The organism is Azospira restricta, assembly GCF_016858125.1.
In the GTDB taxonomy this organism is placed as follows: Bacteria; Pseudomonadota; Gammaproteobacteria; order Burkholderiales; family Rhodocyclaceae; genus Proximibacter; species Proximibacter restrictus.
Map to the genome: position 1 here is coordinate 1,774,455 of NZ_CP064781.1, position 903,906 is coordinate 2,678,360.

819 protein-coding genes, 17 tRNA genes, 3 rRNA genes, 2 other RNA genes, 4 pseudogenes and 1 riboswitch (2 of these 846 running past the window's edge) are annotated in these 903,906 nt (G+C 68.6%); of the genes and pseudogenes, 456 read left to right on the top strand and 389 right to left on the bottom strand.

Going from position 1 to position 903,906, the window contains the following annotated elements:
- The 3 genes in view from IWH25_RS08715 to IWH25_RS08725 are tightly spaced (at most 2 nt apart) and all read left to right on the top strand, a layout consistent with a single transcriptional unit that may run on beyond the window.
- Window positions 1–260, top strand: partial view of an efflux RND transporter periplasmic adaptor subunit gene (locus tag IWH25_RS08715; protein WP_203388915.1) — the final stretch only. The gene continues 730 nt to the left of window position 1, outside the view; the window shows 260 of its 990 coding nt (coding positions 731–990); its start codon lies off the left edge, out of view; its stop codon occupies window positions 258–260.
- Between the two features lie 2 nt (window positions 261–262).
- Entirely contained in the window at window positions 263–3,466 is a 3,204-nt protein-coding gene (locus IWH25_RS08720) for an efflux RND transporter permease subunit (protein WP_203388916.1), read from the top strand.
- A complete protein-coding gene (locus IWH25_RS08725) occupies window positions 3,463–3,702 on the top strand; it encodes a YgaP family membrane protein (protein WP_203388917.1) in 240 nt (79 codons plus the stop codon). The genes IWH25_RS08720 and IWH25_RS08725 overlap by 4 nt, the downstream gene beginning before the upstream one ends.
- A gap of 437 nt (window positions 3,703–4,139) precedes the next feature.
- On the opposite strand, the gene IWH25_RS08730 is transcribed toward IWH25_RS08725, so the two are convergent.
- Entirely contained in the window at window positions 4,140–5,117 is a 978-nt protein-coding gene (locus IWH25_RS08730; RefSeq protein WP_203388918.1) for a GlxA family transcriptional regulator, read from the bottom strand.
- A 147-nt stretch (window positions 5,118–5,264) separates the two neighbouring features.
- On the opposite strand from IWH25_RS08730, the gene IWH25_RS08735 reads away from it, so the two are divergent.
- From IWH25_RS08735 to IWH25_RS08780, 10 genes are all read left to right on the top strand, one after another.
- Window positions 5,265–5,744, top strand: a complete 480-nt coding sequence (locus tag IWH25_RS08735; RefSeq protein ID WP_203388919.1) for a cupin domain-containing protein — start codon at window positions 5,265–5,267, stop codon at window positions 5,742–5,744.
- Between the two features lie 34 nt (window positions 5,745–5,778).
- The gene (locus tag IWH25_RS08740; protein WP_203388920.1) at window positions 5,779–6,798 is read left to right on the top strand and encodes a methyltransferase; all 1,020 of its coding nucleotides are present in this window, start codon (window positions 5,779–5,781) and stop codon (window positions 6,796–6,798) included.
- Window positions 6,799–6,903: 105 nt separating this feature from the next.
- Complete coding sequence (locus IWH25_RS08745; protein WP_203388921.1) at window positions 6,904–7,509, top strand: MotA/TolQ/ExbB proton channel family protein; 606 nt, start codon at window positions 6,904–6,906, stop codon at window positions 7,507–7,509.
- 152 nt (window positions 7,510–7,661) lie between these two features.
- Window positions 7,662–8,078, top strand: a complete 417-nt coding sequence (locus IWH25_RS08750; RefSeq protein ID WP_203388922.1) for an ExbD/TolR family protein — start codon at window positions 7,662–7,664, stop codon at window positions 8,076–8,078.
- A gap of 19 nt (window positions 8,079–8,097) precedes the next feature.
- Window positions 8,098–9,117, top strand: a complete 1,020-nt coding sequence (gene lpxK / locus IWH25_RS08755; RefSeq protein WP_203388923.1) for a tetraacyldisaccharide 4'-kinase — start codon at window positions 8,098–8,100, stop codon at window positions 9,115–9,117.
- The gene (locus IWH25_RS08760; RefSeq protein ID WP_203388924.1) at window positions 9,098–9,274 is read left to right on the top strand and encodes a Trm112 family protein; all 177 of its coding nucleotides are present in this window, start codon (window positions 9,098–9,100) and stop codon (window positions 9,272–9,274) included. Before lpxK ends, IWH25_RS08760 begins: the two co-directional genes overlap by 20 nt.
- Entirely contained in the window at window positions 9,274–10,032 is a 759-nt protein-coding gene (gene kdsB, locus IWH25_RS08765; protein WP_203388925.1) for a 3-deoxy-manno-octulosonate cytidylyltransferase, read from the top strand. The genes IWH25_RS08760 and kdsB overlap by 1 nt, the downstream gene beginning before the upstream one ends.
- Window positions 10,033–10,316: 284 nt before the next feature.
- Window positions 10,317–10,970: an adenylate kinase gene (gene adk, locus IWH25_RS08770; RefSeq protein ID WP_203388926.1), complete on the top strand. Its 654-nt coding sequence runs from the start codon at window positions 10,317–10,319 to the stop codon at window positions 10,968–10,970.
- 6 nt (window positions 10,971–10,976) lie between these two features.
- On the top strand, window positions 10,977–12,248 hold the full coding sequence (locus tag IWH25_RS08775) for a 6-phosphofructokinase (RefSeq protein ID WP_203388927.1): 1,272 nt from the start codon (window positions 10,977–10,979) through the stop codon (window positions 12,246–12,248).
- A gap of 147 nt (window positions 12,249–12,395) precedes the next feature.
- Window positions 12,396–14,453, top strand: a complete 2,058-nt coding sequence (locus IWH25_RS08780; protein ID WP_203388928.1) for a sodium-translocating pyrophosphatase — start codon at window positions 12,396–12,398, stop codon at window positions 14,451–14,453.
- 69 nt (window positions 14,454–14,522) lie between these two features.
- Here IWH25_RS08780 and IWH25_RS08785 read toward each other — a convergent pair whose 3' ends face one another.
- Entirely contained in the window at window positions 14,523–15,152 is a 630-nt protein-coding gene (locus tag IWH25_RS08785) for a YbhB/YbcL family Raf kinase inhibitor-like protein (RefSeq protein WP_203388929.1), read from the bottom strand.
- An 18-nt stretch (window positions 15,153–15,170) separates the two neighbouring features.
- A complete protein-coding gene (murJ, locus tag IWH25_RS08790; protein ID WP_203388930.1) occupies window positions 15,171–16,712 on the bottom strand; it encodes a murein biosynthesis integral membrane protein MurJ in 1,542 nt (513 codons plus the stop codon).
- A 119-nt stretch (window positions 16,713–16,831) separates the two neighbouring features.
- On the opposite strand from murJ, the gene rpsT reads away from it, so the two are divergent.
- Complete coding sequence (gene rpsT, locus IWH25_RS08795; protein WP_203388931.1) at window positions 16,832–17,098, top strand: 30S ribosomal protein S20; 267 nt, start codon at window positions 16,832–16,834, stop codon at window positions 17,096–17,098.
- Window positions 17,099–17,179: 81 nt separating this feature from the next.
- On the opposite strand, the gene IWH25_RS08800 is transcribed toward rpsT, so the two are convergent.
- On the bottom strand, window positions 17,180–17,473 hold the full coding sequence (locus tag IWH25_RS08800; RefSeq protein ID WP_203388932.1) for a DUF3579 domain-containing protein: 294 nt from the start codon (window positions 17,471–17,473) through the stop codon (window positions 17,180–17,182).
- A 203-nt stretch (window positions 17,474–17,676) separates the two neighbouring features.
- Between IWH25_RS08800 and IWH25_RS08805 the strand changes: the two genes are divergently transcribed.
- Window positions 17,677–17,904: a hypothetical protein gene (locus tag IWH25_RS08805; RefSeq protein WP_203388933.1), complete on the top strand. Its 228-nt coding sequence runs from the start codon at window positions 17,677–17,679 to the stop codon at window positions 17,902–17,904.
- 8 nt (window positions 17,905–17,912) lie between these two features.
- On the opposite strand, the gene IWH25_RS08810 is transcribed toward IWH25_RS08805, so the two are convergent.
- Window positions 17,913–18,677 (bottom strand): ParA family protein, encoded by a 765-nt coding sequence (locus IWH25_RS08810; protein WP_238999047.1) that lies wholly within the window; start codon window positions 18,675–18,677, stop codon window positions 17,913–17,915.
- A gap of 158 nt (window positions 18,678–18,835) precedes the next feature.
- Here IWH25_RS08810 and IWH25_RS08815 point away from each other — a divergent pair, with 158 nt between their 5' ends.
- From IWH25_RS08815 to IWH25_RS08850, 8 genes are all read left to right on the top strand, one after another.
- Complete coding sequence (locus IWH25_RS08815) at window positions 18,836–20,008, top strand: aspartate aminotransferase family protein (RefSeq protein ID WP_203388935.1); 1,173 nt, start codon at window positions 18,836–18,838, stop codon at window positions 20,006–20,008.
- Between the two features lie 10 nt (window positions 20,009–20,018).
- The gene (argF, locus tag IWH25_RS08820; RefSeq protein WP_203388936.1) at window positions 20,019–20,942 is read left to right on the top strand and encodes an ornithine carbamoyltransferase; all 924 of its coding nucleotides are present in this window, start codon (window positions 20,019–20,021) and stop codon (window positions 20,940–20,942) included.
- 19 nt (window positions 20,943–20,961) lie between these two features.
- Entirely contained in the window at window positions 20,962–22,194 is a 1,233-nt protein-coding gene (locus IWH25_RS08825) for an argininosuccinate synthase (RefSeq protein ID WP_203388937.1), read from the top strand.
- A 3-nt stretch (window positions 22,195–22,197) separates the two neighbouring features.
- On the top strand, window positions 22,198–22,419 hold the full coding sequence (locus IWH25_RS08830; RefSeq protein WP_203388938.1) for a DUF2788 domain-containing protein: 222 nt from the start codon (window positions 22,198–22,200) through the stop codon (window positions 22,417–22,419).
- Between the two features lie 2 nt (window positions 22,420–22,421).
- Entirely contained in the window at window positions 22,422–22,733 is a 312-nt protein-coding gene (gene ppnP / locus IWH25_RS08835; RefSeq protein ID WP_203388939.1) for a pyrimidine/purine nucleoside phosphorylase, read from the top strand.
- Window positions 22,734–22,746: 13 nt separating this feature from the next.
- Window positions 22,747–23,241: a YajQ family cyclic di-GMP-binding protein gene (locus tag IWH25_RS08840; protein ID WP_203388940.1), complete on the top strand. Its 495-nt coding sequence runs from the start codon at window positions 22,747–22,749 to the stop codon at window positions 23,239–23,241.
- A gap of 136 nt (window positions 23,242–23,377) precedes the next feature.
- The gene (locus tag IWH25_RS08845; RefSeq protein ID WP_203388941.1) at window positions 23,378–24,205 is read left to right on the top strand and encodes a phosphate ABC transporter substrate-binding protein; all 828 of its coding nucleotides are present in this window, start codon (window positions 23,378–23,380) and stop codon (window positions 24,203–24,205) included.
- The gene (locus IWH25_RS08850) at window positions 24,180–27,632 is read left to right on the top strand and encodes an EAL domain-containing protein (protein ID WP_203388942.1); all 3,453 of its coding nucleotides are present in this window, start codon (window positions 24,180–24,182) and stop codon (window positions 27,630–27,632) included. Before IWH25_RS08845 ends, IWH25_RS08850 begins: the two co-directional genes overlap by 26 nt.
- Here IWH25_RS08850 and IWH25_RS08855 read toward each other — a convergent pair.
- Window positions 27,599–28,312, bottom strand: coding sequence for a type 1 glutamine amidotransferase (locus tag IWH25_RS08855; protein WP_203388943.1), 714 nt, complete (start codon window positions 28,310–28,312; stop codon window positions 27,599–27,601). The genes IWH25_RS08850 and IWH25_RS08855 overlap by 34 nt on opposite strands.
- A 43-nt stretch (window positions 28,313–28,355) precedes the next feature.
- Here IWH25_RS08855 and IWH25_RS08860 point away from each other — a divergent pair, with 43 nt between their 5' ends.
- From IWH25_RS08860 to IWH25_RS08890, 7 genes are all read left to right on the top strand, one after another.
- Window positions 28,356–28,964: a retropepsin-like aspartic protease family protein gene (locus IWH25_RS08860; RefSeq protein ID WP_238999048.1), complete on the top strand. Its 609-nt coding sequence runs from the start codon at window positions 28,356–28,358 to the stop codon at window positions 28,962–28,964.
- A 10-nt stretch (window positions 28,965–28,974) separates the two neighbouring features.
- Window positions 28,975–29,238, top strand: a complete 264-nt coding sequence (locus tag IWH25_RS08865) for a hypothetical protein (protein ID WP_203388945.1) — start codon at window positions 28,975–28,977, stop codon at window positions 29,236–29,238.
- Complete coding sequence (locus tag IWH25_RS08870) at window positions 29,235–29,822, top strand: CoA pyrophosphatase (protein WP_203388946.1); 588 nt, start codon at window positions 29,235–29,237, stop codon at window positions 29,820–29,822. The genes IWH25_RS08865 and IWH25_RS08870 overlap by 4 nt, the downstream gene beginning before the upstream one ends.
- Before the next feature lie 151 nt (window positions 29,823–29,973).
- A complete protein-coding gene (locus IWH25_RS08875; RefSeq protein ID WP_203388947.1) occupies window positions 29,974–30,903 on the top strand; it encodes a CobD/CbiB family protein in 930 nt (309 codons plus the stop codon).
- Window positions 30,904–30,935: 32 nt separating this feature from the next.
- On the top strand, window positions 30,936–32,117 hold the full coding sequence (locus IWH25_RS08880) for an acetyl-CoA C-acyltransferase family protein (protein ID WP_203388948.1): 1,182 nt from the start codon (window positions 30,936–30,938) through the stop codon (window positions 32,115–32,117).
- A 77-nt stretch (window positions 32,118–32,194) separates the two neighbouring features.
- Window positions 32,195–32,911 (top strand): Crp/Fnr family transcriptional regulator, encoded by a 717-nt coding sequence (locus IWH25_RS08885; protein WP_203388949.1) that lies wholly within the window; start codon window positions 32,195–32,197, stop codon window positions 32,909–32,911.
- Between the two features lie 86 nt (window positions 32,912–32,997).
- On the top strand, window positions 32,998–33,669 hold the full coding sequence (locus tag IWH25_RS08890; RefSeq protein WP_203388950.1) for a DUF4124 domain-containing protein: 672 nt from the start codon (window positions 32,998–33,000) through the stop codon (window positions 33,667–33,669).
- A gap of 7 nt (window positions 33,670–33,676) precedes the next feature.
- On the opposite strand, the gene IWH25_RS08895 is transcribed toward IWH25_RS08890, so the two are convergent.
- Window positions 33,677–34,285, bottom strand: coding sequence for a hypothetical protein (locus IWH25_RS08895; RefSeq protein ID WP_203388951.1), 609 nt, complete (start codon window positions 34,283–34,285; stop codon window positions 33,677–33,679).
- Window positions 34,286–34,421: 136 nt separating this feature from the next.
- Complete coding sequence (locus IWH25_RS08900) at window positions 34,422–35,024, bottom strand: HNH endonuclease (RefSeq protein ID WP_203388952.1); 603 nt, start codon at window positions 35,022–35,024, stop codon at window positions 34,422–34,424.
- Window positions 35,025–35,135: 111 nt separating this feature from the next.
- Here IWH25_RS08900 and IWH25_RS08905 point away from each other — a divergent pair, with 111 nt between their 5' ends.
- Entirely contained in the window at window positions 35,136–35,834 is a 699-nt protein-coding gene (locus IWH25_RS08905; protein ID WP_203388953.1) for a TonB family protein, read from the top strand.
- Here IWH25_RS08905 and IWH25_RS08910 read toward each other — a convergent pair.
- On the bottom strand, window positions 35,818–36,369 hold the full coding sequence (locus IWH25_RS08910; protein WP_203389200.1) for an NUDIX hydrolase: 552 nt from the start codon (window positions 36,367–36,369) through the stop codon (window positions 35,818–35,820). The genes IWH25_RS08905 and IWH25_RS08910 overlap by 17 nt on opposite strands.
- Window positions 36,370–36,594: 225 nt before the next feature.
- Here IWH25_RS08910 and motA point away from each other — a divergent pair, with 225 nt between their 5' ends.
- The 24 genes from motA to motD all read left to right on the top strand — a co-directional run bounded on the left by motA (window position 36,595) and on the right by motD (window position 63,908).
- A complete protein-coding gene (motA, locus tag IWH25_RS08915) occupies window positions 36,595–37,452 on the top strand; it encodes a flagellar motor stator protein MotA (protein WP_203388954.1) in 858 nt (285 codons plus the stop codon).
- Between the two features lie 26 nt (window positions 37,453–37,478).
- Window positions 37,479–38,411 (top strand): flagellar motor protein MotB, encoded by a 933-nt coding sequence (gene motB, locus IWH25_RS08920; RefSeq protein ID WP_203388955.1) that lies wholly within the window; start codon window positions 37,479–37,481, stop codon window positions 38,409–38,411.
- A gap of 65 nt (window positions 38,412–38,476) precedes the next feature.
- The gene (locus IWH25_RS19205; RefSeq protein ID WP_275403837.1) at window positions 38,477–39,676 is read left to right on the top strand and encodes a methyl-accepting chemotaxis protein; all 1,200 of its coding nucleotides are present in this window, start codon (window positions 38,477–38,479) and stop codon (window positions 39,674–39,676) included.
- 27 nt (window positions 39,677–39,703) lie between these two features.
- The gene (locus IWH25_RS08930; RefSeq protein ID WP_203388957.1) at window positions 39,704–40,069 is read left to right on the top strand and encodes a response regulator; all 366 of its coding nucleotides are present in this window, start codon (window positions 39,704–39,706) and stop codon (window positions 40,067–40,069) included.
- A gap of 61 nt (window positions 40,070–40,130) precedes the next feature.
- Window positions 40,131–42,335, top strand: a complete 2,205-nt coding sequence (locus IWH25_RS08935) for a chemotaxis protein CheW (RefSeq protein WP_203388958.1) — start codon at window positions 40,131–40,133, stop codon at window positions 42,333–42,335.
- Between the two features lie 24 nt (window positions 42,336–42,359).
- The gene (locus tag IWH25_RS08940; protein ID WP_203388959.1) at window positions 42,360–42,860 is read left to right on the top strand and encodes a chemotaxis protein CheW; all 501 of its coding nucleotides are present in this window, start codon (window positions 42,360–42,362) and stop codon (window positions 42,858–42,860) included.
- A gap of 112 nt (window positions 42,861–42,972) precedes the next feature.
- On the top strand, window positions 42,973–45,828 hold the full coding sequence (locus IWH25_RS19210; protein ID WP_203388960.1) for a methyl-accepting chemotaxis protein: 2,856 nt from the start codon (window positions 42,973–42,975) through the stop codon (window positions 45,826–45,828).
- Window positions 45,829–45,856: 28 nt separating this feature from the next.
- On the top strand, window positions 45,857–46,837 hold the full coding sequence (locus IWH25_RS08950; RefSeq protein ID WP_203388961.1) for a CheR family methyltransferase: 981 nt from the start codon (window positions 45,857–45,859) through the stop codon (window positions 46,835–46,837).
- Window positions 46,812–47,474, top strand: coding sequence for a chemoreceptor glutamine deamidase CheD (cheD, locus tag IWH25_RS08955; RefSeq protein WP_203388962.1), 663 nt, complete (start codon window positions 46,812–46,814; stop codon window positions 47,472–47,474). Before IWH25_RS08950 ends, cheD begins: the two co-directional genes overlap by 26 nt.
- Window positions 47,475–47,509: 35 nt before the next feature.
- Complete coding sequence (locus IWH25_RS08960) at window positions 47,510–48,562, top strand: protein-glutamate methylesterase/protein-glutamine glutaminase (protein WP_203388963.1); 1,053 nt, start codon at window positions 47,510–47,512, stop codon at window positions 48,560–48,562.
- A gap of 38 nt (window positions 48,563–48,600) precedes the next feature.
- The gene (locus IWH25_RS08965) at window positions 48,601–48,906 is read left to right on the top strand and encodes an STAS domain-containing protein (protein WP_203388964.1); all 306 of its coding nucleotides are present in this window, start codon (window positions 48,601–48,603) and stop codon (window positions 48,904–48,906) included.
- A gap of 90 nt (window positions 48,907–48,996) precedes the next feature.
- Window positions 48,997–50,694, top strand: coding sequence for a methyl-accepting chemotaxis protein (locus tag IWH25_RS08970; RefSeq protein ID WP_238999049.1), 1,698 nt, complete (start codon window positions 48,997–48,999; stop codon window positions 50,692–50,694).
- Between the two features lie 99 nt (window positions 50,695–50,793).
- Entirely contained in the window at window positions 50,794–51,765 is a 972-nt protein-coding gene (locus IWH25_RS08975) for a chemotaxis protein (protein ID WP_203388965.1), read from the top strand.
- A 26-nt stretch (window positions 51,766–51,791) separates the two neighbouring features.
- Window positions 51,792–52,733: a chemotaxis protein gene (locus IWH25_RS08980; protein ID WP_203388966.1), complete on the top strand. Its 942-nt coding sequence runs from the start codon at window positions 51,792–51,794 to the stop codon at window positions 52,731–52,733.
- Between the two features lie 17 nt (window positions 52,734–52,750).
- A complete protein-coding gene (gene cheY / locus IWH25_RS08985; protein WP_203388967.1) occupies window positions 52,751–53,146 on the top strand; it encodes a chemotaxis response regulator CheY in 396 nt (131 codons plus the stop codon).
- A 28-nt stretch (window positions 53,147–53,174) separates the two neighbouring features.
- On the top strand, window positions 53,175–54,029 hold the full coding sequence (gene cheZ, locus IWH25_RS08990; protein ID WP_203388968.1) for a protein phosphatase CheZ: 855 nt from the start codon (window positions 53,175–53,177) through the stop codon (window positions 54,027–54,029).
- A 9-nt stretch (window positions 54,030–54,038) separates the two neighbouring features.
- The gene (locus IWH25_RS08995; RefSeq protein WP_203388969.1) at window positions 54,039–55,907 is read left to right on the top strand and encodes a chemotaxis protein CheA; all 1,869 of its coding nucleotides are present in this window, start codon (window positions 54,039–54,041) and stop codon (window positions 55,905–55,907) included.
- Window positions 55,908–56,084: 177 nt separating this feature from the next.
- A complete protein-coding gene (flhB, locus tag IWH25_RS09000; protein ID WP_203388970.1) occupies window positions 56,085–57,224 on the top strand; it encodes a flagellar biosynthesis protein FlhB in 1,140 nt (379 codons plus the stop codon).
- Entirely contained in the window at window positions 57,217–59,301 is a 2,085-nt protein-coding gene (gene flhA, locus IWH25_RS09005) for a flagellar biosynthesis protein FlhA (RefSeq protein ID WP_203388971.1), read from the top strand. The genes flhB and flhA overlap by 8 nt, the downstream gene beginning before the upstream one ends.
- Window positions 59,298–60,722 (top strand): flagellar biosynthesis GTPase FlhF, encoded by a 1,425-nt coding sequence (flhF, locus tag IWH25_RS09010; RefSeq protein WP_203388972.1) that lies wholly within the window; start codon window positions 59,298–59,300, stop codon window positions 60,720–60,722. Before flhA ends, flhF begins: the two co-directional genes overlap by 4 nt.
- The gene (locus tag IWH25_RS09015; RefSeq protein ID WP_203388973.1) at window positions 60,715–61,602 is read left to right on the top strand and encodes a MinD/ParA family ATP-binding protein; all 888 of its coding nucleotides are present in this window, start codon (window positions 60,715–60,717) and stop codon (window positions 61,600–61,602) included. Before flhF ends, IWH25_RS09015 begins: the two co-directional genes overlap by 8 nt.
- A 12-nt stretch (window positions 61,603–61,614) precedes the next feature.
- Window positions 61,615–62,370: an RNA polymerase sigma factor FliA gene (locus IWH25_RS09020; protein WP_203388974.1), complete on the top strand. Its 756-nt coding sequence runs from the start codon at window positions 61,615–61,617 to the stop codon at window positions 62,368–62,370.
- Window positions 62,363–63,103 (top strand): flagellar motor protein, encoded by a 741-nt coding sequence (locus IWH25_RS09025; protein ID WP_203388975.1) that lies wholly within the window; start codon window positions 62,363–62,365, stop codon window positions 63,101–63,103. Before IWH25_RS09020 ends, IWH25_RS09025 begins: the two co-directional genes overlap by 8 nt.
- Before the next feature lie 7 nt (window positions 63,104–63,110).
- Complete coding sequence (gene motD / locus IWH25_RS09030) at window positions 63,111–63,908, top strand: flagellar motor protein MotD (RefSeq protein WP_203388976.1); 798 nt, start codon at window positions 63,111–63,113, stop codon at window positions 63,906–63,908.
- A gap of 17 nt (window positions 63,909–63,925) precedes the next feature.
- Here the strand turns inward: motD and IWH25_RS09035 are convergent, their stop codons facing one another.
- The 4 genes from IWH25_RS09035 to flgA form a co-directional block, all read right to left on the bottom strand.
- Complete coding sequence (locus tag IWH25_RS09035) at window positions 63,926–64,534, bottom strand: hypothetical protein (RefSeq protein ID WP_203388977.1); 609 nt, start codon at window positions 64,532–64,534, stop codon at window positions 63,926–63,928.
- 194 nt (window positions 64,535–64,728) lie between these two features.
- Window positions 64,729–65,193, bottom strand: a complete 465-nt coding sequence (locus IWH25_RS09040; protein ID WP_203388978.1) for a flagella synthesis protein FlgN — start codon at window positions 65,191–65,193, stop codon at window positions 64,729–64,731.
- 11 nt (window positions 65,194–65,204) lie between these two features.
- The gene (flgM, locus tag IWH25_RS09045; RefSeq protein WP_238999050.1) at window positions 65,205–65,495 is read right to left on the bottom strand and encodes a flagellar biosynthesis anti-sigma factor FlgM; all 291 of its coding nucleotides are present in this window, start codon (window positions 65,493–65,495) and stop codon (window positions 65,205–65,207) included.
- A gap of 270 nt (window positions 65,496–65,765) precedes the next feature.
- Window positions 65,766–66,458, bottom strand: a complete 693-nt coding sequence (gene flgA, locus IWH25_RS09050; protein ID WP_203388979.1) for a flagellar basal body P-ring formation chaperone FlgA — start codon at window positions 66,456–66,458, stop codon at window positions 65,766–65,768.
- 166 nt (window positions 66,459–66,624) lie between these two features.
- Here flgA and flgB point away from each other — a divergent pair, with 166 nt between their 5' ends.
- From flgB to IWH25_RS09110, 12 genes are all read left to right on the top strand, one after another.
- Window positions 66,625–67,029 carry a flagellar basal body rod protein FlgB gene (gene flgB, locus IWH25_RS09055; RefSeq protein WP_203388980.1) on the top strand — a complete coding sequence of 135 codons (405 nt, stop codon included), beginning with the start codon at window positions 66,625–66,627 and terminating at the stop codon, window positions 67,027–67,029.
- A 2-nt stretch (window positions 67,030–67,031) separates the two neighbouring features.
- Window positions 67,032–67,436 (top strand): flagellar basal body rod protein FlgC, encoded by a 405-nt coding sequence (gene flgC, locus IWH25_RS09060; protein WP_203388981.1) that lies wholly within the window; start codon window positions 67,032–67,034, stop codon window positions 67,434–67,436.
- A gap of 13 nt (window positions 67,437–67,449) precedes the next feature.
- Window positions 67,450–68,127, top strand: coding sequence for a flagellar hook assembly protein FlgD (locus IWH25_RS09065; protein WP_203388982.1), 678 nt, complete (start codon window positions 67,450–67,452; stop codon window positions 68,125–68,127).
- Between the two features lie 15 nt (window positions 68,128–68,142).
- A complete protein-coding gene (flgE, locus tag IWH25_RS09070; protein WP_203388983.1) occupies window positions 68,143–69,468 on the top strand; it encodes a flagellar hook protein FlgE in 1,326 nt (441 codons plus the stop codon).
- 29 nt (window positions 69,469–69,497) lie between these two features.
- Window positions 69,498–70,241: a flagellar basal-body rod protein FlgF gene (flgF, locus tag IWH25_RS09075; protein ID WP_203388984.1), complete on the top strand. Its 744-nt coding sequence runs from the start codon at window positions 69,498–69,500 to the stop codon at window positions 70,239–70,241.
- A 10-nt stretch (window positions 70,242–70,251) separates the two neighbouring features.
- On the top strand, window positions 70,252–71,034 hold the full coding sequence (gene flgG / locus IWH25_RS09080; RefSeq protein WP_203388985.1) for a flagellar basal-body rod protein FlgG: 783 nt from the start codon (window positions 70,252–70,254) through the stop codon (window positions 71,032–71,034).
- Window positions 71,035–71,049: 15 nt separating this feature from the next.
- Window positions 71,050–71,721, top strand: a complete 672-nt coding sequence (locus IWH25_RS09085; RefSeq protein WP_203388986.1) for a flagellar basal body L-ring protein FlgH — start codon at window positions 71,050–71,052, stop codon at window positions 71,719–71,721.
- Window positions 71,722–71,745: 24 nt separating this feature from the next.
- On the top strand, window positions 71,746–72,882 hold the full coding sequence (locus tag IWH25_RS09090; RefSeq protein WP_203388987.1) for a flagellar basal body P-ring protein FlgI: 1,137 nt from the start codon (window positions 71,746–71,748) through the stop codon (window positions 72,880–72,882).
- Window positions 72,883–72,904: 22 nt separating this feature from the next.
- Window positions 72,905–73,861 carry a flagellar assembly peptidoglycan hydrolase FlgJ gene (flgJ, locus tag IWH25_RS09095; protein ID WP_203388988.1) on the top strand — a complete coding sequence of 319 codons (957 nt, stop codon included), beginning with the start codon at window positions 72,905–72,907 and terminating at the stop codon, window positions 73,859–73,861.
- A 71-nt stretch (window positions 73,862–73,932) separates the two neighbouring features.
- On the top strand, window positions 73,933–75,966 hold the full coding sequence (flgK, locus tag IWH25_RS09100) for a flagellar hook-associated protein FlgK (protein WP_203388989.1): 2,034 nt from the start codon (window positions 73,933–73,935) through the stop codon (window positions 75,964–75,966).
- A gap of 13 nt (window positions 75,967–75,979) precedes the next feature.
- On the top strand, window positions 75,980–77,245 hold the full coding sequence (gene flgL / locus IWH25_RS09105; protein ID WP_203388990.1) for a flagellar hook-associated protein FlgL: 1,266 nt from the start codon (window positions 75,980–75,982) through the stop codon (window positions 77,243–77,245).
- Window positions 77,242–77,778 carry a hypothetical protein gene (locus tag IWH25_RS09110; protein ID WP_203388991.1) on the top strand — a complete coding sequence of 179 codons (537 nt, stop codon included), beginning with the start codon at window positions 77,242–77,244 and terminating at the stop codon, window positions 77,776–77,778. The genes flgL and IWH25_RS09110 overlap by 4 nt, the downstream gene beginning before the upstream one ends.
- Here the strand turns inward: IWH25_RS09110 and fliR are convergent.
- From fliR to fliF, 13 genes are all read right to left on the bottom strand, one after another.
- Entirely contained in the window at window positions 77,775–78,557 is a 783-nt protein-coding gene (fliR, locus tag IWH25_RS09115) for a flagellar biosynthetic protein FliR (protein ID WP_203388992.1), read from the bottom strand. The two genes, IWH25_RS09110 and fliR, sit on opposite strands and share 4 nt — an antisense overlap.
- On the bottom strand, window positions 78,554–78,823 hold the full coding sequence (gene fliQ, locus IWH25_RS09120) for a flagellar biosynthesis protein FliQ (protein ID WP_203388993.1): 270 nt from the start codon (window positions 78,821–78,823) through the stop codon (window positions 78,554–78,556). The genes fliR and fliQ overlap by 4 nt, the downstream gene beginning before the upstream one ends.
- Entirely contained in the window at window positions 78,820–79,563 is a 744-nt protein-coding gene (fliP, locus tag IWH25_RS09125) for a flagellar type III secretion system pore protein FliP (protein WP_203388994.1), read from the bottom strand. Before fliP ends, fliQ begins: the two co-directional genes overlap by 4 nt.
- Window positions 79,564–79,567: 4 nt before the next feature.
- Window positions 79,568–80,026: a flagellar biosynthetic protein FliO gene (gene fliO / locus IWH25_RS09130; protein ID WP_203388995.1), complete on the bottom strand. Its 459-nt coding sequence runs from the start codon at window positions 80,024–80,026 to the stop codon at window positions 79,568–79,570.
- Window positions 80,027–80,085: 59 nt separating this feature from the next.
- Window positions 80,086–80,529, bottom strand: a complete 444-nt coding sequence (gene fliN / locus IWH25_RS09135) for a flagellar motor switch protein FliN (RefSeq protein ID WP_203388996.1) — start codon at window positions 80,527–80,529, stop codon at window positions 80,086–80,088.
- On the bottom strand, window positions 80,522–81,526 hold the full coding sequence (gene fliM / locus IWH25_RS09140; protein ID WP_203388997.1) for a flagellar motor switch protein FliM: 1,005 nt from the start codon (window positions 81,524–81,526) through the stop codon (window positions 80,522–80,524). Before fliM ends, fliN begins: the two co-directional genes overlap by 8 nt.
- A gap of 3 nt (window positions 81,527–81,529) precedes the next feature.
- Entirely contained in the window at window positions 81,530–82,075 is a 546-nt protein-coding gene (gene fliL / locus IWH25_RS09145; protein WP_203388998.1) for a flagellar basal body-associated protein FliL, read from the bottom strand.
- Between the two features lie 109 nt (window positions 82,076–82,184).
- On the bottom strand, window positions 82,185–83,267 hold the full coding sequence (locus tag IWH25_RS09150; protein ID WP_203388999.1) for a flagellar hook-length control protein FliK: 1,083 nt from the start codon (window positions 83,265–83,267) through the stop codon (window positions 82,185–82,187).
- A 23-nt stretch (window positions 83,268–83,290) separates the two neighbouring features.
- Window positions 83,291–83,734, bottom strand: coding sequence for a flagellar export protein FliJ (fliJ, locus tag IWH25_RS09155; RefSeq protein WP_203389000.1), 444 nt, complete (start codon window positions 83,732–83,734; stop codon window positions 83,291–83,293).
- Between the two features lie 81 nt (window positions 83,735–83,815).
- Window positions 83,816–85,231, bottom strand: coding sequence for a flagellar protein export ATPase FliI (gene fliI, locus IWH25_RS09160; protein ID WP_203389001.1), 1,416 nt, complete (start codon window positions 85,229–85,231; stop codon window positions 83,816–83,818).
- A 79-nt stretch (window positions 85,232–85,310) separates the two neighbouring features.
- Window positions 85,311–85,997, bottom strand: a complete 687-nt coding sequence (locus tag IWH25_RS09165; RefSeq protein WP_203389002.1) for a flagellar assembly protein FliH — start codon at window positions 85,995–85,997, stop codon at window positions 85,311–85,313.
- 10 nt (window positions 85,998–86,007) lie between these two features.
- Window positions 86,008–87,006: a flagellar motor switch protein FliG gene (gene fliG / locus IWH25_RS09170; protein WP_203389003.1), complete on the bottom strand. Its 999-nt coding sequence runs from the start codon at window positions 87,004–87,006 to the stop codon at window positions 86,008–86,010.
- Entirely contained in the window at window positions 86,996–88,717 is a 1,722-nt protein-coding gene (gene fliF, locus IWH25_RS09175) for a flagellar basal-body MS-ring/collar protein FliF (RefSeq protein ID WP_203389004.1), read from the bottom strand. Before fliF ends, fliG begins: the two co-directional genes overlap by 11 nt.
- Window positions 88,718–88,811: 94 nt before the next feature.
- Between fliF and IWH25_RS09180 the strand changes: the two genes are divergently transcribed.
- The 3 genes from IWH25_RS09180 to fliE are packed head-to-tail and all read left to right on the top strand — an operon-like array spanning window position 88,812 to window position 91,695.
- Window positions 88,812–89,981 carry a sensor histidine kinase gene (locus IWH25_RS09180; protein ID WP_203389005.1) on the top strand — a complete coding sequence of 390 codons (1,170 nt, stop codon included), beginning with the start codon at window positions 88,812–88,814 and terminating at the stop codon, window positions 89,979–89,981.
- On the top strand, window positions 89,978–91,318 hold the full coding sequence (locus tag IWH25_RS09185) for a sigma-54-dependent transcriptional regulator (protein WP_203389006.1): 1,341 nt from the start codon (window positions 89,978–89,980) through the stop codon (window positions 91,316–91,318). The genes IWH25_RS09180 and IWH25_RS09185 overlap by 4 nt, the downstream gene beginning before the upstream one ends.
- A 56-nt stretch (window positions 91,319–91,374) precedes the next feature.
- Window positions 91,375–91,695: a flagellar hook-basal body complex protein FliE gene (fliE, locus tag IWH25_RS09190; RefSeq protein WP_203389007.1), complete on the top strand. Its 321-nt coding sequence runs from the start codon at window positions 91,375–91,377 to the stop codon at window positions 91,693–91,695.
- 52 nt (window positions 91,696–91,747) lie between these two features.
- Here fliE and IWH25_RS09195 read toward each other — a convergent pair whose 3' ends face one another.
- The 3 genes from IWH25_RS09195 to IWH25_RS19310 all read right to left on the bottom strand — a co-directional run bounded on the left by IWH25_RS09195 (window position 91,748) and on the right by IWH25_RS19310 (window position 93,147).
- The gene (locus IWH25_RS09195) at window positions 91,748–92,551 is read right to left on the bottom strand and encodes a flagellar brake protein (protein ID WP_203389008.1); all 804 of its coding nucleotides are present in this window, start codon (window positions 92,549–92,551) and stop codon (window positions 91,748–91,750) included.
- A 109-nt stretch (window positions 92,552–92,660) separates the two neighbouring features.
- Window positions 92,661–92,972, bottom strand: coding sequence for an EscU/YscU/HrcU family type III secretion system export apparatus switch protein (locus IWH25_RS09200; protein WP_203389009.1), 312 nt, complete (start codon window positions 92,970–92,972; stop codon window positions 92,661–92,663).
- A complete protein-coding gene (locus IWH25_RS19310; RefSeq protein WP_376990906.1) occupies window positions 92,953–93,147 on the bottom strand; it encodes a flagellar hook-length control protein FliK in 195 nt (64 codons plus the stop codon). The genes IWH25_RS09200 and IWH25_RS19310 overlap by 20 nt, the downstream gene beginning before the upstream one ends.
- 361 nt (window positions 93,148–93,508) lie before the next feature.
- Here IWH25_RS19310 and IWH25_RS19315 point away from each other — a divergent pair, with 361 nt between their 5' ends.
- The gene (locus tag IWH25_RS19315; RefSeq protein WP_376990905.1) at window positions 93,509–94,105 is read left to right on the top strand and encodes a hypothetical protein; all 597 of its coding nucleotides are present in this window, start codon (window positions 93,509–93,511) and stop codon (window positions 94,103–94,105) included.
- A gap of 50 nt (window positions 94,106–94,155) precedes the next feature.
- Here the strand turns inward: IWH25_RS19315 and IWH25_RS09210 are convergent, their stop codons facing one another.
- The 5 genes from IWH25_RS09210 to IWH25_RS09230 form a co-directional block, all read right to left on the bottom strand.
- Complete coding sequence (locus tag IWH25_RS09210) at window positions 94,156–94,473, bottom strand: hypothetical protein (RefSeq protein ID WP_203389010.1); 318 nt, start codon at window positions 94,471–94,473, stop codon at window positions 94,156–94,158.
- Window positions 94,470–94,904, bottom strand: coding sequence for a flagellar export chaperone FliS (fliS, locus tag IWH25_RS09215; RefSeq protein WP_203389011.1), 435 nt, complete (start codon window positions 94,902–94,904; stop codon window positions 94,470–94,472). The genes IWH25_RS09210 and fliS overlap by 4 nt, the downstream gene beginning before the upstream one ends.
- Window positions 94,905–94,928: 24 nt before the next feature.
- Window positions 94,929–96,296, bottom strand: a complete 1,368-nt coding sequence (fliD, locus tag IWH25_RS09220) for a flagellar filament capping protein FliD (RefSeq protein ID WP_203389012.1) — start codon at window positions 96,294–96,296, stop codon at window positions 94,929–94,931.
- A 29-nt stretch (window positions 96,297–96,325) separates the two neighbouring features.
- Window positions 96,326–96,718: a flagellar protein FlaG gene (locus IWH25_RS09225; protein WP_203389013.1), complete on the bottom strand. Its 393-nt coding sequence runs from the start codon at window positions 96,716–96,718 to the stop codon at window positions 96,326–96,328.
- A gap of 82 nt (window positions 96,719–96,800) precedes the next feature.
- Window positions 96,801–97,592, bottom strand: coding sequence for a flagellin N-terminal helical domain-containing protein (locus IWH25_RS09230; protein ID WP_203389014.1), 792 nt, complete (start codon window positions 97,590–97,592; stop codon window positions 96,801–96,803).
- Window positions 97,593–97,782: 190 nt separating this feature from the next.
- On the opposite strand from IWH25_RS09230, the gene IWH25_RS09235 reads away from it, so the two are divergent.
- The 3 genes from IWH25_RS09235 to IWH25_RS09245 all read left to right on the top strand — a co-directional run bounded on the left by IWH25_RS09235 (window position 97,783) and on the right by IWH25_RS09245 (window position 104,567).
- Window positions 97,783–100,410 (top strand): tetratricopeptide repeat protein, encoded by a 2,628-nt coding sequence (locus IWH25_RS09235; protein ID WP_203389015.1) that lies wholly within the window; start codon window positions 97,783–97,785, stop codon window positions 100,408–100,410.
- A gap of 78 nt (window positions 100,411–100,488) precedes the next feature.
- A complete protein-coding gene (locus tag IWH25_RS09240; protein WP_203389016.1) occupies window positions 100,489–102,195 on the top strand; it encodes a tetratricopeptide repeat protein in 1,707 nt (568 codons plus the stop codon).
- Entirely contained in the window at window positions 102,192–104,567 is a 2,376-nt protein-coding gene (locus tag IWH25_RS09245; RefSeq protein WP_203389017.1) for a tetratricopeptide repeat protein, read from the top strand. The genes IWH25_RS09240 and IWH25_RS09245 overlap by 4 nt, the downstream gene beginning before the upstream one ends.
- Before the next feature lie 27 nt (window positions 104,568–104,594).
- On the opposite strand, the gene IWH25_RS09250 is transcribed toward IWH25_RS09245, so the two are convergent.
- The 12 genes from IWH25_RS09250 to IWH25_RS09305 form a co-directional block, all read right to left on the bottom strand.
- Window positions 104,595–108,548, bottom strand: coding sequence for a glycosyltransferase (locus IWH25_RS09250; protein ID WP_203389018.1), 3,954 nt, complete (start codon window positions 108,546–108,548; stop codon window positions 104,595–104,597).
- 79 nt (window positions 108,549–108,627) lie between these two features.
- A complete protein-coding gene (locus IWH25_RS09255; protein ID WP_203389019.1) occupies window positions 108,628–110,433 on the bottom strand; it encodes a glycosyltransferase in 1,806 nt (601 codons plus the stop codon).
- Between the two features lie 83 nt (window positions 110,434–110,516).
- A complete protein-coding gene (locus IWH25_RS09260) occupies window positions 110,517–111,608 on the bottom strand; it encodes a class I SAM-dependent methyltransferase (RefSeq protein ID WP_203389020.1) in 1,092 nt (363 codons plus the stop codon).
- Between the two features lie 12 nt (window positions 111,609–111,620).
- Window positions 111,621–113,960 carry a glycosyltransferase gene (locus IWH25_RS09265; protein WP_203389021.1) on the bottom strand — a complete coding sequence of 780 codons (2,340 nt, stop codon included), beginning with the start codon at window positions 113,958–113,960 and terminating at the stop codon, window positions 111,621–111,623.
- A 6-nt stretch (window positions 113,961–113,966) separates the two neighbouring features.
- Window positions 113,967–114,215 (bottom strand): acyl carrier protein, encoded by a 249-nt coding sequence (locus IWH25_RS09270; protein WP_203389022.1) that lies wholly within the window; start codon window positions 114,213–114,215, stop codon window positions 113,967–113,969.
- 35 nt (window positions 114,216–114,250) lie between these two features.
- Complete coding sequence (locus IWH25_RS09275; protein ID WP_203389023.1) at window positions 114,251–115,372, bottom strand: Gfo/Idh/MocA family protein; 1,122 nt, start codon at window positions 115,370–115,372, stop codon at window positions 114,251–114,253.
- A 6-nt stretch (window positions 115,373–115,378) separates the two neighbouring features.
- The gene (locus tag IWH25_RS09280; RefSeq protein ID WP_203389024.1) at window positions 115,379–116,917 is read right to left on the bottom strand and encodes a class I adenylate-forming enzyme family protein; all 1,539 of its coding nucleotides are present in this window, start codon (window positions 116,915–116,917) and stop codon (window positions 115,379–115,381) included.
- Between the two features lie 12 nt (window positions 116,918–116,929).
- Window positions 116,930–117,610 carry a DapH/DapD/GlmU-related protein gene (locus IWH25_RS09285; protein WP_203389025.1) on the bottom strand — a complete coding sequence of 227 codons (681 nt, stop codon included), beginning with the start codon at window positions 117,608–117,610 and terminating at the stop codon, window positions 116,930–116,932.
- Window positions 117,607–118,737, bottom strand: a complete 1,131-nt coding sequence (locus tag IWH25_RS09290; protein ID WP_203389026.1) for a DegT/DnrJ/EryC1/StrS family aminotransferase — start codon at window positions 118,735–118,737, stop codon at window positions 117,607–117,609. Before IWH25_RS09290 ends, IWH25_RS09285 begins: the two co-directional genes overlap by 4 nt.
- A gap of 10 nt (window positions 118,738–118,747) precedes the next feature.
- Window positions 118,748–120,103 carry a methyltransferase domain-containing protein gene (locus IWH25_RS09295; RefSeq protein WP_203389027.1) on the bottom strand — a complete coding sequence of 452 codons (1,356 nt, stop codon included), beginning with the start codon at window positions 120,101–120,103 and terminating at the stop codon, window positions 118,748–118,750.
- Window positions 120,100–121,581, bottom strand: coding sequence for a methyltransferase domain-containing protein (locus IWH25_RS09300; protein WP_203389028.1), 1,482 nt, complete (start codon window positions 121,579–121,581; stop codon window positions 120,100–120,102). Before IWH25_RS09300 ends, IWH25_RS09295 begins: the two co-directional genes overlap by 4 nt.
- Window positions 121,582–121,658: 77 nt before the next feature.
- Window positions 121,659–123,446 (bottom strand): GGDEF domain-containing protein, encoded by a 1,788-nt coding sequence (locus IWH25_RS09305; protein ID WP_203389029.1) that lies wholly within the window; start codon window positions 123,444–123,446, stop codon window positions 121,659–121,661.
- A gap of 100 nt (window positions 123,447–123,546) precedes the next feature.
- Here IWH25_RS09305 and IWH25_RS09310 point away from each other — a divergent pair.
- A tRNA-Thr gene (locus IWH25_RS09310) sits at window positions 123,547–123,620 on the top strand.
- Here IWH25_RS09310 and paaX read toward each other — a convergent pair.
- Both paaX and IWH25_RS09320 read right to left on the bottom strand, forming a co-directional pair.
- Complete coding sequence (paaX, locus tag IWH25_RS09315) at window positions 123,587–124,621, bottom strand: phenylacetic acid degradation operon negative regulatory protein PaaX (RefSeq protein WP_203389030.1); 1,035 nt, start codon at window positions 124,619–124,621, stop codon at window positions 123,587–123,589. The genes IWH25_RS09310 and paaX overlap by 34 nt on opposite strands.
- The gene (locus tag IWH25_RS09320) at window positions 124,618–125,454 is read right to left on the bottom strand and encodes an IclR family transcriptional regulator (protein ID WP_203389031.1); all 837 of its coding nucleotides are present in this window, start codon (window positions 125,452–125,454) and stop codon (window positions 124,618–124,620) included. Before IWH25_RS09320 ends, paaX begins: the two co-directional genes overlap by 4 nt.
- Before the next feature lie 112 nt (window positions 125,455–125,566).
- Here IWH25_RS09320 and IWH25_RS09325 point away from each other — a divergent pair, with 112 nt between their 5' ends.
- The 34 genes from IWH25_RS09325 (at window position 125,567) to IWH25_RS09490 (ending at window position 162,801) form a co-directional block, all read left to right on the top strand.
- Window positions 125,567–126,184, top strand: coding sequence for a nucleotide-binding protein (locus IWH25_RS09325; protein ID WP_203389032.1), 618 nt, complete (start codon window positions 125,567–125,569; stop codon window positions 126,182–126,184).
- A gap of 144 nt (window positions 126,185–126,328) precedes the next feature.
- A tRNA-Met gene (locus IWH25_RS09330) sits at window positions 126,329–126,405 on the top strand.
- Between the two features lie 159 nt (window positions 126,406–126,564).
- Window positions 126,565–128,102 (top strand): 16S ribosomal RNA (locus tag IWH25_RS09335).
- A 66-nt stretch (window positions 128,103–128,168) separates the two neighbouring features.
- A tRNA-Ile gene (locus IWH25_RS09340) sits at window positions 128,169–128,245 on the top strand.
- A gap of 14 nt (window positions 128,246–128,259) precedes the next feature.
- Window positions 128,260–128,335 (top strand) — tRNA-Ala (locus tag IWH25_RS09345).
- 234 nt (window positions 128,336–128,569) lie between these two features.
- Window positions 128,570–131,455 (top strand): 23S ribosomal RNA (locus IWH25_RS09350).
- A gap of 97 nt (window positions 131,456–131,552) precedes the next feature.
- A 5S ribosomal RNA gene (rrf, locus tag IWH25_RS09355) occupies window positions 131,553–131,666 on the top strand.
- Together the 16S, 23S and 5S rRNA genes with 3 tRNA genes alongside form the textbook arrangement of a ribosomal RNA operon.
- Window positions 131,667–131,800: 134 nt before the next feature.
- An RNA gene (gene ffs / locus IWH25_RS09360) (signal recognition particle sRNA small type) lies at window positions 131,801–131,899 on the top strand.
- Window positions 131,900–131,974: 75 nt separating this feature from the next.
- The gene (gene dnaX, locus IWH25_RS09365; RefSeq protein ID WP_203389033.1) at window positions 131,975–133,666 is read left to right on the top strand and encodes a DNA polymerase III subunit gamma/tau; all 1,692 of its coding nucleotides are present in this window, start codon (window positions 131,975–131,977) and stop codon (window positions 133,664–133,666) included.
- A gap of 12 nt (window positions 133,667–133,678) precedes the next feature.
- Window positions 133,679–134,002, top strand: a complete 324-nt coding sequence (locus IWH25_RS09370) for a YbaB/EbfC family nucleoid-associated protein (RefSeq protein ID WP_238999053.1) — start codon at window positions 133,679–133,681, stop codon at window positions 134,000–134,002.
- A gap of 64 nt (window positions 134,003–134,066) precedes the next feature.
- Entirely contained in the window at window positions 134,067–134,666 is a 600-nt protein-coding gene (gene recR / locus IWH25_RS09375) for a recombination mediator RecR (protein WP_203389034.1), read from the top strand.
- Window positions 134,667–134,774: 108 nt separating this feature from the next.
- Entirely contained in the window at window positions 134,775–135,371 is a 597-nt protein-coding gene (gene petA / locus IWH25_RS09380) for a ubiquinol-cytochrome c reductase iron-sulfur subunit (protein ID WP_203389035.1), read from the top strand.
- A gap of 3 nt (window positions 135,372–135,374) precedes the next feature.
- On the top strand, window positions 135,375–136,673 hold the full coding sequence (locus IWH25_RS09385; protein WP_203389036.1) for a cytochrome b: 1,299 nt from the start codon (window positions 135,375–135,377) through the stop codon (window positions 136,671–136,673).
- A gap of 13 nt (window positions 136,674–136,686) precedes the next feature.
- Window positions 136,687–137,397: a cytochrome c1 gene (locus IWH25_RS09390; protein WP_203389037.1), complete on the top strand. Its 711-nt coding sequence runs from the start codon at window positions 136,687–136,689 to the stop codon at window positions 137,395–137,397.
- An 84-nt stretch (window positions 137,398–137,481) separates the two neighbouring features.
- Entirely contained in the window at window positions 137,482–138,078 is a 597-nt protein-coding gene (locus IWH25_RS09395; RefSeq protein ID WP_203389038.1) for a glutathione S-transferase N-terminal domain-containing protein, read from the top strand.
- Window positions 138,079–138,122: 44 nt separating this feature from the next.
- Complete coding sequence (locus IWH25_RS09400; RefSeq protein ID WP_203389039.1) at window positions 138,123–138,545, top strand: ClpXP protease specificity-enhancing factor; 423 nt, start codon at window positions 138,123–138,125, stop codon at window positions 138,543–138,545.
- Between the two features lie 172 nt (window positions 138,546–138,717).
- The gene (locus IWH25_RS09405) at window positions 138,718–141,444 is read left to right on the top strand and encodes a nitrate reductase (protein ID WP_203389040.1); all 2,727 of its coding nucleotides are present in this window, start codon (window positions 138,718–138,720) and stop codon (window positions 141,442–141,444) included.
- 18 nt (window positions 141,445–141,462) lie between these two features.
- Window positions 141,463–142,452 carry a DNA-binding protein YbiB gene (ybiB, locus tag IWH25_RS09410; RefSeq protein WP_203389041.1) on the top strand — a complete coding sequence of 330 codons (990 nt, stop codon included), beginning with the start codon at window positions 141,463–141,465 and terminating at the stop codon, window positions 142,450–142,452.
- 293 nt (window positions 142,453–142,745) lie between these two features.
- Window positions 142,746–144,449 carry an ABC transporter ATP-binding protein/permease gene (locus IWH25_RS09415; protein WP_203389042.1) on the top strand — a complete coding sequence of 568 codons (1,704 nt, stop codon included), beginning with the start codon at window positions 142,746–142,748 and terminating at the stop codon, window positions 144,447–144,449.
- 179 nt (window positions 144,450–144,628) lie between these two features.
- Window positions 144,629–147,076, top strand: coding sequence for a nitrite reductase large subunit NirB (nirB, locus tag IWH25_RS09420; RefSeq protein ID WP_203389043.1), 2,448 nt, complete (start codon window positions 144,629–144,631; stop codon window positions 147,074–147,076).
- Between the two features lie 19 nt (window positions 147,077–147,095).
- Entirely contained in the window at window positions 147,096–147,407 is a 312-nt protein-coding gene (gene nirD, locus IWH25_RS09425; RefSeq protein ID WP_203389044.1) for a nitrite reductase small subunit NirD, read from the top strand.
- Between the two features lie 10 nt (window positions 147,408–147,417).
- Window positions 147,418–148,632 (top strand): nitrate/nitrite transporter, encoded by a 1,215-nt coding sequence (locus IWH25_RS09430; protein ID WP_203389045.1) that lies wholly within the window; start codon window positions 147,418–147,420, stop codon window positions 148,630–148,632.
- Window positions 148,633–148,688: 56 nt separating this feature from the next.
- The gene (locus tag IWH25_RS09435) at window positions 148,689–150,371 is read left to right on the top strand and encodes a bifunctional protein-serine/threonine kinase/phosphatase (protein WP_203389046.1); all 1,683 of its coding nucleotides are present in this window, start codon (window positions 148,689–148,691) and stop codon (window positions 150,369–150,371) included.
- Between the two features lie 50 nt (window positions 150,372–150,421).
- Window positions 150,422–150,817, top strand: coding sequence for a sirohydrochlorin chelatase (locus IWH25_RS09440; RefSeq protein ID WP_203389047.1), 396 nt, complete (start codon window positions 150,422–150,424; stop codon window positions 150,815–150,817).
- A gap of 112 nt (window positions 150,818–150,929) precedes the next feature.
- The gene (locus tag IWH25_RS09445) at window positions 150,930–152,288 is read left to right on the top strand and encodes a response regulator (RefSeq protein ID WP_203389048.1); all 1,359 of its coding nucleotides are present in this window, start codon (window positions 150,930–150,932) and stop codon (window positions 152,286–152,288) included.
- On the top strand, window positions 152,288–152,608 hold the full coding sequence (locus IWH25_RS09450) for a hypothetical protein (RefSeq protein ID WP_203389049.1): 321 nt from the start codon (window positions 152,288–152,290) through the stop codon (window positions 152,606–152,608). The genes IWH25_RS09445 and IWH25_RS09450 overlap by 1 nt, the downstream gene beginning before the upstream one ends.
- Window positions 152,605–153,456, top strand: coding sequence for an HDOD domain-containing protein (locus IWH25_RS09455; protein ID WP_203389050.1), 852 nt, complete (start codon window positions 152,605–152,607; stop codon window positions 153,454–153,456). Before IWH25_RS09450 ends, IWH25_RS09455 begins: the two co-directional genes overlap by 4 nt.
- Window positions 153,457–153,478: 22 nt before the next feature.
- Window positions 153,479–155,416: an ATP-binding protein gene (locus tag IWH25_RS09460; protein WP_203389051.1), complete on the top strand. Its 1,938-nt coding sequence runs from the start codon at window positions 153,479–153,481 to the stop codon at window positions 155,414–155,416.
- The gene (gene nosR / locus IWH25_RS09465; protein WP_203389052.1) at window positions 155,413–156,732 is read left to right on the top strand and encodes a response regulator c-di-GMP phosphodiesterase, NosR family; all 1,320 of its coding nucleotides are present in this window, start codon (window positions 155,413–155,415) and stop codon (window positions 156,730–156,732) included. The genes IWH25_RS09460 and nosR overlap by 4 nt, the downstream gene beginning before the upstream one ends.
- A 147-nt stretch (window positions 156,733–156,879) precedes the next feature.
- Window positions 156,880–157,302: a hemerythrin domain-containing protein gene (locus IWH25_RS09470; protein ID WP_203389053.1), complete on the top strand. Its 423-nt coding sequence runs from the start codon at window positions 156,880–156,882 to the stop codon at window positions 157,300–157,302.
- A 221-nt stretch (window positions 157,303–157,523) separates the two neighbouring features.
- On the top strand, window positions 157,524–158,768 hold the full coding sequence (locus IWH25_RS09475; RefSeq protein ID WP_203389054.1) for a CmpA/NrtA family ABC transporter substrate-binding protein: 1,245 nt from the start codon (window positions 157,524–157,526) through the stop codon (window positions 158,766–158,768).
- Window positions 158,769–158,781: 13 nt separating this feature from the next.
- Complete coding sequence (gene ntrB / locus IWH25_RS09480; protein WP_203389055.1) at window positions 158,782–159,708, top strand: nitrate ABC transporter permease; 927 nt, start codon at window positions 158,782–158,784, stop codon at window positions 159,706–159,708.
- Window positions 159,709–159,727: 19 nt separating this feature from the next.
- A complete protein-coding gene (locus tag IWH25_RS09485) occupies window positions 159,728–160,528 on the top strand; it encodes an ABC transporter ATP-binding protein (RefSeq protein WP_203389056.1) in 801 nt (266 codons plus the stop codon).
- A gap of 149 nt (window positions 160,529–160,677) precedes the next feature.
- Window positions 160,678–162,801, top strand: coding sequence for a c-type heme family protein (locus tag IWH25_RS09490; protein WP_203389057.1), 2,124 nt, complete (start codon window positions 160,678–160,680; stop codon window positions 162,799–162,801).
- 97 nt (window positions 162,802–162,898) lie between these two features.
- Here the strand turns inward: IWH25_RS09490 and IWH25_RS09495 are convergent, their stop codons facing one another.
- Together IWH25_RS09495 and IWH25_RS09500 are read right to left on the bottom strand one after the other, a co-directional pair.
- Window positions 162,899–163,171 (bottom strand): hypothetical protein, encoded by a 273-nt coding sequence (locus tag IWH25_RS09495; RefSeq protein WP_203389058.1) that lies wholly within the window; start codon window positions 163,169–163,171, stop codon window positions 162,899–162,901.
- Window positions 163,172–163,383: 212 nt separating this feature from the next.
- Window positions 163,384–164,142 carry a spermine/spermidine synthase domain-containing protein gene (locus IWH25_RS09500; protein WP_203389059.1) on the bottom strand — a complete coding sequence of 253 codons (759 nt, stop codon included), beginning with the start codon at window positions 164,140–164,142 and terminating at the stop codon, window positions 163,384–163,386.
- A 179-nt stretch (window positions 164,143–164,321) separates the two neighbouring features.
- Between IWH25_RS09500 and IWH25_RS09505 the strand changes: the two genes are divergently transcribed.
- Window positions 164,322–165,959 (top strand): methyl-accepting chemotaxis protein, encoded by a 1,638-nt coding sequence (locus IWH25_RS09505; protein WP_203389060.1) that lies wholly within the window; start codon window positions 164,322–164,324, stop codon window positions 165,957–165,959.
- A gap of 45 nt (window positions 165,960–166,004) precedes the next feature.
- Here IWH25_RS09505 and IWH25_RS09510 read toward each other — a convergent pair whose 3' ends face one another.
- Window positions 166,005–167,180: a DUF748 domain-containing protein gene (locus IWH25_RS09510; RefSeq protein ID WP_203389061.1), complete on the bottom strand. Its 1,176-nt coding sequence runs from the start codon at window positions 167,178–167,180 to the stop codon at window positions 166,005–166,007.
- Between the two features lie 171 nt (window positions 167,181–167,351).
- Between IWH25_RS09510 and IWH25_RS09515 the strand changes: the two genes are divergently transcribed.
- The 3 genes from IWH25_RS09515 to IWH25_RS09525 all read left to right on the top strand — a co-directional run bounded on the left by IWH25_RS09515 (window position 167,352) and on the right by IWH25_RS09525 (window position 169,939).
- Window positions 167,352–167,768, top strand: coding sequence for a rubrerythrin family protein (locus tag IWH25_RS09515; protein ID WP_203389062.1), 417 nt, complete (start codon window positions 167,352–167,354; stop codon window positions 167,766–167,768).
- A 222-nt stretch (window positions 167,769–167,990) separates the two neighbouring features.
- The gene (locus tag IWH25_RS09520) at window positions 167,991–169,349 is read left to right on the top strand and encodes a heterodisulfide reductase-related iron-sulfur binding cluster (protein WP_238999054.1); all 1,359 of its coding nucleotides are present in this window, start codon (window positions 167,991–167,993) and stop codon (window positions 169,347–169,349) included.
- A 14-nt stretch (window positions 169,350–169,363) separates the two neighbouring features.
- On the top strand, window positions 169,364–169,939 hold the full coding sequence (locus IWH25_RS09525; RefSeq protein ID WP_203389063.1) for a DUF3501 family protein: 576 nt from the start codon (window positions 169,364–169,366) through the stop codon (window positions 169,937–169,939).
- A 99-nt stretch (window positions 169,940–170,038) separates the two neighbouring features.
- Here IWH25_RS09525 and IWH25_RS09530 read toward each other — a convergent pair whose 3' ends face one another.
- Both IWH25_RS09530 and IWH25_RS09535 read right to left on the bottom strand, forming a co-directional pair.
- Window positions 170,039–172,000, bottom strand: a complete 1,962-nt coding sequence (locus IWH25_RS09530) for an AsmA family protein (RefSeq protein ID WP_203389064.1) — start codon at window positions 171,998–172,000, stop codon at window positions 170,039–170,041.
- A gap of 172 nt (window positions 172,001–172,172) precedes the next feature.
- Window positions 172,173–172,505 carry a hypothetical protein gene (locus tag IWH25_RS09535; protein WP_203389065.1) on the bottom strand — a complete coding sequence of 111 codons (333 nt, stop codon included), beginning with the start codon at window positions 172,503–172,505 and terminating at the stop codon, window positions 172,173–172,175.
- Between the two features lie 404 nt (window positions 172,506–172,909).
- On the opposite strand from IWH25_RS09535, the gene IWH25_RS09540 reads away from it, so the two are divergent.
- Window positions 172,910–174,301: an SIR2 family protein gene (locus IWH25_RS09540; protein WP_203389066.1), complete on the top strand. Its 1,392-nt coding sequence runs from the start codon at window positions 172,910–172,912 to the stop codon at window positions 174,299–174,301.
- Between the two features lie 96 nt (window positions 174,302–174,397).
- A complete protein-coding gene (locus IWH25_RS09545; RefSeq protein ID WP_203389067.1) occupies window positions 174,398–174,916 on the top strand; it encodes a hypothetical protein in 519 nt (172 codons plus the stop codon).
- 308 nt (window positions 174,917–175,224) lie between these two features.
- Here IWH25_RS09545 and IWH25_RS09550 read toward each other — a convergent pair whose 3' ends face one another.
- Window positions 175,225–175,467, bottom strand: coding sequence for a VF530 family protein (locus tag IWH25_RS09550; RefSeq protein WP_203389068.1), 243 nt, complete (start codon window positions 175,465–175,467; stop codon window positions 175,225–175,227).
- A 115-nt stretch (window positions 175,468–175,582) separates the two neighbouring features.
- Between IWH25_RS09550 and IWH25_RS09555 the strand changes: the two genes are divergently transcribed.
- Window positions 175,583–175,972 carry a YkgJ family cysteine cluster protein gene (locus IWH25_RS09555; protein WP_238999055.1) on the top strand — a complete coding sequence of 130 codons (390 nt, stop codon included), beginning with the start codon at window positions 175,583–175,585 and terminating at the stop codon, window positions 175,970–175,972.
- A gap of 80 nt (window positions 175,973–176,052) precedes the next feature.
- Here the strand turns inward: IWH25_RS09555 and IWH25_RS09560 are convergent, their stop codons facing one another.
- The 4 genes from IWH25_RS09560 to IWH25_RS09575 form a co-directional block, all read right to left on the bottom strand.
- Window positions 176,053–176,448: an HflX GTPase family protein gene (locus IWH25_RS09560; protein ID WP_471221509.1), complete on the bottom strand. Its 396-nt coding sequence runs from the start codon at window positions 176,446–176,448 to the stop codon at window positions 176,053–176,055.
- On the bottom strand, window positions 176,445–177,854 hold the full coding sequence (locus tag IWH25_RS09565) for a Fic family protein (RefSeq protein WP_203389069.1): 1,410 nt from the start codon (window positions 177,852–177,854) through the stop codon (window positions 176,445–176,447). Before IWH25_RS09565 ends, IWH25_RS09560 begins: the two co-directional genes overlap by 4 nt.
- Window positions 177,855–178,023: 169 nt before the next feature.
- Window positions 178,024–179,391: a GTPase HflX gene (gene hflX / locus IWH25_RS09570; RefSeq protein ID WP_203389070.1), complete on the bottom strand. Its 1,368-nt coding sequence runs from the start codon at window positions 179,389–179,391 to the stop codon at window positions 178,024–178,026.
- 317 nt (window positions 179,392–179,708) lie between these two features.
- Complete coding sequence (locus IWH25_RS09575; protein WP_203389071.1) at window positions 179,709–180,563, bottom strand: oxidoreductase; 855 nt, start codon at window positions 180,561–180,563, stop codon at window positions 179,709–179,711.
- Between the two features lie 120 nt (window positions 180,564–180,683).
- Here IWH25_RS09575 and IWH25_RS09580 point away from each other — a divergent pair, with 120 nt between their 5' ends.
- From IWH25_RS09580 to IWH25_RS09590, 3 genes are all read left to right on the top strand, one after another.
- Window positions 180,684–181,610, top strand: coding sequence for a LysR family transcriptional regulator (locus tag IWH25_RS09580; RefSeq protein WP_203389072.1), 927 nt, complete (start codon window positions 180,684–180,686; stop codon window positions 181,608–181,610).
- Between the two features lie 358 nt (window positions 181,611–181,968).
- On the top strand, window positions 181,969–182,331 hold the full coding sequence (locus tag IWH25_RS09585; RefSeq protein WP_203389073.1) for a hypothetical protein: 363 nt from the start codon (window positions 181,969–181,971) through the stop codon (window positions 182,329–182,331).
- 79 nt (window positions 182,332–182,410) lie between these two features.
- Window positions 182,411–183,436, top strand: a complete 1,026-nt coding sequence (locus tag IWH25_RS09590) for a class I SAM-dependent methyltransferase (protein ID WP_203389074.1) — start codon at window positions 182,411–182,413, stop codon at window positions 183,434–183,436.
- 19 nt (window positions 183,437–183,455) lie between these two features.
- Here the strand turns inward: IWH25_RS09590 and IWH25_RS09595 are convergent, their stop codons facing one another.
- From IWH25_RS09595 to IWH25_RS09610, 4 genes are all read right to left on the bottom strand, one after another.
- Window positions 183,456–185,459 (bottom strand): M1 family metallopeptidase, encoded by a 2,004-nt coding sequence (locus tag IWH25_RS09595; protein ID WP_203389075.1) that lies wholly within the window; start codon window positions 185,457–185,459, stop codon window positions 183,456–183,458.
- Window positions 185,460–185,469: 10 nt separating this feature from the next.
- On the bottom strand, window positions 185,470–186,624 hold the full coding sequence (locus IWH25_RS09600) for a ChaN family lipoprotein (protein WP_203389076.1): 1,155 nt from the start codon (window positions 186,622–186,624) through the stop codon (window positions 185,470–185,472).
- Between the two features lie 65 nt (window positions 186,625–186,689).
- Window positions 186,690–187,574, bottom strand: a complete 885-nt coding sequence (locus IWH25_RS09605) for an EamA family transporter (protein ID WP_203389077.1) — start codon at window positions 187,572–187,574, stop codon at window positions 186,690–186,692.
- Between the two features lie 170 nt (window positions 187,575–187,744).
- The gene (locus IWH25_RS09610; RefSeq protein WP_203389078.1) at window positions 187,745–188,344 is read right to left on the bottom strand and encodes an FMN-dependent NADH-azoreductase; all 600 of its coding nucleotides are present in this window, start codon (window positions 188,342–188,344) and stop codon (window positions 187,745–187,747) included.
- Window positions 188,345–188,482: 138 nt separating this feature from the next.
- Here IWH25_RS09610 and IWH25_RS09615 point away from each other — a divergent pair, with 138 nt between their 5' ends.
- Window positions 188,483–189,385, top strand: a complete 903-nt coding sequence (locus IWH25_RS09615) for a LysR family transcriptional regulator (RefSeq protein WP_203389079.1) — start codon at window positions 188,483–188,485, stop codon at window positions 189,383–189,385.
- Between the two features lie 19 nt (window positions 189,386–189,404).
- Here the strand turns inward: IWH25_RS09615 and IWH25_RS09620 are convergent, their stop codons facing one another.
- Window positions 189,405–190,298, bottom strand: a complete 894-nt coding sequence (locus IWH25_RS09620; RefSeq protein WP_203389080.1) for a LysR family transcriptional regulator — start codon at window positions 190,296–190,298, stop codon at window positions 189,405–189,407.
- A 98-nt stretch (window positions 190,299–190,396) separates the two neighbouring features.
- Here IWH25_RS09620 and IWH25_RS09625 point away from each other — a divergent pair, with 98 nt between their 5' ends.
- The 6 genes from IWH25_RS09625 (at window position 190,397) to IWH25_RS09650 (ending at window position 195,836) form a co-directional block, all read left to right on the top strand.
- Window positions 190,397–191,275 (top strand): pirin family protein, encoded by an 879-nt coding sequence (locus IWH25_RS09625; RefSeq protein ID WP_203389081.1) that lies wholly within the window; start codon window positions 190,397–190,399, stop codon window positions 191,273–191,275.
- A 39-nt stretch (window positions 191,276–191,314) separates the two neighbouring features.
- On the top strand, window positions 191,315–191,941 hold the full coding sequence (ycaC, locus tag IWH25_RS09630; RefSeq protein ID WP_203389082.1) for an isochorismate family cysteine hydrolase YcaC: 627 nt from the start codon (window positions 191,315–191,317) through the stop codon (window positions 191,939–191,941).
- Between the two features lie 227 nt (window positions 191,942–192,168).
- Window positions 192,169–192,780 carry a TetR/AcrR family transcriptional regulator gene (locus IWH25_RS09635; protein ID WP_203389083.1) on the top strand — a complete coding sequence of 204 codons (612 nt, stop codon included), beginning with the start codon at window positions 192,169–192,171 and terminating at the stop codon, window positions 192,778–192,780.
- A complete protein-coding gene (locus IWH25_RS09640; protein WP_203389084.1) occupies window positions 192,777–193,925 on the top strand; it encodes an efflux RND transporter periplasmic adaptor subunit in 1,149 nt (382 codons plus the stop codon). Before IWH25_RS09635 ends, IWH25_RS09640 begins: the two co-directional genes overlap by 4 nt.
- Window positions 193,922–195,127 carry an ABC transporter permease gene (locus IWH25_RS09645; RefSeq protein ID WP_203389085.1) on the top strand — a complete coding sequence of 402 codons (1,206 nt, stop codon included), beginning with the start codon at window positions 193,922–193,924 and terminating at the stop codon, window positions 195,125–195,127. The genes IWH25_RS09640 and IWH25_RS09645 overlap by 4 nt, the downstream gene beginning before the upstream one ends.
- 1 nt (window position 195,128) lies before the next feature.
- Window positions 195,129–195,836 (top strand): ABC transporter ATP-binding protein, encoded by a 708-nt coding sequence (locus tag IWH25_RS09650; RefSeq protein WP_203389086.1) that lies wholly within the window; start codon window positions 195,129–195,131, stop codon window positions 195,834–195,836.
- Between the two features lie 49 nt (window positions 195,837–195,885).
- Here the strand turns inward: IWH25_RS09650 and IWH25_RS09655 are convergent.
- A tRNA-Arg gene (locus IWH25_RS09655) sits at window positions 195,886–195,960 on the bottom strand.
- A 67-nt stretch (window positions 195,961–196,027) separates the two neighbouring features.
- Here IWH25_RS09655 and IWH25_RS09660 point away from each other — a divergent pair.
- The gene (locus tag IWH25_RS09660; protein ID WP_238999056.1) at window positions 196,028–197,239 is read left to right on the top strand and encodes an MFS transporter; all 1,212 of its coding nucleotides are present in this window, start codon (window positions 196,028–196,030) and stop codon (window positions 197,237–197,239) included.
- Here the strand turns inward: IWH25_RS09660 and IWH25_RS09665 are convergent.
- From IWH25_RS09665 to IWH25_RS09675, 3 genes are all read right to left on the bottom strand, one after another.
- Entirely contained in the window at window positions 197,172–197,636 is a 465-nt protein-coding gene (locus IWH25_RS09665; RefSeq protein ID WP_203389087.1) for a hemerythrin domain-containing protein, read from the bottom strand. The two genes, IWH25_RS09660 and IWH25_RS09665, sit on opposite strands and share 68 nt — an antisense overlap.
- A 125-nt stretch (window positions 197,637–197,761) precedes the next feature.
- Window positions 197,762–198,040 (bottom strand): DUF2249 domain-containing protein, encoded by a 279-nt coding sequence (locus IWH25_RS09670; RefSeq protein ID WP_203389088.1) that lies wholly within the window; start codon window positions 198,038–198,040, stop codon window positions 197,762–197,764.
- Between the two features lie 14 nt (window positions 198,041–198,054).
- A complete protein-coding gene (locus tag IWH25_RS09675) occupies window positions 198,055–198,414 on the bottom strand; it encodes a metal-sulfur cluster assembly factor (protein WP_203389089.1) in 360 nt (119 codons plus the stop codon).
- A gap of 297 nt (window positions 198,415–198,711) precedes the next feature.
- Here IWH25_RS09675 and IWH25_RS09680 point away from each other — a divergent pair, with 297 nt between their 5' ends.
- From IWH25_RS09680 to IWH25_RS09690, 3 genes are read left to right on the top strand one after another with little or no spacing between them, the layout of a single operon-like run.
- On the top strand, window positions 198,712–200,631 hold the full coding sequence (locus IWH25_RS09680; protein WP_203389090.1) for an ATP-binding cassette domain-containing protein: 1,920 nt from the start codon (window positions 198,712–198,714) through the stop codon (window positions 200,629–200,631).
- Window positions 200,632–200,674: 43 nt separating this feature from the next.
- A complete protein-coding gene (locus IWH25_RS09685; RefSeq protein ID WP_203389091.1) occupies window positions 200,675–201,190 on the top strand; it encodes a DUF411 domain-containing protein in 516 nt (171 codons plus the stop codon).
- A gap of 23 nt (window positions 201,191–201,213) precedes the next feature.
- The gene (locus tag IWH25_RS09690; protein WP_203389092.1) at window positions 201,214–202,389 is read left to right on the top strand and encodes a methyltransferase; all 1,176 of its coding nucleotides are present in this window, start codon (window positions 201,214–201,216) and stop codon (window positions 202,387–202,389) included.
- A 152-nt stretch (window positions 202,390–202,541) separates the two neighbouring features.
- On the opposite strand, the gene IWH25_RS09695 is transcribed toward IWH25_RS09690, so the two are convergent.
- Together IWH25_RS09695 and IWH25_RS09700 are read right to left on the bottom strand one after the other, a co-directional pair.
- Entirely contained in the window at window positions 202,542–203,372 is an 831-nt protein-coding gene (locus IWH25_RS09695) for a class I SAM-dependent methyltransferase (RefSeq protein ID WP_203389093.1), read from the bottom strand.
- Between the two features lie 272 nt (window positions 203,373–203,644).
- Window positions 203,645–204,361, bottom strand: coding sequence for an oxygen-binding di-iron domain-containing protein (locus tag IWH25_RS09700; protein ID WP_203389094.1), 717 nt, complete (start codon window positions 204,359–204,361; stop codon window positions 203,645–203,647).
- Between the two features lie 210 nt (window positions 204,362–204,571).
- Here IWH25_RS09700 and IWH25_RS09705 point away from each other — a divergent pair, with 210 nt between their 5' ends.
- A complete protein-coding gene (locus IWH25_RS09705) occupies window positions 204,572–205,123 on the top strand; it encodes a flavodoxin family protein (protein ID WP_203389095.1) in 552 nt (183 codons plus the stop codon).
- A 7-nt stretch (window positions 205,124–205,130) separates the two neighbouring features.
- Here the strand turns inward: IWH25_RS09705 and IWH25_RS09710 are convergent, their stop codons facing one another.
- A complete protein-coding gene (locus tag IWH25_RS09710; RefSeq protein WP_203389096.1) occupies window positions 205,131–205,745 on the bottom strand; it encodes a helix-turn-helix domain-containing protein in 615 nt (204 codons plus the stop codon).
- Between the two features lie 130 nt (window positions 205,746–205,875).
- On the opposite strand from IWH25_RS09710, the gene IWH25_RS09715 reads away from it, so the two are divergent.
- Window positions 205,876–207,060 carry a benzoate/H(+) symporter BenE family transporter gene (locus tag IWH25_RS09715; protein ID WP_203389097.1) on the top strand — a complete coding sequence of 395 codons (1,185 nt, stop codon included), beginning with the start codon at window positions 205,876–205,878 and terminating at the stop codon, window positions 207,058–207,060.
- Between the two features lie 141 nt (window positions 207,061–207,201).
- On the opposite strand, the gene IWH25_RS09720 is transcribed toward IWH25_RS09715, so the two are convergent.
- From IWH25_RS09720 to IWH25_RS09735, 4 genes are all read right to left on the bottom strand, one after another.
- Complete coding sequence (locus IWH25_RS09720) at window positions 207,202–207,687, bottom strand: acyl-CoA thioesterase (RefSeq protein ID WP_203389098.1); 486 nt, start codon at window positions 207,685–207,687, stop codon at window positions 207,202–207,204.
- Between the two features lie 205 nt (window positions 207,688–207,892).
- A complete protein-coding gene (locus tag IWH25_RS09725; RefSeq protein WP_203389099.1) occupies window positions 207,893–208,330 on the bottom strand; it encodes a TFIIB-type zinc ribbon-containing protein in 438 nt (145 codons plus the stop codon).
- An 8-nt stretch (window positions 208,331–208,338) separates the two neighbouring features.
- Window positions 208,339–208,572: a hypothetical protein gene (locus tag IWH25_RS09730; RefSeq protein WP_203389100.1), complete on the bottom strand. Its 234-nt coding sequence runs from the start codon at window positions 208,570–208,572 to the stop codon at window positions 208,339–208,341.
- A gap of 72 nt (window positions 208,573–208,644) precedes the next feature.
- Complete coding sequence (locus tag IWH25_RS09735; protein ID WP_203389101.1) at window positions 208,645–209,409, bottom strand: class II aldolase/adducin family protein; 765 nt, start codon at window positions 209,407–209,409, stop codon at window positions 208,645–208,647.
- A gap of 63 nt (window positions 209,410–209,472) precedes the next feature.
- On the opposite strand from IWH25_RS09735, the gene IWH25_RS09740 reads away from it, so the two are divergent.
- The gene (locus IWH25_RS09740; RefSeq protein WP_203389102.1) at window positions 209,473–210,066 is read left to right on the top strand and encodes a TetR/AcrR family transcriptional regulator; all 594 of its coding nucleotides are present in this window, start codon (window positions 209,473–209,475) and stop codon (window positions 210,064–210,066) included.
- Between the two features lie 22 nt (window positions 210,067–210,088).
- Here the strand turns inward: IWH25_RS09740 and IWH25_RS09745 are convergent, their stop codons facing one another.
- The 8 genes from IWH25_RS09745 to IWH25_RS09780 form a co-directional block, all read right to left on the bottom strand.
- On the bottom strand, window positions 210,089–210,640 hold the full coding sequence (locus IWH25_RS09745; RefSeq protein WP_203389103.1) for a hypothetical protein: 552 nt from the start codon (window positions 210,638–210,640) through the stop codon (window positions 210,089–210,091).
- A 321-nt stretch (window positions 210,641–210,961) separates the two neighbouring features.
- Window positions 210,962–211,840 carry an NAD(P)-dependent oxidoreductase gene (locus IWH25_RS09750; protein ID WP_203389104.1) on the bottom strand — a complete coding sequence of 293 codons (879 nt, stop codon included), beginning with the start codon at window positions 211,838–211,840 and terminating at the stop codon, window positions 210,962–210,964.
- A 51-nt stretch (window positions 211,841–211,891) separates the two neighbouring features.
- Window positions 211,892–213,151 carry a TRAP transporter large permease gene (locus IWH25_RS09755; protein ID WP_203389105.1) on the bottom strand — a complete coding sequence of 420 codons (1,260 nt, stop codon included), beginning with the start codon at window positions 213,149–213,151 and terminating at the stop codon, window positions 211,892–211,894.
- On the bottom strand, window positions 213,148–213,711 hold the full coding sequence (locus IWH25_RS09760; protein ID WP_203389106.1) for a TRAP transporter small permease: 564 nt from the start codon (window positions 213,709–213,711) through the stop codon (window positions 213,148–213,150). Before IWH25_RS09760 ends, IWH25_RS09755 begins: the two co-directional genes overlap by 4 nt.
- A complete protein-coding gene (locus tag IWH25_RS09765; protein ID WP_203385625.1) occupies window positions 213,708–214,679 on the bottom strand; it encodes a TRAP transporter substrate-binding protein in 972 nt (323 codons plus the stop codon). Before IWH25_RS09765 ends, IWH25_RS09760 begins: the two co-directional genes overlap by 4 nt.
- Before the next feature lie 90 nt (window positions 214,680–214,769).
- Window positions 214,770–215,534, bottom strand: a complete 765-nt coding sequence (locus tag IWH25_RS09770) for an SDR family NAD(P)-dependent oxidoreductase (RefSeq protein ID WP_203385626.1) — start codon at window positions 215,532–215,534, stop codon at window positions 214,770–214,772.
- 75 nt (window positions 215,535–215,609) lie between these two features.
- Window positions 215,610–216,611 carry a transketolase family protein gene (locus IWH25_RS09775; RefSeq protein WP_203385627.1) on the bottom strand — a complete coding sequence of 334 codons (1,002 nt, stop codon included), beginning with the start codon at window positions 216,609–216,611 and terminating at the stop codon, window positions 215,610–215,612.
- Window positions 216,608–217,453, bottom strand: a complete 846-nt coding sequence (locus tag IWH25_RS09780; protein WP_203385628.1) for a transketolase — start codon at window positions 217,451–217,453, stop codon at window positions 216,608–216,610. The genes IWH25_RS09775 and IWH25_RS09780 overlap by 4 nt, the downstream gene beginning before the upstream one ends.
- Window positions 217,454–217,662: 209 nt before the next feature.
- Between IWH25_RS09780 and gcvA the strand changes: the two genes are divergently transcribed.
- The gene (gene gcvA / locus IWH25_RS09785; protein WP_203385629.1) at window positions 217,663–218,568 is read left to right on the top strand and encodes a transcriptional regulator GcvA; all 906 of its coding nucleotides are present in this window, start codon (window positions 217,663–217,665) and stop codon (window positions 218,566–218,568) included.
- A 124-nt stretch (window positions 218,569–218,692) separates the two neighbouring features.
- On the top strand, window positions 218,693–219,496 hold the full coding sequence (locus IWH25_RS09790) for an alpha/beta fold hydrolase (RefSeq protein WP_203385630.1): 804 nt from the start codon (window positions 218,693–218,695) through the stop codon (window positions 219,494–219,496).
- Window positions 219,497–219,512: 16 nt separating this feature from the next.
- On the opposite strand, the gene IWH25_RS09795 is transcribed toward IWH25_RS09790, so the two are convergent.
- Window positions 219,513–220,433 (bottom strand): LysR family transcriptional regulator, encoded by a 921-nt coding sequence (locus IWH25_RS09795; protein WP_203385631.1) that lies wholly within the window; start codon window positions 220,431–220,433, stop codon window positions 219,513–219,515.
- A gap of 190 nt (window positions 220,434–220,623) precedes the next feature.
- Here IWH25_RS09795 and IWH25_RS09800 point away from each other — a divergent pair, with 190 nt between their 5' ends.
- On the top strand, window positions 220,624–221,838 hold the full coding sequence (locus IWH25_RS09800) for an MFS transporter (RefSeq protein WP_203385632.1): 1,215 nt from the start codon (window positions 220,624–220,626) through the stop codon (window positions 221,836–221,838).
- Here IWH25_RS09800 and IWH25_RS09805 read toward each other — a convergent pair.
- The gene (locus tag IWH25_RS09805; RefSeq protein ID WP_203385633.1) at window positions 221,733–222,170 is read right to left on the bottom strand and encodes a hypothetical protein; all 438 of its coding nucleotides are present in this window, start codon (window positions 222,168–222,170) and stop codon (window positions 221,733–221,735) included. The genes IWH25_RS09800 and IWH25_RS09805 overlap by 106 nt on opposite strands.
- Window positions 222,171–222,284: 114 nt before the next feature.
- Window positions 222,285–224,387: a TonB-dependent receptor gene (locus tag IWH25_RS09810; protein WP_203385634.1), complete on the bottom strand. Its 2,103-nt coding sequence runs from the start codon at window positions 224,385–224,387 to the stop codon at window positions 222,285–222,287.
- Between the two features lie 562 nt (window positions 224,388–224,949).
- On the opposite strand from IWH25_RS09810, the gene IWH25_RS09815 reads away from it, so the two are divergent.
- Both IWH25_RS09815 and IWH25_RS09820 read left to right on the top strand, forming a co-directional pair.
- The gene (locus IWH25_RS09815; RefSeq protein ID WP_203385635.1) at window positions 224,950–226,389 is read left to right on the top strand and encodes a catalase; all 1,440 of its coding nucleotides are present in this window, start codon (window positions 224,950–224,952) and stop codon (window positions 226,387–226,389) included.
- Between the two features lie 141 nt (window positions 226,390–226,530).
- Window positions 226,531–227,817, top strand: a complete 1,287-nt coding sequence (locus IWH25_RS09820; RefSeq protein WP_203385636.1) for a response regulator — start codon at window positions 226,531–226,533, stop codon at window positions 227,815–227,817.
- Window positions 227,818–227,844: 27 nt separating this feature from the next.
- On the opposite strand, the gene IWH25_RS09825 is transcribed toward IWH25_RS09820, so the two are convergent.
- The 6 genes from IWH25_RS09825 to IWH25_RS09850 all read right to left on the bottom strand — a co-directional run bounded on the left by IWH25_RS09825 (window position 227,845) and on the right by IWH25_RS09850 (window position 233,130).
- Window positions 227,845–229,149, bottom strand: coding sequence for an NAD(P)/FAD-dependent oxidoreductase (locus IWH25_RS09825; protein WP_203385637.1), 1,305 nt, complete (start codon window positions 229,147–229,149; stop codon window positions 227,845–227,847).
- Window positions 229,150–229,198: 49 nt separating this feature from the next.
- Entirely contained in the window at window positions 229,199–230,083 is an 885-nt protein-coding gene (locus IWH25_RS09830) for an HDOD domain-containing protein (RefSeq protein ID WP_203385638.1), read from the bottom strand.
- 102 nt (window positions 230,084–230,185) lie between these two features.
- On the bottom strand, window positions 230,186–230,947 hold the full coding sequence (locus IWH25_RS09835; protein ID WP_203385639.1) for a pseudouridine synthase: 762 nt from the start codon (window positions 230,945–230,947) through the stop codon (window positions 230,186–230,188).
- Window positions 230,948–230,989: 42 nt separating this feature from the next.
- Entirely contained in the window at window positions 230,990–232,108 is a 1,119-nt protein-coding gene (locus tag IWH25_RS09840) for a sensor domain-containing diguanylate cyclase (protein WP_203385640.1), read from the bottom strand.
- Window positions 232,109–232,189: 81 nt separating this feature from the next.
- Window positions 232,190–232,573: a YchJ family protein gene (locus IWH25_RS09845; protein ID WP_203385641.1), complete on the bottom strand. Its 384-nt coding sequence runs from the start codon at window positions 232,571–232,573 to the stop codon at window positions 232,190–232,192.
- The gene (locus IWH25_RS09850) at window positions 232,573–233,130 is read right to left on the bottom strand and encodes a YbhB/YbcL family Raf kinase inhibitor-like protein (RefSeq protein ID WP_203385642.1); all 558 of its coding nucleotides are present in this window, start codon (window positions 233,128–233,130) and stop codon (window positions 232,573–232,575) included. The genes IWH25_RS09845 and IWH25_RS09850 overlap by 1 nt, the downstream gene beginning before the upstream one ends.
- Before the next feature lie 185 nt (window positions 233,131–233,315).
- Between IWH25_RS09850 and IWH25_RS09855 the strand changes: the two genes are divergently transcribed.
- Window positions 233,316–233,738, top strand: a complete 423-nt coding sequence (locus IWH25_RS09855) for a DUF2846 domain-containing protein (RefSeq protein ID WP_203385643.1) — start codon at window positions 233,316–233,318, stop codon at window positions 233,736–233,738.
- A 110-nt stretch (window positions 233,739–233,848) separates the two neighbouring features.
- On the opposite strand, the gene IWH25_RS09860 is transcribed toward IWH25_RS09855, so the two are convergent.
- The 22 genes from IWH25_RS09860 to IWH25_RS09965 form a co-directional block, all read right to left on the bottom strand.
- The gene (locus IWH25_RS09860; RefSeq protein WP_203385644.1) at window positions 233,849–234,583 is read right to left on the bottom strand and encodes an SDR family oxidoreductase; all 735 of its coding nucleotides are present in this window, start codon (window positions 234,581–234,583) and stop codon (window positions 233,849–233,851) included.
- A 95-nt stretch (window positions 234,584–234,678) separates the two neighbouring features.
- Window positions 234,679–235,050: a hypothetical protein gene (locus tag IWH25_RS09865; RefSeq protein ID WP_203385645.1), complete on the bottom strand. Its 372-nt coding sequence runs from the start codon at window positions 235,048–235,050 to the stop codon at window positions 234,679–234,681.
- Window positions 235,051–235,074: 24 nt separating this feature from the next.
- Complete coding sequence (locus tag IWH25_RS09870) at window positions 235,075–238,203, bottom strand: efflux RND transporter permease subunit (RefSeq protein WP_203389208.1); 3,129 nt, start codon at window positions 238,201–238,203, stop codon at window positions 235,075–235,077.
- Window positions 238,204–238,216: 13 nt separating this feature from the next.
- Window positions 238,217–239,356: an efflux RND transporter periplasmic adaptor subunit gene (locus IWH25_RS09875; RefSeq protein ID WP_203385646.1), complete on the bottom strand. Its 1,140-nt coding sequence runs from the start codon at window positions 239,354–239,356 to the stop codon at window positions 238,217–238,219.
- Window positions 239,353–239,850 carry a hypothetical protein gene (locus tag IWH25_RS09880; protein ID WP_203385647.1) on the bottom strand — a complete coding sequence of 166 codons (498 nt, stop codon included), beginning with the start codon at window positions 239,848–239,850 and terminating at the stop codon, window positions 239,353–239,355. Before IWH25_RS09880 ends, IWH25_RS09875 begins: the two co-directional genes overlap by 4 nt.
- Window positions 239,847–241,022, bottom strand: coding sequence for a TolC family protein (locus IWH25_RS09885; RefSeq protein ID WP_203385648.1), 1,176 nt, complete (start codon window positions 241,020–241,022; stop codon window positions 239,847–239,849). Before IWH25_RS09885 ends, IWH25_RS09880 begins: the two co-directional genes overlap by 4 nt.
- A gap of 155 nt (window positions 241,023–241,177) precedes the next feature.
- Window positions 241,178–241,630, bottom strand: coding sequence for a hypothetical protein (locus tag IWH25_RS09890; RefSeq protein ID WP_203385649.1), 453 nt, complete (start codon window positions 241,628–241,630; stop codon window positions 241,178–241,180).
- Window positions 241,631–241,905: 275 nt separating this feature from the next.
- Complete coding sequence (locus IWH25_RS09895) at window positions 241,906–242,535, bottom strand: methyltransferase family protein (protein WP_203385650.1); 630 nt, start codon at window positions 242,533–242,535, stop codon at window positions 241,906–241,908.
- A complete protein-coding gene (locus IWH25_RS09900) occupies window positions 242,532–242,801 on the bottom strand; it encodes a DUF2933 domain-containing protein (RefSeq protein WP_203385651.1) in 270 nt (89 codons plus the stop codon). The genes IWH25_RS09895 and IWH25_RS09900 overlap by 4 nt, the downstream gene beginning before the upstream one ends.
- 13 nt (window positions 242,802–242,814) lie before the next feature.
- Window positions 242,815–243,267: a hypothetical protein gene (locus tag IWH25_RS09905; protein WP_238998856.1), complete on the bottom strand. Its 453-nt coding sequence runs from the start codon at window positions 243,265–243,267 to the stop codon at window positions 242,815–242,817.
- Entirely contained in the window at window positions 243,264–244,070 is an 807-nt protein-coding gene (locus IWH25_RS09910) for a class I SAM-dependent methyltransferase (protein WP_238998857.1), read from the bottom strand. The genes IWH25_RS09905 and IWH25_RS09910 overlap by 4 nt, the downstream gene beginning before the upstream one ends.
- Window positions 244,067–246,424, bottom strand: coding sequence for a heavy metal translocating P-type ATPase (locus IWH25_RS09915; RefSeq protein WP_203385652.1), 2,358 nt, complete (start codon window positions 246,422–246,424; stop codon window positions 244,067–244,069). Before IWH25_RS09915 ends, IWH25_RS09910 begins: the two co-directional genes overlap by 4 nt.
- 28 nt (window positions 246,425–246,452) lie before the next feature.
- Window positions 246,453–247,241, bottom strand: a complete 789-nt coding sequence (locus tag IWH25_RS09920; RefSeq protein ID WP_238998858.1) for an HD-GYP domain-containing protein — start codon at window positions 247,239–247,241, stop codon at window positions 246,453–246,455.
- Between the two features lie 39 nt (window positions 247,242–247,280).
- On the bottom strand, window positions 247,281–247,856 hold the full coding sequence (locus tag IWH25_RS09925) for a hypothetical protein (protein WP_203385653.1): 576 nt from the start codon (window positions 247,854–247,856) through the stop codon (window positions 247,281–247,283).
- 59 nt (window positions 247,857–247,915) lie between these two features.
- Window positions 247,916–248,146 (bottom strand): hypothetical protein, encoded by a 231-nt coding sequence (locus tag IWH25_RS09930; RefSeq protein ID WP_203385654.1) that lies wholly within the window; start codon window positions 248,144–248,146, stop codon window positions 247,916–247,918.
- 100 nt (window positions 248,147–248,246) lie between these two features.
- Window positions 248,247–251,384 (bottom strand): efflux RND transporter permease subunit, encoded by a 3,138-nt coding sequence (locus tag IWH25_RS09935; protein ID WP_203385655.1) that lies wholly within the window; start codon window positions 251,382–251,384, stop codon window positions 248,247–248,249.
- Window positions 251,378–251,875, bottom strand: a complete 498-nt coding sequence (locus IWH25_RS09940; RefSeq protein WP_203385656.1) for an endonuclease domain-containing protein — start codon at window positions 251,873–251,875, stop codon at window positions 251,378–251,380. Before IWH25_RS09940 ends, IWH25_RS09935 begins: the two co-directional genes overlap by 7 nt.
- A 76-nt stretch (window positions 251,876–251,951) precedes the next feature.
- Complete coding sequence (locus IWH25_RS09945) at window positions 251,952–253,541, bottom strand: efflux RND transporter periplasmic adaptor subunit (protein ID WP_203385657.1); 1,590 nt, start codon at window positions 253,539–253,541, stop codon at window positions 251,952–251,954.
- Window positions 253,538–254,836 carry a TolC family protein gene (locus IWH25_RS09950; RefSeq protein WP_203385658.1) on the bottom strand — a complete coding sequence of 433 codons (1,299 nt, stop codon included), beginning with the start codon at window positions 254,834–254,836 and terminating at the stop codon, window positions 253,538–253,540. Before IWH25_RS09950 ends, IWH25_RS09945 begins: the two co-directional genes overlap by 4 nt.
- 41 nt (window positions 254,837–254,877) lie before the next feature.
- Window positions 254,878–255,249, bottom strand: a complete 372-nt coding sequence (locus IWH25_RS09955; RefSeq protein WP_238998859.1) for a copper-binding protein — start codon at window positions 255,247–255,249, stop codon at window positions 254,878–254,880.
- Window positions 255,250–255,269: 20 nt separating this feature from the next.
- The gene (locus IWH25_RS09960; protein WP_238999074.1) at window positions 255,270–255,668 is read right to left on the bottom strand and encodes a DUF411 domain-containing protein; all 399 of its coding nucleotides are present in this window, start codon (window positions 255,666–255,668) and stop codon (window positions 255,270–255,272) included.
- A 155-nt stretch (window positions 255,669–255,823) separates the two neighbouring features.
- Window positions 255,824–256,213: a c-type cytochrome gene (locus tag IWH25_RS09965; protein WP_203385660.1), complete on the bottom strand. Its 390-nt coding sequence runs from the start codon at window positions 256,211–256,213 to the stop codon at window positions 255,824–255,826.
- Window positions 256,214–256,620: 407 nt separating this feature from the next.
- Between IWH25_RS09965 and IWH25_RS09970 the strand changes: the two genes are divergently transcribed.
- A complete protein-coding gene (locus IWH25_RS09970) occupies window positions 256,621–257,304 on the top strand; it encodes a heavy metal response regulator transcription factor (RefSeq protein ID WP_203385661.1) in 684 nt (227 codons plus the stop codon).
- Window positions 257,304–258,701, top strand: coding sequence for a heavy metal sensor histidine kinase (locus tag IWH25_RS09975; RefSeq protein ID WP_203385662.1), 1,398 nt, complete (start codon window positions 257,304–257,306; stop codon window positions 258,699–258,701). Before IWH25_RS09970 ends, IWH25_RS09975 begins: the two co-directional genes overlap by 1 nt.
- Before the next feature lie 93 nt (window positions 258,702–258,794).
- Here the strand turns inward: IWH25_RS09975 and ssrA are convergent.
- From ssrA to IWH25_RS10005, 6 genes are all read right to left on the bottom strand, one after another.
- Window positions 258,795–259,098: a transfer-messenger RNA gene (gene ssrA, locus IWH25_RS09980) on the bottom strand.
- Window positions 259,099–259,114: 16 nt separating this feature from the next.
- Window positions 259,115–259,780, bottom strand: coding sequence for an HAD-IA family hydrolase (locus IWH25_RS09985; RefSeq protein ID WP_203385663.1), 666 nt, complete (start codon window positions 259,778–259,780; stop codon window positions 259,115–259,117).
- Window positions 259,773–260,471 carry a bifunctional 2-polyprenyl-6-hydroxyphenol methylase/3-demethylubiquinol 3-O-methyltransferase UbiG gene (gene ubiG / locus IWH25_RS09990; protein ID WP_203385664.1) on the bottom strand — a complete coding sequence of 233 codons (699 nt, stop codon included), beginning with the start codon at window positions 260,469–260,471 and terminating at the stop codon, window positions 259,773–259,775. Before ubiG ends, IWH25_RS09985 begins: the two co-directional genes overlap by 8 nt.
- Before the next feature lie 70 nt (window positions 260,472–260,541).
- The gene (locus tag IWH25_RS09995) at window positions 260,542–261,258 is read right to left on the bottom strand and encodes an OmpA family protein (protein ID WP_238998860.1); all 717 of its coding nucleotides are present in this window, start codon (window positions 261,256–261,258) and stop codon (window positions 260,542–260,544) included.
- A 63-nt stretch (window positions 261,259–261,321) separates the two neighbouring features.
- Window positions 261,322–262,650 (bottom strand): TRZ/ATZ family hydrolase, encoded by a 1,329-nt coding sequence (locus IWH25_RS10000; RefSeq protein WP_203385665.1) that lies wholly within the window; start codon window positions 262,648–262,650, stop codon window positions 261,322–261,324.
- 80 nt (window positions 262,651–262,730) lie between these two features.
- Window positions 262,731–263,450, bottom strand: coding sequence for an OmpA family protein (locus IWH25_RS10005; RefSeq protein ID WP_238998861.1), 720 nt, complete (start codon window positions 263,448–263,450; stop codon window positions 262,731–262,733).
- A gap of 223 nt (window positions 263,451–263,673) precedes the next feature.
- On the opposite strand from IWH25_RS10005, the gene gyrA reads away from it, so the two are divergent.
- The 14 genes from gyrA (at window position 263,674) to IWH25_RS10075 (ending at window position 279,886) form a co-directional block, all read left to right on the top strand.
- Complete coding sequence (gyrA, locus tag IWH25_RS10010; RefSeq protein WP_203385667.1) at window positions 263,674–266,229, top strand: DNA gyrase subunit A; 2,556 nt, start codon at window positions 263,674–263,676, stop codon at window positions 266,227–266,229.
- An 18-nt stretch (window positions 266,230–266,247) separates the two neighbouring features.
- Window positions 266,248–267,348 carry a 3-phosphoserine/phosphohydroxythreonine transaminase gene (gene serC / locus IWH25_RS10015; RefSeq protein ID WP_203385668.1) on the top strand — a complete coding sequence of 367 codons (1,101 nt, stop codon included), beginning with the start codon at window positions 266,248–266,250 and terminating at the stop codon, window positions 267,346–267,348.
- Complete coding sequence (pheA, locus tag IWH25_RS10020) at window positions 267,345–268,436, top strand: prephenate dehydratase (RefSeq protein ID WP_203385669.1); 1,092 nt, start codon at window positions 267,345–267,347, stop codon at window positions 268,434–268,436. The genes serC and pheA overlap by 4 nt, the downstream gene beginning before the upstream one ends.
- A 33-nt stretch (window positions 268,437–268,469) precedes the next feature.
- The gene (gene hisC, locus IWH25_RS10025; protein ID WP_203385670.1) at window positions 268,470–269,558 is read left to right on the top strand and encodes a histidinol-phosphate transaminase; all 1,089 of its coding nucleotides are present in this window, start codon (window positions 268,470–268,472) and stop codon (window positions 269,556–269,558) included.
- Window positions 269,559–269,562: 4 nt separating this feature from the next.
- Window positions 269,563–270,444 carry a prephenate dehydrogenase gene (locus IWH25_RS10030; protein ID WP_203385671.1) on the top strand — a complete coding sequence of 294 codons (882 nt, stop codon included), beginning with the start codon at window positions 269,563–269,565 and terminating at the stop codon, window positions 270,442–270,444.
- Between the two features lie 86 nt (window positions 270,445–270,530).
- Complete coding sequence (locus IWH25_RS10035; RefSeq protein ID WP_203385672.1) at window positions 270,531–272,462, top strand: bifunctional 3-phosphoshikimate 1-carboxyvinyltransferase/cytidylate kinase; 1,932 nt, start codon at window positions 270,531–270,533, stop codon at window positions 272,460–272,462.
- A 178-nt stretch (window positions 272,463–272,640) separates the two neighbouring features.
- Window positions 272,641–274,332 carry a 30S ribosomal protein S1 gene (rpsA, locus tag IWH25_RS10040; RefSeq protein ID WP_203385673.1) on the top strand — a complete coding sequence of 564 codons (1,692 nt, stop codon included), beginning with the start codon at window positions 272,641–272,643 and terminating at the stop codon, window positions 274,330–274,332.
- Window positions 274,333–274,334: 2 nt separating this feature from the next.
- Complete coding sequence (locus tag IWH25_RS10045) at window positions 274,335–274,622, top strand: integration host factor subunit beta (RefSeq protein WP_203385674.1); 288 nt, start codon at window positions 274,335–274,337, stop codon at window positions 274,620–274,622.
- 68 nt (window positions 274,623–274,690) lie between these two features.
- Window positions 274,691–274,972, top strand: coding sequence for a lipopolysaccharide assembly protein LapA domain-containing protein (locus IWH25_RS10050; RefSeq protein WP_203385675.1), 282 nt, complete (start codon window positions 274,691–274,693; stop codon window positions 274,970–274,972).
- A gap of 7 nt (window positions 274,973–274,979) precedes the next feature.
- Window positions 274,980–276,146, top strand: coding sequence for a lipopolysaccharide assembly protein LapB (gene lapB, locus IWH25_RS10055; protein WP_203385676.1), 1,167 nt, complete (start codon window positions 274,980–274,982; stop codon window positions 276,144–276,146).
- Between the two features lie 97 nt (window positions 276,147–276,243).
- Window positions 276,244–277,176 carry a D-glycero-beta-D-manno-heptose-7-phosphate kinase gene (gene rfaE1 / locus IWH25_RS10060; RefSeq protein WP_203389214.1) on the top strand — a complete coding sequence of 311 codons (933 nt, stop codon included), beginning with the start codon at window positions 276,244–276,246 and terminating at the stop codon, window positions 277,174–277,176.
- A gap of 13 nt (window positions 277,177–277,189) precedes the next feature.
- Window positions 277,190–278,185 carry an ADP-glyceromanno-heptose 6-epimerase gene (gene rfaD, locus IWH25_RS10065; protein ID WP_203385677.1) on the top strand — a complete coding sequence of 332 codons (996 nt, stop codon included), beginning with the start codon at window positions 277,190–277,192 and terminating at the stop codon, window positions 278,183–278,185.
- A complete protein-coding gene (gene cysM, locus IWH25_RS10070) occupies window positions 278,178–279,077 on the top strand; it encodes a cysteine synthase CysM (protein ID WP_203385678.1) in 900 nt (299 codons plus the stop codon). The genes rfaD and cysM overlap by 8 nt, the downstream gene beginning before the upstream one ends.
- A complete protein-coding gene (locus tag IWH25_RS10075) occupies window positions 279,077–279,886 on the top strand; it encodes a 3'-5' exonuclease (RefSeq protein ID WP_203385679.1) in 810 nt (269 codons plus the stop codon). Before cysM ends, IWH25_RS10075 begins: the two co-directional genes overlap by 1 nt.
- On the opposite strand, the gene IWH25_RS10080 is transcribed toward IWH25_RS10075, so the two are convergent.
- Complete coding sequence (locus IWH25_RS10080; RefSeq protein ID WP_203385680.1) at window positions 279,860–280,453, bottom strand: YqgE/AlgH family protein; 594 nt, start codon at window positions 280,451–280,453, stop codon at window positions 279,860–279,862. The two genes, IWH25_RS10075 and IWH25_RS10080, sit on opposite strands and share 27 nt — an antisense overlap.
- A gap of 151 nt (window positions 280,454–280,604) precedes the next feature.
- Here IWH25_RS10080 and IWH25_RS10085 point away from each other — a divergent pair.
- The 10 genes from IWH25_RS10085 to IWH25_RS10130 all read left to right on the top strand — a co-directional run bounded on the left by IWH25_RS10085 (window position 280,605) and on the right by IWH25_RS10130 (window position 288,216).
- Window positions 280,605–280,681 (top strand) — tRNA-Val (locus IWH25_RS10085).
- A gap of 55 nt (window positions 280,682–280,736) precedes the next feature.
- Window positions 280,737–282,653: a threonine--tRNA ligase gene (thrS, locus tag IWH25_RS10090; protein ID WP_203385681.1), complete on the top strand. Its 1,917-nt coding sequence runs from the start codon at window positions 280,737–280,739 to the stop codon at window positions 282,651–282,653.
- An 86-nt stretch (window positions 282,654–282,739) separates the two neighbouring features.
- A complete protein-coding gene (gene infC, locus IWH25_RS10095) occupies window positions 282,740–283,204 on the top strand; it encodes a translation initiation factor IF-3 (protein ID WP_238999075.1) in 465 nt (154 codons plus the stop codon).
- Between the two features lie 123 nt (window positions 283,205–283,327).
- Window positions 283,328–283,525: a 50S ribosomal protein L35 gene (rpmI, locus tag IWH25_RS10100; protein WP_203385682.1), complete on the top strand. Its 198-nt coding sequence runs from the start codon at window positions 283,328–283,330 to the stop codon at window positions 283,523–283,525.
- A gap of 12 nt (window positions 283,526–283,537) precedes the next feature.
- The gene (gene rplT / locus IWH25_RS10105; RefSeq protein ID WP_203385683.1) at window positions 283,538–283,897 is read left to right on the top strand and encodes a 50S ribosomal protein L20; all 360 of its coding nucleotides are present in this window, start codon (window positions 283,538–283,540) and stop codon (window positions 283,895–283,897) included.
- A 92-nt stretch (window positions 283,898–283,989) separates the two neighbouring features.
- Window positions 283,990–285,036, top strand: a complete 1,047-nt coding sequence (gene pheS, locus IWH25_RS10110; RefSeq protein ID WP_203385684.1) for a phenylalanine--tRNA ligase subunit alpha — start codon at window positions 283,990–283,992, stop codon at window positions 285,034–285,036.
- 21 nt (window positions 285,037–285,057) lie between these two features.
- A complete protein-coding gene (gene pheT / locus IWH25_RS10115) occupies window positions 285,058–287,433 on the top strand; it encodes a phenylalanine--tRNA ligase subunit beta (protein WP_203385685.1) in 2,376 nt (791 codons plus the stop codon).
- A gap of 12 nt (window positions 287,434–287,445) precedes the next feature.
- Window positions 287,446–287,748, top strand: a complete 303-nt coding sequence (locus IWH25_RS10120; protein WP_203385686.1) for an integration host factor subunit alpha — start codon at window positions 287,446–287,448, stop codon at window positions 287,746–287,748.
- On the top strand, window positions 287,732–288,103 hold the full coding sequence (locus IWH25_RS10125) for a MerR family transcriptional regulator (RefSeq protein ID WP_203385687.1): 372 nt from the start codon (window positions 287,732–287,734) through the stop codon (window positions 288,101–288,103). Before IWH25_RS10120 ends, IWH25_RS10125 begins: the two co-directional genes overlap by 17 nt.
- Window positions 288,104–288,139: 36 nt before the next feature.
- A tRNA-Pro gene (locus IWH25_RS10130) sits at window positions 288,140–288,216 on the top strand.
- Window positions 288,217–288,436: 220 nt separating this feature from the next.
- Here IWH25_RS10130 and nfsB read toward each other — a convergent pair.
- Together nfsB and IWH25_RS10140 are read right to left on the bottom strand one after the other, a co-directional pair.
- Window positions 288,437–289,096 (bottom strand): oxygen-insensitive NAD(P)H nitroreductase, encoded by a 660-nt coding sequence (gene nfsB / locus IWH25_RS10135; protein ID WP_203385688.1) that lies wholly within the window; start codon window positions 289,094–289,096, stop codon window positions 288,437–288,439.
- A gap of 65 nt (window positions 289,097–289,161) precedes the next feature.
- Window positions 289,162–289,731, bottom strand: a complete 570-nt coding sequence (locus IWH25_RS10140; protein ID WP_203385689.1) for a hydrolase — start codon at window positions 289,729–289,731, stop codon at window positions 289,162–289,164.
- Between the two features lie 110 nt (window positions 289,732–289,841).
- Between IWH25_RS10140 and IWH25_RS10145 the strand changes: the two genes are divergently transcribed.
- Together IWH25_RS10145 and IWH25_RS10150 are read left to right on the top strand one after the other, a co-directional pair.
- Window positions 289,842–290,021 carry a hypothetical protein gene (locus tag IWH25_RS10145; protein ID WP_203385690.1) on the top strand — a complete coding sequence of 60 codons (180 nt, stop codon included), beginning with the start codon at window positions 289,842–289,844 and terminating at the stop codon, window positions 290,019–290,021.
- A gap of 21 nt (window positions 290,022–290,042) precedes the next feature.
- Window positions 290,043–291,029 (top strand): helix-turn-helix transcriptional regulator, encoded by a 987-nt coding sequence (locus IWH25_RS10150; protein ID WP_203385691.1) that lies wholly within the window; start codon window positions 290,043–290,045, stop codon window positions 291,027–291,029.
- Here the strand turns inward: IWH25_RS10150 and IWH25_RS10155 are convergent.
- Together IWH25_RS10155 and IWH25_RS10160 are read right to left on the bottom strand one after the other, a co-directional pair.
- A complete protein-coding gene (locus tag IWH25_RS10155; protein ID WP_203385692.1) occupies window positions 291,011–291,226 on the bottom strand; it encodes a hypothetical protein in 216 nt (71 codons plus the stop codon). The genes IWH25_RS10150 and IWH25_RS10155 overlap by 19 nt on opposite strands.
- Window positions 291,227–291,432: 206 nt before the next feature.
- The gene (locus tag IWH25_RS10160; RefSeq protein ID WP_203385693.1) at window positions 291,433–291,879 is read right to left on the bottom strand and encodes a reverse transcriptase-like protein; all 447 of its coding nucleotides are present in this window, start codon (window positions 291,877–291,879) and stop codon (window positions 291,433–291,435) included.
- 130 nt (window positions 291,880–292,009) lie between these two features.
- On the opposite strand from IWH25_RS10160, the gene surE reads away from it, so the two are divergent.
- Genes surE through rpoS form a run of 4 tightly spaced genes read left to right on the top strand, consistent with a single transcriptional unit; the run spans window position 292,010 to window position 295,294 of the window.
- Window positions 292,010–292,750 (top strand): 5'/3'-nucleotidase SurE, encoded by a 741-nt coding sequence (gene surE, locus IWH25_RS10165; RefSeq protein ID WP_203385694.1) that lies wholly within the window; start codon window positions 292,010–292,012, stop codon window positions 292,748–292,750.
- A complete protein-coding gene (locus IWH25_RS10170; protein WP_203385695.1) occupies window positions 292,750–293,409 on the top strand; it encodes a protein-L-isoaspartate(D-aspartate) O-methyltransferase in 660 nt (219 codons plus the stop codon). Before surE ends, IWH25_RS10170 begins: the two co-directional genes overlap by 1 nt.
- On the top strand, window positions 293,406–294,338 hold the full coding sequence (locus tag IWH25_RS10175) for a peptidoglycan DD-metalloendopeptidase family protein (protein ID WP_203385696.1): 933 nt from the start codon (window positions 293,406–293,408) through the stop codon (window positions 294,336–294,338). The genes IWH25_RS10170 and IWH25_RS10175 overlap by 4 nt, the downstream gene beginning before the upstream one ends.
- A 2-nt stretch (window positions 294,339–294,340) precedes the next feature.
- Window positions 294,341–295,294, top strand: a complete 954-nt coding sequence (gene rpoS, locus IWH25_RS10180) for an RNA polymerase sigma factor RpoS (RefSeq protein WP_203385697.1) — start codon at window positions 294,341–294,343, stop codon at window positions 295,292–295,294.
- On the opposite strand, the gene mltB is transcribed toward rpoS, so the two are convergent.
- Genes mltB through IWH25_RS10200 form a run of 4 tightly spaced genes read right to left on the bottom strand, consistent with a single transcriptional unit; the run spans window position 295,289 to window position 300,117 of the window.
- Entirely contained in the window at window positions 295,289–296,272 is a 984-nt protein-coding gene (mltB, locus tag IWH25_RS10185) for a lytic murein transglycosylase B (protein ID WP_238998862.1), read from the bottom strand. The two genes, rpoS and mltB, sit on opposite strands and share 6 nt — an antisense overlap.
- The gene (locus IWH25_RS10190) at window positions 296,269–298,245 is read right to left on the bottom strand and encodes a transglutaminase TgpA family protein (RefSeq protein WP_203385699.1); all 1,977 of its coding nucleotides are present in this window, start codon (window positions 298,243–298,245) and stop codon (window positions 296,269–296,271) included. The genes mltB and IWH25_RS10190 overlap by 4 nt, the downstream gene beginning before the upstream one ends.
- On the bottom strand, window positions 298,214–299,194 hold the full coding sequence (locus IWH25_RS10195; RefSeq protein ID WP_203385700.1) for a DUF58 domain-containing protein: 981 nt from the start codon (window positions 299,192–299,194) through the stop codon (window positions 298,214–298,216). The genes IWH25_RS10190 and IWH25_RS10195 overlap by 32 nt, the downstream gene beginning before the upstream one ends.
- Complete coding sequence (locus IWH25_RS10200) at window positions 299,194–300,117, bottom strand: AAA family ATPase (protein ID WP_203385701.1); 924 nt, start codon at window positions 300,115–300,117, stop codon at window positions 299,194–299,196. Before IWH25_RS10200 ends, IWH25_RS10195 begins: the two co-directional genes overlap by 1 nt.
- 162 nt (window positions 300,118–300,279) lie before the next feature.
- Between IWH25_RS10200 and IWH25_RS10205 the strand changes: the two genes are divergently transcribed.
- From IWH25_RS10205 to IWH25_RS10220, 4 genes are all read left to right on the top strand, one after another.
- Window positions 300,280–301,206, top strand: a complete 927-nt coding sequence (locus IWH25_RS10205; RefSeq protein ID WP_203385702.1) for a histone deacetylase family protein — start codon at window positions 300,280–300,282, stop codon at window positions 301,204–301,206.
- 93 nt (window positions 301,207–301,299) lie between these two features.
- The gene (gene dapA / locus IWH25_RS10210; RefSeq protein ID WP_203385703.1) at window positions 301,300–302,178 is read left to right on the top strand and encodes a 4-hydroxy-tetrahydrodipicolinate synthase; all 879 of its coding nucleotides are present in this window, start codon (window positions 301,300–301,302) and stop codon (window positions 302,176–302,178) included.
- 16 nt (window positions 302,179–302,194) lie between these two features.
- A complete protein-coding gene (gene bamC / locus IWH25_RS10215; RefSeq protein ID WP_203385704.1) occupies window positions 302,195–303,343 on the top strand; it encodes an outer membrane protein assembly factor BamC in 1,149 nt (382 codons plus the stop codon).
- A complete protein-coding gene (locus IWH25_RS10220; RefSeq protein WP_203385705.1) occupies window positions 303,343–304,110 on the top strand; it encodes an MBL fold metallo-hydrolase in 768 nt (255 codons plus the stop codon). The genes bamC and IWH25_RS10220 overlap by 1 nt, the downstream gene beginning before the upstream one ends.
- Before the next feature lie 86 nt (window positions 304,111–304,196).
- Here the strand turns inward: IWH25_RS10220 and IWH25_RS10225 are convergent, their stop codons facing one another.
- From IWH25_RS10225 to IWH25_RS10250, 6 genes are all read right to left on the bottom strand, one after another.
- A complete protein-coding gene (locus IWH25_RS10225) occupies window positions 304,197–304,469 on the bottom strand; it encodes a hypothetical protein (RefSeq protein ID WP_203385706.1) in 273 nt (90 codons plus the stop codon).
- A gap of 152 nt (window positions 304,470–304,621) precedes the next feature.
- A complete protein-coding gene (locus IWH25_RS10230) occupies window positions 304,622–305,101 on the bottom strand; it encodes a DUF7931 domain-containing protein (RefSeq protein WP_203385707.1) in 480 nt (159 codons plus the stop codon).
- A gap of 54 nt (window positions 305,102–305,155) precedes the next feature.
- Complete coding sequence (gene rlmD, locus IWH25_RS10235; RefSeq protein ID WP_203385708.1) at window positions 305,156–306,454, bottom strand: 23S rRNA (uracil(1939)-C(5))-methyltransferase RlmD; 1,299 nt, start codon at window positions 306,452–306,454, stop codon at window positions 305,156–305,158.
- Window positions 306,455–306,514: 60 nt separating this feature from the next.
- Window positions 306,515–306,591 (bottom strand) — tRNA-Arg (locus IWH25_RS10240).
- Between the two features lie 64 nt (window positions 306,592–306,655).
- Window positions 306,656–306,749, bottom strand: a tRNA-Ser gene (locus tag IWH25_RS10245).
- Window positions 306,750–306,832: 83 nt separating this feature from the next.
- Window positions 306,833–308,056 (bottom strand): aspartate kinase, encoded by a 1,224-nt coding sequence (locus tag IWH25_RS10250; RefSeq protein WP_203385709.1) that lies wholly within the window; start codon window positions 308,054–308,056, stop codon window positions 306,833–306,835.
- A 241-nt stretch (window positions 308,057–308,297) separates the two neighbouring features.
- Here IWH25_RS10250 and IWH25_RS10255 point away from each other — a divergent pair, with 241 nt between their 5' ends.
- Complete coding sequence (locus tag IWH25_RS10255; protein WP_203385710.1) at window positions 308,298–308,603, top strand: helix-turn-helix domain-containing protein; 306 nt, start codon at window positions 308,298–308,300, stop codon at window positions 308,601–308,603.
- A 64-nt stretch (window positions 308,604–308,667) separates the two neighbouring features.
- Here the strand turns inward: IWH25_RS10255 and IWH25_RS10260 are convergent, their stop codons facing one another.
- The gene (locus IWH25_RS10260; protein ID WP_203385711.1) at window positions 308,668–309,516 is read right to left on the bottom strand and encodes a radical SAM protein; all 849 of its coding nucleotides are present in this window, start codon (window positions 309,514–309,516) and stop codon (window positions 308,668–308,670) included.
- Between the two features lie 77 nt (window positions 309,517–309,593).
- Here IWH25_RS10260 and queD point away from each other — a divergent pair, with 77 nt between their 5' ends.
- On the top strand, window positions 309,594–310,037 hold the full coding sequence (gene queD, locus IWH25_RS10265; RefSeq protein ID WP_203385712.1) for a 6-carboxytetrahydropterin synthase QueD: 444 nt from the start codon (window positions 309,594–309,596) through the stop codon (window positions 310,035–310,037).
- Here the strand turns inward: queD and IWH25_RS10270 are convergent.
- Together IWH25_RS10270 and IWH25_RS10275 are read right to left on the bottom strand one after the other, a co-directional pair.
- The gene (locus tag IWH25_RS10270; RefSeq protein ID WP_203385713.1) at window positions 310,034–311,605 is read right to left on the bottom strand and encodes a hypothetical protein; all 1,572 of its coding nucleotides are present in this window, start codon (window positions 311,603–311,605) and stop codon (window positions 310,034–310,036) included. The genes queD and IWH25_RS10270 overlap by 4 nt on opposite strands.
- A gap of 58 nt (window positions 311,606–311,663) precedes the next feature.
- Window positions 311,664–311,751: transfer RNA gene (locus IWH25_RS10275), tRNA-Ser, on the bottom strand.
- Between the two features lie 124 nt (window positions 311,752–311,875).
- Here IWH25_RS10275 and IWH25_RS10280 point away from each other — a divergent pair.
- Entirely contained in the window at window positions 311,876–312,574 is a 699-nt protein-coding gene (locus IWH25_RS10280; protein WP_203385714.1) for a Bax inhibitor-1/YccA family protein, read from the top strand.
- 61 nt (window positions 312,575–312,635) lie between these two features.
- On the opposite strand, the gene IWH25_RS10285 is transcribed toward IWH25_RS10280, so the two are convergent.
- Window positions 312,636–313,007 (bottom strand): Mth938-like domain-containing protein, encoded by a 372-nt coding sequence (locus tag IWH25_RS10285; RefSeq protein ID WP_203385715.1) that lies wholly within the window; start codon window positions 313,005–313,007, stop codon window positions 312,636–312,638.
- A gap of 101 nt (window positions 313,008–313,108) precedes the next feature.
- Here IWH25_RS10285 and alaC point away from each other — a divergent pair, with 101 nt between their 5' ends.
- The 10 genes from alaC (at window position 313,109) to IWH25_RS10335 (ending at window position 324,202) form a co-directional block, all read left to right on the top strand.
- A complete protein-coding gene (alaC, locus tag IWH25_RS10290) occupies window positions 313,109–314,293 on the top strand; it encodes an alanine transaminase (protein ID WP_203385716.1) in 1,185 nt (394 codons plus the stop codon).
- Window positions 314,294–314,311: 18 nt separating this feature from the next.
- The gene (locus IWH25_RS10295; RefSeq protein ID WP_203385717.1) at window positions 314,312–315,541 is read left to right on the top strand and encodes a pyridoxal phosphate-dependent aminotransferase; all 1,230 of its coding nucleotides are present in this window, start codon (window positions 314,312–314,314) and stop codon (window positions 315,539–315,541) included.
- Complete coding sequence (locus tag IWH25_RS10300; RefSeq protein ID WP_203385718.1) at window positions 315,528–315,980, top strand: GNAT family N-acetyltransferase; 453 nt, start codon at window positions 315,528–315,530, stop codon at window positions 315,978–315,980. Before IWH25_RS10295 ends, IWH25_RS10300 begins: the two co-directional genes overlap by 14 nt.
- Entirely contained in the window at window positions 315,977–317,287 is a 1,311-nt protein-coding gene (locus IWH25_RS10305; protein ID WP_203385719.1) for a homoserine dehydrogenase, read from the top strand. The genes IWH25_RS10300 and IWH25_RS10305 overlap by 4 nt, the downstream gene beginning before the upstream one ends.
- The gene (locus tag IWH25_RS10310) at window positions 317,284–317,832 is read left to right on the top strand and encodes a DUF1318 domain-containing protein (protein ID WP_203385720.1); all 549 of its coding nucleotides are present in this window, start codon (window positions 317,284–317,286) and stop codon (window positions 317,830–317,832) included. Before IWH25_RS10305 ends, IWH25_RS10310 begins: the two co-directional genes overlap by 4 nt.
- Window positions 317,833–317,929: 97 nt before the next feature.
- Entirely contained in the window at window positions 317,930–318,196 is a 267-nt protein-coding gene (locus IWH25_RS10315) for a DUF2249 domain-containing protein (RefSeq protein WP_203385721.1), read from the top strand.
- Window positions 318,193–319,314, top strand: coding sequence for a hypothetical protein (locus tag IWH25_RS10320; RefSeq protein ID WP_203385722.1), 1,122 nt, complete (start codon window positions 318,193–318,195; stop codon window positions 319,312–319,314). The genes IWH25_RS10315 and IWH25_RS10320 overlap by 4 nt, the downstream gene beginning before the upstream one ends.
- A 35-nt stretch (window positions 319,315–319,349) precedes the next feature.
- Window positions 319,350–320,786, top strand: a complete 1,437-nt coding sequence (gene thrC / locus IWH25_RS10325) for a threonine synthase (protein ID WP_203385723.1) — start codon at window positions 319,350–319,352, stop codon at window positions 320,784–320,786.
- A 226-nt stretch (window positions 320,787–321,012) separates the two neighbouring features.
- Window positions 321,013–322,008, top strand: a complete 996-nt coding sequence (locus tag IWH25_RS10330; RefSeq protein ID WP_203385724.1) for an EAL and HDOD domain-containing protein — start codon at window positions 321,013–321,015, stop codon at window positions 322,006–322,008.
- Entirely contained in the window at window positions 322,001–324,202 is a 2,202-nt protein-coding gene (locus IWH25_RS10335; protein WP_203385725.1) for a putative bifunctional diguanylate cyclase/phosphodiesterase, read from the top strand. Before IWH25_RS10330 ends, IWH25_RS10335 begins: the two co-directional genes overlap by 8 nt.
- A gap of 15 nt (window positions 324,203–324,217) precedes the next feature.
- Here IWH25_RS10335 and nadC read toward each other — a convergent pair whose 3' ends face one another.
- Entirely contained in the window at window positions 324,218–325,075 is an 858-nt protein-coding gene (gene nadC, locus IWH25_RS10340) for a carboxylating nicotinate-nucleotide diphosphorylase (RefSeq protein ID WP_203385726.1), read from the bottom strand.
- A gap of 262 nt (window positions 325,076–325,337) precedes the next feature.
- On the opposite strand from nadC, the gene IWH25_RS10345 reads away from it, so the two are divergent.
- The 4 genes from IWH25_RS10345 to IWH25_RS10360 all read left to right on the top strand — a co-directional run bounded on the left by IWH25_RS10345 (window position 325,338) and on the right by IWH25_RS10360 (window position 328,965).
- Window positions 325,338–326,051 carry a hypothetical protein gene (locus tag IWH25_RS10345; protein WP_203385727.1) on the top strand — a complete coding sequence of 238 codons (714 nt, stop codon included), beginning with the start codon at window positions 325,338–325,340 and terminating at the stop codon, window positions 326,049–326,051.
- A gap of 98 nt (window positions 326,052–326,149) precedes the next feature.
- Entirely contained in the window at window positions 326,150–326,728 is a 579-nt protein-coding gene (locus IWH25_RS10350) for an isochorismatase family protein (protein ID WP_238998863.1), read from the top strand.
- A 1-nt stretch (window position 326,729) separates the two neighbouring features.
- On the top strand, window positions 326,730–328,073 hold the full coding sequence (locus IWH25_RS10355) for a nicotinate phosphoribosyltransferase (protein ID WP_203385729.1): 1,344 nt from the start codon (window positions 326,730–326,732) through the stop codon (window positions 328,071–328,073).
- A 118-nt stretch (window positions 328,074–328,191) separates the two neighbouring features.
- Window positions 328,192–328,965, top strand: coding sequence for a hypothetical protein (locus tag IWH25_RS10360; protein WP_203385730.1), 774 nt, complete (start codon window positions 328,192–328,194; stop codon window positions 328,963–328,965).
- Between the two features lie 63 nt (window positions 328,966–329,028).
- On the opposite strand, the gene IWH25_RS10365 is transcribed toward IWH25_RS10360, so the two are convergent.
- A complete protein-coding gene (locus tag IWH25_RS10365) occupies window positions 329,029–329,373 on the bottom strand; it encodes a PilZ domain-containing protein (protein ID WP_203385731.1) in 345 nt (114 codons plus the stop codon).
- Between the two features lie 152 nt (window positions 329,374–329,525).
- Between IWH25_RS10365 and clpX the strand changes: the two genes are divergently transcribed.
- From clpX to IWH25_RS10390, 5 genes are all read left to right on the top strand, one after another.
- Window positions 329,526–330,527, top strand: a complete 1,002-nt coding sequence (gene clpX, locus IWH25_RS10370) for an ATP-dependent Clp protease ATP-binding subunit ClpX (protein ID WP_203385732.1) — start codon at window positions 329,526–329,528, stop codon at window positions 330,525–330,527.
- A 55-nt stretch (window positions 330,528–330,582) separates the two neighbouring features.
- On the top strand, window positions 330,583–331,020 hold the full coding sequence (locus IWH25_RS10375; RefSeq protein ID WP_203385733.1) for a hypothetical protein: 438 nt from the start codon (window positions 330,583–330,585) through the stop codon (window positions 331,018–331,020).
- Window positions 331,017–332,873, top strand: a complete 1,857-nt coding sequence (locus IWH25_RS10380; RefSeq protein ID WP_203385734.1) for a radical SAM protein — start codon at window positions 331,017–331,019, stop codon at window positions 332,871–332,873. Before IWH25_RS10375 ends, IWH25_RS10380 begins: the two co-directional genes overlap by 4 nt.
- Window positions 332,874–332,875: 2 nt before the next feature.
- Window positions 332,876–333,316, top strand: a complete 441-nt coding sequence (locus tag IWH25_RS10385; RefSeq protein WP_203385735.1) for a hypothetical protein — start codon at window positions 332,876–332,878, stop codon at window positions 333,314–333,316.
- Between the two features lie 274 nt (window positions 333,317–333,590).
- Window positions 333,591–334,586: a hypothetical protein gene (locus tag IWH25_RS10390; protein WP_203385736.1), complete on the top strand. Its 996-nt coding sequence runs from the start codon at window positions 333,591–333,593 to the stop codon at window positions 334,584–334,586.
- A 55-nt stretch (window positions 334,587–334,641) separates the two neighbouring features.
- Here the strand turns inward: IWH25_RS10390 and IWH25_RS10395 are convergent, their stop codons facing one another.
- Together IWH25_RS10395 and IWH25_RS10400 are read right to left on the bottom strand one after the other, a co-directional pair.
- On the bottom strand, window positions 334,642–335,340 hold the full coding sequence (locus IWH25_RS10395; RefSeq protein WP_238998864.1) for a hypothetical protein: 699 nt from the start codon (window positions 335,338–335,340) through the stop codon (window positions 334,642–334,644).
- A 158-nt stretch (window positions 335,341–335,498) separates the two neighbouring features.
- Window positions 335,499–335,933 carry a CBS domain-containing protein gene (locus tag IWH25_RS10400; RefSeq protein ID WP_203385737.1) on the bottom strand — a complete coding sequence of 145 codons (435 nt, stop codon included), beginning with the start codon at window positions 335,931–335,933 and terminating at the stop codon, window positions 335,499–335,501.
- 221 nt (window positions 335,934–336,154) lie between these two features.
- Between IWH25_RS10400 and IWH25_RS10405 the strand changes: the two genes are divergently transcribed.
- Complete coding sequence (locus IWH25_RS10405) at window positions 336,155–336,358, top strand: DUF1059 domain-containing protein (protein WP_203385738.1); 204 nt, start codon at window positions 336,155–336,157, stop codon at window positions 336,356–336,358.
- A 21-nt stretch (window positions 336,359–336,379) separates the two neighbouring features.
- Here IWH25_RS10405 and IWH25_RS10410 read toward each other — a convergent pair whose 3' ends face one another.
- From IWH25_RS10410 to IWH25_RS10425, 4 genes are read right to left on the bottom strand one after another with little or no spacing between them, the layout of a single operon-like run.
- Complete coding sequence (locus IWH25_RS10410; protein ID WP_203385739.1) at window positions 336,380–337,267, bottom strand: DMT family transporter; 888 nt, start codon at window positions 337,265–337,267, stop codon at window positions 336,380–336,382.
- Window positions 337,260–338,774, bottom strand: a complete 1,515-nt coding sequence (locus tag IWH25_RS10415; protein ID WP_203385740.1) for an NAD(P)H-hydrate dehydratase — start codon at window positions 338,772–338,774, stop codon at window positions 337,260–337,262. The genes IWH25_RS10410 and IWH25_RS10415 overlap by 8 nt, the downstream gene beginning before the upstream one ends.
- A 44-nt stretch (window positions 338,775–338,818) precedes the next feature.
- Window positions 338,819–339,715 (bottom strand): histone deacetylase family protein, encoded by an 897-nt coding sequence (locus IWH25_RS10420; protein ID WP_203385741.1) that lies wholly within the window; start codon window positions 339,713–339,715, stop codon window positions 338,819–338,821.
- A 13-nt stretch (window positions 339,716–339,728) separates the two neighbouring features.
- The gene (locus IWH25_RS10425) at window positions 339,729–340,580 is read right to left on the bottom strand and encodes a tetratricopeptide repeat protein (protein WP_203385742.1); all 852 of its coding nucleotides are present in this window, start codon (window positions 340,578–340,580) and stop codon (window positions 339,729–339,731) included.
- Between the two features lie 124 nt (window positions 340,581–340,704).
- Here IWH25_RS10425 and IWH25_RS10430 point away from each other — a divergent pair, with 124 nt between their 5' ends.
- The 3 genes from IWH25_RS10430 (at window position 340,705) to IWH25_RS10440 (ending at window position 347,457) form a co-directional block, all read left to right on the top strand.
- The gene (locus tag IWH25_RS10430) at window positions 340,705–342,225 is read left to right on the top strand and encodes a sensor domain-containing diguanylate cyclase (protein WP_203385743.1); all 1,521 of its coding nucleotides are present in this window, start codon (window positions 340,705–340,707) and stop codon (window positions 342,223–342,225) included.
- A 90-nt stretch (window positions 342,226–342,315) separates the two neighbouring features.
- Window positions 342,316–346,281 carry a phosphoribosylformylglycinamidine synthase gene (gene purL, locus IWH25_RS10435; protein WP_203385744.1) on the top strand — a complete coding sequence of 1,322 codons (3,966 nt, stop codon included), beginning with the start codon at window positions 342,316–342,318 and terminating at the stop codon, window positions 346,279–346,281.
- A gap of 192 nt (window positions 346,282–346,473) precedes the next feature.
- Window positions 346,474–347,457 (top strand): alpha/beta hydrolase family protein, encoded by a 984-nt coding sequence (locus IWH25_RS10440; RefSeq protein ID WP_203385745.1) that lies wholly within the window; start codon window positions 346,474–346,476, stop codon window positions 347,455–347,457.
- Window positions 347,458–347,799: 342 nt separating this feature from the next.
- Here IWH25_RS10440 and IWH25_RS10445 read toward each other — a convergent pair whose 3' ends face one another.
- Window positions 347,800–348,612, bottom strand: coding sequence for a TIGR02391 family protein (locus IWH25_RS10445; protein WP_203385746.1), 813 nt, complete (start codon window positions 348,610–348,612; stop codon window positions 347,800–347,802).
- 259 nt (window positions 348,613–348,871) lie between these two features.
- Between IWH25_RS10445 and IWH25_RS10450 the strand changes: the two genes are divergently transcribed.
- The 3 genes from IWH25_RS10450 to IWH25_RS10460 all read left to right on the top strand — a co-directional run bounded on the left by IWH25_RS10450 (window position 348,872) and on the right by IWH25_RS10460 (window position 352,034).
- Entirely contained in the window at window positions 348,872–350,479 is a 1,608-nt protein-coding gene (locus tag IWH25_RS10450) for a hypothetical protein (protein ID WP_203385747.1), read from the top strand.
- Window positions 350,480–350,500: 21 nt separating this feature from the next.
- A complete protein-coding gene (locus IWH25_RS10455) occupies window positions 350,501–351,007 on the top strand; it encodes a hypothetical protein (RefSeq protein WP_203385748.1) in 507 nt (168 codons plus the stop codon).
- Window positions 351,008–351,395: 388 nt separating this feature from the next.
- Window positions 351,396–352,034: a YceH family protein gene (locus IWH25_RS10460; protein WP_203385749.1), complete on the top strand. Its 639-nt coding sequence runs from the start codon at window positions 351,396–351,398 to the stop codon at window positions 352,032–352,034.
- A 174-nt stretch (window positions 352,035–352,208) separates the two neighbouring features.
- Here the strand turns inward: IWH25_RS10460 and IWH25_RS10465 are convergent, their stop codons facing one another.
- The 5 genes from IWH25_RS10465 to IWH25_RS10485 form a co-directional block, all read right to left on the bottom strand.
- A complete protein-coding gene (locus IWH25_RS10465; RefSeq protein ID WP_203385750.1) occupies window positions 352,209–352,424 on the bottom strand; it encodes a hypothetical protein in 216 nt (71 codons plus the stop codon).
- Between the two features lie 135 nt (window positions 352,425–352,559).
- Complete coding sequence (locus tag IWH25_RS10470; RefSeq protein WP_203385751.1) at window positions 352,560–353,369, bottom strand: peptidylprolyl isomerase; 810 nt, start codon at window positions 353,367–353,369, stop codon at window positions 352,560–352,562.
- A gap of 62 nt (window positions 353,370–353,431) precedes the next feature.
- Window positions 353,432–353,701, bottom strand: a complete 270-nt coding sequence (locus tag IWH25_RS10475) for a BolA family protein (RefSeq protein ID WP_203385752.1) — start codon at window positions 353,699–353,701, stop codon at window positions 353,432–353,434.
- Complete coding sequence (locus IWH25_RS10480; RefSeq protein WP_203385753.1) at window positions 353,701–354,003, bottom strand: YciI family protein; 303 nt, start codon at window positions 354,001–354,003, stop codon at window positions 353,701–353,703. Before IWH25_RS10480 ends, IWH25_RS10475 begins: the two co-directional genes overlap by 1 nt.
- Window positions 354,003–354,536: a septation protein A gene (locus IWH25_RS10485; protein ID WP_203389217.1), complete on the bottom strand. Its 534-nt coding sequence runs from the start codon at window positions 354,534–354,536 to the stop codon at window positions 354,003–354,005. Before IWH25_RS10485 ends, IWH25_RS10480 begins: the two co-directional genes overlap by 1 nt.
- Before the next feature lie 104 nt (window positions 354,537–354,640).
- On the opposite strand from IWH25_RS10485, the gene IWH25_RS10490 reads away from it, so the two are divergent.
- Genes IWH25_RS10490 through IWH25_RS10500 form a run of 3 tightly spaced genes read left to right on the top strand, consistent with a single transcriptional unit; the run spans window position 354,641 to window position 359,042 of the window.
- The gene (locus IWH25_RS10490; protein WP_203385754.1) at window positions 354,641–355,693 is read left to right on the top strand and encodes an HD domain-containing phosphohydrolase; all 1,053 of its coding nucleotides are present in this window, start codon (window positions 354,641–354,643) and stop codon (window positions 355,691–355,693) included.
- Window positions 355,690–358,821 (top strand): ATP-binding protein, encoded by a 3,132-nt coding sequence (locus IWH25_RS10495; protein WP_203385755.1) that lies wholly within the window; start codon window positions 355,690–355,692, stop codon window positions 358,819–358,821. The genes IWH25_RS10490 and IWH25_RS10495 overlap by 4 nt, the downstream gene beginning before the upstream one ends.
- Window positions 358,818–359,042 (top strand): hypothetical protein, encoded by a 225-nt coding sequence (locus tag IWH25_RS10500; RefSeq protein ID WP_238998865.1) that lies wholly within the window; start codon window positions 358,818–358,820, stop codon window positions 359,040–359,042. The genes IWH25_RS10495 and IWH25_RS10500 overlap by 4 nt, the downstream gene beginning before the upstream one ends.
- 103 nt (window positions 359,043–359,145) lie before the next feature.
- Here the strand turns inward: IWH25_RS10500 and bioD are convergent, their stop codons facing one another.
- The 6 genes from bioD to IWH25_RS10530 are packed head-to-tail and all read right to left on the bottom strand — an operon-like array spanning window position 359,146 to window position 365,057.
- Entirely contained in the window at window positions 359,146–359,805 is a 660-nt protein-coding gene (gene bioD, locus IWH25_RS10505; protein WP_203385756.1) for a dethiobiotin synthase, read from the bottom strand.
- A complete protein-coding gene (gene bioC / locus IWH25_RS10510) occupies window positions 359,802–360,584 on the bottom strand; it encodes a malonyl-ACP O-methyltransferase BioC (protein ID WP_238998866.1) in 783 nt (260 codons plus the stop codon). Before bioC ends, bioD begins: the two co-directional genes overlap by 4 nt.
- Entirely contained in the window at window positions 360,581–361,408 is an 828-nt protein-coding gene (locus IWH25_RS10515) for an alpha/beta fold hydrolase (protein WP_203385757.1), read from the bottom strand. The genes bioC and IWH25_RS10515 overlap by 4 nt, the downstream gene beginning before the upstream one ends.
- On the bottom strand, window positions 361,405–362,559 hold the full coding sequence (gene bioF / locus IWH25_RS10520; RefSeq protein ID WP_203385758.1) for an 8-amino-7-oxononanoate synthase: 1,155 nt from the start codon (window positions 362,557–362,559) through the stop codon (window positions 361,405–361,407). Before bioF ends, IWH25_RS10515 begins: the two co-directional genes overlap by 4 nt.
- Window positions 362,556–363,872, bottom strand: a complete 1,317-nt coding sequence (bioA, locus tag IWH25_RS10525; RefSeq protein ID WP_203385759.1) for an adenosylmethionine--8-amino-7-oxononanoate transaminase — start codon at window positions 363,870–363,872, stop codon at window positions 362,556–362,558. Before bioA ends, bioF begins: the two co-directional genes overlap by 4 nt.
- A gap of 9 nt (window positions 363,873–363,881) precedes the next feature.
- Window positions 363,882–365,057 (bottom strand): DUF2863 family protein, encoded by a 1,176-nt coding sequence (locus tag IWH25_RS10530; protein WP_203385760.1) that lies wholly within the window; start codon window positions 365,055–365,057, stop codon window positions 363,882–363,884.
- A gap of 133 nt (window positions 365,058–365,190) precedes the next feature.
- Here IWH25_RS10530 and yaaA point away from each other — a divergent pair, with 133 nt between their 5' ends.
- The 3 genes from yaaA to IWH25_RS10545 all read left to right on the top strand — a co-directional run bounded on the left by yaaA (window position 365,191) and on the right by IWH25_RS10545 (window position 366,939).
- Window positions 365,191–365,964 carry a peroxide stress protein YaaA gene (gene yaaA, locus IWH25_RS10535; protein WP_203385761.1) on the top strand — a complete coding sequence of 258 codons (774 nt, stop codon included), beginning with the start codon at window positions 365,191–365,193 and terminating at the stop codon, window positions 365,962–365,964.
- 149 nt (window positions 365,965–366,113) lie between these two features.
- On the top strand, window positions 366,114–366,455 hold the full coding sequence (locus IWH25_RS10540; RefSeq protein WP_203385762.1) for a hypothetical protein: 342 nt from the start codon (window positions 366,114–366,116) through the stop codon (window positions 366,453–366,455).
- Between the two features lie 58 nt (window positions 366,456–366,513).
- Complete coding sequence (locus IWH25_RS10545; protein ID WP_203385763.1) at window positions 366,514–366,939, top strand: carboxypeptidase regulatory-like domain-containing protein; 426 nt, start codon at window positions 366,514–366,516, stop codon at window positions 366,937–366,939.
- Between the two features lie 10 nt (window positions 366,940–366,949).
- Here IWH25_RS10545 and IWH25_RS10550 read toward each other — a convergent pair whose 3' ends face one another.
- A complete protein-coding gene (locus tag IWH25_RS10550) occupies window positions 366,950–367,825 on the bottom strand; it encodes an HDOD domain-containing protein (RefSeq protein WP_203385764.1) in 876 nt (291 codons plus the stop codon).
- A 159-nt stretch (window positions 367,826–367,984) separates the two neighbouring features.
- On the bottom strand, window positions 367,985–368,971 hold the full coding sequence (locus IWH25_RS10555) for a Vgb family protein (RefSeq protein WP_203385765.1): 987 nt from the start codon (window positions 368,969–368,971) through the stop codon (window positions 367,985–367,987).
- Between the two features lie 251 nt (window positions 368,972–369,222).
- On the opposite strand from IWH25_RS10555, the gene proC reads away from it, so the two are divergent.
- From proC to IWH25_RS10580, 5 genes are all read left to right on the top strand, one after another.
- The gene (proC, locus tag IWH25_RS10560) at window positions 369,223–370,035 is read left to right on the top strand and encodes a pyrroline-5-carboxylate reductase (protein ID WP_203385766.1); all 813 of its coding nucleotides are present in this window, start codon (window positions 369,223–369,225) and stop codon (window positions 370,033–370,035) included.
- Window positions 370,036–370,056: 21 nt separating this feature from the next.
- Window positions 370,057–370,539 (top strand): Lrp/AsnC ligand binding domain-containing protein, encoded by a 483-nt coding sequence (locus tag IWH25_RS10565; protein ID WP_203385767.1) that lies wholly within the window; start codon window positions 370,057–370,059, stop codon window positions 370,537–370,539.
- Window positions 370,540–370,549: 10 nt separating this feature from the next.
- On the top strand, window positions 370,550–374,164 hold the full coding sequence (gene putA / locus IWH25_RS10570; protein WP_203385768.1) for a bifunctional proline dehydrogenase/L-glutamate gamma-semialdehyde dehydrogenase PutA: 3,615 nt from the start codon (window positions 370,550–370,552) through the stop codon (window positions 374,162–374,164).
- 125 nt (window positions 374,165–374,289) lie between these two features.
- Window positions 374,290–375,660 (top strand): DUF3422 family protein, encoded by a 1,371-nt coding sequence (locus IWH25_RS10575; protein ID WP_203385769.1) that lies wholly within the window; start codon window positions 374,290–374,292, stop codon window positions 375,658–375,660.
- 73 nt (window positions 375,661–375,733) lie between these two features.
- Window positions 375,734–378,949 (top strand): sensor domain-containing protein, encoded by a 3,216-nt coding sequence (locus tag IWH25_RS10580; protein ID WP_203385770.1) that lies wholly within the window; start codon window positions 375,734–375,736, stop codon window positions 378,947–378,949.
- A 5-nt stretch (window positions 378,950–378,954) separates the two neighbouring features.
- On the opposite strand, the gene IWH25_RS10585 is transcribed toward IWH25_RS10580, so the two are convergent.
- From IWH25_RS10585 to IWH25_RS10595, 3 genes are read right to left on the bottom strand one after another with little or no spacing between them, the layout of a single operon-like run.
- A complete protein-coding gene (locus IWH25_RS10585) occupies window positions 378,955–379,410 on the bottom strand; it encodes a hypothetical protein (protein WP_203385771.1) in 456 nt (151 codons plus the stop codon).
- On the bottom strand, window positions 379,407–379,859 hold the full coding sequence (locus IWH25_RS10590; protein ID WP_238998867.1) for a putative toxin-antitoxin system toxin component, PIN family: 453 nt from the start codon (window positions 379,857–379,859) through the stop codon (window positions 379,407–379,409). The genes IWH25_RS10585 and IWH25_RS10590 overlap by 4 nt, the downstream gene beginning before the upstream one ends.
- A complete protein-coding gene (locus IWH25_RS10595; protein WP_203385773.1) occupies window positions 379,856–380,977 on the bottom strand; it encodes an NAD(P)/FAD-dependent oxidoreductase in 1,122 nt (373 codons plus the stop codon). Before IWH25_RS10595 ends, IWH25_RS10590 begins: the two co-directional genes overlap by 4 nt.
- Before the next feature lie 59 nt (window positions 380,978–381,036).
- Between IWH25_RS10595 and IWH25_RS10600 the strand changes: the two genes are divergently transcribed.
- The 6 genes from IWH25_RS10600 to IWH25_RS10625 all read left to right on the top strand — a co-directional run bounded on the left by IWH25_RS10600 (window position 381,037) and on the right by IWH25_RS10625 (window position 389,178).
- Entirely contained in the window at window positions 381,037–382,005 is a 969-nt protein-coding gene (locus IWH25_RS10600) for a tRNA dihydrouridine synthase (RefSeq protein WP_203385774.1), read from the top strand.
- Window positions 382,002–382,676 carry a tRNA (guanine(46)-N(7))-methyltransferase TrmB gene (trmB, locus tag IWH25_RS10605; RefSeq protein WP_203389220.1) on the top strand — a complete coding sequence of 225 codons (675 nt, stop codon included), beginning with the start codon at window positions 382,002–382,004 and terminating at the stop codon, window positions 382,674–382,676. The genes IWH25_RS10600 and trmB overlap by 4 nt, the downstream gene beginning before the upstream one ends.
- Window positions 382,673–383,005, top strand: a complete 333-nt coding sequence (locus tag IWH25_RS10610) for a YkgJ family cysteine cluster protein (protein ID WP_203385775.1) — start codon at window positions 382,673–382,675, stop codon at window positions 383,003–383,005. Before trmB ends, IWH25_RS10610 begins: the two co-directional genes overlap by 4 nt.
- A 313-nt stretch (window positions 383,006–383,318) precedes the next feature.
- Window positions 383,319–384,389 (top strand): polysaccharide pyruvyl transferase family protein, encoded by a 1,071-nt coding sequence (locus tag IWH25_RS10615; protein ID WP_203385776.1) that lies wholly within the window; start codon window positions 383,319–383,321, stop codon window positions 384,387–384,389.
- A 194-nt stretch (window positions 384,390–384,583) separates the two neighbouring features.
- Window positions 384,584–387,181 carry a bifunctional aconitate hydratase 2/2-methylisocitrate dehydratase gene (locus IWH25_RS10620; RefSeq protein ID WP_203385777.1) on the top strand — a complete coding sequence of 866 codons (2,598 nt, stop codon included), beginning with the start codon at window positions 384,584–384,586 and terminating at the stop codon, window positions 387,179–387,181.
- Between the two features lie 260 nt (window positions 387,182–387,441).
- Window positions 387,442–389,178 (top strand): hypothetical protein, encoded by a 1,737-nt coding sequence (locus IWH25_RS10625; RefSeq protein ID WP_203385778.1) that lies wholly within the window; start codon window positions 387,442–387,444, stop codon window positions 389,176–389,178.
- Here the strand turns inward: IWH25_RS10625 and IWH25_RS10630 are convergent.
- Complete coding sequence (locus IWH25_RS10630; protein WP_203385779.1) at window positions 389,175–390,083, bottom strand: LysR family transcriptional regulator; 909 nt, start codon at window positions 390,081–390,083, stop codon at window positions 389,175–389,177. The two genes, IWH25_RS10625 and IWH25_RS10630, sit on opposite strands and share 4 nt — an antisense overlap.
- A 131-nt stretch (window positions 390,084–390,214) precedes the next feature.
- Here IWH25_RS10630 and IWH25_RS10635 point away from each other — a divergent pair, with 131 nt between their 5' ends.
- Window positions 390,215–390,844 carry a pyridoxamine 5'-phosphate oxidase family protein gene (locus tag IWH25_RS10635; RefSeq protein ID WP_203385780.1) on the top strand — a complete coding sequence of 210 codons (630 nt, stop codon included), beginning with the start codon at window positions 390,215–390,217 and terminating at the stop codon, window positions 390,842–390,844.
- A gap of 47 nt (window positions 390,845–390,891) precedes the next feature.
- Complete coding sequence (locus tag IWH25_RS10640; RefSeq protein WP_203385781.1) at window positions 390,892–391,485, top strand: glutathione S-transferase family protein; 594 nt, start codon at window positions 390,892–390,894, stop codon at window positions 391,483–391,485.
- Between the two features lie 106 nt (window positions 391,486–391,591).
- Here IWH25_RS10640 and IWH25_RS10645 read toward each other — a convergent pair whose 3' ends face one another.
- Entirely contained in the window at window positions 391,592–391,876 is a 285-nt protein-coding gene (locus IWH25_RS10645; RefSeq protein ID WP_203385782.1) for a hypothetical protein, read from the bottom strand.
- Between the two features lie 169 nt (window positions 391,877–392,045).
- Here IWH25_RS10645 and IWH25_RS10650 point away from each other — a divergent pair, with 169 nt between their 5' ends.
- From IWH25_RS10650 to IWH25_RS10735, 18 genes are all read left to right on the top strand, one after another.
- Window positions 392,046–392,411 carry a hypothetical protein gene (locus tag IWH25_RS10650; protein WP_203385783.1) on the top strand — a complete coding sequence of 122 codons (366 nt, stop codon included), beginning with the start codon at window positions 392,046–392,048 and terminating at the stop codon, window positions 392,409–392,411.
- A gap of 29 nt (window positions 392,412–392,440) precedes the next feature.
- The gene (locus tag IWH25_RS10655) at window positions 392,441–393,127 is read left to right on the top strand and encodes a hypothetical protein (RefSeq protein ID WP_203385784.1); all 687 of its coding nucleotides are present in this window, start codon (window positions 392,441–392,443) and stop codon (window positions 393,125–393,127) included.
- Window positions 393,124–394,941 (top strand): V-type ATP synthase subunit I, encoded by a 1,818-nt coding sequence (locus IWH25_RS10660; RefSeq protein ID WP_203385785.1) that lies wholly within the window; start codon window positions 393,124–393,126, stop codon window positions 394,939–394,941. The genes IWH25_RS10655 and IWH25_RS10660 overlap by 4 nt, the downstream gene beginning before the upstream one ends.
- Window positions 394,931–395,287 (top strand): ATP synthase subunit C, encoded by a 357-nt coding sequence (locus tag IWH25_RS10665; RefSeq protein ID WP_203385786.1) that lies wholly within the window; start codon window positions 394,931–394,933, stop codon window positions 395,285–395,287. The genes IWH25_RS10660 and IWH25_RS10665 overlap by 11 nt, the downstream gene beginning before the upstream one ends.
- Window positions 395,288–395,297: 10 nt before the next feature.
- Window positions 395,298–395,594 carry a hypothetical protein gene (locus IWH25_RS10670; protein ID WP_203385787.1) on the top strand — a complete coding sequence of 99 codons (297 nt, stop codon included), beginning with the start codon at window positions 395,298–395,300 and terminating at the stop codon, window positions 395,592–395,594.
- Window positions 395,591–396,211 carry a hypothetical protein gene (locus IWH25_RS10675; RefSeq protein WP_203385788.1) on the top strand — a complete coding sequence of 207 codons (621 nt, stop codon included), beginning with the start codon at window positions 395,591–395,593 and terminating at the stop codon, window positions 396,209–396,211. Before IWH25_RS10670 ends, IWH25_RS10675 begins: the two co-directional genes overlap by 4 nt.
- An 82-nt stretch (window positions 396,212–396,293) precedes the next feature.
- Entirely contained in the window at window positions 396,294–398,093 is a 1,800-nt protein-coding gene (locus IWH25_RS10680) for a V-type ATP synthase subunit A (protein ID WP_203385789.1), read from the top strand.
- On the top strand, window positions 398,077–399,465 hold the full coding sequence (locus tag IWH25_RS10685; RefSeq protein ID WP_203385790.1) for a V-type ATP synthase subunit B: 1,389 nt from the start codon (window positions 398,077–398,079) through the stop codon (window positions 399,463–399,465). The genes IWH25_RS10680 and IWH25_RS10685 overlap by 17 nt, the downstream gene beginning before the upstream one ends.
- Entirely contained in the window at window positions 399,462–400,067 is a 606-nt protein-coding gene (locus IWH25_RS10690; RefSeq protein WP_203385791.1) for a V-type ATP synthase subunit D, read from the top strand. The genes IWH25_RS10685 and IWH25_RS10690 overlap by 4 nt, the downstream gene beginning before the upstream one ends.
- Before the next feature lie 313 nt (window positions 400,068–400,380).
- Window positions 400,381–400,938, top strand: a complete 558-nt coding sequence (locus IWH25_RS19320) for an HNH endonuclease signature motif containing protein (RefSeq protein ID WP_376990801.1) — start codon at window positions 400,381–400,383, stop codon at window positions 400,936–400,938.
- A 371-nt stretch (window positions 400,939–401,309) separates the two neighbouring features.
- The gene (locus IWH25_RS10700; RefSeq protein ID WP_203385793.1) at window positions 401,310–401,756 is read left to right on the top strand and encodes a hypothetical protein; all 447 of its coding nucleotides are present in this window, start codon (window positions 401,310–401,312) and stop codon (window positions 401,754–401,756) included.
- 161 nt (window positions 401,757–401,917) lie between these two features.
- Complete coding sequence (locus IWH25_RS10705) at window positions 401,918–402,049, top strand: BrnT family toxin (RefSeq protein WP_203385794.1); 132 nt, start codon at window positions 401,918–401,920, stop codon at window positions 402,047–402,049.
- Window positions 402,050–402,065: 16 nt separating this feature from the next.
- Window positions 402,066–402,332, top strand: coding sequence for a BrnA antitoxin family protein (locus IWH25_RS10710; protein ID WP_203385795.1), 267 nt, complete (start codon window positions 402,066–402,068; stop codon window positions 402,330–402,332).
- Window positions 402,333–402,646: 314 nt separating this feature from the next.
- Entirely contained in the window at window positions 402,647–402,862 is a 216-nt protein-coding gene (locus tag IWH25_RS10715) for a hypothetical protein (protein ID WP_203385796.1), read from the top strand.
- Between the two features lie 219 nt (window positions 402,863–403,081).
- Window positions 403,082–403,783, top strand: coding sequence for a hypothetical protein (locus tag IWH25_RS10720; protein WP_203385797.1), 702 nt, complete (start codon window positions 403,082–403,084; stop codon window positions 403,781–403,783).
- Complete coding sequence (locus IWH25_RS10725) at window positions 403,780–404,937, top strand: M48 family metallopeptidase (protein WP_203385798.1); 1,158 nt, start codon at window positions 403,780–403,782, stop codon at window positions 404,935–404,937. The genes IWH25_RS10720 and IWH25_RS10725 overlap by 4 nt, the downstream gene beginning before the upstream one ends.
- On the top strand, window positions 404,934–405,506 hold the full coding sequence (locus IWH25_RS10730; RefSeq protein WP_203385799.1) for a hypothetical protein: 573 nt from the start codon (window positions 404,934–404,936) through the stop codon (window positions 405,504–405,506). Before IWH25_RS10725 ends, IWH25_RS10730 begins: the two co-directional genes overlap by 4 nt.
- Window positions 405,507–405,611: 105 nt before the next feature.
- A complete protein-coding gene (locus IWH25_RS10735) occupies window positions 405,612–407,489 on the top strand; it encodes a C1 family peptidase (RefSeq protein WP_203385800.1) in 1,878 nt (625 codons plus the stop codon).
- Here the strand turns inward: IWH25_RS10735 and IWH25_RS10740 are convergent.
- Both IWH25_RS10740 and IWH25_RS10745 read right to left on the bottom strand, forming a co-directional pair.
- Window positions 407,483–408,001: a TssQ family T6SS-associated lipoprotein gene (locus IWH25_RS10740; RefSeq protein ID WP_203385801.1), complete on the bottom strand. Its 519-nt coding sequence runs from the start codon at window positions 407,999–408,001 to the stop codon at window positions 407,483–407,485. The genes IWH25_RS10735 and IWH25_RS10740 overlap by 7 nt on opposite strands.
- Complete coding sequence (locus IWH25_RS10745; protein WP_203385802.1) at window positions 407,998–409,398, bottom strand: serine/threonine-protein kinase; 1,401 nt, start codon at window positions 409,396–409,398, stop codon at window positions 407,998–408,000. Before IWH25_RS10745 ends, IWH25_RS10740 begins: the two co-directional genes overlap by 4 nt.
- A gap of 157 nt (window positions 409,399–409,555) precedes the next feature.
- Between IWH25_RS10745 and IWH25_RS10750 the strand changes: the two genes are divergently transcribed.
- The 5 genes from IWH25_RS10750 to IWH25_RS10770 all read left to right on the top strand — a co-directional run bounded on the left by IWH25_RS10750 (window position 409,556) and on the right by IWH25_RS10770 (window position 413,732).
- On the top strand, window positions 409,556–410,377 hold the full coding sequence (locus IWH25_RS10750; RefSeq protein WP_203385803.1) for a PP2C family protein-serine/threonine phosphatase: 822 nt from the start codon (window positions 409,556–409,558) through the stop codon (window positions 410,375–410,377).
- Window positions 410,378–410,401: 24 nt separating this feature from the next.
- The gene (locus IWH25_RS10755) at window positions 410,402–411,100 is read left to right on the top strand and encodes an FHA domain-containing protein (RefSeq protein ID WP_203385804.1); all 699 of its coding nucleotides are present in this window, start codon (window positions 410,402–410,404) and stop codon (window positions 411,098–411,100) included.
- A gap of 168 nt (window positions 411,101–411,268) precedes the next feature.
- Window positions 411,269–411,760, top strand: a complete 492-nt coding sequence (locus IWH25_RS10760; RefSeq protein ID WP_203385805.1) for a cytochrome C — start codon at window positions 411,269–411,271, stop codon at window positions 411,758–411,760.
- An 86-nt stretch (window positions 411,761–411,846) separates the two neighbouring features.
- Window positions 411,847–412,359 (top strand): hypothetical protein, encoded by a 513-nt coding sequence (locus tag IWH25_RS10765; protein ID WP_203385806.1) that lies wholly within the window; start codon window positions 411,847–411,849, stop codon window positions 412,357–412,359.
- Window positions 412,356–413,732, top strand: coding sequence for a GAF domain-containing protein (locus IWH25_RS10770; protein ID WP_203385807.1), 1,377 nt, complete (start codon window positions 412,356–412,358; stop codon window positions 413,730–413,732). The genes IWH25_RS10765 and IWH25_RS10770 overlap by 4 nt, the downstream gene beginning before the upstream one ends.
- Before the next feature lie 222 nt (window positions 413,733–413,954).
- On the opposite strand, the gene IWH25_RS10775 is transcribed toward IWH25_RS10770, so the two are convergent.
- The 6 genes from IWH25_RS10775 to asd all read right to left on the bottom strand — a co-directional run bounded on the left by IWH25_RS10775 (window position 413,955) and on the right by asd (window position 418,381).
- Window positions 413,955–414,443 carry a hypothetical protein gene (locus IWH25_RS10775; protein ID WP_203385808.1) on the bottom strand — a complete coding sequence of 163 codons (489 nt, stop codon included), beginning with the start codon at window positions 414,441–414,443 and terminating at the stop codon, window positions 413,955–413,957.
- 97 nt (window positions 414,444–414,540) lie between these two features.
- Window positions 414,541–414,638, bottom strand: a riboswitch (cyclic di-GMP riboswitch).
- Between the two features lie 76 nt (window positions 414,639–414,714).
- Window positions 414,715–415,848 (bottom strand): HD-GYP domain-containing protein, encoded by a 1,134-nt coding sequence (locus IWH25_RS10780; RefSeq protein WP_203385809.1) that lies wholly within the window; start codon window positions 415,846–415,848, stop codon window positions 414,715–414,717.
- Between the two features lie 209 nt (window positions 415,849–416,057).
- Window positions 416,058–416,303: a hypothetical protein gene (locus tag IWH25_RS10785; protein ID WP_203385810.1), complete on the bottom strand. Its 246-nt coding sequence runs from the start codon at window positions 416,301–416,303 to the stop codon at window positions 416,058–416,060.
- Window positions 416,304–416,455: 152 nt separating this feature from the next.
- Complete coding sequence (locus tag IWH25_RS10790; RefSeq protein WP_203385811.1) at window positions 416,456–417,085, bottom strand: CBS domain-containing protein; 630 nt, start codon at window positions 417,083–417,085, stop codon at window positions 416,456–416,458.
- Between the two features lie 76 nt (window positions 417,086–417,161).
- Window positions 417,162–417,533, bottom strand: a complete 372-nt coding sequence (locus IWH25_RS10795) for a hypothetical protein (RefSeq protein ID WP_203385812.1) — start codon at window positions 417,531–417,533, stop codon at window positions 417,162–417,164.
- Window positions 417,530–418,381: an archaetidylserine decarboxylase gene (asd, locus tag IWH25_RS10800; protein ID WP_203385813.1), complete on the bottom strand. Its 852-nt coding sequence runs from the start codon at window positions 418,379–418,381 to the stop codon at window positions 417,530–417,532. The genes IWH25_RS10795 and asd overlap by 4 nt, the downstream gene beginning before the upstream one ends.
- Before the next feature lie 95 nt (window positions 418,382–418,476).
- Here asd and IWH25_RS10805 point away from each other — a divergent pair, with 95 nt between their 5' ends.
- On the top strand, window positions 418,477–419,916 hold the full coding sequence (locus IWH25_RS10805) for an aldehyde dehydrogenase family protein (protein ID WP_203385814.1): 1,440 nt from the start codon (window positions 418,477–418,479) through the stop codon (window positions 419,914–419,916).
- A 39-nt stretch (window positions 419,917–419,955) separates the two neighbouring features.
- Here IWH25_RS10805 and IWH25_RS10810 read toward each other — a convergent pair whose 3' ends face one another.
- A complete protein-coding gene (locus IWH25_RS10810) occupies window positions 419,956–421,119 on the bottom strand; it encodes an NnrS family protein (RefSeq protein ID WP_203385815.1) in 1,164 nt (387 codons plus the stop codon).
- A gap of 204 nt (window positions 421,120–421,323) precedes the next feature.
- Here IWH25_RS10810 and IWH25_RS10815 point away from each other — a divergent pair, with 204 nt between their 5' ends.
- Window positions 421,324–422,580 carry a nitronate monooxygenase gene (locus IWH25_RS10815; protein ID WP_203385816.1) on the top strand — a complete coding sequence of 419 codons (1,257 nt, stop codon included), beginning with the start codon at window positions 421,324–421,326 and terminating at the stop codon, window positions 422,578–422,580.
- Between the two features lie 16 nt (window positions 422,581–422,596).
- Here the strand turns inward: IWH25_RS10815 and IWH25_RS10820 are convergent, their stop codons facing one another.
- The 5 genes from IWH25_RS10820 to IWH25_RS10840 all read right to left on the bottom strand — a co-directional run bounded on the left by IWH25_RS10820 (window position 422,597) and on the right by IWH25_RS10840 (window position 430,017).
- Complete coding sequence (locus IWH25_RS10820) at window positions 422,597–424,921, bottom strand: EAL domain-containing protein (RefSeq protein WP_203385817.1); 2,325 nt, start codon at window positions 424,919–424,921, stop codon at window positions 422,597–422,599.
- Window positions 424,908–425,297, bottom strand: a complete 390-nt coding sequence (locus IWH25_RS10825) for a response regulator (RefSeq protein ID WP_203385818.1) — start codon at window positions 425,295–425,297, stop codon at window positions 424,908–424,910. The genes IWH25_RS10820 and IWH25_RS10825 overlap by 14 nt, the downstream gene beginning before the upstream one ends.
- Window positions 425,294–425,689: a response regulator gene (locus tag IWH25_RS10830; protein ID WP_203385819.1), complete on the bottom strand. Its 396-nt coding sequence runs from the start codon at window positions 425,687–425,689 to the stop codon at window positions 425,294–425,296. The genes IWH25_RS10825 and IWH25_RS10830 overlap by 4 nt, the downstream gene beginning before the upstream one ends.
- Window positions 425,686–429,300: a response regulator gene (locus IWH25_RS10835; protein WP_203385820.1), complete on the bottom strand. Its 3,615-nt coding sequence runs from the start codon at window positions 429,298–429,300 to the stop codon at window positions 425,686–425,688. Before IWH25_RS10835 ends, IWH25_RS10830 begins: the two co-directional genes overlap by 4 nt.
- Before the next feature lie 237 nt (window positions 429,301–429,537).
- Window positions 429,538–430,017, bottom strand: coding sequence for a glutathione peroxidase (locus IWH25_RS10840; RefSeq protein WP_203385821.1), 480 nt, complete (start codon window positions 430,015–430,017; stop codon window positions 429,538–429,540).
- A 229-nt stretch (window positions 430,018–430,246) separates the two neighbouring features.
- Here IWH25_RS10840 and tfpB point away from each other — a divergent pair, with 229 nt between their 5' ends.
- Complete coding sequence (gene tfpB / locus IWH25_RS10845) at window positions 430,247–432,028, top strand: type IV pilus assembly ATPase TfpB (protein WP_203385822.1); 1,782 nt, start codon at window positions 430,247–430,249, stop codon at window positions 432,026–432,028.
- Here the strand turns inward: tfpB and IWH25_RS10850 are convergent.
- The 4 genes from IWH25_RS10850 to IWH25_RS10865 all read right to left on the bottom strand — a co-directional run bounded on the left by IWH25_RS10850 (window position 432,022) and on the right by IWH25_RS10865 (window position 435,361).
- A complete protein-coding gene (locus IWH25_RS10850; RefSeq protein ID WP_203385823.1) occupies window positions 432,022–432,690 on the bottom strand; it encodes a FecR family protein in 669 nt (222 codons plus the stop codon). The two genes, tfpB and IWH25_RS10850, sit on opposite strands and share 7 nt — an antisense overlap.
- A 2-nt stretch (window positions 432,691–432,692) precedes the next feature.
- The gene (locus IWH25_RS10855) at window positions 432,693–433,256 is read right to left on the bottom strand and encodes a response regulator (RefSeq protein WP_203385824.1); all 564 of its coding nucleotides are present in this window, start codon (window positions 433,254–433,256) and stop codon (window positions 432,693–432,695) included.
- 73 nt (window positions 433,257–433,329) lie between these two features.
- Entirely contained in the window at window positions 433,330–434,499 is a 1,170-nt protein-coding gene (locus tag IWH25_RS10860) for a vWA domain-containing protein (RefSeq protein WP_203385825.1), read from the bottom strand.
- A gap of 19 nt (window positions 434,500–434,518) precedes the next feature.
- Entirely contained in the window at window positions 434,519–435,361 is an 843-nt protein-coding gene (locus tag IWH25_RS10865; protein ID WP_203385826.1) for an AAA family ATPase, read from the bottom strand.
- A gap of 140 nt (window positions 435,362–435,501) precedes the next feature.
- Between IWH25_RS10865 and IWH25_RS10870 the strand changes: the two genes are divergently transcribed.
- Complete coding sequence (locus IWH25_RS10870) at window positions 435,502–435,696, top strand: hypothetical protein (protein ID WP_203385827.1); 195 nt, start codon at window positions 435,502–435,504, stop codon at window positions 435,694–435,696.
- A gap of 49 nt (window positions 435,697–435,745) precedes the next feature.
- Window positions 435,746–438,943 carry an EAL domain-containing protein gene (locus IWH25_RS10875; RefSeq protein WP_238999076.1) on the top strand — a complete coding sequence of 1,066 codons (3,198 nt, stop codon included), beginning with the start codon at window positions 435,746–435,748 and terminating at the stop codon, window positions 438,941–438,943.
- A gap of 9 nt (window positions 438,944–438,952) precedes the next feature.
- Here the strand turns inward: IWH25_RS10875 and IWH25_RS10880 are convergent, their stop codons facing one another.
- The 15 genes from IWH25_RS10880 to IWH25_RS10950 form a co-directional block, all read right to left on the bottom strand.
- Window positions 438,953–439,381 (bottom strand): DUF1841 family protein, encoded by a 429-nt coding sequence (locus tag IWH25_RS10880; RefSeq protein WP_203385829.1) that lies wholly within the window; start codon window positions 439,379–439,381, stop codon window positions 438,953–438,955.
- Entirely contained in the window at window positions 439,362–440,441 is a 1,080-nt protein-coding gene (locus IWH25_RS10885; RefSeq protein WP_203385830.1) for an FIST C-terminal domain-containing protein, read from the bottom strand. The genes IWH25_RS10880 and IWH25_RS10885 overlap by 20 nt, the downstream gene beginning before the upstream one ends.
- A 19-nt stretch (window positions 440,442–440,460) precedes the next feature.
- Window positions 440,461–441,096, bottom strand: coding sequence for an endonuclease III (nth, locus tag IWH25_RS10890; protein ID WP_203385831.1), 636 nt, complete (start codon window positions 441,094–441,096; stop codon window positions 440,461–440,463).
- 7 nt (window positions 441,097–441,103) lie between these two features.
- The gene (locus tag IWH25_RS10895) at window positions 441,104–441,784 is read right to left on the bottom strand and encodes an electron transport complex subunit E (RefSeq protein WP_203385832.1); all 681 of its coding nucleotides are present in this window, start codon (window positions 441,782–441,784) and stop codon (window positions 441,104–441,106) included.
- Window positions 441,785–441,804: 20 nt separating this feature from the next.
- On the bottom strand, window positions 441,805–442,455 hold the full coding sequence (rsxG, locus tag IWH25_RS10900) for an electron transport complex subunit RsxG (RefSeq protein WP_338022661.1): 651 nt from the start codon (window positions 442,453–442,455) through the stop codon (window positions 441,805–441,807).
- Window positions 442,455–443,420 carry an RnfABCDGE type electron transport complex subunit D gene (locus IWH25_RS10905; protein ID WP_203389221.1) on the bottom strand — a complete coding sequence of 322 codons (966 nt, stop codon included), beginning with the start codon at window positions 443,418–443,420 and terminating at the stop codon, window positions 442,455–442,457. The genes rsxG and IWH25_RS10905 overlap by 1 nt, the downstream gene beginning before the upstream one ends.
- 53 nt (window positions 443,421–443,473) lie before the next feature.
- Window positions 443,474–445,186: an electron transport complex subunit RsxC gene (gene rsxC / locus IWH25_RS10910; protein WP_203385834.1), complete on the bottom strand. Its 1,713-nt coding sequence runs from the start codon at window positions 445,184–445,186 to the stop codon at window positions 443,474–443,476.
- Entirely contained in the window at window positions 445,186–445,728 is a 543-nt protein-coding gene (gene rsxB / locus IWH25_RS10915; RefSeq protein ID WP_203385835.1) for an electron transport complex subunit RsxB, read from the bottom strand. The genes rsxC and rsxB overlap by 1 nt, the downstream gene beginning before the upstream one ends.
- Window positions 445,725–446,309 carry an electron transport complex subunit RsxA gene (gene rsxA / locus IWH25_RS10920; RefSeq protein ID WP_203385836.1) on the bottom strand — a complete coding sequence of 195 codons (585 nt, stop codon included), beginning with the start codon at window positions 446,307–446,309 and terminating at the stop codon, window positions 445,725–445,727. The genes rsxB and rsxA overlap by 4 nt, the downstream gene beginning before the upstream one ends.
- An 86-nt stretch (window positions 446,310–446,395) precedes the next feature.
- Window positions 446,396–447,436, bottom strand: a complete 1,041-nt coding sequence (locus tag IWH25_RS10925) for a quinone-dependent dihydroorotate dehydrogenase (RefSeq protein WP_203385837.1) — start codon at window positions 447,434–447,436, stop codon at window positions 446,396–446,398.
- A gap of 115 nt (window positions 447,437–447,551) precedes the next feature.
- Window positions 447,552–447,740: a hypothetical protein gene (locus IWH25_RS10930; protein ID WP_203385838.1), complete on the bottom strand. Its 189-nt coding sequence runs from the start codon at window positions 447,738–447,740 to the stop codon at window positions 447,552–447,554.
- Window positions 447,741–447,919: 179 nt separating this feature from the next.
- Complete coding sequence (ald, locus tag IWH25_RS10935) at window positions 447,920–449,041, bottom strand: alanine dehydrogenase (RefSeq protein ID WP_203385839.1); 1,122 nt, start codon at window positions 449,039–449,041, stop codon at window positions 447,920–447,922.
- Window positions 449,042–449,080: 39 nt separating this feature from the next.
- Window positions 449,081–449,821 (bottom strand): arginyltransferase, encoded by a 741-nt coding sequence (locus tag IWH25_RS10940; RefSeq protein ID WP_203385840.1) that lies wholly within the window; start codon window positions 449,819–449,821, stop codon window positions 449,081–449,083.
- Between the two features lie 11 nt (window positions 449,822–449,832).
- Entirely contained in the window at window positions 449,833–450,549 is a 717-nt protein-coding gene (gene aat / locus IWH25_RS10945) for a leucyl/phenylalanyl-tRNA--protein transferase (protein WP_203385841.1), read from the bottom strand.
- The gene (locus IWH25_RS10950) at window positions 450,549–451,685 is read right to left on the bottom strand and encodes an ABC transporter ATP-binding protein (RefSeq protein ID WP_203385842.1); all 1,137 of its coding nucleotides are present in this window, start codon (window positions 451,683–451,685) and stop codon (window positions 450,549–450,551) included. The genes aat and IWH25_RS10950 overlap by 1 nt, the downstream gene beginning before the upstream one ends.
- A 91-nt stretch (window positions 451,686–451,776) precedes the next feature.
- Here IWH25_RS10950 and IWH25_RS10955 point away from each other — a divergent pair, with 91 nt between their 5' ends.
- Entirely contained in the window at window positions 451,777–453,411 is a 1,635-nt protein-coding gene (locus IWH25_RS10955) for an ABC transporter permease (RefSeq protein WP_203385843.1), read from the top strand.
- Between the two features lie 69 nt (window positions 453,412–453,480).
- On the opposite strand, the gene IWH25_RS10960 is transcribed toward IWH25_RS10955, so the two are convergent.
- Window positions 453,481–454,518 (bottom strand): Fe(3+) ABC transporter substrate-binding protein, encoded by a 1,038-nt coding sequence (locus IWH25_RS10960; RefSeq protein ID WP_203385844.1) that lies wholly within the window; start codon window positions 454,516–454,518, stop codon window positions 453,481–453,483.
- Between the two features lie 128 nt (window positions 454,519–454,646).
- A complete protein-coding gene (locus IWH25_RS19070) occupies window positions 454,647–455,174 on the bottom strand; it encodes a C40 family peptidase (RefSeq protein WP_275403807.1) in 528 nt (175 codons plus the stop codon).
- Window positions 455,175–455,423: 249 nt separating this feature from the next.
- On the opposite strand from IWH25_RS19070, the gene IWH25_RS10970 reads away from it, so the two are divergent.
- From IWH25_RS10970 to IWH25_RS10990, 5 genes are all read left to right on the top strand, one after another.
- Window positions 455,424–456,425 carry an oxidoreductase gene (locus tag IWH25_RS10970; protein WP_203385846.1) on the top strand — a complete coding sequence of 334 codons (1,002 nt, stop codon included), beginning with the start codon at window positions 455,424–455,426 and terminating at the stop codon, window positions 456,423–456,425.
- A gap of 10 nt (window positions 456,426–456,435) precedes the next feature.
- Entirely contained in the window at window positions 456,436–457,596 is a 1,161-nt protein-coding gene (locus IWH25_RS10975; protein WP_203385847.1) for a GGDEF domain-containing response regulator, read from the top strand.
- Between the two features lie 59 nt (window positions 457,597–457,655).
- Window positions 457,656–459,548, top strand: coding sequence for a propionate--CoA ligase (locus tag IWH25_RS10980; protein WP_203385848.1), 1,893 nt, complete (start codon window positions 457,656–457,658; stop codon window positions 459,546–459,548).
- A gap of 74 nt (window positions 459,549–459,622) precedes the next feature.
- Window positions 459,623–460,294: a YdcF family protein gene (locus IWH25_RS10985; RefSeq protein WP_203385849.1), complete on the top strand. Its 672-nt coding sequence runs from the start codon at window positions 459,623–459,625 to the stop codon at window positions 460,292–460,294.
- Window positions 460,295–460,388: 94 nt separating this feature from the next.
- Entirely contained in the window at window positions 460,389–460,895 is a 507-nt protein-coding gene (locus IWH25_RS10990; RefSeq protein WP_203385850.1) for an ankyrin repeat domain-containing protein, read from the top strand.
- Window positions 460,896–460,922: 27 nt separating this feature from the next.
- Here the strand turns inward: IWH25_RS10990 and IWH25_RS10995 are convergent, their stop codons facing one another.
- A complete protein-coding gene (locus tag IWH25_RS10995) occupies window positions 460,923–463,442 on the bottom strand; it encodes a sensor domain-containing protein (protein WP_203385851.1) in 2,520 nt (839 codons plus the stop codon).
- Window positions 463,443–463,625: 183 nt separating this feature from the next.
- Between IWH25_RS10995 and IWH25_RS11000 the strand changes: the two genes are divergently transcribed.
- The 6 genes from IWH25_RS11000 (at window position 463,626) to IWH25_RS11025 (ending at window position 470,386) form a co-directional block, all read left to right on the top strand.
- Window positions 463,626–468,449 carry an NAD-glutamate dehydrogenase gene (locus IWH25_RS11000; protein ID WP_203385852.1) on the top strand — a complete coding sequence of 1,608 codons (4,824 nt, stop codon included), beginning with the start codon at window positions 463,626–463,628 and terminating at the stop codon, window positions 468,447–468,449.
- A 135-nt stretch (window positions 468,450–468,584) separates the two neighbouring features.
- The gene (locus tag IWH25_RS19075) at window positions 468,585–469,082 is read left to right on the top strand and encodes a hypothetical protein (RefSeq protein ID WP_238998868.1); all 498 of its coding nucleotides are present in this window, start codon (window positions 468,585–468,587) and stop codon (window positions 469,080–469,082) included.
- 123 nt (window positions 469,083–469,205) lie between these two features.
- Window positions 469,206–469,409, top strand: coding sequence for a tautomerase family protein (locus IWH25_RS11010; protein ID WP_203385853.1), 204 nt, complete (start codon window positions 469,206–469,208; stop codon window positions 469,407–469,409).
- Window positions 469,410–469,435: 26 nt separating this feature from the next.
- The gene (locus tag IWH25_RS11015; protein WP_203385854.1) at window positions 469,436–469,699 is read left to right on the top strand and encodes a hypothetical protein; all 264 of its coding nucleotides are present in this window, start codon (window positions 469,436–469,438) and stop codon (window positions 469,697–469,699) included.
- A gap of 13 nt (window positions 469,700–469,712) precedes the next feature.
- Complete coding sequence (locus tag IWH25_RS11020) at window positions 469,713–469,991, top strand: hypothetical protein (protein WP_203385855.1); 279 nt, start codon at window positions 469,713–469,715, stop codon at window positions 469,989–469,991.
- Window positions 469,988–470,386, top strand: a complete 399-nt coding sequence (locus tag IWH25_RS11025; RefSeq protein ID WP_203385856.1) for a hypothetical protein — start codon at window positions 469,988–469,990, stop codon at window positions 470,384–470,386. The genes IWH25_RS11020 and IWH25_RS11025 overlap by 4 nt, the downstream gene beginning before the upstream one ends.
- 128 nt (window positions 470,387–470,514) lie before the next feature.
- Here IWH25_RS11025 and IWH25_RS11030 read toward each other — a convergent pair whose 3' ends face one another.
- Window positions 470,515–471,255 carry a GntR family transcriptional regulator gene (locus tag IWH25_RS11030; RefSeq protein WP_203385857.1) on the bottom strand — a complete coding sequence of 247 codons (741 nt, stop codon included), beginning with the start codon at window positions 471,253–471,255 and terminating at the stop codon, window positions 470,515–470,517.
- A gap of 142 nt (window positions 471,256–471,397) precedes the next feature.
- On the opposite strand from IWH25_RS11030, the gene pcaB reads away from it, so the two are divergent.
- Window positions 471,398–472,771: a 3-carboxy-cis,cis-muconate cycloisomerase gene (gene pcaB, locus IWH25_RS11035; protein WP_203385858.1), complete on the top strand. Its 1,374-nt coding sequence runs from the start codon at window positions 471,398–471,400 to the stop codon at window positions 472,769–472,771.
- Window positions 472,772–472,828: 57 nt separating this feature from the next.
- Complete coding sequence (locus IWH25_RS11040) at window positions 472,829–473,836, top strand: TRAP transporter substrate-binding protein (RefSeq protein ID WP_203385859.1); 1,008 nt, start codon at window positions 472,829–472,831, stop codon at window positions 473,834–473,836.
- Window positions 473,837–474,010: 174 nt separating this feature from the next.
- On the opposite strand, the gene IWH25_RS11045 is transcribed toward IWH25_RS11040, so the two are convergent.
- The 3 genes from IWH25_RS11045 to dinB all read right to left on the bottom strand — a co-directional run bounded on the left by IWH25_RS11045 (window position 474,011) and on the right by dinB (window position 476,270).
- Window positions 474,011–474,568, bottom strand: coding sequence for an NADPH-dependent FMN reductase (locus tag IWH25_RS11045; protein ID WP_203385860.1), 558 nt, complete (start codon window positions 474,566–474,568; stop codon window positions 474,011–474,013).
- 50 nt (window positions 474,569–474,618) lie between these two features.
- Entirely contained in the window at window positions 474,619–475,020 is a 402-nt protein-coding gene (locus tag IWH25_RS11050) for a DoxX family protein (protein WP_203385861.1), read from the bottom strand.
- A 116-nt stretch (window positions 475,021–475,136) separates the two neighbouring features.
- Window positions 475,137–476,270: a DNA polymerase IV gene (dinB, locus tag IWH25_RS11055; RefSeq protein ID WP_203385862.1), complete on the bottom strand. Its 1,134-nt coding sequence runs from the start codon at window positions 476,268–476,270 to the stop codon at window positions 475,137–475,139.
- 83 nt (window positions 476,271–476,353) lie between these two features.
- Between dinB and IWH25_RS11060 the strand changes: the two genes are divergently transcribed.
- Window positions 476,354–477,619 (top strand): dicarboxylate/amino acid:cation symporter, encoded by a 1,266-nt coding sequence (locus IWH25_RS11060; protein WP_203385863.1) that lies wholly within the window; start codon window positions 476,354–476,356, stop codon window positions 477,617–477,619.
- A gap of 122 nt (window positions 477,620–477,741) precedes the next feature.
- On the opposite strand, the gene IWH25_RS11065 is transcribed toward IWH25_RS11060, so the two are convergent.
- Genes IWH25_RS11065 through IWH25_RS11085 form a run of 5 tightly spaced genes read right to left on the bottom strand, consistent with a single transcriptional unit; the run spans window position 477,742 to window position 484,730 of the window.
- Complete coding sequence (locus IWH25_RS11065) at window positions 477,742–478,416, bottom strand: exonuclease domain-containing protein (RefSeq protein WP_203385864.1); 675 nt, start codon at window positions 478,414–478,416, stop codon at window positions 477,742–477,744.
- A complete protein-coding gene (locus tag IWH25_RS11070) occupies window positions 478,413–480,269 on the bottom strand; it encodes a DUF294 nucleotidyltransferase-like domain-containing protein (RefSeq protein WP_203385865.1) in 1,857 nt (618 codons plus the stop codon). The genes IWH25_RS11065 and IWH25_RS11070 overlap by 4 nt, the downstream gene beginning before the upstream one ends.
- Window positions 480,270–480,272: 3 nt before the next feature.
- The gene (menD, locus tag IWH25_RS11075; protein WP_203385866.1) at window positions 480,273–481,955 is read right to left on the bottom strand and encodes a 2-succinyl-5-enolpyruvyl-6-hydroxy-3-cyclohexene-1-carboxylic-acid synthase; all 1,683 of its coding nucleotides are present in this window, start codon (window positions 481,953–481,955) and stop codon (window positions 480,273–480,275) included.
- Between the two features lies 1 nt (window position 481,956).
- Window positions 481,957–483,360: an isochorismate synthase gene (locus tag IWH25_RS11080; RefSeq protein ID WP_203385867.1), complete on the bottom strand. Its 1,404-nt coding sequence runs from the start codon at window positions 483,358–483,360 to the stop codon at window positions 481,957–481,959.
- Window positions 483,357–484,730, bottom strand: coding sequence for a class I adenylate-forming enzyme family protein (locus IWH25_RS11085; protein ID WP_203385868.1), 1,374 nt, complete (start codon window positions 484,728–484,730; stop codon window positions 483,357–483,359). The genes IWH25_RS11080 and IWH25_RS11085 overlap by 4 nt, the downstream gene beginning before the upstream one ends.
- Window positions 484,731–485,087: 357 nt before the next feature.
- Here IWH25_RS11085 and IWH25_RS11090 point away from each other — a divergent pair, with 357 nt between their 5' ends.
- Window positions 485,088–486,299 carry an NAD(P)/FAD-dependent oxidoreductase gene (locus IWH25_RS11090; RefSeq protein WP_203385869.1) on the top strand — a complete coding sequence of 404 codons (1,212 nt, stop codon included), beginning with the start codon at window positions 485,088–485,090 and terminating at the stop codon, window positions 486,297–486,299.
- Between the two features lie 99 nt (window positions 486,300–486,398).
- On the opposite strand, the gene IWH25_RS11095 is transcribed toward IWH25_RS11090, so the two are convergent.
- Entirely contained in the window at window positions 486,399–486,956 is a 558-nt protein-coding gene (locus IWH25_RS11095; protein WP_203385870.1) for an RrF2 family transcriptional regulator, read from the bottom strand.
- Window positions 486,957–487,120: 164 nt separating this feature from the next.
- On the opposite strand from IWH25_RS11095, the gene IWH25_RS11100 reads away from it, so the two are divergent.
- Entirely contained in the window at window positions 487,121–487,558 is a 438-nt protein-coding gene (locus tag IWH25_RS11100; RefSeq protein ID WP_203385871.1) for a cupin domain-containing protein, read from the top strand.
- Window positions 487,559–487,563: 5 nt separating this feature from the next.
- Window positions 487,564–488,019, top strand: a complete 456-nt coding sequence (locus IWH25_RS11105) for a carboxymuconolactone decarboxylase family protein (protein ID WP_203385872.1) — start codon at window positions 487,564–487,566, stop codon at window positions 488,017–488,019.
- 165 nt (window positions 488,020–488,184) lie between these two features.
- Here the strand turns inward: IWH25_RS11105 and IWH25_RS11110 are convergent, their stop codons facing one another.
- The 3 genes from IWH25_RS11110 to IWH25_RS11120 form a co-directional block, all read right to left on the bottom strand.
- Entirely contained in the window at window positions 488,185–488,604 is a 420-nt protein-coding gene (locus IWH25_RS11110; protein ID WP_203385873.1) for an organic hydroperoxide resistance protein, read from the bottom strand.
- Window positions 488,605–488,684: 80 nt separating this feature from the next.
- Complete coding sequence (locus IWH25_RS11115) at window positions 488,685–488,906, bottom strand: tautomerase family protein (RefSeq protein ID WP_203385874.1); 222 nt, start codon at window positions 488,904–488,906, stop codon at window positions 488,685–488,687.
- Between the two features lie 96 nt (window positions 488,907–489,002).
- On the bottom strand, window positions 489,003–489,740 hold the full coding sequence (locus IWH25_RS11120) for an SDR family NAD(P)-dependent oxidoreductase (protein ID WP_203385875.1): 738 nt from the start codon (window positions 489,738–489,740) through the stop codon (window positions 489,003–489,005).
- A gap of 137 nt (window positions 489,741–489,877) precedes the next feature.
- Between IWH25_RS11120 and IWH25_RS11125 the strand changes: the two genes are divergently transcribed.
- Complete coding sequence (locus tag IWH25_RS11125; protein ID WP_203385876.1) at window positions 489,878–490,801, top strand: LysR family transcriptional regulator; 924 nt, start codon at window positions 489,878–489,880, stop codon at window positions 490,799–490,801.
- 43 nt (window positions 490,802–490,844) lie between these two features.
- Here IWH25_RS11125 and IWH25_RS11130 read toward each other — a convergent pair whose 3' ends face one another.
- Complete coding sequence (locus tag IWH25_RS11130; protein WP_203385877.1) at window positions 490,845–491,807, bottom strand: GlxA family transcriptional regulator; 963 nt, start codon at window positions 491,805–491,807, stop codon at window positions 490,845–490,847.
- A 113-nt stretch (window positions 491,808–491,920) separates the two neighbouring features.
- Here IWH25_RS11130 and IWH25_RS11135 point away from each other — a divergent pair, with 113 nt between their 5' ends.
- From IWH25_RS11135 to IWH25_RS11145, 3 genes are all read left to right on the top strand, one after another.
- The gene (locus tag IWH25_RS11135) at window positions 491,921–492,724 is read left to right on the top strand and encodes an SDR family NAD(P)-dependent oxidoreductase (RefSeq protein WP_203385878.1); all 804 of its coding nucleotides are present in this window, start codon (window positions 491,921–491,923) and stop codon (window positions 492,722–492,724) included.
- A 148-nt stretch (window positions 492,725–492,872) separates the two neighbouring features.
- Entirely contained in the window at window positions 492,873–493,094 is a 222-nt protein-coding gene (locus tag IWH25_RS11140) for a DUF2798 domain-containing protein (RefSeq protein WP_203385879.1), read from the top strand.
- A 297-nt stretch (window positions 493,095–493,391) separates the two neighbouring features.
- On the top strand, window positions 493,392–493,910 hold the full coding sequence (locus IWH25_RS11145; RefSeq protein ID WP_203385880.1) for a DUF2242 domain-containing protein: 519 nt from the start codon (window positions 493,392–493,394) through the stop codon (window positions 493,908–493,910).
- Window positions 493,911–493,916: 6 nt separating this feature from the next.
- Here the strand turns inward: IWH25_RS11145 and IWH25_RS11150 are convergent, their stop codons facing one another.
- Together IWH25_RS11150 and IWH25_RS11155 are read right to left on the bottom strand one after the other, a co-directional pair.
- Window positions 493,917–494,969, bottom strand: a complete 1,053-nt coding sequence (locus IWH25_RS11150) for an enolase C-terminal domain-like protein (protein ID WP_203385881.1) — start codon at window positions 494,967–494,969, stop codon at window positions 493,917–493,919.
- Between the two features lie 25 nt (window positions 494,970–494,994).
- On the bottom strand, window positions 494,995–495,459 hold the full coding sequence (locus IWH25_RS11155; protein WP_203385882.1) for a RidA family protein: 465 nt from the start codon (window positions 495,457–495,459) through the stop codon (window positions 494,995–494,997).
- A 138-nt stretch (window positions 495,460–495,597) separates the two neighbouring features.
- Between IWH25_RS11155 and IWH25_RS11160 the strand changes: the two genes are divergently transcribed.
- The 8 genes and pseudogenes from IWH25_RS11160 (at window position 495,598) to IWH25_RS11195 (ending at window position 502,070) form a co-directional block, all read left to right on the top strand.
- Entirely contained in the window at window positions 495,598–496,044 is a 447-nt protein-coding gene (locus IWH25_RS11160; protein WP_238998869.1) for an SUF system Fe-S cluster assembly regulator, read from the top strand.
- A gap of 16 nt (window positions 496,045–496,060) precedes the next feature.
- Window positions 496,061–497,509, top strand: coding sequence for a Fe-S cluster assembly protein SufB (gene sufB, locus IWH25_RS11165; RefSeq protein WP_203385884.1), 1,449 nt, complete (start codon window positions 496,061–496,063; stop codon window positions 497,507–497,509).
- A gap of 10 nt (window positions 497,510–497,519) precedes the next feature.
- A complete protein-coding gene (gene sufC, locus IWH25_RS11170; protein WP_203385885.1) occupies window positions 497,520–498,326 on the top strand; it encodes a Fe-S cluster assembly ATPase SufC in 807 nt (268 codons plus the stop codon).
- On the top strand, window positions 498,323–499,669 hold the full coding sequence (gene sufD / locus IWH25_RS11175) for a Fe-S cluster assembly protein SufD (RefSeq protein WP_203385886.1): 1,347 nt from the start codon (window positions 498,323–498,325) through the stop codon (window positions 499,667–499,669). The genes sufC and sufD overlap by 4 nt, the downstream gene beginning before the upstream one ends.
- Window positions 499,666–500,920 (top strand): annotated as a pseudogene (locus IWH25_RS11180) (SufS family cysteine desulfurase). Before sufD ends, IWH25_RS11180 begins: the two are co-directional and overlap by 4 nt.
- Before the next feature lie 56 nt (window positions 500,921–500,976).
- Complete coding sequence (gene sufU / locus IWH25_RS11185; RefSeq protein WP_338022741.1) at window positions 500,977–501,393, top strand: Fe-S cluster assembly sulfur transfer protein SufU; 417 nt, start codon at window positions 500,977–500,979, stop codon at window positions 501,391–501,393.
- Between the two features lie 4 nt (window positions 501,394–501,397).
- A complete protein-coding gene (locus IWH25_RS11190; protein ID WP_203385888.1) occupies window positions 501,398–501,748 on the top strand; it encodes an SUF system Fe-S cluster assembly protein in 351 nt (116 codons plus the stop codon).
- A 1-nt stretch (window position 501,749) separates the two neighbouring features.
- Entirely contained in the window at window positions 501,750–502,070 is a 321-nt protein-coding gene (locus IWH25_RS11195; RefSeq protein ID WP_203385889.1) for a non-heme iron oxygenase ferredoxin subunit, read from the top strand.
- A gap of 183 nt (window positions 502,071–502,253) precedes the next feature.
- Here IWH25_RS11195 and IWH25_RS11200 read toward each other — a convergent pair whose 3' ends face one another.
- From IWH25_RS11200 to IWH25_RS11230, 7 genes are all read right to left on the bottom strand, one after another.
- Window positions 502,254–502,694 (bottom strand): c-type cytochrome, encoded by a 441-nt coding sequence (locus IWH25_RS11200; protein ID WP_203385890.1) that lies wholly within the window; start codon window positions 502,692–502,694, stop codon window positions 502,254–502,256.
- A 182-nt stretch (window positions 502,695–502,876) separates the two neighbouring features.
- Entirely contained in the window at window positions 502,877–503,488 is a 612-nt protein-coding gene (locus IWH25_RS11205; protein WP_203385891.1) for a LysE family transporter, read from the bottom strand.
- 75 nt (window positions 503,489–503,563) lie between these two features.
- Window positions 503,564–504,088, bottom strand: coding sequence for a DUF3299 domain-containing protein (locus IWH25_RS11210; RefSeq protein ID WP_203385892.1), 525 nt, complete (start codon window positions 504,086–504,088; stop codon window positions 503,564–503,566).
- 15 nt (window positions 504,089–504,103) lie between these two features.
- Window positions 504,104–505,366, bottom strand: coding sequence for an ABC transporter permease (locus IWH25_RS11215; protein WP_203385893.1), 1,263 nt, complete (start codon window positions 505,364–505,366; stop codon window positions 504,104–504,106).
- Window positions 505,363–506,088, bottom strand: a complete 726-nt coding sequence (locus tag IWH25_RS11220; RefSeq protein WP_203385894.1) for an ABC transporter ATP-binding protein — start codon at window positions 506,086–506,088, stop codon at window positions 505,363–505,365. Before IWH25_RS11220 ends, IWH25_RS11215 begins: the two co-directional genes overlap by 4 nt.
- 29 nt (window positions 506,089–506,117) lie before the next feature.
- Complete coding sequence (locus IWH25_RS11225) at window positions 506,118–506,618, bottom strand: DUF2796 domain-containing protein (protein ID WP_203385895.1); 501 nt, start codon at window positions 506,616–506,618, stop codon at window positions 506,118–506,120.
- A 10-nt stretch (window positions 506,619–506,628) separates the two neighbouring features.
- Window positions 506,629–507,432, bottom strand: coding sequence for a ZIP family metal transporter (locus IWH25_RS11230; protein ID WP_203385896.1), 804 nt, complete (start codon window positions 507,430–507,432; stop codon window positions 506,629–506,631).
- A gap of 172 nt (window positions 507,433–507,604) precedes the next feature.
- Here IWH25_RS11230 and IWH25_RS11235 point away from each other — a divergent pair, with 172 nt between their 5' ends.
- Window positions 507,605–510,205 carry a hybrid sensor histidine kinase/response regulator gene (locus IWH25_RS11235; RefSeq protein ID WP_203385897.1) on the top strand — a complete coding sequence of 867 codons (2,601 nt, stop codon included), beginning with the start codon at window positions 507,605–507,607 and terminating at the stop codon, window positions 510,203–510,205.
- A gap of 55 nt (window positions 510,206–510,260) precedes the next feature.
- Here the strand turns inward: IWH25_RS11235 and menB are convergent, their stop codons facing one another.
- Window positions 510,261–511,088, bottom strand: a complete 828-nt coding sequence (menB, locus tag IWH25_RS11240; protein WP_203385898.1) for a 1,4-dihydroxy-2-naphthoyl-CoA synthase — start codon at window positions 511,086–511,088, stop codon at window positions 510,261–510,263.
- 96 nt (window positions 511,089–511,184) lie between these two features.
- On the opposite strand from menB, the gene IWH25_RS11245 reads away from it, so the two are divergent.
- The 6 genes from IWH25_RS11245 to IWH25_RS11270 are packed head-to-tail and all read left to right on the top strand — an operon-like array spanning window position 511,185 to window position 518,283.
- Window positions 511,185–511,403, top strand: a complete 219-nt coding sequence (locus tag IWH25_RS11245; protein ID WP_203385899.1) for a hypothetical protein — start codon at window positions 511,185–511,187, stop codon at window positions 511,401–511,403.
- Window positions 511,404–511,406: 3 nt separating this feature from the next.
- A complete protein-coding gene (locus tag IWH25_RS11250) occupies window positions 511,407–514,154 on the top strand; it encodes a sensor histidine kinase (protein ID WP_203385900.1) in 2,748 nt (915 codons plus the stop codon).
- Window positions 514,151–514,516 carry a response regulator transcription factor gene (locus IWH25_RS11255; RefSeq protein WP_203385901.1) on the top strand — a complete coding sequence of 122 codons (366 nt, stop codon included), beginning with the start codon at window positions 514,151–514,153 and terminating at the stop codon, window positions 514,514–514,516. Before IWH25_RS11250 ends, IWH25_RS11255 begins: the two co-directional genes overlap by 4 nt.
- A 10-nt stretch (window positions 514,517–514,526) precedes the next feature.
- A complete protein-coding gene (locus IWH25_RS11260) occupies window positions 514,527–516,647 on the top strand; it encodes a 3'-5' exonuclease (RefSeq protein ID WP_203385902.1) in 2,121 nt (706 codons plus the stop codon).
- Window positions 516,628–518,085 carry a DUF294 nucleotidyltransferase-like domain-containing protein gene (locus IWH25_RS11265; protein WP_203385903.1) on the top strand — a complete coding sequence of 486 codons (1,458 nt, stop codon included), beginning with the start codon at window positions 516,628–516,630 and terminating at the stop codon, window positions 518,083–518,085. The genes IWH25_RS11260 and IWH25_RS11265 overlap by 20 nt, the downstream gene beginning before the upstream one ends.
- A gap of 9 nt (window positions 518,086–518,094) precedes the next feature.
- Complete coding sequence (locus IWH25_RS11270) at window positions 518,095–518,283, top strand: hypothetical protein (protein WP_203385904.1); 189 nt, start codon at window positions 518,095–518,097, stop codon at window positions 518,281–518,283.
- 58 nt (window positions 518,284–518,341) lie between these two features.
- Here the strand turns inward: IWH25_RS11270 and murI are convergent, their stop codons facing one another.
- Window positions 518,342–519,127: a glutamate racemase gene (gene murI / locus IWH25_RS11275; RefSeq protein WP_203385905.1), complete on the bottom strand. Its 786-nt coding sequence runs from the start codon at window positions 519,125–519,127 to the stop codon at window positions 518,342–518,344.
- Window positions 519,128–519,650: 523 nt separating this feature from the next.
- Between murI and IWH25_RS11280 the strand changes: the two genes are divergently transcribed.
- On the top strand, window positions 519,651–520,220 hold the full coding sequence (locus tag IWH25_RS11280) for a GIY-YIG nuclease family protein (RefSeq protein WP_203385906.1): 570 nt from the start codon (window positions 519,651–519,653) through the stop codon (window positions 520,218–520,220).
- A gap of 78 nt (window positions 520,221–520,298) precedes the next feature.
- On the opposite strand, the gene IWH25_RS11285 is transcribed toward IWH25_RS11280, so the two are convergent.
- The 18 genes from IWH25_RS11285 to IWH25_RS11370 form a co-directional block, all read right to left on the bottom strand.
- Window positions 520,299–520,943, bottom strand: a complete 645-nt coding sequence (locus IWH25_RS11285) for a 2OG-Fe(II) oxygenase family protein (RefSeq protein ID WP_203385907.1) — start codon at window positions 520,941–520,943, stop codon at window positions 520,299–520,301.
- 144 nt (window positions 520,944–521,087) lie between these two features.
- Window positions 521,088–521,603 carry a hypothetical protein gene (locus IWH25_RS11290; RefSeq protein ID WP_203385908.1) on the bottom strand — a complete coding sequence of 172 codons (516 nt, stop codon included), beginning with the start codon at window positions 521,601–521,603 and terminating at the stop codon, window positions 521,088–521,090.
- A 39-nt stretch (window positions 521,604–521,642) separates the two neighbouring features.
- Window positions 521,643–522,047 carry a VOC family protein gene (locus IWH25_RS11295; RefSeq protein ID WP_203385909.1) on the bottom strand — a complete coding sequence of 135 codons (405 nt, stop codon included), beginning with the start codon at window positions 522,045–522,047 and terminating at the stop codon, window positions 521,643–521,645.
- A 9-nt stretch (window positions 522,048–522,056) separates the two neighbouring features.
- The gene (locus IWH25_RS11300) at window positions 522,057–522,455 is read right to left on the bottom strand and encodes a RidA family protein (RefSeq protein WP_203385910.1); all 399 of its coding nucleotides are present in this window, start codon (window positions 522,453–522,455) and stop codon (window positions 522,057–522,059) included.
- Window position 522,456: 1 nt separating this feature from the next.
- Window positions 522,457–522,942, bottom strand: a complete 486-nt coding sequence (locus tag IWH25_RS11305) for a VOC family protein (RefSeq protein WP_203385911.1) — start codon at window positions 522,940–522,942, stop codon at window positions 522,457–522,459.
- 47 nt (window positions 522,943–522,989) lie between these two features.
- Window positions 522,990–523,295 (bottom strand): DUF1330 domain-containing protein, encoded by a 306-nt coding sequence (locus IWH25_RS11310; RefSeq protein WP_203385912.1) that lies wholly within the window; start codon window positions 523,293–523,295, stop codon window positions 522,990–522,992.
- Between the two features lie 46 nt (window positions 523,296–523,341).
- Window positions 523,342–523,977, bottom strand: a complete 636-nt coding sequence (locus IWH25_RS11315; RefSeq protein WP_203385913.1) for a VOC family protein — start codon at window positions 523,975–523,977, stop codon at window positions 523,342–523,344.
- Between the two features lie 181 nt (window positions 523,978–524,158).
- Window positions 524,159–524,716 carry a gamma carbonic anhydrase family protein gene (locus tag IWH25_RS11320; protein ID WP_203385914.1) on the bottom strand — a complete coding sequence of 186 codons (558 nt, stop codon included), beginning with the start codon at window positions 524,714–524,716 and terminating at the stop codon, window positions 524,159–524,161.
- A gap of 93 nt (window positions 524,717–524,809) precedes the next feature.
- Window positions 524,810–525,325 (bottom strand): OsmC family protein, encoded by a 516-nt coding sequence (locus IWH25_RS19080; RefSeq protein WP_238998870.1) that lies wholly within the window; start codon window positions 525,323–525,325, stop codon window positions 524,810–524,812.
- Between the two features lie 38 nt (window positions 525,326–525,363).
- Window positions 525,364–525,867, bottom strand: a complete 504-nt coding sequence (locus tag IWH25_RS11330; RefSeq protein WP_203385915.1) for a M15 family metallopeptidase — start codon at window positions 525,865–525,867, stop codon at window positions 525,364–525,366.
- A 186-nt stretch (window positions 525,868–526,053) separates the two neighbouring features.
- Entirely contained in the window at window positions 526,054–526,446 is a 393-nt protein-coding gene (locus IWH25_RS11335) for a hypothetical protein (protein ID WP_203385916.1), read from the bottom strand.
- 4 nt (window positions 526,447–526,450) lie between these two features.
- The gene (locus tag IWH25_RS11340; protein WP_203385917.1) at window positions 526,451–526,945 is read right to left on the bottom strand and encodes a hypothetical protein; all 495 of its coding nucleotides are present in this window, start codon (window positions 526,943–526,945) and stop codon (window positions 526,451–526,453) included.
- Window positions 526,946–526,999: 54 nt separating this feature from the next.
- Entirely contained in the window at window positions 527,000–527,380 is a 381-nt protein-coding gene (locus tag IWH25_RS11345) for a tautomerase family protein (protein WP_203385918.1), read from the bottom strand.
- 102 nt (window positions 527,381–527,482) lie between these two features.
- Window positions 527,483–527,776, bottom strand: a complete 294-nt coding sequence (locus tag IWH25_RS11350; protein WP_203385919.1) for a type II toxin-antitoxin system RelE/ParE family toxin — start codon at window positions 527,774–527,776, stop codon at window positions 527,483–527,485.
- Window positions 527,773–527,997, bottom strand: a complete 225-nt coding sequence (locus tag IWH25_RS11355) for an addiction module protein (protein ID WP_203385920.1) — start codon at window positions 527,995–527,997, stop codon at window positions 527,773–527,775. Before IWH25_RS11355 ends, IWH25_RS11350 begins: the two co-directional genes overlap by 4 nt.
- 252 nt (window positions 527,998–528,249) lie before the next feature.
- Entirely contained in the window at window positions 528,250–528,594 is a 345-nt protein-coding gene (locus IWH25_RS11360) for a RidA family protein (protein ID WP_203385921.1), read from the bottom strand.
- Between the two features lie 67 nt (window positions 528,595–528,661).
- A complete protein-coding gene (locus tag IWH25_RS11365) occupies window positions 528,662–530,197 on the bottom strand; it encodes a fumarate hydratase (protein ID WP_203385922.1) in 1,536 nt (511 codons plus the stop codon).
- 14 nt (window positions 530,198–530,211) lie between these two features.
- Window positions 530,212–530,751, bottom strand: a complete 540-nt coding sequence (locus tag IWH25_RS11370; protein WP_203385923.1) for a TIGR00645 family protein — start codon at window positions 530,749–530,751, stop codon at window positions 530,212–530,214.
- A 275-nt stretch (window positions 530,752–531,026) separates the two neighbouring features.
- On the opposite strand from IWH25_RS11370, the gene acs reads away from it, so the two are divergent.
- From acs to IWH25_RS11400, 6 genes are all read left to right on the top strand, one after another.
- Complete coding sequence (acs, locus tag IWH25_RS11375; RefSeq protein ID WP_203385924.1) at window positions 531,027–533,009, top strand: acetate--CoA ligase; 1,983 nt, start codon at window positions 531,027–531,029, stop codon at window positions 533,007–533,009.
- 213 nt (window positions 533,010–533,222) lie between these two features.
- Window positions 533,223–535,133, top strand: coding sequence for a DUF294 nucleotidyltransferase-like domain-containing protein (locus tag IWH25_RS11380; RefSeq protein WP_203385925.1), 1,911 nt, complete (start codon window positions 533,223–533,225; stop codon window positions 535,131–535,133).
- A gap of 4 nt (window positions 535,134–535,137) precedes the next feature.
- Window positions 535,138–535,857, top strand: a complete 720-nt coding sequence (locus IWH25_RS11385; RefSeq protein WP_203385926.1) for a 3'-5' exonuclease — start codon at window positions 535,138–535,140, stop codon at window positions 535,855–535,857.
- An 18-nt stretch (window positions 535,858–535,875) separates the two neighbouring features.
- On the top strand, window positions 535,876–537,912 hold the full coding sequence (locus tag IWH25_RS11390) for a sodium:solute symporter family protein (RefSeq protein ID WP_203385927.1): 2,037 nt from the start codon (window positions 535,876–535,878) through the stop codon (window positions 537,910–537,912).
- A 299-nt stretch (window positions 537,913–538,211) separates the two neighbouring features.
- Window positions 538,212–538,430: a DUF4212 domain-containing protein gene (locus tag IWH25_RS11395; protein ID WP_338022662.1), complete on the top strand. Its 219-nt coding sequence runs from the start codon at window positions 538,212–538,214 to the stop codon at window positions 538,428–538,430.
- On the top strand, window positions 538,430–540,511 hold the full coding sequence (locus IWH25_RS11400; RefSeq protein ID WP_203385929.1) for a sodium:solute symporter family protein: 2,082 nt from the start codon (window positions 538,430–538,432) through the stop codon (window positions 540,509–540,511). The genes IWH25_RS11395 and IWH25_RS11400 overlap by 1 nt, the downstream gene beginning before the upstream one ends.
- A gap of 133 nt (window positions 540,512–540,644) precedes the next feature.
- Here the strand turns inward: IWH25_RS11400 and IWH25_RS11405 are convergent, their stop codons facing one another.
- On the bottom strand, window positions 540,645–541,232 hold the full coding sequence (locus IWH25_RS11405) for a tetratricopeptide repeat protein (RefSeq protein WP_203385930.1): 588 nt from the start codon (window positions 541,230–541,232) through the stop codon (window positions 540,645–540,647).
- A 60-nt stretch (window positions 541,233–541,292) separates the two neighbouring features.
- Here IWH25_RS11405 and IWH25_RS11410 point away from each other — a divergent pair, with 60 nt between their 5' ends.
- From IWH25_RS11410 to IWH25_RS11425, 4 genes are all read left to right on the top strand, one after another.
- Window positions 541,293–541,595, top strand: a complete 303-nt coding sequence (locus IWH25_RS11410) for a hypothetical protein (protein WP_203385931.1) — start codon at window positions 541,293–541,295, stop codon at window positions 541,593–541,595.
- A 95-nt stretch (window positions 541,596–541,690) separates the two neighbouring features.
- A complete protein-coding gene (locus IWH25_RS11415; protein WP_203385932.1) occupies window positions 541,691–542,176 on the top strand; it encodes a hypothetical protein in 486 nt (161 codons plus the stop codon).
- Window positions 542,177–542,244: 68 nt separating this feature from the next.
- Window positions 542,245–542,335: transfer RNA gene (locus IWH25_RS11420), tRNA-Ser, on the top strand.
- A 275-nt stretch (window positions 542,336–542,610) separates the two neighbouring features.
- The gene (locus tag IWH25_RS11425) at window positions 542,611–545,031 is read left to right on the top strand and encodes a putative bifunctional diguanylate cyclase/phosphodiesterase (protein ID WP_203385933.1); all 2,421 of its coding nucleotides are present in this window, start codon (window positions 542,611–542,613) and stop codon (window positions 545,029–545,031) included.
- A 66-nt stretch (window positions 545,032–545,097) separates the two neighbouring features.
- Here IWH25_RS11425 and IWH25_RS11430 read toward each other — a convergent pair whose 3' ends face one another.
- The 5 genes from IWH25_RS11430 to IWH25_RS11450 all read right to left on the bottom strand — a co-directional run bounded on the left by IWH25_RS11430 (window position 545,098) and on the right by IWH25_RS11450 (window position 552,371).
- Window positions 545,098–548,442 carry a bifunctional diguanylate cyclase/phosphodiesterase gene (locus IWH25_RS11430; RefSeq protein ID WP_203385934.1) on the bottom strand — a complete coding sequence of 1,115 codons (3,345 nt, stop codon included), beginning with the start codon at window positions 548,440–548,442 and terminating at the stop codon, window positions 545,098–545,100.
- Window positions 548,443–548,541: 99 nt separating this feature from the next.
- Complete coding sequence (locus tag IWH25_RS11435; protein WP_203385935.1) at window positions 548,542–548,799, bottom strand: hypothetical protein; 258 nt, start codon at window positions 548,797–548,799, stop codon at window positions 548,542–548,544.
- A 25-nt stretch (window positions 548,800–548,824) separates the two neighbouring features.
- Entirely contained in the window at window positions 548,825–549,460 is a 636-nt protein-coding gene (locus IWH25_RS11440) for a c(7)-type cytochrome triheme domain-containing protein (RefSeq protein WP_203385936.1), read from the bottom strand.
- A 34-nt stretch (window positions 549,461–549,494) separates the two neighbouring features.
- On the bottom strand, window positions 549,495–550,520 hold the full coding sequence (locus tag IWH25_RS11445) for a response regulator (RefSeq protein WP_238998871.1): 1,026 nt from the start codon (window positions 550,518–550,520) through the stop codon (window positions 549,495–549,497).
- 45 nt (window positions 550,521–550,565) lie between these two features.
- Window positions 550,566–552,371 (bottom strand): sensor histidine kinase, encoded by a 1,806-nt coding sequence (locus IWH25_RS11450; RefSeq protein WP_203385937.1) that lies wholly within the window; start codon window positions 552,369–552,371, stop codon window positions 550,566–550,568.
- Between the two features lie 290 nt (window positions 552,372–552,661).
- Here IWH25_RS11450 and IWH25_RS11455 point away from each other — a divergent pair, with 290 nt between their 5' ends.
- Window positions 552,662–553,531, top strand: coding sequence for a CHASE domain-containing protein (locus IWH25_RS11455; protein WP_203385938.1), 870 nt, complete (start codon window positions 552,662–552,664; stop codon window positions 553,529–553,531).
- Window positions 553,532–553,544: 13 nt separating this feature from the next.
- Here IWH25_RS11455 and IWH25_RS11460 read toward each other — a convergent pair whose 3' ends face one another.
- The 3 genes from IWH25_RS11460 to IWH25_RS11470 all read right to left on the bottom strand — a co-directional run bounded on the left by IWH25_RS11460 (window position 553,545) and on the right by IWH25_RS11470 (window position 559,671).
- Window positions 553,545–557,516: a sensor domain-containing protein gene (locus IWH25_RS11460; protein WP_203385939.1), complete on the bottom strand. Its 3,972-nt coding sequence runs from the start codon at window positions 557,514–557,516 to the stop codon at window positions 553,545–553,547.
- Between the two features lie 83 nt (window positions 557,517–557,599).
- A complete protein-coding gene (locus IWH25_RS11465) occupies window positions 557,600–558,595 on the bottom strand; it encodes a c-type cytochrome (protein ID WP_203385940.1) in 996 nt (331 codons plus the stop codon).
- Complete coding sequence (locus IWH25_RS11470; RefSeq protein ID WP_203385941.1) at window positions 558,592–559,671, bottom strand: c-type cytochrome; 1,080 nt, start codon at window positions 559,669–559,671, stop codon at window positions 558,592–558,594. The genes IWH25_RS11465 and IWH25_RS11470 overlap by 4 nt, the downstream gene beginning before the upstream one ends.
- 157 nt (window positions 559,672–559,828) lie before the next feature.
- On the opposite strand from IWH25_RS11470, the gene IWH25_RS11475 reads away from it, so the two are divergent.
- The 30 genes from IWH25_RS11475 to IWH25_RS11620 all read left to right on the top strand — a co-directional run bounded on the left by IWH25_RS11475 (window position 559,829) and on the right by IWH25_RS11620 (window position 589,835).
- Window positions 559,829–560,149 (top strand): c-type cytochrome, encoded by a 321-nt coding sequence (locus IWH25_RS11475; protein ID WP_203385942.1) that lies wholly within the window; start codon window positions 559,829–559,831, stop codon window positions 560,147–560,149.
- Between the two features lie 192 nt (window positions 560,150–560,341).
- Window positions 560,342–561,049, top strand: coding sequence for a cytochrome c3 family protein (locus IWH25_RS11480; RefSeq protein ID WP_238998872.1), 708 nt, complete (start codon window positions 560,342–560,344; stop codon window positions 561,047–561,049).
- A gap of 21 nt (window positions 561,050–561,070) precedes the next feature.
- On the top strand, window positions 561,071–562,177 hold the full coding sequence (locus IWH25_RS11485; RefSeq protein WP_203385943.1) for a 6-bladed beta-propeller: 1,107 nt from the start codon (window positions 561,071–561,073) through the stop codon (window positions 562,175–562,177).
- A 243-nt stretch (window positions 562,178–562,420) separates the two neighbouring features.
- On the top strand, window positions 562,421–563,299 hold the full coding sequence (locus IWH25_RS11490; protein WP_238998873.1) for a cytochrome c3 family protein: 879 nt from the start codon (window positions 562,421–562,423) through the stop codon (window positions 563,297–563,299).
- A 74-nt stretch (window positions 563,300–563,373) separates the two neighbouring features.
- A complete protein-coding gene (locus tag IWH25_RS11495; RefSeq protein ID WP_203385944.1) occupies window positions 563,374–564,402 on the top strand; it encodes a peptidylprolyl isomerase in 1,029 nt (342 codons plus the stop codon).
- A gap of 153 nt (window positions 564,403–564,555) precedes the next feature.
- Entirely contained in the window at window positions 564,556–566,937 is a 2,382-nt protein-coding gene (locus IWH25_RS11500) for a porin family protein (RefSeq protein WP_203385945.1), read from the top strand.
- Window positions 566,938–567,027: 90 nt separating this feature from the next.
- A complete protein-coding gene (locus IWH25_RS11505; RefSeq protein WP_238998874.1) occupies window positions 567,028–567,414 on the top strand; it encodes a c(7)-type cytochrome triheme domain-containing protein in 387 nt (128 codons plus the stop codon).
- Window positions 567,415–567,423: 9 nt separating this feature from the next.
- On the top strand, window positions 567,424–568,440 hold the full coding sequence (locus tag IWH25_RS11510) for a c(7)-type cytochrome triheme domain-containing protein (RefSeq protein ID WP_203385946.1): 1,017 nt from the start codon (window positions 567,424–567,426) through the stop codon (window positions 568,438–568,440).
- Window positions 568,441–568,499: 59 nt separating this feature from the next.
- A complete protein-coding gene (locus IWH25_RS11515; RefSeq protein ID WP_238998875.1) occupies window positions 568,500–569,420 on the top strand; it encodes a hypothetical protein in 921 nt (306 codons plus the stop codon).
- 76 nt (window positions 569,421–569,496) lie between these two features.
- Window positions 569,497–569,994: a c(7)-type cytochrome triheme domain-containing protein gene (locus IWH25_RS11520; protein ID WP_238998876.1), complete on the top strand. Its 498-nt coding sequence runs from the start codon at window positions 569,497–569,499 to the stop codon at window positions 569,992–569,994.
- The gene (locus IWH25_RS11525; RefSeq protein ID WP_238998877.1) at window positions 569,991–570,374 is read left to right on the top strand and encodes a c(7)-type cytochrome triheme domain-containing protein; all 384 of its coding nucleotides are present in this window, start codon (window positions 569,991–569,993) and stop codon (window positions 570,372–570,374) included. Before IWH25_RS11520 ends, IWH25_RS11525 begins: the two co-directional genes overlap by 4 nt.
- The gene (locus IWH25_RS11530) at window positions 570,346–571,335 is read left to right on the top strand and encodes an NHL repeat-containing protein (protein WP_203385948.1); all 990 of its coding nucleotides are present in this window, start codon (window positions 570,346–570,348) and stop codon (window positions 571,333–571,335) included. Before IWH25_RS11525 ends, IWH25_RS11530 begins: the two co-directional genes overlap by 29 nt.
- Window positions 571,332–572,417 (top strand): 6-bladed beta-propeller, encoded by a 1,086-nt coding sequence (locus tag IWH25_RS11535; RefSeq protein WP_238998878.1) that lies wholly within the window; start codon window positions 571,332–571,334, stop codon window positions 572,415–572,417. The genes IWH25_RS11530 and IWH25_RS11535 overlap by 4 nt, the downstream gene beginning before the upstream one ends.
- Window positions 572,410–575,049 carry a cytochrome c3 family protein gene (locus tag IWH25_RS11540; protein ID WP_203385949.1) on the top strand — a complete coding sequence of 880 codons (2,640 nt, stop codon included), beginning with the start codon at window positions 572,410–572,412 and terminating at the stop codon, window positions 575,047–575,049. The genes IWH25_RS11535 and IWH25_RS11540 overlap by 8 nt, the downstream gene beginning before the upstream one ends.
- The gene (locus IWH25_RS11545) at window positions 575,031–576,077 is read left to right on the top strand and encodes a cytochrome c biogenesis ResB family protein (RefSeq protein ID WP_203385950.1); all 1,047 of its coding nucleotides are present in this window, start codon (window positions 575,031–575,033) and stop codon (window positions 576,075–576,077) included. The genes IWH25_RS11540 and IWH25_RS11545 overlap by 19 nt, the downstream gene beginning before the upstream one ends.
- A complete protein-coding gene (gene ccsA / locus IWH25_RS11550; protein WP_203385951.1) occupies window positions 576,061–576,879 on the top strand; it encodes a cytochrome c biogenesis protein CcsA in 819 nt (272 codons plus the stop codon). The genes IWH25_RS11545 and ccsA overlap by 17 nt, the downstream gene beginning before the upstream one ends.
- Window positions 576,879–578,216 carry a cbb3-type cytochrome c oxidase subunit I gene (locus IWH25_RS11555; RefSeq protein ID WP_203385952.1) on the top strand — a complete coding sequence of 446 codons (1,338 nt, stop codon included), beginning with the start codon at window positions 576,879–576,881 and terminating at the stop codon, window positions 578,214–578,216. The genes ccsA and IWH25_RS11555 overlap by 1 nt, the downstream gene beginning before the upstream one ends.
- Window positions 578,217–578,227: 11 nt before the next feature.
- A complete protein-coding gene (locus tag IWH25_RS11560) occupies window positions 578,228–578,812 on the top strand; it encodes a tetratricopeptide repeat protein (protein WP_203385953.1) in 585 nt (194 codons plus the stop codon).
- 81 nt (window positions 578,813–578,893) lie between these two features.
- Window positions 578,894–579,502, top strand: coding sequence for a hypothetical protein (locus IWH25_RS11565; protein ID WP_203385954.1), 609 nt, complete (start codon window positions 578,894–578,896; stop codon window positions 579,500–579,502).
- Between the two features lie 66 nt (window positions 579,503–579,568).
- Entirely contained in the window at window positions 579,569–580,324 is a 756-nt protein-coding gene (locus tag IWH25_RS11570; protein ID WP_203385955.1) for a heme ABC transporter permease, read from the top strand.
- Window positions 580,321–580,500, top strand: coding sequence for a heme exporter protein CcmD (ccmD, locus tag IWH25_RS11575; protein WP_238998879.1), 180 nt, complete (start codon window positions 580,321–580,323; stop codon window positions 580,498–580,500). Before IWH25_RS11570 ends, ccmD begins: the two co-directional genes overlap by 4 nt.
- Window positions 580,501–580,764: 264 nt before the next feature.
- Window positions 580,765–582,153, top strand: coding sequence for a hypothetical protein (locus tag IWH25_RS11580; protein WP_203385956.1), 1,389 nt, complete (start codon window positions 580,765–580,767; stop codon window positions 582,151–582,153).
- 11 nt (window positions 582,154–582,164) lie between these two features.
- Window positions 582,165–582,563, top strand: a complete 399-nt coding sequence (locus IWH25_RS11585) for a phosphate ABC transporter substrate-binding protein (RefSeq protein ID WP_238998880.1) — start codon at window positions 582,165–582,167, stop codon at window positions 582,561–582,563.
- A 29-nt stretch (window positions 582,564–582,592) separates the two neighbouring features.
- Entirely contained in the window at window positions 582,593–584,257 is a 1,665-nt protein-coding gene (locus IWH25_RS11590; RefSeq protein ID WP_203385958.1) for a HAMP domain-containing methyl-accepting chemotaxis protein, read from the top strand.
- A gap of 159 nt (window positions 584,258–584,416) precedes the next feature.
- Window positions 584,417–586,396, top strand: a complete 1,980-nt coding sequence (locus IWH25_RS11595) for a heme lyase CcmF/NrfE family subunit (RefSeq protein WP_203385959.1) — start codon at window positions 584,417–584,419, stop codon at window positions 586,394–586,396.
- 10 nt (window positions 586,397–586,406) lie between these two features.
- Entirely contained in the window at window positions 586,407–586,934 is a 528-nt protein-coding gene (locus IWH25_RS11600) for a DsbE family thiol:disulfide interchange protein (protein ID WP_203385960.1), read from the top strand.
- Window positions 586,927–587,391 (top strand): cytochrome c-type biogenesis protein, encoded by a 465-nt coding sequence (locus IWH25_RS11605; protein ID WP_238998881.1) that lies wholly within the window; start codon window positions 586,927–586,929, stop codon window positions 587,389–587,391. Before IWH25_RS11600 ends, IWH25_RS11605 begins: the two co-directional genes overlap by 8 nt.
- Complete coding sequence (ccmI, locus tag IWH25_RS11610) at window positions 587,388–588,620, top strand: c-type cytochrome biogenesis protein CcmI (protein WP_203385961.1); 1,233 nt, start codon at window positions 587,388–587,390, stop codon at window positions 588,618–588,620. The genes IWH25_RS11605 and ccmI overlap by 4 nt, the downstream gene beginning before the upstream one ends.
- Before the next feature lie 95 nt (window positions 588,621–588,715).
- The gene (locus tag IWH25_RS11615; protein WP_203385962.1) at window positions 588,716–589,312 is read left to right on the top strand and encodes a Tll0287-like domain-containing protein; all 597 of its coding nucleotides are present in this window, start codon (window positions 588,716–588,718) and stop codon (window positions 589,310–589,312) included.
- Window positions 589,278–589,835, top strand: coding sequence for a TlpA family protein disulfide reductase (locus IWH25_RS11620; protein WP_203385963.1), 558 nt, complete (start codon window positions 589,278–589,280; stop codon window positions 589,833–589,835). Before IWH25_RS11615 ends, IWH25_RS11620 begins: the two co-directional genes overlap by 35 nt.
- 14 nt (window positions 589,836–589,849) lie before the next feature.
- On the opposite strand, the gene IWH25_RS11625 is transcribed toward IWH25_RS11620, so the two are convergent.
- On the bottom strand, window positions 589,850–590,383 hold the full coding sequence (locus IWH25_RS11625; RefSeq protein ID WP_203385964.1) for a tetratricopeptide repeat protein: 534 nt from the start codon (window positions 590,381–590,383) through the stop codon (window positions 589,850–589,852).
- Window positions 590,384–590,519: 136 nt separating this feature from the next.
- On the opposite strand from IWH25_RS11625, the gene IWH25_RS11630 reads away from it, so the two are divergent.
- From IWH25_RS11630 to IWH25_RS11655, 6 genes are read left to right on the top strand one after another with little or no spacing between them, the layout of a single operon-like run.
- Window positions 590,520–592,025 (top strand): sensor histidine kinase, encoded by a 1,506-nt coding sequence (locus IWH25_RS11630; RefSeq protein WP_203385965.1) that lies wholly within the window; start codon window positions 590,520–590,522, stop codon window positions 592,023–592,025.
- Between the two features lie 35 nt (window positions 592,026–592,060).
- A complete protein-coding gene (locus tag IWH25_RS11635; RefSeq protein WP_203385966.1) occupies window positions 592,061–593,440 on the top strand; it encodes a sigma-54-dependent transcriptional regulator in 1,380 nt (459 codons plus the stop codon).
- A 27-nt stretch (window positions 593,441–593,467) separates the two neighbouring features.
- The gene (locus tag IWH25_RS11640) at window positions 593,468–594,115 is read left to right on the top strand and encodes a tetratricopeptide repeat protein (protein WP_203385967.1); all 648 of its coding nucleotides are present in this window, start codon (window positions 593,468–593,470) and stop codon (window positions 594,113–594,115) included.
- The gene (locus IWH25_RS11645; RefSeq protein ID WP_203385968.1) at window positions 594,112–594,405 is read left to right on the top strand and encodes a c-type cytochrome; all 294 of its coding nucleotides are present in this window, start codon (window positions 594,112–594,114) and stop codon (window positions 594,403–594,405) included. The genes IWH25_RS11640 and IWH25_RS11645 overlap by 4 nt, the downstream gene beginning before the upstream one ends.
- 10 nt (window positions 594,406–594,415) lie before the next feature.
- On the top strand, window positions 594,416–595,489 hold the full coding sequence (locus IWH25_RS11650) for a ligand-binding sensor domain-containing protein (RefSeq protein WP_203385969.1): 1,074 nt from the start codon (window positions 594,416–594,418) through the stop codon (window positions 595,487–595,489).
- A 31-nt stretch (window positions 595,490–595,520) separates the two neighbouring features.
- Complete coding sequence (locus IWH25_RS11655; RefSeq protein ID WP_203385970.1) at window positions 595,521–596,774, top strand: ligand-binding sensor domain-containing protein; 1,254 nt, start codon at window positions 595,521–595,523, stop codon at window positions 596,772–596,774.
- A gap of 79 nt (window positions 596,775–596,853) precedes the next feature.
- Here IWH25_RS11655 and IWH25_RS11660 read toward each other — a convergent pair whose 3' ends face one another.
- From IWH25_RS11660 to IWH25_RS11675, 4 genes are all read right to left on the bottom strand, one after another.
- Window positions 596,854–597,336, bottom strand: coding sequence for a cupredoxin domain-containing protein (locus tag IWH25_RS11660; RefSeq protein WP_203385971.1), 483 nt, complete (start codon window positions 597,334–597,336; stop codon window positions 596,854–596,856).
- 113 nt (window positions 597,337–597,449) lie between these two features.
- Window positions 597,450–597,782, bottom strand: coding sequence for a hypothetical protein (locus IWH25_RS11665; RefSeq protein WP_203385972.1), 333 nt, complete (start codon window positions 597,780–597,782; stop codon window positions 597,450–597,452).
- Complete coding sequence (locus IWH25_RS11670; RefSeq protein ID WP_203385973.1) at window positions 597,782–598,108, bottom strand: MarR family transcriptional regulator; 327 nt, start codon at window positions 598,106–598,108, stop codon at window positions 597,782–597,784. The genes IWH25_RS11665 and IWH25_RS11670 overlap by 1 nt, the downstream gene beginning before the upstream one ends.
- A gap of 214 nt (window positions 598,109–598,322) precedes the next feature.
- Window positions 598,323–598,538: a hypothetical protein gene (locus IWH25_RS11675; RefSeq protein WP_203385974.1), complete on the bottom strand. Its 216-nt coding sequence runs from the start codon at window positions 598,536–598,538 to the stop codon at window positions 598,323–598,325.
- Between the two features lie 173 nt (window positions 598,539–598,711).
- Here IWH25_RS11675 and zapE point away from each other — a divergent pair, with 173 nt between their 5' ends.
- The 4 genes from zapE (at window position 598,712) to IWH25_RS11695 (ending at window position 602,353) form a co-directional block, all read left to right on the top strand.
- Window positions 598,712–599,827: a cell division protein ZapE gene (gene zapE / locus IWH25_RS11680; protein ID WP_203385975.1), complete on the top strand. Its 1,116-nt coding sequence runs from the start codon at window positions 598,712–598,714 to the stop codon at window positions 599,825–599,827.
- A 36-nt stretch (window positions 599,828–599,863) separates the two neighbouring features.
- On the top strand, window positions 599,864–600,715 hold the full coding sequence (locus tag IWH25_RS11685) for a secretin N-terminal domain-containing protein (protein WP_203385976.1): 852 nt from the start codon (window positions 599,864–599,866) through the stop codon (window positions 600,713–600,715).
- Between the two features lie 125 nt (window positions 600,716–600,840).
- Window positions 600,841–601,050 carry a hypothetical protein gene (locus tag IWH25_RS11690; protein ID WP_203385977.1) on the top strand — a complete coding sequence of 70 codons (210 nt, stop codon included), beginning with the start codon at window positions 600,841–600,843 and terminating at the stop codon, window positions 601,048–601,050.
- A 25-nt stretch (window positions 601,051–601,075) separates the two neighbouring features.
- Window positions 601,076–602,353: a S1C family serine protease gene (locus tag IWH25_RS11695; RefSeq protein WP_203385978.1), complete on the top strand. Its 1,278-nt coding sequence runs from the start codon at window positions 601,076–601,078 to the stop codon at window positions 602,351–602,353.
- Window positions 602,354–602,360: 7 nt separating this feature from the next.
- Here IWH25_RS11695 and IWH25_RS11700 read toward each other — a convergent pair whose 3' ends face one another.
- From IWH25_RS11700 to IWH25_RS11710, 3 genes are all read right to left on the bottom strand, one after another.
- Window positions 602,361–603,239 carry an alpha/beta fold hydrolase gene (locus IWH25_RS11700; protein WP_203385979.1) on the bottom strand — a complete coding sequence of 293 codons (879 nt, stop codon included), beginning with the start codon at window positions 603,237–603,239 and terminating at the stop codon, window positions 602,361–602,363.
- A 167-nt stretch (window positions 603,240–603,406) separates the two neighbouring features.
- Window positions 603,407–604,678 (bottom strand): O-acetylhomoserine aminocarboxypropyltransferase/cysteine synthase family protein, encoded by a 1,272-nt coding sequence (locus IWH25_RS11705; protein WP_203385980.1) that lies wholly within the window; start codon window positions 604,676–604,678, stop codon window positions 603,407–603,409.
- A gap of 111 nt (window positions 604,679–604,789) precedes the next feature.
- On the bottom strand, window positions 604,790–605,560 hold the full coding sequence (locus IWH25_RS11710; RefSeq protein ID WP_203385981.1) for an outer membrane lipoprotein: 771 nt from the start codon (window positions 605,558–605,560) through the stop codon (window positions 604,790–604,792).
- Between the two features lie 469 nt (window positions 605,561–606,029).
- Between IWH25_RS11710 and IWH25_RS11715 the strand changes: the two genes are divergently transcribed.
- Complete coding sequence (locus IWH25_RS11715) at window positions 606,030–607,139, top strand: HD-GYP domain-containing protein (RefSeq protein ID WP_203385982.1); 1,110 nt, start codon at window positions 606,030–606,032, stop codon at window positions 607,137–607,139.
- Between the two features lie 24 nt (window positions 607,140–607,163).
- On the opposite strand, the gene acuI is transcribed toward IWH25_RS11715, so the two are convergent.
- Window positions 607,164–608,147, bottom strand: a complete 984-nt coding sequence (gene acuI / locus IWH25_RS11720) for an acrylyl-CoA reductase (NADPH) (RefSeq protein ID WP_203385983.1) — start codon at window positions 608,145–608,147, stop codon at window positions 607,164–607,166.
- 82 nt (window positions 608,148–608,229) lie between these two features.
- Entirely contained in the window at window positions 608,230–609,453 is a 1,224-nt protein-coding gene (locus IWH25_RS11725) for a YbfB/YjiJ family MFS transporter (protein ID WP_203385984.1), read from the bottom strand.
- 109 nt (window positions 609,454–609,562) lie between these two features.
- Between IWH25_RS11725 and IWH25_RS11730 the strand changes: the two genes are divergently transcribed.
- From IWH25_RS11730 to IWH25_RS11740, 3 genes are all read left to right on the top strand, one after another.
- The gene (locus tag IWH25_RS11730; protein ID WP_203385985.1) at window positions 609,563–610,414 is read left to right on the top strand and encodes a LysR substrate-binding domain-containing protein; all 852 of its coding nucleotides are present in this window, start codon (window positions 609,563–609,565) and stop codon (window positions 610,412–610,414) included.
- Window positions 610,411–610,677 carry a GIY-YIG nuclease family protein gene (locus IWH25_RS11735; protein WP_203385986.1) on the top strand — a complete coding sequence of 89 codons (267 nt, stop codon included), beginning with the start codon at window positions 610,411–610,413 and terminating at the stop codon, window positions 610,675–610,677. The genes IWH25_RS11730 and IWH25_RS11735 overlap by 4 nt, the downstream gene beginning before the upstream one ends.
- Before the next feature lie 147 nt (window positions 610,678–610,824).
- Window positions 610,825–612,147 (top strand): hypothetical protein, encoded by a 1,323-nt coding sequence (locus tag IWH25_RS11740; protein ID WP_203385987.1) that lies wholly within the window; start codon window positions 610,825–610,827, stop codon window positions 612,145–612,147.
- A 78-nt stretch (window positions 612,148–612,225) separates the two neighbouring features.
- Here IWH25_RS11740 and IWH25_RS11745 read toward each other — a convergent pair whose 3' ends face one another.
- Window positions 612,226–612,693, bottom strand: coding sequence for a hypothetical protein (locus tag IWH25_RS11745; protein ID WP_203385988.1), 468 nt, complete (start codon window positions 612,691–612,693; stop codon window positions 612,226–612,228).
- Between the two features lie 213 nt (window positions 612,694–612,906).
- Between IWH25_RS11745 and IWH25_RS11750 the strand changes: the two genes are divergently transcribed.
- The 3 genes from IWH25_RS11750 to IWH25_RS11760 all read left to right on the top strand — a co-directional run bounded on the left by IWH25_RS11750 (window position 612,907) and on the right by IWH25_RS11760 (window position 615,001).
- Window positions 612,907–613,281: a VOC family protein gene (locus IWH25_RS11750; protein ID WP_203385989.1), complete on the top strand. Its 375-nt coding sequence runs from the start codon at window positions 612,907–612,909 to the stop codon at window positions 613,279–613,281.
- A 7-nt stretch (window positions 613,282–613,288) separates the two neighbouring features.
- Window positions 613,289–613,879 (top strand): TetR/AcrR family transcriptional regulator, encoded by a 591-nt coding sequence (locus IWH25_RS11755; RefSeq protein WP_203385990.1) that lies wholly within the window; start codon window positions 613,289–613,291, stop codon window positions 613,877–613,879.
- Between the two features lie 180 nt (window positions 613,880–614,059).
- On the top strand, window positions 614,060–615,001 hold the full coding sequence (locus tag IWH25_RS11760) for a metal-dependent hydrolase (RefSeq protein WP_203385991.1): 942 nt from the start codon (window positions 614,060–614,062) through the stop codon (window positions 614,999–615,001).
- Between the two features lie 13 nt (window positions 615,002–615,014).
- Here IWH25_RS11760 and IWH25_RS11765 read toward each other — a convergent pair whose 3' ends face one another.
- The 7 genes and pseudogenes from IWH25_RS11765 to IWH25_RS11790 form a co-directional block, all read right to left on the bottom strand.
- The gene (locus IWH25_RS11765; RefSeq protein WP_203385992.1) at window positions 615,015–615,767 is read right to left on the bottom strand and encodes a TSUP family transporter; all 753 of its coding nucleotides are present in this window, start codon (window positions 615,765–615,767) and stop codon (window positions 615,015–615,017) included.
- A 232-nt stretch (window positions 615,768–615,999) separates the two neighbouring features.
- The gene (mnmC1, locus tag IWH25_RS19275) at window positions 616,000–616,794 is read right to left on the bottom strand and encodes an FAD-dependent 5-carboxymethylaminomethyl-2-thiouridine(34) oxidoreductase MnmC1 (protein ID WP_338022742.1); all 795 of its coding nucleotides are present in this window, start codon (window positions 616,792–616,794) and stop codon (window positions 616,000–616,002) included.
- 49 nt (window positions 616,795–616,843) lie between these two features.
- Window positions 616,844–617,899 (bottom strand): annotated as a pseudogene (gene mnmC2 / locus IWH25_RS19280) (tRNA (5-methylaminomethyl-2-thiouridine)(34)-methyltransferase MnmC2); the annotation flags it as partial.
- A 182-nt stretch (window positions 617,900–618,081) separates the two neighbouring features.
- Window positions 618,082–619,596, bottom strand: coding sequence for a lysine--tRNA ligase (lysS, locus tag IWH25_RS11775; protein ID WP_203385993.1), 1,515 nt, complete (start codon window positions 619,594–619,596; stop codon window positions 618,082–618,084).
- Between the two features lie 30 nt (window positions 619,597–619,626).
- Window positions 619,627–620,130: an Ivy family c-type lysozyme inhibitor gene (locus tag IWH25_RS11780; protein ID WP_203385994.1), complete on the bottom strand. Its 504-nt coding sequence runs from the start codon at window positions 620,128–620,130 to the stop codon at window positions 619,627–619,629.
- Window positions 620,131–620,133: 3 nt separating this feature from the next.
- A protein-coding gene (prfB, locus tag IWH25_RS11785) for a peptide chain release factor 2 (protein ID WP_203385995.1) occupies window positions 620,134–621,238 on the bottom strand; the annotation gives its coding sequence in 2 pieces (ribosomal slippage) (window positions 620,134–621,156 and window positions 621,158–621,238; 1,104 coding nt in all).
- A complete protein-coding gene (locus tag IWH25_RS11790; RefSeq protein WP_203389313.1) occupies window positions 621,155–621,559 on the bottom strand; it encodes a hypothetical protein in 405 nt (134 codons plus the stop codon). The genes prfB and IWH25_RS11790 overlap by 84 nt, the downstream gene beginning before the upstream one ends.
- A 29-nt stretch (window positions 621,560–621,588) precedes the next feature.
- On the opposite strand from IWH25_RS11790, the gene IWH25_RS11795 reads away from it, so the two are divergent.
- From IWH25_RS11795 to IWH25_RS11805, 3 genes are read left to right on the top strand one after another with little or no spacing between them, the layout of a single operon-like run.
- Window positions 621,589–622,791 (top strand): methyl-accepting chemotaxis protein, encoded by a 1,203-nt coding sequence (locus tag IWH25_RS11795; RefSeq protein ID WP_203385996.1) that lies wholly within the window; start codon window positions 621,589–621,591, stop codon window positions 622,789–622,791.
- Window positions 622,792–622,798: 7 nt separating this feature from the next.
- Entirely contained in the window at window positions 622,799–623,686 is an 888-nt protein-coding gene (locus IWH25_RS11800; protein WP_203385997.1) for a nitrate- and nitrite sensing domain-containing protein, read from the top strand.
- 7 nt (window positions 623,687–623,693) lie between these two features.
- Window positions 623,694–625,835, top strand: a complete 2,142-nt coding sequence (locus tag IWH25_RS11805) for a putative bifunctional diguanylate cyclase/phosphodiesterase (RefSeq protein WP_203385998.1) — start codon at window positions 623,694–623,696, stop codon at window positions 625,833–625,835.
- A gap of 574 nt (window positions 625,836–626,409) precedes the next feature.
- Here the strand turns inward: IWH25_RS11805 and recJ are convergent.
- The 14 genes from recJ to IWH25_RS11875 all read right to left on the bottom strand — a co-directional run bounded on the left by recJ (window position 626,410) and on the right by IWH25_RS11875 (window position 641,948).
- On the bottom strand, window positions 626,410–628,140 hold the full coding sequence (gene recJ / locus IWH25_RS11810) for a single-stranded-DNA-specific exonuclease RecJ (RefSeq protein WP_203385999.1): 1,731 nt from the start codon (window positions 628,138–628,140) through the stop codon (window positions 626,410–626,412).
- Window positions 628,137–629,192, bottom strand: a complete 1,056-nt coding sequence (locus IWH25_RS11815; RefSeq protein ID WP_203386000.1) for a hypothetical protein — start codon at window positions 629,190–629,192, stop codon at window positions 628,137–628,139. The genes recJ and IWH25_RS11815 overlap by 4 nt, the downstream gene beginning before the upstream one ends.
- Window positions 629,193–629,340: 148 nt before the next feature.
- Complete coding sequence (locus IWH25_RS11820) at window positions 629,341–630,804, bottom strand: NAD-dependent succinate-semialdehyde dehydrogenase (RefSeq protein ID WP_203386001.1); 1,464 nt, start codon at window positions 630,802–630,804, stop codon at window positions 629,341–629,343.
- Between the two features lie 27 nt (window positions 630,805–630,831).
- A complete protein-coding gene (locus IWH25_RS11825) occupies window positions 630,832–631,263 on the bottom strand; it encodes an acyl-CoA thioesterase (RefSeq protein ID WP_203386002.1) in 432 nt (143 codons plus the stop codon).
- 11 nt (window positions 631,264–631,274) lie between these two features.
- Entirely contained in the window at window positions 631,275–632,429 is a 1,155-nt protein-coding gene (locus IWH25_RS11830) for an iron-containing alcohol dehydrogenase (protein ID WP_203386003.1), read from the bottom strand.
- A gap of 494 nt (window positions 632,430–632,923) precedes the next feature.
- Window positions 632,924–633,577: an ABC transporter ATP-binding protein gene (locus IWH25_RS11835; RefSeq protein WP_203386004.1), complete on the bottom strand. Its 654-nt coding sequence runs from the start codon at window positions 633,575–633,577 to the stop codon at window positions 632,924–632,926.
- Window positions 633,574–634,350 (bottom strand): ABC transporter ATP-binding protein, encoded by a 777-nt coding sequence (locus tag IWH25_RS11840; RefSeq protein WP_203386005.1) that lies wholly within the window; start codon window positions 634,348–634,350, stop codon window positions 633,574–633,576. The genes IWH25_RS11835 and IWH25_RS11840 overlap by 4 nt, the downstream gene beginning before the upstream one ends.
- The gene (locus IWH25_RS11845) at window positions 634,347–635,354 is read right to left on the bottom strand and encodes a branched-chain amino acid ABC transporter permease (RefSeq protein WP_203386006.1); all 1,008 of its coding nucleotides are present in this window, start codon (window positions 635,352–635,354) and stop codon (window positions 634,347–634,349) included. Before IWH25_RS11845 ends, IWH25_RS11840 begins: the two co-directional genes overlap by 4 nt.
- Entirely contained in the window at window positions 635,354–636,256 is a 903-nt protein-coding gene (locus IWH25_RS11850; RefSeq protein ID WP_203386007.1) for a branched-chain amino acid ABC transporter permease, read from the bottom strand. Before IWH25_RS11850 ends, IWH25_RS11845 begins: the two co-directional genes overlap by 1 nt.
- A 68-nt stretch (window positions 636,257–636,324) precedes the next feature.
- The gene (locus IWH25_RS11855; protein WP_203386008.1) at window positions 636,325–637,641 is read right to left on the bottom strand and encodes an ABC transporter substrate-binding protein; all 1,317 of its coding nucleotides are present in this window, start codon (window positions 637,639–637,641) and stop codon (window positions 636,325–636,327) included.
- A 9-nt stretch (window positions 637,642–637,650) separates the two neighbouring features.
- The gene (locus IWH25_RS11860; protein WP_203386009.1) at window positions 637,651–639,009 is read right to left on the bottom strand and encodes an ABC transporter substrate-binding protein; all 1,359 of its coding nucleotides are present in this window, start codon (window positions 639,007–639,009) and stop codon (window positions 637,651–637,653) included.
- 481 nt (window positions 639,010–639,490) lie between these two features.
- A complete protein-coding gene (locus IWH25_RS11865; RefSeq protein WP_203386010.1) occupies window positions 639,491–639,808 on the bottom strand; it encodes a helix-turn-helix domain-containing protein in 318 nt (105 codons plus the stop codon).
- Window positions 639,801–640,127 carry a type II toxin-antitoxin system RelE/ParE family toxin gene (locus IWH25_RS11870; RefSeq protein WP_203386011.1) on the bottom strand — a complete coding sequence of 109 codons (327 nt, stop codon included), beginning with the start codon at window positions 640,125–640,127 and terminating at the stop codon, window positions 639,801–639,803. Before IWH25_RS11870 ends, IWH25_RS11865 begins: the two co-directional genes overlap by 8 nt.
- A 594-nt stretch (window positions 640,128–640,721) precedes the next feature.
- On the bottom strand, window positions 640,722–641,948 hold the full coding sequence (locus IWH25_RS11875; protein ID WP_203386012.1) for an MFS transporter: 1,227 nt from the start codon (window positions 641,946–641,948) through the stop codon (window positions 640,722–640,724).
- Window positions 641,949–642,392: 444 nt separating this feature from the next.
- Between IWH25_RS11875 and msrB the strand changes: the two genes are divergently transcribed.
- Both msrB and msrA read left to right on the top strand, forming a co-directional pair.
- Window positions 642,393–642,839 (top strand): peptide-methionine (R)-S-oxide reductase MsrB, encoded by a 447-nt coding sequence (gene msrB, locus IWH25_RS11880; protein ID WP_203386013.1) that lies wholly within the window; start codon window positions 642,393–642,395, stop codon window positions 642,837–642,839.
- Window positions 642,839–643,357 (top strand): peptide-methionine (S)-S-oxide reductase MsrA, encoded by a 519-nt coding sequence (gene msrA / locus IWH25_RS11885; RefSeq protein ID WP_203386014.1) that lies wholly within the window; start codon window positions 642,839–642,841, stop codon window positions 643,355–643,357. The genes msrB and msrA overlap by 1 nt, the downstream gene beginning before the upstream one ends.
- 158 nt (window positions 643,358–643,515) lie before the next feature.
- On the opposite strand, the gene IWH25_RS11890 is transcribed toward msrA, so the two are convergent.
- The 7 genes from IWH25_RS11890 to IWH25_RS11920 form a co-directional block, all read right to left on the bottom strand.
- Window positions 643,516–645,732 (bottom strand): OsmC domain/YcaO domain-containing protein, encoded by a 2,217-nt coding sequence (locus IWH25_RS11890; protein ID WP_203386015.1) that lies wholly within the window; start codon window positions 645,730–645,732, stop codon window positions 643,516–643,518.
- Between the two features lie 295 nt (window positions 645,733–646,027).
- Window positions 646,028–647,173: an extracellular catalytic domain type 2 short-chain-length polyhydroxyalkanoate depolymerase gene (locus tag IWH25_RS11895; protein ID WP_238998882.1), complete on the bottom strand. Its 1,146-nt coding sequence runs from the start codon at window positions 647,171–647,173 to the stop codon at window positions 646,028–646,030.
- Window positions 647,174–647,183: 10 nt separating this feature from the next.
- Window positions 647,184–648,080, bottom strand: a complete 897-nt coding sequence (locus IWH25_RS11900) for a ketopantoate reductase family protein (protein ID WP_203386016.1) — start codon at window positions 648,078–648,080, stop codon at window positions 647,184–647,186.
- Between the two features lie 44 nt (window positions 648,081–648,124).
- A complete protein-coding gene (locus IWH25_RS11905) occupies window positions 648,125–648,640 on the bottom strand; it encodes a YkgJ family cysteine cluster protein (protein WP_203386017.1) in 516 nt (171 codons plus the stop codon).
- A 24-nt stretch (window positions 648,641–648,664) separates the two neighbouring features.
- Window positions 648,665–650,074: a sigma-54-dependent transcriptional regulator gene (locus tag IWH25_RS11910; protein ID WP_203386018.1), complete on the bottom strand. Its 1,410-nt coding sequence runs from the start codon at window positions 650,072–650,074 to the stop codon at window positions 648,665–648,667.
- Window positions 650,052–651,755, bottom strand: coding sequence for an ATP-binding protein (locus IWH25_RS11915; RefSeq protein ID WP_203386019.1), 1,704 nt, complete (start codon window positions 651,753–651,755; stop codon window positions 650,052–650,054). The genes IWH25_RS11910 and IWH25_RS11915 overlap by 23 nt, the downstream gene beginning before the upstream one ends.
- A 275-nt stretch (window positions 651,756–652,030) precedes the next feature.
- Entirely contained in the window at window positions 652,031–652,318 is a 288-nt protein-coding gene (locus tag IWH25_RS11920; RefSeq protein ID WP_203386020.1) for a GIY-YIG nuclease family protein, read from the bottom strand.
- A 254-nt stretch (window positions 652,319–652,572) separates the two neighbouring features.
- Here IWH25_RS11920 and IWH25_RS11925 point away from each other — a divergent pair, with 254 nt between their 5' ends.
- The 3 genes from IWH25_RS11925 to IWH25_RS11935 all read left to right on the top strand — a co-directional run bounded on the left by IWH25_RS11925 (window position 652,573) and on the right by IWH25_RS11935 (window position 656,577).
- Window positions 652,573–653,820 carry a lipoprotein-releasing ABC transporter permease subunit gene (locus IWH25_RS11925; protein WP_203386021.1) on the top strand — a complete coding sequence of 416 codons (1,248 nt, stop codon included), beginning with the start codon at window positions 652,573–652,575 and terminating at the stop codon, window positions 653,818–653,820.
- A complete protein-coding gene (lolD, locus tag IWH25_RS11930) occupies window positions 653,813–654,496 on the top strand; it encodes a lipoprotein-releasing ABC transporter ATP-binding protein LolD (RefSeq protein WP_203386022.1) in 684 nt (227 codons plus the stop codon). The genes IWH25_RS11925 and lolD overlap by 8 nt, the downstream gene beginning before the upstream one ends.
- A 62-nt stretch (window positions 654,497–654,558) precedes the next feature.
- Complete coding sequence (locus tag IWH25_RS11935) at window positions 654,559–656,577, top strand: methyl-accepting chemotaxis protein (RefSeq protein ID WP_203386023.1); 2,019 nt, start codon at window positions 654,559–654,561, stop codon at window positions 656,575–656,577.
- A 92-nt stretch (window positions 656,578–656,669) separates the two neighbouring features.
- Here the strand turns inward: IWH25_RS11935 and IWH25_RS11940 are convergent, their stop codons facing one another.
- A complete protein-coding gene (locus IWH25_RS11940) occupies window positions 656,670–657,212 on the bottom strand; it encodes a DUF2062 domain-containing protein (RefSeq protein ID WP_203386024.1) in 543 nt (180 codons plus the stop codon).
- Between the two features lie 32 nt (window positions 657,213–657,244).
- Between IWH25_RS11940 and IWH25_RS11945 the strand changes: the two genes are divergently transcribed.
- Window positions 657,245–659,548: a DNA internalization-related competence protein ComEC/Rec2 gene (locus IWH25_RS11945; protein WP_203386025.1), complete on the top strand. Its 2,304-nt coding sequence runs from the start codon at window positions 657,245–657,247 to the stop codon at window positions 659,546–659,548.
- A gap of 33 nt (window positions 659,549–659,581) precedes the next feature.
- On the opposite strand, the gene IWH25_RS11950 is transcribed toward IWH25_RS11945, so the two are convergent.
- Window positions 659,582–662,413 carry a two-partner secretion domain-containing protein gene (locus IWH25_RS11950; RefSeq protein WP_203386026.1) on the bottom strand — a complete coding sequence of 944 codons (2,832 nt, stop codon included), beginning with the start codon at window positions 662,411–662,413 and terminating at the stop codon, window positions 659,582–659,584.
- 41 nt (window positions 662,414–662,454) lie between these two features.
- Complete coding sequence (locus IWH25_RS11955) at window positions 662,455–663,978, bottom strand: ShlB/FhaC/HecB family hemolysin secretion/activation protein (protein WP_203386027.1); 1,524 nt, start codon at window positions 663,976–663,978, stop codon at window positions 662,455–662,457.
- Between the two features lie 263 nt (window positions 663,979–664,241).
- On the opposite strand from IWH25_RS11955, the gene IWH25_RS11960 reads away from it, so the two are divergent.
- Window positions 664,242–665,147, top strand: a complete 906-nt coding sequence (locus IWH25_RS11960; RefSeq protein ID WP_203386028.1) for an alpha/beta fold hydrolase — start codon at window positions 664,242–664,244, stop codon at window positions 665,145–665,147.
- A 52-nt stretch (window positions 665,148–665,199) separates the two neighbouring features.
- Here the strand turns inward: IWH25_RS11960 and IWH25_RS11965 are convergent.
- The 6 genes from IWH25_RS11965 to IWH25_RS11990 form a co-directional block, all read right to left on the bottom strand.
- A tRNA-Asp gene (locus IWH25_RS11965) sits at window positions 665,200–665,276 on the bottom strand.
- A gap of 47 nt (window positions 665,277–665,323) precedes the next feature.
- A tRNA-Glu gene (locus IWH25_RS11970) sits at window positions 665,324–665,399 on the bottom strand.
- Window positions 665,400–665,447: 48 nt separating this feature from the next.
- Window positions 665,448–665,523: transfer RNA gene (locus tag IWH25_RS11975), tRNA-Ala, on the bottom strand.
- Window positions 665,524–665,604: 81 nt separating this feature from the next.
- Window positions 665,605–666,732, bottom strand: a complete 1,128-nt coding sequence (locus tag IWH25_RS11980) for a response regulator (protein ID WP_203386029.1) — start codon at window positions 666,730–666,732, stop codon at window positions 665,605–665,607.
- A 62-nt stretch (window positions 666,733–666,794) separates the two neighbouring features.
- Complete coding sequence (locus IWH25_RS11985; RefSeq protein ID WP_203386030.1) at window positions 666,795–667,565, bottom strand: M90 family metallopeptidase; 771 nt, start codon at window positions 667,563–667,565, stop codon at window positions 666,795–666,797.
- A complete protein-coding gene (locus tag IWH25_RS11990; protein WP_203386031.1) occupies window positions 667,562–668,467 on the bottom strand; it encodes a DMT family transporter in 906 nt (301 codons plus the stop codon). The genes IWH25_RS11985 and IWH25_RS11990 overlap by 4 nt, the downstream gene beginning before the upstream one ends.
- 43 nt (window positions 668,468–668,510) lie before the next feature.
- On the opposite strand from IWH25_RS11990, the gene IWH25_RS11995 reads away from it, so the two are divergent.
- Window positions 668,511–670,712, top strand: coding sequence for a RelA/SpoT family protein (locus IWH25_RS11995; protein ID WP_203386032.1), 2,202 nt, complete (start codon window positions 668,511–668,513; stop codon window positions 670,710–670,712).
- Window positions 670,713–670,856: 144 nt separating this feature from the next.
- Here IWH25_RS11995 and cfa read toward each other — a convergent pair whose 3' ends face one another.
- A complete protein-coding gene (gene cfa / locus IWH25_RS12000; RefSeq protein WP_238998883.1) occupies window positions 670,857–672,008 on the bottom strand; it encodes a cyclopropane fatty acyl phospholipid synthase in 1,152 nt (383 codons plus the stop codon).
- A gap of 199 nt (window positions 672,009–672,207) precedes the next feature.
- Entirely contained in the window at window positions 672,208–674,325 is a 2,118-nt protein-coding gene (ppk1, locus tag IWH25_RS12005; RefSeq protein WP_203386034.1) for a polyphosphate kinase 1, read from the bottom strand.
- Between the two features lie 149 nt (window positions 674,326–674,474).
- Here ppk1 and ppx point away from each other — a divergent pair, with 149 nt between their 5' ends.
- The 7 genes from ppx (at window position 674,475) to IWH25_RS12040 (ending at window position 683,445) form a co-directional block, all read left to right on the top strand.
- A complete protein-coding gene (ppx, locus tag IWH25_RS12010) occupies window positions 674,475–675,995 on the top strand; it encodes an exopolyphosphatase (RefSeq protein WP_203386035.1) in 1,521 nt (506 codons plus the stop codon).
- Window positions 675,996–676,084: 89 nt separating this feature from the next.
- Window positions 676,085–677,203 carry an ABC transporter permease gene (locus IWH25_RS12015; RefSeq protein ID WP_203386036.1) on the top strand — a complete coding sequence of 373 codons (1,119 nt, stop codon included), beginning with the start codon at window positions 676,085–676,087 and terminating at the stop codon, window positions 677,201–677,203.
- Between the two features lie 14 nt (window positions 677,204–677,217).
- Window positions 677,218–677,973, top strand: a complete 756-nt coding sequence (locus IWH25_RS12020) for an ABC transporter ATP-binding protein (protein WP_338022664.1) — start codon at window positions 677,218–677,220, stop codon at window positions 677,971–677,973.
- Between the two features lie 2 nt (window positions 677,974–677,975).
- The gene (locus tag IWH25_RS12025; protein WP_203386038.1) at window positions 677,976–678,905 is read left to right on the top strand and encodes an MlaD family protein; all 930 of its coding nucleotides are present in this window, start codon (window positions 677,976–677,978) and stop codon (window positions 678,903–678,905) included.
- Entirely contained in the window at window positions 678,902–679,480 is a 579-nt protein-coding gene (locus IWH25_RS12030; RefSeq protein ID WP_203386039.1) for an ABC-type transport auxiliary lipoprotein family protein, read from the top strand. The genes IWH25_RS12025 and IWH25_RS12030 overlap by 4 nt, the downstream gene beginning before the upstream one ends.
- Window positions 679,481–679,497: 17 nt before the next feature.
- Entirely contained in the window at window positions 679,498–680,286 is a 789-nt protein-coding gene (locus IWH25_RS12035; protein ID WP_203386040.1) for an enoyl-CoA hydratase, read from the top strand.
- Between the two features lie 84 nt (window positions 680,287–680,370).
- Window positions 680,371–683,445, top strand: coding sequence for an RCC1 domain-containing protein (locus tag IWH25_RS12040; RefSeq protein WP_203386041.1), 3,075 nt, complete (start codon window positions 680,371–680,373; stop codon window positions 683,443–683,445).
- A 33-nt stretch (window positions 683,446–683,478) separates the two neighbouring features.
- Here the strand turns inward: IWH25_RS12040 and IWH25_RS12045 are convergent, their stop codons facing one another.
- Complete coding sequence (locus IWH25_RS12045) at window positions 683,479–683,892, bottom strand: YbaN family protein (protein ID WP_203386042.1); 414 nt, start codon at window positions 683,890–683,892, stop codon at window positions 683,479–683,481.
- A 63-nt stretch (window positions 683,893–683,955) separates the two neighbouring features.
- Window positions 683,956–684,528, bottom strand: a complete 573-nt coding sequence (locus IWH25_RS12050; protein ID WP_203386043.1) for a TetR/AcrR family transcriptional regulator — start codon at window positions 684,526–684,528, stop codon at window positions 683,956–683,958.
- 227 nt (window positions 684,529–684,755) lie between these two features.
- Between IWH25_RS12050 and IWH25_RS12055 the strand changes: the two genes are divergently transcribed.
- From IWH25_RS12055 to IWH25_RS12075, 5 genes are all read left to right on the top strand, one after another.
- Window positions 684,756–685,505 carry an electron transfer flavoprotein subunit beta/FixA family protein gene (locus tag IWH25_RS12055; protein WP_203386044.1) on the top strand — a complete coding sequence of 250 codons (750 nt, stop codon included), beginning with the start codon at window positions 684,756–684,758 and terminating at the stop codon, window positions 685,503–685,505.
- A 2-nt stretch (window positions 685,506–685,507) separates the two neighbouring features.
- The gene (locus tag IWH25_RS12060; protein WP_203386045.1) at window positions 685,508–686,437 is read left to right on the top strand and encodes an electron transfer flavoprotein subunit alpha/FixB family protein; all 930 of its coding nucleotides are present in this window, start codon (window positions 685,508–685,510) and stop codon (window positions 686,435–686,437) included.
- Window positions 686,438–686,461: 24 nt separating this feature from the next.
- Window positions 686,462–687,127, top strand: a complete 666-nt coding sequence (locus IWH25_RS12065) for an energy-coupling factor ABC transporter permease (RefSeq protein WP_203386046.1) — start codon at window positions 686,462–686,464, stop codon at window positions 687,125–687,127.
- A gap of 45 nt (window positions 687,128–687,172) precedes the next feature.
- Complete coding sequence (locus IWH25_RS12070; RefSeq protein ID WP_203386047.1) at window positions 687,173–688,978, top strand: acyl-CoA dehydrogenase C-terminal domain-containing protein; 1,806 nt, start codon at window positions 687,173–687,175, stop codon at window positions 688,976–688,978.
- 354 nt (window positions 688,979–689,332) lie between these two features.
- Complete coding sequence (locus IWH25_RS12075) at window positions 689,333–690,193, top strand: HDOD domain-containing protein (protein WP_203386048.1); 861 nt, start codon at window positions 689,333–689,335, stop codon at window positions 690,191–690,193.
- A gap of 85 nt (window positions 690,194–690,278) precedes the next feature.
- Here the strand turns inward: IWH25_RS12075 and IWH25_RS12080 are convergent, their stop codons facing one another.
- Entirely contained in the window at window positions 690,279–691,925 is a 1,647-nt protein-coding gene (locus IWH25_RS12080) for an electron transfer flavoprotein-ubiquinone oxidoreductase (protein WP_203386049.1), read from the bottom strand.
- Between the two features lie 102 nt (window positions 691,926–692,027).
- Here IWH25_RS12080 and IWH25_RS12085 point away from each other — a divergent pair, with 102 nt between their 5' ends.
- Both IWH25_RS12085 and IWH25_RS12090 read left to right on the top strand, forming a co-directional pair.
- Window positions 692,028–692,441 (top strand): acyl-CoA thioesterase, encoded by a 414-nt coding sequence (locus IWH25_RS12085; protein ID WP_238998885.1) that lies wholly within the window; start codon window positions 692,028–692,030, stop codon window positions 692,439–692,441.
- 28 nt (window positions 692,442–692,469) lie between these two features.
- Window positions 692,470–694,452 (top strand): acetoacetate--CoA ligase, encoded by a 1,983-nt coding sequence (locus tag IWH25_RS12090; RefSeq protein WP_203386051.1) that lies wholly within the window; start codon window positions 692,470–692,472, stop codon window positions 694,450–694,452.
- 57 nt (window positions 694,453–694,509) lie between these two features.
- Here IWH25_RS12090 and IWH25_RS12095 read toward each other — a convergent pair whose 3' ends face one another.
- From IWH25_RS12095 to IWH25_RS12105, 3 genes are all read right to left on the bottom strand, one after another.
- The gene (locus tag IWH25_RS12095) at window positions 694,510–694,722 is read right to left on the bottom strand and encodes a hypothetical protein (RefSeq protein WP_203386052.1); all 213 of its coding nucleotides are present in this window, start codon (window positions 694,720–694,722) and stop codon (window positions 694,510–694,512) included.
- 167 nt (window positions 694,723–694,889) lie between these two features.
- Window positions 694,890–695,303, bottom strand: coding sequence for a secondary thiamine-phosphate synthase enzyme YjbQ (locus IWH25_RS12100; RefSeq protein WP_203386053.1), 414 nt, complete (start codon window positions 695,301–695,303; stop codon window positions 694,890–694,892).
- A gap of 39 nt (window positions 695,304–695,342) precedes the next feature.
- Complete coding sequence (locus IWH25_RS12105; RefSeq protein WP_203386054.1) at window positions 695,343–696,239, bottom strand: DMT family transporter; 897 nt, start codon at window positions 696,237–696,239, stop codon at window positions 695,343–695,345.
- An 81-nt stretch (window positions 696,240–696,320) separates the two neighbouring features.
- On the opposite strand from IWH25_RS12105, the gene lexA reads away from it, so the two are divergent.
- The 6 genes from lexA to IWH25_RS12135 all read left to right on the top strand — a co-directional run bounded on the left by lexA (window position 696,321) and on the right by IWH25_RS12135 (window position 703,319).
- Window positions 696,321–696,923 carry a transcriptional repressor LexA gene (lexA, locus tag IWH25_RS12110; RefSeq protein ID WP_203386055.1) on the top strand — a complete coding sequence of 201 codons (603 nt, stop codon included), beginning with the start codon at window positions 696,321–696,323 and terminating at the stop codon, window positions 696,921–696,923.
- Window positions 696,923–697,666: a translesion DNA synthesis-associated protein ImuA gene (imuA, locus tag IWH25_RS12115; protein ID WP_203386056.1), complete on the top strand. Its 744-nt coding sequence runs from the start codon at window positions 696,923–696,925 to the stop codon at window positions 697,664–697,666. The genes lexA and imuA overlap by 1 nt, the downstream gene beginning before the upstream one ends.
- Complete coding sequence (locus IWH25_RS12120) at window positions 697,599–699,029, top strand: Y-family DNA polymerase (RefSeq protein ID WP_203386057.1); 1,431 nt, start codon at window positions 697,599–697,601, stop codon at window positions 699,027–699,029. Before imuA ends, IWH25_RS12120 begins: the two co-directional genes overlap by 68 nt.
- A gap of 91 nt (window positions 699,030–699,120) precedes the next feature.
- Complete coding sequence (locus tag IWH25_RS12125; protein ID WP_203386058.1) at window positions 699,121–699,570, top strand: bacteriohemerythrin; 450 nt, start codon at window positions 699,121–699,123, stop codon at window positions 699,568–699,570.
- A 45-nt stretch (window positions 699,571–699,615) separates the two neighbouring features.
- Window positions 699,616–702,822, top strand: a complete 3,207-nt coding sequence (locus IWH25_RS12130; protein ID WP_203386059.1) for an error-prone DNA polymerase — start codon at window positions 699,616–699,618, stop codon at window positions 702,820–702,822.
- A gap of 98 nt (window positions 702,823–702,920) precedes the next feature.
- Entirely contained in the window at window positions 702,921–703,319 is a 399-nt protein-coding gene (locus tag IWH25_RS12135; protein ID WP_203386060.1) for a hypothetical protein, read from the top strand.
- 10 nt (window positions 703,320–703,329) lie between these two features.
- Here the strand turns inward: IWH25_RS12135 and IWH25_RS12140 are convergent, their stop codons facing one another.
- Window positions 703,330–704,118 (bottom strand): AraC family transcriptional regulator, encoded by a 789-nt coding sequence (locus tag IWH25_RS12140; RefSeq protein ID WP_203386061.1) that lies wholly within the window; start codon window positions 704,116–704,118, stop codon window positions 703,330–703,332.
- A gap of 96 nt (window positions 704,119–704,214) precedes the next feature.
- On the opposite strand from IWH25_RS12140, the gene IWH25_RS12145 reads away from it, so the two are divergent.
- Window positions 704,215–705,093 (top strand): DMT family transporter, encoded by an 879-nt coding sequence (locus tag IWH25_RS12145; protein ID WP_203386062.1) that lies wholly within the window; start codon window positions 704,215–704,217, stop codon window positions 705,091–705,093.
- A gap of 13 nt (window positions 705,094–705,106) precedes the next feature.
- On the opposite strand, the gene IWH25_RS12150 is transcribed toward IWH25_RS12145, so the two are convergent.
- Window positions 705,107–706,588: an aminotransferase-like domain-containing protein gene (locus tag IWH25_RS12150; protein ID WP_203386063.1), complete on the bottom strand. Its 1,482-nt coding sequence runs from the start codon at window positions 706,586–706,588 to the stop codon at window positions 705,107–705,109.
- A 191-nt stretch (window positions 706,589–706,779) separates the two neighbouring features.
- On the opposite strand from IWH25_RS12150, the gene IWH25_RS12155 reads away from it, so the two are divergent.
- From IWH25_RS12155 to pnp, 4 genes are all read left to right on the top strand, one after another.
- Window positions 706,780–707,130: a hypothetical protein gene (locus IWH25_RS12155; protein WP_203386064.1), complete on the top strand. Its 351-nt coding sequence runs from the start codon at window positions 706,780–706,782 to the stop codon at window positions 707,128–707,130.
- Window positions 707,117–707,446 carry a DHCW motif cupin fold protein gene (locus IWH25_RS12160; protein ID WP_203386065.1) on the top strand — a complete coding sequence of 110 codons (330 nt, stop codon included), beginning with the start codon at window positions 707,117–707,119 and terminating at the stop codon, window positions 707,444–707,446. Before IWH25_RS12155 ends, IWH25_RS12160 begins: the two co-directional genes overlap by 14 nt.
- A gap of 168 nt (window positions 707,447–707,614) precedes the next feature.
- Window positions 707,615–707,884 carry a 30S ribosomal protein S15 gene (gene rpsO, locus IWH25_RS12165; protein WP_203386066.1) on the top strand — a complete coding sequence of 90 codons (270 nt, stop codon included), beginning with the start codon at window positions 707,615–707,617 and terminating at the stop codon, window positions 707,882–707,884.
- Window positions 707,885–708,090: 206 nt separating this feature from the next.
- A complete protein-coding gene (gene pnp / locus IWH25_RS12170; RefSeq protein ID WP_203386067.1) occupies window positions 708,091–710,199 on the top strand; it encodes a polyribonucleotide nucleotidyltransferase in 2,109 nt (702 codons plus the stop codon).
- A gap of 94 nt (window positions 710,200–710,293) precedes the next feature.
- Here pnp and dksA read toward each other — a convergent pair whose 3' ends face one another.
- Complete coding sequence (gene dksA, locus IWH25_RS12175) at window positions 710,294–710,719, bottom strand: RNA polymerase-binding protein DksA (protein WP_203386068.1); 426 nt, start codon at window positions 710,717–710,719, stop codon at window positions 710,294–710,296.
- Between the two features lie 151 nt (window positions 710,720–710,870).
- Here dksA and IWH25_RS12180 point away from each other — a divergent pair.
- The 3 genes from IWH25_RS12180 (at window position 710,871) to IWH25_RS12190 (ending at window position 711,179) form a co-directional block, all read left to right on the top strand.
- Window positions 710,871–710,947: transfer RNA gene (locus IWH25_RS12180), tRNA-Pro, on the top strand.
- A gap of 71 nt (window positions 710,948–711,018) precedes the next feature.
- Window positions 711,019–711,095: transfer RNA gene (locus IWH25_RS12185), tRNA-Arg, on the top strand.
- Between the two features lie 8 nt (window positions 711,096–711,103).
- A tRNA-His gene (locus IWH25_RS12190) sits at window positions 711,104–711,179 on the top strand.
- Window positions 711,180–711,227: 48 nt separating this feature from the next.
- Here IWH25_RS12190 and IWH25_RS12195 read toward each other — a convergent pair.
- Complete coding sequence (locus IWH25_RS12195) at window positions 711,228–712,448, bottom strand: tyrosine-type recombinase/integrase (protein ID WP_203386069.1); 1,221 nt, start codon at window positions 712,446–712,448, stop codon at window positions 711,228–711,230.
- Between the two features lie 858 nt (window positions 712,449–713,306).
- On the opposite strand from IWH25_RS12195, the gene IWH25_RS12200 reads away from it, so the two are divergent.
- The 12 genes and pseudogenes from IWH25_RS12200 (at window position 713,307) to IWH25_RS12245 (ending at window position 763,018) form a co-directional block, all read left to right on the top strand.
- A protein-coding gene (locus tag IWH25_RS12200) for an IS3 family transposase (protein WP_203386070.1) occupies window positions 713,307–714,418 on the top strand; the annotation gives its coding sequence in 2 pieces (ribosomal slippage) (window positions 713,307–713,565 and window positions 713,565–714,418; 1,113 coding nt in all).
- Window positions 714,419–715,490: 1,072 nt separating this feature from the next.
- Window positions 715,491–716,393 carry an efflux RND transporter periplasmic adaptor subunit gene (locus IWH25_RS12205; protein ID WP_238998886.1) on the top strand — a complete coding sequence of 301 codons (903 nt, stop codon included), beginning with the start codon at window positions 715,491–715,493 and terminating at the stop codon, window positions 716,391–716,393.
- Window positions 716,394–716,703: 310 nt separating this feature from the next.
- The gene (locus IWH25_RS12210) at window positions 716,704–750,471 is read left to right on the top strand and encodes a tandem-95 repeat protein (RefSeq protein WP_203386071.1); all 33,768 of its coding nucleotides are present in this window, start codon (window positions 716,704–716,706) and stop codon (window positions 750,469–750,471) included.
- A 1-nt stretch (window position 750,472) separates the two neighbouring features.
- A complete protein-coding gene (locus tag IWH25_RS12215; RefSeq protein WP_203386072.1) occupies window positions 750,473–751,306 on the top strand; it encodes a hypothetical protein in 834 nt (277 codons plus the stop codon).
- Between the two features lie 13 nt (window positions 751,307–751,319).
- A pseudogene (locus IWH25_RS19325) lies at window positions 751,320–751,490 on the top strand (Ig-like domain-containing protein); the annotation flags it as partial.
- Window positions 751,491–751,722: 232 nt separating this feature from the next.
- Window positions 751,723–751,911, top strand: coding sequence for a hypothetical protein (locus tag IWH25_RS19085; RefSeq protein ID WP_238998887.1), 189 nt, complete (start codon window positions 751,723–751,725; stop codon window positions 751,909–751,911).
- A gap of 203 nt (window positions 751,912–752,114) precedes the next feature.
- Window positions 752,115–753,563, top strand: a complete 1,449-nt coding sequence (locus tag IWH25_RS12225; RefSeq protein WP_203386074.1) for a TolC family protein — start codon at window positions 752,115–752,117, stop codon at window positions 753,561–753,563.
- A complete protein-coding gene (locus IWH25_RS12230; RefSeq protein WP_238998888.1) occupies window positions 753,563–755,437 on the top strand; it encodes a GAF domain-containing protein in 1,875 nt (624 codons plus the stop codon). The genes IWH25_RS12225 and IWH25_RS12230 overlap by 1 nt, the downstream gene beginning before the upstream one ends.
- 12 nt (window positions 755,438–755,449) lie before the next feature.
- Window positions 755,450–757,087 (top strand): hypothetical protein, encoded by a 1,638-nt coding sequence (locus tag IWH25_RS12235; protein WP_238998889.1) that lies wholly within the window; start codon window positions 755,450–755,452, stop codon window positions 757,085–757,087.
- The gene (locus IWH25_RS19090; RefSeq protein WP_238998890.1) at window positions 757,068–757,601 is read left to right on the top strand and encodes an HlyD family efflux transporter periplasmic adaptor subunit; all 534 of its coding nucleotides are present in this window, start codon (window positions 757,068–757,070) and stop codon (window positions 757,599–757,601) included. The genes IWH25_RS12235 and IWH25_RS19090 overlap by 20 nt, the downstream gene beginning before the upstream one ends.
- Window positions 757,594–759,582 carry a preprotein translocase subunit SecA gene (locus tag IWH25_RS12240; protein ID WP_203386075.1) on the top strand — a complete coding sequence of 663 codons (1,989 nt, stop codon included), beginning with the start codon at window positions 757,594–757,596 and terminating at the stop codon, window positions 759,580–759,582. Before IWH25_RS19090 ends, IWH25_RS12240 begins: the two co-directional genes overlap by 8 nt.
- Before the next feature lie 334 nt (window positions 759,583–759,916).
- The gene (locus tag IWH25_RS12245; protein ID WP_203386076.1) at window positions 759,917–763,018 is read left to right on the top strand and encodes a hypothetical protein; all 3,102 of its coding nucleotides are present in this window, start codon (window positions 759,917–759,919) and stop codon (window positions 763,016–763,018) included.
- A gap of 714 nt (window positions 763,019–763,732) precedes the next feature.
- Here the strand turns inward: IWH25_RS12245 and IWH25_RS12250 are convergent.
- From IWH25_RS12250 to dapC, 8 genes are all read right to left on the bottom strand, one after another.
- Window positions 763,733–764,092, bottom strand: coding sequence for a hypothetical protein (locus IWH25_RS12250; protein WP_203386077.1), 360 nt, complete (start codon window positions 764,090–764,092; stop codon window positions 763,733–763,735).
- 164 nt (window positions 764,093–764,256) lie between these two features.
- Window positions 764,257–764,784, bottom strand: a complete 528-nt coding sequence (locus tag IWH25_RS12255; RefSeq protein ID WP_203386078.1) for a hypothetical protein — start codon at window positions 764,782–764,784, stop codon at window positions 764,257–764,259.
- A 72-nt stretch (window positions 764,785–764,856) separates the two neighbouring features.
- The gene (gene cheY, locus IWH25_RS12260; RefSeq protein ID WP_203386079.1) at window positions 764,857–765,249 is read right to left on the bottom strand and encodes a chemotaxis response regulator CheY; all 393 of its coding nucleotides are present in this window, start codon (window positions 765,247–765,249) and stop codon (window positions 764,857–764,859) included.
- Between the two features lie 87 nt (window positions 765,250–765,336).
- Entirely contained in the window at window positions 765,337–766,230 is an 894-nt protein-coding gene (gene prmB / locus IWH25_RS12265; RefSeq protein WP_203386080.1) for a 50S ribosomal protein L3 N(5)-glutamine methyltransferase, read from the bottom strand.
- A complete protein-coding gene (gene dapE, locus IWH25_RS12270; protein WP_203386081.1) occupies window positions 766,223–767,365 on the bottom strand; it encodes a succinyl-diaminopimelate desuccinylase in 1,143 nt (380 codons plus the stop codon). Before dapE ends, prmB begins: the two co-directional genes overlap by 8 nt.
- A complete protein-coding gene (locus tag IWH25_RS12275; protein ID WP_203386082.1) occupies window positions 767,355–768,542 on the bottom strand; it encodes a PilT/PilU family type 4a pilus ATPase in 1,188 nt (395 codons plus the stop codon). The genes dapE and IWH25_RS12275 overlap by 11 nt, the downstream gene beginning before the upstream one ends.
- A 33-nt stretch (window positions 768,543–768,575) precedes the next feature.
- The gene (gene dapD, locus IWH25_RS12280) at window positions 768,576–769,397 is read right to left on the bottom strand and encodes a 2,3,4,5-tetrahydropyridine-2,6-dicarboxylate N-succinyltransferase (RefSeq protein ID WP_203386083.1); all 822 of its coding nucleotides are present in this window, start codon (window positions 769,395–769,397) and stop codon (window positions 768,576–768,578) included.
- 10 nt (window positions 769,398–769,407) lie between these two features.
- Window positions 769,408–770,601 carry a succinyldiaminopimelate transaminase gene (gene dapC, locus IWH25_RS12285; protein ID WP_203386084.1) on the bottom strand — a complete coding sequence of 398 codons (1,194 nt, stop codon included), beginning with the start codon at window positions 770,599–770,601 and terminating at the stop codon, window positions 769,408–769,410.
- 85 nt (window positions 770,602–770,686) lie between these two features.
- Between dapC and IWH25_RS12290 the strand changes: the two genes are divergently transcribed.
- Window positions 770,687–771,577, top strand: coding sequence for a DMT family transporter (locus IWH25_RS12290; RefSeq protein WP_238998891.1), 891 nt, complete (start codon window positions 770,687–770,689; stop codon window positions 771,575–771,577).
- A 9-nt stretch (window positions 771,578–771,586) separates the two neighbouring features.
- Here IWH25_RS12290 and IWH25_RS12295 read toward each other — a convergent pair whose 3' ends face one another.
- Entirely contained in the window at window positions 771,587–772,285 is a 699-nt protein-coding gene (locus tag IWH25_RS12295) for an SIMPL domain-containing protein (RefSeq protein WP_238998892.1), read from the bottom strand.
- A 206-nt stretch (window positions 772,286–772,491) separates the two neighbouring features.
- Between IWH25_RS12295 and IWH25_RS12300 the strand changes: the two genes are divergently transcribed.
- Window positions 772,492–772,959: a peroxiredoxin gene (locus tag IWH25_RS12300; RefSeq protein WP_203386085.1), complete on the top strand. Its 468-nt coding sequence runs from the start codon at window positions 772,492–772,494 to the stop codon at window positions 772,957–772,959.
- The gene (locus IWH25_RS12305; protein ID WP_203386086.1) at window positions 772,959–773,459 is read left to right on the top strand and encodes an FKBP-type peptidyl-prolyl cis-trans isomerase; all 501 of its coding nucleotides are present in this window, start codon (window positions 772,959–772,961) and stop codon (window positions 773,457–773,459) included. The genes IWH25_RS12300 and IWH25_RS12305 overlap by 1 nt, the downstream gene beginning before the upstream one ends.
- Window positions 773,460–773,540: 81 nt before the next feature.
- Here IWH25_RS12305 and IWH25_RS12310 read toward each other — a convergent pair whose 3' ends face one another.
- The 4 genes from IWH25_RS12310 to IWH25_RS12325 all read right to left on the bottom strand — a co-directional run bounded on the left by IWH25_RS12310 (window position 773,541) and on the right by IWH25_RS12325 (window position 779,827).
- The gene (locus tag IWH25_RS12310) at window positions 773,541–774,680 is read right to left on the bottom strand and encodes an ABC transporter substrate-binding protein (protein WP_203386087.1); all 1,140 of its coding nucleotides are present in this window, start codon (window positions 774,678–774,680) and stop codon (window positions 773,541–773,543) included.
- Between the two features lie 99 nt (window positions 774,681–774,779).
- Window positions 774,780–775,703 carry a metallophosphoesterase family protein gene (locus IWH25_RS12315; protein ID WP_203386088.1) on the bottom strand — a complete coding sequence of 308 codons (924 nt, stop codon included), beginning with the start codon at window positions 775,701–775,703 and terminating at the stop codon, window positions 774,780–774,782.
- Entirely contained in the window at window positions 775,700–778,276 is a 2,577-nt protein-coding gene (gene mutS / locus IWH25_RS12320) for a DNA mismatch repair protein MutS (protein WP_238998893.1), read from the bottom strand. Before mutS ends, IWH25_RS12315 begins: the two co-directional genes overlap by 4 nt.
- Window positions 778,277–778,666: 390 nt before the next feature.
- Window positions 778,667–779,827, bottom strand: coding sequence for a PQQ-dependent sugar dehydrogenase (locus IWH25_RS12325; RefSeq protein WP_203386089.1), 1,161 nt, complete (start codon window positions 779,825–779,827; stop codon window positions 778,667–778,669).
- 80 nt (window positions 779,828–779,907) lie between these two features.
- Here IWH25_RS12325 and IWH25_RS12330 point away from each other — a divergent pair, with 80 nt between their 5' ends.
- Window positions 779,908–780,252, top strand: coding sequence for a hypothetical protein (locus tag IWH25_RS12330; RefSeq protein WP_203386090.1), 345 nt, complete (start codon window positions 779,908–779,910; stop codon window positions 780,250–780,252).
- A gap of 74 nt (window positions 780,253–780,326) precedes the next feature.
- On the opposite strand, the gene IWH25_RS12335 is transcribed toward IWH25_RS12330, so the two are convergent.
- Window positions 780,327–781,130 carry an inositol monophosphatase family protein gene (locus IWH25_RS12335; protein ID WP_203386091.1) on the bottom strand — a complete coding sequence of 268 codons (804 nt, stop codon included), beginning with the start codon at window positions 781,128–781,130 and terminating at the stop codon, window positions 780,327–780,329.
- A gap of 84 nt (window positions 781,131–781,214) precedes the next feature.
- Here IWH25_RS12335 and IWH25_RS12340 point away from each other — a divergent pair, with 84 nt between their 5' ends.
- From IWH25_RS12340 to IWH25_RS12395, 12 genes are all read left to right on the top strand, one after another.
- Window positions 781,215–782,006 (top strand): RNA methyltransferase, encoded by a 792-nt coding sequence (locus IWH25_RS12340; protein WP_203386092.1) that lies wholly within the window; start codon window positions 781,215–781,217, stop codon window positions 782,004–782,006.
- A 53-nt stretch (window positions 782,007–782,059) separates the two neighbouring features.
- On the top strand, window positions 782,060–782,812 hold the full coding sequence (gene cysE, locus IWH25_RS12345; protein ID WP_203386093.1) for a serine O-acetyltransferase: 753 nt from the start codon (window positions 782,060–782,062) through the stop codon (window positions 782,810–782,812).
- A 74-nt stretch (window positions 782,813–782,886) separates the two neighbouring features.
- On the top strand, window positions 782,887–783,381 hold the full coding sequence (iscR, locus tag IWH25_RS12350) for a Fe-S cluster assembly transcriptional regulator IscR (RefSeq protein ID WP_203386094.1): 495 nt from the start codon (window positions 782,887–782,889) through the stop codon (window positions 783,379–783,381).
- A gap of 5 nt (window positions 783,382–783,386) precedes the next feature.
- Window positions 783,387–784,553 (top strand): cysteine desulfurase family protein, encoded by a 1,167-nt coding sequence (locus tag IWH25_RS12355; RefSeq protein WP_203386095.1) that lies wholly within the window; start codon window positions 783,387–783,389, stop codon window positions 784,551–784,553.
- A gap of 34 nt (window positions 784,554–784,587) precedes the next feature.
- Window positions 784,588–785,799 (top strand): IscS subfamily cysteine desulfurase, encoded by a 1,212-nt coding sequence (locus IWH25_RS12360; protein WP_275403809.1) that lies wholly within the window; start codon window positions 784,588–784,590, stop codon window positions 785,797–785,799.
- A gap of 25 nt (window positions 785,800–785,824) precedes the next feature.
- Window positions 785,825–786,208 carry a Fe-S cluster assembly scaffold IscU gene (gene iscU / locus IWH25_RS12365; RefSeq protein WP_203386096.1) on the top strand — a complete coding sequence of 128 codons (384 nt, stop codon included), beginning with the start codon at window positions 785,825–785,827 and terminating at the stop codon, window positions 786,206–786,208.
- Between the two features lie 10 nt (window positions 786,209–786,218).
- Window positions 786,219–786,542 carry an iron-sulfur cluster assembly protein IscA gene (gene iscA, locus IWH25_RS12370; RefSeq protein ID WP_203386097.1) on the top strand — a complete coding sequence of 108 codons (324 nt, stop codon included), beginning with the start codon at window positions 786,219–786,221 and terminating at the stop codon, window positions 786,540–786,542.
- Between the two features lie 129 nt (window positions 786,543–786,671).
- Window positions 786,672–787,202, top strand: a complete 531-nt coding sequence (gene hscB / locus IWH25_RS12375) for a Fe-S protein assembly co-chaperone HscB (RefSeq protein ID WP_203386098.1) — start codon at window positions 786,672–786,674, stop codon at window positions 787,200–787,202.
- A 17-nt stretch (window positions 787,203–787,219) separates the two neighbouring features.
- Window positions 787,220–789,106: a Fe-S protein assembly chaperone HscA gene (gene hscA, locus IWH25_RS12380; protein WP_203386099.1), complete on the top strand. Its 1,887-nt coding sequence runs from the start codon at window positions 787,220–787,222 to the stop codon at window positions 789,104–789,106.
- Window positions 789,103–789,444: an ISC system 2Fe-2S type ferredoxin gene (gene fdx, locus IWH25_RS12385; protein WP_203386100.1), complete on the top strand. Its 342-nt coding sequence runs from the start codon at window positions 789,103–789,105 to the stop codon at window positions 789,442–789,444. Before hscA ends, fdx begins: the two co-directional genes overlap by 4 nt.
- 13 nt (window positions 789,445–789,457) lie before the next feature.
- Complete coding sequence (gene iscX / locus IWH25_RS12390) at window positions 789,458–789,652, top strand: Fe-S cluster assembly protein IscX (RefSeq protein ID WP_203386101.1); 195 nt, start codon at window positions 789,458–789,460, stop codon at window positions 789,650–789,652.
- Window positions 789,631–790,044, top strand: a complete 414-nt coding sequence (locus tag IWH25_RS12395; protein ID WP_275403810.1) for a DUF2237 family protein — start codon at window positions 789,631–789,633, stop codon at window positions 790,042–790,044. The genes iscX and IWH25_RS12395 overlap by 22 nt, the downstream gene beginning before the upstream one ends.
- A 21-nt stretch (window positions 790,045–790,065) precedes the next feature.
- Here the strand turns inward: IWH25_RS12395 and IWH25_RS12400 are convergent, their stop codons facing one another.
- The 3 genes from IWH25_RS12400 to IWH25_RS12410 form a co-directional block, all read right to left on the bottom strand.
- Window positions 790,066–790,566 (bottom strand): BCAM0308 family protein, encoded by a 501-nt coding sequence (locus tag IWH25_RS12400; protein WP_203386102.1) that lies wholly within the window; start codon window positions 790,564–790,566, stop codon window positions 790,066–790,068.
- Window positions 790,563–791,231 carry a phosphoribosyltransferase gene (locus IWH25_RS12405; RefSeq protein ID WP_203386103.1) on the bottom strand — a complete coding sequence of 223 codons (669 nt, stop codon included), beginning with the start codon at window positions 791,229–791,231 and terminating at the stop codon, window positions 790,563–790,565. The genes IWH25_RS12400 and IWH25_RS12405 overlap by 4 nt, the downstream gene beginning before the upstream one ends.
- 100 nt (window positions 791,232–791,331) lie before the next feature.
- Window positions 791,332–791,922 carry a hypothetical protein gene (locus IWH25_RS12410; RefSeq protein ID WP_203386104.1) on the bottom strand — a complete coding sequence of 197 codons (591 nt, stop codon included), beginning with the start codon at window positions 791,920–791,922 and terminating at the stop codon, window positions 791,332–791,334.
- A 126-nt stretch (window positions 791,923–792,048) separates the two neighbouring features.
- Here IWH25_RS12410 and trxC point away from each other — a divergent pair, with 126 nt between their 5' ends.
- Complete coding sequence (gene trxC / locus IWH25_RS12415; RefSeq protein ID WP_238998894.1) at window positions 792,049–792,486, top strand: thioredoxin TrxC; 438 nt, start codon at window positions 792,049–792,051, stop codon at window positions 792,484–792,486.
- Here the strand turns inward: trxC and IWH25_RS12420 are convergent.
- On the bottom strand, window positions 792,483–792,947 hold the full coding sequence (locus IWH25_RS12420) for an Lrp/AsnC family transcriptional regulator (protein WP_203386106.1): 465 nt from the start codon (window positions 792,945–792,947) through the stop codon (window positions 792,483–792,485). The genes trxC and IWH25_RS12420 overlap by 4 nt on opposite strands.
- A 166-nt stretch (window positions 792,948–793,113) precedes the next feature.
- Between IWH25_RS12420 and leuA the strand changes: the two genes are divergently transcribed.
- Window positions 793,114–794,811 (top strand): 2-isopropylmalate synthase, encoded by a 1,698-nt coding sequence (gene leuA, locus IWH25_RS12425; protein ID WP_203386107.1) that lies wholly within the window; start codon window positions 793,114–793,116, stop codon window positions 794,809–794,811.
- A gap of 57 nt (window positions 794,812–794,868) precedes the next feature.
- Here the strand turns inward: leuA and serB are convergent, their stop codons facing one another.
- From serB to IWH25_RS12440, 3 genes are all read right to left on the bottom strand, one after another.
- Window positions 794,869–795,714: a phosphoserine phosphatase SerB gene (serB, locus tag IWH25_RS12430; RefSeq protein ID WP_203386108.1), complete on the bottom strand. Its 846-nt coding sequence runs from the start codon at window positions 795,712–795,714 to the stop codon at window positions 794,869–794,871.
- On the bottom strand, window positions 795,714–796,787 hold the full coding sequence (locus tag IWH25_RS12435; protein WP_203386109.1) for a 3-deoxy-7-phosphoheptulonate synthase: 1,074 nt from the start codon (window positions 796,785–796,787) through the stop codon (window positions 795,714–795,716). The genes serB and IWH25_RS12435 overlap by 1 nt, the downstream gene beginning before the upstream one ends.
- 134 nt (window positions 796,788–796,921) lie before the next feature.
- Window positions 796,922–799,582 (bottom strand): hybrid sensor histidine kinase/response regulator, encoded by a 2,661-nt coding sequence (locus IWH25_RS12440; protein ID WP_203386110.1) that lies wholly within the window; start codon window positions 799,580–799,582, stop codon window positions 796,922–796,924.
- 128 nt (window positions 799,583–799,710) lie between these two features.
- Here IWH25_RS12440 and IWH25_RS12445 point away from each other — a divergent pair, with 128 nt between their 5' ends.
- Window positions 799,711–800,991, top strand: coding sequence for an ABC transporter substrate-binding protein (locus tag IWH25_RS12445; RefSeq protein ID WP_203386111.1), 1,281 nt, complete (start codon window positions 799,711–799,713; stop codon window positions 800,989–800,991).
- Here IWH25_RS12445 and IWH25_RS12450 read toward each other — a convergent pair.
- Window positions 800,980–802,032: a patatin-like phospholipase family protein gene (locus tag IWH25_RS12450; protein WP_203386112.1), complete on the bottom strand. Its 1,053-nt coding sequence runs from the start codon at window positions 802,030–802,032 to the stop codon at window positions 800,980–800,982. The two genes, IWH25_RS12445 and IWH25_RS12450, sit on opposite strands and share 12 nt — an antisense overlap.
- 42 nt (window positions 802,033–802,074) lie before the next feature.
- On the bottom strand, window positions 802,075–805,542 hold the full coding sequence (gene mfd, locus IWH25_RS12455; protein WP_203386113.1) for a transcription-repair coupling factor: 3,468 nt from the start codon (window positions 805,540–805,542) through the stop codon (window positions 802,075–802,077).
- Between the two features lie 232 nt (window positions 805,543–805,774).
- On the opposite strand from mfd, the gene IWH25_RS12460 reads away from it, so the two are divergent.
- On the top strand, window positions 805,775–808,453 hold the full coding sequence (locus IWH25_RS12460) for an ATP-binding protein (protein WP_203386114.1): 2,679 nt from the start codon (window positions 805,775–805,777) through the stop codon (window positions 808,451–808,453).
- 9 nt (window positions 808,454–808,462) lie between these two features.
- On the opposite strand, the gene IWH25_RS12465 is transcribed toward IWH25_RS12460, so the two are convergent.
- Genes IWH25_RS12465 through IWH25_RS12485 form a run of 5 tightly spaced genes read right to left on the bottom strand, consistent with a single transcriptional unit; the run spans window position 808,463 to window position 812,903 of the window.
- A complete protein-coding gene (locus tag IWH25_RS12465) occupies window positions 808,463–809,167 on the bottom strand; it encodes a hypothetical protein (protein WP_203386115.1) in 705 nt (234 codons plus the stop codon).
- Entirely contained in the window at window positions 809,164–810,249 is a 1,086-nt protein-coding gene (gene amrS, locus IWH25_RS12470; RefSeq protein ID WP_238998895.1) for an AmmeMemoRadiSam system radical SAM enzyme, read from the bottom strand. Before amrS ends, IWH25_RS12465 begins: the two co-directional genes overlap by 4 nt.
- On the bottom strand, window positions 810,249–810,797 hold the full coding sequence (gene amrA, locus IWH25_RS12475) for an AmmeMemoRadiSam system protein A (protein WP_203386117.1): 549 nt from the start codon (window positions 810,795–810,797) through the stop codon (window positions 810,249–810,251). Before amrA ends, amrS begins: the two co-directional genes overlap by 1 nt.
- Window positions 810,787–811,593, bottom strand: coding sequence for an AmmeMemoRadiSam system protein B (amrB, locus tag IWH25_RS12480; protein ID WP_203386118.1), 807 nt, complete (start codon window positions 811,591–811,593; stop codon window positions 810,787–810,789). The genes amrA and amrB overlap by 11 nt, the downstream gene beginning before the upstream one ends.
- 47 nt (window positions 811,594–811,640) lie before the next feature.
- The gene (locus IWH25_RS12485; RefSeq protein ID WP_203386119.1) at window positions 811,641–812,903 is read right to left on the bottom strand and encodes an MgtC/SapB family protein; all 1,263 of its coding nucleotides are present in this window, start codon (window positions 812,901–812,903) and stop codon (window positions 811,641–811,643) included.
- Window positions 812,904–812,976: 73 nt separating this feature from the next.
- On the opposite strand from IWH25_RS12485, the gene ispD reads away from it, so the two are divergent.
- Genes ispD through thpR form a run of 3 tightly spaced genes read left to right on the top strand, consistent with a single transcriptional unit; the run spans window position 812,977 to window position 814,680 of the window.
- Window positions 812,977–813,669, top strand: coding sequence for a 2-C-methyl-D-erythritol 4-phosphate cytidylyltransferase (gene ispD / locus IWH25_RS12490; RefSeq protein WP_203386120.1), 693 nt, complete (start codon window positions 812,977–812,979; stop codon window positions 813,667–813,669).
- The gene (gene ispF / locus IWH25_RS12495) at window positions 813,666–814,145 is read left to right on the top strand and encodes a 2-C-methyl-D-erythritol 2,4-cyclodiphosphate synthase (protein WP_203386121.1); all 480 of its coding nucleotides are present in this window, start codon (window positions 813,666–813,668) and stop codon (window positions 814,143–814,145) included. Before ispD ends, ispF begins: the two co-directional genes overlap by 4 nt.
- Window positions 814,135–814,680, top strand: a complete 546-nt coding sequence (gene thpR, locus IWH25_RS12500) for an RNA 2',3'-cyclic phosphodiesterase (RefSeq protein WP_203386122.1) — start codon at window positions 814,135–814,137, stop codon at window positions 814,678–814,680. Before ispF ends, thpR begins: the two co-directional genes overlap by 11 nt.
- Before the next feature lie 145 nt (window positions 814,681–814,825).
- Here the strand turns inward: thpR and IWH25_RS12505 are convergent, their stop codons facing one another.
- The 3 genes from IWH25_RS12505 to IWH25_RS12515 form a co-directional block, all read right to left on the bottom strand.
- A complete protein-coding gene (locus IWH25_RS12505; RefSeq protein WP_238998896.1) occupies window positions 814,826–816,151 on the bottom strand; it encodes an ATP-binding protein in 1,326 nt (441 codons plus the stop codon).
- Window positions 816,148–816,864, bottom strand: a complete 717-nt coding sequence (gene ompR / locus IWH25_RS12510; protein ID WP_203386123.1) for an osmolarity response regulator transcription factor OmpR — start codon at window positions 816,862–816,864, stop codon at window positions 816,148–816,150. Before ompR ends, IWH25_RS12505 begins: the two co-directional genes overlap by 4 nt.
- A gap of 112 nt (window positions 816,865–816,976) precedes the next feature.
- The gene (locus IWH25_RS12515) at window positions 816,977–818,209 is read right to left on the bottom strand and encodes a CaiB/BaiF CoA transferase family protein (RefSeq protein ID WP_203386124.1); all 1,233 of its coding nucleotides are present in this window, start codon (window positions 818,207–818,209) and stop codon (window positions 816,977–816,979) included.
- A gap of 118 nt (window positions 818,210–818,327) precedes the next feature.
- Between IWH25_RS12515 and IWH25_RS12520 the strand changes: the two genes are divergently transcribed.
- Entirely contained in the window at window positions 818,328–820,721 is a 2,394-nt protein-coding gene (locus IWH25_RS12520; protein ID WP_203386125.1) for a serine/threonine protein kinase, read from the top strand.
- 53 nt (window positions 820,722–820,774) lie between these two features.
- Here the strand turns inward: IWH25_RS12520 and IWH25_RS12525 are convergent, their stop codons facing one another.
- Window positions 820,775–821,569: an outer membrane protein assembly factor BamD gene (locus tag IWH25_RS12525; RefSeq protein ID WP_203386126.1), complete on the bottom strand. Its 795-nt coding sequence runs from the start codon at window positions 821,567–821,569 to the stop codon at window positions 820,775–820,777.
- A 124-nt stretch (window positions 821,570–821,693) separates the two neighbouring features.
- On the opposite strand from IWH25_RS12525, the gene rluD reads away from it, so the two are divergent.
- The gene (gene rluD / locus IWH25_RS12530) at window positions 821,694–822,692 is read left to right on the top strand and encodes a 23S rRNA pseudouridine(1911/1915/1917) synthase RluD (protein WP_238999079.1); all 999 of its coding nucleotides are present in this window, start codon (window positions 821,694–821,696) and stop codon (window positions 822,690–822,692) included.
- Complete coding sequence (gene pgeF / locus IWH25_RS12535; protein ID WP_203386127.1) at window positions 822,685–823,431, top strand: peptidoglycan editing factor PgeF; 747 nt, start codon at window positions 822,685–822,687, stop codon at window positions 823,429–823,431. Before rluD ends, pgeF begins: the two co-directional genes overlap by 8 nt.
- Before the next feature lie 6 nt (window positions 823,432–823,437).
- Here the strand turns inward: pgeF and IWH25_RS12540 are convergent, their stop codons facing one another.
- On the bottom strand, window positions 823,438–823,668 hold the full coding sequence (locus IWH25_RS12540; protein WP_203386128.1) for a hypothetical protein: 231 nt from the start codon (window positions 823,666–823,668) through the stop codon (window positions 823,438–823,440).
- A 183-nt stretch (window positions 823,669–823,851) separates the two neighbouring features.
- Here IWH25_RS12540 and phaC point away from each other — a divergent pair, with 183 nt between their 5' ends.
- The 4 genes from phaC to phaR all read left to right on the top strand — a co-directional run bounded on the left by phaC (window position 823,852) and on the right by phaR (window position 827,900).
- Window positions 823,852–825,594, top strand: coding sequence for a class I poly(R)-hydroxyalkanoic acid synthase (phaC, locus tag IWH25_RS12545; protein WP_203386129.1), 1,743 nt, complete (start codon window positions 823,852–823,854; stop codon window positions 825,592–825,594).
- A 74-nt stretch (window positions 825,595–825,668) separates the two neighbouring features.
- Window positions 825,669–826,409, top strand: coding sequence for an acetoacetyl-CoA reductase (gene phbB, locus IWH25_RS12550; protein ID WP_203386130.1), 741 nt, complete (start codon window positions 825,669–825,671; stop codon window positions 826,407–826,409).
- 53 nt (window positions 826,410–826,462) lie between these two features.
- A complete protein-coding gene (gene phbB / locus IWH25_RS12555) occupies window positions 826,463–827,206 on the top strand; it encodes an acetoacetyl-CoA reductase (RefSeq protein WP_203386131.1) in 744 nt (247 codons plus the stop codon).
- Window positions 827,207–827,336: 130 nt separating this feature from the next.
- Entirely contained in the window at window positions 827,337–827,900 is a 564-nt protein-coding gene (gene phaR / locus IWH25_RS12560) for a polyhydroxyalkanoate synthesis repressor PhaR (protein ID WP_203386132.1), read from the top strand.
- A 93-nt stretch (window positions 827,901–827,993) separates the two neighbouring features.
- Here the strand turns inward: phaR and IWH25_RS12565 are convergent, their stop codons facing one another.
- From IWH25_RS12565 to IWH25_RS12590, 6 genes are all read right to left on the bottom strand, one after another.
- Complete coding sequence (locus tag IWH25_RS12565) at window positions 827,994–828,920, bottom strand: DMT family transporter (RefSeq protein WP_203386133.1); 927 nt, start codon at window positions 828,918–828,920, stop codon at window positions 827,994–827,996.
- Window positions 828,921–828,987: 67 nt separating this feature from the next.
- A complete protein-coding gene (locus tag IWH25_RS12570) occupies window positions 828,988–830,079 on the bottom strand; it encodes an alkene reductase (protein WP_203386134.1) in 1,092 nt (363 codons plus the stop codon).
- Between the two features lie 104 nt (window positions 830,080–830,183).
- Window positions 830,184–830,774, bottom strand: a complete 591-nt coding sequence (locus IWH25_RS12575) for a TetR/AcrR family transcriptional regulator (RefSeq protein ID WP_203386135.1) — start codon at window positions 830,772–830,774, stop codon at window positions 830,184–830,186.
- A gap of 104 nt (window positions 830,775–830,878) precedes the next feature.
- Window positions 830,879–831,811, bottom strand: a complete 933-nt coding sequence (locus IWH25_RS12580; RefSeq protein ID WP_203386136.1) for a VTT domain-containing protein — start codon at window positions 831,809–831,811, stop codon at window positions 830,879–830,881.
- A gap of 184 nt (window positions 831,812–831,995) precedes the next feature.
- Window positions 831,996–832,850, bottom strand: a complete 855-nt coding sequence (locus IWH25_RS12585) for a pirin family protein (protein WP_203386137.1) — start codon at window positions 832,848–832,850, stop codon at window positions 831,996–831,998.
- Window positions 832,851–832,871: 21 nt separating this feature from the next.
- Window positions 832,872–833,483: an FMN-dependent NADH-azoreductase gene (locus IWH25_RS12590; RefSeq protein ID WP_203386138.1), complete on the bottom strand. Its 612-nt coding sequence runs from the start codon at window positions 833,481–833,483 to the stop codon at window positions 832,872–832,874.
- Window positions 833,484–833,584: 101 nt separating this feature from the next.
- Between IWH25_RS12590 and IWH25_RS12595 the strand changes: the two genes are divergently transcribed.
- On the top strand, window positions 833,585–834,478 hold the full coding sequence (locus IWH25_RS12595; protein ID WP_203386139.1) for a LysR family transcriptional regulator: 894 nt from the start codon (window positions 833,585–833,587) through the stop codon (window positions 834,476–834,478).
- Between the two features lie 15 nt (window positions 834,479–834,493).
- Here IWH25_RS12595 and fliD (IWH25_RS12600) read toward each other — a convergent pair whose 3' ends face one another.
- Window positions 834,494–835,876, bottom strand: coding sequence for a flagellar filament capping protein FliD (gene fliD, locus IWH25_RS12600; protein WP_203386140.1), 1,383 nt, complete (start codon window positions 835,874–835,876; stop codon window positions 834,494–834,496).
- 240 nt (window positions 835,877–836,116) lie between these two features.
- Here fliD (IWH25_RS12600) and rimO point away from each other — a divergent pair, with 240 nt between their 5' ends.
- From rimO to IWH25_RS12615, 3 genes are read left to right on the top strand one after another with little or no spacing between them, the layout of a single operon-like run.
- The gene (gene rimO, locus IWH25_RS12605) at window positions 836,117–837,439 is read left to right on the top strand and encodes a 30S ribosomal protein S12 methylthiotransferase RimO (protein ID WP_376990536.1); all 1,323 of its coding nucleotides are present in this window, start codon (window positions 836,117–836,119) and stop codon (window positions 837,437–837,439) included.
- Between the two features lie 10 nt (window positions 837,440–837,449).
- Entirely contained in the window at window positions 837,450–838,334 is an 885-nt protein-coding gene (locus IWH25_RS12610; RefSeq protein WP_203386142.1) for a patatin-like phospholipase family protein, read from the top strand.
- On the top strand, window positions 838,334–839,731 hold the full coding sequence (locus IWH25_RS12615) for an FAD-binding oxidoreductase (protein ID WP_376990534.1): 1,398 nt from the start codon (window positions 838,334–838,336) through the stop codon (window positions 839,729–839,731). Before IWH25_RS12610 ends, IWH25_RS12615 begins: the two co-directional genes overlap by 1 nt.
- Window positions 839,732–839,781: 50 nt before the next feature.
- Here the strand turns inward: IWH25_RS12615 and hslO are convergent, their stop codons facing one another.
- Together hslO and IWH25_RS12625 are read right to left on the bottom strand one after the other, a co-directional pair.
- Window positions 839,782–840,654 (bottom strand): Hsp33 family molecular chaperone HslO, encoded by an 873-nt coding sequence (hslO, locus tag IWH25_RS12620; protein WP_238998897.1) that lies wholly within the window; start codon window positions 840,652–840,654, stop codon window positions 839,782–839,784.
- Window positions 840,651–841,007 (bottom strand): arsenate reductase, encoded by a 357-nt coding sequence (locus tag IWH25_RS12625; RefSeq protein WP_203386143.1) that lies wholly within the window; start codon window positions 841,005–841,007, stop codon window positions 840,651–840,653. Before IWH25_RS12625 ends, hslO begins: the two co-directional genes overlap by 4 nt.
- Before the next feature lie 242 nt (window positions 841,008–841,249).
- Here IWH25_RS12625 and IWH25_RS19215 point away from each other — a divergent pair, with 242 nt between their 5' ends.
- Window positions 841,250–844,474, top strand: coding sequence for an EAL domain-containing protein (locus IWH25_RS19215; protein WP_203386144.1), 3,225 nt, complete (start codon window positions 841,250–841,252; stop codon window positions 844,472–844,474).
- A gap of 24 nt (window positions 844,475–844,498) precedes the next feature.
- Here IWH25_RS19215 and IWH25_RS12635 read toward each other — a convergent pair whose 3' ends face one another.
- The 3 genes from IWH25_RS12635 to IWH25_RS12645 all read right to left on the bottom strand — a co-directional run bounded on the left by IWH25_RS12635 (window position 844,499) and on the right by IWH25_RS12645 (window position 852,231).
- Window positions 844,499–846,814 (bottom strand): Tex family protein, encoded by a 2,316-nt coding sequence (locus IWH25_RS12635; protein WP_203386145.1) that lies wholly within the window; start codon window positions 846,812–846,814, stop codon window positions 844,499–844,501.
- 130 nt (window positions 846,815–846,944) lie between these two features.
- The gene (locus tag IWH25_RS12640) at window positions 846,945–849,182 is read right to left on the bottom strand and encodes an EAL domain-containing response regulator (RefSeq protein WP_203386146.1); all 2,238 of its coding nucleotides are present in this window, start codon (window positions 849,180–849,182) and stop codon (window positions 846,945–846,947) included.
- Window positions 849,183–849,186: 4 nt separating this feature from the next.
- A complete protein-coding gene (locus IWH25_RS12645; RefSeq protein ID WP_203386147.1) occupies window positions 849,187–852,231 on the bottom strand; it encodes a PAS domain S-box protein in 3,045 nt (1,014 codons plus the stop codon).
- A gap of 89 nt (window positions 852,232–852,320) precedes the next feature.
- On the opposite strand from IWH25_RS12645, the gene fliW reads away from it, so the two are divergent.
- Window positions 852,321–852,749, top strand: coding sequence for a flagellar assembly protein FliW (gene fliW, locus IWH25_RS12650; protein ID WP_203386148.1), 429 nt, complete (start codon window positions 852,321–852,323; stop codon window positions 852,747–852,749).
- A 50-nt stretch (window positions 852,750–852,799) separates the two neighbouring features.
- On the opposite strand, the gene IWH25_RS12655 is transcribed toward fliW, so the two are convergent.
- On the bottom strand, window positions 852,800–853,321 hold the full coding sequence (locus IWH25_RS12655) for a gamma carbonic anhydrase family protein (RefSeq protein ID WP_203386149.1): 522 nt from the start codon (window positions 853,319–853,321) through the stop codon (window positions 852,800–852,802).
- A 42-nt stretch (window positions 853,322–853,363) separates the two neighbouring features.
- Complete coding sequence (locus tag IWH25_RS12660; protein ID WP_203386150.1) at window positions 853,364–854,341, bottom strand: serine/threonine protein kinase; 978 nt, start codon at window positions 854,339–854,341, stop codon at window positions 853,364–853,366.
- 86 nt (window positions 854,342–854,427) lie between these two features.
- Here IWH25_RS12660 and IWH25_RS12665 point away from each other — a divergent pair, with 86 nt between their 5' ends.
- Complete coding sequence (locus IWH25_RS12665; protein ID WP_203386151.1) at window positions 854,428–854,769, top strand: DUF3301 domain-containing protein; 342 nt, start codon at window positions 854,428–854,430, stop codon at window positions 854,767–854,769.
- A complete protein-coding gene (locus IWH25_RS12670; RefSeq protein WP_203386152.1) occupies window positions 854,756–855,109 on the top strand; it encodes a MazG-like family protein in 354 nt (117 codons plus the stop codon). The genes IWH25_RS12665 and IWH25_RS12670 overlap by 14 nt, the downstream gene beginning before the upstream one ends.
- Window positions 855,110–855,308: 199 nt before the next feature.
- Here the strand turns inward: IWH25_RS12670 and IWH25_RS12675 are convergent, their stop codons facing one another.
- Together IWH25_RS12675 and IWH25_RS12680 are read right to left on the bottom strand one after the other, a co-directional pair.
- Entirely contained in the window at window positions 855,309–855,467 is a 159-nt protein-coding gene (locus tag IWH25_RS12675) for a hypothetical protein (protein WP_203386153.1), read from the bottom strand.
- 280 nt (window positions 855,468–855,747) lie between these two features.
- On the bottom strand, window positions 855,748–856,095 hold the full coding sequence (locus IWH25_RS12680) for a DUF2917 domain-containing protein (RefSeq protein WP_203386154.1): 348 nt from the start codon (window positions 856,093–856,095) through the stop codon (window positions 855,748–855,750).
- A gap of 120 nt (window positions 856,096–856,215) precedes the next feature.
- On the opposite strand from IWH25_RS12680, the gene IWH25_RS12685 reads away from it, so the two are divergent.
- Window positions 856,216–857,199, top strand: coding sequence for a LysR substrate-binding domain-containing protein (locus tag IWH25_RS12685; RefSeq protein ID WP_203386155.1), 984 nt, complete (start codon window positions 856,216–856,218; stop codon window positions 857,197–857,199).
- Here the strand turns inward: IWH25_RS12685 and IWH25_RS12690 are convergent.
- Window positions 857,174–858,037 (bottom strand): 23S rRNA (adenine(2030)-N(6))-methyltransferase RlmJ, encoded by an 864-nt coding sequence (locus tag IWH25_RS12690; RefSeq protein WP_203386156.1) that lies wholly within the window; start codon window positions 858,035–858,037, stop codon window positions 857,174–857,176. The two genes, IWH25_RS12685 and IWH25_RS12690, sit on opposite strands and share 26 nt — an antisense overlap.
- A 233-nt stretch (window positions 858,038–858,270) precedes the next feature.
- On the opposite strand from IWH25_RS12690, the gene IWH25_RS12695 reads away from it, so the two are divergent.
- The 8 genes from IWH25_RS12695 (at window position 858,271) to IWH25_RS12730 (ending at window position 865,395) form a co-directional block, all read left to right on the top strand.
- Window positions 858,271–859,614 (top strand): fused MFS/spermidine synthase, encoded by a 1,344-nt coding sequence (locus IWH25_RS12695; RefSeq protein ID WP_203386157.1) that lies wholly within the window; start codon window positions 858,271–858,273, stop codon window positions 859,612–859,614.
- A gap of 13 nt (window positions 859,615–859,627) precedes the next feature.
- Complete coding sequence (locus IWH25_RS12700) at window positions 859,628–860,512, top strand: D-hexose-6-phosphate mutarotase (RefSeq protein ID WP_203386158.1); 885 nt, start codon at window positions 859,628–859,630, stop codon at window positions 860,510–860,512.
- A 159-nt stretch (window positions 860,513–860,671) separates the two neighbouring features.
- The gene (locus IWH25_RS12705; RefSeq protein ID WP_203386159.1) at window positions 860,672–861,814 is read left to right on the top strand and encodes a patatin-like phospholipase family protein; all 1,143 of its coding nucleotides are present in this window, start codon (window positions 860,672–860,674) and stop codon (window positions 861,812–861,814) included.
- Window positions 861,815–861,860: 46 nt separating this feature from the next.
- Window positions 861,861–863,183 (top strand): DUF2157 domain-containing protein, encoded by a 1,323-nt coding sequence (locus tag IWH25_RS12710; protein WP_203386160.1) that lies wholly within the window; start codon window positions 861,861–861,863, stop codon window positions 863,181–863,183.
- Window positions 863,180–863,767 carry a GDYXXLXY domain-containing protein gene (locus IWH25_RS12715; RefSeq protein ID WP_203386161.1) on the top strand — a complete coding sequence of 196 codons (588 nt, stop codon included), beginning with the start codon at window positions 863,180–863,182 and terminating at the stop codon, window positions 863,765–863,767. The genes IWH25_RS12710 and IWH25_RS12715 overlap by 4 nt, the downstream gene beginning before the upstream one ends.
- 84 nt (window positions 863,768–863,851) lie before the next feature.
- Window positions 863,852–864,460 carry a DUF1294 domain-containing protein gene (locus tag IWH25_RS12720; RefSeq protein WP_203386162.1) on the top strand — a complete coding sequence of 203 codons (609 nt, stop codon included), beginning with the start codon at window positions 863,852–863,854 and terminating at the stop codon, window positions 864,458–864,460.
- 92 nt (window positions 864,461–864,552) lie between these two features.
- A complete protein-coding gene (locus IWH25_RS12725) occupies window positions 864,553–864,858 on the top strand; it encodes a hypothetical protein (protein ID WP_203386163.1) in 306 nt (101 codons plus the stop codon).
- Window positions 864,859–864,924: 66 nt separating this feature from the next.
- Window positions 864,925–865,395: a DM13 domain-containing protein gene (locus IWH25_RS12730; protein WP_203386164.1), complete on the top strand. Its 471-nt coding sequence runs from the start codon at window positions 864,925–864,927 to the stop codon at window positions 865,393–865,395.
- A gap of 18 nt (window positions 865,396–865,413) precedes the next feature.
- On the opposite strand, the gene IWH25_RS12735 is transcribed toward IWH25_RS12730, so the two are convergent.
- Both IWH25_RS12735 and IWH25_RS12740 read right to left on the bottom strand, forming a co-directional pair.
- Window positions 865,414–865,923 (bottom strand): hypothetical protein, encoded by a 510-nt coding sequence (locus IWH25_RS12735; RefSeq protein ID WP_203386165.1) that lies wholly within the window; start codon window positions 865,921–865,923, stop codon window positions 865,414–865,416.
- A gap of 134 nt (window positions 865,924–866,057) precedes the next feature.
- Window positions 866,058–867,791: a sensor domain-containing diguanylate cyclase gene (locus tag IWH25_RS12740; RefSeq protein WP_203386166.1), complete on the bottom strand. Its 1,734-nt coding sequence runs from the start codon at window positions 867,789–867,791 to the stop codon at window positions 866,058–866,060.
- A 148-nt stretch (window positions 867,792–867,939) separates the two neighbouring features.
- Here IWH25_RS12740 and IWH25_RS12745 point away from each other — a divergent pair, with 148 nt between their 5' ends.
- The gene (locus IWH25_RS12745) at window positions 867,940–869,526 is read left to right on the top strand and encodes a peptide chain release factor 3 (RefSeq protein WP_203386167.1); all 1,587 of its coding nucleotides are present in this window, start codon (window positions 867,940–867,942) and stop codon (window positions 869,524–869,526) included.
- Between the two features lie 3 nt (window positions 869,527–869,529).
- Here IWH25_RS12745 and IWH25_RS12750 read toward each other — a convergent pair whose 3' ends face one another.
- Window positions 869,530–869,973 (bottom strand): YaiI/YqxD family protein, encoded by a 444-nt coding sequence (locus IWH25_RS12750; protein ID WP_203386168.1) that lies wholly within the window; start codon window positions 869,971–869,973, stop codon window positions 869,530–869,532.
- 60 nt (window positions 869,974–870,033) lie between these two features.
- Between IWH25_RS12750 and ylqF the strand changes: the two genes are divergently transcribed.
- Window positions 870,034–870,900, top strand: coding sequence for a ribosome biogenesis GTPase YlqF (gene ylqF / locus IWH25_RS12755; RefSeq protein ID WP_203386169.1), 867 nt, complete (start codon window positions 870,034–870,036; stop codon window positions 870,898–870,900).
- 18 nt (window positions 870,901–870,918) lie between these two features.
- Here the strand turns inward: ylqF and IWH25_RS12760 are convergent, their stop codons facing one another.
- From IWH25_RS12760 to IWH25_RS12785, 6 genes are all read right to left on the bottom strand, one after another.
- Window positions 870,919–872,550, bottom strand: coding sequence for a bacteriohemerythrin (locus tag IWH25_RS12760; RefSeq protein ID WP_203386170.1), 1,632 nt, complete (start codon window positions 872,548–872,550; stop codon window positions 870,919–870,921).
- A 1-nt stretch (window position 872,551) separates the two neighbouring features.
- Window positions 872,552–875,881 carry a response regulator gene (locus tag IWH25_RS12765; RefSeq protein ID WP_203386171.1) on the bottom strand — a complete coding sequence of 1,110 codons (3,330 nt, stop codon included), beginning with the start codon at window positions 875,879–875,881 and terminating at the stop codon, window positions 872,552–872,554.
- On the bottom strand, window positions 875,874–880,961 hold the full coding sequence (locus tag IWH25_RS12770) for a PAS domain S-box protein (RefSeq protein ID WP_203386172.1): 5,088 nt from the start codon (window positions 880,959–880,961) through the stop codon (window positions 875,874–875,876). The genes IWH25_RS12765 and IWH25_RS12770 overlap by 8 nt, the downstream gene beginning before the upstream one ends.
- 7 nt (window positions 880,962–880,968) lie before the next feature.
- Entirely contained in the window at window positions 880,969–882,078 is a 1,110-nt protein-coding gene (locus IWH25_RS12775; protein WP_203386173.1) for a response regulator, read from the bottom strand.
- 124 nt (window positions 882,079–882,202) lie between these two features.
- A complete protein-coding gene (locus IWH25_RS12780; RefSeq protein WP_203386174.1) occupies window positions 882,203–882,430 on the bottom strand; it encodes a hypothetical protein in 228 nt (75 codons plus the stop codon).
- The gene (locus tag IWH25_RS12785; protein ID WP_203386175.1) at window positions 882,430–883,881 is read right to left on the bottom strand and encodes a sensor domain-containing diguanylate cyclase; all 1,452 of its coding nucleotides are present in this window, start codon (window positions 883,879–883,881) and stop codon (window positions 882,430–882,432) included. Before IWH25_RS12785 ends, IWH25_RS12780 begins: the two co-directional genes overlap by 1 nt.
- A 133-nt stretch (window positions 883,882–884,014) precedes the next feature.
- Here IWH25_RS12785 and IWH25_RS12790 point away from each other — a divergent pair, with 133 nt between their 5' ends.
- A complete protein-coding gene (locus IWH25_RS12790) occupies window positions 884,015–884,560 on the top strand; it encodes a YaeQ family protein (RefSeq protein ID WP_203386176.1) in 546 nt (181 codons plus the stop codon).
- Between the two features lie 4 nt (window positions 884,561–884,564).
- Here IWH25_RS12790 and IWH25_RS12795 read toward each other — a convergent pair whose 3' ends face one another.
- The gene (locus tag IWH25_RS12795; RefSeq protein WP_203386177.1) at window positions 884,565–885,167 is read right to left on the bottom strand and encodes a YitT family protein; all 603 of its coding nucleotides are present in this window, start codon (window positions 885,165–885,167) and stop codon (window positions 884,565–884,567) included.
- 41 nt (window positions 885,168–885,208) lie between these two features.
- Between IWH25_RS12795 and IWH25_RS12800 the strand changes: the two genes are divergently transcribed.
- On the top strand, window positions 885,209–885,418 hold the full coding sequence (locus tag IWH25_RS12800; protein WP_203386178.1) for a SlyX family protein: 210 nt from the start codon (window positions 885,209–885,211) through the stop codon (window positions 885,416–885,418).
- Here IWH25_RS12800 and IWH25_RS12805 read toward each other — a convergent pair whose 3' ends face one another.
- Complete coding sequence (locus IWH25_RS12805; RefSeq protein ID WP_203386179.1) at window positions 885,419–887,395, bottom strand: peptidase U32 family protein; 1,977 nt, start codon at window positions 887,393–887,395, stop codon at window positions 885,419–885,421.
- A 160-nt stretch (window positions 887,396–887,555) separates the two neighbouring features.
- On the opposite strand from IWH25_RS12805, the gene IWH25_RS12810 reads away from it, so the two are divergent.
- On the top strand, window positions 887,556–888,248 hold the full coding sequence (locus tag IWH25_RS12810) for a phosphatase PAP2 family protein (RefSeq protein ID WP_203386180.1): 693 nt from the start codon (window positions 887,556–887,558) through the stop codon (window positions 888,246–888,248).
- Here IWH25_RS12810 and IWH25_RS12815 read toward each other — a convergent pair whose 3' ends face one another.
- Both IWH25_RS12815 and IWH25_RS12820 read right to left on the bottom strand, forming a co-directional pair.
- Complete coding sequence (locus IWH25_RS12815) at window positions 888,249–889,166, bottom strand: arginase (RefSeq protein WP_203386181.1); 918 nt, start codon at window positions 889,164–889,166, stop codon at window positions 888,249–888,251.
- Between the two features lie 139 nt (window positions 889,167–889,305).
- Entirely contained in the window at window positions 889,306–889,842 is a 537-nt protein-coding gene (locus tag IWH25_RS12820; protein ID WP_203386182.1) for a phasin family protein, read from the bottom strand.
- Window positions 889,843–890,154: 312 nt separating this feature from the next.
- Here IWH25_RS12820 and IWH25_RS12825 point away from each other — a divergent pair, with 312 nt between their 5' ends.
- The gene (locus tag IWH25_RS12825; RefSeq protein WP_203386183.1) at window positions 890,155–890,799 is read left to right on the top strand and encodes a YXWGXW repeat-containing protein; all 645 of its coding nucleotides are present in this window, start codon (window positions 890,155–890,157) and stop codon (window positions 890,797–890,799) included.
- Window positions 890,800–891,583: 784 nt separating this feature from the next.
- A protein-coding gene (locus IWH25_RS12830) for an IS3 family transposase (protein ID WP_203386070.1) occupies window positions 891,584–892,695 on the top strand; the annotation gives its coding sequence in 2 pieces (ribosomal slippage) (window positions 891,584–891,842 and window positions 891,842–892,695; 1,113 coding nt in all).
- Between the two features lie 23 nt (window positions 892,696–892,718).
- On the opposite strand, the gene IWH25_RS12835 is transcribed toward IWH25_RS12830, so the two are convergent.
- A complete protein-coding gene (locus IWH25_RS12835) occupies window positions 892,719–893,111 on the bottom strand; it encodes a hypothetical protein (RefSeq protein ID WP_203386184.1) in 393 nt (130 codons plus the stop codon).
- Window positions 893,112–893,289: 178 nt separating this feature from the next.
- Between IWH25_RS12835 and IWH25_RS12840 the strand changes: the two are divergent.
- Window positions 893,290–893,394, top strand: a pseudogene (locus IWH25_RS12840) (IS110 family transposase); the annotation flags it as partial.
- A gap of 2 nt (window positions 893,395–893,396) precedes the next feature.
- Here IWH25_RS12840 and IWH25_RS12845 read toward each other — a convergent pair.
- Both IWH25_RS12845 and IWH25_RS12850 read right to left on the bottom strand, forming a co-directional pair.
- A complete protein-coding gene (locus IWH25_RS12845) occupies window positions 893,397–893,675 on the bottom strand; it encodes a DUF2442 domain-containing protein (RefSeq protein WP_203386185.1) in 279 nt (92 codons plus the stop codon).
- Window positions 893,672–893,968, bottom strand: coding sequence for a DUF4160 domain-containing protein (locus tag IWH25_RS12850; protein WP_238999081.1), 297 nt, complete (start codon window positions 893,966–893,968; stop codon window positions 893,672–893,674). The genes IWH25_RS12845 and IWH25_RS12850 overlap by 4 nt, the downstream gene beginning before the upstream one ends.
- Here IWH25_RS12850 and IWH25_RS12855 point away from each other — a divergent pair.
- On the top strand, window positions 893,898–894,050 hold the full coding sequence (locus IWH25_RS12855) for a hypothetical protein (protein ID WP_203389314.1): 153 nt from the start codon (window positions 893,898–893,900) through the stop codon (window positions 894,048–894,050). The two genes, IWH25_RS12850 and IWH25_RS12855, sit on opposite strands and share 71 nt — an antisense overlap.
- On the opposite strand, the gene ettA is transcribed toward IWH25_RS12855, so the two are convergent.
- Window positions 894,040–895,704 carry an energy-dependent translational throttle protein EttA gene (ettA, locus tag IWH25_RS12860; protein ID WP_203386186.1) on the bottom strand — a complete coding sequence of 555 codons (1,665 nt, stop codon included), beginning with the start codon at window positions 895,702–895,704 and terminating at the stop codon, window positions 894,040–894,042. The genes IWH25_RS12855 and ettA overlap by 11 nt on opposite strands.
- Window positions 895,705–895,877: 173 nt before the next feature.
- Here ettA and IWH25_RS12865 point away from each other — a divergent pair, with 173 nt between their 5' ends.
- Window positions 895,878–896,459, top strand: coding sequence for a hypothetical protein (locus tag IWH25_RS12865; RefSeq protein ID WP_203386187.1), 582 nt, complete (start codon window positions 895,878–895,880; stop codon window positions 896,457–896,459).
- 51 nt (window positions 896,460–896,510) lie between these two features.
- Here the strand turns inward: IWH25_RS12865 and IWH25_RS12870 are convergent, their stop codons facing one another.
- The 9 genes from IWH25_RS12870 to IWH25_RS12910 all read right to left on the bottom strand — a co-directional run bounded on the left by IWH25_RS12870 (window position 896,511) and on the right by IWH25_RS12910 (window position 902,697).
- Window positions 896,511–896,765 carry a hypothetical protein gene (locus IWH25_RS12870; RefSeq protein WP_338022665.1) on the bottom strand — a complete coding sequence of 85 codons (255 nt, stop codon included), beginning with the start codon at window positions 896,763–896,765 and terminating at the stop codon, window positions 896,511–896,513.
- 7 nt (window positions 896,766–896,772) lie between these two features.
- On the bottom strand, window positions 896,773–897,501 hold the full coding sequence (locus IWH25_RS12875; RefSeq protein WP_203386188.1) for a proteasome-type protease: 729 nt from the start codon (window positions 897,499–897,501) through the stop codon (window positions 896,773–896,775).
- A gap of 63 nt (window positions 897,502–897,564) precedes the next feature.
- Window positions 897,565–898,392, bottom strand: coding sequence for a transglutaminase family protein (locus IWH25_RS12880; protein WP_203386189.1), 828 nt, complete (start codon window positions 898,390–898,392; stop codon window positions 897,565–897,567).
- Window positions 898,393–898,407: 15 nt separating this feature from the next.
- The gene (locus tag IWH25_RS12885; protein WP_203386190.1) at window positions 898,408–899,355 is read right to left on the bottom strand and encodes an alpha-E domain-containing protein; all 948 of its coding nucleotides are present in this window, start codon (window positions 899,353–899,355) and stop codon (window positions 898,408–898,410) included.
- A gap of 2 nt (window positions 899,356–899,357) precedes the next feature.
- Entirely contained in the window at window positions 899,358–900,776 is a 1,419-nt protein-coding gene (locus IWH25_RS12890; RefSeq protein WP_203386191.1) for a circularly permuted type 2 ATP-grasp protein, read from the bottom strand.
- A 167-nt stretch (window positions 900,777–900,943) separates the two neighbouring features.
- On the bottom strand, window positions 900,944–901,123 hold the full coding sequence (locus IWH25_RS12895; protein ID WP_203386192.1) for a hypothetical protein: 180 nt from the start codon (window positions 901,121–901,123) through the stop codon (window positions 900,944–900,946).
- Between the two features lie 4 nt (window positions 901,124–901,127).
- Entirely contained in the window at window positions 901,128–901,403 is a 276-nt protein-coding gene (locus IWH25_RS12900) for a biotin/lipoyl-containing protein (protein ID WP_203386193.1), read from the bottom strand.
- Window positions 901,403–901,927, bottom strand: coding sequence for a glycine cleavage system transcriptional repressor (locus IWH25_RS12905; protein ID WP_203386194.1), 525 nt, complete (start codon window positions 901,925–901,927; stop codon window positions 901,403–901,405). The genes IWH25_RS12900 and IWH25_RS12905 overlap by 1 nt, the downstream gene beginning before the upstream one ends.
- Window positions 901,928–902,094: 167 nt before the next feature.
- On the bottom strand, window positions 902,095–902,697 hold the full coding sequence (locus IWH25_RS12910) for a bactofilin family protein (RefSeq protein ID WP_203386195.1): 603 nt from the start codon (window positions 902,695–902,697) through the stop codon (window positions 902,095–902,097).
- A 274-nt stretch (window positions 902,698–902,971) separates the two neighbouring features.
- Here IWH25_RS12910 and IWH25_RS12915 point away from each other — a divergent pair, with 274 nt between their 5' ends.
- Window positions 902,972–903,906 carry the 5' portion of a sensor histidine kinase gene (locus IWH25_RS12915; protein ID WP_203386196.1) on the top strand. It continues 466 nt past the right edge of the window, so 935 of the gene's 1,401 nt are visible here — the first part of the coding sequence; it begins with the start codon at window positions 902,972–902,974; its stop codon lies beyond the right edge, outside the window.

Sequence of the window (903,906 nt, forward strand, 5' to 3'; positions counted from 1 at the left end):
TGATCCCGGGCATGGCCGCGCGCGTGACCTTCGTCACCGGCGAGGCCGAGAAGCTGCTGGTGCCGGTCGCCGCGCTGGTGCGCCGCGGCGAGGTGACCGCAGTGTATGTCGCCGGCGAGAAAGGGCCGGTGCTGCGCCAGGTGCGTCTCGGCGAGCCGGCGGCGCCGGGCGAAGTCGAGGTGCTCGCCGGCCTCGCCGCCGGCGAACGGATCGTCCTCGATCCGGCGCGGGCGGCGATCGCGCTGCGCGCGGGGCGCTGACGATGAAGCCGGCCCTCGGTCTCTCCGGGCGTATCGCCGCCGCCTTCCAGGGCTCGCCGATGACGCCGCTGCTGGCCCTGGTCGCCTTCCTGCTCGGGCTGTTTGCGGTGCTGGTGACGCCGCGCGAGGAGGAGCCGCAGATCGACGTGACCATGGCCGACGTCTTCATCCCCTTTCCCGGGGCCTCGGTGCAGGACGTCGAGTCGCTGGTGGCGACGCCCGCCGAGCAGGTGCTGTCGCGGATCGCCGGGATCGAGCACGTCTATTCGGTGTCGCGGCCGGGCATGGCGATCGTCACCGTGCAGTACGAGGTCGGCGTCAAGTTCCAGGAGGCGGTGGTCCGCCTCTACGACACGATCCACTCGCACCGCGACTGGGTGTCGCCGAACCTCGGCGTCGGCGAGCCGGTGATCAAGCCGAAGGGGATCGACGACGTGCCGATCGTCGCGCTGACCTTCTGGAGTGCCGATCCGGCGACCGGCGCGCATCAGCTGCAGCAGGTGGCGCGTGCCGCCGAGATCGAGCTGAAGCGGATTCCGGGCACGCGCGACGTGGCCACGATCGGCGGTCCCGAGCGCGCGCTGCGCGTGCTGCTCGACGCCGAGCGCATGAACGCCTTCGGCGTCACGCCGCAGGACCTGCAGGCCGCCCTCCGCCTCGGCAACACGCGGCAGCCGAGCGGCGCGCTGGTCGCCGGCGGCAGCGAGTGGCTGGTCGAGACCGGCGCCTGGCTGGAGAACGCCGCCGACGTCCGCCAGCTGGTGGTCGCGGTGCGCGGCAGCGGCGCCGAGCGCAAGCCGGTGTACGTCGCCGACGTCGCCCGCGTCGACCTCGGGCCGGAGACGCCGACGCGCTACGTCTGGCACGGCAGCAAGGCCGGCGAGCAGCCGGCGGTGACGCTGCAGATCTCGAAGAAGCCCGGCGTCAACGCGGCCGACGTCGCCGCGGCCGCGCTGCGCCGCATCGACAGCCTGAAGGGGACGCTGATCCCCGACGGCGTCGAGGTGACGGTGACGCGCAACTACGGGCAGACGGCGACCGAGAAGGCGCAGCAGCTGATCGGCAAGCTGGTCTTCGCGACGGCCTTCGTCGTGCTGCTGGTGCTGTTCGCGCTCGGCCGCCGCGAGGCGGCGATCGTCGGCATCGCCGTCACGCTGACGCTGGCGGCGACGCTGTTCGCGTCGTGGGCGTGGGGTTTCACGCTCAACCGCGTGTCGCTGTTCGCGCTGATCTTCTCGATCGGCATCCTCGTCGACGACGCGATCGTCGTCGTCGAGAACATCCACCGCTGGCAGGCGCTGCACCCGGACAAGAGCCTGCGCGAGATCATTCCGCCGGCCGTCGACGAGGTCGGCGGACCGACCATCCTCGCCACCTTCACGGTGATCGCCGCGCTGCTGCCGATGGCCTTCGTCACCGGGCTGATGGGGCCCTACATGAGCCCGATCCCGATCAATTCCTCGCTCGGCATGGCGATCTCGCTGGCGGTCGCCTTCGTCGTCACGCCGTGGCTGGCGGCGAAGCTGATGCGGCCGGCCGCCGCCGGCCACGCCGCGCCGTCGGCGCTCGACGCCCGGATCGCCGGCTTCTTCGCCGGGTTGCTGCCGCGCTTCCTCGACCCGCAGCGCGGGGCCGCGGCGCGGCGCAAGCTGTGGCTGGCGGTGGTCGCCGCGATCCTCGGCTCGCTGTCGCTCGCCGCGCTGCAGCTGGTCGTGCTGAAGATGCTGCCGTTCGACAACAAGAGCGAGTTCCAGGTCGTGCTCGACATGCCGGTCGGCACGCCGGTCGAGGAGACGGCGCGCGTGCTCGCCGAGATCGGCGCCGAGATCGGCAAGGTGCCGGAGGTGCGCGACTACCAGGCCTACGCCGGCACCGCCAGCCCGATCAACTTCAACGGGCTGGTCCGCCAGTATTACCTGCGCGCGGCCCCGGAGCTGGGCGACCTGCAGGTCAACCTGGTCGACAGGAAGCAGCGTTCGCGGCAGAGCCACGAGATCGCCGTCTCGGTGCGCGCCGCGGTCGAGGCGATCGGCCGCCGGCACGGCGGCAACGCGAAGGTCGTCGAGGTGCCGCCGGGGCCGCCGGTGCTGGCGCCGATCGTCGCCGAGATCTACGGCCCCGACGCCGCCGGGCGGACGGCGGTGGCGCGTACCGTGCGCGGGGTGTTCGAGCGCACGCCCGACCTCGTCGCGATCGACGACAGCATCGCCGAGGACGCCGGCCGCGTCGTGCTGCAGGTGCAGCAGGCGAAGGCGGCGCAGCTCGGCGTCGCGCAGGCCGACATCGTCGACACGGTCCGCCTCGGGCTCGCCGGAGGCGATGCGACGCCGCTGCGCAATACCGGCGCCAAGCACGAGCTGCCGGTGCGCGTCGGCCTGCCGGCCGAGCGCAAGGGCTCGCTCGACGCGCTGCTGGCGCTGCGCGTGCGCGCCGGCGACGGGCGCCTGGTGCCGGTGTCCGAACTGGTCGAGGCGCGCCGCCTCGCGCGCGAGGCGGTCGTCTATCACAAGGACCTGCTGCCGGTGGTCTATGTCGTCGGCGACATGGGCGGGCGCCTCGATTCGCCGCTCTACGGCATGTTCGCCGCGCGCGGCGAGCTGGCCGGCAAGCCGCTGGCGCAGGGCGGCGTCCTCAACGACTGGTTCGTCCGTCCGCCCGACGACCCCTACGCCGGCTACCAGCTGAAGTGGGACGGCGAGTGGAAGGTGACCTACGAAACCTTCCGCGACATGGGCGCCGCCTACGCGGTCGGGCTGATCCTGATCTACCTGCTGGTGGTCGCGCACTTCCGCAGCTACCGCGTGCCGCTGGTGATCATGGCGCCGATCCCGCTGACCATCATCGGCGTCATGCCCGGACACGCGCTGCTCGGCGCGCAATTCACCGCGACCTCGATGATCGGCATGATCGCGCTCGCCGGCATCATCGTCCGCAATTCGATCCTGCTCGTCGATTTCGTCCGCGAACAGGCCGCCGCCGGCCAGCCGTTCCGCGAGGCGATCGTGCAGTCGGCGGCGGTGCGGGCCAAGCCGATCGCGCTGACCGCGCTGGCGGCGATGCTCGGCGCGCTGTTCATCCTCGACGACCCGATCTTCAACGGGCTGGCGATCAGCCTGATCTTCGGCATCCTGGTGTCCACGCTGCTCACGCTGGTGGTGATCCCGGTCCTCTACTACGCAGCCTTCCGCAAGGAGTACGCATCATGACCACCAACTTCACGATCGAACGCGCGATCCGCATCATGGCCGGCAGCTTCATCCTCGTCTCGCTCGCGCTCGGCGTCGAGGCGAGCCCGCTGTTCGTCTCGAAGCACTTCCTGTGGTTCACCGCCTTCGTCGGCGCCAACCTGCTGCAGAGCGGATTCACCCGCTTCTGCCCGGCCGAGCTGATGTTCGAAAAGCTCGGCCTGCCGCGCGCGGACGCAGGCTGCGCGCGCCGCTGAGGCATCCGCCGCCCTCGCTGCCTGCCCGGCGGCGGCGATTCCGGCCGCGCGCGCCGATGGCGCCGTCATCGTGGATCGGGACGGCCGGTGCGGCAATGTCCGGCGGCGAAAAGCGGTCCGCCGCGCCCGTTGCCGCGGCCGCCTCCGTTGTGATATGCACACCCCGCCGGCCTTGCCGGGCGGCGCCGCGCCGGCAGCCCTTGCAGCGCCGTCTGTTTTGTGCAATGCATTGATTTTAAAGCGTTAATGCGCGATGCCCGTTTTCTGGGCAAAGCAGGAAAAAGCCTTTTGCCAAGCCGGTTTACGCCTTCCGGCGGCAATCCGTTCACAGACTTATCCACAGAATTTGTGGATAACGCCATCGCGCCGGCGATGCCGCGGGCATCGGCCCGGGCGTACCCCGACGGCACGCCCTCGCCGGGCGTGAAGCGCTCCGTTCAGGCGGCGCGGGCGGCGAAGCGGCGGCGGTATTCGCCCGGCGAACAGCCGAGTTCCCGCTTGAACAGGCGGCGGAAGGTGCTGACGTCCTCGTAGCCGACGCGGGCGACGATCTGTTCGAGCGCCAGCGCCGAGTCCTCGAGCAGGCGGCGGGCGGCGAACAGCCGCATCTGCTGCAGGTAGTGCAGCGGCGTGTCGCCGAGCGCCTGCCGGAAGCGGCGCATCAGCGTACGTTCGCTGGCGCCGGCCGCCGCCGCCAGCGCGGCGAGGCTGAACGGCTCCGCCAGCCGCGCCTGCAGCCAGTCCTGGGCGCGGCTGACCAGCGGGTCGTTGTGCCCGGCGTACTGCTGCAGCGTCGCGTATGGCGCCTGCGAGGCGCGGTGGGTGTCCACCAGCATCAGCCGCGCAACGCTCAGCGCGACGTCCTTGCCGCCGAGGCGTTCGATCAGGCGCAGGCCGAGGTTGAGGTAGCAGGTGGTGGCGCCGCTCGACAGCAGCTGCCCGCTTTCGGTCAGGATCGCGTGCGTTTCCAGCGCGACCTTCGGATAGCGCTGCCGGAACCAGCCGCTCAGCCACCAGCTGATGGTCGCCGGCCGGCCGTCGAGGATGCCGCTCTCGGCAAGCAGTGCGACGCCGGTGCAGTTGCCGGCGATCAGCCGGCCGTCGGCATGCCACTCGCTCAGCCGTGCGAGCAGTTCGTGTTCGCCGGCGATGCGCCGCTCGAAGCCGGCGAGGTCGGGGTAGGTGATGCCGGGGACGACGATCGCGTCGGCATCCCCGGCGTCGCCGTAGCGGCCGTCGGCGGCGAAGGCGAGCCCGTTCGCGGCGGTCGCCGGGGCGCCGTCGGCGCTGAGCAGCTGCCAGGCGAACAGCGGCTGGCCGCCGGCCAGGCGGTTGGCGATGTGCAGCAGGTCGACGGTGCCGGCGACGCCGCCGGCGAAGAAGCGGTCGGGCAGGAGGAGGGCGATGCGGCGCATGGCGGGCCTCGTGGTGCGTGCGGCGGATTGGCGGGATCGGCAATAACAATGTCGACATTGCCACTTCGACGCGCCGGCGGTCAATCCTAGACTGCGCACGCCGTCGCCGCCGCGGCGGCGCTTGTCCACCGAACAGGAGCGCATCGCATGAGCAGGAACACGCCGCTGGCCGTCGAGCACGGCCCGAACTTTTCCGCCGGCCACCTCGGCCCCTTCGCCGACCTGATGCAGTACGAATTCGTCGTGCCGGCGCTCGGCAACCGCAAGGTGCCGGGCAAGGTCTTCCTCAAGGAACCGCTCGCGCTGAGCGGTGCCGAGATGTCGTGGAACTGTTTTCCGCCCGGGCTGGCGATGCCGTTCCTGCACGCCCACCGCGAGCACGAGGAGGTCTATCTGTTCATCGCCGGTAGCGGCGAGTTCATGGTCGACGACCGCGTCTTTCCGGTCGCCGAAGGCTCGGTCGTCCGCGTCGCGCCGGCCGGCGTGCGCGCCTACCGCAACACCGGCGACACGCCGCTGCATTTCATCGTGCTGCAGGTGAGGGCCGGCAGCCTGTCGGCGTCGACCGTGGATGACGGGATCGTCGTCCACAACCCGCTGCGCTGGCCGGAAAGTGCCGCCGCCTGAGGCCGGCGATCCGCCTGGGGCGAAGGAGCGAACAGTGGCAGACACGCAGAACCAGGTGCTGGACCTCATTTTCGGCCGCTGGCGCAGCCAGATCCTCTATGCCGGCGTCAAGCTCGGCGTGTTCGAGGCGCTGCGCGAGCGCAGCCGGGAGGCGGCCGACGTCGCGCAGGAGCTCGGGCTCGACGCGCCGCTGTGCTACCGGCTGCTGCGCGCGCTGGCGTCGCTCGGCCTGCTCGACGAAGCGGCGGGGCGGACCTTCTCCGTCGCCGAGGCCGGGCGCTACCTGCTCGCCGACCATCCGCAGACGCTGCGCGGCGTCGCCCTGCTCGAGGAGGGGCCGGAGCACTATGCCTTGTGGCGGCACCTGCCTGCGATGATCCGCGACGGCGCGCAGAATGCCTTCGTCCGCGAGTTCGGGCGGATGGCCTTCGAGCACGCCGTGGCCGATGCCGGTTACGCACGGGTGTTCGACGAGGCGATGAGCAGCTATTCGAGCGCCCAGACGACGCAGGCGGTGCAGGCGCTGGCGGGCTGCGACTTCTCGACGGTCGCCCGCCTGTGCGACGTCGGCGGCGGCCACGGACACCTGATCTGCGGCTTCCTCGCCCGCTACCTGCAGCTCGAGGGGGTGGTGCTGGAGCGGCCGGAGGTGATCGCCGACCGCTCCCGGCTGTGGGCGGACAAGCTCGGGCTGGGCGGGCGCTGCCGGTACGTGGCCGGGGACATGTTCAGCGAAGTCCCGACCGCCGATGCGTACGTGATGAAGCTGATCCTGCACGACTGGGACGACGATGAATGCGTCCGCATCCTGCGCACCATCCACCGCTCGGCGACGCCGGGGGCGCGCGTGTTCGTCGTCGAGCACCTCGTCACCGACCCCGGCGTGCCCCATTTCGCGAAGCTGTTCGACATCCACATGATGTGCTGGGGCAGCGGCCGCGAACGAACCGCCGCCGAATACGGCGCGTTGCTGGAAGCGGCCGGGTGGGCCTACCGCGAGACCCACTATCCGCCCGCCGGGCTGATGGGCGTCGTCGAAGGAGTGAGGGCGTGACGGCCTGAGCGTGCGCCGGGGGCGGCCCGGCGGTGTGCCGCCGGGCTTGCCCGATGCGGCGGCACAGGCTAAAGTTCCCGGCTGAATTTTTCCTCGGGAGTTCGCGTGTTCGCCATCATTCAGGCCGCCGGCTGGCCCATCTGGCCCTTGCTGCTGGCATCGGTCATCGCCGTTGCCCTCATCATCGAACGCCTCGTCGCGCTGCGCCGCGGCCGCGTCGTGCCGGCCGGGCTGCTGCAGCGCGTGCTCGGCGAATACCGGCAGAAGGGCGCCAGCGAGGCGCTGATCGGCGAGCTCGAACGCCAGTCGCCGCTCGGCCGCGTGCTCGCCGCCGGTCTGCGCAACGCCGGCAGCTCGCGCGAGATCATGAAGGAGTCGATCGAGGAGGCCGGCCGCGCGGTCAGCCACGAGCTCGAGCGCTACCTGACGACGCTCGGTACGATCGCGTCGATCAGCCCGCTGATGGGCCTCTTCGGCACCATCGTCGGCATGATCGAGATCTTCGGCTCGCAGTCGCCGTCGGGCGCTAACCCGCAGCAGCTGGCGCACGGCATCTCGATCGCGCTCTACAACACCGGTTTCGGCCTGATCATCGCGATCCCGGCGATGATCTTCTGGCGCCACTTCCGCGCGCTGGTCGACAGCTTCGTGATCGACATGGAGCAGCAGGCCGTGCATCTGGTCGAAGTCATCCAGGGCGGCAGGAAGTAATATGAAACGACCCCCACGCTTGATGTTCGCGGAGGGTTTGCCTGCGGGTCAAACCCGTTCGGTTGGCACGGCGCAGTGCGCCGCGAATTCCCAACCTCGCCCCCCCGAGGGGGCGCAGGCCTCCCTTGGGGCGGCCCGACGGGAGGCCTGACATGGACTTCCGCCGCGGCCGGACCCGCGAGGAGCCGGAGATCAACCTGATCCCGATGATCGACGTGCTGCTCGTGATCATCATCTTTCTGATGCTGACCACCACCTACGCCAAGTTCTCCGGGCTGGAGATCAACCTGCCGACCGCCGACGCGGCGAAGCAGCCGGAGCAGCCGAACGAGGTCAGCGTCGCCGTCACCGCCGCCGGCCAGGTGCTGGTGAACAAGGTGCCGCTGGCGACGCCCGACGTCGCCGCGATCGCCGACGCGCTGCGCCGCGCCGCCGGCAGCCAGAAGGAGCCGGTGATCGTCATCAACGCCGACGCCAAGGCGGCGCACCAGAGCGTCGTCGACGTCATGCAGGCGGCGCAGAGCGCCGGCTATCCGCACATCTCGTTCGCCACGCAGACGCCGCGCTGATGGCGCGCCGGCCCGCCTGATGGCGAAGCTCGCCGAATCCCTGCCCCGGCTGTGGTATCGCCGGGGCTTCGCTTTTCAGCTGCTGCCGCTGCTGCCGCTGTCCTGGCTGTTCGCCGCGCTGTCCGCGCTGCGCCGCCTCGCCTACCGCCGCGGCTGGCTGGCCGCCGAGCGCCTGCCGGTGCCGGTGGTCGTCGTCGGCAACCTGGTCGCCGGCGGCGCCGGCAAGACGCCGCTGACGCTGTGGCTGGTCGCCGCACTCGCCGCGCGCGGCCGCCGGCCGGGCATCGTCAGCCGCGGCTACGGCGCGGATGGCGCCGCGCCGCGGCTGGTCGCGGCGGACGACGACCCGGCGCAGGTCGGCGACGAGCCGCTGCTGCTCGCCCGTCGCGCCGGCGTGCCGGTCGCGGTGTGCCGCGACCGCGTCGCCGCGGCGCGCGCGCTGCTCGCCGCGCATCCCGGCTGCGACGTCCTCGTCGCCGACGACGGCCTGCAGCATTACCGGCTGGCGCGTGATTGCGAGGTCGTGCTCTTCGACGGCCGCGGCGCCGGCAACGGCCGCCTGCTGCCGGCCGGGCCGCTGCGCGAGCCGCTCGCCCGGCTGCGTGACGCCGATGCGCTGGTGTGGAACGGCGCGCCGGCCTTCGCGCCGCCGCCCGGCGCGCCGCAAGCTTTCGTGATGCGCCTGGAAGGTGCTACCTTTCATTCGCTCGCCGACCCGGCGCGGCACTGCGCTGCGGCCGAACTCGCCGGCAAACCGCTGCATGCGCTGGCCGGCATCGGCGACCCGGCGCGCTTCTTCCGCCAGCTCGACGCGCTGGGGCTGGCCTTCGTCGCGCACCCCTTTCCCGACCATCATGCTTACACGGCGGAAGACCTACACTTCGCCGACGACGCCGTCGTCCTGATGACCGAGAAGGATGCGGTAAAATGCGCCGGCCTGATCGCCGGCGACGCCTGGGTGCTGCCGGTGAGCGCCGTCGTCGACGACGGCCTGATCGAAAAAATTCTGGAGAAAATCGATGGACGCACGGCTTCTTGACATCCTCGTCTGCCCGGTCTGCAAGGGCAACCTCGAATACCGCAAGGCCGAGTCCGAACTCGTCTGCAAGCCCTGCAAGCTGGCCTACCCGATCCGCGACGACATCCCGGTGATGCTGGTCGACGAGGCGCGCCAGCTGCCCGCCGAGCCGGCCTGATGGACTTCCAGGTCGTCATCCCGGCGCGCTACGCGTCGTCGCGGCTGCCGGCGAAGCCGCTGCTCGACCTCGGCGGCAAGCCGATGGTCGTGCGCGTCGCCGAGCGCGCGGCGCTTTCCGGGGCGAGCGGCATCTGCGTCGCCACCGACCATCCCGAGGTCGAGGCGGCGGCGCGCGCGCACGGCCTCGATGTGCTGATGACGCGCGCCGACCACCCGAGCGGCACCGACCGCCTGGCCGAGGTGGTCGCGCTGAAGGGCTGGGGCGACGATACGCTGGTGGTCAACGTGCAGGGCGACGAGCCGCTGATCGAGCCGGAGATGATCGCGCAGACCGCGTGCCAGCTCGCCGCGAGCGGCGCCGACATCGCCACCGTCGCGCACCCGATCGTCGACGCCGCCGACTTCTTCAACCCGAACGTGGTCAAGGTCGTCTGCCGCGAGGACGGCGATGCGCTCTACTTCTCGCGCGCGCCGATGCCGTATGCGCGCGACCACTTCGCCCGCGAGGGCGGCGGCGAGACGCTGCCCGCCGCCTTCCCGGCGCTGCGCCACGTCGGCCTCTACGCCTACACCGCGCGCTTCCTGAAAGCCTATGCGCGACTGGCGCCGTCGCCGCTCGAGGGCTTCGAGGCGCTCGAGCAGCTGCGCGCGCTGTGGCACGGCTACCGCATCACCGTCGCCGTCGTCGACCACCAGCCGCCGGCGGGGGTCGACACGCCGGAAGATGCGGCGCGCGTGAGGCGTCTGTTTGCCTGACCACAGGTTGCGACCCGCGCCGCCTTGCAAGGCGGCGCGGGTCGCAACGAGCGTTGCTTGAGGCGCCGCCCGGCGCCGTTCCGATTCGTGGCGAGTCCCCGGCCTGCGGACGGGGACCTCACAACTGGCATCGGAAAATGCGGCGCGAATTGCCGCAAATGGTTTGACCGAAGGCCGATTTGCAGGTAATTTTCGGCTGGCCCAGCGCGCAGCATAGCGTGCCAGAAGAATCAGCCAGAACAGCACTGGACATCCGCTTCATTTGTACTTTCCGAAGGACTGAAATGAGACTCATCCTGTTGGGCGCGCCCGGCGCCGGCAAAGGCACGCAAGCGCAATTCATCCGTGAAAAATACGGTATCCCGCAGATCTCCACCGGCGACATGCTGCGCGCCGCAGTGAAGGCCGGCACCCCGCTCGGGCTGGAAGCGAAGAAGGTGATGGACGCCGGCGGCCTCGTCTCCGACGACATCATCATCGGGCTGGTCAAGGACCGCCTGCAGCAGGACGACTGCAAGTCGGGCTACCTGTTCGACGGCTTCCCGCGCACGATCCCGCAGGCCGAGGCGATGAAGGCCGCCGGCGTGGCGATCGACTACGTGCTCGAAATCGACGTCCCCGACCAGGACATCATCGACCGCATGAGCGGCCGCCGCGTGCATGTGGCTTCCGGCCGCACCTACCACGTCAAGTACAACCCGCCGAAGGTCGCCGGCAAGGACGACGTCACCGGCGAGGAGCTGATCCAGCGCGACGACGACCAGGAAGCGACCGTCCGGAAGCGTCTCGACGTCTATCACTCGCAGACCAAGCCGCTGGTCGACTACTACGGCAAATGGGCCGCGACCGGCGACGCCAAGGCGCCGAAGTACCGCAAGATCGCCGGTGTCGGCAGCGTCGAGGACATCAAGCAGGCCGCCTTCGCCGCACTCAAGTAAACGACCATGAACGCCGCCCACCGTCCGACGAATGCCTTCTACGCTCAGTCGGGCGGCGTCACGGCAGTCATCAACGCCAGCGCCTGCGGCCTCATCGAGACCGCGCGCCGGCATCCCGACCGGATCGGCAAGGTCTTCGCCGGGCGCAACGGCATCATCGGTGCGCTGACCGAAGACCTGATCGACACCAGCCACGAATCCGACGCCGACATCGCCCGCCTGCGCCACACGCCGGGCGGCGCCTTCGGTTCCTGCCGCTACAAGCTGAAGGGGCTCGACCAGCACCGCGTGCAGTACGAACGCCTGATCGAGGTGTTCCGCGCGCACGACATCGGCTACTTCTTCTACAACGGCGGCAACGATTCGATGGACACCGCATGGAAGGTGTCGCAGCTGTCCGAGACGATGGGCTATCCGCTGGCCTGCATCGGCATCCCGAAGACGGTCGACAACGACCTGCCGCACACCGACAGCTGCCCGGGCTTCGGCTCGGTCGCCAAGTACGTCGCCACCTCGATGCGCGAGGCCGGCCTCGACGTCGCGTCGATGGCGGCGACCTCGACCAAGATCTTCGTGATGGAGGTGATGGGTCGCCACGCCGGCTGGATCACCGCCGCCTGCGGGCTGGCCAGCGAGGCCGCCGACGAGCCGCCGCACCTGCTGCTGTTCCCCGAGATCCCGTTCGCCGAGGCGGCCTTCCTCGCCCGCGTCGAGGACTGCGTCAAGCGCTTCGGCTACTGCGCGATCGCGGTTTCCGAGGGGCTGCACGATGCCGACGGGCGCTTCCTGTCCGACATGGGGACGCGGGACGCCTTCGGTCACGCGCAGCTGGGCGGCGTCGGCCAGGTCGTCGCGCAATTGATCCGCGACCGTCTCGGCTACAAGTACCACTGGGCGCTGCCCGACTACCTGCAGCGCTCGGCCCGCCACCTGGCGTCGAAGACCGACGTCGAGCAGGCCTACGCCCTCGGCAGGGCGGCGGTCGAGCTGGCGCTGGCCGGCCGCCATGGCGTGATGCCGGGCATCGTGCGCACCGCCGATGCGCCGTATGCCTGGGAGATCGGCGTCGCCGAGCTGAAGGACGTCGCCAACGTCGAACGCAAGATGCCGCGCGAGTTCATCAGCGCGGACGGTTTCCATATAACAGACAGGTGCCGCGCCTATCTCGCGCCGCTGATCGCCGGCGAGGATGTGCCGCCGTCGCGCAACGGACTGCCGGATTACGTGCGCCTGAAAAACATCGCCGTGCCGAGGTGTCTGGAGGTTTTCACGGTCTAGCACACGATCAGCACGGGGCGCCGGGGGGAGAGTCGGCGTCGGCAAGGCAGGTTTGTTTCACTAGTTCCATCTATGTAGGGCAAACCGATCCGCAGGCGGCGACCAAGCCGCCGAGGGTCTGAGCAATCTAACCGGAGGGAGTTGTTCATGTCAGTAGCATTGATGCTTGCATTGGGGTGCGCCGTGCTGGCCGTGGTCTACGGCTGGCTGTCCAGTAGTCAAATCCTCAGCATGTCCGCCGGCAACGAGCGCATGCAGGAAATCGCCAAGGCGGTCCAGGAAGGGGCGTCCGCCTATCTCGCCCGGCAGTACAAGACCATCGCCATCGTCGGCGGCCTGCTGTTCCTGGTCATCGGCTTCGTGCCGAAGCTCGGCTGGGATACCGCGTTCGGTTTCCTGATCGGTGCCGTGCTCTCGGGGGCGGCCGGTTTCATCGGCATGAACGTCTCGGTGCGCGCCAACGTGCGTACCGCCGAAGCGGCGCGCGGCGGCATCGCGCCGGCGCTCGACGTCGCCTTCAAGGGCGGTGCGATCACCGGCATGCTCGTCGTCGGCCTCGGCCTCCTGGGCGTCGCCGGCTACTACGCGGTGCTGAAGATGATGAACGGCGCCAACGCCGACCTGCACCACATGATCGAGCCGCTGATCGGCCTCGCCTTCGGTTCCTCGCTGATCTCGATCTTCGCCCGTTTGGGCGGCGGCATCTTCACCAAGGGCGCCGACGTCGGCGCCGACCTGGTCGGCAAGGTCGAGGCCGGCATTCCGGAAGACGACCCGCGCAACCCGGCGGTGATCGCCGACAACGTCGGCGACAACGTCGGCGACTGCGCCGGCATGGCCGCCGACCTGTTCGAGACCTACGCCGTGACCGTGGTCGCGACGATGGTACTCGCCGCGCTGGTGATCAAGACCTCGCCGGGCCTCGGCGAGAACCTGCTGCTCTACCCGCTGGCCCTGGGCGGCGTCTCGATCATCGCGTCGATCGTCGGCTGCATGTTCGTCAAGGCCACCGAGGGCGGCAAGATCATGTCCGCGCTCTACCGCGGGCTGGCCGTCGCCGGCGTGCTGGCGCTGGTCGCCTACTACCCGATCACCGCCTGGCTGATCGGCGCCGGCGATCCTGCCGCCAAGATCACGACGATGAGCATGTTCGGCTGCGCGATCGTCGGCCTCCTGCTGACCGCGGCGCTGGTGTGGATCACCGAGTACTACACCGGCACCGACTACGCGCCGGTGAAGCACGTCGCCTCGTCGTGCCAGACCGGCCACGCGACCAACATCATCGCCGGCATCGGCGTCTCGATGAAGGCCTGCGCGCTGCCGGTGATCTCGGTGTGCGCGTCGATCTACGTCGCCTACGCGCTCGGCGGCCTGTTCGGCATCGCCATCGCCGCCACCTCGATGCTGTCGATGGCCGGCATCGTCGTCGCGCTCGACGCCTACGGTCCGATCACCGACAACGCCGGCGGCATCGCCGAGATGGCGGGTCTGCCGAAGGAGGTGCGCGACGTCACCGATCCGCTCGACGCCGTCGGCAACACCACCAAGGCGGTGACCAAGGGCTACGCGATCGGCTCCGCCGGCCTCGCCGCGCTGGTGCTCTTCGCCGACTACACGCACGGCCTGGAAGCGGCCGGCCTGAAGGGCATCACCTTCGACCTCTCCAACCACATGGTGATCATCGGCCTGTTCATCGGCGGCCTGATTCCCTACCTGTTCGCCGCGATGGCGATGGAGGCGGTCGGCCGCTCGGCCGGCGCGGTGGTCGTCGAAGTGCGCCGCCAGTTCAAGGAGATCGCCGGCATCATGGAAGGCACGGCCAAGCCCGACTACTCGCGCGCGGTCGACATGCTGACCGTGGCGGCGATCAAGGAGATGATGATCCCGTCGATCCTGCCGGTCGCGGTGCCGATCGTCGTCGGCCTCGCCCTCGGCCCGCAGGCGCTCGGCGGCGTGCTGGTCGGCACCATCGTCACCGGCCTCTTCGTCGCGATCTCGATGACCACCGGCGGCGGCGCCTGGGACAACGCGAAGAAGTACATCGAGGACGGCCACTTCGGCGGCAAGGGCTCGGAGGCGCACAAGGCGGCCGTCACCGGCGACACCGTCGGCGACCCGTACAAGGACACCGCCGGCCCGGCGGTGAACCCGCTGATCAAGATCATCAACCTCGTTGCGCTGCTGATCGTGCCGCTGATGGCCTGATCGAGGCGGTCGCTGCAAAGCGAACGGGGCAGCCGCGGCTGCCCCGTTTTTCTTGGCGTTGCGCGAGGGTCAGGGCATCACGTTCGGGTTCAGCGTGTAGGTCCCGGTGAGGCTCGCCTGGCCGAGGATGTGGCCGGCCATCGCGTCGCGCACCTGCTGCCCGGTGAACTTCCCGGCCACCGGCAGCCGCTCGACGTCGAGCGCGAAGACGGTGAATACGTAACGATGGCGGATTTCGTCGTTCCACGGCGGGCAGGGGCCATCGTAGCCGTAGTAGTCGCCGGACATGTCGCCATCGCCGGCGAACCAGCCGGTGTAGTCGTTGATCCCCTGGCGGGTGCCGTGCGGTGCCGCCGGACCGGCCTTGCCGCGCGGCGTGACGTCGGCCGAGAACTCGCCGGCGGCGATCTGCGTCAGCGTCGGCGGCAGGTCGATGAGCACCCAGTGGAAGAAGTCGACGCGCGGCAGCGAAGCGGGGACGCTGCGCCCCTCCTGATTCACATCGTCGCCCTTGCTCGGCACGTCCGGGTCGTGGCAGATCAGCGCGAACGAGCGCGTGCCGGCGGGAAGGTCCGACCACGACAACTGCGGGTTGCGGTTGGCGCCGAGGCAGACGTGGTGTGCCGGGTCGGGGGTGCAGAAGGCGAATTCGCCGGGAATCTTCTCGTTGTCGGCAAAACTGGCGCTGCTGAGCTTCATCGTCTCCTCCTTCGTCGGTTATGCTGCCCGCCGCCGGAAGTCGCGCAGGCGGAATCCCAATCCCCACAGTGTAGCGAAATAGGCGGCGGCGCCGAAGACAACCAGCGCGGCGAGGCGCAGCACGCGCTCGGCGACGCCGAAGCGCAGCCAGTCCGCCTCGTTGCCGATGGCCAGCCACAGTCCGCCGGCCATCACCGCGAGGGCCAGCACGAGCTTCAGGTAGAAGCGTGGCCAGCCCGGCTGCGGGCGGTAGATCGCCGCGCGGCGCAGTCCGCGATAGAGCAGCCCGGCGTTTACGCAGGCGGCCAGCCCGATCGCCAGCGCCAGTCCGGCGTGCCTGAGGCCCAGCCCCCAGGCGAAGGCGACGTTCATCGCCTGCGTCGCCAACAGCGAGATGATCGCGATGCGCACCGGCGTGCGGATATCCTGGCGCGCATAGAAGCCGGGGGCGAGCACCTTGACCAGGATCAGGCCGAGCAGGCCCAGGCTGTAGGCGACCAGTGCCGAGCGCGTCTGCAGCACGTCGTGCTCGGTGAAGGCGCCGTGGAAGAACAGCGTGGCGATCAGCGGCACCGCCAGCAGCGCCAGCGCCAGCGCCGCCGGCGCCGCGAGCAGCAGTGTCAGGCGCAGGCCCCAGTCGAGCAGCTGCGAGTATTCCTCGTGCCGGTCGCCGGCGTGGTATTTCGACAGCGAGGGCAGCAGGATGGTCCCCAGCGCGACGCCGAGCATGCCCGACGGAAACTCCATCAGGCGGTCGGCGTAATACAGCCAGGAGACGCTGCCGGGTCCGAGAAAGGAGGCGAAGATGGTGTTGATCAGGAGGCTCACCTGCGACACCGAGACGCCGAGCAGCGCCGGCGCCATCAGCAGCAGGACGCGGCGCACGCCTTCGTCCCGCCAGTCGAGCGAAAAGCGCGGCAGCATGCCGATGCGCGACAGCGCCGGCAGTTGCAGCGCCAGCTGCAGCACGCCGCCGGCGAAGACTGCCCAGCCCAGCGCCAGCACCGGCGGATCGAACCAGGGTGCGGCGAACAGCGCCATGACGATGAACGCGACATTGAGCAGCACCGGCGTGAACGCCGGCAGCGCGAAGCGGCTCCAGGTGTTGAGGATGCCGCCGGCGAGCGCCACCAGCGACATGAACAATATGTAGGGGAAGGTGATCCGCGTCAGCGTCACCGTCAGCTCGAACTTGTCGGCGTCGGCGGCGAAGCCGGGCGCCGAGATATAGACCAGGATCGGCGCGGCGACGGTGCCGAGCGCGGTGACCGCGAGCAGTACGAGGAAGAGCAGCGTGGCGACGTGGTCGACCAGGCGTTTGGTCTCCGTTTCGCCGCGCTTGTTGCGGTATTCGCCGAGGATCGGCACGAAGGCCTGCGCGAAGGCGCCCTCGGCGAACAGCCGGCGCAGCAGGTTGGGCAGCTTGAAGGCAACGAAGAAGGCGTCGGTGGCGAGGCCGGCGCCGAAAGTGCGGGCGATCACGAAATCCCGCACGAATCCGAGGATGCGCGACAGCAGCGTCATGCCGCTGACGGTGACGAGGGCCTTGAGCAGGTTCATGGGGGCGAATGTTAGCACGCGGGAATGGCGGCCTTCCCGGTGGACTTGCATTGCCGGCGGGCGGTCCGTATAATCGCGCGTTTTCGATTGTCACCCACGACTTTTTAGGAACTGAATCAATGGCCAACAGCGCTCAAGCACGCAAGCGTGCCCGTCAAGCCGACAAGCAACGCGCCCACAATGCCAGCCTGCGCTCGACCCTGCGCACTGCGATCAAGCGCGTGCAAAAGGCGATCGGCGCCGGCGACAAGGCGGCGGCCCAGACGGTTTACCAGGAATCGGTCGCCGTTCTCGACCGCATCGCCGACAAGAAGATCATCCACAAGAACAAGGCTTCGCGCCACAAGAGCCGCCTGTCGGCCCAGATCAAGGCCCTCGCCGCCTGAGCGACGACCCGGTCCAGCGAAAACGGCGCCCGCGGGCGCCGTTTTTCGTTGTCTGCCAGCCGTTTCGGCGACGGGGACGGATCAGGGTTCGATCGGGCAGACGCCGGAAATGATCTGCAGGTTGTTGTCGTTGGCGAAGTTGAGCAGGAAACGGTAGGCCATCGGCTCCACTTCCTGCAGCCGGCCGTCGACGAAGACCGCCTTGTCGCCGTTGTAGTCGCCCGGGCCGACGTAGGGCGAGTACTTCATCTTCTTTTCGGCGCCGAAGGCCGACATCACGCCGCACAGGCGTTCGGCCCAATCGCTGGGTCGAAATTTCTTTCCGTCCTGGGTGAGCCCGACAATGATGAAGGTGGTGCTGAGCGGATCGGTCATGTCTCGGCGGCGGTGCCTTGAATTATTGTCCTGGCGCTCGCGCGCTTGGTGTTCTGCGAACGCGGCGATTCTACCAGAAAGCCGGGCAGCGCGCCGCTGGTCTTACCAATGACGGGGTCGGTCGATAAGAATCAATGGGCTGCGTTGCATTCTTAGAATTAGCTACATATACTGGCCCTATCTGATTGACGGCTGGAGGTTTTATGCATGCCCCGGTTAGCATGAAGTACGGCTTCCGCATCCGCACGCGCTCGGGAGCGATCGTCGACAACCTGATGATCTTCGGCCGCGACGACTCCGAGGCCGAGCGCAAGCTGCGTCAGATGTACATGGGTTGCGAAATCCTCGAGCGGCGCAATGTCGCCAGCGGCGGCCCGCGTTCCAGTCCGATCAGCTACGAGGACGTGGTGGACCTGATCTCCGGCCATTGACGCCGGCGCTAGCGGAAGAAGCCCTGCTCCTTCAGTTCCTCGTAGAGCGCGAGGTAGTCCTTGGCGCCGCTGCTGGCAGCGCTGTGCGCGAAGACGTCGCGCTGCAGCGACGGGCTTTCCGCGACCGCGACGTTCTCGCCGATCACCGTCTCGCACACTTCCATGCCGTACAGCGCGGTCAGCCGGTCGCGCACGTCCTGGCTCATCCGCCGGCGACGGTCGAAGCGGGTCAGCACGTAGCGTCGCTGGACGCGGCGCTTCAGTACCGGTTCGAGGATTTCGAGCGTCCGCGTCATCTGCTCCGCCGCCTTCAGCGACAGGTAGTCGGTGGATACCGGCACCAGCAGGTAGTCGCAGGCGAACAGCGCGTTCAGCGATAGCACGCCGACGTAGGGGCAGCAGTCGAGAAACAGCGTGCGCCCGGGAGTCCTGCTTTCCAGCGCGTCAAAACCGACGCGCAGCTTGTTGAGGATGGCCGGGCCCTTGCCGAAGATCGAGTCGACCTTGATCAGCTGCTGGTGCGAGGGGATCAGCGTCCCCAGTCCCTGCCAGTCGAGCTCGAGCTCGTCCAGCGTCCTCAGGTCCTGGTAGAAGGCGAACAGGCTTTGCTGCGAGTCCTGCGGCGGCGCGCCGAAGACCCCCGAAAGGTGGCATTGCGGGTCGAGGTCGACGAGGAGCGGGGCGCCGCCGTCGCGGCTGACGGCGGCCGCAAGATTGAGTGCGGTGGTGGTCTTGCCGACGCCGCCCTTCTGATTGAATACCGCGATGCGCATCAAGGCTCCCGGCGCCCCGTCGTATATACAAGGCGCTATTTTTCCCTTAACATTCCACCCCTTGCAAGACCGGCGCCGCGGTGTTTCCGCCGTGCCGAGTGACCCGGCGGCGCCAGCCGCCGTTTCAGTTTTTGGCCTCGTAAAAAGGCAGGCTCATTATGTCGCATTTGATGCAAACCTACGCACGTCTTCCCGTTACGTTCAGCCACGGCGAAGGCAACCGCGTCACCGATATCAACGGCAAGACCTATCTCGATGCGCTGTCCGGCATCGCCGTGAACACGCTCGGGCACAAGCATCCGGCGCTGGTCAAGGCGATCGCCGAGCAGGCCGGGCGCCTGCTGCACGTGTCGAACCTCTACGGTATCCGCGAACAGGAGCATCTGGCCGACCGCCTGTGCGCGCTCTCCGGCATGTCGGAGGTCTTCTTCTGCAACTCCGGCTGCGAGGCGAACGAGGCCGCGATCAAGCTGGCGCGCTTCTACGGCCATCGCCAGGGCGTCGACAACCCGGCGATCATCGTCATGGAGAAGGCCTTCCACGGCCGCACGCTGGCGACGCTGTCGGCGACCGGCAACCGCAAGGCGCAGGCCGGCTTCGAGCCGCTCGTCGCCGGCTTCGTGCGCGTGCCGTACAACGACCTCGACGCGATCCGCGCCGTCGCCGAACACAACCACAACGTCGTCGCCGTGATGCTGGAGATGGTCCAGGGCGAGGGCGGCATCAACATCGCCTCGCTCGAGTTCCAGCGCGGCCTGCGCCAGCTGTGCGACGACAAGGGCTGGCTGCTGATCTGCGACGAGGTGCAGTGCGGCATGGCGCGCACCGGAAAATGGTTCGGCTTCCAGCACGCCGGCGTGCTGCCCGACGTGATGACGCTGGCCAAGGGCCTCGGCTCGGGCGTGCCGATCGGTGCCTGCCTGGCCGCCGGCAAGGCGGCCGGCCTGTTCGGCCCGGGCAACCACGGTTCGACCTTCGGCGGCAACCCGCTCGCCTGCACGGCGGCGCTGACGACGCTGTCGACGATCGAGCAGGACGGCCTGCTGGCGCGCGCCGAGACGGTCGGCGCGGCGATCCGCCAGGGCCTCGCGGAGGCGCTGGCCGGCGTCGCCGGCGTCGTCGACATCCGCGGCCAGGGGCTGATGATCGGCATCGAGCTCGACCGCCCGTGCGGCGAGCTGGTGACCCGCGGCCTCGACGCCGGCCTGCTGATCAACGTCACTGCCGACAAGGTGGTGCGCCTGCTGCCGGCGCTGGTGTTCTCCGACGCCGAGGCGAAGGAACTCGTCGAGCGCCTGGCGGCGCTGATCCGCGCCTTCCTCGCGGCGTAAGGAGTCGGCCATGGCCCAGGTCAAGCACTACCTGCAGTTCAAGGATTTCTCGCGCGACGACTACGACTACCTGTTCGCCCGCACGCGCCGGATCAAGGAGAAGTTCAAGGCCTACCAGCAGTACTGGCCGCTGACCGACCGCACGCTGGTGATGATCTTCGAGAAGGCCAGCACGCGCACCCGCCTGTCGTTCGAGGCCGGCATGCAGCAGCTCGGCGGCTCGGCGATCTACCTCAACACGCGCGACTCGCAGCTCGGCCGCGGCGAGCCGGTCGAGGACGCGGCGCAGGTGATCTCGCGGATGAGCGACATCGTCATGATCCGCACCTTCGAGCAGGAGATCATCGAGCGCTTCGCCGCGAATTCGCGCGTGCCGGTGATCAACGGCCTGACCAACGAGTACCACCCGTGCCAGATCATGGCCGACATCTTCACCTTCATCGAGCATCGCGGTTCGATCCAGGGCAAGACGGTGGCCTGGATCGGCGACTCGAACAACGTCTGCAACACCTGGCTGCAGGCCGCCGAAGTGCTCGACTTCAACGTGCATGTGTCGACGCCGCCGGGCTACGAGGTCGAGCCGGAGCGCGCCGGCCTCTACGGCACCGACCATTTCGAGCAGTTCGCCGACCCGATGGAGGCGGCGAAGGGCGCCGACCTCGTCACCACCGACGTGTGGACCTCGATGGGCTTCGAGGCCGAGAACGAGGAGCGCCTGCGCGCCTTCGCCGACTGGCAGGTCGACGCCGACATGATGCGCGCCGCGGGCAAGGACGCGGTGTTCATGCATTGCCTGCCGGCGCACCGCGGCGAGGAAGTCTCGGCCGAGGTCATCGACGGCCCGCAGAGCGTGGTCTGGGACGAGGCGGAGAACCGCCTGCACGTGCAGAAGGCGCTGATGGAGTACCTGCTCCTCGGCCGCGTCAACAGTTAATCATCCGTAGGGAAAGATCATGAGCGACATCAAGCGCGCAGTACTCGCCTATTCGGGCGGCCTCGACACCTCGGTCATCCTCAAGTGGCTGCAGGACACCTACCAGTGCGAGGTGGTCACCTTCACCGCCGACCTCGGCCAGGGCGAGGAGCTCGAGCCGGCGCGCGCCAAGGCGCTGAAGTTCGGCATCAAGCCGGAGAACATCTTCATCGACGACCTGCGCGAGGAGTTCGTGCGTGACTTCGTCTTCCCGATGTTCCGCGCCAACACCGTCTACGAGGGCGAGTACCTGCTCGGCACCTCGATCGCCCGGCCGCTGATCGCCAAGCGCCTGATCGAGATCACCAACCTGACGCAGGCCGACGCCATCTCGCACGGTGCCACCGGCAAGGGTAACGACCAGGTGCGCTTCGAGCTCGGCGCCTACGCGCTGAAGCCGGGCATCAAGATCATCGCGCCGTGGCGCGAGTGGGACCTGCTGTCGCGCGAGAAGCTGCTGGCCTACGCCGAGAAGCACGGCATCCCGGTCGAGATGAAGCACAAGCAGGGCGGCTCGCCGTATTCGATGGACGCCAACCTGCTGCACATCAGCTACGAAGGCCGCCACCTCGAGAACCCGGCCGCCGAGGCCGAGGAGTCGATGTGGCGGTGGACGGTGTCGCCGGAAGCGGCGCCGGATGCCGCCGAATACCTCGACCTCGAGTTCGAGCAGGGCGACCTGGTGTCGATCAACGGCCAGCGCATGCCGGCGCACGAGCTGCTGGCGACGCTGAACCAGCTCGGCGGCAAGCACGGCATCGGCCGCCTCGACCTGGTCGAGAACCGCTACGTCGGCATGAAGTCGCGCGGCTGCTACGAAACCCCGGGCGGCACGATCCTGCTCAGGGCGCACCGCGCCATCGAGTCGGTCACGCTCGACCGCGAAGTCGCGCACCTCAAGGACGACCTGATGCCGCGCTACGCCAGCCTGATCTACAACGGCTACTGGTGGAGCCCGGAGCGCCGCGCGCTGCAGGCGCTGATCGACCACACGCAGCAGACCGTCAACGGCTGGGTGCGCGTCAAGCTGTACAAGGGCAACGTGATCGTCACCGGCCGCGACTCGAAGACCGATTCGCTGTTCGACCCGACCATCGCCACCTTCGAGGACGATGCCGGCGCCTACGACCAGAAGGACGCGGGCGGCTTCATCAAGCTGAACGCGCTGCGCATGCGCATCGCCGCCAACCTGGCGGCGAAGAAGAAGGGCTGATCGATGCAGGGCACGCTGTTCGGCTTCACCGAGGAACAGGTTGCCGAATTCGGCGTCACCTTCGGGGTCGGCGCCTTCATGCTCTTCATGTTGTTCATCATCGGCGAGATCGCCTGGAAGTCGAAGGCGGGCAAGACCGGCACGCTGGTGCTGTTCTTCGTGCTGGCCTTCGGCATGCTGGGCTTCATCGCCAAGGCTGTCATCCAGAAAATTTGGGGGATCTGAAAATGTCGCAATTCGATAACGTATCCGTGCTCAAGAAGGCCAACGTCTATTTCGACGGCAAGTGCGTCAGCCACACGGTTCTGATGGCCGACGGCAGCAAGAAGACCGTCGGCGTGATCCTGCCGTCGTCGCTGACCTTCAACACCGGCGTGCCGGAAGTGATGGAAGGCGTCGGCGGCTCGTGCCGCGTCAAACTTAAGGGCGAGAGCGAGTGGAAGACCTACGGCGAAGGCCAGTCGTTCAAGGTGCCGGGCAACTCGTCGTTCGAGATCGCCTGCGACGAGCCCTACCACTACGTCTGCTACTTCGGCTGAGCGGGAGGGCGCCATGCCGTCGTTCGATTTCTCTTCCGAAGCCGACATGGTCGCGCTGAAGAACGCGATCGACGTCGTCGGTCGCCAGATCGACGCCCGCTACGACTTCAAGGGCACCTCGGCCAAGGTCGAGCTGAACGAGAAGGAGAAGGTGATCACGCTGTTCGGCGACTCCGACTTCCAGCTCGACCAGATCAAGGACATCCTCTTCCCGGCGATGGAGAAGAGGGAGAAGGAAAGCGTCAAGCGCCTCGACCATCAGGCCGTGCAGAAGATCTCCGGCAACAAGGTGAAGCAGGAGCTGAAGATCAAGATCGGCATCGAGTCCGAGCTCGCCAAGAAGATCGTCAAGCTGATCAAGGACTCGAAGCTGAAGGTGCAGGCGGCGATCCAGGGCGACGCGGTGCGTGTTTCCGGCGCCAAGCGCGACGACCTGCAGTCGGCGATCGCGCTGGTCACCAAGACGATCACCGACTTCCCGATCAAGTACGGCAACTTCCGCGACTGAGCCCGATCGCCCGCCGGGCGCGGGCAGCGAACGAACGGCGGGGCGACCCGCCGTTTTTTTTTTGGTATGTCGTCGGCTTACAAAGAGCCATGCCGGCCGCCTATAATCGCTCTCGATGACAGGCAAGGGAGGGCTCATGGGGGGCTGGAAACGATTGCTGCCGGCAATGCTCGGCGCGCTGATGGCCTGTTGCTCGGCGACGGCGGGCGCAGCCCCGTCGACCGGCCGCCTGCTGATCGTCGGTTCGGGCACGATGGCGCCGCTGGTCGGCGCGATCGCCAAGCGCTTCCAGGCGCTGCACCCCGGCCTGCGCATCGACGTCGAGATGGGCGGCTCCGGCCGCGGGCTGGCCGATGCGCGCAGCGGCCAGGCCGACATCGGCATGGTTTCGCGCGCGCTCGGCGATGCGGACAAGGACTTGCAGGCGATCCCGATCGCGCGCGACGGCATCGCGCTGGTGGTGCACAAGAGCAACCCGGTGGCGGCGCTGAGCGACCGCCAGGTGGTCGACATCTTCACCGGCCGGCTTGCCAACTGGAAACAGGTCGGCGGCCGCGACGCACCGATCTACGTCGCCAAGGCCGAAGCCGGGCGCAGTTCGAGCGAGCTGTTTACCCAGCACTACGGGATCGCCTACGGCGACATCCGGGCGCGGCAGGTGGTCGGCGACAACCCGACACGCCTCCGGCTCATCCGCGAGAATCCCGACGCCATCCTCTACATGTCGCTCGGCGAGGCCGAACGCAAGGCCGCGGCCGGTCATCCGCTCAAGCTGCTGCCGGCGGGCGGTGTCGTCGCCAGCGCGCGCAGCATCCGCAGCGGCGACTACCCGATCGCTCGCGCGCTGACGCTGGTCACGCGCGGGCGGCCGACTGGGCCGGCCAAGGCCTTCATCGAGTACGCCCTGTCGCCGGCCGTCGCCGATCTGATCGTCGCCCATGACTTCGTCCCCTACCTCGACTGAAGCCGCGCCCGAGGCGCCGCGATGGTTCGACCGGCGCACGCTGCGCGCGCGGCTGGCGATCGGTTTTGCGGCGCTGATCGCGCTGACACTGGCAGTCGGTGCGGTGGCGCTGGTCAGTCATCGCTTTGCGCTCGACGCGGTCGACACCTTCCTCGACCGCGACAAACGGATCGCCGAACTGTGCCTCGCCAGCAACGCGGCGATGTTCAAGGCGCGCCGCGCCGAAAAGGACTTCCTGCTGAAAGTGCGCGAGTTCGGCTACGAGGAGGCGCGCTCGCGCTATCTGACGCTGCTGCAGATCCAGCTCGCCGCGGTGCGCGACAACCTGGCGGCGCTGCGCGCCGTGGCCGTGGACGCCGACGTGGTGGCCGAGACCCGGGCGATCGAGGATGCCATCGCCCGCTACGAAAGCGGCTTCCTGCGTGTGGTCGAGCTGCACGGCGAGCTCGGGCGGCGCGATTCGGGGCTCGAGGGACAGTTCCGCCGGCGCGCCCACGCCATCGAGGCGCTGCTTGCGCATGGGGCGCCGGAACGGCTGCGGAGCGGGCTGCTGTCCTTGCGCCGCTGGGAAAAGGATTTCCTGCGGCGCGGCCTGTCGCGCGACGCGGAGGCCTTTCTGCGTGATTCCGCGCGCTTTCGCAAGGAGCTGGCGCAGGCGCCGCTGGCAGCGGCGCCGAAGGCCGAGTTGCTGCGCCTGGTCGACGAATACCGCGGGCTGTTCGGCCGCTATGTCGCCGCCGACGCCGAGATCGAGACCGCCAGCGCCGGCTATCTCCGTGTGGTGCAAGGCGTCGAGCCGGCACTCGACAGCCTGCGCGTGCGCGCCGACCGGGCGGCAGCGGAGACCCGCGAGCGTTTGGGCGGGCTCGGCCGCGCCACTGCCGCCGCAGTGCTGGCGGCGGTGCTGGCGGCGATCGCACTGGGGGCGACGGTGGCGGTGTTCATCGTGCGCAGCGTCGACCGCGCCTTGCGCGATTGCGTCGCTTTCGCCGGCCGGCTGGCCGGCGGCGATCTCGCGGCGCGCCTGCGGCCGGCCGAGGGCTCGGAGTTCGGCGTTGTCGTCGCCGCGCTCAACCATATGGCCGAAGCGCTGCAGACGGCGCGAGGGGCCGAGGCGGTCCGCAGCGAGGAGCTGCGCCGCAGCAACCGTACGCTGCGCCTGCTGAGCCAGTGCAACGAGACGCTGGTGCGGGCGACGGACGAGGCCGAGCTGCTCGCCGCGGTGTGTCGGCAGATCGTCGACATCGGCGGCTACCGTCTGGCCTGGGTCGGCTTCGCGCGCCACGATGCCGCGCGCAGCATCGAGCCGGTCGCCCACGCCGGCAGCGACCGCGACTATATCGACGCACTCGGCTTGAGTTGGGGCGACGATGCAGCGCGGCACGGCGTCGGCGGGGTTGCCATCCGCGACGGACGCCCGGCGGTGGCGCGCTTCATCGCCAGCGATCCGGCCTTCGCCTTCTGGCGCGACGACGCGCTTGCCCGCGGCCTCGCCTCCTGTGCGGCCCTGCCGCTGCGCAGCCGCCAGGGAACACTCGGCACGCTCAGCATCTATTCCGGCGACGAGGACGCCTTCGACGCCGCCGAAATCGGCCTGCTGCAGGAGCTGGCCGACGACCTCGCCTACGGCGTGGCCAGCCTGCGCGAGGCCGCGGCCCGCGCGCGCGCCGAGCGCGAACTCGATTACCGCACCAATTTCGACGTGCTGACCGGGCTGCCCAACCGCAACCTGTTTTGCGACCGGCTGCAGCAGGCGGTGGCGCAGGCGCAGCGCGACGGCCGGCTGGTCGCCGTGCTGCTGGTCGGGCTGGACCGCTTCAAGGCCGTCAACGACAGCCTTGGCCAGGCGGCTGGTGATGCGGTGTTGCGCGCCGTCGGCGAACGCCTTGCCGGCGCGCTGCGCGAGACGGACAGCATCGCGCGCCTGGCGGGCGACGAATTCGCGGTCGCGATCGGTGGCCTGGCGCAGCCCGAGGAGGTGTTGCCGCTGGCGCGCAAACTGCTCGCCGCAGTGCTCTCGCCGTTGATGGTCGATGGGCGTGAACTGTCGCTCGGCGCCAGCCTCGGTATCGGCCTCCACCCGCGCGATGGCGACGAGGTCGAAGCGCTGCTGACGAACGCCGGCGCCGCGCTGGGCGATGCCAAGTTGCAGGGGGGCGGCGAATTCCGTTTCTATGCGCCGGAAATGAACGAACGCGCCGCACGGCGCCTGGCGCTCGAGGCCGACCTGCGGCGGGCGATCGAGCGCGACGAATTGCTGCTGCACTTCCAGCCGAAAATGAGCCTGATCAACGGTGACCTGGTCGGCGCCGAAGCGCTGCTGCGCTGGCAGCATCCCGCGCGCGGCACGGTTTCGCCGGCGGAATTCATTCCTCTCGCCGAGGACACCGGGCTGATCCAGCCGCTCGGCGAATGGGTGATCGAGGCCGTCTGTCGGCAGCTGCGCGCCTGGCTCGACGCCGGCTTGCGGCCGCCGACCGTGGCGGCCAACCTGTCGGCGCGCCAGTTCCGCGTCGAACATCTGGTCGACCAGGTCGCCCAAGCGCTGCGAGCGAACCGGCTGGATCCCGCCCTGCTCGAACTGGAAGTCACCGAAGGCGCGCTGATGCACGACGTCGAAGCAGCCGTCGCGACCTTGCACCGGCTGAAGTCGGTCGGCGTCAAGCTGGCGCTCGACGATTTCGGTACCGGCTATTCCTCGCTCGCCTACCTGAAGCGGCTGCCGATCGACCGCCTCAAGATCGACCAGTCCTTCGTCCGCGATATCGCCAGCGACCCCGACGATGCCGCCATCTGCGTCGCGGTGATCGGGTTGGCGCACAACCTGAAGCTGGCGGTGACCGCCGAGGGCGTCGAGAACGACGGGCAACTCGGCTATCTGCGCCGGCACCGTTGCGACGAAATGCAGGGCTACCACTTCAGCCGGCCGCTGCCGGCCGACGACTTCGCGCAACTTCTGCGCAGCGGGCGGCGCCTCGATCTGCCGGCGCTTGCCGACGGACGACAGACGCTGCTGCTGGTCGACGACGAGGAAAACATCCTGAAGTCGCTGGTGCGACTGCTGCGCCGCGACGGCTACGAGATCATCTGCGCCGGCAGCGCACGCGAGGGACTGGAACTGCTCGCCCGCAACGAGGTACAGGTGATCCTTGCCGATCAGCGCATGCCGGAAATGAACGGCACCGAGTTCCTCTCCCGCGTCCGCGACCTCCACCCGGACACGGTGCGCATCGTGCTTTCAGGCTATACCGATCTGGAAACCGTCACCGAGGCGGTCAACCGCGGCGCGATCTACAAATTCCTCACCAAGCCGTGGGGCGACGACATCCTGCGCGAGGAGGTCCGGGCTGCCTTCCGCCAATTCGACGTCGAAGGCCGCCGCGTCGGCGCCGTTCAGCGCCTCAATCCACCGATCCAGACGGCGTAGAGCCGGTCCGCCAGCCGGCGCATCGCCGGCAGCCGATGCGCGGTCTCCGCCTGCATCTGCCGCGGCGTCTGCACCGGCGGCGGCAGCGCCGGCAGCCCGGCGACCTCGCCCTGCCAGCTGTCGCACCACGCCGCGATCATCTCCGGCGTCATCTCGACGTGGCATTGCATCGCCAGGTGCGGGCCGAGCGCGAACATCTGGTTCGCGCACCATTCGTTGTGCAGCAGGCGGACGGCGCCGGGCGGCAGGGTGAAAGTCTCGCCGTGCCACTGGAACACCGTGGCGTCGCCGCGGAAGTCGCCGAGCCAAGTGTCTGCCGTGTCGCTCGCGTCGACGCGAGCTTCGCCCCAGCCGATCTCCTTCACCGGGTTGCGGCCGACGCTGCCGCCGAGCGCCTTCGCCATCAGCTGGCCGCCGAGGCAGTGGCCGATCACCGGCACGCCGTCGCGGACCGCGGCGCGGATCAGCGCGCACTCGGCCTCGACCCACGGCAGCGGGTCGTTCACGCTCATCGGGCCGCCCATGAAGGCCAGGCCGCTGAAGGCCTCCGGCGTCGCCGGCACGGCCTCGCCGGCGTCGATCGCGAACAGCTGCCAGGGGACGCCGTTGGCCTCGAGGAATGTGGCAAAATAACCCGGACCTTCGGTCGGAGCGTGGCGGAAAATGGCAACCGGTTTCATGTCTTGGCAATGGATGAGGGTGCCGTATTCTATGGTCGCCGCCATGCTCTGCCTACCCTTGGCGGCGTTCGCCGCCGATGTCGGCGTCGCCGGCGTCTTTCCGGGCAAGGCCCTGCTGGTGATCGACGGCGGTGCGCCGCGGCTGGTCGCGATCGGGCAGCGGACCGCCGAGGGCGTGCGCGTGCTGGCGATCGACGGCGAAACGGTGGTGCTCGACGTGAACGGGCAGAAGCGGCAGCTGCGCATGGGACAGAGCGTCGTCTCGCAGCCCGCCGCGGGCGCTGCCCAGGAAGTGAAGCTCGCCGCCGACGCGCGCGGCCACTTCGTGACGCAAGGGGCGATCAACGGGCAGGTCGTCCGCTTCCTGGTCGATACCGGGGCGACGATGGTCTCGCTCGGCGCCGCCGATGCGACGCGGATCGGCATCGACTGGCGACAGGGCCAGCCGGGCGTGGCGCAGACGGCGAACGGCCAGGCGCGGGCGTGGAAGGTGCGGCTGGATACGGTACGCGTTGGCGAGATCGTCGTGCATGGTGTCGATGGCATCGTGCACGAGGCCGATCTGCCGGTCGCGTTGTTGGGGATGAGCTTCCTGTCGCGGATGGAGATCCGCAACGAGGGCTCGACGATGACCCTGAAGAAGAAGTTTTGAGGAGGCCACCATGTCGCACCGGGACGAGGAAATCACCATGCTGCGCCGCGAAGTCGAGATGCTCATGGGTGAGCGCGAATGCCTTCTGCGCGTCGTCGGCTCCACCGCTGCGCTGATCGCCAGCCTCGACAGCAAGCGCCTGCCGGTCGGCGCGGTCGAGGCGGCCGATCTGGTGGCGACGACGATCAACCAGTTGCCCGACGAAACCCTGCAGGATGCGCTGCGCTCGGTCCACGCCGAGATCGAGGAAGAGGGGGCTGCGCCGGCGCAATGACGCGATTCGATCTGGAGCGCCTGCGCGGTCGCCTGGCGCAGCAGCCGGGGGCGGCTGCCGCGGTGCATGAGGATGGCCTCGGCGCCGAGCCGCTGACGGCGGCCGCGGTACTGGTCCCGATCGTCCTCCACGACAGCGGTCCCACCGTCCTGCTTACGCAGCGCACCGCGCACCTGCGCGACCACGCCGGGCAGATCAGCTTTCCCGGCGGGCGCGTCGAGCCGGGCGACCCGAGCGTGCTCGATGCCGCACTGCGCGAGACCGAGGAGGAGATCGGGCTGGCGCCGCGGCACGTCGAGGTCGTCGGCTATCTGCCCGAATACCGGACCAGCACCGGCTTCAGCGTGACGCCGGTGGTCGCCTTCGTCACCCCGCCGTTCGCGCTGACGCCCGATCCCTTCGAGGTCGCCGAGGTGTTCGAGGTGCCGCTCGCCTTCCTCGTCGACCCGGCCAACCACCAGCAGCACGAGGTGCACTGGCGCGGCCGCCTGCGCAAGTACTACGCGATGCCCTACGGCGACTATTTCATCTGGGGGGCGACCGCCGGCATGATCAAGTCGCTCTGCGAGCATCTGGCGGCCTAGGCGCCCGCCCGGCCGCCATGCCCGCGCGCGGCCCGTCGCCGGCCGCGCCGGAGCCACGGGCTTTGCGCCATCCGAAAAGGCCGGAAGCCCGTGGAATTGTGTTATCTTCGATGCCGAAGACAACAACGAGGCGCCGTCGCGCCATAACTCCTTGAGTCTGGTTTCGCTCATTCTCGCCCTGCTCGTCGAGCAGGCGCGCCCCCTGCCTTACCGTCGGGTCGTATTCGAGCCGCTGTCGCGGCTGGCCGATACACTGGACGGCATGTTCAACGCCGGCGAGCGCGGACAGGGCGTGCTGGCGTGGGTGCTCGGCGTCGGCGGCCTGGTGCTGGCCGCCGGCGGCGTCTTCGCCGCGCTCTCTGCGCTGAACCCGCTGCTGGCGGTGGCCTGGAACGTCCTCGTCCTGTACCTGACGATGGGCTTCCGTCAGTTCAGTCACTACTACACCGACATCCAGCTCGCGCTGCGCATGGACGACCTGCCGCGTGCGCGCCAGCTGCTCGCCGAGTGGCGCGGCCGCCCGAGCGACGGCCTGTCGTCGAGCGACGTCGCGCGGCTGTCGATCGAGGCGGCGCTGGTCGGCTCGCACCGCCACGTCTTCGGTGTCCTGCTCTGGTTCGTGCTGCTGCCCGGCCCCTGCGGCGCCGTCCTCTACCGGGCGGCGGCGGTGTTCGCCGAACACTGGTCGCGGCGCAGCGAGGATCCGGCCTTCGGCGATTTCGGCGGTTTCGCGAAGCAGGCCTTCGCCGTCATCGACTGGCTGCCGCTGCGGGCGACCGCCGCCGCCTTCGCCGTCGTCGGCGACTTCGAGGACGCGGTCTACTGCTGGCGGACGCAGGCCGCGCAGTGGCCGGACGACGGGCTGGGCATCGTGCTGGCCAGCGGCGCCGGCGCGCTGGGCGTGCGCCTGGGCATGCCGGTCGTAGAGGGCGGCGAAGTCGCCGACCGGGCCGAACTCGGCACCGGCGACGAGGCCGACGTCGATTTCATGCAGAGTGCCGTCGGCCTGGTCTGGCGTGCTATCGTGCTGTGGTTGCTGTTGTTGCTCTTGTTGGGGCTTGCCAGTCTGGTGGGCGGTTGATGAAGTTCCGTAGTTGATTGGAGAGGTAAAAAATGAGCAAAGAAGTCGTTGTCCTTAGCGCCGTCCGTTCCGCCATCGGTGCCTTCGGAGGTTCCCTCAGCGATATCGAGCCGGCCGAACTCGCCGGTACCGTGATGAAGGAAGCGGTTGTCCGCTCCGGCGTCGATCCCCAGCAGATCAACTACGTCACCGTCGGCAACTGCATCCCGACCGATTCGCGCTACGCCTACGTGCCGCGCGTCGCCTCGATCCAGGCCGGCCTGCCGATGGATTCGGTGGCGATGCAGGTGAACCGCCTGTGCTCGTCGGGCCTGCAGGGCATCGTCACCACCGCCCAGCAGATCATGCTCGGCGACTGCGAATACGGCATCGGCGGCGGCGTCGAAGTCATGTCGCGCGGCGGCTACATGCTGCCGGCGCTGCGTTCGGGTGCACGCATGGGCGACGCCAAGGCGATCGACATGATGGTCGCCGTGCTCACCGATCCGTTCGGCGTCGGCCACATGGGCATCACCGCCGAGAACCTGGCGACCAAGTGGAACATCTCGCGCGAGGAGCAGGACGCTTGCGCCGTCGAGTCGCAGCGCCGCGCCGCGGCGGCCATCGCCGAAGGCCGCTTCAAGTCGCAGATCGTGCCGATCGTCAAGCAGACCCGGAAGGGTGAGGTGGTGTTCGACACCGACGAGCACCCGAAGGCCGGGACGACGATGGAGTCGCTGGCGAAGATGAAGCCGGCCTTCAAGAAGGACGGCACGGTCACCGCCGGCAACGCCTCGGGCATCAACGACGGCGCCTCGTTCTTCGTGCTCGCGGCGGCCGACGCCGCAGCCCGCGCCGGCCAGAAGCCGATCGCCCGCCTCGTCTCCTACGCCGTCGCCGGCGTGCCCAACGACGTCATGGGCGAAGGCCCGATCCCGGCCTCCAAGCTGGCGCTGAAGCGTGCCGGCCTGACCCTCGACCAGATGGACGTGATCGAGTCGAACGAAGCCTTCGCCGCGCAGGCGATCGCCGTCTCCAAGGGCCTCGGCCTCGACCCGGTGAAGACCAACCCGAACGGCGGCGCGATCGCGCTCGGCCACCCGGTCGGCTGCTCGGGCGCCTTCATCGCCACCAAGGCCATCTACGAGCTGCAGCGCACCGGCGGCAAGTACGCGCTGGTGACGATGTGCATCGGCGGCGGCCAGGGGATCGCGACGGTCTTCGAGCGCATCTAAGCCAGCAGCACCGGCAAGGCCCGGCCGGACATCCCGCCGGGCCTTTTTCTTCGCAACGGATCGGATGTCAGCCCCCCATGGCGTTCAGCGATACCGACATCAGCCTGCTGTGCACCAGCACCCTGCTGCGCGGCCTGCCGCTCGACGGCGTGTTCGAGGCGGCGCTGCGCGCGCGCGAACACCAGCTGTCGCTGCCGGACGAAGCGGTGTTCCTGAAGGCCGGGGCGATCAGTCCGGGGCTCTATCTGGTCGCGCACGGAACCGTCGAACTGGTCGCGTCGACGCCTGAGGGCGGCGAAAAGATCATTGAGTTCGTCCGCGCCGGCGGCCTTCTCGCCGAGGAAACGCTGTTCAACGGCCGCCCCTGCCAGTACTCGGCGCGTACGATCACGCCGGCGGCGGTGCTGCACGTGCCGGAGGCGGTGATCGGCGACTGGCTGACGGCTTCGCGGCCGTTTGCGTTCCGCCTGATGGGCATCCTCGCCGAGCGCACCGACTACCTGCAGAAGGACCTGGTGACCTTCTGCACCAAGAGCGCCGCGGCGCGTCTCGTCTGCTACCTGGTCTGCCAGTTCGACAAGGCGCCGTGCACCCCCGACGGTTCGCTGTCGCTGAACATCACGCTGCCGCGCAACAAGCTCGCCTCGCGCCTCGGCGTCAGCGACTCGCACCTGTCGCGCGCCTTCAACGAACTGGAGAAGCAGGGCCTGATCGTCAAGCGCCGCGGCGGCATCTTCATTCCCGACGTGCCGGCGCTGTCCAAGTACGTCTGCCCCGCCGGCTGCGACTGGTAAGCCGGCCGCGTCCCGGTCATCCCGCCTGCGGGCGGCGCGTTACACTGAATATCCGCCATGCCCGGCACCTGCCGAGGAGGTCTGCGATGAACGTCCGCTTGCCGCTGCTGATCCTGGCGCTGTCCTTGTCCGCCCTCGCCCCGGCGCAGACCGTCTACGAGTCGAAAGGCGGGCAGGGCAAGGTCTATTCCGACCGGCCGACACCCGGCGCCAGGGCGGTCGAACTGCGGCCGCTGACCGTCGTCGAGCCGGTACCGGTGGCACCGGCGGCGGCCGCCGAGCCGGCACGCGATGGCGGCCGGCAGCGTCAGGCGGCGGCGGCCCCCACGTACCAGAGCCTGCGCGTGGTGTTTCCGGAGGAAGGCGGCAGCGTCGCCGCCAACAATGCGAGCTTCGAGGTCCGCCTGGCGGTCGATCCGCCGCTGCGCGTCGAGCAGGGGCATGCCTTCGCGCTGCGTCTGGACGGCCGGCCGGTGCCGGGGCGCTTCACCGCGACCGAGATCATGGTGCCGCCGGAGTTCTTCGGCAACATTCCGCCGAGCGGCGTGCAGCGCCACGTGCTCGAGGCGAGCATCGTCGATGCCGGCGGGCAGACCCTGCTCACGGCGCCACCGGTCGATTTCCAGACGCGCTTCGTCACCGTCCTGCAGCGGCCGCACGGGCTGCGGCCGCGACCGGCGCCGCCACCGGCTCCGGTGCAGCCGCCGGCGCCGGCACTCGAACCGGCGCATCCGGCCGGGCGCCGGCTCGACCGCTAGCGGCGGGCTAGGGTGCCGCGCTCCGCCTTGCCGGTACGGCCTTGCCCGCCGGCTTGATGGCGACGGCGACGGCGTCGGTGTATTCGAGCTCGACCTGGTCGCCGATGCGCACCGCCGCCAGCAGCTTGCGCTTGCTGACGACGACGTCGACCACTTCGCCCTTCGTGCTTTTCAGCGTCGCCTGTCCGGTCCGGTCGTCGATGGCGATGATGTCGGCGACGATCGTCCGCCGTACCCGGCCGTCGGCCATGCGCACCGGCGGCGGGGCGTTCTCGGCGTCGTGTCGGGCGACTGCCGGCTTCTTCAGCGACAGCGCGCGGGCGTGACCATACTGGGCGACCACGATGTCGCCGACGCTGACCTGGGGAAGGTTGCGGACGCGGCCGTCGGCGACCACGGTCAGCGTATTGCCGTCCTCGCGCTTGAGCGTCAGCGTACGGGTTGCATGGTCGACGGCGACGACTTCCGCGGCGGCCCGGATCAGCTCGCCGCCGGTGCGGCTGCTCCGTTTGCCCGGGGGCTGGCCGTTCGCGTCGGCGGCTGCGGCGCCGACGCTACCCAGCGACAGGGCCAGCAGCAGTGCGCCGAGGAGGGGGCGGGGTGTCGTTCGCTTCATCGTTCCGTGACTGTCGGGGCGGAAGGAAATCGCGGCGCGCCGTGGTCGGCGTCCGGCTTCCAAGGTTTCCGGCGGGAAGGTGGGCAGAGTCTACCGCAATTCGTCGTCGGTGCAGACCCGGGCCGGCGTTGGCGGCTCAGGTGACCAGCCGGGAATCGGCCGGCAGCAGGCTGACCAGGAAATCCATCTGGTCGACGAGGATGCGCCGGTTGCGCAGGATCAGTGCCTCGTAGAGGGACGGCGTGTAGGGAACGTAGAGCATCATCATGCCGGCGCGCTCCGGCGTGCGCGCCCCCTTGCGCTGGTTGCACGGCTTGCAGGCGGTGACGACGTTCTTCCAGTGGTCGCGACCGCCGCGCGAGAGCGGCACGATGTGGTCGCGGGTCAGCAGTTCCGGCCGCTTCTGGCTGCCGCAGTAGCAGCACAGGTGGCGGTCGCGCTGGAACAGCAGCGGGTTGGTCAGTGCCGGCGACTGCGGCTGCCAGCCGCGCGGGTTGCGGCCGCGCAGCGCGAGGATGCTGCTCACGCTGAGGCTCGAGCGCTCGCCGGTGAGGCGGGAATAGCCGCCGTGGAAGGTGAAGCGGAAATCGCCGAGTTCGCGGTCGACGCGCCCGGTCGCCTTGCAGGCGACGGCATCCTGCCACGTGATCCAGCCGCGCGGGGCGCCGGTGACGTCGACCGCCAGGATCAGGGGTCTGCCGTTCGGGCCGGTGCCGGCGAACGAGGGTTCCGCGTGCATCGCTGTGCTTCCTCCGGGTGGGGATTGCTGGCGGACAGGTTAGCAAAGGACAGAAGGCTTTCCAATCGCGGCAAGCTGTCGCGATTGCGTTATCCTTGCGCGCTTCCGATCATGACTTTAGACCGCTCCCGGCGCCTTCTGTTCGGCGCTTTCCTCGTTTCGCTCGTTGCGCACCTGCTGGCCCTGTTCGGCTGGGGCTGGCCGCGACCTGCCCCGCCGGCGGCGCCGGTCGCGTTGCAGGCGGTGGTGACGGCGCGCCCGGCGACGCTCCCGGCCGCATCGTCGGTACCGGCGGCGTCGGCGGCACACCGTCCGCCGGCCGCCGCACGGCCGCGGCCGGTCGCGCTACCGGTCCCGACGCCGGCCTCGGCGCCAACGCCCGCGCCGACCGTCGCGCCTGCCGCAGCCGCGACGCCAGCCGCGGCGGATGCCGTGCCCGCTGCGCCTCTGCCAGGCACGGCTGCGACGGTGCCGGCCGCGGTCGCCGTTCCGGCGCCGGCGGCCGGGGTCAGCGCCGACGGCCTGCGCCAGTACCGCATCGATCTTGCCGTCGCCGCCCGCCGCTTCCGGGTCTATCCGGCGCTGGCGCGGTCGCGCGGCTGGGAAGGGGTGGCCGAGGTCGGCGTGACGGTGGCGGCCGGCGTGCCGTCGCCGAGCGTGCGGCTGCAGCGCTCGTCCGGGCACGCGCTGCTCGACGAGCAGGCGCTGCAGATGCTGGCGCGCGCGGTCGAGAGGACGCCGTTGCCCGACAGCCTGCGCGGGCAGAGTTTCGTCGTGCCGCTACCGGTCCGCTTCAGCCTGGAGGAGTAGGGGGCGGCGGCGCCAGGTCGGTGGTATGCAGGCCGAAAACGCCGCGGCGGCGGTCGTCCAGCCAGGCGCGCAGCGCGAAGCTGACGCTGCGGAAGGCCATCTCCTGCCACGGAATCTCCGCTTCGGCGAACAGGCGGCTTTCCAGCGATTCGGCGCCGGCGCCGAAGCGGCCGCCGATCAGGCGCGCGGTGTAGAACAGGTGGACCTGATGGATGTGCGGTACGTTGACCAGTGCAAACAGGCGGTCGATCTCGACTTCCGCGCAGGCTTCCTCGAGCGTTTCGCGGGCGGCGGCCTGGGCGGTCGTCTCGTTGTTCTCCATGAAGCCGGCGGGCAGCGTCCACAGGCCGAGGCGCGGCTCGATCGCGCGCCGGCAGAGCAGGATGCGCCCCTCCCATTCGGCGATGCAGCCGATCACCATGCGCGGGTTTTGATAGTGGATCGTGCCGCAGCGCCGGCAGACGTGCCGCGGCACGTTGTCGCCCGGCGGCACCGCTAGGTCGACCGGGGCGCCGCATTGGCTGCAGAAGTTCATCGGGAGGTGTTGGCCGCTCATGCGCCAAGTTTACCCGAATGCGGGCGCCCGCCGCGGGCCTTGCCGCCTTCATAAAATGTGGCGCGAGTGTGGCGCGGCCGGGCTCCGCTTTTCGCTGCGCTTTTTTGCTCGTAACGTGCGCATCTGGCTACAATAGCGCGACCTCCGAAAACGGGGGCGTGCCGGCCTGCGACGGGTGCACGGTCAGGGGTTTAAGGGGTAAGCATGTTTCTCATCATCGGCTATGTCGTCATCCTGCTGGCGTCACTCGGTACCTATGCGCTGCATGGCAACCTGCTGGCGCTGTGGGTGCCCGCCGAATACGTCGCGATCGTCGGCCTGACCGTCGGCGGCTTCCTCGCCGGCAACGACATCAAGATCATCAAGCGCACGGTCGGCGCGCTGCCCTCGGTGCTGAAGGGGTCGAAATTCACCAAGGCGCTCTACATCGACCTGCTGGCGATGCTCTACGAGATCCTCGCCAAGGTCCGGAAGGAAGGCCTGATGTCGATCGAGGCCGATGTCGAGGACCCGCATGCCAGCCCGATCTTCGGCAAGTACCCGACGCTGCAGAACGACCACCACGTGATGGAGTTCATCACCGACTACCTGCGCATGATGGTCGGCGGCAACCTGAACACGGTCGAGATCGAGAGCCTGATGGACATGGAGATCGAGACCCACCACCACGAGGTCGAGGTGCCCGGGCACGTGATGGCGAAGACCGCCGACGGCCTGCCGGCGTTCGGTATCGTCGTCGCCGTGATGGGCGTGGTGAACGTGATGGGCTCGGTCGGCCAGCCGCCGGCGGTGCTCGGCAAGATGATCGGCGGCGCGCTGGTCGGCACCTTCCTCGGTATCCTGATCTCCTACGGCTTCGTCGCGCCGATCGCCACGCTGCTCGAGCAGAAGGCGCACGAGAGCGGCAAGATCTACCAGTGCATCAAGGTCGTGCTGCTGGCGTCGATGTCGGGCTACGCGCCGCAGGTGGCCGTCGAATTCGGGCGCAAGGTGCTCGAATCGGGCGTGCGCCCGACCTTCATCGAACTCGAAACCGAACTCAAGGCGCGCAAGGGCAAGTAGCCCGCGGCTGACTGGAAGCAGCGACGATGAGCGACGACTCGACCCGGCCGATAGTCATCAAGCGCAAGAAGGTGATGGCCGGCGCCCACCACGGCGGCGCCTGGAAGATCGCCTATGCCGACTTCGTCACGGCGATGATGGCCTTCTTCCTGCTGATGTGGCTGCTCGGCTCGACTGCCAAGGGCGATCTCAACGGCATCGCCGAATACTTCCAGAACCCGCTGAAGGTCAGCTCGACCGGCGGCTCCGGGTCGGGCGACGCGTCGACGATCATCCCCGGCGGCGGCAAGGACCTGACGCGGACGACCGGCCAGCAGCAGCGCGGCGACCAGGAACGGCGGCGCAAGTCGACCAGCTCGCTCGACGAGGAGGCGCGCAAGCAGTTCGAGGCGAAAGAGAAGGCGATGCTGAACGAGCTGAAGAAGCGCATCGAGAGCGTGATCGAGACCAACCCGGCGCTGAAGCAGTTCAAGAACCAGCTGCTGCTCGACATCACCAGCGAAGGGCTGCGCATCCAGATCGTCGACGAGCAGAACCGGCCGATGTTCGACCTTTCCAGCGCCGAGCTGAAGCCCTACACCAAGGAGATCCTGCGCGAGATCGGGACGGCGCTGAACAGCGTCAGCAACCGGATCACCGTCTCCGGCCACACCGATGCCGCGCAGTACGCGGCCGGCCAGAAGAGTTTCTCCAACTGGGAACTGTCGGCGAACCGGGCGAACGCCTCGCGCCGCGAGCTGATCGCCGGCGGCATGGACGAGAACAAGGTGCTGCGCGTGCTCGGCATGTCGTCGACGGTGCCGTTCGACAAGAGCGACCCGCTGAACCCGGTGAACCGCCGGATCAGCATCGTCGTCCTCAACAAGCGGACCGAAGAAGCCTTCCTCGGCGAGGCGGACGGCAGTGCCGGCCAGCCGGCGGACGATGCCGCCACCGAACCGCGGGAAACGGGCAGGTAGCAAGCCGTGCGGGCCGGGCCCGGGCGGCATCAACGGACGGGGAAGCGATGAGTGCGGGAAACCGGGTGAGAACGTTTGGCGTGCTGTGGCTGGCGGTGGTCGCCGGCGCGGCCGCGCTGCTTGAGCCGGCGCTGCGCAATGGCGTCTTTTTCGGCGCCGTCGGCCTGCTGCTGGTCGGCTGGTTGCTGATCGCCGGCTTCGCTGCCAGCGCGCCCGGCGAGGTGCCGGCAGCGGCTGCCGACATCCCGGAGCGCGAAGCGCTGCGCGAGACCGGGCAGGCGCTGGTCCGCTGCAGCGATGCCTTCTCCGCGCAGTTCGACACCACCCGCGGCGAACTCGGCCGCGCGCAGCAGATCTTCTCCGACGCCATCGCCAAGCTGATCGGCAGCTTCCACGCGATGAGCGCGCAGGCGCAGCGGCAGCAGGAGCTCGGCCTGGCGATCATCCGCCAGCACGGTACCACCGTCGACGCCGACGGCAAGCGTGTCTCCGATTTCGAGCTGTTCGCGCGGCAGACCTCGGAGACGCTGCGCCGCTTCGTCGACAGCGTCGTCGAGAACTCCAAGCTGGCGATGGAGCTGGTCGAGATGACCGACCGCATCTCCTCGGAGATGCGCCAGATCCTCGGCATGCTCGGCGAGATCGACGGCATCTCGAAGCAGACCAACCTGCTCGCGCTCAACGCGGCGATCGAGGCGGCCCGCGCCGGCGAGGCCGGACGCGGCTTCGCCGTCGTCGCCGACGAGGTGCGCGACCTGTCCGGGCGCACCAGCCATTTCAGCCAGCAGATCCGCGGGCTGATGGAGAACATGCAGCGTTCGATCGGCGATACCGAGGCGGCGATCAACAAGATGGCGGCGCAGGACATGACCTTCGCGCTGCAATCGAAGCAGGACGTCGAGCAGGCGATGCACGACGTCGAGGACCTCAACCGCAGCACCAGCCATACCGTCACGGAACTCAACCAGATTGCCGCCGTCATGGAGTCGAGCGTCAACCAGGCGGTCGTCTCGCTGCAGTTCCAGGACATGGTGACGCAGCTGATCAGCCACGTCGGCAACCGTCTCGGCGAACTGCAGTCGGTCGTCGCCGAGCTCGGCGGTGCCGGTGCCGCCGCCGGCGGCCGGCTGCAGGCGGAGGACCTGGCCCGCCTGCGCGGTCGGCTGGCGCAGGCGCTGGCGACGCTCGACGGCGTCCGCCATGCCGAGGACAACAACCCCGTGAAACAGCAGGGCTTCGCCAGCGGCGGAGTCGAATTGTTCTAACCGACCCACAGAAAAAAGGATATCTCCATGGCAAAGACCGTTCTCTGCGTTGACGATTCTGCTTCGATCCGGCAGATGGTTGGCTTCACGCTGAAGAGCGCAGGCTACGAAGTGGTCGATGCCGTCGACGGGATGGACGGCCTGGACAAGGCCAAGTCGCGTGCGATCAACCTCGTGCTCACCGACCAGAACATGCCGCGCATGGACGGCCTGACGCTGATCAAGAACCTGCGCGCGCTGCCGCAGTACAAGTCGGTGCCGATCCTGATGCTGACCACCGAGTCCTCGGACGCGATGAAGTCGCAGGGGCGCGCGGCGGGGGCGACCGGCTGGCTGGTCAAGCCCTTCGATCCGCAGAAACTGATCGAGGTGGTCAAGAAAGTCATCGGCTGATGCCGGTGCGCGGGGCCGCGCACGGCCCGCTTGCGGATGCAGATTGGCGCCGAGGGAAACCATGACCATCGACATGAGCCAGTTCTACCAGGTCTTCTTCGAGGAGACCGCCGAGCATCTGGCGGAGATGGAATCGCTGCTGCTGGGCCTCGACGTCGCTGCCCCGGACGCCGAGCAGCTCAACGCGATCTTCCGCGCCGCGCATTCGATCAAGGGCTCCAGCGGCACCTTCGGCTTCACCGATCTGGCCGAGGTCACCCACATCCTGGAGAACCTGCTCGACCGCATCCGCAAGCACGAACTGGCGCTGCGCGACGACATGGTCGACGCCTTCCTCGCCGCCGGCGACACGCTGCAGGCGATGCTCGCCGCGCACCGGGGCGGCACGCCGGTCGCCGCGGACACGGTCGCCGGTGTCTGCGCGACGCTGCGGGCGCTGAGCGGCGCTGCCGGTGCGCCGGCGCACGACGCCGCCCCCGCACCGTCGCCGGCGCTGCCGGCAATGGCCTGCTATGCGCTCGAATTCGTGCCGACTCCCGAGGCGACGGCCGACCCGGCGGCGCTCGCCAACCTGCTCGACGAACTGCGCGCGCTGGGCGAACTGACGGTGCTGGAGCGGCCGGCGGACGGCGCGGCGGGCGGCTGGCGGCTGCAGCTGGCGACGGCCGCGCCGCCGGCGCAGATCGAGGACCTGCTCGCCTTCGTTGCCGCCGACGGCGCCTGGCGGGTGACGAGCGCTTCCGGCGAGGTGGTCGACGCCGGCGGCGCCTTCGGCCTGTTCGCGGAGGAGACGCCCGCCGACGAGGGCTACGGCTTCTTCGAACCGCTGCCGACGACGGCGTCGCCGGCGGCCGAGGAAGGCGACGGCTTCGGCTTCTTCGATCCCTTGCCGGTGCCCGAGGCGCCGCCGTCCGCCGAGGCGCCGCCGGCGATCGAGGAGGGCGACGGCTTCGGCCTGTTCCTGCCGTTGCCGGAACCGCTGCCCGCGGCGGCCGAACCGGCGGCCGAACCGGCGGCCGCAGCGCCGGCCCCGGCCGGCCGCAAGGCGCGTCCGCTGCCGGCGGCTGCCGGCGAGTCGGCGTCGATCCGTGTCAGCGTCGAGCGTGCCGACCAGCTGATCAACCTGGTCGGTGAGCTGGTGATCACGCAGGCGATGCTGCTGCAGTGCGCGGCGCAGATGAACGACGCGGCGCCGGAGGCGCTGCTCGGCGGCCTCGCCCAGCTCGAGCGCAATACCCGCGGGCTGCAGGAAGCGGTGATGTCGATCCGCATGATGCCGATCTCGTTTGTGTTTTCGCGCTTCCCGCGCGTCGTCCGCGACCTGTCGTCGAAGCTCGGCAAGCAGGTCGAGCTGAAGATGAGCGGCGAGTCGACCGAGCTCGACAAGGGGCTGATCGAGCGCATCGCCGACCCGCTGACGCACCTCATCCGCAACAGCCTGGACCACGGCATCGAGCCGCCGGAGCAGCGCCTCGCCGCCGGCAAGCCGGCGGCCGGCACGATCACGCTGAAGGCCGCGCACCAGGGCGGCAACATCGTCATCGAGGTCGGCGACGACGGCGCCGGGCTGAACCGCCAGAGGATCCTCGCCAAGGCGCGCGAGCGCGGCTTCGCGGTGTCCGATCAGATGCCCGACCAGGAGGTGTGGGCGCTGATCTTCGAGGCCGGCTTCTCCACCGCCGACGTCGTCACCGACGTCTCCGGGCGTGGCGTCGGCATGGACGTCGTCCGCCGCAACATCCAGGCGATGGGCGGGCGCATCGAGATCGAGAGCATGCCCGGCATCGGCACCCGCATGACCGTCCGCCTGCCGCTGACGCTGGCCATCCTCGACGGCATGTCGGTCGCCGTCGGCGAGCATACCTACATCCTGCCGCTGTCCTATGTGATCGAGTCGCTGCAGCCGGCGGCCGGCGACGTCAAGACCGTCTCCAACCAGGGGCGGGTGATCCAGGTGCGCGGCGAGTACCTGCCGGTGGTCTCGCTGCAGGAGATGTTCCGCGTGCCCGGCGCCGAAACCGACTTCACGCGCGGCATCATGATCGTGCTCGACGCCGACGGCGCCAAGGCGGCGTTGTTCGTCGACGCGCTGGTCGGCCAGCACCAGGTGGTGATCAAGAGCCTGGAACAGAACTACCGCCGGGTGCCCGGCATTTCCGGGGCGACGATCATGGGGGACGGGCGCGTCGCGCTGATCCTCGATGTGTCGGCGCTGATCGACGCCGCCCGCACGACGCCGCAGGCCGCGGAGGCGGTGCCTGCATGACGCCTTAGCCAAGGGAGCCCAAGCATGGAGATTGCCAGCCAGCCGATCGCCGTCGCCGACGACGGACAGATCGCCAGCGAATACCTGACCTTCCGCCTCGGTGCCGAGGAGTACGCGATCGACATCCTCAAGGTACAGGAGATCCGCGGCTACGAGCCGCCGACGGCGATCGCCTACGCGCCGCCGTTCATCAAGGGCGTGATCAACCTGCGCGGGATCATCGTCCCGATCGTCGATCTGCGCATCAAGTTCGGCCTCGGCACTGTCGACTACACGCCGTTTACGGTGGTGATCATCCTCAACGTGGCGCAGCGCGTGATCGGCATCGTCGTCGACAGCGTTTCCGACGTGACCTCGCTGAGCGGCGGCGAGATCCGGCCGGCACCGGATTTCGCCGCCAGCTTCGACACCAGGTACATCCTCGGGCTGGCCAGCGTCGACGAACGGATGCTGATCGTCACCGACATCGAGCGGCTGATGAGCAGCCGCGACATGGAGCTGATCGACGAGGCGGTGGCGGAATGAGCACACGCGGCGGGCGGGCAACGCCAGCGATGACGGACAACGGGCGCGCGACCGGGGGCTTCCCGCCGGCCGGCAGCGGCCAGCACAAGAAACGATAATCGGAGGAACGACGATGCGCATCAACATGCCGGTAACCAACGTCGAGGTGGCCCTGAACGACGACACGCTGATCGTCTCGAAGACCGACCTGAAGGGGCAGATCACCTACGTCAACAAGGACTTCCTCGACATCAGCGGCTTCTCCGAGGCCGAGCTGATCGGCACCTCGCACAACATCGTCCGCCACCCGGACATGCCGGCCGAGGCCTTCGAGGATCTCTGGCGCGACCTGAAGGCCGGGCGGCCGTGGACCGGCTACGTCAAGAACCGCTGCAAGAACGGCGACTACTACTGGGTGCTGGCGACGGCGACGCCGATCCGCGAGAACGGCCAGATCACCGGCTACATGTCGGTGCGGCGCAAGGCCGACCGCGACGCGATCGTCGCCGTCGACCGGGCTTACCGGATGTTCCGCGAGAAGGCCGCGGGCGGTGCGACGATCCGCCATGGCAAGGTGGTCAAGGGCGGCGAGGGCTTCGCCAACGTCACCCTCAAGACGCGGCTGATCGCCGGCATGACCGCGATCATCGCGCTGGCGACGGTCGTCGGTGTCGTCGGCATGGTCGCCGTCGGCCAGTCCAACCAGGCGGTGGCCGATCTCTATGACAAGCGCCTGCAGCCGGTGCAGGCGCTGGCGCGGATCGGCAAGCTGATGGCCGACAACCGCAGCCAGGTGATGCTCGGCCTGCAGCATGCGCCGGAGATGCCGTCGGCGGCCCTGCACGACCATCCGGTCACGACGCACCTCGACGCGATCGAGAAAAATGCCGCCGAGATCACCGCGCAGTGGGAAGGCTACATGAAGGCGGTGACCGACGACGAGCACAAGCGGATGGCCGAGGACTACCGCGCCAAGCGGGCGCGCTACGTCGGCGAAGGGCTGCGTCCGGCGCGGGCGGCGATGGCCGAGGGGCGCTACGAGGAGGCGCAGACGATCCTGCTGCAGAAGGTGAATCCGCTGTACGTCGAGGCGGCGGCCGCGGCCGATACGCTCTATCGCTACCAGCTGGAGCAGGCGAAGCTGCAGCTGCAGCAGGCCGAAAGCGAGGGCAGCCGGTCGCAGGGATGGGTCGTCGCGCTGCTGGCGCTGCTGGTCGCCGCCGGCGCGGCGATCGCGCTGCTGACGCTGCGCGCGATCGTCCGCCCGCTCCAGGAAATCACCGCCGGCTTCTTCGGCATCGCCGAGGGTAACTACCAGACGCCGGTCGACATCGCGCGCAACGACGAAGTCGGCAAGGTCATGCAGGGCCTGCAGTCGATGCAGATCCAGCTCGGCTTCAACGTCGCCGAGGCGAAGCGCGTCTCTGACGAGAACCTGCGCATCAAGATCGGCCTCGACAACGTCGCCACCAACGTCATGATCGCCGACCACACGCACAACATCATCTACATGAACGACGCGGTGCGCCGCATGTTCGAGGCCGCCGAGAGCGACATCCGCCGGGATCTGCCGAACTTCAGCGCGGCGGCGCTGCTCGGTTCGAACATCGACGTCTTCCACAAGAACCCGGCGCACCAGCGCGGCATGCTCGACCGCCTGACCGGCTCGCACAAGGCGCAGATCGTCGTCGGCGGCCGCACCTTCGCGCTGACCGTGACACCGGTGCTCAACGGCCGCGGCGAGCGCCTCGGCACCGCCGTCGAATGGCTCGACCGCACCACGGAGGTGGCGGTCGAGAACGAGGTCGCCGAGATTGTCGGCGCCGCCGCCAACGGCGACTTCGGCAAGCGCGTCGAGGTCGCCGGCAAGCACGGCTTCTTCCTGCGCCTCGCCGAGGATCTCAACCGCCTGCTCGACACCGCCCAGCGCGGCCTCGACGACGTCGTGCTGATGCTCTCGGCGATGGCCGACGGCGACCTGACCAAGTCGATCAGCGCCGACTACGCCGGCACCTTCGGCCGGCTGAAGGACGACGCCAACACCACGGTCGCCCGCCTGCGCGAGATCGTCGGCCAGATCAAGCATGCGTCGGATGCGATCAACACCGCGTCGCAGGAGATCGCCGTCGGCAACCAGGACCTCTCGTCGCGCACCGAACAGCAGGCCTCCAGCCTCGAGGAAACGGCATCGAGCATGGAGCAGCTGACCGGCACGGTGAAGCAGAACGCCGACAACGCGCGCCAGGCCAACGAACTCGCCAGCGGCGCGCAGCAGGTCGCGGAGAAGGGCGGCGCGGTCGTCGCCCAGGTGGTGCAGACGATGGGCGCGATCCACCACAGTTCGTCGAAGATCGCCGACATCATCGGCGTCATCGACGGCATCGCCTTCCAGACCAACATCCTCGCGCTCAACGCCGCCGTCGAGGCGGCGCGTGCCGGCGAGCAGGGGCGCGGCTTCGCGGTGGTGGCGACCGAGGTACGCAGCCTCGCGCAGCGCAGCGCGGCCGCCGCGAAAGAGATCAAGAGCCTGATCTCCGACTCGGTGGAGAAGGTCGAGAACGGCTCGAAGCTGGTCGACCAGGCCGGGCGCACGATGGAGGAGGTGGTCGCGGCGATCGGCCGCGTCGCGGCGATCATGACCGACATCGCCGAGGCGAGCCGTGAGCAGAGTTCGGGCATCGAGCAGGTCGGCCTGGCGGTGACGCAGATGGACGAGGTGACGCAGCAGAATGCGGCGCTGGTCGAGGAGGCGGCGGCTGCCGCCGAAAGTCTCGAAGAGCAGGCGCGCTCGCTGCTGGAGGCGGTGTCGGTGTTCCAGCTCTCGGAAGCGCAGCGGCCGGTGCCGGCGCGTCCGGCACGGCCGGCGGCGTCGCGGCCGGCCCTGGCCGAGCCCGAGGCGCGCCGCGGGCGCTTCGTGCCACCCGCGTCCGCGCGCCCGGTGCCGTCCAAGCTGCCGGTGACGCTGGACGACGAGTGGGCGGAGTTCTGACGCGCGCCGATGCAGGAATGACCCAGGGATGAGCTTCGACCCGAAACGCCCCGTGCCGCCGCGCGCGCCGGCGGCCCCTTCCTCGTCGCTGCGGCCGGCGGCCGCCGGCCGCCCGCCGCCCGCCGCGCCATCGCCGTCGCGGCCGGCACCGGCCGGCGCGCTGCCGTTCGCCAGCCGCGACGGCAGCCTGCGCGAATTCGAGTTCACCAGCGCCGATTTCGACCGCGTGCGCAAACTGATCTACCAGCATGCCGGCATCTCGCTGTCGCCGGCCAAGCAGGACATGGTCTATTCCCGCCTGGCGCGCCGCCTGCGGGCGACCGGCAAGGGCAGTTTCGCCGACTACCTGGCGCTGCTCGAACGCGGCGACGCGGAGGAATGGGAGCGCTTCGTCAATTCGCTGACGACCAACCTCACCTCGTTCTTCCGCGAGCCGCATCACTTCCCGATCTTCGGCGAGCACCTGAAGAAGCTCGGCGGTCGCAACCCGATCCGGGTCTGGTGCTGCGCGTCGTCGACCGGCGAGGAACCCTATTCGATCGCGATGACCGTCGCCGAGACCTTCGGCGGCTTCTCGACGCCGGTCTCGATCATCGCCTCCGACCTCGACACCAACGTGCTGGCGACGGCGGACAAGGGCGTCTACCCGATCGAGCGTGTCGAGCGGCTGTCGCCCGAGCGGCTGAAGCGCTTCTTCCTGAGGGGCTCCGGCGCACAGGAAGGCAACGTCGCGGTGCGTCCGGAACTGCGGCGCATGGTCCAGTTCCAGCGCGTCAACCTGCTCGACCCGAGCTGGCCGGTGAAGGGAGCGCTCGACGTGATCTTCTGCCGCAACGTGATGATCTATTTCGACAAGCCGACGCAGTACCGGATCCTGTCGCGCTTTGCGCCGCTGCTGCAGGACGACGGGCTGCTCTTCGCCGGGCATTCGGAAAGCTTCCTGCACGCCGCCGACCTCTTCCGTTCGCTCGGCAAGACCGTCTATGAACTCTCCCGCCGCCGTCGTTGAGCGCGAGGCCGACGCGGCCGCCTGTCCGTCCACCGAGCAGGGGTATGTCGAGGGCTTCGCCTCGAACATCTACCACGACCGGAACTTCGACACCGCGGCGGCCAAGATCCTGCCCGGCGAGTACTACGTCACCGGCAAGGAGATGGTGCTGGTAACCGTGCTCGGCTCCTGCGTCGCCGCCTGCATCCGCGACAGCGAGAACGGCATCGGCGGCATGAACCACTTCATGCTGCCGGACGAAGGCGGCAAGGACGTGCTCAGCAGCTCGACCCGCTACGGTACCTACGCGATGGAAGTGCTGATCAACCACCTGCTCAAGTCGGGGGCGCGGCGGCATCGGCTGGAGGCCAAGGTGTTCGGCGGCGGCGCCGTGCTCGCCAGCCTCAGCTCGAGCAACATCGGTGCGCGCAACGCCGAGTTCGTGCTCGACTTCCTGCAGACCGAGAAGATTCCGGTGGTGGCCAAGGACCTGCTCGATTCGTATCCGCGCAAGGTTTATTACTTCCCGCGCAGCGGTCGCGTGCTGGTACGCAAGCTGCATCGCGTGCACAACGACACGCTGTTCGACCGCGAAAGGGAATATCGCTCCCGCCTGCAACGCTCCACCGTTGCCGGCGAGATCGAGCTCTTCATCTGACGAGGCCAGGCCGCCGGCGGCTGCAAAGACGAACGATGACGACAAAGGTGCTGGTGGTGGACGATTCGGCGGTGATGCGCAAGCTGCTCGCCGAGCTGATCAACGCCGCCCCCGATCTCGAGGTGGTGGGAGCGGCCCCCGACGCGCACGGGGCGCGCGAGCTGATCAAGTCGCTCAACCCGGACGTCGTCACGCTCGACGTGCAGATGCCGCGCATGGACGGGCTGGAGTTCCTCGAGCGCTTGATGCGCCTGCGGCCGACGCGGGTGGTGATGGTCTCGGCCCATACCGAGGCCGGTTCGGAGACGACGCTGCGCGCGCTCGAGCTGGGGGCGGTCGATTTCATCGGCAAGCCGCGCGCCGACCAGCCGGCGGCGCTGATCGAGTACGCCGAGGAACTGACCGAAAAAATCCGCGGTGCGGCCGCGGCGCAGCTGCGGCGGCCGGCCGCCGCGCCCGCCGGCGAGGGGCCGGTGGCGCCGCTGCCCGCCACGGCGCGGAACGCCGCCAACGGCAACGTCATTTTCGTCGGCGCCTCGACCGGCGGTACCGAGGCGATCAAGGACCTGCTCCTCGGCTTCCCCGCCGACTGTCCGCCGACGCTGATCGTGCAGCACATGCCGGAGAACTTCACCGCCTCGTTCGCGCGGCGGCTGGACAGCCTGTGCGCGCCACGGGTGGTCGAGGCGCAGGGCGGCGAGCGGGTCGAGCCCGGCACCGTGTTCATCGCGCCGGGCCACTCGCACCTGCAGATCGTCCGCCAGGGCAGCGCCTGCGTCACGCGTCTGAGCGACGCGGCACCGGTCAACCGCCACCGGCCGTCGGTGGACGTGCTCTTCGATTCGGCGGCGGAGGCGGTCGGCGCCAAGGCGATCGGCGTCATCCTGACCGGCATGGGCAAGGACGGGGCGCAGGGCCTGCTGCGCCTGCGCCAGGCCGGTGGGCGGACCTTCGGCCAGGACGAGGCGAGCTGCGCGGTCTACGGCATGCCGCGCGAGGCGGCGCTGGTCGGCGCGGTCGAGGAGGTCGTCAGTCTCGGCGAAATGGCGCGCCGCGTGCTCGCCACGGCCGCGCGGAGTGTGGCATAGTGGGGCCGATAACACGAAAGTGATAAGCGGAGGAGGTCATGCAGGTTAATGTCGTGAAGGAGTCCGGCCGGGTTGACCTGAAGTTGTCCGGCCGCTTCGACTTCAATTCGCATCGGGAATTCCGGAGTGCCTACGAGCCGGTAATGGCCGATGCGGAGGTGAAGCAGCTGAACATCGATCTGGCCGCCGTCGACTATCTCGACAGCTCCGCGCTTGGCATGCTGCTGATGCTGCGCGACAAGGCGGGGGCGGCGAACAAGACGTTGGCGCTGGTCAATGTGCGCGGCGCGGTGAAGCAGGTGCTCGAGATCGCCAATTTCGGCAAGCTGTTCAAGATCGCCTGACGTGCCGCAGACCACCCGCCGGGTGGTGGCGCAGGACGTTCGCGAGGGGGCCGCAGCGGCGGCGACAACAACAGGGGAGTGGTTGGCCGGATGAGCAGTGTGGCGTGGAAGGTGCGGGGCGCGTTCGCGGTCATGGTCGTGGCGGCGGGCGTCCTGATGGGGGTCGGTCCGGCGGTTTTCGGCAGCGGCATGCAGGGGGTGGCGATCGGCGGCGGGTTGCTCGCGCTGCTCGGCGCCGGCCTGGCCGCCTTCGTCGAGGGCGGGCTGCTGCGGCGTCTCGGCGAGCTGCGCGCGGTGATCGAGCGCACCTACATGGACGGCGACCTGACGCGCCGCGCCGATGAGCGCGGCAAGGACGAGGTCGCCGCGACGGCACTGGCCTACAACCGGCTGATGGCCAGCTTCCAGACGATCATCGGCAAGGTCTTCTTCAATTCGGTCGAGGTCGCGCGCGCTTCGGCGACGCTGATCGACGAGGCGAACACCGTCGCCGCGGGCTCCAACCGCCAGCACGACGCCGCGCAGTCGGCGGCGTCGGCGATGAACCAGCTCACGGCCAACATGCACCAGGCGGCGCAGAACGCGTCGGAGACGGCGCAGATCGCCGAGTCGGCGAGCGGCCTGTCGGCCGAGGGGATGGGCATCGTCCGCGACGCGTCGGCCGAGATGGAACGGATCGCTGCCTCGGTGACCGAGTCCGCCGAGGTGGTCTATGCGCTCGGCGAGCGCTCGAAGGCGATCAGCGGCATCGCCCAGACCATCCGCGAGATCGCCGACCAGACCAACCTGCTCGCGCTCAACGCCGCCATCGAGGCGGCGCGTGCCGGCGAGCAGGGGCGCGGCTTCGCGGTGGTCGCCGACGAGGTGCGCAAGCTGGCCGAGCGCACCTCGTCGGCGACCGGCGAGATCAGCAGCATGATCACCGCGATCCAGGGCGAGACGCAGACCGCGATCGTCAGCATCGAGGCCGGCACCGGCCAGGCCCGGAGCGGTGCCGCGCTGGCGCAGCAGGCCGCCGATTCGCTCGACCGCATCAACCGCGGCGCGCGCGAGACGATGGAGAAGGTCGACGCGATCGCCGCCGTGATCGACGAACAGACCCGCTCCGGCAACGACATCGCCGCGCACGTGCGCAGCATCATGTCGATGGCCGAGTCGAACAGCGCGGCGTCGGACAAGGCGCTGCGCGAGGCCGGCCAGCTCGAATACCTGGCCACCAATCTGAAGGAAATCGGCAACGTCTTCAAGCTCGGCGCCTCCGGTGAGCAGGCGGTGCAGACGCACGGCCGGATGCCTGCGATCGTGCAGCGGGCCGCCGCCGAGACCGGCCAGATCCTGGAGAAGGCGATCGACGCCGGCCGTCTCCGCCTGGAAGACCTGTTCGACGAGAGCTACCAGCCGATCCCGAACACCAAGCCGCAGAAGTTCAAGACCCGCTTCGACGCGCTCTGCGACCAGTTGCTGCCGCCGCTGCAGGAGGCGCTGCTCGAGCAGAACGGCTGGCTGGTCTATGCGATCGCCTGCGACCGCAAGGGCTACGTGCCGACGCACAACCGGCGCTTCGCGCAGCCGCTGACCGGTGACGAGAAGGTCGATTTCGTCAACAACCGCACCAAGCGGATCTTCGACGACCCGGTCGGCCGGCGTTGCGGCGACCATACGCAGCCCTTCCTGCTGCAGACCTATCGCCGCGACACCGGCGAGATCATGCACGACATCTCGGCGCCGGTGACGGTCAAGGGGCGCCACTGGGGAGGCTTCCGCATCGGCTACCGGACCGAGGCCTGAGCGCCGCCGCGACAAGGGGGCCGGTCGCCGTGGTGCCGGCCCGGACGATGGGTTAACATACACGCTGCAAGACACCTCGCCAAAGAGGGGGATCGATTTATGTCCGAACTGCTGAAAAGCATCGACGCGCGCACCAAGCTCGCGGGTACGAACAAGCTGGAAATTCTGCTCTTCTTCCTCGGCCGCGACACGCGCACCGGGCGCAAGGAGACTTTCGGCATCAACGTCTTCAAGGTGCGCGAAGTGATGCGCACGCCGCCGATCACCGCCGCGCCGGAAATGCCGTCGGCGGTCGAGGGCATGGTCAGCCTGCGCGGCGTGCTGGTGCCGGTGATCGACCTCGCCAAGTACGCCGGCGTGCACACCGAGACGCCGCGCGACATCATGATCGTCACCGAATACAACGGCCATACCCAGGGCTTCCTGGTCGAAGGGGTGGACACCATCCTGCGCCTCGACTGGAGCCAGATGCGCGTGCCGCCGGAGATGCTGATGGCGGAGATGGGCGGGCTGGTGACGGCGGTCACCGAGCTGCCGGACAACCGGCTGGTGATGATGATGGACGTCGAGAAGGTGCTCGCCGAGACCGCCCGCTACGACGATGAGGCCGCCTACCGCAGCGTCGTGCCGCTGAACAAGCCGGACGCGATGGTGGTCTTCGCCGACGACTCGATCGTCGCCCGCAAGCAGATCGAGAAGACGCTGCAGCTGATGGGCGTGAAGTACGTGGGGGCGATGAACGGCCGCCTCGCCTGGGAGGAGCTGGAGAAGATCGCGACCTACGCCGACAGCACCAACAAGTCGGTGTCCGACCTGGTCAGCCTGGTGCTGACCGACATCGAGATGCCGGAGATGGACGGCTACATCCTGACCAAGAAGATCAAGAGCGATCCGCGCTTTGCCGGCATTCCGGTGATCATGCATTCGTCGCTGTCGGGGATGTCGAACCAGCAGCTCGGCAAGTCGGTCGGCGTTGACGAATACGTCGCCAAGTTCGAGCCGCAGAAGCTGTCCGAATCCCTCGCCCGCCGGATCCTCGGCGAGTCGGCCAACCTTCCCGTGCCGGCCTGACCGGGACCGTTCGCAGGAGCAAAACCATGGATCTGTCAGAGAAGAAGAACCTGCTCGAGAGCGTCGACGCCCGCACGCGGCTCGCCGGCTCGAACATGATGGAAATCCTGTTGTTCTCGCTGGGCACGCGCGAGACCTTCGGCATCAACGTCTTCAAGGTCCGTGAGGTGGGGCGGACGCCGCACATCACGCGCACCCCGAACATGCCGCGCGGCGTCGAGGGGCTGATTTCGCTGCGCGGCAACGTCATCCCGGTGCTGTCGCTATCGTCCTTCCTCGACCTCGAGGGCGGCCCGCCGCCCGGACTGGGCAAGTCGATGATGGTCGCCGAATACTCGAAGCGCACGCTCGGCTTCCTGGTGCACGAGGTCGACCGCATCATCCGCGTCGACTGGGAGCGGGTGAAGGCGCCTGAAACGGTGCTGGCCTCGAACCAGGGGCTGATCACCGCGGTGATCGAGCTCGAGGGCGGCCGCCTGGTGTCGATCCTCGACGTCGAGCAGATCCTCGCCAACGCCTTCGGCGAGGCGGTGATCGTCGACGTGCCGCCGGTACGCGTCGCCGAGGATGTCAGCATCTTCTTCTGCGACGACTCGATCGTCGCCCGCCGCAAGATCACCGAGGTGCTCGACAAGCTGGGCGTCAAGCACAAGCACGCGACCAACGGCGCCGAGGCGTGGACCCGCCTGCAGGCGATCGCCGCGCATGCGACGCAGATGGGCAAGCCGGTGCGCGAGGAAATCCGCGTGATCATGGTCGATGCCGAGATGCCGGAGATGGACGGCTACGTGCTGACCAAGAACATCAAGAGCGACGCCCGCTTCAACGGGGTGCCGGTGATCATGCATTCCTCGCTGTCGTCGGAAGCCAACCGGGCGATGGGCAAGGCCGTCGGTGTCGACGGCTACGTCGCCAAGTTCGACGCCGAGGTGCTTGCCGACACGCTGCGCCCGCTGCTCGAACGCTAGGAACGGGAGTCCGAAGCATGCCGGATCCGAAGATCAAGTTCCTGGTCGTCGACGATTTCTCGACGATGCGGCGCATCGTCCGCAACCTGCTGAAGGAGCTCGGATTCACCAACGTCGACGAGGCCGAGGACGGCGCCATCGCGCTGCAGAAGCTGCAGGCGGGCGGCTTCGACTTCGTCGTTTCGGACTGGAACATGCCGAACATGGACGGCCTGACGCTGCTGCAGACGATCCGCGCGACGCCGGCGCTGAAGCACCTGCCGGTGCTGATGATCACCGCCGAGGCGAAGAAGGAGAACATCATCGCGGCGGCACAGGCGGGGGCCAGCGGCTACATCGTCAAGCCGTTCACGTCGGCGACGCTGGCCGAGAAGCTGCAGAAGATCTTCGAGAAGATGGAAAAGGGCGCATGAAGGGCGCACACAGGACAGAGGAAAGACAATGAGCAGCGATTCCGCAGAACTCGAGGCACTCTTTGACAGCATCGCCGCCGGCAAGGCGCCGGCTGCGGCGCCCGCTGCCGCGCCGGCGGCTCCGGTTGCACCGGCGGCGCCTGCGGCCGTTCCGGCTGCTGCGGCGGCGCGCGAAGTCGGCGATTCCGACGAGCTGCAGGCGCTGTTCGATTCGATCGCCGACACCCAGACCGCGGCAGCGGCGCCGGCGGCAGCCGTCGACGAGGAGTGGGAAGGCCAGGAGAAGGTTTTCCGCCGCGTCGGCCAGATGGCCCGCCAGCTGCACGACACGCTGCGCGAGCTCGGCTACGACAAGCTGATCGCGCAGACCGTCGAGGCCCTGCCCGATGCCAAGGACCGCCTTGCCTACATCGCCAACCTGACCGAGCAGGCCGCCTGCAAGGTGCTGAACGCCACCGACGTCGCCAATCCGCTGGTCGAGTCGCTGGAAAGCGGCGCGCAGGGGCTGGCGGCGCGCTGGGACCGCGTGTACGCGAACCAGATGGGCGTCGAGGACTTCAAGCAGCTCGCCGCCGACACGCGCGCCTTCCTGAAGGAACAGGTGCCGCAGAAGACCGCCGGGACCAAGGCGCAGCTGATGGAAATCATGATGGCGCAGGATTTCCAGGACCTCACCGGCCAGGTGATCAAGAAGGTGGTGACGCTGGCGCAGGACCTCGAGTCGCAGCTGATGAACGCGCTGATCGAGGTCATGCCCGAGGAGCACAAGACGGATTCGGTCGCCAGCCTGCTCAACGGGCCGGTGATCAATGCCGAAGGCCGCACCGACGTCGTCGTCGACCAGCAGCAGGTCGACGACCTGCTCGACAGCCTCGGCTTCTAGGAGAACAACATGAGCGATTTCGCCGGGATGGAAGATCTGCTGCAGGATTTCCTGCAGGAGGCGCACGATCTCTTGTCGGACGTCGACAACAAGCTGGTCGATCTGGAAAAGATGCCGGACGACCGCGGCCTGTTGAACGACATCTTCCGCGGCTTCCACACGGTCAAGGGGGGCGCCGGCTTCCTCAACGCGACCGAGCTGGTCACCCTCTGCCACCTCACCGAGAACCTGTTCGACCGCCTGCGCAACGGCGAGATGGACCTGACGCCCGAGCTGATGGACATCATCATGGCGGCGACCAAGGGGGTCCGCGACATGTTCGGCGAGCTCGGGCAGGGCGTGCAGCCGCGTCCGGCGCCCGACGACGTGCTCGCCGGCTTGCGCCACGCGCTCGAGGCCGGAGCCGAAGCCGAAGTCGAAGCGCCCGCGGCACCGGCCGCCGCCGCTCCGGCCGCTGCCGCCGGCGGGCCCGACTGGAAGCAGCTGCACGCCGCCGTTACCGGGCAGGCGGTGGCGAGCGCCAGCGAAGTGATTCCGAAGTCCGAGGCGACGCCGGCCGCCGCTTCGCCGCCGCCCTACGGCCGCCGCGCGACCGACAAGCCGGGCTCGCCGACGCCGGCCGGCGCCGGCCGCCGCGCCGAGGAGCGCACCGCGGCGCGCGAGAACACGATCCGCGTCGATACCGCGCGCCTCGATCAGGTGCTCAACCTATCGGGCGAGATCGGGCTGATGAAGAACCGGTTGACCAGCCTCAGGGCCGACATCCTCGCCGGCAAGACCGATTCCGACACGCTGCACGCGCTCGACCAGGCGGTTTCGCAGCTCGACCTGCTGGTCTCCGATCTGCAGAACTCGGTCATGAAGACGCGCATGCAGCCGATCGGGCGCCTCTTCCAGAAGTATCCGCGCATCGCCCGCGACCTTGCCCGCCAGCTCGGCAAGGACGTCGAGCTGGTGCTCGCCGGCGAGGAGACCGAGGTCGACAAGACGATGATCGAGGATCTCGCCGACCCGCTGATCCACCTCATCCGCAACGCTGTCGACCACGGCGTCGAGGGGCCGGAGGAGCGGCTCGCCTGCGGCAAGCCGACGAAGTCGGTGGTGCGCCTGGAGGCGCGCCAGGAAGGCGACCACATCGTGCTGATCATCGCCGACGACGGCCGCGGCATGAGCGCCGAGCGCATCCGCGCCAAGGCCATCGAGAAGGGACTGATCTCCGAGGAGGAGGCCAATACCCTCGACGAGCGGCAGAGCCTGCACCTGATCTTCCTGCCGGGCTTCTCGACCAAGACGCAGATTTCCGACGTTTCCGGCCGCGGCGTCGGCATGGACGTGGTCAAGACCAACATCCAGAAGCTCAACGGCACCGTGGACATCCGCTCCGAGCCGGGCAAGGGCAGCGTCTTCATCATCTCGCTGCCGCTGACGCTGGCCATCCTGCCGGTGCTGCTGGTGCTGCTCGGCGACCAGCCGTTCGCGCTGCCGCTGTCGCTGGTGCGCGAGATCCTGCCGATCGAGCACGGCAAGCTGCAGGAAGTCGGCGGCAAGGCGACGCTGGTCGTGCGCGGCGAGATCCTGCCGGTGGTGTCGCTGGCCAAGCTGCTCGGCTGGCCGCAGGACCATCCGCCCGAGTACGGCGTGCTGATGCAGACCGCCGAGCGCAGTTTCATCCTTGCCGTGGACAACTTCGCCGGCCGCGACGACGCGGTGATCAAGTCGCTCGAGGACTTCCGTCCGCGCGGCGTGGCCGGGGTGACGACGCTGTCGAACGGCCAGATCGTGCTGATCCTCGACATGAAGGAGCTGCTCTCCGACCTCGGCCAGCATCTGGACATGGATGCCCGCGGCAGCAGCATGCGCGCGCTCGAGTTCGGCTAAAGGTCAACGAATTCAAGCGCTTGAAAAGGGGGCTCGGCCCCCTTTTCTGCGTCTACGATCCGCAACACCCGGTTGCTTTTTTGCAACGAGCCTAGAATCGTTAACAAAAAACCTCCATACCTCTTTAATTTTTATTGTTTTTTCCTATAATACCCGGAACCAAATCAGGCACCGGGTATGGCCGAAGAAAGCGACCTCGAACGAACAGAACCTGCCTCAGCCCGACGGCTGGAACAGGCACGCGAAGAAGGGCAGGTCCCCCATTCGCGGGAGTTGGGCGCTTTCCTGATCCTGATCGCCGCGGCCGGCACCCTCTGGCTGCTGGGCGGTTGGCTGGCACAACGCACCGCCGCGATGTTCCGCCGCGGACTGACGCTGGACGAAAAGTTGGTCCGGGAACCGGATCAGATGCTTGTCCGGTTTGCTGATCTCTCCATCGACGTGCTGATCACCTATTCCCCGCTGCTCGGCGTGCTGATGGTCGCCGCGGCTGCCGGTCCGTTCTTCCTGAACTCGTTCATCTTCTCGCCGAAGGCGGTGTTGCCGAAGTTGTCGCGGATGGACCCGATCCAGGGGCTGAAGCGGATCATTTCCTGGTCCGGCGTCGTCGACATGCTGAAGGCCGTGGCCAAGGCCGGCCTCATCGGCGGCATCGCCGCCTGGGTGATCTGGAGCGAGCGCAACGAGATCGTCGGCCTGCTCGCGCTGCCGGTCGAAAGCGGGCTGGCCGCCGTCGGCCACCTGGTCGCCTTCAGCTTCCTGGTGATCGTCTCGGCGATGCTGCTGATCGTCGCCCTCGACGTGCCCTTCCAGCTCTGGCACTACCACGACAAGCTGAAGATGACGCGCGAGGAGTTGCGCCAGGAAGCCAAGGAAATGGAGGGCGACCCGCACGTCAAGGGCCGTATCCGCAGCCTGCAGCGCGAGGCTGCGCGCCGCCGGATGATGGCGGCCGTGCCGCAGGCCGACGTGATCGTCACCAACCCGACGCATTTCGCGGTCGCGCTCGCCTACAAGAGCGGCATGGGCGCGCCGAAGGTCGTTGCCAAGGGTACCGGCGAGGTCGCCCGCCGCATCCGCGAGCTCGGCGCCGAGCATGGCGTGCCGCTGCTCGAGGCGCCGCCGCTGGCGCGCGCGCTGCATCGCCACGTCGAGCTCGACCAGGAGATTCCCGGCACGCTCTACGCTGCGGTCGCCGAGGCGCTGGCCTGGGTTTACCAGCTGAGCAACTGGCGCCGTGCCGGCGGCCAGTACCCGGTGCCGCCGCGCGACCTGCAGGTGCCGCCCGAACTCGTGCCGGAGGCGGTGAATGGCTAGCCCGGCGCTGACCATGCAGGGCTTGCTCGGCCGCATCGGCTACCAGCAGCTGGCGGCGCCGGTGCTGATCGTCATGATCCTGGCGATGATGGTGCTGCCGCTGCCGCCGTTCATGCTCGACCTGCTGTTCACGTTCAACATCGCGATCTCGGTGATCGTCATGCTGGTCGCGATCTACACGCTGAAGCCGCTCGACTTCTCGATCTTCCCGACCATCCTGCTGGTCACCACGCTGCTGCGGCTGTCGCTCAACGTCGCCTCGACCCGCGTCGTGCTGCTCCACGGCCACAGCGGGCCGGACGCCGCCGGCAAGGTGATCGAGGCCTTCGGCCACTTCCTGGTCGGCGGCAACTACGCGGTCGGCATCGTCGTCTTCGCGATCCTGGTGATCATCAACTTCGTCGTCATCACCAAGGGCGCCGGCCGCGTCGCCGAAGTGTCGGCACGCTTCACGCTGGACGCGATGCCAGGCAAGCAGATGGCGATCGATGCCGACCTGAACGCCGGCCTGATCGGCGAGGACGAGGCCAGGAAGCGGCGTGCGACGATCGCGCAGGAAGCCGAGTTCTACGGCTCGATGGACGGTGCCTCGAAGTTCGTGCGCGGCGATGCCGTCGCCGGCATCATCATCATGCTGATCAACATCATCGGCGGCCTCTTCGTCGGCGTGCTCCAGCACAACATGGACGTCGGTTCGGCGGCCAAGGCCTACACGCTGCTGACCATCGGCGACGGTCTGGTCGCGCAGATCCCGGCGCTGATCATCTCGATCGCCGCCGGCATGGTCGTCACCCGCGTCGGCGACGACGGCGACATCTCGCAGCAGTTCATCGCGCAGATGTTCAGCAAGCCGCGCGTGCTCGCCATCACCGGCGGCATCCTCGGCACGCTGGGCCTGATCCCGGGCATGCCCAACTTCGTCTTCCTGCTGCTCGGCGGCGGCCTCGGCTGGCTTGCCTGGCACCTGAGCAAGCGGGCGGAAATCCAGCGTCCGGCGCCGCTGCCGGTGGCGCCGGCGGTGCCGGTCGAGGCGCAGGAGGCGAGCTGGGCCGACGTCGCGCCGCTCGACGTGCTCGGCCTGGAAGTCGGCTACCGCCTGATCCCGCTCGTCGACAAGGCGCAGGACGGCGAGCTGCTGCGCCGCATCCGCGGCATCCGCAAGAAGTTCGCGCAGGAAGTCGGCTACCTGGTGTCGCCGGTGCATATCCGCGACAACCTCGAACTCAAGCCGAACGCCTACCGCATCCTGCTGAAGGGGGTCGAGATCGGCCAGGGCGAGGCCTTCCCCGGCCAGCTGCTGGCGATCAATCCGGGCCGCGTGGTGAGCACGCTGCCGGGCACGCCGACCAAGGATCCGGCCTTCGGCCTGCCGGCGGTCTGGGTCGACGCGGCGCTGCGCGACCAGGCGCAGGCCTACGGCTACACCGTCGTCGATTCGAGCACGGTGGTGGCGACACACCTCAACCACCTGATCCTGTCGAACGCCGCCGAACTGCTCGGCCGCCAGGAGACGCAGGCGTTGCTCGACCACCTGGCGAAGGACATGCCGAAGCTGATCGAGGACCTGGTGCCGAAGGTCCTGCCGCTCGGCACCGTGCAGAAGGTGCTGCAGAACCTGCTCGAGGAAGGTGTGCCGATCCGCGACATGCGCACCATCGTCGAGACGCTGGCCGAGCAGGCGACGCGTACGCAGGATCCGGAGATCCTCACCGCGCAGGTGCGCAACGCGCTCGGCCGCGCGATCGTGCAGCAGCTCTACGCCGGCAGTGCCGAGATGCAGGTCATGTCGCTCGACCCGCAACTCGAACGCATCCTGGTCCAGGCCGTCTCCGGCAGCGGCGACGGCGCGGCGATCGAGCCGGGCATGGCCGACACGCTGATGCGCGAATCGGCGGCCGCCGCGCAGCGCCAGGAAGAGCTCGGCCTGCCGGCCGTGCTGCTGGTCCCCGCCAACCTGAGAACCCTGCTGTCGCGCTTCCTGCGCCGCAGCATCCCGCAACTGAAGGTGCTTGCCCACAGCGAAGTGCCTGACAACAAGATCATCAAGGTCACCTCGATCATCGGAGGTAGAGCATGAACGTCAAAAAATTCGTCGCCCTCACCGCACGCGATGCGCTGCGCAAAGTAAAGGAAGTCCTCGGGCCGGACGCCATCATCCTCTCCAATCGGGGTCTGCCCGGCGGCGGCGTCGAGATCATGGCGGTCGCCTCGCGCGACATGGCGGCGATCGCGCCGGCACCGACGCCGGTGCGCGACATCGCGCCGCGCATCGAGACGCCGCGTCCCGCCCCGGTCGCCGCATCGCCGACCGACGACGACTACACCGTCAGCCTCTCCTCCGCGCGCGGCAGCGTGCCGCCTGCCGCTGCCGCGCCGGTCGCGAAGCCCTTCGTGCCGCCGGTCGCCGAGCGCGCGCCGGCCGCCGAACGGACCGTCGCCATGCCGCCCGCCGCACCGCGCCCGGCCGTGGCGCCGATCGCCTCGCGCCCGATGCCGCGCCTCGAGACGCCGCCGCCGGCGGCGCCCGAGCCGCGCGCCGAGGCCGAGGTGGTGCCGGCCTCGGTGATGGCCGAGATCCGTGCGCTGCGCCAGATCGTCGAGCAGCACCTGGCCGGCTTCGCCTGGGGCGAGACCGCGCGCAGCGAGCCGGTGAAGACCGAGGTGCTGCGCCAGATGCTCGATTCCGGCTTCTCGCCGCAGCTGGCGCGCGAACTGCTCGACGACCTGCCGAGCGAGCTCGACGCCCGCCAGGCGCAGGCCTGGGTCAAGGGCGCCGCCGACCGCGCGCTGCGCACGCTCGGCAGCGACCACGACATCATCGAGCGCGGCGGCGTCTTCGCGCTGGTCGGCCCGACCGGCGTCGGCAAGACGACCACCACCGCCAAGCTCGCCGCCCGCTGCGTGCTGCGCCACGGCGCCAGCAAGCTGGCGCTGGTGACCACCGACGGTTACCGGATCGGCGCCCACGAGCAGCTGCGCATCTACGGCCGCATCCTCGGTGTCTCGGTGCATCTGGTGAAGGACGGCGACGACCTGCGGCAGACGCTCGCCGAGCTGTCGCACAAGCACATGGTGCTGGTCGACACGATGGGCATGAGCCAGCGCGACCGCATGGTCACCGACCAGATCGGCATGCTCGCCGAGTGCGGCGTGCAGCGCCTGCTGCTGATCAACGCCACCGCCCGCGGCGACACGATGGACGACGTCGTCCGCGCCTACCGCGGCGCCGACCTCGCCGGCTGCATCCTGACCAAGGTCGACGAGGCCGCCAGCCTGGCGCCGGCGCTCGACGTCGCGATGCGCCACAACCTCAAGCTGCACTACATCTCCAACGGCCAGCGCGTCCCGGAGGATCTGCACCTGCCGAACCGCGCCTACCTGCTGCACCGTGCCTTCAAGGATGCGCCGGAGGCCTCGCCGCACCGCTTCGCCGGCGTCGAGCCGGGGCTGGTGATGGCCAATGCCGGCGTCGCCGCGATGGGTGGGCGTCGTGGCTGAATATCACGCTGACCAGGCGGCCGGCCTGCGCCGCCTGTTCGGCCAGGAGGGCCTGCGCGTGATCACCTTCGCCGCCGGCAGCGAAGGCGTCGGCAAGACGATCGCCGTCGCCAACGTCGCCGCGGCGATGGCGCGCCAGGGCAAGGAGGTGCTGGTGCTCGACGAGAACACCGCCGGCAACGTCGCCGCCGTCTTCGGCGCCGCCGCCAAGCACGACCTCTACCACGTCATCAAGCGCGACAAGCGGCTCGCCGAGGTGCTGGTCAACGTCGCCCCCGGCGTCCGTGTGCTGCCTGCCGCGCGCGCGGTGAAGAAGCTCGGCAAGCTCGCCCGCGGCGAGCAGGAGGCGCTGATCGAGTCGCTCGGCGCGATGGAGCATCCGGCCGACGTGATCCTCGTCGACGCCTCGACCGACCATCCGCTCGGCTTCTCGCCGCTAGGGCTGGCGACGCAGGAGACGGTGGTCGTCGCCGCCGCCAGCGGCGCGGCGATCACCGAGGCCTACGCGCTGATCAAGAAGGTCAGCCTCGGCTACGAGCGCCGCCACTTCCGCATCCTGGTGAACAAGGTGAAGAGCGCCGCCGACGGCGAAGCGATCCACGCCAACCTCGCGCAGCTTGCGCGGACGCGCGGCGTCGCGCTGCTAGACTACGTCGGCCACGTGCCGCTCGATGATGCGCTGCGCCACGCCGCCCGGCTGTGCCAGCCGGTCGTCGCCGCCTATCCGGAATCGGCGGCCGCCAGCGCGCTGCGCGCGATTGCCAACGACATGTTGCACTGGCCGCCGGCGGAAGCCGAGGCCGGCGGCCTCGAACAATTCGTCCAGCAGCTGCTACACTTGAGCCAACGCATAGACCCGGTCACCATCCACGCCGGATAACACCTCAGACTCATGTATACCGCTGCAGGGCAGCTCGACAAAGAGCAACTGGTGCAGCGCTTCGCGCCCCTCGTCAAGCGCATCGCCTTCCACCTGATGAGCCGTCTGCCGTCCAGCGTGCAGGCGGACGACCTCGTGCAGAACGGCATGATCGGTCTGCTCGACGCGATCGACCGCTTCGAGGCCGGCATGGGCGCCCAGTTCGAAACCTATGCCACGCAGCGGGTACGCGGCGCGATGCTCGACGGACTGCGTGACAACGACTGGCTGCCGCGCAGCCTGCGCCGCGAGATGCGGCGCATCGAGGCGGCGATCCACCTGCTCGAACAGCAGGTCGGCCGGCCGCCGAGCGAGCGCGAGCTCGCCGATTCGCTGGGCATGCCCCTTGCCGACTACCAGAAGATGCTGCAGGATGCCCGAGGGCATCAGCTGGTCTATTTCGAGGACCTTGCCGGTGACGGCGACGAGGATTTCCTCGAGCGGCACTTCACCGACGACGCCGCCGATCCGGCGCGGCTGCTCGAGGACCAGGACATCCGCCGCCACCTGGTGGCGGCGATCGACGCGCTGCCGGAGCGGGAAAAGCTGATGATGGGGCTGTACTACGAGCAGGAGCTCAACCTGCGCGAAATCGGAGAAGTCATGGGGGTGACCGAATCCCGCGTCTGCCAGCTGCACAGCCAGGCGATCGCCCGCCTGCGCTCCCGCCTGTTCGGCGAGGGCGCGCCGGTGGCGCCGAAGAAGCGGGGACGTCCGCGCCGTGGATAAGATCAGCATCGCCGGCCTGATCCTCGGCCTCGTCGCCATCGTCGGCGGCCAGCTGCTCGAAGGCGGCCACGTCGGTTCGCTGGTGCAGCCGACGGCGCTCCTGATCGTCGGCGGCGGCACGCTCGGCGCGGTGATGTTGCAAAGCCCGTTTTCGACCTTCAGCCTCGGCTTCCGCATGGCGAAGTGGGTGTGGTTCCCGCCGGTGATCGACTACGGCAAGCTGATCCAGCAGGTCGCCAACTGGAGCCACGTCTCGCGCCGCGAAGGCTTGCTCGCGCTCGAGGGCTTCATCGGCCCGATGAAGGACGAGTTCGCCAGGAAGGGCCTGCAGCTGCTGGTCGACGGCGTCGAGCCGGAGCGCCTGCGCGAGGTGCTCGAGGTGCAGATCAACACCTACGAGGACGAGCTGCGCCAGGGCGCCCGCATCTGGGAGGCGGCCGGCGGCTATTCGCCGACGATCGGCATCCTCGGCGCGGTGATGGGGCTGATCCACGTCATGGAGAACCTCTCCGATCCCTCGCGCCTCGGCGCCGGCATCGCCGTCGCCTTCGTCGCCACGATCTACGGCGTCGGCCTGGCCAACCTGGTCTACCTGCCGATGGCCAACAAGCTCAAGGCGCAGGTCGCGCGCCACGTCACCTACCGCGAGATGCTGGTCGACGGACTGATCGGCATCGCCAACGGCGACAACCCGCGCATCATCGAAAACCGCCTGCGCGGCTACTACAGCTGAGGTCGCCGTGGCCCGCCGCAAGCGCCCGGAAGAGCACGACAACCACGAACGCTGGCTGGTTTCCTACGCCGATTTCATCACGCTGCTGTTCGCCTTCTTCGTCGTCATGTACGCGCTGTCGTCGATCAACGAGGGCAAGTACAAGATCCTGTCCAACTCGCTGACGCAAGCCTTCCGCAATGTCACCGTCAACGCCAGCGGGCAGGTGATCATCCCGCAGGCGGCGATGCCGACGCCGCCGAGCGTGGTCGCGCCGCCGAAACCGAGCCAGGCCGACGCGGCCAAGCAGAAGCAGCGCGAGCGCATGCGCAACATGGCCAAGGACATCATGGAGGCGCTGGCGCCGCTGGTGCGCGAGGGCAAGGTGCGGCTGCTCGAGACCAGCCGCGGCGTGACCATCGAGATCGCCGACTCGGCGCTGTTCGCGGTCGGCCAGGCGGTGCTCAACACCGAGTCGAGCCGGGCGCTGCGCGCCGTCGCCGACGTCATCGCCACCGCCGACTTTCCGGTGACGATCGAGGGCCACACCGACAACGTGCCGATCAAGACCGTGCAGTTCCCGTCGAACTGGGAACTGTCGGCGGTGCGCGCGACCACCGTGCTGCGCATCTTCGCCGAGGCCGGCGTTCCCGCCGACCGGCTGACCGCGATCGGCTACGGCGAGACGCGGCCGGTGGAAAGCAACGAGACGATCGAAGGGCGCGCCCGCAACCGCCGGGTGTCGATCCAGATCGATTCGGCGCTGCCGGAGAAGCCGACCGAAGTGCCGGTGGAAATCCCGACGAACGCTGCCGTCCGTCCCTGACGGCGGCCCTTTCTTTCCTAGGCGGCCTTGCGCCGCGCGCCTGCCGCCGGATGAGCGCTTGCGGCGTCGCTGCCCTGCGCGGTGCGGCGCCGGTCCGCAAAAGCGATGACGCGGGCGGCGACGCGCCGCTCGACGAACGCTTCCGCAGCCGGGTCGTCGGCGCCGGCTGCCGCTGCCGGGGGGGCGAAACCGGCAAGCGAGGAGGTCAGCAATTGCGCCGTCAACTGGTTCAGCTGGCGGATGCTGTGCGCCGCGAGTTCGAAGCCGTTGTGCGTCAGCGCGCTGTAGCGCTGCAGCTTCCGCTCGTAAAGCTGCGGCCAGCCGGCGAGCGCATCGCCGCCGGTCGCTGCGTTTTCCAGCGTGGTCTTCGCCTGCTGCGTGTTTTCCGCCAGCGCCGCCTCCATCGCCTCGATCTGCAACGCCCACCAGCGCCGGTTGGCTTCGATTACGGCAAGGGCGAGGTCTTCGGGGCGGCAGGTCGCGTCCGCGTCGGCGGGCAGTGATGGTCGGCGGGAAGGGGGATGCTGACGATTGGGCATGGCAATTCTCCTGGCAGTGAGTACGTGCTTCGTGACGGAGGAGGGGCGCCGATCCGGGACGGGCATCGCATCGCCTTCGACAGCCATGGGCGTCGTCGCGGTGGTGTCGCCAGGGTCGGCGTCCACGCCGCAGCGCAGCCTCGCGGTGGTGTCGCGAGGAACGGTCGTGAAATTGCTCCGGGCCGGGATGCGCTCCGGGTGGACTACGCAGCATAGTTCACCGTCCGCCGTTGTCACGGTCGGCGTTGCCGGTGTGTGCGGCGACTTCGCGGGAGGGGCGCTCAGGCCGAGTCGATGATGCGCCGGGGCGCGGCCTGGGTGGCCTGGCCGTCGGCGCCGTAGAGATCCTGTCGTTGCGATGCGGCGAGCAGGGTTTCGAGGGCCTGCGCGTTGTTGTGCATGCGCAGCCGGATCAGTTCGCCGTTGACCCGGTTGAGCTCCCTGGCTTCGGCGGCGAGCGCCTGCAGCTTCTGCCACTGCTGGCGGACGTTGCGGTCGCCGGGGTTTTTCGCCAGCCAGGCGTCGATGCCCGGGCGGTCGGCGGCGAAGCCGGCGCGGGCGAGTTCGCCGTTGCGGGCCGCGGTCAGGGGTGCGAGCTGCTGCACCGTCGCGGTCTTGCGGTCGACCAGCGCGGGCAGTGCGTCGGCGCTACCGGTCTTGAGGACTTCCTGTTCTTCCTTGAGCAGGGCGACGAAGGCCGACACCACGTCGGCTTCCGCCGCGATGACGTCGGCCAGGGCAGGCATGGGCGGGCGGTTCAGGCCTTGCGCTGCGAGTTGAGCAGGTCGCGCGCGGTGGCGATCAGGCCGTCGGCGATCGCCTCGGCGTTGATCTGGAAGCGCCCTTCGGCGATGGCCTGCTTGATCTCGGCGATGCGCGCACCGTCGACCGGGGCGCCGCTGCTGGCGCCGGCGAGCTGCGCCGACGCCGTGCTGATCTTCACCTCGGCCGCAGGGGCGTCTGCGCGCGCGCCGGCCGATTCCGCCTTGGGGCGGCTGCCGCTGACGCTGCCGGAACCTACCGGCTTGAAATTGCTGTCGATTTTCACGATGTGATCCTTGCGCGGGTTTTCAAGGGAAGTAACGGCATCATCGGCAAAAACTTTAGCAGAAAGTGCTGCATTTCCTTCCGGTCGGGATTCTAGCCCGAGCCGGGGTGTCGCGGTGCGGCGTCAGGGCGCACCCCAAGGGCACTTCTTCGCAGAGCGCGAAGCGCTCTGCTCAGGGCGTACCCCAGGAGTACTTCCTCGCGATGCGCAGCGCGCATCGCTCAGGGCGCACCCCAAGAGTACTTCTTCGCAGAGCGCAAAGCGCTCTGCTCAGGGCGCGATCTCGATGATGCCGCCGGGGCGCGCGATGCCGCTGACCGTCTGCCCGCTGGCCGTGCGGGCGCGGGCGACCTGGCCGTCGGCGGCGTTGTTGAGCGCCTTGCCTTCGTTGCTGACGGCGAAGCCGGGGCCCTTCGAGATCAGGCGCACGTCCTGCCCCTGCTGGACGACGAAGGGCGCGATCAGCATGTCGCTGCGCAGCGGCTGGCCGCCGCCGAGGCCGTTCTTCAGGGTCTTGCCGACCGCCTGCTCGCGCTCGGTGAGGATGCCCGTCGGCAGCGCCGTCAGGTCGCCGCTGCGCAGCGCGAGGTCGCCGGCGTCGAGCGGCTGGCCGGGGTTGAGGGCGCGGGCGGTGACCACGTAGTTGCCGCTGACGCGGACCTGAACCGGCACGTAGACCGTCCAGCTGGCCGGGCCGAGGCAGCGCACGCCGACCGTCGCCTTGCCCCACAGCCGCGTGCCCGGCGGCGTAAACGGCTCGTGCGCGGAGCAGGGCGCGAGCTGGGTGCGTGGGTCGAGCTGGCCGACGCTGACGTCCACCTTGCCGGGCAGGCCCCGCGTCTGTGTCTGCAGGTACTGCTCGACGGTGGCGGCGAGCAGTTCGCGCGCTGTCGCCGGCGGGCTGGTCAGCGTCGCCGTGGCGGCGAGCAGCGCGGCGGCGATGAGGAGGCGGGGTCCGTTCATGGCCCGTATTCTGCCTGATGCGCCGCTGCCGCGGAACCGGCAGGACTCGGCAATTATTGCCGGAGCGCCGCGTCGGCAAGGCTGCCGGCAGGCCGAAACAGGGGCTGTGGACGCTTGGCATGCTTTTCGCTGTAAGGCTGGCAGCTTACGCAAACGGAGTCCCGGCATGGCCACCAAACTCGACGATCTGCTGTCCTACCAGCATCAGGCGCTCAGCCTGCGTGCGCACCGGCAGCAGATCCTGGCGGCGAACATCGCCAACGCCGACACACCGAACTACAAGGCGCGCGACATCGACTTCACCGCCGCGCTGAAGAACGCGATGGCCGGCCGCAGCGATGGCCTCGAGCTGGCGCGCACCGCGCCCGGCCACCTCGCCGGCGGCGCCGGTGCCGGACCGGCACCGCTGCTCTATCGCAAGAACACGCAGTCGGCGGTCGACGGCAACACCGTCGACATGGACGTCGAGCGCTCGCAGTTCGCCGAGAACGCGGTCCACTACGAGGCCGGCATCACCTTCATCACCGGCCGCCTGAAGACGATGCTGTCGGCCATCCAGGGTAACCAGTAATCATGAGCGTCTTCAACGTCTTCCATATCGCCGGCAGTGCGCTGACGGCGCAGGCGGCGCGCCTCAACGCGGTTGCCTCGAACATGGCCAACGCCGACAGCGTCGCCGGCGCCGACGGCAAGCCGTACCGCGCCAAGCAGGTGGTGTTCGAGGCGACGCCGATGGGCAACGCCGGCGCGCAGGGCGTGCGCGTGCGCCAGGTGGTCGAGGACGCGTCGCCGGCGCGCATGGTCTACGACCCGCGCAACCCGGCGGCGAACGAACAGGGCTATGTCGCGATGTCGAACGTGAATGCGGTCGAGGAGATGGTCAACATGATCTCCGCGTCGCGTTCCTACCAGACCAACGCCGACGTGATGAATACCGCCAAGACGCTGCTGCTGCGCACGCTGTCGCTTGGCCAGTAAAAGGAGCTAGACCATGGCAACCGTGAATTCGACCACCAACTCCGGCAGCGACGTCTTCGCCGCGCTCGGCGCGAGCACGAAGAAGAGCGGCGGCAGCCAGGCGGACCAGATCCAGGACCGCTTCCTGACGCTGCTGGTGACGCAGCTGAAGAACCAGGATCCGCTGAATCCGATGGACAACGCGCAGATGACCAGCCAGCTGGCACAGATCAACACCATCAGCGGCATCGAGAAGCTGAACACGACGCTGAGCCAGATGCTCGGCGTCTACAACGAAGGGCAGGCGATGCAGGCGGCCGGCATGGTCGGCAAATATGTGCTGGTCGCCGGCAATTCCTTGCCGCTCGCCGGCGGCCAGGCGATCGGTGGCGCCACGCTGGCCGGCCCGGCCGACCAGGTCACGATCAGCATCTACGATTCGGCCGGCAACCTGGTGCAGTCGCAGAAGCTCGGTGCCGCCGAGGCCGGCAACCTGAACTTCACCTGGGACGGCAAGAAGAGCGACGGCAGCAAGGCGGCGGACGGCACCTACACCTTCAAGGTCGCCGCGGTGCGCGGCAACGACAAGGTCGAGGCGAGCGCGCTGCAGCTTGGCATGGTTAATGCTGTCGTTCGCAGCAAGGACGGATTCCTCCTTGACCTCGGGCCGCAGGGCACGATGGCGTTCAAGGACGTGCAGCAGATTCTCTAAGGCAGGAGACAGGACATGGCATTCCAGCAAGGTTTGAGCGGCCTCAACAGTTCGTCGAAGGCGCTCGACGTGATCAGCAACAACGTCGCCAACTCCGGCACGGTCGGCTTCAAGGCCGCCGGCGCGCACTTCGGCGACGTCTATGCCGCGTCGCTGACCGGCGCCGGCGCGTCGCAGATCGGCATCGGCACCAGCCTCACCGCGGTCGTCCAGCAATTCACGCAGGGCAACATCACCACCACCAACAACCCGCTCGATGTCTCGATCAACGGCGGCGGCTTTTTCCGGATGAGCCAGAACGGCGCGATCACCTTCACCCGCAACGGCCAGTTCCATTTGGACAAGAGCGGCTTCATCGTGAACGACGCCAACCTGCGTCTGACCGGCTACGCCGCCGACGGCTCCGGCCTGATCGTGCCGTCGACGCCGGTCGAGCTGCAGCTGTCGTCGGCCGACCAGCCGCCGGTCGCCACCGGCGCCAGCGTCGGCGCCTTCCAGGGCGTGCGCGGCAACCTCAATCTCGACTCGCGCGAGACTGTGCCGAGCACCGCCTGGACGTCGGGGCCGGCGGTTGCGGCAGCGCCGGCGACGACGCTGTGGTCGCCGAACCCGGCGAGCTACAACTACTCGACCGCGCTCTCGGTCTACGACACCCTCGGCAACGCGCACACGCTGACCTACTACTTCGTGAAGACGGCGACCTCCGGCCAGTGGCAGGTCTACGCCAACGTCGATGGCACCACCAACCAGACGGTCAACCTCGGCGCCGGCGCCGGCAACCCGGCGACTCTGCAGTTCAATTCGAGCGGGGTGCTGCAGACGGCGATGCCGCTGTCGATCAGCATCGACCTCAACGGCGTCGTGCAGGCCACCGGCAGCACCAACAATGCGGGCAGTCCGCTGGCCTTCAACGTCGACTTCACCGGCAGCACGCAGTTCGGTTCGCCCTTCGGTACCAACCGCCTGGAGCAGGACGGCTACACCTCGGGTCGCCTGTCCGGCCTCACCGTCGGCGCCGACGGTGTCATCCAGGGGCGCTACAGCAACGGCCAGGCACGCAACCTCGGGCAGATCGTCCTCGCCAACTTCACCAACCCGAACGGGTTGATCAACCTTGGCGGCAACGTCTGGTCGGAAAGCTCGGTCTCCGGCTCGCCGACGGTCGGCGCGCCGAACTCGGGCAGTCTGGGCGTATTGCAGTCGGCGGCGATCGAGGAGTCGAACGTCGACCTCACCGCCGAACTGGTCAACATGATCACGCAGCAGCGCAACTACCAGGCCAACGCGCAGTCGATCAAGACGCAGGACTCGATCATGCAGACGCTGGTCAACCTGCGCTGATCCTGAGCTAGACGACACGGGCGAGGAACATGGATCGGCTGATCTACACGGCGATGAGCGGCGCCAAGCAGGCCTTCCTGCAGCAGGCCGGCGTCGCCAACAACCTCGCCAACGCGGCGAGCACAGGCTACCGCGCGGTGGAGCACAAGTTCCGCGCGGTGCAGGTGCAGGGCGGCGAGCTGCCGACGCGCGCGTTCACGGTGAATGCCTCGGTCGCCGACACCTTCGACCAGGGGCCGCTGATGGCCACCGGCCGCCCGCTCGACGTCGCCGTGCAGGGCGCCGGCTGGATCGCCGTCGAAACCCCGGACGGCGGCGAGGCCTATACGCGCAACGGCGCGCTGCAGGTCAATGCCGCCGGCCAGCTGCAGACCGCGAACGGCATGAACGTGCTCGGCGACGGCGGCCCGATCGCGATCCCGCCCGACAACCGCATCAGCATCGCGCCCGACGGCACGGTGTCGGTGGTGCCGCTGTTCGGCACGCCGAACAACTCCAACCCGGTCGGCCGCATCAAGCTCGTCAATCCGCCGGAGAACGAGTTGGCGCGCGGCGCCGACGGCCTGTTCCGGCTGCGCAGCGGGCAGCCCGCGGACGTCGATGCCAACGTCAAGCTGGCGCCGGCGACGCTCGAAGGCAGCAACGTGAACAGCGTCGATGCGATGGTCAACCTGATCTCGCTTTCACGCCAGTTCGAAATGCAGGTGAAGATGCTGCAGACGGCGGACGCCAACGCCCGCTCCGCGGCGCAGATCCTGACGATGAACCGATGAGGAACCCTGAATGATCCGCTCCCTCTGGATCGCGCGCACCGGCCTCGATGCGCAGCAGACGCAGCTCGACGTGATCGCCAACAACCTGGCGAACGTCTCCACCAACGGCTTCAAGCGCGGCCGCGCGGTGTTCGAGGATCTGCTCTACCAGACGCTGCGGCAGCCGGGCGCGCAGTCCTCGCAGCAGACGCAGATCCCGTCGGGCCTGCAGCTCGGCACCGGCGTGCGGCCGGTGACGACGGCGCGCATCCACACCCAGGGCAACCTGCAGCAGACCGGCAACGGCCTCGACATCGGCATCAACGGCGCCGGCTTCTTCCAGATCACGCTGCCCGACGGCACCATCGCCTACACCCGCGACGGCTCGTTCCAGAAGGACAACCAGGGGCAGATCGTCAATTCCAACGGCTATCCGCTGCAGCCGGCGGTGACCATTCCCGCCGACGCGCTGACGCTGACGATCTCCAGCGACGGCGTGGTCAGCGTGACGCAGCCGGGCAACGCCGCGGCGACGCAGGTCGGCACCATCCAGGTGGCGACCTTCATCAACCCGGGCGGCCTGCAGAGCATCGGCGAGAACCTCTACCTGGAAACCGCCGCCAGCGGCGCGCCGACGCCGAACACGCCGGGCCTCAACGGCGCCGGCGTGCTCAACCAGTTCTACGTCGAGACCTCGAACGTGAACGTCGCCGAGGAGCTGGTGTCGATGATCCAGACGCAGCGCGCCTACGAGCTGAACTCGAAGGTGGTGTCGACCTCCGACCAGATGCTCGGCCGGCTGACGCAACTCTGAGGAAGGAGTCGCGTGATGATCAACCGCACCCTGACTGCCCTGCTGGCGCTGCTCGCCGCCGTGCTCGCGGGCTGCCAGTCGGTGCCGCCGACCAACGTGCACCAGCCGATGACGGCGCGGCCGACGCCGCGCGCGGAAAACCCGTATGCCAACGGCTCGATCTTCAACGCCGGCAGCGCCCGTCCGCTGTTCGAGGACCGGCGCGCGCGCTACGTCGGCGACACGCTGACCATCTCCATCGTCGAAAATACCTCGGCCTCGACCAGCTCGAGCAGTTCGGCGAACCGGACCTCGAGCATCTCGGCCTCGGTGCCGACCATCACCGGGCTGCCCGGCCGCAACTTCCAGGGCATGGGGCTGTCGGCGGAGACCGAGAACGACTTCGCCGGCAAGGGCGCCGCCGCGGCCAAGAACGTGTTCACCGGTGCGATCACGGTGACCGTGATCGAGGTGCTGGAGAACGGCAACCTGCTCGTCTCCGGCGAGAAGCAGGTGGCGATCGGCCACGGCCAGGAGTACATCCGCCTGTCCGGCGTCGTCAATCCGAGTTTCATCGCCGCCGACAACACCATCGCCTCGTCGCGCGTCGCCGACGCCCGCGTCGAGTACAAGGAGAGCGGCTACATCAGCGAGGCGCAGGTCATGGGCTGGCTGGCACGATTCTTCCTTAGCTTCCTGCCGTTCTGACAGAAATCGCGATGGAGACGGCAAATGGACGGATTCGGCAGGCTGACCGGCAAAATACTTCGCCAGGCGGCAATCCTTGCCTGCGCGGCGCTCGCCGCCGCTAGCCCGTCCGCCCACGCCGAGCGGATCAAGGACCTGGCCTCGATCCAGGGCGTCCGCCAGAACCAGCTGATCGGCTACGGCCTGGTGGTCGGCCTCGACGGCAGCGGCGACCAGACGACGCAGACCCCGTTCACCACGCAGGCGACGCTGAACATGCTGTCGCAACTCGGCGCCAACCTGCCGCTCGACAAGGCGAGCACGATCCAGCTGAAGAACGTCGCCGCGGTGGTCGTCACCGCCAGCCTGCCGGCCTTCGCCCGCCCGGGACAGGCGATCGACATCACCGTGTCGTCGATCGGCAACGCCAAGAGCCTGCGCGGCGGCACGCTGCTGATGACGCCGCTGAAGGGCGCCGACGGGCAGATCTACGCGATGGCGCAGGGCAACGTGCTGGTCGGCGGCGCCGGCGCATCCGCCGGCGGTAGCAAGGCGCAGGTCAACCATCTCTCCGCCGGCCGCATCGCCGCCGGCGCCACCGTCGAGCGCGCGGTGCCGACCTCGGTCGGCCAGGGGCCCTACGTCAGCTACGAACTGAACCAGACCGACTTCGGCACCGCCAAGCGCGTGGTCGAGGTCATCAACCGCGAGATGGGGCCGGTTGCCGAGGCGCTCGACGGCCGCCAGATCCGCGTGCTGGCGCCGGACGCGCCGGACGCCCGCGTCGCCTTCATCGGCCGCATCGAGAACCTCGAAGTGCGGCCGATGCAGACGGTGGCCAAGGTCATCGTCAATCCGCGCACCGGCTCGGTGGTGATGAACCAGGCGGTGACCATCGACAACTGCGCGGTCGCGCACGGCAACCTTTCGGTGACGGTCAGCAGCGAGCCCGGCGTCAGCCAGCCGGCGCCGCTGTCCGGCGGGCAGACGGTGGTGACCGAGCGCGCCGACATCCAGATCCGGCAGGACGCCGGTGCGCTGATGAACGTCAAGGCCGGCGCCAACCTCGCCGACGTGGTCAAGGCACTGAATGCGCTCGGCGCCAATCCGCAGGACCTGCTCGCCATCCTGCAGGCGATGAAGGCCGCCGGCGCGCTGCGCGCCGAGCTGGAAATCATCTGAGTCCGCCGCCGGGGTACCGCCGATGAAGCCGGAAGACATCGCCAGCCAGCGCTTCGTGCTCGACCTGAAGTCCACGCAGGACCTGCGCGCGAAGATCCAGCAGGATCCGAAGGCCGGCCTCAAGCAGGCGGCGCAGCAGTTCGAGGGCATGTTCCTGCAGATGGTGATGAAGAGCATGCGCGACGCGACGCCGTCCGACGGTCTCTTCAACAGCGATGCCACGCGCTTCTACACCAGCGTGCTCGACCAGCAGCTGGCGCAGCAGCTCGGTGCCAGCGGCCAGGTCGGCTTCGCCCGTCTGATCGAGGCCCAGCTCGGGCGCACGCTCGGCGTGACGTCCGCCGACGCCGTTCCGCAAGCGGCCGCGGTCGACGGCCTGCGCGCGTTTTCGGGGCGGGCGGCGATTCCCGCCGGGGCGATCGTCGGCGCGGAAAGAGTTGCCGGTCGCGTTGCCGGCGAGGCGGCCGCGGCTGCGGCGACCTTGCCGGTCGCGCCGGGGCCGCTGTCGCAGGGCGCCCGCGACTTCGTCAATCGCGTCTGGCCGCACGCCGTCGAGGCCAGCCGCAGCACCGGCGTGCCGGCGCATTTCCTGGTTGCGCACGCGGCGCTGGAGTCAGGCTGGGGCAAGAGCGAAATCCGCCGCGGCGACGGCTCGAGCAGCCACAACCTGTTCGGGATCAAGGCCGGCAGGAGCTGGCAGGGCGAGTCGGTCGAGGCGGCGACCACCGAATACGTGAACGGCGTCGCCCAACCGGCGCGCGAGAAGTTCCGCGCCTACGGCTCGTACGCCGAGGCCTTCCGCGACTACGCGACCCTGCTTTCGGGCAACCCGCGCTTCGCCGGCGTGCTCGGCCAGCAGGATGGCACGGCCTTTGCACGTTCGTTGCAGCAGGCCGGTTACGCGACCGATCCGATGTACGCGGACAAGCTGTCCCGGATCATCAACGGCAGCACGCTGCGCCAGGCGCTGGTCGGCTGAGCGCCGGGACTGTTCGCTGCGGCTAAACAATACGGCGCGGATGCCGTTAAACATGGAAATCGAGGTCATCCATGAGCACAGGAATTTTCAGCATCGGTATTTCCGGCATCAGGGCGGCGCAGCTGGGCCTGCTGACGACCGAGCACAACATCGCCAATGCCAGTACCGAGGGGTATTCACGACAGCGCATCATCCAGACGACGAACATCCCGGTCGCCACCGGCTCCGGCTTCGTCGGCCAGGGAACGAGCGTCTCGGCGATCGAGCGCCTGTACAGCCAGACGCTGGTCAACCAGGTGAATACGGCGCAGAGCTCGGTCAGCGAACTGGACGCCTACTACGCGCAGATCAAGCAGATCGACAACATGCTGGCTGACCAGAGCGCCGGCCTGTCGCCGGCGTTGCAGGACTATTTCCGCGGCATTCAGGACGTCGCCGCCAATCCGGCTTCGCTGGCCGCACGGCAGTCGATGGTTTCGTCGGCGGAAGCACTCGTTTCGCGCTTCCAGAGCATGGAAGCGCGGCTGGTTGAGCTGCGCGAAGGGGTGGGTACCGAGATCACGGCGACCGTCGCCTCGATCAACTCGTATGCGCGGCAGATCGGCGAACTCAACCAGCGCATCGTGCTGGCGCAAGCCACGACGCTGGCGCCGGCGAACGACCTGCTCGACCAGCGCGATCATCTGATGAGCCAACTGAACGAGCTGGTCGAGGTGCGCTCCACCGTCAATAGCGACGGTACCTACAACGTCTTTTTCGGCACCGGGCAGCAACTGGTGGTCGGCACCCAGGTCACCGAACTGGTCGCGCAGGCGGCGTACGCCGACATTTCGCGCATCGTTGTCGGCATCAAGACCGCCGGCGCGGTGCAGGAACTCCCGGAAAATCTGATCACCGGCGGTGCGCTCGCCGGCCTGCTCAATTTCCGCAGTGAAACGCTGGATCGCGCCACCAACGACCTCGGCCGCATCGCAGCGACGCTGGCGCAGACGATGAACGCCCAGCATGCGCTGGGCCAGAACCTGCTCGGCCAGGCAGTGGGAGAGGGCTCGTTCGTCGGCGACCTTTTCAGCTTTTCGGGGCCGAAGGTGGTTGCCAACTCCAGGAATGCGAGCGGTTCGGCGACGGTGTCGGCCGACTTTACCAGCCCGCCGCCGTTCAACGGCAGCAACTTCTATACGGACCTGACGGGCAGCGACTATCAGCTGACCTACAATGCGGGGACGCTCACGCTGACCCGCCTCTCCGACAACAAGACCTGGTCGGGGGGCAGCATCGCCGCCATCAACACCGCCCTGGCGACGGATCCGCAGGGATTCACGCTGAGCGACGACGGCGCCGGCTACAGCACCGGCGACAGCTATCTGATCCAGCCGACCCGCGATGTGGCCAGGAACATCCTCGTCAATACGTCGATCGCCGCCGATCCGCGGCTGATCGCCGCCGCGCTGCCGATTCGCACAACCACGGATGCCGGGAACACGGGGAGTGCCCAGATTTCTGCCGGCACCATCACCCCTGATCCGACGCTGGCGCCGAACCTGTATTCGCTTGCCAGCCTGCCGATAAGCATTGACTACAACGGCGGCAATTTGGCGAATTTCCCGAATGGCCCGGTCACCGTCACCGTCAACGGCGTGACGACCTCCTATACGATCACGGCGCCGACGGATACCGTTCCCTATACTTCCGGAGCGACCGTAACGCTTTCCGGCCTGAGCTTCACCATCTCCGGAACGCCGAACAACGGCGATTCCTTCAACATCCTGCGCAACAGCGCGGGCGTTTCCGACAGCCGTAACGCCCTTGCACTGGGGCAACTGCAGACGCAGGGAACGGTCGCCGGCGGCACCGCCAATTACCAGGTGGCGTATTCTCGTCTGGTCAGCGACGCCGGCAACAAGACCCGGGAAATCCAGGTGACAGCGGAGGCGCAGTCGGCGCTTCTCAAGCAGGCGCAGAATTCCCGCGATGCGCTGTCGGGAGTGAACCTCGACGAAGAAGCGGCGAACCTGTTGCGCTTCCAGCAGGCCTATCAGGCCTCGGCGAAAGTCATCGACATCGGCAGCCGGCTCTTCGACGTGATCCTGTCGATCCGCGCCTGAACGGAGAAGCACCATGCGAATCAGTACCAGCCAGATCTATGACGCGGGGGTTCTCGGCATCCAGCGCAACCAGCAGGGGCTGTACACCCTGCAGAACCAACTATCGACCGGGCGCCGGGTGCTGACGCCGCAGGATGACCCGGTGGCGGCGGCGCAGGCGCTGGTGCTTTCGCAAACGAAGGAAATCGGTGGCCAATACATCGACAATCAGGGCAACGCGCGCGCGCAGCTGAACATCGTCGAAGCCAATCTGGAATCGTTGGGGAACGTGCTGCAGAGCGTCCGGGAAAGGATCATTCAGGCCGGGAATACCGTCCTCACCGACGCCGAGCGCGGCTTCTTCGCCGAGGAACTGGAAATCCGGCTCGACGAACTGCTCGGCATTGCGAATACCGCCGACGGCAGCGGCCAGTTTTTGTTCTCCGGCTACCAGGGAATGACCCGACCGTTCTCGATCAACGGATCGTCGCCACCGGTACCGCCGGCGACCCAGCCGCCGGTGGCCTATTCCGGCGACGAGGGGGAGCGCCTGCTGCAGGTCGGCGCCTCTCGCCTGATGCCGACCAATGTCTCCGGCGCCAATCTTTTCATGGACGTGCGTACCGGCAACGGGACCTTCGTTACCGGCGTCGGCGGCAACGGCGCCCTGATCAACCAGGGTACCGGCGTCATCGATGCGGGCTCCGTGCTCGACCCCACCGCATGGGCGGCTGGCGTCAACGCCGAGGGCGGTGCCGGCTTCCGCGTCGAGTTCCTGGCCGGCGGGGGCTATCAGGTCGTCGGCGTGACGACCGCGGCCGTCTATGCCAGCTCGCCGACCTTTGCGCCGGGGCAGGCGATTTCCTTTTCCGGGGCGCAGGTCGTGATCCGGGGAACGCCGGCCGTCGGGGATACCTTCACCGTCGACCCGAGCGCTTCGCAGAGCATTTTTTCGACGATGCAGAATCTCGTTGCCGCGCTGCGCACGCCGGTCGGTACGGCGTCCTACTCGGTAACCGAGTTCAGCAACCGGATGGCGGCCGAGCACCTGAACCTCGACCGGATGCTCGACAACGTCAGCCGCATACGCGCTGACGTCGGTTCCCGCCTCCGCGAGCTGGAATCGCTGACGAACACCTCCCAGGACATCGATCTGCAGTACGCCACCGCGCTTTCCGACCTCCAGGATCTCGACTATGCGGAGGCAATCTCGAAATTCACGCAACAGCAGACGCAGCTGGAAGCGGCGCAGAAGTCCTTCGCCCAGATCTCGGGCATGAGCCTGTTCAGCATCCTATGAGCCTCACCCGCGCCCTGCTGCTGGCGGGCGGCGTCGTCGCCGCGGCGGCCGGCTGCTCGTCGGTGCCGAACGTGCCGCCGAGCGGCTCGGTGGTGCCGAGCGAGGGCAAGGTGCAAGTGGCGTCGAGCCTGTCCTACACCTACGAGGAACTGATCGCGGCGCCGGCCGTCGCCTGGTCGCTGAAGGGCATCCTCGACAATTCGCTCGACCAGCTGCCGATCCTGCGGACGCCGCTGGTGCTGTACTTCGTCTACCAGCCCTTCGCGCCGAACTGGAGCGTCGAGGAGGCGCAGCTCGACGGCGAAACCTACTACGTGCGCCTGCTCGCCAAGCGCTTCCGCGTCGGCGGCGACGGCGAGGCGATGAACGTGCTCAAGCGGCGCGCGGTACAGCTGCAGTACGAACGCGGCTACGCCGGCTACCGCATTGTCGACTACAGCGAGGGGATCGAGTCGAGCACGCCGGTCGCCCAGCGCTACTCGCACGGCATCGTCCAGCTGGTGCGCGCAGAGACGGCGCCCGGCCGCCGTTAGCGGGCGGGAACGAAATGCCCGAGCATGGCCTGCAGGCCGTGCTCGAACAGCTGCGTCAGCGGTGCCGCGAGATAGCCGAGGCTGAGGATCAGCATCACGAAACCGCCGATCAACGTGATCGGGAAACCGACGGCGAACAGGTTGAGCTGCGGCGCCGCGCGCGTCAGCACGCCGAGCGCGATGTTGACGATCAGCAGCGCGGCGACCGCCGGCAGCGCGAGCATCAGGCCGGAAGCGAAGACGACCGCACCGGCGTGGGCGAGGTTCGACCAGGTGGCGGCGGCGAGCGTGGTGGCGCCGATCGGCAGCGCGACGAAGCTCTGCGCCAGCGTCGCCAGGATCATCAGGTGGCCGTTGATCGAGAGCAGCACGAGGATGCCGAGCATGGCGATGAATTCGGCGAGCACCGGCGTCTGCGAGGCGCTGTCCGGATCGTAGAAGGTGGCGAAGCCGAGGCCCATCTGCAGGCCGATGACTTCGCCGGCGAAGTCGATCGCCGCGACCACCAGGCGCATTGCGTAACCCATCGCGAAGCCGATCAGCATCTGCTGGGCGAGGATCGCCAGCCCGGCGCCGGAGCCGGGCGGCACCGGCGGGATCGGCGGCAGCGCCGGCGCCAGTGCCAGCGTGATCGCCAGGCCGAGGATCAGGCGTACGCGGCGCGGCAAAGCGGCGTTGGAGAACGGCGGCGCGGCGGCGAGCAGGGCCAGGATGCGGGCGAGCGGGAAAAAGTAGGCCGCGATCCAGGCGTCGAGCTGCGCGCTGGTCAGCGAGATCATCCGACGAGGCCGGGAATGCTGTCGAACAGCCGGCGGATGTAGTCGATCAGCAACTGCAGCATCCACGGTCCGGCGAAGATCAGCGTGATGAACATCACCACCAGGCGCGGGATGAACGACAGCGTCGATTCGTTGATCTGCGTCGCCGCCTGGAAGATGCTGATGATCAGGCCGGTGACCAGCGCCGCCATGAGCAGCGGCGCCGACACCAGCAGCGTGATCTCGAGCGCCTGGCGGCCGATTTCCATGACCGTCTGCGGCGTCATGTGGCGAAGCTCTGCACCAGGGAGCCGACGACCAGGTGCCAGCCGTCGACGAGCACGAACAACATCAGCTTCATCGGCAGCGCCACCATCACCGGCGACATCATCATCATGCCCATCGACATCAGCGTGCTGGCGACAACCATGTCGATCACCAGGAAGGGGATGAAGATGATGAAGCCGATCTGGAACGCGGTCTTCAGCTCGCTGGTGACAAAGGCCGGGATCAGCACGCGCATCGGCGTGTCCTCCGGCTTCTCGATCTTCTCGATGCGCGCGAGGCGGGCGAAGAGACCGATGTCGGCCTCGCGCGTCTGCTTCAGCATGAAGCCCCGCAGCGGCACCGCGGCGCGGTCCGCGGCCTGCTGCAGGCTGATCCGGTTCTCGGACAGCGGCAGGTAGGCCTCGCTGTAGATGCGGTCGGCGACCGGCGCCATGACGAAGAAGGTGAGGAACAGCGACAGCCCGACCAGCACCTGGTTCGGCGGCGAGGTCTGCGTGCCGAGCGCGTGCCGCAGCAGCGAGAAGACGATGATGATGCGCGTGAAGCCGGTCATCATCAGCAGCGCCGCCGGGATGAAGGTCAGCGCGGTCAGCGTCAGCAGCGTCTGGATCGACAGCGACCAGGTGGTGGCGCCGCCGGGGCCGGGGGTGCTGGTCAGCGCCGGCAGCGCCTGTGCCAGCGCGTCGAGCGGGGCCGCGGCGAGCAGCGCCGGCAGCAGCGGCAGCAGGCGTCGCCGCATCGCATCAGTCCTTCGCATCGTGGGGGGGATTCCGAAAGTGCTTGAGCCACTGGCCGAACTGGCCGTCGCCGACGGTCGCCGGTGGCGGCAGGCTGCCCTTCGGCAGCGTGTGCAGTGTGCGCATCTGGCCGGGGGCGATGCCGATCACCAGCCAGGTGTCCTCGACCTCGACCAGCAGGATGCGTTCGCGCGGTCCGAGTGCCAGCGCGCCGACGATGCGCAGCGGTCCCTGGCCGCCGATCAGGCCGCGGCCGCCGTTGAGCCGCCTGGTCAGCCAGGCGGCGCCGACGAACAGCGCGAGCAGCAGCGCGAGCATGGCGAAGGTCTGCAGCATCGTGCCCGCCGAGACGCCGGGCGCCGCGGCCTCGGCGGCGGCGACGGACAAGGCCGGCACGCCGGCGGCGAGCGCGGCGAGGCGGCCGCAGCGGACGGTCGGAAAGCGGGGCGGGGGCAGGGAGGTCACGGGGGCCTATCTTAATGCAAGGCGCCCCGCGGCGAAACCGGCAACGGCGGCCGGCCGGCTCAGCGGCCGAGTTTGCGCATGCGCTCGGCGGGGGTGATGATGTCGGTCAGGCGGATGCCGAACTTCTCGTTCACGACGACGACCTCGCCCTGTGCGATCAGCGTGCCGTTGACCAGCACGTCGAGCGGCTCGCCGGCCATTGCGTCGAGTTCGACCACCGAGCCGTGCGCGAGCTGCAGCAGGTTCTTGATCGTCAGCTTGGTGCGGCCGAGCTCGACGGTGATATGGACCGGGATGTCCAGGATCAGCTCGAGTTCGTTCATCACCGAGCCCTTGCCCGGCTCGCCGCCGAAGTTCTGGAAGATCTGCGCCGGTGCGGCAGCCTGCTGGGCCGCCGCGGCGCCGGACTCGGCGATCGCCTGCTCGGCCATCGCGGCCGCCCAGTCGTCCTCGCTGATCGCGTCTTCCGCGCCGCCGGCGAGGTTCTCGGTATCCTCAGACATGCTGTTCCCCTTGCGTCGATTCCTGCTTCTCGGAAGCGATGAAGCGTTCCACCTTGATCGCGTATTGACCCTGCTGCTGGCCGAAAGTGCATTCCAGCAGCGGCACGCTATCCACCTTGGCGATGATCGTGTCCGGGATGGCGACCGGAATCACGTCGCCGACCTTCATTTTCTGGATCTGCCCCAGCGTCAGCGTGGCATGGGTCAGTTCCGCCGTGATCTCCACCTCGGCGCTCTGCAGCTGCTTCCGGAGCGTGGTGATCCAGCGCTTGTCGGTCGACAGCTGGTCGCTCTGCATGCTGCTGTAGAGCAGGTCGCGGATCGGCTCGAGCATCGAGTACGGGAAGCAGATGTGCATTTCCGCCGCGGCGCCGCCGAACTCGATCGAGAAGGTCGTCGATACGACGATTTCCGACGGCGTCGCGATGTTCGCGAACTGCGAATTCATCTCGGAGCGGATGTACTCGAACTTGAGGTCGTGCACCGGCTTCCACGAGCGCCCGTATTCGGCGAAGACGACGTCGAGCATGCCCTGGATGATGCGCTGCTCGGTCATCGTGAAGTCGCGGCCTTCGACGCGGGTGTGGAAGCGGCCGTCGCCGCCGAACATGTTGTCGACGACGAGGAAGACCAGGTTCGGGTCGAAGATGAACAGGCTGGTGCCGCGCAGCGGCTTTGCCGCAACCAGGTTGAGGTTGGTCGGGACCACCAGGTTGCGGATGAACTCGCTGTACTTCTGCACCTTGATCGGCCCCACCGAGATCTCGGCGTTGCGGTGCATGTAGTTGAACAGGCCGATGCGCAGATAACGGGCGAAGCGCTCGTTGATCAGCTCCATCGTGGGCATGCGCCCGCGGACGATCCTTTCCTGCGTGCCGAGGTTGTAGTTGCGCGGGCCGCTGCCTTCCTCGGCCTGCGCTTCCGGCTCGTCGGTTTCCCCGGTGACGCCCTTGAGCAGGGCGTCGACTTCTTCCTGGGAAAGAAAGTCCTGGGCCATGGCTTACTGGATGATGAAGGTGGTGAACAACACCGCGCGCACCGCGCCTTCGCTCGCCTTGCCCTTCGCCGGCTCGACGTCGACGATGCCGTTGATCGTTGCCTTGATCTCGTCCGCAAGCAGCTTCTTGCCATCGCGCGTGGCGATCTCGGAAGGCTTCTTCGACGACAGGATGTTCATGATCTCATGGCGCAGCTTCGGCATGTACTGCTTGAGCTTCTCGGCGACCGCGGCGTCCTCCGCCTCGACGCTGATGGTGACCTGCAGGTACTGCTCGCCGGTCTCCGGGACCAGATTGACGGTGAACGGCTCCATCGGAATATAGACCGGCGGTGCCTCCTTTTCCGCTTTCTTCTTCTTGCCCTTGTCGGTTTCGGCGGCGACCTCGTCGCCTTCGGCCGCGTCGCCGCTCTTCTTCAGCAGCAGGAAGGCGGCACCGCCGCCGATCAGGACGAGCAGCAGCACCGCGGCGACGATGATGATGAGCAGCTTCTTGCTCTTCTTCGGCGGTGCGTCAGCGGTGTCGGCGGCTTTTTCTTCTTTGGCCATTGCAAATCCCTCTAGTGTTTCGCGCGCATTGTAGCGCGCCCCCTACCCGGATGCCCGGCCGCAGGTTCGCGGCGGCCGGCATGCCGTCCCCTTCACGTGTGCTGCGTCGTCAGGCGAACGTATCGACCAGGCCGTTGCCGGCACGGAGCGCAGCGCGCGTCGCCCCGCTTCCGGCGTCCATCCTGCCGCTGTGGCCCTCGTCGTGCCCGCCGCTAGTGCCGGCGGTGCCGCGCTCACCTGCGAACTGCTGCTGCGCCTGGCGGAAGGACTCGGCGCTGACGTTGGCCTGTCCCAGCTCGACGCCGACGCCGGCCAGCATTTCCCGCAGCCGCGGCAGCGCGGCTTCGATCACCTCGCGCACCTCGGCGTTGGCCGAGACGAAGACCGCGCTCGCCTGGTCGTTCTTCACGCTCAACGATATTTCTATCGGCCCCATTTGCGGCGGGTTGAGGGTGATTTGGGCATTTTGCCGGTCCTGCGTCGCCATCCAGACGATCTTCTGGCTGAATTCGCCGGGCCAAGCCGGATCCCGTACTGGCGTTGCCAGCTGCAGCGCGTCGGCGCCGGTGCGCGTCGGCGCGTGCGGCGTCGCCGGCGTCGGCACGGCGTGCGTCGGCGCTTCGGCAATCGCCGCCGTCGATTCGGCAAGCTTTTGCTCGACGGCGGCAAAGTTTGCCGGCGCCTGCGCTGCGGCTGTGGCGGCGAATGGCGCTGGCTTGCCGTCGTCGCCTGTCGGGGCGGCGGCTGCGGCCGTCGGTGTGGCCGGAGTCGCTGCCGATAGCTCGGCAGCTGCCGTGGATTGCGTCAGGTTCGCCGCGGCGAGCGGTGGCGGGCTCCCGCCGTTGGTGCTCGGGGCACCGCCGGCTTGCGGCGCGCGCGGGTCGAGGACCAGTCCCATCGCCGCCAGCAGTAGCGTCGGATCGCCGGCGCCGGCCATGTCGGTGCCGGCGGTATCGGAACTGGCCTCGGCGGGCAGCGTGGCGTCCGTGCCATCGATTGCGCTTGCCGGCAGAATCTGCTTGGCGATGTCGCCGGCCAACTGGCCGAGCAGCAGCGCCGCAAAATCGACACCGGCGGCGTCCGCGCCGCTTCCTGTCGATGCAGCGATGGCAGTGGGCAGGCCCGGCAACGGGATAGCGGCGACGGCAGTTGGCATTGCGGTGACTCCACGGACGAAGGTTCGCTTCGCCATCAGCAAACGCCGTGCCAGCGTCGTCAGGTGTCCTCTTTGAGGTGCTTGCGGGCCGCGAACTCGTCGATGGCCTTCTGCTCGCGCCGGTTCTCCTTCGCCTCCTCGGCGCGGGAGTGGCGGACCGACAGCGTGTCGATGGCCTTCAGGCGGACCCGCTGCGCCTGCCAGTGCGCCTGGCCGGCGGTGGTCTTGTGGCGGGACTGGATCACCGCCTGCTGCTGCTGTGCGATGGCGTCGTCGAGACGGGCGAGGAAATCCTGGAAGTTCTTCCATTGCAGCGGCGCCATGCCGGCCTGCGCCGACGCCTGGAAGCGGCCGGCGTATTCCTCGCGGTACTGGCAGAGGAGGTCGAGCTTGGCCTTCGCGTCCTGTTCGGCGGCGATCAGGCGCGCCAGCTGCTGCGTGGCGTCGTCGGCGCGACGCTGCATCAGTTCGAGCACGGTCTGCAGGGCGAAGGGTTTGCTCATCGGGAAGGGCCGTCTGGATGTCTCATTTTAGAACTGCGACGCCGACATTGCCTGCGCGGATTGCGTCGTGTCCGGCGGGCCTCAGGCGGCGAGACCGAACAGCTGGCGCAGGCCGCCGACACTGTCGGCGCTGGCCGACTGCTCGGACAGGTTCTGCTGCAGGAAACGCTCGAACAGCGGGTACTGCGCGATCGCCTGGTCGAGCAGCGGGTCGCTGCCGGCGACGTAGGCGCCGACGCTGATCAGGTCGCGCGAGCGCTGGTAGCGCGAATAGAGCTGCTTGAAGCGGCGGATCGCGTCGAGGTGGCCGTCGTCGATCAGGTTCACCATCGCCCGCGAGATCGACTGTTCGATGTCGATCGCCGGGTAGTGGCCGGCGTCGGCGAGCGTGCGCGAGAGCACGATGTGGCCGTCGAGGATCGCGCGCGCGGAGTCGGCGATCGGGTCCTGCTGGTCGTCGCCTTCGGCAAGCACGGTGTAGAAGGCGGTGATCGAGCCGCCGCCCTCGGGGCCGTTGCCGGCGCGCTCGACCAGCTGCGGCAGGCGGGCGAAGACCGACGGTGGATAGCCGCGGGTCACCGGCGGCTCGCCGACGGCGAGCGCGATCTCGCGCTGCGCCATCGCGTAGCGGGTCAGCGAATCCATGATCAGCAGCACCTGCCGGCCCTGGTCGCGGAAATACTCGGCGATGCTGGTGGCGTAGGCGGCGCCCTGCAGCCGCATCAGCGGGCTGACGTCGGCCGGCGCGGCGACGACGACGGCGCGGCGCAGGCCCTCCTCGCCGAGGATCTGCTCGATGAATTCCTTCACCTCGCGCCCCCGTTCGCCGATCAGGCCGACGACGATCACTTCCGCCTCGGTGTAGCGCGCCATCATCCCGAGCAGCACCGACTTGCCGACGCCGGAACCGGCGAACAGGCCCATGCGCTGGCCGCGGCCGACGGTCAGCAGCGCGTTGATGGCGCGGACGCCGACGTCCAGCGTCTGCGTGATCGGTGCCCGCGACATCGGGTTGATCGGCCGGCTCTGCAGCGGGCGCAGCGTGTCGGTATGGAGCGGGCCGTGCTGGTCGAGCGGGCGGCCGGCGGCGTCGACGATGCGCCCGAGCAGCGCGTCGCCGACCGGCATCAGCTTGGCGCGGTCGATGATCCGCCGCCGCTGCAGCCGCGGCCTGCCGATCTTCGGCAGCGGCGTGCGCGTCTCGTAGGCGGTGACGCGAGCGCCGGGGGAGAGACCGTAGACGTCCTCGGACGGCATCAGGAACAGCTTCTCGCCGGCGAAGCCGACCACCTCCGCCTCGACCGGCGTGCCGCCGATCGGGGTGATGCGGCAGGAACTGCCGAGCGGCAGCTTGAGGCCGCTCGCCTCCATGACCAGGCCGTTGATCCGCGTCAGGTGGCCGCTGCTGAGGATGGGGCTGGCGTCTTCCGCTGCGCCGCGGCACTGTTCGAGGAAGTCGCGCCAGCCGGCGGCGTGGTTGGGCAGCCCGTCGCTCACCGGGCCCTCCGCCTGCCGTCCTGCGCCATCCTCGCCGCGGGCCGATGGGCTCGCCCGGCGGGCGGCCGAGCCGGCGCGCTCACGGTTTTGGCTCCAGCCATTCGCCGCTGGTGCCGATCGCCTCGAGGACGCGCCGCCAGCGCGTTTCCAGCGTTGCGTCGACTTCGCTGGCGCCGGCCTCGACGCGGCAGCCGCCGGCGGTGATGCTGCCGTCCTCGATGATGCGCCAGCCGTTGTGCGCCAGCTGCTCGCCGAGGTGCGTGCGCACCAGCGCGGCGTCGGCGGGATTCAGGTAGAGCGCCGGGTGGCCGTTGTGCAGTGACATTGCCGCCAGCGCCTCGCGCACGATCGGCAGCAGCAGCTCCGGGCGCACGCGCAGGCTTTGCCGAAGTACCTGCGCAGCGATCTCGACGGCGACCGCGAGCAGCGTCTCGCCGACCTGCTGGTCGAACTGCTGCAGCTGCTGCCGCAGGTTGTCGCCGAGCGCGGCGATCTGCGCGGCTTCCGCCTGTGCCAGCGCGAGACCCTCGGCGTGGCCGGCGGCGCGGCCGGCCTCCAGTCCGGCGGCGTGGCCGCTGGCGTAGGCCTCGTTGTGGATGCGCTCGACGTCCTCCGCGGTCGGCAGCGCAATCGCCGGCGCTTCGTCGGCGGGCGGTGCTTCGCCGGCCGGCGGCACCAGTCCGCCCGGCTTGCCGTCGTCGAAGGCGCCGAGTTCCCAGCGCTCGTAGGCGGAGAGCTTTTCCTTGGGGATGAAGCCGGAGGACATGAACTGCAGCTTAGATCATCTGCTCGCCGCCGGCACCGCCGAGGACGATCTGCCCCTCGTCGGCGAGGCGGCGGACGATCTTGAGGATTTCCTTCTGCTCCGCCTCGACCTCGGAGACGCGCACCGGGCCGCGTGCTTCGAGGTCCTCGCGCAGCATCTCGGCGGCGCGCTGCGACATGTTCTTGAAGATCTTCTCGCGCAGCTCGGGCGAGGCGCCCTTCATCGCCAGGATCAGCGAATCGGACTGGATCTCGCGCAGCAGCAGCTGGATCGAACGGTCTTCCAGGTCGAGCAGGTTCTCGAAGACGAACATCTCGTCGAGGATCTTCTGCGCGAGGTCGGGGTCGTATTCGCGGATCGCGTCGAGCACCGAGGTCTCGTTGGCGGTGCCCATGAAGTTGAGGATCTCGGCGACCGGCCGTACGCCGCCCATCGCCGCCTTCTTCAGGTTCGACGAGCCGGAGAGGATGCGCAGCATGACCTCGTTCAGCTCCTTCAGCGCCGTCGGCTGGATGCCCTCGAGCGTCGCGATGCGGAGGACGACGTCGTTCCTCAGGCGCTCGGTGAACTGGTTGAGGATCTCGCTGGAATGGTCGTGCTCGAGGTGCACGAGGATGGTGGCGATGATCTGCGGGTGCTCGTTCTTGATCAGGTCGGCCACCGTCGGCGCATCCATCCACTTCAGGCCCTCGATGCCGGCGGTATCGCCGCCCTGCAGGATGCGCGAGATCAGGTTGGAGGCCTTGTCGTCGCCGAGCGCCTTGGTCAGCACCGAGCGGATGTAGGCGTCGGTATCGATATGCACCGCCGCCGATTCGCCGGCGGATTTGTGGAAGTCGTCGAGCACCGTCTCGACGCGGGTGCGCGGCACCGAGCGCAGCGCCGCCATGGCGTGGCCGATCTTCTGCACCTCGCGCGGACCGAGGTGCTTGAGCACTTCCGCCGCCCGTTCCTCGCCCAGCGAGATGAGCAGGATCGCGGCCTTTTCGATGCCTTCGTCAGCTGGCATTGGAGCCGGTCCAATCCTTGATGATGTTGGCGACGACCTTCGGGTCCTGCTCGGCGACGCCGCGCGCCCGGTCCAGCTTGTCTTCGAACGGCGTCGGTCCGCCTTCTCCCGCTTCCTCGGCCATCGCGCCGTAGGCGGCGGCGCCGCGGGCGGCGTGCTCGCCCGGGCGCGGCGTCAGCATCAGCGTGATCAGCGGCTTCACCACCTTGAGCAGCAGGTAGGCGATGATGCCGGCGATCGCGCCGTACTTGATCAGGTCCTTGAGCAGCGACAGCAGGTCCGGATCCTTCCACAGCGGCAGGCCGTCGTCGGCGCGCTCGACGGCGGTGAACGACGCGTTCGCTACCGACAGCGTGTCGCCGCGGTCCTTGCTGAAGCCCATCGCCTCGCGCGCGAGGTCGTTGATCTGCTTCAGCTCGTTGTCGGTAAGCGGCTTCGTCGCCGGCTTGCCGTCCTTGCCGATCTCCTTGCGGTGATTCACCACCACCGCCGCCGACAGCCGGCGGACGACGCCGGCCGACTGCTTGGTGTGGCGGATCGTGCGGTCGACCTCGTAGTTGATCGTCGCGTTCTTGGTGGTCGCGACCGGCTGGCCGATGCTGGCGATCGGCGCCTGCACGCCGGCGGCGTTGATCTGGCCCGGCGCGCCGAGGTTGGCCGTCGCCCCTGCCGGTGCCGCACCGGGTACGGCCGGCTGCGTCAGCGGCGCAGTGGCCGGTACCGGCGGCTGGTTGGAGAGGGCGCCCGGGACGCCGACTGCCGGCGTCGAGGTGCCGCTCGCCGTCTCCGCGGTCTGCTGGCTGCGGACGACGATGTCCGGCGGCGTCGTGTTCGGCTTGTGCGTTTCTGCCGTCTGCTCGCTCTGCGAGAAGTCGATGTCGGCGGCGACCTGCACCTTGGCGTTGCCGGGGCCGACGATCGGCGTCAGGATGTCCTCGATGCGCTTGATCACCGCGCTTTCGACTTCGTGGACGTACTTCACCTGGGTCGGGTCGAGGCCGGCATCCATCAGCTTGCTCTTCAGCTGCGACAGCACCGCGCCGCTCTGGTCGAGGACGGCGACGTTGGCGGTCGGCATCTGCGGCACGCTGGAGGCGACCAGGTTCTGGATGCCGGCGATCTGCGCCGGCTCCAGCGCGCGGCCCGGGTAGAGGCTGAGCAGCACCGAGGCCGAGGGCTTCTGTTCCTCGCGCACGAAGACAGTCGGCTTGGGAATCGCCAGATGCACGCGCGCGCCCTGGACCGCGGCGATCGACTGGATCGTCCGCGACAGTTCGCCTTCCAGCGCGCGCTGGTAGTTCACCTGCTCGGCGAACTGGCTGATGCCGAATTTCTGGTTCTCCATCAGCTCGAAGCCGACTGAGCCGCCTTTCGGCAGTCCCTGCGAGGCGAGCCGCAGGCGCACCTCGTGCACGCGGTTGCTCGGCACCAGGATGGCGCCGCCGCCTTCGGAGAACTTGTAGGGAACGTTGAGCTGTTCGAGCGCGGTGATGATCGCGCCGCCGTCGCGTTCGGAAATGTTCGAGAAAAGGACGCGGAAATCGGATTGCCTGAACCACAGCACGCTGCCGACCAAAAGGGCGATCACCGCGGCGATCGACACCATCAACATCAATTTCTGCTGGTTATCCAGGCGGGAAAATGCCTGCTGCAGACGGCCGGTGCTGCCTGCCGCTCCTGCGCCCGCGATGGATTCCGGTGTTGCCGCCATGCCGTCCTTTATTCCCGATTAATCAAGCAAAAAGCGCAAAGTTCTGAGAAATATTCTACTATTGTAGCCGCAATCTGCATGGGATTCTCCCCGAATGACCGATTCCTCGCAATTAGAGAAGGCGCAGGACCTGCAGCGCGCTTTCGACGTCTTCAACCAGGTGTCGCACGAACTGACGCAGGCCTATGCCGGGCTGCAGGCGCGCGTGCAGTCGCTGACCGACGAGCTGGCCGTGGCCAACGGCGAGCTGCGTCGCCAGTACGAGGAAAAGGAAGCGCTTTCCGAACGTTTGGGCCTGCTGCTCGACGCGCTGCCGGCAGGGGTCGTCGTCGTCGACGCGGCGGGCGCCGTCAGCGAGGCCAACCCGGCGGCGCGGGCGATGCTCGGCGAGGATCTGTGCGGGCGGGCGTGGCAGGGCGTGGCCGGCGCGCTGCAGCCGGTGGCGCCGCCGGACGAATTCGCGATCGGCGGCCGCCGCGTGTCGCTTGCCGAGAGCGCGCTGGCCTCTGCCGGCGGCCGCATCATCCTGATCCACGACATCAGCGCGGCGCACGAGATGAAGGCGAACCTCGAACGCAGCCAGCGGCTGGCGGCGATGGGCGAGATGGCGGCGTCGCTGGCGCACCAGTTGCGCACGCCGCTCGCCACCGCGCTGCTGTACAGCGCCAATCTCGCCAAGCCGGACCTTGCCGACGACGCGCGCGCGCGCTTTGCCGAGAAGGCGAGCGAGCAGCTGCGTCGGCTCGAGCGCCTGATCCAGGACGTGCTGCTGTTCGCCCGCGGCGAGCAGATAGGGCGCGAGGTGATCCCGCTCGGCGAACTGCTCGCCGAGGCGGCGCAGACGATGGAGCCGCAGTGCGCGCTGCGCGGCGTGACGCTGCGCCGGGACGGCGAGGCCGGCGCGGCTATAATCGTCGGCGGCCGCAAGCCGCTCGCCGGCGCGCTGCTCAACCTGCTGGAGAACGCGCTGCAGGTCTGCGAGCCGGGCGGGACGGTCGGCCTCGGTGTCGAAGTGCTCGGCAAACGGGTGCGCATCCGCGTCCGCGACACCGGCCCCGGCATCCCGCCGGAGCAGCAGGAGCGGATCTTCGAGCCTTTCTTCACGACCAAGGCGCACGGCACCGGCCTCGGGCTGGCGATCGCGCAGGGCGTGGCGCGGGCGCACGGCGGCGGCATTGCGGTGTCGTCGCGCGCCGGCGACGGCGCCGAATTCGTCATCGACCTGCCGGTGGGCACGGTCGCCGATATTCAGGAACAAGGATGAACCAGGAACTGCCGATACTCGTCGTCGAGGACGACCCCAACCTGCGCGAGGCGATCTGCGACACGCTGCTGCTCGCCGGCAAGACGGTGCTGTCGGCGCCGGGCGGGCACGAGGCGCTGGCGATCCTCTCGGGACGCGCGGTGTCGCTGGTGGTCAGCGACGTGCGCATGATGCCGATGGACGGCATCGCGCTGCTGAAGGAGATCCGCACGCACTGGCCGCACCTGCCGGTGGTGCTGATGACCGCCTACGCCGATGTCGACCGCGCGGTCGAAGCGATGCGCGCCGGCGCCTGCGACTTCCTGCTGAAGCCCTTCGAGCCGCCGGCCTTGCTCGCGCACGTCGAGAAGTACAAGCTGCCGGAGGCGGAGGACGACGCCGGCGTGGTCGCCTTCGATACCGCCAGCCGCAACCTGTTCTCGCTGGCGGCGCGCGTCGCGCAGACCGACGCGACGGTGCTGCTCACCGGCGAATCGGGCGTCGGCAAGGAAGTGGTCGCCCGCTACATCCATCAGCACTCGGCGCGCCGCCACGGGCCGTTCGTCGCCATCAACTGTGCGGCGATTCCGGACACGCTGCTCGAGGCGACGCTGTTCGGCTACGAGAAGGGCGCCTTCACCGGCGCCCAGCAGGCGCAGGCCGGCAAGTTCGAGCAGGCGCAGGACGGCACGCTGCTGCTCGACGAGGTCACCGAGATGCCGCTGTCGCTGCAGGCCAAGCTCCTGCGCGTGCTGCAGGAGCGCGAGGTGGAGCGGGTCGGCGGCAAGAAGCCGGTGGCGCTGAACATCCGCATCGTCGCCACCTCCAACCGCGACATGGCCGAGGCGGTGCAGCGCGGCGTCTTTCGCGAGGACCTCTACTACCGCCTGAACGTCTTCCCGCTGCCGATCCCGGCGCTGCGCCAGCGGCCGGACGACATCGTGCCGCTCGCCCGCCATTTCCTCGCTGCGCACGGCGGCACCGTCGGCCGCGCCGGCCTGGTGCTGTCGCCGGCGGCGGAGGCGGCGCTGTGCGCGCACGCCTGGCCGGGCAACGTGCGCGAGTTGGAGAACGTGATCCAGCGCGCGATGATCCTGGCTCCCGGCGACGTCGTCGAGCCGGCGCACCTGCATCTGCTCGCCGCGCCGCGACCGGCGGCGGCCGAGCCGACGGAGCCGGCGCGGGGCGAGCCGGCGAAGGCCGACAGCATCCGCGACCTGGAGCGCGAGCACATCCTGGAGACGCTGGCGGCGGTCGGCGGCTCGCGCAAGCTGGCGATCGAGCGCCTCGGCATTTCGGAACGGACCTTGCGTTACAAGCTCAAACAGTACAAGGACGAGGGCTTCTTCCAGGAATGAGTGCTGGATGGCACGATGCTTGCTGCAGTTCTGCCTGAATTGAACGGAGCCGGAACATGGACACCAAGGGTATCGACCAGATGTTGAGCGTGCTGCGGGCGACGGCCACGCAGGCCGCCGGGAAACCGCAGGAGGCGCAGGCCCCGGCGGGGGGCGTCGACTTCGCGACGGTGCTGAAGAATTCGATCGAGCAGGTGAACCAGACGCAGCAGCAGGCGGAAACCTTGGCGGCAAATTTTGCCGCCGGCGACGGCAATGCCAACCTGCACGACGTGATGATCGCGCTGCAGAAGGCCAACGTCTCGTTCCAGGAGATGGTGCAGGTGCGCAACCGGCTGGTGTCGGCCTACCAGGACGTGATGAACATCCAGGTCTGACGGCGTCTGGCGGCAGCCAACTGAAAGGGCCGGTCTTGCCGGCCCTTTCGCTTTATTCCATGCCCGACAGCCGGGCCTTGCGCTCGCGCTCGACGCGGGTGATGTAGCGCTGGATCATCGTCAGCCGCGTGCCCGGCAGGTCCTCGTATTCGCAGCCGACGCGCAGGTGCTGGTTGCCGCTCTTGGTGGTGACGTCGAAGGCGTTGCGCACGACCAGGTTGCAGACCAGCACGCCTTCCTCGGGAAGTTCGATGCGGCAGTCGCGGAAGCCGGTGCCGACCAGGAAGTCCTCCTTGAACTCCGGCTTGACCATCAGCCCGACGCCGCCGCCGCTGATGTCGAGCAGCGGCAGTTCCATCGGCACCGTCGCGCCGTCCGGCCGCTTCACCGTCAGCTTGCAGCGGACCGGATTGGCGACCGGCGTCGTCAGCCGGTAGTATTCGCGGCGCTGCAGGCGCAGCACGCTCTCCGGAATGATGCCGCGCAGCGCCGGCCGGTTGGCGTGCTTGACCAGTTCCAGCCGCTTCAGGCTGAACTGCACTTTGACCTTGTCGAGCGAGGTGGTGAATACGAAGCGGTCGGCCTTCAGCGCGCGGTTGTTCATCTCCTCGTCGCTGCCCATGTCGAAGGTCAGCGTGCCGCGCTCGGCGTCGACGTCGAGCAGCGAGGTCAGCAGGAAGGAGCGGCCCTGGTCGAAATAGACGGTGATCAGGCTGCTTTTCTGCAGCACGGCCCGCAGCACGAAGATGATTTCGGTTCGGGAATGCAGCAGGTACTTGCCGTAGATGCCTTCCTGTTCCAGCTCCAGCTTGCTGGATGCCGAGGACGTTCCCGACGGGACTTCGTTTTCCGACATGTATTTGTTTCCGAATCGTGTATTGCGTGCGGGTGACCCGGGAGTTTAATGCAAAACAACGAGGCGGAGAACGGAAACGCCCGTCGGCGGCTGCGGCGTGCCGCGGTGCTCAGGGCGGTGGGGGCAGCGTCAGGTCGGGGGGCGGCGCGTTCTCCCCGCGCTCGATGCGGTACAGCCAGGCGAGCAGCTCGGCGACGGCGACGTAGAGCTGCGGCGGAATGCGCTGGTCGAGGTCGATCTGCAGCAACAGCGAGACCAGCTCCGGCGATTCGTGGACATAGACCCCGTGTTCCTTGGCGCGGGCGATGATCTCTTCGGCGATCAGGCCGCGGCCCTTGGCGACGACGCGCGGCGCCGCGTCGGTCTCGCGGTAGGCGAGCGCGACCGCGGTGCGTAGCGAGTCATTCCGGTCGGGGTTCATGGTGTCCCACGGTGAATCCGCCGAGCGCGAGTCCCGCCGCCGCCAGCTGGCCGCGCAGCGCATCGCCGCCGTTCGCCAGGCGCATCGCGGCGTCGCCGGAGGCGGCCGAGATCGACAGCGTCAGTTCGCCGCCGGCGATGCGCAGCGCGGCACGCACCTCGCCCAGTTGCGGCATGGTCAGCGTCAGCCGCGTCTGCCAGGGGGGGGGCTTCCGCTTCGCCGTCCGCCTGCCGGCCGCCGTCCTCCTCGACGATTTCCCATTGCATCGGTTGTCCGGGCCAGGCCTGGCCCTGCCAGACGTAGGTTTGCGTGGCCAGCGCTTCCAGCTGTTGCTGGACGATCGGCAGCAGGTCCGGGGCCACCGGCTGTCCGGGGGGCAGCGGCGCTTGCTGCGGTGCTGCGGCGAGCGCCCGCGGCGCCGTGTCCGCAGCGGTTGCTTCCTGTATCGCTGGCGTCGCCGCTGTCGCCGTCGTGGCTGTCGGTGTTGGCGACGGTCGGAAATCCTGGGTCGGCGGCACCGGGCCGGCGAGCGCCGAATGCCGCCCCTGCGGCTGGCTGAGCAGGGTTTCCAGCGGCCGTGCGTTGAGCACCCACTGCGATTGATGCGCTTCGTAGAACATGCCGCTCTGCGTGATCGCCTGGCGGAGCAGCGGCACCAGTTCCGCGGCGCTGGCCGGCGGCTTGCCGGCGATCGGCTGGTTGGCGTTGAGCGGCGCCGGCTGCGCCTGCTCGCCGCGTTCGCGGCGCGGCAGCAGTTCGGCGATGAAGCTCGCCGTGCGCGACAGCGAGGTCTCGACCGCCGGCCGCTCGCCGCCGGCGGCGGCCTCGCCCTGGCCTCCGCGGCGGGCGACCAGCGCCAGCGCGAGGCGGCCGTCGTTGTCGACGACTTCCAGTTCGAGCGTGTCGCCGGCCTTGGCCGAGAACGGCAGCGCCAGCGTCACGTCGCGCTGGTTGACCAGCGCCCGGTAGGCGCCGTTCGGCAGCAGGGCCTGGATCTCGGCGAGCACCCGCTGCCCGGGAACGAGGTCGGCGAGCGCGTCGGAAACCTGCTGCGCCGTCGGGACGCGGGGAACGGCGGCGTCGGTCGTCAGCTGCAGGCGACTGGCGATTTCCGATGGGATCATCTCAACTAAGGCCTATCGGCTGCGTCCCTCTGTTCGCGGAAGGCAAGGAGCGCTATCCGTTACGGGGTCGAATCTGTCGTCGGTGTGGTGCGGTTCTGCGCGAAGCAGTCCAGCATCGGCTGTACCTGTGCCATCCACGGTTTGATCCTGGCCGCCATTGTCTGCTGCGCTGCAAGGATCTCTTCCATGAGGAGGCGGGCTTCACCCCGTTGTTCCGTCGTAAGTGACGCGACCGAACAGTTCTGGAGATCCGCGAACAGCCTTTCGGCGTTCTGCCATTCGATCAGTACGCTATCCCAATCTAGCGTTTCGGCTTGTGCAGTCAGGCGCCGATGGCAGTCTGTCAGTTGACGCAGGGCTGCCAACATGTCGGTCATGCTGCCGTGCCCGTTGCCTTGTTGGCGGCAGTCCCCTCGACCTCGTCGCGGATTTCGATCCAGGCCCCTTGGATTTCGGTGAGCAGCCCGAGCACCTCATCGAGTGCCGCCGGGTCGTTATGGAGGTTGGCGTGCAAGAGGCGGCGCCCCATGTAGTCGTACAGCGCGTAAAGATTCTTCGCCAGTTCGCCGCCGTCCTCGGTGTTGAGACTGACCCGCAGGCCGTTCAGGATGATGTCGATCGCCTTTGAGATGGCGAGGCCTTTCTCTCCGACCTCGCCGTTCCGCAAGTGCGCCTGGGCGATGATGATCGCCTGCTTGGCGCCTTCGAACAGCAGGATGATCAACTGGTGCGGGCTGGCGCCCTGCACTGCCGTTTCGATGCCGACGGTCTTGTAGGCGTTGACCGGGTTGGTGGGTGAGCCGAACATAAATTCCTTCCCTTTTGCGGCGACTTAGAAGCTCAACGAAGCAAGTTGCTGCGAGAGATAGCTGGAGGTTGTCTGCATTTTTCCCATCAAGGCATCGAGCGCGGAAAACTGCGCGCGATAGCGCTTCTCGACTGCTTCGAGGCGGCGGGATAGCTCGTCCGAGCGGCTTTCCAGAATCTTGATGTTTGCGTTGATGCCGTCGGAGCGTGACGTGACGATGCCGTCGGTGGCATTCATTGCCGTCGTCAACGTGTCGAATTTTGTGCCGTAGGCGGCCACGGTCGTTGCCACCGAAGACCAGTTTTTCGTGATCGCCGATTGCAGCACCGTCGAATCGATCTTCAGCGACCCGTCGGTCTGGAAGCTGATGCCGAGGTCGGCCAGGCGCTGGTATTCGCTGCTGGCGCCCGACGGCACGTTGTAGAGCGCGTCCCGGAGCTGGCTGAGCACGCTGCTGACCATCGAGTCGCCGTTGAGGATGCCCGCCTTTTTGGTCGTCGCGTCGTACTTGGTGAGGTCCTTGGCCGTGGTGTTCAGCTCGTTGAAGGCCTTCACGAACGCCTCGACCTTGCTCGTCAGGTTTGCGGTGTCGTTGCTGATGGTCAGTTGGGTCGGGGAGCCGAGGTTCGTCTTGGTCAGGTTCAAGGTGACGCCGGTAATGGCATCGGTGACCGTGTTCGACGTGGTGTCCTTGATCAGGATGCCGTCGATGCGGACGATCGCATCCTGGCCGGCATCCTTCTGCGTCAGGCCCCCGCTTCCGGCAACCGGGTCGAAACTGAAACTGCCGAGGCCGGCGGACGCGGTAATGCGCACCTGCCCGGTCTCGCCGGAGAATTTGCTGGTGACCACCAGTTGCGCGCCGCTGGCGCCGTTGACGATGGTTGCGGTGGCGTTTGCGCCGGAGCTGTTGATGGCATCGCGCACCTGCGACAGCGTGGCGCCGGCACTGACCGTAACCGCCACCGCCGAGGTGCCGCTCTTTGCCGTGAAGACGCCGCCGACGGTGCTGCCGACCTCAATGGTCAGCGTGCCTCCGGACGAAGTGTCGGGCGACGTCGACGACAGCAGCTTGTGGGTGCCGGCAAGTCGTTCGACCTCCAGACTGTAGACGCCGGCCGCAGCGCTGCTGGTGGTTGTCGCGGAAGCGATCGTCGTGTCGGCGACGACCCCTTTGAATGAATAAAGCTTGCTGGTGGTCGACATCGCCGAGGCTGCCGACTGCAGCGCGGCGATTGCGCTCTTGATTTTTCCGACCGCCGACAGCTTGTTGTTGAATTCGGTCTGCCGGGTCTGCAGCGCCGTCAGCGGCTGACGTTCCAACGCCATCAGCTTGGTGACGATGCCTTCAGCGTCGATTCCGGAGCCGACGCCCAGTGAGGTAATGGCCATGATTCACTCCTTGCTGCTGCGAGTGGAGTTCAGGCTTGTTGCTTGACCAGAAGTCCCTGCAGTTTGTCCAGTGCCTTGGCGATTTCCAGCATCTCTTCCGACGGGATTTGGCGGATTACTTCCTTTGTTCCCCGGTCGATGACCTTGACCACCGTGACGCCGATGTCTTCGTCAATCGAAAACTGGATATCGGCAGCTTTTGCGCTGACGAAATTCTGCACCTTTTTGACCGCCGATTCTACTTCCGTCGTGCTCGGCTGCGCGCTTTTCGAGGTTTCCGCAACCGGCGCGACCGCGGTCTGCGTCAGTACGGCAGTGGGCGGTGCTTCGTTGCCTGCGGATTTTCCGGCTTGCGCGGGGAGGGGGGAGGGCAGAGTGGCTGCCGAGCCGGGTTGAGGGCCGCCGAGCGAAGAAATTGACATGATCTTCTCCTTCTCTTCCTGTGACAGAGCCGGCGCGGGAGATCCCGCGCCGGCTCCACCTATACAGGATCAATCCCGCGGTTTAACGGAGCAGCGACAGCACGTTCTGCGGGATCGCGTTGGCTTGCGAGACCATCGCCGTACCCGCTTGCTGCAGAATCTGGGCGCGCGCGAGGTTGGCGGTTTCGGCCGCGAAGTCGGCGTCCATGATGCGGCTCCGTGCAGCAGTCTGGTTTTCGACGGCGCCCTGCAGGTAGCTGATGGTGAAGCTCAGCCGGCTCTGCGTGCCGCCGACCGATGCGCGGTTGGTGGCGACGCTGCCCAGCCAGGCGTCGATGCTGGCGAGAGCGGTCGAGGCGCCGGCGGTGGTGGTCACCGAGGTGCCGGTGACGCCAACGCTGCTGAAAGTGCCGGAGATCGAGTCGCCGGCGTCGGCGCCGACCTGGAAGCTGAAGGTGGCGAAGACGCTCTGGCCGTTCAGCTTGGCGGCGCCCTGGATGCGGGAGGCTTCCGCCTGCAGCGCGCTGTATTCGGTGTCGATCTTCGAACGTTCGGTGTCGGACAGGGTGCCGTTGAGCGACTGGGTGGCCAGTTCGCGCATCCGTTGCAGCTGGTCGGCGACGGTGGCCAGCGCGGTGTCGGCGGTCTGCGCGTACGAGATGCCGTCCGAGGCGTTGCGCATGGCGACGGTCATGCCGCGGGCCTGCGATTCCATCTTCTGCGCGACGGCCAGGCCGGCGGCGTCGTCCTTGGCGCTGTTGACGCGCAGGCCCGACGACAGTCGCTGCAGCGCGGTGCCGAGGCCCTGGCTGTTGTAGTTCAGGTTGCGCTGGGCGTTGAGCGACATCACGTTGGTGTTGATAACCTGTGCCATTTTGTATCTCCTTCGAGCATTGACTGGTTGATTGGCTTGGGCCGATTTCCCGGCTTCCGTCATACGGGCCTTGCGCGCCCTTAGGTCCATTGACGGCAGCGGCGAGAGAAAACTTTAGCGCTTATTAAAAAAACCCTGTGCTAGACTTCGATGCGCTTATCCGTTAGCTTTTCCCGTCGGAAAAAATTATATGAATCATGATGTTGCCGGGCGGTGGCAAGAGGTCTTCGACGATGCCGTCAGTCTTTTCCAGAGGGGGGATCTGGCCGGCGCCGAAGCCGCCTGCCGAAATCTGCTGAAGCAGACGCCCGACGACGAGATCGTCCTTTACCTGCTGGCGCAGGCGCTGCATCGCCGCAACCGGCCCGACGAGGCGGCTGCTTGCCTCAGGCGCCTGGTCGAGCTGAATCCGGCGCAGTCCCGCTACCATAACGATCTCGGCGTGATGCTGGCCGCTCAGGGCAAGTGGCCGGAGGCGGAAGCCAGTTATCGGCTGGCCGTGGCACTGGACAGCGGTAATGCCGATGCGGTCTTCAATCACGCGCTGGCCCTGTTGCGCCTGAAGCGTACGGGCGAGGCGCGTGCAACGCTGGAGCGCTTGCCGGCGTCGATGGCCGGGCTGCCCGACGTCTGCGCCTTGCGCGGCGAGCTGGCCCGTGCCGAAGGGAACGCCGAGCAAGCCGTCGACGAATTCCGGAAGGCGATCGCGCTCGGGATGGATACCGCCGACATCCATGTCAATCTTGGCTTGGCGATGGAGGATCTCAGCCGCGGCGACGACGCCTTCGACGAGCTCAGTCGCGCGGAGCGTATCGACCCCGACGACGCGATGACCTGTTTCCACCTCGGTAACCAGCATCGCGCGCGAGGCGACATCGAGACGGCGACGCGGTATTACCGCAAGGCGATTGCTGCGCGCCCGGACCTCGCGGAGGCCCACAACAACCTCGGCCTGATCTTGCAGTCGAGCGACGATGCCGCTGCCGCCGAGTGCTTTCGGCGGGCTCTGAACATCGCGCCGAACCTGGATGCCGCCTATACCAACCTGGGCAGCTGCCGCCTCAAGCAAGGGGCGATGGAAGGTGCCATCGAAAGTTTCCGCAAGGCGTTGGAGCTCAATCCGGACTCGCACGAGGCGTGGAACAATCTGGGCAACGTCTATTTGCGGCTGCAGCGTCTGGACGAAGCGGAACATGCCTACCGGGAGGCTTTGCGCTTGCAGCCCGAATACCGCGAGGCCGATCTCAACCTCGGCATCCTGCTGCTGCTGCGCGGCGACCTGGCGGCGGGGTGGCCACATTACGAGAGCCGCTGGGCGTTGCCCGAGATCAGTGCGAAGCGGCCGAAGTTCGCGCAACCCGAGTGGCAGGGCGAACCGCTGGCGCAGCGCACCCTGCTCGTCTATGCCGAGCAGGGCATGGGCGACAACCTGCAGTTCGCGCGCTACCTGCCGCTGCTGAAAGAACGTCACCCCCAGGCGAGGATCCTGTTCTGGTCTGTGCCGCCGCTGTTCCGCCTGTTCGCGAACTGCGCGGCGGCCTGGGGGGTCGAGATCCTGCCGCCGACGGTCGATCTCGAGTCGCTGGCGATCGACTGCCACGTGGCACTGCTGTCGCTTCCCGGCCGCATGGGAACGACGCTGGAAGCAATTCCGGCGCAGGTGCCCTACATCGTTCCCGACCGACAACTCGTCGCGCGCTGGGCGGACCGCCTCGGCGACCTACCGGGGAAGAAGGTGGGCATCGTCTGGGCCAGCGGTGAAACCTATGCCTACCATCGTTTTCGGACAATGCGCCTGACCCAGCTGGCGCCCCTCTTCGACGTCGGCGGCGTCAGCTGGGTGTCCTTGCAGAAGGGCCGGGCGGAAGCGGAAATCGCCGAAGCCGGGTGGCAGGCGCGCATTGTCGATCGGATGGGCGATGTCGAGGATTTTGCCGATACCGCAGCAATCATCGCGAACCTCGACCTGGTCGTCAGCGTCGATACCTCGGTACCCCATCTCGCCGGTGCGATGGGTGTCCCGGTCTGGCTCCTCGACCGCTTCGACACCGACTGGCGGTGGCTGCTCGACCGCAGCGACAGTCCGTGGTATCCCGGCATGCGTATTTTCCGTCAGGCCACCTTCGGCGAATGGCCGCCGGTCGTTGCCGAGGCCGCGGCGGCACTCGGTGCCTGGCGCGGCGGAACAGTGCCGGTCGCGGTCGAGTCAGCGGGGCCCGCTGCTGCGCGTGGCGCCGAGCCTGCCGGCAAGCTCAAGCTGAATCTCGGCTGCGGCAACCGCAAGGCGGCGGGTTTCGTGAACGTCGACTGCGTCGCCGCCTGTGCGCCGGATCTGGTGGTCAACCTCGAGCAGATGCCGTGGCCGTGGGAGGACGACTCCGTCGACGAGGTCAAGCTGACGCATGTGCTCGAACACCTCGGACAGAGCCCCGATGCATTCCTCGCCATCGTCAGGGAGCTATGGCGCGTCTGTTGCGACGGGGCTCGCATCGACATTGCCGTGCCTCATCCGCGCAGCGATTTCTTCATCGGCGATCCGACGCATGTCCGCCCGATCACCGCCGGCATGCTGAACCTTTTCAACCGGCGCCTGAATCGCGAGTGGGCGGCGATCGGTGCGGCGAATACGCCGCTCGGGGATATTCTCGGCGTCGACTTCGAAGTCGAGTCGGTTGTCCACGACCTGATGCCGCGTTGGCGGGAGGCGCTGAGTTCGGGGCGGATGAGCGAGGCGGAGGTGATGCAGGCAATCGACGACTACAACAATGTCGTCGAGCAGACGCGGATCGTCTGGCGGGTCAACAAACGGCGCTTCTGAATGGGGTGGAGCGACGCCTGGCGGATTCATCGTGGCCGGGGCAGAAGCGGGTAATCCCGGAGCAAAGGGCGAACATCGATGTCCGTTCAGGCAGGTAAAGAGGGCGATCCGCAGGACGTCGAGCGCGCTGCACGCGCCGCCTTCGCCGCAGGTCGTTCCGACGAGGCCAAGCGTCTGCTTGTCGCGTACCTGGAGGCCGTTCCCGATGCCTACCAGTTGCGTTGCCTGCTGGGCTATCTCTTCCAGCACGAGGAACGCTACCGGGACGCGGAAGCGTGCTATGAGACCGCGCTGGCGATCGCCCCGCCGTCGCTTCAGCTTTTCCACAATCTGGGCCTGGTCAAGCTCCGTGTCGGCGACGCCGCGGCCGCGCGCGGCTATTTCGCCAAGGCGCTGGCGATCGATGGCGACGCTGTCGACACGCTCGACGAACTGGCCGCGGCCTGCCTGCAACTGGGCGATATCGCTGGCGCACTGGGCTGCTACGAGCGGGTGTTGAAAATCGACCCGCGCCATGTCCGCGCCTATGTCGGCATGGCCGGGGCGTTCTCGGATTCCGGCTGGGAAGCCGACGCCTTGCGCGGCTTCGAGACGGCATTGGGCATCGACCCCGGCAACATCGAGGCGCTCAACGGGCTGGGCATCATGTGTAAGCGCCTCGGCCAGTACGAACGGGCGATGCAGCTGTTCGAGCGGGCGTTGGCGCTCGCTCCGGACGAGCCGGCGCTGCTGCGCAACAAAGCCATGCTGTGCAGCCTGCTCGGCCGGCAGGAGGAGGCCGAGACGATCTTCCGCCGACTGCTGGCGCGCGACCCGCAAGACGCCGACGCGCATTTCAGCCTCGGCTGCACCTATCTGATCACCGGCCGCCTGCCGGAGGGCTGGCGTGAATACGAATACCGATGGCACTCGAAGGAGCGGGGGGTGGCGGTGAAGATGCCGACCTCGGCATTGCCGCGCTGGTCCGGCGAGGTGCTCGCCCGGGCCGGCAGCGGCCTGGTGATCTATGCCGAACAAGGCTTCGGCGACGGCATTCAGTTCGCCCGTTACGTTCCGCTCGTCGCCCGACGTTTCGAGAAGGTGTTGTTGCATACGCGCAAGCCCTTGCTGTCGCTGTTCCAGCGCAGTTTCGCGCCGTATGCCGAGGTGGTCGCCGAGATGCCGGACGAGCGGGGTTATACCCACCACTGTCCGCTGCTTAGCCTGCCTCTGGCCTTTTCCACTTCCCTGGCGACGATTCCCGCTGATTTCCCCTACCTGTCGCCCGATCCGGAGCGGAGCGAACGCTGGCGGCAGCGGCTGGCCGGCGAGCGCCGGCCGAAGGTCGGTATCGCCTGGGCGACCGGCAAGCGCGGGCTGCACAAGCGCAGTTTCGAACTGAGCCCGGAGTTGCTCGATCCGGTCCTGGGGAGGGGCGACATCGCTTGGGTCAGCCTCAACAAGGAAGCGCTCGACGAGCGGCAGCGGGAAATTCTCGGGCGGTATCGGGTGGCCGACTGGAGCGACGAACTGGCCGACTTCGACGACACGGCGGCGCTGATGGGCGCACTTGACCTGGTGATTTCCGTCGACACCGCCGTCGCCCATCTCGCCGGCGCCCTCGACCGCCCGGTGTGGCTGCTCAACCGCTTCGAGAGCGAATGGCGCTGGCTGCTCGAACGCAGCGATTCGCCGTGGTATCGATCGATGCGTATCTTCCGTCAGCGGCGCCCGCGGGAGTGGGGCGAGTTGCTTGACGAGGTCGCCGGCGCCTTGCGCCAATGGATTGCGGAGCGCCGGCCATGATCGCTCCCGCCAAGGCAGCCGAAGCCGGCCGGCTGTTCGCTGCCGGCTTGGAGCATCAGCGCCAGGGGCGCCTTGCCGAAGCGCGCGTCTGCTACGAGCAGGGGCTGCGCCTGTCGCCCGGGCAACCGGACGCGACCTTCCTGCTCGGTCAGCTACTCCACGAAAGCGGCGAGCTGCAACGGGGCGAGGCGTTGATGCGGCAGGCCATCGCCGCCAACCCGAAAGCCGCGAACTACTGGCGCGGATTGGCGATCCAGCTGTTCAACCGGGCATGTTACGACGAGGCCTGTGCTGCCTTCGAGCGTGCGCTGGCCTTGGGCGATGCGCCCGAGATTCGCGCCGAGCTGGCGGCGGCGCTGGCGGCTGCCGGGCGGCCGGCAGAAGCGCTGGCGGCGTGGCGCGACGTCGTTCGGCGACAACCGGAGCATGATGCCGCCTGGCTGGCGATCGGGCGGCTGCATCTGGCGGCCGGGCAGGCGGCCGACGCGCTGGCTGCGGCGGAAACGCTGCTGCGCCTGCTGCCGGACAGTGCGGACGGCTGGCGCCTGCACGCCGAAGCGAACGAACAGCTCGGCCGGGCCGATGTCGCGCTGAACGGCCTTGTCCAGGCAGCGACCTGCGCCCCCGGCGACGCCGACTTGCGCCTGCGACTCGGCCGTGCGCTGCTCGCCGCCGGGATGGGCGATGCCGGCATCGAGCAGCTGGAAGAAGCGTCGCGCCTTGCGCCGCAGGTCGCGGCGACCCATTTCCAGCGCGGCACCGCCTACGCCGCGCTCGGCCGCGCCGAGGCCGCCTGTGCCGCCTATGAGGCGGCGCGCCGGCTCGATCCGGAGGCGCCGGCGATCCTTACCAACCTCGCCAATCAGTATGCTGCGTTGAAGCGCAACGACGCGGCGTACGAGCTCTATGCCCAGGCCCTGCGCGTGGCGCCGGATTTCGCGGCAGCGCACTTCAACCTCGGCATGCTGCTGGTCGACGCGGGGCGTCGCCTTGACGCCGAGGCGGCGCTCGGCCGTGCCTGTGCGCTGGCTCCGGACAACGGGCTGATGGCGGCGCATCTGCTGTTCCAGCGCATGCATCTCTGCCGCTGGCAGGGGCTCGATGCGCTGGCGCAGGTCGTCGCGCGGACGATCGAAGACGACCGCGACGACATTCCCCCGTTCATTGCGCTGTCGATGCCGGGAACATCGCCCGACCTGCAGCGGCGCTGCGCCGAGAACCACAGCCGCCGGCTGATGGCGGCGCCGGCGATGCCGGCGGCGCCTGCGACCGGTGGGCGGCGCGACGGCCGGCTACGGCTCGGCTATCTGTCGTCCGATTTCAAGAGCCATGCCACCGCCTATCTGATGGCCGAGATGCTGGAGGCGCACGACCGCTCCCGCTTCGAGGTGTTCGGCCTTTCCTACGGCGTCGACGACGGCAGCCCGATGCGCGCGCGCATCGTCGCCAGCGTCGAACATTTCGTCGACCTCGCCGGCCTTCCTGCAGCGGACGCGGTCGGCCGGATCGCGGCGCTCGAACTGGATGTCCTGGTCGACCTGAAGGGCTACACCGAGGGCAACCACAGCGAGTGGCTGCAGTACCGGCTGGCACCGGCGCAGATCAACTGGCTCGGCTATCCGGGCACGTTGGCGGCGCCGTGGGTCGATTATCTGATTGCCGATGCCGTCGTCGCGCCGCTGTCCAGCCAGCCGCAGTTCAGCGAGCGCCTGCTGCACCTGCCCGGCTGCTATCAGCCGAACTGTCGTGAGCGTGCATGCTGCGCGCCGCCGTCACGGGCCGACGAGGGTTTGCCCGACGAGGCGCTGGTGCTGTGCTCGTTCAATCAGACCTACAAGATCACGCCGGCCATTTTCGCCTGCTGGCTGGAGGTGTTGCGCCAGGTGCCGCAGGCCGTGCTCTGGCTGTGGGCCTCGAACCCGTGGGCCGAGGAGGAACTGCGGGCGCATGCAGCCGCTGCCGGCATCGCACCGGCACGGCTGATCTTTGCGGAAGGCAAACCGCAGGCGGCGCATCTGGCGCGCCTGCCGCTGGCCGATCTCGCACTCGACACCTTTCCTTGCAACGGCCATACCACCACTTCCGATGCGCTGTGGGCCGGCGTGCCGGTGGTCACGCTGCAGGGGGAAGCGTTTGCCGCGCGCGTAGCGAGCAGCCTGCTGACGGCAGCCGGGCTCGACGAGTTGGTCGCTCGCAGTGAGGCGGACTATGTTGCTACCGTCGTCCGCCTCTGTCGCGATCGGGAGGGTTTGCGTCGGCTGCGGAAGCAAGCCGAGGCGCTGCGCAGCGAATCCGACCTGTTCGACGGTCAGGCCTTTGCACGAAAGCTCGAAGCCTTGCTCGCCGAAATCGGCCGGCCAGCTGACGGTTGAACTGGCGGCTGATCGACGGCGGTGCGCTTACCGCGTAAGTGCGTCCAGCCACAAGCCCAGATGGTCTTCCAGCAGGTAGCTGGCGCGTACCCACGCGCGCAGCGCCTCGCCCTCCTCCGCCAGTGCATCCCGATCGCGGATCTTGCTCCGGATGCAATCGATCCATGCTGCAGCGTCGTTGGCAAGGCGCGTGACCGGTGGGTTGCCGCTGCGGTAGGGGTAGATGTCGGTGCATACCACCGGCCAGCCGAGAATCCCGTATTCGAGCAGGCGCAGGTTGCTCTTTGCCTCGTTGAACGGATGCAAGACCAGAGGTGCGATGGCCAGGTCGAGGTCGAGCGAAGCGAGCTTCGCCGGATAATCGTCGAAGTTGCGGACGAAATCGTGAAACTCGGCGATGTAGGGTTTCGCGCCCTCCGGCAGCATGCCGAAAAAGACCCAGTCGATTTCAGTGTGGGTGGCCTTGACGACATCGAGAACGAAGCGCAGATCGCCTCCGTGTTGCTGGGCACCCGCCCAGCCGACACGCCGCCTGCGGCCATCCCGCCGCTGCGGCCGGAGGTGTTCCCAGCGTCGTCTTTCGAGCATGTTCGGGATGATGCGGATGTCGTCGATCATGTTCCGGCACAGCTCGGCCAGCGGCGCGGTGCTGACGATCAGGCGGTCGCTGGCGGCGAGGCCGAGGCGCAGGCGCTCGCGCATGACCTCCGGCGCCAGCCCCAGGCTGGCCGGATTGTCAGCGGGGATGTCGGTGATCAGGTCGTCGAGCGAATAGACGCGCAGGACGTCGGGGTTGAGCTCCTTGTAGTGCAGGAGGGCGATGCAGCGTGTGTCGTCTACCGGCGCGTGCATCAGCAGCGCGTCCGGCGCGAGCCGGGCGAGTTCGATCGGCGTCGGCGCCCGGTCGTTGCGGCCGCGCCCGGGTTGGCATACCGCAGCGGTGTGCGCCAATGCCGCCTCCGTCAGCGCCCGCAACGGCGCCAGCACTCGGTATTCGGCCTGTCCCGGCGATTCGAGCGGCATCGCCAGCAGGCGCGGCCGCTCGTGGCAAGCCTGGTCCCAGGCGGCAACCAGTTCATCCTCGACCGCCGGCTTCGTCGAGGCGAGGCTGAGGTTGCGGTTCCAGGCCGGGTCGGCGGCAAGTGTCTCCCGCCAGCGCTTGACGAAGCGATAGGTTTCTTCCTGCAGGCGCTTGCCCGCCGCCCGTTTCTTCTCCGCCTGCCGGTGTTCGTCCAGCTGCGACGCCGACCCATGGTGCAGCAGCGTCGCGTAGGGGGTCCACAGCACACGATAGCCCAGGCGGCGAATCTTGAGGCACAGGTCAAGATCGCTGTAATTGACCGGTAGTGCCTCGGCATCGAGTCCGCCGACCTGCCTGTAGAGGCTGGCGCGGACGAGCAGGCAGGCGCCGGTAACCGCCGAGTAGTTCTGCACGGTCTGGGCTCGGTACAGGTAGCCGGGTTGCTCGGGCGACAGTTGGTCGATGAAGGGATGGCCGGCGGCGCCGTCCATTCCGAGTACGACGCCGGCATGCTGGATGCGCCGGCTTGCAGGGTAGAGCAGGCGCGCGCCGACGACGCCGATCTCCGGGCGCTGGGCGTGGCTCATCATTTCATCCAGCCAGTCGTCCTCGATGGCGACGGTGTCGTTGTTGAGCAGGAGCAGGTAGTCGCCCGACGCCTCCGCGGCGGCCAGGTTGTTCATTGCCGAATAGTTGAATTCGGCGCGGTAGTCGAGAATCCTTACGCGCTGCGACTGCGCGTTGCGCAGCCGAGCGTAGTAGGCAGCGATCTCCGGCGCGTCGCTGCCGTTGTCGACGACGATCAGTTCCCAGTCCGGATAGCGTGTTTGCGTGAGCAGGCTGTCGATGCAGGGCTGAAGCAGGTGCAACTGGTTCTTGCTGGGGATGATGATCGAGACTTTGGGCGTCGCCGCGTGACGATGGCGGATACGGCGAAGCGGTGGGGTCGGTCCGTCGAGAATCTCGACCTGTTGCGACTGACGAGCGAAGTGGCGCACCAGTACCCGGCGCGTCGCATCGTCGTTGACGCTTCGATTCGGCGCCAGCGGGGCATGGACGAGAATTTCGTCGAGGTGGCCGATCGCGGTGTCGCCGAAGCGCTCGGTGATACCGAGCGCGATGTCGTAGGTTTCGGCGCCGGATTCCAGTCCGTCGGGACGGGCATCGAGGAGCGCCTTGCGCGCGACGGCGACGTCGCGCAGGTAGTCGAAAGCGTAGAAGTAGTCGCGACTGAAATCAGGCTTGAAGCGCGGCAGGCAGCGTTTGCCGTTCGGGTCAAAGTGGTCGTCGTCAGCGTAGATCAGGCGTTGCTGCGGATTCCGCTCGCAATGGCCGGCGAGCGCGCGCAGGTAATCCGGCGCGAACAGCGTACCTGCCGTGGTGACGATCAGCCAGTCGGCAGGCGATGTCGCGGCCGTCTTCATTAGCGCCCCGGCGCTGCTCGAGAGGTCGCCGAGCGTTTGCCAAGTGAGGTTTTCCGCTTCGCACCAAGCGGGGTTCGGCGGCGCGAAATCGGCCAGAATGGTCAGTCGCCAGCGATCATCGCTTTGTGCGGTGACGGTGTCGATGGTGTTGGCGAGCCCGGCTTCGTCGCCAGCATGTACGATGACCACGAATTCGAAGGTATGCAGGAATTCGCTCGCCGGGCGGGGGGCGGGCGTACGGGTTAGCCATCGCTCGTAGTCCCCTGCGAGGCAGGCATAGGCGGCCAGCCCGGCGCTGTTGCGGCGAATTTCGCCGGCCGAGGCAGGCGTGGCAACGATGCTGGCGAGCAGTTGCCGTGCGGCAGCATCATCCGGGTGGCATGCGAGATAGGCCTGCAGCCGGGCCAGCCCTTCGTCCAGCCGGTAGGCACCGATCAGCAGGATGGCGAGCTTTAGCGTGAGGGGGCCGATGCCGCAGGCTCTTCGGGCCGCCGCCGCGACGTAGGCGAGCGCTGCCCGGTCGTCACCGCGGGCGAGGGCGATGTCGGCCAGAGTGTCGTAGACCTGCCAGCAGGCGGTCCCGCTGTCGGCCAGCGAGAGTAGCTTCGGCAAGGCCTGATCGGCATGTCCGGCGTCGATCTGTGCTCGGCACGCGAGAAAGTCCAGATAGTGCGGGTTCGTCCTGTCGTCGAAGCGCGCTGCAAGTGCGCTTGCGGTTTCGTCCGGGTGCGCTTCGGCGAAGTCGGCGACCAGGTTGTTGTAGGTGTTGATCGCTGCAGCGCGATCTTCAGAGAAGCGCGGGTCGGAGCCCTCTACTTCCGCGATGAGCTGGCGCCAGTCGCACAATCCGGCGAGCACCGCGGCGGCGGGTAGGGCGGCGCGACGGTTGCGGCACGACGACAGCACGGCACCGACGAAGGCCACCGGCCGATCTTCGGCGGCATTGCAGTAGCAGGCGACGTCAGCCAGCGCGGAGAAACGGTGGCCGGTCGTTCGACCGCGATAGGCGCGGTTGCCAGCCTGCCGCAGCCAATCGCCGTCGAGCAGGGCGGCACTCGATTCGCCGACGAGGTTTTCGCAGTGGCAAGCCATCATCCGCCTGAGCGCATTTCCATCAAGCAGTTGCAGCGAACTGGCGAACTGGATCTTCTGTGCGACGCCGAGCATTTTCCCGCGCTCGTCGATCTGCATCGACAGCGCGAACGCCATGCGCGCCTCGGGCGCCTGGCGGATTGCGTCAACCAGGCGGCCGACGCAATCCGGTGCCAGCCGGTCGCCGGTGCGCAAGAATTTGATGTAGCGGCCGCGGGTGGCTGCGGCGAGCGCTGCCAGGTCGTTCGTTTCGCGGATCAGGCGAATTCCGGAACGTGCGGCACAGAGCGTTGCGACTTCGTCGCCGGGGCTGTAATCGAGGACGACGATCTCGATCGTCGGGTAGTCCTGCGCAGCTGCCGAGTCGAGACATTCGCCGAGCCACGCCGGGTCGCCGGCGGGGATTGCGATGGAGACGAGCGGTGGCGGTGAGGCGTCGGTCATCGGTTTCGCGGATGGCGATGGCTGAGGGGGGATCGGCGGAGCGGCACGCGGCCCACGTTTGTCGTCGCCTGCATCGCCATCAACGGTGGACGGCGGCGAGTTGATGGCGCAGCCGAGCGGCTGCTTCGTCGTCTGGGTATCGCCGTAGGTGCTCGGTAAGGACCGTATCGAGTTCGCTCCACTGCTCGGTTGCCATCAAGGCGTTTGCATAGTTGATGCCGAGAACCTGAATCGACGGGTTCAGCGACCATGCGTGCCGGAACAAGTCCGTCGCGCCGGCGTGGTCGCCGGTTTTCCAGGCGTAGGCGCCGAGGTCGTTATAGACCGCCCAATGCCGTGATCCATTCTCGGCGAGGGCGATCAGCTGGGTGATGGCCGTTTCGGTCTCGCCCCGTGCGAGCAGGTCCGCCGCCTCACGGTAGCGCGGTAGGTCCGGGTCCACCTCGGGCTGGGTTTGCCCGCCGGCAGCTGGCTGGTCGACCGCCGCCCAGCCTGCGTAATTGGGCTGGATCGTCCGCAGCAGCCAGGCAGTTCGGTGGGTATGCAGGGGCATCCACTTGATCGTCCCGAAGAACTGTCCCTTCGAGAAGCCGAAACGGTCGAACGACAATCGCATAATACGCAGCGCATGCAGCGAACTGGCGAGCAGCATTTCCCGCAGCACCAGCTGGTTCTGGTTGGGGTGGCAGCGGAACTGGCTCAGCGCGTCGGTCAGATAGACGGTGTCGCCGCGGGTCGCCAGGTTGATCCAGACGGCGACATCGTTCATGCCGTCGATGAGTTGGCCGTCAACAGAACAGTAATCGGGGCGGATGTGCGCGACCTCGGCTTTCCTGAACAGTGCGGTGGTTGGTTCGCCGACGAAGTTTCTCGCCGACGACAGCATCGCCGCACCGAGCGACAGACCTTCGATGATGCCGTCTTGTGGGAGCGGTGCCAGCGTGTCGAAAACGTCCGGCAGCGCGGCGCCGTTCTCGTCGATGCGCTGCCGCTTCGACGTGACCAGCGTTATGTCGTCGCAGGTGCGGAAGCAATCGAGCATGCGTTCGATCGAAGTTGGCGCGAGAACGTCGTCGTCACAAAGCAGCTTGAAGAATTCACCACGGGCCACTTCGAGGCAGCGCGCGAGGTTCTGCCGTGCCAGCCGCTGCGGGTTGCGCAGATAGCGGACGCGCTCGTCGCGGGCGACGAAGGTCTCCGCGATGAGCCGGATACCGTCGTCCGGGCAATCGTCGCAGATGACGATGTCGAGCTTCGGATAGGTCTGGTCGAGCGCGCTCTGCAACGCGGTTGCGAAAAATTCCGGCTTATAGCTGGGGATCGCGATCGTCACCAGCGGCTGGGCATCGGGCGCCAGGCGACGGTCGGGCTTGACGTACTCGAACGACGAACAGGGCAGGGCGGGAAACCGTTCGGCCGACGTAGTGCCGGTGTCGGCAGGCCGCTTGGCGAGCGGCGATAGGCCAACCAGATCGGCCAGTCGGTTCAACTCCTGTTCGTTGTACAGCCACTTTGCCCCGCTCTTGCCGAGCAGCAGATTGAGGCGCTCGCAGCGGTTGTCGGTCCAGTAGATGCCGGCAGCCTCCCAGACCTGAGAGCCGCGGTCGTGGACATAGTCATCGATGGCTGCGTCGAGGTCCGGCGTGACGATCCGCAGCGTCGCCCCGGGGGCCATGATCCTACGGCATTCGTGCAGGAAGTGGGCACCGTCGGCCTGCGGCAGTTTTTCGATCAGCCCTTCGACGACGATCGCGCGGGCGCTGCGGTCGGGCCACGGCAGCTGTGACACAAAGTCGCCCAGCTGTTCTGCAGGCGGCAGCGGGACGTGCGTGACGCCGGGCTGCTCAGGAGCATCTGCGCCGAAATGGAGTTGCAAGTGGCTCATGCGGTTTGTGAGGGTGGTCGTTTTCGCCGGAAGGAATTCGGAGCATCTACAGGTCCGGGATGATAGCCGAGAAGCGCTACCGGCTATGCGCGGCGCAGGAAAAGCGTGTCGCCGCTGACAAAGGCGAGGTCGTAGTTCGGGCTGGCCAGCAACTCGTCGCCGACCCGCTGTGGACCGTCGCCGAAGGCCCAGACGTAATCGTCGAGCAGCAGCCAGCCGCCACGGGCCAGATGCGGGCTCCAAAGCGCGACATCCTGCTGCACATGATCGTAGCGGTGGTTGCCATCGATATGCACCAAACTCAGTTGCCGGGAGAGGGGGATGCTGCCGAGGCCGGGGCTGTCCAGCCGGCCGGCCTGCAAGGCGGCTACGTAGGCCACGTGTGCGGCGGCGGAGGTGGCCCGGATATAGCCGACGTTTTCGAGCATCGCGACCGTCGACAGGAAGATGGCGAAAATCTGCCCGTAGTCGATGTGCGGCTGGTCGGCGTTGAGCAGCGCGGCCTGGCTGCCCTGGTCGGTTACCTTATCGACGTTCCAGGGGTCGATGCAGATTAGGCTGCCAATGCCGTGGCGGCTGGCGAGAAAGCCGAGGGCCAGCGACGAGCGTCCATAAAGGCAGCCGACTTCGACCATGTCGCCATTAGGGAGCAGCCGGGCGATGTCGCAGAGCGCGAGGAGCTTTTTTTCATCGCATTGGCCGGGGGTGCCGAGGAACTGCCGGTGCAGCGCGGCATAGCTGGCCGGGGGCAGCGAGGGGCGGAGCCCGTCACCGCCGATGCGCCGGGCGGCACGGTCGTCTCGCGCGATCGACGTCCATTCCTCGTGGGCGGCAAATAGCTGCCAGGTGGCAGTGAACGGTTCGGGCTGGCACAGCCGGAAGCGTCCGCGCCAGGAATCTTGCTGCAGCAAGGTGTCGAGGTGCCGCCAGACGCCCTGGTGGGGAGCGAACACGACTGTGATGCCATGGTCGTTGATTGCGCAGCGAAGGGCGTCGTTGAAAGCCGGGTCGGTCACGAAGGGCAGGCGGATGAAATCCTCGACGGCTCGCCCGCCAGGGCCGGCCATTGCCGAACTGGCGCCGATGACCTCGATCCCGAGCGCGGTCGCGATGCGGATCACCGGTTCGGCTTCGTCCAGGTCGAGGGGGAAAATCAGCAGGCGGTCGGCGGTCATGGCAGTGTCGGGTCAGAGGATCAACTGGCGGACGAGGCGTTCCGGCGGCAGGCCGAGGGCCAGAAAATTACGGTAGATGGCAGGGTAACCCTGGGCGGCGGCAATGATGATTGGCTCGTCAGTGGCTTGCAGGGTTTCCGGCGATTTCACCGGGCGGCCGAAATAGGTGCTTCCGATCTTGGCAGCGGTCTGGTCTACGAAGAATGCTACCGAGGTCCGCTTGAAGAACGAGGCGTGCTCCAGCAGCTGGCGGGACTGCCAGCCGGCCCCCCAGATCACTACCGTCGGATAGTCGGCGGGATCGGCCAGCGTATCGGCTAGGCCGAGGGCGGCCAGGCGGCTGCGTAGCGCGACTTCATGGTCGGCCAGGATGTCGCTCAGGCGATAGCGCAGCAGGTCGTCGAAAAAAATCACCTGGACGCCGGCACGGCTCAGCAGGCCGTAGAGAACGATCATCGAGAGCGCGCCTGTCGGCGAGACCGCTTCTTCCTTGAAGTCCGAACTGATCTGGAAATTGCAGGCAGTAAGACGGTGGTCCGCGATCAGGTCGGCGAAGTCCCGGATCTCGTCCAAGCTATGGTTCTGCGCGGTGAAAATGTATTTGACGGTGACCCGCTCCGAGGATGCCGCGGCATACCTGGCCAGCGTGGCGAGGACGTTGCGCAGCTTGGCTTTGCCTCGCACTCGCGCGAACGTGTCGGCAGTGCCGGCGTCGATGCTGGTGGTGACGGTCGCCGAGCCGGTGGCAAGAAGCTTTTCTACCGTTTTCGAGTGCTTGACAGCGTTGGTGAGTACCCGTTGGGCGGCGTTCGGCAGCCGTTCGACGAGCTTTTCGATGAGCGGGGCGAAGTTCTTGTCGACGACCGGTTCGCCGCCGCCCCAGACCACCGTGTGGCAAGCGTCCAGCGCGCCAGCAGCCAGCAATTCGTCCACTAGGGCTTCCACGTCGTATTGCGGAGGGCTGCCGCCATAATAGGTGTCGCTGCAATATGTGCACTTCAGGTTGCAAACCGAGTGGTACTCCATCGAAAGGTAGCGGATATCGAGGCGCTCGATCGCTCCCCAGTCCTTGAACTCCATGAACGGACAGCCGTCGCACGGGGTTTCGTCGCCGCGGTTGATCCGGGCATGGAGGTCGCGCTTCGCGGCCAGGATCGAGTCGGCGCCGATAATCTCGGACGGAGTGTCGAGTAGCACTACGTCGCCGCGCATTTTTCCTTCCACGAAAAACCGCTTGCAGCAGGTGCGCACTTGGTTTGGCGCGAGGAAGGCCGAATGGTGCAGGTCGGTGCAGCTCCAGGTCTTGGCGGCCGTTTCTCGGACGAAGCGGGTCAGCTGTTCGGCGGCGGCGGTGTCGTCCACCTGCGGGTTGCCGAACAGCGCGAGAAAGCGCTCGGCGAGCTGCTCGTATTGGCTCGCGGCGCGTGCCCCCGCCCAGCGCGGCGGTGCCGGCAGCGCCGCCAGTCCCGAGAACAGGGGCCGGTAGAGGGAGGCCGCGGCGCTTGGCGAGACAGCGCGACGGGCGATTTCGCGGAGGCGGGTGGCGATGACGCCGGTGAGCCCTCGTTGCCAGTCCGGTCGCAACGCATCCCATTCCTCGGGGGCAGTGGCGGAGAGGAAACCGGCGATATCGGCCCATGCGCCCAGGAAGCCCTCGATGTGGCGGAGCGAGATGGTGTTGACGATCGAGCCGGGGCGCTCGCTTTTCAGGTAGAGGATCTGATCCAGATAAGCGATGCGCTCGGCCGATTGGTAGGCCTTGAAGATGAAGGCCACGTCCTCATGGTAGCCGTCGGCAAAGCGCAGGCCGTGGGTGACCACCAACTCTCGGCGCAGGGCAGTGTAGATCACCGAGCCGTCCATCTGCAGGCGCAGGTAGCGGCGCAGCAGGTCTTGCCGCGCGCCAGTCAGGGGCGCCTGGTCGCGGCGTCGTCCCGTCGTCAGCGGCATGCCGGCTGGCGTGGCGAAGCACCAGTCGAAGCCGATGGCCTGCGGCTGGTTGTCTGCAGCGAAGCCGTCCAGGTAGGCGGCCAGACGGCACAGGGCTCCCGGTGCCAGTCGGTCGTCGCTGTCGAGGAAGAGTAGCCATTCTCCGCGCGCCAGCGCGATGCCTTCGTTGCGGGCCGCACCGGGGCCGGTGTTGGCGGAGGTTGCTGCGGCGTGCAAGCCCGCATGTTCGGCGGCCAGTTCGGAGATACGGGCGGCGGTGTCGTCGGTCGAGCCGTCGTCGACGGCGATCACCTCGACGTCCCCATCGCCTAGGCCGTCCTGGGTGAGCACGCTGCGTATGCTCGCGGCTATGGTGTCGGCGGCGTTGTAGGCCGGGATGATGACCGTAAAGCGCGGCTTCATGGCAATTCAGGCGGCCTGCTTGGTCGCAATGAGGCGCACCAGACCTCCGACGCTGCGAATCTCGGCGCCGCCGATGTCGGCTTCAACGAAGCGGACGCGAAATTGCTCCTCGACACGGAAGATGAACTTGATGAAGCCGATCGAATCGATGTGGCCGTTGTCCAGATAGCGATAGTCGTCGACGGCGATGCCGTCGGGAATGGCCCCTTTCTCGAGGAGCAGTTTGACGATGAATTCGCGGATGTCGTCGTTCATTGTGGTGGAATTTGGAGAGCCTGGACTTATGCTGTTCATACCGGTTGCCAGGACTTTTCGGCGGACGAGCGGGCTACGGCTTCGAGCAGACGCAATCCTTCTTCCGACTGGCCGGCGCCGTAAACCAGCTGGTTCGGCATCGGTTGCCCGGTCTGATGGTGGCGCAGATGCTCGGCAATGTCGGCGTAGAGGTTGGCGAAGGCTTCGATGAAACCGGATGGGTGGCCGGCCTTGAACCGGTTGTAGCGCGGCAGCCGGGCGACGCAGGCGTCGCCGGTGCCGCGGTCGATCAGTTGACGCCGGCCGTCGGCGTCGCACAGCAGCAGGTCTTCCGGTTCCATCTGGAACCACTCGGCGCTGGCGAGGCTGCCGAAAACCCGGATGCGCAGGCCGTTGCGGTAGCCCAGCGCGGTTTTCCCGTACCAGGCCTGAATGCGCAAGTCGTCTTCGTAGCGGATGAGGCAGTAGACGTTGTCGATGATATTGCTGAAGTGTCCGTAGGAGCTCTGGTCGCCGACCGCTTCGAGTGGCTTTTTCCCGCCGGTCAGGAAGTGCACCAGATGGTGAACGTGGACGCCGAGGTCGAGCGATACGGTCGGCACCATCTGGTCCTGAAGGCGCCAGGCCTGGGGAGTGGAGGCGGTGCGCAGGAATCCTTCCTGCGGCATCTCGATGTGAATCTGGTGGAGTCGGCCCAGTTCGCCGGCGGCGATCATCCGCCGCAGCTCGCGGACCATCGGATACCCCGAATAGTTGTAGGTTACGGCCAGAAAGCCGCGGTTGCGTTGTGCCGCCTCGCCGATGACGCGGCAGTCGGCGCTTGATACCGCCAGTGCCTTCTCGCAAATGACCGGCATTCCTGCATCGAGTGCAGCGATGACGATGTCGCGATGGTTCGGGGTCGGCGTCAGCACGACGACGGCATCGATCTGTTCCCGCTCCCGGTCAAGCAACTCCTCCCAGCTGCCGTGGGCGCGCTCGGGTGCGATTCCGTAGGCGGCGGCGGTCGCCCGGTTGCTGTCGCAGTGGCGGCTGAAACAGCCGCAATCGACGCGAAAATGCCCGTCGAGACGACTGGAGTTGAAATGCGTGTAGCCGACCGCCGAATTCAGCGCGCCGCCGATGAAGCCGAGACGAAGGGGGGTAGAGGAGGTCATGGCGGTTTATCCAGCCTGACGGCGAGGGGAATAGGTGTTGCGCAGCGTCAGCTTGTCGAGCTTGCCCATGGCATTCTTCGGCAGTGCAGGTAGTGTGATGAACCGGCGCGGTTGCTGGTAATCGCCCAGGTGCTGCATGCACAAGCGCTGCAGGTCGCGCAGCGCGGGCGGTTGTTCGCCATCCTTGAAGGCGACGACGACGCCGACGACTTCTCCGAGGCCGTCATCGGCCAGCGGGATCGCGGCGCATTCCTCGACCGCTGGGTGGCGCATGACGACGTCCTCGATGTCCTTCGGGTAGACGTTGACGCCGCCGGTGATGATGATGTCCTTGATGCGGCCGAGAAAGTAGAGAAAGCCATCGGCGTCCATCCGGCCCAGGTCGCCGGTCCGAAAGTGACCGTGCCATTGCGCTGCAGCCGTCGTCTCCGGCTGCCGGTAGTAACCGCTGTAGCGCATCGGCGTGTGGCAGACGATCTCGCCGGCGCAACCCGTCGGCGCTAGCTGCCCGTCCTCGCCGAGGATCGCGACGACCACTCCGGGGATCGCCCGGCCGACGGATCCAAGTTTTTCCCTCGCCGCAGCCGGCGAGAGGTTGGTGGCGATGGCGATTTCCGAAGCGCCGTAGCATTCGTGGAAGTCGCAGTCGAGTTGGTCGATCAACCTGGCCTTGGTCTCGTCGTCGAGCAGCGCCGATGACGAGACGAGGCAGCGCAGCGAGCGCAGCCGGTCGGCAAGGCGGTCGCCTTGCGCCAGGATGGCTTTCAGCTGCGAGGAGACGGCAATCGAGAAAGTCACGCCGTGCCGGTGCACAGCCTCGATCCAGGCGGTCGGCGTGAAATGTCCGAGGACGACGCTGGTGCCGCCCGTCAGCAGCGGCATCAGTACCAGCCGTTGGGCCAACGAATGGTAGAGCGGTGTCGCGGCAAGCGTGACATCGCCGGCCGTGACGCCGTAGAGCTGGCCGGCGGCTTCGGCCCGCAGCACCTTAGTCGCTTGGCTGAGGACGATCGGCTTCGGTTGCCCCGTCGAACCGGAGGTCAGGATCAGCAGGTACGGATGCTCGGCCGGCAGCAGAGGCGCGACGGCGACCTCTCGTGCCGGCTCGTCGAGCAGCGCATCGTAGGATGTCCAGCCGTCGGCGGCGGCGCCGACGACGATCTTTACACCTGCGCGGCGCCGGCCGTCGAGTTGGCCGGCGAGTCCGTGCCAGGCTATCAGGTGGCGGACATCAGCGGCATCGAAGGTGCTGTCGATGGCCTCGGCGCTCAGGCCGGGGCTCTGCGGCACGAGCACCAGCCCAAGGCGGGCCGCGGCGAGCAGCGTGACGACGAACGGGGCGCAGTTGGGCAGGACGAGGCCGACGTGTTCGCCAGCGGCGAGGCCGGCGGCAGCGAGGCCGCGGCTCAGCGCATCGACGTCGCGTGCCAGCTCGGCATAGTTGAAACGGCGGTCGTCGATGAGCAGTGCCGTCTTCTGCGGAAACTGGGCGGCGGCCTCGCGGAATCTGGCGTCGATCGGGGAAGGGGCGGCGGCGGTCGGCATGCTCGGCACGGGCTACGTCTGTTTGCGGGAGATGAACTTCAGGAAATCGGCGCTGGGGAGAGGGAAGCGCTCGCCGTTCGCCGAAATATACACTTCCTCTGCCGTCGTGTTGCGCGAGACCAGTGTATTCGCGCCGACGTAGCAGCGCGCGCCGATATCGATGTTGTCGCCGATCGTCGCGTTCATGCCGAAAAAGCAACCGTTGCCGATGCGTGTCTCGCCACCGATCGAAACGCCGGAATTGATCCAGCAGTTGTCGCCGATCGCACAGCCGTGGCCGATCGATGCGTTGCTGCTGATGAAGTTGCTGTTGCCGAGCCGGGTGCCGGGGTGGATGGCGAGATGGTCGAGGATCACGTTGTTGACGCCCATCGCCACGCTCGGATGGCGGACAACCGACGCGTGCACATAGTTCGTGAAACGGTAGCCCTTGGTACGCCCCTCTTCGAATTTTCGGGCACGCAGCTCATTCATGTCGAGATAGCCGACCGCGGTGATCATCAAGTGTTCGGCCGGAGGGAAGACAGTCTCGACCTCCTCGAACGGCACGACCGGCAAGCCGTTGATCTCGGCGGCAGCGAGGACTGCGCGATCAACGGTAAAGCCGACGACGTCGAACTGCTGCCGCGCGAAGTCGAGGAACATTCGCGCCATTTGTCCGTTGCCGTAGATGATGAGCTTGCGGGCGCTCATGACCTTCCGCCGTGCCTGGCGATCAACTCGCCGATCAGTGTCTGCGTGGCTTCGTCGATTCCCGGGAAGATCGGCAGGCATAACACCCGCGAGGCAATGTCTGCGGCGACCGGGAAGCGCTCCTTCCTGTCGTCGGCCGCCTTGTACATGCGGAAGTTGCTGATCAGCGGGTAGAAATAGCGCCGCGCGAAAATGCTGTGCTGGCGCAGCTCGGTGAATAGCTGGTCGCGCGAGATGCCATAGTCCCTGCCGATCAGGATCGGAAAGTACGAATAGTTGTGGTGGCGGACGCCGGCCGGCGGCATCGGGCAATGTACGCCGCGCACGCCGGCCAGGAGGCGCCGGTAGGTTTGGTCGGCGGCGCGCCGTTGTTCGATGGCGGTATCGATATGCTTCAACTGGGCGAGCCCCATGGCCGCCTGGACTTCGTTCATTTTTCCGTTGATTCCGAGTTCGGTCACCGATATTTCGTTCAGAAAACCGAAATTCTTTAGGTTGTCTATGCGGCGCTTGATCTCGGCATTAGGGCTGATTATTGCGCCACCTTCGAAAGTCGTGAAAACCTTCGTTGCGTGAAAGCTGACGACCGACAGGTTGCCGTGGCGGAGCAGGCTGCCGCCTTCGTCGCGGACGCCGAAGGCATGGGCGGCATCGAAAATGACGCGCAGGTTGTGCCGGTCGGCGATGGCGCGGATTTTCCGGACATCGCAGGGGTAGCCGTATACGTGAACAGGAAGGATCGCCGTCGTGCGTTCGGTGATCGCTGCCTCGATCTTCTCCGGTGCGATGCCCATCGTTTGCCGGTCGATGTCGACGAATACCGGGGTGATGTCGTTCCACAGCAGGGAATGCGCCGTGGCGACGAAGCTGTACGGGGTTGTGATCACCTCGCCGGTAATATGCAGGGCCTTCAGCGCGGTGAGCAGTGCCAGCGTGCCGTTGGCGAACAGCGAGACGTACTTGACTCCGAGATACTCTCCCAGAGCGCGTTCAAACTGCTCGTGAAAGGGGCCGCCGTTGGTCAGTTGCCGGGTGGCCCAGATTTGCTCGAGGTACGGGAGGAACTCTTCGAGCGGCGGTAGATACGGCCGGGTCACATAGATCGGTGAGTTCGGCTTGTCGGACATGGTTTTTCCTTCAACTAACACCGCCCAGGGAAACGACTCCGCAGGGCGTCGCCAGCGGCAGCCGGTCCGGCCATTTGGCGGCGATCGCATTGCCGCTGCGGCGATAGGCGTCGGGGAGTGCACTGCCCTGCTTCGAATTATGGAAGCAGGGTGCATCGATGACGACCGCCGGCAAACCGTGCTGCCCGGCAGTCAGGCAGGCGTCGGTCGCGTAAAGATGGAAACCCAGCACCGGGTCGAAGCGTACCGGCGAATGGCGCGGCACGACCAGCAGCAGCTCGTCCAGGCTGCCGACGCGGGCCGGCAGCGGCGCCCCTTCGTCGAGCAGGAATTCGCGGTCGGCGACGCGGCCGAAGCGGGTGATGCCATGCTCGCTGCCGAGTACGCCGTAGACGCCGAGGATGCCGATCTCGCCGCCGAACGCAGCACGCGCAGCCTCATACTGCTGCCACAGTCGGGCGATCCACCAGCGCGGCAGGTAGACGTCCTGGTGCGCCAGGACGACCAGTCCGTGGTCGGCACTGTCGATGACGGCATTGAGCCCCTCAGCCGCGTTTGTCGCGCCCTCGACGCGCAGCACCTGATGCGCGTCGCCGGCGAGGCAGGGGGACGCGAGAAGATTGTCGGCGAGGATGTCGGCGTCGTTGGTGCAGACACCGACGGTTACCGGCGGGTAGGGGGCTGTGTCCGGCGGCAACCCGGCGATCGGCGTTGCCTCGATGAAGAACTCGCGGGCAGCGGTGCGCGCCGCGAACGTCGGGCCGTCCAGCCGAAGCCTTGCTGCCAGCGGTCCGGCAGCGTCGAGCCAGCCCGGCGGCGGCGGTTGCGTGCGCCGGTCCTTGATGTGCGGCAGGAAGCCGGCGTCGAGCAGCAGCTTGATCGCGTTGGCGAAGCCCATGCTCCGAGCCGGCGGTACCCCGCCGGCGTTGGATGCCTGCAGGTCGCCGCAGAGCAGCGCATCGAGGTGGCGCCAGTGCTGGCCGTTGGCGACCACGGCGATCAGCCGGCCGTCGGGCTTGAGCAGCGTCCGCAGCGTTGCCAGCGCGGCGAGCGGCTCGCGCAGACCGGCTAGCTTGTCGCCGATGACGACGCAGTCGAACGAGGCCGGCGCCAGGTCCGGCAGATCGGTCGTGATGTCGCAGGCCAAAACCCGGTCGAGCCGTCCGCCGGCCTCGCCGGCCTCCCGAGCATCGGCGCAAAGGCCGACAATCGTGCGCGCCGGCTGCACGTGTTTCAGTACCTCGCCGAGGTGGCCGCGGCGGCAATCGGCGTCGAGTACCGCGAGCGCCCGTTCGGGGACGGCCTGCGCGAGGCGCAGGTCGGCCTCGTGGTAGAACTCCGCGACGAATTCGGCGGGATCGGTCATGCCGGCGCGTCGTCCCAAGGCCGGCGGATGGTGACCGACGCCCGCTGCACCTCGGATTCGAGCAGATAACGCTTGCGCAGGATGACGCTCATCGAATCAACAGCCCGCGGCGTGCGCAGGATTTCGTCAAGCGGCTTGCCGGCTTGCTGCAGCGATTCACCGAGCGGGCTCAGTACAAACTCCGTCGATAGCCGGTCGAAGCGGGCTTCGCTCCAGCCGAGGTACCAATACCAGTCGGTGTAGTAAAGCCAGCTGTTTTCGTTGAATGCGCGCAGATGTGTCGGGTCCTGCCAGGCGCCGAGCGACAGGTCGTACGGAACGACGATATGGAAGGTCCCGCCCGCCTTGAGCAGCATCAGGCAGTTGCTCATCGCCGTCACCAAGTCCGGGATGTGTTCGAGTACATCGTTGGCGAAGATCGCATCGAACATTTCCGGCTCGAGGTCGATGCGGCCGAAGCGGATCGTTTCCAGCATGGCGCCGGCCGGAATCGGTCGGCCGATGTCGAGCAGTGCGTCCGGGCGGAATATCTCGCTGATATCGACGTTGAGGCAGTTGTCACGCCAGTCCTTGCCGCTGCCAAGGTTGAGCAGCGGTGGGGTAATCGCCGGCGAACTCGGTCGGGCGATGCCGAGTGCCTGCGCGAGAATGTCCCGTTCGCGGCGCCGGGAAAAGACCTCATAGCCGCGTCGAGCCAGGTTCGCGCGCTGCCTCGCGTCGTCGACCAGTTCGACGCAGGCGTCGACCAGCCGTTCGTAGGGCACCGCACGAACGGCTTCACGCATGTCGTCGTCGATGTGGGTTGAATCCCCGCATTCCGCGACGACGGCTTTTTCGTTAGCCAGCAGGTAGGAGACGCGGACGACTTCGAAGACGCTCGCGTCGTAGTAATGGAGGTTGAGTACGACCTTGGCGCGGGCGATGTATCGGTCGCGCGGCTCGCGATAGACCCCGGAAAGGAATTCGATTCGCAGTCCGCGCTCGATCAGGCCTTCCAGAATCTTCTGTCGTCGCTCGTTGATGCACCCGTAGAAAAGGACATCGATATCTTCCTCTTCCCTTGGTATGCGCGTGAGTTGCGGAACGTAGCCGACGGGGACGAAGGTGCCGCTGGTGACGCCCAGGGATATCAGTTTCGCCAGGTTCCGCCGGCTGTAGTCCCATACCGGGCGGGATTTCAGCAGTTCAACGTAGGGTTTGCCGAGCCAGGTCGATCCTTCGTCGATCTGTTCCGAGTTGTAGATGATGACGTTGTCCGGGAGTGCGGCCATCTCGCGCTCGCCGAGCAGATGGGCGCCGAGGATGATGTTGCCGCCGCTCGCTGAGCATTCGTTAAGCGCCAAGTCCACCTCGATGCCCAGCGCGTGGAGTCCGTAGAGCAAGGTTTCGGCGAGTTCGGCAAGCGCGCCCGAATGCTCATAGGCGGGCGGCTGGATGAGAACGATGCGCCAGTGGCGCGTGGCTGGAGTCGGGAGCATGGCGAAAATCGAGCGTATCACTGACGATAGCATAACCCGCGCCGCCGCTCGCCGGTTATCTGCGATGCGGGCGCGGTCTATGCCGTTTGCACGCGGTTCTTGCCAGCGGCCTTGGCTGCGTACATCGCCCGATCCGCCCGCTTCATTATCGCGTCTTGGGAGTCCTCGCTGCGCAGTTCGGTAACGCCCGCGCTGAAGGTGATCAGCAGCTTGTCGTTGTTGTGCAGGAAGAAGCGCTTGGTCAGCTCCCGCTGCAGGCGGACCAGCGCGCGGTTCGCGTCGTCGAGGGCGGTGTCCGGCAGCAGGATGACGAATTCCTCGCCGCCGAAGCGGGCGACGGTGTCCTGCGGCCGCATCGACTCGCGGATCACCGTGGCCAGGTGGATCAGCGCCGCATCCCCGGCGTCGTGGCCGAGCGAGTCGTTCAGCTTCTTGAAGTTGTCGATGTCCAGCAACGCCAGACAGAGCGGCATGCGGCGCCGCTGTGCCCGCGCCGCCTCCTTGTCGAAGGCCTCCTCGAGTCCGCGCCGGTTGAGCGCGCCGGTCAGCTGGTCGTGGCGGACCAGCGAACTGGCCTTTTCGAGTTCGTGCTGCAGCTCGCCGATGCGCTGCTCGGTCTCCTGCACGCGCCGGCGGGTGGCCTGCAGTTCGTCGCGCGAGCGCTGCGCGTTGAGCTGAATGACGCGCGTTTCGCGCATCACTTCCTGCACCACGTCGGCGAGCTGGTTGATGTCGTCGGCGGCACTGATCTTCTGCGCACAGGCCTCGATCTTGTCGTGGTAGTCGGAGGTGCTCTCGGCGAACTCGGCGAGGTGGTCGACGAAGCCGGCCAGCATCGTCTTCAGCGCTTCCTTGGCCTCCACCAGGCTGTGCTTGAGCTGGCTCTGCTTGAACACGACCTCCTTGATCCTCCGTTCGGCGTCGTCGATCGTGCGCAGGCTCAGCGGGCGGGCGACGATATCGCGGATCACCGCGATCTGCCCCTGCAGCCACTGGTCGTCGACCACCAGTTCGCCGATGTTGTCGACGATCAGCTGAAGGAGATGCAGCAGGCCGGCGCGCAGTTCGCTGCGGTCGTCCGCGAGCAGCTCGAGGCGGTAGGCGAAACGCTTCAGCTCGGCAAGCAGGGCTTCGATCGCCTGCACGCTGTTCGCCTTGCGTGCCATGTCCGCCAGCGCCCTGGCCTGGGCGGAAAGCTCGGGTGCCTCGACGATCTGCGCCGCCACGGCATTCTCGAGCGCGAAGGCGAGCAGGTCGCGCATCTGCGGCAGCAGTTCGCTGGCGCGGGAAGGGGGCGGGGCAGGCGCCGGCGCGCCCTCGGCGTGCGGGGTCTCCGGAGGGGGCGGAATGTCGCCGACGACCAGCTCCTGCTCGTCGCCGCGCGCGCCTTGCGACCATGCGCGGACGAGGCTCTGCAGGCGGTTGTAGAGGGTTTCGGCGTTGTTCCCGCTGCTGGCGAAGAGGTGCTCCAGCGCCTCGCGCTTTTTCCCCGGCGTGAGTCCGGCGCGGCTGGATTCCCATTCCCGCAGCAGGCTGTTGATCAGCTCGCCCCAGGGCAGCGATTCGACCGCGCTCTGCTCCTCGATGAAGCGCACCAGCGTGTCGCGGTAGGCGGTCCAGTTCTCCTCCTTGGCCGCCTGTTCCAGCTCGCGTGCCAGCCGCAGCTGCGCCGGGGTCGCGCGCGGCAGGCCCTGTTGCAGGGACTTCAACTGCTCCGCCGGGAACGTGACGACTTCCTCGGCGCGCGTGCCGGCGATTTCGTGATAGACCGTGCGGTAGTTTTCGGGGGTCGGCGCAATCCGGCGCGTTGCGAGCAGGCGGAACGCCTCGCGCGCAATTTCGATGGGATTGCTCAGTGGCGGCATGAGGGGCGTCCGATCAGCGATTGGTGCGGGCAATTCTAATGCCGGACGCCGCGCGCCGGAAGCGCGGGAAGGTGCGTTCGGCTATAATCCGCCCCGGTTTGCCCCCGTAGCATGAAGGTCGTGCAGTTGCCTTGTAAGCATCAGGCCCTGGTTCGATTCCGGGCGGGGGCACCACCGTCGAGGGCCTTCGGCCTTTCGCCTGTTCCTTTCCTCCGTCGTTCCGTTGCGGCGACCGCCACCGCTTCCCCTGCCGCGATGCCGCCGAATCGGCGATAAAGGCTTGCGTCGGCGTCCGGCAGGCGCCCTTCCGGAACGGAAAGGGTCGCCAGCAGGTGCGCCTCCGAACCCGGCAGCGTCAATGCATAGAGCTCGCGACAAAGCGCGCGCGCGGTGTGGCCGGGCCAATCGGCAGCGAGCAGCGAGTCCGGCAGCTGCGGGTCGCGCAGCTGGATGCGGCGGAACTCGTGGATCAGCAGCGTGCGCAGAACGAAGTTCTGCTGTGGGTCGCCGCGGTCGCCGTCGGCGAGCCATTTCAACGGCGGACCGAAGCGTTCGGCGAAGCGCCGATAGTCGTCGGCCAGGCGGTCGAGATGCCAGCACTGATGGACCAGCGTGCGCAAGGGCGTGCCGACGATTCCGTTCAGCGTCGTCGCCTTGAGCACGGCCACCTTGTTGTCGCTTCCCGTCTGCTGCAGGACGTCGCGCAGCTGGTCGACACCCCCGGCGGGGTGGGCGAACACATTCGGGGCGAGCGCGCCGTAGCCTTCCCACAGCAGGTCGCGGCGCAGCTCCTCGCGCTGCTTTGCCGGCAGGACTCCGTCCGGAATGATCACCATCTGCCACTCGCCGTTCCAGGGTTCGTGCGGCGTATCGTAGATGCGCCGGTAGGCGTGGCTGATCCGGCGCTGCCCCGCCGGGGTCAGGCCGTAGACGCTGCGGCGGCCGATCGGTTGCGCGTGCAGCCAGTCTTCCTGGGTCAGGCGAAAGACGCTGGTACGCACCGCCCGGGCGTTGACGCCGAGGGGAGCGAGCAGCTCGATCAGCCCGCCGAGCCAGGCGGCGCCGCCGTGCGGGGCGATGGCGTCGCCGAAGATGGTGATGATCAGCGAGTTCGTCCGGACCGGAATCTCGGCCAGCGTCGTCGAGATCCAGCGCTCGATCCGGCGGTGCGTCATCGTGAGATCGAGGCCAGGATGCTCGGCGCCGGCGGCTGTTCCGTCTCGTTGTAGCCCAGGCGCAACGACAGGGCATGGGCTGCTTCCTTGATCGCCAGCGCCAGTGGGCTGTTCCATTCGGTGTCGAAGTTGCCTACCGAGCCGAGCGAGGTGATCGCCGCCACCATGTGGCCGGTGTGGTCGAAGACCGGCGCGCTGAAGCCGTTGATTCCCGGCGTCAGGCTGTTGCTGGCGCGTGCGATGCCGTGCAGCCGGATTTCGTCGATGATCGGCTCGAGTTCGCGCACTTGCGCCGTGACCGTCTTGTCGGTCGCTTCGGCGTTGGCGCGCAACTCCTTTTCCAGCAGCTTCTTGAAGAAGGGGGCGCGGCAGTAGGCGACGAAGGCGCGCCCGGTTGCCGAATTCGCCAGCGGCAGCACGGTGCCGGTGCGCAGGGTGACGGTAATCGGTCCGCCGGCCTCCATCCAGCGCACGATGGTCGCGCCGTGGTTGCCGAGCATGGCCAGCGCCACCGTTTCCCCGATCCGCTCGCACAGGTCGTCGAGGATGGGGGTGCCGAGGCGGACCGGGTCGAGCCGCGACAGGCTGGCCAGGCCCAGTTCGAGGGAAAAGCTGCCCAGGTCGTAGCGGCCGGTGTTGCCGTCCTGCTCGACCAGCCCCATGCGCATGAAGCTGACCAGGTAGCGATGCGCCTTGGCCGCCGGCATCCCGGCGTTCTTCGCCAGGTCGCGCAGCATCATCGGCCGGCCGTGTGCGGCCAGCGCGCGCAGCAGGCGGGTGCCGACCTCGATCGATTGGATGCCCTGTCGCTGCTTCTCGGGAGTAGTCGTCATCTGGTGACCTACCTTATTGTGCAATGTGACATTTTAGCCGTGAAGCGAGAAGCGGGGCAGTTCGGGCGTGCCTGCGTATAATTCATCGGCATTCAAATCAACGGGAGGAAGCATGCGTGCAGTGATGGTCGCCAATCCGAAGGGCGGTGCCGGCAAGACGACGTTGGCGACGAACCTCGCCGGGCATTTCGCGAACAAGGGACGGAAAGTGACACTGTGCGATCTCGATCGCCAGCAGTCGGCGCTGCGCTGGATGGCGTTCCGCGACCCGTCGCTGCCACCGGTGACCGGCTACTTCGCCGGCAACCAGATGCTGTTCAACCTGCCGAAGGAACCGGATTGGGTCGTCCTCGACGCGCCGGCCGGATTGCAGGGCTACAAGCTGTCCGACTATCTGCGCCACGTGGATAAGGTGGTCGTTCCGGTCGTCCCTTCCGTCTTCGACATGGCGGCGACCGAAGACTTCCTCAATTCGATCCGCAGCGAGATGCGCGGACGCAAGGCGGCAATCGGCATCGTCGCCATGCGCGTCGATCCGCGCACGCGGGCGGCGATGATGCTCGAAGAGTTCCTCCGCCATTTCGACATCCCCATCCTGGCTTATCTGCGCAATACGCAGAACTACGTCAACGCGGCCGCCGCCGGCCTGACTGTTTTCGATCCGCCGCGGGCAAAACATCGGCGTGATGAAGAGCAGTGGCAAAATCTCTTGCACTGGCTGAATGACTAGGCTATAGTTCGCCCCCTCGCAACGGCGCCGGTGTCGCAGCGAAAGCAGCGAAGAAAAAATTTACCGGCGCAGTGTTGACGAGGAGCGAAAAAGAAGTATAGAATTTCGCTTCTCTGCTGATGCAGCAATACAGCAGAAGACGGACGCGGGGTGGAGCAGTCTGGCAGCTCGTCGGGCTCATAACCCGAAGGTCACAGGTTCAAATCCTGTCCCCGCAACCAAATGTTCTTTAAAAACCAGACAACCGATAGGTGTGGGTGCTTGGTTTGGTTGTGAAGTTGGCTTTGGCTGACATTGCGATTAAATTGAAGTGCTCGCACGAAGTAGCAAGGTTTAAGGAAACTTGAATCTGCAACGTCAAGCGAGTTTTAGCAGTGATTGAACTGAAGAGTTTGATCCTGGCTCAGATTGAACGCTGGCGGCATGCCTTACACATGCAAGTCGAACGGCAGCGGGTCCTTCGGGATGCCGGCGAGTGGCGAACGGGTGAGTAATGCATCGGAACGTACCCGGAAGTGGGGGATAACGTAGCGAAAGTTACGCTAATACCGCATATTCTGTGAGCAGGAAAGAGGGGGATCGCAAGACCTCTCGCTTTCGGAGCGGCCGATGTCGGATTAGCTAGTTGGCGGGGTAAAGGCCCACCAAGGCGACGATCCGTAGCGGGTCTGAGAGGATGATCCGCCACACTGGGACTGAGACACGGCCCAGACTCCTACGGGAGGCAGCAGTGGGGAATTTTGGACAATGGGGGCAACCCTGATCCAGCCATGCCGCGTGAGTGAAGAAGGCCTTCGGGTTGTAAAGCTCTTTCGGCTGGGAAGAAATCGCATCTCCTAATACGGGGTGTGGATGACGGTACCAGCATAAGAAGCACCGGCTAACTACGTGCCAGCAGCCGCGGTAATACGTAGGGTGCGAGCGTTAATCGGAATTACTGGGCGTAAAGCGTGCGCAGGCGGTTTCGTAAGACAGACGTGAAATCCCCGGGCTCAACCTGGGAACTGCGTTTGTGACTGCGAGGCTAGAGTATGGCAGAGGGGGGTGGAATTCCACGTGTAGCAGTGAAATGCGTAGAGATGTGGAGGAACACCGATGGCGAAGGCAGCCCCCTGGGCCAATACTGACGCTCATGCACGAAAGCGTGGGGAGCAAACAGGATTAGATACCCTGGTAGTCCACGCCCTAAACGATGTCGACTAGTTGTTGGTGGGGTTAAACCCATTAGTAACGTAGCTAACGCGTGAAGTCGACCGCCTGGGGAGTACGGCCGCAAGGTTAAAACTCAAAGGAATTGACGGGGACCCGCACAAGCGGTGGATGATGTGGATTAATTCGATGCAACGCGAAAAACCTTACCTACCCTTGACATGCCAGGAACTTTCCAGAGATGGATTGGTGCCCGAAAGGGAGCCTGGACACAGGTGCTGCATGGCTGTCGTCAGCTCGTGTCGTGAGATGTTGGGTTAAGTCCCGCAACGAGCGCAACCCTTGTCAATAGTTGCCATCATTTAGTTGGGCACTCTATTGAGACTGCCGGTGACAAACCGGAGGAAGGTGGGGATGACGTCAAGTCCTCATGGCCCTTATGGGTAGGGCTTCACACGTCATACAATGGTCGGTACAGAGGGTTGCCAAGCCGCGAGGTGGAGCCAATCCCAGAAAGCCGATCGTAGTCCGGATCGTAGTCTGCAACTCGACTACGTGAAGTCGGAATCGCTAGTAATCGCGGATCAGCATGTCGCGGTGAATACGTTCCCGGGTCTTGTACACACCGCCCGTCACACCATGGGAGTGGGTTCTACCAGAAGTAGTTAGCCTAACCGCAAGGAGGGCGATTACCACGGTAGGATTCATGACTGGGGTGAAGTCGTAACAAGGTAGCCGTATCGGAAGGTGCGGCTGGATCACCTCCTTTCTAGAGCAACACGGCCTGCCAAGTATCCACAACCTATCGGTTGTTTGTAGTCACTGCACAGACGGAGGGTCTGTAGCTCAGTCGGTTAGAGCACCGTCTTGATAAGGCGGGGGTCGTTGGTTCGATTCCAACCAGACCCACCAACGTTTGAAGGAACGGGGGATTAGCTCAGCTGGGAGAGCACCTGCTTTGCAAGCAGGGGGTCGTCGGTTCGATCCCGTCATCCTCCACCACTGGCGCAGAGATCACAGGTAAGCAAGCGCGCAGCGTTCTTGTTTACCTCTGGCCTCTGGACAGAGTGCAGTTCGATCTTTAACAAAACGGAAGAAGGTTGTGTCTCTGGTGCCGACAACCAATACCAGAGACACGGTTGTGATTGCATCGTGATTCGTATTACAGCTAGTACGAATGCACGAACATTGAGTTGCCTGTAGCCCGGTCCTCGAGAAGAGGGTCCAAGGTTATAGGATCAAGCGACTAAGTGCATGTGGTGGATGCCTTGGCGATCACAGGCGATGAAGGACGTGTAAGCCTGCGAAAAGCTACGGGGAGCTGGCAATAAAGCTTTGATCCGTAGATGTCCGAATGGGGAAACCCACTCCGCAAGGAGTATCCCGTGCTGAATACATAGGCACGTGGAGGCGAACCCGGTGAACTGAAACATCTAAGTAGCCGGAGGAAAAGAAATCAACCGAGATTCCCAAAGTAGTGGCGAGCGAAATGGGATCAGCCTGCAGGTGATAGTCGATTTGTTAGTGGAACGCTCTGGAAAGTGCGGCCGTAGTGGGTGATAGCCCCGTACGCGAAAACAAATCGGTGGTACTAAGTCTGCGACAAGTAGGGCGGGGCACGTGAAACCCTGTCTGAATATGGGGGGACCATCCTCCAAGGCTAAATACTCGTGATCGACCGATAGTGAACCAGTACCGTGAGGGAAAGGCGAAAAGAACCCCGGGAGGGGAGTGAAATAGAACCTGAAACCGCATGCATACAAACAGTGGGAGCCCCTTCGGGGGTGACTGCGTACCTTTTGTATAATGGGTCAGCGACTTACGTTCAGTAGCGAGCTTAACCGAATAGGGGAGGCGTAGGGAAACCGAGTCTGATAAGGGCGATTAGTTGCTGGGCGTAGACCCGAAACCGGATGATCTATCCATGGCCAGGATGAAGGTGCCGTAACAGGTACTGGAGGTCCGAACCCACTAGTGTTGAAAAACTAGGGGATGAGCTGTGGATAGGGGTGAAAGGCTAAACAAATCCGGAAATAGCTGGTTCTCTCCGAAAACTATTTAGGTAGTGCCTCAAGTATCACCCACGGGGGTAAAGCACTGTAATGGTTGAGGGGGTCATCGCGACTTACCTCGCCATAGCAAACTCTGAATACCGTGGAGTGCGAGCTTGGGAGACAGACATCGGGTGCTAACGTCCGGTGTCAAGAGGGAAACAACCCAGACCGCCGATTAAGGTCCCAAAGACATAGTTAAGTGGGAAACGAGGTGGGAAGGCTTAGACAGCCAGGAGGTTGGCTTAGAAGCAGCCATCCTTTAAAGAAAGCGTAATAGCTCACTGGTCGAGTCGTCCTGCGCGGAAGATGTAACGGGGCTCAAACTATGCACCGAAATCGCGGATATGCGTAAGCATATGGTAGGAGAGCGTTCTGTAGGCCTGCGAAGGTGTCTCGTAAGGGATGCTGGAGGTATCAGAAGTGCGAATGCTGACATGAGTAGCGATAAAGCGGGTGAAAGGCCCGCTCGCCGAAAGCCCAAGGTTTCCTGCGCAACGTTCATCGGCGCAGGGTGAGTCGGCCCCTAAGGCGAGGCTGAAAAGCGTAGTCGATGGGAAACAGGTTAATATTCCTGTACCTCTTTGTAATGCGATGGGGGGACGGAGAAGGTTAGGTCAGCCGGGTGTTGGACGTCCCGGTTTAAGCGTGTAGTCGTGCCTGGTAGGCAAATCCGCCGGGCTTAGATGAGGCGTGACGACGAGCGGTCTTCGACCGCGAAGTGATTGATACCATGCTTCCAAGAAAAGCCTCTAAGCTTCAGTTACAAAGAGACCGTACCGCAAACCGACACAGGTGGGCAGGATGAGAATTCTAAGGCGCTTGAGAGAACTCAGGAGAAGGAACTCGGCAAATTAGCACCGTAACTTCGGGAGAAGGTGCGCCCTGGTAGGTTGTAGCCCCTCGCGGGCGAAGGCCGATAGGGTTGCAGTGAAATGGTGGCTGCGACTGTTTAATAAAAACACAGCACTCTGCAAACACGAAAGTGGACGTATAGGGTGTGACGCCTGCCCGGTGCCGGAAGGTTAAGTGATGGGGTGCAAGCTCTTGATCGAAGCCCCGGTAAACGGCGGCCGTAACTATAACGGTCCTAAGGTAGCGAAATTCCTTGTCGGGTAAGTTCCGACCTGCACGAATGGCGTAACGATGGCCACACTGTCTCCTCCTGAGACTCAGCGAAGTTGAAATGTTTGTGAAGATGCAATCTCCCCGCGGCAAGACGGAAAGACCCCATGAACCTTTACTGTAGCTTTGCATTGGACTTTGAACCGATCTGTGTAGGATAGGTGGGAGGCTATGAAACCGGGACGCTAGTTTCGGTGGAGCCGTCCTTGAAATACCACCCTGGTTTGTTTGAGGTTCTAACCATGGTCTGTGAATCCAGATCTGGGACCGTGCATGGTAGGCAGTTTGACTGGGGCGGTCTCCTCCCAAAAGGTAACGGAGGAGTACGAAGGTACGCTAGGTACGGTCGGACATCGTGCTAATAGTGCAATGGCATAAGCGTGCTTGACTGCGAGACCCACAAGTCGAGCAGGTGCGAAAGCAGGTCATAGTGATCCGGTGGTTCTGTATGGAAGGGCCATCGCTCAACGGATAAAAGGTACTCTGGGGATAACAGGCTGATACCGCCCAAGAGTTCATATCGACGGCGGTGTTTGGCACCTCGATGTCGGCTCATCTCATCCTGGGGCTGTAGCCGGTCCCAAGGGTATGGCTGTTCGCCATTTAAAGAGGTACGTGAGCTGGGTTTAAAACGTCGTGAGACAGTTTGGTCCCTATCTGCCGTGGGCGCTGGAAATTTGAGGGGGCCTGCTCCTAGTACGAGAGGACCGGAGTGGACGAACCTCTGGTGTACCGGTTATGACGCCAGTCGTATCGCCGGGTAGCTAAGTTCGGAAGAGATAAACGCTGAAAGCATCTAAGCGTGAAACTCGCCTCAAGATAAGATTTCCCCGGGGACTCGATCCCCCTGAAGGGTCGTGGAAGACCACCACGTTGATAGGCTGGGTGTGGAAGCGCAGTAATGCGTTAAGCTAACCAGTACTAATTGCCCGTGCGGCTTGATCCTATAACCTTGGATCTGCACGCAACCCAATACACAACAATCACAACCCCCTTCTTCCCGTTTTGCGTTCGCCGCACCAGCGACGAACGGACAAGTTATGCTTGGCGGCCATAGCGTTTCGGACCCACCCCTTCCCTTCCCGAACAGGACCGTGAAACGAAACCGCGCCGATGATAGTGCACAGCTCGTGTGCGAAAGTAGGTCACCGCCAGGCTCCCCTTTCAACACCCCGCAGTTCAACACTGCGGGGTGTTGCGCTTTCTGGGCTCCCCTCTGAAAGCCTGCAGCCGCAATGTTTTTCACGCGATTCGCGTTCGGAAAAACGAGGCTTGTGGTACGATGCGTCGTGGCGGGTCTCCCCGCATTGCAGGGTGGTGAATCTGGTCAGGTCCGGAAGGAAGCAGCCACAGCCATTGTCTGCAAGTGCCGGGGGTCAGGCTCGCCACCTTCCCCTTTCCTCGCCGCCGCCGAGCCGGATCCGATGTCGGCGGCGCATGTTTTCCGCTGGGGTACAATTCGCCGATGAGCTACCAAGTCCTCGCGCGCAAGTGGCGCCCCAAGTCGTTCGCAACCCTGGTCGGCCAGGAGCATGTCGTGCGTGCGCTGACGCATGCGCTGTCCGAGCAGCGGCTCCACCATGCCTATCTGTTCACCGGGACGCGCGGGGTCGGCAAGACGACGATCGCCCGCATCCTTGCCAAGTCGCTGAATTGCGAGGTCGGCATCAGTGCCTCGCCCTGCGGCGTCTGTTCCGCCTGCGCCGAAATCGACAGCGGGCGCTTCGTCGACCTGCTGGAGGTCGACGCGGCAACCAACACGCGCGTCGACGAGATGCGGCAACTGCTCGAGAATGCCGTCTACGCGCCGACGCGGGGGCGCTACAAGGTCTACGTGATCGACGAAGTGCACATGCTCTCGAACTCGGCATTCAACGCGATGCTGAAGACGCTGGAGGAGCCGCCCGAGCATGTCAAGTTCATCCTGGCGACGACCGACCCGCAGAAGATTCCGGTGACCGTACTGTCGCGCTGCCTGCAGTTCAATCTCAAGCAGATGCAGCCGGCCGCGATCAGCGGACATCTGTCGCGTATCCTCGACAGCGAGGCGATCCCGTACGAGCCGGGCGCGCTGAACCTGCTGGCGCGTTCGGCCGCCGGCTCGATGCGCGATGCGTTGTCGCTGCTCGATCAGGCGATTGCCCACGGTTCCGGCAAGGTCGAGGAAGGGCAGGTGCGCGACATGCTCGGCACCGTCGACCTCGACTATCTCTTCTCGCTGCTCGACGCACTGCTGGCTGGTGACGCCGCGACGCTGCTCGGTGTCGCCGACGACATGGCCGGCCGCAGTCTGTCGTTCGACGCCGCGCTGCAGGAGCTGGCGACCCTGCTGACCCGCATCCAGGTCGCCCAGCTGGCGCCGCAGGCGATCGCCGACGACCTGCCGGAGCGCGCGCGCCTGCTCGACCTGGCGGCGCGCATGGATCCGGAGTTCGTCCAGCTGGCCTATCAGATCGCGGTGCACGGCCGTCAGGAACTGGCGCTGGCCCCCGATGACTACGCCGGCTTCGTGATGACGGTGCTGCGGCTGCATGCGTTCCGCCCGGAAAGCGGCGATGCGATGCCGACGCCAGCGGCGAACAAGGCGTCGCGCACTTCGCCGCAGGCGCGCGCACCGGAAGCGGTTTATCGCGCCGAGCCGGCGGCGCTTGTCGCGGCGCCCGGCGAGAGGCAGGCGGCCCCCCGCGCCGCCGTACCCACTGATACGCCTGTTGCCGCGCCCGCCGTCACGCCTGCAGCCGCACCCGCCGCCGCGCCGCGTCCGCTGCCGACGGCTGCCGGCGACGACGACTGGCATCGCCTGTTGCCCGAACTGAAGCTGTCCGGCATGGCGCGCGAGCTCGCGCAGCATTGCGAGCTGCGCACGGTCGATGCCACCCAGGTGTCGCTGCGGCTGGCGCCGGTGCACCGGCACCTGCAGATGAAACCGGCGCAGGACAAGCTGCAACAGGCCCTCTCCGAGCATTTCGGACGGCCGCTGGTCGTGCGCATCGAACTCGCCGACACGGAAGGGGCGACGCCGGCAGCGAACGCCCAGCGCGCGCGCGAGGAGCGCCAGGAAAAGGCGGTTGCCGCGATCGAACAGGACGGCTTCGTGCGCGAGGTCATCGAGATGTTCGACGCGCAGCTCATCGAATCATCCATCAAACCGATCTGAGGACAGAGCACCATGATGAAAGGCGGTATCGCCGGCCTGATGAAGCAGGCCCAGCAGATGCAGGAAAATATGAAGAAGGCGCAGGAGCAGTTGGCGCAACTTGAGGTCGAGGGCCAGTCCGGCGCCGGCATGGTCAAGGTGACGATGACCTGTGCGCACGCCGTGCGCCGCATCAGCATCGACCCGTCGGTGATGGACGACCGCGAAATGCTCGAGGATCTGATCGCCGCCGCCTTCAACGACGCCGTGCGCCGCGGCGAGCAGATCTCGCAGGAGAAAATGTCCGGCTTCACCGCCGGGCTGAATCTGCCGCCCGGCTTCAAGATGCCGTTCTGATGCGCTTTCCGCAGCCACGCGGCGCCGCTCGGCGCCGCGCCGATTGTTCCGCCTGTCGACCGAATTGACCCCCTCCAGCCTCGAAACCCTGATCGAAGCGCTGCGCTGCCTGCCGGGCGTCGGCCCGAAATCGGCGCAGCGCATGGCCTACTACCTACTGCAGCGCGACCGGCAGGGGGCCCAGCATCTGGCCGAGAGCCTGGAGACGGCGCTGCAGGCGATCCGCCATTGCCAGCGCTGCAACACCTTCACCGAGGCCGAGGTCTGCGAGCGCTGCGCGTCGCCGAAGCGCGATGCGTCGCTGCTCTGCGTCGTCGAGACGCCGGTCGACATGAACATGATGGAGCAGTCGCACGCCTACAACGGCCTCTACTACGTGCTGATGGGGCGGATTTCGCCGCTCGACGGCATCGGGCCGCGCGAGCTGAAGCTCGATCGCCTGCTGGCGCGTGCCTGCGACGGCGTGGTCAGGGAAGTCATCCTCGCCACCAACTACACCAACGAGGGCGAGGCGACCGCCCACTATCTTTCCGAATTGCTCAAGAGTCGCGGCATCGGCGTCAGCCGCATCGCCCGCGGCGTGCCGGTCGGCGGCGAGCTCGAATACGTCGACAGCGGCACGTTGGCGCAGGCCGTCCGCGAGCGGCGGCCGCTCGCGGACTGAGCCTTCTCGCGCTCCCGGCGGCTTGCCGCCATTCTAATGGCCCTCGAACTGAGGTATAATTTTGGGTTTGTTTTATTCCCATTCATCTTAGTCCTAGGGATCAGCGCTATGAGCAATGAGTGCAAAGTGGACTGCGGCCGGCGACGTCTCGTCGTTTCGACCGCGGCCGTGGGGGGCGTTGGGGCGGTCGCGGCGCTCGTGCCGTTCGTTTCCAGCATGTTGCCTTCGGAGCGTGCCAAGGCGGCCGGCGCGCCGGTCGAGGCCGATATCAGCAAGCTCGAACCGGGTCAGATGATGACCGTCGAGTGGCGCGGCAAGCCGGTCTGGATCATCCACCGCAACCAGGACATGCTCGAGACGCTGCCCAAGCTCGCCGACCAGGTCGCCGACCCGAAGTCCGACAAGCCCAATCAGCCCGAATACGCCAAGAACGAGACCCGCTCGATCAAGCCCGAGATCATGGTCGTCGTCGGCATCTGCACGCACCTCGGCTGCTCGCCGTCGTCGAAGTTCAAGAAGGGCGCCGACGAGGGCATGGGCGCCGACTGGCTGGGCGGCTTCCTGTGCCCGTGCCACGGGTCGACCTTCGACTTCGCCGGCCGCGTCTACAAGGCGAAGCCCGCTCCGGACAACCTCGTCGTTCCGCCGCACTACTACATCGCCGACAACCGCATCCTGATCGGCGAAGACAAGAAGGGGGCCTAAGCCATGGCGAACACCAATTTCGAAAAGTACAAGTCGGACGGCTCGTTCGGCGGCAACGTGCTGGAGTGGGTCGACGCCCGCTTCCCGCTGACCGCCAGCATCAAGGGCCACCTCACCGAATACTACGCACCGAAGAACTTCAACTTCTGGTATTTCTTCGGCTCGCTGGCGCTGCTGGTGCTGGTCATCCAGATCGTCACCGGCATCTTCCTGGTCATGCACTACAAGCCGGATGCGGCGCTGAACGCCAACGGCGTGCCGGTGGCCTTCGCCTCGGTCGAGTACATCATGCGCGACGTGCCGTGGGGCTGGCTGATCCGCTACATGCACTCGACCGGCGCCTCGGCCTTCTTCATCGTCGTCTACCTGCACATGTTCCGCGGCCTGATGTACGGCTCGTACCGCCAGCCGCGCGAACTGACCTGGCTGTTCGGCGTCGGCATCTTCCTGTGCCTGATGGGCGAGGCGTTCTTCGGCTACCTGCTGCCGTGGGGCCAGATGTCGTTCTGGGGCGCCCAGGTGATCGTCAACCTGTTCTCGGCCATCCCGCTGATCGGCGAGCCGCTGTCGATCTGGCTGCGCGGCGACTTCGTCATCGGCGACGCGACGCTGAACCGCTTCTTCTCGTTCCACGTGATCGCCTTCCCGCTGGTGCTGCTCGGCCTGATTGCCGCTCACATCCTGGCGCTGCACGAGACCGGCTCGAACAACCCGGACGGCGTCGAGATCAAGGCGAAGAAGGACGAGAAGGGCAATCCGCTCGACGGCATCCCGTTCCACCCGTACTACACGGTCAAGGACATCGTCGGCGTCGTCGTCTTCCTGATGGTCTTCTCGGCGATCATGTTCTTCGCGCCGGAAGGCGGCGGCTACTTCCTGGAGCGTCCGAACTTCTACCCGGCCGACCCGCTGAAGACCCCGCCGCACATCGCGCCGGTCTGGTACTTCACGCCGTTCTACTCGATCCTGCGCGCGGTCGTCTGGCCGATCTTCGGCATCGACGCCAAGTTCTGGGGCGTGGTGGCGATGGGCGCGTCGGTCGTCATCTTCGCCTTCCTGCCGTGGCTCGACCGCAGCCCGGTGAAGTCGATCCGCTACCGCGGCCCGATCTACAAGACCTTCCTGACGCTGTTCGTGATCTCGTTCTTCATCCTCGGCTACCTCGGCACGCAGGCGCCGTCGTACTGGGGCGAGAAGGTCTCGCAGCTGTGCAGCCTGATCTACTTCGGCTTCTTCCTGCTGATGCCGTGGTACTCGAAGGTCGACAAGTACCGTCCGGCGCCGGATCGGGTTACGGGTTAAGGGGATGGACAACATGAAAAAGATTCTCGTCGCACTGCTTTTCGCGCCGCTGCTGGCCTTCGCCAGCGGTGCGGCGCTGCACCTCGACAAGTGGCCGGGCTCGGTCGCCGACAAGCCGGCGCTGCAGAACGGTGCCAAGCTGTTCGTGAACTACTGCCTGAACTGCCACGGCGCGTCGTACATGCGCTACAACAAGCTGATGGAACTGGGCCTCACCGAGCAGCAGGTCAAGGACAACCTGATGTTCACCGCGGACAAGATCGGCGAGCCGATGCGCATCGCCGCCCGCACCGAGGAGCAGAAGCAGTGGTTCGGCGCCGCGCCGCCCGACCTGACCATCATCGCCCGCGCCCGCGGCTCGGCCGACGGTTCCGGCGCCGACTGGCTGTACACCTACCTGCGCCAGTTCTACCGCGACGACAAGCGTCCGACCGGCTGGAACAACGTCGTCTTCGAGAACGTCGGCATGCCGCACATCCTGTGGGAGCTGCAGGGCGAGCAGGTCCTGAACAAGGACCACAAGCTCGAACTGGTCGTCCCCGGCAAGATGTCGCCGAAGGAGTACGACCAGGCCGTTTCCGACCTGGTCGGCTTCCTGGTCTGGATGGGCGAGCCGGTGCAGGAGTTCCGCAAGCAGCTCGGCTGGATCGTGCTGGCCTTCCTTGCCGTGCTCTTCGTCTTCGCCTACAAGCTGAAGAAGGAATACTGGAAAGACGTCCACTAAGCGTCCGCCCTGGTCCACGGCATCGCCGGCGCAGGCAGCCCCTGCGTCGCAGCGATGCCGATTCGTTTTCTGAGGGTAACCACCATGATGAACCTCTACTCCGGAACCACCTGCCCGTTCAGCCACCGCTGCCGCATCGTCCTGTACGAGAAGGGCATGGATTTCCAGGTGATCGACGTCGACCTGTTCAACAAACCGGAAGACATCGCCGTCATCAACCCCTACAACCGCGTGCCGGTGTTGGTCGAGCGCGACCTCATCCTGTACGAGCCGAACATCATCAACGAGTACATCGACGAGCGCTTCCCGCATCCGCAGCTGATGCCGGCCGACCCGATCATGCGCGCCAAGGCCCGCCAGCTGCTGTCGGGCATGGAGCGCGAGATCTTCGTGCACATCGAGGCGCTGGAGAAGAGCGCGAAGACCGCCGACAAGGCGCGGCAGACCATCCGCGACCGCCTGGTCGAGCTGGCGCCGATCTTCACCAAGCAGAAGCACATGCTCGGCGAGGACTTCTCGATGCTCGACGTCGCCATCGCGCCGCTCCTGTGGCGTCTCGACCATTACGGCATCGACCTCGGCAAGCAGGCCGCGCCGCTGATGAAGTACGCCGAGCGGATCTTCAGCCGCCAGGGCTTCATCGACGCGCTGACGCCGCCGGAAAAGGTCATGCGCCGCTGATTGTGGGATGATGGGGCAGGCGACCACCTGCCCCGTCCAGCATCATGAGCCTGCCCTCGACCAAACCCTACCTTGTCCGCGCCATCCATGAATGGTGCTGCGACAACGGCTTCACGCCCTACCTCGCGGTCGTCGTCGACGCCAACACGCGGGTGCCGATCGAGTTCGTCCGCGACGGCCAGATCGTGCTGAACATCAGCACCGACGCCACCAACCGGCTGCGGCTGGGCAACGACTTCATCGAGTTCCAGGCCCGTTTCGGCGGCGTCGCCCGCGACATCAGCGTACCGCTGGCCAACGTGGCGGCGATCTATGCGCGCGAGAACGGCGCCGGCATGGCCTTCGACATCGAGGCCGAAGCCGAGGCCGCCGCAGCCGAGGAGGGCGGTACCCCGCCCGAGCCGCCGGCGCCCGAACCCGAGCCTACCCCGCCGCCGACGCGGCCCCGCCTGCAGCGCATCAAGTAGCGCCGCGCCGCGCGCACCTCGACGGGGTGCGCACCAAGGTGGCGCTTCGGCACCGCTGATGCGCACCAGGACAAGGCGTGCGTTCGCCCCGCCTGCCGCCGCTCCGCACTAAGTTGCTGATTATTCGGCGTGGCATGTCTGTTGCTGTCTCGGTGACAGGAGCTCAACAGACATGAAAACGGAAACCCGATCCACCTGCTGCTACTGCGGCACCGGCTGCGGCGTCGTCATCGACGCCGAGGACGGCCGCATAACCGGCGTGCGCGGCGACAAGGCGCACCCCGCCAACTTCGGCCGCCTCTGCGCCAAGGGCGCCGCGCTCGCCGATTCCGCCCGCCTCGACTACCGCCTGCTGCACCCGCAGCTGCGCGATGTACGTACGGCGCCGCGCCGCCGCGTCGGCTGGGACGACGCCCTCGATCACGCCGCCCGCCGCTTCGCCGACACCATCCGCGCGCACGGCCCCGATTCGGTCGCCTTCTACCTCGCCGGCCAGCTGCTGACCGAGGACTACTACGTCTTCAACAAGCTGGCCAAGGGCCTGATCGGCACCAACAACCTCGACACCAACTCGCGCCTGTGCATGTCGTCGGCGGTCGCCGGCTACAAGCAGACGCTCGGCGCCGATGCCGTGCCCTGCGCCTACGAGGACCTCGACCACGCCGAATGCGTGCTGATCGCCGGTTCCAACGCCGCCGTCGCGCATCCGATCGTCTACCGCCGCCTCGAGGACGCCAAGGCGGCCAATCCGAACCTGCGCGTGATCGTCGTCGACCCGCGGCGCAGCGAGACCTGCGCCATCGCCGACCTGCACCTGGCGCTGAAGCCGGGCAGCGACATCGCGCTGTACAACGCGATGCTGCACGTGCTGCTGAAGGAGGGGCTGGTCGACCGCGACTACATCGCCGCCCATACCGAAGGCTTCGCGGCGCTGGAGACGCTGGTCGAGCGCTACACGCCGGCGATGGTCGCCGAGCTGACCGGACTCGAGCCGGAGGCGATCGTCCTCGCCGCGCGCTGGTTCGGCACCGCCAAATCGGCGCTGTCGCTCTATTGCCAGGGCCTCAACCAGAGCTGGCACGGCACGCACAACAACGCTGCGATCATCCACCTGCACCTCGCCACCGGCCACATCGGCAAGCCCGGCAGCGGCCCGTTCTCGCTCACCGGCCAGCCGAACGCGATGGGCGGGCGCGAGGTCGGCGGGCTCTCCAACCTGCTGTCGGCGCATCGCGACCTCGGCAACCCGGCGCACCGCGCCGAGATGGCGCGTTTCTGGGGCGTTCCCTTCGTGCCGCCGAAGCCCGGCAAACCGGCGGTCGAACTGTTCCGTGCGCTGAAGAGCGGCGAGATCAAGGCGGTGTGGATCGCCTGCACCAACCCGGCGCAGTCGATGCCCGACGTCGCCGAGGTGCGCGCGGCGCTGGAGGCGGCCGAGTTCGTCGTGCTGCAGGACGCCTACGCCAACACCGACACCGCGAAGTACGCCGACCTGCTGCTGCCGGCGACCTCGTGGGGCGAGAAGGAAGGCACGGTGACCAACTCCGAGCGCCGCATCTCGCGCGTGCGCGCCGCCGTGCCGGCGCCCGGCGAGGCGCGCCACGACTGGCAGATCGCGCTCGACTTCGCGCGCCGGCTGGGCGCCGAGCTCGGCCAGCCGCTGACCGACAAGCTGTTCCCCTACACCACGCCGGAATCGATCCACGCCGAGCACCGCGCCTCGACGTGCGGCCGCGACCTCGACATCGGCGGCCTCTCCTACGCCCTGCTGGAGACCGCCGGTCCGCAGCAGTGGCCGTATCCGGAAGGTGCCGCTGCCGGCAAGGTCCGCCTCTACGAGGACGGCGTCTTCCCGACGCCGTCCGGCCGCGCCCGCTTCGTTGCCGTCGAGCACAAGCCGACCGCCGAGCAGACCGACCCGGCGCGGCCGATCAGCCTGCTCACCGGCCGCCTGCTCGAACAGTGGCACGGCATGAGCCGCACCGGCACCGTGCCGCGGCTGTTCAACGGCGAGGACGAGCCGCTGCTGAAGATGAACGGCTGCGACCTGCGCCACCGCGGGCTGGAGCCCGGCGCGCTGGCCAAGGTCAGCAACGGCCGCGGCGAGATCATCGTCCGTGTCGAGTCCGACGAGGGCATGCCGCGCGGCCGCGCCTGGCTGCCGATGCACTGGGGCGAGCAGTTCATGAACGGCTACGGCGCCAACGCGCTGATGCCGGCGGCGACCGACCCGTACTCGTTCCAGCCCGAGCTGAAGCACGCCGCGGTCGCGGTCGAGAAGGTCGAGCTGCCGTGGACGCTGGTCGTGCTGCGCCACGGCGACGAAGCGTCGGCGGCCGACAACGCGCTGGCCTTGCTCGAACGCGCGCGTCCGTTGCTGAAGCGCTTTCCCTACGCGACGATCGGCCTCTATGGCGGCGCCGAGCCGCTGGTCGTGCTGCGCGCGGCGGCCGCCAGCGCGCCGCCGGCCGAACTGCTCGCCGAGATCGACGCGCTGTTCGGGCTGGCGGGCGACGAAGGGGCGATCGTCTATGTCGACCCGAAGCGCGCCATCGACAAGAAGGCGCTCGCCCGCGACGGCCGCCTGCTCGGCGTGCGCCTGGCCGGCGAGACGCTGGCGGTGGCCTGGCTGAAGGACGCGATGGCCGACGACGCGATCGACGCCGCGCTGATCCGCTTCGCGCTGGCGCCGAGCGCGACGCCGCCGAAGCAGGCGCCGGCGCATTCGCCGCTGCTGTGCAAGTGCGCCGGCGTCAGCGAAGCGCAGGTGAAGAAGGCGCTGGCCGCCGGCGCCTCGCTCGACGCGGTGCAGGACCAGCTAAAATGCGGAACCTTCTGCGGCGGTTGCCTGCCGGAGTTGAAGAAGATGGTGGCGGCCGCGCAGCCGGCGGCCGCCTGACACCCGGAGGAGACAACCATGAGCTACGCCCACATCATCAAGGAGATCGGTCGCGGCGCCGAAGGTTCGCGCGACCTGTCGCCAGCGGACGCGCAGCAGCTCTACGGCGCGATGCTCGACGGCGGCATTCCCGACCTCGAGCTCGGCGCCATCCTCCTCGCCTTCCGGATGAAGGGCGAGTCCTGCGAGGAGATGATCGGCTTCCTCGCCGCCGCCAACGAGCGCGTCAATGCGCTGCACGGCCAGCACGGCGGCCTGCGGCCGGTGGTCATCCCCAGCTACAACGGCGCGCGCAAGGGCGCCAACCTGACGCCGCTGCTGGCCATGCTGCTGCAGCGCTTCGGCGTGCCGGTGGTGGTGCACGGCCTGCTCGAGGGCTACGGCCGCGTCACCAGCGGCCACGTCTTCCGCGAGCTCGGCGTGATGCCCTGCGGCACCCGCCAGCAGGCGCAGCAGGCGCTCGACGAGCGCGGCCTGGCTTTCGTGCCGCTGCCGGTGATCGCCCCGGGGCTGGCCAACCTGCTCGCGCTGCGCGCCCGGCTGGGCGTGCGCAACAGCGCGCACAGCCTGGTCAAGATGCTCGACCCGTTCCGCGGCGAGGGCGTCATCCTCGCCGCCGCGACGCACCCGGCCTACATGGACACCATGCGCGACGTGCTCGGCAGCCTGCAGGCGCGCGCGCTGCTGCTGCGCGCGACCGAGGGCGAGCCTTTCGCCAACCCGAAGCGCCGGCCGCGCATCGAGTACCTGCACGACGGCATCGGCGAGATCCTGTTCGAATCCGAGCACGACAGCCTGAAGGTGCTGCCGCACCTGCCGGAGGAGGCCGACGCGGCGACCACCGCGGCGTGGACGCGGCGCGTCCTCGACGGCCAGGTGCCGCTGCCGCAGCCGATCGCCAACCAGCTCGCCGCCTGCCTGCACGCCTGCGGCTATGCCGGCGACTTCAACGAAGCCAAGGCCATCGTCGCCGTCGAGGGCAACGGCCACGCCGTCGTCACCGGCTGAGCGCCGCTGACTCGATCTGCTGCGCGCCCCGCTCGTGTCGTCGGGCGATGCTCACGCCCCGCCTAGCCGTTCGCTAGGTCCGGGCGCCGCGCGTCGTCCGTCCCGCCGGCAGGGTTCAGCGCGGGCTCGCGCCGGGAGCGCTCGCGACGATTCCGTCACCGGCTCCGGGCGGCGCACCCCTGCCGAGGTCCTGCCGCGGCGCGCTTGACCCTGACCGGAGGCAGGGAGTAAAACGGTTCCGGAACGCATCGACCCGCTCCGCCCGTACGGCGCCAGACCCCGACCCGATAACGATGAAGATCGCCGACCGTCACCTGTGGCAACGGTTCCTGGCCATCGCGACGCCCTACTGGCGCGAGGACGAGAGGTGGAGGGCGCGCGGCCTGCTCGCGCTGCTGGTGCTGCTGCTGCTCGCGCAGACCCAGTTCGCGGTGCTCTTCATCCGCCAGACCGGCGAATTCACCTCGGCGCTCGCCGCGCACGATGCCGAACGCTTCTGGGACGCGATCACCTTCTGCCTGGTGCTGCTGTTCGCCGCGGTGCCGATCAACGCCTTCTACTACTACGTCCGCGACACGCTCGGCATCCACTGGCGGCGCTGGCTGACCGACCGCTTCCTGAAGAGCTACTTCAGCAACCGGCACTTCTACGAGCTGAACGCCAACGCCGTCATCGACAACCCGGACCAGCGGGTGGCCGAGGACATCAACACCTTCACCCAGCGCTCGCTCTACTTCCTGCTCATCCTGATCGGCTCGCTGCTGCAGCTGGTCGCGTTCAGCGCGGTGCTGTGGTCGATCTCGCACGAGCTGGTCTATTTCCTGATCTTCTACGCCGCCGCCGGCACCATGGTCACCGTCTTCGTCTTCGGCAAGGTGCTGATCGGCCTCAACTTCCAGCAGCTGCGACGCGAGGCGGACTTCCGCTTCGGCCTGGTACGCGTGCGCGAGAACGCCGAGTCGATCGCCTTCTACCGCGGCGAGGCGCAGGAGCTGCGGCAGGTACGGCAGCGCTTCGCGGCGGCCTTCGACAACTTCCGCCGGCTGATCCGCAAGCAGCTGTCGCTGAACCTCTTCCAGCAGGGCTACAACCTGCTGACCATCGTCATCCCGAGCGCGATCATCGCGCCGCGCGTGCTCTCCGGCGAGCTCGAGGTGGGCAGCGCGATCCAGGCCGCCGGCGCCTTCGCCGCGGTGCTCAGCGCGATCTCGCTGATCGTCGAGAACTTCGAAAGCCTGTCGCGCTTCGCCGCCGGCATCGACCGCCTGAACACGCTGGCGCGCGTGCTGCCGGTGGTGCCCAAGCGGCGCAAGGTCGAGCAGAGCGTGATCAAGTCGGTCGAGGGCGGGCGCCTCGCGCTCGAGCGCGTCACGCTGCAGACGCCCAACTACGAGCGCGTGCTGGTGCGCGAGCTGACGCTCAACATCGCGCCCGGCGAGGGCCTGCTCATCGTCGGCGAGAGCGGCAGCGGCAAGAGTTCGCTGCTGCGAGCGATCGCCGGCCTCTGGTACTCCGGCCACGGCATCATCTTCCGGCCGCGGCCGGAGGACATCCTGTTCCTGCCGCAGCAGCCGTACATGCTGCTCGGCTCGCTGCGCGCGCAGCTGCTCTATCCGAACCACGATCCGACGATCGCCGACGCGGAGCTGCTGGCCTTGCTCCGTCGCGCCAACCTGCCCGACCTCGCCGAGCGCGTCGGCGGCCTCGACGTCGAGATGGACTGGGAGAAGCTGCTCTCCTTCGGCGAGCGCCAGCGCCTGGCCTTCGCCCGCGCGCTGCTCGCCCAGCCGCGCTTCGCCATCCTCGACGAGGCGACCAGCGCCCTCGACGTGCCCAACGAGGAGCGCCTCTACCGCCAGCTGGTCGCCGGACGCACCACGCTGGTCAGCGTCGGCCACCGTGCCAGCGTCCTCAAGTACCACACGCAGGTGCTCGAACTCGTCGGCGACGGCAGCTGGAAGCTGTATTCGGCGAAGGACTATCGCTGGGCACAGTAGCCCCTGCCGCGGACCCTGTTACGGTGCCTGTTGCCGCACCGTGTTTGGGTGCGGCGCACCACTTGCGTGCATCACGCCTTGATTCAAATCAAAATATTTGAACAAAAACAGTGGCTTGTGCTCTTGGCACGGCTGTTGCGATAGCTCCGTCAGCAACATCAACGCACTGGAGTCGCAACATGAGCAAACCCAAACTGGTGATGGTCGGCAACGGCATGGCGGGTGTGCGCACCCTCGAGGAACTGTTCAAGATCGCACCGGAGATGTACGACGTCACCGTCTTCGGCGCCGAACCGCACCCGAACTACAACCGCATCCTGCTCTCGCCGGTGCTCGCCGGCGAGATGAAGGTGCAGGACATCATCCTCAACGACCACGACTGGTACCGCGACAACGGCGTCAACCTGCACCTCGGCAAGAAGGTCGCCAAGATCGACCGCGTCAAGCGCCAGGTGATCGCCGAGGACGGCACCGTCGAGCCCTACGACCGCCTGCTGCTGGCCACCGGCTCGACGCCGTTCATGCTGCCGATCCCCGGCAACAACCTCGACGGCGTCATCGGCTACCGCGACATCGCCGACACCGACGCGATGATCGAGGCGGCGAAGCGGTACAAGCACGCGGTGGTCATCGGCGGCGGCCTGCTCGGACTGGAAGCCGCGAACGGCCTGAAGCTGCGCGGCATGGACGTCACCGTCGTACACATCGGCCCGTGGCTGCTCGAACGCCAGCTCGACGAGGTCGCCGGCAGGATGCTGCAGAAGTCGCTGGAAGACCGCGGCCTCACTTTCCTGCTCGAGAAGCACACCGAGGCGCTGATCGCCGGCGAATCCGGCCGCGTCGCCGCCATCCGCTTCAAGGACGGCATGCAGATCCCGGCCGAGCTCGTCGTCATGGCCGCCGGCATCCGCCCCAACACCGCGCTCGCCGAGTCCTCCGGCATCTACTGCAACCGCGGCATCGTCGTGAACGACACGCTGCAGACCTACGACCCGAAGGTCTACGCCGTCGGCGAGTGCGTCGCCCACCGCGGCATCGCCTACGGCCTGGTCGCGCCGCTGTTCGAGCAGGCCAAGGTCTGCGCCAACCACCTCGCCAACTACGGCATCGGCCGCTACACCGGCTCGGTGACCTCGACCAAGCTCAAGGTCACCGGCATCGACCTGTTCTCGGCCGGCGACTACATGGGCGGCAAGGATACCGAGGAGATCATCCTCAACGACGCCGCCGGCGGCGTCTACAAGAAGCTCGTGATCAAGGACAACAAGCTGGTCGGCGGCGTGCTCTACGGCGACACCGCCGACGGCCCGTGGTACTTCCAGCTGCTGAAGGACGGCAAGGACATCCACGAGATCCGCGACCAGCTGCTGTTCGGCCAGAGCATGGTCGGCGACGTCGGCCACCAGGGCCAGTCGAAGGCCGCCGCGATGAGCGACGACGCCGAGGTCTGCGGCTGCAACGGCGTCAAGAAGGGCGTCATCGTCAAGGCGATCAAGGAGAAGGGCCTGTTCACGCTCGACGAGGTGAAGAAGCACACCAAGGCGGCGTCCTCCTGCGGCTCGTGCGCCGGCCTCTGCGAGCAGATCCTGGCGTCCACGCTGGGCGGTGCCTACCAGGCCACCGCCTCCGACAAGAAGCCGATGTGCGGCTGCACCGACCACAGCCACGAGGATGTGCGCAAGGCGATCCGCGAGCGCGAGCTGACCAGCGTCGAGGCGGTGACGAAGTTCATGGAGTGGAAGAACGCCGACGGCTGCGAGAAGTGCCGCCCGGCGCTCAACTACTACCTGATCTCGACCTGGCCGCACCTCGCCAAGGACGACCCGCAGTCGCGCTTCATCAACGAGCGCGCGCACGCCAACATCCAGAAGGACGGCACCTACTCGGTGGTGCCGCGGATGTGGGGCGGCCTGACGACGCCGGCCGAGCTGCGCGCGATCGCCGATGCCGCCGAGAAGTACAAGGTGCCGACGGTCAAGGTCACCGGCGGCCAGCGCATCGACCTGCTCGGCGTGAAGAAGGACGACCTGCCGAAGATGTGGGCCGACCTCGCCGCCGCCGGCATGGTCTCCGGCCACGCCTACGGCAAGTCGATCCGCACCGTGAAGACCTGCGTCGGCGCCGAGCACTGCCGCTTCGGCACGCAGAAGTCGATGGACATGGGCGTCAAGCTGGAGAAGATGCTGTTCGGCATGTGGAGCCCGCACAAGGTCAAGCTCGCCGTCTCCGGCTGCCCGAGGAACTGCGCCGAGGCCGGCATCAAGGACGTCGGCGTGATCGGGGTGGACTCCGGCTACGAGATCTACGTCGCCGGCAACGGCGGCATCAAGACCGAGGTCGCCGAGTTCCTGTGCAAGGTCGCCAGCGACGAGGAAGTGATGGAGGTCTCCGGCGCCTTCCTGCAGCTCTACCGCGAGGAGGGCTGGTACCTGGAGCGCACCTGCCACTATGTGCAGCGCGTCGGCCTCGACTACGTGAAGCAGAAGATCGTCGAGGACGGCGAGGGGCGCAAGGCGCTGTATGCACGCCTGCTCGACTCGCTGAAGGGGATCAAGGACCCGTGGGCCGAGCGCCTCGACGGCGAGCTGAAGAAGGAATTCGAGATGCTGGCGGTGCAGCCGGCTTGAGGAAAGAGAGAGAACGCAAATGAGTGAATTCAGGAAAATCTGCGCGCTGGCCGATATCCCGCGCCTCGGCGCCCGCGTCGTGCAGCAGGCCAGTGGCGGCGACATCGCCGTCTTCCGCACCGCGGAAGACGAAGTCTTCGCGCTGCACGACAAGTGCCCGCACAAGGGCGGCCCGCTGTCGCAGGGCATCGTCCACGGCAAGCGCGTGACCTGCCCGCTGCACGGCATGAACATCCAGCTCGACAGCGGCGACGCCGTCGCGCCGGACGTCGGCCACTGCAATCGCTTCGAGGTCAAGCTCGAGGCCGGCGACGTCTACCTGAAAGTCTGAGGCGAACGACATGGACAAGAAATCCTTCCTGCAGGCCGGCCACACGCCGACGCTGCTCGCGGCCTTCCTCTACTTCGACCTGGCCTTCATGGTCTGGGTCATGCTCGGCCCGCTCGCCGTCGGCATCGCCAAGGATCTCGGCCTGTCGCATGCCGAGAAGGGGCTGATGGTCGCCGTGCCGGTGCTTGCCGGCGCGCTGCTGCGCATCGTCATGGGCATCCTGGTCGACCGCCTGTCGCCGAAGAAGGCAGCGATCATCGGCCAGGTCATCGTCCTCGGCGCGCTGACCTACGCCTGGCTGGTCGGCGTCCATTCCTACACCGAAGTGCTGATCCTCGGCGGCTTCCTCGGCGTCGCCGGCGCCTCGTTCGCTGCCGCGCTGCCGCTGGCCTCGCGCTGGTATCCGCCGGAGCACCAGGGCACGGCGATGGGCATCGCCGGTGCCGGCAACTCGGGCACCGCCTTCGCCGCGCTGCTGGCGCCCGGGCTCGCCGCCGCCTACGGCTGGACCAACGTCTTCGGCATCGCGCTGGTGCCGCTGTCGATCGTCTTCGTGCTCTTCCTGTTCATGGCCAAGGACGCGCCCGACGCGCCGCCGCCGAAGTCGCTGGCCGAATATCTGAAGGTGCTGAAGGACAAGGACGCCTGGTGGTTCATGTTCTTCTATTCGGTGACCTTCGGCGGCTTCGTCGGTCTGGCTTCGTCGCTGGTGATCTACTTCAACACGCAGTACGGGCTCGACCCGAAGATGGCCGGCTACTTCACCGCCGCCTGCGTCTTCGCCGGCTCGCTGGTGCGCCCGATCGGCGGCAACGTCGCCGACCGCGTCGGCGGCGTCCGCTCGCTGTCGCTGATGTACGTGATCGCCGCCATCTTCCTCGCCATCGTCAGCTTCGGCCTGCCGCAGGCGTGGATGGCGCTGGCCGCCTTCGTCTGCGCGATGCTGGCGCTGGGCATGGGCAACGGCGCGGTGTTCCAGCTGGTGCCGCAGCGCTTCAAGAAGGAGATCGGCGTCATGACCGGCCTCGTCGGCATGGCCGGCGGCGTCGGCGGCTTCTACCTCGCATCGTCGCTCGGCTACTCGAAGCAGCTGACCGGCAGCTACCAGATCGGCTTCCTGATCTTCGCCAGCCTCGCGCTGCTCGCGCTGGTCGGGCTGACCGGCGTCAAGACGCGCTGGCGCACGACCTGGGGCGCCTCGCACCTGACGACGGCGAAAATCTGACGTAAAGTCCTGCCGGGGGAGCGCATGCTCCCCCGGTTTTCATTTGGAGTCGCTGCATGCCCCTGCAGGTCGCCGTTGGTCATTCCTCCCTCACCGGTCCGCGCGAGCGGAACGAGGACTTCTGCGGCGTCGTCACGCCGGAGGGGCAGGAGCTCGAGAACAAGGGCCTGGTCGCCGCGCTCGGCGACGGCCTCGGCGGTCACAAGGGCGGCCGCGAGGCGTCCGAATACACGGTGCGCGGACTGCTCTGCGACTACTACGCGACGCCCGACACCTGGGGCGTGCATCGTTCGATCGACAAGGTCGTCACCGCGCTCAACCGCTGGCTGCTGTCGCAGTCGGCGCGCGACCCCGAGCTCGCCGGCATGGCGACCACGCTCTCCGCCGTCGTGCTGCGCGGCCGCCGCTACTACAGCGCGCACATCGGCGACTCGCGCATCTACCTGCTGCGCGGCGGCGAGCTGTTCCGGCTGACCACCGACCACCTGTGGGACCACCCGGAGCTGAAGAACGTGCTGTCGCGCGCGGTCGGGCTCGATGCCCACCTGCTGCTCGACTACGCCGAGGGCGAGCTGCAGGCGGGCGACCGCTTCGTGCTGCTCTCCGACGGCGTCTGGGGCGTGCTGCCGGAGGCCAAGCTGGTCGAGGTGCTGCTCGCGCAGCCCGAGCCGCAGCACGCGGCGGCGGCGCTGACCAGCCTGGCGCTGGCCAGCGGCGGCCAGGACAACGCCTCGGCGGTGGTCGTCGAGGTGCGCGAACTGCCGCCACCGAGCCTGCGCGACAGCCTCGAGCACGTCTCCCAGCTGCCGCTGCCGCCGCGTCTCAAGCAGGGGCAGGAGCTCGACGGGCTGGAAGTCGAGGAGGTCCTGCACGAATCGCGGCTGACCTTGCTCTACCGCGTGCGCGACAAGCACAGCGGGCAGCGCCTGGTGCTGAAGACGCTGCGCCCGGAATGCGCCGGCGACCAGGAGGAGATCTCCGGCCTGGTCATGGAGGAGTGGCGCGCCCGGCGCGTCGTCTCGCCCTTCTTCCCGCAGGTGGTGCCGGCCGACGAGCGCAGCTGCCTGTACTTCCTGATGACCTGGCACGAGGGGGCGACGCTGCAGCGGATGCTCGATGCCGACCACCACTTCACCGTCGCCGAGGTCGTGCAGCACGGCGTCCGGCTGCTGAAGGGCATCGCCGCGCTGCACCGCCTGGAGATCGCGCACCGCGACATCAAGCCGGCCAACATCCACCTCGGCCAGGACGGCCGGCTGCGCATCCTCGACCTCGGCGTCGCGCTCAGCGCCGGCGAAACCGGCGCCGCGGCCGGCAACCCGGGAACGCCCAGCTTCATGGCGCCGGAACTGTTCGCCGGCGAGGCCGCTGTTGCCGCGCACGACCTCTACGCCGCCGGCGTCACGCTCTACCACCTGCTGACGCGCAAGTACCCGTACGGCGAGATCGAGCCCTTCCAGCATCCCAGGTTCGGCGAGCCGGTGCCGCCGACGCGCTGGCGCCCGGAGGTGCCGGCCTGGGTCGAGAACCTGCTCTTGAAGGCGGTGGCGAAGGATCCGGCGCAGCGCTTCGAGACCGCCGAGGAATTCCTGCTCGCGCTCGAACGCGGCGCCGCGCGCCCGCTCGCGGCGCCGGCGCGGCAGCCGCTGATGACGAAGAACCCGCTGCTCGCCTGGCGGTTGATCGCCGCCGTCTCGCTCGCGCTCAACCTGGTGCTGCTCGCGCTGCTGCTGCGCTGAGCGGGCACCGACCCGCTGCCATCGGCGGCGCGGCGCGCTACACTGGCGGCATGGAAAACACCGCACTGATCCTCTTCGCCCACGGCGCCCGCGACCCCGAGTGGGCGAATCCGATGCGCCGCGTGCGCGCCGCGATCCGCGAGCGCTCGCCGCAGCTGCGCGTCGAGCTCGCCTTCCTCGAATTCATGGCGCCGGATCTCGAAAGCTGTGCCGCGGCGCTGGCCGACGAAGGCTACGCGACGGTGGTCGTGGTGCCGATGTTCATCGCCCAGGGCGGCCACCTGAAGAACGACGTGCCGCTGCTGATGGAGCGCCTGCGCGAACGCCACCCGCAGGTCTGCTTCGCGCTGGCGGCGCCGGTCGGGGAGGCGGAGCCGGTGGTGCGGGCGATGGCTGCCTATGCGCTGGGCCTCGCCACCGGCGACGCGCTCGCGGCCGCCGACTGATTTCCGGCACTCGATTCCGCGCCGGCAGGTGCCTGCGTCCGCAGCCTTCCACGACATCGGCCTATGTCGTCGGCCTACTCTTCGCCGGCCGGCGGTGGTAAGCTGATCACCGGTGAGCCGAATCCGCGCCGATGCGCCACGCGGCCTGCCGCGTCCCGCCGACATCCTCGCCTTCGGCGCTGCGGCTGGAACGACGGCGACGACCGGCGTTGATGATGGGGTCGTAATGAATTCGTCCGATTACAGCATCTTGGCGAGCGAAGAAGCGCGACGTTCGTTCTTCGAGGCCCTGCCGGCGGCGATCGTCGTCGTCGATGCGGCGGCCCGCATCCGCGCCGGCAACGCCGCCTGGCGGCGCCTCGCCGCCGACTGCGGCATCGCCGGCGACGACTACCTCGTCGCCGCCGCCGCCCTCGACCGTGCCGTCCCGCCGGATACCCCCGCCTGCACGACGCAGCTGCGCGAAGTCCTCGCCGGCGGCCGCGACGTCGCGGCCGGCGTCTATGCCTGCGCCACGACCGGCGGCAGCCGTCGCCTCCACGTCCATATCGCCGCGCTGGCCGGCGCCGACGGGCGCGGCGCGGTGGTCAGCCACTTCGATCTCGCGGCGGCCGCCGCGCCGGATGGCGCGCCGCGGCAAGCGGCCTTGACCGACCGTTCGCTGCACGCGGCCGGACAGCGCACGCTGCTGCTGGTCGACGACGAGGAGAACATCCTCGCATCGCTGAAGCGCCTGCTGCGCCGCGACGGCTACCGCATCCTCACCGCCGAGAGCGGCGCCGCGGCGCTCGAACTGCTGGCGCAGAACGCCGTCGACGTGATCGTCTCCGACCAGCGCATGCCGAACATGACCGGCGTCGAGTTCCTGCGTCGGGTGAAGACCCTCTATCCGGCGACGGTGCGCATCGTGCTTTCCGGCTACACCGAGCTGCAGTCGATCACCGACGCGATCAACGAGGGGGCGATCTACAAGTTCCTGACCAAGCCGTGGGACGACGAGCTGCTCCGCGCCAACATCGAGGAGGCCTTCCGCCACAAGGAGATGGGCGACGAGAACCTGCGCCTCGGGCGCGAGCTGGAGGCAGCCAACCGCGAGCTGGCGGCGGCCAACGCGCAGCTCACCGCGCTGCTGCGCGACCAGCAGCGGGCGCTGGCGCTCGGCGGCGCCAGTCTCGAGGTGGCGCGCGAAATCCTCGCCGAGGTGCCGCTGCCGGTGATCGGCGTCGACGAGGACGGGCTGATCGTCTTCGCCAACCCCGCGGCGGAGACGCTGCTCGCCGGCGAAGAGCCGCTGCTCGGCGCCGACGCTGCGACGCACCTGCCGGAAGCGCTGTTCCGTTTGCTGCCGCCGGCCGCGGCGGCCGACGCCGAAGCAACGATCGGCGGCCGTTCCTGCCGCGTGCTGTGCCGCGCCATGAGCGGGCGGGCAAGCGGCCGCCTGCTGCTGATCCTGCCGAAGGGAGAATGCTGATGCGAAGCGAACGCAGGGAAATGGCCCTCGACGACGTGTCGGCGGGCATGACGCTCGCCGACGACGTGCGCGATGCCGGCGGCAGCGTGCTGCTCCCCGGCGGCACGCTGCTCACCGAAGCGCATCTCGCCAGCCTGCGCCGGCGGGGCGTCGAGCGCCTGGCACTGGCCGTCCCGGTGCGTCTGGACGACGCCGCGCGCGAGGCCGAACTGCAGCGCCTCGAGTTGCGCCTCGCGCATCTTTTCCGCGGCTGCGCCGGCAACGCCGCCGCCGCCGATCTCCGGCAGCGGCTGCTCGACTATCGCCGGAGCCGGCTATGAACGGCGAAAACCTGCGCCTCGACGCCGAGCGCATGCTGGCCGGGATCAACGCGCTGCCGTCGCTGCCGACGATGGTCGCCGAGCTGCTGGCGAGCATCGACGACGCCACGGCCGACACCGACGCGATCGCCCGCCGCATCGCCCACGACCAGGGGCTGACCACGCGCATCCTGCGCGTCGCCAATTCGCCGTTCTACGGCCACTCGCACCGCATCGCGTCGATCGCCGACGCGGTCATCGTCCTCGGCCTGCGCAGCGTGCGCGCGCTCGCCGTCGCCGCCAGCTTCGCCTCGGTGTTCAAGGCCGGTACCGATACCGAGGAGGAACTGCGTGCCTTCTGGAAGCACGGCATCGCCGCCGCGCTGTGCGCGCGCGTCCTCGCCCGGCGGGTCGGCGTGCCCGAGGAGGAGGCCTTCATCGGCGGCCTGCTGCACGACATCGGCCGCGTCGCGCTGGTGACCTGTTTCCCGCGGCACATGGCGGCGGTCGCCGCCTATCGCCGCGAGTGCGACTGCTCCCCGATCGACGCCGAGCGGGCGGTGCTCGGCATCGACCACGCCGAGGTCGGCCGTCTGCTCGCCGAACGCTGGCGCTTCCCGCCGGCGCTGTGCGCGGCGATCGGCTGCCACCATGCGCCGCCGGTCGACGCCTATCGCGCGCTGCCGGGCATTCTGCACCTCGCCAACGTGATCGCCAGTGCGCTCGACGTCGGCGGCGAGGCGGACGCGCTGGTGCCGTGCCCGGACCCCGCCTGCTGGGAGGCGGCGGCACTCTCCGCGGACGAGAGCGAGCGCCTCTTCGCCGAAGTCGAGGCGCAATTCGGCGAGATCTGCGAGATACTGGTCTAGCGGATGGACGGAGCGACGCAGGATGAGCGGAGTGATTGAGGCCTTTGTCTGGAGCGAGCACATGGCGACGGGCATCCCGGAGGTCGATGAGGACCACCGCGGGCTGATCCAGATCGTCAACGAAATCGGCCGGCTGCAGTGCGGCGGCGAGGGCGGCGTCGACCTCCGCGCCGAGTACGACCACCTCAAGCTGCACGCGGTGGCGCACTTCCAGCGCGAGGAGAAGGCGATGGCGCACCAGCGCGTCGACCCGCGCCACGTCGAGACGCATCGCCGCCTGCACTGCGATTTCATCGGCCAGCTCGAGGCGATGCGCGACGGCGGCAAGCAGGACATCACCGTGCTGCAGCACTTCATCATGCGCTGGCTGATCTACCACACCCTCGGCGTCGACCTGGTGATGGCGCGGCAGATCGAGTTCATCCAGTCCGGCATGAGCCCGGCCGAGGCCTACGACAAGGCCGGCGGCGGCAACGGCGATCCGGCCACCGACGGCCTGCTCAAGGCGCTCGGCCTCGAGCGCGAGCGTGCCGACGAGGTCCGCCGCGACATGCAGCAGCGCCTCGGCCAGATCATCGACGGCGACCCGGTGCCGACCTTCGTGATCGACGCCGAGCACCGCGTCACCCATTGGAACCGCGCCTGCGAGCTGGTCACCGGCATCAAGGCCGCCGACATGGTCGGCACGCGCAACCAGTGGCGCGCCTTCTACGCCAGCGAGCGGCCGGTGATGGCCGACCTGATCGTGAATGGCGCACTCGAGGAGAAGTTCGAGCAGTTCTACCGCGGCATCTACCGCCGCTCGAAGCTGGCGCAGGATGTCTACGAGGCGGAAAACTTCTTCCCGCATTTCGGCGACGGCGGCTGCTGGCTGTTCTTCACCGCCGCGCCGGTGCGCGACCTCGCCGGCAACATCGTCGGCGCGATCGAGACGCTGCAGGACGTGACCGACCGCCACAAGGCGGAGGATGCGCTGCGCCGGCACCAGGAGGACCTCGAGCGGACTATCGCCGAGCGCACCGCCGAGCTGGCCGACGCCAACCGGCGCATGGCCGAGGACATCGCCATGCGCGAGCGGGCCGAAGCCGAGCTGCTGCGGCGCTACGCCGAGGTGACCCGGCTCAACATCGAGCTGTCGCAGGCCAAGGAGCAGCTGACGCAGTCCGAGAAGATGGCCTCGATCGGCCAGCTGGCGGCGGGGGTGGCGCACGAGATCAACAACCCGATCGGCTACGTCCATTCCAACATCGGCTCGCTCGAGTCCTTCCTCGCCGACCTGTTCCGCATCCTCGACGCCTACGAGGCGCTGGCGCAGGCGGTGCCGGACAACGAGCGGGCGCTGGCGGCGAAGGCGCTGCGCAGCGAGCTCGACCTCGACTTCCTCAAGGAGGACATCCCGGCGCTGCTGAAGGAGTCGAAGGAGGGGATCACGCGCGTCAAGAAGATCGTCCAGGACCTGAAGGACTTCTCGCACGTCGACAGCTCGCAGGAATGGCAGTGGGCGAACCTGCACCACGGCCTCGACTCGACGCTCAACATCGTGAACAACGAGATCAAGTACAAGGCCGACGTGATCAAGGAATACGGCGTCCTGCCCGAGGTCGAGTGCCTGCCGTCGCAGCTCAACCAGGTGTTCATGAACCTGCTGGTCAATGCCGCGCACGCGATGGGCGCGGAACGCGGTAGGATTACCGTGCGCACGGGCGCCGCCGACGGCAAGGTCTGGGTCGAGATCGTCGACACCGGCTGCGGCATGTCGCCGGAGGTCCGCCAGCGCATCTTCGATCCGTTCTTTACCACCAAACCGATCGGCAAGGGGACCGGTCTCGGCCTGTCGCTGTCCTACGGCATCGTCCAGAAGCACCACGGCACGATCGACGTCGACAGCGAGCCCGGGCGCGGCTCCACCTTCCGCATCACGCTCCCCGTCGAACAGCCGAAACCCGAAACCGCACCATGAACCTTCCCGCCGCCACTTCCGACCTGGTCGACGCCGCCGCCGCCGAGCGGCCGTGGCGCCTGCTCTGCGTCGACGACGAGCCGAACATCCTCTCTTCGCTGCGCCGCCTGCTGCGCTCCAGCGGCTACCAGGTGACGCTGGCCAACAGCGGCGCCGAGGGGCTGGAGGCGCTGGCCAAGGAGGAGGCCGACCTGGTCATCTCCGACATGCGCATGCCGGTGATGGACGGCGCGCAGTTCCTCGACCAGGTCCGCCAGCGCTGGCCGGACACCGTGCGCATCCTGCTCACCGGCTACGCCGACATCGCCTCCACCGTCGCCGCGATCAACCGCGGCGAGATCTTCCGCTACATCGCCAAGCCGTGGGACGACGAGGAGGTACTGCAGACCATCCGCAAGGCGCTCGAACGCAAGGCGCTGGAGCGCGAGAAGGCGCGCCTGGAAGCGCTCACCGTGCGCCAGAACGAGGAGCTGAAGGCGCTCAACCAGTCGCTCGAGGAGAAGGTGCAGGCGCGCACGCAGGAACTGGCGCTGGCCAACGAGAAGCTGAAGGGCAGCTTCCTCACCTCGGTGAAGGTCTTCGCCAACCTGATCGAGCTGCGCGAAGGCGCGCTCGCCGGCCATTCCCGCCGCGTCGCCGACCTCGCGCGCAAGATCGCCGCGAAGATGGGGCTCGCCGGGCGCGACCTGCAGGACGTCTTCCTCGCCGGCCTGCTGCACGACATCGGCAAGATCGGCCTGCCCGACAGCCTGCTGGCGAAGCCGGTCACGCACATGAGCGGCGACGACCTCGGCGCCTACCGCAAGCACACGATCAAGGGCGAGCAGTCGCTGATGGCGCTCGACGAGCTGCGCGGCGCCGCCGCGCTGCTGCGCTCGCACCACGAGCGCTTCGACGGCCAAGGCTTCCCCGACGGCCTGTCCGGTCTCGCCATCCCGCTCGGCGCGCGCATCCTGGCGCTGGCCAACGACTACGACGGGCTGCAGATCGGCATCATCTCGCCGCGCCGGCTGAACCCGGAGGAGGCCAAGAAACTGATCGTCGACGGCCGCGGCAAGCGCTACGACCCGCAGGTGGTCGATGCCTTCCTGTCGATCTTCGGCAGCGTCGAGCCCGAGCCCGGCGGCGGCGTGCTGGTGCCGCTCGCCGACCTGCAGCCGGGCATGGTGCTGGCGCGCGACCTGGTCACCCGCGACGGCGTGCTGCTGCTGGCCGCCGACTACCTGCTCGACGAGCGCCTGATCCGGCAGATCCAGGACTACGCCCGCGCCGAAGGCGGCCTGCACGGCCTGCATATCCGCACCGACAAGCGCTGAGTCCGGCCGCCCGGGGGCGCGCGGTCGGCGGCGCACGCGGCTGCGCAGATCGTGCCGGCTGATGACGTCGGCAAGGTTTTTGCCGCCGTCCGGCGATTTTTGACCGAACTCAAGGAATTCCCGGGCGCGGCGACCAACACTGCGGGCATGAAACGCTGCCCGGAACTCCAGGATCTCTCGCGCGAACACCACACCGCGCTCGCGCTCGTGGTGCGCCTCAAGCGTGCCGCCGCCAGCGGCGACGAGGCGCAGGTCGAGGCGGCCTGCCGCCGCACCTGCGAAGTCTTTGCCGGCGAGCTGCTGCCGCACTTCCACGTCGAGGAACGCGACCTGTTGCCGGCGCTCGAGGCCGCCGGCGCCAGCGCCGTCGTCGCGCGCACGCTGCTCGAGCACCGCGCGCTGCAGCGGCTGGTGCGCGAGCTCGAGCTGCCCGACCCGGACGTGTTGCTGCGCTTCGCCGAGCTGATGTCCGCGCACGTGCGCTTCGAGGAGCGCGAGCTGTTCGAGGTCGCCGAAGACCTGCTCGGCCGCGAGGCGCTCGCACGCCTGCTGGGCCATCCCGGCCACTGATCCCCGCCGCACCGTTCCCGTTCGTCGCTGCCGTTTTCCACGCCAACAGCGTGCGCATGCACCGTTCTGTTGCACTGCAATAGTGCAATCTGCATATTTAGCACAGCGTGATGCAACGAGCCAAGCGCTTGTTTCTTTGATCTAAATCCATTGTTTTTGATATGTGGCACGGTGGTTGCGATGTGCACTGCATCGCAACCCCACACTGAGAGGAAAACACCATGGACAAGAAGATCGACATCGTCAGTCGCCGCGGCTTCGTCAAGGCGGCCGCCGGCGCGGCATTGATGGGCATGTTCCCCGGCCTCAACGCGGGCGTCTGGGCGCAGGGCTCGGATGCGCCGGAGAAGCCCGAGGTCAAGATCGGCTTCATCCCGCTGACCGACTGCGCGTCGGTGGTGATGGCCGCGGCCAAGGGCTTCGACAAGAAGTACGGCCTCAAGATCGTGCCGACCAAGGAGGCGAGCTGGGCCAGCGTGCGCGACAAGCTCGTGAACGGCGAACTCGACGCCGCGCACGTGCTCTACGGCCTGATCTACGGCGTGCATCTGGGCATCGGCGGGCCGAAGAAGGACATGTCGGTGCTGATGTCGCTGAACAACAACGGCCAGGCGATCACGCTCGCCAACAAGCTGAAGGACCTCGGTGTCACCGACGGTGCCGGGCTGAAGAAGCTGATCACCGCGAAGCCCGGCGAATATACCTTCGCGCAGACCTTCCCGACCGGCACGCATGCGATGTGGCTGTACTACTGGCTGGCGGCGCACGACATCAACCCGTTCAAGGACGTGAAGACGATCACGGTGCCTCCGCCGCAGATGGTCGCCAACATGCGCGTCGGCAACATGGACGGCTTCTGCGTCGGTGAGCCGTGGAACAACCGCGCGATCATGGACAAGATCGGCTTCACCGCGGTCACCTCGCAGGACATCTGGACCGACCACCCGGAGAAGGTGCTCGGCACCACCGCCGAGTTCGTCGCCAAGTATCCGAAGACGGCGATCGCGATGATGTGCGCGATCATCGAGGCCGGCCGCTGGATCGACGCCTCGCTCGCCAACCGCCGCGAGACGGCGGAGACGATCGCGCAGAAGGCCTACGTCAACACCGACATGGACGTCATCCTCGAACGCATGCTCGGCCGCTACTCGAACGGCCTCGGCAAGAGCTGGGACGACAAGAACCACATGAAGTTCTTCAACGACGGCGCGGTGAACTACCCGTACCTGTCCGACGGCATGTGGTTCCTGACGCAGCACAAGCGCTGGGGGCTGTTGAAGGACGACCCGGACTACCTCGGCGTGGCGAAGAAGGTGAACCAGGTCGAACTCTACAAGCAGGCCGCCGCCCGCGTCGGCGTCAGCGTGCCGAAGAGCGACATGCGCACGAGCAAGTTCATCGACGGCGTCGTCTGGGACGGCAAGGACCCGAAGAAGTACGCCGGCGGTTTCAAGGTCAAGGTTTGAGGAAGGAAGCATCATGAGTGCAATTACTTTCGACAAGGCGGCCGGCTTGGCCGCCGCCGTACCGGCGGCCGCGGAAGCGGTCGCGGCACCGGTCGCCAAGGTGGCGCCCGCCGCCGGCGACAGCGCAGCGCCGGCGTCGGCGCCGAAATCCGCCGGCCGCGCCGGCGAGTGGCTGAAGGCCGTCGCCCGCGCCGTGCTGCCGCCGGTGATCGGCATCGCCGTGATGATCGGCATCTGGTACCTGGCCACGCTCAAGGCCGGCGGCAGCCTGCCCGGGCCGGTGCAGACCTGGGAGGCAGCGGTCAAGCTGTTCGCCGATCCGTTCTACTCGAACGGTCCGAACGACCAGGGCATCGGCTGGAACGTGCTCTCCTCGCTGCAGCGCGTCGGCATCGGTTTCGGCATCGCGGCGGCGATCGGCATCCCGCTCGGTTTCATGCTCGGCCGCTTCGCCACGCTCTCCAGCATGGTGAACCCGATCATCAGCCTGCTGCGGCCGGTGTCGCCGCTGGCCTGGCTGCCGATCGGCCTGCTCGTGTTCAAGAAGGCCGACCCGGCGGCGACGTGGACCATCTTCATCTGCTCGATCTGGCCGATGATCCTCAACACCGCGCAGGGCGTCACCCGCGTGCCCTCGGACTACATGAACGTCGCCCGCGTGCTCAACCTCTCGGAGTGGAAGATCTTCACCAAGATCCTGTTCCCGGCCGTGCTGCCGTACATGCTGACCGGCATCCGCCTGTCGATCGGTACCGCCTGGCTGGTCATCGTCGCCGCGGAAATGCTCACCGGCGGCGTCGGCATCGGCTTCTGGGTGTGGGACGAGTGGAACAACCTCAAGGTCGAGCACATCATCATCGCCATCTTCGTCATCGGCATCGTCGGCCTCATGCTCGAACAGGCGCTGATCGCGATCGCCAAGCGCTTCTCCTACGAATGAACGGACAAGGAGCCCGATCATGAAAAAATTCGTACAAGTCGAAAGCGTCGGCATGCGCTTCGACACCAAGAAGGGGCCGTTCGTCGCGCTGCGCGACATCGACCTGACCATCGAGAAGGGCGAGTTCATCGCGCTGATCGGCCACTCCGGCTGCGGCAAGTCGACGCTGCTGAACCTGATCGCCGGGCTGACCACGCCGAGCGACGGCGTGCTCATCTGCGACGGCCGCGAGATCGCCGGGCCGGGGCCCGAGCGCGGGGTGGTCTTCCAGAACCACTCGCTGCTGCCGTGGCTGACCTGCTTCGAGAACGTCTACCTCGCCGTCGAGCGCGTCTTCGGCGCCAAGGAAGGCAAGGCCAAGCTGAAGGTGCGCACGCAGGAGGCGCTGGCGCTGGTCGGCCTGACCCACGCCGAGCAGAAGTATCCGCACGAGATCTCGGGCGGCATGAAGCAGCGCGTCGGCATCGCCCGCGCCCTCTCGATGCAGCCGAAGGTGCTGCTGATGGACGAGCCCTTCGGCGCGCTCGACGCGCTGACCCGCGCCAAGCTGCAGGACGAGCTGATGAAGATCTGCGACGCGACGCAGGCGACCGTGGTCATGGTCACGCACGACGTCGACGAGGCGGTGCTGCTCTCCGACCGCATCGTGATGATGACCAACGGCCCGGCGGCGACGATCGGCGAGATCCTCGCGGTCGACCTGCCGCGCCCGCGCAACCGCTTGGAGCTGGCGCACGACCCGCGCTACATCGAGTGCCGCGCCGCGGTGCTGTCCTTCCTCTACGAGAAGCAGGCGCACCACGAGAAGCTGGCGGCCTGACCCCGCCGCCTTCGGGAACGGGCGGCCGTCCCCCGGCGGCCGCCCGCTTGATCGGCGTCGTGGCCGCCGATGGCAAACCGGAGTATAAGGAAGCCTCGCCGCCGGCCCCGCCCGGCGGCGCTTCCGGAACACTCACGGATCGCTGGCAAATGGGGTTGCAAGCAAGAATCTGGCTGTTCGCGTCGCTGCTGATCGCGCTGATCACCGCGGCCGATTTCTTCGTCAGCCGCAGCCTGATCGAGAAGGAAGTCCGTACCGAGCTCGAGAACGACGCGCGTGCGATCCGCGCCGTGCTGATGGCGATGCGCCGTGTCTACCACCAGCAGTTCCTCGACAGCGGCCTGCCCGTCGAGGAACGCACCATCGGCTTCCTGCCGGCGCACGCGCTGTCGCGCATCTCGGCCGACTTTCCCAACTGGACCGACAGCGGCCTCTCCTTCAACAACGTCAGCGACCGCCCGCGCAACCCGGCCAACCTGGCCGACGCCGACGAGCAGGAGGCGATGCGCTACTTCGCGGCCCATCCCGCCGAGAAGGAGCGCCTGACCGAAATCCGCAGCCCGGACGGGCGCAGCTTCTACCACTTCACGGCGCCGATCTGGATCGAGCCCTACTGCCTGAAGTGCCACGGCGAGCGCAGCGCGGCGCCGCCGTCGGTGGCGAAGAGCTACGAGGCCGCCTACGGCTACCAGGTCGGCGAGCTGCGCGGGGTGATGAGCATCAAGCTGCCGACCGAGATGCTGCGCGAGCGCGCGCAGGCGGAATGGTGGACCGGCTTCTCGGTGCGCCTGGCCGGCTACGTGCTGCTGCTGCTGATGCTCGGGGCGATGGTCAACCGCGTCGTCACGCAGCGCCTGCTGGCGCTCAAGGATTCCGCCGAGCGCGTTGCCGGCGGCGACTACGCCGCCCGCTGCGCGCTCGACGGCAGCGACGAAGTCAGCGCGCTCGGCCGTTCGTTCAACGCCATGGCCGGCGCCGTCGAGGCCGGCACGCGCGAGCTCGAGCAGCACCGCAACCACCTCGAGGAAATGCTCGCCGCGCGCACGCAGGACCTGGTCCGCGCCAACGCCGATCTGGTCCGCGCGCGCGACGCCGCCGAGGCGGGCAGCCTCGCCAAGAGCGCCTTCCTCGCCAACATGAGCCACGAGATCCGCACGCCGATGAATGCGATCACCGGCATGGCCTACCTGATGAAGCGCGACGATGCCCTGCCGCCGAAGCAGGCCGAGCGGCTCGACAAGATCGACGCCGCCGCCCGCCACCTGCTCGGCATCATCAACGCGATCCTCGACATCTCCAAGATCGAGGCCGGCCGCCTCGTCCTCGACGACCAGCCGATCGTGCTCGAGACCATCCTCGGCAACGTCGCCTCGATGCTGATCGAAGCGGCGCAGGCGAAGCAGCTGCGCCTCGTCGTCGACGCCCGGCCGATGCCGGCGGGCCTCGTCGGCGATCCGACGCGGCTGACGCAGGCGCTGCTCAACTATGCCGGCAACGCGATCAAGTTCACCGAGACCGGCGCCGTCGTGCTGCGCCTGCGCCTGCTCGACGAAACGCCGGACACCGCGACGGTGCGCTTCGAGGTCGAGGACAGCGGCCCCGGCATTCCGGCCGACGTGCAGGCGCGGCTGTTCACCGCCTTCGAGCAGGCCGACAGCTCGACCACCCGGCGCTACGGCGGCACCGGCCTGGGCCTCGCCATCACCCGCCGCCTGGCCGAACTGATGGGCGGCAGCGCCGGCGTCGACAGCGTGCCGGGGCAGGGCAGCACCTTCTGGTTCTCGGCCGTGCTGAAGAAGCGCGGCGAGGGGCCGGCGGCGACCCCGGCGGCGCCGGTCGGCGCCGCCGAAGCGGCGCTGCGCGAGCGCCACCGCGGCCGCCGCGTGCTGCTGGTCGAGGACGATCCGGTCAACCGCGAGGTCGCCGCCGGCCTGCTGGCCGAAGCCGGACTTGCCGCCGCGCTCGCGGCGAACGGCGCCGAGGCCGTCGAGCAGGTGCGCGACGCGCGCTTCGACCTGATCCTGATGGACCTGCAGATGCCGACGCTGGGCGGGCTCGACGCGACCCGGCAGATCCGCGAACTGCCGTACGGCGCCGCGGTGCCGATCGTGGCGATGACCGCCAATACCTACGTCGACGACCGGCGGCGCTGCGCCGAGGCCGGCATGGACGACTTCGTCGGCAAGCCGGTGGTGCCCGAGCGCCTGTTCGAGGCGCTGCTGCGCTGGCTGGATCGCGGCCGGCGCACGCCGCGGCCGGCGGACGGGCGCTGACGCGCCGCGGCGGCGAAGCGGGCGGAAAACAAAGAGGACTCCCGAGGCCGAAGGGGCGGCCAGCGGGAGTCCGGCCGGCTTGGGGCCGGCGCAGTCCTCAGAGGGAGGAGGTTTGCAGGGGGTGGGCGCGCTGGAAGTGCTGGTAGGTAGCCACCAGTTCGCCGGCGTGCTCGACGCGGCCGTGCTTCAGCGCGATTTCGATATCGTCGAGGATCATCAGGTGCAGCCGCGCGACGCCGGCGTCGCTCTTCAGCAGCTCGCAGCCCATTTCGGCGGCGACGATCGTCGGCACGTGCTCGTGCTCGGCGATGGCGGCAACCTCATCCTGATCCAGTTCGCAGAAATCCAGGCAATCTTCGAGGCAAAGCATAGGCAGTCTCCGTTCGTGCATGCCGCTTGCGGGGTGTGCCCGTCTGCAAGGCTGGCGGCGTGCCGGTTTCATCGATGCCCGCTTTTTGGGTCGCTCCGGTCACGTTCCGGAGCTTATCGGTGCGGTACTCAAGTAAGGTTAGCCAGCCACCGGAAAAAGGCAAGGCGGCGGGCACGGGGATAAAAAATTTCCATCCGGCTGTCGCCTGACAGCTACAGGCGCAGCGTGCCGTCGGGCGTCGCCGCCACCAGCTGCAGGCGGTTGAGCGTCGGCAGCAGGTCCAGCCGCGTCGCGCGCTTCAGCGCCTCGGCGCGCACCCGCATCTCGGCGAGCGGTACCGCCAGCGGCTCGCCGGCGGCGGCGAGCGCGATCGTGTTGCCGCCCTCGCAGGGCGGCAGGATCAGCGCACGCCCGGCGAAGGCCGTGCGGATGCGGTCGACGCTGGCGCGGAAACCGCGCGTGTTGAACAGGTTGGTCGCCAGCAGCCCGTGCCGGCTCAGCCGCGCGCGGCAGTGCGCGTAGAAGGCTTCGCCGTCGAGCTCGCCGACGCGCGCGTCGTGGTCGAAACCGTCGACCAGGATCAGGTCGTAGCGCCGGCGGTCGCGCGCGATCAGCTCGGCGCCGTCGCCGATGCGGATGCGCAGCCGCGCATCCTCGTCCGGCAGCTTGAAGAACTGGCGCGCGGCGAAGGGGATGCGGCGGTCGATCTCGTAGACGGTGATCCGCGTCTGCGGCAGGTAGCGCCAGATGAACTTGGCCAGCGAGCCGGCGCCGAGGCCGACCAGCAGCGCGTTCTTCGGCCACGGCGCGTCGCGCAGCAGCAGGCCGGCCAGCATCTCGCGCGTGTAGGCGAGCTCGAGCGCCCACGGCCGGCGGATGCGCATCGCGCCCTGGATCCATTCCGAGCCGAAATGCAGGTAGCGGACGCCGTCGTCCTCGCTGATGTCGATGCTGTAGCGGTCGTCTTCCATGGGCGGCGGCACCGGGGCATGTCTGCGTCGACCGGCGTCGCCCGTCGCTCACTGTGAACACGCCCTGGAGTGGTGCAAAAATTTTCGTGATCCGGGAGAATTGGCAGCCTGCAACGCCAAAATACCAAACCAGCCGGGACTGCAGGCAAAAACAATCCGGCAAGATACAGGAGCGAGAGATGCTGGGGAATATGAAGCTGCGCAGCAAGATCGTGCTGCTGGTGCTGGCCGCACTGGTGGGCATGGCGTCGATCACCGTCTTTTCGGCGCTCGCCGCCAAGCGCGACCTGACGGAGGGGCGCAAGGAGCTGATCAAGTCGATGGTCGAGGCCGGCTACAACATCCTCGAGCACTACCAGGGGCTGGAAGCCGCCGGCAAGCTGTCGAAGGAGGAGGCGCAGCGCCTCGCCGCCGAGGCGGTGAAGGTGGCCAAGTACGGCGGCGCCGACGGCAAGACCGAATACCTCTACGCATGGACGATGCAGGGCGTCGGCGTCGTGCACCCGAAGGCCGAGATCGTCGGCCAGAACATGCTGGAGAAGATCAAGGACGGGCAGGGACGCTACACGATCAAGGATCTGATCGCAGCCGTGCAGACGCAGCGCGGCGCCTACGTCGACACCGCCTTCCCGCGCCCCGGCGGCAAGGAGCCGCTGCCCAAGCTGCAGTACGTGATGCACTTCCAGCCCTGGGGCTGGCTGATCGGCACCGGCCTCTACATGGACGACCTCGACGCCGCCTTCCGCACGCGCGTGCTCGGCGACCTCGTCGTCGCCGCGATCGCGCTGCTGGTGATCGGCGGCGTCGGCTTCGTCGTCGCCCGCAGCGTGCTCGGCCAGGTCGGCGGCGAGCCGGGCGAGGCGATCGACCTGATGGCGCGCGCCGCCGCCGGCGACCTCACCGTCGACGTGCGCCGGGCGCCGAAGGGCAGCATGCTCGCCTCCTTCGGCGAGATGCTCACCTCGCTGCGCAGCATGGTCACCGAGATCCACGCCGGCTCGAACAAGCTGATCGCCGACGCCGAGCGCATCAACAGCGCCGCCAAGGAAGTCGCGCAGGCCTCGCAGCAGCAGGCCGACGCGACCTCGGCGATGGCCGCCGCGATCGAGCAGATGACGGTCAGCATCAACCACATCTCCGACACCGCGACCGAGACCGAGCGCGCCTCCGAGCGGGCGGCGAGCGAGGCGGCCGAGGGCGAGCAGCAGGTGCAGACGGCGACCGCCGAGATCAACAAGATCGCCACCTCGGTCACCGAGGCCTCGCACAAGATCCGCGAGCTCGACCAGCGGGCCGACCAGGTGTCGTCGATCGCGCAGGTGATCAAGGAGATCGCCGGCCAGACCAACCTGCTGGCGCTGAACGCGGCGATCGAGGCGGCGCGCGCCGGCGAGCAGGGGCGCGGCTTCGCGGTCGTCGCCGACGAGGTCAGGAAGCTCGCCGAGCGCACCTCGGCCGCCACCGTCGAGATCGAGCAGATGATCAGCGGCATCCAGAACGACACCGAATCGGTGGTCGGCGTGATGGACGCCGCGCTGCCGCAGGTCGAGGCCGGCGTGCATCTCGCCGAGGGCGCCGCCAAGTCGCTGCGCGACATCCGCGAAGGCGCCTCGCAGACGCTCACGCGCATCCGCGAGGTGGCCGACTCGACCAAGGAGCAGAGCGTCGCCAGCACCAGCATCGCGCAGCAGGTCGAGCACATCGCGCAGATGGTCGAGGAGACCAGCGCCGCGATGAACGCCACCGCCGGCACTGCCAGCGAACTGGAAAGCCTCGCCAGCGAACTCAACCGGCTGGTCGGGCGCTTCCGCTGCTGAGGCGGGGCGGCGGACGGAGCGGGCGCGGCCTGGCCGCGCCCGTTGTCATTTCTTGCCGCCGAACAGCTTGCCGAAGGCGCTGCCGATGCCCTCGGCGGCGCCGGTGCCGATGCTGCCGATGCCGCTCGCCAGCCCTTCCAGGCTGATGCCGAGCACGTTGGCGCTGGCCGCGGCGACCTGGGCGAGGAAGTTCTCGTTCAACGAGAACTTCGGGTCGCCGAGGTCGCCCTCGAGCACGAAATCGGCGACGATGCGGCCGTCCTTGTCCTTCAGCATCTTCACCACCGCCTCGCGTGGCATGCCCATGAAGGTCCTGCCGGTCGCCAGTTCGAGCCCGGAAAGCGTGACCCGGCCCGGCGCATGCAGCCGGTTCTTCTTCACCGTCGACTTCAGGTCGAGATCGAGCGAGCCCTTCCTGACGCCGGTTTCGGCCGCCTTGATCAGGTAGGGCTGGAAGGCGACCAGGTCCACCGCGGCGAGCTTCGCCTGCACCTCCGAGTTCTTGCGGGCGATCTCCGCCCAGCCCCGCAACGACACCTTGCCGTCGCGCTGCACCCCCTTCACCGTGCCGTCCAGCTCGATCGAGGTGCGTCCGACCAGCCAGGGCAGGCGCAGCTGGCCGAGGCGCACCGTCGTCTTCTCCAGGCGCAGCTTGTGCGCCGGCTGGCGCACCGAGGCGTCGTAGAAATCGACCGCGGCGTTGTCGAGCGTGATGCCGCCGATGGTGACCTCCGGCATCGCGTCGTCCGCGTCGTCCGCCGCACCGCCGGTGCGCGCCGCCTTCTCCTTCCGTTCCGCCTCCGCCTTGCCGAGCAGCGACGGCAGCAGCACCAGCTTGCCGTCCTTCCGGCGCAGCATCGATACATAGCCGTCCTCGACCTCGATCGCCGCGATGCGGATGTCGCGCGCCAGCAGCGCGTCCCAGTCCGGGCGGATCACCACCCGCTTCGCCGCCAGCTCCTCGGCCGCCGGCCAGTCCTTGCCGGCGCGGATGCGGATGCCGTTGATCGCGATCGACGACAAGCCGGCCTCGATGCTCGCCACCTCGGCGTTCGGGCCGAGCGCGGCTTCGATCGTCGTCCGCAGCTTGTCGGTGGCCAGCCGCAGGCCGACGACGGCGCCCGCCGCCAGCGCGGCGAGCACGAGCACGGTCCACAGCAGCCAGCGGCGGCGCGGACGCGGGGCGGGGGCGGCAAGGTTTTCCGAAGCTTCGGTGCTCATCGTCGGCGGCGCTCCTTGGCGGTGGTCAATAGCCGGCGGCTATTCAAGTTTTAGCCAAAATTAATTATGCAACAGCCTGTCGCCTGTCTATGTTGGGATCGTCAGGGCCGTTCGCCGGCTGTTCCGGCGGGTCTTGTCCATGCCGACTATCTCACCCTACAGGAGGCGCATATGCAACTGAAAGGATCCAAGACCGAGACGCATCTGAAGAATGCATTCGCCGGCGAATCGCAGGCCAACCGCCGTTACCTCTACTTCGCCAACAAGGCCGACGTCGAGGGCCGCCCCGACATCGCCGCGCTGTTCCGCTCCACCGCGGAAGGCGAGACCGGCCATGCCCACGGCCACCTCGAATACCTCGAGAAATGCGGCGACCCGGCCACCGGCCTGCCCTTCGGGCCGACCGAAGCCAACCTGAAGAGCGCCATCGCCGGCGAGACCCACGAATACACCGACATGTATCCGGGCATGGCGAAGGACGCGCGCGCCGAAGGCTTCGACGAGATCGCCGACTGGTTCGAGACGCTGGCCAAGGCGGAACGCTCGCACGCCAACCGCTACACGAAGGCGCTGAGCGAGCTGGGCTGAGGTGGTTTCCCCGACCCTTCGCTGCGCCTGTCCTGGGCGTGTCGAAGGGGCGGACGGTGGGGAGCCAAGGGAGGGGCTGCTGCGTAGCCGGAGCAAGCCGTTCGTGCCGAGTAGCGGCGCACTGCGCTGCCCCTCGACGAAGCTCGGGACGGGCTCCCCGAAGCACGCACCGCGCCCCGGCAAGAATCAGGTCCGCAGAGGATCGCGACGGAGGAGATGCTCATGTCCGAGATGTCCGCGCCACCCGCGCCGACGCCGCCGCGCGAAGGCAACCTGGAAGCGCCGACGCGCCATCCTATCGACTGGCAGCAGCCCGGCTACTACGACCGCGACGCGCTGCTGCACGAGATGGAGCGCGTCTTCGACATCTGCCACGGCTGCCGCCGCTGCGTCAGCCTGTGCAGCGCGTTCCCGACGCTGTTCGACCTGGTCGACGAATCGAAGACGATGGAAGTCGACGGCGTCGCCAAGGCCGACTACTGGAAGGTCGTCGAGCACTGCTACCTGTGCGACCTGTGCTACATGACCAAGTGCCCCTACGTGCCGCCGCACAAGTGGAACGTCGATTTCCCGCACCTCATGCTGCGCGCCAAGGCGGTGCACTTCAAGACCGGCGAGACGAAACTGCGCGACAAGGTGCTGACCAGCACCGACCTCGTCGGCAGGTTCTGCGGCATCCCCATCGTCGCGCCGACGGTGAATGCGGCGAACAAGGTCGGCGCGCTGCGCCAGGTGGTGCAGCGCGTCGCCGGCATCCACGCCGAGGCCTGGCTGCCCGAGTTCTCGGCGAAGCCGCTCCGCAAGCGCCTCGCGCAGCTGCCGGCCGACACCCCGGGCGAGCCGGCCGGGCGCACGCGCGGCAAGGTCGCGCTGTTCGCCACCTGCTACATGAACCGCAACGAGCCCGGCCCCGGCGAGGACTTCGCCGCCGTCTACGCGCACAACGGCATCCCGGTCACGCTCGCGGTGAAGGAGCAATGCTGCGGCATGCCCAAGCTCGAACTGGGCGACTTCGACTCGGTGAAGAAGGCCAAGGAAGCGAACATCCCGGTGCTCGCCCAGCTGGTCGACGACGGCTGGGACCTGACCGCGCTGATCCCCTCCTGCGTGCTGATGTTCCGCCAGGAAATCCCGCTGCTGTTCCCCGACGACCCGGACGTGCAGAAGGTCCGCGCCGCCTTCTTCGACCCCTTCGAATATCTGCTGCTGCGCTACAAGGAAGGGATGCTGAAGACCGACTTCAAGCACACGCTGGGCAAGGTCGCCTACCACGCCGCCTGCCACCAGCGCGTGCAGAACATCGGCCAGAAGACGCGCGAGGTGCTGTCGCTGGTGCCCGGCACCGAGGTCGACATCATCGAGCGCTGCTCCGGCCACGACGGCACCTACGCGGTGAAGGCCGAGTTCCACGCGCACGCGATGAAGATCGTGAAGCCGGTGGTCGCCCGCGTGAACCAGGCGCAGCCCGACCACTACGGCAGCGACTGCGCGATGGCCGGCCACCACATCGCGCACGCGCGCGCCGACGGTAGCGCCGCGGAGCATCCGATCACGCTGCTGCGCCAGGCCTACGGCATCTGAAGGGAGAAAACACGATGCTCACCCACGAAGACCTCTACAGCCTCGAACAGTACGCCCGCCTGCGCCCCGAGTTCCGCGCGAAAGTGATCGCCCACAAGAAGAACCGCCTCGTCCATCTCGGCGCCAACGCCACGCTGCACTTCGAGGACGCGCTGACGATGCAATACCAGGTGCAGGAGATGCTGCACCTCGAACGCATCTTCGAGCCCGAGCTGATCCAGGAGGAACTCGACGTCTACAACCCGCTGATCCCCGAAGGCAGCAACTGGAAGGCGACCTTCATGATCGAGTACCCGGACGAGAACGAGCGCCGGCAGAAACTCGCGCAGCTGCACGGCATCGAGAAGGCGGTGTGGATGCAGGTCGCCGACTTCGCGCGCGTGCATCCGATCGCCAACGAGGACCTCGACCGCGAAACCGAGGACAAGACCGCCGCCGTGCATTTCCTGCGCTTCGAGCTGACGCCGGCGATGGTCGCGGCGGTCAAGCAGGGCGCGGCGATCCGCGCCGGCATCGACCATCCGGGGTATCGCGCCGAGGCGACGCTGCCGCAGGCGGTGCGCGATTCGCTGGCCGGCGATCTGCGCTAAGTCGTCCCCGTCGTTCCGGGCTCGACCCGGAATCCGCTTGCCGCCGCGGCGGGTGCGACCACGCCAACCGCGATGACTCCCCGAGCATCGATCGATGCGCTACGGCCGGGGCGTCGGCGCGGCTTGCGCAACTTGCCCCGCCAGCGCCTGGCTGCACGCCGCCGGATCGCGCTCGCCGGGGTCGATGAAGGGCAGGATCGCCGCCAGCGGGTTGAGCAGCGCGAGGCCCAGCGCGCCGGCGGCGCGGGCGGCGATCGGCGCCGTCGCCGGCGCGAGCTCCGGATCGGCGAAGCTGCCGCGCACGTGGAACGGCGAACGCAGCGTCAGCGGCGAGACGTTCTGCGGCTTGGCGGCGACGCGCAGGTCCAGTCGCTCCCGGGCGAAATCGATGCTGCCGTCGACCATCACCACCGTTACCGGCGTCGCGATCACGGCCACGCGCGGCGTCACGCGGCCGCGCTTCGCCTCCAGGTCGATCACCGCGCATTGCACCGGCTGCCGGTCGTCGCCGCGCAGCAGCAGGCCCAGCCCCTGCGCGACGTCGAGCCCGAGGCCTTCGAGCAGCAGGTGCGACAGGCTGCCGTCGCGCACCGACAGCGATGCCCGCCCGTCGAGCGAGGCGAGCAGCTCGGCGCTGGAGCGGCCGTGGCCGACCAGCCGCGTGCGCCCGTGCAGGGTGCCGGTGAACCACGGCGGCGGCGCCTCGTCGCCGCGGCGGCGGATGTCGTCGTCGGCGGCCTGCGCCGCCTTCAGCCAGCGGTCGAGGCGGACGCCGTCCCAGCCGAGGTCGGCGCGCCATTGCGGCCGGGGCTGGCTGGCGTCGACCGCCAGCGTGCCGGAGAGGCGCCCCCGGGCGCTGCGCGCGTCGATGTCGGCCAGCGTCAGGCGGCCGCCGGCCAGCGTCAGCCGGGCGCGCAGCGGCGCGATCGGCTGGCGGAAGGCAGCACCCAGGTCGACCTGCCGCAGGTCGATGGCGATGCCGGCGTCCAGCCGCGTCAGCGAGGGCAGGTCCAGCGGGCGGTCCGGCAGCGTGCGGCCGCCGGCCGGGCGCACGACGGCGCCGTCCGCGTCGCGGGTGCCGAAGGCCGGCGCCAGGTCGGCGAGAACGAAGTTGCGGCCGGTGAGCGTGCCGTCGAGACGCGGCGGACTGGCGGCCGCGTCGTAGGTGAACTCGCCGGCGAGGTCGCTCCGGCCGACCCGGGCGCTGGCCACCGTGATCCGCCACTGCGGCGACTCCCCGAAATCCCTGGCGACGCTGCCCTGCAGGCGGAAGGGCGCGGTGGTCGGCAGCGTCGTGTCGAACAGGCGCCCGAGCAGGCTGAGCGACGGCCCGCGCACCGCCACCGTCCCGCGCAGCGCGTCGGCGACCAGGGTGCCGGCGAAATCGAGATGCAGCCCGGCGTAGTCGGCCTGGCCCTCGACCGCGATCGGCTCGCCGGCCTTTTCCGTCGGCACGCGCGGCGGGCCGTCGGGCAAGGTGACGCGGGCGCGCAGCGGGCGCTCGCGGAGCCGGCCGGAGATCTCGGCGACGACGGCCGGCGACGCATTGTCGCGGGGGGCCAGCGTCGAATCGAGGTCGACCGCCAGCAGCGGGTCGCGCAGCACGATCCCGCCCTGCTGCACGCCCAGGCGCTCGACCGTCGGCGGCGGCCGCGTCGACTCCGCCGCGAACTGCCAGCTCGCGCGGCCGTCCGCGAGGCGGACCAGGCGCAGGTCGAAGCGCCGCGCGCCCAGTGCCGCGACGCGCAGCGGGGCGCTCGGCTCGCGCAGCGCGAGCAGGTCGCGATAACGCAGGCGCAGCGTCAACCCGTCGGCGTCGATCAGGTGCGGAACGGAAAAGCCGGCGGGCGCGGCGACCCACAGGCCGCCCGCGTCGACATGGAGCGTGCGGCGGAAATGCAGGCGGAACGGCGCCGCGATGCGCACCTCGCGCCCCAGCTGCGCGCTGAGCACGGCTTCGGCCGGCGCGCGCAGGAAGAACCAGCCGCCCGCCTCGCTGGCCGCCAGCGCGGCGACGTGCAGCAGCGGCAGCGACCAGAAAAGCCATCGCCGCCGGGTCATGGCGCGTCGCTCCCGCGGGCGCCTGCCCGCGCCGGTGCGGCGCTGCACGCGATGCCGCTCTGCATGAGGATGCCTCCTGTTCGCCGGCCTCGGGCGCCCGCGCCCGCGCCGGCGGGCGTCGGGCGTCGGGCGTCGGGCGCCGCCGGCCGGCAAGCGGCCGGCGGCTTCCGGCTCAGTCGTCAGCCGAAGACGACGATGGCGACGAAGACGAAGCGCCGCCGACCTTTTCCGCCGCCCGGTCCAGCGCGCGGCCAGTCGCGTCCGCGCCGCGCTTGATACCGCGGCCCGCCGCCGACAGGCCGACCTCGATGCCGTGGCCGGCCGCCTCGGCGCCGCGCTTGATGCCGCGACCGGCAGCCTCGACGCCATGCTTGATGCCGCGGACGGTCGCTTGCGCGCCGCGATCGACGGCCGCACCGGCCCTTTCCATCACACCTTGTTCTTCGGCCTGCGCGGTGCCGGCCAGACAGATGCCGCAGATCAGCGCGGCGAGTGAACGTTTCATTTGCAACCTTCTTCGTGGATACCTGTTAGGTAGATACCACCGGACGGGGCGAAGTTTCGTAGCAGGAGGTAACGGATTGTTTCGGGGCTTAGGGGGATGGCAGCAGGTCGGCTTTTGTGGCCGTCCGCTTGTTTTCGAATTTGGTCCGCAATGCGTCCGTCACTTGCTACTCAGGGTTGAAGTCGACGAACGCGAGCAGTCGCCCCGACTCAGCTAGAAAATGCATCTACGCTGATGATTACCAGGAAGAGGTTTGCCATTTTGCACGGTGTCAAATCATTGTGCTGCGGTGCTGCGGAAGCGCAAAGATTTTTCTGCAGTTAAGCCGATAGATCTCGATTGGCATATCATTTATAAGTTGTATTTTCAGCCTAGCAACCGGGAGCGAAAAGCAAGCTATGCCCATGGACTATGAACAGTACCAAGCTGAGGTAACCGCTGATATTGCAGACGTACTCGCCGCTGCGAAATGCCAACCTATTCTTTTCGTGGGCTCAGGATTCTCGAAACGCTACGCAGATGGTCCGAACTGGGAGGAGCTGTTAAGGCAACTGGCAGAGGCTTGCCCACAGATCGACAAGGACTTCGCTTATTACAAGCAACTGTACGACGGCGATTTCAAGAAGATTGGTTCGATTTTCACGGATTTGTACCGAGAATGGGCGTGGGGCAATGGTAGGAGCGAATTCCCTGCGGAGTACTTTGACGCGAAATTCCCTGGCGAAGTGTTCATTAAGCACAAGATCGCTGAGCTGTTGGGAAGACTGAGCCCCATCGGAAAGGGCGCTTACGGTCCGGCTGAACTTGAAGCCGAGATAACTGCGCTCAAGAACGTGCGCCCACACGCGATTATCACAACAAACTACGACCAAGTCATCGAACCGCTCTTCGCAGACTACGAGACTGTCATCGGACAGCAAATTATGCGGCTCGGGTATCTTGCCATCGGCGAGATTTTCAAAATTCACGGTTGTCTATCAGAGCCACTATCATTGATTTTTAACGAGGCTGATTACAGGAAGTTTGAAACTGATCACAAGTACCTCAGCGCAAAGCTCCTCACGTATTTCATAGAACATCCGTTGGTATTCGTCGGCTATCGCGCTGATGATCCAAACATCAAGGATGTGCTTGCTGACGTACACCACATGGTCGGCGCTGGGCCGGGTCTGATACCTAACATCTATGTATTAGAGTGGGATCCGACACTGACCGCCGCTTCTTATCCTGCACGTGACAAGGTCTTGTCAGTTGGGCACGACGTGAACATCCGCATCAAGAGCATTAGCGCGAGCTCATTCGAATGGGTATTCAAGGCACTCGGAGCGCAGGGCGAGCTTGAAAAGGTAAATACGAAGCTACTGCGTTCGTTGATGGCTCGTTCGGTTGAACTCGTGCGCAGCGATATTCCGAAGAAGCACGTTGAGATCGACTTTAAGACCCTAGAGCATGCGGTGAACACAGGAGAGAACTTCGCGAAACTCTTTGGCGTCACCACGCTGTCTGATCCGTCACAAGTCAACCTGAACTACAAGTACACGTTGACCCAAGTGGCTAACGAGCTTGGATACGACTACTGGAATCGCGCGAATGACCTGATTACAAAAATCAAGGCTGAAACTGGCTTCGACCTAAAGGCCAGCGACAATGCTTACCACATAAAAATGCGCACCGGAATGGCCGAGGGCAGTGTCACGAACAAGTACTCTGAAGCATGCGTAGATCTGCTTCGAGCAGTCAAAGATGGCAAAAAGTACTCGTTGCAGAAGCAGGATGTTGAGGTTATTAAGTCCTAGCGCTTCTCAGATAGTAGCAAGGATCTCCTTTGTTACCGAGCTGGTCAGTGGCTTCGACCGAAAGTCCGCAATCAACGTGATGCCGCCAGTTCGGTCATGAACTGGAACAAAAATATGCCTTCTCACATTGAAATTCCGATTCACCTGCTTGGCACCGTATCCCTCCTCGGACTTGTTCTTGGCCTGAGGATATTGCTTGACTTAGAAATGGGCATATGGATCGTTCGTGTCCTGCATTGGGCTCCGACGCGCTGGATTTTTCGACATAGATATGTTGTGCTGAAAGGCGACTGGGAGCACGTCTGGGAGGGTGAAGTTGGCAACTACCTTAAAGAGACGGACCGCCATGGTCAGCACTACATGTACCAACTCTTTCGATGGGTATATGCCGGAACTCGGTCAAGAGGAAAAGTATTTGCAGCGTTTGGGAGAATACAAGGCGACTACCTGATTGGGCGCTGGTATGACAAGAATGACGAGCACGGTTATTTCGGAGCATTTCAGCTGCGGATCGTCGATGGCAATCACCTGGCAGGGAAATGGGTCGGGCATTCAAAAAAGAATCCCGGACTCATCAGGAGCGGTGACTGGACCTGGACGAAGCTGCATGATTGACGCATCCCAAAATGCAGCAAAAAAATCGTATTCACAGCAATACTTCACGGATCTGTGACAAAGCTGTTTAGGTCAGCAAATTTTAGTTGGTGACCTGATTGCAAAATGGCCAAGCTTCGCCTTTGGATCGGGAGTTCACGTTGGCAGGGAAATCCAGTTCGTTTTCAACCCGCCATTAAACGTCAATTATCCGATGAATTGCTGCCCGAAAGACTTTGGCAATCGAACGGCCGAAATGGCCGAGCAGCTGCCATTGGGGAAAACAGGCTGACCACGAGAAAGCCGTCGCTACGCGGCCACCAACGACTTCATCTCTTCCCCGCTCTTGCCGCCTGCTCCAGCATGTCCAGATAAAGCCTCTCCACGCGCTCCCGCGCCCATGGCGTGCGGCGGAGGAACTTGAGGCTCGAGGCGATGCTCGGGTCCTGGTTGAAGCAGCGGATGTCGATCCGGTTTCCCAGGCCCTGCCAGCCGTAGAAGGCAACCAGTTCGTTCAACAGCCTTTCCAGCGTCACCCCGTGCAGGGGATTGTTTTTCTGCGTATCGGTCATCGTTCAATCGTCGTCAGGTCGGCGGCATGGGGCGGCGCTCGTTCGCCCGAATTCCTGCGTCGGTCATCGGTACTGGAAAAGTCGGCCGACGGCCCGGCGTAACGCGGTAGACTGCGTGGCCGTGATCCGCGGCGCCGGCCAGTCGAGAAGAATGACGCAAAACAGCCAGAAGATTCGTTTTTTTCGACGGCACATCCCGCAGTTCGAGTGCGTGCCGGGTTGCCACGACTGTTGCGGCCCGGTCACCGCCTCCAGCGAAGAGCGGGCGCAGCTGCCCGCGAGAAGCGAGGCGCAGCGGGCGGCGGCGCTCGCCGCATGGGTCTGCCCCTATCTCGGCGAGCATGGCTGCGAAGTCTACCTGGATCGCCCGCTGATCTGCCGCCTGTTCGGCACGACGCCCAGGCTCGCCTGCCCGAACGGGAAAGCGCCGGCGGTCATGATCGACCCGCGCCTGGAGGAGGCGGTCTACAAATCCCTGGCCGAGACGCGCCAGCTGCTGATCTAGCCCCGTCGATCCGGCTCGGCCCGGATGCCGGCCGGCGGCGCGGCCTCCCGGCCCTTGCCTGGTTTCGTCGCTGCGGCGAGTCACCCCGCCTCGGCGAACTGCTCGCGCAGGACCTCGATGGTGCCGGCCTCGCCGCGCAGCCTGAAGAAGGCGCCGTCCTCGTCGGCGCGCTCGTCGATCACCTCGCAGCTCGCGTAGATGTCCTTGCGCAGCTGCTGCGCCGACCATGGCAGGAACAGCTCGGCCTCGACCAGGTCCTTCTGGAAGAAGGCGACGATGCGCTGGCGCAGCTTGGACACCTCGTCCGGGCGACGGGCGCTCATGACGATGCAGTCGGGGTATTTCTCGTGCAGCGCCGCGGCCATCTCCGCCTGTTCGTCGGCGTCGCCGACATGGTCGATCTTGTTGAAGACGCGCAGGCGCGGCACTTCGAGTGGGTGGCCGATCCGCGCCAGCGAATAGCCGGCGCCGCTCATCGCGATTCCTTTCGCGTCAGGTTGGCCCACAAGGCCTTGCCGGCGTCGGTCAATCGATAGCGCTGCAAACGGCTGCCAGGGTTGTCGGGCAGGGTCATTTCGACCAGCCCCTTTTGCAAGGCTGGGCGCAGATAGTTCGTGCGGAACGTCGGGCGGTGCCGCAGCCCCAGCCGCCGCTGGATTTCTGAAGGTGCGAGCGTTTCCGTTCCCAGTGCCATAAGCAGGCGATGCAGCGGGTCGCCGGACGACTCGATCGACCCAGTCGCCGACCCAGTTGCCGACCCAGTCGCCTGCGATGCCGAAAAAGCAAAGGTCACCCACAAGCCGGAATGCGCTGCCTCCAGCACCGGCGCTGGCGTCCCGGCGGACTGGCAGGCCTCCAGCATCCGCTCGATGCCGCGTCCCCACGACTCGATCTGCCCGGCGCGGAAAAAGGCGTTGGCTACATCGGGGTTGAACGGCAGCGAGGAGTGCTTGTCCAGCAGCCGTTCCACGGTCCATTCCGGCGGCAATTGGCCCGGGTTCCAGATCATCAGTTTGTCCGGGTAAACGCTGATCTGGATCGGCGTCGCGTTGGCGTAATCCTTGTGCACGACCGCGTTCAGGATCGCCTCGCGCAGCGCCGGCTCCGGCACCGGATAGGTCTCGATCCGCTGCAGACCGGCGTAGGAAATCCAGGCCCGCAGGTACTTGGCCTGCAGGATTTCGATGGTCCGATTGACCTGTGCCAGCAGGCCGCCGTGCACTTCATCCTGATAACGCAGGTCGACGTTGTTCTCGAAGAAGCCGATCTTGACGTAGGCGCCGGTGACGAAGCGCTCCGGGTCCGGGTGGAAGAGCAGTACGGCGGCCCGCTTCAGATACTCGCCTTCTCGCAAATGCAGCTTGTCGAGCAGCGCCGGATCGGGCTCCTTGAGGATTTCCGTAGAGAGGCGCCCGCTGTTCAGCGCCTGCCGGCGAAAGTCGGCCAGCGCCCGCGCATCGAGGTCGTTGGCGCTGACATACGGCAGCGGCACGCCGTCCCAATGCAGCCCCTGCTTCTTCAAGAGGAAGCGGCCCAGCGCCGCGCCCTTCAGCTCCTGCTTGGTGCTGCCGCTGCGGTAGTGGTATTCGCCCTTGTAGCTGATCGGGCTGGGGTAGGGATCGACGCGGATTTCCAGCAGCTCCTTGCCGGCCTCTTCGCGCAGATTGACGTCGACCATGATGCCCAGCACGTCGCGCACCTTGTTCGGAATCTCCTGCAGCAGCCGGTGCGCCTCCGGCACGCCGACGGCGACGCCCTGGTCGTCGCGGCCGATCACCAGCACGCCGCCCTCGGCGTTGGCGAAACCGCAGACCCATTTCAGGTACTCGTCGCGCCAGGATTCCTTCCACTCGACGTGCTGGTGTTCTTTTGCTGCCGGCATGTCCGCTCTCCGATCACCCCCGGAAGGGATTATGTCATTTCGCTATCGCGCGCTCGATACCGGCGTCTGAAAAATCGGTTGATGGCCCCATGTGCTTTGTAGCCGGTTGTCGAGGCCTGCTGTGTCCTTCAGGTACGGTCCGGCTTCCGCGTCGGGTTGAGGGCTTTCTTCAGCCCACTTCGGCGAACTGTTCGCGCAGCACCTCGATGGTGGCCTGTTCTCCACGCAGTCGGAAGAACGCCCCATCCTCATCCGCCCGCTCCTCGATCACCTCGCAACTCGCATAGATGTCCTTGCGCAGCTGCTGCGCCGACCACGGCAGGAACAGCTCGGCCTCGACCAGATCCTTCTGGAAGAAGGCGACGATGCGCCGGCGCAGCTGCGCCACCTCGTCCGGGCGGCGGGCGCTCATGACGATGCAGCCGGGGTATTTCTCGTGCAGCGCCGCGGCCATCGCGGCCTGTTCGTCGGCGTCGCCGACATGGTCGATCTTGTTGAACACGCGCAGGCGCGGCACCTCGTGCGCGCCGATCTCTTCCAGCACCTGGTCGGTGACTTCGAGCTGGCGTTCGAAGCCGGGGTCGCTGGCGTCGATCACGTGCAGCAGCAGCTCGGCGTCGAGCGCCTCGTCGAGCGTCGACTTGAACGAGGCGACCAGCCCGTGCGGCAGGTTCTTGATGAAGCCGACGGTGTCGCTGACCAGCACGCGCGGCACGCTCTCCGGGTACAGCGTGCGCACGGTGGTGTCGAGCGTGGCGAACAGCTTGTTGGCGACCAGCACCTCGCTGCCGGTGAGCGCGCGCATCAGCGTCGACTTGCCGGCGTTGGTGTAGCCGACCAGCGCGACGCCGGCCAGCCCGCCCTGGCGCTCCTGCCGGCGTGCGCGCTGGGTCTTGCGCTCGGCTTCCATGGCGGTGATTTCGAGCTGCAGTTCGGCGATGCGGTCGCGAATCTTGCGGCGGTCCATCTCGGTGTGCGATTCGCCGGCGCCGCGGCCGCCGACGCCGCTGCGCTGCCGCCCCTGCGGGCCGGCCAGCTTGGCCGCCTCGCGCAGGCGCGGCGCCATGTAGCCGAGGCGGGCGATCTCCACCTGCGCCTTGGCGGCGCGCGAGCGCGCGTTGCGGTGGAAGATTTCGAGGATGACCATGGTCCGGTCCATCACCTCGCAGCCGGTCTCCTTCTCCAGGTTGCGCGCCTGCGACGGCGAGATCTCGTGGTCGACGAGGATCACGTCGATCTCCTGCGCGCTCGGCCGGATGGCCGTTGCGCGCGCCTCCGGCGGCGCGTCCCATTCGTCGGCCTCGGGGATGTCGTGCACGTAGCGGCGGATCTCCTCGCGCTTGCCGGCGCCCAGGTAGGCCGTGGTGTCGAAGCCGGAACGCTTCTGCGTGAAGGTGTGCACGACCTGCAGGCCGAGCGTCTTCGCCAGCTCGCGCAGCTCGGCCAGCGAGGCCTCGAACTCGAAGTCGCTGACGTTCGGCAGCTGCACGGCGGCGACGACGGCGGTGCCGGGGTTCTCTGTGGCGTCTCTTTGCATTGCGGGCGGGCTTTTCGTGAATGGGCGAAGGCGGAGTGTACCCGCCATTGGCGGGGCGGGAGAATCAATCGGCGACCGGGCCGCCGTCGCGTCAGGCTCCTCCCCCTTTATGTCCCGGAGGGACGGTATCCCTCGGGACAAGGGGGAGGTTGGGTGGGGGATGGGGTGAGGGGGCGCAATGTGTCCGGCCTGTTCCGCGGCTTGTAGCCCCATCCCCACCCCGTCCCTCCTCGTGAAGGGGAGGGGGCGCGCCTTGGTCCGGGGGGAATCGTCAGCCGCAGTGCGCCGCCCGCTGCGGACGGCGCACTGGCGCAGCCTTACTTCGCGACGTCGTCGTGATCGGTCGACACGGCGAGCGACAGCCACTGCTCCAGCTCCCGGTCGACGAAGCGGTGCTTGTCCGCGATCTTGGCGACCGTGTCGCTGCCGAGCGGCAGGCGCACCGGCGGCTGCGGGCTGTCGGCGAGCACCAGCAGGGCCTCGGCCAGCTTCTTCGGATCGCCCGGCTGCCGGTGGTTCGCGCTGGCCATCAGCGCCCGCATCTCGCCGACCGTGGCGGCGTAGTCGGGGTATTCGATCGCCGTCTTCACCAGCGAACTCCGGTCGAGGAAGTCGGTGCGGAAGAAGCCGGGCTCGACCACCGTCGCGTGGATGCCGAGCGGTTCGAGTTCGATCGCCAGCGCCTCGGTCAGCCCCTCGACCGCGAACTTGGTGGCACCATACACGCCCCAGCCGGCATAGGCCGAGTAGCCGCCGATCGACGAGATGTTCACGACGTGGCCGCTGCCGGCGCGGCGCATGTGGGGCAGCACCGCGCGGGTCACGTTGAGCAGGCCGAAGACGTTGGTGGCGAACAGCTTCTCGACTTCGTCCGCGCTCGATTCCTCGACGGCGCCGAGCAGGCCGTAGCCGGCGTTGTTGAGCAGCACGTCGATGCGGCCGAAGCGCGCGACGGCGGCCTCGGCGGCGGCGACGGCCTGCGCTTCCGAGGTGACGTCGAGGGCGAGGCTCAGCAGCCGGTCGTGCGCGCCGAGCGCGGCGGCGACGGCTTCCGGCCGGCGTGCGGTGGCGGCGACGTAGTCGCCGCGGGCAAGCGCTGCGCGGGCGACCTCCAGGCCGAAGCCGCGCGGGGCGCCAGTGATGAACCAGACTTTGGGGGTGGTGTTGGACATTTCGGTTTCCTCTTTGCTCAGTGATGAATGGGGTGGGCCCGGGAGCAAATCTAGGCTTTCCGATAGCGAATAACTAGGCTCATAATTCGTGTTTGATTCGCAACCAAAGGATGCCAATCGATGGATGACCTGAAGGCGCTGTCGACGCTGGCCCGCGTCGTCGAGGCCGGCAGCTTCCGGCAGGCGGCGCTCGAACTCGGCGTGGCGCCGCAGGCGACCAGCAAGACCGTTCGCCAGCTCGAGGCGGAACTGGGGGTGCGGCTGCTGCACCGGACGACGCGCAAGCTGAGCCTCACCGACGAAGGCGCGCTGCTGCTGGAGCAGGTGCGTCCGGCGCTGGCCTCGATCCGCAGCGCGATGACCGAGATCCAGTCCGCCCGCCGCGAGGTCGGCGGCACCCTGCGCGTGACGGCACCGCGCTCGGTCGGGTTGCATCTGGTGCTGCCGCTGGTCGCCCCGTTCATGCAGGAATATCCCGAGCTCGCCGTCGACCTCGAACTGGAGGATCGCTTCACCGACATCGTCGCCGAGAAGATCGACGTCGGCTTCCGCATGGGCGCGGGGATGGATCGCAACGTCGTCGCGCGCCGCCTGATGGACATCCAGCAGTGGGTCTGCGCGTCGCCCGAGTACATCGCGCGGCACGGCGCGCCGAAGCGCTGGTCGGACCTCGCGGCGCACCGCTGCACAGGGTTCCGGCACGCCAACACCGGCAAGCTGATGCCCTGGGAATACGCCGAGCGGGAGCAGATGGCCTATACCGACGTCGCCGCGCGCTTCGCGACCAACGACGTCGACGCCGAGGCGAGTGCCGTGCTCGCCGGCATCGGCATCGGCCAGATTCCGAACTACATCGCCGCGCCGCTGATCCGCGAAGGCCGGCTGGTGCATCTGCTGACGCGGCATACCAGCCAGCGCATCGGCCTGTTCCTCTACTACCCGCAGCGCACCCATCTGCCGCAGCGGACGCGGCGCTTCATCGACTTCGCCGTCGATCGCCTGCAGGCGGCGGCGCGTGCGCCGGCCGGGAAGAATTCGACGCGTTGACGGCGGCTGGCGCCGCGCGCGGCGCGATCGGCGTCGCAATGCTTGCGCGGCCGGCGCGCGGCAGCGCCGTCCATTGCCCGTCGCGGTGCCGCGCCGGCCGGTGCGCTGCAGATTTCGTTTGCCATGCGCCCCGGGGGTGCGTATTGTGCACCGCAGCGATTTTTGGATAGTGTTGTTGTCTTGTCGGTCGGGTTGCCGCGCTCCTGCGGCGACTTTCCCCATTTTCACCGCGCCCTCTCGATCTCGTCCCGTTCCGGGGCCATGCCGCGCCATCGCGGCCGTCCGCCCGGGCCATCCGTTTCGACCGACCCGCCGCGGCGGTCGAGCCCCGCCGTTTCTTCGCGACCAGGAGCCCCTCATGCAAAACGCCATCCAGCGCACCGAACTCAAGACCTACTACTACACCCCCGTGCATTGTCCCTTCTGCGGTACCCGCGTGATGGGCGCCGACCCGGTCGACGAGACGCGCATCACCGCCTGCGCGCACACGCTGTTCATTGCCCACGACACAGCCTTCGAGTACCGTTCGGAGCGGCTCGACCGGCACCTCAAGCTCAACGGGCTGAGCGAGAAGGAGGTCGAGGAATGCTGGCTGCGGGAAGAGGGCGGGGTGGATGCGTTCACCGACCGCATCACGCTGGCCGATGCGGTGAAGGTCGCCGCCTACGCGCCGGCGCCGTCGGCCTACGGTTCGTACTACGGATTCGCGCCGACCGAATGACCCGTACCCGAGCGGCACCTGCGACAGAGGACGACCCGACATGGCGGATGAAGCGAACGAAATGAACGGATTGAACGGAATGCCCTGCGCCGCAGCGCCGCTGCCCGACCTGCTGGCGGCGGCCTTCGCCGCCCGCCGCGAGCTGCTCGCCCGCTGCGCCGCCGAAGGCACGACCGCGTACCGGCTGTTTCACGGCAGCGCCGAGGGCTACGGCGGCCTGAGCATCGACCGCTACGGCGACGCGCTGCTCGTGCAGTCCTTCCACCGGCCGCTGGCGGACGGCGAATGGCAGGCGATCGAGGCCTTCTACCGCGACGCGCAGCCGGGCCTCTGCGCCTTCTACAACGACCGCAGCATGGGCAATTCGCGCGTCTCGAACCTGCTCGCCCGCGATGCGGCGAAGCTCGCGGCGCAGCCGCGCACCTTCAGCGAGCTGGGCGTCAACTACCGTTTCCGCGCGCGCCACGACGGCCAGGACCCCTGGCTCTTCCTCGACCTGCGCGCGGCGCGCCGGCGCGTCGCGCGGGAGGCGGCGGGGCGCAGCGTGCTCAACTGCTTCGCCTACACCTGCGGCGTCGGCATCGCCGCCGCGGTGGCCGGCGCCAGCGAGGTCGTCAACATCGACTTCGCCGAATCGGCGCTGGCCGTCGGCAAGGAGAACGCCGGCCTCAACCGCATCCCGATTTCGGTGCGCTTCATCCGCAGCGATTTCTTCGCGGCGCTGCGGCAGTACGCCGGCCTCGGCCAGAACCGGGTCGTCCGCGGCAAGCGGCTGCCCGACTTCCCGAAGCTCGACGTGCGCCGCTTCGACCTCGTCTTCCTCGATCCGCCGCGCTATGCGCGCAGCGCCTTCGGCGTCGTCGACCTGGTCAACGACTATCCGGCGGTCTTCAAGCCGGCGCTGCTGGCGACCGCCGAGGGCGGCACGCTGTACTGCTGCAACAACGTCGCCGAGGTCGACCGGCTGGCCTGGCTCGACCAGCTCGAACGCAGCGCGCGCAAGGCCGGACGGCCGATCCGCGAAGCCGAGTGGATTCTTCCCGAAGCGGATTTCCCGAGCCGCGACGGCAACCCGCCGCTGAAGGTGCTGCGCCTGTCGGTGTAGTCGCCGCCGGCCGGCGCCGTCACTTCGGCGCCCGGCCGCCCACCGCGATCCGCTCCGTCCGCGGCGGCCACACTCCCTTGTCCGCCGCCCTGCCGCCGTCGAATACCAGCCAGCTCTGCCGCCCGTAGTGCGGCAGCCCGCGCTCGAGCGCGCGCAGCGCGGCGGCGTCGTTCCCGGAGACGACGGCGTACGGCGTTCCCGCCGCGTCGCGCCCGGCCCACACCTGCGCCGTGCCGCGGCCGCCGGCGGTCGCCGGTCGCGGCGGCAGGCCGCGCGCGGCGAGCCAGGCGTCGACCGCCGGCGCGCTGCCGATGACCAGCATCGGCGCCGGTCCCGCGGTTTCCGCCTTGACGCCCGAATCGAGCAGCCGCACCGCCAGCGCGCGCGCCGCCGCCTGCAGCGCCGGGTCGGCGTCGACTGTCTGCAGCGCCGCCTGCGGCGCGACGAAGACCTCGCGCAGGATCGCCGGCAGCACGGCGGGGTCGACGCGGCGCCACAGGCGGTAGTCGGGGTCGAGCTCGACCGCCTGCGCGGCGCCCGCGTCCTTCAGCACGATCGTCGCGCGCGCCGTCGCGAGCGGCACGCGGCGCGTCTCGACGCGGTCGGCGAAGACCAGGCGCAGCGGCACGGCGAGCGCGTAGGGGCTGCCGGCGCCGCGCTGCGTCAGCGTCACCGCCAGCGCGTCGCCTTGCCGTTCGGCGGCGGCCAGCTGCAGCGCCGGCGCGCCGGCGCGCTCGACCCACTGCTTGAAGAAGCCGCGCAGCGGCCGCCCGGCCTCGCGCGCGAAGGCGGCCTCCAGTTCCGCCCAGCCGGCGCTGCGGAAGCGCTGCTCGTGCCAGAAGCGGCGCAGGCCGCGTTCGAAGACGTCGGCGCCGATCTCGTCCTTGAGCATCAGGAACAGCATCGCCGCCTTGTTGTAGCCGACGATCGACGAGATGCCGTGGCGGCGCGCGACGAAATCGCGCAGCGCGGTATCCGCACCCGGCGGCACCGCGGCGAGGTCGCGCAGCCAGCCCAGCCGCATGTCGAGCGCCGCCGCCTCGCCCTCGTCCTCCTTGTAGGCGTAGTCGGCGAGGAAGGTGGTCAGCCCTTCCGACCAGTTGCCCTTCGCCCAGTCCGGATAGACGCCGTTGCCCCACCAGTTGTGCAGCACCTCGTGGCCGAGCGAGGTGGCGCGGATGAAGGGCAGGCGCAGCACGTCGCGGCCGAGGTAGGTCAGGCCGGGCATGCCGAAGCCGGTCGGCGTCGGGCTGGAGACGACGCTGAACAGCGCGAACGGGTAGTCGCCGATCAGCCGGCTGTAGCGCTCGACGTAGCGCGCCGAGTCGTCGAGGTAGCCGGTGGCGAGCGAGGCGAGCTCGGGGTGGAACCAGGTGCGGATGCGGATTTTCCGGTCGCCTGCCAGCGTCAGCGTGCGCTCGCCGACGACGTAGGGGCCGGCCATCAGGTCGATGCCGTCGGCCGGCTGCGGGAAGCGGAATTCGGCGCGGTAGCCGTCGGCGTCGTCGCGCTCGTGCACCAGTTCGCCCGGCGTCAGCCCCTTCTGGCCGGCGGGCAGCGCCAGCGCGACGCGGTAGCTGAACAGCTCGCCGGGGTCGGGGTACCAGCCGGCGACGGCGGGCAGGAAGCTGCCGTCGGGGTCGGCGGTCGGCGCGCGCGACTGCAGCACCTCGCGGTGGTCGAGCGCCTGCAGCGGGGCGAGCGTCGCGCGGTAGGCGATCTCCGCGCGCTTGGTGCCGGCCGGCAGGCGCACCCACTGGCGGCCGGCGCGCGGCGTCGCGACAGGCGGCACGGCGCGGCCGTCGACGCTGAGCGCGGTGATCTCGAAGTTCGGCGCCAGCGCGAAGCCGGCCAGCGAACGCGTCGGCTCGCTCTCGGCAAGGCGGGCGGTGGCGGCGAAGGCGCGCGTCGCCGGGTCGAGGCGGACGTCGAGGTCGAGCTGCGGCGTGGCGGCCGCGGCGAAGGGGAACGCCGCCAGCAGCGGCAGCAGTCGTTTCGCAAGCGAGCGGGGGCGGCAGCGCATCGCGGCCTCCCTACCTGCTGTCGTCGACCGGGAAGCGGACGACGATCTCCAGCTCCTCGCCGCCGCGCTTCACCTTCAGCGGCAGCCAGGTGCCGGGCGTCTGCTGCTGTACCGCGTAGCGCAGCGCCTGCAGGTCGCGCAGCGGCAGCCCGCGCGCCTCGACGACGAGGTCGCCGGCCTTGATCCCGGACTTGTCGGCGACGCTGTCGGCGAGCACGCGCGCGATGCGCACGCCGCCCTTCTCGCTCTCCATCGTGATGCCCAGCCGCGGCGGGTTGGCCGCCGGCGGCGCGACGACCAGCAGCGCGTCGGCGACGCCGGCGGCGATCTCGCTGCACGGCTCGTCCTGCCGCCAGGTGAGCAGCAGCCCGCTGCGGGCGACGCCGAGGTCGCGCAGCTGGTGCGCGATGCCGTGCCCGTGGCGCACGTGGCCGGCGCCGACGATGCCGACGACGAGGCTGCCCGGGTTCTGCTTCAGGTGCTCGGCGATCGTCTGCGCCATGCCGCGGTCCCAGGTCGCCTGCGCCTCGGCGAAGCGCTGGAAGCCCTTGTCGCCGTCGACCTTCTCCGGGTGGTGCTCGTAGATCCGGCGCAGGATCTTCTGGTATTCGGCGGACGGCTTCGCCGGCCGCGTCAGGCCTTCCTTCTGTTTCTCCGCGACCGCGTCCCAGCCGTTGCGGGCGACCGCGTCGATCAGCTCGCGCTCGACGTTCATCGCCAGCATCGGCAGCCGGTGCATGCGCGCGAAGTGGAACAGCGGCAGGTAGTCGCGCGCGTCGTAGCCCCACACCTTGTCCCATTCCGCCTGGCGCAGGAACGCGCTTTCGCTGAACTCGCCGGCGACCCAGCGGTCGAGCAGCGGCTGCAGCCGGCGCGGGAACATCTCCAGCGCCAGCGCCAGCTGCGGCCGCTTCGCGTGCAGCTGCGCCAGCGTGTGCAGCTGCCAGCGGTGGTCCTCGGCGCTCTCGTGCGATTCGCCGAGCAGCACCGCCTGCCGGTCGGCGACGCGCTCGATGATGGCGGCGCTGGTCAGCGGCGCCGCGGTCTTGCCGGGAACCAGCCACTGGCCGGGCTGGCCGCAGGTGTCGGCGGGCGCCGCGCAGGCGGCGAGCGGCAGCGCGCAGGCGACGGCGATGACGGCATGGCGGATACGGCGTGGGCGCATCGGATTTCCCTTCGGCGATTCATCCTGTGGTCATCGGGATTATGCCGCTTCGCCGCGCCGGCGGTTCAGTCCGCTGCCGCCTCCTTGAGCGACATCGCCCACTGGATCGCCAGCACGCTGCCGAGCACGGCGACCAGGCCCGCCAGCGACAGCCCGCGCAGCGACTGCCCGAGCAGCGCCCAGCCGAGGATCACGGCGGTCAGCGGGCTGAGCAGCGCCAGCGAGGAGACGGCCACCGGCGACAGCCGGGCGACGCCGCGGAACCACAGCAGGTAGGTGAGCAGCGCGCCGAACAGCGAGAGGTAGGCGTAGCCGGCGACGGCGGCCGGCGCCAGCGGCGGCAGCGGCGCCTCGAAGGCGAGCGCGAGCGGCAGCAGGACGAGGCCGCCGATGCTCAGCTGCCAGCCGGTCAGCGCGAGCACCGGCAGGCCGTTCCGCCAGCGGCGGCCGAGCCAGGTGCCGGCCGCCATGCAGGCGGCGCCGAGCAGGGCCGCGCCGGCGCCGAGCGCATCCCAGCGGCTGTCCGGGCCGAGCAGCATCGCCGCCATGCCGGCGATGCCGACCGCCGCCGCGACCAGCGCCAGCGCCGGCGGCCGCTGCCGGTCGGCGAGCCAGACCAGCGCCATCACCAGCAGCGGCTGCGTCGCGCCGAGCACCGCCGCCAGCCCGCCGGGCAGGCGGTAGGCGGCGACGAAGAGCAGCGCCTGGAAGGCGCCGATGTTGAGCGTGCCGAGCACGGCGAGGCGCCACCATTCGCCGCGCGCCGGCAGCAGCCGGGTGGCGGCGAGCAGCAGCAGGCCGGCCGGCAGCACGCGCAGCAGCGCCGCGTGGAAGGGCCGGTCGGGCGGCAGCAGTTCGCTGGTGACGACGTAGGTGCTGCCCCAGATCACCGGCGCGAGCGCGGTGAGCAGCGTGATGAGCGGCGCCTGCAGGCGTTCGGGAACGGACATCGACGGGACTCCGCGGAAGGAAAAGGGGCCGGTGCCGGTTGCCCGGGCCAGCGGCGGCGAGGAGGCGTCAGGCCTCAGGCGCCCCCCAGGAGGACTTCCTCGCGATGCGCCAGGCGCATCGCTCAGGCGCACCCCAAGGGCACTTCTTCGCGATGCGCGAGGCGCATCGCTCAGGCGAACAGTTCTTCGAGCTGGGCTTCGGCTTCGGCGAAGCCCTTGGTCGCCGCGTCGGCGCCCATTGCCAGGCCTTCGGCATAGACGAACTCGACGTCGGTCATGCCGAGGAAGGCGAGCACGCTCTTCAGGTAGGGCACCTGCGAGTCGGCCGGGGTGTCGCGGTAGAGACCGCCGCGGGCGAGCGCGACATAGACCTTCTTGCCGGTGAGCAGGCCCTCCGGGCCGTTGGCGGTGTAGCGGAAGGTGACGCCGGCGCGGGCGATCGCGTCGATCCAGGTCTTCAGCTGCACCGGCACGCCGAAGTTGTACATCGGCACGCCGAGCACGATGACGTCGACCGCCTGCACCTGCGCGATCAGCGCGTCGTCGAGGGCGACGCGCGCCGCCTGTTCCGGCGTGCGCTCGCCGGCCGGCGTGAACAGCGCGCCGAGCGCCGGCTCGTCGAGCACCGGGTGCGGGTCGGTGGCGAGGTCGCGCAGCTCGACGACGGCCTCCGGGTGCTGCGCGCGCAGGCGGGCGGTGATGGCGTCGGCGAGACGGGTCGAGTTGGCGCCGCTGGCGCGGGCGCTGGCGTTGATCTGCAGGATGTTCATGGTGGCTTCTCCGTTTGGGGGTTCGGGACCGGACCGCCGGGGCCCGATGCATGGAAGCCATTCTATTGATCCAAAACGTACCGATAAATACAGTCTGATTGGTTATACTGTTCCATATTCGGAACAAAAGGAGGGGCGATGAGCCTCGACGCCAACGACCTGATCCTCTTCGCCGCGGTCGTCGATGCCGGCAGCTTCTCGCGCGCCGCCGAGCGAGGCGGGCAGCCCAAATCGACGCTGTCGCGGCGCATCACGCAGCTCGAAGCAAAGCTCGGCGAGCGCCTGCTGACGCGCACGACGCGGCGGCTGACGCTGACCGAGTTCGGCGAGCGCATCCTCGAGCACGCCCGCCGCCTGCAGGAGGAGGCCGACGCCGCGGCGGCGCTGGCGCAGCACCGGCAGGCGACGCCGCGCGGCGTGCTGCGCGTGTCGCTGGTGCCGAACTTCGCCGAGCTCGACCTGACGCAGTTCCTGCTCCAGTTCGCCGCGCGCTACCCGGAGGTGCGCCTCGAACTCGACCTCTCGCCGCGCCGCGTCGACCTGCTCGCCGAGCGCTACGACCTCGCGCTGCGCGCCGCCGCCCGCCTGCCCGACGACGCGACGCTGGTCGCGCGCAAGCTGTGCGACATGCACAACGGCCTCTACGCCAGCCCCGCCTACCTGAAGCGCTACGGCGCGCCGCGGACGCCCGACGAGCTGCTGCGCGGCCACGTCGGCCTGCGCCTGATCGGCGGCACCGGCGAGGTCGCGCCCTGGCAACTGGCCGACGGCAAGCGCGAATGGACCGGCATCCCCGACGGCGCGCTCGCCGCCAATTCGCTCAACCTGCTGCGCGACCTCGCCGCGCACGGCATGGGCATCGTCGGCCTCTCCGAGCGCTACGTGCGCGACTGGCTGGCGCAGGGCAGGCTGGTGCGCGTGCTGCCGGACTGGCAGCTGCCGACGGTGACGCTGTGGAGCGTGACCCCGGGCCGCCGCCTGCTGCCGGCGCGGACGCGGGTGTTCGTCGACATGCTGCAGGAAGCGCTGGCGGAGGCGTAGTCGGGGCAGGGGCGGCGCGCTAGTCGGTGCGCAGGCCGCTGCGCAACTCCTTCGCCGCGAGATCGACGAAGGCGCGCAGCTTGGGCGGCATGAAGCGTTGCCGCGGATGGATGAGGTGGATCGGGTCCGCCTTGGCGTGCCAGGCCGGCAGCACCTGGACCAGCCGGCCCGTTGCGCACTCCTCGCGGCACAGGTAGAGCGGCAGCAGGGCGACGCCTTCGCCGGCGATCGCCAGCGCGCGCACGACCCGGATGTCATTGACCATGACCTGCCCCGGCAGCGGCACGACGACGCTGCCGTGGGGGTCGGTCAGCGTCCACGCATCGCGGCCGAGCGGCGTGAATTGCAGGCAGCAGTGGTGGCGCAGGGACTGCGGCGAATCGAGGGGCGGCGCCGATGCCAGGTAGTCGGGGCTGGCCACCGGCTCCCAGCGGGCGATGCCGACCTGCCTGGCGATCAGCGACGAATCCTTGAGGTGGCCGGTGCGGATCGCGACATCGACGCCCTCGGCGACCAGATCGACGTAGCGATCCGTCAGCAGCATCTCGACCTGCACTTTCGGATGCTCGCGCCGCATCCGGGCCATGATCCCGGCCAGCAGGTGATCGCCGAGGTCCGCCGGCGCCGTCGCGCGCAGCCGCCCGCTCGGCTCGCCGAGCGCTTCGGTCACCGCGGCCTCGGCATCGAGCATGTGCCCGAGCCCGGTCGCGGCGTGCGCGAAGTACAGCTCGCCGGCCTCGGTGAGATGCAGCCGCCGCGTCGTCCGCTGCAGCAGCGTGACGCCCAGCCGCTTTTCCAGCGTCATCACCCGATGGCTGACCGTCGAGGTCGGCAGGCCGAGCAGGCGGGCGGCGGCGCTGAAGCTGCCGGCCTGGACGACCTTGACGAAGACCGCAGCCTGGTTCAGGTCCATTATCCAACCATATGTAAAGTGTTTTCGTATTTAACCATCTAGTGGATCAATTGTCTGCCGCCTAAAGTACGTCCATCGACGAACAACGGAGCGCAGTCATGAAAAAACTGGCCTTCATCAAGCGCAGCAACGGCCGGCACTGGGTCGGCGACGGCTTCCCGGTGCGCAGCATCTTTTCCTATAGCGACATCGCCCGCGAGATGTCCCCCTTCCTGCTGATGGACTATGCCGGCCCGGCCGATTTTCCGGCCACCGCGCGCAAGCTCGGCGTCGGCCAGCATCCGCATCGCGGCTTCGAAACGGTGACCATCGTCTATCAGGGCGGCGTCGCGCACCGCGATTCCTCGGGCGGCGGCGGCACCATCGGCCCCGGCGACGTGCAGTGGATGACCGCCGCTGCGGGCGTCATCCACGAGGAGTTCCATAGCCCGGAATTCGCGCAGCAAGGCGGCGCCTTCGAGATGGTCCAGTTGTGGGTCAACCTGCCGGCGAAAGACAAGATGTCCGCGCCCGGCTACCAGGGCATCACCGCCGACCGGATTCCCGAAGTCGAACTGCCGCGCAATGCCGGTACCGCCCGCATCATCGCCGGCCGCTACGCCGATGGCCGTGTCGAAGCGGTGGGCCCGGCGCGCACCTTCACGCCGATCAACGTCTGGGACCTGCGCCTGAAGGCCGCGCATCGCGTCGCCTTCGAGCTGCCGGCGGGACACACCGCCGCGCTGTTCGTGCTGCACGGCGCGATCCGCCTCGAGGAGCGCCACGACGTTCGCGCCGCCGAACTGGCCGTGCTCGAGCGTGCCGGCAGCCGCCTGGAATTCGCCGTCACCGCCGATACGACGCTGCTGCTGCTCGGCGGCGAGCCGATCGACGAACCGGTCGTCGGCTACGGCCCCTTCGTGATGAACAGCCAGGACGAGATCGTCCGGGCGATCGACGATTTCAACCACGGCCGCTTCGGACAGATCGGCCGCTAACCCCGCAGCACCCCCCAACCCCTGCAAAGGAGATCCACCATGAGCAAGCCCTACGTCCGCCTCGACAAGAACAACGCCGCCGTCCTGCTGGTCGACCACCAGTCCGGCCTGTCCTCGCTCGTCCGCGACATCGATCCCGACCGCTTCCGCAACAACGTGCTGGCGCTGGCCGACCTGGCGAAGTACTTCAAGCTGCCGACCATCCTGACGACGAGCTTCGAGAACGGTCCGAACGGCCCGCTGATGACCGAGCTCAAGGAAACCTTCCCGGACGCGCCGTACATCGCCCGCCCGGGCCAGATCAACGCCTGGGACAACGAGGACTTCGTCAAGGCGGTGAAGGCCACCGGCAAGAAGCAGCTGATCATCGCCGGCATCGTCACCGAAGTGTGCGTGGCCTTCCCGGCGCTGTCCGCGCTGGAAGAGGGCTACGAAGTGTTCGTCGTCACCGACGCCTCCGGCACCTTCAACGAGCTCACCCGCCTCTCGGCCTGGGACCGCATGTCGGCCGCCGGCGCGCAGCTGATGACCTGGTTCGGCGTCGCCTGCGAACTGCACCGCGACTGGCGCAACGACATCGAGGGCCTGGGCACGCTGTTCGCGAACCACATCCCCGACTACCGCAACCTGATCAACAGCTACACCACGGTCCAGAACAGCAAGTAAGGCCGGTCGGGCCCCGGGTGAGCGGGGTCCCGCCGCCGGCCCGTCCGGCGTGCGCCGCCGCCTCCGGGTTTGTCGCCGACGATGCGCCGGCCGGCCCGGGGGCCGCGGGCGGCGCGCTTCCGCGCGCTCGCCTGCGCCCATGCGGCGCGCTGCAGCGGAGCGGGGCGCTTGCATCTTCTTGGAGATCGGTTAAGATAGTAATCAATTACTATCTTTTGCGAGCGACCATGCCCACGTCCAAATACCTTCCCGCCGACGAACGCAAGGCGACCACGGTCGAGGCGGTGATCGATCTCGCCGGCCGCCAGAATCCCAGCGAAATCACCACCGCCGCCATCGCCAAGCACATGAACCTGACGCAGGGCGCGCTGTTCCGCCATTTCCCGAACAAGGACGCGATCTGGCACGCGGTCCTCGCGTGGGTGGCGGAGCGGCTGCTCGAACGGATCGACCGTTCGGCGCGGACCGCCGGTACGCCGCTGGCGGCGATGGAGGCGATGTTCATGAGCCATGTCGGCTTCGTCGCCGAGCACCCCGGCGTGCCGCGCATGCTCTTCGGCGAGCTGCAGCGCCCGGGGCCGAGCCCGGCGAAGCGCGTCGTGCAGACGCTGATCGGCCAGTACCGGGAACGCCTGAACCGCCTTCTTGCGGCGGGGGTGGCCAGCGGCGAACTGGCGCCCGGGCTCGACGTCGAGGCGGCGGGCACGATGTTCATCGGCTCGATCCAAGGCCTGGTCATGCAGTCGATGCTTGCCGGCGATGTCCGCAGCATTCGAGACGACGCGCCGCGGGTGTTCGCCATCTATCGCGCCGGCATTGTGAACGGGAGGCCGGCATGAGGCTGCCGGCAATCGAGCGTCGCACGCTCGCGCTGATCGGCGTGCTGGTGCCGATCCTCGGGCTGTTCGCCTACGTCGCGCTGCGCTCCGGCCCTCTCGCCCCGGTCGAGGTCGCCGTGACCCGCGTCGAGGCCAGGCCGCTGGTACCGGGGCTGTTCGGCATCGGCACCGTCGAGGCCCGCCAGGTCTTCAAGATCGGCCCGACCTATGCCGGGCGCGTGCGCCGGGTCGACGTCAACGTCGGCGACCGAGTCAAGGCCGGCCAGACCCTCGGTGAAATGGAACCGATCGATCTCGACGCGCGCGTACATGCGCTGGATGCCGCGATCGGCCGTGCGGAAGCAGCACTCGGCGAAGCCGCCGCGCGCGAGGCGCAGGCGGCGGCACAGCTGCGCCGCTACGAGCAGCTGTTTGCCGCCCGAATGGTGAGCGAGGAGTTGCTCGTGACGAAACGGAACGAGCTCAAGGTCGCCGCCGCCGCGCTCGCCGCCGCGCGCGGCGAGGTGGCGCGCAGCCGGGCCGAGCGCGCGGCATCGGTGGCCCAGCGCGCGAACCTGCGCCTGGTCGCGCCGGTTGACGGGCTCGTCGTGCAGCGCGGCGCCGACCCGGGGACGACGGTCGTCGCCGGCCAGTCCGTCGTCGAGCTGATCGAGCCCGGCCAGCTCTGGGTGAACGTGCGATTCGACCAGGCCGGTACTGGCGGCCTGGCTTCCGGGCAGCCGGCGCGGATCGTCCTGCGCTCGCGCGACGCCGGCATCGATGGCCGGGTCGCGCGCGTCGAGCCGCGTGCCGACCCGGTGACCGAGGAGATCCTGGCCAAGGTGAGCTTCACCGAGACGCTGCGGCAGGCGCCTGCGCTCGGCGAGCTGGCCGAGGTCTCCGTCGAGCTGCCGGCCCTGCCGTCCGCGCCGATGGTCGGCAACGCGGCGATCCGACAGGACGGTCGCCGCCAGGGGGTCTGGAAGATCGTCGACGGACGCCTCGTGTTCGCGCCGGTCAGCCTCGGCCGGGCCGATCTCGACGGGCGCGTCCAGGTGCTTGCGGGGCTCGCCGCAGGCGACGTCGTTGTCACTCACAGCGCGAGGACGCTGACGGCGGACGCCCGCATCAGGATCGTCGACCATTTGTCGGCGAGCGTCAGATGATCAGCCTTTCCGGCCGCGACATCGTCCATAGCTGGGGGAAGTTCGTCTTCACCGGGGTCGGGCTGGGGCTGCTGATCGGCGCGACACTGATCATGGCCGGCGTCTATCGCGGCATGGTCGACGACGGCAAGGCGCTGCTCGACAACAGCGGCGCCGACCTGTGGGTCGTGCAGCAAGGGACGCTCGGCCCGTACGCCGAGTCGTCGAGCGTCAACGACGACACCTACCGGACCTTGCTCGCCATGCCGGGCGTGGCGCGTGCGGCCAACGCCACCTATCTCACGATGCAGGTGCGCCAGGCCGAGCGCGACGTGCGCGCCATGGTCGTCGGCGTGGCGTCCGGCGAACCCGGCGCAACGCCGGGGTGGCCGCCCTACCTCGTCGCCGGCCACCAGATCGCGCGTGCCCACTACGAGGCGGTCGCCGACGTCGCCACCGGCTTCGCGCTCGGAGAATCGATCGTCATTCGCCGGAACCGCTACACGGTGGTCGGCCTGACCCGGCGCATGGTGTCGTCGAGCGGCGACCCGATGGTCTTCATTCCGCTCCGCGACGCGCAGGAGGCTCAGTTCCTGAAGGACAACGACGCCATCTGGCAGGGGCGGCGCCGCACCGAGGCGAATCCCGCATTCAACCGTCCCGGGCTGCCGGGGCTGCAGGACGACGTTAACGCTGCGCAGGCCACCAACGCCTTCGTGAACGCCGTGCTGCTGACGCTGCAGCCGGGACACGCGCCGGACGAGGTGGCGGAAAGCATCCGGCGCTGGAAGCGGCTGACGGTCTATACGCGGGCGCAGATGGAAAGCATCCTTGTCGGCAAGCTGATCGCCACCTCTGCGCGCCAGATCGGCATGTTCCTCGTCATCCTCGCCGCCGTCAGCGCGGCCATCGTCGCCTTCATCATCTACACGCTGACCATGGACAAGATTCGCGAGATCGCCGTGCTCAAGCTGATCGGCACGCGCAATCGGACCATCGCTGCGATGATCCTGCAGCAGGCGATCGCGCTCGGCGTCATCGGCTTCGTCGTCGGCAAGATCAGCGCCAGCCTTTCCGCGCCTCTCTTCCCGAAATATGTGTTGCTCACCCCGCAGGATTCGGTCCTCGGCTTCCTCGCGGTGCAGGCGATCTGCGCGCTGTCCAGCGTCGTCGCCATCCGCCTCGCGCTGAAGGTCGACCCCGCGGAAGCGATCGGAGGCTGAGATGGCCGGCAACGGAATCCGGATCGAGGGCCTGCGCAAGCGCTACGGGCGCGGCGACGCCGCCGTCGATGCGCTCAGGGGCGTCGACATGGAGGTTGCCGCCGGCGAGGTGGTCGGCCTGATCGGCCCGTCGGGCTCCGGGAAAAGCACGCTGCTGAAATGCCTGGGCGCCGTCGTCGAACCGAGCGGCGGGCGGATCGCCCTCGGCGACGAAGTGATCTACGACAACGGCTGGAAGCCCCCGGATTTGCGCACCCTGCGTCGCGACCGCATCGGCTTCGTCTTTCAGGCGCCTTACCTCATACCGTTCCTCGATGTCGCCGACAACGTTGCCTTGCTGCCGATGCTGGCCGGGCGGCAAAACGGAGATGCACGGAAGCGGGCGCATGAACTGCTCGACGCGCTCGACGTCGGCCACCGGGCAAAGGCGCGGCCGTCGCAGCTTTCGGGCGGAGAACAGCAGCGCGTGGCGATCGCCCGGGCGCTCGCTAACCAGCCGCCGGTGATCCTCGCCGACGAACCGACGGCCCCGCTCGACAGCGAGCGCGCGCTCGCCGTCGTCCGCATCCTGAACCGGATGGCCCGTCAGTTCAGCACGGCCATAGTCGTCGTCACACACGACGAAAAGATCATCCCCACCTTCAAGCGCCTCTATCACATCCGCGACGGACGGACGGTCGAGGAGCGCGGCGAGGGACGGGAGTTGTGAAGTTGCAGACGGACTGAGCGCTGCGGGAGCGGCCGCCTGCGACAGGTGATGGTCCCCTCGACAGGAATCGAACCTGTATTTGCCGCTTAGGAGGCGGCCGTTCTATCCATTGAACTACGAGGAGCGACCAAGGCGCGCATTGTAGCGGTTACGCGCTTTCGCGGCCAGTTTGGCGGGATAATCGACACATCATGAACGTGCCGCGCCAACGCCTGCCGCGCGTCGTCGTCGTCCTCGGGCTGGTCAGTTTCTGCAACGACCTCGCTTCCGAGATGGTGACGCCGCTGATCCCGATCCTGCTCGCCGCGGTGCTCGGCGCCGGGCCGCTGGCGCTCGGGCTGGTCGAGGGCGTCGCCGAGGCGGTGGCATCCTGGCTGAAGCTGTGGGCGGGCCGGCGCTCCGACCTGTGGGGCGGGCGGCGCAAGCCTTTCGTGCTCGCCGGCTATTTCCTCTCCAACCTCGTGCGGCCGCTGCTCGGCGTCGCCGGCAGCTGGGGCGCGGTGGTCCTGCTGCGCGGCGTCGACCGCGTCGGCAAGGGGCTGCGCACGGCGCCGCGCGACGCGCTGGTGGCCGATGCGACGCCGCCCGCACTGCGCGGCCGCGCCTACGGCCTGCACCGCGCGCTCGACAACGGCGGCGCGATGGGCGGCGCGCTGCTCGCCGCCGCCTGCCTGTCGTGGTCCGACCTCTCGCTGCCGCAGATCATCCTGCTGTCGGCGCTGCCCGGCTTCGCCGGCGTCGCGCTGGTGGCCTTCGCGGTGCGCGACCATGCCGCCGCCGGTGCGCCGGATGCGCGTCCCGATGCGGGCGCTGGCGCGGGGCGGCAGGCGACGCCGCCGCCGCTTGCCTGGCGCCTGCTCGACCCGCGGCTGCGTCGTTACTTCCTGGTGCTGGCGCTGTTCGCGCTGGCGCGCGCGTCGGAGACCTTCATCGTGCTGCGCGGCCACGAGCTGGCGATGTCGGTGCCGATGCTGCTGCTGCTGTGGGCGGCGATGAGCTTCGCCAAGGCGGTCACCGCGTGGTTCGGCGGCCGCTTCGGCGACCGCGTCGGCCACGGCCGCGTCGTGCTGCTGCATTGGCTGGCGCACGGGCTGGCCTTCCAGCTGCTGGCCTTCGTCGATTCGCCGGCGACGCTGTGGGCGGCGGCGCTGGTCTTCGGCATCTGCGCCGGCATCGGCGAGGGCGCCGAGCGCGCGCTGGTCGGCGAGATCGGCAACGCGAACGAACGCGGCACCGCCTTCGGCTGGTACAACATGACCCTCGGGCTGGCGGCGATTCCCGCCGGCCTGTTCTTCGGCGGCGTCTGGGCGGCCTTCGGCGCCGCCGCCGCCTTCCTCAGCGGCGGAGCGCTGGCGCTGCTGGCGGCCGTGCTGCTGCGCACGGCGGTCTTGGCGCGGCGCTGAGCGCGTCCGCCGCGCCGAAGCCGGCGGCCTGCGCCGCCGCGAACAGCTCGCGCTCCTCGAAGCGGACGTGGGCCGTCAGCAGTTCGGAAAAGCGCAGCAGCGCGGCGGCGTCCGGCTGCCGCAGCGCAATCGCCAGCGCGCGCAGTTCGGCGTGCTCGGCGAGCGTGCGCCAGACCAGCTCGCCGTCGCCGGCGGCGGCGAGGAAGGGCAGCAGCTCGCTCTCCTCCTCGCGGAAGTGCGGCTCCATTTCGTTGTCGAAGCAGCGCGCGACGTGCGCACCGTAGGCTGCGACCGTCGCGGCGTCGCCGGACAGCGCGGCGAGCTTGCCGTGGCGCGCCAGCTTCAGCGCGTCGTGGTGTTCGCGCGAGAGGTCCTGCAGGGCGGGGGTGCGTTTCATCGGGTTCTCCGTGTCGTTCGCTGCCGCTGGTGGCGGCTATCGTTGTCGTGGCGCGGCGCCTCGGCCCGGCGCGGGCGCGGCCGAGGCGACATCGCGGCTGAAGGGCGTGGCCGCCGCTGCCGCGCTCAGTGACCGCAGGCCCTGGCAGGCCCTTCGCCGCGGACGGCGCGGCCGATGCGCACCTGCCAGACTTCCGGCCCGGTTTCCAGGTAGTCCCAGGTGAACTCGCCGCGCGACTCGGCCTGGAACTGGTAGAACAGCGGCTTCGGGTCGTGGTCGTTGATCAGCAGCAGGGCCTCGCCGGGGGCGAGTTCGTCGAAGCTGCCGAAGATCAGCGGGTGGCGTTCGCGCGGCGGGATCGTGCGCACGTCGACGGTGGTCTTGCAGGTGGGGGCGGTGCTCATGCCGTTCTCCTTGCTCAGGGGTGGGGGGAGGGGATGGCGTTCGGTGCGTCGTCTTCCTGCCAGCCGAAATTCAGCCGGGCGCGGCCGCTCATCATCGACGGGTTCCACGGCGGCTCCCAGACCAGCCGGAGGTCGGCCGGCGGCGCGTCGGGGAAGGCCTCGGCCAGCTCGTAGCGGACTTCGTCGAGGATCAGGTCGCCCATCGGGCAGGTCGGCGAGGTCATCGTCATCTCGACGACGATCGCCGGCTCGGTCTCGATGCGGTACACCAGGCCGAGGTCGACGATGTTCATGCCGACCTCGGGATCGACCACCTGGCGCAGCGCGGCGCGGACGACGTCGGGGTCGGGAGCGGTGGTGGTGTTTTCGTCCATGGCGGCAAAAGAAGCAAACTAAATACAGCTTTATCGTAGCACCGGAAAATCCTTAAAGCAACAAATTACATGCATCTTTGGCGGGGGCGTGCCGGGTGGGAGCGCGCCGGGCTTCTCGCGTCGCTCGGCCGGGCCGTGCGCCGGTCCGCGTCCGGCGCCGGCAGATCGGCCGGCAGCGCGCCGCCGGACACGGTAAAATTGCCGTTCCGCAGCGGGTGCCGACGGCGCCCGCCGCTTCCGCCGGTCCGCCGCGCCGCTTCGCCGGCGTTCCGGCCGCATCTGAACCGTATCCGAACCGTGCCCTACCTGACCCTCTCCGACGCTTCCCTCGCCTTCGGCCACGTGCCGCTCCTCGACCATGCCGACTTCCAGCTCGACCCCGGCGAGCGCGTCGCGCTGATCGGCCGCAACGGCACCGGCAAGTCCTCGCTGCTGGCGGCGCTGGCCGGCCACGGCGCGCTCGACGACGGCGAGGTCTGGCGCCAGCCCGGCGCGCGCATCGGCTACGTGCCGCAGGAGCCGCCGTTCGATCCGGAGCTGACGGTGTTCGCGGCGGTGGTCGGCGGCATGGGCACGACCTCGGCGCTCTTGGCCGAATATCACGAGGTGTCGCACCGGCTGGCCGAGAGCGACGCCGAGCACGAGCCGCTGCTCGCCCGCCTGCACACCCTGCAGACCGAGCTCGAAGCGCTCGGCGCGTGGGAATACGAGTCGCAGGCCGAGCGCGTGATCCAGCGCTTCTCGCTCGACCCGGACGCCAAGGTCGGCAGCCTCTCCGGCGGCCAGAAGAAGCGCCTCGCGCTGGCGCAGGCGCTGGCCGTGTCGCCCGACGTGCTGCTGCTCGACGAGCCGACCAACCACCTCGACATCGCCGCCATCGAATGGCTGGAAAACCAGCTGATCGAGTCGAACCTGACGCTGCTCTTCATCACCCACGACCGGCGCTTCCTCGACCGCGTCGCCACGCGCATCGTCGAGCTCGACCGCGGCAAGCTGATGAGCTGCCCGGGCAGCTTCGCCGAGTACCAGAAGCGCAAGGCGCAGATGCTCTACGACGAGGAAGTGGCGAACGCGAAGTTCGACAAGTTCCTGGCGCAGGAAGAGGTGTGGATCAGGAAGGGCGTGGAGGCCCGGCGCACGCGCAACGAAGGCCGCGTGCTGCGCCTCGAGCAGCTGCGCCGCGAGCGCGCGGCGCGGCGCGAGCGGCAGGGCCGGGTCGAACTGGCGGTGGACGCCGGCGAGAAGAGCGGCCAGCTCGTCGCCGAGCTGAGCAACGTGACCAAGCGCTTCGGCGACAAGGTCGTCGTGCGCGACTTCTCGACCCGCCTGATGCGCGGCGACAAGATCGGCCTGATCGGTCCCAACGGCGCCGGCAAGACGACGCTGTTGCGGCTGATCCTCGGCGAGCTGCAGCCCGACGAAGGCAAGGTGCGCCAGGGCACCAAGATCGAGGTCGCCTACTTCGACCAGTTCCGCGCCCAGCTCGACCCGGAGGCGGCGCTGGTCGATGTGATCTCGCCGGGTTCCGACTACGTCGAGATCGCCGGCGTCAAGAAACACGTCATCAGTTATCTCGGCGACTTTCTGTTCGCCCCGCAGCGCGCGCGCTCGCCGGTCAAGTCGCTGTCCGGCGGCGAGCGCAACCGCCTCTTGCTGGCGCGCCTCTTCGCGCGGCCGGCGAACGTGCTGGTGCTCGACGAGCCGACCAACGATCTCGACATCGAGACGCTGGAGCTGCTCGAAGAGCTGCTGCAGGACTACCCCGGCACGCTGTTCCTGGTCAGCCACGACCGCGCGTTCCTCGATGCGGTGGTGACGCAGACGATCGCCGCCGAGGGCGACGGCGTCTGGCACGAATACGCCGGCGGCTACAGCGACTGGGCCAATTACCAGCAGCAGCGCCGCGCCGCGGAAGCAGCCGAGGCGCAGGCGACGAAGCAGAAGGAAGCGCCGAAGCCGGCGGCCGAGAAGCCGCGCGGCGCGCCGACCAAGCTCTCGTACAAGGACCAGCGCGAGCTCGACGCGCTGCCGGCGAAGATCGCCGCGCTGGAGGAAGAGCAGAAGTCGCTGACCGCGAAGCTCGAAGATCCCGCGCTCTACGCCAGCGACCCGCAGGCGGCGCAGGGCTTCGCCACGCGCCTCTCCGAGATCGACGACGAGCTGCTGGCGCTGCTCGAGCGCTGGGAGGCGCTGGAAGCGATGGTGGCGCGGAGCTGAGCCGGCCGCGCCCGCAACGAACGATGCAACGACGGAAACGAACATGCTGAAGAAACTGCTGATCTCCCTTGTCGCCGCCTGCGCGCTGACCGGCGCGTTTTCCTCCGCGTTCGCCGCCGAGAAGAAGGTGCCGCCGGTCGAGGTCTACGTGCCGCACCTGTGCCTGGCCTGTCTCGACTGGGCCGAGCACCTGCGCCAGAACGGCTTCCCGAAGGTGACGGTGAAGGAAGTCGAGGACATGGCGGCGCTGAAGAAAAAGCTGAAGGTGCCGGCCGACCTCGAATCGGTGCACACCGCGGTAGTCGCCGGCTACTTCGTCGAAGGCCACGTACCGGCCGAGGACATCCACGAGCTGCTGAAGGAAAAGCCCAAGGCCTGGGGCATCGCCGTTCCCGGCCTGCCGCGCGGCGCGCCGGGGCGCGAGCTGTCGATGCCGAGCTGCGAGACCGGGTGCACGATGCTCGACGCACAGACGCCCGAGCGCGAGATCCGCCGCGAGATGTTCAACACGATGGTCGTCTACAAGGACGGCCGCGTGAAGGTCTGGGCGCGGCACTGAGCGCTTTCACGCCTTTCCGCGCCATGACCCCGCACGCCCGCCGGCGCGCCGCGCTCGACCGCTGGCTGGCGGAACTGGCGCCGCTGTGGACGCCGTCGCCGTTCTGCGTGGCGCGGCCGGCGTGGTGCGACACGCAGCCGGCGCTCGCCGAGGCGCTGCTCGCCCTCGACGACACGACGCTCGCCGCACTGAGCGCCGACGACGACGCAGCGCGCGCCTTCCTGATTCCCCACCTGCCGCTGCTGGCCGACCTGCCGGCGCTGATCGACCTGCCCGAACGCGACGCGGCGCCGGCCCCGGTGTCTCGCCCGGCCTGGCAGTACATCCCCGGCCGCAAGGCGGCGCAGATCGACGCCTTCGCCGCCGCCGTCGGTGCCCCGCGGGCGCCGCTGGTCGAATGGTGCGCCGGCAAGGGCCACCTCGGCCGCCGCTTCCTGATGGCCTGGGGCGGCGAGGCGCGGGCGCTCGAACGCAACGCGACGCTGTGCCGCGAAGGCGAGGCGCTCTCCGCGCGCGCCGGGCTCGCGCAGCGCTTCGCGGTGGCCGACGTGCTCGCCCCAGAATCGGCGGCCAGCCTCGCCGGCGCCCACGCGATCGCGCTGCACGCCTGCGGCGACCTGCACCGCCGGCTGATCGACCTGGCCGGCCCCGCCGGCGCGCACGCGCTCGACGTCGCGCCGTGCTGCTACCCGCTCGGCGCCGACGACCGCTACCGGCCGCGCGGCGGCGACAGCGCGCTCGTGCTCGACCGCAACGCGCTGCGCCTGGCCGTCACCGAAACCGTCACCGCCTCGCCGCGGCTGGCCGCCGCCAGCGAGCGCCTGTCGGCGTGGAAGCTCGCCTTCGTCGGGCTGCGCGAAGCGCACGCGCCCGGTGTTCCGTACCGCACGTTCAAGCCGACGCCGGCCGCCTGGACGCAACAGGGCTTCGCCTTCTTCCTGCAAGCGCTCGCCGCGCGCGAAAACCTGCCGCTCGACCCGAAGCTCGACTTCGCCGCCGCCGACGCCGCCGGCTGGGCCCGCCACCGCGCCGCGCGCCGGCTGCAGCTGCCTCGCCTGGCGTGCCGCCGCGCGATCGAAGTCTGGCTGCTGCACGACCTCGCGCTGGGGCTCGAAGGCGCCGGCTTCGAAGCCGAGCTGCACCGCTTCTGCGCGCGGACGCTGACGCCGCGGAATGTGATCGTTTCGGCCCGCCGCTGACGGCGGTTGCGGGGCGGAGCGGCGGCAAATCCGCCGACGCCGTCATGCCGCCTGCCAACGCGCTACGGCGGGTTTGCGTCGCCCGGCTGCCGCTCGCTTCCGCAAGACCCCGCGCGAATCCTTGATCGGCGGAGCACCTGGTCCCGCCTTCCTTATTTCACCGACACGATCTGCCCGAGCGAAATCCGCCCCTCCTCGAGGTTGCGGCCCTGGTTCTGCGCCATCGCCCGGAAGTCGTGCCCCATCAGCAGATGGAATCCGAGCGCGGGAAAGCCTTCCCGGCGGATCCTCTCCGCCAGCTTGACAAACCATTCGCGCGCTTCCGCCGTCGTGTCCTTCCAGTCGGCAACGGTAAATCCGGAATCTCGCAGCAGCTCACGCAGTTCCTCCGGCGACACCAGAAAACTCGTGTCCGGTGTACGCGCCCACGGGACCGGGAACAGGACAGGCCCGGACGGGCCGGCGAGGACATCGTAGATGGCAAGCGTCCCGCCGGGCTTCAGGACCCGGTGCATCTCGCCGTATAGGCGACGCTTGTCCGGAATGTTCATGGCCGCGTGCTCGCTCCAGACGACATCGAATTCATTGTCCGCGAACGGAAGATTCGTCGCGTCGCCCTGGCGATAGTCGACCAGTGCGTCGAGGCCGACCCTGGCGGTAAGCATCGATGCGACCTGGCAGTATTCGTCCGTCAAATTGATGCCGGTGACGCGGCAACCGAATTCCTTCGCCAGGCAGCGCGAGGTTCCGCCGATGCCGCTGCCGATATCGAGCACGCGCATCGTCGACCGCAAGCCGGCCGCCTGGGCGAGCTCCAGGGTCGCCGCGCGGCCGCGGATATGGAACTCGTCGATCGGAGCCAGCGCCTCAAGTGAGAGCTGCTGCAGGTCTGCGCCCGCGTCCTCGAGGGCGGCAAGAATGACCGCCGCCAGATCCGGGCGGCCGTAGTGGGTTCTGATCGCCTCGTTAACAGCATTCCGCATCTTTGTTTCCCTCCACGGCTCGGAGTCGCTGGGACCGGTTGAAACTTGGGAAAGGGGCTGCTTCGGAGAAGGTGAACCGTCCCCAATTCATAGACAGGGGGCGAGCACTTTGCAAGCCTGACCGGACGTTGCATCCCGATGACTGCGATAGCGGCTTCGGCCGGCTTGTCGCCTGTTGCCATCGGCATGAGACAACGACCCGGCCGGAGCCGACCTCGGTGCCGGGCGATCACCGGCACGCACGGGGCCGCCATCGTCGGCGATCGGGTCAGCTACGCATCCAGCGATTCCGCCAGTTCCAGCAGCAGCCTGCTGCCGTCTCCCTGCCAGGCGCTGCCATGCATGCAGGCGAGTGTCGTTGGCCTGGCCGCCGCCAGCTTCGCGATCAGCGCGCGGGCATTTTTGGTGTGGGAGAAATAGTCCATCGGCTGTCGGAAGGCTTCGCTCGGCGCCAGGATGTCCGACGAGACCAGCGGCGGCAGGTCGGCGCCGCCTTGCGTGAACAGGTCGCCGCAGAGGAGCGTTGCGGTCGCCTCTTCCATCAGGTAGCCGCATTCCCAGCCATGCGGCAGGTGGGGCGTGTCGAACCAGCGAACGCGATGCCTGCCCAGCGACAGGGTTTCGCCGTCGGCAAGAACCCGCGGCGGCCGGTCGAAGCAATCGCCGTTGATCATCGCGTTGATCCGGCCGCACACCGGCACCGCCTCCGGCGCGAGGCCCAGCAGCTCGTTCAGCGCCCCGCACTCGTCGGATTCGTAGTGCGAGAACCCGATGAAGCGCAGCTTCTTCAGGTTCATGACGCTGGCAATGGCTTCCTGCACCAGCGGGCGCAGCTTCCGCGGCCCGCTGTGAAACAGCAGCGGCTGGTCGTCGACCAGCAGGTACTGGTTGAACGAGAAGCCGCCGGGGAGATCCCGGAACGGGGTGCTGATGCGGTAGATGCCGTCGCCGATCTCGTCGACGCGCGTTCCGGCTTGCGGGTTGGTCACTCCCATGGCGTCTCTCCTTTGCGGTGGCGATGGCGTGTCGCGGGCTGTTTCCGTGCCGACCGGATTGGACACCCGGAGCGGGCGATAAGCTCCGCAGGCGGTGGTCGGACCGCTTCGCGGGCGCGCTGCGGGTCTCCCTGCCCCGGCCTGGCGAGCCCCTGTCCGCTTCCTTCGCGCGATAATCGCGGTCCCCCACGCAAGGACCCACGCATGAAGCACTACCTCTTCCTGAACGCCAGCACCCGCGAGCCGGGGCACGTCGGCAACACCGAGACCCTCGCCCGCCGCGCCGCGCAGGCGCTGCCGGCGGAGGCCGCGCAGACCTGGCTGGCGCTCGTCGAACTGCAGCTGCCGGCCTTCGTCGACCGCCGCCATACCGCCGGCAGCTACCCGATGCCGGAGGGCGACGCGAAGCGCGTGCTCGATGCGCTGCTCGACGCCACCGACGTCGTCCTCGTGTCGCCGGTGTACTGGTTCTCGGTGCCGTCGCCGCTGAAACTGTGCCTCGACCAGTGGAGCGCCTGGCTGCGCGTGCCCGGCCTCGATTTCAAGGCGCGCATGGCGCAGAAGCGGCTGTGGGTGGTGGCGACCAGCGGCGACCGCGCCAAGGCGCAGCCGATGCTCGACAGCTACCGGCTGTGCGCCGAGTTCATGGGCATGGAATGGAAGGGCGCGCTGTGGGGCAAGGGGGGCGCGCCGGACGCGGTGCTCGCCGACGCCGAGGCGCTGGCGGCGGCAGCGGGCTTCCTCGCCGTGGCCTGAGCGGCGCTCAGGTTTCTGCCGCCGGCGCCGCGCTGCCGGTGTAGCAGATCAGGTTGTGGCATACCGCCGGTTCGTCGCCGCGGTTGCGGTAACCGTGCGGCCGGTCGGCCGGGAAGCGCAGCGCCTCGCCTTCCTTGAGCGTGCGCCAGCGGCCGTCGACCAGCACCTGCATGCTGCCGCGGATGACCGTCACGTGCTCGACGACGCCGGCGAGATGCGGCTCGGAGCGGCGTTCGTAGCCGGGCGCCAGCGTCAGTTCGAGCAGCTCGAAGCCGAAGCGCGGGTCGTAGGGAAACAGCGGCGCCACCCACATCGCATCGCTCGCCGGCCGCTCGCGCAGCGCGTCGGCGGCGCGGAAGACCGGCTTCTCGTCCTGCACCGGCGGCTCGATGAAGGCCGACAGCGGCGTGCGGAAGCCGGAGGCGATGCGCCACAGCGTCGCCACCGTCGGGCTCGATTCGGCGCGCTCGATCTGGCCGAGCATGGCCTTGCTGACGCCGGTCTCGGCGGCGGCGCGGTCGAGGCTCCAGCCGCGCGCGGCGCGCAGCCGCTGCAGCGTCGCGGCGAGGTGGGCGGCGGGCGACGGCGTCGCGGCGCTTTCGGTCTGTTGTTTCTTCGGCATGGCGTGTCCGCTGGTCGGGGTCGGTAGCGGGGCGTCGCTTGTGCGTTATAACGCACGCTGCTATGCTCCGCTGTGTGCGCTATAGCGCACGGTTTCGTACTTTTTCCGATTACACCAGAAAGGGCGCAGCATGGGCAAGCACGCCGGCGCGGGCCTCGTCCGCCATTTCCCGCATCTCGCGACCGGCTTCATCGCCGTGCTGGTCGGCTACACCAGCTCGGCGGCGATCGTCTTCCAGGCGGCGCACGCCGCCGGCGCGACGCCGGCGCAGCTCGCCTCGTGGCTGTGGGCGCTCGGGCTGGGCATGGGCGTCACCTGCATCGCGCTGTCGCTGCGCTACCGCACGCCGATCCTCACCGCCTGGTCGACGCCGGGGGCGGCGCTGCTCGCCACCGGCCTGGTCGGCGTGCCGATGGCCGAGGCGGTCGGCGCCTTCCTGTTCGCCTCCGCATCGATGGTGCTGCTCGGCGTCAGCGGCGGCTTCGAGCGCATCATGCGCCACGTGCCGCCGTCGCTGGCCGCGGCGATGCTCGCCGGCGTGCTGCTGCGCTTCGGCCTCGGCGCCTTCGCCGCGCTCGGCGAGGCGCCGCTGCTGGTCGGCGCGATGGCCGTCGTCTTCTTCGCCGGCCGCCGCTGGTGGCCGCGCTACGCGGTGCCGCTCGCCTTCCTCGTCGGGCTCGCCGTCGCCGCCGGCGGCGGCACGATCGCCACCAGCGAGATCCGCTGGCAGCTGGCGGCGCCGGAGTTCGTGATGCCGCGCTTTTCGCTGGCGACGCTGGTCGGCGTCGGCGTACCGCTGTTCGTCGTCACGCTCGCCTCGCAGAACGTGCCCGGGCTGGCCGTGCTGCGCGCCAACGGCTACGCGACGCCGGCCTCGCCGCTGCTCGGCTGGACCGGCGCCGCCGGCGTCGCGCTGGCGCCCTTCGGCGGCTTCTCGTTCAACCTGGCGGCGATCACCGCCGCCATCTGCATGAGCCGCGACGCCGACCCCGATCCGGCGAAGCGCTACCTCGCCTCGGTGTGGGCCGGCGGCTTCTACCTGCTGACCGGCATCGGCGGCGCGACGGTGGCGAGCCTGCTGGCGGCGTTTCCGCAGGCGCTGGTGGTCGCCATCGCCGGCCTCGCGCTGCTCGCCACGATCGGCGGCAGCCTGGCGACGGCGCTCGCCGACGAGGGCGGGCGCGACGCGGCGCTGGTGACCTTCCTCGTCACCGCGTCGGGGCTGACGCTGTTCGGCGTCGGCAGCGCGTTCTGGGGGCTGCTGTTCGGCTACGCGGCGGCGCATGCGCTGCGCCGCCCCGGGCTGGGCGCCTGAGGCGCCGCGAATCCCGCTCGCGCGCGTCGGCCCGCCATTTTTAAGCGGCACCGCGCTGCCCGCGGGGCGGCCGCCGCGGGGGCTCGGCGCGGCATCGCCGCCGGCAGGATGTCGAGCCCCGGCAGCTTGCCGTCTGCGTGTTCAGGCCGTCGCGGCGTTGGCGGCCGAGAAGCGCTTCTCGAACTCCTGGCGCAGCTCCTTGCGCAGCACGGCGGCGGCGTACCGTCGTTTCTCGACTGGACCGAACGGCCGGAACGGCGGCACCGCGGTCGGCTTGCGGTCGTCGTCGACGGCGACCATCGTGAAGAAGCAGCTGTTCACGTGCCGCACCTCCTGGGTGCGAATGTTCTCGGCGAGCACCTTGATGCCGACCTCCATCGACGAGGTGCCGGTGTAGTTCACGCTGGCGAGGAAGGTCACCAGGTCGCCGACGTGCACCGGCTGGCGGAACATCACCTGGTCGACGCTGAGGGTGACCACGTAGCTGGCGGCGTAGCGGCTGGCGCAGGCGTAGGCGACCTGGTCGAGGAACTTGAGGATGGTGCCGCCGTGCACGTTGCCGGCGAAGTTGGCCATGTCGGGGGTCATCAGCACGGTCATGCTGAGTTGATGTGCGGGTTGTTCCATTGCAGCGGTCTCCGGTAGGGAAGTCGACGGGCGTCTCGCACGAGGCGTGCCAGCCGCCGGCGTGGCGTCGGCCTCCGGAATCCAGGGCGTTTCGCCGCCGCGCCGTCGCCGCGGGGCGCTTGCGCCTGCGCGAAAGAACCGAATCGGTGCGTCGCCGTGTGCGGATTCCCGCACGGCCGGGCGCGGCTGTCTCGGCGCGCCGTCTTCAGAAGACGTCGAAGATCGCGCCGAGCGCTTCGCCGACGAATTCGACGACGCCCTCGATCAGCTCGCCGTCGGACGAATCGTCGTCCTCCGGCGGCTCGTCGTCGTCCTTGCGCCGTTGCCGCGCCTTGCGCCGCTGCGTGATCGCCTCGAACTCGCCGGCGTCGAGCCAGACGCCGTCGCATTGCGGGCAGACGTCGATCTCGATGCCTTCGTGGACCGCCGCGTGCATCGTCTGCCCGTCGGCCGGGCAGCGCACCGCGCTCGCCGGCAGCGCTTCCAGCCGTTCGCGGCGCAGCGCGCCGTCGCGCGCGTGGCCGAGCGCGTCGTGCAGCAAGCCTTTGCCGATGAAGCGGCCGCCGCAGGCGTCGCAGCCGGCGTAGGCGTGTCCGTGGTGCTCCCCGGCGACGAGCGGCTGCGGCTGGTGCGGGCAGTCCATGGCGGGGGTCAGCGCGTCGCCGCCCAAGCCTCGAAGTCGCTGCGCGCGATCCAGGTCTCCAGGCGGTTGATGTTGCCGGGCAGCTGCCGGCCCTCCCACTGCTCGGTGGCCCAGCGTTTGACGTTGGCGGGCAGCTCGCCGTGCTCGATCGCTTGCGCCAGCGCGACCTCGGCGTCGTGCACGGCGTCGGGGGCGAGCAGGCGCGCGGCGTCGTGCAGCGTCAGGTGGGTGGTGGTGTCCATGCGCGGCTCCTCGGGCGGGGCGATGCTTCATTCTAGCGCCGTCGCGGCCCGGGAGCAGCGGGCGGAGGCCGCTCAGTCGCGGTAGCCCGGGGCCAGGCGATCGAGCTTGCGTCGCAGCGCCGGCCAGGCGAGGCCGCCGCCGGCGCCGCGGGTGACCTGCTCCCACTGTCCGGTCGCGCCGTCGACGATGGCCGGGCCGATGCGCCGCAGCGGCGCGCCGCCGCTCATCGCGCGCACCTGGATCAGGCACGTCGTCTCGAAGAAGTACATCGCGACGAAGGCCTCGGCGACCGAGCGGCCGACGGTCAGCAGGCCGTGGTTGCGCAGCATCAGGAAGCGCTTGTCGGCGAGGTCGCGCACCAGCCGCGGCTTCTCGTCGTCGACCAGCGCGACGCCCTCGTAGTCGTGGTAGGCGAGCGAGGCGAGGACGAAGATCGAGTGCTGCGACAGCGGCTGCACGCCGGCCTCCTGCGCCGAGACGGCGACGCCGTTCGCGCTGTGCACGTGCAGCACGCACTGCGCGTCCTCGCGCGCGGCGTGGATTGCGCTGTGGATCGTGAAGCCGGCCGGGTTGATGTCGTGCGGCGAGTCCATCAGCTTGTTGCCGTGCAGGTCGACCTTGACCAGGCTGGAGGCGGTGATCTCGTCGAACATCAGCCCGTAGGGGTTGATCAGGAAGTGGTGTTCCGGCCCGGGAATCCGCGCCGAGATGTGGGTGAAGATGAGGTCGTCCCAGCCGAACAGCGCGACCAGGCGGTAGCACGCCGCGAGGTCGACGCGCAGCTGCCATTCGGCGTCGGTGACGAGTTCGCGGACGCTGCGTACTTGATCGTTCATGACGGTTCTCCTGCGGCCGATGCTGTGCTAGTTTATATAGACTGGTCTAGATGGAGCGTCAACGTGGAAATCGATTTCGCCGGCGCGGCCGGCAGCCGCGAACGGATGATCGAGGCGGCGATCGCGCTGATGCGCGGCTCCGGCCTCAGCGGCGCCGGCATCAACGAGGTCGTGCGCGCGAGCGGCGCGCCGAAGGGCTCGGTCTACCACTTCTTCCCGCAGGGCAAGCAGCAGCTGGTCGCCGAGGCGCTCGCCGTCTATTCCGGTCGCGTCGAGGCCTTCATCGAAACCGCGGTCGCCGGCCGGCGCCAGCCGGCGGGCAAGGTGCGCGCGTTGTTCGCCGCCTTCGCGCGGCGCGTCGAGGAGGGCGGCTTCCTGCGCAGCTGCGCCGGCGGCACGGTCAGCCTCGACCTCGACGCCGAACTCGACGGCCTGCGCCAGGTGGTGGACGCGATGTTCGCCGAATGGATCGCGCTGCTCGCGCGCCACATCGACCTCGGCGACGCGCGCCGCAGCGCCTCGTTCGCCGGCCTGCTGCTGACCGCGATCGAGGGCGCCTACGTGCGCGCCCGCGCCGAGCATTCGGCGCAGCCCTTCATCGAAGCCGGCGAGTGGCTGGCGCGGCTGGCCGAGCTGCCGGCGCCGCCGCGCGCCTGACGCGCCGCGCCGGCCGGCGGCGTCAATGGCCGGCGGCGGCGAAGCGGGCCTCGGCCTCGCGGAACAGCGCCTTGACCCGCTCGACGTCCCACGGCTGCTCGGCCAGCGTCTCGTGGTCCCACTGGCTCCTCGGCTGCGGCGGCGCGAAGAAGTCGCCGCCGTAGACGTGGATCGCGCAGGTCTGCTTGCCGATCGGGTTGAGCACCGAGTGGATGGCGTCGCGGTCGAGCGTCGCGACATCGCCGCGGCCCAGCGAGCGGGCGCCGGTCGCCTCGATCGCGCTGCCGCTGCGGCGCCAGAAGACGTTGTCCTCGCGGCCGGCGTAGATGCCGACCACCGAGAACATCCGGTGGTTGTGCGGCATCAGGCTCATGCACGGCGCCCAGACGAAGTTGATGACGGTCAGCTCGGGCGAGCGATGGAGCGGCGTCAGGCCGGCATGCGCCGGCTCGCCGAGGGCCGCCATCACGCCGGCGGGGTCGGCGACCGCTGCCGCCACGAGTTCGCGGATGGCGTCCTCGCCGTCGGCGACGGCGGCGAGGCAGTCCGCGATGAAGCGTTCCTTGTCGAACATGGCTGGCTCCTCTTCTTTTTCGTGTCCGGGGATACCGCGCGTCCGCCCGGGCGGCGGCGTGCCCGACAGCGGTTGGACCGGCGCCGCCGCAGCGGATTCCGTGGGCGGCGCGGGCCGGGAGAAAAATAGTCGCCGGCGATCGATCCGGCCGCCGCCATCTCCTGCGGCCGATGATGTCGCGCGGCGGGCCGCAGGCGCCGGGAGCCACGCCGGACAGCCAGGCGGCGGCGCCGGTGCCGGTCCGGCGCGGCGCCATTTTTTGGCTGCCGCCCGAGAATCGCGACCAGCGCGCCGCCGAGCGCGATCATGCCGCGGTCGGCCTCAGCGCGTTCCGTTCAGCGCGTGGTAGCTGCGGATGACCTGGCTGTCGTCGGCGCGGCCGTCGCCGCGGCCGGAGGCGGCGAGGAACATCTGGTGGGCGAGGGCGGCGATCGGCAGCGCGCACTTCGCCTCGCGCCCGGCCTCGAGGACGATGCCGAGATCCTTGACGAAGATGTCGACGGCGCTGGTCACCTCGGGCTCGGCCTGCAGCATGCGCGGCCCGCGGTCCTTGAGCATCCAGCTCGACGCCGACGAGCCGCCCATGATCTCGAGCAGCACCGCGAGGTCGACGCCGACCTTGGCGGCGAGCGCGAAGGCTTCGGCGACGACGGCGATATGCACGCCGCACAGCAGCTGGTTGACGGTCTTCACCGTCGCCCCCTGGCCGGCGCGCTCGCCGACGTGGAAGATGCGCTTGCCGACGGCCTCGAACACCGGCCGCGCCGCGTCGAAGGTGGCGCGCTCGCAGGCGGCCATGATCGTCAGCGAGGCCGCGCTCGCGCCGGCGACGCCGCCGGAGACGGGGGCGTCGACGAAGCGGCGGCCGGCGGCCGCGACCCGCGCGGCGATCTTCTCGACCGCGCCGGGCGGGCAGGTGGCCATCAGGCAGACGATGCCGCCGGCGTTCAGCGCCGCCAGCGCGCCGTCGGCGAACAGCACCTGCTCGGCCTGCGCGGCGTTGACCACCATCAGGATCAGCATGTCGGCGCCGCGCGCGCCGTCGGCGGCATCGGCGGCCGGCGTGCCGCCGGCGGCGGCGAGCGCGGCCAGCGACTGGGCACTGAGGTCGATGCCGCGCACCGGGTAGCCCCGGGCGAGCAGGTTGCGCGCCATCGGCAGCCCCATCGCGCCGAGGCCGGCGAATGCAACAGTCTTCATCGGATGTCCTTTCGCGGTACGGCCGCCCGCAGCGGCCGTACCCGTGTCGTGTCAGTAGAGGGTGAAGGCGGGAACGAAGGAGATCAGCACGAGCACGGTCACCGCCACCAGGTAGAAGGGCCACAGCTCGCGGACGATGGCGCCGACCTTCTCGCGCGAGATGGCGGCGGCGATGAACAGCGTCGTCCCGACCGGCGGCGTGAACAGGCCGATGCTGAGGTTGACCGCCATCATGATGCCGAGCTGGACCAGGTCGAGGCCGATCGCGTTGCCGATGGCGACGAAGGTCGGGCCGAGCAGCAGGATCGCCGCCGGCAGGTCGAGGAACATGCCGACCACCAGCATGATCACGTTCAGCATCAGGATGATCAGCAGCGGCGTTTCCAGCGTCTTCACCGTCCATTCGGCGACCGCGGTCGGCACCGACTCGACGGTCAGCACGTAGCCGACCAGGTTCGACGCGGCGATCACCAGCATCACCACGCCGGTGGTGACGGCGGTGTGCACCAGCGCGTCGTAGAAGCGGCGCAGCGTCAGGTCGCGGTAGATCAGCGCGCTGACCAGGAGACCGTAGGCGACGGCGATCACGCTGACCTCGGTCGGCGTGGCGATGCCGGCGCGCAGCAGGATCACGATGAAGGCCGGCATCGCCAGCGCCGGTGCCGCGGCGACCGTCGCCCGCAGCACGTCGCGCAGCGTGATCGTCTCGGCCAGCCGCTTGAAGCCGCGCAGCCGTCCCGACAGGTAGCAGGTGAGCATGAAGCCGCCGCACAGCAGCAGCCCGGGCAGGATGCCGGCGAGGAACAGCGAGGCGATCGACTCGTTCGATACCGCGGCGAACAGGATCAGCGGGATCGACGGCGGGATCAGGCCGGCGATCACCGACGACGACGCGGTCGCCGCCGCGGCGAAGGCGCCGGGATAGCCCTCGCGCTTCTGCCACGGGATCAGCATCGAGCCGAGCGCCGAGGCTTCCGCCACGGCCGAGCCGGAGACGCCGCCGAACACCGTCGAGCCGACCACGGTCACCTGCCCGAGGCCGCCGTGGAAGCGGCCGACCAGCGCGGTCGCGAAGTCGATCAGCCGCTTGCCGAGCGTGCCGCCCATCATCAGGTTGCCGGAGAGCATGAAGAACGGGATCGCCAGCAGCGGGAAGCTCTGCGTCGGCTGGAAGACCTTGACCACGGCGGCGACGCTGGGCATGCCGCCGACGCTGACTGCGGCGACGCCGGAGCTGATCAGCAGCGCGTAGCCGACCGGCAGCGCCAGTATCAGCAGCGCGCCGAAGACGAGAAGCATCATCAGGGTCATACATCCTCCTCGATGTGGTGGCTGCGCACGGCCAGCGGATCGCTCGCCAGCACGAGGCGCACGAAAGTGGTCAGCGCGGTCAGGCCGAGGCCGACGAAGCCGACGATCAGCGCCAGGTAGGCCCAGCGCGCGGTGATGCCGGTGACCGGAAACTCCTCGCTGCCGGTGATCTCGATGACGTCGAGGCCGATCCAGGCGAGGTAGAAGAAGGTCGCCGCGACCAGCACCTGCTGGCCGAGCAGCAGCACCCGGTTGCCGCGGCGGCCGAGCAGCGCGTTGAGCGCAGTGACGGCGATGTGCTGGCCGCGCTGCGCGGCGAGCACGATGCCGCTCATCACCAGCCAGGGGAACAGGATGTTCGGCATCTCGGTCGGCCAGCCCAGGCCCTGGTTGGTGAAGTAGCGGACGACGACCTCGGCCATCAGCGACGCGAACATCGCGCCGAGCGAGGTGATCGCCAGCGCCACGCTGGCGGCGACGATCGCGCCGTCGACCCATTTCACCGCGGTGGCGGCGAGGCCCTCCCGGGCCTCCGCCGGCGATGCGCAGAGCGCGCTCATGGCTTGGCCGCCTCGGCGACGATCAGCTTGACCAGGTCCGGGTACTGCTGCGACCACTTGTCGTAGACCGGCTTGGTCTTCGCGGCGAACTCGGCCTGGTTGACCTCGTTGATCTTGACGCCGGCGTCGGCGAGCTTCTTGCGCAGCTCGGCGTCGGCGGCCAGCGACATCTGCCGGTTGAGCTTGCCGGCCTCGATCGCCGCCTCCTTGATCGCCTGCTGGTCGGCCTTCGGGATCGTGTCCCAGATCATTTTGCTGGCGAGCAGCGGCGTCGTCTCGTACTTGTGGCCGGTCAGCGAGATGTATTTCTGCACCTCGTGCAGCTTCGACGAGTAGATGTTCATCAGCGGGTTCTCCTGGCCGTCGAAGACGCCCTGCTGCAGCGCGATGTACAGCTCGGAGAAGGCCAGCGGGCCGGGGTTGGCGCCGAGCGCCTTGAAGATGTCGAGGGTGATCGGATCGGGCGGCGTGCGCACCTTGATCCCGGCCAGGTCCTCGGGCTTCACGATCGGCCGCTTGTTGTTGCTGGTGTGGCGGATGCCGTTGTCCCACAGCGCGAGCACCACGAGGCCCTTGGCCTTGGCCAGTTCGTTGAGCTTGTCGCCGACCGGGCCGTCGACCACCTTGTAGGCGTGGTTCAGGTCGCGGAACAGGAAGGGCAGGCCGATCACCGAGAACTGCGGCACGACGCCGGAGGTGGTGCCCTGCGAGTTGGTGCTGAAGGCGAGCGTGCCGAGGCGCAGGTTGGTCAGCGACTCGACGTCGTCGCCGAACTGGGCGTTGCCGCCGACCTCGACCTTGATCCGGCCGTTGGTCTTTTCCGCGACCAGCTGCGCGAACTTCAGCGAGGCCTCGGCCTTCGGATTGCCGGGGGCCGCGTTGTGCGACAGGCGCAGCACCTGCTGCGCCCAGCTGGAGGTGGCCGTCAGCGCGAGCGTGGCGGCGATGGCGATGAACGATTTTTTCATGGGTGTCTCCTGTCTCTCTCTTTACGGATCACGGGTCGCCCGATGCGGCCGCGTGGATGCTTGTCTCGATGTGGGTGGAAGAACGGTGGCTCAGCCGTGGATCAGCATGCCGCCATTGACGTCGATGACGGCGCCGGTGATGTACGACGACAGGTCGGACGCCAGGAAGAGGTAGGCGCCGGCGATCTCGTCGGCCTTGCCGAGGCGGTTGAGCGGGATCGTCGCGGCGATCTCGGCCTTCTTCGCGTCGTCGAGCTTGCCGCTGGTGATGTCGGTGTCGATCAGCCCCGGCGTCACGCAGTTGATGCGGATGTTGTCCGGGCCGAACTCGCGCGCCATCGCCTTGGCCAGGCCGAGCACGCCGGCCTTCGCCGCCGAGTAGTGCGGGCCGCCGAGGATGCCGCCGCCGCGCTGCGCCGACACCGACGACATGCAGGCGATCGATCCCGAGCGCTGCTTCTGCATCTGCGGCAGCACCGCCTGCGACAGGTAGAGCACGCCGCGCAGGTTGACGTCGACGATGCGGTCCCAGCTCGCCGGGTCGATCTCGAGGGTCTTCACCGGCTGCGTGATGCCGGCGTTGTTGATCAGCACGTCGATGCGGCCGAACTCGGTGACGATGCGGTCGGCGACGCGCAGGCAGGCGTCCTTGTCGGCGACGTTGCAGGCGTAGCCGCGGTGCGCCGGGCCGATCCCGGCGGCGGCCGCGGCGGCGGCCTGCCCGTCGAGGTCGAGGATGACGACCGTGGCGCCGTGCGCGGCGAACAGGCGGGCGGTCGCCAGGCCGATGCCGCGCGGCGAGGCGGCCCCGGAGATGACGGCGACCTTGCCGTCGAGCAGAAGTGATTGCGACATGAATGCTCCTCTGAAACGGGGCGCCGCGCCTTGCTGGCAGCGTGCCCGGGGTTGAAGGTCGAGCGGGCGACGGGGTCAGCCGAGCCAGCCCTTAATCGTCTTGGCCATGGCCTCGGTCGAGATGCCGTAGCGCTCGTGCAGCGTCGGCAGCGCGCCGGCGTCGAGGAAGGCGTCGGGCAGCGCGATCTGGCGGAAGGGCGGCGTCACGCCGGCCGACAGCAGCGCGGTGGCGACCGCTTCGCCGAGGCCGCCGATCGTCGTGTGGTTCTCGGCGACGACCACCAGGCGGCCGGAGCGGCCGGCCTCGCGCAGGATGGTCGCGATGTCGAGCGGCTTGATCGTCGGCACGTGCAGCACGCCGACGTCGACGCGGTCGTCGGCCAGCGCCTGCGCCACTTCCAGCGCGCGCATGGTCATGATCCCGGACGAGATGACCAGCACGTCGCGGCCGTCGCGCAGCAGCTTGGCCTTGCCGAGCTCGAACTTGTAGTCGTACTCGTCGAGCAGCAGCGGCACGTTGCCGCGCAGCAGGCGCATGTAGACCGGGCCCTTGTGCGCGGCGATCGCCGGCACCGCCTGCTCGATCTCGAGCGCGTCGCAGGGGTCGATCACGGTCATGTTGGGCATCGCGCGGAACAGCGCCAGGTCCTCGGTGGCCTGGTGGCTGGGGCCGTAGCCGGTGGTCAGGCCGGGCAGCGCGCAGACAATCTTGACGTTGAGGTCGTCCTCGGCGATCGTCTGGTGGATGAAGTCGTAGGCGCGCCGCGAGGCGAACACCGCATAGGTGGTCGCGAACGGCAGCGCGCCTTCCTTGGCGAGGCCGGCGGCGGCGCCCATCAGCAGCTGCTCGGCCATGCCCATCTGGTAGTAGCGCTCGGGGTAGGCCTTGGCGAAGAGGTGCAGGTCGGTGTACTTGCCGAGGTCGGCGGTCATGCCGATCACGTCGGGGCGGGCGCCGGCCAGCTCGACCAGCGCGTGGCCGAACGGCGCGGACTTGGTGCGTTGTCCCTCGGCGGCGATCGAGGCGATCATCGCCGAGGTTTTCAGCTTGGGTTTCTGGGCGGCGGCGGTGCTCATGCGGTCCTCCCGGCGTCGAGCGCTTCGAGGGCGAGCTGCCATTCGTGCGCGTCGACGCGGATGAAGTGGTTCTTCTCGCGGGCTTCGAGGAAGGGGACGCCGCAGCCCATGCGGGTGTCGGCGATGATCATGCGCGGCTGGCGCCCGGGGTGCTCGCGCGCGGCGTCGAAGGCGCGGATCACCGCGGCGAGGTCGTTGCCGTCGATGCGCTGGGTGAACCAGCCGAAGGCCTCCATCTTGTCGACCAGCGGCTCGAAGGCCATGACCTGGCTCGACGGGCCGTCGGCCTGCTGGTTGTTGATGTCGACGATGGCGATCATGTTGTCGAGCTGCCAGTGGGCGGCCGACATCAGCGCCTCCCAGACCGCGCCCTCGTCCAGCTCGCCGTCGGAGAACAGCGTATAGACGAAGGACTTGCTGCCCTTGCGCTTGAGCCCCAGCGCGTGGCCGACGGCGATCGTCAGCCCCTGGCCGAGCGAGCCGCCGGACATCTCCATGCCCGGCGTGTAGCTGGCCATGCCCGACATCGGCAGGCGGCTGTCGTCGCTGCCGTAGGTTTCGAGTTCTTCCTGCGGCACGATGCCGGCCTCGATCAGCGCCGCGTAGAGCGCGATCGCATAGTGGCCGTTCGACAGCAGGAAGCGGTCGCGGCCGTCCCACTCGGGATCGTCCGGCCGGTAGTCCATCGCATGAAAGTAGGCGACGGCCAGCACGTCGGCGATGTCGAGGGCCTGGCCGACGTAGCCCTGGCCCTGCACCTCGCCCATCAGCAGCGCGTTGCGCCGGATGTGGTAGGCGCGCTCGGCGAGGTGGGCATGGGTCGCGGTAACGCTTGAGTCCACGCAAATCTCCTAGGTTGGGCCGGCGGAAAAGCGCGCCGCCGGCGGGTCGTTCATCCATCGGGGAGCCTGCTCCCCGGGCCTTCCCGGGACCGCGGCGCCTTGCCGCTGCGACGTCTCCGGGGAGTGATGTGAAGCTTAGGAGCTTGCGTTTTATCGCTCAAACGAATAATCATTCACTATTGATGAACTGAGTTCACCCGAATATTGCAATGCAGCGTCGCGTCCCCCTCAAGGCAGTGCAAGCGTTCGAGGCCGCCGCCCGGCTCTCGTCGTTTGCGCTCGCAGCAGAAGAACTGTTCGTCACCCCCTCGGCGGTGAGCCATCAGATCAAGCTGCTGGAGGAGCAATTCGGGGTGCGCCTGTTCCATCGCGTGCATCGCGCGGTGGTGCTCACCGACGCCGGCCGGCGCTATGCGGAGGAGGTGTCGGCGGCCTTCGGGCGCATCGAGCTGGCGACGCGCGAACTGGGGCGGACGGCGAAGAGCGACATCCTGACCGTGCATTCGACGCCGAGCTTCGCGACGCAGTGGCTGATGCCGCGCCTGGCCCGCTTCAGCGCGCTCAACCCGGACATCGACGTGCGCCTGAACGCCTCCTACCCGCCGCCGGCCGACCTGCTCACCAGCGGCGTCGACATCGACATCCGCTACGGCACCAAGCGCCTGCAGCCGCCGGGAACGATGGTGCTGGCCTTTCCGCCCGAGACCATCGTGCCGCTGTGCTCGCCGGCGCTGGCCGACGGCCCGCAGCCGATCCGCACGCCGGAGGACCTGCGCCACCACACGCTGATCCACAGCGAGGTCTGCCTGGTGAACTGGCGTGACTGGATGCGCCAGCACCGCAAGGTGCAGCTCGACATCTCGCGCGGGCCGCGCTTCGACCGCTCGTTCATGGCCATCAGCGCGGCGGTCGACGGCCTCGGCGTCTGCCTCGAGAGCCTGCTGCTGGTGCAGCGCGAGCTGGAGACCGGGCGCCTGGTCGCGCCCTTCGGGCTCGACGGGCCGAAGGTCCAGGGCTACACGCTGAACCTGCTGAAGTCGCGCGCCGAGCTGCCGAAGATCCGCAGCTTCCAGGACTGGCTGTTCGCCGAACTGGAGAAGGGCGGCGCCGCGTGAACGGCGCCCCGCCGGCCGTGGCCGCGCAACCGCGGCGAACGTCGCTGCCATGCCGCCGTGCCGCGAGGCTGGCGGCCTTCCCGGCCCGCCGGGCCGCCGCCAACCGCCAACGCGATTTCCGACAATGAGCCCCGCCGTTCCCGCCATCACCCCCCGCGACACCTGGATCGACGGCCGCGGCGGCCGCCTGTTCGCACGCCTCTGGTCGCCGGCGGCGCCGGCCTCCGACGTGCCGCTGATCCTGTTCCACGACTCGCTGGGCAGCGTCGAGCTGTGGCGCGATTTCCCGGCGGCGCTGGCGGCGCAGAGTGGGCGGACGGTGGTCGCCTACGACCGCTTGGGCTTCGGCCGCTCCGACGCGCGTCGCGGCCCGCTGCCGCTCGATTTCATCGCCGCCGAGGCCGACGGCGGCTTCGCCGACCTGCGCCGGCAGCTCGCCATCGGCCGCTTCGCGCTGTTCGGCCACAGCGTCGGCGGCGGCATGGCGGTCAATTGCGCCGCCCGCTGCGGCGACGACTGCGTCGCGCTGGTCACCGTGTCGGCGCAGGCCTTCGTCGAAGCGCGGACAGTGCAGGGCATCGAGGCGGCGCGTACGCTGTTCGCCGACCCCGTACAGGTCGAGCGCCTGCGCCGCTACCACGGCGACAAGGCGGAGTGGGTGCTGGCGGCGTGGATCGACTCGTGGCTGCACCCGGACTTCGCCGCGTGGTCGCTGCGGCCGGTGCTGCCGCAGGTGAAATGCCCGCTGCTGGCGATCCACGGCGCCGACGACGAATACGGTTCGCCGCGGCACCCCGAGCTGATCGGCCGGCTCGCCGGCGGCCCGGCGCAGGTCGAACTCATGGCCGACACCCGGCACCTGCCGCACCGCGAGCGCGCGGGCGAGGTGCTGGCGCGGGTCGCGGGCTTCCTGCAAGGGCTGGCCTAGCCCTGGCGGCCGTCCCTCAGCCCGCGTCGCGCTCCCACGGCGGCAGCGGCTGGAAATGCCGCGCCAGCGCGTCGAGGAAGACCTTGACCTTCGGTACGCGCACCCGGCTCGGCGTGTAGCACGCGTAGAGGTCGCGGCCGAAGATGACGTTGGGTTCGTAGCCGTCGAGCACGGCGCGCAGCCTTCCGTCGGCGAGCTCGCGGTGGCACATGAAGGTCGGCAGGATCGCGACGCCGTGGCCGGCGAGCGCGGCGTCGAGGATGCACTCGATGTTGTTGAAGTGGATGCGGCTGCTCACCGCAACGCGCGCCTCGTTGCCGCGCGCGTCGAGCAGCGACCAGACCTTGTCGTCGCGCAGCACGTAGCTCAGGCACTGGTGCCGCACCAGGTCGTGCGGCGTCTCCGGGACGCCGTGGCGGGCGAGGTAATGCGGTGCGGCGCAGATGACGCGGCGGAGGCCGACGACCCGGCGCGCGACCGCGTCCTCCGGCGGCTGCCGGGTCATGCGCAGCGCGAGGTCGATGTTGTCGGCGACCAGGTCGACGATGTCGTCGGTGAGGATCAGTTCGCACTCGAGTTCGGGGTGGGCGGCGGCGATCTCGGGCAGCAGCGGCGCGATCCAGTGCCGGCCGAAGCTCACCGTCGCGCTGACGCGCAGCGTGCCGCGCGGCGCCTCGCCCAGGTTGCGCAGCGCGATCTCGGTGCCCCTGACCGCTTCCAGCGCATGCCGCGCATGCTGGTGGAAGACGTCGCCGGCCGCCGTCAGCACCAGCCGGCGGGTCGAGCGCTCGAACAGCCGGGCGCCGAACGCGCGCTCGAGTTCGGCGATCTGCTTGCTCACCTGCGCGCGCGTGCAGCCCAGCCGGCGGGCGGCGCCGGCCATGCTGCCGCTGTCGACGACGCAGACGAAGCTGTGCCATGCCGGCAGCCAGTTCATGCGTTCCTCCGCAGGCGTTGCGGGGGCAGCGAAGCGCCGCCCCGGAGACGAGGGGGTGCGTGCATTTGTCAATGATCCGTTGACGCAATGAATCGGATTATCGGCTTTTTCGTCGCTGATCCGGAAACTATCCTCGCGCCATTCCCTTTCGGCGCGCACCGCGTCGCCACCCAACGGACAGGTGATCCGCATGCTCCAGATTCTCCGCCGCCCCGACGTCCTCTTCGTCACGCTCGCCGCCGCCGGCATCCTTGCGATCACGATGGGCGCGCGCCAGTCGCTCGGCCTCTTCGTCAGCCCGCTCAACACCACGACCGGCCTCGGCATCGCCTCGATCAGCCTGGCGCTGGCCGTCGCGCAATTCACCTGGGGGGCGATCCAGCCGGTCGCCGGGGCGGTCGCCGACCGCTACGGCGCGCGCGCCGTGCTGATCGGCGGCGTGCTGCTGCTGGCGCTCGGCAGCGCGCTGACGCCGTTCATGGATTCGACCTTCGGCCTGATCGTGTCGCTCGGCCTGCTGTCGGCGATGGGCTCGGGCGCCGGCAGCTTCTCGGTGCTGATCGGCGCCGCCGCGCAGCGGCTGCCGGCCGACGCGCGCGGCACCGCCGCCGGCGTCATCAACGCCGGCGGCTCGTTCGGGCAGTTCGTGTTCGCGCCGGTGCTGCAGAAGCTGATCCAGGCCTTCGGCTGGATGGGGGCGATGTGGTCGATGGCGGCGATGACGCTGCTGGCGCTGCCGCTGGTCGGCAAGGTCGCCGGCGGCGGCCGCCCGCCGGCACCGTCGACCGCCGGCGAAGCCGGCCTCTTGCGCACCGTCCGCAACGCCCTCGCCGACCGCAGCTACCTGCTGCTGCACGCCGGCTTCTTCACCTGCGGCTTCCACATCGCCTTCCTCGTCACCCACCTGCCGGGCGAGGTCCAGCTATGCGGACTGTCGCCCGAGGTGGCGAGCTGGTCGCTGGCGATCATCGGGCTGGCCAACATCTTCGGCAGCCTCTATGCCGGCGCCTGCATCAACCTGTACCGCAGCAAGCACGTGCTGGCCGCGATGTACGGCTCGCGCGCCGCGCTGGTCGCGCTCTACCTGCTGCTGCCGAAGAGCGAATGGACCTTCTACCTGTTCGCCGCGGGCCTCGGCTTCACCTGGCTGGCGACGGTGCCGCCGACGGCGGCGCTGGTCGGCAAGCTGTTCGGCGTGCGCTACCTGGGCACGCTGTTCGGCCTGACGCTGCTCTCGCACCAGGTCGGCGGCTTCCTCGGCGCCTGGCTGGGCGGGCTGAGCATCGTCTGGAGCGGCGACTACACCTGGATGTGGTACGCCGACATCGCGCTGGCGTCGCTGGCCGCGCTGGCGAACCTGCCGATCCGCGAGGCGCGGATCCAACCGGCGGCGGTGCCGGCGTGAGCCGGCGCGCGGCCCGCGGCCCGCAGCGCCGCGTTGCCGGCGTGCGCTGAGCGGCACGCGGCGGAAGCGGGTCGGCGTCGGCGATGATCGGCGCCGGCCCGGCCGGCAACGGCGGATTCCGGCGACTCAGCCGGCCAGCCAGGCGAGCGCGGCGGCGAGCGTGACGCCGCCGGCGGCAGCGCGAGCATCCCGGCCAGCTGCCCGGCGAGCCGTTCCGGGCTGGCGGCGGGTTCCGGCAGCGCCAGCACCTGCCGCACTTCCTGCCGCTCGAGCGCCGGGATCTTCAGCACCGCCCGGTGGTTGAGCAGGAAGCCGGTCAGCGCGAAGAGCACGAACAGCCCGGCCAGCGCCAGCCCGCACCAGGCGTGCAGGCGGCGCAGCCATTTGCCGGGGTTGGCGCGCGCGGCGCCACCCGCAGGGTCGCGATGCCGGAGCCTCGGCCGCCGTCAGAAGCGGAAGCGCGCGGTCAGCTCGACCGAGCGCGGCGCGCCGGGCATGTTGAGGTTGTTGCTGGCGCCGTGGCCGGAGACGAAGTAGTGCTTGTCGGCGATGTTCTTGACGTTCAACGCGAGGTCGTAGGCCTTCGCCTGGTAGATCAGCGCGGCGTCGGCGGTCACGTAGCCGTCGAGCGTCACCAGGTTGTCCGGCGCGGCGTAGCGGTCGTCGGCGTAGTTGAGGCCGCCGCCGAGCCTGAAGCCGTGGCCGAGGTCCTTCATCAGCCACAGGTTGGCGCTGTGCATCGGCGTCAGCGCCGCGCGCTTGCCGTCGATGGCGATGCCGTTGGAGAGGCCGATCGACTTGGTGATGACGGCGTCGAGGTAGGCGTAGCCGGCCGACAGCTGCCAGCCCGGCGCCACTTCGCCGGCCAGCGTCAGTTCGACGCCGCGCGTGCGCTGCTCGCCGACCGGGATGATCGCCTTGGTCACCGGGTCGGTGGTCTTGATGTCGGTCCGCTCCAGCTCGAACACCGCCGCGGTGGCCGAGGCCTTGCCGCCGAACAGGTCGAGCTTGACGCCGGCCTCGACGTTGCTCGTTTCCTCCGGCGCCATCTGCGACTGCGCGCTGGTGAACGCGAGCACCTCGCCCGAGGGCTGGAACGAGCGGCTGTACGACAGGTAGTACGACTGCCAGCCGTTGGGCTGGAAGACGACGCCGGCACGCGGGCTCCATTCGCGGTCGGTGCGCTCGCGGTCGGTGGCGGTGGACAGGCGTTCATTCACCGACTGCCGGAAGGTGTCGTGGCGGATGCCGAGCAGCGCCTTCCACTGCGGCGTGAAGGTGATCAGGTCCTGCACATAGACGCTGTGCACGTCGAGCGAGGTGCGGTTGTCGGTCGCCAGCACCTTGCTGCCGAACGCCGACAGCGACGGCTGCACCGGGTTGAGCACCGAGGTCGTCGGCTTCACGCTCCAGTTGTACGACTGCAGGTCCTTGTCCTGCTTGCCGATCTCGACACCGTACAGCAGCTGGTGGCCGACGCTGCCGGTGGCGAGGCGCTGTGTCAGTTCGAGCTGGTTGAACCAGCCCTGGTCGTCGCGGTCGACCGCGCCGTGGAACAGCGAGACGACGCCGGTGTTGTTGTTCACCGTCTGGCCGAAGGTGTTCTGGCGGTCGAGGCGGTAGCGGTAGGTGCCGAAATGGTTGCTCAGCGACAGGCTGTCGCTGATGCGATGGTCGAGCTTGATGCGGCCGGAGGTGACGTCGGCGTCGGAATAGTCGTCGCGGTCGGCGTTGTTGGTGCCGTAGTAGGTCTTGCGCGAGACGTTCGCCGGCTTGCCGCGGTAGGCCGGGATGCCCATGTCGGTGACGCGGCGGTCGTTCAGCTGCTCGACCTGGAAGAGCAGCCTGGTGTCCGGCGACAGCGCGAGCGCCAGCGACGGGGCGATCAGGTTGCGCTTCAGGAAGCCCTGGTCGCGGAAGCTGTCGGCGTCCTCGACGGCGCCGACGACGCGGAACTGGGCGGCGTCGCCGAGGCGGTCGCCGACGTCGAGCGCCAGCCGCTTCTGGCCGAACGAGCCGACCGTCAGCTCGGCTTCGCGCACCGGCGTCGCCGACGGCTTCTTGCTGATGCGGTTGATGATGCCGCCCGACGAGCCGCGGCCGTAGAGCACCGCCGCCGGCCCCTTCACCACCTCGACGCGCTCGATGTTGGCGAGGTCGCGGTAGTACATCGCGTCGTCGCGCAGGCCGTCGATGAACAGGTCGCCGAGCGCCTCGAAGCCGCGGATGTAGAACTGGTCGCGCTGGCCGTCGCCGATGTGGAAGGAGACGCCGGGAACGTTGCGCAGCGTGTCCTGCAGCGAATGCGCCGCCTGGTCCTCGATCAGGCGGTCGGTGACGACGTTCACGGTCTGCGGCACGTCCCTCAGCGGCGCCTGGATCTTGGTCGCGCTGCTGGCGGTGACGGCCTGGTAAACCTCCAGTTCGGGGGCGGCCTGGACCTGGACGGGCGACAGCAGGCGCTCGGCCTGCTGGGCGGCGGCCGCCGTCGATAACAGCGCGGCGAGCGAGGTCGCGGCGAACTTGAATGGCTTGCTTTTCTGGCGCATGGGAATCCCGGTATCAGTTGCATCGTCGATGCCGGGGGGCGGCAATGCGGCCCGTCCCGGCGCTGGGGATGGGGCGTCCGCCTTCGTCGCGCGAAGGGTCGGGCAAGGCAGGGGAAGCCGGCCATCCGGAAGGGGTTTCGCGGGCTGCCTCGGCGAGGCGGCGCGAATGGCGGTGCGTGACGCACCTTGGCTGGCTGGCAGGTGAGCTGGCTGGCGATTGCGGATGAGAATTATTCTTGTTTTTGCCGCATCGGTCAAGGGCGGAGCGCCGTTGCCGTATGGCGCGAAGCCGGCGGACGCCTCCGCAGCGTGTCCGGTCCGATGCCTCCGTCGCGATCGGCAAGTGCTTGCGAACAATAGCCGTTGGCTATTATCCGTATTGAAACAATTTCCTTTGGCAATGAACAGCGCCTGCCTAGACTGTGCTCACACCCCGGCATCGATGCCGGACAGAAAGCGAGCTTGCCATGGTTGCCGATGTGCTGATGCTGAAAGCGTTCTGGATCGACCTCCTGGCGCTCGCCGCCGAAACCCACTGACTTTTTCAGCAGGAGGAACCACGATGGACGCGAAGAAACTCACCACTGCCGCCGGCGCGCCGGTACCCGACAACCAGAACACGATGACCGCCGGCCCGCGCGGGCCGGTGCTGCTGCAGGACGTGTGGCTGCTCGAGAAGCTCGCCCACTTCGACCGCGAGGTGATCCCGGAGCGGCGCATGCACGCCAAGGGCTCCGGCGCCTACGGCACGTTCACGGTGACGCACGACATCACCCGATACACGCGGGCGAAGCTCTTCAGCCAAATCGGCAAGAAGACCGAACTGTTCGCGCGCTTCACGACGGTCGCCGGCGAGCGCGGCGCCGCCGACGCCGAGCGCGACATCCGCGGCTTCGCCGTCAAGTTCTACACCGAGGAGGGCAACTGGGACCTGGTCGGCAACAACACGCCGGTGTTCTTCCTGCGCGATCCGCTGAAGTTCCCCGACCTCAACCACGCGGTGAAGCGCGACCCGCGCACGAACATGCGCAGCGCGAAGAACAACTGGGACTTCTGGACCTCGCTGCCGGAAGCGCTGCACCAGATCACCATCGTCATGAGCGAGCGCGGCATCCCGGCCAGCTACCGCCACATGCACGGCTTCGGCTCGCACACCTTCAGCTTCATCAACGCGCGGAACGAGCGCTCTTGGGTGAAGTTTCACTTCAAGTCGCAGCAGGGCATCCGGAACCTGACCGACGCCGAGGCCGAGGCGATCATCGGCCGCGACCGCGAGTCGCACCAGCGCGACCTCTACGAGAGCATCGAGCAGGGCGACTACCCGAAGTGGACGCTGTACGTGCAGGTGATGCCGGAGAAGGAGGCGTCGCAGGTGCCGTACAACCCCTTCGACCTGACCAAGGTCTGGCCGCACAAGGACTACCCGCTGATCGAGGTCGGCGTCATGGAACTGAACCGCAACCCGGAGAACTTCTTCGCCGAGGTCGAGCAGTCGGCGTTCAACCCGGCGGCGGTGGTGCCCGGCATCTCCTTCTCGCCGGACAGGATGCTGCAGGCGCGGCTCTTTTCGTACGGCGACGCGCAGCGCTACCGGCTCGGCGTGAACCATCACCAGATCCCGGTGAACGCGCCGCGCTGCCCGTTCCACAGCTACCACCGCGACGGCGCGATGCGCGTCGACGGCAACCACGGCGGGCGCATCGGCTACGAGCCGAACAGCGACGGCCAGTGGCAGGAACAGCCGGACTACCGCGAGCCGCCGCTGTCGGTCGAGGGTGCCGCCGAGCACTGGAATCACCGCGCCGACGACGATTACTACTCGCAGCCGGGCGCGCTGTTCCGGCTGATGACGAAGGCCGAGCAGCAGGTGCTGTTCGACAACACCGCGCGCTCGCTCGGCGGTGCGCCGGTGGACATCCAGCGCCGCCACGTCGCCCACTGCGCGCAGGCCGATCCGGCCTACGGCGCCGGCGTCGCGAAGGCGCTCGGGCTGACGGACTGAGCGGCCGCCCGCGGGCATGCGGGCGAGCCGACGAAAGGCGCCGTTCCGCCGCGGAACGGCGCCGTTTTTTGATCTGCCGGCACTAATCCCGCTCGTATTTGGTCTATATTTGCACCACCTTCCGGCCCACAGGAAACCGTCGTGCACGAGAACGCCAACGAAGAACTGCAGCGACAGATCGACCGTATCCGCAGCCTGGCGGCAGAAGTCCTCGCCGCCCCCGACGCGCCGCTGCCGCAACTTCTTCCCGCCGCGCTGTTCGACTTCAACATCACCAGCAAGGAAGTGCCGGACATGGCCGACGCCGGCGAGATCGCGCGCTCGCTGGCGAGCCTGCTGCACCAGTGCGGCGAGCACGGCCCGGACGCGCAGGAGCGCCTGCAGGTGAACGCGCTGCTCGGCAACCTGCTGCGCGAGCTGGCGCCGGCCGACCTGCCGCCGGCGGAGAGCGCGCCGCCGCTGGTGACGCCGGTGGCGCCGGCGGCCGCCCCGGTCGGGCGGCGCATCGCGCTGTTCACCGACGGCGGCCCGCTGCTGGTGATGCTGCGCGAGACGCTGGCGCACGCCGGTTTCGAGCCGGTGCGCGTCGATTCGCTCGAAGCGCTCGCGGCGACCGGCGACGGCGAGCGGCCGGTGGCAGTGATCGCCGACATCGGCCTGTGCCTGCTCTATCCGCAATGCCACGAGGTCTTCGCGACGCTGCGCCGCCGCTTCGACCCGCCGCCGCACCTGTTCTGCATCGGCACCGTCGACGACATTCCGGCCCGCCTCGAGGCGGTGCGCCTCGGCGCCACGCGCTTCCTGCGCCAGCCGGTCGATACCGCGCGCCTGGTGGCGATCCTCAAGGGGGTCACGCTGCAGACGCCGACCCAGCCGTTCCGCGTGATGCTGGTCGAGGACGATCCCTTCCTCGGCGAGGTCTATGCCGACGGCCTGGCCGACGCCGGCATGGTCACCTGCATCGTCGGCGACCCGCTGCAGGTGCCGGCGAAGATCGCCGAGTTCGATCCCGACGTGCTGATCAGCGACCTCTACATGCCCGGCTGCAACGGCTTCGAGCTGCTCGCGCTGCTGCGCCAGGACGACACGCTCAACGACACGCCGATCATGCTGCTCTCCAGCGAGGCCGAGATGGCCCGCCAGCTCGAGGCGCTGCACCTCGGCGCCGACGACTTCCTGACCAAGCCGGTGGACATGGAGCTCCTGATCGCCTCGGTCACCGCCCGCGCCAAGCGCGCGCGCATGCTGAAGCGCAGCCGCGGCGAGTACCGCCGCCTCAAGCAGCGGCTGCGCGAGGTCGAGCGCCTGCTGCCGGGCAGTGCCCACGGCACGGTCGATGCCGACCTGCTGCACGGCGATACGATCGACCTCGACGGCTACGTCGTCGAGGAAGTGCACCACGACGATCCGGGCGCGGGCCGGGCGTAGCGTCCTCCGCCGCCCGCCGGCGCGGCGTCAGGCCGCCGGCCCCAGCAATTCCGCGAACATCCCCTGCGCCCAGGCGACGTCCTCGTCGCGCGGCTGCGCGTCGTAGTGCTGCTGCACCGTCTGCATCAGCAGCCCGTCGCCGCGCACGCGGTAGCGGGTCTCGATGCGCATCATCTCCATCGGCTCGGCGCCGGCCAGCACGTAGCAGGTGCTCGCCGGCAGCAGCCGCGGCGCCTCCTTGCCCTGCGCCTCGGCGGCGATCTGCGCGGCGGCGATCTGCCCCTGCCGCGCCGCCATCTGGCCGGTCTTCGGGTAATGGCCGAACAGCGGCGAGGCGCGGTCGACCAGGTCGCCGACGACGAACACGCGCGGGTCGGCGAGCGCGCGCTGCGTCAGCGGGTCGAACGCCGCCCAGCCGCTCGCCTTCTTCGCGTCGTTCACGTCGCGGCCGATCAGCCCGGCCTGCCAGGCGAGGTCGCCGGCCTGCTGCGGCGGCATCAGCAGCGCGTCGTCGAAACGGAAGGTCTCGAAGTCGGTGCTCACCGTCCTCGCGAACGGGTCGATCGCCTGCACCCGTGCCTGCGGCACGTAGACGATGCGGTCGCGGTACTGGCCGCCGAAGACGCGGGCGAAACCCTGCATCATCGGGTTGGGGTCGAGGACGATCACGCGCGCCTTCAGCTGCTTCTGCCGGAACAGCGTGGCCAGCATGCAGGCGCGCTCGAACGGCGCCGGCGGGCAGCGGTAGGGCAGCGGCGGCACGGTAATCACGAAGTCGCCGCCGGCGAAGGCGTCGACGCGCCGCTTGAGCGCTGCCTGCTCGCCGGCCTGCCAGGCGCTGCCGTACTTCTGCCGCGCCTCGGCGGCGGGCTTCGCGTCGTCGCCGAACCACGGCGCGTAGTCGTCGCGGATGCCGACGGCGAGGATCAGCCAGTCGTAGGCGAGGGTGCCGTCGGCGGTACGCACTTCGCGCCGCTCGCGGTCGATCGCGGCGACCTCGGCGCGCAGCCGCGTGTAGCCGAAGGCCCGCGCCGCCGCCGCGTAGTCGTGGCGCAGCAGCGCGCCGTCGAGCCGGTCGGCGAGCCAGCGGTTGGAGAGCGGCAGCGACCAGAAGGCAGCGCTGCGCTCGACCAGCACCACCTCCAGCTGCGGCGCCAGCTCGCGCAGGCGGCGGGCGGCGGCGAGGCCGCCCCAGCCGCCGCCGACGATCACGGCGCGGCCGTTCCGGGCCGGCGGCAGCAGCGCCGGCGCCGCGCGCAGCGGCTTCGGCAGCAGGGCGGTGGCAGCGACGGCGGCGGTGGCGGCGAGCAGGCGGCGGCGGGTGGCGTGCATCGGGGGCGTTCCGGGCGGGCGCGGGCGTGCGGCGCCCGGCGGCAGCAGGTCAGGCGGCGGGCGTTTCCGTTTCGGGCGGCGGCATGTCCGGCATCGGCGGCAGCTGCGCCTTCTCGTCGTCGGAGAGCCGCAGCCGCTGGATCAGCGCGTCGCGGTTGAGGTTGAGCAGCTTCCCGATCGCCGCGAAGTCGTCGGGAATCGCCGCGTCGTTCCAGCCGTGCGCGGAATGGCGGGCGAGGTCGACGGCGAGCAGCACGTTGCGGATGCGCGGCGCTTCGGCGTGCTCGGGGTCCATCAGGTTGGCGAGCAGCTTGGGCAGGTGCCAGGTCCGGCACAGCGCGAGCTGCAGGTCGATCAGCCGGATGCCGAGCACCGCTTCCTGCACGGCGGCGCTGCGCAGCGCGTGGTTGGCGGCCTGGCGGTCGCGCATCTCGATCGCCAGCGTCGGCGCGAAGCACCACAGCAGGATCTCGGCGAGGTCGTGCAGCAGCGCGGCGATGGTCACTTCCTCGACGTTCAGGTCCTGCCGCCACAGCGCCCATTCGTGCGCGTAGTGCGCGGCGCGCTGCACGCGGCGGATCAGCTGCAGCGCGCCGAGCATCGCCGGCGGTTCGCTCTTCAGCATCTGCTCGATGGTGACCAGATCCTTGAACTTCTCGAAGAAGGGCTCGATGCCGATCATCATCACCGCGCTGCCGATGGTGGTGATGTCGGTGCGCAGCGTCTTGCCGGCAAAGGGCTGGATGTAGGCGAGGACCTTCACCGTCATCAGCGGGTCCTGCAGCACGACGCGCGAGATCTCGCGGCCGTTGACGCGGTCGATGTTGGCGCGCAGCTCGTCGAGCTGGCGCACGGTGTGGCGCAGCACGGGCAGCTCGGCGCCGCTGAAGAACAGCACCCAGGTTTCGAGATCCTGCAACGGATGGGTCAGCATTCTTGTTTTCTACTTCACCGCATGCGTGAAAGAAATGCGCTAATCGACTGATTTGGAAAAGAAGCGCACCTAGGATGATGGTACTCGCAGGCTCGCCGCGATTCAACCGGAATTGTCCGCGCGGGAGGCGCCGAGCCAGGGCGCGGCCGCCGCCGTCCAGCCGAGCGTCGCCGTCAGTTGTGCGAAGGCGCCCGAGAGCGGCGCGACGAGGCGCAGCGGTTCGCCGCTCCGCGGGTGCGCGAAGCGCATCTCGGCGCAGTGCAGCAGCAGTCGCGCGCAGCCGGTCAGCGCGGCGAAGTCGCGGTTGAGCTTGCCCTTGCCGTAGGTGGCGTCGCCGACGATCGGGTGCGCGGCGTGCTTCAGGTGGCGGCGGATCTGGTGGCGGCGGCCGGTTTCCGGCGTCAGTTCGAGCAGCGCGCAGCGCGTCGTCGGATGCCGGTCGCCGGCGATCGGCAGCTCGGCGGTGGCCAGCCGCCGCCAGCGGGTGAGCGCTGCCTGCGGCAGCAGCTGCGCGCGCGGGTCGACCCATTCGGCGTCGTCCGGCTGGCGCTGCAGCGGATGGTCGATGACGCCTTCCGCTGCCGGCCAGCCGCGGACGACGGCGAGGTAGGTCTTTGCCACCTGCTGCGCGGCGAAGGCGTCGGACAGCGTGCGCGCCGTGTCGCGGTCGAGCGCGAAGACGAGCACGCCGGAGGTGCCGCGGTCGAGGCGGTGCACCGGATGCACCGGCTGCCCGATCTGGTCGCGCAGCCGCTGCACGGCGAATTCGGTTTCGTGGCGGTCGAGCGCCGTGCGGTGCACGAGCAGCCCCGGCGGCTTGTCGATCGCGACCAGTGCGTCGTCGCGGTGGAGAATGGTCAGCATCGGTGGGAGCGGGAAGTCGTCGTTGTTCGCGCGCAGCGGCGTTCAGGCGATGTGGAAGCCGTTCTTGCCGGCGCTCTTCACCTGGTACATCGCGTCGTCGGCGCGTTTCACGGCGGCATCATAGCTGTCGTCGGCGTCGTTGAGCAGGGTTGCGCCGACGCTGGCGCTGACCTGCAAGCTTGCCGACCGGTAGGCGATCGGCTGCGCCGCGGCAGTGACGATGCGCTGCGCGAAGCCGGCGAGCGGCGGCAGTGGCGCCGCCGGCGAGCCGCGCAGGACGACCACGAATTCGTCGCCGCCGATGCGCGCGACCAGGTCGCCTTCGCGGACGCCGGCGAGCAGCCGGCCGGCGATCGTCTTCAGCACGTGGTCGCCGGCGTCGTGGCCGTGCGCGTCGTTGATCTTCTTGAAGCCATCGAGGTCGACGAAGAACAGCGCGGCGCCGCCGCTCGCCGCCGGGTGCGCGGCGACCATCTCGTCGAGGTGCGTCTTCAGCGCACGCAGGTTGGCGAGCCCGGTCAGGTGGTCCTGGTCGGCCATCATCGCCAGCTGCTTGGTCTTCTTCTCCAGCTCGAGGATCAGGCGCTGCGTGGTCGACTTGTGGCTGCTGTCGATGATGATCACCAGCACGACGAAGAAGAACGACCCGGCCATCGCCACGCCCCACGGCAGCGGCGAGCGCAGGTAGCGGATCGGGTCGGCGGGAAAGCTCAGCGTGCCGCTGACGAAACCCCAGCCGGCGAGCGCGAAGAGGAGCATGAAGGCGGCGGCGATGGCGATTACCGTGCGCTGCTTGAGGAACATCGAGGCAATGAAGACGGCGAAGGCGCCCCACATCGCGCCGTTGCCGTAGAGGCCGAAGTTGAGCAGGCCGGCGAGCGAGACCAGCATGGCGAGGACCAGGATGGTGCCGGTCCTGACCCGCAGCGGCAGCCGCCGACGGAAGGCGTACAGCGACAGTACGACGACGAGGCCGGCGAGGTGCAGCCAATAGACGTGATTCCAGCCGAAGAAGAAGGCGCGCGACACCGACAGCGGCACGCCGACCAGCGCGATCAGGCAGACGCCGACCAGCAGCCGGTGCGAGGCGCGTTCGGCCTCCTCGTCGAGTACCTTGCCGATGGCCTGATAGCGCGCCGGTGACCCGGAGTCTTTTCGCATGCGCCCCCCTCCTGACGCAGCTATTGTGCGCCGCCTTGGGCGGCTTGGGGAGGCCTTCCGCCGCCGCGGGGGCGCCGTCCGTCAGCCGGCGAAGTCGCCGTCGACGTAGTACCAGCGGCCGTCCTCGCGCAGGAAGCGGCTGGTTTCGTGCAGGCGGTGGCCGCGGCCGCCGGCGCGGTAGCGGGCGACGAACTCGACGGTCGCGCTGTCGTCGCCGGTCGCCGCGTGCCGCTTCACCTCCAGCCCGAGCCAGCGGGTCGGGGCCTCGTCGAGCGTGGCGGGGCGCGTGCGCGCGTGCCAGGTGGCGAGCAGGTAGTCGTGCAAGCCCAGCACGTAGGCGCAGTAGCGCGAGCGCATCAATGCCTCGGCGCTCGGCGCCGCCTCGCCGGCGTGCCAGCGTCCGCAGCAGCCGGCGTAGGGCTGGCCGCTACCGCAGGGGCAGACGTCGGCGGCGGCCTTGCCCATCACTTGCGGCGCCCGTAGGTGCCGGTCAGCGTCGCCTTGCCCAGGCTGTTGGCGTTGACCAGGTAGCCGGCGAGCGCCGCGGTGGCACCCGGCGGCAGCTCGAGCCGGTCGACCTTCAGCGCGTGCAGCGTGAAGTGGTAGCGGTGCGGCTTGTCGCCGACCGGCGGGCAGGGGCCGCCCCAGCCGGGGCCGCCGAAATCGGTGTTCACCTGCAGCGCCTCGGTCGGCAGCTGCGCGCCGTCGGCGCGGCCGGCGCCGGCCGGCAGCGCGCTGATGCCCGCCGGCAGGTTCACCACCACCCAGTGCCACCAGCCGCTGCCGCCGGTCGGCGCGTCCGGGTCATGCACCAGCAGCGCGAAGCTCTTCGTCCCCTTCGGCGCGTTCTTCCAGGAGAGCGCCGGCGAGACGTTGCCGCCGCGGCAGCCGAAGCCGTCGAACACCTGCGCCTCCTTGATCGTCGCGTTCGGCTTGAGGTCGGGGCTCTCCAGCGTGAAGCCGCCGGCGTGGGCGGCGCCGGCGAGGGCGGTCAAGGCCAGGGCAGTGCAAGTGCGTTTCATCGGGGGACTCCTTGCGTGGATGGGTGGCGCGATTCTAATTCGCCGGCAGGGGCTTGGCGAGCGCATATTCAATAGACATATTCCGGGCGGCCGGCTATGCTCCCGCCGCTGTCATTCCGACCGAATGGACAGCGCATCGACAAACAGACGAATCGACAAAGGGAGAGACGATGTTCAGGAAATACATGGCTGCCTCGTTGCTGGTCCTCAGCCTCGTGGGGTGCGCTTCGGTGCCGATGGGCGATACCAAGCGCGATGCGGAACTGAAGACCTTCGCCGCGAAGAAGGACGTGGCGGGGATCTACATTTATCGCAACGAATCGTTCGGCGCGGCCATCCGCATGGATGTCTCGGTCGACGGCAAGCCGCTCGGCAAGACCGCGGCGAAGACCTATTTCTACACCGAGGTCGCGCCCGGCAAGCACACGATCACTTCGGAATCGGAGAATACCGACACGCTCGAAATCGAAACCGTCGCCGGCAAGCTCTACTACGTCTGGCAGGAAGTGAAGATGGGGCTCCTCTACGCGCGCACCAAGCTGAGCCTGGTCAGCGAAGAGGAGGGCAAGAACGGGGTCATGGAGTCGCAGCTCGCCGCTTCCCGGTAAGCGGCGACGGCACGGCGGGCCGCGCTTCATTCCGGCCCCAACCCGGAGGGACGGCATCGCCGTCCCTCTTTTTTTTTGTTTCCGGCAGCGATCTCCGCCGACGCCGCGCGTCAGTCCTGCTCGCGCAGGTCGAGCACCGGCACCTCGCCGAAGCGCTCGCCGAGCAGGTGGGCGACGATGCCGGCGGCGCAGGCCGCCGGTGTCGCCAGGCTGCCGCTTTCCTTCAGCGCTTCGAACTTCTTGCGCAGCGGGAAATTCTCCTGCGCCGTGGCGCGGATTTCGGCCTGCATGTCGGTGTCGATGACGCCCGGTGCCAGGCTGCAGATGCGCACGCCGGGCGCAGCGTCGGCGGCGACGACGCGGGCGTGGTGGTCGAGCGCCGCCTTGCCGGCGCCGTAGACGCTCCAGCCGGGGATCGCGTTGCGCCCGGCGCCGCTGGAAACGTGCAGGATGCGCAGCTCGGCGGCGCTCGCCGTCGCCTTCGCCGCAGCCGCGGCGAACATCAGCGGCGCGGCGACGTTGCAGGCGATCGCGCGCGCGATCGCGTCCGGCGGCTGTGCGGCGAGCGCTCCGACCGGCGCCAGCAGGCCGGCGTTGTTGACCAGCAGCAGCCGTTCGGCGCCGGCGGCGAACCCCGCCAGCGCGTCGCCGGCCAGCCAGCCGGCGAGCGCGTCGCCGTCGGCGAGGTCGAGCGCAACTTCGGCCAGGCGGTCGGGAAATGCGGCGGCGAGCGCCGTATTGCCGCGGCGCGCGATGCCGAGGACGGCGATGTCGCGCGCCAGTAGATTGGCGGCGATGGCGGCGCCGAGGCCGCGCGAATGGCCGGTGACGATGGCCTTGATCATCGGAGGCTCCTTAAGGGTCGAGGGATGCCCGCGATGGTAGCGGAAGCGCGGCGCCGCTAACACCCGGGGGCAGCGGCGCCGGTGCTGCCGGCGGCTCAGTCGAGCGCGTAGCGCAGCGTCTTCGCCGGCTTGCCGGGCAGCTGGACGGTGGCGATGGCCTTGGCGCCCTTCGCCGCGAAGCTGCCTTGCGCCTCGAAGCGGTTGTCGCCGGCCGGCGGCAGCGCGACCTCGGTCTTCTTGCCGGCGGCGAGCAGCGTCAGCTTGGCCGTGCCGCCGGCGGTGGCCAGCGGGTTGCCGTGCTCGCGGATGTACAGCGTCAGCCGGTCCGGTTGCGCGACCAGCTCGGCCTGGAAGTCGACGGCGTCGGCGACGGCGCCGCCGTGGCGGGGTTTGGTGTGGTCGTTGTGGGCGAAGGTCGGGGCCGCGGCGAGGAGCGCGGCGACGGCGAGGGCGGCGAGGGTTTTCATCGGGTTTGTCCTTTCGGGTCGGGATTAGAAGACTTCGTGTTTTTGCCGTTCGAGCAGGCGGGCGAGCGGCTTCTCGCCGAAGGCGAGGAACAGCGCCGGCGTGACGAAGGCGTCGAGCAGCGTCGAGGAGATGAGGCCGGAGAAGATGACCACGGCCACCGGATGCAGGATCTCGGTGCCCGGTGCCTCGGCCTCGAAGAGCAGCGGCGCCAGCGCGAAGGCGGCGACCAGCGCCGTCATCAGCACCGGGGTGAGCCGTTCGAGCGAGCCGCGGATCACCAGCTTGCGGCCGAAGACCTCGCCCTCGAAGCGCGCCAGGTTGGCATAGTGCGAGAGCTTGAGGATGCCGTTGCGGGTGGCGATGCCGGCGAGCGTGATGAAGCCGATCAGCGTCGCGATGGAGAGCGGCTGGCCCGAGAGCCACAGTCCGATGACGCTGCCGATCAGCGCCAGCGGCACGTTGGCGATGACCAGCGCGGCGAGCACGCCGGAGCGGTAGCGGCTGTAGAGGACGACGAAGATCAGCCCGAGCGAGACCAGCGCGAGCACGCCGATCAGGCGCGCCGCCTCTTCCTGCGCGCGGAACTGGCCGTCGAGCGTGATGAAGTAGCCGGTCGGCAGCTTCGTCTCGGCGATCGCGCGGCGCACGTCCGCGACCACGTCCGAGAGCGGCCGCCCCTGCGCGTTCGCCGAGATGACGATGCGCCGGCGGCCGTTGTCGCGGCTGATCTGGTTCGGGCCGTCGCCTTCCTCGATGGTGGCCACGCGCGACAGCGGCACGCGGCCGTTCGGCGTCTCGATCATCAGGTTGGCCAGGCCGGCGAGGCTGCGCGCGTCCTCCGGCAGGCGCAGCACCAGCGCGAAGCGGCGCGCGCCCTCGATCACCTGGCCGACCTGCTCGCCGTCGATCAGCGTCTGCAGCTGGCGCAGCAGCGTGGTCGGGGTGACGCCGTTCTGTTCGGCGCGCGCATAGTCGATATGCACCTTGATCTGCGGCGCCAGCACCTGCTTCTCCAGCTCGAGGTCGGTGAGGCCGGGGATCGCCGCCAGGCGGTCGCGCAGCGCGGCGCCCTCGCCGCGCAAGAGGTCGAGGTCGTCGCCGACGATGCGCAGCGCGATCTGCGCGCGCACGCCGGAGAGCATGTGGTCGATGCGGTGCGAGATCGGCTGGCCGATGCTCACCGCTGCCGGCAGCGACGCCAGCCGCGCGCGCAGGTCGGCGTAGATCTCGGACGGCGGGCGGCCGAGTTTCAGGCGCATGTCGAGCTCCGAGACGTGCACGCCCTCGGCGTGCTCGTCGAGCTCGGCGCGGCCGGAGCGGCGGCCGACGTAGCTCACTTCCGGCACCTCGCGCACCAGCTTCTCGGCGAGCGCGCCGATGCGCACCGATTCGGCCAGCGTGATCCCCGGATTGAGGCGCAGGCCGACGAAGGCGGCGCCCTCGTTGAACGGCGGCAGGAAGGTGGTGGCGAAGAAGGGGACGCTCGCCGCCGCCAGCAGCGCGGCAAGCGCGGCGCCGCCGATGACGCGCGTGCGCGTCGTCAGTGCGACCTCCAGCCAGCGCCGGTAATGCCCCTTCAGCCAGGCGACGAAGCGCGTGTCGCCGTGCGCCGTGTCGCCGTGGCCGTGGCGCAGCAGGTACCAGGCGAGCACCGGCGTCAGCGTCAGCGAGACGACCAGGCTGGCCAGGATCGCGGTCAGGTAGGCGACGCCGAGCGGCACGAAGAAGCGGCCCTCCAGCCCCGGCAGCGCGAACAGCGGCACGAAGACGAGGGCGATGATCAGCGTCGACACGACGATCCCCGAGCGCACCTCGTTCGAGGCCTTGACGATCACGCGCAGCACCTGCTCCGGCTCGTCCCGGCGCCGGTTCTCGCGCAGCCGGCGGATGATGTTCTCGAGGTCGACCACCGCGTCGTCGACCAGCTCGCCGATGGCGATCGCCAGCCCGCCCAGCGTCATCGTGTTGATCGACATGCCGAAGTAGCGGAAGACCAGCGCCGCGGTGAGGATCGACACCGGGATCGCAGCCAGCGAGATCAGCGTCGCGCGCAGGTTGCCGAGGAACAGGTAGAGCACCGCGGCGACGAAGACCGAGGCGGCGGCGAGCTTCACCTCCAGGTTGAGGATGCTGGCCTCGATGAAGTCGGCCTGGCGGAAGGTGATGCGCGGCGCCGCGAGGCCGGCGGGCAGCCCGCCCTTCAGCTCATCGAGCGCCGCTTCCACCTGCCGCGTCAGCGCCACGGTGTCGGCGGCCGGCTGCTTCTGCACCGACAGGATCACCGCCGGCTCGCCGTTCAGCCCGGCATCGCCGCGCTTGATCGCCGGCGCGAAGCCGACCGCGGCGATCTGCGCGAGCAGGATCGGCTGCCCGTTCCTGGCGGTCAGCGGCAGTCGCCTGAGATCCTCGATGCGGCTGGTGCGGCCGAGGTTGCGGATCAGGTATTCGCGCGCGTTGAGTTCGAGGAAGCCGCCGCTGGTGTTGGCGGCGAAGCCGCGCAGCGCGCCCTCGACCTGCTCGAGCGTGATCCCCAGTTCCGCCATGCGCGCGGTGTCGGGCTGCACCTGGAACTGGCGCACCTCGCCGCCGATCGGCACCACCTGTGCGACGCCGGGGATGTTGAGCAGGCGCGGGCGCAGCACCCAGTCGGCGTACTCGCGCGCCGCCATCGCGCGACGGCGCGCTTCTTCCGGCAGCGCCTCGGCCGGTACCTCGATCGGGATGCCGATCATCAGGATCTCGCCCATGATCGACGCCACCGGCCCCATGTGCGGCACGACGCCGGCCGGCAGCTGCGACTGCACCAGCGTCAGGCGCTCGGCGATCATCTGCCGGGCGCGGTAGATCTCGACGTTCCAGTCGAACTGGACATAGACGATGGACAGGCCGGCGGAGGAGACCGAGCGCACCGCGGCGACGCCGGGCATGCCGTTCATCGCCGTCTCGACCGGGTAGGTGACCAGCGCCTCGACCTCCTCCGGCGCCATGCCGCCGGCTTCGGTCATCAGCGTCACGGTCGGCTTGTTGAGGTCGGGGAAGACATCGACCGGCGTCTTCTGTACCACCAGCGCCCCGTAGAGGACGAGCACGACGGCCACCGCCAGCACCAGCAGGCGCTGCGCCAGGCTCTTGTCGACGATTGTCGCGAACAGGCTCATGGCGTCCTCACCGTACCTGATTGACCAGCGCCGCGCCCTGCACGACGACGCGCTCGCCCGCCTGCAGACCGCCGACGACGGCGACGCGGCTGCCGTCGAGCGGCTGCGTGCGCACCGGGCGCGGGCTGAAGCGCTCGGCGGCGTTCTTCACCCAGACGATCTCCTGGTTGGCGGCGTTCTTCACCACCGCCGCCGTCGGCAGCGGCACGCCCTTCACCTGCGAGCGCGTCTGCGCGATCACCTTCAGCGGCTGGTTCAGCGCCAGCGTCGCGTTGCCGCCCTCGACGCGGAACAGCAGCGGGATCGCCTGCTCGCGCAGCGAACGGCCGGCGCCGACGAAGGCGAGCAGCACGTCCTGGCCGGGGCCGGCGCTGCCGTAGGCGCCGGCGATGTCGGCGGCGAGCCGCGGCTCGTAGCTGAGCGCCTCGACGCGCAGGTTGGCGGGATCGACGATCTCGAACAGCAGCTCGCGCGCCTCGACCACCTGGCCGGCGACGACGCTGGCGGCGGCGACGACGCCGGACACCGGTGCGCGCAGGTCCTCGTGGTGGCGCAGGCTCTGCCCGATCGCCGCGAGGCGTTCGCGCAGGCTCTGCACGTCGGCCTCGGCGGCGTCGAGCTCCTTGCGCGCGACGGTCGCCTCCAGTTCCTTCAGCCGCGCCAGCCGGCGCTCGGCGACGCCGAGCGAGGCGCGCAGATCGGCCGCCTGTGCGGTCTGGCCGCCCAGTTCCAGCGGCGATACCGCCGGGTGCACGCGGGCCAGCAGCTCGCCCTTCCTCACTGCCTGCCCGAGCGCCGGGATGCCGCCGGCCGGCGCCTCGACGCGGCCGCCGATCATCGACTGCACGCGGCCGCCGCTGCCCGGATCGAGCACCACCTTGCCGGTCAGCTCGACCGACACCGGCTGCTCGCCGGCCGCGGTCAGCTGCGTGCGCAGCGCCAGCTGCCGCTGCGTCAGCTTGGGCAGGAAGACGCTGCCGTCGGCGAGGCGCTGCGGGCCGTCGCCGCGGGTCGCCGGCGGCGGCGTCTCGTCCTTGTGCGCGTGGCCCTCGTGCGCGGCCGCGGGCAGGACGGCGAGCAGCAGGGCGAGCGCCGCGGTGGCAGCGCGCGGGCGGCGGTTCGGTTGCGGGTTCGGATTCGGGTTCATGCGTGTTCTCCGGATGCGCGGCGACGGCGCAGGAAGGCGTAGGCGGCGGCCGCCAGCGCGATCAGCGCGCCGCCGGCGAGGAGGCCGCTGCGGGAGGGGGCCGCGATCGCCGGCGCGGCGGCGGCCGGCGCGACGACGAAATCGGTGGCGAGCAGGTCGCTGTCGCTGCCGGCGGTGACGGTGATCGCCAGCGGGTAGTTGGCGGCGGCGGCGAACGGCGCCGCGTCGACCGTGTAGGTGCCGTCGGGCTGTGCCGCGGCGACCAGCTGGCGGCCGTTGCTGTCGATCTCGATGCGGGCGCCGGCGACCGGCTCGTTGCTAGCCCAGCGGTCGAGGGTCAGCGTCAGGCGGCCGTCCTTGAGGCGGCCGACCAGTTCGAACAGCTCGCTGCTCGCTTCGAACGACGGGTGGGCGGCTTCGGCGGCGTGCGCAGCCGGCGCGGCGAAGGCGATCAGGAAGGCGGATGCGGTGAGCAGGCGTCGGGTTGACGTCATGGCAGGACTCCAATGGCCTGGTTGTAGCGGGAGACGGCGCGCGCCGCCTCGATGCGGGCGCGCGCGGCGGCGAGTTCGGCGTCGAAGCTGTCGGCTTCGATGCGCAGGCGCTGCGGCAGGTCGATGTTGCCGAGCGCGAAGGCGCGCGCGTATTCGCGCTGCGTCTCGGCGGCGAGCGTGCGCCGCAGCTCGGCGCGCTCGGCGGCTTCGGCGGTGCGCGCCAGCTCGCGCCCGGCAGCGTCGCGTTCAGCGTCGACCTGCGCCTGCGCGTAGGGCAGCTGGCTTTCCGCCTCGATCAGCTCGGCGTTGGCGGCGGCGACCTTCGGCCGGTTGCGCGCGTCGGTGGCGAGCGGGATGCGGAGCTCGACGCTGGCCGAGCTTTCCCAGCCGGCGCCTTCGAGCGGGCGCTCGCGGCGCAGGCCGAAGGCCAGCTCCGGCAGGTCGCGCACGTTGCGGCTGGCGATCTGCAGGCGGGCGCGGGCAGCGGCGACGGCGCGCTCCAGCGGCGCCAGGCGCGGATGCGCCGCGGTGGCGTCGGCGCTGCGCTTGGTTTCGTCCATGCCGCCCGGCGCCGGCAGTTCGGCGAGCCCGGTGAGCGCGAGGAAGGCGCGTGCGGTGCGGTGCGCGCGCACGTCGGCCTCGGCCAGTGCGGCCTCGGCGCTAGCCTCGGCGCCGCGCGCCTGGTTCAGGTCGATGCGCGGCAGGTCGCCGGCGCGGATGCGGCGGTCCACATCGGCGACCAGCTGGCGGGCGGCATCGGCGTGGCGGGCGGCCTGCTCGCGCTCGTTGGCGGCGAGCCGGTACTGCCACCACGCTTCGCGCACCTCGCCGGCGAGGCGCCAGCGGGCCTCGTCGACCAGTGCGACGAAGGATTCGCGCTCGCGCTCGATCAGCGCCAGCGTGCGCGCCTGGTAGCCGGGGAGCCACAGCGGCAGCGTGATGCCGGCCTCCCATTCGGACAGGCCGGTGTCGCGCTGCAGCCGGTTGTTGCGGTTGGACAATGTCGCCGCCGGTGCGCCCGAGAGCAGGCTGTCGGTGGCATCGCGGCGGGCGGCGAATTCATCCTGGCGCGCGGCGAGCGTGCGCGCCGCGGGCTGGCGTGCCCAGGCGGCGTCGGCGGCGTCGCGCAGCGTCTGTGCGTCGGCGGCCGGCGCCAGCAGGGCGAGGGTCAAGAAAGTGAATGCGAACGATCGCATCGGATTCTCCTGGAATGCGTAAACGGCATGCGGAAAATCCGGCGGTGCGCGCGACGGCGCGGCGCCCATGGGGGCGCCGGCGGCCGTCGGGGCCAGCGGCTATCAGTGGGGCTGGAGGGCGCTCCGCCGGGTCAGGCGGAGCCGCCCCATTTGGGCCGTTCGGGACGGGAAACCGGCGGCGTTGCCGGAGGGGTGACGGGGAGCGACGACAGCGATTCTTCCGTCGGCAGCATCGCCGGCTCGCTGCTCGCCGTCGGCAGCGCGCTGCAATGGCCGGCACCGCAATCGTGGCCGTGCGTATGATCGCCGGAGATGCCGGCAGGGCCGGCTTCGCCAGGGGCGGCAGCGTGCTCATGGCCGCCATCGGCATCCGCGTGCGCATGCGCGTGCTGGTGCAGTTCGCCGCCGGCAGCGGTCAGCACCGCGGCGAGCGGTGCCTGCAGCGGCAGCATCAGCATCAGCAGGATGGCAAGAAGGCGTTTCATCGATGGTGCGCAGAAGGGCGGGTGAACATTGCAGTGCGGATTGTACGCGATGCACGCCAGGGGCATGCGTTTCGGGAACGATTTTTTGCAGTGGCGCATGTCGGTCCTAGGGCGTGTTCTCATTCAATTCATGGGCGCGATGCTGTCGTCGCGGGATGCAGCGCAAGGCGCGTCGGCGCTGCCTGGCTGATGCCAGGCAAGCCGAGGCAACGCCGCGATGCGCCCGCGGCGGCAGCGTCCCGGAGGGTTGTCCCGAGCCGGTGGCGCCCGCTTCGTTGCTCGGCTTGCCCGCACGCCAGTGCGGGCAAGCCGAGCACCTCGCGCTCACCACCGGCTCGGGGCAACGCGCTCCACGAATTGAATGAGAACACGCCCTAGCGGAAGCGCGGCCACCAGCCGGGCACGTCGTTCATGTAGGCGCGGTAGGCGTCGCCGTGTTCGGCCAGTGCCTGACGCTCTTCCCGCTGCGCCAGCCGGACGTAGGTGAAGACGAGGACCGGGAACATCGCCAGCGTGACCAGCGTCGGCCACTGCAGCAGGAAGCCAAGCATGACCAGCATGAAGGCTGCGTACTGCGGGTGGCGGATGCGCGCGTAGGGGCCGGTGCGCGCTAGCGCGCCGCGCTGCTGCGCTTCGTAGAGCACCGGCCAGGCCTTCGCCAGCAGCCAGAAGCCGCCGATGATGAGAGCGTTCGACAGCAGGTGGAAGGGGCCGAAGTGCGGGTTCGCCTTCCAGCCGAAGAGGATCTCGAGCAGGTGGCCGGCGTCGTGCGACAGGAAGTCGACGCCCGGCACGCGCTCGGCGAGCCAGCCGGAGAGCAGGTAGATGGTCAGCGGAAAGCCGTACATCTCGGTGAACAGCGCGACGACGAAGGCCGAGAACAGGCCCAGCGTGCGCCAGTCCTGGCGCGACTGCGGCTTGAAGAAGCTGGCGGCGAAGAGGATGAAGATCGCCGAGTTGATCGCCACCAGCGACCACAGGCCGTAGGCCGGGGAGTCGTTCATGGCTCGCCTCCGTCGTCGTCGCGTCGCCGGTGTTGGCGGTGCCCGGCATGGCCTGCGTGTCCGCCGTGGCCGTGGTGGTGGAAGAGGTGCATCAGCGGGCAGGCGGCCAGCAGCAGGTAGGGCAGGATGCCGAACAGGTGCGCGCGGTGCTCGGTCAGCAGAAAGAAGATGGCGACCGCGGCGAAGCCGATGAATACCCACTTCCCGCGCGCCGCGGGGGGGGCGCGGCGCACCTCCGGCGGCGGCTGCTCCGGCGTTCTTTCCATGGCCATCCTTCGCTTACCGCCGGTAGTCGAACAGCGCTTCGAGCGGCCGCTCGCGGCCGGGCAGGTGCGCCTCGATGGCGATCCGGTACGGGCCGCGTCCCTTCAGCGTGACGTAGTTGCCGTAGCTCATCGCGTCGGCGACCGGCATCGCTTCGAGCGTGACGCGGCGGCCGGCCATGCCCAGCTCGCCGACCGTCGCCTCGACCTTGGCATCGTTGATGCGCTGCCCGTCGGCGCCGACCAGCGCGACGACCAGGTGGTAGCGGTCCTTGCCGGACGGCGCGCCGCGGTGCATCGATTTCTCGGGGTGCGGCGCCGGATGCTCGCCGGCGATCGCCGCCGGCATGATGCCGTAATAGACGTCGATGCCGCCGACGCGCTTGTGCTGGTTGCGGTCGGCGGCGCCGGCCGCGGCGGCGACGAACAGCGCGAGCGCGGGAATGAGGGTGACGAGCCAGCGTTTCATGATGCACCTCCTTTGTCGGCAGTCCAGAAACTCAGCAGCTGCAGCCAGCGGCCGTGCCGCACCACCGGCGCGAAACCGGCGCGGGCGAGGAAGCCGGGAATCTCGCCGCGCAGGTTGCTGGCGGTCATCGGCCAGGCGAGCAGCGGGAAGAACAGCAGCCACCACAGCGGGTTGGCCGGGCGGTCGAGGTCGACGACGACCAGCCGGCCGCCGGGCCGGAGCACGCGGAACACCTCGCGCAGGCCGGCGTCCTTGGTCGCCGGCGGCAGGTGGTGCAGCATCGCGCTGGCGAAGGCGACGTCGAAACTGGCGTCGGCGAACGGCAGATCCTCGATCACCGCCAGCCGGAATTGTGCGCCGGCCTCGGCCTTCTGCCGCGCCACGGCGATCATCTCCGGCGCCGGGTCGATGCCGACCGCGGCGCCCTGCGGGCCGACCGCCGCCGCCGCGAGCCGCGTCAGCACGCCGGTGCCGCAGCCGACTTCGAGCACCTTCATGCCCGGCCGGAGCTTGGCGAGCGCGATCGTCGCCGCACGGAATTTCGGGCCGAGGCCGAGCTTCGGGCAGTACCAGTCGTAGATCGGCGCCGCCCAGCCGAGCGGCATGCCGTGTGTGTCCGGCACCGGCTCGCCCGGGTAGTGCGGGCTGCGGCGCAGCACGACGGCGCCCCACAGCAGCAGCGCCGGGCACACCAGCAGCAACGCGACGACGATAGCCGAGGCCGGCGTCAGCCCCCAGCGCCAGAGGATGCCGGCGGCGAGCGCAAGGACCAGCGGCGGGCACAGCCACAGCCAGCGGTTCATGATTGTCCTCCCAGCCGCGCGCGTTTCAGCAGCGCCGAATTGACCACCACCGACAAGGAGGAGAGGGCCATCGCCGCGGCGGCGATGATCGGGTTGAGCAGGCCGAAGGCGGCGACCGGCAGGCCGACGGTGTTGTAGATGAAGGCCCAGAACAGGTTCTGCTTGATCTTCCGCATCGTCGCGCGCGACAGGCGGATCGCGGTGACCACGTCGCCGACGTCGTCGCGGATCAGGATGATGCCGCCGGTTTCCTTGGCGACGTCGGAGCCGGAGCCGATGGCGATGCCGATGTCGGCGGTGGCCAGCGCCGGCGCGTCGTTGACGCCGTCGCCGACCATCGCCACGCACTGGCCCTGCGCCTTCAGCCCGGCGATCGTCTGCGCCTTCGTTTCCGGCAGCACCTCGGCGATCACCTCGCTGATGCCGAGCGTTCTGGCGATCGTGTCGGCGGTGCGGCGGTTGTCGCCGGTGAGCATGACCACGCGCACGCCTTCGCCGGTGAGCGCGGCGACCGCGGCGGCGGCCTCCGGCTTCAGCGTGTCGGCGACGGCGACGATGCCGGCGAGCGCGCCGTCGACGGCGACCAGCATCGCCGTCTTCCCCTCCGCCTCACAGCGTGCCAGCGCCGCTTCGGCCGGCGCGGTATCGAGGCCGGCGCCGGCCAGCAGCCGGCGGTTGCCGAGCAGCACCGCATGCCCGTCGACCTCGCCCTTGACGCCCTGGCCGGGGATGGCGACGAAGTCGCTGGCTGCCGGCAGCGCGATGCCGCGGTGCCGCGCGCCGCGCACGATCGCTTCGCCGAGCGGGTGCTCGGAGCCGGCTTCGAGCGCGGCGGCGAGCCGCAGCAGTTCGTCCTCGGGCAGTGCGCCGAAGGCGACGAGGTCGGTCAGCGCCGGCTCGCCGCGCGTCAGCGTGCCGGTCTTGTCGAAGACGACGGTGGTCAGCGCCTCGGCGCGTTCGAGCACCTCGCCGCCGCGGATCAGGATGCCGGCCTCGGCGCCCTTGCCGACGCCGACCATCAGCGCCGCCGGCGTCGCGATGCCGAGCGCGCACGGGCAGGCGATGATGAGCACGGCGATGAAGGCGAGCAGCCCCTGCGGGAAGTTGCCGAGTGCCCACCAGCCGAGAAAGGCGGCGACCGCGATGGCGACCACCGCCGGTACGAAGTAGCCGGTGACGCGGTCGGCGAGGCGCTGGATCTGCGCCGAGCTGGCCTGCGCGTCCTCGACCAGCTTGATGATCTGCGCCAGCGCGGTGTCGGCACCGACCTTGGTGGCGCGGAAAGCGAAGGCGCCGCTGCGGTTCAGCGTGCCGCCGATCACCGCGCTGCCGGGCGCCTTGTCGACCGGCATCGACTCGCCGGTGAGCATCGACTCGTCGACCGCCGAGCGGCCGTCGGTCACCTCACCGTCGGTCGCGATCTTCTCGCCCGGGCGCACCCGCACCGTCTCGCCGACCATCACCGATTCGGCCGGCACCTCCATCTCGACGCCGTCGCGGACGACGTGCGCGGTCGCCGGCTTCAGGTCGAGCAGCTTCCTGACCGCCGCGGAGGAGCGCTTCTTGATCAGCTCCTCCATGTAGCGGCCGAGCAGCACGAAGGCGATGATCACCGCCGATACCTCGAAATAGACGTCGCGCTCCTCGACCTTGACCGGCAGCACCTCGGGGAAGAACAGCACGGCGACGCTGTACAGGTAGGCGACCGTCGTGCCGAGCGCGATCAGGAAGTCCATGTTGATGCGCCGCGCGCGCACCGCCGTCCAGGCGCCCGTATAGAAGCTCCAGCCGCCGATGAACTGTACCGGCGTGACCAGCAGGAACAGCCACATGCCCCAGGTGAACCACGGCAGCGCCGGGATCGGCGCCCAGGTGACGAGGGTGGCGCCGGTGGCCAGCGCCAGGAAGGCACCGGCACGCAGCGCGGCGAGCGCGAGCACGCCGGTGAGCGCGATGGCGACGCGCGTACGCATCGATTTCAGCTCGGCCTCCGGCGCCTCGAAGGTGCGCTGGCAACCGACGCTGCAGAAATAGTAGCTGCGGCCGGCGCGCTCGGTCTTCAGCGCGGTGGCCTTGTCGACGACCATGCCGCAGATCGGGTCCTTGGCCATTTCCTTGCCGGCCGGGGGCGCGACGGGCATCGCCGCCGGCACGGCGGTGTGGACGTGCGCGGCGCCATGGGCGTGGTGATGCGCATGCGCCGGCGCCGGCTGGCCGGCATAGGCCGCCGGGTCGACCTGGAACTTCGCCAGGCAATGGGGCGAGCAGAAGTGGTAGTGCTGCCCGGCGAACTCGGCGTGGCCGGCCGCCGTGCGCTCGTCGACCTGCATGCCGCAGACGGGATCGGTGCTCATCTTCTTCTCCCCCTTCCGTTCGTGCTGCCTACGGGGCGCCGCCGGGCAGCGCGACGGCGCTGCACTTCAGCGTGACCATCTCGCGCAGCGTCGCCTCCTCGGCGAGAAAGGCGTCGACCGCCAGCGGGTCGAACTGCGTGCCGGCGAGGCGGACGATTTCCCGCTGCGCCGCGTCGAACGGCAGCGCCTTGCGATAGCTGCGGTCGGAGGTCATCGCGTCGAGCGTGTCGATCACGGCGAACAGGCGCGCGCCGAGCGCTATCTCGTCGCCCTTCAGCCCGCGCGGGTAGCCGCCGCCGTCGAAACGCTCCTCGTGGCAGCGCACCAGTTCGGCCGCCGCCGTCATCTCCGGCAGCCTGGCGACGATCTGCCAGCCGCAGTCGACATGGCTGCGCATCACCGTCCACTCCGCATCGCTCAGCCGGTCCTCCTTGAGCAGGATGGCGTCGGGAACGCCGATCTTGCCGATGTCGTGCAGCAGCGCGCCCCAGTAGATCTGGCGCAGCGCCGCCGGCTCGGCGACCAGGCGGCGCGCCAGCACCTGCGTGTGGCAGGCGACGCGCCGCGAATGCAGGCCGGTTTCGTGCTCGCGCAGATCCAGCGTTTCGGTCAGCGCCTCGACGAAGCGCGCGTAGAGCTGCTCCGTTGCCGCCGCCGTCGGCGCCGGCAAGCGGCGGTCGAGCAGGCAGGCTTCGCAGCAGTAGCCGTCCGCTTCGGCGATGTAGCGCCGCGACGCCGAGCGCGTGCCGCAGCAGGCGCATGCGGCGCCCGTCGCGACGGCAGTGCGGTTGTCGGCAAGGCCTACCATGCTGCGCATCTCCCTTCGCCGCGCACGATGCCCCGGCGCCGTCGCCGGCTAGCGGGGCGCGGCGCCTTCCTGCATGGCCTGATGCTGGAGCATCTGCTCCATCATCATCTGCATCATGTCCATGCGCATTTCCATCATGCCGGCGCCGCTGCCCATCATCGGGCAATCCATCATCATCATGCCGCCGCCGGCACCGCCGCCGGCCGGGCCCGGGGCTTCGCCCATGCCGCCCCGGCCGGCGCCCATGCCCATCATCATGCCGCCGCCCATGCCGCCCATCTCGCGCATCATGTCCATGGCGTCGGTCATCGCCTGCATGTGCTCGTGCATGAGCTGCTGCCGTTCGGCGGGGTCGGTCGCTTTCCGGGCGCGGGCCATCAGGTCCTGCGCCTTGTTCAGCTGCTCCTTCGCCTTTGCCGCCTGCGGCGGTACCGCGGCGGGCTTCGCTGCCGGCTTGGCGGCCGGCTTGGCGGCGGGTTTGGGCACGGCCTTGTCGGCGGGCTTCTGCTCGGCCGGCTTGGCGGCCGGCGCGGCCTGGTCGGGGTGGTGGGCGTCCACGGCGAACGCCGGCGCCGCCAGCAACGCCAGCGCCACGGCGGGGAGCAGGCAATCGATGCGTTTCATGGTGTGACCTCCTGTCTCGGCACGGGCGGGCGGCAGCCGCCGGCGTGGGAAATGGCGCGCTACTGCTTGCCGTCGCGCGGATGGAGATGGAGCGCGCGGTTCTTTCTCGGGTCGGGCTTCGCCGGGTCCGCGGCGGCGCGCTTCTGCGGCACGCCGGTCTTCTCCTCGACGTGGGAGTGCATCTTGGCGGGCGCGGCTTCGGTCCTGGCGGGCTTGTCCGCCTCGGCGGCGAAGCCCGGCAGCGCGAAGGCGGCGGCGAGAAGGGCAGTGGCGACGAATGTCGGTTTCATGGCGGAACCTCCGTGAGCGGGTGGAAGACTTTCTGCGGCCGTTGCACCCAAGATAGATGCCAAGCGCTGTCGTCGCCATGACCTTCCGATTACATTTTCGTCAGCTTCCTTCGTGCCCGCGCGCCAGCCGCCATTCCTTGACCAGCGCGTAGATCGCCGGGATCACGGCGAGCGTCAGCACCGTCGACGAGATCATGCCGCCGACCATCGGCGCGGCGATGCGGCGCATCACCTCGGAGCCGGCGCCGGTCCCCCACATGATCGGCAACAGGCCGGCCATGATCGCGACGACGGTCATCATCTTCGGCCGCACGCGCTCGACGGCGCCTTCCATCACCGCCGCGTAGAGGTCGGCGAGGTTCGGCGCGCGGTTCGTCGCGTTGCAGCGCGCCTTCGTTTCCTCCCAGGCGTGGTCGAGGTAGATCAGCATGACCACGCCGGTCTCGGCGGCGACGCCGGCGAGCGCGATGAAGCCGACGGCGACCGCCACCGACAGGTTGTAGCCGAGCGCCCACATCAGCCAGACGCCGCCGACCAGCGCGAAGGGCACCGAGAGCATGACGATGAAGGTCTCGGTCAGCCGCTTGAAGTTGAGGTAGAGCAGCAGGAAGATGGTCAAGAGCGTCACCGGGATCACCACCTTCATCTTGGCGATGGCGCGCTCGAGGTACTCGAACTGGCCGCTCCAGGCGATGTAGTAGCCGGGCGGGAACTTGACCTGCTCGGCGACCGCCTTCTTGGCGTCGGCGACGTAGCCGCCGATGTCGCGGTCGCGGATGTCGACGTAGATGTAGGCCGACAGCAGCGCGTTCTCGGTGCGGATGCCGGGCGCGCCCTTGGCCACCTCGACCCGGGCCAGCTGGCCGAGCGGAATCATCGCGCCGTCCATGGTCGGCACCAGCACCTCGCGCGCGATGCGCTGCGGGTCGCTGCGCAGCTCGCGCGGGTAGCGCACGGTCACCGCGAAGCGCTCGCGGCCCTCGACCGTGGTCGTCACCATCTCGCCGCCGAGCGCGGCGGCGATCACGTCCTGCAGCTCGCCGACGGCCAGCCCGTAGCGCGCCAGCTGCGCGCGGTCGGGCTCGATGTTCAGGTAGAAGCCGCCGGTGATGCGCTCGGCGAAGGCGCTGCTGGTGCCCGGCACGGCCTTGACGACGGCCTCGATCTCCTTCGCCAGCCGCTCCATCTCGGCCAGGTCCTTGCCGAAGACCTTGATCCCGATCGGCGTGCGGATGCCGGTCGACAGCATGTCGATGCGCGCCTTGATCGGCATCGTCCACGAGTTGGCGATGCCCGGGAACTGCAGCGCCTTGTCCAGCTCGGCGATCAGCTGGTCGATGTTCATGCCCGGTCGCCATTCGGACTCCGGCTTGAGGTTGATCACCGTCTCGAACATCTCGGTCGGCGCCGGGTCGGTCGCGGTGTTGGCGCGCCCGGCCTTGCCGTAGACCGAGGCCACCTCGGGAAAACTCTTGATGATCTTGTTCTGCGTCTGCAGCACCTCGGCGGCCTTGGTGATCGACATCCCGGGCAGCGAGGCCGGCATGTAGAAGAGGGTCCCTTCGTTCAAGGTCGGCATGAATTCGGAGCCGAGTCGCGTCGCCGGGTAGATCGACGCGGCCAGCGCCAGCACGGCGAGCAGGATCGTCGTCTTCTTGAAGCGCATGACGGCGGTGATGATCGGCCGGTAGCCCCAGATCAGGAAGCGGTTCACCGGGTTCTTCGCCTCCGGCAGGATGCGGCCGCGGACGAAGAACAGCATCAGCACCGGCACCAGCGTCACCGACAAGAGCGCGGCGCCGGCCATGGCGAAGGTCTTGGTCCAGGCCAGCGGCGCGAACAGGCGCCCTTCCTGCGCCTCCAGCGTGAATACCGGGAGGAAGGAGACGGTGATGATCAACAGCGAGAAGAACAGCGCCGGGCCGACCTCGCGGCAGGCCTGCAGCAGCGCCGCCGTGCGCGCGGTGCCGTCGTGCTCGGGCGGCAGGCGTTCGAGGTGCTTGTGCGCGTTCTCGATCATCACGATCGCCGCGTCGATCATCGCGCCGATCGCGATGGCGATGCCGCCCAGGCTCATCAGGTTCGAGTTCATGCCGAGCGCGCGCATGGCGATGAAGGCGATCAGCACGCCGACCGGCAGCATCAGGATGGCGACCAGCGCGCTCCTGACGTGCAGCAGGAAGACGATGCACACCAGCGCGACGATCAGGCTTTCCTCGATCAGCGTCGTCTTCAGCGTGTCGATCGCGCGGTGGATCAGCTCGGAGCGGTCGTAGACGGTCTCCACCGACACGCCTTCGGGCAGGCCGGACGAGACCTCGGCAATCTTGTCCCTGACGTTGTGGATGACCTCCAGCGCGTTCTGCCCGTAGCGCGCCATGACGATGCCGGAGACCACCTCGCCGTCGCCGTTGAGCTCGGTCAGGCCGCGCCGCTCGTCCGGCGCGAGTTCGACGCGGGCGATGTCGCGCACCAGCACCGGCGTGCCTTTCTCGGCCTTCACCACCAGCTGCTCGAGGTCCGCCTTGCCGCGCAGGTAGCCCTTGCCGCGTACCATGTACTCGGTCTCGGCCATCTCGACGACGCGGCCGCCGACGTCGCGGTTCGAGTCGCGGATCGCCTGCGCCACCTTCGCCAGCGGCACGCCGTAGGCGCGCAGCTTAACCGGGTCGACGGTGACCTGGTAGGTCTGCACGAAGCCGCCGATCGACGCCACCTCGGCGACGCCGTGCGCCTTGGTCAGCTGGTAGCGCAGGAACCAGTCCTGGATCGTGCGCAGTTCGGCCAGCGTCTTTTCCCTGGCGACCAGCGCGTACTGGTAGACCCAGCCGACGCCGGTGGCGTCCGGGCCGATCTGCGGCGTGACGCCCTTCGGCAGGCGGCCGGCGGCGAAGTTGAGGTATTCGAGCACGCGCGAGCGCGCCCAGTAGATGTCGGTGCCGTCCTCGAAGATGATGTAGACGAAGGAGGCGCCGAAGAACGAGAAGCCGCGCACCACCTTCGACTTCGGCACCGACAGCATCGCCGTCGTCAGCGGGTAGGTGACCTGGTCCTCGACCACCTGCGGCGCCTGCCCCGGATACTCCGTGTAGACGATCACCTGCACGTCGGAGAGGTCGGGCAGCGCATCGATCGGCGTCCTGAGCACGGCGAAGATGCCGGCCAGCACGACGAACAGCGTGGCCAGGAGGACGAGGAAGCGGTTGCGGCCGGACCAATCAATGACGGCGTTCAGCATGGTTCTTTCTCTTGATTGTTGTTGGCCCCCATCCCCCTCCCGGCCTCCCCCTTGAAGGGGGAGGGGAGCCCCGTATCAACGGCGTGGAATGGTTCTTCTCCCTCCCCTTCAAGGGGAGGGCTGGGGTGGGGATGGGGTTCTTTCGTCAGCGCCAGATGAATCGCTTCAACCACTGCCTCGATTTCCTGCAATACCTGATTGTTCCAGAAGCGCAGCACGCGAAACCCGGCATTTTCAATCCTCCGATCCCGCCCTGCATCGCGCTCGCTCTCCAGATGCTGCCCGCCGTCCACCTCGATCACCAGTCGCCGCTCAAGGCAGACGAAATCGAGCACGTAATCCAGAAACGGATGTTGGCGGCGGAACTTGCAACTGGCGATCTGCCGGCCGCGCAGGCGTTGCCACAGGCGATTCTCGGCGTCGGTCATGTTCTTTCGCAACGATTTCTGACGTTGCTCGTCCAGAATCGAATGGCTGGTCTGGCCTTTCATCGATGCCCCCATCCCCACCCCGGCCCTCCCCTTGTCCCCCAAGGGGACTTCCTTTGGGGCGAAGGGGAGGGGGAGATCAGCGTTTGTGTTCTTGTGCGGCCTTCGGCGCGATCTTCGTCACCACCCACTCCCCCGGCTGCCGTTCGACGAACTCGAAGGCAACCGCGGTGCCTGGCTTCAGGCCCTGCAGCAGCGCCGGATTGGCCGCCTTGAATTCCATCGTCATCGCCGGCCATTTCAGGCTGGGCACCGCGCCGTGCTGCAGCATCAGCGTGCCGGCAACGGCGTCGAGGCTGTCGACGCTGCCCTCGGCCTGGTGGCCGACGGCCTTCGCCGGGGCGTCCGTCGATGCGGCGGCCGGCGCCGCCGCGAGGCCGCCGAGCGCGGCCTTCAGGTTGCTCTCGGCGTCGATCAGGAAGTTGGCGGCGACGACCACCTGTTCGCCGTCCTTCACGCCGTCGAGGATCTCGACGTAGTCGTCGCTGCGCGCGCCGGTCTTCACCTCGCGCGGCTCGAAGCGGCCTTCGCCGTGGCGCACCAGCACGACGCGGCGGGTGCCGCTGTCGATCACCGCCGAGGCCGGCACGGTCAGCGCCGGCGCCCGCTCGCCGAGGCGCAGCTCGACCTGCGCGAACATCGCCGGCTTCAGCAGCAGGCCGGGGTTGGCGAGCTCGATGCGTACCGGCACCGTCCGCGTCCCGGCCTGCAGCGTCGGGTAGACGTAGGCGACCCGGCCCTCGAAGGTCTTGTCCGGGTAGGCGTCGATGCGCACGCTCGCCTTCGCCCCGGTCTTCACCTGGCCGATGTCCTGCTCGGCGACGTCGGCGATGACCCACACCGATGACAGGTCGGCGATCTGGTAGAGCGCCTCGCCGGGCATGAAGCGCATACCCTGCACGGCCTTCTTCTCGGTGACGATGCCGGCCACCGGCGAGCGGAAGGTCAGCGTGCGCTTCGCCTCGCCGGAGGCAGTGAGCGCCTTCAGCTGCTCCTCGGAGATGTCCCAGTTCCTGAGCCGCGCCTTCGCCGATTCGGCGAGCTGGTTCATGCCGGCCTGCGCCGTGCCGCCGGCGTCGGCCAGCGAGGCGATGCCTTCCTTCGCGATCGCGTATTCGCGCTGCGCCGAGACCAACTCGGGGCTGTATACCTCGAACAGCGGCTGCCCCTTGCCGACCGGCTGGCCGGTGACGTTAACGTGCAGGCGCTCGACGTAGCCCTCGAACTTCGGCGAGATCGCGTACAGGCGACGCTCGTCCGGCTCGACGCGGCCGACGGCGCGCACGCTGCGGCCGAGTGCGCGCAGCTGTGCCGCCTCGCTCTTCACGCCGAGCTTCTGCACTTTCTCGGTGCTCAGCTTGAGCGTGCCGGGAAGGCTGGCATCCTCATCCTGCTCGCCCGCGTAGACCGGGATGTAGTCCATGCCCATCGGGTCCTTCTTCGGCACCGGCGAGGTGTCGGGCAGGCCCATCGGGTTGCGGTAGTAGAGCAGCTTCCTTTCCTGCTTGCCGCCGTCGGCCGGCGGTGCCGCGGCGACCGGCGCGCCCGCGACCGGCTGCGCGCCGCGGCTGCCGAGCCAGTAGCCGCCGCCGGCGGCGGCGATCGCGGCGAGCAGCGCCAGCGCGATGCCGGCGCCCTTGTGCGTGGCCGAGGGGTTTCCCGTGGTCAAAGTTCTTCTCCCAACAGTCGTTCGATCTCGGCCAGGCGCAGCTGCGCCTCGACCTGCGCCTTCAGCCGGTTCTGCTTCGCCTGCCGGATCTGCCGCTGGGCGTCGAGCAGCGTCGCGAAGTCGACCTTGCCGTTCTCGTAGCCGGCGAGCGCGGCGCGGAAACTGGTTTCGGCCTGCGGCAGGAGCTGGTTGCTGGCGAGCAGCTCGCTGCGCCGGGCGGTGTCGATGCCGCCGAGGTTTTCCGAAAGCTCGCCGAGCAGCTGCCAGCTCGTCGCCTCCTTGCGCGCGCGGGCGGCGGCGAGCATCGCTTCCGATTCGCGCTCCTGCGCGCGGCGCGACGACTGCTGCAGCGGGATGTTCAGCTCGACCATCAGCTCCCATTCCCGCACCGAGCTCTGGTACTGGATCGGCGAGACGCCGACGGTGAAGTCCGGGTAGCGGTTCTTGTAGGCCAGCTCGCGCCCCTTCTCGGCGGCGCGGATCTGCGCGTCGGCGGCGAACAGCTGCGGGTTCTTCGCGCGCAGGCGATCCTCCAGCGCCGCCGCGTCGAGCCGGGCCGGCGCCGGCAGCGGGCGCAGCCGTTCCGCGTCGGCCAGCGGCGCCTGCGCCGGGCGCGCGAGCAGCGCATTGACGCGGGCTTGCAGGTGGTGGCGTTCGTTTTCCAGCGCCAGCAGTTCGTTGCGCATCGCCGTCTGCTCGACCTGCGCGCGGATGACGTCCTGCTGCGCGGCGAGGCCGCCGGCGTAGCGCGCCTGCGCGACCTTTTCCAGGCGCCCCATCAGGTCGAGGATTTCCTGCGCCAGCTCGGCGTTCCGCTGCACGTAGTAGCGCTGCGCATGCGCCGCTTTCAGGCGGCCGGCGATCTCGCTCCAGGTGCCGTGCGCGCGCCCCTTGGCGCCTTCCGCCTCCTGTTCGGCGATTTCGCGCCTGAGGTCGCGCTTGCCGTACCAGGGCAGGTCCTGCATCAGCAGGTACTTGGTGCTGCCGACCTGGCTCGGCGACAGCGTCGCCTTCTGCTCGCCCATGCGCGTGATGTCGCGCAGCTCGGCGCGGAACTTCGGGTCGGGCAGCGCGCCTGCCGGAGCGACGCGCTCGCCGGCGGCTTCCGCCTCGTAGCGCATCGCGGCGAGTTCGGGGTTGCGCGTCCGCGCGTAGTCGAGCAGCGATTCGATGCTGGCGCCGGGCAGGCCGTCGCCGCGTCCGGCGTGGCTTTCCGCCGCGGCCGGCAGGCTGCCGGCGAGCAGTGTCGCGAGCGCGGCGAGGCGCAGCGCTTGTCCCGTCGTTCTTCGTGTCATACGGGTCTCCCTGGCTGGGCCGGGCCGGCCACTCCCGGATCTTATTTTACGGTTTCGAGATGGCGCACGGTCAGCACGCCCTTCACGTCCTCGATGCTGAAGCGGATCTTCTGCCCTTCCTTGAGCTTGCCGAACCAGGCGGTGTCCTTCAGCGCGAAGGGCATGGTCATCGCCGGCATGCCGTTCGGCAGCGGGCCGTGCGCGATGACGATGCGGCCGGCCGCCTGGTCGAGCTTCTTGACGATGCCGTCGGCAAGCGTCGCCGCCGGCGCCGCCTGCATGCTGCCGTGGCCGGCGTGGCTGCCGTGATCGGTGTTGGCGAACGCAGCGGGCGCGGCGGCCGCCAGCGCTGCGGCGGCAAGGGCCGGGAGCAGCAGACGGCGGGCGCGGGACGGAGTGGGCATTGAACGCATGGCGGGCTTTCCTTTCCGGGTCAATGTTGGGCGAAGACGCGCGTGCTGCCGTCGGGCTGCACGAGCAGGGTCTGATAGGGCACCGGGCGCGGGCTTTCCATTCCCGGCGAGCCCGGCGGCATGCCGGGGACGGCGAGGCCGAGCGCCTTCGGCTTTTCCTTCAGCAGGCGCTGGATGTCGGCGGCCGGGACGTGGCCCTCGACGACGTAGTTGCCGATGCGCGCGGTGTGGCAGGAGCCGAGCCGCTCGGGCATGCCCAGCTTCTTCCTGGCCGCCGGCACGTCGTCGACGTCGTGCGTCGTCACCGCGAAGCCGTTCTTGCGCAGGTGCTCGACCCATTCGGTGCAACAGCCACAGTAGGGGCTCTTGTAGACCTCGACCGGGGTCGCCGGCGAGGCGAGCGCCGGGACGACAGCCATCGCCAGGCACAGGGCGGCGACGGCGCGGCGGAGGCGGGGCGGGATGGAGAAGGGCATGGTGCGCGTTCCTTGGCTGGCGAATGGCGTCAGTATCGCGGGGGCTTCCCGACAGGAAGCTGACCCGGACATTACATTTCGGTCATCTGCGCCCGGCGTCAGTGCCGGTGCCCGGCGTGGTCGTGCGCCTTGCCGCCGCGCTTGCCGGAGGGGGCGGCGATCTGGCCGAGGTGGGCGGCATGCTGCTCGGCGCCGGCGTGCGAATGGCCGTCGCTGGCAGCGATGCGCTGGCGGTACTGCGCGGCGTCGAGCGTCGGCAGCACCTGCAGGAAGGCGACCAGGTCCCAGACCTCGCTGTCCTGCATGCCGACCTTGCCCCAGGCCGGCATGCCGGTGGCGGCGACGCCGTGCTTGATGACGCGGAACTGGCGCGCCGGCAGCCGCGCATCGCCGGTCGGCGACGGTGCGGCGAGGTTCGGCGGCGGCGGGTGAGACCCTGGCGCAGCTCGCTGTCGGCGACCCCGGGCGCCAGGTGGCAGCTGGCGCACATTGCCGCGTAGTTGCCGGCGCCGCGGCGGATGCGCTCGCCGTCGGCGAGGTCGCCGGGAATCTCGACATCGGTGCTGCGCCGGTCGATCGACTGCTTGCGCACCCACTCGACGAGGCGCGTCAGCGCCGGCGGGTGCGGCGCGTCGGCGGCGACGTCGATGAAGCCGCTGTGGGCGACCAGCGAGAAACCGCCGGTGACGGCGGCGAGCGCGGCGAGGGCGCCGGCGAAAATTCGTTTCATGGATGGGCGGCGGCGGGAAAAGCGCCATTGTGCACGCGAACGACGAAGGTCGGACTGACGCATGGATTACATTCTTGTAATCTGCGTGCGGCTGCGTTCGCGTTGCCGCAAAATCGCGCTGGGCGTGCATCCCGCCGCCCGCGACTACCGCCTGGGGAGGCCCGCATGAAGATCCTCGTCGTCGAGGACGAAACGAAGACCGGCGACTACCTGAAGCAGGGGCTGGTCGAGGCCGGCTTCGTCGTCGACCTCGCGCGCGACGGCCGCGACGGCCTGCACCTGGCGCTCGCCGAGGCCTACGACCTGGTCGTCCTCGACGTGATGCTGCCCGGCCTCGACGGCTGGCAGATCCTGCAGGGCATCCGCGGCGCCGGCAGGGAGATGCCGGTGCTCTTCCTGACCGCGCGCGACGACATCGACGACCGCGTGCACGGCCTCGAACTCGGCGCCGACGACTATCTGGTGAAGCCCTTCGCCTTTTCCGAGCTGCTCGCGCGCGTGCGCACGCTGCTGCGCCGCGGCGGCCGCAGCAAGGAAGCGGAGACGCTGCGCGCCGCCGATCTCGAACTCGACCCGCTGCGCCGGCGGGTGACCCGCTCGGGCCGGCGCATCGACCTCACCGCCAAGGAGTTCGCGCTGCTCGAGCTGCTGCTGCGCCGCCAGGGCGAGGTGCTGCCGCGCTCGCTGATCGCCTCGCAGGTGTGGGACATGAACTTCGACAGCGACACCAACGTCATCGAGGTCGCGGTGCGCCGCCTGCGCGCCAAGGTCGACGACGGCTTCGAGCCGAAGCTGATCCGCACCGTGCGCGGCATGGGCTACGTGCTGGAAGTCGCCGGAGAGGCCTGATGCCGGCGACGACGGGCCAGGCGACGCGGTCGATCACCTTCCGGCTGACGGCGCTGTTCGCGCTGCTCGCCTCGACCGTGCTGCTGCTGCTCGGCCTGCTCGTCGGCCGCTTGGTCGACCGGCACTTCGAGGACCTCGACATGGAGGTGCTGCAGGGCAAGCAGCAGCTGGTCCGCCACGCGCTGGCGGCCACCGGCGGCGGCAGCGAACTCGGTGAGCTGTCGCGGCTACTGGCCGACGCGTTGGTCGGCCACGACGGCCTGGCGCTGGCGGTGCTGCGCGCCGACGGCGTGCCGCTGTTCGTCGCCGGCGATGCCGAATTCCCGCTGCTGCAGCTGCTGCCGGCGGCAGTCGGGGCGCCGCGGCCGGCGATCTGGAGCAACGCCGCCGGCCGACGCTTCCGCGGCTTCGTCAGCGCGCTCGACAGCGAAGTCGGCGGCGGGCCGGCGCTGGTCGCGGTGGCCACCGACCTTGCCCACCACGAGCATTTCATGCGCTCCTTCCTCGCCACGCTGTGGGCAGTCGTCGTCCTCGCCGCGCTGGCCACCGGCGTCCTCGGCTGGGTCGCCGTGCGCCGCGGGCTGGCGCCGCTGCAGGCGATGCGCCGCGAGGCGGCGGCGGTGACCGCGCACCGCCTCGACTTCCGGCTGGCGGAGGAGAGCGTGCCGGCCGAGCTGGCGGCGCTGGCGCGGACGCTGAACGAGATGCTGGCGCGGCTGGAGGACTCGTTCCGGCGCCTCTCCGACTTTTCGTCCGATCTCGCCCACGAGCTGCGCACGCCGGTCAGCAACCTGCTGACGCAGACGCAGGTCACGCTGTCGCGCGCACGCAGCGCCGACGACTACCGCGACGTGCTCGCCTCCAACGCCGAGGAGCTGGAGCGCATGGCGCGCATGGTCTCCGACATGCTGTTCCTGGCCAAGGCCGAGAACGGGCTGATCGTTCCCGAGCGGCGGCCGGTCGACCTCGCCGCCGAGATCCGCGAGCTGTTCGAGTTCTACGACGCGCTCGCCGAGGAGAAGGAAATCTCGCTGCGCGTAGACGGCGAGGGGACCGCGCTCGGCGACCGGCTGATGCTGCGCCGGGCCTTGAGCAACCTGCTCTCCAACGCGATCCGCTACACCCCGCAGCAGGGCTGCATCGTCGTCCGCATCGCTGCCGCCGACGGCGTCGTCCGCCTGGCCGTGCTCAATTCGGGCGAGCCGATTCCGGAGGTGCATCGCGCACGGCTGTTCGACCGTTTCTATCGCGCCGACAGCTCGCGCCAGCGCAGCGGCGAGGAGGCCGGGCTGGGGCTGGCGATCACCCGCTCGATCCTGGTCGCGCACGGCGGCGAGATCAGCGTCGGGCGCGAGGACGAGATGACCGTCTTTGCGCTCACCCTGCCGGCCGCCTGAGCTGCGCACCGCGCATCACGGGGCGGAGGGGCCTCGGCGCTGTCGCGCTTGGGGGGCGCCTGAGCGCGGCCGCCGGCGACCGGGAAGCGGAAATGACGACGGGGGCCGAAGCCCCCGCCGATAGCCATTCTGTTTATCGGACGGCTATGTCCTCAGCAGGCCTTAAGCGGCCATTGCGAAACGCTCATCGTTGGCGTTTGTGGATTTGCGCGGATTACGTCCGTCGCCTTTCGGGCCGCCTGCTCGCCTTCTTTCGCCCTGTCGAGACCAGATCACCCCCCCTGTGGTGGAGGTGGGCGGAATCGAACCGCCGTCCAGAACGCTTCCGGGTTGCCGGAATTACGACCGTACGGCAATTATGGGGGCGACCCCGGGGGATTTCAACCGGTGGCCGGAAAAAGAATTTCGGGGGTTCAGCCGTTGAGCAATGCGGCGATCGCGTCCGGGTGGTCGACCAGATGGTCGGCACCCCACTCCTCGATCGGGCCGCTGTCGCCGAGGTAGCCGTAGCGGACGGCGACGGTGACCATGCCAGCGGCGCGGCCGGCGTCGATGTCGCGACGGTCGTCGCCGACGTAGAGCGCGCGCTCCGGTGCGCAGCCGGCGACCGCGCAGGCCAGCCGCATCGGCTGCGGGTGCGGCTTGGTGCGCGGCGACGAGTCGCCGCTGACCAGGCAGGCGGCGCGGCGTGCGTAGCCGAGCTGGTGCATCAGCGGCAGCGTGAAGCGCTGCGACTTGTTGGTGACGATTCCCCAGCGCAGCTGCTGCCGCTCGACGGTGTCGACCAGCGCGGCGATGCCGTCGAAGAGGCGGGTGTGCACGCACAGCGCCTGCTGGTAGTGGCCGAGGAAGCGCCGGTGGAGGCCGGGGTAGTCGGGGTGGTCCGGGCGCAGGCCGAGGCCGGCGCCGAGCATGCCGCGCACCCCTTGCGAGGTGTACGGGCGGAGGACCGACAGGTCGACCGGCGCGAGTCCGAGTTCGGCGCGCAGCGCGTTGAGCGCGGCGCCGAGGTCGGGCGCGGTGTCGGCGAAGGTGCCGTCGAGGTCGAAAAGGACGGCCTGCGGCCGTAAATCAGGCATTGCGGACGGCGTGGACGAGGTAATTGACGTCGGTATCGCGGCCGAGCGAGTAGCTCTGCGCGAAGGGGTTGTAGCTCATGCCGATCACCTCGTCGAGTTCCAGCCCGACGCTCTTCGCCCAACGTGCCAATTCCGAAGGTTTGATGAATTTTGCATAGTCGTGGGTGCCCTTCGGCAGCAGGCGCAGCACGTATTCGGCGCCGATCACCGCCAGCAGGTAGGCCTTCGGATTGCGGTTGATGGTCGAGAAGAAAACGTGGCCGCCGGGCTTCACCAGCGCCGCGCAGGAGGCGATCGTGCTGGCCGGGTTGGGTACGTGCTCGAGCATCTCCAGGCAGGTGACGACGTCGTAGGCGCCGGGTTCGGCTTCGGCCAGCGCCTCCGCCGAGGTGTGCCGGTAGTCGACGCTGCGCCCGCTCTCGAGCAGGTGCAGGCGGGCGACGCCGAGCGCCTTCTCCGAGAGGTCGATGCCGGTGACGGCGGCGCCGCGGCCGGCCATGCCCTCGCTGAGCAGGCCGCCGCCGCAGCCGACGTCGAGCACCTTCTTGCCGGCGAGGCCGACGTGGCGGTCGATCCAGTCGAGGCGCAGCGGGTTGATTTCGTGCAAGGGGCGGAACTCGCTGTGCGGGTCCCACCAGCGGTGGGCGAGGTCGCTGAATTTCTGCAGTTCGGTCGGGTCGGCGTTGATCATGCTCGTTGCATTGCGGAGATGGAAAGAAAAAAGCCCTGCTCGCGCAGGGCTTTTCGTTCGGCGGGCAGAATTACTTCTGGGTGCCGATGATTTCGATGTCGACGCGGCGGTCGGGCTGCAGGCACTGGATCAGCGCCTTGGTCTTCTTGTCGCCCTTGCACTCCTTGCCGGTCTTCGGCTGCTTCTCGCCCTTGCCTTCGGTGTAGACCTTGTTGGCTTCGATGCCCTTGCTCACCAGGTAGGTCTTGACGGCGGCGGCGCGCTTCTCGGACAGCTTCTGGTTGTAGGCGTCGGAACCGAGGCGGTCGGTGTGGCCGACGGCGATGATGACTTCCAGGTTCAGCGCGCCGGACTTGGCGACCAGGTCATCCAGCGACTTCTTGCCTTCCGGACGGAGGACGGCCTTGTCGAAGTCGAACAGCGCGTCGGCGGCCAGCGTGATCTTGGCGGCGGCGGGCTTCGGCGTCGGCTTGGCGGCGGGGGCGGCCGGAGCGGCAGCCTTCGGCTCGCACTTCTCCTTCGGCAGCAGGTCCTTGTCGCAGGCACAGCCGGCCGGGTCGTTGGCGGCAGCGGCCGGCGTCCAGAAGCCGGTGCGCCAGCACAGGCCCTTGCCCGACGAGGTCGGGGCGACGGTGCCGTTGGCTTCGTGGCCGCTGCGGGCGACTTCGCCGCGTCCGTCGATGACATAAACGCGATCGGCGGCCGTCTGCGCTTGCGCGGCAGCGGCGCCCAGACCCATGGCGGCCGCGACAACGACCATCAGGGATTGCTTGGCGATTTTCTTCATTCGTTTCCCTCGTTTAGTGATTGGACAGCCAGTATCGGGCCGCAAACAACGCCGAAACCCTTGTCAGGACTGGTGCGCGCGCGGACAAATTCTAGTTTGCCATATCGCTGCGAGATTTTCCAAGTCCTTTTTCAAAAAACCGCTCAGGGTGTGGTTTTCCAGCATCATTTGCCCGGCAACCCAGACGTGGCTGACGTTTTCCCTTCCGGCAACATAAACCATGTGCGATTCGGGGGCATAGCAGGGGGCGAGCGCCGGGTCGTCGAGGCTGACGGCGCAGAGGTCGGCCGACTTGCCGGCGACGAGCGAGCCGATCTCGCGGTCGAGGCCGAGGGCGCGGGCGCCGCCGAGCGTCGCGGCGTGCAGCGCCTGGTGCGCGTTCATCGCTCTGGCGTCGCCGCTGGCACCCTTGGCCAGCAGCGCCGCCAGGCGCATCTCGGTGAACAGGTCGAGGCGGTTGTTGCTGGCGGCGCCGTCGGTGCCGATGCCGACGTTGACGCCCTGCGCGAGCATCGCCGTCACCGGCGCGATGCCGCTGGCGAGTTTGAGGTTGGAGGTCGGGCAGTGTGCGACCGAGGCGCCTTCGGCGGCGAGCAGCGCGATTTCGCCCGGGTCGAGATGCACCGCGTGCACGGCGATCAGGTTGGGGCCGACGACGCCCAGCCGGCGCAGCCGCTCCAGCGGTCGCATGCCGTAGCTGCGCAGGCTCTCGTCGATTTCGGCCTGCGTCTCGTGGACGTGCAGGTGCACCGGCAGGTCGAGCTCGCCGGTCAGCGTGACGATGCGCTCGAAGCTGCGGTTGCTGACGGTATAGGGCGCGTGCGGCGCCAGCGCGAAATGCAGCAGCGGCTGGTCGCGCAGCGCGTCGCGCGCGGCCAGCCCCTTGGCCAGGTAGTCGTCGGCGTCGGCGGCGTAGTTGGTCGGGAACTCGAGCAGCGGCAGGCCGATCACCGCGCGCATGCCGGAGGTGGCGACGGCGCGTGCTGCGGCCTCCGGGAAGAAGTACATGTCGTTGAAGCAGGTGATGCCGCCGCGCAGCATTTCGGCGCAGGCGAGCAGCGTGCCGTCGTGCACGAACTCGGCCGAGACGTGCCTGCCCTCGGCCGGCCAGATGTGCTCCTGCAGCCAGGTCATCAGCGGCGTGTCGTCGGCGAGCCCGCGCAGCAGCGTCATCGCCGCGTGGCAGTGCAGGTTGACCAGGCCGGGCAGCAGCACGTGCCGGTCGAGCGTTGTTTCCCGGCGCGGCGCGAAGCGCTCGGCCGCGGCCGCCGCCGGCAGCACGGCGATGATGCGGCCGCCGTCGACGGCAACGGCGTGGTTGTCGAGGATCGTTCCGGCCGGTTCGATCGGGATGATCCAGCGGGCGCGGATCAGCAGGTCGATGCTTTCCATGGCCTCTCCCGGGGCTTGGGTTGGGGACAAAAAACCCCGCCGGAGCGGGGTTTTTGCGAGTCTTTCGGGTGTGCCCCCGATTACTTCGGATCGGCGGTGACGTCGATCGTCACGCGGCGGTGCGGCGCCAGGCATTCGACCAGCTTCTTCTTCGGCAGCGTGTCGTCGCACTTCGGCACGCCGGTCGCCGGTTGCGTCTTGCCGGCACCCATCGTTTCGATCTTGTCGGCCGGCATGCCCTTCGACACCAGGTAGGCCTTGACCACTTCGGCGCGCTTCTCCGAGAGCTTCTGGTTGTATTGCTGCGAGCCGAGGCGGTCGGTGTGGCCGGTGACCAGCACCTGGCGGATCGGGCCGACGTCCTTCAGCTTGGCGAAGACTTCGCGGTCGATCGCCGCCTTGCCTTCGGGCTTGAGGACCGCCTTGTCGTAGTCGAAGAGTTCCTTGGCCGAGATGGTGATGGCCTTCTTCGCTGCCGGAGCAGGCGCTGCGGCCGGGGCGGGCGCCGGGGCGGGAGCGGCCTTCGGCTCGCATTTCTCCTTCGGCAGCAGGTCCTTGTCGCAGGCGCAGCCGGCTGCGTCGTTGGCGGCGGCGGCCGGCGTCCAGAAGCCGGTGCGCCAGCACAGGCCCTTGCCCGACGAGGTCGGGGCGACGGCGCCGTTGGCTTCGTGGCCGCTGCGGGCGACTTCGCCGCGGCCGTCGATGACGTAGATGCGGTCCGTCGCCTGGGCCTGGGCCACAGCCGCCGCGGCGAAGAGGCCGATGGCGGTAAGTGATTGAGCGATGAATTTGAGTTTCAAGATGACTCCTCCTGGATTGCCGTTAGTGTTTCGCATTTTCCGGCGGTGCTGTGCTGCGGATTTAAGCACGAAGTTTTGCGCAGCTTCAAGCATTTGTGCTTGGAAATTCAAGTACTGTTGCGCGAAAGACGGGCGGCGGGGCCGGGCTTCCGCGGCATGGTAGAATTCCCCGTTTCGCCAAGACGACAACATAAGCCGCCCTCAAGCGGCATCCGGACCCGATATGGAACAGACGCAACAATTCGCCAAGGAAACCCTGCCGATCAGCCTCGAAGACGAGATGCGGCGCTCCTACCTCGATTACGCGATGAGCGTGATCGTCGGCCGCGCGCTGCCGGACGTGCGCGACGGCCTGAAGCCGGTGCATCGCCGCGTGCTCTACGCGATGCACGAGCTCGGCAACGACTGGAACAAGGCCTACAAGAAGTCGGCCCGCGTCGTCGGCGACGTCATCGGTAAGTACCACCCGCACGGCGACACCGCGGTGTACGACACCATCGTGCGCATGGCGCAGGACTTCTCGCTGCGCTACATGCTGGTCGATGGCCAGGGCAACTTCGGCTCGGTCGACGGCGACAACGCCGCGGCGATGCGTTACACCGAAGTGCGCATGGCCAAGATCGGCCACCAGCTGCTCGAGGACATCGACAAGGAAACCTGCGATTTCGGCCCGAACTACGACGGTTCCGAGCAGGAACCGCTGATCCTGCCGGCGCGCATCCCGAACCTGCTGATCAACGGCTCGGCCGGCATCGCCGTCGGCATGGCGACGAACATCCCGCCGCACAACCTGAACGAGGTGGTCGACGGCTGTCTGGCGCTCTTGAACAACCCGGAGCTGACCGTCGACGACTTGATCGAGATCATCCCGGCGCCGGACTTCCCGACCGCGGCGATCATCTACGGCATCGCCGGCGTCCGCGACGGCTACCGCACCGGCCGCGGCCGCGTCGTCATGCGCGCGCGCACGCACGTCGAGGACCTGGAGAAGGGCAACAAGCAGGCGATCATCGTCGACGAGCTGCCCTACCAGGTGAACAAGCGCACGCTGCTCGAGAAGATCGCCGAGCTGGTCAACGACAAGAAGATCGACGGCATCTCGCACATCCAGGACGAGTCCGACAAGTCCGGCATGCGCGTGGTGATCGAGCTGAAGCGCGACGTGATCCCCGAGGTCGTGCTCAACAACCTGTACAAGCAGACGCAGCTGCAGGACACCTTCGGCATGAACATGGTGGCGCTGGTCGACGGCCAGCCGCGCCTGTTGAACCTGAAGCAGATGCTCGACTGCTTCCTCGCGCACCGGCGCGAGGTGGTCACCCGCCGTACCGTCTACGAACTGCGCAAGGCGCGCGAGAAGGCGCATACCCAGGAAGGCCTGGCCGTGGCGCTCGACAACGTCGACGAGATCATCGCGCTGATCAAGGCGGCGCCGACCCCGGCCGACGCCAAGCGCGGCCTGATGGGCAAGCTGTGGACCTCGCCGACGGTCGGCGAGATGCTGGCGCGCGCGGCGATGGATGCGACGCGTCCGGAAGGCCTCGGCCTCGAATTCGGCCTGTCCAAGAAGGGCTACCTGCTCTCCGACGCGCAGGCCCAGGCCATCCTCGAACTCAGGCTGCAGCGCCTGACCGGCCTCGAGCGCGACAAGATCGTCGCCGACTACCGCGAGCTGCTGGAGAAGATCACCGACCTGATGGACATCCTCGCGCGCCCCGAGCGCATCACGCAGATCATCGGCGACGAGCTGAAGGAAGTGAAGGAGCAGTTCGGCGACAAGCGCCGCTCGGAGATCGTCACGCACACGCAGGACCTCGGCATCGAGGACCTGATCACGCCGCAGGACATGGTGGTGACGCTGTCGCACACCGGCTACATCAAGTCGCAGCCGCTCGCCGACTACCGCGCGCAGCGCCGCGGCGGCCGCGGCAAGCAGGCAGCGGCGATCAAGGAAGACGATTTCGTCGACCACCTGTTCGTCGCCAACACGCACGACTACATCCTGTGCTTCTCGAACCGCGGTCGTGTCTACTGGATCAAGGTCTACGAAGTGCCGCAGGGCAGCCGCAACAGCCGCGGCAAGCCGATCGTGAACATGTTCCCGCTGGAGGAAGGCGAGAAGATCAACGCCATCCTGCCAGTGAAGGAATTCGCGCAGGACCGCTTCATCTTCATGGCGACCTCGCAGGGCACGGTCAAGAAGACCCCGCTGTCCGAGTTCTCCAACCCGCGCAAGGCCGGCATCATCGCCGTCGCGCTGGACGAGGGCGACTACCTGATCGGTGCCGAGATCACCAACGGCGAGAACGACATCGTGCTGGTGTCCGATGCCGGCCGCGCCGTCTGGTTCGACGAGGAAGACGTCCGTCCGATGGGCCGTCCGGCGCGCGGCGTGCGCGGCATGAAGCTGGGCAAGGACCAGGCGGTGCTGTCGCTGCTGGTGGCCGACAACGACCAGCAGACGGTGCTGGTGGCCACCGAGAACGGCTTCGGCAAGCGTACCGCGCTTGCCGACTTCCGCCACTCCGGCCGCGGCACGCAGGGCGTGATGGCGATCAAGGCCAGCGAGCGCAACGGCAAGGTCGTCGCCGCCAAGCTCGTCACCGACGAGGACGAGATCATGCTGATCACGACCGGCGGCGTGCTGATCCGCACCCGCGTCTCGGAGATCCGCGAACTCGGCCGCGCGACGCAGGGCGTGACCTTGATCTCGCTCGACGACGGCGAGAAGCTGGCCGGTCTGGAGAAGATCGTCGAAACCGACGAAGAAACCGAGTAACGCAAAGCAGGAGAAGACATGTCGCGCGTCTGGAATTTCAGCGCCGGCCCGGCGGTGCTGCCGGCGGAAGTGCTGGAGCAGGTCAAGGACGAACTGCTCGACTGGCACGGCGCCGGCTGCGGCGTCATGGAGATGAGCCACCGCGGCAAGGAGTTCACCTCGATCATCGAGGCGGCGGAAGCCGACCTGCGCGAGCTGCTGGGCATCCCCGCCAACTACAGGGTGCTCTTCCTGCAGGGCGGCGCCACGCAGCAGTTCGCGCAGATCCCGATCAACCTGCTGCCGGCCGGCAAGTCGGCCGACTACCTGGTCACCGGCTCGTGGTCGAAGAAGGCGGTCAAGGAGGCGCAGCGCGTCGTTGCCGGCACCGCCAATGTGCGCGTCGCCGGCAGCACCGAGGCGAGCGGCTTCACGCGCTTCCTCGATGCCGGCGAGATCGACCTCGATCCGAACGCGGCCTACCTGCACCTGTGCACCAACGAGACGATCCACGGCGTCGAGATCGATTGCGCGCGCCTGCCGGCAACGGCGGTGCCGATCGTCGCCGACCTCAGCTCGCACATCCTGTCGCGTCCGGTCGACGTGTCGAAGTACGCGCTGATCTACGCCGGCGCGCAGAAGAACGTCGGCCCCTCCGGCGTGACGCTGGTGATCGTCCGCGAGGACCTGCTCGGCCGTGCGCCGGCGACGATTCCGACGGTCATGGACTACGCGGTGATGGCCGAGAACGGCTCGATGCTGAACACGCCGCCGACCTTCGCCATCTACGTCTCGGGCCTCGTCTTCCAGTGGCTGAAGCGCCAGGGCGGGCTGGCCGAGATGGAGAAGATCAACGCCCACAAGGCCGAGCTGCTCTACGCCTGCATCGACGGGAGCGAGGGTTTCTACCGCAACCCGGTGCGCGTCGCCGACCGCTCGCGGATGAACGTGCCGTTCACGCTGGCGCGCTCCGAGCTCGACGCCGACTTCCTGGCCGAAGCGAAGGCCGCCGGACTCGTTTCGCTGAAGGGCCACAAGTCGGTCGGCGGCATGCGCGCGTCGATCTACAACGCGATGCCGACCGACGGCGTGCGCGAGCTGGTGGCGTTCATGGACGATTTCCGGAAGCGCAAGGCATGAGCGACGACCTGCAGAAGGAACTGGGCGTCGTCCGCGACGAGATCGACGCCATCGACGCGCAGCTGCTCGAGCTGCTGAACCGGCGCGCGCGTTGCGCGCAGCAGGTCGGCGAGATCAAGGCGCGCCACGGCGAGGCCGGTTTCATCTACCGGCCGGAGCGCGAGGCGCAGGTGCTGCGCCGCATCCAGGGCCTGAACCCGGGGCCGCTGTCGAACGAAAACGTGACCTGGCTGTTCCGCGAGGTGATGTCGACCTGCCTGTCGCTCGAACAGCCGTTGTCGGTGGCCTTCCTCGGCCCGCTCGGGTCGTTTACCGGCAGCGCCGCGACCAAGCATTTCGGCCACGCCGCACGCCTGCTGCCGCAGTCGTCGATCGACGACGTCTTCCGCGAGGTCGAGGCCGGTCATGCGCATTACGCGGTGGTGCCGGTCGAGAACTCGACCGAGGGGGCGGTCGGCCGCAGCATGGACCTGCTGTTTTCGACGCCGCTGAAGATCTGCGGCGAGGTCGTGCTGCGCATCCACCAGAACCTGATGACGCGCGAGCCCTCGCTCGACCGGGTGACAAAGGTCTACTCGCACGCCCAGTCGCTGGCGCAGTGCCACGAGTGGCTGAATCGCAACCTGCCGAACGTGCCGCGCATCTCGGTCGGCAGCAACTCGCAGGCCGCCGAGCTGGCGATGCAGGAGGCGGGTGCCGCGGCGATCGCCGGCGAGGCCGCCGCCGAACGCTTCAACGTGCCGATCCTGGTCGCCAACATTGAGGACGAGCCGAACAACACGACGCGCTTCGTCGTCCTCGGCCGCTTCGATGCCGGCATCTCCGGCCGCGACAAGACATCGCTGATCATGTCGGCGCCGAACCGCACCGGCTCGCTGCACAACCTGCTGCTGCCGCTGGCCGAGGCCGGCGTGTCGATGACGCGGCTGGAGTCGCGGCCGGCGCGGCACACGTTGTGGGAATACGTGTTCTTCGTCGACATCGATGGTCACCGCGACGAGCCGAAGGTGGCCAAGGCGCTGGCCGAGCTGCAGCAGCAGGCCGCCTACCTGAAGGTGCTCGGCTCGTATCCCGCTGCGGTCTATTGAATTTCCGCTGAACCCTTTTCCCGAGGTTAGTCCATGTCCCTCATCGACCAGGCATTGCCCTACGTTCGCGCCATTTCGCCCTACCTGCCGGGCAAGCCGATCACCGAACTGGCCCGCGAGATGGGCATCCCGGTGGACAAGATCGTCAAGCTCGCCTCCAACGAGAACCCGCTGGGCATGAGCCCGAAGGCGAAGGCGGCGCTGGCGAAGGCGGTCGACTCGCTCGAACGCTACCCGGACGACTTCGACCTGAAGAAGGCGCTCGCCAACCACACCGGTCTCGGCACGGAGCGCATCGTGCTCGGCAACGGCTCGAACGACGTGCTCGACCTGGTCGCCCGCGTCTTCCTCGCGCCGGGCCGTTCGGCGGTGTTCGCGCAGCACGCCTTCGCCGTCTATCCGCTGGCGACCTTGTCGACCGGCGCCGAGCTGATCGTCGTTCCTGCGAAGGATTTCGGCCACGACCTCGACGCGATGCGCGCGGCGATCCGCCCCGACACGCGCATCGTCTGGGTCGCCAACCCGAACAACCCGACCGGTACCTTCCTGCCCTACCCGCAGCTGAAGGCTTTCCTGCAGGCGGTGCCGGACGACGTCATCGTCGTCCTCGACGAGGCCTACAACGAGTACCTGCCGCCGGCCGAGCGCGTCGATACCGTGGCCTGGCTGGCCGAGTTCCCGAATCTGGTGATCACCCGCAGCTTCTCCAAGATCTACGGCCTGGCCGGCCTGCGCATCGGTTACGCGCTGGCGTCGGCCGAGATCGCCGACCTGATGAACCGCGTGCGGCAACCGTTCAACTGCAACAACCTGGCGCTCGCCGCCGCCGTCGCCGCGCTCGACGACCACGAGTTCGTCGCGCAGAGCTACGTGCTCAACCGCAACGGCATGGAGATGATCATCGCCGGCCTGAAGCGCCTCGGTCTGTCGCACATCCCGGCGCACGGCAACTTCGTCACCTTCAAGGTGATGGACGCCGCCGGCGTCAACCAGCGGCTGCTCAAGCAGGGCGTCATCGTCCGCCCGATCGGCGGCTACGGCATGCCGGACTGGTTGCGCGTGACGATCGGCACCGAGGCCGAGAACCTGCGCTTCCTCGAGGCGCTGGAAAAGGCGCTCTGAGCGTATGGCCGACTCACCCGAATTCGGCAAGGTCGTCGTCTTCGGCGTCGGCCTGATCGGCGGCTCCTTCGCGCTGGCGCTGAAGGCGGCCGGCGAGGTCGGCGAGGTGGTCGGCTTCGGCCGCAGCCTCGGCACGCTGACGCAGGCGCTCGAGCTCGGCATCATCGACCGCGTCGGCGCCAACCCGGGGCAGGAGGTGGCCGACGCCGATCTCGTGCTGATCGCGACGCCGGTCGGCCAGATGCCCGAGATCATGGCGCGCATCGCGCCCTACCTCGGGTCGGACACGGTGGTCACCGACGGCGGCAGCACCAAGTCCGACGTCGTCGCCGCGGCGCGCGCGGCCTTCGGCGACCGGATCGGCCAGTTCGTGCCGGCGCATCCGATCGCCGGCGCCGAGCACAGCGGCGCCGCGGCCGCCAGGGCCGAGCTCTACCGCGAGCGCAAGGTGGTGCTGACGCCGCTGCCGGAGAACCCGGTGCTCAACGTCGCCCGCGTGCGCTCGGCCTGGGAGTGGTGCGGCGCGCAGATCTTCGAGCTGACGCCGGCCGAGCACGACCAGGTGTTCGCCGCGGTCAGCCATCTGCCGCACCTGCTGTCGTTCGCGCTGGTGCATGACCTCGCCGTGCGCGACAACCGCGAGCTGTACTTCACCTTTGCCGCGTCCGGCTTCCGCGACTTCACGCGCATCGCCGCCAGCCATCCGGAGATGTGGCGCGACATCGCGCTCGCCAACCGCGAGGCCCTGCTCGGCGAACTCGACCGCTACCAGGCGCAGCTTGCCGAGATGCGCGCGGCACTGGCCGCCAACGACGGCAAGCGTCTGGAAGAAATCTTCGACACCGCCCGCACCGCCCGCCGTGCCTGGGCGGAAGGAAACAAATAGAGTTTAGGGGCTAGGGACTAGGGGCTAGAAAAGGCTTTTGCCAGCCCCCAGCCTCCAGCCCCTGGCCCCTCCGATAGGAAACGCTGATGGAATTCCTCGATCTCCCGCCACTGCTCTCGGCGCGCGGCACCGTCCGCCTGCCCGGCTCGAAAAGCATCTCCAACCGCGTGCTGCTGCTGTCGGCGCTGGCCGACGGCGAGACCGAGGTGCGCGACCTGCTCGCCTCGGACGACACGCACGTCATGCTGGAGGCGCTGAAGCAGCTCGGCGTCGGCATCCGCCATGAGGCCGGCGGCGTCGTTCGCGTCGCCGGCGTCGGTGGCCTGTTCCCGGTCAAGAGCGGCGACATCTTCCTCGGTAACGCCGGCACCGCGGTGCGTTCGCTGACTGCGGCGCTGGCCCTGGCGGGTGGGCAGTACAAGGTGTCCGGCGTGCCGCGCATGCACGAGCGGCCGATCGGCGACCTCGTCGACGGCCTGCGCCAGCTCGGCGCCGACATCGCCTACCTCGGCAACGAGGGCTTCCCGCCGCTGCAACTCAAGCCGGCGCAGATCAAGCCGGGCGGCGTGGTCAAGGTGCGCGGCGACGTCTCCAGCCAGTTCCTGACCGGCCTGCTGATGGCCTTGCCGCTGACCGGCGTCGAGACGACGGTCGAGGTCGTCGGCGAGCTGATCTCGAAACCCTACATCGAGATCACGCTGGCGACGATGGCCCGCTTCGGCGTGAACGTCGTCCGCGACGGCTGGCAGCGCTTCGTCGTGCCGGCCGGTAGCCGCTACCGTTCGCCGGGGACGATCTACGTCGAGGGCGACGCCTCGTCGGCCTCGTACTTCCTCGCGCTCGGCGCCATCGGCGGCGGTCCGGTGCGCGTCGAGGGCGTCGGCCGCGATTCGATCCAGGGCGACGTGCGCTTCGCCGACGCGCTGGCGCGGATGGGCGCGGTGATCGAGATGGGCGACAACTGGATCGAGGCGAAGGCGCCGGCCGGCGGCCTCACGGGCATCACGCTCGACTGCAACCACATTCCCGATGCGGCGATGACGCTGGCGACGACCGCATTGTTCGCCGCCGGGCCGACGATGCTGACCAACATCGCCTCGTGGCGCGTCAAGGAGACCGACCGCATTGCGGCGATGGCGAAGGAGCTCCGGAAGCTCGGCGCCGAGGTCGAGGAGGGCGCCGACTACATCCGCGTGACGCCGGCGAAGGCGCTGTCGTCGCCGCCGGAAGGGATCGACACCTACGATGACCACCGCGTCGCGATGTGCTTCTCGCTCGCCGCGTTCGGCACCGCGCTGCGCATCAACGACCCGAAGTGCGTGGCCAAGACCTTTCCCGACTACTTCGAGCGGCTGGCGACGGTGACCGAAGCCGTGCCGGTGATCGCCATCGACGGCCCGTCGGCCTCGGGCAAGGGCACCGTCGCCGCCTGCGTCGCCGCCGCGCTCGGCTGGCACTACCTCGATTCCGGGGCGCTCTACCGCCTCACCGCGCTGGCTGCCCGGCGCGCCGGCGTCGCCTGGGACGACGAGTCCGGCGTCGCGGCGGTCGCCGCCAGGCTCGACGTCGTCTTCGACGGCGAGTCGATCCGGCTGGCCGGCGAGGAGGTCGGCGAAGCCATCCGTACCGAGGAGATGTCCTCGGGCGCCTCGAAGGTCGCCGCCTTGCCCGCCGTGCGCGCGGCGCTGCTGTTCCGCCAGCGGCTGTTCCGCCGGGCACCGGGCCTGGTCGGCGACGGCCGCGACATGGGCTCGGTGGTGTTTCCCGATGCGAAAACCAAGGTTTTCCTCACGGCGAGCGTCGAGATCCGCGCCGAGCGACGCTATAAGCAGTTGATCGGAAAAGGGATTGAGGCTACAATTCAACCGATTTTGCAGGATTTGCGCGAACGCGACGAACGCGACAGCCAACGCAGCGTGGCGCCGCTCCGGCAAAGTGACGATGCCGAACTGCTCGATACCTCGGCCCTGACCATCGACGAAGCGGTGGCCAAGGTGCTGGCTTGGGCGGCGTCGTAGTCGTACCAGGGTGTCGCCCGATTTCCCTCGAGGACGCTTCCTTCGGTTTTGTTGATCCGGACGTGCCGGATTCGGCGAGCCGAATGGGGCGTTTTTTCCCTTCCCGGGGAAGAAGAGGTCCGGCGACGGTCTTTAACTAACTGATTTACCGCAGTGATGCGGTGCAAGGAAGAAATCCATGTCTGCTGTCCCCGCCAACGAAAGCTTTGCCGCCCTCTTCGAAGAAAGCCTTGCGCGCCAGGAAATGCGCCAAGGTGAGGTGATCACCGCCGAAGTGGTCCGCGTCGACCAGAACTTCGTGGTCGTCAACGCCGGCCTGAAGTCCGAAAGCTACATCGATGTCGAAGAATTCCTGAACGACCAGGGCCAACTCGAAGTGAAGGCCGGCGACTTCGTGCAGGTCGCCATCGAGCAGCTCGAGAACGGTTTCGGCGAAACCCGTTTGAGCCGCGACCGCGCCAAGCGCATCGCCGCCTGGAACGCCCTCGAGCAGGCGCTGAACGACGGCTCGCTGGTCACTGGTACGATCACCGGCAAGGTGAAGGGCGGCCTGACCGTCATGACCAACAGCGTCCGCGCTTTCCTGCCGGGCTCGCTGGTCGACATGCGTCCGGTCAAGGACACCACGCCGTACGAAGGCAAGACCCTCGAATTCAAGGTCATCAAGCTCGACCGCAAGCGCAACAACGTCGTCGTCTCGCGCCGTGCCGTGCTCGAAGCCACGATGGGCGAAGAGCGCGAGAAGCTGCTCGAGAACCTCAAGGAAGGTGCCGTCGTCAAGGGCATCGTCAAGAACATCACCGACTACGGCGCGTTCGTCGACCTCGGTGGCATCGACGGCCTGCTGCACATCACCGACCTGGCCTGGCGCCGCGTCCGTCACCCGAGCGAAGTGCTCAACGTCGGCGACGAAGTCACCGCCAAGATCCTCAAGTTCGACACCGAGAAGAACCGCGTCTCGCTCGGCCTCAAGCAGCTCGGCGAAGATCCGTGGGTCGGCATCGCCCGCCGCTACCCGCAGGGCACCCGCCTGTTCGGCAAGGTCACCAACCTCACCGACTACGGCGCGTTCGTCGAAATCGAACAGGGCATCGAAGGCCTGGTGCACGTCTCGGAAATGGACTGGACCAACAAGAACGTTCACCCGAGCAAGGTCGTCCAGCTCGGCGACGAAGTCGAAGTCATGATCCTCGAGATCGACGAAGACCGCCGCCGCATCTCGCTGGGCATGAAGCAGTGCCTGGCCAATCCGTGGGAAGAGTTCTCGCAGAACCACAAGAAGGGCGACAAGGTCCGCGGCCAGATCAAGTCGATCACCGACTTCGGCGTCTTCATCGGCCTGCCCGGCGGCATCGACGGTCTCGTCCACCTGTCCGACCTGTCGTGGTCGCAGAGCGGCGAGGAAGCGATCCGCGGCTTCAAGAAGGGTGACGAAGTCGAAGCCGTCGTGCTCGCCATCGACACCGAGAAGGAGCGCATCTCGCTGGGCATCAAGCAGCTCGAAGGCGACCCGTACACCAACTACATCGCCACCCACGAGAAGAACACGATCACCCGTTGTGTCGTGAAGTCGGTGGATGCCCGTGGCGCCGTGATGCAACTGGACGGCGACGTCGAAGGTTACCTGCGTGCTTCCGAGTTCTCGCGCGATCGTATCGAGGACCTGTCGCAGCACCTCAAGGTCGGCGACGAGATCGAGGCGATGATCATCAACGTGGATCGCAAGACCCGCGGCATCAACCTCTCGATCAAGGCCAAGGATCAGGCCGAGCAGCACGAAGCGATGCAGAAGATCGCGTCGGATAACGCTGCCTCCGGCACGACCAACCTGGGTGCCCTGCTGAAGGCGAAACTCAACAACCAAGGCTAAGCATGACCAAGTCCGAGCTGATCGCCCGGCTGGCTACGCGGTTTCCGCAGCTGGTCGCGAAGGATGCCGATTTTGCGGTGAAGATGATGCTCGACGCGATGTCCGAGGCGCTGGCCAAGGGCGACCGCATCGAGATCCGGGGGTTCGGCAGCTTCGCGCTGAACTACCGTCCGCCGCGGGTTGGCCGGAATCCGAAGTCCGGGGACAAGGTCAGTGTCCCCGAGAAATGGGTTCCGCACTTCAAGGCCGGCAAGGAACTCCGGGAGCGTGTCGACTGCGTGCGCTCCTGAACGCAAGCTGTGGTAGATTGCGGGCGGCAACGCGAGTTGCCGCCCTTTTTTATGCCTGAGGGGTAACGATGCGAACGCTGGTGTGGGTGGTCCGCGGCTTCATATTTCTTTTCCTGTTCGCCTTCGCGATCAAGAACACCGATCCGGTGACGCTGCGCTTCTTCCTCGACACCGCCTGGCAGGCGCCGCTGGTGATCGTCGTCCTCGCCTTCTTCGCCGCCGGCGCCTTCTTCGGTGCCGTCTCCCTGCTCGGCACGATCTTTTCCCTGCGCCGCGAGCTTGCCGGCGTTCGCCGCGAACTCTCCGCCGTGCGCAGCGAAGCCCGGGTTGTCGCCCCGCCGCAGGTCTGACTGAACGATGGAATTCGAATACTGGCAGTTGCTGCTGTTTCCGGCCTTCTTCGGGCTCGGCTGGGCCGCGGCGCGGATCGACATCCGCCACTTGGTCAAGGAGTCGCGCTCGCTGCCGCGCTCCTACTTCCAGGGGCTCAATTTCCTGCTCAACGAGCAGCCTGACCGCGCGATCGAGTCCTTCGTCGAGGCGGTCAAGGTCGATCCGCAGACGGTCGAGCTGCACTTCGCACTGGGTAGCCTGTTCCGCCGCCGCGGCGAGACCGAGCGCGCGATCCGCATGCACCAGAACCTGATCGAGCGCGACGACCTGCCCGACGACCTCAAGCTCGCCGCCGTCTCGGAGCTCGGCCAGGACTACCTCAAGGCCGGCCTGCTCGACCGCGCCGAGGAAACCTTCGAGCGCCTGCGCGGCACCGCGCTCGACGAGGAGGCGAAGCGCAACCTGCTGGAGATCTACCAGCTCGGCAAGGACTGGGAGCGCGCGATCGCGATCGCCTGCGAGCTGCCCGACGTCGCGTCGCGCAAGGAGATCGCCGAGTACTACTGCGAGCTCGCCGCCGCCGAGATGATCCGCTCGCGCCGCGACGAGGCGAGCGCGCATCTGGCGACGGCGCTGGAAACGAACCGGCTGTGCGTGCGCGCCAGCCTGCTGCAGGGCGACCTGCACGCGCAGGCGGGTAATCACCGGGCGGCGATCGACAGCTGGCAGCAGATCGAGTCGCAGAACCCCGCCTATCTGGCGCTGGTCGCACAGCGCCTGCTCACCGCCTATCGCACGCTGGACCGCCGCGACGACGGGCTGCGCCTGCTGCGCGGCTACCTCGAGAACTATCACTCGCTCGACCTGCTCGACGTCGTCTTCCAGCTGGTGTTGGAAAGCGAGGGGCCGGAGGCCGCCTATACGCTGGTCCGCGACGAGCTGCGCCGCAATCCGACGCTGCTCGGCTTCGACAAGCTGCTCGAGGCGCGGCTGTTCAACGCCTCGCCCGAGGTGCGCGCCGACATCGATCTGGCGAAAGGCATCGTGCAGGGCTACACCCGTCGTCTTGCCCGCTATCGGTGCGATAATTGCGGCTTCAAGGCGCGCCAGTTCTACTGGCGTTGCCCGGCCTGCGGCGGTTGGGAGACCTATCCGCCGAAACGGACCGAAGAATTCGACCTGACGCCTTGACGCCAGGTCCGCAGCATTCCACCGGCCGGCGCTTCGCCGCGAGCGCGCCGCCGGGGTTGCGAACCCGACCCAACTCAACTGAAGCGATGTCGTCGTGATGCGCCTGCCCGATCTCTCTGCCGCCCGCCTGCTTGTCGTCGGCGATGTAATGCTGGACCGCTACTGGTTCGGCGACGTCAGCCGAATTTCGCCGGAAGCGCCGGTGCCCGTGGTCAAGGTCGAGAAGAGCGAGGAACGCCCCGGCGGCGCCGCCAACGTCGCGCGCAATGCTGCCGCGCTCGGCGCCCAGGTCTCGCTGCTCTCCGTCGTCGGCGACGACGAGGCCGGCGTCATCATCGGCCGGCTGATGGAGGGCGAGAACGTCCGCACCAGCCTGCATCGGGACGCCGCGATCAGCACGACGGTCAAGCTGCGCGTGATCGGCCGCCAGCAGCAGCTGCTGCGCATCGACTTCGAGACCTCGCCGTCGCACGAGGTGCTGCGCGCGAAGCTGGCCGAGTTCGAGAAGCTGCTGCCTGCCTGCGACGTCGTGATCCTGTCCGACTACGGCAAGGGCGGCCTCGCCCACATCGCCGAGATGATCCGGCTGGCCCGCGCCGCCGGCAAGCAGGTGCTGGTCGATCCGAAGGGCGACGACTACTCGAAGTACGCCGGGGCCTCGGCGATCACGCCCAACCGTTCCGAGCTGCGCGAGGTGGTCGGGCGCTGGAAGGACGAGGCCGATCTGGCGGCGCGCGCGGACAAGCTGCGCCGCGATCTCGCGCTCGACGCGCTACTGGTCACCCGCAGCGAGGAGGGGATGACCCTGTTCCGCGAGAGCCGGGTCTTCCACGAGCCGGCGCGGGCGCTCGAGGTTTATGATGTGTCCGGCGCCGGCGACACGGTGATCGCGACGCTGGCGGCGATGGTCGCCGTCGGAGCCGCGTGGGAGGACGCGGTGCATGTCGCCAACCTCGCCGGCGGCATCGTCGTCGGCAAGCTCGGCACCGCCGTCGTCACCCGCGAGGAACTCGACGCAGCGCTCAAATAGAGGATTTCCAACCATGTACACCATCGTCACCGGCGCCGCCGGCTTCATCGGCTCCAACATCGTCAAGGCACTCAACGACCGCGGTGTCGACCGCGTGATCGCTGTCGACAACCTCGCCAAGGCCGACAAGTTCAAGAACCTCGTCGACTGCGACATCGTCGATTACCTCGACAAGCGCGAATTCCTCGACCTGCTGCTCTCCGGCCAGTTCGACGGCGACGTCGAGGCGATCTTCCACGAGGGCGCCTGCTCCGACACGATGGAGACCGACGGCCGCTACATGATGGAGAACAACTATCGCTACTCGCTCGGGCTGCTCGACTGGTGCCTGGAACAGGAGGTGCAGTTCCTCTACGCATCGAGCGCGGCGACCTACGGCGCGAGCACGGTGTTCAAGGAGGAGCGCCAGTACGAAGGGCCGCTCAACGTCTACGGCTACTCCAAGTTCCTGTTCGACCAGATCGTCCGGAAGCGCCTGCCGGAAGCCTCGTCGCAGGTGGTCGGCTTCCGCTACTTCAACGTCTACGGTCCGCGCGAGAACCACAAGGGGCGCATGGCCTCGGTCGCCTATCATCATTTCAACCAGTACCGCGCCGACGGCAAGGTCAAGCTGTTCGAGGGCTCGCACGGCTACGGCCCGGGCGAGCAGCGCCGCGATTTCGTCTATGTCGGCGACGTCGCCAAGGTCAACCTGTGGTTCCTCGACCACCCGCAGAAGCGCGGCATCTACAACCTCGGCAGCGGTCGTGCGCAGAGCTTCAACGATGTCGCCGTCGCCTCGGTCAACGGCGCGCGCGCGCTGCGCGGCGAAGCTGAGCTGTCGCGCGACGAGCTCGTCGCGCAGGGACTGATCGAATACGTGCCGTTCCCGGACGCGTTGAAGGGCAAGTACCAGGCCTTCACCCAGGCCGACCTCGGCAAGCTGCGCGAGGCCGGCTACCGCGACGAGTTCGCGACGGTCGAGCAGGGCGTCCGCCAATACGTCGCATGGCTGAACCAGAATGTATAAGACGCTCGAAAACTTCGTCGGCGAGACGCCGCTTGTCCAATTGAGGCGCCTGCCCGGGGCGGACGTCGCTGCGCGCGGCAACGTCATCCTCGCCAAGCTCGAAGGAAACAACCCGGCCGGGTCGGTGAAGGACCGTCCGGCCTTGTCGATGGTCGTGCGCGCCGAGGCGCGCGGCGACATCAAGCCGGGCGACACGCTGATCGAGGCGACGTCCGGCAACACCGGCATCGCGTTGGCGATGGCCGCCGCGATGCGCGGCTACCGGATGATCCTGGTGATGCCGGAAAACCAGAGCGTCGAGCGCCGGCAGTCGATGCGCGCCTACGGCGCCGAGCTGGTGCTGACGCCGAAGGAAGGCGGCATGGAGCTCGCGCGCGACGTCGCCGAGCGCATGCGCGACGAGGGCAAGGGCATCATCCTCGACCAGTTCGCCAACCCCGACAACCCGCTCGCGCACTACGAGGGCACCGGTCCCGAGATCTGGCGCGACACCAGCGGCAAGATCACCCACTTCGTCTCCAGCATGGGCACCACCGGCACCATCATGGGCGTCTCGCGCTACCTGAAGGAGCGCAACCCGGCGATCTGCATCGTCGGCTGCCAGCCCGAGGAGGGCTCGCAGATCCCGGGCATCCGCAAGTGGCCGGAGGAATATCTGCCGAAGATCTTCGACAAGAGCCGCGTCGATCGCGTCGAACCGGTGTCGCAGGCCGAGGCCGAGGAGATGACGCGGCGCCTCGCCCGCGAGGAAGGCATCTTCGCCGGCATCTCGTCGGGTGGCGCGCTTGCCGTCGCGCTGCGCATCGCCGCCGAGGTCGACAATGCGACCATCGTCAGCATCGTCTGCGATCGCGGCGACCGCTACCTGTCCACCGGCGTATTCCCCGCCTGATGAAGCCGACCCTCGTCTTCGACATCGAGACGATTCCCGACGTCGCCGGCCTGCGCCGACTGCACGACCTCAAGGCCGACATCTCCGACGCCGAGGTCGCCGAGCTGGCCTTCCAGCAGCGCCGCGCGCAGAGCGGCAGCGATTTCCTGCCGCATTACCTGCAGCGCGTCGTCACTATTTCCTGCGTGCTGCGCTCGGGCGACGCGCTGAAGGTGTGGTCGCTGTCCGAGCCGGAACAGGGCGAGGGCGAGATCATCCAGCGCTTCTTCGACGGCGTCGAGAAATTCACGCCGCAGCTGGTGTCGTGGAACGGCGGCGGCTTCGACCTGCCGGTGCTGCACTACCGCGGCCTGGTGCACGGCGTTACCGCGCCGCGCTACTGGGACATGGGCGACGGCGACTACGCCGACAGCCGCGACTTCAAGTGGAACAACTACATCAGCCGCTACCACACGCGCCATCTCGACCTGATGGACCTGCTGGCGATGTACCAGCCGCGCGCCAGCGCGCCGCTCGACGACCTCGCCAAGCTGATCGGCTTTCCCGGCAAGCTCGGCATGGACGGCAGCAAGGTGTGGGATGCCTGGCAGTCGGGGCGCATCGCCGAGATCCGCGACTACTGCGAGACCGACGTGGTCAATACCTATCTGGTGCTATCCCGCTTCCGCCTGATGCGTGGCGAGCTGACCCGCGACGAGTACGATGCCGAACTCGCGTTCGTGCGCGGCGAGCTGGCGCGCATCGGCAAGCCGCACTGGACCGAATACCTCGCCGCCTGGCCGTCAGATCGACCGGCTGCTGGCGCGTGACAGCATCTCCTGCCACAGCGTGTTGACGTCGTCGCGCAACGCGACGTCGGCATCGAAGGGCAGCACCAGCCAGTCGCCGCGGGCGATTTCCTGTTCCAGCTGGCCGTGCGCCCAGCTCGAGAAGCCGCGGAACAGCTTGCGCGGAACGGCAAGGGAATCCTTCTGCAGCTCCGCCGGAATCGCCGCACCGATACCGAAGAACATGTCCTTGCCGAGGCGCAGCACCATCTGCTCGGCCAGTCCGGCGCGCTTGCTGCGGTACAGGTAGGCAAAGCGGTGCGTTGCGACCGGCCCGCCCAGGTAAAGGCCGGGCGACTTGCGATCCTCGCTTTCGTCTCGCGGCAGCGGCCGGTTGACGATGACGCCGAGCGGCGGGCTGCGACCGTGACGCGTGACGAGCACGACGCTCTCCGCAAACAGGCTGTCCCGAACCTGCGGCGTGGCGACCAGGAACAGCGCCTCCGCCGTCACCTGCGCCGCCGCCGAGAACGCGCAGCACATGGCGAACACGGCGAATGCCACGCGTCGCCAGGGCCTTCGTTCGACGGGGAAATGCGGACGGATCATCGGGAGTACGTTCCGGTCATGAGCTGAGCGTAGTCAGTCGTCGCGCCGGCCGCAACCTGCCCTGCGCGCGGTTTTCATTTTCTGGCGATTTCTGCGGCGTCTGCTGTTGACACGCGGAATGGGCAACGTATAATGCGGCCTTCTTTGCAGTAGGCGCGTAGCTCAGTTGGTTAGAGCACCACCTTGACATGGTGGGGGTCGTTGGTTCGAATCCAATCGCGCCTACCAAAACACCAAAAGTCAGAGCGCCGTCTCTGGCTTTTTTTGTTTCTGGGATCGATTTATGCCGGTCATTACTCTGCCTGATGGTTCGAAACGGGAATTTGCGCAAGCCGTAACGGTGGCCGAGGTCGCGCAAAGCATTGGCGCCGGTCTGGCGCGGGCGGCACTGGCCGGCAAGGTTGGCGACAGGATCGTCGACACCAGCTTCATCATCACGCAAGACAGCGACCTCGCGATCATCACCGACCGCGATGCCGACGGCCTCGAAATCATCCGTCACTCGACTGCCCATCTGCTGGCCTATGCGGTCAAGGAGCTGTTCCCCGAGGCGCAGGTCACCATCGGTCCGACGGTGGAGAACGGCTTCTACTACGACTTCGCCTACTCGCGGCCGTTTACGCCGGAGGATCTGGCGGCGATCGAGAAGCGCATGGGCGAACTGGCCAAGCGCGACATCCCGGTCGCGCGCGAAGTGTGGAAGCGCGACGAGGCGGTCCAGTTCTTCCTTGGCCTGGGCGAGAAGTACAAGGCCGAGCTGATCGCGGCGATTCCCGCCGACCAGGAGGTTTCGCTCTACCGCGAAGGCGACTTCATCGACCTCTGCCGCGGCCCGCACGTGCCCTCGACCGGCAAGCTGAAGGCCTTCAAGCTGATGAAGGTGGCCGGCGCCTACTGGCGCGGCGACTCGAAGAACGAACAGCTGCAGCGCATCTACGGCACCGCCTGGGCGAAGAAGGAAGACCTCGACGCCTACCTGCACATGCTCGAGGAGGCCGAGAAGCGCGACCACCGCAAGGTCGGCCGCCACCTCGACCTGTTCCACATGCAGGACGAGGCGCCCGGCCTCGTCTTCTGGCACCCCAAGGGCTGGGCGGTGTGGCAGGAGATCGAGCAGTACATGCGCCGCGTCTACCGCGACAACGGCTACCAGGAAGTGCGCTGCCCGCAGATTCTCGACCGCACGCTGTGGGAGAAGTCGGGGCACTGGGATAACTACAAGGACAACATGTTCACGACGGCATCCGAGAATCGCGACTACGCGATCAAGCCGATGAACTGTCCCGGCCACGTGCAGGTGTTCAACGCCGGCCTGCGCTCCTACCGCGAGCTGCCGCTGCGCTACGGCGAGTTCGGCTCCTGTCATCGCAACGAGCCTTCCGGCGCGCTGCACGGTCTGATGCGCGTGCGCGGCTTCGTCCAGGACGACGGCCACATCTTCTGCACCGAGGACCAGATCCAGTCCGAGGTAACCGCCTTCAACGACATCGTCCGCAACGTCTATGCCGACTTCGGCTTCACCGACATCGCGGTGAAGCTCGCGCTGCGTCCCGAGAAGCGCGTCGGTTCCGACGAGGTCTGGGACAAGGCCGAGGCCGCGCTGCGCGAGGCGCTGCGCGTTTCCGGGCTGGACTGGGAGGAGTTGCCCGGCGAGGGCGCCTTCTACGGCCCGAAGATCGAATTCCACATCAAGGACGCGATCGGCCGCTCGTGGCAGTGCGGCACGATGCAGGTCGACTTCTCGATGCCGGCCCGCCTCGGTGCCGAGTACGTGGCCGAGGACAACGCGCGCAAGACGCCGGTGATGTTGCATCGCGCGGTGCTCGGCTCGCTCGAGCGCTTCATCGGCATCCTGATCGAGAACTTCTCGGGCGCCTTCCCGCTGTGGCTGGCGCCGGTGCAGGCGGTCGTGCTCAACATCTCCGAAAAACAGGCCGATTACGCCGAACATGTGGCGCAAATGCTACGGAATGCGGGCATCCGGGCCGAGTCGGATTTGCGCAACGAGAAAATTACCTATAAAATACGCGAACATAGCTTGAACCGGCTGCCTTACCAGCTTGTTGTCGGAGACAAGGAAAAGGAAGCCGGGCTGGTGGCCGTGCGCACACGCGGCGGCCAAGACCTCGGGCAGATGCCCGTCGAGGCCTTGGTCGAGCGACTTCTCAGTGAAGTCGCGGCGCGGAGTGGCACGGCTTAACTTTTGTCCGCCTGGGAGCGAAGACCATAGCACTGCAGAAAGCGCATCGCGTTAACGAAGAGATTAACGCGCCGGAGGTCCGTCTGATTGGGGAAGACGGGGAGCAAGTCGGAGTCGTGAGTATCAGGACGGCCATGCAGATGGCCGAGGAAGCGGAGATTGATCTCGTCGAGATCGCCCCGCTCGCCAAGCCGCCTGTTTGCCGGATCATGGATTACGGCAAGTTCAAGTACCAGGAGGCGAAGAAGGCGCACGAAGCCAAGCTCAAGCAGAAGCAGGTGCAGGTCAAGGAAATCAAGCTCCGCCCGGGTACGGACGAGAACGATTACCAGATCAAGCTGCGGAACATGACGCGCTTCCTCGAGGAAGGCGACAAGGTCAAGGTGACCCTGCGCTTCCGGGGGCGCGAGATGGCGCACCAGGAATTCGGCATGCGCCAGCTGGAGCGGATCAAGGCCGACCTCGAGGCCGTCGGCCAGGTCGAGCAGATGCCGAAGATGGAAGGGCGGCAGATGATCATGATCATCGCGCCGTCGAAGAAGAAGCCGTAAGGCTGTCAGTAGAAGGATTCGGCGGTCCTCCGGCAGGCGGGCCGCCAATAGAAGTGGCGTCGGGTAGTTGAAGCGCTTCCGTAGGGGAGGCCACCTGGCGACATGTCATTAAGGAGCATCCAAATGCCCAAGATGAAGACCAAGAGCGGCGCCAAGAAGCGCTTCAAGGTCCGTTCGAGCGGCGGTATCAAGCGCTCGCAGGCGTTCAAGCGCCACATCCTGACCAAGAAAACCACCAAGTCGAAGCGCCAGCTGCGCGGCATGACCGGAGTCCACGATTCCGACAAGGCCCAGGTTCGCGCCATGATGCCCTACGCGTAAAGGAGAGCCGACATGCCCCGAGTCAAACGTGGTGTAACGGCGCGTGCGCGCCACAAGAAGATTCTCGTTCAGGCCAAAGGCTATCGCGGCCGCCGCAAGAACGTATACCGCATCGCCAAACAGGCGGTGATGAAGGCCGGTCAGTATGCCTACCGTGACCGCCGTCAACGCAAGCGCCAGTTCCGTTCGCTGTGGATCGCCCGTATCAACGCGGCTGCCCGCGAACTGGGCCTGAAGTACAGCACCCTGATGAACGGCCTGAAGAAGGCGCAGATCGAAGTCGACCGCAAGGTGCTGGCCGATCTGGCCGTCTTCGACAAGGCTGCGTTCGCGGCGATCGCGAACCAGGCCAAGGCCAGCCTCGGCGCCTGAGGCAAAGCCTCGACGCCTGACCCGACGGGTTGAAAAAAAGGAGGCGTACGCCTCCTTTTTTTTCGATGAGCTCACAACCGGACGCACACCCGATGCAGAATCTCGACGCCATCGTCAACGAAGCCTGCGGCGCTTTCGCCGCGACCAGCGACCCGGATGCGCTGGAACAGGTCAAGGCCCGCTACCTGGGCAAGGCCGGCCAGATCACCGAACTCCTGAAGGGCCTCGGCAAGCTGCCGCCCGAGGAGAAGAAGACCGCCGGCGCCGCCATCAATCGCGCCAAGGAAGCGGTCGAGGCCGCGCTCAACGCGCGCCGCGAGGCGATCAAGCTCGCCGCCCTCGAAGCCCGCCTCGCCGAGGAAGCGCTCGACGTGACGCTGCCCGGCCGCGGCGAAACGCGCGGCGGCCTGCACCCGGTGACGCGCACGCTGGAGCGTATCGAGGGCCTGTTCCGCTCGATCGGCTTCGAGGTCGCCGACGGCCCCGAGATCGAGACCGATTTCCACAACTTCACCGCGCTGAACACGCCCGACGACCATCCTGCGCGTTCGATGCACGATACCTTCTACCTGCAGGGCGAGGACGGCAAGCCCGCCGAAGGCATCCTGCTGCGCACGCACACCAGCCCGATCCAGGTGCGCTACATGCAGCAGCACGTGGAAAAGTACAAGCACCTGGAGACGATGCCCGAGATCCGCGTCATCGCGCCGGGCCGCGTCTATCGCGTGGATTCGGATGCCACGCATTCGCCGATGTTCCACCAGGTCGAGGGCCTGTGGATCGGCGAGAACGTCAGCTTCGCCGACCTCAAGGGCGTGGTCGCCGATTTCCTGCGCCGCTTCTTCGAGAGCGACGATCTGCAGGTGCGCTTCCGCCCGTCGTTCTTCCCGTTCACCGAGCCGTCGGCCGAGATCGACGTCGCCTTCATGAGCGGTGCGCTGAAGGGCCGCTGGCTGGAGATCGCCGGCTGCGGCATGGTGCATCCGAACGTGCTGCGCCACGTCGGCATCGACCCCGAGAGGTACATCGGCTTCGCCTTCGGCATGGGGCCCGACCGCCTGACCATGCTGCGCTACGGCGTTAACGACCTGCGTCTCTTCTTCGACGGCGACCTGCGCTTCCTGCGCCAGTTCGTCTGATCCGACACCGGAACCTGAATCATGAAATTCTCGGAATCCTGGCTGCGCACTTTCGTGAACCCCGCCCTTTCGGGCGAGGAGCTGTCGCACCTCCTGACCATGGCCGGCCTCGAAGTCGAGGAGGAAGAAACCGTCGCCCCCGCGTTCAACGACGTCATCGTCGCGCAGGTGCTCGAAGTCGCGAAGCACCCCGACGCCGACCGCTTGAACGTGTGTCAGGTCGACATCGGCAGCGGCACGCCGCAGCAGATCGTCTGCGGTGCGCCGAACGTCGCCGCCGGCCTCAAGGTGCCGTGCGCGCTGCCCGGCGCCAAACTGCCCGGCGACTTCGCGATCAAGGTCGCCAAGGTGCGCGGCATCGAGTCGTCGGGCATGCTCTGCTCGGCCAAGGAGCTCGGCATCGCCGAGGATGCCGCCGGCCTGCTCGTGCTGCCGGCCGATGCGCCGGTAGGGGCCAGCATCCGCGATTACCTCGACCTCGACGACCGCCTGCTGACGCTGAAACTGACGCCGAACCGTGCCGACTGCCTGTCGCTGACCGGTATCGCGCGCGAAGTCTCGGCGCTGACCGGCACCCCGGCGACCTACGTCGACGTGCCCGCCGTTCCGGCCAGCGTCGACGCCGTTCGCCCCATCGTGCTCGACGCGCCGGCCGCCTGCCCGCGCTACTGCGGTCGCATCGTGCGCGGCGTGAACGCCAAGGCGCCGACGCCGGAATGGATGAAGCGCCGCATCGAGCGCTCCGGCATCCGCTCGATCTCGGCGCTGGTGGACATCACCAACTACGTCATGCTCGAACTCGGCCAGCCGCTGCATGCCTTCGACAACGCCAAGCTGTCCGGCACCGTGCATGCGCGCATGGCGAAATCCGGCGAGAAACTGCTGCTCCTGAATGAGCAGACGATCCCGGTCGACGCCGACGTGCTGATGATCGCCGACGACGAGAAGCCGCTGGCGATGGCCGGCATCATGGGCGGCGAGGAGAGCGGCATCACGCTCGAGACGACCGACCTGTTCCTCGAGTCGGCCTACTTCGCGCCGACCGCGATCGCCGGTCGCGCCCGCCGCTACGGCTTCGGCTCTGACGCGTCGCACCGCTTCGAGCGCGGCGTCGACTTCGGCGGCACGCGCAACGCGATCGAGCGTGCGACGCAGCTGATCCTCGACATCTGCGGCGGCCAGGCCGGCCCGCTGGTCGAGGCCCAGGCCGAGCTGCCGGCGCGCAAGCCGGTGCGCCTGCGCGTCGCCCGCGTCGCCAAGGTGCTCGGCGTGCCGTTCGCCGCCGAAGCCATCGCCGACCTGTTCTCCCGCCTCGGCCTGCCGTTCGTGCGCGAGGGCGAGGATTTCGTCGTCACGCCGCCGTCGTACCGCTTCGACATCGAGATCGAGGAAGATCTGATCGAGGAAGTCGTTCGCCTCTACGGCTACGACAACATCCCGGCGCCGGCGCCGCAGGGCGCGCTGGCGATGCTGCCGCAGACCGAGTCGGCGCGCCCGCTGTCGCGCATCCGCCAGGTGCTGGCCGACGCCGGCTACCAGGAAGTGGTCAACTTCGCCTTCGTCGAGGAGGGCTGGGAAGCCGACTTCTCCGGCAATGCCGACCCGATCCGCCTGGCCAACCCGATCGCCAGCCAGATGGGCGTGATGCGCTCGACGCTGTTCGGCGGGCTGCTCGCCAACCTCGCGACCAACCTCAAGCGCAAGCAGAACCGCGTGCGCGTGTTCGAGACCGGCCGCTGCTTCCTGCGCGACGCGACGGGCGGCCCGGTAGCCGGCTTCAACCAGCCGTGGCGCCTGTCCGGTCTCGCCTACGGCGGCGCACTGCCCGAGCAGTGGGGCGCGCCGGCGCGCAACGTCGACTTCTTCGACGTCAAGGGCGACCTCGAGGCGCTGCTCGCGCCGCGCGTCGCGCGCTTCGAAAAGGTCGCGCACCCGGCGCTGCACCCCGGCCGCGCCGCGCGCATCGTGCTCGACGGCCGCGCGATCGGCGTCGTCGGCGAACTGCATCCGCAGTGGGTGCAGAAGTACGAGCTGCCGCTGCCGCCGGTGGTCTTCGAACTCGATCTCGATGCGCTGAAGGGGGCCAGCCTGCCGCAGTACGCCGAAGTCTCGCGCTATCCCGCCGTCATTCGCGACCTGGCGATCGTCGTCGATCACGGACTCGAACTGCAGGCGCTTCTCGATGGTCTTTCGACCTCCCGGCCGGCCCTCGTTCAGGACATTGAACTGTTCGACGTGTACACCGGAAAAGGGGTCGAGCCGGGGAAGAAAAGTCTTGCTTTCCGTATAGTTATGCAAGATACTCAAAGGACTTTGCAAGACGCGGAAGTGGATGCCGCGGTGCAACATCTGGTCGCTTATCTGCAAGACGCCTTCAAGGCGCAACTCCGTGTCTGACGAGGAAGAATAATGACGCTGACAAAGGCAGAACTCGCCGACCTGTTGTTCGAAAAAGTCGGTTTGAACAAGCGTGAAGCCAAGGACATGGTCGAAGCCTTCTTCGAGGAGATCCGCAACGCGCTCGAGCGCGGCGACGGCGTCAAGCTGTCCGGCTTCGGCAACTTCCAGCTGCGCGACAAGCCGCAACGCCCCGGTCGCAACCCGAAGACCGGCGAGGAAATTCCCATCACCGCCCGCCGCGTGGTCACCTTCCACGCCAGCCAGAAACTGAAGTCCGAGGTGGAAGAGTTCTACCGTGGAACCCAATCCTAAAGACATCAGCAGCGACGCGCTGCCGCCGATTCCGGCGAAGCGCTACTTCACCATCGGTGAGGTCAGCGAACTGTGCGGCGTCAAGCCGCACGTGCTGCGCTACTGGGAGCAGGAATTCACGCAGCTGAAGCCGGTCAAGCGGCGCGGCAACCGCCGCTACTACCAGCACCACGAAGTGCTGCTGGTGCGCCGCATCCGCGAGCTGCTGTACAACCAGGGCTTCACCATCAGCGGCGCGCGCAACCGGCTCGACGAGGGCGCGCATGCCGAAGCGCCGCCGGCCGCCGCCACCGCGCTGTCGCCGGAGCGGCTGCGCGCCGAGTTGGCCAGCGTCATCGAGCTGCTGCGCGTTTGAGTCGGCAACGGCTTTCGGTTATACTCCGCGCCTCGTCGGGGCGTAGCGCAGCCTGGTAGCGCACTTGCATGGGGTGCAAGGGGTCGCGAGTTCGAATCCCGCCGCCCCGACCAGTAACACGAAAACGGCCAACCTTCGGGTTGGCCGTTTTGCTTTTCAGCAGCCCATTTTTCGCATTGCCGGGCAAGCCTTGTTGACTGGCCGAGCGCTAAATATAAACGCGGGCGCGAGATGGACGATGCCCGACTTGGGCATCGTCGCCCCGGAAATGGCTAGTCGATCCCGGCTGCCGTACGGCAGGGGGGGTGTGGTCGGGGCTGGACCTGCGGTTGATCAGAGCGCGGAAATAACCGATTCCGCCGCCAAGCGCGACTTCGGCAGCTGCGCATTGAAGTCCTCCGCGCTGCGGTAGCCGAGCGCGACCAGCACCACGCTCTTCAGTCCTTTTTCGGCCAGGCCGAGTTCCTCATCCAGTGCCCGGGGGGCGAAGCCCTCGATCGGGGTGGCGTCGATGCCGAGCGTGGCCGCGCCGAGCAGCAGGGTGCCGAGAGCGAGGTAGACCTGCTTCTGCGTCCAGGCCTGCATGTCCTGCGGGTCGCTGCGGTGCAGTCCGACGTAGAAGTTGCGGCCCTTGTTCTGCATTTCCTTGCCTTCCGGGGTCGGGAAGCGGCCGTCCTTTTCCTCCTGCGCGAGCAAGGCGGCGACGTGCGCGTCATCGACATCCGTGCGGGCGCAGAGTACGACGACGTGCGAGGCATTCTTCACCTTGGGCAGGTTGGCGGCGTAGGGAGATCCTTCCGGGGTCGATCTGGCGATGCGCGCCTTTGCAGCGTCCGTCTCGGCAATGAAGAAGTGCCAAGGTTGCGAATTGACGGAGGAGGGCGCGTAGCGCAGCAGCGTCTTCAGCTGCTCGACCTGCTCGGCCGGGACCTTGCGGCTGGGATCGTAGGCCTTGCAGGTATGGCGGGTGGTGGCGATGCGGGCGATGTCCATTGCGTATCCGGTTTGAGGGGGAAACAGGGCGGCCATTCTCTCATGGTGCGGTGTCCTTCGCCGATTCAGGCGCACTGCGCGACCGGCTCGCGCCGTGGCGTCGCGCAGGACAGCTCGCGGAAGCGTTCGAGGAAGGTCGCCTTCGCCTCGTGCGGCGCCAGCGGCTGGATGCGCGCGGGAACCGGCGTGATTCCGCTGAGGCTGGCCCATGCTTCGCTCGAATGAGGCAGCAGGTCGCGCTTTTCGGTGGCGAGCGCGATCAGGTCGGCGCGCTTGATCGCCGGGGCGGCGAAACCGGCGACGCCGAAGCGTTCGCCGATGATCGCCATGACGCCTTCCTCCAGCCGCGAGAATTCCGGGAAGAGCGCCTTCAGCGGCTTCACCATGTCGCCGAGGTAGGCTTCGGCCGCGTCGTGCAGCAGCGCCGCCAGCCGCAGCCGGGCGGGGACGAGGCCGGCAACGAGCAGGCTGTGCTGGGCCACCGAATAGAAGGCGCGCGTCTGCCCGTTGAAGCGGCACTGGAAGGCGAGACCGTGCGCGATGTCCTCGATGTGCACGTCGTCGATGCTTGGCGCCGCGGGGTGGAAGCGATGGCCCAGGTAGGTGGAAACGTAGGGGGTGGCGGTCGGGTTCATGGTCGGCGCTCCGTGGTCGTGCTGGATGCCTGCAGTATGTTGCGGCCGGGGCTCACCGGATGAGCCTGTCGTCGGCGAAGATGACGCCATGTCCTGAACGAGGAGGTGACATGGATACCCTGCAGAAGCTCTTCAATCGCCTTGTCGGCGTACGCGAAGCGCGCGGCGGGCGGCACGGCATGCCGGTTGCAGCCGAGCGCCCGCGCCTGCCGGCCGCGGTCGAGCTGCCGGCATGCTGGCGCCGGCGGGCGAAGCGCGGGCGCGGCGTTTCGACTATGATCCGGGCCTGATTCCGACATCGTCCCGACGGCATGGATCGCACCGAGCGCCTGTACAAGATCGACCTGCTGCTCAACGAGCAGCCGGGAATTCCGTTCGCCGCACTGCAGGCGCGGCTGGAGGTGTCACGTGCGACGCTGAAGCGCGACCTCTCCTACATGAAGGACCGGCTCAACGCGCCGATCGTCTTCGATCGCTTCGCCGGCGGCTACCGTTTCGACAGCACGGCGGCGGCCGTCGGCGACCAGTACGAGCTGCCCGGCCTGTGGTTCTCCGCGGAGGAGATCCACGCGCTGCTCACCATGCAGCACCTGCTCGCCAACCTCGACACCGGCGGCCTGCTCGGGCCGCACATCCGGCCGCTGCTGGCGCGGCTGACGGCGCTGCTGGGCACCGGCGACAACTCCGCCGAGGAAATCGAGAAGCGCATCTTCGTGCTCAACGTCGGTAACCGCGAATTCCATCTCGACCACTTCGAGGCCGTCGGCTCGGCGCTGCTGCGCAGGAAGCGGCTGCGCATCGACTACTTCGCGAAGGGCAAGGGCGAGCTGTCGCAGCGCGAGGTGTCGCCGCAGCGCCTCGTCTATTACCGCAACAACTGGTATCTCGACGCCTGGTGCCACCTGCGCGAGGACATCCGTGCCTTCGCTCTCGACTCCATTCGCCGTGGCGAAATCCTCGAGAAGAAGGCGAAGGAGGTGCCGGCGAAATCGCTGGATGCGGTGCTCGGCGCCGGCTATGGCATCTTCTCCGGCCGCGAGGTGCGCTGGGCGACGCTGCGCTTTACGCCCGAACGCGCCCGCTGGGTGGCGGGGGAGCGCTGGCATCCGCAGCAGCGGGGACGGCTGCTGAGGGATGGCAGCTACGAATTGAAGCTGCCGTACACGCAGGATCCCGAGCTGCTGATGGATATCCTCAAGTTCGGCGCCGGCTGCGAGGTGCTGGCGCCGCGGGCCTTGCGCGAGCGGGTCGCGACGGAAGCGGCGAAGCTCGCGCGAATCTACGCAGTGCAGGCGTAGCGGTTCTTGCCGGCGCCGGTGCGTCGGTTGCGTTTGCCGGCCGGCTTGGCGCCGCGCGGGCGGGCGCCGCCGCGGCTTTCCCGCGACGACAGCCGCGGCCAGCGCAGGCGGATCGCGTGGTCGATGTCGAGGTATTCGCGCGACGTCTCGAGGAAGGCCGCGATGGTGTCCAGTTGGGTGGGGGTGACGGCTGCCATCTCGTTCTCCGGTCTTTGGGGTACGGGAGAATTCTCGCCCGACACCACACCACCGGCTGTTCGGACTGTGCAACGGTTTGTGTCAATCTGTTTCAGACGGTTGACGGCGCGTTGCGAGCAGGCGCGCAAGGGTGTGGATCATCCGGTTGTCCGCCGCGGCCGACCCTGCCGGCTCCCGGCGCGCCGATCGTCGGTGTTCGTTCCTGTCATTTGCGGCGCGCGTCGGTTTTCGGCGGCAATCCTTGCGCCGCGCGCGCGAGCCGGTCCGCGTCGTGGTTGCGGTGACGCGGCAGCCAGATGACGCCGGCCGACTCGAAATCGGCCATCGTCCGCCGGATGTCGGCCAGCAGCCTGGCGAGGTGCGGCGTTGCGGTGTCGTCGCGGCCGTTCAGGCAGTCCACGGCGAAGCGGCTGTCGCTGCGGATCAGGATGCGCCGCCAGCCGGCGGCTTCCGCGACTGCCAGCGCGGCAGCGATGGCGCAGGCCTCGGCCTCGTTGTTGCAGCCGCTGCGCCCGAGTCGGCGGGAGATTTCCTGGCGCGTGCCGTCGGGCGCCAGCAGCACCAGCCCGATGCTCATGCGCCCGGGATTGGGCAGGGCAGTGCCGTCGACCCAGGCCTCGCAGCAGCGTGTCGGCGGTATCGTAGCTTGCATGGCGGCGGTGGTCGCGGGGGCGCCTAGCTGCTAGAATCGGTGGCGTTTTCGGGACGTCGGCACGACTGGGCAGGCGCCCGTCGCGAAACCGGTCAGGTGCCGGTTGTCCGCTTCTTCTTGCTGAGTTTTCATGCGCATCCTTCTTTCCAACGACGACGGCTACTTCGCTCCCGGCATCGAGCATCTGGCGCGCGCGCTCGGCGATCTCGGCGAGATCACCGTGGTCGCGCCCGAGCGCGACCGCAGCGGCGCCTCCAATTCGCTGACGCTCGATCGGCCCCTGTCGCTGCGGCGAACGCCCAACGGCTTCTACCACGTGAACGGGACGCCGACCGACTGTGTGCACCTTGCCGTGACCGGCATGCTCGACACGCTGCCGGACATGGTCGTCTCGGGTATCAACCACGGCGCCAACATGGGCGACGATACCATCTATTCGGGCACCGTCGCCGCCGCTACCGAAGGCTACCTGCTCGGCGTGCCGGCGCTTGCGGTGTCGCTGGTCGGCAAGTCCGGGCAGCATTTCGCGACCGCCGCGCAGATCGCACGGCAACTCGTCGCGCGCTTCCTCGCACAGCCGATCCGCGAGCCGGTGCTGCTCAACGTGAACGTCCCGGACGTTCCGCTGTCTGATATCAGGGGCATTAAGGTGACCCGTCTCGGGCGGCGGCACAAGGCGGAGCCGGTGGTGAAGGCGCAGACGCCGCGCGGCGAGACTGTCTATTGGGTCGGTGCTGCCGGCGAAGCGGCGGATGCCGGTGAGGGCACCGACTTCCATGCGGTGGCGAACAATTTCGTGTCGGTGACGCCGCTGCAGATCGACCTTACGCACGCCGGGCAGCTGGCGATGATCGAAGGCTGGATGACGTAATGGCCCACGCGCTCGCCGGCATCGGCATGACTTCGCAGCGTACGCGCGCGCGGATGATCGACCGCCTGCGCGAGAAGGGCGTGCAGAACGACGCGGTGCTCGCGGCGATGGCGGCGGTGCCGCGCCACGTGTTCGTCGAGGAGGCGCTGGCCTATCGCGCCTACGAGGACACCGCCTTGCCGCTCGGGCTCGGGCAGACGATCTCGCAGCCCTACATCGTCGCGCGCATGATCGAAGTGCTGCTGGCCGGCCGCGCCGGACTCGGCAGGACGCTGGAGGTCGGCGCCGGCTGCGGTTATCAGGCTGCGGTGCTGGCGCAGTTGACCGAGGAGGTCTACGCGATCGAACGACTGGAACCGCTGATCGCACGGGCCAAGCTCAACCTGCGCGCGGTGCAGGAGTTCCGCGTGCGGCTGAAGCATGGTGACGGCCAGCTCGGGCTGCCGGAAGCGGCGCCGTTCGATACGATCATCCTCGCTGCGGCCGCGCCGCGCGTGCCGCCGGTGCTTTTGCAGCAGCTGGCGCTTGGTGGCAGAATGATGTTGCCATTGGGAACGAGCGAGCAGGTGCTTTGTCTGATCGAACGTCGTCCGGAAGGTTTTGTCGAATCGCGGCTCGATGCCGTGCGCTTTGTACCGCTGCTCTCGGGGATTGAATGAAGGATTACCGTCGCCTCGCCCTCGCACTTTCCATTGTCGTCGCCGCCGGCTGCGCCAGCACGGTCCCGGCGCCGGTGGTCGAGCGCGGCGCCACGGCCCCCGCCGCGGCAGCGGGTGCCCGCGATCTGTACACGGTGAAGAGCGGCGATACGCTGTACAGCATCGCGCGCGAACACGGCATCGACTACCGCGACCTGATCGCCTGGAACAGCATCGAGACTCCCAACCGCATCCGGGTCGGCGTGCAGTTGCGCGTACGGGCGCCGGGTGCCGCTGTCGCCTCCGGCGAAACGGTCGTCACGCAGCCGATCGGCGGCATGGCGGGAGTCGAGCAGCGTTCGCTCGACGGTGCGCCGACGGCGGTGGCACCGTCGCCGGCGTCGTCGCTGCTGAAAACCGAGCCGAAGGCCGGCAAGCTGGCGTATTCGGAAGAGGCGCTGGCGCAGGCGCAGCGCGCGTCGAACGGCGGCACGCCGGTGCTGGCGAAGGCGGATCCGCGCCCCGAGCCGGCGCCGGAGGCGAAGCCGCAGCCGGCGCCCGAGGCGGTAGCCGCGGGACCGGACGACGTGCCGTGGATCTGGCCGTCGGCGGGGAAGCTGGTCGGCCAGTTCAGCGAATCGGGCAGCAAGGGCATCGACATCGCCGGCAGGGCCGGCGACCCGGTAGTCGCCGCCGGCGACGGCAAGGTCGTCTATTCCGGCACCGGCCTGCGCGGCTACGGCAAGCTGATCATCGTCAAGCACAACGCCACCTTCCTCTCCGCCTACGCGCACAACCAGAACCTGCTGGTGAAGGAAGGCCAGTCGGTGAGCAAGGGCCAGAAGATCGCCGAGATGGGCAACACCGACAGCGATCAGGTCAAGCTCCATTTCGAGATCCGGCGACAAGGGAAGCCGGTCGACCCGCTGAAATACCTGCCGCAGCGCTGATCATGAGCGACGATACCGAGTTCGAAGACGACGCGCTGCTCGAGCCGGAAACGCCCGACGACCAGGAGCTGGAAGCGGCGGAAAAGGAGTCGGCGGCGGCCGAGACGGTCAGCCCGGAAACCGAGATCCTCAACGATGTCACGCAGCTCTACCTCAACGAGATCGGCGCCAAGCCGCTGCTGACCCCGGCCGAGGAGGCGGCGACGGCGCGGGCGATGCGCGCCGGCGACTTCTCGGCGCGGCAGAAGATGATCGAGCACAACCTGCGGCTCGTCGTGAACATCGCCAAGCACTACCTGAACCGCGGCATCCCGTTGCTCGACCTGGTCGAGGAGGGCAACCTCGGCCTGATCCATGCGCTGGAGAAGTTCGATCCGGAACGCGGCTTCCGCTTCTCGACCTATGCGACATGGTGGATCCGGCAGAGCATCGAGCGCGCGATCATGAACCAGTCGCGCACGATCCGCCTGCCGGTGCACGTGGTCAAGGAACTGAACATCGTGCTGCGCGCGGTGCGTCATCTGGAGGCGGCCAACGGCCGCGAGATCAGCCACGAGCAGATCGCGCATCTGATCGACAAGCCGGTCAGCGAGGTGCAGCGCATCCTCGCGCTGAACGAGCACATCGCCTCGCTCGACGCGCCGCTGGAGATCGATCCGAACCACACCATCGCCGACGCGATTCCCGACGAGAACGGGGTCGACCCGGCGGCCTACCTCGAATCGAGCGAGATGGGCGACCTCCTCGCCAGCTGGGTCGGCCAGCTGCCGGACAAGCAGCGGGCGGTGATCGAGCGCCGCTACGGACTCAACGGCTCGGAGGTGTGCACGCTGGAGGCGATCGCCGCCGACATGCAGCTGACGCGCGAGCGCGTGCGGCAGATCCAGATCGAGGCGCTCGGCCACCTGCGCCGCATCATCCGCCGCGGCGGCGTCACCCGCGACAGCCTGCTATAGCGCGCGCCGGCCGTCGCGGATCGCCTCGGCCAGCTGGAACACCGCCATCGCGTAGAAGCTCGAGCGGTTGTAGCGGGTGATCACGTAGAAGTTCTGGAATCCCACCCAGTATTCGGTTTCCTTGTCCGGTGTGACCAGGTCGATCAGCGCACCGGCCGTCGCCGGGTCGGCATCGGTTTCGACGCCGCCGGCGATCAGCTCGGCGAGCGGGCGTTCCGGCTTGATCCCGAGCGCCAGCAGCGGCGCCGGATCGGCGGCGACGCGCACCGGCACGGCGACGCCGCCGCCCGCCTGCCAGCCGTGCTGGGCGAGGAAGCTGGCGACGCTGCCGATCGCGTCGGCGGCGCTCTGCGTCAGGTCGACGCGCCCGTCGCCGTCGAAGTCGACGGCGTAGCGCCGCTGGCTGCCGGGCATGAACTGCGGGATGCCGATCGCGCCGGCGTAGGAGCCTTTCAGCACGAGCGGATCGATGCCGTTCTCGCGCGCCAGCAGCAGGAACTGCTCGAGTTCGCCGCGGAAGAAAGGCGCGCGCGGCGGGTAGCGGAAGGCGAGCGTGGACAGCGCCTGCATCACGCCGAAGCGGCCGGTGTTCTGCCCGTATTCGGTCTCGACGCCGATGATCGCGACGATGATCTCCTCGGGCACGCCGTAGAGGACCGCGGCGCGCTTCAGCGTCGCCGCGTGCTGCTGCCAGAAGCGGATGCCGGCGGCGATCCGCCGTTCGTTCAGGAAGCGGGCGCGGTAGCGTTCCCACGAGCGCTGCAGCTCGGGCACCGCGGCCGGCCTGATCGCGCGCAGCACGCTCTCGTTCGGGCCGAGGCGGGCGAAGCGCAGCTGCAGCCAGTCGGCGTCGAAGCCATGGCGGTCGCGCATCTCGGCGACGAAGGCGGCGACCTCGGGGTCGTCGGCAAAGCTGGCGGCGGGCAGCGCGCTCGCCGGGATCAGTGCCGCCAGCAGGGCGGCAAGCAGTTTCTTCAAGCAGGTCTCCATCGGTACGGGAGTTTTCGGGTGGCGGCGCGCAGGCGGCCGACGGCGTCATCGTCCTCGCCGCCGTAGCGGGTCGCCGCATACGCAGCCGCCGCGCTGCGGGCGGCCTTGCCGAATTCGGGGCGCGCGGCGGCGACGCGTGCGGCGTAGTCGAGCGGCCCTTCCCAGGCGTGCCGCGGCACGCCGAGCCGCGCCAGCCGCGCGCAGAAACGCAGCCAGGCGCGTTGTGCCGGATCGAGGCGCGGCCGCTGCGCCAGCGTCCACAGCGTGACGACCAGCAGCGCCGCGGCGCAGAGCACCGCCAGCAGTGCGGTCATGCCGCGCCAGTCGATGTCGTCGAGGCCGAGTCGCGACAGCATCTCGCGCTGGCGCTCCGGATTGTACCCGAGCACCCACTGGTTCCAGGCGTTGTTGATCGCGTCCCAGCGGTAGCGCAGCTGCCGCAGCCAGCCGATGTCGAGGCGCGCCATCATCGGCAGCGCGTCGCTTTCCGGCAGCGCCGAGGCGATGCCGCGCTCGATGCGCGAGGGCGCCGTGGCCGCGGTCGGATCGACGCGCTGCCAGCCGACGCCCTCCTGCCAGACCTCCGCCCAGGCATGGGCGTCCGACTGGCGGACGACGAGATAGCCGTCGACCGGGTTCAGTTCACCGCCCTGGTAGCCGGCGACGACGCGTGCCGGGATGCCGGCGGCGCGCATCAGGAAGACGAAGGCCGAGGCGTAGTGTTCGCAGAAGCCGCGCTTGGTCTCGAACAGGAACTGGTCGACCGGATCGTCGCCGAGCAGCGGCGGTTGCAGCGTGTAGCCGAACTGCTCGCGGCCGAACATCAGCAGGGCTTCGGCGACGATCGCCTGCACGCTCGCATGGCGCGCCTTCCATTCCGCGGCCAGTGCGCGGGCGCGCGGGTTGCCCGCGGTCGGCAGGCGTAGCGCGGCAGCGAGCAGCGCGCGCGTTTCGGCGGCCGGGCTGGCGCGGTAGTCGAGGCTGGAGGTGAAGGCGAAGCGGCTGCGCAGGCGTACCGGCTCGAAAGCGATCGCCTGCAGGCGGCCGCTGATGAAGGCCTGCTCGGGAATCGTCCGCGGCGCGTCGAGCGCCAGCAGCCAGCGCTGGTTGTGCGGCTCCAGCGTCGTCTCGTAGGCGATCGTGCCGCCGCGGTGTTCGATCGTCGCCGCTTCGAGCCGCCCCAACTGTGCCGGACGCCAGCGCAGGCCGTCGAACTCGTCCATCACCGGGCCGCGCCAGTACAGCCGGGCGTTGTCCGGCGGCGGGCCGGCGAAACGGACGCGGAAGGCGATGTTGCCGTTCAACACCAGATTGGAAATCGTTCCCGGTGCGATCGTTTCCGGCAGTCCGCTGCTGCCGGCATGCGCATCCTGCGGCAGCCCCCACAGCGGCCCGGTGATGCGCGGGAAGAGCAGGAACAGGACGAGCATGAAGGGCGTCGCCTGCAACAGCAGCACGCCGGCGTAGCGGACGATCTCGGGCAGCGGCTGGCGGCCGCCGAAGATGCGCAGCAGCGTCGCCGTCTGCAGCGTCGCTGCGGCGAGCAGCCAGAGTCCGGTCGGAATGCTTTGCGAATAGAAGTAGTGGGTGAGCAGCAGGAAGAAGCCGAGCATGACGACGACGATCGCATCGCGGCGGCCGTGCATCTCCAGCGGCTTCAGCGCGACGAAGAGGACCAGCAGCGCGACGCCCGGGTCGCGGCCGAACAGCGTGCGGTACTGGAAGTAGACGCCGGCGCTGGCGGCGGCGACGACCAGGGCGAGCGCCCAGCGCGGCGGCAGCGGCCGCTCGCGCTGCCACAGCCAGGCGCGCAGGCCGATTGCCGCACCGGCGAGCAGGCCGAGCCAGGACGGCAGGTGGCCGACGTGCGGCGCGCCGGTGGCGAGCGCGCAGGCGAGCAGCCAGGGAACGCAGGCGCGCTCCAGCGGCTCAACGGGGCGCGGCGGTCGTTTCCGTTTCATGTCCGTAGAGCGCCAGCGCTTCCAGGCAGGCGTCGCGGTGGGCGGTGCCGCAGGCGGGCGTAAGGGTCAGCCCGGGCAGCGCCAGCCCGTAGGCGAGCTGCGCCGCTTCCGCCGCCAGCACCCAGCCGGCGAGCACCGAAAGGCGGGTTTCGGCGTCCTCCTCGTCGGCAGTCAGCTGCCAGTCCAGCCACAGTTCCTCGCCGGCGCCGCCGGCGAAGTGCTTGACCAGCAGCGGGTAGGCCTCGACGTTGCGCGCCACCGCCTTCCAGGCGATGTGCCGGGGGGAGTCCGCCGGCTGGCGCAGGCGCAGTCCGGCGAAGTCCTCGTGGCCGCCGGCGCCGCGGGCGAGACCGGGGTCCGTCACCGGCGTCGGCGGTGGCAGCGGCCGCATTTCCGGGCGCGGGTAGACGAGGCAGCTGAAGACCGGATGCGGGTAGCTCCAGGCGCGGAAGAAACCGAGCGGGTAGGAGGCCTCCAGCGTGATCCGCCCGGGGTCGAGACGGCCGCGGCGCTGCGTGGCGTAGGGGACGTTCACCTGCGCCTTGCCGGTCGCCGGCACGCTGGCGATCGCCGTGGCGTTGCCGGCGAAGCGGAACTGCAGCGCGCAGCGGCGCTCGCGGCGCGCATTGGCGAGATGGAGCGGAAAGCGCGCGACGTCGCCGGCGAACACCGGCTCGGCGCGGCCGGGCGTGATCGCCAGCCCGGCGAGGTTGCGGAAGGTGTGCACCATCGTCACCAGGCCGAGCCCGACGAGCAGGAAGACCAGCGCGTGGCCGAGGCTGAGGTTGTAATTGACGGCGCCGACCAGCATCACGCAGAGCACGGCGGCGTAGGCGATGCCGACGGCGGTCGGCAGGATGAAGATGCGGCGCTGGGTGAGGACGATCGGCACCCGTTCGTCGCGGCCGAAGCGGAAAAGCCAGCGGCGGAGGCGCGCGAATGCGGCCATCAGGGGAGCGGCGTGCGCCGGATGAGCGCGGCGATGTCGTCGGCGTCGGCGTGGCCGTTGCCCTGCACGCGGTTGAGGCGATGGGCGGCGACCGCCGGCAGCACCGCCTGCACGTCCTCCGGCAACACCATGCCGCGGCCGTCGATGAACGCCCAGGCGCGCGCCGCAGCGAGCAGCGCGAGGGCGGCGCGCGGCGACAGGCCGTGCGCGAAGGCGGGGTCGATCCGCGTCGCTTCGACCAGCGTCTGGACGTAGTCGACCAGCGCCGGCGCGACGTGTACCTCGGTCGCCGCCCGCTGCAGCGGCTGCAGGTCGGCCGGTGCCAGCGTCGGCTGCAGTTCGGCGAGCCGCTCGCGCGGGTTGCCGCCGGCGAGCAGCGCGCGCTCGGCATCGCGGTCGGGGTAGCCGAGTTCGATGCGCATCAGGAAGCGGTCGAGCTGCGATTCGGGCAGCGCGAAGGTGCCGACCTGATGCGACGGGTTCTGCGTGGCGATGACGAAGAATGGTTCCGGCAGCCGGCGGGTCTCGCCCTCGGCGGTCACCTGTCGCTCCTCCATCGCCTCCAGCAGGGCGCTCTGCGTCTTCGGTGTCGCCCGGTTGATCTCGTCGGCGAGCACCACCTGCGCGAACACCGGGCCGGGCAGGAAGCGGAATCCGGCGCGCTCGCGGTCGTAGATCGAGACGCCGACGATGTCGGCCGGCAGCAGGTCGCTGGTGAACTGGATGCGCGAGAATTCCAGCCCGAGCAGCTGCGCCAGCGTGTGCGCCAGCGTCGTCTTGCCGACCCCGGGCAGATCCTCGATCAGCAGGTGGCCGCGGGCGAGCAGGCAGGCGAGCGCTAGCCGGATCTGCCGTTCCTTGCCGAGGATGATTTTGCCGGCGGCGTCGATCGTGCTGCCGAGGGCGTTGCGAAGGTCGCTCATGGCTTGTGGTGGCGCGGGTAATGGGTTGATAATGCCCGGGACGACGAAATAACAGGAACCGTTAATGTTCCCGCCGATTATAGCGGGGCGGCGTAGACGGCGTGGCCGGAACGCTCGGCGAGGCGCAACGATAAGCGCAGGGAAAGACACAGGGAAGGCGAAGTGACCGCGACCGCATTCATCACCCACAGGGATTGCCATCTGCACGACATGGGCTCCTATCATCCGGAGTCCCCCGCCCGCCTCACCGCCATCAGCGACCATCTGATCGCGCAAGGCATCGACGCCTACTTCACCTACCACGACGCGCCGCTGGCGAGCTTCGAACAGCTGCTGCGCGTGCATCCGCCGTCGCATCTGGAGCGCATCAAGCGCACCGCGCCGGAGAGCGGCATCGCCCACCTCGATCCCGATACCGCGATGTGCCCGCACACCTGGTCGGCGGCGCTGCGCTCGGCGGGCGCCGGCTGCTTGGCGGTGGACCTGGTGATGACGCACGAAGTTCAGAACGCCTTCTGCGCGGTGCGGCCGCCCGGGCACCACGCCGAGCGCGCCAACGCGATGGGCTTCTGCTTCTTCAACAACATCGCGGTGGCGGCGGCTCATGCGCTGGAGGCGCATGGCCTCGAGCGCGTGGCGATCATCGATTTCGACGTGCACCACGGCAACGGCACCGAGGACATCTTCAAGGGCGACGAGCGGGTGCTGATGTGCAGCATCTTCCAGCATCCGTTCTATCCCTACAGCGGCGCCGACAACCAGGCCGCCAACATGTGCAACATCCCGCTGCCGGCCGGCTCCGGCGGCGAGGAGTTCCGTGGCGCGGTGACCGACTGCTGGCTGCCGCGGCTGCACGAGTTCAAGCCGCAGATGGTCTTCGTTTCCGCCGGCTTCGACGCCCATTACGAGGACGACATGGGCAGCATGAAGCTGTTCGAGAAGGATTACGCCTGGGTGACGCAGCAGGTGAAGGAGGTCGCCGAGCGCCACGCCGGGAAGCGGGTGGTGTCGATGCTCGAAGGCGGCTATGTCCTGTCCGCGCTCGCCCGCAGCGTCGCCGCCCATCTGCGCGTGCTCGCCGACATCTGAGTCCGGGCCGCCGCGCTCCTTTCGGGGCGATACCCAGCGAGCCGGCCTTCGGTTAGAATCCGAAGGTTTCCTTTTTTCGCGCAGCCAATGAACATGATTACCGGATCGATCGTCGCCATCGTCACGCCCATGCATGAGGACGGCAGTCTCGACTACGACAGCCTCGGCAAGCTGATCGACCACCACGTCAAGGAAGGCACCGACGGCATCGTCATCGTCGGTACCACCGGCGAGTCGCCGACCGTCGACGTCGACGAGCACGGCGAGCTGATCCGCTTCACGGTCGCCCACGCCGCCGGCCGCATCCCGGTGATCGCCGGCACCGGCGCCAATTCGACCGCCGAGGCGATCGAGCTGACGCGCTACGCGCAGAAGGTCGGCGCCGCAGCCAGCCTGTCGGTCGTACCCTACTACAACAAGCCGACGCAGGAAGGCCTCTACCAGCATTTCCGCGCGATCGCCGAGGCGGTCGAGCTGCCGGTGATCCTCTACAACGTGCCCGGCCGCACCGTCGCCGACATGAGCAACGACACGGCGCTGCGCCTGGCGCAGATCCCCAACATCGTCGGCATCAAGGACGCCACCGGCAACCTCGAGCGCGGCACCGACCTGATCGTGCGCGCACCGAAGGACTTCGCCATCTACAGCGGCGACGACGCGTCCGCCTGCGCGCTGATCCTGCTCGGCGCGCACGGCACGATCTCGGTTACCGCCAACGTCGCGCCGCGGCTGATGCACGAGATGTGCGCCGCCGCGCTTGCCGCCGACGCGAAGACGGCGCGCGAGATCAACGCCCGCCTGCTCGGCCTGCATCGTCATCTGTTCTGCGAGGCGAACCCGATTCCGGTGAAGTGGGCCTGCCAGCAGCAGGGGCTGATCCGCGGCGGCATCCGCCTGCCGCTGACGCCGCTGTCCGCCGACTGCCACGAGCGCGTTCGTGCCGCCATGCGCCAGGCCGGCGCGCTTGCCTGATCGGAATCCGTCACCCATGAAGTTTGCTGTGTCGCGCCTGGCTGCGCTCTCCGCGCTGGCTTTCCTGACCGCCTGCGGGTCGGTTGGCATCGAGACCAAGAAGGTCGAGTACAAATCGGCGGCGAAAGCGCCGACGCTGGAAACGCCGCCCGATCTGATCGCGCCGGCGCGCGACGACCGTTTCGCCGTTCCGGATGTTGGCGGCAAGGGCAAGGCGACCTTCTCCGCCTACGCCAACGAACGTACCGCCGAAGGTCGCGCGGCCCGCGGCAGCGATGTGCTGCCGCAGGTAGACAAAGTCCGCATCGAGCGCTCCGGCAACCAGCGCTGGCTGGTCGTCGGCGGTTCGCCCGACAAGCACTGGGACGTGGTCAAGGAGTTCTGGCAGGAAACCGGTTTCCTGATCAAGCTCGAACTGCCCGAGGCGGGCGTGATGGAGACGGACTGGGCGGAGAATCGCGCCAAGATCCCGCAGGACTTCATCCGCAATTTCCTCGGCAAGGTGATCGACTCGGTGTATTCGACCGCCGAGCGCGACAAGTTCCGCACCCGCCTCGAGCCCGGTGCCGAGCCCGGGACGACGGACATCTTCATCAGCCATCGCGGCATGTACGAGATCTTCGTCTCGGAAGGCAAGGACCAGACCAAGTGGCAGCCGCGTCCGGCCGATCCGGAACTGGAAGCGGAAATGCTGCGCCGCCTGATGGTGCGCTTCGGCTCCGAAGAGAAGCGTGCCGCCGCCGAGATCGTCGCCGCCCAGGAACGTCCGGCGGCCGAGCGGGCGAAGATCGTGCGCGGCAGCGACGGCGCCGGGGTGCTCGAGGTGCAGGAACGCTTCGACCGCGCCTGGCGGCGCGTCGGCCTGGCGCTTGACCGAGTCGGCTTCACCGTCGAGGATCGCGACCGTTCGAAGGGTCTCTACTTCGTCCGCTACGTCGACCCGGAAGCCGACGTGAATTCGAAGAAGGATGGCGAAAGCTGGCTGGCCAAGCTCAATCCGTTCAAGGGCAGCGAGGCGGCCACGCTGTCGAAGATGCAGTACCGCATCTACGTCGCCGATGGTTCGAGCGTGTCGAAGGTGCAGGTCCTGTCGCGTGAAGGCGGTGCCGACAACTCGGAAACCGCGCGGAAGATCCTCGGGCTGCTGCACGAACAGTTGCGGTGATGCGTTTCGCATCGCTCGGCAGCGGCAGCCGTGGCAATGCGTTGCTGGTCGAGGCGGGGAGCACGCGCGTACTCCTCGACTGCGGCTTCGCGATCCGCGAAACGGTGCGCCGGCTAGAGCGTCTCGACGTCGCCCCGGAGACCCTTGCCGCGATTCTCGTCACCCACGAGCACAGCGACCACATCGCCGGCGTCTTCAAGTTCGCGCGGCGCTATGGCCTGCCGGTCTGGCTCACGCACGGCACGCTCGCGGCGGCCCCCGAATCGTGCGGCGAGCCGCCGGCCCTCCGGCTGATCGACGGGCACTCCGCCTACGCCCTGGGCGACCTGCAGGTGCTTCCCTATCCGGTGCCGCACGATGCGCGCGAACCGGTCCAGTACGTCTTTTCCGATGGTGCCCGTCGTCTCGGCGTATTGACCGACGCCGGCGGCCTGACGCCGCACCTGACGGCCATGCTCGACGCCTGCGACGCGCTGGTGCTCGAATGCAACCACGATTCCGGAATGCTCGCCGCCTCGGCTTACCCCCCGTCGCTGAAGCGACGCATCGCCGGGCGCCTCGGCCATCTCGACAACGACACCGCCGCCTCGCTGCTGACGCAGGTGTGCGTCAGCCGCCTGCAGCATGTCGTCGCTGCGCACCTGTCGGAACAGAACAACCGGGTGGGACTGGCGGCCGGGGCGCTCGCGTCGGCGCTCGGCTGTTCGCCGGAATGGATCGGCGTCGCCGACCAGGAAGCGGGGTTCGACTGGCGCCAGATTTGCTGAGCGGCGGAAGAGCATTCCTGCCGCCAGCGACGGAAACAAAAAAGCCGGTCTTGCGACCGGCTTTTTCATTGTGCGGCTGAGCCGGATTACTTCTTTTCCGGAGCGGCCGGGGCGGCAGCCGGGGCAGCGGCCGGAGCGGCTTCGGCCGGCTTGGCGGCGTCAGCAGCAGCCGGGGCGGCGGCCGGAGCGGCGGCATCGGCCGGCTTGGCAGCGTCAGCGGCCGGGGCCGGAGCAGCAGCCGGGGCCGGAGCGGCGGCCGGAGCCGGAGCCGGGGCGGCAGCAGCCGGGGCTTCTTCTTTCTTGCCGCAGGCGGTGACGGCCAGGGCGACGAGGGCAGCAACGAGGAGAGAACGGTTCATTTTCTATTTCCTTATCGATAACGAAACGGGAACTGCATTACCAAATTTGGCTGACCGGCTGTTGCCAGTCAGCCGAAAATGATAGCACTAATTGCGTGCGGTTCATAGAAAGGCCGGCCTTATGCCGGAACGCTAGACCCTTGCCGGACGGGCTACAGGCCCAGGGTGGTGGCGCTGATCGGGGTGCCGCCTTCCGCCCAGATGTCCTCGAAGCGCTTGCCGTAAGGACTGCAGGCATCGGCATCGGCGAGGATTTCCTTGCTGCGCGGGTGGTCGTGATGGAAACGGACGACAGCGCTGGCGTCATCGATGAGCAGCATCGAGTCGCTGAGGCGCGCGAGGTGCGGCGGCACTTCGACGAGCTGGAAACGGTGCGCGAAGGTCTGCAGCAGCTGCATCAGGCGCGGGCTGTGCGTACGGATCGCCTGCGCCGACTGCACCGCGATGCGCAGCCGAACGTTCGGCGCGCGCCGCAGGAAATCGGCCAGCGCCTGGTGGTGGCCGGGTTTTTCCAGCCGAAGCGAAGCGAGGTCGCGGTCGAAGATCGCGATCGCATTCTCCGCCGTCGGCAGCAGTTGCCCGACGGCGGTTTCGTATTCGCTCCAGGAGGTCAGCAGTCGCTCGCTCGCCATCGACGAACCATAGCAGCGCGCGAACGGCGGGACAAGCCGTTCGCGGCGACGCTGTCAGGCGCGCTCGAACAGCGCGATCGACTCGACGTGCGAGGTATTCGGGAACATGTTGACGACGCCGGCGCCGCGCATCCGGTAGCCCTTCTGGGTGGTCAGCACCGCGGCATCGCGGGCGAGCGTCGACGGGTTGCAGGAGACGTAGACGATGCGCTGCGGGCCGTCGGCGCCGAGTGCCTTGACCACCTCGATGGCGCCCTCGCGCGGCGGATCGATCAGCATCTTGTCGAAATGGCCGAGCGCGGCGAGGCTTTCCTCGCTGGCCTCGAACAGGTTGGCGACGCCGTACTCGGTGTTCGCCGACAGGCCGTTGGCAGCGGCGTTCTCGGCGGCGCGCCGGACCAGCGCGGCGCTGCCCTCGATGCCGACGACGCGGGCGCCGGAGCGCGCGATCGGCAGCGTAAAGTTGCCGAGCCCGCAGAACATGTCGGCGATGCGCTCGCCCGGCTGCGGGTCGAGCAATGCCATCGCGCGGCGGACGAGGACGCGGTTGATGGCGTGGTTGACCTGCGTGAATTCGGTCGGCGAGAAGAACAGCTCGATGCCGAACTCCGGCAGTGTGTAGCTCAGCGCCTCGCCGTCTTCCGGGTAGAAGCGGGTGACGCTGTCCGGCCCCTTCGGCTGCAGCCAGATCTGCACGCCGTGGCGGTCGCCGAAGTCGCGCAGCAGCGCCTCGTCGTTGCCGTCGATCGGCTCCAGGATGCGGAAGACGAGCACCGTGCAGCGCTCGCCGACGGCGACCTCGACCTGCGGCATCCGGTCGCGGATCGACAGCGCGCCGGTCAGTTCGCGCAGCGGCAGGAGCAGGTCGGAGACGTGGCGCGGCAGGTTGCGGCACTCGCGCATGTCGGCGATGTAGCTGCTCCGCTTTTCGTGGAAGCCGACCAGCATGCCGCCCTTCTTCGGCACCAGGCGCACGCTGACGCGGGCGCGGTGGCGGTAGCCCCACTGTTCGCCGTAGATCGGCGAGTAGAGCTGCTCCGGCTTGATGCGGCCGATGTGCCACAGGTTGTCCTCGAGCACGCGCTGTTTGGCGGCGATCTGGGCCGGGTGGTCGGCGTGCTGCATGCTGCAGCCGCCGCAGACGCCGAAGTGCGGGCAGGCCGGCGCGACACGGTCGCCCGAGGCGCGGACGATGCGCGTCACCTGCGCCAGCTCGTAGCTCGGCTTCTTGCGGTAGCTGGAATACTCGACCTCCTCGAGCGGCAGAGCGCCCTCGACGAAGATGGTCTTGCCTTCGAGGCGGGTGATCCCGCGCGCTTCGTGATCCAGCGATTCGATGATTCCGACGGGCATGCTTTGGGTACCTGAAAAGCAAAAAGCCGATTTCGCGAGAAATCGGCTTTTTGGTGAAACTGGCGCGCCCGGCAGGATTCGAACCCACGACCCCCTGGTTCGTAGCCAGGTACTCTATCCAACTGAGCTACGGGCGCGTTGCAAAGAAGCGGCATTATACGGACCGTTTCTGTTTTTGCCAAGTTCGATATTGCAAAAACTTGGCGGAGACGGAGGGATTCGAACCCTCGATACGAGTTTTAGCCCGTATGCTCCCTTAGCAGGGGAGTGCCTTCGACCTCTCGGCCACGTCTCCGAAAGGGCGCGATGATAGCCGTTTCACCTCGCCCGGTCAAACCGCACCGGCGCCGTCCGTGGCGCCGGTGTCTGCCGCTGTGCTCAGGCCTGGTCCAGGCCGAAGGTCTTGTGCAGCACGCGCACGGCGAGTTCCAGGTACTTCTCGTCGATGACGACGGAAATCTTGATCTCGGAGGTCGAGATCATCTGGATGTTGATGCCTTCCTCGGCCAGCGCGCGGAACATCTGGCTGGCGACACCCGGGTGCGAGCGCATGCCGACGCCGACCGCGGAGACCTTGCAGATCTTGTTGTCGCCGACGATCTCGCGCGCGCCGATGTGGCTCTTGACGCTTTCCAGCACGCCGAGGGCCTTGTTGAACTCGCCGCGGTTCACCGTGAACGAGAAGTCGGTGGTGCCGTCGTGGCCGACATTCTGGATGATCATGTCGACGTCGATGTTGGCGTCGGCGATCGGGCCGAGGATCTGGTAGGCGATGCCGGGGCGATCAGGCACACCGAGCACGGTGAGCTTGGCCTCGTCGCGGTTGAAGGCGATGCCGGAGATGATCGGTTGTTCCATGTTCTTGTCTTCCTCAACAGTAATCAGCGTGCCTTCGCCTTCGTCGGTGAAGCTGGAGAGCACGCGCAGTTTGACCTTGTACTTGCCGGCGAATTCGACCGAGCGGATCTGCAGCACCTTCGAGCCGAGGCTGGCCATCTCCAGCATTTCCTCGAAGGTGATGGTGTCGAGCTTCTTCGCTTCCGGAACGATGCGCGGGTCGGTGGTGTACACGCCGTCGACGTCGGTGTAGATCTGGCACTCGTCGGCCTTCAGCGCCGCGGCCAGCGCGACGGCGGAGGTGTCCGAGCCGCCGCGGCCGAGCGTCGTGATGTTGCCGTTCTCGTCGGCACCCTGGAAGCCGGCGACGACGACGACATTGCCTTCGGCCAGGTCCTGGCGGATCCTCTCGTCGTCGATCTGCAGGATGCGCGCCTTGGTGAAGGTGCTGTCGGTCAGCACGCGCACCTGCGGTCCGGTGTAGCTCTTGGCCTTGCAGCCTTCCTGCATGATCGCCATCGCCAGCAGGCCGATCGTGACCTGCTCGCCGGTGGCGGCGATGACGTCCAGCTCGCGCGCGTCCGGGCTGGGCATGATTTCCTTGGCCAGCGCGATCAGGCGGTTGGTTTCGCCCGACATGGCCGACGGCACGACGACGACGTCGTGCCCCATGGCTTTCCAGCGCGCCACGCGCTTGGCGACATTCTTGATGCGGTCGGGCGAGCCGACCGAGGTGCCGCCGTATTTCTGAACTATCAGCGCCATTGGTGATCCAAAGTTCCGGTGAAAAGCGGCAATTCTAGCGCATGATGCGCTTGAAAAGTAAGGTGTTTCCGATGGCTTGTCCCTGCGTTTTCAGGGGTGCGGATGACGCCCGCGTGATGCCACTTGCAAATATATGTATTTGGTCTATACTGCAAAATGTATTACTAAAGTCATATGCGCAAGGTCATATGGCGGGCGGGGGATGTCCCCTGGTCAACACCTGATGAACGAAAGGGCAATCATGAGCAACGTCAAGGCTATCGAAAAGATCGAACCGCGCGAAATCCGCCGCAAGCTCGGTCTCAACCAGCAGCAGTTCTGGTCCAAGATCGGCGTCACCCAGAGCGGCGGCTCCCGCTACGAAAGCGGCCGCAACATGCCGAAGCCGGTGCGCGAACTGCTGCGCCTGGTCCATGTCGAGCAGGTCGACATCCAGCGCATCAAGCGCGAGGACGTCGAGGTCATCGAGTACCTGCGGGCGCATGAGCCGGAACTGCTGAAGACCCTGCGCAAGTCGGCGAAGGCCAAGGGCAAGAAGGCCGCCTGAGTGATGCGCCCCGTGCACTCCGAAGAAATGCCCTCGGGGTGCGCTTGGGCGTGGCGGCGCGGATTCAGGGGTTGAGGACGACCTCGATCCCGAGCGCCGAAATGCGGGCGGCGAAGGCCGCCAGCTGATCGGCGGCAAGGCGGCCCAGCCGGCCGGCGTCGGGTTGCAGCGAGGGGCGTGCGAGACTGTAGAGGTGCACGCCCTTTATCTTGTCGCGCACGCCGGCGAGCAGATCGAGGTAGGCGGATTGCTCCCGCTCGTCGGGCGGGGCGCCGTCGAGCGCGAACCAGCAGGTCTGCACCCAGGTCGGGGCGAGCTCGGCGCAGGCGATCAGATTGCCGCGCGCCTTGTCCGGGGCGTAGTCGATCTTGTTGACGGCGGCGATGCCTTCGCGCGTCGCCCGGTCGATCTTGAACCAGACTTCGCCGGCGCCGGCCGTACCGCGGTACTCGCCGATCCTGCGGATGCCGTCGCGGACGCCGGCGCGGTGCAGCAGGCTGCCGTTGGTGATCAGCCGCAAGCTGACCGCGTCGGGAAGCCGCAGGCGATCCATGAGCCCGGCGACGCGGGCGACCGCTTCCGCAAATTCCGCCGCGCTGGTCGGTTCGCCGTTGCCCGAAAAGGCGACGTCCATCAGGCGGCGGGCGCCTTCCGGGACTTCCCGTGCCATGAAGTCGCCGGCCGTGATGTCCTGCAGCAAGGCCGCCAGTTCCTGTTCCAGCAGCGCCAGATCGATCGGCGGCGGCCCGCCGCGCGTCAGGTCCGGCACCTGGCAATAGACGCAGGCCCAGTTGCAGGCGTTGTTCGGGTTCAGGTTGATGCCGACCGAAACGCCGCCGGCGCGGCGCGAAACCACCGGGTAGACGTAGCGGAAGCCGGAATAGTCGCGGCGATGGTCGGTGACGGTCAGCATGGTTCGGGACGGGCGGCGGGGAGAGGGGCTCAGCCCCGATGATATAATCCTTCCCCGCTTTCCACACGGCTTTCGCCATGCTCATCACCCGCCGCCTCGAATTCGACGCCGGTCACCGCATCCCCGACCACAAGAGCCAGTGCCGGCACCTGCACGGCCACCGCTACGCGATCGAGATCACGCTCTCCGGCGACATCATCCGCCAGGACGGCGACGCGGCGAACGGCATGGTGATGGATTTCTCGGAAGTGAAGGCGCTGGCGAAGCTGCACGTGGTCGACGTCTGGGACCACGCCTTCCTCGTCTACGCGGGCGACACGCAGGTGCTCGACTTCCTGCGCAGCCTGCCCGACCACCGCACGGTCGTCCTCGACTGCGTGCCGACCGCCGAGAACCTCGCCGAGGCGGCCTTCCGCATCCTCGACCCGGTCTATCGCGACAGCTACGGCAACCACCTCCGCCTGGAGCGCGTGCGCCTCTACGAAACCCCCAACTGCTGGGCCGACGCGGTCCGCGCCTAAAGCAGCGCGCGCAGCGCCAGCGCGACGATCAGCAGCAACAGCAAGCCATACCCCGCCAGCGCATAGTCCGAGCGCAGCGGCGGCTCGCGCGGCGCCTGCGGATCGACGAAGTCCTTCGGGAACGGGCGCGGGCCGACCGGGACGATCTGCCGCTGCGCCGGATCCTTCGGCACCCGCCGGTGGTATTCGCGGCTGTCGACCACCGGGTGGTCGCCCCAGGCGCGGCTCGACGGCAGCTGCGGAATGCGTACCAGCAGCAGCGCGTCGAGGTCGCCGGCGAGCGTTTCCTCGAAGGTGCTCAGCGGCCGGCCGGCCGTGCCGCCGGCGAGGCGCAGCAGGTCGGCGCCGATCTCCTCGAAGGCGACTGCCGGGTAGAGGCGGCTGCGGTCTTCGGTGAGGTAGTCGAAGCTCGCCTTGCCCTGGCGCAGGCTGCCATTGGCGAGCGCCACCGCCGGCAGCGCGGCGATCGCCCGCAGCCAGCTCTCCGGGCCGCGCGCCGGAATCCGCCAGCCGAGCGCGCGCAGCGCCGAGACGCTGATGCCGGCGCAGTTGGCGCGCGCGTGCTGGTAGGAGAACTGGTGGCGGTAGAACTGGTTGTAGACGCGGCCGAGCGCCGACTGCACGTGCGCCGCGACGCGTGCCTCGCGCAGCACGGCGACCAGCAGGTACGACGGGCGGTACCAGGCCTGGCCGGCATTCACGTCGGCGAGGTAGTTGTCGAGCGGCACCGGCGCCGCGACGATCCCCTTCTCGCTTTCCGCATCGAGCGTGTAGTAGTTCGCCGCCAGCCAGTCGTGGATCGCACCGTCGTCGCCGACGCGGCCGGTGAGCACCGCGAAGTGGCCGCCGTGCGCCTCGTCGTCGTCGCCCTGGGCGCCGTTGAGGATAAAGGCGAGCACCGGCCGGCCGGCATCGTCCGGGTCGGTGCCGGGGCGGCGCCAGAGTTGTTCGACGGCGAACGGCGAACGGGCGCCGCCCTGCGCCTGCTCGCGCAGGCGCGCGCGCAGCGCCTGCGGGTCGGCGGCCAGCGGCCGTGCCGGCGGAGCATTCGGCAGGCGGAAATCGAGCGGCCACAGCGTGCGCGCGACGAAGCGCCCGCCCTGCCAGTCGCCGCGCACGCGCAGCGGCCGCTGCGCGAGGAAGGCCATGCTCGATGCGTCGAGCCACGAGCGGTTCAGCGGGTGGCGCGGGGCGAGCGCGAGCGGCAGGTCGACGCCGTCCGCCGCCAGGCGCTGACCGTCGGCAGTGAGGCGGCATTCGGGAATGACGCCGTCGGCGGCGGTCCATACCAGCGGCGGATAATCGAGCGCCGAGCCGAGCGGTGTCGCTGCGTGCCAGGCGGCGAGGTCGGCGGCCAGCGGCTGCGTGCGCGCGAAGCCGGCGAGCGGGCGGCCGGGCTGCGGCACGGCGATCCGTTCGTGACGGAAGAACCACAGCGCCTGCGGGATCGTCGTACAGTCCCGGCATTCGCCCGTGGCCAGGCGGAAATCGGCGGCCGGCAGCAGGCCGAAGGCGCCGGTGGTGGCCGGTGCGATGACGGAAGGGGCGGGGGGAACGGCAGTGGTCATGGCGATAGGCTGTCGCATTCGTTCCGCCGCGCGTCGGCGGGCATCCGGCCGGATCGGCTGGCGGAAGCGGTGAGATTCGAACTCACGAACCCTTGCGGGTTGCCGGTTTTCAAGACCGGTGCAATCGACCACTCTGCCACGCTTCCGGAAGGGCGCCGATGATAGCACGTCACAAATCGTCACCATCCGGCACCGACGGCGTTGCAACTTTCAGCGCCTTTCAGTAGTCTCACGGCCGTATCGATTCCAGTCCTCCGGAGGATGAAGCCTATGCAAGAACAGTATCAATGGGGTTCCAGCGCCCAGGCAACCCGCGACGTCGCCGTGCAGCAGAACCGCGTCCTGCGCAACACCTACCTGATGCTCGCGCTGACGATGGTGCCGACGGTGATCGGCGCGCTGGTCGGCGTGCAGCTGCAGTTCTCGTTCTTCGCCGGCAGCCCGCTGATTTCCTTCCTGCTCTTCCTTGGCATCGCCTTCGGTTTCTTCTGGGGCATCGAGAAGACCAAGAACTCGGGCCTCGGCGTCGCGCTGCTGCTCGGCTTCACGTTCTTCATGGGGCTGATGCTGTCGCGCATCCTGCAGGTCGCGCTCGGCTTCTCGAACGGCGCGTCGATGATCGCGATGGCCGCCGGCGGCACCGGCGCGATCTTCTTCACGATGGCCGGCATCGCCTCGGTCAGCAAGCGCGACTTCACGAACATGGGCAAGTTCCTGTTCGTCGGCGTCGTCGTGCTGCTGCTCGCCGCGCTGGCCAACATCTTCCTGCAGATTCCGGCGCTGGCGCTGACCATCTCGGCGGTCGCGGTGATGCTGTTCTCGGCCTACATCCTGTACGACATCAGCCGCATCGTGCAGGGCGGCGAGACCAACTACATCACGGCGACGCTGGCGGTGTACCTCGACATCTACAACGTCTTCGTCAGCCTGCTCAACCTGATCATGGCTTTCACCGGCGAGCGCGACTGAGCGTCTCCCGGCAAACGAAAAAAGGCGGCCGCGGCCGCCTTTTTTCATGGCGCCCCGTGTCTCAGACGAGGATCGCCGCGGCGACCCGGCGGCCCTCGGCGACGAGGATGTTGTAGGTGCGGCAGGCGGCCTGGGTGTCCATCACTTCCAGGCCGATGCGGGCGGCGAGCAGCGGCTGCAGCAGCGCCGGCGCCGGGAAGCGCAGCGTGCTGCCGGTGCCGAGCAGCAGGATTTCCGGCTGCAGCGCGGCGAGCTTCGCGAAGTCGGCCTCGACCAGCGTCTCGAAGCTGGCCGCGGTCCACTCCGGCAGCAGTTGCCCGGGGAGCACCGTGATGTTGCTGCGGTACTGGATGCCGTTTACGGCGACGTAGCCGTCGCCGTAGCCGGTGAAGGTGTTCAGCTTGCTGTCGGCGTCGGATAGATGAAGTTTCACGGCAAATTGCGGTGCACAAATCGTTAAAGTAGGATTATACCTTTTCCCGCAATGCGCCCATTGGCGCGCGAATCTGACATTTCCGAGCCGCCCGACGCCCCATGAAGGACTTCCCCCGCATCAAGCGCCTGCCGCCCTACGTGTTCAACATCACGGGCGAGCTGAAGATGGCCGCCCGCCGCCGGGGCGAGGACATCATCGACATGAGCATGGGCAACCCGGACCAGCCGACGCCGAAGCACATCACGGAGAAGCTGGTCGAGGCGGCGCAGCGCGAGAACACGCACGGCTATTCGATCTCGAAGGGCATCCCGCGTCTCAGGAAGGCGATCTGCGACTGGTACGACCGGCGCTACGGCGTGCAGTTCGATCCGGAGAGCGAGGCCATCGTCACCATCGGCTCGAAGGAGGGCCTCGCCCACCTGATGCTGGCGACGCTCGACCGCGGCGACACGGTGCTGGTGCCGAATCCCTCGTACCCGATCCACATCTACGGCGCGATCATCGCCGGCGCCGACATCCGCTCGGTACGGATGACCCCTGACGTCGATTTCTTCGAGGAATTGCAGCGGGCGATCAAGGAATGCACGCCGAAGCCGAAGATGATGATCCTCGGCTTCCCGTCGAACCCGACCGCGCGCTGCGTCGAACTGGAGTTCTTCGAGCGCGTCGTCGCGCTGGCGAAGCAGCACGACATCCTGGTCGTGCACGATCTCGCCTACGCCGACATCGTTTTCGACGGCTGGAAGGCGCCGTCGATCATGCAGGTGCCCGGTGCGCGCGACGTCGCCGTCGAGTTCTTCACGATGTCGAAGAGCTACAACATGGCCGGCTGGCGCATCGGCTTCATGGTCGGCAACCGGGAACTGGTGTCGGCGCTGGCGCGGATCAAGAGCTACCACGACTACGGCACCTTCACGCCGATCCAGGTGGCGTCGATCATCGCCCTCGACGGCGACCAGTCCTGCGTCGAGGAGGTCCGCGCGATGTACCAGAACCGCCGCGACGTGCTCGCCAAGGGCCTGCACGAGGCCGGCTGGATGGTCGAGGTGCCGAAGGCGTCGATGTACATCTGGGCGAAGATCCCCGAGGCCTATGCGGCGATGGGCTCGCTCGAGTTCGCCAAGAAGCTGTTGGCCGAGGCGCGCGTCGCGGTGTCGCCGGGCGTCGGCTTCGGCGAGTACGGCGACGACCACGTGCGCTTCGCGCTGATCGAGAACGAAGAACGGATCCGCCAGGCGGTCCGCGGCATCAAGGACATGTTCCGCAAGGACGGTCTCCTCTAACAACGACAGAGAACAGCAATGCGCCCCATCAAGAAGTCCGCCAAGCTCGCCAACGTCTGCTACGACATCCGCGGTCCCGTGCTGCAGAAGGCCAAGCAGATGGAGGAGGAAGGCCACAAGATCATCAAGCTGAACATCGGCAACCTCGCCGCGTTCGGCTTCGACTCGCCGGAGGAGATCCAGCAGGACATCATCCGCAACCTGCCGAACGCCGCCGGCTACACCGATTCGAAGGGCATCTTCGCCGCCCGCAAGGCGATCATGCACTACTGCCAGCAGAAGAAGATCAAGGGCGTCACGCTCGAGGACATCTACGTCGGCAACGGCGTCTCCGAGTTGATCGTGATGGCGATGAACGCGCTGCTCGACGCCGGCGACGAAGTGCTGGTGCCGGCGCCCGACTACCCGCTGTGGACCGCGGCGATCAGCCTCTCCGGCGGCACGCCGAAGCACTACCTGTGCGACGAGGCGAACGGCTGGCTGCCCGACGTGGACGACATCCGCAGCCGGATCACGCCGAACACCCGCGCGATCGTCATCATCAACCCGAACAACCCGACCGGCGCGCTGTACCCGGACGAGCTGCTGAAGGAAATCATCGCCATCGCCCGCGAGCACCACCTCATCATCTATTCCGACGAGGTGTACGACAAGGTCCTCTACGACGGCGAGACGCACACGGCGATCGCCTCGCTCTCGGAAGACGTGCTGACGATCACCTTCAACGGCCTCTCGAAAAACTACCGCTCCTGCGGCTACCGCGCCGGCTGGCTGGTCGTCTCCGGCGACAAGCGCCGCGCCAAGGACTATATCGAGGGGCTCGACATGCTGGCGTCGATGCGCCTGTGCGCCAATGCGCCGGGGCAGCACGGCATCCAGACCGCGTTGGGCGGCTACCAGAGCATCGACGACCTGGTCGCCGAGGGCGGCCGCATGCGCCGCCAGCGCGACGTCGCCTACGAGCTGATCACGGCGATCCCCGGCGTCAGCTGCGTCAAGCCGAAGGCGACGCTGTACATGTTCCCGCGGCTGGACCCGAAGGTGTATCCGATCGTGAACGACCAGGAGTTCATCGCCGAACTGCTGCAGGAGGAAAAGGTGCTGCTGGTGCAGGGTACCGGCTTCAACTGGCCGCACCCGGACCACTTCCGGCTGGTCTTCCTGCCGCACGAGGACGACCTGCGCGAGGCGATCGGCCGCATCGCGCGCTTCCTCGAAGGCTACCGCAAGCGGCATGGCACGGCCTGAGATCGTCATGATCACGGCGGCCGACGGCACGGTCGCCGAGCCCGCGTGGCTGGCGCGCGCCGAAGGCGTGCACCGGCAATTGCGGCCGAACCTGCCGGCCGACTACGCCGGGCGCTTGCGCGAGGTGTTCGCCAACGGCGGCCGGATGGCGCTGGTCGCCGAGGACGACACGGTCCGCGCCGTGGCGCTGTGGCGCGTCATCGAGAACACCTACGAGGGGCGCCGCCTCTACGTGGACGATCTCGTCACCGACGCGGCGCAGCGCTCGCAGGGTCATGGCAAGCGGCTGTTCGACTGGCTCGAACGGCATGCCCGCGAGCTCGGCTGCGACGTGCTGGCGCTCGATTCCGGCGTGCAGCGGGCCGGCGCGCACAAATTCTATTTTCGTGAGGGGATGTCCGTTCCCTCGTTTTGCTTCAAAAAGGTGATCAACAAATGAAACCCATCAATGTAGGCCTCATCGGCATCGGCACCGTCGGCGGCGGCACGTGGACCGTCCTCAAACGCAACGCGGAGGAGATTACCCGCCGCGCCGGCCGTCCGATCCAGATCACCGTCGTCGCCGACAGGAACGTCGAGCAGGCGAAGCAGATCACCGGCGGCGCCTGCAAGGTCACTGACGACGCCTTCGCCGTCGTGAACGATCCGGACGTCGAGATCGTCGTCGAGCTGATCGGCGGCTACGGTGTCGCCAAGGACGTCGTGATGCAGGCGATCGCCAACGGCAAGCACGTCGTCACCGCCAACAAGGCGCTGCTGGCCGTGCACGGCACCGAGATCTTCACCGCCGCGCAGCAGAAGGGCGTGATGGTCGCCTTCGAGGCCGCGGTTGCTGGCGGCATCCCGATCATCAAGGCGCTGCGCGAGGGCCTCACCGCCAACCGCATCGAATGGGCGGCCGGCATCATCAACGGCACGACCAACTTCATCCTCTCCGAGATGCGCGACAAGGGCCTCTCCTTCGAGACCGTGCTGAAGGAAGCGCAGCGCCTCGGCTACGCCGAAGCCGACCCGACCTTCGACATCGAGGGCGTGGACGCCGCGCACAAGGCGACGCTGATCTCGGCGATCGCCTTCGGCATCCCGGTGCAGTTCGACAAGGCCTACGTCGAGGGCATCACCCAGCTCGAAGCCTCCGACATCAAGTACGCCGAACAGCTCGGCTACCGCATCAAGCTCCTCGGCATCGCCAAGCGCCGCAGCCAGGGCGTCGAGCTGCGCGTGCACCCGACGCTGATCCCGGCCAAGCGCCTCCTGGCCAACGTCGAGGGCGCGATGAACGCGGTCGTCGTCAAGGGCGACGCCGTCGGCACCACGCTCTACTACGGCAAGGGGGCCGGCGCCGAGCCGACCGCGTCCGCCGTGATCGCCGACCTGGTCGACGTCACCCGTCTGGCCACCGCCGACCCCGAGCACCGCGTGCCGCACCTCGCGTTCCAGCCGGACGCGATGTCGAACCTGCCGATCCTGCCGATGAGCGAGGTCGAGACCGGCTATTACCTGCGCCTGCGCGTCGAGGACAAGCCGGGCGTGCTCGCCGACGTCACCCGCATCCTCGCCGACCAGCAGATCTCGATCGACGCGCTCTTGCAGCGCGAGCCGGAGGAAGGCGAGGGCGAGACCGACATCATCATCCTCACCCACGTCTGCAAGGAAAGCGCGGCCGACGCGGCGATCGCGAAGATCGAGTCGTTGCCGGTGCAGAAGGGCAAGGTCAAGCGCATCCGTCTCGAAGAGCTGCAATGATGCGTCGCGGCGCCGTGGTGGCCGCCTTCGTCGTCGCATTCGCCGGCCTGGCGGCCTGCGAGTCGACGCCGGAGCGCGTGTTCACCTACGGCGCCCGCGGTGCGGAAATCCAGGCCGAACGCTTCGTCGCCGAGGTCTATGGCCGGCCGTCGGCGCCGCTGCCGTACGGCGGTCCGGACATCGATTACGCCGTCGCCGGCATCAAGGCGCGCTGGCCGTCGCTGCAGCCGCTGCTCGACGACGGCACGCTCGGCCTGACCGAGGACGGCGAGCTCGCCGTGCGCGATGGCGGTGCCCGGAGCGACGCGGAGATACGTCGACTGCGGGCGCTGGTCAAGGCCGAGAACCGCGACCGCTTCTTCCTCTATCGCGGCGTCACCACCGGCATCGGCCACGGTGGCAATTCGCTGCCGCTGATGATCGAATACACGGAGGCGGTGTTCGCCCGCGAATGGCTGCGGCAGGCGCCGGCCGGCTGGTGGGTGCAGGACGCCCGGGGCGGCTGGCGCCTGCGCGGCACCCCTGAGCCGCCGGCAAAGCCCTGAAAATGCTTGGGGTTTTTGCGATTTGCATCAAGGAATGAGTGATGCGCCTTCGGCAGAATGCGGGCACCCCCCCACCGGTCCCGAAGGAGTTTTCGACATGCAACCGATTCACGTCTGCAACCACACCACCCCGGAAGCCATCTACCCGTTCGACGCGCGCGGCATCGCCAAGCGTTTCCGCCACGCCGCGATCTTCGGCGCGCTCGACGCGCTGCACCCGGGCGAAGTCATGCGCTTCTGCAACGACCACGACCCGCTGCCGCTGCTCGCGCAGATCCAGCAGCGCTACGGCGATTCCGTGACCATCGAGTACCTGCAGCGCGAGATGGGCGCGATCGTCATCGACTTCGCCAAGGTCGGGTGATCCTCCTCGCCGTCTCTGCCGCGACAACCCTGCCACTGGCGCTCCTTGCGGGCGCCAGTGGCGTTTTGACGCCGGCCGCGGCGGCGCATGTCGCCTTCGCCATCGGCATCGTGCCGCTGGTCTTCGGCGCGATGCTGCACTTCGTGCCGGTGCTCACGCGCAGCGGCAGCCCGCAGCGCTGGATCGGCCGCCTGCCGTTCCTCGCACAGGCCGCCGGCCTCGTCGTCGTGCTCGCGCTGCAGGGCATCCTGCCGCGCGGCTGGCTACATCCGGCGGCGACGATCGACGCCGCGATCGCCGTCGTCCTCGTCGTCTGGATGCGCCGCCGCTCGCGGCGCGCGCTCGGCTCGCCGCACCCCGGCTGGCGCTGGTACGCGGCATCGCTGCTGGTGCTGGTCGCTGCGCTCGCCGTCGTGCCGCCGCTGGCCGCCGGCATCGCGCCGCTGGCGCTGCGCAACCTGCACCTGCACCTCAACACCCTCGGCTTCATCGGCCTTGCCGCGCTCGGCACGCTGCCGGTGCTGCTGCCGACCGCGCTCGGCCAGCCCGACCCGCAGGCCGCGCCGTGGCTGCGCCGGCGGCTGCCGGTGGCGGTCGCCGGCGTCCTGCTGCTGGCGCTCGGCGCCGCACTCGCCTGGCCGCTGGCGCTGGTCGGCGCCGCCTTCCTGGGGGTCACCGCCGGCGGCCTGCTCGCGCACTGGCTGCGCAGCTTCGGCTGGCGCGCGCTCGCCGCCGACGGCGCGACGGCGCCGCTCGCCGCCGCGCTCGCGGTCTTTGCGCTGCTGCAGCTGGCCGGCGCCGCGCACGGCCTGCAGGTCGGCAGCGGCTACCGGATGGTCGCCGCCTTCGCCGCCGGCTTCCTGCTGCCGCTGGTCACCGGCGCGCTGTCGCAGCTCTTGCCGGTGTGGCGCTGGCCGGGGCCGAAGACGCCGGCGCGCGACGAGATGCGCCGCCGCCTGGTGCGCTGCGGCCGCCTGCGTGCGCTGCTGCTGCCGGCCGCCGGGCTGGCCTTCGCCGCCGACCAGGCGGCGCCCGGCGTGGCGCTGGCCGCCGCCGGCCTGCTGCTGTTCTTCGTCGATCTCGCATCGGCGCTGCGCGTCGCCCGCCAGCCGCGGTAAAATCCCTGCTTTTCCGCTTTCCAGACCTGCTTCCCATGCGCTACCTCTCGACCCGCGGCAACGCGCCGGCCCAATCCTTCTGCGACATCCTGCTCGGCGGCCTGGCGCCGGACGGTGGCCTGTACCTGCCCGAGTCGTACCCGCAGATCACGCGCGCCGAGCTCGATGCCTGGCGTTCGCTGTCCTACGCCGAACTGGCCTTCGCCATCCTGTCGAAGTTCGTCGACGACATCCCGCCGGCCGACCTGAAGGCGATCTGCGACAAGACCTACACCGCCGCGGTCTATTGCAACGCCCGCCCCGGCGACGATGCCGCCGAGATCACGCCGGTGCATTGGCTCGAGCCGGGCAGGCTCGGCCTGCTCGAACTGTCGAACGGCCCGACGCTGGCCTTCAAGGACATGGCCATGCAGCTGCTCGGCAACCTGTTCGAGTACGTGCTGGAGAAGCGCGGCGAGGAGATCAACATCCTCGGCGCGACCTCCGGCGATACCGGTTCGGCCGCCGAGTACGCGATGCGCGGCAAGCACGGCGTGCGCGTCTTCATGCTCTCGCCGCACGGCCGCATGTCGGCCTTCCAGCGCGCGCAGATGTATTCGCTGCAGGATGCCAACATCTACAACATCGCCGTCCGCGGCATGTTCGACGAAGCGCAGGACATCGTCAAGGCGGTCTCCAACGACCACGCCTTCAAGGCACAGTACAAGATCGGCGCGGTCAACTCGATCAACTGGGGCCGCGTCGCGGCGCAGATCGTTTATTACTTCAAGGGTTACTTCGCGGCGACCAAGTCGAACGACGAGCAGGTTGCCTTCTGCGTGCCGTCGGGCAACTTCGGCAACATCTGCGCCGGCCACATCGCGCGCATGATGGGGCTGCCGGTCGCCAAGCTGATCCTCGCCACCAACGAGAACGACGTGCTCGACGAGTTCTTCCGCACCGGCGTCTACCGCCCGCGCGGCACCGCCGAGACGCACACCACGTCGAGCCCGTCGATGGACATCTCGAAGGCCTCGAACTTCGAGCGCTTCGTCTTCGACCTGGTCGGCCGCGACGGCGCCAAGGTGCGCGAGCTGTGGGCGAAGGTCGATGCCGGCACGAGCTTCGACATCTCGGCGACGCCGTTCTTCGCGAAGCTGTCCGAATTCGGTTTCGTCTCCGGCCGCAACGATCACGCCGGCCGGCTGGCGACGATCCGGCTGGCCTGGGAGAAGTACCGCACGATGATCGACACGCACACCGCCGACGGCCTCAAGGTCGCGCTCGAGCAGGCCCCCGCCGGCGTGCCGACGCTGGTGCTGGAGACCGCGCTGCCGGCGAAGTTCGAGGAGACCATCCGCGAGGCGCTGAACCGCGCGCCGGAGCGTCCAGCGAAACTCGAAGGCATCGAGGCCCTGCCGCAACGGGTCGAGGTGATGGACCCGGACGTCGCCGCGGTGAAGGCCTTCATCGTCGCCCACGTCGGCCACTGAGCCCGGCCACGGCGGGCGAACGAGGGGCGCCGCGGCGCCCCTCGGGCATTGCCGCGCCGCCTCGTCCCGGACCCCGCCGGGTTGCCGTTTTGTGGTCCGCGCAATATAACGGCATTATGCACGGGAGAAGGCCGGGCGGCCGCCGGGCCGGAACTTAGGCGCAGGCGGCGCTGTCCGACGTTCGGATTCGCGCCCGCAACGGGCGGGAACGGAGGGAGGGGCCGGCATGGGGGTGCTGTCGCAACGGATCGTCTTACGTCTTCTGGCCGATGCCGGCCTGCGGCCGGCCGCGCTGCAGCTGATTCCGCTCGCCGCCGCCGAGGACGAGCTCGCGGCCGGCTTTTCCCGGCCGGCGCTGGCCGAACTGGCCGCCGCCTTTCCCTGCGTCATCGCCGCCGGCGACGATGCCCGCCTGCCGCCCGCGATCCGCGATGCGGCCCGGGCTGCCGGCTGTCGCATCGTCGATGACGGCGCCATCCTCGTTCCCGATGCTCCGCCGGCCGCGCCGCTGCCCGGCGGCGTCCGCTATCTGGCGGGCGACGCCTTGCTGCAGCTGCCGGCGCGCAGCGTCGCCGACAAGACCGGTTCGCGGACGCTGGCGCTGCGCCTCGCGCAACTGGTCGCCAGCGATGCGGAAACGCGCGAGATCGAGGAAGTCTTCCGCCTCGAGCCGACGCTGTCCTACCACTTGCTGCGCCTGGTCAATTCGCCCGGCGTCGGTGCCGGCCGGCAGATCACCAGTTTCGCCCAGGCGATCCTGATCCTCGGCCGTAACCAGCTGCGGCGCTGGCTCAACCTGCTGCTGTTCGCCGCGCGCAAGGACGACCCGCGGGCGCCGATGCTGATGGCGCGGGCGAGCGCCCGTGCACGTAGCCTCGAACTGCTGGCGAAGGCCGCCGGCTACGACCGCGACGGCCAGGAGCGCGCCTTCATGGCCGGCATGTTCTCGCTGCTCGGCGTGATGTTCGGGATGCCCCTCGCCGACGTGCTGCAGCCGCTGCGCCTCGACGAGTCGGTCGTCGCCGCGCTGCTGCGCCGCGAAGGCGAACTCGGCGACCTGATGGCGGCGGTCGAGGCCGGCGAGCGCGGCGACCTCGACCGGCTCGCCGGGCGGTTGGCCGATGCCGTCGCGGCCGACGTGGATGTCGACGGCATTTTCCTCGATGCCCACCGGTGGACGCTCGGCCTGATCCGCGAAGCCGGGGAGTCGGGCCATGGCTGACGCGTTGCTGCGGCGCTGCCTGGACCTCTGCCGCGAACTGCGCGCGGCGGACGGGGCGTCGGGGGCGCCGGCCGCGCTCGCCGAGCTCGAGCACCTGCTGACCGCGCTGTCGACGCGTGCCGCGGCGGCGCTGCCGCTGCAGATGCGGATCATCGAGCAACTGCGCGAGCCGATCATCACGATGGACCTCGCCGGCTACGTCACCGGCTGGAACGCCGCGGCCGAAGAGCTGCTCGGCTACACCGCCGCCGAGGCGATCGGCCAGCACATTCTGTTCCTCTACGCCGACGAGGCGGGCGGCGCGGTGCCGGACGAGATGCCGGAGCTGTTCCTCGACAACGGCAGCTCGTTCTTCGAGGTGCGCCGGCGCAAGAAGTCGGGCGAGGTGTTCTGGGCCGGCATGTCGCTGTCGACGATCCAGGGCGACGACGGCGAGCCGCTCGGCCTCGTCGCGCACCTCACCGAGATCACCAACCGGCGCGCCGCCGAGGAGCAGCTGCGGCTGCAGGCGCGGGTGATCGAGAAGAGCGAGCAGGGCATCCTGATTACCGACGCCGACGAGCGCATCGTCTTCGTCAATGCCGCCTTCACGCAGATCACCGGCTATACCGCCGCCGAGGCGATCGGCAGGACGCCCGACCTGCTGCGCTCGGGCGTCCATTCCGCCGACTTCCGCGCCGAGGTGCACGCGGCGATGGCCGGCGCCGGCCCGTGGCAGGGCGAGATCGTCGGCCGCCGCAAGAACGGCGAGCTGTTCCCGCAGTCGGTGTCGATCAGCGTCGTGCGCAACGAGGCGGGCGAGGTCACGCACGCCTTCTCGATCTTCTCCGACATCAGCATCCTGCGCGCGACCGAGGAGCGCATGCAGCAGCTCGCCAACTTCGATCCGCTGACCGGCCTGCCCAACCGCACCCAGCTCGGCCAGCTGCTCGGCCAGGCGCTGGCGTCGGCACGGCGCAACGACCGGCACGGCGCGCTGCTGGTGATCGACCTGTTCCGCTTCACGTCGATCAACGACACGCTCGGCAACGACGTCGGCGACGCGCTGCTGCGCGAGGTCGGCAGCCGCCTGCGCGGCGCGCTGCGCGACGAGGACGTTCTCTCCCGCGTCGGCGGCGACGAGTTCGTCGTCGCGCTGTTCGACATCCGCAAGCGCGAGCACAGCGCCTTCGTCGCGCAGAAGCTGCTGCGCGTTCTCGGCGAGCCCTTCGTCATCGCCGGTCACAAGCTCTACGTCGGCGCCAGCATCGGCATCTCGGTGTATCCCGGCGACGGACTGGAGACCGCCGACCTGCTGCGCTTCGCCGACGTCGCGATGAAGCGCGTGCAGAAGAGCGGCGAGACCGGCTACCTGTTCTACAGCCCGGAGATGGACCGGCGCGCGCGCGAGAACCTGCGCCTCGAGGGCGAGCTGCGCAACGCGCTGGCGAACCGCGACCTGCTGCTCTACTACCAGCCGAAGGTCAGCCTGCGCAGCGGCCGCATCGTCGGCGCCGAGGCGCTGCTGCGCTGGCGGCATCCGGACGAGGGAATGATCGGGCCGGCGGTGTTCGTGCCGATCGCCGAGGAGACCGGGCTGATCTTCGACCTCGGCGAATGGGTGCTCGACGAGGCCTGCCGCCAGCTGCGCGCCTGGCTCGACGCCGGCATCGCCGCGCGGCCGGTAGCGGTCAACCTGTCGGCGCGGCAGTTCGACGCCCGCCTGCCGGAGCGGGTGCAGGCGGTGCTCGACCGCCACCGCATCGATCCCCGCCTGCTCCGCCTCGAAATCACCGAGTCGCTGCTGGTGCGCGCGCCGGAGGTGGTGATCCCGATCATGAACCAGCTGGTGGCGATGGGGCTGGCGCTGGCGCTCGACGACTTCGGCACCGGCTATTCCAGCCTCGCCTACCTGAAGAAATTCCCGATCAGCACGCTCAAGATCGACCGCGCCTTCGTCGTCGGCATTCCTGGCGACGACAACGACTGCGCGATCGCCCGCGCGATCGTCACGATGAGCCAGCAGCTGCGTCAGGAAACGGTCGCCGAGGGCGTCGAGACCGAGGCGCAGATGCGCTTCCTGCAGGAACTCGGCTGCGACCAGCTGCAGGGCTACCTGTTCAGCCCGCCGGTCGCCGCCGACGCCTTCGCCGACATGCTGCGCGAGGACCGCCGGCTGGCCGGCGTCGTTCCCGCGAGCTCGTCGATCGACTGAACGCCGGCGCGGCGTTTACACCTGGAAGCGCATCGACAGGTCGAGCGCGCGCACGTCCTTGGTCAGCCCGCCGATCGAGATGCGGTCGACGCCGGTCTCGGCGATCGCGCGCAGCGTCTCCAGGCTGACGCCGCCGGACGCTTCGAGCACCGCCCGGCCGGCCGCCAGCCGCGCCGCCTCGCGCATGTCGGCGAGGCTCATGTTGTCGAGCAGGATCATGTTCGCGCCGGCCGCCAGCGCCTGGCGCAGCTCGTCGAGGTTCTCGACCTCGATCTGCACGAACTTGCAGGCGCCGCCGCTCGCCGCCGCGACCGCCTGTGCCGCCGCCAGCACCGGTGCGATGCCGCCGGCGGCGAGGATGTGGTTTTCCTTGATCAGGATCGCATCGAACAGGCCGATGCGGTGATTGTCGCCGCCGCCGCACTTCACCGCGTATTTCTGCGCCAGGCGCAGGCCGGGAATCGTCTTGCGCGTGTCGACCACCACCGCCCGGGTGCCGGCGACGACGTCGGCGTACTGGCGCGCCTTGGTGGCGACGCCGGAGAGCAGCTGCAGGAAATTGAGCGCGCTGCGCTCGGCCGAGAGCAGCGCGCGCGCCTCGCCGCCGATCTCGCAGAGCAGCTGGTTCGGCGCGATGCGCTCGCCGTCGCGCGCGTGCCAGCGGATCGACACGGTCGGATCGAGGCGGGTGAAGACGCGGTCGAACCAGGCGGTGCCGCAGAGCACCGCGTCCTCGCGCGAGATCACGGTCGCGCTGCCGCGCTTGCCGGCAGCGATCAGTCCGGCGGTGAGGTCGCCGCTGCCGATGTCCTCGGCCAGCGCGGCGCTGACGTTGCGTTCGATTTCCTCGGCGAGCGAGCGTGCTTGGTCCATCGCGTATCTCCTGTGACGGGGCGAATTCTAGCATCCGCACGGCCGCTCCCCGGCGCGCTTGCGTCGCCCCGGCGAAGCGATACAGGGCCGTTGCGGGAGTCGTCGGTGCTGTAACACAAGCATCCGGTGATTTTCTAACTAATACCAAATGGATATTTACGGGGCCGCGCAGGCTTCCTATACTCGCCGTACTCGCAACGACAAGAACCATCGGCGCCGGCGATACCGCCTGCCCGGACGATGGCCTCACCAGGAGATCGAAATGCCGGAGACCCGAGACGTGCATGTCCGCGACATCTGCGAAGCGGCGGGCGAGGTGCACACCGTCGCCCAGTTCAAGGACTGGGTGCGCCACGAAGTCCGCCACGTGCTGCCGCACGGTGCGCTTGCCTGCGGCCACGGGCGGGTGACCTCGGCCGGCATCGCGATGGACTACGTGCTGACCGTCGACTACCCGGTCGAGCACCTGGCCACGCTGCGCAACGCCGCCGGCGGCATCGAGACGCCGATCATGCGCCGCTGGCTCGAGGCGCGTACGCCGCTGCTGTTCGAGGCCGACCAGCCGTGGGCCGGCGTCCCGGCCGACTGGCTGGAGAATTTCCGGCGCCACCGGCTGGTCAACGCGGCGGTGCATGCCTGCTACGACGAGGCGCGCTGCGTCGGCACCTACTTCAGCTTCCACCGCCTGCCGGCGCCGCTCGGCCAGCTGCAGCGGCACATCCTCAACGGCATCACGCCGCTGCTGCACGAGACGCTGCTCCATGTGATCGCCCGCGTCGAGGCCGATGCCTCGGGATGGCAGGCGCTGCCCGCCGCCGGGCGCAGCGACGCCGAGCTCGCCGCCGACATCGCGGCGGCGCTCGGCGTCTGCGAGCGGACGATCGGCGACCGGGGCGCCGCGCTCCCCGGCCCGATCGGCAGCGACAGTCGCGCCGGGCCAGCCGGCGGCATCGTCGCCGGCCTCCGCCTGCTGTAGGCGCTGTCTCCCGGTCGTCGTTTCCTGCCGGCTGCCGGCGCGGCGCCGTGATGCGTGCGCTATGATGAAAGCGACGATTAGACGGCGAGGGGATGACGATGCGCGTTCCGGATCCAGACATCGATGAGGGCGATGCGCTGATCGTCGTCGACGTCCAGCGCGATTTCCTGCCGGGCGGCAGTCTTGCCGTCGCCGACGGGGATGCCGTGATCGCGCCGCTCAACGGCTGGCTGTCCCGCTTTGCCGCCGCCGGCCGGCCGCTGTTCGCCACCCGCGACTGGCATCCGCCCGATCACTGCTCGTTCCGCGCGCAGGGTGGCCCGTGGCCGCCGCACTGCGTCGCCGGCACCGCCGGCGCGGAATTCCCCGCGGCGCTGCAGCTGCCCGCCGCCGCCCGCATCGTTTCGAAAGCGACGACGCGCGACCGCGACGCCTATTCCGGTTTCGCCGGCACCGACCTCGACGCGCAGCTGCGCGCGGCCGGCGTCCGCCGCGTCTTCGTCGGCGGGCTGGCGACCGACTACTGCGTCCTCAACACCGTGCTCGATGCGCGCCGCCTCGGCTATGCGACGGTGCTGCTCGCCGATGCGGTCCGCGCCGTCGACGTCGCCCCCGGCGACGGGGCGCGTGCCGTCGCGGCGATGCTCGCCGCCGGCGCGACCGTGCACGGAGGCTGACATGCGCGAATCGGCACTGCTCACCGACCTCTACCAGCTGACCATGCTGCAGTCGTACTTCGACGAGGGCATGAACGACACCGCCGTCTTCGAGTTCTTCGTCCGCCGCCTGCCGCCGCGGCGCGGCTTCCTCGTCGCCGCCGGCCTCGAGCAGGTGCTCGACTACCTCGAGGGGCTGCGCTTCTCGCCCGAAGAACTGGAGTGGCTGGCCGCGGGCGGGCGCTTCTCGCCGGCCTTCCTCGCCTCGCTCGCCGACTTCCGCTTCAGCGGCGACGTCGAGGCGATGCCCGAGGGCACGCCGTTCTTCGCCGACGAGCCGATCCTGCGCGTGGTCGCGCCGCTGCGCGAGGCGCAGTTCGTCGAGACGCGCATCATCAACCTGCTGCAGTACCAGACGCTGGTCGCCGCGAAGGCGGCGCGCGTCCGCCTGGCGGCACCGGGAAAACTGCTGGTCGATTTCGGGCTGCGCCGCGCGCACGGCGCCGAGGCCGGCCTGCTCTCGGCGCGCGCCAGCTACCTCGCCGGCTTCGACGGCACGGCGACGGTGCTCGCCGGCATGCGCTGGGACATCCCGCTGTTCGGCACGATGGCGCATTCCTTCGTGCAGGCGCACGACGACGAGAGCGAGGCCTTCGCGCGCTTCGCCCGCTCGCATCCGGCGGCGACGACGCTGCTGATCGACACCTACGACACCGAGGTTGCCGCCGCCGCGGTGGTGCCGCTGGCCCGGCGGCTGGCCGCCGACGGCATCGCGATCAAGGCGGTGCGCATCGACAGCGGCGACCTCGCCGAGCACGCCCGCCGCGTGCGCGCGATCCTCGACGCCGGCGGCCTGCCGGAGATCCGCATCTTCGCCAGCGGCAACCTCGACGAGGATGCGGTGCGCGCGCTCGTCGCCGCCGGTGCGCCGATCGACGGCTTCGGCGTCGGCACCCGGATGAACACCGCCGCCGACCAGCCCTGGCTCGACTGCGCCTACAAGCTGCAGGAATACGCCGGCCGGCCGCGGCGCAAGCGCTCGGAAGGCAAGGCCACCTGGCCCGGGCGCAAGCAGGTGTTCCGCCGCGTCGGCACCGACGGCCGCGTCGCCGGCGACACCCTGACGCTGCTCGGCGAGACGGCGCCGGGCGAGCCGCTGCTGCAGCCGGTGATGCGCGGCGGCCGGCGGCTGGCGCCGGCGCCGCCGCTGGCGGCGCTGCGCGACGCGGCGCAGGCGGCGATCGCGGCGCTGCCGCCGGAGCTGACTGCACTCGACGCCACGCCGGCAGTCGCCGAGGTGGCGCCGGCGCTGCGCGAACTGGCCCGGCAGGCCGACCGCGCGCAGGCGCACGGGGCCTCGGCGTAGGCGCCGGTATCGGTCGGCGATACCGGCCGGCGCCGCGGACGGTCCGTTCGCCGCCGCGCTTTTTCCGGCGCCGCCGCGCGGGCATGCTGCCGCCATCCCGTCAACCGAGGATCGCCCGATGGACCGTTTGCTTTCCCGCCTGCCGCTCTTCGTCACGCTCGCCGCCTGCGCCGCGCTGCTCGCCTACGGACCGATCGCGCAGCCGGCGCGCTATCACGACTTCGCCGACGTCTCGCTGTGGCTCGGCCTGCCGCACGCGGCCGACGTGCTCTCCAACCTCGGCTTCGCGCTGGTCGGCCTGTGGGGCTGGCGGCGGCTGGCGCCGCAGCGCATCCACCCGGCGCTGCGCGACGGCTGGTGGGGCTACCGCCTGCTGCTCGCCGGGCTGGTGCTGACCGCGATCGGTTCGGCCTGGTACCACCTGGCGCCGGACGACGACCGGCTGCTCTGGGACCGCCTGCCGATCGCGCTCGCCTGTGCCGGCCTGCTCGCCGCGGTGCGTGCCGAAACCGTCGGCAGCCGCGCGCCGCGCGACGAGGCGGCGCTGTTCGCGTTGCTCGGCGTCGCCAGCGTCGTCTGGTGGTACGTGACCAACGACGGCGGCGACGGCGACCTGCGTCCCTACCTGCTGCTGCAGGGGCTGCCGCTGCTGCTGATCCCGCTGTGGCAGGCGGCGCATCGCGCCGCACCGGCCGACCGCCTGTACTTCGGCGCCGCGCTGCTGCTCTACATCGCCGCCAAGGCGACCGAACTGCTCGACCACCAGTTGCTGGCGCTGCTCGGCGCGGTCAGCGGCCACACGCTGAAGCACCTGCTGGCGACCGTCGCCGCGGCGCTGATCGTCGGCCGCCTGGCGCAGCGCGTGGCGCCGTCGGCGAGGGCCGGCGCCTGAGCAAAAAAATGGCGGGGCGAAACTGCTGCCGCGCCATCCCCGTGTATTGGAGAGTGGGAAAAATCAGTGCTCAAGCGAACGCCGTCGACGCTGGAAGTCGTCGATCATCGCCATGTCCTTGTCGTTGATCGCGGCAATCGTGCAGCCGACGCCGCTGCCGCGCGTCGTCGCGTACCTGCGCACGACCTTGGCGACGAATTCGAGGGTCTCGGGAAAATCCGGCGACACGACGCGGCACAGCCAAGTGTTGCGCAGGCTGCCGCTGGCGTTCCGGTCGTGGTTGAGGTTGAGCGCGATCCCCGTTCCCGAGATGTTGACCACCTGTCCGACCAGCGACTCGCGGTCGCCGACCAGGGCCGCCATGCCCCAGATCGGGTGGCGTTCGCTTTTTCTGACGTCATGACGCATTGCAACCCCCGGAAAACGGTTGGTTCCGTGCTTCTTTTATAGGCGGGCGATTGGCGGAAAGCCAGCGCCGCCGGCCGCCGGCGGCTGCTAAATGCCCCCGATTTCGACTAGAGTATCGCCGTGCGGGGCCGGACGCCCCGCGAGGGAGGCGCGTGAAACCCAGCGAAATCGTCAGGCAGCTCAACGAACACGTGGTCGGGCAGGACGACGCCAAGAAGATCCTGGCGGTCGCCGTCTATTCCCACTTCAAGCGCACGGCGGCGCTGCGGCAGGCGGAAAGCCCGGTCGAGCTGGTGAAGAGCAACATCCTGCTGATCGGCCCCACCGGCACCGGCAAGACGCTGCTGTGCGAGACGCTGTCGCGCATCCTCGGCGTGCCCTTCGTCACCGCCGACGCGACCACGCTGGCGCAGACCGAGTTCGTCGGCGCCGAGATCGAGGCCATCCTGCAGCGCCTGCTCGACAAGGCCGGCGGCGACCTGGACAAGGCGCAGCGCGGCATCGTCTTCATCGACGAGGTGGACAAGCTGAAGGCACCGGCCGGCCAGTCGCGTGCCGCCTCCGGCGAGCGCGTCCAGCACGCGCTGCTGAAGATCATGGAAGGGGCGCCGGTCAAGCTGAAGAGCGGCCATTACATCGACACCACGCAGGTGCTGTTCATCTGCGGCGGCGCCTTCGTCGGCCTCGGCGAGATCCTCGCCCGCACGCACAGCTTCGGCTTCATCTCGACCTCGGAAGACGACAGCCAGAAAATCCTCGACCGGCTGAACGCCCGCGTCAAGCCGACCGACCTCTACGAGTTCGGGCTGATCCCCGAGTTCGCCGGCCGCCTGCCGGTCATCGCGCGGCTGCAGGACCTCGACCGCGACATGCTGGTGCGCATCATGGTCGAGCCGAAGAATTCGATCTACAACCAGTTCCGCGAAATCCTGAAGAGCGAGGGCGTCGAGCTGGTGATCGAGCCGCCGGTGTTCGAGCAGGTCGCCGACCTGGCGATCGAGTACCAGGCCGGCGCGCGCAGCCTGCGCGGCATCTTCGAGGAGATGATCACGCCGGTGCTCTACGTGGTGCCGGACAACCCGGCGGTGCAGCGGGTAGTGATCCCGTCGCTGTTCGAGGAGGCGCGCTTCTTCGGCGCGCCGGCGGGGAGCTGAGGGGCGTATGGCGGCGGGAACGGCAGCGGACAAGGCGGCGGGCGCGAGCTTTGCGGTGTTCAAATACAAGCACGGCAGCCGCACCGGCATGACGCCGCTGCGCCGCAAGTGGGCGATCGGCAGCCTGGTGCTGGCGGTCGTCGGTGCGATCGCGCTCTTTCCCGGCGGCCTGGCGCTGTTCCTGCTGCCGCTGCTGGTCTGGCTGACGGTGCCGCGGCAGCTCGCGCTCGGCCCGCGCTATCTGGTCTGCGGCGAAGCCATCGTCTATTACGGCAACGTCGACCGGATCGTCCTCGATCCGCAGGCGGGCAAGCTGACGCTGGTCTCCGCCGGCGACCGGCGTTTCACGATCGAGCGCGAGCGCTTCCCGACCGGCGCGCGCAAGAGCCACAAGATCGCCGCCAACAAGGAAGCCAAGTTCGGCAAGGTGGCGGCGAAGCTGATCGAGAAGGTCCGCCACGCGTCGCCGGCGGTCGAGGTCAGCGGCGCATGAACGCCCCGGAAACACAGCTCGCCGCGGCCGCGCTCGCGCCGCCGGCGTTCGCGCGCAGCATCCATCTGCTCTACGTGCCGACGCTCAACTGCAACCTCGGCTGCAGCTACTGCTATCTCGGCCGGCAGACCAGCGAGGCCGACTTGCGCGCCGACGGCGCGCGCGCCGTCGCCACACTGCGCCACGCGCTGGCGGCGCTGGAGGAGGCCCGCGTGCTCGCCTTCAACGTCTCGCTGCACGGCGGCGAGGTGACGACGCTGCCGCCGGCGGTGCTCGACGAACTCTTCATCCTCATCCGGCAGCACTACCTCCGCCACTTCGACGCCCTGACGGCCCTCGGCCACCGCAAGTCGGCGCCGCACATCAAGACCAACCTGTACAAGTTCGCGCCGCTCTACGAACTGTTCGACAAGCACAAGGTGTCGATCAGCGCCAGCATCGACCTGCCGCTCGCGCTGCACGCGCGCTACCGGCTGACGCGCAAGGGCGAGCCGTGGCTCGCGCGCACGCACGACAACCTGCGCCTGCTGGCGCGCTACCCGCATGCGAAGAAGATCTCGGCGACGCTGTCCGCCGAGCATCTGCAGGACATCCCGGCGCTGATCGACGACATCTGGTACATCCACCGCGAGCTCGGCGTCGACATGAACCAGCTGAACCTGATGTTCGCCTTCCCGTCGGCGCTGAATCAGGAAAAGATGGGTGGGGCGGTGCTCACGCCGTGCACGCCGGCGCAGCAACTCGCCCTGTACGACGCGCTGCACGCCGCCTTCGTCGGGAGCGAGCTGGAGGAGGGGCTGCGCCGCCACTGGTTCGACGAATTCACGCCGAGCTACTGCACCAACGCCGTCAATTGCGGCGAGAAGTTCTACCTGCTGCAGGGCGACGGCAACGTCTATTCCTGCGTGCGCGGGCAGGGCATCCCGGAGTTCCACTACGGCAACGTTTTCGCCGATCCGGTCGACGACATCCTGCGCACCGGCGCGCGCAAGATCGCCGAGATGCACCAGCGCCACGGTTTCGATGCCGGCTGCCGCAGCTGCGGCCACCTGCCGCTGTGCAATACCGGCTGCCCGGTGGTCAAGCACCAGAACGCCAGCGCCCGCTCCTACACCTGCGAACTGCAGCGGGCGATCTACCGCGAGCGGCCGCAGAGTTTCCCGGAATCCCCGCCCGACGAGGTCGCCGCCTACGCCCGCGACTACGCGCGGCGCATCCACCCGGCGCTGGCCGTCGCCGAGACGCCGCCGACGCATACAGCGCCGCTGTTCGCGCTGCCGCCGGAGCTCGACGAGGAGAAGAACACGCTGCGCGCGCTGATCGCCGCCGACCCGCTGCTGCAGGCACTCTACCGCGACGACGCCTTCGTCCTCGAAGTCGGCGACGAACTTGTGCCGCTCGCCTCGCAACTGCTGAAGCAGCGCGCCGACTGGTACACGCTGGCCGAGGCCGACCGCCTCGTCGTGCATGTGCGGCGCGAGCTGTTCGACGCCAATTGCAGCGAGCCGCTGCGCAACACGCTGTACCTGCAGATGCTGCGCGACACGCCGGTGGTCTATGGCGACGAGCGGCGCACGAAACAGGAGCACCTGTTCACCTGGCAGCTGCACACGCCCTGCCTGGAGCCCAGCGCCCGCCTCGGCGACGGCTGGCTGATGGCCGACCTGGCCGGCCTCGTCGCGCTGCACCGCCGCCTCTACCGGCGCGGCGTGCGCAACAACCTGTTGTTCACTACCGGCTACCTGCGCGACTACCACTACCAGAAGCAGAAGGCCAACGCCTTCTACCATATCCAGGCAGTCAACCTGCCTTTCCAGAACTTCGAGTTCTTCTACCTGAACCGGGAGCAATGAAGATGGGGCCGCAGGACCTGGAACGGATCGCCTACACCGTCGAGTGCTTCCTGAACGCGCTGCGCCTGCACGATGGCCGCGACCGCACGGCGGTCGAGGAGCCGCTGGTCAAATGGCTGGCGCGCGACGCCGGCAAGGACGGCTACGTCGTCTACAACCTCGGCGCGATCTACTGCCACGGCGCCGGCGGCCGCGTGAAGAAGAGCTTCACGCTGAGCGGCACCCGGGAGGGCAAGACGATCTGGTGCGACGGACGGAAGATCTCGCTGCTGGAAACGCCGGCCTACGAGAAGGGCGGCAAGCTGGTGATGCTCGGCACCGCCGGGCTGATCATGACGATGCCCGGCACCGGCGCCGCGGCGGCGTCGCCGCAGAAGCGCGAGCGCAGCAGCAATAACAACAATAACAACAACAATAATAACAATAACAACAACAACGGCTGAGCGGCGGCGGGCCGGCCGGCGGCCGCTTCGGCACGGCGGCGGGGCGCCCGCGCGCGCGGGCCGGGGCGTCGGAACCGATCTTGGCAAAGGGGGCGGAGGGGTGTCCGGATGGGCGGCAACATTTGCCGCCGGCGCGCCGTTGCCGGCGTCGCCGCCTTGCCGGGTGCCGTCGCCTCTCGCTGAAATCCGTGCCGTTGCGGGGTGGCGGTGACGGTCGTCCGGGGTGGCCCGGCTCTTGCTGAATGTCTCCCGTCCCTCGCCCTCGGGAGCCGCCATGTCCCCCCTCGGAATCGCCAGCACCGCCTTCAGCCTCCTCTCCGCCCTCGGCGGCAGTTCCTCGTCGTCGAAAACGGGCGGCGTCGGGCAGGGGGAGTTTGCCTCGTCGCTCGCGCTGCGCCTGGCGTCGCAGCGCACGCAATCCTTCGATGCGCTGCTCGGCACGCTGAGCGGCAAGGGCGGCCTCGGCGGCGGCATCGACGCGCTGTTCGGCGGCGCCCCGGCGCTCTCCGGCGTCGATGGCATCCTGGCCGAGATCGGCCTCGGCGGCAGGCTCGACGGCCTGTCGCCGCTCGGCCGCAACCTGTCGCTGTTCGACCCCGAGTCGGGCTACCGGATGATGAGCGACATCAACAACCGCGACCTTACCTACAAGGCGCAGTTTTCCGAGCTGAGCGAGATGAAGGCGGCGGTCGGCGAGATGCGCCGCGCCGGCGAGGCGCTGGCGGCGAAAGTCGCCGACGGCACGACGGCGGCCGACGACGCGGCGATCGCCGCCGCGCTGCAGTCCTTCGTCGGCCAGTACAACGCCTGGGTCGGCCGCTTCGAGGAGACGGTGCAGGCCGGCGGCCTGCTGGCCGGCACGCAGGCGGCGGAAGTCTCGCTGCACGAGCTGCGGCAGAGCATCGGCAACATCTTCACCGGCGCCGCCGGCGGCGTGCGCGGCATGCCCGACCTCGGCCTGTCGGTGGACCCGGTCACGCACCGGGCGACGCTCGACAGCGGCCGCCTGCAGTCGGTGCTGGCCAGCAACCGCGACGGCGCGCTCGCCGCCGTCGGCGACTTCGGCCGCCACTTCGCGCGCTCGGCCGAGCTGCTGGTGTCCGACAACAATTTCATCCCCAACCGGCTGGCCAACCTCGACCGCGTGATCGACTACATCGGCGACCACCGCGGCGCGCTGCAGGCCGAGTTCGGCCTCGGCGACCCGGCGCGCGTGTCGACGCAGGTGGCGAAGGCGCTCGCCGCCTACGAGCGGATGCTCAAGGCCTGATCCGGTTCGGCGGGGGAACAGCTCGCCGGCGCCCATCGCGGCGCCGTCGTCGCGTTCAGTGCGCGGTCGCGCGCTGCGCCTGCTGCCAGGCGATCACCGCCTGCCCGGCGCCGCCCAGGATGCGCTTGCGCTCCTCGGCGGACAGCGCCTGCGCCAGCGCGGCGAACAGCTGCTGCGTCATCTCCTGCGCCAGCCCGTCCTGCGCCAGCCCGTGCGCCAGACAGCGGATCTGGATGTCGGCCAGCGTCGAGGCGACCACCACCCAGCCGTGCCGCGGCATCGCCTGCAGCGTGCCGAGCAGCAGCCCGCCGAGCTGGTTGGCGAGCGCGGTGGCGGCGTCGCGGTCCTCCTCGGCGATCAGCGTATGCCACAGCGCGACGAAGATGCTCTTCCGCAGCTCGGCCTTGAAGGCGAAGGCGCCGGATTCGTCGGCGTCGAGCCGCGCGAACGCCGCCTGTACCGCGGCTTCCGCCGCCGGATCGAGCGCGTCGCGCAGCACGCCGAGCAGCTCGGAGAGGCCGGTCATCGCACCGGCGCCGTAGGCGCGGCTCCACGCCTGCCCCCACTGGTCGAGGCCGGAGAACAGCAGCGCCTGGCGCAGCGCGCGCGCCTCGTCGCCGGCGGCCATGCGGCACCAGTCGAGCAGCGGCGGGGCGAGCCGGGCAATGCCGTCGCGCCGCGCCGCGTCGGCGGCGTCCAGCGTCAGGCGGAAGGCCTGCGCGAAGGCGTCCTGGACGGAACGCGCCGCGGTCAACTGGGCTTCGCGCGGTGCCAGGTCGAGCAGCGGGTCGTCGTGGGCGTCCGGCTGCGGGTCGTGTTGCGTGGCGATGATGGATTCCTCTCGAAAAAACGACGGGCCGCCCAGGGGGCGGCCCGCTGCCCGCGGGAACGGCGTCGCCGTCCCCGGGGCGTTCAGATCATGATCTGGGTCAGCCGGTCGCGGCGTTCCAGCTCGTGCTCGAACTCGACCAGCTCCTGGCCGAGCGCGTCGCGCGCCGACACCATGCCCAGCGGCTTGCCGTTCTCGACCACCGGCACGTGCCGGTAGCAGCCCTCGTCCATCATCACCAGCGCGTGCGCCAGCGTCTTGTCGGGGTCGATCGTCCGCGGGTCGGGCGTCATCACCTGCGCCAGCGTCGTCGTGTCCGGGTCGAGGCGGCGGGCGACCACGCGGTTGAGCAGGTCGCGCTCGGTGAAGATGCCGGCCAGCCGTTCGCCGTCGACGATCAGGATCGCGCCGACCTTGCTCTCGGCCATGCGCAGCGCGGCATCGCGGACGGTCGTCGATGGCGGCGCGCTGAGTATCTGCTGGTGGGCGATGACGTCGCGGAGGGTGCGTTTCGGCATGGTCGGCTCCTCAGGCTGGGGGGATTGCCGCATTCTGGGCGAAGAGCGGCCGCCGCGGCAAGTCTACCCGGCGGCCGCAATCGGAGCGGGTCGCGGCGATGGCCGAGATTTCCCGGCGAAGCCAGCGGCCGCGGGCTATACCTGAAGTCCGGTACGGCGCCGGTTCGCTGACCGCGGGCGGCGCCGTGCCGGTTTGTCCGCATTTCGGAAGGAGGCAGGTCATGGGCCGCAAATATATCGATTGCCGGGAATTCCCGAGCGAAGCCAAGTGCACGGTGGCGATCAGCGCCGACAGCGAGCAGGAACTGGAGGAGGCCGCGGTGCAGCACGCGGTCGCCGTGCACCAGCACCAGGATTCGGCCGAGCTGCGCCGGCAGCTGCGGACGATGTTCAAGGACGGCACGCCGCCGGCAGCGCTCGGCTGACGGCGCCGGCGTTGCGGGCGCTCAGTCCGCGCCACGGCGGCCGCCGGCGCCCCGCTCGGCGAGCGCCAGCCACAGCCCGGAGGCGCCGATCACCGCCATGCCGAGCACCGCCCACAGGTCGGGCAGGTGGGCGAAGACCAGCCAGCCGAGCAGCGTCGCCCAGACCAGCTGCACGTAGAGCAGCGGCGCCAGCGTCGACGCCGGTGCCTCGCGGAAGGCGCGGATCATCAGGAAGTGGCCGACGCCGCCGTAGAGGCCGAGCGAGCAGAGCAGCGCCGCCTCGGACAGCGTCGGCCAGCGCCCGTCCCAGTGCGTGAACGGCGCGAAGGCCATGCAGATCGTACCGACCAGCGCGGTGTAGAAGAGCAGGCGCAGTTGCGTCTCGCTGCCGACCAGCTTGCGCGTCAGGATCTGGTAGAGCGCGTAGCACAGCGCCGCGGCGCCGGCGTAGACGACGCCGATGCCGGCCAGCGCGCCGCCGGGGCGGGCGATCAGCAGCGCGCCGGCGAAGCCGACCGCGGTGGCGATCCAGGCGCGGCCGGAGACCTTCTCGCCGAGCAGCGGGCCGGCGAGCAGCGCAACCAGCAGCGGCGTCGTGAACACCAGCGCCGAGGTCTCGGCGAGCGGCAGCGTCTGCAGCGCCAGCTGCATGAACAGCGTGACGCCGACCAGCATCAGCGCGCGCAGGATCATCAGCCACGGGTGGCGCGTCGTCACCAGCGCCCCCTTCTCGCCGGGGGCGACGGTGGCGAGCATGAACAGGAAATGCACCAGGTAGCGCACCCAGACCATGAACGGCACGGCGAAGAACGCCGTCAGGTGCTTCGCGGTGGCGTCGAGCAGCGCGAAGAGGAGCAGCGCCGTAAGGAAGAGCAGGACCCCGCGCAGCTGCTGCGCGGGATCACGCATCGCCGGCGATCCAGCCGTTGAACAGCCGGCGCGCGACGGGGATCGTCTCGCTCGCGGCGAGGCCGACCTCGCCGCGCTCGCGCGCCAGCTCGTCGGCCGCCATGCCGTGCAGGTGCACGCCGGCGGCGAGCGCCGCCGCTGCCGGCCAGCCTTGCGCCAGCAGCGCGACGCTGAGCCCGGTGAGCACGTCGCCCATGCCGGCGCTGCCCATGCCCGGGTTGCCGGTGGTGTTGATCCGCCAGCGGCCGTCGGGCGAGGCGAGCACGGTGCCGCAGCCCTTCAGCGCGACCTCGGCATTGAACTGGGCGGCCAGTTCGCAGGCGGCGGCGATGCGGTCGGCCTGCACCGTCGCCACTTCGCTGTCGAGCAGGCGCGCGGCTTCCGCCGGATGCGGCGTGAGCAGCGTCGGCGCGCTGCGCGAGGCGACGGCGACTTCCAGGTTGCCCTCGCGCGCGAGCAGGTTCAGCGCGTCGGCGTCGAGCACCAGCGGCAGGTCGCGCGCGCAGGCGGCCTCGAGCAGCGCCACCGCCGCCGGGCCAGCGCCGAGGCCGGGGCCGCAGGCGAGCGCAGTGAGGTCCGTGTCCAGCAGCGCCGCCGCGCTGCGCAGCATCAGTTCCGGCTGCGCCGGATCGAAGCCGGGCGCCGCCGCATCGACGAGGCCCAGATAGACGCGGCCGGCGCCGAGCTGCAGCGCCGCGCGGCCGGCGAGGAAGGCGGCGCCGAGCATCGACGGCGCGCCGCCGAGGATGCCGGCGCTGCCGTACGTGCCCTTGTGGCTGTTGCGGCGGCGCGGCTTCAGGTGGTCGGCGAAGGCGGCGACGGCGACCGTCTCGCCGCCGGCCGGCGCCAGCGCCGGCGCATCCAGCGCGAGCGGCGCCAGCCGCAGGTAGCCGCAGCAGTCGGGGCCGTCGGCGGTGAAGAGGCCCGGCTTCAGCGCGATGAAGGTGAGCGTGTGGCTGGCGCGGACGACGCATCCGCTGTCTCCGCCGCGCACGGCACCGGTGTCGGCGTCGAGCCCGCTCGGGCAGTCGAGCGCCAAGAGCGGGCAGCGGCAGCGCGCGGCGAGCGCGTTGGCGGCCTCCGCCAGTTCGGCGTAGCGGCCGGCGAGCGGGCGCTGCAGGCCGATGCCGAAGAGCGCGTCGACGACCAGCCGCCAGCGCACGCCGTCGGGGATCGCCGCGAGTTCGGCGACTTCGCCGCCGCCGGCGGCGAGGAAGCGGCGGCGTGCGGCGGCGGCATCCGCCGGCAGCTTCGCCGCGTCGCCGGCGAAGACGAGGCGGACGTCGTGGCCCTGGTCGAGCAGGTGCATCGCCATCTCGAAGCCGTCGCCGCCGTTGTTGCCGGGGCCGGCGAGCACGAGGATCGGCGCCTGCCGGTCGGCGACCAGCTCGCCGGCGAAATCGGCGGCGGCGCGGCCGGCGCGCTGCATCAGCGGCTGCTCGGCGGCCGCGGTCTCGATCGCGCGCAGGCCGGCGGCCTGGTAGAGGGCTTGGGGATGGGCGGGCATGAGGGCGATTCTAGTGGGCGGCCGCGCAATTGGCGAGGCGGGCGTCAGCCGAAGATCCGCCGCGCGGTGCGGATCGTCGTCGCGTGGATGCTCACGGTGTCGGCGATCGGCTCGGCGTAGCCGCCGGCCATCGCCAGCGCCACCGGGGTGCCGCGGTCGCGGCAGGCGGCGAGCACGCGTTCGTCGCGTTCGGCGAGCCCGGCGAAGGACAGCGCCAGCCGGCCGAGGCGGTCGCCGGCGTAGGGGTCGGCGCCGGCGAGGTAGATCACCAATTCCGGCCGGCTGCGCGCGAAGGTCGCGGCGAGGCCGGCGTCGAGCGCGGCGAGGTAGTCGGCGTCGGCGGTGCCGTCGGCGAGCTCGATGTCGAGGTCGCTCTGCTCCTTGTCGAACGGGAAGTTGCGTGCGCCGTGGATCGAGAAGGTGAACACGCTGTCGTCGCCGGCGAGGATCGCCGCGGTGCCGTTGCCCTGGTGCACGTCGCAGTCGATCACCGCGACGCGGCGCACGCGCCCTTCGGCCTGCATCGCGCGGGCGGCGACGGCGGCGTCGTTGAAGACGCAGAAGCCCTCGCCGCGGTCGGCCTGCGCGTGGTGCGTGCCGCCGGCGAGGTTGGCGGCGCAGCCGTCGTCTAGCGCGGCGCGGCAGGCGGCCAGCGTCGCCCCGGCCGAGCGCCGCGAGCGCTCGACCATCTGCGGGCTCCACGGGAAACCGATGCGTTTCATCTCGGCCGCGCTCAGTTCGCCGGCGGCGACGCGGCGCACGTAGTCCGGGTCGTGCGCGCGGCACAGCTCGGCGTCGCTCGCCGCCTCCGGCGTGTGGAAGGCGCTTGCGTCGAACCCGTCGGCGAGCAGGCGCTCGCGCAGCAGCGAGTATTTCGCCATCGGGAAGCGGTGCCCCGCCGGCAGCGGCAGCACGAAGGCGCCGGTGTAGAACAGCCGCATCGGCGGCGAGCGCTCAGTTCAGCGCCGTCGACAGCGCGCGCCGGTATTCGCGGACGAGGTCGTCGTGCTGCTCGCTGCCGCCGAGCAGCGCGAACAGCTCGAGCATCGCCTTGCGGCCGGCGCCCTCGTCGTAGAAGCGGTCGCGGCGGACCACTTCCAGCGCGTCCTCCAGCGCCTCGCGGTACTTGCCGGCGCCGGCCAGCGCGCGCGAGCGCTCCAGCCGCGCCGCGTGGTCGTCGGCGTTGGCGGCCAGCCGCGCGTCGAGGGCGGCGGTGTCGATCTTCACCGCGGCGAGTTCGAGGCGCTTCTTCAGCGCCTCGGCGCGCTCGACCTCGTGCACGAAGTCGCTGGCGAGCAGCGCACGCGCCTCGTCGCCGCGGCCGAGCTCGATCAGCAGCTCGGCGCCGTCGAGACGCACCGCCTCGTTCGCCGGGTCGAGCCGGCTGGCCTCGACCAGGCAGGCCAGCGCCTCCTCGCGGCGGCCTTCGGCGACCAGCGCCGCGGCCTCCGCGCGCAGCGGCTCGGCCGGGGAGGGCGTCAGCCGGTCGAGGAAGGCGCGCAGTTCGCCCTCGGGCAGCGCGCCGGTGAATTCGTCGACCAGACGGCCGTCGAACACCACCTTCACCGTCGGGATGCTGCGCACGCCGAACTGCTGCGCGATTTCCGGGTAGTCGTCGGCATTGACCTTGGCCAGCCGGAAGCGGCCGCCGTATTCCTCGGCCAGCTTCTCCAGCAGCGGCGTCAGCGTCTGGCAGGGCTGGCACCACGGCGCCCAGAAATCGACCACCACCGGCACTTCGCGGGAGGCCTGCAGCACCGCCGCCTCGAAATTGTCGAGGCCGACATCGTAGGAAAACTCGCTCATCTCTTCGTCGCCTGTTCGCGTGAAAGCGCGGATTATCGCGCAGAAGTCGCGCGCCCGCCTGCGCTCGCGTTTCACCATCCGGTGCGCCATGCCGGTGCCATGGTTTCGCGCTAGAATGGGCCGCATGTCAGCACAGCAGCCCTACGGCGACAACGCCGCCCCCGCCGATCCGCGGGCGGTGCGCTTCGTCGTGCTGATGACCGTCGTCTTCCTCGCCTTCCTGTGGTCCTTCGTTTCCTACTGGGCGATCAGTTCGCGCCAGGAGACGGTCGCCCATACCGAGCAGGTGCTGCGCCGGCTGGATTCCGCAGTCGAGGAGCAGACCCGCCGGCTGTTCAAGATGGTCGAGATATTCCTCGGCGTCGCCGGGCAGTGGATCGCCGACAACCCGCAGGCCGACCCGCGGCGCGATCCGCGTTTCCTGCGCCTGATCGAGAACTTCCGCGAACGCACCGGCAACGCGATCGAGATCCAGCTGGCGGCGGAGGACGGCACTCTCACCGCACTCGGTTCGTCGGTGCCGCCGGTGGTCGAGGCGCTGGCCGACAAGGACTTCTTCCGCGCCGCGATCGGCGGCGACGAGCGGCATTTCCACATCGGCGCGCCGCAGGCCACCGGGCCGAACGGCCTGTGGCAGATTCCGGTCGCGCATCGGCTGCAGCCGCGCAGCAGGGATAGCGCCGCGCTGGTCGCCGCGATCCGCCTGAGTGCGCTGCTCGCGCTCTACGAGGAGGCGCGGATGCGGCCGAACGGCGCGATCGTGCTGCTGCGCCGCGACGGCATCCTGCTCGCGCGCGCGCCGCACGACGAGCGGCTGATCGGCAAGTCGGTCGCCGGCGGCCCGCTCTACCGCGAGTTCCTGCCGCGCGGCGAGCGCGGTTTCGCCCGCATCGGCCGCACCGCGATCGACGGCATGGACAGGTTCGTCAGCTACTCGGTCCTCGGCGACCTGCCGCTGGTGATGGCGGTGTCGGCGGCGACCGACGACGTCATGGAATCCTGGCGGCGGCAGATGCTGATCATCGTGCTGCTGGCGTCCGGCGTCAGCGTCGCCTCGCTGCTCGCCGCCCGCCGCCTGGCGCGCGTGCTCAACGAGCTGTCGGCGCGCAACGCCGAGCTGCAGCACCTGGCGACCACCGACCTGATGACCGGCGTGCACAACCGCCACCATTTCCTGTCGCTGCTCTACCACGAGTTCGCGCGCGGCCGCCGGCACTGGGTGCCGCTGTCGCTGATGGTGCTCGACCTCGACTTCTTCAAGCAGATCAACGACGGCTACGGCCACGCCGCCGGCGACGAGGCGCTGCGCGCCTTCGCCAGGGCGGCGAAGGGCTGCCTGCGCGAGATGGACGCGGTCGGCCGCCTCGGCGGCGAGGAATTCGCGATCCTGCTGCCGAACACCCAGGTGGCGCACGCCGAGGCCGTCGCCGAGCGCATCCGCGCCGCGGTCGCGCGCATCGCGATCGAGACCGAGCAGGGCACGGTGCGCTTCACCACCAGCATCGGCGTCACCCAGACCATCGCCGAGGACGAATCGGTCGACGCCGTGCTCGCGCGCGCCGACGCGGCGCTGTACAACGCCAAGGCCGCGGGGCGCAACCGCGTGATGGCGCGCCTCGCCGGCGAACTCCACTCCCGTTTCTGAGCCCCGGCCGGGAAAGCGGGAAAACCCGCTCTCGGCTATAATTCCGCCTCTTCCCGTATCCCTTTGCCGGCCCCCGACGCCGTTTCCGCCATGGCCCAGATCTTCTTCCTCCGCGGTGCCCCCGCCTTTTCCGCTTTCCGCCTGCAGCGCCTCCAGCAAACGCTGGTCGCGGCGGTGCCCGGCGTCACCGGCGTCAGCGCGGACTACTGGCATTTCGTCGCCGTCCGCGACCAGCTCGCCGACGACGCCCGCGAGGGGCTCGCCGCGCTGCTCGAGGCGCGACCCGACGAGGGCGACGCCGCCGGCACGCTGTTCCTGGTCACGCCGCGCGTCGGCACCATCTCGCCGTGGTCGTCGAAGGCCACCGACATCGCGTGGAACTGCGGCTTCGACGGCGTCGAGCGGATCGAGCGCGGCATCGCCTTCCACGTCGCCGGCAAGGCCTTCAGCGACGACGAGCAGCGCCGCCTCGCCGGCCTGCTGCACGACCGCATGACCGAGTCGGTGATGGCCGACTTCGAGGAGACCGGCGCGCTCTTCCGCCACTTCGAGCCGAAGCCGCTGTCCTCGGTCGACGCGCTCGCCGGCGGCCGCGCCGCGCTGGTCGAGGCCAACGGCCGGCTCGGCCTGGCGCTCTCGGAGGACGAGATCGACTACCTGCTCGACATCTTCACCAAGGCCAGCCGCAACCCGACCGACGTCGAGCTGATGATGTTCGCGCAGGCCAACTCCGAGCACTGCCGGCACAAGATCTTCAACGCCTCGTGGGTGATCGACGGCGAGCAGAAGGCGGAGACGCTGTTCGGCATGATCCGCGAGACGCACCAGGCGCATCCGGACGGCACCGTCGTCGCCTATTCCGACAACGCCTCGGTGATCGAGGGGGCGACGATCCCGCGCTTCTACCCGGACGCGCACGGCCGCTACGGCTACCGCGAGGAGCTGACGCACATCCTGATGAAGGTCGAGACGCACAACCACCCGACCGCGATCTCGCCCTTCCCCGGCGCCTCGACCGGCTCCGGCGGCGAGATCCGCGACGAGGGCGCCACCGGCCGCGGCTCGAAGCCGAAGGCCGGCCTGTGCGGCTTCACCGTCTCCAACCTGAACCTCCCCGAGGCGCCGCAGCCGTGGGAAAAGAGCATCGGCAAGCCGAGCCGCATCGCCAGCGCGCTCGACATCATGATCGAAGGCCCGATCGGCGCCGCCGCGTTCAACAACGAATTCGGCCGGCCGAACCTGACCGGCTACTTCCGCACCTACGAGCAGCAGGTCGGCGATGAAGTGAAGGGTTACCACAAGCCGATCATGATCGCCGGCGGCCTCGGCAGCATCCAGGCCGGGCAGGCGTTCAAGGCGCCGAGCTTCCCGGCCGGCACGCTGCTGATCCAGTTGGGCGGCCCGGGCATGCTGATCGGTCTGGGCGGCGGCGCCGCCTCGTCGATGACCACCGGCACCAACACCGAGGACCTCGACTTCGCCTCGGTGCAGCGCGGCAACCCGGAAATCCAGCGCCGCGCACAGGAAGTGATCGACCGCTGCTGGCAGCTCGGCGTGCCGAAGAACGACGCGGCGCAGCCCGGCGACGGCAACCCGATCCTGTCGATCCACGACGTCGGCGCCGGCGGCATCTCCAACGCGCTGCCGGAGCTGGCGCACGGCGCCGGCGTCGGCGCCCGCTTCGAGCTGCGCGAGGTGAAGATCGAGGAGCCGGGCATGTCGCCGGCCGAGATCTGGTGCAACGAGGCGCAGGAGCGCTACGTGCTGGCCATCCCGCCGTCGCGGCTGGAAGAGTTCGCGCTGCTCTGCGAGCGCGAGCGCTGCCCGTTCGCGGTCGTCGGCCAGACCACCGCCGAACACCGGCTGGTCGTCGCCGACCGCCACTTCGGCAACAAGCCGGTCGACATGGACATGGATGCGCTGCTCGGCAAGCCGCCGCGGATGACGCGCGAGGTCGTGCACCTGCCGCCGGTGACGGTGCCGCTCGACGTCGGCGCGCTCGAACTGAAGGACGCCGCCTACCGCGTGCTGCGCCTACCGGCGGTGGCCGACAAGACCTTCCTCATTTCCATTGGCGACCGTACCGTCGGCGGCCTGACCGCGCGCGACCAGATGGTCGGCCCGTGGCAGGTGCCGGTGGCCGACGTCGCGGTGACGCTGATGGGCTACCAGGGCTACGTCGGCGAGGCCTTCGCCATGGGCGAGCGCACGCCGCTGGCCGTGCTCGACGCGCCGGCCTCGGGCCGCATGGCGGTCGGCGAGTCGATCACCAACATCGCCGCGGCGAACATCGCGAAGCTCGGCGACGTCAAGCTCTCCGCCAACTGGATGGCCGCCGCCGGCACGCCGGGCGAGGACGCCTGCCTGTTCGACACTGTGCGCGCGGTCTCCGACCTGTGCCAGACGCTCGGCGTGTCGATCCCGGTCGGCAAGGATTCGCTGTCGATGCGCACCGCGTGGGAAGACGACGGCGCGAAGAAGCAGGTGGTGTCGCCGCTCTCCCTGATCGTCACCGCGTTCGCCCGCGTCGCCGACGCGCGCCGCACGCTGACGCCGCTGCTCGCGCTCGACCAGGGCGAGACCGACCTGCTGCTGATCGACCTCGGCGCCGGCAGGAACCGCCTCGGCGGCTCGGCGCTGGCGCAGGTCTATAACGCCACCGGCTCGGATGCGCCGGACGTCGACGAGCCGCAGCGGCTGGCCGCCTTCTTCGGCGCGATCCAGCAGCTCGCCGCCGAGAACCTGCTGCTCGCCTACCACGACCGCGGCGACGGCGGCCTCTTCGCGACCGTCGCCGAGATGGCCTTCGCCTCGCGCTGCGGCGTCTCGCTCGACCTCGACGGGCTCTGCTACGACCCGCTGCTGCACGACGTCGACGGCAACGAGAAGAAGCCCGAGCTGCTCGGCGGGCGCTCGTTCGAGCTGCTGGTGCGTGCGCTGTTCAACGAGGAACTCGGCGCCGTCGTCCAGATCCGCCGCCGCGACCGCGAGGCGGTGATGGGCGTGCTGCGCGCCGCCGGCCTCGGCGCCTGCGCCACCTTCGTCGGCTACCCGAACCCGTGGGACGAAGTGCGCGTGATCCGCAACGCCAAGGCGGTGCTGCGCGAGAAGCGCGTCGAGCTGCAGCGCGCGTGGTCGGAGACCAGCTACCGCATGCAGTCCCTGCGCGACAACCCGGAATGCGCGCAGCAGGAATACGACCGCATCCTCGACGCCAACGACAAGGGCCTCTCGGCCAGCCTCGCCTACGACCCGGCCGACGACATCGCGGCGCCGTTCATCAACAGCGGCGCCCGGCCGCAGGTCGCCATCCTGCGCGAGCAGGGCGTCAACGGCCAGGTCGAGATGGCCGCCGCCTTCGACCGCGCCGGCTTCGCCGTGGTCGACGTGCACATGAGCGACATCCTCGCCGGTCGCGTCTTCCTGAAGGACTTCAAGGGGGCGGTGGCCTGCGGCGGCTTCTCCTACGGCGACGTGCTCGGCGCCGGCCAGGGCTGGGCGCGCACGATCCTCTTCAACGGCCGCGCCCGCGACGAGTTCTCGGCCTTCTTCGGCCGCCCCGACACCTTCGCGCTGGGCGTCTGCAACGGTTGCCAGATGATGAGCGCGCTGAAAACGCTGGTGCCGGGCGCCGAACACTGGCCGCGCTTCGTCAGGAACCGCGTCGAGCAGTTCGAGGCGCGCTTCACGATGGTCGAGGTGCCCGAATCGCCGTCGATCTTCTTCGCCGGCATGGGCGGCAGCCGCATGCCGGTGGTCGTCTCGCACGGCGAGGGCCGCGCCGACTTCTCGCAGACCGGCGACCTCGGCAAGGTGCTTACCGCGATGCGCTACCTCGACAACGCCGGCAACCCGACCGAGGTCTACCCGTACAACCCGAACGGCTCGCCGAACGGCGTCACCGGCGTGACCACGGCCGACGGCCGCTTCACGATCATGATGCCGCACCCCGAGCGCACCTTCCGCACGGTGCAGATGTCCTGGCACCCGGCGGGCTGGGGCGAGGATTCGCCGTGGCTGCGCATGTTCCGCAACGCGCGCAAGTGGGTCGGCTGAGGCGCCGCACCCGCACCGCGAAAGGGGCTGCCGACGGCAGCCCTTTTCATTTGCTGGTGCCGCCTCGCACGCGCCGCCGTGGCCGGCGCATGCATTCGCGTTCCGCATGCATGCGATGCAGAACTATCGTTTGAGCGCGGCCCGCGCGCTGACTACCATTCGTCCATCGACGCCTTCGCCCAGGAACGCAACATGGACCCGCGCACCGCAACTCCCGTCCCGATCAGCTTCGTCGCCGCCGACGGCTACCCGCTCCAGGGCTTCTGCTGGCGGCACGCGGCGGCCGACGTCGCGCGCCCGGTGGTCGTCATCAACGCCGCGACCTCGGTGCGCTGCCGCTACTACGCGCGCTTCGCCGCCTTCCTGCACGAGCACGGCTTCGACGTCGTCACCTACGACTACCGTGGCATCGGCGAATCGCGGCCGGCCAGCCTGAAGGGCTTCGCCGCTGGCTGGATCGACTGGGGCCGGCTCGATTTCGAGGCGGCGCTGCAGTACGCGCTGGCGAACTTCCCCGGCCAGCCGCTCCAGGTCGCGGCGCACAGCGTCGGCGGCTTCCTGGTCGGGCTGGCGCCGTCCAGCCACCGCATCGCGCGGGTGTTCACGATGGGCGCGCAATATGCGTACTGGCGCGACTACGCGCGCCACAAGCGGATCGGCATGTTCCTCAGGTGGCACGTCTTCATGCCGGCGCTGACCGCGCTGCTCGGCTACTTCCCCGGCGCCCGGCTGGGCTGGCTGGAAGACACGCCGCGCGGCGTCGTCCGCGACTGGACCGCCCGCCATCCCCGTTTCGAGGAGAACTGGCGCGGCGGCGACGTCCGCCTCGGCGAGGCCGAGCGCCGCGAGCTGGTCGAACGCTTCGCCGCGCTGCGCGCCGACACCCTCGCCGTCAGCCTCAGCGACGACGAGTTCGGCACCGTCGCCGCGATCCAGCGCCTGCTCGCCTACTTCCGCAACAGCCCGCGCACCCACCTGCACCTGACCCCGGAGGCCGTCGGCGAGGCGCAGGTCGGGCACTTCGCGTTCTTCCACAGCCGCTTCGAGCCCAGCCTGTGGCGGATTCCGCTGGAGTGGCTGCAGCACGGGCGGCTGCCGGCGGCGCCGGTGGGGGAGGTAGTCACGTTGGAAGCGGCGGCGGTGGAGGGGGCGACGCCGGTACTGGCGGGGGTGTGACGTCGCCGCTGGAGGGGCAGGGCTACCTCCTTGGTCTTGCGATTGGCCAGGTTGGAAGTTCCCTGATTTGAAAGGCAGGGCGACAGCTTCTCGGCCAATGCTGACCTTGGCCCTCCGGCCGGACTCGGGCCGCAATGCGCCGGTCACCTGTCGTTCAGCTGAGATTTGCTTCGAATGGCTGCTTACCGATCCGTCGAATGCGAACTACCGACCCAAAGGTGACCTTCGGCGTTCGAGGAAGCAGACCTTCAGTTGACCGGTGCCCGGCGATAAGTGAAGCGGCGTAGCCGCGAAACGGACCCACGGGCGTCCGTGCTGGACGACCTTTCCGGTCTCCTCTGGTTAGGGGCGCTTTGCGCGATCAAGAGCTTTTGCAAGGAAATTCACGAACCCAATGATCTCAAGTGCGACTACTGGGTCATCACTCAGAATTCCGTGTGCACGCGGATTTCTGAAGGCCAGCATCGCACCAGAGTATAAAAACATCATGCCTTGCTGTTCGCTCTTCTCGCTTTCGTTCAGTTGGTCGTTGAACTTCAGTAGGGGCGCCTTGGGGCTAAACACAAGCTGCATCAGCTCCGTCCCCGAGGGGTCCGATCGTTTGCTCTTCATCTTCACTAGCAGGTCGAGCACTTTGCAGGCATCCTCGATGGCATTTGCATAGTGACCACCTCTGAACAGTTCGACGCTTGCATCCGCGATCTGTGGATGCAGTTCGAGACTCTCAAGTGCTCGGGTGGGGTTTGCCAACGGATCGGCGGATTCGCCAAGCTTCTCCTGGAACAGCTCGATGATCGTGCGCAGATTCCTGACGCCCCTTGCAACTCCCTTCTTGTACGGTTCAACCTCTTCCGCGGGGCTGCGACGAGTCGCGCCGAACCCCGCCATCATGACGACAGCAGAGCTTTCATAGAAGCTCGTTAGCTGGAAGCGGTGATATTCGATGGTGTTGTTCCCAAAGGTCTCGATTAGGGTGTCGTCGTACTTCTGCTGGAGCGCTTTCGCACTAGCGCTCACCTCGTCCTTCGTGCCGCTCACCGTGAAGGCCTCGAGTTCATTCAATCGCTTCTCCAAGCGGGGAAGCGCCTGACTCATCTGCGCTGGTGTCAAGTTTGCGGGACAAGGTGATGCTGCTACAGGTCTCTTGCCGGCCATGTGATTTAATCCTCCCGTAACTCGACTTGGTATGGCGCGTAACCGCTCCAGCATACTCTTTGGCGGTTGGCATGTCTGCTTTCGACACTCTTGCTCAACGTGTCAGTTACGGCCGGCGCTGCCACTCTGAAGCGGACCTGGCTGTTGCTTCTGAAAAGAAGACGTACAGCCAACTTCGGGTATGCTGATAGGTTGAGCCTAGCCTTGCTAGGTATCCCAAAGGGGCCGGAAGGCCAAGAACAACATTCAGGGGGCGAATATGGCGGGCGAGTACCAGCGAATCGTCTACCCGGAGCGGGCCGAATATCTCTCGGACGAACCTGTCTTCCGCGGGTACCGAATCTTCCTTGACCACTGGAACGATATCACGGCCTATCTTCAAGAGTCGTACGAAGTCCTCCGTACGAGGCGGTTCTCCAAAGGCCTTCTCATCTTTGGCAAACAAGGCTGTGGTAAATCGGTCCTGGCGAACAAGATTACTGGCGACTTTGAACTTACGAAGTCTTCTCACCGAGAAAGCCGTTTGACCTACGACAAGGACAACATTTGGCATCGGATCTGTGGCGGGGGGAATGAAAAGCGACATCTTGAAAATATTGCGGAGTCGACTTCCGCGACTGTTGTGCTTCAGGTCGAGAACAACAAGCAGTGGGTCGCTGAAGCGGAAAAGCTTGTCGCTGGAAATCCTGACCGCGCCTGCTTAGTAATCGCCGACAACTGTGAAAAGGATTACTTTCTCAAGGGATTACTAAACGTCTCTGACGATGTGTACCTCCAACATGGACGATCCGCGGCGGCACTTCGCGCTGCAGGGCACCGGTTCGTCGAGTTGTGCAGAACCTCGCTTCGTGGCTGTTTCTTCATCTTTTTCACAAACGACGAAGACTTTGCCCTTGCCTTCGACAATCACGTCAATGAACAGCACAAGGGCCTGATCGACATTCGTGATCTGAAGATGCCGAACGACATTCAGAAAGAAGCCATCGTTCGGATTAACGTTAACAGGCTCAATCCTTTCAGCTACTGGCTGTGCGTTGATCGAGCAGGTCCAGAAGAGAAGACCGCAGTCTGGAAGACATTAAGAAGCGCCGAGACTTTCCCCGCCTCGTTTCAGGCAGTAGACAACGCCATACGTTCGTCGGCAAAAAATCGGGAGGGGCGACCAGCTCGAAAGTGCGTCCTGAATGCGATCGCGCTCATTGGTTCCGCCTCTGTCGAGAACTCACTAGAGGCTGATGCAGCTGTCGGTGAGTTCGACGAAATCTTCGTCGGGCGCAACTTCCGCATTCGACTTTACCGCTCCGACTGGAATGAAATTTTCGGCACCGCTCGCGAGTACCGGATGCTCGCGTCTGAGTGGTGCCTAAAGGTCATCGTTGTCGGCGAATCTGCGGTGGCAGCTCTTCTGGCAGGCCAGGACTTGGCGAAGCAACTTATTGATCAGGCCACCACCTACCACGGCCCTGGCACGCACAATTCGACAAAGGAAGCGTACGCAAATCTCCTTGCCCAACTCGACGCAGCTATTTCGGCTGCTTTCCCGACTCCCGATAACGCGGCCTTTTGGTCCAAAGGTGGCGTTCGGAACCATGATTACGAAGGCAAGCTGAAAGTGTTTTTCCCGTCGTACAACACCAAGAGCGGCGGGCTGATGTCAGCGCGGCCGGACCTGGTTATTGACGACTACACTCCATGTTCAGTCTTGTCCGCTCCCATGCCAGAGGCAGACGCGATCAACGGAGCAGTTCGCCGTGCCGCAAATATCGTTGAGTTCACTGCGATTAAGGACTTTGCATTTGTCCGACTGGTCTCGTACCTGCGCGAGCAGAAACTGGGAAATTACATCGCTGCTACGCAAGAGCAATAGTCAGCAGTTCACGGCCCCAATATGAAGAGCTCTTGGCAAGTCGCTACCGCCGCAGAAGCGTTCGCAGCTGCACAGTTTGCGCGCTGTGGCTGGGACGTTTCGGTGCAATACGGCGCCAATCAGCCGGAATATGACTTGGTGGCGGTCGATGGTGATCGCATGCTTAAAATTTCAGTGAAGGGAAGCAAGGACGGTGGTTGGGGTCTTACGCAATCTCACATCTCCAACGCCGACTATCATGGTGCCGCTGACGCTTGGCTGAAGAAACACTCCAAAAAAACTGTCTTCTGCCTCGTTCAATTCAAGGACGCTGCGCTTGATGCGCTTCCTCGAATGTATCTCGCTACGCCAGCCGAGATTGCTGCGTGGTTGAAAGCCGCTGCTTCGGGCCGTGGTGACACGATCTTGTATGAACGGCACGCATGGACAGACCGTGCAAAGGCAGCCGGAACGGTGGATGTCATTCCCGAGAATTGGAGATTCACAGAGGAGCGTATCAATGAGATTGCCTCTGATGGTTATCCCTGAAGGAGAGGAAGTTTCGGCTAACGACTCAGCGTCGCTCACTTCCAAGTTGAACGTCGGCTTTTTCAAAGACCTAGGCGTCCGCATCGGGTCGGGAGTTCGCGTTCACCTGAACGGAAAGCTGTCGTACGTCACCCTCTGTCTGACCGGCAGGTAACCGATGCGTTGCGGCCGTTGAGGAAGCTCTAGCCCAATGACTGCTCCGGCCGAGAAGAGGAACTCCTAACTCTTGATGCTAACCGTCTGCTTCTGGCCGACTACTGCCTAGTGTGCTTCCCCATCGGCAATGGGATGGACCCCGTGGAATAAGGTGGCATTGCATCGGGCAATGGCCTCGTGCCTCTCCGGCTAGAATAGCGGCCCAGTCCATTCCGCTGCCGGAGACGCCGCCATGTCCGCAATGCCCCAACTTCTCACCCCCGTCGAAGCCCGCATCCTCGGAGTCCTCATCGAGAAGGAAAAGACCACGCCGGACGTCTATCCCCTCAGCGTCAATAGCCTCACCGCCGGGTGCAACCAGAAGACCTCCCGCGATCCGGTGATGAGTCTTTCCGAGGGCGAAGTCCAGGCTGCTCTGGAGGAATTGCACAGCCGCACCCTGGTGTTGGAGACCTCCGGCCGGGTCATGCGCTACGCCCACAACTTTGGCAAGGGCTACCAGGTCCCCGCCGCCGCCGTGGTCTTGCTTGCCGTGCTGATGCTGCGGGGGCCCCAGACGGTGAGCGAGCTACGCGCCAATTGCGACCGCCTCCATCGCTTCGCCGATTCATCTTCCGTGGAAGGCTACCTGGAGGAACTTGCCGCTAGGCCGGGAGGGGCCATGGCAGTCCGCCTGCCTAAGCAGCCGGGGTCCCGGGAACACCGCTGGGCCCATCTGCTGTGCGGCGAACTCCCCGCCGGCCCGGCTGCCTTGCAGGACACGACATCCCCGGCGGGCACGCTGGATTTGGAGAACCGGGTTGCGCGGCTGGAGGAGGAAGTGGCCGAACTGCGAACCATGGTGGCGAGGCTCCTGCCGCCCTCGGCCTGATTCTTCCCGCCGGGCTCCCTGCCGCCTGAACTGCCACCGTCGGCAACCAGCCACATTGCTGGCGTAGTCCGGGAGGCGTCCCAGCGGCAGCAAAGGCCAAAAACCGTCCTCCCCTTCCCATTCCCGTCAGCCACTCCAGTCGCCCCGCAACCGCGCAACCCCTCCCGCTTCCCGTCACGTCTCCGCGCTTCCGGGGTGGTCGTCCTCGTCCGCCGCCTGCAGCCACCAGAGCAGGTCGCTGCCCTGCAGCGGCGTCGGCATCATCTGGTTCTTCTTCCAGCTGAACACCGGGCCGCCGGGCAGGTAGCGGGCGAGGACTTCGCCGCGCGAGGTCACGCCGAAGAAGGGCCAGCCGGAACGGATGGCGGCGCGAATCTGGGTGTCGGTCACGGGGGCTTCCTCATCGAACGGGGGCGTTCCTTCTCCTGAGTGTAGGCGAAGGTCGGCGCTGTCGCGCTTGCCGGGGCGTGAACGAAAAAAAGGCTGCCTGCCGGCAGCCTTTCCTCTCGTCGGCGAAGCCGCCGCTCAGTTGACCTTGGCCTTGGCGCGCAGGCCTTCGAGCATCTTCTGCACGATCTGCTGGTTGGCGCGCTGTTCGAGCTGCGGCTTGAGCTGCTCAAAGGGCGGGGCGGCCAGCGGGCGGGTGTCTTCGAGCTGGATGACGTGCCAGCCGAAGTCGGTCTTCACCGGGGCTTCGGTGTACTTGCCCTTTTCCAGCTTGGACAGCGCTTCGGCGAACGGCGGCACGTAGGCGCCGGCGGCGCTCCAGCCGAGGTCGCCGCCGTTGTCCTTGGAGCCGGGGTCCTTCGACTGCTTGGCGAGTTCGTCGAACTTGGCGCCCTTCTTCAGGTTGTCGACGATGGTCTTCGCCTGCTCCTCGTTGTCGACGAGGATGTGGCGGGCTTTGTACTCGGTGCCGCCGAGCTTGCCCTTGAGCACGTCGTATTCGGCCTTGAGCTGGGCCTCGCTGACCGGGTTCTTGCGCACGTAGTCCTGGATGAAGGCGCGGATCAGCACGGCCTGGCGGGCCAGTTCGGCCTGCGCGGCGACCGCCGGGTTCTTCTCGACGCCGCTCTTCTTCGCTTCCTGCAGCAGCAGTTCGCGGCGGATCAGCTCCTCGCGCACGGCGTCCTTCAGCTCGGGCGAATCGGGCATGCCCTGGCTCTTCTGCTCGGCGTAGAAGGTGTCGAAGGTGCTCTGCGGGATGGCGACGCCGTTCACCGTGGCGATCGGGGCGGCCTTGGCGGGCGCCGCGGCCTTTTCGGCGGCGCCGGCGGACAGCGACAGAAACGCGCCGGCGAGCAGCGCGGCGAGCAGTTTCGAGGGGGTGTGCATGGATCGTTTTCCTTCCTTGAGTGGGCGGATCGTCGTTGGAATTCTGCGGTGCGACCGGGCGATTATACTTCGTCCGGCGCGTAGGCCTTGATGCCGAGCGCATGGATGCGGGCGCTCTTGAGGTCGCCGACGAGGTCGAAGACCATCCGGTGGCGGGCGACGGTGTTCTTGCCGGCGAAGGCGGCGGAGACCAGCAGCAGCCGGTAGTGGCCGCCCTCGCGGGCGCCGGCGTGGCCGGCGTGCAGGTGCGAGTCGTCGGCGAGCTCGAAGCGGGTCGGCGCAAGCGGCGCCAGCCGCTCGCGCAGCAGGGTCTCGATGTCGCAGGCGCTCATCAGGCGGGCAGCACCTTCTTGAACGGCTTCACCGTGACCTTCTCGTAGACGCCGGCGGCGACGTAGGGGTCGGCGTCGGCCCAGGTCCTGGCCGCTTCCAGCGAGGTGAATTCGGCGACGATGATGCTGCCGGAGAAGCCGGCCGGGCCGGGGTCGGGCGAGTCGATCGCCGGGCAGGGGCCGGCCAGCACGAGGCGGCCGTCGGCCTGCAGCGCCTGCAGGCGGGCGAGGTGGTCGGGGCGCGCGGCGAGGCGCTGGTCCAGGGTTCCGGCGCGGTCTTCGCCGATGATCGCGTACAGCATCACTTCTTCTCCTCGATGTACTTCGACAGCATCACGCCCTGCGCGAGGACGAAGCCGAACATCAGCCCGATGCCGCCGAACAGCTTGAAATTGACCCAGGTGTCGGTCGAAAAGTTGTAGGCCACCACCAGGTTGGCGATGCCCATGAAGGCGAAGAAGCCGATCCACGACCAGTTCATCTTGTCCCAGGCCACGTCCGGCAGTTCCATCTGCTCGGCGAGCAGGCTCTTGATCAGGTTCTTCTTCATCAGCAGCGTGCCGCCGGCGAGGATCGCCGCGAACAGCCAGTAGAGCACGGTCGGCTTCCACTTGATGAAGGTCTCGTCCTGCAGCAGCAGCGTGGCGCCGCCGAAGACGGTGATGATCGCCAGGCTGACCCAGAGCATGGTGTCGACCTTGCCGCGGCGGTACCACACCCAGCCGATCTGCGCGAAGGTGGCGACGATGGCGACGCCGGTGGCGACGAAGATCCCCGCAAACTTGTAGGCAATGAAAAAGAGGATGACGGGGAAGAGATCGAAGAGGAACTTCATTTGTGCGGGGGCCATGAAAGTCGGGCGATTATGGCCGATCCGCCGCCGCCGTGTCCATGCTCCGGGGGTATACTGCCCCATCTGCCATGGCGGGGAGGGGCCCCATGAACCGGATCGCGATCGTCGACGACAGCGAGATCAACCTGACGCTGCTCAAGCACCTGGTGCTCAAGCTCGGCGACTGCGAGCCGCTGCTCTTCTCCGATTCTCCGCAGGGGCTCGCCTGGTGCGCCGGCAACGACCCCGACCTGATCATCGTCGACTACATGATGCCCGAGCTCGACGGCATCAGCTTCATCGAGCGCCTGCGTGCGGTGCCCGGCCACGAAGAGCTGCCGATCCTGATGATTACCGCCAACGACGACAAGGAAGTCCGCTACGAGGCGCTCGCCCGCGGCGCCACCGATTTCCTGACCAAGCCGGTCGATACCGCCGAGTTCCGCGCCCGCGTGCGCAACATGCTGGCGCTGCGCGCCAGCCAGCGCCGGCTGTCGAACCGCAACCAGGAGCTGGCCGAGGAGGTGCGGCTGGCCACCGCCGAGATCCACGCGCGCGAGCAGGAGCTCCTCTTCCGCATGTCGCGCGCGGCCGAGTTCCGCGACCCCGAGACCGGCGCCCACATCCAGCGCATGGCGCACTATTCGGCGCTGATCGCCGGCCGCCTCGGCCTCGACGCGGCGACCCAGGAGCTGCTGCTGCAGGCGGCGCCGATGCACGACGTCGGCAAGATCGGGATCCCCGACTACATCCTGCTCAAGCCCGGTCGGCTGACGCCGGAGGAGTTCGAGCTGATGAAGAACCACGCCCGCCTCGGCTATGAGCTGCTGCACGGCAGCAGTTCGCGCATCCTGCAGGCCGGCGCCGAGATCGCGCTGGCGCACCACGAGAAGTTCGACGGCTCGGGCTATCCGCAGAACCTGGTCGGCGAGGCGATCCCGCTGTTCGGGCGGATCGTCGCGGTCGCCGACGTGTTCGACGCGCTGACCTCGGAGCGCCCGTACAAGAAGGCGTGGGATCTCGACCGAGCGGCGCTGTTCCTGAAGGTGAACTGCGGCAGCCATTTCGACCCGGCCTGCGTCGAAGCCTTCTTCGCCGCCTGGGACGAGGCGCTGGCGATCCGCGAACGCTTCCACGACGAAGAGGTGCCCTTGCTGTGATCCTCCCGCGTCGCCTCAGCTGGCAGATCGCGCTGCTGGTTTCGCTGCTTTTCCTCGTCACCGTCTTCACCCACGCCTGGATCAGCGCGCGCGAGCAGGCGCGGCTCAGCGAGCGGGGTACGCGGCAGCAGCTGGCGGCGCTGTCGCGCGGCATCGCCGGCGCCGTCACCGAGCCGCTGGCCGCCGCCGACGTGCCGGCGATCGAGCGCATCCTGCTGCGCTCGGCCGACTACCCGTCGCTGCTCGGCCTCGCCGTGCTCGACCGCGGCGGCCGCGTGGTGGCGCGCGTCACCCACGACGCCGGCGGCCTCGCCTATGCCGACATCGCCGGCGGTCGCGAGGCGGTGCCCGCGGCCGACGAGGAGACGACGCTGCAGGCGCCGGCGGCGATCCCGGCCGGCTTCGCCTTCCCCGGCGCCGCCGTCGACGGCGACCTGACGGTGCTGCAGCCGGTGATGCGCGGCGGCGCGATCGGCTGGGTGCGCGTCACCGCCAGCCTGTCGGCGCAGGCCGAGAGCCGGCGCGAGCAGTGGACCAACAGCGTGATCCTGGCGGTCGCCGGCGTCGTCGTCAGTACCGCGCTGCTGATGCTCTTCCTCGGGCGGACGATGCGCACGCTGCGCCAGGCGTCGAACTTCGCCGGCCGCCTCGATGCGCTGCGCGGCGAGACGCTGCCCGAGTTCCAGGGCAACGAGGAGATCGCGCAGCTGGTCTCGGCGCTGAACCTCGCCTCGCTGCGGCTGAAGCAGCAGGAGGCGACGATCCAGGAGAGCAACCGCTTCCTCAACAGCCTCACCGACGCGCTCGGCGAAGGCGTCGTCGCGGTCGATGCCGAGGGCCGCTGCACCTTCGTCAACGCCGAGGCCGAGCGCCTGCTCGGCTGGCGCCGCGACGAGCTGGCCGGCAAGGTGGTGCACGACGTCATCCACTACCAGACGGCGACCGGCATCCCGATGGACAAGGAGGAGTGCCCGATGCACGCCTCGGTGGTCGCCGGCCACGTCTTCCGTTCCGACTTCGACGCCTTCACGCGCAAGGACGGTTCGCTGGTGCAGGTGTCGGTGGTGTCGATGCCGATCTACGAAGGCGACCAGTTCGTCGGCGCGGTCGCGGCCTTCCAGGACATCACCGAAAGGAAGCGCAGCGAGGAATACCTGCTCGCCACCTCGTCGCGCCTCTCCGCGCTGATCGAGAGCATGCAGGCCGGCGTGCTGGTCGAGGACGAGCGCGGCATGGTGGTGACCAGCAACCAGACCTTCTGCGCCGCGTTCCGGCTGGACATGGCGAGCGGCGAGCTGATCGGCAGCGAGGCGGCGGCGCTCTTGCGCGACTGCAGCCGGGCGGCGGCGGCGCCGGACGACTTCGTCGCGCTGACCGCCGCGCTGCTCGCCGAGCGCACGCCGACGCTGGCGCACGAGCTGGCGCTGGCCGACGGCCGCGTGCTCGAGCTCGACTACGTGCCGATCTACCTGTTCCCGGCGATGCCGCAGGCCGAGGACTGCCGCGGCCACCTCTGGCTGTTCCGCGACATCACCGAGCGCAAGCAGGCCGAGATCGAGCTCCTGCAGGCGCGGCAGGCGGCGGAGCAGGCGAACACCGCGAAGAGCGACTTCCTCGCCAACATGAGCCACGAGATCCGCACGCCGATGAACGGCATCATCGGCATGACCGACCTGGCGCTGGAGACGCCGCTGCAGCCGAAGCAGCGCGAATACCTGGAGATGGTGAAGACCTCGGCCGACGCGCTGCTGGTGATCATCAACGACATCCTCGACTTCTCGAAGATCGAGGCCGGCAAGCTGGAGATCGAGCGCGTCGGCTTCACGCTGCGCGACGAACTCGAGCAGACGCTGCGCCCGCTGCGCTTCCGCGCCGAGCAGAAGGACCTCGGCCTCGACCACTTCGTCGACCCGGCGCTGCCCGAGGTGCTGGTCGGCGACCCGGTGCGGCTGCGCCAGATCCTGATCAACCTGGTCGGCAACGCGCTGAAATTCACCGAGCAGGGCGGCATCTCGGTCAGCGCCGTGCTCGCCGGCCAGGACGACGACGGCATCGAGGTCCATTTCGCGGTGCGCGACAGCGGCATCGGCATCCCGTACGACAAGCAGGCCGGCATCTTCGAGGCCTTCTCGCAGGCCGACGGCTCGATCACGCGCCGCTTCGGCGGCACCGGCCTCGGCCTGACCATCTGCCAGAAGCTGGTGACGATGATGGGCGGCCGCATCTGGGTGGTCAGCGAGCCGGGCGAGGGCAGCATCTTCCACTTCACGCTGCGCGTGGGCATCGGCAGCCTCGCCGCGCAGCGCGCGGCGGCACCGGCAGTGCCGGCGCTGCAGCCGCTCAGCGTGCTGCTCGCCGAGGACAACCTGATCAACCAGCGGCTGGCGGTGACGCTGCTCGAACGGCGCGGCCACCGCGTGTCGGTCTGCGGCAACGGCGAGGAAGTGCTGCAGGAGCTCGCCGGCGAGGACTTCGACCTGGTGCTGATGGACATCCAGATGCCGGTGATGGGCGGCTTCGAGGCCACCCGCCGCATCCGCGAGCAGGAGGCCGGCAGCGGCCGCCACCAAGTGATCGTCGCGATGACCGCCAACGCCATGCGCGGCGACCGCGAGCACTGCCTGGCGGCCGGCATGGACGGCTACGTGTCGAAGCCGATCCGCAAGGAGGAGATGTTCGCCGAGCTGGCGCGCTGCCTGCCGCACAAGATCGCCGGCGACGGCGAGGCGGCCGCCGAGGCGGTGCCGGACGACGCGGCGGCCGATTTCGCCGCCGCGGTGGCCGTCGCGCTGCCGGCGAACTTCCCCCGCGACGAGGTGATCGAGCGCATGGGCGGCGATGTCGAGCTCTACCGTTCGGTGGCGGCGATGTTCGTCGAGGACGCGCCGGGCTACATCGCGGCGCTGCAGAGCGCGCAGCGCTCGGGCGATGCGCTGACGCTGCAGCGCGAGGCGCATACCGTGAAGGGGCTGGTCAGCACCTTCTCGTTCGACGCGGCGACCGCGCTGGCGCTGGAGATCGAGAGCCGCGCCGCCGCCGGCGAGTTCGACGAGGCGTCGGCGCGCGTGCCGCAGCTGGTCGTCGCCATCGAGGATCTCGCCGGGCTGCTCGCCGGCGAGGCGGCGTGAGCGGCGCGCCGATGGCGGCGCCGGAAGCGGGCCGGACCTACCGCATCGAGCTGTGCAGCGGCGAGCTGCGCCGCTGGCGCTGCCTCGGCGCCGACGCGCGCGGCGCCGTGTGGTGGCGCGACCTGGAGAATGGGCAGGAATTCAACGAAGACAGCCTGATGTACGCCTGGCGCATCGTCGGGCCGCTCGCCGGCGATGCGGGGCCGGAGGCCGGGGGTTGAGCCGGCGGCAACGCGTTTGAACTCGGCAGCGCCCGCGTACCCGTCATTCCGGCGCCAGCCGGAATCCGAAAAACCCTCGGCAGATGAAGGTGCCGCAGCCGGATCAGTCGCGCGGCAGCGCGAGGTGCGCCGCCGCCGCGGCGCCGCCGACGCCGTGCGGGATGACGCCGAGCAGCGGCGCGTGCAGGCGGGCCTGCAAGGTCGCCAGGTTCTCGTCGAAGCGGCGCATTGCCGGATCGACGCGGTTGGCGATCCAGCCGGCCAGCTTGAGGCCGCGCGCGCGGATCGCCTCCTGCGTCAAGAGCGCGTGGTTGAGGCAGCCGAGGCGCATGCCGACGACCAGGATCACCGGCAGCGCCAGCGCGGCGGCGAGGTCGGCGGCGTCGAAGTCGTCGGCGAGCGGCACCAGGAAGCCACCGACGCCTTCGACGATGACCACGTCGGCACGCTTGCCGAGCTCGCCGAAGGCGGCCACCACCGGTTCCGCGCGCATCGTCACGCCGGCCTCGCGGGCGGCGATGTGCGGCGCGATCGGGTCGGCGAAGCAGTAGGGATTGACCAGCTCGGCCGGCACCGCCAACGACGAGGCGGCGACGAGCGCCGCGACGTCCTCGTTGACGCCGGCGGCGTCGGTGCCGGCGGCCACCGGCTTCATGCCCAGCGCGCTCATCCCCTGCGCGCGGAAGGCGTGCAGCAGCGCGCAGGCGGCGTGCGTCTTGCCGATCTCGGTGTCGGTGCCGGCGATGAAGTAGGCGTGTTTCATTTCTTGGCGGTGAGCAAAATCACATCGTAGCTGGCCGGCAGCCCGGCGGCGACGCGCTGCCGTTCGTAGGCGGCGGCCGCCGCCTGCCACGCGGCCTTGCCCATCATCCCCGGCCGGCGGCCGGCGCCGAGCGCGTTGGCGCCGATCGCCTTGACCGCGCCGAGCAGCGCCTTGAGGTCGGGGTAATGGAGCGTCAGTGTCTCGCGGCGGAGGCGCACCTCGCGCAGCCCGGCGGCCTGCGCGGTTTCGGCGAGCCGCTCGGCGGCGGCGAAGTCGAGCGTGTGGCGGTGGCGGTCGACGCCGGCGAAGGCCGCGCGCAGCTCGGCGAAGGTGCCGGCGCCGAGCGTGGACAGCGCCAGCTGGCCGTCGCCGCGCAGCACGCGCGCCGCCTCGGCGAGCACGGTCGCAGCGTCGCACCACTGCACGGTCAGGCTCGACCACCACAGGTCGAAGCGCGCGCCGGCGAACGGCAGCGCCTCGATGTCGGCGACCGCGCAGGCGGTGCCGGCCGGCGCCTGGCGCCGGGTCGTCGCCGTCATCGACTCGGCGAAGTCGGCGGCGACGATCGCCGCCTGCGGCCAGCGCGCGTGCAGCAGGCCGGCACCGTAGCCGGTGCCGCAGCCGGCATCGAGGACGTCCGCCGGCGGCGGCGCGGTCGCGTCGTCGAGCGCGGCGAGCAGGCGCGCGCAGACCTCGCGCTGCAGCACCGCGGCGGCGTCGTAGCCGGCGGCGGCGCGGGCGAAGGATTCGCGGATGCGCTGCTTGTCGGGCAGGGTCACCGAGCTCCCTCCTGTCGCTGCGCGACCTCCGCGCCGCGGGACGACGCGGCCGGGCACGAACGCTCGGCGCAGAACGCGGCCAGCGCGCGGACGAAGTGGTCGGGGTCGGCGAGGAAGGGCGCGTGCGCGCTGCCGGCGAAGCGCTCGAGGCGCGCCGCGGGCAGCTGCGCCGCCAGCCACTCGCCGGCGGCGATCGGCATCAGCGGGTCGCAGTCGCCGTGCACGACCAGTGCCGGCGTGGCGATGCCGGGCACCGCCGCGCGCAGGTCGACGTCGCGCAGCCAGTCGAGGCCCTTGGCCAGCACCGGCGCCGGCGGCAGGCCGGCGGCCAAGAGCGGCGTCAGCGCGCGGACCACCGCGCGTGCCTTGTCGTCGCCCTGGTTGAACAGCATCACGAAGCGGGTCAGCGTCGCCTCGGCGGCCTTCGCCACCGCGCGGGTGAAGGTGGCGTGGTTCTCCGGCACCTGCGCGCAGGGCCAGCCGTCGGCCTGCACGAACTTCGGCGTCGTGCCGACCAGCACCAGCTGCGCGAAGCGGCCGGGGCGCGCCGCGGCGGCGGCGAGCGCCAGCATGCCGCCGAGCGACCAGCCGACCAGCGTCGTGCCGGCCGGCAGCGCGTCGGCGAGCGCGGCCGCGGTCTGCGCGAAGTCGCGTCCGTCGTCGGCGCTGCCGTCGTAGCCGGGCAGGCTGACGCGATGCACGCGGAAGCGCTCGCCGAGCGCGTCGGCGACGCCGTCCCAGGCGCCGGCGCCGAGGCCCCAGCCGTGCACCAGCGCGAGGTCGGGGCCGGCGGCATGGCCGCCGCTGACGATGCGCAGGCTCATGCCAGCGCCCGCAGCGCGTCGACGAGCTGCGCGACCTGCGCCTCGGTATGCGCGGCGGAGAGCGAGATGCGCAGGCGGGCGGTGCCCTTGGCCACCGTCGGCGGGCGGATCGCCGGCACCCACAGGCCGCGCTCGAAGAGCGCGCCGGCGACGCGCAGCGCCTCGTGGTTGTCGCCGATGATCAGCGGCTGGATCGCCGTCTCCGACGGCAGCAGGTTCCAGCGCAGCTCGGCGACGCCGGCGCGCAGCTGCGCGACCAGCGCCTGCAGGTGCGCGCGGCGGTCGTCGGCGGCTGCGATCAGCGCCACGCTACGCGTCACCGTCGTGGCCAGGATCGGGCTCGCCGCGGTGGTGAAGATGTAGGCGCGCGCTTTGTTCACCAGCCAGTCGACCACTCGCCGGTCGGCGGCGACGAAGGCGCCGGCGACGCCGGCGGCCTTGCCCAGCGTGCCCATCAGGATCACGCGCGGGTCGGCCGGCAGGTCGAAGTGCGACAGCGTGCCGCGGCCGTTGTCGCCGAGCACGCCGAAGCCGTGCGCGTCGTCGATCACCAGCCTGGCGTCGTGGCGCTCGGCCAGTTCGTAGAGCTGCGGCAGCGGTGCGATGTCGCCGTCCATGCTGAACACCGCGTCGGTGAGGATCAGCTTCCGTTTGGCGGTGCTCGCCGCGAGCATCGCGGCGAGGCCGGCGACGTCGCCGTGCAGGTAGCGGTGGCTCTCGGCGCGCGAGAGCTGCACCGCGTCGATCAGCGAGGCGTGGTTCAGCTTGTCGGCGAAGACCGCGTCGCCGCGGCCGACCAGCGCCGGGACGATGGCCAGGTTGGCCATGTAGCCGGTGGACAGCGTGATCGCCGCCGGGAAGCCGACGAAGTCGGCGAGCGCCTGCTCGGCCTCCTCGTGCGGGCGCAGGTGGCCGGAGACGAGGTGCGAGGCGCCGCTGCCGACGCCCCACTGCGCCGCCGCGGCCTGCGCCGCGGCGATCAGTTCGGGATGGTTGGCGAAGCCGAGGTAGTCGTTGCTGCAGAAGCTGACGACGGCCCGGCCGTCGACCACGCATTCCGGTGCGCAGGGCGAGTCGAGCACGCGCCGGCGGCGCAGCAGGCCGTCGGCGGCGAGTTCGGCGAGGCCGCTCTCCAGTTCGTCCCAGATCATCGCAGTGCGGCCTCCAGCGCGGCGGCGGCGGCGGCGGCGAGGAAGGCCGCGTCGTCGTCGCCGAGGATGTAGGGGGGCATGAAGTAGACGGTGTTGCCCATCGGCCGCAGCAGCAGCTCGCGCGCCAGCGCCTCGCGGTAGAAGCGGCGGCCGAAGCCCACGTCCGCCTCGACGTCGAACGCGAGGATCATGCCGCGGCGGCGGAAGTGGCGGACTTTTTCATGCGCGGCGAGCGGGGCGAGCAGCGCTTCGAGCTTGTCGCCGCGCGCCCGGTTCTTCGCCAGCACGTCGTCCTCGGCGAAGAGGTCGAGCGTCGCCAGCGCCGCGCGGCAGGCGAGCGCGTTGCCGGTGTAGGAGTGCGAATGCAGGAAGCCGCGCGCCGTCGCGTCGTCGTAGAAGGCTTCATACACGCGGTCGGTGGTGAGCACGACCGACAGCGGCAGGTAGCCGCCGGAGATGCCCTTCGACAGGCACAGGAAATCCGGCTTGATGCCGGCCTGCTCGTGCGCGAAGAAGGTGCCGCTGCGGCCGCAGCCGACGGCGATCTCGTCGCAGATCAGATGTACCTCGAAGCGGTCGCACAAGGCGCGGGCGAGGCGCAGGTATTCCGGGTCGTGCATCGCCATGCCGGCGGCACCCTGCACCAGCGGCTCGACGATCAGCGCGGCGATGCGCTCGTGGTGGTCTTCGAGGAAGGTCTCCAGCGCGGCGGCGGCGCGGCGGGCGACGTCCGCCGCCGTTTCCCCCGGCGCGGCCTGGCGCGCGTCCGGCGAGGGCACGACGTGCGCGGCGCGGATCAGCGGTGCATAGGCATCGCGGAAGATGGCGACGTCGGTGACCGCCAGCGCGCCGACGGTCTCGCCGTGGTAGCCGCCGGCGAGCGCGACGAACTCGCGCTTTTCCGGGCGCCCGGTGTTCTGCCAGTAGTGGAAGGACATCTTCAGCGCGATCTCGGTCGCCGAGGCGCCGTCCGAGGCATAGAAGCAATGCCCGAGCGCGCCGCCGGTGAGCGCCGAGAGGCGCTCGGAGAGCTGCACCACCGGTTCGTGCGTGAAGCCGGCGAGGATCACGTGTTCGAGCCGGCCGAGCTGGTCGGCGAGCGCGGCGTTGATGCGCGGGTTGCAGTGGCCGAAGAGGTTCACCCACCACGAGCTGATGCCGTCGAGGTAGCGGCGGCCGTCGGCGTCGTACAGCCACAGCCCTTCGCCGCGGACCACCGGCACGAGGGGAAGGTCCGCCGCGTGCTGCTTCATCTGCGTGCACGGGTGCCAGACGGCGGCGAGGCTGCGCCGCAGGAGGTCGGCGTTGCTCATTTCCGGTGGCTAGTGCAGCGTCTGCGGCGGTGCGTCGTGGCCCTGTTCGGGCATCTCCGGATGCACCACCTCGCCCTCGGCGTTGGGGTAGAGCGGCATGCCGCAGTCGTCGCAGAACTCGAAGGGGAAGGGGTGGTCGTGGAAGACGATCTCCTTCAGCCCGCATTCGCGCAGCACGGACTCGATCTCGCCGACGGCGTCGGTGTTCTCGTCCTCGGTGCCGAGCAGCGGCCAGACAACGCCGTGGTGCAGGTTGTCGCGCTCGCGCGGGCCGAAGCCGATGCGGTATTCCTCCAGCCGGCGGTCGTGGAAGGGGCCGATCACCGCGCGCAGCTGGTCGGCCGCCACGCCCAGCGTGGTCTGCAGGAAGGCCACCGAGGCGCGCAGCGAATACGGGCGCGAGGCCTTGTCGGCGGCGCGGCAGGCGGCGTGGTAGGCGTCGGGCAGCAGCGGCTGGTAGGCGCAGCCGGTGAGCAGCGGCTCGAGGTTGGGGCCACCCTGCTTGATCCATTCCTTCTGCGCCGATTCGCGCGAGCCGTCCTTCTCGTTCCAGCGGAAGATCGGCAGGCCGCGGCGCACGGCGACGGCGCCGACCAGGTAGCGCACGTCGGAGAGGAAACGGTTGGTTTCGTCGAAGTTCTCGGTGTCGAGCGTCAGGTTGCGTCCCTCGAGCGCGGCGGCGCCGAGTTCGCGCTGCAGCTGCCAGGTGTCGACGAAGCTGCGCGGCAGCTGGTCCGGGCTGAACAGGTAGTCGGTCAGCGCGATCTGCGTGCCGGCGGCGAAGGCGTGTGCGCCGAGCTGGGTCTTGAGCGCGTCGAGCGCGGGCTTCGGCAGCGTGCCGGAGGGGATCGAATAGCGCGACCAGGCGAGCACCGGTACGGCGAAGAGCAGGATGTCGAAGTCCTCGCCGGCGTGCGCCAGCGTGCCCGTTTCGGCGCGCGCCTCGACCATGTCGGCGAGTTCGTCGTGGGCGGTCGGGTTGGTGTCGAACAGGCGGTCGAGCGCGGCGTTGAGGTCGTCCTCGGCGCCGGACTGCAGCAGGCTGTCGACCAGTTCGGCGAGGCGGCCCTCCCAATAGGCGTCCTCGATCTTGCTGCCCGATTCGGCGAGGCCGGCGGCGAGGCGGGCAAGTTCGGTGGCGTCGGCGGAGATGCGGCTGCGGGAGGCGAAACGGCTGCGTTTCATGAAACGGCTTCCTCTGGATAATTCGTAATTATAACAAGGCCGGCGGGCGCCCCTCTCGGCTAAAATTCGCCGCCAACGCGCGGCACAGCGCGAACGATCCGCAACTGATGCGACCAACCCCACGGAGCCCCGATTGATCCTCGTCCTGTCCCCCGCCAAGCGGCTCGATTACGAGACGCCGCCGGTCACCGACCGCTTCACCGAACCGCGCCTGCTCGACCAGTCGGCGCTCTTGATCGAACGCCTGCGCGAACTGTCGCCGGCCGAGATCGCCTCGCTGATGTCGCTCTCCGATCCGCTCGCGGCGCTCAACCATGCGCGCTACGCCGACTGGCAGCCGCCGTTTACGCCGGCGAACGCGAAGCCGGCGGCGCTCGCCTTCGCCGGCGACGTCTACGAGGGGCTGGACGCGGCGACGCTGCCGGCGAAGGCGCTCGACTGGCTGCAGGCGCACGCGCGCATCCTCTCCGGCCTCTACGGCGTGTTGCGTCCGCTCGACCTGATGCAGCCCTACCGGCTGGAAATGGGCACCCGGCTCGCCAACGCGCGCGGCAAGGACCTCTACGCCTTCTGGGGCGAGCGCATCTCCGAATTGCTGCAGGCCGACCTCGCCGCGGCGAAGGCGCAGGTGCTGGTCAACCTCGCCTCGGAGGAGTACTTCAAGGCGGTGCGGCCGGCGCGGCTCGGCGTGCCGGTGGTGCAGCCGGTGTTCGAGGACTGGAAGGGCGGCCGCTACAAGGTGGTCAGCTTCTTCGCCAAGCGCGCACGCGGGCTGATGGCGCGCTACGCGGCCGAGCACCGCCTGCGCGACGCCGCGGCACTGCAGGCCTTCGCCGTCGACGGCTACGCCTTCGCCGCGGAAGCGTCCGACGACGCCCGCTGGGTGTTCCGCCGCCGCGTCGCCTGAGTATTGCGCTTCGCGCAATACGAAGAAGTACTCTCGGGGTGCGCCTGAGTATTGCGCTTCGCGCAATACGAAGAAGTCCTCTCGGGGGACGCCCGAGCGCGGATTTTTCGCTGGTCTATACTGCCAGCATGACTTACCGGGAGATTCCGATGCGCGCATTCCTTTCCCTGCTGCTGCTCGGCGCCGCGCTGCCGGCGGCGGCGCAGTACGCTCCGCCGAACGACCAGACCGTGCTCTACGGCGTCAAGAAGAACCAGATGCCGCAGGGCGTGGTGATCGAGCAGGGGGCGGCGGCGCCCGGCATCCCGACCAGCGGCACGCAGCAGATGCAGCAGCTGAAGCAGAACCAGCCCGGCTACTACAACGCGCCGCAGCGCGGCCCGAACGTGATCTACCGCGACCGCAAGGACAAGGGGCTGACGGTGATCACCGGCCCCGACGGCACTACCGTCTGCCGCGACGTCAGCGGCCGCGTCACCGTCTGCAACTGAGCCTGCGGCGCGGGGCGCGCGCCGCATCTCCGGGCAACGAGCAATGGGAGGTACGACCATGAAAGCATGGAAAACCCCGGGCCGCGCGGCGGCGCTGCTGCTTGCCGGCGCGTTGTCGATGCTGCCGGCCGTGGCGCAGGACGAGGAGGTGCAGACCGCCGGCAACGTTTCCTGGGTGTCCGGCGGTACCGGCGAGGAGTCGCGCGAGCGCCTCGCTGCGCTCGGCACGGGCTTCGGCTTCAACCTGAAGGTGACCTTCGCGCTCGCCGGCGGCGATTACCTGAGCGCGGTCGAGGTGCGCATCGTCGACCGTGCCGGCAAGGTGGTGCTGCAGACGACGACCGAGGGCCCGATCCTGCTCGCCCGGCTGCCGGCCGGCAGCTACGATTTCTTCGCCAGCGTGGACGGCCGCGAGCAGAAGCAGCGGCTGACCGTGACCGCCGGCAAGATGGGCGTGACCGTGTTCCGCTGGCCGGCGCCGTAGCCGGCGGCCTTCAGCACGCGGCGCCGAGCGCGTTCTGCAGGTCGGCGTAGTCGGCCTCGATCTCGTCGCGCAGCGCGAGGTAGGCGGGCGACTGGTACTCGCCGTCCGGCTCCGGGTCGCCGGCGTGCAGCCGCTCCCATTCGTCGAGGCCGCCGGCGATGATGTTCGCGACATAGACCACTTCCGACAGCGATTCCGGGCGTTCGATCGGCACCCGCGGCTGGTCGTGGTCGCGCACAGCCTCGATGATTGGCTCGGGCAGGCCGAGCGCTGCCAGCAGGCTCTCGCCGATGCTCTCGTGCCACTGCACGATCAGGTAGCGCACGGTGTCCGGACGGCAGCGCAGCTCGTCGTACTGCGCGGCGCGGTAGAGCATGTAGAAGGCGCCGAGGTCGTGCACCAGCCCGGCGAGCAGCGCGTCCTCGGCGTTCAGCCGGGTCATCCGCCGCGCCAGCACGCGCGCCGCCGCGGCGGTCTTCAGCGTGTGCAGCCACAGCCCCTTCGACATGTCGGCGAAGCTGACCAGGTCCTTCGAGCGCAGCAGCTGGTCCATCGCCACCGCCAGCGCCGTCGACCGCGCCAGGTTGAGGCCGACGCGGCTGAGCGCCGCCTCGACGTCGGCGATCTGCCGGCCGGCGGGGTTGTAGGCGGCGGAGTTGGCGACGCGCAGCAGCTTGACGGCGACCAGCGGCTCCATGCGCACCGCCTTGGCGATCTGCGGCAGCGAGACGTTCGGGTCGCGCATCACGTTGCGGATCTGCAGCGCGGCGTCGAAGCAGGTCGGGAACGTGACGTCGCCGGAGAGATCGCGGGCGATGTCCTCCAGCATCTTGAAGCGCTGCGCCTTCAGCGCTTCGTCCTTCTTGTCCAGGCTTGTGTTGTCCATGGCGGTTCGTTCTGCTCCCTGCGTGCACCGCCGGCGCGGCGCACTGTGTGGCAATGATAGATCAGGCGCCCGTCATGATCGCATCGCCGCCGGCGGCGTGCATCCGTCATTGTTGACCTGGATCAAGCAAAGCGCATTGTTGGCATTGTTGTCACAGATTCAGCGGATCATGCCGAGCCGCCCGTTGTGGCTGCCCATGTACCAGTAGCGCCCCTGGCCGTCGATGATCGCCTTGCGGATGCCGACGTTCTTCGACGGCAGCGCGATCACGCGGAAGCGCTCGCTGGCCGGATCGAACAGCGCCACCGTGTCGGTGTCGATCTCGTTCGCCCAGACGCGGCCGGCGGCATCCACCGTCACCGCGTAGGGGCCGCCGTTTCGGCCGGCCGGCATAGGGTAGCTGTTCACGATGCGGCGCGCCTGCGGGTCGACCTTGAGCAACCGGCCGGTGCCGTAGGCGGTGACCCACAGCATGCCGTCCGGCGCCGCCGCGATGCGCCGCGGCTTGCTGCCGTCGCCGGTGGCGAGGTCGGCGATCTCGCCGCTGCCCGGGTCGAGGCGGCCGAGCTTGTCGCCCGCGAGCCGGCAGAACCAGACGTAGCCCTGGCGGTCGATGGCGATGCCGTAGGGGTTGCCCGAGGTCGCGTATTCGGTGATGCGGCCGCTGGTGCGGTCGAGCCGGCCGATGCGCTGCGCGCCCTGCAGCGTGAACCAGATCGTTCCGCCGTTGTCGATGACCAGCGTGTGCGGGTCACCGCCGGACGGCGCGCGGAACTCGCGGACCTCGCCGGTGACCGGATCGAGGCGGCCGATGGTGCCGTTGCCGTTGCCGGTGTACCAGGCGATCCCCTCGCGGTCGACGAGCACGCCGTGCGGGTGCGCCCCCTTCGGCAGCTCCCACTCGCGGAACTGCTGGGTCTTCGGGTCGAAGCGGGCGATGCGATTGCCGCGCATGACGGCGATGAAGATGCTGCCGTCGGGCGCCGGCGCCGGGTCGCGCGCGAATTTCGGCGTCGGCACCGGCCATTCGCTGACCTGGCCGGCGACTTCGGCGAGGGCGCCGGGGGCGGTGCCGTAGTTGGAACCGCCGGCCCCGGCGGCGAGCGGCAGCAGGAGCAGGGCGGACAGCAGCGGAGGGCGGGTCATCGGCGTTCTCCGGCAGACGGTTTCGGGTGGACAGCTGCCCGGTCGGGTTGGTTCTGGCTGGCATCCGGCAGAACATTCGTCTGAAAATATCGATGTTAAAAGATAAAACAACTATTAAAGATTTTTTGCAAGGATGATGCGACCACAAAATTGCTTTTATATGGACGATTGTCGTTGACATTGCGTCGTCGGCAGCATAGAGTTGCCGTCGTTCGTGTTTTTTCCAGTCATCGCGACTGCAAGGAGTCTTTGTGGTAGTGAAAAACAATGCGCTGATCGTCGGCTGCGGCAACATGGGGGCGGCGCTCGCCGCCGGCTATGCGCGGGCCCACCCTGATGCCCGCGTGCTGGCGGTCGATGCCGACCCGGCGCGGGCGCGCGCGCTGCTGCCGGCGGCGAGTCCGGTCGCCGTCTGCGCGTCGCCGGCCGAACTCGCCGGCTTCCGGCCGGACCTGGTCGTCCTCGCGCTCAAGCCGCAGCTGCTGGGCGAAGCGCTGGCCGCCTACCGGCCGCTGTGCGCCGGCGCGCTGGTGGTGTCGATCGCCGCCGGCAGCGCGCTGTCCCGCCTGCGCGAACTGCTCGGCGGCCACCGCCGCCTGGCGCGGGCGATGCCCAACCTGGCGGTGGCCGCCGGCGCCGGCATGACCACGCTCTACGGCCCCGGCCTCGACGCCGCCGATGCCGCGCTGTGCGAAGCGCTGTTCGCCGCCGTCGGCGACGCCGCCTGGGTGGATGACGAGGCGCAGATCGACGCCGCCACCGCCGTCGCCGGCAGCGGCCCGGCGTACTTCTTCGCGCTGGTCGAGCAGCTGGCCGCCGCCGGCGCGGCCGCCGGGCTGCCGCCGGCGCTCGCCGAGCGCCTGGCGCGCCGGACCTGCATCGGCGCCGCGGCGCTGCTCGCCGCCGACACGCGCGCCGCCGGCGCACTCAAGGCCGCGGTGTGCAGCCCGCGCGGCACGACCGAGGCCGGGCTGGCCGCGCTCGAGGGCGGCGGCCTGGCGCCGGCGGTCGCCGCCGCCGTGGCCGCCGCCCACCGCCGCGCGCACGAACTCGCCGCCGCCTGAACCTTTCCCGGAGCAAGACGCATGTACAAACTCGACCAGATCGACCTCGACATCCTCGCCGCGCTGCAGGCCGACGGCCGCATCACCAACGTCGCGCTGGCGCGCCAGGTCGGCCTCAGCCCGACGCCGTGCCTGGAGCGCGTCAAGTCGCTGGAGGCCGCCGGGCTGATCCAGGGCTACGCCGCGCGGCTGTCGCCGGCGGCGCTCGGCCTCGGGCTGACCGTCTTCGTCCAGATCGGCATCGAACGCACTTCGCAGGCGGTGTTCGACGACTTCCGCCGCGCCGTGCTGGCGATCCCGGAGATCCAGGAGTGCCACATGGTCGCCGGCGGCTACGACTACCTGCTGAAGGTGCGCGTCCCCGACATGGCCGCCTACCGCCACTTCCTCGGCGCGGTGCTGTCCGGCGTCCCCGGCATCCGCGAGACGCACACCTATCCGGTGATGGAGGAGGTCAAGGATTCGTCCGCGGTCCCCTTCGGCCATCTGGTGGCGCAGGCCTGAGGAGACGACGATGAACGCGAGCATGAACATGAATCTGAGCCTGCGCGAGGCGATCCGCGCCGCCTACCGGCGCGACGAGGGCGCCTGCGTTGCGGCGCTGGCCCAGGAGCTGGCGGCGGCCGATTACGACCGCGATGCGGTCGCGCGCGAGGCGCGCGCGCTGGTCGAGGCGGTGCGCCGGCAGCGCAGCCGGGCCAGCGGCGTGGACCACCTGATGCACGAATTCTCGCTCTCCAGCCAGGAGGGCGTCGCGCTGATGTGCCTCGCCGAGGCGCTCCTGCGCATTCCCGACGCAGCCACCGTCGACCGGCTGATCCGCGACAAGCTGTCGCGCGGCGACTGGGCGGCGCACCTCGGCGGCAGCCCGTCGCTGTTCGTCAACGCCGCGACCTGGGGCCTGCTGATCACCGGCAAGCTGGTCACGACGCACAGCGAGAGCGTGCTCGGCGGCGCGCTCTCGCGCATCCTCGCCAAGGGCGGCGAGCCGCTGATCCGCAAGGGCATCGACTTCGCGATGCGTCTCCTCGGCCAGCAGTTCGTGATGGGCGAGACGATCGAGTCGGCGCTGCAGCGCTCGCAGGCCAACGAGGCGCGCGGCTACGGCCACTCCTTCGACATGCTCGGCGAGGCGGCGCTGACTGCGGCCGACGCCGAACGCTACACCGCCGCCTACGTGCAGGCGATCCACGCCATCGGCCGCGCCGCCGGCGGCCGCGGCGTCGTCGCCGGCCCCGGCATCTCGGTCAAGCTCTCCGCGCTGCATCCGCGCTACGTGCGCGCCCAGCGTGCGCGCGTGATGGGCGAGCTGCTGCCGCGGCTGAAGGAACTGGCGCTGCTCGCCAAGCGCTACGACATCGGCCTCAACATCGACGCCGAGGAGGCCGACCGCCTGGAGCTGTCGCTCGACCTGCTCGACGCGCTCGCCGGCGACCCCGACCTGGCCGGCTGGCACGGCCTCGGCTTCGTCGTCCAGGCCTACCAGAAGCGCTGCCCGTTCGTCATCGAGCACCTGGTCGACCTCGCCCGGCGCAGCCGCCGCCGGCTGATGGTGCGCCTGGTCAAGGGCGCCTACTGGGACAGCGAGATCAAGCGCGCGCAGGTCGACGGCCTGGCTGACTACCCGGTCTACACGCGCAAGCCGCACTCCGACCTTGCCTACCTGGTCTGTGCCGAGCGCCTGCTCGCCGCGCCGGACGCGGTCTATCCGCAGTTCGCGACGCACAACGCGCACACGCTGGCGACGGTGCTGCAGATGGCCCGGGCGCGCGGCGTGCACGACTACGAATTCCAGTGCCTGCACGGCATGGGCGAGCCGCTCTACGACAACGTCGTCGGTGCCGACAAGCTCGGCCGGCGCTGCCGCATCTACGCGCCGGTCGGCACGCACGAGACGCTGCTGCCCTACCTGGTGCGCCGTCTGCTCGAGAACGGCGCCAACAGCTCCTTCGTCAACCGCATCGTCGACGAGGCGGTGTCGATCGACGAGTTGATCGAGGACCCGCTGGCCACTGTCCGTGCCAGCGGCGGCGGCCGCCACCCGGCGATCCCGCTGCCGCGCGACCTCTACGGCACGGCGCGGGTGAATTCCGCCGGCGTCGACCTCACCGACGAGGCGACGATCGCCGGCCTCGAACGCGCGCTGGCCGAGCTCGCCGACCGCCGCTGGCACGCTTCGCCGCGGGTCGCCGGCGTCGACGTGCCCGCCGGCGAGCCGCTGCCGGTACGCAACCCGGCCGACCGCCGCGACGTGGTCGGCAGCGTCGTCGAGGCCGACGAGGCGCTGGTCGAGCGCGCGCTGGCCGCCGCCGACGCCGCCGGCGACAGCTGGCAGCGGACGCCGCCGGCCGCACGCGCGGCGATGCTCGAACGCGCCGCCGACCTGCTCGAGGAACACCGCAGCGAGATCGTCGGCCTGTGTGCGCGCGAGGCCGGCAAGACCTGGGCCAACGCGGTCGCCGAAGTGCGCGAGGCGGTCGACTTCTGCCGCTACTACGCGCAGCAGCTGCGCGCCGGCTTCCCCGTACCGGCAGCGGCGCCGGGGCCGGTGGCGTGCATCAGCCCGTGGAATTTCCCGCTCGCCATCTTCGTCGGCGAGGTCGTCGCCGCGCTCGCCGCCGGCAGCCCGGTGCTGGCCAAGCCGGCCGAGCAGACGCCGCTGACCGCCCACCTCGCGGTGCGCCTGCTGCAGGCGGCCGGCGTCCCCGGCGACGTGCTGCAGTTCCTGCCCGGCCGCGGCGAGACGGTCGGCGCCCGGCTGACCGCCGACGCGCGCGTGCGCGGCGTCGTGTTCACCGGCTCGACCGAGGTGGCGCGGCTGATCAACCGCAGCATCGCCGGCCGCGGCGACGTCCGCCTGATCGCCGAGACCGGCGGCCAGAACGCGATGATCGTCGATTCGTCGGCGCTGCCCGAGCAGGTGGTGCAGGACGTGCTCGCCTCCGGCTTCGACAGCGCCGGCCAGCGCTGCTCGGCGCTGCGCGTGCTGTGCCTGCAAGAGGACATTGCCGGGCACACGCTGGCGATGCTGAAGGCGGCGATGCAGGAGCTCGTCATCGGCGACCCGCGGCAGCTCGCCACCGACGTCGGCCCGGTGATCGACGAGGCGGCGCGCGACGCGCTGCTCGCGCACATCGAGCGCATGCGCGCCGCCGGCCGCCCGGTGTACCAGTGCGCCCTGCCGGCGGCCTGCGCCGACGGCTGCTTCGTGCCGCCGACGGTGATCGAGATCGAGTCGCTCGCCGACCTGCAGCGCGAGGTCTTCGGTCCGGTGGTGCATGTGCTGCGCTACGCCGCCGAGGCGCTGCCGGCTCTGATCGAGGCGATCAACGCCACCGGCTACGGGCTGACGCTGGGCATCCACAGCCGCATCGACGAGACCGTCGACCTGATCGCGGCGCGTGCCCGGGTCGGCAACATCTACGTCAACCGCAACATGATCGGCGCCGTCGTCGGCGTCCAGCCCTTCGGCGGCGAGGGGCTCTCCGGCACCGGGCCGAAGGCCGGCGGCCCGCTCTACCTGCACCGCCTCGCCGGCACGCCGGCGGTGACGCCGGCGCTGCTGGCGCTGCCCGCCGCCAAGGCGGTGCCCGAGGCGCTGCAGATCCTCTCCACCTGGGCCGAGAAATGGGGCGAGGGGCCGCTCACGACGCACTGCCGCGACTACGCCGCGGCGACGCTGCTGGGCGTCCGCGCCGTGCTGCCCGGACCGACCGGCGAGCGCAACATGCTGTCCTTCGCGCCGCGCGGCCGCCTGCTCTGCCACGCGGACGACGTCGATGCCGTGCTCACGCAGCTGGCGGCGGTGTTCGCCACCGGCAACCGCGCCTCGGTGCGCGGCGCCGCCGGCCGTCAGGCGATCGCGCTGCTGCCGCCGGCGCTCGCCGCGCAGATCGAGTGGCGCCCGCCGGGCGACTACGAGCGGCTGGCCGGCGTGCTGCTCGCCGCCGACGACGACGGCACGCTCGAGCGGCAGCTGGCGGAATGCGGCGCGGCGCTGCTGCAGATCTACCGGCCAGCTGGCGAGGCGCGCGAATATCCGCTCTACCGCATGCTGGTCGAGCGCGTGCAGAGCGTGAACACCACCGCGGCCGGGGGCAACACGACGCTGATGACGCTCGGGGCCTGAGCCGGGCAGCGACGAAACGCCATGCACCACGAACGCTTGCCGGCGCGGCCGTCGGCCGACGGCCGCTATCCTGCCGCACGCGCGCCCCACCCGGAACGGGGCGGGTGCCGGCCGCCGGCGACGCGATGACCGATCTCGCGCACGCGCTGAACCATCCGCGGCGACTGGCGCTCGCCGGCGAGATCCATTCCCGTCCCTTCCTGCGCATCGAGGCGCCGGCGCGCATCTCGCACCTGGCGGTTCATATCGACGACGGCGACGCGTCGCACGATGCGCTGCTGGCCTCGCTGTGCACCCGCTTCGGCGTCGCCGCGCCGGTGCCGGGCGCGCAGCATTTCTTCCACGACTTCGGGCATTTCCGCCTGAAGTGGGAGCGCCACACCGAGTTCTCGACCTTCACCTTCGTCGAGCCCGGCGAACACGGTGACGACTTCCGCTGCTGCGCGATCCGCCACGTTCCGGCCGACTGGCTGGCCGGGCTGCAGGCGGCGGTGATCGTTGCCGCGCACATCGTCGCCGAACGCGGCGATGCGCTCGGCACCGGCGACGCGCGGCTAGCCGCACTGTTCCCGCAGCCGCCGCTGGTCGGTTGCCGGGTGCTGCGCGAGGGCGAGATCTGGACCGATTTCCAGATCGGGCCGAACGGCTTTTCGCGCTTCCTGCTGCGCGACGTCGGCCTGCGCGAGTCGCAGATGGGCCGGCTGGTGCAGCGCATCTGCGAGATCGAGACCTACCTGATGATGGCCCTGCTGGCGCTGCCGCTGGCGCGCGAGGGCGCCATGCTGCTCGACCGGATCGAGGAGGAACTGACCGGACTCGGCAACCGGATGAGCGAGCTCGATATCGACGGCGATGCCGAGCAGCTGCTGAAAGACCTTTCCCGCCTCGACGCGCAGTTGCGCGCCGACACGTTCCGCGCCGGCTACCGCTTCAGCGCGGCGCAGGCCTACCACCGCATCGTCGAGGCCCGCATCGGCGAGCTGCGCGAGCAGCGGATCGAAGGCGTGCCGACGATCGGCGAGTTCATGGAGCGCCGCCTGGCGCCGGCGATGGACAGCTGCGTGTCGGTCGCCAACCGGCAGGAGGTGCTGGCGGCGAGGATCAGCCGCTCCAACGACATGCTGCGCACCCGCGTCAATCTGGCGCAGGAACGGCAGACGCAGTGCGTCCTGCAGCGCCTGAGCGACAGCGCCAGCCTGCAGCTGAAGATGCAGCAGGCGGTGGAGGGGCTGTCGGTCGTCGCCATCTCCTATTACGCCGTCGGGCTGGCGGCCTACGCGCTGAAGTCGCTCAACGAATGGGGGCTGGGCATTGCCGCCGACAAGGTCATCGGCCTGCTGCTGCCGGTGGTCTGCGTCGCCAACTGGATCGGCGTGCGCGCGCTGCGCCGACGCCTGCACGCGCCGCTGCGGCCGGCGGGCGGCCGCTTCCGTGTCTTCGGCCGCTGGCGGGCGGCCGCCCCGCTGGCCGACGGGGCGGCGAAGGAGGGCGCGTAGTCCGCTACCGGCTGGATCGGGCCGGGGAATTCTGATAGCGTCGTCACCCTGCCCCGCCACTGCTTCCGCTGCCTTGAACTCGCCTTCCCCAACGACCGACTATCGCGACGAGGAGATCCGCCGCCTGCGCAGCGCGCTCGACAACGTCGGTGCCTACGTCTTCACCAAGGACCGCGCCGGCCGCTACACCTACGCCAACCGCATGGTCTGCGCGCTGTTCGGCGTGCCGCTGGAAGGCATCGTCGGCCATACCGACGAGGATTTCTTCGACCTCTCGGTGTCGAACGACCTGCGCGTGAACGACCGGCAGGTGCTCGACACCGGCGCCACGGTCGAGCGCGAGGAGCGCAACGTCGTCGTCAGCAGCGGCGAGACGCGCTACTACTGGGCGGTGAAGAAGCCGCTGTACGACACCGGCGGCGGCATCGTCGGGCTGATCGGGGTGTCCACCGACATCACCGCGCGCAAGGCGGCCGAGGCGGCGATGGGCGAGGCCGAGGCGCGCTTCCGCGAGCTGTTCGAGCAGGCGCCGCTGGGCATCTGGCTGACCGACCGCGACGGCCGCATCGTCGAATGCAACGCCCAGTTCGCCGACTACGCCGGCGCGCCGCGCGAGCAGATCGTCGGCTTCCGCATGCTCGACGAAGCGCAGGACCCGGCGCTGGCCGAGCCGCTGCGGCGGGCGCTGCGCGGCGAGGCGAGCAGCATCGAGACCGCCTACCGCTCGACCACCGGCGACCGCGGCGGCATCTACCGCTTCCACTTCCAGCCGCACTACTCGGGCGGCGAGCTGTGCGGCGTGCTCGCCTTCGCCGAGGACATCGGCGAGGCGCGCCGCGTCGGGAACGCGCTGCGCGACCGCGAGGCGCTGCTGTCGAAGATCTTCGATACCGCCAGCGTCGCCATCTTCCTGGTCGATCCGCGCGGCATCATCACCCACGCCAACCAGTGCATGGCCGAGATGTTCGATTGCCCGCTGTCCGAGCTGGTCGGCCGCGAGTACGTTGCCTGCGTGCACCCGGACGAGCGCGAGACGGCGCGCGCGCGCATGCTCGGCCTGCTGGCGAGCAAGGTGCAGGCGGTGGACCTCGAGCGCCGCTACTGGCGCGCCGACGGCAACGAATTCTGGGGCCGCCTGACCGGCCGCCGCTTCCAGGATGCCGAGGGGCACGAACTCGGCCTGGTCGGCGTCATCGCCGACATCAGCGAGGGCAAGCTGGCGCGGCAGCGCATCGAGGCCGAGCAGCAGCGCTTCCGCGACCTGGTCGATTCGACCTCGGGCATCGTCTGGGAGGGCGACGCGCGGACCTTCGCCTTCACCTTCGTCAGCCAGGAGGCCGAGCGCCTGCTCGGCTATCCGGTCGAGGACTGGTACCGGCCCGGCTTCTGGGTCGAGCACCTGCACCCGGACGATTGCAGCTGGGCGGTCGACTACTGCGCCTCCTGCACCGGCCGCCTGGAGAACCACGACTTCGAGTACCGCTTCATCGCCCGCGACGGGCGCACCGTCTGGCTACGCGACATCGTCAAGGTGGTCGAGGAGGGCGGCGCGCCGCGCTGGCTGCGCGGCGTGATGGTCGATGTCACCGCCAGCAAGCGCGCCTCGCAGCGCCATGCCAGCGTCGTCGAGTCGGCGATGGACGGCTTCGTCGTCTGCGGCCGCGACGGCCGCGTGCGCGAGCACAACCGCGCCTTCTGCGCGCTCACCGGCTACGCCGCCGACGAGGTGCTGGCGCGCGGCTTCGGCGACTTCGATGCGCTGCCGGACGCGGCCGAGAGCGCGGCGCACCTCGCGCGCATCGTCGGCGAGGGCGGCGACCGCTTCGAGACGCGCTGGCGGCGCAAGGACGGCGAGGTCATCGACGTCGAGATCACCGCCACCTGGCTCAGCCTCGGCGACGAGATCTGCGCCTTCGTGCGCGACATCACCGTGCTGAAGGAGCACGACCGCCAGCTCGACCGCATCGCGCACTACGACCCGCTGACCGGCGTCCCCAACCGCACGCTGCTCGCCGACCGGATGAGGCAGGCGCTGGCGCAGGCGAGGCGCAGCGGCAGCCTGCTGGCGATCTGCTACCTCGACCTCGACGGCTTCAAGCCGATCAACGACAACTTCGGCCACGACACCGGCGATCGCGTGCTGGTCGCGGTCGCCGCGCGGCTGCAGGCCTGCCTGCGCGCCAGCGACACCGTCGCGCGCGTCGGCGGCGACGAGTTCGTGCTGCTGCTGCAGGGCATCGACGACCTCGACGAGTGCAAGCAGGCGCTGGCCCGCATCCTCGGCGAGATCGCCCGCCCGCTGGCCGTCGACGGGCGCGACATCCGGCTCTCGGGCAGCCTCGGCGTCGCCCTCTACCCGAAGGACGACGCCGACAGCGACACGCTGCTGCGCCACGCCGACCAGGCGATGTACCTGGCCAAGCAGGGCGGCCGCAACCGCTTCCACCTGTTCGACCCCGAGCACGACCGCCTCGCGCGCGAGCGCACCGAGCGCCTGGCGCGGATCGCGCAGGCGCTGCGCGACGGCGAGTTCGTCCTCTACTACCAGCCGCAGGTGGATATGCGCTCGGGCCGCGTCGCCGGCGTCGAGGCGCTGATCCGCTGGCAGCATCCGCAGCGCGGCCTGCTGCCGCCGGCGGACTTCCTGTCGGTGATCGAGGACAGCGAGCTGATCGTCGAGGTCGGCGACTGGGTGATCGCCACTGCGCTGGCGCAGCTCGACGCCTGGCAGCGCATTGGCCTGCAGCTGCGCGTCGGCGTCAACATCGCCGCCCGCCACCTGCTGCACGCGGCCTTCGCCGAGCGCCTGCAGGCGCAGCTGGCGGACTTCCCCGAGGTCGCGCCGCAGGCGCTCGAACTGGAAATCCTGGAGACCGCGGCGCTCGAGGACATCGAGCGCGTGTCGCGGGTGATCCGCGAGTGCCGCGCGCTCGGCGTCTCGTTCTCGCTCGACGACTTCGGCACCGGCTACTCGTCGCTGGCCTACCTCAAGTCGCTGCCGGCGGAGACGGTCAAGATCGACCAGACCTTCGTCCGCGACATGCTGGTCGACGCCGAGGACCGCGCCATCGTTGAGGGCGTCATCGGGCTCGCCCGCGTCTTCCGCCGCGAGGTGATCGCCGAGGGCGTCGAAACCGCCGCCCACGGCGCGTTGCTGCTCCGCCTTGGCTGCGACATGGCGCAGGGCTACGGCATCGCGCGGCCGATGCCGGCCGCCGATCTGCCGGTCTGGGTCGGGCAGTGGCGGCCCGATCCGGGCTGGCGCAGCGCCGCCGACACCGGCGACTGAGGCGGCTACTTCACTTCGTAGTCGAAGGTCGCCGCCGGCTGCCCCTCGACGCTGACCTGCAGGCGGCGCTTCCCCGGCGGCTCGTCCGGGCCGACCGACCATTCGCCGACGATCTGCCCGTCGACCGGCACCAGCTGGCGCTGGCTGACCTGGCTGCGGCGCAGGTCGGGAACGTGCAGGTTCTTCGCCACCGGGTTGTCCGGCGCCGCGGCGCCGGGCTTTTCCGGCAGCACGTACTCCTCGCGCACGGCGACGCTGCGCTTCTTCGTGCGCAGCTCGATGATCCAGCCGTAGCGCTGGCCGACCGCGCGCGGCACGACGGCCGCGGGCTGGAAGACGATCTCGTCGCCCTGGCCCTCCGCGAACAGGCCGAACTCGGCGGCAAGGATCTCGACCGCGGGCGCGGCGGTGGCGGCGCCGGCGGCGAGCAGGCAGGCGAGGGCGGTGGCGGTGCGAATCATCGGGCGTGCTCCGGGGACGGTGCCGCAAGCCGCGCGGCGGCCTGCTCGGGGACGAGGATGGCAAACGGCGGCGGCCGTCGGCGGCTGCGCGCCAGGCGCAGCAGCTCGCGGTCGCGCGTCAGCAGCAGCTCGGCGCCGGCGCGCGCGGCGAGCTCCAGGAACTTCTGGTCGTCGGCGTCGCGGCAGCGCGGCAGTTCGGCGGGCTCGCCGGCGCCCGCCGCGGCGACGCCTTCGGCGAGCGCGCGGTATTGCGCGTGCAGCGTCCGCTGCGCCGCTTCGTCGAGCGCGAACTGCGGGTAGGCGAGCACGCGTTCGAGCTCGGCGAGGCAGGCGTCGTCGGTGACGCAGTGCGCGCGGCCGGCGGCCAGCGCCTCTGCCAGCGCGGCGCAGCGCGGATCGCGCCAGAACAGCAGATCGAGGACGACGTTGGTGTCGAGGACCAGCTTCACGCGTCGAGTTCCGCGCACACCGCGTCGGCGATCGCGAGCGCCGAGGTCAGCCCCGGCGATTCGATGCCGAAGAGGTTGACCAGCCCTCGCACGCCGTGCGTTTGCGGCCCCTGGATCAGGAAGTCGGCGGCCGGGTCCTGCGGGCCGGAAATCTTCGGCCGCACGCCGCAGTAGGCGGGGGCGAGCGCGCCGTCGGGCAGCCCCGGCCAGTAGCGGCGGACCTCGGCGTAGAAGCCGGTGCTGCGCTGCGGATCGACGGCGTAGTCGGGCGCGTCGATCCAGCCGCCCGGCAGCCATTCGACGTCGGGGCCGAAGCGCGCCTGGCCGCCGAGGTCCAGCGTCAGGTGCACGCCGAGGCCGCCGGGTTCCGGCAGCGGGTAGATCAGCCGCGAGAACGGCGCGCGACCGGCGAGGCCGTAGTAGTTGCCCTTCGCGTAGTGCGGCGTCGGGCAGTGTTCCGGCGGAAAGCCGATCAGGCGGCGCGCGACCTGGGTCGCGGCGAGGCCGGCGGCGTTCACGACGAGGCGCGCCTTCAGCTGCGTCGTATCGCTGCCGCTGCCGACCTCCAGCACGATGCCGTCTGCTTCAATGCGGCCGCCGGCGACCGGGCTGTGCAGCGCGAGCAGCGCGCCGTCGCGCTCGGCGTCGCCCAGGAGCGCGAGCATGAAGCCGTGGCTGTCGACGATGCCGGTCGACGGCGAATGCAGCGCGGCGACGCAGGCGAGGTTCGGCTCCATCGCCTTCGCCTCGCCGGCGTCGATGAGGCGCAGGTCGCTCACGCCGTTGGCCTCGCCCTGCCGGCGCAGCGCTTCGAGCTTCGGCAGCTGTCCCGCGTGCGTGGCGACGATCAGCTTGCCGCAGCGGCGGTGCGCGACGTGGCGTTCGCCGCAATAGGCGTACAGCGCGTCGCGGCCGGCGACGCACAGCGCCGCCTTGCGCGATCCGCCCGGGTAGTAGAGCCCGGCGTGGATGACCTCGCTGTTGCGCGCGCTGGTCTCGCTGCCGAAGGCGTCGTGCCGTTCGAGGATGACGGCCTCGATGCCGCGCGCGGCGAGCGCCCGCGCGCAGGCGAGGCCGACGACGCCGGCGCCGATGATGGCGGCTGTGATCTGTTCCATAGGGCGAGCATTGTAGAATAGCGGCCTTTTCCCGCGCTGCTTTCTCCCCCGATTTTTCCATGTCCCGACTGCTGCTCGCCCCGATGGAAGGCCTCGCCGACGACGTGCTGCGCGAGGTGCTGACGCGCGTCGGCGGCTACGACCACGCGGTGACCGAGTTCGTCCGCGTCTCCGGCACGCTGCTGCCGGCGCGCGCATTTACGCGGCTGTCGCCGGAGCTGCTGAACGGCGGGCGGACGACGGCAGGGACGCCGGTGGTCGTGCAGCTGCTCGGCAGCGACCCGGAATGTCTCGCGGCGAACGCCGCGCGGCTGGCGCGGCTGTCGCCGCCGGGGATCGACCTCAACTTCGGCTGCCCGGCGCCGACGGTGAACCGCCACCGCGGCGGCGCCGCGCTGCTCGGCGAACCGGAGCTGCTCTACGCGATCGTTTCCGCGGTGCGCGCGGCGGTGCCGGCGGACATCCCGGTGACCGCCAAGATGCGTCTCGGCATCGCCGACACCGCGCTGGCGATCGACTGCGCGCAAGCGCTCGCCGAAGGCGGCGCCCGGTCGCTGGTGGTGCATGCGCGGACCAAGGAGCAGGGCTACAAGCCGCCGGCGCACTGGGAATGGATCGCCGCGATCCGCGAGGCGGTGCGCGTGCCGGTGGTCGCCAACGGCGAGGTGTGGACGGTCGGCGACTGGCGCCGCTGCCGCGCGGTCAGCGGCTGCGCCGACGTCATGCTCGGCCGCGGCGCGGTGTCCGATCCGTATCTGGCGCAGCGCATCCGCGGCGACGCGGCGCCGGCGCCGACCGCCGCCGAGTGGGCGGCGCTGCTGCCGCATCTCGCCGCCTTCTGGCAGGGCGTGCTGGCCAAGGTCGAGGCGCGCCACGCGCCGGGCCGCATCAAGCTGTGGCTCGGCTACCTGCGCCGCACCTGGGCGGAAGCCGAGGCGCTGTACGCGGCGCTGCGGCCGCTGCGGCAGCCGGCCGAGGTCACCGCGCTGCTCGCCGGCTTCGTGCCGACGTTGCGCGAGGCTGCCTGATGTACGCCAACTCGCGCGTGCCGCAGAGCGCGCAGACCGGCATCCACGAGCGCCTCGCCGAGCTCGTCGACCGCCACCGGCGCGAACCCTTCCGCAAGCCGATCCTCGACTACAACCGCGCCGCGTTCGCGACCGCGATGGCGGCGTGGGGCAACGCGCGCCCGCTGATCCTCGACGCCGCCTGCGGCACCGGCGCGTCCAGCGTGCTGCTCGGCGAACGCAATCCGGACTGCTTCGTCATCGGCGTCGACCAGTCGGAGGACCGGCTGACGACGGCGAAGGGCGAGCTGCCGGCGAACCTCTGCCTGGTGCGCGCCGACCTCGTCGACTTCTGGCGCCTGCTCGCCGAACGCGGCGTGACGCTCGAGCGCCACTGCCTGTTCTACCCGAACCCGTGGCCGAAGATCGGGCATCTCGCGCGGCGCTGGCACGGGCACGCGGTGTTCCCGGTGCTGCCGCAGTTGGGCGGCGTGATCGAGTGCCGCAGCAACTGGCGCATCTACGTCGAGGAGTTCGCCTTTGCGCTGGGCCGCGTGCTCGGGCGTGACATCGCGTGGGAGGAATTCGTCCCGGACGAGCCCGTCTCGCCGTTCGAACGCAAGTACTGCGACTCGGGGCAGCCGCTCTACCGCTGCGTGGTCGACCTGCGCGACCGGCGGGGCGCGGCGTGAGCGACGCCAGTCCCTGCACCACCTGCGGCGCCTGCTGCGCTGCCTTCCGCGTCGATTTCCACCCGGCCGAGCTGGCCGGCCGCGCCTTCGCCTGGGCCGGCGGCGTGCCGCCGGCGCTGACCGTGCCGGTCACCGCGCAGCTGGTGCGCATGCACGGCACCGACACCTCGCCGCCGCGCTGCGCGGCGCTGTCGGGCGAGGTCGGTGCGCAGGTCGCGTGCACGATCTACGACGCGCGGCCGTCGCCGTGCCGCGAGTTCGACATCCACCACGACGCCTGCGCCCGCGCGCGGGCGCGCCACGGCCTGCCCCCGCTCGGTCTTGCATAAGACAGAGATGCGGTGGACTTATCCCCGCCGCGGTCGAGCAAGTCTGTGGAAAAGTCCTGAACAAGTGGCGTAAGCGACTGAGCCGGCGACGGAAAAAGGCGTTGCCAAAAATTTGTGCAAGCCCCGTGCGACAAGCGATTCCCGCGATTTCGATCTTCCCATAAGGCGGAGTTATCCCCGCCGGTGTGGGGCAAGTCTGTGGATAAGCACTGGATAAGCGGGGCAAGCGCCTGAGGCGGAACGGAAAAAACGGGCTGCCGAAAAAATGGGCGGCGGCCTTGCCAGCGGTGCGCGCGCGGCGCAGGCTTGGCCGATGGAGATGACTTCCGCTACGCCCCTCGTCCTCTTCGGCGCCTGCGACCGCCACAACCTCGGCGACCTGCTGCTGGCCGAGGTCGCCGCGCGGCGCGCGGCGCCGCGGCCGTGCCTGTTCGCCGGGCTGCGCGCGGCGGACCTGCGCGCCGTCGGCGGTCGCGCCGTCGCGCCGATCGGCGAACTGATCGCGCAGTGGCCGCGGCGTTTCGGCGCGGCGCCGCTCGAAGTGCTGCACGTCGGCGGCGAGGTGCTCGACACCGACGCCTGGGAGGCGGCGGTGATGCTGCTGCCGGCCGCCGAGGCCGCGTCGCGCATCGCCGCGCTCGATCGCCGGCCGCGGGCGCGGGCGGCGTGGGCGGCGGAATTCCTCGGCTGCGCGCGGCGGGCGCCCTACGTCCTCGCCGGCGACGCGGGAATCGCCACTGCCTTCCGTGCCGTCGGCGGCGTCGGGCTGGCGCAGCGGCCGCCGGCGTTCCGCCGGGAAATCGCCGCGGCGCTGCGCGCGGCGCGCGCGGTCACCGTGCGCGACCGCGCGACGCAAGCGGCGCTCGCTGCCGAAGGCGTCGCCGCCGGCCTCGAACCCGACCCGGTGGCGCAGGCGGCGGACCTCCTCGCCGAGCTCGTCGCCGGTGCGCCGCGCGCGGCCGGCGACTACCTCGCGGTGCAGTGCGCCGCGGACTTCGCCGACGATGCGACGCTCGCCGCGCTCGCCGGCGTGCTCGACGCAAGTGGTCTGCCGGTGCGTTTCTTCGCCGCCGGCCTGGCGCCCTGGCACGACGACCTGGCGCTCTACCGCCGGCTGGCGGCACGGCTGCGCGTGCCGGCGGCGGTGGTCGGCAGCGCCGCGGTGCGCGACACCTGCGCGCTGATCGCCGGCGCCCGCGGCTGTCTCGCCTCCAGCCTGCACGCGCTGCTCGTCGCCGGTGCCTTCGCGGTGCCGGCGCTCGGCCTCGCCGCGCGCCCGGGCGGGGCGGCCAAGCTGTGGGCGTACGCGGCGACCTGGGGCGGCTTCGAGGTGGCGGCGGTGGCGGAGCTGGCCGGCCGGCGGCTGCCGCTTTTCCGAGCCTGATTCGCCGCCGGCCGCAGCGTCGGTGCCGCGGCCGGAACGCGCTGCCGGTTGATTGAAAATAAGGTAAAAGATAATATATATAAGACTGACAGCAAGTCTCCCCGAACCTGAGCCAAAAGCCGGTGTCCGAGGGTTTTGCGCCATGTCGTAGAATTGCGTTTTTTCGAGCCACCCGTTATCGAAAGGAAGTCGCCGTGCTTGAAGCCTATCGCGCCCACGTCGCTGAACGTGCTGCCCTCGGTATCCCCCCGCTGCCGCTGTCGAAGCAACAGACCACCGAGCTGGTCGCGCTGCTGAAGAATCCGCCGAAGGGCGAGGAGGCCGCACTGGTCGAGCTGATCACCTACCGCGTGCCGGCCGGCGTGGATGACGCGGCCAAGGTCAAGGCCGAGTTCCTGGCGAAAGTCGCCAAGGGCGAGGAGAGCTGCGCGCTGATCTCCAAGGAGAAGGCGACCGAGCTGCTCGGCACGATGCTCGGCGGCTTCAACGTCAAGCCGCTGATCGACCTGCTCGCCGACGCCGCGGTCGGCGCGGTGGCCGCCGAAGGCCTGAAGAAGACGCTGCTGGTGTTCGACTACTTCCACGACGTCGCCGAGCTGGCCAAGAAGGGCAACGCCAACGCCAAGGCGGTGATGCAGAGCTGGGCCGACGCCGAGTGGTTCACCTCGCGTCCGGAAGTGCCGGCGTCCCAAAAACTGACCGTGTTCAAGGTGACGGGTGAGACCAACACCGACGACCTGTCGCCGGCCCCGGATGCCTGGTCGCGTCCGGACATCCCGCTGCACGCGCTGGCCATGCTGAAGAACCCGCGTCCGGGCATCGAGGCCGACGAGCCGGGCACCCGCGGCCCGATCAAGCAGCTCGAGAAGCTCGCCGCCAAGGGCAACCTGATCGCCTACGTCGGCGACGTCGTCGGCACGGGTTCCTCGCGCAAGTCGGCGACCAACTCGGTGCTGTGGTTCACCGGCGAAGACATCCCGTTCGTGCCGAACAAGCGCTTCGGCGGCGTCTGCCTCGGTTCCAAGATCGCCCCGATCTTCTTCAACACGATGGAAGACGCCGGCGCGCTGCCGATCGAGATCGACGCCGGCCAGATGGACATGGGCGACGAGATCGAGCTGAAGATCGACGCCGCTTCCGGCAAGGTCACCGCCACCAAGAACGGCGCGACGATCGCCGAGTCGCAGCTGAAGACCCTGGTCATCCTCGACGAAGTCCGTGCCGGCGGCCGCATTCCGCTGATCATCGGCCGCGGCCTGACGACCAAGGCGCGTGAAGCGCTCGGCCTCGCCCCGTCGACGCTGTTCCGCCTGCCGCAGCAGCCGAACGATCCGGGCAAGGGTTACTCGCTGGCGCAGAAGATGGTCGGCCGCGCCTGCGGTCTGCCGGAAGGCAAGGGCATTCTGCCGGGCACCTACTGCGAGCCGAAGATGACCACCGTCGGCTCCCAGGACACCACCGGCCCGATGACCCGCGACGAACTGAAGGACCTCGCCTGCCTCGGCTTCTCGGCCGACCTGGTGATGCAGTCGTTCTGCCACACCGCCGCCTATCCGAAGCTGGTCGACGTCAAGATGCACCGCGAACTGCCGTCGTTCATCTCGACCCGCGGCGGCGTCGCGCTGCGTCCGGGCGACGGCGTCATCCACTCGTGGCTGAACCGCCTGCTGCTGCCGGACACCGTCGGCACCGGCGGCGACTCGCACACCCGCTTCCCGATCGGCATCTCCTTCCCGGCCGGCTCCGGCCTGGTCGCCTTCGCCGCCGCCACCGGCGTCATGCCGCTGGACATGCCGGAATCGGTGCTGGTCCGCTTCAAGGGCAAGATGCAGCCCGGCATCACGCTGCGCGACCTGGTCAACGCCATCCCGCTGTACGCGATCAAGGCCGGCCTCTTGACCGTCGAGAAGAAGGGCAAGAAGAACATCTTCTCCGGCCGCATCCTCGAAATCGAAGGCCTGCCGGATCTCAAGGTCGAACAGGCCTTCGAGCTGTCGGATGCCGCCGCCGAGCGTTCGGCCGCCGCCTGCGCGGTGGCGCTGAACAAGGAGCCGATCGTCGAGTACATGCGCTCGAACATCACGCTGATGAAGTGGATGATCGCCGAGGGCTATCAGGATGCGCGCACGCTGCGCCGCCGCATCAAGGCGATGGAAGAGTGGATCGCCAACGGCACGCTGCTGAAGGCCGACGCCGGCGCCGAGTACGCCGCCGTGATCGAGATCGACCTGGCCGACGTCAAGGAGCCGATCGTCGCCTGCCCGAACGACCCGGACGACGTGAAGGTGCTGTCCGAAGTCGCCGGCGACAAGATCGACGAAGTCTTCGTCGGTTCGTGCATGACCAACATCGGCCACTTCCGTGCCGCCGGCAAGGTCCTCGAAGGCAAGTCGGACATCCCGACCCGCCTGTGGATCGCGCCGCCGACCAAGATGGACGCCCTCATCCTCACGGAAGAAGGCTACTACTCGGTGCTCGGCAAGGCCGGCGCCCGCATGGAAATGCCGGGCTGCTCGCTGTGCATGGGCAACCAGGCGCAGATCCGCAAGGGCAGCACCGCGATGTCGACCTCGACGCGCAACTTCCCGAACCGCCTCGGCATCGACACCCGCGTCTACCTGGGTTCCGCCGAACTGGCCGCGATGTGCGCGCTGATGGGCAAGATCCCGACGGTCGCCGAGTACATGGAGCAGATCCAGGTGGTGAACGCCAAGGCCGCCGACATCTACCGCTACATGAACTTCGACCAGATCCAGGACTTCGTCGAGGTCGCGGCGACGGTCGACGCCTGATCGCTCGGTCTTTCCGGCCAAGGAACGGCGCCCCGCGGGGCGCCGTTTTTCATGGTGGCTTGCCCCGCATCGTGGGCGCGGGTGAGCGAACGCCTGCTGGGTCGTGGTCGCACTGCCAACGCTTCCTGTATGCGAGCGGGTTTTCTCCGGTAGAGTTCGAACGGCGCTATCTCAACCGGTAACTGCGCGTCAGCCGCTACCGGCGCGATTCATCGACGGTGACGCGGCCCCCATCATCGATAACGACAACGGAGACATGGATGAGCAAAGCAACCTGGAACGCCCAAGCGGCGAGCGGCGACTGGAACACGGCAAGCAACTGGACCCCTGCCGAGGTGCCCATGGACAAGGCCGCTTTCGCCGCCTCGTCGCAGACGATGATCGGCTTTTCGCAGGCGGCAGGTACTGCAGTGGGCAGCATCGAGTTTGCCGCCGGCGCGCCGGCCTACACCTTCACGTTCGGCGCCGCTTCGCCCGCCTCGCCGACGCTGGCGATCACCGGCGCCGGCGTTGCCAACGCGTCGATGAGCCAGCAGAGTTTCATCGTTGCCGCCGCCAGCGCGGGCTACCAGAATCCGCAGCTCGAGTTCACGAACTCCGCGTCGGCGGGCGGCAGCAACAACTTCTACTGCGCCGGTCCGGCGACGCAGCAGGATTACGGCGGCGGCGTCATCCGCTTCGTCGATACCTCCTCCGCCGGCAGTGCCAGCTTCATGGCCTGGACCGGCGCCGGCACGCCCCCGAAGAGCGGCAGCACGGTGGGCGGCGAGATCAGCTTCGGCGATTCGTCGACGGCGGATTCGGCCAGCTTCACCATCTACGGCAGCCTCGGCAGCGACGGCGACACCTTCGGCAATGCCGTCTTCCACGACAATTCGACCGCGGCCTACGCCACCTTCACCAACATCGGCGGCACCGTCTCCGGCGGCGACGGCGGCAACACGCAGTTCTACGACAACTCGACCGCCGCCGGCGCCCATTTCTACAATAAGGGCGGCAGCTGCAGCCAGGCCAACGGCGGCGACGTCGCCTTCGACGGCACGGCCAACGGCGGCAACGGCCACTTCTACAACTACGCCGCCCCGGCCGCCGGTGCCTACGGCGGCGTCACCAGCTTCAACAACAACCCGCCCGAGGTGACGACGGGCGGAGCCTCGGCCGGCAACGGCGCCTATTTCAATTTCGGCGCGCGCGGCGGCGCACAGGGCGGCGGCGGCCACGTCGAGTTCACCGCCAAACACGGCTCGCCGACCGCGGCCAGCGGCACCTTCAACAACTACGGCAGCGAGATCAAGGGCAATTCCAGCGCCGGCCACACGATCTTCTCGATCAGCCTGCCGACCCGCTACTCCCCGACGGCGGGCAACGCCACCTTCTACAACCACCCCGCGCCGGTGGCGGGCGGCGCGGCCGGCTTCACCGAGTTCTCGGTCTATGGCAGCAGCCAATCCGGTGCCGGCCAGGGCAGCGACGGCGGCAATGTACCCACCGCCGGCAACGGCACCTTCTACAACCTGGGCGCCTACCTGGAAGGCGCTGCCGGCGGCTACACGACCTTCTCCGGCACGTCGAGCGCGGGCAGCGCCGTCCTCGTCGCCTACGGCGGCACCGACGGCGGCTACGGCGGCAAGATCGCGTTCTACGACAATGCCTCGGGCGGGACGGCGAGCGTCTATCTGGCAGACAACGGCGAACTGGATCTCAGCTACCACAGCGGCGGGGTTACCCTCGGCAACCTCGACCTGGCCGGCGGCATCCTCCGCGTCCAGCTCGGTGCCAACCCGACCAGTCTCGCGCTGAGCGGCGAGCTGGCCATCCGCGACTACACGACCTTCTCCTTCCAGGGGAGTGGAGTCGCCTCCGGCACGCCTTACACGATCCTCAGCGCGCCGAACCTCTCCGATTTCTCGGCGGATCAATTCGCCGGCAACAGCGTGGACGGCATGACGCCGACCTTCGCCATCGTCGGCAACGATCTGCAGGTGACGTTTGCTTAGCCGTCCGCCAGCCGCTGCCGCAACCGCGGCACCGCCCAGTCGACGAAGCTGCGCAGGCGCGAGGAAAGCAGGCGCGAGTGCGGGTAGACCAGCTGCACCGGGATCGGCGGCGGTTCGAAATCCTGCAGCACCCGCCGCAGCGTGCCGGCGGCGAGCGCGTCGCGCACCTGGTAGTCGAGGAACATCCCGCAGCCGAGCCCCTTGCCGCAGGCATCGAGGGCGACGTTGATCTGGTTGGTGGCGAGCAGGCCCTTGATCGGCACGCGGATCGTTTTGCCGCCGTCGTCGCCGCCGGCGAATTCCCATTCGCTGCCGGGGGCGACGCCGAGGAACTGCAGGCAGCGGTGCCCGGCCAGGTCCTCCGGCCGCCGCGGCGTGCCGGCGCGGCGCAGGTAGGCCGGGCTGGCGCAGACGACGCGGCGCGTCGTGCCGAGCGGCACGGCGACCAGCGACGAGTCGCGCAGGTGGCCGATGCGGATCGCCGCGTCCATGCCTTCGTCGAGCAGGTCGACGACGCGGTCGAAGAGCATCAGTTCGGCATGGACCGCCGGATGAACGGCGAGGAAGTCGCTGAGCACCGGCCCGACGTGCAGGCGGCCGAACATTACCGGCGCGGTGATCGCCAGCCGGCCGGCCGGCGTCGCCTGCCGCGCCGAGAGGGCGGCCTCGGCTTCCTCGACTTCGGCCAGCACGCGCCGGCAGCGCGCGAAGTACTCGCGCCCCTCGTCGGTCAGCGCGATGCGGCGCGTCGTGCGGTTGAGCAGGCGCGTGCCGAGTGCGCCTTCGAGCGTTGCCAGCGAGCGCACCACCGAGGTCAGCGAGGTGTCGAGCGCGGCGGCGGCAGCCGTCAGGCTGCCCGCCTCGACGATGCGCACAAAGGTCTCCATGGCCCGCAGCTTGTCCATGCCGGCGATATTACACCGTTGAGCGGTGTAGTCAGTTCAGCATTCGTCTATTTATTTCGATAGCCGGAGCGATCAGCATGGCATCCATCGCCGGCGCGCAACGGGCGCCGCCTTCGAATCAGGAGATCGTCATGCCTCGACGCTTCGCGCAACTGACCTTCACCGCCAGCGTGCAAGCGGCGCAGGCGCGCTACGGCACGCGTGCGCAGGCCGAGCGCTACGCCGCCGGCGGCAGCGACAACAGCGAACTCGGCGCACGCGAACGCGAGTTCATCGCTGCGCGCGACAGCTTCTACCTGGCCACCGTCGGCGACACCGGCTGGCCGTACGTCCAGCATCGCGGCGGCAACCCCGGCTTCCTCAAGGTGCTCGGCCCGACAACGCTGGCCTTCGCCGATTTCCGCGGCAACCTGCAGTACCAGAGCGTCGGCAACCTCGGCGGCAACGACCGCGTCTGCCTGATCCTGGTCGACTATCCGCAGCGCCGCCGCCTCAAGCTGCTCGGCCATGCCCGCGTGCTCGACCTGGCCGCGGCCAGCGACGCGGCGCTGGCCGCGCTCTGGCAACTGCCGGCCGGCGACGCCGAGGCGCCGGTCGAGCGCGTGCTGCTGATCGAGGTCGCGGCCTTCGACTGGAACTGCGCCCGCCACATCACGCCGCGCTACAGCGAGCGCGAGCTGTCGTCGCTGCTCGATCCCCTGCACCAGCGCATCGCGCGGCTCGAAGCGCAGCTGCGCGAGCTGGGCGGCGCCGAGCCGTGAGGCGGGCCACAACGTCGTTCCCTTCATCATCCGCAAAGGAGAAAAGCATGCAGCTGTACGATCTGGAGTTGTCGGGCAATTGCTACAAGGTTCGCCTGTTCGCCGCGCTGGCGCAGATTCCGCTGGACATCGTGGCGGTCGACTTCCTCGCCGGCGCGCACAAGAAGCCGCCGCTGATCGACTTCAACCCCTGGGGCGAGATTCCGATCCTGGTCGACGGCGAGGTGGTGCTGCGCGATTCGCAGGCGATCCTCGTCTACCTGGCCGCCAAGTACGCCGGCGAAAGCTGGCTGCCGCGCGACGCGGCCGGCCTCGGCGAGGTCATGCAGTGGCTGTCGACCGCCGCCAACGAGGTGCAGAACGGGCCGGCGTCGGCGCGCCTGGTCGACAAGTTCGGCTACGCGCTGGACAAGGCCGACACGCTGAAGCGCGCGGCGCGCATCCTGCCGCTGCTCGACGCCCACCTGGCGCGTCACCCGTGGCTGGCGCTGGCGCGGCCGACGATCGCTGACTGCGCCGTCTTCCCCTACGTCGCGCTGGCGCCGGAAGGCGGCGTCTCGCTCGCCGATTACCCGCATATCCGGCAATGGATCGCGCGGGTCAAGGCGCTACCGAATTTCCTCGCGATGCCCGGCGTCTGAAGGCGCTGTTGCCGCCGGCGGGACGGCGAGGGCAGGCGACGCGCAAGTTTCCCGAGCGCCTCGGCCCGGCGTCTGCCGGGCCGGCCGCGACGCACGGGCGGACAGGTTACTTGTCGTGGCCCTTCGACTTGCCCTTGTTCTCCTTCTTCGCCTTCTTGTCCATGCCGCCGGCCTGGTCGTGGGCGAGGCCCTGTTCGTTCTTGCGCTGGTCGGCGCGCATCATCCCTTTGTCTTGCCCCATCGCCGGGGCGTTGGTGTTCATCTGCCCTTTCTCGCTCATGTGCTGCGGCGACTTGCCGCCGGTGTTGGGGCCGTCCTTCTTCGCGTAGGCCGCCGGGCCGGCGAGCAGCAGTGTGCCGGCGAGCAGGGCCGGGATCAGTTTTCGGAGCATGCTTGCACCTCCTTCTTTGCGTGCGGGATAAACCGTTTCCAGCATAGACAGCGCGCCGCCGCCTGTCGAAAGCCGCGTTGCCGCGGCCGCGTTTCCTGACGCCGTCATTGCCGTTGTCTATAGTGGGACAAAGGCACGACAAGCTTGTTCCGGAAGGAGAGGAGCGGTCATGGCAAACAACGGGGAGGCGCCGGAGAGGCCGGGGGCGGCCGACGCAGCGGTCGATGCCGCCTTCGCCGAGGTGATCGCCGCCGAAGCGGCGGCCGAGGCGGCGGTGCTCGCCTGCCGCGCCGAAGCCGAGCGCCGGCTGGCCGCCGCGCGCGCCGCGGCGGCCGAACTGTCCGAGCGTTCCCGCGAGAAATGTTGCGCCTGGTGCCGCCGCCATGCGGCGCGCCAGGCTGCGGCGCTGGCTGCGCTCGCCACCGAGGCGCAGGCCGCGGCGGCCCCCGTGACGCTCGACGCCGACGCGTTGCGCCGGCTGGAGCAAGCGGTCGATCGCCTCGCCGACGAGCTTTGCGGCGGCGACTTCGGCTAGCGCGCGGCAATCGGCGAAAGGGGTCGCCCATGGAATACGCCCAGGCACGCATGCAGGCCCGCCACGGCGCGCGTCCCGACGAGGCCGCGTGGCAGCGCCTCGGTGGCCAGTCCGGGTTCGCCGCCTATCTCGCCGCGGCGCGCGCGAGTTCGCTCGCCGGCTGGCTGGCCGGCATCGGCGACGAGGCCGGGCCGCACGAGATCGAGCTGGCGCTGCGCCTGCGCTGGCGCGAGGCGGTGCACGAGACGGCACGCTGGCTGCCCGCCGAGTGGGCGGACGCGGTGCGCTGGTGCGCGGCGCTGGTCGACCTGCCGGCGCGTTCCTGGCTTGCCGGCGGCGGCGAGCCGCCGGCCTGGGCCGAGCGCGATCCGGTGCTCGCCGCCTGCCTCGGCGCGCCCGAAAGCCTGTTGCCGGCGACGCTGGCGGCCTGGCTGGCGGACTGGCGCCGGCGCTGGCCGACGGGCGGCGAGGACGCGCGCCGGCTGGACGCGATCGCCGCCGGCGTCGCCGCGCATCTCGCCCGCTTCGCCGAGCTGCCGCCCGCGGCCGCCGGCGATGCGCGGCGCGCGCTCGCCCGCGACGCGCGGCACTGGTTCCGCCGCCATGCGCAGTCGCCGGCGGCGGCCTTCGCCTACCTGCTGCTGCTCGCGCTCGACCTCGAACGCCTGCGCGGCGAACTGCTGTTGCGGGCGCTCGGCCGCGAGGAGGCGCCATGACGCTGCGCCCCGAATGCGCCCGCTGGTTCGAGATCCTTGCCGCGCGCGAGGACGCCTTGGGCGTCGCCGATGCGCTGGCCGCCGCCGGCTGCGCCGAGTTCGAGGCCGGCAGCGTCGCCGTGGCCGGCGCCGACGGCGAGCGCCACCGCCGGCGCGAGCGTTTCCGCGAACTCGAACGGCGCTACCGCGAATGGTGGCCGGAGGTCGCGCCGGCGGTGCCGCAGGCGTTTCCGGACGAAGCGCTGGCGGCGGCGATCGCCCGCGTCGACGGCTGGGCCGCCGCCGCGGCACCGACGATCGCCGCGCTGGTCGCCGCCGAGGCCGAACTGGCCGAACTCGCGCAATGGCGGGAGATCCTCGCGGCGCCGGAATTCGGCGCCGGCGAGCGGGCGGCGCTGGCCGGTGCCAGTCGCCTGTCGCCGGCGCTGTTCGCCTGCCCGGAAGCGACGCCGCCGGCGCCGGAGGGGTTGCTGCTGCGGCCGTTCGCCGCCGGCGGCCGGCGCTATCTGTTCGCGCTCGGCGAGGCGCCGGCGATGGCGCTGCTCGCCGAACAGCTGGCCGCTGCCGGCGGGCGTCGGCTGAGTGCGCCGGCGTGGCTCGGCGACGCGGAAGCGCCGGCGCGCCTCGCCGCGCGCGCCGAGGCCTGCCGGCAGGCGGCGGTCGCCGCCCGCGCACGGCTGGCCGGCCTTGCCGACCAGCATGGCCTGGCGGCGGCGCTGGCGGCGGCCCGCTGCTGCTGCTGGGGTGTCGACAACGTCGCTGCGCTCGAGGAACGTCGCGCGCTGTGCCGCGTCACCGGCTGGACCGGCGATCCGGCCGGCGTCCGCGGCGCGCTCGCCGCCGCCGGCCTCGCCGCGCTGGTGCGCTTCCCGCCGCCGCCGGCCGCGCTGCAGCCGCCGCTGCTGCTGCACAACCCGTGGTGGGCGAGCCCCTACGAGCGCTTCTGCCGGCTGCTCGGCATGCCGGCGGGCAACGCCGCCGATCCGAGCGCGCTGGTGGCGCTGATCTTCCCGCTGCTCTTCGGCTACATGTTCGGCGACCTCGGCCAGGGCCTCGTCGTCTGCGCCGCCGGCATCGCCTTCGGCGGGCGCTGGCCGCTGGCCCGGCTGCTCGTCCCGGCCGGCCTCGCCGCCGCGTTGTTCGGCCTCCTCTTCGGCAGCGTCTTCAGCCAGGGGGGAATCATCGCGCCGCTGTGGACCGACCCGCTCGCCGATCCGCTGCCGGTGCTGCTGCCGCCGATCGCCGCCGGTGCCGCGCTGCTCCTGCTCAGCGTCGCGCTGGCCGGCGTCGAGGCGCGCTGGCGCGGCGAGCTGGCCGCCTTCGTGCGCCGCGAGGGCGGTGCCGTCGTGCTCTACCTGGCGCTGCTCGCGGCGTTCGCGGTGCCGGCCGACTACGTCGTGCCGCTGCTCGCCGCGGCGCTGCTCGCGCAGCTGCCGTTTGCCGCACGCGGCGGCGCGCTCGGCCTGCTCGCGGGGCTCGCCGAGTGCCTGGAGAAGACGCTGCAGCTGCTGATCAACACCGTCTCCTTCGTCCGCGTCGGCGCCTTCGCGATCGCCCACGCCGGCCTCTCGGCGGCGCTCGCGATGCTCGCCGACGCGGCCGGCGGCGGCGTCGGATGGCTGCTCGTCGTCGTCCTCGGCAACCTGTTCATCGTCGCGCTGGAAGTGCTGGTTGTCTCGATCCAGACCACGCGCCTCGTCCTCTTCGAATTCTTCACCCGCTTCTTCGTCGGCAGCGGCCGCGCCTTCCATCCGCAGGCGCCGGCCGGCGCGTCGCACGACGCAGCTTCCCGGGAGGTTCGCCATGAAAACTGAAAAAACACGAACGCTGCTGATCGGCGCGCTCGCCGCGTTCACCGCGCTGGTCGGCGTCGCCGCGACGCTGCTGCTGTTCCCCGATGCGCTCGCCGCGACGCCGGCGGCGGCCGCTGCCGTGGCCGGCGAGGAGGCGGCGTGGGGGCTGCTCGGCGCCGCGCTCGCCACCGGCATGTCGGCGCTCGGCGCCGGCATCGCCGTCGGCAAGCTCGGTGCGGCGGCGGTCGGCGCGCTCGCCGAGAAGCCCGAGCTGTTCGGCCGCCTGCTGATCTTCGTCGGGCTGGCCGAGGGGATCGCCATCTACGGGCTGATCGTGTCGATCCTGATCCTCAACCGGCTGGCCTGAACGCGCTGCCATGAAACCGCTGCTCTACCTCGGCGACGAAGTGTCGGCGGCCGGCTTCCGGCTCGCCGGCGTCGCTGTGCGCGTCGCCGCCGCCGGCGGCGAGGCCGCGGCCTTCGCCGCCGCGCGCGCCGAGGCCGGGTTGCTGCTGGTCGGCGCCGACTGCGCGGCGCGCCTGCCGGCCGGCGTGCTGGCGGCGGCGATCGCCGCCGGCGAGCCGCCGCTCGTGGTGCTGCCGGCGCGTCCGGGCGAGCCGCCGGCCGGCGACCCGGCGGCCGACGTGCGCCGCCTGCTGGGGCTGCTGTCGTGAGCGGCGACGACGCCATCACACGGGCGCGCGCCCGGCTGCTGGCGGCGATCGCCGCCGACCGCGACGCGCGTTGCCGCGCCATCCTCGAACCGGCCGCGGCAGCGGCCGAGGCGCTGCTCGCCGCCGCGCTCGCCGACGCCCGCCGCGAGCTGCGCCGCGCGCTCGTCGCCGAACGCACGCGACTGGCCGGCGAGCGCGCGGCCGCCGCCGCCCGGCGCGACGCGGCCGGACGCTCACGCGCGCAGCGGCTGGCGCTGGGCGCGGTTGCGGCCGGTCTCGATCGCCTTGCGCCGGCGTTGCAGCGGCGCTGGGACGACGCGGCGACGCGCCGGCGCTGGGTCGCGGCGGCTTGCCGCATCGCGCGCCAGCGCCTGCCGGCGGCCGGCTGGCAGCTGCGCCATCCGGCCGCCGTCGCCGCCGCGGAGGTCGCCGACTGGCTGCGCGGACTGGCCGCGGCCGGCGTCGCCGACGTGCGCTGCGAAGCGGCGGCGGAGATCGCCGCCGGCATCGAGATCCGCGTCGGCGACGCCTGCCTCGACGCCACCGCCGCCGGCCTCGCCGGCGATCCGGCGGCGGTCGCCGGGCGCCTGCTGCAGCTGTGGGAGGAAGCGTCATGAACGCCGTGCACAGCTGCCCGCCGCTGTCCGCCATCCTGCCGCGGCGAAGCGTGTCCGCGGCGCTTGCCGGGAGGGCCTCGCGATGAGCCGCGCGACCATCGAATCGATCGCCGGGCCGGTGCTGCGCGCCCGCTGCGCCGGCGCCTTCGCCGTCGGCGAGGCGGTCGCGGTCGGCGCCGCCGGCCTGCTCGGCGAGGTCGTCCGCCTCGACGGCGAGCTGCTGGTCGCGCAGGTCTACGAGGACACCAGCGGCCTGAAGCCGGGCGACGCGCTCGCCGGCAGCGGCGGGCCGCTTTCGGTGCGCCTCGGCCCGGGGCTCTTGGGCGGCATCTTCGACGGCCTGTTGCGCCCGCTCGCCGGACTCGACACCCCGTTCATCGCGCCCGGCCTGCGCCCGGCGCCGGCGCGGCGCTTCGCCTTCACGCCGGCGGTCGCGCCCGGGCAGCGGCTGGCCGGCGGCGCCATCTTCGGCTTCGTCGCTGCCGCGCGCCGGCTGTGCTGCCTGGTGCCGCCGGGCCTCGCCGGCGAGGTGATCGACATCGCCGCCGCCGGCGACTACGCCGACGACGCGCCGCTGTGCCGCCTGCGCGACGCGCAGGGTGGCGAGCACGCGCTGTCGATGTGCCAGCAGTGGCCGGTGCGGCAGCCGCGGCCGGCGGCGCGCCGGCTGCCGACCGAGGCGCCGCTGCTGACCGGGCAGCGCGTGCTCGACACGCTGTTCCCGGTGGCGCTCGGCGGCAAGGCGGCGATCCCCGGCGGCTTCGGCACCGGCAAGACGGTTCTGCTCGAGGCGCTGGTCAAGGCCTGCAGCGCCGACATCATCGTCTACCTCGGCTGCGGCGAGCGCGGCAACGAGATGGCCGGCGCGCTGGAGGAGATGGCGGCGCTGGTCGATGCGAAGAGCGGGCGGCCGATGGCCGAGCGCACGGTGATCGTCGCCAACACCTCGAACATGCCGGTCGCCGCGCGCGAGGCGAGCATCTACTGCGCGGCGACGATCGCCGAGTTCTTCCGCGACCAGGGGCTCGACGTCGCGCTGATGGCCGACTCGACCAGCCGCTGGGCGGAGGCGCTGCGCGAGGTCTCCGGACGGCTCGGCGAGCTGCCCGGCGAGGGCGGCTATCCGGCCTACCTCGGCAGCCGGCTGGCCGAGTTCTACGAGCGCGCGGCGCGGGTCGAGACGCTCGCCGGCGAGACCGGCTCGCTGACGCTGCTCGGTTCGATCAGCCCGCAGGCCGGCGACTTCTCCGAGCCGGTGACCGCGCACACCACGCGCTACGTGCGCAGCTTCTGGGCGCTCGACGCGAAGCGCGCGCAGGCCCGCTTCTATCCGGCGATCCATCCGCTGCAGTCGTATTCCGAGGACGCGCTGGCGGTCGCCGGCTGGTGGGGTGCGGTGCATGCCGCGTTGCCGGGCGAGGCCTCGGCGCCGGCCGGCAACGACTGGGAGCGCCTGCGCCGGCGCGTGTTGAGCCTGCTCGACGAGGAGGCGCGGCTGCAGCGCATGGCGCGCATCGTCGGCAAGGATGCGCTGCAGCCGCGGCAGCGGCTGACGCTGTTGTGCGCCGAGGTGGTCGGCGAGGGCTTCCTGCGCCAGTCGGCGTTCTCGCCGAACGACCGCGTCTGCGGCCCGGCGCGGCAGGCGCTGATGCTGCGCACGCTCGGCCGCTTCCTCGACCTCGCCGAGGCCGCGGTGGCGCGCGGCGCGAGCCCCGAGGAAGTCGCCGCGCTGCCCGTGCTGCGCCCGCTGCAGCGCATGGGCGAGGAGATCGCCGAGGGCGACGCCGCGGCCTTCACGGCGCTGGTGGCGGCGCTGGCGGAACAGCTCGGCGGGCTCGCCGCCGGCGGCGCGAAGGAGGGCGGCGATGCGGCCGCGGCTTAGCCTCGCGCGCGCCGCGCGGCGGCTGGAGGGGCCGCTGCTCTTCCTCGCGCGCCAGGTCGAGGTCGGCTACAACGAGGCGGTCGAGGTCGTCGGCGGCGACGGCTCGGCGCGGCTCGGCCGCGTCGCCGCGGTCGACCGCGAGACGATCGTCGTCGAGCTGCTCGAAGCCGGCGCCGGCCTCGACCTCGCCGGGACGGTGGTGCGCTTCCCCGGCGAGCCGCTGCACTTCGGCGTCGGCCCCGGCCTGCTCGGCCGCGTCTTCGACGGCGTCGGCCGCCCGCTCGACGGCGGCGCGCCGCTGCCGGTGGCGGCGCGGCTGCGCATCGACGGCCTGCCGCTGAACCCGGTGGCGCGGGCGACGCCGCGCGACTTCATCGAGACCGGCGTGACCGCGATCGACCTGATGAACAGCCTGGTGCGCGGCCAGAAGCTGCCCCTTTTTTCCGGCGGCGGCCTGCCGCACGACCGCATCGCGGTCGCCGTCGCCCGCCACGCGCGGCTGCGCGGCGCCGCGGCGGCCGAGGATTTCGCGATCGTCTTCGCCGGCATCGGCGTGCCGCACGACACCGCCGAGTTCTTCCGCCGCAGCCTGGAGGAGAGCGGCGCGCTGGCGCGCTCGGCGCTGTTCCTCAACCTCGCCGGCGACCCGAGCACGCAGCGCCTGTTGACGCCGCGCTTCGCGCTCACCGCCGCCGAGTACCTGGCCTTCGTCGAGGGCCGCCACGTGCTGGTCATCCTCACCGACATGACCGCCTACTGCGAGGCGCTGCGCGAGGTCGCCGGCGCCCGCGGCGAGGTGCCGGCGCGGAAGGGCTTCCCCGGCTACATGTACTCCGACCTCGCCAGCCTCTACGAGCGCGCCGGCTGCGTGCGCGGCCGGCCCGGCACGCTGACGCAGCTGCCGATCCTGAGCATGCCCTCGGACGACATTGGCCACCCGGTGCCCGACCTCTCCGGCTATATCACCGAGGGGCAGATCGTCCTCTCGCGCACGCTCGACCGCGCCGGCGTCTGGCCGCCGATCGACGTGCTGCCCAGTCTCTCGCGGCTGATGAAGGACGGCACCGGCGCCGGCTTCACCGACGCCGATCATCCGGCGCTCGCCAGTCAGCTGTACGCCGCCTACGCGCGCGCCGGCCAGGCGCGGCTGCTGGCCAGCGTCGTCGGCGAGGACGGCCTGTCGGACGCCGACCGCCGCTACCTCGCCTTCGGCCGCCGCTTCGAGCACGAGCTGATCCACCAGGACGCGCCGCGCAGCCTGGAGGAAAGCATGCGCGGCGGCTGGCGGCTGCTCGCCGGGCTGCCGCGCGCCGAGCTGACGCGCCTGTCGGATGCGCAGATCGCTGCGCACCTCGGCGGGGATACGTCATGAACGAAGGCTCGCCGACGCGCAGCCGGCTGATCGCGCTCGCCGAGGAGCGGCGCGCGATGCAGGAGGGCTACGTCTTCCTCGACGAGAAATGCCTGCTGCTCGCCGGCGAGATGCTGCGCGAACTGCAGCGCCACGACGCGCTGGCGCAGACCTTCGCCGCCGCACAGCGGACGGCGGCGGACGCGCTGCGCGCGGCGCTGGCGCGGCACGGGCTGGAAGGGCTCTCGGTCTATCCGCCGGCGCGCGCCGGCAGCCTCGCGCTCACGCTCTCGGCGAGCGCGCTGATGGGCATCCCGCTGCACCGCGCCGAGCTCGCCGCAACGCCCGGCAGCGCGCCGCCGGCGGTCTTCCCGTCGCCCGAGGCGGAGGCCTGCCGAACCGCCTTCGTCGCGCTGGCGCAGGCCGCGACGGCGCTGGCGCCGGTCGTCGGCAACCTCGCCCGCCTGCTCCGCGAATATCGGCGCACGGTACGCCGCGCCTCGTCGCTGCACGACATCGTGCTGCCCGAACTGGAGGCCGAAGTCGCGGCGATCGCCGGCCAGCTCGAGGAGCTGGAGCGCGATGAGGCGCTGTGGATACGCGGAGCGCGGCGCGGGTCGTGAGCGGGCTGGCTACCCACTCGACATATGGCGGCTCCGCCCGTATCCTCGGGTGCTGGCAAAGCGCCACGTTTCGCCGCCGGCTGTTCTGGAGAAAGGGATTTGATGAGCAAGACAAGCGAAGGCTGCCAATGTCTTGGCAATTCGGTCTCGTCCGGGATGGATGGCAAGGTTCCAGAGGGCGCGGCGGATATGCTGCCGACTTAAGGTTGGCCAACCTATTTAAGGCCACAGCGAAGTAAAAAACACGAAACGAACATCGAACCCTGGGAAACATGCACAACGCCAAGCTATTCCAGCCGCGACACGTGCGCTGGTGCTTTTGGAATCTGGGTACAAATGTGGAAATCCCGGATGTCGAAATGTTCTCACGTTGGATTTGCATCACATCGAGTGGGTACGCGACGGAGGGGGGAATGACCCAAGCAACCTAGTCCCCTTATGCGGCTATTGCCATGATTTGCACACGCGGGGTCATATTCCTGCATCGGCAATTCGTGTGTGGAAAGCAGTCTTGACTGCGCTTAATACGCCAAATCGAACCACGGTGGACACCTTGCTCCATCTAAAGCGCCTCAGCGGAGATTCGATTGGGCAACACGCCGTGTATTCAGGAGGGGATTTGTTGCAATTGGCACCACTAATCAATGGAGGACTAGTATCGGCTGAAGGAACTCAGGCTGGTAGCGGTAGCGCAGGTCGGCCACCGTTTGCTGTCTTCCGAGTCTTACTCACTCAGAAGGGTCAGGACCTCGTCGAGGCATGGATCGCAGGGAGTTCCGAACGCTTAGCCAACTCACTATCACCCGAGGTTGGCTACCCGCCGCTGGAGCCGAGCGCTGAAGAGCGCAGCGGCTCAGCGGCAAACTATTAGGGTGTAGAGACATGGAAAGGGGATAAGCCATGCGACTGGTTTACCGACTACTATTTGCGGCAACTCTGATTGCACCGGGCGTGAGTCCTGCTGCTAGTTGTCAAGAATTGGCAGCGGCGTATTCTAAGGATTCGCGCGCAATGAGCGATACTGACCTTGCAACGCTTAGAACATGTATCACTGAGACTTTGCGCCAACGTTTTTCGGGACTGGGCACTCCTCCCGCACCGGCAGCGAAGCCTTCACCGCCTCCTGCACCAGCACCTGCATTTGAACCTGCTCCAAGACCTAGGGTTGTCCCATGACGGGAGGCGCTGCCGAAAATGCCCCCATATCTAACTCACTTTGAGAACTGGAAGGCACTCTGGCCAATGCCGGTCGCTGTAATGGTTTTGACCGCGCTTTTCTTCGCGATTGTTCTGCCGAAAGAAGGAAAACGGGACTTGGTGTTAGTGCTCGCCGCATTTTCGATGTTAGGGCTAGTTACCGGATATTTGACCGGGTTTAGTAGATCGCCGGCTGTCGGCGCCGTTTTGCCAGCCGTCCTTTCCCTCGTGGCTGGTATGGCGGTCTTCCTGATGGGTAAAGATGCAGCTAGCCGGACGATCGTCGCCTTATCTGTGCTGATTTTTTCAATTAGCCTCGTGCTCGGGACAGGATGGGGTGCAACGATGCGACAGACCGCGGAGGATTATGCGACGAGCGAAACAGTACTAAAGCAGCGTGCATTGGTCGAAGCAGAGATTAGAGAATTTCGCGAGGCGCTGGGGCTTCCTGCAAGATTCGAAGTTGAGACGAACACGAAAAGTACGGAGTGATACTGAGCAACGAATGAGCAATCGGGCAAATGAACTAAAGGGGTCAGCTTCGTTAATTATTTCTCGTCCGAAAATTATCGAAGCTGACCCCTTTGATCATGAACTAGTAATAGGGGACGCACCACGTTTCCCTTGCTCGGTTCGAGTACAACGAAACGCGAATGATCGCGCTCGCGCCAAAGACCGGGATTCTGTACTACGTGGCGTTTGTGGATCGTGGCAAAGTGCGAAGGATCATCAGCCTTCGCCGCGCCAATCGACGTGAGGTGAAACACTATGTCGAGAACTTCTAAGCGCCCGACTGTCCGCATGCCTACCGTGGAAGAGGACAGGGCCATTACCGCAGCGGCCAGGAGTGATCCTGATGCACAGCCGCTCACGCCCAAGCAACTGAAGACCATGGTTCCGCTGAAGGCCCTGCGTGGCCGGCCGAAATCCGAGAACAAGAAGCTGCTCGTATCCGTGCGCTACAGCCCCGAGGTCATTGCGTACTTCAAGTCCACCGGAGAGGGTTGGCAATCGCTCATGGACAGCGTGCTGCGCAAGTACGTGGCGCGCCATTCGCGTAGCGCGTAAGCACGGGGCCGATCCCGGCAGTTGAGCGGGTCTGCGCGAAAAGCTGAACATGCCTATAACGACACCGTAGCGTGGGAAGTGAGGGAATAATGATTCCTCTTTCTAGAGCTTGTCGTGCACTTATTGCAATGATCCTTTTGCCTGGGTGCGCCACGTACGATGATCCGAAGGACTATCAGCCTTCCGTTTCCTCGTCCGACACCGGGCGGGTCTGCCTTTATCGAATGGCGCCTCGACAGACACCCGGAGTGTGGCAGAACTGGATACTTGATGGCAGATGGCGCGGCGAGGTCAGGCCCGATCGGTATTCCTGTATGAATACTCACGTTGGTCGGCACGTCGTCCGCGTTGGCGGCAGTGAAAATAAACTTGAGTTCATGCTTGAAAAGAATCAGGAGATATTCATCAGGTTTGAGGTTGATCCTTCATTTTTTGGAACGTTTTATCCGATCTCGGTGGATCGCCAAACAGCCAGAAATGAACTTAAGAGCAAGGGCTACGATATTGACCGCCCTGATATTGCACGCTGACGTGCGACACGTCACAGAAGACGTTTCGACATACTCAGGGGAGGTAGATGGGTTGCACGTTTCCGGTTGATCTCCCCGAATCCCGGATCGATCCGGGAACGTCGCCTCGCCCGCCTCAAAAGCCGCCTGCAATCGCCGCCCTGACCCGCCCCTTGGCGGCCAGTCGCCACCGATGCTAGTCTTCCGCCTCGATTCGGAATGCATAGAGGAGAGGGGTCGATGGCGATGCTGCTGCGCCGGTTCATAATTCTGCTGTTCGCGTTCGCCGCTGCGGGGGCGGCATGGGCCGATGCGCGCAATCTGGCGCCCGGTTTCGGCATCGTGCCCAAGGGGTCGCGCCTCGTCGTCATGCAGCCGGACATCGAGCTGTTCGAGCTGTCGGCCGGCGGCGTGCAGGAGCCGAAGGCGGACTGGACCGAGGCGGCGCTGCACCACACCCAGGCGGCGCTGCGCAACAAGACCGTGGCGCTCGGCCTGCAACTGCGCGAGATCTCCGACGACGAGGCCGACGAACTGGCCGAGATCAACACGCTGCACGCGGCGGTGGCGCGCTCGATTTCGCTGCACCACATGTGGGGCGGCAACTTCGCGCTGCCGACCAAGGGCGGCCGGCTGGACTGGTCGCTCGGCGACGCGGTGGCGCCGATCCGCACGCTGACCGGCGCCGACTACGCGCTGTTCGTCTGGATGCGCGACAGCTACGCCAGCGCCGAGCGCAAGGTGACGATGGTGGCGATGGCGCTGCTCGGCGTCGGCCTGGTCGGCGGCATGCAGGTCGGCTACGCGTCGCTGGTCGACCTGCAGAGCGGCCGCGTGCTGTGGTTCAACCAGCTGCTGCGCGGCAACGGCGACCTGCGCGAAGCCGGGCCGGCGGCGGAGACGATCGGCGCGCTGCTCGCCAACTTCCCGAAGACGCGATGAAGCGCCGCCGCCTGCTGCTCGCCGGCGCCGCCTGCTGCGCCGGCGCCCACACCGCCGCGGCCTGGGCGGAGACGCTCGGCTACGCGGCGCCCGAGCGCTTCGCGCGGCCCGACGTCGCCACCGACGAGGGCGGGCTGTGGGCGATGATGGACCGCGAGGAGCGCAACCTGCGGCGCAGCCCGCTGCTGCTGCGCGATCCCAAGCTCAGGAACTACGTCCAGGACATCGCCTGCCGGCTGGGCGGCGAGCATTGCCCGGACATCCGCGTGCATCTGGTGCGCACGCCGCTGTTCAACGCCAGCATGGCGCCGAACGGCATGATGCAGGTGTGGAGCGGCCTGCTGCTGCGCGCCGAGAACGAGGCGCAGCTCGCTGCGGTGATCGGCCACGAGATCGGCCACTACCTGCAGCGGCATTCGGTCGAGCGCCTGCGCGACCTCAAGGCGAAGTCGGCGTTCGGCCAGTTCATCGGGCTCTTCGGCGTCGTCGGCGCGGTCGGGCAGCTGGCGCTGCTGGCCAGCGCCTTCGCCTACAGCCGCGACCACGAGCGCGAGGCCGACCGCATCGGCGCCGTGCTGATGCACAACGCCGGCTACGACGTCGCGGAATCGGCCAAGGTCTGGGGCAACCTGCTCGCCGAGGCGCGCGCGCGGCTGGGCAAGGAGCCGGAGGAATCGAGCCCGCTCTTCGCCACGCACCCGTCGTCGCCGGAGCGGCGCGAGACGCTGGCCGGCTACGCGGCGGTGCTGCCCGGCGGCGGCACCGGCGAGGAGGCCTTCGTCCGCCACACCGGACCCTTTCTCGCGGAATGGCTGCAGGACGAGGTCAAGCGCGGCCAGTACGCGGAGAGCCTGGTCTTGTTCACGCGCATGCTCGAGCGGCGGCGCGCGGCGCCGTTGGTGCAGTTCCACCGCGGTGAGGCCTTCCGCCTGCGCGGCGAGAACGGCGACCTCGAGCGCGCACTCGACGACTACCGCGCCGCGGCGGCAGCGCCGGACGCGCCGCCGCCGGCCTTCCGCGGCATCGGCCTGGTCGCCCGCCAGCGCGGGCAGGCGGCCGAGGCGCGCCAGGCCTTCGCGCGCTACCTCGAACTCGCGCCGGATGCGCCGGACGCGGCCTTGATCAGGAACTACCTGTCGGAGCTGGAATCATGAAGAAACTCGTCGTCGTCGCGCTGGTGCTGCTGCTTTCGGCCTGCGCGTCGGTCCGCAAGGTGGAGTCGGGCAATCGCGCCGTCGGCGAACGGCTCACGATCAACATCCAGGGGGCGTGGAACCACCTCGACTTCCCCGGCATCGAGCCGGCCCAGATCTGGACCATGGAAGGCGTCACCATCGACGAGTTCCTGATCTATTCCGGCATCCGCGACGGCCAGGCGATGCACCCGAGGAACGGCATGGGCAGCGAGCAGAAGGACCACGTCTTCCGCAGCGGCATGCAGATCGAGGAGGTCGTCTCGCTGTTCGAGGGCGTGCTGTCGCGCGACGGATCGACCTTCAAGCTGCTCAAGCTGGAGCCCTATCCGTTTGCCGGCCGCAAGGGCTTCCGCTTCGAATACGAGCGCATCCGCAAGGCCGACAACGTGCAGCTGCGCGGCCTCGGCTTCGGCGCCGTCGACCGCGGCGAGTTGTTCGCGCTGGTCTACCAGGCGCCGCGGCTGACCTTCTTCCCGCGCCACCGCGAGCGCATCGAGGCCATCGCCGGCTCGGCCGCGATCAAGTAACTCCGGCGCCGCCACGCGCGGCATGCCGGCGTGGTTTTTCTCCTTGCCAATGTCGATTTACGGGCTAAGTTGTGTATTCCGATGACATTGCAAGGAGGGCCGGCGATGACCACCCAATCCGGGCGCCCCGTGCGCAACGCCAACCGCGACGCCTTCGACCGGCGCGACCTGATCTATTCGGCACCGCTGGTCGAGCTGCCGGCGACGCTGCTGCCGAACTGGGACTGGATCGAGCCGCTCGACCAGGGCAAGCAGGGCGCCTGCACCGGCTTCGGGCTGGCGGCGGCGATCAACTTCCTGCTCGCCGCCCGCCGCTGCGCCCGCGCCAGGGGGCCGGAGGAGCGCGTCAGCGCGCGCATGCTGTTCCAGATGGCCCGGCGCTACGACCAGTGGGCCGGCGAAAACTACGACTGGTCGAGCGCGCGCGGCGCGATGAAGGGCTGGTTCCGGACCGGCGTCTGCTCCGAGGCGCTGTGGCCGAACAAGCCGGCGGGCAACGGCGGCGACCGGCTGACGCGCGAGCGCCAGCTCGATGCCCTGCGCACGCCGCTCGGCGCCTACTACCGCATCCTGCCGCGGCGCAATGACGTGCATGCGGCGCTGGTCGAGGCCGGCGTCGTCTACGCGGTCGCCGACACCCACGACGGCTGGGACGAGGCCGTCGGCGCCGAGGCGATCGACTACCAGCCCGGCGCCGGCGGGGGCGGCGGCCACGCCTTCGCCATCGTCGGCTACACCGCCGACGGCTTTCTCGTGCAGAACTCGTGGGGCCGCGACTGGGGCGGCTTCAAGGACGCCGACGGCCGGCGCCGCGCCGGCGTCGCGCTGTGGCGCTACGCCGACTTCGACGCCAACGTCTGGGACCTCTGGGTGGCGCGCCTGGCGCTGCCGGTCGAGTCGCTGGCGGCGCTGGGCGCAGGCGGCTACCGGGCGAAGCCCGGCGGCGGCCGCGAGAAGGTGTCCGGGCCGCCGCAGCACGAAATCCGCGGCCACTACCTGCACATCGACGACGGCCAGTACGACCCGCGGGGCCGCTACCCGAGCGACGCCGGCGAGGTCGACGAGATCGTCGGCCGGCTGGTCGACGGCGGCACGCGGCACCTGCTGCTCTTCGCGCACGGCGGCCTCAACACCGTCGACGGCGCGGCGACGCGGGTCGCCCGCTGGCAGCCGGTGTTCGCCGACAACGGCATCGCCGAGCTGCACTTCATCTGGGAGACCGGCTTCCTCGCCGAGTTGCGCGACGTGCTGCTCGGCAAGGAACGCTTCGTCGAGGAGCGCGTCGCCGGCGTTTCCGACTGGTGGGACGACTGGGTCGAGCGCGCCAGCCAGCCGCTCGGCCACGCGCTGTGGCACGAGATGCGCAGCGACGCCGAAGTCGCCTTCGCCGGCCGCAGCGCCGCCGGCCGCCATTTCGTCGACGCGCTGGTGAAGAGGCTGGCGGCGAGCGGGCAGCCGCCGCAGGTGCACCTCGTCTGCCACAGCGCCGGCGCCATCTGGATGGGGCACCTGCTCGACGCCTGGCGCCGCGCCGGCGGCCCGGCGATCGACAACCTGATCCTCTTCGCGCCGGCGTGCACCGTCGACTTCTTCTTCGACAAATACGCCGCGCTGCCCGATACGCTGCTGAAGACGATGCGCCTCTTCCAGCTCGACGACGACACCGAGCGCGACGACAACGTCGCCGTGGTCTATCGCAAGTCGCTGCTCTACCTGGTTTCGCGCGCCTTCGAGGAGAAGGGGCGGGTGGTGCCGCTGCTGGGCATGGCGAAACACGCCGCGGCGGTCGACGCGCGCCTCGCCGCCAACCATCCCGGCAAGACGCTGCAGCGCTTCGTCACCGGCACCCACCCGCAGCAGACGCGCGCCGACTCCCACGGCGGCTTCGACAACGATCCGTTCACGATGAACCACATGCTGCAGCTGGTGCTCGGCGGGCCGCCGCCGCGACCGTTCGCGGCGGCGGATCTGGACGGTTACTGAGGCGGCTGCTTCGCCGTCGTCGATTTCGCCGCCGGCTTCGCGGCGGGCTTCGCCGCCGGCGCCGCCTTCAGCTTGCGGAACACCGGTCCCCAGGTCGGGTGACCCGCTTCGGCCGGGGTCAGCGCGAAGTCGGGGTCGGCGGCGAGCGCCTTGCCGAACTCCTCGCGGCACTGCTTCTCGCGGCGCGACACGCAGTGGATGAAGGCCAGGTACTTGTGCGCCTGCGCCTGCTCCGCCTTGCTCTCCAGCCCGCCGTCGAGCGCCGCCTGCAGCTGCCTGGCGGCGGCCTTGTGCTGGCCGTTCTCGTAGCTGGCGATGCCGGCGGCGAGCTCCTGCTGCGCCTTGCTCGGCGCCGGGGCGGCGGCCGCCGCCGGCTTGGCTTCGGCCGCGGCCGGCGCCTTGGCCGGCGGCGCCTCCTTGCTTTCGGGCGCGGGCGTCGTTGCGCAGCCGGCGAGGAGGAGGGCGGCGATCAGGGCGGGCAGGGCGGTGCAGCGGAGCGGGGTCATGGTCATTGGAATTTGTGCTTGATGCGCAGCTTGCTGTCGGCGGCGACGTCGAGCGTCTGCTTGCGCGGCGGGAAGGTGGTGTTGCGGATTTCGATCAGGTGCCGGCCGGGCGGCAGGCTCAGCTCCATCAGCGGCGGCGAGACGCCGGCCGGCTTGCCGTCGACGAGGACTTCGCCCCACGGGGCGATCGCCAGCCGGACGACGCCGTTGGCCGGCACGGCCGGCGTTTCCGCCGCGGCGGCAGCCGGCGCCGGGCTGGCGGATACCGGGTCGGCGGCCGGCGCGGGCTTGGCGGCGGATGCCGCCGATGCCGCCTCGGCCGTGGCGGCGGGCACTTCCGCCGCCGGCGACGACGCCGGGCGCGACAGGAAGAAGGCGGCGGCGCCGAGCGCGGCGAGCAGCGCCAGCGCGCCGAGCGCGAGCGGCGCCGGCGTGCGGCGGACGGCGGCCGCCGGCGGCGGCAGCGTCGCCGGCTGCGTGGTCTCGTCGCCGGCGTCGCGGATGACGTCGATCGCCACCGTGTCGTCGCCGCCGCCGTTGCCGATCGGGATCTCGTGCGCCGGCTGGTGGCTGGCGGCGGGCAGGCAGGCCGCGATCTCGCGCAGTTCGGCGGCCATCGTCGCGGCGTCCTGGTAGCGCGCCGCCGGGTCCTTCTGCAGCGCGCGCGCGACGATCGCATCGAAGCTCGCCGGGATGCGCGGGTCGTGCTGCGACGGCAGCGGCGCCTCGGCGTTGAGCACCTGGTACAGCGTCGCGTTGAGGTTGTCGCCGGCGAAGGGCGCGCTGCCGGTGAGCAGCTCGTAGAGCATCACCCCGAGCGAGAAGACGTCGGAGCGGCCATCGACGGTCTTGCCGGTGATCTGCTCCGGCGACATGTATTTCGGCGAGCCGAAGGCGGTGCCGGCCATCGTCAGCGAGCCGCTCGGCAGCTGCGCGACGCCGAAGTCGGTGATCTTCGCGATGCCGTTCTCCAGCACCATGATGTTCGCCGGCTTGATGTCGCGATGCACGACCTGGTTCGCGTGCGCGAAGGCCAGCCCCTCGGCGACCTGCGCCGCGATGTCGGCGATCCAGGCGTGGGCGAGGATCGCGCCGCTGTCGAGGATGTCGCGCAGCGAGCGGCCGGCGAGGAACTCCATCGCGATGTACGCCTGCTCGCCGCTGCGGCCGACGTCGTGGATGGTGACGATGTTCGGGTGGTTCAGGCGGCCGGCGGATTTCGCCTCGCGGTAGAAGCGCTGCTCGAAGGCCTCCGTCTCGGCCGGCGAGAGGCCGGCGCAGCTGATCGTCTTGATCGCCAGGGTGCGTTCGAGCAGCGGGTCGCGCGCCTGGTAGACGATGCCCATCGCGCCGCGACCGAGGGTGGCGACGAGTTCGTAGCGGCCGAGTTGGGGGAAGGACATGTCCGGAGGGCTAGCCGGTGGCCGGAGCGCGGATCGAAAGGAGCGCAAACATTAGATTTTTGTGTCATGACTGTCAAGGAAACGGCCATTCTGCCGCCCGGGCGGCAGCCCCGCCGTGCTATAGTCCGCGCTGCCCGAAGCCTCTTTCCCAAACCCAGTGAACCCGTCCGAATTCGCCATCGAAGGCGTCTGCCTGTCCGACGTCGGCAAAGTCCGTACGTGCAACGAGGACAGCGTCGCCGTGGATGCCGGCAACGGCATCGCCGTGCTTGCCGACGGCATGGGTGGGCACCGCGCCGGCGACGTCGCCAGCCGCCTGGCGCTCGATACGCTGCTCGAGCGGCTGCCGGAGAAGATCCGCCTCTACCGCGCCGGCGGCCGCCGGCCGACGCCGCTGCAGTTCTGCGAGCAGATCGTCGGCGAGGCCAACCTCGCCGTGCATCGCGCCGCGCAGCGGCAGGCGGCGCTGCGCGGGATGGGCACGACGCTGGCGCTGGCGCTGTTCCACGACGACCGCGCGGCGCTGGTGCATGTCGGCGATTCGCGCATCTACCGCCTGCGCGACGGCCGCCTCGAGCTGCTCACGCGCGACGATTCGCTGCTGCGCGAGCAGGTCGACCAGGGACTGATCGCGGCCGAGGAGGCGGGCGACTCGCACAACCGCCACCTGGTCACCGGCGCCCTCGGCATCGCGCCGACGGTGCGCGTGCACCAGCGCGACGAGGAAGTGCGCGCCGGCGACCTCTACCTGCTCTGCTCGGACGGCCTCACCGACCTCGTCGACGAGGACGACATCGCGCTCATCCTGCGCGAGCTGCAGGCCAACCTGCCGCTGGCGGCGACACACCTGGTGCAGCTCGCCAACGACTGCGGCGGTTTCGATAACGTATCGGTCGCGCTGGTCCGCGTCGTCGCGCCGCGCGCGGCCGCGGCGCCCACCGGCGGCCTGCTCGGCCGGCTGGTCGGCTGGTTCCGCTAGCGGCGCGGCGATCGGGAGAGCCTCGTGGCCAAGCTCGTACTCAGTTCCGGCGGCAGCATCCTGCACCAGTACTTCATCGACGAGGCGCCGGTCGGCATCGGCCGCGACCCGGCGAACACCGTGCACATCGACCACCCGACGGTCAGCCGCCGGCACGCGCGCATCGTCGCCGTCGGCGAGGACCACATCATCGAGGACCTCGGCGGCAGCAATGGCACCTTCGTGAACGGCAGCCGCGTCGAACGCCGCATCCTGCAGCACCGCGACGTCGTCGACTGCGGCGCCTACCAGCTGCGCTACCTGAACACCCGCCTCGCGGCCGAGGTCGAACTCGACCGCACGATGCTGATCAGCGCGCTGCCGGGCGAAGTGAAGGCGGCCGCGGCGCACGATCCGCTCGCCGCCAGCCAGCCGATCCCGGCGCGGCGGCAGGCCCGCGTGCGTTTCCCGAGCGCCAGCGTGCGCCGCCTGACCGGCCCCGGCGCCGGCCAGCGCGTGCCGCTCGACCGCGTCGTCGCCACCTTCGGCCGCCCCGGCCAACAGGTGGTGGTGTTCACGCGCCGGCCGCAGGGCTTCTTCCTGTCGGTCGTCGAGGGCGCGGCGACGGTGCGCGTCGGCGGCCGCAGCGTCGACGCATTCCCGCATCCGCTCCGCGACGGCGACGAAATCGAGGTCGCCGGTCAGCTCCTCGAGTTCACGCTGAACCCCGCTGCGCCGGCCTGAGGCGCGCGCGCCGGCGGCGTTTAGCGAATTCTTAGGATCGCCTGAGCGAAGATATTAGGAATCATCACCGCCGCCGCAGATCAAACTGTCTCGCATCCGGAGACGTGCGTGGCCACGTGGTCACGCAGCCGCTCCGGACTACACAGCGAACCTCAACCGGAGACAGTCATGACCCGATACCCCCGAATCCTCGCCGCCCTTGCCGTTGCCGGCATGGTGGCCGTGCCGCCGGCCGCGCAGGCCGACGCCGCCGCCGACCGGAAGCTGGTCGAGCGCGGCCGCTACGTGATCAAGATCGCCGGCTGCAACGATTGCCATACCCCCGGCTACGCGATGACCGATGGCAAGGTACCGGAGAAGGAGTGGCTGATCGGCGACCAGCTCGGCTGGCGCGGGCCGTGGGGGACGACCTATCCGCCGAACCTGCGGCGGACGATGGCGCGGCTCTCCGAGAGCGAATGGCTGGCGCTCGCGCACAACGCCAATTTCCGGCCGCCGATGCCCTCCGTGTCGCTGCGCAACATGTCGGACGCCGACTTGCGCGCGGTCTATCGCTACGTGCGCTCGCTCGGCCCCGGCGGCGGCGACGTGCCGGCCTACGTGCCGCCGGACGGCTCGCCGGCGGGGCCGGTGGTGATGTTCCCGGCACCGCCCAACTGAACGCCGGCGGCGGGTGGGGCGGTGCGGCATTTTCGCGATGCGCAAGGGGTGGCAGGGCGGCGAAAGCTGGCTATCATTTCCGCATCATGGCCGATCCCGCTTCCGCTCCACGTCCGGTTCCCGCCCTCCTCGACTCCGCCGCCGCCGAATTCATCACCAGCGGAATTTCGATCAACGCCGCCGGCGCCCGGCCGGGCACCGTGCCGAGCATGGCGCGCGCGACCGGCTGCCGGGTTGCCGCCGACGCCCGCAGCGTCGCGCTGCTCTTCGCCAGCACGCCGGCGGCGGCGCTGCTCGACGACATCCGCCGCAGCGGAGCGATCGCCGTCGTCTTCAGCCAGCCGAGCACGCACCGCACGCTGCAGTTGAAGGGCGACGACGCGCGTATCGTGCCGCCGGCGGCCGGCGACGCGGCGCTGGCCGCGGCCTACGTGAAGATATTTACCGACGGCCTGACGCGGCTCGGCTATCCGGGCGAGGTGCTGCGCGCCGTGCTCGCGCACGACCCCGGCGACCTCGTCGCGGTCGAGTTCACGCCGCTCGCCGCCTTCTCGCAGACGCCGGGGCCGGGTGCCGGCGAGCCGCTGGTGCGCGCATGAGGATCAAGCTCGACGCGATCCGCGAGTGTCTGGAAGGCGTCATTCCCGGCAACATCGCCACCCGCGCCGCCGACGGCACGCCGAACATCGCCTATCTGTCGCAGGCGAAGTATGTCGACAGTGAGCATGTCGCGCTTTCCTACCAGTTTTTCAACACCACGCGCCGCAACATCCTGGCCTTTCCCTATGCGCGGGTGTCGTTGATCAACCCGCTGACCGGCGCCCACTGCCGGCTGTCGCTGCGCTACCTGCGCACCGAGGAGGCGGGACCGCTGTTCGAGAACATGAAGGTGCGGCTCGCCGGCATCGCCTCGCATACCGGCATGAGCGGCGTCTTCCGGCTGCTCGGCGCCGACGTCTATCGTGTGCTCGATATCGAGCAGGTGCCGGGGTACACGCTGCCGGCGCCGCCGCCGCCCTGCAACTTGCTGGCGGCGCTGCGCGCCAGCGCCGAACGCCTGTGCGGCTGCGGCGACCTGGACAGCATGCTGGCCGAGTTCCTCGTCTGCCTGGAGCAATTCTTCGACATCCGCCACGCGATGGTGCTGCTGCTCGACGAAGCCGGCGAGCGCCTGTACACCGTCGCCAGCCGCGGCTACGCCGAGTCCGGCGTCGGCTCCGAGATCGCCGTCGGCGACGGCGTGATCGGCGTCGCTGCGCGCGAGCGGACGCCGATCCGCATCGGCCACTTCACCGCCGAGTACAGCTACGGGCGGGCCATCCGGGAGAGCCTCACGCGGCGCGGGCTGGCGGGGGCGGTCGAGACCGAGATTCCGCTGCCCGGCCTGCCCGAGTCGCGCAGCCAGCTGGCGGTGCCGATCAAGGCCTGCCAGCGCCTGACCGGCGTGCTCTACGTCGAGAGTCCGCAGGACCTGCGTTTCAGCTACGACGACGAGGATGCGCTGGTGGCGCTCGCCGGCCAGCTCGGCGTCGCCATCCGCCTGCTGCAGCAGGGGCAGGAGGGCGCGGAGTGTGCCGAGGGCGGCGACCAGCCCCCCGTGGGCGAAGCCGCGGTGCCGGCCGTGCCGGTGGCGGGTGCGCCGCTGCGCGTCCGCCACTATGCCGAGAACGACAGCGTTTTCCTCGATGGCGACTACCTGATCAAGGGCGTTGCCGGCTCGATCTTCTGGGCGCTGGTGCGCGACTACGACGGGAAGGGACAGCAGCATTTCAGCAACCGCGAACTGCGCCTCGACCCGCGCATCCGCCTGCCGGACATCAGCGACAACCTGGAAGCCCGGCTGATCCTGCTCGCGCGGCGGCTGGTCGAGCGCGCCGCGCCGCTGCGCATCGAGAAGACCGGCCGCGGCCGCTTCCGGCTGCATGTCGAGCGGCCGCTGTCGCTGGTCGAGATCGCCGGCGACGGCAGCTGACGCCGCCTGCCGGCGCGGCCTTCCTTAAATTTCCTTCCGCGTTTCCAGATTCTTCGTCAAGCCGCCGCCGCACGCCGCGCGAGTGGCTGCAGTACAGCGCATCCGGTCGGTGCCGACGACATCGCCGCCGGCGTCCGGCGGCCGCTGCGGCGGCGCGGCGAGCCCGAGGGTAGTGGCGTGATCGCTCCCGCCGCGCAGGGGCGGGGTGTGGGGGGAGGGGGCTCAGTAGGCGCGCCCGGCCGCTGCCAGTTGCGTGGCGGGCGGCGCGCCGGCGATCCGGGTGTCGCCCGGCTGCGGCCAGTCGAGGTGGCGCAGCAGGATCTGCGCGATCTCCCCGTGTTCCGGCACCTGCTGCGTGTATTGCACCGAGCAGTCGGCGCGGCCGCCGCACATCGTGGCTTCGGCGAGCAGGCGCGGGAAGTGGACGTCGTAGGGGTCGGTGTACATCGGGATGCGGATCAGCACCGCCTTGAACGACGAGGGCTTGCTGCGCAGCTCCTGGACGATCCGCGGCAGCTGGGCGGTCGTCTTGCCGGCGGCGGTCGGCGCCGGGTCGGAGTCGAGCAGGCAGTGGATATGCACCTGTTGGTCGTACCAGCAGCGCCAGTGCAGGTTCTGGCGGTCGGCAGCGGGGTCGGCGGCGCGCGCCGGGGCGGTGGCGAGGAGGGAGCAGCCGAGGAATGCCAGGCAAAAGAAAAGGCGCTTGACCATGTTGTCTCTCCACTCTTGTTGTCGTTGTCGCCAGAAACTCCCTGGCGTTTTGCCCGGACAACTGCGGAGAGAGGATCAAGTGCCTTCTCTACCATGTTTCGGTGGCCCCGCTGGCTTGCGAATCGGTTGCTGGTCGATTCCGTCAGCCCGGTAGCTTTGCGCCCCCGCCTTTCGACGGGTTTGCCTTTGTCGTGCAGGCAATGGTTAATCTAGATCAAAGAATTTTCGCTGGCAAGCAGAAAGTGAAAACCTGCGGCGGGCGAAACGGGGATCACCGGAACCTGGCGTCCTTGCCCCAGACGTGGGCCATGCGCACCGGCGTTGTCAGCTTGTCGAAGGTGATCACTTCGTCGATCGCGGAATCGGGCAGGTGCGTCTTGCGGTACGAGGCGACCTCGAGGAACAGCCCGCTCTTGGCGATCACCGCGTGCACCGCCGGCGTGTCCGGGCTTTCGCCGGGGCCGGTGACGACGCCGATTTCGGCGGTCTTCAGCCGCACCAGCGTGCCCACCGGGTAGATGCCGACGATGCGGATCAGCGTTGCGGCGACGGTGACGTCGATCTGCTGCCCCTGCTTCAGGTAGAGGTCGCGCAGCGCCTGGTTCGGCTTGTGCGGGCCGTGGTAGGCGCGGCTGGAGACCATCGCGCCGTAGCGGTCGGCGATGCCGATGATGCGTGCGCCGATCGCGATCGCGTCGCCGGCGAGGCCGTCGGGGTAGCCTGAGCCGTCGCTGTTCTCGTGGTGCTGACGGACGCAGGCGAGCCAGGCGGCGTCGGCGACGCCGAGCCGCTTCAGCCGTTCGGCGCCGTGCGCCGGGTGCTGGCGGATCATCGCCAGCAGCTTGTCGTTGAGCGCGCCGGTGATCGCGTCGACCTTGTCCTGCACCTCGAACATGCCGATGTTCATCGTCAGCGCGGCGCCGATCGTCGCCCGCTGCGCCGCTGCGTCGAGCGCCAGCTCGCGGCCGAGCAGGCAGGCGAGGATGGCGGTGTCGATCGCGTGCTTCACCGTGTAGCCGGTGTCGTGCATCAGCAGGATCGACGACATCGCCAGCGCCGGGTGCAGGTCGCAGGCGGCCTGCACCGAGTCGATCAGCTTCGTCATGCGGCCGGCGAAGTCGAGCGTCTGCTCGGGGCTGTGCGCGCAGATGTGGCCGAGGCTGCGGCGGGCGTCGACCAGATGCTGCATCGCGGTCGGCTTCTCGGCGGCGGCAGCCGGGTCGAGCGGCCGCGCGGACGAGTCGTCGCGCTGCAGGAAGAGGCCTTCGTCGATCAGGCGCTCGAGCGCCATCTGGCTCTGTACCGACTGCCCCTTGCGCAAGAGCAGCACGCCGTCGGCGCCGTAGGCGTCCCATGGCAGCGGCTGGCCGACCTTCAGATCCTGCAGCGTGATGCGCTGTTTCATGATGCCTTGCCTCCCCGGGGGAGCGGGTGGCTGCCCGCTCGGCAAAACATGTCGTCGGCGGCGTGCGGAAAGGGCGACGTCGCGTCGGGAATTCCGCAATCACCCGCCGATTGCCACTCCCGTTTGTTTCATGCTACTTCCGTGTCGCCGAAAATCAAAGCATTTCAACGACTTGCCCGGCGCCCGGGTGGCGGCATGTTTTGCCGTGCTCAGTGCAGGACCAGCCGGAAGCAGGGCAGCGGCGAGATCGCCTCGCCGGTCTCGACCAGGAACATCCCTTGCGTCAGTGCTGCAAGCTTGAGCAGGAGCAGCGGGGACAGTGTGCCGCTGGCGAGCAGTTCGAGTTCTTCGCCGGACTTCATCGCCAGGCTCAACGGTCCGGGGTGGAAGCCATCCGCCTCGTCGTGGCCGACCAGTTCATCGAGGTCGGTGTCGGGGGTGCATTGATGTCGCATGCGCGCCTCCTTGCAGCTTTCACCTTCGTTAACGGCAACGCCGGAAGAAAGCTGAATGGTGATGGGCAAAGCGATGCAAGATGCACGCCAGGTTGCGGGTGCGATGTCGGGGGCGCCCCCCCGTTCCGTCGGGCGCTGTGCCGGGTGCCGCGCTATCGCCAGAGCGACAGCGGCGGGTCGGCGACCACCGCGCGCAGCAGGTCGCCACGGGAAACGAAGCCGACCAGCGCCTGCCGCTCGTCGACGATCGGCACGCCGTCGACGCCGCGTTCGAGCATCACCCGGGCGATGTAGCGGATGTCGGTGAGCGGGTCGGCGGCGACCACCGGCGAGGTCATCACGTCGGCGACGCGCTGCGCCATGACCGCGCCGGCCGTGCCGCGCTCGGGGTCGAGCGCGACGAGCAGGTCGTGCTCGCTGACGATGCCGACCAGGCCGCCATCGCGGCCGAGCACCGGCGCCTGCCGGATGCGGCGCTCGACCAGCAGGCGCCAGGCGCGGGCGACCTCGTCGGCGGCGGCGAGGGCGAGCACCTGCGGCCGCATGATCTGTCGCGCATGCACCAGCGGCCCGCGCTCTTCGTCGATGTGCAGCATGCGGCGATAGGCGGCGGAGGCCGCCCGCCGGCTTTCCGGCAGCACCCGCGCCGCGGCGTCGCCGAGTTCGGCGCCGGCGGTGCCGATCGCATCGACCGCCCGCCGCCGCCCGACCTGGCGCACGTCCGGCAGCTGCTCCAGCCGCCCCGAGAAGATCTGACCGTTGACCCCGTAGATTCCGAACATGCGCCGCACTCCTTGCCTTCAGTCTAGGCAGTCCGGGCGCCGATGGGTAGGGTCCGGCGCCGGCGTGGCGCGGTGCTCAGTCCGGCAGCACCGCGACGTGGCGGACGAAGGTCAGCGACGGGAAGGTGCGCTGCAGCACCTTGCTGTAGAAGTTCGCCATCGTCGCGCCGTCGGCGTAGCGGATCGTCGCCCCGGCGGCGACGTCCAGCCGCGGCGCCGCGAGCCAGCGGCTGCCGCCGTCGGCGGCGACTTCGAGGTAGGTGTATTCGTTGACGTTGATTGCGCTCAGCACCGTGCCCCGGTGCGGCAGTTCGCTCGCGGCCGGCGCCGCCTGCGGCGCCAGCAGCTCGACCGCCTTCGCCGGCGACGGGTGGCCCGGCGGCGGTTCGGCCCGGGCCGGCGCGGCGAGCGCGATGGCTAAGAGCAGCGCGGCGGCGCGCGCGATCATGCCGCGCCGGCCATGCCCATCGCCTCGCCCATGCGCACGGCGCGTGCCGGTGCCCAGTCGGCGTTGAAGGCGAGGGCGTCCTTCGGGAAGAGCATGACGACGGTCGAGCCGAGCAGGAAGCGGCCCATCTCCTCGCCCTGCTGCAGCACGATGCCCTGCTCGTCGTAGCGCCACTCGCGGACGACGCCGGGGCGCGGCGGATTGACCGTGCCGTGCCAGACAGTGGCCATGCTGCCGACGATGGTGGCGCCGACCAGCGTCAGCACGAAGGGGCCGTGCGCCGAGTCGAAGACGCAGACGACGCGTTCGTTGCGCGCGAAGAGTCCGGGCACGCCGCGCGCGGTCGCCGGATTCACCGAGAACAGCTCGCCGGGGACGTGGATCATGCGCAGCAGCCGCCCGGCGCAGGGCATGTGGATGCGGTGGTAGTCGCGCGGGCTGAGGTAGAGCGTGGCGAAGCTGCCGTTCTCGAAGCGTGCGGCGAGTTCGCGGTCGCCGCCGACGAGCGCCGTCGTCGAATAGCGGTGGCCCTTGGCCTGGAAGATCTGGTCGCGCTCGATGGCGCCGAACTGGCTGATCGCGCCGTCGACCGGGCAGACGAAGTCGGCGGCGGCGAGCGCACGCGCGCCGTCCTTCAGCGGCCGCGTGAAGAACTCGTTGAAGCTCTTGTAGGCGGCGACGTCCGGGTTCGCGGCTTCCGCCATGTTCACGCCGTAGCGGCCGACGAACCAGCGGATGGTGCGGGTGGTCAGCGCACCCGCTTCGGCGCCGGCGAGGCGTCCGGCGAGGCGGGTCAGGGCCTGTTTCGGCAGAAGGTATTGGGCGAGGACGGCGAGGCGGTCGGACACGGTAGCGGGGGGAAGTCGAACGACCGGCGATTATACCGGCCCTTGTCCGGGCTAACATTGGGGTCTTTGCTTTCCTTTGTGAAAGGAGTTCGGCGATGCAGGAACGGACGCAACTCTATATCGGCGGGCGCTGGCTGGCGGCGCACGGCAGCGGCAGCATCGCGGTCGATTGTCCGGCCGACGGCAGCGTGCTGGCGACGATACCGGCCGGCGACGCGGCCGACGCGGCGGCGGCGGTGGCCGCGGCGCGCGAGGCGTTTCCGGGCTGGGCGGCGACGCCGGCGGTCGAGCGCGCGGCGCTGCTGAAGCAGGTGCAGGAGGCGATGAAGCTGCGCGGCGACGAGATCGCACGCACCATCTCGTCGGAGATGGGGGCGCCGCTGGCCTTCTCGCAGCGCGTGCAGCTCGCCTCGCCGGCAGCGACCTTCAGCATGTACGCGAAGCTGCTCGCCGATTTTCCGTTCGCCGAGCGCGTCGGCCATTCGCTGGTGCTGCGCGAACCGGTCGGCGTCGTCGCCGCGATCACGCCGTGGAATTACCCGCTGCACCAGATCGCCGCCAAGGTCGCGGCGGCGCTGGCCGCCGGCTGCACGGTGGTGCTCAAACCCTCCGAGGTGGCGCCGCTGAACGCGTTCATCCTCGCCGAGATCTTCGACGACCTCGGCCTGCCGCCCGGCGTCTTCAACCTCGTCACCGGTGTCGGGCCGGTCGTCGGCGAAGCGCTGGCGACGCACCCGGACGTGGACATGGTCTCCTTCACCGGCTCGACGCAAGCCGGCAAGCGCGTCGCCGCACTGGCGGCCGACACCGTCAAGCGCGTCGCGCTCGAACTCGGCGGCAAGTCGGCCGGGATCGTGCTCGACGATGCCGATTTCGCGCTCGCGGTGCCGGCGGTGGTCGCCAACTGCTACGCCAACGCCGGCCAGACCTGCACCGCGCAGACCCGGCTGCTGGTGCCGGCGGCGCGCTACGCCGAGGCGGCGGAGCTGGCGGTCGCCGCCGCGCGGAAATTCCGCGTCGGCGAGCCGCTGGCCGAGGGTACGACGCTCGGTCCGCTGGCCTCGAAGGCCCAGCAGCAGCGGGTGCGCGAGTACATCGCCAAGGGCGTTGCGGAAGGGGCCGAGCTGCTGACGGGCGGCGGCGAACTGCCGGCCGGCGTTCCGGCGGGTGGCTTCTACGTGACGCCGACGGTGTTCGGCCGCGTCCGTCCGGAGCACGTGATCGCGCAGGAGGAAATCTTCGGGCCGGTGCTGGCTATCATCACCTACGAAGACGAGGACGACGCGGTGCGCATCGCCAACGGCACGCCCTACGGGCTCGCCGGCGGCGTCTGGGCGGCCGGCGACGAACGCGCCGAGGCGGTCGCGCGCCGGCTGCGCACCGGCCAGATCGAGATCAACGGCGGCCCGTTCAACCTCTACGCGCCGTTCGGCGGCTACAAGCAGTCGGGCAACGGCCGCGAGCTGGGCCGCTACGGGCTGGAGGAATTCCTCGAATACAAGTCGCTGCAGTTCCGGCCGCCGGCGAAGGGCTGAGGCCGGCCGGCGCTTGCGGGGGGCGGGCCGGCGGCCCGCTCAGTGCACCTTGCCGTCGACGCGCGGCTGCAGCAGCCGCGGGATGTAGCGCCAGCCGAGCAGGCCGAAGGCGACGAACCAGCAGGCCGCTGCCGCATGCACCCAGGCGGGGTAGGCCTCGGGCCACAGCTGCGGTGCGACCACGCGCAGGACGAAGGCGGCGATCATGATCTTCAAGAGCAGCTTGTCGAGGCGGTCGAAGACCACCTTGCGGCCGGTGTGGCCGTTGGCGATGCGGACGATCATCGCCGGGATGATCAGCCCCATCGTGCCGAAGGTGAAGATGTGCACCGGCAGCGTGCCGATCCAGTGCAGGTTGGCGAAGCGGCCGAAGCCGTCGAGCAGCAGTTGGCCGACGATGCCGAGGTAGCCGAGGTGCATGATGCCGATGTCGATGCGCGTCATCGCCGTCAGCGGCTTCCAGAAGAAGAAGCGGCCGAGCAGCGCCGAGGCGAGCGTCAGCGCGATGGCGCCGGACAGGATCGGCGGCAGCAGGCTCTCGAAGACCATGAGCAGCGCCAGCAGCTTGATCGCGTTGTCGAGCGGCGCCTTCCTGAGGATCGTCGCCTGGAAGACGCCCTTCATGAACTGCGTCAGCGTCCGTTCGAGCATGACCAGGAAGGCCAGCCGGTAGAGCCCCAGCGTCATGCTCCAGCCGGTGGCGAAGGTGTCGGGGGCGAGCAGCAGGTTCTTGGCGACGATGAACAGCGGCAGCGCGATCAGGAAGAAGCGGTTGTCGACGCGGTAGCTGTCGTCCTCGCGGTGACGGACCAGCGTCCACAGCAGCATGAGGACGATGCCGCCGAGGAAGAGGTTGCCGACGACGGCGAACAGCAGCGGCGGCAGGTAGCCGGCGTACCACATGCCCAGCCGCTCGAGCAGCCAAGCGGCGGCGAGCAGGATCAGCGGCGTGCCGTGGTAGCCGCGGACGCCGACCCAGTTCTTGGTCGAGGTCAGCAGGAAGCCGCCGAGCACCGCCCAGCCGAAACCGAAGAACATCTCGTGGGCGTGCCACTGGTTGGGCGCCAGCGGCGACGCCGGAGGCGTCACGACACCGGTGAACAGCAGTGTCCAGGCGAGCGGCAGCGCCATGCCGGAGAGGCAGGCGAGCGCGAAGAAGGGGCGGAAACCGACCAGCCAGAGCGGGTGTTCGGAGAAACGCATGCGCATGCTCCCTGGCGACGGCCCGTCGGCGGGCCGGAAAAAGGCGCACAGTATACCGTCCCGCGGCGGGCGCTTTTTTGATCCGGATGCCGGTTTCCGCGTTTCAAACGGGCAAGCGCGGGCCGGCACAATCGCGTAAAATCCGGCCCTTGCCCCGGAGTGCGCGCCGAGATTGCGCCCGGGCGGCGAACCGGAAGGATGAGAATGAAGCGTGTGGACGATTTCCGCTTGCGATTTGGCAAGCGCGAGCTGGTGCCGATCATGATCGGTGGCATGGGTGTCGATATCTCGACGACCGATCTGGCACTGGAGGCTGCGCGGCTGGGCGGCGTCGGCCACATCTCGGACGCGATGATCAACACCGTCGCCGACCGCCGCTACCAGACCAAGTTCGTCAAGGACAAGCTCAAGCAGTACAAATTCAACGTCGAGAACGCCGACAAGGCCGTGGTCAAGTTCGACCTCGGCACGGTCGAGGAAGCGACCCGCCTGCACGTGCGCAGCGCGATGGACCGCAAGCAGGGCGACGGCATGATCTTCATCAACTGCATGGAAAAGTTGACGATGAACGCGCCGAAGGAGACGCTCAAGGTGCGCCTCACCGCCGCGCTCGACGCCGGCATCGACGGCATCACGCTCGCCGCCGGCCTGCACCTCGGTTCGCTGGCGCTGATCGAGGACCACCCGCGCTTCCGCGACGCGAAGATCGGCATCATCGTCTCCTCGGTGCGTGCGCTGCAGCTGTTCCTGAAGAAGAACGCCCGCCTGAACCGCATGCCCGACTACATCGTCGTCGAAGGCCCGCTCGCCGGCGGCCACCTCGGCTTCGGCATGGACTGGGCCGAGTACGACCTGGCGACGATCACCGCCGAAGTCATCGCCTACCTGCGTGAAGAAAAGCTAGACATCCCGGTGATTCCGGCCGGCGGCATCTTCACCGGCAGCGATGCGGTCGGTTTCCTGGAGACCGGCGCCGCCGCCGTGCAGGTGGCGACGCGCTTCACCGTGGCGAAAGAGTGCGGCCTGCCTGAGAAGGTGCAGCAGGAATACTTCAAGGCCGACGAGGACGACATCGAGGTCAACCAGATCTCGCCGACCGGCTATCCGATGCGCATGCTGAAGAACAGCCCGGCCATCGGCAGCGGCATCCGCCCGAACTGCGAGGCCTACGGCTACCTGCTCGACGCCAACGGCAAGTGCGCCTACATCACCTCGTACAACCGCGAGGTGGCGCTGCATCCGGACGCACGCCGCGTGTCGGTGATGGACAAGACCTGCCTGTGCACGCACATGCGCAACTTCGACTGCTGGACCTGCGGCCACTATACCTACCGCCTGAAGGACACTACCCGCCAGCGTGCCGACGGCAGTTACCAGATCCTTTCCGCCGAGCACATCTTCCACGACTACCAGTTCAGCACCGACGGCAAGATCGCGCTGCCGGAGGCCGAAGCGGCCTGAGCCGGCGCGGCGGCCGTCAGGCGTCGAGCCCCGCCGGCCGCTGTGCGTGCAACAGGCGCGTGAGCTCCCGGTTCTCACGCGCCAGTTCGTAGATGCGGAACGCTTCCTGGATGCTGTCGCACAGCGCCTTGTCCTCCCAGGGCTTGGTCAGGAACTTGTAGACGGCACCCTGGTTGACGGCGTCGATCACCGAATTGAGTTCGGTGTAGCCGGACAGCACGATGCGCAAGGTTTCCGGGTGGAGTTCCTTGACCCGGCGCAGGAATTCGGTGCCGGTCATTTCCGGCATGCGCTGGTCGCAGATGACCACCCCCGGCCGCTGCGTCGCCATCAGGTCGAAGCCTTCGCGCGTGCTGGTGGTTGCCTCGATGCGGTAGCCCTTGCCGCGCAGCAGCCGCTTCAGCGCCGAGATCACGTTCGGCTCGTCGTCGACCAGCAGCAGCACCCGCTCCGGCTTTTCGGCCTGCGCCGCGGGAATGCACCGTCCCTCGCGCAGCAGCGCGACGAATTCGTTCTCGGGCAGCGGGCGGCTGAAGTAGTAGCCCTGGATTTCTTCGCAGCCGATGCCGTTCAGGAAGCCGAGCTGGCCTTCCGTCTCGACGCCTTCGGCGATCACCGACAGCCCGAGGCTGTGCGCCATGCCGACCACGGCGCGCGCGATCGCCGCGTCGCCCGGGTTGGAGGTGATGTGGGAGACGAAGCTGCGGTCGATCTTGATGCGGGCGACCGGCAGCCGCTGCAGGTAGCTGAGCGACGAGTAGCCGGTGCCGAAATCGTCGAGGGCGTGCGAGAGGCCGTCGTCGTTCAGTTCGTGCATCGTGCGGATGACCTTGTCGGCATCGCGCAGGACGGCGCTTTCGGTCAGCTCCAGCTCCAGCCGCTGCGGCTCGAGTCCGGTGGCGTCGAGCGCGCGCCGCACCAGGCCGCGGATGTCGTGGTCGCGGAACTGCCTCGCCGAGACGTTGACCGCGATGCGCAGCGGCGGCAGGCCCGCATCCAGCCAGCGCCGCGCGGCGCGGCAGGCCTCGTGCAGCACCCATTCGCCGACCGGGCCGATCAGCCCGCTGTCCTCGAGCAGCGCGATGAAGTGGTTCGGCGCGATCTGGCCGTGCCCCGGGCGCTGCCAGCGCAGCAGTGCCTCGGCGCCGACGACCCGGCCGCTGGCGAGTCCGACCTGCGGCTGGTAATGCAGCGTGAACTCCTCGCGTTCGAGCGCGCGGCGCAACGCGGTGTCGAGGTCGAGGCGCCGGCGCGAGCCGTCGTCCATCTCGGGGATGAAGAAGCGGCAGTGGCCGGAGACGTCGTGGGCGGTATCGGTTGCTGCCTGCATCGCGTGCTTCAGCAGCTCGGCCGGGGTGCTGTCCTGGGGGTGGACGGCGATGCCGACGAAGGGGTCGAGGAGCACCTCCCGCCCGTTGGTGCGGACCGGTTCGGCGAGGGCCTTGTGGATGCTCCAGGCCAGTTCCTCGACGACGTCAAGCCCGTCCGGTTCGCACAGCATCACCGCGAACATCGCCTCCGCGACGCGCGCGACCGGCAGTGTCGGCTGTGCCGTCTCGAGTCGCGCGGCGGCCGCGCGGACCAGGTCCTGGCCGGCGCCGGCGCCGAGCGATTGCATGATGCTGTGGTAGTGCCGCAGGTCGGCGACGAGGACGGCGACCTTCTGCTCCGGCCTTTGGCAGGCTTCGGCGAGCCGTTCCTCGAACAGCTCGCGGCTGGGCAGGCCGGTCTGCGTGTCGTAGTAGGCGAGGTAGCGCATCTTGCTTTCGGCGGCGACGCGCTTCTCGTCGCGGCGGATCGCTTCGAGCGCGAACGAGAGGTCGTCGGCGACCTCGACCAGGAGGTTTACTTCCCGGTCGTTGAGCGTGTTCGGCTCGGTCGCCGCGACGTTGAAGGCGCCGATGATCTCGCCTTCGAGGTAGATCGGGAAGGCGCCGCCGCTGCGCACGTTCCATTGCTCGGTCAGCTCGCGCCAGGCGGCCATGCGCGGGTCGTCGCGGGTGTCGTTGACCACCACCGGGCGCTTGTCGCGCAGCGCGAGCAGCGTCGGCGTCGGATCGTCGGCGCTGCGGTTGACGCGCTTGAGCTGGTGCAGCGGGGCGAGGCCGGCGGCGGCTACCGGCACCGCGCGCGTGCTCGCCGGGTCGAGCAGGCTGACCCAGGCGAGGGCGAAGCCGCCGCATTCGATGGCGATGCGGCAGACGGCGCCGTAGAGCCCCTGCGGATCGTCGCTGCGCAGGATGGCGCGGTTGATCTGGCTGAGCATCGCATAGAGCTGGTTCAGCCGCTCCAGCTCGCGTTGCCCGGCCCCCGCATTAGTGCTCGTTTCAGGCGTCGTCATGGCGCTCCCCCAGCAGTTTGTCGACGCAGGCCTGCAGCACCCAGCGGTCGATCGGCTTGTTGATCACGTCGCGGATGCCGGCCGCCGCCAGGCGTGCGCGCGACGCGTCGTCGTCGAGGGCGGTGACCATGACGATCGGGATGTTGCGGGTGGCGGCGTCGGCGGCCAGCCGGCGCACCACCTCGAAGCCGTCCATGCCCGGCATCATCAGGTCGAGCAGGATGAGGTCGGGGACGGCGGCGGCGACCGCGGCGAGCGCGTCCTGCCCCGAATCGACGCTGTGCACGGCGTAACCCTCGGCGCGCAGCAGCGTCTCGATCAGCTTGCGGTTGCGGGGGTCGTCGTCGGCGACGAGGACATGCTTGGCGGAAGTCATTGCGGGGTCTCCCTGTGGGCGCAAGGCAGGGCGAGGACGCGCGCCACCTCCGCGAGAAAGTTCCGGTGCTCGATCGGCTTGGCGATGTAGCCATCGCAACCGCTGGCGAGCATCCGCTCCTCGTCGCCCTTCATCGCGAAGGCGGTGAGCGCGACCACCTTGATGCGGCGCGTGGCCGCGTCGCTCTTGAGGATGCGGGTAGCGGTCAGCCCGTCCATGCCGGGCAGCTGGATGTCCATCAGCACCAGATCGGGCTGCTGCGCGCGCGCCAGCACGATCGCGTCGCCGGCGTTGTCGGCCTGCAGCACGCGGTAGCCGGCCTTGCCGAGCAGCAGGCAGGCCAGCTTCATGTTGGCCGGGGAGTCTTCGACGACGAGCACGCAGCGTGTCATGGCGCGCTCCTCCTGCCAACGGCCCGCAGCGCCCGCCGGACCTCGCCGGTGAAGCGCCCATGGTCGAAGCTGGCTTTCTCCAGCGTCGCCGCGACTGCGCCGTCGAGGCTCTTCCGTTCCTCGGCCGACAGCGTCCTGGCGGTGACGATCACGATCGGCATCGCCGCCGTCTCCGGATCGCGACGCAGCGCCTCGACGACCTCGAAGCCGTTCAGGTCGGGCATCGTCAGGTCGAGCACGAGCAGGTCGGGCCGTTCGCGCCGCGCGGCGGCGACCGCCTCGCTGCCGCCGAAGGCGCGCAGCACGGCGTAGCCCGCCTCGGCAAGGTAGGCGGCGAGCAGCGCGACCGCCTGCGGGTCGTCGTCGGCGACCAGAACCTTGGGCGGCGGGCTCCGCCGCGCCAGCCCCACGTCCGCCAGCGCGCGCAGCAGGTCCGCGCGGGTCACCGGCTTCTGCAGCACGGCGCCGGCGCCGAGCGAGATGCCTCGCTGCGTGTCGGCGACGATCGAGACGATCACCACCGGCACCTGGGCCGCGGGCGAATCGGGTTGCTTCAACTGCGCCAGCAGCTCCCAGCCGTCGGCGTCGGGGAGCAGCAGGTCGAGGATGATCACCGCCGGCGTTTCCGCCGCGAGTTGCGCCAGTCCTTCCCGGCCGCCGGCGGCGTGGCGGACGGCGAAGCCCTCCGCTTCCAGTTGCAGCCGGAGCAGTTCGGCGGCGCGCGCGTCGTCCTCGATCACCAGCGCGACGGGGCGTCCGGCGACCGCCGCGCTTGGCTCGGGCGTGGGTTTTGTCTCCTCTGTCGCGGCGCCGGCGGCACGCCACGGCAGCCAGACGAGGAAGCGGCTGCCCTGGCCGGGCTCGCTTGCCAGCGCCGCGGTGCCGCCGTGCAGTTGCGCCAGCTTGAGTACCAGCGCGAGGCCCAGTCCGCTGCCCTTCGTCTCCCGCGCCAGCGAGGCGTCGAGCTGGGCGAAGGTGTGGAACAGGCGGGGCGCGTCGGCCGGCGCGATGCCGATGCCGGTGTCCTCGATCGCGAGTTCGAGGAATTCGTCGAATTCGCCCGGCGGCAGCGGCAGGCGCAGATTGGTCGTTTCCGCCGCTCTCCACGCCGTCACCTCGGCACGCGCGACGCGGCGCGCGCGCAGGGTCACGCTGCCGCCGTCGGGCGTGAATTTCACGGCGTTGGCGAGCAGGTTGTAGACGATCTGCTTGGTCTTCCGTGCATCGAGCTGCACGCTGCCCAGGTCCGCCGGCGCTTCCAGCCGCAGCCGGATACGGTGCGTCGCCGCCTGTTCCTTGACGATCGTCAGGCTGTTGGCGAGCAGCGTGCCGAGGTCGAGCGCTTCCAGGTCGAGCGTCATCTTGCCGGCCTCGATCCGCGACAGGTCGAGGATGTCGTTGATCAGCGACAGCAGGTGGCGGCCGCTGTCGTGGATGTCGCTGGCGTATTCGTTCTGCTCCGGCGTCAGCTCGCCGACCAGCCCATCGCGCAGCACTTCCGAGAAGCCGATGATGGCGTTGAGCGGCGTGCGCAGCTCGTGCGACATGTTGGCGAGGAACTCGCTCTTCATCCGCGTCGCTTCCTCGGCGGCTTCCTTGCCCCGGCGCAGCGCTTCCTCGGCGCGCTTGCGGTCCGTGATGTCGTAGACGGTCGAGCGGCTGGACAGATAGTTGCCGGCCCTGTCGCGGATCGCGGTGGCGTTGAGCAGTACCGGCAGCACGCTGCCGTCGCGGCGCAGCATCTCGAATTCGAAGTCGCGGATTTCACCGCACTCCTTGAAGTGCTGGAAACTCCCGGCGAAGGTCGCCCGGCTGGCCGGTGTCAGCAGGTCGGCGAAATGCCGGCGGCCGACGATCTCCTCGTGCGCGTAGCCGAGCCAGGCGAGCTCGGTGTCGTTGATGCGGATGATGCGCCCGTCGGCATCGAGCGAGTGGTAGCCGCAGGGCGCCTTGTTGTAGAGGTCTTCGATCTCGTCCGCCTGCAGGCTGCGCGCGCGGTCGCGCAGGCGGCAGATGCCGTAGGCGAGGTCGTCCGCCGCCTCGCCGAGCAGCCGGATCTCGTCCTCCTCGAAGGTATCGCCGTCGATGGCGTAGATATTGAGCACGCCGAAACAGTCGCCGTTGCTGCACAGCGGCAGCACCAGCGCCGCGCTGCAGCCGGCGTCGCTCATGCAGGCGAGCGGCGGATTGCCGTCGCCGACGCGGTACAGCGACGGCTGCCCGCTGCGCAGCACGGCGCCGGTGGTTGCGTTGCCGGCGATAGCCGAGTCCCAGGTCAGGCTGCGCGGGTCGAGAGCGGCGATGTCGAAGCCGCTGTGCGCCACTGGGCGGATCGTTTTTGCCGCGTCGTCCTCGCGGTAGCCGACCCAGGTCATCGGGTAGCCGCCAGCGTCGACGATCACGCGGCACATCGCGGCGAGCAGCGCGGGTTCGTCGGTCGCGTGCAGCATCGTGCGGTTGCCGGCGCTCAGTACCTTCAGCGCGCGGTTGGCGCGGGCGAGCGAACGGTCGCTGTCGAGCAGGCGCTGTTCGCGGTCCTGCAGGTGCGCTGCAGTGTCGTCGAAGGTGCGGGCGAGCTGGCCGATTTCGTCGGGTGCCGGCGGCAGTCCGCTGCGTGCCGCCAGGTCGCCGTCGCCGAGGCGCTGCGCAGCGGTGGTCAGCGCGCGCATGCGCCGCAGCACCAGCCAGTCGCCGCCGAACCAGGCGATCGCCAGCACCAGCAGGCTGGCCGCGAGCATCGCCGCCAGATTGCGCCGGAATTCCCGTTCGCTCGGCGCATAGACCTCGTCTTTCGGGATGCCGACGCGGACATAAAGGCATTTGCCGTCCTCGAAAAGGCGCAGGGGCTCGACGGCGTTCAACCGTACCACCCCATCGATCCCGGTCAGCTCGGCGAAGCCGCGGCAGCCGGCGCCGACGATGCGGTCGATCGCCGGTTCATAGGGCACCTTCCGTCCGGTCCATTCGCGTTGCGGATCGGGGTGGCGGGAGAGTATGACGCCATCGCTGTCGACCACCGCGATCGCCGTTCCCGGCGGCAGCGGTACAGAATCGGCGAGGCGTGACAGCCACGACAGGTCGAGCGCGGCGAAGAGGACCTTGCGCGTTGTGCCGGTATCGTCCAGAACAGGCAGCGACAGCGTCAGGCTGGGCAATCCGGAGAGGCGGCCGATCAGGTAGTCGCCGGCCGCGAAACCGCGACTGTCGAGCGCGCGGCGGAACCAGCTGCGGTCGGCGACGTTCATGCCGGCCTTGAAGCCGAGCGCGCTGCAGAGCATCGTGCCCTCGGCGTCGACGACGCCGATGTTGCCGTACATCGGGTTGTCGCGGCGGATCGTGTTCAGCGTGCGGCCGCATTCCGGATCGGTCGCCGCGTCGCGGACGATCGGCAGCCGCGAGAGGATGCCGAGCAGCAGCCGGGATTGCGCGATCAGGCGGCTCTGTTCCTCGGTGACATGGATCGCCAGTTGCCGGGTCTGCCGTTCGGTGCCGGCCCGCGCCTGCGCCCGCCCTTCCCACGCGGAGTAGGCGATCAGCATGAAACCGGGGGCGACAGCCAGCAGCACCAGCAGCAGCAGGCGTTCGCGAAGTCTTGGAAACCAGTGCGCCATGGACCGGACTTTCTGGATTGTTCTTCGTCTCGAAAAACCGCGTCGTGCGTCTATCTATTCGTCGTTCCTAACGTAGCAGTCATTGGCCCTTTGTTCAACGCAAAAAGATGCTGTCGGTATTACTTTGGTAATAGCCGGGTTATCGTTAGATTCGGGGGTTACAGCGGGTTCCGCAGGCGCCGCAAGGGGGCTCGCCACCGCCCCGCATCAGCCCGGCGGAAGGGGCGCCGTGGCGATTCAGATAATCGCTTCGACCGCCCGGCGCAGCTCGTCCGGCTTCACCGCCGGCGCGAAGCGCTCGACCACCTCGCCGTTGCGGTCGACGAGGAACTTGGTGAAGTTCCACTTGATCGCCTCGGTGCCGAGCAGGCCCGGCTTCGCCTCCTTCAGGTGGCGGTAGAGCGGGTGCGCGTTGTCGCCGTTCACGTCGATCTTGGCGAACAGCGGGAAGCTGACGCCGTAGGTCGTCGAGCAGAAGTCGGCGATCTCCGCGGCGTCGCCCGGTTCCTGCGCCCCGAACTGGTTGCAGGGGAAGCCGAGGACGGCGAAGCCGCGCCCGCGGTAGTCGCGGTAGAGTCGTTCCAGCCCTTCGTACTGCGGCGTGAAGCCGCAGCGGCTGGCGGTGTTGACGATCAGCAGCACCTGGCCGCGATACTCGCCGAGGTGGACGTCGCGGCCGTCGAGACTGCGCGCGGAGAAGTCGTAAACGTCGGGCATGCCGGATCTCCTCTGGGCTACGTTGGCTGGGGCCTTTCCCAAAAGCGGCGGCGGATGCGTGCCGCAACACATCACAATTTGACGCGAATCGGTTTCCGGCGTTCAAAAAAAAACGTGCAACCGGGGCAGGGGAATTGGCGGGCACTGCCGTGCTGTCCCGTCGGAACGACATTGAGCGGCATCGGGGGCGGCGGTATAGTGCCCGTCATCTGTCGAAGAGGGGCGCGCAATGGCTTCACCGGTGGTGCACGAACATCGTCTGACCCTGCCCGAGGTGGTCGGCTGGCTGGTCGCCGACGGCATGGTGGACAAGGGCGAGGCCGAGCGCCTGGTCGCCGAGCGCCGCCTCTTCCGCGGCGACATCCACCCGCTGGTGCTGGCCGCCGACCAGAAGTGGCGCAACCTGCAGCCGCCGAACAAGCCGCTGCACCTGGAGGACCTCACCGAGTGGCTGGCGCAGCGGGTCGGGCTGGAGTACGTCCATATCGACCCGCTCAAGGTCGATTTCTCGATCGTCACCGACGTCATGTCGAGCGCCTACGCGACGCGCTTCAAGATCCTGCCGCTGCAGGTGACGACCAGGGAGGTGGTGATCGCCACCGCCGAGCCGTACATCCGCGAATGGGAGAAGGAGCTCGAGCCGATCCTGAAGAAGCAGATCCGCCGCGTCGTCGCCAACCCGTCGGACATCGCGCGCTACCTGGTCGAGTTCTACAACCTGGCGCGCTCGGTGAAGAACGCCGCGAAGAGCGGCGGCAACACCAGCGGCCTCTCCTCGTTCGAGCAGCTGGTCGACCTCGGCCGCAGCAACCGCCAGTTCGACGCCAACGACCAGCACATCGTCAACATCGTCGACTGGCTGTGGCAGTACGCCTTCGAACAGCGCGCCTCCGACATCCACATCGAGCCGCGGCGCGAGCTGGGCATCGTCCGCTTCCGCATCGACGGCGTGCTGCATCAGGTCTACCAGATCCCGATGGCGGTGGCGACGGCGATGACCAGCCGCATCAAGCTGCTCGGGCGCATGGACGTGATCGAGAAGCGCCGCCCGCAGGACGGCCGCATCAAGACGCGCACGCCGGACGGGCAGGAGATCGAGCTGCGCCTGTCGACGCTGCCGACCGCGTTCGGCGAGAAGCTGGTGATGCGCGTCTTCGACCCCGAGGTGCTGGTGCGCGACTTCCGCGAACTGGGCTTCTCCGACGACGACCAGAAGCGCTGGCACGCGATGACGCGGCAGCCGAACGGCATCATCCTGGTCACCGGTCCGACCGGCTCGGGCAAGACGACGACGCTCTATTCGACGCTGAAGCAGCTGGCGACGCCGGAGGTGAACGTGTGCACGATCGAGGACCCGATCGAGATGATCGAGTCCTCGTTCAACCAGATGCAGGTGACGCCGGCGATCGACCTCGGCTTCGCCGACGGCGTGCGCGCGCTGATGCGGCAGGACCCGGACATCATCATGGTCGGCGAGATCCGCGACCTGGAGACCGCCGACATGGCGATCCAGGCGGCGCTGACCGGCCACCTGGTGCTGTCGACGCTGCATACCAACGATGCGCCGTCGGCGGTGACGCGCCTCCTCGACCTCGGCGTGCCGTCCTACCTGATCGGCTCGACGCTGCTCGGCGTGATGGCGCAGCGCCTGGTGCGCACGCTGTGCCCGCACTGCAAGAAGGCGGCGCCGATGCGGGCGGAGGACGAGGAGGCGTGGAACGCGCTGGTGGCGCCGTGGAAGGCCAGCCGGCCGCCGCAGCTGCATCATCCGGTCGGCTGCCTGGAGTGCCGCATGACCGGCTATGCCGGCCGCGTCGGCCTGTACGAAATCATGCTGATGAGCCCCGAGCTGAAGCAGCTGATCCGCCCCGACACCGAGATCGCCCGCGTCCGCGAGCAGGCCTACCGGGAGGGGATGAAGCCCTTGCGCATCTCCGGCGCGACCAAGGCGGCGCAGGGGCTGACGACGCTCGACGAGGTGCTGAAGGTGGCGCCGCCGAACGATCAGTAGCCGATCAGCCCGGACTTTCCGTAGAACGGCGGCCAGCGACCGACGAGGTTTTCGAGCATGGTCAGCTCGGCGTCGCTGTGGTCTACCACCGGCGCCGACCACATCGTCGGCAGCGACGGATCGTTGTTGATCATCATCGGCCGGTCGTGGTACTGGGTGACGATGCGCTCGACGCGGCCGGGCTCGGCTTTCGGCTGCAACTCGGCGGTGCCGTAGCAGAGGCAGAAATAGACCGATTTCTCGCTCGCATCCAGGTAGCACGCGGTGCCGCGGATGCCGATGGTCGCCGTCGGCACCTCCAGCCGCTTCTCGCCCTTGCCGAACACCGACAGCAGGCCGCCCGTGATCAGGCGCATGACGTTGGCGACGGCCTCGCCGGCGACGCTGACGGTGGCCCGCTCGCGCTGCAGGAAGGCGTCCTGGCCGATGACGTAGATCGCCTCGCTCTTCGGTCCGGTAGCGACGGTGTCGCCGGCACGCAGCAACTGCCCCTCGCGCGCCGGCTGGCCGTTTACGGTGACGGTGCCGCGGATGCGGTGGATGCCCGGCGCCACCGGCGTCGCGCCGCCGGCCAGCGCCTCGCGGATCAGGCCGACGGCGCCGGCCGGGCCGAGCACGCCGGCCGCGGCCATCGCGTGCAGCAGCCGCCGCCGGACGTTCATGGTCAGGCGCCTTCCAGCGTGGCCGAGCCGGGTCCGAGCGCGGCGGCGATCACCTCGCGCAGCATGCTGCGCGTCAGTTCGGCCTTGTTGGCGTAACCGTCGATCGCATAGCGGTCGCGGATATCCTGCTCGGAGGCGAGCCCCGGCTGGCCGGTGCGGATCACGATCTTCAGGTCGCGCAGGCCGAGGTTCTCGCGGATGTCGTTCACCGCGTGCAGCCCGGCGTCCGGCGATTCCATGACGACGTCGAGGAGGACGAGGTGCACCGGGTCGCCGGCGGCGAGCAGCGAGATCGTCTCGCGGGCGGAATAGGCGTGCAGGAAGCTGAGCGGCCGGTCCTCGATGCGCTGCCCGGCCAGCGCGGCGACGGTGGCCTCGTGCACGCTGTGGTCGTCGTCGGCGATCAGCACCCGCCACGGGGTGTCGCTGCGGCAGTCGGCGTCGTCGTCGGCGAGGTCCTCGATCACCGCGATCAGGTCGTCGCCGAGGTCGGTGCCCGCCCAGTAGTGTGGCCGCAATGTGCCCCCGATCTGCGCGGGGTGCCGGTGCGTCGCTCCCTGTCTCATCGTCGCCTCCTCACGTGTTGTCGTTTGGGGTCCACTCTACTCCAGCTCACTGGTGAGCGGAACATGCGCCGCACTACTTGCTCAACTGGTGCATGCCGCGCGTCAGCCCGTCGAGCGTCAGCGGGAACATCCGCCCGCCCATCAGGTTGCGGATCAGCGCCGTCGACTGGCGGTACTGCCAGACGTGTTCCGGCTCGGGGTTGAGCCAGATCGCATGCGGGAAAGCCTCGGTAATTCGACCGAGCCAGACGGCGCCCGGTTCCTCGTTCCAGTGCTCGACGCTGCCGCCCGGGTGCAGGATCTCGTACGGGCTCATGCTGGCGTCGCCGACGAAGACCGCCTTGTAGTCGCTGCCGTAGCGGTGCAGCACGTCGCGGGTCGGGATGCGCTCGTCGTGGCGGCGGCGGTTGTCCTGCCACAGGCCCTCGTAGACGCAGTTGTGGAAGTAGTAGTGCTCGAGGTGCTTGAACTCGCTGCGGCAGGCCGAAAACAGTTCCTCGCAGATGCGCACGTGGTCGTCCATCGAGCCGCCGATGTCGAGGAAGAGCAGCACCTTGACCGCGTTGTGCCGTTCCGGGCGCATCTGTAGGTCGAGCCAGCCGGCGTTCCTGGCGGTGCCGGCGATGGTGCCGTCGAGGTCGAGCTCCTCGGCGGCGCCCTCGCGCGCGAAGCGGCGCAGCCGGCGCAGCGCGACCTTGATGTTGCGCGTGCCGAGCTCGACCTGGTCGTCGAGGTTCTTGAACTCGCGCTTCTCCCAGACCTTCACCGCCGAGCGGTTCTCGCTTTTGCCGCCGACGCGGATGCCCTCGGGATGCGTGCCGCCGTGGCCGAAGGGCGAACTGCCGCCGGTGCCGATCCACTTGCTGCCGCCGGCGTGGCGCCCCTTCTGCTCGGCGAGGCGCTTCTGGAATTCCTCCATCAGCTTGTCCCAGCCGAGCTTTTCGAGCTTCGCCCGCTGTTCCGGCGTCAGGTGGCGCTTGATCGACTGCCGCAGCCAGTCCTCGGGGATCAGCGCGTCCATCCCGGGCAAGGACTCGACGCCCTTGAAGTATTCGGCGAAGGCGCGGTCGTATTTGTCGAAGTTGGCCTCGTCCTTGACCAGCGCGCTGCGCGCGAGGAAGTAGAAGTCGTCGAGGCTGTGGCCGATGACGCCCTGCTGCAGCGCTTCCAGCAGCGTCAGGAATTCCTTGGTCGACACCGGCAGCCGGCGGTCCTTGAGGTGCAGGAAGAAGTCGACGAGCATGCCGGCCTCGCGGGCTACGTCAGCGGTTCTGCCGCGCCATGAAGACCAGCCGCTCGAAGAGGTGCACGTCCTGCTCGTTCTTCAGCAGCGCACCGTGCAGCGGCGGGATCGCCGCCTTCTGCTCCTTCGCGCGCAGCGCCTCGGGCGGGATGTCCTCGGCCAGCAGCAGCTTCAGCCAGTCGAGCAGCTCCGAGGTGGACGGCTTCTTCTTCAGCCCCGGCACCTCGCGCAGCTCGAAGAAGACCTCCAGCGCCTCGCGCAGCAGCGTCTTCTTCAGGTCCGGGAAATGCACGCCGACGATCTTCGCCATCGTCTCGCGGTCGGGGAACTTGATGTAGTGGAAGAAGCAGCGGCGCAGGAAGGCATCGGGCAGCTCCTTCTCGTTGTTCGAGGTGATGAACACCAGCGGCCGGTGGCGCGCGCGCACCGTCTGCCGCGTCTCGTAGACGTGGAACTCCATGCGGTCGAGCTCGCGCAGCAAGTCGTTGGGGAACTCGATGTCGGCCTTGTCGATCTCGTCGATCAGCACCACGCTCGGCGTCTCGCATTCGAAGGCCTGCCACAGCACGCCCTTGACGATGTAGTGGGCGATGTCCTCGACCTTCGGGTCGCCGAGCTGCGAGTCGCGCAGCCGCGACACCGCGTCGTACTCGTAGAGGCCCTGCTGCGCCTTGGTGGTGGACTTAATGTGCCACTGGAACAGCGGCAGGCCGAGCGCCGCCGCCACTTCCTCGGCGAGCATGGTTTTCCCCGTGCCCGGTTCGCCCTTGATCAGCAGCGGCCGCTGCAGCGTCACCGCGGCATTGACCGCAAGCGTCAGGTCGCGCGTGGCGACGTAGTTTTCGGTGCCTTCGAAACGCATGGAAATTCTCGCTAGGGTCGGCCGCCGCGGCGGCGATGCAAGCTTGAATGGTAGCACCGCCGCCGCATTGCGGCGGCAGCGTGGCCTGACTATTGTTCACGGGAGGAATGGCGAAACATCCATGCCGAGGCGGGGGAGCGATGAACAAGCCCAACATCAAGGCGCAGCGCTTGGCGGCCGTGTTCGTGCTGGGATGCCTGCTGTTCAACTACCCGCTGCTGGCGCTGTTCAACCGCGACGAGCTGTTCGCCGGCGTGCCGCTGTTGTTCGTCTATGCGTACGCCGCGTGGGTGCTGTTGATCGCGCTGTTGGCGCTGATCGTCGAGAGGCGGTAGCGCCGTGCGCCGGAACCTTGCGCAGCGGGCGGCCGGCCGCGGAAGGTGAATCGTGCCCGCGTGGATCATCCTTTCGGTCGCCGGCGCCTATCTGGGCCTGCTCTTCTTCATCGCCTGGCGCGGTGACCGGGCCGCCGCCGCCGGCCGCAGCCTGATCGCCAGCCCCTACGTCTATGCCCTTTCGCTCGGCGTCTATGCCACCGCATGGACCTTCTACGGGAGTGTCGGCCGCGCCGCCGACAGCGGCATCGGCTTCCTGCCGGTATATCTCGGCCCGACGGTGATGGTCGCGCTGTGGTGGGTGGTGCTGCGCAAGATCATCCGCATCGCCAAGGACAATCGCCTGACCTCGCTGGCCGACTTCATCTCCTCGCGCTACGGCAAGAGCGCATTGCTCGCCGGGCTGGTCACGGTGATCGCGGTGGTCGGCGTCACGCCCTACATCTCGCTGCAGCTGAAGGCGCTGTCGACCAGCTTCAACGTCCTGCGCGCCTATCCCGAGGTGCTGCCGCTTGCCGCCGGCGCGGAGAGCATCTGGCACGACACGGCGTTCTACGTGGCGCTGGCGCTGGCGGCGTTCACCGTCGTCTTCGGCACGCGCAAGCTCGATGCCGCCGAGCGCCACGAGGGCATGGTGGCGGCGATCGCCTTCGAGTCGCTGGTCAAGCTGCTCGCCTTCGTCGCCGTCGGCGCCTTCGTCACCTGGGGCATGTACGACGGCGTCGCCGACCTGTTCACGCGCGCGGCGGCGGTGCCGCGCATCGCCGAGGTGTTCACCATCGGCGGCGGCGCGACCGACATCTACCGCAGCTGGGCGTCGCTGTTTTCGCTGGCCTTCGTCAGCATGCTGGCGATCATGTTCCTGCCGCGCCAGTTCCAGGTGGCGGTGGTCGAGAATGTCGACGAGGCGCACCTGAACAAGGCGATCTGGCTGTTCCCGCTCTACCTGCTGCTGTTCAACCTGTTCGTGCTGCCGATCGCCTTCGGCGGCCTGCTGCACTTCGGCGCCGCCGGCGTCAATCCCGATACCTTCGTGCTGACGCTGCCGATGTCCGGCCAGCAGGAGGCGCTGGCGTTGCTGGTCTTCCTCGGCGGCTTCTCGGCGGCGACCGGGATGGTCATCGTCGAAACCATCGCGCTGTCGACGATGGTCTGCAACGACCTGGTGATGCCGGTGCTGCTGCGCATCAGCGCGCTGCGGCTGGCCGAGCGCACCGACCTCTCCGGCCTGCTGCTGACGATCCGGCGCGGCACCATCGTCGCCGGCCTGCTGCTCGGCTACGCCTATTACCGGCTGGCCGGCGAGGCCTATGCGCTGGTCTCGATCGGCCTCATCTCGTTTGCCGCCGTCGCCCAGTTCGCACCGGCGCTGCTTGGCGGCATCTACTGGAAGGGCGGTACCAAGGCCGGTGCGCTGGCCGGCCTCGGCGCCGGCTTCCTGGTTTGGGCCTACACGCTGATGCTGCCGGCGCTGGCGCGCTCCGGCTGGCTGCCGATGGCGCTGCTCGACGCGGGACCGTTCGGCCTGGCGCTGCTGCGGCCGCTCGCGCTGTTCGGGCTGGAAGGGCTCGACGAGATCACGCACGCGATGCTGTGGAGCATGTTCGCCAACGTCGGTGCTTACCTCGCCGTATCGGTGCTGAGCGGCCAGGATGCGGTCGAACAGACGCAGGCGGCGCTCTTCGTCGACGTCTTCCGGCACGAGCGCAGCGCCGAACGCGCCTGGCGGGCGAGCGGGTCGCTGCCCGACCTGCATGCGCTGATGGCACGTTTCCTCGGCGCCGCCAGCGCACGGCTGTCCTTCGTCGCCTACGCGCGGCAGCGCGGGCTGGAGTGGCCGAAGGAGATCGACGCCGAGCTGGCGCGCTACTGCGAGGCGCAGCTCGCCGGCGTCATCGGCGCCGCGTCGGCGCGCGTGATGCTGGCCACCGTGGTCGAGGAGGAGCTCCTGCGCGACAGCCTGACCGGCCTGCCCAACCGCGCGCTGCTGCTCAGCCGGCTCGGCGATGCGCTCGACCGCTGCCGGATCGAACCCGGCAGCGGCTTCGCACTGCTCTTCCTGGTGCTCGACCGCTTCCGGCTGGTCACCGACAGCCTCGGCGACGCCGTCGGCGACCAGCTGCTGATCGCCGTCGCGCAGCGGCTCGGGCACGGCCTGCGGCCGGGCGACACGCTGGCGCGGGTCGGCGGCCAGAGCTTCGCGATCCTGCTCGACGAAACGCGCGATGCCGCCGAGGCGCGGCATTTCGCGGAGCACCTGCAGGGTGGGCTGGCGGCCGGCTTCAACATCGAGGGGCATGCGCTGTTTACCTCCGCCAGCGTCGGCATCGTCCTCGGCCGGCCTGGCTACGTCGCCCCCGGCGACGTGCTGCGCGACGCCGAGACCGCGGCGCACGACGCGACGCGGCGCGGCGGCGCGTGCCACGTACTGTTCGCCGCCGACCTGCGCGAGCGCGCCGTCGCGCAGCTGACGATGGAGACCGAGCTGCGCCAGGCGGTCGCCCGCGGCGAGGAGTTCCGCGTCTATTACCAGCCGGTCGTCGCGCTCGCCAGCGGCCGGCTGGCCGGCTTCGAGGCGCTGGTGCGCATGCGCCGCCCCGACGGCAGCCTGCTCGGGCCGTCGGCGTTCATTCCGCTGACCGAGGAAACCGGGCTGATCCTGTCGATCGGCCGCTGGGTGCTGGCCGAGGCCTGCCGCCAGATGCGCGACTGGCAGCAGCGCTACCCCGGGCAGATGCCGCTGCAGATGAGCGTCAACCTCGCCGGCCGGCAGTTCGCGCAGCCCGACCTGGCGCAGCAGATCGCGGCGGTGCTCGCCGAGACCGGGCTGGCGACCGACGCGCTGAAGCTGGAGGTGACCGAGACGGTGCTGATGGAGCACGCCGACGCGGCGGCGGACGTGCTGGAGACGCTGCGCGCGATGGGGATCAAGCTGCTGATGGACGACTTCGGTACCGGCTACTCGTCGCTGTCCTACCTGCACCGCTTCCCGCTCGATACGCTGAAGATCGACGCCTCGTTCGTGCGCCGCATGGACGTCGACCGCAAGGACGCCGAGATCGTGCAGACCATCGTTGCGCTGGCGCGCACGCTGAACATGGATCTCGTCGCCGAGGGGGTCGAGAAGGCGGAGCAGCTGGCGCAGCTGCGGGTACTGGGCGTCGACTACGGGCAGGGCTACTACTTCGCGCCGCCGCTCGACGCGGCGGCGGCCGAGGCGCTGATCGCCGCGCGGCGGACGTGGTAGCGGCGTAACTCAGCCGCGCGCGGCGCGCTCGATGCTTTCGACGTAGGCCTGCGCGTCCATGCCGCCGCCGACCTGCTGCGCGCGGAAAATGGTCTCGCCGAGGCATTCGAGGATGATGTGCTCGGCGGCGTGCGGGTCGTGCCGCGCCGCCAGCTTCTGCCACGCCGCGCGCACGCCGGGCGGCTGGTCGATGGCGATCTGCTCGGCCACCGCGAGGTGCAGCGAGAGGTGCAGGAAGGGGTTCATCTCGCCGCCCTCGGGCGTCCAGTCGCGGGCGACGGCCTCCTCGCCGCTCGCCAGCAGCGCGTGGTACTCGGGGTGGCGGAGGATGATGTCGATAGCGGTGACTTCGGCGCCGTCGAGCACCGAGCGGTTGAGGTGCTTGCGCCAGGCGTCGCAGAAGAAGCGGCGCACCTGTTCACGACTGGGATTGAACATCTTCGTTCTCGCGGGGGTGTTCGTTGAAGAAGGCGGTGACGACCGAATTGTGCAGCTGCCGGCTGGCGTCGCCGCGGAAGGCGATCTGCCCGGTGCCGTAGGCGCCGAGCACCGGCAGCCCGGGGTGGGCCTCGGTCAGCGCCGCCAGGTCGCGGTCCTCGCCGCCGTAGAAGTAGGGGCCGCGGCCAATGCAGGAGAAGAACAGCGCGAAGTCGGGTGCCGCGCCGGCGGCGGCGTCGCTCTGGCGCAGGCTCTCGCGCATCTCGGTCTCGGCCGCGAGCGGCTGGCGGATCGCCCAGCACAGCCGCTGGCCGGCGGCGAGCGGCACGGTCAGCGTCAGCGAGCGGTCGGCATTGGCCGAGATGATCGCCGCCACCTGCAGGCCGTCCGGCGCGTCCGGGTCCTCGATCAGCGCATTGACCTGGTGCAGCGGCAGATGCTCGCGCCACGCCGCCGGCAGCTGGCGCAGCAGCGAATCGAGCGCGTACTGCCCGCCCAGCGACTGCAGGTCGTAGCCGCGCAGCTGCTCGACCGGCAGCGGCATGCCCAGCCGGTGCAGCCCGCTGGATACCGCGAGGCGCAGGGCGGCGCCGTGCATGCAGGCGTCGACGCTGCCCGCGGCCGCCACCCGGCTCTGCTGCCAGACCGCGCCGTCGCCGCCGTTGCCGTGGAAGAGCAGGCCGCAGCGCCGGCTGTGCGCCCATTCGGAAGGGAAGGGCGTCGTCGTGCAGCTGAGCAGCGGGGCGTCGCCGCCGGCTGCCGGCGCGCGCAGCGAGACGCCGTCGCAGAGCACCATCGCCGCCGCCGCCGGGCGGTCGAGCGCCCAGCCGGTCTCGGTGCACAGGCCGGCGGCGATGCCGCCGAAGACCTGCGTGCATTGCGCTGCGCGCGCGGCGGCGCGTACCGCCGGCTGTGCATGGCGCGAGAACTCCGGGCTGAGGAACAGCAGCACGCTGTTGGCCTGCGCGCGGCCGGCGCGGCGCAGTGCCTCCTCGACGACCTGCGCGGCGAGCTCGGGAACGGCGTCGTTGCCGGCGAGCAGGGCGGTGGCGGCGCTCATCGTCGGTCGGCGGCCGGCCTCAGGCCAGCGCCTTTCCCTTGTACTCGCACAGGTCGACGAGCGGGCAGCGCTCGCAGTGCGGCCGGCGCGCCGTGCAGATGTAGCGGCCGTGCAGGATCAGCCAGTGGTGGGCGTCGCGCCGGTACGGCGCCGGCACCGCCTTCAGCAGCTTCTGCTCGACCGCCAGCGGCGTCCTGCCGGGGGCCAGCCCGGTGCGGTTGGCGACGCGGAAGATGTGCGTGTCGACGGCGATCGTCGGTTCGCCGAAGGCGGTGTTGAGCACCACGTTGGCGGTCTTGCGGCCGACGCCGGGCAGCGCTTCGAGCGCCTCGCGGGTCGCCGGCACCTCGCCGCCGTGGTTCGCGACGAGGATCCTGCAGGTGGCGACGACGTTCTTCGCCTTGGTCCGGTAGAGGCCGATCGTCTTGATGTAGTCGGCCAGCCGCTCCTCGCCGAGCGCGGCCATCGCCGCCGGCGTCGGCGCATCGGCGAAGAGCTGCTTCGTCGCCTTGTTCACCGAGACGTCGGTGGCTTGCGCCGAGAGGATGACGGCGATCAGCAGCTGGAACGGCGAGCCGTATTCGAGCTCGGTCGTCGGCGCCGGGTTGGCGGCGTGCAGGCGGGCGAAGAACTCGGTCCGCTGGGCGGCGTTCATGTCCGGATCAGTGGCCGGCGGCGGCCGCCACCGCGGGGGGCTGCCGGCGCGCCGCGGCGCGCGCCTCGACCCAGTTCTTCCAGGCGATCATGCAGCCGAGCAGGATGAAGGCGCCGGGCGGCAGGATCGCCAGCAGCAGGCCGGGATAGTCGGCCGGCAGCAGCTGCAGCGGTTGCAGGCCGGGGATCACGAGGTCGATGCCGGAGAACAGCGTGCCGGCGCCGATCAGCTCGCGCAGGCCGCCGAGCAGGCCCAGCGTCCACAGCATGCCGACACCCATGAAGACGCCGTCGAGCGTCGCCTGCAGCGGCGGGTTCTTGGCGGCGTAGGCCTCGACGCGGGCGAGCACGATGCAGTTGGTGACGATCAGCGGGATGAAGATGCCGAGGACCAGGTAGAGATCGTGCAGCTTGGCGTTGAACAGCAGGTCGACGACGGTGACCAGCGCGGCGACGATCAGGATGAACACCGGGATGCGGATCTCGTGCGGGATGAAGTTCCTGAGGCTGGCGACGGCGACGCCGGAGAGCGCCATCACCAGGATCGTCGCCAGCGACAGCATGATGCCGTTGACCGCGTTGGTGGTCACGGCGAGCAGCGGGCACAGGCCGAGGATCTGGATCAGGCTGGTGTTCTGCTTCCAGAGGCCGTTGTGGGCGATGCTGCGGAATTCGTCGCGGGCGATCATCGGGTTCCTCGCTTTCGTCCCTACTTCGACGCGTAGAGCCGGTTCTGGTTCTCGGCGACGTAGCGGGTCGCCTTGCGTACCGCCTTGACCACCGCGCGCGGCGTCACCGTGGCGCCGGCGACGAAGTCGAAGCGGCCGCCGTCCTTCTTCACCTTCCAGTCCTTGTCGGTGACGGCGGCGTAGCTGAGGCCGTCGAACTGGGTGATCCACGGCCGCGCCTTGTTCTTGTCCTTCTTCGGCTCGATGTAGTCGCCCAGCCCCGGCGTTTCCTTGTGCTGGGTGACGCGCACGCCGCTGACGGCGCCGTCGACGGCGATCGCGACGAGCAGGCGGATCCTGCCGGAATAGCCGTCCGGGGCCGCCGCCTCGAGCACGACTGCCACCGGCCGGCCGCCCTTCGTCGCGCGGTAGGCGACGGTCTCGCCGTCGCTGCCGAGCAGCGGGCTGGCCGGCAGCGTCAGCGTGTCCTTGAGCAGCTCGTTGTCGTAGGCGCTGCGCGGCAGCACCTCGTCGATCAGCTTCATCTTCTCCTCGGCGGCCGAGGCTTCGAGCGCCGGCTTGGTCCACAGGTAGGCGCCGGCGAGCACGCCGGTGAAGATGATGACGAAGACGAAGAGGATGACGGCGGTGCGCACCGCCATCGCCGCTGCCGTCGGCTCGTGTCTCTTCATCACGATTTGTCCTTCATGCCGAAGATCGCCGGCTGCGTGTAGAGGTCGATCAGCGGCGCGCAGAGGTTCATCAGCAGCACGGCGAAGGCGACGCCGTCGGGGTAGCCGCCGAAGACGCGGATGACGTAGGCGAGGACGCCCGCGGCGACGCCGAAGATCAGCTTGCCGCGGGGCGTCGTGCAGCCGGACACCGGGTCGGTGACGATGAACCAGGCGCCGAGCATGGCGCCGCCGGAGAAGAGGTGGAACAGCGGGTTGGCGAACTGCGCCGGGTTGTACAGCCAGAGGCCGCCGGCGAGCAGCGACAGGCCGGCGATGAAGCCCAGCGGCGCGTGCCAGGTGACGATGCCGCGCTGCCACAGCCAGAGGCCGCCGAGCAGGTAGCCGCCGGCCACCCATTCCCAGCCGCGGCCGGCGAAGAAGCCGAACACGTCCTGGTTGGCGAGCAGCTGGGCGACGCTGAACTGGCCGTCCTCGAGCTTCAGCGCGGTCTTCAGCGTGTCCAGCGGCGTCGCGCCGGAGATCGCGTCTACGCGCGGCAGCAGGCCGAAGACGACGCCGACCTGGTCGGCGAAGGCGACCTTGAGGCCGACCGCCGGCCACTGCGACATCAGCGCCGGGAAGGAGACGATGCAGACGGCGAAGGCGACCATCGCCGGGTTGAACGGGTTCTGGCCGAGGCCGCCGTAGAGGTGCTTGGCGACGACGATCGCGAACAGCGTGCCGGTGACGATCAGCCACCACGGGCTGAGCGGCGGGAAGGTGAGCGCGATCAGCCAGGCGGTGACGACGGCGCTGCCGTCGGCGAGGAACATCGCCTGCGGCTTCTCGCGCAGCTTCAGCATCGCCGCCTCGGCGGCGAGCGCGGTGGCCGTCGCCAGCGCCAGCTGGACCAGGATCACCGGGCCGAAGATCCAGACGTAGGCGGCAACGCCCGGCAGCAGTGCGGCCAGCACCTGCAGCATGACGCGCTGCACGCTGGCGTTCTTCAACAGGTAGGGCGGCGTGCTGAAGTCGGTCACGGTTTCGGCTCCTCGGCCGGGGCGGGGTCGGCGGCGGGCTCGATGCCGGCCTGCCGGCGGAGCGCGTCGACCGCGGCGATCTCCCGCTGCTGCGCCGGTGTCAGCTGTTCGGTGTTCTTCGGGGCGGCCGCCTCGCGCTGCGCGCGGGCGCGCTCCAGCGCGGCGGCGATCGCGGCCTTCTTCGCTGCCTCGGCGTCGACCGGGGCGTCGGCGGCCGGTGCGGCGCTGGCGTCGGCCCCCGCCGCCGCGGCCGCGGCGGCTTCCGCCGCCTTCTTCGCCGCCTGCGCGGCGGCGGCCTTGGCCAGCTTCTCGGCCTTTTCCGCCTTTTCCCGTTCGTCGCGTTCGGTCTTCCACTCGAAGCGCGCCTTGGCCTGGTCGGCGGCGTTCTTCTCCTTCTCGCGCGCCCAGATCTCGCTCTTCGCGAAGCGGAAGTACTGCACCAGCGGAATCCGGCTCGGGCAGACGAAGCTGCAGCAGCCGCATTCGATGCAGTCGAAGATGTGGTACTCCTGCGTCTTGCCGAAGTTCTTCGCGCGCGAGAACCAGTACAGCTCGAACGGCTGCAGCTCGTGCGGGCAGACCTTGGCGCACTCGCCGCAGCGGATGCACGGCATCTCCGGCGCCTTCGGCGGGAACAGCGTGGGCGACGAAGCGATGATGCAGTTGGTGGCCTTGACCAGCGGCGCGTCCATGCCCGGCATCGCGAAGCCCATCATCGGCCCGCCCATCAGGTAGCCGTCGGTGTCGGGCTTCGGCGCGCCGAGCGCGACGAATTCGGAGAGCGGCGTGCCGAGCAGCGCTTCCCAGTTGCGCGGGCGCTCGACGTTGCCGGTCAGCGTGACGATGCGCGAGACGACCGGCTCGCCGTGGGCGACGGCGCGCCATGCGGTGTAGGCGGTGGCGACGTTGAAGCACTGCACGCCGAGGTCGGTCGAGCGCTTCGTCGACGGTACCTCCTTGCCGGTGAGCACGCGGATCAGCTGCTTGGCACCGCCGGCCGGGTACAGCGTCGGCACGGCGACCACCGCGAAGTCCTCGCCGAGCCTCGCCACCGCCGCCTGCAGCGCGGCGACGGCCTCCGGCTTGTTGTCCTCGATGCCGATCAGCACGCGCTTCGGCTGCAGCAGGTCGCGGAAGACGCCGACGCCGCGGATGACCTCTTCGGCGCGCTCGCGCATCAGCAGGTCGTCGCAGGTGATGTACGGCTCGCACTCGGCGCCATTGATCACCAGCTCCTCCATCGGCACCGTCTTCGACGCGGTGAGCTTGCCGTGGGTCGGGAACACGGCGCCGCCGAGGCCGACGACGCCCGCTTCGCGCAGGCGCTCACGCACCGCCTCCGGCGCCATCGCGCCGTGGTCGATCGGCGTGCGGGCTATCCATTCGTCGCGGCCGTCCGGCTCGATTTCGACCGACAGCGTGGTCAGGCCCGAGGGGTGGGCGGCAACGTGCTCGGCGATGGCGCGCACGGTGCCCGAGGTCGGCGCGTGCACGGCCGACGAGATCCAGCCGTCGGCGGCGCCGATCAACTGGCCCTTCAGCACGCGCTCGCCGGTCTGCACCAGCGGCCGCGGCGTGCCGCCGATCGACTGGTGCAGCGGCACGAACAGGCGCGAGGGCAGCGGCGCGACGCCGATCGGCGCGGCGACGGATTGCGTCTTGTTGGTCTGCGGCTTGACGCCGCCCTTGAACTTGAACAGTTGCAGCATCAGGCGACCTTCTTCAGTTCGATCACCGGATACTTCCACTTCCAGTTGTCGAGGTTCTCGCCGATCGGCTCCATCGTGATGCACTCGACCGGGCACGGCGGCACGCACAGCTCGCAGCCCGTGCACAGGTCGTCGACGATGGTGTGCATCTGCTTGGCGGCGCCGACGATGGCGTCGACCGGGCAGGCCTGGATGCACAGCGTGCAGCCGATGCAGGTCTGCTCGTCGATGAAGGCGACCGCCTTCGGCTTCTCTTCCGCTTCCAGCGGCTTCACCTCGCGGCCGAGCAGGTCGGCCAGGCGCTGCACGCCCTCGATGCCGCCCGGCGGGCACAGGTTGATGTCGGCCTCGCCCTTGTTGATCGCCTCGGCGTACGGACGGCAGCCGGGATAGCCGCACTGCCCGCACTGCGTCTGCGGCAGGATGGCGTCGATCTTCTCGACCAGCGGATCGCCCTCGACCTTGAACTTGATCGATGCGTAGCCGAGCGCGGCGCCGAGGACGATGGCGCCGAGCGCCATGATCGCGATGGCGGTGATCATTGGTACTTGTCCAGTCCGGCGAAGCCCATGAAGGCCAGCGACATCAGGCCGGCGGTGATCATCGCGATCGCAGCGCCCTTGAAGTGCTGCGGCACGTCGGCGCCCTCGATGCGCTCGCGGATGCCGGCGAAGAGCACCAGCACCAGCGAGAAACCGACCGCGCTGCCGGCGCCGAACAGCAGCGAGTCGACGAAGTCGTGCTTGTTGGCGATGTTCAGGAGCGGCACGCCGAGCACCGCGCAGTTGGTTGTGATCAGCGGCAGGTAGATGCCGAGCACCTGATGCAGCACCGGGCTGGTCTTCTGGATGACCATCTCGGTGAGCTGGACGATGGCCGCGATGGTGACGATGAACGACAGCGTGCGCAGGTATTCCAGCCCGAAGGGCATCAGCAGGTAGTGGTCGATGATGTAGCTGGCGCCGGTGGCGACGGTCAGCACGAAGGTGGTCGCGGCGCCCATGCCGAACGCCGTTTCCAGCTTCTTCGACACGCCCATGAACGGACACAGGCCGAGGATCTTCACCAGGACGACGTTGTTCACCAGAACGGCGCCGAGGAGGACGAAGAGGTAGTGGGTCATGGTCGCGAAATGATACGGGCGGCGAATTATCGGCTATTGGTTTGTATCAAACAACCGCAATCGATGCGGGGGCTTTGGTCGGAAATTCAGGCCCGGCGCGGCATTCTAGCGATCGCCGCTGCCGCCTCGCTGACCAGTTCCGGGCCGCGGTAGATGAAGCCGGAATAGAACTGGACGAGGCTCGCACCGGCGGCGATCTTCGCCGCCGCGTCTTCGCCGTTCATGATGCCGCCGACGCCGATGATCGGCAGCTCGCCCTTGAGCGCCGCAGCGAGCTGCTTCACCACTGCGGTCGACGCGTCGAACAGCGGTGCGCCGGAGAGGCCGCCGGTTTCGCTGGCGTTGGGCAGGCCCTCGACGCCGGCGCGCGAGATCGTCGTGTTGGTGGCGATGACGCCGTCCATGCGGTGCCGGCGCAGCAGGTCGGCGATCGCCGTGATCTGGGCGTCCTCGAGGTCCGGCGCGATCTTCAGTGCCAGCGGCACGTAGCGGCCGTGCGTGTCGGCCAGTCGCTGCTGCGCGGCCTTCAGTGGCGCCAGCAGTGCGTCGAGCGCCTCGTCCTTCTGCAGCTCGCGCAGGTTCTTGGTGTTCGGGCTCGAAATATTGACGGTGACGTAGCTGGCCAGCGGATAGACCTTCTCCAGGCAGGCGAGGTAGTCGTCGGCGGCCTTCTCGATCGGCGTGTCGAAGTTCTTGCCGATGTTGATGCCGAGGATGCCGCCCCGCTGCGGAAACTTCGCCGCGCGCACGTTGGCGATCAGCCGGTCGACGCCCGCGTTGTTGAAACCCATGCGGTTGATGATGGCCTGCTTCTCGGGGATGCGGAACAGGCGCGGGCGCGGGTTGCCGGGCTGCGGGCGCGGCGTGATCGTGCCGATTTCGAGGAAGCCGAAGCCGAGCGCGGCGAGGCCGTCGATGTGGTCGCCGTTCTTGTCGAGGCCGGCGGCGAGCCCGACCGGGTTCGGGAACTTGAGGCCCATGACCTCGACCGGGCAGGCCGGCACCGGTTTCGCCAGCACGCCGGCGAGGCCGGAGCAGGAGAGCAGGGAAACGCCGCGCATGCCGATGCCGTGGGCATCCTCGGCGTCGAGCGCGAAGAAGAATTTGCGGATCAGGGGATAGAGCATCCCGCGATTTTACCGCAATGCAGCATGGAAAGGGGCGGCCGCAAGCGCCGCGGCGCCTGCCTTCTCGCTGTCGACCGCCGCTTTCCGCCGGCGCCGGCGACGCCGGTCCGGCGCGTCAGCGCCGCGGCGCGATCAGCGAGCCGGAGGTGTTCACCACCGTCTGCAGCGACTGGTAGAACGACGTGCTGCGCTCGGAGATGCGCTGCAGCGCGAGGCTCATGTCGCGGGTCGCGGTCTGGTAGTCGGTGAGCGCCTTGACGAAGGCGTCGCGGGCTTCGGAAAAGCTGGTCTTCGGCGTTGCCATGACATGCTCCCGTTGGTTGGCTGTCATGGAACATGCTAGTCCCGTTTTATTTCAATTGTTTTGATGCAGAGCAATAAATGAATGACGTTATCCTATTACTAAAGTCATAAACGACGCGGTTTTTGCTCAGTTTTTGTACATGTTGTGCTGCAACAGCCGGCGGCCGGCGGATGGTGCCGTCAGCCCGGGCCGAGTTTCGCCATCGCCTCGAACCAGTCGAGTCCCTGCGCCTCGGCGACCGGCGCGCAGGTCAGCGCGCCGTCGATCACGTTGAGGCCGGCGCGCAACTGCGGGTCGTCGCGCAACGCCTGTCGGCAGCCCTTGCCGGCGAGCGCGAGGACGAAGGGCAGGGTGGCGTTGTTGAGCGCGAAGGTCGAGGTGCGCGGCACGGCGCCGGGCATGTTGGCGACGCAGTAGTGCACTACGCCATCGACCAGGTAGGTCGGGTCGGCGTGCGTGGTCGGCCGGCTGGTCGCGAAGCAGCCGCCCTGGTCGATCGACACGTCGACCAGCACCGAGCCCGGCCGCATCGCCCGCACCATTTCCGCGCTCACCAGCTTCGGCGCCGCGGCGCCTGGCACCAGCGCGGCGCCGACGACGAGGTCGGCGTCGAGCACGTGGCGCTCGATGCTCTCGCGGGTCGGGTGGATCGTCCGGATGCGGTTGCCGAAGCGGGCGTCGAGCTGGCGCAGGCGGTCGATCGAGCGGTCGAGCACGACCACCGCGGCGCCGACGCCGACGGCGATCTGCGCGGCGTTGCCGCCGACGGTGCCGCCGCCGAGGATCACCACCTTCGCCGGCGGCACGCCGGGCACGCCGCCGAGCAGCAGGCCGGCGCCGCCACGCTCCTTTTCCAGGCAGGCGGCGCCGGCCTGGATCGCCATGCGACCGGCGACCTCGCTCATCGGCGCCAAGAGCGGCAGGCCGCCGCCGGGGCCGGTGACCGTCTCGTAGGCGATCGCGGTGGCGCCGGAGGCGAGCAGCAGCCGCGTCTGCTCCGGATCGGGGGCGAGGTGCAGGTAGGTGAACAGCGTCTGCTGCGGACGCAGCATCCGGCATTCCGCCGGCTGCGGCTCCTTCACCTTGACGATCAGTTCGGCGCTGGCGAAGACTTCCTCGGCGCTGTCGGCCAGCATCGCGCCGGCGGCGAGGTAGGCGTCGTCGGCGAGCCCGATGCCGGCGCCGGCGCCCTGCTGCACCAGCACCGCATGCCCGTGCGCGACCAGTTCGCGGACGCTGGCGGGCGTCAGGCCGACGCGGTATTCATGGACCTTGATTTCCTTCGGTACGCCGATCTGCATTTGTCTTCTCCCTGAATGGTTGGACGGCGTTCCCGCGGCCTACGGTGCGGGGTCGGTCAGCTCGCGCCACTCGCCGTCGACGAGCCCCTCGATCGGCCGGAAGCGGGCCTTGTAGGCCATCTTCGGGCTCTCCCTGATCCAGTAGCCGAGGTACAGGTAGGGCAGGCCGAGCGCGCGGCACTGCGCCAGCTGCCACAGAATGTTGTAGGTGCCGAAGCTGGCGCCCGGCGCCTCCGGATCGAAGAAGGTGTACACCGACGACAGGCCGTCGCCGAGTACGTCGATGATGCTCACCATGCACAGGCCGTCGTCGTCGGAAAACTCGACCAGCCGGGTGTCGACGCGGCTCTGCAGCAGGAAGTGGGCGTACTGCTCGTGGCTGTCCTGGTCCATGCCGCCGCCGGCGTGGCGGGCGCTCTGGTAGCGCAGGTAGAGCGCATAGTGCTCGGCGTGGAAGGCGAGCGGCAGTTCGCGCGCGCGCAAGCCGGCGTGCGCCTTCCACGCGCGTCGCTGGCTGCGGTCGGGAACGAAGCGGTCGACCGGCAGGCGCACCGGCACGCACTTGCGGCAGTGGTCGCAGTGCGGGCGATAGGTGAACACGCCGCTGCGGCGGAAGCCGGCCCGCACCAGCTCGTTGTAGACCTCGGTGGTGATCAGGTGCGTCGGCGTCGCCACCTGCGAGCGTGCGGTCTCGTCCGGCAGGTAGCTGCAGGTGTAGGGGGAAGTCGAATAGAACTGCAGCAGCGAGAAGGGCAGTTCGGAATCGTTCAGTCGCGACACGGAGCCTCCGTTCAACGCCAGGCGAACGCCGCGCCGTCCGTCGGCCAGCGTCCGGGCGCGCCGGCCTCGACCAGCGCGGTCAGGCGCTGCGCGAACTCGGCGCGCGGAATCTCGCGGGCGCCGAGCGAGGCGAGGTGTTCGGTGCGCATCTGGCAATCTATCATGCCGAAACCGCGCTCCCCAAGAAAGCGGGCGAGGTGGGCGGCAGCGATCTTCGAGGCGTCGCGGCGCCGCGAGAACATCGACTCGCCGTAGAACATGCGGCCGATCGCCAGCCCGTAAAGGCCGCCGACGAGTTCGTCGCCGTTGTCGCCCGCCACCCAGATTTCGACCGAATGCGCCCAGCCGAGTTCGAACAGCCGGCTGTAGGCGCCGCACATCTCGGCGGTGATCCAGGTGCCGGGCTGGCCGGGGCGCCAGGTGTGCGCGCAGGCGTCGATCACCGCGGCGAAGTCGTTGTCAAGGCGCACCTCGTAGCCGTCGGCGCGCAGCGTCTTCCTGAGCGAGCGCGAGATCCTGAACTCGTCGGGGAACAGCACCATGCGTGGGTCCGGCGACCACCACAGGATCGGCTGGCCGTCGGAGAACCACGGGAAAATGCCGTGCCGGTAGGCGGCGAGCAGGCGCTGCGGCGACAGGTCGCCGCCGGCACAGAGCAGGCCGTTGGGGTCGGCGAGGGCGAGTTCGAGCGGGGGGAAGGGCGCGTCGGCGACGAGCCAGGGGAGCATCAGGCGGCCGGCGCGGCGAATGCCACCGGGCGGACGGTCGGTTCCGCCGGTTGCGCCGCGTGGTAAGTGCGCAGCGGCGTCTTGAAGGCGACCACGTGGTCGACGTCGAGGCGGATGCCGATCTTCTCGCCGAGCGCGTGGTTGTGGTGCGAGGGGACCAGCGAGAGGACGCGCATGCCGCTCGCCAGCCGCAGCGTATACAGGATGTCGGCGCCGCGGAAGGCCTTGTGCACGACTTCCGCCTGCAGCGCGCTGCGGTCGTCGTGGACGATGTCGTCCGGGCGCAGCAGCACCTCGACCCCGCAGGGCTTGCCGCAGGTGCCGCAACCCTCGCTGCATTCGAGCGGCAGCACCGAGTGCAGGCGGCCGAGTTCGACCTCGACCTCGTGCTGGCTGATCACCTCGCCGGGCAGGAACACGCCCTGGCCGACGAAGTCGGCGACGAAGCGGTTGGCCGGCTGGTGGTAGAGGTTGTACGGCGTGTCCCACTGCTGGATGCGGCCGCCGTCCATGACGCCGATCTCGTCGGCCATCGCGAAGGCCTCGTTCTGGTCGTGGGTGACCAGGATCGCCGTCATCCCCTCGCGCTTGAGGATCTCGCGCACCTCGTGCGAGAGGCGTTCGCGCAGGTCGACGTCGAGGTTGGAGAAGGGCTCGTCGAGCAGGATCAGCTCCGGCTTCGGCGCCAGCGCGCGCGCCAGCGCGACGCGCTGCTGCTGGCCGCCGGAGAGTTCGTGCGGATACTTGCCGCCCTGGCCGGCGAGGCCGACGGTGGCGAGCAGTTCCTCGACGCGCGCGGCGCGCGCCGGCTCGGCCAGCGTGCCGAGGCCGAAGGCGACGTTGCCGGCGATCGTGAGATGCGGGAACAGCGCGTAGTCCTGGAAGACCATGCCGATGCGCCGCTTCTCCGGGGCCAACGAGAAACCCGGTCGGCTGACCGTGCGTCCCTCGAGGCGGATCTCGCCGGCGACCACCGGCTCAAAGCCGGCGATGCAGCGCAGCAGCGTCGTCTTGCCGCAGCCCGACGGGCCGAGCAGGCAGGCGATGCTGCCGGCCTCGACGGCGAAGGAGACGCCGTTGACGACGACATGTCCGCCGTAGCGCTGCTGCAGGTCGGTGAGTTCGAGGTGGGCCATGGGTACGGGTTTTCCGGGTGCCGGCCAACGACGCGCGGATGCGCGGAAGGAGCGGCCAGTCAATTATAATTCGCATTCACACTGGATCACCATGACCCGCGCCCGATTTAGCCCACTGCTCCGTTTCTCGCTCGCCGTCGCCCTGCTCGTCGGCATGCCGATCGCCAGCGTCCTGCTCAACGTGTTCACCGGTGGTACCGGCGAAACCTGGCGCCACCTCGCCGCCACCGTCCTCCCCGAATACATCGGCAATACGCTCTGGCTGTGCCTCGGCGTCGGCAGCGGCGTCGTCGTCGTCGGCGTCGTCACCGCCTGGCTGACCGCGATGCACGACTTCCCCGGGCGCCGCGTCTTCGAGTGGGCGCTGGTGCTGCCGCTGGCGATGCCGGCCTACGTGCTGGCCTACGTCTACACCGACTTCCTGCAGTTCGTCGGCCCGCTGCAGACCTTCCTGCGCGAGACCTTCGGCTGGCACAAGGGCGACTACTGGTTCCCCGACGTGCGCTCGCTCGGCGGTGCCGTCGCGATGTTCGTCTTCGTGCTCTATCCGTACGTGTACATGATCGCCCGCACCGCCTTCCTCGAGCGCGCGAGCGGCATGCTGGAGGCGGCGCGCACGCTCGGCGTCGGGCCGTGGGCGACCTTCTTCCGCGTCTCGCTGCCGCTGGCGCGGCCGGCGGTCGCCGCCGGCGCGGCGCTGGCGCTGATGGAGACGCTGGCCGACTACGGGACCGTCTCCTACTTCGCCGTGCAGACCTTCACCACCGGCATCTACCGCGCCTGGTTCTCGCTCGGCGACCGCATCGCCGCGGCGCAGCTGGCGGCGATGCTGCTCGGCTTCGTCATCCTGTTGCTGGCGCTCGAACACTTGTCGCGTGGCCGCGCCCGCTTCCACAACACCACCGGCCGCAACCGGCAGCTTCCCGGCCGGCGGCTGACCGGCGTGCGCGGCACTGCCGCCTTCGCCGCCTGCGCGCTGCCGCTCGCGGTCGGCTTCCTGCTGCCGGCCGGCCTGCTGTTGCGGCTGACGCTGGCCGAGGGCGACGCGCAGTTCGGCCAGCGCTTCCTGATGCTCGCGCGCAACAGCTTCGTGCTCGCCGGCGTCACCGCCGCCTGCGCCGTCGCGCTGGCGCTGGTGCTCGCCTATTCGGCGCGGCAGTCGAAGGGGCTCTTGGCGCGCGGGCTGAACCGCATGGTCGGACTCGGCTACGCGGTGCCCGGGTCGGTGATCGCGGTCGGCGTGCTGATCCCGGTGACGCGGCTCGACAACTGGATCGCCGCCGGCTGGCAGGCGGTCTTCGGCAGCAACCCCGGCCTGCTCCTCACCGGCGGCATCGCCGCGCTGGTCTACGCCTACCTCGTGCGCTTCCTCGCCGTCGCGCTGCAGACGGTCGGCGCCAGCCTCTCGAAGATCACGCCGAGCATGGACGACGCGGCGAAGAGCCTCGGCTGCGCGCAGGGCGAGACGCTGCGCCGGGTGCACATGCCGCTGCTGCGCGGCAGCCTGTTCACCGCCGGCCTGCTGGTCTTCGTCGACGTGATGAAGGAACTGCCGGCGACGCTGGTGATGCGGCCGTTCAACTTCGACACGCTGGCGACGCAGACCTACACGCTCGCCTCCGACGAGCGCCTCGCCGAGGCCTCGACCGCGGCGCTGGCGATCGTCGCCGTCGGCCTGGTGCCGCTGATCGCGCTGTCCCGGCAGATCGCCCGTTCGCGGCGCTGAGCCGGCGACGCCGCAAATGAAAACGCCCCGGGTGACCGGGGCGTTCGTCTTTCGAGGCTGCAGCGTGGTTCAGCGGTAGCCGGCCTTGTCGAAGATCACCTGCGCCTTCACCGCGTACATCGCCAGGTTGCCGACCGGCAGCGTGTCGGCCTTGAACGGGCCGAGCGCGTCGAGCGCCGGGTTGGCGACCTTGACGCCGGCGACCACCGGCCATTCGTTGTTGCCGTCGGCGAAATAGCGCTGCGCGTCGTCCGAGGCCAGGTACTCGAGGAACTTGACCGCCGCCTCCTTGTGCGGGGCGTTCTTCAGCATGCCGCCGCCGGAAACGTTGATGTGCGTGCCGGTGGACTTCTGGTTCGGCCAGACGACGCCGACCTTTTCCATCACCTTCTTGTCGTCGGCCTTGTCGGAGCGCATCAGGCGGGCCACGTAATAGGAGTTGGAAATCGCGACACCGCACTCGCCGGCGGCGACCGCCTTGATCTGGTCGGTGTCGCCGCCCTTCGGCGCGCGCGCGAAGTTGGCGACGACGCCCTTGGCCCAGCTCTCGGCCTTGGCCTCGCCCTGATGCGAGATGATCGACGCCATCAGCGACAGGTTGTACGGGTGCGAGCCGGAACGCGTGCACACCTTGCCCTTCAGCTTCGGATCGGCGAGGTCGTCGTAGCTCTGCACCTCGTCGGCCTTGACCGCCGCCTTGTTGTAGACGATGACGCGGGCGCGGGTCGAGAACGAGAACCAGTCGTCGGTGCGCAGGTGGGCCGGGATGCGCGACTCCAGCGTCTTCGACTTGACCGGTGCGAACAGGCCCAGTTCGTGCGCCTTGGCCAGGCGCGAGGCGTCGACGGTCAGCAGCACGTCGGCCGGGCTGTTGGCGCCCTCGTTCTTGATCCGCTCGAGCAGCTCCTCTTCCTTGCCCTCGATGCGGTTGATCTTGATCCCGGTCTGCTTGGTGAAATTGGCGTAGAGCGCCTCGTCGGTCTGGTAGTGGCGGGCGGAGTAGAGGTTGAGCACCTTCTCCTCGGCACCGGCGGCACCGGCGAAGGCGGCGGCGACGAGGGTCGCGGCCAGCGTGCGGGAAACGATCTGCGGCAGGGTGCGGCTCATGGTCGGAAAGCTCCTGTGAATAAATCAGCGGCGATTCTAGCGACGGAAAGTTGGCTTGTAAATGAGAATTGTTATTGAGTGGTGGCGAAAAAAACGCCGCGCATGCGGCGTGCTTCGGTGGCGGCGATTCAGTTCTCGACGATGCGGCGGGCGCCGTTGTAGCGCTTGACCCAGTAGCTGCTGCCCATGTCCTCGACGCGGACCTCGCCGCCGGGGCGCGGCGAGTGCAGGAAGCGGCCTTCGCCGAGGTAGATGCCGACGTGCGAGAAGGCGCGGCGCATCGTGTTGAAGAACACCAGATCGCCCGGTTTCAGTTCCTTGCGGTCGACGCGGTCGCCGACCTCGCTCATCTCGTGCGAGGTGCGCGGCAGGATCAGGCCGACCGACTCGCGGAAGACCAGCTGCACGAAGCCGCTGCAGTCCAGCCCGGCGTCCGGGTCGGTGCCGCCGCGGCGGTAGCTGACGCCGACCATTTCCAAACCCTTCAGGATCAGGTCCTGGGCGCGGTTGGTATAGCGCTCGAGCAGGGAGGGTTCCTCGCTGCGGCGCTGCTCTTCGTTCGCCTGCGCCGGCAGGGTGACGGCGGCGGCGAGCAGCGCGCCGGCGACAACGGAGGCGGCGCGGCGCAGCAGCGGGCGGTGGGAAAAAATCGACATAGCCGCGAAATGTATTTGAAATCCAAGGCCTTGTAAACCTCGGACGGGGAATCCGCGGGGGTCGCCGGGCGCCTCCGGCGGGGTCGGCCGGCGCATGCGCGGTGGACAACGCCTTGCCCGGATGGAGTAATCTTTCCTTGGCGCCGGCGGCCCTGGCGGGGCGAACGGCGAAGTTTCCGGCGCGCTGATTTTGTGTTTATAATTCGTAATTATGAATTAGGTTTGCCCCGCCCAACTCGAGGAGCTGGCATGAGCCCGTTCAAGGCTTACCTGATCGAAGAAATCGAAGGCAAGGTCGAATCGCGCTTTGCGATGCTGACCGAGGCGCAGCTCGACCCCGGCGAGGTGACGATCAAGGTCGCCTACTCCAGCGTCAATTACAAGGATGCGCTGGCGGCCACCGGGGCGGGCAAGATCATCCGGCGCTTCCCGTGCGTCGGCGGCATCGACCTCGCCGGGACCGTGCTGGAGAGCGCCGACCCGCGCTTCCGGGCGGGCGAGGCGGTGATCGCGACCAGCTTCGACATCGGCGTCGCGCACCACGGCGGCTATGCCGAGGTCGCCCGCGTGCCGGCCGCGTGGGTGGTGCCGCTGCCGGACGGGCTGTCGCTGTACGAGGCGATGGCGCTGGGCACCGCAGGCTTCACCGCGGCCCTCGGCATCGTGCGCATGGAGGAGAACGGGCTGGCGCCGGAGAAGGGGCCGGTGATCGTCTCCGGCGCGACCGGCGGCGTCGGCAGCCTGGCGGTCGACATGCTGGCGCGCCGCGGCTACCGCGTCGTCGCGCTCACCGGCAAGGCGAGCGAGACGCCGTGGCTGAAGGAACTGGGCGCCGACGAGGTGCTGCTGCGCGAGTCGCTGGATCTGGCGAAGATCCGGCCGCTCGACCGGGCGCAATGGGCCGGCGCGGTGGACAACCTGGGCGGCGAGGTGCTGGCCTGGATGGCGAGCACGATGAAGCAGGGCGGCACGATCGCCAGCATCGGCTTGGCGGCGAGCCACGCGCTGAACACGACGGTGATGCCGTTCATCCTGCGCGGGGTGAGCCTGCTCGGGGTCGATTCGGGCTACATCGGCGAGCCGTACCGCAGCGGCATCTGGCAGCGGCTGGCGAGCGACCTGAAGCCGCCGCACCTGGCGGCGATGTCGCGGACGGTGCCGTTCGCCGAGCTGCCGGCGCTGTTTCCGGAGTACCTGGCGGGCCGGGCGCGCGGCCGCGTCGTGATCGACGTCGGCGGGGCCGGCGGGTGAGGGCGGCACGATGAGCGAGCTGCGTCAGTTGCCGCGCGTGCTGATCGTCGACGATTCGCGCATGGTGCGCGCCTCGATCATCAAGCACCTCCGCGGCCACTACGACTACCGCGAGGAAAGCGACGGCGAGGCGGGCTGGCAGGCGCTGGTGCTGGACCATTCGATCCAGGCGCTGATGACCGACCTGTCGATGCCGGTGCTGGACGGCTTCGGGCTGCTCGAGCGGATTCGCAATTCGCGGCTGGCGCGGATTCGCGAAATGCCGGTGGTGATGATCTCCGGCGACGAGGACGAGTCCGTGCGCGAGCGGGCGAAGGTGCTCGGCGTGTCGGACTTCATCACCAAGGGCACCGGCGGCGCCGAACTGCTGTCGCGGCTCGATTCGCTGATCCGCCTGGCGGCGGCGCAGCGCGAGCTGGACAAGAGCCGCGACCAGCAGGTGCAGGATCCGGACACCGGGTTGTTCACGCGCCGCTACATCGAGCTGCAGACGGCGCAGGCGCTGTCGCACGCGTCGCGGCACGGCAGCCAGGTGAGCGCGATGCTGCTCGGCTTCGACCGCTTCGAGACGCTGCGCGCCGAGGCCGGTCCGGAGGTGGCGAAACAGTTGCAGAAGCGCTTTGCCCGGCTGCTCGCCGACAAGGTGCGCAAGGAAGACAGCCTCGGCCACTACGACGACAACGCTTTCGTCGTCGTCTCGCCGGGCTTGCCGGCGGCGTCCTGCGAAGCCTTCGGCCACCGCCTGCGGGCGGCGATCGAGAGCGCCAACATCGCCGCGCACGGGCAGCGGCTGCAGCTGTCGGTGAGCATCGGCATCGCCAACAGCCCGGACGACGCCGTCACCTCGGCCGGCGCGCTGCTCGAGCTGGCGGCGCAGCGGCAGCAGCTGGCGATACAGGCCGGCGGCAACCAGCTGGTGGGGGTCGGCAACCAGCTGCGCGTGGTTGCGGCACCGGCGCCGGTGGCAGCGGTGCCGCCGCCTCCGCCGCCGACCGTGGCGCAGGCGCTCGACCTGTTGCGCGCCGGCCAGGGCGAGGCCTTGCGGCCGCATGCCGCCAGGCTGGCGGCCGAGCTGCTGCCGCTCTTGGCGCTGATCGAGCAGGAAAGCGGCGTCGACCTGTCGCTCGCCGCGTTGAAGGAAAGGATTCTGGACCGTGAGCCGAAGAAATAAGAGCTCCGGCGGAATATTGATGTGTGCAGGTAACTTGGAAAATCGGTAAAGGGAGTCTCATGACCACGATTCAGGAAGTCCACAAGCAATCCATCGACAATCCGGATGCCTTCTGGGGCGAGCAGGCCAGGCTCGTCGACTGGCACAAGCCGTTTACGCAGACGCTCGATTTCTCGCGTCCTCCCTTCGCCAAGTGGTTCGTCGGTGGCGAGACCAACCTCTGCTACAACGCCGTCGACCGCCACGCCGCCAAGCGTCCGAACGACCGCGCGCTGGTCTATATCTCGACCGAGACCGACGAGGAGAAGGTCTACTCGTTCGCCGAGCTGCAGCGCGAAGTCGAGCGCATGGCCGCGATCATGCTCGGCCTCGGCGTCGGCAAGGGCGACCGCGTGCTGATCTACATGCCGATGATCGCCGAAGCGGCGTTCGCGATGCTCGCCTGCGCCCGCATCGGCGCCATCCATTCGGTCGTCTTCGGTGGCTTCGCCTCCGGCTCGCTGGCCACCCGCATCGACGACGCGGCGCCGAAGCTGATCGTGTCGTCGGATGCCGGCATGCGCGGCGGCAAGGCCGTGCCCTACAAGCACCTGCTCGACGAGGCGATCAACCTCGCCGCCAACAAGCCGGCCAAGGTGCTGATGATCGACCGCGGCCTCGACAAGGGCTTCAACAAGGTCGACGGGCGCGACGTCGACTATGCGACGCTGCGCGCGCAGCACATGGACGCCCAGGTGCCGGTCACCTGGCTGGAGTCGTCGGAGCCCTCGTACATCCCGTACACCTCCGGCACCACCGGCAAGCCGAAGGGCGTGCAGCGCGATACCGGCGGCTACGCGGTGGCGCTCGCCTCGTCGATGAAGAACATCTTCTGCGGCGGCGAGGGCGAGACGATGTTCGCCACCTCCGACATCGGCTGGGTCGTCGGCCACTCGTACATCATCTACGGCCCGTTGATCGCCGGCATGTGCACGATCATGTACGAAGGCACGCCGCTGCGTCCGGACGCCGGCATCTGGTGGCACATCGTCGAGAAGTACAAGGTCAACGTGATGTTCTCGGCGCCGACCGCCGCCCGCGTGCTGAAGAAGCAGGACCCGGCGTACATGCACAAGTACGACCTGTCCACGCTGAAGCACCTGTTCCTCGCCGGCGAGCCGCTCGACCAGCCGACGCACGAATGGATCATGGGCGAGCTGAAGCTGCCGGTGATCGACAACTACTGGCAGACCGAGACCGGCTGGCCGATGCTGTCGCAGATGCCCGGCATCGAGCAGAAGCCGCTCAAGTTCGGCACGCCGAGCTTCCCGGTCTATGGCTACAACCTCAAGATCTTCCGCGAGGACGGCTCGATCTGCGACGCGAACGAGAAGGGTATCGTCGGCATCATGCCGCCGCTGCCGCCGGGCTGCCTGTCGACGGTGTGGGGCGACGACGCGCGCTTCGTGTCGACCTATTTCTCGCTGTTCAAGGAGCCGCAGGTGTACTCGTCGTTCGACTGGGGCATCCGCGACGAGGAGGGCTACCACTACATCCTCGGCCGCACCGACGACGTCATCAACGTCGCCGGCCACCGCCTCGGCACGCGCGAGATCGAGGAGGCCGTGCAGGCCCATCCGGCGATCGCCGAGGTCGCCGTCGTCGGCGTCGCCGACCAGGTCAAGGGCCAGATGCCGATGGCCTTCGCCGTGGTCAAGGACGCGGCGAAGGTGGCGACGCCCGAGCTGAAGCAGGCGCTGGAGAAGGAAGTGATGAAGAAGGTCGACGAGATCCTCGGCGCGATCGCCCGTCCGGGTCGCGTGCACTTCGTCACGGTGTTGCCGAAGACGCGTTCCGGCAAGCTGCTGCGCCGCTCGATCCAGGCGCTCGCCGAGGGCCGTGACCCGGGCGACCTGACGACGATCGAGGATCCGGCCGCGCTCGAGCAGCTGAAGTCGGCGCTCGGCGCCTGATCCGCGTCGTGGCATGATCGGGGCCCGCCCGCCGGCGGGCCCTTTTTCGTTCACTCCCCGCTACCGGAGTTCCGATGTCGCTTTCCTGGCTGATCGCCAACCTCGTTTCCAGCCTGCTGCTGCCGCCGGGCAACGGCCTGGTGCTGGCGGTCGCCGGGCTCTTCCTGTGGCGCCTGCGGCCGCGGCTGGCGCGCTTCCTGGTCACCGCCGGCGTCTTCCTGGTCACCGCGCTGTCGCTCGGCGTCGTCGCCCGCGCGCTGTTGGCGCCGCTGGAGGCGAGGCATCCGCCGCTGCCGCCGGCGGCGCTGGCGCGACTGCCGGTCGACGCGATCGTCGTTCTCGGCGCCGGTCGCTACCGTTCGCCGCCGGAATTCGGCGATGACGACGTGTCCGGTTCAGGGCTGGAGCGGCTGCGCTACGCGGCGCTCGAACGCGACTTCGGCGTCCGCGTGCGCTGGGTCGAGTCGGCGTCCGCCGATACCGCCGAGAACGCGCGCCATTCGGCCGGACTGCTGCTGCCGGCCGGCGCGCAGCGGATCGCGCTGGTCACCCACGCCTGGCACATGCCGCGCGCGACGGCGGCGTTCGCGGCCGCCGGCTTCGCGGTGACGCCGGCACCGACCGCGTTCGCCGCGGCACGGCCGGCGACGCCGCTCGATTTCGTGCCGCGCGCGCCGGCGATGCAGCAGGCGGCGACCGCGCTGCACGAATGGTTCGGCCTCGCCTGGTACGCGCTGCGGCGCTGAGCGCGGCCCGCCGCGACAGATCGACCGCTGCCGGCTATCATGGCGCCCGGCACCGCGCCGGACGGTGCCGCGATTCCCCGACCCGGAGACGAACATGAAGCGAATCCTGATCCCCATCCTGCTCGGCCTCTGCCTGCCGCTGTCCGCAACGTCGGCGGCGGAGGGCGGCGCCCAGCCGGCGACGGTGCTCGGCGCCCACGACCGGCCGATTCACGACGCCGCCCGCCTCGGCAGCGGCCAGGACGTCGAGAAGATTCTCAAGGCCGAGCCGGCGATGCGCGACGTGCGCACGCAGCACGGCTCGACGCCGCTGCATCTGGCCGCGACCAATCCCGACACCGGCGCGCTGAAGGCGCTGCTCGCCGCCGGCGCCGACGTCAATGCGCGCGACAGCGAGGGACTGACGCCACTGCACATGACCGCCTACACGCAGAACGCGAAGCATGCGCAGCTGCTGCTCGAGGCCGGCGCCGACCCCTACGCCAAGACCAATGCCGGCCGCGACCCGACCTCGATGGCGCGCAAGACGCGCTCGGACGAGGTCGCCGGCGTGATTTCGCTGTGGATCCTGAAGGGCTGCAAGGCCGGCAAGCCCTGCTGACGCGCGCCTGTCCCGGGCGGGGCGCGCTCAGCCGGCGGTGCCCGGCGCGGCGGCCTGCCAGCGCTCGGTCCACACCGCGGCCGGCTCCGGGCGGCCGAACAGGTAGCCCTGCAGCAGCTCGCAGCCGTGGCGGGAGAGGAATTCCCGCTGCGCCTCGTTCTCGACCCCTTCGGCGACGACCTTGAGGCCGAGGTTGCGCGCCAGCGCCAGCGTCGCCGCGCTGATCGCCGCATCGTTCTCGTCGGTCTCGATGTCGCGGACGAAGGCGCGGTCGAGCTTCAGCGTGTCGATCGGCAGCATCTTCAGGTAGGCCAGCGACGAGTAACCGGTGCCGAAGTCGTCGATCGCCAGTTCGACGCCGAGGCCGCGCAACGCCTCCAGCCGGCCGATCGCGCGCTCCGGGTCTTCCATCGCCGCCGACTCGGTGATTTCCAGCTCCAGCTCGCCGGGCCCGATGCCGTAGGCCTCCATCGCCGCGCGCACCTGCGCCACCAGCGTCGACGAGCGCAGCTGCTGCGCCGACAGGTTGACCGCGATGCGTAGCGCGGGCATCCCCGCCGCCCGCCAGGCGGCCTTCTGCCGGCATGCCTCCTCCAGCACCCAGGCGCCGATCGCCTCGATCGCGCCGGTCTCCTCGGCGATCGGGATGAAGGTCAGCGGCGGCACCAGGCCGCGTTCGGGATGCCGCCAGCGGATCAGCGCCTCGACGCCGCGCACAGCGCCGCTCTTCGCGCAGACCTGCGGCTGGTAGTGCAGCTCGTACTGGCCGGCGGCGAGCGCGCCGCGCAGGTCGCGTTCGAGCTCCATGCGCTCGGTCGCCGCTGCGGTCATCGCCGGGCTGAAGAACTGGAAGTTGTTGCGCCCCTTGGCCTTGGCGAAGTACATCGCCGCGTCGGCGTTCTTCATCAGCGTTTCCGAGTCCTCGCCGTTGGTCGGGAACATGCTGATGCCGATGCTCGGCGTCGAGTGCAGGATCTTGCCGTCCACCGTGTACGGGCTCGACAGCGCGACCAGGATCTTCGCCGCGACCAGCGCCGCGTCCATGTCGCAGGCGAGGCTGGTGAGCACGACGACGAACTCGTCGCCGCCCAGCCGGGCGACGATGTCGCTCTCGCGCACGCAGTCGCCGAGCCGGCGCGCGACTTCGACCAGCATGCGGTCGCCGGTGTGGTGGCCGAGCGTGTCGTTGATCACCTTGAAGCGGTCGAGGTCGATGAACATCACCGCCAGCTGACGGACTTCCCGGCGCGCGGCGAGCAGCGACTGCGCCAGCCGGCTCTCCAGGTTGTAGCGGTTGACCAGCCCGGTCAGCGCGTCGTGGTGCGCGAGATGGTCGATGCGCGCCTCGGCCGCCTTGCGCTCGCTGATGTCGGTGAAGCTGGCGATGTAGTTGGTCAGCGCGCCCTGCTCGTCGTGGATCGCCGAGATCGCCGCCCACTTCGGGTAGCTCACGCCGTCCTTGCGCAGGTCCCACAGCTCGCCCTGCCAGTAGCCCGATTCGTTCAGCGCCGCCCACATCGCCTGGTAGGTCTCGCGCGGCGTCTGATGCGAGGCGAGCACGCGCGGATCCTTGCCCAGCAGTTCCTCCGCCGCATAGCCGGTGTCGCGGGCCAGCGCAGCGTTCACGGCGACGATGCGGTTGTCGCGGTCGGTGATCATGATCGCCTCGCCGCTGTGCTCGAAGGCCTTGGCGTAGAGGCGCAGCGCTTCCTCGGCGCGCTTGCGGTCGGAGATGTCGCGCCAGGCGCAGTAGATCGCCTGGCGGCCGGCGAGGTCGATCACCGACAGCGTCACCTCGGCGGTGAAGTGGCTGCCGTCGGCGCGGGCGTGCACCCATTCGAAGCGGTGCAGCCCCTTCTCGCGCGCCAGCGCCATCATCCGCTCGGCCTTGCCGAACGAATCCTCACCGTCCGGTTGCACCGGCGGCGACAGTTGCGACGGGTGGGCATTGAGGATTTCGTCGCGGCTGGCGTAGCCGAGCATGTTTACCGCCGCATCGTTGCACTCGACGAAGTGGTCGTCCTCGATGATCCACACCGGGTCCGGCGATGCCTCGAACATCGTGCGCAGGCGGCTTTCCGCGCTTTGCCGCTGGGTCATGTCGCGCAGCGTCTCGACCACCGCGAGCAGATTGCCGCCGGCGTCGCGGATCGGCCCGGCGTCGATCTCCAGGTACAGCTGCGCGCCGCGCAGCGGCATCACGCACCAGTTCTCGGTGTGCACGCCGAACTCGAGCTCCGGCGAGCGGTGGTGGATCGGGTAGTAGTCGCCGACCTCGTGCAGGCGGCCGTCGATCATCAGGTCGGCGAGGCAGGGGCGCTCGCTGGCGTAGAACGCGCGCCAGTGGTCGGCGGTGCCGAGAACCTGCGCCGCCGGCATGCCGGTCAGGCGCTCGCAGGCCTTGTTCCAGACGATCACGCGGTGCCGGGCGTCGAGGACGAAGGTCGGCACGACGAGCTGCTGTACCACCTCGGTGGTGAAGCGAAGGTCGCGGTCGATCGGCGTCTTGTCGTCGTCGCGCTTGCGGAGCGGTACCGCGCTGGCCATTCGGGTTTCCTGGAACTTGGGGGCAAATACCGTTATCGGCGGGAAGGCGAAAATATTAACAGGGAACGCGGTGCCCGGCGGCCGCTCCGGGAACTGGTCCCGCGCCGGCGAATGGCCTACGATGGGAACGAGGCGGGTCGGTGCGCCGCGCGCGCTGCCGCGAACAAGAAGAGGAGAGGGCTTATGTCGCAGACTGCGGAGCAGGGCAAGGCCGAACAACTCGCGGCCGTCGTCGACATGTTGCGCAGCCGCCTGCCGGCGGCCGAGGCGCCGCTCGCGGCGGCGTTCGCCGAGCGCTTCTACAGCCAGGTGGCGCCCGAGGACCTGGCCGAGCGCAGCGTCGCCGACCTCTACGGCGCCGCGCTGTCGCAACTCCATTTCGCGCGCCGCTATGCCTCCGGCGCGCCCAAGCTGCGCGTCTACAACCCGCGCACCGAGGAGCACGGCTGGCAGACGACGCATACCGTGATCGAGATCGTGAACGACGACATGCCCTTCCTCGTCGACTCGATCACGATGGAGGTCAACCGCCAGGGGCTGACGCTGCACCTGATCATCCACCCGGTGATGAAGGTCTGCCGCGACGCCGACGGCGCGCTGCAGGGCTTCGCCGACGGCGACGGCGGGGACGGCAGCGGCTGCGCCTACGAATCGATCATCCACGTCGAGGTCGACCGGCGCACCGAGGCGACGCAGCTGGAGGCGCTGCAGGCGGGCCTGCTGCGCATCCTCGGCGACGTCCGCGCGGCGGTCGCCGACTGGGGGGCGATGCGCGCGCGGATCGCCGAGATCGTCGCCGAGGTCGAGCGCACGCCGCCGCCCGACGAACCGGAGGACGCCGCCGAGGACATCGCCTTCCTGCGCTGGATCGCCGACGGCAACTTCACCTTCCTCGGCTACCGCGAATACGAGCTGGCCGGCGAGAACGGCGAGGACGTGCTGCGCGTCGTCGACGGCTCCGGCCTCGGCATCCTGCGCGAGCACGGCGGGCAGCGCTCGATCTCGTTCGCCGCGCTGCCGCCCGAGGCGCGCGAGATCGCCCTCGAGCCGCGGCTGCTGGTGCTGACCAAGGCCAACGCGCGCGCCACCGTGCACCGCCCGGGCTACCTCGACTACCTCGGCATCAAGCGCTTCGACGCCACCGGGCGGACGGTCGGCGAGCGTCGCTTCCTCGGCCTGTTCACCTCGTCGGCCTACGACACCAGTCCGCGCCAGATTCCGCTGCTGCGCCGCAAGATCGACACCGTGGTCCGCCACGCCGGCTTCCTGCCCAACAGCCACGCCGCGAAGACGCTGTACAACATCCTCGAGCAGTACCCGCGCGACGAGTTGCTGCAGATCACGCCGGACGAGCTGTTCACCATCGCCATCGGCATCCTGCGCCTCGGCGAGCGCCAGCGCACGCGGCTGTTCGTGCGTCGCGACGCCTTCTGCCGCTTCTTCTCGTGCCTGATCTACGTGCCGCGCGAGAACTACAACACCGAGCTGCGCGAGCGCATGCAGGCGGTGCTGATGGAAGCCTTCGCCGGCCGCGCGTCGGAATTCAACGTGCAGCTCTCGGAATCGGCGCTGGCGCGCATCCACATCGTCGTGCACACGCAGCCCGGCTGCGGCGGCAACTACGACGTCGCCGACATCGAGCGCCGCCTCGTGCTGGCCGCGCGGCGCTGGCCGGACGAGCTGCGCCAGGCGCTCACCGAGCGCGGCGGCGAGGAGCGCGGCAACCTGCTCTACAACCGCTACGCCGGCGCCTTCCCGGCCGGCTACCGCGAAGCCTACGCGGCGCGCGCAGCGGTCGGCGACATCGAACTGATGGAATCGCTCGCCGGCCCCGAGGGGCTGGCGATGAACCTCTACCGGCCGCTCGAGGCGACGCCCGGCAGCCTGCGCTTCAAGGCGCTGTGCGAGGGGCAGCCGATGCCGCTGTCGGTGTCGCTGCCGATGCTCGAGCACATGGGCGTGCGCGTGCTCGAGGAGCGTCCGTACGAGATCCGCCGCAACGGCCTGCCGGGCGTCTGGCTGCACGACTTCGGGCTGTGGCGCGCCGACGCCGAGGAACTCGACATCGACCGCCTGCGCGACGTCTTCCAGGACGCCTTCCTCGCCGTCTGGCGCGGCGCCGCCGAGAACGACGACTTCAACCGGCTGGTGCTCGGCGCCCGGCTGACCTGGCGGCAGGTGACCGTGCTGCGCGCCTACGCCAAGTACATGCGGCAGGCCGGCTTCACCTTCAGCCAGGCCTACATCGAGCAGACGCTCGCCGCCTGGCCGGCGATCGCGCGCCGCCTGCTCGAACTCTTCGTCGCCCGCCACGACCCGGCCGCGGAAACCGGCCGCGACGCCCATTCGGCGCGGCTGGAAGCGGAGATCGCCGGCGCGCTCGACGCCGTCACCAGCCTCGACGAGGACCGCATCCTGCGCCAGTTCCTCGCCGTCATCCTCGCCACCGAGCGCACCAACTACTTCCAGCGCGACGCCGGCGAGGCCAAGTCCTACCTGTCGTTCAAGCTCGACCCGCACCGCGTTCCGGGGCTGCCGGAACCGCGGCCGATGGCCGAGATCTACGTCTATTCGCCGCGCGTCGAGGGCGTGCACCTGCGCGGCGGCAAGGTCGCCCGCGGCGGCCTGCGCTGGTCCGACCGCATGGAGGACTTCCGCACCGAGGTGCTCGGGCTGATGAAGGCGCAGATGGTGAAGAACACGGTGATCGTCCCGGTCGGCTCGAAGGGCGGCTTCGTCGTCAAGAACCCGCCCGCCGGCGGCGACCGCGACGCGCTGCTGCAGGAGGGCGTCGCCTGCTACCGTACCTACCTGCACGGGCTGCTCGACCTCACCGACAACCTGGTCGGCGGCAAGGTGGTGCCGCCGGCCGCGGTGCACCGCCGCGACGGCGACGACCCCTACCTGGTGGTCGCCGCCGACAAGGGCACCGCCAGCTTCTCCGACTACGCCAACGCGGTCTCGCGCGAGTATCGCTTCTGGCTCGGCGACGCCTTCGCCTCCGGCGGCTCGGCCGGCTACGACCACAAGAAGATGGCGATCACCGCGCGCGGCGCCTGGGAGTCGGTCAAGCGCCACTTCCGCGAGCTGGGCGTGGACACGCAGGCGCAGGAGTTCACGGTGGCCGGCATCGGCGACATGTCCGGCGACGTCTTCGGCAACGGCATGCTGCTGTCGCCGCACATCCGGCTGGTCGCCGCCTTCGACCACCGCCACATCTTCATCGACCCGAACCCGGACGTCGCGGCGAGCTTCGCCGAGCGGCAGCGCCTGTTCAACCTGCCGCGCTCGTCCTGGGCCGACTACGATACCGGCCTGATCTCGGCCGGCGGCGGCGTGTACCCGAGGAGCGCCAAGTCGGTGACGCTGTCGCCGGAGGCGCGCGCCGCGCTCGGCATCGACGCCGAGACGCTGACGCCGCAGGAGCTGGTGCATGCGATCCTGCTGGCCCCGGTCGACCTGCTCTACAACGGCGGCATCGGCACCTACGTGAAGAGCCGGCGCGAGAGCCACGCCGACGTCGGCGACCGCGCCAACGACGCGATCCGCGTAAACGGCGGCGAGCTGCGCTGCCGCGTCGTCGCCGAGGGCGGCAACCTCGGCTGCACGCAGCTCGGGCGCATCGAGTACGCGCTCGCCGGCGGCCGCATCAACACCGATGCGATCGACAACTCGGCCGGCGTCGACTGCTCCGACCACGAGGTCAACATCAAGATCCTGTTGAACGCGGTGATCGAGGACGGCGAGCTGACCGAGAAGCAGCGCAACGCGCTGCTCGCCGAGATGACCGACGAGGTCGCCCGGCTGGTGCTGCGCGACAACTACTTCCAGACGCAGGTGCTGTCGATCGCGCGCGCGCGCGGCGTGCACCTGCTCGACGAGCAGGCGCGCTACATCCGCCACCTGAGCAGCGCCGGCCGCCTCAACCGCCGCCTCGAGTTCCTGCCCTTCGAGGAGGAGATCGGCGAGCGCAAGGCGGCCGGGATCGGCCTCACCGCGCCCGAGCTGGCGGTGCTGCTCGCCTACAACAAGATGGAGCTGTTCGAGGCGCTGCTCGCCTCCGACGTGCCCGAGGACGCCTACATCTCGACCGCGCTCTCGCGCTACTTCCCGCAGCCGCTGCGCGAGCGCTTCCCGGCGCAGCTCGAACGGCACCCGCTGCGCCGCGAGATCGTCGCCACGCACGTCGTGAACAGCATGGTCAACCGCGTCGGGCCGACCTTCGTCTTCCGCTTGCAGGAAGAGACCGGCGCCGCGCCGCCGGACATCGTCCGCGCCTACCTGGCGACGCGCGAGGTATTCGGGCTGGTGCCGCTGTGGCAGGCGATCGAGGCCCTCGACAACCGCGTCGCCGACGCCACGCAGACCGAGATGATCCAGGAGGGGCTGCGCCTGATCCAGCGCGGCACGCTGTGGTTCCTGCACCACCGCGACCACCTGCGCGACCTGGCGGCGACGCTGGCGCGCTTCACCGGCGGCGTCGAGGCGCTCGCCGCGAGCCTCGCCGACGTCGTCGCGCCGCCCTACCGCGCCGAGCTCGACGCGGTCGTCCGCCGCTTCGCGGCGCAGGGCGTGCCGGACGAACTGGCGCAGCGCGTCGCCTGCCTCGAGGAACTGTATTCGGCGCTCGACCTGATCGAGGTCGCCGCCGAGACCGGCGCGCCGGCCGAGCGCGTCGCCCGCGTCTACTTCACCCTCGGCGGCGAACTCGACCTGCACTGGCTCGGCCGCCAGATCGGCACGCTGCCCGCCGACACGCACTGGCAGGGCATGGCCCGCGCCGCGCTGCGCGACGACCTGTCGTCGCTGGCGCGCAGCCTCGCCGCCGAAGTGCTGCGCGGCGGCGCCGGCGACGCCGAGGTCGAGGCGCTGCTGACGGCGTGGAAGGCACGGCACGCCTTCCAGTACGAACGCTGCCGCCAGCTCTTCACCGAGATCCGCGGCAGCAGCGCGCCGGACATGCCGATGCTGTCGGTCGCGCTGCGCGAGTTGCGCACGCTGGTTTGAACGACATCGCGTACCCACTGATGGGCAAGAAAGACGAGTCCTGCCACTGCCTTGGTGACGTCGTGCCGTCCAGAATGGATGGCGGGTTTCCGGAGTTCATGGCGCATGTGCTGCCGAATTCAAGTTGGAGCGCTTATGTCGCCCACACTGAAGCAAGTGCCGTTGAGTGAATGGCGATCCGACGGAGCTGAAGTCGCCCTCTGCACTCTTCCCATCGAACCCGGGGCCTTGTCTGCTCGAACGGGCTTGTTGTTTTCGGTGGAAAGCGATGATCTCGGAGAAAGGTATGTGGCAGCAGCCACGATTGACGGCGACACCGTTCTTTTTCATGCGCGCCCGAAAGGCGCCGCACCACGGCAACGCGAATTCGTGAGTGTCACTGCTCGTGGAGATGTCAGAAACCTTTCGGCGTTGCTGGAGCAGGTATTGGAAATTGCCTCAGTTACTCAAGCTCAGCTACTTTGGACTCAGCCTGAACAGGGTCCCCGCGAGTGGGCTTTGTACCGTTTGGACGACAACAACAATCGCTTTCTGATGTCATACTTCAGCGATCGATATCGAGCTGAAGTTCTGGCACAGCATTATGAGAGTCTGGGGCACAAGCAAACATACTATGTCGAGCGCGCGCTCTGACATTAGGTTCAGTAAAAAGGGGTCTGACCCCCTTTTCCCCACCCCCTTTTCCCCCACCCCCTTTTCCCCCTTTTCCCATTACCCTTTTTACCATCGCCTTGCCGCAACCGAAGGAGCAGCTCTATGCCATACGTGAATGTTCAGATCACAAAAGGCGCCAGCCGCGAACAGAAGGCGCAGCTTGTCAGGGACATCACCGAATCGCTTGTGCGAGTACTGGGAAAGAAGCCCGAGCACACGCACGTCGTGATTCAAGAGATTGCCGAAGAGGACTGGGGCTTCTCCGGCATGCTCACGGATGATTGGAAAAAAGCCCAAGGCAGGTGACCGCTTTCTGATTTTTCGAGGCTTCAATGCAAATCCGCCGCTGGTGGCTGGCGATCGTCGCGACATTGCTGACCCCTTGGATCGGTCCGCATGTCGATCGCTACGTGCCGGTGGGCTGGGTGTTGTTGCGGGCCGGCGCCGAGGGCGCCGATCGTGGATTCTGGGGTATCGCCGCTATCGGACTGGGGGGCGTTTTTCTCGCGTGGCTTGCGTTGTTCAGCGGGCTTGCCGCCTGGCTTGCGCGTCGCCGGCGCGATCACGGTCGTGCGGACGACGCCGGTACCCCTTAGGAGCGCAATCGCGATGCGTGGTCGCCGCTTCCCGTTCCTGACCGCCCTCGGCGTCGGCTTGACGGCTGGCTTCGGCTACCCGCTCGTGGATCTCGCGCTCGCCTGCCGCGTGCCCGTCTCCGAAGCCTGCGTTTGGGGCAAGGCATATCTGCCATTGACTCTCGGCGTCAGCGCAGTGGTTCTGGGCGGCCCGGTCACGGCGGTTGCCTACGCCATGCTGAGATGGCGGCGTCGATCGCGCGACGATGCCGACCGGGCGGCCACTCGACCCGACCGGGAACCGACGGAATGAACCGGTTTCGTCTGGCGGCCTTTCTTCCCTCGCCCCGAAGTCTGGTCCGCGCCCTTCGGTTCTGCGCGGCAGCAGTGGCCCTGCATGGGATGCTGCTGTGGCTCGCCACTGCCACCGAGCCTGTTTTCCCTGTCGCCTCCGATCTGTTGGCGAGCGTTTATTTCTGGGTGGTGTTGGTCCCTGCCTTGGTGCTTGCCAGCCCGTTTACCGCCATGTTCTGGCAGCTGGGCTTGATGACGGCACCCGGCTGGTTCGCCTGGCCGAAGCCGCTGGGCATTGCCCTCGCCTATCTGATCTGGATTGCCGTTCTGCTCGGGCTTGCTCTGGCGGTGCGACGGTGGTCGAACAAGAATCGACTTGCTCAGCTCAGCGATCCACCGGACGCGGCGCGATAAAAAGGGGAAAAGGGGCCGGGCTCGGATTAAATGCTCGGCCTGTGAAATGTTCGCCATCGCGGCGAACCGTTTCACCTGTGCCATCAGCCACGGCCGGTTCTGCGTATCTGAACGGTATCGCGAGAAGACTAACCTGCCGATCTCTTCAGCTGCATGGAGAGCGCAAAACGATCTGCCGGGTGAACCGTCAGCGAGACCTCGAATACCTGGCCGGCGGCATCAAGGTAGCGACGAAGAATCTGCAGACCCGGCATCCCGGGCGTTACCTGCAATGCTTTGGCGATCGGGTCTGAAATCGCAATCGCCTGGACGACCTGGCGGATTTCTGCGACGCGCCGGCCGTAGCGCCGTTCGATAAGGGCGCTGATTAAGGTGTCCGGTTCATTCCGAACCATTTCCCCAATCTCGGCATATTCCGGATCGATATAGACATCCGTCCATCCGACCGGCCGCTGGTTGCTGCGATCGACCCGCAAGCTGGAAACCGCCAGCCACCGGGAACCGTTCGGGAAGCCCAGGGTTTTCGCCAAATGGCCGCTGACGGCGATTTCGCGGACAGACTGCACCACCCGAACATTGGTCGCTCCGAACTGAACCAAATCCTCAAGTGACCCGAGCGACGGGCGGAATTCGTTGCGCGGTTCCGCTGACTCTACCCGCGTGCCGGCATTTTTTTTCCGGGACACCAGGCCGAGTTGCTGTAACTCGTTCAGCGCCGCGCGAATCGTGTGGCGACTGGTGTTGAACTGCGCGCAGAGCTCCAGCTCGCCGGGAAGAACGCTGCCGATCGGATATTTCCCCGTGGCGATTCCCTCCGTCAGGGTGCGCGCGATATCGGCGAAATGCGGCTTGTTTACAGGCTTTTTCATAGCCCGGGAATTCTACGTCAAAAAGTTCTTGCGCCTTATGTTCGGACATATTATATTGCGCACATGTCCGGACATATTGAATTCGGGATGACCATTAATCCTTCCCGGTCGGCTCGGCCGGGGAGTGCCTGAGGAGAGACCCATGAGCAACTTTGCACCGGCGGCGAGCACCGTCGTTGATTCGATCCTGTTCCGCGACGCCTTCGGCACCGCGCAGATGCGCAGCCTCTTTTCGGACCGTGCCCTAGTGCAGCGCTACATCGACGTCGAGGTAGCGCTCGCCAGGGCCGAGGCGCGCGTCGGCGTGATTCCGGAGAATGCCGCCGCGGTCATCGCGCGCGAATCGAGAATCGAACGGATCGATTTCGATCACATGCGCCAGGAAACCGACATCGTCGGCTACCCGATCCTGCCGCTCGTGCATCAACTGGTCGAGATGTGCGGTGATGCCGGGCGCTACCTCCATTGGGGCGCGACCACGCAGGACATCATGGACACGGCGGTGGCGCTACAGGTACGCGATGCCCTCGACGTTATCGAGGCGGATGTCCGCGAACTGAGAGAAATCCTGGCTGACCTCGCGCTCAGGCACCGCGATACGCCGATGGCCGGCCGTACCCATCTGCAGCAGGCGCTGCCGGTGACCTTCGGTTACAAGGTCGCGATCTGGTTGGCGATGTTCGACCGCCATCAGCAGCGCATCGCGGAACTGCGGCCGCGTATCGCCGTCGTCGAATTCGCCGGTGCGGCAGGTACGCTCGCCTCGCTCGGTGCGAAAGGGTTCGCAGTTCAGGCGGCGCTGGCCGACGAGCTGGGGCTGGGCGTGCCGGCGACGACCTGGCACGTTGCCCGCGACGGGTTGGCGGAGGCCGTCAATCTGCTGGCGCTGATCACCGGGTCGCTGGGGAAAATTGCCCTCGACATCATGATCATGGCCTCGACCGAGTTCGCCGAGGTCTATGAACCCTTCGTCAAGGGGCGCGGCGCCAGCAGCACCATGCCGCAAAAGCGCAACCCGATTTCCAGCGAGCTGATGCTGGCGGCGGCGAAGGCTGTGCGCCAGCACGCCGGCCTGATGGCGGATGCGATGATTCAGGATTTCGAACGCGCCACCGGACCATGGCATGCCGAATGGATCGCCATCCCGGAGAGCTTCATCCTGACTGCCGGAGCCTTGCATCAAGCCAAATTCGCGCTGGGCGGACTGATCGTCGATGCCGCCCAGATGAAGCGCAATCTGGGGCTCAGCAGGGGGCTGATCGTGGCCGAGGCGGTGATGATGGGCATGGCGCCGTTCATCGGCCGCCAGCAGGCACATGACGTTGTTTACGACGCCTGCCGGACCGTCAATGAAAAGGGCGGTTCGCTGGCAGATGCCCTGGCCGCGCTGCCCATCGTTACCGAGCACTTCGACCGGCCGGCGATCGAGCACCTGACCGATCCCGAGAACTATCTAGGCCTGGCGCCGCAGATGGTCGACCGTGCCGTGGCGCTGTCCCGGCAGGTCGCCGCCTGAGGCACGGGCGAAGTTTTTTCCACACCACCCACGACTTACACAGCAGGAGACAAACCCATGAAAAAAATCGTTCTCGCGCTTGCCGCGATCACCGGTCTTGGCCTGAGCCAGACGGCCTTGGCGCAGGAGCCGGTCACCATCAAGTTCAGCCATGTGCTTGCGGTCGATACGCCGAAGGGCAAGGCGGCCGAGCTTTTCAAGAAACTCGCTGAAGAGCGCACCAAGGGCAGGGTGAGGATCGAGGTCTACCCGAACAGCATCCTGTACAAAGACAAGGAGGAAATTGAGGCGCTACAACTGGGGGCGGTACAAATGCTAGCCCCTGCACTGTCGAAGTTCGGTCCGCTGGGCATCCGTGAATTCGAGGTCTTCGATCTGCCGTATGTGTTCGACAACTATGCGGAACTGCACAAGATCACGCTCGGGCCGATCGGCGCCGGCCTCCTGAAAAAGCTCGAACCCAAGGGTATCACCGGGCTGGCGTACTGGGACAACGGGTTCAAGCAGATGAGCTCCAACAAACCGATGAAGAAACCGGAGGACGCCAAGGGCCAGAAGCTGCGAATCCCGTCTTCCAAGGTGATCGACGCTCAAATGCGCACGCTGGGCGCGATGCCCCAAACCATGGCCTATTCCGAGGTCTATCAGGCGATGCAGACGGGGGTGGTCGACGGGTCAGAGAACACCCATTCCAATCTGTTCACCGGCAAGCATCACGAAGTCCAGAAATACCTGACGCTGACCGATCACGGGTATCTGGGGTATGCGGTCATCGTGAACAAAAAATTCTGGGATGGTCTGGATCCGGAAATCCGGAAGACGCTGGAGGGCGCCATGAAGGACGCGACGACGTACAACAACGAGATCGCCCAGAAGGAGAACGACCAGGCGTTGGAGAACGTCAGGAAGTCGGGCAAGACGCAAGTGATCGCGCTGACGCCGGAAGAGAAACAGGCCTGGAAGAAAGCCACCATGAAGGTCCACGAACAGTTCGCGGATAAGCTGGGGCGCGACACCTTGCAGACGATCTATCGCGAGACCGGTTTCGACCCGTCCGGGCGCTGATTGCCGCGACAAGCGCAACGGCCGGCATCGGGCCGGCCGCGCCTTGGCTCGGCTGGCAGTTGTGCTTGCCGGGGTTTATGGCGCGGCGGCAGTGCCGGATCGGCCGCCTGTTGCACAGGCGGACCGGCGAGGATGCCATCTCCTTCCGCCGCTATTTGTTGCCTCGGGTCGCGCCTAGCGGCCCGCCGCGTGGAACTTCACCCAGTCCACATAGCGATCCATCCACCCCTGCAGGAACTTGCGCACGCCCTCGCCGAGGTTGCCGTCGGCGTCGAAGGTGCCTTCCTTGACCTGGATGAAGGCCTCGGGCTGGCCCAGCGTCGGCATGTCGAGGTAGGCGAGGATGTTGCGCAGGTGCTGCTGCGCCAGCGCGCTGCCGATGGCGCCGACCGAGGCGCCGAGCACGCCGGCCGGCTTGCCGGCCCAGGCGCTGTGGCCGTAGGGGCGCGAGGCGTTGTCGATGGCGTTCTTCAGCACGCCGGGCAGCGAGCGGTTGTATTCCGGGGTGACGAAGAGCACGCCGTCGGCGGCGGCGATCTCGGCCTTCAGGCGCTTGACCGGCGCCGCCTGGTCGGCGTCGTCGTCCTGGTTGTAGAGCGGCAGGTCGCCGATCTGCAGCTGCCGGAACTCGAACTCCGGCGGCGCCAGGCGGACGACGGCGTTCGCCAGTTGGCGGTTGATCGAATCCTTGCGCAGGCTGCCGACGACGACGGCGATCCGGTACTGGCTCATGAGAGTCTCCTCTTGGTGTTGTGGGGTCGGGTTGTTGGCGGCGGTTCAGTTCATTTCCCGTCGTCGATGGCGAGCGGGCCGCTGCCGTGGACGACGACGTAGAGCAGGCCGCCGGCCATCGCCAGGTTCTTCATGAAGTGGATTGTCTGGTTCTGCACCATCTCCGGCGGCACCGCCCAGAAGGCGTGGAAGATTAGCGCCGTCAGCAGCGTGAAGCCGAACAGCGCCGCCGCCGCCCAGCGCGTCTTCCAGCCGACGACGAGCAGGATGCCGCCGCCCAGTTCGAGCGCCGCGGCGCCCGCCGCCAGCAACTCGGGCAGCGGCAGGCCCTTGCTGGCGATGTAGCCGGCGGTGCCGGAGAGGCCGACGGCCTTGCCGTAGCCGGCGACGATGAAGATGATCGCGATCAGGATGCGGCCCGCGAGCGGGCCGAAGCGTTCCAGGACAGCCATGACCTCCTCCTTTCTCGCGGCGAGGCGCCGCCGCGGCGGCCGGCAGCACGGATGCAACTTCCGGCTTCCATGTGACATGCCGGCGCGGTCATGGTTCGCCGGCGCCGGGAAAGCGGCTAGAACGGCAGCTCGCCCTGCCGCGCCGGCGGAACCTGCATTGCCTCGGCCAGCGGCGCCAGCCCGCTGGCGCGGACGCCGAGCAGGCGGAGCCTGGCGTCGAGCGGCACGCGCTTCAGGCATTCGCCGGCGGCCTGGCGGATCGGCCGGCCGTCGGCGACCGGCGCCGGCAGCGTCAGGTCGCGCGTCGCCGTGCGGAAGTCGGCGTAGCGCAGCTTGATGCCGATCGTGCGCGCGGCGTAGCCCTTGCGCCGGAGGTCGTCGGCGAGGCGCTGGCAGAGGCCGGTGAAGATCTCGGAGAGTTCGCTGCGGTCGCTGCGCGCGTGCAGGTCGCGCGCGAAGGTGGTTTCGCGGCTGATCGACTTCGGCTCGGATTCGGTCACCACCGGCCGCTCGTCGATGCCGTGGGCGACGCGGTGCAGCCACTCGCCGTAGCTGCGGCCGAAGTGCGCGACCAGGAGCTCCGGCGTTGCCGCGGCCAGTTCGCCGATCGTGGCGATGCCGAGCCCGGCCAGCTTTTCCGCCGCCTTCGGGCCGATCCCGTTCACCTTGCGCGCCGGCAGCGGCCAGATGCGCGCCGGAATATCGTCCGCCGCGAGCACGGTCAGCCCGTCCGGCTTCTCCAGGTCGGAGCCGATCTTTGCCAGCAGTTTGTTCGGGGCGACGCCGATCGAGCAGGAGAGGCCGGTGGCGGCGAACACCGCGTCCTTCAGCCGGCGCGCGAGCGGCAGTGTGTCCTCGGCGATGTCGCTCAGGTCGAGGTAGATCTCGTCGATGCCGCGGTCCTCGATCTGCGGCGCGATCGCGGCGACGGCGGCCTTGAACCGGCGCGAGTAGTGGCGGTAGGCGTCGAAGTCGGCCGGCAGCAGGATCGCGTCGGGGGCGAGCGCCGCCGACTTCATCAGCCCCATGCCGGAGAACACGCCGAGCGCGCGCGCCTCGTAGGTCGAGGTGGTGACGACGCCGCGCCCGACGTAGTCGGCGAGCCGCGCGAAGCCGTCGCCGCCGGCGCGCACCGCGCCGCGGCCGCCGACCACCACCGGCCGCCCGCGCAATTCGGGGCGGCTGAGCAGCTCGACCGACGCGAAGAAGGCGTCCATGTCGAGATGGGCGATGCGGCGATTACTGTTCATCCGTACAGTATACCGGTGCCGGCACGGCGCGCCCAGGCGCTGCGGTTAGAATCGGCGCATCCCGTCCTCATTCCGGAGCGCCGATGCTGCCCCGTTCGCTCAACGCAAGAATCCTCCTCGGCGCCGCGCTCGGCATCGCCGGCGGCCTGCTCGTCGCCGGCGGCGGCCCGCTGCACGGCGAGGCCGGGCCGGTGCTCTACGCGGCCAAGCTGCTCGGCTCGCTGTTCCTCGACCTGTTGCGGCTGGTGCTGGTGCCGCTGGTCTTCGCGTCGATCGTCGTCGGCGTCGCCAACCTCAGCGCGCACCGGCAGATGCACCGCGTCTGGCAGACGACGCTGATCTTCTTCGTGCTGACGATGGCCATCGCCATCCTCATCGGCTTCGGCGCCGCGCACCTGTTCCGTCCCGGCGAGGGCCTGCAGCTGGCGATGTTCGAGGAGGCGACGCGCAATTTCCAGGCGCGGCAGATGCCGCTGCCCGACTACATCGCGCAGTTCCTGCGCGGCATGTTCCAGAATCCGTTCAAGGCGCTGGCGCAGGGCGAGATCCTCGCCGTCGTCGTCGTCGCGCTCTTCCTCGGCATCGCGCTGGTGGTCGGCGGCGAGCGCTACCGCAACCTGAAGCAGGTGCTGCAGGAACTGCAGGAGCTGTGCCTGATGGTCGTCGGCTGGATCATGCACCTGGCGCCGTTCGGCATCGCCGCGCTGCTGCTGCAGCTGGTGGCGACGCAGGACACGCGCCTGCTCGAGAGCCTGGCGCACTTCATCGCGGTGGTGATCGGCTCGACGCTGTTCCACGGCGCGGTCGTGCTGCCGCTGCTGCTCTACCTGGTCACCGGCGTCACGCCGCTGCGCTTCTGGCGCGGCGCGCGCGAGGCGCTGGTCACCGCCTTCGCCACCAGCTCGAGCGCGGCGACGCTGCCGGTGACGCTGCGCTGCACCGAGCAGCATCTGCACGTGAAGAAGGACATCGCCAACTTCGTCGTGCCGCTCGGCGCCACCGTCAACATGGACGGCACCGCGCTCTACGAGGCCGCCGCCGCGCTCTTCGTCGCGCGGCTGGCGGGCATCGACCTCGGCCTCGGCGAGCAGCTGGTGATCTTCTTCGTCGCCATGCTCGGCGCCGTCGGCGCGCCGGGGATTCCCAGCGTCGGCATGCTGAGCATGGTGCTGGTGCTCGAATCGGTCGGCCTGCCGACCGCGGCGATCGCCATCCTGCTGCCGATCGACCGCGTCCTCGACACCGTGCGCACCGCGGTGAACGTCGAGGGCGACATGGTCGGCAGCCTGGTCGTGCAGAAGCTGACGGAGTCCGCCGACGCGCCGCGCGCCCAGGCGGCTAGCAGTTAGCCAACCTGAATCCGGCAGGTGTTGCCTGCCGTCATTCCGGGCTTGGCCCGGAATCCCGCCGGGTCCTGCCGGATTCCGGCGTTCGCCGGAATGACGAACTTATCCATCCGTTTCAACACGCCCTACGCCAGCCACTCCGCCAGCGTCGGCGGGCGCGGCGCCGCGCCGAGCTGGGCGAGGAACAGCTCGGCGGCGGCGAGCGCGTCGGAGAGCGCATCGTGCGCCGGGTAGCGGGGCAGGCCGTAATGCCGGCGCAGGGTGCCGAGGCGCAGGCTGCCCGGCGCCGGCGCCTGCCCGGGCGGCATCAGGCGACGGGCGATGTCGAGGGTGTCGATCGCCGGGATCGCGATGCCGCCGCCGAGCAGCCGGCGGCAGGCCGCGTCGACGAAGCCGCGCTCGGTCGGCGCGTAATGCGCGATCAGCACGCGCCCGGCGAGCGCCGCCAGCAGCTCGCGCAGCGCCGCATCCAGCGGCACGCCGGCGGCCGCCTCGTCGTCGGTGATCGCATGCACCGTCGCCGACTCGGCGCTCATCGCGCCGGCGATGCGCACGATGCGCCGGCGGGCGCTGCCGAGGTCGATGCGCGGGCCGTCGAGGCAGACCCAGCCGAGGCTGACGATCTCGTGCTGCTGTGGATCGCCGCCGGTCGTTTCCAGGTCGAGCGCGAGGTAGCGGGCGGCGGCGCACGGCAGTCCGCCCGGCGGCCACGGCGCGGCGAGGAAGTCCCGGCGCGGCCCGGCCGGCGCCCGCGCCAGCAGCCAGCGGCGGCGCAGCTCGCCGGCCAGGCGGCGGATCACGTCGCGCTCCGCGCCGCATAGCGCTGCGCCATCACCGCCTGCTGACGTTCGATCACCGCGAAGGCGGCTTTCAGTTCCGCGCGCTCGAGCCTGCCCAGCGATGCCGGCGCGATCAGGTTGTCGGGCGCCTCGCCGCGGCGGAGTTGCGCGGACTGGTGACGCAGGCGCAGGCCGCCGAGGAACTCGAAGGCCTCCGCCAGTTCCCGGGCGCCGTAGGCGGACAGCGTCGGCCCGCCGGCCGCCGCGCGCAGCCGCGGCAGCGTGCCGATCTCGGCGCAGCCGGCGGCGAGCGCGTGCACGCGCGCCAGGTCGGAGATCGGCAGCAGGCCGCCGCGCTTGACGTCGAACGCGTCGGTGGCGGTGCCGCCGCGAACCAGCAGCAGCTGGCGGAAGAAGCCGAGCGGCGGCCGGTTCTCCAGCGCGTTGGCGGTCATCTGCGCGACGAAGCTCTCGTGCCGCGCGCACTCGCGGACGACCGTGGCATGCACCGGCGCCAGCAGCGCCGGGTCGCCGCGGACGACGCGCAGGTCGAGGAAGTTGGCGGCGAGCATCGCCGAGCGCTTGTCGGCGGCGCGGATCCATTCCGCGAAACGCTCGCTCCACACGCGCACCGGCTGCCGCCAGTCCGCCGTGCTCGCCATCACGCGCCCCGGGCAGTAGCGCAGGCCGCAGGCATCGAGACCGTCGGCCACCGCCTGCGCCAGCGCCGCGAACCACGCGCCGTGCGCCTCGGGGCGGAAGTCGTCGTGCACGATCAGCGCGTTGTCCTGGTCCGAACGCAGCGTCTGCTCGTGCCGGCCCTGCGAGCCGCAGGCCGCCCAGGCGTACGGCACCGGCGGCGGACCGAGTTCGCTTTCCGCGAGTTCGAGCAGGCGGCAGGCGAGGGCGTCGTAGAGCGCGGTCAGCGCGTGGCCGACCTGCGCCGCGCCGGCGCCGGCGGCGACGAGGCGCAGCTGCAGTTCGGGCAGCTCGCCGGCGGCTGCGGCGAGTTCCGCGGGCGACGCGCACCTGCGGATGCGGCGCGCCAGCTGCACGCTGCCCGCGCGCTGTCCGCGCAGCAGGTCGCTGCTCGACACCAGTCCGCGCACGCCGCCGGCGTCGACCAGCGGCAGGTGGTGGATGCCGCGCCGGGTCATCGCCAGCAGCGCCTCGAAGGCCGGGCTCTCGGGGTCGATCGCGGCGACCGGGGCACTCATGATCGACGCCACCGCTGCCTCCGCCGGCAGGCCGGTGGCGAGGCAGCGGCGGCGCAGGTCGCGGTCGGTGACGATGCCGGCGAGGCGCCCGTCGTCGACGATCATCAATGCCGACACGCGCGCCGCGCTCATGCGCCGGGCGGCCTCGCGGATCGACAGCGTCGGCGGCGCCGTCACCGGCGCGCGCGTCGCGAGTTCGCCGACCGGGCGCAGCAGCGCATCGGCATCCGCCGCGTCGTCGCCGTCGGACGGGCGGCGGGCATGGCGCAGGCGCTCGGCGGCGCTGCGCGCGAAATGCGCGTCGACGGCCGGCTGCGCGCGACGCAGCGCCTGCAGCGCCGGCGCCGGCAGCAGGTAGAGCAGGCTGTCCTCGACGGCGACGCGGCGGCTGCCGTCGTCGTCCGCGGCGGTGGCATCGACGACGTCGCCGTCGGCGAAGACGTCGACCAGGCTGCCGTGCGCGTCGCGCCGCTCGATGGCGCCCTTGCGCACGACGTAGAGCGCCGGCGCCTCGCCGGCCGGCGGGAAGTCGCTGCCGCGGCGCAGGTAGCGCACTGCGAGCTGCGCCGGCAGCGCGTCGAGGGCGTCGGCGTCGAGCAGCGAGAACGGCGGCAGCGGTGCCAGGAAGTCGCGGATCTCGGCCAGTTCGACGCGCATCGGTCAGCCTCCGGGAGGAATCGCGCGGCGCAGCGCGAGGCTCGCGGCGCGGTCGACGACGAACTCGATCAGCCGCGGCTCGCCCGCCGCGAGCGCCGCGCCGGCTGCGTCGATGGCGGCCGCCGGGTCGTCGCAGCGCCGGTAGGCGAGGCCGAAGGCGGCGGCGGTGTGCGCGAAGTCGAGCCGCTGCGGCGTCAGCCAGCCGGCCTCGAATTCCGGCAGCGCCGCCGGCGGCAGCAGGTCGAAGATGCCGCCGCCGCCGTTGTTGATGACGATCACCGCCAGCGGCCGGCCGGCGGCGAGCGCGAGGCTGCCGAGGTCGTGCTGCGCGGTGAGGTCGCCGACGACGGCGACGGTCGGTCCGCTTGCGGCCAGCCCGGCGGCGGTGGCGAGGTTGCCGTCGATGCCGCTGGCGCCGCGGTTGGCGAAGAAGGCGATGGCCTTTTCGCCGCTGCCGGAATAGGCGGCGAGGTCGCGGATCGGCAGCGAGTTGCCGCAGAAGAAATGCGTGCCCGCCGGCAGCGCGCGGCACAGCCCGGCGAAGAGCGCGGCTTCCGGCGGCTGCGGGCGGGCGTGCAGCCAGCCTTCGGCAGCCGCTTCGGCTTCGGCGAAGGCGGCGAGCCAGCCGGCGTCGGCGGCGACGAGCTCCCCGCCGAACAGCGCGCGGCAGGCGGCCAGCGGGTCGGCGCGCAGCAGCTGCTGCGTGCGGTGCAGCGGGTCCGGCCAGCGCCCGTGCGGCTCGACCAGCAGCGTCGCGGCGCCGGCGACGAAGCGCTGCAGCATGCGCGTCACCGGGAAGGCGCCGAAGCGCAGCACCCAGTCCGGGCGCAGCGCCGCCGCGCGCGTCTCGTCGCGCAGCCACAGGTCGTGGCGGTGGCAGACCTGCGTCCGGTCGTGCGCGCCGAAGCGCAGCCCGGACAGCGGCTCGGCGAGGATCGGGCAGGCCAGGCGGGCGGCGAGCTCGGTCACCGCCCGCGCGAATTCGGCGGGGTCGGCGTCGCCGGCGCAGCCCTCGCCGCAGACGATCGCGCCGCGGCCGGTGCTCAGTGCGGCCGCGAACACGCGCACGGCGGCGGCATCGGGCTGCGCGGTCGGCGCGGCGCAAGCGAGCGGTTCGGCGTCCGGAAAGGCGATGTGCGCCGCGGCCGGCAGCAGCGGTTCGCGGAAGGCGAGATTGAGCTGCACCGGGCCGGGCAGCGGCCAGCGGCTGTCGGCGACGGCGCGCGCGGCGAGCTGGCGCAGCCAGTCCGGCGCGAAACCCGGGAACGGCGCGCCCGGCGCGTGCGTCGCACGCACCTGGCCGGCGAACAGGTCGGCCTGCGCGATGGTCTGGTTGGCGCCCCAGCCGTGCAGCTCGGGCGGCCGGTCGGCGGCGAGCAGCACGAGCGGCAGCGCCGCCTGGTTGGCCTCGACTACCGCCGGCAGCCAGTTGGCGACCGCGGTGCCCGAGGTGCACACCAGTGCCACCGGCGCGCCGTCGGCCTTGACGCGGCCGAGCGCGAACCAGGCGGCGGCGCGCTCGTCGAGGATCACCGTGCAGCGCAGCCGCGGATGGCGCAGCGCGGCCAGCGTCAGCGGCGTCGAGCGGGCGCCGGGCGAGAGCACGAATTCGCGCACGCCGGCGTCGGCCAGCCCGCCGATCAGCGCGGCGCTCCAGTCGAGGTTGAGCTGGCCGGTGTCTTGCATCTCAGGTTCCGGTACGTGCCTGGCCGGCGTCCGCGCGCAGCGCGTCGAGCATCGTGCCGAGCTTGGCCTCGGTCTCGCGGAACTCGTGCGCGGCGCGCGAGCCGGCGACGATGCCGGCGCCGGCCGGCAGTTCGATGTGGTGCGCGCCGAGCAGCCCGCAGCGCAGCGCGACCGCGACCTCGCCGTCGCCGTGCCGGTCGATCCAGCCGATGCCGCCGCCGTACCAGCCCGGGCGGCGCTCGCCGTGACGGCGCAGCCAGTCGCACGCGGCCGCGCCCGGCGAGCCGCCGACCGCCGGCGTCGGGTGCAGGCCGGCGATCAGGTCGAAGAGGCCGATGCCCGCCCGGACGCGGCCGGCGATCGGTGTCCACAGGTGGCGCAGCCCGCGCAGTTCGAGCACGCGCGGCGCCGGCGGCAGCTCGAGCGTCGCGCACAGCGGCGCCAGCGCCTCGCGGATCGCGGCGACGACCAGCGCCTGCTCGTGCGCGTTCTTGTCCACCGCCAGCGGCTCGTCGTCCCAGGCGGTGCCGGCCAGCGCGTCGGCGCGCACCGCGCCGTCCCGGAGACCGACCAGCCGCTCGGGCGTCGCGCCGAGGAAGACCGCCTGCTCGCCGCCGATCGCGAACGCCGTCGCTTGCGGATGGCGCTCGACCAGTCGCGCCAGCAACGCCGCCGGTGCGACGCGGCCGGCCAGCGGCAGGCGCAGGCTGCGCGAGAGGACGACCTTGTCCAGTTCGCCGGCGGCGATCGCGGCCAGCGCGCGTTCGACGCGGGCATTCCAGGCGCGCTCGGCGAGCGCCGTCGCCGGCAGCGGGACGTTCGTCGGCAACGCAGCGAGCGGCCGCGCCGCGAGCAGTCGGCGCCAGCGCGCGACGGCGTCGGCGCGGTCGCGCGCCGGCGTCGTGAAGGTGGCGCTGAGGCGGTCGCCGGCGCTGGTCAGCAGCACCGCGGCGACGCCGAGCTGGGCGTTCGGCAGGTCGCCGGCGGCGCGCGGCAGGCTTCTCTCGCCGAGCCCGTCATGCCTGGCGGGACTCGCGCCCGGCCCGTGGTCGAAGGCGAAACCGAGGCCGGCGACCGGCACATGGTCGCCGCCGAGCTCGCCGTCGTGCCGCCAGTCGCCGGCGATGCCGGCATGCGCCGCCTGCAGCGCGGTGAAGCGCGCCGGGCCGGCCGAGGTGCAGACGACGGCGCGGCCCAGCCCGAGGCGGTGGCGGCCGGCGGCCGGCTGCGCCCAGTAGCAGAATTCGCGGCTCGCCGGCTGCGCGTGCAGCCAGTCGCGCTCGCCGGCACCGAGGTCGAGCGTGACGCTGAGCAGCGCGCCGCCCGCGGCGCCGGCGGCGAGCCGGTCGAGGCGCAGCTGCAGCGCATTCCAGGCGGCGTCGGGCAGGGTCAGCAGCGCGTTCATGCCGCCGCCTCCGCGGCGAGCGCCGGCAGCCGCTGCCGCTCCAGCTTGCCGAGCGCAGTGCGCGGCAGCGCGGCGACGGTGAGCGTGCGCCGCGGGCGCAGCTTCGCCGGCAGGTGTTCGCGGCTCCAGGCCTCGACCGCCGCCGCGTCGGCGCTGCCGACGACCAGCGCGGTGACGAGGTCGCCCCAGACCGGGTCGCGGGTCGCCGTCACCGCGACGTCGGCGACGCCGGGGCAGGCGGCGAGTCGCGACTCGACCTCGAGCGGATGGATGTTCTCGCCGCCGCTGACCAGCACGTCGTCGCCGCGGCCGAGCACGTGCAGGCGGCCGCGGTCGTCGATGCGGCCGAGGTCGCCGCTGCGCAGCCAGCCGTCGACGAGCGGCGACGCCGCGTCGCCGAGATAGCCGAGCAGCAGCTGCGGGCCGCGCACGCGGAGGCGGCCGTCGTCGCCGACGGCGACTTCCATGCCCGGCAGCGGCGTGCCGACCAGGCCCTCCTGCCAGTCGTCGGTCGGCGGCAGCGTCGCCACCTGGGCGGCGGTCTCGCTCATGCCGTAGCTGACGAAGAGCGGCCAGCCGGCGTCGCGTGCGCGCCGCCACAGCGGGCGCGACAGCGCGGCGCCGCCGATCAGCGCGCAGGACAGCGTAGCCGGCGGCGGCGCATCGGCGGACACGTCGAGCAGCCGGGCGAGCATCGCCGGCACCAGCGAGACGTGCGTCGCGCGGCCGGCGGCGATGTCGGCCCATACCGCGGCGGCGTCGAAACCTTCGTGCAGGCGGACCGCGGCGCCGGCGGCGAGGCAGCGCCAGAAGATAGCCAGGGCGCCGATGTGGAACAGCGGCAGGCAGTTGAGCCACACGTCGCCGCGGGCGAGCGGGATGCGCGCGGCGCTCGCCGCGGCGGCGGCCGCCAGCGCACGGTGCGCGAGCAGCACGCCCTTCGGCGTTCCCGCGCTGCCGCTGGTGGCGACGACCAGCGCCGGCGCGTCGGCGGCAGACGTCGCCGGTGCCGTTGTCCGCGCGCCGACGGCCGGCGCCTGCGCCAGGCGGTGGCGCGCCGCCGCGCCGGCGGCGAAGGCCGGCCAGCGTTCGTCGGCGGTGGCGGGATCGAGCGGCAGGAAGGGGTGGCCGGCCCACTGGCAGGCGAGCAGCGTCTGCGCCAGTTCGCCGGCCGGCGCCGCCAGCGCGACGATCGTCGCCGGCGCCAGGCCGAGCGCGGCCAGGCTCGCGGCGCGGCGCGCGGCCTCGTCGGCGAGCCGTGCATGGCTCAGCGTGTCGTCGGCGCACAGCAGCGCCGGCGCGGCCGGGGTTTCCCGGGCATGCGCGGCGAGGGCGGCGGCGAGGCTGGCGTGGCGGTCGGTCGGCATCATCAGCGAACGATTATACGAGGCGCATGCGCAGTCGACGCTGCTCCAGGTCAAGAAACGGGATCGGTGGCGACAGGATCGACTCGGTACGTCCTTGCCGCCTTCTCCTCCCCGCGCCCGCCCGTTCTGAGTCCAGGTGGCGAGGCCGTACCCACTTCCGGAGTTTGCTAAGGCCGGTCGTGGTTGAAACCTGATGAAGGGCAGGGCGGTTGAAGAGGCGCTTGCTTTTTAAAACTACGACTCATAGAATCGTAGTTACGGGGTGCGGCCATGATGTGTTGCGCGCCGTCGAAGGCCGCCACGCAAACCGTGCGTTTGGCCAGGCACTTGCAACCGAGGATTGATTGAGGAGTACGCATCATGTCCAAACGCATTCTTGTAATCGGCGCCGGCTTTGCCGGCATGTGGAGCGCACTGGCGTCGGCCCGTCTGCTCGATGAAGCGGGGCGCGCCGATGTCGAGATTTCGCTGGTGGCGCCGGAGCCCGAGCTGCACGTTCGCCCCCGTCTCTACGAGCAGAATCCTGCCGGCATGAAGGCGCCGCTGCAGGAAATTTTCAAGGCGGTGGGCGTGAAGTTCATCCAGGGGATGGTCGAACGCATCGACGTCGCAAACCAGCAGGTCGAACTGGTGGGCGTCGGGGGCGATACGTCGCGTCGCACGCTTGGCTATGACCGCCTGGTTCTTGCCGCGGGCAGCCGTCTGTTCCGTCCGCCGATTCCGGGTCTGGACCGGCACGCTTTCAACGTCGATCAGGTCGCCGATGCCGCGCAGCTTGAGGCGCATATCGCCAGCCTGGCCAGTCGCCCCGACAGCGCCGCACGCAACACGGTCGTGGTGGCCGGCGGTGGATTCACCGGTATCGAGACAGCGGCCGAAATGCCGGCCCGCCTGCGGGAAGTGCTTGGCCAATCTGCTGCCGTGAATGTGATCGTGGTCGAACGCAACAGTGAGATCGGTCCGGATCTCGGGGCCGGCCCGCGCCCGGTCATCACTCAGGCGCTGACCGAGCTTGGCGTGAAGTGCAGGCTTGGCTCCGGAGTCGCGACGGTGGACGCGAACGGTGTCACGCTTGAGAACGGCGAGCGTATCGACGCGGCCACCGTCATCTGGACCGCCGGCGCTCGCGCTAGCGCGCTAACGGATCAGATTCCGGCGGAGCGCGACAGCTTCGGCCGCTTGCACGTCGACCGCAACCTGAAGGTGAAGGGAGTGGATACGGTGTTCGCCACGGGGGATGTCGCCTGTGCTGCCACCGATGATGCAGGCAACTACACGCTGATGTCCTGCCAGCATGCGATGGCCTTGGGCCGCTCCGCCGGCCACAATGTCGCGGCCGACCTCTTGGGCAAGCCGGCGATTCCGTACAGTCAGCCCAAGTACGTGACCTGTCTCGATCTCGGGCCCTGGGGCGCGGTTTACACCGAGGGCTGGGATCGCCAGGTGAAGCTGGTGGGGGCCGAAGCCAAGGCGCTGAAGACGCAGATCAATACCGAGTGGATCTATCCGCCGAGCGCCGACCGGGCCGAAGCGCTGGCGGCGGCCGATCCGCGCCGGGTCGTGGTGGCCTGAGTGGGCAGGCGGAAACGAAGCGGGCGATCCAACGGGTCGCCCCCGTTCCGCTTCCTGGCGGATCGGCAAGGTTCCGCGCCCGTCGGGTCGATGCCGGTGTCAGCCGTGCCTGTGCGATTTGGCAGGCGCGACCTCCTCCTTGTCGCCGCGTCGGTTGGCGGCGCGGTCGGTCAGCCATTGAACGACTTGCACGCCGTAACTGGCTGGCGCCTTGTCGACGGTGCGCTGCACCAGATCGGCCAGCGTGTGCTGCTTGAGTTCGGCGCGCGTGGCCTTTTCCGCCAGCTGCATGACCGCGTTAATCGAACATACGCCGCGCGTGGCCCATGCCGGGGGAGCGTCCTCGAACACCGCGCAGCAGCCGCGAATTTCGCGGCACTCGAACAGCCGCTTGTTTCCGTCAATGGCGACCACCACGTCGTGCACGGTAATCCGCTCGGCGGGGCGGGCCAGCCTGAAGCCACCCCGGATGCCCTCGGTGGCCACCACGAGGTCGGCCTTGGCCAGCTTGGTGAACAGCTTGGCCAGGTACTCGGTGGAGATGCCCTGCAACTCGGCCAGGTCGCGGACGCTGGCCTCTTCCACGCCCACGGGCGAACGGGCCAGATACAGCAGGCAGTGCAGGCCGTACTCGACCCCGGTGCTGATGAACGACATGGCTAACTCGGACTGAAATAATCGCAGTACAAAGCATATACAAGCCCTGTCAGGGCTGCAAGGAAGTGGTGTCGATGGAGCAGCAGAATTCCAGGTGACAACTACGACTTTGAAGATAGTAGTTTTGCCTTGTACTTCCCTTCGTGAACCACAGGAGATCGCTCATGAAGCTTCGAACCGTTTTCGGCACTGCGTGTGCCGCCGTCTTTCTCTCCGGCGCGATGCCAGTGGCCGCACATGGCGTTGGCGAGGTGGTTACGCCGCACTTCGAGCAGGCGATACCCAACATTCCGGGCAAGTCGCTGATCGCCTTGCTCGTCGACTATGCGCCCGGCGGCGCTTCGCCGGCGCACGCGCATGCAAAGTCGGCTTTCATCTTCGGCTACGTCGTCTCGGGCGCCATCGAGACGCAGGTGAATGACGGTCCCCGGCGGATCGTTCGTGCCGGCGAGAGCTTCTACGAGCCGCCCGGCGCACGTCATCCCGTGAGCCGCAATGCGAGCGCGACCGTGCCTGCAAAGTTGCTCGCGGTGTTCGTCGTCGACACGAACGATCGCGAGCTGACCACGCCCGACAAGCCCTATCCGAGCCACCAGGAGTAAATCGAATGAGCAAGCGTCTTGATTACACGAAAATCGCACCGGCAGGGGTCAAGGCCCTTGGCGGCGTCTACGGATACGTCAAGCAGGGCAGCCTATCCCCTGTCCTGATCGAGCTGGTCTATCTGCGCATCTCGCAGATCAACAACTGCGCCTACTGCCTCGACATGCACACCCGCGAATTGCTGAAGAAAGGGCAGAAGGTCGAGAAGCTGGCGCTGCTTCAGGCGTGGGCTGAAGCAGGGAATCTCTTCGATGAGCGCGAGCGTGCCGCTCTGACTTGGGCGGAAACGGTGACGCGCGTCGCTGCAACCGGTGTCCCCGACGCTGCGTACGAAAGCGCCCGTACGGTATTCGACGAGCGGGAGCTCGTCGATCTCACGATCGCGATCAGCCTGATGAACGCCTACAACCGCATGGCGATCAGTTTCCGGAATACGCCACAGGCAGCGCTACAGCAATAAGGCCGAGACCGCCGGCGTTGGCGAAGACGATCGTCGGCGCGTGGTCCTGAATTTCGGGAGATTCACGCCGGCAAGCTGTTGCCGGGTCGTGGCCGTTTGCTCCCGTGGCGGGGCGACTGTCGGATGACGACAGCGCCCGCCGCGATTCCCGGCGCGTCTGACGGCTCAGACAACGCGGATGTCGACGTCGATGTTGCCCCGCGTGGCCTTCGAATACGGGCAGATCTGGTGTGCCTCTTGCGCCAGGGCTTGCGCGACCTCGCGGTCGATTCCCGGCAGGTGGACGTTGAGGCGCGCCCGCAGGAAAAAGGCGTCGCCCGTCTGTCCCAGGTCCACCTCGGCATCGATGGCGACGTCGGCCGGCAGCGCGATCTTGCGCTTCAGGGCTGCACGGCCCATGGCGCCCATGAAGCAGGCTGACCAGCCGACGGCGAACAGTTGTTCGGGGTTGGTCCCGGGCCGGCCGCTCCCGAACTTGCTGAGGCGGACGTCGAGCGCGCCATCGCTGGAGCGACCCGCGCCGTCGCGGCCGCCCGTGGTGTGGGTGTGTGCAGTGTAGAGCACGTTGTCGATCGGGTTGATCATGATGATTCCTTTCGTGGGGTTGGAAGCATTTGCGCGTCGTCGGCGAGGCTGCGGCCCCGGACGCGGATGACAGCCGTCGGTCAGCGCGACGATTGTTCGGCGGCCCGTTGTTTGCGGTACTCGGTGCTTGTCATGCCAGCATAGCCCCAGTTGTCGGTGTCGACCTCGTCGATCACGATGTGGGTCAGGTCCGGCCGTTTGTCGAGGACGCGTTGCAGGGTTTCGGTGATTTCCCGGATCACCTGGGCTTTCTGCTCGCGCGTGATGCCGTCGCGGGTCACGACGACGTTAACGAAGGGCATGACAGTTTCTCCTGATCGATGGGCAGCGACGATGCTCGTCGAGGACAGCGGGCCGGTCGTCGCAGGCGGCGGCGATTCGGGCTCGGGACGGTCGGGCTACCATTTGCCCGAGCTCATGCCGCCGTCGACCGGCAGGATGACGCCTGTCGTGAAGTCGGCGTTGCTCAGGTACAGGACGGCGTCCGCGATCTCGCTCACCTTGCCGATGCGCCCGGCCGGTGCCAGCGAGTTCAGGAAACCGTGCATGTCGGGCGTATAGAGCGGCGTATCGACGATGCCGGGCGCCACCGCGTTGACCCGGATGTTGTGCGGCGAGAGCTCGAGCGCCAGTGCGCGGGTCGCCTGGTTGATGCCGCCCTTGATCAGCACCGGCAGTGCGGCCGGCACCCCGATGTTCGACTGCAGCGCGATGCTTGCCGTGATGTTCACGATATGGCCCCGCTTGCGCCCGATCATGTGCGCGGCGGCAGCCTGCGAGGCGTAGACGAAACCCTTCAGATTGGTCGCAATCAGCGCATCGAGCTCCTCTTCGGTGTATTCGGCGAACGGCTTGGCGATGAAGATGCCGGCGTTGTTCACCAGGACGTCGACCGCTCCGAACCGTTCGACGGCACGGTCGATGACGCGCTGGGCGGTAGTGCGTTCGCCGATGTCGCCGGCGACGCCGAGAAAGCGCGGGGAGTGGTCCAGATGAGCGGCGGCGATGGCGAGTCGTTCGTCCGTCCGGGCGTTGCCGACGACGTTGTAGCCTTGGCTGAGGAAGGCCTCGGCCAGGCCGAGACCGATGCCGCTCGATGCGCCGGTGATGACGACGGTTCGGTGATTGCTGTTCATGCGGGTACGCCTCCTGAAAGTTGGTGATCGACCAGGAGCCTTGAATGGCCTTGTCTGGTGTTCGCTACTCTATTGACGTCATTTGATCGGATAAACTAGGTGCCTTTAACTTCAATTGATACATGGTGTAATCAATAATGAAGCGGCGTTTCGACGACATTCAGCTGGGAAGCATCGAGTTGTTCTGCCTCGCAGCGGAGACCGGCGGGTTCACTTCGGCTGCGCTGGCGGCCGGCATTACTCCCGCGGCGGTCAGTCGCGCGGTGGGCCGGCTGGAGGAGCGCATGGGCCTGCGCCTGTTCACGCGGACGACGCGCAGCGTGCGCCTGACCGAGGGCGGACGTGCCTACTACGAACAGTGTCGCCAGGCCTTGACGCAACTGGCGGAGGCCGAGCGCGAAGCGATGGGGCAGCAACTCGAACCCACGGGCGCGCTGCGCATCAGCATGCCGACGACCTACGGGCATTACCGCATCCTTCCGCTGCTGCCCAGGTTCAGGCAGCGCCATCCCGGTGTGGAACTCCACGTCCACCTGAGCAACCGGAACATCGATTTCGTCGAGGAGGGGTTCGACATGGCGATCCGTGTCCGCGCGCAACCCGACTCGACGCTGGTCGCCCGGCATCTCGAAGATGCGGGTCTGGTGGTGGTGGCGACCCGGGAGTATCTGGAACGCGCCGGGACGCCATCAACGCTGGACGATCTCGCCGGTCACGAGTGCATCCAGTTCGAATTGCCGAGAACCGGTCGGCTCATCTCCTGGTTGTTCACCGAAAACGGCGAGGAGCGCGAGATCTTCGCCGAGAGCAGCTACCACATCGCGGACGACGTCCTCGGCGGCGTCACCCTGGCCAGGCACGGCGCCGGACTATTTCAGACCTACCGCTTCGTCGTCGAGCGCGACCTGGCCGACGGCACGCTGGTCGAGGTGCTGCCGGCCTATGGCGGCCGCTCCCGCCCGTTTACGCTGCTCTATCCGCACGGGCGGCACCTGCCGTTGCGGATGCGCGTCTTCGTCGATTTTCTGATGGCGGAGCGGGCTGCCTGGGCCCAGCCGTAAGCGTCCGTGCCGTGCCTGGCGCCACGGAGTCGACACCGCCGCATCAGGCAGCCGATACCTCGTCGTCGCCACCCTCGATATGCCGGAGGCTCCGGCGCAGGCTCTGCGGCGGCTGGCCGTAGGCCCGCAGAAAGGCCCGCCGCATCCGGTTGCGGTCGGCGAAGCCCGTCTCGCGCGCGACCACCTCCATCGGGTGGCGCCCGTCTTCCATCATGACTCGCGCCGCCTCCAGGCGCAGACGCTCCACCGCCTTGGCGGGCGACTGCCCGGTCTCCTCGCGGAAGACGCGGGTGAACTGGCGGGGACTGAGGTTCGCCGCCTCGGCCAGCGCCTCGACCGGGAGCGGATCGCGCAGATGGTCCCTGGCGTAAAGCAGCGCGCGGCGTATGCGGTCGGAGCGCGGTTCGAGTTCCAGCAGCGCCGAGAACTGCGACTGGCCGCCCGGTCTGCGGTAATAGACGACCAGTTTGCGGGCAATGCTGCGGGCAAGGGCGGCGCCGTGATCGTCCTCGATCAGCGCGAGGGTCAGATCGATCGCCGCGCTCATCCCGGCCGAGGTCCAGACATTGCCGTCGACGATGAAGATGCGGTCCTCGTCCACGCGGACGGCCGGAAAGCGCTCCTGCAGCCTGCGCGCATGCGCCCAGTGGGTCGTTGCGCTGCGCCCGTCGAGCAAGCCGGCCTCGGCCAGCGCGAAAGCGCCGGTACACACCCCGGCCACGCGGCGCGACGCCCGGCCCGCCCGGGCAATGTAGGCGCGCAAGGCGGGCGTGACGGCGCGGGGCAACAGTTCGCCGAGCACCATCAGCGTGTCCGGCGGCTCGGCGAGCGGCACGGTCTCGACCGCGATCCCCAGCGAGGAGCGCACCGCCCCACCGTGCTCCGACATCACCGTCAGCCGATACGCCTCCTGCCCCAACTCGGCGTTGGCGAACTCGAAGGCGGACAGGGCGGCCAGCCCCATCACCTGGAATCCGTCTTCCACAATGAATCCGATGTGTTTCATTGCCGTCTCCGTGTCCTGATTTGACGTTTATACGTCGTTTACGCCATCGGTGTCCAGCGGTACCTTGCGTCCGTCACTTCGCACATCCGCAACCACCAGCAAGGAGAACCGCCATGGGCACCTCCCGGGACACCGTCCTCATCACCGGCGCTTCGTCGGGCATCGGCGCCATCTACGCCGACCGTTTCGCCGCCCGCGGCCATGACCTGATCCTCGTCGCGCGCAACCACGCACGTCTGACCGCCATCGCGGACAGGCTCGGCGTGCAGCATGGCGTGCGGGTCCATACGCTCGCCGCCGACCTCGCCGATTCCGCCGGGCTGGCCGAAGTCGAGGCGCGTTTGCAGTCGGACGACAGCATTACCCACCTCGTCAATAACGCCGGATTCGGCAGCGCGGCGCCGCTCGCCGCCTCGCCGGTCGACGAGATGGCGCGCATGGTGGCCCTCAACGTCACCGCCCCCATGCGCCTCGCTTACGCCGCAGTGCCTCGATTCACCGCGCGGGGTAAGGGGACCGTCATCAACATCGCGTCGATCGTCGCCATCGCACCGGAGCTCCTGAACGGCGTCTACGGCGCCACGAAATCCTTCGTGCTGGCCTTCAGCCACTCGCTGCGCAAGGAACTCGACGGGACTGGCGTGAAGGTGCAGGTCGTGCTGCCCGGCGCCACCGCCACCGGCTTCTGGGATGTCGCCGGTTTGCCGCTGAGCAAGCTGCCTGAGGACTGGGTGATGTCCGCCGCCGAGCTCGTGGACGCCGCGCTGCTCGGCCTCGACCGCGGCGAGTACGCGACCATCCCGTCGCTGCACGACCTCGACGCATGGGACGCCTGGGAGTCGGCCCGCCAGGCCATGCTGCCGCACCTGTCCAGTGCCGCTCCGGCCGAACGCTACCGCCCACGCACGGGGTGCTGAGCCGCCGGCTCGCTGCGCCTGACGCCGAGACTCCGCTGCCGTCCCCGCTCTCGACAACTGTGCGCGGCAACGTTCGCCCGCACGGCGAGAGGGGCCGGACATTTACCGCCAGCCTCACCGTTCCACGTCGACCTCGAAAGGAGACACCATGAATACGCACCTCAAACGCAAAATCGCTTTCGCCCTCTCGATGGGTGTCGTGACGACCGGGATCGTCTCCTTCGTCCTCATCGCCCTCAATCTCGGCTTCTCGGAAAAATTCGCTTTCGTGTGGCTGCGCTCATGGGGAATCGGTTACGTAATCGTGATCCCCGCCATCCTGATGATCGGTCCTCGGCTGCAGGGAAAAATCGACCGTTTGATTCCCTAAGGGCTGCTGCCGCAGCCGCCCGGCGCCGATCGGATTCCTGGCCAAGGGGTGGGGCGCTAGGCGGGGGCGTTCAGTTGGGGTTTGTTTACCGTCGGGCTGGCATCGGCTGCTGCCGGTGCTGCCCGGTGATCCGCCGTTGGCGGCGCTGACTCGTGCTTTCGGTCAGGAAAGTGGCGGCGCGGGGTTGGCAGGTGGGGACGGCGGCGCATTCCGCTCATTCCTGCGATCGCGCCACCGGCAGGTTTCTGCCGATGGCCGGCTCTGCTATTCTTGCCGCCTGATCGCTCCCCGTCCGTCATGCGCTTCGTTCCGTCCCTCCTGCTGTCTTCCCTGCTGTTTGCCGCCGGCTGCGCCACCAACAAGCCGGCGCCGGCGTGGCACGCCGAGGCTTTCTCCGAGGAATCGCCGTTCGAGTACCGCACGCCGATCGCCGCCAAGTCGCTGTGCGCGGTCGGCCAGCGCGCGCTGCTGAGCCAGGGGTACCAGGTCGAGAGCACGCAGTCGCAGGCGGTGCGCGGGCGCAAGTTCTTCCAGCCGGCGCCGGGATACCACATGGAGCTCGGCATCTCGCTGGTCTGCCTGCCGACGCCGGCCGGGTCGGTGCTCTACGCCAACGCGCTGCAGACCCGCTACGAACTGAAGACGAGCACCACCAGCGCCGGCGTCAGCGTCGCCGGAATGGGCTCGATCTCGCTGCCGTGGCTGTCGGACAAGGATTCGCTGGTGAAGGTCGGCGAGGAGACGGTCGCCGATCCCGAGTTCTACCGCCGCCTGTTCGCGCTGATCAACACGATGGAAGACCGGCTGGCCGAGTAGCCGCCGCTAGCCGTGCTGCGGCACGAAGCCGAGGCCCGGCACCTCCGGCAACTGCAGCCGGCCGTTCCCGATCGCCGGCGGCGTGCCGGTGTCCGCCGCCAGCCAGTCGGACGTCGCCAGCCCGTGCGCCAGCCCGTTGCCGATCGCCGCCGCCAGGTGCGCCGCGGCAAGCGTGCCGCAGGCGCTGTCGACGCCGGTGGTGACGACGCAGTCGATGCCCGCCGCGCGCGCCCGCCGCGCGGTCGCCAGCGCCGGCCGCAGTCCGCTGTGCGCGGCGAGCTTGAGCACCAGCCGGCGCACCGGCGGCGCCGCAAAAAATTCCTCGTGGTCCAACTCCCGCCAGCTTTCGTCGATCGCCAAGGCAAAGGGCAACTCGCGTTGCAGCGCGGCGAGCGCCGCCGGCGTCGGCGCCGCCAGCGGTTCCTCGAGCGATTCCACCGGCAGCTCGGCGAGCGCCGCGCAGACGTGCGCCGCGGTCGCCGCGTCCCACGCCCGGTTGGCGTCGAGCCGCAGGCGCGCGTGCGGCGGCAGCGCCGCGGCGAGCTCGCGCAGCGCGGCGAGTTCGCGCCCGGCGTCGCCGACCCCGACCTTCAGCTTGATCACCGTGAAACCGGCGGCGAGCGCTGCGGCGATCCGTGCCGGCGCACCGGCGAGCGCGTCGCCGGCCATCGCGTTCACCGCCACCGTGCCGCCGCCGGCCGCCGCGTTGAGATGCCGCCACAGCGGCAGTTCCACCGCCTGCGCGGCGAGGTCGAGCAGCGCGCTGTCGACGGCGGCGCGCGCCGCCGGCGCGGCGAAAGCGTCCGGTGCCGCCAGCGCCTCGTCGACGCGCTGCCCGGGCAGGCGCGCGCACCACTGCCGCAGCGCGTCGGCCGCCGCCGCCGGCGATTCGCCGCCGTGCGCCGGCAGCGGCGCGCATTCGCCCCAGCCGCGGCGGCCGTCGTCGGCGTCGATACGCAGCAGCCAGCCGGCGCGGACGGCGCCGGGCAGCGTCGCGCCGGGCCAGCGCGCGGCCAGCGGCAGCGCGTAGGGGAAGGGCGTCGCGGCGACGATGCGCATGCGGGCAGGGGCCGGCCGTAGCGCGCTACGCGGGCTTCACTTCGACGATCGCCTTCAGCGTCAGCGGCACGCCGCGGCGCAGCGAATCGACGCCGATCACCGAGCGCGCATGCCGGCCGGCCGGGCCGAAGACTTCGGCGAGCAGGTCGGAGGCGCCGTCGAGCACTTCGGCGTGCTCGGCGAATTCGGGAACGGTGTTGAGCGCACCGTGCAGCTCGACGAACTGCGCGACGCGGTCGAGCGAGCCGAGCTGCCCGCGGATCGCGCCGAGCAGCTCCAGGCACGCCGAGCGCGCCAGCGCGCGGCCGTCCTGCGCCGAATAGTCGCGCCCGAACTTGCCCTGCGGCACCTTGCCGGCGACCGGCGACGGCGCCTTGCCGGAGAGGTACAGCAGGTTGCCGGTCTGCACCGCGCTGGCGTAGTTGCCGGCCGGCGCGCTGGCCGCGGGAAGGAGCAGCCCGAGTTCCTTCAGTCGCTGTTCTGCGCTCATCGTGTTTGTCCGTCCTGGTCGGGGTTGGCGGGAAAGGCGCCCGCGTCAGGCGGGCCGAGGCAGTATAGCCCGCATGCGCGGAACGATAGCGGACTCGAAAGGTCCTATATACGAAAGCGAGGTGACCGCATGCTGCGCATGAGCAAACTGACCGACTACGGCACCGTGATCATGACCTACATGGCGCGGCAGCCGCAGGGCGTGCACAGCGTCGCCGAGATGGCGGCGGTGCTCGGACTGGCGGCGCCGACGACGAGCAAGATCCTGAAGATACTGGCGCGGCGCGAGCTGGTGCATTCGCTGCGCGGCGTGAAGGGCGGTTATCGCTTGGCGCGGCCGCCGGAGCAGATTTCGATCGCCGAGGTGATCGACGCCATGGAAGGGCCGTTCGGCATGACCGAATGCAGCGTCGTCGCCGGGCTGTGCGTGCAGGAGGCCGGCTGCCCGCTGCGCGAGAACTGGCAGCGCCTGAACCAGGTGATCCGCCGTGCGCTCGACGGGGTGACGCTGGCCGAGATGAGCCGTCCGTCGTTCCGGCCGGCAGCGCAGGGCGCCGCCCGGCCGGCGGTGCCGCGGCGGAGTTGATTTGAGAGGTGACGCGATGTCCAGCCAGGCCGTCAAACTCGACGAACTGATCAACCGGGACTACCGGCCGGGGTTCACCACCACGCTGGAGACCGACACCGTCCCGCGCGGGCTCTCCGAGGACGTCATCCGCCTGATTTCGGCGAAGAAGAACGAGCCGGAATACATGCTCGAATGGCGCCTCCGCGCCTACCGCCACTGGCTGACGATGGTCGAGCCGAAGTGGTCGACGGTGCACCACCCGCCGATCGACTACCAGGACATCTCCTACTATTCGGCGCCCAAATCCCGTGGCGACGGCCCGCGCAGCCTGGCCGAGGTCGATCCCGAGCTGCTGCGCACCTACGAGAAGCTCGGCGTGCCGCTGCAGGAGCGCGAACTGCTCGCCGGCGTCGCCGTCGACGCGGTGTTCGACAGCGTCTCGGTGGCGACCACCTTCAAGGACAAGCTGGCCGGGCTGGGCATCGTCTTCTGCTCGTTCTCCGAGGCCGTGCAGCAGCATCCCGATCTGGTGCGGCAGTACCTCGGCTCGGTCGTGCCCTACAGCGACAACTTCTTCGCCACGCTGAACTCGGCGGTGTTCTCCGACGGCTCGTTCTGCTACATCCCGCCCGGCGTGCGCTGCCCGATGGAGCTGTCCACCTACTTCCGCATCAACGCCCGCAACACCGGCCAGTTCGAGCGCACGCTGATCATCGCCGACAAGGGCGCCTACGTCAGCTACCTCGAAGGCTGCACGGCGCCGATGCGCGACGAGAACCAGCTGCACGCGGCGGTGGTCGAGCTGATCGCGCTCGACGACGCCGAGATCCGCTACGCGACGGTGCAGAACTGGTACCCGGGCGACAAGGAAGGGAAGGGCGGCATCTACAACTTCGTCACCAAGCGCGGCGACTGCCGCGGCGCCAATTCGCGCATCTCGTGGACGCAGGTCGAGACCGGCTCGGCGATCACCTGGAAGTACCCGAGCGTGATCCTGCAGGGCGACAACGCGGTCGGCGAATTCCACTCGGTGGCGCTGACCAACCATTGGCAGCAGGCCGACACCGGCACCAAGATGATCCACCTCGGCCGCAATACGAAGAGCACCATCATCTCCAAGGGCATCTCCGCCGGCCACGGCCACAACGCCTACCGCGGCCTGGTGCGCGTCGCGAAGAGCGCCGAGGGCGCGCGCAACTACACGCAGTGCGACTCGCTGCTGCTGGGCGACCGCTGCGCCGCGCACACCTTCCCCTACATCGAGGTGAAGAACCCGAGCGCCCGCGTCGAGCACGAGGCCTCGACCTCGCGCATCGGCGAGGACCAGCTGTTCTACTGCCAGAGCCGCGGCATTGCGGCCGAGGAGGCGGTGGCGATGATCGTCAACGGCTTCTGCAAGGAGGTGTTCAAGGAGCTGCCGATGGAGTTCGCGGTCGAGGCGCAGAAGCTCCTGGGGGTGAGTCTCGAAGGCAGCATCGCCTGAGGGGAATGACATGCTCGAAATCACCAACCTGCACGTCAGCGTCGAAGGCAAGGAAATCCTGCGCGGCATCGACCTCGTCGTCAACGCCGGCGAAGTGCATGCCGTGATGGGCCCCAACGGCTCGGGCAAGAGCACGCTGGCGCAGGTGCTGGCCGGGCGTGACAGCTACACGGTGACCGCCGGCGGCGTGCGCTACGACGGCCGCGACCTGCTCGGCCTGTCGCCCGAGGCGCGGGCGCGCGAGGGCATCTTCCTCGCCTTCCAGTACCCGGTCGAGATTCCCGGCGTCGCCAACATCTACCTCTTGAAGGCGGCGCTCAATGCGCAGCGCCTGCATCGCGGCCTGCCCGAACTCGACGCGGTGGACTTCCTGGCGCTGGTGCGCGACCAGCTGAAGCGCGTCGGCATGGACGAGGCGCTGCTTTACCGGCCGGTGAACCAGGGCTTCTCCGGCGGCGAGAAGAAGCGCAACGAGATCCTGCAGATGGCCGTGCTGCAGCCGCGGCTGGCGATCCTCGACGAGACCGACTCCGGCCTCGACATCGACGCCCTCAAGGCCGTCGCCGCCGGCATCGAGGCGATGCGCCGGCCGGACCGCGCGATCATCCTCGTCACCCACTACCAGCGCCTGCTCGACTACGTCGTGCCGGACCGCGTGCATGTGCTGGCGCAGGGGCGCATCGCGCGCAGCGGCGGCCCGGAGCTGGCGCGCGAGCTGGAGCGCCGCGGCTACGCCTGGGTCGAAGCCGGCGCTGCCGGCGCCGACTCCGGAGTCGCTGTGGCTGCGGCGGCGCCGGCCGCGGGAGGTGGCGCATGAACGCCGTCGCCGACCGCCCGCTGGTCGACTTCGCGCGCCTGCAGGCGACCCTGCCCGGCCGCGAGCTGCCCTGGCTGGCCGGGCTGCGCGCCGAGGCGCTGGCGGCCTTCGCCGCCAGCGGCTACCCGACCCTGCGCGACGAGGACTGGAAATACACCAGCGTCGCCGCCATCGAGCAGGCGGCGTTCGCGCTGCAGCCGCCGGCCGCCGCCGGGTCTGTAGACCTTGGCGACCTCGCCGCCCAGGTCGAGGCGCTGGCGCTGCCCGGCGCGCTGCGGCTGGTCTTCGTCGACGGCCGCTACGCGCCGGCGCTGTCGCGCTGCGCGGATTTGCCGGCCGGCGTCACCGTCGCCGGCCTCGCCGAGACGCTGGTGCGCGCACCGGAAACCCTGCAGGCCTGGCTCGCCCGGCCGCGCCGGGCGGCCACGCCGCTCGCCGGCTTTGCCGCGCTCAACGCCGCCGGCTTCGCCGACGGCGCTTATATTCATGTGGCCGCGGGCGTCGCGCTGGCGCAGCCGCTGCAGCTTCTTTTCGTCGCCACCGCCGACAAGCTGGCGACGCACAGCCGCAACCTGATCGTCGCCGAGGCCGGCTGCCGCCTCGACCTCGTCGAGCAGCACGCGGCGGCGGGCGCCGCCGCCTACCTGAGCAACGTCGTCAGCGACCTCGCCGTCGGCGCCGGCGCCGTCGTCGCGCACTACCAGTTGCAGGAGGAGGGCGCCCGCGCCTTCCATGTCGCCGCGGTCAACGCCGAGCTCGGCGCCGGCGCCCGCTTCGCCTCGGCCTCGTTCGCCTTCGGTGCCGCGCTCGCGCGCACCGACATCGCCGTCGCGCTCGCCGCCGAAAACGCCGAATGCACGCTCGACGGGCTCTACCTCGCCGACGGCCGCCAGCACGTCGACCACCACACGCGCATCGACCACCTCGTTGCGCACGGCACCAGCCGCGAGTTCTACAAGGGCGTGCTGGCCGGCGCCGGCCGCGCGGTGTTCAACGGCAAGGTGGTGATCCACGCCGACGCGCAGCACAGCGACGCCGCCCAGAGCAACCGCAACCTGCTGCTGTCGCCGAACGCCGAGGTCGACACCAAGCCGCAGCTCGAAATCTGGGCCGACGACGTCAAGTGCAGCCACGGCGCCACGGTCGGCCCGCTCGATCCCGAGCCGGTCTTCTACCTGCGCTCGCGCGGCCTCGCCGAGGCGGCGGCGAAGCGCCTCTTGACCTACGCCTTCGCCGCCGAGATGGTCGAGCGCGTACCGCTGGCGGCGCTGCGCGCGCGCCTCGACGGCCTGCTGCGCGCGCGTCTGCCGCAGGCGGACGCAGGCGCGGAGGTCCTGCCATGAAAATCGCACCGAACGAACTGCAGGCGCTGCGACCGGCGCCCTTCGACGTCGAGCGCGTGCGCGGCGACTTCCCGATCCTCGCCCGCCGCGTGCACGGCCAGCCGCTGGTCTACCTCGACAACGCCGCCACCAGCCAGAAGCCGCGCGCGGTGATCGACGCCGAGGCGCGCTACTACGCCGAGTACAACGCCAACATCCACCGCGGCCTGCACTGCCTGAGCGAGGAGGCCACCGCCGCCTACGAGGCGGCGCGCGACCGCGTGCAGCGCTTCGTGAACGCCGCCCGGCGCGAGGAGATCGTCTTCGTGCGCGGCACCACCGAGGCGATCAACCTGGTCGCGGCCAGCTATGGCCAGCGCCTGCGGCCCGGCGACGAAATCCTGATCACCGCGATGGAACACCATTCCAACATCGTGCCCTGGCAGCTGCTGTGCGAGCGCAGCGGCGCGCAACTGTGCGTGGCGCCGATCGACGACGCCGGGCAGCTCCGCGTCGACGAATTCGCCCGCCTGCTCGGCCCGCGCACGCGGCTGGTCGCCGTGACCCACGTCTCCAACGCGCTCGGCACGATCAACCCGGTCGCCGAACTGGTCGCGCTGGCGCACGCCCACGGCGCCGCGGTGTTGGTCGACGGCGCGCAGGCGGCGCCGCATCTCGCCATCGACGTGCAGGCGCTCGACTGCGACTTCTACGCCTTCTCCGGCCACAAGCTCTATGCCCCGACCGGCGTCGGCGTGCTCTACGGCAAGGTCGCGCTGCTCGACGCGATGCCGCCCTGGCAGGGCGGCGGCGACATGATCAAGCAGGTGACCTTTGCGCGCACCACCTGGAACGACCTGCCCTACAAGTTCGAGGCCGGCACCCCCAACATCGCCGGCGGCATCGGCCTCGGCACCGCCATCGACTACCTCGGCGCGCTCGGCCCCGACGCCGTCGCCGCGCACGAGCACGAGCTGCTCGCCTACGCCACCGCCCGCGCCGCCGACACCCCCGGGCTGCGTCTGATCGGCACCGCCGCGGCCAAGGCCGGCATCCTCTCCTTCGTCGTCGACGGCGTGCATGCCCACGACGTCGGCACCATCCTCGACCGCGCCGGCGTCGCCGTGCGCAGCGGCCACCACTGCGCGATGCCGGTGATGGAGCGCTTCGGCGTGCCGGCGACGGTGCGCGCGTCGTTCGCGCTCTACAACGCGCGCCGAAGTCGATGCGCTGTTCGCCGCGCTGGTGCGGGTGCGCGAGGTGTTCGCATGAATCCCCGGTTCGACAACGCCAACGACGCCAGCGACTTGCGCGACCTCTACCAGGAAATGGTCGTCGACCACAGCCGCCGGCCGCGCAACTTCGGCCGGCCGGCTGCCGCCAACCATCACGCCGAGGGCTACAACCCGCTGTGCGGCGACCGCGTCACCGTCTACCTGACGGTGGCCGACGGCGTGATTGCCGAGGTCGGCTTCGAAGGCAGCGGCTGCGCGATCTCCACCGCCTCGGCCTCGCTGATGACCGAGGCGCTGAAAGGCAAGACGCCGGCCGAGGCCGAGGCGCTGTTCGCCGATTTCCACGCGCTGGTCAGCGGCACCGCGCCGGCCGGCGCGGCGCTCGGCAAGCTCGCAGTGCTGGCCGGCGTGCAGGCGTTCCCGGCGCGCGTCAAATGCGCGACGCTGGCCTGGCACACGCTGCGCGCGGCGCTGCACGACGAGGCGGCGCCGGTGACGACGGAGGAATGAGACGATGCCGCTCCTCGACTGGCTGAAGCACCCCGAACCCGGCAACGCGGCGGCAGCGCTCGAAGCCGCCGTGATCGCCGCGTTGCGCACCGTCTTCGACCCGGAAATCCCGGTCAACATCTACGACCTCGGCCTCGTCTACGCGCTCGAGGTCGAGGCCGGCGGTCAGGTGCGCATCCGCATGACGCTGACCGCTCCCGCCTGCCCGGTGGCGCGCACCTTCCCGGCCAAGGTCGCCGAAGCCGTGCGCCAGGTCGAGGGGGTCAGTGACGTCGCCGTCGACCTGGTCTGGGAGCCGCGCTGGACGCGCGCGATGATGAGCGAGGCGGCGCGCCTGCAACTGGGGCTGCTGTGAAATGAGCGACTGGACCGACGTCGCCGCCGCCGCCGACTTTCCGCCCGGCACCTGCCGCACCGCGATCGCCGACGGCGTCGCCATCGCCGTCTTCAACGTCGACGGCCGCTACTACGCGATCGAGGACTGCTGCAGCCACGAGCAGCAGGCGCTGTCCGCAGGCCGCGTCGACGGGCTCGAAGTCGTCTGCCCGCGCCACCTCGCGCGCTTCTCGCTGGTCGACGGCAAGGCGCTGGCGCCGCCGGCCTACGAGCCGGTGGCGGTGTTCCCGGTGCGCATCGAGGGAGGGGTGGTGCAGGTGCGGGACGAGCGCTTCGATTAGGCGGCTCGACGAACCGCGCGACGCGGTCGAGCGCGCCGGGCTGCCCGCGGATCGCGCCGAGCAGCTCCTGGCATGCCGACCGCGCCGGCACGCGGCCGTCCTGCGCCGAATAGTCGCGCTCGAACTTGCCCTCCGGCACCTTGCCGGCGATCGGCGACGGCTCCTTGCCGCGGTCGCAGGCGCCTATTTCGCCTGGATGCGGTGCAGGTAGTCGATCAGCGCCAGGATGCGGGCGCGGACGTACATTTCCATGTTGTAGGGCATGTCGTAGTAATACTGGTCGGCGGCCACCTGCTCGCGGGCATATTCCCTGCCCCAGATCGGCATGTCGCGGTCGCCGTGGCCCTTCACCACCTCGCGCCCGTCGATGACGGCATACACGCGCTCGAACGGAAAGACGCCACTGTTCTTTTTCGACAGCGTGGTCAGGTCGCTCGGGGCGCGCTTCAGCAGGTCAGTCGCGCCGCCGTCGCCCTTGCCGGATGGCCCGTGGCAGACCGCGCACTTGTTCATGTACTCGCGCTTGCCGATGTCGTACTTGTCCTTTTCCGCCGCCGCTGCCGGACCGGCGAGGATGGCTGCTGCCGCGGCCAGAAAAACGAACCCCTTGCTCGAAAGCCTCATGTCATTACCTCCCGTGTGTGGTACCCCTCGCTTCCCGCTTTCACCATAGGTGCGGCATGGGCGGGGCGCAAGGCGACTTCAGGCCTGGCTGAGCGGAAAGTGGGGCTTCCGTGCTGCGTCTGCCCGCGACGCGGTGCTCGACTGGGATGACGATGTTCTGCCTGCGCGCTTCCCGTGGCGTCTCAGCGCGACGCCGAGGCAGCCACCTTTGCCGCCAGCGCGAGCAGTACGACGCCGACGGCGCGATCGAACCACTGCAGGCGGCCGCGTAGCCAGTCGAGCACGCGGCGCGACGAGAACAGCAGCGCGACGAGGCCGAACCAGAGGAAGGATTCGCCGACCAGCAGCGACCACAGCAGCGCGGTGTCGGCGGCGCCGAGGTCGGGGCCGAGGGCCTGCGAGAGGATCGAGCCGAAGTAGAGCATCGCCTTCGGGTTGAGCAGGTTGGTCAGGAAACCGGTGACGAAGGCGCGGCCGCCCTGCGCCTGTGCCGGTGCGTCGGGCAGCTGCCCGCGCGAGCGCAGGCACTGGAGGCCGAGCCAGGCGAGGTAGAGCGCGCCGGCGACCGACAGCAGCCGCGACAGCCCGGGCAGCGCGGCGAGCACCAGCGACAGGCCGAGGGCGCAGACCAGCACGTAGACGCCGATCGCCGCGGCGACGCCGGCCGCCGCCCAGAGGCCGCCGCCGCGGCCGGAAACGATGGCCAGCCGGGTGACGACGGCGAAGTCCGGGCCCGGCGAGATCAGCGCGACGGCGTGGATGGCGAGGACGAGGGTCAGGGCTTCCCAGGACATGGTTTTCCTTCGGTCAGGATGGTTAGCCCGCGAGCGGCCCTGCGGCCGCACAGGCGAGGGGCGCGGACGTTGCCGCTACTTCCGCTTCGGCGCCTGGTACGGCACTACCTTGTCCACCGTGATCCGATAGCCGGCCTTGCCCCATGGCGTGTCGGCGCGCTCGAGCGCGAGCGTGCCGGAGAGCCAGACCGGGTCCATCGTTTGCATCTTGCCGAGCGGCTTGGCCGACACCGCGTGGATGATCTGGTTGGCGGGCGGCGGCGGCGAGTGGATGCAGGCGCCGAAGTAGGGCACCAGCAGGAATTCGGTGACCTGCTCGCCCTTCCGCTCGAGCGGGATGACGAAGCCGGGCAGGCGCACCTTCTTCCCGGCCAGCGCCGGCTCGGTCGGCGCGTTGTCCCACAGCGCCTTCATCTTCTCCATCGCTTCCAGCGCGCGCGGGTCGGAGTCCTTCAGGTTGTTGAAGTCGAGCGCCTGCAGGTCCTTGGCCGGGTTCCAGCCTTTCGGCACCAGTTCTTCCCACTTGATTTCGGGGTAGGCGTCGGCGGCCTGCAGCGGCAGCGCGACGAGCAGCGAGAGGATGAGGAGCAGAGTTCGCATCGGAGGTCCTTGGGTTCAGGTGCGCGGCGTCAGGCCGTCGGCGAGCGACATGCGCCACGCGCGCCAGCCGGGGATCAGGCTGGCGAAGAGGCCAGTGGCTATGATCGCGCCGAGCAGCCGGAGTTCGTCGGCGCCGGGCAGGCGCTGTCCGAGCACGATGCCGAATTCCTGCAGCAGCCAGGGCGCGGCGACGGCGCTGCCGGCGGCGAGCAGCGCGACGCCGGCGAGCGCGCCGGCGGCGGTCACCAGCAGGCCCTCGGCGAGCAGCATCGCGAAGATCGCGCCGGGGCCGGCGCCGAGCGCGCGCAGCACGGCCAGCTCGCGGCGGCGTTCGGCGAGGCCGGCGAGCATCGTCGCCGCGAGCCCGGCCAGCCCGACCGCGACGACCAGCGCCGAGACCGCGAACAGCGTGCGCTCGACCAGGCCCAGCGTGCGCCACAGTTCGTCGAGGGCGACGCCGGGCAGCACCGCCATCAGCGGCTCGTCGCGCAGCTCGTTCACGAAGCGCTGCATGCGGAAGGCGTCGGCGCGGCGCTTCAGGCCGATCAGCGCGGCGTTGATCTCCTTCGGCGCCAGGTCGAATTTCGCAAGCGCCTCGGCCGGCAGCGACAGCCCCGGCACCGGCGCGCCGCCGACCCAGTCGACGTGCAGCGCGGCGATCGACTCGAGACTGACGTGCACGCTGCGGTCGACCGGCGTCCCGGTCGGCGCCAGGATGCCGACCACGGCGAACGGGCGGTCGTCGTGCCCCGGTCCTTCGATCGGGCCGCTGCCGTGCGCGAGCGCGATGCGGTCGCTGACTCGGTGGCCGAGGCGGGCGGCGACCTCGCTGCCGAGCACGGCCTCGAACAGCCCGGCGAAGGGCCGGCCGGCGGCCAGGCGCAGCGGCTGCCGGTCGCCGTAGCGGAAGCGCGCGAAATAGTCGGGCGTCGTGCCGAGCACGGCGAAGCCGCGGTAGGAGTCGCCGAGCGCCAGCGGCAGCGCCCAGTCGACCGCCGGGTGCGCGGCGAGCTGGCGGTAGCTGTCCCAGCGCATGCCGGTGGCCGCCTCGCCGGAGCGGAAGACCGCGTGCAGCATCAGCTGCACGGCGCCGCCGCGCGGGCCGACCACCAGGTCGACGCCGGACACCGACTGCGTGAAGCTCTGCCGCGCGTCGTGGCGGATGCGCTCGACGGCGAGCAGCAGGGCGGTGGCCAGCGCGATCGACAGCAGCGTCAGCGCCAGCGTGCCGCGGCGGGCGAGCGCACCCTTCAGCGCCAGGCGGAGCACGGCGATCATGCCGCCGCCCCCGGCGCGCGCGCGGCGCGGTTGATCGCGTCGAGCTCGACGCTGCGGTCGAAGTGCGCCGCCAGCCGCCGGTCGTGGCTGACGAAGACGAGCGCGGCGCCGGTCGCCGCGGCCTCGGCCAGCAGCAGGTCGACGAACAGCTGCTGGCGCTCGGCGTCGAGCGCCGAGGTCGGCTCGTCGGCGACCAGAATCTCCGGCCGGCCGATCAGCGCGCGGGCGGCGGCGACGCGCTGCTGCTGGCCGATCGACAGCGTGCCGGCGGGTTTCTGCCAGTGCGCCGGGTCGAGGTCGAGCTCGGCCAAGAGGCGCGCGGCCTCGTCGCGCGGCGGCCGTTCGCTGCCGGCGCGCGCCTTGCGGCGGGCGGAGAAGGTGGTCGGCAGCAGCACGTTGTCGAGCGCCGACAGCCACGGCAGCAGGTTGAACTGCTGGAAGATGAAGCCGATGTGCTCGGCGCGCAGCCGGTCGCGGCGGCGGCCGGAGAGGCGGGCGAGGTCTTCGCCGAGGATCGCGACGCGCCCGCGCTCGGGTACCGCGACGCCGCCGAGCAGCCCGAGCAGCGTGCTCTTGCCGCTGCCGCTCGGCCCGTGCAGGAAGACGCGCTCGCCGGCGGCGACGCGGAATTCCGGCAGGTCGAGGCAGGGCGCCGGCTGCCGCGGCCAGCGGAAGACGAGGTCGACGACCTCGATCGCGGGCGGGGGAGCGGTGTCGCGCATGGCGCTCGGCTCGCGGGCGCGGGGCTTTCCTACCAGCTCAGCGCCGGCGCCTTCGGCGTCAGCCGGCCGCTGCCCTGGCCGGCGGGGCCGATGCGCCGCGCCTCGATCCGGTAGAGCCGGCGGAAGTGCTTGAAGAGGGTCGTCTCGACCCCCTTCAGCGCGGCCGGTGCGGCGCAGCGGAAGACGTAGGTGGCGGCGATGTCGGCGTGCTCGCCGGCGGCGGTGGCGCTGCCGACGAAGGGCACGCCGACCTCGGCGCGGGCCAACGTGCAGCCGGCGGCCGCGGTCGGCGCGAACGGTACCGGGTCCTGCAGCCGCTTCGCCGCATCCGCCAGCGCCGCCTGCTCGGCCGGCGTCTTCGGCGCGCGTTCGAAGCCGACGGCGGCGTCGAGCGGCAGTTCCAGGCTGAGCGTCAGTTCCTGGCCGTCGATGGCGACGTCGAGCGTGCCGACGCCGTGCGCGTGGCCCTTCGCGGCTTGCGCGGTGCCGGCGGCGGCGAGCAGCGCGGCGGCGAGCAGCAGGTGCTTCATGGGACCCCCTTCAGTGCGTGTGTGACGAGCCGAGCACGACGACGGCGATGCCGGCGGCGAGCAGGATGCCGTGCCAGCCGATCGCGCTGTGTTCGCGCTTCAGCCGCGGCATCAGGTCGGCGATGGCGATGTAGAGGAAGCTCGAGGCGGCGACGGTGATGATCACCGGCACCCAGTCGCGCGCCTGGTCGAGCGCGAGGTAGCCGACGACGCCGCCGGCGACCGCGGTGAGGCTGGCAAGCCCGTTCCACAGCAGCGCGCGCGCGCGCTTCCAGCCGGCGGCGAGCAGGATCGCGAAGTCGCTCGCCTCCTGCGGCACCTCGTGCGCGATGATGGCGAAGGTGGTGCTCCAGCCGAGCACCGGGTCGGCGAGGAAGGCGGCGGCGATCAGCAGGCCGTCGGTGAAGTTGTGGAAACTGTCGCCGATCAGGATCACCAGCGTCTGCCCCTGTCCGCCGTGGTCGTGGTGGTGGCTGTGGCGGTGGTCGTCGCAGGCCTGGCCGTCGCCGTGCGCGTCGGCCTCGTCGGCGCCGGTGTGCGCATGGCGCCACAGCGCGACCTTCTCCAGCGCGAAGAAGGCGACGATGCCGCCGAGCAGCAGCGGGAACGCCTCGTGCGGCGTCAGCCCGCTCTCCAGCGCCTCCGGCAGCAGGTGCAGGAGCGCCATCGCCAGCAGCAGGCCGGTCGAGAAGCTGACCGACAGCGACAGCCAGCGCTTCTTCAGCCCGAACATCACCAGCGCCGCGGCGGCGACGCTGAGCGCGCCGCCGAGCAGGCAGGCGAGGACGATCTGGGTGAGCAGCGGCAGCGACATCGAGGGCAGGGAGCGGGCGGGCGCCGGGATTCGGGAAAGGCGCGATTGAAGCACAGCGGGGGGTTAAATGCAACGTTGTTGCATTTGATTCCGGGCCGGCGGCGCGCTCCGTTCCGGCGGTATGATTCGCCCGGGCGCGGGGGCGCGCCGTCGCCGTATTCACCGGATCGCTATGAAACGCCTGTGGCTATTGATCGCCGCGCTCTTCGTGCTGCTCGAGGGCGTCGGCGGCGCGCTGTTCTACCGCAACCACCGCGCCAAGGAAGACGCCTACCTGGCGCAGTACGGCCAGGTGGCGGCGACCGCCTACCGCTCCAGCCTGAACATGTACGCGCTGGCGACCGACACGCTGTACACCGAGGCGATCGCCCGCCCCGAGGTGCTGCGCGCGTTCGCCGCCGGCGGCGCGGCGAGCGGCGCCGCGCAGGCGCACTGGCGCGCCGAGCTGCTGCGGCTGTTGCAGCCGAGCTACGAGGCGATGAAGAAGCGCCAGATCCGCCAGCTGCACTTCCACCTGCCCGACGGCCGCAGCTTCCTGCGCTTCCACCTGCCCGAGCGCTTCGGCGACCCGCTCTTCGAGCAGCGGCCGTCGGTGCGCATCGCCAACCTCGAGCAGCGTGTGGTCGAAGGTTTCGAGACCGGCAAGGTGGTCACCGGCTTCCGCTACGTGCACCCGCTCAGCCTCGACGGCCGCCACCTCGGCACGGTCGAGACCAGCCTCTCCTTCGCCGCGATCCGCAGCGCGCTCGCCGCGCTGGCGCCGCAACGCGAGTTCGCGCTGGTGGTGCTGCGCAGTGCGGTCGCGCCGAAGCTGTTCGCCGGCCAGGAACGGCTGTACGGCGCGGCGGCGATCCATCCCGATTTCCTGGTCGAGGACCCGCAGCGGCAGCTGGCGGACAGCCCGCCGGCGCCGTCGGCGACGGCCCGGGCGATCGACGCGCAGCTGCGCAACGATGCGGCGGTGCAGGCGGCGATGAGCGCCGGCCAAGCGACGACGGTGAAGACCGCCGTCGACGGCGAGCCCTACGCGGTGTCGCTGCTGCCGATGCACGACGTCGAGCAGCGGCTGGCCGGCTATCTGGTCAGCTACACGCCGGCCGGCGAACTGACGGCGATGCAGCGCGAGCTCTTCCTGTCGCTGCTCGGGCTGACGCTGTTGCTGCTGCTCGCCGCCGGCCTCGTCGTCCGCCTCGAGGAATCCCGCGTCGCCGCGGAGGCGGCGAGCCTCGCCAAGAGCCGCTTCCTGGCGACGATGTCGCACGAGATCCGCACGCCGATGAACGGCATCCTGGGCATGGCGCAGCTGCTGCGGCAGCCGCAGCTGAACGACGCCGACCGCCTCGACTACGCGCGCACGCTGTTCAGTTCGGGGCGCACGCTGCTGGCGCTGCTCGACGACGTGCTCGACTTCTCCAAGATCGAGGCCGGCAAGCTCGAGCTGGAGAGCAGCGTCTTCGACCCCGCCCGGCTGCTGCGCGACACCGACGTCCTCTTCGCCGAGGCCGCCGCGCGCAAGGGCTTGCGCCTCTCCTCGCGCTGGCACGGGCCGCCCGGCCAGCACTACCGCGGCGATCCGATCCGTCTGCAGCAGATGCTGTCCAACCTGGCCAGCAACGCGATCAAGTTCACGCCTGCCGGCGCGGTCCGCATCGAGGCGCGCGAACGCCGCCGCGACGCGGCTGCGGCCGAGCTGGAATTCATCGTCGCCGATACCGGCATCGGCATTCCCTTCGACAAGCAGCGCCTGCTGTTCCACCCGTTCTCGCAGGTCGACAGCTCGACCACGCGCCGCTTCGGCGGCACCGGCCTCGGCCTGTCGATCGTGCGCAGCCTGGCGCAGCTGATGGGCGGCGACGTCGGCCTGGAGAGCGGACCCGGCAAGGGCTCGCGCTTCTCCTTCCACATCCGTGCCGCCCTCGCGCCGGCCGACGAGGCGCTGCCCGAGGCGCCGCCGGCGGTCGCCGTCGCCGACGCGGCGCAGCTGCCGCCGCCGGCGCTCAGCGGCTGCGTGCTGGTGGTCGAGGACAACGCCACCAACCGCAAGGTGATCGCGCTGATGCTCGGCCGCCTCGGGCTGCAGGTCGCGCTCGCCGAGGACGGACTGAAGGGCGTCGCCGCGGTCACCGAAGGCGAGCCGCCGGACCTGGTGCTGATGGACGTGCAGATGCCGGGGCTCGACGGCTACGCGGCGACCGAGCGCATCCGCCACTGGGAGCGGCAGGTCGGTGCCGCGGACGGTCGCCGCCTGCCGATCGTCGCGCTCACCGCCGACGCCTACGAGACCGACCGCCAGCGCGCGCTGGCGGTGGGCATGGACGACTTCATGGCGAAGCCGGTCGATCTCAACCTGCTCGCCGCGACGCTGGCGAAATGGCTGCCGGCGGCGCCCGTGCCGGCCGGTGGCGAAGGCGACGGCGGCCGGCCGGCGGCGCCGCCGCCGGTGCTCGACGCGGCGACGATGCTCGGCCAGCTGGCCGGCAACCGCGACATCGCCCGCGTGCTGATCGAATCGTCGCTGGTCGAGATGCCGGAGTACTTCGTCGCGCTGGCCGAGGCGGTGGCGACGGCGAAATGGAACGACGCCGAGCGCCTGACGCACACGATGAAGAGCCTCGCCGCGCAGGTCGGCGGCGCGCGCCTGAGCGGGCAGCTGCGCGATGCCGACGAGCGCCTGCGGCGCGGCGAGCGGCTGGCGGCGGCCGAGGTCGACCGCCTGCAGGCCGAATACGGCCGCCTCGCCGCGGCGCTGACGGACTGGCTGGCGGGCGCCTGAGCGATGCGGCCCATGGCTCAAGTCCCCTCGGGGGACGCCTGAGAAAGCGTGCCGCTCAGGGGCGCTTGCGGTATTTCGCGAAATCCGGCGGCCGCCGCTCCAGCCACGCGTTGCGGCCTTCCTGGCCCTCGGCGGTCTGGTAGAAGAGGCCGGTGGCGTTGCCGGCGAGCTCCTGGATGCCGGCCAGCCCGTCGGTGTCGGCATTGAAGCCGGCCTTGATCATGCGCAGCGCCATCGGCGACAGCTGCAGCATTTCGCGGCACCACTGCACGGTTTCCTCCTCGAGCCGCGCGAGCGGCACGACGGTGTTCACCAGGCCCATCGCCAGCGCCTGCTGCGCGTCGTACTGGCGGCACAGCAGCCAGATCTCCTTCGCCTTCTTCATGCCGATCGTGCGCGCCAGCAGGCCGGCGCCGAGGCCGGCGTCGAAGGAGCCGACGCGCGGGCCGGTCTGCCCGAAGCGCGCGTTGTCGGCGGCGATGCTGAGGTCGCAGACCAGGTGCAGCACGTGGCCGCCGCCGATCGCGTAGCCGGCGACCATCGCCACCACCGGCTTCGGCAGCCGGCGGATCTGCATCTGCAGGTCGAGCACGTTCAGGTGCGGCGTGCCGCCCTCGTCGATGTAGCCCTCGGCGCCGCGCACCGTCTGGTCGCCGCCGGAGCAGAAGGCGTCCGGCCCCTCGCCGGCGAGGATGATGGCGCCGATCTCGTTGTCATGGTGGGCGCGGTGGAAGGCGTCGATCAGTTCCTTCACCGTCTCCGGGCGGAAGGCGTTGCGCTTCTGCGGCCGGGCGATGGTGATCTTGGCGATGCCCTCGGCGAATTCGTAGCGGATGTCGCTGTAGGCGTGGCGGCTCTGCCAGTCGGCGGCGGTGCGGATCATGGGGCGGTCCTTCGTGGGGGTCGTGGCGGCGGCGAGTATACCGCGCCGCTTCCCCTATAATGGCGGCATAGACACAGAACAAGAGGAGGAGCGGGAATGCAGCGCAGCACGCTTTCCGGTCAGCGGCTGGTGGTCATCTTCATGGTCGGCTGCTTCCTCTTCAACTATCCGCTGCTGTCGCTGTTCGACCGCGCGCGCACGCTGTTCGACGCGCCGCTGGTCTTCGTCTACCTGTTCGCCGTGTGGGCGGCGCTGATCGCGCTGATGGCCTGGGTCGTCGAGCGGCGCGAGCGGCAGGACCGCGGAGGCAACTGAGCGATGCTGCAGAGCCCGGTGGTCATCGCCGTTTCGTTCTGCTACCTCGCGCTGCTCTTCGCCGTCGCCTACTGGGGCGACAAGCGCGCCGACCAGGGCCGCTCGGTGATCGCCAACCCGACCATCTACGCGCTGTCGATGGCCGTCTACTGCACCACCTGGACCTACTACGGCAGCGTCGGCCGGGCGGCGGTGTCCGGCGTCGGCTTCCTGCCGATCTACCTCGGCCCGACGCTGGTGATGGCGCTCGGCGGCTTCCTGATCCTGAAGATGATCCGCACGGCGAAGGCCAACCGCATCACCTCGATCGCCGACTTCATCGCCTCGCGCTACGGCAAGAGCCCGCTGCTCGGCGGCCTGGTGACGATCATCGCGGTGATCGGCATCGTCCCCTACATCGCGCTGCAGCTGAAGGCGGTGTCCGGCAGCTACGACCTGATCGTCGGCTACCCGGCGCTGGTCGCGCCGAAGGAGAGCAGCCAGCCGGTGCTCGCCGACACCACCTTCTACATCGCGCTGATCCTCGCCGCCTTCACCATCCTCTTCGGCACCCGCCACCTCGACGCCACCGAGCGGCACGAAGGCATGGTCGCGGCGATCGCGCTGGAGTCGGTGGTCAAGCTGGTGGCCTTCGGCGCGGTCGGCCTGTTCGTCACCTACGGCCTCTACAACGGCTTCGGCGACGTGTTCACCCGCGCGCTCGCCGACGCCAAGCTGGCCAGCCTGACGGCGGTGACCGGCGGCAGCCGCAACTACGCCACCTGGTTCTCGCTGACCTTCCTCGCCGGGCTGGCGATCCTCTTCCTGCCGCGCCAGTTCCAGGTGACGGTGGTCGAGAACGTCTCCGAGGCGCACCTGAAGCGCGCGATCTGGCTGTTCCCGCTGTACCTGCTGCTGATCAACGTCTTCGTGCTGCCGATCGCGCTCGGCGGGCTGATGCAGTTCGCCGGCCAGGGCATCGACGCCGACACCTTCGTGCTGACGCTGCCGATGTCGGCGCAGCAGGAGCTGCTGGCGCTGTTCGTCTTCGTCGGCGGCCTGTCGGCGGCGACCGGGATGGTCATCGTCGAGACCATCGCGCTGTCGACGATGGTCTGCAACGACCTGGTGATGCCGCTGCTGCTGCGCACCCGGGCGCTCGCGCTGCACACCGAGCGCGACCTCTCCGGGCTGCTGCTGGCGATCCGCCGCGGCGCCATCGTCGTCATCCTGCTCCTCGGCTACCTCTACTTCCGGCTGGCCGGCGACGCCTACGCGCTGGTCGGCATCGGCCTGATCAGCTTCTCGGCGGTGGCGCAGTTCGCGCCGGCGATGATCGGCGGCATGTACTGGCGCGGCGGCACCCGCGACGGCGCGCTCGCCGGCCTCTCCGCCGGCTTCGCGGTGTGGGCCTACACGCTGCTGCTGCCGTCCTTCGCCAAGTCCGGCTGGCTGCCGGCGAGCTTCCTCAGCGAAGGGCCGTTCGGCATCGAGATGCTGATGCCGCAGCACCTGTTCGGGCTGACCGGCCTCGACGAGATCTCGCACTGCCTGTTCTGGAGCTTCGGCGCCAACATCACCACCTACATCGTCGTCTCGCTGCTGCGCTCGCCGACCGCGGCCGAGGCCAGCCAGGCGACGCAGTTCGTCGATGCGCTGAAGACCACGCGCCCGGTCGGCTCCGCGCTGTGGCGCGGCAGCGCCGACCCGGCCGAGCTGATCGCGCTGGTCGGCCGCTTCCTCGGCCCGCAGCGCGCCGAGGCCGCCTTCGCCGCCTACGCGTACCGCCGCGGCGTCGCCTCGGTCGCGCAGCTCGAGGCCGACGCCGACCTCGTGCACCATGCCGAATCGCTGCTCACCGGCGCCATCGGCAGCGCCTCGGCGCGCGCGATGGTGGCCTCGGTGGCGAAGGAGGAGCCGCTGTCGCTGACCGAGGTGATGAACATCCTCGACGAGGCTTCCCAATTGCGCACCTACAGCCGCGAGCTTGAGCGCAAGTCGCGCGAGCTGGAGGCGGCGACCAGCGAGCTGAAGGCGGTCAACGAGCGCCTGCTCGAGCTCGACCGGCTGAAGGACGACTTCATGGCCTCGGTCAGCCACGAGCTGCGCACGCCGTTGACCTCGATCCGCGCCTTCTCCGAGATCCTGCGCGACGACCCGCGCACCGAGCTCGCCGAGCGCGAGCGCTTCCTCGGCATCATCGTCAGCGAGACCGAGCGGCTGACCCGGCTGGTGAACCAGATCCTCGACATGGCCAAGATCGAATCGGGCAACGTCGACTGGCGGGTCGAGACGGTCGACCTGCGCGAGGTGGTCGAGCAGTCGGCGGCGGCCACCGGCCAGCTCTTCCACGACAAGGGTGTGCGCCTGATCCTCGACCTGCCGCCGGCGGTGCCGCCGATCCTGGCCGACCGCGACCGGCTGATGCAGGTGGTGATCAACCTGCTGTCGAACGCGGTCAAGTTCGCGCCGGCCGAAGCCGGTCGCGTCGCGGTGAGTCTGGCGCCGGTGGCGGAGGGCCTGCGCGTGGCGGTCGCCGACAACGGCCCGGGCATCCGCCGCGAAGACCAGGAAGTGATCTTCGAGCGTTTCCGCCAGGGTGGCGATACGCTCACCGGCAAGCCGACCGGAACCGGCCTGGGCTTGCCTATCAGCCGGAAAATCGTCGAATATTTCGGCGGGAGGCTGTGGGTGGAGAGCGAGCCGGGGCGCGGCGCCGTCTTCGTGTTCGTCCTGCCGCTGGAGAATTCTCGGAACGGAAGCAAACAATGAGCAAGAAAATCCTGATCGCCGACGACGAGCAGAACATCGTCATCTCCGTCGAGTTCCTGATGAAGCGCGAGGGCTATGCCGTGTCCGTCGCGGCCGACGGCGACGAGGCGCTGGCGAAGATCCGTGCCGACAAGCCCGACCTCGTGCTGCTCGACGTGATGATGCCGAAGAAGAACGGCTTCGAGGTCTGCCAGGAAGTGCGCGGCGATCCGGCGCTGGCCGAGGTGCGCATCCTGATGCTGACCGCGCGCGGGCGCGACACCGAGGTCGCCAAGGGCCTCGCGCTCGGTGCCGACGGCTACATGACCAAGCCGTTCTCGACGCGCGAGCTGGTCGAGAAGGTCCGCGAACTGCTCGGCTGAGCATCCCCCGATGAGGCTCGGCCCCCCGCACAAGCTGGCGCTGGCGACGGCGCTCGCTGCGCTGGCGGCGGCCGGGCTGATCTACGCCACCGTCGCCGTGCTGCGCTCGGCGGCCGCCGCCGGCAACGAGGACGCCAGCGGCGCGCTGGTGATCGTCTGGCTGCTCGCCAGCGGCGCGCTGTTCGCCGCGCTGCGGCCGCTCGCCGACCTGCTGCTGCGCGCGCCGCGGCAGCTCGCCGAGGAAACCCGGATCGTCGTCGCCGACAGCGGCGCCCGCGTCAAGCCCGCCGGCAGTGGCGAACTGCGCGCGCTGGCCGACGCCATCAACGAGCTCGCCGCGCGCCGGCAGGCGCTGGAGCAGGACGTCGCCGCCGAGATCGCGCGCGCGCAGGCCAGCGTCGAGGCCGACCGCAACCGCCTCGCGGTGCTGATGGCCGAGCTGCAGCAGAGCGTCGTCGTCTGCAACCTCGACGGCCGCATCCTGCTCTACAATCAGCGCGCCCGCGAGGTGCTCTCCGCCGGCGCCGGCAGCGAGCTGGTCGGCCTCGGCCGCTCGCTTTACGCGGTGTTCGAGCGCAGCCTGATCGCGCACGCGCTGGAACAGGTCGCGCGCCGCCTCGCGGCCGGCGAGCCGGCCGCCGCCGAGTTCGTCACCGCCACCCGCGCCGGCCGCCTGCTGCGCGTGCACCTGGCACCGGTCGCCGGCCAGGAGGAGGGGAGCGCCGCCGGCATGACCGGCTTCGTGCTGCTGCTCGACGACATCACCGCCTCGTTCGAGACCGAGGGCCGGCGCGACGCGCTGATCCAGTCGCTGACCGAGGGCAGCCGCGGCCCGCTCGGCAACATCCGCGCCGCCGCCGAGATGCTCTCCTCGTACCCGGACATGAACGCCGACGAGCGCAGCCGCTTCCTGTCGGTGATCCGCAGCGAGGTCGAGGGACTCTCCGGCCGCGTCGAACACTCGGCGCGCGAGTACGCGCGCGAGCTGACCGCGCGCTGGCCGCTCGAGGAGATGCGCGGCGCCGACCTGATCGCCGTCGCCGTGCCGCGCGTCGCCGGGCGCAGCGGCCTGCCGGTGAAGACCGAGGAGGTCGACGAGTCGGTGTGGATGAAGGTCGACAGCTTCTCCTTCCTGCAGGTGCTGTGCTACCTCACCGCCCGCCTGCGCGACGAATACGGCGTGAACGAGGTGCGCCTCGCGCTCTCCTCCGACGGCGACCACGCCTGCCTCGACCTCGCCTGGCTGGGCACCGCGATGAGCACCGAGACGGTGATGAACTGGGAGCTCGACCCGATGCGCAGCGCCGGCGAGGAGACGCCGCTCTCGGTGCGCGAGGTGATGGACCGCTGCAACGGCGAGATGTGGTTCCAGAGGAAACGCGCCTCGCACCGTGCCGCCTTCCGCTTCCTGCTGCCGCTCGCGCAGGCGCGGCAGCAGGCGGGCGCGGTGCCCGGCGGCGCCCGCGGCAGCCGCCCGGAGTTCTACGACTTCGACCTGTTCCGCTGGTCGGAGAAGAGCCACGCGCTCGACGACCGCCCGCTCGGCGAGCTCACCTACACGGTGTTCGACACCGAGACCACCGGCCTCGAACCCTCCAAGGGCGACGAGATCATCCAGATCGGCGCCACCCGCATCGTCAACCGCCGCCTGCTGACGCACGAGGTCTTCGACCAGCTGGTCGACCCGCGCCGGCCGCTGCCCTCGGCATCGGTGCAGATCCACGGCATCACGCCCGAGATGCTGGTCGGCCAGCCCGACATCGGCAGCGTGCTGCCGGCCTTCCGCGAGTTCTGCGCCGACACCGTGCTGGTCGCGCACAACGCCGCCTTCGACATGCGCTTCCTGCAGCTCAAGGAAAACAGCACCGGCATCCGCTTCGACCTGCCGGTGCTCGACACGCTGCTGCTGTCGGCGCTCTTGCACCCGAACCAGGAATCGCACCGGCTGGAAGCGATCGCCGAACGCTTCGGCGTGCCGGTGATCGGCCGCCACACCGCGCTCGGCGACGCCTACGTCACCGGCGAAGTTTTCCTGAAGATGCTGCCGCTGCTCGCCGAGATGGGCATCCGCACGCTCGGCGAGGCGCGCGAGGCCGCGGAGAAGACCTACTATGCCCGGATCAGCTACTGACGCGGTACGCCCGTTCTCGCCCTACACGCCGGTGCGCGCCATCCTGCGCAAGCCGGTGCCGGTGCTGGCGCCCGACGCCGACGTGCGCTCCGCACTCGAATACCTGGACCGCAACGCGGTCGACTCGCTCGCCGTCGTCGACCCGAAGAGCGGCGCCCCGCTCGGCATCCTGACGCTGCGCGACGTCGTCCATCGCATCGCGCTCAACGGCGGCGACCTCGACCAGCCGGTGGCGACGGTGATGACCGGCGGCGTCGTCACGCTGCCGGCCGAGGCCACCGTGCACCAGGCGAGCGTGCTGATGATCCGCCGCAACCTGCGCCACCTCGTGCTCATCGAGGGCGACGGCCGCTACGCCGGCATCCTCGCCCAGGCCGACCTCTACGCGCGGCCGAGCGCACGCAGCGGCGAGCTGGTCGCGGCGATCGCCGCCGCCGGCTGCGTCTCCTCGCTCGCCGCGGTCGCCGCCGAGGTGCGCGCCTTCTCCGCGCAGCTGCTCGCCGAAGGCCTCGCCGCCGACGCGCTGTGCCAGCAGATCTCCGCGCTCAACGACCTGATCGGGCTGCAGGCGATCGACCTCGTCGCCGAGCGCCACGAGCTGCCCTACGTGCCGTGGTGCTGGCTGGTCTTCGGCTCGGAGGGGCGGCTCGAGCAGACGCTCGCCACCGACCAGGACAACGGCCTCGTCTTCGCCGCCGACAGCAAGGAGGAGGCCGACGCGCTGCGCAAGGTCTTCCTGCCGTTCGCCCGCGACGTGAACGACGCGCTCGACGCCTGCGGCTTCCCGCTGTGCAAGGGCAGCATCATGGCCGGCAACCCCGAGCTGTGCCTGTCGCTCGCCGAATGGAAGGAAAAGTTCTACCAGTGGCTGCACGTCGCCGAGCCGCAGGCGGTGCTCAACGCGACGATCTTCTTCGACCTGCGCCCGCTGTTCGGCGACGAGCACCTCGCCGCCGAGCTGCAGTCCTGGCTGCTGGCGCGCACGCCGGACTGCCACGCCTTCCTGCGCGCTATGGCCGAGGGCGCGCTCAACTGGCAGTCGCCGCTCGGCTGGCTGAACGGCTTCCGCTACGACGACAACAAGGACTTCCCGCACACCATCGACCTCAAGCTGCACGGCGTGCGCCCCTTCGTCGACGGCGCGCGCATCTGGTCGCTGGCCAAGGGCGTCGCCGCCACCAACACCGGCGAGCGGCTGCGCACCGTCGGCCCGCTGCTGCACCAGCGCCCCGAGGAAACCGCCGCCTTCCTCGGCGCCCTCGACCAGGTGCAGCGCATGCGCTTCGCCAACCAGCTGCGCGCCGACTCGCACGCCGGCGCCAACCGCGTCGACCCCGACCGCCTGAACGAACTCGACCGGCAGATCCTCAAGGAAGCCTTCCGCCAGGTGAAGCGGCTGCAGCAGCAGCTGGAGATCGAGTTCCTGCGGACGGCCTGAGGAGGAAACATGGACCTTCGACCGATTGGCACCGACGAAGACTACAAGGCGACGCTGCGCGAAGTGTCCGCCTTCTTCGACAACGAGCCGATGCCGGGAACGCTGGAGGGGGAACGTTTCGAGCTGTTGCTGGCTCTCGTCGAAGCCTACGAGGCGAAGCATTTTCCGGTCGAGCCGCCTCCGTCATTCCGGGCTTGACCCGGAATCCAGTTCGCTACCCGGTATTTCTTCCGACCCGCCCCACCCTCGCCGAAGCTCAAATCCGCGCCAGCACCGGCTGCCCGTGCGCACGCTCGGCCAGCCAGCCCAGTCCGAGCGCCGGCAGCGCCGCGCGCAGGCGTTCCGGCTGCGCGGTCGCATGCAGATCCAGCCGTCCGCTGCCGTCGCCGGCGCTGCCGGCTAGCCGCAGGCACTGGCGCGCCACCGCCTCGGCCACGTCGACCAGCTCGGCGCGCCCCGCCACCAGCGGCGAGAGGATAGGTGCGAGGAAGCTGTAGTGCGTGCAGCCGAGCACGATGCGGTCGGCGCCGGCGGCGAGCAGCGGCTCGACGCGCGCGGCGACCTCGGCGGCGAACCCGGGATCGTCCGGATGCAGCGTCTCCACCCGCGTCGCCCAGCCCGGGCAGGGCTCGACCTGCACCGCGACGCCCTGCGCGTGCGCCGCGATCAGCCGCGCCAGCCGCTCGCTGTTGGCCGTCGACTCGGTCGCCAGCACCGCGATGCGGCGCGAGCGCGAACTCGCCGCCGCCGGCTTGACGCCGGGCTCGACGCCGACGATCGGCAACTGCGGATGCTTCTCGCGCAGGGCCTCCACCGCCGCCGCCGTCGCCGTGTTGCAGGCGACCACCAGCATGCGGCAGCCCTGTGCCACCAGATGCTCGCCGATCGCCTCGACGCGCCCGCGGATGAAACCGTCCGGCTTGTTGCCGTAGGGCACGTGCGCGGTATCGGCTAGGTAGACGAGGTCGGCGCGCGGCAAGGCGCGGGCGATGGCTGCGAGGACGGAGAGGCCGCCGAGGCCGGAGTCGAAGATGCCGATCATGGGTTGGGTGGGGGCTGGTTGAGCTGGCCTCTTTAGCTTGTTGGGTAACCAATGCATCAAGAAAAATATTTTTCTCTTTTTATTTCATTTTGTTAGCGCTTATGTGGTGCGCAATCAGGCTAAAAAAAGCCGCAATTTTCAAGGTTACCCAATCGCGCGTTGTAGGCTGTGACTCATAGATTTATTTCTTAGGAGAAAGCGATGAATATTCCAAGCTTGACACAAGACGCCACTGTTGAACGAATGCTCACAGAAATACGGCAGCGGGTAACGCGAATCGAGTCGCGGATTTGCCGTATAGGCGCTCATTTAGATATCGAATTACGATCACCGAAGGATGTTTTGCGTGTCAACGTAGAAGCCCACAACAGGGTAGAGCTAACTACGGCCGTAATGGACATATCTCTCTCGGAACTTGTCGGTTGGCTGCAAAAAAGACAGGCAGTTTGCAGACAGGCTGACGTCTACTTTCAGGATCGACTTGTAGCAACGATTTATCCAGATTCGAAAACGAGCAATTGACATGGTTATCAAACTTACGAGAGATGAACGCCAGTTTCTGTGCCGGTACGACATCCCATTGGAGGGTGTGCTTGATGCAAGAGGGCAGTGTCGACAGGAGTACCAACTGGTGATGAAGGAAAATGGAGCGAGGGTGGCCATTACGGATTCTCGTTGTGCCGCTGAAGGACATCGGATGCGGAGTCGCCATGGCAAGTGCATACAATGCGATCCATCAAGTATCGCATTCTCAAAACGGTACCGTGATACAGGGTACGTCTACCTTGCGTTGTCGCTGAGTCCGAAAATTTTGATAAAAATCGGTAGCTCTAAAAAAAAGAATCTGGATCTGCGAGCGGAAGAACTCAATTCGCATAAATGCGGAGGTCGAACGAACTGGAAAATTGTCAACGCCGTACTCTGCTTAGAGGCTGGGCGTGTCGAAAATGAGATTCAGGCAGCCTTAAAGGACTATCAAGTTGTACTGGATTACGGATCAAAGTCTGGTGCTTCTAGGGAACTTTTTAAGTGCCACCTCTTGGTCGCGGTTGATGTGTTCGATGAAATTACAGGGGTAAATAAAGCTAAGTAAAAAAGGGCTGGGCTTATTCTTCTCCAACGGCGTTGCATCAGGGCTCATAAGGAGTCAGCTCAGCTCAGACCCCTTTTCTCACCACAGAGGTCGGCTAAGTTTCTCGGTGAACGAAGTGAACATGATGTTGAAGCTTAGGCTGATTCTCTTTTCTTCACTGGTGTTGCTGTCGACGGAGTGTTCCAGATAGGAAGGGAACAGCAGGAGGGTCCCGTTGGTCACTCTGACAACGACCTGGTCAGTATTCTCGGCCGTGAGCTCCACCACGGGCGGCCTGATGACGCTTGCCTGATGCCTCGGGTCATGAAAGTTTATTGCATCGGCACCCTGCTGAGTACGGACGTAGTAGACGCCGCTCAAGAAGTTGTTGGGGTGGCTGTGAGCCCTGTGCATAGCACCCTTGGCGAGAACAGTGGCCCAGCAGCCAGTAATTTCGAAGGCGTCATCGGCGATGCGCAAGAACTGCAGGACGCTCTTCGTCGCGTTACGGATGCATGAAACGAGTTCCTGGAGCTCCTTGCGTTCATGCAGCGTTTGGTCTGACTGCCACCCTTGGCCGAGCCCAATTTCGGGCAAATCCCGCCTCGCTTCTTCAAGCATCGCGAGAATCCTTGCGTCTATCGCATCGTGGATTTCCGCCTTGAGCTGAAGTTTCCAGACCAAGGTGGGAAACATCGGAATAACGTCCGATGCTTCAACCCACGGATTGCCTTTCTTGACCATCGGCGACCTCCGGCAAATCGTTTGCTCCAGGCGTTCAACGTGGAAGTGGAGGGAAAAAAGGGGTCAGACCCCTTTTGTTTACTTTTGTTTAGTGGTCCTGCGGCAACTGGCGAAGCGCTGTAGCAAGCAGGGGACAATGATGCTCTAGGTTGCTACAGCATTGCGGAATATCTCTTGCATGCTAAGCAGGTCGCGCGAGAGAGCAGCCGATTCATCGACACGACTATGAAGTTCATCGAGGCCAACGAGCTCGCCTGCCTTGAAAGGGTCATTGGGCGTTATGTTCAGGATGCCTTGGACGTGGCGACTACCGTCGGCGTGCCCCGTGATGATGATCGGACTGTGAGCCACGATGTTCCTGAAGCCAACATGCTTGGCTGCAATTTCGAAGACTGCCATTGCTCGGGAATGCCGCTCCTTTGGTTCGCGAGGGAACCTGCGGCGCAGGTAGCCGAGTCTAGAAGGCAGATCTCCGCTCATAACCGGCGAGTTATCCGACCGATCAACAATGGAGATCAGTAAGCGCGTGGCGGCTTCAACGCCACCCATGTTGATGATGTACTTCCCGACCATGAGAACCCATTTATCGTCAGTCGCATTGAAGAGCGGTTCAATCGTTGGTTGCAAGATGTTCGTATCCGGTAGCTCGTTGCCAGACATGGATATTCCTTTTGAATATTGGATATAGCGCGATGGCCGTCAATCGCCGTCCTCGGCGCGGTGGCACACCGCCTCGACGCGGTTGCCGCAGGGGTCGAGCAGGAAGGCGCCGTAGTAGTGCGCATGGTAGTGCGGGCGCAGCCCCGGCCCGCCGTCGTCGCGGCCGCCGTGGGCGAGGCCGGCGGCATGGAAGGCGCGCACCTGGGCGCGCGTCGTCGCCTTGAAGCACCAGTGGCGTTTCGCGTCGAGGTTGGCGCCGGCCGACTGATAGACGGCGAGGCAGGAATGGAAGTCCTCGACGGCGTTGCAGCGCACGCCGTAGCCGAGCGCGTCGGCGCGGTCGTAGACCTTGGCGACGCCGAGCGCCGCCATCACCGCGTCGTAGAACGGGCGGGCGGCGTCGAGGTCGGGGACGGAGATCGAGACGTGGTCGAGTACGAGCATCGCGTCATCCTAGGCGGGGGCGGCGACCGCGGTCAGGTTCATCGTCATCAGGGCGCCGGCCTTCGGCAGGTCGGCGACGCAGATCACCGTGCGCGCCGGCAGGTGCTCGCCGAATTCCTCCGCGTAGCCGCGGTTCATCTCGGCGAAATCCTCGACGCGCTTCAGGAAGACATTGACATGCATCACGTCGCGCAGTTCCGCGCCGACTTCGGCGAGCAGCAGGCGGAAATTGCGGACGATCTGGCGCGCCTGGCGGTAGGCGTCGGCGCCGGCCAGCTGCCCGCTGGCGGGATCGACGCCGGGCGTTCCCGAAATCATGATCAAGGACCCGGCGCGGGTCAGGTGGCTGTAGGCGCCGATCGGCGCGAACATGCCGGCGGGGGTGACGGTGTCGACGGGCGTCTTCATGTCAGTCCCCGCGGCCGGCTGCCTCGGCGCTCGCGTCGGTGCCGCCGTCCGTCGTCGGCCAGCGGTCGTGGCGCTCGCGCCGCTCCTGGCGGTAGTTGGTCACTTCCAGGCGGATGCCGTCCGGGTCGCTGAAGAAGGTCGCCCAGTAGTCGGGAGCGTACTCGGGGCGATGCTCCGCCGGTGAGGCGGCGATGCCGAGGGCGCGCAGGCGCGCGGCGGTCGCCGCCACGTCGTCGGCCGAGTCGACGCGCAGGCAGAAGTGGTGTAGGCCGGGCGCGTAGGCGTCGTGCGCCGTGGCGTGGCGCGCCGGCCGCAGGACGTAGCCGAAGTGGCGGTTGAAGTAGTGGACGTGCGGCTCGCTGCCGAGGGCGAAGCGCTTCTTGCGAAAGCCGAGGGTATCGACGAGAACCCGGTCGTAGAACGACTCCGAGCGGTCGAGGTCGGCGACGGCGATGTAGATGTGGTCGATGCCGATGACGTCGGGCATGGCGGAACCTCGCGTGCGGTCGATGAAGGTGGGCGGCCGCGTCGCGGCTATGCGGGCTGCGGGCCGTCGTAGCCTTCGATGATGACCAGGTCGATGGTCGACACGTCCTTCCGCAGCGTGATCGCGTGCTGGTATTCGGGCGAGTGCCAGCAGTCGAGCGCCGCTTGGTACGACGGGAACTCGATCACCACGTTGCGCGCGCGGCTCGTGCCCTCGGGGGTTTCGGAGCGCCCGGAGCGCACCAGGAAGCGGGCGCCGTACTTGCTGAACGCGGCGGCGTTGGCGGCGATGTAGTCCTTGTACTTCTCCATGTCGGTGATGTCGACGCGGGCGATCCAGTAGCCTTTGGTCATTGTGTTCTCCTTGGTCTTGCAGTCGTTGGGGAAAGGGGGGGGGCGCTCAGGGCACGGCCAGCCGGCGCCGTCCTTGCGGCGTGTCGATGTGCGCGACGACGGCGGGCGTCGCCGCCGCCGATACGGTCGCCGCATCGGCGAGGCCGAGCGAACGCAGCAGCCGGCTGACACGCTCGGGCTCGGGGTGAAGGAGCTCCAGCCCGGCCAGCGCGAGGCCGTGATCGGGCAGGCCGGCCGCCGGGTGCGCGTCGGTGTGCCATTCGATCAGTGCCGGCGCGACGCCGCCGAGCGGCAGCGCGCCGTCGGCGGGAATCGTGATCAGCCAGTCGAGCGTGCCGCGGCGCATCGGCTCGATCGCGCCGAGCGGCTCGGACGACGCGGCGGCGGCCGCATGGATGTCGGCGGTGCGCGCCACCCAGGTGGCCAGCGTCGGGCGCGACTGCGGCGTCAGCGTGTCGAGCGCGAACCAGCGCGGCCGGTCCGGCGCCGGCGCCGCCGGGTTGGCGGCGATGACTTCGAGGAAGCGGGCGTCGCCGAGCCGCAGCAGCAGGTTGTGCGTGCCCATGCGCGGATGTTCGCCGCCGGCCTGCGGCGCGACGCCGAGCGCGGCGCGCACGAACTCGGCGCCGGCGGCGAGCGACGGCGCGGTGACGGTGAGGTGGTCGATCAGGCAGTGCGGCAAGCGGCGTTCTCCACAGGGCGTAGGCCGGCCGGCGTGGCCGGGGTGGCGAAAGCTTAGCGCGGATCGGCCGGTTGCATGCGCAACAGAAGGGGCTGCCAGCGGGGATAACAGTTTTCCGCGTGCGGCACCCACCGGCCGGGCAGCATCTCGACCGGCGCGCAGTCGTCGCTGCCGGGCGTCGTTATCGGGGAGCTGCGCCGTCGCCGTTCGCGCTGGCGAGGTGGTTGTTCTTCACCCGCACGTAGTGCTCGGCCGAATAGCGGAGATAGGCGATCTCGTCGGCGGTCAGCGGCCGCAGCTTCGCCGCCGGCCGGCCGACGTAGAGGAAGCCGCTTTCCAGCACCTTGCCCGGCGCCACCAGACTGCCGGCGCCGAGCATCACGCGGGGCTCGATCACGGCGTCGTCCATGACGATCGAGCCCATGCCGATCAGGCATTCGTCGCCGATCGTGCAGCCGTGCAGGATCACCGCGTGGCCGACGGTGACGTGGCTGCCGATCAGCAGCGGCGAGCCGTCCGGCTTCGCCGTGTTCCGGTGCGAGACGTGGCCCATCGTCAGGTCCTGGATGTTGCTGCAGTCGCCGACGACGATGCGGTTGACGTCGCCGCGCAGGACGGCGTTGCACCACAGCGAGCTGTCGCGGCCGAGCGTGACGTCGCCGATCACCTGGGCGGAGTCATGAACATAGGTTCCCTCGGCGAGAACCGGGAAGGTGTCGAGATACGGGGAAAGCGGCATGGCGGCAAGGGTCGGGGCAGGTTGGGGGAGTGCGGCCGATGGTTTTATGGGCGGCCGGCCGCGCGCCGGCAGGCGAATGATAACCCCGTCGCCTCAGTCCCGGCCGGCGCGCTTGCGGCTGACGGCGAGCGCCGGCGGGTGCGCCAGCGTCTGGTACACGACGCAGTAGCGCTCGGTCAGGCGCAGCAGCGTGGCGAGCTGCTCCTCGCTGGCGTCGGTGTCGAGCGTGAAGTTGAGGCGGATGTTCCGGAAACCGACCGGCGCCTCCTTGGCGACGCCGAGCGTGCCGCGAAAGTCGAGGTCGCCCTCGGCCTGCAGCGTGGCGTCGCGCAGTTCGATGCCGAGCGCGGTGGCCACCGCGTTCAACGTGACGCCGGCGCAGGCGACCAGCGCTTCGAGCAGCATGTCGCCGGAGCACGCGGCCTGCCCGCTGCCGCCGGTGGCCGGATGCAGGCCGGCCTCGACCAGCGCCTTGCCGGTCTCGATGCGGCAGCTGACGCCGTCGCCGAGGCGGCCCTGCGCGCGCAGCGTGACCAGCGCGGCTTCCGGGGTGTCGCGGTAGCGTTCCTTGAGCGGCGCCTGCAGCGCGCGGAGGGTTTCGGGGTTCATCGGCGGGATTCCTTTCGGTTGATTTGGCGAGGGGGCATTCATTGTGCCTCGGCGGTGCCGTCGAGGCCGGAGCGCGGCGGGCAGGCGGGGCGGTGGATGTCGTCGAAACACCAATGCCATGGCTCATATTGGTAGCCCTGCGGATTGCCGACGGGATACGAGAGGCGGTAGCCGAACTCGGCCGCATGCGCGCTGAGCCAGGAAAATGCCATGGTTTGATCGAACTCGGTTTCAAGCGGCCGACAGCCGGGAGTCGATAGGTCGATGGCGCGCCCGGTGTGGTGCTCGCTGAAGCCGGGAGGTGCGCAAACGGACAGGATTGTGTCGATCGCCGTGCCGCGTTCCCGCTTTCGCCGAACGATCTCGAACTGGCGGTCGATGCTGCGGAAGGCCGAGACGATGAAGAGCGAGACGCCGTCGGCGAGGGCTGCGGCCTTGAGATTGCGCCAGGCGTTTGCCGCTGCCGGGGTCAGCAGATGGTCGCGTCCCCCGGCGCCGGCTTCGGCAACTTCGAGGACGCTCGCTTCCGTGTGCTCGCTCAAGCCGCGCGCCGCTATCTGTTCGCCGGTTATCCCCAGCTCGCTACAGAGCGCGGCAAGGCGTGGATTCATCGCGTTCAGGCGCCGGGCACTTGCGCGGGGAAAGCGGGAAAAGGGGCCCGCAGGGTGCAGAGGGCTTTGGGGTTCATCGGCGGCAATCCTTTTGGTTGATTGACGAGAGGATGGGGCTCATTGCGCCTTGGCGGCGCCGTCGAGGCCGGTACGCGGTGGGCAGGCGGAGCGGTGGGAAAGGCACCAGTCGATGGTTTTCGCTGCGACGGGGATCGGTCCGTACCACTGTTGGACGCCGGCATAGCCTCCGTATTGATTCAGCCAGACGATGCCGTTCTTGCGATCGATCACGGCCCAGTAGCCGAAAGCGTCGCTGACCATGGCGTGTTGCGCACAATAGAGGGAGACGTGTTCGGGCTTGCTGTCGGTGTCGGCACTCGGCAGCTTGTCGATGCGGGGAAGCGACGACAGCGGCCGGCCATTCAGGATGGTGTTCAGCGAGCAGGTTTCTTCGGCGTGTGAGGCGGAAAGCGTCGCGCAAGCGGCGAAGAGCAGGCTGAGTATTTTCATGCGCTTAACGGGCAAGATTGGAGGAGTCGCTTGCTGTCGATTTGTGGTGGGCAAGCTGGCTAGAGACCAGAAACACCCAACCGTTGCTCATTTGCTCCCGGATCACGATGGCTCGCGTTCGCGGGAGGCACGAAGGCTGCATTCTCGAAAAATCCCCCTTGCTCCGTGGGTGTTCGGTGTAGGCTGCCACTTCCCGGCCTTGCGTGAAAACCAGGACGTTGATGCCCTCATTTCCCGCGATCGACGTGTTGCGTTCGGCGTCCCACGCGAAGCCAAGTACCTGTTCCGCATGCGCGTTGGTCGTGTAGGGCTTCAGTACGCAAATCCTTTCCCATGATGCGGGACCGATCTGCGCCAAATCGATATGCGTTGCCGGTCGGGCTTTGAGCAGCGCTTCGACTTGCGCGCTGATGCTCGCGTCGCCGCTGGTGCAACCAGACAACAACAAGCAAGTCAGCGCGGCCGCCAAAAGGGCTTTGGCCTGGTGGGAGGTGCGCATGGCTTTCCCGGCGCTCAGTGGGCGTTCCGGCGGCTGGGTCCGGTGCGACTCTGCCTACGCATGCGGCACGCGCCCGCCGGCCGGCGACCAGTTCTCCCACGGCACGTCCTGGAAGCAGACCATCAGGTTTTCCGGGTCGAAGCCGGTCGCCGCCAGGCGCTCGACGATGCCGTTGAGAATCTGCTTCTTGACCTTGACGCTGCGGCCGGTGCCGAGAAGGATTTCGACGAGGACGAAGTCGTCGGTGCGGGCGGTGCGCACGTCGGGGAAGGTCGGGTCGTAGTGGAAATCGTCGCCGTCGAGTTCGAGCACGCGGTGGAAGCGGTCGTTGACGTTCACGCCGACCGTCACCAGCGCGGCCTGGATCGCCGACAGCACGGTCTTCTTGAATTCTGCGGTCTTCGGCTTGCGCACGGTGATGGTGACGATGGGCATGGCGGGGCTCTCTCCGGTGGCGTCGACGGTGCCGGTGCTCCTGCGGCAGGGCTTCGCGTCGGGCGCCGGTCTTGCCGTGAGCATACCATGCGTATGCTCGCGCTATTTTCGATTCGCCCAGTATCCCGGGCGTCGCCTGTGGTGCGCGACCGCCAGAATGCGGAGCTCCTCCGCTGTCGCTTGGTAGATGATGCGGAAGGGAAATCGGCGGAGCGAGTACTGCCGGCGAGTGCCTCGAAATGCCGCGCCGAGTTGAGGGTGGTCTAGAACGAGGTTCGCCGTTCGCTCGAACTCGGCGACAAACGCCAGACCGAGTTCGGCATTTGCCTTCAACGCATAGAAGGCGGCTGCGTCCTGCAGTTCGGCGAGTGCTGCCGGCGAAATGACGAGCTTCACTTAAGCGCGGCGCGAACCTGAGCCAGTGCGTCGGCGATGGGAACGGCTTGTACTGCGCCGCTCTCGATTTCCGCGATCCTGCGCTCGGTTTCAGCGGCCCACGCCTCTTCGATCTCCGCATCTTCGTCGAGGCTGGCGAGCAGGAGCTGGGCGAACGCCGCGCGCTCGCCCGCGGTGAGCTTGAGGGCCTCGGCTTCGAGCATTTCCAGTTGGCTACTCATAGCATGCCTCCAGTGGACGAGGGTAATTGTACTGCGATATCCACGCGGGCATTGCGGGTGACGACGGCGCTTCGTCCGCTGGCAGACGCGAGGCGCCGATGCCGTTCCCGGTGGATGGCTTCGCGATGGGTGCCGAGCGCTTCGGACGGTTTCATGGCTTGCCCTTTCCCGAGTGACTGCGTCCGGGGGCCGGTGCCCGCCTGGCCGGCGGCCGGCGCTTTCCGGAAGCATAGCACCCGGAATCGCGCTTGCTCAGCGCGCCGCGGTCACCACCATCTCCACGCGGTAGCCGGGGTTCGCCAGCCGCGCCTCGACGCAGGCGCGCACCGGCGCCGTGCCTTCGGGCACCCAGTCGTCCCAGACTTCGTTCATCGCCGCGTACTCGCGCATGTCGCTGAGGTAGATGGTGACCATCAAGAGGCGGGTCTTGTCGCTGCCGGCGCGGGCGAGCAGGCGCTCGATGCTGGCCAGCACCTCGCGCGTCTGCGTGGCGATGTCGGCGGTCAGCGTCTCCGGCACTTCGACCAGGTAGGCGGTGTCGCCGTGGGCGACGACGTCGGAGTAGCGGCGGGTGGTGCCGTGGCGTTCGATATCCATGCGTGGGGCTCCAGAAAGGAAAAGCCGGCCGCGGAATCGCGGCCGGCTTCGGTGGGCGCTGCGGTCGTTACGCGACGGCGACCGGAATCTTGCCGATCTTCGCCTGCCACTCCTTCGGGCCGGTGTTGTGCACCGAGGTGCCCGACGAGTCGACGGCGACCGTCACCGGCATGTCCTGCACCTCGAACTCGTAGATCGCTTCCATGCCGAGGTCGGCGAAGCCGACGACCTTGGCCGACTTGATCGCCTTGGCGACCAGGTAGGCGGCGCCGCCGACGGCCATCAGGTAGGCGCTCTTGTTGTCCTTGATCGCCTCGATCGCGACCGGGCCGCGCTCGGACTTGCCGATCATCGAGATGAGGCCGGTCTGCTCCAGCATCATGCGCGTGAACTTGTCCATGCGGGTCGCCGTCGTCGGGCCGGCCGGGCCGACCACTTCGTCGCGCACCGGGTCGACCGGGCCGACGTAGTAGATGACGCGGTTGGTGAAGTCGACCGGCAGCTGCTCGCCCTTGGCCAGCATGTCGGAGATGCGCTTGTGCGCGGCGTCGCGGCCGGTCAGCATCTTGCCGTTCAAGAGCAGCTTCTGGCCCGGCTTCCACGCGGCGACCTGCTCCTTGGTCAGCGTGTTCAGGTCGACGCGGGTGGCCGACTTGAGGTCCGGCGTCCAGGTCACCGCCGGCCAGTCCTCGAGCTTCGGCGTCGGCAGGTGGGCCGGGCCGGAGCCGTCGAGGTGGAAGTGGCAGTGGCGGGTGGCGGCGCAGTTCGGGACGAGGGCCACCGGCAGGTTGGCGGCGTGGCACGGGTAGTCGAGCACCTTGACGTCGAGCACCGTGGTCAGGCCGCCGAGGCCCTGGGCGCCGACGCCGAGCGCGTTGACCTTTTCGTACAGCTCGAGGCGCAGTTCCTCGGCGCGGGTCAGCTTGGCGCCGGAGGCGGCCTTGTCCTTCAGCTCGTGGATGTCGACCGGCGCCATGATCGATTCCTTGGCCAGCAGCATCGCCTTCTCCGGCGTGCCGCCGATGCCGATGCCGATGATCCCCGGCGGGCACCAGCCGGCGCCCATTTCCGGGATCTTCTTGAGCACCCAGTCGACCAGGTCGTCGGAGGGGTTGAGCATGGCGAACTTGGACTTCGCTTCAGAGCCGCCGCCCTTGGCGGCGCAGATGACCTCGACGCCGTCGCCCTCGACGATCTCGAAGTGCACGACGGCCGGGGTGTTGTCCTTGGTGTTCCTGCGGGCGCCGGCCGGGTCGGCCAGCACCGAGGCGCGCAGCGGGTTGTCCGGGTTGGCGTAGGCGCGGCGGACGCCTTCGTCGACCATCTTCTGCAGGCTCATCGTCGCGTCCGGCCAGGTGACGTTCATGCCGACCTTGAGGAAGACCATGCCGATGCCGGTGTCCTGGCAGATCGGGCGGTGGCCTTCGGCCGACATGCGGCTGTTGGTCAGGATCTGCGCGATCGCGTCCTTCGCCGCCGGCGACTCCTCGCGCTCGTAGGCTTCGCCCAGCGCGCTGATGTAGTCGAGCGGGTGGTAGTAGCTGATGTACTGGAAGGCGTCGGCGATCGACTGGATCAGGTCTTCCTGCTTGATGGCGGTCATGATGGCTCTCTCGTTCAGTGGTGTTTCGACTGGTGCTGCAGAATCAGCGTTTCGTTCATCAGCTTGTCCACCCAGGCCATGGCCGCGGCGGAGATGAGGAACACGACGTGGATGATCACCTGCCACTTGATCGTGTGTTCGCTCAGGTTGCTGGCGTTGATGAAGGTCTTCAGCAGGTGGATCGACGAGATGCCGATGATCGCCGTCGACAGCTTGATTTTCAGCACGCCGGCATTGACGTGCGACAGCCATTCCGGCTGGTCCGGGTGGCCTTCGAGGTCGAGGCGCGAAACGAAGGTCTCGTAGCCGCCGACGATGACCATGATCAGCAGGTTGGCGATCATCACCACGTCGATCAGTCCGAGCACGACCAGCATCACGTCGGCCTCGCTGATCGGCTTGCCGCCGAACGCGTTGTGCACGAGGTGCGAGAGCTCGATCATGAACAGGTAGCAATAGACCACCTGGGCAATGATCAGGCCGAGGTAGAGCGGCGCCTGGACCCAGCGGCTGGCGAAAATCGTGGTTTCGAGAACTTTGACGATTTGATTCATTGCTGAAGATGTGCGAAAAAAGAGCCCGGATTTTAGCACCGTCTCGATGTTGCAGTGCAGCGAAAGCCGCGCAGCCACAAGGTTTGCGTGTAAGCCCGCTGTAAGGCTTGGCGGGTCTAATCCGGAACGGTCCCGGAAGGCGGATGGTTAGGGAGTTCCGCCGGCCGGCTGCAGTCCCGCTGCCCCATCCCGGGCAATTTTCCGTTTCCGGCCCTACGGAATGAAGGAACGGGGCTTCCACCATACGCTCAGTCAACCTCATTAGGAGATGCTAAATGGCTATTGAATCCGTCCTGCAGGAAAACCGCGTTTTCGATCCCCCGGCGGATCTGGTGAAGAACGCGGCCGTTCCGGGCATGGAGGCGTACAAGGCGCTGTGCGCCGAAGCCGACAAGGACTACGAAGGTTACTGGGCGCGCCTCGCCAAGGAGCACCTGGTCTGGAAGCAGCCCTTCACCAAGACCCTCAACGAAGCCAACTACCCGTTCTACAAGTGGTTCGAGGACGGCAAGCTCAACGTCTCGTACAACTGCCTCGACAAGAACGTCGATGCCGGCCTCGGCGACAAGGTCGCGCTGATCTTCGAAGCCGACGACGGCAAGGTGACCCGGGTCACCTACAAGGAACTGCTGGCGAAGACCTGTCAGTTCGCCAACGCGCTGAAGGCGCGCGGCGTCAAGAAGGGCGACCGCGTCGTCATCTACCTGCCGATGTCGGTCGAAGGCATCGTCGCCATGCAAGCCTGTGCCCGCATCGGCGCCATCCACTCGGTGGTCTTCGGCGGCTTCTCGGCGCAGTCGATCCGCGACCGCGTCAATGACGCCGGCGCCGTCGCCATCATCACCGCCGACGAGCAGTGCCGCGGCGGCAAGGCGATCCCGCTGAAGCCGGCGGTCGACGAGGCGATCGGCCTCGGCGGCTGCGAGTCGATCAAGACCGTGTTCGTCTACCAGCGCACCGGCGGCGCCTGCAACATGGTTGCCGGCCGCGACATCACCTGGGCCGACGCCGTCGCCGGCCAGGCCACCACCTGCGAACCGGAGTGGGTCGAAGCCGAACACCCGCTGTTCCTGCTCTACACCTCGGGCTCGACCGGCAAGCCGAAGGGCGTCCAGCACTCGTCGGGCGGCTACCTGCTGCACGCGATCCTGACCACCAAGTGGACCTTCGACCTGAAGGCCAACGACGTCTTCTGGTGCACCGCCGACATCGGCTGGGTTACCGGCCACACCTACATCACCTACGGCCCGCTCGCCTGCGGCGGCACCGAGATCGTCTTCGAAGGCGTGCCCACCTACCCGGATGCCGGCCGCTTCTGGAAGATGATCCAGGACCACAAGGCCACCATCTTCTACACCGCGCCGACGGCGATCCGTTCGCTGATCAAGGCCGCCGACACCAACCCGGCGGTGGCGCCGAAGAACTACGACCTGTCCAGCCTGCGCATCCTCGGTTCGGTCGGCGAGCCGATCAACCCGGAAGCCTGGATGTGGTATTACAACAACGTCGGCGGCGGCAAGTGCCCGATCATGGACACCTTCTGGCAGACCGAGACCGGCGGCCACATGATCACCCCGCTGCCGGGCGTGACGCCGCTGGTGCCGGGTTCCTGCACGCTGCCCTTCCCGGGCATCCAGGCGACCATCGTCGACGAGACCGGTACCGAAGTGGACTGGGGCAAGGGCGGCTTCCTCGTCGTCAAGAAGCCGTGGCCGTCGATGATCCGCACCATCTGGGGCGATCCGGACCGCTTCAAGAAGTCGTACTACCCGGAAGACCTCGGCGGCAAGCTCTACCTCGCCGGCGACGGCGCGGTGCGTGACGCCAAGAACGGCTACTTCACGATCATGGGCCGCATCGACGACGTGCTGAACGTCTCCGGCCACCGCATGGGCACGATGGAAATCGAGTCGGCGCTGGTGTCGAACCCGAAGGTCGCGGAAGCCGCCGTCGTCGGCCGTCCGGACGACCTCACCGGCGAGGCGATCTGCGCCTTCGTCGTGTTGAAGGGCGCCCGCCCGAACGGCGACGAGGCGAAGAAGGTGGTCAAGGAACTGCAGGACTGGGTCGGCAAGGAGATCGGTCCGATCGCCAAGCCGAAGGACATCCGCTTCGGCGAGAACCTGCCGAAGACCCGTTCCGGCAAGATCATGCGCCGTCTGCTGCGTTCGCTGGCGAAGGGCGAGGAGATCACCCAGGACGTTTCCACGCTGGAGAACCCGGCGATCCTCGACCAGCTCAAGCAGGCCGCAGGTTAAGCAGGACATGCGCCGGCAGGGCTCCGGCCGGCGCATTCCGACCCGCTCAAGAGCATGGAGAATGCGGGCGGAGGAGACAGGGACGTGTTCAACTGGCCTACAATCACAGTGGATGCGTCCGGAGTTGAAGCGGAGGAGAGACCGCCTCATGTTGGCCGGCGCTGATTTCAGCGCCGGCCTTTTTATTTGTCCGCCTGGGAGGGCGAAGGGGGTATGAGTACACACGCGACCAGGATGCTGGTGGATGCGACGATCGAGGCGCTGCGCCGTCATTCGCCGTTCGACCGCATGGAGCGCGAGGCGCTGGCCTTCCTCGCCGAGCGCGCCAGGCTCGGCTACTTCCCGAAGGACTCGCACATCGTCACCCCCGAGATGGGGCCGGTGAATACCTTCTACATCATCCAGCGCGGCAAGGTGCTCGCCCGCCAGTCGGGCGAGATCAACGTCACCGAATACTCGTCGCTGACGCTGGGCACCGGCGAATGCTTCCCGATCGGCTCGGTGATGGCGCGCCGCGCCTCGACCAATTCCTACCTCGCGCTCGAGGACACCTTCTGCTACCAGCTCGCCGCCGACGACTTCGTGCAGCTGATGCAGATGAGCCAGCAGTTCAACCTGTTCTGCACGCAGTACATCGCGACCCTGCTCAACCAGTCGCGCCGCCAGCTGCAGGTGCAGTTCGCGCAGCGCGCCGCCGAGCAGCAGTCGATGAGCTCGCCGCTGTCGGCGATCATCACCAAGGCGCCGGTCTCGGTCGCGCCGGAGACGCCGATCCGGCAGGTGGTCGAGACCATGGTCTCCGGCCACGTCGGTTCGATGGTGGTGGTCGACGAGAACCGGCAGCCGATCGGCATCTTCACGCAGTCGGACGCGCTGAAGCGCATCCTGCTCCCCGGCCTGTCGCTCGATCGCCCGATCGCCGACGTGATGTCGCCGCATCCGCACGCGCTGTCCGAGCATGCGCATGTCTACGACGCGGCGCTGGCGATGGCGATGCACAGCGTGCGCCACGTGCTCGCCGTCGACGGCGAGGGACGGCTGAAGGGCGTCGTCTCCGAGCGCGACCTGTTCACGCTGCAGCGCGTCGGCCTGCGGCAGATCCGCCAGTCGATCGAGGGCGCGCAGAACATCGCGGTGCTGAAGCAGGCCGGTGCCGACGTGCGCCAGCTGGCGCTCAACATGCTGGCGCAGGGCGTCGGCGCCGAACAGCTGACGCAGTTCATCTCGGCGCTGAACGACACCGTGACGCGACGCGTGATCCAGCTGAACCTCGCCACGCACGACCTCTACGGCATCGAGTGGGCCTGGCTGTCGTTCGGCTCGGAAGGGCGCGACGAGCAGACCTTCAGCACCGACCAGGACAACGGGATCATCTACATCTGTCCGGACATCATGAACCGCGAGGAGCTCGAGCTGCGCCTGCTCGGCTTCGCGCAGGACGTGAACCGCGACCTCGACGCGGTCGGCTTCCCGTTCTGCAAGGGCAACATCATGGCCAGCAATCCCGAGCTGTGCCTGACGCTGGAGGCCTGGGAGGAGAAGTTTTCGAAGTGGATCCGCGTGCCGGAGCCGAAGGCGCTGCTGAACGCGTCGATCTTCTTCGACTTCCGCGCGCTGCACGGCGCGACGCACCTCGCCGACCGGCTGCGCATGAGCCTCCTGAACATGGTCAAGTCGCAGGGGGTTTTCCTGCGCATGATGGCCGGCAACGCGCTCACGGTGCAGCCGCCGCTGGGCAAGATCCGCGATTTCGTGACCGACTTGAGTCCCGACCATCCCGGCTGCATCGACCTGAAGACCTACGGCGCGCGACTGTTCATCGACGCGGCGCGCATCTTCGCGCTGGCCACCGGCCTCTACAACACCAACACCGTGCAGCGCATCCGCCTCGCCGGCCAGCGCCTGGGCATGGCGCCCGACGAAACGGCGGCGATCGTCGAGGGCTTCAACTTCATCCAGCTGCTGCGCTTGCGGCACCAGCATTTCGAGAACGAGCACGGCCGCCCGGGCGACAACTTCATCAACCCCGAGCAGCTGAACGAACTCGACCGGCGCATCCTGAAGGAGTCGTTCCGCCAGGCGCGCAAGCTGCAGCAGCGGCTGAAGCTGGACTACCAGGTGTGACGCGATGCGCTGGCTGAAGAACCTGTTCGGCGGCGGCGAGACCTTTGCCGCGGTCGACCTGCCGCCGGCGCAGGCGGCGGCGCTGGAGGCCTGGCGCCAGCGGCCGGCCGAGGACTTCACGCAGCCGCACTTCCGCACGCGCTACGTGGTGGTCGACGTCGAGGCGAGCGGGCTCAACATGCTCAAGGACAACCTGATCTCGATCGGCGCGGTGGCGGTCGGCGGCGGCCTGATCGACCCCGCCGACAGCTTCCAGGCAGTGCTGCGCCAGGAGCAGGTCAGCTCGCACGAGAACATCCTGATCCACGGCATCGGCGGCAGCGCGCAGCAGGACGGCATGGAGCCGGCGGCGGCGCTGCTCGCCTTCCTCGACTACATCGGCAAGGCGCCGCTGGTCGCCTACCACGCCGAGTTCGACCAGGCGATGATCGACCGCGCGCTGCAGCGCTACCTCGGCGTCTCGCTTGAGCTGCCGTGGATCGATCTCGCCTGGGTGCTGCCCGAGCTGTTCCGCGAGCGCATCGATGCGCAGGTGCAGCTCGACGACTGGCTGGGGCTGTTCGGCATCGGCAACTTCCTGCGCCACAACGCGGTCGCCGACGCCTACGCGACGGCGCAGCTGCTGCAGGTGGCGCTGACGCGCGGCGCCGCGCGCGGCAAGGAGTCGGCGCAGGTGTTCATGGACACCGAGAAGGCCAGGCGCTGGGTGCGCCGGGGCGGCTAGGACGGAGCGGACGGCGGGATGAACTCGGAACTCGCGGATCGGCTGCGCCGCTACTACCTGGCCTACACGGGCGGCTTCGTGGCGCTGATCGCGCTGCTCGCGCTGCTCGAACGGCACGGGATGCCGCCGCGCTGGATCGGCTACGCCTTCCTCTTCTTCACGATCATGATCTACGCGGCGATCGGCATCATGAGCCGCACCGCCAACGTCTCCGAATACTACGTCGCCGGCCGCCGCGTGCCGGCGGTGTTCAACGGCATGGCCACCGGCGCCGACTGGATGAGCGCCGCGTCGTTCATCGGGCTCGCCGGCACCCTCTACCTCTCCGGCTATCAGGGGCTGGCCTACGTGATGGGGTGGACCGGCGGCTACGTGCTGGTGGCGCTGTTCCTCGCCCCCTACCTGCGGAAGTTCGGCCAGTACACGATTCCCGACTTCCTCGCCGCGCGCTACGGCGGCAACGCGGTGCGGCTGGTCGGCGTCTTCGCCGCGGTGCTGGCGTCCTTCGTCTACGTGGTCGCGCAGATCTACGGCGTCGGCCTGATCGCCAGCCGCTTCGTCGGCCTGCAGTTCGAGATCGGCATCTTCCTCGGGCTGGCCGGCATCCTCGTCTGCTCCTTCCTTGGCGGCATGCGCGCGGTGACCTGGACGCAGGTCGCGCAGTACGTGATCCTGATCATCGCCTACATCGCGCCGGTGACGCTGCTGTCGATGAAGGTCACCTCGGTGCCGGTGCCGCAGCTGGTCTACGGCGAGGTGCTGGAGAAGGTGCGCGTGCTCGAGACGCAGATCTTCCACCTGCCGGCAGAAGAGGACGCACGCCGCCGCTACCAGCAGCGCGCCGACGCCTACGCCGGGCGCATCGAGCGCCTGCCGGCCTCGCTCGTCGAGGAGAAGCAGCAGCTGTCGGCGGCGATCAACGAGCGCAAGCTCGATGCCAACGCGTCGATGCGCGAGGTGCTGGCGCTCGAGCGGCAGCGCCGCGAGCTGCCGGCGACGCCGGAGGCGGCGCGCGCGAAGTGGGGCGAGGCGAAGCAGGCGGCGCTGGAGCGGGCGGCGGTACCCAGCCACCACGCCGAGGCCTTCCCCGGCGCCAGCGAGGAGCAGCGCAACGCCGCGCGCATCAACTTCCTGACGCTGGTGTTCTGCCTGATGGTCGGCACCGCCGCGCTGCCGCACATCCTCGTCCGCTACTACACGACGCCGAGCGTGCGCGAGGCGCGCAAGTCGGTGTTCTGGTCGCTGCTGTTCATCCTCGCGTTGTACCTGACGGCGCCGGCCTACGCGGTGTTCGCCAAGTACGAGATCTACCTGCATCTGGTGAACAGCGAGATCGCCAGGCTGCCGGGGTGGATCGCCGCCTGGGGCAAGCTCGGCCTGGTGTCGATCGAGGACATCAACGGCGACGGCCTGCTGCAGCTCGCCGAGCTGACGCTGAACCCGGACGTCATCGTGCTGGCGACGCCGGAGATCGCCGGCCTGCCCTACGTCGTCTCCGGGCTGGTCGCCGCCGGTGCGCTGGCGGCCGCGCTGTCGACCGCCGACGGCCTCCTGCTGACGATCACCGGGGCGCTGTCGCACGATGTCTACTACAAGGTGATCCGGCCGCAGGCGACGACGCAGTGGCGGCTGGTGATCTCGAAGTCGCTGCTGCTGGTGGTGGCGGTGATGGCGGCGATGGTCGCCGCGCAGAAGCCGGCGACGATCCTGTCGATGGTCGCCTGGGCCTTCTCGATCGCCGGCGCTTCTTTCTTTCCGGCGCTGGTGCTGGGCATCTTCTGGCGGCGCGCGAACAAGCCCGGCGCCATCGCCGGCATGCTCGCCGGGTTGGCGATGACCCTCTACTACATGCTGCGCGTGCAGTTCGACAACATCCCCTGGCTCGGCCTGCACGGCATCGGCATGGAACCCTGGCTGGAGGTGCAGTCCACCTCGGCCGGCGTCTGGGGGGTGCCGGTCGGCTTCGTCGTCATCGTCGTCGTCAGCCTGCTCACCGCCCCGCCGCCGCCGCAGACGCAGGCGCTGGTCGAGCGTCTGCGCTACCCGGTCGGCTGAGCGTCGCACAAATCAAATTCCTGACAGCTTCGTCAGTCTTGTAAGTTTCGTGAAAGGTAGCTGGCGGAGTCTTGTCAGCCAAGATCGGAATTGACCTGAATCAAAGCTTTGTCCGTTCCGTCTCTTTGGGGAAGCAGCCGCGTGGCATCAGACCGGAACAGCGGCCGCGTTCCCCGCAGTGCCGTGCCGTGTCAGTCGGGCGGTACGGTCGTATGCAATCGGAAGACTTTCTTAGGAGGAGGGACCCTTCCATGCAGTTGACTCAAAAGCATGTGGAGTACTGGCACAAGAATCTCGCTGTGACCGGGATACTCCTGTTCATCTGGTTCGTCGTCACCTTCGTCGCATCGTTCTACGCGCGCGAGCTCAACTCCGTCGTGATCCTGGGCTTCCCGCTCGGCTTCTACATGGGGGCGCAGGGTTCGCTGGTGGTGTACGTGCTGATCATCTGGTACTACGCCCGCTACATGAACAAGCTGGACCAGGAGTACGGGGTCCACGAAGGGGAGGATGACTGATGGCCCAGACCCAATCGCAATTCGCCGCCCAGCTGAAGAAGTACTACACCTTCTACACCGGCGGTTTCGTCGCCTTCGTGATCGCGGTCGGCATCCTCGAGTTCGCCGGGGTGCCGAACAAGATCCTCGGCTATATCTTCCTCGCCGCGACCATCCTGCTCTACGCCGGCATCGGCTTCATGTCGAAGACGGCGGACGTGTCGGAGTACTACGTCGCCGGCCGCCGCGTGCCGGCGCTGTTCAACGGCATGGCCACCGGCGCCGACTGGATGTCGGCGGCGTCCTTCATCGGCATGGCGGGTACGCTGTACCACGCTGGCTATGACGGACTCGCCTTCATCATGGGCTGGACCGGCGGCTACTGCCTGGTGGCGCTGTTCCTGGCACCGTACCTGCGGAAATTCGGGCAGTTCACGATCCCGGACTTCCTCGGCGCGCGCTACGGCGGCAACATCCCGCGCCTGATCGGCGTGCTCGCCGCGATCCTCTGCTCGTTCACCTACGTGATCGCGCAGATCTACGGCGTCGGCCTGATCACCAGCCGCTTCACCGGCCTCGAGTTCACGCTCGGCGTCTTCGTCGGCCTCGCCGGCATCCTCGTCTGCTCGTTCCTCGGCGGCATGAAGGCGGTGACCTGGACGCAGGTGGCGCAGTACATCATCCTGATCGTCGCCTACATGATCCCGGTCGTCTGGCTGTCGGTGAAGCACACCGGCAACCCGATCCCGCAGATCGCCTACGGCCAGCAGCTGCAGAAGGTCGGCGAGCGCGAGAAGGTGCTCAACGACAAGGCCTCGCCCGACGGCGCCAAGGAGGAGAGCGTTCGCCAGATCTTCCGCGACCGCGCCGCCGCCGCCGACGCCAACCTGAAGGCGCTGGAGACCGGCGGTGCCGCCTACCTCGCGGCCGAGAAGGAGAAGCTGGTGGCGAAGGTCACCGAGCTGCGCACCACCGGCGGCGACGCCAAGGCGATCGAGGCGGCCGAGAAGGCGGTCAAGGACTATCCGGCGACGCCGGCCGACGCGAAGAAGGCGTGGACCGCGGCGAAGGCCGCCAACACCGCCAAGGCGGCGCCGATCAAGTCGCACGCCGAGCCGTTCCCGGCCAAGGACGACAAGGCGCGCGACGTCGCGAAGAGGAACTTCCTCGCGCTGATCCTGTGCCTGATGGTCGGTACCGCCGCGCTGCCGCACATCCTGATGCGCTTCTACACGACGCCATCGGTACGTGAGGCCCGCGTCTCGGTGTTCTGGTCGCTGTTCTTCATCTTCCTGCTCTACTTCACCGCGCCGGCGCTGGCCGTGCTGGTCAAGTACGAGGTCTATTCGAACCTGGTCGGCACGTCGTTCGCGCAGCTACCGGCATGGGTCGCGAACTGGGCCACGGTGGACAAGACGCTGATGGCGATCACCGACATCAACAAGGACGGCCTCGTCCAGCTCGCCGAGATCACCATCGGCGGCGACCTCGTCGTGCTCGCCACGCCCGAGATCGCCGGCCTGCCGTACGTGATCTCCGGCCTAGTCGCCGCCGGCGGCCTGGCCGCCGCGCTGTCGACCGCCGACGGCCTGCTGCTGACGATCGCCAACGCGCTGTCGCACGACGTCTATTACAAGATCATCGACCCGAACGCGCCGACGACCCGCCGCCTGGTGGTGTCGAAGTCGCTGCTGCTGGTGGTGGCGGTCCTCGCGGCCTACGTCACTTCGCTGAAACCGGGCGACATCCTGTTCCTGGTCGGCGCGGCGTTCTCGCTGGCGGCGTCCGCCTTCTTCCCGGCGCTCGTCTGCGGCGTGTTCTGGAAGCGGGCGAACAAGCTCGGTGCGATCCTCGGCATGTCGCTGGGCCTCATCATCTGCGCCTACTACATGTACCTGACCTATCCGTTCTTCGGGGTCAATGCGCCGAAGTGGTGGGACATCAACCCGATCGCTGCCGGCATCTTCGGCATCCCGGCCGGCTTCATCGGCATCATCATCGGCACGCTGATCACGCCGGCGCCGTCGAAGGAAGTGCAGGAGCTGGTGGACCATGTCCGCTACCCGAGCCTGGAAGGCGACATCAACACCGCCGGGGCGTAAGCAACCTCCTGGCTTGTCGAGTGCGCAAGCCAGACTTCAAGGCCCGCTTCGGCGGGCCTTTTTTGCGACAACCGAGGGCAAGACAGGATCCCGGCGCGGCGTCCGCGCCGCCCGGGGCGTCCTCGGCGAAGGTCTAGAAGGGAAGGGTGGTGATCAGGTCGTCGAATTCATCGCTGCCGGTGTCGCGGATCAGTGCGTTCGCCCGTTTCGGGTCGAAGCCTTTCAGTTCCTTGATCGCGGCGCGCGCACGGGCGAGGTCGCCGGCGTGGTAGCAGGCCATCCCCAGCTGGTAGCGTGCCTCCGAGTTCATCGGTTGCAGCCGGGCAGCCTCCTCGAAGGCCTTCACCGCGTCCTGGTGCTCGCCGAGGGCGGCGTGCGCCATGCCCATGCCGTACCAGGCACGGTCGATCGTCGGCTGCAGGCGGACGCTCTCGCGGAAGGCGTCGATCGCCTCGCGCCGGCGCCCGTCGCGTTCGCGCACGAAGCCGAGGTTGAACCAGGTTTCGGCGTGCTCGGGTTCGAGGCGGACGGCTTCCTCGAACCAGTGCACGGCGTCGCCCATCGCCTCCTTGCCGGCCTTGATGCAGCCGAGGCTGCGCGCGGCGGCGGCGGTCGGATGGTGGCGGTAGGCGGTGACGTATTCGTCGTAGGCGAGTTCTTCCTTACCGATGAAATGGAACAGCCAGGCGCGCGTCGAATGGCGCCATTGTTCGAAGTTCATTCCGCTTTGTCTCCTCGTCGGCGGGATGGTTAGAATGTTTGAAACCTTTATGGAAGCCACATGGTAAACACTGAACTGCTGCTTGTCAGCGTGCTCCGGTCGCTGGTCGAAGTGGCCGGATTCTTCCTGCTCGGGCAGGGGCTGCTCTACGTCCTCGCCGGTGCCTCGCGCGAGAAGAACGGCGTCTATCAGTTGTTCCGCATCGTCACCAGCCCGGTACTGCGCCTGGTCCGTCTGCTCACGCCGCGCCTGGTGATCGATCGCCACATTCCGTTCGTCGCCTTCTTCCTGCTGTTCTGGCTGTGGATCGCGTTGGCCTACCTGCGGCGGATGATCTGCGCGGCCAATGCGCTGGCGTGCTGACGGCGGCGGGCGAGGGTATCGACGTGCAGGGTTTTTGAGCGGCGGCGCCGCAGAGCGCCCGTTTTCCATCGGATGATCGAGGTCGAGGAGGACATATGAATCCGGCAGCCATTTATGTCAGGACGGACAAGGGGGCCGGCGAGGTCGCCCAGCGCAGCCAGGCGATCCCGTCGCGCGCGCGCTCGCTGTTGATGCTGATCGACGGCAAGGCGAGCGGCGCCCAGCTGCTCGACAAGTTCGCCGCCTATCCGAACGCCGCGGAATTCCTGCAGCTGCTCGAGGACGGCGGCTATATCGCCGCCGTCGCCGGCGCACCGCCGGCGGCGTCCGCGGCGTCCGCGGCGGCTCCGGCCCAGGAGGAGCCGGGGCTGGCCGAGGCCAAGCGGCTGCTGGTGCAGACGCTGCTCGAGGTGTTCGGCCCCGATGCCGACCAGTTCACCGGCAAGGTCGACGCGGCGCGCACGCGGGCGGAGCTGCGCGCGGTCGGCGAGAAGTACCGCGACCTGATCGCCGATTTCGGCAAGCGCAAGAAATCGGAAGCCTTCTGGCAACGGTTCGAGCCGTTGGTGCCGGCGGCGTGAGCGGCTTCGGCGCGGGCGGCAAAAACCTTGGTCGCTGCAGCCGCCTTCTGGTAGAATGCGCGCCTTCCGGAGAGGTGGATGAGTGGTTTAAGTCGCACGCCTGGAAAGCGTGTTTGGGATAATATCCCAACGCGGGTTCGAATCCCGCCCTCTCCGCCAGGACACGACAACGAGAAAACCCGCAAGGCTGACGCCCTGCGGGTTTTTTTATTTCCGCTGCCGGCCGGCAGGTGGTTGTGGATTCCGTTCTGCGGCAAGGACTTGCCCGACGCTGGGTATGCTATTTGCTCAATTTTTGATGACGGGTGGCGCTGCCGGGCCGATTTTGCGGTACAAGTCGGCGCGGAGGCTCCGGAAAAGCTGCGATGGGTGGAGCGCTCGTCCCGGTATCGGGAGATAATTTCCACTTTCGGGAATGGTTGGGGTTCGCGGTCATGGTCAAGCTGATGGACGTCAAGATCTGGGTACGGCTGGTCGTGTCTATCCTGCTGGCGGTGATCGTTTCCGGCGCCGGCCTGATCCACTGGGCGACGCTCGAGCAGCGCAAGATCGCCGAGGAGCAGGCGCGCGACATCGCGATGAGCGTGCACCAGGTGACGCTGGCCGGCCTGACCGGGATGATGATCACCGGCACCATCTCGCTGCGCTCGATCTTCCTCGACCAGATCAAGGAAACCAACCACATCGAGTCGATCAAGGTGTTCCGCAGCGAGGCGGTGGTCAAGCAGTACGGCCCCGGGCTCGAGGGCGAGATCCCGACCGACCCGGCCGAGCACAACGTGCTGCGCCACGGTACCCCGCAGTTCGACGTGTTCCGCGGCAAGGACGGCAGCGAGCGGCTGCGCGCGGTGATCCCGGCGATCGCCTCGGAGAATTACCTCGGCAAGAACTGCACCTTCTGCCACGAGGTCACGCCCGGCACCGTGCTCGGTGCGGTGAGCATGGAGGTCTCGCTGGCCAAGGCGCACGAAACCGTCCGCGAGTTCAGCAAGAATGCGCTGATCGCCGCCGCCGCGCTGTGCGTGCCGCTCGGCCTGTTCATCTGGTTCTTCACCTCGCGCCTGGTGACGCGGCCGATGCGCCGCATGACCGAGGGCCTGCAGCGCATCGCCGCCGGCGACATCGACGACATCCAGTTGCTGCCGGAGCGCGGCCGGGACGAGGTCGGCCTGGCGACGACGGCGTTCAACCGCGTGATGGGCAAGGCCTACGAGCTGATCCAGCAGCAGCGGTTGTCGCGCATCGTCTTCGATTCGTCGCTGGAGGGGATCACCGTCACCGACGCCCGGGCGCGCATCCAGATGGTGAACAAGGCCTTCTCCGACACCACCGGCTACTCCGCCGAGGAGGCGATCGGGCAGACGCCGGCGCTGCTCAAGTCGGGCAAGCAGGGCGAGGAGTTCTACCACGAGTTCTGGAAGGTCCTGTCCGAGAAGGGCGAGTGGCGCGGCGAGATCTGGAACCGCCGCAAGAACGGTTCGATCTACGCCGAGTGGCTCAACATCAGCGCGGTGCGCAACAAGCGCGGCGAGGTCGAGCACTACGTGGCGATCTTCTCCGACATCACCGAGCGCAAGCAGCGCGAGGAGATGATCACCTTCCAGGCTTTCCACGACGGGCTGACCAAGCTGCCCAACCGCATCCTCTTCCGCGACCGCCTCGAGCAGGCGCTGATGCAGGCCAAGCGCCACAAGACGCGGACGCCGGCGGTGATGTTCCTCGACCTCGACCGCTTCAAGCAGATCAACGACACCTTCGGCCACGACGCCGGCGACCTGCTGCTCAAGGAAGTGGCGGCGCGGCTGCGGCAGTGCGTGCGCGGCACCGACACCGTCGCCCGGCTGGCCGGCGACGAGTTCACGGTGCTGCTGCCGGAGATCTCCGAGGAATCCGACGCGCAGGCCGTGGCAACCAAGATCCTGGCGGCGATGCAGGTGCCGATCGACATCGGGCCGGAGTCGCGCGTGGTCACCACCAGCATCGGCATCGCCATGTACCCGCGCGACGGCCGCGACGTCGACACGCTGATGAAGCGTGCCGACGCGGCGATGTACAGCGTCAAGGGCAGCGGCCGCGCCAGCGTCGCCTTCTTCTCGCCGGAGCTGGTCGGCATGCCGTCGCGCCACGCCGAGATGGAGGCGCGCCTGCGCCAGGCGGTGCTCGAGCGCAGCTTCGTGCTGCACTACCAGCCGATCTTCGACCTGCAGAGCGGCGCGATCCACGGCCAGGAGGCGCTGCTGCGCTGGCAGGTCGCCGCCGACGAGCTGGTGCTGCCGGAGGAGTTCCTGCCGCTCGCCGAGGAGACCGGCCTGATCGTCAAGATCGGCGAATGGGTGCTCGAGTCGGCCTGCCTGCAGGCGCGCGCGTGGCAGGGTGGCGACGCGGCGGTGGCGATCGCGGTCAACCTGTCGGCGCCGGAGTTCCGCCGGCCGGACCTGGTCGAGATGGTGCGCAACACGCTGAAGCGCACCGGCGTTTCGCCGCAGCTGCTCGAACTGGAGATCTCGGAGAGCCTGGCGATGCAGGACGTCGACTACGCGGCGCGGACGATCCGTGCGCTGGCCGACCTCGGCGTCGGCGTCTCGCTCGACGACTTCGGCACCGGCTACTCGAACATGACCGCGCTGCGCCGGCTGCCGGTCAGCGCGCTGAAGATCGACCGCAGCCTGCTCATCGAGCACGGCGCCGACCCGGCCGGCTACGCGATCCTGACCGCGATCTTCGGCGTCGCGCATGCGCTCGCGCTGCGCATCGTCGCCGAAGGGGTGGAGACCGAGGGCCAGCTCGCCGTGCTGCGCGAGCTGGCGTGCAGCCGCGTGCAGGGCAACCTGCTGGGCGCACCGGTGAAATCCTGAGCGGCGCCGGCGGGCGCGGAAGAACGGCCGGCTGTCCGGCCCTGGTCCGTCAACCGGGGGCGCGGCCTACTGCAGCGTCGTCGGGCAGGGACTGAGCCGCCAGCGTTCGAGCTCGTCCGGCGGCAGCGGGCGCGAGAAGAAATAGCCCTGCGCCTCGTCGCAGCCGAGCTCGGCGAGCAGCGCCAGCGAGGCTTCGCTCTCGACGCCTTCGGCGACGACCTTGAGGCCCAGGTTGTGCGCGAGGCCGATGGTCGACTCGACGATGATGCGGTCCTCGCGGTTGTGGTGCATGCCCATCACGAACGAGGCGTCGATCTTCAGCTTTTGCACCGGCAGCCGGCGCAGGTAGGCGAGCGACGAGTAGCCGGTGCCGAAGTCGTCGATCGACAGCGTGACGCCCAGGTTGCGCAGCCGGTGTAGGATGCTCATCGCCTTCTCCGGGTCGGCCATGATCGCGCTCTCGGTGATCTCGAATTCGATCAGCTCCGGGGCGACGCGGTAGGCGCCGAGCAGGCGGCCGATGTCGTCGGGCAGGCCGTCCTCGAGCAGGTTGCGCGAGGAGAGGTTGATGGCGACGCTGGTCTCGTGGCCGTCGTCGGCCCAGGTGCGCCACTGGCGCAGCGCGCCCTCGATCACCCAGTGCGTCAGCGGCCGCATCAGGTCGGTGAATTCCGCGTGCGGGATGAAGTGGCCGGGCGGCACCATGCCGCGCAGCGGGTGGCGCCAGCGCAGCAGCGTCTCGTAGCCGACCAGGGTTTCGCCGGCGAGCCCGACCTTGGGCTGGAAGTAGAGCTGCAGCTCGTCGTTGCGGATCGCCGAACGCAGGTCGTTCATCAGCGTCAGCTGGTCCTGCGAGTAGGTGTCGATCGCCGGCGAGTAGACCGTGTAGCTCTGTGCGGTGTCCTTGGCGTGGTACATCGCGATGTCGGCGCAGCGCATCAGCGACGCGGCGTCGGCGCCGTGCAGCGGGTAGCGGGCGATGCCGACGCCGGCACCCACCTCGAGGTTCATGCCGGAGAGCTCGACCGGCTGCCGCAGCGTCTGCAGGATTTCCGGTGCCAGGCGGTCGATCGCGCTGTCCGGGGCGAGTACGGCGAACTCGTCGCCGCCGAGGCGGGCGACCTGGCAGCCGTCGCGCTCGAGCGTCGCCTTCAGCCGGCTCGCCAGCTGGATCAGCAGTTCGTCGCCGATGCGGTGGCCGAGCGTGTCGTTGATTTCCTTGAAGCGGTCGAGGTCGATGAAGATGACGTCGAGCGCGACCTCGGGCGTGTCGGCGATATGGCGGTCGATCTCGGCCGCCAGCCAGTTGCGGTTGTAGAGCTGCGTCAGCGGGTCGTGGTGCGCCTGGTACTCGAGCGCCCGCATGTACTTGAGGCGGTCGGTGACGTCGTGCACCAGCGAGCTGAGCGCGACGGTGCGGCCGCTGGCGTCGGTGATCGGCGCGTTGTACCACTCGCATTCGATCGTCGCGCCGTTCTTGGTGACGTTGGTGTCGGTGCTGCGGTGGCTCTCGCTGCGGCTGAAGAGCGCCTTCATCACGCCGTCGACGCGATGGCGGTAGCGTTCGGGAACGATGAACGAGGCGTGCTGGCCGATCGCCTCGTCGCGGCGGTAGCCGAAGATGCGCTCGGCGGCCGGGTTCCAGGCGACGACGCGGAAGTCGGCGTCCCAGTCGATCACGGCGAGCGGCGTCGCCGAGATGTGCAGCTCCAGCCGCTGCAGCGAGTCGCGCAGGCGGTTCTCGGCCTGCCGCCGTTCGGTGATGTCGTCGTAGGTGGTGAGCAGCATGCGCTGGCCGCCGGAGGTCACCATCCGGCCGGAGACGGCGACCTGGCGGATGTCGCCGTTGGCGCGCCGCATCCGGACTTCCCGCGGCTGCGTAGCGCCGTAGCGGCTGGCATCGCTGTTGTAGTCGTCGCGTTCCTGCGGGATCACCCACAGTCCCAGCTGGTTGCCGCTCTTCCCCTGCGCGGTCTCCGGCGGGTAGCCGAAGTTGTGCAGCCAGGCCGAGTTCCAGCGGGTGGCGACGAAGCCGTCGGCCTCGGTGGTCACCGACATCGCCACCGGCGCCTCCTCGAACATCTGCTGGAAGCGCGCCTCGCTCTCGACCAGGCGCTGCTCGGCGAGCTTGCGGGCGGTGATGTTGCGCCCGGTGCCGCGGTAGCCGGCGAACGCGCCCAGCTCGTCGAACACCGGCTCGCCGGAGACGCTGATGTAGCGGACCTCGCCGTCGTCGCGGCGGATGCCGTAGACGAAGTCGCGGAACGGCTGGCGCGCCTCGAGCAGGCCGCGGTGTGCCGCCCATTCGGCGTCGTTCAGCGTGGTGTCGAGGTCCCAGCGGCAGCGGCCGATCAGCTGGTCGGGCTTGAGGCCGACGATGCGCTCCATGCCGCTGGTCAGCGAGGTGAAGCGGTAGTCGGCGTCCTGCGTCCAGAACCAGTCCGAGGACAGCTCGTTCATGCTGCGCAGCATCGCCTCGCGCTCGCGCAGCTCGCGCGTCCGCCGCTCGACCTCGCGGCGCAGCAGCAGCGGCTGGCGAAACTGGATCGCCGCGGTCAGCGTGAACAGGAAGACGAAGAGCGCCGCCAGCCCCAGCTTGAGCGCGAGCCCGCCCGGGTCGTCCCAGCCGTCGATCGGCGCGACGCTGAGCGTCCATTCGCCGTTGGGCACCGTCAGCGTGCGCTCGACCGGGGCCGCCAGCGCGTCGAGCGAGGCGGCGATGGTCTGCCGTTCGCCGCTGTCCGGATGGATGCGCCACAGCCGGTAGTGGTAGCCGTCGCGCAGCAGCTTGCCGAGGCCGGCGCTCTCGATCGCCTCGGGGAAGCGCACCAGCACCGTGGTGAAGCCCCAGAAACGCGTCCCGCCGGCGGCATCGGGGAGGAACACCGGCAGCCGGCCGACGACGCCCATGCCCCCCTGCAACAGCTTGAACGGGCCGGCCAGCGTCAGCTTGCCGGTGTCGCGGGCGAGGAAGGCCTCCTTGGTGCGCGCCGGGTCCTTCAGCAGGTCGTGGCCGATCGCCGGCTCGTTGCCGGCGAGCGGAACGATGTCGCGGATGATCCCGTTCGGCGCCAGTTGCAGGGCCGACACCGCCGGGTAGATCTGCAGCATCTGCCGTGCCGTTTCCTCGAAATTGTCGATCTCGCCCTGCCCCTGGCGGACCAGCGCGGCCAGCGCGTAGGTCGCCGACAGCGCCTGCTGCAGCGTCTGGTCGAGATGTTGCACGTGGTCGGTGGCGGCCTGCGCGGCGATCGTGCGCGCCGCCTCGAGGCGGCGCTGCTCCGACTGCCAGACGATCAGGCTGCCGACCAGCGCCGCCAGCAGGCCGGCGAGTCCGACCGCCAGCAGCAGGCGGCGCCGGTCCTTGGCGTTGTTGTCGGAGGGGGCGGTGGTGTTCTGCATCGGGGTCATGGGGCGCCGTCGAAACGGAGAACCCCGTCGATGCTACGCCGCTTCCGGGATCCGGTGAAAGCGCGGCAGCGGCCGGGGTGGGGCTCCTCAACGTTCGGTTTACTTGCCGGCGATCTCCGCTTTCACCATTTCGCGGAACAGGCAGATGCCGCGTTCCGCGTCGAGCGGGCGCCAGGCATCGCAATGCGGCGCGACGCAGGAATTCATCAGCGGCGGCCTGCCCTTGTGGCGTTGCCGGGCGAGCGCGGCAACGCCGGCGTCGGCGTCGCCGAGCAGGTCGGGCAGCGGCGATGCGCTGTTCTCGTGCAGGGAGCGCAGGCACCAGCGATTCAGCGAATTCCGTGTGGTCCAGGCCATGGTCTTTTCTCGTGCCTCCCTCAGCTTACTGTGAGGCAGCATTCGTGCCAGCCGGCACGCTGTGGCAGCGGTTGCAGGAATAGAAGGTGATGAAGGCGACGCGGTCGTGGCACATGCCGCAATACTCGCCGCGGAAGATGTCGGCCATGCGGATCGGGTTGGCGCCCTTCTGCGCCTTGAACGGTGCCGGATGGCAGTTCGAACAGGCGAGCCACAGCGTGTGCGACAGGTGCGGGAAACGCACGTTGGGCATTTCCTTGGTGTTCTTCATCACGATGTCGAGGTCGAGCAGCTCCGGCCGGGCGTCGCCGCGCAGATTGTAGCGCGGCGTGATCCTGGCCTCGCGCAGCGCGCGCATCCAGTCGGGAAAGCCGACCGCGTCGTAGGGCAGGTGGCGCGTCGCCTCCTCGATGCGCTGCAGCTTGTTGCGGTCCGGGTTGGCCTCGTCGTAGAACTGCTGCTGGTCGAGAATCCGCCGCGCCTGGTGTGTTTCGGTCGCCGGCGCCGCCGCGGCGGGCACGCTCGCCGGCGCGGCGGCATCCGCCGCCGGCTTCACCGCGCGCAGGAAGGCATGGCCGTCGCCGGTGGCCAGCAGGAGGAACAGGAACCCGCTCAGGCCGGTGAGGAGGAGAGAAGGCCGCCGGCGTCGGAACGGGTTCATGGAACGGGGGGGGTTGCGGGACGGCGCGCGTCGCTCAGCGCGCGCCGCCGAACAGGCGCTTGAGGAAGCCGCCGATCAGGCCGGGACGCTCCTCGGCCGGCGCCGCCTGGGCGGTGCTGCCCTGCGCGGCGACGTTGAGGTCCTGCACCAGCGTCTGGCATTCCGCTTCCGGCAGCGCCTCGACCTGGTGGCGGCCGTTCAGGTCCGGCGACTCGGAGAGCTGGTGGCTCTTCGCCAGCGCCGAGCGCAGGATCATCCGCATGTAGCCCGACTTCACCGGCTTCGGCACGAAGCGGTAGATCTGGCCCTGGTTGATCAGCTTGGAGACGAGGTCGGTGCCGGTTTCCTCGGCGAGCACGACGGTGACGATCTGCGGGTGGCGCTGCTTCATCAGGCAGATCAGCCGGGTCAGGTCGACCGAGCCGAGCCGCGTTTCCGAGACGATGACGCCGACCGGCTGGTTCTGCAGCGCGTGCACGGCGTCGACGACGTTGGTGACGTGCACGACGGTGGCGATGTCGCCGGCGCTCAGCTCGACCGCGGCGTGCATCTCCGGATCGTCGTCGATGACCAGGATCTTCGCCTCGTCGCGCGCCGGCAGCGGCAGCTCCTCGACCGCCGGCTCGGGCGTCGGCGCCGGCTGCGTGCGGGCGATCTCGGCGGCCTGCGCGACGACCTTGGGCAGATCGTTGATGTTCCACGGCTTGTTGATGTAGCGGAAGATCTCCGACTCGTTCACCGAACGCAGCACCGCCTGCATGTCGGAATAGCCGGTGAGCAGGATGCGCATCGAGCGCGGGGCGATCGCGCGCACCTCGCGCAGGAAGTCGACGCCGCTCATCTCGGGCATGCGCTGGTCGCTGATGACGACGTCGAAGTTGTCCTTGCGCACGATTTCCAGCGCTTCGTGGCCGCTGGTCGAGGTGACCACCTCGAATTCCTTCTGCAGCAGCCAGGAGAGGGCGCGCAGGATGTTCGGTTCGTCGTCGACGCAGAGGACGCGTCCCTTGGCGGTCGATACGCTCATCGGCATGGACATCGAGATCGCGGCATTGGTCATGGCAGGCTCCCTGGGTCTCAATCTAGCGTGTTGTCAGCGGCGGCCTCAGGCGCGGCCGCTCTCCGGAACGGAATAGGGCAGGGCGACAGTGAAGGTGGTGCCCTTGCCGACCTCGGTTTCGACCGTCAGCTCGCCGCCGTGCGCGCGCACGATGTCGCGCGCGATCGGCAGGCCGAGGCCGGTGCCGATGCCCTTCGGCTTGGTCGTGTAATAGGTGTCGAAGATGTTCGGCAGCACCTCGGCCGGGATGCCGGCGCCGTTGTCGATGACGTCGACGAAGACGTGGTTGCCGTTGGCGCGCGTGCGCACGCGCACCTCGCCGTCGCCCTCGATCGCCTGCGAGGCGTTGGTGATCAGGTTGAGGAAGACCTGGTTCAGCTGCGACGGGTTGCATTCGATCGCCGGCAGCGCCTTGTCGAATTCCTCGTTGATCGCGACGCGCACCGGGATCGAGCTGCGCGCGATATAGACGACGGTATGCAGCGTCGCGTTGATGTCGACGTCGGACAGCTTGGCGCGGTCGAGGCGGGTGAAGTCCTTCAGGTTGTCGACCAGTTCGCGCATCTGGTCGACGCCCTGGATCACGTCGCCGAGCATCTCGGCGACCTGTTTCGCGGCCTGGCCGTCGACGCGGATCTGCTCGATCGCCGGGCGCGAGTGGTTGATGACCAGGTCGAGCGGCACCGACTCGGCGTCGGGATTCGCGCGCACCAGGTTGGCCAGCCGGCCGGCGACCGACAGCGGGGTTTCGAATTCCTGCAGCGCGCCGATCGCCAGCGAAACGTTGCTGTGCGAGAAGGCGAGCGGCGTATTCAGCTGGTGGGCGACGCCGGCGACCATCTGGCCGAGCGAGGCCATTTTCTCGGCCTGTGCCATCTGCTGCATCGACTCCTCGCGCTCCTTCTCCTGCGTGCGGATGATACCGTCGGCGCGGCGCACGATCGCGAACAGCGCGGCGAAGAGGATGCCGAGCAGCAGCATCACCGCCGCCAGCGTCTTCGTGGACGAGCTTTCCGCCTCGGCCTGCGCCTCGTCGGCGGCCTGCGTCACGCGTGCCTGGTTGTCGGTGGCGGTTTTCTTCAGCTGTGCCGAGGTGTCCTTGATCTGCGCGAGGAACGGGGTCACGTCCGAATACACCTCGAAGACGCCGACGATCCTGTCGCCGCCGGGCTGCAGCACCGGCAGATAGCTGGAGATCAGGTCGCGGTTCTCGACCACGCCCTCGAAGGCGGAGAACTTGTCGCGGTGGGTCAGCTCGCTCGCCGGCTTGCCGTCGCGCGCCTGCCGCCAGCCGGCGTTGGACAGCTTGTCCTCGCCGACCTGCTTGTGCTCGGACGAATAGATGGTGACGCCGCGCAGGTCGAAGACCTTGATCTTGAACACCGAACTCTTCTTCATCGAATCGACGACCTTGGCGTCGAGTTCCCTGAAGCCGGGGAGCGCCATGATCTTCTTGCCGACTTCGGCGAAGCAGGCCTTCTTCTCGGCCGGCGCGACCGTCTTGCCGGTCTTCTCGTCCTTGACGTCGGCGATCGCGTGGCAGGGCTCGACGCTGATCGCCTGCGCCTTCTCGACGAAGGGCGCGAAGTCGCGCTCCCAGAGCGCGTTGGCGAACAGGCGGGTGAGGTTGACGTTGCCCGATTCGTGGATCGTCAGCAGGTCGCGGCGGGCCGCTTCCTCCTGGCGCCTGGCGAAGCCGTCCTGCACTTCCTTGAAGAAGTCGGCCTGTTTCGCCTGCGTCGCGCGGAAGAAGTCGCCCTGCTGGAACTCGAAGTAGGTCAGCGCCGCGGCGACGAGCAGGAACATGCCCAGGCTGGCGGCGGTGAAGTAGCGTACCAGGTGAAATTGCATCCCTCGCTCCCATGCGGTTGGCCGCGGTCGGCGGCGCTTGCTGTCGCCCTTCCCGGTTTCGGGAAGGCTTTCCCGGTTTTGGGGTGTTTGTTCGGCGGCGGGTCCGCTGCGCCGCGCCTGCGGCAGCGTCGAATCGGCCCTCCGTCCTTTCTCGGACTTACGCCAAAAGTCCTATGCACAGGTCGTGCCAGAGCGCTGTCGGCCCGTGCTCGGCGACGGTGTTCTCCGGCCGCGGGATCGGGTACATTCCCCGGCATCGGGGACCATAAAAACGGACAGGGACGGAGCACGTGAAACAATCCGGCATGGAGGCGGGGAGCGGGCGCCGGCTGTCGCGGGCCCTCGGCGTGACCTTCACGGTTTCGCTGCTGCTGTTCCTCGTGTTCGGCACCGCGATCCTGCGCGGCGCCGCCGACAGCCGCCGCGCCCATGCGCTGCATGTCGCCGGCGATTACGCGCAACGCCTGTCGCACCGCCTGCAGGAGACGATGGCGCCAGCCTACATGCTCGCTTCGCTGGTGCAGCGCAACAAGGGCTTCGTCCCCGATTTCGAGCAGACCGCCGCCGGCATCGTCGCGCTGTTCCCGATGGTCTCGTCGATCCAGCTGGCGCCGAACGGCGTCGTCAGGGACGTCTTCCCGCTTTCGGGAAACGAGTCGGTGCCCGGCACCGACCTGTTGAAGCATCCGGCGCGCCGCCACGAGGCGCAGCAGACGATCGCCCGCCGCCAGTTGACGCTGGGCGGTCCCTATCCGCTGAGCCAGGGCGGTGTCGGCGTGATCGGCCGCTTCCCGGTGTTCCTGCAGGACGAGAACGGCTGGGGGTATTTCTGGGGCTTCACCATCGTCGTCGTCCGTCTGCCGCAGCTGCTCGAGGCCGGCGGCATCCCCGAACTGGCGAGCCAGGGCTACCGCTTCGAACTGTGCCGCATCCTCGCCGACGACGGCTGCGAGGTGTTTTCCCGTCGCGGCGAGGGGCCGCCGGAGGAGGCGGTGGCGGTCCGCATCGAGGTTCCGAACGGCAGCTGGCAGCTGCGGCTGGCGCCGGAGGAGGGCTGGAACCCGCCGCTGCGGGAAGGGCTGCTGGTCGTCGCCAGCCTGGTGCTGGCGCTGGCGGTCACCTATGCGCAGTACCTGCTGATCCGGCGCTTCGGCCGCTGAGCCGGCGCCGCCGTCAGCCCTTGCCGCCGCTGCGCAGCGCGCCGGCCACCTTGCCCGGCTGCGGCGGCGGTGCCAGTTGCAGTGCCGGCTGCGGGGCGGCGACCGGGTAGGCCGGGCCGCCGGTGATCAGGTCCATGAACTGTTCCGCCGGCAACGGCTGCGCGAAGTAATAGCCCTGCAGGATGTCGGCGCCGTTGTCGCGCAGGAAATTGACCTGCGCCGGATGTTCGACGCCCTCGGCGATGATCTCGAGGTGCAGCGAGTGGCCGAGCGCAATGATCGCGCGGATGATCGACACGGCTTCCGGGTCGGTCGGCGCGTCGATGACGAAGGAGCGGTCGATCTTCAGCGTGTCGAGCGGCAGCTGCTTCAGGTAGCTGAGGCTGGAATAGCCGGTGCCGAAGTCGTCGATCGACAGGCTGACGCCGAGCGCCTTCAGCTGCTGCATCGTGCGCACGCCGCGCTGCGCGTCGCGCATCACCGCGCTCTCGGTCAGTTCGATTTCCAGGTGGCGGGGGTCGAAGCGCTGCTCGCGCAGGATCGCGCCGACCTTGTCCACCAGCGCGTCGTCGGCGAGCTGCACCGCCGACAGGTTCACCGCGACGAACAGCTCGCGGCCGCTGGCGTCGCGCCAGCGCTGGTTCTCCTGGCAGGCGATGCGCATCACCCACTCGCCGATGCCGACGATCAGCCCGGTCTCCTCGAGCAGCGGGACGAAGGTCGCCGGCGAGACGAAGGCGTCGACCTCGTCGTGGCGCCAGCGCAGCAGCGCCTCGGCGCCGATGATCTGGCCGCTGCGCGCGGCGATCAGCGGCTGGAAGTAGACCGACAGCTCGCCGCGGTCGAGCGCGTGGTGCAGGCGGCTCTCCAGCCGCATGCGCTCGGCCGAGCGGCTGTTCATCTCCGGCTGGAAGAAGCGGTAGGCGTTGCCGCCGTTCTCGGCGGCGGCATAGCGGGCGGTGTCGGCGTGCGCGGCGAGCGCCTCGACGCTGTCGGCGTCGTCGGGGAAGACGCTGATGCCGATGCTCACCGAGAGGTGGATCTCGTGCTCCTCGATGCGCAGCTGCTGGCGCAGCGCGTGCTGGATGGTCGAGGCGCAGGTGGCGGCGGCGGCCGGCGAGTCCATGCCGGAGAGGATCACCGCGAACTCGTCGCCGCCCAGCCGCGAGACGTCGCTGCCCTTGGGCAGGCAGGCGAGCAGGCGGTTGGAGACTTCCAGCAGCAGCGTGTCGCCGGCGTCGTGGCCGACGCTGTCGTTGATCAGCTTGAAGCGGTCGATGTCGAGGAACATCACCGCCAGCTTGCGCTTGCCGGCGCGCGCCTGCGCCATGAACTGCTCGAGCCGGTTGGTGAACAGCACGCGGTTGGGCAGCGAGGTCAGCGCGTCGTAGTGGGCGAGGAAGTTCACCCGCGCCTCGATTTCCTTGCGTGCGGTGAGGTCGGAGAAGACGGCGACGTAGTTGGTGAGCTCGCCCGCGCTGTCGCGGACGATGCTGATGTTCAGCCACTCCGGGTAGATCTCGCCGTTCTTGCGCCGGTTCTCGATCTCGCCGCGCCATTCGCCGCGCTCGTGCAGCGATTTCCACATCTGCTTGTAGAACGCCGGGTCCTGGCGGCCGGAGCTGAGCAGTGCCGGCGTCTGCCCGATCACCTCGTCGGCGGCGTAGCCGGTGACTTGGGTGAAGGCGCGGTTGACCATCAGGATGCGGTTCGCCGGGTCGGTGACGATGAGGCCCTCGGCGCTGTTCTCGAAGACGCAGGCGGCGAGCTGCAGCTTGCCTTCGGCGGTCTTGCGCCGGGCCTCTTCGGCGAAGGCGTCGAGCGCGAAGGAGACGTTGTCGGCGAGCTTCTGCAGCATCTCGTGCTCCTCGTCGCCGAGCGCGCCGCGGTCGGTGCCGAGGATGCCGATGCCGCCGAGGTGCCCGTCGCGCGACTGCAGCGGCATGTGTACGAAGGACTGCAGGCCCTGCTTGGCGAGGTCGCCGGCGAGGGCGGCGTCGCAGCAGGCGACGGTGTCGCACGCGAGCGGACGGGTCGACGGGCAGGTTTCGCTGGCGAGCAGCGCGTCGGTCATCCGCTGCGCGAAGCCGACGTCGAAGCCGAAGCCGCTGTCGGCGACGATGCGCACGCCGGCGTCGCCGGCGAGGTAGATCCAGGCCACCGGGAAGCCGCCGTCGCTGCGGATCAGGCGGGCGACCTCGGCCAGCAGCGCGTCGCGCTCGTGGATGCGGACGATCGCCTGGTTGGTCTGGCTGAGCACGGTGAGCATGCGGTTGAGCTGGCCGATGCGCTGCTCGGCCTGCTTGCGCTCGCTGATGTCGAGGAACATGCCGACGATGCCGCCGGCCTCGCCGCTGGTGGCGTGGAAGACCGCCTTGTGGAACATCACGTCGCGCTCGACGCCGTCGGCGTCGCGCACCCGCGATTCGTAGATCTGGCTGCCGCCGGCGGCGAGCAGCTCGCAGTCGGCGCGGTGGTAGATGTAGGCAAGCGAGCCCGGCGAGACGTCGAACACCGTCTTGCCGATGATCTCGCTGCGCGGCTTGCCGAGGTAGCGCTCGAAGGCGGTGTTGGCGCCGATGTAGCGGCCCTTGTCGTCCTTGAAGAAGAGCGGCGCCGGGATCGCGTCGAGCAGCTGCTCGAGGAAGTTGAGGTGTTCGCGCAGGCGCAGGTCGAGGCGCTCGCGCTCGGTGACGTCCTCGCCGAACTCGAGGATGTACTCCGGCTTGCCGTCGCGGTCGGGCAGCACCACCTTGCGGAAGCGCAGCCAGCGCTCGGGCTTTTCCGCCGATTCGATGCGCTCGGGCGACAGCTCGATCACCTGCCGGTCGATCATCGCCTGGTAGTCGCCGCGCGTCATGCGGTCGGCGAGCTCGGGGTCGTACAGCTCGTCGGCGGAGCGGCCGACCACCGCCTCGCGGGGGCGGCCGAGGATCTCCTCGGCGGAGCGGTTGACCATCGCCACGCGCAGGTCGCCGGCGCGCTTCAGCACCAGCATGCCGGGGAAGTGTTCGAAGATCGAGTCGAGGATGCGGTGCGATCGTTCGAGCAGGCGTTCGGCCTGGATCCGGCTGCCGGCCTCGCGCTGCAGCGCCAGCTTCTCGTTGTCGAGCTGGCGGGTGCGGCGGGCGACCTCGCGCTCGAGTTCCGCCGGACGCCGCAGCAGGCGCAGCGAGAGCAGGTAGAAGAGCACGCTGCCGAGCGCGTAGAAGCCCCAGGTGATCGGTGCCAGCCCACCGAGGACCGGCGGGATGCGCTGCACGTCGAGGCGCAGGTGGCCGCTGCCGACGAACGGGATGCTGCGGGTGACGCCGGCGGCGGCGGGGTCGAAGCGCTGTTCAAAGACCACCGCCTTCGCCTCGTTGCCCTCCTGGCCGTGCTGCAGGCGGACGCCGTAGCCCTCGGCCTGCAGGTCTTCGAGATGGGAAACGGTTGCCAGGTTCGAGAAGGGAACGACGGCGGCGGCGTAGCCCCAGAAGCGCGGCCGCGGGCCGCCATCCTGCACCGCCAGCGCCTGGCTGACGACCAGCTGGCCGGAGCGTACGGCGAGCACCGGTGCGCCCATCAGGCCGATGCCGGCGTTCGCCTCGAGCAGCGGCACGATGGTGCGGTCGTTGAGCGCCAGCGTGTGGTCGCGGGTGATGATGAACGGCGGATGGCCGTCGCGCGAGATTTCGAGCCGGGTGATCGTGCCGCTGACCTTGATCAGGCTCTGCCCGACGGCGAGGATCTGCGCCGGCGCGCGCGCCGGCAGCGAATCGGCAAGCAGGCGCGTGGCGGTCGCGGTGCGCTCGAGCGCCGCCTCGATCATGCGTACGTGCAGGTTGGCGTGGCGGGTGACCAGCGCCTCGCGCTCGGCGTCGTCGGCGATCTGGCGGTGGACGAGGTAGGCCCCGACCGGCAGCGCGAAGAGCAGCGTCGTGCCGGCGGCGACCACATGGGCCATGCCGCGCGCGTCGCGAATCAGTTGCTGCCAGCGCTTCATCCCGGTTCCACTCCCTGGGGCGCCGCCTGGGCAGCACCGATGCACCATTCACGCAAGATGGGTGCCAGGGGTTCCGGGCGGGATCAGCGCGGCGGCTTCGGCTTGCCGATGGGGTGGAAGACCTTGTCGATGTAGGCGACGATGGCCTGGATGTCGCGCTCCTTCAGCACCGATTTCCAGGCCGGCATCGAGGTGTTGGCGAGCCCTTCGCGGATCGCGTGGACGATGCCCGCGCGCGTCGCGCTGCCCATGAAGGTCGGGTCCTGCAGGTTGCGCGGGTGCGGTTCCATGAACTGGCCGATCCAGTTCATGCCGGTGCCGTCGGCGCCGTGGCAGAACGCGCAGTTCTGCTGGAACAGCTTTTCGCCGCGCCGCTGCTGCGCGCTCAGGCCGTTCACCTTGGGCGGGATGTCGTGCAGCGCGTAGGGGCTGGCGCTGGTGATCGCATCGACCGCGGTCGGCGGCTTGGCCATCGACTCGGCCAGCGAGAAGTTGTTGCGCGGGAAGGAGAGCGGGCGGGCGTCCCATTCGACGCCGTCGTCGCCGGGCGCGCCGCGGTCGTGGCAGCTGACGCAGGCGCCGAGGTAGAGGCGCTTGCCGGCGGCCTCGTCCGGGCTGAGGTTTTCCCAGGGGCGGGAAAGGGGAATCTCTCCGGTGGCAAACGGGAACGCCGCGCGGTAGCGCTCGTGGCCGGGCCAGCCGTTCTCGACGGTGTGGTAGCGGGTGTTCGGCGCCTTGCGCCTGACGAACTCGTCGACGACGAAGTCGGCGACGGCGGCCATCTCCTTCTCGCCGATGACGCCGGCAAAGGATTTCATCGCCGTTCCCGGGCGGCCGTGGCGCAGCGTCTCCAGCACCAGTTCGCGCGTCACCCGCGCCGGGTCGGCCTGCGTGAAGTCGCTCGGCTTCGGGTTCAGGTAGGTGGCGGCGAGCGTCTTCGCATTGCCGGAGTAGCCGTGGCAGAAGTAGCAGCGGAAGTTATAGACGGCGCGGCCGTCCGCTGCCGCTTCCGCCGCGGCCGCTGCCGGGGCGGCGACGGCGAGCGCCAGCGCGGCGCCCGCCAGGATGCGTGCGATCAATTCGCCTCCTTGGGTGCCGCCTTGCGCGCGCTGGGCTTGACGAAGCGCGTGAACACGAACTCGCTGACGTCGACCATCTCCTGCTCGGAGAGCACCTTGTTCCAGGCCGGCATCTCGGTGCCGAGGCGGCCTTCGGCGACCGCGGTGTACAGCGCCGGGCGGTTGAAGGTGCTGCGGAAGGCGGGGTCGAGGAAGTTCCTGGGCTTCGGCCGGATGAAGTAGGCGCGCGGGCCCTTGCCGTCGCCCTTCTTGCCGTGGCAGGTGGCGCAGGTGGCCATGTACAGCTTCTCGCCGGCGGCGGCATTCGGCTTCAGCGCGCTCTGGAAAGGCTGCGCCATGCCGTCCTCGCGCGGCGATGCCGCGCCGCGGCGGCCGGCGTGCGCGTCGGTGCCGGAGACGCCGCGGGTATCGGGCACCATCAGCGCGGCGCGGATGTAGTCGACGACGGCGCCGATGTCGTCGGCCGACAGGCGGTCGGCAAACGGCGCCATCGCCGTGTTCGGGCGGCCCTTGGCCACCGACTGGATCATCCGCTCGCGGGTCAGCTCGGCGCGCGCCTGCGGCGACGCGAAGTCGCGCGGCGGCACGACGCCGACGGTGATCGGCGCACCTTGGCCGCGCTCGCCGTGGCAGGCGACGCAGTTGTGCGCGTAGAGCGTGCGGCCCTTCTGCAGGCGGGGGTCGAGCGCAACCTGCATGAAGGTGTTGCGGATGTAGTCGACGACGGCCTCGATCTCCTTCTTGTCGAGCTGCGTCGTCCATCCGGTCATCGCCGTGCCTTCCTTGCCGTAGGTGACGATGGTGATCATCGACGAGCGCGTCAGCTCGCTGGCCTTGGTGAAGTCGCGCGGCGGCGGCACCAGGCTGCCCTTGGCGCGGCTGTTGCCGTCGCCGCGGTCGCCGTGGCAGACCGAGCAGTAGTTGTGATAGATCACCTCGGGCTTGATCGGCCCGCCCTTCAGCGGGCGCTCGCCGGCAGTCGTCGCGGCGGCGCCGAGCAGGGCGGCGGCGAGGCCGAGGCCGCGGGCGGCACGGGCCAGTCCGGCGGGGGCGAGGGAGAAGCGAATTCGACGCATGGATCCGGTTCCTTGTGGGCAATGGCGTATGGTCGGGGCTTCAGCAAGAAGCGGGCCATGTTTCCCGAAAACGGGAAGTGGCACGAGTGTTGCATGGATGTTGCCCGGTCGTCCAGCCGCCGACGTCGCGGCGAGAGACGACCGAAGGAGAGCATGCATGAGACAACGACTGCTGCCGGCGCTGGTCGCCTGCGTGGCGGTGACCGGCGCACTGGCAGAACCGCTGGACGCGAATGCGTCCGTGGGTCGGCGCGTCTATGTCGAGGTGTGTGCGGCGTGTCATGCCAACGGCGTCGCCGGTGCGCCCCGCTTCGGTAATCGTGCCGAATGGGAGATGCGCCTGCTGCTCGGGCGCAAGGAGCTGATGCGCTCGGTGCTGAAGGGCAAGGGCGCGATGCCGCCGAAGGGCGGCAATGCGTCGGTCAGCGACCTGCAGGCCGAGGCCGCGATGGATTACATGTTGTCCGGCGTCAGGTGACGGCGGACGGGAATTGGAGACGAGGAACGGGTTGTTGTCGCAGTTGCCGGGGTGCCGTCAAGGCCTCTCCCTCTAGTTTCACCCGGCGACTGTTTTTGCGCCGCGGCCCGGCAACGGGCTGCGGCGTTTTTTCCCGGATTCGGGAAGGCGCGGCGAGGCTTGCGCGGTGCAGGCCGTGGATCAGGAGACGATGTGCGTTGGCTGTGGTGCGGTGTGCTGCTGATGGTGACGATGCCCGTGTTCCCGGATATCCGGACGACGCCGCACAGCCTGGCGAAGCGTACGGAGTCGAAGGATCCCAAGGAGGTCTGCGTGTTCTGCCACACGCCGACGATCAACATCGCCGACGACGGGCTGCCGCGCATCGTTCCCGCCTGGCAGCAGCGCTCGCTGCCGGAGAACCACAGCTTCACGATCTACGACGACATCGGTCGCCTGCAGTTCGGCGACAAGCCGGCGATCGGTTCGCAGTCGATCGCCTGCCTGTCCTGTCACGACTCGGCGCAGGCCTTCTCGGTGACCAAGTTCTCCTACGACCATCCCTTCGGTGTCCCCTACCGCGGCTACTCGCGCCACCGGCCGGCGCCGGAGGTGAAGAAGTCCGACGGCGAGGAGGCGCCGTCGGTGGCGGCCAAGCACCTGAAGGCGCTCAACGATTTCCGCGAGCCGAGCAATGCGGTGGTCGACAACCGCACCGTGTGGTGGGTCTCTTCCACCGGCAACGCCGCGCTGCGCAGCCGCAGCGACCTGCCGCTCTACGTCCGCGCCGACGTCGATGCAGGCGGTGAGGTACCATTCGTCGAGTGCGGCAGCTGTCACGATCCGCATTCGGCCAACCCTTTGTTCTTGCGTGTCACGAACCAGGGCAGCAAGCTGTGCCTGACCTGTCACGACAAATAAGGTGAATCCCGGAGAGCTTCCATGTACATGAACACTTTGCGCCTCGCCGGCGCCTGCCTGCTCGGCGCCCTGCTCGCCGCCTGCGCGCCGGTGCAGCAGGTCGAAACCAAGGTCGACAACAAGCCGCTGGTCTTTCCGGGGCCGCCGGACGAGCCGCGCTTCATCTACGAGCGCTCGATCTACAGCAGCGCCGACGTGCAGACGCGCAAGGCCGACGCCGGTCTGAAGCAGATGCTGACCGGTACCGCCGAGGGCGCCGAAGGCCTCGGCAAGCCCTACGCGGTGGTGGTGCATCGCGGCCGGGTGATGGTCACCGACTCCGCCGACCGCTTCGTGCGCGTCTTCGACGTGCCCGCCGGCAAATACTACAAGCTCGGCGAGGACGAGGCGGGGCCGCTGGTCAAGCCTCTCGGCATCGACATCGACAACGCCGGCAATGTCTATGTCGCCGACGCGACGGCGAAGGCGATCATGATCTACGACGCCAAGGGCAAGTTCCTGCGCAAGATCGGCGGGCCGAAGCAGTTCGACCGTCTGTCCAGCGTCACCGTCGACGCCGAGGGCAAGCGCATCTACGTCGTCGACATCGGCGGCGTCTCGTCCGAGCAGCACCGCGTGCGCGTCTACGACGCCGCCAGCGGCAACCACCTGTTCGACATCGGCAAGCGCGGCAAGGGACAGGGCGAATTCAACCTGCCGCGCGACGTCGCCATCGGCAAGGACGGCCGCATCTACGTCGTCGACGGCGGCAACTTCCGGGTCCAGGTCTTCGACGCCACGGGAAAGTACCTGCAGGCCTTCGGCACGATCGGCAAGCAGCTCGGCAACTTCGCGCGGCCGAAGGAAGTGGCGACCGACAACGACGGCAACGTCTACGTGGTCGACGCCGCCTTCGGCAACTTCCAGATCTTCAGCCCGGACGGCGACCTGCTGATGTACGTCGGCGAGCGCTCCGAGCGCGACGGCCCGGGGCGCTACATGCTGCCGTCCGGCATCTACGTCGACGAGGACGGGCGCATCTATATGGTCGACCAGTGGTTCCGCAAGGTCGATATCTTCCGTCCGGTCAAGCTCTCGGCCGACGGCGGCTTCCTTGGCAAGCGGCCGGTGGCGGAGGCGCGCCAGTAGCGGGATTTTCCGGGAGGCGGCGGGTGCGGCTTCCCGCTGCCGAGAAATCCCCCAGGAATTTTATGGGAATTCTCGGTGGCGAAAGGCGGAATGGCAGTGGGTTTTGCGAATAAAATTAAATAAAAACAAATACATGACATTGATGTTGGTTCCTGGCACGCTTACTGCATAGATAGGGGCGAGGGCCGAGGCCCGAGAGTTACACAAGAACCCATCAATCTTTTCGGGAAGTGGAGAGAAATCATGGAACGCAAAAGCACCATCGCCAAGCTGACCGGCAATCTCCTGAAGCTGGTCGCCGTTTCCGCGCTGATGTTCGGCGCCGTCGGTGTCTCGCAACAGGCTGTCGCGGGCATCGCCAACACCAAGCACAACCTCGGCTCGACCGGTGGTGCGGGCAACAACAAGGTCTCCGACACGGGCGAGATCTGCGTCTTCTGCCATACGCCGCACGCGGCCGATACGACCGCTCCGGCGCCGTTGTGGAACAAGAACCTGTCCAACATCACGGGCTTCACCACCTACGCCAGCCTGAACTCGAGCACGATCGACGGCGAAATCCTCTCCGTCGGCTCGGTCTCGATCGCCTGCCTGTCCTGCCATGACGGCACGCAGGCCATGGACAACATCATCAACGCCCCGGGCTCGGGCGCTTACGACGCCACCGGCGGCGGCGCCACCGGCCGCGGCTACACCTGGGCCGGCGCCAACGTCGACGTCGACGGCAAGATGAAGAACACGACGGTGGCCATGCTCGGCACCGACCTGAAGAACGACCATCCGATCGGCATCCAGTACTGCGGTGGCGGCGTCACCGCCGGTGCACCGACCGGTGCCGGCTGCAAGGACGGCGACTTCCAGGGCAAGGCTTCGGGTACCGCGGCGGCGCTGCAGAGCGCGACGATCAACAGCAACCTGGTGTGGTGGGTCGACACCTCGGTCGGTACCGCCGGTACGCGTGAGAAGACCGACATGATCCTCTATACTCGTACCTTCGCGGCCGGTTCGGGTCCGTCGGTCGAGTGCGCCAGCTGCCACGATCCCCACACCGAAGCCAACCCGACCTTCCTGCGGGTGTCGAATACCGGAAGCGGTGTCTGCCTGTCCTGCCACGTGAAGTAAGCTAGACCGGCTGGACTGTAAAACCGGGCGGGCCGGACCTAGTGTCGGCCCGCCTTTTTCTTGGAGGAGCGAACGTGACATCCATTCCATCCCGCTTCGGCGTGCGTCTGCTGCATGCGCTGATCGTGGCCGCGGGGCTTTCCGCGGCCGGCGCATTGGCCCAGGCCGCGCCGGCTGCGCCGCAGGCGGCGGCACAGGAGATTCCGCTGTACGCGACGGTCAACGGCAAGCCGGTGACCTTGCAGGAATATGAAATCGCCTTCTCCGCCCTGCTGCGCCAGAAGTACTACCACGGCAAGGTGCCGGAAGGCGAAATGGCCGCCGTGCGCGAAGAGGTCAAGAACCGCGTGGTGCAGCGCGTGCTGCTCGCCGAGGAGGCCGACCGCCGCGGCATCAAGCCCGACGATGCTGCGGTCGCCGAGCAGATCGCCAAGTACGACGCCCGCTACAGCAGCAGCCCGACCTGGGCACAGAGCCGTGAGCGCATGCTGCCCGGGCTGAAGAAGCAGCTCGACGAGCAGAGCCGCATGGAGGTGCTCGAGCGCCAGGTGCGCGGCACGCACGAGCTCTCGGAGGGCGAGGTGCGCGCCTTCTACGAGCAGAATCCGCAGCTCTTTACCGAACCCGAGAAACTGCGCCTGTCGGTGATCCTGCTCGGCGTCGATCCGGCTGCCGGCGGCCCGGCCTGGGTGCAGGCGCGCGAGGAGGCGAAGACGCTGCATGCGCAGCTGGTCGCCGGCGCCGACTTCGCCGAGGCTGCCCGCCTGCGTTCGTCGGGCAAGTTCGCCGAGGAGGGCGGCAACGCCGGCTACCTGCACCGCGGCATGCTGCCCGAGGCGCTGCAGCAGCGCATCGACGAGTTCAAGGTCGGCGTCGTCGGCGAGCCGATGGACATCCTCGAGGGCGTCGCCATCTTCCGCCTCGACGAGCGCGTGCCGCCGCGGCTGCGCCAGTTCGCCGACGTCGCCCAGCGCGCCCGCGACCTCGCGGTGCGCGAGCGCCAGGAGAAGGCGTGGTCCGAGTTCCTCAAGGAGCTGACCGGCAAGGCCGATGTTAAAGTGGTGTTCAACCACACCGGCGGAGGGGGCGAGGGGCACCGGTAATCCCGTTTTCGTTCCGGCGGCCGCACGCCGCCCGAGATCGCCGGGGTAGCCTCCGCGAAAGATTTGGCCAGGCACGAGGTTTCCTGCTGTCTTGCTGTACCTCTCGTCGGCGGTGCCCTTTTCCTGATCGGCCCGCTCGCGGCGCATGCCGTGGTGCGGGCCGAAACGTTTTCCGAGGCCGTACCGGCGGCGTCGGCCTTTCCCTCTCCCGTTCTCCGTCTGTCGTCGGCGCTGGCCGCCATCGGCGGCAGCGCGCCGCTGCCGGCCGAGGCGCCGCCGCTGGCGCTGCAGCTGTCGGCGACGCTGTCGCCGACCGGTGCTGCCGCGGCGCTGCCCGTCGCCGAGCCGGCGCCGCTTGCCGCGGCGCGCGCCGGCGAGTCGCCGCGGCTCTATGCCGCCGCCGATTCGGCGGCGATTTCAGCCGATGTGGACGACGACGAGGAGGGTGGCGATGCGCCGACCGGGCCGCCGGTGGTCCTCGGCGAGATGCCCGGACGGCGGCCGCCGCCGCTGCCGGGCGGGCTTGCCGGCCTGCCGCCGGGCGAGGAGGCGCCGCTGGTGCCGGGCGTTCCCGGCCTGCCGGGAATGCCCTGCATGCCCGGTCTGCCCTGCGTGCCGATGCGGCCGCCGGGCAGTGTCGCCGGACCCTACGAGCAGCGCACCGAACCGCCGGCCGGGCTGCCCTTTCCCGACGCCGCGGGGAGTACCGGCGGCCCCGGCCGTCCCGGCGACGGCAAGCCCGATGCCGGCATTGCCGGCTCCGGCTGGGGACTTGCGCCGATCCGCTGGGGCGGCAGCGTCGGCGTCCAGATGCGCCGCCAGCAGATGGACGGCGGCTCCTCGTCGAGCACGGTGGGCCTGTTCAACCTGCGTGCGTCGAGCTACATCTACGAACCGTGGCTGGCGCAGGTCAGCGGCAATCTCGGCATCACCTCCGGGCGCAGCAGTTCGACCTCGTCGGCGGCGAGCGGTACCGGCAGCTCCGGCAACCAGAGCGACACCCAGAGCACGGTGATCGGCGGCGGCATGCTGCACCTGTTCCCGATGAGCCGCTTCCCGTTCATGGCCACCTTCGACCGCAGCGACAGCCGCGCCAACGGCACCTTCGTCAGCACCGACTACACCAACACCCGCATCGGCCTGCGCCAGAGCTACCGCACCGAGAGCGGCGCGCAGAACGCCTCGCTCGGCTTCGACCGCAGCGTCGTCGAGACCTCGCAGAGCGGGCTGGATACGGTCAATGCGGTCTACGGCAACTATTCGCACGCCTTCGACAACCAGACGACGCAGATGAACGGCCGCATCTCGCAGAGCCGGCGCGACCTGAACGGCGAGAGCTCGCGGCTGATCAACTACTACGCGCGCCACACCTACCGTTTCGAGGACAACCTCAACGCCGAGACGAGCACGATGCTCAACGACAACACGCTGAACTACCGCAGCAACGGCGTGCTGGCGAACAGCCACGGTCGCTACCTGCAGCTGAATTCGTCGGTTTCCTGGCGGCCGGAGTCGGAGTACGAGGACGAGGTGCATCCGCTGTCGGTGATCGCCGGCATCAACCTGTTTACGTCGGCGAGCAGCTTCAACAACGAGTCGAGCGAATCGAAGAGCCTCTCCGGCAACGTCTCGGCGACCTACGCCTACAGCCCGAACCTGACCTTCATGGGCACCGGCCTGGCGACGCGGATCACCAACTCGAACGGCGACCCGCAGCTGCTGACCAATGTCGGCGGTGCGGCGACCTACATCGGCGACCCTCTCACTTTCGGGAAATTTTCTTACAATTGGAACGTCGGCGGCAGCGCCAACCGCCAAGGCGGCGGCACCAGTGGCGCCAATCGCCTGCTGGCAATGCAGGGCAGTCATTCTCTCGGGCGGGATTTTCCGCTGACCACCGCCCAGTCGATCCAGCTCAGCCTGTCGCAGAGCGTCAGCCACAGCTCGGACCAGCTGATCGGCAACTCGACGACGCTCAACCACACCGCCGGCAGCACCTGGCGGATACAGGGCGGCGACCAGAGCTTCGGCTCGGTCGGCCTCAGCTTCTCGGACATGGTCACCACCGGCGCCAACGAAGGCCACTACCGCTACCTCTACCTGCAGGTGAACGGCAACGGGCAGCTGTCGCCGCGCTCCTCGCTGTCGGCCAACCTGACCGTGCAGTGGTCGATGCAGGAGACCCAGCGGCAGGTGACGACCAGCAGCGCCGGCTTCGGCAGCAGCCCGATCTTCACCGACCAGAACAAGCGCACCAACGTCTTCGGCTCACTCAACTACGCGCATACGCGGGCCTTCGGCGTCTCCGGGCTGCGCTACAACCTGTCGTTCAACGCCAATACGCAGATGGTCGATTCGCGCCTGCTCGGCGACGTCGCGGCGCAGCCGGAGCGCTTCACCTACTGGCTGGAAAACCGCTTCGACTACCGCATCGGGATGCTCGACCTGTCGGCCACCGGAACGATCATCGAGACAGGTGGCAAGAAAAATGCTCAGGTGTTCTTCCGGGCAACCCGGCAGTTCGGAAAATTCTGAAAATCCGGAAGCGGCGGGTTGACGGGATCTGTTTCAAATTAAGGAATCATGATGAAAAAAATGTTGTCAGGCATGAGGGGCGGCCTATTCATGGGCCTGCTGCTGGCGCTCGCCGCCGTGCTGTTCGTCGATGTCCAGGACGCGCAGGCGGAGTACGGCGACGTGGTGATCAACAACCACTCGGACGGCGCCGGCATGCGCCCGGTGATCTTCCCGCACTGGTTCCACCGTGTCCGCTTCGCCTGCAAGGTCTGCCACGCCGACCTCGGCTTCAAGTTCAAGGCCGGCGGCAACGACATCAACATGGTCAAGATCATCGACGGCCAGTTCTGCGGCGCCTGCCACAACGGCGAGGTGGCGTGGTCGGTCGAGAACTGCAACCTGTGCCATTCCGCCAAGCCGGGCACGCCCACGCAGGTGCATGAGAGCACCATCCAGAAGCTCGCGCAGCCGGTCGGCGCGCCCCAGAAGAAATAAGGTGCGGCCATGAAAAAACTGCAACTGATTGCCTCGATGATGCTCGGTCTTGCCGCCGCGGGAAGCGCTTCCGCCGATTCCGGCAAGGATGTCTATACCAAGGTCTGTGCCGTCTGCCACGCCGGCGGCATCGCCGCCGCGCCGCGCTTCGGCAATGCCGGCGACTGGGCGCCGCGCATCGCCAAGGGCGTGCCGACGCTGTACCAGAGCGCGCTCAAGGGGACGCCGAAGGGGATGCCGGCGAAGGGCGGCAACCTGACGCTGCCGGACGCCGACGTCAAGGCCGCGGTCGACTACATGATCGCCGCCGCCGGCGGTGCCAAGGCCGCGGCGGCCGAGCCGAAGAAGGAAGCGAAGCCCGAGCCGAAGAAGGAAGCGAAGGCTGAAGCCAAGCCCGAGCCGAAGAAGGAAGTCGCCAAGGAGGAGGCGCCCAAGGCGGCGCCCGCGCCGGCCCCGGTCGCCGTCGCGTCTGCGGCGGCGGAAGCCGCGCCGGCGCCGACGGTCTCGGCCGCCGACGTCAACTCCTTCAACCGCCTGCTCAAGCCGGCCAGCAAGCGCAACCTGCCGCCGGCCGAGGACGGCATCCACGACCCGTCGAACGACGGCACGCACGCGCTGCAGCCGCCGCTGGCCGCTTTCGGCAGCCTGCCGAAGAGCTTCGCCGGCAACCGCGTGAACTGGGTCGAGGCGATCAGCACCGGCAAGATCAAGCCGCGCTACGACCGGGTCGATGCGACCGCCGAGCCGATCATCATGGACATGAACGTCGTCCGCGAGGTCAAGGGCTCGATGCCGGACGTCGTCTATCCGCACAAGCAGCACACGCAGTGGCTCGACTGCTCCAACTGCCACCCGGCGATCTTCACGCCGCAGAAGGGCGCCAACCAGATCAGCATGGCGGCGATCCTGCTCGGCGAGAAGTGCGGCGTCTGCCACGGCAAGGTCGCCTTCCCGGTGTCCGAGTGCCGCCTGTGCCACTCGAAGAAGAAGGATCTGGCGCCGTCGGCTCAGGCGACCGCCAAGTAAAAAAACCATCGACCAACCGCCGGCCGCCTGCGGGCGGCCGGTTTTCGGGGGAAAATACAATGATGAAACGCATCGCCATCGCCGCCGCACTCGCCGCCGCCTTCGCCTCCGCGCAGGCGCAGACCGCCGCTCCCGCGGCCCCGGACAGCGCTGCCGCGCGCCTGCAGGCGAACACCGCGGCGACGCTCGACAAGGAGCAGTTGGGCCGCCGCCTGGAGTCGGTCAAGCTGCTGCTCGAAACCTCGTCCGCCGCCCGCCAGATCGAGGCGAGCGGCGACCAGCGCGCGCTCGCCACGCGCGACAAGGCCCGCGGCCTGTACCGGAACGCCGCCGACGCCTATGCCGCCGGCGACCTCGCGAAGACCAGCCGCCTGCTCGCCGAGACCTCGGTGCTGATGTTCGAGGCCGTGCGCTACGCGGCACCGGACGAGGTCGTCGCCAAGAAGCTGGAGGCCGACTTCACCGCCCGCAACGAGAGCGTCAAGGCGCTGCTCGCCGCGTACAAGCGGGTCGCTTCCGAGAAGGGCAGCGCCAAGGGCGTGAGCGAAACCGTTTCCAGTATCGAGAAATCGATCGCCGAGGCCGACAAGCTGGCCGCCGCGAAGAAGTACGCCGAGGGCCGCGCCGAACTCGACCGCGCCTACCTGGTGGCGAAGGCCGGGATCAGCTCGCTGCGCAGCGGCGACACGCTGGTCCGCTCGCTCAACTTCGCGTCGAAGGAAGAGGAGTTCCACTACGAGATCGACCGCAACGAAACGCACAAGATGCTGATCAAGGTCCTGGTCGACGAGAAGCGCGCGACCAACCCGCAGCTCGATCAGCAGGTGCAGAACTTCCTCAACAAGGCCGGCGAACTGCGCGCCGCCGCCGATGCCGCCGCCGCGCGCAAGGACTTTGCGCAGGCGGTCAAGCTGCTCGAGGAATCGACGGCCGAGCTGGTTCGCGCCATCCGCAATGCAGGCGTCTATATCCCGGGTTAAGCGCCATCTCTCCCGCTGGCTGGCGGGGAGCCTGCTCGGGCTCCTCGCCGCCGGAACCGTATTCGCCGGCAACTGGTTGCCGATCGCGAAGGACGGCGTTCATGATCCGCGCTCGCCCGCGGCCAAGCAGCTGCAGGAGCCGCAGGAAGCGCTCTCCCGGCTGACGCCGGACACCACCGGCAACCAGGTGCGCTGGGTGCAGTCCCTGGAAAAGGGCGAGATCAACCCGCGCGAGAAGCTCTTCCCGCAGACCGAGGTGAAGAAGCTCGACCAGGACATCCTGCTCAACCTCAAGGGCGGCATGCCGATCGTGCGCTTCCCGCACAAGCAGCACACCGAGTGGCTGGACTGCTCGAACTGCCACGACCACCTGTTCGAGCGCGAGACCGGCAAGACCAAGATCTCGATGTTCAACATCCTGCAGGGCGAACAGTGCGGCGTCTGCCACGGCGCCGTCGCTTTCCCGCTGACCGAGTGCTACCGCTGCCACAGCGTCACCCGGCCGGGGCAGACGAAGAACCTGCCGACGCACATGAACCCGCAGTTTCACATGCCCGGGAGGAAGGGGCCGTGATCGCGCGCCTCGTCCTGGCGTTCGCCGCGCTGGCGCTGGCCTTGTTCGTCGACATTCCGGACGCGACGGCCGAGTACGCCGACGTCGTCATCAACAAGCGCGCCGAGAAGGAGGGGATGCGGCCGGTGGTCTTCCCGCACTGGTTCCACCGCATCCGCTTCCGCTGCAAGGTGTGCCATGCCGAGCTCGGCTTCAAGATGCACGCCGGGTCCAATGATGTGACAATGGCGGCCATCATCGACGGCAAGTTCTGCGGAGCCTGCCACAACAACGATATCGCCTGGAGCGTCGAGAAGTGCGACCTCTGCCATTCGGGCAAGCGCGGCTTGCCTTCGGGAATCTACGGTGGACATGAGACGTCCGGCCCCGGTCGCTGGTAGCGGCCCCGTCCCCGACCGTCGCCGCCGCCGCGCGCTCGGGCTGGCCGCGGCGGCGGCGCTGGTGGCGCTCGCCGGCTGCTCGCCGGCCGCCGGTCGCCGCCCCGACCTGCAGGCGGACGGCGTCGCCAGCGTCATCGTCCCCGTCCGTTCGCTGGCGATGGCGCGGCTGATCCTGCGCGTCAATCAGGCCGGCGCGCCGACCTTCGAGGCCGGCGCCTTCGGCGGCTTCACGCCGCTGGTTTTCCCGGTCGACGTCGCCGCGTCGACGCTCGACCTGTTCATCGCCGACGCCGGCGTCGGCCGCCTCTACCGCTACGACGCGACCGTCGACGCGATGGCGGTCATCGGCGGCGTCCGCGTCACGCCGCAGACGCGGCTGGCCGCGTCGCCCGACGGCTCGGTGCTGGTCAGCGATCCGGCGGCCGGCGGCGCGCTGCGCTTCGACCGCGCCGGCAACCTCGTGCAGCGCATCGACGCGCGCCTCGGCGCCGCGCGCTACGACGACATCGCGGTCGACCCGGAGAGCGGCCGCTACCTCGCCCTCGACCGCCTGCAGCAGCGGATCGAGGAAGTGCATCCGGTCGGCAGGAGCGGCGTCGTGCTGGTCGACCGCCAGCTGCCCGACGGCCCGGTCGGCATCGCCCTCGACCGCCGCCTGATCTACGTCAGCGGCCGCCACTGCGGCTGCGTGGTCGCCATCGACCCGGCCAGCGGCCGGCAGACGACGCTGATCGAGGATCTGCGGGACGTCGGTCCGCTCGCCGCCGGCGGCGGCTGGCTGGCGATCGCCGACGGCGTGCAGCGCCGCCTGTTCCTCCACCGCGACGGCATGCTGCGCGGCGAACCGTCGTTCGACGCGCTGAAGCTCGTCAACCCGCAGGGCCTGGCGATCGTGAACGACACCCTCTACGTCGCCGACGGCGCCGGCCGCAAGGTCTCGGTGTTCCGGCTGAAGCCATGAGAGCGGCGACCGTCCTCATCCTCGCGCTGCTGCTCGGCGCCTGCGCGACGAGCGGCGAGAAGCCGGTGCTGCAGTTCGGCGCGCAGGTCGAGATCGGCCGCAAGGGGACGATGTTCCCGGCGCAGCAGGCCGAGGAAATCCCGCGCTACATCTACGTCGGCCAGCTCACCGGCGAGGAGAACTTTGTCTGGCCGGAGCCGAAGAAGGACACGCTCGGCAGCTTCTTCCGCTGGCTGGTCGGCCTCGTCGGCGGCGACAGCGCGCCGGAGGCGCTGATGCGGCCGCAGCACGGCGCCATCGACGAGTCCGGCCGCATCCTGATCACCGACATCAGCCGGCAGGCGGTCGCGGTCTTCGATCCGGTGGCCGGCCAGCTGGTGTTCTGGGACAAGGCGGTCGGCTACCAGGGTTTCGTCGCCCCGGTCGGCATCGCGCTCGGCAGCCAGGGCGACGCCTATGTCGCCGATGCCGAGCTGGCGCTGGTGGCGCGCCTCGACAAGGACGGCAACAGCCTCGGCGTGTTCGGCCGCGGCATGCTGCAGCGGCCGACCGGCGTCGCCTGGGATGCGAAGCGCAAGCGCCTCTACGTCGCCGACACGCATGCGCACGACATCAAGGTGTTCGACGAGTCCGGCCAGTTCGTCGGCCATTTCGGCGAACGCGGCGACGGCAAGGGCGAGTTCAACTTCCCGACCTTCCTCACGCTCGCCGGCGACGAGCTGTACGTCAGCGACACGATGAACGCCCGCATCCAGGTGGTTTCCGCCGAGACCGGCGAGTTCCGGCGCAGCCTCGGAACGCGCGGCACCTACGTCGGCAACCTGGTGCGGCCGAAGGGGGTCTCGGTCGACGGCGAGGGCAACGTCTACGTGGTCGAGTCGTACCACGACCATCTGCTGGTCTTCAACCGCCGCGGCGAGTTCCTGATGCCGATCGGCGGCGGCGCGGGACAGGACATCGGGCAGTACTACCTGCCCTCCGGCGTGTGGATCGATGCGCAGAACCGCATCTTCCTCGCCGATACCTTCAACGGACGCATCGTCGTCTATCAGTTCCTCGGTGGCGGGGCGGAAAATGAATAAGGCCATACTCAGGATTCTCGGCACCGGTGCCGTCGTCGCGGTCGGGCTCGCGGCCTTCGTCGGCGACTCGTGGTCGGCGCGCGAGTCGAACGTGCGCGCGACCAAGCACAACCTGTCCAAGGACTGGTACGGCGGCGGTGCCGACCCGCGGACGGTGAAGGCGACCAGCGAGACGCAGGTCTGCGTCTTCTGCCATACGCCGCACGCGGCGACGCCGGCGGTGACGCCGCTGTGGAACAAGCAGGTCTCGGGCGCCACCTACACGACCTACACCTCGTCCTCGCTCGACGCGCAGGCGATCGCCGGCACGCTGGCACAACCCGGCGGCAGCTCCAAGCTGTGCCTCTCCTGCCACGACGGCACGCTGGCGATCGGCAACGTGAACGTGCTCAACGGCGCCGGCTCGACCGGCACCCAGGGCACGCAGAGCATCGCCCTGTCCGGCACCGGCGGCGGCGGCACGATGGCGCCGGGCAGCGGCACCACCACCGGCTTCACCCGCTTCCTCGGCACCGACCTGTCCAACGACCACCCGATCTCGGTGACCTACAACAAACTGCTGTCGGATCGCGACGGTGAAATCCGCGACGCGACGCTGAACGCCACCGACGGCACCTGGGAATGGGTCAACGCCGGCACGCGCATCATCGGCGTGCGTAGCCACCGCACGCAGGGCGGCAGCGGCCAGCCGCAGAAACCGGTGCTGCCGCTGGAGAAGACCGGCAGCGACACCGATGCCGGCCAGGTGCAGTGCGCCAGCTGCCACGATCCGCACATCCGCGAGACCGACACCACCAAGGGCAACCAGAAGTTCCTGCGCCTCAACCGCTTCCAGGAATCGGCGCCGGCCAATGCCTACAGCCAGGACGGCGACATCATCTGCCTGGCCTGCCACAACAAGAACCGCGGCAGTGGCGCCTGGGCGTATTCGGCGCACGCCAACCCGCTGGTGGCGACGCAGACCTATACCAGCGCAGCGGCGACCCAGCGCGAGTTTCCGGCGAACATGCAGGTGTGGAAAGCGGCCTGCCTGAACTGCCACGACACGCACAGCGTGCCCGGTTCGCGCCGGCTGCTGCGCGAGGGCACCGACGGCGTCGGCACGCCGAAGTCCGGCGGCAGCTCGGCGATCGAGGAGACCTGCTACCAGTGCCACACCAACAGCGCCGCCAGCGCGATCACGCCGACGACGACGGTGCCGGACATCAAGACCGACTTCACGACCTCGACCGTCCGCATGCCGATCAGCTCGACGAACCAGCCGGCCGGCACCGAGGTGCACGACATCGGCGGCAGCTTCAACGATGCGACCTTCGTGGACTGCACCGGGACGACCAACAAGTGCGGCAAGGACTTCCTCGAATCGCGGGCCAAGCTCGGTGCCGGCAACCTCAGCAACCGGCATGCCGAATGCACCGACTGCCACAATCCGCACCGCGTGGTGAAGTTCCGCGACTTCCGCGGCCTCGCCGGCTCGGGCAACCTGAACGGTACCCCGGATGCCGCGGGAACCCACACCCACACCGAGACCACCGGCTACACCCATACCAACATCGCCTCCGGCGTGCTGCGCGGGACCTGGGGCGTCGAGCCGACCTACGGTTCGGCGTCGTTCCACTCCCTTCCGTCCGGCTACGTCGTCAAGCGCGGCGACCCGGGCAGCGCCACCGACACCAGCGCCGCAGCGACCTATGTCACGCGTGAGTACCAGGTCTGCCTGAAGTGCCATTCGGACTACGGTTACTCGGACAACAACACCTATCCGACCGGCAACCGGCCGAACCTGGGCAGCTTCACCGGCGGCACGCCGAGCGGTCGGAACGGCCTGACCCAATACACCAACCAGGCGAAGGAATTCCAGGCGCCGGCCGCGCACAAGGGGGCGTCGACGCAGACCGACAGCGGCGCGGGCGCCAGCTACACGACGAACAACCAGCGCTCGTGGCACCCGGTCATGGACAATACCGGGCGCACGCTGGCGGTGCGGGGCGGCATGAGCAACTCGTGGCGGTTGCCGTGGAGCAACGCCGTCGGCACGCAGACGATGTACTGCTCCGACTGCCACGGATCGAGCACTGCCGCGACCAGCGTCATTCCCGCCGGCGGCGAAAACGGCAGCCCGTGGGGGCCGCACGGCTCGGCCAACGACTTTCTGCTGAAGGGGGCGTGGACCGATGCCACGAGCGAAACCGCAAACCTGCTCTGCTTCAAGTGCCACGACAGCACGGCCTACATCGGCGGCGAGACGAATACCCAGAACACCGGTTTCTGGCAGTCGTCGAAAGGCAACCTGCACCGCTATCACGATGCCAGGATCGGTCGCAGCTATTTCAGATGCACCTGGTGCCATATCGCGGTGCCGCATGGCTGGAAGAACAAGGCGCTGCTGGTCAACCTGAGCGACGTCGGTCCCGAGGCCGGCCTGACGGCCGGGACGGCGATCGCCGACAGCGTGGCGATCAACGGCTATTCGAAGGAGCCGTACTATTACAAGGCGGTCAACAAGATCAAGACCTTCAAGACCAGCGGCAGCTGGGCGATCGGCGACTGCGGCAACGGCGATTCCGACAAATGGATGCGCTCCAACCCCGATGCGTCGCGAGGCGAGGGCATATGCAAGAATCCTCCGTGATCGCCGCCGGGCCGCCCTCGCCGTGGTCCGAGCGCTGGCGGGTGTGGCGCAACTGGCTGGGGTCGCTGCGCTTCGCGCTGGTCAATCTGCTGCTGCTGTTCGCCGGCGTCTGGGTCGTCTACCTCGAGCTGCCCGGAGCCCTGTGGGCGCTGGTGCTGCCGCTCGCCAGCAGCGCCTTGAACCTGCTGGTCGCGATCGCCGTCAACGGCGCCTTCCGCCGGCAGCTGCCGCTGCTTGCCTTCCATCTGGCGCTGCTGGCGATCGTCGTGCTCGTCGCGCTCGGCCGCCTCACCTATCTGCGCGGCGCGGTCGAGATCGTCGATGGCGGCGAGTTCGACGGCGTGCTGACCACGCGGGATGCCGGCCCGTGGCATGCCGGCAGGCTGGCCGAGGTGCGTTTCGCCAACCTCGGCTTCGCGATCGATTATGATCCGGGCCTGCGGCGCGGGCAGACGCGCAACGAGGTCGCCTACCGGGACGCCGACGGCGCCGTGGTGCGCACGACCATCGGCGACCAGACGCCGCTGCGGCTCCTCGGCTACCGCTTCTACACCAGCTTCAACAAGGGCTTTGCGCCCAGCTTCGTGTGGCATCCGGCGGGCGGCGGCGAGCCCGCGTTCGGCGCCGTGCACCTGCCGTCGTATCCGCTCAACGAATACGAGCAGGCGCGCGACTGGGAGATTCCGGGGACCGGCATTCCGATCTGGACGATGCTGCGCTTCGACGAGATCGTCCTCGATCCGGACAAGACGGACCAGTTCAAGCTGCCGGGCCGGCACGACGTGGTCGTCCGCATCGGCGAGCAGCGCTGGGAGATGCGGCCGGGGATGGCGGTCGATCTGCCTGCCGGGCGCCTGCAGTACGTCGGCGTGCGCGGCTGGATGGGGTATTCGGTTTTCTACGACTGGACCGTGCCGTGGCTGCTCGCGGCGGCCGTCACCGCCGTGCTCGCACTGGGCTGGCACTACTGGAGGAAGTTCGCGGCGCGGCCGTGGAATCAGGCGAAGGACGATGGATTATCTGCTTGAACTGAAGGTGTTGTGGGCGGCGATCGTCGCCTATGTGCTCGGCGGCGTGCTGGCGATCGTCTCGGTGGCGCTCGGCCGGCGCGACGAGCGCAAGATACTGGCGCTGATGCTGGCCGGCCTCGTGCTGCACACGGTGTCGCTGGGCATGCGCTGGGAGCGCGTCGGCCACGGCCCGTTCATCACGCTGTTCGAGATCCTGTCGTCGAACGTGTGGAGCCTGATGCTCGCCTTCGTCGTCGCCTACTGGCGGATTCCGAAGATCCGCGCCTCGGCGGCGGTGGTGATGCCGATCATGTTCGTGATGATGGGCTGGCTGATGGTCGCGCATCCGGGCGAGGGGCATTTCCCGCCGACCTACCATACGCCCTGGCTGTTCATCCACATCGGCCTGGCCAAGGTCTTCCTCGGCGCGGTGCTGGTCGCCGTCGGCCTGGCCGGCGTCATCCTGCTGCGCCGCGCCGGCATCGGCCTGCGCCGCTTCGCCACGCTGCCGGCGGACGAGCGGCTGGAGGAACTGGCCTTCCGCTGTCTCGCGCTCGGCATCATCTTCGACAGCCTGATGCTGATCGCCGGCGCCATCTGGGCGCAGGACGCCTGGGGCCGCTACTGGGCGTGGGATCCGCTCGAAACCTGGTCCTTCGTCACCTGGCTGCTGCTCGCAGTGGCGCTGCACCTGCGGGTGACCTACAGGCCGGCGCCGGCGCGCACCGCGTGGATGGTGATGGCGGTGTTCGTGATGGCCTTCCTGACCTTCTTCGGGGTGCCGTTCATTTCGACGTCGCCGCACAAGGGGGCCGTCTGATGGAACTGTCGTCGAATCCGCCGGGCGAAGCCGGCCGCCGCGACGCCGTCCTCTGGCTGGCGCTGGCGATCTGCGCGGTGGCGGTGTCCGGGCTGTTCGCCGTGCTCATCGCGCTCGCCCGCGTGCCGGCGCTGGGTACGCTGTTTCCCGGCCCGGAGTTCTACCGCGTCGCGCTGACGCTGCACGTGAACCTGTCGCAGGGCGTCTGGTTCATGGCCTTCGCCGGCGTGCTGTGGAGCCTCGCCGCGCCGCGCGCGCCGGGAGAAACCGGCCGCGCCGCCTGGTGGGCTGCCGCCGGCGGTGCGCTCGGCATGGTGCTGTCGGTCGCCGACGGGCGGCCGGAGGCGATCATGAGCAACTACGTGCCGGTGCTCGACAGCCCGCTGTTCCTGGCCGCGCTGGCGCTGTTCGGGATCGGCGTGCTGATCAAGGCAGCGCAGGGCGCGCGCGCGGGCTGCCCGTGGCCGCTGCGCGACGCCGCCGACGTGCAGCGCCTGGCGCTGTTCCTGGCCGCGCTTGAAACGCTCGCGGTGTTCGCGCTGCTGCTCGCGGCCGGTGTCGCGATGCCCGGCGGCGAAACCGGCTATGCCTATTTCGAGACGCTGTTCTGGGGCGGCGGCCACCTCTGGCAGTTCGCGCTGGCCAGCCTGCTGATGGTCTGCTGGCTGGAACTGGCGCCGGCGGGGGCGCAGCGCCTCGCGCCCGGAGCGCTGGCCGCGATCGTCGGCGCCGGAGCGCTGCCGGTGCTGGCGGCACTTGCCGTGCCGTTCCTGCATGTGCCCGAGTCGGCGGAATACGTGCACGCCTACACCTGGCTGATGCAGTGGACCAGTTGGCAGGCACCGCTCGCGCTGGCGCTGGCGCTCGCCTGGAGCGCGCGCGGTCGGTGGGGCCGGGAAATCGCGCCGGGCTTCGGCCTGTCGCTGCTGCTCTTCGTCGCCGGCCTGCTGCTCGGTTCGCTGATCGACGGCCAGACGACGCTGGTCACCGCGCACTACCACGGCACCATCGGCGCCGTGACGCTCGGCTTCATGGCCGCCAGCTTCGCGCTGCTGCCGCGGTTGGGGATCGCCGCGCCGGGGCGGCGCGCGCTCCGCCTGCAGCTCGGCTTCTACGGCTACGGCATCCTGCTGATGATGGCCGGGCTCGCCGGCGCCGGGCTGATGGGCGCGCCGCGCAAGACCCCGGGCGACCTGTCGGCGACCTGGGGGGTCGAGACCTTCTCGCGCATCTGCCTCGGCGTCGGCGGCCTGCTGGCGACGATCGGCATCCTGATGTTCGCCGTGCTGCTCGTCCGCCGCCTGTTCCCGGCGGTGTCGGCGGCCTATTCGCGATGAGGTTGGGGCTCATGGAAGACCCCGCGCCCGCCGCCCCGCGTCAGCGTCCGCGCGACGTCCGCTGGCGCGCGCTGCTGCTGACGCTGGCCGCGATCGTCGCCGGCGGCCTGCTGCTCGAATGGTCCGGCCGCTTCCCGGAGTTCGGCGGCGCGCCGCAGGCGAAGGCCAGGCACGTCCAGCAGAAACGCGCCGAGGAGGTCGAGCAGCGCTTCAATCAGGGCGTCGTGATGCTGCATGCGAAGCAGTACGACCATGCGCTGACCGCCTTCCACCGCGTCCTCGAACTGGCGCCGCAGATGCCGGAGGCCTACGTCAACGCCGGCTTCGCGCTGCTCGGCAAGGGCGAGTACAAGGCCGCCGCCGATTTCTTCGACGAGGCGACGACCTTGAACAGCGGCCAGATCAATGCCTACTACGGGCTGGCGGTGGCGCTCGAAGGCCTCGGCGAGCGGCGCGCGGCGATCGAGGCGATGCGGGCCTACCTGCACCGTGCGCCGGCCGACGACCCCTATCGGCGCAAGGCCGAAGCCGCGGTCTGGGAGTGGAGCGCGTCGCTGCCGAAAGCGCAGGCGCCGGAACCGCCGAGGAAGAAATAGGCCGCCGCTGGCTCGCTTATTGCTGCCTCCTTCCAAATTCGGCGCCGCTGTCGCGGCGTCCGTTTGCCGGGGGAGGAGAACATGAAGAAATACCTGGTCGGCATGGCGGCCTTCTGTTTCGGCTCGCTCGCCGCGGGTGACGACGATGTCGCCGCCAACGCCTTCCTGCGCGAGAACCTGCGCAGCATCAACGACGAGGTCGCGGCCTATCGGCCGATGCTCGAATCGATGGGCAAGGATCCCCGCGCCGGGCGCGATTCGCGCGAGGCGCTGGCGCGCATCGATGCGCTGCTCGTCGAGGCGCGCCGGCTGGCGCAGCAGACGAAGCTTGCCGAGGCGGTGCGCCAGGGCGAGACCGCCAAGCGGCTGGCGATCGAGACCATGGTCCGGCTGAAGGCCGGCGAGACGGTGACGCATGCGCTCAGGTTCGAGACGCCGGCCGACGAATACGCCTACGAGCTGCGCCGCTTCGACAGCAACGCCATGCTGGTGTCGATGAACCTCGAGGACAAGGGCGACGCCGGCCTGCGCGGCCGGGTCGATGCCGAGATGACGGCGGCCGGCCGGCTCAAGGCCGCGGCCGCCGCCGAGGCTGCCGCCGGCCGCTACGGCGAGGCGGTGAAGCGGATGGAGACGGCCAGCGGCCACCTGACGCGGGCGCTGCAGGCGCTCGGCGTGCCTGTCTTCTGATGGTTGTCCCGTTGCGCTGGCATGTGAGTTGCTGCTGACGCTGCATCGCTTCCTTTCCGCCGCGACATGAACAACCGCCTGATCAACTGGTTCAAGTACGCCTCGCCGCAGAGCTTCTACCCGCTCGCCGGGAAGCTGATCCCGTGGTTCGCCGCGGCGGCCGTCGTCTTCGGCGCCGCCGGGCTGTGGCTGGGCCTCGCCGTCGCGCCGACCGACTTCCAGCAGGGCGAGGGCTACCGCATCATCTTCGTGCACGTCCCGGCCTCGTGGATGAGCATGTTCATCTACCTGGTGATGGCCTTCTGGGCCGGCCTCGGGCTGGCCTACAACACGCGGCTGTCCGGGATGATGGCGCAGGCGCTGGCGCCGACCGGGGCGCTGATGGCCTTCCTCTCGCTGTGGACCGGCGCGCTGTGGGGCAAGCCGATGTGGGGCACCTGGTGGGTGTGGGACGCACGGCTGACCTCGGAGCTGATCCTGCTCTTCCTCTACATCGGCTTCATCGCGCTGCAGGCCTCGATCGACGACCCGCGCCGCGCCGACAAGGCCGGCGCCGTGCTGGCGCTGGTCGGCGTCGTGAACATCCCGATCATCTACTTCTCGGTGAAGTGGTGGAACACGCTGCACCAGGGCTCGTCGGTGAGCCTGACCAAGTCGCCGTCGATGGCCGCGCTGATGCTGTGGGGCATGCTGCTGATGGCGCTGGCGTTCTGGATGTACAGCATCGCCGTCGCGCTCTACCGGGTGCGCGGCATCATGCTCGAGCGCGAGCGCGGCAGCGAATGGGTGAAGAGCGTGCTGCAGGCGGAGGGTACGAAATGAACATCCACTGGCAGAGCTTCTCCGACTTCCTGGCGATGGGCGGCTACGGCCTCTACGTCTGGGGCTCGTTCGGCGTCACCGCGCTGATCCTAGCGCTGGAACCGATGCTCGCCGTGCGCCGGCGCCGCGGCCTGCTGCTCCGCCTCGGGCGCCAGTTGCGGGCGGAACGCGGCTGATTCGGCGTTTTCCCGCCGTCGGGAAAACGCTTTCCTCGTTTCGCGGAACTCGGAAAATTCCTCGTCGGCGGGGATGGGTGATCGCCGATTCCCGAAACCGATGACGTCGGAATCGCGCCCCTCGCGGCGGGCGTTCGCGGCCCCCGCCACTTTTCCAAATCGATGATTTGACACGCATTTGACGCACGTTTGTGACGCAATTGCGAAGGGCACGGGCGTTGCTATTTCTCTCCGAGTTTCATTGCATACACATCGGAGGAAAATGTGCTGAACATCGAGAAAAAAGCCGTTGCCAAAGCGGTGGGGATGCTCGCCTGTGCGCTGCTCGCGTCGCCAGCGGCCGCGGACGACGCCGCGCGCATCAAGGAGCTCGAGCGCAAGCTCGAACGCAGCATGCAGCTGATCGAAAACCTGTCGGCCAAGGTCAGCGAGCTGGAAAAAGCGAAGGCGCCGGCGCCGGCAGCGTCGCCGGCGGCCGCCGACCAGCAGGCGCGCGTGGAAGCGCTCGAGCGCCAGGTTGCGCAGCTGGGCAGCGGCATCTCGCGCCGTTCGTTCGACGACGGGATTCCGGTGCACGGTTTCGCCGACGTCGGCCTTGCCCACAGCGGCGAACACAACCCGATCTTCGGCAAGGGCCGCAAGGGCTTCAACGTCGGCTCGTTCGATCTCTACCTGACGCCGCAGTTCGGCGATCGCGTGCGCAGCCTGATCGAGCTGGTCTTCGAAGTCGACCACGACGGCGATATCGCCACCGACCTGGAGCGCCTGCAGATCGGTTACGCCTTCAGCGACGCTGCGGTCGCCTGGGGCGGACGCTTCCATACGCCCTACGGCTACTGGAACACGGCGTTCCACCACGGTGCGCAGATCCAGACCTCGCTCTCGCGGCCGCGTTTCCTCGAATTCGAGGACAAGGGCGGGATTCTGCCGGCGCATACCACCGGCGCCTGGCTGACGGGTGCGTTGCCGCTCGCCGGCAATCGTTTCGGCTACGACGTATACGTCGGCAACAGCTCGTCGCTGCGTGTCGAGAACACCGCGACGACGCTCTCCGCGAACAATGCCGCGGCATTCAACAGCCAGGTCAGCGCCGGCGGCTACGCCGGCGGCGGCGCCCTGAACATGAAGATGGCCGGCGGCGATAGCGGGTCCTACATGACCGGATTCAATGCCTGGATCGAGCCGCGCGCGATCGACGGCCTGCGTCTCGGCGTGCATGGCCTCGGCGGCTCGATCACGGACGACAGCGCCGACCGCAACCGCACCCGGCTGGCGGCACTGGGCGCCTACGGCGTCTTCGCGAGCGAGCGCTGGGAAGTGCTCGGCGAGTTCTATCGCTTCAACAACCGCGACCTGTCGGGCGGCAGCGGCAGCCACCGCAGCTGGGCCGGCTACCTGCAGGCGGGCTACAACAGCGGCCGCTGGACGCCGTACGTACGCGGCGAAAGGGCGAGCCTGGAGCAGAAGGACAACTACTTTGCGGTGCAGGAGTTCGGGCGCTCGTACCGCCGCTTCGTCGCCGGCCTGCGCTACGACTTGGATCCGAAGGCGGCGCTCAAGCTGGAACTGTCGCGGACCAGTCAGGAAGACCTCGGTCTCGGCGGCGACGACCGCTATGGCGCAGCGCAGCTCCAGTATTCGATCCGCTTCTGAGGGGGATGACGATGCGTAATGCGAAGCTTGCCCGGAGCGCGGTGCTCGGGCTGATTCTGGCGCCGCTCGCGGCGATCGCCGATGGCTATGTGATCGCGCACAGTTCGGTCAATGTTGCGCCGGGCGACGTGCGGGAGATCTACGTCGGCAACATGCAGTTCGCCGGTTCGGTGAAGCTGGTGCCGGTCGACAACGGCGCCGTCCAGGGCGATTTCCTGAGCAAGGTGATCAAGACCGATCCGGACCGCTACGCCACGATCTGGGCGAAGAAGGGTTTCCGCGACGGCCTCAATCCGCCGCCGGTCAAGTCCGGCGACGCCGAGGTGATGGACTTCGTGAAGCGCACGCCGGGGGCGATCGGCTACGTGTCGACCAATCCGGGCGGCGCCAACATCATCGTGAAGTATTGAGGCCCGGGCAGGGCCGCAGGGGGAACGTCATGAACATCCTGAGGAATCTGACGGTGCGCGTGCAGCTCATCGCCACCTTCATCCTGGTGACGGTGGGCTTCATCGTCGGCGTCGGCATCGGCGACCGCGTTTCCGCGCGCATGCACGACGATGCGGTGGGGATCTACGAGAACGCGCTGATTCCGACCAGCGCGGTCGGCGACATCATGCGCAACATCCACGATTCACGCGCACAGCTGCTGCTCAGCCTGCAGCACGATCCCGCCGGCGAGTGGGCGAAGATGCACGACCACCCGGTCGACAAGCATCTCGGTGCCTACGCCGACGCCGTCGACGATGCGCGCGATGCCCATGCCTCGTACCTCAAGCGGCCTGCGCTGCCGGACAACGAGCGCCAGCTGCTGGGGGCGATCGGCGGCGGTCTCGACGCCTATGCGGCGGCCGGAAACGAGGTCGTCGCTGCGTTCCGTGCCGGCGATTACCGCCAGGCCAACGCCGTCATCCTGAAGAAGATCAACCCGGCGATGGGGGCACTGGAGAAGAAGGTGCGCGAGCTGGAGACGGTCCTGATCAAGCGCTCGAAGCAGGAGAACGAGGACAGCGGCGCGCTGCGCACCCGTCTCGCGCTATTGATGTGGGCCGGCACCGGCCTCGGCGTGGCGCTGGTGTGGGGCATGTACTTCTTCCTCGCACGCAACATCTCGCGGCCGCTGGCGCGGGTCCGCGACGTCGTTACCCGGGTCGCCGAGGGCGATCTGACGACCGCGATCGAGGTGCGTGCCGGCGGCAACGAGTTCGACGCGGTGCTGCGCGCGATCGCGCGCATGCAGGACAGCCTGCGCGAGATGACCGGCGAGATCCAGCGTGCCGCCGGCGTCGTCTCGAGCAATGCGCAGCTGCTGTCGCGGCGGATCGACGAGTCGGCGCAGCATTCGGAAAGCCAGCACGGCCAGATCCTGGAAGTGACCGCGGCGCTGCAGCAGATGAGCCGGGCGATCGAGGAAGTCTCGGGCGGCGCGCACGGCGTCGACGAGGCGACCCGGCGCGCCCGCGATCTCGCCGAGAGCGGCGCGGTCAGCATGGAGGGCAACCTGACGACGGTGAACAAGATCGTGCAGACGGTGCGCGATTCCAGCGGCGCGATCCAGGACCTGTGCGACACCGCCCGCCGCATCCACGAGCTGGCCGGGATCATCCAGGACATCGCCGGGCAGACCAACCTGCTCGCGCTGAATGCGGCGATCGAGGCGGCGCGCGCCGGCGAACAGGGGCGCGGTTTCGCGGTCGTCGCCGACGAGGTCCGCAAGCTCGCCGAGCGCACCGCGAAGAGCTCGATCAGCATCGGCGAGATGCTGGACAGCGTCAGCCACCGCTCGGACCAGGCGATGGTCGCGATGCGCCAGGTGATGACCGACGTCGAGGAAGGGGCGGCGCAGACGCGCGAGATCGGCGACACGCTGCGCCGCATCCTGGAGGCGGCCAACGAGATGAGCCGGCTGACGCGCGACATCGCCAGCGCGACGACGCAGCAGACGCAGGCCTCGTCGCAGACGGTGGCGTCGATGAACGGCATCACCGAACTGACCGACCGCAACAACGTCGCCATCCAGGAGGTGGCGGTGACGGCGTCCGAAATGTCGGAGATCGCCGGCCGCCTGCAGGGACTGGTCGGCCGCTTCCGTTTCGCGGCCTGAGCCGCGGCAACCGGCGGCGCTTTCCCGAAAACGGGAAGGTGCCGCTGCAGGCCGCCGTCCGGGCGGCTCCGGCCGCCAGCGGGACAAGGGTTTCCGCGACCCTGCGGCGCGTGGAATCGATCTTGCTATCATTCCCGCACCCATCGCGGAGATCGATTCATGATTCCTGAACTCGGGCATTTCGCCCTCATTGCCGCCCTTGCCGTCGCCATCCTGCAGGGGGGGGTGCCGCTCTACGGCGTCGTCCGTCAGGACCCGCGCCTGATGAACCTGGCGATCCCCGCCGCGCAGGCGCAGTTCGTCGCTGTCGCCGTGGCCTACGGCTGCCTGACGCAGGCCTTCGTCAGCAACGATTTCTCGGTGACCTACGTCGCCCAGCATTCGAACACGCTGCTGCCGATGTTCTACAAGGTCGCCGCGGTGTGGGGCGGGCACGAGGGCTCGATGCTGCTGTGGGTGCTGATCCTGGCGGTGTGGACGGCGGCGGTGTCGCTGTTCAGCCGCCGCCTGCCGCGCGAGACGGTGACCACCGTGCTGTCGGTGATGGGGCTGGTCAGCATCGGCTTCCTCGCCTTCCTGCTGTTCGTTTCCAACCCCTTCGAGCGCCTGCTGCCGGCCGCGGTCGACGGCCGCGACCTGAATCCGCTGCTGCAGGACCCGGGCATGGCCTTCCACCCGCCGATGCTGTACATGGGCTACGTCGGCTTCTCGGTGGCCTTCGCTTTCGCCATCGCCGCGCTCGTCTCGGGCCGGCTGGACACCGCCTGGGCGCGCTGGTCGCGGCCGTGGACGACGATCGCCTGGGTGTTCCTGACGCTGGGCATCGCCCTCGGCTCGTGGTGGGCCTACTACGAGCTGGGCTGGGGCGGCTGGTGGTTCTGGGACCCGGTCGAGAATGCCTCGTTCATGCCCTGGCTGGTCGGCACCGCGCTGATGCATTCGCTGGCGGTGACCGAGAAGCGCGGCAGCTTCAAGAACTGGACGGTGATCCTGGCGATCCTCGCCTTCTCGCTGTCGCTGCTCGGCACCTTCCTCGTCCGCTCGGGCGTGCTCACGTCGGTGCATGCGTTTGCCACCGATCCCAAGCGCGGCATCTTCGTGCTCGCCTTCCTCGCCATCGTCGTCGGCGCGTCGCTGACGCTGTTCGCCTGGCGGGCGCCGAAGGTCGGCCTGGGCGGCAGCTTCGAGATGCTGTCGCGCGAGTCGATGCTGTTGGTGAACAACGTGCTGCTGACGGTGGCCGCCGGCGCGGTGATGCTCGGCACGCTCTATCCGCTGTTCCTCGACGCGCTCGACCTCGGCAAGATTTCGGTCGGCCCGCCGTACTTCGAGGCGGTGTTCGCGCCGTTGATGGTGCCGCTGGTGGCGCTGATCGGCATCGGTCCGTTCCTGCGCTGGAAGGCCGGCCGGCTGGCCGACCTGCCGCGCCTGCTGTGGGCCGTGCTGGCGCTGTCGCTGCTCGCCGGCGCGGTGCTGCCGCTGGCCTTCGGCCGCTGGTCGGCGCTGGTCGCCTTCGGCAGCCTGCTCGGCGTCTGGGTCATTCTCTCCAGCTTCGTCCACATCGCCGAGCGCGTCCGCGGCGGCAGCGCCGGCGGTAGCGCATTCTTCGCGCGCCTGGCGACGGTGCCGCGCGCGCACTGGGGCATGGTGCTGGCGCATGCCGGCGTCGGCGTCTTCATCCTCGGCGTCAGCATGGTCAAGACCTTCGAGGCCAACGCCGACGTCAAGATGGGTGCCGGCGACACGACCACGGTCGGCGGCTACACCTTCAAGCTGCTCGGCATCGAGGAGTACAAGGGGCCGAACTACATCGCCGCGCGCGGGCGCGTCGAAGTCAGCCGCGACGGCGCGGTGGTGAAGACGATGTATCCGGAGAAACGCATCTACCACGTGCAGAAGATGCCGATGACCGAGGCGGCGATCGACACCGGCCTGTTCCGCGACCTCTACGTGTCGCTCGGCGAAATGATCGACGAGCGCACCTGGATCGTCCGCGTGCAGCACAAGCCGCTGGTCGACTGGATCTGGTGGGGCTGCCTGCTGATGGCCGTCGGCGGCCTGCTCGCCGCGACCGACCGCCGCTACCGCGTCGCCCGCCGGCTGCAGCGCGAGCGCGCCGCGGCGCTGGCCTCGGCGTAAGGGGGAGCGCATGCGACGCTTCCTGCTGCCGCTCGGCATCTTCATCGTCCTCGTCGGCTTTCTCGCGGTCGGCCTGCGGCTGAATCCGCGCGAGGTGCCGTCGCCGTTCATCGGCAAGCCGGCGCCGGCCTTCTCGGTGCCACAGCTGCACGCCGCCGAGCACAGCATCGCGCCCGCCGACATGCTCGGCAAGGTCTGGCTGCTCAACGTCTGGGCCTCATGGTGCGTGTCCTGCCGCCAGGAGCACCCGGTGCTGATGGATCTGGCGGCGCGCAAGCTGGTGCCGATCGTCGGCCTCGACTACAAGGACGAGCGCGCTGCCGGCATCGCCTGGCTGCGCGAACACGGCGACCCCTACCTGCTGTCGGCCTACGACCGCGACGGCCGCATCGGCATCGACTACGGCGTCTACGGCGTTCCCGAGACCTTCGTCGTCGACAAGGCGGGGGTCATCCGCTACAAGCATATCGGGCCGCTGACGCAGAAGGCGGTCGACGAAAAAATTGTGCCGCTGGTAAAGGAGCTGAACGGTGCGTAACTGGTTTGCTGCGATTTTCCTGACCCTGGCCGCGGCCGGCGTCGGTGCTGCGGAGGCCGTGCCGGCCGCCGCCGACCCGGTGCTCGAGGCGCGCGTGCAGAAGCTCGCCGAGGAGCTGCGCTGCCTGGTCTGCCAGAACCAGAACCTGGCCGACTCGCACGCCGAGCTGGCGATCGACCTGAAGAACCAGGTGCGCGAGATGCTGAAGCAGGGCAAGTCGGACAAGGAGATCGCCGACTACATGGTCCAGCGCTACGGCGACTTCGTGCTCTACCGGCCGCCGGTGAAGACGACCACGCTGCTGTTGTGGGGCGGGCCGTTCGTGCTTTTCGCCGGCGGCCTGGGCGTGCTCTTTTTCAACCTCCGGCGCCGGCGCAATGTTGGCGCGGCGCCGCTGTCGCAGGCCGAGCACGCCGCCGCGCTGCGCCTGCTCGAAGAAAAGAAGGAGGGCGCATGACCCTGTTCGTGATTCTCGCCGGCCTGCTCACGGTCGGCATCCTCGGGGCGCTGCTCCATCCGCTGCTGCGCGGCCGGCGCGGCAAGGTCGTGGAGACGGCCGAGGTGCGCGCGCTCAACCTCGCCATCCTGCGCGAGCAGATGGCGGAGCTGGAGCGCGACCACGCCGCCGGTCAGCTGGCGCCGGAAGCCTACGAGAAGGCCCGCCAGGAGATCGAGCGGCGCGTGCTCGAGGACGCTGCCGGCGAAACCGTGCCGGCGGAAGAGGGCGGGCGCCGCCCGCTGCTCGCCGGTGCGCTCGGCAGCGGCGTCGCGGCGCTGATCGTCGGCCTCTACGTGTTGCTCGGCACGCCCGAGGCGATGACCGGCGCCAGGCCGGGGCCGGCCGCTGGCGGCGAGGGCGGGCACGCGCTCGGCCAGCAGCAGATCCAGGCGATGGTGCAGCGCCTCGCCGAGCGCCTGCAGGACAACCCGAACGACGGCAACGGCTGGCTGATGCTGGCCAAGTCCTACGGCGTGCTGGGGCGCTTCGCCGAATCGGCGGCCGCCTACGGCCGCGCCATCGCGCTGCTGCCGCCGGACGCGCAGGTGCTCGCCGATTTCGCCGACACCGTGGCGATGGCGCAGGGGCGCAGCCTGCAGGGCGAGCCGGAGCGCATCGTCAAGGACGCGCTGACGATCGATCCGAACAACATCAAGGCCCTGGCCCTGTCGGGGACGATCGCCTTCGAGCGCCAGGATTACCGGGCGGCGATTGCGCAGTGGCAGAAGATCCTGCCGCTGGTGCCGGAAGGCTCGCAGGCCGCGATGGGCATCCAGGGCAGCATCCGCGACGCCGAGAACCGGCTGGCGGCGGCCGGCGGTGCGCCGAAGGCGGCGGCTGGCGGCGCCGCGGTCGCCGGCAGCGTCACGATCGATCCGGCGCTGGCGGCGAAGATCGCCCCGGGCGACACGCTGTTCGTCTTCGCGCGTGCGGCCGACGGGCCGAAGATGCCGGTGGCGATGGCGCGGATGCCGGCGGGCAAGCTGCCGGCGAGTTTCTTGCTTGACGATAGCATGTCGATGACGCCGAACTTCAAGCTGTCGCAGCAGCAGAAGGTCGTGATCGGTGCGCGGATTTCGAAAAGCGGAGACGCGCTGCCGAGATCGGGTGACCTCGAAGGCTTCTCGGCAAGCGTGACGCCGGGGGCTGCCGGTGTTGCTGTAGTCATCAATTCGATAGTTAACTAGGTGTCGCCGAAGTTTCTCTGAAAAAAACAGGATTTCGGCACCTTCCCGCGATCGGGGAGCGAGCCGTTGGCGGCGCCGGGTTGGGGGGCGTTGCCATGTTTCGCAGGAAGACAGCAATCCACTGGGTGGCCGCGATGGCGGCCATCCTGTCCATCGTTCCGGCTTCCGCAGGCGAGGAAAACCTCGATGCGCTACAGTCGGAGGCCCGTCGCGCGGCGATGCGCCTGCTTGAACAAATACGCGGCGAGGTCAACCGCGAACTCGACCAGACAGGGCCGATCCGCGCGATCACGGTTTGCAAATACAGCGCGCCGGAGATCAGTTCGGCGATTTCACGCCAAACTGGCATGCGGGTGACCCGGGTCAGCCTGCGTCCGCGCAACCGGATGCTGGGCGAGCCGGACAGCTGGGAGCAGAAAGGTCTTCTTGATTTCGAGAAGCGTCTTGCCAAAGGCGAGAAGATCGAGACGCTGGAAGCGTCGCAAGTGGTCAGCGAGCCGACCGGCCGCTACTATCGCTACCTGAAAGCCATCCCGATGGCGCAGCCGTGCCTGGCGTGCCACGGTCCGGTGGCGGGCATCCCGGAGGGGGTCAAGGCGCAGCTCGCCGCCGACTACCCGCACGATCGGGCGGTCAACTTCCAGCAAGGGCAGGTGCGTGGCGCGGTCTCCGTCAAGAAACCCCTCGATTGAATCTCCCGGCGCCGGTCGCCGGCGGCTGCTGCAGCTGCTGACCCTGCCGCTGTGCGCCGCCGCCTGCGGTCGCGAGGCGCTGCCGCGTGCCGCCGTCGGCGTCGGCGACCCTTTCCCGTCGTTCGAGCTCCCCGATCTGCAGCGCCGGCCGCGGCGGCTCGCCGACTTCCTCGGTCGCCCGCTGCTGCTCAACTTCTGGGCCACCTGGTGCCCGCCGTGCCGAGCCGAAATGGCCGGTCTGCAGGTGCTGCACCGCGGACTGGCGGCGTACGGCGGAGCCGTCGTCGCCGTTTCGGTCGACGACGACATCAACCTCGTGCGCGAGTTCGTGCTGCAGGTGGGGGTGGAGTTTCCGGTGTTGCTCGACACCGGCCGTGCTTTCGCGACCGCCGCGTTGCGGCTGTCGTCGTATCCGACCAGCTTCGTGCTGCGCCGCGACGGGCGGGTCGGCGAGGTGGTCGTCGGCGCGCGCGCCTGGGAGGCGCCGGACGAGCTGCCGCGGCTACTGGCGGCGGCTGCCTGACCGCGCTGCCGGGGTTACTTGCCGCCTTCGATGCTGGCGAGCGCCTTCTTCGCTTCCGGATGTCCCTGGGCGGCGGCCTTGCGCATCCAGCGTGCGGCTTCGGTGCGGCTGTCGATGACGCCCTTGCCGGCGAGGAAAAGCAGGCCGAGGTGGTACTGCGCCTCGGCATGGCCGGCGCTGGCTGCCTGGAAGTACCACATCGCCGCCTCACGGTCGGGGTCGGGTACGATTTTTGCGATTTGCGAACCGAACAGGTAGGCCGAGCCGAGCTGGAACATCGCCTCCGTGTAGCCCTGCGCCGCCGCCTTTTTCCACCAGTAGATCGCCTGTTTCTCATCTTCGGGGACGCCGTGCCCCTGGTAGTAGAGCGCGCCGAGGCGGAACTGGGCGAGCGGGTTGCCGCCGTTGGCCAGCGGCGTCAGCATTTGTGCGGCCTGTGCATGGCGGCCGGCCTCGATCGCGCGGACGGCGTCGGTGAGCGGGTCGGCGGCATGGAGCAGCGTGCTGGCGATGAGGGCGAGGGCGGTCAGCGAAAGTTTTTGCAGCATTTAGAACCCTGGTTTGGCGAGGCGGCGACTGCGTGCATCGGTTGGTGGATAATGGCCGAATGCATCGGCAAACGAATGGTGACTGCGGGAAGCAAAAAATGGGCCTTGAACGGGCGCTGCGCACATGGAGCAAGCGATGGTAGCTGGGCAGGACAAGCCGGGCAGCGCTGAGCAGTATCCCATCCGGGGGACGTCGCTGCGCCGCAAGGGCATGTGGACCGTGGTCGTGTTGCTCATCTATTTCGCCGGCGTGATGGCGGTCATTTCGTACGAACGCACCATTCTCGTCGAATCGGTGGCCGAGCTGGAGGAAATCCACGGCCTCGAGCAGCGCCAGGTGGCGCTCAACATGACCGTCTCGCGCGCGGTGCTGGCCGTCAACGAAAATTATTTTGCACCCAATATCGAGGAGTCGGCAAAGGTTCTCGTGCTCGAGGTCGAGGCCGTGCTCTCCGGGCTGACCCGGCTGCTGCCGCATTACCCCTTCCTCGCCGACGGCGTCGCCGCGCTCAACCGCGGCATCGAGGAGCTGTCGACCTCGCCGTCGCGGGCGGCGATCGCCGACCTGCGCGGCGGCATGCACCGGCTGGTGATCGACCTCGACACGGTGACCAACGACATCAACAACCGCAGCCAGCGGCTGCTCTACCGCTACCGCAGCACCTTCGACCGGCTGACGATGGAATGGACCGCCTTCGTCGTCATCGGTCTGACCGTGCTCGGCGGCCTGATCATGTTCTTCTTCCGCCGTCTCGCCGAGGACATCGGCGTCGCCCGCGAGCGGGCGGTGGCGATCGTTCGCGGCTACCGCGGCGAGCCGCTGAAGGTGCAGCGCGACGACGAGCTGGGCTCGCTGATGAGCGCGATCAACGACATGCAGCGCGACCTGCGCCACCACGAGTCGGAGATCGAGGTCGCCCGCCAGCAGCAGTTCCACAAGGAGAAGATGGCGGCGGTCGGCTCGCTCGCTGCGGCGGTCGCGCACGAGATCAACAACCCGCTGTCGGCGATCGTCGGCATCGCGCAGGCGATCGACGAGGAATGCCAGAAGGAGGACTGCGCGCAGTACCGCAGCGTCTGTCATCCGGAGATGATCCTCGACCAGGCCAAGCGGGTGATGCACATCACCCGCCAGATCAGCGAATTCTCGGTGCCGCAGTCGCCCGATCCGGAGCTGATCGACCTCAACGGCCTGATCCGCAGCACCTGCAATTTCGTCGCCTTCGACCGCCGCTTCCGCCTCCTCGAGCTGAAGATGGACCTCGAGCCGGCGCTGCCGGCGGTGTACGCCGTCGCCGACCAGCTGGTACAGGTGGCAATGAATTTGCTTATAAATGCTGCCGATGCGCTGCAGGGGCGAACCGATCCGCTGCCGAAGATCGAGGTCAGTACCGCCGTCAAGGACGGCATGGTGCTGCTCTCGGTCCGCGACAACGGGACCGGCATCGCCCCCGAGGTCATCGACCAGGTGTTCAACGAGCGCTTCACGACGAAGGGGCCGGGCAAGGGGTCCGGGCTGGGACTGTTCCTGTGCCGCGAGCTGATCCGCGGCGCCGGCGGCGAGATCACGCTGAACTCCGAGGTCGGCACCGGCACGCTGGTGACGGTCAGCCTGCCGGTGCCGGCGGCGCTCGGGGCGTAACGAGACTAATGCAGTTCTCTGGGGAATGAACGCATATGCATGTGCTGGTAATTGATGACGAAGCGGCAATCCGCCAGATCCTGGCGGCGACGGTGAGCCGTGCCGGCCATTCGGTCGATACCGCGGAAAACGTCAAGGAGGCGTCCTCCAAGCTGGTCCGCGGCGACGTCGATGTCGCGCTGTGCGACATCAAGATGCCGGACGGCAACGGCGTCGATCTCGTGCGCAGCTTCAAGGGCTCGGGGATCGATACGCATTTCATCATGGTCACCGCCTTCGCCTCGATGGAGACGGCGGTCGAGGCGCTGCGCGCCGGCGCCACCGACTACATCGTCAAGCCGGTGCGCAACGAGGAGCTGCTGCACCGCCTCGCGCAGATCGACTCGATGCGCGGCCTGAAGGCGGAGAACCAGGCGCTGCGGCAGATGGTCGCCGGCGAGCGCGGCGTCTTCCACTTCACCGCGCCGTCGATGACGGCGATGGAACGGCTGGTGTCGAAGGTCGCGGTCACCGACAGCACCGTGCTGATCACCGGCGAGAGCGGCACCGGCAAGGGCGTTACCGCGCGCTCGATCCACGAGATGAGTGCGCGCAGCGAGTTCCCGTTCATCCCGGTGAACTGCGGCGCGATCCCGGAGAACCTGCTCGAGAGCGAGTTCTTCGGCCACACCAAGGGCGCCTTCACCGGCGCCGACCGCGCGCGCAAGGGCCTCTTCTCGCAGGCCGACCGCGGCACGCTGTTCCTCGACGAGATCGGCGAGCTGCCGCTGCACATGCAGACCAAGCTCTTGCACGTGATCGAGGACAAGGAGGTGCGCCCGCTCGGCGGCGAGCAGGCGCGCCGGGTCGACACGCGGATCGTCGCCGCGACCAATCGCAACCTCGCCGACATGGTGAAGGAGGGCACCTTCCGCGAGGACCTCTTCTTCCGCCTGTCGATGTTCCACATCCACATCCCGCCGCTGCGCGAGCGGCGCGAGGACATCTCGCGGCTGATCCGCTACGTGCTGCAGAACCTCGCCGGCAACGCCAGCAAGAAGGTGCTCGAGCTCGACCCGATGGCTGAGGAGCTGCTCGCCGACTATGCCTGGCCGGGCAACGTGCGCGAGCTGGAGAACGTGATCAACCGCGCCTACATCCTCGCCGACGGCGGCCGCATCACGCTCTCCGACCTGCCGCCGGACATCGCCCGCAACACCGTGAGCAGCAAGCCGGTCAGTGGCATGGATGTTGCTGTCAGCGGGGGCTTGCGCGAGCAGCTGCGGCGCCTGGAGGCCGACATCATCTTCCGTGCGCTGAAGGATTGCGGCGGCGACCGCAAGGTGGCCGCGCAGCGGCTGGAGATCGGGCTGTCCAGCCTGTACCGCAAGCTCGAGGAGTTCGAGGCGCTGGGCATGATGCGCCTCGAGGCCTGATCCATTTTTCGGAGGATGGTGCCGACCATGTCGCTGCAAAGGATTTTCCGGATTTCCCTGGCGGGCGCGCTGCTGCTGCCCGCGCTCGCCGTCGCCGGGGCGGCCGAGGATTACGCCGTCGCCAAGAAGGCCTACGACGCCGGCGACGTCGTCGGCGCGATGCCGCTGCTGCGCAAGGGCACCGATGCCGGGCACGCGCCGTCGATGGTGCTGCTCGGCGACATCCTCGACAGCTCGGAGTTCGACGAGGAGGCCGCGGTGGTGTTCCGCAAGGCCGCCGACCTGGGTGACGCCGAAGGTCAGTTCCGCCTGGGCAAGCTCTACTCGCTCGGCGAAGGCGTCAAGAAGGACCTCGCCGAAGCCCACCGCCTGATCCTGGCGGCGGCGAAGCAGGGGCACCGGCAGGCGACCAATGTCATCGCGCAGGCCTACCTCAGCGCCCAGCTCGGCATTCCCGAGAGCGCGCGCGAGGGCGAGGAGTCGCTGCGCTGGGTCAAAGCCGCAGTCGACAACGACTACCTGCCGGCGATCGACGCGATGGTGCTGGCCTACCGCAACGGCGGTTTCGGCCTGGCGCCGGACGCCAAGGAGGCCGATCGCCTGCAGGCGAAGGCAAACGCGCTGCGCAACGTGCAGCAGGCGACGACGCGTCCGAAGCGGAGGGCCGCCAAATGATCAGAGTCCTGTTCGCCGCCGCGCTGCTGCTGCCGGCCGCCGGCTTCGCCGCCGACCTCGCCAAGGGGCACCGCGTCTACATGCAGCACTGCGCCAACTGCCACGGGCCGAACGGCATCTCGGTGATGGCCGGTGCGCCCAACCTGGCGCGCCAGGAGGGCCTGCGCCAGCCGGACATGATGCTGCTGCAGACGATCAAGGCCGGCCGCCGCGGCCAGCCGCCGTTCATGGGCATCCTTTCCGATCCTGATATCCTTGACGCCCTCGCCTACGCCCGCACCCTCCGCTGACCGATAGACCATGAAAACAACACTGCTCGCCCGTCTCGCTCCCACCCTGCTCGCCTCCACCCTGTTCGCCACCGCGGCGCTCGCCGCGGACAAGCCCGAGGGGCTGCGCGTCATCGACTCCTTCGACGTCGGCAACAACGTCTACGTGCGCGCGCTGACCGTCGAGAAGCCGGCCAACACGCTGTGGGTCGGCACCTCGGTCGGGGTCATGGAAATCGACCTGAAGACGCAGAAGCCGAAGAACACCTTCACCCGCCAGCACGGCCTGGCCAACGAGTATGTCTTCGCCGTCGGCGTCGACAGCCAGGGCTACAAGTGGTTCGGCACCAACGCCGGCGGCGCCTCGCGCTACAAGGACGGTCAGTGGAAGACCTTCTTCCCGCTGCACGGGCTGGCCGACTACTGGATCTACGCCTTCGAGAACGACAAGCAGGGCAACCTGTGGATCGGCACCTGGGCCGGCGCCAACCACTACGACGTCAAGACCGGCAAGTTCAAGACCTACGTCAAGGAGCTGATCAACGAGTGGGTCTATGGCCTCACCGTCGATGCGTCGGGCAAGGTCTGGTTCGGCACCGAGGGCGGCGTGTCGATGTACGACGGCAAGAAGTGGCGCTCGTGGACGCACAAGGACGGCCTCGGCGCCGACAACGTCGAGAAGCTGCAGGCGAGCCCGAACACCGGCCTCGGCACGCGCTCGCGCCACGACCTGTCGACGATGGTCGAGGGGCTCGGCACCTACAACCCGAACTACGTCTTCTCCATCCTCGCGGAACCGAACGGCACGATCTGGGCCGGCACCTGGGGCGGCGGCGTCAGCCGCTACGACGGCAGGAAGTGGACCAACCTGACCACGCAGGACGGGCTCGCGGGCAACATCGTCTACTCGATGGCGCGCGACGACAAGGGCGTGTTCTGGTTCGGCACCGACAACGGCGTGTCGCGCTATGACGGCAAGGGCTGGAAGAATTTCGGCAAGGACCAGGGGCTGCTCGACAGCCATGTCTATGCCGTGGCGATCGCGCCGAACGGCGACGTGTGGGCCGGCACCAAGCGCGGTGTCGTGCGCATTGCCGAGAAATGATGAGCGCCCAGGCGCAACGAGGATGATTCAGATGAGCCAATCAGCACTGTTCCGGAAAAAAATTTCGCTCGCGCTGTGCGCGGCATTGATCGGCCTGCCGGCCGTCGCCGCCGAGGACGAGGCGCCGCTGCTGCTGGCGCAGGCGGCGCAGCCGCAGCGCCCGATCCCCGGCGGCCTGTCGTCGCCGCTGCATCCGCCGGTCGGCCAGAGCGGGGCGCCGCTGCCGAACCAGGAGCGCGAGGGCAAGGTCACGATCGACCCCGCGGCCAAGTTCACGCACTTCCGCGTCGGCAACAAGAACGTCAAGTCGATCCACGTCGAAGGCCCGGTGGTCTGGGTCGGCACCTCCGGCGGCGTCGTCCGCTACGACACCCGCGACGACAGCTACAAGCTCTACGATGCGAGGAACGGCCTGCTCTCCAACGGCATGTTCTTCGTCGGCAAGGTGAAGGGCATGATCGCCGTCGGCACCTACGGCGGCGGCTTCTCGCTGCTCGACGAGAAAACCGGCAAGTGGAAGACCTACAACATTCCCGAAGGCCTCGGCGACGCCTTCGTCTACGACATCATCACCGCGACCAACGGCGACATCTGGATCGCCACCTGGTCGGGCGCCAACCGCGTGCGCGGCGGCCACCTCGACGACCGCAGCAAGTGGGATCTCTACACCGTCGAGAACACCCGAGGCGGAGTGCCCAACGACTGGGTCTACGGCCTCGCCGAAGGCCGCAACGGCGACATCTGGCTGGCCACCGAAGGCGGCATGGCGCGCTTCGCCAACAACAAGTGGGAAAACTGGAACCACCAGCGCGGCCTCGGCGCGCCGTACGAGAAGGTCAAACAGGACATCGCCTTCAAGAGCGACCCGGGCAAGCAGTCGGTGCACCACGCCAAGCAGAAGCAGGAGATGGGTCTGCAGGGCGTCGACGTCGCCTACAACCCGAACTACGTCGTCGCCCTCGAGGTCGACCGCCAGGGCCACATCTGGGCCGGCACCTGGGGCGGCGGCCTGTCGCGCTTCGACGGCAAGAAGTGGACGAGCTACACCACCGCCGACGGCCTGCCGGGCAACCACGTCTTCATGCTGCACATGGACGACAAGGGCCGCCTCTGGGTCGGCACCAACAACGGCCTGACGCAGTATGTCGACGGCAAGTTCGGCAAGGCGATGACCACCGCCGACGGCCTCTTCGCCAACAACGTCTTCGCGATGGCCACCACTGCCGGCGGCGATTTGTGGATTGGCAGCTTCGGCGGCGTCGCCCACCTGCGACCGGCCAAGTAACTGCACGGAAGACAACGGGCGGCGCCGGAATGCCGGCACCGCCCGTTTTTTTTTGTGCTGCCCGGTTGCGCCGGTGGCGCTATTCGATGATCACCGCCCCCTGGACGCCTTCGTGCGCCTTGCCTTCGAGGTGGCAATACATCCGGTAGCTGCCCTTGTTCACCGGGATGAAGAACAGTTCGACGTTGCCGCCGCGGCGGGCGAGCTCGAAGGCCGAGAAGAACGGCGCCTTGACCTCGACCTGGTCCTTCACCTGCGCCTTACGCGCGGCGATGTTCTGCAGGAATTCCGGCGCGTTGAAGTAATGGCTGTGCGAGCCGTTGTTGGTGATCACCAGGCGGTAGGGCTGCCCGGCCTTGAAGCGCAGTTCGCGCGGCGACAGGCCGTAGTCCCGCAGTTCCAGGTTGACCGACTGCATCTCCTTCCAGTCGGCCGCTTTCAGGACGGCCACGCGCGTTTCTTCGGAGAGCGGGGGTTTCGCCTCCGCTGCGTCGGCGGCGGATGCCGGTGGCAGCGGCGCGAGCACGATGGCCAGCGCCAGCAGGAATGGGGTCTTGCGCATGCATGCCTCCCTGGTGTGCCGGCGCGCCCGAGTGGTCGTCGAAATTGCCGGTTCTGCGGGGCAGTTTAGCGCGTGCTTATTAATTGCGGAATACCCGTGCTGCAGCGGCGGCGTCAGAGACGGGCGATGCAGGAGCAGTCGATCGCGGGCGGGGCTTCGACCCCGCGCGGACAGCCGAATTGCGGATGCGGAACGAGGTCGAGGATCACCGAACTGTAGCCGAAGATCCGCCCGCCGAGGTGGCGGGCGCAGCGCTGAACGTCGCTGTCGTCGGGGACGAGGTCGACCACGCACAGCTTCTTCTGCGGCGAATTGTTGCCGCACAGCACGGTGACGTTGAGCACGTTGCCGAAGTCGGCGCACAGCGCATTGAGTGCGTTGCGGATCTCGCCGACGCTGGTGCACGCGCTCAGCAGGCGCTGGACGTCGCTGCCGGTTGCGCTCATCAAGGCCACTCGAAGGCGCGGATGTCGTCGATGAACGCGTGCAGCAGCTTCATCGTCTTGTCGGCGACGGTGTAGCAATGCACGCGATGATCGTTGGCAGTCATCTCCTTGATCACGAAGCCCTGGCGCACCAGCTTCGCCAGCCGGCGCTTCAGCGTCGATTCCGGCACCGAGCAGCACAGCATCAGCGTTTTCAGGGTCATTCGCTCGCCGGCCTGCTGGCGGGCGCCGATCTCGAGGAGGATCTTCAGGTCATCGCGCGTTCCGAAGCGCTCGATATGCTTGACGGCCAGTTGGTTGAATTTTCTCAGGCTCGCGATGCTCATTGTCGGGCTTCTACTTCTTATCCGTCATAAGCCCATTGTTACGCGGTTGCCGAGGTCGCTCAACAGTTGTTTGGGATCAAGTTGAGCCGGATTTCGGAGTGTTTCACGAATGTCACTAAAGCCTGTCGCCATGGGGTGGGGCGGGGTGCGCGAGGGGCCTCTGCGTGTCGGAAATGTGGCATTGGCGACATCGGCCGTGCACTGTGCGAGGGGTTCAGAAAAGCGACGGCTGCGGGGCGGTCAGGCTCGCCGCCTTGACCGTGATGCGCACCAGCGAACCGTCGCCGCGCGCGGCCTCGACGACCATGTAGCCGCCGCTCGCTTCGGCGACGACGCGCACGTTGAGTCCGCCGCGCGCGAGCTTGCCGCTGCTGCACCAGTAGTGCGCGAGTTCCCCGGGTTGCGGAATCCATTTCGCTTTTCTTGCCATCGCCAGCGCCTGTCCTGATGTCGTCCGGATTGCCGGACGACACTGTGCCACAAACCGCACCCCAAGAGTACTTCCTCGCGATGCGCGGGGCGCATCGCTCAGGGCGCGACGGCCTTGAAGGGGCGGCGGCGGGCGCCTCGTGCGATAATCCGCGCTTCCCGAAGAAGACCGTCATGCCCCACCGAGCCCTCAACGTCTCCGAGCACGGAATGCTCGACGCCTATGCGGCGACGCTCGCCGCGCGCGGCTATCGCGCCGACGCCGCGCAGCAGGCGGCGGCCGAGCGCCTGCAGCGCCTCTACGGCGAACTGCTCGCCTTCAAGGCTGCGCGCAGCGGCCCCCTGCGCCGGCTCTTCGCGCGGCCGCAGCCGCCGCGCGGCGTCTATTTCTGGGGCGGCGTCGGCCGCGGCAAGAGCTTCCTGATGGACTGCTTCTACGACGCCGTGCCGTACCGCCGCAAGCGCCGCATCCACTTCCACGCCTTCATGCACCAGGTGCATCGCCAGCTCGACGAGCTGAAGGGCGAGGCCGATCCGATGGCCGCGCTCGCCGCGCGCATCGCGCGCGACGTGCGCCTGCTCTGCTTCGACGAATTCCACGTCTCCGACATCGCCGACGCGATGATCCTCGGCCGTCTGCTCGAGGCGCTGTTCGCGCGCGGCGTGATCTTCGTGATGACCTCGAACTACCCGCCCGACCGGCTGTACCCGAACGGCCTGCAGCGCGACCGCTTCCTGCCGACGATCGCGCTGATGAAGGCGCAGCTCGACGTGCTCGAGGTCGAGGCCGGCGTCGACTACCGGCTGCGCACGCTCGAGCAGGTCGAGATCTACCACCATCCGGCGGACGACTCGGCCGAGCGCAAGATGGCCGAGTACTTCGCCGCGATCGCCGGCGACGAGGGCAGGAAGGGCGGCGAGATCGACATCCTCGGGCGCAAGGTGGCGACCCGCCGGCGCGGCCACGGCGTCATCTGGTTCGACTTCGCCGTGCTCTGTGGCGGCCCGCGCTCGCAGAACGACTACCTCGAGCTGGCGCAGGGCTACCACACGGTGCTGGTTTCCGGCATCCCGAAACTGAGTGCGGCACGGGCCAACGAGGCGCGCCGCTTCACCTGGCTGGTCGACGTCTTCTACGACCACAAGGTGAAGCTGATCGCCACCGCCGACTGCGAGGCCGACCAGCTCTATACCGAGGGCGTGCAGGCGAGCGAATTCTTCCGCACGGTGAGCCGGCTGACCGAGATGCGCTCGCGCGAGTATCTTGCCCTGCAGCACCTGGCGGGCTAAGGTTCTCTTTCCTTTCCCTTGCGCGAGGGCTGCGCGATGAAGCGCCTGCTGTCGATCCTGCTCGTCCTGCTGCCGCTGCTGGCCGCCGCCCAGCAGGAGATGGAAATCCTGCCGCTGCGCCACCGCACCGTCGACCAGGTGCTGCCGGTCCTGCGTCCGCTGCTGGAGCCGGGCGCCGCGCTCTCCGGAATGAACAACCAGCTGATCCTGCGCGCTTCGCGCAAGAACCGCGACGAGATCAGGCAGGCGCTGGCCGCGCTCGACACGCCGGCGCGCTCGCTGCGCATCCTCGTCTCGCAGCACCGCGACGCCGAGATGCGGCAAAGCGGCGCCGAGGCCTACGGCAGCGTCGGCAGCGGCAACGTGCGCATCATCCAGCCGCCGTCGGGTGTCGCCGTCGGCGGCGGCCGCGTCGAGATCCGTCGCGATGGCAACGTTGTCGGCGGGCAGGTGGTCGACACGCGCAGCACGCGCGCTGCCGGCGCGATGCAGTCGGTGCAGGTGGTCGAGGGCGGTCGCGCCTACATCAGCGTCGGCCAGTCGCTGCCGCTGCCGCTGCGCCAGGTCGTGGTCGGCCCGGGCGGCGCGGTCGTCACCGAGACCGTGGTCTATCGCGACGTCGGCCAAGGCTTTTACGCCGAGCCGCGCCTCGCCGGCGACCGCGTCACGCTGGAGATCAGCCCGCAGTTCGACACGCCGGGCGCCGCCTATGGCAGCATCAATACCCAGCGCCTGTCGACCACCGTCTCCGGCCGCCTCGGCGAATGGATCGAGCTCGGCGGCAGCGGCCAGCAGGCCGCCGGCCGCGAGCGCGGCGGCTTCTCGGTCGGTACCAGCGAGATCCGCGACGACCGCAGCATCTGGCTGAAGGTCGAGGAAGTCCAGTAGCGGCCGGCGGCCGCGAAGTTTCCGGCGTCATGCTGGCGGCGGCGGTTGCCGCTGCCTATAGTGAGTCTGCCGGGCCGCCGTCTGCGGCCGGCCCGGCGGAATGCCTTCGGAAAGGGGGAAGCGTGATGTGCACGTTCGATTCTCCGATCGCCCGCTGCGAGCTGATGCATGTCATGGTGCTGACCGACGAAACGCAACGGGCCTGCGCCGCCGAACACGGCTGCCCGCCCGGGCTCGCTTGCCCGCTGGCCGCGGTGTTCACCGGCGAGGAAATGGTCGAGGGGCGGCGCGGGCCGTTGCCCGGCCAGGCGCCGGCGGTTTCCCCGTCGCCCTGATCTCCGGCGCTCCGGGACGATGCCCATGAGTCCATGCGTTGCAGCGACTGCCCCCTTTCACCGCCTGCGCGCGCTGCTGGCGCTTGCCGTACTCTCTAGTTGGCCTCTGCTTGCCGCCGCCGAGGCGTCGGTGCGCGCGGTGCCGACCGCGGAACCGCCGGCGGCCGGCGAGCAGGCGCGCGGCGTCGCGCTGAAGCGGATGAAGTTCGCCCAACTCGCCAACAGCACGGTCGGCGAGAGTGCCGCCGACGCTGCCTGCAGCGACGGCAAGCCGGTCTATCTCGACCGCAAGCTGGCGGCGGCGCTGGCCGAGGCGGTCACCTTCGCCTTCGGCCGCAACCTGCGCGAGCTCGGCTACCGGCGCAGCCCGGGCGACGAGTCGGTGTTCAGCGAGACGCAGAAAAAGCCCGTCGAGATCGAGGTCGGCGCGCTCGTCCAGGAAGTGCAGATGAGCTACTGCGGCAAGCCCGGCGGTGCCGTCGAGGGCAGCCTCTACTTCAAGGCGCGGATGGAGCTGCTGGTGCCGGCGGCGCAGAAGGTGGTGCATGCGCCGGTGGTCGAAGGCGGCGTCAGCGGTCGGCGTGCGCCGACGATGGTCGAGTTCTACCGCGCCGGCGCCGACGGGCTGGTCAAGAATTTCCTCGCCGAGCCCGGCGTCGTCGCCTGGCTCGGCGGCGCGAAGCCGCTGCCGACGGCGGTGGCGCAGAAGGCGGCAGGCTTGCGCCTCGAAGCGGTGAGTCCGCCGGCCGGCGGCACCGCCGGTGCCGCGACGCTGCTGCGCGCGTCGGTGGTGACGATCGAGGGCAGCGGCCGCTCCGGCAGCGGCTTCGTCATCTCGCGCCAGGGCTACGTGCTGACCAACCAGCACGTCGTCGGCGGCAACCGCTTCGTCAAGCTGCGGCTGGCCAGCGGCCGCGAGGCAGTTGGTGAGGTGGTGCAGCAGAATGCCGCGCGCGACGTCGCGCTGATCAAGACCGAGAGCGGCCTCGACCCGCTCGCGCTGCGCAGCGGCGAGCTGGCGCCGGGCGAGACCGTCTATGCGATCGGCTCGCCGCTCGGCGAGAAGTTCAGCGGCTCGCTGACCAAGGGTATCGTCAGCGCCTACCGCGTGCGCAACGGACAGCGCTTCATCCAGAGCGACGTCGCCATCCTGTCCGGCTCCAGCGGCGGTCCGCTGCTCGACGAGCAGGGGCGGGTCGTCGGCCTGACACAGAGCGGCGTCGAGGCCGGCCGCGCGCGCATCAACCTGTTCGTGCCGATCGCCGACGGCCTGCAGGCGATCGGCGTCGCGCTGCCGGAGTGAGTCGGCCCTAATCCCGCGTCAGGAAGGTTTCGAGCGCGGCCGCGACCCGTTCCGGCTGGTCGTGGTGCAGGTTGTGGCCGCAGTCGGCGATGGTCGCTAGCTGCAGGTTGCGGAAGGCGGCGAGGCGGCGTTCGCGCTCGGCCGGGTCGGCGCCGAAACGCTCGTGCACGAAGCCGTCGGTCGCCTCCAGCATCAGCACCGGCGCTGCGATCGCCTGCCAGCAGGCGAGCTGGTCGTCGATGCGGTAGAGCACCGGCGACGGTACGCGGTGCCACGGGTCGCAGGCCATCTGCACGCGGCCGTCGGGCAGCGTGCGGCCGAGGGCGCGGGCGAGGAAGGCGGCCTTGTCGTCGTCGAGACGCGGGTTGATCTGCTGCATCCGGCGCTGCAGCGCGGCATGGTCGGCGTAGCTGTTGAGCCGCGGCGTCTCGCCGAGGTGATCCAGCCACTGCGCCAACTGCTTCGGCGCGTCCTGCGCGGCGGTCGCCGGCAGGCCGAGGAAGTCGAGCATCGCCACCTGCGCCACCCGCTGCGGCCGGGCGCTGGCGAAGATCGCGGCGATGTTGGCGCCCATGCTGTGGCCGACCAGCCGCGCCGGGCGCGCCGGCGAATAGTGCGCGAGCAGCGCGTCGAGATCGCCGTAGTAGTCGGGGAACCAGTACGGCCGGCCGAGCCATTCGGACTCGCCGTAGCCGCGCCAGTCGGGCGCGATCAGGTGCCATTCCTGTCGCAGCGCGTCGACGAGGAACTGGAAGGTCGGCGACGAATCCATCCAGCCGTGCAGCAGGAAGACCGCCGGTGCGTCGGCCGGCCCCCAGTGGCGGACGTGGTAGCGGAGGCCGCGCACGGCGAGGGTTTCGCTGCGCGATTCAGTGCGTCGGTTCATGTGGTTTGGTCCGGACAAGACAAGGCCGCGGGTCAGACTGCCCCCGCGGCCCTTTCGTTCCTTGGCCGGCCTTAAGCGCAGCCCGGGAGTGCTTCCTCGCGATGTGCAGGGCACATCGCTCAGGCGCACCCCGAGGGCACTTCTTCGCGATGCGCATCGCGCATCGCTCAGGCGGCTTTCAGTGCCTGGTCGAGGTCGGCGATCAGGTCCTCGACGTGCTCGATGCCGATCGACAGGCGGATCATGTCTTCCGAGACGCCGGCCTTCTTCATCTCGTCCGCATTCAGCTGGCGGTGCGTGGTGGACGCCGGGTGGCAGGCGAGCGACTTGCAGTCACCGATGTTCACCAGCCGCGTGATCAGCTTCAGCGCATCCTGGAAGCGGCCGCCGGCGGCGAAGCCGCCCTTGACGCCGAAGGTCAGGATGCCCGAGGCGCGGCCTTCCATGTACTTCTCGACGAGGTGGTTGTCGGGGTGCTCGGGCAGGCCGGCGTAGCTGACCCACGACACCTTCGGGTGGTCCTTCAGGTACCAGGCGATCTTGCTGGTGTTGGCGCAGATGCGGTCCATGCGCAGCGCCAGCGTCTCGCAGCCCTGCAGGATCAGGAAGGCGTTCATCGGCGAGATCGCCGCGCCCATGTTGCGCAGCGGCACGACGCGGGCGCGGCCGATGTAGGCGGCCGGGCCGAGGGCTTCGGTGTAGACCACGCCGTGATACGAGACGTCGGGTTCGTTGAGGCGGCGGAAGCGCTCCTTGTGCTCGGCCCATGGGAACTTGCCGCTATCGACGATGATGCCGCCGATCGAGTTGCCGTGGCCGCCGACGTACTTGGTCAGCGAATGGACGACGATGTCGGCGCCGTGCTCGATCGGCCGGCACAGGTAGGGCGAGGGCACGGTGTTGTCGACGATCAGCGGGATGCCGTGCGCGTGCGCGATGTCGGCCAGCTGCTCGAAGTCGGTGATGTTGCCGAGCGGGTTGCCGACCGACTCGCAGTAGATCGCCTTGGTCTTCGCGTCGATCAGCGCAGCGAAGGTCTCCGGCTTGCTGTAGTCGGCGAAGCGGACCTGGATGCCGTACTGCGGCAGCGTGTGCGCGAACAGGTTGTAGGTGCCGCCGTAGAGCGTCGACGCCGAGACGATGTTGTCGCCGGCTTCGGCAATGGTCAGGATGGCGTAGGTGATCGCCGCCTGCCCCGAGGCCAGCGCCAGGCCGGCGATGCCGCCTTCGAGCGCGGCGATGCGCTTCTCGAGCACGTCCTGCGTCGGGTTCATGATCCGCGTGTAGATGTTGCCCTGCACCTTGAGGTCGAACAGGTCGGCGCCGTGCTGCGTGTCGTCGAAGGCGTAGGAGGTGGTCTGGTAGATCGGGACGGCCACCGCCTTGGTGGTCGGGTCCGGGCTGTAGCCGGCGTGGACGGCAAGCGTTTCGAGCTTCATGCGGGCGCCTCGTTCGGTCGTCGAAGAAAGGCCGAATCTTATCACCCGGAAAATGCCGCGGGGGTTCCCGCAACACTGCGGAAACCCCCGCGACTGCGCGCTTCTATTGGCTCAGAGCATGACCAGTCGGCCGTTGGCGAGGCGCACGCGGTCGCCGTTCTGCAACTGCGGCGCCTGCGTCTCGGTGTAGGTGCGCGTGCGGCCGTCGTCGAAGCGGACGGTGATCTCGTACTGCGTCTCGCCGCGCATGCGCTTCTCGACTTCGTGGCCGGCGTAGGCGCCGCCGGCGGCGCCGACCACGGCCATCGCCTTCTTGCCGTTGCCGCCGCCGACCTGGCTGCCGAGCAGGCCGCCGAGGACGCCGCCGGCGATCGCGCCGAGGCCGGTGCCTTCGCCCTTGCCGGCGATCTCGCGCACCGCCTCCACCGTGCCGCAGTCATGGCAGGTCGCCTGCGCCTGCGCGGCGGGCTGGCTCGGCGGTTGCGCCGGGCGGGCGTTCTCGACGTAGATGCCGCTGTCGTTGACCGGCTGCGTGGCGACGCGGGTCGCGCGCGGCGCCGGCTCGTGCGGGGCTTCCTGGCTGACGGTGCTGGTCGTGCGTGCCGGCGCGCGCGGGGTGCTGGCCTGGCGCTTCGGTTCGACGGTGATCGTCGAGCCGGCGGGAATCTGCAGCGTCGCCGGCGTCTCGCTCCTCGCCGTCGTGATCGCCGGCGCGGCCTGCGTCGCCGGCGCCGCGGCGGTGACCGGAGCGGCCGGCGCCTCGCCGCGCACCGGCAGCCAGCCGGCGAGCGCGGCGACGCCGGTCAGGCTGAGCGCGGTGACCGAGGCGGCGGCGACCAGAATCATCGGGTGGGGCTTGCGGGCGAGGGGGGCGGTTTCCATGGTGGGTTCTCCGAGACGTGGGGTACGTGCGGCGATTAACGCATGGCGCTCGCGTTGCGCGGGACGAGGGAAACAAACTCTTACAACTCGAAACAGCCGGCGGCGGTGCGACGCCTGGAGGCGGTCCGGCGGCATTGCCGGTGCCGCGCTGCGCGGTGGCGGGGCGGTGCCGCCGCGTCGGGGCGCGCGGCGTCCCCGGTTGATGATAAGCAAAACTAATACGTACAAGTAACAATAACTATTGTTTATTTAAGAATCGTTGACTAAATAAGATTGTTTTTATAACTTGCAATACAAATACTTGGTTGAGGAAGCGTCTGGGGGTTTCGATAATGCTCCCGTCCTGATCGCTATCCTCGCCGGGCAATAGAACGAGGTTTCCGCTTGTTCGCGACGTGCCGCGCCGGAAGGCGAAAGTGCCGCGGCGACGAACAGGGACGGAGCCCGGACGGCGAATACAGGAGGAGGCGTGAGGAAACTGACCTACCGCGACATCCGCGTCGCTTGCCCGCTCGGCTGGGATGTCTTCGATGCCGACGGAACCCTGCTGCTGCGCCGGGGCTACGTAGTCGAAACCGAAAAGCAGATGCGCGGCCTCGTCGAGCGCGGGCTCTACGTCGCCGACGACTACCCCGATGTCGCCGGCGAGCCGGCGGCCCCGCCGCAAACCAGTTTCGACCCCTTCTGGCTGTGGGACGACATCCAGTCGAAACTGGTGCGCATCCTGCGTGACGTCGAGTCGCAGGAGTTCGTCGAGGAGCGGATTGGCGGCCTTGCGCTGCTGGTCTGCGTGCTCGCCGACAAGGATCCTGATGCGGCGCTCGGCGCCATCCTGCTCAAGGACATCGAGCGCTACGCCTACACCCACGTGCTGCACGTGGCGGTGATGGCGGCGATCCTGGCGAAGAAACTGGGCTGGGGCGACGGCGACCGGCGCGATCTGGTGTGCGTCGCGCTGAGCATGAACGTCGCGATGATCCCGCTGCAGACCGAGCTCACCAAGCAGCATGCGCCGCTCAGCGAGGAGCAGCGGCGGGCCGTGGCGGCGCATCCGGCGCAGGGGGCCGAGCTGCTGCGGCGGGCCGGGGTCGGCAACGAGCGCTGGCTGCAGGCGGTGGCGCTGCATCATTGCCGGCAGCGCCTGGCGGCCGACTCGCTCGTCCGTCCCGACGCCGCGGCGATCGCCGAACTGGTCCGCACGCTGGACGTCTTCTGCGCCAAGATCAGTGCGCGCGCCTATCGCCAGGCACTGCTGCCGCCGGTCGCCGCGCGCGACCTGTTTATCCGCGAGCGGGCGCAGGACAGCCCCTTCCTCGGCCTGTTGATCAAGGAGGTCGGCCTCTACATGCCGGGCACTTTCCTCAAGCTCAGCAACGGCGATCTCGCACTGTCGGTCAGGCGGGGCGCCAGCGTCGACACGCCGCGGGCGGTCGCGCTGTCGCGCGGCGACGGAGCGCCTTACCTGGAGGCGGTCAAGCGTGACACGGCGCGCCCCGAATTCACGGTGACGAGCGTGATTCCCCGGGAGCAGGTCAGGCACCGTCTCAACCTGTCGCGCTTCTGGGGCTACGCCTCCTGAGCGTCACCCCGCACCGCTGCCGTTTCAGCGGTTAACGTCGACCACCACGCGGCCGCGCACCTTGCCTTCGAGCAGCGCGCCGGCAGCGGCGATGGCGTCGCCGAGGCCGATCTCGGTCGTGATCGCGTCGAGCCTGGCGACGTCGAGGTCGCGCGCCAGCCGCGCCCAGGCCTCGAGGCGGACGAGCTGCGGCGCCATCACGCTGTCGATGCCGTAGAGCGTGACGCCGCGCAGGATGAAGGGGGCGACGCTGGCCGGGAAGTCCATGCCCTGCGCCAGGCCGCAGGCGGCGACGGCGCCGCGGTATTTCGTCGTCGCGCAGGCGTTGGCCAGCGTGTGGCTGCCGACGGCGTCGACGACGCCGGCCCAGCGTTCGCGGCCGAGCGGCTTGCCGGGAGCCGCCAGTTCGCTGCGGTCGATCACCTCGGCGGCGCCGAGCGCCTGCAGGTGCGCCGCTTCCGCCGGGCGGCCGGTGGAGGCGACGACGCGGTAGCCGAGCTTCGCCAGCAGCGCGACGGCGACGCTGCCGACGCCGCCGTTGGCGCCGGTGACCAGGATGTCGCCGTCGGCCGGCCTGATGCCGTGCTTTTCCAGCGCCAGCACGCAGAGCATCGCGGTGTAGCCGGCGGTGCCGATGGCCATCGCCTGCCGCGGCGTGAACGCGGCCGGCAGCGGCACCAGCCAGTCGCCCTTGACGCGCGCGACCTGCGCGAGGCCGCCCCAGTGCGTCTCGCCGACGCCCCAGCCGTTCAACACGACCGCATCGCCGACCTTCCATTCCGGGTGGCTGCTGGCGCTGACCGTGCCGGCGAAGTCGATCCCCGGCACCATCGGAAACTTGCGCACCACCGGCGACTTGCCGGTGATCGCGAGGCCGTCCTTGTAGTTCAGCGTCGACCAGTCGATGCGGACGGTGACGTCGCCCTCGGGCAGGCCGGCTTCGTCGATCTGCTGCAGCGCCGCGCGGTAGCCGGCGTCGTCCTTGTTGATGAGAATTCCGTTGAACATGCGAGGCTCCTGGGCGAAAGAAGGGGAGGGCAGGCCGGATTGTCGGCCAAGCCCGGGCAAAGGGGAAGGCGTCGCGCTGCGGCTAACCCTGCTGCGGACAGCGGGCGGCGGCCAGTTCAAGGCAGGCCTGCCGTCGCTCGACGCGCTTCAGCGCGAGCAGCAGCAGCGTCCCGGCAACCATCGCGCCGCTCGCCAGCCAGAGGCCGGAGGCGTAGGTGCCGGTCAGCGTCGCCAGCCAGCCGGTGAGCGCCGGCGCCAGGATCTGCGCCGTGCCGTAGGCGAGCGTCATCTTGCCCATCATCTTCGCCGGGCGCGTCGGGTAGTAGCGGCCGGCCATCGTCAGCACCAGGCTGACCATGCCGATGAAGGTGCCGCCGAAGAGCAGCGCGCCGGCGAGCGCGCCGGCCAGCCCGGGGACCAGCAGCGGCAGCACGATGCCGACCACCTGCAGCGCGCCGGCGAGCACCAGCGCGTCGAGATAGCCGGTGCGGCGGGCGATCAGGTCCCAGACGATGCAGGCCGGCGCGCCGGCGAGGCCGATCACGACGAAGGCGAGCGTGCCGTGGCCGGCGAGCCCCGGCAGGCGGTCGACGATGGCGACGATGAAAGTGGCGCTGACCACGTAGCCGATGCCGCAGCAGAAGTAGGCGGCGAGGAAGAGGCGCAGGAACAGCGGGCTCGGCGGGTTGTCGTTCATCGGCTGCCCGCTCGCGGTCACGGTGCTGGTGTCGGGCGGCGGCAGCCAGCGCAGCGCCGGCACCAGCAGCAGGCAGGCGATCGCGGTGAACGCGAACCATTGCCCGCGCCAATCCAGCCACTGGCTCATCAGCGCGACGGCGCCGGCACAGCCGGCGATGCCCAGCCCGATGCCGGCGAAGTGGATGCCGAGCTCGCTGCGGTGGTGGTGGCGGATCAGCCAGTTGAGGATCAGTCCGGTGCCGAGCAGCATGCCGGCGGCGCTCGCCAGCCCGGCGACGAAGCGCGACAGCGCCCATACCGTGACGTCGGTGGACAGCCCCATCACCGCCGTGCTGGCGACCGCGAGCAGCATGCCGATGCGGTACAGGCGGTCCTTCAGCACGAGGTCTGAGATCAGCGAGGCGATCAGGGCCCCGGCCAGGTAGCCGGTGTAGTTGATCGCCGCCAGCCAGCCGGCCTCGGCGACGCCGAGCCCGGCCTGCTGCTGCATCAGCGGCAGCAGCGGCGTGTAGGCGAAGCGGGCGACGCCGAGCACCAGCAGCAGGCTGAAGATGCCGGCACCGAGGATCTTCAGGCGCGCCCGTCTGTCTTCTGTCGAGTCGTTCATGTCCGTGGGGAGGGGTTTTTGTACGGACACGATAAACGGAGTAATCTATCTGAACAAATGAATTGTTCAGAAGTAAATATTCTGTATTGCAGATAGAAAGGAATCGGCGATGGAACTGATCGCGCTGCGTACCTTCCAGGCGGTGGTCGAGGAAGGCGGCATCCTCGCCGCGTCGCGCAAGCTGAACACCGTGCAGTCCAACGTCACCAGCCGCATCCGCCGGCTGGAGCAGGAACTCGGCGCCGAGCTCTTCTTCCGCAAGGGGCGCGGCCTCGAACTGGCGCCGTCGGGACGGGTGCTGCTCGACTACGCACGGCGCATGCTGCAGCTCGAACGGGAAACGAGCGCGGCGGTGCGACAGGCCGGCGAAGCCGTCGGCGAGCTGCGCATCGGCACGATGGAGACCTTCGCCGCGGTGCATCTGCCGAACGCGCTGAAGGCGGTGCGTGCCGCGCATCCGCGCGTCGAGCTGCGCATCTTCACCGACACCACCGCGGCGCTGATGTCCGGCGTGCTCGAACACCGCCTCGACTGTGCCTTCGTCGCCGGGCCGGTGGTGCATCCCGGGCTCGCCTTCGACGAACTGCTGGTCGAGGAGCTGGTGCAGGTCCATGCCCGCGGCGCCGACCCGGTGCGGCAGCCGCTGATCCTGTTCCGCGAGGGCTGCGCCTACCGCGCCCGTGCGCTCGCGTGGCAGCGCGCGATCGGCCATGCGCAGGCCGACGCGATGGAATTCGGCACGCTCGACGGCATCCTCGGCTGCGTCGCGGTCGGGCTCGGCTGGACGCTGATGCCGCGGCGCGTCGTCGAGCAGTCGCCGCACGCGGCCGAGCTGGCGATCGGGACGGTGCCCGACGACATCGGCCGCGTTCCGACCGGAATGATCCGCCTGCAGGGCGGGCCGACGCTGGCGGCGGTGCGCACGCTGGCCGAAGCGGTCGCCTCCACGGTGCGGACATGAGCGCCGGCAAGCCCTGGTTCCTCTACCTGATCGAGTGCGCCGACGGCAGCATCTATACCGGCATCACCGTCGACGTCGCGGCGCGCTACGCCGCGCACTGCAACGGCACCGGCGCGCGCTACACGCGCTCGCACGCGCCGGTGCGCCTGCTCGGCTACGAGGCGCATGCCGACCGCTCGGCGGCGTCGAAGGCCGAGTATCGGATCAAGCGACTGAGCCCCGCCGACAAGCGGCGCTACGCGCTCGCGCTGGCGAGCGCCTGAGCACCGCTTCCGCTGCTTCCGGATATGCGGACGGCGTTTCGCCGCTAGAATCCCGCAGACAGCATTGCCCGCGGCAAGGCCGTTCGGCCGAAGCCGGGGCGGCCCGCGACGGGGCCGGCGTTTTTCACCACAGAAGGAGAAGAAGACATGCGGCATGTCCTGGCGTTGGTACGGCGGTATCTCGGGGCCCGTCTCTGGGTCGTGGCGGTGGCGGTCTGCTGCGGGATCGCGCCGCCGGTCGCGGCGCGGGCGCCGGGCGACGGTGCCGCGGCAGTCGCGGGGAGCGGCTGGTGCGGCGATGCGCCCTACGTGAACTGGCTGCTCGATCAGAGCGTCGACGATCTCTACCCGGCGATCCGGACGGCGTCGATGTCCGACTACGACCGCTCGATGGCGGTGGCGGCGAGCATCCAGTTCTACCTGCAGAACTCGATCACGCGCGACCAGCTCGATGCCTGCTACCTGAAGGTGACGCCGGTCGAGGGGGGCGGCTACAACGTCCAGATCCGCTCGGCCGACCCGCGCGCGGCCGGCTACGGCGCGACGCAGATCGCCTGGCTGAAGAACGGCCGCCTCGGCCTGCAGGGCGTGCAGAACTGCCAGCAGGACGCCGCGTGCTGGCAGCCGAAGGGAACGGGGCTGGCCTGCGTCGGCCCGTGGCAGTTCTACCTGCCGCTCGGCCTGCCGATGGTGTCGCAGAAGATGGTGATGCTGCTGCATTACCCGCCGTACACGGCGATGCAGCAGTCGGACTACCTCAACAACGCGACGCTCGCCCGCTGGCAGCGCCTGCTCGTCACCGTCGGGGTGCCGGCGCAGGACTGGACGCTCTATACGACCACGGTCGACATCTTCCCGGTCGCGGCGCCAGGCAGCGGCCAGTCCGGCTGCTTCCCGACCGCCTCGGCGACGAACTTCTTCGGCAGCCAGGGGTCCCCCTACATCCCGACGATGCTCGGCGCGCTGGCCGTGCCGGCGACGCCGCCGACGGTCGAGAACGGGGCCACGGTACCGGTCGTCGTCTTCGGCGCGGAGGCGATCGGCTACTGGAACGCCGCCTATCCGCAGGCGCCGGTCGCGGTGAACCAGGCCGGCAACGCCAAGCTCGCCGCCGGCGCCACGCACACGACGCCGTACACGGGTGCCAACCACCCGATCGCTGCGGTCTACCAGACCTGCTCGTCGAAGCCGGGAATCGAGACGATGGTCCGGCAGGACCTGAGCACCGCGTGCTTCGCGAAGTCGATGGCGGCGACGCCGGGCAGCGATCCGGCGGCGGTCGCGGCCAGCTGCCAGGGGAACTACTTCGCCGCAACGCCGGCGCCGGAGTACGCCGCGCAGATCTGCATTACCGCGGTCATCGACAAGAGCCCGCAGTATGCGCAATGGACCAGCACGCAGGCGAAGGCGTGGTGCGACGCACACGCCAACAAGCCGTGCCCGCTGCCGGACTACGCGTCGGGTAAATGAAAATCGGCGGCCCGCGGCGCTGAGCGCGTACGGGCCGCCGCGTTCGGGAAAGCGAAGGGGCGCAGGGGAAGCGGGCGCTCAGGTCCCGTCCAGGCCGCGGCGCTGCGAGCGCTCGATCAGGCGTGCCACCCGCAGGCGCTCCTCGCCGCCGCACGGCGCCGACTTCGCCATCGCCGACGCGATGCGGCCTTGTGCCGTTCCGTGCAGCACCGACACGAAGGCGACCTGCTTGTCGTTCAGCCCCTTGCGCCGCGCCGCCCCGGTCAGCGCCAGATAGTGCGGGCGCCAGTCCAGCCCGCACCACTCGGCCAGCCCGGAAACCTCGCCGCTGTCGAGTGCGCGATAGGCGATCTCGCGGCCGACCGGGACGGTCGCCCGTTCGGCTGCGGAGGCCGGCTGGACAAACTTGCCGTCGGCCAGCCGGGCTTTCCCCCAGAAATTCTGCAGCACGCGTGAAATCAGCTGCTCGCGCTGCGCGTCGGCCGGAATGTCGGCATGGGCGTGGCCGAGGAGGAGGGCGAGGATCGTGAAACGGAGCGGGCGCATGGCGATCGGCGGCAGGGATGACGTCCGATTATACGGCAACGTCATTTCCCCGGGGCGCCAGCGTTCGCCGCAGCCGTGATCTATGCTGACGATGAAGCTTCCTCGCGCGCATGCGGCGTGTCCGGCGGCGCGCTTCGAATTCCGCACCGGCGGCGGTACGGCGTCGCGCCGCCACCGTCCGCCGCCGGCGCGTCCGTTCGCAAGGAGTCCGTGATGGCCAATCCTTTTGTTCACGTCGAGTTGCAGACCCACGATGCCGTTGCCGCCAAGGATTTCTACGGCCGGCTGTTCGGCTGGTCGCTGAAGGACGAGCCGATGCCGAGCGGGCACGGCACCTACACGATGATCGGCGTCGGCGACGGCACCGGCGGCGGCATCTACAGCAATCCCGATGCGCAGGCGCCGGCGTGCTGGCTGGCCTACGTCGGCGTCGACGACATCGTCGCGGCGACGGCGCGGGCGCGCGAGCTCGGTGCGACGATCACCGTCGACTGCGTCAAGGTCGGCGACTTCGGCTGGATGAGCGTTTTCGTCGATCCGGCCGGGGCGACGCTGGCGCTGTGGCAGAGCCACGGCAGCGAAGCCTGAACGCGGCATGAACGGCAATGGCGACGAGCTGGCGGCGCGCATCGTCGATGCGGCGGTCGCGCTCGCCGAGGAATCGTCCTGGGAGGCGGTCCGCCTGCACCTGGTGGCGGCGCGGCTGGGCATCGGGCTGGCCGAGATCGGCCACCATTTCCGCGAGAAAGACGAATTGATCGACGCCTGGTTCGACCGCGCCGACGCGGCGATGCTGGCGCTCGCCGCCGCCGAGTGGATGCCGGCGCTGCCGCCGCGCGAGCGCCTGCGGCGGCTGACGCTGGCCTGGCTCGACGCGCTCGCCGTGCACAAGCGGGTGACCCTGGAGATGATCCTGAACAAGCTCGAACCGGGGCATGTCCACATCCAGTTCCCGGCGGTGATGCGCATCAGCCGCACCGTGCAGTGGCTGCGCGAGGCGGCCCGGCTCGACGACCACGGCCCGCGCCGTGCGCTCGCCGAAACGGCGCTGACCGCGATCTGGCTGGCGACCTTCACCTGCTGGCTCGGCGACGACAGCGCGGATGCCGAACGCACGCGCCGCTTCCTCGACCGCCAACTGGCGCTCGCCGAGCGCGCCGCGCAGGCCTTGCCCGGTTTCGCCTGAGCGATGCGGACGACGCATCGCGAAGAAGTACTCTTGGGGTGCGCCTGAGCGATGCGTAACGCTCCGCGACGAAGTATTCCCAGGGGACGCCTGAGCGATGCCTGAAGCACATCACGAAGCGAAGGGGCCCATGGCTCAAGTCCGCGTGGGGACGCCCGAGGCTGCACCCCAGGGGCGGCGATGGATACGCTGACGCATGCGCTGAGCGGCGTGCTCGCCGGCCGCGCCAGCGAACGTGACGGTGCGGCGCTGCCGCCGCTGCGGCGCGCGCTGCTGGTCGGCGCCGCCGCGGCCTTCCCCGACATCGACTACGCGCTGTTCGTGCTGGCGCCGGCCGACTTCCTCAACCTGCACCGCGGGCCCACCCATTCGCTGCTGCTGCTGCCGCTGTGGGCGGCGCTGCTGGCGCTGCCGGCGGCACGCCTGCTCGCCGCGCGCTGGCGCGACTGCGTCGGCCCCTGCGCGCTCGGGCTGGCGATGCACCTCGCCGGCGACCTGATCACCGTCTACGGCACGCAACTGCTCTACCCACTGTCGATGCATCCGTTCGCGCTCGGCGTCAGCTTCGACTTCAATCCGTGGCTCGCCGCGCTGGTCGGCGCCGGCTGCCTGGCGACGCTCGCCGCGCGGCCGCGGCAGGCGGCCGCGTTGACGCTGGTCGCCGTCGCCGCCGCCGTTGCCGGCCAGGCGCTGCTGCGCCAGCAGGCGCTGGCGGCTGCCGGCGCCGGCGCGCAGGCCCTGCCGCAGCCGTTCTCGCCCTTCGCCTGGCAGCTGGTCGTCGCCGATGCCGGCGGCTACCGCCTTGCCGACTGGCGCCTCGGCGGCGACGCGCCGCTGCGCTGGCGCGAGGTGCCGCGTCCGGAACGCGAGGCTGCGGCGCTGGTGCGCGAGGCCTGGGCGCAGCCGGTGCTGGCACCGTTCCGGCGCTTCGCGCAACTGCCGGCGCTGTACCGCGTCGACCGGCATGCCGACGACGATTGCGTCTGGTTCCAGGACCTGCGCTACCGCTTCCCCGGCCGCCTGCCGACCTTCCGCCACGGCGTCTGCCGCGCCGCGGCAGGGGGCGCCTGGCGCGCCTACCGCCTGAGCTACTTCAGCGACGGACGCCGGCAGGCGCTGTGACGCGGTGCCCGGGTCACGGGCGGGCGCCGCCGTGCGGCAGCGCGGCGACGAGCATCGCCGCCCCCGAGGCGGTCAGCAGCGCGAGGACGATGCGGCGGAAGGCCGCCTGGCCCAGTCCGGCGTGCAGGCGCGCGCCGAGCGCCGACGGCAGCAGCAGCGCCAGCGCCACCGCCGGAAACAGCGGGAGCATCTCGCGCGTGACGCGGCCGGCGGCGATCAGCGCGACGAAGGTCGCCGCCAGCGCGGCCAGGTTGAAGTGCTGGACGACGGCGCGCGCGAGGTCCTTGTCGTAGCCGCGCAGCAGGCACCACAGCGCGGAGGCGATGCCGGGCACGCCGCCGACGCCGCAGAGCAGACCGCCGACGGCACCGGCCGCGGCGTCGGCGAGGCGGCCGCCGGTGGCGATGGTCGGCAGGCGCCCGGCGAGCAGCAGCGCCGGACAGCAGACCAGCAGCAGCGCGCCGAGGAGGCCCTTGAACAGCGCCGCGTCGAGCTCGGCCAGCAGCAGCACGCCGAGCGGGATGCCGAACAGGGCGCCGGCGAGGAGCGGCAGCAGGGTCGCCGGCGGCGGCCGCCGGCGCAGCGTCGCGGTCGAGAACAGCTGTCCGGCGAGGCCGCCGAAAACGGCCATGACGGTCGCCAGGCCGGGCTCGATACCCCAGGCCCAGAACGAGAGCGCGGTCAGGCCGAAGGCGAAGCCGGAGATGCCCTGGACGAAGCCGCCGGCGGCGGCGCCGGCGACGAGAAGGGCGAGGTCGGTGGTCAAGGAGGACGGGGACGGCCGGCGGGACGCCGGCGAGGCGGGCGAGGCGGCGCCCGCCCGGGCTAGCTGTTGCCGACGGTCGAGATCGCCACCAGCAGCGCCAGCGACATCACGAAAAGCACGATCGGCAGGATTTTTCCTTCGGCGTTCATGGCGGCTTCCATGGCAATGACGAGCGGATATTATGACATCGGCGACGATGGCTGGCTAGTGCATCGTCATTGGCGGCGCAGCATCAGCCGGCGCGGCGGCGGGGGCGGTCGAGGAAGCGCGCCGGGGCGAGCGCGCTGCCGAGGCGGCGATCGAGGATGTGCGGGCCGCCGTCGATGCCGTCGGCGAGCAGTTCGCCGGCGAGCGCCGACCAGACGATGCCGCGCGCGCCGAAGCCGTTCGCCAGCCACAGGCCGGGCGCCGCCGGGGCCTCGCCGAGCCGCGGCACGGCGCCGACGATCGGCAGGCGGTCGGGCGAGGCCGGGCGGAAGCCGACGCGGCCGGGCAGGCCGGCGGGGTCGATGCCGTCGGCGAAGCCGGGCAGGATGAAGTTCAGCTTGGCCAGGTTCTCGGCGTGGTCCGCGTCGCGCAGCGCCGGATCGCCGTCCTTCATCAGGAAGGTGGCGCCGGCGTAGCGCTCGCCGCCGATCTCGGGAGTCACGTAGCCAAGGCGGCAGACCACGCAGCGCGGCGGCGATCCCGCTGCGGCCGGCAGGTGCGTGACCTGGCCGCGCGCCGGGAAGACCGGCAGCCAGTCGCCGACGAGCCGCCGCGCGTCGGCCGCGTTGGCGACCACCAGATGCGGCGCCTCGGCAAGGCAGGCGCCGGCGGCATCGAAGGCGCGCCACAGGCCGCCGGCGTGCGCGATGCGCTCGACGCGGGCAGCGAACTGCGTCGTGATGCGCGCCGCGTATTGCCGCAGGTTGGCGCGGCAGGTGTTGGCCGGCGATACCCAGGCGCCGCCGGGGAACCACCAGCCGCCCATGTCCACCGGCCAGCCGGCGAGCGCGGCCGCCTCGTCGCGCTCGACGAAGCGCAGGTAGTCGGCGGGGGGGCCGCTGGTCGGCGACGATGCGGCGCTGCGTTCCCTCGTGTACCGCGTCGCGCGCCAGGTGCAGCACGCCGGTCTGGCCCCACAGCCCGCCGCTGGCGGCGAATTCCGTGGCGAGGCCGGCGGCGGCGAGCGCCTGCAGGTGGCGGGAGGTGGCGAGGAAGCCGGCGCGGGTGATCTGCGCCAGGGTGTTGTCGTCGCGCGCCGGCAGCGGTCGCAGCACGCCGGCGCGGTTGCCGGAGGCGCCTGCGCCGGGGCCGGTGGCGGCGTCGATCACGGTGACTTGCCAGCCGCGTGCGGCAAGTCGGTTGGCGGCGGTGCTGCCGGCCAGTCCGGCGCCGAGCACGATCGCGCGTTTGTCGGACGGTGTCGCCGGTCGACTTGGCGCGAGCGGGGCGGTGGCCGGCAGCGTGCCGCGCAGCATCTCGCGCTTGCCCGAGAAGCCTTGCACCTTCTCCAGCTGCCAGCCGTTCGTCGCCAGCGCCTCGCACATGCCGCTGGCAACCGACCAGGTGGCGAGGGTCGCGCCGGGCGCGGCCAGCGCCGACAGTGCGGCGAGCAGCGGCGCGTTCCACAGGTCCGGGTTCTTCGCCGGCGAGAAGCCGTCGAGGTAGTAGGCGTCGGCCGAGGCGACGAGCTGCGGCGCGCAGTCGACGGCGTCGCCGAAGACGAGGTCGAGGACGACGCGGCCGCCGTCCAGATGCAGGCGGTGCAGGCCGGATACCAGCGGCGGCCATTCGCGGCGCAGTTCGCCGGCGAGCGGCGCCAGCTCCGGCCACGCGGCATGCAGCACGGCGAGGTCGTCGGCGCGGAAGGGGTGCTTCTCGAGCGAGACGAAATGCAGCCGCGCGCAGCGCCGCGGGTCGTCGCGCCAGGCCTGCCAGGTGGCGAGGAAATTGAGGCCGAGGCCGAAGCCGGTCTCGAGCACGACGAAGCGTTCGTGCCCCTGCCAGCGCTGCGGCAGGTCGTTGCCGGCGAGGAACACGTGCCGCGTCTGGCCGAGGCCGCCGGCGGCGGTGTGGTAGACGTCGCCGTAGATGTCGGAATACGGCGTGCCGTCAGCGGTGAAGCTGAGTTGGGCGGGCTCGATCATGGTGCGACCGAAGCGTCGGATCTTTCGTGGTCGAGCGAGCGCGGCTCAGGCGAGGCGTGGGTTGCCGCCGCATAGCAGCGCTATGCAAGGCAGCCCGCAACGACGCATGAGCAAGCGCAGCCGACCACAACTACTCATGGCGCCCCCGCCAAGGGGACTTATTCGCGATGCACTCCCGTGCATCACTCATGGCGCATCTGCGGGAACAGGATGACGTCGCGGATGTTGGGGCTATCGGTCAGCAGCATCACCAGCCGGTCGATGCCGATGCCGCAGCCGCCGGTCGGCGGCAGGCCGTATTCGAGCGCGCGGATGAAGTCGGCGTCGTAGTACATCGCCTCCTCGTCGCCGGCCTCCTTGGCCTTGGCCTGCGCCTGGAAGCGCGCGGCCTGGTCCTCGGCGTCGTTGAGCTCGGAGAAGCCGTTGGCGATCTCGCGGCCGACGATGAACAGCTCGAAGCGCTCGGTGATCTCCGGGTTGGTGTCGGAGGCGCGCGCCAGCGGCGAGACCTCGACCGGGTAGTCGATGATGAAGGTCGGGTCCCACAGCTCGGCTTCGGCGCAGGCTTCGAACAGCTGCAGTTGCAGGCTGCCGAGGCCGCCCGGCTTGACCGTCTCGCCGAAGGCGTTGATCTTCGCCTTCAGGAAATTCTCGTCGGCGAGTTCGGCTTCCGAGAAGCCGGGGTGCTGGGCGCGGATCGCCTCGACGATGGTCAGGCGCGCGAAGGGTTTCGACAGATCGAGCACGCGGCCCTGGTATTCGAAGACCTCGGTGCCGAGCGCCTCGCGCGCGGCCTGGCGCAGCAGGCCTTCGGTGAAGTCCATCAGGCCCTTGTAGTCCTGGTAGGCTTCGTAGAACTCCATCATCGTGAATTCGGGGTTGTGGCGCGGGCTGATGCCTTCGTTGCGGAAGTTGCGGTTGACCTCGAACACCTTCTCGAAGCCGCCGACGACCAGGCGCTTCAGGTACAGCTCCGGCGCGATGCGCAGGTAGAGCTCCATGTCCAGCGCGTTGTGGTGCGTCTTGAACGGTTTGGCCGCGGCGCCGCCGGGGATCGGGTGCATCATCGGCGTTTCCACTTCGAGGAAGCCGTGGCCGACCATGTAGTTGCGGATCGACTGGATCATCCGGCTGCGCGCGACGAAGGTGAAGCGCGACTGCTCGTTGGTGATCAGGTCGAGGTAGCGCTGGCGGTACTTCTGCTCGATGTGGGTCAGGCCGTGGAACTTCTCCGGCAGCGGGCGCAGCGCCTTGGTCAGCAGGCGGATCTCGCTGGCCTTGATGGTCAGCTCGCCGGTCTTGGTCTTCATCAGCGTACCGACGACGCCGAAGATGTCGCCGAGGTCCCAGTGCTTGAAGTCGGCGTAGGTGTCCTCGCCGACCGCGTCGCGCGTGACGTAGACCTGGATGCGGCCGGACATGTCCTGGATCGTCGCGAAGCTGGCCTTGCCCATCACGCGCTTCAGCATCATGCGGCCGGCGACTTTCACCTCGATCGGATTGGCCTCGAGCGTCTCGGCGTCCTTGTCCGAGTAAAGCTCGTCGAGGCGGCCGGCGAGGTTCTCGCGCGAGAAGTCGTTGGGGAAGGCGCGGCCGGTCTTGCGCCATTCGGCGAGCTTGGCGCGGCGCTCGGCGATCAGCTGGTTGTCATCCTGCGCCGCGGCGGCGCCCTGGTTGTTCTGGGTCTGCTCGGACATGTCGTGTCTCGCTCTGGTCAAATTCGGTGGTCAGTCTCGGGCCGCGGCCGGCGGCGCGGCGGCCTCGCCCGGGGCCTTGTCCTGGGCGTCCTGCAGCGCGCGCTGCAGCAGGAAGTCGCTGCGCTCCTTCGGCGGCAGCTTGCCGATCCAGCGCGACAGCGCCATGCGGTGGTCGCCGGGGTCGCCGCCGTTCGGCGGCAGGAAGAAGAAGCCGGTCAGTGCCTTCTCGGCCGGCGCGTAGAGCAGGTAGAGGCGCTCTTCCTTGCAGCCGCTCTGCGGATTGCAGGCGGACATCAGCGCCAGCATCCTGCCGCCGACGTCGACCGCTTCGGCGGGGAAGCCGACCGCCAGGCGTTGCGTCCAGTCGGGCAGGTCCTGGCCCTGGATCGCGGCGCGGTAGGTCTTGGCGAAGGCCGCGTCCTGCTTCAGCAGGCGCGACGGCGACTTGCCGACGAGGCCGTCGACACCGGCGGCAGCGGCCGTCGCGGTGGCGCCGGCGAGGACGAGGGCGGCGATCAGCGGTTTCGTTTTCATGCGTCAGACTCCCTGTTTCAGACTGGCCTGGATGAAGTCGTCGAGGTCGCCGTCGAGCACGGCTTGCGTATTGCCGACCTCGTGGTTGGTGCGCAGGTCCTTGATCCGCGACTGGTCGAGCACGTACGAGCGGATCTGGTGGCCCCAGCCGATGTCGGACTTGGCGTCCTCGAGCTTCTGCTGCTCGGCCTGCTGCTTCCTGAGTTCGTGCTCGTAGAGGCGGGCGCGCAGCATCTTCCACGCCTCGTCGCGGTTGCGGTGCTGCGAGCGGTCGTTCTGGCACTGCACGACGATGCCGGTCGGGATGTGCGTCAGGCGCACCGCCGAGTCGGTCTTGTTGATGTGCTGGCCGCCGGCGCCCGAGGCGCGGTAGGTGTCGGTGCGCACGTCGGCCGGGTTGATGTCGATCTCGATCGAGTCGTCGACTTCCGGATAGACGAAGACGCTGGTGAACGACGTGTGCCGGCGCGCGTTCGAGTCGAACGGGCTCTTCCTGACCAGGCGGTGGATGCCGGTCTCGGTGCGCAGGTAGCCGTAGGCGTAGTCGCCGCCGATGCGCACCGTCGCGCTCTTGATGCCGGCGACGTCGCCTTCGGACTCCTCCAGCAGCTCCGCCGCGAAGCCCTTGCGCTCGCAGTAGCGCAGGTACATGCGCAGCAGCATCGACGCCCAGTCCTGCGCCTCGGTACCGCCGGCGCCGGCCTGGATTTCCAGGAAGCAGGGGTTGGGGTCCTGCGGGTTGCTGAACATGCGGCGGAATTCGAGCGCGGCGACCTTCTCTTCGATCTCGCCGGCATCGGCCTCGACCGCCAGCAGCGTGTCGTCGTCGCCCTCGTCCTTGCCCATGTCGAACAGTTCGCGGCAGTCGGAGAGGCCGGCGTCGACCTCCTCGAGCACCAGCACCACGTCCTCCAGCGACTTCTTCTCGCGGCCCATCTCCTGGGCGCGCTTGGCGTCGTCCCAGACCTTGGGGTCTTCCAGCTCCTTGTTGAGGAGCGTCAGGCGTTCGCGCTTGTGATCGTAGTCAAAGATACCTCCGGAGCTCGCCGCTGCGCTGGGCAAGGTCGGCGAGCCGGTTGGCGATCGAATTGAGCTGTTCTGCTTCCATTTTCAGGGCAATCCTCGTGAGTGCTGTTCGGTGACGGCGCCCGGTGCGTCGCCGGGCGGAAAGCTTTGAATTATACCGCGCCCGGCTGGCGCCCGGACCCTCCGGCGGTCGATGCCGCTGTCCCGCCGGCGGCATGCCGGGCAAATTTTTGGTGCGTTGCAGCATCGATTGCACCGACATGGTGCCGGCGGACGGAGCTTGCCCCGGCGCATCGCCGGCCGCCGTCGCCGATGAAATTCCCTTGTGCAGCAAGACCTTGGCGGGTCTGGACGGTGTCCTGCAGTGCGCTGGCAAGGTCCTTGCGATGGTGATGACAAACAAGATTCGCCATGACCCCACAGAGCCCAATCATGGATACCTCGCCCGCCTCCCCCAGCACTCCGCCGCGCCGGCCGGAGAAATCGCACGGCGCTGCCCGCGCGCTCCTCGCCGGCGCCCTCGCGCTCGCCGCCGGTGGCACGCTGGCGCTCGCCGCGAGCGACCCGGCCCGCCTGCTGTGGTGGTCCGCCGCCGCTTTCCTGCTCGCCGGCGCGCTGTGGAGCGGCGTCTCGCTGCTCGCCGAGCTGCGCCGCTGGAACGCCGCGGTGCTCGATTTCTCGACGCGCCTCGAGGACGGCGACCTGACCGCGCGCATCGAGGTCGCCCGCCATGGCCTGCACGCGCCGCTGGCGGAGCGGCTGAACGCGACGGCGCGGGCGCTGGCGCGCGTCTTCGTGACGCTGTCGCGCTCGGCGCACGAACTGTCCAGCGTCGCCCACGAGACCACCAGCAATGCCGCCGGCGGCGACGAGGGCGTGCGCACGCAGCGCGACGTGACGCTGACCTCGGCGGCGACGATCGAACAGCTGTCGGTCAGCGTCGCCACCACCAGCGAGCACGCGACCACCGCCGCCGACACCGCGCTCGAGACGAGTGCCGCCGCCGGCGACGCCGCGCGGCGGATGGCGCTGCTGTCGGCGACGCTCACCGGCCTGATCGACGCCGTCGGCGACACCGCCGAGCGCGCCGAGCGCCTCGGCGCGCATTCGCTGGAGATCGACTCGATCGTCGCGATGATCTCGGAGGTCGCCGAGCAGACCAACCTGCTGGCGCTGAACGCGGCGATCGAGGCGGCGCGCGCCGGCGAGGCCGGGCGTGGCTTCGCGGTCGTCGCCGACGAAGTCAGGAAGCTCGCCGAGCGCACGCGGCTGGCGACGCGCGAAATCGGCGAGCGCATCGGCGGCATCCGCGACGAGATCGGCGTCATGGTCGCGGCGATGCGGACCACCAGCGAGCGCGCCGGCGCCAGCGGCCGCGAGGCCGCGGCGGCGGAAGCCGACATCGCCCGCGTCGCCGACAACACCGGTCGCACGCGCGACCTGGTCGGCGAGATCGCCGCCGCCTGCGCCGAGCAGAGCGCCGCCAGCCAGAGCGTGGCGCAGAACATCGAGCAGGTGGCGCAGCTCGCCGACCGCAACGAGGCGCTGGTGCGCGAGAACAGCGAGCTGTCGCGCTACCTAGACCAGCTCGCCGGGCAGCTCGCGGCAACGCTTCAGGATTATCGATACGAGTAAGAAGAAAATGAGCACATACGACTTGACCTACCTCCTCGTTCCCGCCGCCGCGGTGCCGGCGGCCTTCTGGCTGGCGCGGCGGCACGCCGGCAACGCACCGGTGTCGCCGGCGGCGCTCGCCGCCTGCGGCTCGCTGCTGCGCCTGGTGTCGCACCTGCAGCAGCACCGCGGCCTGTCGAGCGGCTGGCTGGCCGGCGACGAGGGCTTCGCGGCGCGGATGATGGCCCGCCGCGCCGACATCGAGGCGCTGCTGGCGGCGCTGTCGCCGCTGGTGCTGGCCGAGGAGAAATACGCGCGGCCGTGCATGACCGCCAACGACCTGGCGCTGTTCCGCCACCAGTGGCGGACGCTGGTCGACACGCTCGCCGACGGCAGCGTCGAGCAGAACATCGGCCGCCACACGCGGCTGATCACGCGCGTCCTCGACTGGCTCGACGCCTTCGGCGAGGCGCGCATCGAGCTGCCCGCCGGCCGTCGCCTGCCGCCCGGGCTGGTGCGCAACTACACGCACCGCCTGCCGGCGCTCGCCGAATGCCTCGGCCAGGCGCGCGCGCTCGGCAGCAGTGTCGCCGTGCAGAAGCGCTGCCCGGCGGTGTCGCGCGTCCGCCTGATGTTCCTCGCCGCGCGCGCCGAGACGCTGCTCGACCAGGCCGGCGCCGCCGCCGGTCCGGTCGGCCTGCGCGCCAGCGAGGCGGTGCGCGGCCTGGTGGTCGCGGTGCGCACCGGCATCCTCGACGCGGGCGGCGTCTCGCTCAGCGCCGACGCCTACTTCGCGCAGGCGACGCGGGCGATCGACGCCGTCTTCGCCTGGGCCGGCGACTGCGCTGCCGACATCGAGCGCCTGCTCGGCGAACGCGGCGCGTCGTTCGGCGCGGTCGCGCCGACGGCGTCGTGAGGCGGCGATGGGCGCACTGGAACAACTGATCCGCATCGCGCGGCCGATCCCGCCGTCCGGCTGGCGGGAAATCGACAGCGACCGGGTACTGCGCTCGCTGGTCAAGAACCTCGACGGCATGGTCTTCCGCTGCGCGCTCGACGCCGAATGGACGGTGCATTTCGTCAGCCAGGGCTGCCTCGCGCTGACCGGCTACCGGCCCGAGGAGATCGTCGGCAACCGCATCACTTCGTGCGAGCGCCTGACGCACGAGGATGACCGCGCCGCGGTGCGGGCGGCGATCATGGCGGCGGTCGCCGACGGCACCCGCTACGCGATCGAATACCGCATCCGCACCCGCGACGGCGTCGTCAAATGGGTGCGCGAGCGCGGTTCCGGAGTGATCGACGAGCGCGGCGAGCGCGTGCTCGAAGGCTTCATCGAGGACGTCACCGACCAGGTCGCCAGCCAGCACCGGCTGGTCGAGGCCGAGCTGCGCTTCCGCAGCATCTTCGAGAACTCGGTGATCGGCATGTTCCAGACCACCGCCGACGGCCGCTACCTCGCCGCCAACCGGGCGCTGGCCGAGCTCTACGGCTACGCCGACCCGGCGGCGCTGATCTCCTGCCTGCGCGACATCGCCGCCACGCTCTACGTCGATCCCGGCCGCCGCGCCGCCTTCGCCCGGCTGATCCAGGCGAACGGCCGCGTCATCGATTTCGAGTCCGAGGTCTTCCGCGCCGACGGCAGCCGCATCTGGATCGCCGAGAACGCGCACGCGGTGCACGGCCCGGACGGCGAACTGCTCTACTACGAGGGCACCGTCGAGGACATCACCGAACGCCGCAACTACCAGGCGCGGCTGGAGCACCAGGCGACGCACGACCCGCTGACCGGGTTGCCCAACCGCAACCTGCTCGACGACCGCCTGCGGCAGGCGGTGGCGCTCGCCCGGCGCAGCGGCGGCCGCGTGCTGCTCGCCTTCGTCGACCTCGACAACTTCAAGTTCGTGAACGACAGCCTCGGCCACGCCGCCGGCGACGTGCTGCTGGTCGAGAGCGCGCGCCGGCTGCGCGACTGCCTGCGCGGCGGCGACACCGTCGCCCGCTACGGCGGCGACGAGTTCGTGCTGATCCTGTCCGACCACGACAAGCTGGACAGCGCGCTGCACGCGCTCGAGCGGGTCAAGCAGGCGATCGCGCAGCCGCTGACGGTGAGCGGGCAGGAGCTGCGCATCGACTGCAGCATCGGCGTCAGCGTCTATCCCGAGGACGGCGCCGAGCTGCAGACGCTGCTGCGCCATGCCGACATCGCGATGCACCACGCCAAGCAGCTGGGCAAGGGGCAGTTCCAGTTCTACACCGACGTCCTCAACACCGCCGCGCACGAGCGGCTAGCGCTGGAGTCGGCACTGCGCGGCGCGATCGACCGCGGCGAGCTGTCGGTCGTCTACCAGCCGAAGGTCGACCGCGACAGCCGGCCGACCGGCTTCGAGGCGCTGGTGCGCTGGGCCAGCCCGGACTTCGGCACGGTCTCGCCGGCGCGCTTCATCCCGCTCGCCGAGGAGACCGGCACGATCGTGCCGATCACCGACTTCGTGCTGCGCACCGCCTGCCGCGAAGCGGCGCGCTGGCCGGACGCCGGCCTGTCGGTGGCGGTCAACCTGTCGGCACGGATGTTCCGCGAGCCGCAGCTCGCCGCGCGCATCGGCGCCATCCTCGCCGAGGCCGGGCTGCCGGCGACGCGGCTCGAGCTCGAGATCACCGAGAGCGCGCTGATGGGCGACATCGAGCAGACCGCCGAGACCCTGGCGGCGATCAAGGCGCTCGGCATCAGCATTGCGATCGACGACTTCGGCACCGGCTACTCGTCGCTCGCCTACCTCAACCGGCTGCCGGTCGACGTGCTGAAGATCGACCGCAGCTTCGTCACCGGCTGCGACCGCGGCGGCGAGGACATGGCCATCCCGTGCGCCATCATCTCGCTCGGCCACAGCCTGCGCATGCGCATCGTCGCCGAAGGGATCGAGGTCCCGGGGCAGATGGCGATGCTCTCGGCGCAGGGCTGCGAGGAGTTCCAGGGCTACATGATCGCGCGGCCGCTGTCGGCGGAAGCGGCGTTGGCGTTCCTGCACGGGGAGCATCGGATCAGTGCCGAGGATTGTGTTTAGCTTTTGAATCGACGGACGTGGCGGGGTATGCAACCGCTGCGTTCCGCCGCTGACCGGCGGCTCACTTTCTTTTGTCTTGCCAAAAGAAAGTAAGCAAAGAAAAGGCGCGCCCGCTGCGGCGCCCGGCTGCGCCGGGTGCTCTGCGCTACTCGGTCGCAACGGGGGCTGCGCAACTCGGGCCTGCGGCCCTCAGACAGTGCTCGCCCTTTTTCCGTTGCGCCCTGCGTTGCTCGACGCCGCACAGGGCAAGGGAAAAACCGCCGCAACCCAGGCATCGGCGGGTTCAGTTTGCGTTCGGTGTTCGGTCCCCTTTGCCTCGCGCCGAGCAACGCAGACGGGCCGGGGGTTTCGGCGAGGACTGTCTGAGGGCCGCAGGCCCGAGTTCCGCAGCCGCCCGGCCCGGCGAGTAGCGCAGGGAACCCCCGCGCAGCGGGGGCGCGAGGCCAGGGTCGCCTTTTCTTTGGTTACTTTCTTTTGGCGAAGCAAAAGAAAGTAGCTCGCCGGTCAACGGCGAAACCCAGCGGTAAATGCCGCCGGAGCGCCAGGCGAGAGCCAGATTCAGGTCGGCAGAACATCAAACGTTCTGCAAATGCTCCACCATCAACTGCACACTCTGCACGCCGTTGTACTCGTTCACGCTCAAGCGATACGCCGCCCGCACCTCATCCCCCGGCGCCTCGCCGAAGTTGAACTGGATCGCGTCGAAGCGCAGCCCGCCCGCCCGCAGGCGCAGCTTGAGGTGCTTCTCCTTGAGCACGCGCTGCTGCTCGACGGTGAACCGTCCCTCGAACAGCGGCGCCGGAAAACCCTGTCCCCAGATCTCGTTCTCCAAGAGGCGGGCGGTTTCCAGCGAGAAGTAGCCGGATTCGAGGGTGCCGTCGGTGTGCAGCGTGCGGGTGAGGTCGTCCTCGGCGAGCAGCTCGTCGGCGACCGCCGCGAACAGTTCGCGGAAGCGCGGGAAGTCGGCTTCGTCGATGGTGACGCCGGCCGCCGCGGCGTGGCCGCCGAACTTCTTCAACAGGCCCGGCGCCCGCTTCGAGACGAGGTCGAGCGCGTCCCTCAGGTGCAGGCCGGGGATCGAGCGCCCCGAGCCGCGTAGCTGGCCGCTGCCGTCGTCGGTCTCCTCGTCGGCGCGGGCGAAGGCGAACACCGGGCGGTGCAGCTTTTCCTTGATGCGCGAGGCGACGATGCCGACCACGCCCTGGTGCCAGTCGGGCTCGAACAGCGCGATGCCGGCAGTGTCTGCGACGTCCACATGTTCCAGCGCGGCCAGCGCCTGCTCCTGCATGCCGGCCTCGATCTCGCGCCGTTCCTTGTTCAGCGCGTCGAGCTGCTGTGCGATGTTGAGCGCACGCGCCGCGTCGTCGGTGGCGAGGCACTCGATGCCGAGCGACATGTCGGCGAGGCGCCCGGCGGCATTGAGCCGCGGGCCGAGCATGAAGCCGAGGTCGAAGGTCGTGGCCTTGGCCGGGTCGCGGCCGGCGGCGCGGAAGAGGGCGGCGATGCCCGGCGTCAGCTTGCCGTCGCGCATGCGCTTCAGGCCCTGGCTGACGAGGATGCGGTTGTTGCGGTCGAGGCGGACGACGTCGGCGACGGTGCCGAGCGCGACCAGGTCGAGCAGCGTCGCCAGGTTGAACTCCGCTCGCCCGTTTTCCGGCGCGAACCAGCCGCGCGCGCGCAGCTCGGCCCTGAGCGCGAGCATCACGTAGAACATGACGCCGACGCCGGCGATGCACTTCGATTCGAAGCCGCAGCCGGGCTGGTTCGGGTTCACGATGCACTCGGCGTCGGGCAGCGTCTCGCCGGGCAGGTGGTGGTCGGTGACGAGCACGGCGACGCCCAGCTCGTGCGCGCGGGCGACGCCCTCGACGCTGGCGATGCCGTTGTCGACGGTGACGATCAGGTCCGGCGACATCGTCGCCGCGAGCTCGACGACCGACGGCGACAGCCCGTAGCCATGCACGAAGCGATCGGGAACGAGGTAGCCGATCTCGGCGCCGCTGCCCTGGGCCATCGCGCGCAGCGCGCGCAGGCCGACGGCGCAGGCGGTGGCGCCGTCGCAGTCGTAGTCGGCGACGATCAGGATGCGCGCCTCGGCCTCCAGCGCGTCGGCGAGCAGCGCTGCGGCTTCATTGGCGCGGGTCAGCGAGGCCGGCGGCAGCAGCGACTTCAGGTCGTAGTCGAGCTCGGCCGCGCTCTCGATGCCGCGCGCGGCATAGATGCGCGCGAGCAGCGGGTGCAGGCCCTGCTGCTCGAGCGCCCAACTGCGGCGTGGCGGGATGTCGCGGGCGACGATGCGGGTCATGCCGAGCCTCCTTCGGCCAGCGCCTGCGCCACCGCCTGCAGCGGCTGCGGCCGCTGCCAGAAGCGCCACAGCTCGCCGCGCCCGACTTCCCAGCCGAGCTCGCCGTAGATCGTGCTGGCGCGCAGGTCGAGGCTGACCCGGCCGCGGCGGATCGCCGCAACGAGCGGCGCGAACCAGTCGCGTTCGAGCGCAGCGAGGCCGTCGCGCCAGGCTTCGGCGTCCTCGTACTGCACCGCGCGCAGCAGCGACTCGAGCGTCACCAGCACCTTGCCGTCGCCGCTTACCTGTTTTTCCAGCGCCGCGAAGCCGGCCGGTGCGGCGTGCGCCGGCACGCCGGCGCAGCGGGCCATCCCGCGCGCCAGCGGATGGTCGCTGCAGACCGCGCTCCAGTCGCTCTGCAGCCCGCGCGGCAGCGCGCCCGGTCCCCACAGCCACAGGCTGTTCACGGTCATGCGCCCGGCGTCGGCGCGGGCCTCGTTCACCGCGTGCCCGTGCAGCAGCATCTGCGCCTCGTTCAGCAGCTTGCGCAGCCAGGCGGTGCGGCCTTCCTCGGGCAGCTGCCGGTCGACGCGGCGGCCGGCCATCGCTGAGAGCGGCGGCGTCTCGAAGTCGGCGGCGGCCGAGAGGCGCAGGTACCAGCGCTCCGGCGCCGCCGCGCGAAACTCGCCGACGTCGCCGAAAAAGCGGTTCAGCTCGCCGGTCAGCGCCTCGGCCTCGGCCGCGCTGATCTCGATGCGCGTGCCGTCGGCGAGGATCAGCCGCTCCTGGTGGAAGCGCAGGTGCACCGGGTCGGCGCAGGCCCACAGCTGCTCGCCGGGATCGAGGCCCTCGCCGAGCAGGCGCAGCGCGGCGTAGGGCACGGCGCGGTCGAGGCCGAAGGCGCGGGCGATGGCGGCGTCGAAGGTGGCCGCGGTGTTCGGGCTCCGCGCGGCATCAGCGCGGCGGCCGCGCGCCAGCAGCGTTGCGAGCGCCGGGCAGGCGAGGCCGGCGAAGGTCTCGGCGTCGCCGGGTTCGGGCCAGATCAGTTCGGGGATGAGCAGCGTCAGGCGCATGGGCCGTGGATTCCGGTGGGGCAGGGAAGCGAGGGTCGAAAGTTTACCGCACTTCCCCCACCGGCCGGGATCGGGTGGTCCGGGACATGGATTCCGGGTCTGCGCAACAGAACCCGGAATCCAGGGGATTACCCGCAGCGCCCGCCGCTCACATGCCGCCGAGGCACAGGTACTTGATCGTCAGGTACTCGTCGATGCCGTAGTGCGAGCCCTCGCGGCCGACGCCCGATTCCTTGACGCCGCCGAAGGGCGCCACCTCGTTCGAGATGATGCCCTCGTTGATGCCGACCATACCGTACTCGAGCTGCTCGGCGACGCGCCAGACACGGCCGATGTCGCGCGAGTAGAAGTACGAGGCCAGGCCGGAGCGGGTGTCGTTGGCCATCCGGATGGCTTCGTCGTCGGTCCTGAAGCGGAACAGCGGCGCCACCGGGCCGAAGATCTCCTCCTGCGCGACGGCCATGTCGGTGGTCACGCCGGTGAGCACGGTCGGCGCGTAGAAGTTGCCGCCCTTGGCGTGGCGCGTGCCGCCGAGCACTGCCTTGGCACCTTTCGCGACGGCGTCGGCGACCAGGCCCTCGACCTTCTTCACCGCCGCTTCGTTGATCAGCGGGCCGATCTGCGTGCCGTTCTCCAGCCCGTCGTCGACCTTCATCGCCGCCACGGCCTCGGCCAGCTTGGCGGCGAAGGCGTCGTACACGCCGTCCTGGACCAGCAGGCGGTTGGCGCAGACGCAGGTCTGGCCGGCGTTGCGGTACTTCGATGCGAGCGCGCCGCGCACCGCGGCGTCGAGGTCGGCGTCGTCGAAGACGATGAACGGCGCGTTGCCGCCCAGTTCCAGCGAGACGCGCTTGACGGTGCCGGCGCAGGCCGCCATCAGCCGCTTGCCGACCGGCGTCGAGCCGGTGAAGGAGAGCTTCCTGACGATCGGGCTGCCGGTCAGCACGTCGCCGACCGCGGCTGGACGCGCCGTGGTGACGACGTTCAGCACGCCGGCCGGGAGGCCGGCGCGCGTCGCCAGTTCGGCCAGTGCCAGTGCCGAGAGCGGCGTCGCCTCGGCCGGCTTGACCACCGAGGTGCAGCCGGCGGCCAGCGCCGGGCCGACCTTGCGCGTGATCATCGCGATCGGGAAGTTCCACGGCGTGATCGCCGCGGTGACGCCGACCGGCTGCTTGATCACCAGCAGGCGCTTGTCGCCGCTCGGTGCCGGGATCGTCTCGCCATAGACGCGCTTGCCTTCCTCGGCGAACCACTCGATGAACGAGGCGCCGTAGGCCACCTCGCCCTTGGCCTCGGCCAGCGGCTTGCCCTGTTCGAGCGTCATCAGCACGGCGAGGTCGTCCTGGTGGGCGAGGATCAGGTCGTGCCAGCGGCGCAACAGCGCGGCGCGCTCCTTTGCGGTCTTGGCGCGCCAGGCGGGCAGGGCGGCATCGGCGGCGGCAATCGCGCGCTCGGTCTCGGTGGCGCCCATGTCCGGCACGCGGGCGATCTCGGCGCCGGTTGCCGGATTGACGACAGCGTGCTCGGCGCCGCTGTCGGCGGCGACCCAGTTACCGTCGATGAAGGCCTGCGTTTTCAGCAGGGAGGCGTCTTTCAGCAGCGTGATGCTCATTCTCGGATTCCTTTCGTGAAGTTGGGGTCAGACGGCGATGGCGGCGAGCGCGGCGCGCATCGCCTCCGGCACCGCCACCGGCTTGCCGCTCGCCCGGTCGACATAGACGTGCACGAAGTGCCCGGCCGCCGCGATTTCCTCGTCGTCGTTGCGGAACAGGCCGACCTCGTAGCGGATGCTCGAGTTGCCGATCCTGGCGACGCGGATGCCGGCGGCGACGGCGTCGGGGAAGGCCAGCGGGCGGAAGTAGCTGCACGAGGTCTCGACGACGAAGCCGACCGTCCCACCCTGATGGATGTCGAGCACGCCGCGCTCGATCAGGTACTGGTTCACCGCGGTGTCGAAGTAGCTGTAGTAGTTCACGTTGTTCACGTGGCCGTAGATGTCGTTGTCCATCCAGCGCGTCGGGATGACGCGGAAGTGGCGGTAGTCGGCGCGTTTCTGCTCGCGTGCGGACATGGCTGGCTTCCTCAGAAGGCGGCGCGGTAGATGGCCAGCGCGTCGTCGTAGGCGACGTCGCGCGGGTTGTTGACCAGCAGGCGCTGCACGTTCATGGCATCGGTGGCCAGCATCGGCAGGTCGTCTTCCTTGACCCCGGCCTCACGCAGCGTCTGCGCGTAGGGCATCGTCGCGACGCAGTCGCGGATGGCGTCGACGAAGGCGCGCGCGGCGACAGCGTCGTTGGCGCCCGCCTGTTCCGGCAGGATGGCGCGGCCGAGTTCGGCGTACAGCGCCTCCGCCTTCGGCAGGTTGAATTCGAGCACCGGCACCAGCACCAGCGAGTTGGAGAGGCCGTGCGGCAGGTGGTAGTGGCCGCCGAGCGGGTAGGCCAGCGCATGCACGGCGCCGACCGGCGCGTTGGCGAAGGCCATGCCGGCGAACAGCGAGCCGAGCAGCATGTCTTCGCGCACCTGCGCATCCTTGCCGTCGCTGACCGCCGCCTGCAGGTTGGCGAAGAGCAGCTGCAGCGCCTTCAGCGCCAGCGCGTCGGACAGCGGGTTCTTCTTCAGCCGCGTCGTGAAGGCCTCGATCGCGTGCACCATCGCATCGACGCCGGTCATCGCCGTCACTGCCGGCGGCAGGCCCAGCGTCAGGCAGCTGTCGAGCAGCGCCACGTCGGGGTAGAGCAGCGGCGAGACGACGCCCTTCTTCTCGTGGGAAGGCGTGGTCAGGATCGAGATCGGCGTCACCTCGGAGCCGGTGCCGGCGGTGGTCGGCACCTGGATCAGCGGCAGGCGCGGCCCTTTGGCCAGGCCGATGCCGTAGATCGCCGGCAGTTCCTGCGGCGTCTTCACCAGCAGGGCGACCAGCTTGGCGGTGTCGAGCGAGCTGCCGCCGCCGAAGCCGATCACGCCGTCGACGCCGGCGGCACGGGCGGCGTCCACTGCCGCCTGTACCGACACCTCGGGCGGGTCGGCGAGGACGTCGGAGAAGACGGTGACGCGCAGGCCCGCAGCCTTCAGCGAATCGACGGCGCCTTCGATCAGGCCGGCCTTGATCAGGCCGGCGTCGGTGACCAGGAATACGCGCGAGATGCCGAGGCCGCTGGCGATCTCGCCGAGGCGGTTGGCGCCGCCCTGTTCGCAGATGAGGCGGGGTGCGGTTTCGAAACTGAATTGGGACATGGTGTTTTCCTTTCAGTGGGATTGGGGTGTTAGGTGGGGGCCGCCATGGATTCCGGGTCGAGCCCGGAATGACGGGGCGTGATGACGCGCCGGTGCGAATTTCCTCCCCCGCCGTCATTCCGGGGCCGCGCAGCGGAACCCGGAATCCAGGGGAAGTCCCGCACGCCGTCATGGATTCCGGGTCAAGCCCGGAATGACGGGGGCGATGAAGCGCCTGCGCGAACTTCACCTTCGTCATTCCGGGGCCGCACAGCGGAACCCGGAATCCAGGGGAAGTCCCGCACGCCGTCATGGATTCCGGGTCAAGCCCGGAATGACGGGGGCGATGAAGCGCCTGCGCAAACTTCACCTTCGTCATTCCGGGGCCGCGCAGCGGAACCCGGAATCCAGGGGAGGTCCCGCACGCCGTCATGGATTCCGGGTCAAGCCCGGAATGACGGGGGGCGGTTGAGGTCGTCGCGGAGCTGATGAACATCGGGGGCGATTCGTCGCCGTCAGCCTGCCGTCACCACGCCGCGCTCGATGCGATAGACGCGGTCGACCAGGTCGGCGCTGTGCGTGTCGTCGGACTCGGAGAGGATCACCGACAGCCCCTCCTGGCGCAGGCCGGCGATGACTTCGGTGAGGCGGCGCGAGAGCACCGGGGCGACGCCTTCGAACGGCTCGTCGAGCAGCAGCAGCTTGCGCCCGGGCATCAGCGCACGCGCCAGCGCCACCAGCTTCTGCTGGCCGCCGGAGAGCTGCAGCGCACGGCGGGTGCGGAACTCCCGTACTTCCGGCATGCGCTCGTAGATCCACTGCAGCCGGTTGGCGGCGTCGGCCAGGCCGTTGGCCCAGGCCGGCAGCAGGACGTTCTCCTCGACGGTCAGCGCCGGGATCAGGCGCCGGTCCTCCGGCATGTAGCTGATGCCGCGGCGGGCCAGCGCGTGTGCCGGCAGCTTCTGCAGGTCTTCGCCGGCGGCGGCCATGCGCCCGGCGCTGAACGGCATCAGGCCCATGATGGAACGCATCAGCGTCGTCTTGCCGGCGCCGTTGCGGCCGATCAGGCCGACCATGCTGCCCGCCGGCACTTCGAGCGAGACTTCGCGCAGGATCGGGATGCGCTCGATGGCGACGTCGAGCGCGCGGACTTCGAGTGCGGCATTCATGCGGCTTCTCCCAGGGATTCGAGGTCGAGGTGATGGCCGATCACCAGTTCCTGCACGCGGGCATCGGCCAGTACCTCGCGCGGCGGGCCGTCGGCGATGATCTCGCCGCTGTAGAAGGCCATGATCCGCGTCACGTAGCGGGCGACGATCTCCATGTCGTGCTCGACGAAGAGCACCGTCACGCCGTGCTGGCGGACGACCGACATCACGGTATCCATCAGCGCGAACTTCTCCTCGATGCTGACGCCGCTGGTCGGCTCGTCGAGCAGCAGCATGCGCGGCTGGCTGACCAGCGCCATGGCGATGTCGACCAGCTTCCTGGCGCCCTGCGGAACGGTGCTGACCAGCGCGTCGCGGTAACGCGAAACGCCGAACTCGGCGAAGATCGCGTCGGCGCGTGCGCGCCGCTCCGGCGTATCGAGCGGGCGGAAGAACGACGGACGCGGCCCTTCGGCAGCGACCAGCGAGACCAGCGCGTTCTCCATCACGGTCAGCTTCGGAAACAGCTGCGCCACCTGGAAGGAGCGGGCCATGCCCATGCGCGTGATGTCGCGCGGCTGGCGACCGATCACCGACTTGCCGTCGAACAGGATGTCGCCGGACGAGGGCGGCAGGTAGCCGGTGACCATGTTGATGAAGGTCGTCTTGCCGGCGCCGTTCGAGCCGATGACGCCGACGATCTCGCCCTGCGTGATCTGCACGTTGAGGTCCTTGGCGGCGACGACGGCGCCGAAGGTCCGGGTCAGGCCCCGGGTTTCGAGAATCGCGCTCATTGCGACACCTCCGCGGCAGCGGGTTGCGGGCTCGTTGCGGCACGGTCTTTGCCGCTTTCCTTGCGCCGCCGTTGCACCAGGCTCCACAGCCCCTTCGGCAGGAACAGCACGAGCGCGAGCAGGATCAGGCCGAGCGTCATCTGCCACAGGTTCGGCGCCTCCTGGATGGCGAAGGTGCGGATCACCGAGAAGACGATGGCGCCGATGAAGGGCGCGACGACGTGGCCGGTGCCGCCGAGGATGGCGATGAACACGAACTCGCCCGAGGTCGTCCAGAAGGCCATGTCCGGGTCGATGTGGCCGGTGGCCAGCGCGGTCAGGCCGCCGCCCAGCGCCGAGACGCCGGCCGCGGCGACGTAGTTGGCGAAGAGCAGCCAGCGCGGCGACAGGCCGAGGTACTCGACGCGGATCTCGTTCTCGCGCACCGCCTCGGTGACGCGGCCCAGCCCCGATTCGAGGAAGCGGTGGAAGGCCAGCGCGACGCCGAGTGCGATCAGCACCGTCAGCAGGTAGAGCGCGCGCTTCTTCTCGATGCCTTCCGGCACCCAGCCGAGGAAGCTCGGCGGCGCCACGTTGAAGCCGTCGGTCGAACCGAGCGCCGACGATTTCACCAGCACGCCGTAGAGGATCATCGACAGCGCCAGCGTCAGCATCGCGTAGAAGATCTCGCGGTAGCGCGTCAGCAGGAAGCCGCAGACGAGCGCGACGACGACCGCGGCGACGGTGCCGACGGCGAGCAGCGCAAAGGCGTCGGTCAGGCCGAGGTACTGCGCGCCGAGCCCGGCGCCATAGCCGCCGACGCAGTAGAACAGCGCCTGGCCGAAGGAGACGAGGCCGGCGCGCATCTGGATGACGACGCCGAGCACCACCAGCGCCTTGGCGAAGGCCAGCGTCAGCAGGAAGGTCAGCCAGGCCGGCATCAGCCAGGCGCCGGCGGCGAGCACGGCGGCCGCGACGAGCAGCGCCGGCTGCGTCGGCGCGGAAAGGTTTTTCACGATGGACATCAGATTCTCCGGGCCAGGGTCTGGCCGAACAGCCCCTGCGGGCGGATGGCGAGCACGAGGAACATCACGCCGTAGATCACGAACAGCTCGACCTCCGGCGCCACATGCACGGCGAAGGAACGCGACAGGCCGACCAGCACGGCGCCGGCGGCAGCGCCGCCGATGCTGCCGAGGCCGCCGACGACGACCACGGCGAAGGCGAGCACGATGACTTCGACGCCGATCCCCGGCGTCACCGAGATCGCCGGCGCCGTCAGCGCCCCGGCCAGCGCGCCGAGCACGGCGCCGATGGCGAAGGTGGCGGCGAACATCGCATTGACGTTCACACCCATCGCCACCGCGATCTCGCGGTCGTGGATCACCGCGCGCAGCAGGCGGCCCTTGTTGGTGCGGTTCAGCGCGAACCAGGCGCCGAGCCCGATCAGGATCGACACCGCGATCAGCGCGAGGTCGTAGTTGGCGAAGCGCAGGCCCTCGCCGACGGCGGTCTGGCCGAGCAGGCGATAGGGCTGGTAGGCGAAGTAGGGATCGACGCCCCAGATCAGCTTGGTCGCGTCTTCAAGGATCAACAGCAGCGCGTAGGTGACGATCACCATCAGGATCTCGTCGCGGCCATGCAGGAAGCGCAGCAGGCCCTGCTCGATGGCGATGCCGACGATGGCGCCGGCGACCAGCGCACAGGCCGGCAACAGCAGATAGGCCCAGTAAGGATCGCCGCGCTCGCCGGAGAAATACCAGCCGACCAGCGAGGCCGCGGAATAGGCGCCGATCGCGTAGAAGCTGCCGTGCGCCATGTTGAGCACGCGCATGACGCCGTAGATGACGGTCAGCCCGGCGGCGACGAGGAACAGCCAGGAGGCGTAGATCGCCCCGTCGATCAGGATTGCAAGAAAATTGGACATGAGACTCCCTTCGGACGGGGCCTAAGCCCCGTCCGTACGAACGGATGAAAAACGGTAGGAAGCGGGGCTCAGCTACACTTGGCGCCCGGGAACCCGGCCTTGATCCAGTCGGCCGGCGTCGTGCCGTCCGGCGGCATCAGGCACTCGCCCGGATAGGTCTTGACCTTGGCGACGCTGGCCTTGCCGGTCTTGGCGTCGTGCTGGTATTCGCCGTAGGTGACGCTCTGCACGGCCTGGTGGCCCTTGGCGCGCGACATGTGCACGGTGCCGCTCGGTGCCTCGAAAGTCAGGCCGGTGAAGCCCTGCACGATCTGCTCGGCGGTGGGCATCGCGCCCGGCTTGGCCGCCTTCTCGGCGGCGGCCTTGAGGCCGAGGATGGCCTGCACCATCTTGTAGGCCGGGTAGGTCGGCGATTCCTTGTACTGCGCGGTGAAGTTCGGCTTGAACCAGTCGTTCAGCGCGTTCTTCGGCGAGAAGGCGCCGAACGGGCCGCGGCCGCCGATGATGGTGCCGTTCGGCACCTGGCCCTTGAAGTGCTCGATGCCGCCTTCGCCGCAGGTCAGCACCGCGGTGCGCTTGTCGAACAGGCCGCGCGCGGCGCCCTGCAGCATCATCGCTTCCATGTCGCCGCCCCAGAAGCTGGAGTGGATGATGTCCGGGTTGGCCACCGACAGCGCCGAGATCTCGGCGCCGTACTGGCCCTGCGCCAGTTTCGGCCATTGTTCGGAGACCACCTTCACCTCGGGCTTGATCTGCTTCAGCGTGAGGATGAAGTCGTTCCACGAATCCTGGCCCCAGGCGTAGTTCTGCTGGATGCTGGCCACCGTCTTCACGTCCGGGCGGGTCTCGACGATGTAGCGGGCGGCGGCGACGTTGTCGACCACCGCGTCCAGCCCGGTGCGGAACAGGTACTTCGGATTCTTCACCGTCTCGAACACCTTCGAGGTGCCGCAGTCGAAGAACACCGTCGGCACGCCCAGTTCCTCGGCCGTCGGCGCGATCGCCAGGCAGTCGCCGGAGGAGATGTAGCCGATCACGGCGTCCACCTTCTGGCGCTGCACCAGGTTGCGGAACTCCTCGGTCTGCTTCGTCGCACCGCCTGCCTCGTCGATGATCACCGTCTCGATCTCGACGCCGTTGATGCCCTTCTTGTTGTACGGCGCCGGCAGCGCGCCGGCGTTCAGCGCTTCCACCGTCAGCTTGGCGGCGTTCGCCGCCGGAACGCCGAACGGCCCGGCCGCGGCGCCGGAGAGGAAGGTGACGATGCCGATGCGGAACTTGCCGTTGTCGGCGGCCATTGCCGTCGAGGACAACGCGGCCGTCAGCGCAATGGCTGCGGCGGAAAGGTGGAGTGTACGGTTCGAGCGGTGCGCGGTGCGATGCATGAATGTCTCCTACTTGGGTGGGGGTGAAACCGGCGGACTGCCGGGGGTGCCGTGCTCACGCGCACGGCGGTTGCGAACGAGATCGAGCGGCGGCTGCAGTTCCTCCGCCCGATAGACGACCCAGCGGCCGAGCATGACCTTGGCCGGCGGGAAAGCGGTGTTCGGCACGACTTCGCCGATGGCCTGCGTCTGCAGGATCTGGTGCGTGTCCGGGTCGATGTGCGAGACATGGCCGTCCGGGTCTTCCGGCAGCGCCAGGTGCAGGCCTTCGAGGGTGCGGATGATCTGTTCGTTGCTGGCGCGCTTGCCGGCCAGCGCCAGCGAGCGGCCGATGGCCATGATCCCGGCGTAGGCGCCCTCGGCGGCGTAGGTCGGGAAGCGGCCTTCGAGCGCGAAGAAGTCGTTCACGAACTTGCGGTTGCGCGGCGTCTCCGGCCAGTTGTTGTGGTGCCGCGCCGAGAGGATCAGCCCGGCCGGCGCCTGCTCGCCGAGCGAGGCGAGCACATCGAAGTTGCCGCCGGTGTCGAAGTTGGCCAGCTTCGCCTTGTCCAGCAGCCCGGCCGCCAGCGCCTGCTTGAGGAAGGCGATGAAGTCGCCGCCCCACAGCGCGGTGACGATCACGTCCGGCTTTGCCGCCGCCAGTTCGGCGATGTGCGCCGAGTAGTCCGGTTCATAGAGGCGCGGCCAGAGGTGGCCGGCCTTCTCGTAGTTGACGCCCAGCCCGGCCAGGGCCGCCTCCAGGTCGCGCCAGGCGATGTGGCCGTAGTCGTAGTCGGGGCCGATGAAGGCCAGCCGCTTCCAGCCGCTCTTCTTCTGCATCTCGGCGAGGTAGCGCGCGCCGGCGGCCATCGAGGTCCACGTGTCGTTCGAGACGCGGAAGTAGTGGCGGTGGAACTCCTCGACGGTCAGCCGCGACGAGGCGTGGTCGGTGCCGATCATGATCACCTGCCGCGCCTTCGACACCCGGCTCACCGCCTGCGCCACGCCAGAACTGACGATGCCGCAGAGGAACTTCACCTTGTCGCGGTCGACGAAGTTCTCGGCGATGCGTGTGGCGACGGAAACCTTGGAGCGGTCGTCCTCGACCAGGATGCGCAGCTTGGGCACCGCGCCGGCCGGCACGGTGCTGGCAAATTCGGCTTGCAGATCGGCCAGCGCCAGCTTCATGCCGGCAATGCTGTCGCGCCCGTAGATCGCCGCGCGCCCGGCCAGCGGGAACATGCAGCCGACCGTGGCATCGGCGGCGCGCGCCGAAGCCCCGAACTCGATCCGCGCCTGCCCGGCCAGCGGCCAGACGAGCAGCGCCGCCGCCAGCAGGCGGACGAGGCGAGGTGCAACAGCGGCGACGGTGCGAATTGATAGGGACATCTTCTCCTCCAGTGGCAGGTACGTGATGCCGCCTATTTTGAGCGCCTAGGGCGGGATTCAGGTACCGGCGGAGGAGGGAATTGCAAGCGATGTGCCAGAACTGGCGCGTTGCCCGGAATCGCCCGGAGGGCGGGCGTTGCGGAGAATCGGAGCGGAAAGTGCTAGCGGCGATGAGCGGCGCGCGCTGCGCGGGTGAGCGGAAAACGCTCGGTGGGGGAAGGGTGGGGTGAGCGGAAAGCGCTCATTGGGGGTGGCGAGTACCTTCGGCGATAAAACCGTCATTCCGGCGAAAGCGCCCCGCAGGAAGTACCCTTGGGGTGCCGGAATCCAGAGAACGGGGTGATCAGGGTTGGCATAGCGGCAGCCCGTTTGGCCGCCAATGGATTCCGGGTCAAGCCCGGAATGACGAGGATGCTCTCAGCGGTAACGCTGTCATTCCAGCAATGCCTTCAGTCCATCACGAGACTCTGAGTTAGCCGCGTCATGCGGCTTTGTGTGGTACCAACTTGACTTGAAGATCGCAGCCGACCGCTTCGGCGTAACGCTTTAGCGTGGCGAGCGATGGCGCATGCTTGCCGGCGGACTCGAGTCGGGAAATAGCACTTTTTGTCGTACCCATGCGTTCGGCAACCGCATCCTGCGTAAGACCGGCTCGCGCTCTCGCCTTCAGCATCTGGCTGGCAAGCTGATATTCGAGCGCAAGCGCCTCGTAGGCTTCGGTAAAGCCGTCGCGCTTCTGCGCCTTGGCAAGAAACTTCTTGTGGTCATGGGCCACAGGGTTGAATTTCAGATCAGGCATCTCGAACCTCCTTCAGGCGCTGACGCGCCAGCTTCAACTCGCGGTCCGGTGTCTGCTGCGTTTTCTTGATGAACGCATGCAGCACGATGACGCGCTTGCCGAGCAAAAAACAGTAAAACGCACGGCCAATACCGCTACGGCCCTTGGGGCGCAATTCAAACAGGCCATCACCAAAGGCGCGCGAATGCGGAAGCCGAAGGCTCGGGCCATGCTCCGCAAGCAACTCGACGAGCCGCGCGTAGTCAGCCAGAACATCGACCGGCCACGACTCGACCTCATGGAGGACTCGTTCGTGGAAGTATTCGATGTTGAAAGACATGGTCCTATGTTAGCAAATATGAGAACTTCTGCCCAGCGGAGTCACGTGTTCTACTGGGGGCGGAGGCAAAGTGAAATGTCTCTGACCTTGCGCGCAGATAGCCGTTCGGCATCAAGAAGGCGCTGTTCGATCAACTCGGCCTTGCGGGTTTGGACAGCAAAATAGGTTTGAGCGAAGGCGATCTCCTGCTTTTTCGGGTCGCCGTTCTGGGCGACCAGATAGCAGGCATCAGTAGTGTCCGACAGATTTCGAGGGTGATGACTCGAATGCCGCATGAGACAAGGGTTTTGTGATTTTCATGGGTGTTAACGACTTGAACGTCGAGCGAGCAATTTGGCAGTCTTCCCGGATTTCACCGGGAGGCGCTGATGTATGCCGGCAAGCTCGTGTTCGCCCAGGTCATGGAGTTTGCGCCGTGGCACACCTTCGAACTATAGGGGTCAGCTTCGATTCCCCGCTGGATAAACGAAGGCGGTATCTCGTTCCATGAACCAAGAGTGCTTTTAATAAGGGAACTTTTTATTAAAAATTTTTGTGCTTATTTAAATAAAAGCACGTGATGCCACGCTAATAGAGCTCCATTTTTCCAAAACATCACCCCCGCATCCGGTCGCGCCTGGCCAACTCCGGAAACAGCCGAACCCACGCAGCCGACACCAGCAGGGTGCCGACCCCGCCCATCACCACCGAACCCACCGGGCCGAACAGGGCGGCGGTGGCGCCGGATTCGAATTCGCCGAGCTGGTTCGAGGCGCCGATGAAGATCGAATTGACCGCCGACACCCGGCCGCGGATTTCGTTGGGGGTTTCGATCTGCACCAGGGTCTGGCGCATGACGACGCTGATGTTGTCGAAGGCGCCGGTGACGGCCAGCGCGATCAGCGACAGCGTGAAATGTTCGGACAGCCCGAAAACCACGGTGGCCACGCCGAAGATGGCCACCGAGCTCATCAGCCAGGGGCCGACCTTGCGCTGGATCGGCCAGCGCAGCAGGATGGCCGACATCAGCAGCGCGCCGGCCGCCGGCGCTGCGCGCAGCAGCCCGAGTCCTTGCGGCCCGGTGTGCAGGATGTCGCGGGCGTAGATCGGCAGCAGCGCCGTGGCGCCGCCGAGCAGCACGGCGAACAGGTCGAGCGAGGTGGCGCCGAGCAGCAGCTTGTGGTTCCAGACGAAGGTGAAGCCGGCCAGGATGCTGCTCAGCGAGGTCTTTTCCTTCGACGGCTCGTAGCGGTCATGCACCCCCTGCATCAGCAGGAAGGCCAGCAGCATCAGCCCGGTGCAGGTGCCGTAGACCTTGTCGGCACCGGCCACATAGATTGCGCCGCCGACCGCCGGGCCGCAGATGATGGCGGCCTGCATGCCGGTGGTGGCGAGCGTCACGGCGCGCTCGAGCAAGGTGAGGGGAACGAGCATCGGCACCAGCGCCTGCTGGGTCGGCATCTGGAAGGCGCGGCAGGCGCCGAGCACGATCGACAGGCCGAAAATCAGTTCTCGGGAAATGAAGCTGTTCTCGGTGGCGAGCAGCAGCACGAGCGCCACCAGCCCCTGCACCAGCACGCAGGTGGCGAAGATCCGGCCGCGCCGCAACTTGTCGACCAGATGACCCGCCGGCAGCGTCAGCAGCAGCGCCGGCACGAACTGAAACAGGCCGACCAGGCCGAGATCCCAGGCGCTGCCGGTGATGTCGTAGAGCTGCCAGGCGACGGCGACCATCAGCATCTGCTGCGAGAGCGTGGCGGACAGGCGGGCGAGCCAGAAATAGGTGAATTGGCGCTGGGCGAAAAGTTCGGCGAGGGTGGGCTTGTGGGTGGGCGTGTTCATGGCTGGGAGCTTAGCAAAGATCGCTTTGCCGGAATGACGTGCCCCCGACACCGGCGCCTGCCCCCTGTCATTCCGGGCTTGACCCGGAATCCATTGCGGCCGCTTCGGTCGTCGCAGGGCCAAGCGCAAATGCCCCGTTTTCTGGATTCCGGCTTTCGCCGGAATGACGTGCCCCCGACACCGAAGCCTGCCCCCCGTCATTCCGGGCCTGACCCGGAATCCATTGCGGCCGTTTGGTTTGCCGCGGAGCTTGGCGCAGACTTCCCGTTTTCTGAAATCGACAGGTCATTGGCGTGCATTCGCTGCGATGCGACCGTCGGTCGCCGTTGGCAGGGGGTGTAAGGTTTGCCGCACCACCGACGACCAAGCTTGGGGTAGCCGCGGAGTCGCGCGGGATCAAAAGCCGCTGCCTGCTGTCTCACCCCGCAACGGAGAGAGGACGCCATGACACGCTATACGAGAAACGAAGCCGCGATCGCCGCGCTGAACCCCGAGCAGTATCGGGTCACCCAGCAGAGCGGTACCGAATACCCGGGCACCGGCGAGTATCTGCACAATCACGCGCCGGGAATCTACGTCGACGTCGTCTCGGGCGAACCGCTGTTCGCGTCGAGCGACAAGTTCGACTCGGGCTGCGGCTGGCCCAGCTTCTGCAAGCCGATCGTCCCGGCTTTCGTGACCGAACTGCACGACACCAGCCACGGCATGGTCCGCATCGAAGTCCGCTCGACCCACGGCGACAGCCACCTCGGGCACGTCTTCCCGGACGGCCCGGCGGATCGCGGCGGCCTGCGCTACTGCATCAATTCCGCGTCGCTGCGCTTTATCCCGCTCGACCAGATGGAAGCCGCGGGCTACGGCGAGTACATCGACCAGGTGGAGGGGGCGTGATGGCAGACACAGAGCGCGCAGTCCTCGCCGGCGGCTGCTTCTGGGGCATGCAGGATCTGATCCGGCGCCTGCCGGGGGTGCTTTCCACGCGCGTCGGCTACACCGGCGGCGACGTGCCCCGCGCCACCTATCGCAACCACGGCAGCCATGCCGAGGGGATCGAGATCGTGTTCGACCCGGCGCGGCTGAGCTACCGGCGCCTGCTGGAGTTCTTCTTCCAGATCCACGACCCGACGACCCGCAACCGCCAGGGCAACGACCGTGGGCCGTCCTATCGTTCGGCGATCTACTACGTTGACGAGCGCCAGCGGCTGATCGCGCTGGACACCATCGCCGACGTCGATGCCTGCGGGCTGTGGCCGGGCAAGGTGGTGACCGAGGTCGAGCCGGTTGGCGATTTCTGGGAAGCGGAGCCGGAGCATCAGGATTACCTGGAGCGCCATCCCGGCGGTTACACCTGCCACTTCCCGCGTGCCGACTGGGTGCTTCCGCAGCGACGGGCGACGGCCGCCGGATAGGGCGCCTGCGCGCGGGGGCCGGTTGGCAGAGGCGGACGGCTGGCCGCGTCTTGGCGACAAGACCCGTTGCGGATGGCCAGGCCATCCGGTGCCGGACCTTGGCCTGGCACGCAACGGGTGCCCCAGTGTCCGGGGAGCTGGCCGGTCACGCGCGTGCGTTAACGGGATGAAGCCGCCACCTTGGCCCGCGCCATGTGCAGTTTTTTGTAGCTGTCGATCAGGCGCTGGTGCCGGTCGAGCCCTTCCAGTTTCATGCTCGTTGGCGTCAAGCCGAAGAAGCGCACGCTGCCGTCCACCGACCCCAGCACCGCGTCCATCCGCGGGTCGCCGTACATGCGGCGGAAATTGGCCTCGTAGTCGTCCAGTTCCAGCTCGTCGTCGAGCAGCACCTCCAGCACCACATGCATGGCCTGGTAGAACAATCCGCGCTCGGCCGTGTTCTCGTTGTATTGCAGGAAGGCGCCCACCAGGTCGTGGGCTTCTGCAAACTGCTTCAGCGCCAGATGGATCAGCAGTTTCAACTCCAGAACCGTGAGCTGACCCCAGTCCGTGTTCTCGTCAAACTCGATCCCGATCAGGGTGATGATGTCGGTGTAATCGTCGAGTTCGCTCTCTTCCAGCCGTCTGAGCAGCGCTGCCAGGGCTGCATCGTCGAGGCGATGCAGGTTCAGGATGTCGGCGCGGAAGGCCAGCGCTTTGTTGGTGTTGTCCCAGATCAGATCCTCGACCGGATAGATTTCCGAATAGCCCGGCACCAGGATGCGGCAGGCGATAGCGTTGGAACTGCCGCCGAGCTGGTCATACACCGCCATGTACACTTCCTTGCCCATGCCTTCGAGAATGCCGAACAGGGTTGCGGCTTCGTCGGCGTTGGAATTTTCCCCGTGGCCGGAAAAGTCCCATTCGACGAAGTCGTAATCGGCTTTGGCGCTGAAGAAGCGCCACGACACGACGCCGCTGGAGTCGATGAAGTGTTCGACGAAGTTGTTCGGCTCGGTGACCGCGTTGGACTCGAAGGTGGGCCGGGGCAAGTCGTTCAGGCCTTCGAAACTGCGCCCCTGCAGCAGCTCGGTCAGGCTGCGTTCGAGCGCCACCTCCAGGCTGGGGTGCGCGCCGAAGGACGCGAACACGCCGCCCGTGCGCGGGTTCATCAGGGTGACGCACATCACCGGAAACTCGCCGCCGAGCGAGGCATCCTTGACCAGCACCGGGAAGCCCTGCCTTTCCAGCGCCTCGATGCCGGCGAGGATGCCCGGATATTTCGCCAGCACGTCGGGCGGCACATCGGGCAGCGCAAGTTCGCCTTCGAGAATTTCGCGCTTGACCGCCCGCTCGAAGATTTCCGACAGGCATTGCACCTGCGCTTCGGCGAGCGTATTGCCGGCACTCATGCCATTGCTGAGGTACAGGTTGTCGATCAGGTTGGTCGGGAAATACACCACCTCGCCGTCCGACCGGCGGACGAACGGCAGCGAACAGATGCCGCGCTGCGCATTGCCGGAGTTGGTGTCGACCAGATGCGAAGCGCGCAACTCGCCGTCGGGGTTGTAGATCTGCAGGCAGTAGTCGTCGAGGATGCCGGCCGGCAGCGCATCCTTGCGCCCCGGCTTGAACCAGCGCTCATCCGGGTAATGTACGAACGCCGCGTCGGCAATGTCCTCGCCCCAGAACTGGTGGGTGTAGAAATGGTTGCAGTTCAGCCGCTCGATGTACTCGCCCAGGGCCGACGCCAGTGCGCTTTCCTTGGTCGCGCCCTTGCCGTTGGTGAAACACATCGACGAGTGCGCATCGCGGATATGCAATGACCACACGTTGGGCACCAGATTGCGCCACGAAGCGATCTCGATCTTGATGCCGAGGCCCGCCAGGAACCCCGACATGTTGGCGATGGTCTGCTCCAGCGGCAGATCCTTGCCGGCGATATAGGTGCTCGCGCCCGCAGCCGGATTCAGCGTCAGCAAGGCCTGGGCATCGGCATCGAGGTTGTCGACCTCCTCGATCACGAACTCCGGCCCGGCCTGCACCACCTTCTTCACCGTGCACCGGTCGATGGAACGCAGGATGCCCAGCCGGTCCTTGGCCGAGATATCGGCCGGCAACTCGACCTGGATCTTGAAGATCTGCTGGTAGCGGTTTTCGGGATCGACGATGTTGTTCTGCGACAGGCGGATGTGCTCGGTCGGGATATTGCGCGTGTCGCAGTACAGCTTCACGAAGTAAGCCGCACACAAGGCCGACGAAGCCAGAAAGTAGTCGAACGGCCCCGGCGCCGAGCCGTCGCCCTTGTAGCGGATGGGCTGGTCGGCGATGACCGTGAAGTCGTCGAACTTGGCTTCAAGACGAAGCTTGTCGAGAAAGTTGACCTTAATTTCCATGCGGGAATCCAAAAATGGCGTTCACAACGCGTTCGCAGCGCGTTCAAAACGAATCAAAAACGATAGGCCGCTATTATCGGATTTTCCCGGTGGAAAAACCGTGCTTCTCTGTAGTTCTCCGGTCCGGTAGGCGGCAGCCTGCGTCGTACCATCCGTTTCCTCATGGCAATGACCCTTCCCGGAATCACCATGTTCATCGCGCTTCGCGGAAGCTGCGAGCCTTCCGCCATCCAGCAGCTGGCCGACGGACGTTTGCGCCGGAGAGAATCCGGATCCCTCCCTGATCCCCGAGGCGCTAGGGATTGCCGCCGGGCTTGCCCTGCAGCCTGTCGATCATGCGTCTGACCGCCTTGATCTGCGGGGCTTCCCGGGTCTGGTAGTCGCTTCCCGTGTAGCCCCACCAATCCCAGCACCCTTTCGGGTTCATGACGACTTTCCACGAGCCGAGGGCGGGGCCGCTGCGCGGAACGATCTGCGGGTAAAGGACGGCGATGCGGTTGCTGTCCGCCCAGGCGTTGTAGCCGGCACCTTCGACGAAGCGCCGCCCGATGTCCTTGGTGGTCTGGCGGCAGCCGTGGAAGGCGACATGTATCCGGCAGCCGCCCGCGCGGCAGGATTTCGGGATGTAGGCATAGGCTTCGTCGGCCATGCTGGCGTCGATCGCCCGCCCGGGAACGAACTCGGCCTGTGCGAATGCCAGCAACTCCCCGTCGGCGGCGCGGGCCTTCGGCTGCAACGGTCCGATCAGGTGTTCCAGCAACTGTCCTGCGGCATCGAATTCCCGGCAGCGGTTGATGAAGGGCGGTTCGGACGTGGCGCAGGCATTGGCCTGCCGGTCGTCGACCGACACCATCGCGTGCCCGGCGTCGGCGAGCTGTTCGCGGCGAATCGCGGTTCCCGGCAGGAGGGAGGCGTAGAAAGCGTGCAGCGCGTCGACCACCTGCGGATTCACCGTCTGGTCCCTGCCGCCGGAAAACAGCCAGGCCCGGTGTCGGCGCAGATGCTCGGGCGGGTCGATTTTCCCGGCCTTGGCCGCTTCGTTGATCGCCCGTTGCTGGTCGGCGAGCGTCGGCGGCGGGGCATCCTTCGAGGGCGCCATGCAGTTCGCCAGCGCGCGCGCTATTTTTCCTTCGGCGCAGTAGAAGGGCCCGCCGGCGATGATGCCGGCTCCTTTCACCGTCCGCGAATGGGCAATCTCGAACTGCACGGCCATGAACCCGCCCGACGACAGCCCCGATACCGTGACGTCCTCCCCGGAAGCCCCGAGTTTTGGCAGCGGGGCGGCGAGGGCCTGCTGCGGCAGGGCGGACAGTACGAACACTACGAACGGTACGAACGGTACGATCGGGAGGAAGGGGGTTTTCCGCGGGCGCATCAGCGGTGAGCTTTCATCAGTCGGCGGTGGCGTTGCGAGGCGTGCGCCCCGGGTATCGATCCCCATGGTGCCATGGCTATGCCGCGAAGCCGCTTTCCAGCACCTTGACCAGCGCATGCAGCGTGCGATTGACCGGCGTCGCGATCCCGTGCGCCTCGCCTCTGCGCACGACGTAGCCGTTCAAGTGGTCGATCTCGCTGCACTTCTGGCGGGCGAGGTCCTGGGCGGTCGAGGACAGCTGGCCGGGCATCGTCTCGGCGATGCGCACGATCGCCGTCCACGCATCGTCCGGCAGCGTGACGCCTTCGGCGGCGGCGACGGCCAGGCATTCGGCGACCGCGTCGCGCATCACCGCCTGCACCTCGGCGCTTTGCCAGAGCTTGCCGTAGGGCGTCTGCGTGATCGCCGAGAGGGCGTTCCAGGCGCAGTTGAGGACCAGCTTCGCCCACAGCGCGCCGGCGACGTTGTCGGAGACGACGATGGGGATGCCGGCGGCGACGAATTGCCGGGTCTGTTCGTCGGTAAGGGTCGCCGGCCCGACCACCAGCTCGCCGCGGCCGTGGTGCCTGACGTGGCCCGGCCCGGCCATTTCGCTGGCGACGTAGACCACCGCCGGCGCCACCCGCTGCGGTAGTTCGGCCTGCAGGCGCTCGGCGTTGTCGACGCCGTTCTGCAGGCTCAGCACCCGCGCGTCGGCGGCGAGATGCGGGGCCATCGCGCGGGCGGCTTGCTGCGTGTCGGTCGATTTGACGCAGCAGAGAATGATCTCGGCGCCGCGCACGGCGGCGGCGTCTGTGTCGGCCGCGACCGCGACGTGTTCGCGGAAGCTGCGGGTGTCGAGCAGCAGCCCGTGGCGGCGGATCGCGTCAACGTGCCCTTGCCGGCCGATCAGGACCACCTCGTGGCCGGCCCGCGCCAGCATTCCGCCGTAATAGCAGCCGACGGCGCCGGCGCCCATGATGGCGATCTTCATCGTTCCTGCTCCTGCGCTGGTTGTCGATTCGCGCGTGGCGGGCGTCAGCCGCCGTGGACTACCGGCTCGTTTTGCCAGAGCGCGACCCATTCGGTCAGCGGGCGGCTTTCGCCGAGGGCGGCGAGCCGCTGGTCGATGGCATCATGGTTTCCCCACACGACATCGCCCAGTGCGCCATTATCCACGCGCGATTCGATGTCGCCGCAATAGAGCCCCTTGTCGCGCTGCACGTAGAAGCCGTAGCTGCGGCAGGCGACCGGGCGTTGGGCATAGACCGGGCAGGCGCCGCTGGCCCGGTCGAGCAGCGGGCAGACGACGGGCGGCGACGGCTGGCGGGCGAGGGCGGCGGCGTTGCCGACGATTTCCGCAAGGCGTTCCGGCGCCAGCCGGGCCAGGCCCTCGCGCAGCAGCGCCCATTCGGCGGCGGTCAGCCGCGGGACGTCGGCGAGGTGGCGGCAGCAGCCGTCGCAGCCTTTGCCGCACAGCCAGTCGGGGTGGGCGTCGCGGATGGCGCCGACGCGGGCGTCGATGTCGCGGTGGAGTTGGTGGAGCTTGGGCATGGATGGTGAGGTGTTTTTCGACATTTACTGGATGCCGAGCCGCTGCAGCCGCCGCTTGAAGGCATGCCGCGAGATGCCGAGGCTGTCGGCGGCCTTGCCCTTGTGGCCGGCGTGCTCGCGCAGCGCGGCGAGCAGCATGTCGCGTTCGGCGTCGGCCAGCGCGTCGCTGATCGAGGCTGCTTCGCGCGGCGCTGCAGCCGGTGCCGCGGGGGCGGCCGGCACGGCGGGCGCCGCCGCCGCGGGGGAAGCCGTTTGCGGCACCTTCGCGATTTCCGGCGGCAGCTCGGCGGCGCCGATCTCGCGGCCGGGGAAGAGGATGGTCAGCCGCTCGATCAGGTTCTTCAGTTCGCGCACGTTGCCCGGCCAGCGGTAGGCGGCGAGCAGGCCGCGCGCCACGGCGCCGAGGCGGATCGGCGCCACGCCTTCCTCGTGCGCGTAGCGGCGGGCGAAGTGGTCGGCGAGTTCGCCGATGTCGTCGCCGCGCTCGCGCAGCGGCGGCACGGCGAGGCTGATGACGTTGAGCCGGTAGTAGAGATCCTCGCGGAAGCGGCCGGCCGCCGCTTCCTTGGCGAGGTCGCGGTTGGTCGCGGCGACCACGCGCACGTCGGCGGTCTGCGATGCGGACGAGCCGATCGCGCGGTACTGGCCGTTCTCCAGGAAGTGCAGCAGCTTGGCCTGCAGCGGCAGCGGCAGTTCGCCGATCTCGTCGAGGAACAGCGTGCCCTTGTCGGCGAGCGCGACCAGCCCGGCGCGGCGCGCATGGGCGCCGGTGTAGGCGCCTTTCTCGGCGCCGAACAGCTCGGCCTCGATCAGCTGCTCGGGCAGCGAGGCGCAGTTGATCTCGATGAACGGCCCGGCGGCGCGCGGGCTGCCGGTGTGGATGGCCTTGGCGACGAGCGCCTTGCCGGTGCCCGATTCGCCGAGGATCAGGATGCGCGCGGTGCCGCTTCGCGCGACGCGGCCGATGGTCGCGGCCAGTTCGAGCAGCGCCGGGCTCTGCCCGACGAGGCCGGAATCGCGCAGCGCGGCGCGGCGATGGAAGTCGATCTCGCAGGCCATGCGCCGCCGTTCGAGCGCGCTCTCGATGATGGCGAGCAGCTCGTCGAGGTCGAAGGGCTTGGTCAGGTAGTCGGCAGCGCCCATCTTCACCGCCTTGACCGCGGCGCGCGTGTCGCCGTGCGCCGAGATCATGATCACCTGCGGGGCGCTGCTGTTGTCATTTTCTCCGCGGGGCAGCGCTTCCAGCACCTCCAGCCCGGAGCGGTCGGGCAGGCGCAGGTCGAGCAGCACCAGGTCGGGGTGCAGCGCGGCGACTGCGGCGAGGCCTTCGGCGCCGGTGCCGGCGCCGTGCACCTTGTAGCCCTCGGCTTCGAGCGCGAAGGTGAGCGAGCTGACGAGGCTGGCTTCGTCGTCAATGATCAGGATGGTCGGCATCGGGTTTCCCGTGGCGTGGCAGGACGACGCGGACGACGGTGCCGCGATGTTCACCGTCCGCTTGGCTCTCGATCTGCATCGTACCGCCGTTGAGTTCGCAGAGCTGGCGCGAGATCGAGAGGCCGAGCCCGACGCCTTTGGTCTTGGTGGTGAAAAAGGGTTCGCTGACACGTTCGAGCAGCTCGGGCGGAATGCCGCAGCCGGTGTCGCATACCTCGATCGCGACCGCGTCGCCCAGCACCCGCGCGGCCAGGCGCACCGCGCCGCCGGCCGGTGTTGCCTGCAGCGCGTTGAGCGCGAGGTTGAGCACGATCTGCTGCAGGTGGTCGGGGTCGGCATGCAGCGTCAGCGCGGGATCGGCGTCGCAGGCGAGCTGCAGGCCCTTGCCTTCGGATTCCGCCGCGACCAGCCCGACGACGCGCTGCAGCGCGTCGCGCACGGCAATCTCCGCCGGGGCCGGCGGGCGCGGCCGGCCGAAGTCGACGAGGTCGCTGACGACGCCGGCCAGGCGGTCGATCTCACGCTCCATGCCGGCCAGCAGCTGGGCGCGCTTCGCGTCCTGCTCACGCCGCGCCAGCGCCTGCACGCTGGTCTTGATCGCCGCCAGCGGGTTGCGGATCTCGTGCGCGATACCGGTGGCGAACTGGCCGAGCACGGCCAGCTTCTCCATGCGCACCGCCTGTTCGAGCACTTCGGCGAGGCGCGCCGACATGGCGTCGAAGGCGTGCGCGACGGTGGCGACCTCGTCGCCGCCGCGGTCGGCGATGCGGTGGCCGAGCTCGCCGGCGGCGATCGCCTCGGCGCCCTCGACCAGCGTGCCGATGCGCCGCCGCAGGTAGCGCGAAAGGCGGTAGAAGACCAGCGCCACCAGCGCCGCGCCGGTCAGCACGGCAACCAGCAGCACGCGCCGTTCGGCCTCGAAGGATTTGAGCACGCCGGCGGCCTCGACTTCGAGCAGCGGCCGCCAGCCGGGCAGCAAGTCCGGGCCCGGAATCTGTCGCCCGCCGCCGCCGACCGCGAGCCCGATGGCGTTGAAGCGGCCGGCCGGCGTCTGCAGGATCGGCTGCAGCGCGCCGGCGGCAGGGTTCAAGCCGAGCTGCTCGGTGAGCGAGGCCAGCCGCACGTGCAGCGCGATGTAGCCGACCACCTGCTCGGCGTTGCCGGCGCGCAGCGGGTGGCGCACCAGCAGCCAGCCGGAGTCGCCGTTGGCCGCCGGCATCGGGCCGATGACATGGGTGTCGCCGAGCGGCGTGATCGGCAGCGGCGCCGTCGCGAACGGGCGGTCGGCCCAGTACGGCGGGCCGGACGCGGCCTGCCCGGGGATCACGCGCTGCAGGCGCCCGTCGGCGTCGAAGAAGAGGATGCCGTAGAGGTCGGGCAGATCCGATTCGATCTGCAGCAGCGCCTTCAGCTCTTCGCTCGCCGGCGTCCCGGCGCGTGCCAGCCCGGCCATGCCGGGGTAGTTGGCGAGCGTCTCGACCTGGTAGCGGCGGGCTTCGAGGTAGGAAGCGAGGCGGTTGGCGGTGGCGGTGAGGTGGGTCGCCACCTTCTCGCCGAGCAGCTGTTCGAGCGCGGCGCCGGTGAAGCGGTCGTAGAGCACGCCGATCAGCAGCACCGGCAGCACCGAGGCGAGCACGGAGAGGATCAGGTAGCGGCGGACGATGCTTTTCTGGATGGCCATGGCGATGCGATGAGCGCCCGGAGAGGGCTGGCGCTACTGTAGAGCAAATAGCTTGCCCGTCAATCGGGGCTTGGTTTCTGGATTCCGGGTCAAGCTCGGAATGACGTGGGGCTTCGGTGTAGGGGCGCGTCATTCCGGCGAAAGCCGGAATCCAGGAAGCGGGGTGGTTGCGGTTGGTGTGGTCGGAGCCTGAGCGGCAGCAACTGGATTCCGGGTCAAGCCCGGAATGACGGGGGAGGGCTTCGGCGTTGGGGCGAGCGTCATTCCGACCCCACTCAAACGATCTCCCCGTACAGATCCCGCCACTGTGGGTTGGCCGACTCGATCAACTCCATCTTCCACGCCCGCTGCCAGCCCTTGATCGCCTTTTCCCGCCCGATCGCCGATTCCATCGTCTCGTGCATCTCGTACCAGACCAGCGTATGAACGCCGTACTTCTTGGTGAATCCCTCGACCTGGTCGTTCCTGTGTTGCCAGATACGCTGCACGAGATTGGAGGTGACACCGGTGTACAGCGTGCCGTTGCGGCAACTGGCGAGGATGTAGACGGCGGGCAGTTTCATGCGCAGGAGCTTACTGGATTGCGGCGCTCACCTGAATGACATATGGATTTGCTCCGGCGCAAGCCCCAGTCATTCCGGGCTTGACCCGGAATCCAGCCGCAGCCGTTCCGGAGGCGGCGCCGCCGCACCGCCCCTCGGACTCGAATCCGGCCGACGGCACTGCCCACCGGGCATTCAACGGCGGCCGAACGGCCGCTTTGCGGTACCATTACGCCTTCGCCGAACCGCCCTGCCAACCACTGTCGAAGCCGCGAATGGCCCTTCCCTACGAACTGCTCATTGGCCTGCGCTATACCCGCGCCAAGCGGCGCAACCATTTCATTTCCTTCATCTCGCTGATCTCGATGCTCGGCGTCGGCCTCGGCGTCGCCGCGCTGATCGTCGTGCTGTCGGTGATGAACGGCTTCCAGAAGGAGCTGCGCGGCCGCATCCTGTCGGTGGTGTCGCACGTGCAGGTGCTCGGCGGGCCGGGCGACCTGTCCGACTGGGAGCGCATCGCCGGGCAGACGACGCAGCATCCGGAGGTGCGCGGTGCGGCGCCGTTCGTGCAGGCGCAGGGCATGCTCTCGTACAACCAGAACGTGCGCGGCACGCTGGTGCGCGGCATCTTGCCCGACCTCGAGGACAAGGTCGCCGATTTCCGTCCGCACATGAAGAGCGGCAGCCTCGATGCGCTGGTGCCGGACAGCTTCGGCATCGTCCTCGGCTCGGAGCTGGCGCGCGCGCTCGGCGTCTTCGTCGGCGACCGGGTGACGCTGATCGCGCCGCAGGGCGTGGTGACCCCCGCCGGGGTGGTGCCGCGGCTGAAGACCTTCACCGTCGTCGGCATCTTCGAAGTCGGCATGTTCGAGTACGACAACGGGCTGGCGCTGCTGGCGATGGCCGATGCGCAGAAGCTCTACCGCATGGAGGACCGCGTCTCCGGCGTGCGCCTGAAGCTCGGCGACCTGTTCCAGGCGCCGCGCGTCGCGCACGAGCTGGCGGTGACGCTCGACGTCGACGCCTACCTCTCGGACTGGACGAAGAGCCACGCCAACTTCTTCCGCGCGGTGCAGATCGAGAAGAACATGATGTTCATCATCCTCTCGCTGATCGTCGCCGTCGCCGCCTTCAACATCGTGTCGACGCTGGTGATGGCGGTCACCGACAAGCAGGCGGACATCGCCATCCTGCGCACGCTGGGGGCGAGCCCGGGCAGCATCATGGCGATCTTCATGGTGCAGGGGGCGCTGATCGGCACCATCGGCCTCTTCATCGGCGTCGCCGGCGGCGTCGCGCTGGCGCTCAACATCGACGTCGTCGTGCCCTTCATCGAACGCCTGCTCGGCACCCAGTTCCTGTCCAAGGAAGTCTATTACATCAACCAGTTGCCCTCCGACCTGCAGTGGAACGACGTCACCGGCGTGACGCTGATCGCCTTCCTGCTGGCGCTGCTGGCGACGATCTATCCGAGCTGGCGCGCGTCGCGCGTCAATCCGGCGGAGGCGCTGCGCTATGAGTGAGGCGCGGGTGGTGCTGGCGGCGCGGGGGCTGAAGAAGCGCTTCGGCAACGGCGAGACGGCCGTGTCGGTGCTCGACGGCGTCGATTTCAGCCTGTGCGCCGGCGAACATGTCGCCGTCGTCGGCGCTTCCGGCTCGGGCAAGAGCACGCTGCTGCACCTGCTCGGTGGCCTCGACGAGGCGAGCGAGGGCGAGGTGCAATTAATGGGTCGGGATTTAACCCGGATCAAGCAAAGCGAGCGCGGAGTCTGGCGTAATCTGCACCTCGGCTTCGTCTACCAGTTCCACCACCTGCTGCCGGAGTTCTCGGCGCTGGAGAACGTCGCCATGCCGCTGCTGATCCGGCGCGTGGCGCGGGAGGAGGCGGAGGCGAGGGCGCGCGAGGTGCTGGCCGAGGTCGGCCTCGGCCACCGCCTGACGCACGCGCCGGGCGAGCTGTCCGGCGGCGAGCGGCAGCGGGCGGCGATCGCCCGCGCGCTGGTGACCTCGCCGGCCTGCGTGCTGGCCGACGAGCCGACCGGCAACCTCGACCGGCAGACCGCCGAGCGCGTGTTCGAGGCGATGCTGGCCGCCAGCGAGAGCCGCGGCACCGCGTTCGTGATCGTCACCCACGATCCGGCGCTGGCGGCGCGCGCCGGCCGCCAGCTGCTGCTGCAGGACGGGCGGCTGGTTGCCTAGTCGATGCTGTAGGGATAGGCTTATGCCCCGTAAAAATTCGGAATCAATAAGGACTCGACACCATGCAGGCTCTCTTCGCTCCCGCCATCGCCATCATGAACCGGCTGCGCTACACGCAGAAATTCGGGGCGATGGGGGTGCTGATGCTCGTTGCGATCGCGGTCCTGATCCTGAACCTCTATTCCGCCCTTGATGCCAACATCAAGGCCTCGCGCGCCGAGCTGCGCGGCATCGCGGTGATCAAGCCGATGCAGCGCGTGCTCCAGTACATGCAGCAGCACCGCGGGATGTCGCAGGGCGTGATCGCCGGCAACGAGGCGATGAAGGAGAAGCGCGCCGGCAAGGAGAAAGAGGTGTCGGAGGCGCTGCAGGCGACCGAGGCGGCGCTGCTGCCGGAGCTGGCGGCGGGCAAGGAGTGGAAGGCGATCACCGGCGAGTGGACGCAGATCAAGGCGGACGGACTCAACTGGACCGGCGTCGAGAGCTTCTCGCGGCATACCGCGCTGATCGACAGCACGCTGATGTTCATGATCGGCGCCGCCGACAGCTACTCGCTGACGGTCGATCCCGACGTCGATTCGTACTACCTGATCGACACCATCATGAGCAAGGCGCCGGTGGCGCTGGAGCGGCTCGGCCAGATGCGCGCGCGCGGCACCGGCATCCTGACCAAGAAGGAAATGCACGACCAGCAGAAGATCGAGATGAGCAGCCTGATGGCCGAGCTGAACGGCGCGCTGAAGAACCTCCGCTTCAACCTGGAGAAGACGGCCCGTTTCAACCCGGGCATGCAGGCGGTGCTGGCGCAGACGAGCAAGGATTTCAGCGAGTCGGCCGAGCAGATCAACAAGCTGATCGTCGAGGACATGATGCTCGGTACCTTCTCGACGTCGCCGAAGGACTACTTCGAGCTGACCACGACGGCGATCGACAAGGGCTACAAGCAGATGTACGAGACGATGCTGCCGACGCTCGAGCAGCTGATCGAACGCCGCATCAACCGCCTGCAGCAGAACCTCTACGTCAGCATCGGCCTCGCCATCCTGATGCTGGTGGTGGTGGGGTACTTCTCCGCCGGCACCTACTACGCGACGGTGAACAGCATCCGGCAGCTGTCGGAGACCGCGCACACGCTGTCGACCGGCGACCTGCGCCCGCGCATCGACCTCGGCACGCGCGACGAACTGAAGCAGGTCGGCGACAGCTTCAACGAGATGGCGAACGCCTTCTCGGCGCTGCTGCGCAACGTCCAGGCGAGCGCCGACCAGGTGCTGTCGGCGTCGACGCGGATGGCCGAATCCTCGTCGCAGATCACGCAGAGCACCGAGTCGCAGAGCGAGGCGGCGTCCAGCATGGCGGCGGCGGTCGAGCAGATGACCGTCGGCATCGACCACATCAGCAAGAACGCGATCGAGGCCAACGAGATTTCGCAGCAGGCCGGCAGCCTCTCCGCCGAGGGCGGCCGCATCGTCGGTACGGTGGTCGACGAGATCCGCAAGATCGCCGGCGCGGTGAACGACTCGGCGAACATCATCGACGAGCTCGGCCGCCAGTCGGACCAGATCTCGGCGATCGTGAACGTGATCAAGGAGATCGCCGACCAGACCAACCTGCTGGCGCTGAACGCGGCGATCGAGGCGGCGCGCGCCGGCGAATCCGGCCGCGGCTTCGCGGTCGTCGCCGACGAGGTGCGCAAGCTGGCCGAGCGCACGACCAAGTCGACGCAGGAGATCTCGGCGATGATCTCGGCGATCCAGAGCGGCACGCAGAGCGCCGTGACCTCGATGCGCGACGGCGTCAGCCGCGTGAACGACGGGGTCGTGCTGGCGACCCAGGCCGGCGAGGCGATGGGCCAGATCCAGGGCAATGCCGAGCAGGTGGTCGGCACCGTCGCCGACATCTCGTCGGCGCTGCGCGAGCAGAGCGCGGCGAGCACCGAGATCGCGAAGAACGTCGAGCACATCGCCGAGATGGCCGAGGAGAACAACTCGGTGGTCGCCGAGAATGCCGGCACCGCGCACGAACTGGAGCGGCTGGCGGAAGGACTGCAGGCGGAAATCCGCCGCTTCCGGGTCAGCTGAGGCTAGCGGCCTCGGGGCGCGGACGCAGCAAGACGGACGCTAGCCCGATGCCGACGAGGGCCGCCCGCGCCGCATGGCCGGGCGGCCCTTTTTCATTGGCTGCGCCCCGCGCGGCGGCGCCGCCAGGCGCGGATCAGATGCCAGCGCCAGGCGGCCTTGACCGCGAAATAGCCGGCCGTCGCCAGCAGCGCGCCGAGCAGCACCAGGCCGATCACCAGCGGCTTGCCGAGGCCATAGGTCCACGCCGACATCGCCTGCATCCAGCCCGCGGGGTCGCTGAAATCGTAGGCCGGCGGCGCGGCGAATTCGGCGCCGCCGCCGCCGAGCACGAAACCGCCGAGGGTGACGGCGACGACGTAGAGCGGAACGATCGTCAGCGGGTTGGTATAGAGCGTGGTCACCAGCGCCAGCGGCAGGTTGACGCGGAAGACCAGGCAGCAGGCGGCGGCGCCGAGCATCTGGAAGGGGCCGGGGATCAGCCCGCAGAACAGCCCGGCGGCGACCGCGCCGGCCGCCGAGTGGCGGTTCAGGTGCCACAGGCGGGGATGCAGCAGCGTATCGGCGAACGGTGCCAGCCAGCGGTTGCCGTGGATAGCCTCGTGCGAGGGCAGGAAACGTCGGATGCGTTTGCGCATGATCGTTCCAATTTTAGCCCAGCTGCCCGCCGATGCGACTGAACCTGCTCGCCTTCGCGCTCGGCGTCTTCGTGCTGCAGGGCGTGGCCGCGCTGCCGGCGCCGCCGGTCTACCTGGCGCTGCTTGCGGCCTTGCTGCCGGCGTGGCTGTACGCGCGGCGGCAGCGGCCGGCGGCACGGCTGTTCGTGGCGCTGGCCTGCGTCGCAGCCGGCTTCGGCTGGGCGGCGCTGCGCGCCGACCTGCGCCTGGCCGACGACTTGCCGGCGGACTGGGAGGGGCGCGACGTCCGCGTCGTCGGCGTCGTCGCCGAACTGCCGCAGCCGTTCGACCGGGGCGATCGTTTCGTCTTCGACGTCGAGGCGGTGCTCAGCGCCGGCGCCCGCGTGCCCGCCCGCGTCATGCTCTCGCGCTACGCCGGCGGCGGCGACGAGATGCTGCCGGCGCTGCGCCCCGGCCAACGCTGGCAGCTGACGGTGCGCCTGAAGCGGCCGCACGGCAACGCCAACCCGCACGGCTTCGACTACGAGGCCTGGCTGCTCGAGCGCGGCATCCGCGCCACCGGCTACGTGCGCGCGACACCGCCGCCGGCGCTGGTGGACGCGCTGGTGCCGCGGCCGGGCTATCTGGTCGAACTGGCGCGCGACGCGATCCGCGCCCGCTTCCTCGCCGAGCTCGCCGGCGCGGATTACGCCGGCGTGCTGGTGGCGCTGACGGTCGGCGACCAGCGCGCGATCCACGGCGACTTCTGGCGTCTCTTCGCGCGTACCGGAACGACGCACCTGATGTCGATCTCGGGCCTGCACGTGACCATGGTCGCGGCGCTGCTGGCGTGGGGCGTGGGTTTCCTCTGGCGGCGCGTGCCGCGGCTGGCGCTGCGTCTGCCGGCGCAACGCGCGGCGGTCGCCGCCGGCTGGCTGGGGGCGCTGTTCTACGCCTTTCTCGCCGGCTTCTCGGTGCCGGCGCAGCGCACGCTGTTCATGCTCACCGTGGCCGCGCTGGCGCTGCTTTCCGGGCGGCGCACGGCGCCGTCGCGGACGCTCGCGCTGGCGCTCGGGCTGGTGCTCGCGCTCGATCCGTGGGCAGTGCTGGCGCCGGGTTTCTGGCTGTCCTTCGGTGCCGTCGCACTGCTCTTCTACGCCGCCAGCGAACGCCTCGGCGAGGTGGCCGGCTGGCGCGCGGCGCTCGCCCGCTGGGGGGCGGCGCAGTGGGCGGTGACGCTCGGCTCGCTGCCGCTGCTGCTGCTCTTCTTCCAGCAGTTCTCGCTGGTCTCGCCGTTGGCCAACGCACTCGCGATTCCGGCGGTCAGCCTGCTGGTGACGCCGCTGGCGCTGCTTGCCGCATTGCTGCCGCTGCCCGGGCTGCTGCAGCTCGACCACTGGCTGCTGGCGCGGGTGATGGATTTCCTAGGCGGGCTGGCCGACCTGCCGGTGCTCGAGCTGCCGGCGCCGCCGCCGTGGAGCGTGGTTGTCGCGCTGGCCGGCATCGTCTGGCTGCTGCTGCCGCGCGGCGTGCCGGCGCGCTGGCTGGGCGCGGTGCTGTTGCTGCCGGCGCTGTCGGCACCGGCGCCGCGGCCGCCGGCCGGCGCGGCGTGGATGACCGTGCTCGACGTCGGCCAGGGGCTGGCGGTGGTGGTGCAGACGGCGACGCGGACGCTGCTCTACGACACCGGGCCGCTCTACAGCGCCGAGTCCGACGCCGGCCAGCGCGTCGTGCTGCCCTACCTGCGCGCGCTCGGCGTCGGCCGCCTCGATGCGCTGGTGGTGACGCACGCCGACAGCGACCATGCCGGCGGCGCCGCCTCGGTGCTCGCCACGCTGCCGGTGGCGCGCGTGCTGTCGTCGGTCGACGACCTGGCGGGCGAGCCGTGTGCAGCCGGGCAAGCGTGGGAATGGGACGGCGTGCGCTTCGCGATGCTGCATCCGGAGCCCGGGCCGCCGCGGGCGCGGACGAAGACCAACAACCGCTCCTGCGTGCTGCGCGTCGAGGCCGGCGGCCGTTCCGTCCTGCTCACTTCCGACATCGAGGCGGCCGACGAGGCGGCGCTGCTCGCCCGCGCGCCGGCCGTGCTGAAGAGCGACGTGCTGCTGGTGCCGCACCACGGCAGCCGGACCTCGTCGACGCCGGCCTTCGTCGCCGCGGTCGATGCGCCGGACGTGATCTTCCCGGTCGGCTACCGCAACCGCTTCGGCCACCCGCGGCCGGATGTCGTCGCGCGCTACGCCGGCCGCCGGCTATGGCGTACCGACCGCGACGGCGCGGTGCGCATCGTATTGGCCGACGCCGTCGAACTGTCCGCCTACCGGCAGGTGCACCGGCGCTACTGGCACGGCCGCTGAGGCGCTTGGGGCCGGGCGCAGCTGGCCAGCCGCTTACCGGCGGCCGTTCCGCTCGTCGTCGTCGCCGCTTTTCGCCGGCGCCGCCTCCTTCCGCTCGTCGCCCGGCCGGGAGCGGCTCTCCACCTCGTAGCGGGTGACCTTGCCCTGGGCGTCGACCACCGGGCGTACCTCCATGCTTTCGCTGAAGATGCGCGACTGGCCGGGGTAGATGAAGTCCGATTGGCCGGTCGGCGTCACGATGCGCACCTCGTTGTGCCGCGATTCGGTGACTTCGTTTGGTCGGCGCTGGCCCGGATCGACCGGCGGCGCGGCCGGCGGCACGATGACCGGCGGGGGCGGCGGAGCGACCACCACCGGCGGCGGGGTCTCCGCGACGGGAGGCGGAGTTTCGACCACCGGCGGCGCCGGTGCATCGAGCACGCCATTGGCCAGGCCCGGCCGCGTGGCGTAGCTGGCGGCGGCCAACAGGCCGTCGATCGGCGCCGCGCCGGCAGTCGGCGTCGTTCCCGGCGTGACCAGCCCGGCGCGGATCTCGTAGGCGGTGTAGCCGCCGGCGACCTGCGCGTTCTCGCTCCAGGCCGTCAGGTAGCGGCCGTCGGCGCCGGCGGTGATCGCCGTCTGGTCGATGCCGGTCACTTGCGGCACGCCGGTCAGTGCGCGCGCCGCCTCGAGCGGCGTGCCGTCGGCGGCGAAGCGGCGGGTGAAGGTGTCGGTATTGCTGCCGCCGGCGGTGTCCGCGTGCTTCCACAGCGCGGCGAAGCCGCCGTCGGCAAGCGCCGTCAGCCGGCTGTAGGAGTTGTTGCCGGCGATGTCGAGCGACTGGTCGACGCGGCGGGCGCTACCGTCGGCGCCGTAGATGCCGTAGTAGAGCTTGTAGGCGGAGGTCGTCGGGTCCTGCGTGCGCAGGGCGATGACGAAATCGCCGCCGGCCAGCGTCGTCGCGCTCTCCAGGAAGAACTTGCCGTGGCTGGTGCCGAGCGCGATCTCGGGGCCGACCGGCGTGCCATCGTTGCCGTAGCGCTGCACGAAGACCTTCGATGAGAGCGGCCAGCCGTAGCTGTCGACGAGGTTGCGCTGGTACACCTCGGCGAAGCCGCCGCCGCTGACCGGAACGATGTACGACAGCGACGGGTTCATGGTGCCGGCCGCGGTGGCGCCCGGCTGCAGGTTGAAGGCGCCGCCGAGCGGCGTTCCGGTGGCGCCGAACAGTTGCCCGCGCCGGCCGACGACGTAGGGCTGCGGGTAGTTCGAGGTCTCGTTGTTCCAGGTGACGATGAAGTTGCCGCCGGCGAGCTGGACGATGCGTGCCGCGTCGCTTTCGCCGTAGTCGTTGCTGATCCGGAACTCGCTGCCGAGCGGCGCGCCGCTGGCGTCGAAGGCACGCCCCCAGAGCTTGCCGAGGTGCGGCTCCCAGCCGAGCGTGCCGGCCGCCGGGCGGGCCTCCTTGTAGGCCCAGACGACGAAGAAGCCGCCGCCGTCGAGGCCGATCACCTTCGGGTCGTACTGGTAGTTGCTGACCGCGGATACCTGGAAGGGCAGGCCCACCGGCTGGCCGGCGGCGTTGAAGCGGCGGGCGTAGATGGTCGAGTAGTCGACGTTCCAGATCGTGCCGGCGGGCGCGTTCTGTTCCATCCAGACGGCGATGAAGCCGCCGTCGTCGAGGAAGGCGACCGAGGGGTAGTAGTCGATACCGCCGCTGGTCGATACCGGCAGATAGCTGCTGATCGCACTGGCCACGGCCGCGCGGCGGACGATGTTCACGACGCCGTCGGCGCTCGCCTGCCGGCCGGCGGCGTGGACGCTGGCGATGCCGCCGGCGCCCGGCTCGATCAGCACCTCGTTGCCGCCGATGTCGATGCGGCCGCCGGCGGTGCCGTAGCTGCCGCCGTCGGCCGAGACGTCGGCGCCGCGCGCGATGGCGACCTTATTGCCGGCCTCGATGTTGATGCGGCCGCCGCTGCCGTTCGTGCCGCCGGAGGCGTCCAGCCGTGCGCCGTCGCGCAGCGTCACGTCGCTGCCGGCGGCGATGTGGATCATCCCGGCCGGGCCGTAGCCGTCGTGCGCGGTGCCGAACATCGACACGTCCACCTTGCCGCCGACGATCACGCTGTCGGCGAAGAGGCCGACGGCGCCGCGCTCGGCGGCGATGTCGCCGAGGTGCTCGATCGACTGCCCGGCGCGCGCGTCGACGGAGAAGCTCATGTAGCCGGAGCCGTTGTCGCCCACCGTCACGCGGTCGCCGGCGGCGAGCACGGTCTGTCCCTGCGGCGTCTGGATGCTGCTGCCGGCCTGCGTGTCGATGCGGTTGGCGAACAGCCAGACCTGGCCGCCGCCGGCGCTCGAGGTGCGGATCTGGGCATTGTTCTCGAGCGTGATGTTGCCGCTGCCGCCGCCTTCGAACAGGTAGTTGCCGGCGAGGAAGTTGGCGTTGGAGAGGTCGCGCGTCGAGGCGATCAGGCCGCTGACGTCGACGCGCGAACCGGCGCCGAAGAGGATGCCGTTGGTGTTGATCAGGAAGACGCGGCCGTTCGACGTGAGCTGCCCGTAGATCTCGGAGCCGCCGGCGCCGGTGACGCGGTTGAGGACGGCGCTGGCCGCGTTCTGCTGCTGGAAATTGACGAGCGCGGCGGCGCCGATCGAGAAGCTGTTCCAGTTGATGATGGCGCCCGGCGTGTTGGTGACCTGCAGCTGGTTGGCCGCCGGATTGGTCATCGTCACGCTGCCGTTGACCACCGTCGCACCGGCGGGCAGCGTATTTGCCGGCGGTGCGGCGACGACCGTCGCCGGCAGCGCGGCGACGAGCAGCGGGATCAGTGCCCGGCGGAACGCCGGACGGGGGGATGGGGAACGGGGTGCGCGCTTCATGTTTTTCTCCCTTTCGGTCGATCGTTCTGAGCTTGCGATGCCTACATGGACCACACCGCGGCGAGGTGGCCGCGGTGCTCGCCTTTTTCCGCATTGCCGGCGCCGTCGACGACGCGGGCGAAGTCGAGATTGAGGTAAAAGCCCTTCCAGCCGGCGATGCGCCAGCCGATGCCGACGCTGGCGGCGCGTTCGTCCGGCGTCGCCGGCGTCTGCAGGCGCCTGACCTGGCCGGCGTCGGCGAACAGCGCCAGGCGGTGGTGTTCCCACAGCGCCGGGCTCAACCATTCCGCCGAGGCCAGCCAGCCGCGGTCGCCGGCGACCTCGCGCTCCTTCAGGCCGCGCACCGAGCGGCTGCCGCCGAGGCCGAACTGCTCGCCGGAAATCAGCGGTGTCCGTGCGTACTGCGTTTCCCCGCGCAGCGAGAGCTGGCTGTTGCCGGTGAAGGTGTACGACCACTGCAGCGAGGCGCGCAGCGTGCTCCAGTCAGCCGTGGCGCCAGCGCGCGCGGCGGCGTAGGCCGCGTCGTCGTTCCTGCTGCCGCCGGGGAGGTTGCGCGCGGCGGCGAGGCTGGCCGCGTAGCTTTGCCTGCCGTGGCGGCCGGAACTGGCGAGCTGCAGCGACAGCGGCCGCGTCGCGACGCGGGTGCCGATGTCGGTGCCGGAGAAATCGACGATGTCGCGATAGACGCGCCGGTCGATCCCGATATCGACGCTCGTCCGCCGGTCGGCGCTGCGCTCCAGGTTGTGGATGTAATGGGCGCCGGCACCGTAGCCCTGGCCGGAAATATTGAACAGGTCGGCGACGCGCCCGGAGTCGACGTCCGAGTAGTTGGCCGAGAGCAGCAGGCTGTCGCCGAGCGCCGGCAGCGGAATGCGGTAGAAGAGGGCGGCGATGGCGACCTGCTCGGCCTTCGCCGGCGACGTGGTGTAGGCCAGCGTCGCCTGATGGTCGCGGCCGAAGACGTTGGCGTGGTGGACGACGATGCCGGCCCGCGCGCGCCCGGTCTCGGGCGTTCCCGTGTTGTCCAGCGTCAGCGACAGCTTCAGCGGCGAGCTTTCCTCGACGCGCACCTCGGCGACGATCGCGTCGTCCTGCTTCGCGAAATCGACGGCGACGGCGTGGCTGGGGTTCTCGTTGGCCAGAGCGAGTTCGCGCGCGAGGCGGAGCAGGTTGGGGCTCTCGCCTTCACGCAGGCTGGGCAGCGCACGGCGGTAGCGCTCGCGGTCGGCGGCGTCGGGCACGACCGCGACCGCCCCCAACGACAGCTCCCGCACCTGCAGCCGCACCGTGCCGTCGGCATCGATGCTGCGCGGCAGGCCGACGGCGACGAGACCGTAGCCGGCGTCGCGATAGGCTTGCTCGATCCGCCTGCGCGCTTCGAGCAGGTCGTCGAGCGTGCGCCGCTCGCCGAGCAGCGGCTCGAGCGGTGGCGCGAGGCTGGCGGCGTCGACCAGCGTATTGCCTTCGACGACGAAGCGCGCGATCGGAAACGTGTTTGCGCTTGCCGGAAGCGTCGCTCCCAGCAGCAGAAGCGCCGGAAGCAGGTGCCGAGATTTCTTGTTCATGTCGTGGTCTTCTTCGCTTGCCCCCTCCCATGCGGCATGCGGCGGGCATGATCCGGCCTAGCAATTGCAGTGCCACAGGGCTGTGGCAATAAAATCAATGACATGCGACTGGTCGCCGGCGCCGTTTCTTCCCGCCGGCTGGAATCGGCCGGCGGCGCTCCAGAAACTGGGAGAGGGGGCGACGGCACGACCTGCGACCGTTCGCCGCGTAGCGCAGAAGACGGATGCTAGACTCCGCGGACGATCATCGAAGCGAGCACCCCATGAGCATTCTTTCGGCATTGTCCCGCTGGTTTTCCGGCCCTGCCTCGGCTGCCTTCGCCGAGTGCGACGTGCGCTGTGCATCGGCCGCGGGCCTGCACCGGATGGCCTACACGGAGTGGGGCGAGCGCGACAATCCGCGCGTCCTCGTCTGCGTGCACGGGCTGACGAGGAATTGTCGCGACTTCGACCGGCTCGCCGGCGCGCTCGCCCGCGACTACCGCGTCGTCTGCCCGGACGTGGTCGGCCGCGGCCGCAGCGGCTGGCTGAAGGATCCCGCCGGCTACGGCTTCCCGCAGTACGTCGCGGACATGATGGTGCTGCTGGCGCGGCTCGACGTCGAGGAGGTGCATTGGGTCGGCACCTCGATGGGCGGGCTGATCGGCATGATCATCGCGAGCCAGCCGGATTCGCCGGTCAGCCGGCTGGTGCTGAACGATGTCGGGCCGGTGATCACGTCCGAATCGCTGCGCCGCATCGGCGACTACGTCGGCAAGGCGCCACGCTTCGACAGCTTCGCCGACGCCGAGCAGTACATCCGGCTGGTCAGCGCGCCCTTCGGCGCCCTGAGCGATGCGCAGTGGCGGCAGCTCACCGAGAGCAGCGTGCGCCGGGGCGACGACGGCAAATGGGGAATGGTCTACGACCCGGCGATCGGTGAGCCCTTCCGCCAGGCCTACCTGCTGCACCAGGACGTCGACCTGTGGCCGGTGTATGACGCGATCCGCTGCCCGACGCTGGCGGTGCGCGGCGCGCAGTCCGACCTGCTCACCGCCGACACGCACGCGGCGATGGGGCAGCGCGGACCGCGGGCGCAGCTCGCGGAAATCGCCGACGTCGGCCACGCGCCGATGTTCCTCGACGACGCGCAGATTGCGGTGGTGAAGGGGTTTCTGCTGGAAGCCTGAGCGGGCAGTGCAAAAAGAAAAACGCCCAGCGGCTGCTGGGCGTTTTGTCGTGTGGCGGAGTGGACGGGACTCGAACCCGCGACCCCCGGCGTGACAGGCCGGTATTCTAACCGACTGAACTACCACTCCGCGTCGGTGCGCTGCTGGGCGGCTGCGTGTGCAACCGCCGGTATGGCTGGCGTCCCCACGGGGATTCGAACCCCGGTTATCGCCGTGAAAGGGCGGTGTCCTAGGCCTCTAGACGATGGGGACCCGGTGCTGCTCAGGTCGATGTTGCCGGCCTTTTTTCTTTCGGTTTGCTGGTGGAGGTAAGCGGGATCGAACCGCTGACCTCTTGCATGCCATGCAAGCGCTCTCCCAGCTGAGCTATACCCCCGGCCCGAAAGAAGCGCGCATTATAGGGAGTAGTTTCGGGCTTGTAAAGCCCGTTTCGCATCGGTCGCGGTGTGCGCGTCGACTACAGCGCCAGCATTCCTTCCAGCTCGTGGATGATCGCCGTCATCTTGTCCTGCTGGCTGCTTTCCGCCATCTGCGCGTCGAGAATTTTTGCGATGCCTTCGCTGCAGACGCCGGCGATGAACTCCTCCTGCGCTTCGGTGAGCGAGAGGCCGACGTAGGCGCGCTCCAGCCGCGTGGTGAAGTCCTGCACCGCCATGCCGGTGGCGACGCGCGTATGCCGCTGCTCGTGGTCGATGTCGTTGAGCGTGCGCGTGATGCGCTGCACGGCGGCGGCGATGCGCTCGCCGCGCCGGTGTGTGCGCGCCTCGGCGATCAGCGTCGCCGCGCGCACGTCGGCGCTTTCGGCGAGGACCGCCAGGTGGTCGCGCAGGCGGCCGCAGCGGTCGGCGTCCTCGAGCGGCATGTTGCTGATCAGCAGCGAGACGTTCGGGTAGGTGATCGACAGGCGGTTGCGGTACTGCACGATGCGTTCCATTCCCGACATGTGGCCGATCACCGAGGCTTCCAGCGGCGTGGCGTCGCCGCGCGAGGCCCGCGTCAGCGGACCTTCCGGGGTGCGCACCTGCACCGCGCCTTCGAGGCCGTAGGCGGCGATGCCGGCGATCGTCTTCTCCGTCAGCTCCTGGTAGCTGGTGCAGCTGTTGAAGGCCTGCAGCGTCTGCAGCAGCGAGCCGACCTCGCTCATGCTGCTCATCGCGGTCATCGCCGTCTGGCTGGCGTAGCTGGCCATTTCCCGGAGCTGCGCGCGTTCGCTGAGGCGGTTCAGCAGGCCGAAGATCTTGGCCTGCAGTTCGCGGAAGTCGAGCGGCTTGACGATGTAGTCGTCGGCGCCCGCTTCGTAGCCGCGCAGCCGCGCCTCGATCTCGTCGTGCGCGGAAACGAAGATGACGGGAATGGCGGCGAGGTCGAAGTCGGCCTTCAGCCGGCGGCAGGTTTCGTAGCCGTCCATGCCCGGCATCTCGACGTCGAGCAGGATCACCTCGGGGCGGTCGCCGGCGGCTGCGTCCAGGCAAGCCTCGCCGCTGCCGACGTCAGTGATCCGGTAAGTGTCGCCGATGCTCTCGATGACCATCGTCCGCATCAGTTCGTCGTCGTCGACGACCAGGATTTTCTGTCCTTCCGCCATCGCAGCCTCCTCCCGGGTTTTCATCCATTATGCATGAACCCGGCTGCGCTTTGACAAGGGGGTCAGCGCTCCGGCGCGAGCGGGTCGAGGCGGAAGAAACTCGCCATCTGCGCATACAGCGCCGGGTATTGCCCGCGCAGCAGCGACGGACTCTCGAAGAAGCACTCGGCGATCACGGCGAAGAACTCGCCCGGGCTTTCCGCGGCGTAGGGGTCGATCTCCGTCTCGTTGCCGGCCGCTTCGGCGGCGTCGACGCGGTCGCAGAAGTCGTCGTAGGCGTCGAGCAGCGTCTCTTCCCAGGCGCGGCGCGACATGCCGGGCGGCAGCGGCGGCATGCCGTCGGCCTCGCCGTTCAGCATGTCGAGCTTGTGCGCGAACTCGTGGATGACGACGTTGTAGCCTTCGCCGGCCATCTCGACGTCCTCCCACGAGATCAGCAGCGGGCCGCCGCCCCAGGCCTCGCCGGAGGCCACTTCGTCGTACTCGTGCACGACGCCGTCGTCGTCGACGACGCTGCGCGGGATGACGAACTCGGCCGGGTAGACGACGATGCCGACCCAGCCGGCATACCAGTCGAGGCCGAGGTTGAGGATCGGCAGGCAGCCCTGGACGGCGATCGACAGGCGCATGCGGTCGTCGAGCGCGAGGCCGCCGGCGGTGGTGAATTCCTTCTCGTCGAGGAAGCGGGCGACCAGGTCGCGCAGGCGCCGGCGTTCGTCCGCGCTCAGCCAGCCGAGGAAGGGCAGTCGCGCCAGCGTTTCCTGCCACGGCGCGTCGGGGATCTCGGCCGGCGGCCGCTTGCCGAACAGGCGCGAGACGAAGCGGCCGATCATCGGCGCCCCGCCTTCGCCGGCAGCGCCGTGGTCAGCCAGATGCCGGCGAAGATCATCGCGATGCCTGCGTAGTGGTACCAGAGCGGCACCTCGGCGAGGAAGATCGCCGAGAGGATCGTGCCGAACACCGGCATCAGGTGGATGAACAGGCTGGCCTTGCTGGCGCCGACCTCGCCGACCGCGCGGTTGTAGAAGACGTAGCCGAGGAAGCTGGGGAAGATGCCGACGTAGAGCAGCGCGGCGAACGAGCCCCAGTGCAGGTTGATGTGCCGCTCCTGCGCCAGCTCCCAGGCGTAGGCCGGCGCCAGCACGGCGACGCCGACGGTGGTGAAGGCGGCCAGCATCAGCATCGGGTGCACGCCGGCCGGGCGCCACTGCAGGCCGATCGTGTAGATCGCCCAGACCAGCACCGCGCCGAGCATCCACAGGTCGCCGACGTTGAGGGCGAGCGCGCCGAGCGTGCCCGGATCGCCGCGCAGCACGATGGTGGCGACGCCGACGAAGGAGAGGACGACGCCGAGGCCTTCGATGCGCTGCAGGCGCTTCTTCAGGAACAGCCAGGAGAGCGCGATGGTGGCGATCGGGATGAAGGAGTTGAGCAGCACCGCGTTGGTCGCCGCGGTGTATTGCAGCGCGACGTAGGCCAGCGTGTTGTAGCCGCCGACGCCGAGCACGCCGAGGACCAGCACCGGCTTCCAGCCCTTCCTCAAGAGCGGCCACTGCCCGCGCAGGTGCGGCAGCGCCAGCGGCAGCACCAGCAGCAGCGCGATCGCCCAGCGCCAGAAGGCCAGCGTCAGCGGCGGCACGTCGCCGCGGATGGCGCGGCCGAGGACCATGTTGCCGGACCAGAACAGCGTGGTCAGCGTCAGCAGCAGGTAGGGATGGGTCAGGCGGGCGGACATGGGGCCGGGATCGGAGGGGAAGGCGGCATTGTATAATTGCGGCATGGTTTCCGTCGTCCATTCGGTCGCCGCCCAGAGCGACCTCGAACAATCCCTGCTCACCCTCTGCGAAGGCCTGACGGCCGAGGAGTCCGCGCTGATCCACGACGCCGCGGCATTCGCCCGCGAGGTCTACGGCGAGCATGCCCTCGGCAGCGGCGAGGGCGTCTGGTCGCATGCGCTCGGCATGGCGCTGATCCTGGTCGGGCTGAAGCTCGACGCCGCCTCGCGGCTGGCGGCGCTGCTCTTCGCGGTGCCTACCTACGACGAGCACGGGCTCAACAAGATCGAGACGCGCTTCGGCGCCGCCGCCTCCCACCTGGTCGGCGGCATCTCGCGGCTGAACCGGCTGCGCCCGATCACCCGCGACTTCGTCGCCGATGCCGCGGCCAGCCCGCAGGAGATGAAGGCGCAGGTCGAGGTGCTGCGCAAGATGCTGCTGGCGATGGTCGAGGACATCCGCGTCGTGCTGCTCAGGCTCGCCTCGCGCACGCAGACGCTGCGCTACTACGCGACGACCGAGGACGACCTGCGCGTCGAGGTCGCACGCGAGACGCTCGAACTCTACTCGCCGCTGGCCAACCGCCTCGGCGTCTGGGAACTGAAGTGGGAGCTGGAGGACCTCTCCTTCCGCTTCATGCATCCCGATCTGTACAAGAAGATCGCCAAGCAGCTCGACGAGAAGCGTATCGAGCGCGAGCAGTTCATCGCCGATGCGATCGCGCGGCTGCGCGCCGAGCTGGCGGCGGTCGGCATCCACCACGCCGAGGTGTATGGGCGGCCGAAGCACATCTACAGCATCTGGAACAAGATGCGCAAGAAGGGCGTCGAGTTCTCCGAGGTCTATGACGTGCGCGCGCTGCGCGTGATCGTGGACGACGTCAAGGACTGCTACACCGCGCTCGGCATCGTGCACAACATGTGGACGCCGATCCCGAAGGAGTTCGACGACTACATCTCCAACCCCAAGGGCAACAACTACCGCTCGCTGCATACCGCGGTGCGCTGCCCGGACGGGCGCAGCCTGGAGGTGCAGATCCGCACCTGGGACATGCACAAGCACGCCGAACTGGGCGTCGCCGCGCATTGGCGCTACAAGGAAGGCGCCCGCAAGAGCGAGGACAACTACGACGAGAAGATCGCCTGGCTGAGGCAGCTGCTGACCTGGAAGGACGAGGTCGCCGACTCCTCGGACTGGGTCAGCCACTACAAGCAGGCGGCGCTCGACGAGACGATCTACGTGATGACGCCGCAGGGGCGCGTCGTCGACCTGCCGCGCGGCGCGACGCCGATCGATTTCGCCTACCGCGTGCATACCGACCTCGGCCACCGCTGCCGCGGCGCCAAGGTTGACGGCGCGCTGGTGCCGCTCAACACGGCGCTGGAAACCGGACAGCGGGTGGAGATCGTGTCGGCGAAGGAGGGCGGGCCGTCGCGCGACTGGCTGAATCCCTCGCTCGGCTACCTGATCACCCACCGCGCGCGCTCCAAGGTGCGCGCCTGGTTCTCCAACCTGGCGCTCGAGGAAACGCTGGCCGAAGGGCGGACGATCGTCACCAAGGAACTGCAGCGGCTGGGCCAGGGCGGCGTGAACATCGACGAGCTCGCCGAGAAGCTCGGCTTTCCCAAGGCCGACGACCTGTACATCGCCGCCGGCCGCAACGAGTTGGGGATGCGCCAGTTCCAGGTCGCGGTGCGCGGCAGCGAGATGCCGGCCGAGGAACGGACGGCGCCCGAGCCGCGCCGCCGCAAGGCGCCCGAGGTCGACCGCGGCATCCTGATCGTTGGCGTCGACAAGCTGCTGACGCAGCTCGCGCGCTGCTGCAAGCCGGCGCCGCCGGACGAGATCCACGGTTTCGTCACGCGCGGCAAGGGCGTCTCGATCCACCGCGCCGACTGCCCGAACTTCGCCAACCTCGCCGCGCTGCATCCGGAACGGGTGATCGAGACCGACTGGGGCGGCGCGCCGGAGGGCACTTTCCCGGTCGACATCGTGGTCGACGCGCACGACCGTCAGGGCCTGCTGCGCGACGTCTCCGACGTGTTCGCCCGCGAGAAGATCAACGTTATCGCAGTCAATACGCAGTCGAAGCAGGGCAAGGCGCACATGGGCTTCACCGTCGAGGTGCAGAACCTGCAGCAGCTGAACCGCACGCTCGGCCAGGTGCACGAGGTCGAAGGCGTCGTCGGCGTCCGGCGCGCCTGAGCGATGTGCCTTGCACATCGCGAAGAAGTACTCTCGGGGTGCGCCTGAGCGATGTGCCTTGCACATCGCGAAGAAGTACTCTCGGGGTGCGCCTGAGCGAAGCCTCAAACGCTTCGCGAACGAGTCCTCCTGGGATGGGCGTGATCAGCGCACCGAGCGGTAGGCCTCCGCGCGCTGCCGCTTGCTGAGCACCACCTGCCACAGCAGCCCCTGGCGCGAGCGGAAGAAGCCGGCGCAACACATCAGGTAGTAGCGCCACATGCGGTAGAAGCGCTCGTCGTAGCGCGCCTGCAGCGTCGGCCAGGCGCGGTCGAAATTTTCCCACCAGGCCATCAACGTGCGGTCGTAGTCGGTGCCGAAGTTGTGCCAGTCCTCGATCAGGAAATGCTTCTCCAGCGCCGCGGCGAGCTCCCGCGCCGAAGGCAGCTTGCCGTTGGGGAAGATGTGGCGGTCGATCCAGGCGTCGGTGTGCTTGCAGGTCGTGTAGATGCCGATGGTGTGCAGCAGGAACAGGCCGTCGTCTTTCAGCGCGCGACGGACCGCCGCGAAGTAGTCGTCGTAGTTCTTCGGCCCGACGTGTTCGAACATGCCGACCGACACCGCCTTGTCGAAGCTGCCCGAGAGCTCGCGATAGTCCATCAGTTCGATGCTCACCGGCAGGCCGGCGCAGCGCTCGCGCGCAAAGGCCTGCTGCTCGCGCGACACGGTGATGCCCGTGACGCGTACGCTGTAGTGCTGCGCCGCATGGCGGGCCAGCCCGCCCCAGCCGCAGCCGATCTCGAGCAGGTGTTCGCCGGCGCGCAGCTCGAGCTTGCGGCAGATGAGGTCGAGCTTGGCGCGCTGGGCTTCCGCCAGCGTCGCGGCGTTCGGCCAGTAGGCGCACGAGTAGCTCATGCTCGGGTCGAGCATCGCCTGGAAGACGTCGTTGCCGATATCGTAGTGGTGCGCGCCGACCTGGAAGGCGCGGCGCACCGACTGCAGGTTGAACAGGCCGTGGCGCAGGATTTCGCCGAGCAGGCGCAGGCGCGTCCAGCGCCCGATGCGGACGTCGGCGTCGATGCGCATCAGGCGGGCGAACAGCTCGTCGAGGCGCAGGCATTCCCACTGGCCGTCCATGTAGGCCTCGCCGAAGCCGAGCGACCCCTGCGTGAGGATGCGCCGGTAAAGGCGCTCGTCGTAGACCTGGATATCCCAGGGGGCGTCGCCGTTGAAGGCGACGCCGGCCTCGGCGGCCAGTTCGGCGAGCACGGCCGGCGCCGTGCTCCGGCTGCTTCCGGGGGGCAGGCTGCCGCTCAACCACGCATCCGTCTCCATGCGTACCTCGAGCCGAAGATTTTGGATTGCCTTCAGCATAATCGCCGGTTTTGCGGATCGCAATCGGTCGCGCATGCGTCCGGCTACGGGCGGATCTTGCGCCGACGACGGCGAGGGGCGCCCATGCGGGCTCGCCAGCCTGCCGGCGGAGGTGCGAACGGCGCGGCCGTGTCCCTGGAGCTCAGGCCGCGCCGGGCTTCAGCGCCTCGATCAGTTCGCACTGCGCGCAGCGCGGCTTGCTGCGCGTGCCGCGCCGCTTCTTGTGGTAGCTGCCGTCCGGCCGCATGTCCCAGGCCTGGACGTTGTCGGCGAGATAGACCTTCAGCCCCTCGTTGATCACCCGCTGCTTCAGCTTCTTGTCGAGGATCGGGAAGCCGAGCTCGATGCGGCGGAAGAAGTTGCGGTCCATCCAGTCGGCGCTGGAGAGGATCACCTTCTCCTTGCCGCCGGCGTGGAAGTGGAAGATGCGATGGTGCTCGAGGAAGCGGCCGACCACCGAGCGGACGCGGATGTTCTCTGACAATCCCTTGATCCCCGGGCGCAGCGTGCACACGCCGCGCACGATCAGGTCGATCTTCACCCCGGCCTGCGAGGCTTCGTAAAGGCGGTCGATCGTCTCCGGTTCGAGCAGCGAGTTCATCTTGGCGATGATGCGCGCGCGCTTGCCGGCGCGCGCCGCCTGCGTTTCCTCGTCGATTGCGGCGATGATGTTGGCGTGCAGCGAGAACGGCGCCTGCCACAGGTGCTTCAGCGTCTGCGCGCGGCCGAGTCCGGTCAGCTGCTTGAAGACTTCGTTCACGTCGGCGCCGATCTCCTCGTTGCAGGTGAGCAGGCCGAAATCGGTGTAGAGGCGTGCGGTGCGCGGATGGTAGTTGCCGGTGCCGAGGTGTACGTAGCGGCGCAGCACGCTGCCGGCCTTGCCTTCCTCGCGGCGGACGATCATCAGCATCTTGGCGTGCGTCTTGTAGCCGACGACGCCGTAGACGACGTGGGCGCCGACCTCCTCGAGCTTGGTCGCCCAGCCGATGTTCGCCTCCTCGTCGAAGCGTGCCATCAGCTCGACGACGACGGTGACCTCCTTGCCTGCCTGCGCGGCGCGGATCAGCGAGCGCATCAGCACCGAGTCGGTGCCGGTGCGGTAGACGGTCATCTTGATCGCCACCACCTTGGGGTCGGTGACCGCCGTCTCGAGCATCTCGATCACCGGCGTGAAGCTCTGGTACGGGTGGTGCAGCAGGATGTCGCCGGCGCGGATCGCCGAGAAGATGGTCGGCTTCTTAGCGAGCGCCGCCGGCACCCCCGGCGTGAACCCGGGAAACTTGAGGTCGGGGCGGTCGACGCTGTCCGGCACCTGCATCAGGCGGACCAGGTTGACCGGGCCGGAGACGCTGTACAGGTCGTCCTCGGCCAGCCCGAACTGCTCGAGCAGGAAGCGCTGCATCTGCGGCGAGCAGTCGTCGGCGACCTCCAGCCGGACCGCGTCGCCGAAGTGGCGCTGCGGCAGCTCGCCCTGGATCTTGGCGCGCAGGTTCTTGACCTCCTCCTCGTCGACGAAGAGGTCGGAGTTGCGGGTGACGCGGAACTGGTAGCAGCCCTTGACCGTCATCCCGGCGAACAGGTGGCCGACGAAGGCGTGCAGGATCGACGACAGGAAGACGAAGCCGTAGGGGCAGCCGGCGAGCTCCTCGGGCAGGCGGATGACGCGTGGCAGCAGGCGTGGTGCCTGCACGATCGCGGCGTTCGAGCTGCGCCCGAAGGCGTCCTTGCCTTCCAGTTCGACGGCGAAGTTGAGGCTCTTGTTGAGCACGCGCGGGAAGGGGTGCGAGGGGTCGAGGCCGATGGGCGTCAACAGCGGCATCACCTCGCGCATGAAGTGGTCGAAGATCCATTCGCGCTGCGCCTCGTTCCAGCTGGCCCGGCGCAGGAAGCGGACGCCCTCGTCGGCGAGTTTGGGCAGGATCTCGTGGTTGAGCAGTTCGTACTGCTCGGCGACGATCGCGTGCGCCTCGTCGGCGAGCAGCCGGAAGACCTCGGCGGCGGTGCGCCCGTCGGTGCCGCGGAAGCTCGAGCCGAGCTTGATCTGCTCCTTGATGCCGGCGGCGCGGATCTCGAAGAACTCGTCGAGGTTGCTGCTGACGATGCACAGGAAACGCAGGCGCTCGAGCAGTGGCGTCGCGGCGTTCTGCGCCTGCGCCAGCACGCGGCGGTTGAAGGCGAGCAGGCCGAGTTCGCGGTTCAGGTAATTGTCGGCGGGGAAGCGCTGCCGGCGCGAGCGCAACAGGGTCGGGCGGGTGTTCATCGCGTGCAGTAGTCGGCTGGGCGGAAGGCGTTATCGTGTTTCAGGAATATTACGCCAGTATTTCAGCGGCGCGGGATCGCGCTCCGGCCGGGGCTTCGCGCCGCCGATGCTAGAATGCCGGCATTGTCACGGAGAGAGCGGGCGGGCCGGTGGGGTACGAACTGATAGCGGCGGTTGATCTGGGATCCAACAGTTTCCGGCTGCAGGTCGGGCGGGTCCTGGACGGGCAGATCTACCCGCTCGACGCGATCAAGGAGCCGGTGCGGCTGGCCTCCGGCCTGACCGCCGACAAGTACCTCGACCAGGCCTCGCAGCAACGCGCGCTGCAGGCGCTGTCGCGCTTCGGCGAACGCCTGCGCGGCTTCGCGCCGGAGGCCGTGCGCGCGGTCGCGACCAACGCGCTGCGCGTCGCCAAGAACGCGCTCGCCTTCCTGCCGCAGGCCGAGCAGGCGCTCGGCTTCCCGATCGAGATCATCGCCGGCCGCGAGGAAGCGCGCCTGATCTACCTCGGCGCGATCCACTCGCTGCCGCCGGCGCAGCACAAGCGGCTGGTGGTCGACATCGGCGGCGGTTCGACCGAGTTCATCATCGGCCGCCGCGGCGAGCCGCAGCTGATGGAGTCGCTGTTCATGGGTTGCGTCAGCTACACGCTGCGCTACTTCCCCGACGGCAAGGTGGACAGGAAGCGCTTCCGCGAGGCGGTGGTGGCGGCCGCCAGCGAGATCGAGAGCATCGCCCACGATTACCGCCGGTACGGCTGGCGGGAGGCGGTCGGCTCGTCGGGAACGGCGCGCGCGATCGCCGACCTGCTCGAACTGAACGAGCTCAACCCGGGTGGCGTCACCGGGCTGACGCGGGAGGGGCTGGAGCGCCTGCAGGCGCTGCTGGTCAAGGCCGGCTCGGCGCCGGCGCTGAATCTGCCCGGCCTGCGCGCCGACCGCATCCCGGTGCTGCCGGGCGGCATCGCGATCATGAGCGCGGTCTTCGAGACCCTCGGGCTGGAGCGGATGACCTATTCCGACGGCGCGCTGCGCCTCGGCGTGCTCTACGACCTGCTCGGCCGCTTCCATCACCACGACATGCGCGACGCGACGGTCGGCCAGTTCATGCGGCGCTACCAGGTCGACGCGCGGCAGGCGGAGCGCGTGACGCGCACCGCGCTGGAGATGCTGGTGCAGCTCGCCGGACCACCGGCCTCGCCGGAGCAGGAGGCCGACGTGCAGTTCCTCGGCTGGGCCGCCAGGCTGCACGAGATCGGCATCTCGGTCGCGCACAACGGCTACCACAAGCACGGCGCCTACATCCTGACCTTTGCCGACATGCCCGGTTTCTCGAAGAAGGACCAGGCGCGGCTGGCGCTGCTCGTGTTCGGCCACCGCGGCAAGCTGGAGAAGATCACCGCGCTGCCGGCCGGCGACGCCAACTGGCGGCTGCTGCTGGCGCTGCGCCTGGCCGTGCTGCTGCACCGCTCGCGCGACGGCGTGCCGGTGCCGCCGTTCCGCGTCCGCGAGCAGGCCGGGGCGTTCGTGCTCGAACTGCAGAACGACTGGCTCGGCGCCCACCCGCTGACCGCCGTCGCGCTCGACGACGAGGTGCGCGCCTGGTCGCGCATCGGCGCCGAGCTGCGCATCAAGCAGCGCAATCTCGCGCGCGAGCGGGCGGACGAGTAGGCGCATGACATGCCCCGCGCGTCCGTGCCGTTTGCCGCTTCCCGCGGAAACCCGCCCGCTCCCCGCGGCGTTCCGACGGCAGGCCTGAGATGCTGACGCCGGCGACGATCTCGAGCGAGCTGCGCGACGGTCGCCGCGTCGTCCGACTTGCCGGCCACTGGACGCTGGCGGTGCTGGCGGAGTCGCTGAACGGCCTCGAGCAGCAGCTGGCCGAACTGGCCGCCGCCGGCGTCGATTGGGATCTCGAGGCGGTCGAGCGTCTCGACAGCGCCGGCGCGCTGCTCATCTGGCGCGGCTGGGGACGCCGCTGGCCGGCAACGGCGGCGATGCCGGCGGCGCACCGCCATGTCCTCGAGCGCGCCGCGTCGGTGCCGCATCCCGGTCCGCGCGCACTGGCGGCGCGCCACGACGGTTTCACGCACTGGCTGGGGGCGATCACGCTGCGCGCCGGGCGGCACGTGCGCGATGCGACGGCGATGGTCGGCCAGCTCGTGCTCGACCTGTTCTGGCTGTGCGCGCATCCGCGCGAGATCCCGCTGCGCGAGTTCTCGGCGACCGTCTACAAGTCCGGCGCGCTGGCGCTGCCGGTGACGGCGCTGGTCGGCTTCCTGATCGGCGTCGTCGTTTCCTACCTGTCGTCGCTGCAGCTGAAGCTGTTCGGCGCCGAGGTGTTCATCGTGAACATCATCGGCATGAGCGTCATCCGCGAGCTTGGCCCGGTGCTGGTGGCGGTGCTGGTCGCCGGCCGCTCCGGTTCGGCGATGACGGCGCAGATCGGCGTCATGCGCGTCACCGAGGAGATCGACGCGCTGGCGACGATGGGCGTCTCCCGCTCGCTGCGCCTGGTGCTGCCGAAGGTGCTGGCGCTGGCGCTGGCGATGCCGCTGCTGGTGGTGTGGTGCTCGGCGGCGGCGATCTTTGGCGGCCTCTTCGCCGCGCACCTGCAGCTCGACCTGTCGTGGGGCTTCTTCATCGACACGCTGCCGCGCGTGGTGCCGCTGCCGAACCTGTGGATCGGCCTCGCCAAGGGCTTCGTCTTTGGCCTGCTGATCGGCCTGATCGCCTGCCATTTCGGCCTGCGCGTGAAACCGAACACGGAGAGCCTGTCGACCAAGACGACCAGTTCGGTGGTCGCCTCGATCACCGTCGTCATCCTCGCCGACGCGGTGTTCGCGATCATGACCCGCAACGTGGGGTTGCCGCTGTGACGAGGCGCGTGCCGGTGATCGACATCCGCGGCGTATGCACGCGCTTCGCGGGCGTCAGCGTGCACGAGGACATCAACCTCGTCGTCGAACGGGGCGAGATGCTCGGCCTGGTCGGCGGCTCGGGCAGCGGCAAGACCACGCTGCTGCGCGAGGTGGTCGGCCTGCTCAAGCCGAGCGCTGGAGAGGTGCGGCTGTTCGGGCACCCGATCCTCGATCCCGATCCGGATGTGCGGCGCGAGGTGCGCCGCCGCTTCGGCATGCTCTTCCAGCATGGCGCGCTCTTTTCGGCGCTGTCGGTGTTCGACAACATCGCCTTCCCGCTGCGCGAGCTGAGGCGGCTCGACGAGGCGCTGATCCGCGACCTGGTGTGGATGAAGATGGCGATGGTCGAGCTGCAGCCCGAGCAGGGGCACCTGATGCCGGCCGAGCTGTCCGGCGGCATGGTCAAGCGCGTCGCGCTGGCCCGGGCGCTGGCGCTGGAGCCGGAACTGCTGGTGCTCGACGAGCCGACGGCCGGGCTCGACCCGGATCTCAGCGAAAATTTCGTAGAATTGATCCGCATGCTGCAGCGCGAACTCGATTTCACCGTGATCATGGTCACCCATGATCTGGCGACGCTGGCCGGCCTGGCGACGCGGGTCGCGGCGCTGGCGGAGCGGCGCGTGGTGGCGCACGGAACCCTTGAGGAGGTCATGGCGGTGGATCATCCCTTCACCCGTAATTTCTTTTCCGGCCTGCGCCATACGGCTGCGCCGGGGGCGGGCGCCTGAGCATGGAAAACCGCGCACACGCGCTGGCCGCGGGCGTCTTCACGCTGCTCCTGCTGTTCGCGGCGGTCGCCGCCGTGTGGTGGTTCGGCGGCAAGCGCGAGGCGGCGGTCGACTACCTCGTCGTCGCCCGCCAGAACGTCTCCGGCCTCAGCCTGCAGGGGCAGGTCCGCTACCGCGGCATCCGCGTCGGCCGCGTCGAGTCGATCCAGCTCGACCGCAAGGATCCGCGCAACATCCTGATCCGCATCAGCATCGCGGAGGACGTGCCGGTGACCAAGGGGACGACGGCCAAGCTCGGCTACCAGGGCCTGACCGGCATCGCCCACGTGCTGCTCGAGGATTCCGGCGACAACACCGAGCCTCTCGCCCGCGGCAGTGAGTTGCCGAAGATCACCATGCAGCCGTCGCTGATCCAGGAGCTGTCCGAGTCCGGCGGCGCGACGCTGAAGCAGGCGCAGCAGCTGCTGACCAGCGCCAACGAGCTGCTCAGCCCGGAGAACCGCGAGCGCATCGGGCGCACGCTGGCGAATGTCGAAAACAGCACGGCCGGCCTCGCCGCGACGCTGGCCGAGGCCCGCGCGCTGCTTGCCGATCCGCGCCTGAAGCGGCTCGGGCCGGCGATCGCCAAGATCGACGACGCTGCCGACGGCGCGCGCGGCCTGATCGCCGATGCGCGGACGCTGGTGCCGCGGCTGGCGGCGCTGACCGAGAGGCTGGACCAGATGATCGGCGAGGCCAACGGCGAAGGCGTGGCCGCGTCCACGGTCCGCCTGCAGGAACTCGGCCGCGAGCTGACGCAGACCTCGCGCCAGCTGACGCATACGCTGCAGATGCTCGAAGATGCGCCGCAGAGCATGCTCTTCGGTCCGCCGCCGGCCGCGCCCGGCCCCGGCGAGGCCGGTTTCGTCCCTCCCGCGACTACCCGACCATGAAAAGAATCGCCTTCCTGCTGTCCGGCCTGCTGATCCTCGCCGCGTGCGCCGGCAGCGGCCGCGGGCGCGCCGACATCGCCATCTACGACCTCGGCCCGGCCGCGGCTGCGCCCGCCACCGCCGCGCCGCCCGGCATAGCGCTCGAGATCCGGCTGCCGGCCTGGCTCGATGCGCAGGCGATGAGCTACCGGCTGGCCTACGCCGACCCGCAGCGCCTGCACGCGTTCGCCCAGGCCCGCTGGGCGGCGTCGCCGCAGCAGCTGCTGCAGCAGCGCCTGCGCCAGCAGCTGGCGCTGACGCCGGGCGGCGCGCCGTGCACGCTGCGTGTCGAGCTCGACGATTTCAGCCAGTCGTTTGCCTCGCCGGGCAGCAGTTCCGCGCTGGTCAGCGGCGAGGCGCTGCTGCTCGGCAAGGGACGAGCGCTGCGCGCGCGCCAGCCGCTGCGCATCGAGGTGCCGGCGGCGAGCGCCGACGCCGCAGGCGGTGCCGCGGCGCTGGCGGCGGCGGCCGACAGGCTATCGACAACGCTCGCGCAATGGCTGCAGGGGCAGGACCTCGCGGCCTGCCGCGGCTAACCCGGGGAGACAAGGCCATGGAGCAACAGGAACAGGTGCTGCTGCGCGAGGATCGCGCCGACGGCGTGACGGTGCTGACGCTGAACCGGCCGGCGCAGTTCAACTCGCTGTCGCTGGAAGTGCTCGGCGCGCTGCAGGCGGCGCTCGACGACATCGCCGGCGATGCGGCGGTGCGCGTCGTCGTCGTCGCCGGCGCCGGCAAGGCCTTCTGCGCCGGTCATGACCTGCGCGAGATGCGCGCCCATCCGGAGAAGGCCTTCATGCAGCAGCTGTTCAAGGCGATGGCGAAGGTATGCACGACGCTGCAGCGCCTGCCGCAGCCGGTGATCGCGCGCGTGCACGGCGTCGCCACCGCCGCCGGCTGCCAGCTGGTCGCCGCCTGCGACCTGGCGGTGGCGGCGGACGTTGCCCGCTTCGGCACGTCCGGCATCAACGTCGGCCTGTTCTGCACGTCGCCGGGCGTTGCCCTGTCGCGCAACGTCGGCCGCAAGGCGGCGCTGGAGATGCTGCTCACCGGCGGCCTGATCGACGCACCGACGGCGCTGCGCGAAGGGCTGGTCAACCGCGTCGTGCCGGAGGACCGGCTGAACGAGGAAGTCGCCGCACTGGCTGCGGCGATCGTCGCCAAGTCGCCGCTCGCTGTCGCGATGGGCAAGCGCGCCTTCTACGAACAGCTGGAGATGGGGGTCGAGGCGGCCTACCAGCTGGCCGGCGAGACGATGGCCTGCAACATGATGGCGGCCGACGCCGCCGAGGGCATCGACGCTTTTACCGAGAAACGTCCGCCGGTATGGCGCGGTGACTGACACGTACCATCTGAATAGCTTCCGGGGGTGAGTCTAAGCGGTTGTGGCGAGCAGCAAACAATACGTACAAAAAGGGGCTGCCTTATGAAAGGTCGTTGCTTTTGTTTCCTGACCTTGCTGATTTCTGTTTCGGCATTTGCGCAAGTGTCACCGAAGACAGGTGTCTGGCACGGGACGATCGGCGATTCCCCGATCATGCTGTGCGTCGAAGCTCAAAAAGCCGCCTACTACTATGCCGGCAAGTCCGAGGAAATCGCCCTCGGCATGAACAGTGCCGGGTCGTGGTCGGAGTCGGTCAAGGGAACAATCACCGGTCAGTGGAAAATCCACGCCCAGTCGGCGAGCAACGCCGACGCGAACCGGGTCGATGGTTCCTGGCGCAATCCGCGCGGCAAGGGTGAGCAGCCGTTCTGGTTATGGTTCGTAGGCGATGACGTTGCCGCATGCAGCAGCGAGACCTACCGGCGCACCCTGCTGGTTCCGAACGAGCCCCGCTTGTCGCTGCCCATTCCGCAAGTCAAACCGGGTGTCGCGGCCGCAGCGGATTCCGCGGCAGTGTTGAAGGCCAACGGCGAGCTTTGGCAATGGAGCGTGCGGGAGCCGTTGCCGAAGCGAACAGGCGAGGGCTTCGTCCGCATCGCGCTGGGTTCGGATCATTTGCTCGGCATCAAGTCGGACGGGAGCCTCTGGGGTTGGGGGAGCAACAACTCCGGCCAGCTTGGCGGAGAGCGCGTCGAGGGCAGCTGGCCTGTCCGCATGGGGGAAGGGTACGTCGCTCTTGCCGCCAACCGGGACTTCAGCCTCGCCATTAGAAAAGACGGCACCTTGTGGGCTTGGGGCGGGCTGCAACGCGATGCCAAGGGCAATGCGTTCGGAGACCGGAAGGCGAAGCCGACGCTGATCGGAAAGGCGTTCATTTCGGTGGCGGCAGGCGAGGATTTCTTCGTCGCCATTCGGAGCGACAGCACGTTATGGACATGGGGAAACAACCGAGACGGACAACTCGGCACCGAAGGCGGCGGAAGCTGGTTTGGCCGCCGCTACGGATACGAGACGCTTCCCGTATTGGTTGGGGGCGATTTCGCCCAAGTCTCAGCCGGGTATGGGCATGTGGCTGCGATCAAGCGGGACGGCAGTTTGTGGACTTGGGGCCACGGCACATGGGGAAAACTGGGGAACGGAACGGACAGCGGCAGCAGCCGATCACCTGTCAAGATCGGCGACGGTTTCGCGCAGGTCGTGGCGGGGTTCCTGAATACTGCCGCAGTCAAAACGGATGGCAGCCTCTGGCTTTGGGGGGCGAACAGACTTGGCATGTTCGGCGACTGCACGACCGCGACGCATACCCGGCCGGTCCAGATCGGCAAGGGATATGTGCAGGTTGCACTGGGGCATGACTTCCTGCTCGCGCTGAAAGACGACGGCAGCGAGTGGACATCCGGCTGGGCTTGGGAGGGCGATCAGCTCGATACGGCGAAAGCGTGCCGCAAGCCGGCCCGCGTCGTCTTCGGCGACGGCGTCAGCGGCTGGGACAAAGCCGTCGGGAACGAGCTCAAGGCGAAGCTCCAGGGGCCGCCGATGCCAGCGGACATCATTAGCATCGCCGCCGGACGCATCCATTCGGCGATGGTGAAGGCCGACGGGACGCTGTGGACATGGGGCAGCAACGAGTATGGACAACTGGCGAACGGCACGACGGAAGGCGGCAATCGGCCACGCCAGGTCGGGGAAGGGTATCGGAAAGTTTCGATCAACGACTGGTACACCTTGGCGCTCAAGGAGGACGGCAGTTTGTTGCGTTGGGGGGCGATCCCGACCACTTATCCGCGCGGCAATTTTTCGCGCAGCATGGAAAAAGCGCTGGCGCCGACCAAGGTATCCCCTGGGACTGTCGAACTGCTTCGCAGCGGTTACCAAATGGGACGCGGGATCGGCCTGCGGAACGACGGGACGCTTGCAGACTGGCTCTACTACTGGGACGTGGCGAAGCCGCCGCAGGTGTTCGGGCGTGACATCAAGGTGCTCGCTGTCGGATATTTTGGCCGCTATGCGCTGCGGGCCGATGGAAGCTTGTGGGAACTCTCTGACTACCCGCTCTCGCCGCCGCCGAAAGAGGTCGGCAGGAACTTCCTGACTGTCGCCGTCGGCTTCGGTCATGCATACGGAATCAAGGCGGACGGCAGCCTGTGGGCATGGGGCGAGAACAGTGCGTATCAGTTGGGTGACGGCACGAAGATCGATCGTGCCGACCCTGTACGCATTGGTGAGGGGTTCGTGCAGGTCGCCATCGGGAGGTTTCATGGCGTCGCGCTGGCGGCGGATGGCTCGGTCTGGACCTGGGGGAGCAACGAGGTCGGCGCGATCGGCGACGGAACGACGACGGCGCGATCCAGACCGACCAGGATCGGCACAGGCTTTGCGAGGGTCGCGGCGGGCGACTATCACACCCTCGCGTTGAAAACCGACGGAACGCTTTGGGCTTGGGGCGCCAATGAAGAGGGTCAGTTGGGTGATGGTACGCATAGCAAGCGCCTTTCACCGGTACGGGTCTATCCGGCGGCGGTCAGTGACGGCGGGAGTGCGCCTTTGCCGACGCCGGCGGCTGACGGACAGAAAACGCCTGGACGCACGGTTACGGGAGTCAGGGTCGGCTTGTATTTCAGTTGCGTGTCCTTCACCGATGGTCGCTATATGTGCTGGGGGAGCAACAGCAACGGGCAGCTTGGCCATTTCAACCGGTGGGGCAAGAACCCCACGCCGACGGTCGTTGAGCCAAGGGAAGGGGCGGCCGGGCTGTTCAGTACCAGCCGCATGAATGATTGCACTGGCGGCGCCTGTGAGCACTTGGACCGACAGTACCCTTTCTTGAAGGGCGCTTCGGCCACTGTCTTCAGTTCGCGTCATGTTTGTGCACTGAAGAGCGGAAGAATCCGCTGCAGCGCCAAGGACGACGGCGGCGATTCACGCTGGATCGTGGATGGGGTCCATGACGCAATTGCGTTTGACTATGCCGCGGATCATGGGTGCGCGCTTCTTGCCGATGGGCGGGTCAAGTGTTGGGGAAGCAATACGTACGGCGAACTGGGTAATGGCACCTTCGTTACGGACTACAGGCACTATAGCCGTCCTGCAGCCACCGAGGTGGTGGGGTTGCCTTAGCCGGGTGCGGAACTCGACGCAATAAGAGCCCGGTCAGGTTTCTTCGAGCGTTACAGCGTCGCGCGACGGCAGGCGCCACAGCCAGGTGCCGACGCTGACCGCGATGCCGGCCAGCATCAGCTGCAGCCACAGGTACTCGCGCACCGCCCAGATGGAGACGCTGATCGACAGTGTCATCATCGAGATCGCTACCTTCTTCGTTTTCAGCGATAGGCTGCGGCACTCCTCCCAGTCGCGGATCACCGGGCCGAAGCTGCGATGCGCCAGCAGGCGCTGGTGGAAGCGTTCCGAGGCCTTGGCGTAGCAGGCGGCGGCGAGCAGGATGAAGGGCGTCGTCGGCAGCACCGGCAGGAAGACGCCGAGGATGCCGAGCAGCAGCGCGATGGAGCCGGTGATCCACAGCAGCCAGCGCACCAGCGGCGAGGCGTGCAGGCGGGAGGCGGGCATGTCGCCGGGCGCCGGGCGCGGGGACACGGAAAGTGACGCAGGGTCGTTCATCGTGCCGGTATTCTACCGGCCGGTGATCCGTTCCGCGATCCAGCGCTTGAATTCGGGGACTTTCGGGTTGGCGCGGTCGTAGGCCATCAGGCTGTGGCCGAAGACGTAGGCGAAGACGAGGATGCTGCGCGCGCGCGCCTCGTCGTCGGGGAAGCCGAGCTGGACGAAGAGCTTGCGCGTGCATTCGAGGCGGTAGGCATCGACCGCCTCGACCACCGCGTTCACCTTCGCGTCGTGCCGGGCCCAGTCGCGCACCGCCAGCTCGATCGAGATCCCCTTGCGGTTGCGTACCGCGCTGTAGACGTCGATGACGTGGTGGATCTGCTCCAGCTCCTTGCCCGACGCGGCGGTCGTCTGCTTCTCGATGTCGCGCAGGCGGCCTTCCTTCCACACCTCGACGACGGCGTCGAGCAGATCCTGGCGGTCCTTGAAGTGCCAGTAGAAGCTGCCCTTGGTGACGCCGAAGTTCTTGGCGAGGACTTCGACGCGCAGCCCGGCGACGCCCTGGTCGGCGAGGACGTCGATGGCGCCTTCGATCCAGTCGTTGCGGTCGAGTTGGGTACGGCTCGGTCGTTCAGTGTTCATCGCGTTCCGCTGTCGTGTTGGTGGGGCCGATTGCGCCGCGCGGCCGGCTTGACATCAAATTTTCCATACGGTACCGTACGCACCAGTCCATACCGTAGAGTATGGCCTATTGTCGGGCGCCCGGAGGGCGATGTCAAACGCCGCCGCGGGCTGCGTGACATAATCGTCGCGTCATTTGACCGCTTCGGCTCCGTCGCCCGGATGGCCGCAATTAAAGGAGAGTAGCCTTGAAAATTCTCGTCCCTGTCAAACGCGTCGTCGATTACAACGTCAAGGTGCGCGTGAAGAGCGACGGCACCGGCGTCGATATCGCCAACGTCAAGATGTCGATGAACCCCTTTGACGAAATCGCCGTCGAGGAAGCCGTCCGCCTGAAGGAAGCCGGCGTCGCGACCGAGGTCGTCGCCATTTCCGCCGGCGTCGCCGGCTGCCAGGAAACCCTGCGCACGGCGATGGCGATCGGCGCCGACCGCGGCATTCTGGTCGAAACCGACGTCGAACTGCAACCGCTGGCCGTTGCCAAACTGCTCAAGGCGCTGGTCGACAAGGAGCAGCCGCAGGCGGTGATCCTCGGCAAGCAGGCGATCGACGACGACGCCAACCAGACCGGGCAGATGCTCGCCGCGCTGCTCGGCTGGCCGCAGGCCACCTTCGCCTCGAAGGTCGTCATCGCCGGCGGCAAGGCCACCGTCACCCGCGAGGTCGACGGCGGCCTGGAGACGCTGGAGATCGCGCTGCCGGCGGTGATCACCACCGACCTGCGCCTGAACGAGCCGCGCTACGCGACCCTGCCGAACATCATGAAGGCGAAGAAGAAGCCGCTCGATACGGTCAAGCCTGCCGACCTCGGCGTCGACGTCGCGCCGCGGCTGAAGACGCTGAAGGTCGCCGAACCGGCGAAGCGCCAGGCCGGCGTCAAGGTCGCGGACGTCGCCGACCTGGTGGCGAAACTGAAGAACGAAGCGAAGGTGATCTGATCATGGCCATTCTCGTCATTGCCGAACACGACAACCTCTCCCTGAAGCCGGCGACGCTGAACGCCGTCACCGCCGCCGCGAAGATCGGCGGCGACATCCACGTGCTGGTCGCCGGCAGCGGCTGCGCTGCTGCGGCGGAAGCCGCGGCCAAGGTCGCCGGCGTCGGCAGGGTGAAGGTCGCCGATGCCGCCCACTACGCCGACCAGACCGCCGAGAACGTCGCCGCGCTGGTCGTCGCCAACGCCGCCGGCTACAGCCACCTCGTCGCCCCGGCCACCACCGCCGGCAAGAACTTCATGCCGCGCGTCGCCGCGCTGCTCGACGTCGCGCAGATCTCCGACATCGTCGGCGTCGACTCCGCCGACACCTTCATCCGCCCGATCTATGCCGGCAACGTGCTGGCCACCGTGCAGTCAGCCGACGCGGTGAAGGTCATCACCGTGCGTACCACCGCCTTCGAGGCAGCCGGCGAGGGCGGTTCGGCCGCCGTCGAAAGCGTCGCCGCCGCGGCGGATGCCGGCAACAGCAAGCTGGTCGGGCGCGAGCTGACCAAGTCGGCGCGCCCGGAACTGACCGCCGCCAAGATCATCGTCTCCGGCGGCCGCGGCGTCGGCAACGGCGAGAACTACCACGCGCTGCTCGAACCGCTCGCCGACAAGCTCGGCGCCGCGCTCGGCGCCTCGCGCGCGGCGGTGGACGCCGGCTTCGTGCCGAACGACTACCAGGTCGGCCAGACCGGCAAGATCGTCGCGCCGCAGCTGTATATCGCGGTCGGCATCTCGGGGGCGATCCAGCACCTCGCCGGCATGAAGGATTCGAAGGTGATCGTGGCGATCAACAAGGATCCGGAGGCGCCGATCTTCCAGGTCGCCGACTACGGCCTGGTCGGCGACCTGTTCGAGGTCGTGCCGCAGCTCACCGCGGCGGTCTGACGCGGAGGCGGAAAGGAGGCCGGGATGAACCTGCCGGACGGCCTGCTCGCCGGCGCCTGGACGACGGCCGCGTGGCTGCTGTTCATCCCGCTCTTCCTGCGCGTGGTCTGGCGCTCGCCGTGGCGGCGCCTGGCCGATCCATCGCGGCTCAACGCCTGGCTGGGGACGATCGTCGTGCTGGTGCTGCTGTGGAGCCTGAACGCCGGCATCAAGCCCGGCCTGTCGCTGCACCTGATCGGTGCCGCGGTGCTGGCGCTGGCCTTCGGGCCCGGACTTGCCTTCATCGGGCTGTGCGCGGCGTTGCTCGGCGTGACCCTCAACGGCGATGCCGGCTGGGCGAGCTTTGCCGCCAACGCGCTGCTGATGGGCGGCGTCAGCGTCGGCGTCAGCCGCGGCGTGCTGCGCTTCTCCGAGCGCTTCCTGCCGCGCCAGCTGTTCGTCTACCTCTTCGCCAACGGCTTCTTCGGCGCCGCGCTGTCGATCCTCGCAGTCGGCATCGCCGCCTCGGGGCTGCTCGTCGCCGCCGGCGTCTACAGCATCGACTACGTGCGCAGCGAATACCTGCCCTACGTCGGCCTGCTCGCCTTCTCCGAGGCCTGGCTGTCGGGGATGGTGATCACGCTGTTCGTCGTCTACCGCCCGCAATGGGTCGCCACTTTCGAGGATTCGCGCTACCTGCTCGGCAAGTAGCGCAGTGAAGCAGATCAAGCAAACCAACCATCAGGAGAACAGGAAATGAGTGAATACATTGCACCGGTCCGCGACATGCAGTTCGTGCTGAAGGAGCTCGCCGGGCTGGAGCGGCTGTCGCAGCTGCCCGGCTGCGAGGAGGCGACGCCGGACCTGGTCGATGCCGTTCTCGAGGAGGCGGCCAAGTTCGCCGAGGGCGTGCTGTCGCCGCTGAACGTTCCCGGCGACCAGGAAGGCGCGCGCTGGCACGACAAGGCGGTGACGATGCCGAAGGGCTTCAGGGAGGCCTACCAGCAGTTCGTCGAGAACGGCTGGTCGGCGCTCGCCTGCGAGCCCGAGTTCGGCGGCCAGGGGCTGCCGAAGGTGGTCAATGCCGCCGTCACCGAGATGTGGAAGTCGGCCAACCATGCGTTCTCGCTGTGCCCGCTGCTGACCACCGGCGCCATCGAGGCGCTGGTGCTCGCCGGCTCCGACGAATTGAAGGCGACCTACCTGGAGAAGATGGTGTCCGGCGTGTGGACCGGCACGATGAACCTGACCGAGCCGAACGCCGGCTCCGACCTCGCCGCCGTGCGCAGCAAGGCCGAGCCGCAGGCCGACGGCAGCTACAAGATCTTCGGCCAGAAGATCTTCATCACCTACGGCGAGCACGACCTCGCCGAGAACATCGTGCACCTCGTGCTGGCGCGCACGCCGACCGCGCCGGAAGGCGTCAAGGGCATCTCGCTGTTCGTCGTGCCGAAGTTCATGGTCAACGCCGATGGCTCGCTCGGCGCGCGCAACGACGCCTGGTGCGTGTCGATCGAGCACAAGCTCGGCATCCACGCCAGCCCGACCGCGGTGATGGCCTACGGCGACCACGGCGGCGCGATCGGCTACCTGGTCGGCGAGGAGAACCGCGGCCTCGAGTACATGTTCATCATGATGAACGCCGCCCGCTTCGGCGTCGGCCTGGAAGGCATCGCCGACGGCGAGCGCGCCTACCAGCGCGCGGTGACCTACGCCAAGGACCGCATCCAGGGCACCGACATCGGCGTTCGCGGCGGCCCGAAGGTGGCGATCATCAACCACCCGGACGTGCGCCGCATGCTGCTGAGCATGAAGTCGCAGGTCGAGGCGGCGCGCGCGCTGGCCTACGTCGTCGGTGCCGCACACGACACCGCGATCCACCATCCGGACCCGGAGACGAGGAAGCAGAACCAGGCCTTCGTCGACCTGATGATCCCGGTGGTCAAGGGCTGGAGCACCGAGATGGGCATCGAGGTCGCCTCGACCGGCGTGCAGGTGCACGGCGGCATGGGCTTCATCGAGGAGACCGGTGCCGCGCAGCACCTGCGCGACGTGCGTATCTCGGCGATCTACGAGGGCACCACCGGCATCCAGGCCAACGACCTGATCGGACGCAAGATGGCGCGTGAAGGCGGCGCCACGATCAAGGCGGTGATCGCGCTGATGAAGCAGCTCGACGGCCAGCTCGCCGAACAGAGTGGCGGCAAGAACGGCGAGCACTTCGCCGCCATCCGCCAGCGCTTCGCCGCCGGCGTCGCCGCGCTCGAACAGGCGGCGGAGTGGATCGTCGCCAATTACGGCAAGGACGTGCGCGCCGTCTCGGTCGGCGCCGCGCCCTTCCTCTGGCTGTTCGGCATCGTCGCCGGCGGCTGGCAGATGGCGCGCGCCGCGCTGGTCGCGCAGGCCAAGATCGACGGCGGTGATGCCGATCCGTTCTACCCGGCGAAAATCGTCACCGCGCGCTTCTTCGCCGACCACCAGCTGACCCGTGCGCAAGGCCTGGCGACGACCGTCGTCGAGGGCGCCGCCGGTGCGCTGGCGCTGGACGAGTCGATGTTCTGACCCGCGCCGTTCCGCGGAAAGCAGAAGCCCCGGCCTGCCGGGGCTTCTTTTTTTCCGCCGCGCAGTGCGGCGGCGACGGCTGCCGGATTTTTCAGTCCGGCGGCGCCCGACGTACTCGTGCCGGGGCAGGGGTTCGGTAGCGGCGTCTCGGTCGGGGGAAGGTATCCGCTCTGCGGGTTCCATCGGGGGCGCGGCGCCGATCCGCCGGCAGTTCTTCGGTTGCCTGCGCCGTTTGCTCCGGCACGGACTTTTTGCGCGCTGTGACGCATCGCGCGCGCAGCCGAATTGTGTCGGAATTGCTTCGGACAGGCCGTATTCAAGCTAAAATGGCGCGAGCCAGGACCGGAGATTTTTATGACAACCGCGACCCAGAAAGCCCTCGCCGCGCTGACGCCCGCCGCGCAGTCGGTACATTCCGAAAACCTGACCTTCGCCACCAGCGCCGACGCCAGCCTGCGCGTGATGAAGGCGGTGGACAATCCGGACCTGAACATGGACGACCTCGCGCGCATCGTCACCTCGGAGCCGCTGCTGTCGGCGAAGGTCGTGCGCATGGCCAACTCGGTCGCGCTGAACCCGTCGGGGCGCGCGATCACCGACGTCAAGCAGGCGGTGATGCGCGTCGGGCTGGCGCCGATCCGCTCGCTGGCGATGGCGCTGACGCTCGACCAGCTGCGCCATTCGCAGCGCATGGCGGCATGCCGCCAGCTGGCCAACCGCATGTGGGAGCGCAGCGTGCATGTCGCCGCGCTGTCCTACGTCGTCGCCCGCCGCCTGACCCGGCTGCCGGCGGACGAGGCGATGCTCGCCGGCATCGTGCACGACCTCGGTCGCTTCTACCTGCTCGGCATCGCCGCCGACGAATTTCCCGAGCTGCTGAAGGACCAGCGCGCGCTGATCGAAGCCATCGACGAACTCGAGGCGACGGTCGGCAGCAAGGTGCTGGAGGCGCTCAGCCTGCCGGAAAGCACGATCGCGGCGGTCGCCGGGCGCGGCCGTTTCGGTGGCGCGATGCCGCCGCAGTCGCTGTCCGACATCCTCTTCCTCGCCTGCTGGCTGGCGCCGTCGGCGAATCCGTTCGAGGACGCCGACACGCGCGAGGCGGCGCGGGCGCAGGAGGGCGCCGCGCTCGGCCTCGACCGGCAGACGATCGCCGAATTCGTCAGCGCCTCCGGCGACGAGATCTATTCGATCGCGCTGGCGCTGGAAGCGTAGTCGCGCCCTCGGTGCCGGCACGCCGCCGGCCGGGTCGACAAAAAAACGCCGTCCCGCGGGACGGCGTTGTCGTTGATGGCGCCGCTCACATGTTCGGGTAGTTCGGCCCCTCGCCGCCCTGCGGCACGACCCAGACGATGTTCTGCGTCGGATCCTTGATGTCGCAGGTCTTGCAGTGCACGCAGTTCTGCGCGTTGATCTGCAGGCGCGGATTCTGTCCCGACTCGTCGCGCACGATCTCGTAGACGCCGGCCGGGCAGTAGCGCTGCTCGGGCGCATCGTAGTCGGCGAGGTTCACGCGGATCGGTACCGCCGCGTCCTTCAGCGTCAGGTGGCAGGGCTGGTCTTCCTCGTGGTTGGTGTTGGAGAGGAAGACCGAGGACAGGCGGTCGAAGGAAACGACGCCGTCCGGCTTCGGATAGGCGATCGGCTGACAGTCCGCGGCCTTCTTCAGTTTGGCGTGGTCGGGGCCGCTGTGGTGCAGCGTCCACGGCGCCTTGCCGCGGAAGACGAGCTGGTCGATGCCGAACATCAGGCCGCCGAGGTGCAGGCCCTTGGCCATCCACGGCTTGAAGTTGCGCGCGCGGTAGAGTTCGTCGTAGAGCCAGCTCTGTTCGAACTTCTGCGGGAAGGCGGTCAGCTCGTCGCGCTGGCGCTCGCCGGCGAGCGCCTCGAAGCAGGCTTCCGCCGCCAGCGAGCCGGACTTGATCGCGCAGTGCGAGCCCTTGATGCGCGAGGCGTTGAGGAAGCCGGCGTCGTCGCCGACCAACACGCCGCCGGGGAAGGTCAGTTTTGGCAGCGACTGCAGGCCGCCGGCGGCGATCGCGCGGGCGCCGTAGGCGATGCGCTTGCCGCCTGCGAGGAACCTGCGGATTTCCGGGTGCGTCTTGAAGCGCTGGAACTCCTCGTAGGGCGACAGATACGGGTTCTCGTAGCCGAGGCCGACGACGTAGCCGATCGTCACCTGGTTGTTCTCGAGGTGGTAGAGGAAGCCGCCGCCGTAGGTGTCGGGGTTCAGCGGCCAGCCGCCGGTGTGGATGACCAGGCCTTGCTGGTGCTGCTCCGGCGCAATCTCCCACAGCTCCTTCAGGCCGATGCCATAGACCTGCGGGTCACGGCCGGCGTTGAGGTCGAATTTCTCCTGCAGCTGCTTGCCGAGGTGGCCGCGGCAGCCTTCGGCGAAGAACGTGTACTTGGCATGCAGCTCCATGCCGAGCTGGAAGTTCGGGCCCTCGCTGCCGTCCTTGAGGCGGCCCATGTCGCCGGTGGCGACGCCCATCACCGCGCCGTTCTCGTCGAACAGCACCTCGGCACCGGCGAAGCCGGCATAGACCTCGACGCCGAGCGCCTCGGCCTGCTGGCCGAGCCAGCGGCAGACGTTGCCGAGCGAGATGACGTAGTTGCCGTGGTTCTGGAAGCAGTCCGGCAGCAGCATGTTCGGCACCTGGCGGGCGCCGTTCTCGGAGAGCACCAGGAAGCGGTCCTCGCTGACCGCGGCGTTGAGCGGCGCGCCTTCGTCCTTCCAGTTCGGAAACAGTTCGCCGATCGCGCGCGGATCCATCACCGCACCGGATAGAATGTGGGCGCCGATCTCGGAACCTTTTTCGATCAGGCACACCGAAACCTCCTGCCCGGCTTCGGCTGCCAGCTGCTTCAAGCGGATCGCCGAGGCCAGCCCGGCCGGGCCGCCGCCGACGATGAGGACGTCGAATTCCATCGCTTCGCGTTGCATGTTCTCTCTCTCCTCGAATTTTTGTTATGCTGCACGAAATGCACAATACGGTAACGTATGGTAGCAAATTTCCGCAAGCGATCAAGTGCGAGAATAAAGGACATGGAGACAAGACACCCCCACCGCAAGCTGGTACAGACCTGCCTGATCCCCATCCGCTGGGGCGACATGGACGCCTACGGGCACGTGAACAACACGATCTATTTCCGCTACATGGAGCAGGCGCGCTGCGAATGGCTGGAGGCGCTCGGCTACAAGGTGGCGCCCGAGGGGCAGGCGCCGGTGATCATCAACGCCGCGTGCACCTTCCTCGTGCCGATGACCTATCCGGGAACGGTCGAGGTCCGGCTGTACGCCGGCCACGTCGGCCGCTCCAGCGTGGAAACCCATTACGAACTGCGCGTCGTCGGCGAGGACACCCTCTATTCGGAAGGGGCGTCGAAGATCGTCTGGATGGACACGGCCACCGGCAAGTCGGTGCCGATCCCGGACGCGCTGCGCGCAGTCGTGTCCTGACAAACCAATAAAGATGGAGGAGACAACGATGCAACAAGCCCGGCAACCCCTGTGGACCCCCAGCCCCGAGCGGGCGGCGGCGAGCGGCATGGCGGCCTTCATGCGCCATGCCGGCTTCGACAACTACGACGCGCTGTGGCAGTGGTCGGTGGATGCGCCAGAGGCCTTCTGGCCGATGATCTGGGACTACTGCGGCGCGGTCGGCGAGCGCGGCGGCAAGGTGCTCGTAAACGGCGATCGCATGCCCGGCGCCGCCTGGTTTCCCGAGGCCCGGCTGAACTACGCCGAAAACCTGCTGAAGCACCGCGACCATGCCGACGCGCTGGTCTTCTGGGGCGAGGACAAGGTCAAGCGCAAGCTCAGCCGCGAAGCGCTCTACGCCGAGGTGTCGCGCTTCCAGCAGGCGCTGAAGGCGGCCGGCGTCGGCCCGGGCGACCGCGTCGCCGGCTATCTGCCGAACATGCCGGAGACGGTGGTGGCGATGCTTGCCGCGACCTCGCTCGGCGCGATCTGGACCTCGGCCTCGCCCGACTTCGGCGTGCAGGGCGTGCTCGACCGCTTCGGCCAGATCGCGCCGAAGGTGCTGGTCTGCGTCGACGGCTACTGGTACAACGGCAAGCCGGTCGACTGCCTGGCCAAGAACGCCGAGGCGGTGGCGCAGCTGCCGTCGGTCGAGAAGACCGTGGTCGTCGGCTACCTGTCGGAAACCCCGGACGTCTCGGCGATCCGCAACGGCGTGCGCTGGCGCGACTTCGTCGCGCCGCATGCGGCCGGGGCGGTGGACTTCGTCCGGCTGCCCTTCGATCATCCGCTGTACATCATGTATTCGTCGGGCACCACCGGCGTGCCCAAGTGCATCGTCCATTGCCACGGCGGCGCGCTCTTGCAGCACCTGAAGGAACAGCAGCTGCACAGCGACGTGAAGCCGGGCGACCGCCTGTTCTACTTCACCACCTGCGGCTGGATGATGTGGAACTGGCTGGTGTCGGGCCTCGCTTCGGGCGCCGCGCTGCTGCTCTACGACGGCTCGCCCTTCGTCGCCGGCGCCGACGGCAAGGCCGGCTCGATCCTGTTCGACTATGCCGATGCCGAGGGCATGACGCACTTCGGCACCTCGGCGAAGTTCATCGACGCCGTGGCCAAGGCCGGTCTGTCGCCGCGCCGCTCGCACCGGCTGGCGACGGTGCGCGCGATCTTTTCGACCGGCAGCCCGCTGGCGCCGGAAGGCTTCGAGTTCGTCTATCGCGAGATCAAGGCCGACGTCGCGTTGGCCTCGATTTCCGGCGGCACCGACATCCTGTCGTGCTTCGTCCTCGGCAACCCGCTGTTGCCGGTATGGGTCGGCGAGATCCAGTGCCGCGGCCTGGGCATGGCGGTCGACGTGTTCGACGACGAGGGCCGGCCGCTGCGTGGCCGGGCGGGCGTCGACGGCCGCGGCGAGCTGGTGTGCACCAAGCCCTTCCCGGCGATGCCGGTCGGCTTCTGGAACGACCCGGACGGCGCCAAGTACCGCGCCGCCTACTTCGAACGCTTCGACAACATCTGGTGCCACGGTGACTTCGCCGAGATCACCGCGCACGGCGGCGTGATCATCTACGGCCGCTCGGACGCGACGCTGAACCCGGGCGGCGTGCGCATCGGCACCGCGGAGATCTACCGCCAGGTGGAGCAGCTGCCGGAGGTGGTCGAGTCGCTGGTGATCGGCCAGGACTGGCCACCGGGAACGATCGGCGACGTGCGCGTGGTGCTCTTCGTCAAGCTGCGCGACGGCGAGACGCTGGACGCGGCGCTGGCCGAGCGGATCAAGCAGCAGATCCGCGCCAACACGACGCCGCGCCACGTGCCGGCGAAGGTGCTGCAGGTGGCCGACATCCCGCGCACGAAGAGCGGCAAGATCGTCGAACTGGCGGTGCGCAACATCGTGCACGGACGGGCGGTGAAGAACCTCGAGGCGCTGGCCAATCCGGAGGCGCTGGCGTATTTCCGCGACCGCCCGGAACTGCAGAGCTGAACATCACGCGAAGGAGGCGGCGGAAGCGCCGCGACCGGGCCGCCGCAAGAGGAGGGGCTATTGCGGCGGTTCGTCCTTCTCGCGCGCTTCCGCCTTGAGCTTGTCGCCGATCGGATCGTCGGGATTGACCATCAACACCGACAGCATCAGCATCAGCAACGGGAACAGCGTCATCGCGACGGCATCGAGGGAGCCCGTTCCCACCGCCATGATCGCCGGCAGCACCACCATGCCCGTGCCGAGGAACTTCATCAGGGCTTCTTTCGCCATTTCAGCCTCCCTGCCGCATCCGCGCGGCTTCTGTCGGGGCGGCCCGTGGGCCGGGGCGGGCTTATCAAGGAATCGAAAAGCCTTCAGTCAATTTGTTTATAGGCGATCCGTGAAGTTCCTGCGCATCAGGATTTTCTATTCCGACGGAATCACGATGCGCGCGCTGCTCAGCCGAGCAGCGTGACCACCACTTCGCGCCGATGGCCCTGCGCCCGGTGCTCGAACAGGTAGATTCCCTGCCAGGTACCGAGCAGCAGCCGGCCGCCGGCGAAGGGCACCGACACCGAGACCCCGGTCAGCAGCGAACGGGCATGTGCCGCCATGTCGTCGTCGCCTTCGAGGTCGTGCCGGTAGGCCGGGTCGCCGTCCGGCGCCCAGCGCTGCAGCAGCGTTTCCAGATCGCGGCGCACCGTGGCGTCGGCGTTCTCGGTGATCGCCAGCCCGCAGCTGGTGTGGCGGACGAAGACATGGGCGACGCCGGCGGCGATCGCCGACTCGCGTACCCGCGCGGCGACCTCGCCGGTGATGTCGAGCGATTCGCGGGCGCGGGTGATGAAGTGCAGGGTGTGTTGCTCGGCCATGTCAGCACCTTGCCTCGCCGCGCGCCATCATCCCGTTCCTCATGCCTTCTTGCCCTGCGGCAGATTCACCAGCACGATGCCGGCCGCCACGCAGCCGGCGGCGAGCAGGAAGCTCGGCGTCAGCGGATCGTCGAGGAAGAGCACGCCGAAGGCGACGCCGAACAGCGGCGTGAGGAAGGAGAACACCATCAGCCGGCCGACCAGGTAGGTCTGCAGCAGCCAGAACCAGGCGAGATAGCTGGCGAAGGCGACGATCACCCCCTGGTAGGCGAGCGCCAGCAGCACCGGGAGGCTGAGCCGGGTGATTCCGGCCTCGCCGAGCAGCGGCGACAGCGGCAGCATGACGACGGCGGAAACGGCGAGTTGGTACCCCAGCACCTTGCTGGCGCTGATCCGCGAGAGTCCGCTGGCGCGGATCAGCACGGTGGTCGCCGCCCAGCCGACGGCGGCGAGCAGGCCGAGCAGGTCGCCGAGGAAAGTGCCCGCGGCGCTGCCGCTCTCGCCGAGGAAGCCGGCCGTGATGCCGGCGAAGGCCAGCGCGATGCCGGCGAAATGCCGCCAGTGCAGCCGCTCGCCGGGAACACACCAATGCAGCCCGAGTACCGTCAAGCACGGCGCGGTATAGAGAAAGACGATCATCCGCGAGGCGGTGGTGTGCGCCAGCCCGGCATAGATGAAGACGAATTCCACTGCGAACAGCGCGCCGGCCAGCAGGCCCAGGCGCGCCGTACCGTCCGCCTGCAGCAGCGGCAGGCCGCGCCAGCGCGCCCACAGCATCAGCAGCGCCAGCCCGACGAGGGAGCGGATGCCCGACTGCAGCACCGGGCTGATGCCGTCGATGGCGATCTTGATGGTCACCTGCTGGAAGCCCCAGATCGCGCAGAGCAGGATCATCAGGGCAAAGGCGGAGGCGCCGGGCGGGTGGCGTGAATTCATTGTCGGGGCGCTTGCTTTTTGGTTGTTTGCTGTATAAGAATACAGTATGTGATTATTTCCAGCATTCCGGAGCGTGCGATCATGACCAAGCTTACCCCCAGGCAGCAGGAAATCCTCGATTTCATCCGCAATACGGTCGAAGTCCTCGGCGCGCCGCCGACGCGGGCGGAGATCTCGTCGGCCTTCGGTTTCGCGTCGCCCAACGCCGCCGAGGAGCACCTCAAGGCGCTCGCCAAGAAAGGCAGCATCGTCCTCGAACCGGGCGCCGCACGCGGCATCCGGCTGGTCGAGCAGCTCGGCCTGCCGTTGATCGGCACGGTCGCCGCCGGCAGCCCGATCCTCGCCGTCGAGAACGTCCTCGGCCGCTACGCGCTCGATGCGCATCTCTTTTCGCCGCGCGCCGATTTCCTGCTGCGCGTGCGCGGCCTGTCGATGATCAACGCCGGCATCTTCGACGGCGACCTGCTCGCCGTGCATCGCACCCCCGAGGCGCGCGACGGCCAGATCGTCGTCGCCCGCCTGCAGGAGGAGGTGACGGTCAAGCGCCTGCGCCGCCACGGTCCGGTGGTCGAACTGGTCGCCGAGAACCCCGACTTCGAGCCGATCATCGTCGACACGCGCAAGGAGGAAGTCGCCATCGAAGGCATCGCCGTCGGCCTGATCCGGGGCAGCGAGGCGCTCTGATGTCCGCCGGCGCCGCCGCTGCCGCCGGGCAGCCCGACCTTGCCGACGTCCTCGCGCGCAGCGACGTCTGGCGCGGCGATACGCTGGCGCAGGCGCCGCTGCCCGGCGTGCCCAGCGGCTTCGGCGAACTCGACGCCGAGCTGCCGGGCGCCGGCTGGCCGCGCGGCGGGCTGGTCGAGCTGCTGCCCGAGCGCCGGGGAATCGGCGAAATGGCGCTGCTGATGCCGGCGCTGGCCCGCATCTCCAGCGCAGAGCTGGCCTGGGTGGTCTGCGTGGCGCCACCGCTGCCGCCCTATGCGCCGGCCTGGGCCGCTGCCGGCGTCTCGCTGTCGCGCCTCCTGGTCACCCGCGCCGCCGGCGGCGATGCCGCCTGGGCCTGTGCCCGCGCGCTCGAGGCCGACGGCGTCGGCGCGCTGGTCGCCTGGCTGCCGGCGGCCGACGCGTCGACGCTGCGCCGCCTGCAACTGCTGGCCGAAAAGAGCCGCACGCTGATCTTCCTCTTCCGCCCGGCCGCCGCCGTCCGGGAGTCCTCGCCGGCGCCGCTGCGCATCGCGCTGGCGGCGGGCCGGACCGCCGGCCGCCTCTCGCTCAACCTGCTCAAGCGGCGCGGCGGCGCCCGTGCCGCACCGCTCGAACTCGACCTGGCGCGCCCCGCGCCGCTGTCGTCCGCGTTCCATGTTGTGGCTGGCGCTGCGCCTTCCGCTGCTGCCGCTCGAAGTCTTTCCCCAGCGGCCGCCGCCTAGCGCCGTCATCGCCAGCGAACGCATCGTCGCCTGCGATCCGTCGGCGACGCAGGGAGGCGTTTGCCCGGGGATGCGGCTGGCCGATGCCTGGGCCTTGTTGCCCGGGCTGACGGTCTGCGAGCGCAGCGGGGAACGGGAGCAGCGGCAACTCGCGGCGCTGGCCTGCTGGTCCGGACGCTTCACTTCCGAGGTCTGCCTGCAGCCGCCCGCGGCGCTGCTGCTCGAGATTTCCGGCTCGCTTCGCCTCTTCGGCGGCCTCGCTGCGCTCTGCGCGCAGGTCGAGAGCGGCTGTGCGGCGCAGGGGCATGCGGCGGCGATCGCCGTCGCGCCGACGCCGCTCGCCGCCCTCTGGCTCGCGGCGGAAAAGCCGGGCAGCCGCTGCCTGTCGCCGGCGGCCCTGCCGGCCGCGCTCGCCGATCTGTCGCTGGCCGTGCTCGACCTGCCGCCGGCGCAGGCCGCGCGCGCTGCCGGTTTCGGCGTGCGCTCGCTGGGCGAACTGCTGCGCCTGCCGCGCGCCGGCCTGGCGCGCCGGCTCGGCGCCGCGGCGGTGACGACGCTGGCCCGCGGCCTCGGCGAGGTCGCCGATCCGCGGCCGCGTTTCGCTTTCCCCGATACCTTCGCCGAGCATCTGGAGTTGCCGGCGCGCGTGCACGATGCCGAAAGCCTGTTGTTCGCGGCACGGCGCCTGCTGCAGCGCTGCTGCGGCTGGCTGGCGGCGCGCGCCGCAGGCGTCCGCGAACTGCGGTTGGAGATGGCGCACGAGCGGCATGAACGGCAGCCGGCGAGCGCGCTGGAGCTGCACTTCGCTGCGCCGACCCGCGACGGCGAGCGCATCGAGCGCGTCCTGCGCGAGCGTCTCGGCCGCCTGGCGCTGACGGCACCGGTGATCGCGCTGCGCCTCGTCGCCGAGCGCGTCGAGGCGCTCGGCGGGCGCGAACGCGGCCTGTTCGGCGATGCCGCGGGCGGGGAGGGGGTGGCGATGCTGGTCGAGCGCCTGCAGGCCCGCCTTGGCAGCGAGGCGGTGCAGGGGCTGGCGGCGCTGCCGGCGCATCGTCCGGAATGCGCCTCGCGTTTGGTGCCGCCCGGCGCGGGGAGCGCTGTGCCGGCGGCAGGGGCGCGCCCCTGCTGGCTGCTGCCGCAAGCGGAGCCACTGGCCGAGGTCGGCGGCCGGCCGCAGCGCGGCGGTCCGCTCGAACTGCTCAGCGGACCGGAGCGGATCGAAAGCGGCTGGTGGGACGAAGGCGAGGCAGGGGCGGTCGGCGACGTGCGGCGGGACTATTTCGTTGCCCTGTCGCCCCGCCGCGAATGGCTATGGATTTTCCGCAGCGCACAAGGATGGTTCCTGCACGGCCTTTTTTCCTGAAATTTTATTGGCATTTTCGAGCTCGATTTTCTATATTAGCGGATGTTGTTTTTGATCTGCGTTAAAGCAAAACAGAAAGGAGACAAGGCTCATGGACGAGGTCCCGCATGGCTTGTTGCCGACCGAACTGATGATCGGCCATCCCGAGGTGGATGCTCAGCACGACGAGATTTTCTGCCGGATCGAGACCCTGAAGGCCGTCATGCTCGAGGACGGCCAGCCGCATCATGCCGAGTTCGATGCGCTGATCGCCTTCTTCGAGTTGCATTTCGCCACCGAGGAGGCCTGCGCCCAGGCTGCCGGCATCGACTTCTCCGCGCATGCCCGCGAGCACCTCAAGAGCCTGCGTATCCTGTCCCGTGCGGTTGCCGACCTGCGCGACGGCCGCCTCGACCTGCGCACCTTCCTGCGCTACCTCGAATACTGGTTCGAGCAGCACATCAACGATTTCGACAAGGCGCTCGGTCACCGCCTCGAGGACGCGCGCGCACGCGGCAGCCGCAGTCTCCGTTCGCCGGCGGGAATCGGCCTCTCCGCCTGATTCTTCCTGCTTGATGAACTTACTGTATTTATATACAGTAAGTTCATGCTGTCTCATCTCCCGGCCTACGCCGAGCTTCACTGTCTTTCCTGCTTCAGCTTCCTGCGCGGCGCCGCGCATCCCGATGAACTGGTCGCCCGCGCGCAGGCGCTCGGCTATGCCGCGCTGGCGCTCACCGACGAATGCTCGCTGGCCGGCGTCGTGCGCGCGCACGTGGCGGCCAAGGCCTGCGGCCTCAAGCTCATCGTCGGCACCGAATTCACGCTCGTCGACGGCCTGCGGCTGGTGCTGCTGGCCGAAGACCGGGCCGGCTACGGCAACCTCTCGGCGCTGATCACGCTCGCCCGGCGGCGGGCGGAGAAGGGCGCCTACCGCCTGCTGCGCGGCGACCTCGAAGGCATCCTGCCGGGCGCCGGCGTGCCCGGCTGCCTGTGCCTGTGGCTGCCCGTCGCCGCGGACGAGGCGGCCGCCGCCGACGGGCGCTGGCTGGCGGCCCGCTTCCCCGGCCGCTGCTGGCTCGCCGTCGAACTGCACAACGGCGCCGACGATGCGGCGAAGCTCGCCGGCCTGCGGCAGCTGGCGCAGGACTGCGGCCTGCCGGCGGTGGCCGCCGGCGACGCGCACATGGACGTCCGCTCCCGCCGCCCGCTGCAGGACGTGCTCACCGCGCTGCGCCTGAAGACCACCGTCTTCGCCGCCGGCCACGCGCTCTTTCCCAACGGCGAGCGCCACCTGCGCACGCGCCTGCGCCTCGGTCGCCTCTACCCGCCGGCACTGCTGGCGGAAACGCTGAACATCGCCGCGCGCTGCAACTTCTCGCTCGACGAGCTGCGCTACGAATACCCGGACGAGGTGGTGCCGCCCGGCGAGACCCCCGCCGGCTACCTTGCCCGAGAGGTCGAGGCCGGCCTCGCGCGCCGCTATCCGCAGGGCGTGCCGCTGGGCGTGCGCGGGCAGGTGGAGATGGAGCTCGCGCTGATCGCCGAACTGCGCTACGAGGCCTACTTCCTCACCGTCTACGACATCGTCAATTTTGCCCGGGGCAAGGAAATCCTCTGCCAGGGCCGCGGCTCGGCCGCCAATTCGGCGGTGTGCTACGCGCTGGGCATCACCGAGGTCGATCCGGCGCGTTCCAACCTGCTCTTCGAGCGCTTCATCTCGAAGGAGCGCGGCGAGCCGCCGGACATCGACGTCGACTTCGAGCACGAGCGGCGCGAGGAGGTGGTGCAGTACATCTACGCGAAGTACGGTCGCGGCCGCGCGGCGCTGGCGGCAGCGCTGATCACCTACCGTACGCGCGGCGCGCTCCGCGACGTCGGCCGCGCGCTCGGCTTCTCGCCGGCGCAGATCGACGCGCTGTCCGGGTCGCTGGCGTGGTGGGACAGTCGCGACCAGCTGCCGGCGCGCTGCGCCGCGGTCGGCCTCGATCCGGACAGCCCGCGCGTCGCCAAGTGGCTGGCACTGACTGAAATGCTGGTCGGCTTCCCGCGCCACCTGTCGCAGCACGTCGGCGGCTTCGTCATCGCGCGCGGGCCGCTCGCGCGGCTGGTGCCGATCGAAAACGCGGCGATGGCCGAGCGCACGGTGATCCAGTGGGACAAGAACGACATCGAGGCGCTCGGACTGCTGAAGGTCGACGTGCTGGCGCTGGGCATGCTCTCCGCCGTGCGCCGTGCGCTCGACCTGCTCGGCCGGCGGCTGCAGGACATCCCGGCCGAGGACCCGGTGGTGTACGAAATGATCTGCCGCGCCGACACCATCGGCGTTTTCCAGATCGAGTCGCGCGCGCAGATGGCCATGCTGCCGCGCCTCAAGCCGCGCTGCTTCTACGACCTCGTGGTGGAAGTGGCGATCGTCCGCCCCGGCCCGATCCAGGGCGACATGGTCCATCCCTACCTGCAGCGGCGCGAGCGCCTGCGCGCGACCGGCCAGCCGCTGCGCTTCTCGCGCCCGGAACTCGCCGACGTGCTCGGCCGCACCTGCGGCGTACCGATCTTCCAGGAACAGGCGATGCAGCTCGCCGTCGTCGCCGCCGGCTTCACTCCGGGCGAGGCCGACAAGCTGCGGCGGGCGATGGGCGCCTGGCAGCGCAAGGGCGGGCTCGACCATTTCCGCGGCAAGCTGCTCGCCGGCATGGCCGCGCGCGGCTACCCGGCCGAGCTGGCCGAGCGCCTCTACCGCCAGATCGAAGGCTTCGGCGACTACGGCTTCCCCGAATCGCACGCCGCCTCGTTCGCGCTGCTCGCCTACGTTTCCGCGTGGCTCAAGCGGCACCATCCGGCGGAATTCCTCTGTGCGCTGCTGAACAGCCAGCCGATGGGCTTCTACTCGCCGTCGCAGCTGGTGCAGGACGCGCAGCGGCACGGCGTGACGGTGCTGCCGGTCGATGTGCAGACGAGCGAGGTGGCGGCCAGCATCGGGGAGGCGCCCGAACCCCTCCCGCCGGTCGCCCCTTCGACAAGCTCGGGACAGGCACCGAGTAGCCCACGCCGTGGGCGTAGCGAAGGGCAAAAGTCCTCCCGGCGGAAAACTTCCGGAAGCGGGCCGGGCGCCGTTCGCCTGGGGCTGCAGAGCATCGCCGGCCTGTCACAGACGGCCGCCGAGGCTGTCGCCGCATGCCGTCCGGCCGGTGGCTACGCCAGCGTCACGGATCTTGCCGTGCGCACCGGTCTCGCGCAGCGCGACCTCGACGCGCTGGCCGCCGCCGGCGCGCTGCAGCGTCTCGCCGGCCACCGCCGCCGGGCAGCGTGGGCGGCGGCCGGCGCCGCCGTGCAACTCGACCTGCTCGCCGCCGCCGCGCCGGCGGAGCCGGTGCCGCCGCTCGCCGCGCCGAGCGAGGGCGAGGACATCGTCGCCGACTACGCCAGCCTCGGCCTGACCCTCGGCCGCCATCCGCTGCGCCTGTTGCGCGAGCGCCTCGCGCAGCGGCGCTTTCTCTCCGCCGGCGAGCTTGCCGGGCAGGCCGACCGGGCGCTGGTGCGCGCCGCCGGCATCGTTACCTGCCGGCAGCGGCCGGGCACTGCCAGCGGCGTCGTCTTCCTGACGCTGGAGGACGAGACCGGACTCGCCAACATCGTCGTCTACGGCCGCCTTGCCGACCGGCAGCGGCGCGAACTGCTCGGTGCGCGCCTGCTCGGCGTGCTCGGGCAGGTGCAGCGGGAAGGCGAGGTGGTGCATCTGGTGGCCGGCCGGCTGCTCGACCTCAGCCCGTGGCTGGGCGGGCTGGCGACGGCGAGCCGGGATTTCCACTGACTCGGCGTTGCCGGCAGCGGCGCGGGGCTTGGCATTGCCCGCGCATCGGTAATAATCAGAGTATCCGGCCAAGCGCCGCAAGCGGTTTTTCGAATCCCATGCCGACACTCCTTTCGGTCATCGGCCGTCTCGCCTCGGCCACGCTCCTCGCGCTGGCACTGCTGCCGGGGCCGGCGTCGTCCGCCTGCGCCGAGCGGCCGGCCGCCATCGACGAGGCGAAGTTCACGCTCGGGCCGCGTCACCACCCGCTGGGGCGGCCGCTGCCGGCGAGCGCCGGCTTCAACCAGCCGGACCGCTGCGTCGACGAGATCTGGTTCTTCGACCAGAACGGGAACGGCCAGCCGGACCCCGGCGAGGTCCGTGTCTTCGGTGCGAACCGTCAGGTCGATTGCGGCTCGTGCCACGGCGAGTCGCTGCAGGCGAAATCCGCGGCGTCGGCGAGCGTCTTCCTGCGCCAGGACGCGGCGGTGCTGTGCCTCGTCTGCCACCGGCTGTGAGCGTGCCGGATCAGCCGGCGCACAGCTGCCGCCGGTAGCGTTCCGGCGTGATCCCCGTCTGCTTCGCGAACATCGCGATGAACGCCGACGGCGTCGCGTAGCCGAGGTCGAAGGCGATCGCGCCGACCGCCTTGCCCTGTTTCAGCCAGGCCAGCGCCTGCAGTAGCCGCACCCGCGTCCGCCAGGCGACGAAGCTCATTCCCAGTTCCTGCCGGAAGCGCCGCGCCAGCGTGCGTTCGGTGCTGTGCACGCGCTGCGCCCAGGCCTGCAGCGTGGTGCTGTCGCCGGGCTGGCCGCGCACGGCGGCGAGGATCGGCCGCAACAGCCGGTCGGCGCTGTCCGGCAGGTAGTCCTCGACGCTGCCGGCCTGCACCATGCGCTGCACGAGCAGTCGCGCCTGCGCCTCGTCCCACGGCTCGGCGACGGCGCCGACGCCGCGCGCGCAGAAGTCGTCGAGCAGCGCGCGCACCAGCGGCGGCTGCGGGATCAGGCAGGGCTGCGTCGGCAGCTGCCGGGCCACGTCGTCGGCGACGTAGACCGAGACGTAGTCCAGCGCCTGCCGGATGTGCGCGGCGTGCGGCACGCCGGCGGGAATCCACACCAGGTACTCGGCCGGTGCCGCCAGCGTGCGCTCGGGCAGCGACAGTTCGAGGATGCCGAGGCTGATGCGGTTGATCTGGCCCCAGGGATGGCGATGCCACTCGTAGTCGGTGTTGGCCAGGAATTTCTCGTAGCGGAAGTGGAGCGGCGCCGGCGCCGGCAGCGCGAGGTCGGTGGCGGCGTAGGGGAGTTCGTTCATTTCGTCGCAGGCGAAGGATCGGTTTGTCTGGTTCGAAGTATATGCCTTGGATCGGCCATCGCTAGACTGGCGGCGTATTCTCAAAGGAGTTGCCGCATGCACTTCCTCTTCCCGCTGCTCGCCGTACTGATCTGGTCCGCCAACACCGTCGTCTCGAAGGCGGCGGCGGGCGTCGTCGACCCGGCGGCGATCTCGCTCTACCGCTGGCTGGTCGCCGCGCTGGCGCTGACGCCGCTGTTCGCCGTCCCGCTGTGGCGCGCCCGCCGCGAACTGCTCCCGCAGCTGCCGCGCTTCGCGGTGCTGTCGCTGCTCGGCATGGTGGCCTACCAGTGCCTGGCCTACTACGCGGCGCACCGCACCTCGGCGACCAACATGGGCGTCATCTGCGCGCTCGTGCCGCTGCTCGGTCTGCTGCTCAACGGGCTGGTCTTCCGCGCCCGGCTGTCGTCCTGGGTCGTCGCCGGCGTCGCGCTGTCGCTGGCCGGCGTCCTCTACCTGCTCGGCGCCGGCCATCCGGCGCGCCTGCTCGGCAGCGGCATCAACCTCGGCGACGGCCTGATGCTGCTTGGCGCCGCCTGCTACGCGCTGTACGGCATCCTCTACCAGCGCTGGTCGCCGCCCTTCGGGCAATGGCTGAACCTCTATGTGCAGGCGCTGCTGGCGGTGGCGCTGCTGACGCCGCTGGCGATCAGCGCCGAAACGCTGGCCGTGCCGGCGCGCGGCGTGCCGCTGGTGCTCTTCGCCGGCCTCGGCTCGTCGGTGCTCGCCTCGTATTTCTGGATGCGCGGGCTGCAGCAGCTGGGCAGCGAGCGCACGGCGGTGTTCATGAACCTGCTGCCGCTGTGCACCGCGCTGATCGCCGCCGTCACGCTCGGCGAGCGGATCCACGCCTACCACTGGCTGGGCGGCGGCCTGATCCTGCTCGGCGTCGGCTTGAGCCAGCGCCGGCCGGCGGCGAGGCTGCAGCCCGCCTGAGCGGCCGCCGGCGCTAGCGCCGCGCCTGCGCGACCAGCTGGCCGAGCCGGCGCAGCGCGGCCTCGACCTCGTCGGTGAACGGCAGCCCGCAGTTCAGCCGCAGGTAGTTGTCGAAGCGGTTCGAGTTGGAGAACATCTGCCCGGGGGCGACCAGGATGCCTTCGTCGAGGGCGGCGTCGAACACGCGCTGCGAGGAGATGTCGGCGGGCAGCTCGATCCACAGCATCAGGCCGCCGTCCGGCTCGTTGAAGCGGGTGCCGGCGGGAAAACATTCGGCGATCGCGGCGGCGGTGCGCGCGCGCTGGTCGGCGAGCTGGCCGCGCAGGCGGCGCAGGTAGCGGTCGAAGGCGCTGGAGGCGATGAACTCGCCGGCGGCGAGCTGCGACAGCTCCTCGCTGCTGCGCGTCTGCGCGTACTTGAGCATCTCCACCCGCGCCTGCCGGCGGCCGGCGCTGATCCAGCCGAGGCGCATGCCGGCGGCGAGGATCTTGTGCAGCGACGCGCAGTGGATGACGTTGCCGGTCCTGTCCCAGTGCTTCAGCGCCTTGCGCGGCGCATCGCCGTTGGCCAGCGCGCCGTAGGTGTCGTCCTCGATCAGCGCGATGCCGGCGGCGTCGCAGAGGGCGACCAGGCGGGCCTTGTGCGCATCCGGCATGATGCTGCCGAGCGGGTTCTGCAGCACCGGCACGACGACCACCGCCTTGATTTCCGGATACGTCCGCGTCGCCAGTTCGAGCGCCTCGAGCGAGATCCCGGTCTGCGGGCTGGTGGGAATTTCCAGCGCGCGCAGGCCGAGCGATTCGAGCACCTGCAGAAGGCCGAAGTAGGTCGGCGACTCGACGGCGACGATGTCGCCGGGCTGGGCGACGGCGCGCAGCGCGACGTTGAGCGCCTCGATGCAGCCGTGGGTGACGACGATCTCGTCGGGCGACAGCACCATGCCGCTCTCCATCGCTCGCCGCGCCAGGATGCCGCGGAAGCCGGCGTTGCCGTTGAGCGCGATGTTCTTCACCAGCAGGTCGGGGTGGCGGCGCAGCGCACGGGTGGCGGCGTTCTTCAGCGCCTCGCCGGGGTACAGGGCGGGCGCGCAGGCGGCGCCGGAAAGGTTGATGCGCACCGGCTTGCCCTTGCTGCGGGCGACGATGCCGCGGGCGACGAAATCGGAAACGCGGGCGTGGATGCCGACGAACTGCGCCGGGTCGGGCAGGGCGGCGTGGTCGGGTTCCTGCAGCGCCGCCGCCGCGAAGCGCTTCGGCCGCCGCACGAAATTGCCGGAGCGCGGCCGCGCCTCCAGCCAGCCTTCGCTTTCGAGCGAGCGGCAGACCTGCAGGGCGGTGGACAGGCTGACGCCGTGGCGGCCCATCAGCGTGCGCACCGACGGAAAACGCTCGCCCGGTCGCAGCGCGCCGCTCTCGATCGCGCTGCGGTATTGGCCGGCCAGCGCGCGGTAGAGCGGGGTCCGGTCGGCGACGGGGGCTGCAAGCGGTTCGTCCATGCGCCATCTTCGCCCGCCGCGGGCGGGCGGGACAGATATAGATTCAGGGAAAGTGAACGATAACAGAAGCGGAATTTTTCTTCTGCTGCGGTACAGATGCTGTTTTTCTGTGGCTGTTTCGCATTGCTCGCGCTCCGTACGATATTTCCGTCTCCCGCAGCGGGCGGGAGGGTCGATACAGGAGGTTCGCGATGGCTGCAGGACAGGAAGTTCCCCCGTTGGCGCTGGCGCTCGTCGCCGGGCAGGTGCAGCGCGTGCTGGTCGAGCCCGGCTCGACGCTCGTTGTGGCGCAGGGCGGCGTGCGCGTGCATTTCCCGTTCGCCTGGCTGGCCGAGCACACGCTGGCGAGGTCGCTGACGCTGGCGGCCGAGGAAGTGCATGAGTTGGCAGCGGGCGGCTGGATCGAGCTGGAAGCGACCGAGGCCGCCGCCGTCGTCCTGCTGCCGCCCGCTGCCAGCGGCCTGTGGACGAAGCTGGGCGCGGTGCTGGCGGCGCTGCGGGACGACCTGCGGCCGGCAGGAGGGCGCCATGGACATTGCTGACATTCCGTTCGGCATTACCGACTGGTCGGCGGTCGCGGCGACCGAACACCGCGGCGAATCCGGATTCGCGCGCTGGCGGACGCGCCGCTTCGGCAGCATCCGGGTGCGTGTGGTCGAGTATTCCGCCGGCTACGTCGCCGACCACTGGTGCGTGAAGGGGCACATCCTCTACTGCCTGCACGGCGAGTTGCTGACGGAATTGCAGGACGGGCGGCGCTTCACGCTGCGGCCGGGGATGAGCTATCAGGTGGCCGACGGCGCCGAGGCACACCGTTCGTCGGCACCCGCCGGCGCCACCCTGTTCATCGTCGATTAGCCGACGGCACCGCGAAAATCGGGGAAAAGCCAGAGAAATCTGTTGCTTGGCGGGTCTCGCCGCCGCTATAATCCTGCCCTTCGCTCGCCAAGCGAAAATTGTGATCAACCACTGGCGTCCAGCTCTATCAAACCGGGGCGGCGTCGATTCAAGGAAAGAGAGTTTGACATGGCGATCAATACCGCACAGAAGTCCCAAATCGTTACCGACTACCAGCGCGCCCAGGGCGACACCGGTTCCCCGGAAGTCCAGGTGGCCCTGCTCACCGCCCGCATCAACGACCTGACCGGCCACTTCAAGGAACACGTCAAGGACCACCACTCGCGCCGCGGCCTGCTGCGCATGGTCAGCCGCCGCCGCAAGCTGCTCGACTACCTGAAGCGCACCAACGTCGACGGCTACCGCGCGCTGATCGAGCGCCTCGGCCTGCGCAAGTAATTACCGCAATCAGCACCCCGGAATTCACCGATCCGCAAATGCGATCGGGAACACGCGAGAGCAGCGGCACTGCCCCGGAGGCGGTGCCGCTGTTCTCGCTTTTGCCATGGCCGTCTGCAGACAACGCAGCGGCCGCTGGCGCGTCGACGACAAAGCGTGCCGGAGTCGTGGGTACGCCGCGCCAATAATCAGAAAGAAAGGAAACAATGTTTACCGTTGCCAAGAAAAGCTTCGCCTACGGTGCCCACACGGTCACCCTGGAGACGGGCGAAATCTCCCGCCAGGCCGGCGGGGCGGTCATGGTGTCGATCGACGACACCGTCGTGCTGTGTACCGTGGTCGGTGCCAAGCAGGCCAAGCCGGGCCAGGACTTCTTCCCGCTGACCGTCGACTACATCGAGAAGACCTACGCCGCCGGCAAGATCCCGGGCGGCTTCTTCAAGCGCGAAGGCCGTCCGTCCGAGAAGGAGACGCTGACCTCGCGCCTGATCGACCGTCCGATCCGCCCGCTGTTCCCGGAAGGCTTCTACAACGAAGTCCAGGTCGTCGCCACCGTCATGTCGCTGAACCCGGAAGTGGATCCGGACATCGCCGCGATGATCGGCACCTCGGCCGCGCTGGCGATCTCCGGCATCCCGTTTGACGGCCCGATCGGCGCCGCCCGCGTCGGCTACATCGACGGCCAGTACGTGCTCAACCCGACGCTGTCGCAGCTCAAGACCTCGCAGCTCGACCTCGTCGTCGCCGGTACGCAGGCTGCGGTGCTGATGGTCGAGTCGGAGGCCAAGGAGCTCTCCGAAGACGTCATGCTCGGCGCCGTCGTCTTCGGCCACACCGAGATGCAGAAGGTCATCAACGCGATCAACGAACTGGTCGAGGAAGCCGGCAAGCCCGAGTGGGACTGGCAGGCCCCGGCCAAGGACGAGGCGCTGATCGCCCGCCTGAACGAACTGGTCAAGGCCAAGGTCGAGGAAGCCTACAGCATCACCTCGAAGCAGGCGCGCAGCCAGCGGCTGAAGGAAATCGCCGCCGAAGCCGTCGCCGCGCTGGCGACCGGCGAGGAGGGCGCGCCGGACGCGAACACCGTCGGCGACTACTTCTTCGCGCTCGAAGCCGCCACCGTCCGTGGCCGCATCCTGTCCGGCGAGCCGCGCATCGACGGCCGCGACACGCGCACCGTGCGCCCGATCGCGATCCGCAGCGGCGTGCTGCCGCGCACCCACGGTTCGGCGCTGTTCACCCGCGGCGAGACGCAGGCGCTGGTCGTCGCCACGCTGGGTACCGGCCGTGACGAGCAGATCATCGACGCGCTGGCCGGCGAATACCGCGAGCGCTTCATGCTGCACTACAACATGCCCCCGTACGCCACCGGCGAATGCGGTCGCGTCGGCACGCCGAAGCGTCGCGAGATCGGCCACGGCCGCCTCGCCAAGCGCGCGCTGATCGCCGTGCTGCCGCCGGCCGACGAGTTTTCGTACTCGATGCGCGTCGTCTCGGAAATCACCGAGTCGAACGGCTCGTCGTCGATGGCCTCGGTCTGCGGTGGCTCGCTGGCGCTGATGGACGCGGGCGTGCCGCTGAAGTCGCACGTCGCCGGCATCGCCATGGGCCTGATCAAGGAAGGCAACCGCTTCGCGGTGCTGACCGACATCCTCGGCGACGAGGACCACCTCGGCGACATGGACTTCAAGGTGGCCGGTACCCGCGGCGGCGTCACCGCGCTGCAGATGGACATCAAGATCCAGGGCATCACCAAGGAAATCATGAAGGTCGCGCTGGATCAGGCCAAGGACGCCCGCATGCACATCCTCGGCCAGATGGAAGGCTCGATGTCCGGCGTCGGCGAACTGTCGGCCTACGCGCCGCGCCTGTACGTGATGAAGATCAATCCGGAGAAGATCCGCGACGTGATCGGCAAGGGTGGTGCGGTGATCCGCGCGATCACCGAGGAAACCGGTACGACGATCGACATCCAGGACGACGGCACGATCACCATCGCCTCGACCTCCGGCGAAGCCGCCGATGCCGCCAAGAAGCGCATCAGCGACATCACCGCCGAAGTCGAAGTGGGCAAGATCTATGAAGGCACCGTGCTGAAGCTGCTCGACTTCGGCGCCATCGTCAGCATCATGCCGGGCCGCGATGGCCTGCTGCACATCTCGCAGATCGCCAACGAGCGCGTCGAGAAGGTCTCCGACAAGCTGCAGGAAGGCCAGCAGGTGCGCGTCAAGGTGCTGGAAGCGGACGAGAAGGGTCGCGTCCGTCTGTCGATGAAGGCGGTCGCCGCCGAAGCCGCGGAAGCGCCGCAAGCCTGAGGCCGTTTCCGGGCAACAAAAAAGGACGCCGCGGCGTCCTTTTTTTTTTGTGGCTGCTCCGGCGTGCCGGGGCGGGCGCCGGAGCGACGGGCGATTACTTGGCGACCTGGCGCTCGCGCAGTTCTTCCAGCGTCTTGCAGTCGATGCACAGCGTCGCCGTCGGGCGCGCTTCCAGGCGCTTGATGCCGATCTCGACGCCACACTTGTCGCAGTAGCCGTAGTCGCCCTCGTCGATGCGGCCGAGCGTCTCGTCGATCTTCTTGATCAGCTTGCGCTCGCGGTCGCGGTTCCTGAGCTCGATCGCCATGTCGGTTTCCTGGCTGGCGCGGTCGTTCGGGTCGGCGAAGACCGTGGCCTCGTCCTGCATCGTATGCACCGTGCGATCGATATCCTCCGACAGCTCCTGCTTCAGCGTTTCCAGGATCTTGCGGAAATGCGTGAGCTGCTTGGTGTTCATGTACTCCTCGCCCTTCTTCGGGACGTAGGGCGTGAAATGTTTATGGAGCAGTTCTTCAGCCATTTTTTGGGGATCTTTCGGAGTGCGTCCGTTTTGGAAAAGCTGCTTTAATAGCAGAAATAGAGTGGGGGTGCAAGCCAGCGCCGGGGAAAGAGAAATTCCGATGTTTTGCGATTGACCGGCCCCGCCTCACTCTCTATAATGCGCGCTTCCTCGGGGCGTAGCGCAGCCTGGTAGCGCATCTGCTTTGGGAGCAGAGGGTCGTGAGTTCGAATCCCACCGCCCCGACCAGATTCGTAGCAGTTGTACCTGGCAAGCAGTATCCGAGCAAGACAGCAGTATCGTCTGGAGAGATTTGACCCGCGCCCGTAGCTCAACCGGATAGAGCACCGGCCTTCTAAGCCGGGGGTTGTGAGTTCGAGTCTCGCCGGGCGCGCCAAGACAGCGGCGGCATTAGCTCAGTCGGTAGAGCACTGGATTGTGATTCCAGGTGTCACCGGTTCGATCCCGGTATGTCGCCCCACCATGAAACCCCGCAGCCGCAAGGCTTGCGGGGTTTTTTCTTTCCGTCCTATGCCACCGCCTTCTTGTCGCCTGCGTGAGTTTTGCGTGACTTCGCATTGCTCACGATCAGCGTCAGCGTCGGCGCATCCTCTTGGCTGAAGCATACCCGCTCGGCCGCATCGATCAGTTCCTTGATCTCGGCTGCCGAGTAATGGGTCGTCACCGACCCATTGGTATGGCCCAGCAGCACCTGGCGGGTTTCGAACGCGATGCCGGCGGCGCGCATTCGTCTGCCGTAAGTATGCTTCAGGTCATGCACTCGGACGTACTTGAAACCTTCAGGGGCTTCCTTGCCGATTTCGTCCCGATACCGCTCCGCAGCCCGTTTCCGCCCATTCCTCCATCCGGAGTTGTTCAGCCGGTGCCGCGGTCCTACCTTGCCGCCTTTCAATTTCGGCGACGGAAACACGTAGCAGTCATCTTTTCCGCGCTGCCCGTCGATGACGGATTTAGCCACACTGTTCATGACGATCAGGTGATCCTCTCCGTTCTTCACGCCAGCTGCTTCGCTTCTGCCGCCGAAGTCGGCCGGCACCACAAAGACAGACGTTCCGAGTTCTGGAATTGGAACTTCCCAATCCCATTGCAGCTTGCACGGCTCCTGCTCACGCGCGCCACTGTTTAGCAGAAACAGGGCGATTTTCGCTATTTCGCCATCCATCTCAGACAGCAGTAACTTCTGCTCGGCCCACGACAGCGGGTAGGCCTGTCGTTTGTCGGTCTCCGGCAGCTTGTCGATGATCGGGGCTTCCGCTAACCACGTCTGCCCGTTCTCATCTCGCCACCGGCGCGCCGCTTGTTTCAGAATGCGCGCGACCGTGTCGAGAATGATGTTGATGCTGCGAGCCTTCAGGCCAGTCTTTTTCTTGGCGCCTTTCTCGGCGAGCGCCTTCTTCATGGGCTCGAGCGTTTCGCTGTAGATGCGATCGATGGCGGTCTCCCCGATGAACGGATCGGCCTGCTTGATCGCCAGCACTTCACGCGCGATTCCCCGCTTGTGCGCGTTCTCTTCCACGTACCGCAATGCGGCCTCGCGGAAGGTGCGCTTCTGGCGTTCGCCGAGCAGCGCACCGCGCCGGATTTCGGCCTCCCGGGTGGCTAGGAACGTTTCCGCGAGTTGGCGATTGTTCGATCCAGTGCGTTTGAAAATGCGCTGGCCGAGGACAACTTTGTCGATGATCCACGTTCCGTCTTCCGCCTGGCGGATGCCGGTTGAGCGTCTTGGCATGATTCCTCCTGAGTATCTGTCGATGCACCAGGACGCCCGTTGCGGCGTTTAATTTCCTCCCAGATACGGTCTAGGTCAATCCGGTCGTAGCAGACGGTGCGGTGTCCCCATTTGACCGGGACTAACTTCGGCTTGACGAATTTGTTAAACCGGTTGCGGTCGATTCCAAGGTACGCCGGCGCTTCTTTTGCACGGATTCCGCGAGGTAGCAGGGTTACTTGCTGCAGGAGCGGGGCTCTCAACATTTCAAAATTTCCGCCACAGCGAGGATGGCGTTCGGCGCTCGATTCGTTCGAATTTTGCTTTTTTGTTGCCATCTTTGCTTCGCTGTTGAAAAAATAATCCACGTAGATCAGTCTGCAGAACACCACTACGGCGCGGCTGAGCACCGCGTCGCTTAAGTTTGCTGGACGCCCAGACATTTCGTGTGACGCAATCTCAGGATAGCGACCGAGGGACGCAGATAATGAGAGAAACGCGACATCGGAGGACGCGTTTCGACAATCGTTAATTCCGCTTAGTATTGTTCGGCTCGCATGTGGAGCCTCTTTCTGGCATTGGGGGGCTGCTAATAAGGTGGCATCGCCTTCTGAAAGCCGCCATCAAGATATGTACAGACCCATATGCAAGTGTGCAGCCACATGAATAGTGATCGAAGTACAGAACTACCTTGGACGCTGAAATCACATCCACGCCCTCGTTGATAAACCCGGAAGAGTTACCTCGGGAAACGGGAGGGCGGAATTCGGAGCCCAAAATGCGCCGGCCCAAACATGTCAGTAGCGCCAGTCTGACCTGCCCGGCGATTTTCGGACCAGCTGAAACTTGAGAAGATGGCTTCCTTGAAGAAAGGGAGTCATGAGAAAGAGCCGATTTACGGAAGCGCAGACCGTCGCGATCCTGCGTGAAGCGGACAAGAGTTCGGTTGCCGAAGTAGCGAAGAAACACGGCATCAGCGAACAAACGATCTACAGCTGGCGGCAGCGCTTCGGTTCGATGAATGCCGATGAAGTGAAACGGCTGCGGCAGCTTGAGCAGGAAAATGCCCGGCTGAAGAAGCTGCTGGCCGAACGTGATCTCGAAGTCGAGATCATGAAGGAGATCAACGCAAAAAAATGGTGAGCGCACCCGCCCGGCGCCGGCAGGCAGAGTACGCCAAGGGGCGTGGCCTGTCGGAGCGGAAAGCGTGTGCGCTGACCCGTACGGCGAGATCGGCGCTCCGTTACGAATCACGCATGCAGAAGAAGGACGCACCGGCACTGGCGGCCATGCGCATCCTATCGGCACAGTACCCACGATACGGCTACCGGCGCATTCAGGTCTTTCTCGAACGCCAGGGGCAGCGGATGAGTACTGACCGGGCTTGGCGCCTGTGGCGCAAGGCAGGGTTGCAGGTGCCGCGGAAGCGGCCAAGAAAGCGGATTGCGCTGTCTCGCCCCCGGCCGCAAGCGCCGCTTGCAGCCGGGCAGGTATGGGCTTACGACTTCGTATTCGACGCCTGCGCCAACGGTCAGCAGCTGAAGTGTCTGACAGTCGTCGATGAATACACGCGAGAGAGCCTGGCGATCGATGTCGCCGGTTCGATTCGTTCCGGGAGAGTGATCGAGGTGCTGTCACAACTCATCAGCACGCACGGTGCGCCCAAGATTCTGCGCTCGGACAACGGCCCCGAATTCGTTTCCCGGGCGCTGCTGCGCTGGGCGGCCAACGAGAATCTCGACATGGCACTGATCGACCCCGGCAAGCCGTGGCAGAACGGTATGGCAGAAAGCTTCAACGGCAAGTTCCGGGATGAATGCCTGTCGATGGAGTGGTTCAGGAACCGAACGGAAGCCAAGGTCGTAATCGATCAATGGCGTCAGCATTACAATGAAATCCGTCCGCATTCGAGCCTGGGCAACCAGACTCCGGCGGCATTCAAGAAGCAGTGTCTTTCAACCACCAAACCGGGAGCCATTTTCCAGGAATGAGTGGCCCGAAGAATTCAGGCAGGTCACCCCTGATCCCACCTATAAGCGCAGAGATTCAGCGGCGTCCCGTAATCCATCAGCCAATCCCACCTATATAGGTGGGATTGGACCCCAGATCCCACCTACGAACCATCAACTCGGTCAATTGTCATTTCTGTTCCGCGGAGCCGAAGTCGCATAGCAATCCCACCTATAAGGTGGGATCAGACCCCCGATCCCACCTACAGACAAGCCCGAAATTACCTGTGCGCTGGAGTCGGTAACGCCGCATTTTGTTGCAGCCTCGCCCCACACGTTCAGCGAGCTGTCCCACCTATATAGGTGGGATTGGACCCCTGATCCCACCTGCGAACGAGCCCCAAAAACCTCTCGCCGGGGCCGGTAACACAGAATATGTTTTGCCTTTGCGCTCTCGATCAGCCGTCCCACCTACATAGGTGGGATCAGGGGAGCAATCCCACCTATAGGGCTCAGAGTGCGAGGTGAACAACACCAAACAAGCCAAGGGATACGATTGATGCGCCCGGCTGAATCCGGGCCAGTGACTTGGATGCGCATATCGCTGCGTGAGTAGTTGAAATATCCCAAGAACCTGCCATGAAAGCGGTTGGCCATTGGGAATATGTTAAATAACTGTTCCGACCATGCGGGAGCTCACCAGTTCGTAAATCAAGCTCATTTTGATACATAAATTTGCCAAGATACATTGTTCTTGTAACACAAGCATTTAAGGATTCTCTTATTAATACCAAAGACATATTGACACGTTGTGATACCGTCAGTAGATTCGCCGCTTCCGAATAACAAGAAACAAACAAGACACAAAAATCGCCACAGGAGGAGGTGGGGCACCAAAAGCTACTTTGGCTTTTGGAATGCGCCAGTAGGCTCTGCGCCTATCGTTCGACGAAATCGTTTCGCAACGTTTGTCCTATTCACGGCCCTTCGCCGTGCCTCTTGATTCCTTTGGTCGGGCACATTTGTTTTTGGTGGCCCATTTCTGGGCTGGAGAGCGCCGTCAATTGCCGCCACTCCGATCTGGAAGAAGGGTTATCCCGCTCTGGGAGGGGCCGTGCATCTGTTTCACAAGGTTAAGTTTGCATTCCTGGGTTTGGTAAGGGGTATTTTCCTCACGGCTCTTGGCGGCGCGCAGCTTTGGGCTTCTGCGCATGCGACAGGTTTCGATTGTCTGATCGAGGCGAACCAGCTGATCGAGCTTGCGAGTCCGGTGAGTGGGCTGCTCGAGAAAGTAACCGTCAAGCGCGGCGACATCGTTCGCAAGGGGCAAATTCTGGCCCAGCTGGAATCACGCGCCGAACAGGCATCTACGGAACTCGCGCGTTACAAATCCGAGCAGCTCGGTCCAGTTCGTATGGCAGAAAGCAAGCTCGAATTTTCCAAGCGGAAATTCGTCCGCAGGAAAGACATGGCGGCGGAAAAATTGATGTCTCCGCAGGAAAGAGATGATGCCGAAGCCGAATATTCGCTGGCAGAGGCAGAGCTCGTCGTCGCTAAAGACAACAAACACTTGGCGCGTATCGAATATCAACAGCAAGGAGCGCTGCTGGCGCTGCGAACGATTCGGAGTCCGTTCGATGGGGTTGTGGTCGACCAGCTTGCCTATCCGGGTGAAGTTGTCGAACTCGGCTCATCCAGAAAAGCCATTCTCAAAGTCGCGCAGCTCGATCCACTTCGCGTGCACGTAATCCTGCCGAAAGAAGTATTCGGGAAATTGACGGTCGGTATGTCGGTGGAAGTGACTCCGGAAACGAACGCCAAGGGGCGCTATGCGGCGAAGGTTAGAAGTATCGACAAAGTGATCGATGCGGCGAGTGGCACCTTTGTTGTTTTCCTCGATCTGCCCAATCCCAAGTTGGAGATTCCCGCAGGGATCAAATGCCGGACTGCTCTGACTGGTATTGAATTGCCGGCTTCCATGTCCAGAAATAAATCATCGGTATCCGCGAACCAGTAGGGCCTGAGCGCACAAGGTCCTACTTGATGCACAAAAATTGATGCGTGTTTCAGCTCCAAATATCGACCGCTCGAATTGCAAGCTGCACGGTGTACTCGTGTCGCTTCTCGTGCGTTCTGAGTGATGCCAAAGGAAAACCACAGAGGGCGGTAGCAAATTCGTTTTGCTGCCGACCCTGATTCGGAATCATTGACCAGTTACATCCGGCAGAAATGGGTGCCGGCTAATCTTCAGAAGGGGTTTCAATATGCGCAAGTCTGCCGATAAGAACGACCGCCCAGACCGTCAGAAGAATTTTGGACTTAGCCCCATGATGTCCGCCCTGAAGCGCGTATTCAGGGCACTGGATCTCCCCGAACGCTCTGCCCATAACAAAGATCCCCACACCCAAGAGGCTGCGGGTTCATCGCCCTCCATTCGCTTTGAACCGATGGAGCCGCGAGTCTTATTGTCGGCCGACCCCGTTGTTGCCGTCAGTGGTGCGATCAGTACTCCGGGGGAAACAAATCAATACAATTTCACCATCGCGTCCGATACCAAGGTCGTTTTCGATTCACTGTCGAATAACGCTAACCTTAACTGGAGCCTTAATGGCCCGGACGGCAACGTCGTTAGCGAGCGTAGTTTTGCGGCGAGCGATTCAAGCGGTTTGAGCGGCACCCCGGCGATCAGTCTAGCTGCAGGAACCTATACCATCGCGGTCAACGGCAGCTCCAGTGCCACTGGTGCCTATGGATTCCGAGTGCTGGATTTGCAAAAAGCGGACGGAATCGTCGCCGGAACTGCCGTTACAGGGCAGATCAGCCCGGCCAATGAGACCGACACCTACAAGTTCGATGCCACGGCTGGTGATCATTTCTTCCTGGATGTGACCGGACGTTCCGGCGGCGATGTGACTTGGCAACTGCTCGACCCCTCGGGCCAGCAGGTCTTCGGCCCGACCGCAATGAACTCGGCCGGGCTGGACGTCGACCTGCCCAATCTCACGGCTACGGGAACCTACACACTGCTGTTGGAAGGAAAGATCGGCGCAGTCGACGTTGCCAACTACAGCTTTACAGCGCAACTTCTTCCGCCCGATTACGTACCGCCCGCGGCACCCGTCACGACCAATACCTGGATCGGTGGTGCGGGGGGGAACTGGAATACCGCTTCCAACTGGAGCAAGGGGGCCGTACCGACGGCTACGGACAATGTCTATATCGGCTTGCCCGCTGGTCAGACGGTGAATATTTCGAGCGGCGCGGTCACCGTAAATTCGTTGACCAGCGAATGCGGTTTGACCATTTCCGGTGGTGCCACGCTGAACCTCAATGGGGTCTCGAAGATCAACGGTGCACTGAATCTGACTGGCGGTACGTTGGGCGGAACTGGGGCGGTCACGGTGGGTGGCGCATTCAACGTTTCCAATGGCAGCATGCTTACCGGAAGCGGTACCTTCATCACCCAAGGCACGAGCCTGATCACGCATAGGCTCACTCTGAACGGCAGCAAAGCGTGGATCAATCAGGGCACGGCGACGGTGAGCGGTAGCGGCGACCTCTATTGCTACTACAGTAGCGGGTCCCTCACCAACGCGGCTGGTGCGACGTTCAACCTGAGCAGCAGTGCTGGTGAGTCATTTGGTTTCTATGCTGGCTCACTGGCGGTCAACAACGCCGGGACGCTGAACCAGACCGCGACCGGCACACATTCGATCAGCGGCAACATCGCCTTCAATAACACCGGTACGGTCAATGTCATTGCAGGAACGCTCTCGATCAACGGTAGCGGGACTGATAGTGGCCTTTACAACATTGCCTCGGGTGCGAGCTGCAACTTCAATGGCGGCACGCGGACGGTCAGTGCGGGCTGGAATACTGCTGGTGCTGGTACCGTCGCAATCACAGGCGGTACGACCAACGTCAGTGGAACCGTTACCGTTAGCGGCAATTTGACATTAGCAGGCGGTACGTTGGGCGGCAGCGGTGCTTTGACGATTTGCGGCGCATTCAACGTTTCCAATAACAGCACGCTTACCGGAAGCGGCACGTTCATCACCCAAGGCACGAGCTTGATCACGCATAGGCTCACTCTGAACGGCAGCAAAGCGTGGATCAATCAGGGCACGGCGACGGTGAGCGGTAGCGGCGACCTCTATTGCTACTACAGTAGCGGGTCCCTCACCAACGCGGCCGGTGCGACGTTCAACCTGAGCAGCAGCGCTGGTGAGCCATTGGGTTTGTGGAGCGGCTCGCTGGTGGTAAACAACGCCGGCACGCTGAACCAGACGGCGACCGGCGCGCATTCGATCAACGGCAGCATCGCCTTCAACAATACCGGCACGGTTAATGTCATTGCAGGAACGCTCTCGATCAACGGGAACGGTACGGACAGCGGTACATACAACGTCAGTTCCGGGGCGACGGTAGCCTTCAGCGGCGGCACGCGGAACCTCAATTCGGGGGCGAACATCACTGGTGCGGGCACCTGTTCCGTTACTGGCGGCACCGTGAACGTCAGCAGTCTGCTGAATATGGCGGCCGGCGGCACGGCGCTTTCCATCAGCAGCGGTGTGCTGAACTTCAATAACACCGTTACGTTGCAGAACGTCTCGATGACTGGCGGCACGCTGGGCGGAACCGGGGCGGTTGCGGTGAGTGGGGCGTTCAACGTCACGGGGGGCAGCACGTTGACCGGCACGGGAACCCTGACCACGCAGGGGACGAGCCTGATCAGTATGGCCACGAGCAACGGCAGCCTCAATGTCAGCGGCGGCAAGGCCTGGATCAACCAGGGGACGCTGACCGTGGGCGGTGACGACCGCATCTGTTTCATCGGTGACAATAGCAATAGCAGCCTGACCAATGCGGCCGGTGCGACGCTTAACCTGAGCAGTTCAAATGGCACGCCAATCGATTTTTACTACTCGTGGGGTGGCGGGTCGCGCACGCTGAACAACCACGGCACGCTGAACCAGACGGCGGCGGGCAGCCACACGATCAGCGGCAGTGTTGGCTTCAACAACACCGGCACGGTCAACGTGGCTGTCGGCGCGCTTTCGATCAACAGCGACGGTAGCGACAGCGGTACATACAACGCGAGTTCCGGGGCGACGGTAGCCTTCAGTGGCGGCACGCGCAACCTCAACACTGGCTCGAACATCACTGGCGCCGGAACCTTCTCCGTCGCCGGCGCCACAATGAACGTCAACGCCGCGGTGAATCTGGCGGCGAGCAGCATGGTGACCACCCTGAGCAGTGGCACGCTCAATTTCAACAACACTGCCAGCCTGATGAGTCTCGTGATAGGAGGGGGTACGCTGGGCGGAACCGGGGCGGTTGCGGTGAGTGGGGCGTTCAACGTCACGGGGGGCAGCACGTTGACCGGCACGGGAACCCTGACCACGCAGGGGACGAGCCTGATCAGTATGGCCACGAGCAACGGCAGCCTCAATGTCAGCGGCGGCAAGGCCTGGATCAACCAGGGGACGCTGACCGTGGGCGGTGACGACCGCATCTGTTTCATCGGTGACAATAGCAATAGCAGCCTGACCAATGCGGCCGGTGCGACGCTTAACCTGAGCAGTTCAAATGGCACGCCAATCGATTTTTACTACTCGTGGGGTGGCGGGTCGCGCACGCTGAACAACCACGGCACGCTGAACCAGACGGCGGCGGGCAGCCACACGATCAGCGGCAGTGTTGGCTTCAACAACACCGGCACGGTCAACGTGGCTGTCGGCGCGCTTTCGATCAACAGCGACGGTAGCGACAGCGGTACATACAACGCGAGTTCCGGGGCGACGGTAGCCTTCAGTGGCGGCACGCGCAACCTCAACACTGGCTCGAACATCACTGGCGCCGGAACCTTCTCCGTCGCCGGCGCCACAATGAACGTCAACGCCGCGGTGAATCTGGCGGCGAGCAGCATGGTGACCACCCTGAGCAGTGGCACGCTCAATTTCAACAACACTGCCAGCCTGATGAGTCTCGTGATAGGAGGGGGTACGCTGGGCGGAACCGGGGCGGTTGCGGTGAGTGGGGCGTTCAACGTCACGGGGGGCAGCACGTTGACCGGCACGGGAACCCTGACCACGCAGGGGACGAGCCTGATCAGTATGGCCACGAGCAACGGCAGCCTCAATGTCAGCGGCGGCAAGGCTTGGATCAACCAGGGGACGCTGACCGTGGGCGGTGACGACCGCATCTGTTTCATCGGTGACAATAGCAATAGCAGCCTGACCAATGCGGCCGGTGCGACGCTTAACCTGAGCAGTTCAAATGGCACGCCAATCGATTTTTACTACTCGTGGGGTGGCGGGTCGCGCACGCTGAATAACCACGGCACGCTGAACCAGACGGCGGCGGGCAGCCACACGATCAGCGGCAGTGTTGGCTTCAACAACACCGGCACGGTCAACGTGGCTGCCGGCGCGCTTTCGATCAACAGCGACGGTAGCGACAGCGGTACATACAACGTCAGTTCCGGGGCGACGGTAGCCTTCAGCGGCGGCACGCGGAACCTCAATTCGGGGGCGAACATCACTGGTGCGGGCACCTGTTCCGTTACTGGCGGCACCGTGAACGTCAGCAGTCTGCTGAATATGGCGGCCGGCGGCACGGCGCTTTCCATCAGCAGCGGTGTGCTGAACTTCAATAACACCGTTACGTTGCAGAACGTCTCGATGACTGGCGGCACGCTGGGCGGAACCGGGGCGGTTGCGGTGAGTGGGGCGTTCAACGTCACGGGGGGCAGCACGTTGACCGGCACGGGAACCCTGACCACGCAGGGGACGAGCCTGATCAGTATGGCCACGAGCAACGGCAGCCTCAATGTCAGCGGCGGCAAGGCCTGGATCAACCAGGGGACGCTGACCGTGGGCGGTGACGACCGCATCTGTTTCATCGGTGACAATAGCAATAGCAGCCTGACCAATGCGGCCGGTGCGACGCTTAACCTGAGCAGTTCAAATGGCACGCCAATCGATTTTTACTACTCGTGGGGTGGCGGGTCGCGCACGCTGAACAACCACGGCACGCTGAACCAGACGGCGGCGGGCAGCCACACGATCAGCGGCAGTGTTGGCTTCAACAACACCGGCACGGTCAACATCAGCGCGGGAACACTAAGCTATAACAACAATCTGACCAACCAGGGCACGATTAGCATTGCCCCCGGTGCACGCTTCAATGTCGACGGAAGTTTCAATACCTTGGCTCAATCCACGGTCCGTGTCGGTCTGGGCAATGCGACCTCGATCGGCGTACTCGCGGTCAACGGCACGGCAAATTTGAACGGGACACTGAACGTCTATCTGGCCGGCGGTTATGTGCCAGCGGTCAGCGACATCTTCAATGTCATGACCTACGCCAGCCGGGCGGGTGCCTTCAGCAGCTTGCTGGGGGAAAGCCCCGAGGCGCAGATGACGTTCAGCGTCGATACCACGTCCGACCCGAAAGTCCTCAAGGTCAAGAGTGTCGTCGTAACCACCGTGGTTCCCGGTTCCGATCTTGCCGTGACGGGCCTCGGGCTGGCAGCAGGCTCTACGCTGCGCTCTGGCGAGACTGTCACCGTGGTGTGGAACGACAGCAATACCGGCACGCTGGCCACGACCTCGTCGTGGATCGATCGTCTGGTGGTGCGGCGAGTCGATACCAACGAAATCCTGGCCGATATTCAGGTGCCCTACGATGCGGCGCTTGGCGGCGCAGTTGCTGGCGGGGGCAGCGTGCTGCGCCAGGCAAGCTTCACGCTGCCGCCGGGCAACCGCGGTGCGGGAAATCTGAGCATTTCCGTCACTACCGATTCGGCCAATACCGTCAGCGAAATCAATGCCGCTGGCCTGGCCGAAAATAACAATACCGCCAGCATCACCCTGAATTCGCTCCTGTCGCCTTATCCCGATCTGGTCGTGACCGACGTGGCTCCGGTCCCGGCAGCCGGTTGGCTAGCGGGTGATTCGGTCGCCGTGAACTGGAAGCTCCGCAACCAGGGTGACGGTGCGACCTCGGGGTCGTGGACGGAAACGGTACGCGTGCGCAACCTCACGACCGGTCAAACCGTGTTCACGCAGACCCTGTCCCATGATTCCGCGGTACTCGGCGATATCGCCGCTGGAGCGGTTCGCGATCGCCACCTCGATTTCATCTGGCCGACGGGAGTGAGTTCCAACGGCCAGTTCGAGTTCACGGTAACGACCGATGTTGCCAGTCAAGTCTTCGAAAACAACCTCGCAGGTTCGGCCGAGAGCAACAACGCCAGCCTGATCACCGTCCTATCGTCGCCCGACCTGACGGTCAGCAATCTGTCGTGCGACACGTCGGCGCCGAAGACTGGCGACCTGATCACGCTTAGCTGGAACGACAATAACAACGGCAACACGGCAGTCATTGGCGGTTGGTACGACCGGATTCGTGTGACCAACCAGAGCACCGGGACTGTGCTTGTCGACCAGCAACTGCGCTATGACCCGCCCGCGGGAGGGACGCTGTCTGCCGGTGCATCGGCCTCACGCAGCTTCAGCTTCCGGCTGGCCGACGGCAATGCCGGTGCCGGCAATTTGTTTATCCAGATCACTGCCGATCAAAACACCGCCGGTGCTGGCAGCCTCGTCGAGGCGAATGGCGCAGGAACGGGCGAAAACAACAACGGTGCCAGCCTTAACCTGGTCTCCACGCTGGCGCCTTACCCCGACCTCAAGGTGACCGACCTGGGGGTCAGTCCGGGTGCCGGCTGGCTGCCTGGCGACACGGTCAATGTGGCCTGGAAGACGCGTAACCAGGGCGACGGTGCGACCTCCGGCTCCTGGACCGAAACGTTGCGCGTGCGCAATCTCACGACCGGGCAAACCCTGTTCACGCAGTCCCTGGCCTACGACAACACGGTGGCCGGCGATATCGCCGCCGGCGGCGTGCGCGATCGCAATGTCGCGCTGACCTGGCCGACGGGGGCGAATGCCAATGGCCAGATCGAGTTCACGGTGACAGCCGACGGTGCCGGGCAAGTCTTCGAAAACAATCTCGGCAACACAGCCGAAACCAACAACGTCAGCCAGATCACCGTCGTCTCGGCGCCGGACCTGGTAATCAGCAACCTGACCAGCGACGCGACGGCACCGAGAACCGGTGACCTGATCACCCTCAGCTGGAACGACATCAACATCGGCAATGTGGCGGTGAATTCCGGTTGGTACGACCGGATTCGGGTCACCAACCAGACGACCGGTGCGTTGCTGATCGACCAGCAATTGCGCTATGACCCGCCGCAGGGCGATGCGGTGGCGGCAGGGGCATCGATTCCCCGGAGCTACAGCTTCCGGCTGGCCGAAGGCAATGCGGGAGCGGGCAGTCTGCTGATCCAAGTCATTGCTGATCTGCCGACGTCCGGAGGCGGCAGCCTCATCGAGGCCAACGGTGCGGGGATGGGCGAGAGCAACAACAGTGCAATCCTCATCCTGACCTCCACGCTGGCGACCTATCCCGATCTGCAGGTCGGCAACCTTGCCGTCAGCCCGGCAGTCGGTTGGCAGGCGGCGGATACGGTCACGGTGACCTGGACGACGCGCAACCAAGGCGATGGTCCGACCGCGGGCTCGTGGAATGAAACGCTGCGTGTGCGCAACCTGAGCACTGGCCAGACGCTATTTACGCTGAACGTTCCCCATGATTCTGACGCTCTTGGCAGCATCGCTGCCAGTGCCTCGCACGATCGTGGCATCGACCTAAGCTGGCCGAGCGGCGCGAATACCTACGGCCAGATCGAGTTTACGGTTACCGTCGATGCGGCCGGGCAGGTCTTCGAGAACAACCCCACCAACTCGGCCGAGACCAACAACGTAAGCCAGATCACGGTTCTGTCGGCACCCGATCTCATCGTTGGCAACCTGATCAGCGACACGGCAGCGCCCAACACTGGCGACCTGATCACCCTCAGCTGGAACGATATCAACATCGGCAACGCGGCGGTGAATTCTGGCTGGTATGACCGGATTCGGGTCACCAACCAGACCACCGGCGCGCTGCTGGTCGACCAGCAGTTTCGCTATGACCCGCCGCAGGGCGGCACGTTGCCCGCCGGCGAATCCGTCGCCCGCAGCTTCAGCTTCCGTCTGGCAGAGGGCAATGCCGGTGTCGGTAACCTGCTGATCGAGGTCACTACCGACCGGAATACGGTCGGGGCAGGCAGTCTCGTTGAAGCGAATGCAGCCGGAAGCGCGGAGACCAACAACAGTGCCACCCTGATCCTGACGTCGACGCTGGCGGCGTATCCTGATCTCGTTCCGGAAAACCTCACGCTGATTCCGTCCGAGAACTTCCAGCCCGGGCAATTGGTGACGGCGTCGTGGAATACGGTCAACCACGGCAACAGGCCGGCGGAGCAGCCCTGGAGCGAACGTCTCGATGTGGTTAACCTGACCACCAACGTCGTGGTCGCCACGGTCATCGTTCACGAGGACCTGAGCACCGGGGTGATGGGAGGAAACGAAAGCCGTGCCAGGACGGCGCAGTTCAACTGGCCGGTAGGCGCATCGGCCTTGGGGCGCTTCTCCGTCCGTGTCGCGGTCGACAATGCGGCGAACGTTCTCGAAGCCAATGCGGGTGGCACGGCCGAAAGCAACAACACGCTCGAACTCGTCAACGAGGCCGGTTCCGACATGCAGATACGCAATCTGCAGGTCACCACGCCCGATATCCAGGCCGGCGGGCTCGTTAACATCGTCTGGGAAGACTGGAACCTTGGCAGCAGTCCGGTCAGCATTGCCTTCTACGATCGTATCGTCGTCCGCAATCAGGCGAACCAGATTCTGGTAGATAACACACTCGTCTACGACCCGCTGGCCAGTACCGGCGGGCAACTCAACGGTGCCATCCAGCCAGGCGAGTCGCGTACCCGCAGCTTGAACTTCCGCTTGCCGGAAGGGCTGGTCGCTACCGGCGACATCAGCATCACCGTGACGGCAGACCAGAACGGCGCCGGATTCGGCATGCTGTACGAGACCAACACCAGCAATAACGCCGAAGCCAACAATGCTGCCAGTACGCAGGCAACGGCGGCCGCCAAGGCTTATGCAGATCTCCGCGTCGATAGCGCGAATGGACCGCTTGCGGGCGTAGGAGGGGAGCCGGTAACCGTAAACTGGACAGTATCCAATCACGGGCAAGTCGACACTGCCGTCGGCTGGAACGACCAGGTCGTTTTCAGTACGGATAACGTCATCGGCAATGCCGACGACGTCGTCATCGGGACCGTTCGCCGCGCGCAGCCGCTCGCCGTCGGCGAGAGCTACAGCCAGTCGCTCACCGTAAACGTACCGATGCGGTCGGCGGGCCACTATTACCTAGGCGTCCGCGCCGATACCGCGAAGGAAGTGCTCGAACCGGATACGCGTGCCGACAACGCCAGTGCGGCAAGCCCGATCGACCTTGCGACGCCATATTCCGACCTGAACCTGCTGTCGGTATCGGCGTCGGAGCAGGCCGTCAGCGGCGACAGCGTTCTTGTCACGTGGGAAGTCCGCAACGACGGTAACGCCACGACAAATCTCGCGCAGTGGAGCGACCGCGTCGTCCTCTCGAGAGACATCAACGCGAGCGCCGACGACATCGTCCTTGCCGGATCAGTGACCCACGCCGGCCTGCTGGTGCCGGGGGCCGGCTACGTCGGAAAGGCAACGATCACGCTGCCGCGCGATATCAGCGGCGACTACTACATCCTCGTCGAGACCAACAGCAACCGCACGATCACCGAGCTCGGCCGCACGTCGAACAATACCCGTGCGAGCGTGCTGCCGCTGCATGTCGCGCTGTCGCCGGTCGCCGACCTCGTCGTCGGCAACGTCACCGGGCCGGCCTTACTGCATCCCGGCCGATCGGGGGCCGCCGGCGATGCTGCCACCGTCAGCTACACGCTCGCCAACAACGGCACGATTCCCGTGAGCTCGGCATGGCGCGACCGAATCTACCTCGAGCGGGCCGGCACGCTCTACGAAGTGGCCAGTGTGCTCAATACCACGCCGCTTGCCGTAGGCGAAACGGTGCAGCGCACCGCCAGTTTCTCCCTGCCCGGCTCGATCGGTGAAGGTGAATACCGCTGGGTCGTCCGTACGGACGCCGACAACTCGGTGTACGAGCGCGACGGCGAAAACTACAACCAGGTCGCCTCTGCCGCCACCGTCCAGGTCGCGCGCCTCGACCTGGCGCTGACCGGCGTCACCGCGCCGGCACTGGCGCAGTCCGGCGACAGCATCCGCGTCGATTGGACGGTGCGCAACAGCGGCGCCGTCGCCCTTGGCAACTGGGTGGACAAGGTCTTCCTTGTGCAGGGCGGCACCAGCATTCTGATCGGCAGCGCCGCCCGCAGCGGCCCGCTTGCCAGCGGGGAAAGCTATAGCGTCGGCGTCGATTGCGTCGTGCCGGTGCAGGCCAGCGGCGAGTACCAATTGCAGGTCGTCATCGACGCCAACACGGCGCTCGACGACCGTTCGCGCACTGACAACCAGGCCGCTTCCGCCTTCTCCGTCGCGCTGTCGCCGTATGCCGACCTCGCCGTTACAGCGGTCACTGCACCGACCCGGACGATAGCCGATCCCGCGCCGCTGGACGTCAGCTGGACCGTCGAAAACCGCGGCATCGGTGCAGGCCGGACGGCGTCGTGGATCGATCGCGTCATCCTGTCGACCGACGCCACCTTCGGCAACGCCGACGACCGCATCGTCGGCGAGTTCCGCCACGATGGCGCGCTCGACGTTGGCCAATCCTATACCCGCAACGAGCGTCTCCTGCTGCCGGCAGGGATGACCGGGGTCTACAAGATCTTCGTCGTCAGCGATGGCGGCGGTGCCGTGTTCGAGAACTACTCGGAAACCAATAACGTTGGCCGTGCCGCCGACGATATCGAAGTCATGCCGATGCCGTACGCCGATCTGGTGGTCGAATCGGTTACGACCGAAGGAACGGCGGCCAGCGGCAAGCCGCTGCACGTGACCTGGTCGGTCGCCAACAACGGCATCGGCACGACCAATATTGCCGACTGGAACGACGAAGTCTGGCTGAGCCGTAACGCTGACGGTTCGGATCGCGTGGTGACCTTCTCCAGCGCCCGCCATACCGGTTTCCTCGGCGTCGGTGACCGCTACAGCCGCAGCGTCGACGTCACCCTCCCGGAAGGAATAGAAGGTACGTTCTACCTCAACGTGCGCACTTCCGGCCCGTTCGAGTTTACCCACGGCGGCAACAACGTCGGGCATTCGCTGGCCATTCCGGTGGCGCTGTCGAGTTCGCCGGACTTGCGCGTCGAAACGATCACGCTGCCGACCGTCGCGCAGGAAGGCTCGCTCGTCGACGTGTCGTGGACCGTCGTCAATCAGGGCGAGGGCACGGCCAGCGGCCTCTGGGTGGATACCGTCTACTTGCTGCCGGTTTCCGGCGGCGCAGCGGTCGCGCTAGGCAGCTTTACCTACGACCGTGGGCTCGCATCCGGAATCCGCTATTCGCGCACCGAGCAGCTCCGTCTGCCAAGCAAGATCGAAGGCCTCTACCGGATCAAGGTGGTGACCAACGCCAACCTCGGTGGAACCGGCAATCAGGTCTACGAATACAACACCGCACGCGACAACAACGCGCTGTTGTCGGCGGATACGCTTGAAGTCGACCTCAACGACCGTCCCGACCTCCGCGTCGGCAGCGTCACCGTTCCGGATCACGTCACCTCCGGAAGCAGCGCCGCGATCCGCTACACCATTACCAACCAGGGGCCGGCGGCAACCGCCGGGCGCTGGAAGGACAAGGTCTACCTGTCGACAGACGCGGCCCTCAGCGGCGACGATCTGCTGGTAGGCCAGTACGACAACGTCAGTGCGCTGGCACCGGGCGAGAGCTACGCCAACGAAACGGCGTCGGTCGACATCCCGATCCGCTATCGCGGCAACGCCTACCTGCTGGTCGTCGCCGACGCCAACAGCAACCTCGACGAATACCCGAGCGAAGGCAACAACCTGCGCGCCGCCCAGTTCTACGTTGATCCGGTGCCGTTCGGCGACCTCGTCACCAGCAACGTCGTCGCGCCGGATCAGGCGGTGCATGGCAGCACGATCGGCGTCAGCTACAAGGTCAGCAATCTTGGCAGCGGTCCGACCCGCGGTGACAATCTGGCGGTCAGCAGCTGGACCGACACCATTTGGCTGACGCAGGGCAACCGGCGGCCGACCGGAAACGACATCCTGCTCGGCTCCGCCGTGCATGTCGGCAATCTCGCCGTCGGCGCTGACTACCTCGGCGCCTTCAACGTCACCATCCCCGACAACATCGGTTCCGGGACGTACTACATCACCGTCTGGAGCGACGCGTACAACGTCATCCTCGAAGACACGCTGGCCAGCAACATCAATCCGGACGACCCGACCCAGGTCGACAACAACAACTACAAGGCGCGGTCGATCGGCATCATCGGCAAGCCGCCGGTCATCATCCCGCCGCGCGATCTGGCGGTGACCGACGTACAGGCGCCGGCCACGGCCGATGCAGGCGGCGCCTACTCGTTCTCGTACACGGTCCAGAACCTCGGCGCGAGCTTCAGCGGCACCTGGTACGAACGCGTTTACCTTACCGACAATCCGAGCTACGACGCTTCGAGCGAGCGCTGCCTGATCGGCGAATACATGCGTTCAGGAACGTTTGATAGCGGCCAGCGTTCCGGTATGGGGGCAACCGTTCAGCTGGCGCCGTCGGTCAAGGGGCGCTACCTGGTCGTCAAGCTCGACAACGATGCCAATTCGACCAACAACGTCGGTTCGGCGAGCTCGCAAATCGTCAGCCATCCGGCCGACCTGCGCGTCACCGAAGTTGTCACGCAGCCCGACAACTATTCCGGCGAAGAGACCACCGTTTCGTGGACGGTCACCAATTTCGGCGACGCCGTCTGGGCCGGAACGCGCAACTGGTACGACACCGTCTTCATCAGCCGCGATCCGGAGTTCATCCGCGACCGCGCGACGCCGCTGGCGACGGTATCCCATTCCAACGTGCAGGGACTGGCCGCGTTCGGCAGCTACACCGCTTCGACCAAGGTCAAACTGCCGCCCGGTACCGACGGTCAATATTTCATCTACGTCATCACCGACGGCGACCCCAATACGGCCGACATATGGAACCGCCGGCCGAAGGACGAAGTCCTCAACAGCACCGATAACCGCTGGCCGCGCGACGACTACTATCCGACGACGGTTTTCGAAGGCGGGCAGAACGTCAACAACTTCGGCAAGAGCACGCTCAACATCGCGTATCGCGAGCCCGACCTGCAGGTCGACAGCATTACCCTTTCCGAACCGAATCCGCATTCCGGACAACAGATCACCGCCACCTGGACGGTGACCAACCGCGGCACGCGAGAAACCCGCAGCAACTCCTGGTACGACGGCGTCTATCTGTCGCGCGACGGTTCGCTGGACTACGGCGACTACCCTCTGGTCGACCGCGGCTCCACCAGCGAAACACAGCTGCGCGTGCGCCAGGTTTCGCTGCCGAAATACCTCAAACCGGGTGAGTCCTATACCTATTCGGCGACCTTCACTTTGCCGGAATCGATCAGCGGCGACTTCCGGCTGATCGTCAAGGCCGACACGGCAATTACCAGGGATCCCTCGGGCCAGCCCGGCACCGTCCGCGATGGCTTGCCGGCGCTGGCACTGACCGGTAACGCGTCGGGCCTGGTTCCGGAGTTCAAGGACGAAGGCAACAACATCGCCAGCATCGCGCTGCCAATCTCGCTGGCCGTGCCGCCTGACCTGCAGGTTGCCTCGGTGAGCATCCCGGAATCGGTCATCGCCGGCCAGAACTTCACCGTCAACTATCGCGTCATCAACGCCGGCGGTGCCACGCCCGGGGATCAATCCGCCTGGAACGATCTCGCCTTCCTGTCGAAGGACCGCTTCCTCGACGTCAATCAGGACCGCTACGTCGGTTATGTCCAGCACTCCGGAGGTCTCGCCGCCGGCGGCGGCTACGACGGCACGTTCAACATCACGGCACCACGCGGACTCGAAGGCCCGTTCTACGTGTTTGTGATTACCGATCCGGCGCGGGTCTGGGGGGCAGGCGAGTACGGTCGCGTGCGCGAGTTCGGCTACGACCAGAACAATGCCACCGCCGGCCTCCAGCCGATCATCATCGAGACGCCGCCGCCCGCCGACCTGAAGGTCAGCAACGTTGTCGTTCCCGCCGCCGGCAAGGTCGGCGAGGACGTGCAGATCCGCTACACCATCGTCAACGACTCGAGCAATCCGGCTTACGGGCGCTGGACCGACGCCGTCTATCTCTCCAGCGACAGTACCTGGGACATCGGCGATGTCCTGCTCGGCAAGGTCGACCATGTCGGCGACCTGGGCGCCAATGCGAGCTATGACGGAATCTTGACCGCAAAGCTGCCGCCGCTGCGGGACGGCAACTGGCGGATCATCGTCCGGCCCGATCTGTACAACGAAGTCTTCGAAGGCAAGATTTCCTACACGGCGACCGGGCTCAACCTGCCGCCCGGCGAAGCCAACAATCGCACGGCCTCCGGTTCAACGTTGCACGTCGAAGTGCCGGAACTCGTCGTTGGAACGACCCTTTCAACGGCGCTCGGCGCCGGTCAAACCAAACTCTACAAGGTCAGCGTCGCAGCCGGCGAAACGCTGCGCGTGACGCTCGATTCGTCGGCAACGGAGGGCGCCAACGAGGTCTACATCCGTTACGGTGACATTCCGACGGGTTATGTCTTCGATGCCGCCTACAGCGATCCGGTCGCCGCCGACCAGCAGGCGGTGATCCCGAGCACGCAGGCCGGGGACTACTACGTCTTGGTTCGTTCGCGGCAAGGGGCGGCGAACACCCCGGTGACCATCCGCGCCGATCTGATGCCCTTGTCGATCACGCGCATCACTCCCGACCAGGGCGGTACCGGCGACGCCGACCACCGCTGGGTGACGGTCGACATCTACGGCTCGCATTTCCGGGCCGGGGCGCTGGTCAAGCTTTCCAGCCCGGGCGTCTACGAAACCGAACCCGATCGCTGGCAGGTACTCGACGCCACCCACATCCGCGCGATCTTCGACATGAGCCGGCTGCCGCACGGCCTCTACGACGTGACGGTCGTCAATCCCGACGGCGAGCGCGTCACCGAAGCGCAGCGCTATCTCGTTGAGCGTGGGATCGAAGCCGACGTCACGATCGGCATCGGCGGTCCGCGCACGCTCAATCCGGGCGAAAGCGGCCTGTACTCCGTCTCGCTGCAAAGCCTGACCAACGTCGATACGCCATACGTCCGTTTCGATTTCGGCGCGCCCGAAATGGGGTCCAGCGAGGACGTGCTGTTCGGCCTCGGTCTGCCGTATGTCGTCGTCGGCACCAGCGTCGGCGGCCAGCCTGCCGGGCAAACGGTCGACGCGAGCGGCAATACGCAGGCTTACGGCGCGACTCCGACCAGCGGCTTGCCGCGTGCCGACATCCCGTGGGCCAGGCTCGACAGCGTTCAGAACACCGCAGGCTTCAACCTGGTCCCCGGCTACGCGGTCGATGTCCAGGCCGGCGGCTACGTAGGAATGGCCTTCAATGTCCAGACCTACCCGGGTCTCGCCGAGTGGATGGCCTACGATTTCGAGGGCTTCCGCGACAAGCTCTATGCCGTCCGTCCCGACTGGAAGGCGCAGGGCCTGCTCGATGGCGGCGTCGAGGATCTCGACAAGATTTCCGACGGTCTGGCGGACCGCTTCCTTTCCAAGGTCCCTGAGATTCACCTGCTCAAGTCAGAAGCGCTGGCCATGCCGTTCCGCTTCAACGTTGTCGGTGCGGCGACGCCGATCACGCGCGACGAGTTCATCGCCGATCAGACGGCGCATGCCACGACGCTGCGTGCAGCGATTCTTGCCGACAGCAGCGCGCCGACCAGCCTCTCGGTTCTCGCTGCCGATGAAGCGCAGTGGGTGCAAGGCTGGCTGGGCGCCCTCGAAGCCGCCGGATTGTTGCGCCCGGTCGACGAAGCGCCGCCGATCCGCGAAACTGCGCCGGTGCTCAGTCTCAATGCGACGCTGGCAGCAGGCATCCTGCTCTCGAAGGGCGGTGACGATTACCGTACCCAGGTCGACCTCCTCGGTTTCTTCGCCAAGGTGCAGCAGTGGTACGGTGACACCGCCCGCTTCGCCGGCGATGCCAGCGCGGCGAAAGCGAACGTTGAGTACTTCGAACGGCGCGAGGACCAGGAGGGCAATTTCGTCGATGTTCCCGTGCCGGTCATGGCCGATCCGGCGGACTTCGCCATCGACGCCGCCCACGACACCCACTTCCTCGACTTCAACGTATTCGCCGGCGGCGTGACCGAACTCGAGTATCTGCGCCACATCGGGCTGCTTGACAACGATTTCCGCCCGCTCGCGGCGCAATCACTGAATCTCGCCCAATACCTGCAGCAGGCGGCGCAGCAGAACGCCAACGCCAATGCCGCGATCAGCGTCCGTGGTCCGCAAGCCAGCCTGGGTGCCGACGGCAAGGCTTACGTCCCCGCCGGTACGGCATTGCCGTTCACCGTGAACATCAACAACCCGACCAATGGACCCGTGGGACAAATCCGTCTGGTGGACCAGCTCGATCCGAGCCTCGATGCCGCCAGCCTGCGCCTCGGCGACTTGAAGCTTGGCGACATCAACGTCCACATCCCGACCGACAAGGCCACGTTTCAGGGCGATTTCGACTTCACCGCCAGCAAGGGCTTCGTCCTCCGTGTCAGCGCCGGCATCGACGTCTCGACGCGTATCGCCACCTGGCTGCTGCAGGCGATCGACCCCGACACCGGCGAGGTGCTGCGCGACGGCCTGCACGGGCTGCTCACGCCGTCGGCCGATGGCAGCAATCCCAACGCCCAGCGCGGCTTCGTCAGCTACACCGCGCGTGCGGCTGATAACGCGGCGTCGGGCGCCGAGATCGTCACGTCGGTACGCGTCCTCTTCGATGCCGCACCGCCGATCGACAGCGAAGCTGTCAGCGTCAACCTCGACGGCCGGGCGCCGACCACGGCGATCGCCGTTACAGCCCTCGGCAACAACGCCGACGGGGCGCCGGTGTACGACGTACACTGGAATTCCGTCGACGATCTCTCCGGCATCAAGTCGGTGACTGTCTACGTCGCCGAAGACGGCGGCGACTTCCGCATCTGGCAGCGTCAGGTCGCGCCGGAAACCACGTCGGCGCTGTTTACCGGCGTTGCCGGCAAGCGCTACGAATTCCTCGCCGTCGCCACCGACCGCGCCGGCAACCGCGAAGCCGCATCGGTCGTCAATGCCGTGCTGCCGGACGATGGCGCGCGCCAGGCCGTGCTCGATGCCCTCGGCGTAACCGAAACGCTGACCCAGAGCGCCGAAACGCCGCTGGCGACACCGGATCGCGACTACCCGGCGAACGCCTTGTTCGCCGAAGCCGCCAGGCTGCTGCCGGGGCAGGTCGCGCAATCGCGCACGGCCGACCTGCGCAGCGTCCTCGCTCCGTTCACCCTGCGCGGGTTTGCCGAAGGCTACGGCCAGAGCGCCGGCGACATCGGCGCGCAGGCGATGGTCGAACTCGCCGACCACAGCGTGCTGGTCAGCGGCGGTGCTGCGCGCAACGAAGTCTTCCGCTTCGACAAGGACGGCGGGCGTTCGCTGACGCCGTTGTTCACGCTCGACAGCCCGGTCCTCGACATGGCCGTCGACAGCGTCGGCCAGCTATGGGTGATGACCGGCGCCGAGCTACTGCAGATCGAAGCCGACACCGGCGCGATCGTCCGCCGCTTCAAGGGGCCGGGCGAAGAACCGCTGACCCATGCGCTCGCCATTTCGCCGGCGACCGGCGAAATCTACGTCTCGTCGGGCAACGGCATCGAAATCCTCAAGCCGAACGAAGCCGATCCGGCCAAGATGTGGAAGCACTTCAGCAACCAGCGCGTCGGCGATCTTGCGTTCGGTCCGGACGGCCGCCTGTGGGGCGTCAAGTGGTCCGGCAGCGACATCGGCGAGACGACCGACATCCTCAGCTTCCCGATGAGCGGCCGCACCGTCGGTCGCCCCGAGCTCGAATACCGCATCGCCGGCATCGTCGACAGCATTGCCTTCGGCAAGGCCGGCTCGGCGCTCGACGGCTTGCTCGTCGCCTCCAGCCAACTCAAGCAGCGCCCGGTTGTGGACGGGGCCGAAATCCCGCACCAGGCCGGCGTCTGGATGATCGAACTGGCCAGCCGCACCGTGCTGCAGGTCGCCAGCGGCGGCACGCGCGGCGAAGGCATCCTGACAACCAACGACGGCCGCATCCTGGTCGGCGAAACCTATCGCATCGACGAGATCGCGCCGCGTCGCGCACCGTCGGTCCAGGCGGTGAGCGTGCCGGACGGTTCCTTGGTGCCGTTGCCGATGAACCAGATTGGCATCGTCTTCGACCAGGCGATGTGGACTGGCGATGCCGCCGACCTCGGCAGCGTCCTCAACGTCGACAACTACACGCTGACCGCGCTCGGCGACAACGCCGGCGCTACCCGCAATCCGGGCGCCGTCCGCTGGGACGCCGCCACGCGCACCGTCTGGCTCGATGTCGACGGGCTCGACGCCGGCCAGTACCAGCTCAGCATCGCCGGCCGCCTGCAGAGCGAGGTCGAAACGCCGCTGCAGCATGGCTACGAGACCACCTTCACGGCGCTCAATGACATGAGCCACAGCGTGCGCATCGACTTCTCGCGCACGCGTGCCGACCGCGCCACCGGCAGCATCAGCTACGACGTCAGCCTGACCAATATCGGCACCGACGACCTCGAGGGACCGCTGATGCTGCTGCTCGACCCGGGCCGCTATTTCGGCGAGGCGATTGCCGATGCCACGCAGGGCGACGGCAACCAGTCCGACCTGTGGGTGCTCGATCTCACTGCGGCGCTCGAAGCGCTCGGCGGCAAGCTCGCCGTCGGCGCCACTCTTGCCGACCAGACCGTCAGCATCGTGCCGGCCGGCAACTTCGCCGTTCGCGCCGGCATGGCCGATCTGATCAAGGCCAACCTCGGCCACGGCGTCTATGCCGCGCCGCAGGACAACCTCCCGCCGGCGCTGACTGTCGCCGGCGAAATCGATGCCGACCAGCTGCCACCGGCTACCGCCGGCGAGGCGTGGAGCGCGCAGATCGAAGCGATCGACTCCGACGGCACGCGCTTCTACTGGCAACTGGTCGACGCGCCGGCCGGCGTCATGCTCACCCCGCCGGACGCGATTGCCAGTGAAGAGGACGGCTATCACGCCGTCGCCACGCTGCGCTGGACGCCGACGGCCAGCACCGATGCGATCAGCGACATCCTCGTGCGCGTCGAAGACAGCCGCGGCGGCGTCGCCTTGCGCCGCTTCCAGGTTCCCGTCGCCGGCGGCAACCACGCCCCGATTGTCGATGGCGCCTACGACCTGACGCTCAAGGAAGGCGAAACCCTGTCGCTGCCGCTCGCCGCGGCTGATGCCGATGGCGACCTCCTGACGCTGGCCGTCAGGAATCTCCCGTCTGGCGCTGTGTTCGACGCCGCCAACGGCATGCTGACCTGGACCCCAGGTTACGACCAGGCCGGTGTCTGGCGCGACGTAACGATCATCGTCAGCGATGGCAAGACCAGCAGCCGCCAGTCCTTCACCGTCACCGTCGAACAGGGTTACGCCAAGCCAGTTCTCAACCCCGTGCCGACACAAGCACTACGCGAGGGCGACAGCTACGCGCTGCAGCTCGCCGGCTCCGTACCGGGCATGTCGCCTGGTGCCGCGCAGGCCGACGGCACCACCGTCCGCCTCGAATACAGCGCTCCGTGGCTGCCGGGTGGCGCCTCGCTCAACAGCGACACCGGCTGGTTCGAATGGACGCCGGGTTACGACCAGCACGGCCGCTACGCGATGCCGGTGACGCTGACGGCGATCTGGACCTCGCCGGACGGCGAGACAATCGAAACCAGCGTCACGCGCGACATCGTGTTCGAAGTCGCCAACGCCAACGGCGCGCCGATCTTCGAATCATCCGAGACCTGGAACATCCTCGAAGGCCAGCCGCTACGCGTCAGTGTCTTCGCCTTCGACCCGGACAACCCCGAGTTCGAGCCGAAAATCCGCCTGCGCCCCGGTGCGGATGCCACCGGTCCCGAAACGACGGCTCCGACGGTCAGCTATGAAGTCAGTGGTCTGCCCGACGGCGCGATCTTCGACGCAGAGACGATGGAAATCGTCTGGACGCCGGGCTACACGCAAGCCGGCAACTACAGCATCACCGTCACCGCCACCGACGACGGTGACGGTACCGGAACCCCCGCTGTCAGCCAGCTCGTGCTGCCGATCGTCGTCGCCGAAGCCAACCGCGCGCCGAAGGTCGGCGACATTACCAACGCCTTCGTCGACAAGGGCAGCGTCATCGAAATCCCGGTCTCGGCGGTGGACGTCGACGGCAACCCGGTGACGCTGAGCATCTCCGGCTTGCCGCGTTTTGCGACGTATACCCAAAATCCGTCTGGCGATCCGAGCAAGGTCTCCGGCGTCATCCGCTTCACGCCGGGTGAGGGTGACCGCGGCGATTACACCATCACGGTGACCGCGGTCGACGACGGCGGCGGCAATATCAACCAATCGCTTGCCGAAGCGAAGAGCTTCGTGCTGACCGTGCGCAGCCTCAGCGAGGCGCCGGTCATTACCGCGCCGCAGCAGGTCGTCGGCGTCGTCGGGCAACCGCTCAGCGTGGCGATCTCGGCACGCGATCTCGATCAGGATGCGCTCGACTGGAGCAGCGTCGGCCTGCCGATCGGCGCGGTGATGACGCCGGCCGCCCAGTATGGCCAGGCGACGCTGACCTGGACGCCGACGGCCGCCGACATCGGCGCCCGCGACATCGAAATCGTCGTCACCGACCAAGGCCTGCCGCCGCAGGACGCCCCGAAGGAAGTCCCCTTGGGGGACGCCGGCATCGTCAACCCGGAAAATTCGACACCGAACGTCACTCGCCACAAGCTGCGTATCGTCGTCCGCGACGCCAACACTGCACCCGACGTACTCGGCGTACAGGTCGACGGCAATACGGTGGCGGATACGGGCGCTTCTGCGCTGCACGTTAATGCCACCGAAGGCGTGCCGCTTGCGCTCGACTTCTTCGGCCACGACGCCGACGTTGACGTCCTCAACTGGTCGATCGACGGCCTGCCGCGCGGCATGGTCGCCACGCCGGACGGCAACCGCATGTCGCTCGCCTGGACGCCGGACCGTTTCGCCGCGCAGGATGGCAACGCCCCGCAGGAAGCCCCCTTGGGGGGTACGGGAACCGCCGGCCTGTGGCGCTTCACCGTGCACGGCAGCGACGGCATGGCCGAGTTCACCCGCACCATCGAGATCAGCGTCGCCAACGTCAACCAGACGCCGCGCATCCTGCCGATGCCGCTGCAACTGGTCAGCGAAGGCGATACGCTCGGCTTCACCATGCGTGCGGCGGATGCGGACAACGACGCTATCCAGCTCTCCCTCATCCACGACGACAGCACGCCGCAGGGCGTCCATTTCGATGCCGACACCGGCTACTTCGAATGGACGCCGGATCAAAACGTCGTGAACAACGCGCTGGCCGCCGACAAGCCCTACACCTTCACCTTCCGCGCCACCGATGGCACCGCCACGACGACGCAGACCGTGCAGGTGCGCGTGTTCGACGTGAACCGCATGCCGCAGCTCATCGTGAGCAACCACGCGGTCATTGTCGGCAACACGCTCGATCTTCCGGTCGCCTTCGGCGGCACGGCAACGGGACTCACCGTCGCCGACCCGGATGGCGAAGCCCAGACGCAAGCATTGACCGTCAGCTTCAGCAACCTGCCCGAAGGCGCCAGCTACGACGCCCAGTCGCGCCGTCTCAGCTGGACCCCGGGCCCCGGCCAGATCGGCGATACGCTGGTTACCGCCAAGGTCTTCGACGGTCGCAACACCACGTCGCGCAGCTTCGTCCTGCGCGCCGTCGCCGACAACGAAGCCAACCGCCCGAGCATCCTCGTCTCTACGACGCCGAGCCTGCCGGCGCAGCCCGGTCAGCTGGTCATCGCCAGCGTGCGGGCCGACGCCTGGAGCGGCATCGCGCATGTCGCGGCCGAAATGCGCAACGGCGAAAACCAGCCGTGGCAGAGCGTCGCGCTCGACGCATCCGGCCGCTTCCGCTTCACGCCGCAGGTGCCGGGCCTGGTCGACATCCGCGTCACCGCCACCGACAACGACGGCTTTACCGCGAGTCAGGTACACACCGTCCGCATCAAGGACCCGGCCGATACCCAGGCACCGCAACTCGCCTGGGTCGGCGCACTTGCGGGCAGCACCGCCATCGCAGCCCCGGTCGAAATCAACTCGGCAGCCTCGCTGGTCGCCGCCCTCGACGAAGCTCAACTCATGGGCTGGCGCCTGCAAATCGCACCGGCTGGTGCCGATAGCTGGCAGACGCTTGCCGGGCAGGAAACGCGTGCCGCATCGCTCGACCAGCAGCTCGCGCTCGCCATGCTCGACCCGGCGGCCTTCGCCAACGGCGTGTACCGGCTGCGTCTCACCGCGTGGGATCTCGCCGGCCGCACGAGCGAAATCGAGAGCAGCATCCTGATCGATAGCGCAGAGAAAGCCCCGCCGGAAGCGGTCGCCACCGACGCCCTCTACTCGCTCGGCGGCCATAGCCTGGCGCTAACGCGGCGTCTCGACGCCAACGGTGCGCAGGGCGATTTCGGCAACTGGACCCTGCCGCTACTCAACACCCGGCTCACGACCGACCAACCGGCCATCCTGGAGACCGGCTCCATCGCGCCGTGGTCCGAGGGCGCACGTGTCTGGCTAAACGTTCCGCAGAGCCTCTCCGACGCCAATGCCGGCCTGCAGGCGCTTTCCTTCACGCTCGGCACGACCAGCGAGCGCCTCTCCACCGATCCGGCCGCACCGCAGGTCTGGCACCCGGTCTTCAGCAACGCCCAGGGCTGGTCGCTGCTCGCAACTGCCAATGCTGAAGCAGGGCAGGGCAGCCGGGCGGATAGCCTCACCCACCAGGGCAGCCACCTCTATGACCGCAACACCGGCCTGCCGTGGGTGCCGAATGCGTACACCCTCATTGCGCCTACCGGCGAGCGTTACGAACTCGATGCGCGAGGCCGCATTCAGCGCATCGTCTTCGCCGACGCTGCCCAGTGGCTGGTGTCCGATGCCGGCATCGCCGCGCTGGACGCCAACGGCCAGCCGGCCGAGCGCCTCGACTTCGTGCGCGACGCGCAAGGCCGCATCGCCCGCATCACCGGCGTGCAGCAAGGCGAAAGCGAAGCCGAAAGCACGATCTACAGCTACGCCGCGCAGCAAGTCCCCTTGGGGGGCGCCGCGCAGCAAGTCCCCTTGGGGGACGACCGGCAAGGTCGCCTCGCGCTCGTTCGCGAGCTGAACAGCGGCAACGCAGGCACCCCATACGGCTATGCCGAAAACGGAGATCTGCTTACCGACACGCTCACTGCCAACCTCGGCACCGCCGCCGGCTGGCTGGCCGGTGCCACCTGGCGTGGCGAACTGCAGGGCGCAGCGGGCGCCATCACCACTCTCGGCTTCACCGTGCGCGACAGCGAAATCGCTGCCACCGCCAAGCAGCCCGGCAGCACTGGTGCGCTGATCCTCGCAGTGCAAACGCGCAGCGAAGACGCCGGTGCTACGCTCGACTGCGTTGGCGGCCAAGTCCTCGGTAGCAGCATCGCCAACGGCACGCGGACGACGCTCGTCCGCGTTACCGAAGGCGGTCTCAAGCTGCTGCGCCTCGCCGGAACCGGCCAGGCTGAAGTCACCGTCTCGGTCGCTGGCGACCTCAACCACGACAGCGCCATCGACGGCAGCGACGCCGCGCAATGGCAGGCCGCCAGCGTCGCCGGCAACGCCGCCACCGGCGACCTCAATGGCGACGGCCTCGTCAACGCCGGTGACCGCCAGATCCTCTTCGCCAACACCGGTTTCCGCGCCAACCGCGCGCCAATTGCGACGACCCCGCCCGAACTCAAGACCCACGCCGACCTGGCCGCGCTGAAGAACCTCGCAAGCGTTGCCGACGATGCCGAAGGCGACACGCTCTACTGGCGCGTCCTCGGCACCACGCACGGCAGCGCCAAGTTCGGCGCCGATGGGCAGACGCTCGTCTTCACGCCGGAAGCGGATTATGTCGGCGAGGCCACCGTCACGCTGCAGGCCGACGACGGCTACAGCACCGGTGCGCCGATCGAGATGAAGGTCAATGTCAGCGGCGCCAAGCTGGTTCGCATCCATGTGCCAGTGATCGGCTTCATGCTCCAGGGCAATACGGTCATGCTGCCAGTGACCGGCGATTTTGAAGACGAACGCAACGTCGAACTAATGCCGGGTTACGTCAACTTCACCACGACCGACAACACGGTCGCGAAAGTTGATGCCCGCGGCGTGGTCCGGGCAAGGAGCCAAGGCACTGTCGTCGTTCTTGCTCAGGCTCGCGGCTTGACTAGCGCCTCAGCCCTTGCGGTAGGTTCCGACCCACGGGAGGGGCTATTCCGTGCCATGGCATTGGAAAACGAATTCGAGGTCTATCCCGGTTCGGTATCCTTGATCGCCGGCATCGGACAGCGCCAAATCAAGATTAACGCCACTCAAGCAGGCGACCAGTCGTCTGCAGCTGCAGGCGCCCGTTATGTGGTCGAAAATCCCGACGTGGCGACGGTGACGCCGGACGGACTGATCCTGGCCGGTTCGCCAGGGGTAACCACGGTCAGCGTCATCGAAAACGGCTACCAGAAAAACATCGAAGTCCGGGTCGTCCCCATGCCGGATGTAGGCAGCCGCGCCATTTCCGCTTCGGAAGGCGGCATCGTCAATGGCGGTGGAGGCCTATTCGTTCAGGTCGGGCCGGAAGCGCTTGCCGCCGACGCCACCGTCTCCATCGATTCTGTCGCTCTCGCCGACCTGCCTTTCCCCGCGCCCGCAGCCCCTGAATTCGAAATCGCCGGCGCCTTCCGGCTCGACGTCGGCCCGGACCCCTTGAGCGTACCGGCCCAGATCATGATGGCAGCCCCCCCCGGAGCGGTTGCCGGGGAAAAGGTCTACTTCTACAAACTCACCACCTTCCTCGACGAAAACGATCAGGAAAAGCAGGTCTGGCTAGCGGTGGAATCCGGTGTGGTCGGCGCCGACGGCGTCATCCGCACCTCGTCGCCTCCGTTCGGCGGTGTGGTCGGCGGTGGGAGCGGCCTCTACATTTCCGCGGTCCGCCACAATGACGATGATGGCAGCACCCAATTCAAGGCGGCTCTCTCCCCAGATATCATCGTCAACCCCCTGACTGCCATGGCCTTGGCGTCCAGTGGGCTGAACGGCGCCATGGTCGGTATCAGTTCCCTCGGGCTTGAACTCGGGCAGTCGATATCCATCTACACCACCTCCTTCGGCAAGACTTACAAATCCGTGGCCACTCTGCCTACGGCCACGGCCGGTAAGCTGGTCATCAACATCGACGACCTCCGTCCCGTGTCGCCAGCCTCGGACATTCCCGCGCCGACCATTTCCGGCCTCGAAGTGAAGGCCGACGGTGCCCCCGTCGTGGAAATCACCGGCCGGGATTTCGACGCCACTGATAGCACGGGACAGCCCATCGGGAAGCTGGTGCTGCGTGTCTTCTCGCCCGGCAGGAATTCAATCGATCTTGCGACTACGGTGGCCGACGGCAAGGTGACAGTCAAAGTGCCCTCCAAGGTCTCTCTGGCCGGGTCGAGCCTGCAGCTCGTACGCATTGTGCCCAGCCGCTCCATCAGCGCTTCCGGCCTGACATCGGGGGACGTCGAGGAATACAAGAGCCAGAGCGTTCAGGTGGCACCCCGCCACAAGCTGTCCCTGATCATCCGCGCCCATTCGATCGTCGTCATGGAAGATGGTGCCCAAGTCAAGGAAATCGCCCAGGACCAGGACGGCAACGCCTTGGATCTCTTCGGTTGGCGCGTGGATCCGGCAACTTTCACCGGGGACAACACCCGTGCTTACGTGGCCGGCAACAATGGGAAAATCTACGCCATCGACACGGCAACGTTGACGGTCTTCGATACCCTCAGCATCCCCGATGCCAATGCCTCGACCTTGCCCCGTTCGCTTGAAGTTGCCGGCGACTATTTGTACGTAGCCCTGGGCAGTCGCTCCGGCCCGCCGAACAGCGGTTCACGCGGGCTCTACCGCTTTGTCATCGACCCGCTTTCCAAGGATTACGGCAAGCCGAGCGGCGTCCTGCAAATCCGCTCGCCTGAAATCGACGGGGCACCCTACGGCTTTTACGACCTCGCCGCTGCACTGCGGGGACGCTTCCTGGTCATTACCGCACCGGCCACGCGCTACGAACTCTTCGGAAAGCTGGACAAGGCTCCTGGAGAACTGCTGGTGATCGATCTCGATTCCGTGGACGCCAAGACCGGCAAGGCGAAATCAGTGACCCGTGTCTCGGGTTTCCAAGGGGTTACCCCGCAGTTCATTGAAACCACCAAGAGCCCCGACAAGCTGATCCTGTCGAGCCAGAAGGACTTCAATCAGGGTGCGTTCACTCTCACCCTGTCTACCGATGAGGCCACCGGCAAGCTTGCCGAAGCCAAGGTGGTCCAATTGCCCAAGCTGCGGCCGGACAGCTATGTGGACAACACCTACTGGCAGATGATTAACCAGGCGGCTGGGGTCGCCGTCGTCACCGATCCCAAGACCAAGATCCAGTACGCCTTCGTGGCCGATTTCAACCTCCAGCGCTACAAGCTGACGGCCGGCTACGGCATCGACATGATCGAATTCATGGAGACCAAGCGGGTAGGCGGCAAGATCGGCGTCATCAAGGATCCTTTCGGGACGCCCACCTTCCTGGGCGCCACCATGCCCATCGAAGACGGCTGGCTCAACGACATCTCCGTCACGCCGGACGGCAAGAAACTGCTCGCTGCGCTGACCAAGGTTGAAGGCACTTCGGGCCTCATGGTCTACGACGTGGCCAAGCTGATCGAATACGCCGAAGGGGATTTTGCGGCCGGTACCACGGGTCGCCTGCCCATCGACGGTGAAGTGCGCGGCCGCCCGGCCCGGGAAGTGCCCACCCGTGTTGGTTATGGTTGGTTGTATGGCGTGGAGAGCCAGCATCAGATATCGCCCATCGCCATTACCCAGACAGGCCTAGAGTCATATGTCTTCGATGACCCATCCAAACCCATCCTCCCGACCATCAAATGGGAAGTGGCGGACGATACATACACGCCCAATACGGTTCCCCCGGTATCCGAATTGTTCATCAGCACCTTCGCCGAGGATCGGGGCCTCTTTTCAGGAGAGGGCACCGACACGCTGGGGCAGGGCCGAGCCCTCAGTATCTTGCCAAACAACATATTTGACGCACTGCCTGAAGTTGATGGCGATCCGCGTTGGCATGACAGCTATGTTGGACGAGTACTGACTGTTAAGGTGGAAGGCAAATACAAATACGACCCGGTCGCCGGCGTGAACAAGCTCTACTTCGAATACAAGTTGCCTGAAGGCTACGCGCTAACGGCCTCGCAGCAGTACAACTTTGGTGTTCGTTATCGGCGAGCAGCCGATGGCGTGGCGTTAACGACAGTCGAGGCCGTGAAGACTCCCACGCTCAAGGGAACGCCAGGGCAGTACACGGCGGTGACTCTGGTAGTCCACGGTTACCAGCCCGCCATCGAAAACGGCTCTGCGGAACACACCAAGAGCTACTCCCTTGCCAAGGCCCTGGCTGACCGCACCGACGGAGGATTGTTCGTCTATGACCCGAAGACCGGCGCGTGGGAGGCCAAGGTGGGGCATGTCGATCCCAAGACAAAGAGTTTCGTGGATGAGCCCGTCAAGTATCAATCGCCGGAAGATTGCCGCATAGCAGGGAAACCCATCTTCCTGGTTGCTGACTGGTATGCCGAATCAGGCATGAGCGCCACAGGGTTCGGTGAGGCGGCAGCCGATGCCTTGTTTGCCAGTTTGGCGGCGCTGAACAAGGACGGAGCCCTTACGAAAGCGCCGATGCACATAATCGGCCACAGCCGCGGGACTGTCATTTCTTCTGAAGTTGCCCAGCGCCTGGGTCTTTACGGCATCAAACCGACCAGCCTTCAGTTGAGCTTGCTCGATGTACATGATTTCAATCAGCCATCGCTTAATTTTGGCAAGCTGATCAGCGACGACTTTGCCGATCCGGACGTGGCGTACTGGGACAATATTTCCTTCCTGGATAACTACTATGAACGCCAAGCCAAGGAAAATCAGGCCGCATTCACGTTTAATCCGAATGGCCGATCGCTATATCGGTTAGACCGGCTCCCACAGTTCCAGCAACTGTATAACCAAAGCTACGCATTCAATGCGCGGCGAACCGGGGCGAATATCGATCAGTCCCTGGATGGTATGGCGGGAATGGAATACGGGGAACCGACTGCGGGTCCGCATGGGCGCGTTCAGGATTGGTACGCCGGTACCGCCGATTTGTCGAGCTCCACGGTGGACATCGAAAAGAATCTACCGATCTGGAGGCACTTCACGGCGTCATTGAAGTACTACACACTTGGGCCGAGTGCGCTCCACGACTTTACGCCCTGGTATATCTCCCGTCGGCAAGACCGCATGGAACCCGTCAAAGACAATCTGATTGAATGGTTGGGGCTCAGGGATGACAGGCAAGTTTCTTTCGAGGGCGTCGGAGAAGGGTGGTTTTACTCGGTGCTGGGTGGAGGAAGCGGTTTCTGGAAGGCTATGCCTGCCATGGGAGGAAAGGCAGCCGTAACCGTCGACATGGCCGAACGGCCGACGGTGGGCGAGATCGGCTATCAAGTATTCAACGGCAATTTCGCCGCGGGCCAGAAGCACTACGATGGGCGCTACCTGGAGTCCTATGACATTCCGGGCTGGAGCATCCACAACGGCAACGTGCCGGCACCGGACAACCCCGACAGGCGCCCGTCGCGCGCCCAGTTCCTTGATCTGCGCATCCGCTTTGACAAGGAGAATTTCATAAGCAGTTTCGGCGCCGCCCTGGGAATAAAGGGGGCAATGTCACCGACATTGAAGGCCAACATCGAGCAAATGTATGCGCTGGTTTCCGGCAAGGTTGCCGGCGCGCTCGATCAAGCCCTGGATACCAATGCGCAAGCGATTCAGGATGAAGTAAAAGCGCGTGACCTGGTACGAGGGCTCGTGCCTCAGGCTACCTACGCGCTGTTTTTTGGGACGAAGCCCCTTCAGGCGATCAAGAACAGCCTTGCGGCGGCGGCAGGCAACCTGCCCACACTGGAGTCGGAAATCGACAGCCTGCTGGCCCTGATCGCGAACCAAACGGGCAAAGCGAAATTCGATGTCGCTACGGCGTTCGGCAATTCCGGACTCGGACTGAGGCTGATTCGACCGATGACCGATGACGAATCGCCTGTCACCTATACGTACAGCCTGTTGAAGTCGCTGCAAGAGCAATACACCAACGGCGATCAGAATCTGGCCTTCTCGTTGGCCGCGCGGAATCAATACACCCTGGTCCATAACCGGATGGTGTTGCCGCCGAAGGCGACCGAGTTGTGGTTGGATGTCGCAGCGGTCTCGAAGGTGGAAGATTCCGCCACGGCGCTCAAGGTATATTGGCTGCCCATGGCTGATGATGGAGGTGCGGCGCAAGAAATTGCCTCTGTCTCCCTGCAAGAGATTGCGAATAAGGGATATCAACTCCAAAAACTGAAAGACATCGCCGCTAGATGGGCATCTCATGCGGAAGGGCGGCTGAAATTTGAGGTTGCTCTGAAGGGCCTGGATTTTGTGCGGAATGATCTCGACATCCGCATCGACAACATCCGCTTCGTCGCCTCGTCGCCTCTCGTCGTCGACACCAGCCTGAGCACCGATGCGCCGCGCGTCAGCGCCGAAGACGCAGCGGCCGTCCTGAGCGCTGCCAAGCTCCTCTGGATCGCCGCCGGCGCCGACCCGGCGCAACTGGATGGTCTCTCCGTCACCCTTCAGGAACTCGACGACAGCGCCGTCGCCCTGACCCAGGAATCCGCCATTGCCCTCGACCCCACGGCGGCCGGCCACGGCTGGTTCGTCGATGCCACGCCGAGCCTTCCCGAGGAGTTCGCCGCAGTCGGCGATAGCGGGGAATGGCTGGCCGCCGCCGATTCCCCGGCGGCAGGCAAGGTCGACCTGCTGACCACCCTGGTGCATGAAATCGGCCATGCCCTGGGCCTGCAGCACTCCGATGACGGCCACGACCTTATGGCCGCCACGCTGCAACCCGGCTACCGACGCCTGGTTTCCGCCGAGGATATTGCCGCCCTGCGCAGCCGGAACGGCCTGCCGCCGCTCCAGGCGGCGCAGCCCGATGCCGCCGCGCCGGTGCGCGTGACCACCCTGTACCTTGGGGTGCAATCCGGGGCGGCTGTGCAGCAAGCCGGCCAGTTCGAAACCGTCGCCAACTCCAAACTGGAAAATGCCGGTTTCGCAGGTGGGGCAGGGTGGTCCACCAGCGGCGCCGTCGCCTTTGCCAACGGCACCGCGACGCTGGCGGAAGACGCTGCCGCACAAAGCCGCCTCAACCAGGTCTTCGTGCTTGGCGAGCGCGACCGCTTCCTGTCCTTTACCCTTGCCAGCACCCTGGGCGATCAGACCGATGGCCCAGACGATGCCTTCGAAGCGGCCCTGATCGACGCCAACACCGGCCTGTCGCTGCTGGGCGGCACGGGGCTGACCCGAAACGACGCGATCCTCAACCGCCAAGCCGATGGCCGCGAATACCGCGCCAGCGGCGTCAGCGCTATTGCCAACCCGGATGGCAGCCGCAGCTACCGGGTGGACCTGTCCGGCATCCCGGCCGGCACGGTGCTGAACCTGGCCTTCGACCTCATCGGTTTCGGCAAGGGCGGGGAAGCCGGCAACAGCCGCGTCACCGTGCGCGACCTTCGCCTGGGCATCCCACAGGAAGCCCATGACGACACCGTCGGTAGTTCCGAGGACGTGCCGGTCGTCATCGACGTCGCTGCCAATGACCTCGGCGCCGACCAGCCGGGGGTCGCCACTGTCCTCGTCGCCGGCCCGGCCCACGGCAGCGTCGAACTCACCGCCGAAGGCTGCTTCCGCTACATCCCGACAGCCGACTGGTCCGGCGAAGACAGCTTCAGCTACCGGCTATCGGACGGCGGCATCGATTCGAACGTGGCTACTGTTTCCCTTACGGTAATGCCGGTGAACGATGCGCCGGTAGCCGCCGACGGCCAATTCGCCCTGGCCGAGGACGGCGCGCAGACGATCGACCTCATTGCCCCGGCGAACGACGTGGAGGGCGATGTGCTCAGCGCCGCCATCGTTACCGGCCCGCAGCACGGCGAACTGGTCGCCAATGCCGGCGGCAATTTCATCTACGTGCCGGCGGCAGACTGGTTCGGCGAAGACCGCTTCACCTACCGGGTGAATGACGGTCAGCTCGATTCCAACGTAGCCACCGTCACCCTGACGGTCACCCCGGTGAACGACGCGCCGGTCATTGCCCCCCGTACGTTTGCCCTGGATGAGGATACCGCCGTCACGGTCGACCTCCTGCAAGGCGCCGCGGACGTCGACGGCGATACCCTCACCGTCGCCATCACCAGCGCTCCGCGGCATGGACAACTGACCCACGGCGCCGACGGCACCTGGACCTATGTCCCCGATGCCAACTGGAACGGTACCGATACGGTGGAATACGAAGTCAGCGACGGTGCCGTCGCCGTCCCGGCGCGCCTCACCTTCGTGGTCGCGCCGGTCAACGACGCCCCCGTGGCGGTAGATGACACCGCCACGCTGGCAGAAGATGGCGAAGCCTACATCGCTGCACGGGCCAACGACACGGATGAGGAGGCCGACCTGTTGACCGCAGCCCTCGTCGCCGGCCCACTGCACGGTCGCGTTGAGCTTGCAGCCGACGGCAGCTTCCTCTACACGCCGGATGCCGACTGGTTTGGGGAAGACGCCTTCACCTACCGGGTCAGCGACGGCCAGGCCGAATCCAACCTTGCGCAAGTCCATATCACGGTCACGCCGGTGAACGACGCGCCGGTAATGAGCCCCATTGCCGCCACCCTCCTCGAAGACGGCGAAATCGTTCTTAACCTGCTGGCCAATGCCACCGATGTCGATGGCGATGCCCTCACCGTGACGGTCGGCACACCCGGCCACGGCCGGGTGATGCAGAACACCGATGGCAGCTTCACCTACCGGCCCGATGCCGATTACAACGGCGAAGACGGCTTTACCTGGGCGGTGAGTGACGGCCAGGTCAGTACCGCCGGCCTCGTCCGCCTCACCGTCACCGCTGTCAACGACGCCCCGGTCGCTGGGGATGATACCGTCACCCTCGATGAAGACGGCCGCATCACAATGGCGCTGATAGGCAACGACACCGATACCGAGGGCGATGCCCTTCAGCTTCGCATCGTCGCGGGCCCGGCCCATGGCGCGGTGAGCGTCAACGCCGACGGCACGGTTACATATCTCCCGATGGCCAATTGGAGCGGCTTGGACAGTTTCACCTACGTAGTCAACGATGGGCAGCTTGACTCCAACGTGGCGACCGTGTGGCTGGCGGTCACCCCGGTGGCCGACGCCCCGACCCTTGTCATCACCGACCAGGCCGGGCAGGGGAGGGAAGTCTTCCGCACCGGCTGGGAAACCGTCTGCAACCGGAACAGCACCTCGACCCTGGTGCAAACCCGGGAACTGGAAGGCTGGACCCTCATCACTCGCCCGGATAACAGCGCCGGCGGCAGCAACGGCTTCGAGATCTGGAGCACCGGCGACAAGATGATGGATGCCGGCAACAAGCTCAGGATCGTCAACGCCATGGCGGGCAACGGCAACAACTGGCTGGAGCTCAACAACTCCGGCGGCGACAGGCACCAGACCCTGGGCATCGAGCGCGCGGTCGACACCGTCGCCGGGGCCACCTACACCCTGAGCATCGATCTCGCCGGGCGGTTGGGCTACAGCGCCGACTACACCCAGATCGGCATCTATGTGGATGGCGTGCGGATCGGCGGCGACGCCAGCGTCAGCCCCGTCACCGCCCTCAACTGGCAGAGCCGGACCTTCCAATTCACCGGCAAGGGCGGGAAACAGACCATTCGCATCAGCAGCGAAGCCACCAAGGTCGATGCCAACGGCCGCGGCATGATGCTCGACGACATCGCGCTCACCGAGGCTTTGCCTGCCAATACCGGCTGGGAGGACAGTTCCATCCCGATATCGGCCATCAGTGCGGCCCTGAAGGACGCCGACGGGTCGGAAACCCTCACCGTCGCCATCGAGGGGCTCCCCCTCGGCACAACCCTCAGTGACGGCATCAGGACCTTCACGGCAACCGCAGGCAGCATCACCGCCGACATTACCGCCTGGAACCTCGGGCAGCTAACCGTCACCCCGCCCAAGGACTTCAACGGCAGCCTTACCCTCAAGGTGGTGGTGACGGCAACAGAGAGCGCCAACCAAGCCCAGGCCAGGACGGAAGCGCAAATCCAGGTCACGGTCCTGCCGGTGAATGATGCGCCGGTGGCCCAGGATGCCAGCTACTCCATGACGGAAGGAGGAAGGATCGTCATCGACTTCTCAACGCTGGTCAGCGACGCCGACGGCAATGCCCTCACCCTGACCCTCGGCACGCCCCGGCATGGGCGGCTGACCAGAAATGCCGATGGCACCTACACCTACATCCCCGGCTGGGGCTACACGGGCACTGACAGCTTCACCTATGCCGTCTCCGACGGCACGTCGACCGACAGCGGGGTCATCACCCTCAACGTGTTGCGGGAAGCGGACCATGGCGGTGGCTCGTGCATTACGGTGTTTTCCAGGCTGCCCAATGCTGCACTCGTCGGACTCGGGCGAGGCTCCAGCGGCGGCATCCCGGCCATCGACTGGAACGGCATTGCCCCCGAGTTAGGCCCCGCCCGCGGGGCGGACTGGGTGGCGGACTATTTTGCCAGTAAGAGAACCGACAGCCGCAGCTTGGCGGAGATCACCGGTTTGGTGATTAAACTCGAAGCGGAGGGCCGCTGAGATGAACGGAATTCAAGAAACTGGTTTCCGCTGGACGGGACTGATCTTGGGGGTGATGGCCATGACTATGGCAACTAGTTGCAAGGCGGATAGCGTGCAGGTGTTTCCGGAGCCTTGGCAGGTGTTGGAGCCGGGGAAACCACCCGAGATTTGGCCGAAGATTGAGATTGTCAGCGAGGGCAGGGAGGGGGGCACGATCGAGGCAGGGGATCTTGTTCAGATATCAACAAAATTTTTCTCTACCAAGGAAGGTAAATTCTATTCCACAGACGACTGGTGGTTGTGGATGGGATTTAATTCTCAAAAAGAAACAGCTTTTTATTCTTCTAATCCTGCGCAACGATCTGCTCTATTGGGGCTCAAGGTCGGTGGGGTAATAAAATATCTTGAGGAAAAAGACAACATAGCAGACGTTGGAAAACTGTTTATTAATCCTATTGGGGATCCGGCCTATTACTCCTGGCGAAAAGGAAAAAAAGGCTTCGGAAGGATTTTTACTCCCTACGAGTCCGGTTACACGTTAGTGGAAATCAAACGTGTCTGCAAAGGCAAAGCGCAATACCGGACAGTGCGCTTGTTCGATGACAGCTACGTGCAGCGCTGCACTTGGGCACCGCTTCACTGCGAGATGACCAAGACACCTCGCGAGGGCTGGATAGACGAAGCGAAGATCGAAGCGGTCTGTTCGGATGGGAAGGTCGCCACTTTTCAATATGGCCCGGTCGAGTCTCGCAACGGTAAGCGATGGTCCGGACCGGTCAATGCGGGCAACTATTTCGATCGCTGGATAACGGCCGCCTGGGACAAGCTGCCTGTCGGCGTTCAGTTGAAGTAGTCGCGTAGTCGCCGTGCGTTTCGATTCGAAGACGGTCGCATCAGGCAACGACACCGATACCGAGGGCGATGCCCTTCAGCTTCGCATCGTCGCGGGCCCGGCCCATGGCGCGGTGAGCGTCAACGCCGACGGCACGGTTACATATCTCCCGATGGCCAATTGGAGCGGCTTGGACAGTTTCACCTACGTAGTCAACGATGGGCAGCTTGACTCCAACGTGGCGACCGTGTGGCTGGCGGTCACCCCGGTGGCCGACGCCCCGACCCTTGTCATCACCGACCAGGCCGGGCAGGGGAGGGAAGTCTTCCGCACCGGCTGGGAAACCGTGGCCAATAAGAACAGCACCTCGACCACGGTGCAAACCCGGGAACTGGAAGGCCGGCTGTCAACTCGGTGTGCATTACCGTGCATGTGGCATGGCCGCCTCGACGCCGGTCGTCATAGCGGGATGCACGGCGCCGATCTCGATCGGCTGGAACGGTACGCTCGCAAATGTGCTGACGGCTGCGCCGATCAAGACCGACGAGCGGGTGACCAAGGCGACCGGCGTCTGCAGGGGCGAACCGAGCCTGGCGGAGCAGACCGGATTGGTGGTCAGCCTGTAACTGCGTGTAGGCTTCGCAGCTTTGACAGGGGCCCGGGTGCCGGGCTGCCTGTAGCGGACGGGATTGCCCCATGGCGGGGCAATCCCGGTCGCACGTTGGTCGATGGGCTGAATGGTTTTTTCCGGGATGGCTGGCGCTCGGTCCTCGGGCGTCGGATGGGAGCTGCTTCCTCTACGTGGAAGCAATAACAAGAAACGGTTCGAATGTCGGAAGTTTGTTGTTTCATTGGTGGGAAAAACCGTCGGGGTCGTGGCGCGGTGGCCGTGCGCGTCGGTAGCGCACTGGCCGTTGCCGCGGCGTTTCTGCTGCCGGCGCCGGCGACTCATGCGCAGACGTTCTCGGCGTTGCTGGACAGGGCGGTCGGTGGCGACCCCACCTACCTTGGCGTGCGTACCGGCGTGGATGTCGCCTACGCCAAGAAGCGCCAGGCCGTCGGCGGCCTGTTGCCGCAGGTGAACGGTACGGCCAACACGAATTCGAACGATCGCGACTATCAGACCCGCGCTTCGAATCAACCGTCCGGGAAGGATCGTTACAACAGCAACGCCTATCAGGTGTCACTGACGCAACCGTTGTGGCGCTACGCCAACATCGTCAGCTTGCAGCAGTCATGGGCGATTGTGGAACAGGCGTCGCATCAGCTGGCCGGCGCGGAGATGGATCTGTTCGTGCGCCTGCTGAACGCCTGGGTTGAGCTGCTGGCCGCGCGCGACCAGGGCCTGTTTGCCGTGCAGCAGATGAATGCCGCCGAGCGGAATCTGGAAACGGTGCGACGCGGGGAATCGCTCGGAACCCACAGCGCTCCCCAGCTCGAAGAGGCGCTGGCAAAGCGCGATCAGGCCGTGGCGGATGCCTTGACGGCGGAAACGGATTTGCAGCTCAAAGTGGCCGCGCTTGAGCTGATCGTCGGGCCGCTGCGCGGGTTCGTCACGCCTTTCATGCGTGACGATGCAAAACTGTCCGAGATGGGCCTGGAAAAGCTTGAGCTCTGGTTGGAGCGGGCGGAAACCAACAACCCGAACATGATGGCGGCAGCCAAGGCGCTGGAGGCTGCTTCGGACGAAGTGCGCAAGCAGAGCGCGGGGCATCAGCCGACGCTGGACCTGGTCGCCAACTATGGCAAGAACAGCCAGCAGGTGGGCGGGTTTCCGGGGCAGGCCGGTTATGACATCAAGACCGGCAGCGTCGGCCTGCAGCTGAACCTGCCGATATTTTCCGGGGGAACGCAGTCGGCCAAGGTCGACGAGGCCATCGCCCAGCAGGAGAAGGCACGGCAGGATCTCGAGGCGGCGCGGCGGAATGCGTTGCTGGCGACGAAGCAGGCATGGTTTACGGGGCAGTCCGCGCGAATGCGCGTGCATGCGGCAACGCAGGGTCTGAAGGCGGCGGAATCCATCCTCGATGTGGCCAGGCGCGGCATAGAGAAAGGGCTCAAGACAGAGCTTGATCTGATGCTGGCCGAACAGCAGTGGCGGGCGGCGGTACGCGATTTTCGCAAGGCGCGCTATGAGCTGCTGCTGTCGAATGTGAGGCTCAAGGCGGCAGTCGGGGAGCTGACGCATGCGGACATCGCAGCGCTCGATGCATTGTTCGCCAATCGGGAAGAGCCGGTGTCCTTGCGCAGCGCGCCGAAGGAAGAGAAGGCCAGTTGATGATGAACGAAAACGCCGATCCCGCCGACTGGCAGATTCCTGACGGCGCGCCATTCAGCTTGCCGCGCCAGCTTCGCTGGGAAGCGTTCGTCACCGCGAAGACGGCCGAGGAGAAGTGTCGCGCCTGGCTGGATCTGATTTGCGGGCGGGTGCCGGATGCCACGGCTGCGGCGGTGCTCGTGGAAAGCGTCGAGGCGAAGACCTTCGTTCCTGTCGCAGTCTGGCCGAACGTCTCGCCGGATCTGGGGCGCCTGGGGCCGGTCGTCGAGCGTGCGTTGCGCGAGCGTTCCGGCGTCGTGCAGCCGGGAGGCGAGGGGGGGGACGTTCTCCATATCGCCTATCCGCTGATGCTCGGCAACCGCGTGGACGGCGTGGTGGTCATCGAATCCGCCTGCAACGACGAGGACGTCGAGCTGATCCTGCGTGAGATTCACTGGGGCAGCGCGTGGCTGGCCAATCTGCTCGGGGCGCGTGAGCTGGAAGAGGCTTTACAGGGACGGGAGCGTTTGAGCGGGGTGCTGGAGGCGACCGCAGTTGCTTTGCGCCAGGGAAGCTTTCAGCAGACCCTGTTCGAGGTGGCGAGCGACCTTCGCATGCGCCTTGGCTGTTCCCGGGTGGCGATCGGTCTGGTCAAGGATATGGGGGTTTCGCTGGCCGTTCTTTCGGATGCGGCGACCTTCGAGCGGAATACGCCGCTCGTCAAAGCCTATATGGCGGCGATGGAAGAGGCTTTCGATGCCGGCAAGCCGGTGTGTGCCGCGGGCGAGTCGCCGGAAGACGCGGCCGACGCACGTAAAGCGGCCGCGCAGCGCAGGCTTGTCGCGCTTGCCGGTGCCCGGCACGTACTCTCGTTCCCGCTGAGCTTGGGCGCCGAGTGCGTGGCGGTTCTGACCATGGAGCGTGCCGAGGACAAGGCATTCGCTCCGCCGGAGTTTGTCTGGCTGGAGGCCCTTGCGGCGATGCTGGCGCCGGTAATCCGGCAGCGGGTCTGCGCCGAGCGAAGCGCATTCGGTCGTGCGCGGGACGAGTGCCGGAAACTGCTCGAACGATTTTTCGGCCCGCGGCATCTCGTCTGGAAGGCGGTCGGCAGTGCTGTCCTCTTTGTCGTCGCCATGTTGGTGCTTGTACCTATCGAATACCGGGTGACGGCAAAGGCGGTGATCGAGGGAGAGGTGCAGCGGGTGGTGGCTGCGCCATTCGACGGCTTTGTCGGCGCCTCGCTGGCGCGTGCCGGCGACACGGTGAAGAAGGGGCAGCCGCTGGCGGCGCTGGATGACCGTGACCTGCGCATCGAGCAGGAGCGCTGGGCAAGCGAGCGCGACCAGTACGACAAGAAGTTGCGCGAGGCGATGGCCAACCACGACCTGACTGCCGTGCAGGTGGTCGGGGCCCAGTTCCGCCAGGCTGGGGCGCAATGGGCGCTGGTGACGGAAAAGATTGAACGGGCCAGCCTCGTCGCACCTTTCGACGGCATCGTGGTCTCCGGCGATCTCAGCCAGCAGATCGGCGCGCCGGTGGAAACCGGCAAGAAACTGTTCGAGGTTGCGCCGCTGCAAACTTACCGGGTGATCCTGCAGGTGGACGAGCGCGAAATCCGGCATCTGGCCGACGCCCAGCCGGGACAGGTGGTGATTGCGGGCATTGCCGGGGACGCGATGCCGTTGAAGGTGACGAAGGTCACGCCGGTCGCGACGGCGCAGGACGGCAAGAACTTTTTCCGCGTCGAGGCGCAGCTGGACCACCCGGTCGACCGCCTGCGCCCCGGCATGGAGGGGGTCGGCAAGGTCGAGGTCGGCAGCCGCAGCTTGTGGTGGATTCTGACCCACAGCTTCAGCGACTGGCTGATCCTGACGTTGTGGACCTGGATGCCGTAAGGCGCAGACGACATGGGCCGCCGGCTTTTCAGCAACTCCTGGCATAGCGTCGCCGAGCTGCGGCCCCTTCTGGTGCCGCAGGCGCGGATGACCCGCCACGTCTATCGCGGCCAGGTCTGGTTCGTCGTTCAGGACCAGTCCGGCGGACGCTTCCACCGCCTTTCGCCGGCGGCGCACGAGTTGCTGATGCGGATGGATGGGACACGTACCGTCCAATCGCTGTGGGAAGCGGCGAATGTGTCGGGCAATGGCGAGATCTGCACGCAGGACGAGATCGTCGATCTGCTCGTACAGTTGCATGCGGCCGATCTGCTGCAGGCCGATACGACCCCGGATTCGGCGGCGCTGCTTGAACGCAAGCGCAAGAAGCGCCGGCAGACCATCAAACAGTGGCTGCTCAACCCGATGAGCATCAAGATTCCGTTGCTCGACCCGGACCCGTTCCTTGCACGCTGGGCATCGCGTCTGGCCTGGATCTTCAGCCGGACCGGGCTGCTGATCTGGCTGGCCGCGGTGCTTCCGGCCTTGGTGCTGGCTGCACAGCACTGGAATGCCTTGACGACGAACATGTCGGACCGCGTTCTGTCGTCGAGCAACCTGCTGGTGATGGCGATCGTCTTCCCGTTCGTGAAGATTGCCCATGAGCTTGGCCACGGCTTTGCAACGCGGGTCTGGGGCGGGGCGGTGCACGAGATGGGCGTCATGCTGCTGGTGTTTGCGCCGGTTCCCTATGTCGATGCCTCGGCCTCGGCCTCGTTCGCGTCGAAATACCAGCGCGCCGCGGTGGCCGCCGCCGGGATGATGGTCGAACTGTTCATCGCGGCATTGGCAATGTTCGTCTGGGTTTTTGCCGAGCCGGGGGTCGTGCGCGCGGTCGCCTTCAACGTGATGCTGATCGCCGGGGTCTCGACGGTCGTGGTCAATGGCAATCCCTTGCTGCGCTATGACGGTTATTACATCCTCGCCGATTTGATCGAGATGCCGAACCTGGCGCAGCGCGGCCAGAAATACCTGACCTGGTGGTGGAACCGAAAGGTGTTCGGCGTGCATGACGAGGAGGCCCCGCCGGAGTCGCCGGGCGAACGGCGCTGGCTGGTCTGGTATACGCCGCTGGCCTGGCTGTACCGGGTCTCGGTGACGGTATCGATCATCTTGTTTGTCGGTGGCAGCTACTTCATTTTCGGCACGCTGCTAGCGCTATGGGGGGGCGTTTTCGCTGGTGGGCATGCCGCTTTGGAAGGCGTGGAAGCATGTCATGTACAGCCCGGCCTTGCAGCGCCGCCGGCAGCGTGCCGTCCGGGTTGCCGGCGGGATTGTGGTGGCTGCGCTGGCGCTGGCCTTTCTGTTGCCGATGCCGTTGCGGACACGGGCCGAGGGGGTGATCTGGCTGCCCGATCAATCGCTGCTCTATGCCGGTGGTGGCGGCTTCTTCGAACGCTGGCTGGTCGCGCCCGGGACGCGGGTGGCGAAGGGCACGCCCTTGTTCGTGCTGAAAGACGACCTATTGGCCACCGAACTGGCGGTGGCGGAAGCGAAAGTCGAAGAGGCGGCGGCGCGTTATCGCGCCGAGCAGTTCGCAAACCCGGTCAAGGGCGCCGTTGCGTTACGGCAACTGGAACAGGAGCAGGAGGTGCTGCGCCGGACCGATGAGCGGGCCAGGAAGCTGGTGGGCTATGCGGAGACGGACGGGGTGCTGGTTGCTGCGCGTGCGCCTGTCGATATGCCCGGTCAGTATTTCCGCAAGGGCGAGGTGGTTGGCTATGTGCTGGAGAAACAGGACTTGATCGCCCGCGTCGCCGTCCAGCAGGACGACATCGATCTGGTGCGGAATCGTTACCGCGAGGCGACGCTGCGCCTTGCCGAGACGGTCGGCATGGCGCACCCGGCCAGGCTGGTGCGGGTGACGCCCGGGGGGACCAACGATCTGCCGACGGCGGCATTAGGCGTGGCAGGTGGGGGCGCGATTCCGACGGCACCCGACGACCGCGAGGGGGTCAAGGCGCTGGAACGAATCTTCCTGCTCGATCTGCAGCTTGCTCCGGATATCCTTCCCGCGGCGTTCGGCGAACGTGTCTTCGTACGCTTCGAGCATGGCTACGAGCCGCTCGGCCTGCAGGGCTTGCGCCGTCTGCGGCAACTTTTCCTGAGCCGGTTCGGTGTCTGACATTCGCACTATCGTTGCCGGACGCGGCCTGGCGGTGGGCGACGGGCCTTACGTCGAGCGTGCCGAGCTGCCCTTCTCGCGGTTCGAGGAAATACTGCGCGGCTGGCTGGCACGGTTGCCGACCTCGGACCGGCGCCGGTCGCTCGGGTTTCTTCGCCATGCGGCATCGCACGAAGAGCGTTTGCGCTCGATCGACGAGGCGTCCTTGCCCGGCGAACTGCGTCGCGTCGTCTCGGGCATGCGGGCGTTGGGGTTCGACGATGTCGCGCTGGCCGAGGCGTTCGCGGTGGTACGCGAAGCTTCCCGTCGGGTACTCGGCATGCGGCATCACGATGTGCAGATGCTCGCCAGCCGCACCCTGCTCAACGGGCGGATTGCCGAAATGGCGACGGGGGAGGGCAAGACATTGGCGGCGACGCTGGCGGTCTGCACGGCGGCTGCGAGCGGGGCGGCGGTGCACGTCGTGACGGTCAACGATTATCTGGCCGAGCGCGATGCCGAGGTGAACACGCCGCTGTATCAGTTCTTCGGCCTTTCGGTGGGTATCGTGCTGGAGGACATGGCGCTCGATGAACGGCGGCGTCAGTATGCTTGTGACGTGGTCTATGTGTCGAACAAGGAACTGACGTTCGATTATCTCAAGGACCGCATCGCGTTGGGCGGCCGGCTCGATGCGCATGAAAAACTGCGCCGCCTGCATTCGCCTTCGTCACCTTCGCCGGCGGTCCTGCGCGGATTGCACGTGGCGATCGTCGACGAAGCGGACAGCGTGTTGATCGACGAAGCGCGGACGCCGCTGATCATCTCCGAAACCTTGCCGGATGACCTCGATCCCGCCGTCTATGACCAGGCGATCGCACTGGCGCGCGTCCTGGAAGAGACGCGCCATTACGTTGTCACCAAGGATCGCGATGCCTGGCTGACGCCGGCAGGGTTGGAAGCGGTGGCAGGTGCGGCCAAGGAGCTCGGCGGCATCTGGAATGCAACGCTGTGGCAGCGGGAACTGGCGCAGAAGGCGCTTTCGGCGGTCCATCTGTTCCGCCGTGACGAGCACTACATCGTCGCCGACAACAAAGTGCAGATCGTCGACGAATTCACCGGCCGCGCGATGCCCGACCGCACCTGGGAGCGCGGGCTGCACCAGATGATCGAGGCGAAGGAGGGGACCGAGATCACCGGACAGCGGCGGACGTTGTCGCAGATCACTTACCAGCGCTTCTTCGGCAAGTACCTGTTGCTGGCGGGAATGACCGGGACTGCGAAGGAAATCGAACCCGAGCTCAAGCGGGTATACGACCTTTCCGTTGTTCGGATTCCGACCAACAAGCCATGCCGGCGCATCCGCTTGCCCGATCGGGTGTTCGCGACAGGGCAGGAGCGATGGGACGAGGTGGTGCGGCGTGCCTGCGAGGTCGCGGGGGACGGTCGCTCGGTGCTGGTCGGGACGCGCTCTGTGGATGCCTCGGAAACGCTGGCTCGCCTGCTGGAACAAAAAGGTGTTCCGCATGCCGTCCTGAATGCCCGGCAGGACCAGGCAGAAGCGGAGACCGTTGCCGAGGCCGGGAAACCGGGACGAATCACGGTCGCAACCAACATGGCCGGCCGCGGCACGGACATCAAGCTGATCGACGAGGTGGAAGCCAAGGGCGGGCTACATGTAATCCTGACCGAATTCCACGAAAGCGCCCGTGTCGACCGGCAACTGTTCGGCCGAGCCGCGAGACAGGGCGACCCGGGAACGGTGGAGGCCATCGTCTGCATCCAGGACGAACTCTTCCGGCGTTATGCAAGACATGCTTCCGCCGCCTTTGTGCGCCTACCGGAGCGATTCTCGCGACTCAGACCGAAGCTCTTCCGCATGCTGGTTTGGTATGCGCAATGGAGGGCGGAATCGTACAACCGGAAAATCCGCCTCGACACAATCGCGCGTGACCGGAAGTGGCTGCATGCGCTTGGATTTGTGGGCGCTTCGCACAAATAAGCGGCACCGATGGGGAGAATACGGCCAACGAAGTTGTGCCATCTTGTCATATTGCAGCGTTTAGGTCGAGTAGGAACCTCAGAGCGATAATCGCCAAACGGCGAAGGGGACGGGGGCCGCACTTCTGCTCGTCGGCCGAAGTTGCCGTCACCAAGCGTAGTTTGATAAGTCAGCGTTGCAATGCAAAGTGGCAGCTACCTACCTAGCAAACCCGGGGCGATTCATTGCGCTCGCGGGGAGTTTCTATTGTTGATCGCGTGAAATATTGTAATGAGTTTAATCTGGGTGGCATTATTTGAACCTTGGATGCCAGAACGAAAATTAGGAAAGCGCGATGATCCGAGTTGCCTTGGTACAGTTCAACTATTTACCTGCTTACTTCTCGCCTGAATCTGACCACCTCTCCATTGAAGGGTTCACTTCGCACTTGAATGTCGACCTTTCCCGCTGTCTAAATGCAGCTAGCCTTCGGGAACTGCGGCAGCATTCACGGGAAACGAGCGAAGGATTCCTTCGCCAGAAGCTTGAGCACATAGTTCGCGCCGCTCATGCTGCCCGCGCCAATCTTGTCGTTTTTCCCGAATACTCTATACCGATTTCGGTATTGCCAATTTGCCAGTCTCTTTCGAAGGAACTGAGCTGCACGATCGTTGCGGGATCTCACCGAGTGCCCGTTGAGCGGGAAAAGGAGTATGCATCGCTAGGTTTTGCCGAAAGTCCGGTCCCAGGCACCGCAGTTGCCCCTGTTTTTCGTCCAAATGGGAAACCGATCTTCTTCTACAAGAAGACGCCATCAAAGTGGGAACCCGATTTGGAATTCGTTTCCACAAATTCGCAGCCGGAGCCATTTGTTGAAGGCGAAACGGAATGTGTATCACTGCTTCTCTGCATTGACGCTCTTCATGCATCAAACTTGGGAGAAGAATTCAGAGGGGCAAAAAAACCTCGGCTGCTGATTTGTCCATCGTTGTCACCTAGCACTACTCCTTTTGAAGTCGCTGGCGCCTTTCTTGCCACGAATGATTGCCTGTTGGCATACGCAAATGATTCTGTGGGCGGCCAAACATCCGTATATGCGTCTCAGGGAATCATTGAAAAGTGGGTTCAGCCTCTTTTTCCGTGCAGGGCGATACCGGAGGGGGATGAAGCAATTCTGCGAGCAGATTTAGATTTGACGCAGATTGTGCCTTCAAGGGGCTCGGTATACGCGATTCCAAAAAGCATTGCCCCTTGGGCTATACCGATAGTCCATTCGGAACAGGGAGCAGCAAAGCTTCATGAGTCGCTAGTTAAACTGTGCGACCGATATCTTGGGGAGCGGAAGCTCTCAAAAGTTGCAGAATCGATTAACAACTTCCTTGCTGTTCACGGAGCCGGCCTGGAGCAAGCGGTCTACGAAAGGTTGCGGTCCGTAAGGGACATCGCACAGGGAGCCGGCGACCTAAACAGGGAGAAGGTTCTCGACTCGCTACGAATCTGCTTTGTCCCACCCGATGTTCCATCTCTGCAACAATTTGAGGCTGATACTCTCGCTTCGTTGCAGCGTCGTCTTCGTGACGCAATCCTCGAAGCGGGCAGTGACGCGACCGAAATTGGCAGGGCTATCAGCGCGATCAAGTTACGTTGCACCAAACTGCCTGCAGCGGCGGGCTGCCAAGATCAAGAAAGCCTCGAGGCTCCATCGAGGTTGGACCGTGGCGTTGAGTGGTCAATCGCAAGATTTCAAAATCGTGGTGGCGACCTCGACCGATTTAGGCAACTCGTACTAAATGATGAAATAGGCATTATTTTCATCGCGGGTCCAAGTGGGATTGGAAAAACGGATTTCGTGCGTGCAGCATTATCGAAATTGTTTCCTGGGCACGGGGAATTGCCGATAAGTGTTTATTCTGGCATGTCGGCATCTCAATTATTGGCGGAAGTCGCGGTGTCATTGGGTCGTCCGTACGATGTCGACGCCCTTGATGCGATGGCCGAAGATGCGCTCGCAATTCCGGTGAAAGAAGTTGCGCATGTGTTCCAGAATAGGAAAGATCAATTTCTCGTCCTAGATGATCTCGCTCTCGTTTTCAGAAAAAACGCGTCACGCAAAGACGCCGAGATTCTGAAAGCTTTTCTCAGCGCCTTCGGCACACGGTGTGCTAAACGTGCCGCAAAAGTCATAATTTGTTGGAGTGGCTTCTTGCCGGAATTCGTAAGGTCAACACCGTACTCTGCAACAATCAATCTCAAAGTCTTGGAAGATGAATACGTTCGGCGGATAGTGGAACGACAAATACAGTTGGTGAAAGATCAGTTTCACGCCGATGCTGAGCTAACCGTGGATCACAAAGTAGTGTCGTTGCTGTCAGGGCACCCTCTGTCGGCTGTAACACTTGTCGAATGTGCGCGTGAAAAGCGCGACCCAGCGTTCCTTACGTCACCGGTTAAAGCCCGAGAATCAATTGCGAAGGGATTGCTGCCGGATTTCGCTTCGAATCCGGAAGAAAAGCGTCAATTGGCAATGCTGTCATGCATTCGGCGACCTATTTCGCTTTCGGTGCTTCGCGACCTAGACGCGGAAGGTGAGAGACTTGCTGACTTTGCTGCTGCGTTCGCCGAGCGAGCCGCAGTTCTGCTCCCTGAACGTGACGGAGTCAAGTTACATGAAGCAATCCGAGAGGAGTTTTTGGTCGAACTGGAGAAAGATCCAACAGAAAAACGCCGGGTCCATGCATATCTTGCCCGCCTTTATAAGTCAATGCTACCAAACAAATACGTCAAAGGTCGGGGGGCTCTAATCGCTCGGGCCGAGTATGTCCATCACTTGGTAGCTGGAGGGGCGCTTGAAAAAACAACTCAGGAAGCAAGACGGCTCATAACACAGATAAAGCGGTCGGCCAGAGAAGTTTACGCCGAAGAACGGAATTACGTCGTCGCCCTAGATGCTTTAAATGTTGCAGCATCCATCTCCACGAAGGACGAGGAAATTCAAGAGGCGCTGGGTCGCTGCAACGCACGCCTGCAAAGATGGGACGACAGCGATGCAGCCTTTCTTTCGGCCATCGATATAGGACGCGCGAAGAAGAAACCGGTGGCGTGGATACTGAAAAATTGGGGGCACATACGCGCTCGGTTTAGTTACTACGATCGAGCTGAAGAACTGTTTGCGGAGGCGGAACAAGAAGCGGGGGGAGATAAAGACGCGTCGATCCTTGGAGCGCGTGCCTATATGAACTGGAAGCGCGGCGAACTGGCTGACGCGGAAAAGGGGTTTTGCGCCGCACTGGATCGAGATCCGTGGCACGAGTACTCGATCGTATACTTTGGAAAGCTTCTACGTTACTTGGGAAAAACTCAGGAAGCGGCGGACCTAGATCGCAAGTATCAGCAGTTGAAGGAGTCCAACATGAGGCGCCCCGATGCGCTGAGAGACGACTTTTTTGATAACGAATAACGTTGGATTTCCTACAACCATTTGGGTTTTGAATGTCTTGTAGTGAATGCAGGTACGAGGAAAGTGCCCTTGTTCACGCTAGAAGCAAACCCTTTTGCGAAATCCGAAACGCCGTCTGTTACTGCGAGCAGGTTCCATAACGGCGATTTCCTAGCCTTAAACTCAAATAGCAGCCGTTTTCCCTCAGAACCAACGACGGGCAGATTTGGGTTGATGGTTCGCGAGCGCCGAGCCGGAAAAGAGACCTTCGACCCAGTCTTTCCTCGATGTCTGCTGACCGTTTGATACCAGCCGTTCGATCGACATGCGCCATCCGACCGCTTTGGCCGAATTGCAGCCCGCCAGTCAGAATGTACGGCTCGTCTTCGCGCTTGGATCCTGCATTCAAGGCCAGAAAAAGCTGCGTGAGTTTTGCGTGACTTTATTGAGCTTCTTGGTGCTTGCATCGTGCAATTGGCAACGGGCGTCGCAATGCAAAGTTAATAAAAACAATACGTTAAAAAAACATCCCGGATTGTGATTCCAGGTGTCACCGGTTCGGTCCCGGTATGTCGCCCCACCCCAAAAGCCCTGCAAACCCGGTGTTTGCAGGGCTTTTTCTTTGTCCCGCGCGGGCGCGTCAAATCCGCCGCCGGTGCTGGCCGCGTGCGCGGCCTCAGGCAGTGCGACCGCGCAGGGCAGCGACCTGGCGCGTCGCCGGTGCCGGCGCGGCGCTCAGTCCGCGATGGCGACGATCTCGCGGCGCATCCGGCGCTGCGCTTCGCGGAATTGGCGCAGCTTGGCGTCGAGTTCGCGGCGGTCCCGCTTCTTCCACGCGCTGGCGGCGTCGTTCAGCGCCTGGCGGCATTCCCGGCAACGGGAGAACAGCTCCTCGCTTCGCTCGCGGGTGAGAAAGCCCAGCTCGACGATCCGCCGCTCCGACCCGGTCAGCGCCGCCGCACAGCCGTTGCCGTTTTTCCCTTGCAGGACGCCGGCGACGAAGGCGAGGCTCTTGCTCATGCACCCGGTCAGTAGCGTCTGGGCTACCGCATGCCTGGCGACATGGCCGAAGTGGTTTTCGAGATTGTCCGACATCGTTTCCGTTCCCCCGTGGGCCAAATGTTTCGGTAGCCAGCCCCCAGCAATCGCTGTGCCGGGGAGGGACGCGCCGACGTGCGGGCGGCGGCGATAAAGCAAAACGGCAAGCGAGAGCTTCGCTTGCCGTTCCGGAAATGGGGCGGCGGCCGCGGCCGCCGGCGTCAGGGCATCAGGTCGTTGAGCAGGCCGTCGATCTCGCTCTGCGACAGGCGCTTCTCTTCGGTTGGGCCGCCGCCCTCGACGACGATGATGGCGCCGACCAGCGCTTTCATCGCCTTGCGCAGCGACTGGCCGGCGAGGTCCTGGAATTCCTGGGCGACGATGATGTTGGTGAGGTGGCCGCTGACCAGCTTGAGGTTGGCCTCGATCTCCTGGCGGTTCCAGTTCTTCGACAGCGAGTCGAGGGTGCCGCCGACCAGCTGCTTCGCCAGTTCGGCTTCGCCGAGCGACTTGTTGGCGGCGTCGGCGGTCATCCGTTCGACGTTGCCGAGGATCGACGAAACCGCCTTCGGGTTGTGTGACGCCTTCTTGTTGAGCCCCTTCGCCGCCTGTTTCAACTCGCGGGCGAGACCTTTCAGCTCGTCGAGGACGTGGCTGCTGTCGCCGCGCTTGGCCGCGACGGCCGGCTTGCGGGCGGGCTTCTTCGGCGCTGCGATTTTCGGCGTGGCTACGGCTTTCTTCGCCGGCATCTTGCTCGTTACGGCTTTCGCGGTCGGCCGCTTGGCCGTTGCCTTGGATTTGCCGCTGCTCTTCGTTGCCATTCAAACCCCCATTTTTTCGAAGATCTTGTTCAGTTTTTCGGCAAGCGTCGCGCTGGTGAAGGGCTTCACGATGTAGCCGGAGGCGCCGGCCTGAGCGGCGGCGATGATGTTCTCCTTCTTCGCCTCGGCGGTGATCATCAGCACCGGCAGATGCTTCAGCGCCGCGTCGGCGCGGATCGACTGCAGCAGCGTCAGGCCGTCCATGTTCGGCATGTTCCAGTCGGTGACGACGAAATCGATGCCGCCGGACTTGAGGCGGGAGAGGGCGATGGCGCCGTCCTCCGCTTCTTCGACGTTGTTGAAGCCGAGTTCCTTGAGCAGGTTGCGCACGATGCGACGCATGGTGGAGAAGTCGTCCACCACCAGGAATTTGAAATTGGTTTTGTCACCCATGAAATGGCCGATCCGTGGTGAGAAGTTCGAAGGCTATCACAATTCGGTGCGCCGCCGCCCGCGCGAATGTCATCGGGCGGCGCCTGCTCAGGGCAGTTCGTCGGCGCGCAGCAGGAACACGAACTGGTCGCCGCCGCTGGTGTCCAGCCAGGTGAACGGCGTCTGCGGGAAGGCCGCTTCCAGCGCGTCGCGGTTGTGGCCGATCTCGACGATCAGCAAGCCGCCCGGGTTCAGGTGGTCCTTCGCCTCGCGCAGCATCACGCGCACCAGGTCGAGCCCGTCGTCGCCGCCGGCCAGCGCCATCTCCGGCTCGCGCCGGTATTCCTCGGGCAGCGTCGCCATCGACTCGGCGTTGACGTAGGGCGGGTTGGAGATGATCAGGTCGTAGCGCTTGCCGGCGAGTCCGGTGAAGAGGTCGGAATGGACCAGGCGGACGCGGTCCTGCAGCGCGTAGTCGGCGACGTTGCGGCGGGCGATCTCGAGCGCGTCGGGCGACAGGTCGACGGCGTCCACCTGCGCGTCGGGGAAGGCCAGCGCGGCGAGGATCGCCAGGCAGCCGGAGCCGGTGCACAGGTCGACCGCGCTGCCGATCGCCCACGGATCGTCGATCCACGGCTGCAGCTGCTCTTCGAGCAGCTCGGCGATGAACGAGCGGGGCACGATGACGCGCTCGTCGACGTAGAAGCGGTGCTCGCCGAGCCAGGCTTCCTTGGTGATGTAGGCTGCGGGCACGCGGTCGCGCACGCGGCGCTCGATGACGGCGAGCACCTGCGCGCACTCGGCGGCGGTCAGGCGCGCGTCGAGGAAGGGATCGAGGCGGTCGAGCGGCAGGTGCAGCGTGTGCAGCAGCAGGTAGACCGCTTCGTCCCAGGCGTTGTCGCTGCCGTGACCGAAGAACAGCCCGGCTTCGTTGAAGCGGCTGACGGCGAAGCGCAGCAGGTCGCGCAGCGTGGCGAGTTCCGGGTATTTGTTTTCAGGCATGGGGAGCGAGCAATCGTTCGAGGAGGCGACGGTAGATGCCGGCGAGCTTCGGCAGCGCCGCCGCTTCGACGCATTCGTCGATCTTGTGGATGGTGGCGTTGACCGGACCGATCTCGATCACCTGCGGGCAGATCTGCGCGATGAAGCGGCCGTCCGAGGTGCCGCCGGTGGTCGACAGCTCGGTGTCGATGCCGAGCTCGTCGCGGATCGCCGCGCGCGCCGCGTCGACCAGCGCGCCCTCCGCGGTGAGGAAGGGGCGGGCGCCGAGCGTCCATTTGATCTCGTAGTCGAGGCCGTGCCGGCGCAGCGTTTCTTCCAGCCGCTGCTGCAGGCCTTCCGGTGTGCTCGCGGTCGAGAAGCGGAAGTTGAAGAGGACCTCGACGGTGCCGGGGATGACGTTCGTTGCGCCAGTGCCGCCCTTGATGTTGGAGATCTGCCAGGTGGTCGGCGGGAAGTGCGCGTTGCCCTGATCCCATTCCGTCGCCGCGAGCTCGGCGATCGCCGGTGCAGCGAGGTGGATCGGGTTCTTCGCCAGATGCGGGTAGGCGATATGGCCCTGTACGCCCTTCACCATCAGGCGGCCGGAGAGCGAGCCGCGGCGGCCGTTCTTGACCATGTCGCCGAGCGTATTCACCGCGGTGGGCTCGCCGACGACGCAGAAGTCGATGCCTTCGCCGCGCGCCTTCAGTGTTTCGGTGACGGCGACGGTGCCGTCGGTGGCGTCGCCTTCCTCGTCCGAGGTGAGCAGGAAGGCGATCGAGCCGGCGTGCTGCGGATGGGCGGCGACGAAGGCCTCGCTGGCAGTGACGAAGGCGGCGAGCGACCCCTTCATGTCGGCGGCGCCGCGGCCGTAGAGCATGCCGTCGCGGTGCGTCGGCACGAACGGGTCGGACGACCACTGTTCGAGCGGGCCGGTCGGAACGACGTCGGTGTGGCCGGCGAAGCAGAGCAGCGGCGCGGCGCTGCCGCGGCGCGCCCAGAGGTTGGTGACGCCGTTGCGGTTGATGTATTCGCAGGCAAAGCCGATGGCGGCGAGGCGCTCGGCGATCAGGGGCATGCAACCGCCATCCTCGGGGGTCACCGAGCGGCGGGAAATCAGCTGCTCGGTGAGGCCGAGCGTGGGGTCAAGAGGCATGTTGTTTGTCTTCGTCGGGGTCGGCGATGCTGAGGGTGAATTCCTTGAATGACGGGCCGCTGTCGACGCCGAATTCGAGCGTCGTTTCCGGACGCTTTTCCTCCGGCTTGTCGTTGCCGAATTCGGAGTTGTTGATCAGCCACGACAGGTTGGTCGGCGAATCGGAGTTCGCCAGCGCCTCGTCGAGGGTGATGACGTTTTCCTTGTACAGGCGGAAGAGGTCCTGCTCGAAGGTCTGCGATCCCGGGGCCAGGCTCTGCTCCATCGCCTCCTTGATCGCCTGCACCTCGCCGCGCTCGATCAGCTCGGCGACGTGGCGGGTGTTGAGCAGCACTTCGGCGGTCGGGATGCGCCGGCCGTCGGGCTTCTTCACCAGCCGCTGCGAGACGATCGCGCGCAAGGCGACGGAGAGGTCGAGGTAGAGCGAGGTCCGGCTCTCCAGCGGGAAGAAGTTGATGATGCGGTTCAGCGCGTGGTAGCTGTTGTTCGCGTGCAGCGTGCCGAGGCACAGGTGGCCGGTCTGCGCGTAGGCGATCGCCGCCTGCATCGTTTCCTTGTCGCGGATCTCGCCGATCAGGATGCAGTCCGGCGCCTGCCGCATCGCGTTCTTCAGCGCGTTGTTCCAGTCCAGCGTGTCCATCCCCAGCTCGCGCTGGTTGACGATCGACTTCTTGTGCTTGAACAGGAACTCGATCGGGTCCTCGATCGTCAGGATGTGGCCGGTGCGGTTGATGTTGCGGTGGTCGAGCATCGACGCGATGGTCGTCGACTTGCCGGAGCCGGTCGAGCCGACGATCAGGATCAGCCCGCGCTTTTCCATGATCAGGTCGGCGAGCACCGGCGGCAGGCCGAGCGAGTCCAGCGTCGGGATGTTGCCGAGGATGTAGCGGACGACGATAGAGATCGAGCCGCGCTGGCGGAACAGGTTGATGCGGAAGTTGCCGACGCCGGGCACGCCGAAGGAGAGGTTCATCTCCATCGTCGCTTCGAAGCTCTTCGCCTGGTCCGGCGTCAGCAGTTCCTGGGCGATCTTTTCGATCATCGCCGTGTCCATCACCTGCTGGTTGACCGGCACCGTGGTGCCCTGGATCTTGATGTGGATCGGCGTGCCGGCGGAGATGAAGATGTCCGAGGCCTGCTTTTCGGCCATCAGCTGGAACAGCTTGTCGAGAATCATCGCAGTCCTTTCTTCTTCTCCGCCGGAGGGGGGTCAGTCGCCGCGCAGCAGCTCGTTGATGCTGGTCTTGGCGCGCGTCTTGGCGTCCACCTTCTTGACGATCACCGCGCAGTACAGGCTGTACGAACCGTCCTTCGACGGCAGGTTGCCGGAGACGACGACCGATCCCGGCGGCACGCGGCCGTACATCACCTCGCCGGTCTCGCGGTCGTAGATCTTGGTCGACTGGCCGATGTAGACGCCCATCGAGATCACCGAGCCTTCGCCGATGATGACGCCCTCGACGACTTCCGAGCGGGCGCCGATGAAGCAGTTGTCCTCGATGATCGTCGGGCCGGCCTGCAGCGGTTCGAGCACGCCGCCGATGCCGACGCCGCCGGAGAGGTGCACGTTCTTGCCGATCTGCGCGCAGGAGCCGACGGTGGCCCAGGTGTCGACCATCGTGCCTTCGTCGACGTAGGCGCCGATGTTCACGTAGGACGGCATCAGCACGACGTTCTTCGCGAGGTAGGAGCCGCGGCGCGCGGTGGCCGGCGGCACGACGCGGAAGCCGCCGCGGGCGAAGTCTTCCTGCGTGTAGTTGGCGAACTTGGTCGGCACCTTGTCGTAGAAGCGCATCGGGCCGCCGTCCAGCAGCTTGTTGTCCTCGAGGCGGAACGACAGCAGCACGGCCTTCTTGATCCACTGGTGGGTGACCCAGTCGCCGTCGATCTTCTCGGCGACGCGCAGGCGGCCGGCGTCGAGTTCGCCGAGCACGGCGGCGACGGCTTCGCCGACCTTGGCCGGGGCGGTGCCGGGTTGCAGGTTGGCCCGGTTTTCCCAGGCCTCTTCGATGATCTGCTGGAATTGCTGCATGTCGTTTTTCCTAGAGTTTTGAAACGAATTGTCGGATGCGATCGGCTGCCTCGAGGCATTCGGCGAGCGGCGCGACGAGCGCGATGCGCACGAATCCGGCGCCGGGGTTCGCGCCGTTGGCCTCGCGGGCGAGGAAGCTGCCCGGCAGGACGACCACATTATATTCAGCGAGCAGCCGGCGGGCGAACTCGGTGTCGGCGATCGGCGTCTTCGCCCACAGGTAGAAGCTGGCGTCGGGCATGCCGGTCTTGAGGGCCGAGGCGACGACCGGCGTCACTTTCTCGAATTTCTCGGCATACAGGCGCCGGTTGTCGACGACGTGCGCCTCGTCGTTCCAGGCCGCGACCGACGCCGCCTGCACCGCCGGGCTCATCGCCGCGCCGTGGTAGGTGCGGTAGAGCAGGAACTGCTTGAGGATCGCCGCGTCGCCGGCGACGAAGCCGGAGCGCATGCCCGGCACGTTCGAGCGTTTCGACAGGCTGGAGAACATCACCAGCCGATCGAAGCCGCGGCCGAGCAGCTTCGCCGCCTGCAGGCCGCCGAGCGGCGCCTTGCCCTCCTCGAAATAGAGCTCCGAGTAGCACTCGTCGGAGGCGATCACGAAACCGTGCTTGTCCGAGAGCGCGAACAGCTTCTTCCAGTCGTCGAGGGCCAGCACCTTGCCGGTCGGGTTGCCCGGCGAGCAGACGTACATCAGCTGCACGCGCGACCATTCGGCCTCGCTGAGCGCGTCGAGGTCGAGCGCGAAGTCGTTCTCCGGCAGCGTGTTGATGAAGCGCGGCGCGGCGCCGGCGAGGTAGGCGGCACCTTCGTAGATCTGGTAGAACGGGTTCGGGCTGACCACCAGCGGCACATAGCCTCGCGACGGATCGATGACGGTCTGCGCAAACGCGAACAGCGCCTCGCGCGAGCCGTTCACCGGCAGGATCTCGGTATCGGCGTTGACGCCGTCGAGGCCGTAGCGGCGGCCCATCCAGGCGGCGATCGCCTGGCGCAGGGCGGGCGTACCCTGCGTGGTAGGATAGTTCGCCAGGCCGCCGAGGCCGGCGGTCAGCGCCTGCTTGATGAATTCCGGCGTCGCGTGCTGCGGCTCGCCGATGGACAGCTTGATTTCGCGGAATTGCGGGTTCGGCGTGACGCCGGCGAAGAGTTGGCGCAGCTTCTCGAAGGGATAGGGCTGCAGCTGGGCAAGATGGGGATTCACGTGTCGGGGGATGGCGTGCGGTTCGTCGAACGGCAGATTATAAGGGGCATCGGCGGGTGACGGAAGGAAAGGGGAGGCGGGCCTGATGGCGGAAAAACCTGCGGTCTCGGGCGTCGCTGCCGGCGCCTCGCGCGGACTGGCGGTGACCGCGCTGGTCACCGGCGCGCTGGTCTGGGGGCTGATCTGGTATCCCTACCGTGTGCTGCGCGATGCCGGCATCGCCGGCGTGCCCTCGACCACGCTCACCTACGCCATCGCCTTCGCGCTGGCGCTGCTGATCTGGCGGCCGTGGCCGACGCGTCCGGCACACCCGTGGCTGATGGTCGGGCTGGCCTTCGCCGCCGGCGGCTGCAACCTCGGCTACGTGATGGCGACGCTCAGCGGCGAAGTGATGCGCGTGCTGCTGCTGTTCTACCTGGCGCCGCTGTGGACCGTGCTGCTCGCCTGGACGCTGCTCGGCGAGCGCCTCAACCGCTTCGGTGCCTTTGTCGTCCTGCTGTCGCTGGCTGGCGCCGCGACCATGCTGTGGCGGCCGGACACCGGGCTGCCGCTGCCGCGCGACCTGGCCGACTGGTACGGACTCGGCGCCGGCTTCTGCTTCGCGCTGTTCAACGTGCTCTCGCGGCGCGCGCGCGACCTGCCGGTGTCGCAGCGCATCCTGGTCTCCTTCGTCGGCGTCATCGTCCTCGGCGCGGCGCTCGGCGGCGTCGAGCTGCCGCCGCCGGCGGGCGTGCCGTCGTCGGCGTGGGGGCTGCTGCTGCTGACCGGCGGCCTGCTGCTGGTGATCAACGTCGTCGTGCAGTACGGGCTGGCGCATACGCCGGCCAACCAGGCGATCGTGATCATGCTCTCCGAGGTCGGCTTCGCCGCGGTGTCGTCATGGCTGCTCGCCGGCGAACTGCTCGGCCTGCAGGAATGGATCGGCGGCGCGATGATCATCGCCGCCAGCCTGTTCTCGACGCGGATGGAGCAATAGGGCCACGCCCTAATCGGCGAGCTCGATCTGCCCGCTGACGTTCACCGTCACCTGCGATTCGCCGGCTTCGACCGGCATCGGCGCCGCCTCCATCGCCGCCATCGGCGCCGCGCGCATGATCGGCAGCGGCGGCCGGTGGCCCTGGCTGCCGAGCGACAGGTGCTTGATCCGGTACGGCTTGCCGAGCGCGTCGGCAGCGAGCTTGGCGCGCTCGCGGAAGGCGGCGATGGCGTCGAGCAATGCCTCGTCCTCGGCCTTCTTGCGCGTTTCCGGTGACGGCATCAGGATGATGCCGGCGACGCCCAGCGTCGCTTGCAGCTTGCCGAGCAGCTCCGACAGCGCCGCGGTGTCGCCCGATTCGAGCGCGACCTCCGAGCGCATCCGCCAGCCCTCGATCCTGCCGCCGCCCTTGCTGTAGACCGGATAGGTGTGCGTGCCGGCGGTCTTCGCCCTGACGCGCGGATGGCTTTTGGCGGCGGCCAGCGCGTCGGCGATCAGCGCGTTGACGCGCTTCGCCGCGTCGCCGGCGCTCGCGCTGGTCGCCTCGGCGAACAGCGTCGCGCGGGCGAGGTCGTTGGCGGCGGGGCGGCTGGCATCGGCGGCGAGGTCGATGGTGGTCGCGGCGATGGCGCCGCTGGCGCTGGCGGCGATGACGAGTGCGGCGATGACGAGTGCGGCGATGCCGCGGCGCATTCCGAAGTGGGGCATGATGCTCTCCTTGTCTTCTCGCTCGACGGCGAGTACGTTGATTTCTATCGACTACTCGGCGGGTGAAAACGCAATGTCATGATAGGCGCGGAGCCCGCTTGCGACAATCGTTGCCGGCACGCTGCACTGCGTGTAGTCATCGCCGAAAAAGTGTGTGTAGAATCCGGCCAACCCTGCGGTTCTGGGAACGTCTTTTAGGAGGCGACATGCTGAAGACGGGACAGGCAGCACCCACGTTCGTATTGCCCGATGCCGACATGGAAGAGGTTGACCTGTCGCGCTACGTCGGCAAGCACCATCTGGTTCTCTTCTTCTACCCAAAGGATGGCACGCCGCAATGCACGCTGGAGGCGACCGACTTCTCCGACCACGAGGAGGAGTTCCAGCGCCTCGGCTGCATGATCATGGGCATCAGCCGCGACGATTGCCTCCGCCACGCGGAGTTTCGCGACCAGCACGGGATTTCGGTTCGCCTGCTCTCCGACACCGAGGGCGAGGTCTGCAAGCAGTATGGTGTCTGGCAGGTGAAGGAAGTGGACGGCGTGCAGCGGCACTGCATCCTGCGCTCGACCTTCATCATCGACAAACACGGCGTGCTCCGCCACGTGCTGTACGGAGTCAACGCCAAGGGCCACGCGATGGAAGTGCTGCGCGCGGTAAAGGATCTGCATTGATGAACACTGAAGTGATCAAGAACACGGTCGTCACGCTCGACTACAACGTCACCGATTCCGACGGCGAGCTGGTCGATGCCGGCAAGGAGCCGCTGGTCTATCTGCACGGCGGCTACGACGACATCTTCCCGAAGATCGAGGAGGCCGTGCAGGGCAAGAAGGTCGGCGAGACGATCAAGGTCAAGCTGCAGCCCGAGGAGGCCTTCGGCGACTACGACGAGGAGCTGATCCAGATCGAGCCGCGCACCTCGTTCCCGAAGGAACTGCAGGTCGGCATGCAGTTCGAGGGCGCGCCGGAAGGCTCGGACGACGAGGAGTTCATCATCTACCGCGTCACCGACATCGCCGACGACAAGGTCGTGCTCGACGGCAACCATCCGCTCGCCGGCATGTCGCTGATCTTCACCTGCACCGTCACCGCGGTGCGTCCGGCCAGCGCCGACGAACTGGCGCACGGCCACGTGCACAGCGACGACGGCGACGAGGAGCATTGCCACTGAGCGGTCCCGCTCGCCCGCAGCGGGGCGCGCCGCGCCCCGGCTGCGGTCCGATCGTGGGCGGCATCCGCCGCCCCGCTGCGCTCAGCGCAGCAGCTTCCCTTCCTTGTTCAGGATCGTGATGTCGACGTAGTCGGTGCCGACGCGGTTGCTCGCCGAGTAGCTGACGTACTGTCCGCCGACGTCGTAGTCGCGGATCTGCTCGAGCGCGTCGCGCAGCTTCTTGCGCGTCGGGTTCGGGCCGGCGCGGCGCAGCCCCTCGCCGAGGATCTTGGCGCCGAGGTAGCCCTCGACCAGCGTGTGGTTCAGCGTCACGTCCTGCGGCCTGAACTTCGCGAAGTTCTCCTGGATCTCGCGGATCAGCGGGACCGAGCGGCCGCTCGGGTCGGGCACCACCTGCGTGATCGCCAGCCCCTTCGCCACCTCCTTGCCGATCTTCTCGGCCACCTGCGGTCCGTCGGTGACCGACAGCGCGACGAATTGCGCGAGGTTGCCGGCGGCGCGCGATTGCCTGACGAACTCGGCGCTGGCGGCGGTGTTGGAGACCATGATCACCGCCTGCGGGCCGGCGGCGACGATTGCCTTCACTGCCGCCGCGACCTCGGTCGTGTTTTTCTCGTAGCCGGCCTTCGCCACCAGTTCGCCGTTCGCCTTCCGGATCGACGCCTCGGCGCTGGCCAGCCCGTCGAGCCCGAACGGGTCGTTCTGGTAGAAGACCGCGAAGCGCCTGTAGCCGATCGTCTCGTACTGCTGCACGATCTTGTCGATCTCGGCGGCGTAGCTGGCGCGGGTGGCGAACAGCCAGGGATTGCCGCTCTTGACCACGGTCGAGGCGCCGGTGCGCACGGTGACGAGCGGGATGCCGGCCTCGTCGAGCACCTTCTCCTTGAGGATGGCCTCGACGTTGCCGGTGCCGACGATGCCGAACAGCGCCAGCGGCTGCCCCTCGCGCAGCAGTTCGCGCACCTGCTTCACCGTCTCCGTCGCCTTGTAGCCGTCGTCGCGGCTCTGCAGCTTCAGCTTGTTGCCGTGGATGCCGCCGGCGGCGTTGACCGCGTCGAAGTAGAGCTGGGCGCCGGCGCGCAGATGCGTTCCGGTCGGCGTCAGCGGGCCGCTGAACGGCGCCACCTGGGCGATCGTCAACTCGGCGGCGAGCGCCGGCAGGCTCGTCAGCAGGCAGGCAGCCAGCAGGCGACGCAGCTCACGGTGAACGGAATGCCGCATGGTCTGTCTCCTCCTCGATTATCGGTATGGAGGAGGGAATCTAGGAGGCGCTTCGGGAGGCGTCCATCCGTAGTTTCCACAGGTGGGCGGCGGCCGGCCTCAGGGAGCGCGGCGCGGCCAGGGCTGCGCCTCGAAGCGGAACAGCGCCGGCGAGTCGCGGTCGATGTAGCCCTTGACCCAGCCCAGGTGCGGGTAGCCGAAGGTCTCGACGCGGGTGAAGTTGGCCAGCCGCCGGCCGCTCGCCGGGTCGCGCAGCGGCTGGTCGATGCGCTGCCAGTGCGTGTCGCCGTGCACCAGCACGACCTGGCCGGAAAAGTTCATCGTCTCCTCGCGCAGCGCGGCGAGCAGCTCGCGGTAGCCGCCCGGGGCGACGCCGGCGGCGAAGTAGCGGAAGTCCGGGTTGGCCTGCATGACGACGACGACTCCGGCGAGCGCCTCGCGGCGGGCGAGCGTGAAGCCTTCGCGCAGCCAGGCGAGCACCTGCGGCATGCGCGCGAGCGCCTCGTCGCTGGCTTCGCCGGTCAGGCGGTAGTTGTTGTTGCCGCCGGGAACGTTGAGGCTGACGAAGAGCACCGGGCCGAGCCGCCAGCGCTGGTGTTCGCGGTAGTCGCCGGGCTGGCGCTCGAGCGCGAGACGCCGCCGGCCGAGCGATTCGTCGCCGGCGAAGAACAGTTCGCGCAACTTCGCCAGCCGCTCGGCGGGCACGAAGCTGCCGGCCGAAACGCGGCCGCAGTCGGTCCATTCGTTGTCGCCGGGAACGTAGACGAAAGGCGCCGGCGAAGCGTCGAAGAGCTGGCGGCGATCCTCGAACAGCGCGTCGCTGCAGGCATCCTTGCTGTGCTTGAAGTCGCCGGCGTGGACGATGAAGTCGACGTGCTCGGCGGCGACCGCGTCGATCATCGCCGGCAGCTCCTGCCGCTCGTAGTCGCTGTACGGCGTGTCGCCGATCAGCGCGAAGCGCCAGGTCTCGGCGTGCGCCGCCGCCGCGGCGAGGGCGAGGAAGAGGACGGCGAGGCGCTTCACGCCAGCTGCGACTTCAGCGCGTAGAGCGCGTCGAGCGCCTGCCGCGGGGTCAGCGAATCGGGGTCGATGTCGGCGAGCGCCGCCAGCGCCGGATGCGTCTCCGGCAGCGGCGGCTCCGGTTCCGGCGCCGGGCCGCTGGCGAACAGGTCCGGCTGCAGCGGGTTGATCGATGCGCGTTGCTCGAATTCGCGCAGCTGCTTCTTCGCCGCGCGTACGACCGACGACGGGATGCCGGCCAAGGCCGCCACCTGGATACCGTAGCTCTGGTTGGCCGGGCCTTCCTCGACCGCGTGCAGAAAGACGATCTTCTCGCCGTGCTCGACCGCGTCGAGATGCACGTTGGCGAGCTCCCTGTATTCGTTGGCCAACAGCGTCAGCTCGAAGTAGTGCGTCGCGAACAGCGTCAGCGCGCGGTTCTTCTCGACCAGGTGGCGGCAGATGGCGAAGGCCAGCGCCATGCCGTCGAAGGTCGAGGTGCCGCGGCCGACCTCGTCCATCAGCACCAGGCTGTTCTCGGTCGCGTGGTGCAGGATCGCCGCCGACTCGGTCATCTCGACCATGAAGGTCGAGCGGCCGGAGGCGAGGTCATCCGACGCGCCGATGCGGGTGAAGATCTGGTCGATGGGCCCCAGCACGCAGCGCGTCGCCGGCACGAAGGCGCCGATGTGGGCCAACAGCGCGATCAGCGCCGTCTGCCGCATGTAGGTCGATTTGCCGCCCATGTTCGGGCCGGTGATCAGCAGCAGCCGGCGGCCGTCGCCCAACTTGGTTTCGTTGGCGATGAACGACTCGCCGTCGGCGGCGATCTGGTTCTCGACCACCGGGTGGCGGCCGCCCTCGATGCAGACGCCCGGTTCGTCCGAGAACTCGGGCTTGCGGTAGTCGCGGCGCGCGGCGACGTCGGCGAAGGCGGCGAGCAGATCGGTCAGCGCGACGGCGCGGGCGATTTCCAAGAGGCGCGGAATTTCCGGCTGCAAGGCCGAGAGGATCTCGTCCCAGAGCAGCTTCTCGCGCGCCAGCGCGCGGTCCTGCGCGGAGAGCGCCTTGTCCTCGAAGGCCTTCAGCTCGGGCGTGATGTAGCGCTCGGCGTTCTTCAGCGTCTGCCGGCGGCGGTAGTCCTCGGGGATCTTGTCGACGTTGGCGTGCGTGACCTCGATGTAGAAGCCGTGCACGCGGTTGTACTCGACCTTCAGGCTATTGATGCCGGTGCGCTCCTTCTCGCGCGCTTCGAGCGCCAGCAGGAACTCCCCGCAGTTGTCCTGGATGCCGCGCAGCTCGTCGAGGTCGGCGTCGTAGCCGGGAGCGATGACGCCGCCGTCGCGCAGGTTGGCGGCGGGTTCGGCGGCGATCGCTCGGGTGAGCAGGCCGAGGACGTTGTCCGGCGTCGCCAGCTGCGCGTGCAGTTCGTCCAGCAGCGGCGCGCCGAGGCCGGTCAGCGGCGCGCGCAGGCCGGCGAGCTTCGCCAGGCTGTCGCGCAGCCCGGACAGGTCGCGCGGGCGCGCCGAGAAGAGGGCGACGCGGCCGGCGATGCGCTCGATGTCGGCGATGCCCTTCAGCGCGTCGCGCACGGCGGCGGCGCCGCTGCTCGCGTTGTCCAGCAGCGCCTCGACCGCCGCGTGGCGGGCGGCGGGAAGCGCGCGGTCGCGCAGCGGGTGGTGCAGCGCGTGGCGCAGGCAGCGCGAGCCCATCGTGGTGACGCAGGTGTCGAGCAGCGAACAAAGCGTCGGCTCCGGCTGGCCGCGCAGCGTCTCGGTCAGCTCCAGGTTGCGCCGCGTCGCTGCGTCGAGCCCGATGTAGGCCGACTCGCGCTCGACGACCAGCGCGCGCACGTGCTGCAGCGCGCGTGCCTGCGTCGCCTGCGCGTAGCGCAGCAGTGCGCCGGCGGCGGCGACTTCCGGGCCGGCCTCCTCGATGCCGAAGCCGGCCAGCGAGGCCACCGCGAACTGCTGGCACAGCTCGCGCTCGGCGGCCTCGGCGTCGAAATGCCAGTCCGGCCGGCGGGTCAGCGCTGCCGCCGGCGTGAAGGGCAGGGTGAGCGAATCGGGAACGACGATCTCGGCCGGGCGGATGCGCTCCAGCGTCGCCGCGAGCTTCGCGGTCGCCACCTCGGTCGCGCGCAGCTCGCCGCTGGCGAGGTTCAACCAGGCCAGCCCGGCGCTGTGTTTCATGGCGAAGAGCGCCATCAGCAGCGTGTCGCGCTTTTCGTCGAGCAGCGCCGCGTCGGTCAGCGTCCCCGGCGTGACGATGCGCGCCACCGCGCGCTCGACCGGCCCCTTGGAAGTTGCCGGGTCGCCGATCTGCTCGCAGATGACCACTGACTCGCCGAGCTTCACGAGTTTCGCGAGGTACTGCTCGACCGCATGGAAGGGCACGCCGGCCATCTTGATCGGAATGCCCGCCGACTGCCCGCGCGTCGTCAGCGTGATGTCGAGCAGCCGCGCCGCCTTCTCGGCATCCTCGTAGAACAGCTCGTAGAAATCCCCCATGCGGTAGAAGAGCAGCGTCTCCGGGTGCTGCGCCTTGAGACGCAGGTATTGCGCCATCATCGGGGTGTGCTGGGCTTCTTTCGACATGTTGATTTTTATCTGCGGGAGGCTGTCGGCTTCGTCGTAAATTCAAGCGCTTGGCTGCTCATCGGCCAAGTTGTTTTGCCCGGCCTGCCGCGATGAGCCGGCTTTCGCGGCGCCGGGAAGCGGGCATTATCCGTGATCTGGCGTGGCGACTAAAGGGAATGTGCAAGACGGGTCCGACGGAAAAGTGCCGGCATCGGCATCAGAAAATACTCAACTAGGAATGGAGGTACATGGGTGCGGGATTGGCGCCCACCATCCCTTCAGGTTTCATCCACATGGATTCAGTCGCCGCCGGCGACACGTCATAGGTGTTCAGGTCTGAAGTGAGAATCGCACAGGGCGATCGGCAAGCCATTCGCTATTTGCAAACAGCGAAGGGTCCCTGCGCGTTCAGCTCCCGACGTACCGAATCCGGTAGATCGCCCCCGCATGGTCGTCCGACACCAAGAGCGACCCGTCCGGCAGCACCAGCACGTCGGCCGGGCGGCCCCAGACGAAGTCGTCGTCGAGCCAGCCGCTGGCGAACGGTTCGTAGCGCACCGCGCGATTGCCCTCCAGCGTGACGACGCTGACACGGTAGCCGATCTTCTTGCCGCGGTTCCATGAGCCGTGCTCGGCGATGAACACCTGATTGCGGTATTGCGCAGGGAACTGGCGGCCGTTGTAGAAGCGCATGCCGAGCGCGGCGACGTGCGGGCCGAGGTTCTGCGCCGGCGGCACGAATTCGGCGCAGCGGCGCCTCCAGCCGAACTCGGGGTCGGCGATGTCGCCGCCATGGCAGTAGGGGTAGCCGAAGTGCAGGCCGGCCTTCGGCGCGCGGTTCAGTTCGTCGGGCGGCTGGTCGTCGCCCATCCAGTCGCGGCCGTTGTCGGTGAACCACAGTTCGCCGGTGGCCGGGTGCCAGTCGAAGCCGACGGTGTTGCGGACGCCGCGGGCGAAGGTCTGCAGCTCGCTGCCGTCGGGGCGCAGGCGCAGGATCGTCGCGTAGCGGTCGGGGTCCGGTTCGCAGATGTTGCACGGCGCGCCGACCGGCACATAGAGCCAGCCGTCGGGGCCGAAGGCGATGAATTTCCAGCCGTGGTGCGTCTCCTTCGGCAGGTCGTCGCGGATCGTGCGCGGCGCCGGCGGGGCATCGAGGCGGCGGTCGATGTCGTCGAGGCGGAGGATGCGGTCGACGGCGGAGACGTACAGGTGGCCGTCGCGCCAGGCGACGCCGACCGGCAGCTTGAGGTCGTCGGCGACGACGCGCAGCCTGCCCGGCTTGTAGTCGGGGCCGAGCGGCAGCGCGTGCACCTTGCCGGCGCGCATCGAGCCGACGTAGAGGATGTTCTGCGGCGAGAGCGCCATCTGCCGCGCGTTCGGCACGCGCGCCAGCAGTTCGATGGCGAAGCCGGGCGGCAGCTGGATGCGGGCGAGCGGCAGCGTGTCGGCGGCGCCGGCGAACGAGGCGCACAGCAGGGCGACGCCGGCGAGCGCCGCGCGCAGGCGCCGGGCAATCGAGGACGGGCGGCGGTCGGCTGCCGCCGGCGGTGTCGGGTGCGCATCGGGCATGCGTCCGATGATACCGAATCCCGCCCCACCGTGGCCGGGCGGCTTGCCGCATATCAAGGAAAGGGTCGCCACCGCCGACTATGCTGCGCCCCGCGTCCGGCTATCCTGCCGCCGCAGGCTTTCGTATCGGGTGGTGCGTCGTGGTGTCGTGGCTGTTTTTCTTCGAGTGGGCGGGGTGCGCGCTGGGCGTTCTCGGTGCGGTGCTGGTGGCGGTCAAGTCGCCGCACGCGCATTGGGCATGGGTGCTGTGGCTGGTGTCCAACCTGAGCTGGACGGCCTACGGCGTCGGTACCGGGCAGGCGTCGATCGCGCTGCAGCAGGGGGCGTTCAGCATCACCAGCATGCTCGGGCTGTGGCACTGGCTACTGCGTCCATCCCTCGCACGCCGCGCGGCGGCAAACGGAGCGACGGCCGAAGCCGCCTGAGTCATGCGCCTTGCGCCTTGCGAAGCGAAGGGGCCTATGGCTCGAGTGCCCTCGGCGGGCACCTGAGCCAGCGTCTAGGCCGACAGCGCCGGCGTCCGGTGCGACTGGACGACCTGCAGCAGCTGCGAGAAGACCTTCGGCGTGCCGGCCAGCACATTGCCGGAATCGAGGTAGGCGTGCTCGCCGGCGAGGTCGGACACCAGGCCGCCGGCTTCGCTGATCAGCAGCGTGCCGGCCGCCATGTCCCACGGCGACAGGCCGAATTCCCAGAAGCCGTCGAGCCGGCCGCAGGCGACCCAGGCCAGGTCGAGCGCGGCGGCGCCGGGACGGCGCATGCCGGCCGTCTTCTGCGTCAATTCCTTGAAGATCGCCAGGTAAGTGTCGACGTGGTCGAAGCAGCGGTACGGGAAGCCGGTGCCGAGCAGCGCCTCTTCCAGCTTGGCGCGCTTCGAGACGCGGATGCGGCGGTCGTTGAGGAAGGCACCGCGGCCCTTGCTGGCGGTGAACAGCTCGTTGCGCTCGGGGTCGAACACCACCGCCTGCGTAACCTGGCCGTTGTGCGCGAGCGCGATCGAAATCGCATACTGCGGGAAGCCGTGGATGAAGTTGGTGGTGCCGTCGAGCGGGTCGATGATCCACTGGTACTCGGCCTGCTGGGGGCCGGTGGCGCCGGACTCTTCTGCTAGAATGGCGTGGTTCGGATAAGCCTCGCGCAGCACTTCGATGATGGCGGCCTCGGCGGCCTTGTCGACCTCGGTGACGAAATCGCTCTGGCGTTTGGCGGTGACCTTCAGCAGGTCCACATCGTGCGATGCGCGGGTGATGATCTGGCCGGCGCGACGCGCCGCCTTGATGGCGATGTTGAGTGCTGGATGCATGGCTGTATGAAAGAACTTGTCGGGCGGTGACGGCAAATCGATGCTGTGCCGCCCGAAGCATTTTTGGGAAACGCGCATTCTATCATGACCCCGCAAGCACTCCTCGACCGCGTCCGCATCGTGCTCTGCCGTACCAGCCATCCCGGCAATATCGGTGCCGCGGCGCGGGCGATGAAGGTGATGGGGCTGTCGCGGCTGTACCTGGTGCAGCCGTTGTGCGCGGTGGACGAGGTTGCGGCGGCGCGCGCCGCCGGCGCCGACGACGTGCTCGCATCGGCCGTCGTCTGCGGCTCGCTGGTCGACGCGCTGGCCGGCTGCGTGCAGGCGGTGGCGCTTTCCGCCCGGCTGCGCGACCTCGGCCCGGCGGCGGTCGGCGTGCGCGAGGCGGTGCCTTCCTTGCTGCGGATGACGGCGGACGGCGACGTCGCGCTGGTCTTCGGCAACGAGACCAGCGGGCTCGCCAACGACGAACTGCAGCGCTGCCAGCAGGCGGTGACGATCCCGAGCAACCCCGACTTCAGCTCGCTCAACCTCGGCGCGGCGGTGCAGGTGATGGCCTACGAGCTGCGCATGGCGGCCTGGGGCGGGCTGCCGCCGGCGCCGACGACGCCGGCGACGCCGTTTCGCTCGGCGCCGGCGGCGATCGATGAGGTCGAGCGCTTCTACGCGCACCTCGAGTGCGTGCTGGTCGCCACCGGCTTCCACGACCCGGCGCGGCCGCGCCGGCTGCTGCCCAAGCTGCGCCGGCTGTTCGGGCGCGCAGCGCTGGAGAAGGATGAGATCAACATCCTGCGCGGCATCCTCGATTCGGTCGAGAAGCCGACCGGGCCGCGCTGGCAGGGTGGGGCGGCCGATACGGAACCGCACGGAAAATAGTAGATCAAAAAACTCGGGTATTTTAAAATCCCGAACCCAACCAGGGAGGTGCCATGTTCGCCCGTCTGCGAGAAGACATCCAGTCCGTGTTCGACCGAGATCCAGCCGCCCGCTCGGCGTGGGAGGTGCTGACCTGCTATCCCGGCGTGCACGCGGCGCTCGCGCACCGTTTCACGCACTGGCTGTGGGGGCATCGGCTGCGCTGGCTGGCGCGCTTCGTGTCGAACCTCGCGCGCACGCTGACCGGCATCGAGATTCATCCCGGCGCGACGATCGGCCGCCGCTTCTTCATCGACCACGGCATGGGCGTGGTCATCGGCGAGACGGCGGTGATCGGCGACGACGTCACCCTCTACCACGGCGTCACGCTCGGCGGCACCTCGTGGAACAAGGGCAAGCGCCACCCGACGCTGGGCAACGGCGTGGTCATCGGCGCCGGCGCCAAGGTGCTCGGGCCGATCACCATCGGCGACGGCGCCAAGGTCGGCTCGAACGCGGTGGTGGTCAAGGATGTGCCGCCGGGGACGACCGCGGTCGGCAACCCGGCGCGCATCATCGACACCGAGCAGGCGCAGAAGCGCGAGGAAAAGGCCGGGCATCTCGGTTTCTCGGCCTATGCGCTGGCCAATGGCCAGGACGACCCGCTGGCCAAGGCGATCCACGGCCTGCTCGACCACGCCGTCGAGACCGACCGGCGCATCGACGTGCTGCTGAAGAAGCTGGAGGCCTCGGGCGTCAGCATCGAGGACGAACTGGCGACCGCCGACAAGTTCGATCCGAAATATCTGAGCAAAATAGTCGACTAAATAGTTGACCGATTTTGTCCACTTTTCGTATAGTTGACGAAACCAATCAGGTATTAGACCGGGAGAGCTAAACCATGCGACTGACGACCAAGGGACGATTCGCCGTGACCGCCATGATCGACCTCGCGCTGCGCGGCAGCGAGGGGCCGGTGACGCTCGCCGGCATCAGCGACCGGCAGAAGATTTCGCTGTCCTATCTGGAGCAGCTGTTCGGCAAGCTGCGCCGCCATCACCTGGTGGACAGCGTGCGCGGTCCCGGCGGCGGCTACTGCCTGGCACGGCCGCTGGAGGAGATTTCGGTCGCCGACATCATCCGCGCCGTGGACGAGCAGCTCGACGCGACGCAGTGCGGCGGCAAGGAGAACTGCCACGACGAGCACCGCTGCATGACGCACGATCTGTGGGCGACGCTGAACTTCAAGATGTACGAGTACCTGGCGTCGGTGACGCTGCACGACCTGGTGACCAAGAACGCGCACAAGGCGGTGCATTTCATGAACCCGGTCGGCGACCAGCGGCTCGGGCCGAGCCCGAAGCCGCGGGCCAAGATCATGGCGGTGTCGGCCTGACGGGCATGTTCTCTCCGGTCTACCTCGACCACAACGCGACGACGCCGCTCGATCCGGCGGTGCTGGCGGCGATGCTGCCGTGGCTGGAGGCGCAGTTCGGCAATCCGTCGAGCCGCCACGAGTACGGCAGGGCGGCGCGGCGGGCGGTGGACGAGGCGCGGCAGCAGGTGGCGGCGGCGCTCGGCGCGCACCCGACCGAGGTGGTGTTCACCAGCGGCGGCTCGGAGGCCAACAACCTCTTCGTCAAGGGCGCCGCGGCCTGCCTGAAGCCCGGACTGCTGGCGGTGTCGGGGGTCGAGCATCCGTGCGTGATCAAGCCGGCTGAACAGCTGGCGCGGCAGGGCTGGCAGTTGAGGAAGGTGGCGGTCGACGGCGAGGGCCGGGTCGACCGCGCGGATTGGCGGGACGTGCTCGCCGCGCAGCCGAAGCTGCTGTCGGTGATGCGCGCGAACAACGAGACCGGTGTGCTGCAGGACGTGGCGGCGCTGGCGAGCGAGGCGAAGTGCCGCGGCGCGTGGTTCCACTGCGACGCGGTGCAGGCCTTCGGCAAGCTGCCGCTGTCGTTCCGCGAACTGAACGCGGCCGGCGTGCATGCGCTGACGGTGTCGGCGCACAAGATCGGCGGCCCCAAGGGCGCCGCCGCGCTGGTGCTCGACAAGCGCGTCGACATCGCGCCGCTGATCGCCGGCGGCGGCCACGAGCGCGGGTTGCGCTCGGGCACCGAGAATGTGCCGGCGATCGTCGGCTTCGGCATCGCCGCCGAGCTCGCTGCGGCGGGGCAGGCGGCTGCGGCGGCACGCATCGGCGGCCTGCGCGGCGAGCTGGAAGCGGGGCTCGCGGCGCTCGGCGCGCGGCTGTTCGGCGCCGGCGCCGAGCGCCTGCCGAACACGACGTATTTCGCCATTCCCGACGTGGACGGCGAGACGCTGGTCGGCAAGCTCGACCGCGCCGGCTTCGCGGTGGCGAGCGGGGCGGCCTGCTCGAGCGCCAACCCGGAACCGTCGCACGTGCTGTCGGCGATGGGCGTGAGTGCGGAAATTGCTCGCGGTGCGGTGCGCGTGAGCCTCGGGCCGCAATCGACGCACGCGCAGGTGAAAGAATTTTTGAACGCGCTGCAGGCGACCGTGGTCGGATTGCAGCGAATGACGTCGGTCAGTGTTGACGCGGCGTAGCCAGCCAACAGAGAAACGAAGCGGAGCTAGAGAAATGCTGAAACTGCCGATCTACCTCGATTACTCGGCCACCACGCCGGTGGACCCGCGCGTCGCGGAGAAGATGATCCCCTACCTCGTCGAGAAATTCGGCAACCCGGCGTCGCGCTCGCACAGCTTCGGCTGGGAAGCCGACGCCGCGGTCGAGGCCGCGCGCGAGCAGGTGGCGCAACTGGTCAACGCCGACCCGAAGGAAATCGTCTGGACCTCCGGCGCCACCGAGTCGAACAACCTCGCCATCAAGGGCGCGGCCAACTTCTACGCCGGCAAGGGCAAGCACATCATCACGGTCAAGACCGAGCACAAGGCCGTCCTCGACCCCTGCCGCGAACTCGAGCGCCAGGGCTTCGAAGTGACCTACCTGGACGTGCAGGACAACGGCCTCGTCGACCTCGACGCGTTCAAGGCGGCGATCCGCCCGGACACGATCCTCGTCTCGGTGATGTTCGTGAACAACGAGATCGGCGTCATCCAGCCGATCGCCGAGATCGGCGAGATCTGCCGCGAGAAGGGCATCATCTTCCACGTCGACGCCGCGCAGGCAACCGGCAAGGTGGCGATCGACCTCAACACGCTGAAGGTCGACCTGATGAGCTTCTCGGCGCACAAGACCTACGGCCCGAAGGGCATCGGCGCCCTGTACGTCCGCCGCAAGCCGCGCGTGCGCCTGGAGGCGCAGATGCACGGCGGCGGCCACGAGCGCGGCTTCCGCTCCGGCACGCTGGCGACGCACCAGATCGTCGGCATGGGCGAGGCTTTCCGCATCGCCCGCGAGGAGATGGCCGAGGAGAACGCACGCATCCAGAAGCTGCGCGACAAGCTGTGGAAGGGACTTTCCGACATCGAGGCGGTCTACATCAACGGAGACCTCGAACAGCGCGTTCCGCACAACCTGAACGTGAGCTTCGCCTATGTCGAGGGCGAGTCGATGATCATGGCGATCAAGGATCTGGCGGTGTCGTCGGGTTCGGCCTGCACCTCGGCCTCGCTCGAGCCCTCGTACGTGCTGCGCGCGCTCGGCCGCGACGACGAGCTGGCGCACAGTTCGATCCGCTTCACGATCGGCCGCTTCAACACCGAGGAGGAGATCGACTACGCGATCAAGCTGCTGCACCAGAAGATCGGCAAGCTGCGCGAGCTGTCGCCGCTGTGGGAAATGGTGCAGGAAGGCGTCGACCTGAATACTGTCCAGTGGGCTGCCCACTGATTTGAAGGATTGAAGGAGAAACATCATGTCCTATAGCGTCAAGGTCCTCGACCACTACGAAAATCCCCGCAACGTCGGTTCCTTCGCCAAGGAGGAAGAGGGCGTCGGCACCGGCATGGTCGGCGCGCCGGCCTGCGGCGACGTCATGAAGCTGCAGATCAAGGTGAACAAGGAGGGCGTCATCGAGGACGCCAAGTTCAAGACCTACGGCTGCGGCTCGGCGATCGCCTCGAGCTCGCTGGTCACCGAGTGGGTCAAGGGCAAGACCGTCGATCAGGCGCTCGACATCAAGAACACGCAGATCGCCGAGGAGCTGGCGCTGCCGCCGGTGAAGATTCACTGCTCGATCCTCGCCGAGGATGCGATCAAGGCGGCGGTCGCCGACTACAAGAAGAAGCACGCCGAGTAAGGAGCTGCAGATGGCGGTTACCCTTTCCGAACGGGCGGCGAAGCACGTCGCCAACTACATCGCCAAGCGCGGCAAGGGCGTCGGCGTGCGCCTCGGCGTGCGCACCAGCGGCTGCTCGGGCATGGCCTACAAGCTCGAGTTCGCCGACGAGATCGAGCCCGACGACATCACCTTCGAGTCGCACGGCGTGACCGTGCTGATCGACCCGAAGAGCCTGCCGTACCTGGAAGGCACCGAGCTCGACTATGCGCGCGAGGGATTGAACGAGGGGTTCAAGTTCAACAACCCCAACGTCAAGGACCAATGCGGCTGCGGCGAATCCTTTAATGTCTGATGCTCGGCCGGGCGTCGTTGCTTGCGCTCGCCGTGCTACAGCACTGTCGTCGCGCGGCGCGCCTCGCCCGGCCTTCGCCTTGAGGTGATTTGGGGCTGAACTGCCGCATCCACTGGTAAAATTGCCCCCATGGACTTCAACGCCGACCACTTCGCCCTGATGGGCCTGCCGCGCGCCTTCCGCATCGACGCGGCGGCGCTCGACGCGCGCTATCGCGAGTTGCAGGCGGAGGTGCATCCGGACCGCTTCGCGCATGCGGCGGACGCCGAGCGGCGGCTGTCGCTGCAATGGGCGACCCGGGCCAACGAGGCCTACCAGGCGCTGAAGAAGCCGCTGCCGCGTGCCCGCTACCTGCTGCATCTGCTCGGGCACGACATCGGCGCCGAGAACAATACGGCGATGCCGGCCGAGTTCCTGATGGAGCAAATGGAGTGGCGCGAGGGCGTCGCCGAGGCGCGCGCGGCGCGCGACCATCATGAGCTCGAGCACCTGCACCATCGGCTGCGCGAGCGGATGAACGGGAGCTACGACGAGCTCGCCGCGCTGCTTGACGACGCCGGCGACTACGAGACGGCGAGCGACCGCGTGCGCCGGCTGATGTTCCTCGAGAAACTGCTGACCGAGATCGACGAGGCGATTGCCGCGATCGAAGAACAATAACCCCCCTCAGGTAATTCATGGCACTTCTGCAGATCGCGGAGCCCGGAGAGTCGACGGCGCCGCACCAACACCGGCTGGCGGTCGGCATCGACCTCGGCACCACCAACTCGCTGGTCGCCACCGTGCGCAGCGGCCTCACCGTCGTCCTCAACGACGAACTCGGCCGGTCGCTGCTGCCGTCGGTGGTCCATTACCGCGCCGACGGCAGCACCGAGGTCGGCTACGAACCGCAGAACCGGCAGGCGCAGGACCCGAAGAACACCATCGTCTCGGTCAAGCGCTTCATGGGACGCGGGCGCAACGACATCGCCCACGTCGAATCGCTGCCCTACGACTTCGTCGACGCGCCGGGCATGGTCCGGCTGCGCACCGTCGCCGGCGTCAAGAGCCCGGTCGAGGTCTCGGCCGAGATCCTGAAGACGCTGCGCACCCGCGCCGAGACGGCGCTCGGCGGCGAGCTGGTCGGCGCGGTGATCACCGTGCCGGCCTATTTCGACGACGCGCAGCGGCAGGCGACCAAGGACGCCGCCAAGCTCGCCGGCCTCAACGTGCTGCGCCTGCTGAACGAGCCGACCGCGGCGGCGATCGCCTACGGCCTCGACAACGCGGCCGAGGGCGTCTATGCGGTCTACGACCTCGGCGGCGGCACCTTCGACATCTCGATCCTGCGTCTGTCCAAGGGCGTCTTCGAGGTGCTCGCGGCCGGCGGCGACTCGGCGCTCGGCGGCGACGACTTCGACCACCGCATCTTCTGCTGGATCAGCGAGCAGGCCCAGCTGCGGCCGCTCTCGTCCGGCGATGCGCGCCTGCTGCTGACGCGCGCGCGCGAGGCCAAGGAATACCTGACCTACCATTCGGAAGCGCCGATCACCGCCCGCCTGTCCACCGGCGAGATGGTCGACCTGACGCTGACCACCGCGGTCTTCAACGAGATCACGCAGACGCTGGTGGCGAAGACCATCCAGCCGATCAAGAAGGCGCTGCGCGACGCCGGCCTGTCGGCGAGCGAGGTGAAGGGCGTGGTGATGGTCGGCGGCGCCACGCGCATGCCGCAGATCCAGCGCGCGGTCGGCGAGTTCTTCAAGCAGGAGCCGCTGACCAACCTCGACCCGGACAAGGTCGTCGCGCTCGGCGCGGCGACGCAGGCCAACCTGCTCGCCGGCAACCGCGCCGCCGGCGACGACTGGCTGCTGCTCGACGTGATCCCGCTGTCGCTGGGCCTGGAGACGATGGGCGGCCTGGTCGAGAAGGTCATTCCGCGCAACTCGACGATCCCGGCGGCGCGCGCGCAGGAATTCACCACCTTCAAGGACGGCCAGACGGCGATGGCGATCCACGTCGTCCAGGGCGAGCGCGAGCTGGTCAGCGACTGCCGCTCGCTGGCGCGCTTCGAGCTGCGCGGCATCCCGCCGATGGTCGCCGGTGCCGCGCGCATCCGCGTCACCTTCCAGGTCGATGCCGACGGCCTGCTGTCGGTCGCCGCGCGCGAGCAGACCTCGGGGGTCGAGGCCAGCGTCACGGTGAAGCCGTCCTACGGACTGTCCGACGACGAGATCGCCAGCATGCTCAAGGATTCGCTGGCGCACGCCAAGGACGACGCCTTCCGGCGTGCGCTGAAAGAGGCGCAGGTCGAGGCGCAGCGCCTGATCGAGGCGGTGCAGGCGGCGCTGCACAGCGACGGCGAGCTGCTCGCCGATGACGAGCGCAGCCGCGTCGACAAGGCGATCACCCAGCTGCAGGCCGCCGCGCTCGGCGAGAACCGCCGCCAGATCACGCTGGCGATGGACGACCTGGAGGCGGAAACCAAGGAGTTCGCCGCGCGTCGAATGGACAAGTCGATCAAGAAAGCGCTGGCCGGCCGCAAGGTCGATGAACTGGCCGTTCCCGGAGGAGAAGAGGCATGACCCAGATCATCGTGTTGCCGCACGTCGAGCTGTGCCCGGACGGCGCGGTGATCGAGGCCGAGCCCGGCAAGTCGGTCTGCCAGGCGCTGCTCGAGCACGACATCGCGATCGAGCACGCCTGCGAGATGTCCTGCGCCTGCACCACCTGCCACGTGATCGTGCGCGAGGGCTTCAACTCGCTGGAGCCGGCCGAGGACACCGAGGAGGACATGCTCGACAAGGCCTGGGGGCTGGAGCCGAACTCGCGGCTGTCGTGCCAGGCGCACGTCGCCGAGACGCCGCTGGTCGTCGAGATTCCGCGCTACTCGATCAACATGGCCCGCGAAGGCAAGCACTGACGGAGGATTGCGCATGAAGTGGACCGATATCAACGAGCTCGCGATCGAGCTGTCCGAGGCCCATCCCGGGGTCGACCCGACCCGCATCAACTTCGTCGACCTGATGAACTGGGTGCTCGCGCTGCCGGATTTCGACGACGATCCCAAGCACTGCGGCGAAAAGATTCTGGAGGCGATCCAGCAGGCGTGGATCGACGAAGTGCAGTGATCAGCGACGATTTCGGCCGCGGCGGCGTGCAGCGCAACGTCTTCGGTGGCCCGCTCGGCACCTGCGGCGAGCGGCCGATGACCGGCTTCTTCCGCGACGGCTGCTGCAACACCGCCGACGAGGACGTCGGCGTGCACACGGTCTGCGCGGTGATGACCGCCGAGTTTCTCGCCTTTTCCAAGGCGCGCGGCAACGATCTGTCGACGCCGCATCCCGAATTCGGCTTCCCCGGCCTGCAGCCCGGCGACCACTGGTGCCTGTGCGCCGCCCGCTGGCGCGAGGCCTGGGAGGCCGGCGCGGCGCCGCAGGTGGTGCTGAACGCGACCAACGAGGCGACGCTGGAAATCGTCAGCCTCGATCTCCTCAAGCCCTACGCCGTCGACCTCAACTGAGCCCGAGCGGCGCCTCGCCGCTCAGCGCTGCCAATGCACGCGCAGCAGCTTCTCGCTCTCGTTGTAGTGGAATTCCAGTTCGCCGCGGTAGGCGTGGTGCAGCGCCTCGCCGAGGTCGCGCGCGAGGTGGAGGTCGGTGGTCGTCACCAGCAGGCCGCCGTTCTCGGGCTCGATCGCCATGATCCGTGCCAGCGGGTGCGCGGCCTTTTCGCGTTCCTCACGGTGGCGCAGCAGTGCGGTCACCTCGTCGCGGTGCTCGGCGAGGAAGGGGCCGCCGAGGTGGACGAAGCCGGCCGGATAGCGGTCGTGCGTGCGCGCGCAGGCCGGGCAGACGACCTCGTTCGCGTCCGCCGGGCGTTCGCTCCACTGCCAGCGGCCGGCGTGGAAGACCGCCCCGCAGTCGCCGCAGACCGCGGGCTCGGCCGGTTTCTGCCGCATCTTGTAGCTGTCGTGCTCGCGTTCCTCGCGCAACTGGTCGCGGCGGACGGGTTTGAATCCCTGGGGAATGGCATGCATGTTCATGGCGTCTCCTTCGTCTCGGAATGGGGCGCGGTCGCCGCCGCCTCGGCCGCGTGCAAGGTTGCGACCACCTCGTCGTCCCCGACCTGGGCGAAGTCGGCGTAGAACTGGCCGACCGCCTCGAACCAGGCCGGCGTCGCCAGGCAGACGACTTCGTCCGCGTACGGGCGGATGCGGGCGAGCGTCTCCGCGGGGGCGACGGGAACGGCGCAGACCAGCCGCGCCGGCTGGCGTTCGCGCAGCGCATGCAGCGCCGTGATCATCGTCGCGCCGGTCGCCAGGCCGTCGTCGACGACGATCACGATCCGTCCGCCGGCCTCGCGCGGCGGGCGTTGCGGCGTGTATTGCGCGCGCCGGCGATGGATCACGGCGAGCTGGACGGCGGCTTCGGCGGTGATGTAGTCGGCAAGCTCGGGGTCGTCGCCGAGGCCCGGCGTGCGGTAGATCCAGCCGCTCTCGTCGATCGCCGCGAGCGCCAGCTCGGGCTGGAAGGGCGCGCCGATCTTGCGCACCAGGACCACGTCGAGGTCGCCGCCGAGGCGGTCGGCGACCACCTTGGCCATCGGTACGGCGCCGCGCGGCACCGCCAGTACCAGCGGCTGACGGCCTTGATAGGCGATCAAGGCCTCGGCCAGTCGCCGCCCCGCCTCGAGTCGATCGCGGAACATCCTGAATCCTCCCTGCCGGACAGGCCGGGCGCACCCGCGTCCTTCGCCTGGCGACTCACTTTCAGGCTAGATGCGCGCCCGGAGGGCGTCAAGGCGGCCGTCAGCGGGCGGGCGGCGCGTCGTCGCCCGGGTACTGCTTGCGCAGGCGCTCCAGTCCCTGGCGGTAGGCCTCGGCGTCGCCGTGGTCGAAGAATTTCGGGTAGTGGTCGTGCGCCGCCTTGATCCGGCGGGCATGCTTGATCGGGCACCAGTACTGCTCGGTGCGCGCCGCCACTTCGCGGAAGTAGGCGGCGATGCCGTTGCCGTAGGAACAGTAGAAGCAGTTGAACTTCTCGATCAGGTTCAGGTAGGGCAGGTCTTCGCGGTCGAAGACCAGATAGTCGGCGCGGCGCACCTTGGGAATGCCGTAGAGCGGGAAGCACACCGCCTGGTAGACGGTGATGAACAGGTCGAGCAGCAGGAACGGAATCCAGCCGAGGTAGATCAGCGGCGCGGTCAGCGCCACCAGCGGCCGGGCGTCGAGCAGGAAGCGGACGAGGCCGGTCTTGTAGTGCCGCTGTTGCGCGATGAACTGGTCGGCGAGCTGCGCCCGGCGGGCGGCGAACTCGTCGCGGCGCTGGCGGTATTCGTCCTCGATCTCGTTTTCCAGTTGGCGGATTCTGGCCAGCAGTTCGTCGATGTGTTCGCGCATGGCCTGGGCTTCCGCTCATGGGTAATGCTTCCTTCTACCACAGCCGGCTGCGCTGCGCGCGATTCACCCCTTGAAAGCGCCGTCGCCGGCGCCATATCGGGAACACCTGATGAACGGAGCCGCCCAGTGAGCGAAACCAGCCTGCATGTCGTCTGTCCGCATTGCGATGCGGTCAACCGCCTTCCCGCGACCCGCCTCGGCGAGCAGCCGACCTGCGGCCAGTGCCGCCGGCCGCTGCTGCCCGGCGAACCGGTCGCGCTGTCGGCGGCGAACTTCGACCGCCACGTCGGGCGCAGCGAGCTGCCGCTGGTCGTCGATTTCTGGGCGCCGTGGTGCGGCCCCTGCCGGACGATGGCGCCGGCCTTCGCGCAGGCGGCGGCGCAGCTCGCGCCGGGCGTGCGCTTCGCCAAGGTCGATACCGAGGCCGAACCGGCGCTGGCGCAGCGCTTCGGCATCCGCAGCATCCCGACGCTGGCGGTCTTCGTCGGCGGCCGCGAAATCGCCCGCCAGGCGGGGGCGATGGACGCCGGCAGCCTGCTGCGCTGGGTGCGCCAGTACGTCTAGGGCAGCGGCAGCGCCGTGCGGTCGACCACCCGGCGTAGCACGAAGCTCGAGTGCACGCCGGTGACGCCCTTGATGCGGGTGATGCGGTTGAGCAGCAGGTCCTGGTAGGCGTCCATGTCCCTGACCACCACCTTCAGCTGGTAGTCGGCGTCCTGGCCGGTGATCAGCAGGCATTCGAGCACCTCGGCAATCTCGCCGACCTTGGCCTCGAAGTTGGCGAAGCGCTCCGGCGTGTGCTGGTCCATCGAGATGTGGATCAGCGCCATCAGCGAGAGGCCCAGCTTCTTCGCGTCGACCAGCGCCCGGTAGCCGGTGATCAGCCCCGCCTCCTCCAGCGCGCGCAGCCGGCGCAGGCAGGGCGAGGGCGACAGGCCGATGCGCTCGGCCAGGTCCTGGTTGCTGATGCGTCCGTCCGCCTGGAGGGTGCGCAGAATCTGCAGATCGTAGCGGTCGAGTTGCATGATTTTCCGTAGGGCGTGTCTTTGTTGGGATAAATATCCCATAAAGTGGAAGTGTCGGCAATTTAATTGCTGTAAAGTCGGGTTATTGGCGATAGAACGCAAGCACCTGCCGGCGGAAGTTCCGTAAGATGGCGTCCATCGACACTCACCGTTTTCCGGAGCCGCCATGTTGCCGAACCCCGCCGCCAAGTACTCGCCGTTCCCGCCGGTCGCGCTCGCCGGCCGCCAGTGGCCGAACCGGGTGATCGAGCAGCCGCCGGTGTGGATGAGCACCGACCTGCGCGACGGCAACCAGTCCTTGTTCGAGCCGATGAACGGCGAGCGCAAGATGCGCATGTTCCGCATGCTCTGCGACATCGGCTTCAAGGAGATCGAGGTCGCCTTCCCGTCGGCGTCGCAGACCGACTTCGACTTCGTGCGCGGCCTGATCGAGGGCGGCCACATCCCCGACGACGTCACCATCGAGGTGCTGACGCAGGCGCGCGCGCCGCTGATCGAGCGCACGATGGAATCGCTGCGCGGTGCGCGGCGGGCGATCGTGCACGTCTATACCGCCACCTCGCAGCCGTTCCGCGACGTCGTCTTCGGCATGAGCAAGGCCGAGGTGATCGCCATGGCGGTGGATGCGGTGCAGTTGATCAAGCGCCTCGCCGCCGAACAGCCGGCCACCGAATGGGTGCTCGAATACAGCCCGGAAACCTTCACCGCGACCGAGCTCGACTACGCGCTCGAGATCTGCGACGCGGTGACCGCAGCCTGGGGCGCGACGCCGGACAACAAGGTGATCCTCAACCTGCCGACCACGGTCGAGATGGCGACGCCCAACGTCTACGCCGACCAGATCGAGTGGATGCACCGCCACCTCGCACGCCGCGACAGCGTGATCCTCAGCCTGCACCCGCACAACGACCGCGGCACCGCGGTCGCCGCCGCCGAGCTCGGCCTGATGGCCGGCGCCGACCGCGTCGAAGGCTGCCTCTTCGGCAACGGCGAGCGCACCGGCAACGTCGACCTGGTCACGCTCGCGCTCAACCTGTACACGCAGGGCGTAGATCCCGGGCTCGACTTCTCGGACATCAACGCCGTCGCGCGCACCGTCGAACACTGCAACCAGCTCCCGATCCATCCGCGCCATCCGTACGTCGGGGATCTCGTTTTCACGGCCTTCTCCGGCTCCCACCAGGACGCCATCAGGAAGGGGTTCGCCGCTCAAAAGGCGGCAGAGCTTTGGTCAGTGCCCTACCTCCCGATCGACCCGGCCGACCTCGGCCGCAGCTACGACTCGGTGATCCGCGTCAACAGCCAGTCGGGCAAGGGCGGCGTCGCCTACCTGCTGGAGGCCGAGTACGGCGTGGCCATGCCGCGCCGGCTGCAGGTCGAGTTCTCCGGGGTCGTCCAGGCGCATGCCGATGCGCACGGCGGCGAAGTCAGCGCGGCCGACATCTGGCAGTTGTTCGCGGCGACCTACCTGGAGGGGGGGGCACCGCTGCGCTATCGCGAGCACCACCTGTTCGAGCACGGCGCGGCGCAGGGCATCCGGCTGCAGGTCGACATCGACGGCACGCCGCACCTGCTCACCGGCGAGGGCAACGGCCCGATCGACGCGGCGGTACATGCGCTGCAGCAGGCCGGCATCCGCGTCGCGGTGCGCAGCTACGAGGAGCGTTCGCTGGGCGCCAGCGGCGAGGGTGGCAATGCCCGCGCCTGCGCCTTCGTCGAGCTCGCCGGGGCCGGCGGACGCGGCGAACGCTACGGGGTCGGCATCGACGGCAACATCGTCACGGCCGCGATCCGGGCGCTGGTGAGCGGGGTCAATCGCCTGCAGGCGACGGGGGCGGCGGGGGCCGACCAGGCTGCCGCCTGAAGAGGGCACGGGCAGGCGCGGGCAGCGCGGCGGCCGCCGCAGCTGCCCGTTTTCCGTTTACGCGGGGTAGAGGGCGAGCAGGCCGTCGAGGCCGACGAAGTTGAGCGCGACACTGGCCTTCGCCCGCGTCGCCGGCTTGGCGCGGAAGGCCACCGAGACCCCGGCCTCGGCCATCATCAGCAGGTCGTTGGCGCCGTCGCCGACGGCGATCACCTGTTCCTGCTTCAGCCCCAGCTCGTCGCGCAGCCGCACCAGGTGGTGTGCCTTGGCCTGCGCGTCGACGATGTCGCCGACGACGCGGCCGGTCAGCTTGCCGCCCGAGATTTCCAGTTCGTTCGAGGTGGCGAAGTCGAAGCCGAGCTCGATGCGCAGGCGTTCGGTGAAGTAGGTGAAGCCGCCGGAGAGGATCGCCGTGCGCAGGCCGGCGGCCTGCACCGCGGCGAGCAGCTCGCGGGCGCCGGGCGAGAGCAGCAGGCGCTCGCCGAAGACGCGGGCGAGGACGCGCGCGTCGAGCCCGGCGAGCAGCGCCAGCCGGCGGCGCAGGCTCTCGCGGTAATCGATCTCGCCGCGCATCGCCGACTCGGTGACGGCCGAGACCTCGGCCTTCCTGCCGGCGAAGTCGGCCAGCTCGTCGATGCACTCGATGGTGATCAGCGTCGAATCCATGTCGAAGGCGATCAGGCCGAAGTCGGAAAGCTTCCGCCCCGACTCGACGAAGCACCAGTCGAGCCTTTCCTGGTAGAGCAGCGGCGCGATCTCGTCGTCGAATTCGACGCTGCGCTCGGCCCCGGCCAGCCGCACCACCTGCGGCGGCTGCGGCTGCACGGCGCGGGCGCCGGTGGCGGCGACGCAGCGGTCGAGCAGGAAGGTCGGCAGCGCGCCGCCCTGGATCACCAGATCCATCAGGCCAGCCGCTCCGGCAGCACGTCGCGCAGCAGCGTCGCCGCGTCGCGCAGCGACTGCTCGGTGGTCTCCCAGTCGATGCAGGCGTCGGTCACCGAGCAGCCGTACTTGAGCTGCGACAGGTCCTCGGGGATCGGCTGGTTGCCGGCGACCAGGTTCGACTCGATCATCGTGCCGACGATCGACTTGTTGCCGAGGCGGATCTGGTTGACCACGTCGGCCATGACCAGCGGCTGCAGCTCCGGCTTCTTGTAGCTGTTGGCGTGCGAGCAGTCGACGACGATGTTCGGCGGCAGCTTGGCCTTCTGCATCGCCTGCTCGGCCATCGACACCGACACCGTGTCGTAGTTCGGGCGGCCGTCGCCGCCGCGCAGCACGACGTGGCCGTAGCGGTTGCCCTTGGTGCGCACGATCGCCGTCCGGCCCTGGCTGTTGATGCCGAGGAAGGAGTGCGGGCGCGACGCGGAGAGGATCGCGTTCACGGCGACGCCGATGTCGCCGTTGGTGCCGTTCTTGAAGCCGACCGGCGTCGACAGCCCGGACGACATCTCGCGGTGCGTCTGCGACTCGGTGGTGCGGGCGCCGATCGCGCTCCAGGCGATCAGGTCGCCGAGGTATTGCGGCGAGATCGGGTCGAGCGCCTCGGTGCCGGCCGGCAGGCCGAGTTCGTTGACTTCGAGCAGGAAGTGGCGGGCCTTCTTCATGCCTTCGTCGACCTGGAAGGAGTCGTCCATGTGCGGGTCGTTGATGTAGCCCTTCCAGCCGGTGGTCGTGCGCGGCTTCTCGAAATAGACGCGCATGACGATCAGCAGCGTGTCGGAGACCTCGTCGGCCAGCGCCTTCAGCCGCTTGGCGTAGTCGAGGCCGGCGACCGGGTCGTGGATCGAGCACGGGCCGACGACGACGAACAGCCGCGGGTCCTTGCGGTCGAGGATGTTGCGCAGGGCTTCGCGGCCCTTCATCACGGTGCGCGCGGCGGAGGTCGAGAGCGGCAGCCTGGCGTGGACGTCCTCGGGCGAGGGCATCGGATCGAAGGCGGCGACGTTGATGTTGTCGATGTCGAGAGTCGTCATGGTCGGAACGCGGGTCACAAGCGGGGGTTGGGGCAGGGCTGCAGCGGGAAAGGCGAGGCGTTTCGGTGCTTGGGCGATGCCGGGAAAGTGTCGGAGTTTACCGCCTCCGCGGGGGGTTGGCGAGGGTTGCGGACTCAGTCGAGCCAGTCGGCGAGCAGCGCCTGCAGCTGTTCCTCGCTGAACGGCTTGGTCAGCGCGTCGTCCATCCCCGCCGCGCGGCAGCGCGGCAGCACCGCCGCGCGGTCGTCGGCGGTGAGGGCGACGATCGCCACCGGCGCCAGCTGCCGCGCACGCTCCTCGTCGCGCCAGCGGCGCGCGGTCTCCCAGCCGTCGAGCAGCGGCATCTGGCAGTCGAGCAGGACCAGGTCGAACTCGCGTTCCGGGTCGCCGGCGACCTCGTCGAGGCGGGCGAGCGCCGCCTTGCCGTTGTCGGCGGTGGTGACCGTGCAGCCGAGGCGTTCGAGCAGCCCGCGCGTCGCCTCCAGGATCGGCAGGTTGTCGTCGACCAGCAGCAGGCGGCCGCCGAACGTCGGCGCCGGCTGCGTCTCCGGCGTTGCTGGCGAGGAGGCCATGGCGCGCGGCGGCGGCAGCGAGCGGGCGGCGACGGCGGGCGCCGCGGCTTCCTTGGCGGCCGGGCGCGCCAGCAGCGCGCTGATTTCCTCGTGCAGCTGCTCGATCGACACCGGCTTGGCGAGGAAGCGGTCCATGCCGGCGCGCAGGCTTTCCTCGTGGTAGTTGCTGGTGGCGAAGGCGGTCAGCGCGATGATCGGGACGCGGCGGCCGCGTTCGGTGGCACGGATGCGGCGGGTCGCCTCGAGGCCGTCGATGCCCGGCATCTGGCAGTCCATCAGGATCACGTCGGGGGCGTGCTCGGCCGCCAGGCGGACCGCGTCCTCGCCGTTGTCCGCGGTCCACACGACGGCGCCGCGCTGCTCCAGGGTTTCGGCGAGCGCCGAGCGGTTGATCGCGTTGTCCTCGGCGAGCAGGACCACCACGTCGTCGAGCCGGTCCGCCGGCGCCGCCGGATGGGGGCTGGCGCAGGCGGCTTCGTCGGCCACCGGCAGTTGCAGCATCAGGCTGAAGCGGCTGCCGACGCTCTCCCGGCTCGACAGCGAGATGTGGCCGCCCATCAGCGTCGCCAGCTGCTTGCTGATCGCCAGCCCGAGGCCGGTGCCGCCGTAGAGGCGGGTTGTCGACGAGTCCGCCTGCGTGAATTTCTCGAAGATGCGCGCCTGCATCGCCTGCGGGATGCCGATGCCGGTGTCCTCGACGGTGATGCGCAGCTGCGCCTGCGCGCCGACCGGAAGCGCCTGCACGATCAGGCGGATCTCGCCGCGCTCGGTGAACTTGATCGCGTTGTTCACGAGGTTGTCCACGATCTGGCGCAGGCGGACGGCGTCGCCGACGACGCAGGGCGTCATCGGCTCGACCAGGTCGAGCGCGAAGCGCAGTCCCTTGCGCTCGGCGGCGGTGGCGTGCAACTCGGCGGTGCCGGCGATCAGGTTGCGCAGGTTGAACGGCGCCGATTCGATGATCAGCTTGCCGGCCTCGATCTTCGAGAAGTCGAGGATGTCGTTGACGATCGCCTGCATCTGCGCCGCGCTTTCGTGCGCGAGCTGCAGGTGGCGGCGCTGCGTGTCGTCGAGCGCGCTGCCGCGGAGTAGCCCGAGCAGGCCGAACAGGCCGGCGAAGGGGGTGCGCAGCTCGTGGCTCATGTTGGCGAGGAACTCGCTCTTGGCGCGGCTGGCCGCCTCGGCGCGGCTGCGCTCCTGCTGCAGCTCGGTCTCTGCGGCCTTGCGCTCGCTGATGTCCTCGCAGGTCCACACGACGCCGCGCGCCGGGTCGGCGGGGTCGATCGCCTTGACCGACAGCGCGCACCAGAACGGCATGCCGCCGCGGCGCTGCATCACCATCTCCTCGCGCAGCACCTCGCCGCTGGCGAGCCGCTGCGCCGCCGTCTGCGCAAAGCGGCCGTAGGCCTCCTGGCTGGCGAACAGGCGGCGGATGTTGAGCCCGGGCAGCGTGTCGGCCTCGTAGCCGAAGATTTCCGCCATCTGCCGGTTGACCGCGAGGATCCGGCGGTTCTCCGGGTCGGCAGTGTCGATGAAGGCGATGCCGATCGGCGATGCCTCCAGCGTCGTCTGCTGGATCGCCTCGGTCTCGCTCTTCGCCGTCTTCAGCTCGGCCTCGGCGCGGCGGGCGCGCAGCACCGCCCAGGCCAGCGTCAGCATGACGCCGACGAAGAGGAAGAAGGCGGCGGCGATCAGCTGGTTCATCGTGCGCATGCGCGCCGACAGTTCGGTGTTCAGTGCGGAGAGGTTGCCCCAGCGGTCGAGTTCGGCGGCGTCGAGGTCGTGCGCCAGGCGGCGTATCTCGGCGGCCAGGCGGTACAGGGCGGCGGCCTCGGCGTTGCCGACCGCCGGGTGGGACAGGTCGCTGCGCGTCACGCGGATGCGCTCGGTGAGCACTTCGCGTGCCGCCGGGTCGCTGTCGCGGCCCTCGGCGGCGTAGCTCTCGGCACTGAGCAGGCGCTTCTCGGCGTTGGCCAGCAACGACACGCGCTGCGCCGGCGACGTGGCGGCAGCCTCGACGTCGCGGGCGGCGATGTCGACGAAGAAGCGGGCCTTGAGCAGCGTGCGCGCGCCATGCACGGCGTCGAAGTTGGCGCCGAGGAATTCCTGGTGCAGCGCGTTGAAGCGGGCGAAGCCGACGACCAGCGCCAGCCCGCCGAGGGCGGCGGCGGCATAGGTCAGGAGCAGGGTCCAGCTGAGTCTGGCCGGCGTGGTCTTGGGCATGTTCGCTTTGTTGTTGTGTGCCGGTTGTTGTTCCGGCGTGAGCGGGGCTTTAAACTCCTGACATCGGGAGGATTTCGCGGTCCGGCACATTTTCCGCCGAACCGGCGACCAACAACAAGTATTTCGACATGGACAGATCTGACGGGAAGCTGCCGCCGGGCGCTTGCCGCGGCTGGCGCCGTGGCGCGGCGCTGCTCGCCGGCTGCGGCCTGCTGCTCTGCGGCGGGCCGGTGCGTGCCGAGATCTCCGACGGCGAGATCCGCGTCGGCGCGCTGCTCGACCTGAAGTCCACCTACGCCCACATCGCCGGCCAGGGCTCGGTGGTCGCCGCCCAGATGGCGATCGAGGACATGGGCGGCAGCATCGGCGGCCGGCCGATCCGGCTGGTCGTCGCCGACCACCGCAACGACGTCGGCGAGACGATGCGGGTCGCCCGCGACTGGCTGGAGAAGGAAGGCATCGACGTCATCGCCGACGTTCTCGGATCGCCGCAGGCGCATGCGGTGCAGGAGATCAACCGCGAGCGCGGCGACGGCGGGGCGGTGGTCTTCTACAACGGCGTGATGAGCAGCGACCTCACCGGCAGGCGCTGCGCGCCGCTGGGCATCCACTGGATGTACGACGGCCACGCCTTCAACACGGTGCTCGGCCGCGAGCTGACCGAAGCCGGCGCTCGGCGCTGGTATTTCGTCACCGTCGACAACGCCTTCGGCCACAACGTCGAGGCCTCGCTGTCGGCGATCGTCCGCGACAACGGCGGTACGGTGGTCGGCGCGGTGCGCCACGAGTTCGGCGAGCGCGAGATCTTCCCCAAGCTTCGCCAGGCGGCGCTCTCGGGCGCCGAGGTGATCGCGCTGGTCAACGCCGGCCAGGACATGATCCAGTCGGTCCGGCGCAGCTACGACCTGCTGCGCGTGAGCAAGGGCGAGACGATGCTGGCGGCGGTGGCGACCGCGCTCAACGACGTGCACCTGATGAAGCCGCAGCTGGCGCAGGGGCTGCGCCTGTCGCATTCCTTCTACTGGAACATGGACGCCGAGGCGCGCACGTGGTCGCAGCGCTTCTTCGCGCGCACCGGGGCGATGCCGAGCGACCTGCAGGCCGGCGTCTACTCGGCGCTGACGCACTACTTCAAGGCGGTGCAGGCGACCGGCAGCGACCACGGGCCGACGGTGGTGAAGAAGATGCGCGAGCTGCCGATCCGCGACCCGATCGTGCGCAACGCCCGCCTGCGCGAGGATGGGCGCATGGTGCACGACGTCTTCCTGTTGCGCGTGAAGGCGCCGGGGGAGGTGAAGGAGCCCTGGGACTACCTGGAGATCCTGCGCCGCGTTCCCGGCGACCGCGCTTTCCGGCCGCTCGCCGACGGCGGCTGCCCGCTGGTCGCCGGCAAGGCCTCAGGGCAGTAGTACCCGGCCGTCGCCGGCAAGGTAGGCTTGCGCCGAGCGGTAGCCGACGCCGAATAGCGTCTCCAGGTTGGAGCGCGACCAGTCGAGCGCCTCGACCTCATGCTCGGTCGGAATGTCGAAGGGCACCTTGAACAGCTGCCGCCGGCCGTCGGCGTTATGCACCGCCTCGAAGATTTTGGTGTCGTCGCGGGCGATCTCGACCAGCGGCACGATGATCGACAGCAGCCAGGCGTCGTAGAGGTCGCGCGGCGTGCGCATCAGTTCCTCGGCGCCGAGCACGTCGAAGACGACGATGCGCTCGACCTTGGGCTCGTGCTCGACCAGCGCCTTGAAGTTCAGGCAGTCGTGCGCGGCGCCCTCGTAGTAGAACTTCTCGGCGCCGGTCGCCGGGTCGGCGATCGGGTACGGCGGGTAGAGGAAGGGGAAGGCCAGCGCGGCGCGGCAGTGGTCGGCGGTGATCTGGTGCTTGGCGAAATTCTCCATGCGCCGCTCGCTGAGGTTGTAGGCGTTGATGTAGAAAGCCGGTGCGACCGTCTTCAGCGCCGCGAAATCGACCGTTTCCTCGAGGAAGGGCACGCTGGCGCAGAGGCCCAGGCTGTTCGGGCCGAGGTCGGTCGGGCAGGCGCTGGCGAAGAGCAGGCGTACCCAGTCGGCGAACAGCCGCTCCATCGCCGAGTCGCCGTGCTGTGCCGCCAGCGTGCGTGTCAGCGGGTTCACCGCCAGCAGCTGCCGGTAGAGGTCGGCGACCGCGCCGGGCTTCTGGAAAACCTTGTAGTTGACCGGGAAGTGGTCGTAGATGGCATCCGCCACGCCCATCTCGACCGTGCGGCGCAGCGCCTCAATCGGCGTGCCCTGCGCCGGCGCCACGTAGAGCAGGCCGATCAGCGCGCCGGCGCCGGCCGTCGAGATGACGTCGAACTCGACACCGGCTTCGGTGAAGGCGACCAGCGCGCCCGACATCAGCGTCGCGTTCGGCGCGCCGCCGCCCAGCACCAATGCCGTCTTGCCGTTCTTTCCGCGTGCTGCCTTCCTTGTTGCCATGTCGTCTCCTTGCTGGGAACGGCGGTGCGCGGCGGGGAAGCTTCAGCCGGTCAGCTGCTTGAACAGCTCCTTGATCGCGGCGACCTTGTCGTTCAGGGTCGGTGAATGCCGGGAGAATAGCAGCTTGTCCTGCCCGGCGAGGCGGTAGCTGCGATTTTTCTGGATCAGGTTGATGATCCGGATCGGCTCGATCGGCGCCGTCTTGGCGAACTCCGGGCTGAACTGGACGACGATCTGCTCGCTCGTCGCATCGAGTTTGCCGACGCACCAGGGCTTCACCAGCAGGCGCACGCGGTGCGTCGCCAGGAGCGACTGCGCCTGCGGCGGCAGTTCGCCGAAGCGGTCGATCAGCTCCTCCTGCAGGTCGTCGATGTCCTCGGTCCGGTCGCAGTTGGCCAGCCGCTTGTACAGCGAGAGCCGCTCGTGCACGTCCGGTGCGTAGTCGTTCGGCAGCAGCGCCGGCGTATGCAGGTTGATCTCGGTGGCGACGCCGAGCGGCTGCGTGAGGTCCGGCTCGCGGCCCTGCTTCAGCGCGGCGACGGCGCGGTTCAGCATCTCGGTGAACAGGTTGAAGCCGACCTCCTGCATCTCGCCCGACTGGCTGTCGCCGAGCACCTCGCCGGCGCCGCGGATCTCCAGGTCGTGCATCGCCAGGTAGAAGCCGGAGCCGAGCTCCTCCATGTGCTGGATCGCCTCCAGCCGCTGCTTCGCCTGCTTGGTCAGGCCGGAGTGCTCGCCGGTGCCGTCATGGGTAAGGAGATAGGCGTAGGCCTGGTGGTGCGAGCGGCCGACGCGGCCGCGCAGCTGGTGCAATTGCGCCAGGCCGAATTTCTCGGCGCGGTTGATCAGGATGGTGTTGGCGTGCGGGTTGTCGATGCCGGTCTCGATGATCGTCGTGCACAGCAGCAGGTTGGCGCGCTGCTGCGTGAAGTCGCGCATTACGCGCTCCAGCTCGCGCTCGTTCATCTGCCCGTGGCCGACGACGATGCGCGCTTCCGGCAAGAGCTTGGTCAGCTTCTCGCGCATGTTCTCGATGGTGTCGACCTCGTTGTGCAGGAAATACACCTGGCCACCGCGCTTCATCTCGCGCAGCACCGCCTCGCGGATGATGCCGTCGGAGAGTCGCGTGACGAAGGTCTTGATCGCCAGCCGCTTCTGCGGCGCCGTGGCGATCACCGAGAAATCGCGCAGGCCTTCGAGCGACATCGCCAGCGTGCGCGGGATCGGCGTCGCCGTCAGCGTCAGCACGTCGACCTCGGCGCGCAGGCTCTTCAGCATCTCCTTCTGGCGCACGCCGAAGCGGTGCTCCTCGTCGATGATGACGAGGCCCAGCCGGTCGAAGCGCATCTCCTTGGACAGCAGCTTGTGCGTGCCGATGACGATGTCGAGCTTGCCCTCGGCCAGCTCCTTCATCGCCTGTGCCGATTCCTTCGCCGTCTTGAAGCGCGACAATTCGGCGATCCTCACCGGCCAGTCGGCGAAGCGGTCGCAGAAGGTCTGGTAGTGCTGCTCGCACAGGAGCGTCGTCGGGCACAGCACGGCCACCTGCTTGCCGCCGGCGACGGCGCAGAAGGCGGCGCGCAGCGCGACCTCGGTCTTGCCGAAGCCGACGTCGCCGCAGACCAGGCGGTCCATCGGCTTGCCCGACTTCATGTCCTCGATCACCGCGGCGATGGCGGCGGCCTGGTCGGCGGTTTCCTCGAAGCCGAAGCCGTCGGCGAAGGCGTCGTAGTCGTGCGCCTTGAAGGCGAAGGCGTGGCCCTGGCGCGCGGCGCGGCTGGCATACAGCGCCAGCAGCTCGGCGGCGGTGTCGCGCGCCTGCTGGGCAGCCTTGCGCTTGGCCTTTTCCCACTGCTGCGAGCCGAGCGCGTGCAGCGGCGCCGCGTCCGGCTCGCTGCCGGAATAGCGCGAGATCACGTGCAGTTGCGACACCGGCACGTAAAGCTTCGATTCGTTGGCGTAGTGCAGTTCGAGGAACTCGGTGTCGCCGTCGCCGAGGTTCATGTGGATCAGGCCCTGGTAGCGGCCGATGCCGTGCTGCTCGTGGACGACCGGGTCGCCGACCTTGAGCTCGGTGAGGTCCCTGAGCCAGTTGTCGAACGAGGCCTTGCGCTGTGCCTCGCGCGCCGAGCGGCGGGCGCGCGCCGACGGGCTGCCGGCGAACAGCTCGGCCTCGGTGACGAAGGCGATGCCGTCGAGCTGGAAGCCGGCGAACAGCGGCGCGACGCCGAGGCCCAGCTTCGGGCCGGCGGCGAGGAAGGCCGCCGGGTCGGCGACGGCGTCGGGTTTCAGCCCGTATTCGGCGAGCAGTTCGGTGAGCGTCTCGCGGCGGCCGGCCGATTCGGCGAGCAGGAAGACGCGGCCGGGGTAGCCGTCGAGGAAGGCCTTCAGCGCGCGCAAAGGATCGTCGGCGCGGCGGTCGACGGCGATTGGCGGCAGCGGCCGGGCCGGGCCGCCATCGCCGTCTTCGCCGGCGGGCAGGTCGATGCGCGCATACGGCTTGGCGGCGACGAAGAACTGTTCCTCGGACAGGAACAGCTCGCCCGGCGGCAGCAGCGGCCGGCTGCGGTCGCCGTCGAGCATGCGGTGGCGTGACTGGGTGTCGCGCCAGAAGGCGCGGATCGCCTCCGGCACGTCGCGGTGCAGGCACAGCGCGGCGTCCGCCGGCAGATAGTCGAACAGCGTCGCCGTCTCCTCGAAGAACAGCGGCAGCCAGTACTCGATGCCGGCCGAGGGGATGCCGCTGGAGACGTCCTTGTAAATGCCGGACTTCGCCGGATCGCCCTCGAACACCTCGCGGAAACGCTGGCGGAAGCGGGTACGGCCGGCGTCGTCCATCGGGAACTCGCGCGCCGGCAAGAGGCGGATCTCCGGCACCGGGTACAGCGTGCGCTGGCTGTCGACGTCGAAGGTCTTGATGCTCTCGATCTCGTCGTCGAACAGGTCGATCCGGTACGGGAGCTGCGAACCCATCGGGAAGAGGTCGATCAGCCCGCCGCGGATCGAGTACTCGCCGGGCGACACCACCTGCGTCACGTGCGCATAGCCGGCCAGCGTCATCTGCGCTTTCAACTTGTCGGCGGCGAGCGTGTCGCCCTTCTTCAGGAAGAAGGTGTAGGCGGCGAGGTAGGCGGGCGGCGCGAAGCGGTAGAGCGCGGTGGACGCCGGCAGCAGCAGGATGTCGCATTCGCCGCGGGTGACCGCGTAGAGTGTCGCCAGGCGCTCGGAGACGAGGTCGTGGTGCGGCGAGAAGCTGTCGTAGGGCAGCGTTTCCCAGTCCGGCAAGAGGCGCACGCGCAGGTCCGGGGCGAACCACGGCAGTTCCTCGAGCAGACGCTGCGCGTCGGCCGGGCCGGCGGCGAGCACCACCAGCAGGCTGCCGGGGGCGTCGCCGGCGAGGCGGGCGAGCGCGAGCGCGTCGGCCGAGCCGGCGAGGGCAGGCAATGACAGGCGCTGGCCGGCCGCGGGCAGCGGCGGCAGCGAGGGCAGGAGACGGGGCAGCGGCGACATGGGGGTGCGAATCAACGGGGAGCGAATTATAGCGGCTGCCGGCGGGCGCTGCCGGGCCGGTGCCGGCGGACGTCGACATCCGTCCATCTCCTTGGCATGATTCGATGCCACAGGAAAGTCCGCGACGTCCCTGGTCGAGCTCCCGGAGTCCCGCAGCCATGTTGATTGCCAGCGTTTTCCCACGTTCCCGGCCGGCCCCCGGCGCCGCCGCCGGCGCGCGCGCGGAGGGGCGGTGAAACTGCCGTCGTCGGGCGGCCTGCGGCTGCGCATCCTGGCGGCGCTGGTGCTCAGCGTCTGGCTGGTCTTCGGCAGCTACGCCGCGACGACCAGCGCCTACCGCCTGGACCAGGCGGAAGCCGCGCTGCGCGAGCGGGTCGGGCGGCTGGCGACGCTGCTCGCCGCGTCGCTGGCGTCGCCGATGCGCGAGGCCAACCGGGCGGCGGTCATCGGCACGGTGAAGGCCGCCGACGTCGACGACGACCTCGTCTACGTCGGCGTCACCGACCTCGACGGCGTCGAGGTCGCCAGCGCCGGCAGTGCGCGCTACAACCCGGCCGAAGTGATCGTCGTCAGCCGGCGCATCGTCGTCGGCGACGGGACGCAGGCGCTCGACGTCGGCCGCCTCGACCTGGTCCATTCGCGCGCCTCGCTGATCGAGGAGCGGCGCCTGCTGATCCTCAACACGCTGGCGGCCAGCGGCCTGCTGGCGCTGGTCATCGGCTTCGTCATCTTCCTCGTCTTCCTGCGCATCGGCCGCCACTTCAACGACATCCTGGGCGCACTCGACCAGCTCGAACGCGGCGACACCAACATCCGCCTGTCGGGGCTCGGCCGGCGCGACGAGATCGGGCGCCTCGCACACGCGCTGCACCGCTTCCGCGACGCGATCGTCAACCGCCGCCTGGCCGAGGACGAGACCCGGGCGCTGCTCGCCGAGAAGAACGCGGTGCTGAACAACGCGCTGGTCGGCATCCTGGTCACCCATCAGCGCCTGATCGTGTCCTGCAACAGCCGGCTGGAGAAGATCTTCGGCTACGCCCCCGGCGAGCTGAACGGGCAGTCGGCGCGCATCCTGTTCGATTCCGACGAGATCTACCACACGGTCGGGCTGGAAGTGCGCCACGCGTTCGCGCGCGGCGACAGCTATGCGCGCGAGCTGTCGATGATCCGCAAGAACGGCACGCTGTTCCCGGCGGTGATGACCGGGCGCGCCAATGACCCGGCGCAGCCGGACGGCACGCGGACCTGGATCATCGCCGACATCACCGAGCGGCGGCAGGCGGAGGAGGAGGTCGCGCGCTACCGCCAGCACCTCGAGTCGCTGGTCGCCGAGCGCACCGCCGAGCTGGTCCGGGCGCGCGAGGAAGCGGTGCGTGCCAACCAGGCGAAGGGCAGCTTCCTGGCGGCGATGAGCCACGAGATCCGGACACCGATGAACGCCATCATCGGCCTGTCGGCGCTGGCGATGAAGAGCGGGCTGACGCCACGGCAGCGCGAGTACGTGCGCAAGATCAACGTTTCGGCGCGCCTGCTGCTCGGCATCATCAACGACATCCTCGACATCTCGAAGATCGATTCCGGGCGCCTGCAGCTGGAGGAGACCGGTTTCGACCTCCATCAGGTGATGGACAACGTCGCCAGCGTCGCCAACCAGCTCGCCGCGGAGAAGGGCCTGCAGCTGTCGTTCGCGAGCGAGCCCGGAGTGCCGCGCTACCTGGTCGGCGATCCGCTGCGGCTGTCGCAGATCCTGACCAATCTGGTCGGCAACGCGATCAAGTTCACGACGCAGGGCAGCGTCGCCGTCCGCTGTGCCGGCACGGCGGTCGACGGCGGCGTCGTCAAGCTGCGCTTCTCGGTCGCCGACACCGGCATCGGGATGAGCCGCGAGCAGCGCGAACGGCTGTTCCAGCCGTTCGCGCAGGCGGACAGTTCGACCGCGCGCAAGTACGGCGGTACCGGCCTCGGCCTGGCCATCGCGCGCCAGCTGGTGTCGATGATGGGCGGCCGCATCTGGGCGGCCAGCGTTCCCGGCGAGGGCTCGACCTTCAGCTTCTCGGTGCCGCTGACGGTCGCCGGCGACGAGTTGCGCGATCGCCTCGCCGCCTTCGTCCCCGGCGCCGCCGCCGCCGACTGGGTGCTGCCGTCGGGCCTGCGCGTGCTGCTCGCCGAGGACAACCGCTTCAACCAGGAGATCGTCCTCGAGATCCTGCGCGGTGCCGGCGTCTTCGCCGAGGTCGTCGAGAACGGCCGCGAGGCGCTGCGGCGACTCGGCGAAAAGGATTTCGACCTGGTTCTGATGGACATCATGATGCCGGAGATGGACGGCATCGAGGCGACCCGGATCATCCGCGCGGAACCCCGCTGGCGCACGCTGCCGATCGTCGCGCTGACCGCCAACGCCGGCCATGAGGACCGCGAGCGCTGCCTCGCCGCCGGCATCGACGAGGTGCTGACCAAGCCCTTCGAGCCGGCCGACCTGTTCCGCGTCGTGCAGCGCTTCGCGCTCGCCGGCGGCGGCCGGTCGGCGCCAGCGTCGCAGCCGCCGGCGGATGCGGCCGGCAATGGCGACAGCCTGCCCGAACTGCCCGGCATCGACGTCGCCGTGCTGCTGCAGCGGATGAAGGGGCGGGCCGCCAGCTGCCGGCGCCTGCTGCGCCTTTTCCGTGAGCAGTACGCGGAGGCTGCGGCGAACCTCGACGGACTGCTCGCCGCCGACGACCTGGTGGCGCTCGGGCGCTTCGCGCATACGCTCAAGGGGGCGGCGGCGAGCCTCGGCGCCGACCCGCTGCGCGAGGCCGCTGCGGCGCTCGACGAGGCCTGCCGCGCCGGCGACCGCGCACGGGCCGCCGCCAGCGTGGCCGCGGTCAGCCGCGAGCTGGGCCGGGTGCTGCCGCCGCTGGCGGCGGTGTGAGAGCGGGCCCTACGCCGCCAGGTGGCAGCGGAACCAGGCGGCGGTGAGTGCCGCCCGCCGCGCCGCGTACGTCTCGGCATCCGTTTCCGTCAGCGTTTCCACGCGGCAGACGCCGGGAAGGTACGGCCGCGCCCGTTCGGCGTTGGCGAGTGCGGCGCTGTCGCCGGCAGCGGCGAGCAGCAGCAGCGGCGCCTGCAGCACCTTCAGGTATTGCCGGCCGGCGAGGTCGATCAGGCCGCCGTGGCAGACCAGCGCGCGGACGTCGCGGTCGCGCTGCGCGGCGACGCGGACCACCAGCGGCGTCGTCTGGCCGCCGCCGATGAGCCCGATCGGCAGCGCCGGGATGGCGTCGAGCGCGATCTGGCGGTGCAGTTCGGCGATCAGCGCGAGCAGGCGCTCGGTGAGCAGCGGCAGGTGGTTGGGGGCGTCGGCGTAGCGGCATTCGGCGCTCTGCAGCAGGTCGAGGCGCAGCGTCGCGAAGCCTTCGCGCTGCAACGCCGCCTCCAGGCGCGCGTCGTCGTCGCCGCTGGCGCAGCTGGCGACGAGGACCAGCAGCGCGCGCGCCGCGAAGGGCAGCGCCAGTTCAGCTTCCAGCGTCAGCTGCGGCAGGTGCACGGCGATCCGTTCGCGGCGCAGGCTCACCGGATCGTCCTCCTTGCGCAGGGCGAATTCCGCCGCGAGCTCCGCGGCGGTCGGCGTGGCGGCGGCGCTCATGCGGCGAGGCGGACCGGGATGCGGCGGGCGCCGAAGGGCTTGCCGAAAACGCCGAAGCGGCCGGCGATGCGCTCGCCGCAGTTGGGGCAGGCGCCGTCGGCGGTGATGCGGTAGTCGCCGATCTCGTACCAGTCGCGCGCGATCAGCAGCGTGTCGCACTTCGGGCAGCGCGTGCTGCCGCCGTCGCGGTCGTGCACGTTGCCGGTATAGACGTAATGCAGCCCGGCGTCGCGCGCGATGGCGCGGGCGCGCGTGAGCGTCGCCGGCGGTGTCGGCGGCACGTCGGTCATCTTCCAGTCCGGGTGGAAGGCGGTGAAGTGCAGCGGCACGTCCGGCCCGAGCTCCTTCGCTACCCAGGCGGCGAGCTGCTTCAGCTCGTCGTCGGCGTCGTTGCGGCCGGGGATCAGCAGCGTCGTGATCTCCAGCCAGCAGTCGGTCTCGTGGTGGATGTAGGCGAGGGTGTCGAGCACCGGCTGCAGGTGGCCGCCGCAGATCCTGAAGTAGAAGTCCTCGGTGAAGCCCTTCAGGTCGACGTTGGCGGCGTCCATCGCCGCGTAGAACTCGCGGCGCGGCTCGGCGTGGATGTAGCCGGCGGTCACCGCGACGTTGAACAGGCCCCGTTCGTGGCACGCCGCGGCGGTGTCGAGCGCGTACTCGGCGAAGATCACCGGGTCGTTGTAGGTGTAGGCGACCGATTTCGCGCCGCAGCGCACGGCAGCGGCGGCGATCGCTTCCGGGGTCGCCGCGTCCATCAGCCGGTCCATGTCCTTCGACTTGGAAATGTCCCAGTTCTGGCAGAACTTGCAGGCGAGGTTGCAGCCGGCGGTGCCGAAGGAGAGCACCGAGGTGCCGGGATGGAAGTGGTTGAGCGGCTTCTTCTCGATCGGGTCGATGCAGAAGCCGGACGAGCGTCCCCAGGTGGTCAGGATCATCTTCCCGCCCTGGTTCATGCGCACGAAGCAGACGCCGCGCTGGCCGTCGTGCAGCTTGCAGTCGCGCGGGCAGAGGTCGCACTGGATGCGTGCGCCGTCCTCGATGGTGTGCCACCAGCGGCCGGGATGGAGCGATTCGGCGATGGGCATCAGTTCTCCTTCCATTTCTGGACATGGTAGCGCGACAGGCGCAGCCGGTCGCTCCAGTAGTCGTCCGGCAGCCCGGCCTTGCGCTTCAGCTGCGCGAGGAAACGCTGCGGCTCCGGCAGCTGCTCCCAGACCTGCGGCAGGAAGGTCGCGCGGCGGCCGCCGCATTCGAGGACGATGCCGTCGACGCCCGGGCGCAGCTGGCGCAGCGCGTCGTCCTCGTCGTGGCAGGCGATCGCTTCGGCCGGCGTCAGCAGCGACACCTCGACCCGCGTCTGCGCCAACTCGTCCACCGCCAGCGGCGCGAAGCGCGGGTCGCGGAAGGCGGCGGCGCAGGCGTTCTCGCGCACGTCCTCGGCCAGCGTCCGCCACGCCTCCAGGCTGCCGATGCAGCCGCGCAGCCGGCCGCGCTGCGTCAGCGTGACGAAGGTCGCGCCGGGTGCCTCGAGGCGCGGATCGTCGCCGCTCACCGCCGGGATGTCGCGGTACGAGGATTCGATCGCCTCGCGGGCGATCGCCACCAGTTGTCGGCCGAGGGCGTCAGTGGGCATCGCCGGGCTCCGTGAAGGCGAAGGCGCCGTAGCCGACGACGCGGTCGCGGCTGCCGGCGGTGTCGCCGGAATTGCGCAGGTCGACCAGCCGCCCCTGCAAGCCGTGCCGCCGCGCTGCCAGCAGCAGGCCGTTCAACGGCGTCGCGCCGCAGGCCTCGTCGTGGCCGATCGTCGCATCGCCGGCGAGCACGCGGCCGGCGGTGTCACCGTCGATCTCGCGCGCGGCGGCGTAGGGCAGGTAGTGCGAGAGATCGGAACTGACCACGATCAATGTCTCCGGGCCGCCCCACAGCCGGTCGATGACTTCGGCGACGGCCTCGGCGGAGGCCTGTCCGACCGCCAGCGGCAGCAGCCGGAAGTCGGGCAGCAGCGCCTGCAGGAAAGGCAGCTGCACCTCCAGCGAATGCTCCTGCGCATGCGGCGGATCGGCGACCACCACCTGCGGCAGGTCGCGCAGCGAATCCGCCGCCGCGCGGTCGATCTCGACCCGCCCGAGCGGCGTCGCGAAGGCATCGACGCTGGGCAGCGCCAGTCCGCGCACGCCGACATGGTGCGTCGGGCCGAGCAGCACGACGCGGCGGATGCGCCCTGCCGCCGGCCGCAGCAGCGCATAGACGCTGGCGGCGACCGGGCCGGAATAGATATAGCCGGCGTGCGGCGCGACCAGTGCCTTCGGCACCGCGGAAGGCGTTGGCGCGGCCGCGCGCAGCAAGGCGTCGACCTCGTCTGCGAGCTGCTGCGGCTGACCGGGATAGAACATGCCGGCGACGGCCGGCAGGCGGACGTTCGGAGTCATCGGCGGCCCCCTTTCATGCTTTCAATATGGACCGCGGGGCCGCGAATTCAAGCCCAGAACCAGCCGGCGAGGCAGCCGGCGGCGACCCCGGAAAAGCCGCCGACGATGCGCAGCGCGAGGTGGCGGCCGGCGACCCCGGCGACGATGCCGAGTTTGAACAGCAGGTTGGCGAGCACGGCGATCAGGATCGCGGTGCTCGCCTCGCCGGCGGCGAGCTTGCCCTGGCCGAACAGGCGCAGGCTGGAGAGCGTGATCGCATCGACGTCGGTCAGCCCGGAAACCAGCGCGACGGCGTAGAGGCCGAGGCTGCCGGCGCGTTCCGACAGCGCCGCCGAGAGCAGGAGGACGACGGCGTAGACGGCGGCGAAGGTGAGCGCGGTGCCGAGCTCGGTCGGGTTGCGCAGCTCGAGCTCGGGCAGCGCGCCGGCGCGGCCGAGGCGGTGCCAGGCCCAGGCGACGAAGGCGAGCCCGGCGAGCAGGCCGCTGCCGAGGATCGGCAGCAGCGCCGGCAGGATGTCCGGCTGCACGATCGCGGCGACGCCGGCGAGGCGCACCAGCACGATCAGGTTGGCGGTCAGGATGACGACCAGCGCGAGCTGCGTCAGCGACGCCGTCGCCCGCGCGTGGCGGGCGAACACCAGCGTCGTCGCGGTGCTCGACGCGAGGCCGCCGAGAACGCCGAGCAGCGGCGCCCCGTAGCGCTGGCCGACGAGGCGCAGCGCGGCATAGCCGCAGAGCCCGACGCCCGAGATGAGCACCACCATCCACCACACCTGCGCCGGGTTGAGCGTGTCGTAGGGGCCGAAGTTGCGGTCGGGCAGGATCGGCAGGATGACCAGCGACAGCACGCCGAACTGCAGCACCGAGGTGATGTCGCGGCGGGTCAGCCGCTGCGAGACGGTCTGCAGCTCGGCCTTGAAGTAAAGCAGCACGGTGGTCAGGATGGCCAGCATCACCGCCAGCGTGCGCAGGCCGTACCAGACCATCGCGCCGTAGCAGAAGGCGAGCAGCAGCGCGACCACCGAGGTGGTGCCGGGATCGTTGGCGTCGGGCTGGCGGTGGTAGGCGGCGATCATCATCGCGCCGACGACGAGCAGGCCGACCGGCAGCAGCCAGGGCGAGCCGGTGCGTTCGGCGATCAATGCGCAGACGGCGCCGAGCAGCGTGACCAGGCCGAAGGTGCGCAGGCCGGCGCGCGACGCCGGATTGCGCTCGCGTTCGAGGCCGAGCAGCATGCCGATGCCGAGGGCGAGGAGGAAGGCCTGGATGAACTCGAGACCGATGTCGGAAAGAATCGCGCTGTTGCCCATGTCGTCCGGGGTTAGAATTCGTTGTTGATTGTTCCGGGGCTTTCCCCGGCCCGCCGCCTCCTGAACTTACGCCATGCCCCGCCACTTCGCAATCGTTCCCGCCGCCGGCAGCGGCTCGCGCTTCGGCGCCGGGCTGCCCAAGCAGTACCTGTCGCTCGCCGGCCGCCCGCTGATCCACCATACGCTGCTGGCGCTCTGCCGGTCGCCGCACATCGCCCGCGTGCTGGTCGTGCTGGCGCCGGACGACCGGCACTGGGCCGGACACGACTGGCGCGACCTCGGGCCGAAGCTGGAGACCGTCTATGCCGGCGGCGCGACGCGCGCCGAGAGCGTGCTCGCCGGGCTGCGCGCGCTGGAAACCTCGGCCGCCGACGACGACTGGGTGCTGGTGCACGACGCCGCGCGTCCCTGCCTGTCGCAGGCGATGCTCGACGCGCTGGTCGACGAGCTCGCCGGCGATCCGGTCGGCGGCCTGCTGGCGGTGCCGGTCGCCGACACGCTGAAGCGGCAGGACGACGACGGCCGCGTCGCCGCCACCGAGCCGCGCGACGGGCTGTGGCAGGCGCAGACGCCGCAGATGTTCCGCCACGCGCCGCTGCTCGCCGCACTGGAAGCGGCCGCCGCGGTCACCGACGAGGCCGGCGCGATCGAGACCCTCGGCCTGCGGCCGAAGCTGGTGCGCGGCGACGCCAGCAACCTGAAAGTCACTTTTCCCGCCGACCTCGCGCTGGCGGAGCTGATTCTGTTTGCCAGGAGGGAACGATGATCCGCATCGGTCAGGGCTTCGACGTGCATGCGCTGGTGCCGGGCCGCAGGCTCGTCATCGGCGGCGTCGACATCCCGCACGACAAGGGCCTGCTCGGCCATTCCGACGCCGACGTGCTGCTGCACGCGGTGACCGATGCGCTGCTCGGCGCCGCCGCGCTCGGCGACATCGGCCGCCATTTCCCGGACACCGACGAGCGCTGGCGCGGTGCCGACAGCCGCGTGCTGCTGCGCGCCGCCGTCGCGCTGCTGCACCAGGCCGGCTGGCGCGTGGTGAACCTCGACTCGACGGTGATCGCGCAGGCGCCGAAGCTCGCCGCGCACATCCCGGGCATGGTCGACAACCTCGCCGCCGACCTGCAGGTCGCTGCCGGCGCCGTCAACGTGAAGGCCAAGACCTGCGAGCGCCTCGGCTTCGCCGGGCGCGGCGAGGGCATCGTCGCGGAAGCCGCGGTGTTGATCAGCAATGACGAATGAAACCGTTGTCGCCGCTTCGCCGGCCCGCCTGTTCTTCGCGCTGTGGCTGCCGCCGGCGGTCGCGCAGAAACTGCACCGCCAGGCCGGCGGCATCGTCGGCAAGAGCGGCGGCCGGCTGATGCGCGAGGAATCGCTGCACCTGACGCTGGCCTTCCTCGGCGACGTTCCCGAGCGCCGCCTGCCCGAGCTGCACCGGCTGGCCGCCAGCCTCAGCCTGCCGCGGGTGCCGGTGCGCCTCGACCGCCTCGGCTTCTGGCGGCACAACCACATCGTCTGGGCCGGCTGCGGCGAGGCGGCGCCGGATCTCTCGGCGCTCGCCGCCGCGCTGCAGAAGGCGCTGGTCGCTGCCGGCTTCCTCGACGGCGAGCGGGCGGTGACGCCGCACGTCACGCTCTTGCGCAAGGCGGCGCACCCCGGCGAGCTGCCGGCGCTGCCGGCGCAGGAATGGTCGGCCGGCGAACTGGTGCTGGCGCGCTCCTGGCGCACCGACCGCGGCTCGACCTACGAGCCGATCGCGCGCTGGCCGCTGCACTGAGGCGCCGTTCCGGCAACGATAGCGCCGACGGCTGCGGGCGTGCGCCGGAACGCCGTAACGCTTCCCGGCGGCGCCCATCCGTTCCCCGGGGCCGCGCCGCAGTCCGCTTGCCGCTTTCGCGCCGCGGCGGTGGGGGAATGTTCCGTTAAGTTTTTTCCGTCAGCGGAATCCACAGCGACGCCGCCAGCCCGCCGCCCGCGCGCGCGGCGAGCGTGAAGCGGCCGCCGTGCAGGCGGGCGACGCGTTCGACGATGGCGAGTCCGAGGCCGGTGCCGGCGGCGTCGGTGCGCGCGTTCTCCAGTCGCGTGAACGGGCGCTTCATGCGTTCGATCTCGGCTTCCGGGATACCCGGCCCGCGGTCGAGCACGTCGATGCGCAGCATGCCGTCGGCGATCGCGGCGGCGAGCGTGATCTCGCCGCCGGCGTACTTGCGCGCGTTGTCGATCAGGTTGCCGAGCGCGCGGCGCACGGCGAGCGGACGCAGCGGTACCGCCGTCGCCGGCGCCGCGGCGACCGCCACCGGCGTCCCGCTGCGCGCGTAGCGGGCGGCGATCTCCTCCAGCAGCTGCGCCGGCACGGTCGGCTGTACCGCTTCCTCGGCATCGGCGCGCGCATAGTCGAGGAACTGCGCGATGATCTCGTCCATCTGCTCGATGTCGGCGGCGATCGCGTCGCGCGCCGCGGCGTCGGCGACCGACAGCTCGGCTTCCAGCCGCAGCCGCGCCAGCGGCGTGCGCAGGTCGTGCGAGATGCCGGCGAGCACTTCGGCGCGCTCGCGCTCGTTGCGCGCCAGGTCGTCGGCCATCTGGTTGAAGGCGCGCGCGAGCTGGCGCAGTTCGTCGGCGCCGGCGACCGCGACCGGTTCCGGCCGGTGCCCGCGGCCGACCTCGCGCGCGGCGTGCGCCAGCACGCGCAGGGGCTGCGTCACGCGCGAGACGATCAGCCAGGCGACGAGCAGCGCCAGCACCACCGAGGCGACGCCCCAGCCCAGCCAGTGCCAGGGGAAGACGCGCTGGGCGCGCTCCAGCGGCAGCATCACCCAGTACAGGTCGTCCGGGTCGGCGTCGAGCTGGAAGCTGGCCCAGATGCCTTCCTCGCCGTTCACGGCGCCGGCGAGCAGCGTGCCGGTGCCGAGCAGGCGCAGCGTCTCGGCGCGGAAGAGGGCGTGGAAGGCGTCGTCGGGCAGGCGCTCGACGCGGTCCTCCGGCTCCGCCGGCACGAGGTGGATGCCTTCGCGTTCGGACAGTTCGAAGAGCAGGCCGCGGCGCTTCGCCGGCGCCGCGGCGACCAGCGCCGCGCGCGTCAGGTTGACGGCGCTGGCGGTCAGCTGCGCGAGGTGGCGGGCCTTCGGCTCGCGCGTCGCGAGCCCGAACAGCGTCGCCCAGATGGCGACGTTCACGACGATGAGCAGGCTGACCAGCAGGAAGGTGCGGACCAGCAGCGTTCGCGGCAGCAGATCGCCGGCCTTCACTTGTCCTTGCCGTCGGGGATGAAGACGTAGCCGAAGCCCCACACCGTCTGCAGGTAGCGCGGATTGGCCGGGTCCGGCTCGATCAGCTTGCGCAGGCGCGACACCTGCACGTCGATGGCGCGGTCGAACGGGCCCTGCTCGCGGCCGCGCGCCAGCGTCATCAGCCGATCGCGCGACAGCGGCTGGCGCGGGTGCTGCAGCAGCACCTTCAATACCGCGAATTCGCCGGTGGTCAGCGGCAGGTGCTCGTCGCCCTTCTTCAGCGTGCGGGCGGCGAGGTCGACCTCGATGTTGGCGAAGGCGACCACCTTCTCCTCGGTCGCCGGCGCCCCCGGCGTCGCGCTGCCGCGCCGGCGCAGCACGGCCTGGATGCGGGCGAGCAGCTCGCGCGGGTTGAACGGCTTCGGCAGGTAGTCGTCGGCGCCCATCTCGAGGCCGACGATGCGGTCGATCTCGTCGCCCTTGGCGGTGAGCATGATGATCGCCTGCTCGGGGTCGGCCGCGCGCAGCCGGCGGCAGATCGACAGGCCGTCCTCGCCCGGCAGCATCAGGTCGAGGACGATCAGGTCGAAGGCCTCGCGCGGCAGCCAGCGGTCCATCGCCGCGCCGCTCTCGGCGGTGCGCACGAGGAAACCCTGTTCGCCGAGGTAGCGGGAGAGCAGGTCGCGCAGGCGCTGGTCGTCGTCGACGACGAGAATCTTTTTCTGGGTCATGACGGGAATGCTAGCAGCCTGTCCGGTTTAAAGGAATTCGGCGGCGGCCCGCGCGGGGTCGGTCTGCGCGATCGACCGTTCTGCGGCGGCCAGAGGTCACGGCGAACGCGTCCTAGACGATCCCCGCGTCGCGCAGCCGGCCGATTTCATCCTCGCCGTAGCCCAGCACTTCCCGCAGCACCTCGTCGCTGTGCTCGCCGAGCAGCGGCGGCGCGTTGCGATAGGCCACCGGCGTCCGCGACAGCTTGATCGGGTTGCCGACCAGCTTCGCCGTGCCGGCGGTCGGGTGCGGCAGTTCGACGACCATCTCGCGCGCGGCGAGCTGCGCTTCGGCGAAGGCTTCGCCGATGCTGTTGATCGGCCCGCAGGGCACGCCGGCGGCTTCCAGCGCGGCCAGCCAGTCGCGCTTGCCGCGCTGCGCGGCGCGCGCTTCCAGCCGCGCATCGAGCGCGGCACGATGGCGCACGCGCTCGGCGTTGGTCGAAAAGCGCGGGTCGGCAGCGAGGGCGGCGAGGTCCATCACCTCGCACAGCCGCCGGAACTGGCCGTCGTTGCCGACGGCGACGATGAAATGGCCGTCGGCGGCGGGCAGCACCTGGTAGGGGGCGATGTTGGGGTGGGCGTTGCCCATGCGCACCGGGCTTCTTCCGGTGCACAGGTAGTTCAGGGCGAGGTTGGCAAGGCTGGCGACCTCGGTGTCGAGCAGCGCCAGGTCGATGTGCTGGCCGAGGCCGCTCTTCTCGCGTTCGAGCAGCGCCGCCTGCACGGCGTTGGCGGCATAGAGGCCGGTCAGGATGTCGACCAGCGCGACGCCGACCTTCTGCGGGCCGCCGCCGGGGCGGCCGTCGGCTTCGCCGGTGACGCTCATCAGGCCGCCGATGCCCTGGATGATGAAGTCGTAGCCGGGGCGGTCGGCCCACGGGCCGTTCCGGCCGAAGCCGGTGATCGAGCAGTAGACGAGGCGCGGGTTAAGCTGCGCGAGCGACGCGTAGTCGAGGCCGTACTTGTCGAGTCCGCCGACCTTGTAGTTCTCCAGCAGCACGTCCGACTTCGCCGCCAGCTCGCGCACGATGCGCTGGCCGTCGGCGCTCGCCAGGTCGAGCGTCAGCGACTTCTTGTTGCGGTTGACCGCACAGTAGTAGGCCGCCTCGGTGGTGTCGTTGCCGGCGGCGTCCGGCAGGTAGGGCGGCCCCCAGGCGCGCGTCTCGTCACCGGCACCGGGGCGCTCGACCTTGATCACCTCGGCGCCGAGGTCGGCGAGCAGCTGGCTGCACCAGGGGCCGGCGAGGACGCGCGAGAGGTCGAGGACACGGAGGCCGGCGAGCGGCGCGGTCTGGTCGGTCATGGCAGGTTCCGGTCAGAAAAACCGCATTCTGCCATCCGGTCGCTGAAAACTGCGCTATTGCGCGCCGGGAGCGGCGGGTAGAATTGCGGGCGAATCCTACGAAAACAAGACAGGCACCATGAGCAAGAGAATCGGCCGCTTCGAAATCCTGCGCGAGCTGGGCCGGGGGGCTCAGAGCGTGGTCTATCTTGCCCGCGACCCGCACCTGCAGCGCGAGGTGGCGATCAAGACGCTGCATTTCTCGCGTCCCGATCCGGCGCAGAACCAGCGCCTGCTGGAGGAGGCGCGCACGGTCAGCCAGATGCGGCACCCGAACATCGTGCCGATCTTCGAAGCGGGCGAGGAGGACGGCGATCTCTACCTGGTCTTCGAATACGTCCCCGGCAAGAACCTCGGCGAGTACCTGAAGGGCAGCGGCGCGCTGTCGCCGGTGCGCGCGATCTCGGTGATGAAACCGGTGCTGGAAGCGATCGCGCACGCGCACGCGATGGGCGTGATCCACCGCGACCTGAAGCCGAGCAACATCCTGATCAACGAGGAAGGCTTCCCGCGCGTGATGGACTTCGGCATCGCCGCGCGCGTGCAGGCCGAGCACCAGGGCGGCGACCAGGACTTCACCGGCACGCCGGCCTACATGGCGCCGGAATACATCGAGCACCACCGGATCGGCCCGCGCACCGACATCTTCGCCGCCGGCCTCGTCTTCTACGAGCTGCTCACCGGGCGGCGGGCGGTGCAGGGCAACGATTTCTTCCGCATCGTGCACCAGCTGACCAGCACCGACATCCGGCTGCCGGCGGACATCTCGCTCGACGACCGGGTGACCGCGATCCTCTACCGCGCGCTGGCACGCGATCCGGAGCAGCGCTACGAATCGGTGACGCAGATGTGCGAGGCGATGGAGGACTACCTCGACCCGGAGGAGGCGCAGGGCGGCAGCGGCGGCGCGCAGGGAACGATCGAGTTCCTGCTCCGGCGGATGCGCCACAAGAGCGATTTCCCGGCGCTCTCCGAGTCGGTCAGCGCGATCAACAAGATCACCGCCTCCGACCGCGACAGCGTCGCCAAGCTGTCGTCGTCGATCCTCAAGGACTTCGCGCTGACCAACAAGATCCTCAAGCTGGTGAACTCGGCGTTCTACCGGCAGGCCGGCGGCGGCAACATCAGCACCGTGTCGCGGGCGGTGATGGTGCTCGGCTTCGATGCGGTGCGCAACATCGCGATCACCGTGCTGCTGTTCGAGCACCTGCAGAACAAGGGCAACGCCAACCAGCTGAAGGACGAGTTCCTGCGCGCCAACCTCGCCGGCATCCTGGCCAAGGACATCGGCGGCCGTACCAGCAAGGGCGACGTCGAGCAGGCCTTCATCTGCGCGATGTTCCACAACCTCGGGCGGATGCTGACGCAGTACTACTTCCCCGAGGAAGGCGAGGACATCCGTCGCGAGATGGAGCAGAAGGGGACCAGCGAGGAGCAGGCGTCGCTGGCGGTGCTCGGCGTCTCGTTCGAGGACATGGGGGTCGGCATCGCGCAGCACTGGGGCTTCCCGCCGCTGATCGTGAACACCATGCGCCGCCTGCCGCCGGGGACGGTGCGCAAGCCGACGGCGCCGGAGGAGAAGCTGCGCGTCCTGTCCGCGTTCTCCAACGAGCTGTGCACGGTGATCGCCAGCGCCGCGCCGGAGCTGCGCCAGAAGGAGCTGCGCAAGGTGACGGCGCGCTTCGGCGAGAGCGTGCCGATGAGCAGCGAGGAGATGCAGAAGACGCTGGAGAAGTCGTTCGCCGAGGTCGCGCAGTTCGCCAGCGTGATCCACCTCAACCTGAAGCAGACGCCGTTCGGGCGGCAGATCAGCGCCTGGGGCGGCAAGAAGGTGGACGCCGCCGCCGGCATCGAGGCCGATGCCGCGACCTCCGGCGCCGCCGTCGATACGCTGAGCGGCACGGCGCTGGTCGAGACGCCGGCCTTCCACGACACAGGCGCGGCCCCGGGCGAGCCGGACAACGTCGAAGCCATCCTCACCGCCGGCATCCAGGACATCAGCAACTCGCTGGTCGAGGACTTCTCGCTGAACGACGTGCTGCGCATCATCCTCGAGACGATGTTCCGCGCCAAGGGCTTCCGCCGCGTCATCCTGTGCATCAAGGACGCGCGCGCCAACACCATGCAGGGGCGCTTCGGCTTCGGTCCGGACGCCACCGAGATCGCCAGGAAGTTCAAGTTCCCGCTGCACTTCACGCCGGACATCTTCCACGCGGCGATGTCGAAGGGCGTCGACATCCTGATCACCGACATCGACGACCCGAAGATCGCCGGCCGCGTGCCCGACTGGTACCGCAAGGGCGTCGGCGCCGGCACCTTCGTGCTGTTCCCGCTGACGATCAAGAGCAACCCGGTGGCGATGATCTACGCCGACATGGAGCAGCCGGGCGCGATCGTGATCCCGGAGAAGGAGCTGGCGCTGTTCCGCACGCTGCGCAACCAGGCGGTGCTGGCGATCAAGCAGGCGATGTAGAAACGAACAGGCCGGCATCGCGCCGGCCTGTTTTTTTCGTGTTCAGCTTCCGCTTACCAGAGTTTCCACCACGGTTCCTTGCGGTTCAGGCCGCGCGCGTAGTACTCGCTCTTCGGGAAGTTCTGGCGCATCACGCGCTCGGAGTCGTCGCGCAGGTCGGTCATGCCCAGCGCATCGTAGCCCTTGACCATGATGAACAGCGCCTCCTCGATCGCCGGCGCGTCCTGGTAGGTCTTCACCGCGTACTGCGCGCGGTTCACCGCTGCCAGGTAGCCGCCGCGCTTCATGTAGTAGCGCGCGACATGGACCTCGTGCGAGGCCAGCGCATTGACCAGATACTTCATGCGCAGGACCGCGTCCGGCGTGTACTTGCTGTCCGGGAAGCGCGTCGCCAGTTCCTTGAAGGCGTCGAAGGATTCCTTGGCCGACTTCGGGTCGCGCTCGGTCGGGTCCTGCGCCGAGACGTGGCCGAGGATGCCGAGGTCCTCGTTGAAGCCGATCAGGCCCTTCAGGTAATACACATAGTCGACGTTGGGATGGTTCGGGTGCAGCTTGATGAAGCGGTCGCAGGCGGCGAGCGCCGAGCCCGGCTCGCCGGACTTCCAGTAGGCGTAGGCGATCTCGACCTGCGCCTGCTGCGCGTAGCGGCCGTAGGGGTAGCGCGCCTCGAGCTTCTCGAAGTACTTCACCGCGTTGTCGTACTGGCCGTCGTTGAGCGCTTCCTTGGCGGTGGTGTACAGCTTGTTCGGCGACCAGCCGACCGTTTCGTCCTTCGGTTCGCCGAAAATACCGCAGCCGCCGAGCAGGGTGGCGGTGAGGAGCGCCGCGATAACCGCTACACTACGCATGATGAAGATTCCGCAGAATGATTCCAAAAAAGAGGCCCGGTCCGATCGCCGGGCATCCGGCCAGAAGGACTCTGGCGCCACTCCCGCAACTCCGGGGCGGGCCGATGATAGCACGGCCCTCGCCCTGACCGCACCCGCCGACTGCGGCGGTGTCCGCCTCGATCACGTGCTCGCCGGATTATTGCCGCAGCATTCGCGCAACCGCCTGCAGGGCTGGATCCGCGACGGGCGCGTGCAGGTCGACGGCAAGCCGGTGAACGAGCCGAAACACAAGCTGCGCGGCGGCGAGGCGATCCGCGTCGAGGAGGCGGTCGACCCGCAGGCCGCGGCGGCGACCGCCGAGGACATCCCGCTCGCCATCGTCTACGAGGACGAGGCCCTGATCGTCATCGACAAGCCGGCCGGTCTCGTCGTCCATCCGGCCGCCGGCAACTGGAGCGGCACGCTGATGAACGCGCTGCTGCACCATGCGCCGCAGCTCGCCAACGTGCCGCGCGCCGGCATCGTGCACCGGCTGGACAAGGACACCTCGGGCCTGCTGGTCGTCGCCAAGACGCTCGCCGCGCAGACCGACCTCGTCCGTCAGCTGCAGGCGCGCAGCGTCAAGCGCGACTACCAGGCGCTGGCGCGCGGCGTCGTCGAGCGCGGCGGCACCGTCGACGCGCCGATCGGCCGCCACCCGATGCAGCGCACGAAGATGGCCGTGGTCATCGGCGGCAAGCCGGCGCGCACGCACTACCGCGTCGTCGAGGCCTTTGCCAGCTGCACGCTGATCGAGTGCTCGCTGGAGACCGGGCGCACGCACCAGATCCGCGTCCATCTCGAACACATCGGCCATCCGCTGGTCGGCGACCCGGTCTACGGCCGGCGGCTGAACCGCGTGCCGCGCGGCCCGGCCTTCGGCCGCCAGTTCCTGCATGCCAGGAAGCTCGGCCTGGTGCATCCGGAGACCGGCAAGCACATGGTCTGGAAGTCGCCGCTGCCCGAGGACATGGAGGAGCTGCTCGAGAAGCTGCGCCTTGACGCGTTCCTCGAGGCCGAGGCGGCGATCGACGACGAGGACTTCGACGACGAGCACGAGGTCGAGATCATCTACGAGTACGGCGACGGCGACGATGACTGACGCCGCGTCGTGGTTCGTCCCCGACTGGCCGCTGCCGCCGGGCGTGCGTGCGCTGCAGACGACGCGCGTCGGCGGCGTCAGCGGCGCGCCGTGGGCGGGCTTCAACCTCGGCGATCACGTCGGCGACGAGCCGGCCGCCGTCGCCGCCAACCGCGCGCGGCTCGCCGCCATGCTGCCGGCGATGCCGGTGTGGCTGGCGCAGGTGCACGGCGTCGACGTGGCGCGGCTCGACGCGCTGCCGGCCGGTGCGCCGGCGCCGGTCGCCGACGCCGCGGTGGCGCGCGCGGCGGGCCGGGTCTGTGCGGTAATGACCGCCGACTGCCTGCCGCTGCTGCTGTGCGACCGCGACGGGACGGTGGTCGCCGCCGCCCACGCCGGCTGGCGCGGCCTGTGCGCCGGCGTGATCGAGGCGACGGTGGCGGCGATGGCCGTGCGCCCGGCGGCGCTGTCGGCGTGGCTCGGACCGGCGATCGGGCCGGCCGCGTTCGAGGTCGGCGATGAGGTGCGCGCGGCTTTCGTCGCGCGGGATGCCGCGGCGGCGGACGGCTTCGTCCGCGGCGATGGCGGGCGCTGGTTCGCCGATCTCTACCGGCTGGCGCGGCAGCGACTCGCCGCGCTGGGCGTGCCCGCGGTTCACGGCGGCGGGGAATGCACCTGGCGGCAGGCCGACCGCTACTTCTCGTACCGCCGCGACGGCGTCACCGGTCGCATGGCGACGCTGATCTGGCGCGAGGCCTGAGCGCGCTCAGGCCTCGCCGTCGCGGCGCGCGGATTCGTCGCCCGCTTGCGGTTCCGCGGCGGCGGTTTCCGCCGCCGCCCGCCGCTGGCGACGCGCCGGCGTGCCGAGCAGCCACAGCAGCAGCGCGCAGGGGAAGAGTCCGTAGAAGGTGAAGGTCAGGATGCCGGCGACCAGGTTGCTTTCGGTGACCGCCATCATCAGCACGACCCACAACCAGCCGATGGCAATGATGTACATCGCGGCATTATAGCCCCTCGTCCGGAAGCCAGATTTCATGCGCTGGCGAGGCATCTGCACAAAGCCGCCACAGTCGTTGACAGCCCCTATGCTGCGATGCAGAATCGATAAGACAACAAATCGGTTTGCACGCAGCAGGCGTACCGCTCTCTGCCTCAGCCCCCAGCCAGGATTCGCATACAGATGTCGCAGCCCACGGACCCCTTCGCCCCCGCAATGCAGCAGATGATGCAGGTCGGGCAGGCGATGGCGCAGCAGTTTTTCGGCTTTCTCGGCTCCCCGCAGGCGCAGCATCCGCTTGGCGGTGCCCCGATCCGGATCGGGGCGCCCGATCCGGCCAGACTTTCCGAACTGCAGCGCGACTTCATGGAGAAGCAGGCGCGGCTGTGGAACGCGATGCTGGAAAAGGGGCGCCCCGGCGCCAAGGGCGAAGCGTCCTTCGAAGTGCCGCCGGAGCCCGGCGACCGCCGCTTCTCGGCGCCGGAGTGGCGACAGAGCCCGGTTTTCGACTACATCCGCCAGAGCTACCTGCTGAACGCCGGCTTCCTGCGCGAGCTGGTCGAGCTGGCTCCGGTCGAGGACGACAAGGCGAAGAACCGGCTGCGCTTCCTCGCGCGCCAGTACCTCGACGCGATGGCGCCGAGCAACTTCGCCGCGACCAACCCCGAGTTCATCAAGCTGGCCGTCGAAAGCAAGGGCCAGAGCATCACCGAGGGCATCAACAACCTGATCAAGGACGTCGAGAAGGGCCGCATCTCGATGACCGACGACAGCGCCTTCGAGGTCGGCCGCAACCTGGCGACGACCGAGGGCACGGTGGTCTTCGAGAACGAGCTGATGCAGCTGATCCAGTACGCGCCGCTCACCGACAAGGTGGCGAAGCGGCCGCTGGTGATCGTGCCGCCGTGCATCAACAAGTTCTACATCCTCGACCTGCAGCCCGAGAATTCCTTCGTCCGCTACGCGGTCGAGCAGGGCAACACCGTGTTCCTCGTCTCCTGGCGCAACGTCAAGGCCGAGCAGGGACACTACGGCTGGAACGACTACCTCGAGCAGGGGCCGCTCGCCGCGCTCGCGGCCGCCCGCGAGATCGCCAAGGTCGAGCAGGTCAATGCGCTCGGTTTCTGCGTCGGCGGCACCATCCTCAGCAGCGCGCTGGGCGTGCTCGCCGCGCGCGGCGACAACAGCGTGGCCAGCCTGACGCTGCTCACCACGCTGCTCGATTTCTCGGACACCGGCGAGATCGGCCTGTTCATCGACGAACAGAGCTGCGCGACGCGCGACGCGACGATCGGCAAGGGCGGCCTGCTCACCGGCCGCGAGCTGGCCGGCACCTTCTCGGCGCTGCGCGCCAACGACCTGATCTGGAACTACGTCGCCGGCAACTACCTGAAGGGGCAGAAGCCGCCGGCCTTCGACCTGCTCTACTGGAACGCCGACTCGACCAACCTGCCGGGGCCGTTCGCGGCGTGGTACATGAGGAACCTGTACCTCAACAACAGCCTGCGTATCCCCGGCAAGCTCGAGATGTGCGGGGTCAAGGTCGACCTCGGCCAGGTCAAGGCGCCGGCCTACCTGCTGGCGACGCGCGAGGACCACATCGTGCCGTGGCAGACCGCCTACCAGAGCACGCGGCTGCTCGGCGGCGAGACGAAGTTCGTGCTCGGCGCCAGCGGCCACATCGCCGGCGTCGTCAATCCGGCGGCGAAGAACAAGCGCAGCTACTGGGCCAACGCCGACGTCTCGGCCGACGCCGAGGGCTGGCTGGCGACGGCCGAGGAAAGGAAGGGGAGCTGGTGGTCCGATTGGGCCGACTGGCTGAAGCAGCACGCGGGCGGCGAATGCGCCGCGCGCAGGAAACCGGGGAATGCCAAATACAAGGCCGTCGAGCCGGCCCCGGGGCGTTACGTGAAAGAGAAGGCGTAAGCCGAAGAACGCCGGAGTGCAGGCGGATGTTCTTCATCGCATCCTGAAACAGCGAGACAGAGAAGGGGAAGAACATGCCAAGAGTTGCACTGGTGACCGGGGGGATGGGTGGCCTCGGCGAGGCGGTCTGCATCAAGCTCGCCGCGCTCGGCTACAAGGTGGTGACCACGCATTCGCCGGGCAATGCCCAGGCCAAGCAATGGCTGACCGGGATGAATGCGATGGGCTACGGCTTCATGGCCTATCCCTGCGACGTCGCCGACTTCGAGTCGTGCAAGGCCTGTGTCGACAAGGTGACGAAGGAAGTGGGGCCGGTGGACGTGCTGGTGAACAACGCCGGCATCACCCGCGACATGACCTTCAAGAAGATGACCAAGGCCGACTGGGACGCGGTGATCGGTACCAACCTCGACTCGGTCTTCAACATGACCAAGCAGGTGATGGACGGCATGGTCGAGCGCAAATGGGGGCGGGTGATCAACGTCTCCTCGGTGAACGGGCAGAAGGGCGCCTTCGGGCAGACCAACTACTCGGCGGCGAAGGCCGGCATGCACGGCTTCACCAAGGCGCTGGCGCTGGAGGTGGCGAAGGCCGGCGTCACCGTGAACACGATCTCGCCGGGCTACATCGGCACCAAGATGGTGATGGCGATCCCGCAGGAAATCCTCGAATCGAAGATCCTGCCGCAGATTCCGGTCGCCCGCCTGGGCAAGCCGGAGGAGATCGCCGGGCTGGTCGCCTACCTCGCATCCGACGAGGCGGCCTTCGTCACCGGCGCCAACATTTCGATCAACGGCGGCCAGCACATGTTCTGACCGCCCTTGGAGCAGTGAGCAGTCCTTTATCAACAGCAGCAGAGGAAACGAAAATGACGCAAAGAATCGCACTCGTCACCGGCGCCATGGGCGGCATTGGGACCGCCGTCTGTCAGGAGCTGGCGAAGGCCGGGCACAAGGTGGTCGCGGCCTACCACCCGCAGTTCGACAACAAGGACGAATGGCTGAAGGAACAGGAAGCCGCGGGCTTCAAGGACTTCGTCTGCGTCGCCGGCGACGTGTCGTCGCTGGAGGACTGCCAGAAGCTGGTCGCCGAGGCCGAGGCCAAGGTTGGCCAGATCGACATTCTGGTGAACAACGCCGGCATCACGCGCGACAAGTTCTTCGCCAAGATGGAGAAGGAGCAGTGGGACGCGGTGATATCGACCAACCTGACGAGCCTGTTCAACATGACCAAGCAGGTGTCGGCGAAGATGGCCGAGCGCGGCTGGGGCCGGATCATCAACATCTCGTCGGTGAACGGCGTCAAGGGCCAGGCCGGGCAGTCGAACTACTCGGCGGCGAAGGCCGGCGTGATCGGCTTCACCAAGGCGCTGGCGGCGGAACTCGCGGCCAAGAACGTCACCGTGAACGCGATCGCCCCGGGCTACATCGCGACCAAGATGGTGATGGCGATCCGCGAGGACATCCTCAAGGGCATCGTCGACTCGGTGCCGATGAAGCGCCTGGGCAAGCCGGAGGAGATGGGCGCAGCCGTCGTCTACCTCGCCTCCGAGAACGCCGGCTTCATGACCGGCGCCACGCTCAACATCAACGGCGGACTCTACTACCAGTAAACCTCCGCGATGCGCAGACGGCCCCGGACGGGGCCGTCTTTTTATCCTGGGTTATACTTTTGCTGTGCAGCATTCCGAGGCGCCGCAGAGCGCCGGGGAACGGAAACACTCATTCGGAGGAAATGCCTTCATGTCGGAGCAGCCGCGACTGATCAAGAAGTACCCGAACCGCCGTCTTTACGACACCAAGACCAGCGCCTACATCACGCTCACCGATGTCAAGGATCTCGTGCTGGCCTTCGAGAATTTCAAGGTGGTCGACGCCAAGACCGGCGAAGACCTGACGCGCAGCATCCTGCTGCAGATCATCCTGGAAGAGGAAACCGGCGGCGTGCCGCTGTTCTCGACCGAACTGCTGGCGCAGATGATCCGCTTCTACGGCCACGCGATGCAGGGCATGCTCGGCAAGTACCTGGAGAACAACATCAAGGCCTTCGTCGACTTCCAGGGCAAGATGCAGGAGCAGTCGCGCTCGCTCTACGGCGGCGAGAACAGCCAGATGCAGAACGACATGTGGACGCAGTTCCTGAACTTCCAGGGGCCGGCGATGCAGCAGATGATGGCCGCCTACATGGACCAGTCGAAGAAGATGGTGCAGCAGATGCAGGAGCAGCTGCAGAGCCAGACGCGCAACATGTTCACCGGCTTCCAGTATCCCGGCGACGCGAAGAAGCCGGAGGGCGGGCAGAAGTAGCTCCGCCGCCGGATCGATCGAACGCAGCCGGCCGCACCCGCGAGGGGCGGCCGGTTTTCTTTTGCCCGCCGCGTTCCTGTGCCGCGGCTGCGCTCAGTCGTTGTGGCGGCGGCCGCCGGCGGCCGGCACCGGGGCGCGCCGCCGCTCCGCCATCCAGCCGAACAGCGACAGCAACGCGAGGCCGGTACCGATCAGCAGGATGCCGCCGGTTTCCATCGCCCGGAACTCCTCGCCGAACAGCAGCCGCGACGAGACGATCGCGACCACCGGCGTGCCCAGCACCGACAGGCTTGCCTCCCAGGCCGGCACGCGGTCGAGGATATAGATCCACAGCCACCAGCACAGCGCCGTGCTGGCCACCGACATGAAGGCCAGGATGCCGGCGTAGGACGGCGTCCACTGCGTCGCCGGCTCCGGCACGACCAGCGCCAGCAGCGTCAGCGGCAGTGCGCCGAGGATCATCTGCCAGGCGGTCAGCGTCAGCAGGTCCACCGGCTGCGTCGCGCGCAGCCGCTTGATCAGGATCGTGCCGACGGCCCAGCACAGCGCCGCCGTCAGCCCGAGGAACTTGCTGAACAGGCTGGCCTGCATGTCCCACGGCTCGATGATCAGCAGCAGGCCGGCGAGCGTGCTCGCCGCCGCCAGCCACTGCCGGCCGCGGATGCGCTCGCCGAGGAGCGGCCAGGCCAGCAGCAGCGTCCAGATCGGCATCGTGAAGATCAGCACCGCGGTCTTGCCGGGGCCGCCCTCGACCAGCGCCCAGGTCTGAAAGGCCATGAAGCCGGCGACCTGGGTCAGGGCGATGGCCAGCGTCGGTCCCGGCGCGACCAGCTGCAGCGGGCGGCCGGTCAGCCTGAGCGCGAGCAGCAGCGCGAGCGCGCCGCCGACGCAGCGCTCGGCGGCGAAGGCGAAGGGCGGCGCGTAGGCCAGCCCCTGCTTGGCGAGGATCCAGGTGTAGCCCCAGGTGAGCGAGAGGACGAGGAGCGCGAGCAGTGGCAACCAGCGGTGTCGGGAAGGCATCGGAAATCCTGCGGGAAACGGGGAAAGCCGCGACGGGACGGCCCGTCGCGGCGCACGCTTGTGGCGTTCAGGCGGCAGCCAGCGCCGGATAGTCGGTGTAGCCCTCGGCGCCGCCGCCGTACAGCTTGTCGGCGCGCAGCGCGTTCAGCGGTGCGTCCTCGCGCAGGCGCTGCACCAGGTCCGGGTTGCTGATGAACGGCCGGCCGAAGGCGACGAGCTCGGCGCGGCCGTCGGCGACGGCGGCGATCGCCTCGCCGCGGTCATAGCCGTTGTTGATCATCCAGGCGCCGGGGAAGCGGCGGCGCAGCGCCGCGTAGTCGAAGGCCGGGGCGGCCGCCGGCTGGCGCGCGCCGCCGGTCTCGCCCTCGATCACGTGCAGGTAGGCCAGGCCGAGCGGCGCCAGCTGCCCGACGACGTAGTTGAACAGCGCCTGCGGGTCGCTGTCGCGCGGCGTGTCGCTGAAGCTGGTCATCGGGCTGATGCGGATGCCGGTGCGGCCGCCGCCGATCTCGTCGGCGACCGCCTGCATCACTTCCAGCAGCAGGCGGGCGCGATTCTCGATGCTGCCGCCGTAGGGGCCGCTGCGGTCGTTTACGCTGTCGCGCAGGAACTGGTCGAGCAGGTAGGAGTTGGCGGCATGCACCTCGACGCCGTCGAAACCGGCGGCGATCGCGTTGCGCGCGGCCTGGCGGTAGTCGGCGACGATCCCCGGCAGCTCGTCGTCGCGCAGCGCGCGCGGCGTCGACACCGGCTCGAAGCCGTTGCGGGTGAAGGTCTTGGCGTCGGGTCGGCGGTTGGTCGAGGAGACCGGTGCGGCGCCGTCCGGCAGCAGCGAGCTGTGCGAGATGCGGCCGACGTGCCAGAGCTGGATCACGATCCGGCCGCCGGCGGCGTGCACAGCATCGGTGACCTGGCGCCAGGCGGCGATCTGTTCGGTCGAGTAGATTCCCGGCGTGTCGAGGTAGCCCTGGGCCATCGGGCTGATCTGGCTCGCTTCGCTGATGATCAGGCCGGCGCTGGCGCGCTGGCGGTAGTACTCGACGGTCAGCGGTCCGGGCAGCAGGCCGTCGGCGGCGCGGTTGCGGGTCAGCGGGGCCATGACGATGCGGTTGGCGAGCGCGATGTCGCCGATCTGGATGGGGTCGAATAGGGAACTCATTGGGGTTTCTCCTTGTTGGTCGATCTTCAAAAATTAGACCGGTCGTCTAATCCACGGGTAAAAAAATCGGCCGCAGCAGCCTGCGGCCGCTCGCCGCGCCGGGGTCAGCGCGACAGCATCTGTTCGGTGACCTGCATGGCGTTGTCCAATGCGCTGCCGTCGCGGTGCAGCTTGCCGAGCAGGCTGGCACCGAGCCACAGCTGGTACAGCATCTGCGCCGTAGGCCGCGGCGCCAGGGCCGGCAGCGAGCCGTCGGCGACGCCGGCTTCGACCAGCGCGGCAATGCGCCCGACGACCTGGTCGGTGCCGTCGCGCAGGGTGATGCGCATCGCATCCGAGAGGTCGGAGACTTCCGCACTGAGCTTCACCACCAGGCATTTCTGCTCGCTGCAGTCGGCACGCTGCGACTCGCGCCAGCGCTGCCAGTAGCGCAGCAGCCGCTCGCGGCCGCTGGCGCGGCCAGCCTCGGCGGCCTGCAGTTCGTCGATGCTCGCCAGGTAACGGTCGAAATAGTCCTGGAGCAGGGCCTGGCCGAACTGCTCCTTGGATTCGAAGTAGTGATAGAAGGAGCCCTTCGGCACCCCGGCGGCGTTGAGCAGCTCGGTCAGGCCAACGCTCGAAAAGCCCTTGCCGGCGATAATGCGGTGGCCGGTATCGAGGATGTGCTGGCGCGTGTTGTCGTGACGGACGTTCATGGAACGGAAGATTGCCATCAATTAGACCGGTCGTCTAGTTATTTTTTTTCAGGGCGTTCCTGTTTCCCACCGGCCTCCGCCGGCCGCGCCTGAACGGCGCGCGATCAGGCGCCGGCGTCGCCCTTCGTCATCGCCAGCCAGGCCTCGTAGCCGCCGCGCAGCGGCCGCGCCGAGCGGAAGCCCATGCGCGTCAGCTGGTGCGCAGCGCTGATCGCAGTGGCGTCCTGCGGACAGGCGCAGAGGGTGACCACCGGCGCCTGCCGCGGCCAGTCGGTGGCAACCTCGGACAGGGTATCCAGCGTCGCGACGACGGCGCCATCGACCGGCGCGGTGCTGGCGATCATCACCGGTCCGCGCAGGTCGACCAGCCGCGGCGGCCGCTCCGAGGCGAGCGCGTCGAGCAGCTCGTCCGGGGTGATCGCTGGGATCGCCGCCAGCCGCTCGAAGCGGTACTTCTGCCACAGCTTCCAGCCGATCCACACCGCCAGCGCGAGGGTGAGCGCGCCGACGACGCGGCCGCCGTGCTCGCTCATCGCGGCGATCGCGGCATGCACCTCGGCGCGCAGCACCCAGCCGGTGCCGATGGCGCTGCCCGCCCACAGCGCCGCGCCGATCGCGGCCGCGGCCAGGAAACCGGGCAGCGGCATGCGCAGCGAACCGGCGATCGGCGGCGCCACGGTGGAGAAGCCGGGAACGAACTTGGCGACCACCAGCGACCAGACGCCCCATTTGACGAAGCGCGCCTCGGTATCGGAAACGCAGGAGCCGGGGTTGATCGACAGCTTGCACAGCCCGGAGAGCACGCGGTAGCCGAAGCCGCGGCCGGCGAGATACCAGACCCAGTCGGCGATGACCGAGGCAAGCACGGCGGCGGCCAGCATGCGCCCGGCGTCGCCGCCGCCGGCGGCAAGGCTGCCGGCGAGCAGCAGCGTCGGCACCGCCGGCACCGGCAGGCCGAGCTGCTGCAGCAACACGTTCAGGAATACCACCCAGACTGCATCGCGCTGCAGGGTGTCGCTGATCTGGGTGAGGTCCATGCCGGGGGCTCCGTTTTGTCGGTGTGCAGCGTTCGAGTCGTCGGCGGTGGATTTCGTTCGGAATTGAAGGGGCGGGGGTGACGGCGGGCTTTTGGCGCGGATGGGAATATTCCTGGATTCCGGGTCGAGCCCGGAATGACGGGGGAGGCGCTGGCCGCCGGCGCCCGGCGGCCAGCGGAACGGGCTACTGCGTCAGCTGTCCGCTCTGGTAGTCGGCAATCGCCTGCTCGATCTCCTCGCGCGTGTTCATCACGAACGGCCCGTACTGCACGACCGGTTCGCCGAGCGGCCTGGCGGCGAGCAGCAGGAAGCCGGCGGCGCCGTCGGCGGCGATCTCGACTGTCTCGCCGGCCGACAGCACGCCGGCCTGGCGCGCCGGCAACGGACGCGCGTCGGCGGCCGGGCCGATCCGCAGGTCGCCGGCGTAGGGATAGACGAAGGCGGTGTGGCCGGCCGGCAGCGCTTGCGTGAAGCGGCCGCCGGCGGGCAGGCGCACGTCGAGGAACAGCGGTGCCGTGGACAGGCCCTGGATCGGCCCCGGCACATTCACTTCGCCGCTCTGCAGCGTGCCGGCGACGACGCGCACCTCGGCGCCGTTTACCGTCGCCGTCGGGATTTCCTCGGGCTGGATGTCGCGGTAGGCGGCCGGCTTCATCTTTTCCTTCGCCGGCAGGTTGAGCCAGAACTGGAAGCCGTGTACGCGGCCGCTTTCCTGCTGCGGCATCTCGGAGTGGATGATGCCGCGGCCGGCGGTCATCCACTGCGCGCCGCCGCCGCGCAGATGGCCCTGGTGGCCGAGGTGGTCCTCGTGCAGGAAGTGGCCGGCGAGCATGTAGGTCACCGTCTCGAAGCCGCGGTGCGGGTGCGGCGGGAAGCCGGCGATGTAGTCGTCCGGATTGTCCGACGAGAACTCGTCGAGCATCAGGAAGGGGTCGAGGCGCTGCGCCGGGTGCTGGCCGAGGCTGCGCCGCAGGCGCACGCCGGCGCCGTCGGACACCGGGATCGAGGGGATGATGCGTTGCAGGGTACGGGTGCTCATGATGTTCTCCGGAATTCGGGTTCAGGCGGCGAGGGCTTCGAGTTCTTCAATCTCGCGGTGCGCGGCGGCGAGCGCCGCGCTCTTGCTGTCGTCGCCCATGTTCAGCCCCTCGGCATAGACGAACTCGACGTCGCTGATGCCGATGAAGCCGAGGAAGTTCTTCACGTAGTCGGTCTGGCTGTCGAGCGGCGTGCCGGCGTAGCGGCCGCCGCGCGTCGCGAAGACATAGACCTTCTTGCCGGTGACCAGCCCCTCCGGGCCGTTCGCCGTGTAGCGGAAGGTGACGCCGGCGCGGGCGATGTGGTCGAAGTAGGCCTTCAGCGTAGACGGGATGCCGAGGTTGTACATCGGCAGGCCGAGGACGATCGCGTCGGCGGCGCGCAGCTCGGCGATCAGCGCGTCGGAGAAGTCGACCACCGCCTGCTGCTCGGCCGTGCGCTCTTCCGGCTTGGCCAGGAAGGCGAGGAAGCGCGGTGCGTCGAGATGCGGCACCGGCGCGCCGGCGAGGTCGCGGGCGATGACTTCGCCGCCGGGGTTCTTCGCCCTCCAGCCGGCGACGAAGCGCTCGGCGAGCTGGCTCGACTGGCCGTGGCTCGAGAAGAGGCTGGTGTTCAGTTGCAGCAGGGTGCTCATGGTCGGGTCTCCGTGGGGGTTGTGCTGACACCCGTATTTAACGATTTACCAAATCGATAAAAAAGAACAATATTTAGGCTTGAACAATCGAATTAGTAGATATGAATCCGGTTCCTCATATCGCGCTCGAGCAATGGCGCGCGCTGATCGCCGTCGTCGACGCCGGCGGCTACGCGCAGGCCGCCGAGGCGCTGCACAAGAGCCAGTCGGCAGTGAGCTACGCGGTACAGAAGATCGAGTCGCTGCTCGGCGTGCGCGCCTTCGAGATCCAGGGGCGCAAGGCGGTGCTGACGCCGACCGGGCAGATGCTCTACCGCCGTGCGCTGGCGCTGGTCGCCGAGGCCGGCGATCTCGAGCAGGCGGCACGCAAGGCCTCGGCCGGCTGGGAAGCGGAGATCGGCGTCGCCGTCGAGGTGCTCTTCCCGCCGGAAGTGCTGATCGACTGCCTGGCGCGCTTCGGCGTCGAGGCGCCGCAGACGCGCGTCGAGGTCATCGAGTCGGTATTGGGCGGTACCGCCGAGGCGCTGCTCTCCGGCCAAGCCGATCTGGCGATCACGCCGCAGATCCCGCCCGGTTTCCTCGGCACGACGCTGATCCGCCAGCGCCTGGTCTCTGTCGCCGCGCCGGCCCATCCGCTGCACGCGCTCGGCCGCGAGGTCGGACTGAAGGACCTGCGCGCGCACCGCCACCTGACCGTGCGCGCCACCGGCGCGACGCGCGACCGGCGCGCGGTGACCATCGAGGTCGAGCAGCGCTGGGTGTTCTCGAGCATGGCCAGCTCGCTCGCCGCGGCCTGCGCCGGCCACGGCTTCGCCTGGTATCCGGAACTGCGCATCGCGCGCGAACTGGCCGACGGCCGCTTGCGGGCGCTGCCGATGGCCGGTGCCGAGGAGCGCTTCGTCGATCTCTACCTGGTGCTGGCCGATCCCGATTTCGCCGGCCCCGGCGTGCGCCGGCTGGCGGCGCTGATCGAACAGGCGGTGGCGCTGCGCTGAAGCCGCCGGCGGCCGTCAGGCCGCGTTGGCGAACAGCACTTCGGCGAGCATCAGGTCGACCAGCGACGTGGTCGTCTGCGTGCCGCCCGCGCGGCCGGCGCCGAGCAGTTCGGCGAAGAGCAGCTGGTTGGCGAGCGACGACGACAGGCTGTCGGTGCCCGTGCCGCCCGGCGCGAAGAACGAGACGAGCAGACTGTCCGCCGACGTCGCGCCGAAGGCGCCGGAGAAGCTCAGCGCCGGCGCCAGCGCCGGCAACAGCTGCTCGGGCGAGAGCGGGCCGGCGGCCTGCGCCGCGACCTGCTCGGCGAGTCCGCGGCCGCCGTTGCTGAAGACCGCGGCGACGCGCTGCGGGTCGGCGGCGAGCGCCGTCTGGAAGACCGTTTCGTTGAAGCCGAGCGTGCCATCGAGACGGCTCGTGATGCCGACCTGCGCCAGCGCCGACGGCGCGTTGCCGCCCGCGGCCAGTGTCGCCGACAGCTGGCTGGAGAAGAGCGTGCTGCTCAGCCCGAGCAGCGGGCTGCCGCCGGCGAGCCCGGCGAAGCCGCGCTGCACCTCGTTGAAGGCGTCGACGAAGCCGCGCACCGCCGTCGCCGTCGCGCCGCTGTTGGCGGCCACCGTCAGCGTCGCCGAGCCGCTGCCGAGCAGGTTCAGCGTCAGGCCGGGGAGGGCGGTGGCGACGGTGTTGGTGCTGGCGCTGAAGGCGATGCCGTCGACCTTGCCCGCTGCGTCCTGCGCGCTGGCGGTCAGCGTCGGCCCGCCGCTGCCGCCGGCGGGGAAGGCGAGCAGGTCGGCGATTGCGGCGTCGCCGTCGACGGCGACGGTGAATGCGTTGCCGGCGCCGGTCTGGCCGGTCAGCGTCAGCTGCACGCCGCTCGCCGAGGTGCGTAGCGCGGCGTCGATGCCGATGTCGGCGGCGTCGATCGCCGCGGCGATGCCGGCGAGCGTGTCGCCGGCGGCGCCGAGGGTGACGCTGCGGCTGCCGCCGCCGGCGAACTGGAAGGTCAGCGTGGTCGCCGCGCCGCTGCCGATCGTCGATAGCGAACTCGCCAGAGCCGCGCTGGTCAATGTCTGCGCCTGCGCCAGCCGGTCGACCTGCAGCGCGAAGCTGCCGGTCGGCGTCGCCGCGCCGACGCTTGCGGTGGCGATGGAGGTGCCGGAGACGCTGGCCGTGCGCGCGACGAAGATGCCGGGAACGCTCAGCGCCGCGGCGGCGTCCTGCAGCGCCTCGATCCGGTTGAGCAGGCGGCCGAGGTCGGAGATGCTGGTCTGCGTCGAGGCGAGCGCGAACAGGCTGTTCAGCCCGCTGCTCGGCGACAGCGGAGAAACGCGACCGAGCGGGCTGAGCGAACCGATCAGCGAGAGGGCGGGAGAGAATCCCGAGATGGCGGAAATGGCCATGCGGCGCTCCTTCCTGCCGGGGAAGGGGGGCGTTGCGGCAAAAAGCGGTCCCCCGCCCGGCGGGAACCTTGATCATGTATAGCACTCCGACCGCCGTTCCGCTGCCGTCGCGCGCGATTCCTGCGTCGGCGGCGGGCGCCTGAAATATACTTCCGCCTGCGCCGGGCCGAATTCCCGGGAATCCGGCCTGCCGGCGCGTTTTTCATCGACGTTTTTGTAGAGTTCCGCGAATTGAGCGATTTGAAAGTGCAAGAGAAGGTGCCGACCGTCGGCTTCGTCAGCCTCGGCTGCCCGAAGGCGACCAGCGACGCCGAGCAGATCCTGACCCGGCTGCGCGCCGAGGGCTACCTGATTTCCGGTACCTACGACGGTGCCGACCTGGTCGTCGTGAACACCTGCGGCTTCATCGACGCCGCGGTCGAGGAGTCGCTCGACGCGATCGGCGAGGCGCTGCACGAGAACGGCAAGGTGATCGTCACCGGCTGCCTCGGCGCCAAGGACGAGGTGGTGCGCGACGTGCATCCGTCGGTGCTGGCGATCACCGGCCCGCACGCGACCGACGAGGTCATGCAGCACGTGCACCGCCACCTGCCGCAGCCGCACGACCCCTTCACCAGCCTGGTGCCGCCGCAGGGCGTGCGGCTGACGCCGCAGCACTACGCCTACATCAAGATTTCCGAAGGCTGCAACCACAGCTGCACCTTCTGCATCATCCCGTCGATGCGCGGCCCGCTGGTCAGCCGGCCGATCGGCGACGTGCTGCAGGAAGCGAAGAACCTGGCCGAGGCTGGCGTCAAGGAGGTCCTGATCATCTCGCAGGACACCTCGGCCTACGGCGTCGACCTCAAGTACCGCCTGGGCTTCTGGGGCGGCCGCCCAGTGAAGACGCGGCTGAAGGAGCTGTGCGAGGCGCTCGCCGAGTTCGGCATCTGGGTGCGGCTGCACTACGTCTATCCGTACCCCAGCGTCGACGAGCTGATCCCGCTGATGGCCGAGGGCAAGATCCTGCCCTACCTGGATGTTCCCTTCCAACATGCCAGCCCGCGCATCCTGAAGGCGATGAAGCGGCCGGCCAGCGCCGAGAACAACCTCGAGCGGATCAAGGCCTGGCGCAGCATCTGCCCGGAGATCACCATTCGCTCGACCTTCATCGCCGGCTTCCCGGGCGAGACCGAGGCCGAATTCGAGGAACTGCTCGGCTTCCTCGAAGAGGCCAGGCTCGACCGCGTCGGCTGCTTCGCCTACTCGCCGGTCGACGGCGCGGTGGCCAACTCGCTCGCCGAGCCGGTGCCGCAGGAGATCCGCGAGGAACGCCAGCGCCAGCTGATGGAGCTGCAGGAGGACATCTCGGCCGAACTGATGGCGGCGAAGATCGGCCGCGAGATCGAGGTGCTGGTCGACGAGGTCGACGACGAGGGCGCGATCGCACGCAGCAAGGCGGACGCGCCGGAGATCGACGGCCTGGTCTATCTCGACGGCGTGTTCGACGTCGAACCCGGCGACTTCCTGACCGTGCGCGTGGTCGATACCGACGCGCACGATCTCTACGCCGAGCGGATCTGAGGAAGGCGCAATGAAGATCGGCGTCGCGCTGGGCAGCGGTTCCGCGCGCGGCTGGGCGCACATCGGCGTGCTGCGCGCACTGGCCGAGATGGGGGTCGAGCCGGACATCGTCTGCGGCACCTCGATCGGTGCCTTCGTCGGCGCCGCGCATGCCGACGGCGACCTGGAAAGCCTGGAAGCCTGGGTGCGCACGCTGTCCTGGCAGTCCGTGGTCAGTTTCTTCGACATTGGCGGCCGCGGCGGCATGATCAAGGGCGACAAGCTGATGGCCTACTTCGCCCGCTACTTCGTCGACCGTGATTTCGACGACCTGCCGCGCCCGTTTGCCTGCGTCGCCACCGACCTGACCAGCGGCCGCGAGGTGTGGCTGAAGGAGGGCAGCGTCGCCAGCGCGGTGCGCGCATCGATCGCCTTGCCAGGGCTGTTCGCACCGCAGTTGCGCAATGAGCGCTTGCTGGTGGATGGCGGCCTGGTCAACCCGGTGCCGGTGTCGCTCGCCCGCGCGCTCGGTGCCGACGTCGTGATCGCCGTCGACCTCGGCTCCGACCTGGTCAGCCAGCGCTTCAAGGCGCCGCCCGCGCCGTCGCCGGCCTCGCCGTGGCGGCAGCGCCTCGGCCAGCTGTTCGGCCGCTCGGGCGAGGCGGCGGCAGCGGGCGGCAACGGTAACGGGAGCGGCCCGTCGCTGCTCGACGTCGTCGCCGGCAGCATCAACATCATGCAGGTGCGCATCGCGCGCAGCCGGCTCGCCGGCGAGCCGGCCGACGTGCTCGTCGCGCCGCGCCTGGCGCAGATGGGCCTGCTCGACTTCCACCGCGGCGCCGAGGCGATCGACGAGGGCGTCGAGGCGGTGCGCGTGATGCAGCCGGCGATCCTGCGCGCGCTGGGACGGGACTGATGGACCTCATCGACCGCCTGCGCGCCGCGGTCGGCGCCGCGAACGTACTGACCGGCGACGACATGGCGCCGCATCTGGTCGACTGGCGCGGCCGCTACCGCGGCGCCGCGCGCTGCGTCGTCCGCCCGGGCGGCGTCGCCGAGGTCGCCGCCATCGTCCGCGCCTGCGCCGCGGCCGGCGCGCCGATCGTGCCGCAGGGCGGCAACACCGGCCTGTGCGGCGCGGCGACGCCGGACGCCGGCGGCGACGCGGTGGTGCTCATCCTCGCGCGCATGAACCGCGTGCGCAGCATCGACCCGGAGAACAACACGCTCACCGCCGAGGCCGGCTGCGTGCTGGCGACGCTGCGGCAGGCGGCGGCCGATGCCGGCCGGCTGTTCCCGCTGTCGCTGGCGGCGGAGGGCTCGGCGCAGCTCGGCGGCAACCTGTCGACCAACGCCGGCGGCGTGCAGGTGCTGCGCTACGGCAACACCCGCGAGCTGACGCTCGGCCTCGAGGTCGTGCTGCCGTCGGGCGAGGTCTGGGACGGGCTGCGCGGCCTCCGGAAGGACAACACCGGCTACGACCTGAAGCAGCTCTTCATCGGCGCCGAAGGCACGCTCGGCATCATCACCGCGGCGACGATGAAGCTCTTCCCGCGGCCGACCGCGGTCGCCACCGCCTGGGTGGCGGTCGCCTCGCCGCGCGCGGCGGTCGGCCTGCTCGCCGCGCTGCAGGACGGGTTCGGGCCGCTGCTGACGGCCTGCGAGGTGGTCTCCGACGTGGCGCTGGGCTTCGTGCTGCGCCACATCCCCGGCGCTGCGCGACCGCTCGCGGCGAGTCCGTGGTACGTACTGGTCGAACTCTCGTCGGGCGGCGACGACGCCGAGTTGCGCGCGCGGCTGGAAACCTTTCTCGCACGCGTTCTCGAAGCGGAGCAGGGCAGCGACGCCGTGCTGGCGCAGAGCGAGGCGCAGGCGCGTGCGCTGTGGGCGCTGCGCGAGAACATTTCGGAAGCGCAGAAGATCGAGGGCATCAGCATCAAGCACGACGTGTCGCTGCCGATCTCGCGCCTGCCGGTCTTCCTCGAGCAGGCCGACGCGGCACTGGCGGCGGCTTTCCCCGGCCTGCGCGTGGTCGCCTTCGGCCACGTCGGCGACGGCAACCTGCACTACAACCTGTCGATGCCGGAAGCCGGCGACAACGCCGCCTTCGTCGCCGCGCAGCCGGCGGTGAACCGCATCGTGCACGACCTGGTGCACGCGCACGGCGGCAGCATCAGCGCCGAGCACGGCATCGGCCAGCTGAAGCGCGAGGAGCTGCTGCGCTACAAGAGCCCGCTGGAGATGGAACTGATGCGCGCGGTCAAGCGCGCGCTCGATCCGCAGGGGCTGATGAATCCGGGGAAGGTGCTGTAGGGGGATTCACCGCCGCCGCCGGCCCGCTGCCTGCAGTGAATGCGCCCCGGTCAGTGCAGCGTCGGCTTTTCCGGCGTCGCGCCGTCAAACAGTTCGGCGATGTCGGCGGCGCTGAAGCGATAGTCGCGGTTGCAGATGTCGTCGCGGACCAGCACCTCGCCGTGCTCGGCGAGGATCGCCTCGACCTCGCCGCGGCCGAGTTGGAGCACCATGCCGCGCACCTTGTCCCAGTCCTCCGGGCAGTGGTAGACCACCTCGCGCGCCTCGAACAGGCGCTTGTCCTCCTCGGCGAAGAGGCGGGTGAGCAGGGCTTCCGGGCGCAGCGTCAGCAGTTCCTCGGGCTTCACCGTTGCCGCCAGCTGGGCGATGCGGTTCCAGCCGTCCGCGTCGCGCAGGTCGGCGTCCGGCAGCTTCTGCAGGAAGAGGCCGGCGGCGGCTTTCCCGTCGGCGGCGAGGAAGAGCCTCGCCGGCTGCTGTTCCGATTGCGCGAGGTAGAGTTCGAAGATCTCGGCGATGCTGTTGCCTTCGAGCGGCACGAAGCTCTGGTAGGGCAGTTGTGCCAGTGGCGTGTCCAAGGTCAGCAGCAGGCGGCCGTCACCGATCAGCTGCGGCAGCGGTGCCTCGGCCAGCCCCGGTTCGAAGCGCGCCATGCCGCGGATCTTCAGGTCCTGCGTGCAGTCGAGGATCAGCGACTTGAGCGGGCCGTGGCCGGAGAGCTGGAAGGAAAGGCGGCCCGGCTGCTTCAGGTTGCCGCCGATGATCGCCGCCGTCGCCGTCATCTCGCCCAAGAGGCGCGTCACCGGCGCCGGGTAGGCGCGGCCGTCCTGCATCGCCTGCCAGGCGGTGCCGAGGCGGACGAAGGCGCCGCGGATGTCGAGGTCCTCGAACAGGAAGCGCAGGACGTAGCTGTCGGCCATGGTCATTTCAGCTTCGCGTAGGCGTCGGCGTCGAAGCCGACCAGCAGCGCCGTGCCGGTATCGAGCACCGGCCGCTTGATCAGCGCCGGGTACTCGGCCATCAGCGCCAGCGCCTTCGTCTCGTCGACGTCGGCGCGCTGTTCGTCGGAGAGCTTCTTCCACATCAGGCCGCGCGTGTTCAGCAGCTTCTGCCAGCCGGCGCGGGCGGCCCAGTCGGGCAGGTGGGTGGCGGCGACGCCGGCCTTCTTGTAGTCGACGAATTCGTAGGCGGTGCCCTGCGCATCGAGGCAGGCCATCGCCTTTTTCATCGTGTCGCAGTTCTTGATGCCGTACATGCGGCAGGGGGTTTTCGCGGTCATGGGCGGGAGGCGGCGGTGCGCGGGAGTGTTCCGAGGGGCGAATTCTAACCCAGGCGTCGGCCGGCAGAATTTCGGGCCGACGGCGTATCCCGCTCATAAACCGGGTTAATATACGAACTACTGCATATAACGATTGCATCCCTACCGATGCTCCCGGACGATCGCTCCGCCCGCCCAGGCTTCTCCCGCGCCGCCCGACGCCTTCTCCGGCAATCCGCGATCGCTCGCCGCCCGCCATTCCCATGCAGATCAAGCTTCGCAACCTGACCATCGGCACGCGCATCGCGATCGCGCTGGCGCTGCCGATCACCGGCCTGCTGTTCGTTTCGCTGCTGCTCGTCGGCCGCCAGTACCAGACCGCGAGCAACATGGACATGCTGCGGCGGATGGCCGAGCTGGCGCCGGCGGTCAGCGCGCTGGTGCATGAGCTGCAGCTCGAGCGCGGCGTCTCCGCCGGCTTCGTCAGTTCGCTCGAGGGCGCTGCCTTCGCCGAGCGGCTGCCGGCGCGGCACGCGCAGACCGACCAGCGCCGCGCCGAGCTGACGGACATGCTCGAGCGCTACGACGGGATGCCGGCGGTGGTCGAGCAGGCCGCCTACCTGCGGCCGCGGATCGAGGCGGCGCGCGAGAAGCTCGGCAAGATCTGGCTGACGCGCGCGGCGATCGCCGAGCGCAGCATCAACGTCGGCGGCGTCACCGCCTACTACAGCGACGCGATCAGCGAGCTGATCGGCATCGCCGAGGCGATGCTGCTCGCCGACGTGCATCCCGACCTGAACCGCAGCATCGCCGCCTATACGCGGCTGCTGCACATGAAGGAACAGACCGGGCTGGAGCGCGCGATCGGCTCCGCCGGCTTTGCCGCCGGGCGGATCGACTCGCCGACCTATATGCGCATCGTCGAGCTGATCAACCAGCAGCGCATCTACCTGCGCGAGTTCCACTTCTATGCCACGGCCGAGCAGAGCGCCTTCTTCGAGAAGACGCTGTACGGCGTGAACGAGGCCGAGGTGACGCGGCTGCGCCGCGTCCTGCTGAAGAGCCGCGACACCGGCTCGGCGGAGGGGGTGGACGCCCGCCACTGGTTCGACAGCATGACGAAGAAGATCGATCTCTTGAAGAGCATCGAGGATCGTCTCGCCGGCGACCTGATCGCGCAGGCGACGGCGCTGAAGGCCGAGGCCGAGGCCAGCGCCTGGCGGATCGGCCTGCTCGCGTTGCTGCTGCTGGCGCTGACCGTCTCGCTGGCGGCCGGCATCGCGCGCGGCATCATCCTGCCGCTCAAGCGGATGACCGAGGCGATGCAGCGCCTGGCCGCCGGCGACGGCGCCGCCGAGATCCGCGCCAGCGACCGTACCGACGAGATCGGCGCGCTGACGCGGGCGGCGCGCGTCTTCCGCGAGAGCCAGATCAAGGCCGCCCAGGCCGACGAGCAGGCGCGCATCGCCGCCGCGCTGCGCGTCTACCGGCGCGCGCTGAGCGCGATCGTGCAGGGCGTCGTCATCACCGACGGCGAGCGCCGCATCACCTACGCCAACGATGCCTTCTGCCAATATTTCCGCATCAGCGACGGCGCCTTCCCGGGCGACCGGCAGATCTTCCTCGACGCCGCGCAGAGCGGGCCCGACGCCTTCCTCGCCGAGCTGGCGCCGGCCTTCGCCGGCCACTACTACCACGGCGAGATCCACTGCCGCGGCACCGACGGCACGCCGTTCTGGTGCGAGATCACGGTGACGCCGGCCGCCGACAGCAGCGGCCGCACGACGCACCTGGTCGGCGTGCTGCGCGACGTGACCGAGGCGCGGCGGGTCGAGCAGGAGCTGCGCATCGCGGCGACCGCCTTCGAGTCGCTGCACGGGATGATGGTCACCGACGCCGCCGGCACGATCCTGCGCGTGAACAAGGCCTTCGTCGAGATGACCGGCTGGAGCGCCGAGGAGGCGGTCGGGCAGTCGCCGGCGATCCTCAAGTCCGGCCGCCACGACGCCGAGTTCTACGCCGACATGTGGCGGCAGCTGGCGGTCACCGGTGCCTGGGAGGGCGAGATCTGGGACCGGCGCAAGAACGGCGAGATCTACCCGAAGTGGCAGACGGTGTCGGCGGTGCGCGGCCCGGACGGCGGCATCACGCACTACGTGGCCGCCTTCTCCGACATCGGCGAGCGCAAGGAGGCCGAGCAGCGCATCCACGACCTGGCCTTCTTCGATCCGCTGACCGGGCTGCCCAACCGCCGCCTGCTGCTCGACCGGCTGCAGCAGGCGCTGTCGGCGAGCGCGCGCAACCGCCAGCACGGTGCGCTGCTGTTCATCGACCTCGACAACTTCAAGAGCCTCAACGACACCCTCGGCCACGACATGGGCGACCTGCTGCTGTGCGAGGTGGCGCGGCGCCTGCAGGACTGCCTGCGCGGCTGCGACACGGTGGCGCGGCTGGGCGGCGACGAGTTCGTGGTGATGCTCGAGGACCTCGGCGACGATCCGACGCAGGCCGCCGCCGACAGCGAGACGGTCGGCAACAAGATCCTCGATTCGCTGAACCGCGACTACGACCTCAACGGCAAGGCGCACCACAGCTCGCCGAGCATCGGCGTCACGCTCTTCCTCGGCCAGGAAACGAACATCGACAACCTGCTCAAGCAGGCCGACCTGGCGATGTACCAGGCGAAGGCCGCCGGCCGCAACGCGATGCGCTTCTTCGACCCGGGCATGCAGGCGGTGGTCACCGCGCGCTCCGAGCTCGAGGACGACCTGCGCGAGGCGCTGAAGGCGCAGCAGTTCGTGCTGCACTACCAGCCGCAGGTCGACGGCGAAGGGCGCATCACCGGCGCCGAGGCGCTGCTGCGCTGGCAGCATCCGCAGCGCGGGCTGGTGCCGCCGGCCGAATTCATCCCGCTCGCCGAGGAGACCGGCCTGATCCTGCCGATCGGCGACTGGGTGCTGCGCACCGCCTGCGCCCGCCTGGCGCAGTGGCGCGCGCGGCCGGATACGGCGGCGCTGACGCTGGCGGTCAACGTCAGCGCCCGCCAGTTCCGTCATCCGGGCTTCGTCTATCAGGTGGTGTCGGCGCTCGGCGCCAGCGGCGCCGATCCGCACCGGCTCAAGCTGGAGCTGACCGAGAGCCTGCTCCTCGACGACATCGAGGGCACCGTGGTCAAGATGACGGCGCTGAAGGCCGCCGGCGTCAGCTTCTCGCTCGACGACTTCGGCACCGGCTATTCGTCGCTTTCCTATCTCAAGCGGCTGCCGCTCGACCAGCTGAAGATCGACCGCTCCTTCGTCCGCGACGTGCTCACCGACCCCAACGACGCGGCGATCGCGCGCACCATCGTCGCTCTCGGCCAGAGCCTCGGGCTGACGGTGATCGCCGAGGGCGTCGAGACCGAGGAACAGCGCGCCTTCCTCGCCGCGCACAACTGCCACGCCTACCAGGGCTACCTGTTCGGCCGGCCCGAGCCGGGCGGGGATTAGACTTCCGGAGCCAGGGGCGAGGGGTCAGCCCTTGAGCTTGGCGAAGGCGGCGGCCATCGCGCCCTGCGCCTGCTGCGGCGGCCGCGAATCGCGGCGCTGCGGCGCCTGGCCGGGGCGGTTGCCGCCCGCTGCCGGCGCGCCCTTCTTCTGCGTCGGCGAATCCGACATGCGCATCGTCAGCGCGATGCGCTGGCGCTGCAGGTCGACCTCGAGCACCTTGACCTTGACGATGTCGCCGGCCTTGACCACCTCGTGCGGGTCCTTGACGAAGCGGTCGGACAGCGCCGAGACGTGCACCAGGCCGTCCTGGTGCACGCCGATGTCGACGAAGGCGCCGAAGTTGGCGACGTTGGTGACGACGCCCTCAAGCATCATCCCCGGCTCGAGGTCGGCGAGCGTCTCGACGCCCTCGCGGAAGGCGGCGGCCTTGAACTCGGGGCGCGGGTCGCGGCCCGGCTTCTCCAGCTCCTTGAGGATGTCCTGCACGGTCGGCAGGCCGAACTGGTCGTCGGCGTACTTGGCGGCGTTCATGGCCTTCACCGTGCGCGAATCGCCGATCACGTCCTTGATGCCCTTCTTGATGTCGGCGAGGATGCGCTCGACCACCGGATAGGCTTCCGGGTGCACCGCCGAGGCGTCGAGCGGGTTGTCGCCGTTGATGATGCGCAAAAAGCCGGCGGCCTGCTCGAAGGTCTTGTCGCCGAGGCGCGGTACCTTCAAGAGCGCCTGGCGGTCGGCGAAGGCGCCGTGGCTGTCGCGGTAGGCGACGATGTTCGCGGCGAGGCTGGCGTTCAGCCCGGAGATGCGGGTCAGCAGCGCGACCGAGGCGGTGTTGAGGTCGACGCCGACGGCGTTCACGCAGTCCTCGACGACCGCGTCGAGCGCGCGGGCGAGCTTGGTCTGCGACACGTCGTGCTGGTACTGGCCGACGCCGATGGCCTTCGGCTCGATCTTCACCAGTTCGGCGAGCGGGTCCTGCAGGCGGCGGGCGATCGACACCGCGCCGCGCAGGCTGACGTCGAGCTCGGGGAATTCCCTGGCGGCGAATTCGGACGCCGAATAGACCGAGGCGCCGGCTTCCGAGACCGTGATCTTGGTCAGCTTCATCGCCGGATAGCGCTTCATCAGGTCGCCGACCAGCTTGTCGGTCTCGCGCGAGGCGGTGCCGTTGCCGATGCTGATCAGCTCGACCTGGTGCTTGGCGCACAGCGCGGCGAGCACGTGCAGCGCGCCTTCCCAGTCGTTCCGCGGCTCGTGCGGGTAGATCGTCGCCGTGTCGAGCAGCTTGCCGGTGCGGTCGACGACGGCGATCTTGCAGCCGGTGCGGATGCCGGGGTCGAGGCCGAGCACGGCGCGCGGGCCGGCCGGCGCGGCGAGCAGGAGGTCCTTCAGGTTGCGGCCGAAGACGCGGATCGCTTCCTCCTCGGCGCGCTCGCGCAGCGCGTTCATCAATTCCAGTTCGAGGTGCATGAAGACCTTGATCTTCCACGTCCAGCGCACGGTGTCGGCGAGCCACTTGTCGGCCGGGCGGCCCTGGTCCTTGATGCCGAAGCGGGCGGCGATGCGGGATTCGCAGGGGTTGGGGCCGACCGGCTTGGTCTCGGCATCCAGCTCGCTGTCGAGTACCAGCGAGACCTGCAGCATGCCCTCGTTGCGGCCGCGGAAGAGGGCCAGTGCGCGGTGCGACGGAATCTCGGTCAGCGCTTCGGCATAGTCGAAGTAGTCGCGGAACTTGGCGCCTTCGTTCTCCTTGCCCTCGGCGACGAGCGACTTCACGACGCCATGCTCTTCCAGGTATTCGCGCAGCGTGCCGAGCAGTTCGGCGTCTTCCGAGAACTGCTCCATCAGGATCTGGCGGGCACCGTCGAGCGCCGCCTTGGCATCCGCGAAGCCGGCCTCGGCGTTGAGGTATTTCGCCGCCTCGGTCTCCGGCACCAGCGTCGGGTCGTTCAGCAGCGCCTCGGCCAGCGGCGCGAGGCCGGCCTCGCGGGCGATCTGGGCCTTGGTGCGGCGCTTCTGCTTGTAGGGGAGGTAGAGGTCTTCCAGGCGCTGCTTGGTCTCGGCCAGCAGGATTTCGGTCTTCAGCTCGGGGGTCATCTTCCCCTGTTCCTCGATCGAGGCGACGATCGCAGTGCGCCGCTCCTCCATTTCGCGCAGGTAGGTCAGGCGCTCTTCCAGCGTGCGCAGCTGCGTGTCGTCGAGGTTGCCGGTGACTTCCTTGCGGTAGCGGGCGATGAAGGGCACGGTGGCGCCTTCGTCGAGCAGCTGGACGGCGGCGATGACTTGCGACGGGCGGACGCCCAGTTCGACGGCAATACGGTGTTCGATCGGAGCGAGCATGCGGGGGAAGGGGGCGGAAAAAACGGCGAACTATGCAGAAAGGGGGGGAAAAACTCAAGACTGGCGCAAGCGCCGTTTTTCGGTCAGGCGTGCCCGAGGGGACTTCTTCGCGATGTGCGGCGCACCTTGCTCAGGCTCTCGCCTGGGCCCAGGCGAGGAAGCTGCCGGCGTCGACCGGCCGCGAGTAGAAGAAGCCCTGCGCCAGCGGGCAGCCGAGGTCCATCAGCAGCTGCGCCTGCGCCGCGGTCTCGACGCCTTCGGCGATGATCGACAGGCCGAGCGAGCGGCCCAGGCCGATCACCGTCTGCGCGATGCTGGCGCCGGAGCCGCTCGTCGAGTCGAGGTCGCGGACGAAGGCGCGGTCGATCTTGATGCGGTCGATCGGCAGCCGGTGCAGGTAGGCGAGCGACGAGAAGCCGGTACCGAAGTCGTCGATGGCGATCTGGATGCCCATCTGCTTCAGCTCGGCGAGGATGCCGATCACCGTCTCGGCCTCCATCATGGCGACGCTCTCGGTGATCTCGAGCTCGATCCGTTCCGGCGCGACGCCGGTCTCGGCCAGCGCGCTGCGCACGCGGCTGAGGAACAGCGGGTCACGGAACTGGACCAGCGAGACGTTGATCGCCATGCGCACGCCGGCGAGGCCGGCGGCTTCCCAGTCGCGCAGCTGGCGGACGGCGGTGTGGAAGACCCAGGCGCCGAGGTCGACGATCAGGCCGGAGTATTCGGCGAGCGAGATGAACAGGTCGGGGCGGATGAACTCGCCGTCGGCGCCGCGCCAGCGGATCAGCGCCTCGGCGCCGACCAGGCGGCCGCCGACCAGCTCGATCTGCGGCTGGTAGTGCAGCTCCAGCCCGCGCTGCTGGGTGACGGCAATGCGCAGCTCGTGCAGCCGGTCGAGGCGGGTGCGCGTCTCGCGCGCCATGTCCTCGGTGTAGTAGTGCCAGCGGCCGCGGTCGCCGCTCTTGGCGCGGTTGAGCGCGATGTTGGTGGCCTTCAGCAGGTCGATGCCGTCGCTGTTGCTGACCTCGTCGAGGCGGGTCAGGCCGAGCGTCGCCTTCACCGGCAGCGAGTAGTCGTCGACCAGGAAGGGGAGCTTGAACTGGTCGAGCAGCAGGCGTGGGTCGAGCGCCGCGTCCGGGCCGAGCAGGCCGAAGACGTCGCCGCCGACACGGGCGAGGATCATTCCCGGCGACAGCATCGCCGAGAGCCGCTGCGCGACCGACAGCAGCAGCTGGTCGCCCTTGTGGTGGCCGAGCGCGTCGTTCAGCTCGGAGAAATGGTCGATGTCGAGCAGCGCGACGGTCCAGCCGCGGCCGCCGGAGCGCAGGTGCTCGTCGATGCGGGCGACGAAGCCGCTGCGGTTGGCCAGCCGCGTCAGGCGGTCGGTGAAGGCGGAGAAGCTGAGGTCGGCGATCAGCCCGGCGTTCTCCAGGCCGACGCCGATGTTCACACAGAACACCTCGAGCAGCTGCCGCCCGCTGTCGCCGAGCGGTGCGCCGGTGTGCAGGTAGAGGACCGCGTCGCGCCCGTTCTCGCCGGCGATGAAGAAGGCGGCATCGCTGCCGGCGACCAGCGTCCTGTGCTCGGCGTAGGCCCGGGCGGCGAAGGCGCCGGCAGCGCCGCAGTCGGCGAGCGGCCGGCCGAGGCGGTCGGCGAAGCCGCCGCGGGCGCCGATCAGGAACAGCGGCGGCTCGCCGGGCAAGTTGGCGAAATTCTGCCGGCGCGCGCACAGGAAGCCGCTGGCGGCGTCGCCGGCGAGCCTGCAGGCGCTGTCCAGCGCGGCGGCGGCGAAGTCGCCGGGGTCGCGCCGCGCGAGCAGGTCGGCGGCGGTGTCGACGATCAGCGCCAGGCCGCGGCGCGCGTTCATGATCGTGCGCAGCTGCTCGTACGAGCGCACCGCGGTGGTCAGCGTCGTCAGCAGGCGGACGCGGGTCAGCTCGGACTTGGTCTTGTAGTCGTTGATGTCGTATTCGCGGATCACGCGCATCTCGGGCGCATAGCCCGGCTGGCCGGTGCGCAGGATGATGCGCAGCGCGCTGCGGCCGAGGTCCTGGCGGACCGTGCGCACCAGGTCGAGGCCGGCGCTCTCGTGCTCCATGACGACGTCGAGCAGCACGACGGCGATGTCCTCGTCGGCGACGATCGCGGCCAGCGCCTCGTCGGCGGAGTAGGCGTGGATGAACGAGAGCGGGCGGCCGTCGATGCGGATGTCCTGGAGCGCGAAGGCGGTCGCGTTGTGCACCTCGGGATCGTCGTCGACCACCAGGATCCGCCACGGACTGGCCTCGATCGTCTTCGCCGGCGGCGCGTCGTGCGCCAGGTCGTCGATGATGTTGAGCTCGTCGTTGGGGTGGGTGGCAGGCATTGGTTCAGGCGGGGTCTTTTTCGGCGCTCGGCGCACACAAGGGCATTGTAAGCATAAACGTCGTACCGGTGCCAAGCCGGCTGTCCAGCGAGATGCGGCCGCCGAGTACGCGCGTGACGATGTTGTAGACGATGTGCAGACCGAGTCCGCTGCCGCCCTGGCCGAGCTTGGTCGTGAAGAAGGGATCGAAGATCCGGCGGAAGTGTTCCTCTGCGATGCCGACGCCGTCGTCCTCGACGGTCATCACCACCTGGCCGTGCTCGGGCACGCCGGCGCGGATGACGACCTGGCCGCGGCGGCGGCCGTCGAAGGCGTGCACCAGCGAGTTGGTGACGAAGTTGGTGATGACCTGGCCGAGCGGGCCGGGGTAGCTGTCGAGCACGATGCCCTCGGGAATCTCCATCGCCACCTTGAACGGCGTCTTGCGGATCGTCGGCGACAGCGTCATCAGCACCTCGCCGACGACCTCGCGCAGGTCGAAGCGGCGGCGCTGGTCGCTGGTCTGGTCGACCGCTACCTGCTTGAAGCTGGTGACCAGGTTGCGCGCCTGGTCGAGATTGCGCAGCAGCAGGTCGCTGGCGGTGCGCGCGGCGTCGAGGTAGGCGTTCAGCGCCGAGCGGCGCAGCAGGCCGTCGTCGATCTGCCCGGCGAACTCCTGCGTGCGCTCGTGCAGCGTGCTGGCGACGGTGACGCTGTTGCCGATCGGCGTGTTCAGTTCGTGCGCGACGCCGGCGACCAGCGCGCCGAGCGCGGCCAGCTTCTCGCTGCGGATCAGCTCGTCCTGCGCGCGCTGCAGCTCGGCGGTGCGCTCGGCGACGCGCGCCTCCAGTTCGGCGTTGAGTTCGGCCATGCGCTGCTCGAGCTGGTGGCGCAGCGTGATGTCGGTGACGCTCCACAGGTAGCAGCCGCGGCCGCCGATGTCGAACAGGCGGCCGGAGATCAGGCCGTAGACCGCCGTGCCGTCGGCGCGCCGGTAGCGGCACTCGTAGCGGTCGAGCTCGCCGTTGCCGTCGGCGAGCTTGCGGTACAGCGCATCGCGCTCGGCGTCGTCGAACCACAGCCCGAATTCCCGCGAATTGCGGCCGATCACCTGCTCGCGCGTATAGCCGAGCAGTTCCTGCCAGGCGCGGTTGAAGTCGACGACGACGCCGGTCTCGGCGTCGGTGATCGCCAGCGCCGCCGGCGAGTAGTGGACGATGCGCGAGAACTTCTCCTCGCTGCGCCGCAGCGCCTCCTCGGCCTGCTTCTGCAGCGTGATGTCGCGGACCACGCCGAGCAGGTACTGGCGGCCGTCGACGCCGATCAGCGAGGCGTTGAGCAGGCCGTCGACCTGGCGGCCGTCGCGCGTGCCGATGCGGATCGGATGCTCGCGCAGGAAGCCCTGTTCGCGCAGGCGGGCGATCGCCGCGTCGCGGGCCGTCGCGTCCGGCCAGATGCCCAGCTCCGCCGCCGTGTGGCCGATCGCCTCCGCGCGCGTCCATCCGGTCAGCTGCTCGAAGGCCTCGTTGACCTCGTAGATCTCGCCGGATTCGAGGTCGCTGAGCGTGACGTAGTCGAGGCTGGCGTGGAAGGCGCCGGAGAACTTCGCCTCCGACAGGCGCAGCGCCAGCTCGGCTTCCTTCAGCGCGCTGATGTCCTCGACGGTGGCGACGAAGCCGCGGAAGGCGCCGTCCTCGGCATGGATCGGCACGATGTGCGCGCGCGCCCAGATCGTCGCGCCGTCGGCGGCGATCACGCGGCGTTCCATCGTGAATCCGCTGCGCGTCGCGATCGCCTCGCGCCAGCGTGCGCGCATCGGCTCGCGGTCGTCCGGATGCAGGTGCTCGATCCAGCGGCCGGCGCGCACCTCGTCCATCGACGACGCCGACAGCGCCAGGTAACGCGAGTTGCAGTAGATGAAGTTGCCGCGCTCGTCGGCGACGACGACGCCGAGTTCGGACGATTCGGCGATCGCCCGGAAGCGTTCCGAGTACTCGCGCAGTTCGCCCTGCAGCCGGTGGATCTCGGAAAGGTCGAGGTCGATGCAGTAGATCTCCGGCTCGCCGGCGAGGTTGCTGATCATCACCTGCGTCGAGTAGACGCGGATGATGCTCCCGTCGTCGCGGCGCAGCGCGAACTCGCCCGCTGCCGGCGCCGGCCCGCCGGCCAGCCAGGCGTCGACGCCGGCACGGAAGGCGGCGCGCTCGTCGGCGGCGAGCAGCAGTTCGTCGATCGGGCGGCCGAGCGCCTGCTCGCGGCGGTAGCCGAAGAAACGCGCGCTCGCGTCGTTCCAGTAGATCACCCGGCGGTCGGGGTCGTAGCCCTGCACGGCGATTCCGGCGACGCCCTCGAAGATGCCGCGGAAGCGGACTTCGCTCGCCTGCAGCCGGCGCTCCGAGGCCCGGCGCTCCGCCATTTCCGCGCGCAGCGTCGCCGTCAGCTCGCGCAGCTGCGCCTGCTGCCGGCGCTGTGTGATGATCAGCATCATGATGCCGATGCCGAGCATCAGCACCGCGGCGAGCGCGAAGCCGACCGGCGCGAACCACGGCACCGGGCGCAGCAGCGGATAGTCGAGGTAGTGCACGCCGAGCAGCACGAAGAGCGCCGCCAGCGGTCGGTAGCCGATGCCGGGCTGGCGGTCGCCGAGGCGCTTGAGGATCGCTCCGGCATGGATCAGCAGGCCGCCGGCGATGGCGTACAGCGGCAGCGTGCGCGCGAGGAAGGAGAGCTCGGCGCTGCCGGCCCAGGCGCCCCACAGCAGTGCCACGGCGAGCGCCGCGGCAGCGGGCGGGATGCGCGGCGCGGCGTCGGCGAGCAGGCGGCAGCCATGCCAGATGAGCAGTGCGGCGAGCGCGAAGAGCAGGTCGGCGACGAGGCCGGCGGCGCCGACGCCGAGCGTGACGGCGAGCTGCGCGCCCATGCGCAGCGCCTGCGCGAGGAAGGCGAGCGACCAGTAGAGGAGGAAACGCTGGGCGTCGGTGCGCCACAGGTAGAGGAAGGTCGCCGCGAGAATCAGCGAGCTGCCGAGCGTACACAGGATGGCGGTTTGCAGGGAAAACTCGAAAGTCATCTTTCGCAGGACGCCGGCACAGGTTAAATTAGGCGCTATTGTGCACGAACCGCCGTGCTTTTGTCGGCGGTGCAACCAGGGAAGAAACCATGAAAATCGACATCGCCAAGTTCGGCCTCAAGGACGTTCCGGTCAACCCGGACTCCGTGTTCACCTTCCCGCAGGGGCTGGTCGGCTTCGAGGACGCCCGCCGCTTCACGCTGTTCCACGAGGAGGGCAAGCCGACCGTGTTCTGGCTGCAGTCGCTCGACGATCCCCAGCTCGCCTTCTCGGTGGTGCCGCCGGAGTCGATCGACGTCCAGTACGAGATGGAACTGTCGGACGAGGATGCCGCGCTGATCGACCTGAAGGACCCGGCCGAGGTCGTCGTCGTCGTCGTGCTCTACCGCCAGGAAGCCGACAACGGCCGGATCGCCGCCAACACGCGCTCGCCGCTGGTGCTCAACACCCGCTCGCGGCTCGGCATGCAGAAGATCCTGCGCGAGTTCCACCCGACGCTGCTCTACCGCGCCCGCTGACGCGGCGCAGCAGTCGCGACGACGGGGCCGCGCTGCGGCCCCGTTGCCGTTTACAGCGCCCGCAGCTGCTCGCGGTAGCGGCGGGCATTGTCGACGTAGTGCGCGGCGCTGTGCCTGAGCCGCGCCACTTCCTCGTCGGTGAGTTCGCGCACGACCTTGCCCGGCGAGCCGACGATCAGCACCCGCTCGGGGTAGGTCTTGCCCTCCGGGATCAGCGTGTTGGCGCCGACGATCGACTCCTTGCCGATCACTGCCCGGTTGAGCACGATCGAGCCGATGCCGATCAGCGAACCGTCGCCGATGGCGCAGCCGTGCAGCATCACCAGGTGGCCGACGGTGACGTTGGCGCCGATCGTCAGCGGCACGCCCTCGTCGGTGTGCAGCACCGAACCGTCCTGGATGTTGCTGTTCTCGCCGATCGTGATCGGGTCGTTGTCGCCGCGCAGCACGGCGTTCCACCAGATCGAGGCGTTGGCGGCCAGCCGCACGTCGCCGATCACCGTCGCGTTGGCGGCGATCCAGGCGGAGGGATCGATCTGCGGGCGCTTGTCGCCGAGCAGGAAGAGGGACATGGCGGGCTCCTTGCGGTGGTTTTCGTTCGTGTCGTTCGTCGTTTACGCGACCAGAGGCGGCTCGTCCATCGCCGCGATCTGCTCCTTCAGTTCGAGGATGCGCGACTGCCAGTAGTGCGCCGTGCCGAACCACGGGAAGGCGGCGGGGAAGGCCGGGTCGTCCCAGCGGCGCGCGATCCACGCCGCGTAGTGGATCAGGCGCAGCGTGCGCAGCGCCTCGACCAGGTGCAGCTCGCGCCGGTCGAACTCGCAGAAATCCTCGTAGCCGGCGAGCACATCCTGCAGCTGCGCCTGCATCTCCAGCCGCTCGCCGGAGAGCAGCATCCACAGGTCCTGCACCGCCGGTCCCATGCGGCTGTCGTCGAAGTCGACGAAATGCGGGCCGTCGTCGGTCCACAGCACGTTGCCGAGGTGGCAGTCGCCGTGCAGGCGCAGCGTCGTCACGTCGCCGGCGCGGGCGAAGGCGTGGCGCACGCCGTCGAGCGCGATGTCGATGGTGCCCTTCCACGCGGCGAACAGCTCCGGCGGCAGCGCGCCGTGCTCGACCAGCCAGTCGCGCGGCTCCTCGCCGAAGCTGGCGATGTCCAGCGCCGGCCGCGCGGCGAAGGCGCGGCGCCGGCCGACGACATGGATGCGGCCGAGGAAGCGGCCCATCCACTCGCGCGTCGCGGCGTCGCCGAGTTCCGGCGCGCGGCCGCCGCGGCGCGGGAAGAGCGCCAGCCGGAAGGGGCCGTGGTGGGCCAGCGTCGAGCCGTCGGCGAAGGGCAGCGGCGGCACGACGGGAATCTCCTCGGCGGCGAGTTCGGCGAGAAAGGCGTGCTCCTCGAGGATCGCCGCGTCCGGCCAGCGGCCGGGGCGGTAGAACTTGGCGATCAGCGGCGGGCCGTCCTCGATGCCGACCTGGTAGACACGGTTCTCGAAGCTGTTCAGCGCCAGCAGGCGGCCGTCCGGCGCGAGGCCGGCAGCCTCGATCGCGTCGAGCACGCGGTCCGGGGTGAGGGTGGCGTAGGGATGTTCCATGGTCGGCGGATGTTAACACCGCCGGCCGCCCGGCGGCCGAAGCGTTTTCGTTCCGGGCGCCGGCGCAGGCAGGTAAACTGCCGGCCATGCCGACTTTCGAACTTCTTTCCATCGCCGTGCTCGGGTTGCTCTGCTGGTTCTGGCTGGACAGCCTGAAGGCCCGCGAGGCGGGCATCCGCGAGGCGCGTGCCGCCTGCGCCGAGGAGGACCTGCAGCTGCTCGACGACACCGTCGCCGGCCGCGGGCTGCGGCTCGCGCGCGACGACGCCGGCCGGCTGCGGCTGCAGCGCACCTATGCCTTCGAATACAGCGACACCGGCGACAACCGTCGCCAGGGCAGCGTCACGCTGCTCGGGCACGACGTGGTGATGGTGCGCCTGCGCGCGCAGCTGACCCTGGTCGGGGAGGGGCGTCATGAACAGCATTGAGGCGCTGCGCGAGGCGCTGCTGCGCTTTCGCGACGAGCGCGACTGGCAGCAGTTCCATTCGCTGCGGAACCTGATCGTCTCGCTCAACCTGGAGGCGGGCGAGCTGCTCGAGCTGCTGCAGTGGAAGAGCGACGCCGAGATCGCCGCGCTGCCGGCCGATGCGGCCGGGCGCGAGGCGCTCGCCGACGAATGCGCCGACGTCTTCCTCTACCTGTTGCTGATCGCCGACACGGCCGGCATCGACCTGCTCGACGCGGCGGCGGCGAAGCTCGCGAAGAACGGCGAGAAATACCCGGTCGAGAAGGCCTTCGGCTCGCGCGCGAAGTACGACCGGCTGTAGGGCGGCCCCGCGGGCGCGGGGGCGGTGCGTCGCGCCCCGCTCGGGCGCCCCCAAGCGGACTTCCTCGCGGGGTGCTGCGCACCCCGGCTCAGGCGCCCCCCGAGAGGACTTCCTCGCGGGATGCTGCGCATCCCGCTCAGGCGCACCCCTAGAGTACTTCTTCGCGAGGTGCTGCGCACCCCGCTCAGGCGCACCCCGCTCAGGCGCTGGTGCTGATCGAGTTGGCGGGGGCTTCGGGGGTTTCGGCGGCGGCCTGCTGCGCGACGTAGCGGGCGATGTTGCGATCGATCGACGACAGCGCGTTGGTCTGGCCGCGGGTGCGCTCCTCCGGCGCGATTTCCTGCAAACGGGCCTGCACTTTCTCAAGTCCGGGAGGAACGGCCTTCGGGCCCTGCGCCTCGGCAGATTTTGCCGGTGCCGGCTTTTCCTGCCCTGCGCCGGGGGCCGCCGGCGGCGTGAAAGCTTCCTTGCCGCGGGCCGTGGCGGCCGGGCGGGCAAAGTTCTGGGCGACTTGCGGGAGGCTGGTCGACGTTACCTTCATTACGGACTCCTTGGCATTGACGCGGGATGTGCCCGCGGATGCAGCAATATCCGTGCCGAAATTCCGGGCCGGGCGCCAGGGCGCCGGCCCGGGGCCGTCAACGCAGGCGGATCACCGGATAGGCCGCCAGCGGCGCATGCTGCCAGCGGCGGATGGCGTCGGCGACGGCCGCGGTGCAGCGTGCGGCGATCCGGCGGATCGGGCTGTCGCCGCAGCACGGGCGGGCGGCGACCACCGCCGGGCGCAGCGCGGAGACCACCACGCGCGGGCTGCCGGCGAGGCGCAGGCGCTGGCCAGGGAGCAGCAGGTAGTCGCCAGCGGCGCCGGCGGCGGTAATCCACAGTTCGCCCTCGAGGCAATCGACGACGAAGCCGTGGCTGTGCTCGAGCGCCAGCAGCTCGCGGCCGGCGAGGGTGTAGCGGGTCGGGTTGGCGTTCGCGTTCATGCTATCCTCCATGCGTGGTTCGCATTCAACTTTCCGTACGGCGGTGCCGTGATGCCAATCTAGTTGGCTTTGTGTGCCGCAACAAACGGAAAAACCGCATGCCATACATGAGGAAACCGCATGGATGAGCGCATCGATCAAGGCGCCCGGGAACGGCTGCGCCGGCTGCCGTCGCTGGATCCGCTGAAAGGCTTCGAGGCGGCGGCGCGGCACCTGAGCTTCACGCGCGCAGCCGACGAGCTGCACCTGACGCAGTCGGCGGTCAGCCGGCAGATCCAGACGCTGGAGGAGCAGCTCGGCGTGCGCCTGTTCCAGCGCGAGGTGCGCCGGCTGCGGCTGACGCCCGAGGGCGAGACGCTGCTGCGCGTCGTCGGCGAGCTGCTGGAGCGGCTGGCCGACGTCTGCGCCGGCCTGCGCGCCGCGCAGCGCCGGCCGCAGGTGCAGATCACCGCCGCCGTCGGCATCGCCTCGCTGTGGCTGGTACCGCGGCTGGCCGCCTTCCAGGAGGCGCAGCCCGACGTCGACGTGCGCATCTCGGCCGACAACCGCGTCGTCGATCTCGAGCGCGAGGGTTTCGACGTCGGCCTGCGCTACCTCGCCGGCGACGACGTGCCGGCCGAGGCGACGCTGCTGTTCGAGGAGGAGGTGTTCCCGGTGGCCTCGCCGCAGCTCGCGGCGACCCTGCCCAAGCACGTCAGCGCCGACGACTTCTCGCGCATCGTGCTGCTCGCCTACGACGACGACCGCGCCGCGCCGTGGCTGTCGTGGGAGCCGTGGCTGCTCGGCCTCGGTCTGGCCGGCGCGCGGCCGAAGGCGGTGCTGCGCTTCAATCAGTACGACCAGCTGATCCGCGCCGCCGAGGAGGGGCAGGGCGTCGCCCTCGGGCGCGGCCCGCTGGTCGCGCGCGCGATCGCCGACGGCCGGCTGAAGCCGCTGGCGGTGCGCCGCGAGAAGCTGCCGGCGCGCGGCTATTACCTGGTGCGCACGAAGGGCGCCATGCGCCCCGAGGTCGAGCGCTTCGTCGCCTGGCTGCAGGACGAGGCGGAGAAGACGGTGCGCAGCATGGGCGGGGGCGCGCTCAGTCCGCCTGCGCGGCGAGCGTGAAGCCGGCGCCGCCGTCCTCGGCGAGCGCCTCGGCCAGCCAGGGAAGCGTTTCGCGCAGCGTTTTCTCCAGCGTCCACGGCGGGTTGATCACGAACATGCCGCTGCCGGGCATGCCGAACACGCCCGGCGGCTGCCGGCGCACGGTCAGCGTCGCGTCCAGCCACGGCCTGCCGGCGGCCGCCGCCAGCGCCTTCAGCTTCTCCGGCAGCGCCTTCGCCTCGGGCTTGGCGAGGATCGGGTACCACACCGCGTAGGTGCCGGTGGCGAAGCGCTTCAGCGCCTCCTCGATCGTCTTCACGACGTTGCGGTAGTCGCCTGCGGTCTCGTAGGACGGGTCGATCAGCGCCAGCGCGCGCTTGGGCGGCGGCGGCAGCAGCCCCTTCAGCCCGGCCAGCCCGTCGCCGTGCGTGACCATCACCTGGCGGCCGCCGTCGCGGAAGTTGTCGGCGAGCGTCCGGATGTCGGTCGTGTGCAGCTCGAACAGGCGCAGCTTGTCCTCCGGCCGCAGCAGCTTCCAGGCGATCCACGGCGAGCCGGGGTAGGCGTTGAGCGCGCCGTCGGCGTTGCGCGCGTTGAGCGGGCGCACCGTGTCGACGTAGGCGGCGACCGCCGGCGGCAGGTCGGCGCGGCCCCACAGGCGGGAGATGCCGCCCTCGTGCTCGGCGAGCTTGGTGGCGTGCCCGGCGTCGAGCGCGTAGAGGCCGGCGCCGGCGTGCGTGTCGATCACCCAGAAAGGCTTCTCCTTCTGCTTCAGGTAGTCGATCAGTTGCACCAGCACGAGGTGCTTGAGGACATCGGCATGGTTGCCGGCGTGGAAGGCGTGGCGGTAGCTGAGCATAGGCGGCTTCGGTTGGTTGGCGTCGGGCGGGGGGGCCTCCCTCCCCTTCAAGGGGAGGGTTGGGGTGGGGATGGGGGGCTGGAAGCGGTCGCCGGCACCGTCCCCCATCCCCCTCCCGGCCTCCCCCTTGAAGGGGGAGGAGGGGCATCTGTCCGGCGCAGGTCGCCGATTATAAAGGCTCGCCGCCCCGACTCCGGGTAAACTGGCCGCCCCGCCTTTCGCTGCCCGCCGCCATGACCCCGCGCCAGCTGTTCCTGATCGTCTTCATCGAGGGCTTCTGTTCGCTCGGCGCCGAGGTGCTGGCGCTGCGCCAGCTGATCCCGCACGTCGGTAGCAGCATCGTCGTCACCGCGCCGACGATCGGCTTCTTCCTGCTCGCGCTGGCGCTCGGCTACGCCTCGGGCGGGCGCATCGCCGCCGACTTCTCGCGGGTGGTCGCGCGCAATTTCCTGATCTCCGCCTTCCTCGCCGCGGTCGGGCTGGCCGGCAACACCGTGGACGCGATCTTCGCCCACCTGCCGCCGCCGGTCTTCGCCTACGCCGTGTTCATCGGCGGCGTGCTCTGCCCGCTGGCCTGGCTGCTCGGGCAGACCGTGCCGGCGCTGACCAACCTGATGCGCCACGAGCGCGCCGGCGAGAAGGCCGGCTTCGCGCTCTACTGGTCCACGCTCGGCTCCTTCCTCGGTTCGGTCAGCCTGTCGCTCGTGGTGATGCAGTGGCTCGGCGTCAGCGCCGCGGTGGTGCTGGTAGCGCTGCTGCTGTTCGCCGGCGTCGTGCTGCTGCAGGGGATGCGGCCGCGCGCGCTGGCGCTGGTCGCTGCCGGCGTCGCCGCCACCTTCGCCGCCAACCAGCGGCTGTGGGTGGTCGGCGAGACCGCCTACGCGAGCTACGCGGTCGAGCCGGTGAAGCTCGCCGAGGCGGTCGACGCGCGCGCCTTCAAGGTCAACAACTCGGTCTCGTCGCTGATCGACGAAAGCTCGCCGCCGCTGTACGCCCGCTACATCCGCCGCATGCGGCAGATCCTGCTCGACGAGCTGGCCTTCAGCGGCCGCGAGGTGCTGGTGCTGGGCGCCGGCGGCTTCACGCTGTCGCACGACGAGCCGAAGAACCGCTACACCTACGTCGACATCGACCCGGCGATCCGCGAACTGGCCGAGCGGCACTTCCTGAAGGGGACGGCGAACGGCGAGTTCGTCGCCGACGACGCGCGCCGCTACGTGAAAGCGACCGAACGCCGCTTCGACGCGGTGGTGGTCGACGTCTACACCGCGCGCATGTCGATCCCGGCGCACCTGGTGACGCGCGAATTCTGGGAGACCAGCAAGCGCGCGCTGAAGCCCGACGGCGTCATGCTCGCCAACCTGATCCTCGACGGCCGGCTGGCGACGCCGTACGCGCGCAACCTGCTGGCGACGATCGAGTCGGTCTACGGCCGCTGCGGCGTCGACGTGCTGCACCGCGGGCAGGCGGCGAGCAACGTCGTCGTCGCCTGCTACAACGGCCCGGCTCCGGCGCGCGCCGCGATCTACCGCGACGAGCACAACCCGGCGGACACCGACGTGATCCGCGCCCACTGAACCGGAACCCGCGATGAAGAAACCCGCCGCCCCCCGCCCCGAACGCCTCGCCGCCGGGCTGATCGAAAGCATCGACTTCCACGGCCTCGCCGCGTTGCGCCTGCGCGTGCCGAGCGGCGCCAGCGCCGTGGTCAGCGCCTTCGGCGCGCAGGTGCTGTCGTGGACCACCGCCGACGGCCGCGAGCGGCTGTTCCTCTCCGAGCGCGCGGTCTTCGACGGCAGCGCGCCGATCCGCGGCGGCGTCCCCGTCTGCTTCCCGCAGTTCGCCGGCCTCGGCCCGCTGCCCAAGCACGGTTTCGCGCGCACCCGGACCTGGAGCGAAAGCGGCCGCTCGACCGGCAAGGACTACGCGATGGTCTCCTTCGCGCTGGAGGACGACGCCGCGACGCGCAGGCTGTGGCCGCACGCCTTCCGCGCGGAGATCACCGTGAACCTCGAAAACAACCGGCTCGACGTCGAACTGGGCGTGGACAACACCGGCGACGCGCCGCTGGCGTTTACCGCCGCGCTGCACAGCTACCTGCGCGTCACCGAGGTCGAGGACAGCTATCTGGAAGGCCTCTACGGCCACGAATACCGTGACGCCGCGCGCGGCGACCGCATCGTCAAGGACACCGGCACCCGGCTCGGCTTCGAGGGCGAAACCGACCGCGTCTACCACGGCGTCAGGCGGCCGCTGCTGGTGAACGCCGGCAACCTCAGCCTGGGCCTCGACCAGGAAGGCTTCCCCGACGTCGTCGTCTGGAACCCGTGGGTCGAGCGCTGCGCCGCGCTCGCCGACATGGCGCCGTCCGGCTGGCGGCACCTGCTCTGCGTCGAAGCCGCCGCAGTCCGTGTCCCGGTGACGCTGGCGGCCGGCGAGGGCTGGTCGGGGCGGCAGTCGCTGGTGCCGGTCTGACGGCAGCGCCGAACCAAGCGCCTGCCGCGGACTCTCAATCGGTAGTGAGTGTCCGGGGGCGGTGCCACCAAGCGCCTGCCTGACATCCGCATCCCCCGTCATTCCGGCGGACGCCGGAATGACGGGAGGCCGGACGCTCCGCCACCGGAGGGCTGCGCCATGAAGACCGACAACCCCGCCAGCTGCGCCGTCGAATCTGCCGCCGCCGGCAGCCGCCGCGATCTCCCCGGGCAGGTCGTCCTCGTGCTGCAGGGCGGCGGCGCGCTCGGCGCCTTCCAGGTCGGCGTCTACGAAGCGATGCATGAAGCCGGCATCGAGCCGGACTGGGTGGTCGGCACCTCGATCGGCGCCATCAACGGCGCCATCATCGCCGGCAACGCGCCGGGCGAGCGCCTGCCGCGGCTGCGCGAGTTCTGGGCGCGCGCAGCCGGCGGCGCGACCTCCGCGCCGTTCGCCGCCCTCGACCCCGGTGGCGTCTTTTCGCGGCTCGGCACGCTGCTGCACGGCATTCCCGGCTTCTTCGCGCCCAACCCGGAGAGCTGGCTCGGCGCCTGCGCGCCGCTCGGCGTCGCCGGCGCCAGCTTCTACACCACCGCGCCGTTGCGCCGGACGCTCGCCGAGCTGGTCGATTTCGGCCGCATCGCCGGCGGCGGCACGCGGCTGACGCTGGGGGCGGTGAACGCCCGCTCGGGCCGGATGCGCTACTTCGACAGCCGCGACGAGCCGCTTGCGCCTGACCACGTCCTCGCCTCCGGCGCGCTGCCGCCGGCCTTCCCGGCGGTGCTGATCGACGGCGAGCCGTACTGGGACGGCGGCGTCTATTCCAACACCCCGATCGAGGTGGTGATGGACGACGCGCCGCGCCGCGACTCGCTGATCTTCGCCACGCAGCTCTGGCAGCAGGAGCAGGACGACGACGACCCGGCCAGCATCCAGCAGGTGCTGAGCCGGCTGAAGGACATCCAGTATTCGAGCCGGCACCGCAGCCACGTCGCCCGCCAGCAGCAGATCCACCGCCTGCGCCACATCGTCCGCGAGCTCGGCAAGCGGCTGCCGGCGGAGGAGCGCGCCCGGCCCGAGGTGCGCGAGCTGATGAGCTGGGGCTGCGGCACGGTGATGCACGTGCTCTCGCTGCGCGCGCCGCGGCTGGACGGCGAGGACGGCAGCAAGGACATCGACTTCACTGCCGCCGGCATCCGTGCCCGCTGGGACGCCGGCTACCGCCAGGCGCGCGAGCGCATCGCGGAGGCGCCGTGGGAGGACGCCTTCGACCCGGTGGTCGGGGTCGTGCTGCACGAGTAGGCGCAAGGAGTATGATCCCCGCATCTCCATCGACGCAGGGGCGGCAATGAACGAGCGGGGGTTCGGCAAGCGGCTGGCGCAGGAGCTGCCGCGCTGGGAGGCGCAGGGCTGGGTCAGCGCCGAGGGGCGGGCGGCGATCCTCGCCGATTTCGCGGCACGGCAGGCAAAGCCGGCGTGGGCCTCGGCGCTGGCGCTCGCCGGTGCGGTGCTGCTCGGCGTCGGCGTCATCACCTGGTTCGCCGCGCACTGGAACGAGATGAGCAAGCTCGCCAAACTCGTCCTCGTCTTCCTCGCCCTGATCGCCAGCCACGCCGGCAACGGCTTCTGCCAGACGCGCGGCGCGATGCCGAAGCTGGCGCAGGGCATGGTCCTGCTCTCGGTGTTCTTCTTCGGCGCCGCGATCATGCTGGTCGGGCAGATCTACCACATCGACGCGCACTTCCCCGACGGCCTCGCGCTGTGGGCGGCCGGCGGCCTGCTCACCGCCTGGCTGTTCGCCTCGCAGCCGGCGCTGCTGGCGGCATTGGCGCTGGCCGCGGTGTGGACCTGGAGCGAGCAGTTCGACTACCGCGTGATGAACTGGCCGCTGCTCGGCTTCCTCGCGCTCGCCGCGGTGCCGCTGGCGCGCCACGACTGGCCGCTCGCCGCGCGCGGCTGGGGCGGCGTGCTGCTGCTGTGGCTCGCCGGCTGGCACGCGCAGACGTGGATCGGGCCGCTGTGGGATTCGAACGCGCACCTGCGCCTGTTCGCGCTGCAGGTGCTCGGCGTCGCCGGCCTGTGGACGCTGGCGCAGGCGAGCGCGCAGCCGTTCGCGCGCGCGCTGCGCGGCGACTTCCTGCTCGCCGCGCTGGCCGGCGCCTTCCTGTTCACCTTCCCCGATCTCGACCTGCGCCTGTCGCGGCGGGCCGAAGCCGCGTGGCCGTGGCTGGCGGCGCTGGCCGTCACCGCCGCCTTCTTCCTGGCCGGCGTCGCCCGCCTGCTGCGCGCGAGCGAACTGCCGCCGCCGCGCCGGGCGCTCGCCGCCGCGCTCGCCGCCGCCTTCGCGCTGCTGCTCGCGGTCGAGGTGGTGGTGCCGCGCAGCGGCAGCGTGCCGGCGCTGTTCTGGAATGCGCTCTTCCTCGCGCTGCTGTACTGGGTCGGCGACCTCGGCATCCGCCACGCCGACCGCCAGCTGGTGAACCGCGCCTTCGCCGGCTTCTCGATCTGGGTGCTGGCGCGCTACTTCGACACCTTCTGGACGCTGTTCGACCGCGCGCTGTTCTTCATGGCCGGCGGCCTCCTGCTGCTCGCCGGCGGCGGCTGGCTGGAGCGGCGGCGGCGGGCGCTGCTGCGCGAGATCGAGGGCAACGACGGCAGGGGGCAAGCATGAACCTGTGGCTGAAGATTTCGCTGCTCGCCGCCGTGCAGGTCGCCGCGCTGGCGACGATGATCGCCGACAAGCAATGGACGCTGAACCGCGGCACCCAGGTCGTGCTGCAGACCGAGCCGGTCGACCCGCGCTCGCTGTTCATGGGCGACTACGCGCGCCTCAACTATTCGATCAGCCGGCTGCGCCTCGACGGCGACGACGCGGTCGGCGGCGACCGGGAGTTCGCGCGCCACGACACCGTCTGGGTCGCGCTGAAACCGGACCCGGCCGGCGCCCGGGCGGTCTCGGTGCACCGCGAGCGCGCCGCGGTGCCGGCCGGCCTGCTCGCGCTGAAGGGTGAGGTGAGCTACGTCGCCGACCACGACTGGGACCGCGCCAGCAACACCTCGGTCAAACGGCGCACGCTGCAGGTGCGCTACGGCATCGAGCAATACTATGTGCAGGAAGGCACCGGCCGCCAGATCGAGCGGCCGCAGGGCGGCGAGAAGGTGTCGATCCTGGCGGCGGTGGACAGCCGCGGGAAGGCGGGGATTCTCGGGGTGCTGCTGGATGGGAAGCTGCGGTATCGGGAGACGCTGTTTTGAGGGCGGTGCTGGCCACTATTTGCAAAAGAAATAAAGAAATAGGGGACACACCACGTTTTCTTCCTGGAACGTAACCAGAAAATCATGCGAAGCGAAGGCGCAATCAAGACCTGGAACGACGACCGTGGCTTCGGCTTCATCGAGCCGCGCCACGGTGGCCAGGAGGTTTTCGTGCACATCAAGGCGTTCGCGGTGCGCGCCGGCCGGCCGGAGGTCGGGCAGTACGTGACCTTCGAGGTCGAAACGGTTGATGGCAAGAAGCGGGCGAAGCGCGTCGAACCCGTCAGGGCCGCGCGTCGGGACAGGCGTTCGCGCGGCGACGGCCCGGCGCAATGGGGCACGGCCAGCCGCTTCGCGCTGCCGGCATTCCTGCTCGTCTTCACCGTGGTCGCGGCCGTCTGGAAGTTGCCGCTTTGGGTCGGCGGGCTCTACCTCGGCGCGAGCCTGGTCTGTTTCATCGTATACGCGCTGGACAAGTCGGCGGCGGCTGCGGAGCGCTGGCGGGTCAGCGAAGCCACCTTGCTGACGCTGGGACTGGTCGGCGGCTGGCCCGGCGCGATCGTCGCGCAGCAGGTCCTGCGCCACAAATCGAGCAAGGCCTCCTTCCGCGCCAGGTTCTGGGCGACCGTGATCGCCAATGTCCTCGGCTTCGCCGTCCTCGCTTCGCCAGTACGAGCGATGCTGCTGCGCTGAGCGCTGCACCCCCCGGCAGAACTTCACCCCCCGTTCCGCTGTCTCTAATCGGGTATCAGGGAAAGGTGGTCGCCGTGATGAAGGTTTGTCGCATGGCCCTGGCAGTCGCGCTTGCCGGAGTGCTCCCGCTGGCACAGGGAGAGACCGTTGCGCCTGCCAGTCCGCCGCCGGCGCCGGCGGAGTGCTGGGTCGAGCATACGCAGGTTCAGCCGTCGCCGGCGCGCCAGGTCAGCGCGGATGCGCCGGTACTGGCCACGGTTTACGGGGCGTTGAAAGACCAGCGTCTCGGGGCCGAGCACCCGACGGAAGCGCAGAAGAAACCCTGCGCCCTGAAGGCGCCGCGCCCGGGCCCGGAGTCGGGCGATTCCGCGACCTTGCCGCGTTCGTTGACGCCCTAGGATGCGGAGGGCTTGCGGCCGGCGTTGTCGTCGTGCCGGCCGCCTGCCGGCGAGGCGCTTGATAACGTGAAAAAACTGCCACTCCTCGTCGCCTCGCATCTTGCCGCCGTCGCGCTGGGGTTCGCGCTCGGCGTCTACCTGCTGCCGATCTTCATCGCGCCGGCGGCGCCGACTGCGGCGCAGGCGAGCGCGGCGGCGGGCGAGATGGCGTACCGCGGACAGTTCCGGCGCGATCTGAAGGACAGCGACCCGCTGCACTGGGGCGAGGGCGCGGTGTCGGTCGGGCGGCGCAGCGTCGCGCTGGTCGGGCGGCTGGCGCCGGGGCCGGACTACAAGCTCTACCTGTCGCCCGAGTTCGTCGAGACCGAGGCCGACTTCCTGCGGCTGAAGTCGCGCATGGTGCGCGTCGGCGACGTGCGCACCTTCGAGAATTTCGTCGTCGCCGTTCCCGAGCCGGTCGACGTCTCCGCCTACAACACGGTGATCGTCTGGTGCGAGTCCTTCGGCCAGTTCATCACCGCCGCGCAGTACCGCTGAGGGCGCGCGCCGCGGGCGTCAGTCCTTGCGCCGGCGGGGGGGCAGCGGCTTGCGCTGGCGCAGGCCGGGGCCCGGGCGCTTCTTCCGTTCGTCGTCGTCGGTCCTGGGCTTCGGCACCAGCAGGTTCTTGCCGGCCGCTGCGGCGGACGCGCGGTGCTCGGCGATCGCCGCATTCCATTGCTCGTCGGGAACCACGATGTCGGCGTGACCGTCGGTCGGCGCGTAGCCGGCGAGCTTCTCGCGGATGCCGGCGAGGCGCTCGGCGTTGCTCGCCTTGCGCGACGCGCCGGCGACGATCTGCTGCGCCGCGGCGGTGAGCGCGAAGCCGCCCTCGGCGGCGCAGACCAGCCCGTTCGTCGCCAGCCGGGAGAAGGCGGCGCGCAGCTTGGCCGCGGCCGGCAGCGTGCCCTGCAGTCCCTGCACCAGTTCGGCGGCGGCGACGATCCCGGGCAATTCCGCCGGGCGGCGCTTGCCGGCGAGCATGGTGGCGAGGAGGAGGATCACGTCGACGTCGTAGATGGAGCGCATGGATTCGAGGCCTTGGGTGGTGGTGGCGGGAACGCCCGGGCGGCGCGCGAGGGCCGGTGCCGGGCGTCGGCAGCCGCCAGTGTAAGGGTTTGCCGGGCAAAGCACGATGGCCGCCGGATCGCGGTGGAGGGCGTTCAGGCTGCCGCGGCGAGGATTTCGGCGCTGACCTGGTTGCGGCCGCTATGTTTCGACTGGTAGAGGAAGTGGTCGGCCTCGGTGATCAGGCGGTCGAGGCTTTCCTTGTCGCCGCTGGCGGCGACGCCGAGGCTGGCGGTCAGGCGGACGTCCTGCCCGCCCATCGCGATGCGCGCGTCGGCGATGCCGGCGCGCAGCCGCTCGGCGAGCGCGACGGCGGCGTCCAGCGGCGTTTCCGGCAGCAGCACGAGGAATTCCTCGCCGCCCCAGCGGGCGACGATGTCCTCGGCGCGCACCGAATCGGTCAGCACGCGGGCGACGGCGATGATCGCGTCGTCGCCGGCGGCGTGCCCGTAGGTGTCGTTGATCGTCTTGAAATGGTCGATGTCGACCATGATCAGTGACAGCTCGTGGCCGTGGCGGCGGGTGCCGCTCCACAGCGGCCGGGCCAGTTCGAGGAAGGAGCGGCGGTTGTAGAGGTCGGTCAGCGGGTCGCGCGCGGCGAGGCGCTCGGCCGACTGGCGCTCGGCCTGGATCGCGCGGAAGCGGCTGCCGAGCGCCAGCGCGAGCAGCGTGGCGTCGATCACCATGCCGATCTCGACGGCCTGGAAGCCGAAGGCGCTGAACGGGATCAGGCCGAGCACCGAGAGCGTCGTGACCGCCGTGCCGACGGTCGAGGCGACGGTGGCGAACAGGAAGTAGCGCGAGTAGCGGTGGCGGCCGCGGACCGCCATGATGCCGAGCGCCGGCATCGCCAGCGAGAAGAGGATGACGGCGACGAAGGCGACCAGGATCGCCGCCGCCTGGTCGGCGAAGAGCAGGCAGGCGGCGGCGAGCGCCGCGAGGAAGCCGGCGGTGGCGGCGGCGAGCGCCCGGTGCGTGCGCGGGAAGGCCTTCGGCGTGTCGAGGAAGTGGCGGGCGAAGACCAGCCCGGCGGTCGCGTAGAGCACCATCAGGATCGGGATGACCCAGCGCTGCACGGTCGGCGAGTCGGGCCACAGGTAGGCGTAGCCGTGGCCGGTGTAGGCGAGGTTGGTGGCGACGAAGAGGGCGATGAAGGCGGCGTAGGCGAGGTGCCGCCGGTCGCGCAGGCCGAGGAAGAGGAGCAGGTTGTAGCCCATCAGCGCGAGCAGGTAGCCGTAGAGGAAGCCGTAGCGGTAGCCGTGCGCCTGCCGCCGCTCGGCGTGCGCCTCCGGCGTCGTCAGGTAGATCGGCAACACGATCGGGTCGGCGGCTTCGACGCGCAGGTAGAGGTCGGTGACGCCGGGCGCGAAGCGGTGGTCGACGGCGAAGTGGCGGCCGGGCACCGGGCGTTCCGCCTGCGGCCGGGTGTCGCCGAGGTGCAGCGGCGTCGTCGTGCCGTCGGGGCCGACGAAGTACACGTCGATGCGGTCCTGCCACGAATTCTCGATCAGCAGCCGGCGCGGCAGCGGTGCCGCGGACGCGTTGGCGAATGCGAGGTGGATCCACACCGGCGCCGAGCGGATGCCGAAGGACAGCATCGCCGCGGTCGACGCCGCAAAGCGGCCGGCGGCGCGTTCGGCGCTCGCCTGTTCCAGCGTCAGCGGGGCGCTGCCCTCGCGCAGCTGGCCGGCGTGCAGGCCGAGGGCCTGCGTCGGCGACAGATCCTGCAGCGGCAGCGGGTCGGCGGCGGCCGGCGCCGTGCCGCCGAGCACGCAGGCGCAGAGGAGCAGGCAGCGGATGACGGCCAGGACGGCCGCGGGGCGGTACATCGTCGGGGTTCCTCGGTTCCGGGGTGGTCCCCGTACTTTTTTTGCCAGATTATCATGACGCAGGCAAAACGACATGAAAATCCGTGGCTTAGCGCGCCGCTGCGCGTATAATCGCGGCCCTTGATCCACCGCCCGCAGACGTACCGCCGTGACTGCCCTCGACACCGAAATCTCCCGCCGCCGCACCTTCGCCATCATCTCGCACCCGGACGCCGGCAAGACGACGCTGACCGAAAAGCTGCTGTGGTTCGGCGGCGCCATCCAGGTCGCCGGCGAGGTGCGCGCGCGCAAGGCCTCGCGCCACGCCACCTCGGACTGGATGGAGCTGGAGAAGCAGCGCGGCATTTCGGTGACCTCGTCGGTGATGCAGTTCCCGTACCGCGAGTGCATGGTGAACCTGCTCGACACGCCGGGCCACGAGGACTTCTCGGAAGATACCTACCGCACGCTGACCGCCGTCGACTCGGCGGTGATGGTGATCGACTCGGTGAACGGCGTCGAGGCGCAGACGATCAAGCTCCTGAACGTCTGCCGCATGCGCGACACGCCGATCCTGACCTTCATCAACAAGCTCGACCGCGAGGGCAAGGAGCCGATCGACCTGCTCGACGAGATCGAGTCGGTGCTCGGCATCGAGTGCGCGCCGATGACCTGGCCGATCGGCATGGGCAAGCGCTTCCGCGGCGTCTACCACCTCTACGACGACGCCATCGCCTTCTTCGACCCGCAGGCCGAGAAGGGCACGTCCGAGACGATCCAGGGGCTCGACAACCCGCGCTTGGACGAGCTGATCGGCAGCCAGGCCGACGAGCTGCGCACCGACATCGAACTGGTGCGCGGCGCGTCGCACGCCTTCTGCGCCAAGAAGTATTTGGCCGGCAAGCAGACGCCGGTGTTCTTCGGCTCGGCGGTGAACAACTTCGGCGTGCAGTCGCTGCTCGATGCCGTCGTCGAGCTGTCGCCGGCGCCGCAGGCGCGGCCGGCCCTCCAGGGTGACGCTGCGCGCCAGGTGGCGCCGGGCGAAGGCAAGTTCTCCGGCTTCGTGTTCAAGATCCAGGCCAACATGGACCCCAAGCACCGCGACCGTATCGCCTTCCTGCGCGTCTGCTCCGGCCGCTTCGAGCGCGGCATGAAAGTGAAGCAGGTTGCCGGCGGCAAGACCCTCTCGGTGAACAACGCGATCACCTTCATGGCGCGCGACCGCAGCACGACCGACGAGGCCTTTCCCGGCGACATCATCGGCATCCCGAACCACGGCACGATCCGCCTCGGCGAGACGTTTACCGAGGGCGAGGACCTGCGCTTCACCGGCATCCCGTCGTTCGCGCCCGAGCATTTCCGGCTGGCGCGCATCGCCAACCCGCTGAAGATCAAGCAGCTGCAGAAGGGCCTGCAGCAGCTGGCCGAGGAGGGCGCGACCCAACTTTTCCGGCCGGTCTCCGGCAGCGATCTGATCCTGGGCGCGGTCGGTACGCTGCAGTTCGACGTCGTCGCCCACCGGCTGGAACATGAATACGGCGTGCAGGTGATCTTCGAGCCGTACAACTGCTCGACCGCGCGCTGGATCAAGGGCGACGAGGGCGAGCTGCGCCAGCTCTCCGAGCGCTACAGCGCCAACGTCGCGCTCGACGGGGCGGACGACCCGGTGTATCTGGCGCCGAACAACGTCTATCTGAACATGGTCAAGGAAAAGTACCCGAAGCTGCAGTTCCTGGAGGCGCGGGAGGTGGCCTGAGGTTCAGCGCTTCGCCAGCAGCCGGTCGAGCTGATTGGCGAAGGCCTGCCGGTCGGCATGCGAAAAGGCCGGCGGGCCGCCGGTTTCGACGCCGCTGCTGCGCAGGCTTTCCATGAAGTTGCGCAGGTCCAGCGCCTGCCGGATGTTCTCGGCGGTGTAGCGCTCGCCGCGCGGGTTGATCGCGGTGGCGCCTTTCTCGACCACCGCCGCCGCGAGCGGAATGTCGGCGGTGACGACGAGGTCGCCGGCCGCGACCTGTTCGGCGATGTGCCGGTCGGCGACGTCGAAGCCGGCTGGCACCTGCACCATGCGGACGTTGGGGTAGGGCGGCGTCTTCAGCCACTGGTTGGCGACCAGCGTCAGCGGCAGCCCGGTGCGCTCGGCGGCGCGGTAGAGGATGTCCTTGATGACGGCGGGGCAGGCGTCGGCATCGACCCAGATGTGCATGGCGGTTTCCGTGTTTGGCGACCTGCGATAATACAGATAAGCATTCGATAGAGAAGAGCAATGTCGATCCAATGGTTCCCGGGGCACATGACCTCGGCGAAGAAGAAGGCGGCCGAGACGCTGGCCAACGCCGACGTCGTCGTCGAGGTGGTCGATGCGCGCCTGCCGGCGGCGTCGTCCAACCCGATGATCCACGAGCTGCGCGCCTTCCGTCAGCGGCCCTTCCTGAAGCTGTTGAACAAGGCCGACATGGCCGACCCGGCGGCGACCCGCGCCTGGCTCGACTTCTACAACGCGCAGCCGGGCACGAAAGCCGTGGCGATCTCGTGCAAGAAGCAGGGCGACGCGGCGCGCGTGCCGTCGCTGTGCCAGCAGCTCGCGCCGCACCGCGACAGCGCGCTGAAGCCCTTGCGGCTGATGATCATGGGCATCCCCAACGTCGGCAAGTCGACCTTGATGAACGCGCTGGTGAGGAAGAAGGTGGCGGCGGTCGGCGACCAGCCGGCGGTGACCAAGAGCCAGCAGCGCATCGACGTCAATTCGCGGCTGACGCTCTACGACACCCCGGGCATGCTGTGGCCGAAGATCGAGCACCCGGTCGACGGGCTGATGCTCGCCGCCAGCCACGCGGTCGGCGTCAATGCCTACATCGACGAGGAGGTGGCGACCTGGCTCGCCGGCTTCCTGCTCGCGCATTATCCGGCGCTGCTGACGGCGCGCTACGGCTTTGCCGTCGCCGGCATCGACCCGCCGGCGGTGCTGGAAGGCATCGCGAGAAAGCGCGCCTGCGTGATCAAGGGCAGCGGCGGCGAACTCGACCTCGAGAAGGCGGCGGCGATCCTGCTCACCGACTACCGCAACGGCACGCTCGGCCGGATCAGCCTGGAGACGCCGCAGCGGCGCGCGGCGATGCTCGCCCCGGCGTGAGCGGCGGCCGCCCGTCGGCTACGGCCGGGCGGCGTCGTCCTCGTCGACCACCTGCATCAGCAGCGCGTGCGCGGCGGCGAAGTCGTAGGCGGCGAGCGCCGCCTCGAACGGCGCCCGCTGGCGGTCGAAATGGCCGGCCAGCGCTTCCGCGCATTCGTGCCACAAGGCGACCGCCTGCACGTCGTCGTCGGCGAGCAGCGCCGCCAGGCGGCGCAGGATCTCGCGCTGCGGCGGCGACAGCGGAACGGCGTGCCCCGCCGCTGGCGGCGCGGCGGCGACCGCCAGCGGGCTGCCGGCGGCCGCCGCCGCGGCCGGCAGCAGTGCGAACGGCAGTTCCAGCCAGAACAGGCTGCCCTTGCCCGGGTGGCTGTCGGCGCCGGTACTGCCCCCCATCATCTCGGCCAGCCGCCGGCTGATCGCCAGCCCGAGCCCGGTACCGCCGTGGCGCCGCGTCGATGACGCGTCGGCCTGCTCGAAGGGCCGGAACAGCCGCGGCAGCTCGGCCGGGTCGATGCCGACGCCGGTATCCTCGATCTCGAAGCGCAGGCGGACGACGCCGTCGACGGCGTCGAAGCGGCGGGCGCGCAGCGCGACCTCGCCGCGCTCGGTGAACTTGACCGCGTTGCTGGCGTAGTTGGCGAGGATCTGGCCGAGGCGCACCGGGTCGCCGCGCAGCAGCGGCGGCAGCCCGTCGGCCTCGACGGTGACGTGCAGCCCCTTCGCCGCGGCCTTGTCGGCGATGCCGCCGAGCACCTCGTGCAGCACCCGGCGCGGGTCGAAGTCGAGCGGCTCCAGCGTCAGCCGGTCGGATTCGATGCGCGCCATGTCGAGCAGGTCGTTGACGATCGTCAGCAGCTGCTGCGTCGCCTCGCCGACCTGCCTGAGCCGCGCCAGCTGCGCCTGGTCGCGCGTGTGCTGCTGGAGCGCCCAGGTGATGCCGACGATGGCGTTCATCGGCGTGCGGATCTCGTGGCTCATGTTGGCGATGAAGCTGCTGCGCGCCTTGTTTGCCGTCTCGGCGGCGTCGAGCGCGCGCACCAGGTCGACGGTGCGCGCGCTGACCAGTTCCTCGAGGCGGTGGCGGTGCCGCTCGAGCTCGTGGTTGTTCTCCATCAGGTTGCGGTTCTGCTCGGTGACCAGCGTGTAGGCGTCGATCAGCGCCTGCGTCAGCGCTTCGTGCGCCGGGTCGCAGCGGTCGCCGGCGCCGTCGGCGAAGGCCTCCGCCGGCGACCGGCCGCCGTCGATCGCGCGCAGCTGGCGGGTGAGCGCCTGGTCCTCGCCGAGGATGTGGAAGATCAGCCAGTTGGCGAGGAAGGTGAGCAGCGCGCCGCCGGTCGGCGCCTCGCCGGCGGTGTAGGCGGCGCGCATCAGCGCGACGTCGGCGGCGAAGCGGCCGTGCGACTCGCGGTGCAGCGCCTCGTGCCGCGGATCGATGGCGTGGTCGCGCATCAGCCGCTCTTCGGTCTGGAAGTGGAAGGCCGCGTAGTGCATCAGCTGGTCGAGCAGCTCATCGGCGCGCTCGTGGTGGCGGCGGTAGTTGAGCGCGAGCACTGGCGCCGTGGCGTTGACCAGGTCGATCAGCCAGCGGTGCTGTTCGTCGATGACCTCGATGCCGGTCGCGAAATGTTCGTTCCACTGCATCAGCGGCATTTCATGGCTCCTCTTCGGCGGTGGCGGCGGCCGGTGCGGCGCGGGCGGCGCGCAGCGTGGCGAGCGCGGCGACGAAATCGAAGTCGGCGACCTGGCTGCGCAGCGCGGCGAAGCGCCGGCCGAGCGCGGCGCGCAGCAGCGGCGCATGCGCATGCAGCCGGTTCGCGGCGCGCGGATCGTCGTCGGCGAGCAAGGTTTCCAGTTCGTCGAGCACGCGTCTCGCCTCCTCGGCGTCGACTGCCTCGCCGCCGGCGTCGGGTTCGCCCGCGCCCTCCCGCGCGCCGGCGGCGAGGATGGCGGCGCAGGCCTCGTCGAGGCGGTCGTCGGCGGCGGCGATCAGCGCCGTCAGCGCGTCGCCCGCCTCGCTGGCGGCGATCGCCTGCTCGACGCGGGCGACCGCGCCGTGCAGCGCGCTCAGGCCGAGCGCGCCGGCGGCCCCCTTCAGGCTGTGCGCGGTGCGCCGGGCGGTCTCGGCGTCGCCGACGGCGAGCTGTTCCTGCAGGCGATCGAGGTCCTCGCAGTGGCGCTCGGCGAAGGTGGACAACAGGCGGGCATAGACGTCGGCGCGGCCGCCGACGCCGCGGATGCCCTGCTGCGTGTCGATGCCGGGGATGCTCGGCAGCGCCGGCGCGCCGGCAGTGCCCGTCGCCGCGGCGGCCGCTGCCGGCGCCGGCGCGGGCGGCACGGCGCTGCCGGCGCGCTCGGGCAGCCAGCGCAGCAGCATGGTGTAGAGCTGGTCCGGGTCGAAGGGCTTGGCGAGGTGGTCGTTCATCCCCGCGTCGGCGCAGCGGCGGCGGTCCTCGTCGAAGGCGTTGGCGGTCATCGCCAGGATCGGCACCGCGTCGCGGCCGGGCAGCGCGCGAATCTCGCGGGTGGCCTGCAGTCCGTCCATCACCGGCATCTGCATGTCCATCAGGATCAGGTCGTAGTCCTCGTCGCCGACGCGGTCGAGCGCCTGCCGGCCGTTCTCGGCGAGGCCGACGTGGAAGCCGACGTTGCGCAGCAGGCCGAGCGCGACCTCCTGGTTCACCAGGTTGTCCTCGACCAGCAGCACGCGGCGGCCGCCGGCGCGCAGCGCGAGCAGCTTCTCGAGGTTCTGCCGGGTGCTGCCGGTGGCTGCCGCGACCGCGCCGAGGCCGCGCTGCAGGCGGGCGGTGAACCAGAAGGTGCTGCCCTTGCCCGGCGCCGACATGACGCCGACGTCGCCGCCCATCAGCCGGGCGAGGCGGGCGCTGATCGCGAGGCCCAGCCCGGTGCCGCCGAAATGGCGGGTGGTCGAGCTGTCGGCCTGCTCGAAGGCGCGGAACAGTCGCGGCAGCACCTCGGCGGCGATGCCGATGCCGGTGTCCTCGACCTCGAAGCGCACCAGCAGGCTGTCGCCGCCGTCCTCGACCAGCCGCGCGCGCATCACGATGCCACCCTGCGCGGTGAATTTCAGCGCGTTGCTGACGTAGTTGACGACGATCTGGCCGACGCGCAGCGCGTCGCCGCGCAGCACCGGCGGCAGCGTCGGGTCGATCTCGCGCGACAGCCACAACCCCTTGGCCTCGAGCTTGTCGGCGAGCAGCGTGACGACATTGTCGAAGACCTGCGCGGTGTCGAAGTCGAGGATTTCCAGCGTGATCTTGTCGGCCTCGATCTTGGAGATGTCGAGGATGTCGTTGATGATCCCGAGCAGGTGCTGCGCCGAGGCGCTGATCTTGCGCAGGCGCTCCTGCTGCTCGGGGGTGTGCGCTTCCTGGCGGGCGAGGTGGGTGAGGCCGATGATCGCGTTCATCGGCGTCCGGATCTCGTGGCTCATGTTGGCGAGGAAGGCGCTCTTCGCGCGGTTCGCCGTTTCCGCCTCGTCCTTCGCCTGCGCCAGCTCGGCGGTACGCTGCTCGACCAGGCGGGCGAGGTGGTGGCGGTGCTGCTCCAGCTCGGAGGCGTTGCGCTGCAGGTCGGTGAGGTCGCTGACGAAGGCGATCAGCAGCGCCTCGCCCTCGACCTTGGCGATCGCGCCGGAGATGCTGACCGTGCGCAGCTCGCCGTTGCGGTGGCGGAACAGCGTCTGCAGCGGCGGCAGGTCGGGGTCGGCCTCGAGCTGCCGGATCCACGCGTCGCGGGCGGCGGCGTCGGCCCACAGGCGGACCTCGATCGAGGTCCTGCCGACCAGCTCGGCGCGCGTCCAGCCGAAGCCTTCGACGTAGCGCTGGTTCACGTCGATGAAGCGGCCGTCGCGGGCGCGCGTGATCGAGGCGGCGACCGGGCTGGCGTGGAAGGCGACGCTGAAGCGCTCGCGCAGCTCGCGGTTGGCGGCCTCGCTCTGGAACAGCTGCTGGTACTGGCGCTTGCCGAGGGTCTGCCAGAGCATGCCGAAGAAGGCGGTGGCGCCGACCATGCCGCCGACGGTGAGGGCGAGGATCAGCCAGGAAATGGTCTGGCTGGTGGCCAGCGCCTCGTCGCGGTCGATCTTCGCGATCAGGTGCCAGGAGGTGCCGGGCACCGGCTTCAGCGCGGCGATCACCGGGATGCGGCGATGGTCGAGGCCGGCGAAGATGCCCTGCTGGCCGCGTACCGCGCGCGCCGCCGGCAGCGTCTCGTCGGTCACCGGGCGGCGCATCTTCATCGCGCTGTTGGTGACGTGGCGCAGGTCGTTGAGGTAGACGACCTCGTCGCCGCGACGCTCGACGAGCAGCGTCTCGCCGGAGTCGGTGGGCGTCGGCCAGGACTTCAGCAGCGGGTAGAGGAAGCCGTTCGGGTCGGCCTGCAGCAGCACGGCGCCGAGCGCGCGCCCCTCGCTGTCGGCGCCGGCGAAGATCGGCGCGACGACGTCGATGTGCGGCGCCGGCTCGTCGGCGAACTGGTGCAGGTTGCCGTGCAGCGGCTGGCGTCGCTCGATGGCGCCGGCGACCAGGTCGACGATGTCCGGCGCCAGCGCCGCCGCCTGCGGCTCCAGGCGCAGCGGCACGCGGCCTTCGCTGTCGAGCAGCAGCACGTTGGCGTAGCCGTAGTGCTGCTTGAGGTTGCGGAAATAGTCGCGTATGCGCTTGCGCGCGCTCGGGCTGCCGGTGGCGAAGAATTCCTCGGCGGCGCGCGCGAAGATGACGTTGCCGGACAGCACCTTGGCGTGCGACAGGCGCTCGTTGCGCCACTGCTCGATCTGGCCGGTCTTCAGCTCGGCGATCGACAGCAGCTGGCCGTCGACCTGCGCCCGCGCCTGCCGCGACTGCTCGTTGTAGAGCAGGGCGCCGCCGGCGGTGATCAGCACCAGCACCAGCGCCCAGATGCCGACGATCTGCTTCAGCAGCCGCCGCTGCTGGGCGAGGTTGTGCGGCGACGGCTCAGGCATCGGCGGTGCGCTCCGCGTCGAGTTGCCGGCGTGCGCCGTGCAGTGCCGTCAGCGCCGCCTCGAAGTCGTAGTGGGCGAGCGCATGGGCGAGGCGGTCGTAGTGCTCGCCGATCAGCGGCTGCAGTGCGCTGCGCGCGTCGGTCAGCAGCGTCTTGGCGCGCACGTCGTCCTCGGCGATCAGCGTCTCCAGCCGTGCCAGCAGCGTGGCCGCGGTCGCGCGGTCGACGGGCGGCACCGGCTGCGGCGGCGGCTCGATGCGGTCGGCGGCGGCGAGCGCCTGGCACAGCGAGCGGTTGATGTAGTCGACGCGGTCGATCAGCGCGTTAGCGGCCAGCGCGTCGGTGCCGGTGGCCAGCGTGCGCTCGAGGTCGCCGGCGGTCTTCTGCAGCAGCACGGCGCCGAGCGTGCCGGCTGCGCCCTTCAGCGAATGCGCGGTGCGGCAGGCGAGCCTGGCGTCGCCGTCGGCGAGCTGGCGGCGCAGCGTCGCCATGTCGCCGGCGTGCGATTCGGCGTAGAGGCGGCACAGCCGCCGGTAGCTGGCGACGCGCCCGCGCACCGAGCGCAGGCCGAGTTCGGTGTCGAGGCCGTCGATGGTCGCGATGCAGGCCATGAACGCCGCATCGTCGCCGCCGGCGGCCGGCGGCGGGGGGGCGGCGACGAGGCTCGGCGTTGCGCCTGTCTTCGGCAGCCAGCGCAGCAGCGCCGCGTAGAGCACGTTCGGGTCAACCGGCTTGGCGACGTGGTCGTTCATGCCGGCGGCGAGGCTGCGCTGGCGATCCTCGCCGAAGGCGTTGGCGGTCAGCGCCAGGATCGGCATCGTCCCCTGCGGCAGCGCGCGGATCGCGCGCGTCGCCTCGAGGCCGTCCATTACCGGCATCTGCATGTCCATCAGGATCAGGTCGTAGCTCGCCTCGCGGCAGCGGCGCAGCGCTTCCGCGCCGTTGCCGGCGAGGTCGGCGCCGAGGCCGACGCTGCGCAGCAGGTCGAGGGTGACTTCCTGGTTGATCGGATTGTCCTCGACGAGCAGGATGCGCGCGCCGCGGTGGTTCTGCGCGAGCAGCTTCTCGGCCTGCGTGCGGCTGCCGGTGGCGGGCAGCGCGTCGCTTTCGGCGGGCAGGCTGCCGATCGCCAGGCGGGCGGTGAACCAGAAGGTGCTGCCGCTGCCCGGGGTGCTGCGCACGCCGGTGCTACCGCCCATCAGTTCGGCCAGGTGGCGGCTGATCGCGAGCCCGAGGCCGGTGCCGCCGAAGCGGCGGGTGGTCGATACGTCGGCCTGCTCGAAGGTGGTGAACAGGCGCTTCTGCGCCTCCGGCGCGATGCCGATGCCGGTGTCCTCGACCTCGAAGCGGGCGAGGACGCCGTCGTCGCCGGCATCGACCCGCCGGGCACGGACGACGATGCCGCCGTGCTCGGTGAACTTGATCGCGTTGCCGACGAAGTTGATCAGGATCTGGCCGAGGCGCAGCGCGTCGCCACGCAGCACCGGCGGCAGCGCCGGGTCGATCTCGCAGGCGAGCGTCAGTCCCTTCTCGGCGACGCGCTCGGCGACCAGCGTGGCGACGTTGTCGAAGACGCGCGCCAGCGCGAAGTCGACCGCCTCCAGCGCCAGCCGTCCGGCCTCGATCTTGGAGATGTCGAGGATGTCGTTGATGACGCCGAGCAGGTGCTGCGCCGAGGTGGCGACCTTCTCCAGCCGGTCGCGCTGCGCCGGCCGCTCGGCGTCGCGCAGCGCGAGGTGGGTGAGGCCGATGATCGCGTTCATCGGCGTGCGGATCTCGTGGCTCATGTTGGCGAGGAAGGCCGACTTCGCCTGGCTGGCCTCCTCGGCGCTGCGCTTGGCCTCGGCCAGCGCGGCCTCGGCGCGGCGGCGCATGACGATGCGCCAGAGGTCGTTGCCGATCAGCTGCAGTTCGCGCACGTCCGAATCGTCGTAGTCGCTGGCCTTGTTGCCGACACCGATCAGCAGCCGCACCTGCTGCCCTTCCATGACCGGTACGCCCATGTGCCGCGCCAACGGCGCGTGGCCGTCGGGCAGGCCGTTGCGCAGCTGGCCGCCGGCGACCAGCGCCGGGAAGTCGTTGTGGATCACCGGTCGCTGCGTGCGCACGGTGTCGGCCCAGATGCCGGCCTGCGACACCGGGTAGTGCGACGCGTCGACCTGTTCGCAGTGGCTCACGGTGCCGGACGACCAGAGGTAGAGGTGGATCGACTCCTGGTCCTCGTTCATCAGGTGCAGGTAGCCGATCTCGCTGCCGGTCAGCCGCACCGCCTCGTCGATGCCCATCTGCAGCAGCTCGCGTTCGTCGAGCGCGGTCGCCCGCTGGCTCATCTCGAACATCGCGTTGAGGCGCATGTCGGAGATCTGCAGCCGGTGGTTGGCCTGCTCCAGCTCGGCGGTGCGCGCCGCGACCAGCTCCTGCAGGTGGTGGCGGTGCTGGTCGAGCTCGTCGGCGATGCGCTTCTTCTCGGTGACGTCCTCCTGCACCGACAGGTAGTGGCTGACCGAGCCGTCGGCCATGCGCACCGGCGAGATGGTCGCGGCGGCGACGATCAGCTCGCCGTCCTTGCGCCGGTTGACGAATTCGCCGCGCCAGCTGTCGCCGGCGCGCAGCGCCTGCCACAGCGCGGCGTAGGTCGCCGCCGGCGTCTGCCCCGACTTGTGGAAGCCGGCGTGGCGGCCGATCGCCTCGCCGCGCGCGTAGCCGGTGGTGGCGACGAAGGCGGCGTTCACGTATTCGATGACGCCGTCGGCGTCGGTGATGACGATGCTGTTCGAACTCTGCTCGACCGCGAGCTGCAGCCGGGTCAGGATGTCGATCGTGTCGCGGAACTCGGTGACGTCGGTGTGGGTGCCGATCACCCGCGTCGCGCGGCCGCTGCTGTCGCGCTCGACGACCATGCCGCGGTCGAGGATCCACTTCCAGCGCCCGTCCTGGCAGCGCACGCGGTGCTCGTCGCGGTAGAGCGGCGTCTCGCCGCGGATGTGGGCGATCAGCGCCGCGCGGCAGCCGGGGAGGTCGTCGGGATGGATGAAGCGGCGCCAGTCCTCGTAGGTGCCGCCGATCGTGCCGTCGGCGTAGCCGAGCATGGTGTTGGCGCGCGCCGAGACGAACAGCTTGCCGGTGGTCGCGTTCCAGTCCCAGACGCCATGGCCGGCGGCGTCGAGGGCGAGGATCCAGCGCTGCTCGCTGGCGCGCAGCGCGGCCTCGTCGCGCTCGCGGCGGATGGCGACGGCGGCGGTCTGCGCCAGCGTGTCGAGGTGCGGCCTGAGCTCGGGCGGCAGCGGGCCGCACTGCCGGGAATAGACCGACAGCGCACCGAGCACCTTGCCGGCTGCGTCGAAGATCGGGGTCGACCAGCAGGCGGCGAGGCCGGCAGCCGCCGCCCGGTCGCGGAAATGCGCGCAGAACGGGTGGCTGGCGATGTCGTCGACGTCGATCGGCTTGCCGCGGAAGGCCGCCGTGCCGCAGGCGCAGATGCCGTCGCCGATCTCCATCGCGTCGACCGCCGCGCAGAACTCCGGCGGCAGGCTGGGGGCGGCGCCCAGCCGCAGGTGATGGCCGTCGTCGTCGAGCAGCTGGACGGCGACGAAGGTGTTCTCGAACTGCTCCTCGACCAGCCGCGCCAGCGCCGTCAGCGTCTGCGGCAGCGGCGCGCTGCCGGCGATCCCCTGCAGGATGGCGTTGTGCCCGAGCACCATGCGGCGCGCGCGCAGCGCATCGCTGATGTCGGCGATGTACACCAGCAGGTGCGGCTCGTCGTCGAGTTCGGTCACCGTCGCCGAGATGCTGATGTGCCGGCGGCGGCCGCTGCGCGAGACGCCGATGCTCTCGTAGTTCTCGAGGTGGCCGAGGGCGCGGATCGTCGCCACCATCGCCTCGCGGTCGGCGGCGCTGCCCCACAGGCCGGCTTCCAGCGTCGTCTTGCCGAGCAGCTCGGCGCGCGGCCATTCGTATTCGCGGCACAGTTGCTCGTTGACCTCGATCAGCTTGCCGTCGCGCAGGCGGGTGATGCAGGCCGCCACCGGCGCCGAACGGAAGGCCCGGGTGAAGCGCTCCTGCAACGTGTGCAGCTCGACCACCGCGTTCACCCGCTGCGTGATGTCGAGGATGAACGAGAGCTGGTGCGGTACGCCGTCGAGGTCGATGATCTTGGCGGTGATGCTGACGAAGTGCGAGCGCCCGTCGCGGTCGGCGAGCACCGTTTCGTAGTCGCTGACGCTGCCGTGCTCGGCGAGCGCCGCGCGGAAGGCGAGCCGGGCGCTGTCGTCCGGCCAGAAGCCCTTGTCGCGCGCGCTCCAGCCGCGCAGCTCGGCGTTGCTCCAGCCGAACAGCCGGATGAAGGTTTCGTTCACCTCGACGAAGATGCCGTCCTCCAGGCGCGTCAGCGCGATCGCCGCCGGGCTGGCGTGGAAGGCCGTCTCGGCGCGCGCCAGCGCCTGCAGCGTGGCCTGGCGCGCGGTGTGCATCTCGGTGATGTCGTGGCCGATGCCGAGCACGCCGAGCAGGGCGCCGCGGTCGTCGAAGAGCGGCGTCTTGACCACGTGCACCAGCTCGCGGTGGCCGTCGTCGGGGAAGGTCAGCCATTCGTCGTTGATCCGCGCGCGGCCGGCTTCGACCGCGGCCAGGTCGTTCGCGCGCAGCGCGTCGGCGACGGCGGCCGGCAGCAGCTCGTGGTCGGTGCGGCCGATCACCCCCTCCGGCGGCAGGCCGAACAGGCGCGCCGCCTGCGGCGTGATTTCCAGGTAGCGGCCGTCCGGCGACTTCATCCAGATCATGTCCGGCAGGCTGTCGAGCAGGCCGCGCATGCGCGCCTCGCTGGCGGCCAGCGCACGATGCTCGGCGTGCAGGCGGCCGATCAGCCGGCGCAGCAGCAGCGCCAGCAGGCCGCCGGTGACGGCGACGAACAGCCAGCCCTTGACCGTCTGCAGCCGCTGCAGCACTTGCGGCTCGCGGCTCAGCGTGTCGACGAAGCGGTCGGAGAAGAGGATCCAGAGTCCGGCGAAGAGCAGGTAGGGAACGACGATCCGGGCGACTTCGCTCCAGGCGTTGGCGGGGCTCGCTGGCGTCCGGTTCGGCATCGCGGCGTCAGAGCATGTCGTCGTCGGTGTAGCGCTGGGCGATCGCGGCGAAGGTGTCGAAGCGCGCGAGGAAGGCGTCGACGACGTCCGGGTCGAAGTGGGCGCCGCGCTCCTTCTCGATGATCGCGCGGGCGTCGGCGATCGGCATCGGCGGCTTGTAGACGCGGCGGCAGATCAGCGCGTCGAAGACGTCGGCGAGCGCCATCAGCCGCGCCGAGATCGGGATCGCGTCGCCGGCGAGGCGTTCCGGGTAGCCGCTGCCGTTCCATTTCTCGTGGTGGTAGTGCGCGATCTCCTTGGCGATGGCGAGGAACTCGACCGTCTCCTCGGCATCCTGCTCGGCGCGCTCGATTGCGTCGTGGCCCAGGCGCGCGTGCGTCTGCATGATCTCCCACTCTTCGGCGGTCAGCTTGCCGGGCTTGAGCAGAATGTGGTCGGGGATGCCGACCTTGCCGATGTCGTGCAGCGGCGCCGAGCGCACCAGCGTCTCGATGGTGTGCGGCTGCAGGTAGCCGGAGAAGCGCGGGTTACCCTTCAGCGCGTCGGCCAGCGTGCGCACGTAGCCCTGCGTGCGGCGCAGGTGGTTGCCGGTCTCCGGGTCGCGCGTCTCGGCCAGCCGCGCCAGCGCGTGGATGCTGACTTCCTGGATGATCTGGTTCTGCCGCATGCGGCGGGCGACTTCCGCCTCCAGGTAGTGGTTCTCGTCGCGCAGCAGCGACTTGGCGCGCGTCAGCTCGAGGTGGGTGCGCACGCGGGCGCGCACGATCGCCGGGCGTACCGGCTTGGTGATGTAGTCGACGGCGCCGGCGTCGAGGCCGTGCTCCTCGTCCTCGGTGGCGTCCATCGCGGTGACGAAGATCACCGGGATGTCGGCGGTGTGCGGGTTCTCGCGCAGCTGGGCGAGCACCGTGTAGCCGTCCATCTCCGGCATCATCACGTCGAGCAGGATCAGGTCCGGCCGGGGGTCGCCGCCGGCGATCTGCAGCGCGCGGCGTCCGCTGTTGGCCGCGCGCACGCGCCAGGTCGGCTGCAGCACCTCGCTGAGGACGGTCAGGTTCTCCGGCGTGTCGTCGACGATCAGGATCGTCGTCGGTGCCGATTCCGGGGAAGGGGTCATGGCTCGCCCTGCGCCTTGTCGTTGTCGGGTCGAAAACGCAAATTATGCGCCTCAAATGCGCCGTTGCGGTGCCGCTGTCGGCCAGCTTTGACCCCGATCAAAAACAGGCCGCCGGCCGCCCGCGTCATTCCGTCCGTTCCGGCGCCGGCGGCGGCAGCGCCTGCCAGCGCAGCCACTGGCCGCAGGCCGAGCGCGCCCGCCGCTCGCTGCCGTCCCACGGGCCGCCGACGCAGGTGCCGGTGGCCGTCTCCGACGCGATCAGCACGCTGGCGCCGTCGCCGCCGGCAGAGCGCGCGCCGCTCCAGCGTTCGCACGAGGCGCAGCGGCGACGGTCGACGGCCTGTTCCGGCATCACGCGGGCGTCGTCTCGACGCGGTTGCGGCCGTTCCGCTTGGCTTGGTAGAGCGCGCGGTCGGCGCGGTGGAACAGCGCCTCGGCGCTGTCGCCGGCGGCGTGCTCGGCGACGCCGAGGCTGATCGTCAGCGGCTGCGTTTCGCCGCCGGCGGCGAAGTCGTGCGCGGCGACCGTCACGCGCAGCTTCTCGGCGACGTTCAGCGCGTTTTCCAGCGGGCAGTCGCGCAGCAGCACGAGGAATTCCTCGCCGCCCCAGCGCGCCATCACGTCGGCCTCGCGCAGCTGGCTGCGGATCAGCTCGGCGGCGGCGCGCAGCACCTGGTCGCCGGCAAGGTGGCCGCGGCTGTCGTTGATCTGCTTGAAGAGGTCGAGGTCGATCAGGATCGCTGAGAGCGCCTGGCCGTTGCGCTGGCAGTCGCGCAGCGCGACCTGGAAGACGACGTCGAAGGCCAGCCGGTTGAGGGCGCCGGTCAGCGGGTCGGTGGCCGCCGCCTTCTCCAGCCGGTGCTGGTAGCGGTTGATCGCGATCAGCGCGGTGGTCAGCACCAGCAGCGTCACCAGCGCGCTGATCGCGAGGTTCACCAGCAGCACCTGGCGTACCGGCCGTACCGCGTCGGCGTCGTTCTGCTCGACCACCAGGTGCCAGTCGAGTTCGGGGATGTGGCGGGCGTTCACCAGCACCGTCGCGCCGTCGTGCGCATATTCGAGCTGCTGCGGGCTGCCGTGGCGCTGCAGGATGCGTTCGGCGACGTCGCGGATGCCCGGCGTCTCGCGGATCGACGCCGCCGCCGGCGGCGTCCGGCCGGAGGCGAGCACGACGCGGCCGGCGGCGTCGAGGAAGTAGATGCGGCGGCGGAAGCGCGTCTCGTAGCTCTCGATCTGCTGCGCGACCAGCGCCAGCGGCAGGCCGACGCCGGTGGCGCCGATGAAGCGGCCGTCGTAGTCGAACACGCGGTAGTTGATGAAGATGGTCTTGATGTCGCGGTTGGCGGCGTCCGGATCGACGTTCAGCTCATAGGCCGGCTGCATCTCGCGGACGCGGTAGAACCAGGCGTCGCGCGGCTCGTCCGGGCGCACCCGCTTCAGCACGCCGTCGACGTAGTAGTAGTTGGCGCTGAGGTCGGAGACCAGGAAGCTGGTCAGCGTGCCGTACTTCTCCTTGATTTCCCGCAGGTAGCGGGCGATCTGCGCGGTGTCCTTCTCGCCGGAGAGCAGCCAGTCGCGGACGAAGGTGTCGTTGGCCATCAGCGACGAGATGAAGACCGGGCGCAGGATGTCCTTCTGGATCTCCGAATAGATGTTGTCGCCGGTCAGCGGCAGGCCTTCGGCGGCCAGGTTGTGGCGCAGCGTGTCGCGGGATACCCAGTAGGCGCCGAGGCTGACGGCGAGGAAGCCGGCGACGAGCAGCAGCGCGATGCGGGCGAGCAGGCGGGTTCGTTCGGTGAACATGGGGTCGGGATCGGTCTGGTCGTGGTCGGCGGCGGCGCCTCCGATGCGCCGATCATAACAGCAGCGGCGCCGGCGCGGCGACGGCGGGCCGGGCGGTGGCATAATGCGCCCCTCCTTCCCGAAAGCGCGGCGCATGGCCCTCAAATCCACCGTCTTCAAGGCCGACCTGCAGGTCTCCGACCTCGACCGGCACCACTACCAGAGCTACCCGCTGACGCTCGCCCGCCACCCGTCGGAGACCGACGAGCGGCTGATGGTGCGCCTGCTTGCCTTCGCGCTGTTCGCGTCGGACGGCCTCAGCTTTGGCCGCGGCCTGTCGACCGAGGACGAGCCGGCGCTGTTCGAACCCGACCTGACCGGCGCCATCCGCCGCTGGATCGACGTCGGCCTGCCCGACGAGCGCGACCTGCGCCGCGCCTGCGGCCGTGCCGACGAGGTCGTCGTGCTGGTCTACGGCGGCCGGGCGGCGGACATCTGGTGGCAGCAGAACGAGGGCAAGCTGAAGGCCCTCGACAAGCTTTCCGTGCTCGCGCTGGAGGCCGCCGACAGCGCCGCGCTGGCGACGCTGGCCGGGCGCACGATGCGCCTGCAATGCACGATCCAGGACGGCCGCATCTACTTGGCCGACGAGGCGACGACGCTGGAGTTCGAGCCGCGCTGGCTGAAGCGCGCCGCGTAGCGCACTACTGCCCGAAATACCGTCCCGGGCGGTGGTTGATCGTCAGCACCAGGTTCAGCATCACCGCGCCGATCACCGACAGCGCGACCTTTTCCAGTTCGACCGCGTACAGCGCGCCGCAGACGATGAAGCCGTCGGCGAGCATCTGCACCGTGCCGGCGCGCCAGCCGCGCTTCTTCTGCAGGTAGATGGCGAGCACGCCGAGGCCGCCGACGCTGGCCTGGTGGCGGATCAGCATGAGCAGCCCGGCGCCGGCGAGCAGGCCGCCGAGCACGCCGGCGAACACCGGGTCGATGCGCTCGATCGCGATCCAGCGCGGCAGCAGTTCGCTGTAGGCCGAGAGCAGCGCCACCGCGCAGAAGGTCTTCGCCGTGAAGGCGCGGCCGAGCGCGAGCAGGCCGAAGACATAGAACGGGATGTTGATCAGGAAATAGAGCAGTCCGAACGGCACGCCGCTCAGGTAGTGGGCGAGGAAGGTGATGCCGGCGGTGCCGCCGGTGAGCAGCCCGGCTTCGCGGAAGAGGACGATCGCGAAGGCGAACAGCAGCGTGCCGGTGGCGAGCGCCTGCGCGTCTTCGAGGAGGCTGTGGCGGTGGTCCTGGCTCATTGCGTTGTGACGTAGAATCGCTGCTTCATCGAGGAGTTTTCATGGAATCCGCGGAATCCCGCCTGACCGAGCTGGAGATCAAGCTCTCGTACGCCGAGGACCTGGTCGACACGCTCAACCACACCGTCTTCCGCCAGCAGGAACAGATCGAGGCGCTGCAGCGGCAGCTCGCCGACCTGCAGCGGCAGGTGCAGGCGATCCCCGCCGGCGGCGCGCGCAGCCTGCGCGACGAAGTCCCGCCGCATTACTGATCAGGAGTCCGCCCCCGGCCGCTGCCGGTGGAAGACCAGCGGCAGCGCCACCACCGTCGGCGGCGGCGACTGCAGGATGTGCTTCTTCATTTTCCCGACGACGTGCATCTCGCACGGCCGGCAGTCGAAGCGCAGCGTGTATTTCTCGCCGCCCGAGACCAGCGTCATCGGCTCGGCGCGCACCTGGCCCTGCACGCCGGTGACGCCCTTGGCCTGCTTCGGGCACAGGTTGAACGAGAAGCGCAGGCAGTGCTTGGTGACCATCAGCGACACCTCGCCGTCCTCCTCGTGCGCCTCGAAGGCGGCGTCCATCAGCTTGACGCCGTGCTTCGCGTAGAAGGCGCGCGCCTGGTCGTTGTAGATGTTGGCGAGGTAGGACAGCGATTCCTCGGGGTAGGGCGCCGGCGGTTCCACCGGGGCTTTCCGCGGCGGCCGCGCGTAGGCGGCGGCGCGCGCCGCTTCGAGCGCGGCGACGGCGTCGCGGCGCAGGCCGTTCACCGCCGAGGCGGGGACGAACCAGGGCTGGCTCAATTCGAGGTCGATGCGGCGGGCGGCGAACAGCGTCGCGCCGAGCTTGCCGAGGTTCTCGCGCAGCGACGCCGCGGTTTTCTCCGGGTGGGTCGCCGGCGCCTTGTCGGCGGCCAGCCGCGCCTCGGCGCTGACGCCGTCCTCGTCGGTCAGCGTCAGCGCGAAGCCGTCGGCGGTCTCGGTGAACGCCATGTCCACCGCGACGCGGCGCTCGGCCGACTTCCTCGTCAGCGCCAGCTCCCAGGCGTGGTCGCCGTTGCGGTTGATCGCCGTGCCCGGCTTGAAGCCGGGCAGCTGCGAGACCTCGACGTTCGGCTCGATGCGCCAGACCCCGCCTTTCTGCTCGGCGACGTTGACCGGCACGCCGACCACCTCGCGCTTGTGCATGTAGTTGAGGCCGTCGCCGTTGGCCAGCGGCTCTGCGGATTCCATCTCGAACCAGCCGTGGCCGACCTTGGTCACCGTGCCGATGGCCAAGCCGACGAACTTCGGCGAATCGAAGGCGCCGATGTCGGTCTTGCGCTCGTTCACGAAGTAGTCGGTGGTGCCGCGGTGGAAGGTCTTGTCCGGGTCCGGCGTGAAGAAGAGGGTGGTGCGGCCGGCGGACGAGGCCCGGAAGCTGTCGCGGCCTTCGATGATCCGGTCCAGCTCGCGCCGGTAGTGGCCGGTGATGTTCTTGACGTAGCCGAGGTCCTTGTAGCGGCCCTCGATCTTGAACGAGCGGATGCCGGCGTCGATCAGCGCTTCCAGGTTGCTGGTCTGGTTGTTGTCCTTCATCGACAGCAGGTGCTTCTCGAAGGCGACGACGCGGCCCTGGTCGTCCGACAGCGTGTAGGGCAGGCGGCAGTCCTGCGAGCAGTCGCCGCGGTTGGCGCTGCGCTCGGTGTGCGCGTGGCTGATGTAGCACTGGCCGGAGAAGGCGACGCACAGCGCGCCGTGGATGAAGAACTCCAGCGTCACGCCGTCGGCCGCGGTGGCTTCGCGGATGGCGCCGATCTGCTTGAGCGACAGCTCGCGCGCCAGCACCATCTGCGAGAAGCCGACCTGGCCGAGGAACTTCGCCTTCTCGACGCTGCGGATGTCGCACTGGGTCGAGGCGTGCAGCTCGATCGGCGGCAGGTCGATCTCCAGCAGGCCCATATCCTGCACGATCAGCGCGTCGGCGCCGGCGTTCCAGACGTCCCACGCGATGCGCCGGGCTTCCTCCAGCTCGTTGTCGTGCAGGATGGTGTTCAGCGCCACCAGCACGCGCGCGTTGTAGCGGTGCGCGTGCTCGGCGAGGCGGGCGATGTCGGCGATGTCGTTGCCGGCGTTGGCGCGCGCGCCGAAGGCCGGGCCGCCGATATAGACGGCGTCGGCGCCATGATTGATGGCCTCGATGCCGAACTCGCTGGTCTTGGCGGGGGCGAGCAGTTCGAGGCGGTCGGCGAGTGGCCGGAGGTCGGGCATGGGCGGGCGGGGAACGGTGTTGCGGGGGCGCCATTCTACCGCGTTGCGCCGCCGCGGGCGGCTTGGGGGCGCCTCCGGCTTGCTGGTAAGATCGCGGCTCGCCCGTTTCCGTCCTGCCCAATCCCGCCGTCGGCGCCGCCGGCGCCGCGCCGCTCCCCCGATGATAGATCCTGCCGCCGAAGTCCCGTCGCCTGCCGCCGTTCCCTGGTATCGCCTGTGCGCACAGCGCTTCGGCCGCGTGCTGCCGCTTAAGGCGCTCGGCACGACGGCCTTCATCAGCCTGTTCTTTTGGGCCTACCTGCACGTGCTGCACAACCCGGGCGCCGCGGTGACGACGATGCCGACGACGGCGCTCGACGAGTGGGTCGGCTTCCGTCCGGAAGCGTTCTGGCTCTACGCCTCGCTGTGGTTCTACACCTCGCTGCCGCCGGCGCTGACCCGCTGCTGGCGCGAACTGGTCGGCTACGGCGCGGCGATCTTCGCCGTCTGCGCGATCGGCGTCGGCGTCTTCGCCGTCTATCCGACCGCGGTGCCGATGTTCGAGATCGACTGGGCGCTGCATCCCAGCTTCGCGATCCTCAAGCGCGTCGACACCGCCGGCAATGCCTTCCCGTCGCTGCACGTGGCGACCGCGGTGTTCTCGGCGATCTGGCTCGACCGGCAGCTGCGCGAGACCGGCGCCGGCCGCGGCGTGCGCGGCTTCAGCGCGCTGTGGTGCCTGGGCATCGTCTATTCGACGCTGGCCACCAAGCAGCACGTCGCCTTCGACGTCGGCGGCGGCCTGCTGCTCGGCGCCGCGCTCGGTGCGCTGTCGTTGCGCTGGGTGCCGGCCTGGGTGGCGCGGCGGCGCTGATCAGCCGCGCGCCCGTCCCGGCGGCGCGACCGCCGCGATCAGGTCGGCGATCAGGTCGGCGGTGACGCCGCCGCGGTCGCGGTCCGGGTTGTACTCGACGATTTCCAGCGCCAGCAGGCCGGGCGCACGCGCCAGCGCGCGCAGCCCCTCGATCACCTCCCAGGTGCCCAGCCCGTCCGGCTCCGGGCTGCCGACGCCCGGCACCAGCCGCGGGTCGAAGGCGTCGAGGTCCAGCGTCAGGCCGAAGCCGTGCGGCGCCGCGGCGACGATCGCGACCGCCTCGGCGAAGGCGGCGGCGAAGCCTTTGGCCGCGATCTCTTCGGCGCCGATCACGCGCACGCCGAGCCGCTGCAGCAGCTCGGCCTCCTCCGTTTCGTAGCTGCGCGGCCCGAGCACCACCGTATGCGCCGCCAGCAGCTGCCGCCCGGGCAGGCCGAAGCCGAGCAGGCGCTTGTCGCCGCGGCCGAGCAGGCAGGCCAGCGGCATGCCGTGGATGGCGCCGGAGTGCGTCGTCTCCGGCGTGTGGCTGTCCATGTGCGCGTCGATCCAGAGCAGCCCGAGCGGCTCGCCGGCGGTGCGGGCGACGCCGCTCCAGGTACCGATCGCCACCGAATGGTCGCCGCCCAGCACCAGCGGGAACTCGCCGGCCGCGCGCGCCTGCGCGACTGCGTCGGCGAGGCGTGCGCAGAGCTGCGCGATGCGCTCCAGCGGCGAGAGGCCGGGGCGGTCCGGCGCGTACAGCGTCTCGCCCCAGTCGATCAGCGGGTGGTGTTCGAGCTCGTGCCACGCCTGCGAACGGTGGAAGGCGACCGGTCCGTGCTCGCATTCGTGGTCCTGCGCGCCGACGCCGCTGGCGGCGCCGATGATGCGCAGGCGGCGGGGGAGCGACGGGGAACGGGGGGGCGTCGGCTGGGGCATCGGCGGCTCCGGGCAGGGGTAACGCGACATTACTCCAACTCGCGGCGGCCGGCGGCGGTTGACGCCGTCAACGAAAAAACCCGGACGCAGGGTCCGGGTTTTCGGCCTCCCCGCGCACGGGGCGGGCGGTGGCGGCTGCTTAGGCGGCCTTGGCGATCAGCTTCAGCGTCGCGGCGTTGGCGGCGGCGACGTTGGCTTCGATCGTGGCCTTGGCCTGCTTGGCCGACTGGGTCAGCGTCTCGTAGGCCGAATCGGCCTGCGCCAGCGCCGACTTGACGACGGCGACGACCGATTCCGAACCGGCCGGGGCGCTCTTCAGCGACTGCTCGACGGCGGCGGTGAAGGACTTCTTCAGCTCGGCGGCCTGGCCCTCGACGATCTGGGCGATGCCGTTGCCCGACTCGTTGAGGATTTCATAGACGCTGCGCGAGTAGGCGAGGCTCTTCTCGACCGCCGGCTTGGCCAGCGAACCCGGCAGCGAGGTCAGGCCTTGCACGTCCTTGACGGCGAACAGCGCGTTGGCGTTGTCGGCGCTGTCGGCGATGAAGGCACGGGCGGTGTTGATGTTCAGCGCGGCCAGGCGCTCGGCGGTCGCCAGCGAAGTGTTGGCGAAGGTCAGCAGCGACTCGAGGGCGATCTTGCCGGCGGCGGCGAACTGCTCGTTGGTCTTGATCATGGAAAACTCCTGTCTGGGGGGTTGGGATTCGTTACCGGGCAATTCGAAAAACATAATTGCTGCGGCGCACAAAACCGATTATATGGGCGATCGTCAGGATGTCAACAAAATTTTTGCGCGGCGCAGCAATATTCATACGGCAAGTTCGCCGGGGCGTCGGCGCGGCGCGGAGAAGGGCGGAAACAGGCGCTTACAACTGGAAACAATGCGATACCGCTTTCCGGTCGCCGGCCCGGCGCCGGCGCACGTTAGTGGACACAGGATGCGGCGCTGCGGGATTCACCCCTGCCGCCGCCGCCGAGGAGTGTGCACATGAACAAGCGGAAACTGTTGATCGCCGGCCTGCTCGCCGTGCCGGCCCTGCTCGCCGGCTGCGTCGTCGCGCCGAGCGAACCCGTCTATGTCGAGACCGTCCGTGTCGCGCCGCCGCCACCCTACGTCGAATACATCGGCAGCCCGCCGGTGGTCGGCTACATCTGGATCTCCGGCTATTGGAACTGGATCGGCGCGCGCTACGTCTGGGTGCCCGGACGCTGGGTCGAACCGCGCCACGGTCACCGCTGGGTGCCGCACCGCTGGGAGCGCCACGGCGAGCAGTGGCGGCGCTACGGCGGGCACTGGGAGCGCGACGACCATCCTGCGCCGCGCATCATCGAACGGCGCGAGGCGCCGCGCTTCGAGCGTCACGACGATCGCCGGTCCGAGCGCGACGTCCGCCCGGCGCCGGAGCGCAATGAGCGCTGGCGGAACGACGCCACGCCGCGGCGCGAGGCGCAGGTAGTGCCACGAGTCGAGCAACACCGCGACGAAGTACGCACCGAGTCGCGACCCAGCGAACGCGACTTCCGCCGCGACGCCGATGACGACGATCGTGGCCGCCACCGCGGTCGGGCCGACCGGGACGAACGGCCGCAGCGCGGGTGGGAAAGGGGGAACGGGCGAGGGGAAGACAGGTAGCGCAGCTTGTAGGGCGGCGGACAGCGCCGTAGCGTTACTTTTCGCGCAGGTCATCACGTCCTGACTCAAACCAATGGGACTCTACGAAATTCGGGGCGATTCAGCTTGCGTGCCGCTTGGAACGATTGGCGCACCGTGGGCAGATTCCATGTCGGCACGGGCCAACGAGAGCCCACTATCGATGCCGGATATACGACTGCATGCGTTTCCCCGTCGCCACGTCTATCGATCCGTTTCCTTGCGTTCTGGGGGAGTCCATATATGTAGTGTTATGCATTGCGTATTCTCGAAAGATTGTCGCCAATTTCATGAATGGCGGCTCGCAATACCTGCAGACAAATCTTCGCCGTATGTTCCCGCGGAGAGAAGCCCGAGCTCATCTGCTCAAACGGATGTATGTAGTTACGGAAGTCTCTAAGCGAATGGCTGAACTTGTATGTGTCTTGCTGTATCAGGCCCAATTCCTTGGCAACATCGATGAAGCCACTAAGGCTCCACTCATGAAATGGCTTAACTTTCGAACTGCCATCTTTGGGGGATGACTTAGCGGAATTGAATTGCCTTGGGTGCTGAATAGCCAATCCGAGGAGGATGCCTTCAAGTGCGCTTCCCGCCAGAAGTATTACCGCTAGCGGTGAGCCAGAGCTAAAGCACTTTTCAATCTCCTTAATCCTGTGCTGAAGGACATCGGTAATAGCGTTTTCGAGCTTCAGCGCCTGACCTGCCCGGCGATTTTCGGACCAGCTGAAACTTGAGAAGATGGCTTCCTTGAAGAAAGGGAGTCATGAGAAAGAGCCGATTTACGGAAGCGCAGACCGTCGCGATCCTGCGTGAAGCGGACAAGAGTTCGGTTGCCGAAGTAGCGAAGAAACACGGCATCAGCGAACAAACGATCTACAGCTGGCGGCAGCGCTTCGGTTCGATGAATGCCGATGAAGTGAAACGGCTGCGGCAGCTTGAGCAGGAAAATGCCCGGCTGAAGAAGCTGCTGGCCGAACGTGATCTCGAAGTCGAGATCATGAAGGAGATCAACGCAAAAAAATGGTGAGCGCACCCGCCCGGCGCCGGCAGGCAGAGTACGCCAAGGGGCGTGGCCTGTCGGAGCGGAAAGCGTGTGCGCTGACCCGTACGGCGAGATCGGCGCTCCGTTACGAATCACGCATGCAGAAGAAGGACGCACCGGCACTGGCGGCCATGCGCATCCTATCGGCACAGTACCCACGATACGGCTACCGGCGCATTCAGGTCTTTCTCGAACGCCAGGGGCAGCGGATGAGTACTGACCGGGCTTGGCGCCTGTGGCGCAAGGCAGGGTTGCAGGTGCCGCGGAAGCGGCCAAGAAAGCGGATTGCGCTGTCTCGCCCCCGGCCGCAAGCGCCGCTTGCAGCCGGGCAGGTATGGGCTTACGACTTCGTATTCGACGCCTGCGCCAACGGTCAGCAGCTGAAGTGTCTGACAGTCGTCGATGAATACACGCGAGAGAGCCTGGCGATCGATGTCGCCGGTTCGATTCGTTCCGGGAGAGTGATCGAGGTGCTGTCACAACTCATCAGCACGCACGGTGCGCCCAAGATTCTGCGCTCGGACAACGGCCCCGAATTCGTTTCCCGGGCGCTGCTGCGCTGGGCGGCCAACGAGAATCTCGACATGGCACTGATCGACCCCGGCAAGCCGTGGCAGAACGGTATGGCAGAAAGCTTCAACGGCAAGTTCCGGGATGAATGCCTGTCGATGGAGTGGTTCAGGAACCGAACGGAAGCCAAGGTCGTAATCGATCAATGGCGTCAGCATTACAATGAAATCCGTCCGCATTCGAGCCTGGGCAACCAGACTCCGGCGGCATTCAAGAAGCAGTGTCTTTCAACCACCAAACCGGGAGCCATTTTCCAGGAATGAGTGGCCCGAAGAATTCAGGCAGGTCACGCCCGTAGGTCGACGTTCGTAAACTCGCGACTCAGGAACTCGTTCTCTGAATCCTTTGGTTCTCCAGAATCAATCTCGATTTTTTCGAGCTTCTGAAAACCAATGTCAGCTTCTCGTCGAACAACCTTCCATTTGTCGAAGGCAAGGTACTGGTTGAATTCCTTGATTAAGAGATCGAGCTCTTGAATTCGGCCGACGAAATTGACGGGGGAAAAGGTGTTTCTAATGCACTGGTCGAGGGCTGGCGTTCCATTGATCTTTGCCAAACGCTCATCAGTGAAGACCCAGCGCGACGGAAAGCCCTGACCGTATGAGTCGTTGAACCCTAGATCATTGAAGAATTGGACTAGCTTCGGGCCAGAGCGATATTCCGATTTTTCGTTGATCATTTCTCGAAGACATTCGAGTGTCTTTTTACAGAGGATCATCGGTTAGCGGCTCGCGATAGGAAATGCATAACGAATGAAAGGGACTTCCCCGTCCCGAGGTTGCGGCGGCAGCCGCAGTCGGCAACAAGTGCCAGGATGGATTTTCCGAACCTCATCAGAACCACGAAAGGGGAAGTCCATAGCCATTATGACAATCGGCATTGATCTCGCCAAGAACGTGTTCGCTGTTCATGGCGTCGATGAAAACGGCAAGGCAGCGCTGATCAAACCGAAGGTAACGAAGCGTTAAAAAGGGACAGACCACGTTTTTGCTGCTGCCAGATTCTCATGCAGCCACGCCGGGTCCAGATCGGCACCGTTGGGCCAGGTCAGAACACCGAGTTCAACGCTTACCTGGGCAAAGAAGGCTTCGTCCGCCAGCGGGGCGAAAATGCCTGCGTCCGTTGCGTTCTTGATGGCAGAGCAGTCGGCAATGCCGTTGCTGCCGTCTCGGAAGGTGACGGCGAGCCGGTGTCCCGGAAGCACCGAAACCGCCTGCACCGGCCACGGCGCGGCCAGAATCACTCCAGCGGGGGAATTTTCTTGGGTTGCTGCTTGGCTTGGCATAGTTCCCAATCCTCCATCAGTTCCAGACGATGTTCGATGGCCCATTCTATCGTCAGGTTCAATGCGCGCTTCGGCATCGAGCCGCCGATGATCGACAAGGTCCTGATGTCGATCAGGGCTTCCTGCTCGCCATAGAGTGCGTGGAAGTGAGGTGGCGCATGTTCGCGCCAGAATATCTGGATGACGATGCCGAAGAACTGGCTGATCGTTGGCCTTTCGTTCCTGGTAGTCCGGGGAAGAATTGCGGCGATGTTAGCGCGAATGCATGCAACAAAAAACCCGCCGGTCGGAACGGGCGGGTTTTTCTTTGGCGCCGGGCGGATCAGCGCGTGATCGGCCGGTAGCGGATGCGCTTCGGCTTGGCGCCTTCCTCGCCGAGCCGCTTCCGTTTGTCTTCCTCGTATTCCTGGTAGTTGCCGGTGAAGAAGCTCCACTGCGAGTCGCCTTCGGCGGCGAGGATGTGCGTACAGATGCGGTCGAGGAACCAGCGGTCGTGCGAGATGATCAGCGCGCTGCCGGCGAATTCGAGCAGCGCGTCTTCGAGCGCGCGCAGGGTTTCGACGTCGAGGTCGTTCGACGGTTCGTCGAGCAGCAGCACGTTGCCGCCGGTCATCAGCGTCTTCGCCAGGTGCAGGCGACCGCGTTCGCCGCCGGAGAGCTTGCCGACGATCTTCTGCTGGTCGGCGCCCTTGAAGTTGAAGCGGCCGATGTAGGCGCGGCTGGGCATCTCGAACTTGCCGATCTGCAGGATGTCGCGGCCTTCGGCGAGTTCGTCGAATACCGTTTTGTCGCCGGAGAGATTCTCGCGGCTCTGGTCGACGTAGGCCATCTTCACCGTCTGGCCGATCACGACCTCACCCGAATCCGGCTTTTCCTGGCCGGTGATCATGCGGAACAACGTCGATTTACCGGCACCGTTCGGGCCGATGATGCCGACGATGGCGCCGGGCGGGATGCTGAAGCTGAGGTTGTCGATCAGCAGGCGGTCGCCGAAGGCCTTCGACACGCCGTTGAATTCGACCACTTTGTCGCCGAGGCGCTCGGCGACCGGAATGAAGATTTCCTGCGTCTCGTTGCGCTTCTGGTATTCGTAGCTCGCCATTTCCTCGTAGCGGGCGAGACGCGCCTTGCTCTTGGCCTGGCGCGCCTTCGGGTTCTGCCGCACCCATTCCAGTTCCTGCTTCATCGCCTTCATGCGGGCGCCTTCCTGCTTGGCTTCCGTTTCCAGGCGGGCTTCCTTCTGCTCCAGCCAGCTGGAGTAGTTGCCCTTCCACGGGATGCCCTCGCCGCGGTCGAGTTCGAGGATCCACTCGGCGGCGTTGTCGAGGAAGTAGCGGTCGTGGGTGACGGCGACGACGGTGCCGGGGAAGCGGACGAGGAACTGTTCCAGCCACTCGACCGACTCCGCGTCGAGGTGGTTGGTCGGCTCGTCGAGCAGCAGCATGTCGGGCTTTTCGAGCAGCAGCTTGCACAGCGCGACGCGGCGCTTCTCGCCGCCGGAGAGCTTGCCGATCTGGGCGTCCCAGTCGGGCAGGCGCAGCGCGTCGGCGGCGATTTCCATCTGGTGCTCGGTGTCGGAACCGGCGGTGGCGATGATCGCCTCCAGCCGCGCCTGTTCCTCGGCCAGCTTGTCGAAGTCGGCGTTCTCGTCGGCGTAGGCGGCGTACACCTCTTCCAGCTTGGCCTGCGCCTGCATCACCTCGCCGAGCGCGCTCTCGACTTCCTGGCGCACGGTCTTCTCGGCGTCGAGTTGCGGTTCCTGCGCCAGGTAGCCGATGCGCAGGTTCGGCTGCCACTGCACCTCGCCCTCGTATTCCTTCTCGACGCCGGCCATGATCTTGAGCACGGTCGACTTGCCGGCGCCGTTCAGGCCGAGCAGGCCGATCTTGGCGCCGGGGAAGAAGGAGAGGGAGATGTCCTTGATGATCTGCCGCTTGGGCGGGACGACCTTGCTCACGCGGAGCATCGACATTACGTATTGGGCCATGGCTTTCGGGGGAGGTGAATTGCAAAGGGCGCAAGTTTACCCGAGCGCGGGCGCCTTGCGGGGGACTGGCAATCCGGCATTGGCATTCTGCGACGGCTTCCTATACTGAGGGTCCGCCGGCCGAGGCGGCCGGTTCCGCTCCGGTCAGGCGATTCGATTCGCCAAGGAGAAGAATGATGCGGAACACCCTGATTGCCCTGACTGCCGTGGCCGCCGCGTTGGCGGCCGTTTCCCCGCCGGTCGCCCGTGCCGCCGATGCGGCGGCGGCGAAGCCTGCCGCCGACGACCGCAAGTTGATCCGGAGCGCGATGAGCGCGGCGCCGAAGAAGGTTGCGGCCGGCGCCACGATCGTTGCCGCCGGCGCCGACGGCAAGATGCGCGTGCTGCGCGAGGGAAACAACGGCTTTACCTGCATGCCGGACAACCCGGCGACGCCGGGGCCGGACCCGATGTGCATGGACAAGGCGGCGCTGGCCTGGGCCGAGGCCTGGATAAACCGGCAGACGCCGCCGGCCGGCAAGGTCGGCTTCATGTACATGCTCGCCGGCGGCACCGACGCCAGCAACACCGACCCCTACGCGACGAAGCCGGCGCCCGACAACCACTGGGTGAAGACCGGCCCGCACGTGATGGTCGTCGGCGCCGACGCGAGCTTCTACGACATGTACCCGAAGAGCGCGACGCCGGATACTGCGGTGCCCTACGTGATGTGGCCGGGAACGCCCTACCAGCACCTGATGGTGCCGGTCCGCTGAGCGCGGGGAGGGGGCTGAACGCCCCGCTGCGCAAGCCCGGGGCGGTGGCGGTCAGGCGGGTTTGCCAGCCTTCTTCTGCAGCGCCTTGCGGCTGTAGTTCTTGAACACGTAGCGGGCGTCGATGCCGGCGCGTTCCAGCGTGCAGATCGTCGGGTCGTCGTCGTGGCCGCTGAAGTACTCGTCCTCCTGCGCGGCCATGACCATGCGGATCGCCTCGTCGTCGGGGACGGTGTAGATCTCGGTGATCTGCGTCGTCACTTCGTCGAGGTGCTCCTCGTAGCTCATGTGCGGTTTTGCTTTGGCCATTTGGTTCTTATAGCTCCGGGTTCGGCAGTTCGTCGAAGGCCTGGCGCAGCGCCTGGCCCCAACTGTTGCGGATCATCTGGAAGTAGGGGTTGGTGGCATCGATCGATTGCCGCTGCGCGACCTTCAGCGCGCCGGCATGGATCGTCAGCAGGTCGAGCGGCGGGCCGACCGAAAGGTTGGAGCGGATCGTCGAGTCCATCGAGATCAGCGCGCACTTGGCGGCGTCGGCCAGCGGCGTGGTCGGGCGCAGCACGCGGTCGATGATCGGCTTGCCGTACTTCGATTCGCCGATCTGGAAGTAGGGCGTCTCCGGCGTCGCCTCGATGAAGTTGCCGGCGGCGTAGATCGAAAAGAGGCGCGGCGCCTCGCCGGCGATCTGGCCGCCGAGGATGAAGGTGGCGTTGAATTCGATGTTGAAGGCCTGCAGCGCTTCGGCGTCGCGCCGGTGCACCTCGCGCAGCGTGTCGCCGACGTGGCGCGCGGCCTCGAACAGGTTGGGGGCGTTCATCAGCGACGGGCGCGCGTCGGTGGCGGCGATCGCCTCCTGCAGCATCGACACCAGCGACTGCGTGATTGCCAGGTTGCCCGAGCTGAGCAGCACCAGCACGCGCGCGCCGGGCCGCTCGAACACCGTCATCTTGCGGAAGGTGTTGATCTGGTCGACGCCGGCGTTGGTGCGCGAGTCGGAGAGGAAGACGAGGCCCTCGTCGAGCAGCATTCCCACGCAGTAGGTCATCCGGTGTTCCCCCGTTTTTGTCCAGGAACCGAGCCTACACCGGCCGGGGGGCTCCGGCCAAGCTCATTGCTGCGCGGCCTGCTGCGCCTCGCGGACGGCTTTCGGCGAATCGGCGACGACGACCTTGACCTGCAGCGACTCGCCGCTGCCGCCGCGGCGGACGCCGCGCACCGGGCCGGCGTCGAGGTAGTCGCGGCCGACCGCGAGCCGGCACAGGTGGCCGTCGGCGAAGCGCTGGTGCGTCACGTCGCAGCTGAGCCAGCCGTTCTCGTCCTCGAGCCAGGCGTCGGCCCAGGCGTGGCTGGCGGCGTGTTCGCCGTCGGTGAACAGGTAGCCGCTGACGTAGCGCGCCGGGATGCCGAGCGCGCGGCAGCTGGCGACGAAGACGTGGGCCTGGTCCTGGCAGACGCCTTCGCCGAGCGCGAAGGCCTCGGCGGCGGTGTGGTCGACCTCGGTCGATCCGGGCTGGTAGCGCACCTGCTCGCAGACCGCCTGCATCAGCGCCAGCAGCGCGTCGCGGCGCGGGCCGTCGGGATAGTGCTCGAGTGCGAAGCCGGCGATCGCGCCGTCCGGCGTCGCCAGCGGCGAGTCGGCGAGGTAGGCCAGCGGCGACAGGCCGTCGCCGCGCGGCAGCAGCGTCGGCGCGTCGCGCGTCTCGACCTCGCCGTCGACGATCAGCGTGATTTCCTGGTGCGGTTCGGTCAGCGACAGCGTATGGATGGTGTTGCCGTGCGCGTCGCGCTGCTGGCGCGGGTGGCCGGGCGTGCTCAGCTGCCAGTTGAGGATCTGCTGGCTCAGGTCGGAGCGCGGGGTCAGGCGCAGGTGCTGGATGCTGTAGGCGGCCGCGTCGGTGTAGCGGTAGCGGGTGGCGTGGTGGATGTGCAGGCGCATGATGCTCTCCGTGGGTCAGCGGGCGACCGGGACGAGGAAGTCGTCGGCGATGCGGTTGCCGAGGTCGAGGGTGCGGTCGAGGAAGCCGGCCAGCCAGGCGTTGAGGTCGTGCTCGACGATCTCCTCGATGCGCCCGAAGCGCAACTCGGCCTCGAGTTCGCCGGCGCGGCGCTCGGTCTCGCCGGAACGGCGGTTGGCGACGGCCTGCAGGTTGGCGTAGACCTCCTTCATGCAGCGCGACAGTGAACGCGGCATGTCGGCGCGCAGCACCAGCAGTTCGGCGACGCGCAGCGGCGTGATCAGATCCCGATAGACCTTGCGGTAGACCTCGAATGCGGAAACCGAGTTCAGCAGCGCGCTCCACGGGTAGTAGTCGGTCGCCGGCTCGGCGAGCGCGGTGCCGGCGGGCAGCGAGCGGAACTTGGTGTCGAGGATGCGCGCGGTGTTGTCGGCGCGTTCGAGGTAGGTGCCCATACGGATGAAGCGCAGCGCGTCGTCCTGCAGCATGGTGCCGATGGTGACGCCGCGCGACAGGTGCGAACGGTACTTGACCCATTCGAAGAGCTCGCCGGTGCCGCGTTCGCGCAGGCCGCTGCGGGCGAACTCGCGCATCCGCAGCCAGGTGGCGTTGTTCGTCTCCCACAGTTCGGAGGTGAGCGTGCCGCGCACCGCGTGCGCGTTCTCGCGCGTCGCGCGCAGGCAGTTGAGGATGCTCGACGGGTTCTCGGTGTCGAAGATCATGAAGTCGAGCACCGCGTCCTGGGTGATGTGCTCGTGCCGGGCGCGGTAGATCGCCTCGATGCCCATGATCACCAGCAGGCGGCCCCAGTTCGCCTCGGTCTGCGCGACGGTCTGCGGCAGCAGCGACATGCGGTAGCTGCTGTCGAGCATGCGCGCGAGGTTCTCGGCCCGCTCCATGTAGCGGGCCATCCAGTAGAGGTGGTCGGCGGTGCGGCTCAACATGGTCATTCCTCCAGAACCCAGGTGTCCTTGGTGCCGCCGCCCTGCGAGGAGTTCACCACCAGCGAGCCTTCCTTGAGCGCGACGCGGGTCAGGCCACCGGGAACGAAGCGGATTTCGCGGCCGGAGAGGACGAAGGGGCGCAGGTCGATGTGGCGCGGCGCGACGCCGCTGTCGACGAAGGTCGGGCAGCTGGAGAGCGCCAGCGTCGGCTGTGCGATGTAGCGCTCCGGTGTGGCGACGAGTTGGGCACGGAAGGCCTCGATCTCGGCCGCGCTCGCTGCCGGCCCGACCAGCATCCCGTAGCCGCCGGCGCCGTGCACTTCCTTGACCACGAGCTCCGGCAGGTGCGCCAGCACATGCGCGAGCTCGTCCTTCTTGCGGCACTGCCAGGTCGGCACGTTGTTCAGGATCGGCGCTTCGCCGAGGTAGAAGCGGATCATCTCGGGCACGAAGGGGTAGATCGACTTGTCGTCGGCGACGCCGCTGCCGATCGCGTTCGACAGCGTGACGCGGCCGGCGCGGTAGGCCGAGAGCAGGCCGGGCACGCCGAGCATCGACTGCGGGCGGAAGGCGAGGGGGTCGAGGAAGTCGTCGTCGATGCGGCGGTAGATCACGTCGACCCGCTGCGGGCCCTGCGTCGTGCGCATGAAGACCTGCTCGTCCTCGACGAAGAGGTCCTTGCCCTCGACCAGCTCGACGCCCATCTGCTGGGCGAGAAAGGCGTGCTCGAAGTAGGCGCTGTTGAAGGCGCCCGGCGTCATCACCACCACCGTCGGGTCGGCGACGCCCTGCGGCGCGACGCTGCGCAGCGTGTCGAGCAGCAGGTCGGGGTAGTGCTCGACCGGCGCCACCTTGTAGCGGGCGAACAGCTCGGGGAAGAGGCGCATCATCATGCGCCGGTCTTCCAGCATGTAGGAGACGCCGGACGGCACGCGCAGGTTGTCCTCGAGCACGTAGAACTCGCCGGCGCCGGCGCGCACCACGTCGATGCCGGCGATGTGCGCGTAGATGCCGCCGGGCACGTCGATGCCCTGCATCTCCGGCCGGTACTGGACGTTGCACAGCACCTGCGTCTCGGGCACGACGCCGGCCTTGAGGATCTCCTGCCCGTGGTAGATGTCGCCGATGAAGGCGTTCAGCGCGCGCACCCGCTGCCGCAGGCCGGCGGAGAGCTGCCGCCACTCGTGCGCCGGGATGATGCGCGGGATGACGTCGAAGGGGATCAGGCGCTCGGCACCGTCTTCCTGGCCATAGACGGCGAAGGTGATGCCGACGCGGTGGAACAGCGCATCGGCCTCGGCGCGCTTGGCGGCGATGCGCTCGGGCGGCGTCTCGTCGAGCCAGCGGCGATAGGCTGCGTAATGCGGGCGGGTGCCGCCGTCCGCATCGAGCATCTCGTTATAGAAGGTCGGGGCTGCCATGGCAGGGCTCTCGTGCGTATTGTTCTGGTGCAATACGCAACGCGAGAAGCATGCCAAACGGCAAGTTGTTGAGCCGTATCGTGTTTTTGCGTTGCGGACGCGCCTCGCGCGCCGAGGTGGTGCGCCGCAGCGGCGTTATCGTGCGCCGGCGGACCGATCTGGTGCGCTCAGTGCTTGGACTGATCCTGACGCCAATCGTGCAAGGTTTCTTCCTTGTGCCAGTCGCGCAGCGTTTCCGGGCGCGGCGGCAGCGGCGTGCGCTGGTTGTGGCGGTCGCGCAGCAGCGGCAGCGCGCCGCTGAGGACGACGACGATGCAGACGACGACGGCGATCCAGATCTCGCTCATGCCGTCATTCCTCGCGCTCCATGGTGATCAGCAGCGCGCCTTCCTCGGGCTTGTCGCCGACCTCGATGAACACGTCGCGGACGGTGCCGGCCCAGGGGCAGGGGATGTCGAGGGCGACCTTGCCGGTTTCGATGCTGATGATGTTGTCCTCGCGCTCGATGCGGTCGCCCGGCTGCACGAAGACTTCGAGGACGAACACGTCGCCGCTGGCGCACGAGCCGCAGCTCTCCCAGCATTCCGGGTAGCGCGGCATGCGGATTTCGGTGGCGGCGGCGGTCATCAGCTGCGGATGGTCTCGTCGAGGTTGATGTCGACCATCAGGTCGTTGGAGATGCGTTCGAGGTCGGCGATCAGCGCGCGGGCGTCGAGGCCCGGCGCCGCGGTCAGCTCGGCGGCGGCGTGGAAGAGGATCTCGGCCGACATCGGCGCGCTGGCGGTGTGCGTGGCCAGCTCCTCGACGTTGACGGCGTGGCGCGCCAGCACCTGCGAGACTTCGCGGACGATGCCGACGCGGTCGTGGCCGACCAGCGACAGCTTCAGGCGGCGGCTGCCCGACGGCGCTGCGGCCGCCTGCGCCTCCTCGGCGGTGACGCGCAGCCCGGGCAGCGCCGCGAGTGCGGCCTTGAGCGCGGCCGTCTGCGCCTCCGGCAGGCTGACGCGGACGATCCCGGCGAACTTGCCGGAGAGCTGCGACATCGACGATTCGAGCCAGTTGCCCTGATGCGCGGCGATGGTGGTGGCGAGGGATTCGACGAGGCCCGGACGGTCGTCGCCGATCACGGTGAGGATGAGGTGGGCGGACATGGCGCGCTCCTGTGCGAAGAGGCCTCCATTGTAACCCGCCCGCCTCCCCGGCGAGCCCCGTGGGACAAGGAAAATGACCCGCTCGGCAGTGGGGAAAAAGGCGCCGCGGCGAGCCGGCGGAGGAGAGTGTCGCGGCCGCGGCGGCGCAAGGGAGGTCGCGCCGGGCGTCAGCCGGCGGCGGCCTTCACGGGGGCGAGGATTTCGCTGCGGGGGCGAAAGGAAGGCGCATCGTCCTCGGCGAGCGACTTGATCTCGCCGGAAATCTGGCCGCCTTCCTCGATCAGCATCTTGCCGTAGCGGATCTTGCCGCTGACCTTGCCGGTGGCATGGATCATCAGCTGGCTGCGGGCGGTCAGTTCGCCTTCGAAGTGGCCGTGGATCTCGGCGATGTCGATGCTGACCTTGCCCGTGTAGAGGCCGTTTTCGGCGATGCGGATGACGCGGCTGTCCATCGTCGCCTCGACCCGGCCTTCGACGACCAGGGTGTCGCAGTCGAGGATCTCGGCGCTCTTCAGCTTGACGTCGGGACCGACGATCAGGCGGCTGCCGCTGCCGGCGGCGGACTCGGCGGCGGGGGGCGGGGCAGGCTTCGCCGCTTCCGCCGCCGGCTTGGCGCCGGCAGCGGCTGCAGCGGCGGCAGCGTTCTGCGGCGCGGGGTTGGCGGTCTGCGGCGTGCTCGGGATGCCGCTGCGCGCCTGCGGCGACAGTGCGTCGCGGGCGGCGGCCATCGGGCTGTCCTTGGCAAAGGGATTGCTCGGCTTATGGAACATGGCGTGGTCTCCGTGAGTGGGGTTCGCGGCGTCCCTATCAAGGGCCGTGCCAGCCGCGGCGAAAGTCCCGCGGGACAGCGGCTGGCGGCGATTCCCGGCGGCCGGCGGCGGTGCCAGCGAGGCGTCGCCGCGACGCCGCAGCCCGACGGCGGGCGTTTCCTCCGTCGGCAGGTGATTGATTTGTCTATAATTTGATCTGTCGTCGTTTCACGACAGCTTGTCCCGCCGTTTCCCGCCTGCGTAAGCTTGGGCACAACTTCCGCGTCCCTTTCCCATGCCGCGTCTGTCCTTCCGCCTGACCCTGCTGCTCGGTTTCCTGCTCGTCGCGCTGCTGCTCGCCGTGGCGGCGCTGCGCGGCCTGCTGGCGCTCGAGGATTTCGCCGACGAGAGCCGCGCCGGCGCGGCGCTGGCGGTGCAGGTGACGGCCGACATCCAGCTGCTCGCCGAGCGCAGCGTCGACCTCGAGCGCAGCGCGCGGCAGTACCTCGTGCTCCGGGACGCCGCGCTGCGCGAGCGCTTCGTTGCGATCCACGACGAGACGCTGCCGACGCTGCTGCGCCTGCATGGCGTCGGCGTCCCGGAAATCTCGCAGGCTGCCGCCGCCTGGGAGCAGGGCGCCGGCGAGGCGGCCGCGGCGCTGCGTGCCGACGGCGGCGAGGCCGCGCTGGCGGCGCTGGCCCGCCTCGGCCCGGCCAACGCCGCGCTTGCCGACGCCGGCCGGCAGTGGATCGACCGCCACAATGCGACGCTGCTGCAGTCGCTGGAAGCCAGCCGGACCAGCCTGCTGGCGCAGGTGCTGGGTGCCATCGCCGCCGCGCTGCTGCTCGGCGCGGCGATCGGCTGGTGGCTGCTGCGTCCGGTGAGCCGGCTGGAAGCGGCGATCGAGCAGCTCGGCGGCGGCCGCTTCGACACCCCGATCGCGATCCACGGCCCGGTCGACCTGGAGCGCCTCGGCCGTCGCCTCGACTGGCTGCGCCTGCGCCTCGCCGAGCTGGAGGCCGACCGCGTGCGCGTGCTGCGCCACGTCTCGCACGAGCTGAAGACCCCGCTCGCCGCGCTGCGCGAAGGCGTCGCGCTGCTGCAGGACCAGGTGGTCGGGCCGCTGACCGCCGACCAGCGCGAGGTCGCCGGCATCCTCGAGCACAATGCGCGGGCGCTGCAGCGGCAGATCGAGGACCTGCTCAACTACCACGCGACGGTGTTCGACGC

Bases quoted from the DNA above. Each gene is read 5' to 3' on its own strand.
- IWH25_RS08720 (WP_203388916.1), top strand. From the start codon at position 263: ATGAAGCCGGCCCTCGGTCTCTCCGGGCGTATCGCCGCCGCCTTCCAG.
- IWH25_RS08725 (WP_203388917.1), top strand. From the start codon at position 3,463: ATGACCACCAACTTCACGATCGAACGCGCGATCCGCATCATGGCCGGC.
- IWH25_RS08730 (WP_203388918.1), bottom strand. From the start codon at position 5,117: ATGCGCCGCATCGCCCTCCTCCTGCCCGACCGCTTCTTCGCCGGCGGC.
- IWH25_RS08735 (WP_203388919.1), top strand. From the start codon at position 5,265: ATGAGCAGGAACACGCCGCTGGCCGTCGAGCACGGCCCGAACTTTTCC.
- IWH25_RS08750 (WP_203388922.1), top strand. From the start codon at position 7,662: ATGGACTTCCGCCGCGGCCGGACCCGCGAGGAGCCGGAGATCAACCTG.
- lpxK (WP_203388923.1), top strand. From the start codon at position 8,098: ATGGCGAAGCTCGCCGAATCCCTGCCCCGGCTGTGGTATCGCCGGGGC.
- IWH25_RS08760 (WP_203388924.1), top strand. From the start codon at position 9,098: ATGGACGCACGGCTTCTTGACATCCTCGTCTGCCCGGTCTGCAAGGGC.
- kdsB (WP_203388925.1), top strand. From the start codon at position 9,274: ATGGACTTCCAGGTCGTCATCCCGGCGCGCTACGCGTCGTCGCGGCTG.
- adk (WP_203388926.1), top strand. From the start codon at position 10,317: ATGAGACTCATCCTGTTGGGCGCGCCCGGCGCCGGCAAAGGCACGCAA.
- IWH25_RS08775 (WP_203388927.1), top strand. From the start codon at position 10,977: ATGAACGCCGCCCACCGTCCGACGAATGCCTTCTACGCTCAGTCGGGC.
- IWH25_RS08780 (WP_203388928.1), top strand. From the start codon at position 12,396: ATGTCAGTAGCATTGATGCTTGCATTGGGGTGCGCCGTGCTGGCCGTG.
- IWH25_RS08785 (WP_203388929.1), bottom strand. From the start codon at position 15,152: ATGAAGCTCAGCAGCGCCAGTTTTGCCGACAACGAGAAGATTCCCGGC.
- murJ (WP_203388930.1), bottom strand. From the start codon at position 16,712: ATGAACCTGCTCAAGGCCCTCGTCACCGTCAGCGGCATGACGCTGCTG.
- rpsT (WP_203388931.1), top strand. From the start codon at position 16,832: ATGGCCAACAGCGCTCAAGCACGCAAGCGTGCCCGTCAAGCCGACAAG.
- IWH25_RS08800 (WP_203388932.1), bottom strand. From the start codon at position 17,473: ATGACCGATCCGCTCAGCACCACCTTCATCATTGTCGGGCTCACCCAG.
- IWH25_RS08805 (WP_203388933.1), top strand. From the start codon at position 17,677: ATGCATGCCCCGGTTAGCATGAAGTACGGCTTCCGCATCCGCACGCGC.
- IWH25_RS08810 (WP_238999047.1), bottom strand. From the start codon at position 18,677: ATGCGCATCGCGGTATTCAATCAGAAGGGCGGCGTCGGCAAGACCACC.
- IWH25_RS08815 (WP_203388935.1), top strand. From the start codon at position 18,836: ATGTCGCATTTGATGCAAACCTACGCACGTCTTCCCGTTACGTTCAGC.
- argF (WP_203388936.1), top strand. From the start codon at position 20,019: ATGGCCCAGGTCAAGCACTACCTGCAGTTCAAGGATTTCTCGCGCGAC.
- IWH25_RS08825 (WP_203388937.1), top strand. From the start codon at position 20,962: ATGAGCGACATCAAGCGCGCAGTACTCGCCTATTCGGGCGGCCTCGAC.
- IWH25_RS08830 (WP_203388938.1), top strand. From the start codon at position 22,198: ATGCAGGGCACGCTGTTCGGCTTCACCGAGGAACAGGTTGCCGAATTC.
- ppnP (WP_203388939.1), top strand. From the start codon at position 22,422: ATGTCGCAATTCGATAACGTATCCGTGCTCAAGAAGGCCAACGTCTAT.
- IWH25_RS08840 (WP_203388940.1), top strand. From the start codon at position 22,747: ATGCCGTCGTTCGATTTCTCTTCCGAAGCCGACATGGTCGCGCTGAAG.
- IWH25_RS08845 (WP_203388941.1), top strand. From the start codon at position 23,378: ATGGGGGGCTGGAAACGATTGCTGCCGGCAATGCTCGGCGCGCTGATG.
- IWH25_RS08850 (WP_203388942.1), top strand. From the start codon at position 24,180: ATGACTTCGTCCCCTACCTCGACTGAAGCCGCGCCCGAGGCGCCGCGA.
- IWH25_RS08855 (WP_203388943.1), bottom strand. From the start codon at position 28,312: ATGAAACCGGTTGCCATTTTCCGCCACGCTCCGACCGAAGGTCCGGGT.
- IWH25_RS08860 (WP_238999048.1), top strand. From the start codon at position 28,356: ATGCTCTGCCTACCCTTGGCGGCGTTCGCCGCCGATGTCGGCGTCGCC.
- IWH25_RS08865 (WP_203388945.1), top strand. From the start codon at position 28,975: ATGTCGCACCGGGACGAGGAAATCACCATGCTGCGCCGCGAAGTCGAG.
- IWH25_RS08870 (WP_203388946.1), top strand. From the start codon at position 29,235: ATGACGCGATTCGATCTGGAGCGCCTGCGCGGTCGCCTGGCGCAGCAG.
- IWH25_RS08880 (WP_203388948.1), top strand. From the start codon at position 30,936: ATGAGCAAAGAAGTCGTTGTCCTTAGCGCCGTCCGTTCCGCCATCGGT.
- IWH25_RS08885 (WP_203388949.1), top strand. From the start codon at position 32,195: ATGGCGTTCAGCGATACCGACATCAGCCTGCTGTGCACCAGCACCCTG.
- IWH25_RS08890 (WP_203388950.1), top strand. From the start codon at position 32,998: ATGAACGTCCGCTTGCCGCTGCTGATCCTGGCGCTGTCCTTGTCCGCC.
- IWH25_RS08895 (WP_203388951.1), bottom strand. From the start codon at position 34,285: ATGAAGCGAACGACACCCCGCCCCCTCCTCGGCGCACTGCTGCTGGCC.
- IWH25_RS08900 (WP_203388952.1), bottom strand. From the start codon at position 35,024: ATGCACGCGGAACCCTCGTTCGCCGGCACCGGCCCGAACGGCAGACCC.
- IWH25_RS08905 (WP_203388953.1), top strand. From the start codon at position 35,136: ATGACTTTAGACCGCTCCCGGCGCCTTCTGTTCGGCGCTTTCCTCGTT.
- IWH25_RS08910 (WP_203389200.1), bottom strand. From the start codon at position 36,369: ATGAACTTCTGCAGCCAATGCGGCGCCCCGGTCGACCTAGCGGTGCCG.
- motA (WP_203388954.1), top strand. From the start codon at position 36,595: ATGTTTCTCATCATCGGCTATGTCGTCATCCTGCTGGCGTCACTCGGT.
- motB (WP_203388955.1), top strand. From the start codon at position 37,479: ATGAGCGACGACTCGACCCGGCCGATAGTCATCAAGCGCAAGAAGGTG.
- IWH25_RS08930 (WP_203388957.1), top strand. From the start codon at position 39,704: ATGGCAAAGACCGTTCTCTGCGTTGACGATTCTGCTTCGATCCGGCAG.
- IWH25_RS08935 (WP_203388958.1), top strand. From the start codon at position 40,131: ATGACCATCGACATGAGCCAGTTCTACCAGGTCTTCTTCGAGGAGACC.
- IWH25_RS08940 (WP_203388959.1), top strand. From the start codon at position 42,360: ATGGAGATTGCCAGCCAGCCGATCGCCGTCGCCGACGACGGACAGATC.
- IWH25_RS19210 (WP_203388960.1), top strand. From the start codon at position 42,973: ATGCGCATCAACATGCCGGTAACCAACGTCGAGGTGGCCCTGAACGAC.
- IWH25_RS08950 (WP_203388961.1), top strand. From the start codon at position 45,857: ATGAGCTTCGACCCGAAACGCCCCGTGCCGCCGCGCGCGCCGGCGGCC.
- cheD (WP_203388962.1), top strand. From the start codon at position 46,812: ATGAACTCTCCCGCCGCCGTCGTTGAGCGCGAGGCCGACGCGGCCGCC.
- IWH25_RS08960 (WP_203388963.1), top strand. From the start codon at position 47,510: ATGACGACAAAGGTGCTGGTGGTGGACGATTCGGCGGTGATGCGCAAG.
- IWH25_RS08965 (WP_203388964.1), top strand. From the start codon at position 48,601: ATGCAGGTTAATGTCGTGAAGGAGTCCGGCCGGGTTGACCTGAAGTTG.
- IWH25_RS08970 (WP_238999049.1), top strand. From the start codon at position 48,997: ATGAGCAGTGTGGCGTGGAAGGTGCGGGGCGCGTTCGCGGTCATGGTC.
- IWH25_RS08975 (WP_203388965.1), top strand. From the start codon at position 50,794: ATGTCCGAACTGCTGAAAAGCATCGACGCGCGCACCAAGCTCGCGGGT.
- IWH25_RS08980 (WP_203388966.1), top strand. From the start codon at position 51,792: ATGGATCTGTCAGAGAAGAAGAACCTGCTCGAGAGCGTCGACGCCCGC.
- cheY (WP_203388967.1), top strand. From the start codon at position 52,751: ATGCCGGATCCGAAGATCAAGTTCCTGGTCGTCGACGATTTCTCGACG.
- cheZ (WP_203388968.1), top strand. From the start codon at position 53,175: ATGAGCAGCGATTCCGCAGAACTCGAGGCACTCTTTGACAGCATCGCC.
- IWH25_RS08995 (WP_203388969.1), top strand. From the start codon at position 54,039: ATGAGCGATTTCGCCGGGATGGAAGATCTGCTGCAGGATTTCCTGCAG.
- flhB (WP_203388970.1), top strand. From the start codon at position 56,085: ATGGCCGAAGAAAGCGACCTCGAACGAACAGAACCTGCCTCAGCCCGA.
- flhA (WP_203388971.1), top strand. From the start codon at position 57,217: ATGGCTAGCCCGGCGCTGACCATGCAGGGCTTGCTCGGCCGCATCGGC.
- flhF (WP_203388972.1), top strand. From the start codon at position 59,298: ATGAACGTCAAAAAATTCGTCGCCCTCACCGCACGCGATGCGCTGCGC.
- IWH25_RS09020 (WP_203388974.1), top strand. From the start codon at position 61,615: ATGTATACCGCTGCAGGGCAGCTCGACAAAGAGCAACTGGTGCAGCGC.
- IWH25_RS09035 (WP_203388977.1), bottom strand. From the start codon at position 64,534: ATGGCTGTCGAAGGCGATGCGATGCCCGTCCCGGATCGGCGCCCCTCC.
- IWH25_RS09040 (WP_203388978.1), bottom strand. From the start codon at position 65,193: ATGCCTGCCCTGGCCGACGTCATCGCGGCGGAAGCCGACGTGGTGTCG.
- flgA (WP_203388979.1), bottom strand. From the start codon at position 66,458: ATGAACGGACCCCGCCTCCTCATCGCCGCCGCGCTGCTCGCCGCCACG.
- flgB (WP_203388980.1), top strand. From the start codon at position 66,625: ATGGCCACCAAACTCGACGATCTGCTGTCCTACCAGCATCAGGCGCTC.
- flgC (WP_203388981.1), top strand. From the start codon at position 67,032: ATGAGCGTCTTCAACGTCTTCCATATCGCCGGCAGTGCGCTGACGGCG.
- IWH25_RS09065 (WP_203388982.1), top strand. From the start codon at position 67,450: ATGGCAACCGTGAATTCGACCACCAACTCCGGCAGCGACGTCTTCGCC.
- flgE (WP_203388983.1), top strand. From the start codon at position 68,143: ATGGCATTCCAGCAAGGTTTGAGCGGCCTCAACAGTTCGTCGAAGGCG.
- flgF (WP_203388984.1), top strand. From the start codon at position 69,498: ATGGATCGGCTGATCTACACGGCGATGAGCGGCGCCAAGCAGGCCTTC.
- flgG (WP_203388985.1), top strand. From the start codon at position 70,252: ATGATCCGCTCCCTCTGGATCGCGCGCACCGGCCTCGATGCGCAGCAG.
- IWH25_RS09085 (WP_203388986.1), top strand. From the start codon at position 71,050: ATGATCAACCGCACCCTGACTGCCCTGCTGGCGCTGCTCGCCGCCGTG.
- IWH25_RS09090 (WP_203388987.1), top strand. From the start codon at position 71,746: ATGGACGGATTCGGCAGGCTGACCGGCAAAATACTTCGCCAGGCGGCA.
- flgJ (WP_203388988.1), top strand. From the start codon at position 72,905: ATGAAGCCGGAAGACATCGCCAGCCAGCGCTTCGTGCTCGACCTGAAG.
- flgK (WP_203388989.1), top strand. From the start codon at position 73,933: ATGAGCACAGGAATTTTCAGCATCGGTATTTCCGGCATCAGGGCGGCG.
- flgL (WP_203388990.1), top strand. From the start codon at position 75,980: ATGCGAATCAGTACCAGCCAGATCTATGACGCGGGGGTTCTCGGCATC.
- IWH25_RS09110 (WP_203388991.1), top strand. From the start codon at position 77,242: ATGAGCCTCACCCGCGCCCTGCTGCTGGCGGGCGGCGTCGTCGCCGCG.
- fliR (WP_203388992.1), bottom strand. From the start codon at position 78,557: ATGATCTCGCTGACCAGCGCGCAGCTCGACGCCTGGATCGCGGCCTAC.
- fliQ (WP_203388993.1), bottom strand. From the start codon at position 78,823: ATGACGCCGCAGACGGTCATGGAAATCGGCCGCCAGGCGCTCGAGATC.
- fliP (WP_203388994.1), bottom strand. From the start codon at position 79,563: ATGCGGCGACGCCTGCTGCCGCTGCTGCCGGCGCTGCTCGCCGCGGCC.
- fliN (WP_203388996.1), bottom strand. From the start codon at position 80,529: ATGTCTGAGGATACCGAGAACCTCGCCGGCGGCGCGGAAGACGCGATC.
- fliM (WP_203388997.1), bottom strand. From the start codon at position 81,526: ATGGCCCAGGACTTTCTTTCCCAGGAAGAAGTCGACGCCCTGCTCAAG.
- fliL (WP_203388998.1), bottom strand. From the start codon at position 82,075: ATGGCCAAAGAAGAAAAAGCCGCCGACACCGCTGACGCACCGCCGAAG.
- IWH25_RS09150 (WP_203388999.1), bottom strand. From the start codon at position 83,267: ATGGCGAAGCGAACCTTCGTCCGTGGAGTCACCGCAATGCCAACTGCC.
- fliJ (WP_203389000.1), bottom strand. From the start codon at position 83,734: ATGAGCAAACCCTTCGCCCTGCAGACCGTGCTCGAACTGATGCAGCGT.
- IWH25_RS09165 (WP_203389002.1), bottom strand. From the start codon at position 85,997: ATGTCCTCCGGCTTCATCCCCAAGGAAAAGCTCTCCGCCTACGAGCGC.
- fliG (WP_203389003.1), bottom strand. From the start codon at position 87,006: ATGCCAGCTGACGAAGGCATCGAAAAGGCCGCGATCCTGCTCATCTCG.
- fliF (WP_203389004.1), bottom strand. From the start codon at position 88,717: ATGGCGGCAACACCGGAATCCATCGCGGGCGCAGGAGCGGCAGGCAGC.
- IWH25_RS09180 (WP_203389005.1), top strand. From the start codon at position 88,812: ATGACCGATTCCTCGCAATTAGAGAAGGCGCAGGACCTGCAGCGCGCT.
- IWH25_RS09185 (WP_203389006.1), top strand. From the start codon at position 89,978: ATGAACCAGGAACTGCCGATACTCGTCGTCGAGGACGACCCCAACCTG.
- fliE (WP_203389007.1), top strand. From the start codon at position 91,375: ATGGACACCAAGGGTATCGACCAGATGTTGAGCGTGCTGCGGGCGACG.
- IWH25_RS09195 (WP_203389008.1), bottom strand. From the start codon at position 92,551: ATGTCGGAAAACGAAGTCCCGTCGGGAACGTCCTCGGCATCCAGCAAG.
- IWH25_RS09200 (WP_203389009.1), bottom strand. From the start codon at position 92,972: ATGAACCCCGACCGGAATGACTCGCTACGCACCGCGGTCGCGCTCGCC.
- IWH25_RS19310 (WP_376990906.1), bottom strand. From the start codon at position 93,147: ATGCCGCAACTGGGCGAGGTGCGTGCCGCGCTGCGCATCGCCGGCGGC.
- IWH25_RS19315 (WP_376990905.1), top strand. From the start codon at position 93,509: ATGCCGCCCCTGCGGCTGGCTGAGCAGGGTTTCCAGCGGCCGTGCGTT.
- IWH25_RS09210 (WP_203389010.1), bottom strand. From the start codon at position 94,473: ATGACCGACATGTTGGCAGCCCTGCGTCAACTGACAGACTGCCATCGG.
- fliS (WP_203389011.1), bottom strand. From the start codon at position 94,904: ATGTTCGGCTCACCCACCAACCCGGTCAACGCCTACAAGACCGTCGGC.
- fliD (WP_203389012.1), bottom strand. From the start codon at position 96,296: ATGGCCATTACCTCACTGGGCGTCGGCTCCGGAATCGACGCTGAAGGC.
- IWH25_RS09225 (WP_203389013.1), bottom strand. From the start codon at position 96,718: ATGTCAATTTCTTCGCTCGGCGGCCCTCAACCCGGCTCGGCAGCCACT.
- IWH25_RS09230 (WP_203389014.1), bottom strand. From the start codon at position 97,592: ATGGCACAGGTTATCAACACCAACGTGATGTCGCTCAACGCCCAGCGC.
- IWH25_RS09235 (WP_203389015.1), top strand. From the start codon at position 97,783: ATGAATCATGATGTTGCCGGGCGGTGGCAAGAGGTCTTCGACGATGCC.
- IWH25_RS09240 (WP_203389016.1), top strand. From the start codon at position 100,489: ATGTCCGTTCAGGCAGGTAAAGAGGGCGATCCGCAGGACGTCGAGCGC.
- IWH25_RS09245 (WP_203389017.1), top strand. From the start codon at position 102,192: ATGATCGCTCCCGCCAAGGCAGCCGAAGCCGGCCGGCTGTTCGCTGCC.
- IWH25_RS09250 (WP_203389018.1), bottom strand. From the start codon at position 108,548: ATGACCGACGCCTCACCGCCACCGCTCGTCTCCATCGCAATCCCCGCC.
- IWH25_RS09255 (WP_203389019.1), bottom strand. From the start codon at position 110,433: ATGAGCCACTTGCAACTCCATTTCGGCGCAGATGCTCCTGAGCAGCCC.
- IWH25_RS09260 (WP_203389020.1), bottom strand. From the start codon at position 111,608: ATGACCGCCGACCGCCTGCTGATTTTCCCCCTCGACCTGGACGAAGCC.
- IWH25_RS09265 (WP_203389021.1), bottom strand. From the start codon at position 113,960: ATGAAGCCGCGCTTTACGGTCATCATCCCGGCCTACAACGCCGCCGAC.
- IWH25_RS09270 (WP_203389022.1), bottom strand. From the start codon at position 114,215: ATGAACGACGACATCCGCGAATTCATCGTCAAACTGCTCCTCGAGAAA.
- IWH25_RS09275 (WP_203389023.1), bottom strand. From the start codon at position 115,372: ATGACCTCCTCTACCCCCCTTCGTCTCGGCTTCATCGGCGGCGCGCTG.
- IWH25_RS09280 (WP_203389024.1), bottom strand. From the start codon at position 116,917: ATGCCGACCGCCGCCGCCCCTTCCCCGATCGACGCCAGATTCCGCGAG.
- IWH25_RS09285 (WP_203389025.1), bottom strand. From the start codon at position 117,610: ATGAGCGCCCGCAAGCTCATCATCTACGGCAACGGACAAATGGCGCGA.
- IWH25_RS09290 (WP_203389026.1), bottom strand. From the start codon at position 118,737: ATGTCCGACAAGCCGAACTCACCGATCTATGTGACCCGGCCGTATCTA.
- IWH25_RS09295 (WP_203389027.1), bottom strand. From the start codon at position 120,103: ATGACCGATCCCGCCGAATTCGTCGCGGAGTTCTACCACGAGGCCGAC.
- IWH25_RS09300 (WP_203389028.1), bottom strand. From the start codon at position 121,581: ATGCTCCCGACTCCAGCCACGCGCCACTGGCGCATCGTTCTCATCCAG.
- IWH25_RS09305 (WP_203389029.1), bottom strand. From the start codon at position 123,446: ATGCCGCCACTGAGCAATCCCATCGAAATTGCGCGCGAGGCGTTCCGC.
- paaX (WP_203389030.1), bottom strand. From the start codon at position 124,621: ATGACGCACCGCCGGATCGAGCGCTGGATCTCGACGACGCTGGCCGAG.
- IWH25_RS09320 (WP_203389031.1), bottom strand. From the start codon at position 125,454: ATGACGACTACTCCCGAGAAGCAGCGACAGGGCATCCAATCGATCGAG.
- IWH25_RS09325 (WP_203389032.1), top strand. From the start codon at position 125,567: ATGCGTGCAGTGATGGTCGCCAATCCGAAGGGCGGTGCCGGCAAGACG.
- dnaX (WP_203389033.1), top strand. From the start codon at position 131,975: ATGAGCTACCAAGTCCTCGCGCGCAAGTGGCGCCCCAAGTCGTTCGCA.
- IWH25_RS09370 (WP_238999053.1), top strand. From the start codon at position 133,679: ATGATGAAAGGCGGTATCGCCGGCCTGATGAAGCAGGCCCAGCAGATG.
- petA (WP_203389035.1), top strand. From the start codon at position 134,775: ATGAGCAATGAGTGCAAAGTGGACTGCGGCCGGCGACGTCTCGTCGTT.
- IWH25_RS09385 (WP_203389036.1), top strand. From the start codon at position 135,375: ATGGCGAACACCAATTTCGAAAAGTACAAGTCGGACGGCTCGTTCGGC.
- IWH25_RS09390 (WP_203389037.1), top strand. From the start codon at position 136,687: ATGAAAAAGATTCTCGTCGCACTGCTTTTCGCGCCGCTGCTGGCCTTC.
- IWH25_RS09395 (WP_203389038.1), top strand. From the start codon at position 137,482: ATGATGAACCTCTACTCCGGAACCACCTGCCCGTTCAGCCACCGCTGC.
- IWH25_RS09400 (WP_203389039.1), top strand. From the start codon at position 138,123: ATGAGCCTGCCCTCGACCAAACCCTACCTTGTCCGCGCCATCCATGAA.
- IWH25_RS09405 (WP_203389040.1), top strand. From the start codon at position 138,718: ATGAAAACGGAAACCCGATCCACCTGCTGCTACTGCGGCACCGGCTGC.
- ybiB (WP_203389041.1), top strand. From the start codon at position 141,463: ATGAGCTACGCCCACATCATCAAGGAGATCGGTCGCGGCGCCGAAGGT.
- IWH25_RS09415 (WP_203389042.1), top strand. From the start codon at position 142,746: ATGAAGATCGCCGACCGTCACCTGTGGCAACGGTTCCTGGCCATCGCG.
- nirB (WP_203389043.1), top strand. From the start codon at position 144,629: ATGAGCAAACCCAAACTGGTGATGGTCGGCAACGGCATGGCGGGTGTG.
- nirD (WP_203389044.1), top strand. From the start codon at position 147,096: ATGAGTGAATTCAGGAAAATCTGCGCGCTGGCCGATATCCCGCGCCTC.
- IWH25_RS09430 (WP_203389045.1), top strand. From the start codon at position 147,418: ATGGACAAGAAATCCTTCCTGCAGGCCGGCCACACGCCGACGCTGCTC.
- IWH25_RS09435 (WP_203389046.1), top strand. From the start codon at position 148,689: ATGCCCCTGCAGGTCGCCGTTGGTCATTCCTCCCTCACCGGTCCGCGC.
- IWH25_RS09440 (WP_203389047.1), top strand. From the start codon at position 150,422: ATGGAAAACACCGCACTGATCCTCTTCGCCCACGGCGCCCGCGACCCC.
- IWH25_RS09450 (WP_203389049.1), top strand. From the start codon at position 152,288: ATGCGAAGCGAACGCAGGGAAATGGCCCTCGACGACGTGTCGGCGGGC.
- IWH25_RS09455 (WP_203389050.1), top strand. From the start codon at position 152,605: ATGAACGGCGAAAACCTGCGCCTCGACGCCGAGCGCATGCTGGCCGGG.
- IWH25_RS09460 (WP_203389051.1), top strand. From the start codon at position 153,479: ATGAGCGGAGTGATTGAGGCCTTTGTCTGGAGCGAGCACATGGCGACG.
- nosR (WP_203389052.1), top strand. From the start codon at position 155,413: ATGAACCTTCCCGCCGCCACTTCCGACCTGGTCGACGCCGCCGCCGCC.
- IWH25_RS09470 (WP_203389053.1), top strand. From the start codon at position 156,880: ATGAAACGCTGCCCGGAACTCCAGGATCTCTCGCGCGAACACCACACC.
- IWH25_RS09475 (WP_203389054.1), top strand. From the start codon at position 157,524: ATGGACAAGAAGATCGACATCGTCAGTCGCCGCGGCTTCGTCAAGGCG.
- ntrB (WP_203389055.1), top strand. From the start codon at position 158,782: ATGAGTGCAATTACTTTCGACAAGGCGGCCGGCTTGGCCGCCGCCGTA.
- IWH25_RS09485 (WP_203389056.1), top strand. From the start codon at position 159,728: ATGAAAAAATTCGTACAAGTCGAAAGCGTCGGCATGCGCTTCGACACC.
- IWH25_RS09490 (WP_203389057.1), top strand. From the start codon at position 160,678: ATGGGGTTGCAAGCAAGAATCTGGCTGTTCGCGTCGCTGCTGATCGCG.
- IWH25_RS09495 (WP_203389058.1), bottom strand. From the start codon at position 163,171: ATGCTTTGCCTCGAAGATTGCCTGGATTTCTGCGAACTGGATCAGGAT.
- IWH25_RS09500 (WP_203389059.1), bottom strand. From the start codon at position 164,142: ATGGAAGACGACCGCTACAGCATCGACATCAGCGAGGACGACGGCGTC.
- IWH25_RS09505 (WP_203389060.1), top strand. From the start codon at position 164,322: ATGCTGGGGAATATGAAGCTGCGCAGCAAGATCGTGCTGCTGGTGCTG.
- IWH25_RS09510 (WP_203389061.1), bottom strand. From the start codon at position 167,180: ATGAGCACCGAAGCTTCGGAAAACCTTGCCGCCCCCGCCCCGCGTCCG.
- IWH25_RS09515 (WP_203389062.1), top strand. From the start codon at position 167,352: ATGCAACTGAAAGGATCCAAGACCGAGACGCATCTGAAGAATGCATTC.
- IWH25_RS09520 (WP_238999054.1), top strand. From the start codon at position 167,991: ATGTCCGAGATGTCCGCGCCACCCGCGCCGACGCCGCCGCGCGAAGGC.
- IWH25_RS09525 (WP_203389063.1), top strand. From the start codon at position 169,364: ATGCTCACCCACGAAGACCTCTACAGCCTCGAACAGTACGCCCGCCTG.
- IWH25_RS09530 (WP_203389064.1), bottom strand. From the start codon at position 172,000: ATGACCCGGCGGCGATGGCTTTTCTGGTCGCTGCCGCTGCTGCACGTC.
- IWH25_RS09535 (WP_203389065.1), bottom strand. From the start codon at position 172,505: ATGAAACGTTCACTCGCCGCGCTGATCTGCGGCATCTGTCTGGCCGGC.
- IWH25_RS09540 (WP_203389066.1), top strand. From the start codon at position 172,910: ATGGACTATGAACAGTACCAAGCTGAGGTAACCGCTGATATTGCAGAC.
- IWH25_RS09545 (WP_203389067.1), top strand. From the start codon at position 174,398: ATGAACTGGAACAAAAATATGCCTTCTCACATTGAAATTCCGATTCAC.
- IWH25_RS09550 (WP_203389068.1), bottom strand. From the start codon at position 175,467: ATGACCGATACGCAGAAAAACAATCCCCTGCACGGGGTGACGCTGGAA.
- IWH25_RS09560 (WP_471221509.1), bottom strand. From the start codon at position 176,448: ATGAGCGGCGCCGGCTATTCGCTGGCGCGGATCGGCCACCCACTCGAA.
- IWH25_RS09565 (WP_203389069.1), bottom strand. From the start codon at position 177,854: ATGCCGGCAGCAAAAGAACACCAGCACGTCGAGTGGAAGGAATCCTGG.
- hflX (WP_203389070.1), bottom strand. From the start codon at position 179,391: ATGCAAAGAGACGCCACAGAGAACCCCGGCACCGCCGTCGTCGCCGCC.
- IWH25_RS09575 (WP_203389071.1), bottom strand. From the start codon at position 180,563: ATGTCCAACACCACCCCCAAAGTCTGGTTCATCACTGGCGCCCCGCGC.
- IWH25_RS09580 (WP_203389072.1), top strand. From the start codon at position 180,684: ATGGATGACCTGAAGGCGCTGTCGACGCTGGCCCGCGTCGTCGAGGCC.
- IWH25_RS09585 (WP_203389073.1), top strand. From the start codon at position 181,969: ATGCAAAACGCCATCCAGCGCACCGAACTCAAGACCTACTACTACACC.
- IWH25_RS09590 (WP_203389074.1), top strand. From the start codon at position 182,411: ATGCCCTGCGCCGCAGCGCCGCTGCCCGACCTGCTGGCGGCGGCCTTC.
- IWH25_RS09595 (WP_203389075.1), bottom strand. From the start codon at position 185,459: ATGCGCTGCCGCCCCCGCTCGCTTGCGAAACGACTGCTGCCGCTGCTG.
- IWH25_RS09600 (WP_203389076.1), bottom strand. From the start codon at position 186,624: ATGCGCCCACGCCGTATCCGCCATGCCGTCATCGCCGTCGCCTGCGCG.
- IWH25_RS09605 (WP_203389077.1), bottom strand. From the start codon at position 187,574: ATGTCCGTTCCCGAACGCCTGCAGGCGCCGCTCATCACGCTGCTCACC.
- IWH25_RS09610 (WP_203389078.1), bottom strand. From the start codon at position 188,344: ATGAACATCCTGCAGATCAACGCCAGCGCCCGCGCCAGCGGCGCCAAC.
- IWH25_RS09615 (WP_203389079.1), top strand. From the start codon at position 188,483: ATGAGCCTCGACGCCAACGACCTGATCCTCTTCGCCGCGGTCGTCGAT.
- IWH25_RS09620 (WP_203389080.1), bottom strand. From the start codon at position 190,298: ATGGACCTGAACCAGGCTGCGGTCTTCGTCAAGGTCGTCCAGGCCGGC.
- IWH25_RS09625 (WP_203389081.1), top strand. From the start codon at position 190,397: ATGAAAAAACTGGCCTTCATCAAGCGCAGCAACGGCCGGCACTGGGTC.
- ycaC (WP_203389082.1), top strand. From the start codon at position 191,315: ATGAGCAAGCCCTACGTCCGCCTCGACAAGAACAACGCCGCCGTCCTG.
- IWH25_RS09635 (WP_203389083.1), top strand. From the start codon at position 192,169: ATGCCCACGTCCAAATACCTTCCCGCCGACGAACGCAAGGCGACCACG.
- IWH25_RS09640 (WP_203389084.1), top strand. From the start codon at position 192,777: ATGAGGCTGCCGGCAATCGAGCGTCGCACGCTCGCGCTGATCGGCGTG.
- IWH25_RS09645 (WP_203389085.1), top strand. From the start codon at position 193,922: ATGATCAGCCTTTCCGGCCGCGACATCGTCCATAGCTGGGGGAAGTTC.
- IWH25_RS09650 (WP_203389086.1), top strand. From the start codon at position 195,129: ATGGCCGGCAACGGAATCCGGATCGAGGGCCTGCGCAAGCGCTACGGG.
- IWH25_RS09660 (WP_238999056.1), top strand. From the start codon at position 196,028: ATGAACGTGCCGCGCCAACGCCTGCCGCGCGTCGTCGTCGTCCTCGGG.
- IWH25_RS09665 (WP_203389087.1), bottom strand. From the start codon at position 197,636: ATGAAACGCACCCCCGCCCTGCAGGACCTCTCGCGCGAACACCACGAC.
- IWH25_RS09670 (WP_203389088.1), bottom strand. From the start codon at position 198,040: ATGAGCACCGCCCCCACCTGCAAGACCACCGTCGACGTGCGCACGATC.
- IWH25_RS09675 (WP_203389089.1), bottom strand. From the start codon at position 198,414: ATGGACGAAAACACCACCACCGCTCCCGACCCCGACGTCGTCCGCGCC.
- IWH25_RS09685 (WP_203389091.1), top strand. From the start codon at position 200,675: ATGCTGAAGAAACTGCTGATCTCCCTTGTCGCCGCCTGCGCGCTGACC.
- IWH25_RS09690 (WP_203389092.1), top strand. From the start codon at position 201,214: ATGACCCCGCACGCCCGCCGGCGCGCCGCGCTCGACCGCTGGCTGGCG.
- IWH25_RS09695 (WP_203389093.1), bottom strand. From the start codon at position 203,372: ATGCGGAATGCTGTTAACGAGGCGATCAGAACCCACTACGGCCGCCCG.
- IWH25_RS09705 (WP_203389095.1), top strand. From the start codon at position 204,572: ATGAAGCACTACCTCTTCCTGAACGCCAGCACCCGCGAGCCGGGGCAC.
- IWH25_RS09710 (WP_203389096.1), bottom strand. From the start codon at position 205,745: ATGCCGAAGAAACAACAGACCGAAAGCGCCGCGACGCCGTCGCCCGCC.
- IWH25_RS09715 (WP_203389097.1), top strand. From the start codon at position 205,876: ATGGGCAAGCACGCCGGCGCGGGCCTCGTCCGCCATTTCCCGCATCTC.
- IWH25_RS09720 (WP_203389098.1), bottom strand. From the start codon at position 207,687: ATGGAACAACCCGCACATCAACTCAGCATGACCGTGCTGATGACCCCC.
- IWH25_RS09725 (WP_203389099.1), bottom strand. From the start codon at position 208,330: ATGGACTGCCCGCACCAGCCGCAGCCGCTCGTCGCCGGGGAGCACCAC.
- IWH25_RS09730 (WP_203389100.1), bottom strand. From the start codon at position 208,572: ATGGACACCACCACCCACCTGACGCTGCACGACGCCGCGCGCCTGCTC.
- IWH25_RS09735 (WP_203389101.1), bottom strand. From the start codon at position 209,409: ATGAACGATCAAGTACGCAGCGTCCGCGAACTCGTCACCGACGCCGAA.
- IWH25_RS09745 (WP_203389103.1), bottom strand. From the start codon at position 210,640: ATGTTCGACAAGGAACGCTTCATCGCGGACTGCCTCGCCGCCGTCGCC.
- IWH25_RS09750 (WP_203389104.1), bottom strand. From the start codon at position 211,840: ATGAAGACTGTTGCATTCGCCGGCCTCGGCGCGATGGGGCTGCCGATG.
- IWH25_RS09755 (WP_203389105.1), bottom strand. From the start codon at position 213,151: ATGACCCTGATGATGCTTCTCGTCTTCGGCGCGCTGCTGATACTGGCG.
- IWH25_RS09760 (WP_203389106.1), bottom strand. From the start codon at position 213,711: ATGAGCGCGCTCTGCGCATCGCCGGCGGAGGCCCGGGAGGGCCTCGCC.
- IWH25_RS09765 (WP_203385625.1), bottom strand. From the start codon at position 214,679: ATGAAAAAATCGTTCATCGCCATCGCCGCCACGCTCGCGCTGACGGCC.
- IWH25_RS09770 (WP_203385626.1), bottom strand. From the start codon at position 215,534: ATGTCGCAATCACTTCTGCTCGACGGCAAGGTCGCCGTCATCTCCGGG.
- IWH25_RS09775 (WP_203385627.1), bottom strand. From the start codon at position 216,611: ATGAGCACCGCCGCCGCCCAGAAACCCAAGCTGAAAACCTCGGCGATG.
- gcvA (WP_203385629.1), top strand. From the start codon at position 217,663: ATGCAGCGTCGCGTCCCCCTCAAGGCAGTGCAAGCGTTCGAGGCCGCC.
- IWH25_RS09790 (WP_203385630.1), top strand. From the start codon at position 218,693: ATGAGCCCCGCCGTTCCCGCCATCACCCCCCGCGACACCTGGATCGAC.
- IWH25_RS09795 (WP_203385631.1), bottom strand. From the start codon at position 220,433: ATGAACTGGCTGCCGGCATGGCACAGCTTCGTCTGCGTCGTCGACAGC.
- IWH25_RS09800 (WP_203385632.1), top strand. From the start codon at position 220,624: ATGCTCCAGATTCTCCGCCGCCCCGACGTCCTCTTCGTCACGCTCGCC.
- IWH25_RS09810 (WP_203385634.1), bottom strand. From the start codon at position 224,387: ATGCGCCAGAAAAGCAAGCCATTCAAGTTCGCCGCGACCTCGCTCGCC.
- IWH25_RS09815 (WP_203385635.1), top strand. From the start codon at position 224,950: ATGGACGCGAAGAAACTCACCACTGCCGCCGGCGCGCCGGTACCCGAC.
- IWH25_RS09825 (WP_203385637.1), bottom strand. From the start codon at position 229,149: ATGCACGCCACCCGCCGCCGCCTGCTCGCCGCCACCGCCGCCGTCGCT.
- IWH25_RS09830 (WP_203385638.1), bottom strand. From the start codon at position 230,083: ATGCTGACCCATCCGTTGCAGGATCTCGAAACCTGGGTGCTGTTCTTC.
- IWH25_RS09835 (WP_203385639.1), bottom strand. From the start codon at position 230,947: ATGCTGACCATTCTCCACCGCGACGACGCACTGGTCGCGATCGACAAG.
- IWH25_RS09840 (WP_203385640.1), bottom strand. From the start codon at position 232,108: ATGCGAAAAGACTCCGGGTCACCGGCGCGCTATCAGGCCATCGGCAAG.
- IWH25_RS09845 (WP_203385641.1), bottom strand. From the start codon at position 232,573: ATGGGCAAGGCCGCCGCCGACGTCTGCCCCTGCGGTAGCGGCCAGCCC.
- IWH25_RS09850 (WP_203385642.1), bottom strand. From the start codon at position 233,130: ATGAAACGCACTTGCACTGCCCTGGCCTTGACCGCCCTCGCCGGCGCC.
- IWH25_RS09855 (WP_203385643.1), top strand. From the start codon at position 233,316: ATGGCTGCCTCGTTGCTGGTCCTCAGCCTCGTGGGGTGCGCTTCGGTG.
- IWH25_RS09860 (WP_203385644.1), bottom strand. From the start codon at position 234,583: ATGATCAAGGCCATCGTCACCGGCCATTCGCGCGGCCTCGGCGCCGCC.
- IWH25_RS09865 (WP_203385645.1), bottom strand. From the start codon at position 235,050: ATGAAAACCCTCGCCGCCCTCGCCGTCGCCGCGCTCCTCGCCGCGGCC.
- IWH25_RS09875 (WP_203385646.1), bottom strand. From the start codon at position 239,356: ATGAACCCGAATCCGAACCCGCAACCGAACCGCCGCCCGCGCGCTGCC.
- IWH25_RS09880 (WP_203385647.1), bottom strand. From the start codon at position 239,850: ATGACGTCAACCCGACGCCTGCTCACCGCATCCGCCTTCCTGATCGCC.
- IWH25_RS09890 (WP_203385649.1), bottom strand. From the start codon at position 241,630: ATGCGCCACTGCAAAAAATCGTTCCCGAAACGCATGCCCCTGGCGTGC.
- IWH25_RS09895 (WP_203385650.1), bottom strand. From the start codon at position 242,535: ATGAACGACTCCCCGGCCTACGGCCTGTGGTCGCTGGTGGCGATCAAC.
- IWH25_RS09900 (WP_203385651.1), bottom strand. From the start codon at position 242,801: ATGGAAAGAACGCCGGAGCAGCCGCCGCCGGAGGTGCGCCGCGCCCCC.
- IWH25_RS09905 (WP_238998856.1), bottom strand. From the start codon at position 243,267: ATGAAACGCTGGCTCGTCACCCTCATTCCCGCGCTCGCGCTGTTCGTC.
- IWH25_RS09910 (WP_238998857.1), bottom strand. From the start codon at position 244,070: ATGAACCGCTGGCTGTGGCTGTGCCCGCCGCTGGTCCTTGCGCTCGCC.
- IWH25_RS09915 (WP_203385652.1), bottom strand. From the start codon at position 246,424: ATGAGCACCGATCCCGTCTGCGGCATGCAGGTCGACGAGCGCACGGCG.
- IWH25_RS09920 (WP_238998858.1), bottom strand. From the start codon at position 247,241: ATGCGCAGCATGGTAGGCCTTGCCGACAACCGCACTGCCGTCGCGACG.
- IWH25_RS09925 (WP_203385653.1), bottom strand. From the start codon at position 247,856: ATGAAACGCATCGATTGCCTGCTCCCCGCCGTGGCGCTGGCGTTGCTG.
- IWH25_RS09930 (WP_203385654.1), bottom strand. From the start codon at position 248,146: ATGAAACCGACATTCGTCGCCACTGCCCTTCTCGCCGCCGCCTTCGCG.
- IWH25_RS09935 (WP_203385655.1), bottom strand. From the start codon at position 251,384: ATGCTGAACGCCGTCATTGATTGGTCCGGCCGCAACCGCTTCCTCGTC.
- IWH25_RS09940 (WP_203385656.1), bottom strand. From the start codon at position 251,875: ATGAAAGGCCAGACCAGCCATTCGATTCTGGACGAGCAACGTCAGAAA.
- IWH25_RS09950 (WP_203385658.1), bottom strand. From the start codon at position 254,836: ATGACACGAAGAACGACGGGACAAGCGCTGCGCCTCGCCGCGCTCGCG.
- IWH25_RS09955 (WP_238998859.1), bottom strand. From the start codon at position 255,249: ATGCGTTCAATGCCCACTCCGTCCCGCGCCCGCCGTCTGCTGCTCCCG.
- IWH25_RS09960 (WP_238999074.1), bottom strand. From the start codon at position 255,668: ATGGCTGTCGTCCCGGCGCTCGCCTCGCCGGCGACCCCGGTCGAGGTC.
- IWH25_RS09970 (WP_203385661.1), top strand. From the start codon at position 256,621: ATGAAGATCCTCGTCGTCGAGGACGAAACGAAGACCGGCGACTACCTG.
- IWH25_RS09975 (WP_203385662.1), top strand. From the start codon at position 257,304: ATGCCGGCGACGACGGGCCAGGCGACGCGGTCGATCACCTTCCGGCTG.
- IWH25_RS09985 (WP_203385663.1), bottom strand. From the start codon at position 259,780: ATGCCTGATTTACGGCCGCAGGCCGTCCTTTTCGACCTCGACGGCACC.
- ubiG (WP_203385664.1), bottom strand. From the start codon at position 260,471: ATGATCAACGCCGACCCGACCGAACTGCAGAAATTCAGCGACCTCGCC.
- IWH25_RS09995 (WP_238998860.1), bottom strand. From the start codon at position 261,258: ATGAAGAAAATCGCCAAGCAATCCCTGATGGTCGTTGTCGCGGCCGCC.
- IWH25_RS10000 (WP_203385665.1), bottom strand. From the start codon at position 262,650: ATGGAAAGCATCGACCTGCTGATCCGCGCCCGCTGGATCATCCCGATC.
- gyrA (WP_203385667.1), top strand. From the start codon at position 263,674: ATGGAACAGACGCAACAATTCGCCAAGGAAACCCTGCCGATCAGCCTC.
- serC (WP_203385668.1), top strand. From the start codon at position 266,248: ATGTCGCGCGTCTGGAATTTCAGCGCCGGCCCGGCGGTGCTGCCGGCG.
- pheA (WP_203385669.1), top strand. From the start codon at position 267,345: ATGAGCGACGACCTGCAGAAGGAACTGGGCGTCGTCCGCGACGAGATC.
- hisC (WP_203385670.1), top strand. From the start codon at position 268,470: ATGTCCCTCATCGACCAGGCATTGCCCTACGTTCGCGCCATTTCGCCC.
- IWH25_RS10030 (WP_203385671.1), top strand. From the start codon at position 269,563: ATGGCCGACTCACCCGAATTCGGCAAGGTCGTCGTCTTCGGCGTCGGC.
- IWH25_RS10035 (WP_203385672.1), top strand. From the start codon at position 270,531: ATGGAATTCCTCGATCTCCCGCCACTGCTCTCGGCGCGCGGCACCGTC.
- rpsA (WP_203385673.1), top strand. From the start codon at position 272,641: ATGTCTGCTGTCCCCGCCAACGAAAGCTTTGCCGCCCTCTTCGAAGAA.
- IWH25_RS10045 (WP_203385674.1), top strand. From the start codon at position 274,335: ATGACCAAGTCCGAGCTGATCGCCCGGCTGGCTACGCGGTTTCCGCAG.
- IWH25_RS10050 (WP_203385675.1), top strand. From the start codon at position 274,691: ATGCGAACGCTGGTGTGGGTGGTCCGCGGCTTCATATTTCTTTTCCTG.
- lapB (WP_203385676.1), top strand. From the start codon at position 274,980: ATGGAATTCGAATACTGGCAGTTGCTGCTGTTTCCGGCCTTCTTCGGG.
- rfaE1 (WP_203389214.1), top strand. From the start codon at position 276,244: ATGCGCCTGCCCGATCTCTCTGCCGCCCGCCTGCTTGTCGTCGGCGAT.
- rfaD (WP_203385677.1), top strand. From the start codon at position 277,190: ATGTACACCATCGTCACCGGCGCCGCCGGCTTCATCGGCTCCAACATC.
- cysM (WP_203385678.1), top strand. From the start codon at position 278,178: ATGTATAAGACGCTCGAAAACTTCGTCGGCGAGACGCCGCTTGTCCAA.
- IWH25_RS10075 (WP_203385679.1), top strand. From the start codon at position 279,077: ATGAAGCCGACCCTCGTCTTCGACATCGAGACGATTCCCGACGTCGCC.
- IWH25_RS10080 (WP_203385680.1), bottom strand. From the start codon at position 280,453: ATGATCCGTCCGCATTTCCCCGTCGAACGAAGGCCCTGGCGACGCGTG.
- thrS (WP_203385681.1), top strand. From the start codon at position 280,737: ATGCCGGTCATTACTCTGCCTGATGGTTCGAAACGGGAATTTGCGCAA.
- rpmI (WP_203385682.1), top strand. From the start codon at position 283,328: ATGCCCAAGATGAAGACCAAGAGCGGCGCCAAGAAGCGCTTCAAGGTC.
- rplT (WP_203385683.1), top strand. From the start codon at position 283,538: ATGCCCCGAGTCAAACGTGGTGTAACGGCGCGTGCGCGCCACAAGAAG.
- pheS (WP_203385684.1), top strand. From the start codon at position 283,990: ATGCAGAATCTCGACGCCATCGTCAACGAAGCCTGCGGCGCTTTCGCC.
- pheT (WP_203385685.1), top strand. From the start codon at position 285,058: ATGAAATTCTCGGAATCCTGGCTGCGCACTTTCGTGAACCCCGCCCTT.
- IWH25_RS10120 (WP_203385686.1), top strand. From the start codon at position 287,446: ATGACGCTGACAAAGGCAGAACTCGCCGACCTGTTGTTCGAAAAAGTC.
- nfsB (WP_203385688.1), bottom strand. From the start codon at position 289,096: ATGGACATCGCCCGCATCGCCACCACCCGCCATACCTGCAAGGCCTAC.
- IWH25_RS10140 (WP_203385689.1), bottom strand. From the start codon at position 289,731: ATGAACCCGACCGCCACCCCCTACGTTTCCACCTACCTGGGCCATCGC.
- IWH25_RS10145 (WP_203385690.1), top strand. From the start codon at position 289,842: ATGGATACCCTGCAGAAGCTCTTCAATCGCCTTGTCGGCGTACGCGAA.
- IWH25_RS10150 (WP_203385691.1), top strand. From the start codon at position 290,043: ATGGATCGCACCGAGCGCCTGTACAAGATCGACCTGCTGCTCAACGAG.
- IWH25_RS10155 (WP_203385692.1), bottom strand. From the start codon at position 291,226: ATGGCAGCCGTCACCCCCACCCAACTGGACACCATCGCGGCCTTCCTC.
- IWH25_RS10160 (WP_203385693.1), bottom strand. From the start codon at position 291,879: ATGCAAGCTACGATACCGCCGACACGCTGCTGCGAGGCCTGGGTCGAC.
- surE (WP_203385694.1), top strand. From the start codon at position 292,010: ATGCGCATCCTTCTTTCCAACGACGACGGCTACTTCGCTCCCGGCATC.
- IWH25_RS10170 (WP_203385695.1), top strand. From the start codon at position 292,750: ATGGCCCACGCGCTCGCCGGCATCGGCATGACTTCGCAGCGTACGCGC.
- IWH25_RS10175 (WP_203385696.1), top strand. From the start codon at position 293,406: ATGAAGGATTACCGTCGCCTCGCCCTCGCACTTTCCATTGTCGTCGCC.
- rpoS (WP_203385697.1), top strand. From the start codon at position 294,341: ATGAGCGACGATACCGAGTTCGAAGACGACGCGCTGCTCGAGCCGGAA.
- IWH25_RS10190 (WP_203385699.1), bottom strand. From the start codon at position 298,245: ATGAAACGGAAACGACCGCCGCGCCCCGTTGAGCCGCTGGAGCGCGCC.
- IWH25_RS10195 (WP_203385700.1), bottom strand. From the start codon at position 299,194: ATGGCCGCATTCGCGCGCCTCCGCCGCTGGCTTTTCCGCTTCGGCCGC.
- IWH25_RS10200 (WP_203385701.1), bottom strand. From the start codon at position 300,117: ATGAGCGACCTTCGCAACGCCCTCGGCAGCACGATCGACGCCGCCGGC.
- dapA (WP_203385703.1), top strand. From the start codon at position 301,300: ATGATTACCGGATCGATCGTCGCCATCGTCACGCCCATGCATGAGGAC.
- bamC (WP_203385704.1), top strand. From the start codon at position 302,195: ATGAAGTTTGCTGTGTCGCGCCTGGCTGCGCTCTCCGCGCTGGCTTTC.
- IWH25_RS10220 (WP_203385705.1), top strand. From the start codon at position 303,343: ATGCGTTTCGCATCGCTCGGCAGCGGCAGCCGTGGCAATGCGTTGCTG.
- IWH25_RS10225 (WP_203385706.1), bottom strand. From the start codon at position 304,469: ATGAACCGTTCTCTCCTCGTTGCTGCCCTCGTCGCCCTGGCCGTCACC.
- IWH25_RS10230 (WP_203385707.1), bottom strand. From the start codon at position 305,101: ATGGCGAGCGAGCGACTGCTGACCTCCTGGAGCGAATACGAAACCGCC.
- rlmD (WP_203385708.1), bottom strand. From the start codon at position 306,454: ATGCCCGTCGGAATCATCGAATCGCTGGATCACGAAGCGCGCGGGATC.
- IWH25_RS10250 (WP_203385709.1), bottom strand. From the start codon at position 308,056: ATGGCGCTGATAGTTCAGAAATACGGCGGCACCTCGGTCGGCTCGCCC.
- IWH25_RS10255 (WP_203385710.1), top strand. From the start codon at position 308,298: ATGAGCAACGTCAAGGCTATCGAAAAGATCGAACCGCGCGAAATCCGC.
- IWH25_RS10260 (WP_203385711.1), bottom strand. From the start codon at position 309,516: ATGCTGACCGTCACCGACCATCGCCGCGACTATTCCGGCTTCCGCTAC.
- queD (WP_203385712.1), top strand. From the start codon at position 309,594: ATGCTCATCACCCGCCGCCTCGAATTCGACGCCGGTCACCGCATCCCC.
- IWH25_RS10270 (WP_203385713.1), bottom strand. From the start codon at position 311,605: ATGACCACTGCCGTTCCCCCCGCCCCTTCCGTCATCGCACCGGCCACC.
- IWH25_RS10280 (WP_203385714.1), top strand. From the start codon at position 311,876: ATGCAAGAACAGTATCAATGGGGTTCCAGCGCCCAGGCAACCCGCGAC.
- alaC (WP_203385716.1), top strand. From the start codon at position 313,109: ATGAAGGACTTCCCCCGCATCAAGCGCCTGCCGCCCTACGTGTTCAAC.
- IWH25_RS10295 (WP_203385717.1), top strand. From the start codon at position 314,312: ATGCGCCCCATCAAGAAGTCCGCCAAGCTCGCCAACGTCTGCTACGAC.
- IWH25_RS10300 (WP_203385718.1), top strand. From the start codon at position 315,528: ATGGCACGGCCTGAGATCGTCATGATCACGGCGGCCGACGGCACGGTC.
- IWH25_RS10305 (WP_203385719.1), top strand. From the start codon at position 315,977: ATGAAACCCATCAATGTAGGCCTCATCGGCATCGGCACCGTCGGCGGC.
- IWH25_RS10310 (WP_203385720.1), top strand. From the start codon at position 317,284: ATGATGCGTCGCGGCGCCGTGGTGGCCGCCTTCGTCGTCGCATTCGCC.
- IWH25_RS10315 (WP_203385721.1), top strand. From the start codon at position 317,930: ATGCAACCGATTCACGTCTGCAACCACACCACCCCGGAAGCCATCTAC.
- thrC (WP_203385723.1), top strand. From the start codon at position 319,350: ATGCGCTACCTCTCGACCCGCGGCAACGCGCCGGCCCAATCCTTCTGC.
- IWH25_RS10330 (WP_203385724.1), top strand. From the start codon at position 321,013: ATGGGGGTGCTGTCGCAACGGATCGTCTTACGTCTTCTGGCCGATGCC.
- IWH25_RS10335 (WP_203385725.1), top strand. From the start codon at position 322,001: ATGGCTGACGCGTTGCTGCGGCGCTGCCTGGACCTCTGCCGCGAACTG.
- nadC (WP_203385726.1), bottom strand. From the start codon at position 325,075: ATGGACCAAGCACGCTCGCTCGCCGAGGAAATCGAACGCAACGTCAGC.
- IWH25_RS10345 (WP_203385727.1), top strand. From the start codon at position 325,338: ATGCCGGAGACCCGAGACGTGCATGTCCGCGACATCTGCGAAGCGGCG.
- IWH25_RS10350 (WP_238998863.1), top strand. From the start codon at position 326,150: ATGCGCGTTCCGGATCCAGACATCGATGAGGGCGATGCGCTGATCGTC.
- IWH25_RS10355 (WP_203385729.1), top strand. From the start codon at position 326,730: ATGCGCGAATCGGCACTGCTCACCGACCTCTACCAGCTGACCATGCTG.
- IWH25_RS10360 (WP_203385730.1), top strand. From the start codon at position 328,192: ATGGACCGTTTGCTTTCCCGCCTGCCGCTCTTCGTCACGCTCGCCGCC.
- IWH25_RS10365 (WP_203385731.1), bottom strand. From the start codon at position 329,373: ATGCGTCATGACGTCAGAAAAAGCGAACGCCACCCGATCTGGGGCATG.
- IWH25_RS10380 (WP_203385734.1), top strand. From the start codon at position 331,017: ATGAACGCCCCGGAAACACAGCTCGCCGCGGCCGCGCTCGCGCCGCCG.
- IWH25_RS10385 (WP_203385735.1), top strand. From the start codon at position 332,876: ATGGGGCCGCAGGACCTGGAACGGATCGCCTACACCGTCGAGTGCTTC.
- IWH25_RS10390 (WP_203385736.1), top strand. From the start codon at position 333,591: ATGTCCCCCCTCGGAATCGCCAGCACCGCCTTCAGCCTCCTCTCCGCC.
- IWH25_RS10400 (WP_203385737.1), bottom strand. From the start codon at position 335,933: ATGCCGAAACGCACCCTCCGCGACGTCATCGCCCACCAGCAGATACTC.
- IWH25_RS10405 (WP_203385738.1), top strand. From the start codon at position 336,155: ATGGGCCGCAAATATATCGATTGCCGGGAATTCCCGAGCGAAGCCAAG.
- IWH25_RS10410 (WP_203385739.1), bottom strand. From the start codon at position 337,267: ATGCGTGATCCCGCGCAGCAGCTGCGCGGGGTCCTGCTCTTCCTTACG.
- IWH25_RS10415 (WP_203385740.1), bottom strand. From the start codon at position 338,774: ATGCCCGCCCATCCCCAAGCCCTCTACCAGGCCGCCGGCCTGCGCGCG.
- IWH25_RS10420 (WP_203385741.1), bottom strand. From the start codon at position 339,715: ATGCGGCTGTTCTACACCGGCGCCTTCGTGCTGCCGCTGCCGGCGGGG.
- IWH25_RS10425 (WP_203385742.1), bottom strand. From the start codon at position 340,580: ATGAGCGAGTTTTCCTACGATGTCGGCCTCGACAATTTCGAGGCGGCG.
- IWH25_RS10430 (WP_203385743.1), top strand. From the start codon at position 340,705: ATGTCAGCACAGCAGCCCTACGGCGACAACGCCGCCCCCGCCGATCCG.
- purL (WP_203385744.1), top strand. From the start codon at position 342,316: ATGGCCCAGATCTTCTTCCTCCGCGGTGCCCCCGCCTTTTCCGCTTTC.
- IWH25_RS10440 (WP_203385745.1), top strand. From the start codon at position 346,474: ATGGACCCGCGCACCGCAACTCCCGTCCCGATCAGCTTCGTCGCCGCC.
- IWH25_RS10445 (WP_203385746.1), bottom strand. From the start codon at position 348,612: ATGGCCGGCAAGAGACCTGTAGCAGCATCACCTTGTCCCGCAAACTTG.
- IWH25_RS10450 (WP_203385747.1), top strand. From the start codon at position 348,872: ATGGCGGGCGAGTACCAGCGAATCGTCTACCCGGAGCGGGCCGAATAT.
- IWH25_RS10455 (WP_203385748.1), top strand. From the start codon at position 350,501: ATGAAGAGCTCTTGGCAAGTCGCTACCGCCGCAGAAGCGTTCGCAGCT.
- IWH25_RS10460 (WP_203385749.1), top strand. From the start codon at position 351,396: ATGTCCGCAATGCCCCAACTTCTCACCCCCGTCGAAGCCCGCATCCTC.
- IWH25_RS10470 (WP_203385751.1), bottom strand. From the start codon at position 353,369: ATGCACACCCCCTCGAAACTGCTCGCCGCGCTGCTCGCCGGCGCGTTT.
- IWH25_RS10475 (WP_203385752.1), bottom strand. From the start codon at position 353,701: ATGAGCGCCTGCGACATCGAGACCCTGCTGCGCGAGCGGCTGGCGCCG.
- IWH25_RS10480 (WP_203385753.1), bottom strand. From the start codon at position 354,003: ATGCTGTACGCGATCATCGGCGAAGACCGCGCCGGAACCCTGGACCAG.
- IWH25_RS10485 (WP_203389217.1), bottom strand. From the start codon at position 354,536: ATGAAGTTCCTCTTCGATCTCTTCCCCGTCATCCTCTTTTTCATTGCC.
- IWH25_RS10490 (WP_203385754.1), top strand. From the start codon at position 354,641: ATGAACCGGATCGCGATCGTCGACGACAGCGAGATCAACCTGACGCTG.
- bioD (WP_203385756.1), bottom strand. From the start codon at position 359,805: ATGAAACACGCCTACTTCATCGCCGGCACCGACACCGAGATCGGCAAG.
- IWH25_RS10515 (WP_203385757.1), bottom strand. From the start codon at position 361,408: ATGAGCCTGCGCATCGTCAGCGGCGGCCATGCCGCCGGCCCCGACCTC.
- bioF (WP_203385758.1), bottom strand. From the start codon at position 362,559: ATGATCTGGGACGAACTGGAGAGCGGCCTCGCCGAACTCGCCGCCGAC.
- bioA (WP_203385759.1), bottom strand. From the start codon at position 363,872: ATGAGCAACGCCGACCTCCTGCGGCGCAGCCTCGCCGCCGTCTGGCAC.
- IWH25_RS10530 (WP_203385760.1), bottom strand. From the start codon at position 365,057: ATGAAACGCAGCCGTTTCGCCTCCCGCAGCCGCATCTCCGCCGACGCC.
- IWH25_RS10540 (WP_203385762.1), top strand. From the start codon at position 366,114: ATGCGCGCATTCCTTTCCCTGCTGCTGCTCGGCGCCGCGCTGCCGGCG.
- IWH25_RS10545 (WP_203385763.1), top strand. From the start codon at position 366,514: ATGAAAGCATGGAAAACCCCGGGCCGCGCGGCGGCGCTGCTGCTTGCC.
- IWH25_RS10550 (WP_203385764.1), bottom strand. From the start codon at position 367,825: ATGGACAACACAAGCCTGGACAAGAAGGACGAAGCGCTGAAGGCGCAG.
- IWH25_RS10555 (WP_203385765.1), bottom strand. From the start codon at position 368,971: ATGACCCGCCCTCCGCTGCTGTCCGCCCTGCTCCTGCTGCCGCTCGCC.
- IWH25_RS10565 (WP_203385767.1), top strand. From the start codon at position 370,057: ATGTACAAACTCGACCAGATCGACCTCGACATCCTCGCCGCGCTGCAG.
- putA (WP_203385768.1), top strand. From the start codon at position 370,550: ATGAACGCGAGCATGAACATGAATCTGAGCCTGCGCGAGGCGATCCGC.
- IWH25_RS10575 (WP_203385769.1), top strand. From the start codon at position 374,290: ATGACCGATCTCGCGCACGCGCTGAACCATCCGCGGCGACTGGCGCTC.
- IWH25_RS10585 (WP_203385771.1), bottom strand. From the start codon at position 379,410: ATGATTCGCACCGCCACCGCCCTCGCCTGCCTGCTCGCCGCCGGCGCC.
- IWH25_RS10595 (WP_203385773.1), bottom strand. From the start codon at position 380,977: ATGGAACAGATCACAGCCGCCATCATCGGCGCCGGCGTCGTCGGCCTC.
- IWH25_RS10600 (WP_203385774.1), top strand. From the start codon at position 381,037: ATGTCCCGACTGCTGCTCGCCCCGATGGAAGGCCTCGCCGACGACGTG.
- IWH25_RS10615 (WP_203385776.1), top strand. From the start codon at position 383,319: ATGGAGATGACTTCCGCTACGCCCCTCGTCCTCTTCGGCGCCTGCGAC.
- IWH25_RS10625 (WP_203385778.1), top strand. From the start codon at position 387,442: ATGAGCAAAGCAACCTGGAACGCCCAAGCGGCGAGCGGCGACTGGAAC.
- IWH25_RS10630 (WP_203385779.1), bottom strand. From the start codon at position 390,083: ATGGACAAGCTGCGGGCCATGGAGACCTTTGTGCGCATCGTCGAGGCG.
- IWH25_RS10635 (WP_203385780.1), top strand. From the start codon at position 390,215: ATGCCTCGACGCTTCGCGCAACTGACCTTCACCGCCAGCGTGCAAGCG.
- IWH25_RS10640 (WP_203385781.1), top strand. From the start codon at position 390,892: ATGCAGCTGTACGATCTGGAGTTGTCGGGCAATTGCTACAAGGTTCGC.
- IWH25_RS10645 (WP_203385782.1), bottom strand. From the start codon at position 391,876: ATGCTCCGAAAACTGATCCCGGCCCTGCTCGCCGGCACACTGCTGCTC.
- IWH25_RS10650 (WP_203385783.1), top strand. From the start codon at position 392,046: ATGGCAAACAACGGGGAGGCGCCGGAGAGGCCGGGGGCGGCCGACGCA.
- IWH25_RS10655 (WP_203385784.1), top strand. From the start codon at position 392,441: ATGGAATACGCCCAGGCACGCATGCAGGCCCGCCACGGCGCGCGTCCC.
- IWH25_RS10660 (WP_203385785.1), top strand. From the start codon at position 393,124: ATGACGCTGCGCCCCGAATGCGCCCGCTGGTTCGAGATCCTTGCCGCG.
- IWH25_RS10665 (WP_203385786.1), top strand. From the start codon at position 394,931: ATGAAAACTGAAAAAACACGAACGCTGCTGATCGGCGCGCTCGCCGCG.
- IWH25_RS10670 (WP_203385787.1), top strand. From the start codon at position 395,298: ATGAAACCGCTGCTCTACCTCGGCGACGAAGTGTCGGCGGCCGGCTTC.
- IWH25_RS10680 (WP_203385789.1), top strand. From the start codon at position 396,294: ATGAGCCGCGCGACCATCGAATCGATCGCCGGGCCGGTGCTGCGCGCC.
- IWH25_RS10685 (WP_203385790.1), top strand. From the start codon at position 398,077: ATGCGGCCGCGGCTTAGCCTCGCGCGCGCCGCGCGGCGGCTGGAGGGG.
- IWH25_RS10690 (WP_203385791.1), top strand. From the start codon at position 399,462: ATGAACGAAGGCTCGCCGACGCGCAGCCGGCTGATCGCGCTCGCCGAG.
- IWH25_RS10700 (WP_203385793.1), top strand. From the start codon at position 401,310: ATGCCGGTCGCTGTAATGGTTTTGACCGCGCTTTTCTTCGCGATTGTT.
- IWH25_RS10705 (WP_203385794.1), top strand. From the start codon at position 401,918: ATGATCGCGCTCGCGCCAAAGACCGGGATTCTGTACTACGTGGCGTTT.
- IWH25_RS10710 (WP_203385795.1), top strand. From the start codon at position 402,066: ATGCCTACCGTGGAAGAGGACAGGGCCATTACCGCAGCGGCCAGGAGT.
- IWH25_RS10715 (WP_203385796.1), top strand. From the start codon at position 402,647: ATGAATACTCACGTTGGTCGGCACGTCGTCCGCGTTGGCGGCAGTGAA.
- IWH25_RS10720 (WP_203385797.1), top strand. From the start codon at position 403,082: ATGGCGATGCTGCTGCGCCGGTTCATAATTCTGCTGTTCGCGTTCGCC.
- IWH25_RS10725 (WP_203385798.1), top strand. From the start codon at position 403,780: ATGAAGCGCCGCCGCCTGCTGCTCGCCGGCGCCGCCTGCTGCGCCGGC.
- IWH25_RS10730 (WP_203385799.1), top strand. From the start codon at position 404,934: ATGAAGAAACTCGTCGTCGTCGCGCTGGTGCTGCTGCTTTCGGCCTGC.
- IWH25_RS10735 (WP_203385800.1), top strand. From the start codon at position 405,612: ATGACCACCCAATCCGGGCGCCCCGTGCGCAACGCCAACCGCGACGCC.
- IWH25_RS10740 (WP_203385801.1), bottom strand. From the start codon at position 408,001: ATGACCATGACCCCGCTCCGCTGCACCGCCCTGCCCGCCCTGATCGCC.
- IWH25_RS10745 (WP_203385802.1), bottom strand. From the start codon at position 409,398: ATGTCCTTCCCCCAACTCGGCCGCTACGAACTCGTCGCCACCCTCGGT.
- IWH25_RS10760 (WP_203385805.1), top strand. From the start codon at position 411,269: ATGACCCGATACCCCCGAATCCTCGCCGCCCTTGCCGTTGCCGGCATG.
- IWH25_RS10765 (WP_203385806.1), top strand. From the start codon at position 411,847: ATGGCCGATCCCGCTTCCGCTCCACGTCCGGTTCCCGCCCTCCTCGAC.
- IWH25_RS10770 (WP_203385807.1), top strand. From the start codon at position 412,356: ATGAGGATCAAGCTCGACGCGATCCGCGAGTGTCTGGAAGGCGTCATT.
- IWH25_RS10775 (WP_203385808.1), bottom strand. From the start codon at position 414,443: ATGGTCAAGCGCCTTTTCTTTTGCCTGGCATTCCTCGGCTGCTCCCTC.
- IWH25_RS10780 (WP_203385809.1), bottom strand. From the start codon at position 415,848: ATGAAACAGCGCATCACGCTGCAGGATCTGAAGGTCGGCCAGCCGCTG.
- IWH25_RS10785 (WP_203385810.1), bottom strand. From the start codon at position 416,303: ATGCGACATCAATGCACCCCCGACACCGACCTCGATGAACTGGTCGGC.
- IWH25_RS10790 (WP_203385811.1), bottom strand. From the start codon at position 417,085: ATGTTCGGAATCTACGGGGTCAACGGTCAGATCTTCTCGGGGCGGCTG.
- IWH25_RS10795 (WP_203385812.1), bottom strand. From the start codon at position 417,533: ATGATCGCGCGCGCCGCCGCGCTGCTCTTAGCCATCGCGCTCGCCGCG.
- IWH25_RS10805 (WP_203385814.1), top strand. From the start codon at position 418,477: ATGCAGGAACGGACGCAACTCTATATCGGCGGGCGCTGGCTGGCGGCG.
- IWH25_RS10810 (WP_203385815.1), bottom strand. From the start codon at position 421,119: ATGCGTTTCTCCGAACACCCGCTCTGGCTGGTCGGTTTCCGCCCCTTC.
- IWH25_RS10815 (WP_203385816.1), top strand. From the start codon at position 421,324: ATGAAGCGTGTGGACGATTTCCGCTTGCGATTTGGCAAGCGCGAGCTG.
- IWH25_RS10820 (WP_203385817.1), bottom strand. From the start codon at position 424,921: ATGACGACGCCTGAAACGAGCACTAATGCGGGGGCCGGGCAACGCGAG.
- IWH25_RS10825 (WP_203385818.1), bottom strand. From the start codon at position 425,297: ATGACTTCCGCCAAGCATGTCCTCGTCGCCGACGACGACCCCCGCAAC.
- IWH25_RS10830 (WP_203385819.1), bottom strand. From the start codon at position 425,689: ATGACACGCTGCGTGCTCGTCGTCGAAGACTCCCCGGCCAACATGAAG.
- IWH25_RS10835 (WP_203385820.1), bottom strand. From the start codon at position 429,300: ATGGCGCACTGGTTTCCAAGACTTCGCGAACGCCTGCTGCTGCTGGTG.
- IWH25_RS10840 (WP_203385821.1), bottom strand. From the start codon at position 430,017: ATGCCCGACGTTTACGACTTCTCCGCGCGCAGTCTCGACGGCCGCGAC.
- tfpB (WP_203385822.1), top strand. From the start codon at position 430,247: ATGGCTTCACCGGTGGTGCACGAACATCGTCTGACCCTGCCCGAGGTG.
- IWH25_RS10850 (WP_203385823.1), bottom strand. From the start codon at position 432,690: ATGAACGTCCGGCGGCGGCTGCTGCACGCGATGGCCGCGGCCGGCGTG.
- IWH25_RS10855 (WP_203385824.1), bottom strand. From the start codon at position 433,256: ATGAGACAGGGAGCGACGCACCGGCACCCCGCGCAGATCGGGGGCACA.
- IWH25_RS10860 (WP_203385825.1), bottom strand. From the start codon at position 434,499: ATGCTCGTCGACTTCTTCCTGCACCTCAAGGACCGCCGGCTGCCGGTG.
- IWH25_RS10865 (WP_203385826.1), bottom strand. From the start codon at position 435,361: ATGCGTTTCGAAGGCACCGAAAACTACGTCGCCACGCGCGACCTGACG.
- IWH25_RS10870 (WP_203385827.1), top strand. From the start codon at position 435,502: ATGAACAAGCCCAACATCAAGGCGCAGCGCTTGGCGGCCGTGTTCGTG.
- IWH25_RS10880 (WP_203385829.1), bottom strand. From the start codon at position 439,381: ATGTTCAATCCCAGTCGTGAACAGGTGCGCCGCTTCTTCTGCGACGCC.
- IWH25_RS10885 (WP_203385830.1), bottom strand. From the start codon at position 440,441: ATGAGCGCCGCCACCGCCCTGCTCGCCGGCAACGACGCCGTTCCCGAG.
- nth (WP_203385831.1), bottom strand. From the start codon at position 441,096: ATGAACGCCGCCCAGCGGACCGAGTTCTTCGCCCGCCTGCACGCCGCC.
- IWH25_RS10895 (WP_203385832.1), bottom strand. From the start codon at position 441,784: ATGATCGCCCGCGACGAATTCCGCAGCATCGCCCACAACGGCCTCTGG.
- rsxG (WP_338022661.1), bottom strand. From the start codon at position 442,455: ATGAAGAGACACGAGCCGACGGCAGCGGCGATGGCGGTGCGCACCGCC.
- IWH25_RS10905 (WP_203389221.1), bottom strand. From the start codon at position 443,420: ATGCTGCAGGTGCTGGCCGCACTGCTGCCGGGCGTTGCCGCCTACGTC.
- rsxC (WP_203385834.1), bottom strand. From the start codon at position 445,186: ATGCTGCAACTGTTCAAGTTCAAGGGCGGCGTCAAGCCGCAGACCAAC.
- rsxB (WP_203385835.1), bottom strand. From the start codon at position 445,728: ATGATCACCGCCATCGCGATCATGGCGCTCGGCGCCATCGTCCTCGGC.
- rsxA (WP_203385836.1), bottom strand. From the start codon at position 446,309: ATGACCCACTACCTCTTCGTCCTCCTCGGCGCCGTTCTGGTGAACAAC.
- IWH25_RS10925 (WP_203385837.1), bottom strand. From the start codon at position 447,436: ATGCTCTATCCCCTGATCCGCAAATTCTTCTTCGCGCTCGACGCCGAG.
- IWH25_RS10930 (WP_203385838.1), bottom strand. From the start codon at position 447,740: ATGGCAACGCCGAAGACCAGCTTTTCCGAAGCCCGCGACGCCTTCGTC.
- ald (WP_203385839.1), bottom strand. From the start codon at position 449,041: ATGCAGATCGGCGTACCGAAGGAAATCAAGGTCCATGAATACCGCGTC.
- aat (WP_203385841.1), bottom strand. From the start codon at position 450,549: ATGCTCCCCTGGCTCGTCGCCGACGCGCCCTTCCCCCCGCTCGAACTC.
- IWH25_RS10950 (WP_203385842.1), bottom strand. From the start codon at position 451,685: ATGGCCCACCTCGAACTCACCGACCTGCAGCAGCGCTACGGCGGACAT.
- IWH25_RS10955 (WP_203385843.1), top strand. From the start codon at position 451,777: ATGACCCGCGCCCGATTTAGCCCACTGCTCCGTTTCTCGCTCGCCGTC.
- IWH25_RS10960 (WP_203385844.1), bottom strand. From the start codon at position 454,518: ATGAGCCGCACCCTGCCGCAGATCGTTTCCCGCACGCTGGCCGCGACC.
- IWH25_RS19070 (WP_275403807.1), bottom strand. From the start codon at position 455,174: ATGTCGATTTTTTCCCACCGCCCGCTGCTGCGCCGCGCCGCCTCCGTT.
- IWH25_RS10970 (WP_203385846.1), top strand. From the start codon at position 455,424: ATGAGCCCGTTCAAGGCTTACCTGATCGAAGAAATCGAAGGCAAGGTC.
- IWH25_RS10975 (WP_203385847.1), top strand. From the start codon at position 456,436: ATGAGCGAGCTGCGTCAGTTGCCGCGCGTGCTGATCGTCGACGATTCG.
- IWH25_RS10980 (WP_203385848.1), top strand. From the start codon at position 457,656: ATGACCACGATTCAGGAAGTCCACAAGCAATCCATCGACAATCCGGAT.
- IWH25_RS10985 (WP_203385849.1), top strand. From the start codon at position 459,623: ATGTCGCTTTCCTGGCTGATCGCCAACCTCGTTTCCAGCCTGCTGCTG.
- IWH25_RS10990 (WP_203385850.1), top strand. From the start codon at position 460,389: ATGAAGCGAATCCTGATCCCCATCCTGCTCGGCCTCTGCCTGCCGCTG.
- IWH25_RS10995 (WP_203385851.1), bottom strand. From the start codon at position 463,442: ATGGCCAGCGCGGTACCGCTCCGCAAGCGCGACGACGACAAGACGCCG.
- IWH25_RS11000 (WP_203385852.1), top strand. From the start codon at position 463,626: ATGTCGCAGACTGCGGAGCAGGGCAAGGCCGAACAACTCGCGGCCGTC.
- IWH25_RS19075 (WP_238998868.1), top strand. From the start codon at position 468,585: ATGTCGCCCACACTGAAGCAAGTGCCGTTGAGTGAATGGCGATCCGAC.
- IWH25_RS11010 (WP_203385853.1), top strand. From the start codon at position 469,206: ATGCCATACGTGAATGTTCAGATCACAAAAGGCGCCAGCCGCGAACAG.
- IWH25_RS11015 (WP_203385854.1), top strand. From the start codon at position 469,436: ATGCAAATCCGCCGCTGGTGGCTGGCGATCGTCGCGACATTGCTGACC.
- IWH25_RS11020 (WP_203385855.1), top strand. From the start codon at position 469,713: ATGCGTGGTCGCCGCTTCCCGTTCCTGACCGCCCTCGGCGTCGGCTTG.
- IWH25_RS11025 (WP_203385856.1), top strand. From the start codon at position 469,988: ATGAACCGGTTTCGTCTGGCGGCCTTTCTTCCCTCGCCCCGAAGTCTG.
- IWH25_RS11030 (WP_203385857.1), bottom strand. From the start codon at position 471,255: ATGAAAAAGCCTGTAAACAAGCCGCATTTCGCCGATATCGCGCGCACC.
- pcaB (WP_203385858.1), top strand. From the start codon at position 471,398: ATGAGCAACTTTGCACCGGCGGCGAGCACCGTCGTTGATTCGATCCTG.
- IWH25_RS11040 (WP_203385859.1), top strand. From the start codon at position 472,829: ATGAAAAAAATCGTTCTCGCGCTTGCCGCGATCACCGGTCTTGGCCTG.
- IWH25_RS11045 (WP_203385860.1), bottom strand. From the start codon at position 474,568: ATGAGCCAGTACCGGATCGCCGTCGTCGTCGGCAGCCTGCGCAAGGAT.
- IWH25_RS11050 (WP_203385861.1), bottom strand. From the start codon at position 475,020: ATGGCTGTCCTGGAACGCTTCGGCCCGCTCGCGGGCCGCATCCTGATC.
- dinB (WP_203385862.1), bottom strand. From the start codon at position 476,270: ATGAACAGTAATCGCCGCATCGCCCATCTCGACATGGACGCCTTCTTC.
- IWH25_RS11060 (WP_203385863.1), top strand. From the start codon at position 476,354: ATGCTGCCCCGTTCGCTCAACGCAAGAATCCTCCTCGGCGCCGCGCTC.
- IWH25_RS11070 (WP_203385865.1), bottom strand. From the start codon at position 480,269: ATGCGCGTCGAACTGGCCGAGATCCGCGACTTCCTGGCACCGCTGCCG.
- menD (WP_203385866.1), bottom strand. From the start codon at position 481,955: ATGCAAGACACCGGCCAGCTCAACCTCGACTGGAGCGCCGCGCTGATC.
- IWH25_RS11080 (WP_203385867.1), bottom strand. From the start codon at position 483,360: ATGAACGCGCTGCTGACCCTGCCCGACGCCGCCTGGAATGCGCTGCAG.
- IWH25_RS11085 (WP_203385868.1), bottom strand. From the start codon at position 484,730: ATGATGCCGACCGACCGCCACGCCAGCCTCGCCGCCGCCCTCGCCGCG.
- IWH25_RS11090 (WP_203385869.1), top strand. From the start codon at position 485,088: ATGTCCAAACGCATTCTTGTAATCGGCGCCGGCTTTGCCGGCATGTGG.
- IWH25_RS11095 (WP_203385870.1), bottom strand. From the start codon at position 486,956: ATGTCGTTCATCAGCACCGGGGTCGAGTACGGCCTGCACTGCCTGCTG.
- IWH25_RS11100 (WP_203385871.1), top strand. From the start codon at position 487,121: ATGAAGCTTCGAACCGTTTTCGGCACTGCGTGTGCCGCCGTCTTTCTC.
- IWH25_RS11105 (WP_203385872.1), top strand. From the start codon at position 487,564: ATGAGCAAGCGTCTTGATTACACGAAAATCGCACCGGCAGGGGTCAAG.
- IWH25_RS11110 (WP_203385873.1), bottom strand. From the start codon at position 488,604: ATGATCAACCCGATCGACAACGTGCTCTACACTGCACACACCCACACC.
- IWH25_RS11115 (WP_203385874.1), bottom strand. From the start codon at position 488,906: ATGCCCTTCGTTAACGTCGTCGTGACCCGCGACGGCATCACGCGCGAG.
- IWH25_RS11120 (WP_203385875.1), bottom strand. From the start codon at position 489,740: ATGAACAGCAATCACCGAACCGTCGTCATCACCGGCGCATCGAGCGGC.
- IWH25_RS11125 (WP_203385876.1), top strand. From the start codon at position 489,878: ATGAAGCGGCGTTTCGACGACATTCAGCTGGGAAGCATCGAGTTGTTC.
- IWH25_RS11130 (WP_203385877.1), bottom strand. From the start codon at position 491,807: ATGAAACACATCGGATTCATTGTGGAAGACGGATTCCAGGTGATGGGG.
- IWH25_RS11135 (WP_203385878.1), top strand. From the start codon at position 491,921: ATGGGCACCTCCCGGGACACCGTCCTCATCACCGGCGCTTCGTCGGGC.
- IWH25_RS11140 (WP_203385879.1), top strand. From the start codon at position 492,873: ATGAATACGCACCTCAAACGCAAAATCGCTTTCGCCCTCTCGATGGGT.
- IWH25_RS11145 (WP_203385880.1), top strand. From the start codon at position 493,392: ATGCGCTTCGTTCCGTCCCTCCTGCTGTCTTCCCTGCTGTTTGCCGCC.
- IWH25_RS11150 (WP_203385881.1), bottom strand. From the start codon at position 494,969: ATGCGCATCGTCGCCGCGACGCCCTTCCCCTACGCGCTGCCGCTGGCC.
- IWH25_RS11155 (WP_203385882.1), bottom strand. From the start codon at position 495,459: ATGAGCGCAGAACAGCGACTGAAGGAACTCGGGCTGCTCCTTCCCGCG.
- IWH25_RS11160 (WP_238998869.1), top strand. From the start codon at position 495,598: ATGAGCAAACTGACCGACTACGGCACCGTGATCATGACCTACATGGCG.
- sufB (WP_203385884.1), top strand. From the start codon at position 496,061: ATGTCCAGCCAGGCCGTCAAACTCGACGAACTGATCAACCGGGACTAC.
- sufC (WP_203385885.1), top strand. From the start codon at position 497,520: ATGCTCGAAATCACCAACCTGCACGTCAGCGTCGAAGGCAAGGAAATC.
- sufD (WP_203385886.1), top strand. From the start codon at position 498,323: ATGAACGCCGTCGCCGACCGCCCGCTGGTCGACTTCGCGCGCCTGCAG.
- sufU (WP_338022741.1), top strand. From the start codon at position 500,977: ATGGTCGTCGACCACAGCCGCCGGCCGCGCAACTTCGGCCGGCCGGCT.
- IWH25_RS11190 (WP_203385888.1), top strand. From the start codon at position 501,398: ATGCCGCTCCTCGACTGGCTGAAGCACCCCGAACCCGGCAACGCGGCG.
- IWH25_RS11195 (WP_203385889.1), top strand. From the start codon at position 501,750: ATGAGCGACTGGACCGACGTCGCCGCCGCCGCCGACTTTCCGCCCGGC.
- IWH25_RS11200 (WP_203385890.1), bottom strand. From the start codon at position 502,694: ATGAGGCTTTCGAGCAAGGGGTTCGTTTTTCTGGCCGCGGCAGCAGCC.
- IWH25_RS11205 (WP_203385891.1), bottom strand. From the start codon at position 503,488: ATGTCCTGGGAAGCCCTGACCCTCGTCCTCGCCATCCACGCCGTCGCG.
- IWH25_RS11210 (WP_203385892.1), bottom strand. From the start codon at position 504,088: ATGCGAACTCTGCTCCTCATCCTCTCGCTGCTCGTCGCGCTGCCGCTG.
- IWH25_RS11215 (WP_203385893.1), bottom strand. From the start codon at position 505,366: ATGATCGCCGTGCTCCGCCTGGCGCTGAAGGGTGCGCTCGCCCGCCGC.
- IWH25_RS11220 (WP_203385894.1), bottom strand. From the start codon at position 506,088: ATGCGCGACACCGCTCCCCCGCCCGCGATCGAGGTCGTCGACCTCGTC.
- IWH25_RS11225 (WP_203385895.1), bottom strand. From the start codon at position 506,618: ATGAAGCACCTGCTGCTCGCCGCCGCGCTGCTCGCCGCCGCCGGCACC.
- IWH25_RS11230 (WP_203385896.1), bottom strand. From the start codon at position 507,432: ATGTCGCTGCCGCTGCTCACCCAGATCGTCCTCGCCTGCCTGCTCGGC.
- IWH25_RS11235 (WP_203385897.1), top strand. From the start codon at position 507,605: ATGAAACGCCTGTGGCTATTGATCGCCGCGCTCTTCGTGCTGCTCGAG.
- menB (WP_203385898.1), bottom strand. From the start codon at position 511,088: ATGATCCGCACCGCCGCCGACTGGCAGAGCCGCCACGCCTACAGCGAC.
- IWH25_RS11245 (WP_203385899.1), top strand. From the start codon at position 511,185: ATGCAGCGCAGCACGCTTTCCGGTCAGCGGCTGGTGGTCATCTTCATG.
- IWH25_RS11250 (WP_203385900.1), top strand. From the start codon at position 511,407: ATGCTGCAGAGCCCGGTGGTCATCGCCGTTTCGTTCTGCTACCTCGCG.
- IWH25_RS11255 (WP_203385901.1), top strand. From the start codon at position 514,151: ATGAGCAAGAAAATCCTGATCGCCGACGACGAGCAGAACATCGTCATC.
- IWH25_RS11260 (WP_203385902.1), top strand. From the start codon at position 514,527: ATGAGGCTCGGCCCCCCGCACAAGCTGGCGCTGGCGACGGCGCTCGCT.
- IWH25_RS11265 (WP_203385903.1), top strand. From the start codon at position 516,628: ATGCCCGGATCAGCTACTGACGCGGTACGCCCGTTCTCGCCCTACACG.
- IWH25_RS11270 (WP_203385904.1), top strand. From the start codon at position 518,095: ATGGACCTTCGACCGATTGGCACCGACGAAGACTACAAGGCGACGCTG.
- murI (WP_203385905.1), bottom strand. From the start codon at position 519,127: ATGATCGGCATCTTCGACTCCGGCCTCGGCGGCCTCTCCGTCCTCGCA.
- IWH25_RS11280 (WP_203385906.1), top strand. From the start codon at position 519,651: ATGGTTATCAAACTTACGAGAGATGAACGCCAGTTTCTGTGCCGGTAC.
- IWH25_RS11285 (WP_203385907.1), bottom strand. From the start codon at position 520,943: ATGGTCAAGAAAGGCAATCCGTGGGTTGAAGCATCGGACGTTATTCCG.
- IWH25_RS11290 (WP_203385908.1), bottom strand. From the start codon at position 521,603: ATGTCTGGCAACGAGCTACCGGATACGAACATCTTGCAACCAACGATT.
- IWH25_RS11295 (WP_203385909.1), bottom strand. From the start codon at position 522,047: ATGCTCGTACTCGACCACGTCTCGATCTCCGTCCCCGACCTCGACGCC.
- IWH25_RS11300 (WP_203385910.1), bottom strand. From the start codon at position 522,455: ATGAAGACGCCCGTCGACACCGTCACCCCCGCCGGCATGTTCGCGCCG.
- IWH25_RS11305 (WP_203385911.1), bottom strand. From the start codon at position 522,942: ATGCCCGACGTCATCGGCATCGACCACATCTACATCGCCGTCGCCGAC.
- IWH25_RS11310 (WP_203385912.1), bottom strand. From the start codon at position 523,295: ATGACCAAAGGCTACTGGATCGCCCGCGTCGACATCACCGACATGGAG.
- IWH25_RS11320 (WP_203385914.1), bottom strand. From the start codon at position 524,716: ATGCCGCTTTCCCCGTATCTCGACACCTTCCCGGTTCTCGCCGAGGGA.
- IWH25_RS19080 (WP_238998870.1), bottom strand. From the start codon at position 525,325: ATGAACCCCGAAACCCTCCGCGCGCTGCAGGCGCCGCTCAAGGAACGC.
- IWH25_RS11335 (WP_203385916.1), bottom strand. From the start codon at position 526,446: ATGAAAATACTCAGCCTGCTCTTCGCCGCTTGCGCGACGCTTTCCGCC.
- IWH25_RS11340 (WP_203385917.1), bottom strand. From the start codon at position 526,945: ATGCGCACCTCCCACCAGGCCAAAGCCCTTTTGGCGGCCGCGCTGACT.
- IWH25_RS11345 (WP_203385918.1), bottom strand. From the start codon at position 527,380: ATGCCCATCGTCACCATCACCGTGCGCAAGCCGAAGACCGCAGAATTC.
- IWH25_RS11355 (WP_203385920.1), bottom strand. From the start codon at position 527,997: ATGAGTAGCCAACTGGAAATGCTCGAAGCCGAGGCCCTCAAGCTCACC.
- IWH25_RS11360 (WP_203385921.1), bottom strand. From the start codon at position 528,594: ATGGATATCGAACGCCACGGCACCACCCGCCGCTACTCCGACGTCGTC.
- IWH25_RS11365 (WP_203385922.1), bottom strand. From the start codon at position 530,197: ATGACCGCCATCAAGCAGGAAGACCTGATCCAGTCGATCGCCGACGCC.
- IWH25_RS11370 (WP_203385923.1), bottom strand. From the start codon at position 530,751: ATGAATCAAATCGTCAAAGTTCTCGAAACCACGATTTTCGCCAGCCGC.
- acs (WP_203385924.1), top strand. From the start codon at position 531,027: ATGGCTATTGAATCCGTCCTGCAGGAAAACCGCGTTTTCGATCCCCCG.
- IWH25_RS11380 (WP_203385925.1), top strand. From the start codon at position 533,223: ATGAGTACACACGCGACCAGGATGCTGGTGGATGCGACGATCGAGGCG.
- IWH25_RS11385 (WP_203385926.1), top strand. From the start codon at position 535,138: ATGCGCTGGCTGAAGAACCTGTTCGGCGGCGGCGAGACCTTTGCCGCG.
- IWH25_RS11390 (WP_203385927.1), top strand. From the start codon at position 535,876: ATGAACTCGGAACTCGCGGATCGGCTGCGCCGCTACTACCTGGCCTAC.
- IWH25_RS11400 (WP_203385929.1), top strand. From the start codon at position 538,430: ATGGCCCAGACCCAATCGCAATTCGCCGCCCAGCTGAAGAAGTACTAC.
- IWH25_RS11405 (WP_203385930.1), bottom strand. From the start codon at position 541,232: ATGAACTTCGAACAATGGCGCCATTCGACGCGCGCCTGGCTGTTCCAT.
- IWH25_RS11410 (WP_203385931.1), top strand. From the start codon at position 541,293: ATGGTAAACACTGAACTGCTGCTTGTCAGCGTGCTCCGGTCGCTGGTC.
- IWH25_RS11415 (WP_203385932.1), top strand. From the start codon at position 541,691: ATGAATCCGGCAGCCATTTATGTCAGGACGGACAAGGGGGCCGGCGAG.
- IWH25_RS11425 (WP_203385933.1), top strand. From the start codon at position 542,611: ATGGTCAAGCTGATGGACGTCAAGATCTGGGTACGGCTGGTCGTGTCT.
- IWH25_RS11430 (WP_203385934.1), bottom strand. From the start codon at position 548,442: ATGACCCCGATGCAGAACACCACCGCCCCCTCCGACAACAACGCCAAG.
- IWH25_RS11435 (WP_203385935.1), bottom strand. From the start codon at position 548,799: ATGGCCTGGACCACACGGAATTCGCTGAATCGCTGGTGCCTGCGCTCC.
- IWH25_RS11440 (WP_203385936.1), bottom strand. From the start codon at position 549,460: ATGAACCCGTTCCGACGCCGGCGGCCTTCTCTCCTCCTCACCGGCCTG.
- IWH25_RS11445 (WP_238998871.1), bottom strand. From the start codon at position 550,520: ATGACCAATGCCGCGATCTCGATGTCCATGCCGATGAGCGTATCGACC.
- IWH25_RS11450 (WP_203385937.1), bottom strand. From the start codon at position 552,371: ATGCAATTTCACCTGGTACGCTACTTCACCGCCGCCAGCCTGGGCATG.
- IWH25_RS11460 (WP_203385939.1), bottom strand. From the start codon at position 557,516: ATGAAGCGCTGGCAGCAACTGATTCGCGACGCGCGCGGCATGGCCCAT.
- IWH25_RS11470 (WP_203385941.1), bottom strand. From the start codon at position 559,671: ATGCGTCGAATTCGCTTCTCCCTCGCCCCCGCCGGACTGGCCCGTGCC.
- IWH25_RS11475 (WP_203385942.1), top strand. From the start codon at position 559,829: ATGAGACAACGACTGCTGCCGGCGCTGGTCGCCTGCGTGGCGGTGACC.
- IWH25_RS11485 (WP_203385943.1), top strand. From the start codon at position 561,071: ATGTACATGAACACTTTGCGCCTCGCCGGCGCCTGCCTGCTCGGCGCC.
- IWH25_RS11490 (WP_238998873.1), top strand. From the start codon at position 562,421: ATGGAACGCAAAAGCACCATCGCCAAGCTGACCGGCAATCTCCTGAAG.
- IWH25_RS11505 (WP_238998874.1), top strand. From the start codon at position 567,028: ATGGGCCTGCTGCTGGCGCTCGCCGCCGTGCTGTTCGTCGATGTCCAG.
- IWH25_RS11510 (WP_203385946.1), top strand. From the start codon at position 567,424: ATGAAAAAACTGCAACTGATTGCCTCGATGATGCTCGGTCTTGCCGCC.
- IWH25_RS11515 (WP_238998875.1), top strand. From the start codon at position 568,500: ATGATGAAACGCATCGCCATCGCCGCCGCACTCGCCGCCGCCTTCGCC.
- IWH25_RS11530 (WP_203385948.1), top strand. From the start codon at position 570,346: ATGAGACGTCCGGCCCCGGTCGCTGGTAGCGGCCCCGTCCCCGACCGT.
- IWH25_RS11535 (WP_238998878.1), top strand. From the start codon at position 571,332: ATGAGAGCGGCGACCGTCCTCATCCTCGCGCTGCTGCTCGGCGCCTGC.
- IWH25_RS11540 (WP_203385949.1), top strand. From the start codon at position 572,410: ATGAATAAGGCCATACTCAGGATTCTCGGCACCGGTGCCGTCGTCGCG.
- IWH25_RS11545 (WP_203385950.1), top strand. From the start codon at position 575,031: ATGCAAGAATCCTCCGTGATCGCCGCCGGGCCGCCCTCGCCGTGGTCC.
- ccsA (WP_203385951.1), top strand. From the start codon at position 576,061: ATGGATTATCTGCTTGAACTGAAGGTGTTGTGGGCGGCGATCGTCGCC.
- IWH25_RS11555 (WP_203385952.1), top strand. From the start codon at position 576,879: ATGGAACTGTCGTCGAATCCGCCGGGCGAAGCCGGCCGCCGCGACGCC.
- IWH25_RS11560 (WP_203385953.1), top strand. From the start codon at position 578,228: ATGGAAGACCCCGCGCCCGCCGCCCCGCGTCAGCGTCCGCGCGACGTC.
- IWH25_RS11565 (WP_203385954.1), top strand. From the start codon at position 578,894: ATGAAGAAATACCTGGTCGGCATGGCGGCCTTCTGTTTCGGCTCGCTC.
- IWH25_RS11570 (WP_203385955.1), top strand. From the start codon at position 579,569: ATGAACAACCGCCTGATCAACTGGTTCAAGTACGCCTCGCCGCAGAGC.
- ccmD (WP_238998879.1), top strand. From the start codon at position 580,321: ATGAACATCCACTGGCAGAGCTTCTCCGACTTCCTGGCGATGGGCGGC.
- IWH25_RS11585 (WP_238998880.1), top strand. From the start codon at position 582,165: ATGCGTAATGCGAAGCTTGCCCGGAGCGCGGTGCTCGGGCTGATTCTG.
- IWH25_RS11590 (WP_203385958.1), top strand. From the start codon at position 582,593: ATGAACATCCTGAGGAATCTGACGGTGCGCGTGCAGCTCATCGCCACC.
- IWH25_RS11595 (WP_203385959.1), top strand. From the start codon at position 584,417: ATGATTCCTGAACTCGGGCATTTCGCCCTCATTGCCGCCCTTGCCGTC.
- IWH25_RS11600 (WP_203385960.1), top strand. From the start codon at position 586,407: ATGCGACGCTTCCTGCTGCCGCTCGGCATCTTCATCGTCCTCGTCGGC.
- ccmI (WP_203385961.1), top strand. From the start codon at position 587,388: ATGACCCTGTTCGTGATTCTCGCCGGCCTGCTCACGGTCGGCATCCTC.
- IWH25_RS11615 (WP_203385962.1), top strand. From the start codon at position 588,716: ATGTTTCGCAGGAAGACAGCAATCCACTGGGTGGCCGCGATGGCGGCC.
- IWH25_RS11625 (WP_203385964.1), bottom strand. From the start codon at position 590,383: ATGCTGCAAAAACTTTCGCTGACCGCCCTCGCCCTCATCGCCAGCACG.
- IWH25_RS11630 (WP_203385965.1), top strand. From the start codon at position 590,520: ATGGTAGCTGGGCAGGACAAGCCGGGCAGCGCTGAGCAGTATCCCATC.
- IWH25_RS11635 (WP_203385966.1), top strand. From the start codon at position 592,061: ATGCATGTGCTGGTAATTGATGACGAAGCGGCAATCCGCCAGATCCTG.
- IWH25_RS11640 (WP_203385967.1), top strand. From the start codon at position 593,468: ATGTCGCTGCAAAGGATTTTCCGGATTTCCCTGGCGGGCGCGCTGCTG.
- IWH25_RS11645 (WP_203385968.1), top strand. From the start codon at position 594,112: ATGATCAGAGTCCTGTTCGCCGCCGCGCTGCTGCTGCCGGCCGCCGGC.
- IWH25_RS11650 (WP_203385969.1), top strand. From the start codon at position 594,416: ATGAAAACAACACTGCTCGCCCGTCTCGCTCCCACCCTGCTCGCCTCC.
- IWH25_RS11655 (WP_203385970.1), top strand. From the start codon at position 595,521: ATGAGCCAATCAGCACTGTTCCGGAAAAAAATTTCGCTCGCGCTGTGC.
- IWH25_RS11660 (WP_203385971.1), bottom strand. From the start codon at position 597,336: ATGCGCAAGACCCCATTCCTGCTGGCGCTGGCCATCGTGCTCGCGCCG.
- IWH25_RS11665 (WP_203385972.1), bottom strand. From the start codon at position 597,782: ATGAGCGCAACCGGCAGCGACGTCCAGCGCCTGCTGAGCGCGTGCACC.
- IWH25_RS11670 (WP_203385973.1), bottom strand. From the start codon at position 598,108: ATGAGCATCGCGAGCCTGAGAAAATTCAACCAACTGGCCGTCAAGCAT.
- IWH25_RS11675 (WP_203385974.1), bottom strand. From the start codon at position 598,538: ATGGCAAGAAAAGCGAAATGGATTCCGCAACCCGGGGAACTCGCGCAC.
- zapE (WP_203385975.1), top strand. From the start codon at position 598,712: ATGCCCCACCGAGCCCTCAACGTCTCCGAGCACGGAATGCTCGACGCC.
- IWH25_RS11685 (WP_203385976.1), top strand. From the start codon at position 599,864: ATGAAGCGCCTGCTGTCGATCCTGCTCGTCCTGCTGCCGCTGCTGGCC.
- IWH25_RS11690 (WP_203385977.1), top strand. From the start codon at position 600,841: ATGTGCACGTTCGATTCTCCGATCGCCCGCTGCGAGCTGATGCATGTC.
- IWH25_RS11695 (WP_203385978.1), top strand. From the start codon at position 601,076: ATGAGTCCATGCGTTGCAGCGACTGCCCCCTTTCACCGCCTGCGCGCG.
- IWH25_RS11700 (WP_203385979.1), bottom strand. From the start codon at position 603,239: ATGAACCGACGCACTGAATCGCGCAGCGAAACCCTCGCCGTGCGCGGC.
- IWH25_RS11705 (WP_203385980.1), bottom strand. From the start codon at position 604,678: ATGAAGCTCGAAACGCTTGCCGTCCACGCCGGCTACAGCCCGGACCCG.
- IWH25_RS11710 (WP_203385981.1), bottom strand. From the start codon at position 605,560: ATGGAAACCGCCCCCCTCGCCCGCAAGCCCCACCCGATGATTCTGGTC.
- acuI (WP_203385983.1), bottom strand. From the start codon at position 608,147: ATGTTCAACGGAATTCTCATCAACAAGGACGACGCCGGCTACCGCGCG.
- IWH25_RS11725 (WP_203385984.1), bottom strand. From the start codon at position 609,453: ATGAACGACTCGACAGAAGACAGACGGGCGCGCCTGAAGATCCTCGGT.
- IWH25_RS11730 (WP_203385985.1), top strand. From the start codon at position 609,563: ATGGAACTGATCGCGCTGCGTACCTTCCAGGCGGTGGTCGAGGAAGGC.
- IWH25_RS11735 (WP_203385986.1), top strand. From the start codon at position 610,411: ATGAGCGCCGGCAAGCCCTGGTTCCTCTACCTGATCGAGTGCGCCGAC.
- IWH25_RS11740 (WP_203385987.1), top strand. From the start codon at position 610,825: ATGCGGCATGTCCTGGCGTTGGTACGGCGGTATCTCGGGGCCCGTCTC.
- IWH25_RS11745 (WP_203385988.1), bottom strand. From the start codon at position 612,693: ATGCGCCCGCTCCGTTTCACGATCCTCGCCCTCCTCCTCGGCCACGCC.
- IWH25_RS11750 (WP_203385989.1), top strand. From the start codon at position 612,907: ATGGCCAATCCTTTTGTTCACGTCGAGTTGCAGACCCACGATGCCGTT.
- IWH25_RS11755 (WP_203385990.1), top strand. From the start codon at position 613,289: ATGAACGGCAATGGCGACGAGCTGGCGGCGCGCATCGTCGATGCGGCG.
- IWH25_RS11760 (WP_203385991.1), top strand. From the start codon at position 614,060: ATGGATACGCTGACGCATGCGCTGAGCGGCGTGCTCGCCGGCCGCGCC.
- lysS (WP_203385993.1), bottom strand. From the start codon at position 619,596: ATGTCCGAGCAGACCCAGAACAACCAGGGCGCCGCCGCGGCGCAGGAT.
- IWH25_RS11780 (WP_203385994.1), bottom strand. From the start codon at position 620,130: ATGAAAACGAAACCGCTGATCGCCGCCCTCGTCCTCGCCGGCGCCACC.
- IWH25_RS11795 (WP_203385996.1), top strand. From the start codon at position 621,589: ATGGATACCTCGCCCGCCTCCCCCAGCACTCCGCCGCGCCGGCCGGAG.
- IWH25_RS11800 (WP_203385997.1), top strand. From the start codon at position 622,799: ATGAGCACATACGACTTGACCTACCTCCTCGTTCCCGCCGCCGCGGTG.
- IWH25_RS11805 (WP_203385998.1), top strand. From the start codon at position 623,694: ATGGGCGCACTGGAACAACTGATCCGCATCGCGCGGCCGATCCCGCCG.
- recJ (WP_203385999.1), bottom strand. From the start codon at position 628,140: ATGACCCGCATCGTCGCCCGCGACATCCCGCCACGCCGCAGTTGGGCG.
- IWH25_RS11815 (WP_203386000.1), bottom strand. From the start codon at position 629,192: ATGCGCCTGACGCTGCTCATCCCCGAACTGATCTGGCCCGAACCCGGC.
- IWH25_RS11820 (WP_203386001.1), bottom strand. From the start codon at position 630,804: ATGAGCATCACGCTGCTGAAAGACGCCTCCCTGCTGAAAACGCAGGCC.
- IWH25_RS11825 (WP_203386002.1), bottom strand. From the start codon at position 631,263: ATGTCCGCACGCGAGCAGAAACGCGCCGACTACCGCCACTTCCGCGTC.
- IWH25_RS11830 (WP_203386003.1), bottom strand. From the start codon at position 632,429: ATGTCCCAATTCAGTTTCGAAACCGCACCCCGCCTCATCTGCGAACAG.
- IWH25_RS11835 (WP_203386004.1), bottom strand. From the start codon at position 633,577: ATGAATGCCGCACTCGAAGTCCGCGCGCTCGACGTCGCCATCGAGCGC.
- IWH25_RS11840 (WP_203386005.1), bottom strand. From the start codon at position 634,350: ATGAGCGCGATTCTCGAAACCCGGGGCCTGACCCGGACCTTCGGCGCC.
- IWH25_RS11845 (WP_203386006.1), bottom strand. From the start codon at position 635,354: ATGTCCATCGTGAAAAACCTTTCCGCGCCGACGCAGCCGGCGCTGCTC.
- IWH25_RS11850 (WP_203386007.1), bottom strand. From the start codon at position 636,256: ATGTCCAATTTTCTTGCAATCCTGATCGACGGGGCGATCTACGCCTCC.
- IWH25_RS11855 (WP_203386008.1), bottom strand. From the start codon at position 637,641: ATGCATCGCACCGCGCACCGCTCGAACCGTACACTCCACCTTTCCGCC.
- IWH25_RS11860 (WP_203386009.1), bottom strand. From the start codon at position 639,009: ATGTCCCTATCAATTCGCACCGTCGCCGCTGTTGCACCTCGCCTCGTC.
- IWH25_RS11865 (WP_203386010.1), bottom strand. From the start codon at position 639,808: ATGCCTGATCTGAAATTCAACCCTGTGGCCCATGACCACAAGAAGTTT.
- IWH25_RS11870 (WP_203386011.1), bottom strand. From the start codon at position 640,127: ATGTCTTTCAACATCGAATACTTCCACGAACGAGTCCTCCATGAGGTC.
- IWH25_RS11875 (WP_203386012.1), bottom strand. From the start codon at position 641,948: ATGAACACGCCCACCCACAAGCCCACCCTCGCCGAACTTTTCGCCCAG.
- msrB (WP_203386013.1), top strand. From the start codon at position 642,393: ATGACACGCTATACGAGAAACGAAGCCGCGATCGCCGCGCTGAACCCC.
- msrA (WP_203386014.1), top strand. From the start codon at position 642,839: ATGGCAGACACAGAGCGCGCAGTCCTCGCCGGCGGCTGCTTCTGGGGC.
- IWH25_RS11890 (WP_203386015.1), bottom strand. From the start codon at position 645,732: ATGGAAATTAAGGTCAACTTTCTCGACAAGCTTCGTCTTGAAGCCAAG.
- IWH25_RS11895 (WP_238998882.1), bottom strand. From the start codon at position 647,173: ATGGGGATCGATACCCGGGGCGCACGCCTCGCAACGCCACCGCCGACT.
- IWH25_RS11900 (WP_203386016.1), bottom strand. From the start codon at position 648,080: ATGAAGATCGCCATCATGGGCGCCGGCGCCGTCGGCTGCTATTACGGC.
- IWH25_RS11905 (WP_203386017.1), bottom strand. From the start codon at position 648,640: ATGCCCAAGCTCCACCAACTCCACCGCGACATCGACGCCCGCGTCGGC.
- IWH25_RS11910 (WP_203386018.1), bottom strand. From the start codon at position 650,074: ATGCCGACCATCCTGATCATTGACGACGAAGCCAGCCTCGTCAGCTCG.
- IWH25_RS11915 (WP_203386019.1), bottom strand. From the start codon at position 651,755: ATGGCCATCCAGAAAAGCATCGTCCGCCGCTACCTGATCCTCTCCGTG.
- IWH25_RS11920 (WP_203386020.1), bottom strand. From the start codon at position 652,318: ATGAAACTGCCCGCCGTCTACATCCTCGCCAGTTGCCGCAACGGCACG.
- IWH25_RS11925 (WP_203386021.1), top strand. From the start codon at position 652,573: ATGGCCCTTCCCTACGAACTGCTCATTGGCCTGCGCTATACCCGCGCC.
- lolD (WP_203386022.1), top strand. From the start codon at position 653,813: ATGAGTGAGGCGCGGGTGGTGCTGGCGGCGCGGGGGCTGAAGAAGCGC.
- IWH25_RS11935 (WP_203386023.1), top strand. From the start codon at position 654,559: ATGCAGGCTCTCTTCGCTCCCGCCATCGCCATCATGAACCGGCTGCGC.
- IWH25_RS11940 (WP_203386024.1), bottom strand. From the start codon at position 657,212: ATGCGCAAACGCATCCGACGTTTCCTGCCCTCGCACGAGGCTATCCAC.
- IWH25_RS11945 (WP_203386025.1), top strand. From the start codon at position 657,245: ATGCGACTGAACCTGCTCGCCTTCGCGCTCGGCGTCTTCGTGCTGCAG.
- IWH25_RS11950 (WP_203386026.1), bottom strand. From the start codon at position 662,413: ATGAAGCGCGCACCCCGTTCCCCATCCCCCCGTCCGGCGTTCCGCCGG.
- IWH25_RS11955 (WP_203386027.1), bottom strand. From the start codon at position 663,978: ATGAACAAGAAATCTCGGCACCTGCTTCCGGCGCTTCTGCTGCTGGGA.
- IWH25_RS11960 (WP_203386028.1), top strand. From the start codon at position 664,242: ATGAGCATTCTTTCGGCATTGTCCCGCTGGTTTTCCGGCCCTGCCTCG.
- IWH25_RS11980 (WP_203386029.1), bottom strand. From the start codon at position 666,732: ATGGCGGAAGGACAGAAAATCCTGGTCGTCGACGACGACGAACTGATG.
- IWH25_RS11985 (WP_203386030.1), bottom strand. From the start codon at position 667,565: ATGATCGGCCGCTTCGTCTCGCGCCTGTTCGGCAAGCGGCCGCCGGCC.
- IWH25_RS11990 (WP_203386031.1), bottom strand. From the start codon at position 668,467: ATGTCCGCCCGCCTGACCCATCCCTACCTGCTGCTGACGCTGACCACG.
- IWH25_RS11995 (WP_203386032.1), top strand. From the start codon at position 668,511: ATGGTTTCCGTCGTCCATTCGGTCGCCGCCCAGAGCGACCTCGAACAA.
- ppk1 (WP_203386034.1), bottom strand. From the start codon at position 674,325: ATGAACACCCGCCCGACCCTGTTGCGCTCGCGCCGGCAGCGCTTCCCC.
- IWH25_RS12015 (WP_203386036.1), top strand. From the start codon at position 676,085: ATGCTGACGCCGGCGACGATCTCGAGCGAGCTGCGCGACGGTCGCCGC.
- IWH25_RS12025 (WP_203386038.1), top strand. From the start codon at position 677,976: ATGGAAAACCGCGCACACGCGCTGGCCGCGGGCGTCTTCACGCTGCTC.
- IWH25_RS12030 (WP_203386039.1), top strand. From the start codon at position 678,902: ATGAAAAGAATCGCCTTCCTGCTGTCCGGCCTGCTGATCCTCGCCGCG.
- IWH25_RS12035 (WP_203386040.1), top strand. From the start codon at position 679,498: ATGGAGCAACAGGAACAGGTGCTGCTGCGCGAGGATCGCGCCGACGGC.
- IWH25_RS12040 (WP_203386041.1), top strand. From the start codon at position 680,371: ATGAAAGGTCGTTGCTTTTGTTTCCTGACCTTGCTGATTTCTGTTTCG.
- IWH25_RS12045 (WP_203386042.1), bottom strand. From the start codon at position 683,892: ATGCCCGCCTCCCGCCTGCACGCCTCGCCGCTGGTGCGCTGGCTGCTG.
- IWH25_RS12050 (WP_203386043.1), bottom strand. From the start codon at position 684,528: ATGAACACTGAACGACCGAGCCGTACCCAACTCGACCGCAACGACTGG.
- IWH25_RS12060 (WP_203386045.1), top strand. From the start codon at position 685,508: ATGGCCATTCTCGTCATTGCCGAACACGACAACCTCTCCCTGAAGCCG.
- IWH25_RS12065 (WP_203386046.1), top strand. From the start codon at position 686,462: ATGAACCTGCCGGACGGCCTGCTCGCCGGCGCCTGGACGACGGCCGCG.
- IWH25_RS12070 (WP_203386047.1), top strand. From the start codon at position 687,173: ATGAGTGAATACATTGCACCGGTCCGCGACATGCAGTTCGTGCTGAAG.
- IWH25_RS12075 (WP_203386048.1), top strand. From the start codon at position 689,333: ATGACAACCGCGACCCAGAAAGCCCTCGCCGCGCTGACGCCCGCCGCG.
- IWH25_RS12080 (WP_203386049.1), bottom strand. From the start codon at position 691,925: ATGCAACGCGAAGCGATGGAATTCGACGTCCTCATCGTCGGCGGCGGC.
- IWH25_RS12085 (WP_238998885.1), top strand. From the start codon at position 692,028: ATGGAGACAAGACACCCCCACCGCAAGCTGGTACAGACCTGCCTGATC.
- IWH25_RS12090 (WP_203386051.1), top strand. From the start codon at position 692,470: ATGCAACAAGCCCGGCAACCCCTGTGGACCCCCAGCCCCGAGCGGGCG.
- IWH25_RS12095 (WP_203386052.1), bottom strand. From the start codon at position 694,722: ATGGCGAAAGAAGCCCTGATGAAGTTCCTCGGCACGGGCATGGTGGTG.
- IWH25_RS12100 (WP_203386053.1), bottom strand. From the start codon at position 695,303: ATGGCCGAGCAACACACCCTGCACTTCATCACCCGCGCCCGCGAATCG.
- IWH25_RS12105 (WP_203386054.1), bottom strand. From the start codon at position 696,239: ATGAATTCACGCCACCCGCCCGGCGCCTCCGCCTTTGCCCTGATGATC.
- lexA (WP_203386055.1), top strand. From the start codon at position 696,321: ATGACCAAGCTTACCCCCAGGCAGCAGGAAATCCTCGATTTCATCCGC.
- imuA (WP_203386056.1), top strand. From the start codon at position 696,923: ATGTCCGCCGGCGCCGCCGCTGCCGCCGGGCAGCCCGACCTTGCCGAC.
- IWH25_RS12120 (WP_203386057.1), top strand. From the start codon at position 697,599: ATGTTGTGGCTGGCGCTGCGCCTTCCGCTGCTGCCGCTCGAAGTCTTT.
- IWH25_RS12125 (WP_203386058.1), top strand. From the start codon at position 699,121: ATGGACGAGGTCCCGCATGGCTTGTTGCCGACCGAACTGATGATCGGC.
- IWH25_RS12130 (WP_203386059.1), top strand. From the start codon at position 699,616: ATGCTGTCTCATCTCCCGGCCTACGCCGAGCTTCACTGTCTTTCCTGC.
- IWH25_RS12135 (WP_203386060.1), top strand. From the start codon at position 702,921: ATGCCGACACTCCTTTCGGTCATCGGCCGTCTCGCCTCGGCCACGCTC.
- IWH25_RS12140 (WP_203386061.1), bottom strand. From the start codon at position 704,118: ATGAACGAACTCCCCTACGCCGCCACCGACCTCGCGCTGCCGGCGCCG.
- IWH25_RS12145 (WP_203386062.1), top strand. From the start codon at position 704,215: ATGCACTTCCTCTTCCCGCTGCTCGCCGTACTGATCTGGTCCGCCAAC.
- IWH25_RS12150 (WP_203386063.1), bottom strand. From the start codon at position 706,588: ATGGACGAACCGCTTGCAGCCCCCGTCGCCGACCGGACCCCGCTCTAC.
- IWH25_RS12155 (WP_203386064.1), top strand. From the start codon at position 706,780: ATGGCTGCAGGACAGGAAGTTCCCCCGTTGGCGCTGGCGCTCGTCGCC.
- IWH25_RS12160 (WP_203386065.1), top strand. From the start codon at position 707,117: ATGGACATTGCTGACATTCCGTTCGGCATTACCGACTGGTCGGCGGTC.
- rpsO (WP_203386066.1), top strand. From the start codon at position 707,615: ATGGCGATCAATACCGCACAGAAGTCCCAAATCGTTACCGACTACCAG.
- pnp (WP_203386067.1), top strand. From the start codon at position 708,091: ATGTTTACCGTTGCCAAGAAAAGCTTCGCCTACGGTGCCCACACGGTC.
- dksA (WP_203386068.1), bottom strand. From the start codon at position 710,719: ATGGCTGAAGAACTGCTCCATAAACATTTCACGCCCTACGTCCCGAAG.
- IWH25_RS12195 (WP_203386069.1), bottom strand. From the start codon at position 712,448: ATGCCAAGACGCTCAACCGGCATCCGCCAGGCGGAAGACGGAACGTGG.
- IWH25_RS12210 (WP_203386071.1), top strand. From the start codon at position 716,704: ATGATGTCCGCCCTGAAGCGCGTATTCAGGGCACTGGATCTCCCCGAA.
- IWH25_RS12215 (WP_203386072.1), top strand. From the start codon at position 750,473: ATGAACGGAATTCAAGAAACTGGTTTCCGCTGGACGGGACTGATCTTG.
- IWH25_RS19085 (WP_238998887.1), top strand. From the start codon at position 751,723: ATGGCCGCCTCGACGCCGGTCGTCATAGCGGGATGCACGGCGCCGATC.
- IWH25_RS12225 (WP_203386074.1), top strand. From the start codon at position 752,115: ATGTCGGAAGTTTGTTGTTTCATTGGTGGGAAAAACCGTCGGGGTCGT.
- IWH25_RS12230 (WP_238998888.1), top strand. From the start codon at position 753,563: ATGATGAACGAAAACGCCGATCCCGCCGACTGGCAGATTCCTGACGGC.
- IWH25_RS12235 (WP_238998889.1), top strand. From the start codon at position 755,450: ATGGGCCGCCGGCTTTTCAGCAACTCCTGGCATAGCGTCGCCGAGCTG.
- IWH25_RS12245 (WP_203386076.1), top strand. From the start codon at position 759,917: ATGATCCGAGTTGCCTTGGTACAGTTCAACTATTTACCTGCTTACTTC.
- IWH25_RS12250 (WP_203386077.1), bottom strand. From the start codon at position 764,092: ATGTCGGACAATCTCGAAAACCACTTCGGCCATGTCGCCAGGCATGCG.
- IWH25_RS12255 (WP_203386078.1), bottom strand. From the start codon at position 764,784: ATGCCGGCGAAGAAAGCCGTAGCCACGCCGAAAATCGCAGCGCCGAAG.
- cheY (WP_203386079.1), bottom strand. From the start codon at position 765,249: ATGGGTGACAAAACCAATTTCAAATTCCTGGTGGTGGACGACTTCTCC.
- prmB (WP_203386080.1), bottom strand. From the start codon at position 766,230: ATGCCTGAAAACAAATACCCGGAACTCGCCACGCTGCGCGACCTGCTG.
- dapE (WP_203386081.1), bottom strand. From the start codon at position 767,365: ATGCCTCTTGACCCCACGCTCGGCCTCACCGAGCAGCTGATTTCCCGC.
- IWH25_RS12275 (WP_203386082.1), bottom strand. From the start codon at position 768,542: ATGATTCTCGACAAGCTGTTCCAGCTGATGGCCGAAAAGCAGGCCTCG.
- dapD (WP_203386083.1), bottom strand. From the start codon at position 769,397: ATGCAGCAATTCCAGCAGATCATCGAAGAGGCCTGGGAAAACCGGGCC.
- IWH25_RS12290 (WP_238998891.1), top strand. From the start codon at position 770,687: ATGGCGGAAAAACCTGCGGTCTCGGGCGTCGCTGCCGGCGCCTCGCGC.
- IWH25_RS12295 (WP_238998892.1), bottom strand. From the start codon at position 772,285: ATGCCCCACTTCGGAATGCGCCGCGGCATCGCCGCACTCGTCATCGCC.
- IWH25_RS12300 (WP_203386085.1), top strand. From the start codon at position 772,492: ATGCTGAAGACGGGACAGGCAGCACCCACGTTCGTATTGCCCGATGCC.
- IWH25_RS12305 (WP_203386086.1), top strand. From the start codon at position 772,959: ATGAACACTGAAGTGATCAAGAACACGGTCGTCACGCTCGACTACAAC.
- IWH25_RS12310 (WP_203386087.1), bottom strand. From the start codon at position 774,680: ATGCGGCATTCCGTTCACCGTGAGCTGCGTCGCCTGCTGGCTGCCTGC.
- mutS (WP_238998893.1), bottom strand. From the start codon at position 778,276: ATGTCGAAAGAAGCCCAGCACACCCCGATGATGGCGCAATACCTGCGT.
- IWH25_RS12325 (WP_203386089.1), bottom strand. From the start codon at position 779,827: ATGCCCGATGCGCACCCGACACCGCCGGCGGCAGCCGACCGCCGCCCG.
- IWH25_RS12330 (WP_203386090.1), top strand. From the start codon at position 779,908: ATGCTGCGCCCCGCGTCCGGCTATCCTGCCGCCGCAGGCTTTCGTATC.
- IWH25_RS12335 (WP_203386091.1), bottom strand. From the start codon at position 781,130: ATGCATCCAGCACTCAACATCGCCATCAAGGCGGCGCGTCGCGCCGGC.
- IWH25_RS12340 (WP_203386092.1), top strand. From the start codon at position 781,215: ATGACCCCGCAAGCACTCCTCGACCGCGTCCGCATCGTGCTCTGCCGT.
- cysE (WP_203386093.1), top strand. From the start codon at position 782,060: ATGTTCGCCCGTCTGCGAGAAGACATCCAGTCCGTGTTCGACCGAGAT.
- iscR (WP_203386094.1), top strand. From the start codon at position 782,887: ATGCGACTGACGACCAAGGGACGATTCGCCGTGACCGCCATGATCGAC.
- IWH25_RS12355 (WP_203386095.1), top strand. From the start codon at position 783,387: ATGTTCTCTCCGGTCTACCTCGACCACAACGCGACGACGCCGCTCGAT.
- IWH25_RS12360 (WP_275403809.1), top strand. From the start codon at position 784,588: ATGCTGAAACTGCCGATCTACCTCGATTACTCGGCCACCACGCCGGTG.
- iscU (WP_203386096.1), top strand. From the start codon at position 785,825: ATGTCCTATAGCGTCAAGGTCCTCGACCACTACGAAAATCCCCGCAAC.
- iscA (WP_203386097.1), top strand. From the start codon at position 786,219: ATGGCGGTTACCCTTTCCGAACGGGCGGCGAAGCACGTCGCCAACTAC.
- hscB (WP_203386098.1), top strand. From the start codon at position 786,672: ATGGACTTCAACGCCGACCACTTCGCCCTGATGGGCCTGCCGCGCGCC.
- hscA (WP_203386099.1), top strand. From the start codon at position 787,220: ATGGCACTTCTGCAGATCGCGGAGCCCGGAGAGTCGACGGCGCCGCAC.
- fdx (WP_203386100.1), top strand. From the start codon at position 789,103: ATGACCCAGATCATCGTGTTGCCGCACGTCGAGCTGTGCCCGGACGGC.
- iscX (WP_203386101.1), top strand. From the start codon at position 789,458: ATGAAGTGGACCGATATCAACGAGCTCGCGATCGAGCTGTCCGAGGCC.
- IWH25_RS12400 (WP_203386102.1), bottom strand. From the start codon at position 790,566: ATGAACATGCATGCCATTCCCCAGGGATTCAAACCCGTCCGCCGCGAC.
- IWH25_RS12405 (WP_203386103.1), bottom strand. From the start codon at position 791,231: ATGTTCCGCGATCGACTCGAGGCGGGGCGGCGACTGGCCGAGGCCTTG.
- IWH25_RS12410 (WP_203386104.1), bottom strand. From the start codon at position 791,922: ATGCGCGAACACATCGACGAACTGCTGGCCAGAATCCGCCAACTGGAA.
- IWH25_RS12420 (WP_203386106.1), bottom strand. From the start codon at position 792,947: ATGCAACTCGACCGCTACGATCTGCAGATTCTGCGCACCCTCCAGGCG.
- leuA (WP_203386107.1), top strand. From the start codon at position 793,114: ATGTTGCCGAACCCCGCCGCCAAGTACTCGCCGTTCCCGCCGGTCGCG.
- serB (WP_203386108.1), bottom strand. From the start codon at position 795,714: ATGGATCTGGTGATCCAGGGCGGCGCGCTGCCGACCTTCCTGCTCGAC.
- IWH25_RS12435 (WP_203386109.1), bottom strand. From the start codon at position 796,787: ATGACGACTCTCGACATCGACAACATCAACGTCGCCGCCTTCGATCCG.
- IWH25_RS12440 (WP_203386110.1), bottom strand. From the start codon at position 799,582: ATGCCCAAGACCACGCCGGCCAGACTCAGCTGGACCCTGCTCCTGACC.
- IWH25_RS12445 (WP_203386111.1), top strand. From the start codon at position 799,711: ATGGACAGATCTGACGGGAAGCTGCCGCCGGGCGCTTGCCGCGGCTGG.
- IWH25_RS12450 (WP_203386112.1), bottom strand. From the start codon at position 802,032: ATGGCAACAAGGAAGGCAGCACGCGGAAAGAACGGCAAGACGGCATTG.
- mfd (WP_203386113.1), bottom strand. From the start codon at position 805,542: ATGTCGCCGCTGCCCCGTCTCCTGCCCTCGCTGCCGCCGCTGCCCGCG.
- IWH25_RS12465 (WP_203386115.1), bottom strand. From the start codon at position 809,167: ATGAGCGCCGCCGCCACGCCGACCGCCGCGGAGCTCGCGGCGGAATTC.
- amrS (WP_238998895.1), bottom strand. From the start codon at position 810,249: ATGCCCATCGCCGAATCGCTCCATCCCGGCCGCTGGTGGCACACCATC.
- amrA (WP_203386117.1), bottom strand. From the start codon at position 810,797: ATGCCCACTGACGCCCTCGGCCGACAACTGGTGGCGATCGCCCGCGAG.
- amrB (WP_203386118.1), bottom strand. From the start codon at position 811,593: ATGACTCCGAACGTCCGCCTGCCGGCCGTCGCCGGCATGTTCTATCCC.
- IWH25_RS12485 (WP_203386119.1), bottom strand. From the start codon at position 812,903: ATGGGCAACAGCGCGATTCTTTCCGACATCGGTCTCGAGTTCATCCAG.
- ispD (WP_203386120.1), top strand. From the start codon at position 812,977: ATGCCCCGCCACTTCGCAATCGTTCCCGCCGCCGGCAGCGGCTCGCGC.
- ispF (WP_203386121.1), top strand. From the start codon at position 813,666: ATGATCCGCATCGGTCAGGGCTTCGACGTGCATGCGCTGGTGCCGGGC.
- thpR (WP_203386122.1), top strand. From the start codon at position 814,135: ATGACGAATGAAACCGTTGTCGCCGCTTCGCCGGCCCGCCTGTTCTTC.
- ompR (WP_203386123.1), bottom strand. From the start codon at position 816,864: ATGACCCAGAAAAAGATTCTCGTCGTCGACGACGACCAGCGCCTGCGC.
- IWH25_RS12515 (WP_203386124.1), bottom strand. From the start codon at position 818,209: ATGACCGACCAGACCGCGCCGCTCGCCGGCCTCCGTGTCCTCGACCTC.
- IWH25_RS12520 (WP_203386125.1), top strand. From the start codon at position 818,328: ATGAGCAAGAGAATCGGCCGCTTCGAAATCCTGCGCGAGCTGGGCCGG.
- IWH25_RS12525 (WP_203386126.1), bottom strand. From the start codon at position 821,569: ATGCGTAGTGTAGCGGTTATCGCGGCGCTCCTCACCGCCACCCTGCTC.
- pgeF (WP_203386127.1), top strand. From the start codon at position 822,685: ATGACTGACGCCGCGTCGTGGTTCGTCCCCGACTGGCCGCTGCCGCCG.
- IWH25_RS12540 (WP_203386128.1), bottom strand. From the start codon at position 823,668: ATGTACATCATTGCCATCGGCTGGTTGTGGGTCGTGCTGATGATGGCG.
- phaC (WP_203386129.1), top strand. From the start codon at position 823,852: ATGTCGCAGCCCACGGACCCCTTCGCCCCCGCAATGCAGCAGATGATG.
- phbB (WP_203386130.1), top strand. From the start codon at position 825,669: ATGCCAAGAGTTGCACTGGTGACCGGGGGGATGGGTGGCCTCGGCGAG.
- phbB (WP_203386131.1), top strand. From the start codon at position 826,463: ATGACGCAAAGAATCGCACTCGTCACCGGCGCCATGGGCGGCATTGGG.
- phaR (WP_203386132.1), top strand. From the start codon at position 827,337: ATGTCGGAGCAGCCGCGACTGATCAAGAAGTACCCGAACCGCCGTCTT.
- IWH25_RS12565 (WP_203386133.1), bottom strand. From the start codon at position 828,920: ATGCCTTCCCGACACCGCTGGTTGCCACTGCTCGCGCTCCTCGTCCTC.
- IWH25_RS12570 (WP_203386134.1), bottom strand. From the start codon at position 830,079: ATGAGTTCCCTATTCGACCCCATCCAGATCGGCGACATCGCGCTCGCC.
- IWH25_RS12575 (WP_203386135.1), bottom strand. From the start codon at position 830,774: ATGAACGTCCGTCACGACAACACGCGCCAGCACATCCTCGATACCGGC.
- IWH25_RS12580 (WP_203386136.1), bottom strand. From the start codon at position 831,811: ATGGACCTCACCCAGATCAGCGACACCCTGCAGCGCGATGCAGTCTGG.
- IWH25_RS12585 (WP_203386137.1), bottom strand. From the start codon at position 832,850: ATGAGCACCCGTACCCTGCAACGCATCATCCCCTCGATCCCGGTGTCC.
- IWH25_RS12590 (WP_203386138.1), bottom strand. From the start codon at position 833,483: ATGAGCACCCTGCTGCAACTGAACACCAGCCTCTTCTCGAGCCACGGC.
- IWH25_RS12595 (WP_203386139.1), top strand. From the start codon at position 833,585: ATGAATCCGGTTCCTCATATCGCGCTCGAGCAATGGCGCGCGCTGATC.
- fliD (WP_203386140.1), bottom strand. From the start codon at position 835,876: ATGGCCATTTCCGCCATCTCGGGATTCTCTCCCGCCCTCTCGCTGATC.
- IWH25_RS12610 (WP_203386142.1), top strand. From the start codon at position 837,450: ATGAAGATCGGCGTCGCGCTGGGCAGCGGTTCCGCGCGCGGCTGGGCG.
- IWH25_RS12615 (WP_376990534.1), top strand. From the start codon at position 838,334: ATGGACCTCATCGACCGCCTGCGCGCCGCGGTCGGCGCCGCGAACGTA.
- hslO (WP_238998897.1), bottom strand. From the start codon at position 840,654: ATGACCATGGCCGACAGCTACGTCCTGCGCTTCCTGTTCGAGGACCTC.
- IWH25_RS12625 (WP_203386143.1), bottom strand. From the start codon at position 841,007: ATGACCGCGAAAACCCCCTGCCGCATGTACGGCATCAAGAACTGCGAC.
- IWH25_RS19215 (WP_203386144.1), top strand. From the start codon at position 841,250: ATGCAGATCAAGCTTCGCAACCTGACCATCGGCACGCGCATCGCGATC.
- IWH25_RS12635 (WP_203386145.1), bottom strand. From the start codon at position 846,814: ATGCTCGCTCCGATCGAACACCGTATTGCCGTCGAACTGGGCGTCCGC.
- IWH25_RS12640 (WP_203386146.1), bottom strand. From the start codon at position 849,182: ATGCCTGCCACCCACCCCAACGACGAGCTCAACATCATCGACGACCTG.
- IWH25_RS12645 (WP_203386147.1), bottom strand. From the start codon at position 852,231: ATGACTTTCGAGTTTTCCCTGCAAACCGCCATCCTGTGTACGCTCGGC.
- fliW (WP_203386148.1), top strand. From the start codon at position 852,321: ATGAAAATCGACATCGCCAAGTTCGGCCTCAAGGACGTTCCGGTCAAC.
- IWH25_RS12655 (WP_203386149.1), bottom strand. From the start codon at position 853,321: ATGTCCCTCTTCCTGCTCGGCGACAAGCGCCCGCAGATCGATCCCTCC.
- IWH25_RS12660 (WP_203386150.1), bottom strand. From the start codon at position 854,341: ATGGAACATCCCTACGCCACCCTCACCCCGGACCGCGTGCTCGACGCG.
- IWH25_RS12665 (WP_203386151.1), top strand. From the start codon at position 854,428: ATGCCGACTTTCGAACTTCTTTCCATCGCCGTGCTCGGGTTGCTCTGC.
- IWH25_RS12670 (WP_203386152.1), top strand. From the start codon at position 854,756: ATGAACAGCATTGAGGCGCTGCGCGAGGCGCTGCTGCGCTTTCGCGAC.
- IWH25_RS12680 (WP_203386154.1), bottom strand. From the start codon at position 856,095: ATGAACGCGAACGCCAACCCGACCCGCTACACCCTCGCCGGCCGCGAG.
- IWH25_RS12685 (WP_203386155.1), top strand. From the start codon at position 856,216: ATGGATGAGCGCATCGATCAAGGCGCCCGGGAACGGCTGCGCCGGCTG.
- IWH25_RS12690 (WP_203386156.1), bottom strand. From the start codon at position 858,037: ATGCTCAGCTACCGCCACGCCTTCCACGCCGGCAACCATGCCGATGTC.
- IWH25_RS12695 (WP_203386157.1), top strand. From the start codon at position 858,271: ATGACCCCGCGCCAGCTGTTCCTGATCGTCTTCATCGAGGGCTTCTGT.
- IWH25_RS12700 (WP_203386158.1), top strand. From the start codon at position 859,628: ATGAAGAAACCCGCCGCCCCCCGCCCCGAACGCCTCGCCGCCGGGCTG.
- IWH25_RS12705 (WP_203386159.1), top strand. From the start codon at position 860,672: ATGAAGACCGACAACCCCGCCAGCTGCGCCGTCGAATCTGCCGCCGCC.
- IWH25_RS12710 (WP_203386160.1), top strand. From the start codon at position 861,861: ATGAACGAGCGGGGGTTCGGCAAGCGGCTGGCGCAGGAGCTGCCGCGC.
- IWH25_RS12715 (WP_203386161.1), top strand. From the start codon at position 863,180: ATGAACCTGTGGCTGAAGATTTCGCTGCTCGCCGCCGTGCAGGTCGCC.
- IWH25_RS12720 (WP_203386162.1), top strand. From the start codon at position 863,852: ATGCGAAGCGAAGGCGCAATCAAGACCTGGAACGACGACCGTGGCTTC.
- IWH25_RS12725 (WP_203386163.1), top strand. From the start codon at position 864,553: ATGGCCCTGGCAGTCGCGCTTGCCGGAGTGCTCCCGCTGGCACAGGGA.
- IWH25_RS12735 (WP_203386165.1), bottom strand. From the start codon at position 865,923: ATGCGCTCCATCTACGACGTCGACGTGATCCTCCTCCTCGCCACCATG.
- IWH25_RS12740 (WP_203386166.1), bottom strand. From the start codon at position 867,791: ATGTACCGCCCCGCGGCCGTCCTGGCCGTCATCCGCTGCCTGCTCCTC.
- IWH25_RS12750 (WP_203386168.1), bottom strand. From the start codon at position 869,973: ATGCACATCTGGGTCGATGCCGACGCCTGCCCCGCCGTCATCAAGGAC.
- ylqF (WP_203386169.1), top strand. From the start codon at position 870,034: ATGTCGATCCAATGGTTCCCGGGGCACATGACCTCGGCGAAGAAGAAG.
- IWH25_RS12760 (WP_203386170.1), bottom strand. From the start codon at position 872,550: ATGCCGCTGATGCAGTGGAACGAACATTTCGCGACCGGCATCGAGGTC.
- IWH25_RS12765 (WP_203386171.1), bottom strand. From the start codon at position 875,881: ATGCCTGAGCCGTCGCCGCACAACCTCGCCCAGCAGCGGCGGCTGCTG.
- IWH25_RS12770 (WP_203386172.1), bottom strand. From the start codon at position 880,961: ATGCCGAACCGGACGCCAGCGAGCCCCGCCAACGCCTGGAGCGAAGTC.
- IWH25_RS12775 (WP_203386173.1), bottom strand. From the start codon at position 882,078: ATGACCCCTTCCCCGGAATCGGCACCGACGACGATCCTGATCGTCGAC.
- IWH25_RS12780 (WP_203386174.1), bottom strand. From the start codon at position 882,430: ATGCCGGAACAGGCCGTCGACCGTCGCCGCTGCGCCTCGTGCGAACGC.
- IWH25_RS12785 (WP_203386175.1), bottom strand. From the start codon at position 883,881: ATGTTCACCGAACGAACCCGCCTGCTCGCCCGCATCGCGCTGCTGCTC.
- IWH25_RS12790 (WP_203386176.1), top strand. From the start codon at position 884,015: ATGGCCCTCAAATCCACCGTCTTCAAGGCCGACCTGCAGGTCTCCGAC.
- IWH25_RS12795 (WP_203386177.1), bottom strand. From the start codon at position 885,167: ATGAGCCAGGACCACCGCCACAGCCTCCTCGAAGACGCGCAGGCGCTC.
- IWH25_RS12800 (WP_203386178.1), top strand. From the start codon at position 885,209: ATGGAATCCGCGGAATCCCGCCTGACCGAGCTGGAGATCAAGCTCTCG.
- IWH25_RS12805 (WP_203386179.1), bottom strand. From the start codon at position 887,395: ATGCCCGACCTCCGGCCACTCGCCGACCGCCTCGAACTGCTCGCCCCC.
- IWH25_RS12810 (WP_203386180.1), top strand. From the start codon at position 887,556: ATGATAGATCCTGCCGCCGAAGTCCCGTCGCCTGCCGCCGTTCCCTGG.
- IWH25_RS12815 (WP_203386181.1), bottom strand. From the start codon at position 889,166: ATGCCCCAGCCGACGCCCCCCCGTTCCCCGTCGCTCCCCCGCCGCCTG.
- IWH25_RS12820 (WP_203386182.1), bottom strand. From the start codon at position 889,842: ATGATCAAGACCAACGAGCAGTTCGCCGCCGCCGGCAAGATCGCCCTC.
- IWH25_RS12825 (WP_203386183.1), top strand. From the start codon at position 890,155: ATGAACAAGCGGAAACTGTTGATCGCCGGCCTGCTCGCCGTGCCGGCC.
- IWH25_RS12835 (WP_203386184.1), bottom strand. From the start codon at position 893,111: ATGATCAACGAAAAATCGGAATATCGCTCTGGCCCGAAGCTAGTCCAA.
- IWH25_RS12855 (WP_203389314.1), top strand. From the start codon at position 893,898: ATGACGATGCCGAAGAACTGGCTGATCGTTGGCCTTTCGTTCCTGGTA.
- ettA (WP_203386186.1), bottom strand. From the start codon at position 895,704: ATGGCCCAATACGTAATGTCGATGCTCCGCGTGAGCAAGGTCGTCCCG.
- IWH25_RS12865 (WP_203386187.1), top strand. From the start codon at position 895,878: ATGATGCGGAACACCCTGATTGCCCTGACTGCCGTGGCCGCCGCGTTG.
- IWH25_RS12870 (WP_338022665.1), bottom strand. From the start codon at position 896,765: ATGGCCAAAGCAAAACCGCACATGAGCTACGAGGAGCACCTCGACGAA.
- IWH25_RS12875 (WP_203386188.1), bottom strand. From the start codon at position 897,501: ATGACCTACTGCGTGGGAATGCTGCTCGACGAGGGCCTCGTCTTCCTC.
- IWH25_RS12880 (WP_203386189.1), bottom strand. From the start codon at position 898,392: ATGCGCCTGCACATCCACCACGCCACCCGCTACCGCTACACCGACGCG.
- IWH25_RS12885 (WP_203386190.1), bottom strand. From the start codon at position 899,355: ATGTTGAGCCGCACCGCCGACCACCTCTACTGGATGGCCCGCTACATG.
- IWH25_RS12890 (WP_203386191.1), bottom strand. From the start codon at position 900,776: ATGGCAGCCCCGACCTTCTATAACGAGATGCTCGATGCGGACGGCGGC.
- IWH25_RS12895 (WP_203386192.1), bottom strand. From the start codon at position 901,123: ATGAGCGAGATCTGGATCGCCGTCGTCGTCTGCATCGTCGTCGTCCTC.
- IWH25_RS12900 (WP_203386193.1), bottom strand. From the start codon at position 901,403: ATGACCGCCGCCGCCACCGAAATCCGCATGCCGCGCTACCCGGAATGC.
- IWH25_RS12905 (WP_203386194.1), bottom strand. From the start codon at position 901,927: ATGTCCGCCCACCTCATCCTCACCGTGATCGGCGACGACCGTCCGGGC.
- IWH25_RS12910 (WP_203386195.1), bottom strand. From the start codon at position 902,697: ATGTTCCATAAGCCGAGCAATCCCTTTGCCAAGGACAGCCCGATGGCC.